This is a genomic window from Clostridium sp. DMHC 10, assembly GCF_001270375.1.
GTDB lineage: Bacteria > Bacillota > Clostridia > Clostridiales > Clostridiaceae > Clostridium_S > Clostridium_S guangxiense.
The window spans coordinates 865,071-1,787,816 of record NZ_LGVB01000015.1; the positions used below are offsets into that span (position 1 = coordinate 865,071).

A 922,746-nucleotide genomic window follows, 5' to 3' on the forward strand; every position below is an offset into this window, starting at 1 on the left:
AAGTTTTTCTACAAGTTCATCAAAACTTAATCCCTCTACCCCTAAGGAATAGTCCATAATATATTTTGAAATATAGGATTTTATTTGCTCCTTCTGCTCATTTGGGTTATTTGAAATAAGATTTGAATATTTATTTGAAATATGTTCCTGTACATCCTGTAGTATGTCTTGGAATTCTTTTAAATTTTTCCCTGTATTGAAAAACAAAGCTGCATTATTCATGAATTAGTTCCTCCCTTCCCAAAAGCTTTTTTAAATAAAGAAATCTCTTTTATTTTTGATTTAGTTTCTACAGTATACTCTTTTTCATCTATAAGATAATTACTTAAAGCTCTTATAGTATTTTCATATTCTAAGCTATTCTTATCCCTTAGCTGGTTAAAAAGAGATGCTGATAAAAATTGATTTTCTATTTCTTCTGTATAGGTCAGCTCATATCTCACCCCTCTATACATTTCTATTATCTGATCCTTTGGTTCCTTCTCCTTTACCTTTGATAAAACCTTAATATGCTTATCTACATTAAATCTTCTATCTGCAAGCAGTGGCAAATAAGAAGCGAAGTAGGATATTGCCTTTAAATTACTGCTGCAAAGCCTTACTACATTATCTGCCATTTCAAGTGCTACTGCTGATAAGGTATCATAGGCAAAAACACTTGAACAATCTATAATAACATAATCTGCAAGATGCCTTAGAAGTATTAAAAAATCTACTGCTCTTTCCTTTGAATAAGAAGCATAAGTAAATATATTCTCTCCTTGAGAATATCCCAGGAAACTTATATAAGGATTTTTTTCTAAGGTAATGCATTTTGATAAAATATCTTCCTGAGTTATTTCTGGAGCTGATAATATGCTACCTAAAGATTTATTTTCTTCTTTTGCATAGGGTAATATTGTCATAATGCTTGGTGAAAGCACATCACAAAGCACAACTATAACATTTTTCTTTTTTGTAGAAAGTTCTTTAGCAAGTTTAATGCTTACAGTAGTTTTTCCTGCATCAGGATTTCCCCAAAGAGCAATTATTTTATTATTGTTCATTTGTACTTGCCCCCTGACTTACTGAGTTATCTGTATTACTCATATTTCCTGTACTACTATCTTTATTATCATTTATAAGCTTCTTTTGCTCATCTAAGAATTTTTGAGAGTTTTCCTCTGAACCTCTATATATTAAGGACACATGGATTTTACTTTTTTTTGCTCAAGATCTGCAAGCAACTTTGCTTGAGTTCTATTTACTAAAAGAGTTATAGTAGATGGCAATTCTTGTTCCTTATCTTTTTCATTTGTTTGCTTTTGATTATAAACCCTATCTGCTCCTTCGCTAGTAGTTACTGCAAGGACTCTTACATATTGAAGCTCTTTTGGTATCACAGTTTCTCTAAGCTCACCATAATCTGATGCAATTATAGAAATAATATCTCCTGTTTGAAGTTTTCCTGAAAGCCCTGCAGCAAAACTTTTTATGCTTATTGATATCGCCTGATTATTGCTATCAAGACTATATAGATATTTATTTTCTGCTAAGGGACTATTTGAAATCTTGCTACTTAAAATATAATCTCCTTTACTTAAATCTGCTGTAGCATATTTGCCTATTGCATTTTCTTTGTTCTTTATAACTTCCTTTGGCAAATTGTAACTACCAACTTCTATAATTTCAACCTTATCTGCACTTATAATTTCTCCCTTAGGGACATCTTTACTTATCCTCACTATTTTGACCTTTGACTGTAGTGCATTATTGTATAATGGTGTTATACCAAAGCATATAATAAGAGATAAAACTATAGCTGAAAGTCCTATTACCGTTCTGTTTTTTAATAAATTTTTTTCATTCAAAAATTCCTCCTCAAAATAATAAATATGTTAAAAAGCACCCTGCCGAAAGATAAGGTGCTAATGGAAAGGATATGTTAATATCCTTATTTCTAATTTTGTAATAAATTTTATTTACTGTTATAGCAATGATAAGCCCTAAAAAGCTTCCAACAAGCCCTCCCTTCAATCCAAGAAAAAATCCATTAGCTCCCATAAACTTAACATCACCACCACCTATACCTCCACCTTTTATTAAAGCTGTAATAAAAAATGGAATAGGTATAAGTAATAATCCTATTATTGAATCTAAAATGTTAAAATCGATTAATGCTACAATAATTATTAAGATATGAACCTTATCTGGAATAGTTTTAGTCTTTATATCACAAAAACTTGCATAGGCTAAAATTAAGACATACAAGATACCCTTAAGAACAAATATATCCATCCCTAACTTTTCACCTTTCTTTCAGTCAAAATTAAAACACCCTTCATTTAATTAAGTAAATGTTAGGTGCTTATATTCCATTCATCCAAATATTTGTATCTATAAACCTTTTGAGATTTATGAAATCTAACCATGAATTTTATCTGATCTACTACTGAAATATTAGTCTTATCTTTTGTAAGCATCATAATTGAACCTGCGATGGATGTTAAAAGGAACACCACACAAAATGCTGTGCTCCTTGTTGTTATATACACTACTATATCAATTAATGCTGCAACAAAGGTAGATCCCATAGATTTCAAAAGTTCTTCCTTCCCAAAACCTTCAAAAATTTCTGTTCTTGTTTTAAGTCCCAGTGGTATATATAAAGTTTCTTTTTCAAGTTGCTCCATTGTCATCCTCCATTTTTATTTCATTTTTACTATTTTCCTTATTTGCTTCTATATAATCAATTATAAGTTTGTCCATTTGTCTGCTTATATCTAAAATTTCTTCCGTAAGACTTTCATCATCTATAGAGGCACATATTTCATTTAAAACAATTCTTAAATTTTCTATTTCATTATTTATATATTCTACACTCTTTTTCATACCCTTCACCCCATATTTTCCATAATAATATCGTATTGAGATATTATACCATATATTTTATCATTTGTAGACTATAGTCCGTGGACTTCTTGTCGCTTTTTTTGACAATTATATAGAAGGGGATGATTGTAATGCTTTTAGAAGAAGCTTTAGCTATTGTTTTAAAGGAATATAGAACTGAAAAAAATCTTTCTCAAGAAGAATTAGCAGATAAATGTAATTTAGACAGAACCTATATTAGCCTTTTAGAAAGAGGAAAAAGAAAGCCTACTCTTAGTGTTGTTTTTAATATTTGTGATAGTTTAGAAGTTAAGCCTAGTGCATTTGTTTCTAAAATAGAAATACTCCTTAAAGATAAAATTTAGCTATAATAGTTCATTATTAATTCTTTAATTTGCCATATACACTCAGCTATTATATAAAAAATCGCTGTGTTTTTTGCTCTTTTCTTATACATAGAGCTTTCTTCCTCAGATGCTCCCATACGAATAAGACAGTAAATTACTCTAAGTACTGCCCCTGCTCTTATTAATACCATAAAAGCATCTGCCATTTCTTTTACTAAATCCATTACTTAAAAGCTCCTTTCGCTATCTGTACAAGTCTTACAGATTGATATATATTCCCCATTAATCCAGAGCCTTGACCACCAGATACGATAATAAATTCTTGAAGGAATCTTGGTGTTTTTATGGCAAGCATTAGGGCTGCTATTCCCCAAAACACATGAGTATTAAGCATTAATGCTACTCCTACCTTTGCAAGCACTATCTGAACCATCACAGCTAAAGTTGATTGAAAAAACTTTTGTATATAGGTTCTAAATACTCCTTTATCTGCATCTAAAATACCTACACAGGCTAAGGGAAGTCCTATCCTTAGTATTAATATTTCCATACCTCTCATTAAAAACTGTAAGTATAAAAGAAAGAAACATATGAAAAATATCAGTGATATTATAGCTGTAAATAGTCCTGCACTTGATATTCCTGTTATTACTGCTGAAAAATCTGTTGTCATTCCCTTACTTATTAAATTTATTACCTTATTTGTTAAGTCTTCAACTATAGTAGCAAGCCAAAGATATAGCGTAGGAAAACTTACTGCTATTGCTAACGCTTTAAAAAATCCAGTGAGAAATACTAAAGGATCTGCATCTGCATCACCTTCAGTCCAAAGCACATACTGCTCAAAACCTTTCTTTAAAAATTTAAGCACTATAAGGGATATACCAAAAGCCAAAAATATATTAAACACTTCTGTAAATCCATTTGTACCAATTAGAGTATCCATATATTTTTCTGCATGAAGAGCTATAGGGACAAGATCATTTAAAAGAGAATTTACATATGCAAGGCAGCCACTTAATATCCCTGCAATTAGCATTACAAGTAATGCCTCCAACATCATCACCTCCAAGTTTAAAGGGCTTTGAAGTTTAAACTTGCAAGCCCTTTAAACGGTTTTATTAGCCTTTAAAATTAAACATATCCTTTATTCTTTGAGTTAATGTTGGTAAAACTGTATCTTTAAATAATAGATACAATCCGCCAAGTACGAGTGCTCCTATTACTACTGACATTAGGATCTTTACTGCGGTATCAACAAAACCCTCACCACTTTTGTTCTTTAAGGATTCCTTTACTGAATTCACCTTATTCATCGCTTTTAATTGCATTATTAATACTAAATTTCTCATTAATAAATACCTCCACTTTTTATATTTTCTTTTTACTTTTTTTATAACTTTTTAGCCCTTGAAATTGAACATATCTTTTATTCTTTGAGTTAATGTAGGGAGAACTGTGTCCTTAAATAATAGATATAATCCACCAAGAACTAATGCTCCTATTACTACTGACATTAGAATCTTTACTGCGGTATCAACAAAGCCCTCACCGCTTTTGTTCTTTAAGGCTTCCTTTACTGAATTCACCTTATTCATTGCTTTTAATTGCATCATTAATACTAAATTCCTCATTAATAAATACCTCCACTTTTTTTAAAATTATTTGTAATATCCAATTATTAAATTTAATGTAGCTGAAGCTATAACTGCACCTATGCAAGAAACTATAGCAACTACAATTCTGTTGTTCCACTTCTTCTGATCCATATCATCGGCAGCGCTACGTCTTATAAAGAAGTATATTATAAGCACTCCTGCCACTACTGGAGCAAATATCATAAGCCAAGTTGTTATGTCATTTATAAGTTTTTCTGTACCTTTTACAAGTTTGCTGTTTTGTACATTATCATCAGCATAGGCTGTATAGCTACTCATAAATAAGGCATATAAAGTTAAAATTACTGCCCAAGCCTTTTCTTTTACTTCCTTTAATAAATTCTTAATCTTCATCGCTGTATAGTTCTCCTTTCTTTTCGCTTTCTTCATAAAAATATCCTGATTGGATTTTAGAAGCCTGAATACCCATATTTCTTACTGATTGCTTTATTAATCCCATTTCTTCCTTTGCAGCATAGTAAAGCCATATTCCCCATAAGTCCATATCAACCATGTTTATGTTTCTTGATTTTCTTCTGTTTTGCCTTAGCTCCCTTACTTTTCTGTTATGTTCTTTATCTCCAAGTCCAAACATTTTATTAAACCCCCAAGCTGACAAATCTGGTGAATACATAATTGCAGGGTTATTTCTTGAAGTAATTAAGCTGTAAGGTCTTGATATTAGCCTTATTTCATCTGCTGCAAGTAGTGCTCTATGGGTTAAATTAATACTTTGAGAGCTAGATGGAGTAGAAAATTTTGCCTGGGATGCACTTAAAGAATAAGTAGATACTGTGTAGTTCCCAAGCTTTTTTGATATTTCCTCAAGAGTTTCAATATCGTCTGCCTGAAGATAAATCCAGTTTTCACAATTGCCTTTTATGGTCTTTGCCACCTCCTTTCCATACTTATCATCAAGCTGTGCAAAACTCTGTAGAAATAAATTAAACCTGATTCCCCTGCCACCGCCAACGGTTAGCTTATTAGAGAAATCAGGTATTGTAGCAAAATTACCAAATTCATCAAGTAAGAAATTTACTCTGTTTTTTAGTCTTCCACCTCTCTCATCTGCACTTTTTACAAGTTCAATATAATGCTGTGATACAAATAAACTTGCCAAGGTATAGTAAGTTGTTTTTTCATCTGGAAGTATTATAAATATAGCCCTCTTTTTACTTCCTGTTTCCTTAGGATTATAGTCACTTACATTAGTCATGGAGTTGATTAAAGGATTAGTAAATAATCTTAGTGTTGTAAGAGCTGCAGTATAAAAACTTCCTCTAGTTTTGCTTGGTGCTACTTCTGAAATGGCAAGTAAAGCTTTAGCAGGATGGGAAGGATTTAGCTTTTTAACATATTCAATTATTGGCATAGTGTTACCAGTAGCCTTGCACATCTCACTAATAAAGTAGTAAACATTAGTCATATTCTGATATTTTCTGTTATTGCCATCTTTGTTGTCATAAACCACACTCATAATAGCACTTGCAATTATAGAAGCTTCACCATCTGTCCATATTCTCTCACCCTTTGGTTCTCCTACAAGCTGTGAGGTTAAATCCCAGGTTGCATCAATAGCTTTAGCAACATCATTATTATCTACTGCATCGATTATAGGCTGCAGGAAATTATACCTACTGCTCTTTTCAGGATTTTTAAAATCTATTGCTATAACTTCATAGCCTAACCTTTCTAAATAAGGATAGGTATAAGCATACAATTCTCCCTTAGGATCACTTAATATCATACTTTCCCCTGCAAGTGCTATTGTACCTATACTTTCAAGTACTACAGTTCTTGTTTTACCTGAACGAGTAGCTCCAATACAAAGGCTATGAACATCTTCTCCTATAAAATAAATCTTTTCACTTCCCTTATGTTTTTTACAACCTAAAACTATCCCACCCTGCGGTAAAAGAGCTTTGGTAAATTCACCTGAGCATTTTGAGGTTTCATCTTTGGATTCTCCTTGAATATTTCCTTTTTCTCCTTCCATGGTAAATTGCTCTTTCCTCTCTGAGCATTTTTCTTGCTTCTTTTCCTCTTCATCTTCTCTTTCATTCCATCCTTTCTTCATTTCTTTTAGATCATCATATCCTTGTTCTATTAATGCCTTTACCCTGTTGTCATTTGGATTTAGAATAAAGTTATTAAAAGCTGAATCCTTCTCTTTTTCTGTGAGCCACTCAGCAGAACCAAATTGCTTTTGTCCAGCTGGCACTGGAGTTGAAATTTTAGGTGTTATTTCCCTTAAAGCACTTTGATAGGGCTTGTTGTTTGCTAGATAGTAGAATACTGAAAATAAAGCTATAAGCCCGTCAATACATAAAAAAAGCAGTAAGTGTTTTTTACTTACCGCCATGCTATGGATACAGATTATTAAGTTTGGGATTTTTAAAACTGTCATTTGCTTTGAAAGCAGCTGATGAATTATTGTTGAAAAATAAAGGTTAAATAAAATGCCACTCACTAATATGAGTAGGCTTATTAAAAGTTTTTTCTTTTTGGATTTCATTGATGGTGTTGCTCCTTTCTGAATTTAATTTTGGGAAAATGAAAAAGACCTACCTTCTCGGCAAGTCAAAAAAATTTGTACATTTATAATCTCCTTAGAAACTCATCATTCTTTTTAATAATGTCTTTTATTCTATATTTTATACTTTTTTCTTCCAATAACAAACTCGACACTGTCCATCATAATCTTGAACATATACATCTATCTTAATATTAGCATTAGCAGCTGAACATAACCTATGCTGTCCATCAGTAATTGCATAATGTCCACAAGAATTTCTTGTTATCCTTACTGGTGATAAATTATTTGTAACTCCTTTTTCTTTTAAAGAATGTGCTAATGATATGCAATACCTATAATCACATTCTTTGCAATAAATTGAATTAGATTCATCTTTATATTTTTCTTGTTCAAACTGTATACTGCATTTTCCCTTACTTAATCTATAACAATCATATTTACTTAAATTAAAAACAAAAGTTTTTCCCTTTGGATTAAAATTTCTAATAAGATTATATCCTGGATAATTGTCTTCTAACATAAAATCTCCCTTAAAAGTAAGTACTATTAACGTCTAAAGATACTTACTTGCCTCCCTAATACTTAGTGTAGATAATTTATTTTCTTTTAAAAAATTTCTGACCCATTCCTTATCAGTCTTTGAGTATTCTCTTAGTGACCATCCTATAGCTTTATTTATAAAAAATTCATCTGTGTTACAGTTACTAAGTATCGCTTTTCTTAATATATCAACATCTGTTTTATCTTTATATTGCAATTGAAAATCTATAGCTACCCTTTTTAACCAGATATTATCACAATCAATCCATTTTAATATTACAGATTCCTTTAATTGTGGATACTCCAAACACATATACCCAACAATAGCATCAAGACAATCTGTACTATCCCACCATGAATTTGTTATAATAAGCTTCTCAATCCTGCTAATATCCTCTGGTACAAGTTGTTTTTTTAATAGCAAAATATAATCTAAAGCTAAATAATGAAATTCCCTTTCTGGCATATCATAGCACTTAAATATAAATTCCCAATCAATAGATATATCTTTTTTATGTTGTTTAAGAAAATCCTTGCTTAACTTTGCTCTTTCAGGCTTTGCTATACCAAGAAACTCAAATTTATTCTTCATATATGCAGCCATTTTTTTAGAATATTCTTCATTTCTTGAAGCATAAAAAATTTCAAATATATTCATAACCTCATCCCTTATTCCATCAGTTTTCTATCTAACATAACTACATTATAGCATTATATATAATTTATTTAAATTTCTTGGTCATTACTTTTTTTCCAATCTAATCCCCTTCCTTTAGCCTCCTCAATTGCTCTTTCCTTCTTTGCTTGCCCCTCAAGTGCAGTTAAAGGTAAATGAGAATTATAATTATTGCTATTATCCTTGGAAATCATTTCAATTGCTGTCAATAGCAATTCCATTCTCGCTTCAAGTTGCTTTTTATCTTCTTTCTGTCTATTTAATTCAAAAGCCTTAAAAAGTGCCTCTTTTGTAAATTGTTCTGTGGGATATAGTTTTCTATTTCTGCACTTTTTTCCATCAGGAGTTGTAAAAGTTATATATTTTCTTTCATCTGTCCAATCAACTTTATAACCAAGCTTATTCATATTTTCTATAAACTCATCCTTACTTCTGCTACACCATTTACAATTCTTAACGGCAAGATACAGCTCGTATTTCCAACTTTGTTTGTTATCAATTGCTCTATATTCTCCTCTATTCTTATGCTTTCCTTTTTCTCCATCAACAACAATAAGACTATATTCCCGGCATAGCTCATCTGAATATTCCTTAAGACTTTCTAATTGTTCCTTTGATAACTGCCACTTATGTCCTTTTATGAAACTAACTGAATTGATAATAAAATGAGTATGCAGATGTCCTTTATCAGTATGAGTTGCATATAGTACCTGAAAATCCTTAAAAACTTCATGCTCTAAGAGTCTTTTACCTATCTCATTTATAACTTCTGGTGTTGCTTTATCATTAGGGGAAAATGACTGAATAAAATGTATAAACTGCCTTCCCTTTTCTTTATTGAAGTTCTGCTTAGTCATGATAAATTCTTCATAAGCTGTATCTGGCGAACAATCTTTTCCTCCAGTTAAATGTTCTGCTGTTTTTAAAGGATTCTTTATATAATTTATAGCTCTTTTCATACTTTTATAGGTGTTATTTGAACCATTGATAAACTCTATTACAGCCATGGTTTCACCTTATTTTTCTTATAGTAACCAAATACTCCCATATCTCTTTCAGCATCTTATTTACAGAATTTATATCAGGACAATTTATCTTTCCTTGGTGGCAAAGCATAGTTAATTGATTAATATTTGTACCTACTTTAGAAAGTTGATGAGCAAAATCTTTTATTCCATCAACAACCACAATATCTTTATTAAGTGCAGAAGCTATAACATAATTGCTAAATGTCATATTAGCTTTTTTAGCTTTCTTTTTTATTTGCTCTATTTCATCTTCTGTCATTCTAATATTAGTTTGAACATTTCTTTTTCTCATACCTTCCCTTCTTTCTAAGTAACTTTTAAAGGGGCTTGGGGATTTCCCCATTCTTAACGAGCTATTGGCTATACCAATAGGAAGCTTGCCTTCACCTCAAGCCCATGGCTTTCGCTCAGTCCTCTTGGATATTGAAAAAAGAACTCTTTACCTTTCTAAATACTAATATCCTCAAACTCAGTTGAGTAATCATTACTTCCATACATAGCTTCATTTTCACTTATTTTTGTTACTTTCGACTCCTCATCTAAAGCTATTAAATCTTCATTAAAATCTTTTCCTTTAGGTTTATGCCTTACAATTTCATATCTATCTTTATATTTATTAAAAATTTGATTACATGCAAAATGCCCTGCCTCATCATTATCAAGACAGAGCATTATTTTATTTATATTAGGATTTTCTTTTAAGTAGTATTCAAGAGCCTTATCCCCAACTCCTCCAAGAGAAATACAGTGATTATCAAAGCTTCGTATATTATGTTTTTTTATCAATGTAAGATAGCTCATTAAATCTATAGGAGCTTCAAATATACATACTGTATTATTATTTCCTTCCTTACAAAATGGATAGGTTTTATCTGAGTTTTTTACATCACATCTAAAAGAATTACCTGTAGTATTAGTACTTCTTATACTTGCATATTTAGGATTGTTTTCCTTATCAAAGCCTACAAATACGCAGCTACCATGTGCATTTTCATATAGCTTATGTTCTTTAACAAAATCTCTTACAATTTCACTATCAATGCCCCTTGAATTAATAAGATATGCAAAAATATGTTTAAAGGTAGTATTTTTTTCTGGAAGAATAAATTCTCCTTTTGTTTCTTCTTCAATAACTTCTAGAGGTTTATATCGTACAATTTCATCTGTTTTTCCTATTAGAGTTTTTACCGCATCTACCCAGGACTTATTCTCCATTTCCATTACAAACTGAATAGCTCCACCACCTTTATTCTGATAAAACCAATTCCATTTATGGCCATCACTATGAATATATAAACCTCCATAGCCTTCTATTTTAAAGGAACGAGAAGTAACTTGCTTTACTGGATATCCTGCACTTAAAGCATAGCTTATTATATTTACACTATCAGCTTTAGATATTTCTTCATCAGTAAATCTTAGTTTTTCCATTGCCATGAACTATTCCCTCCTATAAATAAAGTTAAAGCTCCAATTCCTCGTCTAACTGAGAATTGAAGCTTTGATTTTCTTCTAATATATTTTTATTTTCTATTTTTATTGGTTCATAGCTAGCTAATTCATTTATAGCTTGTGGCATATAACCTTTTTCAGCCATAGAACAAAAATTCACTCCTGCAACTATTATATGATCATGGATTTTAATATCTAAGGGATGAAATATATTTACAAGCTTTTGTGTTAATGCTTTATCCTCATTGGATGGGGAATTAGAACCTCCTGGATGATTATGTGCTAATATCATTGCTTTGCAGTCACAAGCTAGAGCTTCTTTTAAAATGTCTCTTGGATAAATTACTGCTTGAGCTATATTACCTTCTGACATTATTTTTGTCTGAATTATGTTGTTTCCATTATCTAAAAATGCCACCATAAATTTTTCTTTATCCTTTATACCACTTAATAATGGAATAAAGTAATCAGCTGCTTCTTTGGGAGATGAAAACTTAATTTTATTTTCACTTTCATGTACTTTAAGTAGGTTGTAAGAAGCTATAAATTCATTAAGCAGTCCTATTTTTTGAAGTTGCTTTTCATTTGGTTCTATAACTTTTGGATGCTCTAATATATTAAAAGGATTATTTTCTTTTGCATATTCTTGAATTTTCTTTATAGGAATACCTGTCAAACTGGTTAAGCCTTTTAAAAAGTTATTAGTATAGGGCATATTCTTATCCATTTACACCGCACCTCCCATATTTTCTATAATCATCCCTAAGCTTTCTAATTTTTCATAAATCTCATAAGAAAGCTCCATTTTGTCATAGTCTTTTAGGAAATTATCTACTCCATAGTTTTCAATATAACCTGTTATTTTTTCTTCGGTGTCTATATCAAGTTCTAAAAGTTGTGCTATTAAAGAACTTATATATTTATAATTATCTCTGTTTATTCCTTTATTTTTATTCACTTACCTCACCCCATCTTTTTCAAAATCTTTTTTACATTGCCATTTCATCATATTCCTGTTCTTTTAACCCTTCATTTTCCTCACATTCCTTACTTAATGCATCTTCATCTACTATAACTTCATTGTCTTTTTTATTAAGATCCAGTAATGAGTTTAGCTCAAATTGTCTTGATAGCTTTTCTTTTAATGCTTCTTCATAAGGAAATGGTTTTTCATATTCTATCTTTGACTGTTCTAAGTTTCTTTTATATTCCTCAATCTTTGTTTCTATATTCTCCATTTTGCTTTCAAGATTATTTAGTACATTTTCAATTCTAAGCATATTTCCATGAGCACTATCTCCAAGGTCTACCGTGTATTTTAAATTACCATGAATTAAGAGTTCATGCTTTTCATAGAAGAGATTTTTTCTAAGTTTTAATTCAAAACCTTTATAACTTCCTACATGAAGCTCCTCACCTTTAGGTATCTTCTCATAAAGACTCTGAAGCATTGTTCCTGCTTTTTCTCTTTCATCAAATAATTTACCATTTATAATTATTGAAAACTCCTTACCATCCTCCATATTTCTTTTATCAATATCCTTAATAACACATTCAAGCTGGCTGTTAGCTTCACTAATAAGTTTTGGATATTTGAAAGTGAAATTATCTTGAAGGGTATATTTTTGACTATCATAGGCAGCTTTTAAAACTCTTAGTCTTGATACTTCATTATCAATATCCATCTTTTCCTTTATTAAGGGATTCCCAGTAGCTAAAGCTTTAACTTCTGCATAGGACAGTACTGTTTCATCTACATCTTCACAGTTTCTTGCAACAGATTTGGAAGTCATTATCTGCGATATGAACTTTTGTTTTTGCTCTACAATCTGCCAAAGGTATGAATCAAAAGTATCTTTGGTAACATATCTATAAATATATACCTCTGGGTTCATATTCCCCTGCCTTAAAATTCTTCCTTCACGCTGCTCTATATCACTTGGTCTATAGGGACAATCTAAATGATGAAGTGCAATTAGTCTGTCTTGAATATTTGTTCCAGTTCCCATTTTAGGTGTACTTCCTATAATTATTCTTTTATTTCCGGCCCTCATATCAGAAAATATTTCTTCACGTTGTATTTCATTTTTAGCATCGTGGATAAAGCATATTTCATTTTCAGGAATTCCTTTATTTATTAGTTCTGCTTTAATTGAATCATAAACAGAAAAACGCCCATCTGAATTAGGCGTTCCAACATCACAAAATACTATTTGAGTTCCTTTTATACTTTCTGATTTTTTGTATTCTTCATAAATATTTTCAATGCACTTATTAACCTTTGAATCTGTCTCATTTATTGCTTCTTTATTGATAAGCCTTGGATCAGTTCCCAAAAGTCTTGCTTCATTAGTTATCTTAAGCATATTATCTACAGAAGGATCAACCATGCCATTTCTAATTCTTTCAGCTCTTTCAACATAGTTTTCCATTTCATGTTTTATAAACTCACTTGGCTCTGAAGATACTAAAATATATTTATCATCTTTAAGTTTTGGCACTGGAAGCTTTAACATATCTGAGGTTTGAACATCTGCTATATTTTTAAATAAGGTCATTAGTTCTGGAAGGTTTGTAAACTTTGAAAACCTGCTTCTAAACCTATAGCCTGTACCTTCTGGAGCAAGTTCTAATGAGGAAACCACTTCGCCAAAGCTAGCAGCCCAGGCATCAAAATGCTGTATTCCTCGCCTTTCAAGTTCATGATTTTGAAGATACCTCTGCATTACATACATTTCTGTCATAGAATTTGAAATAGGAGTTCCTGTAGCAAATATTACTCCCCTGCCTTCATTTATCTCATGGATATATTGGCATTTCATAAGCATATCACTGGCTTTTTTAGCTCTTGTATTTGATATTCCAGCCACATTTCTCATTTTAGAAAATACTGCACAGTTTTTATAATAATGTGCTTCATCTACAAACATAGTGTCAATACCAAGCTCTTCAAAGTTTATAACATCATCCTTTCTTGATTCATCCAGAAGTCTTTTAAGTTCACTCTCTAAACTCTTTTTAAATTTCTCCATCTGCTTTACGGACCAGTTTTCTCCTCGCTCTCTTTTAGTAGCTTCTATGGCATAGGTCATTTGCTCAATTTGATAGTTTAACATCCTTTCTTGTCTTTTCTTTGAAATTGGTATTTTTTCAAATTGAGTATGACCTATAATTATTGCATCATAAGCCCCTGTTGCAATTCTACTTACAAATCTTCTTCTATTTTGTTTTTCAAAGTCTTTCTTTGTAGTAACTAAAATATTAGCTGAAGGATATAATCGTAAAAACTCTGCTCCCATCTGCTCTGTTAAATGATTAGGTACTACAAATATGCTTTTCTTAGAAAGTCCTAGTCTTTTAAGCTCAATTGCACTTGCTATCATTTCAAAGCTCTTTCCAGCACCAACACAATGAGCAAGAAGTGTACTTCCACCATATAAAATTCTAGCTATAGCATTTACTTGATGCTGTCTAAGTTTAATATCTGGATTCATTCCAGGGAAAATTAAATGGCTCCCATCATATTCTCTAAGCCTTATGTTATTAAAGTTTTCATTATAGAATTCAACATACTTCTTTCTTCTGTCAGAATCTCTAAATATCCAGTTCTTAAATTCTTCTTTAAGCTGATTTTGCTTTTCTCTAGCAAGCATAGTTTCCTTTTGATTAAGTACATATCTTACAGTATCGCCTTCTTCTATTCTGTCTTTTACTGTAACAGTTCTAAGGTTTAAGGTTTCTTCAATAATGTAGTAGCATTAAGCCTTTTAGTTCCAAAGGTTTCTGTTGCTGCCACGGAATAGCCATCTATACCTTTGTTTTCAATAACCCAAGATGCATTAAAATTATTATAATGAACTTTTATTTCATTGCTGCTATAACGAGAACCTGAGTTTTGTGCATACTTAGGAGTTCCTAAGGTTTCATAAATAAATTTTTCTATATCTCCTTCTTCAATCCATGTTGTTCCAAGCCTTATGTCAATTTCACTAGCCTCTAAATTTACTGGCTGAACTTTTTCTAAGGCTTCTACATTTTGTGTAAAAAGCTCTGGATTAGTTTCAGCATAAAGCTTTGCCAATTTTAATTTCTGCCTTACATTACCGCTTAAATATTCATCTTGAGTTTCCCAGCCTTGAAGTAAATCATCTTTATTATATTTTTCAGGATTTAAGAATATCAGACCTTTAAGTTCATTTATAATGTTTTCTCTTGTGCTATCATAAATTTCTAGCATTAGAGATAAATCTACCGTTCCCTTTTCATTTAAACTTACTGTAAGAGCTTCAATGGCTGTATCAACTTCTGTTATTTTTTCAAGAGGACGTATAGTTTGTTTAGTAAACATATCAGCTTTAGTAACTTTTTTATTTTCATCTACTACCTCAAGAGAACATAATAGAGGATAATCATTGTCATCTCTAAAAGCTGTGTTATTGGTTCTTGCTGTTATATATCCATAATTTTTAACAAATGTATCATACCTTTTATTCAATATTTCCTGCTTTTCTTTTAACTCTTCTTGGGTGCATCCATTTGTTTGAATATCTATTATTTCTCTAGTGATTTCCCTTATAGCATGGAGACCTTTTATCCTTTCTAAAGTCTTTCCTGTAGCTTCAATCTTTCTCATTACAGCATTTTCTCTATAATATAACTGATTCTCTATAAAGGTGTAAGTGTAGTTTCTAACATTAGGATCAGCAGGAATAAAATCTTCCGCAGCAGCTTCTTCTCTTTCAAAACTTGTTATGTTAGCATTTAGATTTCCAACTGCTTTATCTAAAGCTTCACTTAAATCAAAATTCTCATCATCATTAACTAAGGCTGTGTATTTACTACCTTCACCAAACATTCTCTGATCAAAAACCATTTTTCCAAGAAGCATTTCTGGATTATCAAGGAAGTATTCATTTATAGGCACTCCATCTTCTGTTTTTGATACATGAAGCCAATTTTCTTCTGTAACTTGTACCCTTTCTCTCTTTTGAAGAAATATAATATCCGCAGTAACATCTGTATTGGCATTTGATTTAAAGGCAGTATTAGGAAGTCTTATTGCTCCAATTAATTCTGCTCTTTCAGCAATGTACTTTCTTACACTGTTGTTTTCTTTATCCATAGTCCCTTTAGAAGTTATAAAAGCTATAATTCCACCTGGTCTTACTTTATCTAAAGTCTTAGCAAAAAAGTAATCGTGTATTAAAAAATTATATTTATCATATTTAGGATCATGAAGTTTATAATCTCCAAAGGGAACATTACCTATAGCAACATCAAAGAAATTATCTGGATAGTTATTTTCTTCAAAGCCTTGTATTTTAATATTCGCCTTTTGATAGAGCTGCTTTGCTATTCTTCCTGAAATATCCTCAAGTTCTACTCCATATAACTTAGAATCTTTCATGCTGTCTGGAAGCATAGAAAAGAAATTTCCAACTCCCATGGAAGGTTCTAATATATTACCTGTTTTAAATCCAAAGTTCTCAAGTGCTTTATATATTCCTTCAATCACTGTAGGTGAAGTATAATGAGCATTAGGTGTAGAAGCTCTTGCAGATGCATATTCTTCAGGAGAAAGTAGTGCTTTTAATTCTGTATATTCACTATTCCATCCTGTACTATTAATATCAAAAGCTTGAGCCATACCTCCCCATCCTACGTACTTAGCAAGTATTTTCTGTTCCTCTGGTGTTGCCAATCTATTTTCTTCTTCAATAACCTTTAAAGTTTTAATAGCTTCTATATTGTTTCTAAATTTAGTTTTAAGTCCTCCAACTCCAATTTCATCATCTGGACTATAGCTGTAGTTTATTTTCTCAGCTTTTTCTTTAGTTTCAGATTTTCTATGTACTTCATTGTTATTTAACCACCCTAAAATATTAGTTTCATAATTTTCTATGGCTTTATTTTTATAATCTTCCCATGTTGAATTTTTACCTGTAGTTATATATTCTGTATTTACTACATTGATGCTTCTGAATTGATTAAAGAGTTTATTCTATTTACAGCATTATTAATCTCAAATTCATTATAAGTAATATCTTTTATTATTTTATCAATTACATTTTGAATTTTTTCTAACTTGCTTTCTATATTTACTTCTTCTAATGCTACTTGACTTGTAATAAAGTTTGATATATTTTGTAAAGTCTTTGAGTAAAGGTTCTTTTCTAATGGTTCTTCAAACTCTACACTTTTATAATAATCAGCATTTAGTGCTTTTAGCTTATAAATAACCTGCTCATAGATTTTATCTTGAATATCGCCTTTATTACTAATATCTTCATTTTTATCATTTTTAGTATCTTCTATATTATTAGCTTCCTTATGCTTATTTTCAGACATTAAAAAAGAGCCACTTTTTTTTTGTGACTCAAAAATATCTATTTGCTTTATCTCATTTTGTATACTATTTCGTGAAGAACTATCTCCTCTGCTGTTTCCTTTATTCTCTTCCTGTGCTTGAAGCTTTCCATTGTATTCTCTGGATTCATTATTGGATCTGTTTTCAGCATTTGCTCCATTAATACTTCCAGCCTCTGATATGCTTCCTCGTTCACCTGATGCATTTTCTCCATTAGCTCCCCTTGTGCTAGAAGTAAGCTGTATCTGCTCTGATGATTGTTCTTTAGATAATTTAATGCCATCTGACCGTACTTCCCTAAAGGTTTCTGATCTACTTCCTTGTTCCTGGATATTTGTATCTCTGGATAAAATATTCCGTCTATCTCCTTGTAACTTAAGTTTAAGTTCTCTTTCATAATTTTTTTCACTCCTTTGCTCTTTTATTATTTTTACTATTTCACTTTCAAATTCTCTAAGAATTTGCTGAGATATATTGCATACAGAATTTCCAAGTCTAAAAGTTAATGGCAGCGTATTAAAATGATTTATTACTCTAAAGCTATTTTCATTGTAAAAGTTTGAAACTTCTATTCCACATCTTTTTGCCAACATGTAACTTATACTTTCAAGAATAGTTTGAGTAAAACAACTTATAAACCCTTCTTCTGGTAAACTTTCAAGCCACGTTTCTTTAATATCCTGTTCATAGCCTTCTAAAATATTATCAAAGCTTTCATTAACCTTAATATCTGTAAGCTGTAATATCAATTCTTCAATAGAACTACAATTTAACTCATATTTTTCATTTATATTTTCTAAAAGTTTTTCACTAATAGCATCGCTTAACTTCCACAGCTTAGGAATGGTATGAGGTTCTCCATTAGTATCTTTAATATCAAATAGATAGGTTAACCTAAGAGTTGGCATAGAAGTATCAAAAACTGCTATGCTTCTTGTTCCTCTGTTTACATATCTTCCTATTTTTTTATTCCAAATTTCCATAGTAGCAACCATTGTTGCGTCAGGTCTTTGAGCATAAATTAAAACTGCATTATCAAAGTTATATTTATAAATTTTTGCTGCAAAGTCTAAGAATTCTTTCCATTCCTTTTTATTGCTTGTAACTATTCCTGTTACTTTTTCGTAGATTTCTCTTACCTCTGTTAATCTACTCATCTAGTACCTCCTTCCCCTGTGTTTCAAAATATAGTTTTAAAGCCTTATCAATAATATCTTCAATCTCTGGCTGTTTAACTTCTGGTGCAAAATATTTGCTTATTAGTTTTGGCTTCAATTTTATAGCAGTAGGTTTATTTGATTTTGTTTTTTTGTTAATTTCTCCTGAAAGAATTGAATAAGCTGTTTCTTCGTTTAGTTTTCCCTTTTCTGAGTAATCCCTAAGTACTTCGGCTTTTTTCATGTCTAATTTAAAATTGTTGGAGTTTAGAATTTCGTTTATAATTTGCTGCTCTTCTTTTTTTATAAATGATATTGTTACTGCTGTCATAAATGCAATTTCATCAGCATCAAGTCTATTCATTAAATCACTATCTAATTCTCCAAGCCTAACATATCTGGCTATCATATTTCTTGAAAGATTATAACTTTGAGCTAATTTTTCATCTGTTCTTAACTTTGTCTCAACTTGGCACAAGGTTGCTTCATCTTTGATATTATAAGGGTTTGCAAGCTTTTCAATTTCATCTAAAAGGTCATTTCTTTTTCCTTGCTGCTTCATGGCTTTATATCTTTGTGATATTGCAGCTGTTCTCTCTGAATACCTTAAATCTGCAAAAGAACGTTGAATTAAATTAGTTTCAGTAACAATTAAAGTAGCTTCATCTTCAGTAAGTCCTTCCTTAATAACCGCTGGTACTTTAAGTATTCCTGCAAGTTTTGCAGCATTTACTCTATTGTGACCAGATAGGATCTGATAACTTGTACCTATAGGTCTTATAACTATAGGTACTATAACTCCAAACTCCTTAATACTTTCTACCATATCATCTAATCTTTCACCTTCATACAGCTTAAAAGGGTGATTACTAAAAGGCACAAGTTTTTCTATTTCAATCTCTGCTATTCCTGAATTAGTTTCTTGTTCAGATGAGATATCTCCAAACATATCATCTAAGCTCATTAACTTTCTCTCACTCATATTGCAGCCACCTCCTTAGCAAATTCTCTATATGCAATGGATACTTTATTTTTAGGATCATATTCTATGGTACTCTTACTTTTCATATTAGCCTCGCCAACCTTAACTGAAGTTGGTATCTTATTCTCAAAAATATTTATTTTACTTCCATAAGCATCTTGAATTATTGATAACACTTCTTTTGAAAGCTTCATTCTTTCTGAATACATTGTTAAAAGTATTCCATCAACCTCAATCTTAGGATTTATCCTCTTTTTAACTCTTATAATATTCCTAAGAAGTAACTCCAAGCCTTTAGCTGAAAGATATTGAGGAGTAACAGGAATGATCACACTATCACAAGCCGCAAGAGCATTTATAGTAAGCATTCCAAGTGATGGAGAACAATCAATAATAACGTAATCATAATCAGTTTTCACTTCATCAACTATAGATTTTAAAACAAGTTCTCTGCTCATAACATTAACAAGTGCTATTTCAATTGCTGATAGCTCTAAGTTGCATGGAATAATATCAATATTTCCTGATGTAATAATATACTCTTCCTTCTTAGGTAAGCTTTTTTCCTCAATAGCCTGCGACATCAAATTATATATTGTTGTTTTTATACTGTCTGTATTGTCATATCCAAAGCATACTGTTAAACTGCTCTGCGGGTCGAAGTCTATAAGCAATACCTTCTTTCCCATTTCTGCTAATGCATATCCTAAGTTTAAAGTTGTTACGGTTTTAGCTACACCTCCTTTTTGATTCACGATAGAAATTACTTTACTTTTACACATTTTTACCCTCCACCTTTATAAATTCATTTTTCCTGCTTTTCTAATTCACACTATTTAATTTAATATTACACTTATAAATGTAATTATTCAAGAAGAATCTTTTTTTATCAATTATTTTTCTTATTATTGAAAATTCACATTAAAAAGTGTATATTTAAATTTAAGGATGGTGAATCACATGCAATTAACTATGGGTGAAAAAATTCGTATTTTAATAAAAAGAAAAAATATTACTATATCGGAGCTTGCAAGATTAATTGGAACTACTAATCAAAATTTATCCAATAAACTATCACGTGATAATTTCTCAGAAAAAGAGCTCCAGCAAATTGCTGAAGCTCTTGGTTGTAAATTTGAAGGATTTTTTGTTTTTGAGGATGGGCAAACTATATAAAAGTCATATATCAACTATTTAAATTTAATTCATTTTTTGATATATCTATTAATCCTTTTAAGCTTTCATTGGGATTTACCCTTCTGAAAACAAATTCTTTACATGGCTTATTTATTTTAGGAGGTGTATTATCTATAATAAATATTTTGGTTATCATCAGAAAGTTCAACCAAATACTTATATAGTTCATTGTAAGTTTCAGGATCAATACTATCTTTTGAATCACTATTGGTTCCTATATTATTGCTTACTGTGTCCAAAAATAATATTCCTGGATGGCAATTATTTTCTTCTTCTATATTCAACTCTAAAATTGCACCTAAGTAAGCTATTTGCATACATAATAATAAGCACCCACTAGTATGTTTCAAAACACTAATACCATTGTAATATGGTAAATAAGTTTCTTTACTAATATAACACTTATCTTCTTGAGTATCTGTAAAGTTAAACCTACTCATTGATCTCCTATACTTTTTGTTTAATTTCTCAAGTATTAAGTCTTCTCTTTCAGCTAATTTTAATAATTTATCTTTCTTTTTATTCAATCTATCAATTTCTTTATTCAACCTGTCTAAGTTACTTAGATTCTCTTTAACCTCATTATGAATATCAATCAGCGAGTTTATCTTATTTTTTTCTGTAGTATAATCTTTAATCATTGAATTAATGGATTCAATCTCAGCTAAATAAGGTGTTTCAAGGTTATCTTGATATTCATTTAAAGCCATTATATATATTTTCTTTTTTTGGTATAGTTTTCCCAAGCTATTTGTAATTTTTAAAACCTTATCTTTGTCTATGGAAATTAAATCATTTAAAGTTTCAATTTTATCTTGAAGCTGATTTAATGCTTTTTCAATTTCCTCATTATTATCTTCTGTGTCACTTTTTATCGAAACAACATTATGACAAAGAGGACATCTTTCACTATGTTCTATAATTTTAATCTTTTTCATTGCTTCTAATGTGGCCATTAGTTTTGACTTTTCTTCATTATAGTCTATCAATAAAATTTCCTTATTTTTTATTGATAGTTCAGTAGTGCTCAAAATACTATTTTTCTCAAAAATTTGTTCATCTATTTCCCTGATATCTTTTTTTAAATCAGAGTATATTTCAGATTTACTATTCCTATTTTTCTTTATTACAGCCTTTTTATCATCATTTAAATTGTTAATTTTATTTTGTATTTCATCCCTATTGGCTATAAGTTGTTCCAATACAACGGCTTCTCTTTTATCTAAATAATCTTCTAATCCATCATTTATCTTTTCAAGTTTATTCAATTCATTTTGATTTACCTGTATAGATTTATTTATTTCTTCTAAATCTGGAATTACTAAATCATTTATTATTTTAAATATTTCTTTATTCTTTCCTGATATAAATGTATTATTGTGTTGTAAAAATTGATTTGTTCCAAGCTCTCCTTGATGTATAAATACAAATCTCATAAAATCCCTAAATGACAATTTTTCTTGGTTTAGATCTTTAGTACCAGATTTTTTCCTTAAAATAAAATGCAATGGTATTTGAAATTCTTCTGCAAAAAAATCATTTGCATCATCAACTTTTTTTCTCCAAGGCGAGTATTCTTTGTATTCATTATATTTGCACAAATAAATACTTATAATATTTCTATCATGCTTTAAATTCCTATTTATAGTATAATTTTTCTCTCCTGCTTTTATCTCTAAAAATACTTCATCACAATAATCGCTTAATTCTTTTTGTACTGTTAAATCTATTAATTCTGATTTACTGCCTAAACAATAAGCTATTAAATTTAATACTAATGATTTACCTGAGAATCCATCTCCTTTGATTAATATAAGCGATTCATCTATATCTAAAGTTCGTTTATATTTTTCACCACTAATAATTAATTTCTTCAACCTTAATTTAGTCTTCATTTCCTCTCAAAACTCCTTTTTGGCTTTTTGCACTAAATTTCTTAAACTGAATTAAGTATTCTCCCTTCTTTAACTCATTTATATAATATTCATTTTCAAGCGTCTCAACTGTCTTTTTCCCTATTTCACTTAACTTAATATACATTTCATTTTTCTTATCAAATTTTTCTACTCTGATTTCTACAAAATTTTGATTTGATAAAATTATTAAATCGTTTCTAATCTTTTCTTCTGATGCCAAATAGTTGTTTTGGATGTATTTTTCATTAATATAATAATTATCACCGTCTTCATTAACAGATGAAATTAGAGTAAAATAATACAATAGTTCTTCGAAGACAACGCCTTTCCTTTTTTTATTATTTAAAAAGAGGATTATTAATATTTGCATACACTCTATATACTTATTTTCAAATAAATATTTTAAATCTATTGGTAATTTACTTTTCATGGAATCTCTTTTCCCCCCACCACACTTCTTTCTCTGTATTAGAGTCATCTGCAGCAACATGTATAAATCCTTGTTTATTTATTTCATTAGGCATATTTTCTTCATTTATTTTATTTTTAAGCTTAGAATATTCTAATTTACTTAATGAATTATGTACAGCTTTTAAAAAAGCATCACTATCCTTATTTTCTGCAAACTCATTTATCAAAACTTCCTTATACTTCATATATGACAAGTCTAGAAGATGTTTTGCAATTTTATCATTATTTTTTATACCTGATTTTTTCAACCATCTAAAATACTGTTCTGCTGTAAAGAAGCATTCCTTACTATAGTCAACTTTAAGTTCTTCGATTTCTTCAATCCTAAGTTTTTTACAAAATAAATTCTTTTCTAATTCCTTTTTCTTTTCATTGTTAGGAAGTATATCTAAAAACTCTTCATCCAATTCATCTGTATCAAGTCCTTGCTTTGCTTCGATATTATAATCATCATTTGAACATATTGCGGTTAAAATTTTTCTTATCTCCTCAGAATGGGAAGATTTACTTGGATCATATGATATTGTTTCAATATTATAATTTTGCTTAAGCCATTTAACATTCTCCATAGTTGGGTTTGCCAATATAATATAATGCTTGGAATTAAAAAATTCATTATTATCCTTAATTATTTTTTGGATAAAAATATCATTAAAAGAAAATCCGATAAACAAAAAAGTCTTCACTCCTGTAAATATTGAAAAAAGTGTTTTATACTTATTATCGTTATATAATTCCTTATATTTTTCTTCACTTATAACTATACTACTACTATCACTTATATGCCCATGTAAATGAAAAATCCTCTTGTTCCCTTTTTCTGCAATTAATTTCTGCATATTTGAATTAACATCTTTTAAATTTACAGGGATATAATTAGTATCTAAATACCTCTGCAAAATGTGATCATAGTTAGTTGTGAGAAATATATCAAATCCATATTTAGATAAATCTGAATAATTGTTCTCTCCATCATTTACCTCTTTTAATATATTTGACTTTATTGTATTCACAATATATTCTTGAATATCTTCTTCCGTTCGATTTAAATATTTTTTAATTATTCTTACTGCTTCCCAATAGTCATATTGATTTAAGCTAAAATCTAACATTTGAATAAATGATGTTCCATTTACATTTTCTATTCCCATATTTATAGCACAATCACGTATTAGTTTTCCCCAATCTGGTATATTAAAAGGTATAGATAGACCTGCTCCTATAAATGGTATAATATTGTGCTCATTATATAACTTTTTCAATTCCTTTATAAAATTATCATTACTCATCTTATCCCATCCCAAATAAACATAATATAAACAAATTATAGCATTTATATTAATTTCTATCAATTTGAGAGAAATTAAAAAAGCTAAGGATATTCTCCAAAGCTTTTTCTTATTTTATATCTACTTACACCATATCAAATCCCCACTCTAACCTTAACCCCCTGAATAACCTCTTTATTTTTAAAATCATCACCATTTGTGTTAAAGTTATAAAAGCTTGCAAAGTGAGTAAATTCAATGATTATAAGAAATCCTTGCGACGTATTCCTACTACGCACTCCACGTGCCCAGTTTGTGGGAACATATCCACCACTTTAACCTTCTCCACACTATACCCCTTAGCAAGAAGCACGCCAAGGTCATCCACAAGTGTTTTTGGGTTGCAGGAAACATAAACTATAGTAGGAGCATTAAATTCTATGACATATCGCATAGCACTCGGATGAACGCCAGGTCTTGGAGGATCAAGAATTATAGCATCTGGCTTATCCTTGATCTCTGTTATAACCTTTGCAACATCGCCTGCTATAAAGGTGCAGTTTGAAATATTGTTAAATGCTGCATTTTCCTTGGCTGCCTCTACTGCTTCTTCTATTAATTCTATGCCTATTACCTTTTGTGCACTGGAGGCTGCAAGCTGACCTATAGTTCCAGTACCACAGTAAAGGTCAAAGACAGTTTTGTTTGAGGCGTCGCCCAAAAATTCCATTACAGTGCTGTATAGCCTTTCAGCACCCTTAGAATTTGTTTGGAAAAAGGAAAATGGAGAAATCTTAAACTTAAGGCCAAGAAGATTTTCTATTATGTAATCCTTACCAAATAATACATTTATCTTATCAGCACGAACCATATCTGCAAGACCATCATTTACAATATGTAGTATTCCTTTAAGAGTACCTTTGTAGTTTATGCCTTGAAGTTTAGAATTAATTTCTTCTAAATCAAAATCAATTTGAGAGGTTGTAACTATTCCAATTAGTATTTCACCAGTGTTCTTAGCCTTTCTTACTAAAAGATTTCTAAGATAACCAGTGTGTTTTAAAACTTTATAGTATGGAAGCTTTTTTTCTCTGAAATAAGTTACAACTGCATTCAAAATAGTGTTAAAGTCATCATCGACAATTTTGCAGCTACTTGTATTTATTATAGAAAAGCTGCTGTTTTTTGCGTGAAGACCAAGAGTAAGTTCACCATCCTTTTCAAGATCGCCAAAGGTGTACTCCATTTTATTTCTGTATTCAAAAGCCTCTGGACTGCCAAGTATTCCTTCATATTTAAAGCCTTCTATGTCTGCTTTTTTAAAAAGATCAAGAACCTGTTTTTCTTTAAGCTTAAGCTGATCTTCATAAGTTAAAAATTGATATATGCAGCCGCCGCAGTTTCCAAAATCAGAACATGCAGGCTGTACTGCTTCTGGTAAATTTTCTACAACTTGAAGCAGCTTACCTTTTGCATACTTTTCACGCTTTTTTGTTATTCTGGCAGTTACTTTTTGTCCAGGAACAGCTCCTTTTATATATACCTTTTTATCATCGCACATTGCTATTCCTTCAGCTGGAAATTCTATATCTTCTATTAAAAATCGTATACTCCATTCTTTTTCATGTAATACTTACTCCTAATTTAACTTTATTTTGATATTTTAAATCCACCTAGTATATACCCAACAGTAGCATTTTTCTTTGAACCTAGCATTATAAGTGTATATAATATGTTACATATTGCATAAATCAAGAAATACATTGCAGTAACATCTTTTATATAAAAATAGAACACATTTTTTAAGTACAAATCCTGTAATTAAAAGAAGTATGCCTGATAATGCAAAAAGCACAACTTGGTCAACAAATACTGAATAAATAACTCTTGGAAATGGAATTTTTTCTGAAGTAACATCGGTTAGTTCCTCTAACATTTCTTCTGTTGCTTCCTCTTTTGACTCTTGTTCAGATTTATTTTCTTCTAAAACTTCATCAGGAGCTTGTTCCTCTGAATATTTATTTTCATCTGACATTTTAATTCCTCCTAAATGTATAATATAATATTAATAAATAGCACATGTTTTATTATGCACCACTATGCTTTATATGTAAATACACTTAATAAATTATTTACTTTATATTAAAATTTTGGTCTGGAGGCACAACAATGAACAATAATTCAAATAAGTTAAAAATAAGTCCGCTAAAACTTTTACTTAGCTACATTGACATTTTTCTTTTTTTAGCAATACTCACCTTTAAATTGGTCATGTGTGATAAGTCAATTTCACCTGAATACTTCGATTACAAGCTGGTAATCAAACCAATCATATATTCAATTATATGTTTAATAGGCATTTCTTTAATTTTCAAAAGCAAAGGAAGAACCAGATTTTTATACATAGCAAACATAGTAATAAGCTTAATTCTAATTGCGGATACCGTTTATTTTAGATATTTTAAAGATGTAATTTCCGTTGGGGTACTTAGAAATGGCGTTATGCTAGGTGGTGTAAAATCAAGTGTGGCAGATTTAATAAAAGCAAAAGATTTTTTATACCTTGCAGACGTTTTTATCCTCATACCACTTCTAATACTTTATAAAAAATGTGATAGAAACCAAACACCCATTTTAAAAAGACTTGCCTCTTTTATAATTGTTTTTATCATAGGAATTGTTTTAAATGGACTATCAATATATAAAATGTCTGTTGAGCAACCAAGACTTATAACAACAATGTACAATAGAGTATATATAGCAAAGTTCTTAGGCGATATTAACTTTCACATACTGGATATATACAATGTTGCTTCAAACAAAATTATGAGCCTAAAAAAAATATCTCCTGAAAAAGAAAATAAAATAAAAACCTATTTAACTAAAAACAGTTCTACATCTACAACTAATATGAAAAGTATAGGAAAAGGCAAAAACCTTATAATGATTCAGGTTGAAGCTTTGCAGCAATTTGTCATAAATGCTAAAGTAAACGGTCAAGAAATAACTCCAAATTTAAATAGATGGCTTAAAAAATCTCTATATTTCGATAATTTCTTTTACCAAGTTGCCTCTGGTAACACCTCTGATGCAGAATTTTTGACAAATAATTCTCTATACCCCGCTTCTTCTGGTGCAGTATATTATATGTATGCTGGAAACACTTACAGTTCCCTTGCAAAAGAAATGAATGATAAAAATTATTATACTTCTGTACTGCATGGATATAGAGAAGGCTTTTGGAATAGAAATGTTATGTATAAGGCTGAAAAGTTTGATGACTTTTGGGGAGAAAAATCATATAATTTAAATGAAACTGTTGGGCTCGGTTTAAGTGACAAATCTTTTTTAAATCAATCTTTCACAAAGATGCAAAAGTTCAAACAGCCATTTTACTCATTTTTAATAACCCTAAGCAGCCATTATCCTTATGATGATGTTAAAGGCTATGGTAATGATCTTAATGTAGGATCACTTGAAGGTACCCTTACTGGCAATTACCTTAAAGGCATACATTACACAGATGCTCAACTTGGAATTTTTCTTGATAAGCTTGAAAAGAGCGGTATGCTGGACAATTCAATACTAATGCTTTATGGAGATCACTACGCTATACCTAAGGATAAAATTAATGAACTTTACAATTTTGAAGGAATAAAAAAGCCTACTGACCTGGACTGGTTTCAGCTTCAAAAGGTACCAATGTTAATGCATTTTCCAAAGGATCAATATAAAGGTGCAAATCATTCCTATACAGGACAAATTGATATATATCCAACTATAGCAAATATGTTTGGTTTACCTGAAAAATATTTGCTTGGACATGATTTATTTAATACGAAAAATGAAACTGTAATGTTTAGAAATGGCTCCTTTACTGATGGAAATACATTTTATATATCCTGGACTAACACCTACTACGATATAAAAACAGGCAAAGCAGTTCCAGAGACTAAAAAACTTAAAAACCTCAAAGACAAAACACTATTAAATCTTCAGTATTCAGATGACATATTAAACCACAATCTTATAAAAAAATTTGAAACTGAAAAATAATATGCAAAAGATAGGAAGTGCTAATTTTGAACTATATTTTTAATTTAAGCAGCATCAACGCTATATACCTAAATCACACTAAATTCTCTATAAGTATAATCATATTTCTCTTTTTAGCCTGCTTTGCAGCCGCAGCCGTGGACTCCATTGCAGGAGGCGGCGGTCTTATAAGTCTCCCCTCCTACATACTATGTGGCATACCATCGCATATAGCTTTAGGTACAAATAAATTTTCTTCAACCTCAGGTGCGATTGTCAGCGGCTTTCAATATTTTAAAAACGGAAAAGTTAACTTTAAGCTTTTAAAATACCTTATACCTTTTTCGTTTATAGGCTCTATGCTGGGAGTGTATACAGTACTCAAAATAAATGAAAATTTGATTAGAATCATTGTACTTATATTAATATTATTTGTTGGAATATACAGCTTATTTTCAAGAAAGTTAGGAATGGAGGACAACTTCAAGGGTATTACCAGAAAAAATATATTTCTAGGAATACTCCTTGCCTTTTGCCTTGGATTTTACGATGGCTTTTTTGGTCCAGGCACAGGTTCCTTTCTCATATTTGGAATGATAAAAATATATGGCTATAACTACATAAATGCAAGTGGAAATTCAAAAATCTTAAATCTTACTAGTAACGTGTCTGCACTCATAATATTTGCACTGCACAGCCAAATTTATTTTTATTTGGGACTTATAACAGCTTCTGCAATGATTTTAGGTGCTAACTTAGGAACTAAAAATAGCACTAAATAAGGGAAGCAAACTCATAAAACCTATATTCATATGCATGTCTTTAGGTGTTGCTGTAAAAATGATTTATTCACTGATTATTCAATAAAAACAGAAAACTTATTTATAGATAGACAGCATGAAATATTGAAATTGCTAATACTAAATTCATTCATATAAACTTGGATTTTACAATCTCTAGTTTCTAGCTGTTTATTTATAATTGTACCATTTGTTTATTACCTTTGTACTTTCACTACTTGGATAATACATTTTATCACTGCTCTTATCACCTACAGCAAATATTGAAAAACCTAGGAACCACTTTTCGTATTCAAAATTCATTCTATATGCTTCAAAACAATTTGCCTGCTCCTGACCATTTTCCTTTGATACTATTTTTTTACCATCTAGTACTTTTACAGGCGCAGGATTCCAAGGTTGAATTGATGCACCGGTTTGTCTTGGAAAACCCAGTTCTCCAAAGAAAATTGGCTTTTTCCACTTATCATGAAAATTTTTTATCTCTTGTTTGACATTTTGATTTCTATAGTATATTTCTGTTTTATTAATTGCATTTGAAAGTTCTTCTACAGAATTTGTTTCCCTATCGGTAAGCTCAAAATAAGCTGATATAGATATAAAATCAACTTTAGAGAACAACTTATTATTAAGTTTTTTATTGTAATTCTCCTGGGTTTTTTTATCCCATGACGCCGTGTACCAATATGGTGTTCTATATGTAACTAATCCTTTATAATATTTTCTAACAAAATTTATTGTATCGCACCAATAATTTTGAGCATATTCAATATAAACATAATTAGATGCGACATTCATAGCATCTACGTGATACGGAACTGCTATATCATCAATAAGTTTTTTTAATACATCATTCTTCCAATTCCAAAAAAAAGTATTAATTGATTTTGGTTTCCAACTAGTTTCCTCAAGTACTCCATTTGCTATCCATGGATATGGTTCTAAAATAACATTTATGCCCTTTTTATTTAATTTCTTTATAAGCTCTATGGCTTTTTCTTCACTTTCTTCATTTACCTTCATAGTATCTGATTTAAGATTTTTTATATCTACAATGACAGGTACATTTACAGTGTTTAAGTGAAATTTATCTACATCACTTATAGCTTGGTCAATTTTATAATCTGTTGAAAGATTAGCTGACTTTATTTTGCTTTTAAACTCCTTATTTAAAGTTTTGCCTTCAAATTTATTTAACTTATTATTAAAGTATCCCCTAGTATCCGGATTTTTATAGCATATTACTCCTGCAATAAAAATAATAATAACAAACAAAACACTTATTTTTTTAAGTTTCTTCATCAAAAATTCTGCCTCTCTAAATTAAAAATAATTACTTATACATTCATTTAAAACATCCATCTTGTTGCTTTTTTCTATATTTTTTCCAGCTTCTGCACTTTCTTCATCAACTGAAATTCCAAGACCAACTTCTTCAAACAAAGAAACATCCTTAGGATATTGTCCTATAGCTATAAAATTTTTCAGATTCCACTTTTTCTTTTTTGCAAGGCATCTTAAAGTTATCCCTTTATCAACCCTTGAATTTATAAAAATCACTTTATCTTTACAAATGCGTGAACAGCACTCCAAATAGTGCTTTGAAATAAACTTTGATAGCTCATTCTTAATTTCCTCATTTGATGTATACATAATAACTTCTAAAACACTAGGACAATCAATCATTGGGCAATTGAGCAAAAAGCTTTTCACTTCTACTGACCACTTTTCATAATTTATTTTTCCATTATCCGTAATAAGTTCAAAACATATATCCCTTTCTTTAGCCCACAAACAAAGCTCCTTAACGGTTTTTATAGACAAATGAAAGTCAAAACTATATTCACACTGAAACGGCGAATAAACTTTAGCCCCTCCATAACTATAGCAGGTTCTTTTATATGAAGATCGCGCATCGCACTTTCCACAAGCTTAGGATCACCATCTGTGTATAGTACTACAGGTATATCCTTATCAACTAAGCATTTTAAAACCTGAATTTTATTTATAAATTTATTTTTATCTAAAAACTTGAAATTATCAATATCAAGTACTAGTCCACTGTACTCCATGTATCTATACCCCCATTAGCATACTACATTTAAATATCTAAAAATACTCATTTTTACATTATATTACTTTTCACTTAAAAATATACAAAATAGCTTGTTGTTTTTATAAAAAACAGGTAAATCCAATACTATAATACTATTTTTTTATAATATAGTAAATAAGTAAATCAATAGTGTTACATTTTTTTAACTTCATATAACATATTGCTTTAATAAATATTTAATTTGAACTAGATTTATCACTGATTATCTAGCCTCCTAATGTTATATCTTGTTTATCGTACCATTCTAGTGCTTCATAAAAATGTTCCTCTCTAAAATCTGGCCAATAATCATCTATAACATAAAAATCCGCATAGGCTGATTGAACTGGTAAAAATCCACTTAATCTTCTTCTACCACCCCATCTAATTATCAAATCTACTCTAGATACATTTTTAGATGCTATATTATTCATTATATTTTTTGTATCAATGTTCTCTCTATTAATTATTTGGCCCAAATCCCACTGCCAGCTATAATTAACTAGAAAGTTTACCTTTATTCCACCACTCCCAAACTGTTTCCTTTCTGTATAATAATTTAATTTTTCTGGAAACATTTTTGAATCTCTATTTCCTACCACAAGAAGTGATGCGTTTTCTTTTGAAAGGACATCTACTGAATTCATGCATGCATTTGTAAACGCAATTCTCTGTTCTCTAGGTCTTTTTGTATTATCTACTGTAAAACCATAATATGTAATTTCACTTATTCCAACTTTTTCACATAGCTTAAAAAGGCAAAATCCCGGATTTATACCATTTTTATAACCCATTTCTTTTGGCATGCCCTTTGACTGTGCCCATCTTCTATTTCCATCTGGAATTATTCCTATATGTTTTGGTAATCTCAAATTAACCCCACCTTAAATATTGTATAAACATTTATTTAGATAGTATTGACTATAGTAATAATACTTATTCAATATAAGGCACATATTTCTATTTGAAATCAGAAGTATAAAAAATTTCTATCACTTTAAATTAAAGCATTAAACTCATAATTTAATCAAATCTTAAACCTTTCTGCAGCTATCCCTTATTATAAGTTTTGTATTTAATGTTATAATACTAGTTTGCTGATTTTTATTATTTATTACATCTAACAACATTTTAGCAGCATTTTCTCCGAGCTTATACATATTTTGATCTACAGTGGTTATTTGTGGTTCTACAAGGCTTGATATAACAATATTATCAAACCCAATTATTGATACATCTTTTGGAACATCATAATTTAATCTCTTACATGCATTAAGAACTCCTAATGCCATTAGATCATTACATGCAAAAACTGCTGTAGGTAAAGGAATATTTCTTAACTCCTTAAGCATAATATCCATAGTTACATACACAGTCTCATAACTGTTTCCTTGGCCTACATCTACAATGTGCTTATTTTTTAAGAGCTTATGTTTTTTAAGAATATCTATATAAACCTCTTTCTTTAAATCATAAGAATAAACTTTTTCTTCCTTTTACAAAAATAATATTTTTATGTCCAAGCTCTAATAAGTAATTAATTGCCTGCTTTGTGCCACTTTCTTGATCATTCAGCACAAAATTACATTTTATGTCTTTATTATATCCATTTATGCAAACAAGGGGCAAATTTTTTTCCAACACTTTCATAAAATCCATTTTTTATATTTTCAGTTTTGGGATCAATAGAAATAATGCCATCAACCTGCCTTGCTATAAGTGAATTTATATACATAACCTCTTGATTTGCTTTATCTCCCGTATCACAAAGATAAATAGAATATCCACTATTTTTAAGTGAAGTTTCTATAGCTTTTATAACAGTTGGAAAAAACAAATTATCTATTCTTGGAACTAAAACTCCTATAGTCTTAGTATTTTGGTTTATTAACGCTCTAGCAAGTACGTTAGGGCTAAATTTCAGTTTTTCTATTGCTGCTTCAACCCTTTTTCTTGTTTCATCCTTTACAGGATAATTATTATTTATAACTCTAGATACAGTACTCATTGAAACATTTGCTTCTTTTGCAACATCCTTAATATTTACCGCCATAAGTAGACCCCCACGCTAGAAAATCTTTTCTTAAATTTTACTAGTTAATTTTATAATTGTAAATACATCAAACAAAAAATAATGAAGATTTCCCTTTAATTTAAGTAAAACATATGATAAAATATATTTATGAATAGAAAACCTTTTCTGAATTTCTTATTTTATTAACAAAAACTTCAATAAAATAATTATTAATGTTTAAATTTGGGATTGCCTATTATGTTATAATATAGTAGAGCAATTTTAACTAAGTCTATATATGAGTCATAATCCCTTAGAAATTGAGATTTATGAACATAAATAAAACTTTTATTACACTTATATGATTTAATTTAGGAGGTTTTAAAATGAAAGTATTAGTTTGTGGTGGTGCTGGTTATATAGGAAGCCACATGGTAGCTCATTTATTAGAAAATAAACATGAAGTTGTTGTTCTTGATAATCTTCAGACTGGACATAAGTCCTCTTTACTTGGTGGTAAACTTTATATTGGCGATTTAAGAGATTCTGAAATTTTGGACAAAGTTTTTTCCGAAAATAAAATAGATGCTGTAATAGATTTTGCTGCTAATTCTCTTGTTGGTGAAAGTGTAGAAAAACCATTAAAGTATTTTGAAAATAACATTTATTCAGTTATAAAGCTTTTAGAAGCAATGAACAAACATGGAGTAAAATACATTGTATTTTCATCTACCGCTGCTACTTACGGGGAACCTGAAAATACACCTATACAAGAAGAAGATAAAACCTTCCCTACTAATCCATATGGTGAATCAAAACTTGCTGTTGAAAAGATATTAAAATGGTGTGACAAAGCATATGGAATAAAATATACAGCTTTAAGATATTTTAACGCTTGCGGTGCTCACATAAACGGCAAAATAGGAGAAGATCATAACCCTGAAAGTCATCTTATTCCAATAATATTACAGGCTGCCTCAGGTGTAAGAGAAAAGATAATGATTTTTGGTGATGACTATAATACTGCTGATGGATCGTGTGTAAGAGATTATGTACATGTTTCTGACCTTGCTTCTGCACATTTATTAGCTTTACAAAGGCTTCAAAATGGCGGCGACAGCAAAATATACAATTTGGGAAATGGCAAAGGCTTTTCTGTTAAAGAGGTTATAGATGTAGCAAGAAAAGTTACTGGAATAAACATAAAGGCAGAAGTTGCTGGAAGGCGTGCTGGTGATCCTGCTACTCTAATAGCTTCTTCTGAAAAGGCTATTAAAGAACTAGGTTGGGAGCCTAAATTTAATTCCCTTGAAACAATAATAGCTACAGCTTGGAAATGGCACAGCAGTCATCCACATGGCTACAGCGAAAAATAAAACTGAAAGAATTTAATAACTGGTTACTTTAGAGATTAAAAAAGATAAAAGAGTGCAAAAATCTAAAATTTTGCACTCTTTTATTTTACTTTAACTCAATGGTTTATTTATGATTTTATTGCAATTTACCTTTTTACTTGATGTGTGCCTTCACCAATTCCACTTAAATAAAAGCTCGGTTCATATCCTATTCTCTTAGTATAATTTGGCTTAACTTTATCTATAAAACTATCTATCTTATCCTTCTTGACTAAAGCTATAGCACAACCTCCAAAACCGGCACCTGTCATTCTAGCTCCATCACAGCCATCAGCTAAAAGAGCTTCCTCAACAATTGTATCAAGTTCTTTTCCTGTAACTTCATATAAATTCTTAAGTGAATTATGAGATTCTATTAAGAGCCTTCCAAACTCCGTTAAGTCTCCATTATTAAGACATTCAAATGCTTTAAGAACTCTTGCATTTTCATATACTGAATGCTTAGCTCTATTTTTAACATTTTCATCTGTAAAAAGTTTTTCAAGTTTCATCAAATTCCTCTGGCTTAATCTCACATAAGTTTTTCACAGGTTTAACTTTTCTAATTATTTCAAGCGCTTTCTCACACTCTGCTCTTCTCTCATTGTACTTTGACTCATTTAAAGCTCTTCTCTTGTTAGTATTCATTATAACTATAGAATAATCTAAAAGCTTTACATCCGCATAATCATATTCGCATGTTTCACAGTTTAAAAGTATTGCCTTGTCCTTTTTCCCCATTCCCACTGCAAATTGATCCATTATTCCACAATTTACACCTATAAATTCGTTTTCAGCCTTTTGAGAAAGTTTTACTATTTCTACTCTATCAATCTTTCCATCGTTAAATAAGTTATTTACTATAACTCCTACTAAAACTTCAAGAGATGCTGATGAAGAAAGACCTGCACCATTTGGTATGTTACCACTTATAAGTATATCCATTCCTTTCACACCGTATCCTTTATCTTGCATCATCTTAATTACACCTTTAGGATAGTTTGCCCAATCATCTTTTTTCTCATAGTGTAAATCGTTTAAATCACAGTTAACCTTTAACTCAAAGTTTGTCGAAGCGAAATTAACTTTATTATCATCTCTAATCTTTACCATAGCATATGTGCCAAAATCTAAAGCACATGGAAACACAAATCCTCCATTGTAGTCTATATGCTCTCCAATAAGATTAATTCTACCAGGTGAATGAAATACATATTCACTGTCACAGCCATATACTTCTTTGAATTTTTTTCTAATTTTAAAACTTCCATACTGCTACCTCCAAATTAATAAAAATTTATTAATAATATATTTAAATGTCCAACTTCTGTTGCATTATAGTTTTATTAATTTAATTTTAAGCTTATGCATGTCCTGTACTGTGTTAAATGCAGCCTTTTGAAACATGCATAAGCTAAACTTTGACTAATTTAATTATTTATCGTTTTTACTTAAATATTTCTTATAAGCTTCCTTTAACTCTTCTGCAGTTTCTTCAACTGATCTTGGATTACATGCTGCCCAGGCTCCCATTTCTGACGATGCATAATATTTAATCTTCTCTTTTGATCTTAATGGTGGATAAAATTCAACATGAAAATGATAATAATCATCATAGTTTCCATACTCAGGTGAATTAACAGGAGCTTGATGTATACACATCATATAAGGAAATCTTCTATCAAATAAAGAATCAAAAGTTCCTGACACCTTTTTTAAAATATCAGCAAAATTATTCTTTTCTCTATCATCAAAGTCTACCATTTTGCTTATATGATTTTTGCTAACTATAAACATACCATAGGGATAATCAGTAAAGAATGGTAAATAAGCTAAAAAATCTTCATTTTCAATTATTATTCTATTCTTAAACTCTTGTTCCTCTTTATTCATTCTACATATTAAGCATTCGTCATTTTCCTCATAATGCTTTTTACATGAATTAAGCTCAGTTTTAATTTTAAGAGGCATTTTAGAATATGCATATATCTGTCCATGAGGATGAGGCATTGTAACCCCAACTTCTTCTCCTCTATTTTCAAATTCAAAAATATATTTAACTTTTTCATCTTTGCTTAATTCAGTATATCTTTCACTCCATAAATCTACAAGTTTTCTTATATGATCTAAAGGCAATTCGCTGAGTGTCTTAGTATGTTCAGGTGAATAAAGGATTACTTCACATTTTCCATAAGCTTTTTCAGTTTTATAGAAATTTGATCCTACTGTATCTGGTTCTGGTGGTTCCTTTGATAATGCTGGAAAATCATTATCATATTCATAAACCTCATAATGTTCTGGTACCTTCTTTCCTGGTCCTGGACAAAATGGACACCAGTCTTTAGGCATTTGTGGTCTATTTTGTCTATTTGATGCCACCATTGTCCAATCTCCCAATAGTGGGTTCCATCTTAATTCTGCCATAGTATTCTCCTCCTAATTTAGAAATCCTTTTCTATAATTTTAAAAATAAATTTTAAAGTTATTTAGGGATATTTAGAAAACCTTTTCTATTTCTTATCTATATAATATCAGATGTTGAATTCATTTTCAATAGAATTTTTTAGTTTTTGGCCATATTTTAAAAATGCCACTATTCTCTTCTGCTACTATATGAACTCATTTTTCTTGACATCATTTTGTTTAAAAGTTATATTATTATTTAGAATAAAATTAAGGTGGTATCACATGAAAACTTTGTATGAAATTAAGGATAAATATTTAACCGAAAGCAATATTGAAAAAATATCTTACCTCATTTTTGGAGGGTTCACTACTTTAATCAATTTAGTATCTTACTGGTTTTTTGCATATATACTTAATTTTAATTATATGATTGCTTCTATATTCGCATGGGTTTTCGCTGTAGCTTTTGCATTTATAACAAACAAGCTATTTGTTTTTAAAAGCTATAGTAAAAATCTAAGCACCTTATTAAAAGAAACTATATCCTTTTTTACATTTAGAATTTTATCTCTTTTCATGGACTTAGGAACTATGTTTCTATGTGTTCAAATTATTAAAATGCACAGCTTAATTGCAAAAATAATAGCAAATATAATTGTAATTATATTTAATTATTTTGCAAGTAAGTTTATTATATTCAAAAATAGATATGTTCATTTTTCTAAATTTTCTATATTTATTTACAGAGTGCTTTATTGTGGTTATAGAAGGATAATGGGCTAAAGCCCAAACCTCGCGTATGATTACTCAAATTTTATTAATTCTTGGAAAATCTTTATGGCGAAATTGTCGGTCATTCCAGTTATGTAATAGACAACTGCTCTTGTGTAACCTTCCTTTGTATCGACGTTGTATATTGGCTTATTTTTATAACTTTGTGGTCTAAATCTATTATCTTCACCAAAAGAATATTTAATAAGCCAATCCTTAAAGGAATGTATTAACTCTGGATAATCTTTCCTTGCCAATTCAAGTTCCTTAAAAATATTCCTTTCATTATAAAAATCAATAAGAGTGCTATATATAGATTTAATTATAAGTCTTACATATTTTTTAAAGGGTTCTAGTCTTTTATGATTATATATATTTTCATAATTAAATTCCTTTATTGAGTTTAAAAGCTGTAAACACCTATCTGAAAACCTAAGCCCTTCTTCAATGGAACTATTCTCGCATAAATCTACAGTAAATTTATTCATGAAAAAAGTGTTATTTATATTTTCTACATTAAGATTTGAATATTCACCTATAATCTCTTTTAGTTCTTCAACCTTTTTTATTGATAATATTTTAAGAGTAAGTGCATCTTCTATATCTCGTCCTAAATATGATATTTTATCTGATATTTTTACAACACACCCTTCCCAGGTATAAGGGGAATACTGATTTGGTCTTGATATTTCATTTAAATCAATATACTCTTGTCTTGGAAACAATGCGCTCTCATTGACTTCACCGCAGTGACTTATAATTCCGTCTCTCACTGCATACGTTATATTTAAATTTCTCTCATTTCCCATTTGATCGGTTATAGTTTCTAGTTCATCTACAAATTTAAGGCTATTTCTTTCATGCCAATATGTACCATTTATTTCTTCTTTTATTACTTCTCTTAGTATTCTCTCACCCTCATGACCAAATGGAGCATGTCCCAAATCATGCCCAATTGCGATAGCATTAGAAAGTTCTGTATTAAGTCCCATAAATTTTGATATACTGTAGCTTACAGCTGCAACATGATTTACATGTTCTATTCTAGTGCATATATGATCATGATTTGTTGCAAAGAAAACCTGAGTTTTATGCTTTAACCGTCTATATGCCGTACAATGTAAAATTTTACTATAATCCCTTTCAAAGTCACTTTCTATATCAATTTCTCTTTCATAAATATTTTCATTCCTGCTTATATAATTATTCCATAATGGATTTTCAATGTTAGCAGCTACCTTTTTAAATTTACCTGTCTGCAAAACATCATCTCCTCTCTACAATATATTTATATATTAATAGTATACAAAATTTAGTGCTAATATATCAAATTAACTATTTTGAGTGAAAGATTTTAATTACTCACATATTAAAACCCTTCACCCATTATTATTCACATTGCTTTTAATATATCCAACCCATAATTATCATATACATCAAAAAAGTTTTATGGACCTCAATATCTCCTTTTTTGCCATCTCAATATATCCATGCTTATAATACAATTCCCCCAAAATATTCAGTACATTTTTGTCACTTATTAAATTTAAAAGTTCCAATGACAGTTCAAATTTATCGAATTCTTTATTTATAAGAAAAATATCACAAATTTTAAAAATTATATTTGTATACCCTTTTTCTTTTTCATCCTCCGATAATACCTTGATTTTTTTTCCCTCAAACAAATTTATAAACTGTTCATATACCTCAACTTCTTTTTTATTTCCCCTATTTATTTCGTCTTCCTTAATACTTTCTAGTAGTTTTTCTGCCTCCTCATATTGTTCATTTAAAACAAATGCTGTAACTTTGTTTATCACAAAATTAATATAATAGATACTTTCTTTTGTCATGCTATTCATTTTTATACATTCATCATAGTTTCCAGTTCTTAAAAGGCAGTTTGACTTAAACATCTTTAAATCTTCATTGGCAATTCCTGCTTCTTCACATTTTCTTTCATACTCAAGAGCAACTTCATAATATCCTTCACTAAAAAATATATCACCTATAATCTGATATGCTTTAGGATATTCTGAAAAAAGTCTTTCAATTATAGTTTTAATTTCTTCTATAGGTCTTTTTTCTTCTTTTAATATATGGCAAATATTATAAACACACTCTACAGAATCTCGCTTTGCCCTTATTGTATCTTCGTAATATTTAAAAGCACTCTTATAATCCTTAAGCTTCATATAAATATTTGCAAGTTCATAAGATGACTTAAAACTTTCTGTACCATATATGAATTTAATCTCAGGGGGTGGATTTCCTATTTTAATACATTTTTCAAAAACTCTTATTGCCATAGTATACTTACCTTGAATTTCATATATAATTCCTTTTAAATAATATATATCTGTAGACATTCTATAATATTCAATACCTTTATCTGCTAATTGAAGAGCATCATCGTATTTCTTTAGATCTATATTTACAATAATCATTCTAGTTATTAGTACAAAAGAATATCCTTTGTTCAAACTAAAATCTTCATAAGCTTTAGAATAAAACTCCAAGGCTTTTTCATTATCTCCCAAAGCATAATACTCGTTTCCAAGATTGAAGTAAGTGTACCCATCATTTGGATTTTTACTTATTTGATCTTTTAAAAGAGTTATATTCCTGTGTCTTTTATCCTTATCTTTCATAGTGCTTTCAAGATAACCATAGTGATATATTCTTATTTGACAGCTTGTTCCTCTGCACTCATGACTATTATTTATAAGTTGGTTATGAACCTCACCTTCATAAAGGAAACCATAGTTATTTTTAAACAGTCTAGGATTTAAGTTCACACTAATATTAGAGGTATCAGGTCTGTTGCCACAGTAATTTAAAGTTTCAAAATAGTAGATTACATTTTCATTCAAGTGCTGCACTAGCTCTTTAAATTTCACCTTATCTTCACTGCAAAATTCATCGTCAGCATCCATTATTAGTATCCAATCTTTAGTAGCATATTTTAAAGATACATTTCTTGCTTCACTAAAATTATTATTCCATTTAAAATAATATAATTTCGCTCCAAAACTTTTAGCTATATCTATAGTTTTATCACTTGACCCTGTATCAACTACAATGATTTCATCTACTATATCTTTAACACTATTAAGACATTGTGATAAATACTTTTCTTCATTTTTTACAATCATGCATAAGCTTATTTCATTATTCATGAAATATGACCCTCCTTAGGCTATACATAGAAAATTTATAAAACTGCTTAAAAAGGTACCTCACATTATTATGTGAGGTATCATAATTTAGCCGTAATGCATTAATCCTATAAAATTTAAACATCTTATAGAATTATTGATGTCTGTCCATTAATATCTAGCATTAAACACAACCGTAATGTCTTGACTAGTTGTTGCTGCGTCATTACTTTCCAATCTAACAGCAACATATTTCATATAATAATCTCTTGTTATAACTTTAGGTGTATTATTAACAAGTGTAGCAGTCTCATTAATCATTACTAAAGGATATAATGCTGTATTCGTGCTAGGAGTTGCTCCAAGTTGAACAGTTACATTTCCCGAAGCCTGAGCTTTTAACAAATACCATGACATTTCTGAGAAACCAGATATATCAATCAAATTAAGCCATGTTGGGGTAGCACTTGTTAAAGTTCTAGTTTGAACTGTTGCATAAAATGCTCTATCAACTAAACCAACTGATACTGTTGAAGTTATTCCGCTTAAAGTGCCCACTGCACTTAAAGTGCCAATTGTTTCTAACCTTGTTATTGTGCCGACCGTACTCAGCCTTGTTACAGTGCCTACTGCACTGACTTTACCTATCGTCGCTACGGAAGCCAATCTGTCTATGGTTCCGACTGAACTTAATCTTGTTACTGTGCCGACTCCTGAAACTCTTCCGATTGTTGCTACTGATGCTAATCTATCTATTGTTCCTACTGAGCTCAACCTCGTTACTGTTCCAACTGCGGCAACTCTTCCAATTGTTGCTACAGAAGCCAATCTGTCTATGGTTCCGACTGAACTTAATCTTGTTATGGTTCCGACTGCAGCAATTCTTCCGATTGTGGCTACTGATGCTAATCTATCTATTGTTCCGACTGAGCTTAATCTCGTTACTGTTCCAACTGCAGCAACTCTTCCGATTGTGGCTACTGATGCTAATCTATCTATTGTTCCTACTGAGCTCAACCTCGTTACTGTTCCAACTGCAGCAACTCTTCCAATTGTTGCTACTTTGCAAAAGAATCCGGATGTTTATTTTGTGCACCCTTTTTTAAGAAAAACATATCAAAACCTTTTAAAAATTATCTTGACATATTACCAGATTGCTTTTCTGTGCGATTATATAATCATCAGAGTAAGTATTTAAAAGTCCAAATATACTCTCAAATACTTTTAAACTTGATAATCCAAACCTAGGCTAATATAGCTTTTACATAAGCTCTTTTGTCTTTATAATATTCCCTGCCCTCTTCAGACATTTTATTATAACTTCTTTCAAGTTTATTTTTAACAAACTCAGTGCCTTCGTCAATATTCATCTTTCTCTGAACAAAGGCTAAGTAAAACAACGCAGGCAATTCATCATAATGAGAAATTGCATCAGCATCGGCAACACATCTTTCTTCTATAGTTCTTTTTTCTTTTAATACACTCCCACGATGATTCAATATGCATAATTTAACAAGTTCAATTTTATCTTTTGGGTAATTATATTTTTTCAAAATTTCTTCTGCCATAGCTGCTCCATAAATATGATGCTCTTTATAAAGCTTATAATCTGTAACAGATGCTATATCATGTAACCAGCCTGCTATTTAACACACCTTGACATCTGCTTTATATACTTTGGCAAGTGCAGCCGCATTTTTCGCTACACTTTTAATATGTTCATAGCTCACCTGTCCAAAAAAATTATTTGAACTCTCACATCTTCTCTTTATGTCTTCCTTTATATCCTCAAGCATACCCATTTTTTTATTCTCCTCCACGTTATACGAATTTTAAAACCAATCTATAAGCAATCATATAATCGAATATATTGAACATATGTTCAGATGTCAAATTTACATATAACTGGATTATGAAGAATTTATGGAAACAACTGCTATACCTTAAATATTTTTTACCTTTTCAAGTCTCTCCTTATAAAACTTACTCGTTCTATAATCTATAACATCCTTAAAATGCTTTATAAAAACTTTATTTTTCTCGAACTCTTTTAAGGAGGCTTTTATACAATACATATCTCCATTATCGTAAAAAAACTCATCAGCAGAATTTAAAAAAGCGGCTCTTGGATTTTTAGCAATCTTTAAATATTCTTTCTTTCCCCACGTTAAATAATCTTTAGTAGACTTATCTCTTATTAAATCTACTGCATTTGAAGCTTTGCTGTAAAATTCCTTAAAGCTTAAATAAATTTCATCCTCAGTTACAGATAATTTGAAGTATCCATTGTTATAAAAAGCAAGTAATAAAGGCATCTTATAAGTTTTAGTCATAGAAGTAGTTTCTAATAACTTTATAAAGTCATGCGCCTTAGTTTTTACGAGAGATTTTTCTTCTTCATTAAGTTCATCTATTGAATCTAAGAAACCTAAATAATCATTAAAAATATTGATTTTAGTTTTAGCTCTAATATTACTGTAAATATCATCATCCATATACTTGTACATTTCATATCTAGTCGGAACTCTTCCAAGTTCATTTTTTATTCTGTAAAACTCTTCTTTAACCAAATCTACTAACTTTTTCTCGTCTTCTGCCATTTTCTTAAACAAATCAATAAGCTTAAAATCAAAATCTACAATACAATCTTCTGGATATTCTTCTTCTTTTGGGAATACTTTATTTTTAGCTTTAGAATCTATATTTCTTACATCACCACTCAAAAGATATGGAACTAAATTCGCCTTTTTATAATTTCCTATGAAGTCCAGCACATTCAAATATTTTTTACTGCCGCACCTTCTAAGCCCACGACCTAACTGCTGCAAAAATACAGTGGTTGATTCCGTTGGTCGTAAAAACATAACCATATCTACATCAGGTACATCAAGCCCCTCATTAAACATGTCCACAGAAAAAAGTACTTTTATTTCTTCCTCCTTGAATTTCCTTAAAGCTTCTTCCCTATCCATAGAGCAGCTCATTTTTTCTCCACTCAATACAGCACAGGCAGATATTCCATTATGGCAAAAATATTCTGCCATATAATTTGCATGCTTTCTACTAGAACAAAAGCCTAATGCTCTTTTGCTGTTATATTTTTTATAATGATTTAAAATTAAATCTGCACGTTTCTCTATCATAAAAGCTTCATCTAATTCTTTTTCATTGTACTTTCCATTATTAAAGCTTATTTTACTATAATCCGTATCATCAAAAATACCATAATATCTAAATGGCACAAGCCAGCCTTTGTTTATGGCTTCTTTAAGTCTTACCTCATAAACAATATTATAGCTGCATATTTCAAAAACATCCTTGTTGTCCATTCTTTCTGGTGTAGCTGTAATTCCAAGCAAAAACTTTGGCTTAAAATAATCTATTATGTTTTGATAATTTCCTGCCGCTGCATGATGAAATTCATCTATTACAATATAATCAAAATAATCTCTTTTAAAATATTCTTCACATAAATATTGTGCTTGTCCTAAAGTTTGAACTGTTGCAAATAAAATATGACAATTGGTATCTTTATTACTGCCGCTAAAAAATCCTGTAGAATCCTTTGGCCTGACAGATTTAAATGAAGCCTCTGCTTGATTTAAAATTTCCTGCCTATGTGCTACGAACAGTACTTTTTCAAAACCTTTTGAATCAAAAGCCGCTAAATAGGTTTTTCCTATACCTGTAGCCGCAACTACAATGCCTCTATCCCAACCTTCCAGCCTTGATTTTTTAAGTTCATACAAAGCTTCTATTTGAGCAGCTTTAGGCGTAGGATAAGCAATTATATTTTCTTCTTCCCCATCTTCTAATTTTTCTATATCGTAAAAAACCTTTGGTCTTCTCCAAACTTTTGAATATCTCTGAAGTTCATTGTCATCCACTATAATTGTATGGTTCAAAAATAAATCTTCAAAAGTTCTTTTATACTGTTCAAAATCCTCTTCATGTCCATGTTTTGTAATTCTATAATTCCATTCAATCCCACTTGTTAAAGCCGACCTTGATATATTTGAAGAACCTATAAATATGTCCCCGCCATTTTCATATTCAAATATGTATGCCTTTGGATGAAAGGATTTATTGGGGACATTGTAAAACCTTAAGTCAACCTCGTCACCAAGGGCATCTTTTAAAAGATACAATGCCTGCGGCTGAGTTATGTTAAGATAGTTTCCTGTTAAAATTCTTATTGGCACACCCTTTTTTACAACCTCTTTCAAATCCTCTACTATTAGCTTAACTCCTGATTCCATTAGAAAAGCTACTATTATGTCCATAGATTTAGCTTGGGTAATAGAGGACTTTAACTGAGGGAGAAGGTGGTTGGTGTCGCCAGTGATGCAGTTTAAAGATTCTATGTCCTTATATTGTAAAAATTGTTCAGTTGTTAAATATTCTTTTGTATTCATAAATATCTTCCTTTTATAATTTACTGCATAAAATATTTAGCTATAATTTTAGTAATTATCGCCACAATTTACAATTAATATCTTAAATCTTTTATAGTCCTATCTTCATCATCATCCTTGTATTTCCAAAACGTCCATCCATTCGTAGATGTATCTTTCCCCGATATTTTTTTCTTTGCTACATCTGCAGCTTTAGATACTGATTTATACTTAATTCCATCTAAAAATATTTCCTGTGTTTCTCTATTAAATTTTGCATTAATTATTTTCTTATTATACTTAGCAAATACATTTATATTATTGCCTATTATTTTCTTCTTTTCTTTATAATATATTTCTTTAATTTTGTCTTTTTTATCTATAATATTTTCTTTAATACATTCAAAAATTCTTTTAGCCCTATCTTCAATAAATACAGAAAAAAATTCATTATAATCTCCATCCATAATTTCAATAGGTATCATATGTTTTTTTAATGATTCTTTTAATTTATCATTTTTATAATACAATTCATTTAAGTATTTATCTGGAGCACTTTTTCCTATCTTTATATTCGTAATTTTAGGAATTAAAGTTCTGTTAACAACACAATCAATACAAGCAAAATCCTCATCCTCAGAAATATATTCTTGTAAATAAGCTTTAGGAAATATATGATGATCATCAACTTTTCATTAAATGATATTTTAGAATTACTTGTCCAGTCTGTTAACCCTCCTGAAATATAGTTTATGAAATTTAATATACCCTTATATATTGCACTACCCTTTTTAGTAAAACTATATAAATCCTCTGGTTGATCTATTACTATCTTAAAATCTCTAAAATAACTTTCATCAGATATTTTTTCTTCCTTAGCTATAAGCGTTAACATTTTACTATCACGAATGATCACTTCATTTGTCGCCCCGCCTGCATACCTTTGAGAAAATATAGACCCCCAATACCAATATTTAATAAATTCTAATTGAAGTTGATTCATCTGGTTAAAAGATTTGTTAGGCAAATTATTTAGAAATATCATCAATGGAATTAGCATATTACTATGCGGTATCCAATCTTGCGTTATAATAAAATTATTTTTAAATAAAAAATCTAGTGTATTTGTATACAATCTACATATATTATTCCAGTACAAATTAAAGTGTTCACACGTTAAGGTCGATAAAATATATCCTTTGTCTATATTTTTTCCATTACTTACAAAAAACGCAATAGTTCTAACCAATATTTCTCTCTCAATATTATATCCTGTTGTACCTTTTAATTCATCTACTTTTGCTCTCAATCTAAAACCACTATTCAATTTAGCTACTAAAATATCAATAAAATCTAATCTAACTCCTAAACTATTACTTCTTTCAAAAAATAAAGCAAATTTTTCAGAACTCATATCTAAAAGAAAATATGATACCATTTTTTCTGCTTTAAAAAGATCTTGTAATTTACTAACAACAATCAAAAATTCTTCAAAATAGTAATCTATATTTTCATCATCTACCTGTTTTACAAACTCAAGGTTGTTAAAATATTTTTCTTGTAGTGGTTTTTCTCGCATTTTATTTTCAATCATTTCAAATGCGTCTCCAACATTTATAGATAATCTTGAATCATCTTGTTTTCCTGAAAATCCAAATATTATTTGTTCCAATGTCATATCATTAAAATCTTTATCTTGTCCCAATTCGTCTTCATTTTTTACTATCAACCATACATTATCAATTTTTTTCAGTGCTCTGTAAATAGATGTAATCCTTTGTTGTCCATCTAGTACAGCCTTAAAATTACCAACTTTAACTTTTTCGTTTATTTGTTCCTTGGTAAAAAATATTGTTTTTAAAGATTCACGTTTTTTTCCTTTCGTTTTTCTAGGCCTAGTATCTATTTCTCTAACTGCTATCTCAAATGATGGTATCCCATAAATAATTGATCCTATAAATATATCCCTTACTAATGAATCAAACAATTCATAAGTTTTGCTCTCATCCCATACAAAATCTCTTTGAAAATCTGGTAGTACTATCTGATTTTGTCTATTTCTTTTACTATATCCTGTATTGATTCTGTATTTTGCTTATTATTCTCGTTCATTTTCTTTACCTCCCTCATACATTTTTTAATAAAATCATGTAAATTCTTCACTTAACTACCATCATCTAAATTATAGATTATTTTTAACATATATTATAAAATGACTAACTAAATATATATTTTTCTTCTCTCTTTTTAAATGAATTCATAGTCCCTTCTAAAATTGTTACAACACATTCATTAATTGTAGCATCTTCTATTGCACCACTTTCAACTATTACTTTTTGATCCATTTCCTTATCAATTCTGATATGAATTATTTGATCCGAATCTGCTACAATTGCAAGGTTAGGATTATGAGTTACCATAATTATTTGCCTACGTTTTTTGCTACTTGAATAAATGGCACTAATATTTTTGCTACACTCTGATTATCTAAATTATCTTCTGGTTGATCAATTATTAATGGTATGTCACTCATATCCAATAATAAATAAAAAATTAATAACAACGCTCCCCTTTCACCTGGTGATAGCTTGTCTAATGTTTTAAAATCGCTGATAAGTTCATATTTATTAGTAACATAACTCATACCATATATATAATTATAAAACTCCAAAATTTTATTACCTTTTATTTGTTCATTTATACTAACTTTATAGTCTTTCATCTTTCTTACAATTAAATTTGGAATTTTAATATAATCATCCATATTATCAATATCTGCAAATTCATCTATAGTTTTTTCCAGCACATATTGGTCATCTCTAAATATATTTTTTCTTTGCTTATTTATATAGTAAAAAATTCCTCCTGAAAATTTTCTTTTATAACTAAACCAGATCTTATATTTATATTATAATCTTTTAAAAGATCACTATTTTGTTTTAAAAAATTATCTATTGGTACCTTAAACCTATTATATATTTCAATTATCTTCTTCTTTTCTTTATATATTTTTTCTGTAATATCATCTCTTTCTTTGCATAATAAGTTAAGATCATTTTGTATATCATTTGATACATAGTTAATTTCACTTTTAACCTTATCAACATCTAGTTTCTTATTAGTATTTTCTTTTTTCCACTCTTCAAAAGCGTTTATATATTTATCATATCTTTTAATATTATTATCTTCTTCAGCAATTATCTTTGCCTTATTTGCTTCTTCTACTTGTAATTTATATTTCAATCCAACTTTTTGAGCTTCATCGCCCAATATTTCTTCTGTTTCTTTTATTTCCTTTGCATATTTTGCAATTACATCTTCTATTTCCTTAACATTAAACTGTATATTTATTATATTTTCTATATTTATATTGTATTTCCTTAACTGTTCTCCCAGTTTTGATCTTTCAGATAAAAACCTAGCACTAATATCTTCTAAACTATGTTTTAATATTTCTAAATTACTCTTTTTAATTTTTATATCCACTAAAATTTTATCTTGCTTTGCTATTTCAATATTATATTTATCTATTTCTTTTACACTATAATCATATTGTTTTTGCTTCTCTTTGCCCAATGTTGGTTTTTCTACTTTAAGTGGGCGAATTTTTTGATGCGCTTCTAATTTTATTTGAGAATCTTGAAGTAAAGCCTTTTGACTCTCTAAATAAGATGGTATTAACTTATTTTCTAAATCAACTATTTCTTTATTCTTATCTGATAATTCATTCATAAAAAATTCTATATTGTCATTAATTGATTTTGTATGTTTTTTAATTAATGCTTTTAATGTTATTTCTTTTTCTTTTTCTTCTTCGCTTAGTCTAGAAAATATAACGCTATCAACTTCATTCGTAAATTTCTCCAGCTCAGTATCTGTACATATCTCTTCAAAATATTGTTGTGGAATACTCTTAACTCTTTCTACAGCACTAACATCAGGCTCTTCTCCAAGATTTCTTTCAATAAATGACTCATCAGATTTCCACTTTATTCTTCCAACAAAGTTATTTGCTAATTTATTCTTTAAAAACTTTTTATTATTTAAAAATGCAAATTTATTATATTTTTTACTATTAGCAATCCACGCAATTATCTCTGCTAATGCGGATTTTCCATTTCCTTTATTGCCAATTATGCTAATTAACCCACTATTTAATGGTATTGAAATGTCTTTGAACCATTCTCCTTTTTTTCCATCATAATTTTCACTCCATCCAACTCTAATCTCATCCAAAAATTTTGTTGGATTCTTTTTTACCCTTTCAAGTTGCTCTGGAATGTCTCTTAGATAAATTCTATTTTCATAATCGACTATTGCTTGCTTTAATCCATTAAAAGAGTTATTAGCTTTTATCCACGAGAATTTTTCACCAAAACTTTTATAATCTTTTTTTTCATGTGAATCCGAACCCACTATACAAGGTTTCCCAAATCTTTTCATGTAAAACGACGCATTTTTAGCTTCTCCCCTGTTAAAGTTAGGTAACTCAATCAAATCTATCTTTTTTGTCATAATTTCAGTTTTTGTAATATCTAATGCTTTATACAAGTTGTCAGGATTATTATTATATGGATTAGATAATTCTTTTTCTATACTCCCGTGTTTATCACCACCATGTATAATAACCAATCCTCCCAGCTTATGTGTCAATTCAACTGTTTCATCAAACGGAACCGATGTATTCAATAATCCCTTCGCATAATCTCCATTTCCTTTAGATTCTATTTTACTTTGCGTTAAATCTAACTTGGAACAAAAATTATCATAAATAATCGCCTTAGTTGTCTTTTTCATAGTATTTTCTATTTCAATTTCTTTAGGAAATACACATATTATATGTACTCCATGCTGTCCTTTATCAGTTTTAAGTTCAATTCCCGGCAAAAAATCTATCAAATCTTTATACTTTCCTTTATTACAAGCTTTAGTTTCATATACTTTCCAAATTTCATCTAATGCATCGACATTACTGTGATCTGTTATTGAAATCATTTTAATATCATTTTCAATCGCAACTTTAAAGATATCCTCAATTTCCATTTTAGTTCTACACTCTCTAGAATACTTAGAATGCAAATGCAAATCCCATTTTAGCCATTCCGATCCCCTTGTTATCATAAATCTAACTCCTTATTTAATATTTGTACATTTAAACTCAATGTACATTTTATCTAAAGCAGAATATAAGTATTATAAATCATAACTTTTTAGACCGATTAATTTTCCACTAATAAAAAATTATTTTATTATATTTCATCCCCATCTTACACTTGAATCCATTCTCATAACATATTTTCTCAATAAGTTTAACAAACCAACTATCAGCATCAGGATTTATAGCTATAGTATCCACTAATCTATTTAATTCAACTGGTATATTTAATCCAAAACCTCCAGATTCTTTTAGTTCATATTTAAATTCGTATAATCCACTGTCAAATTCATTTAGTTTGTATGCTACTACTCTAAGTTCACTCTCGCTATGATATCTCTTTCTCTTTAAAAACACATATCCTAATTTATCATAGCTGTCAACTGCTATATGCTTTTTTTCATTAACATAATTAATCTTTCTAATCTCAAAGAAGAAATTTTCTTTGCAATAAGCGAAAGCATCTACTAACATTTCATATTTCGTTACTATCGCCACACTATTCGGATTATTACTAGTATATTTGGACCACATTAATTCTGAATCCGTATCATCACAATTCCAGCAATTAACGAATGTATTTTTTTTAGCATCTTCGTAGATATTATAGAAGATATGCTTGAATTCTTCAGGTAGTAATCTATGCTTATCTTTACTAAATTGATTTTTAAGAATTAAATAAGGGGTATTTCCTAACATAATAGCTACCATATCATCTAAATTAAATTCTCCTTCACTTTTATCCGTAAAATCATCCAATTTTGAAAACCAAATAGCTTTAAACTCAACAATACACATAAATTGAGAAAAAGACATATATCTCCATAGTAATTGTTCCTTGCCAATATTATTGCTATATGTTACTTTTTCTTTTAATGAATACTTACTATAATCCATAAAATCACCTCTTCATAATGTGATAATCAATATAAATTGAGTCATCCCTTCATCACTCCCACAACAACTCCCATTATCTTCGCCTCATCATTTTTTATTTCAATAGGCTCGTACTTCTCGTTTTCAGGAATTAAAAGTATGCTGCTGTCCATTTTTAAAAATCTCTTAAGAGCAGTATTGTCACTGTCAACAGCCACTGCAACAATTTGACGTTTTTCAACAGTACTTTGTTTCTTTAAAACCACTATGTCACCGCTGCTAATATCCTCACCTATCATACTTTACCTTTAACCCCACAAAATTACAATAATTAATATTTATTTTTATTTTTTCTTAATTTTATACTTATATTTTACTACAAAATTATGTCAAAATCACTTTAATATACTATATTATGTGCTCATATTTTCAGTAAATATTAATAAAAAAAATGCCAGCGACACTTTCTCGTCACCAGCATTAATTCACATATTCGCTTTTGTAAGCAGCCTCCTAAAGCTCTCCTCAAATCTTTCATCATCCTCTGCCGTTCTTTTCTTCGGTCCTTTTAAATGATTTTTTGAGGCTGCTCTCCTAGCCTTCTTTGAGAGATGTCTTTCCATCAGCATTTGGTCAATGTTGTCATTGGTATACCACTTTCCAGATTGATGGATAGCATACGCACCCTTCCCAAGTGCCATAGCCGCAACACCATAATCCTGTGTAACAACCGCATCACCCTTCCTCGCAAGATTAACAAGAGCAAAGTCTACAGCATCAGCGCCTGCACCAATTATTTTAATATCGCTGTAATCAGAGTGCAAAACATGGTTTGTATCACATAAAAGCGTAACTGGAATACTCATTTCTTTAGCTACCTTCTCTACAATGCGAACTACAGGGCAGGCATCGGCATCAACATAAATTGTCATTTAGTCACATCCTATCAAAACTTAGTCATTTTTATCAGAGCAATTTGCTGCATCTATTGCAATAACAAGCAGGAGTCCCATTATCTCATCCTCAGGATTATAAAAATCAAGCATGTATGTATCTCCCCAATGAAAAGGTTCCTTTGAAATATGTACAATAGGTACAGAGCCGCTATAAACCTCGTAATCCCATCCAAAAAGATTTCCATTCACCTTCCAGCCGTTGCAGTCTATGGCATACCTAGGTTTAAAAAATGAAAGTTCCTTTTGTATTGTACCTACTGCCACTCCATTTATCTCTATTTCAAACTTAGGAAGAAACGTCAAAAGCTTCTGGTGAATTGCCCCTACTTCATTATTGTTTCTATCATATACGTGTATATTATGTCCAATGGACAAAAATTGAGATTTTACAAAGTACTTTGGCGTCTCACTTTCGTCATAAACATCATAAGTATCTGTCAAGGAAAATACACGCTGTTTTATCATCAATCGCATCTGTTTACCCCCTTTTATCCCAATAAATTTACAATAGTTAATAACAGTCGCATGTAAAAATTATAGAATACCTTTTTTCACATTCTCATATAATTATATTTTACTATAAAATTGAATAAACTCCTATTAATTTTTATCAGCTGCTTAACTTTCACGTATTTTGGGATATAGTGTTACCTACTTAGCTATTAAGTTATACATGCATCAAAATTCCTAGAACCATGTCATTTTGAAACATATATAACTTAAGTTTTGGTACGATAACCCTTTATCAATCCACATTTAGTTATTAGTATTGCCATGCTTTTTCACCCATATTTTAAATATTACCGCATTTATAATATCATATATACCATAAATAAATGGAAAAACACGGTTTATTGTATAATAACTAATGGCATAAAGAAGTGATGGAAAAACGACCGGCAAATTAAATTTTATACCTAGCAGCATACAGAAAGCTACCCATTTAGTCGGCTGAATAGGAAATGGTACAGGAGCCTTTTCACCTGATCTTTTAAAAAAATTTGATGCAGTTGCTATTGGATATACAATAATTAGTTTTCCCCTGTCGTTCTTTTCAAAACGGTAAGTGTGAGCAAAGTGAGCTATAGCTGCTTTAGTTGAACAGTAAAGGGCATAGCAGGAAGTGGTACATTACTTACTGCAGAACAAGTTATTGCTACAGTGTAACGCTTTCCTCTGTTTAGCTCTTTCATTTTTTCAAAAGAGTATATTGGGGAAATTACATTTGTATTGAAAATTTTTTCTGCATGGTTCCAATCAGCTTTATTAATTTCTTCACAATAAGCAAAACCCGCATTGGCAACAAAAATATCTATGCCTTTCATTTTTTCTAAGGTAAAATCAAATAATTCATCTATATTTTCCTTTTTAGATACATCACATTTATATGGAATTATTTTGCTATTTATAACAGGTATATTTTCAACATTTCGCCCCACTGCAATAATTGACGCATCATATTTTGATAGCATTTTCAAAAGTTCCAGTCCAATTCCAGAAGAAGCACCTGTTATTATAATTCTTTTTCCATTTAGATTCATAATATTCTCCTTTACTAAAGCAAGAAGTTCACCTACTAAAGAAAAGACATTAACAATTTTTATTTACAATTTCAACAATATCCTTACCATATCTTTCACACTTCACATTTCCAAAACCATTTACTTTCCTAAGCTCCTCTACATTTCTAGGCTTAGCTTTAACCAAAGCTTCTAGCTGCAAATTGCTGTATAAAAAATACGGTTTAACATTTTCCTCTCTGCTTTTATCTAAACGATACTTCCTGAGTTCTTTATATAGAGGTGTTTTCTCCATTGGTTCTTCATATGTAATATCTTTATTACTTAATTGAAATTTTTCATCATTATCAAATAAATTCCCATACTTTTTATTATAGTCAAAAGTATATGTACTATTGTGCTTTAATAATGTGTTTGCAATACTATACATCTTTTCTTCCGTAAACCAATATCCATCTTTATTCGCATAAGCTAATTCCTTCATTTTATTTATAAGTTGATCATGTTTTATTATATGTTCCTTTATTTCTTTTTTAGCAGATCTACTATTTATAATAGTTTTTGGATTTGCAATGACTACTAGTTGTTTAATTAATGAACACCTATGCTCACCAAAATCTTCTTCAGCCTTCAATATGTCTTTTATAAGCTCAACATACCTTTCATTCTGAACAATTGGGCTATACATCCCTTCCGGTTTATATGTTTTGCCCTTAGGCCCTTTAAAATATCTTCTAAATTCTCCCGTACTCGTTATTTGTATATCTCCAACCATGTTTTTACATTCTACTACTAACAAAAATCTAGGGTTAATTACAACAAAGTCAATTTGAGCTGTAAGATCATTATACTTAAGATATAAATCATGCAAAATTAATATTGGCATATGGCTATTTTTAAGTTCAAACGCAACATTCTTTTCTCCTGCCATTCCACAAGACAATAATTTTATATCTTGCTCTATTTGTTTATGCTTTTCTTCTGGTGCAACTTTCAAAAATTCCTCCAAAACTTTAAATTGATCGTTATTTTCATTAAATTCTTTAAAAAAAGTAGGCTCTCTTAATGTAGATGGCTTATTAGTTATAACTTCTTTTAATGTACCAAAAAATCCCATATTGGTCCTTCCCTAAATTCATATGATAATCCAAATGACTGATTATACATTTTACCTTGCTTGCTAAATATTGCAATTATATTTTACTACAATATTATACAAATATGTATATTTTATTATTTTAAAAAATACCAGCAGCAATTAAAATCGTTACTAAATAAAAAACACACCTGACCACCGCCAAGTGCTTAATTAAGCTATTTTTTATAAGTAACAATCATATGCTTAGACATAATCCTTCCAAGTAAATAAAACATATTTCCAAAAATCCTTTTAAATATTGATAGAGGCACCGCAGCATCATACGCTTTTTTAAGTCTATTTCCTTCCTGCCAAAATACTCCATCTTGTGTTGCATATTCTGAGCCTTTCACATAATCAAAGCTCATCCCTCTAAATAAATTGTATGGTATTAAAATTGGATATGATGGGGCATGCAGTTTTTTACTTGCAGTATCTTCATAAAATTTCCTTGCAGCAGCTTCTGCTTTTCTTTTATGCTTTTCTGTTGGCTCATAATTGTTCCAGCTAACTGAACTTATAGGGAGAGTATAACAGTAATTAAAGCCCCAGCCTTTCATAGTTCCTGCCATATTTTTTGTTGAATTTCCTGCTCCAACACCACCTGTAGTTGAAATTACTAGTCCTTTTTTATTAAAATATCTAGGTCGATGAAACATAAAACATAAATGATCCACAAAATTTTTAGTTAGCGCAGGCATCTGAAGATTATAAGTTGGAGCAGAAAAAATAACGCCATCGCTTTCTTCAATTTTATCCATGATTTTTTGTACAATGCTATTGTGAGGACAATAAATATGCCCCTTTCTAAAGCAGGAACTACAACCTGTGCAAAATGGCAAATTCAAATCCTTTAAGTGAAGTTCTGTAAACTCTATTTCACTAGACATTAATAATAGATATTCTTTTACAAGCATAGTTAACTTCCACGTATTTCCCCGCCTTGGCCCTCCATTAATTATTAGTATTTTCATATCACTGCCTCCCTCCAAATAATCTATCTATCATAAAATCAATAAAAATTTCTCTTTCTTTTTTGCTCTTAAAGTCAAGTCCTAAGCTTTCTTTCATAGTATCTTTTCTTAAAAATGCTGCTTGCAAAATAGAGGTCAAGCCAAAACTCAAAAGCATTTTCTCCTCTTTAGAAATATTGTAATCCTCCATGGAAAATAAAAATCCATTAACTGTTTTCATCGTATTATCTGCTTCCTTAGGAGCATTCATATCTCCCAATATAGAAATTTTGGAAACAGAAGGATTTTGCACTAAAAAGTTAGCTACCATTTTTGTAACCTTTTTAAGACGACTAATTGAATTTAATTCATCATTAGAATTTGGTTTAAAGGATTTAATTACATCACTAATAATCCTCTGAACACAGATTTCAACTAAATTTTCCTTAGATTCAAAATGATAGTTAATTAAACCAACTCCAACATTCGCTTCTTTTGCAATGGCACGAGTGGTTATTTTATGAGTCTCACCATTTGCTTTTTGTATTAAATCTATTGTAACTGCAATTATTTTTTCCTTTGCTAATTCTGATTTTTCCATATTATCTCCATTTCTGAACATTGTTCAGTTTTATTGTATGCTAAAATATTCCACTTGTCAAACAAAAAATGCCAGTAACCGTTTGAACATTACTAGCATTTATACATAATTGTTATTTGTTAAATTTTATCTGGTAAAAAATCTAATATATTATCTTTCTTAAGCTCTTTGATTAGTTGTTTATAAAATTCTTTATTATTTATCATATCTATAGAAATATCATAATAGTTTAATGTATAACTAAAACTATCAATAATACTATTGCTATCTGGAATCTTTTTTAGCTCTTCCTCTATTGCAATAGCATTGCTAATATTCTTATTTATTGAATAATCCTTTAACAAGCTTAACAAATGCTTTTTTAATTTTTCTCTACCATCGCATATTTCATCTTTTAATCTTTTTGATTTTTCCATTTCAAGCTTCTGTTTTTTAAAAAATTTATCTAGTGAACTTTCTAAATCTTTTTTCCTTCTTTTAGCTATTATAAACCCTATATCTTCAATTTTTATTAATTTCTCTTTTTTAATCTTTAATGCAAATTTATTAAACTCACTAGAACAATCTTTTATCGACTGTATGCCATCAAAAACTTTAAAATCTACTTTAATATCTTTTTTATATTCCTTATTTTTAAAAGCGTACTTTTTTAGAAAAGAACTTACATTTATTCTTTTATCCACAATTCTTACGCCATGAAAAGTCATATTAACGCACTGAACATAATCTCTTAACATTAACAAAATATTATTTTTGTCTTTTAAAATTTCATTTTTAAGTTCAACTGAAAATTTTTCATTCAATTCATTCTCTATTTGACCATTTAATATATCCTTCTTTGCCTTAACATAAGTTTCTTTTAAATTTTCCTCGCTAATCGCCATTGTTATACAACTTATACCTTTATTTTGGTCAATTATATTATAATTAAAACTGTAAATAATGTTATCACAAATTATTAATCCCAATTTTAAGTTTTTCAAAACTTTAACTTTGCATTTCAAGCTTTTTAATTTCTCTATAGATGATAGATATGTTTCTACATAAAAAACTTTTTTCTATATTAGAATCTTTTTCTATATTTTCACCTATAATGCACTCTACATTGCCTTGACCTAACACGTGCTCCATATCAATTAAAGCATCGGCTTCACTTGGAAGTATGTTGGGAGTTACCCACAAAATTGATTGTTTGGCTTTTCTTATCGCCTTAATTCTACTATCTTCATTAAAATTCTCAAATGCTATCATATTTTACATTCTTCTTTTACAATTACTACTATAGTATTTATATGATATCATTTTTCAATTAATCCACGTTATTTGTTAATATTATTCAATATCTTTTCATACAAACATTCATACAAATTCTCAAAAACAATCATATGTATTAGCAATTTAATATTTAACTCTAAATCTTTTCTCCCCAGGGTCAACATCAATTTTTTTAGTAACCATATCATCTACTCTAACAAAAGTATTTCCTCTTCTTATTTTTGCTAGAAACTCATTAATGCCAGACTCTTTTCCTTGAACTTCCATTCTAACTGTTCCGTCATCGCAATTTTCTACATACCCTGTTAAATCATAAGGAGCTGCTGTATATTGAGCAAAATATCTAAAACCTACTCCCTGAACTCTTCCACATACTTTTACTAAATATCTTTCCATAAAATTCACCCCAAAATATTAAACTTATGTTTTATATATTATAACATTTTTCATACAGTATTTATCATATAATTATTGCATAAAATATAAATACATTTATACTAATTTTTAATTAAATATGAACTTTTATAAAATCGCTTTGTCATATTTAATTCACTATGATAAAATATATAAACATAAAACAATTCAGGAGGTGTTTTTTATGGAATATTTAAAATTAAATGAAGATGAGCAGCGCGAACGCAGCTTCATACGCCAGGTTTACATGTGGATGGCACTAGCACTTTTAACTACAGCTGCAGTTGCATTTTCTATATCAATTTCTCCATCTTTAATGGAAGCTTTATTTAGCAATAGATCATCTTTCTTCGTTTTAGCTATAGCTGAAGTTCTTATTGTAGCATATTTATCTGGAAGAATACACAAAATGACCTCACAAACTGCACTTTTAGTATTTGCTATATATTCAATATTAAATGGAATTACGTTTTCTTGGATATTCCTTGCTTATAGCTTAGGTTCAATTGCAAGTGTATTTTTAACAACTGCTGGAACTTTCGGAGTTATGTGTGCTTATGGATATGTTACTAAAAGAGATCTTTCAAGTATAGGTAATTTATGCTTTATGGCACTTATAGGTTTAATTATTGCTTCCATTGTGAACATTTTTATAGTTAACGACACTTTCACTATGATGATATCCTTTATAGGCGTTATAATTTTTGTGGCACTTACTGCCTATGATACTCAAAAAATAAAAAGAATGGCTGTATCTTTAAACTACTCTTTAGATGCTGATTATACTTCAAAAGTAAGTATTCTTGGTGCACTTACACTATATCTTGATTTTATAAACCTATTTTTATACCTTTTAAGGTTGTTTGGAAAAAAAAGATAATGCTTTGCAAAAATACTAGCAGCACTGAAGCCGCTAGTATTTTTTATGCTTTATTTTAAATGAATACTTACATTTTTAATACAAGGCATTATAAAAAAGTCTTATAATCCTCATAATTCTTTCTAAGTAGTTCTGGAGTATTAAGTCCATATGGACATTTGCTTGCACATTTATTGCAGTGAAGGCAATTTTCTATTTTTTTCATCTTCTCCTGCCAAGCTGCTGATAAATAATCTTTAGCTGGTGCACGGCGAAGAAGGAGGCTCATTCTTGCACAGTTGTTAATTTCAATTCCAGAAGGACAAGGCATGCAGTAACCACAACCTCGGCAAAAGTCACCTGATAATTCTTTTCTGTCATGTTCAATATTTTTCTTCATTTCCTCCGTTAAAACTGGTGGATTCTCGTTATAAGATAAAAATTCGTCTAATTCTCTTTCTCTTTGTATTCCCCAAATTGGAGCAACATTATCATATTGTGCAAGATATGCATAAGCCATAGCTGAATTTGTAATGAGACCTCCAGATAGGGCTTTCATTGCAATAAAGCCCATATTACTATCCTTACATGCCTTTACAAGCTCTACATCTGCTGAACTTGCAAGATAAGAAAATGGAAACTGAAGAGTATCATATAAATTTGATTCTATTGCTTCTCTAGACACTGTAAATTTGTGATTTGTTATTCCGATAAAACGTATTTTCCCCTGCTTTTTTGCCTCCAGCATTGCATCATAAAGACCAGTTTTATCTCCTGGTTTTGGACAAAAATCAGGGTTATGAAATTGATAAATATCAATGTAGTCCGTTTGAAGATTTTTAAGACTTTGCTCTAAATCCTTCCAAAAATCATCTGCATTCTTTGCTCCCGTTTTTGTACTTATAATAATTTTTTCTCTTATGTAAGAAAAAGCAGCCCCAAGCTTCTCTTCACTATCTGAATATAGCCTAGCCGTATCAAAATAGTTGATTCCATTATAAAATGCTTTTTGTAATAAATAAACAGCTTCCTTTTTTTGAACACGTTGAACAGGAAGTGCTCCAAATCCATTTTTACTCACAACTAGTCCTGTCTTTCCTAATGTTACTGTCTGCATTTTACCCTTAACTCCTTAAATTTTAATTATTTTATATATTCTTTAGCTAACTTTTCAAAAGCAGGTAATGAATTTATTATTTGTTCTGTAGTTACGCAGTAAGAAATACGTACATGACCTGGGCATCCAAAATCATCTCCAGGAACTAAAAGAAGATTATATTTTTTTGCCTTTTCACAAAAAGCATATGCATCTTTTTCTAAGGACTGAGGGAATAAATAAAAAGCTCCTTGTGGTTTTACACATTTATATCCTAGCTTTACTAAACCATCATATAATAAATCTCTATTTTTCTTGTAAATTGAAATATCTGATGTATCAGCTGCACACTTTGCTACTACTTTTTGAAATAAGCTTCCAGCACATACATAACCTAAAGCTCTTGCAGCTCCGCAAACAGCAGCATATACCTTAGAGGCTTCTTCCATTTCATCTGGTACAACTATGTAACCTATTCTTTCACCTGGAAGTGACAAAGATTTACTATAGGAATAGCATACAAAGGTGTTATCATAGTATTTTGTTAAGTATGGAACCTTTACATCATCATATGCTATTTCACGATAAGGTTCATCTGAAATTAAGTATATTGTATGTCCATATTCTTTTGACTTAGCTTTAAGCAATTCAGTAAGCTTTACAATAGTTTCTTCTGTGTATACTATTCCAGAAGGGTTATTTGGAGTATTTACAATAATTGCTTTTGTATTTTCATTCATTCTTTTTTCAAACTCATTAAAGTCTATTTGAAAGTTTTCAATTTGAGCAGGAACTACTATAAGTTTAGCGCCAGCAGCTTCTACAAAGCATTTATACTCTGGAAAATATGGTGCAAAGGTTATAAATTCATCTCCAGCATTTGCTAATGCCTTAAAGCATGTGTTTATGGATGCAGCTGCACCTAAAGTCATATATAAATTACTAGCAGCAAATTTTGTTCCAAATCTTCTGTTAATGGAATCTGCTATTGATTTTCTTACATTAAAATCCCCCGGCGCACTTGTATATCCATGCACAGCTACAGGATCTTCATTTTCTAAAATTTCAATAATAGCTTTTTTTACGGATTCTGGTGCAGGAACATTTGGGTTTCCAATGCTAAAATCATATACATTTTCTGCTCCAACTTCAGCTGCTCTTTTTTTGCCAAATTCAAAAATCTCTCTTATTACGGAGCGCTTACTTCCTAGTTCATACATTTCTTGTGATATCATAAATTAATTCCTCCTAAAATTTTATAATCTGTTTACAATATTAATTGGTTTCTCACCATTTACGACCCTTGTAATATTTGTCCACACACCTTGATGCATTTTACGAAAAGCTCCATCGGTGGTTCCTGCGATATGCGGTGTAAATATAACCTTATACTTTACCCCTTCCGGAAGATACAGTAAAGGATTATCCAGTTTTACCGGTTCAGGAGATAAAGTATCAAGACCTGCTCCTGCTATTTCACCATTTATTAGTGCAGTCTTTAGTGCCTGTCCATCAACTATTTCTCCTCTTGCTGTGTTAATCAAAAGGGCTGATTTTTTCATGTTTTTTAAAAATGTTTTATCTACCATATTAGTTGTTTCCTCTGTTACTGGAACATGCAAACTAATTATATCGCATTCTTTTACAAGGTCACCTAATTTTTTATACTGAACGTTATATTCTTTTTCCACTTCAGTTGCAGCTTTTGTTCTGCTATAATAATAAGTCTTTGTGCCAAAGCTTATAAGGCGTTTAGCAGTCTCCTTAGCAATTGCGCCAAAGCCAATGAGCCCAACAGTGCAGTCTGCTAGTTCCTTAATTCCAGAAAGCATCATGCGTTCCTTTGTTTGTATTTGCTCTCCTGCTCTTACTTTAGAATCTCCTTCTAAAGCATTTCTGAGTAGAGCTAACATAAAAAATATTGTGTGTTCTGCCACTGCTCCTGCATTTGCTCCCCTGTTGTTGCAAACGTAAATGTTTAATTTTTTTGCAGTTTCAATGTCAATTCTATTAAATGCTACACCTTCAGAATGAATAAGCTTTAAATTAGGCATATTATTTATTAAATATCCGCTTACTTCCTTAATTGCATCTGCCAAAATAAAATCTGCATCCTTCGCTTTAGAAAGTATTTCATCGTCACTAGAAGATATATCCTCAAATATAAACTCCATATCCTTTGGTACGCTGCAATATTCAAGATACTTTTCTACACGCTTTCTATTGCTAAGTATTAGCGTTTTCAGTCAAATCACCTTCTATTCTTTAACTATCAATTTATTATTATATTATACATTATTTTAACATATTTTCATATGCTTTTATTCTTTCCACATAAGTCCGCAAAAAAGCTCAAAAAGCTGCATCAAATTTTTAGGATCCTTTCCTGTAAGCTTTTTAATTCTTTCAAGTCTGTAATTTAAAGTGTTTCTATGAATATTGAGTCTTTTAGCAACATCATTTATTTGGCCATTTTCTTCTATGTATGTTTGCAGCGTTTGAATAAGTTCAAGCTTATATTCTGACTTATCTATGTTAGAAAATAAAGAAGTAGTATCACTTTTATTCTCACAAGATAAGTTTATAACAAATTTTAAGTTTTCATATTGATATATCTTCGATTCCGGTTTAATTTTTATTCCCATATCAATAGCTTTCTCGGAATTTTCAAGGGAAATAGCTGCAATATTTTCTTTTTCACCTATACTTATTTTTTCTATATCCTTACATTGCTTTAAATCATTAATGAGTAATTGATATTTATATTCTTCACAAACAAAAAATACTATTTTATTATTATCCAAATCACAATTATAGGTATGCTTTTTACACAAGCTTATTATTTCTTTTGAACTGATATCCCCATAAACAAGAATCGCTCTATAGTCTTTTGAAATATCAAAGCCATAATCTCTAGCTATTTTACAAAATTTTTCATCATAAGCTGTCTTTCTATGCGCTAGTTCATGATAAAATCTTTCTTTTCCAAGTCTTCTATCTTGAATTTCTTTATTTGCTTCAGCCTGTTCAATTAAAAGCACTGCTGTTACTCTTACCAGTTTTATAAATTTTTTTACTTCATCAGAATAGCCAGTTATGCCTATTACTCCAATTACCTTACCATCTATTATAATAGGTTCGTTTACACCAGGTTTAACAGATTCACTTTCATCATATATTACATTTAAAGATTTTTTTCTGATTGCTTCTACAGCTCCCTCATGAATATCTCCAATACGACTTAAATCTCCACTTCCTACTATTATGCCATTTTCATTCATGACATTTATATTGTAAGGAACTACGCTCATCATTTCCTTTACAATATTTTGAGCAATAGTCTTTGATAACTTCATTTTATCACCTATTTCTTATATAAATCCCCACAGCTAACTTAAATTCACTATATAGCAATAATAAAATTATGTAAAGTTGTAATTTTTGCATATGAAAATAAAATCCAAACAGAATTAATTCTGCTTGAATTTTAAGTTAGTTTTATAAAAGCTATATATTTAAGTTTATTAATCTTATTACATTTTCAGAAGCTTTTTCAACATTCTCTTTTCCATTTTTAAGGGCATCTTCAATAGAAGCAGCTCCTCTCATTATTCCAAATATTGAATCTATGCCATTTTCATATAAATCATCAATATTATCTCCAACTCTTCCTGCAAGGGCAATTACAGGTTTGCCATATTTTTTAGCAACTCCTGCTACACCAATTGGAGTTTTTCCAAATTTAGTTTGATAATCTATACTTCCTTCTCCTGTAAAAACAACATCGCAAAGCTTTATCTTATCCTCTAAGCCTGAATATTCTATAACTAGTTCAATTCCATTTTTAAGTTTTCCATCTAAAAAGGCTAAAAGTCCTGCTCCTAATCCACCTGCAGCTCCTGCTCCTGGTATATTAATAATATCCTTCTTACACTGCTCTTTTATTATCTCTGCATAATGCTTTAAGTTTTTATCTAATATTTCAATCATTTCCTTTGTTGCACCCTTTTGTGGTCCAAATATATTTGAGGCTCCATTTTCACCACAAAGTGGATTGTTTACATCACAGGCAACTTCAATTTCTACACTTTTTAATCTCTTATCAAAGTTGGACAAATCTATTGTTTTTAGTTTGCCTAGTTCACCACCGCCAAAACCTATTTTTTTCCTTCTTCATCTAAAAAATTTTGCTCCAAGAGCACTTATAGCACCAGCTCCACCATCATTGGTTGAACTTCCTCCTATACCTATAAGTATTTTTTTTACGCCTTTATCAAGACAAGCTTTAATAAGCTGACCTGTACCATATGTAGTAGTAGTTAATGGATTTCTTTTTTCTTTTGGAACCAGATGAATTCCACTAGCACTTGCCATTTCAATTACTCCAACTTCTCCATCGCCTAAAATGCCATATTGTGCCTCTATCTCATTTAAAAGTGGTCCAACAACCTTTATGGAGTATATTTTTCCATTTGTAGCATCAATAAGAGACTGCATTGTTCCTTCTCCTCCATCAGCCATTGGAACATGTATACAGTTAATTTTATTGTTAATTTTCTTTATTCCTTTTTCCATTGCCATACAAACTTCTTTTGCAGTCATACTCTCTTTAAAAGAATCTGGTGCCAATACAATTGTAAAATTTTTCATAAGACATTCTCCTAACATAAGTTATTATAATAATCCATAAATAACAACTGCTGCTATTGCCATGGAACCTCCCACTATGGATTCATATGGTATTAATTTCATACGTTCACTGATGTTCATTTTTACCGCATCTGCTGAAGCGTGAAAGAAATTTCCATGAGGAAGATGATCAATAACTACAGCTCCTGTATTAATCATAACAGCTGCGCTTAAAGGTGCTATTCCCATGGAAAGTATAGCTTTTCCAAATGTCCCTGTTGCTACTATTGCTCCTGTTGATGTGGATGCTGTAGCTGCTGCCATAAGTATACCGGCTATTGGTGCTAAAAACGTTCCTGATATTCCAAGGGAATGTATTCCACTAACAACTACCTGACTTAAATTAGACTTTGAAATAACTCCAGCAATTGCTCCTGCTCCAATTAATATCATTACTGTTCCTGTCATTCTATTTAAGCCTGATGTAGTATAATCAATTACTTTATTAAATTGTCCCATTGCAGCTAAGCCTATCAGTCCTGCAATAGGCAATATAAACATAGCATCTATTTTAAGCTCTGTTAAAAATTTTATGTGAAGCATACTTCCAACAGGATTTAATGCTAGCAATATTACTGCTGTTATAGGTGCAACCATTGCCTTTCCAAAGCTTATTTTCTTTTTCTCTGAAGCTATTTTATCTATTTCGGTTTCTTTAATAAGTTCTCCTTTTTTGCTAATAAGTGTTGAAACTACATATGTAATTATAAGACCTATTATAGCAGGTATGAAAGCTCCTATCATAACCTGAGCAAGTTCTATATTAAAACCCTTGGCAACCGCAATAGTATTAGGATTAGGCGAAATTATGTTTCCTGCCTTACCTCCACCTATCATAGCTAAAAGTATAGACGATTTTGTTATTCCAACTTTTCTTGCCACTGGAAGTGCTATTGGCGCAACTATGATAACTGTAACTGGTATAAACACTCCTACAGCCGTAATTATCATGCTAGCTAGTGCAATTGCCAGAAGGACCTTCTTTTCTCCCATTTTTTCTACTATGGTTTCAGCAATTTTTTCTGCTGCTCCCGATTCAATCAAAATACCAGCTAAAACTCCAGCTGCAATTACACGAACCACTGCTCCCATTACACTGTTTGTGCCAGAAATTATAACATCAACTGTTTGTGATAAGCTTGCTCCTCCAACAAGTGCTCCTATGATTGCTCCTGTAAAAAGTGAATACACAGGATTTATTTTTCTAAAAATGAGTATTATGGCGATTATTAATCCAACTATCGCTCCACCCCAGTTAATAATATACATTTATGTTCCTCCCTTTGTTTTTGAGCGTTAACGTTTTCTTTTGTTATATAACAGTATTAATAATAATATATTTGAGGAACTCATAAAACTGTTTATTTAATAATTTATTTTGTTCATTTGCACTACATGATTAATTTATAAAAAAATACCAAGACATGCTAACCCGTTAACATATCTTGATATAGTGATTCCATCTCAACTAAAAACTACATTATATATACATGGTAATTCCTTTAAGCTCGGTATCTAGAAACATAAATAGTTTAAATCTTACTCCTATAATTGCTTTTATCTAGGCCATCTTTCTTCTTTAGATGGTAGTTCTTTGAATGAATTATGTGGTTCTGATTGATACCAATATGCAACAGTAGAAACATCATCCTGACGCTCAAAAAGGCCCTTATGGCATACTCCTATTTGTTGAATAGTAACCTTCAAGTCCTCCTCAAAACGAATTGGATCCATGATGTGCCATCTATACATTCCTCTCATTGGCATACAATCATTGTTATGATATGCATTATGAATATCCTCATCTTTATCTCTGTAAAAAGGATATCCCATAAATGGTGTACAATACGTATTTTCTACTGTTTTTCCATTTACCTGAGTTGCAAAACTCCATGCACCGCCAAAGTAATCTTCTGTTCCTGTACCGCATATTGTTGGGTATTCTTCATCACCATCCATATAAAATTTAACTTCACCTTCACCCCACCAATATCTTTCAAGCGTACTTAAAGCCATATATGTCCCTACATAATGTCCTTTTCCCTTTACATTGTCAAGTATTACATAATCCTGCTTTAATTTAGTTATTTTTTCACGTCTCCACTGTGCATGAAAATATGCGGTTTCCTCTGGAAGTTCATCATATAAACAGTAATCTATTTGATAAAAAATCCAGTTATATCATTAGCATGTTGATTTTCAATTGTTATCTTAGCCCTTTTACCAAATGGCATAGGAAAATAACAGTTAAATCCTCTTGTTGGATTTACTACAATAGGCATAGAATTTACTACAGCACTAGCCCCGAAACCAGAACAGAAAAAATCTCCTAATGGACTTTCAACCGAGGGTTCCTCTTCGTCATCCCAATACATTTTTAAAACAAGATCTCTTAAAACGAACCTATCTGCCTCAGATGTCCTATCTGTAACCGTTATCCAAATATGCTGAATAACTCCAGTTCCCTCTATTTCTGCAAGTGTAATCGTTTTATCGTGTTGTAAACTTATACATGGAGATCCTTTTCTTGATGGTCCTAAATTACTTGATGCCATACCGCCTTTTCCCTTTTCTCCTTTAGGGTTTTCCGCATTAATAGTTCTAGTTCTTCCGTTATTCATAATAGGAAGAGAACCCAGTCCTGTAATAAATGGATTGTTTAACATATAATTACCTCTACTTTCCTTCTAAATTTAATATTTTAGCTTATGTATTTTCATAAAAAATAAATTATAGTAAAATATTTTTTACATACAAATATTCTACTATAATTTAGTCATAAAATCACCTATTTTTTTATATCTAAATGCTCCAAATCATTGTTACTTCGCAGCCTAATTTATTTAGCAGCAGTATTCACTGCAATTTCCAAAGCTTTCACCATATTTAGAAGACTCATACTTGGCTGGTTCTTATAATTTACTGCCTGCTCTGGTAAGTAAGGAATATGTATAAAACCTCCTGTAATATTGGTATACTTTGTGCTTATTATATGCATAAGACCATAAAATAACTGGTTGCACACAAAGGTACCTGCAGTATTTGATACGGATGCTGGTATGCCAGCTTCTTTTATATTAGAAACAATATCCTTTACGGGAATAGTGGCAAAATATGCTGCAGATCCATTTTCTACAATTGGCATATCTACTGGTTTATTGTTTTCATTATCTGAAATTCTTGCATCAATGACATTAATTGCAACTCTTTCAACAGTTATTTCATTTCTTCCTCCTGCTTGTCCAACGCATATAACAACATCAGGTTTAAATTCTTCTACAGCTTCTTCAAGTACCTTTATTGATTTATAAAAAACCGTTGGAATTTCTTTTATTTTGAGTTCAATACCATGGAATTCATTGTTTTTTAATTCTTTGATAGCCTCCAAAGCTGGATTTATTTTTTCTCCTCCAAAAGGATCAAAACCTGTTATAAGTACTTTTTTCATTTTTTAGTTTTCTCCCTTCTATTAAACTTCAAACTTTTGCATCATTTCATTAAGCTTTTGTGCTAAAATAGCCTGATTTTGTGCTGTTAACGCAACTTGTTCTATGCCTTTTGAAGTTTCACTTATACTTTTTTCTATAGCTTCTACATTTTTATATGAAACTTGTGTATTTTTAGTCATTGTATTCATTGCTTCTCCTACCTGATGTATTGATATACTTATTTCTTTTGCCATATCTAAAATTTTTTTTGGGACATTTCACTTACAAAATTAGAGTCCTTGTAATACTCACTCCCTAAACTTTTAAAGCTTTCTAATTGTGGATTTATATCTTGTTTAACAAACTTGAGTATTTCGCTGCTATTGTTTGATAAATCACCGAACGCATATCTTACTCTTTTTATTATATCTTCTATTTCTTCTACCGCTTCTGAAGACTCACTTGCAAGCTTTCTAACTTCATCTGCAACAACTGCAAAACCTTTTCCATGTTCCCCAGCCCTTACTGCTTCAATAGCTGCATTAAGTGACAACAAGCTAGTCTCTTCTGATATGTCCTTTATAGTATTAACCATAATTATTATTTTTTCTACAATATTGCCTTCTTCTATGGATTTAATTATGCTTTTCTCTTTATCATTGTATATATTTTTAACCTTGTCAATAGATATTCTACTGTCCTTTTCTATTTTAGTAGCTCTTTCCTTAAATGAATCTGAATTTTTACCTCCTTCTTCCGCTTTACTTGACAATATTTCTACATTTCCATTAATTTCTTCTACTGATGCATTAATTTCTTCTGATACTGCGCTAGTTTCCTGAGATGCAGAAACAATATTTTTGATTTCTGCATCTATGCTTTGTATCATAGAATAAAATTCTTCTACTGTTGCAGAAAGTTCTTCACTTGATGCACTTATATCTTCCGAATCACTTACAATTTCCTTAACTAAATTTCCAACATCCCTTTGCATAATAACTACAGCATTGGCAAGCTCTCCAATTTCATCTTTTCTTTTTATAAAAGCATCTGAAATAGGTACATTAAACTTACCATTAGAAAGATTTTTAAAATGCTCTACAACACCTTGAAGAGGTTTCGAAACTTTTAAATTGATATATAAATAAATTGCAAATCCAAATATTAAAAGTGCAGCTAAGCCTATTATTATATTGCTTTTAATAAAATCATTTTTGACCATATTGCTTAATGACTTGTCTTTTCCCACAAATAAAATACCCGAAACTTTACTTCCAAAACTCATAATTGGTTCGTAGGAGGTAGTATAACTTCTTCCAAGTATATTTGCATCTCCAATATATTTATTTCCAGAAAGAACTTTTTTAGCTATAGCAGAATCTAATTTAGTACCAACTGTTCTCCTTCCATTCTTTTTTATAGTCGTTGCAATTCTTGTATCTCCCAAAAAAAATTGTTGCATCACAACCCAAGTTTGATTTTATATAATCTACAACTTTATTTGTATCAAGTCTATATCCTATTGATATAACACCAATAACTTCCCCATCACTATTTTTTACAGGTATACCAGACCTAACTGACATTTTAACGGAAGTTCCTCCTTCCACTTGAGTATTTGCTTCTCCTTTGAGTGCATTTTGTACATTAGTCTGATTAGTAACGCTGTCCCCTTTCTTATCCTTATCATGAGTTCGAGCCAAAACAATTCCTTTTTCATCTGTAACTGTAATAAAATCCATACCAGAATTATTAATAAGCGGCTCTAAAGTCTTCAATATAACATCAGTGTCCTTTTGTTTTATTGCTCCTACAACATCTTTATTTAACGATAATTGCATTCCCATATTAAAAGACACTTTTTTCATATCTGCTATTTTGTTGTCAAATATTTTAGTTGACTTTATGAGTTCTTCACTTATGCTTCCATCTACATATTTTTCAAACCTAAATACATCTTCCAACACAATAGAAGCTACAAGTATAACTATTACTACTGCTAAGAAGGCTACAATTTTAGTTTTTATTGATTTTCTCTTCATGTCCTCACCCCTTAATATAATTTTGCTCAAATGTATAATTGAACTAGCATAGTTGAGTCGATAGCCTTTTATATATTCTACCTAATTATATTTAAATCCTTTAGTCAAAAATTTACTATACTTACTAATCTTACTTGCATGTACATAATCTGAGTTGTAGAGACAAACAGAAATGATATAAATTAGACAGAAAATGGGCTGCCGCACTAAAATTGCGACAGCCTCATATTAAGTTTAAGAAGAATAATGAGCCTTCCACCAGACCTTCTCTAAGTTATTTTATATATTCTATTAAGTCTGCTCTAAAAATCTCTATTTTTTCTTATAATCTCCATTTTTTATTTCAGCCTTAGAGATATCCATTAAAGCCTTAATTCTTTTGCCTGTGATACTTTCTACATCCTTAAATGCTTTAATTTCTCTAGGTTTTTCTGCCCCATGTGTATTAAAAAATGCTGTACATTTAATTTTATCTTTATTTTCGCTTATATATGTCCTAATTGCTGGTGTAATATGTGAAGCCCATACTGGAGTGCCAATTATAACAACATCGTACTTTGAAGGATCCTTTTCAGTTTTACAAATGGTTGTCTTATTGCCCAGAATAGCATTTTTAATTTCAATTATATTTTTAAATATTCCTTTTCTACTTCTTTTTCTTTAATTTCTTCAATATCACAATTAAAACTTTTGCTTATGCTTTCTGCGACCTGCTTAGTATTTCCAGTCTTTGAGAAAAATACAACCAGAATCTTAACATCATCCATTTCGTTTCCTCCATTATTTTACAGGATTTGAATATTTTATAAATATTATATCACATATATTTTATGAATGGACATAAATTTAGCTTTCCGCAAAAATATTTATTACTCTTTTAAATTTATCCGCATTTTCATTTATTTTTTGCTCATTTCCAATGACGCATATATAATTTTCTTTCATACAATCCCCTATAAGCTTAGAACATTTTCTTATACTATAAATGTCAGCATTTATTATTTCATCTCTTATCCTTTGTATATAATCCATATCAATATTTGTAATATAATGCAGCACTGTTCTTTCACATTTAGACGCATTGCTTAAAGGTGCATCAATTCCGCTTATAGTTCCAAGTATATATTTTGTTATCTCTCTATAATCCGCATTAAAATTTTTGATATAATCAGCAAAGTCATCATATATTTCAATTGTTTCAGCTAAACCTGGATCCCTATAGGAACATAAATTCATATTTCCATTTCCAGAGAAAGAAGCAAATGCCCCATAGGCACCACCTTGAACTCTTACTTTACTCCACAGATAATCATAGTTTGCAATGGATTTTACTACAGATAAAACTCCACTATTTTGAAAATTAAGTTTTTTAAAATTATATCCCTTAACAACACATTGAATCTTTGAAGATATAATAAGCCCTTCATTTAGTTTTTCAAGCTTAAAATCATAATTGTATTTGTTTATTGGTTCATTTTTAAGCCTACCTCTAAACTCATTAAATAGCTTTAAGAACTCATTTAGTGCATCCCTATCTCCAGCATAACCAACCAACATATTATTGGAATTAAAAACAAGTTTTGCACATGCCTTTAACTTTTCCGAAATACTTTCTTTCTTTTCATCAAAGCTTCTCTCAAGATTACATAAAAATTTATAAAACTCTATTCCTGATATTATATCCACGTATTTATACATTTGAGAATAATATGAACCAATTCTTACTGCAGCAACCCTATGTGACCTGCTCTGCATAGACATTTCTAACCTAGACTTAAGCTCTTCAATGAGTTCTTTAAGTCTTTTATAATCATCATATATGGTTTTATTAATTACTTCCTCCAATAATTCAAGAAGCTTGAATGTTTTTTCTTTTAAAACCTTCGTTCTAATTACAAATTCAGGTACATATTTATCTACTTCATTTATATCTGAGTAAGGCTCCAAGCTAAAATCCATACCGCCAACATTCATATTTACCTGATTAGATAAATCCTTGAAATCATATTTTTTAGTATTCATTCTTCCAATTAAAATAGAAAACAGCGACAGATATGGTATCATATCTACAGGCACTACAGACGAATCAAAGTACAAATTCATATAATTTATACCATTAGTATTTAATGGAGTATATAAAATATCAACGCCATTTTGATTTATTTTTCACTCTCAAAGTAATCTGCCTTCGGATTAATATCTTTAATTGAAAGCATTGGTATTTTATCTAAATCCTCTTTTTTATCCTGAGTTTCATATCTCAATTTAAGCTTTCTGTTTTGTTCAAATATTTCTTCTAGTTGTTCTTTATTAAGATTATCTCTAAAAATTTTAAGATCTTTTAAAACGGCTTTATTTGTTTCATATTCAAGGTTTTTCTTAGGCTTCACAGTTATAAGTGCGCTATGCTTGTTATTAAGAAAATACTTTTTTATAATTTTTTCAAAGTAGTTGCTATTCATAGCATTCTTCATCTTTTTTAGTTTTTTCTCATACCTAAGGTTTTCAAAAGGTTCTCCTCCATAAAGCATTCTATCTAATATTTTTTCATTATATTCAAGTCCCCTTGGATAGCTTTCATAATCAGCCTCCTTTATTTCAAATTCTCTTGCATTTATTACAGCTTCAATTACTTTTCTATCTATACCATTTTTACATAATTCCTCTAGCACACTGAAAACAATGTCCTTAAATTTATTTTTGTCTTTCAAATTGGAATCCTTTAAAATGATGCTAAAGGTTGGCTGCAAAATAGAATTATCAAAAACTCCAAAAACATCTTTCCCTATATTTGCTTCAACAAGAGCTCTTTTAAGCGGCGAAGAAGAAAGTCCTAAAAGTATACTTTCAAGAATATCAAAAGCAAAATACAGCTCTTCATCTAAAATGCTTCCGGTGCAGAAGCTTAAGCTAAAAAAAGTTTTATCATCTTCGCTTTCACTGTTTGATATAGAATATTCAACTTCTTTTTCAGTCATTTCTTCAAAAGCCTTTTGCAGTACAATGTCATTTTTAATTGCTTTCTTTTCAAATTTATCTAAGTACTCATCATTTATAAATTTAAGTTCCTCATCAAGCTTAATATCTCCATAAAGATATATTATACTATTGGACGGATGATAGTATTCTTCGTGAAATTTTATAAATTCATTGCTTGAAAGCTTAACTATTTCTTCTGGTTTTCCACCAGAATCAAACCTATATATATTATCTTTAAAAAGTGTTTCATCTACAGTCCTTAGAAGAATGGCTACCGGGGAAGAATACGCTCCTTTCATTTCATTGTACACTATACCCTTGTAATCAATTTCTCCATTAATATTATCTATATCATAATGCCAGCCCTCTTGCATAAATATTTCAGGCTTTTCATATATGGCTGGATAAAAAACAGCATCAAGATACACATTCATTAAATTTCTAAAATCTTTATAATTTCTGCTTGCAACAGGAAACATAGTTTTATCTGGGTAAGTTGCTGCATTTAAATACGTATTCAAAGATCCTTTTAGTATTTCTACAAATGGTTCCTTAACAGGAAACTTTCTAGAACCACACAATACTGAATGCTCCAATATATGCGGTATTCCTTTGCTATTTTGAGGAAGGGTTTTAAAGGTTATTGAAAATGTTTTATTATCATCATCATTCTCGAGGCTCACAAGTTTAGCCCCACTTTTTATATGTGTAAATACTCTACCAATGGATTTTATCTCATCTATTTTCACTTCATTCTCAAGTTTAAACCCAAAATAAATATCACCAATTTTAAATTTCATTAACTTTCCTCCATCTTTCCACCGAACTTATAACTAATTTTATCACACTTTTATATTTTATAGTGGAACCAGCTCAACTATATATTACAAATTTCCTTAGCACTGTAGTAGTCTCCTACCATTGGATCTGTAACTATTGCTGAAATTCTTTCATTTTTGAGATCAAGAAAAGCATTGTTTTCTTTCTTTCATTTGTAATACTTACAGTTGACATTATAACATCAAATTTTTTAGAATTAAGTGCAAGAAAAATTCCGTCCCATGCATTTGAAACAAATTTTATTTTAATACCCATCTTTTTACCTAATTCATTAGCAAGATCACTTACTGAATTTAGTCCGTAAAAGTAAACTAAATAAATGTTTTAAATATTGTGCTTGTACTACAGCACTCATCTTTGATTCACCGGAATTTCTCGTATCAAATGCGTATGGAATTTCAACTAAATTATTATATTCACCCATAACAAGTACTTCAATTAATATCTTCCAACCTATATCACTTAGATTTTTATTAGCTATAACGGACTTTTTTAACATAAAAATCCCGCTTGTAGGATCAGAAATCTGCCTAAGCTTTTTAAATAACACCTTTCCCATATACCTTGCTGTCCAAGAGACAAATTTTCTAAATAAATTTAGTCCTCCATCGCTTCCACCTTGAATAAATCTACTCGGAATTACTATATCTGCACCCTCATTAATTTTATCTAGCATAAATGGTACTATTTCTGGTGGATGCTGTAAATCTCCATCCATTACTGAAAACACATCACCCTTTGCTTCCTTAAATCCCTCAATTACTGCTGAAGATAGTCCTCTTTTTTCTTCTCTATGTATTAATTTAACCTTATCGTCTTGTTTCGTTAAATTCATTATTACATCTGTAGTTTCATCATTACTATCATCTACAAATATAATTTCATAATTCTTACTCTTAAGTGCATTTTCCATTCTTATAACTAATTCCCTTATGTTTTTCTTTTCGTTGTATACAGGAATAATAATAGATAACAATTTTTTCACCTACTTTTTAATTGTTACTTAGCACAAAATATTAGAATTACCACATTGTAAAAATCAAGTTTTCTTCCTAATATTAACATTCAAATCAACTTTATATCATATTAATATTCGTGTCAATATATTTGTTAGTTGTTAATACCATTAAACTTTGTTAAAATGAAACTGAAATTTATAAAATACTTCAAGGAGGATTTGATTTGAATTTTAGATTAGAAAAGGATTTACTTGGAGAAGAACAAATTCCCCAAAATGCATATTACGGTATAAATGCCAAACGTGCTGAATTAAATTTTAAGGTAAGTGATAGAAAAGTTAATATAAATTTAATTTATTCTATTGTAACTGTAAAAAAAGCAGCTGCAATAGCCCATAAAAAAACAAATGAACTTTCTAGTGAAAAGGCTGATGCTATAATAAAAGCTTGCGATGAAATACTTTGTGGCAAGCTTAAAAATGAGTTTATAACAAATTTTCTTCAAGGTGGCGCGGGAACCTCTACAAACATGAATGTAAATGAGGTAATTGCAAATAGAGCTATAGAATTACTAGGCGAAAAAAAGGGAGACTATTCTATTATAAAACCCATAGAAGATGTAAACATGTCTCAATCTACAAATGATGTTTATCCTACTGCACTTAGAATTGCATCAATAAAACTTTTAAGGCCACTAGCAGATGCTCTTTCAGATCTTCAAGAATCTCTTCAATTTAAAGAGAATGAATTTGCTGATATAATAGCTCTTGGAAGAACAGAACTTATGGATGCCCTTCCAATGATGGTAGGTCAGCAATTTGGGACTTATGCAAAGGCTATTTCAAGAGATAGATGGAGAATATATAAGGTTGAAGAGAGATTAAGAGAAATAAATCTTGGTGGAACCGCTATGGGAACAGGCCTTAATGCTTCAGAAGAATATATATTTACTGTAACTGACATTCTTCAAGACCTAACCGGACTTGGCCTTTCAAGAAGCGATTATATGATGGATATAACTCAAAATATGGATGTATTTGTCGAAGTTTCTGGCCTTTTAAAATCTGCTGCTGTAAATTTAATGAAAATTTCAAATGATCTAAGATTGCTTGGCAGTGGTCCTAATGGCGGATTTGGAGAATATAAACTTCAAGAAGTTCAAGCTGGCTCCTCAATTATGCCTGGAAAGGTAAATCCAGTTATATGTGAAATGGTAGCTCAGGTTTCCATGAAAGTGATAGCAAACGATACAGCTATAACTTTAGCAGCTTCTCAAGGTCAGCTTCAACTTAATGCATTTTCTCCACTTATTTGTGAAAGTCTTCTTGAATCACTGGAGCTACTTACAAATGCAGTTAAAATATTTGACGATAAGTGCATTAAATCCATTAATATTAATGAAGAAAAGTGCAAAAAAAATTTAGAAAAATCGACCTCTATAGTTACAGCTTTAGTACACCATATTGGGTACAAAAAGGCTTCTGAAATTGCTCAAAAATCAGTAAAAGAAAACAAAACTATAAAAGAAATTCTTATTTCAGAAAATATTTTATCAAAAGAAGTCATGGAAGAAATATTAAATCCATATCAAATAACAAAGCCTGGAATACCAGGAAAATAAAAATTAATCAGAGGTGATAACATGAATGAACTTAATTCTACCCCAAAGGGTGATAGATTACATATAGCTTTATTTGGAAAAACTAATGCTGGTAAATCAAGTATAATAAACGCAATAACTTCTCAAAATATAGCTTTGGTATCTGACGTTAAAGGAACAACTACAGATCCTGTATACAAAGCAATGGAACTTTTGCCTATTGGTCCTGTAATGTTAATAGACACTGCTGGTCTTGATGACGAAAGTAGTCTTGGTGAACTTAGACGCGAAAAAACTTTACAGGTTTTAAATAAAACCGATGTTGCTTTACTTGTAGTAGACGCCTTAAATGGACTTACAGATTATGACAAGAATATAATATCAAAAATAAAAGCAAAAAATATTCCAATAATTGGTATTTTAAATAAAATAGACAAAATAGATAAAACCAAACTTAATATTTCTTCATATGAAAAAGAAGCTGGCATTTCTTTTGTTCCTGTTTCTTCTTTTACAGGTGAAGGTATAAAAGAACTTAAGAGCTCCATAATAAAATCAGTACCAGAAAATGAAGACAAATTTAAGATTGTTGGAGATTTAATTTCTCCCGGAGATTTCGTAATACTTGTAACCCCTATAGACAAGGCAGCTCCAAAGGGAAGGCTCATACTTCCACAACAGCAAACCATAAGAGATATTCTAGAAAGTGATGCAATGGCAATTGTAACAAAAGAATTTGAACTTAGGGAAACTTTAGCTGGGCTATCAAAAAAACCAAAAATGGTTATAACAGATTCGCAGGTATTTTTAAAAGTTTCTGCTGATACCCCAAAAGACATTTTAATGACATCTTTCTCCATTTTAATGGCAAGGCATAAAGGTGATTTAACTGAGCTTGTAAGAGGCGCAAAAGCAATTGAAAATTTAAAGGATGGAGATAAAATTCTCGTTTCAGAGGCTTGCACTCATCACCGTCAATCTGATGATATAGGTAAGGTTAAGATTCCAAGATGGCTCAGACAAAAAACAGGTAAAAAACTTGAATTTGATTTTTCAAGCGGCTTTTCCTTCCCTGAAAACATAAAAGACTATGCTCTTATTGTACATTGTGCTGGGTGCATGCTTAATAAAAAAGCAATGATGTATAGAATAACTGAAGCAAAAGCTCAAAATGTACCTATAGTTAATTATGGTGTTTTAATTGCCTATGTCCAAGGGATTCTTCCAAGAGCGTTAAAGCCATTTCCTGGTGCAGATAGAATGTACACCTCCAATTGTTAATTCAGTTTAACTATAACATTTTAATGATAAAGTTGAAAATTCAACGAATTATTTGTAGTTAAATAATAATAATAATAAATGGATAAAGTCATATTAAAATAGAATTTTGCTTCCATGGATTTCTTACACAATATAATAAAAGTATGGTAAAATTATATGGCATGAAAATTATGCATATTTAACTACAGGGAGGATTATAAATTGATAAAAATAGGTGAATATAATGAGCTTAAAGTTGCAAGAAAAAGTGATTTTGGTCTTTTTTTAGATGCTAAAACTGGAAATACAAGTGATGATATACTTTTACCAATAAAAGATGTTAAAGACAAAGAAGTAAATATAGGTGATACTCTAAATGTATTTATTTATAGGGATTCAAAGGATAGACCTATAGCTACTTTAAGAAAACCTTATGCAAAAGTATCTGACATTGCCTATCTAAAAGTAATATCAAACACAAAGATAGGTGCTTTTCTTGATATTGGTCTTGAACGAGATTTATTTGTCCCAATAAAAGAACAAGGCTATATATTAGAACCAAATAAGTCTTATCTTTTTTATGTTTATGTGGATAAAACCGGAAGGCTTGCTGGAACAACGAACATTGGCAATTACCTTGAACCTGCTGATGATACTATGGTTAACAAAGAAGTTACTGGTATTGTCTATGGTTTTCAAACCAATGGAAGTGCCATGGTAGCCATAGAAAACAAGTATGATGGTGTTATTTTAAAAAACGAGTACTTTAATAGATTATACCCTGGTGAAAAGCTTAATCTTAGAGTAAAAAAATTATTTGAAGATGGAAGGCTCTCCTTGACTCCTAGAAAATCTCCAAAAAACGAAAGATTAGAATTGGAAGACAAAATATATGAATATTTAAAGGCTCATGGGGGTTCTATGCCATATAACGATAAAAGCTCTCCTGAAGATATAAAAAGAACTTTTCACGAAAGCAAAAATTACTTTAAAAATGCCTTAGGTGGACTTATGAAAAAAGGATTAATAATTCAAAATGAAAATGGAACAAAGCTAAAATAGTCACATTATTTTATTGCCTCTCATAAATTATAAGTGGTTATACTTTTAGGAGGTTAATAATGTATATATCAAATAACTGCGGTTACTGTCCATATATGAAAAATTTTGTAAGAGAAGATACTGAGGCAAGTGAGGAAGAGGATTCTACAGTAGAAACAAATGCAGATCCTAACTCAACATTATGCGAGCAATTTGCAAGCATCCTTAAAGGCAAAGTAACTGAATCTAAGCCCGGCTCTTGTGCAGTAGAAAAGGACAGAGGTAATTTAAATGTTACTATATCCGGAATACCAGTTAAAACAGTCCTTAAAGGAGAATTTTCATTTCAAGGTATGAATGCAGTCGGTAGGGCTTTAAACCTAGGTGAAATAGTTGTTCTTCAGGATGAACTTAATAGATTTCTAACTGCTCTTAAAAGAAATGGAATTGATATTTCAGGAGTTCACAATCACTGGATATATGATAATCCTAGAATATTATATGTTCATTTTCAATCAGTTGAAAATCCTTTAAATTTTGCAAGAAAAGTAGCAGAAGCTCTTAGGGTACTTAAATAAAAAAATGCGAAGTAATTCAAGGAAAAAATTCCTCTGTGCCTACGGAATTTTAGCCTTGAATCTTTGTAACCCATTTTATTACAAAAGTAATTTATTTGGCTTTGCCCAAATCTACATTAGGAGATGTTATAATGGATAAACTTTTGTTTGGAATTTCTGGTCTTCCAATAGGAGATGGAAATACTAAATTTACATATAAAACCGGTATAGATTATTTAAGCAGTATTGGTCTCGATGCAATGGAACTCCCCTTCGTAAGAAATGTAAATGTAACCTCCAAAAATAAAGATGGCATAATGGACTCTAAAATTAAAAATAATTTTTATCTTTCTGCCCATGGTTCATATTACATCAATTTAAATGCAGATGATTTAGAAAAACAAGAAGCCTCCTTAGAGAGGATAATAAAGGGAGCAGAAGCTTTAAAAAGTCTTTCTGGTAGAAGCCTTGTATTCCATCCTGGCTTTTATTTAAAGGATTCGAAAGAAGAAACTTTCAATACAATTAGAGATAATCTTTTAAAGCTTCCTTCTATAAATGTAGATTATAGACTAGAAACCACAGGAAAAGGTACTCAATTTGGTTCCCTAAAAGAAAATATAGAATTGTGTAAAGCTGTTTCAAACTGCAAACTATGTATTGACTTTTCTCATATTCATGCTAGAGAAAACGGAAGTTTAAAATCACAGGATGATTTTGATAGGATTTTAAATTTTGTTGGAGAAGAACTCGGAGAAGATGCTCTTTATGATTTACACATACATATGGCAGGTATAAATTATGGTGAAAAAGGAGAAAAAAATCACCTTCCATTTTTAGAAAGTGATTTTCCATATAAAGAATGCATAAAATCTCTTATAAAATTCAACGCTAAAGGCTGCATTATATGCGAAAGCCCTATGCTTGAAAAAGATGCTTTACTTCTAAAAAAAATATACAGCAGCTAAACTACTTCTTGAGTCTTTCCTTTTCTAAAACCTTTAGTGTTAGATACATATCTACCAATCTTATTTATTTTAAGTGTAATGCACTTTCTGCAGTGTCCTGGAGTATCATTTACACAAATTTTACCTGGATAAAGCGCATACAGCTTTCTATATTCACCTTCAGTTACATTAGGCATAACTACATTTGCGCCAGCCATTAAAGCTTTTGATCTTCCATCTGGCTCTAATGATTCCATGGCAGTTGTCGCCGGTATGTTTATATCAACCATTAGAAGACGCATTATAGCCATGACTTTTACACTTAAGTGAAAATCACCCTTTTGGGCTTTTCCAAGAGGAGTATCTTCATTTGGGATAAATGGCCCAACACCAAGCATATCCGCATCTATTTCCTTAAAGAACAAAATATCATCTGCCAAAGATTCTATTGTTTGATTTGGGAGACCAACTAAGCAGCCGGAGCCAACTTCATATCCTAATTTTCTAAGATTATACAAACATTCCTTTCTATTCTCATGGCTCATACCAGGATCTAACTCTTCATAAAGCTTTTTATCAGTAGTTTCTATTCTTATAAGATATCTATCCGCACCTACTTCTTTATATGCCTTATATTCCTCATAGGTTTTTTCGCCTAAACTCAAAGTTATTGCAAGATCAAATTTTTTTATCTCTTTAACAATGTGTTTTAATTTATCTACAGTATAATAGTCATCTTCTCCTGATTGTAAAACTACTGTTTGATATCCATATGCTTTTGCCTTTTTAGCAAGCTCTATTAATTCATCTTCCTTCAGCCTATACCTCTTTAATTTTTTATTATCACGTCTAAGACCGCAGTACATGCAATTTCTTTTGCATATATTAGAAAATTCAATAAGACCTCTAAGGTGCACTTCATCGCCAAGATATTTTTTCCTAACTCTATCTGCTGCCGCATAAAGTTCATCCCTATTTTTGTCATCTTTTAAAAGAGTGATTATTTCTTCTTTAGTAAGTTCATGAGTATACTCAGCTTTTTTTATTATATCTAATATATTATTCATCTTATCTCCTTTGCTATGGCTCTACAACCTGAATAGAAGGATTTTGCAAAACTTTATTTACTGTCTTTAGAATAAAGTTCTCATTTATATTAAAATCTAAATCATAATAAACATCTATTGAAGTGCCATACATAATATAGTGAGTACATAACTGTGCAGCAAGTTGAATAGATCTTTCAAGTTCCAGTGCCCTTTTAAGTTTTATGCTTTTCTCCAAAGATTTTATTTTTAAATTTGTAAAATATCCACTAAGCTGCTTTGCTTCATTTATAGTATTGTCAATTATTTCAATGCTTTTAGCTATATTTTCCTTTGAAGTACCCATATTTATAGTATATAGCTTTATTCCGCCTTCATTTTTTATTTTACTATATATTTCGTATGCAAGTCCATACTTTGTTCTTATTTCATCGTAGATAAAGCTGCTAGTCCCTTCACCAAAAATGTTATTAAATATCCTTAAAGCCTTTATTTCCTTATTAGTTAAACTATGAATTGGAAATATATACTGAATTCTCGCTCCTTCTATCTCTCTTTTACTATAAAATAATCCGCTTTTATTATTTTCATATTTATAATCATGATTTACCTTTCCAGTTTTCTTAAAAGCAAGCATGTATCTTTCTATTATCTCCATTACAGTTTCTTCTGATAATGACGAAACTACACTTATGACACAATTTGATGGTATATAATACTTATTGTAAAATTCTTTTATATCATCTAAGGTGAATTTTTTTATATTTCTATGATTTCCTATAATACATTCTTTTATCCTTATATTGTTGAACGCATTTTTTAAAAGTTCATCTTCACAAAACTGTTCTTTATCATCTTTCCATTCATTAAGTTCCTCACAAATTATATTTTTTTCCTCTTCAAACCCTTCCTCTGGAAAACTTGGATTGATTATTATATCACTATACAATTCAAATCCCGCTTCAAAATCCTTAGAAAGCGTAGTTCCATAATATACGACATAAGGAAAGTTTGTCATAGCATTATTAAAACCAAAAATTTCATCACATAAATCATTTATTTCTTTTTCAGTTCTATTCTTCGTTCCCTTAAATATACAGTGTTCTACAGCATGTGCAATTCCATATTTATCTTGTAATTTTTCTTCTGACGCCCCTGCTTTAAATCCAATGCAAAAAGAGGTTATTTCTCCTATCCTCTGTTCATATATAACTTTAACTCCATTGATAAGTATATTTTCTTTCATTTATATATCTCTCCATGTCTTAAAAAAATTAGTATAAACTCAGTTGAATGTAGGATTATTAACTACATTCACTTGAAGGCTTTATTATTCTTGTATTATATAAGGTATAGTAGTTACTACTATGTTTCTTCTCTTAAGAAGCACACTTTTCACAAGCAAAGCGGTTTTATCTATAATTACGCTTTTATTTTACTTTCAAGAAAATTTACTAGCATACCTTCCTTAAGCTTTTCTACAGTTTCTATTCCCTTAAGTTTTTCTACAAGCTTTAAGGCAAAATAAATTGCTGTAGCAGGTCCTCTGCTTGTTATAATGTTATCATCCATTACAGCAATATCTTCCAAGTAATTGCACTTTCCAAGTTCATTTTCATATCCAGGATATGAAGTAACTTTTTTATCGTCTGTTACTTTTGCTTTTCCTAAAACAATTGGACCTGCGCAAATAGCCGAAACAACTTTTCCTTCATCATTAAAATCCTTTACTATTCTTACTACCTTATCACTGTTTTTTAAATTTTCTGCCCCTGGCATGCCTCCCGGAATAACAACAGCATCATAATTCTTTGCATTTATGTTTTCAATTGTTTTATCTGCAAAAACCTTTATGCCATGTGCTCCTATTACATTTTCTTCATTTAAAGAACATGTATCACATACTATTTCTGCTCTTCTAAGAACATCAACCACAGTAAGTGCTTCTATTTCCTCAAAACCTTCTGCTAAAAACAATAAAACTTTGCTCATCTTTTCCTCCTATAAAAAAACATTTTAAACTTAGTCTTTGCTTTATTCAATCTTCATTGTGGAAAGTGCATCAACCATTAAGCTTTTTCCTTTTCCACCCCTGTTTTGTTCTTTTATATTTTCAAATAGTATTTCTTTTTCTTCGCCTAATTTAGATTTAATACTCATCTTAATAAACTCCTTTTTAAGTATAAAACCATATTTTACAAAATCATCTTCGTTTAAACTTATTCCAGTAACACCAGATGCAATTCTGCCCATAGGATTTACTGAATTATTTTGAAATCTTATGCACATTGATTTTTCCGTAACCAAAATAATATCACTTTCAGTTTCCTCTCCAAGCTCAGCATTTATAAGTTCATCACTTTCATTTCTAAATTTATAGCATGGAGTTGTTAGATAATCCCCATCGAATTCACTTAATGCAGTCTTCTTTACAAAACCATTCTTGCTAAAGAAATAAATATATTTACCTTCATCAAACTTTTTTACTGAAATAATGCCAACTACTTTAGAGTCTTCTGTAAACTCATCGCAAATAGTTGATATGCTTATGCCTTCCTTAGAAATATTTTCAATTATAAAAGCTGGCACTCTTATAACTGCTCCTTTGTTCGTGAAAATAAGAATTTTTTCTGTCGTTGATGTAATTATAGCTGATTTACTATTTTTTATCAAATTTGTTTTTATAATTCCTTTTGAACTTATCTTTACTTCAAATGCTTTACATTCACTGTTTTCTATAAAATTTATATTTACAACTCTATCCTTAGAACTTAAATTAAACATAGTATATGACATTACGTTTCTATCTGCCTCTTCAATTGATGGTTCTTCTAACTTAAAACTAAGTCCAAGTTCTGTTGTTATCTCGATATATTTTTCTTTCCTCTCGTCTTCATCAAATATGACTTTCACAAGCTTTTCATCTTTTCTAAGCTTTAAGGCCATTATCTTAGAATAATTAGTTAAAAACTTATCTATGCCAGTCTTCTTAATGCCGCCTTTATCTGTAAACATAATAAAGTTCTTATCTTCCTGCATATCTTGTATAGAAAATATATTTATTACTTTTTCTTTATTTAAATCCAAGCCTTTTATTATATTATCTAATTTTTCGCCTTTTTCTTTCCATTTGCACTCTGGAATACTATCTCCCTTTATTTTATACATATTCCCGTTATCTGTAAAAAACAATATATTATGAACGGTATTAGACTCAAATAAATACTTATTAAAATCTCCCTCTCTATATTCAATATCAGAAGTATTTGCATTAGATCTTGAATAAGCTTTTTGAGATACTCTTTTTATGTAGCCTTCGTTTGACATAGTTACAACGATATCTTCTATTACTGCAAATTCTTCAACATCTATTCTTGCCACATCATCGTTTTCAATTATTTCAGTTCTTCTTTCTTCTCCATACTTATTCTTTATATCTATGAGTTCTTTTTTTATTACCTTAAAAAGTTCTTTTTCATTTTTAAGTATGTTATTAAGTTTTTTTATAATTTTTTCAAGTTCCTTGTATTCTTTTTCAAAAGTTTTTATTTCAAGTCCTGTAAGCCTATAAAGCATCAGTTCTACAATAGCCTGAGCCTGATCTTCTGTAAATCCAAACTCTTTAACTAAATTTTCTTCAGAATCTTTTTTAGATTTTGAAGCTCTTATAGTCTTTATGATATCATCCATAATTCCTATTGCTTTTATAAAGCCTTCAACTATATGAAATCTTTTTTGAGCAATTTCAAGTTCTTTTTGGGTTCTTCTTGTTACAACATCTTTTCTATGATTTACGTAATGCATTAAAATGGTCTTTAAGCTCATAGTTTCGGGTTTACCATCTGCTATTGCAACCATATTAAATATTATATTGCATTGGAGCTCAGTCTTCTTAAATAGATATTTTAGTATTTTATCAGCAGTTTTTTCATCAGCTGATTTTTTTAATTCTATTACCCCTCTTATACCATTTCTATCAGATTCATCACGTATATCTGATATACTTTCAAGAACTTTAGAATGCTTTTTATCTGCCGTCATCTCTGAAATTGTTTGAAGTAGCTTAGCTTTATTTCTTTTATAAGGAAATTCAGTTATAACTATGGCAAATCTTCCGTTTTCAAGCTTTTCAACTTTTGTCTTTGCTCTTAAAGTAACTCTGCCCTCTCCAGTTTCATAAGCTGCTCTAAGTGAATTTTTGCCTATTAATATTCCTCCTGTCGGAAGATCCGGCCCTTTTATGTAATTCATAAGTTCTTTTATTGTTATGTCGTTATTATCAATATACGCAAGAGAAGCATCTATAGTTTCATTTAAATTATGTGGCGGTATATTAGTTGAAAGTCCAACTGCTATACCGAAAGTTCCATTTACAAGTAAATTAGGATAGCCTCCTGGAAGCACCTCAGGTTCAAGTTCAGAACCTGAATAGTTGTCAACCATATTAACTACACCTTTATCTATATCCTTTAGCATTTCAAGCGCTATAGGTGTAAGCCTTGCCTCTGTATAACGCATGGCAGCTGCACTATCTCCATCTATGCTTCCCCAATTTCCGTGTCCATCAATAAGAGGATGCCTTGTTGTAAAATTCTGTGCTAAGATAACCATAGCCTCATAAACAGAACTGTCACCGTGTGGATGATACTTCCCTAGTATATCTCCAACTATTCTTGCTGATTTATAATAAGGCTTATCAGGAAAAGCCTTAAGCATATAAGCCCCATATAATATTCTTCTATGAACTGGTTTAAGTCCATCTCTTACATCAGGAAGTGCCCTTTCTTTTGCCACTTCTACTGCATAAGGTAAATAATTTTCGGGCATTGCTTCTTCTATTGGAATCCTTACTATATTATTATCCTTTGGTATATTTATTTTCTTTGCCATATTTTCATTCCTTCCAGATATAAGGTCACCTCATATGCTAATTTATAATAAATTAATTTTCAGCATGGTAACCCTTTAATTAAAATTCAGCATATTTGTACATGTAATTCTTTCTAGGCTCAACCACGTCACCCATTAAAAGTGAAACCATTTTTTCGGCTTTAGCCGCATCTTCTATAGTAACCTGCTGAAGCGTTCTTGTTTCCGGATTTAGTGTAGTCTCCCAGAGCTGATCTGGATTCATTTCGCCAAGTCCTTTGTATCTCTGTATAAGACTTCCTTTTCCAATTTTTCTTTTTGCCTCATCAAGATCATCATCACTATAAGCATATTTAACAATCTCTTTGCCTTTTGAATTTTTATATACCTTGTATAAAGGCGGCAGTGCTATATACAAATGATTATTTGATATAATATGTCTCATATATCTATATATATATGTCATCCATAATGTCCTTATATGATATCCATCTACATCAGCATCACTCATTATTATTATCTTATGATATCTTAAATCTTCTTCCTTATAATTCTCAAGTATTCCTGTCCCTATGGCCGCATTAAATATTTTAAGTTCTTCACTTCCAAGCACATTTTCAAGCTTTTGCTTTTCTGTATTCATTATTTTTCCTTTTGATGGCATTACACTTTGAAATCTTCTGTCTCTTGCTTGCTTTGCACTTCCTCCTGCTGAATCTCCTTCGACAATTATAAACTCACAAAGCTCTGGATCTTTTATTGTGCAAACAGCAATCTTTCCAGCAAGGGGTGCTGCGCCTTTGCCTATTTTTTTCTTTTCTGCATCATTTATTTTCTTTATTCTGTCTCTTCTTGCTGCAGCTTCTACGGCATTTTTCATTATCATTGATGCCAAGTCCTTATTATCCTCTACCCACTCACAGAGTTTAGTATAGGAAAGGTCATTCATCATGGTATAAGCTTCACTATTTCCAAGCTTTGTCTTAGTTTGTCCTTCAAAAATAGGATTTGTAAGCTTGATTTTTATTATTGCTGTCATCCCTTCTCTTATATCATCGCCTTCAAATTCCTTATCTTTTTCTTTTAAAATATTTAGTTTTTTTGCCCATTCTTTAAATGCCCTTGTCATTCCAGTTTTAAATCCAGATTCATGAGTACCCGCCTCTGTGGTTGGTATATTATTTACATAGCTCGCAATATATTCTGTAGTCGAATCCGTAAATTGCATACATACTTCTGCATAAAGCTTTACCCCAGCAATTTCCCTTTCGCCCTCAAATAAAATAGGCTCTTTATGAATAGGAGTTTTACTTTCATTTAAGTATTCTATAAAATCTAAAAGACCATTTTCAGAATGATACTCTTTCCTTACTTCCTCTTCATTTCTCCTATCTATAAAAACTAAAGTTATTCCCTTATTTTGAAAAGCAAGCTCTTTGAGTCTTTCATCTATAGTTTCAAATTTAAAATCTATAGTGCTAAAAATTTCTCTATCCGGTTTAAAGGTAACCTTTGTTCCAGTCTCATCTGTTTTTCCCACTTTCTCAAGTTTTGTAACAGGAGTTCCTGGCATTTTCTTCTTTAAGGATTTATCATAAGCATATTCAAATCTTTGCTTATACACAAAACCTCCTTGCATTACTTCAACCTCTACCCATTCAGATAATGCATTTACAACTGCTGCTCCAACACCATGTAGCCCTCCTGATGTTTTATAGTTTTTATTATCAAATTTTCCTCCAGTATGAAGTTCTGTATAAACCATTTCCACACCGGACTTTTTCTTTACAGGATGAATACCTGTAGGTATACCTCTACCATTATCTACAATAGTAACACTTCTATCTTCATTCAATATTACATAAGCCGTATCCCCAAAGCCATTAGTAAGCTCATCTATAGCATTATCTAATATTTCCCATATACAATGATGCAACCCCTTGCTTCCAGTAGAGCCTATATACATTCCAGGCCTAACTCTCACAGGTTCAAGCTTTTCAAGAGATGTGAGTGATGTTACATCATAAGTATTTTCATTATTCATCATGTTCTCCTCCAATATCTAAACTGCTTCAACTATCAAAATCAATAACATAAATAGCAAAAATAAAGTAATGAAATTAATTCCATTACTCTTGTTTATTTTATATGTTTATTATAAAATCGTAAAGTGTTTTTTTATTTTTTATCTGAAAGCATAAATGCACAACCAATTCTTATAATGATTCTTACGCTCTCATCATCTATTTTACTTTTAAGATTTAATTTACTTATTTCATCCTTTGAAATTTTAAGAGCAATGTTTTCTTTTCTTAAGTTAATGTCAAACTTATGATTTTCTTCAACATAAATTATGCTATTTTTTATTATTTTAAGTATAGCTTTTATATTTTCTTTACTATACTCTTCATTTTTTATGGTATTAAATACATTAAAATTAAGTCCGTAGTAATCTTCTCTTATCTCTATATCCTTTTCCTTCCATAGATAAAATATATACCCTAGTCCTATAACGAGCATCACAAGCAATATATAAAAAAATATAAGAACTACGCTGCTATCCATATAACTATCTCCTAAAAATACTTATAATTATATTATATGCAGCTCATGATAAACTTTCTAATAATGTATTTATAAGCAAGCAATTCTTAGATTCCATTAATGACATAGATCTTTATCATCATTTTTTAACCGTAGACTTTTATTTTAACACTTTCACTAAAATTTCATCTTCATCTATGATTTTTTTAGCTAAATCACGATTTCCTCTTACATGAAGGTAAGTATATCTTCCTGGTTTTATACTTGGTGCCATATCAACTGCTTTTTTATAATCTTCTTTTTTAAGCTCAAGGGTTTTAGTATAATCAAAAAAGCCAGTTTCTAAGAGAACTTTTTTTTATTCTCTCAAATCTATGCTCTTGAACTCTTGCCATTATATATGTTGCAATTCCTACTTGAATTCCATGAAGCTGCGGTTTCTCCAAAAACTTATCTAAAGCATGTGATATTAAATGTTCTGAGCCACTCGCTGGTGAGCTATTTCCTGCAATCTCCATAGCTATTCCATTCATGGTAAGGGAATCCACAAGCTCCTTTAAAAATAAATCATCTTTAATATCTTTAAAATCTGTTCTCACAAAGCTATTCACAGATTTTTTTGATATCATAGCTGCAAAATCATCCACATAGCTTTTGCCATTTTCTTCTTCAAATTTCCAGTCATAAAGAGCTGTTATATTTGAAACTAGATCGCCTATTCCAGAATATATAAACTTTTCTGGTGCTCCTTTTAAAACATCTATATCAACTATTATTCCATAAGGAGTTTTTGCTGGAAAAGAAGTTCTTTTGCCCTTTAAAGTAAGAGAAGCTACAGTACTTGAAAAACCATCATTTGATGTGGACGTTGGAACACTTATAAAAGGCATCCTTTTCAAAAAGCTCATGTATTTAACTACATCTATAGCCTTACCTCCACCTATAGCTATAAGAGCATCAACTTCTTTGGGTATTTCAAAAGCTTCTACACCAATTTCTTCAAAATCTATATTTTTAACTTCTCCCATATTTTGAAACCTTATATTAGCTTCAGCTATAGAATTTTCAATTTCTTTTCCAAACAACTCATGTATTCCATCTCCATAATAAATGGCTACATTTTCGAATTCACCTTTCTTTATTATGTTTCCTATATTTTTTAAGTTACCCTTTCCAACTTCAAGTATAGATGGTATTGAAATTCTATGATCAGATTTTTTCAACGCCTTCACCCTTTCAAATAAATTTTAACTTTATCCCATATTTCTTTAAAATTTTCAAATTTAAAATACTCTCTATTCTCACTTTGAAGAAGCTCTGCAAGACTATTTTTGCAAAAACCACGTCGGATATAAGAGCAGCACTTAAATCTGGTTCACTATCTCCTGCATAAAACACAAAATCATATTCTTCTTTTAATTTCTTCACTACTTTTCCCTTATCTATTCCATAAATATCGGAATAAAATTCATTTGTTTTATCCAATTCAAAATATATTCCATTATTTTTAAATACACCCTTATTTGAATAGACTTTTACATCTTTAATTCCTTTACTCATAAAAACCCTATCTATATAATAACTTGTGCCTGCACTTACAACAGCAAATTCCCCTCCATTTGCTTTTACATTATCTATGAGCTCCTTAGCAAATGGATCTAGCGATATCTTCATTATATCTTCGAATATTTGCTTTTCATTTCTACCTATATTTCTAAATACATAACCTAAATAATCGATATCCTTAATTTTTTTGTTTTTCCAATCTTTATATAGCTTTTTGCAATCTTCTTTTAAATATTCCTCCATAATAATTTTATAAAAATCCTTTTCTGTAAGAGTACCATCAAAATCAGACACAAATATAAATTTTTTCATAGTTATTGCTCCTTACTATTCTACTCACCTTTTAATATTTACTAATTTTATTAATATTATTTATAAACATATATTAAAAACCTTCTTAAGTTGATTTAAATTTACATCCGTAACTATGCCCTTATCGTCCCAATGATTTTTACAGCCACAATAATCCAAGATTACACATTGTGGAACCATATTAAGTCTGCGTGCCTTATAGCCACCCTCTAAAAGGTTAAGAATACATGCAACTCCAACTATACCTATTTTTCCGTATTCAATATTGGCATTCTTAAAGGCTGAGGATGCATGAGGAATTATAAGAACCTGAAAACCATACTGATTTCCAAGTTTAGTAAGCTTATTAACTCTGCACAAATTTGAGCAATATCTACAAACATATCCTTCATCTGTAGCTTTAGCCTTGCATTCATTTTGACCTTTATATCTCATGCATGCTGGAAGTATAAGTTTTTTCTCTTTAGTTTTCAAAAAATCTCCACTAAAAACGCAATTAAGTATTTCAGCCCCTACCATATTTAAATGATATTCTACTCTTTGTCTACCACAAAGAATTACATCTTCCTTCCACTTATGCTTTGGATATTCATTTTTTAAAAATTCATCTATTTTAACTGTATACTTTCCTAAAACTGCTTCACTTCTTGCACTAAAATATAGAGCTAAAGTAACTGCAATAGTAAAAAACTCCTTTGTTTTTTCCTCACCGATATAACATATATATTGTCCCCAATTTAAAAATCTTTTAACTTCTTCATTAAACTCACCTGAAGCTTTCAGCCAGCTTATAAGTTTGTTAAAATTCTCATAAGTTAAAGCAGCGTTTGAATTATAATTATCATTTGGCATTAAAAATATCGTAGATAATATTCCCCTTATAATATCTATCTTTCCCTTAATGTCTTTTCCTTTTTGCCTTAAGTCATTAAGTTCATTAAGAATCTTTTGAGGAAGTTTTGATAGCTTTATAGCATCATCACTATAAAGCTGCCAAAGTACACCTATAATTAAAAATTCAAGCATATATTCTTCTGTACTTCGCAGTTTTTCAATTTTATTTTGTTCAATATATTTTTTAAAGCTTTCAATTATTTTTTTGAAAGATCACTGCTATTATTTATAACTTCATCTGTAAATTTAGATATATCTTTATAATAATCATCAGAATTTACATTTCCACTTTTTAATGAATAAGTAATTATTTTTTCCATAATTAATATCCTAATTCTTTTCCAACTATAATTACCTTTATTCTTCCCTTTGAGCCCTGTCTCCTTATCAAGGTGTACTCATTGCATATCCTATAGCTACTTTTACAATCCATACACTGCCCTATCTTAGTGCATGGTGTTAGCTTATTAAGCCTTTTGGCATTTGTAGGTGCTGAAATTTCTCTATTTCTTTTTATTGCTGCATCTACATCCTTTACAATTTTATTAATACCTGCAATTACAATAACCTTATCAGGGCCATAAAGCATAGCTGCAACTCTGTTACCATTTCCATCAACATTATAAAGTTCACCATTTTGTGTTAAAGCATTTGTACTTACGAAATATGAATCTGCAAAAAAACTTTTCCTAAATATTTCTTTAATTTCATCTGAAGTAAGATCTTTTTTGTACCTATCAAGAAATTAAATTTTCCATTTCTCAAGTAATCTATAATCCCTGTTTCAAAAAGTGTCATAGATCCGCCAACCGCAACAGTTTCACCTTCGGTTACAATTTCTTTTACCTTGTCCATCATTTCTTCTTCATCTTTTACAAAATAGGCTTCCATATTATTTTTTTCTAAGTTTTCCATAGTTATTTTAACTCTTTGTTCCATATTCCACAGCATATTTTTATCCATAATATCTCTCCTATCCATATATTAAACTTAACCGCCTGGCATTGTATAATCTTTTGCCATTAATTATATCATATTTTAATTGATATAAAATAATAATCCATATGTATATTTTAATATTTTTAAGTAACATTTCTTTATATATTGAATATTATAATTATCGTAAATAAAATTTTCGGAGGAATCACATGTCAATCTATAGAGATAGTTCTGAAACTTCTAATGAAACCACTGATGAAAAGGAAGATTACGAAGAAACTTCCAATCCTTATTTTTATTGTCCATTTCTAGATAGTACTGAATCTCAATCTAGACAATATTATAGTCGTCCTAGGAGAAGGAGAAGAAGAAGAAGGAGAAGAAGACCTTATTATCCTTACTACTTTTCACCTTATTACTACTATGATGATTATTATGACGACTACTATGACGATTATGATGACTATTATGATTAAATCCACATAAACAAAAATTACATTAAAATTTAAATAGTTACCTATAAACAAAAATTCTATACCTGAATATGAATGCTAGCATCTGTATTCAGATATAGAATTTTTAATATTATGCAGTTAATCTTCAAATCTAGTTATCTTTATAGCATTTATTGTAATTATAAACTAATCCATTATAAACCACATCCCAAAAGGTTAATGCAATTACTACAAATAACATTATAGAACCTATTTTTAATGAAATTGAACTTAATTTTTCCAAAAATAAATAATTCCTGTATCCTAAAAGTGAAGCTATAACAGTCATAGGCAATATATACCATCTTTTATTGTTAAGACATACATACAACAAAGAAAATATTTCTGCCAAATAAAAATACCTTTCATGCATTTTAGGCAGCAAATATGGTATTATAAGCGTTAGCACAAAGCAAATTTCTATATATTTTCTGTTTTCTATTGCATCTTTAAAAAAATATGTTAAACAAATAAATAACAACATAACAACAGCAGCAAATAATAATGAAGGTAAATATAAAGCTTCATAATTACTACTTGTATTATCAACAAAAGAATACAAACTTGGACTATTTGCTGAAAGAAATTTAACATAGTCCGCTTGATTAAAATAAATCATAAAAATTTCATTTAAAGGTCTTCCACAAAATATAGCTGGAAGCAGCTCTATAAAAAAAATTATAGGAAATAAAATTAGATGTTTAATGTTATACTCTTCTTTAAATATAAACACTAATATTATTGGTAATATAAAAATACTTTGAAGCTTAAAACAAAAGGCTGTAGAAAATAATATAATTCCAAGATACTTTTTATTATTCAAAGTATAGTATAGCCCCATTAGGCAAAATAAAGCATATATACTATCACATTGCCCCCACATCGAGCTATTTAAAATAACCGTTGGTAAAAGTAAAAATACAAAAAATGAAATGAATGGTAAAAATGACTTTTGCGTTTTAAACTTATAAACCATTTTAAATATGTATACTGCAATTAAACAATCAAAAACAACAGAAATATATTTAATCAAATACAAAGAATCTAACTTAAATTTAGATATAATAAATAATATATACATATATGGTGGATTATAATTTCCAATATTTTTTGATAGTGCCTCCATTCCTCGATATTGCCTCATTTTGTCTATCCAAACTTTTAAATAATCCGTATAGTCTCCAGACACATATTTAAACATACTCATTCTAACATAAATAGCTAATCCTAAAAGAATCATAAATATAATTCTCATATTAGTTTTTTTACACACATTTCCATACCATTGCACTATAAAGTAGAAGAGTATAACAAATAAAATTAATAAGGCTAGTTTTCCTCGCCTTCCTACAGAATATATTTTCATAACCTTAATTAATTCTATTTCTCCTAAGCCAAATATAAGTGCTCCTATAATATTTAATAAATTTACCTTTAAAAAATTTATTAATTTATCAATAAATACATTTACATTCATTGCTGTTATCTCCTATATTTATTTCTTCATTTATAATATACAAAGGTCTTTTTTGCTTTCATCATATATTCTACTTATATATTCTCCTAATAAACACACAGCACCAAGTTGAATTCCATTAAAAAATGTAATAATCATAACAATAGGTAAATATGCTTGTATTTTATTATTAAATATAAATTTCATTTATAATTAGATATAAAAATATAAAATTGAAATTTCAATACATAAAAATCCTAAAAATCCAATTAACTTCAATGGTTTAGAAGAAAATGAAATTACTCCATCCTCTGCAAACTTAATCATTTTTTTTTAAAGGATATTTTGTTTTTCCTGCAAACCTTTCTTGCCTCTCGTACTCTATAGGAATTTGTCTAAAACCTATCCAGCTTATCATTCCTCTTATAAATCTATTATTTTCGTTCATAGTGCTAAAAATATTAGCAACTTTTCTATCTATAAGTCTAAAATCACCTACATCTAAAGGTATATCTATGCTTGTCATATTATTTAAAAATCTGTAAAAAAGCTTTGCTGTTAAAAGTTTAAATATTGATTCTCCTTTTCTTTTGATTCGCTTTCCATAAACAACCTCATATCCTTTTTCCCATAACTCAATCATCCTAGGAATTAATTCTGGTGGATCCTGCAAATCTGCATCAATTATAACAACAGCATCACCTTTAGCTTTATTTATCCCCGCAGTTACAGCTATCTGATGACCAAAATTTCTGGAAAAACTAATTACTTTAACTCTATTATTAAAAGCCGCAATATTCTTAAGAATGCTTAAAGTATTATCCCTACTTCCATCATCTACAAAAATCAGCTCGTATTTTATTGAATTATGTTCCATTGTGCTTTTTAACCTTTTGTAACATTCATTTGCAACATCCTCTTCATGGTACATAGGTACTATAATAGATACTAGTTTGTCATTCATTTTACATTCTCCAGTCTTTATAAATTTAATAACCATATTATTACTATATCACTATCTTTTTGCCAAACTTTATAAAGTTATTTCCAAATTGTTTCTAAGGTATATATTTTGCTTGAAATATAAATTTTACAGCTTTCCATTTGTTTTTACATTATTTAAAATAAAAACCCGCAAATAAATGCGGGTTTTTACTAAACTATTTTAAATTATTTTCGTAACTTTCAACCATCTTTTTAACCATTTGACCACCAACAGAGCCATTTTCTCTTGAAGTAAGGTCTCCATTGTAACCGTTCTTCAAGTTTACTCCTACTTCACTAGCAGCCTCCATCTTGAATTTATCTAATCCTTCTTTAGCTTCTGGTACTAATTTTCTATTACTATTGCTTCTTGCCATGGTTAATTCCTCCTATAATTTTATAATATTATAAAAATTTTTGTGCAATACTTCGTCAACAAAACACGCTAATAAATAGTTATTAACCTATTTTATTTCCTCGTCTTTCCCAAAATTCTCTCATCATTACTTATATATAATGACCTGCTGTATTCCTAAGCTCATCGCTTTATATATTAAATAGAATTTCTTCTATTCAAAAGAATTGCTGGTTTACTTAATTCTTCTCTGTTTAATTTTCAAAGTTCAATGTGCTGCACGAGACAGCTTATTTATAATACCACCTTTACGCATATGTGTCAACTATTTTTTTGTATTATTTTTTAATTTTGTGCAATAATATATAAATTAACTATTTTCCAACCGCGAATCACTAAATATTTCTAAGGCTTTAAACTTTTTTAATTTCTACAAGCAAAGAATATCATATAATCTTAATAAAGACAAATAACCTAGAAGTTTAAAATCAAGAAAAAAGCTTTTTGGCAACATTTAACTTTTATAAATTATAGAACAGAGTAAACTTAAACATTAAAGAAGAAAGGATTTATTAATATTAATAATGGCAAAGTTAAAATCTCATGTGTAGGTCAAATATAGAATGCCATCTATATACAAAGTTTATCTTTATGCGGTGGAATTTTATTTCATCTGTAAAGAAATGTTCTTCAATGTATCAAGTGACTTAACCGTAAAATTTGAAAATTATTTACTCATATGTATAGCAATATTATCTATATTATTAACGTTTATAGGTATAAAAATCCTTAAAAATAAAGCTTTTCCTAACTTTTTTTATAGTTGAATCGCTTGTCTTATTCGTAAAATCAGCCGCTTTTAAAACATTTACCAAAAACAATTTTACCGTATTATAGTTAAAAACCAACCAATTATATTATTTTATGGATATATTTCAAAAATCAATAAATTTTAAAGATTATTAAGTAACTCAAAAAAACTGTATCATCATTAATTGCTTTGTAAAATAACTTATTTAAACATTCTATTTGATACATTAGTTATATGAATCCTCATACTTTCTTCAGCGCCCAAATAATCTCCACCTTTTATTTGGGATACTATATTTTCATGTTCTTCAATAGCAACTTTTCTATATTTATTTAAGCTTCCAGATAAAATAAGATATCTCTGTATTATTGTATTTACATCCTTGACCATTTCATAAAGCCATTTATTATATGTAAACTTACCTATAGACACATGAAATTCATATTCCATTTTTATAAGTTCTTTATAGGTATTGCCCGCTGCGGCTTCCTTTTCATTTTTAAGTATTTGCTCAAGTATTTTTATTTCCTCTTTTTTTATATTTCCTTCAAGCTGCTTAACTGCAAGAGGTTCTAGTACTTCTCTTACAACAGTTATTTCTTCAACATCTTTTTCACCTATATTCGCCACAATAACATTTCTTGAAGAATTTATATCTACAAGATGTTCATAAGATAACCTTTTTAAAGCCGCTCTTAAAGGTGTTCTACTTATTGCAAGCTGATCTGCTAAACTTTCTTCTATCAGTAATTCTCCTGGCTTAAAAACATTAGTCATAATAGCATCTTTAATTGTTTCATAAGCCTTTTCTGTTAATGAAGTTTTCATTCCTATCTGTGGTAGTTTACTCATTTTATCACCTTAGCCTCAATATTTTCATATTTGTATTTGTACATGTATACTATCATATTAGCATTAAAAATAAAAGATTTAATGCTAAAATAAATTTTCACATTAAATCTTTTATCCAATATTATTCCCTTACAAGTGGAAATGTCATGCAATGTGCTCCTCCACCTTGCTTAAATATTTCCTTTAAATTAACTTCTATCACATCAATTCCATGAGCTCTAAGCTTACCATTGACAATTTTATTATTTTTAAAAGAAATTACTCTGTCTTTTCCAATTGCTTGTACATTACATCCATGTTTAAGTATAGCTTCTTTATCTATATCTATAAGTGTGAAGTTTTTATCTTCTAACGTTTTTATAAATTTTTCTTCAAAAATCTCTTTACATATAATCGCTAATTTTTCAGCTACTACATTAAAACACATATCAAGATGGAGATATTTTTCCGGTGCTTTAACCGATATTATTTCATATCCATACTTTCCTATTTGATGTCTTATGTCTTCTATTCCTTCTTCAGTAGTTCTTGCTATAGTTCCTATTGCAAGAGTCTTATCATCTAAAAACCAAAAATCCCCACCTTCAAAATAGCCTTTTTTACATTTTGCCACACATGGTACTCCGAGTTCTTTTAACTTATTTTCATAAGCTTCAGTTTCTCCCCATCTGATCTTTTCTTTAAACTTTCCTAAAATGTATCCTTCTTTTATACATGCCCCAAAGTCTCTTGCAAAGACTTCATTTGTCAGTTCACTGCAAGGTTCCATCATAACTACTTCTACTCCATTTACTTTGTAAGCCTGAATAAGTTCATTTTGCTCCTTTATACATACATCTCTATTAATTTCGCAGCTTTTACTTATCCATTTTCTTGAAACTTCGTTTATTGGTTGAAGTTTTGCATAAGTAGGTGGACACATAAGTACTTTCTTTAAAACTCCTGTAGAATTCCTAACGAAACATTTATCCATTATATTACCCCCGCAACTATTGTTCCTTTATTCCTTTACTTGCTATGGTACTATACTTATCTATCCAAGTATTTATTTTATTCTCTTTTATAAGTTCATCAATAACCTTGTTTAATCTTTTAACTAAATCTGATTTTCCCTTATTTACAGCTATTGCTGTATCTTTTTCACTCTTTTTAAAATTTATATTAACTATTTTTAAATTGTCATATTTTATAGTATATGGCTTGGCTACTGTATTTTCACATACTAATGCATCTATTTTCTTAGTTCTAAGTTCCATTATTAAGTCAGTAAACACAGGAATTGATACTAAATTTGGATTTGAAATTTCTGTTTGAGCAATTTGCTCTTGAGTACTTGACTTTTGTGCACCTATAGACTTACCTTTTAAATCCTCAACTGTTTTATATTTATTTTCATCTTCTTTTCTTATTAAAACAGACTGTTTTGCCTTGTAATATGGTTCTGAAAAATCAACACTCTTTTTTCTCTCTTCTGTAGGTGCCATTCCTCCAATAACCATATCTACAGTGTTGGTTTTAAGTGCTGGAAGTAATCCATCAAATTTCATATCCTTAATTTCTAGCTTTACTCCAAGATCCTTAGCTACAGCATTAGCTAATTCCATATCAAATCCTGATATTTTTGTGCTTCCATTGTTCTCAGTATAAAATTCATATGGTGGGTATCAGCTGCTGTTCCAACAACGAGCTTGCCCGCTTTCTTTATTTTATCAATAGTCGGTGTTGATGATAAAGTAGTAGATGAAGCCGTACTGCTTCCACATCCTGCTGCAGATAATGCTAATATTCCTACTAAAGCAACTAGTAGAGTCTTTTTAAAAGCTTTTTCATTTCTTTTCCTCCTCATAATTTTTATAATATTAAAAAAATTTTTGCAAATTAATTGTTTATAATGTTCATATTTTACCCATCACTCGCTCTTAATCTTTTCTCAAATTTTCTTAAAAGAGTTGTAAGTACACATGTAATGACAAAGTAGATTATTGCTATAACTATAAGTGCAGAGAAAGGATCATATGTAATTCCTCTTATAGTATCCGCAACATACATTAAATCAGGAACTCCTATAATTGAAATCATTGATGACTCCTTTATTATAGTTATAAATTCATTTCCAAGAGCAGGAAGAATATTTTTAAGTGCTTGAGGCAAAATAATAAATCTCATAGACATTTTATAATTGAAGCCCAAAGATTCAGCAGCCTCCTTTTGACCACTATCTATTGAAAGTATTCCAGTTCTTATTATTTCACATATGTAAGCTGAAGTATTGACTGAAAAAGCTATAATGCCAGAAGCAAATCTTGAGAAATCAACTCCAGCTATTTGAATACTTGGAAGTTTAAACCCCAACACAGGCAATCCATAAAATACAATGTATATTTGAACTAATAATGGAGTACCTCGTATAATTGAAACGTAAGCTGTAGAAATCCCCTTAATTATTTTACTTTTTGATAATTTCATAAGCGCTAGTATAAGTCCTATAATTATACTTATTAATACAGTAATAATGGATAAAATAATTGTATTTCTAGTACCTTGTATAAATAAATTATAATATTTTAATAATCCCATACTTTTCACCTCGATAAAATGTTTTATGTATTTGAATTTGTATTTGTATACAACTTTAAAATATAGTCACAATAAGATTTTAATTGCCTTTACACTAAAACTTTTCTCAAAAACTCCCTTGTTCTATCATTTTGTGGATTATCAAAAACCTCTTCTGGTGTCCCTTGTTCTACAATATTGCCACCATCCATGAATACAACCTTATCACATACTTCCCTTGCAAAACCCATTTCATGAGACACTACAATCATAGTCATTCCATCTTTGGCAAGTTCCTTCATTACCTGTAAAACCTCTCCTACCATTTCCGGATCAAGAGCTGATGTTGGTTCATCAAACAAAATTACATCTGGCGACATAGCTAAAGTTCTAGCAATAGCAACTCTTTGTTTCTGCCCTCCTGAAAGCCTGCTTGGAAAGCAATTACTTTTATCCTTTAAACCAACTCTCTCAAGTAAAGCAAGTGCTTTCTCCTCAGCCTCCTTGGGAGTTTCCTTTTTTATCTTTACAGGAGCTATAGTAAGATTTTGAAGCACCGTAAGATGAGGGAATAAATTAAAATGTTGAAATACCATACCTATTTTTTGTCTAAGTTCATTTTTTTTCTGTTTCTTAGAAAATACCGATTTACCATCAACTCTAATATCACCACTAGTAACCTGTTCAAGCTGATTTATGCATCTTAAAAGTGTACTTTTTCCTGTACCCGAAGGCCCTATTATTGCAATAACTTCTCCTTTTTCTACGGTTAAATTAATTCCTTTAAGTACCTCATTGCCATTAAAATCCTTCTTTATATCAACCAGGTCAATCATAAAATCCCCTCCTATATATTAAAAATCTTCTAAATCGGCATCGTTCTTTTTCCTATTATTAAAATTATAACATTTTATAATAAAATTTTCAACTTTAATAATAAATAATTATATTTTTTAATAAAGTTGAAAAATTAAATAGTTATTTTTAAATCAAATTGTTAATAGCCTTATCTACTATAGAAACAGCTGTATCTATTTCTTCCTTTGAAACAGTTAGTGGTGCTATAAACCTAAGTACATTATGATCTGTACCACATCCCAATAGTATAAGACCATTTTCAACTGCAAACTGTCTTATTTCCGTTACAATTTCTCCATAAGGTTCATTATTTTCTTTACAGAACTCAACACCAATCATCAAACCAATGCCTCTTATATCACCTATAACATCGTATTTATCTTTAAGCTTTAAAAGTTTGTCTTTAAGATACTTACCCATTTTATTTCCATTTTCTAAAGCTCCATTTTCCATTTCCTCTATTGTTGCAAGAGATACAGCACAGGATACAGGATTTCCACCAAAGGTTCCACCATGAGCTCCGGCTGGCCATTTTTTCCATAAGTTCCTTTTTCCCTATGACAGCACTTAAAGGAAAACCCGAAGCAATTGCTTTAGCACATGTAAAAATATCCGGTTCAACTCCAAAATGTTCATGTGCAAATAGTTTTCCTGTTCTTCCAAAACCGCATTGAACTTCATCAAAAATAAGGCATATTCCATATTTATCACAAATATCTCTAACAGCTTTTAAAAACCTTTTGGGAGGAACTATGTATCCACCTTCTCCTTGAATTGGTTCCATTATAATAGCTGCAACGCTGTATGGATCTATTAGTTTCTTAAACATATCGTCAAATTGTTTTATACATTCCATGCTGCAAGTTTCTTTATCCTGCTTGTAAGGACATCTAAAGCAATATGGATATTCTGCAAAATAAACGCTTGGAAGAAGTGCTTCATAATTTTTTCTATAAGCTGAACTTGAGCCAGTTATAGAAGCAGTGGCTAATGTTCTTCCATGAAAAGAGCCTTTAAATGATATAATTGCTGGTCTTTTAGTAGTATATTTAGCTAACTTTATAGCCCCTTCATTAGCTTCAGCCCCACTATTACTAAAATAAACCATAGTATTGTTTCCTGTGAGTTCAACTAATTTTTCTGCTAATCTAACATAGGACTCATAATAACTACGTTATGTCCTCCATGTATAAGCTTGTCTATTTGTTCTTTAGCAGCTTTTACAACAGCCTCATTATTATGTCCTAAATTACATACAGCAACTCCACTCGCAAAATCCAAAACTTTTTTGCCATCCTCTGTGTACAAATAAGAACCCTTACCCTTAACTACTCCTAACTTTGTAGCTCTCCCTGCCACAGGAGGAATAACTTTAAGACTTCTTTCATAAAGACTACTCAATTTAAATCAACTCCTTATTTAAATAATTTTTTAATTGTAAGCATTATTAATTTTGGTAAAACCTCAAAAGAATAAGGTTTATACACTCTCTCTGTCCACTTATGTGCATCCTTACCATAGCAGCCATAATTCACTGCTGATATATTAAGCTTTTTTATTTCTTTAAGTGGAACTCCATAAATTTTATTCCACCCAGGGAAATTTGAAGTTATGCTATAAAGCTCATCAAAATTGTCATCTACTTTAAGATAGCTGCTATCAGAAAGGCTTGGGAAAAATTGCATTATCTTAAACTCTTCATTTATTTCCTCTCTTTCATTTAGTTCATCTGTATAGGCTTTTATCTTATCTATAATTTCTTTTTCCCCATCATTTTCACTTTTCAATGTATTATGAGGACAATATGGAGCAGCAAAGAAAATCACTATACAAGGCTTTTTATTGGTACATATATTGAAAACTTCCTGAACAATCTTAAGTGATATATATCTTGAGTCCACGCTTTCACTTAAAAGTTTCTTTGCGTAATTTTCAATTTTCTTATCTAAATCTCCCTCAAAACTTTTTTCTGCCTCTTTATAAAGTTCTGAATAAGTTATAACCTTTGGTACAAAAATTTAATGGTTCATATTCCTGCTTTACCATTTCACAGTATTTTTTATACCTATCTTCATTTTTCTTTATTGCTCTTTCAAAAGCATCCCTTGCAGCCTTTTTAAGCTTTTCTAATGTTTTTTCCGGCGACTCGTTATGAACAGCATAATTAAAATACGCAAATGCAGAGAAAGGAGTTTGAACATTATAATTTTCTTTTAAATCTGTAAACTTCAAAACCGAAGGTGGTAATGTATACTCTCCTTTGTATTCATCACACATTCCCACATTAAGATTAATTTCATTTATGAGTTCTCCTGCAAGATCATCTGGATTTAAGCCTTCAAAACATTGTCCTACATGTGTTTCTTTTCCTACAAAATAAAAGGAAGGAAGAAGCTTGCCTACAGTTCCTGTGTATATATATTTTGCTTTATCGCCTTTATACATAGGACATATATAATCATTATTTATTGCCATAACATACTGAAGCTTATATTTATCTTTTAATTTATTTAGCACGTCTATTGCTTCAATTATCCCAGTATGCTGATTTTCCTCAACTGGATTTGACATAAAAAGTATATTTCCATCTATTTCACTGACCAATTTTGAAATTTCTTTTAATACTACCAAATGGACTGCATCACCACTTTTCATATCCGATGCTCCTCTTCCAAATAGCCAATCTCCACTTTCAAGATCTTCTTTTACTTCATTTGGCAATTCAATTTCCTTTAGTTTCTCCATTAAAGTTTTAGGATCAAAAGCGTACTTAGCTAAATTCCCAAAATCATCTACACCAACAGTATCCATATGCCCATGCAAAATTATTGTTCTACCTGAACTTCCATTTTCTCCTCTTAAAAGTGCAAAAACATTTGATCTCCCCAACTTATCATTTTTTAAAGGCACTTGAAAAATGTAATCTTGATGCTTTTTAAAATACTCAATTTCTTTTAAATAACTGAATATTTTATTACTTAGCTTTCCTTCCCCTTCCGTGCCATTGACACTAGGTATATTAACAAGTTCAATAGTTAATTTTTCTATTTCTTCACCTATTTTGTTCATTTAATCATCTCCTAAAATAATTCTATATTTTCAAAAGTACAATCGCAGCTGGTATAGTAATTATGGATAAAACTGTTGTTACAAATACTATTTTTGAAGCATACTTAAAATTTTCATTATAGCTTTTGGCGAGTATTGGACAAAGTGTAGCAGCTGGCATTGCTTCGCAAATTACTATTACCCCTATTACAAAATCATCTACTTTAATAAGCTTTAATACACAATAAATAATAAAAGGTATTATAATAAGCCTAAAAATTGAAATATAATAAAGAGACCAATCTTTAAAAATATCTCTAAACTGAATTTCTGTTAATATAGATCCAATTACCACCATTGAAAGCGGTGCTGTCATAGATCCTACAAGGTTACAAGCTGAATTTATAGTATATGGAATTTTTATATAGAGAAACATAAAAAGCATTCCAAAAGCAACAGCCATTATATTGGGATTAAAAAATATTTTTTTGTAATTCAAGTTTCCTTTGCTTTTATCTAAAATCGATACTCCGATAGTCCATACAAACACGTTATAAGCCAAATTAAATATAGAGGTATAAAGTACTCCCTTAGAACCATATATTATTTTTAAAATTGGGAATCCTATAAAGCCACAGTTGGAAAACATTCCAGCAAACATCAGTATATTTCTTTTCCCATATCCAAACTTAAATGAAATCAATTTGCCTAATCCCATGGAAAAAATAAAATGTTGCTATCGAAAACACTAAAATTTTTATTATAGTTAAAAAAATCTGTCTAGAATATTGAATATTAAAGGAAGTTAATATCATTAGTGGAAGTGTAATACTAACTATAAAATTTGAAATGCAACTTGTTGCATTATCATCAAGTATTTTAACCTTAGCTGAATAATACCCAACTCCCATTATTAAAAACAAAACTAAAATTTGCCTAAATACATATAAAGTTTTCATAATTAAAGCCCCATAAATTTATACTTCTATATCCTTTCCTTCATATATGTGTATTAGCATTTTTTTCATTTCTCCTTTTGAAATTGAGACTGGATTTACCTTAGTAGAACCAAGCATAGAATTAGAAACTAAAAGTTCAATATCTCTTTCAAATGTCTCCTTATTTATACCAGCTTCTTTAATAGATACAGGTATATTTAAAACCTTCTTTAAATTTTTTATCTCGTCTATTATGTCTTTACTTCCTATAACTTTAGAAAGGTATTTAAGCTTATCGCTTACTAAAATATTTCTTGAATTATATTGAAGAACATAAGGAAGTACTATGGCATTTGTAAGTCCATGGCCCAAATTATATCTTCCTCCAAAAGCATGAGAAATTCCGTGAACCATGCCAAGTCCAACATTTGCAAAAGCGCATCCAGCCATGCATTGAAAATTATGTACTTTTTCCCTGCTTTCAATATCTTTGTTTTTATACGAAAGTGGAAGATATTTTATTAAACCTTCAATAGCTCCCTTTGCAATACTTTCTGTAAAGTCATCAAGATTATTATTTGTATAACACTCAACCGCATGAGTCAAAGCATCCATTCCTGTTTCTGCTGCTATGTTATCCGGCATACTCATAGTTATTGCTGGATCAAGTATTGCAAGATCTGGTATCAAACTTTCAGCTTTTATCGCAAGTTTAAGACTTTTCTCTCTAAAAGTTATTACCGATACCTGAGTCACTTCAGTTCCAGTTCCAGATGTAGATGGAATCGCTATAAAAGCTGTATTTTTCTCTTTTAGGTATTGATATATCAAATACATTACCAAAATTAATTTCGGATATTCATAAAATAATGTCATAACCTTTGCTGCATCTATTGGAGAACCACCTCCTGCAGCAATTACCACATCAGGTTTAAACTTGTTCATATCCTCTAATCCACTTATTACGCTTTCCGTATCTGGATTTTTAGACACTCCAGCATGTACAAATACCTCTGAGCCCTTATCCTCAAAAATTTTTGTAATTTTATCTATGGTTCCATTTTTAAACATTGACTTTCCACCAGTTACTATAAATACCTTATTAAAATTTTCATTTTTTAAAAATTCTATTGAGTTTCTGCCTGTAACAATTGCATTTCCATGAAAAATTAATTTTTTCAATTTTGCTTCCCCCTTGTATTTGTATTTGTATACAATTGTGTGTAAAATTTATATAGCTGTTTTAATATATTGTTACTTTTTTCTTATACATTTTATTAATATGCTATCATATTTGATATTATTTTGCAATATTAATTTTATATTGTGTGATTTATATAAATCATGTAAAATATTTGTATATAAAGCAAATTAAGAGGGGGATTACTATGCAAGCTACTGCTATGTTCACATTTATTAATCTAATAATTATTCTAGTTTTATTAGTTATGGGAATTTACGGATTCGTACTATTTGTTAAACTCGCCAATCGAGGAATCAAAGCACTTGATATTTACATAAGTGAAAAGTCTAAAAATAATGATAACTAAGAATATCCTGTTACATTAAATTACATCAATAACCCTTACACCTTAAAAATCTTGGTAAAAAAATCGTAAAATACTTAGATATTTCAATCTGTTTGACCGATAGGGAGTTATTGAAATATCTTAGGATTTTACGATTTTTTTACCTTAGATTTATAGAATTTTTTTAATGCTACAAAGTACTGTTACTTCGCAGCATCTTTCATTTCAACTTTATATTTATTCTTAAGCTGATCAATATACCAAGTGTACTTCATGCTTTGCCTTTCCTGCATTAACCTTTTTCTTATAGCTTCTTTTACACTTTCAAAATCTCTTGGTGCTGGTGGTATTTTGTCTTCAACTTTGATTAAGTGATATCCAAATTGAGTTTTTACAGGATTGCCAACTACTCCAACCTCTTGAGAAAATGCTGCTTCTTCAAATTCTGGAACCATTTGTCCCTTTGAAAAAGCTCCAAGATCTCCACCTCTTTCTTTTGATGGACAGCTTGAGTATTCTACAGCTGCATCCTCAAATGTTTTTCCTGCTTCTATTTCCTTCTTTATTTTTAAAGCTTCTTCTTCTGAATTTACAAGTATATGTTTTGCACTTATCTTTTCTGAATCCTGAAATACTTCTTTATTTGCTTCATAATATCTTTCAAGTTCTGATTCTGCAACTGCTACTTCATTCATGACTTTATTTACTGCCATTTGAGTAAGTATCTGTTTCTTAGCTTCTTCTATTTGCTTTTTATAAATTTCATCATTCTCAAGTCCTGCATCCTTTGCATCCTCATAGATAAGTTCAAAAGAAATAACTTCATCTAAAAGTCTCTTTCTACCATCTTCCCCTTCAAAATACTGTTTTCTATCTTGTGGAAATCTTTCTGCAATTTCTTCAAGTTCTCTTTCTGTTATTTCTCTTCCGTTTACTACAGCCAAAATTTTCTCTTCCATTTATTATCTCCTCATAAACATATAATTTAAGTTAAACTAGATTAATAATAACATTATAACCATATCAGTTCAACTGCTAATCCCAAAGTATATGCAATTTCGATTTTCTATCTAACAGAATCTCTTTCAATCAACTCTACTTCCATCATTATGCTTTCTATAGGCTCATCTCTATGGTTAATTCTCCATAATAATCTACGTACAGCTTTCCTTCCCATCAATTCCTTATTTACTTTAACTGTAGTTAGTTTTGGCATCACCATATTGCACAAAACTGTATCATCAAATCCTATAATAGAAACATCTTTTGGAATTTTATATTTCAATGTATTTAATGCATTGCTTAATTGAATTGCCGCACTATCATTGGAACATATAAAGGCTTCTGGCATTTCTTTTATATTAGACAATTTTTCTATTATAGACTTTACATCACTCTTTATTACGAATTCCTCCAAATTCCTTGTTATTGAAAATCTACCTGTATACTCATTTATATTTTTAGCTACCATAAAATCTTTTAATGCTTCATTATATCCAAAATATCTCTCTTTAATACTAATAGAATAATCCAAATCTCCAAAAAACCTATATTTTTAAACCCCTTATCTATGAGATATTTAGTAGCTTTATATGTTCCAAAACTATTATTGGAAACTATACTATCTACATTTTCCATAAAAGAAGTGTTATCAACTAAAACCATCGGTAAATTCATTTTTTTTAAGTCTGCAATGTATTGATTTGGTATATTGCCCAATGCTATAACCGCTGATGTTTTCTTTTCTTGAACACAAATTGGAATGGAATAATTTTCAGGATCAATAAAATTTACTATTAAAGTAATGCTATTTTTTTTAGCTTCATCTTCTATTCCCTGAATTATTTTAGAATAAAAATATGGATCCTTAAAAAATCTACGTTCCAATAAAAGACATATATTTTTACTAGCAAATGTATTTAGATACTTAGTTTTTCTATCAAAGTATCCCATATCATTTGCCGTCTTTAACACCAGTGATCTTGTTTTCTCACTTACACCACTTTTATTATTTAGCACTAATGAGACTGCATTTATCGATAATTTTAAGCTTTCTGCAATATCTTTCATAGTGACCTTTTTTGACATAATATACATCATCCTTATAACCAATTTATTAGTTCACATTTATAAAATTCAGTACATCTTCTAAATGAAATTCAGCATAAGCCATAGAAGTATCTGATACACCGTAATATAATTTAATAATATTGTCTTCACATATAGCACCACATGTAAATACAACGTTGCCAAAAAATCCATCCGTTTCGTAATTCATCCTTGGTGCCAATATTGGATTATTGCAGCGAGCTATTATCTTACTTGGATCATTTAAATCAAGAAGTAGCGCACCTATACAGTATTTATCACTTTTATCTGCTCCATGGTATAATTCAAGCCAGCCTTTTGAAGTTTTTATAGGAACAGCACCAGCCCCTATTCTTCCATTATCCCATTTATTTTTTCTAAGCCCAATTAAGTGTTTGTGATTACCCCAATATAGCAAATTATCTGACTCAGAAATCCAAATTTCAGGATCTCCAACACTTTTTGATGCCGGTCTATTAAGAGCATAATATTTTCCGTTTATTTTTTCAGGAAATATTACAACATCTTTATTTTCTGGTGAAAATATCATACCACAATTTTCCTTATTTCTAAAGTCTTTTGTTTTGATCATTACTTCACCTATTCCAAATTTTGAAACTCCACTAAAATATATGTAGTAAACATCGCCTATTTGAGACACCCTTGGATCTTCAATTCCAAAAGCTTCAAGTTCACCTTCCGGAAATATGAACGGGAAATCTTCTACCGAAAATTGTTTTCCGTCTTTGCTTCTTGCAATTCTTATATAGGATATTGACGTCAAATATTTAAAGCTTCCATCTTTCTTTATATTATCTTTTATAACTCTTGAGTCAGAAAAATCATAATTCTTATCCTTTTTATCAAATTCTCTAACTTCTATTTTATTGGTTTCAGGGTTCATATATGCAGCTTTTATCTTTTCAGGATTGTTATTTATAGGCTTCTCTGCTACTCTCAAAAGAAGTATAGTTTCATCCTTATATCTAGCAGTTCCTGCATTAAAAGTGCCTATAACTTGGAATCCATCTATATATGGTCTTACATCTTGAGGTTTAATTATTGGGTTTTTTTCATAGCGATATACTTTCATTTCTCTGCCTCCTATAAGGTTATCAGCTCAAATATTAATTTATACATATCTCACAATGTCTTGAAAACATGTGAAAATTAAATTTCAACATGATAACCCTTCAATACGATTGATTCATTTTTATTTATCCTTTTGTTCCTGTAAAACTTATTCCCTCTACAAAATATTTCTGGCATGTAAAGAATAATATAAGCATCGGTAATAAGACCAATAAGGACGCTGCCATTAATGGTCCCCATTCCACTTTTTGTGCTCCATTAAACATAGCTAATCCCAGTTGAAGTGTAAACTTACTACTATCATTTAAATACATAAGAGGTCCAAGTAGATCATTCCATGAACCCTGAAATGACATTATTCCTATAGTTATTAATGCCGGTTTAGATATTGGTAAATAAATTTTATAAAATATTTGAAATTTATTTGCTCCGTCTAAAGTTGCAGCCTCCATCAATTCATTTGGCTGGCACATAAAAAATTGTCTTAGCAAAAATACAAATACAGCTTGGCCTCCAAAAAAGCAAGGAACTGTTAATGGAAGAAATGTATTTATCCAATTTAATCTTGTAAACATATTAAAAACAGGTATTAATGTAACTTCACTTGGAAGCATTATGGTAGATAATAAAATCAAAAACCATATATTTTTTCCCGGAAAATTAAATTTTGCAAATCCATAAGCTACCATTGCAGATACAAAAACCTCTGCAAAAACTCTTATAGCTGTTATAATAGTTGTATTACAAAAATATTTTAAAAAACTTATTTCTGTAACAGCTTTAGCATAATTTTGCCAGTGGAAACTATGTGGAAACCATTCAGGCGGCACCTGAAATATAATATTACTTGATTTTAAGGAAGTCGAAATCATCCACAAAAGTGGCAAGATGCACAATATTGAACATATAATTAAAAAAAGGTATATAAAAATATTTCTTATTAATATAGATCTACGCCTTTCTAAATTCCTCTTTACATTTTGCAATTTTTCCTGCCTCCTTCTTTGAATAACTTTTTAGAAAACCTTCTTTTTTTACTTGAACTAACTTCTCCACTATAAAACACCCAAATACTTGATGACTTAAATACCAATGCGGTCAAAATTAAAATTATTAAGAATAATATCCATGCCATAGCAGTGGCATATCCCATTTTGAAATATTTAAATGCATTTTCATATAAATAAATCATATAAAACTTACCCTGGTTTCCAGCGCCACCTATGATATACGCATCATTAAACTTTCTAAAAGCTCCTACTATACCCATTACTAAGTTATAAAATATTATTGGTGATAGCATAGGAACTGTTATTTTTGTAAATTTTTCAAACCAACCTGCGCCGTCTATTTCAGCTGCTTCATAAAGAGTTTTAGGTATGTCTTGAAGTCCTGCAAGATAAGTTAATATTCCTCCACCAGCTCCCCACACAGCTATCAATAAATATGATGGCAGAACCCAATTTGGATCCGAAAGCCAGCCCGGTCCGCTTATACCAATCTTAGCTAATACCATGTTAATAAGTCCAAAGTTTTTATCAAGTATCCATCTCCACAACAAGGCTATGGAAACTCCTGAAACTACGGCCGGTAAATATAAAATTGTCCTAAAAACAGATATTCCTTTAATTTTATTGTTAAGAAACACAGCCAATGTTAGTGATACCAATATACCTAAAGGGACAGAAAAAATTGCAAATTTAGCAGTTACAGTTAATGCATTTATAAACTGGTTATCGTGAAACAAATCTATATAGTTTTTGAATCCTATAAAGGTAGGTGCAGTAAGTGAATTCCAATCTGTAAATCCAAAATAAAGAGCTTGTACAATAGGAATTAATTTAAAAATTATGAATCCTAAAACCCAAGGTAATATAAATAAAAACCCTGCATATTTTTTTAAAAATTTTTCATACAGACAACTCCTTTAAAGTTCCTTAAATCTAAAACTTAGCACACAATCCACTTCTAATGTAGCTTGTGCGCTAAAACCTTTTTAATTATTATTCAGTAATAGATTTAATCTTATCTACTGCATCTTTTATCCCCTGCTCTGGTGTCTTTTTATTGTACAAAATTGGTTCATATAATTCATCGCTTAATGCAGTATCGATTTCCGCTTCCTTTTCTTGATTGTTAAAACCTCTTGCATAAGCTGATGATTTCTTAATTACGTCTAAAGCATAAGCCTTTTCAGGTCTTACCTTAATTACATTGCTAAGCCCAGATTTTGTAGGCGAAACTATTTTCCACTTTTGAATAGCATTTGTAAGATCTACTAAAGCTTCATATGCAACATCCTTATTTTTAGTTTGCGATGATATAACAGTAGATGCAATCCAGCTAAATGTACTCTTTTTAGTTTCATACGGTATTTCAGACATACCAACTTTAAATTTTTCATTTACCTGATTTTCTATGTCATCACCAGCTCCTCCAAAGAACATACCTATTTTCCCAGATTCAAATAACTGAGCATCACCCATGTTTTGAGCTTGTTCTTTATCCGGAGAAATTTTGTCCACATTTATCATTTTAGAAAGCATATTTAATCCTTTAAGTGCCTCTGGAGAGCCTAATTTTATCCTTCCATTTTTATCAATTGTTTCTCCACCATACGTCCATACCCATGTATTTATTGGTGGCCAACCATCTATTACCGTACCCCATTGATCTATTTTTCCATCACCATTTTTATCTTTTGTAAGTTTTTTTGCAGCATTATCAAAGTCTTCCCATTTCCAACTTCCATTTGGTTCTTCTATTCCAGCTTCCTTAAATAAAGCTTTGTTATAATACATAACAACTGGCTGACTTATCCATGGAAGCCCATATAATTTTTCTTTATATTTCGCAGTGTCAAGGGGTCCAGCATAATAATTTTCAAGCTCAACTTTTTTTATCTTTTTCAGCTTTATTCGTTATATCCATGATTGCTCCTACCTTAGCATACATAGGTATATATTCTTGAGACAACCACATTAAATCAGGTGCTTGTCTAGCTGATATCATGGTTTGAATTTTTTGATAATAATTTGACGGTATACTTTGAATTACTAATTTGTAATTCTTTGATTTAGCATTTAATTTGTTCACAAGATTTTGATATTCCTTTAATTCACTGGCACCTGCATAAGTTGCTACCTTTAAAGTTACTTTATTGGTATTTTTTTGCAAATCACCATTTGCTCCACAGCCGTAAAAAGTTGTTGTAATTAAAACTAAAGTTAATAACAATCCTACCTCTTTTATCCATTTACTATTCATAAGAATCCTTCCTTTTCTATTATATTTAATAAGTTTTATCATAAAGCTTATTTTTCATATTGTATAAATGGATCATCAATTACTATTTCGTGAGCTTCTGCGTCACTTACTCCACAATAAAGTTCTGCTTTGCCATCATCTCTTCTCACAATTCCTCCACTAAATATTACATCCACCAAATCTTTTCTCTTATAATCACCATCCTTAAAATTTTTCCTTGTAGCTATTATTTTCATTGGTGATGTTTCTCCTGTTGAAACATTAAATGCGAAGCTCGTTGAATAATAATGTCTGTTTCCATCCTTATCAAATTTAGCAATATGCCCTAAAACTCCAATTAATCCATTTGATAATTTATAAATACTATTAACCCCTCCCCATTCATCCTTAATAAATTGATTTTTAAGAAGCTTTGCTTTTAATATATTCTCTGCATTTAACTCATCTAAAGAATTTAAAATTAAATATCCTATATTTGCACCATCAAATTCATTTTTAGGTCTTGTAAAAACTAAAATCTTTCCGCCATTTAATTGTATAAGTCTTATATCTTTCATAAGTTCTGGGCCTTCTGCAAACCTCTGAAGTCTATTTAAGTTATTACCCTTATAAAAAACTGTTTTATAAAGGATACTATTTTTATCATCTTGTTTGTACCTTATTTCAACCCCACCCAAAATAAATTCATTGCTAACTTTTGTTATAAACGGATCTTGGAGCTTTAAAATAGGCATGTCATCCTTTTTAACCCATATATCATTACCTACACTTTTAAAAAATACTGCTTCTGAATTCTCACTATCTCTTTTTTCAACTCGTCCAACTATTAGAGTGTCCTGCCCATATTTAAATGGAGCTGTAATATTATATACGTCATTTTCATTCACACCCTTAAAATTTAACCGCTTAGAATAATAGCTTTGTAAATTCTTATTAGAAAATTCAAGTAAAAGTTCAGTTACATTTTTAACTTTTAAAGTAGTTTCCATTCATAGTCCCCCAATTCATATGTAATATTAACGTTTACATTTAAATGTTAAAACAGTTTTGCTTTAATTTCAATTGCATTTTACTTTAATTTTAAATTTAAAATCAAATTCACCTATTTACCTATCTATTACACCTGTACGTCATCAAAACACATGCTGAATATTTATTCAATGCTCATACTTAACTTCAGAATCTTTTTGAAATATAAGAATGGCTATTCTGCTCACTTTTAAGCACCAATTCAGTTATTACTATTTACTTTATAAGTTACCATAGTATAATATATAAATAATCATTAAAAGATTTAAAAAAACACACACATTTATTTTATAGGGGAAAGTTTTTTATATATAGGATTAATGCCTCAACTAAAGCTATGCATGTCTCTAATTCCTTGAACATATCATTTTGAAACATGTATAACTTAAGTTTCCGCACGATAATCCTTAAATCAAACAATATTAAAAAGGGTGGTTAAAATGAACAGGCTTATAGTAACAAAATTTGGAGGTAGCTCTCTTGCAGACTCAAATCAATTTAAAAAAGTTAAATCAATAATAGAAGGTAATAGCAGCAGAAAATACGTTGTACCTTCAGCCCCAGGTAAAAGAAACAGTAAAGATTACAAAATTACTGATCTTTTATACCTTTGTCATGCTCATGTACAAAATGGAATACCTTTTGATGATGTATTCAAACTTATATCTCAAAGATATAAAGAAATTGTGAATGAGCTTAACATAGATGTAAACATAGATACATATCTTGAAAAAGTAAGAAAGGACATAGAAAATGGTGCCTCCAGTGATTATGCTGCCAGCAGAGGAGAATATCTTAACGGTGTAGTACTTGCTAAATATTTAGGTGCCGAATTTATAGATGCAGCAACAGTAATATTTTTTGATGCATCTGGCAATTTTGATGAAAACAAAACATATAAGAGCATAAGAGAAACTGTCTTAAAATATGACAAAGCAGTTATACCTGGCTTCTACGGCTGTGATACAGATGGAAATATAAAAACTTTTTCTCGCGGTGGCTCAGACATAACAGGCTCAATTATTTCTTCAGCAATAGGTGCTGATCTATACGAAAACTGGACAGATGTTTCTGGCTTCTTAATGGCCGACCCTAGAATAGTAGAAAACCCTAAAACAATAGAAAAAGTAACTTACAAGGAGCTTAGAGAACTTTCTTATATGGGGGCCACTGTTTTGCACGAGGAAGCAATATTCCCAGTACGTGATGCTGGTATTCCTATAAATATAAAGAACACAAATAGGCCAGAAGATGTCGGTACTTTAATTGTCAATGATACTGAAGAACCTGCCCGCTTTGGAACTATAACAGGTATTGCAGGAAAAAAAGACTTTACTGTAATTGCAATAGAAAAAGCTCTTTTAAATTCAGAAATTGGATTCTGCAGAAGACTTCTTTCTATACTTGAAATGTATGGGATATCTTTCGAAAACATGCCTTCCGGTGTAGATTCTGTTTCACTTGTAATTGAGGACTCACAACTTAAAAACAAATGTGAAAAAGTAATAGACGAAATAAAAAGACAATGCAGTCCTGACTCAATAGAAGTACATCCTAATATGGCCCTGGTCGCCACAGTTGGACGCGGTATGGCCAAAAGTACAGGAATAGCGTCAAAAATATTCTCTGCACTTTCGGGTGAAAAAGTAAATATTAGAATGATAGATCAAGGCTCCAGCGAAATAAATGTGACCGTTGGTGTAGAAAATGCTGATTTTGAAAAAGCCGTAAGAGCTATCTACAATACTTTTAACTAATGCTTTGTTAAATAAATGCAAAAATCAACATTCTTTTAAAACATAGCCTTAAATAAAAATAAACTAACTTAAAGAGCCTGTATTAGCGATTTTTAAAATCATTAATACAGGCTCTTTTTTAGGCAGCTTTTCTTGCAAACTTACCATATTAGATAAAGCTCCCTTTAGATACGTTGATTTGTTATCATGCTAATATAAGTATTGTTTGATAACACACGCCATAAATAGTATAATCTTCTTATGCCAAATTTTTAACAAAAATGCGCCTTTTCCCGAGTTTTTGATCAAAAACTGCATTTTTTTGTTAAAAAAGAGGCTTACACTAATTTCTTAGTGCAACAACCCCATAAATTAAATTATGTAAGGAGGAAAATTTATGAAAGCTGCTTTATGGTATAACAGAAAGGACGTAAGAATAGAAGAAACAAAAGAACCAACAGTTTCATCTGACATTGTGAAAATTAAGGTTAAATGGTGTGGAATATGCGGTTCAGACTTGCATGAGTATCTAGCTGGCCCTATATTGATTCCAGTAGAACATCCTCATCCTTTAAGCAAAACTACTGCTCCGGTTATATTAGGCCATGAATTTTCGGGTGAAGTAGTTGAAATAGGTGAAAATGTTAAAAACATAAAAGTCGGTGATAGAGTAGTCGGAGAGCCTATGGTAGTATGCGGCAAATGTCCAGCATGCCTAGAAGGGAAATACAATTTATGCTGGTCTGTTGGAGCATATGGAATTTGCGGCACTGGAGGAGGTTTTGCTGAATATGCCTCACTTCCAGAGAGATTCATACATAAAATTCCAGATGAGCTTTCCTTTGATAAAGCTGCATTAGTAGAACCAATCACAGTAGGAATGCATTCTATAGCTAGAGCAAACTTTAAAATTGGAGAAACTGCCTTAGTCTTAGGTGCCGGTCCTATAGGTCTTGGTACAATAGAATGCCTTAAAGCCGCTGGTGCAAGCTTCGTAGCCTGTCTTCAAAGAAAATCCATAAGACAAGAATATGCTAAAAATGCTGGTGCTGATATAATCTTAGATCCAAATGAAGTTGATATCCCTTCTACAATTAAAAAATTAACTGGAGGTAAAGGCGTTGATGCTGTTTTTGAAACAACTGGTGCCGAATCATGCTTTTTAGCAGGATTAAACAGTTTAAAATCTGACGGAACATTAGTAGTAACAAGCGTCTGGGAAAATGATATTAAATTCAATCCTAATTTGCTAGTATTTACTGAGAAAAAAATTGTTGGAACTATGGGATATAGAAATAACTATCCTTCAACAATTTCACTTATGGGTAACGGAAAAATAAAAGCTAATGGATGGATTACTAAAAAAATTCACCTAGATGATCTTGTAAAAGAAGGGTTTGAAATATTAGCTGGCGCAGAAAAAAAGAAGCATATAAAAATATTAGTCACTCCTGATAAAAACTTGTTATAAATTTTCATAAACTGACGTTATTTGTTTTTATTTATCATTTTTTATTTCTTTAGGAAGGATTTTGTATTTTTGCGCAGAATTATAGTTATGTATAAAAATATACTTAAGTGTAAAGGAGATATATGAGATGAGTAATAATGTAATTGAAAATGTTAATGGTTCTAGTGTAATCAAAGATAAGGAAGGTAAGTACGAACTTAAAGCAGATCCTATAAAAAACAGATTGTATCAGACAACGATCGGGCTATGGAAGGAAGCAGATATTGAAAGATTTACAGAAGATGTAATGGATAAAATGATTCCAGTGTTCAAGGGGCATAAATGGGCATGTATAACAGATTTAAGACAATTTAAAGCATCTGCAATTTCAGAAAAAATGAATAACCTTTTAGAAAATTGTAAAAGTAAAGGTTTTTTTGGAGGCGCTATAATAGTTGATAGTGCTGTTGTTAAGATGCAGTTAAATATGGCTTCTAAAAAATCTGGACTTGCTCAAAAAGCTTTTACAGATACTAAAGAATGCGAAGAATGGTTAAATTCACAAGGATACTAAAAGCTAAAATTTAAAAGAGCTGGTGATTAAATGTTTAGAAATACTTTAATTAAAGGTATCGAAACTTATCTTCCTGGAAATAAAATAGGAAACGAAAAATATATAGAGCATTTTGATAAGCAAGATATCGATATTAGAAATCTTTTAGCCTCAATAAATAGAAAATATAGATACAAAGCTTCCAATGATGAAAATGTGATTACAATGGGAACTAAAGCGTCTTTAGAAGCACTTAAAAATTTTAATGTAAAAGCTGAAGATATAGACATTATAATATTTGCTTCTAATACTCCAGAGTATTTAACTCCATCTAATGCTATAAAAATACATCACGCAGTAGGAGCAAAAAATGATGCATTAGCTTTTGATATTAATGCTGATTGCATGGGTGCTGTACTTGCTATAAACTTAGCAAGTACACTTTTAAAAGGAAATCCAAAATATAAGAAAGCTTTAGTTGTTGCAAGTACACTAATGAGTGCTTTTTCTAGACAAGATGATGCTCTTTCATATGCCACTATGAGCGATGCTGCTGTATCTATTCTTCTAGAAGCTAAAGAAGAAGACTTTGAAAGAGGCATATTATCTACGGAATGCCAAACTGATTCTAGATTTCATGATGCTACTCAAAACCCAATACATGGATTTTCAAGTTACTGGAGATCAGCTTCAACAGATAAAGAAGAAGGCAAATTAAAATCATATCCTTTTGATACATCTGAATATCCAACTATATGGGCAAGCATGATAAAGAATACTATTGCAAATACAAAATATAAAATAGCTGATGTTAAATTCTTTATCATGTCACAGTTTGTTGAAAAAATGATAGTAGATACTTTAGAAAAGCTAAATGTTGAAGATTACAAAAATAAGTATAACTTCCTTACTCCTGAAATAGGATATACAGGTTTATGCTGTGAGATGTTCGCATTAAAAGACGCTCTTGATAAGAAACTTATTAATGAAGGTGATCTCATAGTATTTGGAGGAACCGGAATAGGCAGTAGCAATATGATGATGTCCTATAAGCTATAAGACATATTTAACTTCACAATATTAAGAAAATAGGATAAATACTTTTATTTTGTCATAGAAGTATTTACCCTATTTTTTATTCGTTCTTTAAAGACTTTAATCTATCCATTATAGGCGCTGGTTCAGTTCCATCAGTTATTAGTTCAATAACACAAGGGCCATCTAAATTAGCAGTGAATTCTTTAATATTAGATATATCTTTTATATCACTTATGCTCATAGCTTTTACACCAGCCGCTTTCATAAATTCAGATATAGAAATTCTTTGTTGTTTAAATACCTCAAGACCTCTTCCATATAAAAACTTGTGTCCATGTTCTACATAAGCAAGCATTGAATTATTTATTATGAAATATATAATTGGAAGCTTATATTCTTTAGCTGTTAAAATCTCCATACCATTCATAAAGAAGGATCCATCACCTGAAAATACTGCAACAGTTCTCCTTTTATTTTGGGATAAATAAGCGCCAATGGCACCAGCAATGCTTGATCCCATAGCAGCATAGTTAAGATTAACTTCAAAATCTCCTTCTGCTGGTACATTTAAATATTTGAACACAAAATTCATAAATTCGCCTAAGTCAGAAAGATACATAGTATCATCTGGCAGTAAGCCTGTAATTTGATCTAAAAATAATCTTAAAGATAAACCTGTATGATTGTTTACATATGGAGAATTTAATTCAGGTCTTTTTATATTAAGTTGATTCTTTGAATCCGTACCTTTTATTAATTCCGGTAAAACACATCTTAAATCTCCATTAATTTTTATATCTTCGTCGAATACCTTTCCTAATTCCTTTGAATCCCAATCTACATGAATTACCTTCTTACCTTTTACAAGTTCCTCATTAAAATTACAAGTAGAAGCTTCTCCAAGGCTTGTACCTAAAATTAAAAGACATTCTATTTCCTTTGAATATGCTAAATTTGAAGCCGCATCAGTACTAGAATATCCAAAGTTTCCATAATTAAGCGCAAAATCTGAAGACACGATTCCTTTACCTTCAGGAGTTGTTACAATTGGCCAATTAAGATGACTACTTAATTCCTTAACTTCATTTTTTACCTTTCTGCATCCCTTTCCAACCATTACAATACCAGATTTGCAATTATTAATTACTGAAATGGCATCCTTCACAGCTGCAGCATCGTAATGTAGAACTTTTTTATAGTTATTTATAAATTCCCATTTAAAATCATCCTTACATTCTAACAGTTGGACATCCAATGGAATTGAAACATGAACAGGACCATATGGTGGTGTTAATGCTATTTCTATAGCCTTTTTTACGGCACTAATTACCTGTGTTTCATCAACTACAGTTTTACTATATTTCGTGATAGGCTTTAGTATATCTTCGGTATTTAATTCCTGTAAAGCACCTTTACCTATTTGCCACCTATTAACATACCCAGAAATAACAAGCACAGGAGCCTTTGCTCTATTCGCATCTGCAATACCGTTTATCATATTATTTATTCCTACGCTCCAGCCACAATACAAACACCTAAATTTCCAGATATACTCGAGTATCTTGCAGCCATATATGCAGCTCCGCCTTCGTTCTTAGCAACAATTGGTTTTATATCTTCATCATTCATTGCATCGTAGAGTGGACTCACAGTTCCAGCTGGTAGTCCAAAAATATATTTGACATCAAGCATCTTCAAATATTTTAAAATCGCATCAGATATTCTCAAAATAATACATCTCCCATTATATTAAGTCTTCATAATTCTTTACTAATTCTAAACATTTATTTATTTGTTCATCAGAAAAATTATGAAGTTTATTAATTGAAACAATACATACTATTCCCTTTATTTGAGCTTTACTTTTGTCATGTACAGGTACAATTAATATACTATCTACACCGAAAAAGAAAAAAGCTTCAGAAGATCTCTTATCTTCTTTCGTATTATCAATATGTATATATTTAGCACCATTAATTATCTGTCTTAGAACCAGTGTTTTATCAATATAAACCGGATTTTCAGCATGTCCTTTTTTCCACTTATCAATTCCTAACACATCTGTATTAGTCTTATGCACTGGATTTAACCTTCCATTTCTTATCTCATGATAAGCTATATCAGTCAATTGTGTAACCTTTCCTATTTTATCAAACAAATCATTAAGTACATCATAGCTCATATTTCTTCCCTCCAAGTATTTAAATTATTTTTCTAGATTACTTTTTAACTTATTTGAATTATCAACAATATATTGTGAAAGTTCATTTATTTCTTTAATTCCAGAAGCTAGTTCATCTACGTTTTCTTTAATTGTTTCAATACCAGCTGTTACCTCCTGCATTCCAGAAGATTCCTGCATAGTTGTAGAAGCTATTTCTGAAATATTTTCATTTAATTCATCCATGTATTTTGCTATACCTTTACTTGATTCATTTTGTAACTTAGTACTTTCAGTGATAGAATTAGAATATTCATAAGTTTTATTTACTACCTCTATTATATTTTCTATAGATGTTCCACTTGCCTCTACTAAATTTATTCCTGATTTAAGTTCTGAGAGTCCCTCTCTTGATTTATCTACAGCTTCATTAATTCTATTTTGTATATCTATGATTAATTTGCTTATTCCGTCAGTTGCACTTTTACTTTTATCTGACAATTCTTTTATCGATTTAGCTACTACTGCGAATCCCTTACCATATTCACCTGCTCTAGCAGCTTCTATACTGGCATTTAATCCAAGCATATTAGTTTGGTTTGTTATGCCATTTATCATATATACAATCTTGCCTATCTCTTCTGTAGCCTGACCTAAAGCTGTCATATAATCCACTAAGTCACTTATTTTTGTAGATACATTATTCATTGCATTTATAGCATTCGTTACTACTTTTTTTCCATCCTCGGCAGCACTCTGAGCTTTTTGAGACTCATTTGTCATATTTCCTGAAGCGGCTGCAACTTCTTCAATTGATTCAACAAGTACCTCAACAGAATTTTTTACACTGGTCACAAATTCAGACGATTTTTCTGTATTTTGAGAAGTTTGCTGAACACCACTAGATATCTGTTGAAGTGCAGCAGAAAATTGTTCTATATTTGCTGCTTGGCTATCGCTAAATTCAGATAACTGAGATAGAGCGGCTGATATTTCTTGTCCATAATCATCCAAATTACTACAAAGTTCAGCATTCACCTCACTATTAGTATTTTTTTGAATACTCTTCTTGACCTCTTCATTCCTATGTTCTGATTTGGCATTTTTTCTTTTGATTCTCTCAAAAATTTTCAAATTTCTTCCCCCTAATTTTTATTTATAAATTTAATACAAAGTTATATAAAATCCAGATGAGCCTATGTAAAACTAAGCAATTTTACAAAGTGATACCACTAAAGATTCCTTTGATATAAATCTACTAACTTTTCACTCTTAGTTCTCTTCTAGAATAATGACTCTATCCCCTTGTTTTTCGGTAAATTTCTTTTATTAATTAGGATAAAAACTCAAAATACTGTAAATAACGACAATAGCTTTTTAAAAAATATATAAAAATATACAAGAATATATATTTATAGGATTTATTTAACATTGTATATAATATTAGTACCAAATTTTTATAATAAAATCAATACTTAATTAAACAATACATAAAAATTCATAAAAGTTTTATAAACCTTAAGCATAAAATATTGCATTATCTAGTATCCTCTTTACTTTTTCTACAAAATTTATATTTCAAAAAGCAATTAAGGGGATGTCACTATTTTTTATATTTAATGCGACAGCCCCTTTTTCATGAATTTTTCAGCTTATCTTTTCTTTCCCGTTATAAAGTCATATATAAAAACTGCAACCGCAGCTACTAGTAACCAGTGTATTAAAAATCCACCTATTCTAAATACAAGTCCTAAGACCCAAAAAATACTATTATCCCGCCTATAGTTCTAAGAAGCTTCATTTTCTGTTCCTCCTTTTCTTCTCTTATAAGTTTTATGATATTATTATAATACAAAGGTGGTGGATTTTCATGACTAAAATAACAATTGTTGAAGATAATTACGAATTAAGTTTGATTATGAAAGAAAAACTTGAAAACATGGGATTTGACTGTGAAATCATAGAAGACTTTAAAAACATTGAGGATGGAATATATAAAAGCTGTCCTAACTTAATTTTACTAGATATAAACTTACCATACAATGATGGATACTACCTATGCAGAAAATTAAGGAAGACCTCTGATATACCAATTATAATAGTATCTGCTAAAGATAAGGAAATGGAACAGGTCATGGGAATTGAACTTGGCGCAGATGACTATATAACTAAGCCCTTTAGTTTTGAAATACTAGCAGCAAAAATTAGAGCAGTTTTACGGAGAGTTTATGACACAAAAAAAGAAACAAGCTGTGAGTTCTATACCGTAGGAAAACTGCTTTTAAATGAAAGTACTTTTAGACTTACCTACAAAGATAAATTTGTTGAACTTACTAAAAATGAATTTAGACTACTAAAAAATCTAATGCAAAATAAAAATAAAATAGTTACAAGGGAAATTCTTATAAAAGATTTATGGGACACGGGTTCTTTCGTTGATGATAATAATTTGTCTGTAAACATCACACGGGTTAAAAACAAACTTGGAATACTAGGTTTAAAAGAAATTATAAAGACCAAAAGAAGTGTTGGTTATATGCTCAATTCTAACGTAATTGAAGGTGAACAAGATGAATAAAAGTTCTCAAATTTCATGTTTTGTTAATGACAATCTAATCTCAACAATCTTCTTCTTAAATAGCTCTTTTATAATATTATTTTTTAATCTTTTGAATAAAGAAAAAGCTGAAATACTTTATCCTTTAAGTATTTCTATTTTTCTGTACTTAATTTTTATTTTAATAGAATGGTTTAAATATACTGGCTTTATTGCAAGTCTAAATGACATAATAAAAAATCCTTACTATAATATTTCAACTCGCATCCAACAGCAAAAGTTAACCTTGTACGCAATTAAAGGCCTCCATGAGAATTACATGAGGGAATTAAAAATAACCAAAAGTGATATAAAAAAAGAAAGAGAATTCATATCCCAATGGATCCACAACATAAAAGGAAATTTAAATGTCATAGATTTAATTGCAGAAAAATCAGCTTCACCTATAAAAAGTCAAACTCAAAAAATATATTCAAGCTTAAACAACATACTTACAATGTTCAGACTCAATGAATTTTCTAAAGATTATATACCTACGGAATCAAATCTTGCTCAATCACTGAAAAAAATTATATCCCAAAGAAGTGATGAATTTATATATAACAATGTTTATCCAAAGTTACAGCTTCACTCTGAAGATATATGGATGCTTTCAGATGAAAAATGGAACGAATTTCTCATAGGCCAGATAATATCCAACGCAATAAAATACTCGAAATCACCAAAAGAAACTAAGTATATATATTTTATTACAAAGGAAATTAAGAACAAAATTTATTTAACCATAAAAGATGAAGGTATCGGAATACCTGCCTGGGATTTGAATAGAGTATTTGATGCATTTTTTACAGGAGAAAACGGTCGAAAATGCAAAAATTCAACAGGAATTGGTTTGTACCTTTGCCATACCATATGTGAAAACTTAGGTCACACAATAAGTATAACTTCTGAAATTTCAAAAGGTACTGAAGTTACCATTTCTTATCTTGCAAAAATGAAAGATTAATAAAAACTACTTCAATAGATACTTTTTTAGATATGATTTAATATATATGGTGAAAGTAGGTGAAATCATATTATGAGTATATTAATTACAAATGGCCTTACTAAAGTTTATAGTGAGAAAAACAGCGCAAATGAGGCACATGCACTAGAAGGCGTAAATCTTAAAATCGAGGTTGGAGAGTTTGTTGGTATTATGGGGGCTTCTGGGAGCGGCAAGAGCACACTTTTAAAACTTCTTTCTGGTATAGAAAAGCCATCCTCTGGAACAGTTGAAATTAATAATGAAGACATAAATAAATTAAATGATGACGATTTATCACTTTTTAGAAGACATAAATTAGGTTTCGTTTTTCAAGATTTTAAGCTTATGGACAGCCTATCTTTAAAAGAAAATATTATGCTTCCAATGATTTTAGATAAGAAAGAAGAAAAGCTTTTAAATGATAAATCTGATGAACTAATGAAACTTTTTGATATTTATAATATAAAAAACAAATATCCAAACGAAGTTTCTGGTGGACAAAAGCAAAAAACTGCTGTATGCCGTGCCTTAGTTAACAATCCACTGCTTGTTATGGCAGATGAACCAACTGGAAATCTTGATTCAAAGTCTTCTAATTCAATCATGAATTGTTTTAAGAAAATAAATGAAAATAATAAGAGTACTATAATAATGGTTACTCATGACCCATTCGCCGCAAGCTTTTGCAGTAGAATTATTTTTATTAAAGATGGCATGACAAGCACTGAACTTATAAAAAAACACAATAGAAAAGAATTTTTAGATACAATCCTTGATTATGAAGCTATCTTGGGAGGAGTATCCTATGAATTTTAATCACATCATAATTAAAACCTTCAAAGCAAACTTCAAAAAGTTTTTATCTTATTTTTTATGCTGCAGCTTTTCTATAACTGTATTTTTTATGTATACTACTTTAATTTTAAATAACGATATAAACCGCAGTATAACTAGTTTTGGTAAAGAAGGCACAGCTATTAAAACAATGATATATTCTTCATTAATCGCTCTTATACTATTTTCTATAGTTTTTATGAGCTATTCCCATGTCTCGTTTATTAACTGCAGAAAAAAAGAATTTGAGCTTTATTCAATACTTGGCATGAATAAACATGATATTAAAAAATTAATACTATTTGAAAATTTATTTATTGCTGTTTCTTCTTTGCTCACTGGTTTAATTTCTGGTTCCGTTTTTGGAAGACTTTTTTTATGATAGTTACTAAAATACTAAATCTCAATGTTTTAGCTTTTAACCTTAGCTACAAAAACTATTTGCTTACTACATGCTCTTTTATAGTTATTTTCGTTGTAGTTCTAATTATAAACAGATTTACTTCAAGTAAAATAAATAATATATGCAAAAGTGCATTTATAAAATCCAAAGGCTCAAACTACGCTTACTTAGCAGTATTGGGATTATCTACCGTGATATTATCATACGTGATAATATACTTTTCAAAAAATAATAGACTTATTTTATCCACAGTATTATGTTTTTCTGGTACTTACTTGTTGATAACTTGCCTTGGAAATCTGACTTTGTGGATAACTAAAAGAAAAAAAAGCTTCTATCATAGAAATCTACTAACCATTACAGAAATAAGTTATAAATTTGATAAAAATAAAAAAATAATATTTATACTTTCTATTTTGAGCTGCATTGCCATTTATTTTATTGGACTTGCCTACTCTTCTTACGTTGAAACTCCAAAAGAAGTAAACATTGAAAATCCATATGATTTAGTGTACATTGAAAATTCTAATTCTCTAGCAAATTTAGTAAATACTAATGACATTTTAATAGAAAAAAAACTGCAATTTATAACGCTTAATTTAAGAAACAAATCCTCAAAAATAAATATAATATCTCAAAGCCAGTTTAATAAATTTGCAAATAAACATATACATGTACCTGACGGACAATTTATAACTCTAACTTCACGCAGCATACCAGAAAGTTCACCTTGGCATAGAGGAAGTATTTTGCTATCTGATGATTTTAATAATAAATATGAATTATCTTATTCCTATGAAATCTGGCAAATTATAATAAACTCTAATGCTTCAAACATGCATATGCTCATTATAAGCGATGATGATTATACCAATATAATAAAAAATAAAAGCCCTAATTTTATAAAAACCTATCATGCTATAAACTTAAAGAATTGGACTATGGGTATGAAATACGAAAAGAAATTAAATAGTTCTGCAAAATCAGTTTCAAAATACAATACCTATGAAATTTTGAAAGCACAAAATCTTTTCTTTTTATTTATAATGCTTTTTATTGGAGTGTTATTTTTTATATCCTGCGGCTGTATTTTAAGTTTTAAGTTATTTTCAGAAATAGACGATACATTGGATACCTATAATAAATTACGTGGAATTGGTATTACCGGTTTAGAGATGAAAAAAATCATATCATTTCAAATTAAACTTATATTTTTTGTACCAACAATTTTAGGAAGTACTCTTGGATTCTTATACATCCTTCTTCAAATGAAAAGAAATTATTTTAAGGCAGCTTTAGTAGTACACTCTTTAATAATTATATTAATATACTTGTGCTTTCAATTTATTTACTGCTATTTTACTGAGACAAAATATTTTCAAACAATTAAACTGCATTCCAAAAAGTAATTTGAATTGTAATATAAAATTACTTTTTGGAAAAATTATGCCAATTCATCTATTGTTTTTCCTTTATCCGAATCACTTACAGCTTTATCTTCACCTGTATACCTGTCAATATCGCTCTTATCTTGTTCTTTATTAATTTCATCTCCCAAATCCATCACTTTTTTCTCTAGCTTAGATACCTTACGAGTTACTGAATTTGCACGGGCCTCATCTCCAGCAGCAAGTTTTCTCTTTTTTGCAGCTCCTCTATAATTTCCTAAGCTTTCATCCACATCGGCATCTGACTTAAGTACTGCTGATTCTCCTTTTAAATGTTTTCCTACACTATCTGTTTTGCTAATTTCATTATATACACTACCATACATTAATATTGAATCTTCACTCGCACTATTTTCATTATTACCATTTACTTTACTATTATCACTTACATTATTATCATCTGTTTTATCAGTTGTTTTGCTTACTTGCAGTTCTTGAATTTGTGCCTCAATTTCCTCAATTTGCTCCTGTAATGGTTTTATTTTTTCTTGCATATCGCTACCATTACCTGCCTTACCAGAACGTATTTCTGAAATCTGCTTTTTTAATTCATCTGCCTGGCTTTGGAGTGATTTAATCTGGTTGTCAGTGTCATCACTTGATTTATTTTTAGCTGGTATATAACTACTATGACTTACATTAGAAATACCTTGTACCATAATAATCCTATCCTCCCTATCTATGATTAAATTACAATATTATAATCGTACATTGATTAAATTTATTTATACAAATGAATAAACTTCCAAAATTATTTTCAAATAAAAAATAAGCATGATAACACGCCTATTTAAAGCATACGTGATGCCACATAAAGTCCTAAATTGCCACAAGAAAGTACCGGCGTAAGAATGACTGCATTCATAATACTAGCTGCAAATGCAAGTTCAACTATTTCAGTACCTGAAAATGAAAATCCAGCAACCAAAAATATATTTATTATATAATAATGTAATTTTTATACTTATTTTATTTTTATTTAATTTATCACATCTATAATAAAAATAACAAATTAAATGGAGGTAGTGAAAATAATGCGAGGTAACAATAGTACAAGGAAAAATTCCTCCGGACCTACGGAATTTTAGATGTAAACTTGTACAGTTCATTATATAAATCCTTATATCAAAATAGTGTCATTTATAAGTTTTACATTTTCTGTAGCAAAGCGGAAGAAAATCATCCTTCATTGTGAATTGTGAATTGATTTAGTGTAGCAATCCTATTTTAATAAGTATCCTATTATATAAATGCATCATGACGAAGTACAGCATGAACTCCCTTAACCTCATTAACAACTTGAGTAACTCTTAAATCAACAACTACTGTACTTCCTAATGCAATGGCTTCAACTCTCCTTAAATTAAACCCATTACTAATTAGATTTATTATTCCATCCATTGCCTTGTGCAGCATGTCCTGAATCTACATTTTCTCTTCTTTCAAAAGGTTCCATTCTTTTTCCATCATTTTAGAAATATAAATATATATTGCTATACATAGAGTTCAATGATAGAATATAGGAAACTTATGGATATAACAACTTTATTTTAACAACCTTTTTAAAAGAAAGGAGTTACTTACATGGATAATCTTAAGGGGATAAAAATCATGTTTTTGGGTATAACTTTGATTTTGATAGGTATATATATATATATACTAGGTTTAAGGGGTGATAATTATGGAATTATCAAAATTAAAAATTCAAGATAATTCTGACTTTAAGCTTGAAGCTATTAAAACCCACTGCACTTATGACATTGATTCCAAAGATGAAGCTAAATCACAGCTTGAAAAAAACATAGAAAAAATGGTAGAACTTCAAGATAAGCTTTATGCAGATGGAAAATACGGGATATTAATAATTTTTCAAGCTATGGATACTGCCGGGAAGGACGGAGCTATAAAACATGTAATGTCTGGACTTAATCCACAAGGCACATCCGTTTTTAACTTTAAGCAGCCTTCAAGTGAAGATCTTAAGCATCACTATCTTCACAGAGCTTTCATGCATCTGCCGCAAAGGGGACAAATTCAAATTTTTAATCGATCTTACTATGAAAAAGTTTTAGTTGTAAGAGTACATAAACTTCTAAAAACAGAAAACATACCCGATGACCTTGTTACGGATAATATATGGCAAAGAAGATATAATGAAATAAACAACTTTGAAAAATACCTTTTAGATAACGGCATAATTCCAATTAAAATATTTCTTCATATATCTAAAGAAGAACAAAAGAAAAGACTTTTAGCTAGAATAGACGACAAATCTAAAAAACTGGAAGTTTTCGGAGTCAGATATAAAAGAAAGGCAGCATTGGAAGAGTATCAAAAGTATTATGAAGAAACTATAGCAAATACAGGAATCAAAAACGCTCCATGGTATGTTATTCCAAGTGATAAAAAGTGGTTCGCCCGCCTTGTAATATCTGAAATCATGGTAAAAACTTTAGAAAATTTAAAGCTTGAATACCCTAAATTAAATGAAGAGGAAATAAAAAATTTAAAAAATACAAAGAAGAATTGACTAAGTAACAATGCTTCGTCGCGTTAAAAAAATTTGTCTAACCTTGTTTATAGTGTACCTTTCGTAGAGACGCGGGTTGCATAAAGTATTCTTATTGATGGAAACATTAAATATTGATTTTTTGTAATTTCTTTAATTTCAAAACCATTTTCTTTTAAAATATCAGCATATTCCTTTATATTGGCAAGATCTAGAATAGCTATTTTCCCATTTGTTTTGTAACCCTTGCTATTTCTTTTATTGCCTTTTTTCTTTCATCTTTGTTTTCTATGTTATGAATAGCAAGACTTGATATAATCACGTCAAAATAATTGTCTTCAAAAGGCATGCTTCTCATATATCCGTTCACTATTTCAAGCTTATTTTCCGTACCTTCTATAACTGCGTTTTTTAATAACTCTTCTTTACTGTTTCTTGACTGATCTTTTGAGTTCCATATATCTATCTCATAAGCCTTACCACTTTTTAATCTTTGTGCCACTCCATTAATCATTAATCCTCTTCCGCAACCAACATCAAGAACCTTCTCGTCTCCAGTAAGCGCTAGAAAGTTCCTTTTTCCCTATCACTTACTTCAACAGGAGATAGCCGCTTCATTTCTTTAAATTTTGCAATATCAGTGTTGCCATATGAAAGTTTAAATAGCTTATGCCATATTTTACTGAATGAATCTATATATGCTTTATTTTGCTCCATAATTCTCCTCCAATAATTATACGTTTATTCCATTATACAACATTCGTATAAACTGGCTAATTAGAAATTTTGATATCATCTTAGCCGCAACATCAAATCCATGTGTTGCGGTATCAATACCTACAATGAATTCTAAGAATAAAATTGTTGCAGTTCTTTGGGTAGATTTAAAAATAATACCATAATCTAAAGTTTTCTAAAACTTCACATAAGCTATTTTTTAATAAAAAGCACAAGTATAGGAGCAACCGTCGCAATTACTGCTATAATAATTGTTCCTATACTGCCAAGTTTATTATTTTCACTTTTCCATAAATAAATTCCATAAGTTAGTGTATAATAATTTGAGCCTATTATAAATAAAGAAAGCAAATAAAGCATGCTAAATCCACCTTTCAACGTTTTCCCTGATTTGAGAAAATATGCGATGTCCTTGTTCTAATTCCTGTTCTTCTAATATCAACCTTTACACTTAAATTAATCTTTGCTTCTTCGTAATGCTTAAGCCAATTATATTTTTCCCACTCTTGTATTGTAGGGAAATATCCTGCAAATTCCTCTCCAAATGCAAATACGTCTGACTTATACTTTTTTTTTGAGTCTTTTCTATAGTTTTTCTTATATCCTTTTCTAAATAATTTTCTATCTGACTATTTAAATTTTCAATTAAGTTTAAATCTGCATAATTAACTCTGCTTTGGATGCCTGCAATTTCTCCTTCTAGGTACAAATCTATATTAATTACAGGTTTATTATTTTCAAATTTACATTTTATCTTTGGTTTACGTGCTAATTTCAATTCAAAGGATACAATTTTACTTTCATTCTCCAATCTATCATAAACACCAAATATACCCCTATCAAATTTACCTGTTATCAAAAGTAAATATCGTGTTTCCCAAGGATTTAGTGAACCCACCATTTTATCTCCATTAAAAACCGCAGTTCCTACAAATTCTCTTTTTGCAACTCCAATTCTCGGAAGATTACCTGGCGAATAATCTGGATTTATTATAACAGGCGAGTTTTGCTCAGTACCATTTAGTATAAGCCTATTAAAATTATTCACTCCAGCATAAGTAGCAATTCCTTGACCATAATTATTAAATATACCTTCGTAAAACTCGTAAAATTTTGTATCTGGAAAAAAACCCGTAGTATTTGATTGTGTTTCCATAAGTTCTATGGACTTTGTAATACTGGTGCCTATATTGGACTTATTTTCTTTAATAAAATCTACTGCATTACCATTTGTAATTACTACGGCCATAGCCCTTCTAGGTTCCCTATACCTTGAAAATGGTGCAATGTATTGTGCTACTCCCTCTCTTGCAATTTTTTCAGAAATAACCAGCATTTTAATATGCTTAAGTGAAACCCTTCTTGATATAGCCATATTTAAAAGATTTATTCCCTCTAATACACCTGGAGCCTCAATTGAATGTACATTAGCATCTCCACCGCCGCCTCCTTGTGAAGCACCTCCTCCAGGGCCACCACTTTTGTACGTTGGATATTGTATTGTAATAATAACTTTATTATACGAACCTTTATCTATTCCAACAGTTATAGCATAAATATTATCATCAGTTTCAGAAGAATCACCACAACCTGTAGAAGTTATTAATAATATTATACTAATTATGATACAGCCTATTCTTTTAAACATTGTTTTTTTCACCACCCTTTTTTAAAAGCATAGAAATTACTAACACAATTACTGGTGGCACAAAGGAAAAAAATAGACCATATTGACGAATTATAATCATATTAATGTCAGTTACCTGTGGAAAATTACTAGGAATTAACGCTCCCATAAATCCGAAAAAACAGAATGGAAGTATTAAATTTCTATATCCTTTTATATTAAAACTTTTACAATAAGCGATTATAGAAAAATATAATGAAAGCGCAGCATTTTGAACAGCTGCTAGAACCCATATGAAAAGGAATATAGCTTCAATTCTTTGAAAATATCTATTGTAGTATATCATTCTAGATAATTGATACACTCCTGATATATTTTCTTGCCCAGTGCCGTATCCAAAATCCATAATACAGCAAAGTGCAGTCACGGCAAAAATAACTCCTGATAATACAATTGCAATCAATCCTGTTTTTTTTAAATTTTTAACACCATGTATAGACCTTACAACAAAGCACAACAATGTAACCTCTTGGTATGCAGAACTGCGCAAAAATCCAATAAATGCAGTTTTTTCAAAACCATATCCCAAATATGGTTTAATATAATTAAATTTATAATATGGTATTGCTAAAACTAAGATCAAACATATACCCAACAAAACAGGATAAAATATGAGATATGAAAATCTAGCTATATTTTCAATTCCCTTGTAACAAAGTAAAGCTGAAACCAAAATAAATGTTCCAATAATAACACTAGGAGGTGTATATGGTAAACTGTAGCTTTTTATCATCTCAAGAAATTCTCTTATACTGGAGCTGCAGTAAAACATTAAATACATAGAAAAAATTATTGTTACGAACTTTCCCAAAAACTTTCCTAAAACAGCTTCGTATATTTCAAATATATCCTTTCCAGGAAACCTCATCATAAGCTTATATATTAAAATAAAAAATATTATACTTATAATACATGATATTATAGTCATATACCACGCTGAAGTGCCAACTGTCTTAATCATTGCTGATGTGCTAGTATATAAAATTTTTGCAACCATTGCCATAGTAACTAATGCTACAGTTTCATATGTTCCAAATTTCTCACTTTTGCTTGCCATTATTTTTCCCCCCTTGCTCTCCTTCCCATGTTTTAGACTTCTTGGGCTGTCTTCTTACATTCAATGGATTAAATTGATCTGGTCTAAATTCCTGCTTCCATATTGGATATCTTATAATTTTATCTGAATTTTTATGGACTTTAGGAACGTATATAGACATGAAGGGCACTCCAAAGGATTTCATATCCGTGAGCAGAATAGTTATTACTATCATCATAAGAGTTATACCATAAAACCCTAAGAAACATCCTGCTACTATGAACAGTAGTCTTATTATCCTAATTCCCAAAGCAAAGGAAAAATCCGGTATAGCAAAAGTTCCTAGACCTGTAATTGATATTATAATTATTATTACGGGACTTATTAAATCCGCTTGTACAGCCGCTTGCCCTAATATTATGGCTCCAATTATACCTATAGTACTACCGAGTACTCCTGGTATTCTAATACCTGCTTCACGTATAAGTTCAAAGGACGATTCCATTAATAAAATTTCCACAATAGTAGGAAAAGGAACGTTTTCCCTTGCTTTTGCAATAGCAATTAAAATTTCTGTTGGTATCATCTCCTGGTGAAAATTAGTTGCAGCTATAAATAATCCCGGAAGAAGTGTTGCTACAAATACAGCATATATTCTTACAATTCTATTTAAGGTTCCGTATTGCCATCTTAAAGAAATATCTTCTGGTGTATGGAACAAATCAATTATAGTTATTGGAGCAATTAATGCAAATGGAGAACCATCTACTACAATACACACTTTGCCTTCAAGCATATTAGTGCTTGCCTTATCTGGCCTTTCTGTTGAAAGTATTGTTGGAATTAGGGCCATTGGATGATCTTCAATAAACTGCTCAACCATACCAGAGTTTTCTATTTCACCTGTTTCTATGCCATTTAATCTTCTTTTAACTTCACTTACAATAGCTGGATTTACGAGACCATTAATATAGCAAATAGCACACTGCTTATTATTTTGTTTTCCTATACTCATAAATTCTGTTGTAAAATTTTTATTCTTTATGATTCTTCTAATCAAAGTTACATTTGTACGTAAGTTTTCATTAAAGGCTTCTTGAGGTGCTCTTACAGACCCTTCTATCTTAGGAGCTTCAACTCCTCTTTTGTCATATCCTTTTGTTTCGTTAAAAATATAATAATCACATCCATCAACATAAATCCCCGTATCACCTAAAAGTATCTCAGATATAACTTCATCGTAAGAAAAAACTCTCTTTGTTTGGTTAGTTTCAATTGTATTTTCCAGCATATAGTCCATACCATATTTTTGTTCTTTCTCTGAGAATTCAGTATTCAATAGAGGTCTCAAAATAAAATTATTTATTGTTATTCTATCTACCATTCCATCAATATATACTATGAATGCCCTATACTTACCAAGCGCTTTAAATTCCCTTACTATAATGTCTTTATTTATGGGGTAATTAAACTGTTTTTGCACATAAGCGATATTATCTTCTACATCCTTTGAAATTGGAACTTTTGTATTTTTCTTTTGATCATTAGAATTTTGATTCCCCTCTGTACTTTCATTCACTTCTGGTATAGAAAATTCTTTTTTTTCTTGCTTTTTTTTATATGTGATAAGTCCCAGTACTTTTTTGACAACACTCGTATTGTTTTTCATAAAAACCACCTTATTCTTTTGTATTCAAATTTATTTTTCTCATATTTAATGGCTTTTATGTAGAAAAAAAGAAGTAATATTGCTAGAAGAACATCAAATAAAATTAATAAACCTAAAATTTTATTTGAATTGTCCTTCTAACAATATTACTTTTCTTACTCCAAGGCAGATTAAAAGTAAATCTGCACAAGGGTTGAGTTTTAGTCCTTTATCATCTTCATGTAATTCTTTTCTCCACACTTAGGGCATTTTAAATTAATTTCCCTTTTATAATTTTTTAACTTCAAACTTAAACGCATTATTCCATAAAACTACTATAGCAACAACAATTATGGCAATGTATACCCATATACCAAAGCTTACTCTAGTAGCTAAATAATGAATAACTCCCAATACCGCTGTCAATATCATAAATCCGAATGCAGAACCTGCACTGTATTTGTTTGTAAAGTCTCTTGAAAATGGTAATTCTTTAGGTGAAATTTTAATCGAAACTAAGACAAGCAGTACCAAATTAATCATCATTGCAATAACATCTGGAAGTATTTTGAATCCACATAAAGCAAGAAAAACCAAATTAGTAAGTAGAGTTATTGGGAACATAAGTCTAAGAAAGAAAGCCTTAGCTACTCCCTTATAAACCTGCGACATATCTTCTATTGGAAGCACATCATAAATCCATGCTCCTTTAAACTTTTCACTTCTCCCCATATAAACTATGCTCATAGAAGCACATGCAAGCGTATAGTAAACTCCAAAATAATATTTACCATTAGCAATCTTATCTAGTACGCTCGCCCCGCTGCTTTGAACATTAAAATTAAATACAAATACAAAAGGCAGCACTGCTCCAAAAGCAAGGTACGGATATATAGTTAATTTAAGCCTTCTTTCACTTGAAATCATATTGCTGGCAAATCTAAAAAATTCTTTTTGTATTTTATTTGGGCAAATTATACTCAAAGCCTTGTCACCAAAACCACCGCTTTTTTTTAATTTTTTATTTCCTTTATCTGAGTTTATAAGCTTAGATAAATTTCTTTCAAAGTATACAGATATATATTTTGTATAAACAATAAATGCAATTGCTGAAATCACTACACTTGTTAATGCTAGTACAACATATGCTATTTGATGCTGTCCTTCAACAATGACACTAAAAACTGCTGCAAACCAAGAGCTTGGTATAAAATACATCCATGCTTTAAGCTCATGATATCCACCTACAGTTGAAATATTCATTATTCTTCCCATAAGCTGATACAATACAAGCATAACAACCGTCAAAACTATTTGAATATAATTTATTATATCCTTTAATTTTTCTCCATCAAAAAAGCGTAATATGACGAAATACAGTATTGATGTAAAAAACAAAATAAATCCCATCATAAGTACATCTTCTACTAAAAAGATAACTAAAAATAGTGGTCCATATTTTATAGTTCCAAAAATCATAGGAAAAATGGATATAGAAAAAGTAACCTTGATCAAATAATAAGCTATATGTATTACTTTCGCAGTATTTATAGTTTTAGAATTAACTGATCTTGGGCTTAAAATATTTTTATCTTTTACATCTAAGAGCACACTTGAAAAATCCGCTATAAGCGAAGTCATTACCATAAACAAAATAATTCCCGTTAAAATATTGGTCTTTATAAAAATACTTGCATTAGTAAACATTAAGGTAGAAAACATTAGTCCAAAAAAACCATATAGAAACAATGTATAATCAGTATTTTTATCTTGACTTTTTTTCCTTCGCCCTTGAAATAAATTACTTGGTCTTCTTGTATCTAAAGTTAGCTTTATTTGGACAAGTCTTCTCATGGTTTTATAGTCAATTCCCGACTTATTAAAAATGGAGCTAAATATATCTAAAAATCTTAAAAATATAAATTCTTTCAAATTCACACCTCCTCAATTGTGGAGACAAACTCTTCTGCCAGTTCCTTATAACTATTAAATCCAGTTAACTGATTAAATATTTCCTCCAATGAACCTTCTTTTGATTTAGTTTTAAGCTCCTCAAAGCTGCCATCTGCTGCTATTGTCCCATTATTTAGAAGCAAAATTCTTGTGCTTATCTTTTCAACTACGTCCATTATATGAGATGAGTAAAATATAGTTTTACCTTGATTAGAAAGCTCGGTCAATATTTCCTTAAATATCATTACACTATTTGCATCTAATCCACTTAGAGGCTCATCTAAAAACAAAATGTCTGGATTATGTATTAAACTTGCTATTATAAGTACCTTTTGTTTCATCCCCTTTGAAAAAGAAGAAATTCTTGAATCATATGCATCCTGTATTTGAAATAATCCCATAAGTTCTTGCGCCTTTTTATCAGCTTTTTCATATTCAAGTCCATAAACTTCTCCTATAAAAGTCAAATACTCTCGTGCAGTTAGATTGTCATAAATATCGGCAACTTCCGGTATATATCCTATTCTTTTTTTATAATCCATATCGCTTTGTTTAATATCCTTGCCAAATATTTTAACTGTTCCAGTGTACTCAGGAATTATTCCAAGAAGCGTCTTAACTGTAGTACTCTTGCCAGCTCCATTAGTTCCAATATATCCTATTATTTGTCCACCATAAGCCTCCAAGTTAATGCCCTTTAGAACCTCATGGTCACCGTAACTTACTCTTAAATCTTTTATTAATATTATAGGCTTGTTATTATCCATAAATTCCCCTCCCAGTTATCTTAGCTATATGTATATATTACCAAATCATTCTAAACTTTACTATATGTATAATATCCAAAATACTAGTTAAATTTTCAGGCTTCACGTTGTCTATCTATAATAAAATAAGTATATACTTTAAATTATAAATATATGATATAATACTGCTATAAAATTGATTTTCTGATGATTGAGAAAATCATAAATTTAATGCTTACATAACCTTTAAGCACTAGGAGAATTACAATGATAAAATACATTCAAATTTCAAATGATATACGCAATAAAATACTAGACGGCACCTTTAAAGCAAATGAACAATTACCTTTTGAAAAAGAGCTTTGCAGCGAATATTCTGCAAGCAAAATGACTGTAAAAAAGGCTTTAGATAATCTTGTAAACGAAGGTTTAATTGTAAAAAGAAGAGGCTCTGGAACATTTGTAAAAGACATGAGTCCTCAAGATATATCTCATTTATCTGTTGCTAATCAGTTTAGAGGTCTCACAGCAGAAAACAGCTTTAAAAATATATTAAGCGAAATTCTCGAATTTAATGTTGTTTCGAGTGATGATAGAATAGAAAAAAACTTAAATTTATCTAAAGAAGAGTTCGTTTATAATATATTGAGAGTTAGAAGCGTAGATAGTATTCCAAGAGTAATTGAGCATACCTATATGCCTATAAATTTAATAACCGGATTAACCAAGAAACATTGCTTGTCATCAATTTATGAATATATAGAAGAAAATCTAAAACTCAAGATACAAAGTGCTAATAGAACCATAACTGTAAGAAAATGTACCGAATTTGAACGAAAGCATTTAGAGCTTCTAGAAGGTGACCCTGTAGCGGTTGTAACTCAAACCGGTTTTTAGAAAATGGACGTGCATTTGAATATTCCACTTGTGTGCATTCATACAAGTTCTTTCAATTTAAAACAGTAATATTTAGGTAAAATCAATTTTATAGTTAAGAATTAACCATAAATAAAATACACCGTATTACTTGTTTTCTGATAATTTACAGATAATGAAATGGAGCTATCTCACTAATTTTTTTAGTGCAACAGCCCCTTCTCTATACTCTAATAAAAAATTAATTGCACAACTACATTAATTACAATTTAAAGCTTCACTGCAATCTACCTTATATATTTTTTAAAACCCATTATTTTTTGTCAATTCTTTAAACCAGTATCCTGATTCCTTTATAGTTTTCTTCTGTGTTTTCAAATCCAAAGCAATAAATCCGTATCTATTTTTATATGCATTACTCCAGGACCAACAATCAATAGGCGTCCACAAATGATATCCAAAGCAGTTGCTTCCCTCTTCGATACCTTTATGCAAGTATTCAAGATGCTCTTTTATAAAATCAGTTCTGTATTTGTCTTCTACCATACCGTCTTTATTCATGAATTTTTCTTCTCCCTCAACACCCATACCATTCTCAGATATATACCAAGGAATATTGTTGTAATTTTCCTTTATATTAATTGCTATATCGTACATTGCTTTAGGGTATATTTCCCATCCTCTATATGTGTTCATTCTTCTTCCGGGCATGATATAATTATCAAAGCGTTTATCTGGAAGCCAGCCTTTTGAATTATCAAACGCTTCTTCTTTAGCTTTAATTCTTCTTGGTTGATAATAGTTTATTCCAAGATAATCAACAGTATTCTTGCTTATTAAATCTAGTTCTTCTTCCGTGCTATCCCATATAACAGAATTAACCTTTAATATTTCCACTAATTTTTTTGGGAATTTTCCTTTTACTGCTGTATCTAAAAACATTCTATTGAAAAACAAATCTGCAAAATCTGCTGCCTCCACATCCTTCCTTTCATTTGATCTAGGATAGGAAGGTGTTAAGTTAAGAACTATACCTATTCTTCCTCCAGCTTTATCAAAACCGCCATCTTTAAATTCTTTGATAGCTTTAGCAGAAGCGAGATTTAAATTATATCCAACCTGAACAGCCCTTTTACCATCTGTAATTTTGGGGTAATGGAAATTATACAAATATCCTCCCTCCACTACTACTATTGGTTCATTGAATGTAATCCAATTCTTAACCCTATCTGCAAATAACTCAAAACATTTTTTTGCAAATTTTGCATAGAGATCTACTACATATTTTGACTCCCAGCCACCATACTCTTTATAAAGATCATATGGAAGATCGAAGTGATGAAGATTCATGACAGGGGTCATTCCGAGCTTTAATGATTCATCAATAACGTTGTTATAAAAATTTAAACCGTCTTCATTTACTGATGCAGTTTCAAAATCATCTATTAATCTTGACCATTGAATTGATGTTCTAAAGGAATTGAACCCCAAATTTTTCATCATAGCCAAGTCCTCTTTATAACTGTGATAAAAAAAAATTTGATGTTACTTCTGGTCCTACTTTATTGAAAAATGCTTCTGGCTCTATTTCATACCAATAATCAAACATATTTTTATGTGGTTTATTGAAGCTGCCTTCTGCCTGTGGTCCGGAAGTAGCTGCTCCCCACCAAAAATTTTTAGGAAATTCATATTTCATTGATATCCCTCCATGGTTTATTTAGTACAAGATAATTATATATACATTTAACTCATAAGTCTATACTTTTATAATTTGTTATATAAATATTCACAAATTTTAAGCTGAGGTGCTAAAAATTTAGAACCTCAGCTTTTTTCAAAACTAATATCATATATTTAATTCATCATAATTTACTATTGTTCATTGAAGAATATCGAATTGATTTTCTATTCCTTAAATCTTTTACTATGTCATATGGTATAGCCTATTTTTCCAATTAACATCTATTTTTGACATTGTTTTAAAACATAGCCTAAAAAATATATTGGAGCTTCACCTTCTAGCTTTAGAAAAAACAATAGACTATTGAAATAGAGGAAACTACATTAAATGCAACGCCCTCTTTTAAAAAACAATATTATTTGCTTAAAACCTTCTCAGCTTTACGAATGACATTATCAACGGTAAAGCCATAGTGTTCAAATAGCACTTCTGCTTTTCCCGAGGCTCCAAAGTCATTCATTGCAATTATATCTCCATCAAGTCCTATATATTTATACCAGCCCATAGGCGATGCTGCTTCTACTGCAAGTCTCTTTCTTACTGCCTTTGGAAGTACACTTTCTTTGTATTCTTCGCTTTGAGCTTCAAAGAGTTCAAAGGATGGCATACTTACTACTCTTGCATCTATTCCTTTTTTCTTTAATACTTCATGAGCCTTGTATATAAGCTCTACTTCTGAACCTGATGCCATTAATATTATATCTGGTACTTTTTTCTCTGAATCCTTTAAGATATAAGCGCCTTTTAGTGCAGCTTTTCCGGTTTCCTCATATAAAGGAAGATCCTGTCTTGTAAGAACAAGAGAAGTTGGGTTTTTCTTTGAAGTTACTGCATAATACCAGGCTGCTGCTGTTTCCTTTGAATCCGCTGGTCTGAACACTATCATGTGTGGAATACTTCTAAGTGCCGCAAGCTGTTCTATTGGCTCATGAGTAGGTCCATCTTCTCCAACACCTATACTATCATGAGTAAGTACATAAGTTACTGGTATTCCAGCAAGTGCAGATATTCTCATGGCTCCCTTCATGTAATCGCTAAATACAAAGAAAGTCGAGCAGAAAGGTTTAAGTCCACCATGTACAGCAATACCATTTGAAATAGCTGCCATAGCATGCTCTCTAACTCCAAAGTGAAGGTTAGAACCACTTCTATCTTCTTTAGAGAAGTCTCCTCTTCCATTCATATAGGTTTTGTTTGAAGGTGCAAGGTCTGCAGAACCTCCTATTAAGTTTGGAACTATATCCTTTAATCTGTTTATTACAGCATAAGAAGAAATTCTAGTTGCCATTTTCTTATCAAAGCCCCAGAATTCACTGCTGCTTAGTGCTTCTTCATCTACTTTTCCACTAAACCAAAGTTCATATTCCTTGGCTTCACTTGGATATTCTTTACTGTAATTTGCAAATAATTCTTTCCAAGCTTGCTCTGTTTTTACACCATTTTCAATATACTCATTTACATTGTCGTATACTTCTTTTGGTACATAGAAAGGTTCAATTGACCATCCGAATTCTTCTTTCATGATCTTTATGTTTTCTTCTCCAAGTGGAGAACCGTGAACTCCTGCTGTTCCTTGTTTTGATGTACATCCGAAGCCGATTATGTTTTTAACAACAATTAAGCTAGGCTTTGAAGTTTCTTTTTTGGCTTCATCTATAGCAGCACTTACTTTATCGGTGTCATTTCCATCATCAACTTTAAGTACTTGCCAACCATAAGCTTCATATCTTTTAGCAACATCTTCTCTGAAGGCAATGTCTGTATTTCCTTCAATAGAAATATTGTTAGAATCATATAAAACTATTAATTTTCCAAGTCCAAGAGTTCCAGCGAGAGATGATGCTTCACCAGATACGCCTTCCATTAGACAGCCGTCTCCTGCTATAGCATAAGTATAGTGATTTACTATGTTAAAATTAGGCTTGTTGAATTTGTTTGCAAGATAAGCTTCTGCAATTGCCATTCCAACTGCATTACATATTCCCTGGCCAAGAGGTCCTGTTGTTATTTCAACTCCAGCGGTATGACCGTATTCAGGATGTCCAGGAGTTTTGCTTCCTACTTGTCTGAATTCTTTTATATCATCCATTGTGATTCCGTATCCAAATAAGTGAAGAAGACAATATTCAAGCATTGAACCGTGTCCTGCTGATAATACAAATCTATCTCTGTTATCCCACTTTGAATTTTTTCCGTTGTGTTTCATTTTTGTCCATAAAGTATATGCCATAGGAGCGCATCCAAGAGGTAATCCTGGATGTCCTGATTTTGCTCTTTCTATAGCTTCTGCAGAAATTACTCTTATCGCTTTAATAGATAAAGCATCTAATTCTTTACTCATTATTTGCAGCACCTCACATATTATTTTCCGAAAGTATTTGCCCAATCTTTCTTGAACTTTTCAATTCCTTGATCTGTTAATGGGTGTTTAACCATCTGCATGATAACTGCAAATGGTATCGTTGCAATATCAGCACCAGCTTTAGCTGCATCTATAACGTGAAGAGGTCCTCTTATGCTTGCAGCAATTATTTCTGTTTCTATGCCATATATATCAAAAATTTCTGCTATGTCACTTACAAGTGTCATTCCTTCTGCACCTATATCGTCTAATCTTCCAAGGAATGGACTTACATAAGTTGCTCCTGCATTAGCTGCTAAAAGAGCCTGTCCTACAGAGAATATTAAAGTTACATTTGTTTTAACTCCCTCTTCTGAAAGAACTTTAACTGCCTTAAGTCCAGCAGCAGTCATAGGAATTTTAACAACCATATTAGGATGAATATCTGCTATTTCCCTTCCTTCTGCTATCATCTTTTCTGCATCTTCGCTGCTTTCAGTATTAACTTCACCGCTAATTGGTCCATCTACTATTTCTGCTATTTCAGCTACAGTTTTCTTAAAGTCTCTTCCTTCCTTTGCAATTAAAGATGGGTTTGTTGTAACCCCGCATATTACTCCCATATTGTTAGCTTCTTTGATTTCGTTTACGTTAGCAGTGTCTAAAAAAAACTTCATAATAAATTCCTCCTAAAAATTATTTGTTTCCCTGACCATAATAAGCATTTGGTCCATGCTTTCTCATATAGTGTTTATCAAGAAGATAACTGTTTACTCTCTCTACATTTGTTTTCAAAGTCATCGTGTTATATGCAAGCTGTGCTACTTTATCCAAAACAACTGCATTATATACAGCGTTAGCGGCTGATTTGCCCCATGCAAAAGGTCCATGATTCTTAACAAGTATTGCAGGAATATCAAGTGGTTTTATATTTCTCTTTTTTAAAGTTTCTACTATAACATTACCTGTTTCCTTCTCGTATTCTCCATGTACTTCAGCTTCTGTAAGTTCTCTAGCACATGGAATATCTCCATAAAAATAATCTGCATGTGTAGTTCCAAATGCAGGTATATCCATTCCAGCTTGTGCAAATGTAGTAGCCCAATCTGAATGAGTATGCACAACCCCGCCAATTTCAGAATACTCTTTATAAAGTACAATATGTGTTGGTGTATCAGAGGAAGGTCTATAATGTCCTTCTACTACATTTCCTTCTAAATCAACTACTACCATATCATCAGATGTCATAGTATCGTAATCAACTCCGCTTGGCTTAATTACGAAAAGTCCACTTTCTCTATCTATTCCACTTACATTTCCCCAAGTATAAATTACAAGTCCCTTTTTTACTAATTCTATATTAGCATCAAATACTTCTTTTTTTAAGGTCTCTAACATGTTATTATTTGCCCTCCTTCAAATAGATAATCATTAATAACTCCTTATTTGTATGAAGTTACAGTCCTTGTAAGTTCCTTTCCGCCAGTTATATCAACAACTATTGCTGTTCCAGATTGTATTCCATAATAGATTTCTATTAAATATCTTTTATTTAACAAAATATCGCCTTCTAATAATTTTAGAAGTTAAAATAAACATTATTTTTTAGTACAAGAATCTCGTACTATAAGTTCCGCATCAAAAATGTATTGAGGTCTATTAAGCTTTCCTTCCACCATTCCTAATATATACTTAGCCGCTTGCATACCCATTTGCTTTTTAGGATGAATAATAGTAGTAAGCTTAACTTCTGATGCAACTGCAAGGCTAGAATCATCGAATCCAACTACAGATATATCTTTTGGAACTTGCAGTCCACCTTTTCTTAATATTTCTATGCACTTTAATGCAATATCGTCATTGTAACAAAAAATAGCACTTGGCATTTCCTTCATTTTTAAAATTTCTCTCAAAAACATATCTATATACATTTCTTTTGTATCTGTTGTATATTCTCCAATTATAGATTCATCGGTCTTCAGCCCGTTTTCTTTAAGAGCATTTAGATATCCAACTTTTCTTTTTTGACCTTGAATATCATCCTCTTTAAGAATTGCTGCTATTTTTTTGTGCCCAAGCTCTATTAGGTACTTTGTAATCCTATAACCACCTTGTTCATCATTCAATACAATATAGGCAGGATTAAGATCCTCATAATAAGCATTTATCATTATATATTTGATATTTTTTTCATCAAATTTTTCAAAGTACTTTTTATCCATGTTATTTATTGAACTTTGGGCAGGCTCAATGATAACTCCAGAAATATCTTGGCTTTCTATACTTTTAAGACAATTTATCTCGTTTTCGATATCATTGTTGCTATTAAAAAGAAGCAAGTTATATCCATTTTGTCTTAAAACTTCCTCAACTCCTTCAGTTATTTTAGGAAATATATAATTAGAAATATAGGTTGTAAGAAGCGCAATGTTCTTGGATTTCTTTTCTTCTTTTCCACTGCTTATACAAAATGTCCCCTTGCCTTTTTCTTTCATAATAAGCCCGCACTGTGATAGCCTTTCAAGCGCTTGCCTAACTGTATGTCTACTTACGTTAAACTGACTGGCAATCTCATTTTCCGATGGCAATTGATCTCCAATGTTTATTGTTTCATTTTTAATAAGTTCTATAAAATAGTTTTCAATAATTTCATGTTTAGTTTCATCTTTTTTCATAGGTATCAGCATTACTCCTTACTTTTAAAAGTATACACATGTATAAGTACATTTTATACTTCATGATAACTAACTTCAAGCTTCATGTAACAACAGTATATGTGCAATTTTAATATTTTGCTGACACATAAAATTATAACAATAGTTGTATGTAATTTTAGTCTTAATGTACGTACATATTTTTTAATTATATACTCGCTGTTCTATTTTATCAATACCTTATTGAAACTTTTACTTATATATTTATTATACCAATTAAGCTATTTATAAAATAACCTAAAAATATTTTTTTTAATTATTACAGCAATTCCTTATTTACAGCCATTTTATCATCTACACAAAAAAAATTATTATTGCAACTTATATTTTTTAGTTGTACGTACATATTTTAAGTATTATAATATAATTAAAATACAAAGTAAAATAAATATAATAATTTAGGAGGAACCTATATGTTAAATTTAAAACCTTATGAATTCTGGTTCATTACTGGAAGTCAGCATTTATATGGACCAGAGGCTTTAAAACAAGTTGATGAGGATTCACAAAAAATTGTAGAAGGATTAAACAATAGTTCCATCGCATATAAAATTGTATACAAACCTGTAGTCACAACTTCTGAAAGTATAAGGAAAGTTTGCAATGAAGCAAATCAAGATGGAAACTGCGCAGGTATTATAACATGGATGCATACGTTTTCTCCAGCAAAAATGTGGATTACTGGTTTATCAGAATTAAGAAAGCCTTTACTTCACTTGCATACACAATTCAATCAAAACATACCATGGAGCACTATGGACATGAATTTCATGAATTTAAATCAATCTGCTCATGGAGATAGAGAATATGGTTATATATGTACAAGAATGAACATTCCAAGAAAAGTTATTGTAGGTTATTGGAAAGATGAAGATTTAGTCAAAAAATTAGGAAGCTGGATGGGAGCCGCTGCTGCTTTTGTTCAAGGACCAAACATTAAAGTTGCTCGTTTCGGAGATAACATGAGAAACGTAGCTGTAACAGATGGTGACAAAATAGAAGCTCAAATAAAACTTGGATGGTCTGTAAGTTATTATGGCATAGGTGACTTAGTTGAAGTTATGAATAAAGTGACAGAAGAAGAAACGGACAAACTTATGGCTGAATATAAAGAAGAATATGACGTAGATCCTAAGGCCCCTGTTGAATCAATCCGTGAACAAGCTCGTATTGAGATTGCTCTTGAAAAATTCTTAAAAGCAAATGACTGCACTGCATTTACAACAAACTTCGAAGATCTTCATGGAATGAGACAACTTCCAGGACTTGCTGTACAGCACTTAATGGAAAAGGGTTATGGTTTTGGAGCTGAAGGAGACTGGAAGACTGCTGCTTTATTAAGAGCTATGAAAATAATGGCACAAGGAAAGTATACAGCTCTTATGGAAGATTACACTTATAATCTTGATCCAAATAACGGACTTATCTTAGGTGCTCATATGCTTGAAGTTTGTCCTACTGTAGCTGGTACAAAGCCTAGAATTGAAGTTCACCCACTTGATATAGGCGGTAAAGAAGATCCTGCTAGACTTGTATTTGATGGCATGGAAGGTCATGCTGTTGCAGCTTCACTTATTGACCTAGGAAATAGATTTAGACTTATCGTCAATGAAGTAAATGCAGTAAAAGGTGAAAAACCATTACCAAAACTTCCTGTTGCACGTGTTATATGGAAGCCAGAACCTTCACTTAAAGAAGCTGCTGAAGCATGGATACTTGCAGGAGGAGCACATCATACTAGCTTATCCTTTGCAATTACAGCAGAACAATTAATGGATTATGCTGAAATGGTAGGTATCGAATGTGTACTTATAAACAAAGATACTAATGTTACAAACTTTAGAAATGAACTTAAATGGAGCGACATAGCTTGGAAACTTAAATAAAAAAAAGAAAAGTCCTATATTACCAAGGCTTTTCTTTTTACACACAACTATGAACGTCCTCGCTCATTACAAATTAATCATGATTTTATTTGGACGCAATTTCAACTATTTTATTAATACCAACTTCATCAAAAGCTTCTACTATTATATTAGCCTTAGACAAATCCTGATTACCGGAATTTAAGTTTCTAAAGCCAACACATTTCATTCCTGCTGCTCTAGCTCCTGTAATTCCATTGTTTGAATCTTCTACCACAGTACAATCACAAGCTTTAGCATTAAACTTCTCTGCTGCCTTTAAAAATATATCCGGATTTGGTTTACCATTTTCTACATCCTCGCCACTAACAATATATTCAAAGTATTCTATAAGATTAATTCTATTTAAAATCACTTCTATATTTTTTTTAGGAGATGATGAAGCCATAGCTATGTTGAATCCCCTATTTTTAAGAGAAGAAAGAAGTTTTTCTATACCCCTTATTGGAATTATTTTCGAATCACTCTTTGAAAGATATTCATATTTTCTATTTTTTGAAGTTTCCATAAGTTCTTCAACTGATTGCTCTAAATTAGCCTTACTCTTTATCTTAGTCCATATTATTCTTGAACCATTACCTACAAAACTGAACTGTTCTTCTAATGTTATTTCTGCACCTAATTCTTTATACAATTGTTCATTTATCTCTCTGTATACTGGCTCTGTATCCACTATTACTCCATCCATATCAAATATAACTACTTTATTCAAACAATTACCTCCAATTATGTATTACAATTATTAATTATCTTCAGGCACTTCATACTCTACTCCTTGTATTACTATGGAATTCTCTTTAGAAAGTTCTAGTATAGAATCTACGCTCTCACTATTTTTACTATAAACAATTTTAACATCAGGCCTTAAAGGCATTTCAGAATAAACTTTAGTTACGACTGCTATATCTTGATTACTTAATCTTATTAATGAACCTTCAGGGTAAGGTATTACAACTTTAGAAAATGCCTGAACAACCTTATAATCAAACTTTGTGCCACCATTGGCCATTATATATTCTAAAACTTCATTTGGAGATAATGCTTTTCTATACACTCTTGTAGATGTCATAGCATCATATACATCTGCAACTGCTACTATTTTAGCAAGTATACTTATTCTTTCCCCTTCTCTACCTTCTGGATAGCCTTGTCCACCTATTCGTTCATGATGTTGAAGAACTATTATTCTAGCCGGCACCGATACATCATAACTGCCTTTTAAATATTCATAACCACTTTCAGGATGCCCTTCAATTACTTTCCTTTCTTCTTCTGTAAGCTTACCAGGTTTATTTAATATTTCGCTTGGAACAAAAACCTTACCTATATCGTGTAAAAGAGCGCCTATGCATAAATCAAAAAGTTCATATTTATGAAAATTCATCTTAATTCCTAATACAAGAGCTATAACAGCCACATTAACAGAGTGCTGATATGTATAGTCATCAAAACTCTTTATATCAACCAACCCTATCATTACATTTTTTCTAGATAAGATTTCTTCTATAAGCTCCCTTGCAACATATTGAACTGATTGAAAATCTTTTTCATTTTTTTTATAAAGGTTTTGTCCCTCATAATTGTTTGGATTTTTATTATAATGTTCTAAATTGTAAAAAACATCTCTAATTTTTTTTATAGATTTCTGCCTTATTTCAGGTTTTATCATATCTTCTATAACAGTATTGCTATATTTATCATTTATGTAAATAGTGTAAATATTTAAGAATTCTATTTTTTTAATAACCGCATCTTTAAGTTCAGTTCCTTCTTTTAAGAGAACTCTTCCTTCGCCATCATATATAGTCTTTGCTAAAATACTTCCTTCTTTCACACTTTGTATGGGAACTAACCTCATAAATCTAACACCCCGTAATTCTTCTTAGATATTTTTATTATACTACACCATATATAAAAAAGTATAGTTTTATTATCTTATTGATTTGAAAATTTAGTGTCAGCATTTTGTCATTCACATATTATGTTATTAGGAGGCGATAATGATGAGCAGAAAATGCAAGCAAATGGAGAACATCAGAAGAGTATTAAGAAGACACAGAGGTAGAAAAGTTACATTACTTCTTGAACAATGCAAGAAGTTGGAAAACGTAAAAATTAAAAAAGTATGTAGAGATGTAGTTTTAGTAAAACATCACGGCGAATGCATTTATGTAAGAATATGCTGCATCTGTGCAGTTACTCCTGAATGCGAATGTTGCCACCACCATCATCATCACGATGATGACTGTGGATGCGAGCAGGATCATTGCTAGAAAATTTTTATAAATAATCTTCTTACTACTAAAAACTTAATATTTGTAACATCAAAAAAGCAGATATATTCATATCTGCTTTTGGTGGCTTATCGGGGAATCGAACCCCGGACACCATGATTAAAAGTCATGTGCTCTACCAACTGAGCTAATAAACCATAAATTACCCGGCAACGTCCTCAGCGTAGCTGACACTATTAAGTTCTAAGATTTACCTGAGAGAAACGAAAGGTAAATCCACCTTCACTGTACTCTGTACTTTGTACTCTGTGCTCTGAATCAACTTCCAGTTGGTCAGGATAAATTTGGTGTTAGTCATTTTAAAGTTTCAAGTTGCCCATCTATCTTCTAGATTTAATATATTAAAATTATAGCACTATACATTGAGAGTAAAAAGGAATAGATATTTTTTTGCCACATTGCAATGAAAAATTATAATCTTGTGTAAACGTATAGATATATTATAATAAGATTGTAAGCGAAATTAAATGCAATTTAATATTAAATTTAGGAAGATGGTATACCTATGCTGAATAAACGTTGTTCAAAGCTGTTGAATGAAATTGTTAATACTGAAGATTATGTTAGTATTTTAGAACTATCAAAGAGTTTTGGAGTAAGTAACAGAACTATAAGATATGACCTTGATAAAATAGATGATTTTTTGAAAAGTAGTAATTTGCCACAATTAATCAGAAAGCCTAATGAGGGTATATCTTATAAATGTAGTCCAATACAAAAAAATAATTTATTAAATTTAATTGGCGAAGTTGATTTAAATCAATATGCATTATCTCAAGATGAAAGAATTAATATGATTCTTATTGAACTGTTAGAAAGTAGAAATTATATAACAATGGATAATCTTGCAGAACATTTGCTAGTAAGTAGAAGCACTATTTTAAAGGACATGGATAAAGTAAGAGAATGGCTTTTAGATAAAAATCTAGAGCTCAAGCCTTGTAAAAGGCATGGAGTAATGATTGCCGGAGAAGAAAAATATTTAAGAAAAGCGGCAATTAGTCTACTTACAAATAATGTGGATGTCTACAAAGCACTTAATTTGATAAAGTATCCTAAGATTTCAAGATCAGAATTTGCCTTAGATAAGTATAAAAAACAGTTTTTTAATGATATTGATATTCCTTATATAGAAAGTTGTGTAAACATTGCAGAGAAACAATTGCAAAACAAATTCACAGACGAAGCATGTTCTGGATTAGTTATACACATAGCCATTGCAATAAAAAGAATAAAGGAACAAAAGGATATTGTAATGGAAAAGGAAGAATTGAAGTCACTTGAAGTCACAGAAGAATTTGTTGTTGCATCAAGTATTGCAAAAGCACTTGAGAATAAATTTAACATTATTATACCTGTAGATGAAATAGGATATATAACTATACATTTGTTAGGAAGCAATGTTTCTATATCAAAAAATAATGATGTAGATTGGGGCACAATTGAATATATTGCCAATGATTTAATTAAGAAGGTTAGTTCAATTTTAAACATTAGTTTATTTGACGATAAGCAGTTGTTAAATGGACTTATACAGCATATAAGACCAGCGATATATAGATTAAAGCATGATATTATATTAAAAAATCCATTACTAAAAGAAATAAAAGAATCCTATCAAGAATTATTTTATGCCATTAAAAGTTCTGCTTATGAAATTGAGAGATATGGCAGAAATAAATTAAGCGAAGAAGAAATAGGATATATAACTTTACATTTTGGTGCAGCAATAGAGAGAAATAAGAAAGCAGATAATACAAATATAAATGTTATTGTAGTGTGTGCTACAGGTATGGGGACAGCAAAGCTTGTATCATCAAAAATTCAGTCACTTTTTAACTTAAATATAATTGATACTATATCATACCATGATTTAAGTGATGTACTTAAAAATCAAAAAGTGGACTTGATTATTACTACAGTGCCTATAAGATTAAATACTAATGATGTTCCATGTATTGAGGTAAATCCATTTTTAACAGAAAAAAATGTAAATGATATTAGTTCAGTTTTAAGAAAATATAACAGGGGATATACCAATAATGTACGCAAAATTTCATTAAAGGAAATAATGGACATAATAGGTCGTAACTGCACTATTTTAAATAGTGAAAGCTTGACACAAGAATTAGCAAGTTATCTTTCAATAAGTAACGACATTAAGAAAGGAGCATATGAACCAATGTTAAGAGAAGTATTAACAGATGATTTTATAAAATTAAATGTAGAAGCAGAAAATTGGGAACAAGCCGTAAGATTTGGAGGAGAGATACTAAAAAGTAACAATGTAATAGAGCAGAGTTATATTGAAGGCATGATTAATAGTGTTAAAACATTAGGACCATATATTGTAATTGCTCCTGGTATTGCAATGCCTCATGCAAGACCAGATGAAAGTGTAAAAAAAATAGGAATGAGCCTTATAACTTTAAAAAAGCCTATTAATTTTGGAAATGAAGATAATGATCCAGTTAGCTTAGTGGTATGTTTATGCGCAGTAGATCACTCAAGCCATTTAAAAGCTTTATCTGAGCTAGTTACATTTTTAGGTGATAAGGAATTTATAGAAATTGTTTCAAATGCAAATAATCCTAGTGAAATAACAAATTATATTAAAAATAAAGGAGAGATGTAAAAATGAATATTGTAACTGTATGTGGAATGGGAATGGGATCAAGTTTAATACTTAAAATGAATATGGATGATATATTAAAGAAAAATGGAGTAAGCGCTAATGTTGAAGCATGTGATTTAGGATCTTTAACAGGTAAAACTGCAGATTTAGTTGTAACAACTTATGAATTGAAATCTCAAATTGATGGTAAAGGATACAATACTGTTTATGTAAAAAATGTAATAGACAAAAAAACAATAGAAGAAGTAGTTATGGAGGCAATAAGAAATTTAAATAAGTAATGAGTAGTTATAATCTAATCTTTTTTAAAGAAATTAAGTGCTGTATATTAAATATAGCCTTTTAGCAAATATAAATAATATAGCAGCACTTGATATATAAAATTAAAAATCGGTGTAAATGATTGTGCTGATAATAAGCGGGGGGGAAAAAATAATGATTAATTTTATTGTAAGCTTTCTTGATCAACCTGCAATCGTCGTAGGAATTATGGCGTTGATAGGTTTAATTGCTCTAAAGAAACCAGTATCTCAGATTGTTACTGGAACATTTAAAACTATTATTGGTTTTATAATATTCCAGCTAGGTTCAGGTGCAATAGCTGACAATCTTAATATTTTGGGACCTGCATTTCAAAGTGCGTTCCATATACAAGGAGTTGTTCCAACCAATGAGGCGGTAATAGCGTTAGTTCAAAAGAACTTTGGTACAGAAATGGCCCTAATTATGGCATTCGGATTTATTGTAAATATTTTAATTGCTAGACTTACTTCATTGAAATACATATTTTTAACAGGGCATCATATGTTATTTATGGCAGGCTTATTAGCAGCAATATTATCTGTTTTAGGATTTAAAGGTCCTGAACTTATAATTGTGGCATCATTACTTTTAGGTGCAACTATGGTTATAACACCAGCAAATATTTTATTTGAAAAGTATGGTTTTACAGTACAAAATATAGTAGAAAGTGCAAAGAAATTGTGCAATAAATAGTGTTATAAATAACAAGCAGGTCGCTAAAATCTTGTTGACTTGCTTGTTATTCATTTTGTAACTATTCCGGTTTTAAAGCGTACATTATAATCTCGTTTGTAGTCATGCCGTTATAGCTTTCTTTAATATTATTTGAATACTTTCTTTTTAGTTTCTTGTATAAATTTTTCATATATCTAGGTGTATATGGAAAGTATGCCTTCATTTTTTTAAAGTATTTTTTACTGTAGAGGCTCTTATTCTTAGTAATAGCAAAGAGTATTAGTTTAAGACAGTTTTTTTGTATTAGCTCTTTAAGCAAATCTATATTAGGACAATTAAAAGCTTTAGTATTGTTTAAAAGATCAAAGGTGAAATTAATTAAACAGTTTGCTATATGATCTAAAGGCCATTTTGTAGATAATTGAGATACAATAGTCATATGACCATTTTTAAAATCCTCTTTTGCATCCTGAAGATCATCACATATTTGAAGCAGTACTCCGTATCCAAAGAAAAATTCAGCTTCTTCTTCAGTTAGGCTTCCGTTTACAATATAGGCATCGGCAAGCACAGAGCTGCCTCCCTTTTCCATACTAATTCCTAAAATATCGCATTCGTAAGGCAGAGTTAGTTTTCCCTGCTGTATTAAACTTTTCATTTGAGCGTTTTGAATGCAAAGTAAGCTTTCAAAAACCTCTATGTTTTTAGAACGATCAAACTCACCTTCTATTTTTTCTACAAGATTAAAAAGGTGTCTTTCGTAGGGTGAAATTGGCTGAACACTTTCTCCAGCCAATTTCTTTTCAAAGGTATCATTCATTTTTATTTTTTCTGATTTTGAGATATTATTGTCATCTAAAAAATTATCGGTGTAAGGATATAGCATGCTGTAACTAAATATAGAAGGGGTAAGCTTAGGCAATTTGCCAAACAGCATTTGTATTATATTCATAATCCATAGATTTCTCAATGCTTGGCCTATATTTTCAATAGGCATATCTGGATTGAAAGCTTGGGCTTCGTTAACAAAGTTTTCAGTATTTTTAAGCAAGGCTTCGCTAAATAGAATATTTTTATCCTCACTATTTATTAAATCTGAATTAGCTACGAAGTTATCAATTAAAAGGTTTATATTCTTTTTCCATATTCTTTGGTTCTGATTTCCTAAGGGAAAGCTTTTTATTGCTTTTACAAACTTGTCTATAAAATCATTTGTAAGCCTTTCCTGCTTCTTTTTATGCCAATAGGTGGTGGTGTTTTTTAGCTTTGGAAAGTCTTTGCTGGTACTCCACCAAGTATCAGTAAAAGAACTAATAAAGTTATGTACTTGATTAGAAACCTTTAGTTCATTTGCTTGTTCCATAATAAATTCTCTCCAATGTAAATTATTAAATTAATAATAACATTAGTTAGAGTAGAGAGTAAAGGGTAGAACCAATAAATTGATTTTTTGTTGACATAGCATAAATTTAATGGCAATATTTTAGTTGATAAGCTATTTATTATAGTATGAAGGGAGACAAAGTATGAAAAGATTATTAGATTGTACAGCTAGTGATATGAAAAGTATGACAGCTAAGGAATTAAAGCAAGCTATTCTAGCAAGTGAGGGAAGAACTGTGTTGTCTGAAAATATTGTTTCAGTTGAACCTTTGGTTTCTAGTGTTACAAATTCAGAATTGGCGGCTGCTTTTGGGGCGGATTTATTGCTCTTAAATGCGTTTGATTGCTATAAGTGTGAAATTAAAGGATTGCCACAAACAGATAATCCAATTGAACTTTTGAAAAATTATACAGGTAGACCTATAGGTCTTAATTTGGAGCCTGTGGATATTCATGCAAATATGATGGAAGATACTTTAAAAATACCTAAAGGAAGAACTGCTTGCGAGGATACCTTTAAGTTAGCGAATAAATTGGGATTTGATTTTGTTTGCTTAACTGGTAATCCTAAAACGGGAGTGACAAATAAACAAATTGAAGATGCTATAATTTTAGCAAAAAAACATTTTGATGGGCTTGTATTTGCTGGAAAAATGCATTCGTCTGGAGTGAATGAGCCAGTAGTTGATTTAAAAGCTGTTGAAAAATTTATAGATAATGGTGCAGATGTAATTTTAATGCCAGCGGTAGGAACTGTACCAGGATTTCAGGAAAGCGAACTTCATGAAGCTGTAGAACTTGTAAAAACTAAAGGTGCATTATCCATGAGTACAATTGGTACAAGTCAAGAAGGAGCGGACAGCAGCACTATTAGGGAGTTCGCACTTTCAAGCAAAAGAGCAGGAGTTGATATTCAACATATAGGTGATTCTGGATATGAAGGTATAGCAATTCCAGAAAATATAATGGCCATGTCTATAGCTATTAGAGGGAAAAGGCACACATATAGAAGAATTGCGAGATCAATCAATAGATAATGTCGTAATTGCATTCTGTTATATAGTGAGACTAGCTTAACTAAATATTATTTATATGATGTGATTTTTATAGTTTAATATTTTAGGTAGATTAATTATATGTATAACAAAATTGGTATATACAATATGTCAATATGATGATATAATAATATTATATATTGAAGTTGGGAGGTAGCAGCTTGAAGAAAATATCAAAATCAGATCCAGTTCCGCTGCATTATCAGCTTAAAACAATACTTTTGGATATGATTGAAAATGAAGAACTTAAACCTGGAGATATGATACCAACTGAAAGAGAATTATGTGATATTCAGGGAGTAAGCAGGATGACTATAAATAAAGCCATAATGTCACTTGTAAATGAAGGAGTACTTTATAGAGAACAGGGCAAGGGAACTTTTGTTGCTAAACCTAAAGAGAAGCAGGAAATATATAAGCTTAAAAGTTTTACTCAGGAAATGAGTGAAAAAGGATTAACTACATCAACTAAAATTATATCCTTTGAAATAAAAGAAGCTACTAAAAAAAATATAAGTATACTTAAAATACCAAAAGAATTTAATAAAGTAATAGAAATAAGAAGACTTAGAATGACAGAAAAAGATCCTGTGGCTATTGAAACTGTGTGGATTCCGGAACATTTATTTAAAGGAATGACAGCGGATATGATTGAGGGAAAATCGCTTTACGCTGTATTTGAGCAGAAATTTAATTATAAGCCTAAAAAAGCAAAGCAAACCATTGAGCCTGTGGCTTTAAGTGAATTTGAGGCAAAGCTTTTGAATCAGGAGGAAAATGCATTAGCACTTATGTTTAAAAGAATAACATACACAGAAAATAATATTCCTATTGAGTATACAAATACTATAAACCGAAGTGATAAATATGAATATGAAATACTCTTAACATAAGCATTGGAGGTAAATGTATGGAAGAAAGAAACATAAATACCATTAATTTAGATGATTTAAGTACATTTGAAGTATTAAAGAAAATAAATGAAGAAGACAAAAAAGTTGCAGAGGCTGTTGACAAAGAACTTCCTAGTATAGAAAAAGCAGTTGATATAATTGTGGAAGGTTTTAAAAATGGAGGAAGGCTATTTTATATAGGAAGCGGCAGTAGTGGGAAAATTGGTGTTATGGATGCATCAGAATGTCCACCTACTTTTGGCGTTGATGATTCTATGGTTCAAGGAATTATATCAGGAGGGAATAATGCTTTAAGTGGATGGCTTGAAGAAACAGAAGATGATGGAGATTTGGCAGTAAAAGATCTTAAAGAAAAAGGTATAAATAAAAAAGATGTTGTTGTTGGAATTACTGCAAGCGGAAATACCCCTTATGTGAATAGTGCAATAGAGTATTCAAATAAGATTGGATGTAAAACCATTGGTATTGTTTGTTCACAAGGAACGTTAAGTGAAAAATCTGATGTAACTATTTGTGTTAATGTTGGACCAGAAGTAATAATGGGATCAACAAGAATGAAAGCTGGTACAGCTGAAAAAATGGTCTTAAATATGCTTTCAACAACCTCCATGATTAAAATTGGAAATACATATTCAAATTTAATGGTAAATGTAAGACCAATCAATGAAAAGCTAAGAGAAAGAGTAAAAAAAATAGTTAAGCTTGCAACCAATGCTGATGATTTAGTTATAGATAAAATAGTTAAAGAGTGCAATTACAATGCTAAAGTAGCAATTGTTACAATAATGATGGGAGAAGATGTGCCAAAGGCTTGTGAACTCCTAAAAAAATTTCAAGGGAATATTTCAAAGGCTATAAAAAGCCTAAAATAAACAAGAGGGTGAAAATATGAAAGCTATAATTAATGGTAAGATAATAACGAAAGAAGATGTGTTAAAGAATAAAGTATTGTTATTTGATGAAAAAATAAATAAGATAGTAGACTCTAAAGATTTTAACAAAGATGGTGTAGAAATTATAGATGCTAAAGGTAATTACATTTCTCCGGGTTTTATAGATGTACATATACATGGCGCCAATGGAGAAGATGTTATGGATGGAGAAATGGAATCACTTGAAACCATAAGCAAATTTATTGCGGGAAAAGGTGTTACTGCATTTTTACCAACTACTATGACTATGGGTAAGGAGGATATATATAAGGCACTTGAGACTGTAAAAGAAGCTGTAAATAAGAAGTTTCATGGAGCAGCAATTATAGGTGTACATCTTGAGGGACCATTTATAAATGAAAAATATAAAGGCGCTCAAAGGGAAGATTATATAGTTAAGCCAAGTTATGATTTTATTAAGAAATATAAGGATATAATAAAAATTATAACAATGGCACCAGAAAAAGATGAAAACTTTAATTTTATAAAGGAAGTAAAGAAAAATACTGACATAGTGTTATCCATAGGACATTCTAACGCAACTTATGAGGAGGCTATGGAAGCAATTGAATGTGGTATGAATCATATTACTCATACTTTTAATGCTATGACGCCTTTACATCATAGAAACCCTGGAGTTGTAGGTGCTGCATTTAATAGCAATGCATATTGTGAAATTATAGCTGATAAGATTCACGTACATCCTGGTGTTTTTAATATACTTCTAAAAGCAAAGGGGAAGGAAAAAGTAATACTTATAACAGATTGTATGAGAGCAGGTGGGCTTAAGGATGGAGTTTCAGAAATTGGAGGCCAAAAGGTTTTTATAAAAAATAATTCTGTAAGGCTTTCCGACGGAACACTTGCAGGAAGCATACTAACGGTTAATAGAGCTGTTAAAAATATATATGAAAACACAAATTTAACACTTAATGAGGCTGTTAATTTGGCAACAATAAATCCAGCTAAAAGTATAAAAGTAGATGATAGAAAAGGAAGCATTGAAGAGGGAAAAGATGCTGATATAACAATATTTAATGATGAATTTGAAGTTATTCAAACTATTGTAGGTGGAAAAACAGTTTATAGAAATTAATTTGGAGGTGTTTTAATTGAGAATAATATGTGTAGATAATTATGATGAGATGAGTAAAAAGGCGGCAAGTATGGTTGCAAGTCAGATGATATTAAAGCATGACAGTGTGTTAGGGCTTGCTACGGGGGAGACTCCAACGGGCATGTATAAAGAGCTTATAAAATTATATGATGATAAAGAAATAGATTTTTCTGATATTAAGACTTTTAACTTAGATGAATACTATGGTTTATCTAAAGAGAATCCACAAAGCTATTATTGTTACATGATGAATAATTTATTTAAACATGTCAATATTAAACATGAAAACATAAACATACTTGATGGAAGGACAGATGATATTGATAAAGAATGTTTAGATTATGATAAGAAGATTAAAGCATCAGGAGGAATTGATATTCAAGTTCTTGGAATAGGTGTAAATGGGCATATTGGATTTAATGAACCTAGTATAAACTTTGAATCGGGAACACATCTTGTAAAGTTGGATAAGAAAACTATAGAGTCAAATTCAAGATTTTTCAAATCAATGGATGAGGTGCCTAAGTCAGCTTTAAGTATGGGCATAAAAACAATAATGCAATCTAAGGTTATAGTACTTCTTGCAAATGGAGAAGCTAAAGCTGAAGCAATTTATAAAGCTATTAATGGTAAAATTTGCCCTGAAGTTCCAGCTTCAATTTTACAGCTTCATAATAATGTTAATATTATAGTTGATAAGGAAGCCGCTAAGTTGCTTTAATAAAGGGACTTAACTTTTTCGTTGATTATCTATTAAGCGAATAGATAGTATTTAGTGTTTTAAAATACTATCTATTCGCATTATTTTATTGTATAATTCCATTAAGAAATAAATAACATTTGTGCAAATGAGCAATTAGGTCTTGTAGAAGTATTTGGAGTAAAGGGGGAACTTATGAAAAATTTAGATAATGATTTTAGAATTATAAAAACATTAAATAATAATGTACTTTTTGTGACTCAAAACAATAAAGAAAAGATTTTGTTTGAGAGAGGAATTGGCTTTGGTAAAAAAGCAGGTGATATAGTTCCTTTTGACACCCCTGTAGATAAGATTTTTTCTATTGAAAACGAACGTAATTTAAGTAATTTTAAGAAAATAGTTTCAAATGTAGATAGCAATATTGTAGGCATGTGTGAAGAAATTATATCCATGATTTCAGAGGAACTAAGTGAAGATTTAAATGAAAAAATTCATATATCGCTAACTGATCATATTTCGTATACCATAAAAAGGCTCATGGCCAATGATATTATACAAAATCCATTTTTAATAGAAACTGAAACTTTATACAAGAGGGAATTTGAAATAGCAAGAAAAGCTGTAAAAATGCTTGAGAAAAAAATTAATATTAAAATACCAGAAGGTGAAATAGGTTTTATAACTCTTCATATTCATTCGTCAAGAAATGAGGGTAAGTTATCTAATACGATGAAATATGCCTTCCTTTCAAATGCCATAGTCAATTTGGTAGAAAAAGAGTTAAACATAAAAATATGCAAACATTCTTTAGATTACGCTCGTTTTATAACTCATATACGTTTTGCAATAGAGAGGATTATAAATGATGCTCCTATAAAAAATGAGCTACTTGATGCAATAAAAAATAAATATCCAGCTTCTTATGAAATATCAAATAAGGCTTGTAAGTTAATAGAAACAGAACTTCATAAAAAAGTAGCAGAAGACGAAACTGCATATTTAACTATACATATAGAACGTATAAAAATGGTTCCTTAACTGAATATAATTTTTATGTAACTGCTGCATTAATTATTAATGCAGCAGTTACATTGATTTTGCAGTTTTTTATTTTATCCTGTATTGAAAAATTTTATCTTTACCAGCTTCAACTTCTTGTCCTATACTGCATTTTATATCACTAACTATATTGGGATTAGTAATTAAAACTGGTGTAATTAAGGAATATTCTTTACTTTTAATAAAGTCTCTATCAATTGCTACTATTGGATCTCCCTTTTTTACTTGACTTCCTTGTTTTGCTAGAGCTTTAAAACCTTCTCCTTGAAGATTTACTGTGTCAATTCCTATATGAACTAAAAGTTCTACACCGTTACTTAAAGTTAATGCAAAGGCATGGCAAGTTTTGAATATTAAAGTTAATTCTCCATCAGCTGGTGCTACAAATGTATTTCCAGTTCCATCTATTGCAGCTCCATCACCTGCTAATCTTTGTGCAAAAACTTGATCAGGTACTTCTGATAGATCTAATACTTTTCCAGATACAGGGGCTATTATTTCATAATCTTTTTTAAAAAAACCTAACAATTATATTCCTCCAATCTAAATTGTTTTAAAATAATTAAGCAAAAAGCATAAGTTTATAAAAACTTATGCCTGATTTAACAGTTACACATTTTATTTATGATTTTAGTATATCTTTAACATTTTATTTTGTCAAATTTTTATTAGATTTTATGATAAAAACGATTTCATAGAAATATTTATTTACAGATATCGTTTTCTTTTTGATATAGTAATATTGACAACAGACTTTTATATGATATAATAATATTTGTCAGCGTGTTACCAACACGGGCAAGAGCTGAAAAAGGGATACCTTTTTCAGCTCTTTTTTGCTTAAAATAATGAGCGTACGGCATTATTTTAAATATTCAATAATGTGATTATATGAGGAGGATTTTATTATGGCTTCAAAAAGCAAAGCATTAGCAGCATGTCAAAAGTTGGGCAAGTCTCTTATGACGCCTATTGCAGTTCTTCCTGCAGCTGGTATTCTTTTAAGACTTGGACAAAAAGATGTTTTAAACATTTCATGGATGGCTTCTGCTGGTAATGCTATTTTTAATAATTTACCAATAATATTTGCACTTGGAATTGCAGTTGGTTTTGCAGAGGAAAATAATGGTGTTGCTGGTCTTTCAGCAGCTGTTGGATATTTTGTTTTAACAAATGTTGCTACTACTTTTAATAAGGCTATAAATTTAGGAGTACTTGGAGGTATCATAATTGGTATTTTGGCTGGTAATCTTTACAACAAGTACAAAGCTATTAAACTCCCGGATTTCTTAGGTTTCTTTGGTGGAAAGCGTTTTGTTCCTATTGTTACTTCGGGTTGTTCTTTGATATTGGGTGTAATTTTTGGATATGTTTGGCCAGCAATTCAAGGAGGTATTAATGCTTTTGGTAATGCTATTGCTAATTTAGGAGCTTTTGGTGCTTTTATTTTTGGATTTTTAAATAGACTACTTATACCAGTTGGATTACATCAAGTATTAAATTCATTATTTTTGTTTACATTTGGTTCCTACAAAACTGCAGCTGGGAAAATAGTAACTGGAGATTTAAACAGGTTCTATGCTTTAGATAAAACAGCTGGAACTTATATGACAGGATTTTTCCCTATTATGATGTTTGCACTTCCTGCTGCATGTTTAGCAATGATTACTGTTGCTAAAAAAGAGAATCGTAAGAAAGTTTCGGGTATGCTTTTGGGAATAGCTTTTACTGCATTTCTTACAGGTATAACTGAGCCAATTGAATTTACATTTATGTTTTTATCACCAGTTTTATATTTTGTACATGCAGTTCTTACAGGTACTTCGATGGCGGTAACGGCGGCACTTGGAATTAAATCTGGTTTTACATTTTCAGCGGGTTGTATAGATTATGTATTAAGTTATGGAATAGCAACAAAGCCTTTGTTATTAATTGTAGTAGGCTTAATATATGCTGTGATTTACTATTTTGTATTCTTATTTGTAATAACTAAATTTAATCTTCCTACTCCAGGAAGATTTGATGACATTGATGATGAGGAAGATGAAGTTTCAAGTTCTCCAGCATCTAATGGAGGTTCTGAACTTAGTGAAAGAGCTGCTAAAATATTAGAAGCGATAGGCGGTAAAGGAAACATCGATGTTCTTGATGCATGTGTAACTAGAATAAGACTTACGGTAAAGGATGGCAGCAAAATAAATGAAGCAAGATTAAAGAAATTAGGTGCGACAGGAGTTATGCGATTAGATGACAGCAATGTACAAATAGTTGTTGGAACAATTGCAGATATTCTTGTTACACATATGAAGGAAATAATAAAATCACAATCATTAAAATAATATATTCATTAACGAGGCTGTCGTATTAAATATAAAAAATTCCAAATTAATTGAAGTGAAGGGTTTTGACTTCACTTCGCTCGTTAAAAGACTAACTTTTTCATATAAATGAAAAGTGAAGGGTTTCACGATGCTTTGCACGTAAAAGGTGAACTTTTTTATCTTAGATAAAAAAGTTCACTTTTGACAAGCAAAGCTATGTCAAATCCTTCACTTTTCGCGTAGGTGAAAAAGTTAGTTTTTTAACGAACGGGGCGAGTTAAAACCCTTCACTATTATGCTACTTCATAATTTTTTTAGTGCGACAGCCCCGTTTTTATATGCTTAAATTAATTCAAAACGATAGATAGGTATTCCTAATAATAGCATAATTTGATACACTTAGAGATAAGATAAACAATAAGCATAAAGCAATAAATAAGAAAGGGGAGAATTAATGAGGGAATAATGTTTATATTATAATCTCTTATTATAAATATAAAATGGATAATGAAGTTGTTCTTATAGAAGTATTTGGATTAAACAGAGAAAGAGAGTGCGTACATGAAAACGGTGGTTCCTGCAGCGGCTGTAGTGGGTGTGGAAGTTCATCCTCGTGCTTTGGACATTCTGACTGTGAAGGAAATAAAAATATGTTTTTAATGTATAAAGAGCTTATAGAATATATTAAAAACACGGACCTAGCTAATAAAATTGAAATAGAATTTATAGATACAGATAAAATTGATATAGATAAATACGATTATTTGCAGGAGGCTTTTAAAAAGAAATTTATGCTGCCTATAGTTGCAATAAATGAGACTGTAAGATTTTATGGCGGAGTACCAAATAAGCTTATTTATAAAGAAGTTGAAAAAGAATTAGATAGCAGTGAAACCTTTAATAGATAAACAAGCTGAAAGAATTAATATCAAATTCATCATTACCTCACGAAAAATACACTGTTAACGAGATTTTACAATAAAAATAATGATAAATTGTTTAAATGATGAACTATAAATATTCACGCCAAAATTCCGTAGGAACAGAGGAATTTTTTTAACGTAACGAAGTATTGTTACTTCACAGATTGGTATATACAATATGTCAATATGAAGATATAATGATATTATAAATTTAGCCTAGGGGGTAGTATCTTGAGAAAAATATCAAAATTAGATCCAATCCCCCTGCACTATCAGCTTAAAACAATTCTTTTAGAAATGATTGAAAATGAAGAACTTAAGCCTGGAGATATGATACCCACTGAAAGGGAGCTTTGTGATATTCAAGGAGTAAGTAGAATGACCATAAATAAGGCTATAATGTCACTTGTAAATGAAGGGGTGTTGTATAAAAAGCAGGGCAGAGGAACATTTGTTGCAAAACCTAAAGAAAAGCAGGAGATATATAGACTTAAAAGTTTTACAGAGGAAATGAATGAAAAAGGATTGACTACTTCAACTAAAATTATATCTTTTGAGGTAAAGGAAGCTACTAAGAAAAATAAAAGTGTGCTTAAAATTGCGGAGGAGTTTAATAAAGTAATAGAAATAAGAAGACTTAGAATGACTGAGAAAGATCCTGTGGCAATTGAAACTGTGTGGATTCCAGAATATTTATTTAAAGGGATGACAGCAGATATGATTGAGGGAAAATCCCTTTATGATATATTTAATCAGCAGTATAATTATCATCCTAAAAAGCAAGGTAAACCATTGAACCTATAAGCTTAAGCGAATTTGAAGCTAAGCTTTTAAATCAGGAGGAGAATGCACTGGCACTTATGTTTAAAAGAATTACACATGCGGAAAATGATATTCCTATTGAATATACAAATACTATAAATAGAAGTGATAAATATGAGTACGAAATACTTTTAACATAAAAAGCTATTGGGGTGAGCTGCATGGAAGAAAGAAATATGAATACAATAAATTTAGACAATTTAAGTACATTTGAGATATTAAAAAAGATAAATGAAGAGGATAAAAAAGTTGCTAATGTTGTTGAAAATGAACTCCCAAGTATAGAGAAGGCGGTTGATATAATTGTAGAAGGTTTTAAAAATGGAGGAGGACTCTTTTATGTAGGAAGCGGGAGTAGTGGGAAAATTGGTGTTATAGATGCATCAGAATGTCCGCCGACCTTTGGTGTTGATGATTCCATGGTCCAAGGAATTATATCAGGTGGAGATAATGCTTTAAGCGGATGGCTTGAAGAAACAGAAGATGATGGAGATTTAGCAGTAAAAGATCTCAAAGAAAAAGGTACAAATGAAAATGATGTTGTTGTTGGAATTACTGCAAGTGGAAATACACCTTATGTAAATAGTGCTATAGAATACTCAAATGAAATTGGATGTAAAACCATTGGAGTTGTTTGTTCCAAGGGAATGCTAGCTGTATATAGAAAACTTCTTGGGGCATCAGTTATAGGTGCACACCTTGAAGGACCGTTTATAAGTGAAAAATATAGAGGTGCTCAAAAGAGTGATTATATAATAAAACCAAGCTACGATTTCATTGAAAGGTATAAAGATATTATAAAAATTATAACAATGGCCCCAGAGGAAGATGATGAATTTAATTTTATAAAAAAAGTAAAGGAAAGTACTGATATAGTGTTATCTATAGGTCATTCTGATGCGACTTATGAAGAAGCTATAGAAGCAATTAGATGTGGAGTAAACCATATTACTCATCTTTTTAGTGCTATGTCACCTTTAAATCATAGGAAGCCTAGGGTTGTAGGTGCTGCTTTTAATAGTGATGCTGCTTGCCAAGTTATAGCTGATAAAATCCACATACATCCTCAAATTTTTAGCATGCTTTTAAAAATTAAAGGTAAAGAAAAAGTAATACTTATAACTGATTGTATGAGGGCAGGTGGTCTTGAAGATGGAGTTTCCGAACTTGGAGGTCAAATGGTTTTTGTGAAAGATAATTCTGCAAGACTGAGAGATGGTACACTTGCTGGAAGCATATTAACTCTTAATAAGGCTATTAAAAATATATATGAAAATACGAATTTAGCACTAAATGAGGCTGTTAACTTAGCAACAATAAATCCAGCAAGAAGTATAAGAATTGATGATAGGAAAGGCAGCCTTGAAAATGGTAAGGATGCCGATATAACCATATTTAACGATGAACTTGAGGTTGTTGAAACCATAGTTGGTGGAAGAATAGTATATGAAAATTAATTTGGAGGTGTTTTAATTGAGAATAATAAGTGTAGATAATTATGATGAAATGAGCAAAAAGGCGGCGAGTATGGTTGCAAGTCAGATGATACTAAAGCATGACAGTGTGTTAGGGCTTGCTACGGGGGAGACTCCAACGGGCATGTATAAAGAGCTTATAAAATTATATGATGATGAAGAATGTTTAGATTATGATGAGAAGATTAAAGCATCAGGAGGAATTGATATTCAAGTTCTTGGAATGGGTACCTAAGTCAGCGCTAAGTATGGGAATAAAAACAATAATGCAATCTAAAGTTATAGTACTTCTTGCAAACGGAGAAGCTAAAGCTGAGGTGATTTATAAAACTATTAATGGTAAGATATGTCCAGAGGCTCCAGCTTCAATTTTGCAGCTTCATAATAATGTTAATATTATAGTTGATAAAGCTGCTGCTAAATTGCTTTTTTAGTAATTTAGCTTTAGTGAGGGATTTTCTACCGTACAGGGGGGATTTTATTGCTGAATGAAAGAAGAGAAAAAATTATAACTCTGCTTAAAAATAATAAAAACTGGATTACTGGTAAGGAAATGTCTCAAGTTTTAAATGTTTCAGATCGTACTATTAGATCCGATATTTCGCACATTAATATTTATTATGATAATATTCTGATAGAGTCTGATAATCGAAAAGGCTATCACTTAAATAAGAGAATATTGTCAAGTATGAGCAATCATTCAGAAAATATAATTCCACAGACATCCTTTCAAAGGTGTTTCTATATTGTACATGAATTATTATTTAAGAAAAATGAGCTTAACTTGATTTATGCAATGAACAGATTATTTATTAGCAATTCTTCAATGGAAAACGATTTAAAGGAAATAAAAAAAATGTTAGAAGTATATCCTACACTTAAGCTTATAAGGCATAAAAACTATATATCCATAGAAGGAAATGAAGAAAATAAAAGAGAGCTTTATATAAATTTACTTAAAAAAAAGATGAGAAAAAATTATCTTAATTTGGATTTCTTAGCTACTTTATTTTCTAATTTGAATTTTTTCTCCATAAAAGAATTGCTAGAAAATATATTAAATAAATATAAGCTTAATATTAGGGAAATGGAACTACCAACTATTATGGCATATGTTGGAGTAGCAATTGAACGTATGCTTTACTGTAATTATATACAGACGCATAACATAAACAAAAATATATCTATTGGTATAGAACTTTCTGTATCTAAGGAATTTTATCAAAGTATGTCGAAAAACTTAAATATTATCCTAGATGAAAATGAAAGCTTTTATTTAGCATTTTTATTATGTGGAAAATTAAAAGCTCAAAGGTGCGAAAATGAAATTTTACAGGATTCTAACTGTATGGTTAATCAATTAGTAAATACTATTTTGAAAAATATATATATTCAGTTTGATGTTGATTTAAGAGAAGATGAAGATTTGAAGGAAGGGTTATCTGCACATATTCTTCAGCTTCTTGAACGAAAGAAAAATAATGTTAATATTTGCAATTTATTCTTGGATGAATTAAAGTATAAATATCCTTTCTTTTTTGAAATGAGTGTTTGTGTGGGAAAGATTATAGAGGAACATTTAAATGTAACTATTGATGAAATTGATATCAGTTTTATTGAACAGCATCTTGGGGCAGCATTGGAAAGAATAAATTCTAAAAGTAAATACAAAGTAATTTTGATAAATCCCAATAATCAAGCTTTGTCAAGTTTATGTCAAAAAAAAATAGAGAGTATATTCCATGAGCGAATGATAATAGTTAAGTCAATGAATTACTTTGAGAAAAAAGAAATTATTAAGATAGAACCTGATTTAATTCTTACTACATTGTCTCTAGAGCATAATCTTAATATTTTAACAGTTCAGATTTCCATTTTTATTAATTCACAAGATGAAATTAAAATTTTTCAAGCTTTAAATTTGATGGATGGGATTAGGTTCAAAGATAAATTTGTTGTTAGTTTTAAAAATATGATTGAACCTAGATTCTTCTATTTGGATCTTGATATTAATGCACCAGAGGAAGTTCTAACATTTATGAGTAATGAACTTTATAATGCTGGTTATGTGGATAAAGAGTTTAAAGAATCTGTATTAAAACGAGAAGAGCTTTCCCCTACATCTTTTATTTACTCTTTTGCAATTCCACATCCTATAAAATCAATGAGTAGAGAGTCTAAAATTTCAGTGGCTGTGCTTAAGAAACCAATACAATGGGGAAAGTTTCAAGTAAAACTAGTTTTACTTTTGTCTATTCAAAAAAATAGTGAAAAAATAATGAGAACATTTTTTGATTGGTTCATTTATATAGTAAGTGATTCCCAAAAGCTTTCTTGCCTCATGAAAATTAAGAGTTATGATGATTTTATTAATCAGATTATTTAATAAAAGGTTGTTGCATTAATAGTTAATTTTTATTTAATGCAACAGCTATTTTTTATATTTTAGTAAAATTACTTCCTAGTAGTAGGAAGAAAAATTGGAAGCATTTTACATAGAACCGTATATAATTAAAGTATAACAAGAAATTAAAACTAGAAAATAGGAGGTTACTATGGAAGAGTTGGAGTTATTTTGCTTTAAACTTATTTCTGCTGCAGGAACAGCAAGATCTTGTAATATTGAAGCAATAAAAGAAGCTAAAAAGGGAAATTTTAAAAAAGCGGAAGAATTAATGAAGGAAGGCAAAAAAAATTATTTAAGTGCTCACGAGGTGCATAATGAACTTCTTAAGCTTAAAAGTGATAAAGAGGAGAATAGCAGTTTAACTTTAGTTATGCATGCTGAAGATCAACTAATGAGTGCAGAAATGTTAGCTATATTATCTGAGGAATTTATTAGCACTTATAAGAAATTGTTTCATTTAGAGAATAAGTAAATTAAAATTTTATTATTTAATAAAATTTAAAATAAGAAGGGAGATATTAATTATGAAGAAAATTTACTTATTTTGTAGTGCAGGAATGTCTACAAGTTTGCTTGCAAGTAATATGCAAAAGTTAGCCGAAGATCATAATTTAAATGTTGAAGTCAAAGCTTTTTCTATCGCACGTATCGATGAGGTATATGATAAAGAACATCCTAATTGTATTTTGCTGGGACCTCAAGTTGGATTTGCCTATGAGGATATTAAAGAAAAATATAAAAAATTAAATATTCCAGTAGGCTTATTGATTCTAATGATTATGGAACATTAAATGGTGGAAATGTGTTAAGATTAGCATCAAACTTGTTGAAAAAAGGTGCCTAAGTAATTAATTAAAATAGGAGGATAATTGTTATGAAAAGAAGCTTTATGAACAAATTAGAATCAAAGTTAATGCCAGTTGCTCAAGCAATAAGTAGAAACAAATATCTTATATCTATTCGTGATGGATTTCTAATTAGTATGCCACTTTTAGTAGTCGGATCAATGTTCTTGCTTATTTCAAATTTTCCAATTCAGCCATGGATTGATCTATTAAAAAATTCAACATTTAATGGATTATCAATTTCATCTTATTTTTCTAATGTAACGAATGCAACTTTTTCAATTATGGCAATATTTATTGTAATTGGTATCGGATATAATTATGCTAAACAGGAAAAAACAAGCGCGATATTTGGAGCAGTTGTTGCTATTTTAAGCTGGTTTATGCTTATGCCGTTCAGTACTTCGTATATGCCTAAAGGTGCAAAGGAGGCAGTTCAAGTCGCTAGTATACCTTTCGACTGGGTTGGATCAAAAGGTATATTTATAGGAATTATATGTGCATTTGTTTCTGTTAAAATCTATAAATGGGTAGAAGGTAAAGGTTGGACAATAAAAATGCCCAAAGGTGTTCCAACCACAGTTGGACAATCATTTGCATCATTATTTCCAATAGGTTTGGTGATTATTATATTCCTTATTGTCAGAATTCTTTTTTCATTAACACCATGGGGAAATGCCTTTGATTTTATTTATAAAATTTTACAGTTACCTATGCAAAAAGTTGGAGATTCACTAGGAGCTATGATGGGAGTATATTTCTTTGCACATGTTTTATGGCTTTTTGGTATTCATGGAACGAATATCACAGATTCAGTTTTTAGACCAATACTTTATGCATTATCTGCAGAAAATTTAAAAGCTCTTCAGGCCGGACAACCTTTACCTCATATTATAAATCAGCAGTTTCAGGATTTATTCGCAACTTATGGAGGCGCCGGATCAGCACTTTCTATGATAATAGCTATGTTTGCATTCTGTAAATCTAAGCGAATTAAGGAATTGGGCAAATTATCAATAATACCTAGTATATTTGGTATAAATGAACCTGTTATTTTTGGATTGCCAGTTGTATTGAATCCTATTATAGCTATTCCATTTATTCTTGTACCAATGGTTAATATCGTCGTTTGCTATATAACAATGTATATTAAATTAGTTCCCATTTGCAATGGTGTTATTATGCCATGGACGACGCCACCAGTTATTTCAGGGTTTTTATCATCTGGATGGCAGGGAGCAATATTACAGTTATTCCTAATTGCTCTTGGAGTGTTTATATACTATCCATTCATAAAAACGATAGATAGGCAATATTTGAAAGATGAAACTGAAGCTGAAAGTAAGCCAGATGACAATAATGTTTCTTTAGATGATTTAACATTTTAAAAAAATATTTAAAGTTAATAGGAAAATTTCTATTTTTAATATTTGCGAAGAAGGAATAGGAAATGGAAGGTAGGTAAATTATAATGCATAGAATGGGTATATCTGTTTATCCTGAACATTCAACGGAGGAAAAAGATTATGATTATATGAAGCTCGCGGCAAAGTATGGATTTACTCGAATATTTACATGTCTACTATCAGTAAATGAATCAAAAGAAATTATTATAAAAAAATTCACAAAATTCGTGAAAAAATCACATGAACTTGGTTTTATTGTAGGTGTAGATACAAATTCCGATGTTTTTTTACATTTAGGAGCTACTCCATATGATTTAAAACCATTTCATGATATGGAAGTGGATATTGTTCGTCTTGATGAGCGTTTTAGCGATAGAGAAGATATAGCAATTACCCATAATTCTTATGGTATTGCAATTGAATTTAATGGAAGCTCAAATACAGCACTTGATTTAATGCTTGAGAAAGGTGCTGATAGGCATAATATGGTGGTATGCCATAATTTTTACCCACAAAAATATACTGGACTTGGGTGGAATAAGTTTATGGAATTTACTAATAAATATACAGCTTTAGGTCTATCTGTTGCAGCATTTGTTTCTTCTAATAATAAAAATACATTTGGTCCGTGGCCGGTATATGAAGGACTTCCTACGTGTGAAATGCATAGAGGGTTGCCTATAGATTTACAAGTGAGACACCTTCTTGCAACTACTAAAATTGATGATATTTTGATTGGAAATGCTTATGCTACAGAAGAAGAGCTAAAAACAATATCTAAAATAGATACAGCAAAAATTACATTTAAAATTGAAGTATCAGAAGATGCTACAGATGAAGAGAAAAACATAATATATAGTTATCCTCATTTTGGAAGAGGTGATGCATCTGATTATATAGTTAGAAGCAGTTTACCAAGGAAAGATTATAAAAATAAAACGATTCCATACCGCAAATATGATAAAGAGTTTTTTCACAAAGGTGATGTAGCAATAGTTAATGATAATTTATCTCATTATCGCGGTGAATTAGAAATTGTTGAAAAAGATATGCCTAATGACGGAGAAAGAAATTTTGTGGGCAGAATACCAGAAAAGGAATTAATTTTGTTAGATCTATTAAAACCAGAATATCTTTTTGGTTTTATTAAACAAGAATAAAGTTAATTCATGATTATGAATTAACTACTTCAATTATAAAAATTCATTTGTATAATAATGCGTAGATGATGGCATTATTGTACAAATGAATTTTAAGTTTTTATATGGTTTATTTTTACAAGAGTATAATGTATAATATTTGAAAATGAGTTGTATAAATATTTTTGTTATCAAACCAATTTGACCCAAATTAGGAGGTGATATTATATGATAAAAATTAAATATAAGGTTAAAAATCCTCAGGGAATTCATGCTAGGCCAGTAGGACTTTTAGTTCATAAGTTTAAAAAATTTAAATGTAATGTAGTCATTGAAAAGGGTGCAAAAGCGGTTAATGGAAAAGAAATTTTTCCTTTTATGAGTCTTAGCATTAAACAAAATGATAAAATTTTTATATCTTTTGAAGGAGAAAATGAAATGGCAGAGTCAGAAGAAGCAGAGAAATTCTTAAAGCATTTTAATATATTTAAAGTATAATGGAGCTTGAGATGAAATATGATAAAAAAGAGTAGCGTTTGAACTTATTGTTATTTAATTAGATTATATGTATAATTTCTAATAAGGAATAAATAATATTTGTAGAAAATACAGAGGAGATAGAATGGATAACGAGGTTGTTCTTATAGAAGTGTTTGGATTAAACAGAGAAAGAGAGTGCGTACATGAAAACGGTGATTCCTGCAGCGGCTGTAGTGGGTGTGGAAGTTCATCCTCGTGCTCTGGACATTCTGACTGTGAAGGAAATAAAAATATGTTTTTAATGTATAAAGAGCTTATAGAATATATTAAAAATACGGACTTAGCTAACAAAGTTGAAATAGAATTTATAGATACAGATAAAATTGATATAGATAAATACGATTATTTGCAGGAGGCTTTTAAAAAGAAATTTATGCTGCCTATAGTTGCAATAAATGAGACTGTAAAATTTTATGGCGGAGTACCAAATAAGCTTATTTATAAAGAAGTTGAAAAAGAATTGAATAACGGTTAAATGGTTGAATATTTAAAATTAATTTTTTATTTAGCTTTGTTTTAAATAAGTGTGCTTATTAAAATAAAGCTTTTTTAGTATACTTAATTATTTTTATTTCATTTTATAAATAGGCAGTTTGAAAGTTTAAAGTTTTTCAAAGCGTAGAGGAGAAGACTCATCCTTCATTGTGAACTGTGCATTGTACTCTGTTTTTTACCATTCTCCAAACTCATCAATTAACCATGGTGAATTTTTATTTGTTCTAATAGCGGTAAATCATTTGGTATATTTTCCACTGTCTTCTGACCAATCGTTTTCGTTTTTTAATTTGAGATCATAAGTGGCTTTGTAAATTTTTACATTTTCTTCTTTAACCCCATTAATACGACCACGCCAATATTTCATATATGCCTCTTTTTGTTTAGGTGTCGAATCATCAGTTATATCAATAATATTAATGGATATCAAGCTGTCAAATCCAAATTTCCAATTAGGAGTGTTTTGCCACTTTGTCAAGGTGGATAGTACACCTGTTTTGCTTTTTTCATTGTAGTATTTAAAATAGTTTTCTACTACTTCTTTAGGACTTAATTTTAATTTATCTGAATTAGAAATATTAACTTTTTCTCTGTTAGAGAACATACTGTAAGTATAAAAGTTAAAAGTAAAGCTATTACCATAAATTTTTTCTTCATTTTTTGCCTCCTATAGATGGGCAGTTTGGAAAATTAAAATTGATAATGCCAATTTTAGTCTTCCGAGTTGTTTATCTCTACTTAAATTATAGGCTTAAATGATTTTAAAGAATTTATAGAAATTAAACAATTTAATTAAATTATAGTAAAATAGCATTAGCAAAGAAAAAATTAAGAATATCAAAATGTAAAAAATAATCTAATAGCTAGCAAAGTATATATTATAGCGGAAAGTTTATTAAGATATTTTTTTATGAAGGTGTTTTTTATTAATAATGCAGATAAATTTCCACTTAAAATGCCTACAATACAATCCACTATAAGTCCTAAAAGCAAAAAGCTAAATCCCAATATTAATAATTGAAAAGTCATATTGCCAAGTTTAGAGTTTGTAAACTGCGGTAAAAATGCAATATAGAATAATGCTACCTTAGGGTTTAATAGATTTGTTATTGCGGCTTGTTTGAAAACCATAGGTAATGGAATGCTTGATTTAATACTGATGTTCTCTATGATAGATGTATCTCTAAATGTGTTGTAGGCAATCCAAAGTAAATATAGTCCACCAATTATTTGTATTGCATTAAAAAGTTTTTTAGACATTAAAAATGATGCAGCTAGTCCTGTACTTACTAAAACTGTGTAGGTTAGCATTCCTAATGTCATTCCAAAAGCGGAAATTACACCAGCTTTAATACCACCTCTTAAGCTGTTGGCTAAAATATATAACATATCTGGACCTGGAATTATGCAAATGATAAAGGCAGATATTAAAAATAACATATATCTTGTATAATCTAAAGTCAATTTTTCTGTACCTCGATTCTTTAATAATGGTTTGGTATAATTTATATATCATTATTATAAACAATAACATGTATTTATGTAACGGTCAATATTAAAAACGGAGGTTACAAAATGAAGTTTTTTATGTTTAGATTTTATTAATAGTAGGTGGTATAATACACATAAAAGTTTTAAAGAGCCTTTACAGGATAGGGATTGGATTGTAAATTTTTGCAGTCAATGGGAAATACCTATTAGTAGTGTAATAAGTAAAAAAATGATTGATACATTATTGGAACTTAGAAATTTTTTAAGTGATTTAATAGAAGGTATATCATCCCAAAATACAATAGGTTCAGAGGATATTAATAAAATAAATAAGTATCTTATGCCATTTTTATTTTATAGAACGTTAAAGAGTGACGGCAAAAAATATTATATAGAAGATGCCATTTATGGTAAATCAAATAATTTCATTGTATTTGAAGTAGTTTCATCTTTTATTGAAATGATTTCAAAGTATGATATAAAGCGTATGAAATTGTGTCAGAATCCTGAATGTAAATGGGCTTTTTATGATGAGAGCAAGAATTGTACAAGAAAATGGTGTGATAATACCTGTGCAACTCTTATGAAAGTTCGTAAATTTAGACAGAATAAAAGTAAAATTAATAAAGATAAAACTCAGTAATAAAATTACTATTGCTAAAAGGATGTCATCCATTTGAATGACATCTTTTTTGGGATTGGTTGATAATATTTCGTCAAAGCCACAATAATAATATTAAATTAATAAAAAACATTGACAATTATTAAACAAAATTATATATTTAAATAAAGACATTCGTAAAAACAGTTTGGTGAATGATGATATTATTCATCAAATTAAAAGGAAGGATGTTAACTAATGGAGTTCAAATCAAATATCAAGGAATTTGATGAATTTAAAAAGAAGATGTCAGCAATATCTCAGGGTTCATATGCATATGAGAAATTAGCACATTACATAGAAAAAAATTATAAACACATTATTTTTATGACAGCATCAGAGGTTGCAAATGAGGCGGATGTTAGTCAGGGAAGTGTATCTAGATTTTGCAGTGCCCTTGGATATAGGGGTTATAATGATTTCTTGCATAATTTGCAGCAGTTTATGAGAGAAGAAATAACAGCACCGCAGAGACTTGAGTACACATCGCATAATAAGGATTTATCAAATATATTAAATATGGAACACAGCAATATAGACGAGCTCCACAACATTTTAAGTGAACCTTCCTATCAAAAGCTTGTTGATAAAATAATAACTTCTAAAGAAATAGTATTATTATCATCTAGAATGTCTGCAACGCTTCTTCCATATACAGGGTATCTTCTTAATAAAATCAGAAACAACGTCGTAGAAGTTACATCTGAAAGTCATCTGTGGAATACCTTAGAGCTTAGAGATCCAGAAACAACGTTTATATTTACAATAATATTTCCAAGGTATCCAAATGATTTAATTAATAAGCTAAGGGCGTTAAAAAAAGAAGGTTTTTGTATTGCTGCACTTACAGATAGTATAATATCGCCAGTTGCTGATATAGCAGATAATGTAATAACAGTACCAGTAACAACTTCATCAATTTTCGATATATATAGTACCCCAATGTTATTTATTAATTTACTTCTGAGAGATGCAGCTAATTGTATGGAAGGTTTAGATAAGAGACTTGATAAACTTGAAAAGATAGAAAAAGAAAGCAACACTTACTATAGAGGAAATACCTGAAAGAGTAAGATTGCAAATAGAATAGGAATACAAGTAATTTATAAAGGTTGAGAGTACAGAGTACAATTGACAGAGTACAGTGAAGGATGATTTTCCTCCGCTATCGCTGCGAAAAATCTAAAACTTAATGCTTGCGCATGATGTAAAACATAGAGTTCAGCGCAGCTGATACTATTAAGTTCGAAGATTTACCTGAGAGGAACGAAAGGTAAATCTACCTTCACTGTACTCTGTGCGCTGTACTTTGTACTCTTATTTAAGGTTGATTGTCACAAAAATATTTTATCTAATTTAAAAATTAAAGGTATTCTCAATATATTAGTTCAAAGGGGTTAATAAAATGAAAAAGTTATATAAACCATTTATTGTGTATTATGAAGGTAAATTTCAAAAAGGTAAGGGTATATTAGAAGAAAACGGAGCAATAGTAGAAGTGGATTCTTTTGAAGTACTTTCAAAAAAATATGCAGATGCAGAACTTATAGATTGGTCTCAAGAGATAATGGTTCCGGGTACAACAAATATACATAATCATTCCTTTCAAAGCTTGCTCAGAGGAATTGCAGCAGATAAGCCATTTTTAGAGTGGAGAGATAAATCACTTTATGCTTTTTCACCTAAGTTATCTGCAGAAGATATATACACTGGAGCAGTATTCGCTTTTGGAGAAATGCTTAAGTATGGAGTTACAACAGTAAGTGATTTCTTTTATGTACATAATGATGGCCTTGAAAGTGATGAAGCGGTCATTAAAGCAGCTAAAGATGTAGGTATTCGTTTAGTTCTTGCTAGAACAATGTACGATTGGGAGGGAGCACCAAAGGGATATGTTGAAACTATAGATGAAGCTGTGAAGAATGTAAGAAGTTTAGCTGTAAAGTATCAGGGAAATGACATGGTTAAAATAGTACCAGCACCTCACAGCTTACATGCAGCATCAATAGATATGGTTAAAGCTGGTCATAAATTAGCAAAAGAGCTTGGTACCAATTATCACATACACGTAGCAGAAGAACCTTTCGAAGTTGAGCAGGTGCAAAAGGAATTTGGGTTAAGACCTGTTGAACTTTTAAATAAAATAGGTGTACTTGATGACAGTATGGTAGCTATTCACTGTGTATGGCTTAATAACAATGAAATAAAATTAATGGGAGAAAACAAAGCTAAACTTGCTTATTGTCCTTCAAGTAACATGTTTTTAGCAGATGGAGTAACCGATATTCCAGCAATGATGAAAGCTGGCGTTGAAATAGGTTTTGGATCAGATGGAGCCTGCAGCAATAATAGAATAAGCATATTTGAAGAAATGAGAATGTGTGCACTTCTTCAAAAAGTAACAAAGCTTGATTCACTATGCGTTAATTATAAAGATGTTTTTGCAATGGGAACAGAAATTGGAGGAAGAATACTTCAGCTTCCTGTTGGAAAAATTGAAAAAGGCTATAAGGCAGATTTTGTTGGAATAGATAAAAATGATATGTCTATGCAACCTATATTTGCTTCAGGTGAGCAAATTATGCCTAATATAGTTTATTCAATGCAGCCATGTGCAATTGATCATGTTGTAGTTGATGGAAAAGAGAGAGTTAGAAATGGGCAGATTTCAAGTGTACCAGAAAACAAAATTGTAGGAGATGTTCAAGTACTTATGAAGAAACTACAAGAATAGAATTACATGAAATTTTTAAAAGAAAATTAATGATGTTTTTCAAGTAAATTAGGAAGGTTAAGAGCAGAGAGTAGAGAGTAAAGAGTAGAGTGAATGATGATTTTTCTGCGTTTTACTACGAAAAATCTTCAATTATAAAAGCAATAAAGTTTAGTATAGCTAAGCAAAGCGGTTTAAAAAAACCGGTAATAGTATTAAGTTTAAAAATTTTTTCTGCCAAAGCAGAAAATTAACCTTCACTCTACTCCCTACTCTTTACTCTCTACTCTGAATAATGGGAACCAAAATGGGTAGAGTAAAACCTAACATAGGTAGATTAAAGAGTGATATTGAAGAAATATCCACGTTTATAGATAAAACTAAGCTTGGACATACTAGGCGGAGCTTTACAGAGGAGTATAAACAAGCAAGAATGTGGTTAAGAGGAAAAATGGAAGAGGTAGGTCTGAAAACTTCTATAGATGCTGCAGCAAATATTATAGGAAGGTTATCTGGAAGTGACGATAACCTAAAACCGATAATGCTTGGTTCACACACAGATACTGTAGAAAATGGTGGTATGTATGATGGAACTATAGGAGTTTTAGGAGGAATAGAAGTAGTTAGAGTTTTAAAAGAAAATGGAATAACCCTCAGGCATTCTTTAGAAATAGTTGACTTTACGTCAGAGGAACCAAGTGAATTTGGCTTGTCTACTATAGGAAGCAAGGGCATGGTAGGAGAACTATCAGAAGAAATGCTTCAAAGAAAGGACAATTTAGGAAGAGTACTTTCGGAAGCTATAGATGATTTGGGAGGAAACTATAAAGCTATAAAGAGGTTAGCGCGAAAAAAAGGCGATGTGACATTATATTTAGAATTACATAATGAATTAGGACCTGTTTTGGATAATAAAAGGTGTCCACTTGGAGTTGTTACAGGTATTGTTGGAATTCATAGATATAAAGTATTAGTAGAAGGTGAATCCAATCATGCAGGTACAACACCAATGAATATGAGGTATGATGCGTTAGCTTTTACAAGTGAACTCATATTGAAGCTGCAGGGCTTATGTAGAGAAAGAAATAGTTATGATATAGTTGGAACAGTCGGAAAGTTAAAGGTAGAACCTAATGCATCAAATGTAATCCCTGGAAAATGTGAATTTGAATTTGAGGTTAGAGCACTCAAAAATGAAGTTATATATGAAATTGTCTCTGAATTCATAGAAGAGGCTGAAAAGCTATCAAAGGAAGAAAATATAAATATTAAATTTGACAACATATCAAAGTCAAGTTCTGTAATCATAAATGAAGATATAAGTGGAGTTTTAAAAGATAGTTGTGATAAAGTAGCAGAAAGCATGTACTTGCCAAGCGGAGCAGGTCATGATGCTAATCATATAAATAACATTGCACCTGTGGGAATGATTTTTGTACCAAGTAAAGATGGCAAAAGTCACTGCCCGGAAGAATATACCTCATATGAAGAAATTGAGGTTGGGGTTACAGCTCTTATACAATCATTAATTAGTTTCGATGAAAATTTAAAATAAAGATAAACCATGTAAACTAGAGAAATTCATGTGCATCATAATGACTAGAAGATGGCGTTATGATACAAATAAATTTGGAGTTTTCAAATGGTTTATACCAAATTGGAGGTATAAAAATGGAATATAATGAACTTATTAAAAATGCCATGACTATAACATTAGATGATGAACTCCCCAAAATGCCTGGGTTTGTAGAAGGAATTAGAAGAGCGCCAGATAGGGGCTACAGCTTAGATAGAAAGCAGACAGAAATTGCACTTAAGAATGCGCTAAGATATATTAATCCTAAATATCATGAAAAGCTAATTCCAGAGTTTCTTAACGAGCTTGCAACAAGAGGAAGAATATATGGATACAGATTTAGACCAGAGGGAAGAATATATGGAAAATCAATAGACGAATATAAAGGTAACTGCATTCAAGGTAAGGCTTTTCAGGTTATGATAGACAATAACCTTGATTTTGAGGTGGCATTATATCCTTATGAACTGGTTACATACGGAGAAACGGGTTCTGTGTGTCAAAACTGGATGCAGTATAGACTAATAAAGAAATATCTTGAGGTTTTAACAGATGAACAAACCTTGGTTGTAGAATCTGGTCATCCACTTGGATTATTTAAATCTAAAAAAGATGCCCCAAGGGTTATAATAACAAATGCTCTTATGGTTGGAATGTTTGATAATCTTGAAGACTGGGAAGTTGCAGAGCAAATGGGAGTTGCAAATTATGGACAAATGACAGCAGGTGGCTGGATGTATATAGGACCACAGGGAATAGTTCATGGAACCTACAACACTCTTTTAAATGCGGGCAGAATGAAGCTTGGAATACCTAATGATGGAGATTTGAGAGGACATTTATTCATAACTTCAGGACTTGGTGGAATGAGTGGTGCTCAGCCAAAAGCGGTTGAAATATCAAGAGGCGTTGGCATTATAGCAGAGGTTGATGAATCAAGAATAAAAACAAGATTTGATCAAGGTTGGGTAAGTAAAGTATCAGATGATTTGCACGAAATATTTAAAATAGCAAAAGAGTATTTAGATAAAAAAGAAACTATATCTATTGCATATCATGGCAACATAGTTGATTTGCTTGAATATGTGGTTAAGAATGATATAAAAGTTGACTTGATGTCAGATCAAACTTCATGTCATGCTGCATATGATGGTGGATACTGTCCACAAGGGCTTACCTTTGAGGAGAGAACAAAATTACTAAGTAGTGACAGAGAAAAATTTAAAGAGCTTGTAGATAAAAGCTTAAGACATCATTATGAACTTATAAAAAAATGTACAGATAAGGGAACATATTTCTTCGACTATGGTAACTCTTTCTTAAAGGCAGTATATGATGCTGGAGTTAAGGAAATTTCTAAAAATGGCATTGATGATAAAGATGGTTTTGTACTTCCATCATATGTTGAAGATATTATGGGACCACAGTTATTTGATTATGGTTATGGACCATTCAGGTGGGTATGCTTAAGTGGAAAAGATGAAGATTTAATAAAAACTGATAAGGCGGCAATGAGTTGCATTGATCCAAATAGAAGATATCAGGATAGAGACAACTACAACTGGATAAGAGACGCAGAGGAAAATAAATTAGTGGTTGGAACTAAAGCAAGAATACTTTATCAAGATGCAGAAGGTAGAAGGGATATAGCTCTTAAATTCAATGAAATGGTTAGAAATGGTGAAATAGGACCTGTTATGATGGGAAGAGATCATCATGATGTAAGTGGAACTGATTCGCCATTTAGAGAAACAGCAAATATAAAAGATGGAAGTAATGTAATGGCTGATATGGCAATTCAATGTTATGCAGGAAATGCGGCAAGAGGCATGAGCCTTGTAGCTCTTCATAATGGTGGTGGAGTTGGAATAGGAAAATCAATAAATGGAGGCTTTGGGCTTGTACTTGATGGAAGCGAAAAAACCGATGAAATTATAAAGAGTGCTATTATGTGGGATGTAATGGGAGGCGTAGCAAGAAGAAGCTGGGCTAGAAACGAACATTCAATAGAAACTGTGGTTAAATTTAATGAAAAATACAAAGGTGAAAGCCACATAACTTTGCCATATTTAGCGGATGAAAAATTAATAAAAGAAAATATTAAAAGCTATTTTAAAGAGGAGAACAATGGATAAAATAATTATTTTTAATGCGAGTGAAATTGCAACACCAACTGGAAGTAAAGCTAAATATGGTAAAGAAATGAATGATATTTCTATTATTAAAAATGGATCTATTGTAATTGAAAATGGTTTAATTAGAGATGTAGGTCCGACTACGAGTATTACTAGAAAGTATAATTTAAGTAAATACAATATTATAGATGCTAAGGATAAATCTATAGTGCCTGGTTTTGTTGATGCCCATACTCATTTTATTTTTGGTGGGTACAGGGAAGAAGAATTTTTTCAAAGAATCAATGGAACGAGTTACATGGAGATCATGAATAACGATGGCGGCATAGAAAGTACAGTGAAAAAAACAAGAAACATGACGCTTAAAGAGCTTTATGAAGTTGGACTCGATAGGCTTAATTCTATGCTTGGCTTTGGAATAACAACGGTTGAAGGGAAAAGTGGATACGGGCTTGACTTTCAAACGGAAACAAAACAACTTAAAGTTATGAAAAAACTAGATGAGAGTCATCCAGTAGACGTTGTGTCAACTTTTTTAGGGGCTCATGCAACTCCGCAAGAATATAAAGGCAAAAATGATGAGTATATTGATTTTATGATTGAAAAACTTTACCCATATATAGTTAGAAATAAGCTTGCTGAGTTTTGCGATGTGTTTTGTGAAGATGGTGTTTTTTCTATAGAGGAATCAAGGAAGCTACTTTTGGAAGCTAAAAAATTAGGATTTAAATTAAAGGTTCATGCTGATGAAATTTCGTCTTTTGGAGGAGCAGAACTTGCAAGCTCAATTGGTGCAATATCCGCAGATCATTTACTAAATGTATCAGATGAAGGAATAAAAGAGATGGCAAAAAACAAAGTTGTATCTGTTTTACTTCCTGCTACTGCTTTTACACTCGATAAGCCTTTTGCTAATGCAAGAAAAATGATAGATGATGGCTGTGCTGTTGCTTTAGGCAGTGACTATAACCCTGGAAGTTGTTTCTCTAACTCAATACCACTTATAATTTCTTTGGCATGTATAAAGATGAGAATGACCCCAGAGGAAATTTTAACAGCTCTCACTATAAACGGAGCAGCAGCCTTGGATAGAGAAGCTTCTATAGGAAGCATTGAAATTGGAAAAAAGGCAGATTTGCTTATGTTAAAATACCCAAGCTATAAATACCTTATGTACAATACAGGAATTAATATTGTAGATACGGTAGTAAAAAATGGTGAGATAAAATTGATTAATAAGTACTAAAGATAAACAAGCTGAAAGGTTGAAATTGCTAATACCAAATTGATCCTACTAAATTGGAAGTTGAATCAGTGCACAATTCACAGTGAAGGATGATTTTTTCTACGCTATGCTTGGAAAAATCTAAAACTTAATGCTCACGCATGGCGTAAAACATAGTGTTTAGCGCAGCTGACACTATTAAGTTTTAAGATTTACCTAAGTGAAACGAAAGGTAAATCTACATTCACTCTACTCTATTTTAAAGGTTGGTGAATACATAAATGAATTACAAAACCAAAATAATAAAAAAGGAAGAGTATTCAGTTTCAAAATGGTCAGGTGGGCAGACTACAGAACTTTATATTTATCCAGAAGACTCTAAATACAAGGATAGAAATTTTATGTGGAGGATAAGCTCTGCAACAATGGATGTACAAGAGTCTACGTTTACTTACTTGCCGGGTTTTTCAAGAGAATTAATGGTTATTCACGGGGAAACTACCTTAGAACATGAAAGCAGATATAAGGTTACCTTAAAGCCATTTGAAAAAGACAGTTTTATGGGTGACTGGACAACTAAAGGCTTTGGAAAGGCTTCAGATTTTAATTTAATGACGTCGCAGGATTGCAATGGAAGTTTAGATGTTTTAGATGTTAAAGATAAAATCTCCATTGAACTAAACTGCACGGAAAATGGATTTAATGTTAGCCAGTACTTTTATCCTGTAGGAGGAAGTATTGAAGTTCAAATTAAAGATGACAAGTTTCATGTAGATGAGAGGGATTTATTTGTTATAAGTTATTCAGATTGGGAGGAAGAAATTAATATTGTGAATAATTCTTCAAATGAAATTAAAATTATAACTGCCATGGTTAAGTGTGGAATTTAAAAATATTGCGAAGTAATACTGCTTTGCAACATTAAAAAAATTCTATAAATCTAAGGTAAAAAATCATAAAATACTTAGATATTTCAATTTGTTTGACCGATAGAGAGTTATTGAAATATCTTAGGATTTTATGATTTTTTTACCAAGATTTATTAGAACTTTTTTAAATTGTTCCTTCAGCAGTATTGCTTCGCTACCACGGTAGTGCAAGGAAAAAATTCCTCCGTACCTACGGAATTTTAGATGTAAACCTTAATAATACATTATCTAAACAAAATATTATTAAGTTTCATTAATTAACCATGTTTACAGTGCATTTTTCGTAGGGAACCGGAGAAAAATTTTACCTTGCATTTCCGGTTTAGCGAAGTAACAGTATTGAAGAGATGATTTAAATGAAAGCTAATAAATCTTAGGTGATGATTGTTAAAAGGCTTAGAAGTTTCAATCTGTTTGAGCCACAGGCGAGTAAACATACACGAGGTTTGGGCTTTGCCCATTATCCTTCTAGAGCCTAAAGCAGGCACTCTCTTAAAATTTTTATAGTTTCCATTTAATATCTCAAGATACTGTTACTTCGCAATATTCTTCTAAAGCTTTTTCTAAGATGACCATTGAATTTTCTATATCTTCAATACTTGTGCAGTATGAAAATCTAGCTTCATTTTTGCCAAGTCCCTTTGTTGCATAAAAGCCTGAACCTGGAGCAAACATTACAGTTTGATTATCATAAGAAAAATCTGTAAGAAGCCATTTTGCGAATTCTTCTGCATCATCTACAGGAAGTTTTGCAAGCATATAAAAGGCTCCCTTTGGTTTACTGCAAATTATATTAGGTATGTTTGAAAGAGCATTGTACATTATATCTCTTCTCCTCTTATACTGCATTTTTACCTCTGTAATGTAGCTATTCATAGTGTTTATTAAGTTTGAAGCTGCATATTGTTCTATGGTTGAAACGCAAAGTCTTGCCTGACATAATTTTAGTATTTGATGCATAAGTTCTTTATTTTTAGAAGCAACGAGTCCTATTCTAGCACCACATGCGCTGTAATGTTTTGAAATACTATCTACAAGTATGATTCTGTCAAGTATGTCAGTTAAGTGCATACAAGAGTTATAAGGAACGTTATCGAATATAAATTGTCTATAAACTTCATCTGATATTATAAATAAATCATGTTTTTTTGCGATTTCTCCAAGCATCTTAAGCTCTTCATACGAATAGACTGTTCCAGTAGGGTTACAAGGGTTCGAAATAAGTATACATTTTGTTTTATCCGTTATTTTAGCTTCAATTTCTTCTTTAGTTGGAAGATGAAAATCATTCTCTATTTTTGTTTCAACAGGAACTATATGAGCACCAGCTACTTTAGCAAAGCTGCTGTAATTTGAATAAAATGGTTCGGGTGATATAACTTCATCTCCAGGATCACAGGTGGCCATGATTGCAAATTGAATTGCTTCGCTTCCGCCGTGAGTTATCATTAATTCATCTTTATCAAAGTATATGTTAGCATCTGCAAGTGATTGTACAAAGCTGTCTATAAGCATGTCTATGCCTTGAGAATCTGAATATTTAACTATTTCCTCATTAAAGTTAGTAACACCTTGAAAAAACGTATCAGGTGTTTTAACATCTGGCTGACCTATATTTAAATGGTATACCTTTATTCCTCTTTTTTCTGCTTCCTTTGCGTATGGAGCAAGCTTTCTTATTGGTGAAAAATCCATATCTAAAATTCTACTTGAAAACTTCAATTTAAATCCTCCTTAAAAATTCTTTTATAGTGTCACCTATTATTTTAAAACCAGCTTTTATTTCGCTTCTATCTACCCTCGAAAAACCAAGTCTAAAAGTGTTTTTGCCTTCATTATTAGTAAAAAATATATCACCGGGAGTGAAAATTACTCCTTTTTTATAGCATTCTTTAAGTATATCTCTTGAATTTATGCCTTTAACTTCTACAAAAATGTGAAGTCCTCCCTCACCGGATAGTTTTGTATAAGGTATATATAAATTAGCATACTTTATTGCAAGCTCATATTTTTCCTTGTAATATTTTTTTGCTCTTTTAACGTATTTATCAAAATTGCCAACCTTGAGATATTCATATAATATTGCTTGGTCTAAAAAAGAAGTATGGATATTTCTACTTCTCTTTACACTCTCAAGATATGATATAAGCTCTTTATCTGCTGCTATCCACCCAATTCGCATTCCAGGAAAAAGTATTTTTGAGAAACTTCCTATATATATAACGCTATTTCCGCTTCCACTTAATGCAGCTATTGGAGTTATGGTTGAATTTGAATATCTTAGTTCTTCATTAAAACCGTCTTCAATTATTGGAATCCTATAATCATTTAATAATTTAAGTATAGATAGGCGTTTTTCAGGAGACATCACAATACCTGTTGGATTGTGATATGAAGGTATTAAATACGCCGCTTTAGGCAAAGCACCTTTTTTTAACTCTTTCTCAAGCATTGAAATGTTTATTCCATCATCCTCCATATCTATACCAGTGATATTTAAATTATGAAGTTTCATAAGTTTTATTGCTGTATTATGAGTAGGGTTTTCACAAATTATTTTATCATGAGGTTTTGTAATGGATGATAGAACGATATCAAACCCCTCTGTAAATCCATTGGTTATAAGCATATCTTTGTTTTTGAAATCGATTCCCTTATTACTCATATATTTTTCTAGGTGTTCAATTAGAGGTTTATATCCTTTTGCATATCCGTAATTTAATATGTTATTACCTTCAAGTGAAAGTATGTTTAAAAAATCTCTTTTAAACTCTTCCAAATCAAATAAGTTTTTATCTGGTGAAATACTGTCAAAGGAAATCATGCCTTTTTTGCTTCTCATTTCATGCTTTATTATATCTAAATTTTCTGCTTTTTTTGCATAATCATTAATTATCGTATTCCAGGTAAAATATTGGCCATCATTGGAGCGAGTTTTTTTACTTGAAACAAAGGTACCTTTACCTTTTGTTGTGCATATAAAACCTTCATCACAAAGAGCTTCATATACTTTTATTATGGTATTCCTGCTTACTTTTAGCATTAAACCCATTTCTCTTGTTGAAGGTAACTTTTCGCCCCTTTGAAGCAGTCCTTCGTTAATTAATTTCTTTATATAATTTTCAATTTGCAATCTTTTAGAGCTTTTATTATTTAATTTTAAATCAAAAATCATATTTACACCTCTATATATAGTGGAACCATTGCGAAACTTAAACTATTTATGTACCAAAATACCAACCTTCAAAGGATTATAGTGCATATATAGTTTGTATTTGAGCTAGTTTCACTATATATATTGTGACATAAATTTATAAATAAAAAAAGAGCCACCTTGCATATATTTTGAGGTAATATTGGTTTATTTAGGAGTCTAAAGTGTAAATATATTTATAAATTTATTATAAAAATAATTTGAAACATGATTCTTTGATAATTTAATAAAATATATGTTATTTTTGAGTAAAATATAGTAATATATATAAAGGTTAGTAATCAAATATTAATTTGCTAATGAGGAGGATATAAATGGAAAATAGTCAAACAAAAGAAGGACAAATACACAAGGAATATTCTGCACTTGAAACAGTACCAGAAAGTGATAGAACCATAAGCTTTTTGGACATGCTTACCACTTGGATTGGTGCTAACGCTAATAATGGGACTTGGTATGTAGGTGGGGTGGTAGCTGGAGCAGCTTTTGGTGGTGCAGTATTAGTTACTTTAATTTCAAATCCAATTGCGTATATAATAATGGCACTAATAGGATTTATAGGCTACAAAGTTGGAACTTCAACAATGGCACTTACAAGACCATCCTTTGGGGTAAGAGGAAGCTTTCTTCCGTCAATATTAAATATTACACAATTTGTTGGGTGGACTGCAGTTAATACATTTATAGCGGCCATATCTATAAGTTACATATTAAAGGATATATTCGGCCTTCCTGCTTATGGTTCAAAAGGAAGCAATACAACAATGTTTATAGGAATTATAATTATGAGTTTGCTTCATTTGATTTCAATTGCAACAGGACATAAATCTGTAAAGATGGTTGAAAAAATAGGGGTTGTATTTATACTTATTTTAGGAGTTTGGGAAACTGTTGTTGTTTTAAAACAAGTGCCAATAGCTAAGATAATAAGTTGGAGGCCTCCAGCTAACAAAGCTATGAATATAGGAGCTGCTTTTGATGCAATGGCTGCTTTTAGCTTGGGTTGGGTGCCTGCTATAGCAGATTTTACAAGGTACAGTAAATCTAAAAAAGCTTCTACTGTAGCGCCAATAATAGGAGCAAATGTTGGTTTGTTTTGGTTTGCCTTTGTTGGAATAATTGGAGCAATAGGAACTGCAGTTACAACAGGAGTGTATGATCCGAATAATTCTGATCCAAGTACTATTGTAAGCAAGCTTGGGCTAGGTGCTATAGCTCTTTTGGTTATAATCCTTACAAGTACTACAGCTAATGCGATAAACCTTATGGGTGCTGGAATTTCACTTACAAATTTAAACAAAAAGATTAAATCGCAGACAGCACTTTTTACAGTTACTATATTAGCAGCTCTTCTTACGATAGTTCCAATATATGTATCAAGTTTTTTAGATTCTTTTGAAATGTTTCTTGATTATATAGGTATGGTGTTTGGACCCATTTTTGGAATTATGATAGTGGATTACTATTTGGTTAAAAGAAAAAAATACATCGTAAAAGACTTTGATAATGAAAGTGGAAAGTATTGGTTTAAAGGTGGATTTAACCTTATAACTATTGGAGTCTGGGTTGCTTCTGTTGTAGTATATTTATCAATCAAAAACTTATCTATATTTACAAAGAGTATTGGGGCAATTTATCCTATAATCGTATTCTCAGGAGTTTTATATTATATATGCAGTAGTTTGTTTTACAGAAAGGAAGCTAGGTAAATGTTAATTAAGGGTGTTAAGCTTAGAAATAAGAAGGGAAATTACGATATTTTAATTGAAAATGGAATAATAAAAGATATTGCACAAAACATAAAAATAGAAGATAAAGAAGTAATAGCTGGAAATGGAAAACTTGCACTTCCACCATTTGTTGAACCTCATGTTCATCTTGATACAACACTTACAGCAGGAGAGCCAAAGTGGAATATAAGTGGAACTTTATTTGAAGGAATAGAGACTTGGGCGCTTAGAAAGGAAATGCTTACAGAAGAGGATGTTATAAAAAGAGCAACAACAGCCTTAAAATGGCAAATTGCAAATGGTATACAGTATGTAAGAACTCATGTAGATGTTACAGATCCAGAGCTTACGGCATTGAAAGCTTTAATAAAAGTAAAAGAGGCAATGAAGGATTTTGTTGATATACAAATAGTTGCATTTCCACAGGAAGGTATTAATTCTTTTCCAAATGGATACGAGCTTTTGGAAGAAGCGATTAAACTTGGAGCAGACGTAGTAGGGGCAATACCACATTTTGAATTTACAAGGGAATATGGGGTTGATTCTGTAAAGAAAGCTATAGAACTTTCAGTAAAATATGATAAGCTCGTAGATATTCATTGTGATGAAATTGATGACGAGCAGTCAAGATTTGTTGAAGTGGTTGCAGCAGAGGCTCATAAGTATGGTATAGGAGAAAAAGTTACTGCAAGTCATACAACAGCTATGCATTCATATAACAATGCTTATGCATATAAATTGTTTAGATTATTAAAAATGTCTAATATGAATTTTGTTTCAAATCCTATTGTAAATACGCACCTTCAAGGAAGATTTGATACGTATCCTAAAAGACGTGGAATTACAAGGGTAAAGGAAATGCTTGAGGCTGATATTAATGTATGCTTTGGACATGATGATATATGCGATCCATGGTATCCAATGGGTACAGGCAATATGCTTCAAGTTCTTCAAATGGGAATACATGTGTGCCAGCTTATGGGATATGATCAAATAGTAAATTCTATAGATTTAATAACTAAAAATAGTGCAAAAACTCTTCATATCGAGGATAGTTACGGAATAGAAGTAGGTAAGCCTGCAAATCTTATAATATTAAATGCGGAGGATGAGTACGATGCTATAAGAAAACAAGCAGAAATTTTATATTCTATAAGAAGAGGTAAAGTTTTAGCAAAAACTGAACCTAAAGCTACAGATATATATGTTAATGGAAAAGAGAGAGTTTCCTTTGATATTATAAAATAAATAACTTCATTTATGTAAATGCAAAGAAAAATATGGAAATTTAAAAGATTGTCCTGTGTAATTGAAGAATAAATGATTAGATAAGATGGCTGCGCATTAAGAAATTTGTATACAGTTTATTGTAATTTTTATTTTTAATGCTGCAACCATTTTTAAATGTATAAACTTTTTTATATTATTTTTCTAGTGATTTTAGCTTGTCCAAACACTCTTTACAAATACGTACCCCTTTAAAGTAGGTAATATCACTTAATGAGTTGCAAAATGTGCAGCCTGGTGCGTATTTTCTTAAAACGATATGGTTTTCTTCTTCGTCAATAAATATTTCTAATGAGTCACCTTCACTTATAGTCAACTGAGATCTAGTTTCTTTTGGAATTACAATTCTTCCTAATTCGTCAACTTTCCTTACGATTCCTATTGAGTTCATCTTTTTCACCTCTAAAATTCATTATATTTTAAATTTTATAGTAAAAATAAAAAAAATCAAGGTATATAAATGCATTATATGGAACAATTATGTAATACTGAAAAAAGCTTTGGTGAATTTTAAGTTATGTTTTAAAAGATTGTTAATAGAATTTATGTCATAAATGAGCTCTAAGGATTACTCATTTATAATTTGCTATCCATTTAAATGCAGCATTCTAGTGATTAAATAGTTCGCTGCAATTTGTGTAAAATTACACAAATTATAAGTAGCAATCTTAAAAACTTATAAATTTTAAAATATAATATTAACATTATATTAACATAGCAAAAAAAATAAAAGACATTCTGCACATTTAATAAATTTTATATAATTAAATCTATAAAAGAAAAAATATTTATTATACTGCTTGACGATTTAAGTTTGATTTGCTAATATAATTTCAATATTTAAAAGCTTTGATAAGAAGGAGTATATGTATTTCTGAAATAAAGAGAAGGAATGTATATAATTTTTATTAGCAAATCGCTATTTATTCTCATAAAGTCTCGATGCTTCTACGAATTTTATGAGAATAAATATCAGATTTCCTTGAAAATTTATATAGGTGTGAATTTCCTATGAAGGATACATAGAAGGTAGTCTTTGAGCTTTGAACCGAACGCCATATTGGTAAGTAGACTTCAACGGAGTTCCACCGTTAAAAGGAAAATAATATCGGCATTTGCCTGTATTATATTGAGAGCGTACTTAATGTACGAATTTAGGTGGTACCGCGAATTTAAGACTTCGTCCTTTATTTTTAAGGATGGAGCTTTTTTGTTATATGGGGAAAAGTGTAGGGAATGCTTAGAGAACAGGTATGAAGTATTGCAGGTAATTTTATAAATGTTAGAGCAGAGAGTAGAGTTATGGTTGATTTATCTTTCTTTCGGCTTCAGCAGAAAATTAACATTCACTCTATTCTATACTCTTTACTCTCTACTCCGAAAAAGAGTTAATTGGAGAAAAATAATTTTTAACTAGTAAAAAGCTTAAAGGTAGTTATTAATATAATTTATAAAAGGGGTGTTATTCATGAAATGCAGTGGGGCTGAAATTACAATAAAACTTCTTGAAAAAGAGGGAATAAAACTTGTTGCGGGAATTCCAGGCGGATCTAATTTGCCAATATATAATGAGCTTCATAAGAGTAGGATAAAACACATTTTAGCAAGACATGAACAAGGGGCTGGTTTTATATGCCATGGTATTGCAAGAACAACAGGAGAGGCAACAGTTTGCTTTGCAACTTCAGGACCGGGAGTTACAAATCTTATTACGGCTATTGCAGATGCTAAACTTGACTCAATACCTATCGTTGCAATAACTGGTCAAGTTCCGTATAAGGATATAGGAACAGATGCTTTTCAAGAGGTTGATACCTATGGACTTACGCTTCCAATAACAAAGCATAATTTTCTTGTAAGGTCAGCGAAGGAATTAAAGAAGGTTATACCAGAAGCCTTTAAAATAGCTAAGGAAGGAAGACCTGGTCCTGTAGTAGTAGATATACCTAAGGATGTGCAAATGGAAGAAATAGAATTGGAAATTTCAGAAGATTTGAATAATTATTCAAAGAAAAGCTGTTTGAAGGTCTTGGAAATTGAAAAGATAGCAAAAATGATTAACGATGCTAAAAAACCTGTAATGTGCATAGGCGGGGGATAATAAATTCTAATTCTGAGGATTTAGTAAAGGAAGTTGCCTATAAAAATAATATACCAGTTGCAGCAACCTTAATGGGACTTGGAATCTTGGATGCAGAGAATCCTTTATACTTGGGTATGTTTGGCATGCATGGAGCTGCATATACAAATTTAATAATGGAAGAGGCAGATCTTATTTTAGGGTTTGGAATAAGATTAGATGATAGGGCTACTGGTAACATAGATAAGTTTTGTCCTAATGCAGCCTTTATTCATGTTGATATTGATCCAGCAGAAATAGATAAGCTTAGAAAAAGCGACTATTCCATTGCAGGAGATATAAATGAGGTTCTAAGAGAACTAATACCTAGAGTAAAGGAAGATGAAAGATTAAACTGGATTAGTCGCATAAATGGGCTTAAAAAGAAGTATCCTGTTTATAAACCTCATGAGGATAAAAGTTTGTCTCATCCCATAAATTTAGTGGAGGCTATAAATAATTTACTTGATGAAGATACTATAATAACAACGGACGTAGGGCAGCATCAAATGTGGGTAGCACAGTATTATAAATTTAGAAAGCCAAGAACCTTCATTACCTCGGGTGGACTTGGAACTATGGGCTTTGGTCTTCCAGCAGCTATTGGAGCAGCACTTGCTAATCCAAATAAAAAAGTTGTATGCATAAGTGGTGATGGATCATTTTTAATGAATATTCAAGAATTAGCGACACTTGCAGAACTTAACCTCAATGTAACTATAGTTGTTATGAATAATTCCCACTTAGGGCTTGTAAGACAGCAGCAGGAGCTTTTTTTATGATAAAAACTATATTGCAAGTGATTTTCCTATGGGGCATGATTTTGCAGCAATAGCAAACGGTTTTGGTGTTAAAGGCTATAATTTAAATGATGATAAGGTTTTAAGTGAAGCATTTGCAAAACAAGGACCATGTCTTATAAATGCTCCTATATATCCTTTTGAAAATGTATTGCCTATGGTGCCACCAGGAGGAAGTAATAGCACAATGTTGGGAGGTAATATGCATGAATAGTGTTGAAAATGTAATAATAGAACTTGTAGTAGTAAATCATCCAGGAGTAATGTCACATATAACAGGTCTTTTTGCAAGACGTGCCTTTAACCTTGAAGGAATTCTTTGTTCAAGAATAGGTACTGGAGAAGAAAGCTGCATGTACTTGCTCGTAAAGAATGATGATAAACTAGAACAAATAGTAAAGCAGCTCGAAAAGCTTTATGATATATGTAAGGTGACTGTTCATGGTGATTACAACGCACATGTTTTTGATGATATTCAGAAGCTGATGAAAAAATGATATAATGGGGTATATGGGAATTACATGAAATCTTTAGAATGTAATAATTTGATTTATACACGTAATTTTAGAAAAGAGGTGGAAAGAGGAGGCTGTACTAATAATTGTTTAATAACAAATTTATAGAGAATGTCAATTAAATTAATTCACAATGCACAGTTCATAATGAAGGATGATTTTCTTCCGCTTTGCTACAGAAAATCTAAAACTTATTGCTGATGCCATTTTGAAATAATACTTTATAGCGTTCGTTTAGCTAGCCGAACATCACATTGTGTTTTTATATAATTTTAGATTTATCTGACGAGAGGAAGATAAATCATCCTTCATTGTGCATTGTGAACTGTGAATTGTGCATTGATTAAGTTATGATATAACAATTTTTATTGCAGCAACCTCGATATTATGATAAACAGGGTTATATGGATTGTACTTGATAGTGTGGGAATGGGAGAAATGTATGATGCTGATAAGTACGGAGATGCGGGCTCAAATACCCTTGGGCACATTTCTAAAAGCCTTGGAGGAATAAACATACCTAATTTAGTTAAGCTTGGGCTTGGAGATATAGATACCATGGAAGGTATAGAAAAATGCAGCGAACCTCTTGGCGCTTATGGAAGATTTGCAGAGGCTTCAGTAGGAAAAGATACTACTACTGGTCACTGGGAAATGACCGGAATAATTTCAAAAACTCCCTTTCCAACCTATCCAAATGGATTTCCAGCTGAGATAGTTGATGCTTTTGAAAAGGCAGTAGGTAGAAAAATCATAGGCAACAAGCCAGCTTCTGGAACAGTTATTTTGGATGAACTTGGAGAGGAACACATAAAAACAGGGAAGCTTATAGTATATACCTCTGGAGACAGTGTTTTTCAGATAGCTGCTAATGAAGCTGTTGTTCCACCAGAAGAGCTCTATGATATATGCAGAAAAGCAAGAAAAATATTAACAGGAAAACATGCTGTAGCAAGGGTTATAGCAAGACCTTTTGTTGGAGAAAAGAAGGGCGGATTTACTAGAACACCAAACAGAAGGGATTTTTCACTTGAACCTCCTTATGATACAGTACTTGATAAAATAAAAAAGTCTGGAAAAAGTGTAATGGCAGTTGGCAAAATAGAAGACATATTTGAAGGAAAGGGTATTACAGAAGCAGTTCATACAAAGGATAACATGGATGGAGTAGATAAGACTATAGAATACATGAAAACCGATAAAAAGGGCTTGATATACACTAATCTTGTTGATTTTGATATGAAGTGGGGACACAGAAGAGATGTTAAAGCTTATGGAAAGGGACTTGAGGACTTTGATGCAAGGCTTCTAGAAATAATGAGTAATATGAACGATGATGATGTTTTATTTATTACTGCTGATCATGGCTGCGACCCTACGGCGCATGGAACAGATCACACAAGAGAGTATGTACCGTTTATAGCTTATGGAAAAGAGATTAAGAAGAATGTAAATTTGGGCACAAGGAAAACTTTCTCGGACATAGGACAGACGGTGGCAGAAATTTTAGGTACGGAAAAAGTTGATAATGGGGAAAGCTTTTTAAGTGAAATTAGTGACTAGGTTTGGGATTATTTACGGAGAACTGTACCATAAGTAAGTAAGACTTTTAGTCTTAGACGTTGATATGACTTGTCTAAGGACGTTTTTATAAGCTGAAATACCGTATCATAAGTAATAGTATATTTATAAATATGTTCTAATAAAATAAGGAACAAAATTGAGTAATAGACAAATAGTAATTTAGGGAGGATAATCTATGATAAAACAGGCAGAAGAACATGATACCTTAGTGATTGAGGAGATATTATTAGATGCAGTGATGTGGATGGAAGAAAATAAATTACAGAATCAATGGAATGAAACAGTATAAAATGGAATTCTCTATCAAAAGATTATCAGATTAAAAAATAGTAGCATCCAATTGCGAGTGGGGGCTACTATTTTTTGACATTCTTTCTTTATTCAGATGTAATTTAATGTGCATTTATAAGGAAAACTAAAATATTGAGTTTGAAAGAGCATTTCAATTTAAATAATACATTACATTGGTAAAACGGTTTATTATTGAAGTTAAATGTTTACACTTGGTATTGCAAAAATAAAGCAAATAAACTATTATTAAATTACAGAGTTAGTAAACCGCTTTACCAAATTAGAAATATTGATAGAGGTGAGAAAATGAATAAGCTTTGTTTTTTGGAAGTATGAATATGGACATGGTAGTGGCAGTGGATTCTATGCCAAGGGTTGGAGAAACAATACTATGCAATAATGTAAAAAAGATTCCAGGTGGAAAAGGTGCAAATCAAGCAATAGCAGCTAAAAGAAGTGGCGCAGAAGTTTATATGATAGCAAAGGTAGGAAAAGATGAAAACGGAAATGCTTTATTAAAGGGGCTCGAAGCTGACAATATAAGTACAAAATATGTTTTAAAAGATTATAATGAATCAACAGGAATGGCAATCATAACTGTAAATAAAGATGGTAATAATTCAATAATTGTTGTACCAGGATCAAATATGAATATATCAAAATCTGAGATATTAGAAGCACAGGAGGCAATTAGAGACAGCGACATTTTAGTGACTCAATTAGAAACACCAATGGATGCAGCTGCTGAAGCTTTTAAGATGGCTAAAAAATATAACAAAATGACAGTACTTAATCCATCACCAGCTAAAACTTTAAGTGATGAGCTTATAGAAAATACAGATATTATAGTACCTAATGAAACAGAAGCATATAAGCTTACAGGGATAGAGGTTAAAGATGTTAGTAGTGCTAAAGAAGCTTCAAAGTTCTTTTTAGATAAAGGAGTTAAAGCTGTTATAACAACTCTTGGTGAAAATGGAGCGATAATTGTTACAAAAGAAAATGCAGAACTTATACCAGCATATAAGGTTAAAGCTATTGATACTACAGCTGCAGGGGATAGCTTTTTGGGTGCGGTAGTATCAAAAATAGATTCAGAAAAAATTTCTTTTGAAAACCTAAAGGAAGCTGTTAAGTTTGGAAGCAAGGTATCTTCTATAGCAGTTCAGAAAAAAGGAGCACAGCCATCTATTCCATATTTGAAGGAAGTAAATGAGATTTATAAATATATATAAACCGCTTCAACTATTGAAATTCATGTGCACCAAAATGCCCAGAAGACGGCATTTTGTTACAAATAAATTTTAAGTTTCAAGGTGGTTTATCTTTAGAGAGGAAGATTGGTCATGAAAAAGATCGGAATACTAAATAGTAATATATCGGAAGTTATATCTAAAATGGGACATACAGATACCATTGCAATAGGAGATTGTGGTCTTCCTATTCCAGAAGAAACGAGAAGAATAGATTTAGCTCTTATAAAGAATGTACCAGGATTTATTGAAACGCTTAAAGCTGTTTTAATAGAACTTCAAATTGAAGAAGTTTTTATAGCTAAGGAAACAGTGGAAGAAAGCAAAGAAGTTTATGATAAAATTTTAGAAGCTGTTGGAGATGTAAAAATTAATTTTATATCTCATGAAGAACTTAAAAGCAGACTTAAAGCTTGCAGAGCAGTTATTAGAACAGGAGAGCAAACTCCATTCTCTAATATAATATTAAAATCTGGAGTGTTTTTTTAAGGAGTGATTAAAATGGAGGAAAAAAAGCCACTATTAAAAATGACTGGTATATCAAAGTCGTTTCCAGGAGTAAAAGCTTTAGAAGATGTAAATTTAACGGTTTATGTTGGAGAGGTTATGGCTCTTCTTGGTGAGAATGGTGCTGGCAAGTCTACTTTGATGAAAATATTAAGCGGCGTTTATACAAAAGACAAAGGAAAGATAGAAATATCCGGAAAGGAAGTAAACATAAATGGCATAAAGGAATCGGAAAAATTAGGAATAACAATCATTCACCAAGAATTAAGTGTACTTTCTAATTTGACGGTTGCAGAAAATATATTTCTCGGGAATGAAAAGGTTAACAAAGTAACGGGCTCTATTAATAAGAAATTAGAAGATGGAAGAGCAAAAATGTTTTTAGATCAGGTTGGTTGTAAAATAGATCCTAATGTTTTGGTTAGCGAGATAAGTGTAGGGGAAATGCAGATGGTAGAAATTGCAAAGGCACTTACTAAAAATACTAGTGTAATAATAATGGATGAGCCAACTACGGCGTTAACTGATGTAGAAACAAAAAAGCTGTTTGAAGTTATAAAGAATTTAAAATCGAGAAATTTTGCTGTTATATATATTTCACACAGAATGGAAGAAATATTCGAGATATGTGACAGAATTACAGTGCTAAGAGATGGAAAGTTTGTTGGGCAGTGCCGGGTAGAAGATGTTGATAACGATAAACTTATAACTATGATGGTTGGAAGAAAAATAGAAGATCAATTTCCATATAAAAAGATAGATAAAGGAAATACGATGTTGGAGGTTAAAGATTTAAGCTGCAAAGGAAAAATAGAAAATGTATCCTTTAAGGTTAGAGCAGGAGAGATATTAGGAGTCTCAGGACTTATGGGTTCCGGCAGGACTGAACTTGCTAAGACTATATTTGGTGAGTATAAAAAGTCAAATGGGAGTATATTTGTAGATGACAGTGAGGTAAAGATAAATTGCATTAAGGATGCTATACAAAGTGGAATATGTTATTTGCCGGAAGATAGGAAAAAGGAAGGATTAGTACTTGGTTTATCCGTTGCAGAAAACATGACGCTTGCAAATGTTAAAGGTTATGAAAATTCTTTTAAGAGCATTAATACATCAGCGGAGAAGAAAGATATAGAGGATTATATAAAGAAACTTTCTATAAAAACTCCAAATGCAAAGCAAATAATTAAAAATTTAAGTGGAGGTAATCAGCAGAAGGTTATTATTGCAAAGTGGCTTTTATTATCACCTAAAGTGTTTATAATAGATGAGCCAACAAGGGGAATAGACGTAGGAGCAAAGAAAGAAATATATGAATTACTAAATGAATTAAAGTCAATGGGCAAGGCAGTAATAATGATTTCATCGGATCTTTCTGAAATTCTTGGAATAAGCGATAGAATAATAGTTATGCATGAAGGACATTTGGCTGGAGAGTTAAAAAGGGAAGCAGCAAATCAAGAATCAATTATGAAATTAGCTGTAGGTCTTAATGATTAAAGGAGTGAAAAATTATGAATACAAGTTTGAAAAGTAAATTATTAAAAAATAAATCTATATTAGCTTTAGTTGTACTTTGCATTTTAATATCAATAATAACTCCAAGGTTTCTAACTTTAAGTAATATAACTAATGTATTGAATCAAGTTGCTGTAAACGCTATCATAGCTATAGGTATGACTTTTGTTATATTGACAGGGGGAATTGATCTTTCTGTTGGCTCAATACTTGCAATATGTGGTGCAGTTTCTGCTGTAACTATAAAATCAACAGGAAGTATATTTTTAGCTATAGTGCTTCCAATAATAATTGGTATTTTAGTTGGATTTATTAATGGATTCGTAATATCCAAAGGAAAGATACAAGCTTTTGTAGCCACTCTTGCAGTAATGACTATTTTTAGAGGTGTAACTTATGTTTATACAAATGGGAACCCAATATCTTCTCTTCCAGATTCTTATAATTCTATAGGAAATAAAATGATAGGGATAATACCACTTCCAGTCATAATAACTATAATAGTTTTAATCATCGCGTATTATTTTTTAACTAAAACTAGATTTGGAAGATATATATATGCTTTAGGTGGAAATGAGGATTCAGCAAGACTTTCTGGAATAAACACAAATAAAATTAAAACTGCTGCATACGTTGTTTGTGGTGCTGCTGCTGGGCTAAGTGGATTATAGCAACAAGTAGGATAGGTTCAGCTTCACCTAATGCTGGAACTGGTTTTGAACTTGATGCAATAGCTTCTGTTGTAATAGGAGGGACAAGCTTAGTAGGCGGCGAAGGAAGCATAATAGGAACTATAATAGGTGCTCTTATAATAGGAGTTCTAAATAACGGTTTAAATCTAATAAATGTATCTCCATTCTATCAACAAATAGTTAAGGGTGCTGTAATACTTCTTGCAGTTCTTGCTGATAAGAAATCAAAGTAAAAGTTATAGCTATTATACAAATTTGGAGGTGCGAGTATGAAAAAAAAAGTTATTAGCGATTACGGTCATTTTAACCATGATTGTTGGAATATTATCAGGTTGTGGCACTGAAAATAATAAAAATAAGATAGGTATGGTTATATCAACTTTAGATAATCCGTTCTTTGTTTCAATGAAGGATGGTGCGGAAAAAGAAGCAAAGAAAATGGGCTATGATTTAATTGTTCTTAATTCCCAAAATGATCCAGGAAAAGAAAGGTCTAATGTTGAAGATTTAGTGGAATCAGGAGTTTCTGCAATAATTATAAATCCAACGGATAGTGATGCTGTATCAAATTCAATTAAAGTAGTCAACAAAAACAAAGTCCCAATTTTGACAGTTGACAGGCAAGCTAATGGTGGTAAAGTAGTTAGCTTTATAGCTTCAGATAATGTTAAGGGTGGACAAGAGGCAGCTAAGTTTATATTAAATAAATTAAAGAATAAAAAAATTATAAAGGTGGTAGAACTTCAAGGAACACCAGGAGCATCTGCATCAAGAGATAGAGGGAAAGGCTTCCATAGTGTTGTTGATGGTAATCCAAAGGTTAATGTGGTTTCAAGTCAAACAGCAAATTTTGATAGACAGCAAGGTTTATCGGTTATGGAAAATATAATACAGGCAAAACCGGATTTTGATGCTGTGTTTGCACAAAATGATGAAATGGCATTAGGAGCTGTCAAAGCTTTAAAAACAGCTAATAAGCATGCAATAGTGATAGGTTTTGATGGAACCCTTGATGGAAAACAAGCAGTAAAATCTGATGATATGACTGCAACTATTGCGCAGCAGCCAGTAGTTGAAGGAGAAACAGCAGTGGATAGTGCTATTAAGGTAATAAAAGGCAAGAATATAAAAGCTTTTGTCCCTGTAAACATTGAGCTATTTCAGAAGTAAAATAAAGTAGTAGATTAATTTATTTTAGATTGGTAAAATATTAATAGCAAATATTCTAAGCAGGATGTGATATTGAATGAAAAAGATAACCATATCGGATATAGCACAAAAGGCTGGTGTATCAAAGGCGACAGTATCATTAGTTCTAAATGATAAACCTATTAATGTTAGCAGTGGAACTAGAGAGAATATACTAAGAATTTCAAAGGAATTAAATTATATTCCAAATAGTATTGCTAGAAGCCTAATTACAAATAAAACAGATACTATAGGATTGATTCTTCCGGATATAGTAAATCCATTTTTCTCGGAAATTGCTAGAGCCATTGAGGATACAGCTGGAAAAATGAATTACAATGTTATGCTATGCAATTCTGATAGCAACTCTTTTAAGGAAGAAAAGTACTCTAAGCTTTTGGTGAGTAAGTTGGTATCGGGAAGTATTTTTATTTCAGGTGGAAATAGTCAAAAAAGCCTTGAGATTCTTAGAGATAATGGTATACCAGTTGTGTTAGTAGATAGATATGTAGAGCCATCTAAAGGTTATAGTGGTGTATTTTGCTCAAACAGAGAAGGTATATATGAAGCAGTAGAGTACTTGCATAAAAAGAACAGAAAAAATATAGCACTTATAACGGGTTCAATGTCACTTGAGACATCTAAATTAAGACTTCAAGCTTATAGAGAAATAACGGAAAACCTGAAAATGTATAATGAAAATTTGGTATGTGAAGGTAACTATTCTGTAGAAGGTGGAGTAAATTCAACAGAAAAATTGCTTGAATTAAATGATAAAATAGATGCTATTATATATTGTAGTGATGTAATGGCACTTGGAGGGATAAAAGTCTTAAAGAGGAAAAAGCTTAAGGTTCCAAAAGATATATCAGTTGTAGGCTATGATGACATATCCTTTTGTGAATATGTAGAGCCTGAACTTACTACTATAAGACAGCCAATATATGATATGGGTAAGGAAGCTTTTAGATTGCTTATACAGATAATTAACGGGGAAGTGAAGGAGAAAAAAATAAGCTTTAAATCTAAATTAATAATAAGAGGAACAGCATGATGTGTATAGATAGATAACTTGAAAGGTTAAAATGACTAATGCCAAATTCATCCTGTTAAACTGGAATTTAACTCAGAGTATAAAGTACAGAGGACAGAGTACAGTGAAGGATGATTTTTCTCCGCTGTCGCTACAAAAAATCTTAAACTTAATGCACGCAAAGCGCTTAAAATATAGTGCGTGTCAGCTACGCTGAGCACTATATTTTAAGCGCTTTGCGTGCATTAAGTTTAAGATTTTTTGTAGCGACAGCGGAGAAAAATCATCCTTCACTGTACTCTGTCCTCTGTACTTTGTACTCTGAGTTAAATTCCAGTTTAGTAGGATCAATTTGGTATTAGCAAATTCAACCTTTCAGCTTGTTTATCTTTATAAATACGGAACTATTACATGAAGTTGCTTATAAAATATAGTAAGCAGCTTTTTTGTGTTATTTAGAAATTTTAAGAGAGGTTATATAAAGGATGGAGGATTATGTTAATTACATTTACGGTGGCTTGGGTTTTATTATAGGGCTTATGGTACCGGTGGTGGTCACAAAAGTAAGAATTGAATTGAACTTAGTTAAGGGTAAGATAGGCGATGAAAAATATAATGAATGTAAAAAATTCTTAATGCAGTTGGCTGAACTGCATCCAGAGGATTTTGCAGAGAACAAAATTGTAGATTTACTAGATAAGCTAGATAATAAATATGGAGATCATTTGTCAAAAACTCAAATAAAGGAAATTGTTGATTTTGTAGCTAAAACTATTGAAACTGATATAATTAAAGAAATCACCAAATGATACTAAAGGAGATCTTTAAGTATAGCCTAGTGGCCGAAATCTATAGTGTATTAAAATAATAGAAAAAATATAAGGCTTAATGAAAAAATTGAAATAAATAAAAAATATATAAAACTATGGAATAATATGTTATAATTATATAGTATGATTTTAGGAAGATTAATTCATTACAGAATTGGAGGGCATACTTATGGACAGAGTAACTTCCTTAAGAGACGTTAAGGAAATTCCTTTTATTATTGTAAGTGATGGTAAAATTATTGAACTTAGTAAGTCTTTTGTTGATATGACGCAGTTTAAAATAGAAGATTTTATAAATAAGGATATTTCGGATGTATTTAAAATTTTAAGAGTCGGTCCAGATGTCAGCTATAAAAATATAGATGATACTGTCGACTATTTTTTGTTTACCAAATCTTTAGAGGTCAGGTTTGTCAATATACAGGTAATTAGTATTTTAAAAGAAAGCATATACTTTTTTTTAGAGAAGCCTAATTCCAGGTTTGATATTAAATTCCCGCTGGCTAATAAATTATGTTTAGATGATTATTATGGAACCAGTATGTATAGTATTCCAGATACGACACTTCTTAATGCTAATGATAAATATATGAGCTTTTTTGATGAACCGTATAATAAAAGAGAAAATTGCATTGGAAAGCATGCATACGAATTTGTAACAGGTCTTACAGAAAGTAAATGTAAAGACATCTGGAGAACCATAATTAAAACTGGAAAGTCGTATAACATTGATATGTATAAATATGAAGGCTTTAATAGAGGCGATACCTACTGGAAGCTTTCAATGATTCCTATTTATGAGGATAATAAAATAAAATATTGTTTTGTAATGGCTACAGAAATAACAGAAGAGGTTTTGCGTACAAGAAAAATTGAGGAACAAGCAAAAATTATCAATCAACAGAACAAGCAGTTAGAAGCAATTATTGATAACATTTCGGAAGAAATATATATTGTAGATAAAGACAGAAATTGTTTAAAGTTAAACAAGGCTTTAAAAAAGAAATATTTATCATTTGAATTTAGTAATTCTAAAGAATATTTAGAGAGAGTTAAACTATATGACTTAATAGGAAATAAAATCGATTTTGATAGTACCCATATTGCAAGGTTAACAAAGGGTGAATCCATAAAGGATGAAATGATTATAATTTATGATCCTAATAAAAGATATTTGTGTGTTAATGCAAAGCCAATACTTGATAATGAAGGAAATTTCAGTGCAGGTATAATGTTAATACAGGATATTACAACAAGGGTTTTACAAGATCAGAAAATTAAGCATCAATATAAAGAACTTAATGCAATAGTTGATAGCATGTCAGATGGTTTAGAACTTGTAAACGATAAAACGAAAATCGCATTTTTGAACCAGTCGGCAAAGGAATTCTTTTATAATCCAGTTGCAAAAATTAATGCTGGTGACTGCTTAAAATATAATAAATACTACTATGGAATTGATGGTGATGAAATTCCACGCGAGGATTTGCCTGCATTTAGAGTTTTAAATAAAGGCAGTTTTCAAAATTATATATTAACAATAGATCGTCCAGATAAAAAAATTTATGCAAGCGTTAATGGAAGTGCTGTTAAAAGCGATAATGATATAGTAAGAGAGGCTATTTTATCTATTAGAGATATAACTCAGCAAATATTGAAGGATAAAGCTATAGAGTATCATCAAAAGGCAATAATACGGTCTGAAAAAGAAAAAAGTGAAGCTCTAGAAAAAGCAATTGAGATGAAGGATGAATTTTTATCGGTAATATCACATGAGTTTAAAACTCCACTTAATGTAATCAATACAGCAATACAAGCTTTAAACTGTCTTTGTGGTAATGAACTATCCGATAAGGCAAAAAATATATAAATATAATAAGGCAAAATATGTTTCGTCAGCTGAGATTGGTAAATAATCTTCTGGATATTACTCGTGCAGACGCAGGTAGAATTAAAATTCACAAAAGAAATATAGATATGGTGTTTTTAACAAATTCAATTGTAGAATCTGTGCAAACATATTCATCTCAAAAGGGAGTTACAGTATTCTTTAAGACTTCCATTAAAAGCAAAATAATTGCAATGGATGATGAAAAATATGAAAGAATACTATTAAATCTTCTCTCAAATGCAATTAAGTTCACTCCTACAGGTAAGATTATAGTTGTAAAACTATGTATTGTAAAAGATAACATATGTATTGAAGTTAAGGATAATGGAATTGGTATACCGAAAGATAAAGTCGATGTTATATTTGAGAGATTTGGGCAAGTTGACAGTTCCTTATCAAGGCAGGCAGAAGGTACAGGTATAGGTCTATCTCTAGTTAAAAAACTTGTTGACGTACTAGATGGCAGTATATCAGTTAAAAGTAAAGAAGGAGAAGGAAGTACATTTACTATTCTTCTTCCTGATGAAACGGTTTTAAAAGAAGATGATATATGTTCAACGGCAGATTTATTGGACAATAGACTTGTGCAAGTTACTACAGTGGAGTTTTCTGATATTTATTTATAATAGGATTATCGTTTTCAATAGATGAATAACTTGGAACTTTAAAATTAGTAAAAAGTTTTTTGTTGTGTACTAAAAAATATCGGAGTTCTATCTGAGGGGAGCAAAGTATGGAAAAGAGAAATAAATATTATAAGTTGGAATGGCAGAAAAACAAAGCTTGATGTGAGAAATTGGGATGAGGCTCATAACTAAGATGGGTAAAGGGATTACCCTTAGTAAAGCAGAATTGAAGCGATTAAAGGACATTTTAAATGAAATTGATATTGATGAACTTAGTATAGAATAAATAATTCTCTTTTTAAAAATACAATTTTGTTTGTACTAGGAATTTCATCAAAGAGAAAAGAAATTATATGTTGATATAAGGGAAAAGAAACCAATATTTGAAAAACTGCAATAGAACACTGCACCATAAAGAATGCAGTGAAGAGATAGAAATACGATATTATTGCAAAAATGTGATAAATATCTTTCTGATAATGAAATGGAGATAAAATAGAGGAGCGATTTATTTGGTGTTTTAGAACTTGTTAAAAAGCAAAGAGAAGAATATGCTTATATAAAACCTTGATTATTTAATTTAATAAATTATTTATTAAAAAAGATAAAGTTGAAAAGAGGAGTTTAAAACGTGGCATATAAGTATATATTATTTGATGCAGATGATACAATTTTAGATTACGAAAAAGCTGAAAAGTTTGCTTTAAGCAGAACCTTTGAGAATATTAATTTTAACTATAATAAATGCATTTTGGAAAAATTTAGCGATATATGTGATAAATTATGGCATGTATTTAAATTGGACGAGCCATTAGATGAGTATGTGCAGATAAATTATCATGATTTATATTATAAGTATTCTGTGGAAAGATTTAAAAACTTGAAAGAATTACTTGGCATTAATATTTCTGAAGATCTGCTAAGTGAAAAATATCTTGATTCATTTTCACAGTGCAGTTTTCTTGTTGAAAATGCTGAAGACATTTGCAAACAGTTAAGTTTAAAATATAAAATTTTTATAGTTACTAATGGTCTTTCACACATTCAAAAATTAAGAATTGTAAATTCTAAAATAGAACCATATATAACTGATATTTTAATATCTGAAGATGCAGGTTGTACTAAACCAGGTAAAAAATTTTTTTGATTATTCAATAAAAAGAGCAGGAATATCGAATTTATCTGAAATAATAATTGTTGGAGATTCCCTTATAACTGATGTATTTGGTGGAAATGAATACGGAATTGACACTTGCTGGTTTAATTCTAAAGGTAAAATTAATAAGCTTAAAATACAACCTAAATTTGAGATAAAAGAATTGAATGAATTGCTAAATATAATATAGATAAATAAGCTGGAAGATTAAAATTACTAATACCAAATTCTAGTTTGATAGCATTTTTATTTTACATAAGTATGTGGCTTTTGATGATTTAACTAAAAATGCAATAGTTGTAACTGGCAGTAGGGGAAACAAAGTGAATGTATCTGTAAATTTGGGCAGCGATAATAAATCAGTTGTAGTAGGAGCACCTGAAGCTGGAGCAAAGTATGAGCTTATGGTTGGAAATGGCGTACATAGTGTAAATGGAAAAAAATAAGTGAACAAGCTAAATGGATTTTTCTATAAAGAATGATGTAGAAGAAAAAGGAAATACAAATGGGAATATATCTAATGGTGGAGAAACTTGTGAGAAAGATGGATTTGTTTATTATAGTGGTGCTTATAGCGGGTTATATAAAATTTTGTTGCCATCGTTTATACATGGTATACTTGATTTAAAATGACTATTGTGTTGTTAAATAAGGAGTAAAAACATGAACGGAACTATACAAAAAATTGAAATAAGCAGCTTTAATTGTGAAATATATCTTCCAGAGCAATATAATGTTTCTGATGAAAAATATCCTGTAGTGTATGTAAATGGGGAGAAAGACATAAGCGAAATCATGAATAAAATAGAACTTCATTTTAAGCACGATTGTCAGCCATTTATACTTGTAGGTATTGAATCCCACAATTGGAACAGTGATTATACTCCATGGCCAGCTCCTGCCTTGACAAAGAAAGCAGAAGCTTTTAAAGGAGAAGCGGATAATTATTTGTATAAGCTTATTTATGAGGTGAAACCTTTTATAGATGAAAACTATAGAACAAAGCCAGAACCGCATAGCACTGTAATTGTAGGTTATTCTTTAGCAGGTCTGGCTGCATTATATACACTTTATAAAACTTCATCTTTTGGAAAAATCGGAAGCATTTCAACTTCAATGTGGTATGACGGCTTTATAGAATTTATGGAAGCTAATAGACCTGTAAGTAATAAAGCAAAGGTGTATATGTCTCTTGGAAAGGCAGAGGAAAAAAGCCGAAATCAGCGCATGGCTAAGGTTGGAGATTGCACTCGAAGGGCTTTTCACATACTTAAAAGTCAGCTTTCGGTTAAAGAAAATTTAACTTTTGAGTTGAATAATGGTGGGCATTTTATGGATATACCTAAGAGATTTGAAAAGGCTTTACTATGGCTAATGAATTAAATTATAAGATGGATTTGTTTAAAACTATTTGATGCAGCATTTATTTTAGAATAATGCTTAAAGTATTGGGCACACTAGATTATAAAATAATTAAAAATATAATTTATTATGTTGGGAGGATATGTTATCATGTCTGTATTAAATAGAAAATTAGTTGTAAAGGCTGCAAGTGTTTTTTCTTTAATCTTCTTAGTAGCTGCACCAATACTCAAAAATCATCTATGAATAATGAGTCAAGGAAAATCAAAACCGATATCAACAATATGTCTAACAAGTCTTACATAAATAAAACTAATCAAAAGCAGCAAAAAAATGCTGCTCAAAATGCAGTTCTTGGAGATATTAGAACACTTTCTGCTCAAGGAAAAATAATTAATTCTGAATACCCTGTTAAGGATACAAACATCAGTACTGTTGAAAAAAAATGGGGTAAAGCTGATAAGTCAGCTTGGATATCAAGTGCTAAGGGATTGTACTCAACTTATTCAAAGCGTAATGTTATTTTTGGATCAAATAAAGGCGGTCAAATTTTTGAGGCTAGGTCACTTGATTCAAAGCTAAGAAAAATCTCACTCTCCATGGTAAAGTCTATTTATGGAACTTCTCAGCATGATGTAAAAGCTGGTGGAGAAGAAACTATAGGTTACACTATTGGGAAGGATTATAAGCTTTTATTTGTATTTCCTGAGCCTACAAAAAATACGCCAGATCCTTTAATGCGTAGCTATTCTGTTTTATATCCAGCAGGTACAGTTAATTCTATGGCAAATGATCCAGGAAGACAGTGGTAGTAAGAAATTATTATAAATAAGTTACAGAAATACCTAAGAGATTTGAAAGTGCAATACTTTGGTTAATAAAATAACTTTGTCAAAAAATAAAAAGCGGATTGTTTTTAATCCACTTTTTATTTTTTAATTTTCAAGAGCTTTTTCAAATACTTTTTTTACTATATCCTTTGAAGGTACTCCTTCGTGAACTTTTATGTCATCTACATAATATGTAGGCACATAGTAGTAATCATATTTTTTTGAAATCTCTGGTTCAAGTTCTTCATCAATTATTTTAACATCAATATCTTGATATTTAGGATTTTTACTTTTTAATGAATCCATAATTGACATAGCTTGCTTGCAGTATGGACACCAGCTGGTTATGAACATTGTTACAGGTTTCATATTATTCACCACCTATATAAGCATAATAATTATTATAAGATATATATTACAACTTAATCATAAGATAAAAATTATATTTTTCAATATAAATTTATTAGAGATTTAGAATTTTTAAACATATCTTTAAATTGATGACCGCATCCCATTAATTCTCCCATTACTTTATCAATACACTAATCTGGTTTAGACCAGTTTTCTCTGTTTACACCTTGTGTTTCAGTAGGACAAATAACAAAATCCGTCTTAGGATAATATAATTGATAATACATTAGAGTTCTTTTTTACATTTATAATCTTATTATATATTTTTGAATACTAAGTAAATATTTTATATGAAAAACAAAAGTTACAAAACGGTTAAAAATATTTTCTATTTGGTACAATAATGGTTAAAAATAAATTAAAGGTGTAATATATATTAATGTAATTTTAGGAGGGAAATATCATGAGATTATTTAATAGAAAAACAATTGTAAAGTTTTCAATTGCTTTATCACTGCTTTTTATTGTAGGCTGTTCAAGTCAGAATAAAACTTCTAATAATTCTGTAAATAAGGACAAAAATCAGGCTAATAAGGTAAATTCTAACGGATCTTCTTCAAACTATGCTCTTAAGAATAATGTTTCTGAAAGTAGTGAAAAACAAAAAAATCAAAATAATGCTTTACAAAATGAGCTCCTTGAGAGCATTAAAAAATTTGCTGTGCAAGGAAAAATCATTAATTGTGAGTACCCTGTTAAAACCACAAAATGTTTATAGTGTAGAAGAAAAATGGGGGAAGGCAGATAGTTCAAATTGGGTAACAAGTGCTAAAGGGATGTATTCAACTTATTTAAAGCATAGTGTGATTTTTGGTTCCAATAAAGGAGCACAGGTGTTTGAAGTTAGATCACTCGATAGTAAGTTAAATAAAATATCACTTTCCATGGTAAAAGAAAAATTTGGAGTTCCTGAGCATAAGGTGCTAGCTAATGGAGAGGAAATAATAGGCTATGTTGTAAGTAAGGAATTCAAAATCTTGTTTGTATTTCCGAAACCTACAAAAAATGTACCAAATCCTTTTATGCGTCACTATTCTGTTTTATATCCAGCAGCTACTGTAAATTCTATGGCAAATGATTCAGGAAGACAATGGTGATATATTTTAGTAAGGCTGCGTTTTAAAAGAATGTTGATAAAAATTTATGTCACTAATGGAAACTAAGAATTGCTCGTTTATAATTTGCTACTCATTTAAATGCGTCGTTATGATGCTTAAATAAATGGATTTGTATGTCGTTATAGAAAACTATGCAAATTGTAAGTTGCAATTCTAAGTTCCAACATATAATATCAAAATTAAATAGCACACTCTCCTGCAAGTTTCATAGTATATACAAACAAAAGATGTAAAGTGGGAAATATATGGATGAGGAGAAGGTGTTATTTTTGGGGATTGTGCAATTTTTAATAACGTTTTTTGCAATCCTTGGTTTAGCTTTAACACTAAGCGCTGATGATTTTTCAGTTGGTGTAGCTTATGGTCTTTTTAAAACACGCCTACCTTTTAAATCACTAATGATAATGGTGTTGGGATCTGCAACATCTACCTATGGCATAATGCTAATAGGTAAATTTATTTTTACTTCTATGCCAGATTATGTAACTGATTGGTTAAGTGCAATTATATTAGGTGCAGTAGGATGTAAAATGATATACGATGGGTGGAAAGAAAGAAGTACTCCGGCTGAATTAATTAAAACTGAACACATCTATTCAAGTAATTTGAAAACAGCTAATTTTTTGGAAGCGTATTTGGTTGGAGTTGGATTAGGAGTTGATGACTTTGCTCAGGCTTTAGGTTTAGCTGTAGCAGGTTTCCCAATTATCTTAACTGTATGCTTATTGGAAGTTGCAGAAGTAGTTGCGCTTTTGAGTGGTAATTTTTTAGCACTCAAAGGGTTTTCAAAAAAGATTAATGGAAAAATATCTATAATACCAGGTGTTGTACTATTATTAGTTGCATTATACCAGGTATTGTTTTAAGACACATTTTTATAGTAAGTCATATATTCTCTTACTATATTTAATGAATTTAATTAGAAATGCATCTAAATTGAGGCGGGATGAAATCCATCTTTAATTTAGATGTATTTTTATATGAGAAATTTTATCATAACATAAAATTATTTTATCCTAAGTTAATAGAATAAAAAATAATACAAATACTATTTATGAAAGGAGTAGTATATATGAACCAATCGATTAATAGTAGAGAATATGGGAAAAAATTTAATTAATAATAATATTAAGAAACTTGAATTAAAATGGGTGAGTTACACGTTTATATTAGTTATTTTGCTGTAAAGGGTAATAACGAAGAGCAATAGGAACATTAGAGCTTACACAAAATATAAGACCAATAAAAAAATTGAGGAAGAAAAAGGTTGATGTCGTACTAATTGATAAGGAGGAAGTAATGATAGTTTCTGAGAGTAAAAATGAAAATTACTGCACTGAAATTTCAAATGGAAATGCATTTGTTTTTTCCGATGTAACAGAAAAAGGAGGTGGAACAGGGCAATATTTAGCACCACATGATTTGCTATGTGCTGGTTTTGCCTCGTGTCTTAATATTACGACTAGAATGGTGCTGGATCGAAAAAATATAAAATATGAAAAAGTAATTGTTAAAATAGATTTAGATAAAAGTGATGAAAATAAAACTAAATTTCTTTATTCAGTTGACATTTTAGGTGATATTTCTGATGAAGCAAAGCAGCACATATTAGATATAGTTAAAAATTGTCCTGTGAGAAAAACCTTATCTAGACAAATAGAATTTCAGGCTATTGACTTTTGACAAAATAATGATAGAATCAAATTATAATATTAGATTAATAAAAAATAGCAGTTGATTTTGATGAAATGTATAAATATTCGATATAATTTTATGCTATTTCGAGTTTTGCGTTTGAAGTTAAGATGGTTTTAAAGATAAAATGCTTGAAACTTCAAAATTAATTTGTATTAAAATGCCGTTTTATGGGCATTTTGATACAAATTAATTTTGGTAGTTGAAATGGTTTATCTACACGCCAGCTTAACTTTTATTTATATATATGATTTGAATAAATATGTAAGACTATGCTTAAAATAATTAATTGTTTTAAACATAGCTATATATAGAAGAAAGGAACGTGTTAATGTATGCATCTAACACCTAAAGAAATGGAAAAATTAATGCTTCATTATGCTGCGGAATTGGCCAAGCAAAGAAAGGCTAGAGGCCTTAAATTAAATTATCCAGAAGCTATAGCACTTATAAGCTCGGAATTAATGGAAGCGGCAAGAGATGGAAAAAGTGTAAGTGAGCTTATGCAGTATGGTACTAAAATTTTAACAGAGGAAGATGTTATGGAAGGTGTAGCTAGCATGGTTTCAGAAGTTCAAATAGAAGCAACCTTTAAAGATGGCACTAAGCTTGTTACAGTACATAATCCAATTAAGTAAATTTAATTAGTAAATCGCCATTTGTTTATCATAAAATTCCGATGTTTTCACGAATTTTATGATATAGATAAATCGCTTCAACTATTGAAATTCATGTGCACCAAAATGCCCAGAAGACGGCATTTTGGTACAAATAAATTTCAAGTTTAAAGGTGATTTATCTTTAAACAAATGGATGATTTTCTTTAAAATTTTTGTGATAGGAGTGTTAATTATGGTACCTGGTGAAATTATAGTAAAAAATAAAGAGATAGTTTGTAACGCAGGAAAAAGAACTAAAAAAATCACCGTTTCAAATACAGGAGACAGGCCAATTCAAGTTGGCTCACATTTTCACTTTTTTGAAGTTAACAAGGCACTTGAATTTGATAGAAAAGCTGCTTTTGGGATGAGACTTGATATAGCTTCTGGAACAGCAGTAAGATTTGAACCTGGAGAAGAAAAGGAAATTACTCTCGTTGAAATTGGTGGAAATAAAGAAATACACGGTTTTAGTGGACTTACTGAAGGAAATATAAGTGATGATAAAGTAAGAGAAAAAAGCTTTAAGAAAGCTAAAGAATTAGGCTTTAAGGGGGCGGAATAATTGAGCTTTAAAATTTCAGGCAAGGATTATGTAAATATGTATGGACCAACTACAGGAGATAAAATAAGACTTGCAGATACAGATCTTATAATTGAGGTTGAAAAGGACTATACCGTTTATGGTGAGGAGTGTAAATTTGGCGGTGGAAAAACACTAAGAGATGGTATGGGACAATCGGCAGTAGCAGATAGAGATGAAGGTGTTCTTGACTTAGTTATAACCAATGCTCTCATAATAGATTACTGGGGAATTGTAAAAGCTGATATAGGAATAAAGGATGGAAAAATAATTGGCATAGGTAAGGCTGGAAATCCATCTATAATGGATGGAGTAACTCCTAATATGATAGTTGGGGCAGCAACAGAAGCTTTAGCTGGAGAAGGACTTATAGTAACAGCGGGAGGAATAGACTCACATATACATTTTATATCTCCACAGCAAATAGAAACTGCACTTTACAGCGGAATAACAACTATGATAGGTGGAGGAACTGGTCCCGCAGATGGAACTAATGCAACAACATGTACAACAGGCTCTTGGTATATTGAAAAAATGCTTGAAGCAGCGGAAGCTTTTCCTATGAATCTAGGATTTTTGGGAAAAGGAAACTGCTCATCAGAAAAAGCTCTTGAAGAACAAATAGAAGCAGGAGCTATTGGACTTAAACTTCATGAGGATTGGGGAAGTACACCTAAAGCAATAGATACATGTCTTACTGTTGCAAATAAATACGATGTTCAAGTAGCAATACATACAGATACTCTTAATGAAGGTGGATTTGTAGAGGATACTATGAATGCAATAAATGGGAGAACTATTCACACATATCATACGGAGGGTGCAGGTGGAGGTCATGCTCCTGACATAATGAAAGCAGCGGCTTTCCCAAATGTACTTCCATCTTCAACTAACCCAACAAGACCATATACTGTAAATACAATAGATGAACATTTGGATATGCTTATGGTATGCCATCATTTAGACAGCAAGGTTCCAGAGGATGTAGCTTTTGCAGATTCAAGAATTAGACCAGAAACAATAGCTGCAGAGGATATACTTCATGATATGGGGGTATTTAGCATGCTTAGCTCAGATTCTCAGGCTATGGGAAGAGTTGGAGAGGTTATAATAAGAACTTGGCAGACAGCTGATAAGATGAAAAAGCAAAGAGGAGCTTTGAAAGAAGAAACTGGAGATAATGATAATTTTAGAGTTAAGAGGTATATTTCAAAATACACTATAAATCCAGCTATAACTCATGGAATATCAAAATATGTTGGCTCAATTGAAGTAGGAAAATTTGCAGATTTGGTCTTGTGGAAACCAGCAATGTTTGGAGTTAAGCCAGAAATGATTATAAAAGGTGGCTTTATAACTGCAGCTAAAATGGGTGACCCTAATGCTTCAATACCAACACCTCAGCCAGTATTTTATAGAAACATGTTTGGTGCTTTTGGAAAAGCTAAGGGAAAGACATCAATAACTTTTGTTTCAAAAGAATCAATTAAAAATGGAAACATAAAAAAATTACATCTTGATAAACTTGTATATCCCGTACAGGACTGTAGAAGTATAGGAAAAAAGGATATGATATTAAACGATAAATGTCCTAAAATAGATGTGGACCCAGAAACCTACGAGGTAAAGGTTGATGGTGAAAAAATAATATGTGAACCTATAGAAGAAGTAGCATTAGGACAGAGATACTTCTTGTTCTAGGAATTATTATATTAGCGGAAAGAGTTGGAGTATATTTATTGAGGTTATACAAGTAATCTAGAAAAATTCAGAGTACAAAGTACAGAGTACAGAGTACAGTGAAGGATGATTTATCTTCCTTGCGTCGGATAAATCTATAAGTTAATAACTTCAGCTTTGCTGAAGGGATATGCTATGGGTTTGGGCGATTAGCCATTAAGTTTTAAAATTTTCTGCGTTAGCGGAAAACTAACCATCACTGTACTCTGTTATCTGTACTCTGCCTAAAGGGGTGGTTAAAATTTTGATAATAGAAAAAATACTTGGCAATTTAAAAAATGTAGAAGTGAATAATAGAAGGCTTGATACTGTTGATGTGGAATGGTATGAAGTAAATAAAAAAATATTAAAAAAAGATACTACTTCTGGAAAGGAAATAGGAATAAGGCTTTCAGAACTTAAAAAAATAAATGATGGTGATATACTTTATATGGATGAAAATGAGGTTATAGCTGTAAATATTCCTGAAAGTGAAGCTATATTAATTGAGCCTAAAAATATGGTTGATATGGGAACAATGTGCTATGAAATAGGAAATCAGCATGTGCCACTTTTTTTAACAGAAAGCAGCATAATGATTCCATATGAAAAACCTTTGATGGAACTTTTAGAGAAAAAAGGATTTAATCCTAAAAAGGAAATGAGAAAGCTTGTAAATGGCGTTGAATGTCATAAGCATGCTCATAACCATCATGAGCATGAATAGTACTTTTTTTAAGCTGCTTCAGGTAGCTGATTCCATATTTCCTATAGGAGCATACACTCAATCTAATGGGCTTGAAACTTATGTTCAAAATGGAATAGTTAAAGATGGAAAAACAGCTAAAGAGTATCTTTGCAATATGCTTTCATATGGAATTAAATATACAGATGTTCTTGCACTTAAATTAGCTTATGAATATACCTTAGATAAGGATATTCATAAATTAATAGAACTTGATCAAATACTTTATGCACTTAAGGCACCTCGTGAAGTTAAAGAGGGAAGTGCTAAAATGTGTGCAAGATTTTTAAAAATTTCTGAAAAGTTTGGTCAAAAAGAAATGCTTTTAAAGTACGCTGAGCTTATAAAGCAAGGAAAATGTATAGGTCAGCACAGCATTGTGTTTGGCATGTTTTGTGCAGAATATGGTATTGATAAAATGGAAAGTATAAGTGCGTATTTGTATAATTCTGCGTCCTGCATAGTAAATAACTGTGCAAAGCTTATTCCACTTGGGCAAATGGAGGGTCAGCTTATACTTTTTGAGAGCAGTGAGTTATTAAAAAATATAGCCGAGGAAATAAAGGATTTAAGTTTAGATGACCTTGGAAGGTGTACCATTGGTTTTGATATAAAGGCAATGCAGCATGAAAATTTGTATTCTAGACTGTACATGTCATAGAAGCAGAGTAAAGAGTACAGTGAAGGTGGAGTTATCTTCCTTACGTCGGATAAATCTTTGAACTTAAGGAATGCTTCATGTTTGCCTAAGCAAACGAAATAAGTTTTAAGATTTTATGCGTTAGCGGAAAATCAACCTTCATTGTGCATTGTGAATTGATTAAGGAGGTAGAAATGGGTTGCGTTAGAATTGGTATAGCGGGTCCTGTTGGTTCAGGTAAAACTGCTTTAATAGAAAAGTTAACAAGGGAAATGAGTAAAGATTACAGCATAGGTGTTATAACTAATGATATATATACAAAGGAAGATGCGGAATTTTTAGTTAAGAATAGTGTTCTTCCAGCTGAAAGAATAATAGGTGTAGAAACAGGAGGATGTCCACATACAGCTATAAGAGAGGATGCATCAATGAACCTTGAAGCTGTAGATGAGCTTGTGAAAAAGTTCTCAGATATAGAAATAGTATTTATAGAAAGCGGTGGAGACAATCTTTCAGCAACTTTTAGTCCAGAACTTGCGGATGCAACTATATATGTAATAGATGTTTCTGAAGGAGATAAGATTCCAAGAAAAGGTGGTCCTGGTGTTACACGTTCGGATTTACTTGTAATAAATAAAATTGACCTTGCACCATATGTTGGAGCTAGTCTTGAAGTTATGGAAAGAGATTCTAAGAAAATGAGGGGAAATAAGCCTTTTATTTTTACTAATTTGAATGAGAAAAAAGGACTTCAAGAGGTTATAAACTGGATTAAGAAAAATGCGTTATTAGAGGACTTATGATGAATCATTATAGTAAGGAAAGTGTACTTAAACTTGAAACAAAAGTAAAACATGAAAAAACAATACTTAGCGATAGTTATTTTACACCGCCATTTAAACTTTTAAAGCCTTTTTATGGTGAAAACAATATTATGAGATTGTGTCTTGTAAATGTATCTCCTGGTATTCTTGAAGGAGATAATTATAATCTAACTGTAGACATGAAAAAAGAGTCTTTTTTGGAACTATACTCTCAATCCTACAGTAAAATTTTTAAGATGAACGGTGGGTTTGCAGCTCAAAAAGTAGACATTAATATGGAGGAAGATTGTACTTTAGCATATATGTTAAAGCCAACGCTTCCTTATGAGGATTCTGATTTTAGAGGAGAAACTAATATAAGGCTTTCTAAAAATTGTAAGGTTATATTTAGAGAAATAATTTCCTGCGGGAGATACAAGAAAAATGAAGTTTTTAGCTTTAAAAGTTTTAAGTCCAGAACAAAGATATTTTATGATGATAAGTTAATTTTTATGGATAATACTGTGCTAATACCAAAGGAACAACAATTAAATAGTATTGGGCTTTATGGTAAGTTTACTCATCAAGCTAATATGATAATAATAAGTGAAAAAGTAGATGAAAATTTTAAAATGTCACTTGTAAAGCTACTTGATCAATTTCAAGATATAAATTTTGGTGTAAGTATGAGCTTTAAATTCGGTATATTAATAAGAATACTTGGCAGTGGTTCAGAAAAATTAATTGATGTTACAGAAAGTATATATCATGAATTTATGAGTTTGTGGAACTTCTAAAGATAAATCATCTGAAAACTTGAAATTTATTTGTACCAAAATGCTGTCTTCTGGGCATTATGGTACAAATAAATTTCAATAGTTGAAGCGGTATATCTATAGAAGTTCCATAAATTATTTTTTAATAATATTGTGAAAAGAGCAATTGCTTTAAATTTTACCTCTATAGTTATATAATGATAGAATGAAAAGCTTAATGAATAAAACTTACAGGGGATGAGATTATGGGTGAAGATGAAATTGATAAGAAAAATGATTTGGCTTTGCTAAAGTTTGACAAAGCAGCTTTAGTAAAAAAACTTAAGAAAATTGAAGCTAGATTTGATGATATTTGTAAGGAAAATAAATACAATTATTTTGAAATGGACAGATATATTTTAAAGGCATCTACAGAAAATATCAAATTTTACATATCAGTGCGAAAAAATAAGTTTAGGCTTAAGATTAGAGCTTTTAACGATGAAGTTTATTATTTAGATGAACTTATTGATTTAGAGTATGATAAAGATTTATTAAAAGCATTGTTTGAATTATACAGTAATATTGATACTATTTTAGGTTGTAATTTAGAAGTTTATTAAGTGAATTTTAATATATAATTGGAGTGTGAAAGCTAAATAATGATAGTTAGTGCAAGTAGGATAACCGATATTCCTGCTTTTTATAGTGAATGGTTTTTTAACAGAATAAAAGAAGGTTTTGTATATGCAATCAATCCATTTAACAGAAAACAGATAAGCAAAGTTGAACTAACACCTAAAGCAGTGGATTTATTTGTATTCTGGACCAAAGATGCAGAGCCAATGCTTAAAAGGTTAGATGAGCTTAAAGAATTTAATTATTACTTTCAATTTACTATTGAATGAATTTTATACTAAGGAATATCATTACAGATGGTTTGAAAAATTTTGCAGAGAACTTTCGGGATATACTAAAAAATGTGTAATATCAAGAGTATAGACATAGGTGAGTATAATACTTGCAAACATAATTGTTTGTATTGCTATGCAAATTTTAATTATAATACAGTAGAAAAGAACTATTCGATGCATGATTCAAAATCAAATATTTTAGCTTTACACTTAATTGGAGATGAGAAAATTACTGTGAGAGATATGAAATCTATAAAGTGTGAAGCTAAGCAAATAAAGTTGTAAATATCGCATGTCAAAATAAATGTATAATGTATGGAGGAGCTTATATGAATTTGATTAAAGAACAATTATTAAAGCTAGAAAATGATTTATTACAGCCAGAAGTAAGAAATTCAACAGAAAAATCAAATGAAATACTTGCAGATGATTTTATTGAATATTGTAGTTCTGGTTATGAATATCATCAGAATAAAGAAGAAACTATAAATGGGCCGATAATTTCAAATAAAGTGTATGGCAAAATAATTGATTTTGAAATAAAAAAACTTTCCGATGAATATGTACAAGCGACATACAAAATGATAAAAAATGATGAACCAAATGAAGATAGAAGATACTCTCTTAGAAGCTCAATATGGAAATATATTGATGGAAGTTGGAAGATGATTTTTCATCAGGGGACGCTAGTTCCCAAATCAAATTGGTTGAAGATGGGAAAAAAGAATGAATAAGATAATAGCCAAATTAATTAAAAATTTTAAGGAAACTTCTAATTTGAAGTTTCCTTAATTAATGTGTTCTGTTTTTTAAGAATCTATAGTAAGTTATCTGAGCTTTTTCCTAAATGTATCATGTTAAGCACTAATATCCTCCTTATATGAATTACTTTTCTTCTTAGAAATATTTTTGATTGCAGCTGGAAGTGCTATTAGTGCAGGTAAAAACAGAGGTAGTAGTATAATTGAAAGAGCTATTAAGCCGACAACTACTGCAATGGCAAGCTGCGTTAAAAGTTTAACTCCTGCTGGAACGAGTGTTACAAAAGTACCTCCAAGAATTAAAGCAGCGGACATAACAACTGTACCTATGTGTTTAGAAGCTAAAACTATGGCTTCTTTAGCATCCATATCTTTGTATTCTTTAAATCTCATCATTAAGAATATGCTGTAATCAACTCCCAGTGCTACAATCATTACAAAGGAGAAAAATGGCACATTCCAGGATACTCCATCTAACTTGAAAATATTAAATACTACAAAGTTTAAAACGGAGGAGGATATATAGTAAGCTGCCATTAATGCTGCGGATATATAAAATGAAATTAATGGAGATCTTATTACTATTAAAAGTATTACAAATATACTAGCCAAAACAATTACTTTCATTGTATTTAAATCGCCTGTAGCTGTTTTGTTTAAATCATAGTCCGAAGCGCTTGTTCCAGAGGTTCCAAACTTAGCATTTCTAAGGACGGTACCTTTAAGTATGCCTGGAATTGTATCGTTAATTTCCTTTGTTGTATCCATAGCTTTTGCTGAATATGGATCAGCATCTAAAACAATTGTTAGTTTAGTTATTGTTCTGCTTTTGTTCATATACATATCTAAGGCTTCTTTTATTGAGGCATTGCTAAAAGTTTCTTTTGGTGCAAAAAAGTCATTAGAATTATTAAGTTCCTGCATATAATTGTTAGTTTTTGAAAGTCCGTTTGAAATTTGAGATAATCCATTGCTGCTTTTGTTTAAGGCATCTTTAAGCTGAGGAACACTTGATCCAAGCTTATTTAGCATACTGTTAAGTTGTGTTTGTCCAGCCTTAACTTGATCCAAACCAGAGTTTAACTTTGCCATATTTTCAATTACCGTATTTTGACCAGCTGCTCCTTTTTTTAGTCCGTCACTTAAAGCAGTCGAGCCATTTTGGAGCTGCGTAAGACCATTTGATAACTCATTTTGTTTAGCATTTATTTGATTTAAATTTGATGTAACTTCACTTAAGCCGAAAGTAAGCTTTGTATAGTTTTGTTTAAAAATGCTAAGACCAGAATTTAACTTTGAAAGACCAGCGTTTATATTGTTGTAGAAAGCTTCAACACCTTGAAAGCTCTTGTCATTTGAAAATCCATAATTCTTTGATAATAAAACCATTAAATCATTCATTTGCCTTACAGCTTGCTGGAGTTCAGTAACATTAGGTATAGCATTTCCAAGATCACTATAACCTTTTTGAATTATTGCTAAGTTGTCAGATAGTTGTTTTGTATATTTTGATATTGTATCCATACCACTTTTGGCTTCAGCTATTCCAGCTGCTATTTTATCAGCACCATCAGCTCCACTTGAAATACCAGAGTTTATTTGTTTAAGACCTGAAGTTATAGCATTTAGTCCATTTTGAACTTTACCTGTTCCTGTTACAAGAGCATCTGTTTTTGATAGATTATTTAAATTTACTGAATTTAAGCTTTCATTAATTTTTCCTATACCATTATTTATGGTGTCAACACCATCTTTAGATTTTGAAAGGCCATCTGACACGGTTTTAGTCTGACTTCCTAGATAAAGTGAATCAATTGGATCAGAAAGTGGCTGGGTAATGCTTGATGCACTTTTAACACCTTTTATATTTTTTAATTTATTTGTCAAGCTATCAATAACTGTAAGTGTGTTATTATTATCCATAGGTTTGCTATTATCAATAACAACTGTTGTAGTAAGTGCTTCACCTTTTCCAAAATTTTGAGTGATTAGATTAAAGCCTTTTACCGAATCTACAGAGTTTCCAAGCTCGTTTACTGTGTCATAGGAAAATTTCTGTGTATTAAAACAAACTATTGGAATTAGTATAAGAATTATAATACTCGAAACTAAAATAGGCTTTTTTACTGAAAATGCAGCTCCTTTAGCCCAAAGCTTGTTTTCACCGTGATTGGTAATTTTTTTAGATGGCCAAAAAAGTTTTGTGCCAAGAATTTTCATTATAATTGGTGTAAATGTGAGTATTTCAAGCAGCAGAACTACAACTGCAATAGCAACACAGTTTGCTGAACGATACAAACCAAATTTTGCTAGAGTTAAACTTAAAAAGGCTACAAATACTGTGAGAATACTAAAGGCTATGGTTTTTCCTGCTGTTTTATATGTGCTTATAATTGCTTCATCTATAGAATCACTGTGTGACATTTCTTCTTTAAATCTGTTAAATAAAAGTATATTGTAATCTGTACCAATTCCAAAAAGTATAAGTACAAGTACTAATTGTGTAAGTGAAGAAATAGGGTAATCAAATCTATAAACAAGCTGTCCTACTATTGCATATGAAACCAAATAGGATATTCCAACTGCAAATAAAGATATAAGCGGTGTTATTACAGATCTAAATAAGATTATTAGAACTATTAAAATGAAAAATATAGTCAAGAGTGCACTTTTATCAACACCAGTGGAAACTGTTCTCATATAATCATCACTTATGAAATCTGTTCCTGTTAGATAATGATTTGATTTTACATTTTTTAGTTTGCTGTTAATTTCATTTTTAATATCTTTTACTTCTCTGCCTTTTTTATTGAGTTTAAAAGTAACCATGAGGGTTTTTTTATCCTTAGATATAAGCTTTGACTTTATAGAGGGGATATTAAAGGGATCAATTAAATTGCTTATTCCAAGAGAACTTTTATCACTTTTTATGTTGTTTATTCCAGCTTCTATACTGTCCATATTACTGGAACTTAACTCATTTTTACTGTTAAATACTATTATGTCTGTGTTCCCAGAGGTCTTATCCATTTTTTTTAGGATATTATCAGCTTTAACAGAGGGGGTGTCGCTGCTTAGATATTGCTGACCTTTTGATCTAAGTACTTTGTTTAAATCTGGTGAGTAAGTTATGGATAATGCTAGGGAAATTATCCATACAACAAATAGGAGCCACCTCATTTTTAATATTTTACGCATAATTTTTCCTCCTTAATGTAATATTTATTATTGTAGTGAACGGAAGTTCATTATTGACTTCAAATAAAATGCAGTTAAAACTGCAAGTGAACTAGCGTTCATTATTATAGCAAAAAATAAATGCTGATTGTGAACAATTGTTCATTATTAGCGTATTAATAGATTACTTGAAATTTGAAAACTACAAATTCCAAGTTTATTCTGACAAACTAAGATTTGACTTAGAGCACAGAGTACAATTGACAGAGGACAGTGAAGGATGATTTTTCTCCGTTATCGCTTCGAAAAATCTTAAATTTAATGTTTGCGCATGGCATAAAATATAGTATTCAGTGCAGCTGACATTATTAAGTTTTAAGATTTACGTGAGCAAAGCAAAATGTAAATCATCCTTAACTGTCAATTGTTCTCTGTCCATTGTCAACTGATTAAATCATACAAAATATTACTTGTAAAATTATAACATCCATCATTTTAAATTTTCAGGTGTCTATCTATAATGATATATATTGTAAAACCTTATATTAAACTTTAGGGCTAAATAGTCTATTCATATCTGTAATATAAAAATACAAAAGTTTATTAATTAGAATCTTTATTTTGTCTCCATCATAGTCCTGCTCTAATATAAAAGAAATTCCTTCAATTAAATCATGTGATACTGTATAAACTATTATTTTTGTATTTTCATCTGTTGTTTCTGCTGTTGGATATTTAATAAATATATCGTTAACTAAAGATATTAATTCTTTTTTAAAGTTTTCAAATTTTGAACCTTTACTTTTATTGAATATAATGAGTAGTTCATTATTTGATTCTTTTACGAAGGATGTTATATTATTTAATATCTCTGTTATGTATTTTGCAATTTCAGGGCAGTTTTCATTTGTACAATTATTTATCTGCACTTGTATTTTAACAACATATAGAAGAAGTTTATTATATACAGGTTCTATTAATGTATTAAAAAGCTCTTCTTTGTTTTTGAAGTATCTATATGTACTTCCTAAAGCTATTCCTGATTTTGATGCAATATTTCTCATTGATGCATCTAAATATCCATTATTTTTAAATTCTATCAAAGCTGATGAAAGTATTTTTTCTCTTACTTCATCTTTTAAATATTGCATTTGTGAACCTCCGTTCATTTTTACTTAATTGTATATCACTTTTGGAAAAATGTAAATAGTTTTTTATAGTTTTGTGATTTTTAGCATTGCTTAAAAGTATATAATGAAAATAACAAAATATAGATGAAAGGTGTGATTAACATAATTATAAAAAAGGATAAAAAGATTTACTTAATTTTATGTGTAATATGCATAATTCTATTTATGGCTTGCGGAAAGGACAATAAGTATGTTGATATTTACAATGTAGTACAAGAAGCCTTTACTACGGATAAGGAATATTCTAATGAATTGTCGAAACATATATCAGAAAAGGTATTTAATCATATAAATGTGTATAAGGTCTATGCGGTAAATGATAAAAAATACAAAGAACCTTTTAAGGTGGATTTTAAACTTAAGGAAAATTCACAAAGTAAAATATTTAATACAGTGTATGTACAAATGACATATTCTGTAAAAATAAAAGATTCGGAAAATAAAGAAGTTGGTGGTTCATGGAATGTACCTATAAAATTTACGGTTAAAAAAGTAAATGGTGCGTGGTATATTAATGACAGGTATGAAGAACCATAGAGAGTAATTTTATAGAGGTGATTTTTTATGTGTGAAATTCGTTATGCTAATGTATATGATGCAAAGGCTTTGGGTGAGATTCATTCTAGTTCCTGGAAGGCTGCATATAAGGGGATAATACCAGACAAAGTATTAGATAATATTACTGCTGAAAAAAGAGAAAAATATTTTAAAAAGGCATTGTCAGAAGAACTTGAAGAGGATGCAATAATATTTGAAGACAATAAGCCAGCTGGGTTTATATGCATTGGAAAGTGTAGAGATAAGGATAAAGATGGTTCTTATGGTGAGATATGTGGATTATATTTGATGCCAGACTATTGGCATAAAGGCATAGGTTTTAAACTAATAAATTGGGGACTAGCTGAACTTTAAAAAAGAAACTATAAGAAAATTACATTATGGGTGCTTGAGGAAAATTTAAGTGCCAGAGGGTTCTATGAAAAAGTTGGATTTAAGTTTGATGGAACGGTTAATGAAATTAATATCGGGAAAAAGTTGAATGAAGTTAGGTATGTAAGAAATTGAGGAGTAAAAATGCAGTTAAGTCCGAGGAGGTTATAAATGAAAAAAAGTGACAGTAAATAGTATTATTCTATTTACTGTCCTTAATTTTTTAGAAAATTACTTTTTTGATAAAGGCTTTTCTTTTTGAGAAAACAACAAATGCCGCACCTATTAAGGTTAAAATTGTTCCTAATATAACAAGTACAAATCCATCTATAGCTGAACCTGTTTGTGGTAATGTAGCTGCTTTAGAAGCTTGAGTTGATGAATTTTTAGTAGTACTTGCTTGGTTGGCAGCTGTATTTCCATTTTGACTTCCGCTTGTATTTGTGCTAGTAGAGTTTCCAGTCTGTGATCCTTGCCCATTTGAAGGTGCTTTTGTATTTACAGCTTTAATATCATCAAAATACATTGTAGAGTTTACAGTAATATCTTTACTGCCTTGAGGTACTATAGTATTACACCATAAACCTACTTTGGTTATTTTTGAAGGATCAAATTTACCATTATTTTTTCCTACGAATTTACTAAATGGTAAAGTTAAAAGTTTAGGCTCTGTAGTAGCTGCAAATTCAGGAAGGTATACTTCAAAATCTTCTCCATTTGAAGTGATTTGAACTACTAATTTTTGACCTTTTCCATCTGGTTTAATCCATAACTGTAGAGCATCATAATTAGACCAATCAACATTTTCTTTTTTAGTGATACCAGCCCAACCTTCTGACGATGATGTTCCAGTAATATTATAGTTGAAAGCAAGACCATAACTTCCGCTATTGTGCTGTAAAGGATCCTTAGTTAGTGAAGGAGATATGCTGCAGCCTGGACCAACATTAGATGTCCAATTTGTTTGGAGTAATGCATCATTTCCATAATAGGATTCAAAGTTATCTACTTGTGCTGGATCTGTGGCTTCTTCTGGTATATTAATTAATGCATTAATTTTATCGTACTGCTTACCATCGATATTTAATTCAATAGAACCATAAGTTGGAGCTATGTTTTTTAGAATATCCAGTGTAAGCTCTCCGGTATACGTATTATTATCAGATTTTTGCGCCTGTATGGTACCTTTTAAATTTCCATCACCATCTTTTATTACAAAACTTACGTTACTGCTATCACTATTTTTAATATTGGCGGTTAAAGTTGTAGGATTAAGTATTCTTGAACCAGAAGCTGGCGAGGTAATAAAACCTGTTGTGCTAGGTTTTGCACTTGTTACAGATATTTTACTGTAATCGCCTATGCCATCAGCAAATACAGAATCTTCGTTGTTATAGAAGTTAATGAAGTTGTTAACCATCTCTTGCCCCTTGGTAGAACTTACCATATAAGGCTCATAAAAATTTTGCTCACTAAAGTTTGCCCAAGTCATGAAATAAGACATATTAGTTCCAGACACTGCATTAAGTATGTCATTAAACCAATCAGGTGTCGAGTTGCCTGAAACTTTCATTCCATTCATAGATGGAGTATCGCGTATTCCAACTTCTGTAACAGCTGAAAGCTTATTATGAGCTTTAGCTATATTGTCTACTACATTCATAGTGTTTTTAAATGAATTTAACCATGTATTATCGCCTGCTGCAGGATTGTCATCATACATATCAAAACCAAGAATATCTACATAATTGTCACCAGGATAACGGTCTAAGTAAGCATCTTCGCTTTCAAAAGGGCCACCTGGAGAATATACATACAGGAAGTTGTGAATATTTTTTACATCACGTAAATAATCTACAGTATATTTATATAAATTTTTGTAGGCTGCAGAGTCACAGTAAGCAGCACCCCACCAGAACCAGCTTCCATTGTTTTCGTGGAAAGGTCTAAATAAAACTGGAATACCTTGATCTTGAAGCTTGCTACCATAATTTGCAATTAAGTCAAGATATCCTGTATAAACTTTATTTAAATCTCCACCAGGCATAATTCTTTGAACTACATTGCCACTAGTTATATCTGGTGTATATCCAGAATAATCATAATTATCATTAACTAAACCTTTTTTTGCAACTAAATCAAAATTAGGCATATGTGCAGATAAGCTTACAATGGCACCCTCTTTTGCTGCATTTATTGAAACGTTTGCAGCAGCGGTAACTAAATCAGTTTGTCCCTGAGGAAGTGAAAGTTCTGAACCGGTAAGAGAAAGACCATCTATGCCACAAACTCCAGCAATGGAACCTGTCATATCTTTTGTATCAGAATTAGTACCACTGTTTGTTAAAAATGCTTTATGGTGAGTGTCGTTTTGATGACCATATATAACATAATTTGAAGTACCAATACCTTTTAAGTAAGCATAAAGTGAAGCAGTTTGATTTATAGCATTTCCATCTACTAAATTAACTTCTGAAGGAATGTTTAATAAACTAGGGTTAACCTTTGTTTGTTTAATAGGCTGAACTGTTTTATCTACGTATTTATTATCTTGACTGCTTTCTGCTCCATCAATTAATTTTACATTATCTATATAAACTTTTCCATTATAATTACACTTATATCCTGCAAGTTTAAAGATTATTTGATGTAAGCCTGTATTAGTGGTAATTTCATCTCCAAAAGGAATTTCTGCGGTTTTAACTAAATAACCATTACTTTGAGTAAAATCACTTGCTTTTACTTCTGGTATAGTATTACTTTGAGTCCAGGTCCAGCCAGAACCCATTTTAGTTACACCTACAACTTTAATTGAACCAGTATAAGCGCTGTTTGCTGGAAGTATTAAATCAATTTGCAATTTAGCTCCAGAATTAATAGGCTTTGAATATTCATAGTTTAAATCCATTTCAGCTTTCTCATCCCAGGTTGAGTTAGGGTCAAACTTAACATCATATCTTAATGCTGTGCTATCGTTTACATTTTTTGAAAGATCTGATGCGGTTTTTCCTGAAGGTAGATTTGAAGCATTTTCAAAATCATTATTGTAAATTATTGTTGGTGTGTTGTCTGTAGCTTTAACTACGGTGTTTACACTTGGATTAATAGTTGTAAATATAAATGTGAAAACTACAGCTAAAGAGATAAATTTTCTCTTATTCATATTATTCCCCCATTTCGTTTTATATATAGTACAGTTAAATTACAGTATATAACCATAATTTCCCTCATAAAGTAAATTATAAATAGATATTTACTTTATTGACATAACACTTTTTAGTATTTCTTAACATATTTTCATTTATTTAAACCTTTACAGAAAATTATTGTTTTTAATTTTATAAAATGTTAATACATTCACCCCAAAATGAAAATAATATACGTGAAGGGAGGAATGGATATGGAAGGAGATAGATTAAAGGATAGTTTTATGGAAATGCCAATTGAAAAACATGATACCGCAGCGTGGGCCAATATTGAAAAATTAAAGCCAATTTCTAAGGTATCTGTGCCAAGTGAATTTGATATGAAAAACGCCAAGGAATATGTAGATTCTAATGAAAAATAATGCTTATAAAAAGAAGGTGTTGTATTAGTGAATTGAATAATTCCTAATGCAGCACTTTCTTTTTATATAATTTACTGTTATTTTATTTCAGATAACTTTTTGTACAAGTTGTATCTTTCATGAGCATTAATTTCAGAATTTTTGAAGGCTTCCTCAGCTGCTTCAGGAAAAGTATTTTTGAGTGAAGAATAACGAATTTCTCCATTAATAAAATCTGTATAAGAAGCAGCAGGTTCTTTAGAATCAAGTACAAATGGGTTTTTGCCTTCTTGCTTTAACAGAGGATTATATCTATACAAATGCCAATATCCAGCTTCAACTGCCTTTTTTTCTTCAGATATGCTAGTTCCCATACCTGTTTTGATACCATGACTTATGCAAGGTGCATAGGCAATTACTAGAGATGGACCTTTGTAAGCTTCTGCTTCTGTAATAGCTTTAACAGCGTGGTTCATATTTGCTCCTAAAGATATTTGGGTTACATAGACATTTCCATAGGTCATAGCCATTAAACCTAGATCTTTCTTTCTGGTCTTTTTGCCAGCTGAAGCAAATTTTGCAACGGCACCAGTAGGAGTTGATTTTGAAGATTGACCTCCTGTATTTGAATATATTTCTGTATCCATAACAAATATATTTACATCATCACCTAAGGAAAGAACCTGATCTAATCCTCCAAAGCCTATATCATATGCCCAGCCGTCACCACCAATCAGCCAGTGAGACTTTTTAACTAAATAGTCTTTTTTCATAAATATTTCATTTAAGATATTATTTTGAGCATAATTTTCTTTTTGAAGTAATTCTAAGATTCTTGCAGAAGCCTTTTTCGATGTATCTGCATCATCAAAGCCATCTAACCATTCTTTAAAGGATTCTTTAAGCTGGGGATTAATATCAGCTGCATTTAATCCTTGAGTCATTAATTCAGCAAGTCTTTCTCTCATTTGTTTTACAGCTAAGAACATTCCATAGCCATACTCAGCGTTATCTTCAAAGAGTGAGTTTCCCCAAGAAGGACCTTTGCCGCAGTTATTTGTGGTATAAGCAATTGCAGGTGCACTACCTCCCCAAATTGATGAACAACCTGTAGCATTAGCTATCATCATTCTGTCTCCATAAAGCTGTGTTAAAAGTTTTATATAAGGAGTTTCACCGCATCCAGGGCAAGCACCATTAAATTCTAGGAGAGGTCTAGCAAATTGACTTCCCTTTACAGTGTGAAGACTCATTATTCCTTCTTTAGGAGTTAGTTTTAATGCATATTCAAAATTTTCTGATTGTTCCTCAATTTCTTCTTGAGCTGGTTTCATTATTAAAGCTTTGCCTGGAGCTGGACATATGTCAGCACAGTTTCCGCAGCCAGTACAGTCAAGAGGACTTATTTGAATACGATAGTGATATGCAGTAAATTCTTTACCAACGGGTTTTTTGGTCATAAACTTTTCTGGAGCTTTTTCTTTTTCATCATCATTTAAAAGACAAGCTCTAATTACAGAGTGGGGACAGACAAATGCACATTGATTACATTGAATACACTTATCAATTTGCCATTCAGGAACAGTAACTGCAATACCACGTTTTTCATAGGCTGTTACTCCAAGAGGAAATCTTCCATCTTCCATTCCATTAAAGGCACTAACAGGAAGCTCATCACCTTCATGTCTTGCCATTGGTCTTTCAATTCTCTTAATAAAGTCAGGAAGGTCTTTAACCTGTTTATGTTCATCCTTAGCATTTTTCCAAGCTTCTGGAACTGTAACCTTATGAGCAGCATTTACACCTGCATCTATAGCAGCCTTATTAGCATTTACTATATTTGCACCTTTTCTGCCATAAGTATATTCAACTGAATCTTTTAAGTATTGAACTGCTTTATCCACTGGAATTATATTTGCGAGTTTGAAAAATAAGGACTGCATTACCATGTTTATTCTGGAACCTAAACCTACCTGCTGAGATATTGAAATTGCATCTATTGTATAAAATTGAATGTTGTTTTCAGCTATATATTTCTTCATAGATGCAGGAAGTTTTTCTTCTAATTGTTGATCATTCCAAGGACAGTTTAATACAAAGGTTCCTCCGTTCTTTAAGCCTTTCAATACGTTTATATTATATATAAAAGACTTATTGTGACAAGCAATGTAATCTGCTTCGTAAATTAAGTAAGGTGATTTTATAAGTTTATCTCCAAATCTTAAGTGAGATACGGTGCTTCCACCTGATTTTTTACTGTCATATGAAAAATAAGCCTGACAATATAAATTTGTGTTATCACCTATTATTTTAACAGCACTTTTGTTGGCTCCAACTGTACCGTCAGAACCCAAGCCATAAAATTTACATCTCTTTGTTCCTTGAGGTGAAGTATCTATTACTGTTTCTTCTGGTAGAGATGTATTTGTAACATCATCAACTATTCCAATTGTGAATCTATTTTTAGGATTAACACTTTTAAGATTTTTAAATACTGCTAATATTTGCGATGGTGTTGTATCTTTTGAACCTAAACCGTATCTTCCACCAACTATAATAGGTTTGTTTGGATTGTTATAAAATAAATTTACTACGTCTAAGTAAAGAGGTTCACCAACAGAACCTGGTTCTTTTGTTCTATCCAATACTGCAATTTTCTTGACAGTAGTAGGAAGATATTTAAAGAAGTAATCAGGAGAAAATGGTCTGTATAAATGAACTTTAAGAACTCCAACTTTTTCTCCTTTTCCTCTTAGATAGTCTACGGTTTCTTCTACAGTATCACAAACAGATCCCATAGCTACTATAACTTCTTCTGCGTTAGGATCACCATAATAATCAAATGGATGATATATTCTTCCAGTGATTTTTTCTATTTCTCTCATATAACTTTCTACAATGTTTGGAATAGCGTCATAAAATCTATTTGAGCCTTCTCTTTGTTGAAAATAAATATCAGGATTTTGAGCAGTTCCTCTAACAGTTGGATGTTCTGGATTAAGTGATCTATTCCTAAATCTTTGTATTGCCTCGTAATCTACTAGCTTCGCAACATCTTCATAGTCAATCATTTCAATTTTTTGATATTCATGTGAGGTTCTAAATCCATCGAAAAAGTGTAAAAATGGCATATTAGCCTTAATAGCCGATAAATGGGCTACAGTTGCTAAATCCATGACTTCTTGAACACTTGAAGATGCTAAAAGTGCAAAACCTGTTTGTCTTGCCGCCATAACATCTTGATGATCACCAAAAATTGATAGAGCATGAGTTGCTAGAGCACGAGCACTTACATGAAATACTCCTGGAAGTAATTCTCCTGCCATTTTATACATATTAGGTATCATGAGAAGAAGACCTTGAGAAGCGGTATAGGTGGTTGTAAGTGCACCTGCTGCAAGAGAACCATGAACTGTTCCAGCAGCACCAGCTTCTGATTGCATTTCAACAATTTTAACTGGCTGACCAAATATATTTTTTCTACCATGAGATGACCAGTTATCTACAAGTTCGGCCATTGGAGTGGATGGTGTTATAGGATAAATAGCTGCAACATCTGTAAAAGCATATGAAGCATAGGCAGCTGCTTCATTTCCATCCATAGTTTTTAATTTTTTTGCCATAATTTGTTTCCTCCTTAAAAATTGTGTTATATATAAATTTAGCTTAAGCCTAACTTCTTTCGTTTTTCCATAATGTGAGCTTCAATGTTATTAGCTACTTCTGCAGGATCATCTCCCAAAGCTATTTTTCCACCCGTAACATCTTCTGCTTTCTTAGTTAAAAGATCAACGAGTTCAGGAGCTCCAGTCATAAATGGAGTAGGAGAAAGATGAGTATATGTTCCGTAAGCAAGAGCAAAAATTCCATCTATAGTAGCTTTTTGTTCCATCCATTCTGGCGCTGTAACAGCTATAGGAAGATCCGGTACATCAACATTTAAATGTTCAGCAAGAGCAGTAACAAGCATAGAAATCCTTCCTGTATCTGTGCAGGTTCCAAAGCTTAATACTGGTGGGATTTTAAGAGCATTACATATTTCCTTTAAACCTTCTCCTGCCATGGTATTTGCAGCTTCCAATGTGCAAAGACCAGCAACTTCAAGAGCATGATTTCCGCAGCCACCAGCTACCACTAAAATATCCTTTTTTATAAGCTCTTTTGTGAGGTTTACTGTTACCCAATCTTGAGGACCATTTCTTAAGGTTGAGCAGTTTGCAAGAGCCACGACTCCTTTGATTTTTCCTTTTGCTATTACATCTACTAATGGGTCAAGCTTATTTCCAAGTGCTCCAAGTACTGCTTCTGTTGAGAAACCAGCTAAAGCTTTTTGAATTTTTTTAGGAACTACAGCTTCTATATTTCTTTCTTTTCTCTTTTTGAAATTTTGTATTCCAAGCTCAATTAATTTATCTGCAGTAGAATCAACTTCAGATGGATTATATGGAAATTTATATTTAATTCCAGGTAAATCGATTATGGTACTTATAGAAACCAAAGTGACTTGATATTTTTCAGCATACATATCGATGGCAGGAGGTGAGCAGTTTTCTTCCATTGCAAAGACATCTACTGTTCCTGTTGCTAGCAGCGGTTCTATAGCAAGCCAATTTCCCATGTGACCTACGAAGACATCATCAACAGGAAATCTTTGAAGAAGTTCTTGACCTGTTTCTATTGAACCTACAATTCTAAGTCCTTTTGCTCCAGCTTTTTTTGCCTTTTCTTGAATTTCACTGGTTTTTGCTTTTAATAGTGTAGCAACGCCAACCCAAGGTTGATGTCCGTTAAATACTATATTTACGTATTCTGGATCCATAATTCCTAAATCCATATTTACTTCATGAGGGGTTGGAGTTCCAAAAAGTATATCTTGAACCATTTCAAGACCGATTTGAGTGTTATATATGGTGGCAATTCCAAGCCTAAGAGCTTTCATAGCTAAGGATACATGACTTCCATCTACATTTGTAAGGCAGCTTGCAACGCAGTTTTGCTCTTCATGTACAGTTCCAGCAGGATATATACTTAGCTTTTTCCAAGCCTCTTTTCTTTTTGTTGGGGCAAAAGCCTCTACCATTATGTTATCTTTTTCAATTCCAATTCTCTGCTGATCCTCAAGTAGTACCGCAAGTTCTATTGCCATGTCGTTTATTTCCTGATTGGTGTTTATACCAACTTTTTCACACATCCATTTAAGCTTATTCACATCAGTTATTTTAAATGGTGTTTTTCCCTCCGCAGTTTCTTTCAATGTTCTAAAGGCTTCATATGCATGATGACTATATGTACCAGCACCCATTATATTTTTTAAAAGAAAGTTTCTCATGGCCATAGCATCTGGACCTATTCCACAAACTCCTTTTTCCTGACCAGATTTTTCGCTTATTCTACAAGGACCATTTGAACAAAGCTGACAACTTAAACCTTGAAGACAAAATTTGCATCTTATTTTTTCTTGAAGAGCATATCTATCGAATACATTAGACATTCCGTCTTTTCTTATTCTTTTTACCATTTCTTCTACGGAATCATGATAGCTTACTCGTCCTTCTGATTTTTCCATTATAGTTTCACTCATAAAAAACATCACTCCTTAATTTTAGTTAAGCTATTATTAGTAAGTTTTCCTATTAATCATTTAATTATGTATAATGTAAAAATTTAATAAGTGAATATATTTAAGAAGAATATTGATAAAATATTTTATTTTAAATTTTAAATTAGTATAATATAGATAAATTAATATAGAATAAAGGGGACGTTGAGGCTATATGAGTGATGAGCTTTTAATGATAAAAAAAGGTCTTATGAATGGAAATAAGCGCTTTATAATGAATAAATTAAGAAGCAAGGATTCTTATGATAAACTACGTAGAGAATTATATGAAAAAGGTCAATTTCCTAAAGCCGTAGTAATTACGTGTTCCGATTCTCGCGTTGTACCAGAATTTATATTCGATGTTGAACTTGGTGAATTATTTGTAATAAGAAATGCAGGAAATATTGTAGATAAAAGTGTTATAGAAAATGTAGAATTTGCAGTGAGCCATTTAGGGGCAAGATATATATTAATTATGGCACATGAAAAGTGTGGTGCAGTAGCCGAAGCAGTAGAAAAAATTAAAGTTGGTGAAAAGCTTCATGGTTTTATAAAGCCTATGGAAAATGCAATAAATAATGTTAGATTAAAAAACAATAATATATTAATTAGTGATTTGGCGTCCAGAGTTGAAGAGGAAAATGCAGAAGAAGGAGTTAAAAAACTTTTGAGCAGTGAAATGTTAAGTAAACTCTATAGAGAAGAAAAGATAGCTATAGACAAAGCTAAATATTTTTTGAGCACTGGAGAAGTTAAGGTATTGCAAAGTAACAATGCTTCGTCGCGTTAAAAGAATCCTATAAATCTAAGTGGTGAATTTAAGCGAGTACCTGCTCAGGGCATAGAAGGATAATTGGCAAAGCCCATGCCCCGTGCATGTTTACTCGCTTAAAAAATGCTCAGACAGATTGAAATATCTAAGTATTTTATGATTTTTGAACCAAGATTTATTAGGATTCTTTTAAATCGTTCCTTCAGCATTGTTACTTCGCTTCCAAGGTAGTGAAAGGAAAAAATTCCTCCGTTTCTACGGAATTTTAGGTGTTAAAACTTGTAATTCCATTATCCTTCTTTGACTTATATTAAAGTGTTTTTATATTTATAAGAATATTGTACATATTTATATTCCTTGTATCTCTGGTTTAATAAAGTAGCTAGAGAAGCTCTGGAAGGTATTAGTGAAGATAATCAAAAAATATTAAAAACTTCGCTTGAAAAAATTATAAGCAATTTATCAGAGGTGAAATAAATATGACATGGAAGCAGGAAATATTTAGAGCCTTTTTATTAGCTTTTGATACAATGGAAATTTCTATTTAACGAAAATGGGATAAAGCTTGCAAGAAAGTGGCATCAAGAAATTCCACATAATTTGCCTGATAAGAATATGAAATTTAAAGTTATATGTATGCTTTTATCTGGAATTATGTTTTTAACTGTTTCTTTAATTTCATTTATAATGCACAAGTATTTTAATTGGATGATTTTTGAGTCATTAATTATTTTTTCAGTATATGCAATTGTAGAAACATTATACTATAGGTATTTGAATACCTTTGGTTTTGCTTCTGTTACAATTGCATTTATTATAATTTATATTTTAGTTTAAAAGTTTAATATTTCTCCATCTTCTGGAATAATTACAGATGCTTTAATATGGTTTTTATCTATATAATACTTTAAATCTTTTCTGGAGAAGCTGCAGTGATTCCAGGAATCCATGTGGACAGCAACGATTTTTATATGAGGAAAATTATTTGATATTTCGCTTATATCTTTTCCTGTCATAGTTATTGGTTCACCAAAGGAAAAATGAGCACCTCCGCAGTTGCAAACCATTATTTCGGGTTTAAACTTTTCAATTGCTTCTTTTACTTTGCTGCACCATACTGTATCACCAGCAATATAAATGGATGGCTCTTTTTTACAGGAAAGAACAAATCCAGATACTGGTGCCATCTTAATTGCAAGTTCTCCGTGACCATGCTCACCGTTGGTTTTATTCATAGTTATTTCATTCCAAGTGCAGAAATCAGAAATTGCATGTACATTTGAAAAACCTAAGGTTTCAAGCTTTAATCTATCTTCAGGTTGACAAAACATAAGAATATTTTTTGGTAGTACATTTGCAGCATTACTATCAAAGTGATCTTCGTGAGTGTGGGTTATAAGAACAGCATCACAGTTAATAATATCATCAATTTTTATGGGTAAATCAACTAGCGGATTGAAATTTTGATTTTCAACATCTGGAATTGGCGACATAGTATTTTTAGGACTTAATACGGGATCAATAAGTATTTTTTTATTGTTTAAATAAATAATTACTGTTCCATGGCGTATTAATTGAAGTTTCATATATAATCACTCCTCGATTTTCATATATATTTAGTATATAATAATCATTAATTGTTTCGTTAAAGAGTATTAGTGAAAAAAGTTTAATCATGAAAGGATTTAAATGGATATGCTTGATAAAACTGATATGGAAATTTTAGATTTACTTATAGAAAATTCACGTATGCAGTGGCAAGAAATTGGTGATAAGGTTCATTTGACAGGACAAGCAGTTAAAAATAGAATAAATAAAATGGAAAAATTGAATATTATAGAGGAATATACTTTGAAAGTAAATTTACATAAGCTTGGTAAAGGCTTAATTGCTTTATAACTGTTTTTATGAAATCATCTAATCATAGTGAATTTAAAAAATATGTGCTAAATAATCCTCTTATAATTGAAGCAAGTAGGATAAGTGGTGACGGCTGCTACATGCTTAAAGTGGCTGTTTCAGATGACAAAGAGCTTACTAAGCTTTTGGATGAAATTTTACAGTATGGTAATTATAAAGTAAATTTATCTATAGAAAATATAAAGTGATACATCTACATAATTTCTACATATTATTTTAATAGAATTAGAACAAAATAAGAATTACGGAGGTGTCTTAAATGATTTGCAGAGGTTTTGGTTTTAATGGTATATATGGAGGACCTAGTTTTTTTATGATGATTCCAATACTTACAATAATAGTGCTAATAGTATATTTTATATATAAAGTAAATAGTGATAAAAAATTAAGCTTTAATTCTTACGTAAATTCACGAAAAGCTATAGAAATATTAGATGAAAGATTTGCTAAAGGTGAAATAAGTGAAGAAGAGTATTCAAGTAAAAAGAAACAAATTCTTAAAAATTAAGAATAATAAATAGACTTAGGGAGTACAGTAAAAAATGATTTTCATGTGCGCTGTACTCTTTATTCTATTTAAATATAAATCATAAGAAATGTGAAATTAACAAATCATAGGAATTTATCCTTTGGATTCATCAATTTTATTTAATGTTCTGAAATAATGCTGTTTCGCAATATTTTTATTTCGCTAGCAGTTTTCCGAACTCTTGTGCTTTTTGCATTTCTTCATTACTTGGGGATTCATTAACTGCAAGAGCTCCAATAACGTTAAAACCATAGTCATTCATTAAAGCTTTAAATTTATTCATAAATTCTCCATTATCCCATCCATAAGAACCGAATAATACAACCGGCTTATTGTTGTTAGGAATTAATTTAAATTCTTTTAAAAAAGGAGCAAGTTCTTGCTGATCGATATTATTGCCATTTTTTGATGGACTTCCAAAAGCTACAGCATCAGCAGATAAAACATCTTCGTTGGTAGCCTCAGAAACAAGTTTTATTGAAACATCTGCCCCTGCCTTTTTTGCACCGTTAAATATTTCGTTTGCTAGAACTTCAACATTTCCACTTTGACTTTGATAAATTATACAAACTTTTTCATTTTAAAACCCTCCAATTGATAATTATGATTATAGAAAAATAATTATTATTTATTAAAGTATAGCATATTTTTTATATTTTGTATTGTATTTCAAATAAAATATTTATAAAAGATAGTTGACTAAGTCAATTAAATTTTGTATTATATTTATAATAATTTATGAAAGTGGTGAATATTGTATGGAAAGATTAGAAAGTAACATCATATTTGAGGTAAGAAAATTTAGTAGATTTTATACAAATATTTTAGGATTATTAAACCAATGTATATTAGATAGTTCTTATTCTTTAACAGAAGCGCGTGTACTTATTGAAATTTATAAAACTAGTGAGTGTACTGCTAATATGCTTATTGAAAATCTCAGTATTGATAGAGGATATATAAGTAGAATTTTAAAAAGATTTCAAGCTGATGACTTAATAATAAAAGAAAAATCTTTAGAAGATGGGCGTGTTACATTTTTAAATTTGACTTTAAAAGGAAAAGATGTTTTAAGAGAGCTTGAAGAGAAATCAAATAGCCAAGTGGAAAACATTTTAAGTCCGTTAAGCCTTAATGAAAAGAAAATGCTGATGAAGTCAATGCAGTGCATTGAAAATCTGCTGGATAAAAAAGAAAATAGTATTGTTATAAGAAATTATGATGAGAGTGATATAGATTACATAATAAAGAGACATGAGGAATTATATAAAAAGGAATATGGATTTTTTGAGGAATTTGCAAATTATGTTGAGAAATATCTACTAGAATTTAATAAAAATCATGATGAGAATAAAGAGAATATATGGATTGCAGAATATAATGGAAAGCAGGTTGGGGTAATTGCAGCGGTTAAAACTGATAATGATTATACGGCACAGCTTAGATGGTTTTTAATTGAACCAGAAATGAGAGGAAAGGGACTTGGGCGTAAACTTGTTCAAGTTGTTTTAAATTTTTGTAAAGAAAAAAATTATAAACATATTTTTTTATGGACAGCCAATATATTAAAAACTGCAAGACATATTTATGCGAGCTATGGTTTTAAGCTTACTGAGACAGTTGAAAATACGGAATGGACGAACGAAAAGGTTTTAGAAGAAAAATGGGACTTATTTCTTTAAAAATATAATATTTTTGTTGACATGGAAATTTATGAAATATATAATGATTTTGAAGTCAATGAACTTGAGGTCGATAAAATGAAAGTAACACAGAGGCAAATTCAAAAGGAACAGACAAAGGAAAAAATACTTAAGGCAGCTTATTATGAATTTGGGAAAAAAGGAATTATGGCCACTAGAACATCGGATGTAGCTAAGGCAGCAGGGGTTTCACATGGTACTGTTTTCGCTCATTTTAAAACTCAAGAAGAGCTTATAACTGCGGTAATTGAAAACTTTGATGAGAGAATGGTTAAGCGTATACATGAGCTTGCTGAAAATTGTTCGGGTATTAGGGAGGTACTTAGTGCACATCTTCAAGGAATTGAGGAATTTGAGGATTTTTATACAAGGCTTGTTATGGAAATTAGATTGCTTCCAGAAACTTCAAGAACTACGTTTATATCTCTTCAATCTGGCATATCATTTCACTTGAATAAGGTTTTAAATGAGGAGATGAATAAAGGAGAAATTGTTAAGCTTCCAATTTATTTTTTATTTAATACCTGGAACGGACTTATAAATTATTATTTAGTAAATAGTGATTTATTTGCACCGGACGAATCTGTAATAGCTAGATATGGAGATGAATTACTTAATGATTTTATGAAGCTTATTGAATGCAAAAAAATTTAAAATAATGGCTACGTTTTAAATAAGTGTAAAAGTCAACATTTGTTTAAAACAAAGCAAAATAATTATTGTATTATAAGGGGGAATAATTAAATGGTGCAATGGAGCGAAGAATACGTTATAGGAATAGAAAAAATAGATGAACAACATAAGAGGTTATTTGAAATTGCAAATGAAGCCTATAAGCTTCTAAAGGATCAATTTTTAATAGACAAGTATGATAGAATTGTTGCAATAATTAAGGAATTAAAGGATTATACTAAGTATCATTTTCAATATGAAGAAGAGTACATGAAAAGTATAGGATACAGAAAATATTTATCTCAAAAAGTAGCCCATGATGATTTTATTGAAAAAATTAATAAATTTGATTTGAAAAAGATAGATAATAGTCAGGATGAAGCTATATTAAATTTATTAGAATTTGTAGTCAGCTGGATTGGCCTGCATATACAAAAAGAAGATACTCAAATAGCTAAGGCGTAGTAACAAATAATCAATGGAGAAACTAAAATGAAACTTGATGATGGTTTTTATTTTAGTTTTTTTTTATTTAATATTGACATATTAGTCTATAAAGAATAAAATGATTTTATAGTCAATGAGCTATAAGTCAATGAAATATAATTTAATTAAATGGTAAGAGGAGATTTAAAATTATGAAAATTTGTATTGCATGTGGAATGCCTATGAACAAAAAGAAGATTATGCTATGGGGGATGAATCTAAAAATTATTGTAAGTATTGCATGAGAGCAGATGGAACTATGCAGTCTTACGAGGAAAAACTCAAAGGTATGACTGAGTTTATTGTAAAGACTCAAGGAATTGATAGGAAGGTAGCAAATAAAACTGCAAAGGAAATGATGGCTAAGCTTCCAGCTTGGGAGGGATTGAAATGAGAAGTTATGATGATTTTTTTTAGAGTTAACAATTTAGAGGATGTTAAAGACGATGGTATGTCGCTGGAATTTGAAGATCCATTTGGAAATAGACTTGGTATTACAGATTATATAAATTAATCACACAAGCTAAAGTGTAAAATATAATGGTTATTGATATTATAGTTTTATTAAGGAGTAATTATGTATTATCCTTATAGTATGAGTAACTTTCACAGAATAAAAAGAGCCTATGATACATTGCTTACCGATAGTGGTGTTAATATTATGAAGATAGGGGAAAATGCGTGGATAATTTTAGATGATAATCCGTCCACGGGCTATTCTTGGAGGGTGATTACAGATAATTCGGGAATATATAAAGTTATAAAAAGTTTTTATTTGCCAACCAATACAGGAAATGTCGGGTCGCCAGGCAAGTCTATATGGATTATAAGAGCGGTAGATACGGGAAGAGGTTCAATAATATTTAAGTATGGTAGAGCATATTCTACAGATCCTAATGATAAAGAAATAATATACGAAATTAATGTAATATAAAAAGAATGCCAAGTAACAATACTTCCTCATATTAAAAAATTCCTTCAGCATTGTTACTTGGCTTTCACGGTAGTACAAGGAAAAAATTTCTTCGTGCCTACGGAATTTTAGGTGTGAATATTTATAATACATTATCTAAGCAAGGTATTATTGGCTTTCATTGATTGACCATGATTACAATGTATTTTTCGTAGGATATTGGAGAAAAATTTAACTTGTATTCTTGATTTGGCGAAGTAACAGCATTAAATAAATAGTAATTGGCATTTGACAATAACTTAATTTAAATATATAATAATGGCAAATGCAATTATATTTAAGGAGGAAATTCAAATGCCAAGACCAATTAAATATAGAAAAGTTGAAAGCTTGCCTAAATATACATATTTTTTGCCAGCGGGAATAAAAAAATGTGAGCTTCAAGAAATATTGATAAAAATTGAAGAGCTTGAGGCTATGCGACTTAAGGATATAGAGGAGCTAAATCAGGAAGAATGTGCAGAAAGAATGCATGTTTCAAGGCAGACTTTTCAAAATATAATAGACAGTGCAAGAAAAAAAAGTTGCTTTGGCATTAACTCAAGGAAAGGCAATAAATATAAGTGGTGGAAATTATACAAGAAATTTATGTAAGTTTAGATGCACAGCTTGCGGCAAGGATTATGAAATAAAGTATGAGGAAGATAAAAATATATGTCCATCATGCGGTTCAAAAGAAGTTATGTGTAGTAAAAAGAGTGACTTCTGTCATAAGGTATGCCATAAGGGGTGCAAAAATAATGAATGTATTGGAGGAAATTTAAATGAAGATAGCAATACCTAATAATGGAAGTGCGCTGAATCAGCATTTTGGTAAGAGTAAAGGTTTTATGATTGGAACAATAGAAAATGATAAAATCGAAAAGCTTGAGGAAGTGTCAACAGTAGAGCTTGCACATCAACATGAAGGTTTAGCAGATTTGCTCGCTAAACATAACGTAGATGTAGTTATAACTGGAGGCATAGGATCAGGTGCGTTAGAGGCTTTGAGAAGTAAAGGCTTTAAGATTATAAAAGGTGCACAGGGTGAATGTAAAGATATTATGGAAAGTTATATCAATGGTGGTTTAGAAGATAAAGATGTAATGTGCAATCATCATTGTGATCACTAAATATTTTTTATATGTAAAGTTTGATTCTGGTATATAAATTTATATATCAGAAATTTTTTATAAAAATAATGGTATAATAATGGTATAAATTACTATGGAGATTATTGGCTATATTTTAAAGAAGACTTGGAAAGGGGAGAAGCTTAATTGAAAACTGAAATATATAAATTGGGAATTGTTGAAGATAAAGAATTAAAGTTTGCAGTTATAGTTTCAAAATTTAATAACAAATTTGTATATGTAAGGCATAAAAAAAGAGAAACATGGGAAATTCCAGGTGGTCATAGAGAACTAAGCGAGGATATCGGTAAAACAGCAGAAAGAGAATTGAAAGAAGAAACTGGAGCGGTTAAATTTAAAATAGAGCCTGTGTGTGATTATTCTGTAAAAAAAGAAGGACAACCTCAAGATTATGGTAGAGTGTATTATGCAAATATTGAAGAATTAGGAGAATTGCCTGACTTTGAAATTGGAGAAATTAAATTATTTGACTATTTGCCAGAAAAACTTACATATCCAGAAATCCAGCCAATTTTATTTAAATGGGTCATGAAATTCACAGTAGTAACAAAGTAGCTGTAATAATTTTTTGTCTAGATAAAATCATTATAGTTGTTGAAGTTAATAAAGTTGCTGATACCTGGCAAGAAGGAGTAAAAAGGGTTAAAGGCATAGAATATCCATTAAATGCAGAAAAAGTTGGTTTTAACCCTCCTTGTGTTATGTTAAAAAAGTGTGTTGATTGCTCATCAATTGAAAGAGTATGTAATAGTCTCTCGATAATAGAGGATAATCATTAGAAGATAGTTTATTATATTATTTCAATTGCATTTTGGACATGTACATGAATTTTTCATATTACACCTCGAACTGTTTTTTATGAAAATTATACCATATACTTAGCTAATAATTAAAGTAGCTAGTATTAAAAAAATAAAATATATCGATTGGAGAAACAATAGTGAATGAATGGTTTACAATTGAGAAAATAGACAACGAAACCTATGCTATAAGTGAATATGGACACTGGGAAAAGGTTCATTCTTATTTATTAATAGGTAAAAATAATGCACTTTTAATTGATACAGGTCTTGGGATTGGCAACATAAAGAAAGAGGTTGAGAAATTAACTAGCTTGCCTATAATAGTAGTTACTACTCATGTGCATTGGGATCATATAGGTGGGCATGCATTATTTGATACTATTTATGTTTACAAGGATGAAGTTAATTGGCTAAAAAATGGCATCGATATTCCACTTCATGTTGTTAAAAATAATATTATGAGAGAACCTTTTACTAAAAAGCCGCCGATAGAATTTAATATAGATAATTATAAAATTTATAGTGGAAAACCGGACAAGATATTAAAGTACAATGATATTATTGATATCGATGAAAGAAAGGTAAAAATAATTCATACTCCAGGACATTCTCCAGGGCATATTTGCTTTTTTGAGGAGGATAGGGGTTATCTGTATACAGGAGATTTAATCTATAAAGGAACTTTATATGCCTTTTATCCAACTACAGATCCTGTACTTTTTAAAAAATCAATTGATAAAATTAGCGAACTTAAGGGAATAGCAAAGATATTACCGGCACATAATGATATAAATATACAGGTTGATTTAATATGTAAAATTAAAAAAGCATTTAAACATATTGAAAATAAAAATATGCTTAAACATGGCACTGGAATATTTAGTTTTGGCGAGTTTAATATATATTTATAGGAGAATAACAAATGAAGTATAAATTAGTATGTATTGATATGGATGGAACTCTTTTAAACAGTAAAAAAACTGTAAGCGAGGCTAATAAAAATGCCATTAAAAAGGCACACCAATTAGGAATTAATATAGTAATAACTACTGGTAGAATATATGAAAATGCTGCTTTTTATTCGAAGCTTATTGGTGTAAAATCATCTCCTGTTATTGCATCAAATGGAGCTATTATAAAGGAAAATGATAAGGACAGCGTGATTTATAAAAGAAGTCTTAGTATCGAAAATATAAGGACAATAATCAATATATGTAATAAGCATAAGGTTAAAACTAATTTTAATACGCCTAATAGCTTTATTTGTAGAAGTAAATTTGTCTACATGCTTGTAAATAAATTGTTTTTAAAATCTATGAGTATAGCTAATGAGGGTAAAATTAATATGGAATATATGAAAAATAATGATGAACTTATAAAAAAACTTGAGCAGAACTACAAGGATATTATTAAATGCGAGATTATACATATAAATACCAAAAGAATCAGTGCTTTAAAGGAGGAATTGCAGGAACTAAATGATATTGAAGTTGTAAGCTCGTCTAAACATAACATTGAAATTACAGCAAAGCTTGTTTCAAAAGGGAAGGCAGTTGAAGCTTTGACCAATTATTATAATATAAAAAGAGAAGAGATTATTACCATTGGAGATAGTGAAAATGATTTGTCTATGATAGAATATGGCGGGCTTGGAGTTGCAATGGCAAATGCTTCAGAGGAGATAAAAAGAAGAGCTGATTATATTACAGATACCAATGATAATGATGGTGTGGCAAAGGTTATAAATAAATTTATATTAAATGAAAATGTTAAATAGTATTTATGGATTTTATTATTGGAAGTAATTCTATTTTGCTTTAGAAGGATAATAAGCTTATGTGAAGAGCCAAGCGTATAAAAGTATGTTACTTCATAATTTTTTTATAATCTTTTCCCCATTCACACATAGAGCTTAGTATGGGATTTAAACTTTCTCCAACCTGGGTTAATCCATATTCAACCCTTGGTGGAACTTCAGCATAAATCTTTCTGTATATTATTCCGGATTTTTCTAGCTCTCTAAGCTGCATTGTTAAAGTTTTTTGTGTTATATTTGGAAGTAATCGCTGAAGTTCATTAAATCTAACAATATTTTGAGATAAGTGCCATAAAATTGATAATTTCCATTTTCCACTTAATATATTAATAGTTATATCCATTGGACAACTATCGATTAAATTTTTTGATTTTGCCATTTTTACCCTCCAATATTTTTTATGTTGAAATTATTATTCTACCGTAATAGTATCATTTTTGATATTACATTTCAAATTTGTGCGTACTTATATTTAAAATTTATGGATGGTATACTTCTACATGAAATAAGTTGTAGGAGTGATATAAATGATAATTGATAGTCATGCACATGTTGTGCTACCAGTGGAAAAACATATAGAGCTTATGGATGAGGCAGGAATTGATAAAACAATACTATTTTCTACTTCTATGCATCCTGAATTGGCACAAAATTTAGAAGAGTATGAAAAAGAATTAAATAAGCTATATGATATTATTTTGGGTAAAAAAATTCTATGTCTACTAAAATAAACTCAATTAAAGGGCAATATGAGATTATTAAAAAATATCCATCAAGATTTTATGGCTTTGGAAATGTACCAGCAGGTTTTGATTATGAAAAAACAGCTTCATGGTAGAAGAATATGTAGTGAATAATAATTTTAAGGGTATTGGTGAAGTTACTATAGGCAATGGTAGAGTTGAAGATTTAAATAATATTTTTAAAGCAGCACATGAGTTCTCAAATCTACCAATTTGGATTCATGCGTTTTGGCCTTTGGATTTAAATGATTTAAAGGGTATATTTAATTTAGCAAAGCAGTATAGTGAAGTTCCAGTAGTGATAGGACATTTAGGTGGCTTAAATTGGCTTGATACTATTAAAATGACGAAGGAAGTCAAGAATGTCTACATAGACTTATCGGCATTTTATGCTGTAATTCAATTAAGCATGGTAATAAAAGAATTGCCTGATAGATGTCTATTTAGTACCGATCTTCCATTTGGAGATTTAGCTATAGAGAAATTTGCTATAGAACGTGTTTGCACTGATGAAACAGTTATAAAGCAAGTCATGGGAGAAAATGCAGCAAGACTTGTGAAGTTAGGCATATAAGTATAGTTAGGTAACATAAAACTTGAAAATGGTAAGTTTTATATTCATACACACAAACTGGAATTTAACTCAGAATACAGTGAAGGATGTTTTTTCTCCGCCACTGTATTCTGTATTATTCGATAAATCATTTGCAAAGCAAGTATATTAGAAATGCAGCACCGCCAGCTTCTTTGTTTTTAGCTATTATGTTTCCATTATGTCTTTCAATAATGCTTTTAGTTATTGCAAGACCAAGACCGTGGTTTCCGTTTTTGCCCTTGTAAAATCTATCAAATAAGTGCTCAATACTAGCCTCTTCAAAGCCAGAACCATCATCACTAATTTCTATTATGACTTTATTTTCAGCTTTACTTAAAACTACATCGATATTTTTTATGCAATACCTTAAGCAATTGCCTAAGATATTTATAATTGCCCGAGTAAGCTTTTCACTATCACCAGAGATAATAATATCAGTATCACTTTTAGTTGAAAATTTTATTGATTTTCCTTCTTTTACTGCTATGCCGTTTACTTTATCTATACTATTTTTATTGTATTTGCTATATTGACATTTTCAGTTTTAAAAGCTTCTTGTGTAGAATCAATTTTTGACAAAAACAATAAAATCTTCTACTAGTTCTGAAAGTCTTTTACTTTCTTCAATAATTATATCAACGGCACCTTCCTCTTTTGCAACGCCATACTTTATTGCTTCAGCATAGCCCTGTATTGACATTAGAGGGGTTCTAAGCTCATGAGATGCATTTTGAAGGAAGGTTTTAATTGTTGAATCATAGGCAGATAGTTTATTAGCCATGGAGTGCATGGTGCCTGCTAATTCACCTATTTCATCGCTATTATATTCTTCTATTGCAGTGTCGTATTTTCTTTCACCTAACTTTTTTGCATATTTGATTAATTTATAGATTGGATCAGAAATTCTAGCAGCTACGTTATTGGAAATTATTATTCCAAAACCAGCGGAAATTAGTAGAATCAAAAGTAGCATTAATACGACTATGTTAGTTAAACTACGGCTCTTTGATAAATCAGAATATATTATTAAATATGTATTTTGACCATTGTGTAAGCTTATATGAGAAATTGTCACCTCATATCTGTTTTTACCTATTGTTATTAGAAACACAGCAGTGTTGTTTGAAGTTTGTCTATAAAGTTTTTTTCTGTTTATTGCTGGCAATAATTTATTTTCGATAAAATTATTTTGATTTTTATTTGGTTTAATAGAAAGCAAGTTCTCATTTTTATCTACAAGTGCATAATTTATAGTAGCATAAGTTTGAACGTTTTTTAGGGCATTTTCAGTTTTTAAAGCATTTTTCGTAATTTCGTTATCGTCTATATTTTTTGTATTATTTCTATTTAAATTTTCAGTTATTGTTTGAGTTAATATTTTTTTTGCTGAAATAAGCTGACGCCTAGTTTGAGATCTTATAAATAATCTAAAGCATATAATAAATACAATTAAGGTTAAAATAATACATATATTGATTACAAGCATGTGTGAAAGAAAGATTCTTTTTTTTATACTATTTTTAGAATTTTTCATAAACTTAATCCTCTCATCTATTTTCATCTGAAATCATAAATCCAAAGCCCCATAAAGTTTCTATTTTTAAGGAAGAATCTGCTTCTGCAAGTTTTCTTCTTATTCTTTTCATCATATCATCTGTTGCCCTAGTATCTACATCACTGTTAAATCCCCAGATTTTATTTAGAAGCTCTTCTCTGCTAACGCCTTTATTTAAATTTTTGTGCCAAATATAGTAGTAGATTAAACTCTATGGGTGTAAATTTTAATTTTTTACCATTACAGTAAACAGTCTTGCTATCAATGTTTATGTTCACATCTAGAATTTTTAAAAGATTGCTATCTTTTCTTTCTTCCGTTTTAACATCAATGAGTCTAAATATTTTCTTTACTCTTAGTACTAATTCTACGGGGCTAAAGGGTTTTGTCATATAATCATCACTTCCAAGCATTAGTCCTGCTATTTTATCCGTTTCGCTATCTTTTGCTGAAATAATTATTATAGGAACATTGCTGATTTTTCTTAATTCTGCGCATAAGGCCAGACCATCAATGCCAGGCATCATAATGTCTAGGATGAGCATATCTGCCCTCTTTTCTTTAAAAGCTTCTAATAAATCTTCTCCATTAGAATAAGTAATTACCTCATAGCCTTCTTTTACTAAAAACATTTCTATTAATTTTTGTATTTTAATTTCGTCATCTGCAATATAGATAAGTTTTTTCGGCATAAATAATCCTCCTGTAAAGGTGTTATATATTAAATTGATTATAACACATTATTAGGTTTCTATATTTACCACCATATTTCCGCCACAAATTCGCCACAATTTATCTCTGATTTATCCCAAAATTAAATGTTAAACTTGTTTCATAAGCATTAACATCACAGTAAGGGAGAGTATAATATGAAAAAAATTTTAATTGTTATCCCAATTTTATCTTTGATTTTTGTAGTAGCTGCCTGTAGTAAAAAATCTGCTTTTTCACCAGCTTCAAATAATGCAAAAACTGGGGCGGTTAAAGTTAGCAATAATTATGGAAAGTCAGCCTCTAATAATGTAGGTTCAGCTGTAAACTCTAATTATAGTTCTGCAGGTAAGAATACGTCGGCTTCTATGCAAAGTATTAATTCATCTATGGATAAATTAAATTCTGCTTTAAATGCTTCAGATGACTCTAATAATATAAATCAAACTGAGTCGTTAATAAATAATATAAATTAATTTTATAAGGAGTGAATTGAATGAATAGTAAAAAATTAATTTCAGCAGTAATTGCAATGGCAATTATATTACCTAGTTCAGCGGTATATGCAAAAACACCTAATTTTGGAGGAGGCTTATTAAAGCAGCAGCAAAACCAAGCTAATAAAGCAGCCTTACAGCAATATAGAAGTGATATTTCATCAAAAAAGGATACAGTTAAGCAAAATTATCAGACTAATAAAAATTTAAGACAAGCTATAGCTCAGAAAAAAGCTACTATTAAAGGTTTAATACAAAACATAAAGCAAAGTGGAAAACAATTAAATTCAACAGATTTATCTAGCATACAAACAGAGCTGCAAACCATAGACAATGATATAGCTTCCTTGCAAACACTTAATGGAAGTATTAAACAGGATTATACGACTATAAAAAGTGACATTAAAAATAAGGATTATCAAGCAGCAGAATCACAATTTGGCAGTATAATAGCCACTCAAAATACAAGAACAACTGATCTTACAAATTTAAGTGCTGATATGGATAAACTAATTAGTGAACTTCAAACAGCTGTTTCAGATTCTGCTGCAAATTAATATCTATGTTGCTGTAAGACTATTTTATCCCTTTGACATTTTGTAATTTCCAGCACAGTTAAAGTCTTTCTTCCAGGCTTTTTCTGCTGCTGGCTTAAAGTTTGCGGCAAGTTCATCAAGCTCTTTCATGAATTCAGGATTACTAATCATATTGTTAGCACTTTCATCCGTAGGTTTAGCATTGGTCTTTTTAACAACTTCACGCACAACTGTAGGATTATCAATCATCATGCATGGCATTAAGAGATTTTTGTTGTAAGGTTGTCTTTTTCTTAATTCCTTAAAGTATGGAGTTTTAAATGCATCTAAAAGAGGCTGATTTTTTACATTAAAGGATGAAAAATGGGAAAATATGCATGGCTCTACATCTTCTTTTGCATTTATATGGCAGTAATACTTACCAGCTATACATCCGCCAACGTAAGGAGCATCGTTAAAGAAATCTATGCAAAAATATGGCATTGTAGTTCTAATCTCTCTTGTCCTTCTTCCAAGTTCAATTCTTTGGGTAGGAGTAAGCATATTTTTTACATCCACACCAACGCCTACAGGCATATAAATAAAATACCAGCTTATTTTTGAACCTTTGTCAATTAGCATTTGTATGAATTTTTTTGATGATACGGTTTCAAAATTATGAGTGGACGTTGCAGAGGATACACCAAAAACAATCCCCCTTTTTCGGAGTAAGTCCATTCCGTGCATTACTTTATTAAAAGTACCTTTGCCCCTTCTAGCATCAGTTTCCTTTTCAAAACCTTCTAGAGAAAACATTGGTGCTACATTCCCTAATTTTTGTATTTTATCAGCTAAGTTTTCTGTAAAAAGAGTTCCATTGGTAAAAGGGACAAACATGCAATCGTTATATTTTTGGTAGATGTCAAGCATGTAATTATTTATAAAAGGTTCTCCACCAAGAATTATAAAAAAATATGTTCCTAGGTTTCTTGCTTCTTCTATAATTCTATCGACTTCTTTAAATGGTATATCGTCCTTTTTGCTATAATTTCCAGCGTAACAGCCAGTACACTTTAAATTGCATCTCATTGATGGACTTAAAAGAATTACGAAAGGAATTTTTATATTTTCATCATTCAAGTATTTATCACGTTTAGACATGCCATACCATACGCCATTTGATAGAAAGTTTACAAAGAACTTTTTGAGACACTTTTTATTTACGGTTTTAAGTATGTTTTGAATATATTCATGTACACTCTTATTGGTATTATAATAGTTTAGGACAGTATCGATTTGTGATAATGAGTAAGGATCCTTAATGGCACTTTTTACAATACCAAAAATTTTATTTACATTTTTTTCTGGGTTTTTATCTATATAGGATATTATAACTTTTATAAGTGATTCTTTCATCCCTTTTTCTAAGGATTCTGTTAATTTCATAATTTTCCTCCTCTATCTAAAAAAACTTACAAAGTAATTTAATCATTTAAATTTATATATATAAAATATAGTATAATTCTACTATATATAAACTTTATATTTTGATTGGATATGGAACGGAGGGGAAGAAAGTTATGTTTGAATATGAAGTAATACAAAACTTAAATGAGTTAGAATTATCTTTATATGAATATATAATGAAAAATAGTGAAAAGGTAATGTATATGAAGATAAGAGATTTGGCTAATGAAGCACATGTTTCAACAACCACTATTTTAAGATTTTGTAAAAAAGTGAATTGTGTTGGATTTTCAGAGTTCAAATTGAAGTTTAAGATGTACATGGAAGGTAATTGTAATAAAAAAGTAAATGAAGATGTATCGGTCATATTAGATAATTTTGAGAGAATGGCGGATCCCGGATTTGATGGAAAGGTAAATGAGTTATGTGAGTTAATTAATAATGCTGAAAATTTAATATTTATAGGGGGAGGTTTATCTGGAATAGTTGCTAAATATGGGGCCAGATATATGGCTTCAATAGGAAAATTCGCTGTTTACATAGATGACTTATTATTTCCTGTAAACTGTGAGTATTATAAAAATAATTTAGTTATAGTATTATCCGTATCAGGTGAAACACCAGAGATTATAAATGCTATAAATATATTTAAAAAACAAAAATGTAGGATAGCAAGTATAACGAATAGTGCGAACAGTACAATAGCGAGGATGTCTAACTTCAATATTTCATATTATATACCAGAAGAGAAGGTAGGACTAATGGATGTAACTAGTCATTTACCACCAATTTATATTATAGAAACTGTAGGAAAGAGATTATATAACAATTGTATAGTAAAACAAAAATATAAAGTAATAAATAATATTGACGAATAAAAAACAATATGTTTTTTTCTTGTTACAATATACAAAAAATAAGACCTGTTATTTTAGACTCTTAAAATGATTACAAGAGAATTTTTTAGTTTTATAATATGCTTTAGAAAAAGCTTTACAGAAAATTTGAAGCAGAAATTAAAAAGATAAATTATTTTTGTATATGATAGCTTAAAAGGAGAGGATAAAATATGGCATTTAGTAAGAATTTTTTATGGGGTGGAGCAGTTGCAGCGCATCAATTAGAAGGCGGATGGAATGAAGGCGGTAAAGGAATAAGCACTGCTGATGTAATGACAGCAGGAGCAAATGGAGTGCCAAGAAAAATTACAGATGGAGTAATTGAGGGATTAAACTATCCTAACCATGAAGCAATTGACTTTTATCATAGATATAAAGAAGATATTAAATTATTTGCTGAAATGGGATTTAAATGTTTTAGAACTTCAATAGCATGGAGTAGAATTTTTCCAAATGGTGATGAAATGGAGCCTAATGAAGAAGGTTTGAAATTTTATGACGATATGTTTGATGAAATGCTTAAGTATAAAATCGAGCCTGTAATCACATTATCACATTTTGAAATACCTTATGGAATAGTTAAAAATTATGGTGGTTGGAGAAGTAGAAAAGTTATTGATTTTTTTGTAAGATATGCTGTGACTGTTATGAAACGTTATAAGAATAAGGTTAAATATTGGATGACATTTAATGAAATAAACAATCAAACACAAACAGAGCAGGATTTATTTGCATTTACTAATTCAGGTATTATATTCAAAGAAGGTGAAAATAGAGAGGAAGTAACATATCAAGCAGTGCACCATGAACTTGTTGCTAGTGCTTTAGTTGTTAAAAAGGCTCATGAAATAAATCCAGATTTTAAGGTGGGATGTATGCTTGCGTGTGTGCCAGTGTATCCATATTCTTGTAATCCGGAAGATGTAATGCTTTCTGTGCAATCAATGCATAATATATATCTTTTTGGAGATGTTCATTGCAGAGGATATTATCCAAGCTATGCGCTTAAGAGTTGGGAAAGAAATGGCTATAATATTAAAATGGAAGAAGAAGATGCTCAAATTTTAAGAGATGGCTGTGTTGATTATATTGGATTTAGTTATTATATGTCAAAGACAGTAAAGGCTGATAATCAGAACAATACAAATGAAATCAAAAATCCGTATGTAAAAGCTAGTGATTGGGGTTGGCAAATTGATTCTGTTGGTTTGCGATATGTGTTAAATTCATTATATGAGCGTTATGAAAAACCATTATTTATTGTTGAAAATGGATTTGGTGCAGTCGATGTAAAAGAAAAAGATGACTCATGCAATGATGACTATAGAATTTCTTACCTAAGTGAACATATTAAGGAAATGAAAAAAGCTGTTGAAATTGATGGTGTTGATTTAATGGGATATACGCCATGGGGATGCATAGATTTAGTGTCATTTGGAACGGGTGAGATGAAAAAGCGTTATGGCTTCATTTATGTTGATAAAGATAATGATGGTAAAGGAACTTTAGGAAGAAGTAAGAAAAAATCATTTTATTGGTATAAAAGAGTAATTGAAAGCAACGGAGAAACACTTTAAGTATATTATTGTGACTAGCTTTTAATGAAATATCAAAGAAGCATAAGGTTGCGTGTTATTTTGCTTAGGTTACAAAAGAATGTTGATAAAGCTTTAAGCAGTAAGTACATTTTAAAGATGAAAGCTCCTCTTGTAATAAGTCTATTGAATATTACAATGAGGAGTTTTTTTGTAATTTAAATAGCTGTGTACATAAATTGCAAAGGATGATATAGTTATTAGTATAATAAGAAATAGCTATTAAAGAGGGAAGGCAAAGCATTATGAAATTAGAAGAGAAAATTAGAAGTAAGATTGCTACTTTAATAATTGCAGCATTTTTATTATATATTTCATTTAATTATGGCAAGGATATTATTGGAATATTAAATAGGATATATGAATTATTTTTTCCGTTTATCTTAGGTGGATGCATTGCCTTTATTCTTAATATACCAGTTACGTTTTTTCCCAAAAGTTATTGAATTGGAAGGAAAAGGGAATAGGCAAAATAATTAGAAAATTTAATGTAGGCATTAGTATAGTGGTTTCATGTCTTCTTATATTAGGTGGCTTAGTATTGGTTTCTGCTATAATTATACCCAATATAGTTGAAACTATTAAAATATTGCCAAAAACTTTTAATAATTCTGAAATAGCCTTCCAAAAAATTTCTGAACGGCAATACTTGGCTATCTAAGAATGTAATGAACTTAGTTAATAATATGAATATAGATTGGAATGGAACTTTAAACAGGGTAAAATCAATTGTTTTTAATGGAGCTAGTTCAGTTCTTATGTCAACCTTAGGAGCGGCAACTGCTTTAGCTAGTACTACTGTAGAATTTGTGTTAGCATTTGTATTTTCCATATACATATTGGCACAAAAGAAGAAATTAAGCACTCAGATTAAAAAGGTATTATATGCTTTTTTTAAAAAGGAAAGAGTGGACTTCATGTTAGAAATATTAAAACTTACGAATAATACCTTTTCAAATTTTATTACCGGACAATGTACTGTATCGGCAATTTTGGGAGTTACGTTTTTTATTGTAATGACAATTTTAAGGCTTCCATATGCAATTGTGATTAGTATAATAATAGGAGTTTTTTCAATTATACCTATGATAGGCTCAATTATCGGATTTGTCTTAAGCGTATTATTGCTTTTAATATTTAATCCTATAAAGGCAGTTGTTTTTATAGTTGTTTATGCAATAATTAAGCAGCTGGAAGATAATTTGATTTATCCAAAGGTTGTGGGGAATTCTGTGGGATTACCATCTATTTTGGTATTAGTAGCAATAATTTTAGGAGATAAAATTTTGGGAGTTGCGGGCATGATTATCTCTATTCCCCTATTTTCAGTAGCTTATGTTTTATTTCGCAAAGAGGTATATACTAGATTAGAGCGAAAATCTTTAAAAATAGAATAGTGTTTTGAAATTGCAAATTTACTTGAGTAACCACATGTAATTGTGTGTGAAGGTTCATGATATTTTAATAAACCTATGGAAGAGGCATGGAAGCGATCAGCAGAGTTCACGATATTTTTAAATTACATATTAAATAATTATTAGCGCGACAGCTCCATTTGTTAGAATCTAAGAAGTTGTACTAGTAGGAGCTGAAATAATTAAAAATGATATCTATAAGTAAAATCCATGTATATAAGATTATATGTTTCCTTTTTATTCATTAGCTTGTTTAACAAATCTTACGCCCATATTAAATGCGTTTTGACAGTCCTTTGGAAATTGTTCTTCTCTAACTTTTCTCTTTTTCTTTTCATCAAATAGTGGGGCAACATATTTTGAATAATCATTAAATTGGTATGTGTCATTTACAGCTAAGGATTCAAAAGAACCAAAGGTCTTCTCTATATATGCTTGAAGAGATTTTAGATCATCTTCATATCCAGCTTTAAATTGCTCATTGGTTACATTCATTGTATAAATAAATCCGGCTGGTATTTTTCTTTGGAAAAGACTTGAATGATCTTTATCATAAACTAGGTATTGAAAAATGAGTCTTTCTAAGAAGGATCTCATAGCTCCAGTAACTGAGTGTAAGTATATTGGAGAGCCCAAAATAATTGCATCAGCATTTGAAACTTTTTCAAAAATAGGTGTTAAATCATCTTTTAAGGCACATTTTCCATAACTTTTACCATTTTTTAGTTTGCAGGCAAAGCAACTTACACAGCCTTTATAATTTTTATCATAAAGATGAATAAGCTCTGTTTCGGCACCACATGAAGATGCTCCGTCTAGAACATTAGTAAGAAGAGTAGCTGTATTTTTATTTTTTCTAGGACTTCCGTTAATTGCAATTACTTTCATTAATTTTACCTCCATATTGTATGTTTAATTGACTTTATGTTATAAATTATATATCATGATAAAAAAATAAGTAAGTATGCACTTATTTGTTATATGGTAACAACAATGTTAGTAAAGGAGCAGTGTTATGATTAGTTTTGAAGATAAATATGGTACTTGTGGAATGCGCTATACGATGTCTGTAGTTGAGGGAAAGTGGAAATGGATTATATTGTGGAAAATATATAAAGCTAAGGTAATAAGATATAATAAATTGAGAGATAGTTTAGAACCTATTGCTCATAAGACATTAAGTGCACAGCTAAAAGAACTTGAAATCAGCAATCTAATTCATAGAGAACAATATAATGAAGTTCCGCCCAAGGTTGAATATTCCTTAACAGAGGAAGGAATGTCATTAATACCAATTCTTGAACTTATGAGCAAATGGGGTAATGAGCATATTAAAAAATAGATTTATTTTATACTTTTTTTTCAGTAGTGTGTAGAATAATTGCTATAACTTGAGTGACTATTCCAAAAATGCAAACTCCATACCATCCAAAATGTGAATAGCTATAGGAACCTAAAAATGAACCTAATGCTCCTCCAAGAAAAAAACTAACCATGTAAATTGTGTTAAGTCTATTACGTGTTTTTTCGTTCAAGGAATGAACTCTTGCTTGGTTAGAGACATTACAGGATTGTACTCCTAAATCTAGAAGAATAATTCCTAAAATAAGTCCCCAAATTTTAAAGCCAAATAGAAAGAAAGATAAGTAAGCAAGTATAACTACGATTATACATATACCTATAGTAAATCTTGAACCCCTTTTGTCAGATACTTTTCCAACTATTGGAGCAGCAAGAGCGCCGCTGATACCAACTAACCCAAATAAACCTGCTGCTTCAGCTCCCATATTGTAATGAGAGCTTTCAAGTAAGAATATAAGTGATGTCCAAAAGGCACTAAAAGCTGAAAACATTAATGCACCATTCATAGAAGCTCTTCTTAAAATTGGTTCAGTTTTTATTAAGAGTATCATTGATTTCAGAAGTTTAGTATATTTAATGTCAGAAACGGATTCACATATGGGGATTAATTTCCTAAGAAGAAGCATAAGAGCAAACATCATAATTGCTGCAATAATATAAACTGTTCTCCAGCCTAAGTAGCCGCCTAATATGCCGCTGACTGTACGAGAAAGCAATATTCCAATTAATAAGCCGCTCATTATTGTACCAATTGTTTGTCCTCTTTGCTGTGGATTTGACAGCTCAGCGGCTAAAGGAATAATAAGCTGAGGAATAATAGAAGTAAATCCAACAGCAAAGGAAGAAAATATCAGAGCATATATATTTGAAGAGAAGAACATGCTTATAAGTGAGAGCATCGAGAATAAAAGCATTATTATTATTAATTTTCGCTTTTCTTTTATATCTCCTAAAGGCAATATAAATATCATTCCAACTGCATAACCTATTTGTGTAAGTGTAGCTGCAAAGCCTATGTTTAATTGGCTTACATGAAAGGTTTTTAGCTATATCAGCTAAAAGTGGTTGTATATAATATAAATTTGCTACAGTAAGTCCACAGGCTATGGACATAACTAAAATTAATAAATTAGTTAGTATTGGTTTAACCTCAAAATTATTTATTGATGAATTTATTTTTGTAACCGTGTTATTTGATTGATACATTATAAATCACTTCCTTAGATTAAATAGTTTAACTAATAAAATTAGTGAAGATCTTTTTTTCCATTTCTGGTTCTTTTATAGTTCCTCGCCCATTTTCAACAAGTTTCATAAGCCAGGCTATATTTTTACCTAATATCCTCATTATTTGTATTCCTTCTTCGTCTTTCATTGCTTCACCTGGTAATCTTCCATTAATAATATTCCAATAGTTTGAAGTAGGGATGAGCATTTCAGAATGATTAATGTAATTATTTAATTGATCAAATGTTGAAGTTCCACCTGTACGCCTTACTGCCACTACGGCAGCTCCAACTTTATGTCTGAGCATACTGTCATTAGCTTCTGCCACACGAAAAGCTCTGTCTAAAAATGACTTCATTGTTCCAGCAATTGCTGAATAATGCACTGGCGAGCCTAAGATTATTCCGTCGGCATCTTTCATTTTTTCAATCCAATCGTTAACTAGATCAGTAGTAATGGCGCATTTTCCATTTTTATTTTTTGTACAGTATCCACAAGCAATGCATCCTCTTATAAATTTATTCCCTACATGAATTATTTCTGTTTCAATTCCTTCTTTTTGGAGTTCATCAGCAACCATTTTTATTCCATGGTAAGTATTACCTGACTTGTTAGGACTTCCATTAAAAATTACAACTTTCATTAAATTTCCTCCTCATATATTTAATAATGTTTGCATATTTTGTTGAGTTTGTATAGTTGATATCACTAAGGATGGTTATTTTAAGTATTTGGTTAAAATAGTAAAACAAGTTTATAAAACTGAACGTTTAGTTTATAAATATATAATATACTAAACGTTCAGTTTTGTAAATACTTTTTTTTATTTAAAACAAAAATCCTTTTATTACGTTTAGCTATGTTTAAAAGAAAAAAATATATAGTATAATATACGTATAGTTTATTAAGTATACTGTTAAGGATTAATTACAATGGAGGTAACTATGATGGAGAAAAAATTAGGACGTCCACGCAGCGAAAAAACTAAAAAGGCCATCCTTACTGCTGCATATGACTTATTACTTGAAAATGGTTTTGGAGCTGTTACAATTGAAAAGATTTCTGAAAAAGCTGGAGTTAGTAAAGCTACTATTTACAAATGGTGGTCAAATAAAGCTGCCGTTGTTATGGATGCTTTTTTTGACGCTGCTGTTGAAAGACTTCCAATACCTAATACGGGATCAACTATTAATGATATGATAATTCAAGTAAATAATTTAGCGAAATTTTTAATTAGTCGTGAGGGGAAGATAATTAATGAGATAATAGCAGAAGGTCAATTTGATAAAAAGCTAGCTGAAGTTTATCGTACAATATATTTTAAACCTCGCAGACTTGATTCACGACATATTTTAGAGCGTGGAATTTCAAGAGGAGAACTAAGGAAGGATTTAGATATAGAATTAGTTATAGACTTAATTTTCGGTCCATTATTCTATAGATTATTAATAACAGGAGATATTGTAGATGAGGATTTTATAAAAAAACTAGTAATCTATGTATTTAAGAGCATAAAATAGAAATCGGTTTGGTTTCTATTTTATGCTCTTAAATTCCTCAAAGGTGGATATTGAAAATAAGATTATACAATTATTAATTTTAAAGTGAAATAGAGGGCTGCTGCACTAAATCTATTCAAATTATGATTAAACTAATTTTTAGTGCGGTATCACTCTATCTATAATTAATTATTTTAGATTATCTACAGCAGCTCTTTCAATTGAAAGTCCGCTAGCGTAACGCTTCATGAATTCATCAAAACCTTGTACATCTTTAGGATCTGGATTAAGTTTTGTACCAACATACTCGGCAAATATTTTATTTGTCAAATAATCTTCTAAAGTTTCACTTTCGGCTTTGTTAATCATGTAAGCTGCAAGCAGTGCAATGCCCCATGCTCCACCTTCACCAGCATTTTCCATAACAGTAACAGGAGCATTTATAGCAGCAGCCATGATTTTTTGACCTATGCCTCTAGTTTTAAACAATCCCCCGTGACCTAACATTTCATCGACCCTAACGCCTTCATCCTTAAGGAGAATATCTAAACCAGTTTTTAATGCACCTAAAGCAGTAAATAAGTTTACGCGCATGAAATTAGCTAAATTGAAGTTGCTTTCAGGTGTACGCACAAATAAAGGACGACCTTCTTCAAAATTAGTTATATGTTCACCTGAGAAATAGTTGTAAGAAAGCAATCCGCCGCAGTCTGGATCTCCAAAAAGTGCCTTAGTATATAAAACTGAGAACAGCTTATCCATAGTAACTTTTTCTAGTCCCATTGCTTCAGCAAATTCCTTAAATATGTTAACCCATGTATTAAGATCAGATGTACAGTTGTTGCAGTGAACCATAGCTACTAGATTTCCAGTAGGAGTTGTAACTAAATCAATTGCATCATATACTTTTGATAATTCTTTTTCAAGTACGATCATTGCAAAAACTGAAGTACCAGCTGAAACATTACCTGTACGCTTTGCTACACTGTTAGTTGCAACCATGCCTGTTCCTGCATCACCTTCTGGTGGACAAAATGGAATACCTGGTTTAAGGTTTCCTGTAACATCTAAAAGTTTTGCTCCTTCTTCTGTAAGACTCCAGCGTTTTCACCAGCAATTAAAACTTTAGGAAGAATATCAGAGAGTTTCCATGACAAATTCTTAGAAGCTACTAAGTCATCGAACTGCGTAATCATCTTTGTATTGTAGTTTTTGGTATTTATATCAATGGGAAACATTCCTGATGCTTCACCAATACCTATAACCTTTTCTCCTGTTAATTTCCAGTGAACATATCCTTCCAAGGTTGTTTGGAAGTCGATATCAGTTACGTGCTCTTCACCATTTAAAATAGCTTGATAAAGATGGGCAATGCTCCATCTTTGAGGAATATGGTAGTTGAAAAGTTTAGTGAGTTTTTCTGAAGCCTCTTCAGTAATGGTGTTACGCCATGTACGAAACGGTACCAAAAGTTCACCAGCTTTGTTGAAAACCATATAACCATGCATCATAGCACCAAAACCGATTGCACCGATGGTTTTAAGAGTTACTCCATATTGCTTTTTTACATCGCTTGCCATCTTTTGATAACTATCCTGTATACCTTCCCAAATATCCTCTAAGCTATATGTCCATATATTGTTAATATAGCTGTTTTCCCAGTCGTGGCTGCCGGAAGCGATAGGTGTATTGTCTTCACCAATCAAAATCGCTTTAATTCTTGTTGAACCAAGCTCTATACCGAGGGAGGTTTTTCCATTGATAATAGAATTTTTGATATCATTCATTGCATTTATTCCTCCATAAAATATTTTAATTTTTTTAAATATTTGTAAACATTTTCTTGATGGATATATACTTAAAAGCTTACACATGATGTACGTATAACTTGTTATACAACTTTTTTTTATTAGTATTGCTGTTAATGGTATTATGTTTTGTGTAAAATCATCACTTATCCTATTCATTGTTAAAGTCAGTACTTTGAATATTTCCTGTTTATAACAAAATAATATTTGTATAAAACAAAACCTGTACGTACAACGTATAGTGTTATTGTACTATCAAAACAACATTTAATCAATATGATTTTTGCGTAAGCTTAAAATTTTTAGTTACTATAATTGAGAGAAGGCTATGCTCCACTTTGTATCCATACACTTTGTTTTTTTACCTTATTAGATTATAATGGGAGTTATCAAAAAGGTGGTGCTATAATGAACTTAAGCAAACAAAAGAGAATTGCTGTCATAAATGATGTTACTGGCTTTGGGAGATGTTCTGTAGCAGTAGCATTGCCTATTATATCAGCAATGAAAATACAATGTTGTCCGTTACCTACTGCAATCTTATCTAGTCAAACATCATTTCCAAATTTCTTTTTTGATGACTATACTCCTCATATGAGAAGTTATATGAATAATTGGAAGGAACTAAATTTGAAATTTGATGGAATTTGTACTGGGTTTTTAAGTTCCAAAGAACAAATTGATATTGTAGTAGAATTCTTTCAAAAATTTAAATCACAAAACACTACTGTTATTGTTGATCCTGTTATGGGCGATTATGGACAACTTTATTCTACATATACACAAGAGATGTGCCATGAAATGAAGAGATTGATGAAATATGCTGATGTAATGACTCCAAATCTTACTGAGGCTTGTAGACTTCTTGATATTCCTTATCCAGATAAAAGCTTGAGTCATGATGAACTTGAAGATATCGCAAAGGAACTTTGTGAAAAAGGTCCAGATAAAATTGTAATCACTGGTCTACAAAATAATGGAAATATACAAAACTTTGTATATGAGACTGGAAAACCGTATACTATTATAAATGTAAAAAAAATAGGGGAAGATCGTTCTGGTACTGGAGATGTATTTACTTCTATTGTAGCTGCAAATATAGTTAAGGGAGTAGAACTTATTACTGCTGTAAAGAAAGCTACAGATTTTATTAGTAAAGCTATTGATTATACTGCTAAAATTGGCACTCCAGTATATGATGGCATTTGCTTTGAAGAATATTTGACAGAACTTCGATAACATTAATATTAGCCACATAATTTAAAACATAAGGAAAAGAGGAAGACAAAGTATGGTTATACTGTATGTATATAATAATGGCGATTATATCAATTTAGAAAATATTGATATTGCTAAAAGAGAAGTTGACCACAAAAATGTTTATGTTAATTTAACTAACAAATGTCCTTGCGCCTGTACCTTTTGCCTAAGAAATACTAAGGAAATGGCTGAATCAAATAGTTTATGGTTAGATAGAGAACCTACTGTGGAGGAAATCATAGAAAAGTTTGAAAAATATAATTTAACTCAATTCAATGAAATTATATTCTGTGGATTTGGAGAGCCTTTAACACGTCTTGGTGATTTATTAGAAGTGGCAAAGTATTTAAAAGGCAGAAATAGCAATAGTTCAATTCGTATAAATACTAATGGATTGGCAGATTTAATTCATGAAAAGGAAACTGCTCCATTGTTAAAAGGTTTAATTGATACTGTATCCATAAGTCTTAATGCATCAAATGCGGAAGAATATCTCAGATTAACTCGCAGCAAATTTGGTATAAAATCTTATGATGCCATGCTTAAATTCGCAGTAAGCTGCAAAGAGTATGTTCCAAATGTAGTTATGACAGTAGTAGATTGCATTGGACAAGAAGAAATAGATGCTTGCAAGGCTGTATGTGATGCTATTAGAGTACCTTTGAGAGTGCGTGCTTTTGAATAAGATAAAGTTATAAGTTTTGATTTTCATCTTTTTTTATTTTCAAAATGGTTATAATATATTTGGAATATTTATAATACTCCAATATACAGAATTATGAAAAGAGATGGTGTTTGAAATGAATTTATTAATGACAATATTATTACTCATGGTATGTTTGTTGATTTCAAATATCATTAGTCACTACATACCATTCATTCCAACAGCTTTAATTCAAATTGCTTTAGGTGTGATTCTTGCATTGATTTTTAAACATAGTTCATTTGAAATAAAGGAAGAATGGTTCTTTCTTTTGTTTGTAGCGCCTATTTTATATAATGATGGTAAGCATTTTTCCAAGAAATGAATTGTGGAAAATGAAATGGTCTATATTTGGAAATTCTCTTGTATTAGTCCTTCTAACTATTATTGGAGGAGGATATTTTATTCATTGGATGATACCGAATATTCCTCTTGCTGCGGCATTTGCGTTAGCAGCTATTTTATCGCCAACTGATCCAGTGGCTGTAAATGGAATTGCAAAACGTATTCATATACCTGAAAAAATATTAAATCTTGTTAGGGGAGAATCTTTAATAAATGATGCATCTGGTATAGTAGCTTTTAATTATGCAATAACTGCTGCAATAACTGATGATTTTTCTTTAGAAAAAGCAATTTTAAATTTTGTATATGTATTTTTAATAGGTGCAGCTGTAGGATTGATTTTTAGTTTAATTATAATACTTATAAGATTTACCTTACGCAAAGAAGGAATAAATGATGTAGTGTTCCACTCCCTAATACAGATATTAACTCCCTTTGGCATTTTTATTGTCACAGAAGAAATTTTACATGCATCTGGAGTCATTGCTGTAGTGGGTGCAGGAATAGTTCATTCGTTAATAAAGGAAAAAACAGAAACTAGAATTGCAGAAGAACAAGTTCTCACAGAAAATATATGGTCAATTATTTTATTTGTTTTAAACGGAAGTGTATTTTTGTTATTGGGATTAAATATTCCGTTATCAATGGTAGAAACAATATCTAATCCTAATATAGGAAATTGGAGAGCTGTGGGATATGTTGTTGCCATTGGGTTTACTGTTTTAGTAATCCGGTTTGCTTGGTCTTATTTTTCTTCCTATTGTGAATATCGTTTGAGTAAGGTTGTGGATATTGAAAAACCAACTATAAAAATGGCTTTATTAACTAGCTTAACTGGTGTTAGAGGCACAGTTACAATGGCAGGAGTCTTATCAATTCCTTTTTTTTTAGACAATGGAAAAGCTTTTCCTGAACGCCCACTTATATTATTTTTAACTGCTGGTGTAATATTGTTTACGTTAGTATCTGCAACGGTGTTTTTGCCATTTTTGAGTAAAGATGAATTAATAGAAGTGGGAAGAACTAATAATAATGATTTAAAGAAGGTAAAGAATAAGCTTCTATTAGCCAGTATTAAAGCAATTGAGTCAGAAATAAATGATAAAAATGAGGCTGCAGCGTATGAATTAATTAATGAATATAGGCGAATATTTAAAAATAATCGATTTAAGCAAGATTCATTTGTACAAGGTACAGATATTAAACAAAGAAAGATAACAGAAATACGATTAATAGCACTAGATGCAGAGAGAAAATACATATATGAATTAGTAGATAAGGGTGAAATAAATGAAGAGCTTTTTAGAAATTTCGATAAATCTTTTGATTATAGAGAAGAAGCTTTTTTAAGAAGCACTCGTCAGGATACTATGTATCTTATAAGAAAATTAATAAGATGGTGGAAACACCTTTATAGAAATTATCATAAGCAAAAACATGCTAAGCTAAATAATCTTTGTTTAGTAAAGGATATTCAATTAAGAGCAGCTCAAGCTGCAATTAAAGCTCTCAATGAATGTGAAAAGAAGCATGGCAAGTCTAAAGCTCTTAAGATGGTGATTTTTGATTATAAAAGTATAGTTAATAGATTAAAAGGAACAATGGTAAAATATCATGAAGAAAGCATAGAACAAAAGGAAGAGTTAAGAATTAAGGCAATGGATGTGGAGCGTTCAGAGATTCGTAGGATGTATGAGTTAGGGGAGATTAGTAAGGAACAATCAAATGAGTTAAGAAGGTATATAAACTATATTGAAAGTGTAATTTTGTATAAACCTGCTGAGTGAAATGATAAATTATGTAATAAATGAAAAGTATATAGAATATTGATAAATAGTGTATTACAAACCACATATATCTTTAGTTTGACACAGGTATTTATCTAATTTATAATTTATTAAGAAATCGGAAAAAATAAGGAAGCGAAAATTAATATGATGAATGTTATTAAAACTGCAATTGTAACTATAGTAATATCAATTATATCTGGGCTGTTAGTAGAATACTTTAAAAATTTAGCACCTAGAATATTATGTAATATAGGAAATGGCATACCTATAAAAATGAACAACAAAAAAGTGTATGCGTACACTATTACTGTTAGCAATCTATCAAAGAAAATAATTCATGAGTTAAGTTTAAATGTACAAAGTTCACACAGTAATTTGAAAATTGCAGATGCCAAAATAACAAAGGGGTTAAAATTTGAATCTTCAATAAAAGATAACATTTTAGATGTCTATATACCTTTCTTGAGCAAGGACGATAAATTTTCAGTTACAGTATATGTAGAAAATCATAATAAGCCTGTTATTGTAATGAGATCGCCGGAAAACTTCAAGAAGATAGAATCTGTAGAACAAAAGAAAGTATTACCTTCAGTATTTAATACACCTAAAAATGCAAATGAGTCAAATTCAAAGAAAACGAAAAAAATAGGAATGAAGGTTCCTAACAAAAAGGAAATAATAATCATTACATCACTTGTTTTAGTTGTACTTGCTGGAGTTTTAGTAAAACTTTATTTCAAAGGCACAGCCACTAAGGCTCAAACTTCCAGTGTAGAAACCAACGTTGATAAAAAGTCAACTGAGGATGCAGCAAAATCATCAAGTAGAGCAAGTAAAAATGCGGGTATAAAATCATCAACAGGCAGAAAAGTTACAAATACAAAATCATCAACAGGTGGGACAACCCAAAATACAAATACAACTACAGATAAAGCAACAGGAAATACAAGTAATAATACACCAACAAGTGGAACGAAAGGAAACACAAATACAAATGCACCCACAAATGGAACAAGCTCAAATGGGGATACGAGCACAAAGACATCAACGAATACTACAACAGGAAATACAGATACGAATACAAAAACGTCAACAGGTGAATCAACAGGAAATACAAGTACATCATCAAACGGAGCATCCGGAAATACAGGTAATTAATATTTAGCAATGTATAATGACAATAACTCCTACTTAAAGGAGTTATTTTTAGATTAAAGGGAGAAGTCATATCTTCTAAGATGTTTAGGGCTAAAATTCTTGCTACTAGAACTTCTCTATTAATTTTTAAAATACATTTTAAAAATTAATAAAAAATAAAAAACTAAAAATGTTAAAATGATACAATGAAGGCCAAATATAATGATTATTGTTAAAAAACAGTCCTTAATATTGATAATGTGTGATTTTAATGGTAAAATATAAGCAAATATTAAATTATTTATAAAGTTTTAAATAGTTTAATTATGTTGGTGCATACCTTATGCAGGAGTGCACTTTTTAGTGTTTAGTAAACTACAAAAAGAATCGACTTTGTTTTAGATAAGTATAAATATTGATACTTGTTTAAAACAAAACCGAAGAATTGAAAGATGAAATCGGAGGAACAGTATGGAACAAGAGAAGAGTAATTTTATTAAAAATTACATTTTAAATGGCATGGATGAAACAAAAGAATTATTGGAGAATTTGGGGAAAATACCAGCACCATCTCATCATGAGGACAGAAGAGCTCAGTTTTGTAAAAGATGGTTTTTAAGTCAAGGAGCGCAACACGTAATTGTTGATGATGCTAAAAATGTTGTTTGCGAAATAAATTGTGAAAACGCAGAATCAATAGCGGTTTTTATGGCTCATATGGATACCGTATTTGAGGATGAGAAAGAATTTTCTGTACGTTGGGAAAATGAACGATTATATGCACCAGGAATTGGAGACGATACGGCAAATTTGGTGAATTTAATGATGACATATAAGTATTTAAAGAAATATGAGAATAATTTAAAAAAAGGGATTCTCATTGTAGCAAATTCTTGTGAAGAAGGTTTGGGAAATTTAGATGGCTGCAAGGAAATATTCAAGAATTACGGAGAACGAATAGATGAGTTTTATTCCTTTGATGGGTATATATCACAATGTACTAACAGACCTGTAGGTTCTTATCGTTATAAAATAGATGTTAAGGTAACTGGTGGACATTCATATGCAGATTTTGGAAGGAAAAATGCTATTGTAGAATTGAGTAATATTATTCAAGAATTATATGAAATAGCGCCGCCAAAGGATGAAAAAACAACATACAATGTTGGCAAAATTGAGGGTGGAAGCACTGTGAATTCTATTGCAGAACATGCTTGTATGCTGTATGAATTTCGTTCCGAAAGTCAGAAATGTCTTAAAGAAATGAAAGACAAATTCTATGAAACAATTTCAAAGCACAAAAAAGAGGACGTGGAAGTAAAAGTAGAAGTAATAGGAATTCGCCCAGGAAGTGGCTGGAGAGATAAAGAAAAGTTAGTAAAATGGACAAAAAAGAATGTTAATATTATTAAATCTTGTTTTGATGGAGAACTTGATCTTAAAGCTTCTTCTACAGATGCAAATATTCCACTATCAAAAGGTGTATTTGCAAATACTATAGGAACAGTGATAGGTGGACTTGCTCATACTGAAAACGAATGGATAGACTTCTCAAGTATGAAAATAGGACAAGAAATAGCCATTCGATTGGTGAGTCAATATTTAGATAGACAGATAGTATAGTATAAAGAAGAAACTATAAAGGGTGGAAGGCTTTTGGAAAGGAGCTGTTGCACTAAAATTGCGACAGCATCTTTTATTTAAATAAATGACCATTTATAATCTGGGATTTTTATGAACACCTATGTATAAGTTTTTTAATAAATAACAGAATATAGCTATATATTTGTTTCGCAAGTACCAGTTTTTATGAGATCACAAATAGCTTTTATTGAACATTTTACCATGTTTTCTACTGCAGTATTAGTATAAAAGGCCATATGTTGTGTCATTATAACATTTGGAAATTGGCGCAGATAGGCCATATTTTGATTGCTAATAATATCACTTCGTTTATCTTCATGGTATATTCCATCTTCTCCTTCAATAACGTCCAAGGCTAGTGCACCTATTTTTTGTGACTCGATTCCATGAATCAATGCATCAATTTCCATAAGTTCACCTCGAGCACAGTTTATTAAAACTACGCCATCCTTCATGTGTGCAATTTTTTCTTCATTAATAAAATGATATGTACTTTCTAATAAAGGGGTGTGGATAGAAATAACATCACATGAATTTATAAGTGTATCTAAATCTACATATTGTGCATATTTTTTAATAGAGTCATTTTGGTACATATCATATGCGAGAATTTTGCAGCCAAAACCGGAAAGATTTTTAATAACACATTCACCTATTTTTCCTGTTCCAATAATTCCTACTGTCAATTCATTAAGCTCATGGCCTTTAAGACCAGCTAGAGAATAATCATTTACATTTCCACGCCACATAGCTTGTTTATAGTTTCTTAAAGACATTAATATGAGCATTATTGTGTATTCAGCTACACCTGTAGGGGGGTAGTTTGAATTTGCAATTTTTAAATCAATTTCGTGGGCATGTTTTACGTCAATATGATTATAACCAATTGTTCTTGTGACACAGCAGAATACTCCAAAAGTTTTTAAGCGATCTTCCAAATCAGCTGTTATATGGCTTTTTCCTAAAATAGAAATCCCAGAATATCCTTGTACCATTGACAAATTATCATGAGTTAAAGTATCTGAAACGCAGGTGATTTCACACTGATACTGCAATGCATATTTTTGAAAATAAATTTCTTCGTCATCACGCACCTCAAAAGCTAGAATTTTCATAATGTTCCTCCTTAAATTTCGATTTGAAATTAATAAGAAGTATAGCAAATAGCATTAGTAATTGCTAATATCATTTTTTTTAGATATAATAACTTAAAGTTATAACAAAGATTAAGATGTTATATGATATGGAGGAATATTATGAATACTAGGCAATTGGAGTATTTTGTATCTTTAGCTGAAATGTTGAATTTTACCAAAACAGCTCAGAAGTTTTATATATCGCAAACTGCCATAACAAAGCAAATTAAAGCATTAGAAGACAACTTAGATACAAAATTATTTAATAGAAATAATCATAATGTTGAATTAACACCAGCGGGAAGCGTGTTTTTGTCTCAAGCAAAGATTATTTTACACAATATTGAAGAAGCTAAAGAAAGAGTTCATTTAACTACAATTGGCTTTGTTGGATTATTGAATATTGGGTTTGTACAAGGTTATGAAAAAACATCCTTTTCGGACTTGATTTTTAAATTATATGATAAGTATCCTAATATTTCAGTTATGTTTTTTAGAGGGACTGAAAAAGAATTATATGAAAAAGTTTTGAATTCTGAATTAGATATAGCATTCACTGTCTACAATGAAAAAGAAATGACTGCATTGCTAGATAGGTATTTAATCAAGAGTTATTCGCTTAGAGTTGTTGTGTATCCAACACACCAATTAGCAACGCGAAAATCAGTATTACTTGAAGAATTAGATGGAGAAAATATTTTTAAATGCAGCGAATTTCATGATGTTGAATCTATTCTTTTAATGGTATCTGCCAATATGGGAATTGCGATATTACCTTCTTATTGTGTACGGTATCTAAATCAATCCCAACATCTTATTATACTATATTTAGATGATAAAAGTAAGCATGTTGATATTGCTGCTATATGGAATAAAGAAAATCTTAATCCTGCACTACCAAGGCTAACCCAAATCATTGAAAGCATTAATGAGGAAAAGCATAATTTAAACGAAAGTTGAAAAGGTAAAAGAGTTATATTGAAAGAAGCAGTTAATATAGCTTTTGTATTACACTATAGAAAGGATTAAGTCAAGAAGGAAAAATGACAAAAATATAGAATATATATATGGTTATTTTTACGAAAAATATAGAATTTTTAAGACGGGTAGAGATTATAAAAGTATGAAGCCTTAACTATTCATCAAAAAGAGGGAATATATATGAATAAAAGAAGTTTAAATAAGGGCAATTCTGAAGTAATTAATAAACTTATGCAATGGGATTTTACAGATGATATGCCTACGGTTGAATGCAGCGATGACATGCATAAAACATTGCTAGAAAACTATAGAACATTTTTTATGATTTCCATAAGGATTTTAATGAGATAAAGATAATATCAGATCAATTAGAATCAATTATTAATGGATTAGTGGATTCTTCTAATAACGTTCGCATGGCTGGAGAGTCTATAGCAGAAGGTTCACAGAGTCAGATGAAAGATGTAAATAAGTGTCAGCACATTGCCGATATTTTAGCAGACAAAATATCGGCAATGAGTGAGAAATCAAAAGAATTAATTGATTCTGCTCATGGTATGGGATCTGTTAGTTCTAATGGAAAGATTGCGGTTGAAAACTTAGCGGCAAGTCAAAACAAAAATTATGAAGTAAACAATACAATTGAAAAAGAAATACATACTCTCCTAGATAAGACTAAAACAATTAATGATATTACAGAAAATTTAAATGATATTACTAGTCAAACAAATCTTTTATCTTTAAATGCATCTATTGAGGCAGCTAGAGCAGGTGAAGCGGGAAAGGGCTTTGCAGTTGTTGCAGATGAGATACGAAAATTATCTGAGAGAAGTCGTCAATCAAGTGCAAACATTAATGAAAATATTTCAGCAATTATGGAGCAGCTCGATAGTTTGAAAAAAGCAATTGATCAATCAAAGGAGACTTTTGATAATCAAACACAAGTAGTAAAGGATGTAATCTATTCCTTTGAACAAATTAATCATTACGTTGATGGATTTGTTAAGAGCCAACAGGAGTTTTATGGTGAAGTAGCTGGGCTTTCAGATGAAAAGGAAAATTTAATTGCTTCATTTTCTAATATTGATGCTGTAATTGAAGAGTCCTCAGCTACTACCGAAGAGGTGGCATCCTTGGCTATAGATCAAAATAATACGGCAAATATTATACTTAAGATGGCAAATGATTTACATAATAAAGTTGAAACAATATCAAGAAATATTTCCAAAGTAAAAATAAAAAGTGAAGAAAATGTACAGAAAAAAATTGCTGTTATCTTTGATGTTGAGTGTGAATTTTGGGAACCTACTGCCAGAGAAGCAAAAAAGGCAGCAAAGGCATTTAATTTTTATGTTGAAACCTTTGCTCCAAAATCTAGGGAAGGTGGTTCACGTGAGATGCTTACTGCCTTAAGGGATTTTGTTAATAGGTCTTTTGATGCAATTATAATAAGCCCAATTGATAGTCCTGAAATTCGTAAGATATTAGCAAGTGCAGAGGCAAAGGGTATAAAGATTATATTTATTAATTCTGCATTAGACGGCGTTAAATATGAAACTTTGATTGAAACCAATGGTTTTGAACTAGGTAAAAATGCCGCCAAAACAGCGAAGCAGCTTTTAAACAATCAAGGTGAGGTTGTTGTTGGTTTATGGTCAGACATGAAAATTAGTTCAATTGAAAAGCGTGCAGAAGGATTTATCGATGAATTAAAGAAAAACTCCAATATTAAAGTGTATACGAAAAGTATATCAAGCAGTCCTTCTGAAGAAGAGATGAAAAAATTAATGGTATTTATAAATAAAGAGCATCCCAATGTTCAATTAGTATATGCTACAGATGCAAATTGGGGAGTTGCCTACGGTAATTATGTAAAAAAACATCATCCTAAATTTGAAGTTTTAACTGTTGATTTTACAAAGAATATAGCTAATCTTATTAGAAGTGAAAATATTAAGGCGGCCATAGCGCAGCGTGCATTCTCATGGGGAGATATGGCACTTGCTTTCTTAGTTGATATTTTTTCAAGGAAAATCAGTTATTAAATATACGGATACTGGAACTTATGAGGTTAACAAAAACAATATCAATGTTTATGAAAAAAGAATATAACGAAAATAATGCTAAACAGTAATATTTTGAAATATTAAATAAAATTAATAAATCTAAGCGACAAATATTAAAGCTTAAGAGATTTCAATAACTCGTGCGGCTTAAACAGATTGAAATATCTTAAGCTTTTAACGTTATCTGACAATAGGATATTATATTCTATCTATAATATTTCGAGTACCTCTACTGTATACTTTTCTCCTGGAGCGTCAACCTCAACTATATCGTGGACTTTTTTTCCAAGCAATGCCTTTCCTAAATCTGATTCTATGCTTATGCACATATCTTCAGGTGCTAAATCCATAGTAGTTACAAGTGTTATAATATCCTCTTCATCATCTTCTATGAATTTAACTTTTGCCTTACGATTAACTCCTAATGTTGATTTATCTATGTCTTTATCATCTATTACAGTTGCTGTTGAAATCATAGTCATTAAATATTGAATTCTATTGTCATTTTCTCTATAGTTTGCACAAGCTTCCTTATATTCTGCATTTTCTGATCTATCACCATGTGCGGCAGCTATTAATTTTTCTTTTGCTATTTCAGCTCTTTTTACAGTCATCCTATAGTCTAGTTCTTCTTTTAATTTTTGTATATTTTCTTCTGTCAATTTATTATTCATAAAATACTTAACCTCCTAAAACAAAGCGAATTACTGTGCGTTACATTAATATTATACAATATAATACAATAAATCACTGAATAAATAAAGTTAAACATATTTGAAAATAAAAAGTTTAATGCAATTATTTTTGAAATTACTAAGTGAAAAAAGCATACATTTAAATCTAGTAAATGATAATAATATTATTAGCATTTAAAACTAAATTTAAAGTGAGGTAGGTTAGTATGAGTAAAGTTCTATATATTAAAGCAAATGCCAAAAAGCCAGGAGAATCAAGGACCTTTAGAATTTCAGATAGTTTTATTGAGCAATACAAGAAACTCAATCCTGATGATGAAATTATAACTTTAGATTTGTATAAAGAGGGTATAGACTTTTTGACAGAAGAAGGAGTTAGTCTTCATGTTCCTAAAGAAGGAGAAGGTAAAAATCATCCGATTTTAAAGTACGCGTATCAGTTTGTAGAGGCAGATAAATATATAATTGCTGCCCCATTTTGGAATCTAAGTTTTCCTGCAATATTAAAAGCATATATAGATTATATATGTGTCACAGGTATTACATTTAAATATACAGCAGATGGAGCAGTCGGACTGTGCCAAGGTAAGAAAGCTGTTTATATTGTTGCAAGAGGAGGAGAATATTCTGAGGGATCAACTAAGGCGTATGAGATGGGAGATAGATACTTGAGGACTATTTTTGGATTCTTAGGAATAACCGATTTTACAACAATAGCAGCAGAAAAATTAGATGTTATTGGTGAGGATGTGGAGGCAATTGTTCAAAATGCAATCAAAAATGCTCAAAATAAGGCAAGAAACTTTTAGATTTTATTAAATTAAAAGCTAACTTTGGAGGAGAATATATGAGTACAAAAGAAAAGTTTTTAAGTGATTTAAAAAGCGGAGATAATATAATAATATCATTAATGGTAATGAAAGTATTATTTAGGGATACAGATAGAAGTGTATGTATATTAGCTGATAAAAGTGGAGAAATAAAAGTTAGCGTGCCTGTTAAAGATGGGGGAATTAAACCGGGAATAGTAATAAAAATTCAAGGAACTAAGGCTGCAAACTTAAATATTGAAAAATATACCGTAATTTCGGAATATAATATATCAGATTATCTTCCAACAGTGAAACGACCTATTGAAGATATTATGAAAGATATTGAAGAGTATACAAATAAATATATACTTTCAAAGGAAGCAAAAGCTCTAGATGATCACTTTTTTAAGGATGAAGTTTTTTTAGATAAATTTAAAAGAGGAATAGGTGGGGTTTCTATGCATCATAATTATATAGGAGGGCTTGCAGAGCATACTTTAAATGTTATGCAGTTAACTGCTAGACTTTGTGAAAAATATGAGTGCAGAAGAACCGAAATAGCGGTACTAGCAGCCAAACTTCATGATATTGGTAAAATTTATGAGTATGATTATGATGGACCTTTTACTTATACTATGAGAGGACAAATGGAAGGACATATTGTCATTGGCGTAGAACTTGTGGATGAAGCTGTAAGAGAAAATTTAGAACTTTATCCAGAGGATTTTGTTAACAGAATAAAGGGATGTATTGTTCAACATCATGGAAAGCTTGAATATGGCTCGCCAAGGGAAATGAACATGAGGAATCATTTATAGTTAATTACGCTGATTCTATAGATGCTACTATGAATAAAATTTCTCAGATTAAAGATAAAACGGAGCCTGATAACTGGTCGGAATTTGATAAAAGAATTGAAAGAAAATTGTACTTGTAACGACAAAGTTAAAGTTTGTAAATAGATTTCAGAATTTATTTGCAAACTTTTTTACATATAAATTTTAGTTGAACCTTCAACTATATTGTGTTAACATAAAAGTAATTAGTTGAAGTCAACTATATTTAGTGAAGGGAGGTGAAAAAACATTAATAGTTTAGACAGTTATATATTGAGAGAAATAGGTACTTTGTCGCGATGCATTAGCTATATAAGTGATTTGAAGTTTAAGGAATTAAAATTGCAAAAAGGTCAATTCACATTTCTAACAAGAATATGTGAAAATAACGGAATTAATCAAGTCGATTTATCAAATCTTTTAAAGGTAGATAAAACTACAACAACAAAGGCTATACAAAAGCTTATTGATGCAGGATACATATACAAAGAAAAGGATGAGATTGATAAGCGAATGTGGAGGCTTTATCCAAAGAAAAAAGCATTAGAAACATATTCGGTTATTATTGATGAGGAAAATAGAAATATTGGGGTTTGTTTTGATAAGTTTAGTGAAAAGGAAAAAGAATTAGTTTATGAATTAGTTAAAAAAATGAGGAAAAATATTGAAAGTAATTGGAAAGAAGTGAAAAAATTTTAGGAGGCTATTATTGTGAGAAAAGCAGTTAAAGAAGATATAAGAGATATTATGCAAGTTATAAAAGCAACTATTGAAGAAATGCGTACTTATAATAACACTCAATGGGATGAAAATTATCCTAGGGAAGAAGATTTTATGAGTGATATTGAAAAAGGAGAACTATTTGCAGTAGATAGAGAAGGAAAGTTGGCAGGGTTTGTATGCATTAATAAGATAGAACCAATTGAATATAATGAACTAAATTGGTTGTTAAATAAAGATGCCATGGTTGTTCATAGAATGGCCGTTAATCCAAACTGCAGAAGAAGTGGAATTGGCACTGAATTAATGAAATTCGCTGATGATTTCGCACTAAAAAATAGCATAAAACATTTAAAAATCGATACATATTCAATAAACACAAAAATGAATGATTTAATTAGAAAATGTAATTACAATTTTGTTGGAGAAATATACTTCTTGGGAAGAGAAAAACCATTTTTTTGTTATGAGAAGGTATTATAGTATTTACTAACAAATATCGCTATAATATTTTTTATACTACTTCTGAACTAATAATTATGCATTTGTTATAGGAAAAGGGGATGAGATTATGCCTTATTTAAAAGTTTATGTTAATAAGTATTGGAAGGGATTTTTTACAGCAGTTTTTTTCGTTACCATTGAAGCCGTGTGTGATCTAATGCAACCTACAATAATGTCTAAAATTGTAGATAAAGGTGTTGCAAATAAAAGTCTTAATTATGTTGTGTATATGGGTGGAGTTATGCTTCTTATTACAGCACTTGGAGCATTAGCGGCTTCTATTAGAAATGTGATATCTAGCAATGTTTCACAGAAATTTGGTGCAGAAATGAGAAGTGACTTATTTAAAAAGATACAAAGTCTTTCTTTTGAAAATATTGATAAATTTGAAAGCGCTTCATTGGTAACAAGACTTACAAATGATGTAACGCAAGTTCAAAACTTTGTAAACGGACTTATGAGAATATTTGTAAAAGCGCCACTCGTAGGGCTTGGAAGCATAATAATGGCCGCTAGGCTTAATTTTCGTCTTTCTATAATTTTATTTATTGTTGTACCTATCGTAGCAGTTTTGATTTACACAAATATGAAATTTGCATATCCATACTTTGTTAAAATGCAGAAGACTCTTGATAATGTAAATTCAGCTATGAGGGAATATTTGTCTGGAGTGAGAGTAGTTAAAGCTTTTAATAGATTTGATTATGAAGTAGAAAAGTTTCAAATTAAAAATGATGAGTTTACAAAAACTTCTACTACAGCGATGAAGGTAACATCAGTATTTACTCCAGCTGTTGCATTAGTGGTTAACTTTGGTATTGTCATGGTTTTGTGGATAGGCGGCATAAATGTAAATAGAGGAAGTATGCATGTTGGAGAGATAATAGCGTTTACAAACTATATGACACAAATTTTGTTTTCTTTAATGATGGTTACTAATGTATTCACTATGTTTGTGAGAGCTAAAGCATCTTCCCGACGTATAGGTGAAGTATTTTTAGAAGAGAATTCTATGGCAAATGGAAAAGAAATTACTACATTTTTTCAAAAAGGAACAATTGATTTTGAACATGTATTTTTTTCCTACAATAAAGACAAAGAACCAGTATTAAAGGACATATCTTTTAATATTGGCAAAGGAGAAACTGTTGGAATAATAGGATCAACTGGTTCAGGGAAAAGCACGCTTGTAAACTTAATTCCTAGATTTTATGATATTACAAGTGGAACGATAAAAATTGATGGAGTAGATATAAAAAAACTGGATTTTAAATATTTAAGAGATAAAGTTGCTGTAGTTCCTCAAAAAGCACTGCTGTTTTCTGGTACCATAATGGAAAATATGAAGTGGGGAAACGAAAATGCAACCTTTGAGGAAGTTAAAGAAGCTTCAAAAGCTGCTATGGCACATGATTTTATTGAAAGACTTTCAGAAGGCTATGAAGTTAAAATTGGACAAGGAGGCGTTAATCTTTCTGGAGGACAAAAACAACGTGTATCCATTGCAAGAGCACTACTAAAAAGATCTGAAATACTGATTTTGGATGACTCTACCAGTGCAGTTGATACTGATACAGAGGTACAAATAAGAGAAAGGTTAAAAAAGTATTCAAAAGATTTAACCTGTATTTTAATAGCCCAAAGGATAACTTCTATAATGGGAACAGATAAAATTATAGTTTTAGATAATGGAGAAATAAAAGGTATAGGAAAACATGAACAACTTTTGGAAAACTGCAAAATATATAAGGACATCTTTCTTTCTCAAGTTGGAAAGGAGATGATGTAAATGGCAGATAACAAAAACAATATCAATGTAAGAGTGCCAATACCAGGATTTAGAGGTGGAAGAAGAAATATGGGTCCTGTAGAAAGACCTAAAAACTTTAAAGATACATTAAAAAGATTGTGGAGTTATTTTGGAACTGAAAGAAAAACTCTTATGATAATTTTTCTATTAGTTATAATAGATTCTGCTGTAGCTCTTTTTGGACCTTATTTTATAGGACGCTCTGTTGATGCTATGTCCTTAAAGGGATCAAAGGTGGATTTTAATCTTCTAACTATAATGGTATTAGCGCTTACTATATCATATCTTTCAGATGCAGCTTTAACATTAATTCAAGGATTTTTAGTGGCAAGTTCAAGCCAAAGAATTGTTAAAAATATGAGGGATAATTTATTTTTTAAGCTTCAAAAACTGCCAGTAATGTTTTTTGATACAAATTCACATGGAGATATCATGAGCAGATTATCAAATGATATAGATAATGTAAGTACAACTATATCTCAATCTGCCATCCAACTTATGTCTGGAGTTATAACTATAGTTGGTTCGCTAATTATGATGATAATACTTAGCCCCATACTTACAGTTGCAAGCTTAATTACAGTTCCATTAGTTTTTTTGCTTACAAAGAGCATTGCGAGAAAAACTGGAAAATTGTTTAAAAATCAGCAGATGGAACTTGGAAGGTTAAATGGTCATATAGAGGAAAATATATCAGGAATTCATGTAGTAAAGGCATTTAATCATGAAGAAAAAACTATTAAAGAATTCGATAGTATAAATAATAGGTTGTGTGAAGTTGGATTAAAAGCGCAAATATTTTCTGGATTTTTAATGCCGATAATGAACGTCATAAATAATATTGGGTTTGCGGCAGTTGCAGGTATAGGCGGAGTTTTGGCAGTAAAAGATATGATTACCGTTGGAGTTATTGCAAGTTTTTTAAGCTATTCAAGACAATTTGTAAGACCACTTAATAATTTAGCAAATGTATTTAATACTCTTCAATCAGCGGTAGCAGGTGCTGAAAGGGTATTTGAAATATTAGATGAAAATGAAGAAACGGAAGATGCAGCTGATTCCAAAACAATTGATAAAATAAAAGGTGACGTTAAATTTGAAAATGTATATTTTGGTTATAGAAAAGATGTAGATATACTTAAAGATATTAATTTTGAAGCAAAGAGAGGAGAAACTATAGCACTAGTTGGACCTACAGGAGCAGGAAAAACTACAATAGTAAATTTACTTACAAGATTTTATGATGTTACTAAAGGAAGAGTTTTTATAGACGGAATAGATATAAGGGACTTTACTCGCGACAGCCTTAGAAGATGTTTTGGTATAGTGCTTCAAGATACTTATCTTTTTACAGGAACTATAAAGGAAAATATAAAATATGGAAACTTAGCAGCCTCAGATGACGAAGTTAAAATGGCAGCCAAAATGGCAAATGCACATGAATTTATAAAAAGACTACCAAATGGTTATGATACAATTCTTTCTGAAAGTGGCTCAAACTTAAGTCAAGGGCAAAGACAGCTTTTAGCTATTGCAAGAGCAATTTTAACAAATCCATCTATATTGATATTAGATGAAGCCACAAGCAGTGTTGATACTAGAACAGAATTAAGGATACAAGAAGCTATGCTTAAGCTAATGGATGGAAGAACTAGCTTTATTATAGCTCATAGATTGAGTACCATAAGAGAGGCTCATAAAATAATGGTTATAGATAATGGAACAATTACTGAAATGGGAACCCATGATGAGCTTATAGATAAAAAGGGTAAGTATTATCATATGTATTTTAATCAATTTAAAAATAGTGAAGAAGCCTAATAATAAAACTTAAAAACATAAAAAACGCATTGAAGAAATTCAGGGTGTTTTTATCCTTTAATGCTTTTGCAATTTTTAGACTGGTATTGACTTAGAGTTAACTTTAAGGTGTATACTTTAAATATATCTAAACATATTAAAGGAAGCTTTGTTTTAAATAAAAGAAATTTAATAATTTGAGTAAAAGATACATGTTTGTCAATTTGCAGGGAGGAATAAAAATGGATAATTTTAAATTTAATGCTTACACAGAAATGTTATTTGGAAAAGGACAAATTGCTAATTTACCAGAGGTTTTAAAAAGATATGGCAAAAACGTATTACTTGCCTATGGTGGAGGAAGCATTAAGAGAAATGGTATTTATGGTACAATTCAAAACTTATTAAAAGATTTCAATATCGTAGAATTAAGCGGTATTGAGCCAAATCCAAGAATTGAAACAGTAAGACGTGGAGTAGAGCTTTGCAGAGAAAATAAGGTTGATGTTATTTTGGCAGTAGGTGGTGGAAGTACAATTGACTGCTCAAAGGTAGTAGGCGCTGCGTACTATTATGATGGAGATGCATGGGATGTAGTTACTACACCAGCTAAAATAGGAAAGGTTTTACCTATAGTAACAGTTTTAACAATGGCTGCAACTGGTTCTGAAATGAATAAAAATGCAGTAATTTCTAAAATGGATACTAATGAAAAACTTGGAACAGCAGCTTGGAATATGATACCGCAGACATCTATCTTAGATCCAGAATACTTATATACAGTGCCAGCAATCCAAACAGCAGCCGGCTGTGCTGATATTATGTCACATGTAATTGAAGGATATTTTAGTAAAACAAAAGATGCGTTTGTACAGGATAAATTTGCAGAAGGTTTACTTCAAACTTGTATAAAGTACTGTCCTATTGCATTAAAAGAGCCTAAAAATTACGAAGCACGTGCTAATATCATGTGGGCAAGTTCCATGGCACTTAATGGACTTTGTGGAAGTGGAAAAAATTGGTGGATGGACTTGTCATCCGATTGAGCATGAATTAAGCGCATTTTACGATATTACACATGGTGTAGGGCTTGCAATAGTAACACCAAGGTGGATGAGATATATTTTAAATGAAGTAACAGTAGATAAATTTGATTCCTATGCAGTTAATGTATGGCATATAAAACCAAGTGAAGATAAGTTCGCACTTGCAAATGCAGGAATAGACGCCACGGAGAAATTCTTTAAAGATTGTGGTATTCCGATGACTTTAAGCAAACTTGGAATTGATAAATCAAACTTTAGGAAAATGGCTGAAGGGGCAGTTAAGCATGGTAGACTAGAAAATGCTTATGTTGCATTGAGCCCAGATGATGTATATAAAATTTTAGAAATGTGTATTTAGGATAAAGAGTCGCATCAAATTAATTATATTGGTGCGTCTTTTTGTTTTTATCAAGAACAAATCAACAAAAATAATTACAATATTTTAGTATATTTTTATAAAAGTATATTAATTGTAAACAAATATTGAACTTTAACCCTTATTCTATTAAAATGTTATTAAATACCTTAGTTTTCATTATGGAATAGTTTAGGGGAGATATTAATGGCATCGTAATAAATTCTACATATAAGGAGCATGTAGGCTATAATATGAGTCAGACTCCTAATTTTAAAAAGGGAATAAATAATGCAAAATATATGTATGGGCCTTATGAAGATAAAGATACATTGGATATAGATTTATCTAAAAAGAAGTTTGCAGATGAAGTAACTCTTATGTTTTCTGTTCCGTATTTAAGCTTTTCAGGTGAGAAAAGGATTCTAATGGGAAGAGTGCTTAATGATGATATGAGTAATGTAATTCAAGATGAAGATACTCATGTATATAAGGATTCTGGTGATAATTATTTATTTATGATAAAAAATAGCAGAAACATATTACCTGGAACTGCTATTTCTAGAAGCAGATTTGAAGATGATACCTTTACTAAGGGAGATAATCTTAAAGATGGAGTTAAAACATCTAAATGGGGATTGGTAAAGATAAAAAAGCATAGCAGAAATTTATAATTTTAAGAGTTTAAATCTAAGGATACCGTTAATAGTATCAGTTACAGCAGCTGTAGTCATGATAGCAAGCATTTTTATAAATTCTTTAAAGCCCAATTCAAGAGGAATCGCTTCAATCATTACCTGGCTTGTGATAACTTTTGTAAGCTATATAGTGTCACAAAGACTTGTTGTTAAACCGATAAATAGAACGGTAGATATATTGCATGCTTTGGCTGAGGGAGAAGGGGACTTAACAAAAAGAGTAGACAAGCTTTCCTGTGACGAGATAGGAGAACTTTCTAGATGGTTTAATAAATTTATTAATAACCAAATGACAATGATAAAGAGAGTTGATACTTCTTCTAGAACATCTATAAATTCTATTGGGATGGTGGCAAATTTAACAGGTAGTATTAAAGATAGTATGGAAGTGATTTCAAAAACCGTCGACAGCTTAGTAAAAGTTTCCAAAAGTCAGAACGATGCATTTCAAGGAACTAAAGAGCACATTAACGAACTTTCGGCAGCAATTCAGGAAACAGGAAGTCTTGTTAATGAGGTTACTGGAAAGGTCGTTAATACTAGCGAATACGCATTTAGGGCAAATGATTCTTCAAATAATGTACTTAATTCCATAAGTAATCTGGAAAAAAGTATGAAAATATCTTTAGAGAAAATAACTTTGCTTCAAAACCATTCAAAGTCTATAACTAATGTTGTAACAGCAATTAATAGTATAAGCAAGCAAACGCAGATGTTAGCTTTAAATGCAACCATAGAGGCGGCTAGAGCTGGAGAAACTGGAAAAGGTTTTGGAGTAGTAGCAAGTGAAATATCTAAGCTCGCAGTTGAAACTGAAGAGGCAACAAAGTCTATTGGCGAACTAGTTTCAAATATTCAAAGGGAAACTAATAATACGTTTAATGAAATTAGTAATATTGATTCAAAAGTATCAGATTCCACTGCTAGTGTAAAGGACACTATAAATTCATTTAAATACATTACGGATAATATAAAAGATATAAATGAAAATATGGATACAATGCTATTCATAACAAACAAGGAAAGCGAATACGTCAACAATATGGTTATAAGCATAAATGAATCAGCTGATAAAATAAATAAGAGAACAGAAAAAGGTGCAAGTAGAAGTGAAGAATCTTTGTTATTACTTCAAAATATGTTAAATGATACAACACGACTTAAGCATATAACGGATAACTTGGAGTATTCATCTAATAACCTTCAAGAAATGGTAGGTGCCTTTAAAGTTATATAGATAAAATAAAAAAAGAAGAATGATATTTTATGGCGATAGGAAAAAGTAAGGTAGTAATTGTTAGAACGGGTCCTGTTGGGGCGGCAGTAGCATTTAATATAGTTATGAATCTGTTGTGTTTTGCATAAAATGGAACTTAAAGTTTTCGGTGCCACTAAACTACCTTAAATGAATGCTTAAAAGTTATACTAAATAATAGACAAGCATTTTAAAAAGGGTTAAACTTTAATCAATACACTTTTAATGAAGGGAGAATTTTAGTGAAAAGCCGTAAGTTACTTAGAAGATTAGCTTTAATAATAGTAGTTTTAGTTATATCAGGCGCTTACTTTTCATTAAGCCACAAAAGCATTTTAGCTGCTGAAGTACAGAATAATCAAACGGTGAATGCTAAGAAACTATTAAAAATTGTGTTTAATAAAGAGATATCTTTTGATGATAGTACTAAACAGGGAATTGCGATAAAAGATAGCAAAGGCAATTCTGTTAATATAACCCTTGACCTTGGAAAAGACAAGAAAGCCTTGTTAATTAATCCGCCTGTGGGAGGGTATGTTCCAGGTGAAAAATACACTTTAGACATTTCAAAAAGTGTTCACAGTGATAATTTAAAACTATATAAAAGTGTAAGTACTCAGTTTAAGGTAAGTAATGAGAACATTCCTAAACCTACAAAAATAAATAGAGAAGCTAAATATGGAGATATAGTTGGTACTGCTTATAAATTTGATATATATCAATATGAGCACTATGGAATTTACATTGGTGATAATAAAGTAATTCATTATAGCAGCTCAGATGGCACTATGAAAAATGCTAAAATTGAGATAGGAAATATGGAAGAGAATTTTCCAAAAGGCAAATATTTTGTTCTCGACTTTGGCAATGATGCTAAGTTTTCACCAGATGCTACAGTTAAAAGGGCTAAATCTAGGCTAGGAGAAAAGAATTATAATTTAATTACTAATAATTGTGAGCATTTTGCAGTGTGGTGCAAGACCGATAATGCTAAGTCATACCAAATTGATAGCCTAAGTAGATCACAAATACAATTGCTTAAACAATATGCAGATACAGGAATAATACCGAGTAAAAATCTTTATTAGAATTTAGTTGTTTTTTAAATTAAAATTCTTGACAGCATAAAAAATGAGGAATATAATTATTAACAAGTTAAGGAAGTAAATACTAGGATTGAGAAAAGTAGGTTTTGTAGCATTTAGTAAGAGACTCATCATTTGCTGGGAGATGGGATTTGCGAAAAAATTGAAAATCACTCATGAGTAGTCCACTGAAGATATGTTTATTGTGTAAGTGTGGCCGGCAGCAACCGTTATATTGCCAGATATTAAAGGGATTTTCCCGTAGATATTTTGAGGGGTTACTTTTTAAGTAGCAAATAGAGTGGTACCGCAGATTTCAGACTTTGTCTCTAAACAATTGAGATAAAGTCTTTTTATTTTATAAAATAAAGCTATCATTTTAAATAAGTACTGATTTTACACTTATTTAAAAAAAGGCGAAAACGAATAATTGGGGGGCAAAAAATGAGCAGTTATAGTGTATTTTTACCAAGTTATAGTATAGGGGAGGATGTTTATAAGAAAATTCCTAAAATTTGTGAACCATATGGGAAAAAGGCAGTAGTAGTAGGTGGAAAAACAGCAATGGAAAAGGCCAAAGAAGCGCTTTTGGAAGGGGTTAAAGGTTCTAATATAGAAATATTAGATTTTGTATGGTTTGGGGGAGATTCTTCATATGAAAATGTAGAGATGCTGAAGAAAAATCCAGTAGTTGCAGGAGCGGATATGATATTTGCAGTTGGTGGAGGAAGAAGCGTGGATACAAGCAAAACAATGTGCGATCAAACAGGACAGGCATTGTTTGTATTTCCAACAATAGCTTCAAATTGTGCAGCCATAACAGCCACAACAGTAATTTATAATTCAAACCATGTATTTAAGGAACTGTATTTTCCAAAGAAACCTGCGACACATTGCTTTATTAACACTAAAATAATAGCAGAGGCACCAAGCCATTTTATTTGGGCAGGTATAGGGGATGCATTGTCCAAAGAATATGAATGTACATTTTCATCAAGAGGAGATGAGCTTGATCACACTAATCTTTTAGGTGTAGATATAAGCCGCAATTGTGTAGAACCGCTCCTGAAGTATGGTAAAAAAGCTTATGAAGATGTAAAAAACAATAAAGTATCATATGAATTAGAGCAGGTAATTCTCAACATAATAATTACTACGGGACTTGTCTCAGTTTTCGTAATAAATGATTATAATAGCTGTCTTGCACATTCTGTGTATTATGGCTGTACTACATTGGAGAAGATAGAAAAAAATCACTTACATGGTGAAGTGGTTTCTTATGGTGTTTTAGTTATGCTCACATGTGATAAACAATTTGAAGAGCGTGATAGAGTTTATAGTTTTAATAAGAGTATTGGACTGCCAACTTGTTTGGCTGATATTGAGGTTGAAGAAACGGATCTTGACAAGGTGCTCGATAAGGCAATGGAAACAGGAGATATAAAGCATGTTCCATATAAGATAACAAGAGAAATGATATATAATGCAATAATGGAACTAGAGAAGGTATCAAGAGGTCAATAAATTTAAGTTCTTATAAAGCAGGTCCTTCTGAGTGGATTAGTAATTCCAAAACTATAAATATGAAGAGAGAGAGACAGGTATTTTTTAGAGTATACGAACGTTCATATTAGTCCATACTAAAGGAAGCTTTGTTTTAAATAAGTATAAAAAAAGAGCAGTTATTTAAAGTAAAGCCTAATTACTAATTTGGCGGTGACATGCTATGAACTATATTAACGTATATAAAGAATTAGCTTTTATGTATAATCAAGACTATATAGAAAATTTCTTGGTATACTATTCTTCACCAGTAATAGCTGGGATAAAACCAGCAGTTACAGTTACTATTAATAAAAATAATAATAAACTTTATTATACTTGGTCTAAATTTGGTTCTCAATTTCTCCAAAGCATAAATTTAAAGTATATTAGCTTGAGAGAAAAATGAAAGCTTAATTATAATTTTCATTTATGATAAATATTTGCTAGAGAAACAATTAACATCAACATCATGTATATGTTTTTTAATAGAATTAGGTTATTCTTGCACTACAGAAATTGATGATTATTTAGATGAGCTTAAAAATAGATATGAAAAATGCCATTGCCCACATGAACTTGGAATATTTCTTGGAATTCCTTTAGAAGACGTTAAAGCTTTCATGGGATTAGATAATAAAAAATGTATGCTGTGCAGTTACTGGAAGGTATATTCTGATATAGATGGAGCAAAGGCAATTATTAGTAAACTTGATAAGGTAAAAGAGTTTACTATTAATGAGATGCTAGAAGGAAATTTATCTGGTGAGCTTGCTATGAAAATAAAAAATGCTTTTTATGAAAAGGCTATGTTCTAAAAAAGGTCAATAAAAATTTATACCATTAATGGATTTTAAACGTATAATATCAACATTTTTTAAACATAGCCAATGGTATTAAAGAAAGCTGTGTTTTAAATTAAATTTTAAATCTATTTACCTCATCATTAAGTTTATTTGTAACTTCATTTAGATTATTAGCGAAATTGGATACACTCTCAGAAGATGCATATAGCTCTTCTGATGATGCTGATATTTCTTCAGAAGATGCAGAAGTTTCCTCTGATATTGCTGTAAGAGAATCAATTTTAGTCAAAATAGTTTCTTTTGATTTCATAATTATTTCTATAGATTTATATGTATCATCTATTAAAGGAGTTACGCTTTTTATTGATGATAGCATAGATTCAAAGGCCGAAATTGTATTTGTTGCAGTAAGTGATTGAGTTTTAAAAGCTCCTTTAACATTGTTTGAGGTCGATATTACATTTTTTGTTTCCACGATTATATTGGTGATAAGGTTTTGTATTTGTTCAGCAGATTTTCTTGACTGTTCCGCCAACTGTTTAACTTCATTAGCAACTACTGCAAAGCCTTTCCCAGCTTCTCCTGCTCGTGCAGCTTCTATTGCAGCATTTAAGGCCAGCAAATTGGTTTGCTCTGATATTTCGTTTATTACTTCTGTTATTTCTCCAATTTTCGAAACACTGGAGTTTAAGTTTTCTACTTTTTCTGACACTGTTTCAAAAGCTTTATTAACATCAGTTATAGAATTGAAGAGTGTGTTTATTTCATCTTTACCTTCATTTGCCTTATTCTTTGTGATGTTTGAACTTTCATTAACTTTTGAAAGTTTATTATTCATAGTATCAAGCTCTTTTGCAAATTCAGATATTGTAGTGGATATTTCAATAAGGTTATTTGCTTGCTCGGTAGTACCTTGAGCTACATCTTGTATGGCTCTTGCAACTTCATTTGAGGCATTTTTCATGTTGTCAGAGTTGGAATTTAATTCTGATGACATTTTATTAACTCTTAAGGTTTCATTTTTTATAGTTGAGATAGTATTCTTTAAATTTTCTGCCATATTTCTAAATGAACTTGCTAGTAAGCCTATTTCGTCTGAGGCGTTTACTTGTATTTCATTATTCAATTCTCCATCGGCGATTCGTTTTGAGACACCAACTAAATCTTTTAAAGGGACGATTATTCCTTGTGATATTTTAACAAGCATGAATAAGAATAAAATAAAAGCTATAATGGATATTAAAGTTATAATAAATATAGTTTTATAAACTGTTGTCTCTACATTTTTCATTGACATACCTATGTCTACAGCACCAATTAGCTGTCCGTTTTTGTGTACTGGTACAATTATATCGTAAACATGAGTAGCATAATTGGTATATTGAGAAGCGTATACTTTCCCAGTAGATATAGCAGTTTTGCTTCCAGCATCTTTTAAAGTTTTTCCTAATTCTTTTTTATTACTGTCTGCTTCTACTTTTAAATCTTTATTCATATATAAAGCATATACTATGGATTTATCTTTAACTACATCATCTATTAAGGCTTGAGATCTAAGATCATCTGTCAACCTTTGTACTTTATTTGCTAGAATTCCTATTTGGACCAGACCACCGCTAGAATTTCTTATGTATCCATATTTATAATAATTATTATTGTCAACACTTTTTCTTATGTTCTCCATTAATTCTTCTCTTTCACCTATTAGAACAGGATAGCATATATCTTTACTGCCAAATGGACTTGATACTAAACTGCTTTCTAGATTTGAATATATTATTTTACCTGATGTATCTGTAACATTTATTTCATCTACGTTAAATTGTTTTGCTAGAGTTTTTAGATAGTTATTGTTTATGATATTTTTGTTTGCGTTTATAAATGTTCCGAGAGTTTTAATTTTGTCCTCAATGGATTCATTTAAGGTATCTATTGAGGCATTGTTTCTCCCCATATCCCTAGATATTTGATTTGCCATATTAATTCCATCAGATTCCATTTGAGATAAAAGCTTATTTTTAGCTATTCCTATTGATACAGAAGCTATAGCCACTATAATTACAAACATCATAATAATAGGTACGAATAAAATCCTTACCTTTATAGAATTATTTGCTTTTTTTTTCATTATCAATATCTCCTTTTATTAAACAAGATGAATATTTAAAATTTTATAAAATTATATTATAATTATACTACTTATTCAAATATAAAACACTGTAAAAAATACAAAAAGTATCAAAATATGATTGCTTTTTTACAGCAAACTTAGGCGCATTTTGATACTTTTTGTGCTAAAGCTCTCTCTTTATTCTTGTTAGTGTCGTTTATAGTAATATAAAATAAATAAAAATATAATTATTGCAAGAATAACCATTGACATAATTGAATTGTATATCTAGAATTAATTAAGTAAAATACTCAAAAGATGTGTAATAAATTTAAATGATGTATGGAGGAAAAAATGAGTAATAGTCAAATGTTTACCCATATTAATGGAGAATTGGGTTTAATTGTATTGGAGAGCTGCAAGGAACTAGGGGAAAAAATTAATGAACAAATTAAAGCAAGAAGAAAGGCAGAGGGAACTTTCTTATTGCCAGCCAAAGAAATTCGTTTTTCTAATGGAGAAGGAAAAGTAAAGCTTACTGAATCGGTCAGAGGAAAAGATATTTATATACTTTGTGATATAGGAAATTATAGTTGTACATATAGCATGTTTGGAATTGAAAATCACAAAGGACCAGATGAACATTTTCAGGATATTAAAAGAACTGTATCTGCTATAAGAGGAAAAGCTAGAAGAATAACAGTTATTATGCCACTTTTATATGAATCAAGACAGCATAGAAGAAAAGGAAGAGAATCTTTAGACTGTGCATTAGCACTTCAAGAGTTAGAGAGATTAGGAGTACAAGAAATATTAACCTTTGATGCCCATGATCCAAAACGTTCAAAATGCAATTCCATTATTGTCATTTGAAAATTTATACCCAACATATGATATTTTAAAAACTATTATAACAGAAGAAAAAAACATAGAAATACATAAAGACAATATGCTTGTCATAAGTCCAGATACAGGTGCAATGGATAGAGCTATATATTATTCAAGTGTACTTGGTGTAGATGTTGGATTATTTTATAAAAGAAGAGATCATTCAACTATTGTAAATGGGAAAAATCCTATTGTTAAACATGAGTATATGGGAAGAGATGTTGAAAATCAAGACGTTTTAATAGTTGATGATATGATAGCATCTGGAGAATCAGTTCTTGATATAGCAAAAGAATTAAAATCAAGAAAAGCAGGAAATGTTTATATTGCAACTACTTTTGCGTTTTTTACTGAAGGCCTGGAAAAATTCCAGAAGTATTATGATAATGGTATAATAACTAGAGTTTACTCCACAAATTTAACATACATATCACCGGAGCTTAAAAAGGCTGAATGGTTTAGAAGCGTTGATATGTCAGAGTTTATAGCAAGAATAATAAATAGATTAAATAAGGATCAATCAATTGCTAAATTTATGGATGCAACATATGTAATACAGGAACTTCTAAAAAATAAAGCAAATAAATAAATACATAAGTATAATAAAAGTAAAGTTAATTTGATAAAAACTTAGGTAATTTAATTGCCTAGTTTTTTTTATTTACAGTAAATGGTATTGACGGAAGCATAAACTTGAATTATCATGAAATATAACGAATTGAATTTTCTGAACAGTTAATAAATTTAATGAATGAGGTGAAGAGATGAGTAAAGCAAAATGGGCAATATTAGGACCTGGAAATATTGCAGAAGAGTTTGTTAGAGCTTTAATGGAAAGTAATGCGGAAATATATGCGGTTGGATCACGATCCTATGCGAGAGCAAAGAAGTTTGCTGACAGTTATAATATAAAAAAGGTTTATGGTAATTACGAGGATATGTTAAGAGACGATGAAATAGATGTGGTTTATATTTCAACTCCTCATTGTAATCATTATTACTACATAATGGAGAGCCTTAAAAATAATAAAAATGTACTGTGTGAAAAGGCTATAACTGTTAACGGAAAGCAGCTTAAAAAATTAATTGATTTAGCAGAAAAAAATAAACTAATTCTGGCAGAGGCTATGACTATATATCATATGCCATTATATAAAAAGCTGCATAATATTGTTGCATCTGGGCAAATAGGAAAGCTTAAAATGATTCAGGTTTCATTTGGAAGCTGTAAAGAGTATGATGTAAAAAGTAGATTTTTTAATAAAGAATTAGCAGGAGGTGCTCTTTTAGATATTGGAACATATGCACTTTCATTTGCAAGATATTTCTTATCAAGCAATCCAAATGAAGTTTTGACTACAGTGAAAAAGTTTGAAACAGGGGTAGATGAAGAGTCTGGAATAGTGCTTAAAAATTCCATGGATGAGATGGCAGTTATTTCGCTTACAATGAGAGCAAAAATGCCTAAAGTAGGGGTTATTGCAGGAGATCTAGGATATATAACTGTGGAGGATTTTCCAAGAGCGGACAAAGCGGTTATAAACTACAATGATGGCAGAACAGAGGTTTTGCAGGTTGGAGAAAAACCAAAAGCGTTAAATTACGAAATTGAATATATAAATAGCTGCATTAGTAATGAATTCAATGAAAATACTTTAAATTTATCTGTTGATGTAATGAATATAATGGATGCAATTAGAAAGCAGTGGAAAATAAAATATCCTTTTGAATAATAATTATATGTTTAAAAAATAGTAAATAATTAAGGTGTAGATGGAATATTAATAAAAAATATAAATCCATCTACATTTTTTATAGAAAAGAATTAAATTTATCATAAACAGCCAAAATATAATAAATAAAAATTTTATTATAATGAATTGGAGGAATTTAAGTGGCGGATAAGAATGTTGTAAAGATTATTCCATTAGGTGGGCTTGGAGAAATAGGAAAAAATATAACAGCAATTAAGTATAAAGAAGAGATAATAGTAATAGATTGTGGAGTGGCTTTTCCAGATGAAGAAATGTATGGGGTTGATATGGTTATTCCAGATATAAGCTACTTAATTGATAATATGGAGAAGGTAAAAGGTATATTTCTTACGCATGGGCACGAGGATCATATAGGCTCGCTTCCTTATATTTTAAAGCAAGTAAATGTTCCTGTTTATGGTACTAGGTTGACTTTAGGGTTAGTTGAAAATAAATTAAAAGAACATAGTATGGTTTCAGATTGTACTTTGAATTGTGTAGAAGCTGGAGATATAGTAAGAACAGATAATTTAAAGGTAGAGTTTATAAGAAATACCCACAGCATAGCTGATTCATGTTGCCTTGCAATTCATACTCCTATTGGGCTAATATTTCACACTGGAGATTTCAAAATAGATTATACTCCAATTGATGGTCTTGGCACAGATTTGGAGCGTATAGCAGTTCTTGGGAAAAAGAAGGTTTTGCTTCTTATGGCAGATAGCACTAATGTAGAACGTAAAGGACATTCGCTTTCTGAAAAATCTATAGGAGTAAAGCTTAAGAGAATTTTTTCGGAAGCCAAAGGAAGGGTTATTGTAGCTACATTTGCTTCGAATATACATAGAATGCAGCAAATAATTAATGCTTCCTTGGAATATGGGAGAAAAGTAGCTTTTAGTGGAAGAAGTATGGAAAACGTATCTGAAGTAGCAACATCACTTGAATATTTACACATTCCAGAAGGAGCAGCTATAAATATTGATGAAATAAATAATTATCCTAATGAAAAAGTAACTATAATAACAACAGGAAGTCAAGGAGAACCTATGTCAGCTCTTGCAAGGATAGCATTTGGAAATCATAGAAAAATAAAAATAGAGTCAAAAGATTTGTTTATTATTTCTGCATCTCCAATACCAGGAAATGAAAAGTTAATATCTAGAGTAATTAACAAGCTTCTTAAAGGTGGTGCTAAAGTAATATATAAAGCTTTGGAAGACGTCCATGTGTCAGGGCATGCATACCAAGAGGAATTAAAATTAATGCATACTTTGGTCCATCCTAAGTACTTTATGCCAGTTCATGGAGAATATAGACATTTAAAATTTCATGCTGAACTTGCAGAAAGTATGGGCATGAAGAAGGAAAATATATTTATTATGGAAACAGGGCAGGTATTAGAATTATCTAGTAAAAAGGCAATTGTTTCAGGAAAAGTTCGTACAGGAGACGTCTTTGTGGATGGACTTGGAGTAGGTGATGTAGGAAGCCTAGTCCTTAGAGATAGAAAACATTTAGCTAAAGATGGTATTTTAACAATAGTTGTAACCATAGAGAGAGATACGCACAGCATCATAGCTGGACCAGATATAATTACTAGAGGTTTTGTATATGTAAAGGAATCAGAAAATTTAATTAATGAAGCTAAAGAAATATCAAGAAGGGAACTTGATAACTGTCTTAAAAATGAGATTATTGAATGGTATATTTTGAAGGATAGCACGAAGAGAGCTGTGGAAAAGTTTTTATATGGGAAGACAAAAAGAAGGCCAATAGTTCTTCCAATTATCATGGAAATTTAAAAAGATTGTGAAGGAACAATGCTTCGTCACATACACATACGCGGGGTTTGGCGTAAGACCATTATCCTTATAGAATAATATAAAAGCACTTTTAATAAAATTCTATAAATCTAAGGTAACAATTTTAGGAGAGTGCTTGCTTTAGCTTCTAGAAGGATAATGGGCAAGGCTAAAACCTCGTGCATGTTTACTTGCTGAAAAAATGCTCAAACATACGAATCTATTTACCTTGCTATCTTTGTGTGATATAATTATTATCATAACTGAATACGTATACAAGCATTATGCTAATGGGTTGACATACAAAAATTTAGCTTATATATGTTTTTTATGTAATATAGATAAGCAAGCTGAAAGCTTTAAATTACTAATACCAAATTTATGCTGTTAAATTATGGCTTAACTCAGAGTACAACTGACAGAGTGCAGAGTACAGTTAATGTTGATTTACCTTTCGTTTCTCTCAGGTAAATCCTAGAACTTATTATCAGCTGCGCTGAATATTGTATTTTAAGCCATGCGCAAGCATTAAGTTTAAGATTTTTCGAAGCATAGCGGAGAAAAATCATCCTTCACTGTCCTCTGTCAATTGTACTCTGTACTCTAAGTAAAATGCTAGTTTTCTAGGATAAATTTGGTGTTGGGCATTTCAAATTTTCAAGTTGTCTATCTATATATTAATTGTGACGGAGGAATATATATGAATTTATACAGACCTATTTATCATTTTATGCCGGAAAAAAATTGGATGAACGATCCTAATGGAGTTATTTATTATAAAGGTGAATATCATCTTTTTTATCAGTATAATCCATATGGAAGTGAATGGGGAAATATTCATTGGGGACATGCTAAGAGTAAAGATTTAGTTCATTGGAAGCACTTGCCTATAGCACTTTATCCTTCTAAAGACAAAGGAGAAATTCATTGCTTTTCAGGATGTGCAGTAATTAACGGAGAAAAGCCTACAATTTTTTATACGAGCATAGGAGAAGGAGAAAGAAATCCAGAAATAGGAGCGCAGCAGTGGTCAGCCGTAAGCGAAGATAATATGCTTACATGGAGAAAGTCTGAAGAGAATCCTATTATGACAAGTAAAATCAATGGTGATATTGAGATTAAGCATTGGAGAGATCCTTTTGTATGGAATGAAAATGGAAAATGGTTTATGGTTTTAGGTGGCAGTCATAATAAGAAAGGTTGTGCTTTAATATATAAATCACAGGATTTAAAAAAATGGGAGTTTCTAAATATACTTTGTGAAGGAGAAGATGTTCTTTGGGAATGTCCTAACTTTTTTAAATTAGGCGATAAGTATGTTTTAATTGTTTCACCTGATGGGCAGGTCGAATACTATATTGGAACATTAAATAGTGAATACAAGTTTATACCAGAATTTAAGGGGATTTTAGATTATGGTGGGTGGGAAGGTTTTTATGCCCCCAATTCATTAGTTGATAATGCGGGAAGGCGCATAATGATTGCATGGATGCCGGAACATTCAAGAGGAGAATTTGATGAATGTGGCGATTGGGCAGGTGTTCAATGTCTTCCAAGGACACTAGAAATTAAAGACAATATGCTGCGTATTAAGCCTGTAAAGGAGTTTGAAGTTTTAAGAAAAGAACATGAAAAGTATGAAAATTTTGTTTTGGAATCAACCTTAATTCCTAAAACAAAAGGAAAAGCACTTGAAGTAATTATTGAGGCAGAAATGGAGGAAGGCATGTGCTTTTCAATAGATGTATTAAGTTCAAAGGATGAAGAGGAAAAGACCTCTATAAAATATGAATATGATACTGAAAGCTTTTATATAGACAGAAGCAAATCTAGTATTTCTGATAAATGCCATAAATCTATTGTTAAAGGGAATATTAAATCTAGAAAATATGATACATTAAAGTTGCAAGTTTTTGTTGATTATTCTACTGTAGAGGTATTTGCAAATGATGAAAAAGTTATATCAGCTAGAGTATATGCTGTTAGGGAGGACAGCGAAAATATCAAGGTTTCTACATTAAAAGGAAAAAGTTTAAAGGTAAAATCTCTTGATATTTGGAAAATGAGTTCAATTTTAGAATAATGTAATTTATTTTATAACAATAATATGCTATTATATACCCATGCAGGGTATTTGATAGCATATTGTTTATTATGATTGGAGGAAATGGTAATGGATATTAACAGTTTTACAGTACTGAATAATGGTGTAAGGATGCCATGGGTTGGTTTTGGGACCTTCAAGATTAAGGATAAAAATACAGCAGTTAGTTCAGTTAAAGAGGCTTTAAGATTGGGATATAGGCATATTGATACAGCTGCTATATATGGTAATGAGGAAGCTGTTGGAGAAGCTATAAAAGAGAGCAGTGTTAAAAGAGAAGATATATTTTTAACAAGTAAGCTTTGGAATACTGAACATGACTATGATAAAGCTTTAAACGCTTTTGATGAATCTTTAAGAAAGTTAGGAACAGATTACCTTGATCTTTATTTAATTCATTGGCCACAAAAATCAAATACTGAGCCATGGAAGGCATTGGAAAAGCTATACAAGGAAGGAAGAATAAGGGCTATAGGTGTAAGTAATTTTAAAGTTCATCATTTAGAAGAGCTTATAAACGAATGTGATATTGTACCAACAGTAAATCAAGTTGAATATCATCCACAGTTTCCACAAACGGAAGTACATGAATTCTGTAAGAAACATAAGATTCAGCTTGAAGCATGGGGACCATTAATGCAGGGAAAAATATTTGAAATCCCACTTATGAAAGAATTATCAACAAAATATGGAAAGACAATTTCACAGATAGCATTAAAATGGGATTTGCAAATGGGAGTTATAACTATTCCTAAATCTTCAACAAAATCTAGAATAAAAGAAAATATGGATTTATATAATTTTGAAATATCTGCTGAGGATATGAAAAAAAAATAGAAACATTAAATACTGGCAAAAGAATAGGACCAGACCCAGATACTATTGATTTTTAAGATATATAGATGAGCAACTTGAAACATAGAAATTATCGCTACCAAATGTATCCTATTAAATTACAGTTTGTCGAGCACTATAGTGAAGGGTTTTAACTCACTTCGTTTGTTAAAAGATTAAGGTTTTCTCTATGCGCAAGGTGAATGGTTTTACGGTGCTGTGCACGTAAAAGGTGAACTTTTTTATCTTCAATAAAAAGCTAAGGTTGATTTTCCTCCGTTTTCCTACGGAAAATCTTTAAACGTATTTAAATTATTTATTTTTCGTAGAGAAACGGAGAAAAAAATATTCCTTAACCTTTTGCCGTGGCAAAAAAACCTTCACCTTTGACAAGCAAAGCTATGTCAAACCCTTCACTTTTCACATAAGTGAAAAAAAGTTAGTTTTTTAATGAGCAGGGCGAATTAAAAACCCTTCACTCAGCTCGACAAATTCCAGTTTGTAAGGATAAATTTGGTATTGGTAATTTAAATATTTCAGCTTGTTTATCTATAGATTGGCTAGAAGCAAAGCTATGTCAAACCCTTCACTTTTTCACATAAGTGAAAAAGTTAGTTTTTTAATGAGCAGGGCGAATTAAAACCCTTCACTTAGCTCGACAAATTTCAGTTTGTAAGGATAAATTTGGTATTGGTAATTTAAATATTTCAGCTTGTTTATCTATATATAGATATACCGCTTCAACTATTGAAATTTATTTGTACCATAATGCCCAGAAGACAGCATTTTGGTACAAATAATTTTTTAATGTGACGAAGTACTGTTACTTCTCAGTTTATTTATTTACAACATAACTTTTAACTATCTTATCATGTATTCCTTGTTTATATTCTGATGAAAGTATGGATATAAATACTACGATTCCATATATAATTCCTATGTATTCTATCATATGTGGAAGATCTGTAAGTGACTTCATCACTTGAGATATATCATTAGGATTAACTACGGCACTTTTCCCTTGCACTATCGTGACTATGCTTCCTAATATTGTAAAAATATCCAAAGCTATATACCTAGCTCCAGCTCTTAAAATAGATAGTCTATTTCCATTTTCATCTGTAACTTTTATCTTTAACAGCATTTTACCAAGAGAACCTTGAAACTTTGAACTTTCCATAATGGCAAAATATGCTAGGATTATTACAGTTGTGATTGCAATATACGGTGAACCTTTTCCTAGTATTAAAGCCACAATATAATCTGCTACTCCTATAACCAGCATATCAACTATATAAGCTGCTGCTCTTTTAAAAAATCCCGTATATTCTACCTCATCCAATTCCTTGTCGTCATATTCCATTTCTGTTAAACTAGCTCCGCATTTTTCGCAAACCTTTGCTCCATCTGGATTGTCCGCTCCACATGTTTTACAATACATCTTTGATTACCCCCTCATAAAAATTTTATTATAGATAATTTGAATAGTCCACCATATATGAGAAAATTTTTAGCTTTCAATTTTTCTGTAAATGAAGTAAAATAATATCATTATTCCTAATATGACAGCTATAAAGTATACTGCATATTCAATTATATACCCCATAGACGCTAAAAGCATCGATTCAATTATTAATATAAATTTAAATATTTTTAAAACTAAAGAATCCATCATCTCTGTCCTCCATATATATGCTTGTACTTATTCAAATCATGAATTCATTATATGGTATATTATACCTTATTACAACTTTTGTTTACTCTATATTAACGTACTTTTAACTGTTTATTCATAGTTTTATCATTTTATCTTCAATTTTCATCATTTTTCTATATGTATTAACCTTTAATATGGTTTTTAATACCATATATTTTTAGATAAATAAAAAAGGCAGTAATCTTATATTACCACCCTATCATTTGATAATATTCAAAGCTCCATTTATGGAAACTGGTATTACAGAAAATGATATTATTGATGTTAAACTAAAATACATCGCACTACCGTGTGAATACCGTTACTTTGACTTTTCATCAAATAAACTAAGTTGAGTGTAAGTAGCCTTTTCTTCATAAGTTGGCATTTTTAAAGAAATATTATATTTACTGCATGCTGCATTTAAAGTTTCCCAGAGCTTTTTTGAATTATTAGCAGAACATATATACATGCCTGCAAATTTTTTTTCGTATTTTGGCTTAATCCCTGGAAACAGTTCATCCAATTTATTATAATAATATGCTCTTTGCCTATCTCTAAGCGACATGCCAAGCCATGGGACTATATGCTTAACACCATAAAAGCTTGCTTTATTTACTATATCTATTATATTTTCTTTGTTGTCTTCAATAAAAGGAAGTATCGGCATCATAGTTACACTTGTACAGACACCAATTTCAGAAAGCACCCCTAGCGCTTTTAACCTATCCATTGGAAGTGGTGCATACGGCTCAATTTTTTTAGCGAGTCCCTCATCTGTGGTTGTGATAGTCATAGACACAGAAGCATATATTTTATTAATTTCTTCGAGAATGTCTATATCTCTTAGAATTAAATTGCTTTTAGTCGTTATGTGGATTGGATAATTAAAATCTGCAATTAATTTAAGTGCTTCTCTTGTAAGTCTATACCTTTTCTCGGATATTGTATAAGGATCTCCCATAGCCCCGGTTCCAATTAGTCCTTTTTTTCTCTTTGAGGCTAATTGTTTGGTTAATAATTCAATAGCGTTGATCTTCACAACAAGATCATTAAAATTCTCAATTCCATAGCACTGACTTCTTGAATCACAATATATGCATTGGTGCTCACAGCCTCTATATATGTTAAAATTATACTTAACCCCAAACCATTCAGATGGCCTTTTGCACGTTCCTAAAATTGAGCTGACATTTATTTCTTTTATCACTTTAAATTACTGCCTTTCACTGCGATGTCAACAAACGGCTGTTTAAATTTTATAATATATCCTTTATTGGTTGGTATAACTTTTCCCTTAAACTCACCAATTCCTTGAATATATATGCCACCTTCAATCATAATGGGCTCATCTTGAACAAAAAATTCAACGCTTGTTGCATTAAGCACATTGTCACCATCATGGGTAGTAATAACTTTTTCATTGATAAGATACTTGTTATTTAGTTTAACAAAATTCTTATGAAGCAGTCTGCCATCTAAACCAATAATATTTGCTGGATCAAATTGTGTTATAGAGAACTTACCATCTAAAATTATGTTATAACCTGCATTAATATAAAAACTAGTTATTTCTTTTTTACCTAAATCATCATAATTTCTAAGAATATAATTTATATAGGCATTAATTTGAGGAGTGACATCTTTTTGAGCCCATTCTATTTGTTTCTTAAAATAATGATATAGATATAATTTAGAATCATCATATATTTTTTGCCAGTCTTCACACATGGAATCCATTATTAAAGCCATAAACATACCAGAAAAATGACATGAAGTCCTAAAATGCTTCAAATCATTACTTTGAATAAGTTTTTCACCATATTTAGCTATAACATATTTAGGTGGGAGATCATTTTCTCTTTGAAATGCCTTATATTCAACATAGGTTGCCGTTCCTTCTATTGATTCTATGCCATATTCGTAATTTATGCTTTTTCCTATAATATTTTTTCTTAATTCTCTTATACTAATAAAATAAGATATTAGTTCTTTTTTCTTAATTTCATCATCCTCAAAGGCAGCCTTAAGTAGATATTCTCTTTCCTTTATTCTCAAAGCCAAAAATTCACTTGTAAATTTATAAGTAAAATATAGTGCTTCATTAGGAAATCTCGATTCTCCAGTCTCCAATTGGTGACTATGAAACATTTCATGAACCACTTCAGAATAAAGCTTATCTAAATCTACCACTTCAGTTAAAGTATCAATATTGCATATAACAGTATATTGACCACCCAAATTAATAACTGTATCTTGGGAAAACTCTTCAGTTCTCTTTCCAATAGCAACATTTCCATCAACATAATAGCCTTCAGGCAAGTCTTTATAATTAACCAAATATACCTCACTAGAATTATATAATGCTATAGGAAAACTTTTAAAGCCATGCCAATAGTAGTTAAAATCATTCTTTTTAACCTTATCATTAAGTTTTAATATGATTTCTCTTTTATCATTTTTCTCTACTATATTCATATTATCATACTTCCTCAACATGGTATTTGTTTATTGTACATAATTATACCATACTATTTACTATATTCTTAATATGATTATGTAGAGCATTTTCAAATTTAATTCAAATAACATATAAAATCTTACTAGAGGTTAGTTGTTTCTCTTTGTACTAGATTAGTTCCTATTATATAGTGGTTTTCCTTTATATTATCTTTAAGCCTATCCACTAAAAGCTTAGATGCATAATATCCAACTTTTCTCACATTGATATCTACAGATGTAAGAGATGGTCTGTAATATTCTGCTTGTGGGGTATTATTAAAACCAATTATTGATACATCTTTAATTTTATTTTCATGAAGGCATCTTATAGCCCCAAAAGCTAAAAGATCATCTGCTGCAACTACTGCCTCTGGAACTCCAACCTTAAGTATCTCTTTCATAGATTCGTATCCATGTTCTTCCTTAAAGCCAGGAACTTCCTTAACAAAATCTTTATTTATATCTACTCCATTTATTTTGTGGGCTTGTATATATCCACTAAGTCTGTCCTTTGAAACACTTATTTCAGTTTTCGGTCCAATAAATGCTACAGTTTTATGCCCTTTAAGTAAAAGCTTACTTACTACACTATACATTGCTTTAAAGTTATCATTATCTACCCACAAAATGTTATTTGTGTTTTCTGGCCTTCCAATAACCACAAAAGGAAATTCCACATCCTTTAAATACTGTATGCATTTGTCATTATCTACCACGGAACTGAGTATTATACCATCTACCAAATTGCCATTTACATAATCCTTTGCGCACTTTAGCTCTTCCTCATAGTTAGTACAAAAAGTATACATTATATAATATCCTTTTTCTTTTGCATAACTACTTATTCCTGTCATAACCTGAATAAAAAATGGATTTTTAGTTAAGTCATCAATTTCGCTTGTCATAATAATTCCAATTACGTTAGTTGTATTATTAGCAAGACTCCTTGCTATAACATTTGGATGATAGTTCAACTCTTTTATTACTTTATTTACCCTTTCTTTTGTCTCATCACTTATTCTAGGGCTATTACTTATAACTCTAGATACTGTAGATGGGGAAACACTTGCTTCTCTAGCAACATCTTTTATAGTAACACTCATAATTTTTCACACCTTATTTATATAATTTTAAAAGAGAACCTATACAACCGTTTTCACTGATAAACAGCATATATAATAATATTATCACTTTTAATATAATTAAAATCAATTGTTATTTTACATAAATTTTTTTTGAAAATTTATCTTATTGTATATAACTTTCATGTCACAATATATTTGACATGAAAAGGTTATTTTAATATAATAAAATCATGTGCAAACGTTTTGTTTACCGCTTATTGTACCTTTGCAAAACATTGCCATGAAATCCTATACACGTCTAGGATTTTACTACATTAATTAAGGTATTAAAGGTCAATTTAAACTGATTTATTTATAAAAAGGAGTGATCACAATATGCTTGGTAAAATTCAAGGTTATAATCAAAACAAAAACAAAATAGAAGTATTATTTGAACATAACAAAGCAATTATTGAAGTCATAACAGCCTCCATTATTAACTTTTTCATTCCATTAAAACAAGCCGAGCACAATTCAAAGGCTATAGATGATATAAAAGCAAAAGAAACAAACCTTAAAGTCAAAAGGGATGATTCTAAAATTACTATTTGTACTAATAAATTAAAAGTAAATATATTTGACAACTTTAAGGTGGATATTTATGATCTTGATGGAAATATGCTCTGCGAGGATTATAGAAATCGAAGAGATCCTTTTATAAAAAGAGGTGTAACTCCTAAATCTCTGGAGCTAGCCCTTAAAGAAGGACATGAGATCAATTCAGAGCTTGGTAATTATAAATTTAATGTCTTAAAAAAATTAGACGATAATACCTTCTTTTATGGTTTTGGAGACAAAACCGGTCACTTAAATAAGAGAGGTTACCATTATAAAATGTGGAACACAGATAACGCAGCTCCTCATGTAGAAAGCTTCGAGGCACTCTACAAATCAATTCCATTTTTTATAACTTTAAAAGATAATAAAGCCTTTGGAATATTTTTAGACAATACTTTTGAATCGCACTTTGATATGGGAAAAGAAAACAGCAATTACTATTCCTTTGGAGCCGTAGATGGAAACTTAGACTACTACTTTATTTATGGACCTTCAATAAAAGAAGTAATTAAAGATTATACATGTTTGACTGGTAGAACTCCTATTCCTCAAATTTGGACACTTGGATATCAGCAATGCAGATGGTCTTATACACCTGAAGAAAGGCTTATTGAAGTATCCAAAAATTTTAGGGAAAAGGATATTCCATGTGATGCACTATATTTAGACATTGATTACATGGATGGCTATAGGGTTTTTACTTGGGATAAGGATAAGTTCAAAAATCCTAATAAAACTTTATCTAAATTAAAGGAAAACGGTTTTAAAGTTGTAACAATCATTGATCCTGGAGTAAAAAAAGACAAGGGTTATAAAATATATGATGAAGGTATAAAAAATAATTATTTTGCTACGGATAAAGATGGGGTTCCTTATGTAAATGAGGTTTGGCCTGGTGAATCACTTTATCCTGATTTTCCAAATAGCAAAGTAAGAAATTGGTGGGCAGATAATCAAAAAATAATGATAGATTACGGGGTAGCAGGTATATGGAATGACATGAACGAACCTGCAAGCTTTAAAGGTCCACTTCCAGATGATGTTATGTTTGATAATGATGGCACTAAAGTATCTCATAAAGAAATCCACAATGTTTATGGGCACTATATGTCAAAAGCTACTTATGAAGGCATCAAAAAATTCACAAATAAAAGACCTTTTGTAATAACAAGAGCCTGCTATGCTGGTACGCAAAAATACTCTACAGTATGGACTGGAGATAATCAAAGCTTATGGGAACATCTTCGTATGTCCTTACCAATGCTTATGAATTTGGGTTTAAGCGGCTTTGCATTCTGCGGCACAGACGTTGGAGGCTTTGGCTTTGACTGCAGCGCTGAACTTTTATCAAGATGGATACAAGTTGGTACTTTTACTCCCCTATTTAGAAATCACTCTTCAATATTTACAAGAGATCAAGAACCATGGGCTTTTGATGGCAAAACAGAGGATATCTGTAGGAAGTACATCAAATTAAGATATAAATTAATTCCTTATTTTTATGATCTTTTCTGGAAGGGAGAAAGTGATGGTCTTCCAATAATAAGACCTTTATTAGTTCATTATGAAAAGGATGTAAATACTTATGAAATAAATGATGAATTCTTATGTGGTAATAGTATACTTGTAGCACCAATTGTAGAGCAAGGTAAAACAAATAGAATGGTTTATTTACCTGAAGGCGATGATTGGATTGATTACTGGACAAATGAGTATTTCTCTGGTGGTCAATTTATAATTAAAAATGCTCCACTAGATACATGCCCTATATATATAAAAGCTGGAAGTGCTCTACCTAACTATCCCGTACAAAATTATGTAGGTGAAAAAAGCATAGATGAACTTACTTTTAATATCTATCTATCTAGAAATGGCAAAAATATAAGCTATATTCATTATCAAGATGATGGTCAAAGCTTTGACTATAAAAATGGTAATTACAATTTATATAAGCTTGAAGCTTATAAAGAATCAAACTGCATTAAGATTAAAATCAATGAAACTAAAAGCGATTATAGAAATCATTACAAAGGCTTTAAATTCAATATTATTACCAACCTAAAACCATCCAGCATTTTAGCAGATGGCAAAATAACTGAGTTTACACCTTCAGACAACACCATAAACTTCAATGTTGAAAGAGTCTCTGAAATTGTAATAATATAGGATGATATGAAAAAAGAATACCTATATTTTCACATGCTTGTGTATAGATAAACAAATCAATTTCAATAGTTAAAGCGGTTTATCTATATATAACCACCGACGCCTTATATTTATAAAAAGACCACACTAACCATTTAGTGTGGTCTTTTGTTATAGTCACTCTGCACATATAGTAATATCTTTTAATGAATTAATAAAATATGGTTTATTTTTAACTAATATCTTTATATCCTTCTTACTTTCATTGCTTATTTTTATATTATCTTTTCCTACTTTTACTTTAATTAGACATCCTCTAAACATCACCTTAAACGAAAATGACTTCCACTTACTTGGTATAAAAGGATTTAACGTAAGCATATTATTTTTAACCTTTAGTCCACCAAAACCTTCTACCACAGACATCCATGTTCCTGCCATACTTGTAATGTGACATCCATCTTCTGTATCATTGTTGTAATTATCCAAATCTAACCTAGCAGTTCTCAAGTAAAGTTCATATGCTTTATCCTCTTTATTGAGTTTAGCCGCCAATATTGAGTGAATACATGGAGATAAGGAAGATTCATGTACAGTCCTTGGTTCATAAAATTCAAAATTTCTTCTAATTGTATCTTTATCATATAAATGCTGAAGAAAATATAAGCCTTGAAGTACATCTGCTTGTTTAATAAAGCAGGACCTTAAAATTCTATCCCAAGACCAATGCTGATTAAGCGGAAGCTCCTTTGGATCCAAATCCTTTACTAATATCTGCTCCTTATCCATATACCCGTCCTGCTGTAAGAATACTCCAAACCCTTCATCCACAGGATAATACATGTTGTTTATGATGTCTTTCCATTTGGCTATTTCTTCTTCCTTTAAACCTAATTTTTTAATTAACTCTTCATATTTTGAGGTTTCATTATTTTTAACATAATCTAAAGCCTCTATTGTATATTCTAAAGTCCATGATGCAATTCTATTTGTATACCAATTGTTATTGACATTATTTTCATACTCATTTGGTCCTGTTACTCCTAAAATCACATACTTATGCTTTTCTTCTGAATAGTTAACTCTTTCTTCCCAAAATCTTGATATTTCCACCAGTACATCTAATCCATATTCACTTAAATACAATTTATCACCAGTGTAATTTATATAGTTATATATAGCATAAGCTATTGCACCATTTCTGTGTATTTCTTCAAAAGTAATTTCCCATTCATTATGACATTCTTCTCCATTCATAGTTACCATAGGATAAAGTGCACCTTTTTGAAATCCCAGCTTTCTGGCATTTTCTTTTGCCTTTTCAAGCTGCTTATACCTATAAATTAGTAAATTTCTTGCTATTTTCTTATCTGCAGTAGCCAAATAAAATGGAATGCAATAGGCCTCTGTATCCCAATAAGTGCTTCCACCATACTTTTCACCAGTAAATCCTTTTGGCCCAATATTTAATCTATCATCTTCTCCTGTATAAGTTTGATTTAATTGAAAAATATTAAATCTTATTGCTTGCTGTGCAGATACATCACCTTCAATTATTATATCGCTTTCTTTCCACTTTTCTTCCCAAGCTTCAGCTTGTTCATTTAAAAGGTTTTCATAGCCTTTATTGTAAGCCTTCTGTAGAATTTTTTCTCCAACTTCAATTAATTCATTAGGTTTAAAATCTCTTGATGTAACATTTGCAACATATTTTACAATAGCTACCTTTTCATTTTCTTTTACTCTTACTTCTACTGTATTCCCTACAAACTTTTCTTTTTCAAAATGTTCAACATTGCACTTACATTTTTCGGCTTGTTTTAAAACATCATATTTCATTAAAGAACAGAGATAAAAGTCCAACTTTTTGGTTTTAATTAAAAGCAATGCTTGCCCATCTTCTGTTTTCTTTGAAACTTCACTCCAAAACTTCTCGTCATAATTTGAATCTGTATTTTTTACGTCTCCATCCAAATATGGCGAAAAGCTTATCATTCCACTAAAATTTAATGGAGTTATGGAATACTTTATAGCCCCAATTTCCTTATTCACTATGCTAACGAATCTCTTCGCTTCTACTTTTATCCTTTTGCCACTTGAAAATTCTGCAGTAAATGTTCTGCAAAGATATCCTTGTTTCATATTGAGCACTCTTTCAAAATTCTCAACCTTACACTTTTCAAGGTCAAGCTTATCTCCATCAACCTCTACACCTATGCCAATCCAATTTGTAGAGTTAAGTACTTTTGCAAAATATTCAGGATAACCATTTTTCCACCAGCCAACTCTAGTTTTATCAGGGTAATATATTCCTGCCATATAGCTTCCCTGAAGTGTCTCACCACTGTAATCCTCTTCAAAATTTGCCCTTTGACCCATATAGCCATTTCCAATACTAAATATACCCTCTGCAACTCTATTATCTTCAGGTTCCAGCTTATTCTGTATAATGTTCCATGGATCTAATTCAAAATATTTTTTCAATTGAATTCCCCTCGCTCTCAATAAAACCTTATTTTATGATAATACTACTCTTAAAGTAAATCTAACATTCCTATTTTCATATCTGCTAATGAATCAATAACAATATTAGCTCTACTTAATACTTTTTTACTTCCAATACCTATAGAATACATTTCTGCATTAATAGCAGCTTCAATTCCAGAGACAGCATCTTCAAAAACAACACAATTTGCCTGTGGTACTCCAATTTCCTTAGCTCCTAATAAAAAAACCTCTGGATTTGGTTTCGCATGTGTAACTTTATTACCATCAATAATAGCATCAAAATACTTTGCTAAATTAAGTCCATTAAGTATCGTCATAGAATTCTTACTTACAGAGCCTAATGCTGTCTTCATTCCATTATCTCTTACAATTTGCAAGAACTCCTTTGCCCCCGGTAAGATTTCATTACTATCCATATTAGATATATACTCAACATACCAATTATTCTTTTTTTCTGCTAATTCAATTTTCTCTTTATCGCTAAAGTTAAGGTTGCCAATCTCTAGAAGTATATCAAGTGATTTCATTCTACTTACACCTTTTAATCTTTCATTTTGTTCCTCTGTGAATTTAAATCCCAACTCATTTGCTAACCTCTTCCATGCTAAATAATGATATTTTGCTGTATCTACAATAACTCCATCTAAATCGAATATACATCCTTCAATTTTACTCATTTATTATCCCCCATATATATCTGCAATTTAAAAATCGACTTTATGCAATCGATTGCGCACTTTTAATCATTATAGAACATTTTTTCCTTCTAGTCAATAAGTATTGCAATCGTTTTTATTTTTATAAAACTTTATTTTAAATAATGTAATAATTAATATTTTATACTGACACTCATATTTTTTACACTTTGTTCATATAATCTAATACAACCGATTTCGCATTGGTGCTTTATATATTTATTATTGGTTATTTAATTTGAAAAAGTCAATTATAGTTTTAGATAAAATATGGAACTAAAGTAAGATATTTTATCCAAACATTATATAATTGACTATATTGAGCATAATAACAAATTTGACATAACTAACCATATTAACTATAATAAGCATAAATGCAAGCGATTGCATTATTTATTAAAACTTGGAGGGATATATATGAAAAAATTAGAAGTTTAACCGCACTTGCCTGTGCATTAACTTTAACTACAGGATTGTTCACTGGCTGCGCAAGCAGTAGTGGGGGAAGCGATTCTTCAAAAAAGGTTACCGTAAATATATTTCAATTCAAAGTTGAATGTAAAGCTGCTCTTGATAAGGCTGTAAAGGATTACGAGTCAAGTCATAAGAATGTCACTATAAACGTACAGACAGTTGGGGGCGGTCAAGATTATGGTGCCGCACTCAAAACAAAATTTGCTTCTGGTGATGAGCCAACAATATACAATATTGGCGGTCCACAAGATGTACAAGATTGGAAAGCAAAACTTGAAGATTTATCGGATCAACCATGGGTTTCAAAAGCATATGATGGAACTTTAGATGCTGTTAAATCAGATGGAAAAATATATGGTTTGCCATTTGATATGGAAGGTTACGGTTTTATATATAACAAATCTATATTCAAGAAAGCAGGTATTGATCCAGATTCAATAACCTCATATGCAGCTCTTGAAAAGGCAGTTACAACTTTAGATTCTAAGAAAAAAGATCTTGGACTTGACGCTGTATTTGGAACCGCTGGGAAAGAAACTTGGGTTGCAGGATTACATGATTCAAATGTACCATTTGCATTAGAATTAAAAGATGGTGTATCTGCTTTCAAAGCAAAAACTATTAACTTTACTTATGCCGATGGCTTCAAGAAATTACTAGATATACAAAATAAATATGCATACAAACCTGATGGAACAAATAAATCTATAAACAGTGTTGATTATTCAACTCAAGTTGAAAAGTTATTCTCCTTAGGTAAAGTTGCAATTATTGAACAAGGAAACTGGATTTATTCTACAGTTTCAGGAATTAACAAGGACATAGCTGATAATATGGGATTACTCCCAATGCCAATAGAGGGTGTTAAAGAAGATTCCGTACCTGTTGGTGTTCCTATGTACTGGGCTGTAAATTGTAAGAAAGACTCAGCAACAAAAAAAGCTGCAAAAGACTTTTTAAATTGGCTTTACACATCTGACAAGGGTAAAAACATGATAATAAATGATTTTAAATTTATACCAGCATTAAAAGGTTATGATGCTTCAAACTTACAACCTATAGATCCTATATCAAAAGAATTAACAAAGTACTCTAAAGCAGGCAAAACAATACCTTGGGTATTCATGGGATATCCTACTGGCTGGGGACAAAACAAACTTGGCGCTGACATTCAAAAATACACTTCAGGTGATATGACTTGGGATCAATTAGTTAAAGATGCCAAAGATCAATGGGCCGCTACAAGGTAATCATATACGAGGTTTGGGCGAAGCCATTATCCTTCTAGAACCTCAAAAAAGCACTTTCTCAGTAACACCAAAGGCTGAGATTTGGTATCAACTATCATCAAGGGGTTTGGGCATAAACCCATTCCCCATATATATTTAATTCTTCTTTAATAACAACAATAGTAGTAACAAACCATTACTAATTAAAAGTGTAGGGTTTTGATCATAAGCTCATTACCCTCCTGTAATAAATTGAATACATAGTTCAAAACCTATAAGGGGGAATTTTAATGAAAAAAAAGAATTTATCATTTTGGTTATTCCTAGCTCCAGTTCTTATTGCCTATATAGTAGTTCAGCTTATACCGCTTGTTTCTGGAATATATTATTCATTTACAGATTGGAATGGAATTGATTCAGATATAAAATGGACTGGTTTAAAAAATTATGCTAAGGCCTTTAAAGATCCAACCTTTATGCATTCATTTTTATTTACATTAAAATTTACGGTATTATCTCTTATCGTACTAAATTGTATTGGCTTTGGCTTAGCACTTTTAGTTACAAGAAAATCTAAATTAAATAACATTCTAAGAACAATATTCTTTATGCCAAACTTAATAGGAGGACTTATACTTGGATTTATATGGCAATTTATATTTATACAAGTATTTGCAGCAATTGGTACAGCTACCCACACAAAATGGCTTTTGGGTTGGCTTTCAACTAGTAGTACTGGTCTAGCTGGTCTTGTTATAATTATGGCATGGCAAATGTCCGGATACCTAATGGTAATTTATATATCATCCTTGCAAAACATTCCTGCTGAAACACTGGAAGCTGCTGAAATTGACGGTGCTAATGCATGGCAAAAAATCAAGAACATAACAATACCATTAATAAGACCAGCATTCACTGTAAGTATTTTTCTCACCCTTTCAAATTGCTTTAAATTATATGATCAAAACTTGTCTTTAACAGCTGGCGGTCCTGCAAATTCAACTGAAATGCTTGCAATGAACATCTACAATACAGCTTTTCAGTTTAACCTTATGGGGGTTGCCCAAGCAAAAGCAGTTATATTCTTTTTACTTGTAGGCGCCGTTTCCCTAACACAAGTATATTTCTCAAAAAAAAGGTGAGGTGGAAGTATAATGGCTAAGAAGAACAAACATAAAATTAAAATTTCTTATTGTATTATTTCTATAATAGGAATTGTAATGGCATTACTATTTTTATCTCCTTTCTATATAATTGTTGTAAACGCATTTAAGACAAAGGCCCAATTGTTTGCAAGTACTCTTGCACTTCCAAAATCCATAATTGGGGCTAACTTTAAAGATGCATATAGGGAACTTGATTTTTTTAATTCTCTATTTCACTCTTTATTTATTACTATTGTCAGCGTCGCCATAATTATAATCTTTTCATCTATGGCCGCTTGGATGTTAGAGAGAACAAAGAGCAAAATAAGCAATATTATTTTAATGTTGTTCGTAGCTTCAATGATTGTTCCTTTTCAATCCGTAATGCTTCCGCTCATAAGATTAATGGGGAAATTACATTTTTTAAATGTAGGTGGATTAATTTTTATGTACCTTGGTTTTGGAGCTTCTCTATCAGTGTTCTTGTATCACGGATTTCTTAAAAGTATTCCAAAGGAACTTGATGAAGCCGCAGTACTAGATGGATGCAGCAAATTTCAAACCTTCTGGTATATAATATTTCCTCTTTTAAAGCCTATGTCTGTAACTGTTTCAGTTCTAAACGTAGTATGGATCTGGAACGACTACCTACTTCCTTCACTAGTAATTAATAAGCCTAATACTATGACTATTCCATTAAAAACCTTCTTCTTCTTTGGAGAGTACACAAAGCAATGGAACTTAGCTTTAGCCGGATTAATATTAGATATAATACCTGTTATTATTTTCTACTTCTTCGCACAAAAGCATATTATAAAATCCGTTACTGCTGGAAGTATAAAATAAAAAAAGCTACGTAACAATATAGAAAAAATATTAAATAAAATTAATAAATCTAAGATAAAAATATCCAAAATCCTAAGACGTTTCAATAACTCGCTAATCGCTCAGACAAATTGAAACCTCTAAGTATTTTGGATATTTTTCTCTAAGATTTATAAAATTTTATTTAAACAGTTTCTTCAATATTGTTGCTTCACTTACGGCCTTCACTTCATACCAGCTTCCTGTTCACAATCTCAGTTACTGCAAAAGTTGCTACATCTTCCGCAAACTTTCCTGGACCAAAACCTGCATCATATCCAAGTTCCTTTGCAAGTTCATGAGTTATTCTAGCGCCGCCGCAGGCAAGTACAACCTTATCTCTAATTCCTTCTGCTTCAAGTATTTCAACTAAATTCACAAGGTTTTTTATGTGAACATTTTTTTTGAGTTACGGTTTGAGAAACTAAAAGCACATCCGCCTTAAGTTCTATTGCCTTCTTTACAAAGTCCTCATTTTCAACCTGACTTCCAAGATTGTAAGCTTCTATCATGTCATATCTTTCAAGTCCATAGTGTCCCGCATAGCCTTTCATATTCATTATTGCATCTATACCTACAGTATGGGCATCCGTACCTGTACTTGCTCCAACCACTACAATTTTTCTCTTTATATTTTCTTTTATATATTTATCAACTTCACTCATGGACATTGTATCTACATCAACAGTTTGAACTACTATACCTGTGTAATCAACAGTGTGCTTAAGAGAACCATATAAAACATAAAAGGTAAAGTTTTTATCAAGCTTTTTATGACAAACAACATCGATATCATCAAGCCCCATTTTCTTAGCTAAAATTCTTGCTGACTCCGTCGACTTTTCGGAATCAGAAAGAGGAAGTGTAAAACTAACTTGAACCTTACCATCATTCATGGTATCTCCATATGGTCTTACTTTTGTTAAATCTAATGTTTTATCAAACTCTTTTTTCTCAAGAGAATATAAACCTCCACTCACAATGCATCTCTCCTTTCATTATTTATTTAGCATTAAGTCCAAAAATGGGTTAAAGTATTCTTCAGATTTTTCAAAAACTCCATCAAGACCTTTGCCCATGTCTCTTCCTCTTCTTATCCCTGCAAAAGCACCTTTTTCAAGGGTATTAAAAATTCCATCTCTCTCTATTTCCTTTAAAAGTTCATAGGATTTTTTAAGCACAAAATCTGCTCTCTTTTGAATAATGCCTTCTTCTTTAAATTCTATCTCATCTCCAAGAGATTTCATTGCCTTTGAAACATAAGAGGCATTTTCAATAGAAAGGGCTCTATCCGACATAAAAGGAGTGTGAATTGCTTCTGTTAACATTCCAAGAAGGTGAATTCTCTGGTTTGTCAAAACAGTGATCATATTAAATAAAGTATCCTGAACGTGGCCCCTAAATATGTTTCCTGTCATGTACTTTGTTGGAGGCATATATTTAAGAGGGGCTTTAGGGAATATCTCCCTTGACATTTGTGCCTGCGAAAGCTCATACACAAAGGAATTTTCAAGCTCTGGGTCCATTTCAAAAGCATGACCAAGTCCCATTTGTTCTTCTTTTAAACCTGCCATAAGTGCAAACTGCTCATTTATAAATTGTGAAGATAAAACTGTGTGAGCTTCTTCATAGGCATCTGACGTAGTTAAATAATTGTCCTCCCCTGTATTTATGACTACTCCTGCATAACCGTTTATTACCCGTGAAAAATATTGATCTACAAAGGTTCTCTGCATGTTTATATCTCTAAAAAGTATTCCATACAAAGCATCATTTAGCATTACATCAAGCCTCTCAAGGGCTCCCATCGCTGCAATTTCTGGCATACAAAGTCCAGAACAGTAATTACAAAGTCTTATATATCTTTTAAGCTCGGCTCCAACATCATCAAGTGCCTTCCTCATAAGCTTGAAATTTTCCTGCGTTGCATAGGTTCCCCCGAAACCTTCCGTTGTAGCACCATATGGAACATAGTCAAGAAGGCTTTGAGCTGTAGTCCTTATAACTGCAATTATGTCTGCTCCCTGCTTAGCTGCTGCAACTGCCTGAGTTATATCCTCATATATATTTCCTGTTGCCACTATTACATATAAAAGTGGACCTTTTTTGTCCCCATAGGAATTTAAAAATTTATTTCTCTTTTCCCTATTCACCTTTATTCTTTCAACTGTTTTCTTTGCAATGGTCATGGCATTATCCATAGTCAAAAATATATCTTTTGAATTAAAATCCGTTAAATTTAAAGTTCCATTAGAAACCTTCTTAGCTATCTCCTGCATTGAAAGTCCTGTGCTTAGCTGAGCATTGCTCAAATAATAAGCTGCACCCTTTGATAGTCTATTTCCCTTTTTTATATTTTCAACCACTACATTTGGAAGTGGTATATTTTCCTCATTAACTCCATCTATTCCAAAAAGTCTGCATATAGTTCTTTCAACGGAAACTGTGGTATTTTTATCGATAAAATTTTGAACCTCTGCTGCTATATTGTGAGCACAATTTCTAGCCTTATTAACTGTGTTGAAATCAAGATTAAGCTTACTTTTCATCCTTACCCCTCCTCGTAAAATTCCCTTGCTGTATTTATTATTTCGTTGTCTAATCCCATAAGTGTACATATATTAAGTGCATCTTTAGGAATAGCAGTGCCTTTTTCAACCTTTTCAAGAGAATAATCCATATATCTATTTATGAGCATTAAAAATTCTTCTTCTTTTTCAATGTCCTTTATAACGCTGATGTCTACATTTTTAAGACCTTTTACTTGATAATGAACGTCTGCAAAACTGCACACTCCGTCATAATGAGTAGAAAGTACGACTATAGAATCAAACTTGCCAAGATACTTAACAAGAGCTTTAGTTATATTGCTCCCCTCTTCTGGGTTTGTTCCACGTGCAAATTCGTCAAAAATTATAAAGCCTTTCTTATCCTTAAGTTCATCTAGAATCCTCTTAAGCTTAATAACCTCTCCGCCAAAGGTACTAAGTCCATTTTGAAGTGACTCTGCATCTTCACTTAAAAAGCACATAAAATCAAGGGGGCAAATTCAAAGCTGTCTGCAAAAACATAAAAACCCATGTATGCAAGAAGATAGTTGAGTGCTGTTATGCTTAAAGCTACAGTTTTCCCCCCATATTTGCCCCTGTAATAACTGTAGTTCCCTTTAAAAGTTCAAGGGTAATAGGCTTAAAACTGCCTCCCTTTTTCTCAACTTTATCTTTTACCATAGGATTTATGCCATTAACTATTTTTATCTTATTTGAAAGTACAGGTCTGCAAAGTTTGTAATCAAATGCACATTGAGTTTTAGCTATGATAACATCTAGTTTTCCAAGCATATATGTGCTTTTAATTAATTTATCAGCATATTTTGATATTTCATTTGTGAGACTTTTTCTTATAGCAAACTCCTCTTCTTTTTCATGATTTACTACTTCTGCTCTATCCTTTAAAAGCTGTACTCTTTTACTGCTGTTCTTCTCTTTATAAATAAACTTTTCTATTTTTCTTTTTTTTATCTCTGATTTTAGATAACTTTATAGAATATTCATCATATATAAAAAAGCTTGAACTTCTATTTTCTATTGGATTTAACAACTTATATATTTCATCAAAATCACATAGCTTAATCCCTTTTAAATTAAATTCAAATGCCTCATACAGATTATTTATTTCCGATGACAAAATAACAAAATTTTTAATTTCAAACAGCTCAACCTCATCAAGGATATTCCCAGTTTTACTTCTCCTAAAAGTATTTTTTATATCTCTAAATCTCATAAGTATATTTTCAAATTGGTCAAAACAGTTCTGTTTATTTATGCACTTTTCGATGTTTTCGTACTCATCTAAAAGTTCTTCTTTTGAAGTTATTGGCTTTAATGCTGCAAAAGTTTCCTTTCCAAACACACTTGAAACATTGAATCTATCCATTACATAATAAAATCCTATTTTTTTCTTAGCTTTATCCTCTAAAAATGTCATTCTATCACATCCATATCAAATTGCTTTACACTAAAAATAGGTATATTAATTTCGTTTTTTAACTTCATATATATATCCTCATACTCAAGTACAATTCCTTCTGATGACCAAGGATTAACACTTATTCCAGCTAAATTTATATTATCTACTGCTCTTATTATTCCACCTTTCAACACGAATCTATCATAGGTACTCTTTTTCATAAAAACTTTTGTAGCATCCTCCACAACAAAAGCAGCTTTTTTAACTTTAAAATCTGAATTAAGTATTTCTGTCATAAACTTATCCGTAACTATACCTTTTATAAATACATATTTTAAATCACCACTATAACTTGAAATAACCTCTTTATACGCGTTTATTGAAGTATTGGCATGGCTCTTCTCAATGTAATCTTCATATACAAAAGCAACTCTGGTTTCTTTCATTGTTTTTTCATAAAGTTCTATAACCTTTGAATCAGCCTTAGTAATTGAAAATAATGAAACTAAATTTTCTGTTTCCTCTACTAATTTAAAAATATTATGAGAAAAAGCTGCACCAATGCAGAGTACTACTACTTCTGTAACTGTTGGCGCTGCAAAACTTTTTCTTGAAAGTGCTCCATCTACAATAGTAAACTCCGCACCGCATTTCTTTAACGCATCTATTACAGCTTTTATTTTCTCTTTAGTTGATGGTCCTGCTATCTCGAGAAATCCAGAAGTGATGCTTTCTGCAATAACTATATTTCCAAGAGGTGTACTTATATCCATAACCCCAATTATTTTAAAAGTAGCATCACTTTTTAAAATCATGCTTTTAGCAGTAGCTACGAGAGTTCCAGTTTTAACGTATATCCTTGGTTTATGGGTAAAGGTTACTGCATCCTGTTCCTCCCCATCTCTTCCTATAGACGTTATGGCAAGCTTTTTATTTTTTAAAGCCTTCATAATAAAATTAAGCGTTGTAGTTTTACCTGTATTTTTTTCAAGCCCTATAATTGATAGTGTCTTATACTGAGAAATTCTTTGAATAAAATTTTCAAATTCCTTATATTTCTGCGCCATTATTACTCTCTTTATATTTTTCTATTCTTATTTCTCTATCTAGGTTTTCTGGCTCTATTGACATTTTTTCTCCACTTAAAAGCGCCGAAATTCCTATTTGATGAATCTTTTTCTTACCTCTACAGACCTCACAGTGACAGTCTGGAGAATAGTTTTTAGGTTCCTTATAAGTTGTTATAACACCTTCAAAATTTCTTAGTATGAGCCTATCATTGCTTTGGCTTATAACATAATTAGGCATTACAGGTATCTTTCCGCCTCCACCTGGAGCATCTACAACAAAAGTAGGGACACAGTATCCAGAGGTATGTCCTCTAAGTCCTTCTATTATTTCAATTCCCTTTGATACGGGAGTCCTGAAATGTCCAAGTCCCATTGATAAATCACATTGATAAATGTAGTATGGTCTTACTCTTATTCTTACAAGCTCATTTACAAGCTTTCTCATTACATGAACACAGTCATTTACTCCCTTTAAAAGCACAGATTGATTTCCAAGTGGTATTCCTGCATCTGCAATAGCCTCACAAGCTCTTTTAGACTCCTCTGTTATTTCATTTTGATGGTTAAAATGAGTGTTTATCCATATTGGGTGATATTTCTTTAGCATATTTAAAAGCTTAGGTGTTATTCTCTGAGGCATAACCACTGGCACTCTTGAACCAATTCTAATTATTTCAACATGCTTTATAGCTCTTAATTTCTTTATTATATATTCAAGGAAATCATCGTCTACTAAAAGAGCATCCCCTCCAGACAAAAGTACATCTCTTACTTCTGGTGTTGCTGCTATATAATCAATGCATTTATCTATTTGCTCCATAGAAAGACAGCTATCAGTATGTCCTGCAAACCTTCTTCTTGTGCAGTGTCTGCAGTACATTGAGCACTGATTTGTTATGAGCAGTAAAACTCTATCTGGATACCTATGAGTTAAACCAGGTACTGGAGAATCTCCATCTTCGTGAAGAGGATCAACTAAATCTCCTGGCGAAATAGTAAGTTCATCTACAGTTGGTATTGCCTGTTTTCTTATTGGGTCAAACTCATCCTCTGGATTTATCAAAGAAAGATAATACGGTGTTATAGCCATTCTAAATTTTTGAAGACACTTTTTAGCTCCTTCTTCCTCTTCCTTTGTAAGTTTAATATATTTTTTAAGTTCATCTACATTTTCTATTCTATTTTTAACCTGCCATTTCCAATCATTCCAATCACTATCTGGCACATCTTTAAAAAGTTCAAATCTTCTACTCTTGTTCACTGTAAACCCCCCCCGATTTTTGTGTATACCCGTAATATTTAGATTCTAAATATTGCGGCGTTGCAAGTAATTTTTAAAATATGAGAGTACAGAGTACAGATGACAGAGTACAGTGAAGGTGGATTTATCTTCCTTACGTCAGATAAATCTTAGAACTTAGTAATGTTCAGCTTCGCTGAAGGAGATAATTATTTTTAATTTAGATTTTCCGCAGCAAAGCGTAGGAAAATCAACCTTCACTGTACTCTGTACTCTGTACTCTGTCAACTGTACTCTGCCTCAATTGTATTTTTCTTCAAATATTTTTCTAAGCACACTTGATTCTCTGAGTTCATTTATTGCTATCTCTGCATGTCCCTTTGTGTAACCATTTCCTATATAAAGGGATACATCCTTGCCAACACCTTCAGCACCTAATGCTGCCTTTGTAAAACTTGTTGCCATTGAAAAAAAGTATGCGGTTCCTTCATCTTTTACTGGAAGTATTGTGGACATTTCTGTGTTTGGTACATTTACACAGTTAATTGATATGTCATATTCTTTTCCGTCATTTGCTTCAAGTGCCTTTTCTAAAACTTCTGTTGGATTAACCGCATTTGCCATAATAACTTCATTGCAAAAGCCTGCCTTTATAAGTTCTTCCCTATCTTTTTCAAATGCTACAAGTCCAACTACTCTTCCTGTAGGTCCAACCCTTTTCCTTGCCTCATAGGAACAAAGTGTTCCTGATTTTCCGAAAGCTCCTAATATAAGCACACTATCTCCTGGCTTTACCATCTTTGAAGTTTGTGCTGGTGCTCCTGCAACATCTAGAACTGCAAGTGCCAGGTTTTCGCTTAAATCATCTGGAAGCTTGACATATATACCGCTTTCAAATAGCACTGCCTTACCTTCAATTTCAACTCTATCTATTTCTTTCTTTATGCTTTTTATTTTTTCAATTTTAAGTGGAGTTAGGGATAATGAAACAAGTGTTGCTATTTTATCTCCAACTTTTATATCTACCTCCGAAACTAGATCCTTGCCTATTTTTTCTACAGTGCCTATTAACATTCCGCCTGAACCTGTTACAGGGTTCTGCATTTTTCCACGTTCATCTACTATTTCAAGTATTCTTTTCTTTATCTTTTCTACATCTCCGCCCTGTTCATTTTCTATTTGGGTAAAGCTTGCAGAATCTATATTAAGTGCCTGCACATCTATTAGTATTTCATTATCCATTATGTCCATGTTATTTGAAATTTTTTTAGCTGCCTGAGGAAGTACCCCTTTTGGCTCCATTACTCTATGTGTTCCATATTTTGATGACTGCATATTATTTCCCCCTCTTATCTGCTATATTTAAATTACATGTAAGCTTTCAACTCACTTAACTAGAATTTTTGAAGTAACTCATAAAATCCAGAGGACAGAGTACAAAGTACAGAGGACAATGAATGTGGATTTTTCTCCGCTTCACTACAAAAAATCTTTAATATATTTCTGGCATAATCCAATTACATTTAAACTACTTGAAAATTTAAAAACTGAATTACTACACATTTAACGCTTAACTTACCTAAATAAAATATAATTACTTTTTATATTAATTGCGCAAGCATCAATAAGTTTAAGATTTTCGGCATCAGCAGAAAATCAACCTTCACTGTACTTTGTACTTTGTACTCTAACTAAGTAATAATTGTTGTAAAAACTATTCTAGTTATTCTAAAAGTTTAATGTTCTTTCCTTATATCAGGTGCAAAATTTCTCTTGCTTCTTTTGGAGTTGCTATTTCTCTTCCTATTTCTTTTGAAATTCTAACTGCCTTTTCAACCATCTCTCCATTTGACTTAGCCAGAACTCCTTTTCTTATGTATACATTGTCTTCAAAACCTACTCTTACGTGCCCACCTGCTGCTATAGCCATGGCCGCCATTGTAAATTGCGCTTTTCCTATACCAGTCACAGTAAATGCTGAACCTTCTGGAATACTTGCTTTCATGAATGCCAAATCCATTAAGCCTGCGTTTATTCCTCCTCTTACTCCCATAACAAAATTAAATTGAAGAGGTGCCTTTAAAAGTTTTTCTCTATAAAGTCTTATAGCTGTATCTATCATTCCCTTATCAAATACCTCTATCTCTGGCTTTACTTCAAACTCTTTCATTTTTTTAGCAAAGTACCTTATGGTTTCTTCTGTATTTACAAAGATATCATTCTTACCAAAATTACAAGTACCACAATCTAAACTTGCTATTTCTGGCTTTAGAAATATAGGACTTAATCTTTCGTCATTATCCATTCCAACTGCTCCACCTGTGGAAGGTTCTATTATTACATCTTGACATTCTTCTTTTATTCCATCTATACATGCTTTAAATCTTTCAAAGCTTTGTGTTGGCGTCCCATCATCTTCTCTTACATGTAGATGAATTATGCTCGCTCCAGCTTCATATGCAAGTCTAGCTTCTTTTACAATTTCCTTAACTGTATATGGAACATTAGGATTATCTTTTTTCATAACCTCTGCACCGCATATTGCAGCAGTAATTATTAATTTTTCCATAACATCCACACCTTATTTCCTTTGTTTATCTTTAGGAACAACACATACTCCAGTGGCTCTACAAACAACTATTGGTTCCTCAAGAAAATCTGCAGCCGAGTCATTTATATCTGTTCTTTGTGAAACTACTTTTCTAGCTTCAAACTCCATTTTTCTCGATGTATTCCCTACCTTAACAATTTTGCCCACTGCCTCTATATAATCTCCTGCATAAACTGGAGCTAGAAAATCAACGCTTTCATATGCTCTAAATAAACCTTCGTCACCATCATGTCTTATTAAAAGTTCTGTTGCCACATCTCCAAACAAAGCAAGCATTTTTGCCCCGTCAACAAGATTTCCACCATAATGTGCATCGCTAGAACCCATTCTAAGTCTTACAACTACTTCTTCCATAAAAAATACCCCCTATTAAAAAAGTCATAAAATTATATATTGTATATTTTGAAAGTCACTAACAAATTCTGTATCAAATAATTGCATTTATTGATATAATATTATTTAGCAAGATATATGTTGATAATTTTTATGCTATTAGCCTTAAATATTATTAATTTATCAATTAACTTTATTATAATTTATTTTTATCTAGTTAACAATAAACGCCATGTACCTATTTATTCGCGAATATTGGACATTATGTACAACCGTATAAAAACAGTACACAGTACACAGTTCACAATAACTGTGCATTGTGAACTGTGAATTGTGCACTGGACTAAACTTCAATTTATCAGGATGAATTTAGTATTACTAATTTCAAACTTTCACGCTGTCTATCTATAAAAGGAGCTGATTCTTTTGCCTTTACTTATTAAAAATTTATTTGAACTAGATTCACTTAATGGGATTAAATTACTGACAAGCCAAAATGGAATAAATAACGAAATAGCATGGGTAAATATAATGGAAATATTAGACGAAATTAGTTATCTCCAAAAGGATGAGCTTTTATTAACTACAGGCTACAAACTAGATGATGAAAACTTAAACAAAGATTTGATATTAAAGCTTCATTCAAAAGGTTTAGCTGGAATGGGCATTCAAACAGGATATTATTTAAATAAAATACCTGAATATATAATAGCCGATGGAAATAAATATAACTTTCCCATATTTGAAATTCCAAAGAATTTAAGTTTTTCAATAATAACTCAAGTTGTACTTAAAAACGCATATGCAATAAATATTAAACTTAACGATGAAATTCATAGTGGTAATTACAAGCATATTTTCGAAAACTTAAAAGCAAATAAAGAACTTAATTTTCATGACACATACCAGCTTAAAAATAGCTTGCAATTAAATTTAAATTCAAGTTTATGTTTATTTATTTTATCGATTATAAATACTTATGATACTCTCATTTCTGAGAATACAATGCTTAACGTAATTAATAATCTCAGAAATTATTTCCACTCACACAACATTACTACTGTTATTGAAATTTTAGATAATAAAATAATGTTTTTAATATCCTCATCTCAAAAGCTTTCAACTCACAATTTAAGCATAGAATTAATTGAAACTTTAAAATCATCCTGTAAAAATGAGTCAAATCTTGCATTACTGATTGGAGCAAGTAATATATTTGGTTCAATAGAAAATTTGCTAAATGCATATAAGGAGTCGTGTTCAAGCTTATCTACATTAGAAAAAATAAATATTAAGACAGGAATTTGTTTTTATAAATATTTACCGCTTTTTAAATCTCTTGGACTTATTAATTCTGATAGCTATATTGCAAAATCTCTACAAGAAAAAATATACACATTAATAGAATACGATAGGCTGCATAACACAAATTATTTTTACACCCTAAAATCCTTTATAGACAATGAATTTAATATAAATTTGGCTTCAGAAAAAATATACATTCATAGACATACTTTAAAAAATAGATTGGAAAAAATGAAGCAAATATGTGATATTGATTTTGATGATTACTACTCAAGACTGAGCTTAACCTTGGCAATTTATCTTTATGAACTGTTTTCGTAAATATTAAATCAGTGCACAATTCACAGTTCACAGTGCACAATTTAGGTTGATTTTTCTACTCAAAACGTAGAAAAATCTGAAAAATAATAAACTGTAAGATTTTCTGCAAAAGCAGAAAATCATCCATAACTGTGAATTGTGCATTGTGAACTGTGCACTGGTTCTAGATTACTGTGATTGCATTAACCGGGCATGACTCTTCTGCTTCCTTCGCGCCTTCCTCTGCTTCCCTAGGCACATCTGTAATTTTAACAAATGCCTTTCCATCATCATCATCCATTTGAAAAACCTCATTGCAAAGATTTGGACATAGTCCGCAGCCGATACATTGACTTTTGTCAACACTAGCTTTCATTCTAACGCCTCCACCATGTTTATTCATACTCTTTATAATAGCCAACTAATCATGTTTTTATTCTATTTCTATAGATAAGCTATATATGAAATTTAAATTAATTAAATCGGCTTTGTAAATTTGAAATTGTTATTTTTAGTATTAATTTTAATATTAATATTGCAGTTTTGTACAAAATATGTTAACATACTGTTAATTAATTATTTACTAAATTGTACTTTTGTCAATTAATTGTTTATATTTAAATTTTATGACTATCCATCTATATTTATCCTTTCTTAGAACATAATAATAATAAATTTATTATAAAGGAGTGCATAAAAATGCCAAAAAAAATAATTACTATACTACTCGTTATCTGCTTAAGTGTTGTTACTTTAGTTGGTTGCGGTGCAAAGACCAATACGTCATCCAATGCAGACAATTCCCTCGATAGAGTAAAAAAAGCTGGTCAAATGGTTATAGGTATTGATAACACATATCCTCCAATGGAATTCAAAGATAAAACAACTGGTACTAACAAAGGATTCGATATTGATGTTGCAAATGCAGTTGGTAAAAAACTTGGAGTGAAGGTTAAATTTGTTCCAAATGCTTGGGATGGAATTTTTCTTGCTCTTAAATCTAAAAAATTTGATTTAGTTCAATCAAGTGTAAGTATAACAGATGATAGAAAAAAGACTATGATTTTTACTGATCCATATATATATGGTGGAAATGCTATATTTGTAAAATCAGATAATACCACTGTAAAAAGTGATAAAGATTTTCCCGGAAAAGTAATAGGCTGTCAAGCTGGAACAACTGCTCAAGATGTACTTAGCAAATTATCTGGACTTAAAGAAGTAAAAAAATATGAAGCAATGACAGACGCATTTTTAGATCTTCAAAATGGAAGAACTGCTGCAGTCGTAACTGACCCTATGGTTGGAGATTACTACAACATTACTGCTCCAGGTAAGTTTAAGAAATTAAAATCTTCTTTAACAAAAGAACCTATAGGTGTTGCTTTTAGAAAAGAAGATAAGGGTTTAAGAGATGCTTATAATAAAGCTATGAATGAATTAAAGAAAGATGGAACTTTATCAAAGTTATCTAAAAAATGGTTTGGACTTGACATATATGCAGAGTAAAAAAAGTGCGAAGTAACAATGCTTCGTCACACATACGCGGGGTTTGGGCGTAAGCCCATTATCCTTCTAGAATAAGATAAAAGTACTTTCAATAATAAATTCCATAAATCTAAGTTAGGAAAATGACAAAATCCTAAGATATTTCAATAATTCGCCTTTTGCTCAAACAAATTGAAATATCTAAGTATTTTGCAATTTTTGAACCAAGATTTATTAGGGTTTTTTTAAATCGTTCCTTCAGCACTATTACTTCAACCACACAGTAGTTCAAGGAAAAAATTCCTCCCTATCTACGGAATTTTAGGGGTGAATTTTTGTAATCAATTAAATTTTTATACCATATTCCCTAATTAATCTTCATTAATTAACCATATTTACAGTATATCTTTCGTAGAGAAACGGAGAAAAATTTCAAATATATTCCAATGTAAGTCCAACTCCTATTTCTTTTATATTTGTAACCTTTGAGAGCTCTATTTTGGATTTTAAATCTGTACAATGTCCTGCATGAACTTTGTTTATGTTATTTTGCTTCATATATTCGCAAGTTTTTGTAATTACCTCTCTAGAAGGGTTAAGAAGGTGAAAACCACCAATCACATCTACAATCCTGTCATCACTGCACACTTTCTTTGCATATTCAATAATATTGCAAATACCAGAATGAGAACAGCCAGTAATAATAACTAAGCCTTCTGCACTTCTATACACAAGTGCAGAATCATCTAGTACATAGTCATCTATCTCACCACCACTATGCTCCATTTTCCCAATTGGCAACTTATTTTCGAAGTCATTTTTTCTCTCTATTTCTCCCAGAAATACAACTTTATCAGTTAACCACACAGGATTTTTGCTTAAATTCACTTCAAAATGCCTCTTCAGTTTTTCTTCCGATACCATACTTCCTATGTCCTCTGCATCAGATACCCATTTATTTAGAAAAGTCATTGGATGAGCAATTAATTTAGGTTTATTATACCTTGTACTTTCACTATAGTGTTTAATTAAAAAAGGTAATCCCCAGGTATGATCATTGTGCCCGTGAGAAATAACTATTGAATTTATATTATTTATATCTATATTCATCTTATAGGCATTTTTTATAAAAACATCTGAATAACCTGTATCAAACAAAATGTTATAATTATCATCTTGAATAAAATAACTCACTCCCGGTTCCCCTAAAAAGTATCGGTCAATAATTGTATTGTTATCTACAAGAACTGTTAGCTTCAAAATTTACCGCCTCACTACAAATACATGCTATCTATAAGATGTATCCCCGATTCTGTTTTAAAGTATTTATTTTTTATTATTTCTACTCTTTCTTTTTCTATTGAATCCTCAAAAATATTTATGATAAAATCTGCTTCAATAAGTATTTGATAATCTACGTCGTCTATCTTATTATATGTATGATGATGGCCTATTAAATAACAAACCCTATCGACAAAATTTTTATCTAAATTAAACTCTTCCAAAATATCTTTTGCCACAGCTGGTCCTTCTATCTCCTGATAGTTCCCTGCAGAAGAATTGTACTTTCTTTCGCTTTCCTTAATTCCAATATCATGAAGTACCGCAGCAACTTCAAGTATTAAAAGCTTATCATTACCTATATTTTCAAGCTCACCTATAGTTTTAGCAAAACTATAAACTTTCATAGCATGATTTATACGTCTTACATCCCCATCAAAATAAAGTATCATCTTATTTACGACATCACTTACGAGTTTCACTCTAACCACTCCTCCAATTTATTCATATTTGTCAGCTTTAAGCAAGGAAGCTATGTTTTAAATAAGCATAAAATCAGCACTTATTTAGAACATAGCCTATAATAAAAGTCGTATACTAGATAAAAATCGGTTCAATTTTAAGGTTAGTTTATCATATGCCTATATAAATTTCAACTATGAAAATTTATACTTCAATATAAATTAAATCCCATACCTTCAATGTTGGCACTTTAAATTTTATAGCCTTGCCTTGTTCATGAAGAATGCATTCATATTCAAGCTTTTGAGCTTTATTTGTTTCGTAATCAGGAGACGCAACATATACTCCTTTTACATTTTCTACAACTAAAGCTGTAACTTCAATATCTTCAATTTTATATGGTAAATTGGCCTTACCTTCATTCCAGCCCATATTTTGATAACCAGCGAAATTAACAAGGTTTATTATCTTATATCCTGGCTTTTCCTTAATTAACGTCCACACTTTGTCTCTCTCAGCTTTAGGTGATGCTTCACAGCCATTAAATACATATTCTCCATTTATTCCACCAGTATATGTCATGCTGTCATCTACTATATTAAAATCAAAAAGAAGTTCTTCATACCTTACTATAAAATCGTAATACTTCCTAAGCTTTTGTGAAAAGCTCTCTGAAACCACCGCATAATTAGGATAATATCCTTCAGTTAATACTCCATTTTTTTCTCCAAGTAATAGATGAAAACCGCCACTTGCAAATATAGTGGCCATAGTCATTATTGTGGCATTTTCTGCACTTTCCAACGATGTATTTTCTTCTTTGTTAAAAGGTTTCATATAAGCCGCTAATATAACCTGCTTTTTAGGTTCATACCTTTTAGCATTGTTAATTAAATTATATAAATCACCATAGGTTATATTGGGAGGCCAAACTTCAATATACATACAGTCTTGGTTAGAACAAGCTACAGTATCTATAGGCCAATTATTTACTGCATTAAAAATAAGATTTACCTTATATCCTTTCTCTTCAATGTAAGCTCTAGTATCATCAATTAATTTGGGAAAATCCTCTCTTAAATGTCTTATAGACTTATCATTGTTTATTTTACTTACTGCTTCCTTTGGAAAACCATATTGATCCATGTGTATGCCATCAAAACCAAGCTTGACTGCTTCATAAAATTCATTTATTATATGATCATGCCATGGGTTCTTTCTATTAATATCCATCATAAATATAAAATTTGCAAAATCCAAAACATTTCCATCATTTTTGTACATTGCCATTTCTTTATGCTCTTCAAAAAACTCTTTTTCCGAGCCATATACTGCACCATAAGCCAAAGCCTTCATGCCGTATTTATGACAATAATCTATTTTTTGCTCAACTACATCCATTGAAAGTTCTCTTCCCAATGGATCGTTAAAAACACTTTGAGGTGGATTTAACTTATGATGTCTATACATCCAATCATAAAATTGAACAACATTTATGTGATATTTATTTATCTGCTCTACATCTTTACTATCATCCAAGTCATTTTTCGAAAAAATCTGATATAAATCCATACCTTGGTGCATCATACCATTCATGAACTATATCAAAAGATGTAGCTGCACTTTCCTTAAGGACATTTTCACTGTATAATTCAACTTCAACTCCATATCCTGATATAACATCATCTGAGTCGCTTACATAAATTTCAAACATTGTTTCATTGTTGTCCTCAATTTCTTTTCGAGTAGTTATTATTATATTATTAAGTCTATATACTTTGCATAACAAATAACTATTCTCAAGCTTACTGTAATCATTGATTTCTACCTTTATTTCAACCTTTTCTCCATGCTTATATTGTGATTTTAACGGAAAAATATCTACCACTTTTTCTGCCTCCTTACTTTTCAACACAAATCATATCCCAGTATTGTAATTTGGGTACGTTTATCAACAAATATTGACCCTTTTTATCACTTTTTACCTTGTATGATAAAGTTTCAATATTACCATCTCTTGCATCTGGTGAAGCAAGCCATACTTTTTTAGGTTTACCACTAAAATAGTATTTCAATTTAAGGTTACTTTGTATCGTTGGACTTTTTACATCTCCATCGTTATCTACCCATTCGTTGGATTCATTTCCTACATTATTTATAAGATGAATAATATTGTACCCTACCTTTTTCTTTGAAAATGCCCATACACTATTAGCATCCGCACTGTCACTTACCTTAACATTGGGTATTTCTATATCATTATCACTATCCTCTACGCCATCTCTCAAAAGATTCTCATAAGCCACTGAAAAATCATAATAATTTCTCATTGCTTTCTTAAGAGCTGGTGTCATAGATAAGTTTTTGTTTGGAAAATACTCATTGCAAAGCATTCCAGTATCACCAAGTTCTATATGTGCACCTCCAGAAGCAAATATAGAAGCATCTGTAAGTCTTACTCCTGGTTCATTAAATTCAGTTCCACTCTTACCTAAGTTATAATTCATATATGCAGCCAGCACTATGCTTTTTTTATTCTTTGACAAATCTCTACTTGTATCAATGGCTTGTTTTAAATCTGCATAGGAATGACACTGATTGGGCCATACCTCCTTGTACAAGAAATCTACATCCACACTTGGCGCAACACTAATTTCTCCGTAGCCCCTACAGGATTAAATAATATTCCTTTACTAAGCTCCTTTTTAGCTGTATTTAAGAAATCTTTATATCCATCGCTTAACTCAACTGTTTTGCCATTATAATCAAACAGTATCCCTCTTTCTCCTAAGGTATCTACATGAAACACATCAAATTTGTATACACTCATAGCTTGTTTTTCACGGCCTATTATATAATTTTGCCAACCTTTATTTGCAGGATTAAATAGGAATAGCTGGCTTGAAGCCCAACTTGATGGTAAAGGGTGAAAATCCTGTTCCTGATGCTTGTCATCCTTGTAAAGTCCCCACTCTTTTTTTACTCCATCAGCTTCATAATCTGAATAAGCTCCAAACATAAGATTATAATTCGCTGCCATCATATTTTTAGAATGGGCGAGATCAATATAGTCCTTTATAGTCTTACCATAAGTATCTCTGTTTGCAATATCACTCCACTTATCCTCCGGTTTCTCTACCGTCCCCGCAAGAGGCTTGTTGTGCTTATACTGCCAATCATAAAACTCCAGACCATCTATATGATATTTAGTCAAGCTATTTATTGTATTTTCTGAAGCTGATTTACTCTGATTTGGATAATCAGCTATATACCCATACCTTGGAAACTTGCTCCAATTTGACGACACATCAACTGCAGTGTTCCTATTATCATAAACGGTTATATTATTAAATGCATAAACCTCAATCTGGTATCCTCTAAAATCATTCTTAGGTGCATTCCATTTCACTTGAACAATTGCATTTTTATCGAGTGAATATTTTATCTCTTTACTATCTATAGTGCTGCTTAAATACTTAAAGTACATACTTAAGGTTCCTTTTCTAGCCCCTTTAAAGTTTTTATTAAGCTTTATATATATTTTTACTGTATCTTTAGGATTGTACCTTGCTTTATCAGTATAGACATCACATATAAGATTATCCTGATATTTTATTGCGCTTACTTTGTCAGGTCTAAAGCTCAAAAATCTATAAGCAAAATATCCTATAAAAATACCTACCAATACTACTACAATTAAGATTACTTTTCTCCTCATAACCATCACCCTTTAATTGATCCATCCATATTTCCTGTTTGAACCATGTACTTCTGGGTGAATGCAAATATAAGAATTTCAGGAACTATTGTTATCATAGCGCCAGCAAATACTAGTCCCCATGAAGTCGCATGCTGTCCTCTAAAAAGCTGCAATCCAACAGGTAATGTCCATTTGTTAGGATCTTTGATAAAGGTTAAAACTCCAAAGAAATCACACCAAGTACCAGTAAATACGCCTATTCCAAGAGTTCCCATTGCCGGCTTTGAAAGTGGAAGAACTATTTTCCTATAAATTGTCCATCTACTTCCTCCGTCTATAATTACAGATTCCTCTAAATCCTTAGGGATATCTTCAAAAAATCCCCTTAAGAAAAATGTATTTCCGGCTATTCCTCCGCCAACTGACAATAGTAAAAGTCCTCTATACGTATTTACTAAATTCATACTATTTATAACACTGTACTGAGCAACTATATTTAAAATTCCAGGAACCATCATAGTAAAGAGATATATATTGAATATAATTTCTTTTCCTGGAAAATCAAAACGAGCAAAACCATATGCAGATAAGGATGAAAAGAACAAAACAAGTATAGTAGTTGTTATAGATAAAAATGTACTGTTTAAAAAATATCTAAAAAAGTTATTGTCATTCCACACAGTAGCATAGTTGCTAAAGTTAAATGAATGCGGCAAGATTCTTGGTGGATACGGCATTGAAAAAGTATCCGTTGATAAAGATGTTGTAAACATTGATAGAAATGGTATTATAGATATAATTACAAATACCCATAATGCACAATGAGTTAAAACCTGACCTACTTTACTTCTTACCATAAATGCTGCTCCTTTCCCTAGTTTCTTTCATATTTAAAGAATTTATTTCTAAACAGAGTTAAAAGAATTATTGATATACCAGTAATCACACTTAAAGCTGAAGCATATCCAAAATGAAAATATTGAAATGCCTGGTTATACATGTAATTTTGCAGAACATCTGTAGTTCCAAGTGGTCCTCCTTGAGTGAGCATATATACTGCAAGAAAAACATTAAACGACCCTATTATGAGATTAATTAATATAAAGCCTGTTGTAGATTTAAGCAGTGGAACAGTGATTTTCCAAAACTTTTGAAATGCATTAGCACCATCTATTACAGCTGCTTCATACACATCTCTTGGTACCCCTTGAAGTCCAGCCAGATATATCATCATAGTCCATCCAACATTTTTCCATATACCAAAAATCCATATTACTGCATTTGCAGTCCACGTATTTTGAAACCACGAGATAGGGGTTTTAATAATATGCATTTGCATAAGCACATAGTTTATTAAACCTGCCTTACCATCTTGAAAAATGTACATAAATATTATAGCAACAACAATCCAATCAACTAATACTGGAAGGTAAATCATGCTCCTATAAAAAACAGAACCAGCTTTCACATTTCCAATTAATACTGCAATAATGAGACCTAAAATCATGCCTGCTGGAATTGTAAATACTCCATATAATATTACGTTTCTAAATGCTAGCCAAAAGTTTCCCCTCTCCGCACCAAATAACGCCATTTTATAATTTGCAAGACCTACAAATGGACTTTTAGCTCCAGGCATAATTTTATAATCCGTAAAACTCATATATATATTTTTAATTTGTGGATAGATAACAAAAACTGTAACAAGTACCATACCAATTAAAATGTAAGGTGACACCGCTATCCACTGTTTAAGTCCCTTTTTTAAGCCATCTTTCTTTTTAATCTTAGGTTCTAAGCCATATTCCTTCCTAGCAATTGACTGCATAATTATTACCTCCCATGTTACTTAGATTGGGCAAAAAGTGCATCCATGTCTTTTGCTAATTGATCAAGCAAATCCTTTGGAGTTCCTTTATGTCTTATAGCTGCTTCAAATGTTTTTTGTATTTTATTATTCATTTCCTCAAACTTTGGATTTGGTATTCTTGCCCAAGCGGTTTTCATTTGATCCAAATAAATCTTTTCAATTGGATCTGCGGTAACTTTAGGGTCATTTGCTGCATCCTTATTTGTTGGCATCAAGCTTGCTTTCTGTTCAAGCTCTACTTGAACTTTCTTTGAACACATAAACTTCATGAATTCCCATGATTCTTTTTCATGCTTAGTGTTTTGGAACATTACTAAATCTTCTCCGCCTATAACAGATATGCTTCCACCTTTTCCTTCAGGGATTAAGGCTGCTTCTGCTTTTTGTTTTGCTTCATCCTTTAGTATGCTGTAGAACCAAGGTCCATCATCTATCATAAGATACTGGCTTTTCTTTATGCCATCCCAAGTACCAGGTTGTCCTCCAAGCATAGTCTTGCCAATAACGCCTTCATCATTAAGCTTTACTATTTTTTCAAGAGCAGCTACACTATCTGCACTATTGATGTAACCATCAGCTTTTGTATATTTATCATCACAGTACTTACCACCTAAAGATAAAAACCAAGGCGACATTGCCCATGCTTCTGTTCCAGCAATACCAAGTAATCCCGATTTATACTTTCCTTTAAGCTTTTCAGCAGCTGAAATCAAATCATCCATAGTTTTTGGAGCTTCATTAAGTCCTGCTTCTTTCAACAAAGACTTACTATAAAGAGCTACTTTTGTATTTGTATCTTGTGGAACTCCATAATACTTCTCTTTCCACTTTGTAGTATTCATAGGAGCTTCAAAGGAACTATCCTTTATAGCTTTAAATCCATCCAAACCACCTAGTTCTTTAAGAGAACCCATGTTTGCAAATTCAGGTACCCATATTATATCCATTCTCATAACATCAGGTCCTGAGCTGCTATTTACTGCCTGAACCACTTGCTGTTTTAATCCATTTGTAGGCATTGTAACAGCTTTAACTTTAATATTAGGATGTGCTTTCTCAAATTCCGGCAAAACTTGCTTGTTAAATACTACCTTTTCAGTATCACTAAAGGTATGCCAAAAGGTAATTGTCACTTTGTCACCACTAGTGTTATTATTTGTAGAATTACTTCCACCACATCCAACTAATATTGAAGAAATAAGTGAAGCCACTAAAGTCAAAGATATAATTTTTTTTCTTAACATTTCTATTCCCCCTCAATTTATTAAGAACAATTAGCCTACGTTTAAACGCTTACATTGTATTTTTTTATTTACAATAATATTGTATTTAATTTACGCTTACTTTAAAATAGACTTAGAATACGTTTTTTGTATTATAGCGACTTTTTTAACTTTTTAAAAATGAAGGTGCTGTTATGAATGATAAAGATAAAATAAAACTATTTTCTATTGATATGGAGGTGATGCCAAAGGTAAGGCTTATTGGACATGTTAACTACTCTACTCCTTGGAAGCACTTTACTAGAACTATTAGCGAATATGTCATGTATTTTGTAAAAAATGGTGAACTTTATATGAGGGAAAATAACAGTGATTATGTACTAAAAAGAGGCGATATATTACTTCTTGAACCAAACATAGAGCATACGGGTTTTAAAGCAAGCAACTGCCACTATTATTATATACACTTTAAGCACAATGGGCTTTCTTCATATGGAGAAGATGACTTTACACAGATATGCAGTGATATTTATATAAAAAGGAAGCTTTCTTTACTTAGCAATGTATTTTCCGAAAAGCCTTCTACAGATTCTATACACTATCTTCCCAAGTGCTACCATTACAAAAACGTTAGTGAATTATTTTCAAAGCTTACAGAAAACGATTATATATTTTATCAAAAGCTAGAAGGTTATAAAATATCAGCTTCTTTAAAATTTGCGGACTTACTGATGGAGATTTGCAGGCAATATGCTTCTGAAATACTTGAAAATTCTCATCCACAATTTTCAAAATCAGCTTTAAAAATAAGAAAGATCATCAATTATCTAGAGAAGGCGTACAACTGCAAAATTACCAGCCATGATATAGAAGATTTGTGCGAATCAAATTACGATTATGTAAATAGGATATTTCAAAGGACAACAGGTCATACAATTTTTAATTACCTTAATTTGATTAGGATAAAACAAGCTATGGATTTAATATACACTACTTCCTTAAAATATTCTGAAATTGGATATTTGGTTGGCATTAATGATCCCTATTATTTTAGCAAGCTCTTTAAAAAGTATACTGGTATGACAGCAAGCCAATATGCCAAAAACAGATGTGGAAATAGCGATAATTTATAATTATCAGCTTTCATGAAATATGGAGTTAATGAGCAAAATTATTGAGGCAACAATTTTGGTTCTAATTATGTTGTAAATTATTAAATAACATAAAAATTATCCACACCTTAATCAATTATTTTAATGAAGGTGTGGATAATTTTTATTTAGGCTATGTTTTAAATAAGCACTTTCTTTTGCATTTACTTAAATAATTCTTCTCCCATGCCCACAAATGCTTGAAACATTATAAATGCTCTCATATCCATCTTAACATCTCTTTTTAATAGTTCCTTAACTTCATTCCGTGAAAGAAGCATCACTTCTATATCCTCATCATCCTCAAGAAATTCTTTTGATAAAGTTCCTTTGCAAGTGCAAAAAACTATGGCTGCAGATTCATCCGTCATACCTGCTGATGCATAAACCTTGCTCTTTGTTTTTTCATGATTTATATCAATAAGTTCAAGTCCCGTCTCTTCCTTAAGTTCTCTCGCTGCTGCAGCATCAAAACTTTCGTTTCCATCTATAAGTCCAGCTGAAGTTCATAAACATAATCATTTAAAGGAACCCTAAACTGCTTTATGCAAACTAACTTTTTACTCTCCACATGAAATGCAACAATTATTGCAGCATCAACTTTTTCTTTCTTTCCTTCAAAATATTGTTCTTTAAGCGTTTCAAAATCTTTTCTAGAAGCCACAGTCCAATGCTTTAAATTTCCCAATTTATTTTTATATTCAATGTCATAAAGACTTAAAAACTTAGATTCCGCCATAGGCGTTAACTTTTTTATTTTGTTTTCGCTCATTATGTATCACTCTCGCTTTCCATAAAAATATCCACACTTATACTATATATTTTAGCATAAATGTGGATAACTATTTATAAAATGTTACTTATTTTTATAAACATTATTAAATTATAGTGCGCTATCTAATTTTTTAGCTAGCTCTTCTGATACTGATACTAAAGGTAATCTTAATTCGTGGGATTTTATCAATCCAAGCTTATAAAGGCAATACTTAACTGGCGCTGGATTAGGCTCTTCAAACAGCATTGGTATTAACCCAACTACATCTTTCCATATTTTAAATGCTCCAAGATGGTCATTTTGTATTACTTTATTATATATTTCAATATATTTTTCTGTATTTACATGCGCAGATGCCATAACTCCACCATCTCCACCAAGCATTAATGTACTATAGAAGAAAGCATCTTCTCCTGTTAATATAGAAAAGTTTTCATCAGAAGGTCTGTTCAATAAAAGCTCTGTAGTTTGTCCAAAATCGCCGCAAGCATCTTTTATTCCAACTATATTCTTAAATTCAGCAAGTCTTCTAACTGTATCATTTTCAATATTTCTACCAGTTCTATATGGTATATTGTATAATATTATATCCAAGGTAGTAGCTTCAGATATAGCTTTAAAGTGCTCATATATTCCTCTTTGATCCGGTCTATTATAATATGGACATACAGATAATATACCTTTTATATTATACTTTTCAAACATCTTAATACTCTGTGTCATTTTGCTTGTATTATTTCCACCAAATCCAACGTATACTGGAACATTTCCCTCATTACATTCAATTGTCTTATTAAGTACAGCTTCATATTCATAATCTGTAAGAGTTGGAGTTTCACCTGTAGTTGCAAGAGGCATAATGCCTGCTATTTGTTTTGAAGTATAATGTTTTATAAGTTTGCCATAAGATTCCAAATCAACTTCTCCATCTACAAAAGGAGTAACAACTGGTATTAACACACCTTGAATTTTCATTTACATACCTACCTTCCTCTTACCTGTGGGAAACAAAATATCAGCAAAAAACACAGCAGCAAAGGAACACCCTTGCTGCTGTTATTAACGTAACATTTAATAACCTTGCACGTGTACCTTGTAGCTCTCCACTATACTTTAGTGACAGTTTTATACATGTTCTATATAAAACCAGAAACCATCTTCGCCAAAATGACTTCTTCGGCTGATATTCCTTTCTTTGTTTCTAAGACGCCTGCCGGCTAAAAACAAAATACTTATAATTACAGCACCTCTACCCTAGGTAAGAATTCAATTTATTTTTATACATAGTTTATCACATATTTATTTTTATTTCAACTTTATCTATTCTAAATTACTATGATTTTTCATAGCTTCTTCATTATGAAGTTTATCTTTATAACTAAGCTTTAAACACAGCGCATCCAAAACTATATGAAGGCTTTGATCAAATAATGAACTTAAAATTTGTATGGATCTTACATTCTTATCTGATTTTACGGCTCCAGGAACTATCAAAAAGCTCGATGAAATTTTTATTAGCGATGAATCTTTTCTACTGCTTACTCCTATTACGGATGCGCCTTGATCCCTAGATTTTTTTGATAAATTTAATACCATAGAAGTTTCTCCAGAACCAGATATAGCAAATATCATATCTTTTTCGGTAATAGATGGTGTAATTGTTTCTCCAACGACATACACCGTATAGCCTAAATGCATAAGCCTCATTGCAAAGCATTTTCCAACAAGCCCTGATCTTCCTTCGCCATATACAAATATTCTTTTATCTTTAGATATTAGCTTAACAATGTTATCTAATTCATTCTCATCAACATTTTTCACTACACTGTTTACTTCATTCAGTATTTCGCTTAACACTTCCATCAATCTCATCTCCCGATTTTTTAGCCTATAATATTGTTCTTAAACCTACAAGCTGCTAAACCTATATCATTTGATTTTGTTATAGCTGAACCAACAACCAAAATTTCCGGATTGATAAGTAATATATCTTTTAAAATATCTTCCTTAACACTTCCACCTAGTGCAATCCTTTTGATGCCTCTATATAAATCACTATTTTTATTAAAATTATCAATTAAATTTCCATGTTTATTATCCTTAGGTAGATGAATAAAGAATATAGCATTATCAAACTTCTTTAATTGTGCTATCTTACTTTCACTTGTTCCCATAAGGTCTATCATAACATCTTTGTTATATTCTTTTGAAACATTATAGCATATCTCTATAGTTTCTATTGGAGAATTTCCCATAACCGTAGCAATATCGGCCCCCGCTTCAAATGCGGACTTAAATTCATATTCACCTTCATCACAGGTTTTTATATCTGCTAATATGGTTTTATCCTTAAAATTTTCTTTAATAAAACTTACAGATTTTTTTCCGTAGTCTTTAATAAGAGATGTGCCAACTTCTATTATGTCAACATAATCTTCAGCTTTTTTAGCAACGCTTTTAGCTTTCCCTAAAGTTATTCTATCTAAAGCTAATTGTATCTTCATTTAAGCCTCACTGCCTAAAAATTTTTCAAGTTTTTCTCTTGTCGGATAACCATCATTATCTCCAGGTGACATTACTGCCATAGCTCCTATTGCATTTCCACGTCTAACAGCATCCTTTATGCTTAATCCTTCTAATATTCCACCTATAACTCCAACTGCAAATCCATCTCCAGCACCAACTGTATCTACTACTTTTTCTACCTTAAAGCCAGGAACTGTATGTGTTTCTTCTTTAGATTTAACAAATGCTCCCTTTGTTCCAAGCTTTACTATTACGATTTTAGCACCCTTATTTAAATAAAAATCTGCAATTTCTTCTGGCTTATCGCTTCCAGTTAATATTAATCCTTCACTTATGCCAGGCATTACTATATCACTTTTAAAAGCTATATCATTTATAGTTTTTATCATTTCTTCCTTACTGCTCCAAAGCTGCATCCTTAAGTTTGGATCAAAAGTAATTCTTATGTTGTTTTCTTTTGCTAGCTCTACTAACTTGTATGAAGCGTTTCTACTGCTTTCAGATAATGCTGGAAATATTCCTGTTAAATGAATGTGCCTAACATCACTTAAATCTAAGCTTTTAAGATCATCTATATTAAAATTTGCTGCAGCAGAATTTCTTCTGAAGTAGAATATTTTAGGATCACCATCACTTACCTTTGATTTAAGCTGAAAGCCAGTAAAAAATTTATCTGTAGAACTTATATATTTTGTTCCTATATTTTCTTTGCTTAGGCTTTCCTTAATAAACATACCAAATGGATCTTCTCCTAATTTTGTTATGTATTCAACGGAATGGCCTAGTCTTGATACACCAACACATACATTGACCTCAGCACCTGCTAAAAACTTTTTAAAATGATTTACATCTTTTATTTCCTTATCTATATCTTCTTCGCCCTCTGCCGCAAAAAGCTTAATGGCTCTCCAATTGTTATAACTTCGCTCATAAACCATTCCCCCATTCTTAATATTTAATCAATTTTTCAATACCTTCTTCAACAACTGAAACACTTTCGCAAGGATATTCTAAACCAACATTAGTGTCCTTGGGCAATATATCTAATATCTTTCTCCATTCTATATTGCCCTTATCTAATGGAAGAGTTACATTTCCTTGAGATGTTTTTTTAACATCCTTTAAATGTACATATGTTGTAAACTCTTTTAACAAATTTGCGTTTTCTAGTTCATCTTCATTTACCCAACACCAATTTCCAGCATCATACACATAACCAATATTAATTCTTTGAGCCTTACAATCCGTTAAGAACTCAATTATATTACGCGATGTTCCATTTTCATAAGTTTGATCGTTTTCTATATTTAAGTTAATACCATAATTTAAAAACTGATCTAAAGCTTCTTTTAAATTTGAATGGAAATTCTTATAATCTCCTATGCTAAACTTTATATTTTTGCAATTTATAATTTTTGCTTCTTGGAAATATTTAGCTAAATTTTCTTTATCTAATTTTCCATCCTTAAACATGGTATCAGGAACACTATAAAAAATATCAAGCTTCATTTCTTTAGCCAATTTTCTATAAAGGTCCAGTTCCTTACTTAAATCCTTTATATATTCCCTTCTGATCTCAATATTTTTTACTCCAAGATTAGAAACAAAGCTAAAAAACTTGTCTTGTGTAAACCCTTTGTCAAAATAATTCTTAAAAACCAAAGTATTTATAACTATTAGCTCTTTCTTCATTACATTCACTAAAGCCCTTCCACATTTTATTTTAGACTGTATAACCTAGTAATCCTTAGAATCCATTGATATTCTTTTAAGTCGCAGCCTATTTCAATGCATCAAATATTTTTTTAACCCTTATATCTATATCTGATAAATTATCCTCTGTTATATTCTTTGTGAAATATCCACCTAACCCAACTGCTACTACTCCATTGTTAAACCATTCTTTTATATTTTTTTCACTTACTCCACCTGTAGGCATGAAATTCATGAAGGGGAAAGGTCCTTTTAACTCTTTTATATATGAAGGTCCAAAAGCACTTCCTGGAAATAATTTTATGATATCTGCTCCCATCTTATACGCTTTGTATGCTTCTGTAGGAGTTGCTACACCTTGTGAACAGCATACATCATTCTTTACACAAAAGGCACACACTTCTTCAACTATACATGGTGAAACTATAAAATCTGCTCCATATCCTACCGCTTCTTTTGCTTCTTCTAAACTTAAAACCGTTCCTGCCCCAATTAAGCTGTCTGGAAACTGCTCTTTAAGATTTTTAATTAACTTTCCAGCATCTTTAACTGAATAAGTAACTTCAATCGCCTTTATTCCATCATCAATTAATCTTTTTGAAATTTTTTCAGCCAAATCAAAATCTGCGCATCTAATAACAGCTACAACGCTGCCTTTCATTTTTTCTTGAACTTCATTCTTCTTCATTTTTATTCTTCCTTTCAAAATTAAAATGTATTATTTTTGTAAATCGGTTTCTAAAATCCGTAAACCATACTTAGTCAGTTCACAATAAATGTTGATAAACCTATGCTCTGTGCATTTTAAATTTTGAGGTAATCCCACTATAGATAGACAACTTGAAACTTTAAAATTGCAATCTCCAAATTTATCCTGATAAACTGGAATTTAGCTCAATGCACAATTCACAGTTCACAATGCACAATGAAGGTAAATTTACCTTTCGTTACTCTCAGGTAAATCTTAGAACTTAATAGTGTCAGCTGAGCTGAACACTATATTTTAAGCGCTTTGCGCACATTAAATTTCTAGATTTTTCGAAGCATAGCTGAGAAAAATCATCATTCATTGTGAACTGTGCATTGTGAATTGTGAACTGAGTCAACTTCCAGTTTGTAAGGATAAATTTGGTTTTTACGTGCACAGCACCGTAAAACCCTTCACCTTTCGCATAGCGAAAACCTTAGTCTTTTAACAAACGAAGTGAGTTAAAACCCTTCACTATAGTGCTCGACAAATTCCAGTTTGTCAGGATAAACCTGGAATTTACTATTTTCAAGTTCCAAGTTATTTATCCTTAATAAGGATTAAGATAGCAACTTAAAATAACTGATAGTATATTTACTATAATGCTTATTATAAATTTAATTAGAATACCGCTAAAAATAAAGGGCATAAATATAGCAAATACTAGCCAGTTAGCCCCAAATATTATAGCCCCAAATTTTGTTGTGCTTGAGAGTTTTGTGGATGATGTGTGAGCCCAATTGCCTAACAATAAGTAAGTTATACCTATGCAAGTACCCATTAAAAAAGGCCAAATAAAGGCAAAGTATGGTTCATTTTGATACACTATTTTTATAATGCCTGTACAATTAATAAGATAACATCCAATTGAAAATATAATAGAAAAAATTAAAAGAGATAATATTACATTGCTTGGATTAATAAATTTATGTTTAATTCCAATATGATGATTACTTTTGGTTGTAAATTTGCCAAGTAATAATCCCATAATTACAATAGGAACGGCATCACAGACCCCAGTGACAAATTCATTTACAAATGAGTTGCCATAAAGTAAAACGCCTATTAGCATGCCCCATAGCCATAATATTCCGATAGATATTCCATAACGTAAGCCTTTTGTAATGCTTGTTCCTACAAATTTATCTTCATACTTATAAAATATATAAGCTATACTGCCATATGCAATAACATACCATATAATGATTGTTGGAATTAAGCCTAAACTTTTTACAAGAAAGCTCCAATTTGCTGTTTTAGGAGTTGTACTATAATTTGATGCCATTATGTGAAAAATCATAGCAAGTATAATACTAATGAAAACTATAGATATGTATTTAACTTTTTTCATTAATTATAAAAAACCTCCTATTAATCAATCTCGATGCGCATGCAGTTAATGCAAGTGCAGAATTTATCCATATTACATAGTGTATTATTTTGATGCTTATACCTAAATATATTGTGGTATATGCAATGCCGGGAATGGCATAGAAAAGTGCAGCTGATGTTCTTCCTATTAAGTCAAATACAAAAAAATTTTTTGATTTTGTAGATAAATCTTTTTGTGTGAAGGATGTTATGATAAATACAAAAAGGTTAATAAATACAAGAAGTATAAACCATGCAGGTACAACTTTTTCTTTGCAGCACAATATAGTCAATGATGAAAATATAAAAAATGAATCTACAAGTACATCTAAAATACTTCCAAAGACTGTGACGGCATTAAAGTATCTTGCAATTTTTCCGTCTACAATATCAGAAAAGCAAATTAACAAGAAATCAAATACTATAGCTAAATGCATTTTGGTATTTAAACACAATATTATAAATAAAATTGTTAAAAATAGCCTAGCTATAGTAAGAATATTAGGAAGCATTTTAAAATATTTATTTTTCTCCAATTTCGCACCCTAAATTATATGCTTTAGTTTCATCGCCCTTTTTAAATTGCAGTTTTTTAGTGACTTTGGTATTATGAATGGGCTTTCCAAGAGAGTTAAGAGGAACAGAGTCATCATTGGCTCCTGTTACAAATAAAACAACTTTTTTATCTTGAAAATTACCAACTCTTCTAATATAATCACTTAAAACCGAAGAAGTAGTTCCCATATATACAGGTGAACCGAAAACAATTATGTCATATTTGGATATATCAGCTGAAACTTTTTTTTCCCGGGATAAGTAATAGTAACTTGACAGCCTTTACTATTTAAACCTTTAGCTACATTATATGATATGTCTTTTGTAAGACTAGACATTTTAGATGGTTGATATACAACAAGTGCTTTGGGGGAATCTGAAATTTTTGCTTTTAAAACATTAATTGTATATTTTCTTTCTGTATTATTAGAATGTGTAAGAGATGAAAATAGTAATATAGCTACAATAATTAAGGCTATAAATCCTAAAAATAAGGAGAATAGAATTTTAAAAAATTTTTTCATGTTAAATTTTTCCTCCGATCAGCCCATTTATTATAAATTGTAAATGATGTTCAATTAGTTTTTTCTCTTGTTCTTTAAGGATATCTTTTTCTATTATTAATCTAGATATAAGACCATAGGTTGATGTCCAGATAATTTGAGCGGTTAATTCAACATCTGTTTTTTTAAATCTACCATTATCAATGCCAATTTGAATTGAGTTACACAAAGAACCTATAGTTTTTTTGTCTTTTGAGACTCCTTCATAAAGCATCTTTATTCTTAAATTTACATCATCTAAATTGTTTATTAAAAATACTTTAGACAATTCTTTTTCTTCTAGCATAAATGAGATGTATTTTCTTAATACATTAATAATTGAATTTTCAGGTTTATTTTTATCAATTGGGGTTTCGTTTATGATTTTAAGAATTTTAGTTTGTTTTCTTTTTATTACGAAACTCAGTATTTCGGATTTATCTTTAAAATAGTGATAAATAATACCTGGAGAATATTCTATTTTTGCTGCAATTTTTCTAATTGACAAATTTTCGTAGCCTTCACTTATCAGAATTTCACTTGCGGCATCTATGATTTTTTTTCTTAAAGTTTCTTTTTCAGCTTCTCGTCTTTCGGAAATTCCCATATTAACACTCCAATGCATTTAAGTACAGTTCAATTATTGAACGCTGTTTAATAATAGCTTAGCATTATTAAATTAGCATGTCAATATTTAAAATAAAAAAGAGAATTCTGTGTACTGAGAATTCTCTTTTTTAATCTTTAACCTATTATAGTGACTTTAACAGAGCGTATTCCCCAAGCATTTGCCTCTGCTTCTGTTGGAAAAAATAAATCTATCCTATTGCCTATAATGGCACCTCCAGTATCGGTTGCAACAGCATAACCATATCCTTCGATATAAACTTTTGTACCCATTGGTATTACTCTTGGATCTACGGCAATAGTACTGTAACCGCCTGGATTTCTTACAGTCTTGCCTCCAGATGAGGTGTATCCATCTATGGAATAACCTGTTGCTATCATTATATTTGAGGATTTTGGAGATAATGTCCCTAATAAGGCGATGCTTGTACTACTATTCGAAGATTTACTAGCATTTGCAGCTTTGGCAGCAGCTTCTTGTCTTGCTTTGGCAGCAGCTTCTTCTGCCCTTTGTTTGTCTATTAGCTGTTTTTCTTTTTCAGTTGCACTAGCAAGAAGAGTTTTTTCTTGTTTTATGTCGCTGCTCAATTTTGATAGAGTTGCTTCATTACTAGTTTTTAAATCTTCTAGTTTTTTATTTGCATAACTTAATATTTGTTTTTGCGCAAGTATATTTTTTTTCTCTTTTTCAACATTGTTAAGAATGTTGTTATCAAAGTCCATTACACTAGTAACAGTATTTACATTTGATAAAAGGTCACTAAAACTTGTAGAAGAGAGCACTAGTTGAAGATAACTGCTTTTTCCATTCATATACATCGCACGTACTCTTTTTTTTAGCAGATCCTGTTGGTTATTAAGTGCGCTTTCTGTAGTTTTTAATTGTATTTCTGAGTTTTTCATTTCGTTTGCGAGTTTATTCATATCTTTTTTATTATTATCAATCTTTTTTAGTACACCATTAATTTCATTGTCTAGAGAAGTAACCTTAACCTCTATGGCCTTTTTATTATCTTGAGTTCTTTTCAGTTCATCTGAAGTACTATCTGCTGGTGAAGCAAGTACACTGGTATTCAGTGTAAACATTAAAGCTAGTACCATAACAATAGATAATGCTTTTTTATTCAAATGATATCCTCCTTAAATATACTTATTATTTTTAATTAAAGTGATTTGAAATTGTATTACTTATAAATACACCCAATTAAAGAACTTTAAAGTTATATTTTGAGCTCTTGTTATGCAAAAAATATTAACAGGTCTTATTATACCATAATATATTGCCAAAGTGTTGTAAAAAATTTACAAATAAAATAAAACTAAATTGAAATTGTAAATTTGTTATTAAAGTTTTAATAAATACTATTCCTTATAAAGTATTAAATTATAAGGTCAATTTAACGTTTTCAAGTTAGAAAAAAGAAAATTGTCAATTTTAATTTTATCTAAAAAGTTAACAGATTGTTTAAAATTATTTTTTAAAGTTAAAAGGTTATCTTTAAAATATTGAATAAGAGTAGTATTCATATAATTACAATAGGCGAAATAGTCTTTGCGTTCTCTTGAATAGTTTTTACATAAGTAGCTTGAGTTTTCTGATAAATTGCGGCATAAATATAGATTGCATTGATGTGGTCTTAATCTAAAATCAATAGAGCAGCCTTTTGGAGTTATAAAAGAACATTTTTTGAAAAAAAAGAGTTTTGTCAAAAATTGCCGTATTTTGAGAATTCACCTTCAGTAGAATTTTTTGCAAAAATTACTATATGCTGTTTTATCAAAGGTACCTTTTACCTCTATAAAATAGTTATGAGTGATTACGTTTTCTTTAGTAATCAACTTAAATAAAAAATCCTTTTTAAAATTTATTATATTTTTGATATCTATAAGTGAATATTTAGGAAAGTAAAAACAGCAACCACGGTTTATGCCAAGCATATTAGTACTTTCCATACTGGTGCAATTTTTACAAGAGTTACATTTAAAAATTGGAGTATTATCTAATACCTTATAAGAAAGAATTGATTCCATAAAAAGCCTCCTATGTAAAATTTAATACAAGTATATATTAGCACTTTTTGCTTGAATAGTTAAAATTTTATTTATGACATTTGTCATGGTGATAATATTCTTCATGTAACTGTAGTATTTGGGGAAAATGATTTATTATAGAAACATAGAAAAACAGAGTACAAAGTACAGAGTACAATGAAGGATGATTTATCTTCCTTACGTCAGATAAATCTTTGAATTAAAAAGCTTCAGCGAAGCTAAAATATATAGGTTTGAGCGATAGCCCATTAAGTTAAAAATTTTCTGCATTAGCAGAAAATTATCCTTCACTGTTCTCTGTACTTTGTCAACTGTACTCTGAAAGAAGGGGTGATAAGGTTGTTATTAGAAGTAAAAAATTTAGTTAAGCGTTATAAGGATTTTTTAGCTGTTGATAATTTAAATATAGAAATTGAAGAGGGAGAAATTTTAGGATTTTTAGGGCCTAATGGAGCAGGAAAAACTACAACAATAAGTGCAATTACAGGCATGAGTAAACTTGATAGTGGAGAAATTAAGATATTTGGACTTGATATGAAGACTCATGAAAAAGAAATTAAAAAGCAAATAGGTGTTGTACCTCAAGATATTGCAGTATATGAGGATTTAACTGCCTATGAGAACCTTGATTACTTTGGAAGACTTTATGGATTGAAAGGTGTTGAACTTAAGGATAGAATTCATGAGGCTTTGGAATTTGTAGATCTTGTAGATAAGGAAAAAGATTATCCTAAAAGTTTTTCCGGTGGAATGAAGAGAAGACTTAATATAGCTTGTGCTATAGTTCACAGACCAAAGCTTATAATAATGGATGAGCCTACTGTTGGAATTGATCCTCAGTCAAGAAATTATATATTAAATTCTATAAGAAAACTAAATGAAATGGGATCGACTATAATATATACTTCACATTACATGGAAGAGGTAGAGGAGCTGTGTACGAGAATTTTAATAATTGATCATGGAAGAATCATAGCTAAGGGAACTAAGGATGAATTAAAATCACTTGCAGCAGTTAATGAAAAAATAGATTTAGAATTGTCGGGGGTGAATTACACTATCATAGAGAAAATAAAGAAGATGGACGATGTGATAGACTGTATTTTAAATGGCAATAAGCTTAATATTATAGCTAAAAAAAATAGCAAAATATTAGGAAGAATACTGGAAATAATTTTGCAAAACAATGTTGAAATTTTATCTTTAAATGTTGAAAAGCCTACTCTTGAAAGTGTATTTTTAACACTTACAGGCAGAACACTTAGGGATTAGGAGGAGATTTAATTGGAGAGTATACTTGTTACAGCTCGTTACACTATAATTAAATGTATAAGAAATCCACTAGCTGTAATTGCCTTTATTGCAGCACCTCTGTTAGTTACGTATATGGTAACAGGTTCTATGGATAATAATTTAAGCGTAAATTTAACTAAATCACAGGTAGAAGAAAGCAAGGTTAACCTTCAAAATAATATAATAAATCCTAATGAAACAGCTGTGTCAACTAATGACAAAGCTGCTATGGCGTCAATAATTTTATTTATTTTTTATGGAGCTGTTTTGAGCACTAATTTGATAATTCATGATTTAAAAAATGGAATTACTGATAGATTAAAGTCAATGCCCACAACAAGGATAAATATTTTACTTGGAAAGTCCTTAGGTAATATGGGGGGCATGGGAATATTTGCATTTATGTTAATAGTTATAACTACTTACTTCTTTAATATTAACTGGGGAGAAAATAAATTGAATATTTTTGTAGCAATGGTACTATTTTTAATAATTGAAAACAGTTTTGGAATTATTATTACTGGACTTTCAAAAACATATATATATGTGCACTTGTCGCCTTTGCGGTAAACTTCTTTATGGTTGGGCCAGTATATGTAGGGGCTTTTTCACCAATTAAGATAAGTGGCATTATAAAAATTGCGGATACACTGTCTTTTCATAGCTATGTTGTAAAAGCAATAACGGAGGGTTCAGGAGAAGCACTTATAGTATTATGTGCATCAGCAGTTATAATGTTCTTTATATCTTTATTTGTAGGTAAGAAGGTGATATCATGATTATATTTATTAATAGTTTAAAAAGGCTGCTCAAAAGTAAAGTTCAAATTGCAGTGCTTTTAATAATACCATTTATTCCGATTATACCTATAGCATTAAACACAAGTGGTAATGTGGAAAAATTCAATGTCGGAATAGTTGATAATGATAGTACTAGATTTTCAAAGGTTTTTACTCAGAATATGAAAGCAAATCTTAATATTACTAAAATAACTCAAAGTGATATTAAAAATGATTTGAATAATTCGAAGTTAGATTATGTACTTGTTATACCACGTAATTATACTTATGCTATAATAAATTTAAAAAATAAAAAAATTATTGGGTACGAAAAGAAAAATTCTGATTGCTCAGGAGTAGTCGGTGAAATAATTAATAGCTTCATTTATCCAGCTAAAAGTATTGCAAGAAAGTCGTTTGGCAATAACATGGCATTTTATGAAGGTATTAAAAAAATACCAAAGACTAATTTAATGGATAAAGTTTCTAGGGGCACTAGCGGTAAATTAGTAGTGTGGGGCATGGTAATTCAGTTTGTTATGTTTTCTTCCATATTTGCATCAACGATCATATTATCAGATAAAAAGAATAAAAACGTTTTATAGATCATTAAATGCACCTATATCTTTAAAGAATTATATGCTTCAAACAACACTTAGCTTTATGGTTATTTCTATAGTTCAAATACTTGTTTTAACTTTGGTGATTGTAAATGGTTTTGGAGTTTATCCGGGTAAATCTATATTTAATATGTTAGGAATATTGATATTAATATCACTTGTTAGTGTGTCTTTTGGAATTGCAGTAAGTAGTATAAGCAAGGATGTAACAAAGGCAATGGTATCAGGAGTAGGAATTGTAACAGTAATGACTATGCTTGGTGGGTGCTGGGGAATGTCACCTTCAAGTGGTGTGATTAAAAATATTTCAAAGGTATTGCCAACAACTTGGGCAATGGAAGCTGTTAAAAAAATAGTGAACAATGACAATTTTACTTCTATAGGTAAGGAAGCAGTAATACTTTTAGCATTTACAGCAGTGTTCTTTTTGCTTGGAACTTGGAGAAAAAGTGAAGCGTTAGAATAGGGGATAGGATGAAACGTGTAAATTGTATATTAAAATTACTTTTTTTAATGTATGTATTTTATGATATGGTATGTTATAGCAAGGTGCATTTTGAAGAAATTCTTATACTCCTTGTTATTATAGGAATAAATATATATAAGGAAAAATATAACAATTCTATATATACAGCTGCAGCAAGTTTTATAGGAATTTGCATAGGAGTTTATGTAAATAAAAAATTTTGCAATGTTTCTTCCTGTAGCTGCATTTGATTTTATTGTTGTAAAGAATTTAATTGAAGTTTCTTGTGTATGCTTAGTAGAAATATACTTTCTTTATCTAGGGCAAAATATAGAAAAGGTTATTTTTTTAACCTGTGTGTGCTCACTGTTTGGTTATGTAATTAGAGAAGCTGAAAAAAAGGAAATTAATCTAAAAACATCATTAGATGAGGAAAGAAAGCTTAGATATGAACTTGAAGGTGTTAAAGCTAAACTATTAAACTCATCAAGAGAGGCAGCGCATCTTGCGGAAGTAAGCGAGAGAAATAGAATTGCAAGAGAAATACATGATAGTGTTGGTCATAAAACAGCAGGAGTGCTTATAGAACTTCAAGCTGCATATAAATTAGTAGATAAAAATTTGCCTAAAGCAAAGGAAGTGCTTGAAAGATCTATAGAAGCACTTTCAGAAACTGTAATTATTATAAGAGATACGGTTCATAATATTAAACCAAATGAAAAGCTTGGAATCGAATACATAAAAAATATAATTCATAATTTTAGTTTTTGTCCTGTTGAGCTTAAGTTTACTGGAGACTTTAATAAGCTAAATCCTAGTTATATGGAAATAATAGGAGCAAATATAAAAGAGGCTTTAACTAATGCTGCTAAATATTCAAAAGCTTCAAAGGTTTATATTTCAATTGATATAAATGAGGTATATTTTAGATTGTATATTAAAAACAATGGTGTAAGCTGCAGTAATATAAAAGAAGGACTTGGATTAAGTGGAATGCGTGAAAGAGTAAACAATGTTGGTGGGAGTATTTCTATAGATTCTCGTGATGGTTTTATTATAGTTTGTGTTATTCCCTTTAGTGGAGGTGAAATATTTGAAGGTTCTAATAGTAGATGATGATGAACTTGTATGTGATGGATTAAAATTACTTTTAGATATGGAAGATGATTTTGAGGTTACTGGCATAGCTCATAATGGAATGGAGGCTTTTGCTCTTTGTGAAAAGCTTATGCCGGATATTGTACTTATGGACATAAGGATGCCTGATATAGATGGTGTTATTGGTACAAAGATGATTAAAGAAAAATTTAATCAAGTTAAAATAGTTATACTTACAACCTTCAAGGATGATGAGTATATAAAGGAAGCAATGAAATCTGGTGCAGAAGGTTATATACTAAAAAATCAGAAAGCTGATACTATAATTGAAAGTTTAAGAACTGTTTCAAAGGGGAACTTTGTATTCCAAAAGGAAGTTGCAAACTCTATATCTTCAATGATTAGAGAAGGACATAAAGTGGATATGTTAAAGTTTAATTTATCACAGAGAGAAATGGAAGTTATGAAACTTGTGGCAGATGGACTTTCAAATAAAGAAATAGGGGACAAATTATTTATAAGTGATGGAACTGTGAGAAATTATGTTACTACAATTCTGGAAAAATTAAATTTGAGAGATAGGACACAGCTGGCAATATTTTATTTGAAAAATTTTTAAGTATGTTTTTTAATAAGTAGCGTTATCCCTAAAAAATGTCATCAATAGCTCAAGGTATTTATCTGAATGAACTAAACTGATTTCACCATGCGCACTATTTTTAATGATTTTTAAGGTGCTACCGTTAATGGTGTCATTAAGTAGTTTAGCAGATTTTTTCATGACAGGTAATTCTTTTTCACCTACTAATATTAATGTTTTTGCTTTTGTATTGCATAAAGTACTAGGTATTGAATATTCTTGATTGCTTTTTATAAAGTTTATTAGGGTTGTTTTTGTTATTTTTATAGTATCTTCATAGTAGTTTTCGAATAATGCCTCGGGCAGCTTTAACTGCTTGGCTTGAAGTTTTGCAAACCACTTTTTTTGATTAATCCATAGGTTAAGCTTAATGCTAGTGCAGTTAATTTAACTGAAATTTTACTGCTAGGACAAACTAAAGCACTTTCAATAATTGCATTTTCTGTGATATCACATTCCTTAGATAGTATTTCCACGAGTATTTGAGCACCAAGAGAAAGTCCGCAGATAGCAAAAACTTTTCCATTACAGTTTTCTTTTATATAATTAATAACATTTTCTGCTGAGTTTTGTATGGTTATAAAACTATTATGTCCATCTTCACCATGTCCATCAATAACAGGTGCAACAACAAAATAATCCTTTTGCAGCACTTCAATTTGAATTTTCCATGTCCACCAAGATAGCCCACCACCGTGAAGAAAAATGATAGCTTTGTTATTTTTATTTCCAAATTCTTTAAATATCATATTTATTCTCCTTAAGGTTATTTATAAAAAACTTTCTTTAAAATTTCAATGTATTCTTTTAATTCATCTACCCTTTTATCTAGTGAGCTTAGTCCCTTATCCTCGCTTTTATTAAAATTATTTGTATATTTTTCAGATAGGCCCTTTAAGACCATTAATATTAGTTCAAGTGATTTTTGTTTATCTACATCATCTCTAAATTTTGACATATCGAGTCCATCAAAAGTTAAAAATAAACCTTTAGAATAAAGTTTTTCATAACGCTTTTTAATATCATCTTTTAATTCATCTGGAACATTTGTATATGAGATAAAGAAAAATTTGTACACATCAGGATTTTTACATGAAACCTTTAGTTTAAGTTCAGACCAATCGAGAACTCTTTTAAAAAAGTCAGGGTCATTTACTTTCATTTCTTTTATCATATAATTTAAATAATAGTCAGTTATATAATCTAAAACATATAGAAATAAACCTTTTTTATTGCCGAAGTAATTGAATAAGGTTCCTTTAGATATGTCGGCTTTTTTTACTATAGTGTTTGTTGAGGCAATGGTATATCCATTTTCAGCAAATTCTTTAACGCATATATCAATAATTTTTTTTTTTTTTTCTCTTTTTTTTCTGGTAACCTTTCAAAAACTTTCGTACAAAATTATTCCACCCCTCAAGCTATTATTAAGTTAATCTTTGTATATATGTAATTATTGAATAAATAAATATTGCGAACCAACTAGAAACAGTGACAAGTGGCAGGTGACAAGTGACAAGTTTAGGATGATTTTCTTCCGTTCGCTCGCATACTCACTCGCTACCGAAAATCGTACAATTTATTCTTGCATTTTCCCTCGGGAAAAAATGAAGTGAAAAAAATTAAGTTATAAAGTTTTTCGTAATAAAATGGAGAAAAACTTACCTTAACTTGTCACTTGGTTTTGGTTCGCAACATTTATACATTACAAAAATTCATCTACTGAATGTCTTTATGATTGTAGATGATATAAGAAGCAGCAACCGCTATTATATTCACGCATACAAGTATTATAACATATTCAGTTTTTATATAGCCATTGGCTATTATATCTGTAGCATCAACGTATTTAAAGGGTGTAAAGTATTTAAGAAAATCAGCTTTATCGGATAAGCCTGCAAGTATATGCATAAAATACATTCCAAGTACAAACCATAAACTTAACGAAACTGAGGATTTTTGGCTTTTAACAATTAGAGATATAAGAATTCCAATGTTAGCAAAAGTTATTTCAGCTATAAAGTAACCAACATGAATTAGAAAAAGGGTTTTAACTGAATAATTTGATGTTTTTACGCTTTCAAAGGAAAAATAGGTTACTGCAAATAAAATTACATTTAAAAGAAAGATATATATAGTATAGCAGCATATTTTTGAAGTAATAATTGATGTTCTTGTTATAGGCTTTGCCTGAAGAAATTCCATAGTTTTTTCATTAAATTCTTTTGCAAACATATTGCAGCCAAGTATCATTGCATAGATTCCAACACTTAATATTATTAATAAGCCAGCTTTGGAACTGTAATATCCAAATATACTTGTTATACTTAAGGTATCTAGATTAAATGCTTTTAGCATGGATGGAGGAAATTGTTTCATAAATTGCTCTAAGGAGGCGCTGCTTTTGGCTACAGAGGTAAACATAGACATTGTAAGGATAACTAATAAGCTTAGAGTAAGTGACCAAATTAAAAAGCCTATAAGGTTTTTTCTAAGTTCTCTTTTAAATAAATTCATAATTACTTATCCTCCTTTACATAGTAATGCATAAATATTTCTTCCAAGGATGGTTCTTCAATTGTAAGATTTTTAATTTTATTTTTATGAAGGTTATCAATAAGATCATTGATGTCCCCATTGTATAAAAATTTTACAGAAGTACCTAATTTAACGGCATTAATAGCGCCAGGTATGTCTATGCTTGAAATTTCGTCATTAAAATTTACCATTACTTTTTTGAATTGAGCATCGCGAAGTTTTGATATTTCCTCTGTTTTTAGTATTTTGCCTTCTTTTATAATTGCAACTTTATTACACATTTCTTGAACTTCACTTAATATGTGTGATGAGAAAAATATAGTTGCTCCTTTTTTATTTTCTTCTTTTAAAACTTCAAAAAATGTTTTCTGCATTAATGGATCAAGTCCGCTCGTTGGTTCATCTAAAATAATTAATTTAGGCTCATGAAGTAGGGCTTGAATTATTCCAACCTTCTTTTTATTTCCAAGGGACAATTGATTTATTTTTTTAGAACTATCTACCTCAAATATATCACAAAGTTCTTTTATTCTTTTACTGCAATCCTTATTGTAAAAGTCTCCAGAATATTTAAGTAGCTCTCTAATTTTCATATCATCGTAGTAATTTACTTCTGATGGTAAATAACCTATAAGTTCTCTTATTCTTTTGCTTTCCTTTATGCAATCAAATCCCATTATTTTTGCACTACCTGAGGTTGGAAATATAAAATTTAAAATTGTACGTATGGTAGTTGATTTTCCGGCACCATTTGGACCAATAAAACCAAATATTTCACCGCACTCTATTTTTAAGTTAACATTTATGATACCTCTAGATTTTCCATAGAATTTGCACAAGTCGTTAGTTTCTATTGCGTACATTTTAATCACTCCCTTGACCATGTGGTCAGCTATTGATTATATTATATTGCTTGGTGACCATGTGGTCAAGCAATTTCGAAAAGTTTTTGTCTTTTACAAGTTATTAACTAGATTTAATTTTTTGTGGTAAAATATAATATAAATAAAGTAAACCCTGTTTTAAATTAACCAGAGGAGTTGAAGATTATGTCTATAATATTACAAAACGAATTATTAAAAGTTGAAGCTGTAGAAAAAGGAGCGGAGCTTACCAGCATAAAGACGGTAAAAGATGGGGCGGAATACCTTTGGACTGCAAAATCAGATATATGGGCAAGACATGCTCCAATATTATTTCCTATAGTTGGTAAAGTTAAAAATAATACTTATAGAATAAATGATGATACATACACTTTGAGCCAACATGGTTTTGCAAGAGATATGAACTTTGAAGTTATGGAGGGCACCAGCGATAAAGCTGTATTTAAATTAACATATAATGAAGAAACATTAAGTAAATATCCATATAAATTTGAATTAATAGTTAAATATGAACTTAAAGAAAATGAGATAGAAGCTAGCTATAAAGTAAAAAATGTAGATAGTCAAGAAATATATTTTTCAATAGGTGCACATCCAGGATTTAATTGCCCAGTAGTAGGGGAGAAGAGAAGGAAGATTTAAAATTCGAAGATTACTACTTTGAATTTGAAAAAAGAGAAACAGCTAATATAATTCCTATAGATGAAAATGGATTGTTAAAAGAAAGTCCAACACCATTTTTATATGATTCTAATATTATATACTTAAAAAGAGAATTGTTTAAAAAGGATGCTCTTATTTTTAAGGACTTAAGTTCAAAAAAAAAGTTTCCCTAAAAAACATCAAAAATTCAAGAGCTGTAACATTAGAGTTTGACGGTTTCCCTTACTTAGGGTTATGGTCTAAACCTCAAGGAGCTCCATTTGTTTGTATAGAACCATGGTTTGGCCATGCCGATTTTGAAGATTTTAATGGTGATTTTAGAGAAAAGGATGGAATATTAAAATTGTTAAGTAATCAAGAATTTAATTGTAAATATACCATAAAAATTTTTTGAGTGATTTTTGATACTACACTTTTTCACTTTACTACGCTAAAGCTTTGTGATATTATAGACATAGCAATAGTAATGAAGGAAGTTTTGCTTTAAATAAGTACAAAAACAATACTTGTTTAAAGCAAAGCTGTATATAAAAATTAAATTTAAAGGGTGAAGTGAAATGAGTAAATATTGGAGTGATAAAGTTAAAAGCTTAAAACCATATATTCCAGGGGAACAACCTAAGGATAAAAAATATATAAAGTTAAATACAAATGAGAATCCTTATCCACCATCTCCTAATGTTATACAGGCTATTAAAAATACAGCTAATGATGATTTGAAATTATATCCAGATCCAGAGGTAGATAGTTTTAGACAGATTGTTGCTAATTATTACGGACTAGCAAAAGATGAAGTTTTTATTGGAAATGGTTCTGATGAGGTTTTAGGATTTTCTTTTATGGCGTTTTTTAATCCAGGAAAACCTATATTATTTCCAGATATATCTTATAGTTTCTATAAAGTGTATGCTAATTTATTTGATATAGATTATAAACTTGTTTCATTGGATGATGATTTTAACATTCCACTAGATGAATTTTTAAAGAATAATGGTGGGATTGTAATACCAAATCCAAATGCACCAACGGCTAAATATATTGAAGTAGAAAAATTAGAAAAGTTGCTGCAGAATAATGTTGATAGCGTAGTTATAATTGATGAAGCTTATATAGATTTTGGAGGAGAATCTTGTGTAAAACTTATAAAAGATTATCCTAACCTTTTAGTTGTACAAACTTTATCAAAATCGAGATCACTTGCTGGGCTTAGAGTAGGTTTTGCTATGGGAAGTAAAGAACTTATAACAGCACTTAATATGGTTAAGAATTCTATTAACTCGTATACAATAGATAGAGTAGCTTTAGCAGGGGCAAATGCTGCTTTTATGGACAATGATTATTTTGAGGATACAAGAAAAAAAATAATTAAGACCAGAGAAAGAACTATAGAAGATTTAAGGAAAATTGGATTTAAAGTCATTGATTCTAAAGCAAATTTCATATTTATAAGTCATCCAAAGATTTATGCTGCTGTACTGTTTAAAGAGCTTAGAGACAGAGGAATATTGGTAAGATATTTTAAGGATGCACGTATAGATAATTACCTTAGAGTTAGTATTGGAACCGATGATGAAATGAATAAATTTATAAAAAAATTAAAAGAAATTATAGATATGTAAAATGTAAACTTAAGAGGTGATAGCAATATGAAAACAACATTATATTTAGTAAGACATGGTGAAACGGAATGGAATGCACTTGGAAAGTTTCAGGGATCTAAGGATATAGTTCTATCACCACAAGGTATTAATCAAGCGCAATATGTATCTAATAGGTTGAAAGATAAATTTGATTATATATATTCAAGTCCATTAAAGAGAGCATATAAAACTGCCAGTATAATTGCTTTAGAGAGCAATAAGGAAGCAAAAATATTAAATAATCTTAGAGAAATAGATTTTGGAGATTGGGAAGGTTTCACTGTAAAAGAAATAAAAGCCAAGTTCCCAAAAGAATTTGAAATTTGGAGAAGTGATACTAATAAAGGACCAATATGTGGTGGAGAACTTAGTATAAAAAATGCCACCATAAGATCAAGAAATGCAATATTAAGTACTGTAGAAAAACATAAGGGAAAAAGAATAGTAATGGTGGCACATGGAGGAATAATAAAAGCTGGACTTATAGGGATTTTTGAATGGAATATGACCATGTATCATAAAATTATTTTGGGAAATACATCTATATGTCAGCTTAATTTTAATGACAAAATGCAGCCTACAATAGTAACATTAAATGATACTACACATTTGCCAGATGAATATGAAGCAAAATCATACGTATAAGGAAATTTACAATGAATGAAGATTTATCTTCACTTCGGAAGATAAATCTTTGAAATAATTTTGTTTAATGTCTTGAAATATTATTGCTTCATCTGTTGTTTATAGAATAGATTCCATATTCATGTTTTCCATTGTTTATAAGATTAAGATAAACTTCGCCATTACCTACTATTACACCATTAGGAGTTATTTTTAAATTACTAAGCTGCTGATTTTTTAGTGAGTTTTTTATTTTAGAATTAAATATATTGTCATAGTTGTTAATAAATTCAGTTTTGTTTGAAACTTTAGTTTTATTACCATTTATGTAAACTATTAATGGATAATTTACATAGTCAGAAATCGTCTCTTTGTCATTTTTAAGGGTTGCAGCTTTTAAAGTGTTAAAGGTTTTTATGAATTCTTCTCCATTATCGAGTCTTGAATTTATGTTGCTTATTGAATTTTGGGGTTGGTTACTTTTTAGTTTATTTAAGCTATAATTAGAAGTAGTATTGCCTTTTTTTTGTAAGCATGTTTTGGGATAACTTCGAATTAGGTGAAGCATCTCTATCTTGAATTTGATTTTGATTGCAGCCAGTAAGAGAAAGCATAACAAATAAAGTAACAAAAACTGATATTAATACTTTTCGCATAGATTATCTCTCCCAATAAAATTTTAATATACTATATAATATAGTATTTACTTTTTATATATAAATTATACGATTGTTAATTATAAGTAAATTATACATTAGCCCAAGAGATCTGTAGTTACATAGCACTTACAATTGAATTACGAAGGTGTTACAAAAAAGAAGTAAGAATTAATAATGTATTTATAACTAATTCAGTTACGTTAATTGTGTTTGCGTCAATATTTTATGAAAATGCGGTTTAGCAGACAATTAAAAGTTCAATTTTGATATGAAGATTGAACTTTTATAATATGTAAATAAAATTACTTAACAAATTAACTGCAAAACAAAATATATTTGAATTAGATAATTTGGCATTAAATAAAGTAAATTAGACGTATTATAATTTGAAAAATTGTATTTAAATAAATATTATGGTATAATAATTTAAATAAAATTTTTATAAAATTTAAAAAAATGTTATAATTGGGTTTTATTTAAAGCAAGTAAAATAAATATTTTACGGGAGATAATTATGGATATTGAGGATTCTTCTAAGAAAAAAAGTATGAGAAATGTTCTAGAAAAATACGAAAGATGCGGCTTAAAGCATAAGAATGATAAGCTGGCAGTTTATATGGTCGAGATTTGCAATTTGAAATTTTATAGTTATGTATTTGGATATGAAGAAAGCTATATATTATTTAAATCCATTTTTAAAAGGATTAAAGAGAAATTACAAGAAAAGTTTTATATTTTTGAGTTTATGAATTGCAGATTTGTAATATTAGCTGCTAATTTAAATTCAAATGATATTGATAAAATGAAAAAAGATATATCTGATATATGTGAAGAAAAATTTTATATAAAAAATAGAGAAGCAACTGTCCATTTAAAAAATTGGTATATCATTGTATCCGGATGATAGTAATAATTTACTTGAAGTCCTAAGATATTCAGATGTAGCACTTAGTTATGCCAAGGAAAATAATAAAATGAAATATCAATTTTTTCAAAAGTTTATGTACAACGAGATTTTAAGAAAACAAATAGTAATAAATGAAATAGGTAATGCCCTAAAAAAGAAAGAATTAATTCTTTTTTATCAGCCTCAGATTAATTTAAAAAATATGGAGGTATATGGATTTGAAGCTTTAATAAGATGGAAACATCCTAAACGTGGAATACTTTCGCCAATGTTCTTCATAGATATAATTGAAGAAAAATGGTATGATAAATGATGTTGGCAAATTTGTTGTATATGAGGCATGCAGACAGCTGCAGCAGTGGCATAATTTAGGATATCCTAATATATGCATGTCTATTAATATTTCTGAAAGCCAAATAGATGGAGAAGAATTCTTAGATTTTGTTAAAGTTGTTTTGAATAAAACTGGAGTTGAGACAAAATTTCTTATCTTTGAGATAACTGAAAGAATAGTTATAGGTTTAGATGAAAAAAAATTAAAATTAATTGAAAAACTTAAGGATATGGGGATAAGGATATTTATAGATGATTTTGGGACAAAATACTCCAATCTTGATTATCTAAATGCTATGCCTGTAGATGGTATAAAAATTGATAAAAGTTTTATAGACAAATTGGAGAACTCACAAAAGGATCTAATGATAACTAAAAGCGTAGTTAAACTTGCCCATGAACTAAAACTTGAAGTTATTGCTGAAGGAGTAGAAGATCAAAAGCAGCTTAAATGCCTTTTAAATATGAAATGCAGTAAAATTCAAGGATTTATATTTGAGAAGCCGATACCGCCTAATGAAGTCTGTAAATTTATGACCAATTTTAAAGCTTAGTATATTATAATAGTTAGATTATGGTTAAAAAATTAGAGGAGATTTTTGACAAGCCGTATGAAAACGTATTCTGAAAATATAACGTATAATAATTTAATATTGAAGGCAAAATAAATATAAAAAATGTATAATAATTGGAGTGTATATTGTGGCTAAAAACAAAGAAAACAATAAAGGTGAGAAGCTGCACATAATTTTATTAATAATATTTATTTTATCTTCTGTTATATCGGCTATCAAGCTACAGATTATTCTGCATGGTTTTTTGAGTATACGCCGGCTTTTATAGGAGTTATGATACTAATATTTACATATAAAAAGTTTCGGTTTACAGACTTTGTTTATGTGCTCATTTTAATTTTAACAATAACAATTATAATTGGAGCGCACTACAAATACAGTCATATGCCTCTTTTTAATTATATAAGAGATGTATACCATTTAAAAAGAAATGATTATGATAGATATGGTCATTTTATGCAAGGATTTGTACCGGCTTTTATTATAAGAGAAATATTAATAAGAAAGTTAAAATTAAAAAAGGGTATAATATTATCTATACTTGTTATTTGTATTTGCCTTGCAGTAAGTGGATTTTATGAAATACTTGAAGGGGTATCGTGTTTAATATACGGAAGATTACCAGAAGATTTCTTAGAATATCAGGGAGATAAATTAGATACTCAGTGGGATATGCTTTCTGCATTAATAGGTTCTATATTTGCAGTAACTGCCTTTTATAAAGTTCACGATAGAAGCATAAAAAGATTGACCAAACATAAAAATATTTCTTCATCTTAGTTTAGATAAAGCAGCAGTATTGAAGAAACAGTTTATTTAATATTGCTGCTTTGCCTGTTTTTTTTACTATTTTTATTTTGATACATTAGCCTATCGGCATGATTAATATAGTCATTTATACCAATATTTTTATTAAAATCATAAACTTCATAACCATAACTGAAGCTTAATTTATAGGATAAATTTGAACGGTTGATATAGTCAGTTAAAGCATTAGAAATTTTGAGTAGTACTGCTTCAATTTCTTGTTCGCTGCTTATATTAAGAAGTAAAATGAATTCGTCTCCTCCATATCGTGTAATTGAACCTTTATTTCCAATCAAGTTCTTGACTATAGACACTAAGGCTATTAAAGCTTTATCTCCTTCACTGTGACCAAAATCATCATTTATTTTTTTGAAATCATCTAAGTCAATAATGACTATTGAAAAATTTAAGTATTTTTTTGTTTGATTTTATTATTTAAGTAGCTGGAAAACTTTTCACGAGTCCAAGCACCTGTTAAATAATCAATATGCATCATTTGCTGCTGTAGATACAGATAGAGTATGATTAGAGAAAAGGATATTGAGCTCCACATAAGTAAAGGTCCATAAAAGGCGAACTGAATCAAACTTGCTAATGTTGGAAATATTCCAAACAAAACAAGGGGGAAAAACTCCATTCTATTTAAGTTTCTTCTGTTTTTATAAATTATTATAAATCCACAAAGTAAATAAAAATATGATACAACAAAAGGTATAAAAAATAATGTTCCACGTTCGTATGTATTATGCGCATTGATATAAAAAGTTAGCTTAAAAAATGGACTAGGTAATACTAGAATAGTATTTATTATTATGGGCAGTAAACTTAAAATATTATTTTTGTATTTATAGTCTGCATCTTTGCTTATCCACAGTCTGGCGAATACATACCAATGATATGTAACTAAAGGTGCTAGTACAAATAAAATAATATGCAATATAGTGGTTACAGGTATTAGCCAGATATATGGCTGTTTATTTATTATGCAAGTTAAAGTTTCAATGGTTAGCTCAATTGTGTTTAATTTAAAAATAAGAGCAAAAATTGTATTCCTTTTTTCGGTTTTATCAAGACTGCATGATATGTTTTTTAAAAAATAATGGATACAATAAGTGCAATAATATTGTTATCTATTCTAAGAACTAAATTCAATATATGTTCACTCCTAACGGACAAGATTTCCGCATTCTATTAAGTATTGAATAAGTACTACACGTTTATTTTAACACATTTTATTATAGATTTCATGAAAATATAATAGCTTTTAAGTTTATTACTATAGTTCTTTGTATTTATAAAAAAATCAGAATAAAATGGCATATAGTTTAAGTTTCACAGTGGTTTCACTCTATTATTTCATAAGTATGCTCTTTTTATCTAATTGCAAGGTGGTTGAGGTTAGTTCAATAATTAATTCTTCAATTGCAGATATACTCGCTGCAGTACAAATAATATATAGCAGCATATTAGTAGGAATATGAAAAATTAGCATTGGGAATATGAATAGTAATACACCAGTAGCTTTGTTTGAATAAGTATGAATGCTTGCAAAGGTTTTGTATTTTTTAACAGTAATGATTATTGAGGAGAATCTAACAAATGCAATTAAAATAATCCAAACAATGATTTTAGTTGAAGGATTTACAATTGGATAAAGTTTAATTAACAGCACAATATCCATGATCATGTCACCAGCAGAGTCAAGCTTTGCACCAAATTTGCTTGATGTACCTGTTTTTCTTGCAATAAATCCATCTGCAATATCGCTAAATCCGCAAATCATGTATATTACATAAAAAGCTGTGCTTAGTGGTTTTATAAAAAATAAAATCAAGGAAAAAATTGTTCTGCTAAGAGATAAATAATTTGGTATGTGTTTCATAATAATACCTCATTTAAAATTGATATTAGTCTATGTTTTAAAAGAAGGTTCATAAAATTCATTTCACTAATGAATTCTAATGACTACTTATTATAATTTGCTAGCCTTACGATATAAAAATTATATCACCATAGGTGATCTTGGGCAATAATTCTTGTTTCGTACTATGAGTGATAGCAAATGCCGATATATTAAAATCAATATTGAATCAAGAAGCTTTTCCTTGTTTTTATATCATGAATTGAAATAAATTTAAAAAAATATTTGATTTTTAGAATTAAGTGTGCTAAAATAAATTGTAGCTTAAATGAAACGTTAATAATGTAAACACAAATATATTTCAGTTAATACTTTTTAGTATGTAATAGCGAAATTTTATTGGTGGATTATTACACAGAGTTTAAGAAAAATAAAATTTCGGAGGTACACATTACATGAATGGTACAGTAAAATGGTTTAATTCAACAAAAGGATTTGGATTTATTACAGGAGAAGATGGAAATGATGTATTTGCACATTTCTCACAAATAAAAGCAGATGGATTTAAATCTCTTGAAGAAGGTCAAAAAGTTGCTTATGATGTAGTTCAAGGAGCAAAAGGACCTCAAGCAGAAAACATCACAATTCTTTAATTGAGTGATTTCTGTAATTATTAAAAAGATGAAAAGAGGAAACTCTTTTCATCTTTTTTTGTGCTAAAAATAGTTGACAAAGATTTTATTTTTCTTAGTTAGCAGAGTTACAAAATTCTTATTTATTTGTTAATAAAAAGGCTGCCAAATAGTGGGCAGTTTTTTGCTTATATTATATTTTTAATTTTCATACCATAATAGGTTGAAATTTTTAAAGCATTTTTTCAAAATGGATATAAAGTTAAGAAATATCCAGGAACTTAGATAGGTTCAGTAGTAGCAGCACTAATTATCGCAGGATATGAATGAGCTGTTCAATACCACTTTAGATAGTAAAAAATTTATGATAAAATTATATTAAAGTTAAAAATGGAAGTGATATAGATTGAAAACAACTTTAATAACAATTGGAAATATTATTTTAGCATTGTTAATGTTATTTTTATATACAATTTTATGGTACTATGTTGGCAAAAGGGGATTAAAATATTTTTTTATAAAAGGGGAGATATAAAAACAAAAGCTTATTGGATTGTATTTTGGTTTTTAGCATTTTCCTTTATCTTGGCTGCTTTAGTTAGAAGTACAATGTCAATAAATAATAAGCTTACTGGAATTTTAACTACAATAGGTGCAGTTTCAATGGCTGCTTTTTGTTATCTTATAATATTATTTCCATTAACAGATTTAATGAGATTTATCTTTAATAAACTTGGGTTTTATGGAAGCGTGAGGAATCATTTAAGCATAGCCTATGGCAGAGGAATTTCTATTTTTATAGCTGTTGTAATTATATTTTGTTTTGGATTGTGGCATGCTACTCATCAATCAGTAACTAGCTATAAATTGAACATAGATAAAAAAATGGGAAATATAAAAGAACTTAATATTGTAATGATAGCAGATGTCCACATGGGAATAATGATTAAAGAAAAGGGAATTGACAAGCTTATAACCTCAATAAATAGGCTTAAGCCTGATATAGTTTTTTTCTGTGGTGATATGGTAGATGAAAGTACACCTACAAGTTTAAAAATGTATTTTGGAAAGGAATTTAAAAATATAAAGTCTAAGTATGGAGTTTATTCTATTACCGGCAATCACGAATACGCTGGAGATGTATCTGAAACCATTGAGTACATGAAAAAGGCAAACGTTAAGGTTTTAGAGGATGAAGTTGTTAAAGTTAACAATGAATTCTATGTGGTAGGGAGAAATGATGCAGCTGATGGAAAAAAAGTGAAACTATTAAGCGAGCTTTTAAAAAAAGCAGATAAATCTCTTCCAATTATAGAATTAAATCATAGACCAGTAGCCATAGAAGAAGCGGAGAAAAATGGAGTTGATCTTCAGCTTTCTGGTCATACTCATGAAGGACAAATCTTTCCATTTAATCTTGTTACAAAAGCGGTATTTGAGGATGATTATGGATATCTTAAAAAAGGTGAATTTAATTTAATAGTAACATCAGGTTATGGTACCTGGGGACCTCCTATAAGGATTGGAACAAAAGGTGAGATTGTTAATATTAAGCTTAAAATTGGAAAGGAGATTAAATGATTTCTCCTTTCCTTAAATTAATTTAGTCAATTTTATTATTTAAAAATTCTTTAAAAGTATTCATGCTTTCATCAAATTCCTCTTTTTCTTTTTTACCAATACTTATAAATAAACAGTCTATTTGCTATAATTGCACGAAAACAGGATGGCAATATTTATCGCTTAATAGTGACGTAAACTTAAATGTATTTATTGACATATTTTGTTGCTGCATATATAATTATATATTGTAAACTTTAAAACGTATAGAGGTTTACAATAAGTAATTACATAGGGGGCATTTTATGAAAATAAAAACGAGAGATATGATTTTAGTAGCATTATTTGCAGCCTTAACAGTAGTAGGAGGATATATAAGTATACCAATAGGAAGTGTTCCAATTACACTGCAAAGCTTTTTTTCTTTACTTTCAGGTATATTACTTGGACCATTTTTAGGGGGGGTATCTCAATTAGTTTATGTAATAATTGGACTTATAGGGTTGCCGGTATTTGCAGGAGGATCTGGGGGAATCTCATCAATTTTTCACCCATCTTTTGGATACTTGATTGGATACATTGTAGCGCCGATTGTGGTTGGTAAAATTATAAAGACTGATGATAATACTAAGTTTATGAAATTATTAGTAGCTTGTATTCTAGGAAGTTTAGCAATTTATGTACTAGGAATACCATATATGTATGTTATATTAAAATATGTATCGCATGTTAACATGACTTTACTTAAAACTTTTGAAATTGGTTGTTTTGTGTTTATTCCGGGTGATATCCTTAAGTGTATAATTGCTTCTATTATAAGCATTAAAATACTACCAGCTGTAAAAAGCATAAGAAACTAGGTGTGAAAGTATGGACAAGCTAGAAAATACAATAATTGAAGTGTGTACAAAAATTTTAAATGAGCATGATATAAATGCTTACGAAGCTGAAGCATTAGGTACAGCAAGTGGAAGCGATATATTTTTGCTGTGTGCATTTGCAAATAAAATAAGGGAAAAGTTTACAGGAAATAAGGTTGATTTATGTTCTGTAATAAATGCAAAATCAGGAAATTGCTCTGAGGATTGCGCATTTTGTTCTCAATCGGCACATCATAATACAAATGTTAAATGTTATCCGCTGTTAGAAAAAGAAAAAATAGTTGAAATGGCAGTTCAGCGTGAAAAAATGGGAGCTAAGCATTGTGATATAGCAACTAGTGGACTTGGTTATACTGGAAAAGAAGAGAACTTTGAAAAGATACTTAATGCCTTTAAGGAAATGAAGAAAAAACAAATCTAAAGCTTTGTGCTTGTCTTGGAACTCTTAAGAAAGAGGCGGCTTTTAAGCTGGTGGAGGTTGGTGTTGAGAGGTACAATCATAACCTTGAAACTTCAAGAAGTTTTTTTAAGAATATAGTTACTACTCATGGATATGATGAGCGAATTGACACAATAAGGTATGCAAAAGAAGCCGGAATGGAAGTATGTTCTGGTATGATTATAGGCATGGGAGAGACTATGGAGCAAAGGATAGAACATGCATTCTTGTTAAAGGAACTTAAAGTTGATGCTGTACCGGTTAATGTTTTAAATCCTATCAAAGGAACTAAGCTTGAGAATTCAGAAGCCCTTTCGCCATTAGAAATATTAAAGACATTTGCAATAATAAGATTAATTTTACCGGATAAAAATATAAGATATGCAGGGGGAAGGGAAGTTAATCTTAAAAGTTTACAACCGCTTGGGCTTATTTCAGGATTAAATGGTATGCTTATTGGCAATTACTTAACAACTTCTGGTAGAATAGTAGAAGATGATTTAGAAATGTTAAAAGATTTGGAACTTTCATTTTAGATAGAGGCTGCATTTAAAAATAGAGTATGACAAAACAATTTTGTCATACTCTATTTATATCTTATTATAGATTCATGGATTAATGCGATATTATCTTAAATTTATAAAAATAATATAAAATTCATATAAATAACATTGATATTATAGAAAAAAATAATCATAATAAAAATATGGTGAATTGAAAATTGGCTACAAGACTGGGGGTGTATTATGGAAAGGGAAGTTTTATTGGTTGAAGATGTACATAAAATCATAAATGGTAGGGAAATTATAAAAGGTATAAGTTTTTCGATAAAAGAAGGAGAGGTTTTAGGATTTTTGGGTCCAAATGGAGCAGGAAAATCTACAACTCTAAGAATGATTGTTGGACTTTCAAAGCCAACTTCAGGTAAAATAGAAGTTTGTGGTTACTCTATAATTAAGGATTATGTGAAAGCAATGTCAAGCGTAGGGTGTATAATAGAAGGCCCAGATTTATATGGTTATATGAGTGGTATGGATAATCTAGAAATGCTTGCTGCTATGGAGAAAAATATCACTAAGGAGGATATTCTAGAAGCGGTAAGGCTGGTTGATATGGAGAAGCATATTAATGATAAGGTAAATACATATTCACTTGGAATGAAGCAGCGAATGGGATTAGCACAGGCACTTATGAATCATCCTAAATTACTTATTTTAGACGAGCCTACTAATGGACTTGATCCTGCGGGTATAAATGAACTTAGAAATCTTATTAGAAAACTTTCTAAAAAAGAAAAGATATCTGTACTAATATCAAGTCATCTTATAGCTGAAATTGAACTTATATGCGACAAAGTATCTATTATTAAAGACGGAGCAGTACTTAAAAATGCGTCCGTAAAAGAACTTTTTGAGAACAAAGGAAACTTTTTTTTTGAACTTGATGACAATGAAAAGGGAATTGAGATTTTGAAAAAAAATTGGGGAATAAAAGGAAAAATAAGAGGCAGTAAAATTGAAGCAGTAGTGGATGAAAATAAGGTCGCTGAAATTAACGCTTCTTTTATAAAAGAAGGGTTAAAACTTAAATTTGTAGATAACAAGCGCAAGAACTTGGAAGAATTATTTTAAACATTACAGAGGAAAATTAGAGAGGGGGAGAGGAATTTGGTAAAACTTATTAAAAATGAGATCATAAAGATGCTATTAAAAAAAAAGCTGATTCTCATTTTAGCAATATTGATACTTGAAACAAGTGCCTTTGCCTATGGTCAAAATGTAAGGTATAAGAGAACCATAGAGGGATATACAAAAAATCAAAGTAAAAATTACAATTGGAAACCGCTTATAAATCAGCAAATTGATGATATAAAAAATAAGCTTTCTTATAAAAATGTAAAAAAATCTGATGAAAGAATTATGAAAATACAGCTTGAGCAATATAAGTATTATTTAAAAAAGAATATAAGCCCTGCAGCTATATCTGCTTCTAAGTTTACATCAGAACTTATGGAACAATCAGCTTTAATGCTCTTACCTCTTCTCATAATAATACTTGCAGGAGATATTGTATCTGGCGAGTTCTCATCAAAAACTATTAAGGTTTTGCTCACACGTGCAGTACCTAGGTGGAAAATACTTTTAAGCAAATATACTGCGCTTATATTAATGTCAGCCTTTGTAGTTTTTTTATCTGCTGTTGTTTCTCTGGGGATTTCTGAATTTACCTTTAAAGATTTTGGTTTTATGGAGCCAGTTATAAGTGGATATAAGGTTGTAAATGGAGTAGTAAATGCCTCTAGTGTTGTACAAATTTATCAGTGGCAGTATTTACTGCTAGTTTGTTCTTTGAATTTTTTTGAGGCAGCAGTAATAGCTACAATAGCCTTTATGGTATCAATTTTAGTGAGAAGTACAGCGGCATCAATAGGAATAATGATGGCAGGTCTTATAGGTGGCAGTCTCTTAAGAGTATTTTTAACTGATTGGCCTTTTGCAAAATACTTTTTTGCCGTAAATCTTCAAACTTCTCAATACCTTACGGGAAATTTTAAAGGTGTGCCAGGTATGAGCCTTGTTTCTTCTATGTGTGTACTTATAGTATGGCTTGTAACTTCACTTATAATTAGTTTTTTTGCATTTACTAGGAGAGATGTACTTGTTTAGGGGTGAGAAGTTATGAAAAAAATAATTTTATATTTTGTGGCAGTAGTATCAATATTAGTGATTGTTGTGTCAATGTGGGGAATTGGAAATTCAATCTTGCTTACAACAGGTAAAGTTGAAGATAAGGATATTAAAAAGAGTATTAGCGAAGTAGCAGCGGTTAAAAGTATATCTAAACCTAAAGGAGATTATTACAATATACTGGTTCTTGGAGATTCACTTGCAAAAGGTACAGGGGATGAAACTAATAAAGGGTTTGCAGCATATTTTGCGGACTATGTTAAAAAGAAAACTTCTAAGAAGGTTAAACTTAATAACTTAGGAGTTAATGGAGATATTTCAACTGGACTACTAGAAATAGTTAGGAGCAAGAATGCTGCTAGCCTAATCAAATATTCAAATACTATACTTATATCTATAGGAGGAAATGAGATAAGTAAGATTAGAAGATATGATGCTGTTTCGCAAGCCGCTCAGATTAAAACAATTGAGGATATTTACTTAAGTAATTTAAAAAGTATTTTTGAAACAATAAGGCAGCAAAATAAAAATTGTAAAATTGTTTTTATAGGCTTGTATAACCCTTTTGGAGATAATATTGGCTCGGATAAAGTAAAGCTAATAAATGATTGGAATAAGGAACTCAAGATGTTATAGCAGATGATTCTAACAGTGTATTTATACCGACTTATGATTTATTTAAATATAATTCTAAAGAATATCTCACAATAGATAATTTTCATCCTAACGGCAGCGGATATAAAGCAATTTCTAAAAGAATAGAAGAAGTGGTTAAGTAACAGTCAAAGCCAAAAGCAAGCAGAAAAGAAGGCCATGAGGTCATGGAAGATTAATGTAACAGGGTTTAGAAATACAACTATTAGTTATTGAATTTCTAAGCCTGCTTATGATTTAGGTTCTAAGAAGATTCATTGTATCAGATAAGTATTTAGTTACATTAAAATCCTTCACTTAGTTTTTTGAATCTTTTTCTAAATAAAATAAATATTAAAGTCCCATCAAATATCCACTGAATAGAAGTAATTATCCACACATACATTACAGATAATCTCATTATGTGGATAAATATAAACATAAGAGGCATTCTTATAAGCCAGCTTGATATCATGGAAACCTTGAAGGGAGTTTTTGTATCACCGATTCCCTTTAAAATTCCACCAGCAATCATTGATAGGGCAATGAAGGGCTGCTCTATTGATGCAATCATAACGCATAAAGTACCCTCATTAATTACTTGATGGGCATTAGAATTTATAAACAATGAAACAAGTTGACTAGGAAGCATTAAAAATATGGCTGAACATATAAGCATAATAAAAGTGCCTAAAAATAGTGATGAATAGGCGTATTCTTTAGCTTTTTCATAATCCTTCTCACCAAACTTTTGGCCTACAAGTGCTGTTGCAGCTATGGCGAAGCCCCAACCTGGCATAAATGATATAGATTCTATTGAAGTTGTTATTTGATTTGCAGCAAAGGCTAAACTTCCAAGTATAACAATAAAGAAATTACTTATTAATCTACTTATACTAAGGGAACCTTCTTGCAAGGAAGCTGGAAGGGAAAGTCTTAAAAGGCTTTTAACCATAGTAATATTAAGTTTTTTAATGTAACTAATTCTAACTTTGGTTTTTGAATATTTAAGTGTGTAAAAGAAGATGAATATAAATCCTATTATTTGAGCAGTACAGGTAGCTATTCCAGAACCAGTCACGCCAAAGGAATGTACTCCAAAGTTACCAAAGATAAGTATGTAGTCAAGAGTTAAATTTATTAAGGTAACTATAATTGATGCAATTAAAGGTGTTTTTGTGTTTCCACAGCCTCTCAGAGAAGCATTTAAACTATTCATAAGCATATTGAAAAATATACCCATTGATGCTATTTTTATAAAAGGAGTTGCTGTAGTTATTATATTTTCCTGAGTTCCAATTACTCTAAATAAATGTGTTGAAAAGAAAAACAATATAAACCAGGCAAATATGGAGATTATGAACGCAAACAAAAATCCTAAAGTAGCATATTCCTCTGCAAGCTTGTCTTTTTTTCACCAATCTTTCTTGCAACTAAAGAAGATATACCAATGGAAATACCATTAGCTACAAGTATGTTTGAAAATGTATATATAGTTTCAGTGCTTAAACCAACGCTGCTTACTGCTAAATCTCCACCATATTGTCCAACCATCATGGTATCAAAAACTCCAATCATGGTGTATAGTGTCATTTCGAAAACAGCAGGTAGAGCTATCTTTAAAACATCAAAAATGATTTCTTTTTTTAGTTTCATAATGTGATTGTCCCCCTAAAAATGTACTTCAACATTATATCATACTTTATTTTTTAGATTGTATCTTATAATGTATATGAAGTAAATATATTAAAGAATTTAACTCAGAGTACAGAGTAGAGTGAATGTGGATTTACATTTCGTTTCACTCAGGTAAATCTTGAAACTTATATGATGTCAGCTACGCTGAATACTATTAGTTTTACTATGTAAGATGATTAGAAAAGAAATGTTATTAACTTAATTTTACTGTATAATGTATATAAAGATATATGTCATTATATAATTAATTAAAGGGGTGAAAGCTGTGAAAAGACTTATAATTTATGAATCAGTACATCACGGAAATACAGAAAAAATTGCTAAGGTTATGGCAGAAGTTTTAAAAGCAGAGCTCAAAAGACCAAATGATGTAAATATTGATAGTTTAAAGGATTATGATTTAATAGGATTTGGTTCTGGAATATACTATGGTAAATTTCATAAAAATATTTTAGAATTAATAAAGAAAATAAGAGGTGGAAACAATCAAAAGACCTTTGTTTTTTCAACAAGCGGACAAGGAAGAGAACAATATAACGATTCACTGAAGAAAGAGTTCACTGAAAAGGGCTTTAAAGTGATTGGCAGCTTTGCGTGCAAGGGATTTGACACATACGGACCATTTAAGCTAATAGGAGGAATAGCAAAGGGAAGACCAAATGAGGATGATATTTCAAAAGCAAGAGAATTTGCAATGAAATTAAGCTTATATGAATAAAAGTGCAGCTAATGCTGGAGGTAAAACTTCAGTGTTTTTTATTTTCAAGTAGTTTATTTACAAAATAAAAGGGTGAAAATGTAGAAAGATACAGATAAATAAAAGTTTACAAAAAATGTGCTAAAGTGTTATTATTTAATGTAAAGAAAAATATTTAATTTAAAAAGAGGTGTTCAAAGTGTAGATTTAATTTTTTATTAAATAGCATTTTTAAGATTGTTAGTAAATATTATATAAAAATTTTAATATTCTTTTAAATAATAAATTTCTAAAGTCTCTTCAATTAATAATACAATTATTCTTTAAATTCATATCAAAACTACTTCTTTAAAGTATATCTTGCGATGTAATGAGCTTTTTAATGAAATGCTAAAAATAAGGTAAAAGCGGAGGCGGCTTCTCATGTCAGACGGTTTTTACAGAGTGGTTAATGATGCTCAAAGTAATGATAAGCAGGCTATCATGTTGATAATAAATAAGTTTAAACCGCTGATAAAAAAATACAGTTATTTATTAAAATATGATGATGCTAGCTCAGATTTAACTATTTCTCTTATAGAGATAATAAAAAAAATACCTGTATGTACAAATGCAAATTTAAAAAAGTGATAAATTTCTCGTTGGGTATATTGCTTCAGCCATAAAAAATAGGTATATATACTTATCTAAAAAGTATTATAGAGTATATTTGAATGAGACTAGTTTAAATTTAAATAATATAAAGAGTAGTGAAAATATAGATTTAGATGATAAGATATTTGTTTGGGAACTACTGGACAAGTTATCAAAAACCCAAAGAGAAGTTTTGATATTAAAATTTATTAAAGATTATAGCGATAAAGATATATCTAAGACTTTAAAGATATCAAGACAGTCAGTAAATAGAACTAAAAACAGAGGATTAGATAATATGAGAAGATATATAGGGTGTAAGAATATTAGTGCAAGGAGGTGGTAGTATGGAAAATGAAATTTTTAATTTAGCTGCATCTCAAGGCATATGGCACTGTTATCAGTTCTTCTTATTTTCTATATATTAAAGGCACAGGAAAAAAGGGATATAAAACAAGAGGAAAGAGAAAAGAGTTATTACAATTTGATAAATAAACTTATTAATAAATTTGGTGCAATTGATAGCAGTGAAAAAGATTTTAAAGAAATTAAAAGAAATTTTCGTAGATAAATTTTTTTGCTTTGCTTTAAATAAATGTTGACTTTTACACTTATTTAAAACAAAGCTATTTTTAGGCTTTATTAGGTTTTATCTTAGAAGAGCTTGATTTTACAAATGCAAATAAGCAGCCAGCTGCTATGCATGAATAATAGGAAAGTATTCTCCATAAAAAGATAGCTGGCAAAAGAAGATTTTGAGGAAAAAACAATTTAAATATGATGAAAAAGCCACCTTCGGCTGCACCTTCACCGCCGGGGAGAGGTACACATGACATAATTATAGTTAAAAATATTTGGGCTGAAATCATAGTGAAAATACCAGCGGAATTAAAGCCAAAGCTTCTATATACACAATATGGTATGGAATAAAAAATTGTCCATTGTATAAAGGTAAGAATGCTAGCATTTAAACATACCAATTTGTTTTTACCAATAATTGCGGAATTCTTATGAAAGCTCATTAGTTCTTTTTCAATATCTTCATATTTTTGTTGTGGATTTTTTACTAATCTAATTTTTGAAAGTACAGTTAAAATAATTAGTAAAAGTTTTTTAGTTAACTTATCATTACTGGAAAAAAGAAATGCAATAATTATTATAAGCGTGTTAAAGGAAAAACCAACTAATGCAAAGTATATAAAGTATTTTATCTTTGATTGAAAATAAGAAAATTTAAGTACCATAACAAGTAAAGAATATATAGTAAAAACTGTTTGATGTATTATAAATTTTATCATTAATATAGAGCCTGAAGTTCCAGCTGGAATACCATACTCAGTCATTGCATATAGCTGAGCAGGTTGGCTTCCAGAGGCAAATGGTGTAAGTGAACCAAAGAATTGACCGATCATTGCAAATTTTATTGATTTATAAAATAAAATTGTGTGTATTATATAGGATAGTCGTAATAATATGTAATATAATTGCCTCTAAAAGCCAAAATATAAGCATGCATACTAATGCTATAATAATCCAAAGTTTATTTACGGATCTTAAAGTTACCACCAAAGAATGAGTATTATTGGTAAAAACGAAGAAAGATAAAAGTATACATGCAGATAATACTACAACTATTAAATTAAATATTTTGTTTTGCATCTAACTTACTCCTGGACTTAACTTTATTTTTTTCAAAACAAATATCGTCGTAGAAATTTTTCCACTGCTTTAATATATATCCCTTAGAATAAAACTCGTGACATGCAGCAGATCTATTACACCATTCATTATAATAGGTAGCATTATTTTTGCTTTTTTCTATAATATTACAAAAATCATTTACTGAGCTGCCCCTTAGGTAATAATCAAAAAGTATATTTTTGTATATATCTAAATCCCTTAGGAGAACTGGAATCTTTAATGATAAAGCTTCTAAGACAGACATAGGAAAAAGCTCACTATATGAAGGCAAAAACATCATATTCGCTATATTATACAAGGCATTCATTTCGTCTCTGTCTACAATTCCAAGGAATTTAACATTAGCTGGAGGATTTTCAACTACTTTCTTAAGTTCTTTATAACCATCTGTTATAGCCCCAAAAGAAAATCCACCTGCCCATAAAAATTGTACATCAGGAAGTTTTTTAGCAGTTTCTATAAAATCATTGATGCCTTTTCTTGTTTGAACTTGACCAACACCTAATACAACAAATTTATCTTGAGATATATGATATTTGCTTTTTAAAGAAACTATTTTTTTATCTTCATACCTATAAAAATTATCATCAGATACAAAATTGGGAATATATGTAACTTTATCTTCTGGTATGCCATAATCCTTTAATATATCAATAAAATAAGGATTTACAACTACAAGATGATCTACGCTTTTATAAAACCAGATTATATATTTATAAAATATCGACTTTGCAAAACGAGGAAGATTTATGCTGTCGTCTACAGTTTCAGGTACGAAATGTACATAAGCAACAGTTGTTCCGAGCATTTTTGCAAATGGTATACTAAGAAAAAATTTAAAATCTATAGTGTGATAATGCATTATATTACAAAATTTAAATTTATTTACTTTAACGTCGTAATTATTTTTAAGTCCTTCTTTTACTAAATTAACCTGTTCAATATATGCTGATAATACGCCTTGACCTTTTACTTTATCCGCCGAAGAAAGCATGTTAATGGTTGGCATTTGTAAAACCCCTTTCAATATTTTATCTTTAAGATAAATTATTGTAAAATAGTATTAAATATATACTGTAAATTTATAGTGTTCAATTATATTAAAATTATACATAATAGATAATTATATTAGTGTCCTATATAAATAGTACACTAATTCTGTACATGTGTCAATACAAACATTTAACGCTTTATAATATTAAGTATATAAATATTATAAAGCTTAATTCTTATTTTCTTTTAACGTAATTCTTAAAATTTTCTTAAATGTTTGTAATGGGTACATTTTATGAGACCATAACCTTTAAAAAAATAAAAGCGAAGAAATAACTGTATTCTTCGCTTTTATTTTTTAGAAATTACTATAAACATATGGTATGTTAGAGGAAGGTGTAAAAACAAACATAACAAGTAGGGCAATCATAATTATCAGGAAAAAAGCACATAATTATTTGCTATAGTATTTAGCAATTTCTTTATTGACATATAACCATCCTTTCCAGCCAAGGTGCATTCCATCTTCCATAAGATATTTTTCATATTCATGGCTTTGAAAATCCACAACTTCAAAACCATAGTTGGATATGAATTTTTTGGTTTTATTAAAAAATGCAGTTCGCGCATCTTTATTTATTCCAGTATAATCATAATATCTAGCATTTACTGGCATTAATATAAATAGAGGCTTGATATTATTGGCTTTACAAACTTTCAAAAGAATTTCTAGATCATCATATTCTTTTGAGTCAGTAAGCTTTACATTTTTGCTTTGATTTTTAATTTTGCCAAGATTGTTTTTTAGAAATTCATTATAGTAAGAATTTAATATATAAAATGAATTATTATTGGCTAGCTTACTTCCAAGTTTTTCTGCATCCTCAAGATCTTTTTTTTCATCTATTGTGGTTAAGTTAGGTAGTTTTACATTATACTTAGCATTGTAGTTTTTTTCCAACTTTAATAGTTTTATAGTGTTAGAAAATTTAAGTAAAGAGCATTTTAAATCAAAATAAGGTTTAAGTAAGGTAAATTTAATCTTAGATGTTAAAGTATTGCTGCTGTAAAGTTTCGCATATGTAGCTGCGTCAGAGTAAAATGAGTTATTTGATATAAGTGAGTATACCCTCCTGCATATTTGCTTTTTTAAATCACTAGAAATTGAATTATTTTTCATAGCCTCATAAAATTGAAGTTCAGAAAAATTCATTTGAAAGTTATCGGTTGGTGTACCGTTTTTGTCCAAAAACCACTGTAGTGATACTATAAAACCAACTTTTTTCCCTTTTAAAGCTGGATTAGCTAAAAACTTTATGACATGTGATAAATCTTGCATATATCCTTTTCCTATAGGAGAAACGATGAAATTTGCTCCTTTTTTTGGAAAATATTTAATTGGATTTTCTGTTAATTCTGTATTGCCAAGTTCAGAAGAACCATAAAGCATAAACACATTCTTTTTATCTGTTTCAGTTTTTTGAATAAATGTACTTTCATTTTTTATGTCATTATATAATCTTATAAAGCAAATTGAAAGATTATCTTTTATAATTTTTTGGAATAATATGTTTACAAAAAATACAGATATGATTATGATTATGCTAGCTATAATAAATGATCTTAATTTGCGCATGCTATTCACCTTTTTTAGAGTTTAGGTAATCTATTATTTTCTTAGGAGTTGAAATTTGTTCACGGGTTACTTCTGTTGGTTGTATTGATATCTTTAATTTATCCTCAATAGCTAATAAAAGCTCTATAACACCAAGTGAATCTAATAAGCCATCATCAAATAAGTTTAAATTAAGGTCATTTCTCACCTCATCGGTGCCGCATATTTGTTCAAGAATTTCTAATACTTTTTCTTTCATTTAAAATCCCTCCAATTTAATTCTTGTAAATTTACTATCTCAAATTTTGTAAGTAAGTACTTAAATATCCCGAAAATATCAGTAATCCAAAGCAAGCTATATTAAATGTTATAAAGATTGACAAAGCCATAAACCATTTTTCTTTTTTATGAATTTTATAAAACTTGCTTTTTCGTTGATAATAGTCGGTTAAAACAAGTAAGATGCCTTCGTAAAATCCATAAATTATATAATGAGAGTAGGTTCCATGCCATATTCCCATAGTAAGCATTGTAATCATAAATCCTAAATATGAGGATGTATATCTACTTTTAAACCATCTATGTTTCATAGAAGTCATTACAAACCTTGTGTAAATAAAATCCCTAAACCAAAATGATAATGACATATGCCATCTATCCCAAAATTCTTTCATGCTTTTACTCAAGAATGGCATATTAAAGTTTTCTGGAAGCCTAATACCAAGAAAATATCCAGTGCCAATAGCCATTGAGCTGTATCCTGCAAAATCAAAGAAAAGGTATAAACTATATGCATACATGCATTGAAGTACATGGCTTATGCTAAAGGATAAAGGTATTTTTGAAAGCCAGTAATTATAAATTAAATTGGACAAAATAAATTTGTATCCAATCCCTTTAAAAATATTGAAAATGCCAGCTCCCATATAATCAACGTATTCTTGTCTAGTAAGAGTTTTATTTATATCTTTTTCGAATCTTCTACTTCTATCTATAGGACCTGAACTAATGCTCGGAAAGAACAAAATAAAATAGGTTAAATCGATTAACTTGATTTCTTTTATTAGTCCATCATGTGTTTCTAGAATTACTTGGACTGTCCTAAAGGTAATATAAGAAATACCAATAAAACCTATTGTTGAAGAAGTAAAAAAGTGGCTGAATTTAACTATGCACAAAGGAAATATACTAAGAAGAACAAATAAACGCATAAGCCAAGCATTGCTTGTTTGTCTTCTAATCAGCAAGTAAAGTTTAATTAATATTACTTGAAACACGTAGAAGGCTGCAAAACTTATCAGCTGTTTCTTATCGTTTCCTATAAATAAAAATACCATAAATAAACTTAAAAAAGTTCCATAATACTTTAGCCTTTTACTAAGAAGACCAAGAACTATAGCAGGGACTAAAGAAACAAAAAGAATATAGAAAAATATACCGTGTTCAAAAGGCGTCATTTTAAGTCCTCCTGAAGAGATTTTCTATCTATTTTACCATTTGTGTTGATTGGAAATTTATTTAGTATTTTTATTTTTCTTGGAATCATATATGAAGGAAGTAATTTGCCAACATCATTTTTTATTTTCATAGCTACTTTAAATTCCTTTTCGTTAATATGTTTGTTTAGGGTGACAAAGGCTGCAATATATGTTACTTTATCTTCATGTTTTACAGGCAAAACAATAGCATTGCTTATGTAATCTAGCTTTCTTAGATTATTTTCAACATCCTCTAATTCTATTCTAAATCCATTTAATTTTATTTGAAAATCTTTTCTTCCGCAGTAGTAAAATACACAATCTTTTTTGTATGCTAAGTCGCCAGTTTTATAACCATGTTTAATACCAGCTTCACTTTGGGTAATGAAAAAAGTGCTTTTTCGTCATTTTCTCATTATTGTAATAGCCAATACTTACATTATCACCTATTACATATATCTCACCTTTTTCACCTTCCTTAACTTCTTTTCCAGTGTCATCAACCAGTATTACTTTCGAATTGCTCATACCATATCCTATAGGGATAGAATCTTTACTATGAAGCATATCTTTATTTACTTCTATAGCAGTTATTAAAACTGTGGCTTCTGTTGGACCGTATCCATTGATTATGGAAATATCTCCAAACCTTTCGTAAAGGGTTGAAACAAGCTTTTTTGATAGAACCTCACCGGCAAAAAACATCTTTTCAAGTTTTGGTAGTAGAGTTTTATTGAAACTGTTATCAACAACGCACATTTCAGCAAATGAAGGAGTAGATATCCACATTGCTACTTTAGAAATAGCTAAATTTTCAAATAGATCCTTGAAATTTGCAGTCATTTTTTTATCTATTACATATAATGTTTTTCCGAGAAGGAGACCAATATATATGCTTATTACTGATACGTCAAAAGAATAAGAAACTTGATTTAAAAAGACGCTTTTATCTTCACTAGTTTTGCAATATGGTAAAAACCATTCAATAAATGTTTTTAAAGCCTTATAAGTAATTTGAACACCTTTAGGCTTACCAGTACTTCCAGAAGTATATAGCATATAATAAACATCATTGTCTTTAATAAAGAATGCTTTAGCTGGTTTCAAACCAGAAAATTTATTGAAGATATCAATTAAATTTTCTGGTGATAGTATTTTACCTTGAAAGTTATCAATATCAATGTTTCCTATATTAATAAATAATTTTGGTTTGGAACTTTCAATAATATCTTTTATCCTGTCTTTAGGAAAGGTAGTGTCTATTGGAATATATGCATGTCCGGATTTGCTGCAAGCTAAGAATGAAATCAGCATTTCATGTTCTTTATGACCGTAAATAACTATAGGTGATTTGTCTTCCCCATAGTTTGATATTATATACTTTGCGAGTGCATCTGAACGCTTTTTTAATTCACCATACGTTAAAGTTGAATTTCTGTATATTTCGCAGATACTTTCACTATGCTCAATACAAACTTTGTCTATAGTATCAATTAAATTCAATAAAATCAATCCTTTCTATTGATACAATTGTGCAAACACAGTTATTATACTTCAATAAAGTTTTATTTTCAATATTAAGGAAAAAATGATACAATTATGTCATAATTGTATCAGTTCCGTAATGTTTTGTACTTGTATTGAAAAACAGATTTTAATTATTCAAAAACAGGAAATTAGTTTACAAAGAGAGAATATAATGTTAAAATTAAATAGTATTTTGCTAGAGGTGCCTTATAAACATAGGAAGGCTGAGAGGAGAAATCCAACTCTTTGAACTTGATGTAGTTAATACTACCGTAGGGAAGCAGAGCATTATTATGTTATGAATTTTAGAAGCTTACCCTTATTGGGTGAGCTTTTTTTAATTTTAATGTGCCTGCACTCAAAAATAAAATTGAGATAAGGAGAAATGTTATGAATTACACAACACAAATGGATGCTGCCAGAAAAAATATAATTACGGAGGAAATGAAAGTTGTCTCTGAGAAAGAGCGCATGGACGTTGAAAAGCTGAAGAATCTTATTGCAAAAGGAAAAATCGTAATACCTGCCAATAAAAATCACAAATCTTTAAGCGCAGAAGGTGTTGGAGAAGGACTTAAGACTAAAATAAATGTAAACTTAGGTATATCTAAAGATTGTGCAAATGTAGATATGGAACTTAAAAAGGTTAAAACAGCATTAAAAATGAAAGCTGAAGCTATTATGGATTTAAGTTCTTATGGAAAGACAGAAGAATTTAGAAAAAAACTTATAGAAATTTCTTCTGCAATGATAGGAACTGTTCCTATATATGATGCAGTAGGATTTTATGATAAAGAATTAAAAGATATAACAGCTGAGGAGTTTCTTAGAGTAGTTGAAAAACAGGCTGAAGATGGCGTTGATTTTATGACTATTCATGCAGGCATAAACAAAGAAACCGCTGAGGTTTTTAAAAGAAATAGTAGAGTTATGAATATAGTTTCAAGAGGCGGTTCACTATTATATGCCTGGATGGAGCTTAATAATAAGGAAAATCCATTCTATGAATATTTTGATGAGGTTCTTGAAATATGTGCTAAATATGATGTTACTATAAGTCTTGGAGATGCTTGTAGACCCGGTTGTATAAAGGATTCCACTGATCCGAGTCAAATTAAGGAACTTATTACACTTGGAGAACTTACTAAGAGAGCTTGGGAGAAAAATGTACAAGTTATGATTGAAGGACCTGGTCATATGGCTATTAATGAAATAAAATCAAATATGATTATAGAGAAGAGATTGTGCCATGGAGCGCCTTTTTATGTTTTGGGACCTATTGTCACGGACATAGCTCCAGGTTATGATCATATAACGAGTGCGATAGGGGGAGCAATTGCAGCTGCAAATGGTGCAGATTTTCTGTGCTATGTTACTCCAGCAGAGCATTTGAGGCTTCCTAACTTAGATGACATGAAGGAAGGTATTATAGCAGCTAAAATAGCAGCGCATGCTGCTGACATTGCAAAGAACATTAATGGAGCAAGAGAGTGGGACGATAAGATGGCAGAAGCAAGACAAAAGTTGGATTGGAATGCTACCTTTGAACTTTCAATAGATCCTGAAAAAGCTATAAGATATAGGAAGGAATCGACACCGGAAGATCCTGATACATGCACCATGTGTGGAAAAATGTGTGCAGTTAGAAATATGAATAAAGTTATGAGTGGAAAAAATGTGAACATACTCAGAGATGATAACTAAGAAAAATGCAAAGTAACAATGCTTCGTCACATTAAAAAGAATCCATAAATCTAAGTGGTTATTTAAAAAAAGTGGTTGCTTTGAGTTCAAGAAGGATAATGGGCAAGCCCAAGCCCCGTATATGTTTATACTCGCCTTTGGCTCAGACAGATTGAAATATCTAAGTATTTTATGATTTTTTTACCAAGATTTATTGGATTCTTTTTAAATTGCTCCTTCAGCACTATTACTTCGCTCCTACGGTAGTGCAAGGAAAAAATTCCTCCGTACCTACGGAGTTTTGGCGTGAATTTTTGTAACCAATTGAATTTTAATAAAATTGATTTTTGCTTAAGTAGCCTTTATGATAAAATTACTAATAAACGTTGAGGGATTTATAATATTTTAATCATGAGGTGTAATTATGATAAATAAAGAAAAAATACTAGAAGAAGATTTGTACAAGCCTATCCATGATTTCTTTGAAAAACAGGGGTATACAGTAAGGGCTGAGGTTAAAGACTGCGATGTTACGGCTATTAAAGATGATTTTCTTATTATAGTTGAACTGAAAAAGAATTTAACTGTAGAACTCTTGTCACAAGCAGTAAAAAGGCAGAAAATTTCCGAACTAGTTTATGTAGCTGTTCCAAAGCCAAAAAGGATGAAAGTAGATTCAAAATGGAAGGATATTTGTCATCTTATAAGGAGATTAGAACTTGGACTTATATTTGTGAATTTTAAGAGCAGCAAAACTTTTGTTGAAGTTGTCATAGAGCCAAAGGCATTTGATAGATCAAAAAAGTGTTAATGCAAATAAGAAAAAGAGAGCAGGTCTTATAAAAGAAATTAAAGGCAGAAATAAGGATTTAAATGTTGGAGGAACAAGGGGCAAAAAGCTTGTAACTTCTTATAGAGAAAGTGCAATTGAAATTGCTTGCTGCCTTGATAAATTTGGTCCTCTTTCTCCAAAGAAGCTTCGCGAAATAGGAACAGATTGCAAAAAAACCGTATCCATTTTATATAAGAATTATTATGGGTGGTTTGATAAAAAATCAAGAGGAGTTTATGAGTTAAATGAAGAAGGAAAAAAGAATCTTAAGGTGTATGAAGAACTAGCAAAGTACTACTATGAGAGAATTGATGAAATGAAAGTACACTAAATATAAAAATTGAGAACTAAATGCAGAGTAGAGAGTAAGGAGTAGAGTGAATGATGATTTTCTGCTTTCGCAGAAAATCTAAAACTTATTGCTGATGCCATTTCAAAATAATCCCATGTTATGTTCGTTCAGCTAACTGAACATTATACTGAGTTTTTATATAATTTTAGATTTATCTGACGAGAGTAAGATAAATCATCCTCCACTCTCTACTCTTGTTTTTAGTTCGCATTATTTTTAAACTGGAAAAGTTGTTTGTTAGTATATTTCTTTAGCATTCTTTGGCAACTTATGAATATCTTTTAAAAACTTTAAACTGTTATTTGCTTCAACTTCATTATATTTAACATTCATGCTGCAAGATACATCCTTAGCAATTTCGTTGAATAAGTCACACATAACAAAAACTGCTTTCCATATATCTTTTACATTTCCAGCTGGATAGGTTTTTAAAAATGCATCCCATTTATCGACTTCTAACCACCTGTACATGTATTTTCCTGATTTTCCAATACTAACGGAAAAATTTGTTTTGAAGCCTATGCTCCATTCCAGGAGGCATACCAATTGAGGACGAACACAGTAATTTATCATATCCATTACATATGGTATTTCTTCTCTCCATAATCCTTTTGCGACATTATTTAAGCACCACCAATATTCATTACAGGTATCAAGAAATTGATGCTCTGTTGGTCTTTTGACCCAATGAGTTTCATCAGTCTCTTCTGGAATATTAGGTAGACAGTTATCTTTATCAAGTAATATTCTGCAAAGCTTGTCTTCTTTAATTTCTTTTAAAGCATGTGATAATACACATACATGCAAATCTAAGCGATTTCCATCAGCAAATTGCATAAGCCATCCATAACAATCATCCATGTCATGCTCATAGTAACAATTTTCATCAGGATATTGCATATATAGTCGCTTTCCAAATTGATCAATCCAGTTCTTTTGCTCACGAAAGGATTTTGTTTCGCTGACAACATATACAATATCATAATCCTGAAAAATATCTTTTATAGCATTTGGATTTGTTCTTGAGCCTTCTATAAAAACTGCACGAATTCTTTCATCATTCTTTGCTGCATTTAATATTAAGTTAAACATTTCTTGTTCTGTGCGCATTTAAACATCCCCAATCTAAATTGGTTTTCTATTAAAGATAAACAGTCTGAAGATTTAAATTTATACTAACAAACTGGAAGTTGATTCAGAGCACAGAGTACAAAGTGCAGAGTACAGTGAAGGTGGATTTACCTTTCGTTTCTCTCAGGTAAATCTTAGAACTTAATAGTGTCAGCTACGCTGAGCACTTATAAAACTTATTGCACTGTTAAAACCACCTATAATTGACCTTCCTATACTACTAACAATACTCATAGCTCTTCCTGGAAGTCCACCCATAAAACTCATTAAGCCATTAAAAGCGTTTATACAAGTACTCTTAACTTGATTAAAATGTGTGGCAACATACCCAATAGCAGCACCAAAAGGTCCAAATAATATTCCAGCTATAATCGGTACAACAGTTCCAATATTATCTTTTATAGAATTAAATGCATTCACTGCAACATTTTTTATATTATTAAAAATGTTTTTTAAGAACCCTGAAATCTCATCCCAATGTTGATACAATAAAACACCTATGGCTATAACACCAGCTATTGCTATAATAACTAAGCCTATTGGGGATGTCAGTGCAGTAAAAGCTATGTTTACTACATCTTTAAATTTATTAATAAGCTCTATTGTTCCATAGAAGCCTTTTATGGCTAACGTTACGCCATTCCATGCAAGAGCAAAGCTACTTACAACAGTAATTATGATATCTAATACAGGTTTACCACTGCCCATGAGCCAATTAATTATTTTAGATACAGTATCAAATAATGTTCCTAACGCGTTTAGTACAGGTGCTATCGCCGGAGCTATAATATTAACAAACCAATTTACAAATGGAACTACAAAATTAGTGTAAATAAATAAAGCCAGCTCTCCAACTTTTAGTCCTAATTTTACAAGACCTTCAAAAGCATGCTGCCCGCCATGATCCCATATCCATCCTAGCTTCTGTGTAACATTTTCTATTACTTTACTAGTAGCATTTAAAGCTTGCATAAATATATTAGCAAAATTAGGACCTTCTTCGGCCCAAACATGCCTTATAGATTGCAACATTTTATTAATTAAACTAAGAACATTGTTAAGAGCATTGGCTATATGCTGTACAATTTGTGTACCTATATTTCCTTTGTTCCAGGCATTAGCAAAAGTTACTCCAATATCACCAACTATATTTAAAATGTCCTGAAGAATTTTTAAAAGATTAATTAATATTCTTTCACCAGTTCCATTAGTCCAAACCGTATAAAAACTCTTCCCTATAGCTCCGAGTAAATCTTCAATTCCTTGTAGTGCATGTTTAGCAGCATTGATAGTATTTACACCTTCTACTGCCCAAGCTTGTTTAAATGGTGTCCACAGTCCTGCTAATATTTTTTTAAATTTATCAGCCATGCAGCTGTTGTTGCTTCAATTGGTGTCATATTTGCCATTGGCACTATTGGCGTTTCAACTCCACCTCCAGCTGGTGTTGTTGTCTTAGGCGCTTTTGTTGAACTCGAATCACTTAATTTATTGATTGCATCAAAACCAGCCAGCCCCTTTTTAGCAGCTTCACCAGCTTTTTCAGCTGCATCACCAGCGGATTTAGCAGATTTACTAACTCCACCTAAGCTATCAGCTGTTTTCTTTGCTTGTTTTTCAGCTTGACTGTATGCTCCTATGGATTGTTGCATCGCTTGAGCTGCTCCAAAACTCTGGGTATATGTTTTTCCAAATAACTGTGATATAAAGCTTGCTATATATGCAGTTACAGTTGCTAGCGCACTCATTAATGAATTTAATGCTGGAAGTACAGCCTCATATATTGGCATAAAAGCAGTGTATAAATTACTTCTTATTTGGTTTAAGCTACCTGCAAATTGAGCATTTACCATTAAAGAAGAACCTATGAATTTGGCTAATGAACCAAGGCCACCCATTATTGCTGGAAATACAATTCCCCATCTTATCATACTGTCAAGGAATCCATAATTACCTCTAGTAGCATTATTAGTACTCTGTCCAAAATTTTTAACTGAATTTGTTGCTTGTTTTGTATTATTACTTATATTTTTCAATGCCCTGTCTGAAATATTAGCAAGTGCAGCTAATCTACTTAACCCATTACTTACTGAATTAATTCCGTTATCTGAACTTTTAGCAGCACCGCTTAGCCTTTCAAATTGTTCATCAAGGTCTGCAAGCTTAAATCCGGCCTTGTCACTTTGGGCTATTAATTTATTTATAGTTGCTTCCGTTTGAAGTATTTGCTCTAAAAGTTTATTTTTTCTGGCACCATCAAAAGCCATGTTATAACTTTCTTTTAATTGGGCTAGTTTCTCCTTTTGCTGTTCTATTTTAGCATTAATAATATCTAAACTTTGAGTAAGATTTTCTATCTGTGTTTTTAAAGCTTCAAGATTAATATTACTTGGTGGTGCTCTTGGACTTGCTGGAGTAATCCTAGTGTTATTATTTGGTATAGGTATATTCTTTGGTATTTCAAAATCAATTGGTATTTTTACCTTTATATTTGACATAGCTTTATTTATTGTGCTTTCTATGGTTTTTTGTATGTTTTTCATACTATTTTCAATAGATTTTGAAATAGTATTGCTAATTGTATCAGCAATACCTTTAAAATTTAAATTTCCAATGTTTTTTAGAGAGTTTTGTATATTTTCACCGATTTTACTAGCAGCCTCAGAAATTTGCTTGCTTAAGTCTCCATCAACTTCCATATCTAAGCTTATTTTACCTACACTATCATTTGCCATAATCCCACCTCCTATTTTAAACAAAATAAAAACACCTAGTTTAAAACTAAGTGTTTTGCTTGCTTTATTTAATTTTTATAATTTCCAAGTATGTCCACAATTAAGGCATTTAACTTTTCCCTTTTTAATTTTATTAGAACTTAATCCTCCCATAGTTGCTCCCGCAGCAGCCCCAAGTCCACCAGTAAGTACACCTCCAACAACACCACCAACAGCAGCTCTGCCTAGACTTAATTTTTTTCTTTTATCTAAGTAGGTTATATTGGTCGATTTACATTTAGGGCAATAAGGTATATGCTCCTTTTTTAATTGCTGAATTCTCTCTTTTTGATATTCCTTTTCTTCTCTTTTCTTTGAGTCACTAAATGGGTGCATAGCATCTAACATTGCGTTCTTTTTTTCTTCTAATTCTTCTTGCTTTGCTTGGCTTTTTTCCCTAATTGCAGCCATTTTTCTATTTGAATCAGCCTGTTTTTGTGCCATTTTATTCATAAAATCCTTAAGTCCCATACAAATACCTCCATAATACAATTTAAATAGATTATACTACTTCATGGTATCTTATCCAAATGCTTTTTTAAACATTTCCTGAACGTCTCTAATTGCTTTTTGCTTTTCTTCATCAGTCAAATCATTAACCGGATTATGCTTATTTCTCCACTCATTTCGTATTCTATGCTGTTCTGGAGTAAAATTTTTAAGCATGTTTTCATCTTCTTCAGAACGTATAGAAACAATTTGTCCAAGTGGAGTTTTAGGCATAATTCCATTTAGTAATGTACTAAATTCAGCCCAAGACATATCCCGTTCATTACGAAGTCTTATTCCATACTGAGCTGTAAAGCTTGCTTCTATCAATGGCCAATCATCAACTAGGTCATACCAATTATCTCCGAAAATTTTTCGCTTGTTTTGCTGCTTCCTTTTCTATGTCTTCAAGTTCCATTTCCGAAATAGCTGCCATTATTGCATTTATTATTGTTCCTGTAGCTTTCACGGATAAGTTAAGACCGTTTATATAATCAAGCGCGTCCTTTCCAAGAGCTGCCTCTATAACCCTATCCATTCTTTCAAAATCATTAAGCTTTTCATCTTTAGCTAATTGAGTAATAAATATAGCTTGATTTTTACTATTATTAACTGCGTACTCATGCTCATTATCAATTTTAATAACAGGCTTATCATTTGTAAGTCTATTCATTATATCATACACTTTTCCCATTGCCATTTATAATTACCTCCTATGCTGCAGTCGCTGGTGTATATGTTGGCTTTCCATCAGACTTTAAATCAAACTCCAATGGCGCAACCTTTGTACTATCATCTCCGCCCGGATTAGTTACGTCTATCACACAATTAAATGTTAACTTTGAACCATCTGGAAAATCAATTTCTGCCATAGAACTGCAATCAAGACCATCTTTCCATGCTACTGCTGCTACATAATCATTACCTGGATCGCCTACATTCCTTTTGCCTTTAAGGCTTATAGAAAATGATTTACCTGTCATAAGACTTCTAGCCCAGCCATTTGTTGTCATTGGTGTCCAGTCCTCAGTTTTTCCATCTATCTTAAAACTAAAAGTTTCCATGTCCGCAATTGATACCATATCAGTTGCAGTACTTGCAGTACCTTTAGTTCCAATCTTGAATCCAATATTGTATACAGGGTATACTCCACTTGTAAATGCCATTATTCACTACCTACCTTTCATAATAAATTATTAAATTAACAACATACTCATATATGCCATTATCATCTGTTCCTACACTCACTGGCTCATCAGTTCTCATATCAAATTTAATTGCTCTTGTATTGTTTATCACGGCGCCTTGGCCAAAGAATATATTATATATCTCTTGTGCCTTCTCTTCTGCTATATTTGCATTATTTCCCCAATGAACTAATATAGAAATAGCCTTAGTGGCATAGCTTGTATTTGCTAAACCTCCTAAGGCTATATTAGGTGCAGGCCCTTGTGTATTATATATGCCTATACACTGCTCTTTTGTAGCATCAATTTTTCCTATATACCAATTAGGACTATTCGTTTTAGTTTTTAGCCAATCTCTTATTTCACTTAGCAACATTACTTTACCAACCCCTTACTAAGTTGTTTGAAAAATTTCATATAAGTATCTTTTATAAAGTCTCTTTTTTCTCCATCAACATAACTCTGCATCCATAAGCCTTGGGCATTTACATTTTTATCAGTTCTAAAATTATATTCAGGATGCCAATATAAACGCCTAGCATATGGAGTATCAAAAATTATAGACACTATAAATTTTTCAAGTTGAGATGTATCTACAAATCCACTTCTTTCAAGTTCTCCTGTATCTTTTGGAGTAACAGCAGATGTTTTTATATCACTTAAAACTGCTTCCATTGTCATTTCAATGGCTTGTTTCTGTGCTTGAACTAATTTGCTTATATTGCCATTATTAAGCTTTATATCTACTTTAACCTTCATGATAAATTAAGCTCCGTAGAGAATACTGTACCATCAGGATTAAGTGGCTTTTCAATTGAATAGATATTTTTCTTATCTTCTCCTTTTAACACATAGCCCTGTTTAATTGCTACATCACCCTCTATAACAGCTTTACCTGTAAGAGTTACCAACTGCTTTTCTGGTGTCATAATCTGCCTTGTCTTATCGGTATAAATACATTTACCTTCATATACAGGTGTATCATCAGTTCCACCATCCTCATTGAGCTCCGTACTAAAAACTTTTATATCAGTCTTAGCCAAAAACCTCGGAAATGGTAATTTCAACCCCATAGCTATAACCTCCTACATGTTAATCCTGTTTGGCTTAAGTAATTCATAACTACATCAGTAGTCTTTGCATTACCACCGCCAGAACTCGTATCGAGATTAAGCTGTACACTTCCAGCTGTGTATCCACTAATAGGTGTATTTAAATAATCACCATACTCATACATAAAATCAGCCTGACAGCATACAGCCTTTTTAATTTTTTCTTGTTGAAACGGTGTAAGATTATCAAAACCAATTCCAACTATCCTGTTATAAGTAAGGCTATCAATTTTATCACTGGCAAGTTCAAGCCTATTATTAAGTTCATCATCTGGTATTGTACTGCCTTTGAACGTATTCTTATAATAATCAGAGTCCGCATACATGACTATTTACCAACCTTTATTTTATTTAAAATATCATCTTTCTTAGTTAATCCTGTAAGATCTATATCCTTACCCTCTGCATAAGCTTTTAATTCGTCAACTGTCATTTCATCAACAGACTTTTCTCCAGCATTATTTGGTTGCTGATTTTGTTCAGCTTCCTCAACTGTATAACCATGTTCTTTGAACCATTGTATCAAATGCTTATCTTTGGTCTCTCCTACACCTTTAGAAAAAGCTACACTAGCCGATACACCAGTGTAGCTTTCATTAGGACTATATACTTTTGCCATAAAAATCCCTCCTATTGAACTTTAATTTTTCTCATAACTCCGGCTGCTTTTGTAGCTTCAAGTGCAATTGCTGCTACCATTTCAACCTCACCAGTCTTTACAGCTCCTGAAGTTGTGAAATCTGGAAGCCATGTTTTAATTGGTGGTTGACCTGCCATACTTATTCCATGCAATCCATCCATTGCAAGTCTTGCAGCATAGAGCGAAGTTTGACCTGCATTAGGATTTACTGTGGTACCATCGGCAAGTTTTGCAGCTTGTGTTGAAACTACTGGGTCATTACTGCCAGATTTTGCTCCTAAATCAACTAATGGAATATTGTTATAGCTTTCAACATTTTGACCAAAATCATTTTTAGTTGTTTGGTAAGTTCCTGCTCTTCTTGCGCATGCTCTTATTTTGGCAATTAGTTTTACGTTACCAGCAATAAATGTAGGCTGTCCATCTAATCCCATTAAAAATTCATCAAGTGCATCTAAGAAATACTTATAGTTTGCATCTACTGCGGCAGATGTTGAAAGGTCTATAACATCAGTAGGAATGTCTTCTGTTGAACTACCCGTAAGTGCCTTTTCAAGTCCATCAAAGGCGTTTGCATCTGTTCCACTATCTCCGTTGATAACAGTATCATTGAATAGTGCCTGCGCTGCCTTAATCTTTTGTTGCATTTGCAAAGTTACCTCTTTAGCTGCTCCACCTAAATTAGCAATAATTCTATCAATCTGAAAACTTCCGCCAAATACTTTGAGGTCTGCATAGTACTTGTCTTTTGTAACTTCCTGTGGTGTATACTCGCTGTTTATTGCTCTAAATTGAGCAGTTGGTTGAGTAGTAAGTCTTAGATAACTATAGGTCATTGTAGCGCCTCCCCCAGTAGGTGAAACTACATCATCAAACGTAAGGTTATCAAGTAAAAAGTTATTCTTTCTAAATTCGTCAATAACACCTATTTGTAAATCATCTTGTAATTGTTTTTGTGCTTCTAGTAATGTAATCATTAATTATCATCTCCTATTTTGTTAAATTATTTTGCTGAAAATGTGCCGCTACAGCTCCGAATAATGATGTTGGCTTTGATTGCTGTTGTTCTGTTCCTTTGCCATCAGTACCAACATGAAAACCTGGCTTTGGATCATTATTATTTGCTGGTGTTTCTTCCTTAAACAAAAATGCTTTAGATTCTTTTAAACCTTTAAGCTGTTCATCAAGTCCAGTTACTTTCCCATCATCACCTAAAATAAGCTTTGATTTATCGATAAGCCCTGAAACTATATCCTCATCTTGAACTTTACCAGCAACAGCTAATTTAATAGCATTACTTAATTGAAGATCCTTGTAAGCTTCATCTTTCTTTTTACTTTCATCTTGCAGTGTTTCAATCTGTTTCTTAAGTGTCTCATTGTCTCCAGTTGAATTTTTAAGGGTTTCAAGTTGAGTTGCATTTTCCTTTACAGTAGCTTTGAGGTTCTTATTCTCCTCTGAAACAGTATCAAACTTGGTTTTAGGTACATAAGTTTCAAGCTCCTTTTTAGATTCTTCGGCTGCCTTTGTTGCCTGTTCTTCTGTAAGTCCAAGAGCAATAAATTGTTCCTTTGTCACTTATAATCAATCCTTTCATATAAATTTAAACAGTTTATTGTCTTATTTAGGACAAAATTAAAAAGCCCTATTTCTAAGACTTTAATTTAACCATATGAGAAACAGCCACAGTGCTATCCACCACAAAATGTTTCTAATGCTTTCAATTGCTTTTACTAAATCTTTATCATCATTCAAAATTCACACCTCACTTGCATTTAATTTTAGGCATAATAAAAGCACCTACTATTTTCATTTAGTAAGTGCTTTTAAATTACTTCTATAGACTTTATCTCATTTTCATAGAGTTCAATTCCATAAGAACCTTTGTCTATGCTTATGCTTGCTATTTCAGGCTCATTATCTAAAGCCTGTGTATAACAATCACAGTTGCCTTCTATTATTTTACCATCTATACATGTTACTTTAATTCTTTTACCTGTATATTCCCATAGTTTCATATTATTCCTTCTTTACTGTTGGCACTATATGCGTACCATTCTTAGAGTAATGTATAATAAATTTATTGGTAACTGTCTTTTCTCCTGTCTTATTATTAATACTTACTCCTATATTTTTGTTGGCCATTATCAGTTCCTTATTGTTCCACTCGCCTTTTAAGTTTAAATTTGGTCTTCCAGTACCAGCATACTTATTTATAAGCTCTTGCGCTTCTTCCATAGAAATAGTTAAATAGCTTCTACCTTCAATATAGTTGTTATTCCCAATAATATGTTTACCCTGCTTACCTAATTCGATATTTAAAGGTTGTTTCCCTGATTTAATAAAATCTTTTATTTCTTTTATCTTAGCATTTTCGGCATTGTCTTTCAACTCTTGTTTATGTGCTTCTATATCCTTATCGCTTATTCCTGGATTACTTTCTCTCCAGTTATTCCTTCTAAGTTGTGGATTATCACTTAAATGTTGCTGTAACATATTTTCATACTGTTTAACCTTATCTTCTGCCTTACTTACATTTTCAGCATCTACAGAACCGGCTTCAACTCTTTTCCATTTCCTAATCTGTCTTTCCAGGTATCTTTGTTTTTGCTCTGCTGCATAATTAGTATTTATTGTGTCTTCGTCTGGTACTTTAGGAAGTTGAGTTATACCTTCAAAGTAAGTGCTAAGTGTATGCCTACAGTTTGGATGTAATAATCCTGCTTTCATGGCCTCGCTAAGCAATTTATATTTCTTGCTATATTCCTGGGTATATTCTTGGCTTGGGTGGCTGTATACATCATCTATAAGTACTTTTCCTTGCCATGGTAAACAAAGCTTACAAGTATTCGCGTGAGCTGAAACAACAACTAAATGTATGTCCCACTCATCCCGTTTTTGTCCTTCTCCCATAAATGTTGCACGCTGAGAAGCTGTTCTTAGAGCCATTTCTGCATACGAAGCAATATTAACTCTTTTGCCATCCTTATACACGATACAGTTAATACCTTTATCTAAAAAGTCCTTTGTTGCCATGTCTACAGCTTGATATATTGTTTTTGCACCACTCTGTAAAAACATATGGCTTTTAAATATTGTCTGCCTGTATACATCGTCGGACATTCTAAGCATAGCTGTCCGACCATTCTTTAAATCATTAGTAGTGGCATCAATTAAGGATTTGAGCTTTTTTTCATTAACCCCGAAGAATCCTGTTTCCTTAGGTCCTGTTTTGAATATTCTCCTAAAGAGCTTTTGAATTGGAGTTTTAGGCTCAATATTTTCAGGAAAGTTAAAAGAAGCTTCTTTCTTATTACTCTTTTTTAATATATTCCTAATCCTATTTATTATTTTTAACACTCTATTCTGCCCGGCATTAAAGTTTTCATTAAGAGTATTTTTTATTGCTTCTTCAATTGGATCACCAAACTTGTCAATTATTTTTTGATTATCTCTCCTAAACTTTTCTAAATTTCTAAGCTTTGTACTCTGCCACTGCTCCCACTTAAATCCTTCCTTTTCTTCTTCTCTTTTATGAAATGCAAAAGCGCGCTTCATGGACTTTATAAGCTCAAGCTCTATCTGTGTGAATATTTCCTTTAAATCATAATCTTTCATGACTATTCACCATTTTGCAAAGTTTCATCTGGTGTAACATCTGTATTTGTAGCTGGTTCATCAACTGTCATTATTCCAGACTGCTCCTTAATCCTTTGAACTTCCAAAGCTTTCTCTTCATCTGTCCAATCTTCTCCATACATTTCCTCAATAGATTGTTCAACACTCATTATTCCATAATTCTTAGCTTTTCCTACAGTATCAACTATGGTATCAAATGAAGGACTTGCGTATTCACCAAAATTAATTGTAGCCTTATATTCTTTAGGAACTGTTTCATGAACAAGATCATTAACTTGAAGCACTATCTCTATTAATCGAGGTAATATTTTTTGTAATGCATCAATTAATTTTGACCGTGTATACAAAGTTGTCTTTTCCTTTTCCCTTTGTGCTTCTGCATTATCTGTTTTCTTTAAATCAATTCCTAATGTTGCTGGAGAAATAATTCCTTGTAAACACACATCTAATGCACTACTATAACTATTTACATAAGCTTCATAGTTTATTGCAGCCTGTTTCATATCTATTTGGTTTTTAGCATCCTCAGCAAGGCTTGAACCTATTTTTACAAATTTATTATCAAAACTATTAGGTTTTAATAACTCACCAGTATCAGGGTTTTTAGGTATTAAATCCTCAGGTATATATTTGACCACTCTTCCATCTCTAATTGCATCAATCCATTGACTTATTACTTCATCCAGTGCGTCGAAGCTATCTGACTTACTATCAAATATACTCTTACCTCTATTGTCAAACTTCTGGCTCTTAAAGAACATCAAAGGCACAGCCATCATGAAATTACCATCAAAGGTTATATCCTTTAAATCCGCTGTATCAGGTATGGTATTAAGTGGTACTTCTGCTCCATCCGACCCAAAAAGTTTATATTTTATATACCCCTTTCCATATGTCTCCTGAAGACTATAATCCTTATTGTTCACAGTGTAGGACACATAGAATAGAACTTCTTGAACCCTGCCACGTTTAACAGTATAATCAACATTTTCACCACCATAAAACTCAATTATAGGATATGGTGATATGTCTGTATCAATGGATACTTTAAAAGCTCCATCACCAGTAACAAGCGTTTCAACTATAGATTCACCTACAAGCTTAGTAAAATTATTATCCTGGCTTATTTCTGTCCATAAATCATTAAGCTGCTGCTCTTGTAAATCTATATTCTCAATGTCCTCTGTCACAATATCCGAAAGTCTTTCAACTATCATTGCTGGCAATCCGCTGTGTATTTTACGTATATTAAGATTTTCACTTGGAACTGCTGCCCAAAATCTTGATTGACTTACAAGATCCTGTGCTGACTGTTTAAAAAATTGATCCAGTTCTGACGGATCTCCTCTGTACCAAATTCTATTTTTAAGCACATTTCCTTGAAAGCTTAAGGGTTCCTTTATCGTTATAACTTTATCCTGTGCCGGATATATATTTAAATACTTAATAGCTGCTTTTGTTAGCATATTCTTTATACCTCCTAATAGCCCCATGTCACACCTCCTTATAGTCTCCAATCATCTTTCTGAATGGTATCCATGCATACTGACCAGAGTTAATTGTATGATCGTTTGCGTCTTCTGGCTCGTACTTATCTTCTTTCCATGAGTAAATCTCTAATTCTGCTATATGATTTACACACGTATTCACAACGTAGTAATAAATCTTTCCTTCTATATTGATCCAGCCAAGCATTGTGTGTATTCTATCGATAATACCAAATTTCTTATAGCTGTTAACAATGTTATACAAGTTTGGCCTAGTTCGCTTTAACTTTTTGAGTTCCATTATTGTAGCTTGGTCTGCACTATCAACAAAGACATCTCTTGCAAAGCCCCAGTCTTTTCTATTCTTCTCCAAAAAATCGATAAACTTAGGTGCAATGTCCGACGGTGCTAATGGTACGCTCAAATCCTTATTGCTGTATACTTCCTCATCTAGCATTACAAGCTCTTTATTTGCCGTAATACCCATGAAAGTAAATGCAAATGTATCAGGGCTTTCCTGTGAATATGATGTATCTAAGCCAGCAGTGAACTGTACAAAACGCATTTTCTTAGCACGTTCTCTAGTAATAACATTGTTCTTTCTCTCAAAATTGCTAAATATAAGCCCTGTTGCCCTACCTCTAAGACCTTGAATTTTATTTTTATAGAGCTTTGTTCCCTTAGGAGCTGATCTCATTTTCTTCTCAATATCTTCCTGAGTTAAACTTAAATTATCTCTAAACGTAAAAAACCAATACCGCCATTTCGGTACTGGTTCCTCATTTAGCTGCTCCATTATTTCCTTTGGAACATCAGCAGCATATTTTTTATATGGTCTTGAGCGATTTATAAACTCTTTATACACAGGTAGGTTAGGATCATCAGGGTTAAGTGTTGCCATTAGGTAATCATTTCTTGTACTGATTTCTCTTACAAAGTCTATATCTGCTGTATTAATTTCATCAATATACACACATCCAAACTGAGAGCCTAATACCAACTCCCATTTATCCCTGTTGTCATAACCTAGCACAAATATTATTTTATCCTCAAACTTGATATGTGGTATTTTATAATCCTTATCACCATTACCATAATACTTTGCTTTACCTTGGTGTATATCAAGTATTCCATTATCCTGTTGTATGATATTCTTTTCTGCTACACCTGTAGTTCTGGAAGCAATTACATGCAGTTTCTTTTTGCTTTTACTTACCATGAGCATAAACTTAACACCAGCACCTACAGTTGTTTTTCCACTTGCTGTTGTGCCCTCTAAGAAATCAGCATCCACATTCTCGGTTGTATTGATAAAGTCAATATATTTTTGGGATAAAGGAAATTCATTCGTCAAGGCCTTTACCGCCTATCTGATTTACTATATCCGCAAATTTCTCTGACTTCTCAACATTCAAATCGACTTTATCCGTGAACATGCCAAGGTGCTTTCCTAATAGCTCTAGGGCTTTCATTTTATCAGCAAGTTTTATTTCTCTTTCAACGCCTTTACCATATGCTGTTGGAACTGTTTTAATTTTAACTGACTGTATAGTAGCAAGATCATCATCAGATACTTTCTTTTTTACTGTTGCATTATTGACGTTAATTACATCACTTGGCTTTACAAATGCTATACGGGCTAATTCTCGTATAACCCTATCTTGATTTATTCCTGTGCGCTTTGACCTTTCTGCCATTGCCTTATCTATATAGTCTTTTATTGCCGGCTTTTCAAGTAATTCATAACTGTGATTCCTGGCGTATGAATTACTATAGCCTGCTCTTATAGCTGCCTGTGTGACATTAAGGTCAATTAAATACTCATCACAAAACAGCTTTTGCTTATCAGTTAACTTGGCCATAATGCCACCTCACTTTCTAGTTATAATCTGTGTAATTTTCATTATGCATAATCGAAGTCTAATTTCGTCAAACGTAGATTTCACGCAATCATATTAATCGCGTATAAATAGCATGGTTAAGCCATTCTTAAGCATACATATATTCTTGAGTTTAGTTTTATGCATAAATTTTATTATATTTATACATCTTTTTAGTCTTTATGCGCTATTTATTCATGCTTTATGCAACAAAAAGCACCTGAACTTACTCAAGTGCTTTTAATCATCTACAATTTTCGTTTTTATCATTTTCTCATATTATAAAAAGTACGTCAATCCCATAAAAAACTAACATTTTTTAAGCCATTTTCAGTGTACTTTGGCTATATCATTGGCTTTTCATATTTTTATCAAGGACATTTTTCTATAGTTTTAAGCCATCAATACCAAAAAATAAAATTGATAAGTCTTCTATGGCTAGTCGCACATCTCTCCCCACTGTCTTTACATTAAGATTAAAATACTCTGCTGCCTGTTCATAGATTAGATTCTTATTATCTTCCACAGGATCTATATACAGATATTTGATTATCCTATACCTTCTTTCATTTTGTGGCCCTTCATTTTTACATATGCTCTCGTAGTATTTCAAAACTTTATTCATGTGACCTATTATCACAGCCGTTCTTTTTTTAGTTCTGCTTATGGCCTGCACATACTGCTCATCATCATCTATTGCCTCAACATCATCTAAGATATCTATTGCATTCTCCTCGTAGATTTTATCACTGGAGCTATCTGCAAGCCTATCATGCACCTTAAGGTCACGATAATGTTTAAGCAACAATCTAGTATTCCGTAATCGCCTGTCATATCTCTTTGTAGTCTTATAATACTCCTGTTCTTTTATATACTTTATGCCTTCACGAACACCTATTTTTACAGCTTCCTCATACGTTAAATTTTCCATGCACATCTACTCCTTTACATCAATTTCAATTCCTGTTTCTATAGACCAGGCTCTACCTATTAGTTTGTCCTTATGTTCTATGTTTATATCCTGGATTAAATTAGGTTCATCTAAATCTAACGCTTTCCTGTGGCACTTCCATAAAATCAAGATACACATCTGGATTAAGTCAAAGGTTTCTCTAACTATCTCTTTAAGATTGCTAAGGCATTTACTCTTGTTGTATCTGGCTATTGCATCAACTACCTCAGCGTACTCCTCTGTGAGCTTAGTAATTATCCCCCTCTGTTGTGATTGTTGTATTATCTATTTTCAATTTGTCATTTTTTCTCAAAATATGCATTAATAATTTCATACCTCGTTTTACCTCCTAGCTCTTATATTTTTCTATCCTTGCCTTTACTGCTTCCAAAAGTATATTTTGATTTACTTCTTTGCTACCTAAGGACTTCATAACATCTTCATCCACAGTATTTTTAGCTATAATATGATTTATAACAACTGTTTCCTTTTGACCTTGTCTGTGTAATCTTGCATTTGCCTGCTGGTAGAGTTCTAAGCTCCATGTAAGTCCAAACCAGGTAATAATATTTCCTCCATACTGAAGATTTAAGCCATGTCCTGCTGAAGCTGGATGAATTAAAAGTATTGGTATTTTACCCTCATTCCATTTTTTAATATCTGCTGAATCCTTTAATCCAACTGCTTTTAATTTTTTAGAACCTAGAAATTTAACTATTCTATCAAAATCATGTTTAAAAGTATAAAATACTAAAACTGGTTTTCCGTTAGCTGCTTCTATAATTTCTAACAAAGCCTTTAATTTTTCCTCATGAATTTCTATAACTGCCTTATTTTCTGAATAGATAGCTCCATTAGACATTTGTAATAATTTGTTTGTAAGTACTGCTGCATTTGCTGCTGTTATGTCTTCTTTTCCAAGTTCCAAAACTAGATCCTTCTCTAGTTCTTTATATTTTTGCATTGCACTTTCAGGTAATTTAACCTCTATAGAATTATCTATCCTTTCAGGTAGATCTAAGTAATCCTTTGCTTTCATAGAAATACAAATATCACTTATCCTGCTTTCAATGGCTTCTGCTGCACCTTCTTTTAGATTCCAGTTATAAACTACAAATTGATTTCTATTACCTGGGGTAAAATATTGTTCTCTATAACTGCCTATTGTTTTTCCTAACCTTTTACCTCCATCAAGTAAATACACTTGTGGCCATAAATCAATTAAACTATTAGGTGCTGGAGTTCCTGTAAGTCCTACTATTCTTTTAAAATAAGGCCTTACTTTTCTTAATGATCTAAACCTTTTAGCCTTAGAACTTTTGAAAGAACTTAACTCATCTATAACAACCATATCAAACATCCATCTACCAAAACATTCACCAACTAACCAATCCACATTCTCTCTATTGGTCACATAAATATCTGCGTTAACCATTAAAGCATTTTCTCTTTCTTTTTTAGTTCCTAGAATCTTTGATATTTTTAAGTGTTTTAGATGGTCCCATTTTTGAACCTCAGTACTCCATGTATCTTCTGCTACTCTTAGAGGTGCTATAACTAAAACTTTATAAACTAAACCTAAAAACAATAATTCATCTACTGCTGTTAAGGTACTCACTGTTTTTCCGTACTCAACCCATGCCCATATCCAAGAATAAACCGGATGCCTCATGGTCTATGATGTGGCTAATTGCATATTCTTGATAATTCCAGGGCTTAAATTTCATAAAATCACCTTCTATCTTTCATAATATTTCTACTTAAACCTTCCATTTTTCTGGTGCAATTTTGCGTGTTCCTTTTGGGAAGGTAGCACTTCTAAATTATCCTCATTAAAGTTTAATTTGTTTTCATCTTTATGGTGAACTACTTCTCCCTTTCTTAGTTTTCTTCCTAATATTTTTTCAGCAATTACTCTGTGTGCATGTTTACCATGAATTTTGGGATACGTCTTACCTTCACCTTTTAATAAATGTGACCATCTTAAGTTTTCCTTAACTTCATTAGTCATTCTCGTAGGATTAAGTTCTTCATTCATTTTTGTCATTCTTTCGCTTGTATAAGTTTTTGAACATTCTCTACTACAAAAGACATGACTTAATATTTGACCTTTGTATCTATAAATTTCTTTTCCACAATTCTCACATTTTACTTTTATTTTAGGCATTTACTTCAACTCCCTTACAAAATTCTCAACTCCATTAATGCTATCTATACATTCAACCCTAAAACCCAAAGCTTGTAATTCTTTAGCTCTATACTCTTGAAGTTTTCTTCTTTTTTTACCTGGGGCTTTAAGTTCTACAAAAACAATCCTACCATGTGGTAAAAGAACAATCCTGTCTGGTACTCCGGACACTCCTGGACTAACAAACTTAAATGCTTTACCACCAATCAACTCAATTTGTTTTTTCAGTTTTCTTTCAATAACACTTTCTAACAATAAAATCACCTTCTATCTAACGGATACAAATGATACAATTTTTTCTTATATACGTGTATACGCGTGTTTAGGCGTGTATGTGTGTATACGTATATGCCTAATTATATAAATACTACTTATATAATATTTTTTGTATCATCTGTATCATGTAGTATTATATCCATTGGTGTACAATACTTTTAGTATGATACAAAATCGGATACAGTGTATATTTTTTTGTATCAATTGTATCCGTTTCTTCTTTACTGCGGATACAGAATTTTTTGTCTGATTTTTAATTCTGTATCCGGATATAAGTTCTTTGTCTGCCATAAATTTTACCAAAACTTAATGGTGCATTATTTTTCTCCCAGCCTTTCAAGCCTTTAAGAATATCATTAATTTCGCGTGATTGAATTGGTGTAAGGCTCTTAGGATCACCATTAAATAACTCACACCATATTTCCATTACACACGTTTTATTTCTCAGTACATTACCTTCTGGGATGTCTCCAAAATCAGAACCATGAATGTAGTTTCTTCTATCTACGATACTTAAGTTGTACCAGTTATCAGTAATTGGTCTGTTAAGGTATTCTTCAATTAATCCTGCCTTTGCACTTTCTTCACTGTGTGCCTCCTGCTGCTCCTGCGCTTCTTTCTCTTCTGCTGTACTTAAATATAAAGGTTCTTTATCATTCCATAATGTTGCAGCCTCAGCCCATATCTGGTCAATTTCATAATCTGTTAAATCCTTAAACACGCTTTTGCTGTGAGTTGTCACACCTACATCTATTGGCCAGAACCTTCTATTGCCTGTTTTATCCCTTAAAAATTCTCTATCATTTGTGGTACCTATAAAAACACATTGGCGTGGAAATCTACTAGTCCTGTGACCGTACGCGACTCTATAAATATCTTCCTGCTTAGATAAAAACTGTTTAGTAGCTTCAATGTCAGCCTTTTTTGTGGCCATCATTTCTCCCATTTCTAAGAGCCATACACCTTGTAATTGTTCATAAGCTTCTTTACCACTTACTGTTGTTAAGCTGTCACTATACCATTCCTTACCTAACTTTTTAATAATGGTACTTTTACCTATTCCCTGAGGACCACTTAAGACGGGCATGTTATCGAATTTGCATCCGGGAACAAAAACCCTTGCTACTGCTGCAACTAATATTTTTCTTGTAACTGTCCTTACATAATTGTTGTCCTCAGCTCCTAAGTAATCTACAAGCAAGGTATCAATTCTTTTAACTCCATCCCAGAATAAATTATTTAAGTATTCTCTTACTGGATGCACTGAATGTTTTTCAAAACTTAATGCCAGTGCATCAGCACATTTTACTGTAGAACTTATTTTATAATACTTCTCAATAAACTCCTGTAGTCCGCTGTCGTCTGTATCATTCCAGTCTGATTTATTATTTTTATTTCTCCATGGAAGCTGGCCAACAACTACAGCTCTATTAGAAAACTCATTGTAAGCAATTTTTCCTTTAAGCAGTGGCTCGTTTTCAATTATTAGTAGAAAATTACTTCTTGTGCTTTTTAGTTTACCATTGTCTGTGTATTCAAGTTCTTTAACCCATTCAGTGTCAACTTCTTCCTCAACTATTCCAAAATCCTCCTGAGCTTTTTCCATACGTTCTTTTCCTAAAGTCTGCATAACATTTTTATCATTTGAAGCAAACTCTGTCATTTTAGTAAATGAAGGTAATCTATTAGCAGGAGTATCAGGCTTTGCCTCATCATCTAAATCACCAAACTTTTGTATCCTAACAAGATCAAATGCATTGCATAATATTTCACTCGCAGGATCTGTACCATGATGACTGTAACTGAATTTATCATCATATATCACAACTCCGCCAGTTGTTGAACCTTCTGCATATGTGTACCTGGTTTCATCTGCACCAGGTATATAAACATCTTTTAAAAATTCATCTATAGCCTCAGTAATTGAGTAAGTTCTGCAAAAGGCTCCTATAATACCTTTCTTATGCAAAGGGTCTTCCTGTTTTTTTATTGCTGTATTTATTTTTGCTCTCGACCTTGAACTTTCTGGCCAATAACTAACATCCTGCCAACCAAATGTATATCTATCAAGTACTTCATCTGGATTAAGCCATTTTTCATCCTGGACCTTAAATATATATTCGCCATCACTGCTAGTTGATGGCCAGTACATTAACCTGCATGGTTCATATGTTGTATCATCAAATTGGTCTATGCCTAAATCACTAGCTATCATTCTTGCTATGGCTTGATACTCGTCTGGAAGTACTGGCCTTGATAATGGAATTATAAGTCTTAACCTCTGATTATCTGGTGCATGTGTATGGGTTGAATACATAAGACAGCCAAAATCCCATAAAAGTTCTATGCTTGACCATATATCATTTTGAACATAATCCAAGTCTAGTGTTAATATTGCTCTGTTGGCCACATTCTCGGCTTTACGTCTTCCGTTCTTAAGACTACCACCTACAAATCCACCAACATCTTTAATTCTGTCTCTTTCACTTTTAGGCATTTTCTTATATTCTGCGTATGTTTCTGGTGTTTTTGTTGTATGACTTAATTTCTCAACTAAAGCTGAATATAATAGATTTTTGTTTTTCCAGTGAGTTTCTTTTTTTGATTTTCCGGTGGCTATTGTTATGGATCCATCATATTTAATTTTTAAGATTTGTTTTTTATCTACTGCACTATCTTCCAAAGTTACCACCTCCTTATTTAACTACTTTCTGGTACATCTTTTTACTGCCCTACTTACAACGTCATATACTGCTGCTTTATTTGCTTTATCCTTTTTCTTTTTTCGTTTTTGAAGCATTTTTATAGTAAAGTCTGTTTTATCTTTAATACTTGGGCTCTAATTCTTTTTTCTCCTTTCCATATATAAAAAACCTATAGTACTATCCATTTCTGATATATTTTCAATGTGATATTCACCTTCAAAATGTTTTACTTTTTTAATCTTATCTTTAAAATTTTTATATGGAAGCAATATTATTTTTATTTGAGACACCATAAGCTTCACTCTCCTAAAAAATCATTTATATCTTCATCATTCTTCTTAGGTGTTTCTGACTTCACTGTGAGCCCATCAATGAGTTTATATAATTCATTAATCTTATTACAAACTGTCTCAAAATCTTTTAATCCTGTGCCTATTATCTCGTCGTTAACTAATCCCTTTAATGCTCCCTGAGGAGTTGTATAGTAACCCGTTCTTTTCCAATCTTCTTTACCCTTGATTGTTGTTCTTTTTAAGATACATATGTTTCTATCATCAACAGCTTCAACCTTAATATTTTTATTTATTTCCAATTTGCTACCTCCTTACAATTTCTTTGAATTGCGAACCTATATATCATTAAGTTTTGATATAATTCCAGTTATAACATTATCAGCATATGGTTGATATCTAAATGCTAATTGAGTTAACTCTTCAACATTAAATTCTGTTATCTTTTTAGAAAACTTATTTACTACTTCTTGTATTTCATCAACACTAAGTTCTTCATCTATATTTTGAGCATCTTCTAATGTCAAAGTGGCAGAAGATATAATTTCCAATGCTTTATATAAAACTCTTTGCTTTTTATTCACTTTTCAACCTTCTTTATTAATTATTCGTATTTGACTTGGATATTTTTCTACTAAATTAGCATATTCACTTTTCCCTAATTGATTATGAATACCTCTATTAATTTCAATAGTAATGTTTAAATCTTTTAATTCTTCTTCTGAATATTCTTTTAAAATATTATATAATTCTATCGCTTTTAAATTTAACATAAATCCTCCTTTTAAATTCATCTTTTATTCAACTGGTGATTTTTTTACTATTTCTGTGATAAAAATAGCCATTTTGATGATTTTTTAACCTATATCGTGATATTTTAGTTGAAGTGCGAACTTAATATTCATCTTAACTGCATAATGATTCCATTGCTTCTTGCCAGTTATTAAAATAAAACACTTCCTTTTTTTCATTATTTCTATGTTCATTTTGGATTTTAAACACAATAACTTTTTTTAAAATCCTTTGTCATCCCTTGTGGCAAATATCCATTCTTTACTAAAATTTCATGTGCTTCGTGTTCTGCTCTAATATATTCTTTTTGTTTAAAAACACTTATGCCTTCAACTTTTTTAATCATTTTTTTCACTCCTTCTTATTGATTCACATTTTATTCATATTCACAACTAATCCTTCATGTAGTAATTACATTCATATCCATCAGCCTTTAGTGGTAATCCCGGAGCCCATTCTATAGGTTCAGCAAATATGTTGCATATTTCTTCAACGCTGCCCTTTTCCTTAAGTACATCAAGTATTAACTCATCATGTACATGCATTACAACATGAAAGTCTTTTTCCTCGACTCTCATCATAGTAATACCTAAGCAATCTCTTGCGGTAGCTTGAACTATATTCTCTACAAGTTTTGGACCATATGTGTCTATTCTTTTCCACTGCTTTGAAGTTTGTTCCATACCTTCATATGTGATTTTGTCACCACTAAAAGTCTCATGTGGTTCAACCTTAGGTCTTAAATATGCTAACTTTCTTCTACTCGGCAGCTGTATGAATAACACCCCAGGGGCATATATAAACTTAAGACCAAACTGCAAATTTACTGTTGTTTTTTCTGTTATTGCTTTTTTAGCTGCTTTATCTACATCCCACCAAAATTTTGTTATCTTAGGGTTTGCATTTCTCCAATCTCTTACCAACCCCGGAAGTTCTTCCTCAGGAATATCCTTTTTCTTATCCATACTTGCAAGAGCTCCAACACTACCACCATAACCAAGGGCCAACTCTGCTATTTTTCCTTTTGGTCTTAAATCACCGTTAATACCATGCTTTTCTACTGGTACCTTAAACATTTTTGATGCTGAAGCACAATAAATATCACCATTATCGTTAAAAACATCTAGTCTCCATTGTTCTCCTGCATACCATGCAATTACTCTTGCTTCTATAGCGGAGAAGTCAGCAACAATAAATCTATTACCTTCTTTAGGGATAAATGCTGTTCTTATAAGTTGTGAGAGTGTATCTGGTATACTGTCAAATAAGAACTCCACTTCATCAAATTGTCCATTTCTTATAAAGTTTCTAGCATTATCTAAATCGGGCAAATGATTTTGTGGAAGGTTCTGTACTTGTACTAATCTTCCAGCCCATCTACCAGTACGATTTGCACCATAGAATTGTAATAATCCTCTTACTCTTCCATCCTTGCATCTAGCTCTCTGCATGGTTTCATATTTTTTTATCGAGGTCTTGGCCATAAGCTGTCTTAGTTCTAAAATTTCTTTAACTTTTTCATCTGTAGTTTCTTTTATAAGAGTTGGAACTACGTCTTTTGTAAGACTAGTAACTTCATGGCCAACTCTTTCACCAATCCATTTTTTTAATTGAGTTGGACTATTAGGATTACTTAACCCTGTTAGCTCTATAGCTTCTTTGGTAAGTCTTTCAGTGTAACTACTGTCACATTCAATTGCTTTTTCTATTAATGTCAAATCAACTCCAACACCTCTATCATTTATGTGTTGGTCTAGTTCCCATAATCTTTGTTCATTTTCTATAATTGGGTATTTATTTAATTTATTTCTTATGGTTCTTTCAACCTCAACATCTTGCTTATTGTACTTTTTAAATATTTCCCACTTCTCAGGTGCGTGTTCTGGAAGGTTTCTTGTTCTTCCACCATTAGCCTTTGTAGGTTTACATGGCTTGCAGAAGTATTGTATTAATGCCTTACCTTCTTTCATCTTTTGTTTATTTTCTTCAAAGTGTAGAGCTTTTCCAACCATATCAAGTGAACCAGGTAAACCAAGAGTTAAAGCTTTAATCATAGTACATTGCCATTGTTCTGGAGGACATTCTATTAATGCAAAATCATTGGATATGGCATTTCTTTCAAAGTTTGCATTAAAGGCGGTTTTTATAATATTAGGATTTTCAAGAGCGTCTAAAACACTATCTGGTAAATCTTCACCCTGCGCAAAGTCCACAACTTCCACAGGTTCATCATTGAAAGCATATGCAAATAGTAATATTTCAAATGAAGGGTGCTCACAATATTTATAAGCACCCACATTTTTAATATCTAAGTCGCAATATGTTTCTACGTCGATAGAAAGTATATCTTTATTCATTCATAACACCTTCTTTATTCAGCCACCAAAATATTTTATTCTCTTTTATGTCATAGACTACAGAAGTTTTAACATTAACAATTTTGGCTATTTCCGAACACTTAATATTATGTTTTAATAAGTGTTTTATCTTTATAGCTTGTTCTATAGATGTTTTTCTCCACTTTTTTCCTTGTCTATATACATCTAAAATATTTTGAGTTCTTGTACCATAAGCTAAATTACTTAATTTATTATTTTGTGGGTTTCCATCTAAATGTCTAACATCATAACCTTTAGGTCTATCTCCTAAAAACGTTAATGCAATTAGATGATGGACTGGTGAGCCATTTGCTCCATGTCCAAGCACTACTGACACACGACCATCTTGATTATATCTACCTGGCTTTAGGATTTTACCCTTAAGTAATCTTGTAAATGGTTTACCAGTTCTTCCTATTTGAGTTACATATCTATCTAAACTTCTTATTCTACCAACGTTGGAAGCCTGATAACGACCTTCATATCCTGGTATGTCTTTCCATAATTCTTTTTCTATTGCTAAAGTATCCATTATCCTAAGAAGTCTTCTTCTGAACCTACAGCGTCAAAATCGTCTTCTGCTCTTGTAAATCCTCCAAGTGGTTCACCATCTTCAAGCTTTTGAACATTACCAAGTCCTGCTGCAACACCCTTGTTACCACTCGCACTATACGGATAAAAATTTAATGTAAGTCTCGCATAGCAGCCACTATAAACCTCAGTTGCATCCATAATAGTTTGTACATTCTGGTCAACAACTCCTGGTCTATTTTTGCTTGAAGCATTTAAAAAGTAACAATTTGCATAGGCTTCATCATCTGGTCTTTCAGCATCACCGTCACGTAATGGAGTTTTTAAATTAGGTGGAACTTTTCCATTCCATTTAGATTTACCCTGTTCCTTAGCTTCTGCAACTGCTTCCTTGATAGCTTTTAATGTTTCTGTATCAGTTTTAGGTATTATTACACTTACTGAGTATTTTGGTTCATTTCCTTCTATTGCATGTGGCTCAAAAAGGTGTGCATAGCTTAATCTAACCTTTCCTGTAGTTACCTTTGTTCCTGTTCTTTTTGCTTTTATATTTGACATATTAATCATTCTCCTTCATATTTAAATTTTTTATTTATTCAAAATCTGCTTTTGCAGAATTAAACACTGGTCTTTTATCATCCTGAGATACTAATACAGGTTTACCCTGAGGTTTCTCTATAAGATCACCTATTAACTGATTTAATTTTTTCTTACCAACAAGCTTCTCCATGTTAGTAAGACCTTGAAGCTCTTTAGGTTTATAAATAACACCTTCAGCATATTGGTTAGCAATTAATATTTCTGCTACTTTTTCAGTGTCAGTGTATTTTCTATTGCTTCTACCTTCTACAACTTTCCAACCTTCATATGCTACACCTTGCAATGCTTGGTCTAACGCATACTCCTGTATGTCCTTAACCCATTTAGCAAGTTCATCGGCTTGACCCAAAATATTTGATATATCTTTTTCACTTAAGGTATCAGTAGATCTAAATTCATACTTAGCAAGTTCCATATTCTTATCAGCTCTAGCCTTACATACGCTTTTCGCTCTACAGAATCCACAGTGCTCACCAGCTTTAAATTCTCCTTCACCTTTAAATGCAAGTTCTGCCGTTGGTTTCAATACTTTTTCAGCCCATTCTAGTAAATCTTTTACTGATATTTCATCAGTAGAAATACTATCTAACGAGGTTGTATTATGGTCATTTTTATTTTTTCAATGTCATATAAGAAACTAAATTCTGCTATTGCTCCAAGTGCATAAAGTCTCATTTGTGGATTGCCTTTGGCACTTACGGGAACACCTTTTCCATACTTTAAATCACATATTTCCATAGTTCCATCTGCTATTGTTACAAAGTCTCCCGTTCCAAAACCTTCTGGAACCCATTCAGAAAAATCAAGTTTTTGTTCTACCTTGAAAATAGCATCCGGTGTTTTTGCTTTAGCTTCTGAAAACTTCTCTAAGCAAGTATCAACATAAGTTTCTACATAGTCAGGCATATCTGCGGTAAATAATTTATCCCCTTGAATTTTTTTAAGCTTGGAATTGAATGTCCTTGTAGGCATTTCACCTAGCGTGAATTTTAAGCTTATCTCTCCTAATTCATGTGCAAGAGTTCCTTCTGCTGCATATTCGCTTGTTTTTTGTGGAAATTTTTCTTCTAGTCTTACACATGGTGGACAAGCGAGCCACCTGTGCGAAGAACTAGCGCTTAATATCGCATGTTGTTCTGGCATTATTCTAATTCCTCCGATTCTTCAAATTCAAATTCTGAAATTTCTCCATCTTCATCTAAGCAAGTATTTTTTATGGTAAATCCTTTTTGTTCAAGATCAGCTATTATATCATCAGTACATATGGAATCTCCCGCTATATCATCTATAACAGAATCTACATAATCTGTATCAAAATTAGATTCTACATAAATTATGTGATTAAATTCTCTATTCTCTGAAAGACTTAGTTTATGAACTGCCATTACAGTAATGCCTCCACTTCCTTATATACTGCTGGATAATTTTCTTCCTTCAACTCTGGTAACTTACTAGCACCATACTTTTTAGTTATTTCCTTAGCTTCTTTTGACTTACCAGCTTTAATTAGCTCCATGAACTTAGCTCTAATCATTTCCTTAGTTATCTGAACTTCTCCCTCAGACTTTGACCCTTCCTTTGCTGTCTCCTTTGGTTTATCATTAGGAGCTGTATTAGTCTTTGTGGTTTCCTTCTTTGCTGTTTCTGCTGCAGTTTCAGTTTTTGTTGTCACTTTCTTAGTGTCCTGAGCTTTACTCGTTGAATTTTCCTTTACTACTGTAGAATTTACTATACCCTGTGATAAATTGTTGTTTGTTTCTGTTGCAAGTGTAGTAATTCCATTAGCACCAAAGGCACCTATAAAACTTAGTAACTCCTCATTTGAATTGAATTCTGCTGTTATTTTCATAATTAATTTTCCTCCTTAATTCTTATTGGCAATACAACACCTATAAATTCATTATCTTTAAACAATCCTATTGGACTAACTCTATCCTTGAATTTTAACTGTGCACCAAGTTTCTTAAAATAGCTGTAATAATTATAGTTGAGACCAATTTTTCCTAGCTTATCCATTCCTGTATCCAAAATTATTATTGAATTATCACTTGAAATTTTATAATGCTCGACATCATTATCAGTAAACTTGTAGCCATCTAGGAAATACTCAAAAACATTCCCATTTATTTCTCTAATTTCTTTCAGAGCACCAATTCTATTTTTAAAACCTTTAGGTGCCATTTCATCTTTTAGAAAGAAGTATTCAGTACCTATAAAATTGACACTCTTAACCTTTGTTTTAAGAGCACTAAACCTTGATTTAACAACCTGTGCTACGGTAACCTTTTTAATTGGTATTTCTATTTGTGTATTCAACTTAAAACCTCCTAACTTATTTATCCTAAGAAGTCATTAACTTCTTTGCTTGACTCTTCTGCTGGCACCTCAATATTTTGAAGTTCCTTAAGAACCGCTTTTAATAGTTCAGTATTTTTGACACTAACGTGCCAACTTCTGGTTAACCCATCATTAAATGTCGGATTAGTAGCGTCTGTACAAACTGATATAGTTAATTTTTTACTAGCTGAATGGTAGTTGAATTCTATATCTTGCTTTCCAGTAATATCTATCTTGATTGCTTCAGTCATTATTGCTTTTATAATTTCTAGGTTTTCATTCATTAATCAAAACCTCCTAAAAACATTTTTGTTTCAAAAGCTTCAGTATCAACTTTTTCAACTATCCATTTAGATGCGTTTTTTATATGCTGCTTGTTGGTACTGTACCTTGAAAATACACCTACTGAATAAAAGTTATTGGTTGGTACTACTACAACATCACCTTCTTTTAAATCTTCTATATCAGTGAAATATGAGTACTCCATAAATTCTTGATAGCCTTTGAATTTAATTAATGCTACTTGCTTAATCAAATCAATAATCCTTTCTTGATTTATTTTCATTCCTGTATTAGAATGAATGTGTTATAAAACTTTGTTTGGACTCTTTGGCGAGAGTCCTTTTTTATTTCTCAGGCATTTGAAAAACATTTTCTTGCATAATCCTTTTTCCATGAAGTATCACATCACTTGATGAGCCAACTACCAATTGATTTTGTATCATGTCTACTACTTCAAGAGCTCTTTCATTGGTTTTATATCTACCTATTCTCATACTGTCAGCATATACAGCTTGATCCACAGCATGTATCCTTCTATGTGCATTTAATAAATCTTTTTTATCTTGACTTCTAATCCACATAAATTATTTTTCCTCCTTCTCATCTTCTATTTGAATGTATTTACCATCAGTAATAACCAGTGCAATGCCAGTATGCTCATAACATAACTTTGCTGAATCTAATCTTATAATTGCTGCTAAATCATACTTAGTTCCTAACATTTCCTCACCTCCTTCCGTGGCTCTTGCCATCTAGTTCCATGATTTCCTTATCAACAACCTCTTTTCTTTCTTGGTATTGTTCATCTGAAACCATATTTTTTATCTGCTCAAGTCCTTGTCTTTTATAGGCTATCTCACGCCTTTTCTGTTCATCAGTCATAGAACCAACCTCCTAGTACCAAGTATGTGGAGATAGAACTCTGAACCACTCACCACTTTTAGTAGTAGCTTTTATAAATTGTGTTGCGTGTTTCCCTCGACCTTCCCTTGCAATAGCAACTTTTGCAACTTCATGATCCTGTGGAAATTCAAATGCTGCATAAAAATTTTTAAGAAATCCTGTAAAAACCTTTTGAGCTTCTAAAGGTAATTTATTAAATCCTTTAATTTAAGCATTTTATACACTCTCCTTTAACTTTAAATACATAGTTTCAGTTGTAATCATATTTACCCTAGCGATTATTTTTTCTGCTTCCTCTGCTCTGTGTTTCCATTCTTCAAGTTCTTTTTCAAGCCTTCTGCGTTCTAATGGAGAAAATCTTTCTGGCTCAACACCTTCAAGTTCTTCGATATGGCTTGGCGTAAATCTAACTGTTGGTATTCCCTTTACGGGAGTAAGTATTTTGTCTGAAATGTATCGGTCTATTGTTGGTAATGATACATTTAAAAGCTTCGCTACATCTTTTTTAGTAAGGAGTTGTTCCATTTTAAATAGCAACCTCCTTTATAGAATTTTCTCGTTCCGATTTAGGAACAAAATCTGCAAAAAAAATATCTGCATTCATGTTTAATTCTTTACACATTTTTTTTACTTGTGTTATTGTAAAATCTCCTATTCCATTCAATTTGTTATTAAATGTAGAATTAGACATACCTAGAATAGTGGCTACATCTTTCTGTTTTATCCCATGTTCTACAAGGTAGCCTTTAACTTTTGCGTAACCAGACATCTATATTCCTCCTTCCATTGTTCCTTTTTAGGAACTTTATGATTTTAGTATAGTAAACATTTGTTCCTTTGTCAATAACTTTTTATGATTTTTTTTAAAAATATGTTCCCATTATGGAATTTGTATGATATAATCAGATTAATCAATTTTTACAAGGAGTTTAAGAAAAATGAAAAATATAAGCGAAATTTTAAAATCTTTAAGAGAAGAAAAAAATATATCAATGGACGAAATGGCAGAACAATTAAAAAAATATGGTGTTAATCCATCTAAATCTATGATTTCAAGATGGGAAAACGGCAAAGCCGAACCATCAATGTCTTATGTTAGAATACTTGCTAAATATTTTAACGTAACCTTAGATTATTTATTGGGTTTAGATAGTGAAGAAAAATCAAACAAAGAAAATCAAATTAATACTTTAGCCGCGCATCTAGAAGGTAAGGACTTAACACCTCAAAAAATGAAACTACTAGAAAAATACATAGATGCTTTATTTGATGATGAAGACTAGATTTACAAGGTGGCGAATATATGACATATGAAGAATTATTGATTGAAGCTGAAAATAAGGATAAAAGATTAAAAATTAAAGAGGGATCGTTACATAAATTTGGACTAAGTGGAATATGTAAAAACAATAAAATAGCTATTGAAAAAAATCTCAATTCGCGTGAGAAAAACTGTATACTATCCGAAGAGCTTGGACACTACTGCACTACATATGGCAACATACTTGATCAAACTGACACTAATAACATAAAACAGGAAAAAAGAGCCCGTAACTGGGGATATGAAAAACTTGTAGGCATTGTTGATTTAATTAATGCCTTTGAGAAGGGCATAAGATCCAAGCATGAAATTGCTGAGTATTTAAATATTACCGAGGAATTTCTTGGACAGGCAATTCAGCATTACCGTGAAAAGTATGGTATATGTTATGAAATAGATAATTATTTAGTGTATTTCGAACCTAATTTGATAATACTAAAAATGCTTTAAAGACTAAAAGTCTTTATATATTTTTCTAAAATTTTAAGAACATATGTTCAGAAAGGATGATTTTATGCAGTACAATATTACTTACCGAGAAAAAGATAAAGGAATTCAATTTATTATTTCTTACAAAGACAGCAGCGGGAAATGGAGGCAAAAAAGCAAGCAAGGTTTTAAGGGTAAAGCAGTTGCAAAAATTGCAGCAGATAAGTTACTTGATGAATTAAAAAAGACCGTAGCTTTGCAAAGTAAATTAAATGCTAATTATGAAAACATTACTTTTAAGGACTATACATTAGATTTTATTGAACACCAGAAGCTATATAAGGAACCAAATACTATAGACCACTACAATTCTACATTTACCAAATTTGAAGCACTTAATAACCTAAAAGTTATAGATATTAAGGCCCCTGACATCCAGAAATGCATTGATAAGTTAGTTGAAAATGGATATAGTCAAATGTCGATAGAAGGATATTTATCTTCACTTCATTATCTTTTCAACTATGCCCAAAAAAAGGATAAAATAATTTTAGAAAATCCCGTACATGATATAGACTTTAAGGTTGAAAAAAAGAAAAAAGAAAAAACGGCCCTTACATTTGCGCAAACTAAGGACTTGTTAAATAAGATAAAAAACCCAAAGCTACATCTAATAACAATGATTGCTGTTAAATGCGGACTTAGAATAAGTGAGATAATGGGTCTAACTTGGAGTGATATTGGTTTTAACGATAATCTTCTTGTAGTTAATAAGCAGTGGAAAAAAGATAAACGGGGAGTTTATGGATTCGGAGAAACTAAGGGAAAAAATTCGAATCGAGTTATACCAATTCCAAAGGATCTGATGGAAGAGTTTAAAAAATATAAAAGTAATCAAAAAATTATAAGTCTAAATGATAGAATTTTTGATTATGAAAAAAGAAATGTAGTATCATCAACCTTATGTAATACTTATAAGCATTTGGGTTATAAAATATCAGTTCATGAACTAAGACATACTTATGCTACTACATTAATCGGTAATGGACTAGACTTTAAAACAACGGCCAATCTATTAGGTCATGATGTTGTACAAACCATGCGTACCTACTCTCACGTTAACGATGATATGATTGACCGCGCTAAAAAATTGATTGATAAAATATTATAGATTTTTGACGAATTTTTGACGATTACAATTCAAACACTGATTTTTCATGCTCCTAAGCCCTCAAATTGCATATTGTAGTAGTATGCATAGAGTCCTTGTTTTTCAAGTAATTCTTCGTGATTTCCTCTTTCCTGTATGCCTTCATTGTTTATAACTATAATCTCATCTGCATTTCTAATTGTACTCAATCTATGAGCTATAACTATAGTTGTCCTGTTCTTTGAAAGTTCTTCAAGTGATTTTTGTATAAACCTTTCGCTTTCGTTATCAAGAGCTGAGGTCGCTTCATCTAGTATCAAGATTGGAGGATTCTTAAGGAAAACTCTAGCTATTGAAATTCTCTGCTTTTGCCCTCCAGAAAGTTTAACTCCTCTTTCGCCAACATATGTGTCATATCCATCCTCAAGGCTCATTATATAATCGTGGATATTTGCCCTCTTGGCTGCCTCCATAATTTCTTCATCAGTAGCCTCAGGTTTTCCATAGCCTATATTTTCTTTAATTGTACCAGAGAACATGTAAACATCCTGCTGAACCACTCCAATACAACTTCTAAGGGATTCAATGGTTATGTCCCTTATGTCCTTTCCATCAATTGTAATTGCTCCTTCTGTAACATCATAAAATCTAGGAAGTAAAGAACATAGAGTTGTTTTTCCTCCTCCAGATGGTCCAACAAGTGCAATATTTTTTCCAGCTTTTATGCTTATACTTAAATCTTTCAACACATAATCTTCCTTATCATAGCTAAAGGACACGTTTTTATATTCTATATCGCCTTTTACATCGGATATAACTTCTGCATTCTCTCTGTTTTCTATTTCTGTTTCAGCTTCCATAACATCTATAAATCTTCTAAAGCTTGCATATCCCTTTTGAAACTGCTCTGTAAAGTTTATAAGTACATCAATAGGATTTATAAGTATATTTATATATAAAGCATATGTAGCTAAATCAGTAGCTTTTACAGTACCTTGAGTTATAAATATTGCACCTGATACTATTACTGATACATACAAAACACCTTGAAAAAACGAGTTTCCAGCCATAAATTTTCCCATAGCTACATAGCTGCTAACTTTAGATTCAAGATAATTTTTATTTGCTCTTCCAAACTTTCTTTTTTCAAGCTTTTCATTTGCAAAGGATTTTACAACTCTTATTCCAAGAAGACTATCTTGAACCATTGAGTTTACATTTGCTATTTTTTTCCTATTATCCATAAATATCCTCTGCATTTTCTTATTTTGAATAAAGGAAAATACAATCATAATAGCAGTAACCACGCATAGTATCAAGGTCATTTTAACGTTTGATCGTAAGAAGTATTGCAAAAGAACCTACTATTTTAAGTGCTGATATAAAAATATTTTCAGGTCCATGGTGTGCAAGTTCTGAGATATCAAACAAGTCTGATACAAGCTTTGACATCATTTCACCAGTATTATTTTCATCATAATATGAAAATGGAAGTATTTGAAGATGATCAAATAAATCTCTTCTCATGTTAGTTTCCATTCTAGCTCCCATAATATGTCCCCAAGAAGCTATAAAGTACTGGCAAAAATACTTTACCATATACATAATTAAAAGACCAATTCCTATATAAGCTATCATCTTCATTATATATGTCCTGTCCATTATGAAAAAGTTCTTTACAAGATAATTAAGTATAACAGGAAAAGATAAGTCAATTAAAGAAACAACAAGCGCACAAAACATATCTGCAAAAAAAAGAAACCTATACGGCTCATAATACTTTATGAATTTTTTCCATACCTTCATATATTTATTATTCCCCCTTTTTTAGAGCTATCGTATCAAAACTTATTAATCTATACATGTAAATTCAGCAAAATATATTAATTCATTTTATCATATGAGTAATTATAACATAACAATTTTAAAATTCCAATTTAAATGCATTGCCCTAATGTTTAAATGTTTTTGCCTGTCATGTGAAAAATTATAAAAAAAAACTTCATAAAGCAATTTTAAAATTAATATAAATTTATTAATTTAAACCTTTACTTTTATTTGTTAACCGTTTACTATTGTATTGTACATAAAATTTATTTAATTTGATTTTAAGGGAGGCCTTTATTATGTCTATTGTTAAGAATAATTTTGGAAAAACTAAAGATGGTAAAAATGTAGATATATTTACTCTTACTAATTCTAATAATTCAAAAGTAAAAATAATGACTTATGGAGCTACTCTAGTTTCATTAGTTGTTCCTGATAAAAATGGACTTTTAGCTGATGTTGTACATGGATATGAAAATATAGAAGCCTATGAAAAAGGTGATAAATTTTTTGGAGCAGCTATTGGAAGATGCGGCAATAGAATAGCCTTTGGCAAGTTTACAATTAACGGGAAGGAATATTCATTAGCTCAAAACAATGGTAAAAATCACTTACACGGCGGCATAAAAGGCTTTGATAAGGTTGTTTGGAATGCTAAAATAATTGATAGTGAAAAGAATGTACTTGCCTTTTCATATTTAAGCAAGAATGGCGAAGAGGGGTATCCTGGAAATCTCAATGTAACTATTACTTATACTTTCACTGATGATAACGCTTTAAAAATAAACTACAAAGCAGTTAGTGATAAAGACACTGTAGTAAATCTTACAAATCACTCTTATTTTAACTTAACTGGTAACCAAGCTTTAACAGCTTTGAACCACAAATTAATGATAAATTCTGATGAATTCACAGAAGCTGATGAGTTCTCTATTCCAACCGGCAAATTTATAAAAGTAAGCGAAACCCCAATGGATTTTAGAGAATTAAAAACTGTTGGAGCTGAAATAAATGAAGATTATTACGAACTTAAATTTGGCGGTGGATATGATCACAACTGGATGTTAAATACTAAAGGAAATTTAAATGAGGTTGCTACTAAATTGGTTGATGAAGCTACAGGCAGAGTTATGGAAGTACATACTACAACCCCAGCTATGCAATTTTACAGTGCAAACTTCCTTGACGGCTCCGATATTGGTAAAGGAGGCATTCACTATGAAAAAAGAAGTGCCATCTGCCTTGAAACTCAATATGTTCCGAACGCTATAAATGATAATCATTTTGAGTCTCCACTTTTAAAAGCTGGCGAAGAGTACAATCACACTACAATATATAAATTTTCAACAATTGCGAAGTAACATAAAAAATCCGCCCGAAAAACTTCGAGCGGATTTTTAAAGATACCCTTCTATTTCCTTTTCATTTTTTAACTCTTCAACAAGATGTTTTAGTTCTTGATCCCTATTTTTGTCCATTATTAAAACAACATCCCCTGCATCAACTACAATTAAGTCCTTAACCCCAAAACAAATTATGAGGTTTTTACTTCCAAAAATAGAGCAATTCTCTGTGTCTTCTAAAAAAACATTATCACTTACAGTATTTTCGCCTTTATAGTCTTTTAAAAATCTTGATAAAGAACTAAAGTTGCCTAGGTCATCCCAATCAAAGTTTGATTTCACAACATAGCCTTTCCTTGTTTTTTGCATTATTCCAAAATCAACAGATATGCCTTCCATTGTTCTATATCGCTCATTTATTAGTTCATGTTCACTTTCTGTTCCAACCGCTTCATAAATATCCATCATACCTTTATACATCTTTGGAAGGTATTTATTCATTTCTCTTAAGTACGTATCTGCCCTCCAGATAAACATTCCACTGTTCCAGAGGTAATTTCCTTTGCTTAAAAGGTCCTTTGCAACTTCTATATTGGGCTTTTCAAGAAATCTTTCAACTTTATATACAGATTCATAGTTGAAAATCTTATCACCCATTTGAATATAGCCATATCCTGTTTCGGGTCTCGTGGGATTTATTCCAATTGTAACAAGCCCTCTTCTTCTCTCAACAACCTCAATTCCCTGCTTTAAAGTATCTATAAATTCTTTTTCATTTTCAATATAATGATCTGAAGGAAGCACTATCATTGTGGCATCGTTGTCCTTTTTTAAAAGCTTCACTGCCGAAAGACCTATACATGTAGCAGTTTCTTTGTTCTCAGGTTCAGTAAATATATTTTCCTTTCGTATATCTGGAAGTTCATCATAAATTCTTGTAATGTAGTTTTCATTAGTTATAACGTATATATTATCCTTGCTTACCAAAGTCTTTATTCTATCAACAGTATTTCTTAAAAAACTTTTATTATTTACAATTTTTAAGAACTGTTTGGGATTTTCCTTTCTTGAAAGCGGATATAATCTTGTTCCTTTCCCCCCTGCCAGTATTAATGCGTATAACACACAAAACACCACACCATTATTGCTCTTCACTTCATAATATGAAAAACAAGTTGATGTGGTGAAAAATATATGAACCTACTTTAATATCACTATTTTCTATGGTTCTTCCTATTTATGATTTCATCCTGACACTTTTGTGCGTTACTAATCAATATTTCAATTATTCCTTTTTGGTATCAGCATTAGATGTTTGTATTTTAGAATAATACTTTTTTCTTTTTGTACAAATAGAAAAGCGCAATAAAAAAATAATTATGGCTACAACAATACCTATAATTATGAAAAATAAAGGAATAATAAAATCAAATTTCTGCTTCATTAAATCATAAATAAAATTCATGCAGCACCTCCTTTATTTTTTTGCTTTAACATTTTGTTTTTTCTATAATTATATAAAGAAATATATAAAATTATTCCCGCTCCGATAGAAATACTCATTGAAATAATTGGCACTAACCACAATATAGTAATAATTACCTCACCCATTCAACACACCTCTAAATATTAATTGATTATTCAGCGCAGCAAGTTAAAGTTCGCTATGTCGTCTTACAACTAAACTAGAAGGAACTATTGTAAAATTCCCAAAATTTATTATTTGTCCTGGGGATAAATGATAACCAACCATTGAGGTTAAACCTGTATCTAAAACATTTCCTCCTGTATTACTTGAACCATCCATTGTTGTGGCAGATACACCTGTACCTCCTGAAAATGATATATCAAGGCCAATTTTAGAGGCTACATAATTAACACCAGATATCGGAATAGGAATTGTTCCTGTTGAACCTATCTCAGCCTGAACAACGACAACCGTTGGAGCAATAGTATATGTTATAGCTATTGAGCACCCCGTATCAAGATAATCATCGGTATAACGCATTGCACCTAGTAAAAAACGGTGATTCAAAGAAGTAACCCCATTATCAATTATATTACCTTGGGCATCTTTACAAATGATAGAAACATCGGCTCCTCCGCTAATAGTAATGTCAACTGGATCTCTTACATAATAAGTATTTCCTGATGTTGGTACGGCCATATTACCGCTTCCAATGCCAATAGATGGATATCCACCATCTAAGAATGGAGTTGCAATTATACCACCAAAGGCATACGGAATAGTAACTGAGCGAGGAACTACTTGTACAATACCACTATCACCTAAATTAAACGCAAGACAAGTCTTTTCTATACGTGAATCATCATTGGTTATAGTTATTATATTATTACTATATGATGATGGCCAATTGAAAAAGTAATCAATCTGAACATAAGTATCATCATAAAGGTACACTAAAGGATTATCTCCCATCCAGCATATACCAAGAGACTCATAGTTTAACCTATGAATTATATTTCCATGACCATCATTAGTATTAAATGCCACAGCTAAACCTTGCGCGGCATAAACCACAAGATCATCTATCTCATTTAGCCAAGCATCTTGAAATGAAATTCCTCTAAAACATCCATACATCATTATTTTCCTTACTCTGACACAATCATATCCTATTATTGATTCCCAGCATGGACCTGCCCCTCCATGTGCAAAAATATAAATCGAACCTATTGTACAATCAGTTCCTCCTCCCATGTTACCACCCTGCAATTAAATGCCATACATACATTTTTAGTTTGATCTATTGCAGGTTGACCTAATTCAAACCATCCCCAAGGAAGAAACATAAAATTATCTAATCGTAAATTAGCACCGTATTCATCAGTTAATCCATATATAGGTACTGTATAAGCAGCATCGCCAAAAGCAGGCATTAAAGCACAATTTTCAAATCTTGTTTGACCTTTAGCATTAATAGTCCCTGCTTCAGGGTGGGGATTAACTCTGACAAATATTGATGGCGAATAATAATAAGGTACCCCTGTTTGAGTTGGTACGCTATCAGTAAGAGTTAAAGTATTGGTACTCGGATTAACAGAAGCAACATGATTATAGTTACCATTTATATAAATAGGTTGACCAACCCAATTAGAATCAAATGGTAAAGTGCCTGAAACCTTCGTAACACTAGTTCCTTCTGTATTGCAAGTTCCATACCAAGGTGTAGTATTCCAGGCAGCTGAACTTCTAAATTGAGTTCCTGCTGTTGGTGTAGTTGTACAAATTGCAATATTAAAATCTACATTTGGTATACCTTCACCATTTACATAAAAATTCAGTCCATAGGGAATACATATTGGTTTTCCAATCCAAAACGTACCAAATGCCTGTATATAAATTGAAGTAAATTCATTTGCTACAGCTTCATTAATTAAAGCCTGAATTTGAGCATCATCAATGCAATTAGAACTTGAACCTATGCAAACACCATCCGCCCAAGATTTCTGCGCTGCTGCAGCGTTTGAGCCAGCTATAACTATAGTAGCTGTACGCCCATGCATTAAAGTATCGTTCGCATTTGCATCTGTTAAATTTGATTTTTCCATAACCTTTACCTCCCTGTTATTGCTTTAGACTGCCTTATCAGAGTCTACAAAATGTTCGGTTTTAATCCAACTGTTTCTTCCACTAGCTTGCCTAAAAGTTGCAACTACTACCGCTGGTATTTGCAGCATGTTATAGATAGGAATAAATAGACCTGCAAGCAGAGTTTTATAGAAACTTTCTTTTGTGTCACGCCAATAAGATATTGAAAATACAATTCCAGGCAAAAACACAAATATAAGAATTAATATTAACAACGCTAACAGTTCATTATCTTGATATGAACTAAGCTTGCTTCTTATAATGCTGGAGTGATGCCAATACGTATATAATATTAAAAACCACGAAAAGAACAGTGCCGCAGTTGAAAGTAAAGTCAGCCAAGGTAACATCATAAAATAAGCCACTTCCATTTTTCCAGAAAGAGATAAATATTTAGCTTTTATTATTTTACTAATATACGGCATGCATTGGATACACCCCTGTGCCCACCTGGAACGCTGTTTAACAAATTTTTTATAGCTAATTACACCCTGTTGGTAAATATTTTCATCTTGAACTAAACGTGTACGCCATCCATTTAATAACAATCTTAAACTAAAATCAAAATCCTCCAATAAACATTGGCTCCAAGGTTCATCACCAAGTGTTTCCATAGCTGATAATCGATTAAATTGACCATTTCCAGCTGCCGCAACTGTTCCTGTGTATTCACGTACATTCTGCATACGATTTATAAAAGTATAAAATTCCAAATCTTGCATTAAAGGTAAAAAATAATTACGAGTTGAAGTTCCTATTCTAACACGAGCTTGAACCATGCCAACTTTAGGTTCATTGTTCATAATAATAGCTATTTTTTCTAGTAAGCTTCTCTTAATGAACGTATCTGCATCCATAACCCCAAGAACCACTTTTGAAGGCTGAAGTCCCTCTTCACTTACAATCCCTTTTACATATTCATATCCATCATTTAAAGTTGCACCCTTACCCTTTTGGGCATTTGGAAGAACACGATTTAGAACTCTTAAACGAGTATCGACAATTCCTTCAAGTATTGTTGAAGTATTATCATTAGAAGCATCGTTAATTACTATAAAAACAGTATTTGGCATATTTAATGATAATAGATTTCTCACTGTTTCATAAATAACTTTTCCCTCATTAAGACAGGGTACAAGTATAAAAAAATGCAGATCAATATCATCAATATATTCTTTATCTTTTAAGTGTAATACTGGCGGAAATAATAACAACAATGTTAACCATAAAAAATAAATTCCATCCGTTATACATGTTATTATGAAGAAGATGATAATTAATTGATACATATGGTATTACTCCCCCTATTTACAATAGTTTTAAAAACACAGGAAATTGAACAACTTTAATGAAAAGTTATTTATGTTATAAGTTTTTAATAGAATACAGAGATTTACTTAGAGTTGATTTGGCATTTGGTATTTATTATCTATTAAGTGAATATACAACAAAAGATTTATATATTTATGATACCCATTTTTTTGCATAAATGCAATAATATTTTTGTAAAATGTATAACAAATAAAACGCAAAAATGAGTCAAAAATTTGACTCATTCCACAATTTAATAACCTTATTCGATTTTTAATTCCATCAACAGTATTTCTGGTAAAAACTTAAGAAACTATTTCACCGACACATACCTATTTCCTTTTATATAAAACCTCCAAAGATAGTCCTTAGCCTCTTTTGCATAATCTATACCAACTCTTTTGGCTTCAACTATTTCAAAAGGCTCATTTTCGGTTTCCTCAAAGTAAAGCTCCCCTCCGCATAAATCTATAGAATTTTGCGCTTTTGTAATGTCCATTGCTAAACAAAGCTTAGAGGGTCCATTAGTTAAATTTTTAAGCTGATATTTTGACAGTTCACTATATGGCTTTTTAAACCTTCTCTCACTCATAGTCTCTATTCCTGAAATTGGCTCTATAGCTCTTATAAGAACTCCTTCTGGAATTCCTTCCTTCATAGCAACTACATTCATGCAGTAATATAATCCATATATAAAGTACACATAAGAATATCCCGCTGGTCCGTATAAAGCTTCATTTCTTGGTGTTCTTCTGCCACCATAGGCATGTGCTCCTTTATCCTTTATCCCTCTATAGGCTTCCGTCTCCACAATTTTCCCAGAGGTTTTAATACCTTCTACCTCGTGCACAAAAGTTTTTCCTAAAAGCTCTTTAGCTACAACTATAGTATCCCTACCATAAAATTCTTTTGGTAATTTCAAAATATCATCCTTCTCTACTCTCTACTTTGGTTAATCGCTTTATTAATTCTCTCAAGTGCTTCTTTTAAAATAATTCTTGGACATGCTAAATTGATTCTTTCAAAGCCGTTTCCTTCATAACCAAATATGTATCCTTCATCAAACCAAACCTTTGCTTTTTTGAGAATAAATTCGTGAAGTTCATTAGGTTCCATTTCAAGCGCTCTAAAATCAAGCCACGCTAGGTAAGTTCCTTCTGGTTCTATGACTTTTATATAAGGCATGTTTTCATTTATATATTCCTTCATAAAATTCAAATTTCCCTTTAAGTAATCAATCATTTCACTTAGCCACTGTTTTCCATAATTATAGGCTGCAACTGTGGCACATTCACTAAAAGCATTAGGTTCTGCATTTCCAACACTATCTATTACATTTATAACTTTTCTTCTTAATACTTCATTTGGAATAATAAGACTCGAAGTTCTAAGTCCTGCTAAATTAAAAGTTTTGCTTGCAGACATACATACTATAGAGTTATTTTCAAACTCTTTGCTTATGCTTGCAAAAGTAGTATGTTCATTTTCTTTATAAATTATGTCTGAATGAATTTCATCAGAAATAATAGTAACCCCATTTTGAAGACATAAATCACCTAATCTTTTAAGTTCATCCTTAGTCCACACTCTTCCAACAGGATTATGCGGACTGCATAAAATTAATGTCTTAACTCGTTTATCTTTAAGCTTTTTCTCAAGATCTTCGAAATCCATTTTGTACTTTCCATCTTCAAATTTTAATGGATTCTTAAGAACTCTAAAACCATTATTTTCAATGGCCCTATAAAATGGGTAGTAAACAGGCGTTTGAATAACAACTTTATCCCCAACTTGATTTAGTGCTTTTACTATAAGATTAAGTCCTGTAACAACGCCTGGTGAATATATAATCCACTCTTTTTTTATATCCCAATTGTGTTTTTCTTTAACCCAGGATATCACCGCATTATAATATTCATCACTAAACAAAGTATATCCATATACACCATGTTCAGCCCTCTTTTTTACTGCTTCTAAAATCTCTGGCAGAACTTCAAAATCCATATCTGCCACCCACATTGGAAGTACATCCTTATCTCCTGCATCCCATTTTACACAGCTTGTATTTCTTCTTTCTACTATTTTGTCAAAATCATAATTCATTGAATAGCCACCCTTCATGCAGAGTACAGATTAAAAAGTACAGAGTACAGTTATAGATGATTTTACTCCATTTCATTACGTAAAATCTAAAAAATCAAATAAACTGTTATAATTATTGAATTGAAAATATATTTAGAGATTTTCAATAGCATAGCGGAGAAAAATCACCCTTCACTGTACTCTGTCATCTATACTTTGTACTCTTAATTTTCTAAATTATTTGTAAAACATTACGTATCATAAATTTAAAAATTTCATGTATCCTTAAAATTGAAGGAGGACTTTCAAATTATCATGCTTCTCTAAAATAATTCTTTACTAAAGTACCTGTCTCCTCTATCTGGAAATAGCGTCACTACATTACCTCCTGCTATTTTCTCAGTCAATTTTAAAGTTCCGGCCATAGCTGCACCAGAAGATGAACCAACAACAAGACCCTCTTTTATTCCTAAAGTCTTAACCATTTCAAAGGCTTCATTATCATTTACTTTTATAACTTCATCAACCAGCTTCATATCCATAGTATCAGGTATAAAATCATTTCCTATGCCCTCTATATTATAGCATAATTCTTTTCCACCTCCCATAGTTGAACCGACAGGATCTACTAATATACCCTTTATTTCCGGATTTTTTTCCTTTAGAAATTTAACTATACCAGTATAAGTGCCGCCACTTCCAGCTCCTGCCACAAAATAATCTATTTTACCATCTAATGCTTTATATATTTCCGGTCCTGTGGTTTCATAATGTGCAAGTGGATTTGCAGTATTCTCAAATTGCTTAAGTGCTATAGAGTTTGGTATTTCTTTTAAAAGCTCTTCAGCCTTTGCTACAGCACCAAGCATACCCTTTTCTCTTGAGGTATGAATAATTTCTGCTCCATAAAGCTTCATTATTTTTTGTTTTTCAATTGAAAACTTCAAAGGTACTACAAATATAACTCTATATCCTTTATTTAAAGCTGCCAGTGCAATGCCTATCCCTGTATTTCCTGCTGTAGCTTCTATTATTGTTCCGCCCTTTTTTAACTTTCCACTTTCTTCAGCTTTATTAATCATGTATACCCCTATTCTGTCCTTGACGCTTCCACCTGGATTAAAATTTTCAAGCTTAGCAAATACATTTACTCCCTCTTTAAATGGAATATTATTTATTTTTAAAATTGGAGTATTTCCAATAGAATCTTTAACATCATTTAAATAATTCATTTTATACATCTCCCAATTATTATATATTAAAAACTGACAACTTAAAAATTGCAAATTCCAAGTTTACCACGACAAACTGGAATTTAACTCAGAGTACAAAGTACAGAGGACAGAGTACAGTGAAGGATGATTTTTCTCCGCTGTCGCTACAAAAAATCTTAAACTTAATGCACGCAAAGCGCTTAAAATATAGTGCTCAGCGTAGCTGACACCCTAAATTAAACTATTAATAATGTTTTTCCAATTTAACTGTCTTGAATTTTTTTCCATTATTCGGTTGCTTTAATGGTTTGTTTGCTATACACTTTTTTTATTTTAAAAATATTTCTAACTTTTTTTTCTTTAAACTATTGACTATTACTAGCTGGTCTTAGCTTTTTTTCGCCTTCTTTTTAGGCGAAAAAAATTAGTTATTGCTTCACAATTTTTACAAATTATAACTTAATATATTTGGTGCGACAGCCCTATAAAATAAATTATAAAAATTTATATAGTGGATTGCACGAGTTTACATCTAAAATTCCGTAGGTACGGAGGAATTTTTTCACCTTAGATTTATAGAATTTATTATTGAAAATGCTTTTATCTTATTCTAGAAGGATAATGGACTTACGCCCAAACCCCGCATATGTGTATGAGACAAAACATTATTCCTTCGCTATAAATTTTATAGCTAATTTATTGACTAAAATTGTTTAATTATGATATAATGGCGTAGTTAATACTGTGGATATTTGAGAGAGGTGAATATAATGCAAAAAGAAATACAACCAGAATACCATGAAGATGCTGTTGTAACATGTGCATGCGGAAATACCTTTACTACAGGTTCTACTAAAAAAGAACTTAAAGTAGATATTTGTTCAAAATGCCATCCATTTTATACAGGTCATCAAAAAATTGTTGATGTTGGTGGTAGAGTTGAAAAATTCAGAAAGAAATACAATTTACCAGCAGATAAATAATTTTTTAATTATTAACAATGGAAAGGGCAAGAAGTCCTTTCCTTTTTCGTTTTAAAAAACATCTTTAACTTCCTAAACTTTCATATCCTTTCATAGCTTATCAGCCTTATCAAATTGATATCAGTAGGTTCATCTCTTACTTCTTTATATATGTCATATACTATATTTACAAAAATAATACTTCAATTACTTTTTACAATCGCATAAAAAAGCATACACGAACTTGTTTTATTCAAATTCATATACGCTCTCATACAATTATTTCCAATATTAATTTTATTCTTTAGCTTTATTTTATATCATAGATTTTATTTAGAAAGTTTACCCTTATTAATGAACCCTACAAGTTCCTTATTATTTTTTGTTTCGTTAAGCATATTAATAAGCCTTTCAGTAATTTCCTGAACGTTATTCTCATTATACAATATCTTTCTAACCTTAAATTCAGCTTCTAATTCCTCTGGTGAAAGAAGTTCATTTTCTTTTCTAGTTCCTGACTTATATATGTCTACCGCAGGGAATATTCTTCTCTCTTGAAGTTTTCTATCAAGATGAACCTCCATATTTCCCGTTCCTTTAAATTCCTCAAATATCATGTCATCCATCCTGCTGCCTGTATCAACAAGTGCTGTAGCAAGTATAGTAAGGCTTCCTCCTTCTTCTATATTCCTTGCTGCGCCAAAAAATTTCTTTGGCATTATAAGAGCTCCAGGATCTAATCCTCCTGACAAAGTTCTACCCGTTGGGGTAATTGTAAGATTATACGCTCTCGCAAGTCTTGTTATACTATCCATAAGTATAACAACATCCTGACCTTGTTCTACCATTCTCTTAGCTCTTTCCAAAACCATATATGCAACTTTAGTGTGATGTTCAGGTTCCTCATCAAATGTAGAATATATTACCTCTCCATTTATACTTCTCTGCATATCTGTTACTTCTTCTGGTCTTTCATCTATTAGAACAACTATAAGTTTTATTTCCTTATGATTAGCAGTTAAACTCTGTGCAACCGTTTTTAGCAATGTGGTTTTTCCTGCTTTAGGTGGAGCTACAATAATTCCTCTTTGTCCTTTACCTATAGGGCATATTAAATCCATCAATCTAGTTGATAACTCATTACTGTTTTTTCGAGTATCAATCTACTATTAGGATAAATTGGTGTCAATTTTTCAAATGGAGTTCTTCCTACGGCTTTTTCCGGATTTTCACCGTTTACTTTTTGAACATACAAAAGTGCTTTAAATTTTTCTCCTTCTTTCGGAATTCTAACCTTTCCCTGAACTTCATCTCCAGTTTTTAAATTAAATCTTCTTATTTGTGATGGAGAAACATATATATCATCTTGGCTAGTTAGATAATTTTTTCCTCTCAAAAATCCAAAGTTGTTATTTTCAACAAGCTCTAAAACTCCCTTTGCAGAATCTGACTCATCAACCATCTCTTTGAATTTCTCATTTTTCTCTTCTCTAGAAACATTATTTTTAGAATTAGCTTTCACTTCATTTTTTTGTAAATTTGATTTCTCATCATTATTTATATTTTCTTCTCTATCTTTTTCCTCAACTACCATATTTTTTTAGGACTTATTTTCTCTCTTAATATGACACCATCTTTTTGTATGCTTATACTTCTTTTTTCTTTTATTAAATTAATCAGCTCACTCTTTTTGTACTTGTAAGCGTTCTTAATTTCCAGTTTTTTTGCAATTTCTTTTAAAACAACAAGAGTCATACTTTCTAACTCATCATTAATCAAAAAGTCAACACCTCCGCAAATACTAATTTTAATTTTTAACTTGTAAAATGAGAATTTTATGAAGTCAAATCAGATTTTCAACAAAAATAATATTTAAAAGTATTTTAGAATTTTTTAGAAAAGAGATAATCGAAACTACATTTAAAATTCAAAACTACTAAATGTACGTACTTAAAATGTTTTTTAAATAATATTTTAAACCATATTTATATATATTAAACTTAAAATGCTGAAAAATCAAGTATTTTTAAAAATCACCGCATTAAAAGTGGCATTAGAAAATAGCATAAGTTTCCTTAATCACCCTATTATACTGCTTTACCCTATCACTTACTCTGTCATTTTCACCAATAAACAGTACTGGTGTACCAAGCGTCTTACACCCACATACAATTAACTCTTGATTTATCATATCATTAATGCAATAGTTAAAGCTGTGCCATTTTTCGCATAACGGGCACTTTAAACTTACCATTACTGTATTTTTATTTTTTAATTTTATTTTCATAAGTTTAAAAATATTATTAGCTTCTTCAATTTTAAAAAGATTTATATTTCCGATGTTATATCTTCCAAGCTCATCCTTTAAAGCTATACTGAGCGAAGTATCCAATATCATACTTTCACCTCCATACTTTTCTTAAAGTATAAAGTTAATAACTTAATAAAGTAATATTCTATATCCACTCTAAAAATCCTTTAATACTTTTCTATTTTAAATACATTTTTCAAATCACTCAAAAAATATACAGGGTAGTTGTCCCTGCATATTGAACATATTATTTTTCTTCATAATCACAAGCTGCTTTTATAAAATCTCTAAAAAGAGGATGTGGTCTATTAGGTCTTGATTTAAATTCAGGATGGAATTGAACACCAACAAACCAAGGATGATCTTTCACTTCTACTATTTCAACTAATCTCTCATCTGGACTTGTTCCCGCAAGAATCATTCCCTTTTCAACAATATTCTTTCTATACTCATTATTAAATTCATACCTATGTCTGTGTCTCTCATATATTACTTGCTCATTATAAGCTTTTGAAGCATTAGTTTCATTATAAAGCTTACATGCATATAAACCAAGTCTCATAGTACCGCCCTTATCATCTATATCCTTTTGTTCTGGCATTAAATCAATTACAGGATATTTTGTCTCAGGATTTATTTCCGAACTATGTGCTCCTTCATATCCAAGTACATCTCTAGCAAATTCTATTACCGCACACTGCATTCCAAGACATATTCCAAAGAAAGGAACTTTATTCTCTCTTGCCCATTTTGTAGCTTCTATCTTTCCTTCTATTCCTCTATCTCCAAATCCTCCTGGCACAAGAACTCCATCTACTCCGTCTAATATTTCATTAACGTTTTCTCTTGTAACATCAACCGAATTCACCCATTTTATGTTTATTGAGGCATTATTAGCATATCCACCGTGATTTAAAGCTTCAACAACAGATATATATGCATCGTGAAGTTCAACATATTTTCCAACAAGTGCTATGGTAACTTCTTTTGATAAACTTTTTAAGTTTTCAACCATCTTTATCCACTCAGAATTATCAGCATCCTTGCATTTTAAGCTTAATTTTTCACATACAATGCTATCTAATCCCTCTTCATGCATCATTAATGGCACTTCATATAAATTCTCTGCATCAAGATTTTGTATTACAGAATTTCCGTCTACATTACAGAAAAGCCCTATTTTGTTTCTTAAATCTTTTGAAAGTTCCTTTTCAGAACGACAAACTATAATATCAGGTTGGATTCCTATACTTCTAAGCTCTTTTACTGAATGTTGAGTTGGTTTTGTTTTAAGTTCACCTGCTTTGTGTAAATAAGGAACCAATGTAACGTGGATGTAACATGTATTTTCCGATCCAACTTCACCTTTGATCTGTCTTATAGCTTCAAGAAAAGGAAGTGATTCTATATCTCCTACAGTTCCTCCAATTTCAGTTATAACAACATCAACATCTTTTTCTTTAGCAACTCTATATACTCTATCTTTTAATTCATTAGTTATATGAGGGATTACTTGAACAGTACCTCCAAGAAAATCTCCTCTTCTCTCTTTTGTAAGAACTGACCAATATACTTTTCCAGTAGTTACATTGCTATTCTTGCTTAAGTTTTCATCTATAAATCTTTCATAATGTCCAAGATCCAAATCAGTTTCCGCACCATCATCAGTTACAAATACTTCACCATGTTGATAAGGCTCATAGTTCCTGGATCCACATTTATATAAGGATCAAACTTTTGGATAGATACCTTAAGTCCTCTATTTTTAAGCAACCTTCCAAGAGAAGCTGCTGTAATTCCTTTTCCAAGAGATGATACAACTCCTCCAGTTACAAATATATACTTTGTTTTCATTAAATTACCTCCCATATAATTTATATTTAAAATTTTCTAAAAATTTAAGTATTTTTTCGTTTTTGTATTGACAATATTGCCTTGAGGGCATATAATAGAAATTACCCTATCATGTATGATAGGTTTCTTATTGCCTTTCAGCACATACATATTATTTTAACACATAAATATACTTTTTTCTACTATTTTATTTTTTATATATTAAATTTTTTCAATCTCATCTTCAAATTCAAAGTACATATCTCTAAATTCCTTGTTTATCAAAAACATCTTTTCAGCTCTTTTGAAGTTGCAATTTATAGTTCTTTTACTAAATGTGGGCATATCCTTTTTTATGAATTCATACCCAACTCCATATTTTCTTAGGAGGAGAAAAAGCATATATTTGCAATTTTTATCTTTTAATAGTTTGCATAGTTCTTTTCTACTTATTCCTTTATATTCACACATTAGTTCTATTATTTTGTCATATCTTCTTTTAATCATTTAAATCACTCCACCACAATAATTGGATATTTTTATTACCAACAAACCATTTATTATGATTATTGACAAAATTTTAGCAATCAAAACAATGGAGTAATGGTATTTTTAAAGTTTAACTACCATTACTCCATTTGAACATAGCATAAGGTACCGAATCAACTATTAAATTATGCATATCTCATAATACCCTAAACATAGCATTTTGAAACATGTATAACTTAAGTTTTCGCACGATAACAATTTATAAACATCAATTACAAAAATTAGATTACTTTAATTTCTATTTGAAGATTAGTTAATTGCTTACTTTGCTTTGATATATTAAGCTCATACTTAACAGAAACTTTACCGCCTTCATCATTTATGTCTATTTGCAATTGTTTTGTGTTTATCTCAAGTTCTAATGTTCCATAAGGAGTATCATATAGCGAAAAAGTTTTCTTATCTTTTTGAAATTCCATTTTAGTTGATGTAGTGCCCATTCTTAAAATAGAAAACTTATCTGGTTTTATTTTAAGCGTAGTTGTAGTACCTTCCATGCCAGATATTTCTGTCTCTTTATAAACAGCATAGTAACAATCATTTCTCTTATAAAATTCTCCTGGAGTTGTTACAGATATGGGCTCGTCATTATTTTCATTTTCTCCACTAAAAACACTTATTATTGCCTTTTTTGCCATATGCTAATATCTCCTTAAGCATTATTTCTTTCAATAGCAAGTTCTATAAGTTCATTTATTAAATCTTTATATCCTTTATTGGTAGCTTCCCATAATTTAGGATACATACTTATACTTGTGAAACCTGGAATAGTATTTATTTCGTTAAGATATATATCTAAAGTATCCTTATCAACAAGAAAATCAACTCTTGCCATTCCTGCACAATCAAGAGCCTTATACACTTCTACCGCAGTTTTTCTAACCTCTTCAAGCTTATCATCACTTAAATTTGCAGGAATTAAAAGTCTGGATGCTGCATTTTGATATTTTGCTTCATAATCATAAAATTCCTTGGCAGGTAATATTTCACCTGGAATAGACGCTTTAGGCTCATCATTTCCAAGAACTGCAACTTCAACTTCTCTTGCATTAATTGCATTTTCTACAAGAACCTTTCTATCATATTTAAGTGCTTCTTCTAATCCTTTTTCTAATTCTTCTCTGTTATGAGCTTTTGTTATACCAACAGATGATCCACTATTAGATGGTTTTATAAACACAGCATAACTTAATTTTTTTCAATATTTTTTATTATCTCTTCTTTTTGCTTTTTATATTCGCTTAAATTTACAATTACATAATCAGCCTGTTTTATATTAAAATGCTCAAGTACATACTTAGTATAAACCTTGTCCATACCTATTGATGAAGACAATACTCCAGGTCCTACACATGGCACTCCAGCAAGTTTACACAGACCTTGAACAGTTCCATCCTCTCCAAAAAGCCCATGTAATACAGGAAAAACAACATCTACTTCTTTATTAAATAACACATCCTGTGCCTTTGGGCTTTTATAAAACTCATTATTCTCCCACTTACCATTTTCTATATCATCTATACTTCCACTATATTCAAACCATTCGCCTTTTTTAGTTATCCCTATTGGATATACTTCATATTTGGTGGGATCAATATTTCTTAAAACGGATGCTGCTGATACTCTTGAAACTTCATGTTCTGTTGATTGTCCACCAAATAATATAGCTATTTTCTTTTTCATGTTATCGCTCCTTTAAATTTATCTTATACGTTATAGTTTAGTTATTTATTTCAATTTTAGCAACTGTTATTTTAAATAGCAAGAAAGAAACTATCTGAATACAATATTTAGTAGTATCCTTTTTCATTATCAAAGAAAAGAATTGCTTCACATTCTTTGTATTGCTTGTTCATTGACTCCGTTTCCAAATATGTCATAAATATATTTTCAATAGGTACTGTCCTTTTAATCACATACCCATTTTTATATTTATTATTTTTATCTAAATCAGCAAAGGATAGAGCTACCTCTAAACTAAATGTCCATGATGTAAGAGATTTTTCATAGCAATTTATCCATTCACGCTCAGTAGACATTCCCCTATATAATATTACCTCATCAATATTTAACATCTTAAAGTAGGATCGTACATACGCAATACGATTAATTATATATTCTATTATCCTTTTCTCTCCACCCATATTATCAAATATTTTTCATCTCTTAATATCTTATTTTTATAGTTCACAATTCCTAATTTAGCGAGAATTATCTTTATTCCTTTAAGCCATTCTGAGTTTGGATTTAATACAATTTCACTTGATGTCTTTTCTTCTATGCAATCCATTTCTATTGACTTCATATATCGTTTTATATCTTTGATAAGCTCCTTATTTCCCTCCTCGGAATTTAAATTCATAGCTTGTTCAATTAATAATTTATTTGAATTATCTTTAAACCAATTAAGAATATTTCTTTCAACAATATTTATCTTTTCTTCTACCATTTCTTTTTTTATTATATCTGCTTGTATAACTATTGATTTATTAAAAAAATTAATTTTTTCAGTTATTCTATCTACAGCTTCCATATCTAGCTCTTCAGAATTCTTTAAAATTTGAAATGACTTTATATCTTCAACAGGTAAGTCCCAGTAATTTCCTTTATCCTCAAAATCAATAATTCTCCATCTAAACATTGCTGTATCTTCAAAATAATCCTCTATATATCCTGGAGTTCTTCTTCCATCTAATAATCTACATTGATTTTTTTTCACAATATATTTAACTTCTCCATTTACAAATTCATCATCTGATAAAGAATTTATATTAAATTGATGAATACCCATGTAATCATCTCCCCCTTTATATGATCTGCAATAAACTTATTGCCTATTTAAAACAACATATAAATTCTAATGTTATTCTTTATTTGACCACGAGTCAGTAAGCAAATTGTAATTTTTACTTTTAATTCCATTGTCCTGGGAATCTTAATTTTTGTAGTTGAGGAAACTTTTTATTATAATGTTCCACTTCTTTCTCCGAAAGATTATCAAAAACTTGGGATTCAAAAAATTTTCCTTTTATGTGTTTCATACTACCCTTTGCTAATTCAAATCCCATAAATGCATCAAAGTTTTTACCATCAGCAGTTGTAATATTAAAATTATCACATGTTTTAAATCCTATTCTAGGATAATAATCTGGTTCTCCAAAAATCACAATTCCTTTATACCCTTTATTTACAGCTAACTTCATCGTTTTTCTTAATAACAGTTCACCAACTCCGCATCCCTGCCATTTAGGAGCTACACAAAGAGGTCCAAAGGTTATAATTTTATGTATATCTGTCCCATCAGCAACTTGTGCTTTTGAATACATTATACATCCTATTACCTCTCCATCCTTCACTGCTATTCTGCTTAGCTCTGGAAGATAGTCTTTATCTTGACGTAATTTATGTACAAGGTAATGTTCATCACATCCAAGATGATGCTTATTCCAAAATGCATGCTGTACCATTAACTCTACATTATACCAATCCTCCGTTGTTTCCATTCTAACTTCTATTTCTTCATCATTTAATCTTTTCTTTTTTTCTGGAAACCATCCAAATTCTAACCTTACTTCTTTTCTTTGTAAATCATCATTACTGTAGCAGCAAGTATCCATACCAATTAAGCTAAAGCCTTCATGCTGATAAAAATCTACTGCATTAACGTTACAAGATTGTGTTTCTAGCATAATAGCACGACGACGTTCCCTTCTTGCTTGTTCCTTTGCCATTTTAATTAATGCATGACCTATTCCTTGCTTTTGATATTTTTCTGCCACCTAAAGTTCTGTAATTCTTAAACGATTAGACCATACTTCTTGATCAGTTTCAATTGCAGCAACTAATTCATCATTAACTAAAACTCCCCAAGCATAAGCCTTCTCCCAGTGATCTTCATATAACTTATCTGAAAAATCATATTCTTCTGGTGTATGAGTTACTGGCTCTATAAAGTCTTTCTTTTCTATCTCAATAGTAAATCCTTTATCCATTCTATTTACTATAACATCATAATATTTATCTGTTTTATACTTTATTGGAATTATAGTTCCCTTCCATTTATCTTTTGGTAAATGTATAATTTCATATTCCATAGCTTTTATCCTTTCTTCTTATGGCGCTTATTTTATCAATTGTAAATTTATTATATTCTATTAAATTTTAACCACTTTGTATATAACATTGATATTACAGCAAAATTGAAATTTGCCTATATTCTATAGTATCTTTGAAAAAAGGTATGCTCTTTTTTCAAATCCAATTGATTCATAGAATTTATGAGCACCTTCTCTTTGAAAACCTAAGTCTAATTCAAATCTTTTACAGCCTAATTCTTTGGATATTGGGCAAGCCTTATCAATTAAACTTTTGCCTATTCCTTGTCCTCTATTTTTCTCATCTACAATCATTCCATAATCATATGCAATAATCCCTTCTTGCCAAAAGTTATTTGCGATATAAAATGCTGAAAATTCAATTACTTTTCCATTTTCAACTGCAGATAAGTAATAATCAGTATCTGTAGCTAACCCTCGTTCAAATACTTACAATAACGCTTGTTTATGCAATTCTTTATTTGGCCATAATTGAGTAAATAAATTATAAATTTCATTTCCAATTTATCCTATTATATAAAATTATAACCATTTTGTATATAACTAATATATAACTTCCAGCTTATTCTTTAACCTTAACTGAATTTAATACAATAAAAATAAGCAACTGATATGCTAAAAAAAATTAGTACATCAGCCAGATTTATTTGAATTTTAGAAACTATTATTTTAAATGATAAAAAAAAATGTATTTAATTAACATGTTACCAATATCCTCAAATTTACGGAAAGCTTACTTGACATTATACTTTATATGGACTACTATAAGTGTAAAGTTAGCTTTCCATTTTTATAAATTCTTAAATAAAAAACACTTTATAAATATTAATTCCACTAAGAGGTGAAAATTTGAAAAACAAGCTTAAAGAAATACGAAAACAAAGGAACCTAAGCCAAGAAGATCTTGCAAAGGCACTTGAAGTATCGAGACAAACAATAGGTTCACTTGAAAATGGTAGATACAATCCATCAATTATTCTTGCATTTAAAATCGCAAAATATTTCAACATGAATATTGAAGATATTTTTATTTATGAGGAGGATGATTTAAATGAAAAATAATAAGGAACTCGATTCAATATTTCTAAGTTCGATTATGTTCACTTTATTTTTTTCGGTCATTGGAATTTTTGATTTGTTGACTATGAAAAATGGATATTGGGTATGTTTTATCATAGCTCTTGTATCCTTTTTATTGTTCGCATATTTATTAAAAAAATCTAAAAACAATACAAGTGAAAGATTTAGCGATGAAAGAAAAGAACTTATAAGCTATAAATCTAAAGGTGCAAGTTTTGATATACTTTGGGGACTTATCGCTGTACTAAGTTTTCTAGTTAGTAGTAACAAAGTAAGCCTAAACTCTACTTCTATACTTTTAATTTTATGTGTTTCAGGATTACTAATACAGCTGTGTAATTATTTTATTTATAGATCAAAATATTAAAATGCAGCTAACTATACTGATTTAAGTAACTTCCATGTCTTACAATCATTTTCTATAGTAAAAAAATCATTAACTTCTCCTAATTCTTCTATAATAAATAAGTGACCATTGCACTAAAAAATTAATACAGTGGTCATATTATTTATCATTTCAAAGATTAAGGTTATAACATCATTTAAATGCTTTTTCGTTCAGCCAGCTGAACATCATAGTACATTTTTATATAAATTCAAAATTATATTATAGCGGGGACTAGTTTTGGGTTCTCAAATCACATGGGCTTCGCCCAAACCCCCAGAGCTTAATAAGACTAATTTTTAAGTTTTCACTTTAATATAAAAAGTAATATTTTATTGTTCTCAAATCACATGGGCTTCGCCCAAACCCCCAGATGTTTACATTGTTAATTTTCCATTTGGGGTATTTCTAATTTGGAGAATTCTTGTTTCATAGCCGGTTTGAGCATTTATATATACTATAAAATCATCGCCTTTATAGCTTCCGGAGAATTCGTAACATAGAACCTCTTTATTTGTTTCAGTAGGAACTATTGCTGTCCTTACACTTTTAATGCTTAATCTCTTACCAACTCTTTCTCTAGCCTTTGCTTCGGTTATTTTTGGTGATGGAATAGTTCTATTATAATTTGATTTAAGATATTTATCAGCTTCAAGACCAACTACATTTCCATCATCCATGGATACTTTTAGCTTTATCATATCAGGATATATAAGCATATTGTCAGTGCTGTTTACGTAGCTTATAACGGCTACATTATTATAATTAAGCACATAAGTTGGGAACATATTTTTATATCCTATTTTATTTAGATATTTTCTTCCTATTTGAGAAGCAGTGTTTATATCCATAGTTGCCTTTCCTGCAACCCTATTATCAATAATAGACAGCATTTTTCCACCATTTTGACTAACTTCACAGGTTATCTTTTCCGTACCTTTATTTCTTCCAACCATATACACATCAAACATGTATGTAGGTATTGTTCCATTTCCATCACTTTTTCTTTCTATCCTTTTTATTCGTTTAGCACCAATCGCTTCTTTAATAACAGTTTGAGCCTGGGCTGATGATACCTTTTTTTGTGAAAGTACTCTCGGTTTAACATTCATATTATTATCTGAAAACGGACCATCATAAACCAATGAAGGATATTGCGCTGCCTGTTTTTGTATTCCTTTAAATTCATCAGAGACACTTGGTGTACTAGTAGATGCTAAAACGCCACTAGCTTTTTGTCTAATTTCTCCCCATTTTACCCTTCCAGCATTTATATCATTTTGAACAGACTTAAGTTGATTCTCAAGATTATATGATTGAAGCTTAAGGTTTTCAACTTGAGCCACATCACTATTGCTGAGTTCTCCACCTCTTGAAATTTTATTTCCTAGAACATAAGAAAAATCCCCAAGCTGTGATAGAAATTTACTTGTAGCTCCAAGTTTATCTTGCGATACTGGAAGAGAGTGAAGCTTATCATTCGCGACAGCGGAATATCTAAATATTTCATCAAAAACCACTATATCCTGTTCCCTCGAACCAAGCACAGGTACCTTAGCTAAATTATTCCCCACATTTTCAACAGAATTTATAAGTTGATACATATTTTTATTATATTCTGCTTGAAGATAATTTCTATAATCCATTCTTTCAAGTGTCATTAAGATTGCAAACGTAGTCGAAAAAACAACTATAATTGCTGTAGCTGCAGTGTATAAAATTCTTTTTGTACTATCCTTCATATCAATTCACTCCTATAAATTAATATAGATATACTGCCTAAAATCAGCTATAAATTACACTAATACTAATTTGAATTTCTTAAGCAATACATCTTATAATAGTTATAGTTTTCATTTTTATTGAAATAATATACCTATATAAGTTAAAATAATTAGGAAAAGTGTTTATAATTTATGTCATATTATATATAATTGAAGTACAGCAAAATAAGTATGGATAAACATTAAATATTATTTTTATCCAAAGACTAATATTTAAAGGGTGAATTTTATAATGAAAGTTTTAATTCTTTCTGTTTCAGCTGGTGGTGGTCATAGACACGCTGCATTTGCGTTAAAAAACTATATAATGCAGTATGAACCAGACTCGGAAGTTAACATATTAGATACTATAAAATATATAAATCCATTTTTAGACAAAGTAATTATTGGTGGCTATCTTAAAACCATAAAAGTTTCTCCATCACTTTTCGGTAAGCTTTACAATTACACGGAAAAAGATGATAATTTAGCATCTTTAAGCAATAAATTAAATGAATTTTTAGCATATAAACTTCTTCCAAAAATTGAAGAACTTAATCCAGAGATAATTGTTTGTACGCATCCTTTCCCAATGGAGATGGTTTCTATATTAAAATCTAAAGAAGTACTTGAAATCCCTATGGTATGCATGCTTACAGACTATGCTCCCCACAGTTTCTGGATACGACCTAAAGTTGATTCATATATAGTTTCAAATTCAGATATGGTAGAAGAAATGGTTAAAAGAGGAGTAAAAAGAGAATGTATTCATGATATTGGAATACCTGTTGATCCTGATTTCATGAAAAAATTTGATAGAAGTACTACTCTCAAAGAATTAGGTTTAGATCCAAATAAAAAAACTTTAATGATAATGGGTGGAAGCCTTGGAATGGGAAAAATAAGTGCAATTTATGAACAGCTTTCTGTATCAAATATAAATATACAACTTATAGTGATTGCTGGTAATAATAAAAAACTTTACTCTAAACTAATAGAATTAAAGGAAAATGCAAAGATAGAAACAAGAATACTTGGATATACAAAAGATGTTAATAAATATATGCAAGCTTGCGATTTGCTGCTTACTAAACCAGGCGGTTTAACCATAACAGAAGCACTATTTTGCCATATCCCAATAGCATTGTTTTCTCCTATACCGGGACAAGAAGAAAAGAATGAAAGCTTTTTGCTTAAGCACAATCTTGCCGTACGCCTTGAAGATGGTTCAAACTGTACGGAAATAATAAGAAATATAATATCTTATCCTTCAATACTTGAAGCAATGAAAACCAATTGTGCTAAGTTTTCAAAGCCTTCAAGTGGTAGAGATATATATAACTTACTTTCATTATTAATACACGAAAAAAAAAATAAAGAAAGCGCTTTTAGTGCAGATTTAAAATTTAATTAATATCTGCACTTATTTTCTTAGCTATTGATTTTAATTCTTCAAGTATTTTAAATTTAACTTTTATATTATTATCTTTTTTAGAGTTATTAATGGTATCGAATTCTTTTTTAGTAAGAACCTTTTTCATCTCATTAAGCGTCTTTTCCTCTTCAACCTCGCCTTTTGTAATATCTGTAAAACACAGTGGAGGAAACATAACGCACCACCAATTATGCCCATCTGCTTTGCCAATAAGCACCCTATAAGCTTCATACTTCCCCTCTGGAAGTATAACATCACCATAACTTTTAACCGGGAACTCAACTTGAGCCAATTCCGTCCTAACACCATAATTATAATTATTTTCTTTTATAACCTTTTCTGCAATATTTTTAATGTTGTCATCATTTTCAATAAGAACCTTCCTTGCCTCATCAATGTTTTTGCAATTCTTAAGCTTAGAAGACATATATCCTATAACTTTATCCTTAACTTTAATTTTTAGTTCCTGATCCTTATCAGAATCACTATTAGCAAGAACATGAAATCTTATTAATTTTTTTGCAATATCTCTTTGAACATCACTTGACTTTTGATACGTTCCAGCCGATGCATTAATGCTTGTACCAAAACATTCATTTAAAACACAAAACAATAATACAAAGCTTAAAAACATAAAAAATACTTTTTTCATTTTATTTTCCTCCACACCTTATAGATACTTATACCTTTATTGTTGTCCAATTTATATCTTTTTATACATTGTAATTATAAAAAGGTTAATTGTGTCAATAATATTAATATTGAACGGAGGTTTTATAATGAAAAAATTTTTGTTATTTAATCTTTTTAATTACGATATACATATAATTAAAACTTACGTATGCAGCATTAAATTCTTAAAACCACTATTTTTAAATAAATCTGAGGATGAAAAAAGCAGCGTTATAGCTTGTATATTTTCAATTACACTTTTTGAAGTATCCGTAATATTTGAAATTATAAAATTAAGAAAACTATTGATACCTTACATCTTATTGTCAATTTCTATGTTACTTTTTCCAACCCTTTTCTATATTTTGATTAAAGTCTATGAAGTTGTGCTTCTTAAAAACCCCGAATTCATATTATATCAAATGAGAGAAGGCGACAATATTCGTATGCTATCAGAGGAGTTTTTTCCGGAATGTACCTGTGAAAAGGTTTGTAAAATTATTATAGCAAAAAATAAATTATCGAAACCGCCTATGACAGGAGACTTAATATTAATTCCTATAAAAAAAGAAAGAAAAGCTATAAAAATACCTTTCTTTCATCAACGTAATTTTTAAAAAGTTTTGCAACATATTTTTCAATTTCATCACAATTTTCATAGGTTGAATAGTCATTTATTTTTACAAACCTGTGAGCAAATATATTAGAATATGGATCAAGTTTTCTCATTCTTTTTAAATGCTCATTTTTAACCCTAAAGGCACCTATATTTATATCTCTTATTTTGTTGCTATCTAAAGCTGTAAAAATATTATCAACAAATTTTCTATATACGTCTTTAAAGTTAGCTATTTTCATTATAGGTTCAATTGAAAGCCTAACTTGAACTCCTTTTTGAGTTGCCAACTTTATGCTGTTAAGCCTTGCATTCAAACTAGGAACTTTCAATTCATATTTTTTTATAACCTCATCAGGTAAAATAGTCCATGCGAATATAACATTATTGGGTATGCACATATCTTTTACAGCTTTAAAATTTGTACTTTTAGTTCTTACTTCTATAAGAAGATTTTTATTTTTCACTGCTGCTTCTATCCACCTTCTAACAAATCCCGTTACATTTTCAAATGCTAACAAATCTGAATCATAGGATATACACAGATAAACTTTTTTATCTTTACTTTCTTCAACGGCTTTATTTATAAAATCATCTATATTTGCAAATATAACTATATTTCCAGACTGATACATTCCTTTAAGATAACAATATTCACAACCATATGCACAATTAAGTATACTTGATGAATAGTAAAAATTTTCTTGTCCAAAGTCCTCACACATATCAGAGCCTTTATATAGAAAATTATTATGCTCAACAGCAAGTATTAAATTTTTGAGTTCTTTTTGAATATTATAATCCTGCCTTGCTCTATTAAATACATCTTTATAATTTTCTATGTACACTATAGTGCTATTTTTAAACTTGTCCAATATATTTCTTGTGACATTAAAATTAACTGCTGATTTTTTCAACATATATATGAGAAAATGAATTTAAGCGACTAACTTTCCCACATTGCTGATATGAGTTCATTAAAATATTTTCTTGACTCACTTTTCACCGTCACCCTCACATTTAAAAATTTTTGAAAATCAAATTTATCAAAAGCTCCTCTAAGCTTTAAAGCAATGTAAGCTTTTCTAAATTCTATATTTTGACTTTCAGTGAGCTTTAAATTTTCATCTATACATGACATTACAGCTTTATCTTTTTCACTAAAAAACTGATTTTTAGTCATTGATGCTAAGTAACAATCTATAAAAAGCTTTATATTTCCCAAGTTTTTACTAATAATGTTTTTTATATAATCTCCGCTTATAAGCTTATTATCTGCTGTATCAGATACTATTTTAATAATAGCTATTTGATGATGATACATAAACTTCAATGCACTTTTAAAGAAAGCACTTCCCTCCATATCGCACAAATCACGTATATCTCCATGCTTCACAACCTTAGAGTGTGTTTCAAGATATGCCTCTTTAAATGGATGTTTTATTATTATATCTGGATAATATTCCTCACCACTATCCACATCCTTTATTTTATTTATGAAAAAAGCTTCTCCTTCACTTCTCTCATCGCTCCCGCATATTCCTACATTGATAAATATATCGCTCTTTTCATGGTTATTCTGTGATAAAATACACCCTACTGCACAAGCAGCATTAATCTTACCTGTACCGCTAATTATAAGTTTTATACCATCGCCTTCAAACTCTTGAAAACTAGATATGCTTGAAATTTTTTTAAGATGAAAATAAGAGATTATCCCTTCTGCCTCTTTATATAAACTGCATAAAAAATATACCATTTTAAATTGTCCTTGTAATAAACGTTTCTGGATAATTTTCTTTCATCTTTTCAAAACATCTTTGAGCACTTAAACTATCCTCAAAAAAAGCAAATACAGACGGTCCGCTTCCACTCATCATGCTCCTAACGCACCAAACTTAAGCATATCTTTCTTTATTCCATCAATAATCCCATATTTATTTATAGTAACCTCTTCAAGTACATTTGCCATTTTTGAACTTACTAATTTAAGATCATCATTCTTTACTGCATTCAATATTTTTTCAGTTTCAGGCTTTTTTACGCTGTTAAGATTGTCATATTCACTGTACACCCATTTAGTCGATACACCAAATTTAGGCTTAACAACTACCAATATTTTATTTTGAAATTTACTCATAGGAGTTATAATCTCTCCAATTCCTTCACATAATGCAGTACCTCCACTTACACAAAATGGAACATCTGCTCCTATTTTAACCCCAAGTTCTTCAAGCTCTTTATTACTTATATCTACATTAAATATTTTTCTCATAGCCTTCAGTACTGCCGCACCATCAGCACTTCCCCCACCAAGTCCAGCAGAAGTTGGTATATTCTTATAAATATTAATACTGACGCCTTCATTTATTCCATATGTTTTCATAAAAAGTTCTGCAGCCTTATATGCTATATTTTTGTTGTTAACAGGTATGTAACTTTTATTGCATTTTATTTTAATGCCTTTTTCTATCTTATTTATGTCTATAACATCGTATAAATCTATACTTTGCATTATCATTTCAAGAAGATGATACCCATTTTCCTTTATTCCTACAATATCAAGCAATATATTTATCTTTGCATAAGCCTTTATTTTCATGTTAATCCTCCTTATATACTGCTGCAATACCTTTTTATAGAGTTTCTAACTTAACTTTGTTTTTCCCTTTAGTACATTATACCATTTTATACATTCACGTAAATAATATTCATCTAAAAATTGCGAAGTAATAATGCTGAAGTAACGATTAAAAAAACTCTAATAAAGCGTGGTGGAAAAATCATAAAATACTAATAACATCCAATTCATTTGAGGGTAGCGAGTTATTGAAAGTAAACATACATGAGGCATGGGCTTACGTCCAAACCCCATGCTCATGTATGTTTATGTGGCGAAGCATTTTTACTTTGCAATATTTTTACATGACTGCCCTTCCTGGTATTAACAATTTTTCACCTTCTAAAACCTCATCTGTATTTTCCATGCTGTTAGCTTTTATAATATTTTCAACAGTTGTGCAATACCTTTTAGCTATCTTCCAAAGGGAATCCCCTTTTTGAACTACATATATAGTAATACTTGCCTTTTTTTCTGGAGTTACTCCTTCTACTGGAATTACATTTACTATAAAATCTTTATGTTCTGTGTAAAAAACTCTAGATTCTAATGAAATAACTGCTTTAACTAGTATTGTATTTGCCTCAACAGCAGCTTCAATATTTTCAATATACGCTTTTGAATTGCACATCATATCTATTTTAGAACCAGGTATATCAACACTACAGCTAAAAGGTATTTCCTCATTAAGTGCATAAACATATTTATCTGGATCGGACGTCCTATAAACAATAGATGAATTTACAACCCCTTCTAGTGCAACTTTGTCTTCAACCAGTTTTTGATCTGTAATATTAACGCTGCCATTGCACATTACAATTTCTGATGGCATTGGAGAATCCTCTTCAAGCTCTAAATTCTCTTTTACTATAGTTTCAGAAAGGCCACGCCCATAAACCATATTGACATCATAATTTTGTCTTTCCAGCTTTAAATTACTTTGAGGTGAATATGCATCATCTATTATGCTAGCATCTTCTTTTTTAATAAGTTCAACATCACATTTAACAAGTATGTCTGAATTTATTGTTCTTTTTTCTCCTAAATCGTCCTCCTTTAAATTAAATTCCGAAGCTGCAACTTCAAAATCAACATTATAATCCATAGAAGGATCCGCTTCTTCAATATTTTCTTCTCCTGTAACTATTATATCGTCACTTACAAAATTAATTTCTCTTGAGTCCTTATCCCTATATAAAACTCCTATATTTACAAATGCTTCAACTTGAACTTTACCCTCAAGTATTTTTATCTGTCTTTTATGAATATTCGTATCATACTTAAGCACTTCATCTATTTGTGCCTTATCCATCGGTATTGTAATAGCGGATTTACCCACCAAATCCATAGACGATTTGTTTATTAATTTATCTAGTTTACTCTGTTTTCTTAAAAATTGAATTTCTCCTGTACCTAAAACATCATTTACCATTTGTATTTTGCAAGGCTTCTCAATTTCCGCTGATACCTCAACAATACCTTCTACACTTATTTTTCTTTCATTTACAATATTACAATTCATGTGTTCTACGTAAGTATTAGAAAAGCATGTCATATCATGTTCAGAGCCTAGTATATCAACATAATTTGAAAATTTAGATGTATATTCAACTCCACATACTTGACTACTCTCATCTCCGACTCCTAAATAAAGCACATTGAATTTTATATTACCTTCAACATATACTTTATCCTGCATAATATCTGTATTTGTAACACTAGGCTTAGCATCAACCATAAGTATTTTTCTTACATCAGGCTGAGTATCAGGAATTATATATTCTTCTTTAACCACAGTATCTGATGTATTTTGTCCAATAACTTGATTATAATCTATATTTTCCTTCAAAAGTTCAATGCCCATAACTATCCCTCCTCCAAAATACCTAATATATGTATATAGATTGCAATCTAAAATTATGATAATTTTTTGTAATTATTATAGGTACTTGAATTCAACATATTATAATACATTTTTTTCCATTTTTATTTTTATTTTTTTTAAAAATTTGCTATTTTTGTATATAAATCAGATTAATTGACTTGACAATTATCCTAATTTAATATAATATTATAATTGGTTATTGACCATATAACCTCTCATAAATTCTCAATACCCTTTTATACCATAGTTGAAAGATGGACGTTAGCCATCTTTCTTTTTTGCTGATATTTATTAAATTCTTGTTTATATTACAAAAAAGCGATACTAATTTATAGTATCGCTTCAATTATGCTCCAAAAACTATTTGCACAGTCTTAGTTAATACATCTGAATAACTATATGTCACTGTCCTCTGGTCATCATTTTCTAATCTTACAACAAAAATGCTAGGGTATGTTTTTTCAATTACTCCACTATTAACGACAACTTTTTTTCTGCCGCCATTTGCTTTAAGCATCACCTTTTCGCCAATATGGTTCTCTATATCAGCTTTTATGGATGCCAAACCATTTCCTTTTAACATAATTAAAACACCCTCTTTCCATGTTAATAATTATAACTCAATATATAAATTTTGTCAACTAAACTTATTATTTTATCAGTGATTATAGAGGTTGTCAACATTAATTTTTTGTGAACATTTGTAAGCATGTATGAATTAATTCAATTACAACTAATAAATTCTTACTTTTATATGTATATATTAGCTTTAAATAACTTTTCTTCAATTTCGTCCTATATACATAAAAATCACTTAAATTATATGCAATTAATGATTAATTCTTTTAAACATAAATGAATTTTTTCAACTTTACCTCATTATATTCAAGGTGGTATAATTATTCATAATTTATATTTAATTTGGAGGTGCTCATAATGGAATATATAATACTCGAAACCAATAGCGACAATGCTGATTTTTCATATCTTACAAATTTGCTAGACAACGACCTGTCTTTAAGATATGGAGAAATGCAAAAAAGTATGATACATATAACAAGGTAAACTTTATAAACGATGTAGTAATCATCTATAAAGACTCTATTCCAGTTGCTTGCGGTGCTATTAAGGAATATAGCAGTGCTTCAGTGGAACTAAAACGCATATTCGTAAAAAAAGAATATAGAGGCAACGGACTAGCAAAACTATTGATACATAGGTTAGAAGAAATTTCAAAAAAAAGAAACTACAAATACTTAATACTTCAAACAGGTTCAAAACAGTTAGAAGCAGTAAGCTTATATAAAAAATTGAATTATAAAATTACAGACAACTATCCTCCCTACATAGGTGACTCTAATAGTATATGTATGGAAAAATCACTATAATACTTATCCTTTATATTATTCCAAAAAACATTTAAAATAATTCATAATATTTTTATTTAAGAATATTATGAATTATTTTAAATTGTTACTTTATAATATAAATTTTAATCAAAAACCCCTTATGATAATATAATTAAATCTTATGCTTCATTTTGTACCGTCATTTTCTGCCTTGAAAGAGAAACAATGTACCCAACAATCATCCCAAATGCTGCTGGAACTATCCATCCCATACCTTTTGAGTAAAGAGGTATGTAATTAAATGTATTTGTGATAGAAGCTATTTTTAGTACTGCTCCATTAAGCGAATCTATAATACTAAATACTGATGTAAACAACATGCCTAAAGCATAGACATATTTGGACCCGTTAAATAAATTGTTGAGCAAAAACATGATCATAAGTATAATTGCCATAGGATATATTGCATTTAATATTGGAACTGATATTGACAAAATTTTTGTAAGACCTACATTCGAAAAAATAAGGCTCGAAGCTGATAATATAAAAACCCAAGTTTTATATTTAATTTTAGTAGTCAATGTAGCAAAATATTCACTACATGATGTTACAAGACCAACAGCAGTGGTTAAACATGCCAATGAAAATATAATTCCAAGTATCACTGCACCATAATCACCAAATAGAAAATTTGAAACAGCAGTTAAAATTTCCCCTCCATTTTGAGCATTTAATGATATCCCCCTACTTGATGCTCCAACATAAGCAAGCATTGCATAGATAATAATAAGGAAAGCTCCTGCAATTAGTCCAGCTTTACTAGAATATGATATGAGCGATTTTTCATTCTTAATGCCCATTAATTTTAATGTAGAAGCGATAACTATTCCAAAATTTAAAGCTGCAATGGCATCCATTGTCATATATCCTTCTGAAAAACCTTTAAAAAACGGAAATAATGCATAGTCTCCTTTAGGTGCAGCAAAACTACCTATTGGTTTAATTAAACTGCAAACAAATACACCTGCAATCAAAATAAGCAATATAGGTGTTAGCACCTTTCCAAGACGATCTACAAGTTTAGTTGGATTAAGACTAAGCCAAAATGCAATTCCAAAATAAACTAATGTGTATAGGAAAAGCGGTAATGGGCTTACACCAGCCCTCTTAGATAAAAAAGGTGCCAATGCCATTTGATATGCTAAGCTTCCTGTTCTTGGTATACCCAAAAAAGGTCCTATTGAAAGATAAATTAAAATTGTAAAAACAATAGCAAAAACAGGATGCACATGGCTTGCAAGAGCATTTAGCCCTTTTGACTTAGCTACAATTACAACTGCTAAAACTGGAAGTCCAACTGCAGAAATAATAAATCCACTAAATGCTATTACAACATACTTTCCAGACTGCTGCCCTAAAAATGGTGGAAATATTAAATTTCCAGCACCAAAAAACATACAGAACAACATAAGCCCAACGAAAAACAAATTCTTTTTAGATAATTCCTTCATCTTTTTTCCTCCAATTAATAAAAATTTTGAATATTAAAAATATTGCAAATATATTTAATAGTAAATTTGCTCCCAGAGCAGTAAAATTATATATAAATACAAAAAACCCGCCCCCAAATAAAGGGACGAGTTATAATCGCGTTACCACCCTGATTCCATGAATCACTAAACATCTATGATTCATGACAGCTCAATACGTACATCATGATACGTTCTCCTTTTAACGGTAGAGTTCCGTTAAAGCTTACTAAAAACTTCAGCTTTACTTCTCCGGGATGATTTTCAGCTAGAATCTGAACATTAACTTTCACCAAATGTTAACTCTCTTATATTTCCTTGATTTAATAATTAAGGCATTTAGAACAGATATATAACTTACTTTTTTCCTTCATCAAATTTATTTACAATATACATATTTTATATCACAATATTTATTTCATGTCAAATACTTGTACTAATTTTTAATCTCTATTTTTTAGTATGTCCCTGATTTCTTTCATAACTAATACTTCTTCCGATTGAATTTTCACTTCTTTTTCTGAACTTTTATCTTCATTTTGCACCTTAAATCTATTTATTAATTTAACAAACAAAAATATAGAAAAAGATATTATTAAAAAGTTAATTATGTTTTGAATAAAACTTCCATAGTTAATTGTAATAGCTGGTACATTTCCATGTTTCTCTTTTATAACAGCTTTTAGATATGTAAAATTTATTCCGCCAGTTAAAACACCCATTAATGGCATTACTATATCATTTACAAGTGAAGTAACTATTTTGCTAAAAGCATTTCCAATAATGACTCCAACAGCTAAATCTATTATATTTCCTTTTACTGCAAACTCTTTAAATTCCTTTATCATATAAATGCACTCTCCATTACCAATAGTTTCACTGTAGTTTTTCCATTATCGCCATTAATAATTCAAAGAAAAGATTACGCATTAATTAAATCAAATAATATTGTAATATGCTAAAGCGTGTTCAATACCATCATTCATTATATCTTTTGTAACAAAAGACACTAAATCAAATAATATAGAAGTACTATTTCCCATAGCAATGCTATTTGGCACATACTCAAGCATTGGCAAATCGTTAGTACTATCCCCAATTGCATAACAATCTTCTAGAGGAATATTGAAATAATCTTGTAAAAATTTAATTCCAGTTGCTTTTGAATATCCTTTAATAACTATTTCTCCAAAATTTCCTCCTCTATCAATATAATCAAAGTCTTTTGTAATAAATGAATAAAAGTCTTCAAAATCACTGTTTTCATTCTTCCAAATAACAAATTTATCGAAAACAATATCAGGCTCATCCCAAGATTTTACTATGTTAGCTCCTCGTTTTTGGAATCTACTTTTTAATCTAGCTAATTCTACAAATATTTCCTTAGTTTCATCAAAAAAAGCGCCGTCTGAGCCTCTAAAAGTGCCTGAATATTACATTGACGAAGCTTTTTTACAATTTCAACACACTTTTCATGAGAAATAGATTTTTTCAAAAGTTGCTGCCCATTAAGATAGATGCATGTTCCACATCCACAAATATATCCGTCGAATCCAATTTCACGAACTTCTTTTGTAACATTAAATAATGTTCTACCTGTATTTATAAAAACTAAATGCCCATTTTCACGTGCTTTTCTTATAGCCGTTATTGTTGTCTTAGGAATCACATGAGTATCTTCATCAATTATGGTTCCATCAATATCAAAAAAAATCATTTTTCTATTCACTTTAATTTTTCTCCACCCTTCTTTTGTAAAGCCATCTTTTTTCACCAATATAAATTATATAGTGAACCTAGCTCAACTACAACTATATGTCAAATATCAAATACAAAAATAAGCATTGACTATTAAACTTTGTTAAAATAGAATAAGGTTAGATGAATTTCTAATATAAAATTCAAAATATATATTGAGGTGTATCATATGGATAACACAAATAAAAGAATGAGACAAAATACTCGATTTATTATAAATCCGTGTTTAGAATTTGCTTGTGCAATTAGGTGGATTGGTGAAGAACACAAATTGCTTAGTTACGCTAAAGAAATGAATTATAAGATTGAACCTAAAGATGAGCAGTTAATAAATAAAATTAAAGCTAATATGTCTAGATATGTAAAACAAGAGCTGGAATATTTCTATAATATTGCACCAATTTGTACATATCCAGTTGCCTTCATAGCGGATAATCAAGAAATACAAACAGTAGATGAACTACTTAAAAAAATGGAACAGGCAGACTTAACAGTCGTTTTCAAATACTTAGGCGGTATTTTTATTTATGAATATGCTCAAGGTCTTAATGAAGAATGGTCAAAAGTTATCGATAGTCTTGACAAAATGTATAACTATATTGAAAAAACAGTTATTTGTACAAATGAAAAAAGCAACAACTTTTAGAATGTTTTAGAAATCCTGAAGAAACAAAACTAAGATTATGTTTTATGTTCAAACAATTTTACGAAAAAGCTTATGCTCCTTTTGAAAAAGAAATTTTAGATATGCTAGCAATAGAAAAAGAAAAATATACATCCATATTTAATGCCAATCCAGAAATTTTTTATAAAAATTATATATTAGATTTTTCTAAAAAAACTAAAGGCATATGGAATTTTAAAATTGATATTCATGTAAGCATACTATATCAGATACAATTTTGGGTTTTAAATCTCCATGATTATATAAAAAATCGAGGAATCATAATACTAGGAGCAAGAAATGACAAGTATAATAATAACCTATTAATAAAAGATGAAGTTGAAAAATTTTTAAAAGTTTTAGCAGATAAAAGAAGAGTTGATATTATCAAATTGCTAGCAGAAAAAATTTGCTATGGCTATGAAATTGCAAATATATTAAAGCTTACACCTGCCACAGTAAATTATCATATGACTTTTATTATGGATGCCGGGTTAATTACGTTAGAACGTGAAAATAACAAAGTATTATATAAGCTTGATAAAGAAAAGGTTAAGCTGTTATTTAGGCAAGCTGAAAGAATTATACTTAAAGAGTAAATTTATTGATTCATTGCATAACATCTAAACTGAGCAGATGCTCAAGTTAAAAGGATTTTGAGACCTCCATTTGTAAAAATTGAGGTCTTTTAATTTTCTATTAATATCTCCTTACTAAGAAATATATATTGACTATTAAAAAATATTAAAATATAATGATATTAGATAAAATTCTAACGTATAATATTTATATAAATATAACGTTAAATGTCATATAATATTCAAATGTTATAGCCTTAATTTTAGTTACCTTTAGAAAGGAGATATCAATTAATGTGTGAGGATAATACCAATGAATTTGCACAAAAACCCAAAAATATTTTTTATAACAAAAATTTTTTACTTTTATTTATAGGAAGAATGGTTTCTGACATGGGCGATGCTATATTTAATGTAGCTGTAGGCTGGTATATTTTAAGTATTACTCAATCTGGTATTCAAATGTCTATATATATGGCAACTGGCACAATCGTTTATATGATAGCAGGACCTTTTGGTGGAGTGATTGCAGATAGATTTAACCGTCAGCACATGATAATTTGGACGGATTTGCTTAGGGCAATATTGCTTACTATAGTTTCAGCATTACTTTTTATGAATATTTCATCAATATTAATTTTCTATTTATCCGCATCTCTTCTCAGTATATTCGGTGCATTTTTTGTACCTGCTTCTAATGCTATTATTCCTAAAATAGTTAGAAAAGATCAACTATCCAAAGCAAATTCCACTACAAGTCTTTCAAGCAGCATTTCAAATTTAATTGGAGTTTCAGCAGCTGGAATGCTTTATGCCATTATTGGAATAAAAGGAATTTCTTTAGTAAATGCTTTATCTTTTTTTATCTGCGCTGTACTTATGATACTTATTAAAACTGTTAAAGAAAGCTTCCCTAAAAATAACATTATAGATAAGAATTTTAGAAAACACATTTTTATTGAAATGAAAGAGGGATTTTTATATCTTAAAAATATCAAGTCAATATTTTTACTAATTTGTTTTTTTGCATTAAATAATTTAATAACTATTCCAATGTTTACAGTCTACATTCCATATATTTTTAATGTAATTTTAAAAGCCAGCGTAAGCAGCTATGCTATGTTTCAAGTTGCTATGACTTTAGGTTCAATGGGAGGAGCATTATTATTTGGAATTCTTCCTCAGCAAAAAAAAGTTCTATAGTACATTTAAAATAATTTTCTTTGCCGGAAGTATGCTTTTTCTTTGTGCATCAGCATTCTTTTATTTTTATACAACAGGCTTTATTACAAAATCAATACTAATAGGTACATTTATTTTTCTAGGATTCTTCGGAGGAATAATATTTACAACAATTAACATTCCACTCAATGTTGTTGTGCAAAAATCAATTTCAAATGAATTTTTAGGAAGAGTTAGCTCATTAGTGAGTACAATTTCTATGATAGCAATGCCTATTGGAATGATCATAGGAGGAGGCACAGCTGATTTAATTCCAATGAAATATTTAGTATTTTCCATTGGAATAATATATTTAATCACTGCAATAGTATTTACAAAAATCAAAATTCTTCGTGAAGTATAATGACACTATTCATAATGTATATAAGGATTTGGGATATCCTTCCCTACACTTGCCTCTAGTTTGAAGTCCTCCTATGCCCTTAAATCCTGTTACAATATTATTTCTTCTATAGATTGTTTGCATAATGCAACTGCCTTATTTATTTCCTCCTCGTTAATAGTTAATGGAGGATTAAAATATAAAACATTACAAATTGGCCTTAATATAAGCCCCTTTTTTAAAGCGATTTTATAAACTTCATAACCCATTCTGAGCTTTTGATCATAGCCTTGTTTTGTCTTTTTATCCGTTACAAGCTCCATTGCATTAATAAGCCCAATATTTCTTATTTCACCTATATGTGGATTTTCTAATAGAGCATTCTTTAATTTATCATTTAAATACTTTGCCCTTACCTTTGCTTTTTCTAAAATATTTTGTTCTCTTAAAACTTTTTGAACTGCTAAAGCCGCTGAACATCCAAGTGGATTTCCACTATAGGTATGGCTATGCATAAATGCTTTTCCATTATTATAATCATCATAAAATGCACTATAAATTTCATCTGTTGTAATAGTTATTGACATAGGCATATATCCGCCTGTTAAGCCTTTTGACACACACATTATATCAGGACTTACACCTGCATGTTCAAAAGCAAACATTTTGCCTGTTCTTCCAAAGCCAGTAGCAATTTCATCTGCAATGAGAATAACATTGTATTCATCACATAGTTTTCTTAATTTTTTCAAATATAGTGGAGGATATATTTTCATACCTGCACTTCCTTGAAGTAGTGGCTCAACAATTATTGCACAAAGCTCATCACCATGCTCTTCAAAAGTCTTTTGTGCATGCTCAAAGCATTCTACATTGCAGCAATCTCTAGTTTTTTCATATGGACATCTATAACAATCTGGAGCCTCTACATGAATTGTATCCATAAGCATAGGCTTATATATTTTTGCATATAAATCAATACTTCCAACAGACAATGCACCAATAGTTTCCCCATGATAACCTTCTGTAAGACATGCAAATTTCTGCTTTTTCTTGTTTCCTGTTTGATATTGATACTGGAAACTCATTTTTAAAGCACATTCAACAGATGCAGAACCATTGTCTGCAAAATTAAATTTTTTAAGACCTTTTGGAATAACCTTAATTAACTCCTCACAAAGTTTTATTGCTGGTTCATGTGAAAAATTAGCAAAAATAACATGTTCCAATTTATCAAGCTGCTCCTTAATGCACTGGTTTATTGCTGAGTTACAGTGTCCAAGTAAATTACACCACCAAGAACTTACTATATCTATATATTCTTTGCCATCTTTATCGTATAAATAAACACCCTTGCCATGATCAATTATAATAGGCCTCAATTTTTCATAATCCTTCATCTGTGAGCATGGATGCCATATATATTTTAAATCTTCTTCAACTAAGTTCATATTTAGTACCCTTTCTTTTTTACTCATATACTTTAAGTAATTCATTTATATCAATATTTAATTTCTTATCACCTTTTTTTACTAAGGCTATTATTGGAACTTCAGTAATTTCTTCTATCATCTTTTTATTATCTTCATGCAAAAAATCACCATCACTGTAATGATTTAAAATTATTCCCTTTACCTTTATATTTCTTCTCTTTAAATACTCAACAGTAAGAACTACATTGTTAATTGTTCCAAGACCTGCATCTGCAATAACTAAGGTTGAAAGATCTAATTTCTTTATTATATCTTCAAGCATGATTTTTTTATCATCATATCTGATAGGACATACTATTCCGCCACTTCCTTCCATAGTTACATAATCATATTTTACTGCAGCATTATTAAAAGCTTCTATAACCTTTTCCATTTCAACAGGATGTCCTTCTATTTGAGACGCTAAATGTGGTGACACTGCTTCTTTATAAACATAGGACACAAGGTTATCCATAGTCTCATTAATATTAGCAGTTTTATTTACATAATAGGCATCACCTGGTATAAGTCCATTTTCTGTCACTTCTGCTCCACTTAATGCTGCTTTATAATACCCTGCATTGTAACCTTCATCTCTTAATTTTTTTACTATAAGCGCCGTCACAAAAGTTTTTCCCACATCTGTTCCTGTTGCTGTAATAAAGATATTCTTATTCATTTCAAATCTTCACCTCATATCCTAATTCTTTAAGTGTTTTCATAACTTTCCTTTTGATTTTAAAAATTTTATTCCAAATGTTTAATTACTGGATTAAGACGTTTATAAAGAAACGCACTTATTATACAAAGTGAAATATCTCCTGGAACTGCTAAAACAAAACAATATAAAAATAGTGGCCATAAACCTAGTGGAGTGTTAATTACGAAATTGCAAATTACATAATAATAAATCATACCTAAACTATAAACTATAACTAATCCTACAAAATTAGCTGCTAAAATTGTTTTATATGTTGGGTTATGTACTTTATTTGCAATTTTTCCTGTAACATAGGTTGCAACAAGAAATCCAATTATATAGCCAAAAGTTGGCTTAAATATGTAACCTAGTCCACCTCCATCAGTAAATACAGGTACTCCTATAAATCCAATTAAAATATAAATAAATACACTTAAAGTACCTAGTCTAGGTCCAAGCAAAAGTCCTGCTAACATAGTAAATAAAAACTGAAGAGTAAATGGCAATACAGGTATTGGAATCCTAATAAACGTCCCCGCTATAATAAGTGCTGTAAATATTGAACATAAAATCATTTGCTTTGTTGTTATTTTGCTTTGAATTACACTTGTTTGTTTGCTTTGCATTATTTTTCCTCCCCTTTTTTAATTTAATATATACTTTTCTTTCACTATTGTCAACTTCATTTTATAATTTAGTTTACAATAAATTTTTAAAGCAATACACCTGCAATAGAAAATGTTACAGGCATTCTTTTCCTCTAATCTGGTGCAATAACAGCATCCGTGTTGTCATGATTAAAGTAGTAAATGTAATTATATAACTTACATAATTTGAAGATTGTCAAGTAGCACCAGCTAAACTCAGCATCATAAGCTTAATACTTTACTAATATTCCCAGCAAACATTTTGGTATCATATATCCACGATTACCATATTTCAAACTAAAAAAAGAGCATATAAATCCATTAACTAAGAAGTGGATTTTTTTGCTCTTTTAAAAACTACTTTTTTGATTGTTCTTATATTTATTAGAATGAATTGCTACAAAATCTTTAATGCTTGTCTTATTTTTTATATTTAATTTATGTTTTATAAATAGCAATGAAACCTATAGATGTCACTTCCAAAGCTGTAGCACAAATCATAGCTACAAATACAAATTTTATCACTCATGAGTATCACCTTCTGCTTGTGTCAAGATTGCCTAATGACTTTCTTTTGGTTTTAGAAAAATTACTGAGGTGATACTAATATCTTACATTATTCATAATATAATTATATCATATATAAGACGATTTAGGATATCCCTCTCTGCACTTCCCCCTAGTTTGAAGTCCTCCTATGCCCTTAAATCCCGTTACAGTATTTTTCACAACGTCCTGGATGCTTACCATTTCACTAACATTTGTATATGCCACTTTTTCACAAACAAAAACAGGATCAAGGCAGTGAATTAAGACCCTTCCTGGAGAACTTGCATAGTTTGCACCAGCTCATTGAACCAAATTGCGCTTTTTGAAAAGGTATTTTACAAGGAGAAATTTTTGCCTACACAAAGAGCTTTACAAGGAACTTCCTGAAAATACTATAGGCGAGAAAATTATAAAACTTAGATTAAGTCATGATATGGATAGAGAAGCTTTAGCTAAAACTTTGCATTTTCATGTTGATACTATTGAAGGATGGGAAATACATAACGTTATGCCTCAGCCTTTGAATATAAAAAAACTTTGCAACTTTTTTAAGGTTAAGCCTAAATATTTTCATGAATATTACCAATTTTATTTTAATAATCCTGAAGGTAAAATTAAAGAGTGGATGGTAAAAAATAAGTTCACCTATGATAAGGTGGCGGAAACTTTGGGGATAAGTCGATCGGGAGTTGGGAGCTTACTGAATGGGAAGTTGAAAGCTTCCTTTTATATGTATGAGAAATTAAAGAATCTATAGAATACCTTTTGATTTTTTCTTAAATCACACATCAAGATTGCAATCTCTTGAAATCCTGAAAATAAAAAAATACTAATTATAATTAAATATTTTAACTTTCCATAAAAAAATATGTTATACTATAGAATCAAACTTAAATTTACATGGAATAGATATACAATATTTATATTGACACCTTTCTTTCCGTTATCTCTATATGGATGGATTCCAGCGCTTATGAGCCACAAGAAAGGATGTTGTAAAATCCGAACTACTCCATTTAAGATAATATATAAAAAATTGATACTATTAGATCCAAGTATTAAAAAAAAAGCCTTACTATTGAATCAACACTACTCTCTGCTCCTAATATTGCTAAAAAGATTATACCCAAATACATACTATATTAATAAATTTGTATTATATATTATTGCCATTTAAATTTCTTTATCGATATAGTAATACAAATCACAAATATAACAGCTAAGATCAACAAATCTTTTATATAATTATCAATTGCTGTTCCAATCCAAATTCCCTTTAGCACTTTAACTACATATGTTAAAGGTAAAAATTTTTGATACCGCATCAATCTTGCTAGGAAAAAAGTTCAGCTGGAATTGTTGCACCTGACAAAAATAACATCGGAAAATAAACGGTATTAGAAATAGCATTTGCATTTTTAGTACTTGATGCCAAACTTCCAATTAATAAGCCAATTGAGAATATAACCAATATACAAAATAATAATATTATAGCAAAAGCAAGTATACTTCCTCGAATATGAATATTATATATAACCTTTCCTATAATCAACAAAATTAATATACCAATTATAGTCATAACCAAATTCACAACAAATTCTGCAATTAAAATATTACTTACTCTAACTGGTGTTACCATATACCTTTTCAATACTTTTGTTTCTCTATAATTTACTATAGATAACGGAATACTCATAATTCCTGTCACAGCAATAATCATAGCACAATATGCTGGTGTTGAAATATCTATTGTACCATATCCATTAAATAATTTAGATGGAGCATTACCATAAATTTCTCCAAAAAGAACAAGCATTAGACCTGGAAATACAATGGTAAAAAAAGATTTACATAATTCCTAAAAAATAGTTTAAACTCTGTAATTATTAACTGAATAGATCCTTTCATTTATACATCCTCCATTCTATATCCAACTAATTTTAGAAACACATCTTCTAAATTTGGTGATTTACATTCAAGATTTTCATACTTAATTTTACTATCTTTTAAATCAGTGAAAATATCTTCTAATGCTGTTTCACCTTTTTTCACCCAAACAGAAACTAATGTTCCTTCTCTTTTTACATTGCTTGCATGAACAAAATTTAATTCTTTATTTTCATTAGTATGAAATGTTATCTTTTGCTCCATTTCATACTTTTCAAAAATCTCATTCAATGTCCCTACTACCTGTAACTTTCCTTCAACTAAAATCGCAATTCTATCACTTAAATACTCCGCTTCATCCATAAAATGAGTTGATAATACAATAGTTTTATTTTGTTTCTTTTGCTTACGAATAATACCCCATATCATCCTCCTTGACTTTGGATCTAGCCCTGTAGTAAGCTCATCCAAGAATATAATCTTTGGATTTGGAATCAAAGCTATAATTATTGATAAGCGTTGTTTTTGTCCTCCTGATAATTCCCTAATGTATGAATTTTTTTTTGACTCCAGATCAAATTCCTTCAGTAAGATACTATAATCAATAGGATTATAATATAGTTTAGAAAACATTTTACACACTTCACTCACTTTTAATCTGTCCGGAAATGATGCCTCTTGTAATTGAACTCCAATTTCATTATACAAGCTTTTGTTTATATCTTTAGCTTCAGTTCCAAGAATAGAAATACTTCCATTATACTTTTTATTTAATCCAACTAAACTTTCAATTGTAGAAGTTTTTCCTGCCCCATTAGGACCTATAATTGTAAATATTTCTCCTTCATTTATATTGAATGAAATATCATTAACTGCTTTTAAATCCTTATATTTTACACTAAGATGATTTACTTTTAAAATCATTTATTTCACCTCTTTCTATAAGCAATCTTAGAACTCTGTCAGTTCTTTCTTGACTAGTATATATTCTTCTTTGTTAAGAAGCTCATATATATTTTTAAACTTTATTTTCAATTTACTATAAGCATCTTGAGATATATCTTCCATAATATTTTCATACTGCTTCATTATAATCTGAGCATATAATTCATTATACTCTCTAACATTAATCTCCTCCATTAAAGATTCTTGCAATATAGTCCAAAATTTTTCAAACCCATTAAATGTGTTAGTAATAACTTCCTTCAAAGTTTTATTTTTTCTTATTCTATTTAATAATCCATCTAAGCCTATCTGATTTATAATCATCTTTACAATATATGGAACAATATTATATGTAACTAAACTATACGTATCGCTATTTTTCTTAATATTGTCCAATTCCTTTAATAGAATATTACATGTATTAATATTTAATACATCAAAAGCAATTGCACATTTTTTCCTCAAACTAATAGTTCCTTCTTCTAAAATAAACTGTTCCGAAATACACTCACATACACCTTCTACTAATTTAATATCTATAAGTGATTTTCCTTTTATCTGATTATTAATAAAGATATGACAGAGTTCATGACAAATCTTTGATTTTTTATTTTTCCAAACTCCGAAATAATAAATATACAATTATCATTTGCAAAAGCATCTGCCCCTGGTGCCGGAAGCTTATTTAAAATGTCATACATAATGTCATAAGATGATGAAATATATACTTTTATACTTGGAATTTTCCTTTGAAAAATTCCATCTAACCTTTTCTTTACAATCGTATATGTAGGCACTACTCTGCATAGTAATTGTTTATCTGAACATATAAAAAAGTCACCATTTTCTTTTCTTTTTTGTACCCAACTTTCTTCATTTACAATACATTTAGTTTGAATTTGAAATATGGATTTTTCTTTCCTATCCCTACACTTTATTTCAATTGCAAAATCCTCAATCGTATGCTTTTTTAAATTCAATTTAATATTTTCATAATAAGTATTAATATTCTTTAAACAGCATCTTCCTTTATACGAATACTTTAGTACATCTGCATCAACAACTTTATTAAATAAAGTTTTCTTTTTAAATTTATAAACATTAACATTATTTTTCAAGATAAATTCAAGTGAATATGGTGATAAATCATTTTCTAATTTATTACCTGAAATATACACCCCAATAATATATACATGTTCTTTATACAAATTATCTTTTCTAATTTTAATATTAATACCCATATGAATTCATCCACCTAATATCCATAATTATTTATTTTACCAATATTATAATGTATATTATTATATAACCATCTATATCCTTCACTTAATTCATCTACTGACATATTTTTAGGTACATAAACAGCTTTAGTTGCAGTATAATCAGACCAATCAAAAGAAAATATTCTATTTTCATCTATAAGTCTTTTAGCTATCTTAGTTCCAGGATAGGGAGTAAGTATGTTAAATGCCGGAAGCTGAAGTTCTGTATCTTCAACAAATTTTAGAGTCTTCTCAAAAATATCTGGTGTATCATTATCTAATCCCAATATAAAAGAACCTAAAATCTTAATTCCCTTACTCTGAATTTTCTTAATAGCTTCCTTATATTTATAAACATGGTTTGTCTTCTTATTGATATCAATTAAATTATCTTCATTTATACTTTCAATTCCAATCAAAAGTCCTGAACATCCACTTTTTGCACATAAATCTAAAAGTTCATCATCATCAGCAAGTATAATACTTCCCTGACCGCTCCATCGTATATTAACTTCACTAAGTCTCTTAAATAATTCTTTTGCAAATAAAACATTGCCATAAATATTATCATCTACAAAACAAACCTCTTCTTCTAAATTTAGAGACATTATTTCATCCATCAAATCATCAATATCCCTTAATCTAAATGAATTTCCAAAAAACTTAGTAACACTGCAAAAATCACAATTAAATGGACATCCCCTCGTAGCTTGCACAGAATTAACTGTTCCATGTTTAGGTCTGATCTTATTATCAAAAATTGAACGATCTGGTCTTGTAATGCATTTTAAATCACTAAAAGAGTCTGCTTTATAAAATTTCTTTAAACCTCCTCTCTCAAAATCCTCTAACATCACTTTCCATGTATATTCTCCTTCACCAATCATAACTGCATCTGCATGTTTTGTAGCTTCCAAAGGTAATGCACTAGCATGTACTCCTCCTATAACTACTTTGACATTTTTACTTCTATATATATCTGCAATTTGATATCCTCTATTTATTTGCGCAGTCATTCCGCTAATTGCAACAAGATCGACTTGTTCATTAAAATCATTTTTTTCAAAAACCTCGTCAGTAAAACTTATCTCATAGTTTTCAGGTGTTAATGCTGACAGCATTGGTATCGTAAGTGAAGGAAACCAATATCGAAACATAAGTGACTTAAATTCCCTGCTATTCATATTTTTAAAACCTGGCAATATGAACTTTATCTTCATAAAAATATCTCCCTATTCTCTCTTTTTTAAATTACTCTTAATTAATGGACTAGCATCTCTATCTGTATGAGTGCCAATATTAGCAACTAGCATTGCAGTTTCATTAAATCCATCTATACCAATAAACTTATTTACTTCATCATCATAGAATCCTCCTATTGCAGCACATCCTAATTCGCATGAAGTAGCTGCCAAATACATATTCTCCATAGCATGTCCTAAATCTATATTGACAAATCTATATCCTCTTTCCAAATACTTAAATCTTGTTCTATCAATCATAGCTGTTATTATTACGTGAACACTAGCCTTTTTCTGCCATTCCTCATTAAATGTAAACTCACTATATTCATCTTCTAAATCACCTTTTCTTAGTATTTCTAATGCATGCAGACGAACATTATAATGATAAAGCCCCTGCTCAATTCCTTCTACATTCTTAATAACTATATAAAACTCTAAAGGATATAGTGCACCACCTGATGCTGGAGCTCTAAATGACTGATATCCATCATAGTCATTTGCAAGATCTATTGCCTTTGGTCCAATCTCATATTCTGGAGCATGAAAAAATCCCCCATGCTGTCCAAACGCTTTAAAGGACATAGTAATTCCATATGTTAAATAGAGAATTTTGCTTAACTGATTTTTGATATAGGATCACCAGAATATATTCTTGTTGTTCTCCTATTTATTACAACATCTTCAAAAGATAATTTTGATTTTTCAAATTCCTTATCAAGAAATATAGCCTCATTATTGGGATATTCTTTATATGTTTTTGACATAGCTTTACATAGTTCTATATTACTTCTTATACCTTGAAAACGTCTTCCCCAAATTTGACCATCTACTCTTCTCATTTTAGAATTTTCATGATAAATATCAGATATTAATTCATCTTTTCTTTCATAAGTTACTCTAGCATTAAGACCACTAAAACTTTCCATCTTCATACCTCCCTATATAATTGAATTCACAAAATTATTTACATATATTACTTTAAAATTATTTTTACATATCAAGGAAATGGATGTGGTTGTTTATTATAAGAATTAGGTTCCTTATATTTATTATCATATCCTAATATATCTGGTACTCCTTTTAATCTTTTACCTCCAAGAAACGGAAAATTATGATTACCATTAAGCTGGTGTAAACCTGGAACCAAAACTTTGCATACATGATATCCTATTTGTTTTATGTCATCAGTTGTAATATCACAAGCAATTACATCATACCCCTTAGAAACAAGCATTGATACACAAGTATTTAAATCTTTCTTTTTATTATCACAACTATAATTTTTAATATTGCTGATATCCTTATTAGTCTTATCATGATAAACGAATTCTAATTGATCATTCATTTCTGGAAGACTATACAAATGAATATGATCTTGAAAATCCGTTATATCAGAAAAATCATCACTATAACCCCAGAACCAATCTTGAACTTGAAGATACTGAATCCATTTAGCACCCTGAGCAGCTTCAATCATTGCCTTTAATGCCGCTTCTTCTGGATCAAGACGGCAAGCCGCACCACATGCTGCTGACTTCCCTTTTGCAGAATTAAAATTCTTTATAGAAAAAATCACTGGTATCTCTAAATCTGTGGTTATATCTACCAATTTATAATCTGCATTATCACATGCAAATTTATCGACAATTATATCTTTTAAAAATCTTGACTTTCCATAAGGGTTAATTGAAGGCATAGAAAGTTTATTCAACCACATTATAGATATAGAATCTCTCTCTACAACTTCATATAATCCACCAAGTGCTGCACTTTCAAAACTCATTCCACAAGAAAGACCAGTTGATATGCATGGTGATATCAGCTTTTCGTATTCATCTGAAATGTAAGGTAAATATACAAATGTTGCAGGAATATATATATCTTTTCCTGTAACTAACGATTTACCTTTAACCCAATTTATTTTTGTATCCTTTGTGAACCTTTTATATATGAAATTTTCATTATTATATTGATTTTCTCCAAATAATGCCCATTGTTCTGGATCAACTGCATCTTTATTTAATTCATTATAAGATGCAAAAACAAACTCTTCTGGATTATAAATAGAACTGCAATAGCGTTCTACAGATTCTCCTATTGCTGATGCCATAGCTTTAATTCTCGTTAATCCTGCTCCACCATTATTAACATGACATTTATTAAAATTCTTATACTTTGAAGTATCTGCCATCTTTGTTGTATAAAAATATAATTTAGGATCAAAATTTTCATTCATTATTTCAATACACTCTTTAATAATACCTGTCTTTTTACTAATCAAACTTTTTCCTAGCTCTATTGACAATTCCGCTTCATTGTTGATACATTTCATAATATTTATTCCTCCTTATGGCAAATATACTGCATATGGTTCCACAAAAGGCTTTTTCTCAATATTGCTACATACTGGACATCGAGGCATTTTTAAAATTGAATCAATTGATGTCTCTAATGTTAATATATCAAATGTAATAACTCTTGATAAAGTAACTGGTGTAAAAATCTTAGTTATCTGTTTGATTACTTCCCATACAAGATAATTAGCGGCCATCGAATAAAATAAATCAGAGCCACATGTCTCCATTTGATTCCAATTATCTTCTTTATATTTTTCAAACTGCATTTCTTCTTCATAAAAGCTCAAGTTTCCATTATACCTATTTTGGAAACACTCATAACATGCTGTTTGATTTGGAACAACCATTGGCCCAATTTGAAATTTTAATTCTCCAACACGCAGACTTATCCAAGGTTTATCTGCATCAATGCACAACTTATTTACCTTTAATAAATCTGATTGTAGTGCAATATCCTCTGCAAATATTATAAGATCTACCTTACCAATTACTTTTTTCAAAGAATCGTTTTTATCAGAATAAAATACATTACATTTTTCATTAATACCTTTAAGTTCTTTCATTATATCTTCATATGAATACTTAGTCTCCACTAAATTGTATTCTTGTAATGTTTTATCATATAAATAAATAGTACCAAGTCCATTTTGAACGAGCTTTTTAGCTATCATTCTGCCACAACGCTTTAATCCAATCACCAGACAACTTGATTTCTTTAAGCTATCAAATAGCTTATACTTATCAATCACAGATGCATTAGGCAAAACACGTTCTGAAAATAATGAAAAAAACTGAAGCTGATTTTTAAATTTCTCTATTTCCTCTTGTTCTAATTTACTTTCATATTTACATTCTGCATCCTCAAGAAGATAGTGACTTTTCAATAATAAAATTGCCTCATTAACAACCTCCTGTGTACAATAAGATAATTTACTATATATATCATTCATAGTATTTGAACCATCCAATAATGGAAGTAAATCTGGCAAAATATTAGTTACTGCTGATCCTTTTAATAAAATAATATTTTCCTGGCTTCTTAGTTGTATAAGTTCATCATTTACTGGTACAACATTTAGATATGCTTTTAATAATGGTTTTCTAGGTAATTTATCCATAAAAATTCCTCCTTAAACTTTTTTATTAATTTTATAATTATAAAAATATTTAATACTCACTATAATTGGCCAACAAGCAACCCCTATTGTTGGATATACAGCCCATAAAGTCGATTTATCTGTCATAATATTACACACCCAAAGAACGATAGTAATTATAAGCCATGTATAAATACTTATTTTTATATTAAGTTTTTGTATGGTTTTAGAATCCTTAATATTCTTAATACAGAATGAATAAATAAACTCATAAATAGGCCAAATTGTAAAACATCCAATAATTAAGATAAACATCTTCCATTCTATATATCCCATAACTACAACTATAACTAAAATTATACTAACTAATAATTCGTAGAATAAAGCTTCTATCAATCTACTAAATCTGCTTTTTAATTCTTTCATTTTAGTTACATCTCCTTATAAATTAAGTTCATATACATTTCCAAAATATTGTCCTTTACTTCTTTTAGCGGGTCCTTTAGAATACTTAATAGTAATTGGTTTAATCTTAAAAAATAATACATCATCTGCATATATCCAATACTTTGCATAAGGGAATATCTCTTTTAAAACATCTATTGCTTTTATTCTTTCATCTTTTTCTTCTAATAAGACTACTTCTCCAAATAACTGAATAAATTCATCAATATTATTCTCATCAACAGTACCTGCAATAAAATTATTTCTTAACATATACTTGGCTTTATTTGTATCTTTAAATGTTGCAAAGTACAAATCAAAATTTTCTGATACATATTTTACCTTTGAAGCATATGGTTTATTATTATAACAAACTGCTATTGAAATATAGTTATGAGATTTCAGATACTCTTTAATCCCATTTTTAATATCTATGCTATTCAATTCTATCCCCCTTTTTCAATTACATATGTGTGAGGTATACAAATTCTACTTGTCCTATTTTATTGGTAATAACAATTTAATAAATTAGCAAGTTGTACTAGTTGATGTAGATCCACAACTAGTTGATGTACTACACGAACCTGAAAAAAGTAGCTCCTGCAGTAATATTTATTTCATCATTTAATTCAACTATTTCTAATTCCAAGTTATCAATTTTCTTCTCCATTAATATCCCCTCCTTATATACTTTACTCATATAATTTTCTATACCTCACGTTTTTTATTATACACTTTTAAACTTTTTTTGCAAATATTGTTTTTGTTTTATTTTCCATATTAATATCATGAATTCCAAAAATGTATATAATATACTTATATTTTAATCTTATCTACAATCATATTCATTATTTTGTAGATTCATCTGTACTTGTTGTTTACTGTAATCATCCATGACTCTTGGCACAACTATAACAAATACACTAACTGCGATCATGTTTTATGCTGTGCTATGTATAAAGTGTTGATTTTTACTACTTATTTAAAACATAGCCCAAATCTAAATAAAAAAATAAGCCAGCCACCCCCAAAGGAAAAAATATTCCTTAACCTTTTGCCGTGGCAAAAACCTTCACCTTTGACAAGCAAAGCTATGTCAAACCCTTCACTTTTCACATAAGTGAAAAAGTTAGTTTTTTAATGAGCAGGGCGAATTAAAACCCTTCACTCAGCTCGACAAATTCCAGTTTGTAAGGATAAATTTGGTATTGGTAATTTAAATATTTCAGCTTGTTTATCTATATATAGGAGCATGTGAAAAAATATAGGTATTCTTTTTTACGAGACGCTCATAAGGCTTTATGTGCGGTATAGTAACCTGTAGAATTACCTTTTCTCACATCCTCCTATATAAAAAAAATGCATTTCAAAATTTTTATATTTGAAAATGCATTTTTTATATGATTTATACATTTTTTATTGTTTTTATAATTGAGAATAATTTCAATAACATCAAATCTAAAATCAAAATTCATAAGGTTGTTTTTTATAATATAAAATTTAGCAGTCTTATATATTTTTAATCTTTTTAAGTAATTTACTGATTCACAAGGATTTCCGTAGAGAGAATTATAACGGCTTTTTACTTCGGCAAAAATTATTATATGATGTTTTTCAGCAATTATATCAATTTCACCTGTTCGGCATCTAAAGTTTCTGTCTAGGATAGTATAACCACTTTCTTCAAGATGTTCCTTTGCTACCTCTTCGCCATAGTTACCTATTGTTTTTTTGTACATTAAGTTTTTATTCCTTTCAAATTATAAAAACATTAGGTTATGTGTTAAATAAGCATAAAAATCAACACCTATTTAAAACATAGCTCAATATTAAATAATATTTTCATTTAAAAAATTCCTATATTGTATAGCCTCGAGTATATGTTCCCTTTCTATATTTTCTTTTTTATCTAGATCTGCTATTGTACGAGAAACCTTTAATATTTTGTTATACGCTCTTATGCTTAAGTGATATTTATTGTATACAAGTTCAAGAATTGATGAAGTTTTAGAATCGAGTTTACAATATTTTTTTTATATCTTCTGATCTCATATCCGAATTACAATAAAAATTGCATTTGCTAAATCTTTCTTTTTGTATCATTCTTGCATCATTTATTCTCTTACGTATAGTTTTAGAGGATTCGTTTTCAAATTTGTTGTTTGTTAAATCACTGTATTTTATATCATTTACAAAAGTAAAAATATCAATTCTATCAAGTAAAGGACCAGATAATTTAGAAAGATATTTCTTTCTATCATAATCTGTACAAGTACATTCTCTAGAAGAACCATAAAAACCACATGGGCATGGATTAAGAGCTCCAACAAGCATGAAATTACAAGGGTATATTACGGTTCCAGAAGTTCTTGATATCATAACAGCTTTATCTTCAAGAGGCTGTCTTAGAGCCTCTAAAACATTTTTATTAAATTCAAGCATTTCATCTAAAAATAGTATTCCAGTATGAGCTAAAGAAACTTCACCGGGTATTAATTTTGCACTTCCACCAATAAGGCTGGTCTTAGTGCAGGTATGATGGGGATTTCTAAAAGGTCTTCTTGCAATTAAATTATTGTCATTTAGTTGACCACATATACTGTACAATTTAGTAATTTCAATTGCTTCTTTGTAACTAAGATTTGGAAGTATAGAGGGTATCCTTTTAGCCATCATGGTTTTGCCTGAACCAGGGGGACCAAGTAAAATTATATTGTGCTTTCCCGCAGCAGCAACTTCAATTGCCCTCTTACACGCAGTTTGACCTGAAACATCAGAAAAATCAAGAGTATATCTAAATTTGGATTTTGCTTGATTTCTGTGATAAGGAAGCATGTCACGATATTTTATAAAATTTATAAGTTGAGTTAGATTTTCAAAGGGATATATTTGAGATTTTTCAGTGATTGAACATTCTTCAGCATTTTTTAGTGGAACTATGAAGTTGCTATATCCATTTGATAATCCTTCTAAAACAATAGTTAGAGCACCATTGACAGGATTTATATTTCCGTTTAGAGATAATTCACCTAGTAATATGTATTCGTTTAAAGTGTCAAAAGCTATTTGTTTTGTAGCTATTAATATGCCAATGGCAATAGGTAAGTCATATAATGATCCTTCTTTTCGCAAATTGGCTGGAGCTAAATTTACAGTAATCCTTTTGACTGGAAAGTTAAAGCCTGAATTTATTATTGCAGAACGTACACGTTCTTTTGATTCTCTTACAGCGGTATCAGCTAAACCAACAATATTAAAGCATGGCAATCCTCTTGTTATATCAACTTCAACGGAAACTATAAATGCATCTATGCCTGATAGTGCGGCTGAATTTATTACTATAGCCAATATTAATCACCTCTAACAAAATTATTGACAGTATATGTATTTATATTCAGCGTATTTTGAATAAAAAAATATTTATGTTTAGAATTAATAAAAAATTGTAGAGGTAATTAAGATTATGAATGATTATGATTTATGGTTTACAACTATTAATGCATCTAATAAAGAAAAATTAAAATTAATAAGGGAGTTTAAAGATACGAAGGAAATATGGTATAGGTTTATTAATGAAAATAGGAACATGGAGAAATTTTATTATGATAAGGATAGAATAAATGAAATTAAGCAGGAGATGATAAAAGAAGAGATAAAAGTGGTCTTTTATTACGAAGAAGATTACCCTAAAATATTAAAGAATTACGATGATATGCCATTTGGCTTATTTTATAAGGGTAATATAAAAAAAATAAACAGCATAAGTACTAATGTAGGTGTCGTTGGTTCACGTAATTGCACTCGTTATGGTTTTGATATTACTAAAATATTATTGAAGGATTTAGTGAAGCAGGGCATTGGAATTATAAGCGGAATGGCAAAGGGAATAGACACTTATGCTCATACACAATGTCTTGAGAATAATGGATTTACATGCGCTGTACTCGGATGTGGTGCAGATGTAATATATCCAAGAGAAAATAAGGAACTATATTGCAAAATTGTTGACAAGGGGTGTATAATTTCACAATATGAACCTAATACAAAACCAATGCCATATAATTTTCCAGTTAGAAACAGAATTATAAGTGGATTAAGTGATTTAATCGTAGTAGTTGAAGCTGGAGTTAAAAGCGGATCACTTATAACTGCAAATGCAGCACTTGATCAAGGAAAAGATGTTGCAGCTGTACCTGGTTCGGTTTTTTCAAAGACGAGTCTTGGAACTAATATGTTAATAAAAGAAGGTGCCCATTCAATCACAAAATCTAGCGATATATTTGACATTTTAGGTTTGCAAGTTAAATATAATAGTTATGATAATTATGCAGAAAAAATAAAATTTCAAAAACCAGAAGAAAAAAAATTATATAACCTTATTACAGATGTTCCAATGCATGTAGATGATATTAGAAGATTAACTAATATTGACATTAAGGAGTTATATGCGTTATTATTTGAAATGCAGTTAAAAAATGAAATTTTATGTCTAAGCGGGAATTATTACGTAAAGATAAATAACGCTTTTAAATAATATATTTAATATCTTTAAGACAGAATTTTGGAGGGGATAAGATGGGACAAAAATTAGTAATAGTTGAATCACCTGCTAAAGCTAAAACTATAGGAAAATATCTTGGAAGTAACTATATTGTAGAAGCGTCAATGGGACATGTAAGAGATTTACCTAGAAGCACTTTAGGAGTAGATATTGAAAATGAGTATGCACCTAAATATATAACTATAAGAGGCAAGGGCGAACTTTTAGATAAAATAAGAAAAGTAGCTAAAAAGTGTGATAAAATTTATCTTGCAACCGACCCTGATAGAGAAGGGGAAGCTATATCTTGGCATTTAGAAAAAGTGCTTAAAATTGATGAATGTGAAAAATGCAGAATTGAATTTAATGAGATAACTAAAAATGCTGTTAAGAATGCAATCAAAAACCCAAGAAAGGTAAATTCTTCTCTTGTAGATGCTCAACAAGCAAGAAGAGTGTTAGATAGATTAGTTGGATATAAAATTAGTCCTATTTTATGGAGAAAAGTTAAATGGGGACTTAGTGCAGGTAGAGTTCAATCAGTTACGCTTAAAATGATTTGCAATAGAGAAAAGGAAATTAATGAATTTAAACCTGAAGAATATTGGACTATTGAATGTGAAGTTAGTAAAAATAAAAGCAGTAAATCATTTGTGTTAAAGCTTGTTTCTTACAAAGGAAAAAAGATAAATGTAATAAATAAGGAACAAAATGATAAGATTATAGAAGAGATTAAAAATGGAGAATTCAAGGTATTAAAAATAAAAAATGGAACAAAAAATAAGAATTCTCTTCCACCATTTACAACAAGCACGTTGCAGCAGGATGCCAATAGAAAAATGAATTTCTCTACAAAAAGAACAATGTCAATAGCACAACAGCTTTATGAAGGTGTAGAGGTAAAAGGGCATGGAACTATAGGACTTATTACCTATATGAGAACTGATTCCGTACGAGTAGCTTCAGAAGCTCAAAATGCTGCACGTGACTTCATAGTTTCTGAATATGGGAAAGAGTATTTTCCAGAAAAGTTTAAAGTATATAAAGGGAAGAAAAATGCTCAGGATGCACATGAAGCTATAAGGCCTACCTATATAGATCTTACTCCGGATAAGGTCAAGGCAAGTTTAAAGGATGACCAGTATAAGCTTTATAATTTGATATGGTGTAGATTTATAGCAAGTCAAATGGCAAATTGTATTCTAAATAGTATTTCTGTTGATGTAAGTAATAATGATTATACCTTTAGAGTTACAGGAAGCAGTATAAAGTTTGAGGGCTTTATGAAGATTTATAAATATATAACTGAAGATGAAGAAGATAGTCAAAAGATACCTTCATTATCCGAAAACGAAATTTTGATTGCCAAGAAAATTGATGGTAAGCAGCATTTTACACAACCACCTGCAAGATTTAGTGAAGCATCTTTAGTTAAAACTTTAGAAGAAAATGGTATAGGAAGACCAAGTACCTATGCACCTATAATTTCAACTTTACTGGATAGAAAATATGTAAGAAAAGAAAAAAAGACTATATACTCAACAGAACTTGGAAATATTGTAAATAATATAGTTAGTGAATATTTCAAACAGATTGTTGATGTAGAATTTACTGCTGATATGGAAAATAAGCTTGATAACATAGAAGAAGGAAAAGAAAATTGGAATAAAGTCGTAGATGAATATTTTAAACCACTTGAAAAGTCTATTGAGGTTGCTGAAAAAGAAGTTGCTAAAATAACAATAGAAGATGAAGTTACAGATATAAAGTGTGATAAGTGTGGAAAAAATATGGTTATAAAGCATGGTAGATTTGGTGATTTTTTAGCTTGTCCTGGATATCCTGACTGCAAGAATACAAAACCTATTGTGGAAGAACTTAAGGTAAGCTGTCCAAAATGTGGTGGCAAGGTAGTTGTACGTAAAAGTAAAAAAGGAAGAAAATTTTATGGATGTAGTAACTATCCAGAGTGTGATTTTGTCAGCTGGTTTGAACCTACAGACGAGAAATGCTCAGAATGTGGAAGCTATATGGTTAAGAAAAGTAGTAAATCAAAAGGTGAATATCTTGAATGTTCAAATAGTGAGTGTAAACACATAAAAAATTTGGATAATAATTAATGTAGGTTCATTTTATTAGCTTTGGAGTATAATCTTATAGAATTTTAGTTGAATTTTAAAATTTATTGTGATATTATTTTAATGGTTTTACATTCAATTCGAAATGTTAAGAAAAGTTATAATATTTTAAATTGATAGCAAACTTTAAAATAATGTATAAATAAACGGAGGAATACTAATGCCTACACTATTGAATAAAACACGAATGCTAAATAAGATACTTCAAAAAACTGGTGCAGAACCTGTGGTTTTTAATGATATATGTAAACTTTTAAGTAATGTGCTTGAATGTAATGTATATGTTATAAGCAGAAAGGGAAAAATACTAGGATACAATTTTTCCAGCGGATTTGAATGTGAAATTGTAAAAAATTATTTTATAAGTGAAATGAAATTCCCTGAGTTATACAATAATAAATTACTAAACTCTTATGAAACTAGTGCTAATATACATAGTAATGGAACATGCTTTTTTGAAGATGGGGCTAAATGTGGACTTAATGATAAAATTTCAACTATAGTTCCTATAATTGGAAACAGAGAAAGATTAGGAACACTTTTGCTTGCAAGGTTTGATAAACAATTTAATGATGATGATTTAGTTTTATCAGAATATAGCGCTACTATTGTTGGACTTGAAATTTTAAGATCTAAAAATGATGAAATTGAATTAGAAGCAAGAAAAAAAAGCCGTTGTTCAATTGGCAATAGGAACACTGTCGTATTCTGAATTAGAAGCTGTAGAACACATATTCAACGAATTAGATGGAGATGAGGGATTACTTGTTGCTTCTAAAATAGCAGATAAAGTAGGCATAACACGTTCAGTTATTGTAAATGCTCTTAGAAAATTTGAGAGTGCAGGAGTTATTGAATCTAGATCACTTGGAATGAAGGGGACCCATATAAAAATATTAAATGATAAACTCATGGATGAATTAAAAAAAATAAAATAAAATGTATTGATTAAGCAAATGCTATATGATATACTACTTAGAGTAAAAATACACACATTATCCAATTTGTAAATCGGTGCCTTTTAAAATTTATTTTAATAAGGTGATTTACATTAAAAGATAGTGGAGGTAATAACCAATTTTAAGGAGGAAAAATTTTATGTCAGTTATTTCAATGAAACAATTATTAGAAGCAGGTGTACATTTTGGTCACCAAACTAGAAGATGGAACCCAAAAATGGCTCCATACATTTTTACAGAAAGAAATGGAATATACATAATTGATTTACAGAAAACTGTAAAGAAAATTGATGAAGCTTATAATTTCATTAAAAGTGTTTCTGAGGAAGGAAAAGATGTACTTTTCGTAGGTACAAAGAAACAAGCTCAAGAAGCTATTTCAGAAGAAGCTGTAAGAAGTGGAATGCATTTTGTTAATAATAGATGGTTAGGTGGAATGTTAACTAACTTTAATACTATAAAAACTAGAATTAAAAGATTAGAAGATTTAAAGAAAATGGAAGAAGACGGAACATTTGAAGTTTTACCTAAAAAGAGGTTACACTTTTAAAAGGTGAAGAAGAAAAACTTGTTAAAAATTTAGGTGGTATAACAAATATGCAACAAGAAAACATAGGAGCATTATTTGTAGTAGATCCTAGAAAAGAAAAAAATGCTATTTCTGAAGCTAAAATTTTAGGAATTCCTGTTGTTGCTATTGTAGATACAAATTGTGATCCAGATGAAGTGGATTATGTAATACCTGGTAATGATGATGCTATAAGAGCCGTAAAATTGATAACAGCTAAAATGGCTGATGCAGTAATTGAAGGTAGACAGGGAGAACAATTAGCAGAATAGAACTTTATAAATGTATAGTTTATTTTATAAAACATTAACGGAGGTAATAGTATATGATTTCTGCAAGTGCAGTTAAAGAACTTAGAGAAAGAACTGGAGCCGCAATGATGGCTTGTAAAAAAGCATTAACTGAAGCAAATGGTGATGCTGAAAAAGCTATTGAAATATTAAGAGAAAAAGGATTAGCAGCTGCAGCTAAAAAAGCTGGTAGAATTGCTTCCGAAGGTTTAGTTTTAGCATATGTTGATGAAAATAGCAAAAATGGAGCAGTAGCCGAAGTTAATTGTGAAACTGACTTCGTTTCAGAAAATGAAAGCTTTAAGGCATTAGCTAAAAATGTTGCTAAAATGGCAGCATTAGGTAATGCTAAAGATGTAAATGAGCTTTTAGAACAAAAATATATTGAAGATGAAAGTATAACATTGAAAGATTTTGTCACTAATTTGATTTCAAAATTAGGAGAGAATATTAATGTTAGAAGATTCACTAAATTTTCTGGTGAAAATGGATTAGTTGAGAGCTATGTTCATGCAGGAGGAAAAATAGGTGTTCTTTTAAAATTAAATTCTGATAAAGTTGTTCCAGAAGTAGCAACTTTAGCTAAAGATATTTGTATGCAGATAGCTGCTGCAAATCCACTTTTCTTAGATGAAACTTCAGTTGATCATGAAGCGTTAGATAAAGAAAGAGAAATTTACAGGGTTCAAGCTTTAAATGAAGGAAAACCTGAAAAGATAGTTGAAAAGATGGTTGAAGGTAGAATAAAGAAATATTTAAAAGAAGTTTGCCTCGTTGATCAAGTATGGGTTAAAGATTCGGAACTTACTATATCTAAGCTTGTAGATAAAATATCAAAAGAATTAGGTGCTAAAATTACTATAGCTGATTTTGTTAGATTTGAAAGAGGCGAAGGTATAGAAAAGAAGGAAGAAAATTTTGCTGAAGAAGTTCAAAGACAGATGCAGCAAGGTAAGTAAAATAAAAGAGAGAACACAGAGTGTTCTCTTTTTTTAAAAGCCAATCAAAACAATAAATATATTGGCATGTTATGGAGGTATAGTATGGATGCTGTAAAATATAAAAGGATAATGCTAAAGTTATCAGGAGAAGCTTTAGCAGGAGAGAATGGATACGGAATAGATTTTGATGTAGCTAATAGAATATCACAGGAAATAAAAGAAATAGTTAACTTAGGATTAGAAGTTGGTGTAGTTGTTGGAGCCGGTAATATATGGCGTGGAAGAAATGGAGAAGGAATGGATAGAACAACTGCAGATTATATGGGAATGCTTGCAACTTGTATAAATTCATTAGCACTTCAAGATTCGCTTGAGAATATAGGAGTACTTACTAGAGTTCAAACAGCTATAGAAATGAAGCAAATAGCCGAACCATTCATAAGAAGAAGAGCTATGAGACATCTTGAAAAAGGAAGAGTAGTTATTTTTGCTGCTGGCACAGGAAATCCATATTTTTCAACTGATACAGCAGCAGCTTTAAGAGCAGCAGAGATTGAGGCAGATGTAATACTTTTAGCTAAAAAGGTAGACGGAGTTTATAATAAGGATCCTCATAAATATGCAGATGCTGTTAAATATGATAAATTAAGTTATATAGAAGTATTGGATAAAAATCTACAAGTTATGGATTCTACTGCTACATCACTTTGTATGGATAATAATATACCTATAATTGTGTTTGGTTTAGATATTCCTGGAAATATTAAAAAGGCTGTATCTGGTCAAAAAATCGGAACTTTAATATCCAAGTAATATTAGGGAGGTAAATCTATGGTAAAAGATATAATTAAAGAAGCAGAAGAAAAAATGAAAAAGAGTATTTCTGTTTTAAAACAAGATCTATCAACTATGAAAGCAGGAAGAGCTAATCCGTCTATACTTGACAGAGTGGAAGTTGATTATTATGGCACAATGACTCCACTTAATCAAATGGCAAATGTTTCTGCACCAGAACCAAGAATATTATTAATTCAGCCATGGGATAAATCTTCTATAAAAAGCATAGAAAAGGCTATATCTGTGTCTGATTTGGGATTGAATCCATCAAATGATGGAAATGCTATAAGACTTGTAATTCCTGAATTAACTGAAGAAACAAGAAAAAATATTGTGAAGAACGTTAAAAAAGTAGGGGAAGAAAGCAAGGTTGCAATAAGAGCTATAAGAAGAGATGCAAATGATAAGGTTAAAGCTCTAAAAAAAGATAATTCTATTACTGAGGATGAAGTTAAAAAAGCTGAGGATGATATTCAAAAGAAAACTGACTCATTTATAAAAGAAATAGATAATCTTGTGGAAGCTAAAGAAAAGGAAGTTATGACTGTTTAATCTTATAATTTAACTTTTGTTTATGGAAGAACAAAGTTTTAAATGGCCTGCGTGTATTATTCGCAGGTTTTTTGATATTTTTCCTATATTATTTTATTAAAGTGTGTTGTATAATTTATTTGAAATAAAATTATGCTTTGATTGGAGATAAGGTTATGTGGAAGTTCCTAAATGGAAGTAATAAAAAAAATGTTGATAATAGTGTAAATATTGAAATTGATATGAATAATATCCCTGTACATATAGCTGTAATTATGGATGGAAATGGGAGATGGGCAAAACAGAGAAGCTTACCAAGAACGCTAGGACATAAAGCGGGAGTGGAAACTTTAAAAAAAATAGTAAGAGAATGCAGCGATATTGGTGTTAAATATCTTACTGTATATGCGTTTTCAACAGAAAAATTGGAAGCGTCCTAAAGATGAAGTAAGTGGGCTTATGAAATTACTTGTTGAATATCTTAGAAATGAGCTTAATGAACTTAACGAGAATAATGTTATTATACATACTATAGGTAACATATACAAGCTTCCTGAACCTTGTATAGACATTTTGAATAAATCTATTGAGGATACAAAAGATAATACTGGTCTTGTTTTAAATTTAGCATTAAATTATGGTGGAAGGTATGAAATTTTAAGAGCAGTAAAGAATATACTTGATGACTATAAAAAAGGATTAATATCCGATGAAGATATAGAAAATCTAAATGATAGTAGATTTTCAGATTATCTATATACTAAAGGAATACCAGATCCTGACGTTATAATAAGACCAAGTGGCGAACAACGTTTAAGTAATTTTCTTTTATGGCAGTGTGCATATTCAGAATTTTGGTATTCAAATATAAATTGGCCTGATTTTTCTATAAATGACCTTCATAAAGCTATAAGAGACTATCAAAATAGAGATAGAAGGTTTGGAGGAGTAAATAATGGAGAAGATAAATAAAAGATATATAGGAGCAATATTTTTAGCACCTTTACTTATATTTTTATTTTAGGTGGAATATATTTAAGATTATTGGTCTTCGTACTATCCATTTTGGGTTTATATGAATATTATAAAGTTTCAAAAGAAAAACAAATTAATCCTATGTCTGTGTTAGGATACGCTCTTTGTGTATTATATTATATTTTTCTTGAAAATAACAATTATAAGCTATTAATGTTTTTTATAGTGATTGGAGTATTTTTAATGTTTTGTATTCCAATATTTAATACAAAATATAATTATTTAGATATTGGAGTAACTATACTCGGTTTTATATATGTACCCGTATTTTTTAGTTTTATCTTTTTGACTAGCAATTTAACCTATGGAAAATATTTAGTATGGCTTATATTTATAGCTTCATGGATGTGTGATACTTTTGCATATTATTCTGGAAGACTCTTTGGAAAAACTAAACTTTGTCCTAAAGTTAGCCCTAAAAAAACTGTTGAAGGATCTTTAGGTGGATTACTCGGAAGCGTAATTGCTTGCACAATATATGGATATATAATATATAATTATGGTATTAAAATTCCAATTTATAATTATGTTGCCATTGGTGTACTATGCGGTTTTTTTTCTCAATGTGGGGATTTGGCAGCTTCTTCAATAAAGAGATATGTGGGTGTTAAGGATTATAGTAATCTTATACCAGGTCATGGAGGTATATTAGATAGATTTGATAGCATACTTTTTTCAGCCGTTGTAGTATATTATTATTTGACTTTTATTGTATTTTAGTAGATATAAATTAAGTATTTTTATAAAATTAAAAAGGTTTGTCTTTATAAAAAGGACAAACCTTTTTTAATTTTAGTGTATAATATATCTTATATTAATTTGTTTGGAAGGAAGTGATAATATGCAGCTGGATAGCGTACAAAATAAAATTACTACAAGTAAGACGTCATCCTATATATTTGTTAAAGGTAAAAGCAATAGTGGAAAGACAATTTCTGCTATAAATAGAGCGATTTTTCTTAAAAATAATTATTGTTTATATGATAATGATAGAATATTAATAATATGTTCTAACAATGAAAAATCAAATAAACTAAAAAGCTTATTTGCAAGTATGTCTATGGAAGCTGAAGGAAGATATATGACACTTCTTGAGCCTAAAGTTAATGTTGTTGACATTATGAGCTTAGAAAGCATATTAAATAAGTATAATAAGTTTAATGCTGTGACATTGAAAAATAAAATTTTTATATATAAAAGAAGCTCTTGAGAGAATAAAGAACAGATATCCACAAATAAAATCATATGAAGACGATAAGTTGAAATTTTTAGCAGATGAAATAGGATGGATTAAAAGTTGTAAATATAATATGGAAGAATATCAAAATGCAAATAGAATTAAAAGAAATAGCAGTGCTAAAAGACTTAATAAAAATTCTTTGGGTAGAAAAGCGATATTTAAGCTGATGCTTAAGTACAATGCAATTTTAAGAAAAAATAAAGTTATTGATGAAGAGGATAGAATACTAAATGCAATAAAGTGTTTAAAAAACAATAGCAGATTAAAGTTCACCCACATAATTGCTGAAGATATTGAAAATTATACAAGAGCCGAAATAAGATTAATACAAACTTTAAGCAATGAAAAGAAATATTCGACAGTATTTTTTACATTCAACAAAGAAAATATTTCAAATGCAAATGCTTGGTTTATTAAAAATAGAAAGTTAAGTACAATTTCTAATGGTGATAAAATAAAAAGCTTTATTCTTAAAAATGTTTATAATGTTAAAAAGACTAATAGTAAAATAAATAAAAATGTAATTATCCAATCTATGGAGAATTTTAGATATAATGATTTAAAACATAATACAAGTTTTGATTTTGTAAGGGATATTGATAATAAATCAGAAATAATATTGGATGATAATATAAAATATAGTAAAGAAGATATGAACAAGATACCTGTGTTTAATGATATAGCAGCTGGAGAGCCTATAATGATAAATCCTGAAATAACAGATGATTTTTATATGCCAAAGTACTGGATTAAAGGTACGAAGGATTGCTTTATGCTAAAGATTAAAGGTGATAGTATGATTAATGTAGATATTTGTGATGGAGATTATGTAGTAATAAAAAAAGAATCTATGGCTCAAAATAAGGATATAGTTGCAGTAGATATAGATGGAAGTGCTACATTAAAAAGGCTTAATATAACCAAGAATAAGGTACTTTTGATGCCTGAAAATGATAAATATAAGCCAATAGTCATAAATGAAGAAGAGGGTGCAAGAATTATTGGCATTGCTTTAGGAGTGCTTAAAATAAAATAATATATAGTAAACTTATTGAATATTAATTAATAGATATTATTTAATGTTCAAGGAGTAGTTATTTTGGAAAAATATAAAAAATTAATCCAATGTGCTTTTTTGCTTGCAGTTTTTATAGTATTAACGCTTATAATAAAACATTATTTTAAACCTTTTTTTGTAATGTTTTTTTTAATTATACTCTGTACACCAATATATAATTTCTTGTGTAAAATTAATATTTTTAATAATAAAATAAATGCGGTTATAAGCATAGCTTTTGTTAATACTATGATTTTTATGTTTTTTATATATATAGGAAATTTTATAATAAAAGAAATTGGTATCAATGCTATAAATAATTTTAGTAGTGTGGATTTTAATAAAATGTACTTTATCAAGGATGCTGATATAGCAGCTATTTTTGAAAAAATAAAAATTCAGATTACTAGTTTTTTTAATAGCGATTTTATAAGAAGAGGTGCTATATATACTACAGATAGTATCTTAGCATATTTTGTTGGCAATATTGGGGTTTACTTTATTTTGACAGATAAATATGATATAGTTAGCTTATCTAAAATTGTACTGCCAGATAGTAACATACAACTGATATATAAAAAAATTGGTGAATTAAAGAAAATAATTGCGGTAGAGATTTCTTTGGTAATAATAACTACAGTTGAGACTGTTATTGGTCTTTTAATATTAGGAGTTGATAACGCTGTTATATTTGGACTTTTGTGTGGAGTTTTAGATATATTACCATATGTGGGAACTATACTGGTTTTTTTACCTCTAGTTTTATATAAAATTTACTTGAAGAATTACATAATAGCTTTTGGAATACTTGCTCTATATATTTTACTTCAAGTAAACAGGCAAATTTTAGAAACAAAATTTATGAGCAGCAGGCTTAAAGTGCATCCGCTTTTAATATTAATTTCTTTGTACATAGGAATGAAACTGTTTGGAGTGATAGGAATATTTATGGGACCATTGTATGTAATAAGTGCAAAGGAAATAATATTCTCAGTTTAAGGTTATAATAGGAGTTGATATAATGAAAAATATATCTATAATAGGGGTAACTGGTTCTATAGGAACTCAGACGCTTGATGTAATAAAAAGTGATATACATAAATATAAATTAATTGCAGTTACAGCTAATAAAAGTTACGAAAAGATGATACATATAATAGATGAATTCAGACCTGAAATTGCAGTACTCACAGATGAGACAGCATATAAAAAACTATATGAGTATTTTAAGGATAAAAACATAAAAACAGAAATAAAATTTGGTATGAAGGCTTTAAATGAGGCTGCTTCGAATGAAAATGCTGATATAGTTGTTACATCTATAGTTGGCATGATTGGGCTTATGCCAACTATAAATGCAATAAGAGCAGGAAAGGATATAGCACTTGCTAATAAGGAGACACTTGTAGTTGGAGGGGAAATAGTAAAAGAAGAGGCAAAAAAGCATGGTGTAAAAATACTTCCAGTAGATTCAGAACATGGAGCTGTTTTTCAGTGTCTTCAAGGAAATGAATCTAAAAATGTAAAGAATATACTTCTTACAGCTTCAGGAGGACCATTTAGGGGAAAGACTGAAGAGGAGCTGAAAGATGTTACAGTTAAAGAAGCATTAAATCATCCAAATTGGAGTATGGGTAGCAAAATTACAATTGATTCTGCAACACTTATGAATAAAGGACTTGAGGTTATAGAAGCTCACTGGCTTTTTAATATGCCTTTTAAAAATATTAAAGCAATAGTTCACCCTCAAAGTATTATACATTCAATGGTTGAATATAAAGATGGAAGTATTATTGCGCAAATGGCAGTTCCGGATATGAAACTTCCAATACAATATGCTCTCAACTATCCTGAAAGATGTGAAGCTGTCATTGAGCCACTTGATTTTTTTCTATACCCAATCTTCAGTTTGAAAAACCAGATTTAGATACATTTAAGTGTTTGAAATTTGCATATGAAGCAGGAGAAGCAGGAGGAATAATGCCAGCAGTTTTAAATGCAGCAAATGAATATGCAGTGGATTTATTCTTAAAAGAAAAGATTAGCTTTAATAAGATACATGAGATTATATATGATGCCTTAAATAATTTTGAAAATAAAAGTGTTAGGGATGTAAATACTATAATAGAAGAAAGTGAAAAAGTAATTAAATATTTAAAAAATAAATATAACAAGTAGGAGTGGTGGATTTGAGCCTTATTAATATAATAATAGCTATTTTGGTTTTAGGAGTAATAGTATTAATACATGAATTAGGACATTTTGTACTTGCTAAATTAAATGATGTAAATGTAGAAGAGTTTTCAATAGGCATGGGACCTAAAATATTAGGTTTTAAAGGAAAAGAGACTCAATATTCACTTAGAATACTTCCAATAGGTGGATATGTTAAAATGCTTGGTGAAGAGGAGAAAAGTGATGATCCACGTGCGTATAATAACAAATCGCCACTTAGAAGATTAAGTATTGTATCAGCAGGACCAATCATGAACATTATACTTGCAGCGGTTTTATATGCACTTATTGCACAAGCAACTGGATTCGTTTCTTTAAGAATTAGCGCTGTTTCGCCAAAATCGCCAGCAGAACTTGCAGGAATTAAAGTTGGAGATACTATAATTAAAGCTAATAATTCAAAAATGCTAACTTGGGATGATTTTTCTCTTAAAATGTATTTAAATAAGAGTAATAATATAAACGTTACAGTTAAAAGAAATGGAGAAATAAAAAATTTTAATATTAAACCGATGAAAAATACTAAAGAAAATCGATATATGATAGGAGTAGGTCCTACGAATGTAAAAAATCCATCTGTGATTGAAGGTATTAAATACGGTTTTAATGAAACTATATTTATGGTAAAGGAAGTTTTTATTAGCCTTAAAATGCTATTTACAGGTAAATTATCTGCCCAGGATGTTTCAGGACCTGTTAGTATAATAAGAGTAACTGGAGCAGCAGCCAATGCAGGGCTAGTACCACTTATAAGTTTCATGGCATTTTTAAGTGCAAACGTAGGATTATTTAATTTATTGCCTATTCCAGCTTTAGATGGAAGCTATGTAATATTATTTTTAATTCAAATAATAACAGGTAAAAAAATAGATGATAATAAGGTTGGAGTAATAAATACAATAGGTTTTGCGCTTCTTATGGCGCTTATGGTCATAGTTACAATAAAAGATATTTTATATCCGCTTAAAATTTGAGTTTTGTAGAGGGGTAACATTATGATAAGAGTAAAAACAAAAAAGATAAAGGTAGGAAGTAAATTTGTTGGAGGGGATTCACCGGTTTCTGTTCAATCTATGACTAATACAGATACTAGAGATCCTATAGCAACTTTAGAACAAATAAAGAGACTTGAAGCAGAAGAGTGCGACATAATAAGGTGTGCTGTGCCAGACATGGAAGCTGCTAAGGCTTTAAAGGAAATCACCCAAAATACCAAGATGCCTGTAGTTGCTGACATACATTTTGATTACAGATTAGCACTTGAAGCTATAGAAAACGGGATTTCTGCTCTTAGAATTAATCCTGGTAACATAGGTTCAAAGGAAAGAGTAGAGATGGTGGCATCTAGTGCTAAAGAAAAAAATATTCCCATACGCATTGGTGTTAATTCTGGTTCGCTAGAAAAGGAAATTTTGGCTAAGTACAATGGTGTTTCAGCTGAAGGCTTGGTTGAAAGTGCACTAAAACATGTAAGAATACTTGAAAATGTAAATTTTGATGATATTGTAATATCCATTAAGTCATCTAATGTACAAATGATGATAGAAAGTTATAGGCTCATTTCACAAAAAAGTTAATTATCCTCTGCATCTTGGAGTTACAGAGGCAGGAACTATATGGAGAGGAACTATAAAGTCTTCAATTGGTATAGGAGCTCTTTTGAGTGAAGGAATTGGAGATACAATAAGAGTATCATTGACGGGAGATCCTGTTGAAGAAGTAAAGGTTGGAAGAGAAATATTAAAAACTTTTGGCTATATTAAAAGTGGAATAGAATTTGTTTCATGCCCTACTTGTGGAAGAACATCTATTGATTTAATAAAGATTGCAAATGAAGTTGAAAAGAAACTTGAAAACTGCAATAAACATATAAAGGTTGCAGTAATGGGATGTGTCGTAAATGGGCCTGGTGAAGCTAGAGAAGCTGATATTGGGATAGCTGGAGGAAAAGGAGAAGGGCTTATATTTAAAAAAGGAAAGATAGTCAAGAAAGTAAAGGAAGAATATTTGGTAGATGAGCTTATAAATGAGATTAATAATATGTAGCTTCCTATTTCATAAGTTTTTAACTTTTTATTGAAATTTTTATTTGAGTGTGATAAACTAGAAATAGTTTAAAGTTTACTTATAGATTTTGCTTTGGAGAGTGGGTTCAAAACCCGCTCTTTAATTTTGTAAGCGCAACGTAGGTTGCGCTTTTCGTTAAGGTGTTTTCTATAAACTAATTGCTTTAGTATGTATGTTCATGGAGAACTAGAAGATATTTGTTTAAAATATTAAAAATAGCAGAACATATGTTGTAAGGAGGGATAAATATGATAGAGGAAGTAAAAGAAGCAATTAAAGAAGAAGTTGAAAAATTAGGTTATGAATTTTACCATTTAGAGTTTGTTAATGAATCAGGTGAAAATTATCTTAGAGTATATATAGATAGTCCGGATGGAATAGGACTTGATGACTGTGAAAAAGTAAGCAGAAGAGTAAGTGATATTCTTGATGAAAAAGATCCTATTCCTTACAGTTATTGTTTAGAAGTATCGTCATCAGGTATATTTAGGACTTTGTTTACAGATGAGCATTTGAAAAGGTATAATGGAAGTATGGTAAAAGTAAAAGTAAAGGGTACCTTTAATGGTAAAAAAGAATTTTCAGGTGATTTAGATGGATTTGATGAAGAGAGCGTAAACATTGCTAACAACAATGAAATAATAAAAATTCCTAGAAAAAAAATAAAAAGAGTAACTTTAGAAGGGGAGCTTTAAAGGAGGGTTAAAAATGAATCAGGAATTTATACAGGCGCTTAAGGAAATAGTTGGTGAAAAGGGAATAAGTGAAGATATGCTTTTTGAAACTATAGAAGATGCTTTAGTTGCTGCGTATAAAAAGAACTATGCGAAGGTAGCAGAAAATGTTCATAATGTTAAAGTAACTTTAGATAGAGAAAATGGAGAAATCCATGTTTACTCACAAAAAAAGGTAGTAGATGAGGTTTTTGATAAAATAACTGAAATTTCCTTAGAAGATGCTAAAAAAATAAATTCTGTATACCAACTTGACGACATGGTTGATGTTGAAATTACACCTAAAAGTTTTGGAAGAGTAGCTGCACAAGCTGCAAAGCAGGTAGTGGTTCAAAGAATTAAAGAAGCAGAAAGAAGTCTCATTTATAATGAATTCCAAGAAAAAGAATTTGATATTGTAACTGGTACAGTATTAAGAAAAGATAAGGGAAATGTTTTGATAGACCTTGGAAGAATTGAGGCTATTCTTACACCATCAGAGCAAATAGCTAGTGAAGATTATGTATATAATTCTAGAATAAAATTATATATAGTTGAAGTGAAAAATAACTACTAAAGGAGCACAGGTTGTTATATCACGAACTCACCCTGGACTCGTTAAAAGATTATTTGAACTTGAAGTGCCTGAAATATATAATGGTATTGTAGAGATAAAGGGTATTGCAAGAGAAGCAGGTTCAAGAACTAAAATAGCCGTTTATTCAAATGATGAGAATGTAGATGCTATGGGAGCTTGCGTTGGTCAAAAAGGTATAAGAGTTCAAAATATAGTTAATGAACTTAAAAATGAAAAGATTGATATAATCAAATGGAGTAAGCTTCCTGAAGAATATATTGCTAACTCTATAAGTCCAGCTAAGGTAATAGATGTAGAAATTAATGAAGAAAATAAATCAGCACAAATTGTAGTTGAAGACAATCAACTTTCACTTGCCATTGGTAAAGAAGGTCAAAATGTACGTCTTGCTGCAAAACTAACTGGGTGGAAAATTGATATCAAGAGTAAATCTCAAGTTGAAGTTCAAGCTGAAACTAGCGATGATGAGCAGTAGAACATAATTCTATTTTATCGGAGGTGATATTAATGAAAGTTAAAAAAATACCTCAAAGAATGTGCACGGGATGTATGGAAATGAAGCCTAAAAAAGAGCTTATAAGAATTGTTAAAAATAAAGATGGAGAAGTTTCTATAGATATTACAGGTAAAAAGCCAGGCAGAGGTGCGTATATTTGCAAAAATATAGAATGCTTGGAAAAGGCAGTAAAACAAAAAAGACTTGAAAAAAATCTTGAAAAAAAAATTGACGATGAATTATATGCTAAGCTAAAGGATGAGATTATTAATGAATAATAGATTTCTGCAATTTTTAGGAATAGTTAAAAAATCTGGGAAGATTGCTGAAGGATACAATAAATGTGAAGAAATATCGAAAAACGGAATGGCAAAATTAATAATACTTTCTGATGATGCTTCTGACAATACAAAGAATAAGTTTGAAAATTATTCACTTCGGTATGATATTCCTATTATAAAGAATGGATTTTTAAGTGAAGATTTGGGAAAAATACTTGGTAGAGAAAATATTAAAGTAATATGTGTTACTGACTATAAGATGAGCTGCAAATTAATAAGCATATTGAAACAGCAAAATGATTAAACGGGGGTGTATAATTTGTCGAAGATTAGAATATATGAATTATCAAAGGAAATAGGTAGATCAAGTAAAGAACTCATTACCATTCTTGAAGATGAATTTGGAATAAAAGTAAAAAACCACATGAGTGCAATAGATGAAGAAGATGCAGAACTTATTAAAGAAATGTTATCAGATGATGAAAAGGAAGCAGCTGTTGACAAAAAAGATGATGAAAATCCATCAAATATAGTTGAAGAATATGAGGAAATAGTTGATAATAGCATAAAAGTTAGAAAAAATAGAAAAATTAAAAATAAAGCCAAGGATTCGGAACAAAATTTGAACGAAAGTGTAGCTTCAGCTGATAATGATGATAGAGATGTTATAGAAGTTGATAAGACATTGACAGTTAAGGATTTAGCTGAAAAGTTACAAAAACCAACTACTGAAGTTATTAAACAGCTTATGTTTATGGGAGTACTTGCAGCCATAAATCAGGAAGTAGATATTGAAACAGCTAAGAAAGTAGCTGATAAATTTAATTTTGATGTTGTAATGAAATCAGATGAACAAGAAAAGAAAGAACTTGAAAGCGAATTTGAAGATGAGTTTGAAGCTGAAGATGCAGAAGAGTCTGATAAAAATTTGATAAAGAGACCTCCTGTTGTAACTGTAATGGGGCATGTAGATCATGGAAAGACATCACTTCTTGATGCAATAAGAAAATCAAGTGTTACAGAAACAGAAGCAGGTGGAATAACACAGCATATAGGTGCATACACAGTTAATGTTAATGGAGAAAAGGTAACTTTCTTAGATACTCCAGGACATGAAGCATTTACTGCAATGAGAGCTAGAGGAGCTCAAATTACTGATGTTGTAATTCTTGTTGTCGCAGCAGATGATGGTATTATGCCTCAGACGAAGGAAGCAATAAACCACTGTAAGGCCGCTAAGGTGCCTATTGTTGTTGCAATAAATAAAATTGATAAACCTGGTGCAAATATAGATAGGGTAAAGCAGGAACTTTCAGAAGAGGGTCTTATCGCTGAAGATTGGGGTGGAGATACTGTTTGCGTTCCAGTTTCAGCACGTACTAAGGAAGGCTTGGATAGTTTACTTGAAATGACTGTACTTACTTCTGAAATATTGGAACTTAAAGCTGACCCAAATCGTAAAGCAAAGGGTACTGTAATTGAAGCAAAGCTTGATAAGGGAAGAGGAGCTGTAGCGTCACTTCTTGTTCAAAATGGTACACTGCATGTTGGAGATTCAATAATAGTTGGTTCTACTTACGGAAGAATAAGAGCTATGTTTGATGATAAAGGTAAAAAAATAAAATCAGCTGGACCTTCAGTTCCTGTTGAAATATTAGGATTATCTGATGTTCCAGAAGCAGGAGATAAATTTAATGTAGTAAAAGATGAAAAAACAGCTAGAAATATGGCTGATTTGAGAGTTGAAAAGCTTAGAAATGCAAACCTTGCAGCTAAACATAAAGTTTCTTTGGAGGATTTGTATAATCAAATTAAAGAAGGAAAAGTTAAGGAACTTGGAATTATAATAAAAGCAGATGTTCAAGGTTCAGTTGAAGCTGTTAAACAGTCTCTTGAAAAATTATCAACGGCTGAAGTTAAGGTAAGAGTTATACATGGAGCAGTAGGAGCTATAACTGAAACAGATGTATCGCTAGCAAGTGCTTCAAATGCAATAATTATTGGATTTAATGTGAGACCAGATAATAATGCATCAGCTCTCGCAGAAAAAGAAGATGTTGATATTAAGACTTATAGGGTTATATATAATGCTATAGATGATATAAAATCAGCAATGGTTGGAATGCTTGAACCTGAATTTAAAGAAGTAATTATAGGAAGAGCTGAAATAAGGCAAGTATACAAAATTTCAAGTATTGGAACTGTAGCAGGGTGCTATGTAACTAATGGAAAAATAACAAGAAATAGTCAAGTTAGAATAATTAGAGACGGAATTGTAATTTTAGAGGGAGAACTTGCATCTTTAAAGAGATTTAAAGATGATGCTAAGGAAGTTGCACAGGGCTTTGAATGCGGAATTACAATTGATAAGTTTAATGATGAAAAAGAAGGAGACATTATAGAAGCATTCGAAATGCAGGAAATTAAAGTGAAGGAAAATAAATAGACTGCTTTGGAAGGGAAGATTCGTATGGCTAAGTATAGAAGTGGAAGGATTAATGAGGAAGTCAAAAAAGCTATAAGTAGTACAATACAGAATGACATAAGAGATCCCAGATTTACAGCTATGGTAAGTGTTACAAAAGTTGATGTAACTAAGGATTTAAGATATGCTAAGGTATATATAACGGTTCTTGGAGATGAAAGCAAGCAAAAAGAAACTATGTCCATACTTAAAAATAGCGCTTCATTCATAAGAAGACAGTTAGGGCAAAGTGTTAAATTGAGGTATACACCTGAGATAATATTTGAACTTGATACATCAATACAGTATGGAATGCATATAGATGCTCTCTTAGAAAAAATAAAGGAGAATAGGGAAAATGATAGTAAATGAAATAATAGACAAAATTAAATCTAGTAAAAAAATTGCTATTACTTTTCACGTATCTCCAGATGGAGATTCTATTGGTGCTAGTCTTGGACTCTTATGTGGACTTAGATTAATAAAAAAAGATGTTTCTATATTGTGCAAAGAAAAACTTCCAGATGTTTTTTCATTTTTGCCTAATTCATCTGAAATAACAGGAGAGAATGCTGTTATTTCAGATGATATTGATTTACTAATCACATTAGATTGTGGTGATGTAGAGAGATTAAACTATGAAAAAGATGATAAAAGTTTTAAAAATAGGGATTATTTTGTTATAAATGTAGATCACCATCTTACAAATAAATCATTCGGAAATCTTAATTATGTAGATACAAGTGCTTCTTCAGTTGGAGAAATAGTGTATCATATTTTGAAGGAGATGAATGTTTGCATAAATCAAGAAATAGCTGCTTGTCTGTATACATCAATATTAACTGATACAGGGTCTTTTAGGCATTCTAATACTACTAGAACTACTCATTTAATTGCCGGTGATTTGATAAGTACAGGTATTGATTTTAGTGAAATACATAGAATTATATTTGATAATAAAAAGTTTGAAGCATTAAAACTGCAAGGACTTGTGCTAAATAATATGTATTTAACTTGTAATAAAAGATTATGCATAATGAAAGTGACGAAGGCTATGATAGATGAGTCAGAAGTAGATGAAGCTGATACTGGAGATTTAGTTTCAATAGGACTAAAAGTAAATACAGCAGAGGTTTGTGTGCTTTTAAAAGAAAAAGATGATGTGGTTAAATTAAGTTTAAGATCAAAATCTAATGTTGATGTAAGAAAAATAGCAGAGAAATTTAATGGTGGTGGGCATACAAAGGCAGCTGGATTAGTTATGGAAAAAAGTATTGAAGAAGCGGAAGAAATTATAGTAAGTGAAATTGAAAAAGAGTTGATATAATGAATGGCATAATAAACTTATATAAACCACTAGGTATAACTTCTTTTGATGCTGTTAGTAAAGTAAAAAAAATTTCAGGTGAGAAGAAGGTAGGGCATACAGGTACTCTTGATCCACTAGCTTCAGGAGTTCTACCTATATGTATTGGTAAGGCTACAAAACTTGTAGACTACATAATGCAAGGAGAAAAAATATATAAGGTTAAAATGAAGCTTGGAGAAGTAACTGATACTTATGATAAAGAGGGAAAAATAATTAGTGAATCCAAGGTTGAATTTGATTCGAATGAGGTTACTCATGCTATTATGAGTTTTAAAGGAGAAATAATGCAAGTTCCACCAATGTATTCTGCTTTAAAGGTTAATGGAAAAAGGCTTTATGAACTTGCAAGAGCAGGAGTAGAGGTTGAAAGGGAAGCAAGAAAAATCAATATTTATGATATTACTATACAAGATATTGATATCCCTTTTGTAACTTTTACAGCAAGATGCTCAAAAGGGACATATATAAGAAGTTTGTGTTTTGATATAGGACAAAAACTTGGCTGTGGGGCTGTAATGTATGAACTGGAGAGATGCGCTTCAGGGATTTTTAATATAGATGACAGTGTTAAATTAGAAGATTTAACAAAAGAAAACTTTGGTCAAAAAATTATTCCTATAGATAAATGCCTTTACAAATACCCCTCGGTAAAATTTGATGAAAAATTTGAAAAGCTGCTTATAAATGGTGTAGCAATTAAAGATAGGAGAGCCTTAACTAATATTGACGCTGATAAAGTTTATAGTGTATACAATAAAAAAGATGAGATACTTGGTCTGGCATCTTTGACTCATAATGGTTTTAAAATTTTAAAATTATTAACTTAGGAGAAATGATTTTATGATAGTTTTAAATGACAGTTTTAAAGTTAAATTGGAATATAAAACTTATGTAACTATAGGAAGTTTTGATGGACTTCATAAAGGTCATTTAAGTTTAATAGATAAAGCAATAGAATTAAGCAGAAAAAATAATATTAAGAGCATGGTTAATACTTTTAAAGAACATCCTCTCAACACTATTAATAAAGATATTGCGCCTAAGATCATTATGGATAATGAAACAAAAATACAAATTCTTGAGGATTATGGGCTTGATATACTTAATTTATGTAATTTTAATGATGTAATGAAAATGCTTCCTGAAGATTATGTAGTAAATATGCTTAAATCTTACAATATTAAAGGAATAATAACAGGTTTTAATCATAAATTTGGATATAAAAATCAAGGAGATGTAAATCTTCTTAAAAAATTAAGCGAAAAATATGGTTTTGAACTTTTATATTGTAGAGCCTATTAAAGTGAATGGAGAAATTGTAAGCAGTACTTCCATAAGAAAATATATAACTAATGGTGAAATTATAAAGGCAAATGAGATGCTTTTAAGACCATATTCCCTTAAAGGAACAGTTATACATGGACGAGAAGTTGGAAGAACCTTGGGATTTCCTACAGCTAATTTAAAATATGATAATAACTTTGTGGTTCCAGCAGTTGGTGTTTATTACACGATTGTAGAATATAATAACAAAAAATATAAAGCTATAACTGATATTGGATATGCCCCTACAGTAAGAAATAGTGACTTTTCAATAGAAAGTTATATGTTAAATTTTAATGAAAATATATATGAAAAAAGTATAAAAGTTAATTTTATTGAAAAAATAAGAGATGAAGTTAAATTTAATAATTTAGAGGAATTAAGGAATCAACTTGAAAAAGATAAAAATTTTGCGAAATCAAAAGATTTAAAAAATAATTTTAGTAAAAAATAGAATTTTTAATTTACATTTTCAAGTTTCTTTGTTATAATTACACGTGGAAACCTTATGCTAAGAGTACTGAATCACCGACGATATTCTTGGAATAAGGGGATAATTAATGGAGGTGTTTTATTAATGGATAAAGCAAGAAAACAAGAAATAATTACAAAATATGCAAGAAAAGAAGGAGATACTGGTTCTCCAGAAGTACAGATTGCATTACTTACAGAAAGAATTAATCATTTAAATGATCATTTACAATCTCATAAAAAAGATCACCATTCAAGAAGAGGTCTTTTGATGATGGTTGGTAGAAGAAGAGGTCTTTTAAATTATCTTGAATCTGTAGATATTGAAAGATATCGTGAAATAATTAAAAATTTAGGCTTAAGAAAATAATAAAGTCGGGGAGCGGTACATAACCGCTCTATTATTTTACGAAATAAATTATTTTATACTTTTTAAGGAGGTATGTGTATGTCACATGTATTAGAAACTATGGTTGGTGGCAGAAAGCTTAAGGTTGAATACGGCAAAACGGGAATGCTTTCTAATTGTGCTATATTTATGAGCTATGGTGATACTGTTGTTATGGTGAATGTCAATGCTTCAGAAAAACCTCGTGAAGGTATAGACTTTTTCCCATTAAGTGTAGAATATGAAGAAAGATTATATTCTGTTGGAAAAATACCAGGTGGGTTTATAAAAAGAGAGGGAAAACCTTCTGAAAAATCTATACTTCATGCAAGAGCTATAGATAGACCGCTTAGACCATTATTCCCAAAGGGATATAGAAATGATGTTCAAATAATATGTACAATAATGTCTGTTGAGCAGGATAATGCACCAGATATACTCGCAATGAATGGAGCGTCAATGGCTCTATGCCTTTCAAGTATTCCTTTCACAACACCTGTTGGAACTGTTTCTGTAGGACTTATAGATGATAAATTTATTCTTAACCCTACTGAGGAACAAAGAAATAAAAGTATCTTGAATCTAACAGTATGTGCCACAAAAGAGAGAGTAATGATGATAGAAGCTGGTGGAGATGAAATACCAGAAGAAACTATGATAAGTGCTATTAAATTTGGATTCGACGCTTGTCAAACAATAGTAGAATTTCAAGAAGAAGCAATGAAAGAATTTGGCAAAGAAAAAGATATTCCAGAACTTTATCATCCTAAAGAAGAAATAGAAAAGGATGTTACACAGTTTGCTTTTGATATGTTAAAAGAAACTATGTACATAACTGATAGAGAAGAGAGAAATGCAAAGCTTAAAGAAGTCAAAACTAAAATTTCTGATGAATTTGCTGAAAAATATCCTGATGATGGTGCGGATATTGACGAAATAATTTATAGTATTCAGAAAAAAATAGTTAGAAATATGCTTTTAAATGAACATAGGAGGCCAGATGGAAGAACTTTTGATCAAATTAGACCTATAAGTTGTGAAGTTGGTTTACTTCCAAGAACTCATGGTACTGGTTTGTTTACAAGAGGATTAACACAAGTAATGACTGTTGCAACTTTAGGCTCTCTTGGAGACGTTCAGGTTTTAGATGGACTTGGAACAGAAGGGTCAAAGAGATATATGCATCACTATAATTTCCCTGCTTATTCAACTGGAGAAGTTAAACCACTTAGAGGACCAGGAAGAAGAGAAATAGGTCATGGAGCTCTTGCAGAAAAAGCATTGGAACCTTTAATACCATCTGAAGAGGAATTCCCTTATACAATAAGGCTTGTTTCCGAGGTTCTTAGTTCTAATGGTTCAACATCACAAGCTAGTGTTTGTGGAAGTACTTTAGCCCTTCTTGATGCAGGTGTTCCAATAAAAAGACCAGCTGCGGGAATTGCTATGGGGCTCATAACAAGTGAAGATTTAAGTAAGGAAACTGTGCTTACAGATATACAAGGTCTAGAAGATTTCTTTGGAGATATGGATTTTAAAGTTGCAGGTACTGAAAAAGGAATTACATCTATACAGGTAGATACTAAAATTCATGGACTTTCTGAAAATTGTATACGTGATGCAATTAATGGAGCAAGAAAAGCAAGATTGTTTATTCTTGATAAGATTAAAGATTGCATTGATAAGCCTAAAGAAGAATTGTCACCTTATGCACCTAGAGCATATACTATAAATATAGCTCCAGAAAAAATAAGAACTTTAATTGGAACTGGTGGAAAGACAATAAACAAGATAATAGATGAAACTGGAGTTAAAATAGATATTAAAGAAGATGGAAAAGTTTTTGTTCTATCAACTGATGGACCATCCGCATCAAAAGCTTTAAAAATGATTGATGATCTAACAAAGGATGTTAAAATTGGAGAAGTATATTTAGGAAAAGTAGTAAAGATAACCAATTTTGGAGCGTTTGTTGAAATATTGCCTGGAAAAGAAGGTCTTGTTCATATTTCTAAGCTTGATGTTTCAAGAGTTGAAAAGGTAGAAGACATTGTTTCTGTTGGAGATGAGATATTAGTAAAAGTTACTGATATAGATAATCAAGGCAGAATAAATTTATCAAGAAAAGATGCTATTAAGGAACAAGAAAAAGAACAAAAAGATTAATTTTGATAGAAGGGCGTAAAAGCTTTTTATTTTATAATCTATTATTCATTGTAATAAATTATTACTTTTATAAATATATTTAATAAATAAAAATTTTTATTTAAAGGAGTAATTTGTTATGGATGATAATATAAAATTTTATAGTGAAATAGAAAAATATGAAATCATTAATATCAACGACGGAGAAAAATATTCATCGATAGAAAATAATGATATAATAATTGATGATAATGGAAATATGAGATCTCTAATTCTAGGAGATAACAAATCTGGTTTCTCATTGTTTAGCAAAAGTGATTTTTTTGAAGTACCATGGCAATATGTAAAGAAAATAGGAGCAAGAACTGTAATTATTGATGTTGATAATTCCATCATTAAAAAAAATCGTTTGTGATTTGGGGGATTATTATGAAACTCATAGTACAAAAATTTGGAGGAACATCCGTATCCAATCACGAAAGAAGAAAATGTGTTGTAAATAAAGTTTTAGATGCTCAAAAGAAAGGCTATTCTCCTATAGTAATAGTTTCGGCTATGGGGAGAAAAGGAGAGCCATATGCAACAGATACCCTTCTCTCTCTTGTAAATGAAGAATTTAAAAGTAATAATAAATTGGCAGTAGATCTTTTAATGTGCTGTGGTGAACTTATAAGTGCTGTAGTAGTTAGCAGCGAACTTAATGAAAATGGAATTAAAGCAGTCCCGTTTACAGGAGGGCAGGCTGGAATTATAACTGATGATAACTATAATAATGCTTCTGTTAAAACTGTAGATCCTTATTGTCTTATGGAAACAGTTAAAAGTGGGAAAGTTCCTGTTATAGCTGGTTTTCAAGGAAAAAGCGAAAAGGGCTTCTTTACTACTTTAGGCAGAGGTGGAAGCGATGTTACAGCTTCTATTGTTGGATGTGCAGTTAGAGCAGAAAAAATAGAGATATATACTGATGTAGATGGAATAATGACAGCTGACCCAAGGATTGTTAGAGGTGCTTCTCTAATAGAAAAGATAAGCTATAATGAATTGTTTGAATTTGCACAGCAGGGAGCTAAGGTTATTCATCCTAGAGCAGTTGAAATTGCTATGAATGGCAATGTACCGCTTGTAGTAAAAAATACGCTTAGCGATTGCAAAGGCACTTTGATAAATGATATTGGAGAAATTGAGGGTAAAGAATTAATAACAGGAATAACTTGCTTAAGTGGTAGAATTCAAGTGGAAATTAAACTTAAAGATAATAAAAGTAGCACTAATTATGGTGATATTTTAAATATACTTGCATTAAATGGTATAAGTATAGATTTAATAAATTTATTTCCAAGAGAGAGCGTATTTACTATCAATGAAAGCAGTTTAATTAAATTTCAATATATAATGGATAAATTTAAAATAATTTATTCTATTACAAAGAACTGTAGTAAAATTTCAATTATTGGAAATAAGATTTGCGGTGTTCCTGGAGTAATGGCAAAAATATTAAAAGCTTTGACAAAAGAAGATATAGAAGTCTTGCAAACAGCGGATTCCCATACTACAATTTGGTGTCTTATAAAATCATCTGAAAAAGAAAAGGCTGTAAATGCACTTCATAATGAATTTAATTTATGTAATAAATAAAATATTTAGTATTATTTTATATTTTCTGCACACAATATTATTATATGTGCAGGAGGGATAATTAATGGAAGAAGAAAAAAATGAAAATAATGATGAGATAAAGGAATTAGGGTTACAAAGTGTTCCTGAGGCTGACCAGCGAATACAATTTATACAAATAATAGGCCAAATTGAAGGGCATGGAGTATTACCATCGCAAACTAAAACTACAAAATATGAACACATTATACCAGAACTTATATCCATGGAAAACAACGCAAAAGTAGAAGGAGTTCTAATTGTGCTTAATACCGTTGGAGGAGATGTAGAGGCAGGGCTTGCTATATCGGAAATGATAAATAGTTTAAGTAAACCAACGGTATCGCTTGTGATAGGAGGAGGGCATTCGATAGGAGTTCCACTCGCAACATCGGCTAATTATTCATTTATTTCCCCAAGTGCCACAATGATAATACATCCTATAAGAATGAATGGACTTGTGCTTGGGGTACCTCAAACTTTTGAATACTTTAATAAAATGCAAGAAAGAATAACTGAATTTATAGTGAGAACTTCTAAAATTAATAAAGAAAATTTAAAAGAAATGATGACTAAAACTAATGATTTATTAAATGATATGGGCACAATACTAATTGGAAAGCAAGCAGTTGATTGTGGACTTATTGATGAAGTTGGAGGAATAAAAGAATCAATAAAAAAATTAAATGAACTTATTGAAATTAAAAAGCCATAGGGAAGCCTATGGTTAATTAATATTAATAGATACTTTATCATTTAAAAAGGATTATAATATTTTTTTGTAGAAAATAAATCAGTGGGGGTGATACAGTTGTCTAGAAAGAGAAACAGAAAAAAATCATATGAAAAATCTTCTGAAACTACTTTAAATAGTGATATAGCAGGAATTGCAATTTTGGGATTTGGAGTATTTTCTTCACTCAGTATGTTTTTTACAAGCTTTACAGGAATAATAGGAATTGGAATGAGAAAACTTCTTTTTACGATAATTGGACTTGGAGCATATGTGCTTCCTATATTTTTAATATTTATTGGAATATGTTACATAATAAAAAGGGGAAAAATTAATTTTAGTAAAAGATTTTATGGAATTATTTTAATGTTTATAAACACATTGATGATTATACAAATGAATGTTTTAGATCAATATTTTATAAATAATAGTATTTCAGAAGGAATAAAAAGGATATACATAAGCGATGATATAATACATGGTGGAGTAGTATCGTATTTAATTGATATACCCATTTATAAGTTATTTGGTAATGGATGTGTTGTAATATTTATATCATTGTATTTAGTTGCATTTCTTTTAATTTCTCAAAAATCCTTAGGGGATATAATAGCAAAAAGAATTCATAAAAGAACTAAAACAGCTCCTGTAATTAAAGAAGAAAATAGCTTTGATGATAATAAAATTGAGGAAAATAGTAATTATGAAAAACCATTAACCCAAAAGATATCTGATAAAATTAAGATAGTAGATTTTCTTAAAAATGATGGTAATTTAACTGATGGAAAAAGTGGACAACATAATGATGATATTAAAATAAATGATTCTTTAAGCAAATCTGATAATGAAAACATAAGCAAGGAGTTAGAAAGTGAAATAGAGCAAAATTCAAATTCAGAATTAGAAATTGATTATGAATGCCCACCTTTAAGCTTGCTTAATCAAAATGAAATGGTTAAACTAAATAAAAGTGATAAAAAAGAACTGTTGTCAAGCGCAGAAAAACTTACAGATACTTTGAATAGTTTTGGTGTGGATGCAAAAGTCATACAAGTATCAAGAGGACCTTCGGTAACAAGGTATGAACTCCAACCAAGCGCTGGAGTAAAGGTAAGTAAAATAGTTAATTTAGCTGATGATATAGCACTTAACTTGGCTTCAGCAGGAGTTAGAATTGAAGCTCCGATACCTGGAAAGGCTGCTATAGGAATAGAAGTTCCTAATAAAGAACTCACATCTGTCTTTTTAAGTGAAGTAATTGAATCAGATGCATTTTTGAATGCTAAGTCTAATTTGGCATTTGCACTTGGTAAGGATATTGGTGGAAATTGCGTAGTTACAGATTTAACTAAAATGCCACATCTTCTTATAGCTGGTGCAACTGGTTCCGGAAAAAGTGTGTGCATAAATACTTTAATAATTAGTTTATTGTATAAATATCCTCCAGCTGATGTTAAACTTTTAATGATAGATCCAAAGGTTGTAGAGTTAAATATATATAATGGCATTCCTCATCTTTTGATACCAGTTGTTACAAATCCAAAGAAAGCAGCAGGGGCTTTAAATTGGGCTGTTAATGAAATGACAAGAAGATATAAGATGTTTGCAGATAATAACGTTAGAAACGTAGAAGGATATAACGAACTTTGCCGTAAAACTGGAGAAAGCAAAATGCCATGGATTGTTATAATAATTGATGAATTAGCAGATCTTATGATGGTTTGCCCTAATGATGTTGAAGATTACATAGGGAGACTTGCGCAAATGGCAAGAGCTGCTGGAATGCATCTTGTAATTGCTACTCAAAGACCATCTGTAGATGTAATTACTGGAGTTATAAAGGCAAATATACCTTCAAGAATATCTTTTGCAGTTTCAAGTCAAATTGACTCGCGTACTATACTTGATGTAGGTGGTGCAGAAAAACTTCTTGGAAAGGGAGATATGCTTTTTAATCCAGTAGGAGAATCAAAGCCACTTAGAATACAAGGAGCGTTCATATCCGAAGAAGAAGTTGAAAGAATTGTTGGGTTTATTAAAAACCAGGTAGGAAAATCTGAGTATAAAGAAGAGATAATGGAGGAAATAAATAATACTGTAGAAAATTCTAATTCTAATGATGATGAGCTTTTAAATGAAGCCTTGAAAGTAGTGCTTGAGAATAATCAGGCATCAACATCACTTATCCAAAGAAAATTGAGAATTGGATATAACAGAGCTGCGAGGATAATAGAGCAAATGGAAGAGAAAGGATATATATCTCAAAGGGATGGAAGTAAGCCAAGAAATATACTTATAACTAAAGAAGAAATTGAAGCCGCACAGTAAATTGTAGTTAATATGTATTAACAATTCTTGAATAAGACAAAATTTACTTGTTTAATTTCTTTTAAAGTAATAAAATATAACATGTATTTGTTTAAATAGATGCACTGGGAGGAAGCATAATGGGTAAATTGAAATTTGGAGTGGTTAGTTTAGGATGTGATAAAAATAGAGTAGATAGTGAAATAATACTCGGAAATGCAAAAGACAATTATGAGATTGTAAATGATCCAAAAGAAGCAGATATAATTCTTGTAAATACCTGTGGTTTTATTGAATCATCAAAGCAGGAATCTATAAATACTATACTAGAAATGAGTACATATAAGAAAAATTATAAATGTAAGATGCTTATAGCAACTGGATGCCTTACTCAAAGATATGGTAAAGAATTAATGGAACTTATGCCTGAAATTGATGGTATATTAGGTGTAAATAGTTATAATAAATTAGATGAAATAATAACAGATTTTTTTAAGAACGGTGAAAAGGAAATATATTGCAATTATAGTGATGTAAATATTAATGAAGGTAAGAGAATTATAACAACATCTACTTATTCAGCATATCTTAGAATTGCAGAAGGTTGTAACAATTTTTGTTCATACTGTATAATACCTAAAATAAGAGGAAAATATAGAAGCAGAAGGATTGAGGACATTATTGAAGAGGCTGAAAATTTAGTGCAAAATGGGACAAAGGAATTAATACTTATAGCTCAAGATACCTCAAGATATGGAGTTGACCTATATGGGAAAAAGCTAATCCATGAATTAATAAATAAAATATCTTTAATTAATGGTGTAGAGTGGATTAGAATTATGTATTGTTACCCGGAAGAAATTACTGATGAGCTTATAGATGAAATAGCTTCTAATCCTAAGGTATGTAAATATATTGATATGCCAATTCAACATATAAGTGATGATATATTAAAAAAAGATGTGTAGAAAGACAAGAAAAGAAGAAATTATTGAAAAGATTACACTTATAAAGAAAAAAGTCAATGGAATTGCATTAAGAACATCTTTAATAGTTGGTTTTCCGGGAGAAACTGAGGAGAATTTTAATGAACTCTGTAAATTTGTAAGTAAAACTGGATTTGATAAGCTTGGAGTTTTTAAATATTCTAGAGAAGAAGGAACTAAGGCGGCTGAAATGCCAATGCAAATCAATGAGGAAATAAAGGAAAAAAGACAAGAAGATATAATGCTAATTCAACAAGGTATATCCAAAAAATAAATTTGCAAAAGATAGGAAAAATATATAAGGTTTTAGTTGAGGGGTTTAATGGGGAATATTGGTATGGAAGAAATTACGAAATGGCTCCAGATATTGATGGGCAAGTATTTTTTAAGTGCGATAAAGTGATAAGAGATGGAGAATTTGTTGATGTAAAAATTACTGGAAGTTTAGAATATGATTTAATAGGAGTTGTATGTTATGAATCTTGCAAATAAGTTAACTTTACTTAGAATCTTTTTAGTTCCTGTATTTTTGGTTTTTATAGTACCTAAAGGAATTCCGTTTGGTAAAACTATAGCTACTGTTATATTTATTTTAGCTGCAATTACTGATAAACTTGATGGCTATATAGCTAGAAGCAGAAATCAAATAACAAGATTTGGAAAAATAATGGATCCGCTTGCAGATAAATTACTTGTTTCTGCAGCACTTATAACTTTAGTTGAATTTCATGTTATACATGCATTTGTAGCAATAGTAATAATCGCAAGAGAATTTGCTGTAACTGGACTTAGAAGTGTAGCAGCAGCTGAGGGAATGGTAATAGCAGCTAATTGGTGGGGAAAAATTAAAACTGTATGCCAAATTGTAGCTGTTATTTTTGCACTTTTATACATAAATATAAGAAAAAATATGATGTTTGCACACATTGTAGATAATTTAAATATACTTGGTATACATAATAAAGACATAGTTAAATTTTTTTACTATGGAACTAAAATAACTATGTTTATAGCTGTTATAGCCACAATAGTATCAGGAATCGAAATTTTTGTTAAAAATAAAGAAGTTTTTATGAATGATAAATAAATTGTTTAAAATTCAAAAAAATGTAAAAAATAATTATAGATGGATTATTAAAAATTATTGACCTTAAGTTCATTTTATTATATAATATTATGTGTAAGAACAAATGTTCGATATAGAGAGGTTGGTGAGCCCTTAGGGGAGTAATATGGATAATGATAAATTAAAAGCTATAGATACGGCTATGAGTCAAATAGAAAAGCAGTTTGGAAAAGGTTCAATAATGAAATTAGGAGAACATAGTACCCTTAACGTTGATTCAATATCAACTGGATGCTTATCCTTAGATATTGCCCTTGGAATAGGAGGCGTTCCTAGAGGAAGGGTCGTTGAAATATTTGGACCTGAGTCTTCAGGTAAAACTACAGTAGCACTACATATTGTAGCTGAAGCTCAAAAAAAAAGGTGGCGCAGCTGCGTTTATTGATGCTGAACATGCTCTTGATCCTCAATATGCAAAGAGGTTAGGGGTTGATATAGAAAATTTAATTGTATCTCAACCTGATACAGGTGAACAGGCACTTGAAATAGCTGAAGCATTAGTAAGGTCTGGTGCTATTGATGTAATTGTAATAGATTCTGTTGCGGCACTTGTTCCAAAAGCAGAAATAGAAGGAGAAATGGGAGATTCACATGTGGGACTTCAAGCAAGGCTTATGTCTCAAGCACTTAGAAAACTTGCAGGTTCCATAGATAAAACAAAGTGTGTTGCTATTTTTATTAACCAACTTAGAGAAAAAGTTGGAGTAATGTTTGGAAATCCGGAAACTACTCCTGGAGGTAGAGCACTTAAATTTTACGCTTCTGTAAGACTTGATATAAGAAGAATAGACTCAATAAAGCAAGGGGAAAGTATAGTAGGTAACAGAGCAAGGATAAAGGTAGTTAAAAATAAGGTGGCTCCGCCATTTAAGCAAGCTGAGTTTGATATAATGTATAATGAAGGTATATCAAATGAGGGAAATGTAGTAGATGTTGGTGTGAAAGAGGATATAATTCAAAAAAGTGGAGCTTGGTTCTCTTATGGAGAATTGAGATTAGGTCAAGGAAGAGAAAATGCAAAGCAATTTTTTAAGGAAAATCCTGATATAAGATTAGAAATTGAAAATAAAATAAGAGAAAAATATGAATTGCCTTTATATGGGCAAAGCAAAGAAAAACTTTCTGATAAGAAAGAAACGGCTGCTACTGAAGATGAAAAGAAATAGCTTTATATAAAATTATTATAGAAAATAGAGCCTACTTACAAATTAAAATTTAAGTGGTTCTATTTTTTAGTGGAATTTTGTTAAAAGTACCATAATAGATTTATAATTTTTATTCAATATTAAAATGAAAGTAAATATCTTTAACTTGACATAATAGTTAATTTAATATACAATAAATTATATACAAATACTGGTTTAGCATATTCAAATGATTGCCAATTGAATAAATATGACACCTTTTCATAGCTTTCATGTACTTCAAATAATGTGACAAAATAAGCAAAGGAGGTGTTTTGAGGCAATGAATAATAATTATATTTATAAATTTTTAATTGCCATTGTTATAATACTTGTATTAGTGGCAATAGAACTATATTTTAGAAAGAAGTATGCCTGGGCAAAACTTTCAAAGGCAGAGGAAGAAGCTAAAAGAATAAAAGAGGATGCTTTAAAAGAAGCTGAATCTTCTAAGAAAGAAGCAATTCTGGAAGCAAAAGAGGAAGTTCATAAACTCAGAGCAGATCTTGACAAGGAAACAAGAGAAAGAAGAAATGAAATTCAAAGATTAGAAAGAAGAAATATTCAAAGAGAAGAAAGTTTAGACAAAAAAAGTGAAGTGTTAGAAAAGAAAGAAGATGTTCTCAATCAGCGTGAATCCTCAATTAAAGAGAAGGAAAGCAGTATTGAAGAATTATATGTAACTCAAAGAAAAGAGCTTGAAAAGCTTTCAGGATTTACTTCTGAAGAAGCTAAGCAAATGCTTTTAGAAGAAACAAGAAAAGAAATAAAGCATGAAACCGCAGTTATGATTAAAGATGTTGAGCAAAAAGCAAAAGAAGAGGCTGATAAAAAGCAAGAGAAATTATTACTTATGCTATACAAAGATGTGCAGCAGATCATGTAGCTGAGTCTACTGTTTATGTTGTAGCGCTTCCTAATGATGAAATGAAAGGTAGAATAATAGGTAGAGAAGGCAGAAATATAAGAGCTCTCGAAACTTTAACTGGAGTTGATTTGATAATTGATGATACTCCTGAGGCAGTTATTTTATCTGGGTTTGATCCTATAAGAAGAGAAGTAGCCAAAATAGCCCTTGAAAAATTAATATTAGATGGAAGAATTCATCCAGCTAGAATTGAAGAAATGGTTGAAAAAGCCAAAAAAGAAGTTGAAAATAATATTAAGGAAGAGGGAGAGCAAGCTACATTTGAAACAGGAGTTCATGGTCTACATAGTGAACTGATTAGACTTTTAGGAAGATTAAAATATAGGACCAGTTATGGTCAAAACGTTTTAAAGCATTCTATAGAAGTTTCTTATTTAGCAGGTTTTATGGCATCTGAATTGGGAATAGACCCTACATTTGCTAAAAGAGCTGGATTGCTTCATGATATAGGTAAAGCTGTAGATCATGAAGTTGAAGGACCACATGCATTAATTGGTGCAGAAGTTGCAAAAAAATATCATGAATCTTCTTTGATTGTAAATGCTATAGCAGCTCATCATGGTGATGTTGAACCTCAAGCACTAGAGGCAATTTTGGTTCAGGCTGCAGATGCTATATCAGCAGCAAGACCAGGTGCAAGAAGAGAAACACTGGAAGCATATATAAAGCGATTAGAAAAATTAGAAGAAATAGCTAATTCTTATGAAGGCGTAGAAAAGTCATATGCCATTCAGGCTGGAAGAGAAATCAGAATTATGGTTAAACCAGATGTAGTAGACGATGCGGGTTCAGTAGAAATGGCAAGGAATATTGTTAAAAATATAGAAGATCAATTAGAATATCCTGGTCAAATTAAAATAAATGTAATAAGAGAAACCCGAGCAGTTGATTATGCAAAATAAAAAATGTATGTTAGAAAATAAATTCCTTTCAAAAATATTTGAAGGGAATTTTTATATTCCAAATAATTTTTTTTTGGTTTTAGAAGGAATTATTTAAAATATGTAGAATTATATACCTATGTTATTAAATAATTATTTACAATTTTATCAACGTAGGAGGGTTATTATGGAAGTATTAAAAGTTTCAGCAAAATCAAGTCCAAATTCAGTAGCAGGTGCTTTAGCAGGAGTTTTAAGAGAAAGGGGAGCTGCCGAAATTCAGGCAATAGGTGCTGGAGCAATTAATCAGGCAGTAAAAGCTATAGCCATAGCAAGGGGATTTGTAGCACCAAGCGGTATAGATTTAGTTTGTATTCCAGCTTTTACAGATATTGAAATAGATGGTGAAGAAAGAACTGCAATAAAATTAATAGTTCAGCCAAGATAGTAAAGATTTTTACAGAGAGACTTTAAATTTATTTGAAGTCTCTTTTATTTATTACCAAAGTATGATAAATTATTGTATGGAGGAATGTTATGAAAAAATTAAATCTTAAAGCTTTATTACTACTTATGAGACCAAAGCAGTGGACTAAGAATCTATTTGTATTCGGTGCTATTATATTTTCAGGAAATTTTTTGAACGCAAGACTAGTTTTAATGAATTTATTTGTATTTGCAATGTTTTGCTTAACCTCTTCTAGTGTGTATGTGTTTAATGACATAGTAGATGCAGACAAGGATAGAAAACATCCTATAAAAAAATACAGACCAATAGCTAGTGGAAAGGTGTCAAAAGGTCAAGGTATAATCTTAGATGTAATACTACTTATTTTTATAATTACTTTTACGAGTATAGTTAATATAAAGATATTAATTTTATTAATGATGTATGTAGTTATGAATATATTTTATTCTTTTATTTTAAAAAACGTAGTATTATAGATGTGATGATAATAACAGCTGGATTTGTTATGAGACTTGCAAGTGGTGGTATAGCAACAAGTGTTGAATTGTCTCCATGGATAATACTATGTACTATATTGCTTGCTCTATTTATTGCCTTAAATAAAAGAAAAAGTGAAATTATATCGATGAAGGAAAATCGTACTAAGACACGAAAAATTTTAGAAGAATATTCAGTAGAATTAATTGATAAAATGCTCACAATTGTCACTCCATCAATTTTAATGGCTTATTGTTTGTATACTTTTAGTTCTATACAAAATAGGAGTATGATGATAACTATCCCTTTTGTATTGTATGGTATATTTAGATATGAATATTTAATGGAAAAGGCAAATATCGGTGGTAAACCAGAGGATATCTTTACTAAAGATATGCCATTTTTAGTTAACATTGTTTGCTGGTTTTTGGTAGTAATAATAGTAATCTATTTTAAATTATAATTACAGTGGATTTACAGCAGCTATAATTGATTATATATTGAAATAGTATGAAACTGTAATATTTTAGATCAATAGATTATAACTTAGTAACTAGTTAAAGGGTTATATTTCTATAAGTTTGGAGGAAATACAAAATGGTTTTATCGAAAAAGGCGGAAGCTATAGCACCATCTATAACTTTGGCAATAACAGCAAAGGCTAAGGAATTAAAAGAGCAGGGTGTAAATGTAATTGGTTTTGGAGCAGGTGAACCTGACTTTAATACACCTCAAAACATTATTAATGCAGCTGTTTCAGCCATGAATGAGGGGTATACAAAATATACAGCTTCTTCTGGAATAAAAGAGCTTAAAGAAGCAATAAAAAGTAAGTTTAAGAGAGACAATAATTTAAATTACGAGATATCACAAATTATTGTTTCCACAGGTGCAAAGCAGTGCTTAGCAAATGTATTTACAGCAATACTTAATCCACTTGATGAGGTTATAATTGCATCACCATATTGGGTTACATATCCTGAACTTGTAAAATTAAATGATGGAGTTTCTGTAATTATAGAAACTAACGAAGAAAATAATTTTAAATTTACTGTTGAAGACATTAAAAAGGTATATACTAATAAAACAAAAGCAATAATTATAAACAGTCCTAACAATCCAACTGGAGCTGTTTATACTAAAGAAGAGCTCACTAAAATTGCTGAATTTGCTAAAGAAAAAGATTTAATTATCATATCAGATGAAATATATGAAAAACTCATTTATGATGGTGAAAAGCATGTAAGCATTGCAAGTCTTAGTGAAGATGCTTTTAAAAGAACAGTTGTTATAAATGGAATGTCTAAATCTTATGCTATGACTGGATGGAGAGTAGGATATGCTGCTTCAGGAAATGAAAAAATAATAAAGCTTATGTCGAATATTCAAAGCCATACAACTGCAAATGTTAATTCTATATCACAATATGCCAGTGTAGAAGCTTTAAATGGCAGCCAAGATGCTTTAAAGCATATGGTGGGTGAATTTAAGAAGAGAAGAGAATACATGGTTAATAAGATAGAAAGTATTAAAGGAATACACTGTGGAAGTAATCCTAAAGGTGCTTTTTATGTGATGATAAATATAAGTGAAACTTTTTGGAAAGAAAATAAATGGTTTAGTAGTAAATAGTTCTTTTGACTTTTGCAGCAAGCTTTTAGAGGAAAATAATGTAGCAGCTATTCCTGGTGCAGGCTTTGGAAAGGATAGTTATATAAGACTTTCATATGCAACTTCTATGGATAACATAATTGAAGGTTTAGATAGAATAGAAGATTTTATAAATAAATTAAATTAATAATTCAGGGGTGATATTATGAGCAAGACAATAAAAATGGTTCTTCCTATTAACGGTAAAGTTCTTCCTTTGTCAGATGTAAATGATTATTTGTTTAATAAAAAGATAATGGGTGAAGGGGCAGCTATAGAGCCGTCTGATGGCAATGTTGTTTCACCAATTGATGGTAAGATTGTTTTAATATATAAAACAAATCACGCCATTGCAGTAGAAAATGAAGATGGGATAAAAGTACTTATCCATATTGGACTTGATAGTGCAAAATTAGAGGGAAAAGGCTTTGCATTGTATGTAAAAGTTGGAGATAGTGTAAAGGCAGGAGATAAAATATTAAGCTTTGATAGAGAGCTTTTAGAAAAGAATGCATCAATAACTACTCCTGTTGTAATAACAAATTCTGAGCGAGTAAAAAGCTACGATGTTGATTATTTTGTCAAAGAAGCAGGAAAAGAATTTGTTCAATTTTGTATTGACTAGTAGGAATTTGTGAAAATTTTATGTCAAGCATTTTTGAAAATGTCCCAAAAAGTTTTAATTATTAGCACCAGCTTTTGCTGGTGCTTTATTGATGGTATAAAACTATTTTAAGGTATGACAAATAAACCTTAAAAATCTTCAATTTTTAAGAAGGAAGGTGTAAACGGATCTATGTAAGGTATAAATATAATTTATTATATTTATGAACCTTACATAGGATCTTTGATTTTTGTGAAAAGATTTATTAAATCAAATAATATTACCTGTAGATTCCCTAAATATAAGTTTGGTTTTTACATGAGTTATTTGAACAGGTTTAGATGGATTCCTAAGTCTTGATAAAATTAAATCTGCAGCAATAGCTCCCATTTCATTGCTGTATATATGAACTGTTGTTAAATGAGGATCAATGATACGAGATTCAGGAGAATCATCAAAACCAGTTATAAGAATATCTTCAGGAATCTTTATATTTTTGCTCTTTAAAGCTTTTATTAAAGCAATTGCAACAAAGTCATTTGCGCATATAAATGCTGAAGGAAGTTTATCAATAGCATCTAGCTGACTGTTTATCCAGTTTGGGCTTACATATGGAAATTTATTATCTTCAGTTATACAAAAGGATAAGTCAAGTTTTAAATTGGACTCTATTAATGCTCTATTAAATCCTATCCATCTTTCATTAAAACTTTTGCAATGCTTATAGTCACCAACAAATCCTATTTCTGTATGTCCACTATTTATTAATTTTTTTGTTAATGAATAAGTGCTGTGTTCATTTTCCATTAGGAGGATATCTGTGTTAAGGTCCGGATAAAATATGTCAGCGGTACAATCTATGAAGATTGTAGGAATTTCTAGATTATTTATTAGTTTTGTATAAGCTTTATTAAATAATTCAATACATACTATTCCATCAACATTCTTTAATTCAAAGTTATTTGGAAGAATAAGGCATCAATTTCAGCTTGCCTTATGATATGAATAGATAAGTTATAACCTTCTGAGCTTATTTTTTTTTCTAGACCGTTTATTAATTTAGAGCCAAAGTGTGAGCTATCAGGCATACTTGATGTTAAGAGAGCTATATTGCCAGTTTTTTTTGTTGGCAGGCTTTCGTTATTTATAAAAGCAAAATGCTTATATTTTAATTCAACAGCTTTTTTTATAACTCTATTTCTTGTTGATTCAGGTATACTATCATTCCTATTTAAGGCTTTGGATACTGTGTTTCTAGAAAGATTTAATGAATTAGCAATATCTTGTATAGTGACTTTTTCTTTATTCATATATATGTATCTCCTTTGCATTATTTATATATTCAACAATTAGATGTATATTTACACATGGTCAATTTTGTTTCAATAATATAACGTAAAATAATTATAATAGATTTAAAAGTAAAGGTCTACATTATATTTGTTTTATTTACAAAGCTTTAATTAAATAAGGCTAATCATTTTAGCTGTATTCTTGCTTATATATAGTTTGATTTTTTCTAGGTTGAAATTGTGCAATATTTATTCCTCCTTATTAAAGTTTGTACATTTTATTTAAAAATGTAAACCATACTATATGTTAATGTACAATAAGATTCCCTAAAATACAATACAAAATTAAATATTTAGTGCTTTTTTATTTAAGCTTGTAAATAGGTACAAGTCATGGCTTTTACCTATACTGACATTATACCACTACTTGCTAGTAAACAAATGTAAAGACTAAATAGTTTCAAATGAAAATAAAAAAACAAACAAATGCAAAAAGAAAAACGTTGACATTTGAATTATATTTTGCTACAATTACATACAAGGAAATCAAAAATGTTGCAAATGTTTATTGCAGCTAATGTTAACTGAGGAGGGGTTGTTTACGCGTTTTAAGATTAAATTTAAAGGAGGTATATATAATTTTGATTAAGTATAAAACAGGAACTAAAAAATTAAAGTACATAAGAGAAAATTATCAATTGTACCTTTTTATACTGCCAGCTCTAATACTTACTGTCGTATTCAAATATATCCCGATGTACGGTTCAATAATAGCATTTAAGGATTTCAATGCCTTAAAAGGTATAATGGGTAGCCCATGGATTGGACTTGAAAACTTTAGAAAATTTGCAAGTACACCTGATTTTATGAATTTATTATTGAATACATTAAAACTAAGTGTTTATGGTCTTATATTTGGGTTCCCGGTTCCAATTATTTTAGCACTTATGATTCATAGGGTTAAAAGTGTTGGATTAAAGAAAAAAATACAACTTGTTTTATATGCACCAAACTTTATTTCTGTTGTTGTTATTGTTGGCATGCTTTTTATTTTTTTATCACCAGTAGGACCTATCAATAAGATTGTAACTTTATTTGGTGGAAAAGGTATAGACTTCATGAGTGAACCTGGATGGTTTAGATCAATTTATATTATAAGTGGTATTTGGCAAGGCGCAGGTTGGGCATCTGTAGTATATCTTGCAGCACTGTCTAATGTAGGACAAGATTTACTTGATGCAGCTATTATAGATGGAGCAAATATTTTTCAGCAAATTAGACATGTAGATTTCCCAACTATAAAACCTATAACTGTCATACAGTTTATTTTAGCTGCGGGAAACATTATGAGTATTGGTTTTGAAAAGGCATATTTAATGCAAACCTCTATGAATATTCCAACCTCTGAGATTTTACCAACATATGTTTATAAAATAGGTTTGCAAATGGGAGATTATGGATATTCAACGGCAATAGGACTCTTTAATTCTGTAATCAATTTAATATTACTCGTATCCGTAAACCAAATAGTAAAAAAGTTAAATGAAGGTCAAGGATTGTAATTATATAAAATACAGGAGGAAAAAAATGGACAAGAATTTATCAAGAACCGATAAAATTATATTGGTTTTAAATAATATATTGCTTGTAGTTCTAGTGCTTTGTGTATTGATTCCATTAATATATGTTATTTGTGCTTCCTTTACGCAGCCGAGCACTTTGTTAAGCAAAGGACTTACACTTAATTCGAAGGACTGGACTTTGGAAGGTTACAGACGTGTATTTAAAGATCCAGAAATGTTAATAGGTTTTAGAAACTCAATATTTTATTCAGCCTCATTTTCATTTGTTTCAGTTGTGATAACATTATTTGCTGCTTATCCACTGTCAAGAAAGAATTTTGTAGGTAAAGGGTTTTTTATGACAATATTTGTTATTACGATGTTTTTTAATGGTGGACTTATACCAACATACTTATTAGTAAAAAATTTAAATATGCTGGATACCCCATGGGCAATTATACTACCAGGAGCAATTAATGTCTGGAATATTATATTAGCCAGAACATATTTTCAAGGTATTCCAAAGGAATTAAGGGAGGCAGCGACAGTTGATGGTGCAAATGATACTCAGTATTTCTTTAAAATATTATTGCCGTTGTGTAAACCTATAATTGCAGTTTTAGTTTTATATCAGTTTGTGGCACAGTGGAATTCTTACTTTGATGCCATGATTTATTTGAAAAGTGCTAATTTGCAGCCGTTACAGATTGTTTTAAGATCTATATTAGTTCAAAATCAACCTAGTACTAATATGGCGGCTAATGCTGCGGATACAGCTAAATTACAAGAAATAGCTCAGATGATTAAGTATTCCAGTATTGTTATTTCAAGTTTGCCTTTAATATTAATGTATCCTTTCTTTCAAAAATATTTTGAAAAAGGAGTATTAGTAGGATCTATAAAGGGATAAAAATATTTTAAATTAAATCGAGGGGGATATAAAAATGAAAAAAGTTAAATTGTTAGTAAGTGTATTAATGTCAATCAGTTTGCTTGCAACAGGATGTTCAGGAAGTGGGAATTCTACAGCTTCAAAAGCAAAAGGATCAAATTCATCACCGTCTTATGGCTTAACTAATCTAAGTTTTCCTTTGAAGAAAAATGTTAGCTTAAAATTTTTAACACATAGTTCAGCACTTGCACCTAATAATCCAAATAAAAAGTTGATTTTTCAGAGATTTGAAAAGGCTACTAATGTTCATATTAATTGGACAAATTATACTGATGATCAATTTTCAGATAAGAAAAATATACTTCTAGCAAGTGGAGATTTGCCAGATGTAATATATGATGCGCAGTTTTCAGACTATGATCTGTTAAGATATTCAAAGCAAGGAGTTATAGTTCCAGTTGATAAATTAATAGATAAATATATGCCAAATCTTAAAAAGATTCTCAAAGAAAATCCTCAGTATAAAAAAATGTTAATTGCACCGGATGGACATATTTATTCGTTTCCATGGATTGAAGAGCTTGGAACAGGAAAGAATGCTATTCAAGCTTTGGATGATATACCTTGGATAAATAAAAAATGGTTAGATAAATTAGGGTTAAAAATGCCAACAACTACAGATGAGTTAGAAAAAGTACTCACTGCATTCAAAGATAATTCATCAAAGCTTGGTGGTAATGTAATTCCAATGTCATTCATGATAAATCATGGTGGTGAAGATCCAGCAATGCTACTTGGAGCTTTTGGAAAGGGTGATAATGATGATCACTACGTGGTTACAGAGGATAAAAAAGTTGTTTATACTATGACACAAGATGATTATAAGAATGGAATAAAGTGGATGAATAAGCTTGAAAATGATGGATTAATAGATAAGGAAGCATTTACTCAGGATTGGAATACCTATGAAGCAAAAGGTAAAGCTCAACGCTATGGATTGTATTTCACATGGGATAAAGCAAATATTTCAGGAAGTAGTGATGACTATGTTCAATTACCACCTTTAAAAGGACCAGATGGACAAATAAATGTACCACGTACAAATGGTATTGGATTTGACAGAGGTAGATGCGTAATTACAAGTGCAAATCAAAATCTTGAATTGACAGCAAAATGGTTAGATAGATGCTATGATCCAATTCAATCAGTTCAGGATAACTGGGGTACTTATGGAGATAAAACTCAGCAAAATATTTTTGAACTTACAAGCAATAAGACTTTAAAACACTTACCACTTAGCGGTACTGCACCTGTAGAATTAAGACAAAAAACTTGCACAGGTGGACCTTTAGCAGTATTAAATAACTATTATGGTAAATATACTACAAAACCGGATGATGCAGCATGGAGACTTAACATACTAGAGACAACATATGTTCCATATATGAAGGCAACTTATAATTATCCTATTGTTTTCATGAATCAAAATGATCAAAGTCAAATAACACAGCTTGAAACAGCAATGAAGACTTATGCAGAAAGAATGAAAGCACAGTGGATATTAAAAGGTGGAATAGATAAGGATTGGAATAGTTACTTAACTAAATTAGATCAATTGGGAGTTAAAAAGGCAGTTGGTATAAAACAAAAGTATTTAGATAATTATTACAAGAGCAATAAGTAAAATTAAAATTATTCACGTCGGAGGTAAAGTATGGATTTATATAGACCGCAGTATCATTTTATGCCAGAAAGAAATTGGATGAACGATCCAAATGGACCCATATATTATAAAGGAAAATATCATTTGTTTTATCAGCATAATCCTAATGATTATTGCTGGGATACAATGCATTGGGGGCATGCAGTAAGTAAAGATTTAGTTCATTGGAAGTATCTTCCTATAGCGCTATTTCCATCAAATGAGTTAGGAGAGAGACATTGCTTTTCTGGATGTGCAGCGGTAAACAACGAAGGAGTTCCAACAATAATTTATACAAGCATAGGTGAAGATAATAGAAATGCAAAAGTAGGTGCGGAACAGTGGATGGCTGTGAGTCATGATGATATGCTTACTTGGGAAAAGTATAAATTTAACCCTATAATGAAACCAGGCATACATGGCAAAATGAATATAGAAGAGTGGCGAGATCCATTTGTTTGGAAGGAAAATGAAGTTTGGTATATGGTACTGGGAGGAAGTTGTGAAGATAAGGGCTGTGTTTTAATATATAGCTCTCATGATCTTCAAAACTGGAAATTTTTAAATAAAATGTTTGAGGCGCCAAACTTTAGATTTTTAGAATGTCCTAATATGATAAAATTCGGCGAAAAGTATGTACTTGTTTATTCTCCTAGCAGTATAGTTAGATATCATGTAGGAACTTTAAATAAAGATTTTACGTTTACATCAGAATATGAGGGAATATTAGACAATAGTGGATATGATGGTTTTTATGCACCAAACACATTAATGAATTCTAGTGAAAGAAAAATAATGTGGGGATGGATGACTGAAACTTCTAGAGGAGAATTTGAAGGGGCAAAGGGATGGGCAGGAGCTCAATCTATTCCTAGAATACTATCTTTAGGCTCAGATAACTTACTTAGAATAGAGCCGGCCTCTGAATATGAAATGCTTAGATATGATGAGGAAACCTATGACAATAAAGTTATAGATGACAATAAAATGGCTTTATTATCTAAGGGGAGGGCTGTAGAAGTATCAATGGAAATACAGATAAGTGGGGGAGAAAATTTTTCTTTGAACTTACTTGAAGCACCTAATGACGAGGAAAAAACAGTAGTCAGATATGATGCAGTTAATGGAGAAATCCTTGTAGATAGAACCAAGTCAAGTATTTCTAATGAGGTACACAAAACTGTGCTTAAATCCCCACTAAAAAAACAAAAAGGGGAAGTGCTAAATCTTCGTATATTTATTGATCATTCAATTATTGAAGTATTTGCTGATAGCAAAGTTTGCATATCAACAAGAATATATCCAACACTTGAAAGTAGTGAAAATATAAGCATTGAACTTAATAAAGGAAATAAGTTAAATGTGAAAAAACTTAGTGTATGGAAAATGAAATCTATATGGTAAAAATATAGGAGGATGTGAAAAAAGGTATTCTATAGACAGCTTAACAAGTAGCCATTACCAATTATACTGGTAGGCTACTTGTTTATTAGTATAATAATTAAATTAAGAAGGTACATATCCCATCAAATTACTAATGTTTTTAGCAACATTCATAAATTCATCTTTATATTTAAGTAAATCATCTAAGCTGTTGAAAAGAGTTACAGATGAAAGACTGGTTGCTGCAATGATTTTATTGGTTCTATCAAAAATTGGAACAGCTATGCATATAACACCAGTATCATATTCAATATTATCAAGTGCATATGAATTTTTTCTTATCTCATGAATCTCATCTAAAAAGTTATTTATATCGGTCACGGTATTCTCTGTATATTTAATAAAAGTTGTATTTTTTAATAAGTCTTTTATTTTATCGTCAGAAAATTGAGAAAGTAATAGCTTTCCAGAAGCAGTGCAATAAATTGGTGCTTTCTTACCTATTCTTGAAGACATTGTTATGTTTCTTTTTGTGTTTTCTGGTGAAACTTTATCAACATAAATTATATTACAATATGACTCATCAGGGATACAAAGGTGTATAACTTCATCAACTTTATTTGCAAATTCACGTATATATGGTCTAGCAATGTTTATTAAATCCATGTTATTAGTTATGGAAAAGGATAGGTTAAGTATCTTTATTCCAAGCTGGTATTTGTCGTTTTCTTTATTTTGTGTAACGTATCCTTTATATTTCAAAGTTGTTATTATTCTATGTATAGTACTTTTACTCAAGCCTAAATTCTTTGATAATTCTCCAATTCCACAGCCTTTTGGGTAGTCTGCCAAGCAATCGAGTATGTCTATGGCACGTTCTACTGATTGAACTAAATTAAAGTTGTTTAAATCTTCAGACATGTATTAAATCCTCCTGTGTAATTTCTATCTTTATATTATATTGTAATATTTAATATAGATTTTAACAAATAAAAAAATGCTAAATTTTTTTATTTAATGTGATTGACAATCTTAAAATATAATATTAAAATATAATTAGAAATTGAAACGGTGTTCCACAATGTGGAACATAATGAAAATACATTAATATATATTTGTTTTATATGAAAGTATTGTAAATTAAAGGAGGAGTATTTTATGGATATAATGAAATATTTTTCATTAAAGGGTAAAATTGCACTTATAACTGGTGCATCATATGGTATTGGATTTGCTATCGCAAAGGCTTATGCAAATGCAGGAGCTACAATTGTATTTAATGATATTAAACAGGAGCTAATAGACAAGGGAATAAAAGCTTATGAAGCAGAAGGGATAAAAGCGCATGGATATGTATGTGATGTTACAAACGAAGAAGAAGTAAACGAACTTGTTAAAAAAGTAGAGAGAGAAGTTGGAGTGATTGATATTCTTGTAAACAATGCAGGAATTATTAAACGTATTCCAATGCTTGAAATGAAAGCAGAAGATTTTAGAAAGGTTATAGATGTAGATTTAAATGCTCCGTTTATAGTATCTAAAGCTGTAATACCTGGTATGATTAAAAAAGGACACGGAAAAATAATAAATATCTGTTCTATGATGAGTGAACTTGGAAGAGAAACAGTTTCAGCTTATGCAGCTGCAAAAGGCGGGCTTAAGATGTTAACAAGAAACATTGCATCTGAATATGGTGAACATAACATTCAGTGCAATGGTATCGGACCTGGATATATAGCAACACCTCAAACTGCACCACTTAGAGAAATTCAACCAGATGGTTCAAAGCATCCATTTGACCAATTTATAATTGCAAAAACTCCAGCAGCACGTTGGGGATCAACAGAAGATTTAATGGGACCAGCTGTTTTCTTAGCATCTGATGCATCAAACTTTGTAAATGGTCACGTTTTATATGTAGATGGTGGTATTTTAGCATATATCGGAAAACAGCCACAATAATAGGAGGGATATAAGAATGAAAATTGCTTTAATAAATGAAAATAGCCAAGCGGCAAAAAATGAATTGATATTAAATACATTAAAAAAGGTAGTAGAGCCAAAAGGACATGAAGTATTCAATTATGGAATGTATGCTGCTGACGATAAGGCACAATTAACGTATGTTCAAAATGGTATTTTAGCAGCTATATTATTGAATTCAGGAGCTGCTGATTATGTAATAACTGGATGCGGTACTGGAGAAGGAGCAATGCTTGCTTTAAACTCTTTTCCAGGAGTAATCTGCGGACATGTAGAAGATCCTTCAGATGCATTCATGTTTGCACAAATTAATGATGGAAATGCAATTGCAATACCTTTCGCTAAAGGCTTTGGCTGGGGCGGAGAACTAAATCTTGAATATATATTTGAAAAGTTATTTCAAGGAGAAAGCGGACAAGGCTATCCAAAGGAAAGAGTTGTTCCAGAACAAAGGAATAAAAAAATACTAGATGAAGTTAGAAAAGTAGCTTTCAAAGATATTATAACAGTGTTAAAAGAAATAAATCAAGATTTGCTTAAAGGCGCTGTAGCTGGAGAGAAGTTCCAGGAATACTTCTTTGCTAATTGTAAATGTGATAAAATGAGAGAATTCGTTAAAAGTGTATTAGAAAAATAGCTTAACTATAGATAGGTATAAAAGGACTAGAGTGAGTTTCTTTAATCTGGTCCTTTTGTATTATGGGAAATTAAAAATAGGGGTGAAGAAAATGAATCAATATAAAAAAAAGAAATATCAATTAATAGCTAGAGAAATGGTAGATATTTTAAAAGACAAGGGATATTTAAGCTATTACGTTGAAGATAAAGAAGAAGCTAAGAAGAAAATTTTAAGTTTAATACCAGAAGGAGCAAGTATATCCGTAGGTGGATCAGAGACACTTGGGGTTATGAATATGACTGAAGAATTTAGAAGTGAAAAATATAAATTCTTTGATAGATTTAAACCTATGCCATATGAGGAGTTATATGAAGTATATAGACAATCATTGCTTTCAGATTATTTTGTTTCAAGCACTAATGCAATAACAAGAAATGGAGAAATTGTAAATACGGATTCATCAGGTAATAGAGTTGCATCTATGATTATTGGACCTAAAAAAGTAATTATAGTTGCAGGAGCTAATAAAATAGTAGAAAATTTAGATGAAGCTTTTAGAAGAATACAAGAAATAGCTCCAATGAATGCAACAAGAGTTCATCATAGGGCACCTTGTGTTGAAACAGGAAGATGCATGCATTGTGAGTCACAGAGTTCTGTATGCAATTATACTGGCATAATAAGGAATGGACGTAAAGAGCCAGGAAGAATAACAGTTATTATAGTTGCAGAGGAATTAGGATTTTAATAGTAAAAAGGTTGATGTTTTTATCAGCCTTTTTTATTTTGCTTTTTTAGCTAAAACATTGCCGGTGTAACTAGAACAATATTATAAAAATGACATAAAAGTGGTAAGTTTTAACCTAGCTAATACTATAAAATTGTATTAACAGTACGAGATTTAACGTAAAATTAAGGAAATAAAATATTAAGTTGGTAAATGTTTTGTTTTTAAAATTTTGATTAAAATTTTATATAGTGGGTAATATATAAGTATATAACAAAATAAATTAATTTGAATGGAGAAGTGTATATGTCAATTAAATTTAAAATATATAATTGTGATTGCAGCATTTGTAGTAATAGTTGTTTTACTAGTTACAGGAGGATGTATTAAGGCAGCAGGTAGAGCTGATGATTGGAAAGATGCAATTGAACAAAGGGTAGGTTCCAAAAAACGTAAACATTAGTAATTCGATAAAGAGAAATTCAATTTAACATATTATACTTAATGTTGTAATATATTTGTCACAATTAAAGGGTATTATGTAAATATAGAAAATGAAACCTCCCAATAAATTAATATAAAAAAGCAGCTGAATACTTCCCCCTTTTAGCTGCTTTTTATTTTGTGGAAAAACATATGATTTTTTAAGAGAAGGAATAGCGTCTATAGAGTGGTTTAAACAAAGTTTGTTTAATGCTTTAAAATGCTATTCCTTCTCTTTTTGTGGAGGTGATAATTTGTATTATGTAAATTTAAAACAGCAAAAGATACTTGATAACATTAATAAATTTGGCTGTATGACTTATGAACAAATTAAAGAACTTAGTAATTTGAAGGATTTGGATAAGGAGCTTAAAATACTTGTAAATCAGAGAAGGGTAAGGGTGCTTGAGGGAAATATATATGTATCCATAGGGCGGCGAGAGGTAAACAATAAAGTTCTTAAGGCTTTAGAGATATGCACATATTTAAATTCTATTAATAGACAGGTATCTATTCAATGGTGTAATGTTGAAGACTTTCCTTTTACCCTTGTATTTTTTAGGAATGGCAAGATTTTTGATGCAGTGGTAATAAATGAAGGAGAGGAAGTTATTTATTCAGCGGCGGTAAATAGAACTGCAGCTGAAAGAATAATTGTAATACTTGAAAGTGCAAGTCAAATAGAAAAAATAAAAATAAATAAACAAGCTAAATACTGCACTGTAGAAAATGGTGGAGTTATTTTTTTAGAATGGGGAGATGACTAAAAATGGCTTTTAAGTATAAAGACTCAGCTATAGATAGAAGAATGCCCCAATTAGGGGATATAGTAATTAAGGATAGGGGAGAGGTTAAAGATAAATTTGTTATAGTAGAAGAACATGAATATTTTTTTCTTGGAGTGGCACAAAGATTAAAGTATAAAGAGTGCTTTACAAAAGCTAGTTTTGCGCTTAGAGAATTTAAAATACAAAAAAAGGATGGAGGAGTATAGCAATATGAATGAAGAAGAAAAAATAAATTCTTTATTGATTATATTTACAATTCCAATATATATTTTGTTTAGTATTTATGTATTAACGCCGCTGGTTTATCTAAAATATCAAATAAGCAAATACAATATGTTTAATAATAAGGGTTTTAATATAAACAAAATAAGCAATATGTATAAGCATCCAACGCAGAGCTTTAGTTTGATGAAAAATAATTCAGTCGTATTTAAAGGTTTTATTATTGCTTTTATTTTACTTACAGTCATTTTAATAGTACTATTTTTTATAGCAAAAAGCATGTTATTTGAAGAAGGTCAGATTGGTATAAATTATCTTAAAGAAAATGGGACTCAAGGAACTGCAAGCTGGATGGACATAAGTGAAGCTAAAAAAGTATTATGTATTGGAAGCGAAAAGGGCTTAGTATTTGGCACCATAAAAGATGGAATTAGAAATAAAATGGTTACACTACCGCCAGATACTTTCTTTAATAAAAACATAGCCGTATTTGGTGCTAGTGGAAGTATGAAAAGTAGAAGTTTTGTAAGACCTAATATAATGCAGATAAGCGAAATGGGGCAATCTATGATACTTACAGACCCTAAAGCAGAAATATTTGAATCTATGTCTGAGTTTTTAAGAGATAAAGGTTATACGGTTAAAGTTTTAAATTTAGTAAATATGATAAATTCAGATAGATGGAACCCAATTGATGAAATAGAAGATGATATAGCAGCTCAAAGCTTTGCAGAAACTGTTATGGCAAATACAAAAACTCCAGGGGCAAAATCAGATGAATTTTGGGATAAAACTGAAATGAATTTGTTGAAGGCGCTTGTCTTATATGTGATAAAGGAAAATTCCAAAGAAGAAAAAAATTTATCCACGGTTTATTCTATGCTTGCCTCAAGTGATGTATCAACCATAGATGCTATATTTAAAACACTTCCGTCATCTCATTCAGCGAAGCTGCCATATAATATATATTCTCAGGCAAGTGAAAAAGTAAGGACAGGTGTTGTTATAGGGTTGGGTTCAAAACTTCAGGTGTTTCAAAATAAACTTGTGCAGAATTTAACTGCTTTTAGTGATATAGATCTAACACTTCCCAAGAAAGAAAAATGTGCTTATTTTTGTATAACATCAGATATGGAATCGACTTTTGATTTTATAGCAGGGTTATTTTTTTCATTCTTATTTATAAAACTTACTAAATATGCGGATTATACGGCAAAAGAAGGACAAAAAGATGTATATTTTATCTTGGATGAATTTCCGAATATCGGTGCAATTCCTGACTTTACTAAAAAAATATCTACCATGAGATCCAGGGGGATTTCAAGTTGCGTAATATTCCAGAATATAGCTCAACTTAAGAATAGATACCCTAATGATGGATGGTCCGAAATTATAGGTAACTGCGACAGCAGACTATTCTTAGGTGCTACCGATATAATAACAGCGGAATTTGTATCAAAGCTTCTTGGAACTGCAACAGTAAAAGATGTAAGTTCAAGCAAGTCGGCAGGGTTAGAGGGAATTGTAGATTTTGGAAAGGTAACAAAGAGAGCAGTTAAAAGGAATTTGATGAATCCGGATGAAATATTGAGGCTTCCAAATAAAAATGAAATATTGATATTAAGAGGAGCAAAGCCAATTATATTAGAAAAAATGGACTACACGAGGCACAGACTTTCAAAATACATTAAACTTATTAAGATTAGTGATTATAAACCACTTTGGACAGAAAATTGTAATATAAAAAAATCTGTTAAAGTTAATGAAAATATAGAAGATAACAACGCAAATAATGTCAAAAATACTGGAAAATCTAGCTTTTGGTAAAGCAATCTCAAGGGGAGGCAAAGTGGTATTAAATCTCATAGTAATAGTGTACAATAAGTTTTATGCATATATCAAAATAAAATAGGTTGATATATGCTATTTTATTAGTATAATGATAATATGAATATTATTAAAATTAAATTATAAAATTAGTAATATCGTTTTATAATTTGCATACAAATATTCTAATGAAATAAGTAATTATCTTTAGAAATTAATTAAGGTATAGTAAGCATTACAATTAAAATTAGAGTGCAAAAGTATAATAATATGAGGTGTATTTATGAATAAAAAAAATGCAATAATTTTAGGTACTACATGTCTTTTTATTGCTGCTTTGGCAGTGGGATTATACGGTTATAAGATTTATTCAAAGGTAAAAAGTTATGATAGCTATATTTATCCTGGAGTAGTAATAGAAAACGAAGATGTATCTGGAAAGACACAGGAGGAGGTTGAAAAAATACTTAATGATAAGTACCAAGCTTCGCTTCAAAATAAAAAAGTAAGTATAAAGGTTGAAAGTAAAAATTATACAATTGCTTATTCTCAAATTGGAGCAAAATATGACATAAATAAAGCAATTAAAGAGGCTTATAACTATGGAAAAGATGGAAGCATCATGGATAGGTACAAGCTGTTAAAGAATCCAATATCAAAAAATATAAAGCTTTCATTTGCTTATAGTTCAAACACTAAACCTATAGATGATGTGATAAATAATATAAAGAATGATATTAATAAGGATCCTAAAAATGCCTCAATAACTAAAAATGGCGGCAGTTTTATTATTAATCCAGATCAGGATGGTTATAAATTAAAGGATCAAGAGCTTAAGAAGAATATTATATCAGCAATAAATGGACAAATTGGTGAAGAACCAGTTGTTCACGGAAATATAGAAACTGTAAAAGCTGGAGTGACTAAGGAGAAATTAAGTGGAATAAATACTTTTATATCTACATTTAGTACTAGTTATGGATCTATATCAAGTCCTGGAAGGATGACTAATATTCAGCTTGCTACAAAGACTATAAACGGTAAGGTGGTAATGCCAGGAGAGACTTTTAGTTTTAATGGAATTTTGGGAAGAAGAACTACTGAAAAAGGCTATCAATCGGCACCAGTTGATATAGGAAAGACTACAGGAATGGGGATTGGCGGAGGTATTTGTCAGGTTTCAACTACGCTTTATAATGCAGCGCTTCTTGCAGGAATTAAGCCAACTGTAAGAACCCATCATTCTATTCCATCAGCTTATGTTTCGCTGGGGCATGATGCAACAGTAGATTATGATGGAAAACTTGACTATCAGTTTAAAAATACTTTTAATTTTCCAATATACATTGAAGGTAGTTCAGCAAATGGTATAGAAACCTTTAACATATATTCGGATGCAAGTTTAAAGAGTAAGACTTATAAAGTTGTAGATGATGTTTTAGAAGGTGGTAAAAGCGTGAAGCTTTATCTTCAAACTTATCAAAATGGTACCATGATATCAAATGAACTTATTTCGAATGATTCTTATTAATGTATCTCTTAAAAAATGAAATTATAAAATATAGGGCTGCTGCACTAAATTTATAAATTACGATTGAATTAATTTTTGTGCAACAGCCCTAATATATACTGTGAATTAATTCAAATTATACTTTATGTGGAAAAATACTTTTGATTTAAACGTTGCATATATTAAAATTTTCATTTAAATTAGAAGGATTTTTTTGTTTTTGGAGAATTCAATATATAAGGTTAATTATTTGACAAAATTAGTGGAAGCGTTATAGCATAGTTTAGGTTAATATTTTGTAATATAAAATATTTTATGGAGGTAATATTTATGGGAGAGGCTATAGTAATAACATCTGGTAAGGGAGGAGTAGGAAAAACAACTACTACAGCTAATATAGGTACTGCATTAGCTTCTATGGGCAAAAAGGTTGTGCTTGTTGATGGAGATACTGGACTCAGAAATTTGGATGTACTTATGGGACTAGAAAATAGAATTGTTTTTACCCTTTTAGATGTAATAGAGGAAAATTGCAGATTAAAGCAAGCACTTATAAAAGATAAGAGATATGAAAATTTATTTTTACTTCCAACAGCTCAAACAAAAGATAAAAATGATGTTAAACCAGAGGAAATGCTTAATTTAATTAATGAACTTAAAGCTGATACAGATTATGTTCTCATAGATTGTCCAGCAGGAATAGAGCAAGGTTTTGAAAATGCTATAATTGGAGCTGACAGAGCATTAATTGTAGTTAATCCGGAAGTTACTTCTATAAGAGATGCTGATAGAGTAATTGGAAAATTGGATGCGAAGGGACTAGACAATCATCAAGTTATAGTAAATAGAATTGATTATGAAATGGTGAAAAAAGGGGACATGCTTGGCATAGAGGATATTATTGATAATTTAGCTATAAAACTTATAGGGGCGGTTCCAAATGATAGAGAGATAACTGTGTCTACAAATAGAGGTGAACCTATAGTTTTAAATGATAATGCTAAGGCAGGAAAAGCATTTAGGGATATAGCAAGAAGAATAACTGGAGATGAGGTTCCATTTCACACCTCTGAGAATAAAGGTGGAGGATTAATTTCAGCAATTAAAAGATTGTTTAATGTTAAATAGGAGTGAGGATTATGGATCTTTTTAGTATATTTAAATCTTCGTCTAAGGATGTTGCAAAGGAAAGATTAAAGCTTATATTGATACATGATAGAGCGGATTTATCTCCAGAACTTTTAGAGGCGATAAAAGGAGAAATACTAAATGTAATTGCAAAGTATGTGGAAATAGATAACTCAGATGTTGAGGTTAAGCTTACAAAAACAGATTTAGATGAAGGGAATTCCCCAGCATTAGTTGCAAATATACCAATTAAGAGAGCAAAAACAAAATAAGGTGATAAAAGGCTATGTATTTTTTAAATATTGTACATAGTTTTTTTATTTTTTTATGATATAATAAAATTCAAAAGGGCACTTAGCCCTATTTGTTTTGGTATAATTTCGTTTGGATTATTATAATAATTTTGGAGGGGCAAATATGCTTAAAAAATTTCAAATAGATAAGAGATTATTAAAACAAATGGATTTATGGTTAATTATAATTCCAACTATTCTTGTAGCTTTTAGTTCGGTAAATATTTATAGTGCAGTACATAATAATGCAAACCTTGCAAGCAATTGGAAACTTCAAATTGCTTGGGCTATTATTGGTTTCATAATTGTTTATATTATAATTAAATTTGATTATAGAGTATTAATTAACTATGCAGAAGTTATTTATTGGGCTTCAATTGTACTACTTATAATTAACGATGTAGCTGGACATACTGTTAATGGGGCTACAGGATGGATAGCCATAGGAAAAAGGGCTATTCAGCCATCAGAATTTGCAAAAGTAGCACTTATAATTTTAGTCGCAAAAAAACTCGATGTTATGAAAGGCGATATAAACAATATAAAAAACTTTTTTACTATAATTTTTTATGCTGGCATAACTATGATACTTATAGTAATTCAACCAGATATGGGAATGACTGAGGTATGCTTTTTTATAGTTTTAGGTATGCTTTTTATTGCGGGTTTAGATCTAAGAGTTGTATTGGGTGGTATTCTCACCATAATATTAGGAATAGCTGCGGTTTGGCCTACGTCAATTATGAAGGCTTATTGGAAAGAAAGGTTTACTAGTTTTTTGAGCCTGAAAAGTACATTAATTCGACGGGGCTGCAGCTTATACAATCGGAAATAGGTATAGGCTCAGGAGGAATATTTGGTAAAGGCTTTTTAAAGGGAACGCAAATACAAGGAGGATATATTCCAGAGACTCATACAGACTTTATATTTTCAGTAATAGGTGAAGAATGGGGACTTGTGGGTGGAGTAGCTTTGGTATTAGTATACTTATTATTGCTTTGTAAAATTGTGAATATAGGTAAAAATTCTAAGGATATATTTGGAAAGATATTTTGCATTGGAACTGCATCATCATTTTTATTTGCCATACTTCAAAATATTGGAATGACAATAGGAATTATGCCAATTTCAGGTATAGCACTTCCTTTTGTGAGTTATGGAGGAAGTTCTATGCTAACTGGTTTTATAAGCATTGGAATTGTTATTAATATAGGCATGAGAAGAAACAAAATTAATTTCTAAATCGTAAGTTTTTAGTAATAAATTTCTATTCTCATATATATAATTAGTATATATCAATTGTGTATAGGAGGAAAAGTGGGTAGTTTTAGTTCACAATATGAGGACTATTATAATAACATGCTTAAAAGAAGAAGTATGATTCTTTTTCGTCTAATGGATATAATAGAAAGGATTTAACGAAAAAGCTTATAAATACTTTAAAGTTTCAAATTGTTGGAACTATAATTTTATTTTTAGCTGTTTTTGCAATGAGAGAGGTTTCAATGCCGGAAACAAAAAATACTTATGAATATTGTAAATATCTTTTAAATGAAAATTATGATTATGGAGCATTGATAAAACAAGTCGAAACTGTAAACTTAAATGATGTTCAAAACTATGTTAATCAAATCAATTTTGATAATATAGAAGCGAAATCCGTGGATTATATTGAAAACTTTAAATCTAAGATAACAGGAGAAGAAACTGTTGATGAGAAAATAGAAAGCAAGTATGTAGTACCAGTGAACGGAAAGATAATACGTTCTTTTGGAGGTAAAAATGATCATAAGGGTATAGACATCGCAGCCTCGGAGGGTAGTAATGTAAAGGCAGTGTATAATGGAACTGTGGAATTGGTGAGTCAAAATAGTGAAATTGGAAAATACGTTGTCATCGATAATGGAGATGGAGTCGAAAGTAAATACGGAAATTTAAATTCCATAAGTGTAAAAAAAGGGGATGGGGTGACTAAAGGAGATTATGTAGGAAAAGTTGGAAAAGAAGCAGAAAAGGAACCATCACATCTTCATTTTGAAATTATGTATATGGGAGAAAACAAAAATCCCGAAGTTATTTTAATATAAATACGTCAGCTCAAAATTAGATTTTTGGCTTTGCGTATGAGCAATTAATGTGGGGCGTTTAATTGATTAAATTAAACAAATACTGTATTCCATATATTATAATACTATTCTTAGTTGGATTTAGAGGTCAACTTGCAACTATATTTATTTTTGTCATACTTCATGAATTTATACATTATTTAACTGCTAGGAAACTAGGATTTTCAGGTTTTCATATAGAAATACTTCCTTTTGGAGCGTCACTTAAACTTAAAGATTTAGAGGAGGCATCATGTAAGGAAGAGTTCATTATTTCTATATCAGGGCCTATGATGAATTTTGTTCTAGCGGTTATTTTTTATGCAGCTTTAAAAATGTATGATTATGATGAATTCTATAACTTTTTATAATTAATTTGTCACTGGGAATTTTTAATCTTTTGCCAGCCTTCCCATTAGATGGAGGAAGAATACTTAGAGATATTTTGTGTAAGAAGCTTTTATATAAGAAGGCTAGCAAAATTACAGTCTATGTAAGTATGACAATCGGAATAATACTTCAAATATTATATTTAGTACCCCTCTTCTATGGGGTTAATAATCTAAATTTAATTTTAATTTCTTTCTTTATTTTATCCTGTTCTTTTAAAGAAAAGAGAAGAATAGTTTATGTAATTATGGAGGATATAATGAAAAAAAGATTAAAGTTTATGAAAAATGGAGTTATAGAAAATAGAATAATATCTGTTTTCTATAAAAAGGATTTGTTATTTGGGCTAGGTATGATTGACAAAATAAATATACAATTCTAACTGTTCTAGACGATAATATGAGGGTTATGAAGATTATTTATGAAGAAGAAATAATAAATGCACTTAAAGAGTATGGAAATATTACATTTGAAGAACTTATTCAGATAAAAGGAAAGAATGTAGAACTTAACAGTTGAGTCATTAGCTATATATATGTTAAAATATTTAAATGTCTAAACTCAAATGATTTAACATTAGAGAAAAATTAGGAGGAAAAATTGATGAACAAATGTTCAGATGATATCTTATATAAAGTTGAGAAGCCAGCAAGATATGTTGGAAAAGAGTACAATTCAGTAATTAAGGATAAACAAAGCGTTGACATAAGATTTGCGTTTTGTTTTCCAGATGTCTATGAAGTTGGAATGTCGCATCTTGGAATTAAGATTCTTTATCATGTTTTAAATCTAAGAGAGGATACTTATTGTGAAAGAGTTTATGCTCCGTGGCCAGATATGGAGAAATTAATGAGAGAAAATAAAATTCCGCTCTATGCACTTGAAACAAAAGACCCTCTTTTTGAATTTGATTTTATAGGTTTTACACTTCAATATGAAATGAGCTATACTAATATACTCAATATGCTTGATTTATCAGGTATACCTGTGAGAGCGTCACAGAGAAAAGAAGAAGATCCAATAGTAATATGTGGAGGTCCTTGTGCGTATAATCCAGAACCTTTATATGATATAGCAGATTTGTTTTCACTTGGTGAGGGTGAAGAACATTTAAATGATGTTTTGGATTTGTACAAAAAGTGTAAAAGAGATGGAGTTTCTAAGAAAGAATTTTTAAGGATGGCATCTCACATAGAAGGAACGTATGTACCAAGTCTTTATAATGTAACATACAAAGAAGACGGTACAATTGATGAATTTAAACCTTTATATGATGATGTTCCTGCAAAAGTTAAAAAGAGAATAATTAAAAACTTTAATGATGTTGTTTATCCAGATAAAATCGTAGTTCCATATAATGAAATTGTTCATGATAGAATAATGCTTGAAACCTTTAGAGGTTGTACAAGAGGCTGTAGATTTTGCCAGGCAGGTATGATTTATAGACCTGTAAGAGAAAAGAAAACTGATAAATTAGTGGAACTTGCAGATAAGCTTATTAAAAATACAGGATATGAAGAATTATCACTTACATCCTTAAGTATATGTGACTATTCTGATATTCAAAATCTTATAAATAGGTTAGTTGAAAAATATAAAGATAGAAAAGTAAGTGTTTCTCTTCCATCACTTAGAATAGATTCTTTTTCTGTTGATTTGATTAAAGAAATTCAGAAGGTAAGAAAGTCTGGACTTACTTTTGCACCAGAGGCTGGAACTCAGAGAATGAGAGACGTAATAAATAAAGGCGTTACAGAGCAAAATCTTATGGATTCAGTGAGCAGTGCTTTTAAAAATGGATGGACTACAATAAAGCTTTATTTTATGATTGGACTTCCATATGAAACGTCAGAAGATGTAAGAGGAATTGGCGACTTAGGCAAGAAGGTAGTAGCTGAATATTATAAAGTTCCGAAGGAAGTAAGAAAGAAAGGGCTTAAGGTAACTTTAAGTACTTCAATCTTTGTGCCAAAACCATTTACTCCATTTCAATGGGCTCCAATGGATAATATAGAAAATGTAAGAGCAAAAATTGGAGAACTCAGAGCTGAACTTTCGGATGCAAGGGTTATAAATTATAATTGGCATGAAACTCCTGTAAGTTTTCTTGAATCAGTTTTTGCTAGAGGAGATAGAAGAGTTTGCGATGTGCTTATAAGAGCTTTTGAAAAAGGTGCAAAATTTGATGGCTGGTCTGAGTATTTTAATAATGATATATGGATGGAAGCATTTAAAGAATGCAGTGTAGATCCAGATTTTTATGTTTATAGAGATAGAAGCTATGATGAAATTCTTCCTTGGGACTTTATTGATGTTGGGGTGTCAAAGGAATTTTTAATGAGCGAAAACGAAAAGGCTAAGAAGGCGGTTGTAACACCAGATTGCAGGCAAGGGTGTAAAAACTGTGGGATAAACAAAAGCTTTAAAGAAGGGGAGTGTTTTGAAGGTGCGTTATTTAATAAAGTACAGTAAGGGTTACGATATAAAATTCGTTTCTCACTTAGATATAATGAGAAACATACAAAGAGCCTTTAATAGAAGCGGTCTCCCCGTGGAATACTCAAAAGGATTTAATCCACATATGACAATGTCTATAGCACAGCCATTGTCTGTTGGGGTTTATTCTGATGGAGAATATATGGATGTGGAATTTTTAGAAGAAGTAAATGAAGAACGAATAAGAAGCAAATTCAATGAGGTTGCTCCAGTAGATTTAAAAATAATTGAAGTTTTAAAAATTGAAAAGAAATATTATGATGATGGAAAAAAGTTGAGCAGTCTATGGCAGCCGTAATTGCAGCAAGGTATTCTATAAGTATAAGATACAAAAACGCAGATAAGTTAGCAGAAGAAATGAAAAATCTTTTACATGGAAAAGAATGGATTACTCTTAAGAAGAGTAAGAAAACTGAAAAAATGGTTAATATAAGAACTATGATAAGAAAATTAAATTATAGAGTTGATGGTAGCACTTTACGAATAGATACTTTATTATCATGTGGTAGTAGAGAAAATCTTTCACCAGAACTTTTGTGCAACTATATAAAAGACAACACAAGTTATGCAGATCTTAATTTATTTTGTGAAGTTAAAAGGGAAGAAATGTATGGGCTTAAAGAAAATAATTTAGTTTCTCTTTTTAAATTTTTCAAAATATGAGGTGTTTTTATTGAAACAGATATATGTGGAACGATGCAGTAAAATTTTACGAATAGCTATAAAGAAGGATGGTGTATTAGAGCAGTGTTTTGTTGAAGAGGATAACGATATATGTTCAGGTCAGATATACAAGGGCATTGTAAAAAACATAGTTCCTGCTATAAAATGTGCTTTTGTAGATATAGGAGAGTCTAAAAGTGCGTATCTTTATATGGATAGTAAGCTTAATAATTTAAATTTAAAAAAGGGAGAAGAACTTTTAGTTGAGGTGATTAAAGAAGCAGCAGGAAGCAAGGGACCCAAAGTTAGCAATGCTATAACTGTGCCAGGAAGATATGCGGTAATTATAACCTCACACAATGAAATAGAAATTTCAAAAAAGATAACTGGTGAGGAATATATAAATAAGCTTAAACATTCTGTACTAAAACCAGAAGATGTGGGAGTTATGATTAGGACCAATGCACTTAAAGTTGATTTTGAAACTATAAATATTGAAATAAAAAAGCTATATGAAATATATAAAAATGTGATTGCTAAAAGTGAAAATTCAAATCATAAGGGCTTAATGTATAATGCAGGTGGTGCAATAGCGAAGGTTTTAAGGGATAGAGTTGATGAAGACACAGTTGAAATAGTAGTTAGCAACAAAGATGACTTTGATTATATAAAGGAATATGTCGATAGTAAAAAAGACATAAATTGTAAGGTAACCCTGCATGATAATATTATAAATTTAATGGATTATTATGGCATAGAAAAGGAAATTCTGGAATTGACCAATGAAGAAGTAAAACTTGAATGCGGTGGGTTTATAGTAATAGATAAAACTGAGGCTATGTATGCTATTGATGTAAACTCAGGAAAAAATGTAAAGAGTAGGGACATAATGCGTACAGCTATTGTAACTAATTTAGAAGCTGCAAAGGAGATAGTTCGTCAAATAAAGCTGAGGAATTTAAGTGGCATAATAGTCGTAGATTTTATTGATATTAATGACAATAGTGTTAAAAGAAAAATCTTAAATGTACTTGAAGAAGGTTTCAAAAATGACAAAAGTAAAACAGTGATTTATCCATTTACGGAATTAAATCTTGTTCAAATTGCGAGGAGTAGAAAAGGAAAATCCATATGCGAATACATAGAAGAAAAATGTGAATTATGCAATGGAAATGGAAAACAACTTAGTTTGATTTATATGAAAAATCTGATAGCAAATAAAATTGCAAGATGTTTAAATGAGCATAGTGGTGAAAAAAACATTTATATAGAAATGGATAAAAGATACAGAGAAAAAATACTGTGCGATGCAAAAGCTTTTGCAACTGATGTTGGATTAGAAGATGGAAACATATACGTAAATTTTAAGGATAATATGAGACTTTTCAAAATTGAGCTTGTTGTTTTTAAAGATAAAATTAAAGAAATTAGTCAGTTTAAGATTTATGGATAAAATTACTTTACAAAGGATATTGTATGTGTTACAATGGCATTTGTAAGACCGCACAAAAAGGGTTTTTTATTAAACACATAAAATGTGTACCCTCACTGGCGAGACCGTATATGAGGAGGTGTTTTATTAATGCATGCAGTAGTTGTTACAGGAGGAAAGCAATACAGAGTTCAAGAAGGAGACGTAATTTACGTTGAAAAACTTGAAGCTGAAGTTGATTCGAGTGTAGAATTAGGAAATGTTCTTTTAGTTGAAAAAGAAGATGGAATAGTAGTTGGAAAACCTGTAGTTGAAGGAGCTAAAGTTGTTGCTAAAGTTGCAGCACAAGGAAAAGCTAAAAAAGTTATTGTATTTAAATACAAGAGAAAGAAAGACTACAGAAGAAAACATGGTCACAGACAGGCTTATACTAAACTTGTAGTAGAAAAGATTGAAGCATAGTTATGATTGATATAGCTTTTAAAAAAAAGGATGGTATGCTTGTTTCTTATGTTATAAGAGGTCATGCAGACCGCACAGCAAAAAGCTTTGAAAAAAGTAATGACAATTATGATCCTGAAACTAACATGCTATATGATGATATAGCTTGTAGTGGAGTATCACTTTTAGGTCAGATATGCATACTTGGCATTGAAGAGGTATTAAAATTAAAAGTTGAATGCACTGTAGAAGAAGGATACATAGCTTTGAATCTGGAAAATCTAACCTTGAGAGAAATTGAAAAAACTCAGGTTTTGATGGAGACTACGCTTATAGGTCTTAAAAATTTAGAATTAACTTATAGAGAATATATGAATATAATCTTGGAGGAGGTGTAGTTATATGAGAATAATAAACCTTCAGTTGTGTGCGCACAAAAAAGGAGTAGGTAGTTCAAAGAACGGAAGAGACAGTGAGTCTAAGAGACTTGGAACTAAATCAGCAGATGGACAGTTTGTTTTGGCTGGCAACATACTTGTTAGACAAAGAGGAACTAAAATTCATCCTGGTGCAAACGTAGGTAGAGGTGGAGATGATACTCTCTTTGCTAAAGTTGATGGTATAGTTAAATTTGAAAGAGTAGGCAGAACTAAAAAAGTAGCAAGTGTTTATCCAGTTGCCACTGAAGAAAGTGCAGCAGAATAGTAAGAGCACCCTTTAAATTAGGGTGCTTTTTTAAAACTCTTAAAATTTTGCTGATAAAAATCTTCAAAATGAAGATAATAACTTATAACAATTATACAAATTTTAAGGTAAAAGGTGAGAAAAAATGTTTATAGATACAGCAAAAATATTGGTTAAATCAGGCAAAGGTGGAGATGGCGCTATTTCTTTTAGAAGAGAAAAATACATTCCACTTGGAGGACCAGATGGCGGAGACGGTGGAGAAGGTGGGAGTGTAATAATAACAGTTGATCCTAATATGACTACTCTTCTTGACTTTAAATACAGGAGAAAGTATGCAGCTAATGATGGAGAAAATGGCGCAGGATCAAAATGCTATGGAAAAGATGGAAATGACTTATATATAAAAGTTCCTATGGGGACAGTTATAAGAGACTTTGAAAGCAATAAAATCATGGCGGATCTTGCTCACACGGGAGATAAGTTTGTAGTTGCTAAAGGTGGAAAAGGTGGAAAAGGAAATGTAAAGTTTTGTACACCTACAAGGCAGGCACCTAATTTTGCGGAGCCTGGAATGCCGGGAGAGGATAGATGGATAAAGCTTGAATTGAAGCTTCTTGCAGATGTAGGGCTTATTGGATTTCCGAATGTAGGAAAAATCTACACTTCTTTCAGTAGTATCAAAGGCTAGGCCTAAAATTGCTAACTATCATTTTACTACTATTACACCAAATCTTGGAGTGGTAAGTTTACCTGGTATAAATAGTTTTGTAATGGCAGATATACCTGGAATTATAGAAGGTGCAGCTGAAGGAGTTGGACTTGGTTTTGAATTTTTAAGACATATTGAAAGAACAAGGCTTCTAATTCATGTAGTTGATATTTCAGGTTCTGAAGGAAGAGATCCGTTTGAGGATTTTCTTAAGATAAATGAAGAGCTTAAAAAATACAATATTAAGCTTTGGGATAGACCTCAAATAGTTGCAGCTAATAAAAGTGATATGATTTATGATGATAAACAATTTGAAGAGTTTAAAGATAAACTTTTAAAATTAGGCTATAAAAATGTGTTTAAAATTTCAGCTGCTACTAAGCTTGGTGTAGATGAGCTTATAAAGGAAAGTGCCAGAATTTTAAGTACGATACCTGTAACGGATATTGAAATAGAGGAAGAAGACAAGTTTGTACCAGAGGATAAAAAGTTTACTTACACAATTAGGAAAGAAGCTAACTGCTATATTATTGAAGGAAGTTTTGTGGATAGACTTTTAAATAGTGTAAATGTAAATGAACCGGATTCACTTAGGTACTTTCATAAGGTATTAAAAAATAAGGGTATTATGGATGAACTTATGGAGCTTGGAATAAAAGATGGCGATTTAGTTAGATTAAATGATTTTGAATTTGAGTTTTTACTTTAGGAGGATTTTTATGTTAACTGGTAAGCAAAGAGCATTTTTAAGAAGTATGGCAAATACAATAAATCCGATTTTTCAGTTAGGAAAAAATGGAATAGACGAGACTTTTTTGAAACAAATAGACGATGCATTGGAAGCAAGAGAACTAATTAAAATAAATATTCTTGAAAACAGTGAGTTTACTCCTAGGGAAGCAAGCGATGTGATATGTAGCAAATTAAATAGTGAGGGAATACAGGCTATAGGAAGAAAATTAGTTTTATATAGGAAATCTAAGAAAAAACCCAAAATAGAAATTCCAAAATAAATCTAAATTTGATGAAGAGGGATATAATGGAGAAAAAGGCGATTTTGGGAGGTACTTTTGATCCTTTTCATAATGGACATATGAATATAGCTTATGAAAGCTTGTATAGACTTGGACTTGATGAAATTATATTTATGCCAGCGGGAAGTCCGCCTCATAAAAATGATAAAATAATAACTTCACCTGAGATTAGATATGATATGATAAAGAAGTCTATAACAGGTGAAGAAAAATTCAAAGTTAGTCGATATGAAATAGATAAAAAAGGATATAGTTATACTTATAAAACACTTGAATATATAAATTCAATTGAAAAGAATACAGAGTTATATTTTATAACTGGAGTAGATTGTTTAATGTATGTTGATGAATGGAAATGTCCGGAACAAATCTTTAAATGCAGTAAATTTGTTGTTTTTAATAGACCTGGATATGAAAGGAAGGATATTTTAAGGAAAAAAAGTGAAATTGAGAATAAGTATGAGCATGAAGTAATATTTATGGACATACCGCTTCTAGATATATCTTCTACACAAATAAGGAAAAAAGTAAAAAAATGCGAAGAAATAAAATATTTAGTACCCAGGGAAGTTTATGATATAATAAAGAATAATAAACTTTATATTTGAGGTGTTAATTATGTGGACAGAAAACGAAATTATAGAGTATTTAAAAAAAAATCTTAAGGAAAGTAGATTTAAACACAGTTTAAGCGTTAGAGATACAGCAGTTAAACTTGCAGAAAAATATAATTGCGATGTTAAAAAAGCCAGTATTGCTGGACTTGCTCATGACTGTGCTAAGAATATTGAGGATAAAGAAATAATAAATATATGTTCTGAAGCAGGATATATTTTAAATGAAGTTGAGCTTAAAAATCCAAGTATTGCTCATGGACTTGCTGGCAGTATAATAGCTAAAGATAAAATGGGAATAAACGATGAAGAAATATTAAATTCCATTAGGTTTCACACTACTGGTAAGAAAAATATGACGCTTCTTGAAAAAATTATCTATATAGCTGATTATGTTGAACCTTTAAGGGATTTCCCTGGTGTAGATGAACTCAGAAAAGCAGTAAATGATAATCTAGATGAAGCAATGCTTCTTTCTTTTGACCAAACAATAAAATACGTCATAAAAAGAGAAATGCTAATTCATTTGGATACTGTAGAGGCTAGAAATTATATGATTTATAATAAAGAGTAGGTGTAGTTAGTGAGAAATTCAAATGCAATAAAAAAAATACTTATTACTATCTCTATTATACTAGTATGTTTGCTTGTAGGTACTATTGGATTTTCATATATATATTTATCGTCTATGAAAACCAATTCTAAGGACATAAATTTAGAAGCTTCACCAGCAAAGGGGAATGAAGTTGTGAATTTTTTAGTTACTGGTGTTGATATAGGAAGTTCTGAAGCTGGAATTGATAATGCAGCACAAAGAACAGATACTATTATGGTGATTAGCTATGACCCAAGTCTAAAGACTATTAAGGTTATTTCTATACCAAGAGATACTAAAATAAAAATCAATGGAAAAAATGCGAAAATTAATTCTTCTGTACCAATAGGTGGAGCTAAATACCTTGCAGATTCCATTGAAAATATGATGGGGATAAATATAAATTATTATATGCAAGTTGATTATACTGCATTTAGAAATATAATAGATGCTATTGGGGGTATAGATGTAAATATTGAAAATGAAATGAATTATGATGACCCAGCTCAAAATCTTCATATTCATTTTACGAAAGGAAGTCAGCATTTAGATGGACAAAAGGCTGAAGAGTTTTTTAGATGGAGAAAAAATAATGATGGAACAGGATTTGCTGAAGGTGATATTGGAAGAATAAAATCACAACATAACTTTATTGAGGCAGTGGTTCAAAAATTAAAGACTAAAAGAGCAATATTTAAATTACCAGCAATACTTAAGGCGATTGCTAAAAATACAAAGACTAATATGTCGGCTTCAGAAATAGTAAAGTATGGATCAGCAGCATTAAAAGTAAATAAAAACAATATTACTATGAGCACAATAAAAGGAACATCTATGTATATAAATGGAGTTTCTTACTTTGTATATAATTCTAAAAGTAATAATCAAACAGTTGATGATAAAAGATCACCTGAAACTAGTAATGTAGATATTAAAAATTTGAAGGTGGAAATTTTAAATGGTACAGAAATAAATGGACTTGCAAAAAAGTATAGGGATAAGCTTATAAAAAAAGGATTTTCTGATATTACTACAGGAAATGCATCTAAAAAGCCAGTAAAGGAAACTAGAGCCACATTATATGGTATTGATGAAGGAAGCGCTTCGGAAGTTAAAAGTAGGCTTGGAATTGAAAATGCAGAACTCGTTAATAATAAGGCTCAGAAGTATGATATTATTATAATTATTGGTGAAGACTTTAAAGAATAGGAAGGCTTTTTAAATGGATAGTAAACTTAGTTTTTTTATAGAGAAGCAATATGAAGGTCGTAAAATAAAGGACTATTTAAAAGGAGTTCAAGGATTTTCAACTAGATTTGTAAGAGGTGCAGCATTTGACAATAGACTTTTTGTAAATGGAAAAACTGCAAGGCTTTCATATAAATTGAAATATGAAGATAAGATTGAAATAGAAGTTACAAAAAGCGAAAGCCAAAATGTAGAACCAGAAAAGATGGATATAGATGTAGCTTATGAAGATATGGACGTTATTGTTGTGAATAAATTACCAGGGATGGTAGTGCATCCTACAAAAAGCTATCAAAGTGGAACTTTATCAAACGGGCTTATATATTACTTTAGGGAAAAGGGAGAAAATTGCATAGTAAGGCTTGTAAATAGGCTGGATATGGATACTTCAGGGCTTGTTTTAATAGCTAAAAATCAATTTTCTCATATGGCGCTTGCTAGGGATATGAACAAGGAAAGTTTTAAAAAAGAGTATATAGCTGTAATTCATGGACACCTAAAACCTGAAAGTGGAACTATAGATAAGCCTATTTATAGAGACGAAGGAGGCTCCCTAAAGAGAATTATAGATGATAGAGGACAAAAGAGCATAACTCATTATGAAGTTATTGAAAAATATGAAGATAGCGAAATGGTAAGGTTAGTTCTTGAAACTGGCAGAACGCATCAAATACGCGTGCATTTAAGCAGCATGGGCAATCCTATATTTGGTGATTCTCTGTATGGTGTTGAAGAAAAGGAATATATAAATAGGCAGGCGCTTCATGCGTATAAGCTTCAGTTTCCTGATCCAAGAAGTGGAAAGGTAGTAAGTATTGAAACTGAATTGCCTGATGACATGAAGGAACTTGTAAGTAAACTAAAAAAATAGTATTAAGGAGGAAGAGATGTATTCTTTTTTCTCCTTAATACTATTTTTTTAATAATGGCCTTGTTTTAAAGCGTAACCTTAATAATATATATTTTTATTAGATTTTTTCGATTTAGCTTTGAAAAATATAAATAAACATCCAAGCAGTAATATAAAACAGAAAATTACTAATATAATGTATTGAGAGGTATTTGATATTTTATATGTTCCAATAGTTCTTAGTTTATAATTCGTACCACTTATGAGCTTTAAGTCAGATAAATCTTTATTATCAAGCTTAAGTTTCAAGGTTAACAACATATCTCCCTTATTGAAACTTGTTTTTTTAATTGATCCTTTTTTAATAGAATATTCAGGTTTAGATTTAGAGCCTTTTTGAGCCACATAATAGTAATCACTACTTGCAATAAGAGGGATTTTTGTTCCATTTAGATTATAATAGGTAACGATATCTCCTTTTGAAAACAACTTTTTCTCTTCAAAATTATTAAACGCATAATCCAGCAAAATTTTAGTATCTTCATAAAAAGTTTTTGTTTTACCATGAAAGGCAACTATAAAAGTTGAATTATTTCTAGTTGCTGCTGCTGAAAAAGAATGAAAAGATTGAATGGTATATCCAGATTTAGATCCTAAGATACCCTCATAATAGCAACTTGATTGCTTATATAATAGTTTATCCTCATTCCAAAATCTTCTCGTTTTTTTTGTATTATCAGCGTTAAATTTATTTGTAGGTGACATTTCATATACTAAAGTAGTAGATACTTTTGTAAATTCAGGATGCTTGAGTAATTCTTGCATTATTAAAGCAAGATCTTTGACTGAAGATTTATGCTTATCATCATATAAACCATTTGGATTTTCAAAATTTGTGCTAGTGCATCCTAATTCTTTAGCTTTTTTATTCATAAGTTTAGTAAACTCTGGTACAGAACCGCTTATATGATCTGCAAGAGCGACAGCAGAATCATTTGCAGACATTAATAATAGTGAATATAACAAGTCTTTAATTTTAAGTTGTTCACCATTTTCTATGTATATTCTATTTCCATCTATATATTTTGAATTTTTAGTGAGGAAATCATTGCTTACAGTGATTGTGTCTTCAAGATTACAATTTTCAATTGTTAAAAGAGCTGTCATAAGCTTTGTTGTGGAAGCCGGTGGAAAAATGGCATTCATATTCTTATAATATAAAACTTCACCTGTTTTTGCATCTATTAAAACTGCATTATCAGAGCTGATTGCTGGTGCTGATGGTGCAGCATAAGTTTCAAAACCTAAGTTGAAAATAAGTGTTGCTAAAACTAATATAGCGCATGCTATTTTTTCATAATAACCTCCTTAAAATAATCATGCTAATAGTATATCAAAAAAAATGTGATTATAGCAAAAAAAAAAAGTGTTTAAATTTCGCTGCATTTGGCGATAATTATAATGAAATTTAATATTTATAGGGTTCTTCTAATCACAAGCTACATAAATATTATAAAAAATAGCATTATGGTTAATATTATTAAAATTTATAGGGATGATAGTCATTATGATAAAAAATAGAAAGAAACTGATAGGCTCTATTATAATTTTGATTATTTTTGTAGGTTTATTATTAATAGGATACATATCTTATAAAAATAGAACTGCAAATGACTTTAAAATTGAGGATTCTTTTGTTAAAAAAGATAGTAAACAAGAATCTTCTAAGCAGGAAGCTTCCAAGAAAGAAATTAAGGCTCAAATTTATGGTGAAGTAAATAAACCAGGAGTGTATTCTCTTGATTCTGATGATAGGATTGAAGAACTTGTGAAGTTCGCTGGTGGATTTACTGATAAGGCCGATAAGTACAGTGTAAATGGAGCAGCAAAAGTAAGTGATGGTGCTAATATATATGTGAAGGCTAAGGGTGAAAGCATCAACACAAGTATAACAAATAGCAGCGAGGGAAATAGTAAAGCAGCGATGAATCAAGAAGAAGGAGAGAAACTTGATATTAACTCTGCAACGGAGGAGGATATTGTAAATAAAAAGATAAAGGGGATAGGAGATGGACTGGCTAAAAAAATAATTGAGTATAGAGAAAAAAATGGTGGTAGAATAAATTCTGTTGAGGATCTAAAGAAAGCCATAGGACCTAAAAGAGGTGAAAACCTAAGCCAATATGTTGAAATAAATTAAAAAATAAAGATATTGCCAATAAATACGATATTATTTATGTATATTTTACTGGGGGTTGATTGAATGATTGCTGATTGGTATGGTTTAGCTGCAGTTGATGTGGTCAAGCTATTCAGAAGTAACAGCATAAGAGGGCTTAATTCTGATGAAGTTGCTTTTAATAGAGAAAGATACGGAAGTAATGGATTAATTGAAATAAGTAAGAAAAAATTTATTTTTAGCGCACTTAGGGAAATGATTAAACCGTGGATTATGCTGCTTATCATAGCTTCCGCAATGTTTGCTTATTTAAGGAAATATGATATTTTTTTGCTTACAATTGTTTTTATGTTTTTAGATTTAGCTATTGTGATAAATACTTATTACAAAAAATACAGAGAAATCAAAAATATTGAAAGACTTAATTATAATTTTTGTAGTGTGCTAAGAGGTGGAAAGCTCATAAAAATTCCTGCTATGGAACTTGTAGTTGGTGATATTATTATTTTTTCTAAGGGAGATATAATTCCAGGAGAAGTCAGAATAATTGATTGTGATAAACTTAAAATCAATGAAGTCAACATAACTGGTGACGAAAGTATTGTGGAGAAATTTTCAGCCAAAATAGGAGGAGATGATATACCTATATCTGAAATGAAAAATATGCTTTTTAAATCTTCAGTAGTTGTTTCAGGAGAAGGGGAAGGCATAGTTGTTTCAGTAGGTATGAATACTGAATTTGGAAGAATAATGGATTCATTTTTCAATGGAAATAATAACAGAAATTTTATAACGGATAGAGTTAAAGAAACTGTTAATGCTTTTACTGTAATTGCTTTTTTATAGCTATATTTGTTATTATATACAAGAAGGCCTCCTATGAAGGTATGTATGAGAGTGCACTCATATGTATATCTGGAATGCCAATGGAAATTACCTTCATCTTATTTGAAATATTTCATATATCTAAACAATACTTAAAGCAAGATAAAATTGTTTTAAAAAACTTGTCGATAATAGAAGAATTGTCACAAATAAATGCAATATGCATAGAAAAAGAGGATGCACTTACTAAGAATCAAATGTTTATTAAAAGCATATATGATAATACAGATTTAAAAACGGCAGATAAAGATTTAATATGGACAGATAACATAGAAAGAATAATGAACATAGGTATTTTATGTAACGATTATAATCAAAATGATTATTCTCATACTACATTAAATATTGTGGAAAGATCAATTATAGATTATGTAGAAAGAAAAGGAATTGATATTTTTGAAGTTAAAGGAATTAAGAGAATTTTTGAAATACCATATGATGCTGAAAAACGAATAAAACTACAGTTAATAAAATAGATAGAAAATATAGAGCAAATGTAAAAGGTGCTTTAGATGTTATTTTGGAAAAGTGTACTCATGTTATGATTAATGGTACGGAGAGAGAAATTACAGATGATATTATAAACAAGATAAAATTAGCAGATATACAAATGAGTAGTGATTCACTGCATGTGGTGGCTTTTGCATATAGGAATTTTAACTATAGACCTAGTGAGGATGAAAATATAGAGAGTAATCTCGTTTTTGCAGGTTTGGTAGGGTTTGAGAACCCAATAAAAGATGATTTTAAATATACCCTTGAAAGATGTAGAAATGATGGAATTAAACCTATTATATTTACTGAAGATAGTAAACTTACAGCATTGTCTATAGGAAATAAAACACGTATTTTAAGTGAGGGAAATTCTGTAATATCTGGAATTGAACTTGAAAATATACTAAATGATGAATTTGAAAGACATGTAGAAAAAATAGGGATGTATTCTAGAGTTTCAAATAAAAATAAAGAAAACATTGTAAAAACACTGAAGAAATTTGGATATAATATTATCATAAGCGGATCTAAGCTTACAGAACTTCCAACATTAAAAGAGGCAAATTTATTTATATCTTCAGGAAGGACATGTAATAAAATAGTAAAAAAACTCAGTGATATATTTTTTGAAGAAAATGATTTTGGAAAGATATTGAAGATAATAGAAAATAGCAAACGATTAATAATATCAATAAGGGATATGATTAAAAATATAATATTGGGTGATATTTGTATTACGCTTATGCTGCTGATATTTTCTATGCAGAACAAAAACATGCCTTTTGATATATATGCAATTATATGGATGATATTTATTTGTTTTAATTTAAACGGAATAGCTATATTAACAAATTATACTAATGTTTCTGTTGAATATGATTATGAAGTTGAAAAAGAAAGATTATGGAATATAAATATATTCTCAGTTTTATTAAGCAGCATCTTTATATTAATGATTAGTTTTTCGGGGTATTATTTTCTTTCAGATTATAAGCATATAACAAATGCAGATAATTTTATTTTATATAGTATTATTTATGCAAGTATCATATATGTTCTTATAAATAACTTCAAAAATAATCTGCATTTTTATATTGTTATAATTGCCAATATTGCTATTCAAAGCTTAATCTTATTTACTGGTGCAGGTAAAGCTATTTTCAGCATTGATATTCTTAGTTTATATGAACTAGAAGTGCTTGGGGTAGTTCTTTTAGCTGAAGCAATTTTGCTAGGAATTAAAAGAACATTTTCATAGATGTTAGGCTTGTTTCAAATAAGTGTTGATTAAACTTTATAGTGATGGTTACAATTTAAAAAGTGGAGGTGTATTTTTGTATGAGTAATCCACTGGTATTTTATTGTATCAGCACTATAATAGGAATCTTATCATATATTATTTTAAATTATAGTATTGTTTTAGGTGCAGTAATAGCTGCATCTTTTTTTGGAATATTGTATTTTAATATAGACAAAAAATTTTGTGCACTGTGTATTTTATTTGTATGTCTTGGTTTTGTAAGTTCAAATTTATATTTTAATGTTAAAATTCCCAAACAGGCTGCTTTAGAAATTAGAATAAACAGCAAAAATAATTATTATGCTGAAGGAAGTTGCTTAGGAAGAAATTTTAATTTGAAGGGGAACTTAAACAAAGTAAGTGTTGGAGATTTGGTAAAAATATACGGTGAGTTTAGCAAAGATATAGATTATGATAATGGAATAATAGGTGATTTAAATGTCAAGGAAGTTAAATATGTAAAGAAAGATTTTATTTCTCAAATATATGATTTTAGAAGAAAGATATTTGAAAAGTATAAAGGAGAAATGGGAAAAGATGATGCAGGAATTGTAATGTCTCTTTGCTTTGGAGATACTTCAAATTTAAGCAGTGAATATAAAAACAATTTAAAGACACTTGGTATAATACATGCCATAAGTGTATCTGGAATGCACATAGGAGTTATATATATTGTCATGGAGAAATTGCTAGGCACATTTGGTGCACTTATAGTTTCTCTAATATATGTTATATTTACGGGTAATCTGCCTGCTACTGTTAGATCATTTATAATGATAGCTATTTTAAAATTATCTTATAGAATACATAAAAACTATAATGCTCTGGTTTCTTTAGCATTTTCGGCCCTTGTTATGCTTGTATTAAAACCATATTACTTATTAAATATAGGTTTTGATCTTTCTTATCTTGCTACTTTAGGTATAATAATTTTTTTATAAAAAAATAAGAAGAATGATGTATAAGCTTCCACAAAAATTAAATGATGCTTTAAGCGTTACACTAAGTGCACAAATTTTTTCTGTTCCATATTGCCTTTTAGTGTTAAACAGCTTTAGTGGAGGATTTATACTTGGAAATCTTATAGTTGTACCAGTATACTCTTTAATAGTGCTGCTTGGGAATGCAGGAATATTTTTATTCCAATTTGACTATCTATTTTCGTTATTATGCAAGGGTATTGATATTATTTTAAAATCTTTAGATGGAGTTATAGATGATTTACTATTTATTACTCCACATATAACCTATGCAACAAGTTTTATAGGGGTTGCACTTATTTTTATACTTGTAAGTTTTGCTATGTATTTAAAGGGAAATAAAAAGCTTAAGTACTTTCCTGTAATTATATTCATAGCTGTTACTTTTCAAAGCTATTGCGTTTTCCCTAAAATAAGCTATGTTACGCTTAAAAATAGCAGTGCTTTAATAGTAAATTATAAAAATAGATCTGTTGCAGTTATGAATGGTTATACTAAAAACGAAAAGGATAAAAAGGAAATTGCTAATAGATTTAGCGTAAATGGCTTCGTATATAACTATAAAACATTTATTATAAATAAGGTTTATAGAATATCTGTGGATAGTTTAAAAAATAACGTTGAAATTTATTGCAATGGTAAAAAAATGCTTCAAAGTGATAGTAATAATATAGTTTATAAAAGAAGTTATTTAAATGGATATGATATAATTAAAATGGATAAAACCCAAAAATACGATTCGTATAAGATAAAAGCTTCTGCTTTAATTATTTTTGGCAAGATATTAGTTTTAAGGGGTGAATAAGGTTGATAAATTACCTGGAGCTTGATGATGATATAAAAAAGGGAAATTTAAAAAATTCATATATAATATTTGGATTTAATGAACAGCTTATTAAAGATTATATTAAAAAGATTATAGGCAAGCTTGTAAATAAAGATTTTATAAGCTTAAATTATGATGTTTTTGACGGCAGCACTGTAGATTTTAATTCAATATATAATGCTTTAGAAACAGTTCCTTTTATGAGCGAAAAAAGGGTTGTTGTTGTTTATAGAGCAAATTTTTTAGGCGATAATTCTAAAAACTTCAATAAAAATGGTGATGATATAGTTAAAAGCCTTGAAAATTATATAACTAAAATTCCAAAGCAAAGTGTTTTTATAATGTATTATGTATTTGACAATCCTAGGGAAAGAATTTCAAAAAAAATAAGGAGCTTTGAAAAAAAGACTTGTGTAGTTGAATTTTCAAAGCTTAAAGGATTGGGACTTCAAAAAAAGGTAAAAGAGATTTTTGAAAGCAAAGGTAAAAATATTGGCAAGGCTGAATTAAGCTTTTTTTGCAGTAAGGTAGACGATAATGTTGATGTTATAATCAATGAAGCCGAAAAACTGTGCTGTTATGCTATAGATAGGGATATAACTCATGATGATATAGAATTAATATGCCATCCTAAGGAAAGCAACGATATATTTAATTTGGTAGATTTTATATCTCAATCAAAGCCGGAAAAGGCAATTGAGATATTAAATGAAATTATGTTTAAAGGTGAAAAAGCCAGCGTTATATTGTACATGATAGAAAGACAATTTAGGATAATGCTTAATTTAAGAATAGGTATGGAAAGCGGAAAAAGTAAAGAAACTCTCTCTAAGGAATTGAGGTTAAACATATATATATGCGATAAAATGATGCATCAATGTAAGAGCTTTAGTGTAAACAAGATTGTAGGGGCAATTGATTTGTGTTTAAGTACAGAGAAGGAGCTTAAAAGCTTATCTGGAGAAGCAAAGTTTAAAATGGAGTTATTGATAATTAATATAGCAATTCTAAGATAAAACTTTGTTTTAAATACGTATAAAAATAAAAAACCGGATAAACCGGTTTTTTTTCTATGCGTTTAATGCATTTAATTTAAAAGCTAATCTTGATTTTTTTCTTGCAGCTTTATTTTTATGGATTATACCTTTAGAAGCAGCCATATCTAAAGATACAGAAACTGTTTTATATGCTTTTCTTGCTTCTTCAACATTTTTAGCATCAACAGCACTTTCGAATTTTTTTATGTAAGTCTTTAAAGCTGACTTAACCATTTTATTTCTAAGAGTTTTTGTTTCTATTACTTTTATTCTTTTTTTTGCTGATTTTATGTTTGCCATTTTTTCACCACCTCAAATTTTATATAACCACACAGCTTTGGGGAAATCTGCGTATAAGTAACATTCACATTCAACATTTAACAAATGCCATTATAACATTAATCAAGATATTTATCAAGTGAAACTTATACAATTTAAGAATAGTATGTGTAAAATAAGAGAAAATAAAGATAAATTAACTCAATTTAAGTTATCTCAATATAAAAATATTGTGAACTAATTCGAGTTAAGGGTTTTTAACTTGCCTTGCTCGTTAAAAGACTAACTTTTTTCACTTATGTGAAAAGTGAAGGGTTTGACGATGCTTTGCACGTCAAAGGTGAACTTTTCGTCTAAAGCCAAAAGTTAAGGTGATTTTTCCTTCTCTGCTGTGCTATGTATAAATAGTTGTATTTTTACACTTATTTAAAAACATAGCCAAATCTAAATAAAAAAATAAGCCAGTCACCCCCCAAAGGCATAAGCAACTTATTTTTTGATGTACTTATATATATGCGGACTTAGGATACCCTTCTCTACACTTACCTCTAGTTTGTAGTCCACCTATACCCTTAAACCCTGTCACAGTGTTCTTAACAACCTCCTGAATATTTACTATTTCACTGACATTTGTATATGCCACCTTCTCACAAATAAAAACAGGATCAAGGCAGTGAATTAAAACTCTACCAGGTGAACTTGCGTAGTTGGCGCCAGCATCAAGCATTGCTTCATAACAAGATTGACAGGCTCCTGCAAAAATCACAAGATCATCATAACTTGGTTCGTAGTCTCTAAGTTTTGCAACAGATTGAACAAAATACTTTGAATTCCTGTAGCTTTCTATGTCCATGTAATCTCTTGAATTTTTAATCATGCCATCGTGACCGGTTATTACAACAATATCTGGTTTTACTTCCTTTACTAAAGAAACAATAAGATCCGGCTGATCCTTTTCAGAAATAACCTTGCCTACAGTATCTATCTTAAGCTGTTTATAAACCTTCAAGCATACATCAAGATACTCGCTATCACCGTCAACATGAAGGACTTTGCCTGGTCTTGCAAAGGTCATATTTTTAATATTTTTATCATCTTTGTCATTCTTTATCACTCTGTGGTTATACCTTTTTCTGTTTTTTTTTATACTCTCTTCTTTATTTAATCCCCTGTCCATTATTATCTTTTCAATAGATTTGTTTATGTTCTCATTAAATACAGTTTCTATTTCACCCATATTATTTGAATCAACTTCCATAAGGTCATCCACTGGTGAATCTGCAATTATTCTTAAATTAACACCATTTAAGATGCAATAAGTACCATTGGGACCCTCCTTTATGTCTATTATCTTAAATGTAATATCACAATCATGTGATTTTCTAGCAACAAAATCACCAATAACCAAAAATCTCACCCCACAGTAAATCTCAGATAAAGATACAACACTTTTTTATAAAATTTAAGTGTAGTATCCATATATACTATGAAGGCGAGACAAAACCTGTTCTTATATTATTTTTGGTCATAAGTTTTTTTGAATTCTTCAATAAACGCAGTATATTTTTCTCTCTCATCTATAAGTTCCTTTATCTTATTGTTAAAGGTATTTTGTCCCCAATTTACTTCATTATAATAATACCTATTTGCAAGTCTCCACAACCTTTGTGGGAAAACCAAAAATGCATAGAGAACTCTATATTCCTCCTCATGAAGCTTTGAAACCTCATCGTATGCTTTGAGTATGATATTGGCATACTCTATGTTCCAATCACATCTTTTAAGAACCTTTATCATAAAATTGGAGATATCATAAACTCTTACTTCCCTTTTACAGTAATCAAAATCAATTACATTTACCTTTTCATCTTTGTCAATTATAATATTATGATAAGTAAAATCATGGTGGCAAAAACTCTTTTCCTCCTCAGTTTTAGCACATATCTCAGGGTACTTTGAATCTTTCAATATTTCCATTGATTTTTTCCCCTGCTCTTTAAAAAAGTCAATACTTTTTAAATAATTAACATCAAATTCCGTTTTGTTATTTTTCTTTCTAGCCATGTCCCTCATTTTTTCAAAGGATCTAACTCTTTTTTCCATAAGATGAGGCCATCTACCAAGGTCGCTTTTCAATTTGCTGTTTTCTGGAGGTTCATATCCCTTTGAGCATTCATGCATTCGCGCTAATATCTTAGCAGCCTTAACAAGATCATCCTTGTCAGTAAAACTGCATTCTCTTCCATCTATCCATTGTGACAGAGTATATATATCCTCATTTACCAATGCATAGGGATTTCCTTCCACATTAAGGCAATATTTATCTACAAAATTAAAATCATGCTTTATAAGATGTTCCTTAGCACCATATACAAATAACAATTTTTGAACACCATAATTTATTTTTTTTAGACATTTGCTACCTTCATTTGTTTTTAAAAAATACACACCCTTATTTGGTTTCATAGATTCAATTTTAACATCAAATTGTCTTTCTATTTCAAATTCCCTCATCATGTTTTAATCACCTCCCATATATTCTAATTTATATGTAAGTGGAAAGAACTTTAGAAGAAAAAAATATATATCTTTAACACTTTATACTTCATTTTAATATAATGGATTGTAATGATTTTGGGAGAGATAACTTATGAAAATAGGTATTGATGGAAGAGCAGCGAAATGGTATAGAGGAACAGGCATAGGTACTTATACTTATGAGCTTATAAACAATATAAACAAGCTAGATTTTTCAAATGACTATTTTATTTTTTTACCGGATACAACTTCCTTTGACATAAATCTTAATAATAATTTTAAACTTAGAAATATAAATGTTAATATAAAAAATAACTTTTGGGATGAGGTAAACATACCAAACATACTTAAGGATAATGAGGTAGAACTCTATCATGTCCCTCAAAATGGTGTTGGTCTTCCTATGGATAAAAAATGCAAATTTATAATAACTCTTCATGATATTATTCCATACAAAATGCCAGAAACAGTAAGCAGTAGATATCTTAAAATTTTTAATGAAGAACTTCCTAAAATAATTTCCTTATGTGATGGAATAATAACGGTCTCCAATTTTTCTAAAAATGACATAGCTAAAGCTTTTAATTTTCCTAAAGATAAAATTTTTGTAACTTACTTATCAGCAGAGGAGATCTACAAACCACTTGATAAAATTAAAAGCAAAAAAATAATAGAAAAAAAATATGGAATAAGTGAAGATTTTATATTATATGTTGGTGGCTTTAGTCCAAGGAAAAATATAGCTGGAATAATAAAAGCTTTTGCCCAAATTAGGAGTCGCATAGACGAAAATTTAAAGCTCGTAATTGCAGGAAAAAAAGGTATATCATATTCAATTTACAATTCTCTAACAGAGAAACTAAACTTAACTTCAAAAGTTATCTTTCCTGGCTTTATAAGTCTTTGCGACATGCCATATCTATATAACAGTGCCAAACTTCTCGTTTATCCTTCCTTCTATGAAGGCTTCGGACTTCCTCCTTTGGAGGCAATGGCATGTGGAACGCCTGTTATAGTTTCAAATTCAACTTCACTTCCAGAAATATTTGGTAAAAGCTCAATTATGGTTAATCCACATAACACTGACGCTTTAGGTGAATCAATTTACGAGTGTCTTGAAAATAATATATTAAGAAGGCAGCTTACTTCAAGAGGTTTTAGTCTTTGTAAAAATCTAACCTGGCAAAACACAGCACTTTCAACCATTAATTCATATAAATCAGTTTTAAAAGCATAAAAAAATAGAGTTCTAATACTCTATTTTTTTATGCTTTTATAATTTATAGGAAATTATTTTTAAATTCATCCAAAAATTCCACCCGACTTTCTTCGACTGAAATTTTATTATTAAGTCTATTAAAAAATGTCTTTTCTCCCCAGTCCTTTCTTCTGCTGTAATAATCCCTTGTTATGGTATAAAAGTCGTTTGGAAAACTTAAGAGAGCATACAAAACCTCAAGCTCGTTTTTCTTCAAACTAGTTTCCTTACAATAATTGTCTAATATCAATACAGCTTTACTTATATCGTAATCAAAATTTTTTACTGCCTTAGATATAAAAATTGCACAAATCATGCACTCTTAAATCTACAATTGAATAGTCAAAATCTATAAAGTATGCTTCTTCATTATTTATAATAATATTGTGATGTGCTAAATCATGATGACAAAGCACAATTTTATCCTCTTCACTGCAAAGTTTATAATACTGACTTAACTTTAATCGTTCTAGACTTTCATCAATTTTATTAATATAGTAATCCGCGTTTTTAATAAATATGTTATCAAATTCAGTCTTTACTTCATATAAGTTAGAAATTTTTTTAAAAAACAACATTTCATCTTTTTTCTCATAAAACTTTCTATAAAGGTTCCACAATTATTTTTTGTAGGAAGTTCTGTTCTAAATCCCTCTGAAGCCTTGTGAAGTTTACTAAGTCCCTGTGATGCTATAGAAACATCTACTGGGTTGCTAAACTCACATTCTCTTCCATCTATCATATCCATTATGCAGTACAGTTCTCCGTTTTTTATATAATATTCTTTATTGTCTTTAGTTTTTGCGAAATCAACAATCCTATCAAAGTTCTTCTTTATATAATTTATAGCAGAAATTATATAGTTAAATTCTCCTATAGTATAGTTCACCTTCTTTAATACCTTATCTCCTTTATCCGTTGAAAGGAGATATGCTTTTCTAACAGGAACTATATTGTAAACTTTGAGTTGAAATTCCTCAAACATCTCAGCATTTAAATCATATTCAAGCAATTCTCTATCTCTTCCAGCGCTTAAATCAAGCATACTACTACCTCCTAAATAATGCTTTTTCCATCCTTCTTAGCTGCTTTTTTTATTTTTTTCAAATAATAGTCTTTAGGAAATTTTTCTTCATCTTTAACATATCTCCTAAACCATTTCATAACTTCCGATGGGTATGAAATAAGTGCCTTCATAAATTCTTCACTGCAAGCATTAAGTTTCTCAATACAAGCATACTCATGTATTAATTTCTCCCAATCAAACTCGTCCTTTATTACCTTTATCCTATCTATTAAATTTATGCCATCAATTTCTATCATATCAAAGCATATAGAACTTGCATCCCTTATAAATAAATGTTCATTTTCATATACATTATCAAAATAGCAATCTTCAAGGCATATCTCTCCGCTTTTCATGCTTCTTTTTATCAAATCAACATAATTCCTTGATGCTTGTAGTACGCATTCTTCACTTCTTTCGATATACTTTAAAAGCATATCATTAAAATCATCTGAGATGTTATTTCCCTTGGTGCTTCTAATGTATCTTTTACCAAGCCTTATCTCCATCTTATATTTTTCAACTAACCTTCCAGTTTTATTATCTATATTTTTAATATCATATCCTCTATAATCCCTTAAAATCTTATGAAATTTATTAATTACATGAAATTGCTCAACAATAAGCTCTTCAGTTATTTCGCCTTTTTTTACTGTATGCGTACTTTCAGAAAAATTAATACCACTAATCTCAATATATTGTTTCAGAGATATATTCTTTAAATTATTCACTTCATCACCTTCAATAATTCATACTAAGTGAAACCTCTATGAAATTTAATTTTTATATTTGAAAGTCATAAGTTCCTCTAAAAATTCTTGTCTATTTTCTTTATCTTCATTTATTTTTTTTAGTTTACTTATAAAAACTCCTCTGTCCACGGTTGTTTTTCCCAATAATACTGTATACCAATCTGCCAATACGCTTGAGGAAATTCCATAAAAGCAGCCATCAGTGGTACATCTGTATCTTCAATATTATAAACTGAGTTGTATACATCAAGTATAAAAATAGCTGTTGCCATATCCCATTTCCCATTTTTCATTTTTCTTATCATAATACTTGATAAATCATGAAGATGAGTATCTAAAATACAATAATCAAAGTCTATTATATTAATTTCTTTTTGAGAATTAACGAGTAAGTTGTGGTGTGCATAATCATGATGACAAAAACCTTTGTAATTAATTTCTTTCTCCATTTTGTAAAAGTAATCACAGTTTTCTATATCATCTATAGATTTCTTTGCTCTTATAATTTCTTCTTCCATCATATTCATGTATAAAGTATCAAATTCAGTTTTTTTCTCTTTGGCCTCTATTCTTTTTTTAAAATCCAGCATCTCATCAATCCTTGTTTCAAACTGCTTTATCCATTTTAGCCATCCTATCCTTGGATTCATTTCCTTTGTAAGTTCAAATCCCCAACTCTTTATATGAAGCTTTGCAAGAGCTGACACAGCTTTAACAAGTTCTACTGTATTATCATAATCACATAATTTTGAATCTATCCACTTAGTAAGATATGCATATCCTTCTTTAATTTTTATATAATTTCTTTTATCTTTTGTCCTTATAATATCTGGAATACATTCAAATTCATTTTTAATAAGATGCTCAATAGCTGATACTATAAACAAAAAATGGCCATAGTCATAATGTATTTCTTTAAGACAATATTGTGACGAATTAGCAGTTATTTTATATACGTTCTTTATTTTTTTTATTTCTTTAGTATCAATTTCATAATTACTACTTAACTTTTCCTTAATTTCACTTAAATCAATCATAAAATTTCACCGCTGAAATATTATTAAAATATGAATAACATATTCTATACACTATTATATGAGCATAAACTTTTCTGTGTGATTTAGATTTAAAGCACATTTCATTATAAACATTAATATTATTATATATAGGAAGTTTTTAGGAGAGATTTATATGAATATCGGAATAGATGCTAGACCAATAAATTTATATAGGGGAAGCGGAATTGGAACATATACTGAAAATGTTACTAGAGAACTTTTAAACCTTGATAGCAAAAATTCTTATACCTTATATTGGTATGGAACAGACTATGAAACCTTTAAACATAATAATTGCAAAATAAATATAATTTCAAGAGGACATCATAATTTTTTGAAAACTGCTATTTACCATATAATACTATAAAAAACAATATTGATATATATCACATACCTCAAAACGGCATTGGTTTAAGTGAAGATTTGTCATGTATAAAAGTTGTTACAATACATGATTTAATACCTTACGTAATGCCTGAAACTGTTGGCAAGGGTTATCTTCTTAAATTTCTAAAAAGCATACCACTTGTAGTTGAAAAATGTGATGCAATAATAACTGTATCTGAATACTCAAAAAAGGATTTACTTAAATTTTTTCCTATAAATCCAGATAAAATATATGTAACACCTCTTGCAGCAAATAGTAACTACAAAATTATGGATAAAGCTTACTGTAGTGGTTATCTTTTAAATAATTACGGCATAAAAAACAAGTTTATTCTTTATATTGGCGGCTTTAGTCCAAGAAAAAATGTAAAAGCTTTAATATATGCCTTTAGTAAAATAAAAAAAAGCCTCACACAACCAGTAAGTCTTGTTATAGTTGGCTCAAACAAAGATGATTTAAATAATCTAAAACTTCTATGTGATAAACTTAGAATTTCAAAAGAAGTTATATTTACGGGCTATGTAAAAGAATCTGAGCTTCCAATTTTTTATAACACCTGTGAAGTTTTTGCATATCCTTCACTTTATGAAGGCTTCGGACTTCCACCACTTGAAGCGATGAGCTGTGGAGCTCCTGTAATAACTTCAAATATAACTTCAATTCCAGAAGTAGTAAAAGACAGCGGAATTCTTATAGATCCTTTTAAAAGTTCAGAAATAGAAAATGCTTTATGGAAGGTTTTAAATGATGAGTCTCTTAGAAATGATTTAAAGGTTAGAGGAATTAAAAATTCAGCAACTTTCTCTTGGAAGAAAACTGCTGAAAAAACACTTGATATTTATAACGCTGTTTATAAAAAAGCAATGGGAGAAGTATAATAGACAGCCCTACAATCCTTACTATTTTGGTTCAAATTTTTCAAGTACATTTTTAAGGTTTTCTGTCTGCACTTTTATGAAGTTCTTTTAGCTCATCTTCGCTAAGTAGAACTTCTATTTTGTTTTGAATTCCTTCATGAGATGGAATACTTAAAGCTGCATTTTTTGTTGGATTATTTATATTTAGGTTCTATAGATTTTTGAAGATCATTCATAATATCCTCTATTTTTTTATTGCTTTTTATGTTATCATTTAAACTTCTTAAAACTTCGTCTCTTACTTCATTATAATTTTCATTATATATAATATTAGAAAATAATTTAGCTGAATTAATATACCATTTATACATATCTATATCTCCAACATATTTATTTTTCTTATGTATTTTTTCATAGGTATATGCAGCTGTATTACTTGAGCAAAGTCCATATATATTAAATTGGTTGTATACGGCATCAACATCTCCAGTTACAAATTTGACAAATTTAACAGCATAATCTTTATTTTTAGAAGAACCTGAAATCATAAAATTTGTACCATCAACATAAGCCGTGTCATTTCCACCATTTTCAAAAGCTGGAAGCCTAGTTATTTCTATTTTACCACTTAAATTAGAATGGCTTTTCTCAAGATACAAAACAGTTTCTGGTGTGGCAATAAGAGAAACTATACTTCCTTTTTCAAATAATTGAAGATAATCGCTGTTACTCACATCAATATTTATTTGATTTTTCAGGATATTGTATATGAATTTATTTGCTACCATAACCTTCTTACCATTAACATCAATTTTACCTTGTTCATCAAAAAAATCGGTACCAAGCTGATTTAGCTGAACATTATATATTTCACTCAAATTAGGAATCGAAGTTAGCTTTCTACCAGAACTTTTTAAGTTATTACCCACGCTTACATAATCATCCCATGTTTTTATATCCTCTGCATCTATACCCGCTGACCGCAATATATCTGACCTATAAAGCATAAAAACAGGTTTTACATACCAAGGATAACCATAAACGCTATTTTTTCTTTGATAAATTATTTATTCTATTATTTAAAAACATTCCTTTTTTTATATCTTGATCTGATGCTACATTTAAAAGCTTATCTGAAAAACCGTTAATAAGCGTTGCCGTACTATCATCTGTAACTTCAATTATATCTGGAAGTTTTTTGCCATTTGTGCAGCTATCTATGTATTTATCCGAAATATCCTTTGAAGTCATAGCAACAACCTTTACACTTATATAAGGATATTTTTTCTTAAATAGGTTAATTTGATCATTTATAACATTTTCATCTTTACTGCATACCCATACAGTTATTTCTCCAGGAGTTTTTGTAGCTTTCTTATTTACACTAGTTTGCTTTTTTACAGTAGAACTAGAACTACTGCTTTGACATCCACCCAAAAAGCTTATCATAAATAACGCAATTATGAACATGATAAAAAATTTTTTAGATTTATTTTTCATAACCAATTACCCCACTTTTAACACTGTGTAGTACATATGCACATACATAAATAGTATATCATATAATTTTATTTTTCATAATTTAAAAATCTACCTCCAAGTAAAATTATCTATAAGACGCGTTTTTCCTACATATACTGCTATTGCAATAAGAACACTTTTATTTATTACTGAAACCTTCTTAAGATTCTCACTATCTACAATCTCAACATAATCTATTTTACTGAGAGGCTCTTTTTCAATTTCACATTTTATTATTTCTATTAATTTATCTGCATTTCTTTCACCATTTTCAAGAGCTACTCTAGCCTTTTTCAAACTCAAACTCAAAACAACAGCTGCACTTCTTTCTTCATCTGTAAGATAAGTATTTCTGGAACTCTTAGCAAGTCCATCTGCTTCTCTTACAATTGGACATCCTACTATTTCTATATCAAAATTTAAATCTCTTACCATTCTCTTTATTACTGCAAGCTGCTGTGCATCCTTTTCACCAAAATACGCTCTATCAGGTTTAACAATATTAAATAACTTTGAAACTACAGTACATACCCCTCTAAAATGTCCAGGTCTTCTCGCTCCACATAATACCTCTGTTATTTTATCAACATTTACATAAGTTTCTGCGTCTTTGAAATACATCTCAGAAGGCTCTGGATTAAATAGAAGAGAAGTTCCACCAGCTACACATACTGCCTCATCTCTTTTTAAGTCTTTTGGATAAACTGCTAAATCTTCCTTCGGTCCAAATTGAATTGGATTTACAAAATCACTTACAACAACCCTATCATTCTCTTTTGCTGCCCTTTCTATAAGACTTTTATGCCCCTCATGCAAATATCCCATTGTAGGAACAAGCCCTATGGTTAAACCTTGCTTTTTCCATTCTTTTATATTTTCTCTAACTTCTTTTATAGTATAAACAGTTTTCATTTACTTTTCCACTCCTTTTTATTACTCTCTGCTATTAATAAAGTTTTTCAATAACGCTTTCATCTATTTTAAAAGTATGTTCCTCTGCTGGAAAGGCACCTACCTTCACATCTTCTATATAATCCTTAAAAGCATTCTTCATAATTTCTGCAAGCTTAGCTGGTACACATTCAAGTACTATAGCAAAAGCCCCTGCTGCTTCAATTTTTTTTGCATCCTCTATGAGTTCTTTAGCTCTGGCTTCACTTTTTCCTTAGTTTCCTTTGATTTTCTAAAAGTATCAACTGTATTTTTCATCATTTCTGCCTCCTAAAAAATTAATGACCCTTCCATAATCTTTTTCTTTGTTCTTTTCCAAAGCTAAATACAATAACTGTCTTGAAAGTTCCTTATAAAGCTCGCAATGCTTCTTTGGTATAACTTCAAGATGATACAATGATTTTTTATCTGCATCTATTATAAATGCAGTATTTGCCAATTTTTCAATAAAAAGTTTTTAAAGTCTGTAGGTACTCTTTATCTCCTTCAATTGAAAAATAAGCACTATTTAACTGTCTATAGGTATTGTATTTATCTGAAAATGGAAACATAGGATGGATTGAATATCCGAAGGCACCTTTATTTTTTATATCAGAAAAGATATTAGATGATAAACTTCCACTGGTATGAATAATAAGTTTATCATTTATTTTTACATTTTTTATACTTTGCCAAATCTTTTTAATTTCATCGTCAGGAGTAGTTATAAATAATGCGTCACTCTCAATTACAATATTTTGCAATTTATCATACGCCTTTGAGTTTGTAAACTCTGCTGCATGTTCTGCAGAATTGTAACTTTTGCTATAACATCTACTTAATTTCACATTATTTACATAAAAATACTTTTCCTATCTCATTTAAAAGATCCAAGAAAAATATAAAATACAATTAAAAAAATTCTAAGGTGAAGTTCCGTTTGGATACTTCCCATCCTAAAAATAACATAACACAAATTCTTCATATATACAATAATATCTATTACTTTTATATACTTTACATACAAAATATGTTATAATTATTTAAACTGAACATTCGGTACTAAATCTAAGGAGATGATAAAAAATTAATGAATAAACCAAATGCACGTGAAAGAATTTTACAAGCAGCAGTTAAAATATTTGCAGAAAAAAGCTGAGAATTTACCAAGTCGCATGAAAAACGTTTATTACGAGTTTGGCGAAAAAAATGCAGACTTAGTAAGAGTAATTTTTATAGATTCTCTAAAAAGAACAAGTTACTTCGTAATATTTCTAACAGCTGCTTTTAAATTCTCTGCTGCTTTTCTAATATCCTTTTTCCCTAGTATTGCTGAAACAACAGAAATCCCAGCAATTCCTGTATCTGAAAGTTTATCTACATTTTCTTCACTTACACCACCAATTGCAACAACCGGGATATCAACTTTTTGTACTATTTCCTTTAAGGTTTCTATACTTACGTCTTCCGCATCATTTTTAGTTCCTGTTGGGAAAATTGCCCCTACTCCAAGATAATCAGCACCATCCTTTTGTGCCTTTAAAGCTTCTTCTACATTATGAGCTGAAACCCCAAGTATTTTATCCGTACCAATTATCTTTCTTGCAATATCACAAGGCATATCACTTTGTCCTACATGAATACCAGCTGCATCAACTGCTAATGCTATATCTAATCTATCATCAATTATAAGTGGTACATTGTATTTATCCGTAACTTTTTTAACATTTATTGCAGTATTGTAAAAATCCATAGTCGAAAGATTTTTTTCCCTTAATTGCACAAGTGTAGAACCACCAAGTATGGCCTGCTCCACAGCCTTTTCTAACTCAATATTGCAAAGCAGACTTCTCTCTGTTACAAGATATAGACTATAATCAATTTTCTTCATTAACCTTGCCCCTTTTCACAAAATCTTCACCCGAAATATTAAAAACTTCATCTATAAGTTTTACTCTGAAGCTTCCGCTGCCTTCATTCTTTGTAAGTTTTTCATGTGCCTTCTCTCCAGACATACTCATAGTTAAAATTCCTGCAGCAGCTGCCAACAGATAATTTTTAGTTACGCCACAGTATGTACCAACAAGCGATGTAGTCATGCATCCTGTTCCGGTAACAGTTGTAAGCATCTTAGTTCCATTTTTAAGAACTATAACTTTATTTCCATCAGACACATAATCATCTACTCCAGTAATTGCAGCAACTGTGCTTAGACGTTTAGCGCAGGTTTTTGCTATTTCCTTTGCATCATCTGTAAGAGTTTCTTCTGAATCAACACCCTTTGAAACTGCCTTCATACCGCATAATATTTTGATTTCTGCTAAATTGCCTCTAATTACAGCAAACTTAATTTCCTTTATAAGTCTTAAAGCAGTTTCCTTTCTATATGGTGTTGCTCCTACTCCAACAGGATCTAATACCACTGGAATTCCAATTTTATTTGCTCTTTTACCGGCCTTTATCATAGCTTCTATGGTTCTACTATTTAATGTACCAATATTAATCACAAGACTTGAAGCTATAGAAACCATATCCTCTACTTCATTTTCATCGTCTGCCATTACTGGTGAACCGCCGACAGCTAAAACTATATTTGCACAGTCATTTACTGTAACATAGTTAGTTATATGATGTACAAGAGGTTTCTTCTCCTTTACGCTGCATAAAAGTTCTTTGAGTTTTTCATTAATTTCCATTTGTTTATATACCTCCAACTAATAAAATATAGTATTCCTGTTATCACCATGCTTGGAAGTGTTGCACCAAATATAAAATCTAACTTAATAAATAAGTAATAAGTTGCTACTCCAATTACCCATACTATAGCTGAACCTATGTTTAATAGCAGTTTATCCTCTATTTTCGTCTGCTTTTTTATTATGAAATAATCTGTTAAAAGCACTGCAAATAATGGAGCAAAAACTGAACCTATTGCATAAAGAAAGCTCGTATAATTGTCCATGTTAACTAATAATGATGCTGCTGTTCCTATTATTGTTATAACTATAGCCGCAGCCTTTTCATTAAACCTTGGCATTATATTTAAAAATGTAACTCCAGCTGAATATGCATCCATAAATGTGGTTGTTACTGTTGAAAGCACAACAATTCCAAAAGCCGATATTCCAAGATTTGCAGCAAGCATCATAGCCGAAGGATCAGGATTTTTTGAAACAATTGCTGCTCCAAGACCTATAATGAACATCCACGAACTTCCAACAAAATATCCTAAAAGGCTGCCAAAAGCACCGTCTTTTTCATTTTCTGCAAATCTTGTATAATCTGCAACCATAGGAAGCCATGAAACAGGCATTGCTATTACAAGTTCAAGAGCACTTCCAAAAGACATATTGGTACCTACTGGTTTTGAAAAAAGCTTGCCACTTCTAAAAACAACCCATCCAAGTACAAGTGTAAGTGCAAACAAAAGCACTACTGCTAAAGTGTTAATCTTTTTAAATCCAGTCATTCCAAAAGCTATGACCAATATAATAAGCACTGCTGTAAATACACTCCACAGAGGAATATTATTTATGGACCACATTGTTTTACTTATTAAATTTAAAGACTGAGCACATGAATTTATCATAACTGCTGTCCATCCAAGAAGCTGAAGCACATTTAATATTGAAAACAAATATGTACCATACAAGCCAAACGATATTCTTGTAGAAGTAATTGCAGGAACCTTTTCACGAGTACCGATTATACCTGCAAATATAAATATTGCTGTACCAATAAGGTGTCCAAGTATTATTGCAATTAACCCTTTTTTAAAACCTAAAGCTGCTATTGATCCCCCCGTTAAAATTTCAGCTATAGAAATAGCAGCACCACACCATAAAAGTGCAAAGTCCCAAAAATACATTTTCTCTTTAGTTTTACTCATAGTTCAATCCAGCCTTTTTATATAATTCATAAAAATGATTAGTTGGTCCTGAGCCATGTCCTATAGCAAGTGAATGTTCTATGGCAGTTGTTATGTACTTTTTAGCATTTTTTACAGCTTCCTTTATGTTCATTCCAAGTGCTAAATTTGATGCTATAGAAGAAGAAAGCGTACAACCTGTTCCATGAGTATTTTTTGTGTTAATCCTTTGATTTTCTAAATAAACAAATTCTTTTCCATCATATAAAACATCTGTAGCATCCCCTGTTAAATGTCCCCCTTTTACAAGTACATTCTTAGGTCCCATGTTATACATTATTTTTGCTGCTTTCTCCATATCCCCCATAGTTTTAATTTTAATACTAGCTATTATTTCTGCCTCTGGTATATTAGGAGTTACAACTGATACAATTGGTATAAGTTCTTTTATAAGCGTCTCAACAGAATTTGGGTTCATAAGTGAATATCCTGATTTTGATACCATAACAGGGTCCAAAACAACATTTTGTGGTTTATACTTTCTTAGTCTCTCAGAAACCACCTTTATACCCTCAATTTCAGATATCATGCCTATTTTTATTGCATCAACTTCAATATCATCAAAAATAGCATCAATTTGCTTTCCTATAATATCTGGACTTATATTCTGGACATCAATAACTTCCTTGGTATTTTGAGCTGTGACTGCGGCTATTACACTCATTCCAAAAACTCCATGAGCAGAAAAGGTTTTTAAATCTGCTTGAATGCCTGCACCGCCGCTAGAATCAGATCCTGCAATTGTTAATACTTTTTTCATAGGTAAACTCCTCCTATATTCTTCTTGTATCTCGGAGGGAAATGAAATTAGAAATGACATTGAATACATTTCAATTTAGATACATTCTTAATGAAATTATCCAAATAAAAAATGCTTACTTTTTAGGTAAGCATTTATTTCAAATAAAAATACATAAATTCACTTTGCTCCCTACGGTAGTTTTAACTACTTCAAGTTCAAAGGGTCAGGTTTTAACCTTCTCAACCAAATGGTTCCCCCGCAATACAATAATTTATTAAATTTTAAAATACGACTTAATTATATACACAAATATATAAAATTGTAAAGCTTTATTCAAAATTTCACATTAAAATTTAAATACAATCTGATAACACTTCTGAATTTTTTAATATCTTATCTCTCTGAGTATTTCTTTTTGAACCTTTTCAACATCAGGAACATAGCTCTTTAAAAGTTTCATGCTTCCTTTAAATGTGTAACTTCCTGTAGCTGCGGGTATTAAAATACTATCTCCATATTTTATATTTTCACTTTCGTTGTTATTTTCTCCATATAAAAGTTGTCCTTTCCCATCAACACATGTGAATATATAAAATCTCTCTTCATCACTTTTTTCTGTAAGTTCATCTTTAAAATCATATAATTCAAGTGAAAAATCTCTTCCAAGACAAAGATAAGTTTTTTCATATCCATCTTTTTTAACTTTTATTCCTTCACTTTTTTTACCACGAAGGCTTAAATCTATTACATCAAGAGCTTTTTTAACATGTATTTCTCTACCCCTATTATAATCAGAAACCCTATAAGTAGTATCACTATTCTGCTGAATTTCTGCTATTATAACTCCCTCACCTATAGCATGAATCATACCACTTCTTACAAGGTATACATCTCCCTTTTTAACCGGAATTTTATTCATGTATTCATCTAGTTCATCTTTTTCAAGAGCCTCTTTAAGTTGTTCTTTAGTACAGTTTCCCTTTGTTCCAACGACTAAATTAGCACCTTCAAAAGCCTCAACAACATACCAAACCTCAGTTTTTCCCATGTCGCCCTCAACTCTTTTGGCATACTCGTCATTAGGATGAACTTGAACAGAAAGCTTATCTTTAGCATTTATTAATTTTATAAGAAGCGGAAACCAATCTGGACTTATCTTTGTTCCTATAAGCCTGCTTCCTTCTTCCTTTATCAAAACATCAAGCCTTTTACCTTTAAATTCACCATTCGCTACAATACTCGTTCCATTTTTATGGCAAGCAACATCCCAACTTTCGCCTATATTGCCATCTGGGAGATTATCTCTAAATTGTTCTAAGTCCCTTCCGCCCCATATTTTCTCATAGTATAAATTTTCGAATTTTAATGGATACACAACAAAATCCTCCTTATAATATGCCTGTTATTTTAAATTTTTAATAAAATTATTTAAAGTATATTTGCTTATATAAACCATATTATAAGTTGTATACATTTATTTATCAATACATATGCTTTTAAAATTAAATAATTTAGTATTTGTTTTCTCTAACTTATATATAGGACAATTTATAGAATTATGAGCTAATTTCTTTATGAGCTCTACATTTTTACTGCTGCAATTTAGTCCCAAATATAGTGCACTTGGTTTTATTGGAAATTTAACATTTTTACGTATTTGCTTATCTTTGAGTATTATTCTCCATTCTTTTTCATAATTCCAGCTTATATGTTTTATTTGCATCATAAAGAAAAGCATATATGCTGCATCTTCTGTTTTATCATTAATGAGGTCTTTTAAAATATTAGTTATATCATATCTTTCAGTTTGATACACTATAGGAAATAAATATTTTGAAAATCTATTCGTATAACTAACTTTGGAAAAATCATATTCTGCACACATTCCCTCATGATTTCCAGCATAATGTGTCCACATAGGCATACTATTAATCTCCTCAGAAAAACAACAAATCTTAACGTCCTTTTTAAACGAATTAATTAGTTTTGAAACATCAATGTCCTTTAAATATTTTTTAATTTCTCCTTCATCAAAGCATATTCCACATGAATCAAATGGATCATTAAAGTCATCTGGATTTGAAAACCAAAGTTCACTATTTATAAGCATGTTTATTTTTTCCTCATTTATAACTTCATATTTATATAATTTTTTAGGAAGGTTATTATATTTTAGCTCATATGCCTCATCTTTTTTTTTTCCTGCGAAAAATAACTTTTTTATATTCTTCTATCCATTCCAAAATATTTTACTCCTTAATATAAATTAATATTTAGTTTTTCCATAATCAACTTATATTATTAATTTGAGCTATATTTCAAAACAAAAAAAGCGGAAATGATAATCATCTCCACTTTTTTTTTAATTAAAACATAGCCTTAATTAAATTTCTCTTAAAAGCTTTTCCACAACTAAAGGTTCCTTCATCGCAGAGGACATTATAGCCACACCTTTAGCACCCGCTTCAATTACATCTCTTACATTTTTTTCACTAATGCCTCCAATGGCAATTACAGGCACAGCTACTTTAGCCGCAATTTTCCTAATATAATCTAATCCTTTTCCTTTTAGTCCCGGTTTACAGACTGTTTCATATACATTCCCGCAAAGCAAATATGCTGCACCATTTTTTTCAGCTTTAATTGCTTCTTCCAAGCTATGAACTGATACTCCTATTTTTATATCGACTTTTTCTTGTCTCATAAAATTCTCAAAGCCCATATGATAGGCATAGGCCTTAATTTCTTCAGCTACCCTTAAATTTCCATTAACAATTAGCCTTGCATCGTATTTATCCGCAGCAACTTTTATTTTGCAAGCTAGTTCATAAAGTTCATTGTATTTAAGATCTTTCTCCCTCAAAATTATATTTTTAGCACCATATTCAAGTGCTTTTTCAAGCCTATCACATAAATTTCCGTTCACCACTAATTTTCTATTTGTAACAACATATATCATAGCGCATTTTCAAAATCCTTAAACACTGGATTATATCCTAATTTTTTTATAGAACTATAAACTTCCATAACACTTCTTTTATCATTGGTGTCGAACTGTCCTTCTCCTTTATCCTTACAAGAATGTCCTCCAACTTCTGTTGATACTCCCGCAGACATTTTTGTCACCCCTATAGGTATAAGACTATCTCTAAATTTTGCTGGTTCCCTTGTAGTTATATTTGTACCTGCTCGTGGCAAAAACAACTTATATGCTAAAATAACTTGTACAATATTTTTATCGTTTACCTCATATATGTCATTAAAGCTTCCTGCATGAGGTCTTATTCTTGGTGCAGACATTGACATTTCAACACTTGGAAACTTATCTTGTATATATGCTGCATGAAGTCCTGTAAAAAATGCTTCACTTCTCCATTTGTACAGTCCTAAAAGTGCTCCTGTTCCTATAGAGCGAATTCCTGCCTTACACACTCTTTCAGGTGCATCAAGTCTAAATTTAAAATTCTTTTTAGGTCCACTTAAATGAACTTTATCGTATTTTTCTTCATTATAAGTTTCCTGATAAATTGTAAGACTGTCTGCTCCTGCATCAACAAGTTCCCTGTATTCCTCAACTTCTAGAGGATATATTTCTATACATATAGAGCTGAAGTATTTCTTTAATATTTTTATAGCATCTCTTATATATGATACTGGTGTATGAACCTTTGATTCTCCTGTTAAAACTATTATATTTCTCATGCCAGATTCGTGTATAGCTTTAGCTTCTTTCTCAATTTCTTCAAAGGTAAGCTGTTTTCTCGCTATTTTATTTCTTACATTATAACCACAGTATGCACATCCATTTACACAATAGTTTGCAATATACATTGGTGTGTACAGTACAACTGTCTTCCCAAAATTTCTTAAGGACAATTTTCTGGCCTTTTGTGCTAAAGGCTCTAGATACCTTTCTGCTGCTGGAGATAAAAGCCTTAAAAAATCCATTTCATCTAAGTTATCCTTACATAAAATATTTTCTATATCATTGTCCTTTACTCTAGAAAAAAATCTTCAAAGTTAAAATTCTTATATTGTTGTAATTTTTCATAAAAACTCATTTTCTCACCTTCTATCTTAAAAATCCTGTAAGTGGTGATGAAGCTTCAGCATATTCTCTTTCAGCACCAAGTTTCGCTGTGTATGCTTTTCTTCCTGCTTCAACTGCAAGCGAAAATGCTTCTGCCATTAAAACAGGATTATCAGCTGTTGCTATAGCTGTGTTTACGAGAACAGCATCAGCTCCCATTTCCATAGCAAGTGCTGCATCTGATGGTTTACCGATTCCTGCATCAACAACTATAGGCACTTCATTTATTTCTTCTATTAAAATTTTTATCATTTCCTTAGTTCTAAGTCCTCTATTGGTGCCAATAGGCGCTCCCAGTGGCATTACAGCAGCTGCACCTATATTCACAAGTCTTCTAGCATCCATTAAATCAGGATTTATATATGGAAGTACTACAAATCCCTCCTTTGCAAGTGCTTCTGTTGCCTTTATAGTTTCATAATTATCTGGAAGTAAGTATTTATTATCTGAGATAACTTCTATTTTAATCCAATTTCCACATCCTGCTGCCTTTGCAATTCTAGCAAGCCTTATTGCTTCTTCTGCATTTCTAGCCCCCGATGTATTTGGCAAAAGTATTAAATTCTTATTTACAAAATTAAGTATATTATCACTTTCTGCCGAAGTTGTATCTACCCTTCTAAGTGCAACGGTTATAACTTCTGCATTTGACTTTTTCATAATTTCCGGAATTATTTCATTTGAACTAAGCTTTCCTGTGCCAATAAAAAGCCTATTTTTAAGCTTAGTTCCACCTATAATAAGTTCATCCATTTATTAAAAACCTCCGTTTTCATTCTTCATTCATTATTATTCTGAGCACTGCATTTGCCTCATGATTTGCTGCAATAGATACTCTTGGTGCCATAAGTCCTACGCCTGGTTTAGCTTCATTTTCCATATCACCAACCAAGTAGAAATTTTTATTTACCTTTTTTGTTCGTATTGTATTACTTGAAAAATATCCCGCCATGCCAGAAGCACATATAATTTTCTTATCTCTCATCTTTGTAAGCACCGCATTTGTAAGTACTGCTTTAGAAACTGGATTATCAAAAGCTTCAATAATTATATCCACATTTTTAAAAATATCTACTGCATTATTTTTATTTATAAATGTATCCAACGTATCTACTTCTACAAATGGATTGCACCAAGATATTACTTCCTTTAAGGCCTCTACTTTCTTCATTCCAATGTGCTTTATAAAATACTGCTGCCTATTTAAATTGCTCGGTTCAACCACATCAAAATCCACTAATAAAAGTTTTCCTACTCCAACTCTTGCAAGTGACACAGCAGCATTTGAACCAAGTCCTCCAAGTCCTGCAATCCCTATAGAAAACTTTTTAATTTTATTATGAACCTCAGGGGTGTGTCTTGCCATAAGCTGCGCTTCCATTTCATCTTTACTTGGAATTTCACCTTTTTTTATAAATACTATGCAATCTCCATCTTTAAGCTTAATGTCATTTTTCATTATGAAACCATTATAAACAATAACATCAGCATCTTCTTTTATTTCATTCTTAAGACTAAAAAGCATAGTTTCATAAGGAATGTCCTTCAATTTTTCATTCACGCAAATTTTCACTTAGCCGCCCCCAACAAATCTTATTACTTCTACTTTTGAGGATGTACACAGCATTTTTTTATCATATTCATTTCTATCTACTATTTCCATGTCTACTTCTACAACTACTCTATCTTTGTCAACATTAATTTCATTTAATAATTGTGTAACAGTAATACCTTCTTTAAAATTAATTTCTTTACCATTTACTAACAAAGTACCACCTCACTTATTTTTGGAAATAAAAAAAGAGAAACAAAACTGTTTCCCTCATAATCTACTACTTTCATATTATAAATACACAAACTCTGCGCAGAATTTCATGTTAAATATGAACTACCTACTCTCCCTACGTTGGCATTATCCAAATCAGGTTATGAGGGTCTGGAATCACATTCCACTCTCAGCCTGTCTACAGGCTCCCCAGTTAAAATATTAAATTTTACCTTTTTAATTTATCACATTAAGAAAAAAATTGCAAATATATATAAAGTGAAACACGAAACATTACTACAATATTTTAGAATATTGTATCATAAATTATAATGTGTTAATATTTGTATAACAATTACAATCACACATAATATAAAAATAAAAATCATTCAACATTAAAGGAGGAAATAATATGATTAGTTTTGGTACAAAATCTGAAACACTTGAACATTTATCTAAAGTTATTACTAACGCTAAAATTATTCCTCAAATACGTTTAACAGTAAGTGAATGGATTAACAATAGTCAAAAAATAATTGATTTAGTAAAAGAAAAGAATTGGATTGATATTCCTTTAATAGTAAGAAGCAGTTCCATATCTGAAGATAATTCAATCCATTCATTAGCCGGTTGCTTTCTCTCAGTACCTAACGTCATTGGTGAAAATCAAATATGCACCGCAATTTTGAAAGTTATAAAATCTTATAAATATTTAAATTTAAAAGATCAATTTTTCATTCAACCTATGCTAAAAAATGTAAAAATGAGTGGTGTTGCTTTTAGTAAAGATCCTAATTCTTGTGGTGACTATATAGTTATAAACTATGATGATTACACATATGCTACAGATTCAGTCACCGCTGGTAAAACTAATAACTTAAAAACATTTTATTATTACAAATATTCAAAAATAGTTCCTAATATAGATAAAAATCTTCTTAAAATTATAAATTTAATTAAAGAACTTGAAACTTTGTTTTCTACAGATTCACTGGATATTGAATTTGCATTCGATGCCACTTATAATTTATACCTTTTTCAAGTAAGACCTCTTATTGTAAGCTTAACTAATCAGAATAATAAAAACAAGAAATTTATTTACGAATTAAGACAAAAAATATCTCAACTGAATTCAAGACATCCTTATTTATACGGAGATAAAACTATTTATGGTGTAATGGCTGATTGGAATCCTGCTGAAATCATAGGTATTAGACCCAAACCATTAGCATTATCCCTTTATAAAAAAATTATTACAGATGAAATTTGGGCATATCAAAGAAATAAATATGGATATAAGAATGTTATAGGTTTTCCATTATTAATGGATTTTTACGGACTACCGTATATAGACTTGCGAATAAGCTTCAACTCATTTTTACCAGCGAATTTGTCAAAAAACTTGTGTGAAAAACTGGTTAACTATTATATAAACTCGCTTATAAAATTTCCTAACTACCATGATAAAATAGAATTTAAAATAGTATTCTCATGCTACACATTTGATACAGAAAAAAAGCTTAATGATCTCTTATGTAAAGGATTTAATGAGAATGAATGTAAGGAATTAAGTGATAGTCTTCAAAAGCTAACCAATAACATTATAAGCGGAAGTGATCAACTATGGAAAAATGATATAAAAAAAATTATGGAATTAAAAAAACGTAGAGAATTAATTTACAATAGCAATTTAGACATAATCTCTAAAATATATTGGTTACTTAAAGATTGTAGTATATATGGTGCTCTACCATTTGCAGGATTAGCACGATGTGGATTTATAGCCATGGAATTACTAAATTCTATTGTTAATAATGGAATTTTGTCCCAATATGAATATCAAGGTTTTATGAAATCACTTAATACTGTAGGTTCTAAAATTAGATATGACTTTAATCATATAAGTAAACAAGAATTTTTAAATAAATATGGCCATTTAAGACCAGGAACATATGATATTCTTTCTTTGCGATATGATGAAAATCCTGAATTATATTTTGATTGGAATACTTCAAATAATAGCAAAAATTATAATAATACAAATTTTCAGTTATCTTCAAATCAAATATCTAAAATAAATAAACTATTAAAAAAGTATAATTTAAATTGCAATTGTATAGAATTATTTGATTTTATTAAAAGTTCTATAGAATTTAGAGAATATTCAAAATTTATATTTACTCATAATTTAAGTGATGCCCTTTCACTATTTAAACAGCTTGGTTCGAAAAATGATTTTACAGTTGAAGACTGTTCATACGCAAATATTAATTGCATAAATGAATTATATTCATCGAATAAAAATATAAAATTAACTCTAGCTAATAGTATAAGCGAAGGTAAAAAAACATATAAAATTACAAAACAAGTTATACTTCCTTCACTTATAGTAAATTGTGATGACATTTTAGCGTTTCATGTTCCAAAATCAGAACCTAATTTTATTACGCAAAAGTCAGTGATATCAAAAATTAAAAATATAGATAATTCTAGAGAAAATCTTAAAAATAGCATACTAATGATTCCTAATGCAGATCCAGGATATGATTGGATATTTTTGCATGACATTGCTGGATTTATCACAATGTATGGTGGAATAAATTCTCATATGGCAATCAGAGCTGGTGAACTCGGCATTCCTGCAATTATAGGTGCTGGTGAAACTCTATATAAGAAATGGTCTACTGCAAATCTCCTAAAAATAGATTGTGCTAATAAACAAGTCACTATAATTAGATGAAGTTTGCAACTTGAAACACGTAAAGTCAAAAACAAATATATCCTGATAAATTTGTTTTTGACTCAGAGTACAAATCACAGAGTACAAAGTACAGTGAAGGTGGATTTACCTTTCGCTTCTCTTAGGTAAATCTTAGAACTTAATAGTATCAGCTGCGCTGAACACTATATTTTATGTCATGCGCAAGCATTAAGTTTTAGATTTTTTGAAGCGATAGCGTAGAAAAATCATCCTTCACCGTACTCTGTCATCTGTACTTTGTACTCTGCTCTAAAGGTAGTTTTCTACTACCATCCATTTTACAGCATCCAAAAGATTTTTAGCTAAATAATCAATTTGCATGTTTTCTTCATGCTTTTTGTTTGCTTTTAAAGAATTAATTCCAACACCAGTTCTTACTAATATTTTATGTGAATCTACCTTTTCAGCTGCCTGCATATCACTTAATCTATCACCAATCACCATACATTCTGAAAAATCCAATTTGTATTCAGTTGATGCTTTTAAAAGTAATCCTGCTTCAGGTTTTCTACAATTACAATGTTCTTTAGGACTATGAGGGCATATATATGCATTATCCAATCCAAAACCTAACAACTCCTCTACAAAACTCCCCATTGTAGCTTTTCCAAGTGAAATTCCAGGTTGATTAGTAAATGCAAAAATTTTAACTTTATGACGTTTAAGTATTTTAAAAGCCTCTCTTGTAAATGAATATAACTTAAAGTCACCAGGATAAATTACTTCGCTGCCTCCTCCCATAGTTCCATCTCTATCAATAAATACCGCTTTAATTTTATTTCCCATAACCGCAACCTCATTATTAGCATATTTTTAAACTATCTATTTTTACATAGAAAAATGATCAATTATATTTCCATGTATAATTTAACTTGCAAATATATGTTAATTGTAATAATTTCATTTTGTTTACACTTATTATTATATTACAATCCGTCCCTATAATCTATACTTTTAATATTATTATATTAATATATGTAATTTGATATATTTATTTAGGTTATTTTATTAATTTAAAATTTTACGAAAAGATTCTATATCTACTGAATATAATATTTTTTATGATATAATATTAAAAAACATCTCTATAGGAGTTAACTATGAATACAAATGATAGAATAAATTTAATACTTCATAATGATAAATTTAATGAATATCTCAGTAAAAATAAAAGTTTAGAAAAATATAGAAAATTTTGCCATCACAACCTGAATCATTTTCTAGATGTTGCTAGGATTGCATATATAATATCATTTGAAGAAAAGCTAAATTTGAAAAAAGACATAATCTATGCTGCCGCACTTTTACACGACATTGGCAAATGGCAGCAGTACGAAAGTGGTATTCCACACAATGATGCAAGTGCAAAACTTGCTGTGGAAATTTTAAAAGCTTCTAATTTTGATGAAGCTGAAATAATTTTAATAACTGATGCGATAAAAAATCACAGAAAAAAAACTGAAGTTTCAACTTTAAGTTCACTACTTTATAAAAGCGATAAGCTCTCAAGGAAATGCTTCAACTGTAAAGCGATTAAAGAATGTAATTGGAATGATGATAAAAAAAATTTTAATATAACATATTGAGGTGAAAGCATGCTAATTGGAAATAAAAATTTTATTATAGGAAAAAGAACTTACATAATGGGAATTTTAAATGTAACACCTGACTCCTTCTCTGATGGAGGAAAATTTAACAATATAGAGTCAGCTCTAAAACATGCAAAAGAAATGATTGATGAAGGTGCAGATATAATAGACATTGGAGGAGAATCTACAAGACCAAATCATACTCCTGTTGCCCTAGAAGATGAAATTAAAAGAGTCGTTCCTGTAATTGAAGCTCTATCTAAAGAATTTCATATTCCTATATCCATAGATACTTACAAGGGTAAAACTGCAGAACTTGCAATAAAAGCCGGAGCTCATCTTATAAACGATGTGTGGGGTTTTAAAAAGGATCCTTATATAGCAGAAGTTGCTGCAAAATATGATGTTCCATGCTGCCTCATGCACAATAGAGACAACAGCACCTATAAAAATTTAGTTGAGGACGTAATAAATGATCTTGGAAAAAGCATAACCATAGCTTTAAACGCTGGAGTCAGAAAAGAAAACATAATTGTAGATCCTGGTATTGGATTTGCAAAGAATTTTAATGAAAATCTTATTTTAATGAATAATCTTGAAAAGCTTAAAGTTCTTGGTTATCCTATTCTCTTAGGTACATCAAGAAAATCCACCATAGGTAAAATACTTGACTTACCGCCAGAAGAAAGAGTTGAAGGAACGGCAGCCACATCCGTTATAGGTGTAATGAAGGGCTGTGATTTTGTAAGAGTTCACGATGTCCTTGAAAACAAAAGAGAATGCATGGTTGCTGATGCCATAGTAAGGAGATAATAGCTTGGATAAAATAATTATAAAGGATTTAGAAGTATTTGCACATCATGGTGTTTTAAAAGAAGAGAAAAGTTTAGGTCAAAAATTTTTTATTATCTTTCGAGCTTCTGCTAGATTTAAAGAAAGCTGGTACTACAGATAACTTAAACGAAACAGTAAATTATGCAAAGCTTTGTACAGAACTTGAAAACGAGTTTAAAAGGAAAAAATATGACCTTATAGAAACTGCTGCTGAAAAAACTGCTGAATTTATTTTGCTTAATTACAATATTATAAAAACTGTAAAAGTAACTTTAAAAAAACCATGGGCTCCAATCTTAAAACCTGTTGACTATGTTGCTGTTCAAATAGAACGCTCCTGGCACACTGTATATATTGCCCTCGGTTCTAATCTGGGTGACAAAAATAAAAATTTAAATGAAGCATTAAATTTAATTGATGAAAATCACTTATGCCACATAAACAGGGCTTCAAATTTTTATGAGACTACACCTGTAGGTTATTTAGATCAAGATGATTTCTTAAATGGAGCTGCTGAAATTAAAACTTTAATGTCACCTCTAGAATTAATGAATTTTCTTCTTGAAGTTGAAAAAAAACTTAAAAGAGAAAGAAAAATACACTGGGGACCAAGAACAATCGATTTAGACATACTTTTATACGATGATATTGTAACAGAGGATGAACACATAATAATTCCTCATCCAAGAATGCATGAAAGACTTTTCGTGTTAGACCCCTTATGCGATATAGCTCCGTACAAGGTTCATCCTTTATTAAATAAGCGAATAATTGACATAAAAAATGAACTAAAAAAAACAATGCGAAAATAAGAGCAATATTAAAAGCTTGGGAAGAATATCATAAACACCAACATTTTTAATTGCTACATCATTTAATGCAGATATTTGTATACAATGAAATACCACCTAAAGTAGAATATTCTCTTACTAACACTAGAAAAAGTCTTGTTTCAATTTTATAAAATCTCTCGGAATGGGCACATGAATATAAATGACAATGCCTGTAATATTTTTTATTAAAAAGAGCAGTCCTTATGAAAAGATTTTACGTACCTATGGTAAAAAATAATTTTAATCACTTCACATTATCATACTTATCTAAGCTATATTTCTTTATTAATGCTATAAGTTTTTTGGCATAATCTGGATCTGTAGCATAACCAGCCGCTTGAATTGCTTCTGCCTGCTCCGTATAATTACTTGCTTTAAACACTCCATGCTGCTCATAGGTACTATTTTGCTTTAAAAAAATTTGTATGATCTTCAATACTTTCATCCCAATTATCGTAAGAGCGAAATGTTGACATTACAACCACCTCAGAACCCTTATAATGTTCTTTTGTTGGCATTTTTATAGTTTTGCCTGTCCATTTATAAGCTTTTATACCAAACAAATTATTAGCTTTCCTCGTTAATTTGGAATTACCAGTATTGCTCTCAAGCATTGCTTGTGCTAAAGTAATTGATGCAAATATTTTATGCTTTCTATAAGTTTGCTCAGCATAAGGCGCAATGGTACTAATAAATTGTTTTTTTGAAATTACAGCGTTATCTGGTTTTATATTTAACCTTTTATTATATGAATTATTAACTAAAAGACATAATACTGAAACTAAAATAATAAGTATTATAATTACTCTTATAGTTTTAGTTTTAATTTTTGCTCTCTTATTTAAACCTAACTTAGAATTCATCATAATCTACCATCATCCCCTTAAATATCAATATACTTAACAACACTTTAAAAAATGATATTAATAAAGGTTCTCATATTGCTCATTTTAAAATATATAGTGAAACTAGCTCAACTACAAACTATATCTGCACCATAATGCCCAGAAGACATCATTTTGGTACAGATAAATTTCAAGTTTCAGGATCATTTATCTATAATTGTACCATATGTACTATATACCATTCAATCAAACTAATATCTAATGAATTTCAATTTACTTACTTTTCTAATTATATCACTTGTTAAGGAAAAAATACTTGCGACTATTTTTTTACAAAAAATTTATATTATATACGTTTACGTAAGCGATTTCAATAGTTTTTATATAATATTAACGTTTTATTTACAAATTATTAATTATTAATTAATAATATGAAACGATTTCCGTTTTGCATTTTTATTTAATTTGCCATATTATAAATGTGTAAAAAAATTAATAAGAACATTTAAAATTTGTAGGAGGATGATTATATGAAAAAATTTATTAAAGAATTATTTAGTGTTGAAAACATTAAGATGTCTCTGTTAATGTCTAGTTTATCCAATAATCCAGATCCTTTAGTAATTCGTTACTTAAATGAACACAAAAGCTTAAACAATAGTGTTAATAAAAACTCAAGTGATAAAAAGGCTGCATAAGTTTGTATAAACAAAGCATATGCAGCCTTTTTATATTTATAAATCTTTTATGTACCATACATCACAAGCATAATGTTCGGTTTCAATTAAAGGCTTGTCTAATTGAATAAATCCACTCTTTTTATAAAACTTGTTAGCGGCAGCCATATTTTCAAAGGTTTCAAGATAACATTTTTTATAGTATTGTCTAGCAAATTCTAAGGCTATATCAAGCAACTTCTTTGCAATTCCGCTGCCTCTTACTTCCTTAAAAGAATACATTTTTTGCAATTCACACACATTTTCTGCCCCAACCAGTGGACCAATACCACAGCCAGCTACTACTTTATTATCTTTTTCTACAACCCAATATTTAGACTTTTCATTTTGATATACCTCATAAAAACATCCTAAATTAGGATCAGTCCAAGCACAACCTGGCTTATTTGCATCAAATTCTATTAAACAAGTTCTAATAAGTGACTCAACTTCTTTATTATCTTTTTTTTCTATTTCTCTTATTAACACAATTTTTCCTCCGTTATGCTTTTTATATTGATTATACCTTGTTTTTAATAATTTTTCACTAAGTTTAAGAAAAAATTTACAGAATATATTATTAGCAATTATAATCTTTATGTTTTAAACTGATTATACCATTGTACTTTCTATCCATTTATACTTACCATCTTCTTTAATTTTAGACTTTGTTTTAAATAAGTGTTAATTTTTGCACTTTTTCAATCAATATTGTTCTTATCTTGATTTAAATATTGACATAGTTTATATAACATGCTATGCTGAACATGTTCAAACCATATTCAGTTTTATACATAAGGAGGTATACTATGAATTCAAATGATGACAATGCTAAAGATAAAATAATAAAAATAACCATGGATATGTTAAATGAGGTTGACGAGCCAGATAAAATAACAGTACGCCAAATTGCACAGCGTGCAAATGTAGGTATTGGATTAATCAACTATCATTTTCAATCGAAGGAAAACTTACTTTTCAAAGCTGTTTCTGATACTATGAGCACGCTTGCAAAAGAGCTGCAGAAATCAAAAGATGGAAAACCAGAAAATCCAGTTGAAAAGTTAAAATTAATGCTCAAAGAACTTGTAGATTTCGCTATACGCTACAATAAACTCAGTCTAATATTAGTATCACATACCATACAACAAGGAAATATGGAAGTTCCACTTTATTTAGTTCCAATATTAAAAGATATATATGGAAGCGCAAAAGATGAAATAGAAATAAGAATAATTGCTCTAGAAATAGTTTCAACACTTCAAGTTGCTTATATGAATTCTCAAAAATTTCAGTTGTACATTGGCATGGACATTAACAATAAATTGCAAAGAGACAAACTTATTGATACTGTGATAAATAGCATAATAAAAAAATAATGGAGGTTTTTTAATGAAAACTATATCTTTAATAACAGGACTATTAACTATCCTTCTTCTTCTATCAACATTAATCTGTGGCTTATGGATTAAATCTAAAGGACTTACAAACGATGCTGGTTCCCTAGCCTTTCATACAAAAATAGGAGCTACAGCTGTTATATTTGGAACACTTTCTGCTATTCTTCTAATTATACAAGTAATAAAACATTAATTACGTTATAGAAGCATTCATTATGAAAATATTAGTGGTCATAGGAAGTCCGAAAGGAAAAGGAAATACCTACAGCGTAACAAAAAAAGTTGAAGAAGAAATTAAAAATTTTAATAAAAACGTTGAATTTGAATATCTAGTACTTAAAGATACTAATTTTCAAACCTGCCGTGGTTGTTACCAATGCCTAAAAAATGGCGAACAGTATTGCCCCATTAAAGATAATCGGCAGCAAATTGAAAATAAAATGATGGATGCGAATGGTGTAATATTTGCTACACCCGTATATGTTTATAACGTCTCTTGGGTTATGAAAAACTTCTTAGATCGCTTTGCATATATTTGCCACCGTCCGCGCTTTCATGGTAAACATGCTATGGTCATTGCAACTACTGGAGCAGTTGGCTTAAACCTCGTATTGCAACTTCTTTCATTTGAAATAGGAACATGGGGATTTTCAGTAACACAAAAACTTGGAAAATAAGTATTTTATTTTCCAAAGTTAGGATCATCTAAAATATCTTGATACATTTTAATGTATTTATCTGGTCTAAAATCTGTTCCATCAACTGCTTCATTATACTTGTACAAAAATCTCGTTGCTAAACCTAAATCAATGGTTTCTGTATACATTTTTTCCTGATCAGCACCTTTTTCATTGAACGGCAAGCCTGTATAATAATGTACCTGCCAGGTTTCTCTTGCAGGACCCATTATGCTGCTGCCGCCCCAAAAATAATTATCTACATCTAAACCACATAAATTTGCTGAAGCAATAAAAATTCCATTTGTTATACAATTAGCTTCTAAATTCGTTCTTGCAAGGCTTGGTCCATGACAATGTGCATATGCAGTACTGTTTATATATAATCTAGCTCCTTTAGCTGCATAATAACGTGTCATTTCCGGGAAGCAGTATGAATCATAACAAATTGCCAAGCCAATTGGTCCCCATGGAGTATCCAAAAGCATTGGCTTGTCTCCCCTAACTGCCCAATTTGGTTCCGGTGTTGGAAGATGCATTTTTCTGTAAGAACCATATAAACCTTCTGGAGTAAACACGGCAAGTGAATTGTATATCTTACTTGCATCGTCTTTATCTCTTTCTGGCATTCCTAAAACAACATACATTCCAAGCTTCTTTGCTAAAGCTTCAATTTCATCTGTCGATGGTCCCGGAATTGTTTCTGCGAGCTTAGTTTGCATCTTTTCAGCTTTTGGAGTTGATGCTATATCATCATAGCTTGTAAGACTCATTTCTGGAAAAACAATAAAATTAGAGCCTTTCTTTGCAGCAGCTTCTATATACCCCTTAATTCTATTTAGATTTGTTTCTTTGTCTCCCCATACAGCATTAAAATTTACAACTGACAATGTGATTATATCCTTATACATAAAAATCCTCCTAAGTTTTTTATTTTCATTTACTTAATATTACTTTTCACGCATAATTTTATCAAACACCAAAAGTCAGCTTATTTTAATGTTTTTAGCAATTTTATTAATATAATCAGTATTTATTTGCTAATTTGTCAAATTTAATTACGATTTTATCCTTTTTTAATATTTTCAAAAAGTTTTATATTAAAATACAATGCAAATAATGCAAGAATAATAAAACTCAAACCTTTTGTTACAATTTCTCCAATTGATAATTTTATTCCTGCTGACAACTCAAATACAGTTTGAATTGGGATCATCATTCCAACAATCATGCAAAGCATTAATAAGCTTTCCAATAAAACATATCCTAATCCATTTCTATTTTTAACTGAAATAAACAAATAAACATAAGTGGTGCAAGTATTCCAATATCTAAAACATATGTTATTTCTGTAGTATAAACTTCTATAAGGCTTAAGGAAGATTTTGCAATTAATGAAGTTATAATATCAGGAAGCCATGCAGCAATAAGTGCAGCTCCTGATAAAGCTAAAAATATATAAATTCCTTTGTATGGTAATGATTTAACTATTAATATATCCTTCATATGTATACTTGTAATTGAAACTATTAATCCAAATAAACTAGAAGAAAAAAGAGCAATATACACTAAATCAAGTATATTATAAGTTATACCAAAAGCTATACTTGCAGAGTAGTACATAAATACGGAAATAATTCCTGTTAGAAATAACCTATTTTTTAATGTTTTTTTCTTAGCATCAAGTATTAAAGCTATTATTAACATTGGTATTGCCACGCAAAGAATTGTAAAATCCGTTCCACGTGCTGTTGCTGCTTTAAATAATGAATCTCTTGCGTACAAACCATTTCCATACATTTTAACCGTATTTCCATATTGATTTACAAAATTAAATGCTTTCCCACTCGTTTTATATAAGAGACCTACTGCTGATGTTACAGTGCTTAAAATAATAATAAGGAGGGTAATTATATAAAGACTTTTTTCATTATTCTTAGCCATATCCTAATCTCTCCTAAGCTTTTGTATTCATTTTGGCTGCAAATTCATCAATATTGTGCTCTTTTAAATTTAAGATATCCTTGTTTGTCTTACATATATGTTTAATAATAAATCTCTCAAAAAATTCATGGATTTAAATATAAAACTTCCCCCAAAATCTCCCTTAGCTGAAGCTCTATCTTTAAGCTTTTGTGGAAAAGATTGTTCTATAAATGAATTAATTTTATCTTCATCACTCATACCACATACAAATAATCCTATTTTTTTCTTACTTAACTCCTGTAGATTTTTTTCACAAAACTCCTTTACTTCCTTCATAATTTGACCCATATAGATTGGACCACCGATAATAACGCTGTCATAGTGCTCCAGTTTTGTATCTTTCTTCTCTCTCAAATTAAGTATATCAAAATTATCATCTAGCTGCTTCGAAAGTCTCATTACACATTTTGCTGTAAAATCATGCTTAGTAACATAAACAATTAATGTACTCATAATATCACTCCATTAATTTATATTAAACACACATTTTTTATTAAACACTGTTTAATATATCATATCAATATATTATATGAATGTCAAAGAAAACATATTAAAGAAATAGTATAAATATAGTTTGTAGGGGAGCTAATTTCACTCTAATTGCTCATAAACATATTTACATAAAAAATGAGCATACATAAATTTACTCTACGTATACTCCTGCTTGATTTCAATTTTAAATAGAAATTATTTTCTTATTATCCTAATCTAAATTTATATTATGCATTTTCAATTCTTATTAGCCATTCATTAACCAAAGCATTAAATAATTCTTCCTGCTCTACATGTAAATTATGGCCTCCCCTATCAAGCACCGTAAAAGTTGCCCTCGAAAAATTATCTAATATGCTCCATGCATCTTTATATCCAACGCAAGAGTCCTGTTTTCCCAAAATTATAAGTACTGGTTTCTCAAACTTCCTGTTCAATTTATCTACATCAAAAGAAAAATTATATCCATTTTGTTTAAATCTCTCTAAAAAATCATGATCTGCTGCCTTTACTCCTAATAATATTTCTTCCTTATATCTATTATAGATTTCTTCAGTTTGAACTACTAAATCGTCACCCAAATCATTAATTTCTTGCTCTGATAAACGTGACATAAAATCATTGTCCTTCACTAAAACAACAGTTTCTGGCACATTACGTTTTTTACTATCTGGTACTATAACAGGACAAATTAATAAAAGCCCATCTACTCTACTTTGCATTTTTTTAATTATTCCTCTTGATAAATATCCCCCATAAGATTGACCAGCAATCAAAAAATTTTCATTTGGAATAATTTTTTCTATAAACTCAATTACTATATCTAACATAATATCAGCGTTTTTAATCCAATCAGCAGTTTCCGATCTTCCCATTCCAGGCAAATCTATATATATTCTCTTATAATTCTTTTTATTTAAAAATGCCTTCTCCATGCAACCAGTCATAAGCCTATGATCTACTGAATAACCATGTATCATAAGAATTGGTTTTCCTTCTCCAATCACTTCATAGTTAAGAGATATATCTTTTATTTTACATTCCATTTTATTCACTCCTCTTATACTGTATGATTCAATTTTCAACTCCAAATTAGATAAATTTACAATTAATTATTGTTTCATAATTTATTATACAATTCCTCTATAGCTTATTTCCATTATTGTTATACAGTAGGTTGTGAAAAAAGGTATTCTATAGGTTTTACTACACCAAGCATAAAGCATTATGCGCGGCCCGTAAAAAAGAATACCTATATTTTCACATTCTCCTACATACTACCATGATAACATATTATAGTCTCTATATCATATTCTTTAAGTTTCTTCAAGGAATTTATATATAATTTCATATCAAAATTAATTGTCAAAAACATTTAATTATATCTCCCATGTTCCTAATGGAATGGTATTTAAGGCTATTCCACCACAAAAATATGAAAGTATATATTCCTATAAAATAAGTTCATGCTTTATTTTTATGTTATTATATAATATAGAAACAGAGAACAAAGTACAAATGACAGAGTATAGTAAATGTTGATTTTCCTTCATTTCATTATGGAAAATCTAAAGAAACTGGCACCAACATTAAGTTTTAAAATTTTCTGCCACAGCAGAAAATTAACCTTCACTCTACTCTGTACTCTCTAGCCTTTACTCTAAATATTTCTAAATTACTTGTAAAATCTTAAATTTAATGTAATTTCACTATTACATAATAAATATGAAACGCGGGGTGCAAGAATGAAAGTATTACTTATTAATGGAAGTCCTCATGCTAAAGGTTGTACTTATACTGCTTTATGCGAGGTTGCAAAAGAATTAGAAAAAGAAAACATAGAAACAGAAATTTTTCAAGTTGGAAACAAACCTATAAGAGGCTGCATAGGATGTGGTGGATGCTCTAAGACAGATAATAAATGCGTATTCGACGATGATACCGTAAATGCTGCTCTTGAAAAAGCTAAAGACTGTGATGGCTTTATATTTGGTTCCCCTGTACATTATGCTGCTGCTTCTGGTGCTTTAACATCTTTTTTAGATAGACTCTTTTATGCAGGCGATTTTTGGGCATATAAACCTGGCGCTGCTGTTGTAAGCTGCCGTCGTGGCGGTGCTGCTTCAGCTTTTGATCAAATAAATAAATATTTTACCATTGCAAACATGCCTGTTGTGTCTTCTCAATACTGGAACATGATACATGGAAACAATCCAGAAGAAGTAAAACAAGATTTAGAAGGAATGCAAACGATGAGAACATTAGGCAAAAACATGGCTTGGCTTTTGAAATCAATTGAAGCTGGTAAAAAAGCAGGGATTAAGCTTCCTGAAAAAGAAACAACAGTTAGAACTAATTTTATACGCTAACATCTAAAATAAAGCTGCCAAATGAGGCAGTTTTATTTTATAAATTCAAAATTAAACCAATAATAATCAAACCTGTAAGGTTATCAAAAATATTTCCGATAATAATTACATGGTTATCACAATTATCTAACTTTATAGGAGGTATTTTTATGATAATTGGTCATAATTTAAATGCTAGTAAAGCATTATTTTATTTAAATATAAATCAAAAACATATGCAAAATGCAATGCTTAGGTTGAGTTCAGGCAAAAGAATAAATAGTGCAGCTGATGATGCTGCTGGTCTTACAATATCTCAGCATATGCAAGCTCAAATTAATTCTCTAAATATGGCTACTAAAAATTCACAGGATACTATTTCTCTGCTTAATACTGCTGAAGGCGGATTATCTGAAACTCAAGCTATACTCCAAAGAATGAATGAACTTGCTACTCAAGCTGCCAATGATACAAATTCAACCTTAGATAGAAATGCCATAAAGGATGAACTTTCAGAATTAGGAAAGGAAATAGATCATATATCTAAATCAATAAATTTTAATGGTATAAATCTATTAGGTTCTTCTGGAAACTTAACATTCCAAATTGGAGCAACATCAAACGCTTATGACTCTCTTGGTTTAAATTTATCTTCCTTTAATATTGGTTCTTATCTTAGTAGTATAGCAGATAATACTGGTTTAAATGTTGATAGTTCTAATACTGCCCGTGCATCTATGTCCTTAATTCAAAATGCAATTAATTCCGTGTCATCTTCTAGAAGTATAATAGGTGCTTATGAAAATAGACTAAACTATACAATAGACAACTTAAACTCTGAAGCAGAAAATTTAACAGCGGCAGAATCTAGAATTACCGATGCAGATATGGCTAAAGAAATGATGGAATACTCCAAATATAGTATTCTTCAACAAGTTGCTCAAGCCATGATGCTCAATCTATGCATAATGAACCAGATAGTGTATTAAAATTGCTAGATTCTCTTTAAAATTATAGAATAATATATTGTTCTATAATTTTAATACTGCATTTTTCATTAAGATTGACTCTGATTTTTCCCCTACATTCTTTGAAATCTTGCTATTATTTCAGCCTGAATATAGGAAAATATATGACCTATATGAAGCTTTCCACTTAATGTTGGCGAAGGTGAGACCTCCGTGGCACCACATAAATTTATACATGTATACACACTCAATAGTACGGGCATTACCATTATTAATATATGTTATTAACAGAAAATTTTAGCTTACTTAAAATCTTCGTATAAACCTCATATGGTATAAATAAATTATTATCTTTTCCAGTTCCAAGCCTTATTTCTGGTCTATTTGCCCCGTGATAATCAGTTCCACCAGAAAATATCAAATCATATTTTTCAATCAAATAATCAAGGAATTCGTAGTCAGCTTTATTAAATGAAGGATAGTATCTTTCAACTCCATCTAAGCCTACACTGATTAAATATTTTATCTCTTTTTCTATTTCATCATTATTAAGTTTAGCAAAGCCTATGTATTTATTATAGTGAGCTAAGAAAGATAACCCTCCTGCACTTTTTACAATTCTAATAGCAGTTTCTGCTTCCATTAATTCATCTTCACCATATGGAATTGGATCCAAGTACTTGTCCCAAATTTCCTGAGCTGTACTGCATAGTTTATTTCTAATAAAATATCTATAAATATCATATCTATCTAGATATTTTTCAAAAGCTTTTTCTCTTAACTCTTCTACACTTATATCTATTCCTTTATCTTTTATTGTAGTTAAAATATATTCTACTCCTCTGTCCCTAGCTTTCTTCATTTTGTTATACTCATATAAAAATTCTTCATTTTTTAGGATCAATCCCTATTCCTAAAATATGAAGTATTCTTCCCCCTTATACAAAGAGCTTATCTCTATTCCATTTAAAAACTCTATATTGTTATCTTTCGCCGCTGCAGCAGCCTCTTTTAATCCGCCTATATTATCGTGATCTGTAAGTGCTACTGCTTTAATCTTTTCCAAAGCAGCAGTTTCCATCAATTGTCTCGGAGTGCTGGCTCCATCAGAAACATTAGTATGGGTATGCAAATCTATTTTATAATCCATATAACCACCTCAATTCTTACAATTTATATAAGCAACTTGGAAGATTAAAATTAGCATTATCAAATTCATCCCGACAAACTAGAATTTGTGAAGTAACAATGCTTCGTCGCGTTAAAAAAGATTCTATAAATCTAAGGTTCAAAAATCATAAAATACTAAGATATTTCAATAACTCGCTGAGAAAATGCTCAAACAGATTGAAATATCTAAGCATTTTACAACTTTTGAACCAAGATTTATTAGAATTTTTTTAAATCGTTCCTTCAGCATTGTTACTTCACTCCCACGGTAGTGCAAGGAAAAAATTCCTCCGTACCTACGGAATTTTGGCGTGAATCTTTATAGTTCATTATTTAAACAATTTATCACTATTTTTATTGTAAAATCTCGCTAATAGTGTATTTTTCGTAGAGAATATAAATTAATAAATAATAATAAATAAAATTCTTGTAAAATGGTAATAATAATAATATAATTATTGTATAGTGAATTGAGCAAATTGGAAAGTAAATTCTACAATTTGGATAATTCACTTTCCAATTTACAGAATTAGACATAATAAAAACAGGGTGTTAGTAGCACCCTGTAATATACAATTCAGTTGTATGTAGACAACTGGTAATTTGTTTTAAGTAAATTAAAAAAGTGGCTTACCAATCGCAAGAGTGGGCTACTTTTTTAATTCTTTTATAAGTACGACTATTAGGTTTAATAAAAGCACCAAAAATGATAATGCTGCAAATATTGCCATAATTAAATCATACATAGGTATCACCCCCTTTCACGGAAGCGATACCAGTAGCCCACGCACAACTATATCGAATTGTATGTAAGTAGTTTAACATAATAAGGTATTTATATCAATATAATTTTATCAAGTAGAAAGACATGCGGAACAATTATAATAAAAAATATTATAATTATACCAATAGAAATAATACGCAAATATAAGCTTCATAAAAGCGTTTAAACACTATGTGTAATCTAGCTTATAATATTTAGATTTGGCGAAAAAATGGCGGGTAAATGTTAAGTTTACAGGGCTTTTCTTTATATGATTTTAGTTGATAATGGTATAAATCAAGACTTGTATCTAAAAATAAATATCTTATTATACGATATGGTACCTACATTTTTATTAACTTTGTTTAACTGAATAAACCAAAATATATGGAATAAACTTAAAAATATAAAATAAATGTATTGATATTCTATAAAATAGAATGTATAATAAAGATGTAATAAAACATAAATCCTGTAATAAAGTATTTTTGAAATGGTTGTCTATATAGAAGGGAAGATAGATCAATGAGCAAGATAGTCGATTTGAATTTGGAAAGAAGCGAAGAAATGTATAATGTCATTAAGGCATTAGCTTCAGAGGTTAGATTGGAGATAATAAAGCTTTTAAATTATAACAGTTACAATGTGAATGAAATTGCAGAAAAGCTTAATATACCAACTTCAACCGCTGCATTGAATGTAAAAATGCTTGAGGATGCTGGTATTATTAATACGGAACTGCAGCCAGGGGTGCGAGGCTCTATGAAGGTGTGCAGTAGAAAGATGGATAAGATTAATATACAACTAGATACATTAGGACTGCATTCCCAAGATAATTCTTTCTATATAAATATGCCTCTTGGAAATTTTGTTGATTGTGAAGTTTGCCCAACTTGCGGTATGGTAAATGAGAATGGATTTATAGATTCAGAGGATGATCCTAGAAGGTTTTATAATCCTATGAGGACAACAGCCCAACTTATTTGGTTTCATAAGGGATATATAGAGTATCGTTTTCCTAATAATATTCTTCAGATAGGAAAAGAAAAATTATTGGAAGTATCTATGGAATTATGTTCTGAAGCCCCTAATTATAGGAATAATTGGCCGTCAGATATAACGATGTGGATTAATGGAATAGAAATTGGAACTTGGACTAGTCCTGGAGATCTTGGCGGAAGAAGAGGAAGATTGAATCCAATATGGTGGTCAGATAGTTGTACTCAGTATGGGTTATTGAAAACATGGAAGGTTAATAAAGAAGGTTCTTTCATTGATGAAACAAGAATATCAAATATAAAACTTGAGGAATTGAAACTCAAAGATAATAAATTCATAACTGTTCGAATAGGAGTAAAAGAAGATGCTGAAAATGTTGGGGGAGTAAATATTTTTGGCGAAAAATTTGGTGATTACGAGCAGAATATAGTTATGCGAATAGACTATAGTATGTAAGATAGAGTAAGTTTGTATAATCCTAGTTAAGACTATACAAACTTATATATAAATTTTGAGATATGCTATAAGTTATTGCAGTTTTTTATTAAATCGTACATAAAAAATATAATATTACAATAAATATGTATATATGTTTTTAAAACTATGTATTTATATAATCTGCGAGCTTTATGATTACAGTTGAGGTAAAGTCTATAACGAATATTAAAGAAGATACAATCAATTATATTAATAATAATAAAATAGGTATATTTTTGATGATATTATTGAAAACGTTTCACTAAGTAAAACTATATAGATAAACAAGCTGAAATATTTAAATTACCAATACCAAATTTATCCTTACAAACTGGAATTTGTCGAGCACTATAGTGAAGGGTTTTAACTCACTTCGTTTGTTAAAAGACTAAGGTTTTCCCTATGCGAAAGGTGAAGGGTTTTACGGTGCTGTGCACGTAAAAGGTGAACTTTTTTATCTTCAATAAAAAGCTAAGGTTGATTTTCCGTAGGGAAACGGAGGAAAATATTCCTTAACCTTTTGCCGTGGCAAAAACCTTCACCTTTGACAAGCAAAGCTATGTCAGACCATTCACTTTTCACATAAGTGAAAAAGTTAGTTTTTTAATGAGCAGAGCGAATTAAAACCCTTCACTCAGCTCGACAAATTCCAGTTTATCAGGATAAATTTGGAGATTGCAATTTTAAAGTTTCAAGTTGTCTATCTATAATTAGCCATCAATCTCAATTGTTTTGTTTTCATACGTAAACCTTATCATAGATTTACGTTTAATTATAAAAATATTAATTTTGGGGGAGATAATATGAATCGTAAAATTAAAACAATCATCAGTGTTTTGGTTTCAACACTAACAGTTACTTCATTACTAGCAGGGTGTGGTAAAAGTGGAGGTTCTAGCGCTTCATCAGCTTCTAAAAATCAAATTATATTATGGACACCACTTACGGGACCGGATGGGGACACAATGACCAAAATAGTTGCTAAATATAACAAGACAAATCCAAAATACAAAGTAAAGCATGTACCTATACAAGAAAATGATATGTATACAAAGTTGCCTAGTGTTGTAAGCTCGGGCAAAAATGTTCCTGATTTAACAATTGTACATGCTGAAAGAATTCCTTTGTTTGTAAAGGATAATATGTTAGTTTCTTATGATGATGCTATAAAGAAGGATGGAAATAATATTAAGGAATCAAATTATTTAAAAGAAGGATGGAGAGTTGGAGAAGTTGGTGGAAAGAGATACGGAATTCCTCTAGATGTTCATTCATATATAACTTACTATAATCCTGATCTCTTAAAAAAATATGGGCCTCATGTGCTTGATGATGGAGTTATAACTATGGATGAAGTTAAAGAGGTAGGAGAAGCATCTAAGAAAGATAAAATAGCAGCTATAGGCGTTGACTGGATGAGAGTTATGACATTAGCATGGATTAAGCAATTAGGGGGAGACATAACTTCTGATGGAGTAAAACCTACTATTGATACTCCTCAAGCCGAAAAAGCGTTATCTACAATGAAGGATTTTGTAACTGAAAAGATTGCAACACAAGATGGTGATGACCCTCAACAATTATTCATGAATGGTAAATTAGTGTTTTGGCCAGAAGGAATTTGGATGCGTAACGGTTTAAAGGATTCAAAGGCACCTTGGAAAATGACTAATTTTATAACCTTTGATAAAAACAAACTGGTTAATTGGTCATCTTCTCACAATTTTGTAATGTTCAAAAATCCAGCTAGAGATGAAGCTAAGACACAGGGTATTATAGCTTTCTTAAAGTGGATGTATGGTAACTCTTTACAATGGGCTACAGATGCAGGACAAAACCCAGCTTCAATGGCAGTTCAAACAAGTGCCGAATTTGCGAAGGAGCCACAATCTTTCTTAGCTAAGGAACCAGATGCTTTGCATGTATTTAATTATAAGTATTATGGATATGCAGCAGAATCACTTGATAAGATTGTAACAGATGCAGTATTTGGAAAAGTAGATGTTAAAGCCGGATTACAGCAAGCACAAAAGGAAACAGAAGAAAGAATAGCTAGCGGTAAGTAGTCACAATAAAATTTAACAGCTTCAGTTATCATGTGACCTTATATTTAAGCAGTTGAAGCTGTTAGACCATAAAACTTTATATTAAGTGAGGCGAAACAGTATAATGAAAAAGGGCAAATGTACACCATATGTGTTTATAGCACCGCATTTAATTCTATTCATAATTTTTTTCGGTATACCAGCTATTTTTGGAATAGTGATTTCTTTTACACAGTGGAATTTGATAGATACACCTCATTGGGTAGGGCTTAGAAATTATGCTGAAATATTGGCTAATTCAAAATCAACTTTTTATACTCAGTTTCATAATGGATTAAAGAATACTCTTATTTTTACTGTGTTCAGTGTTCCTTTTTGTATAATAGTTCCCCTATTATTAGCTGTAGCACTTAATGCAAAACCTAAGGGAAACAAGATATTTCAATCTATATTTTATCTCCCAACACTTTTTTCAATTTCGTCGGTTATTTTAGCTTGGGGATTTTTGTTTAATAAAAACTTTGGACCAATAAATAAGATTTTAGGAAAGTCTATTAATTGGGGTGGTATTCAACCTTATGTTTGGATTGCAATTATAACTATTACAGTATGGTGGTATGTAGGTGGAAATATGGTTATATATCAGGCTGCACTGGCAGGAGTTCCGGCGGATTTATATGAAGCATCTTCTTTAGATGGGGCTGGTGCTGTGATGCAATTTTTAAATATAACCTTACCATCAATAAAGAATCAAATTGCTTATACACTTGTTATGACTACTATTGCTCAATTAAATATATATGGACAGCCACTAATGTTTAGCAAGGGTGGGCCTGCAGGTTCAACTTCAGTAATATTAATGTATATTAGACAAATAGCTTTTGGTACTGGTGAATCTATCGCAGGTATAGCATCTGCAATGGCAGTTATGCTGGGTTTATGTATAGTTTTTGTAGCATCACTACAGTTCTACTTGCTTAGAGATAAAGATTGATTGGAGGAGTGATGAAGAATGGTTTGGATTAGAAAGAAGGGGCCTAAGGTCGCCGCATTTATTTTCCTCTTTATAATGACGCTTATTTGGATATTGCCTGTTCTATATGCGGTACTATCTTCGTTTAAATCAAACGTAGAGATTAATTCTATGGGATACAAACTACTTCCAGAGCAGTGGATTGTAGATAATTATGTTAAGGTGCTAACTAACTTTGATAATGCACCTATACTCAGGTGGTTTTTAAATTCTTTATTAATATCAGTTACACAAACCATTTTGGTTTTAGTAGTATCTTCTTCAGCAGCTTATGCATATTCAAGGCTTAAGTTTAAAGGAAGGGACGCTATATTTTGGATATTATTAAGCACCATGATGTTTCCCAGTGTAATAAATCTTATTCCACTATATAAAATAGTAAGTATGTTTAATTGGGTAGATACACCTCTTGCAGTTATAGTTCCAGGTGTTGCAGGTGTATTCAATATATTTTTGATAAAGCAGTTTATGGTTAGTATTCCAAAGGAATATGATGAATCTGCAAGAATAGAGGGAGCTAGTGATTTTCAAATATATACAAAGGTAATATTGCCGCTCATAAGACCTGTATTAACAGTAGTGGGCTTATTTACCTTTACGGGGGCATGGAATGACTTTTTATGGCCGTCGATTGTATTTAATAATATTGAAAACTTGCCTTTAACTCCTGCTTTGCAACTTTTTCAAGGTATGTATACAACAGATTATGGACGATTGACTACTTCAGCAGTTATCGCAATAATACCAACATTTATTTTATATTTATTCACACAAAAGTATTTCTTGGAGGGGCTTAATTTATCATCTGGCATTAAAGGCTAGAACAATAATAAAACAACATTAGGAGGAACTGATATGGCAACAAGCATTGTTAGAAATGAATATCCACGTCCAAATTTTGAAAGAAAATCGTGGTTAAATCTAAATGGCGATTGGAATTTTGAGTATGATGATAATAATGAAGGATTAAAGAATAAATGGTATGAAAACAGTAAATTTAGCAGAAAAATAATAGTGCCTTATGTATTTCAAAGCGAGCTTTCTGGTATAAATGAGCAGGAAATTCATGATATTGTATGGTATTCCAAGGATATAAATATTCCAGAAGAATATAAAAACAAGAGATTAATTCTCAATTTTGGTGCAGTTGATTATAAAGCGGATGTATGGGTAAATGGAGAACATCTAATAAATCATGAAGGAGGGCATGTTCCTTTTTCTGTGGAAATTACGGATGTACTTAAAGATAAGGATAATAAATTAGTAGTTAGAGCAGAAGATTATACTTATGATTTAGAGCTTCCGAGGGGTAAACAGTATTGGAAAGACAAATCCGAAGGTATATTTTATACTAGGGCTACGGGAATATGGCAGACAGTTTGGCTAGAGGCTGTTGGGGAAAATTATTTGAAAAATACTTGGATTACTCCAGACCTTGATAATAAAAAGGTATTTATAGAGTATGAATTAGATAGAGTTACTGAAAATACGTATTTAGATGTTACAATATCGTTAAGGGGTAAAGTACTTATTCAAGATAGAATAAGTATAATAAATGGTAGGGGAAAAAGAGATTTTTGGTTAGATCAAAATATAACTAAAGATTGGAATCATCAAGAAGCTTGGACGTGGACTCCTGAAAATCCGGTACTCTTTGATATAAGTTTCAAGGTGATAGTAGATAATGAATGTATTGATGAGGTTAATTCCTACTTTGGACTTAGAAAGGTTTCTATAGTTTCAGGAAAGTTCATGCTAAATAACAGACCTTATTTTCAAAAGCTATTATTAGATCAAGGTTACTGGGAGAAATCACTATTAACTGCTCCTAGTGATGAGGATTTTATAAAGGATATAAAATTAAGTAAAGCAATGGGCTTCAATGGAGTCAGAAAACATCAAAAAATTGAAGATCCTAGATATCTATATTGGGCAGATAAGCTTGGATTTATTGTTTGGGGAGAAATTGCCAGTGCATATAATTATTCAAGAACCTATGTTAATCGCATTACTAGAGAATGGATGGAGATGATAAAACGTGATTACAATCATCCGTGCATAGTGGCGTGGACTCCTTTAAATGAATCCTGGGGGGTTGAATGCATAATGAATAATAAAAATGAACAGGCTCATTCTGCTTCTATGTATTGGCTAACTAAATCTTTAGATCAAACAAGGCCTGTTATATCTAATGATGGTTGGGATCATACTAAAACAGATCTTCTCACAATTCATGATTATGAATGGAGAAATAAAGTATTAAAAGAGAGATATTCAACTTTAGACAATATAATAAATTCTACACCATCAGGAAGAACCTTAGTAGCCCAAGGTTGGAAATATGAAGGACAGCCGATTATAGTTTCTGAAATGGGTGGAATATCATATCAAAAAAGTAATTGGAAGGGATGGGGATACTCTTCGGCATCTTCAGATGAAGATTTTGTTAAGAGGTATTATAATGTTGTATCACCACTACTTGAATCTCCGTTAGTTCAAGGGTTCATATATACTCAAATAACAGATGTAGAACAAGAAATAAATGGCTTGCTTACTTATAAAAGAGAACCTAAGGTAGATATTAAAATAATTAAAGCTATAAATGATGGAGAATGGAAACCTTATTAATATTGTTTATGGGTAAGCCGTTTAGTGATTGGACTTATCGAAATAAAAAAATGTAAAAAATATCTAAACATCGAAGCGGTTTACCTATAAAAAGGAGGATATTATTTGTGAATAGAAAATTTGAGAAAATACTTGCTTACATAGGAGGTACTTGGCAAATACTATCGGGATTAATCACGATTATTCCCTATTCATCTATGATAAAAAGACAAGGATTTAACGTAACTAGTAATTCTCAATTGTCTATAAATGCGACACAGTCTGTTTTGGATAGTATATATTCCTTTAGTACAACCATAGGAATATTGTTTTAGCAATAGGTCTTTTTAATTTATATTTATCAAAAAGATTAAGGAATATGAAGGTGGAAAAGAAAATCCCTATTTGGTTTATAACTTGTGGAATAGTGTCTTTCTTTGTTATGGATTTTATAAGTTGTGTATTTTTTATTTCATCTGGTGTAATTGCTATGGCTAAAAACAAATCTTTGCGGATAATGAATAATTAAAACAAAGTTTAAATATAGGAGAATCCCTAGAATAATTAAAAATAAATCTAGGGATTAATTATTATGGGGATATTAGTAACTTAATTGATATCAAAGTGTAGGAGTTTTATCATATTGTGCAACAGCACTAATACCTATATCTGCACCACTAATAAATGATATTGTTGGGTTAACAGTTATACCAATTTGTTGATGTGCATGATGAAGTACTATGTCACTGCTTCCTGGAGAGGCATGGGCTTTTTTAACTTGTACACAAATTGAACTATACAGTATATAAGTATTTGAATGACTTAAAAAAATAGCTTTATTTACAAAATTATAAGATCGTTTTATTCAATTATAGTGATTCTAAGATAACGTATGCAGTATTAGAAAGAGGATTAAATAATAGATATAAATATTTACATTCTGGAATATCTGATAGCTATACTTATGCTTTTCAACAAAAAATAGGTAAACACACGTATTTTATATGTCTTGGATATAATAAAAGTAATAATGTACACTTGCAAATATCACCAAATTTGTATTTTAAAAATGATATTTCAAATTATATTGACTATAATAATAAGTTTTCCTAAGTTTATAAAATAATCACTCTACTCTGCTTCAAATTCTGATTTGTCAGGATAAACTTGGAACTTATAATTTTTAAGTTTTCAAATGGTTTATCTTTAGAAAGAAAACAAATAGGAGGGTAATGCCTTATCAACTAAGTAATTGCCTAATGATGCAATATATGATAAATTAAGATAGAAATAAAATTCGGGGGTTGTTCAAATGAATGAATCAATATTTATTAAAAAAATGAACAAGAAATCAATATTATTGCATCAAGAATTTTGATTGTAGTATCTCTTGTGATATTTCCTTTAATGCTTTTGCTCAACTATCTTAAAATATTTTCAATACAATGGAATGTTTTAATAGCATTTACTGCGGCAGGTATTATCATCGCTTGTATTCCTACTATCTTAAGAAAGCTAAGAGTGAGCAGCAGCATAGTTAAATATTCAGTAATGATAACAGGGACAGTGATAGTTGGTATTTTGGCAACAAATCAGCACATAGGAGTAAATATAGTGTATATATTTCCAGTAGCATTAAGCTGCTTGTACATAGATCGAAAACTTGTTATTATCTCATTTCTAATAAGCATACCTAACCTTGCTATATCAAGGTATATTAGAATATTTGATCAGCTTAAAGGTCTTCCACACAATCAAATTATGGCAAATTACATAGGGACTGTTGCTGGTTTTTTATTAGAGCTAATTGCTATTACACTTATTTTTAGTATGCTTACACGAAGAACTAAAAAAGATGTTTGATGGACTTGTTGGAGCAGAAGAAAAAAATAGACTTTTAGAAGAGATAGAAATCGTTATGAATAAATCAAAAGATGCTTCACTAGCCTTATCAGCTTCTGTAAAAAATTTAACTTCAGAAATAAAGGACGGAGTTTCCTTTAATGAAGAGATATCAAAAAATACAGGGAATGCAACCAGCGACAATGAAAAAAGTTTTAATTATGTAGTAAGCACTTTAGAAAAAATTAAAAAAATCTCTGATTCTTTGAATAATATATCTAAACAATCCCAAGAATTATCAAGTATATCTACGGAAACACGTAAGTCAACAGAGACCAATGTGGAAGTGCTGAACAATGCTCTCATAAGTATGAAAAATATAGATACATTAAGCGATAGTAATAAGCAGGTTATGACAAACCTTAGTGAAAAATCAAAACAGATAAGAAAAATAGTAGATATAATTACAGGTATAACTGAACAAACTAATTTGCTTGCATTGAATGCCGCAATAGAGGCAGCTCGTGCAGGAGAATCGGGAAAAGGATTTGCTGTGGTTGCAGAAGAAATACGAAAGCTGGCTGAACAATCTGCTTCATCTACCAATGAAATAACTACACTTATACAAAATATGACAAATGAAATGAATGATGCTGTTATCACTATAGATACAAGTTCTAAAGAGATTAAAGAAGGCATAGACAAAGTAAATAATGTAGGACAAGCATTTAAGCAGTTTCAGGAGTTAGAAGAAAAATCTTATTTGAAGATTGAACAAATAACTTCTACAAGCGGACAAGTTGCTGAACACGGAAATACTATAGAAGATATAATTTCAAATATTAAGAACTTAACAGAGCGGCTTCTTGAAAAATTAAGATATGTGTCAAAAGAATCATCACAGCAGCTTAATTCTATGAGAAGTATTGAAAGCTCAGTATCACAAGTGGGAGAAATAGCTGAGACTTTACTTACAATTAGAAATGACAATATTTAATATTATCAATTAAAAAAAATATAAGTTTTATCAATATTCTTTTAAAACGTAGGTATATTTTCAAATGCTAAAAGAATGCCGAATTAGCTGTATAATTTGGTATTCCATTTCAATTATAAGTTTTCTAAGTAGTTAACTGCGGCCTTATTTAGAAAATAAGAGTATCCAATCTGCTGCTGTTCTAGTATATTTCTGTGAAATTCATCTGTAATGAAAAATTCCGTTTGATTTACAAAGTCTTTTGGTGTTGCTAGAGTACCTTTATTCCCCCAAAATTTTAGGTGCTTTTTTATACGATCTATGACTTTCGAATCATTTGCAGACAAATTATTTTGCAAGAATATAATCATGTCTTTATTAAATGATTGTGATTCAATAGCAACTCCATTAACTGTGTACATTTTATTTCTCCTCTCAACATTTATTACTATAGAGTATACCCTAAGGTAGGAGTCAATACATTTATTTTGTTTTTTTATATAAGATATAATAGTACATATTTATATAAAAATTGGGATAATCAATAAAATCGAAGTGCATATTATGTATTAAGAACATTGGGAGAAGGTGTTTAAATGTACTCATATTTAGGATTAAATGATATTGATCTGCCAAGTAGAATTTCAAGAGATGAAAGGAAAATACAAAGAAGAATTAGACCAAGTCTTCATAAAATTATATATATTTGGCCTAAATTTGGAGATGGTTTTTTGGCATGGATTACTGAAAGAAATTGTACGTGCATTAATGGATACAGATGGAATCACCGCAGCTGGGTAAAATTTAGAATGAACTTAGAGAAAATTATGGATTTTAGAGAAGACTAAATTTTAGAATGAATAAGATTTAAGAGCGTATCAAGCTTTCTTAAACTTGGATGCGTTTTTTACGAAATCACCTTAATAAGGAGGGTGCCGCATTAGCATATTTTTTTATGCTTGATATGCTCCCTTCTAGGTAGACAAGTGAAATAATAAAAAACTTGTCACTTAGGAGGGAGCATATCATTGGTTATAACAATAATTTGATAAAATCAATGATTCAATGGATTATGAACCTTTAATTGTTTTTCAGTAATTTTGAGTTTACACATTACGAAAATAATGGTTGTATGGTATTTTGATTTTTAAGATGATATATATAAACAGGAGGGATATTATGAGCGTTATACTTATTATTGAAGATAATAAAGATGTAAATATGATGTTAAAAGAAGTGTTGATAGACGCAGGACATGAGGTAAAATCAGTTTATACAGGTATAGATGGTATACGTGAAATTAAAAGCTTAAAATATGATTTAGTTCTCCTTGATATTATGCTTCCATATAAAAGCGGAGATGAAATACTAAAGGAAATGAGAGAGTTTTCAGAGATTCCTGTTATTATTATTTCTGCAAAGGATATGGTTGGCACTAAAATAGATTTTTTAAAACTTGGCGCAGACGACTATATTACAAAGCCTTTTGACTTATGAGAAGTTGCAGCACGAGTGGAAGCTAATTTGAGACGTTCAAGCCAGAAGATTCAGGTAGATAAATCCTTTCGTTATAAAGATATGGTGTTTGATGATAGTACAAAGAGCGTTACTGTGAATAATAGTGAACTTGAGCTTACTGCTAAGGAATATATGATATTAGAGATGTTAATAAAGAATAAGGGCAAGGTATTTACAAAAGCAAATCTTTACGAATCGATTTGGCAGGAGGAATACCTTGGTGATGATAATGCGGTTAAAACACATATCAGTAATCTACGAAACAAACTAAAAAAGGTAAATCCCAAGGCACAGTATGTTGAAACCGTGTGGGGACTTGGTTATCGTTTATATAAAGAATGAATTATCTTTTTCTTGACACTTTCCTTTAGGAACTTAACCTTTTCTAAACCTTTGAACATTATAATTAATTTATAGGAAGGACAGAGGTGAATAGGAATGTTTAAATATATTTTAAAAACGGAAGATCTTACGAAAAGTTATCATGGTGTTACTGTTTTAAATAATGTATCAGTAACCTTGAAAGCTGGCAAAATATATGGATTAATTGGGCAGAATGGTGCTGGGAAGTCAACATTTATGAAGCTTATTACAGGTCTTACTTTTCCTACAAGCGGAGGTATTGAACTCTTTGGTCATACTGGTGAAAAAGCTTTACAGAATGAACGAAAAAGGCTTGGCTCTATGATTGAATATCCAAGTCTTGACTTAAGCATGACAGCAGAAGAAAATATTAGATTTCATAGAATTATGAAAGGTATCCCTGACAAAGGTATTGAAGATCAGGTATTAAAGCTTGTTAATATTGCTAATACAGGTAAAAAGAAAGTAAAAAACTTTTCACTTGGTATGAAACAACGTTTAGGAATTGCTATTGCGCTTCTTGGTAATCCAGAATTGCTTATTTTGGATGAACCAATAAACGGACTTGATCCATTAGGAGTAGTTGAAATCCGAAAATTGTTAAAAGGGTTATGTGAGGAGAGGCAAATGACAATTTTAATTTCAAGTCATAACTTGCCAGAAATGTATCAAACAGCTACTGATTATATTATTATTCATAAAGGCGAAATTAAGCAGGAGTTAACACTTGATGAACTTGAGGAATGTTGTAAACATCATATTCGTATAAGCTGTACGGAACCAGAAAAATTAGCTAGTGTTTTAGAAATGGAACTGAAAACGCAGAATTACAAGGTTATGCCAGATAAATCGATTAAACTGTACGACTATATAGATGATAAGGAGCAAGTGGCAAGGATTCTCTTTGAAAATGAAATTATCGTTACAAATTTTTCAAGTGAGGGTGATACTCTTGAGGATTACTTTATTTCTGTTGTTGGAGGTGAAAAGAATGTATAATTTGATTAAAGCTGATTTGTTTAAATTACGCAAATCAATGGCAATTAAGATCTTACTTGGAATTACAACTGTAAGTTCAATAGCTATGATTATGATGGCATATTTATTGCAGCAGGGTAAACTTAGTGCAAGTGCTTCTGGGCTGGGGTTTATGTTTTCTGACGCAAATATGATAAGTATTCTTGGAGCTGGTGTAGCCAGTATTATTATTTGTGGTGATTTTGATAATAGAACAATCCATGAAGCTATTGTAAATGGAAATAGTAGAGTAAAAGTTGTTATTAGTAAGTCAATTACATTTTGTTGCGGTTTGTTTATTATTTTGCTTCCATATATTATTGTAACTGCCATAGCAATTAGCACGGGTTATAAATATAATATGGGTCAAGTATCAGTCGGTTTTTTAAATATAATTACATTAGAGGCTGGTAAGGCTATTTCTACATCACAAGTGTGGAAGTTGTTAATCATTATGCTTGCATTAGCGATTTTGTATGCAGCACAGCTTAGTATTTGTATACCGTTTGCTATTAGCTTTAAAAAGCCAGTTGTTGTGGTTCCAGTGTATTATGGCATTGTACTTTTTTGTACTCAGTTAAGTAGGTTGGAGAAAACATCCAAGGTATTTAAAAATATTTATGAGCTTACGCCATATGAAGGTAAGTATTCTCTTATGTCACTTAGTGCAGGAACAAATGATATAATAAAGGCAATTGCTGTTAGTTTAGCATTTATGATTATAATGCTTACGATTACATGCTTTGTATTTAGAAAGGCTGAAATTAAGTAAAGATAAGCCAACTAAAAATTCGAAATTTATTCGTAACAAAATGACATCTTCTGGTCATTATGGCGCACATAAATTTTATTAGCTTACGCAGTTTATCTATATTGAAAGGTGGATGAAAATGCTCGTAACTGTGGTTTGTATTTTGAGTATATCAATTATATTATTTGTTTTATACATTTCATTTCTTCAGCTGCAGTTACACAGCATTAATAAACAACTATCTAAAAGGCTTAAAGAACACACACGTCAGCCTGTAAGTTTAATCCTATTTAGCAAAGAACTTAATGCTTTAGCAGCTAACATAAATAAATGTCTTAAAGAGGAGGAAAATCTTCGAATTGATGCTATTCGTGAGGAAAAACATTTTAAAGAGATGATTTCAAATATTTCTCATGATCTTAGAACACCACTTACTGCTATAAAGGGATATCAACAGCTCATAGAAAAAGGAACTCTTTCTGATGAACAGAGACAAAAGCTTAAGGTTGCTCAAAAGCATGCGAATGAATTGGGTGATTTAATTGAACACTTTTTTGAGTATGCATATCTTTTGAATGCAGAGCCAGAACTTAAAATGGAGAGGATTAATATAACAAATCTTGTAGCAGAATGTATAGCAGCGGCTATTACAGTTCTTGAAAAAAATAATTTGATGGTACATTTTTATGAAGCACCACCTGTATTTGTTTTTGTCGATAAAGAGGCAATTATAAGGATTATTCAAAATCTAATACGAAATTGTGTAAAGCATTCCCACGGAGATATAGAGGTACAAATATTTACTGAAAAAAATGCTGTAATATCCTTTAAAAATTTTGTTGAGAATGAATCCGAAATTGATGTGAAACGGCTATTTGATCGCTTTTACACCGGAGATAAAGCAAGAAGTAAGACCACTGGATTGGGTTTGTCTATAGTAAGGCTTTTAACAGAACAAATTGGCGGCAGTACTAGTGCATCACTTAAGGATAATATACTTGATATACGAGTTCAATTACCACTATTCAAATAATTTTAAATATAACCTTTATTCAATACAATACTTATTTGTTATAATATACAAGTAAAGTGTATATGCTTATTAAAATATTAGGAGAGAAGCAAAAATGGATAAACTTAAATATACTATTTGTTTTATTAAAAGAGGAGACGAAATACTACTTTTAAATAGAGAAAAGCCAAGTTGGATGGGAAGCTGGAATGGAGTTGGAGGAAAATTTGAGGAAGGTGAAACTCCAAAGGACTGTATACTTAGAGAGGTATACGAGGAGACAGGCATAAAGCTTAAAGATGTACAGTTTAAAGGTGTTGTTACTTGGAGGGTAGATAAAATTAGAAATGGTGGAATGTATTTATTCATGCAGGAGGTTTCAGAGGATTTTGAGTACAAAGTTCCCATAAAAACAAGAGAAGGAATTTTGGATTGGAAGAAAGTAGAGTGGATTATGAATCCAGAGAACACAGGGATAGCTCATAATTTACCTAAATTTTTGCCAAAGATGCTTAAGGATAAGGGTACATTTCAATATCACTGTATTTTTAATAACAATGTATTGCTAGACGTTGAAATAAAGAAATATGATATTAAAGAGAATATTGCAGTAAATTTATTGTTGAAAAAGCTATTATTAAATGTAGATATGCTACAATGCATAAGAAGAGACAGTGCGGAAATAATATTTGCTTCAGATAAAGGTGTGCTGCTTTATGACGCTATATCACGGGCTTACATGATGAGTACTGAGGATATGAAGACAGCGAAGGAAATAATAAGCAAAATTCCACAGAATGCTAATATAGTTGTTTGTCATCAGGAAGTGTACTATGATCTACTTATGAGCACATATCATTTTAAGGATAAAATGATATGTAATAATTCTGTATACACTAAAAATACTCTAATGGAGGTTTCAAAAGCTTCACCAGAGATAAGACTTTTAACTAGAGATTACATAGGTTTTATTATTAAACATTATTCAAAGAAAGAGCTTTGTAATGACGATTATATTGGTGAAAGAATAGATGCTGGAGTTGTGTATGGTGCATTTATAGATGGTGAGCTTTGTGGTTTTATAGGAAGCCATGAAGAAGGTTCAATTGGAATGCTTGAAGTTCTTCCTCAGTTTAGGAGAAGAAAAATAGCAACGCATCTTATTGTTAAAGCTGTAAATGAGATGCTGAAAAAAGGTTTTTATGCTTATGGACAAATTGAAGATGGTAACGAGGCATCTACAAAGCTTCAGAAAAAACTTGGATTTCAGATTTCAAAAGAGAAAATTTGTTGGCTATTTAAATTATGAAACCCTATAGCATATTAAACAATCTAGTATTTTTAAACATAAAAACTGCAAATGACAATAAGCTTGTAAAGGTTGATGCTGTTAAGATAAAAAATAAAATAGTTACTAAATTTAATAAGTTTGAGCAGCTTAGTGAGATTAAGGGAGAACTTAAGATTTTTGCCGAAGACCTTCCTTTAGTTTGTCATGATTCAACCTTTGCAAAAAGTATTCTTAATGTTGGAAGCAAGTTTTTGGATTCTTTAGAACTTGTGGCCATACTTTTTCCAGAGTTTCCAGAGTTTAATCTTCAGTATTTAAAAAATAAATTTGTGACAAAATATAAAGATATTAGTATTCAAGAAGAGTTGATAGAAGTACTTAATTATGTTATAAGCCGCTTTTATTCTGAAAATGGCTATGCTATTCCTATGAATATATTAGAGCTCGAACATTGGAACTGGTATAAGTACATTTCCAGCGTGAACATGGATGATGTGAAATGTTTTGTAGATAACAAACCTGCTGCTTTAGAAAATAAAGAGAGAGAGCCGTATCCGGTTTTTGCTCTTAAGGATTACGAAAAGCTTTTTGAAAATGAGGCTATATGGAAACGCGGAGGAAGAAGCTACACTCTAAGACCACAGCAGAGAGATGCGGCTAAAGTTATAAGAGAAGGACTAGAAAAGGGAAAAATAACAATAATGGAAGCACCAACGGGCCTTGGAAAAAGTATGGCTTATTTGCTTCCTTATATTATTTATACACATCTTAAACAAGAAAAAGTAATTTTATCCACAAACACTAAGGGGTTACAAGGGCAACTTGTGGATAAAGATATACCAAATATTTTAGAAGCACTGGATTTAAAAAGAGATGTTAACTATACCTTGATAAAGGGAAAGAGCAATTATCTATGTTTTGATAGGTTTGAAGATATAGAATATCCAAGTGATATGAAAACTCTCCTTGGTTATGTGTATTTAAAAAGGCTGTTAACAGAAAAGCAAATTGGAGATATTGAAGATATAAGTGACGAGATAAAAGAAAAATTTAATTTAAATGAGTTATTGGAACAGTGTTTTTGTGATTCAGAGCTTTGTGATGTGGATAGTTGCAAATATAAAGAAAGATGTTATTATGCCTTGAAGGTTGAAGCTTTAAAAGAAGCTCAGCTAATTGTAGTAAATCATTCACTTTTATTAAAGTGGCCTTATCAAAGTATTGTGCCGCTTCAAAATCTTGTGGTGGATGAAGCACATAATTTAACTGAAGAAGCTTATGATACCTTTGAAAGCAATTTAATTTCGTATGAGTTTGAGAAATTTTTAAAAGATATATATAATAGCGAAGAAAAAAATGGATATTTATATTATTTATCAAAGAGAACTAAAAAGGAAAACTTGCCTTTAAGTGAAATAGAGAGTGATATAGAAACATGTAGAAATGAAATTATCAGCATTAAAAGTGCTTTTGAAAAATATGTGTCTACCAGTGGAATAAGCAGGGAGTACAATATTAAAGAGCATTTAAATAAACTTAATCCAAAGATAGCAAGAATAATGGAGCATTTGGATTATCTTAAAGGAGATATATCTAAATTTAATATGGATTTAGAAAAAGCAATTACAACTTTAAAAAATATATCTACTTTAGAAAAAGATAAAAGGCTTAAGATATTGGTGGAGAAAGTAGAAACCATGAATGATTACATTAGACTTTTAGAGGAAGTGTGCATTCAAAGTGAAGAAGCCTATTGTTTTTATTTTGAAGTAGATAGGAACCTTCAGTGGTGGAAAATATCAAGTATACCTTTGGATGTATCTGGCGCTTTTTATGAAAAAGTTCTAAAGGGAGTTAATAGCTGCTTGTTTTTATCAGCTACTTTAAGTACGGATAAGGGCTACAATAATTTGAGAAACACTTTGGGAATTAACATTGCCAGTTCGGAAAATAAGGAAATAGTAGAAGTGCCGCCTATAAAGCCAATTTTCAAATATAAAGAGAAAAGTGCAGTTTATGCAGTACAGGGCATGGACCCAAATGATGCAGATGCCTTTTCAGAAGAAATGGAAGGTTTTATTTTAGAACTTTTAAATAATGTAGAGGGCAATATCATTGTGCTTTTTACAAGCATAAAAAGGCTTAAGGTATTTAAAGAAAAGGCAGCGGAAAAGCTTAAAGCTCTGGGGATTAGTATTGTTGAAAGCAAAAAAGATATAGAAAAATTGAAATCCAGAGAAGGAAGATATATTTTACTAGGCTCAAAGGGATTTTTTGAAGGCATAGATATACCAGGTGATACTATGGCAACCGTGGTTTTAGATAAGCTTCCTAATATAAATGGAAAGGAACCCTTTTATAAATCATTAATAGATAAAAATATTGAAAAAGGCAAAAACTATTGGAATGCATATGCCGCAGTAAATTTCCCAATTGTATCTATAGATTTAAAACAAATTTATGGAAGAATTATAAGAACCGAATATGACTATGGTGCACTGTTTATTATGAGTAAATTTGACAGCAATAATTCAACTGTAAGAAAACTTGAAAAACAGCTTTATGGGGTGCCTATTATAAGAAAAAATAAACATGAAATTTTTAAGGACTTAAATTACAGGCGAGTAAGGTGGAAACAAATAAATCTCTATCAAATAATGAAAGAGGTTAAGGCTGCTTTAAAGAAATCTATTTTAGAAGAAAAGCCTAAAGGTATTAAACATATAGAGAAGTTTATAAATGAATTTATGGCTTTAGAATATGGCAAAAGGTATTTAAAATACGACGCGAGCATTCAGCTAGAGGAGAAACTAGAAATTTATATTTGTGGAAAAAAGGTGAACTTAGGCGTAGGTAGAAAAAATATAGAGGAGTACTTTAGGGATATTTGCTATAAAAATTAAGAGTACAGATTACAGAGTACAAAGTACAGTGAAGGATGAATTTCCTTCGTTTTACTGTGGAAATTCTTATAATATAAGATTTTTCATAGCGTTAGCGGAGAAAAATCATCCATAACTGTGCTCTGCACTTTGTACTCTAGTTAAAGGAGATAGTGATGAAAGCTGAGATATATGATAAATTAACTGCATTAACAGATGAAGAAATAAAGATTTTAAATGGAGAGCATGAAGTTAATAAGAGCTTGTATACAGATAATAGTAAGTTTGTTATAGATAGTAGTAAATTACTTCCCAAAGGTCAACTAATAGATATTAGAAAACATACAAGATTTATTAATTTTCCTAATCATACACATAACTATATCGAGGTTAGTTATGTGTACGAAGGGTCTCTAATTCAAATAATAGATGGAAGAAAAATAAAGCTTGAAAAAGGCGAAATTATATTTTTAAATCAGTACATTACTCATGAAATAGAAGCTTCGGGTAAAGGAGACATAATAATAAATTTTATAATTAAACCGGAATTTTTTGATTACATATTAACGCTTTTAGGTGATGAAAATGTAATAAGTAAGTTTTTAATAACTACATTATATAAGGATTATGAGGCAGGAGAATATTTATACTTTAAGGTTTCAGAGAAAAAAGAAATTCAAGACCTCCTTACGAAAATAATTACCGAGTTATATGAACTAACTATAATGAGAGATGCAGCAATAAAACTTTTAGTAGGACTTTTATTAGTAGAACTTTCAAGAAATTCGGAGAATATAGAAGTTTATTCGATGAATAATTATGAAAAGATGATAATAATTAGCATTTTTAAATATATTGATGAAAATTATAATAAGGCAACTTTAGGAGAAGCTTCAGAAAAATTAAAGCAGCCTAACTACAAATTAAGCAAGCTAATTAAAAAGCATACTGGTATGACCTTTAAGGAGCTGCTTCAAGAAAAAAGACTCAGTAAGGCTATAGAACTATTACAAATGAGCAGTTATTCTATATCTGAAATCATTGAGCTAGTTGGTTATGAAAATCCAACATATTTTTATAAGATATTTGAAAAAAAGTATGGGGTCACACCAAGAAAATATAATAAGCATTAAAGTTTCTAGTATAAGCTAGAGACTTTTTTATTTTTTTATATTTGCAAATAAGGATAAAAAATTTAATTCGTTTGGATATTAAAAATAGTGATAAAATGAAATATAATTTAAGCATAAGTAAACGATTAAATCAAAGGAGGAATTATCATGAAAGATGACTTGCCAATTGACATGACTGCTTAGAATTGAAGGAATAGGCTTTTATGTAAGTATCCAATTTTAAAAACTAAATGTATTATATCAATTTTTGCAATAAAGAATAAAAAGTAAGAAAATACTTATTTGGATTGAATTGCTTAAAGGAGAAAAATAAAATGATTCGCAAAGGAAGTATAATGAAATTATTTAGTGGATTTGAGGAAGAATATAAGAAACGTCATAGTGAAATTTGGCCTGAAATGGTTGAGATGTTGCGTAAATATGGTGCAAAAAACTATTCTATTTTTTTAGATCCAAAAACAAATTATCTATTTGCTTATGTGGAAATAGAAGATGAAGAATTATGGAACAAAACTGGGGAAACGGAAATTTGCAAGAAATGGTGGGCTTATATGAAAGATATTATGGAGACTAATCTTGATAACAGTCCTGTATCAATTGAATTAAAAGAAGTATTTCATTTAGATTAAATGTAAAGGTTTAGATTGGGGGAATAATAAATGGGAATTAGTAAAGAAAAAAAATCACTTTGGATAGCAACTATTTCAGCATCCATGGCAAATTATATTGATGCAGGTTCCATTGTTGCTGGTGCGGCAGGTTTATCGTTTTGGACTACTTTTCTTCATATGACTGACATACAACTTGGGTTATTGAGTGCTTTTAGTTCAAATGCTGTTTCGGCAGCTATCGGAGCATTAATTGGAGGTAAACTTTGTGATAAATATGGACGTAAATTAATCTACAACTGTTCTATGTTGTTTTATATGGTAGGAATATTGCTTATTGTTTTTGCACAATCGTTTCCTATGTTCTTTATTGGGTATGTAATTGTAGGATTATCAGTTGGTGCTGATATACCAGCATCTTGGACTACTATTGCTGAAGGTGCTCCAGCTAAAAATAGAGCAAAGCATTGTGGTTCGGCACAGCTTGCATGGTCAGCAGGCCCAATTATAGTTTATATTCTTTCAGTTGCATTAGGTGGTTTAGGATTACTTGGCAGTCGTATAGTTTTTGCACATTTATTTTTCGTTGCCCTTTTTACTTGGATAATAAGAAGAGGAGTACCAGAATCAGAATCTTGGAAAGCTGAGCAAAAGAAAGAAAAAGAACTTATAAAAAAAGGGCAAGCATCACAAAAGGTTACTTTCAAACAGTTATTAACAAAAACAAATATTAAATCAATGTTATTTTTAGTTGGAGTTTATTTGTTCTGGAATTTAGCAGCAGGTACAATGGGATTTTTCATGCCATTAATTTATCAAACCGTTGGAAAGGTTTCATCACAAACAGCTGATTTGCTTCAAGCAGGCTTATTTGGAATTACAGCAGTTGGAACTTATTTTGTATTTATGGGCATGGGAGATAAAGTAAGCCGTAGAGGTATTTATGCAGTTTCGTCAATAATGGCAATAGCAGCATGGTCAATATTTTTATTACCATCATCAAGTATGAAATCATTTATGCTTGTAATATTTGTTGTTGTATATGGACTTTCTTGTGGATTTGGTCAGCAACCATTTTATCAATTATGGTCAAGTGAGCTTTTCCCAACAAAATACAGAGGGAGTGCTCAAGGAGTAATGTTCTTTGTTGTTCGTGTAGCACTTGGTATATGGAGTTTTGTAGTGCCAACAATTATGAGTAAATTTGGATTTCAATTAGCAGCAGCATGTATGGTAGGATTCCTCATAATTAGTGCAGTAATTGGAGTTGTATTTGCTCCAAATACTCAAGGAAAAGCACTTGAAGAAATTGAAAAAGAGCGTTATGGTGATGCAGTTTAATATATATTTACAGTAATCAAAACATTAAAATTTTTGTTAAGTACGGGAGGAAAGCCATGGATTATTATTTAGCTATTGACATAGGAGCTTCAAGCGGCAGACATATACTTGGATATATGGAAGGCGGAAAGCTAAAAATAGAGGAAATATATAGATTTGAAAATGGCATAAGTAAAATAGGAGACGAATACTGTTGGGACATTAAAGGCTTATTCAATGAAGTAAAGAACGGTATAAAAAAGTGCAAAGAAATTGGAAAGATACCAATAAGCATAGGAATCGATACCTGGGGAGTAGATTTCGTCCTATTAGATGAAAACGATGGTATGCTAGGCAATGCAGTGGCATATAGGGATGATAGAACAGAAGGAATGATGGAAGAAGCATTTAAAAAGATTCCTAAGGACATGCTTTATTTGTACACAGGTATTCAGTTTCAAAGATTTAATACGCTATATCAACTTTTGGCGATAAAGAACAAAAATAAAGAAATTTTAGATAAGGCAAAAACATTTCTAATGATACCGGATTATTTGAATTTTTTGCTTACAGGGAAAAAGGTGAATGAGTACACAGATGCATCCACAACTCAATTAGTTAATTCCTTTGATAGAACCTGGGACAAGAAGATATTAAATGAATTTGGAATAAACAACGATATGTTTCAAGAAATAAAGCTTCCAAAAACAAACCTAGGTGGCTTAAGGAAAGAGCTTGTAGAAGAATTTGGATTTAATATGGATGTAATACTTGCGGCAACCCATGATACAGGCTCAGCATTTATCGCATCAGTTTGCAATGATAATGACAGTATTTATTTAAGTTCTGGAACTTGGTCTTTAATAGGAGTTGAAAATCGTTTTCCAATATGTGTTCCACAAGCCATGGATTATAACTTCACTAATGAAGGCGGGATAGATTATAGATACAGATTTTTAAAGAATATTATGGGGCTTTGGGTAATACAAGAGGTTAGAAGAAATTTAAATAGTAAATACTCTTTTGCGGAATTAGTTGATTTAGCAAGAAAGCATTTGGATTTTTCATCAATTATTGATGTAGATGATGACAGATTTTTAAAGCCAGAAAACATGATAGATGAAATAAAGTTATATTGCAGCGAGACGAAACAGAAGGTCCCAGAGGAAGTTGGAGAAATAGCAATTTGCGTATTTAACAGCTTGGCTCATAGCTATAAAAAGGCGGTAACTTCCCTAGAAGAAATATTTGAGAAGAAATTTAAAAGAATAAATATTTTTGGTGGTGGCTGCAAAAACAATCTTTTAAATGAAATAGTTTCAAATATAACAGAGAAAGAAGTAATTGCAGGTCCATCAGAGGCAACAGCTGTAGGAAATATTGCAGCTCAATTTATAAGTTCAGGTACTTTTAAAGACTTAAGTGAAGCAAGACAAGTTATAAAAGATTCATTTGATATAAAAAAATTTAGTCCAATTAAAGTGAAATGAAGATGAAACTTAAGTTATGCATGTTCCAAAATGTAAATCTTCAGGACATTATGGTACATGTATAGCTTAATAGTTGAATTGGTTTCATCATAAAATAGGAGGTTAAGAGCATGAATATAAAAGAAAAATATGAAGCAGCTAAAAGTGAATATGAAAGATGGGGAATAGATGTAGATAAGGTGTTAGAAGATCTTAAAAAGGTTAAAGTATCTATACATTGCTGGCAAGGTGATGATGTTATAGGCTTTGAGGCTAATCAGCAGGAACTTTCAGGCGGAATAGCGACTACTGGTAATTATCCAGGAAAAGCAAGAACACCAGAAGAATTAAGAGCAGATTTAGATAAAGCACTTAGCTTGATTCCAGGAAAGCATAAAGTAAACTTACATGCTATATATGCAGAAACAAATGGAGAAGTAGTTGAAAGAGATGAAATAAAGCCAGAGCACTTTAAAAATTGGGTTAAATGGGCAAAAGAAAGAGGACTAGGTTTAGATTTTAATCCAACAATATTTTCTCATCCAAAGGCCTCCGATGGTTTAACACTTTCTCATCCAGATAAAGAAATTAGAGATTTTTGGATAAGACACAGCATTGCATCAAGAAAAATTGGAGAATACTTTGGTAGAGAACTTGGTCAACCATGCCTTACAAATTTATGGATTCCAGATGGCTACAAGGACATACCAAGTGATAGGTTAGGACCAAGAAAGAGACTTAAGGAATCACTAGAAGAAATATACAAGGAAAAAATAGATCTAAAATATAATTTAGACTCTGTAGAATCAAAGGTGTTTGGTATAGGAGCAGAAGCTTACACAGTAGGTTCAAGTGAATTTTATATAAATTTTGCAGCTAGAAATGGATTATTACCTTTAATGGATACAGGACATTATCATCCAACAGAAGTTGTTTCAGATAAAATTTCTTCAATGCTTTTATTTTTCCACAAAGTTGCATTACATGTAAGCAGACCAGTACGTTGGGATAGTGACCATGTTATAGTTTTAGATGATGAACTTAAAGAAATTGCCAAGGAAATAGTTAGAAATGATGCTTTAGATAGAGTAATAATAGGCTTAGATTTCTTTGATGCAAGTATTAACAGAATAGCAGCATGGACAATTGGCGCAAGAAATATGATAAAAGCATTACTCTTTGCAATGTTAATGCCAAATGAAAAATTAAAAGAGTTACAGGATGAAGGCAACTTTACTGAAAGATTAGCTTAATGGAAGAATTCAAAACTTATCCAATGTGTGACATATGGAATTACTATTGTGAAATTAACAATGTACCAGTTAAAGAAAACTGGCTTTCTGAAGTAAAGACATATGAAAAAGAAGTATTATCAAAAAGAAAGTAGGTCTTAAATATGAAAATTGAAGAACTAGATTTTGTAAAAAATTATATAAGAATTACTCAAGATGCATGGCTTAAAGGTTGGCATGAACGTAATGGTGGAAATTTCTCATATAGAATAGCTGAAGATGAAGTAAAACAGTTAGATGGGTTAATTGATGAATCGGGAGAATTTACTCCAATTGGAGTATCTGTTCCAAACTTAGCCAATGAGTATTTTTTAGTTACTGGAAGTGGAAAATTTTTAAGAAATGTAATTTTAGATCCAGAAGCAAATATTGGTATAGCTAAAATAGATGAAAAAGGTGAAAATTACAAAATTGTTTGGGGACTTATAAATGGTGCAAGGCCAACAAGTGAATTCCCATCACATCTTATGAGTCACTCAGTTAAAAAAGAAGTGACCAATGGAAAGAACAGAGTTATCCTTCATTCACATACTACAAACATCATTGCATTAACTTTTGTTTTACCACTAGATAGCAAGATATTTACAAGAGAATTATGGGAAATGGCTACAGAATGTCCAGTTGTATTCCCATCAGGAGTAGGTGTTGTGCCTTGGATGGTACCAGGCGGGTCTGCAATAGCTAAAGCAACAAGTGATCTAATGAGAGAATTTGATGTAGTAATTTGGGCTCATCATGGAACTTTTGTTTCTGGTGAAACTTTAGATTTAGCTTTTGGACTTATGGATACAGCAGAAAAATCAGCTGAGATTTTAGTAAAAGTATTGTCTATGGGTGGAAAAAGACAGACAATAACTGCTGATAATTTTAGAGATCTTGCTAAGGATTTCAAGGTTACTTTACCAGAGAAATTCTTATATGAAAAATAATTAAAGGGAGTGTGTTTTAAATGATAAATCGTATAGTACTTAATGAAATGTCATATTTTGGGAAAGGAGCTATTAGCGCAATTCCTGAAGAAGTTAAAAGCAGACAATTTAAAAAGGCTTTTGTAGTTACAGACAAAGACTTAATTAAATTTAATGTTGCTCAAAAGGTAACAAAAACATTAGAAGCTGCGGGAATACCTTTTGAAATTTATGATAATGTAAAACCAAATCCAACAACAGAAAATGTTTTAACAGGAGTTAAAGCTTATGCAGCTTCAGGAGCAGATTTTCTTTTAGCAATCGGCGGAGGTTCTTCAATCGACACTGCAAAAGCTATAGGTATAATAACAAACAACCCTGAATTTTCAGATGTTGTATCTCTTGAAGGAGTAGCTGCAACTAAAAATAAATCTGTGCCAATAATAGCCGTTCCAACAACAGCAGGAACAGCAGCAGAAGTTACAATAAACTATGTAATTACAGATGAAAAAGCTGTAAAGAAAATGGTATGCGTTGATCCTAAAGACATTCCAATACTTGCAATAATTGATCCTGAAATGATGTCTTCTATGCCAAAGGGACTTACAGCTGCAACAGGTATGGATGCATTGACTCATGCAATAGAAGGGTATATAACAAAAGGAGCATGGGTGCTTACAGATACTTTTGAATTAAAGGCAATAGAGCTCATTGCAAAGCATCTAGAAAAGGCAGTGTTTGAACCTACTAACATGGAAGCAAGAGAGAACATGGGTGTAGCGGAGTATATGGCAGGAATGGGCTTCTCAAATGTTGGACTTGGAATAGTTCATTCAATGGCACACTCCTTAGGTGCCGTATATGATACTCCACACGGCGTTGCAAATGCGCTATTGCTCCCTTATGTAATGGAATATAATGCTCCAGCAACAGGAGAAAAATATAAAGAAGTAGCTCGCCAAATGGGAGTCAAGGATGTTGACAGTATGAGCGCTGATGAATATAGAAAAGCAGCTGTTGATGCAGTAGTAGCTTTATCCAAAAAAATAGGAATTCCTCAAAAGTTAAATGAAATTGGAGCAAAAGAAGAGGATTTAGAAAAGCTAGCTAAATTAGCTTATAACGATGTTTGTACACCGGGAAATCCAAGAGATACTTCTGTAGAAGAAATTCTTGAAATATATAAAAAAGCATTTTAGCATATTGATTAAAAAAACCGTTGCATTAATTGTAGCGGTTTTTTGTATAGAGGTATGTTGCATATTTTCCTATAAAGTGGCGTACATATCATTTGATTAGAATTAATAAAAATATTTTTTTAATTTGCTACAAGCATTTTCTTTTACTATAGATAAACCGCTTCAACTATTGAAATTTATGTGCACCATAATGCCCAGAAGACGGTATTTTGTTACAAATAAATTTCAAGTTTCAAGGTGGTTTATCTTTAGTAGGAACATAATATTATTCCTTTTATTACGAGAGATGATGAAGAATGGTTAAGAAAAAGCCACCAAAGAAAGTTTATTAATGATGCTGAACATGTTATGCGATTATATTTATAAAAGTTAGGCATATATACGAGGAGTGTAATTATATGTTTTTGTTATTAAATTGTGTTAAAATATAACGTAATATGTATACACAAATTAAATTCTAAAAGGAGGTAGAAAACATGAAAGAAATAGTATTTGCCGGAGGATGCTTTTGGGGTGTCGAGGCATATTTCAATACGATTGATGGGGTTGTAAGTACAAAGGTTGGATACGCAAATGGAAATACAGAAAATCCAACTTATGAGAAAGTCTGTGAAAACACAACTGGATATGCTGAAGCCTGCTATATCGAATATGATGAGAATGCTGTTAAACTGGAAAAACTTTTACAAGCATACTGGAAGGTAATAGATCCAACTATAAAAGACAGACAAGGACATGACAAAGGAACTCAATATCGTACTGGAGTATATTACATAGATGAAAGTGATTTAGATGTTATATTAAAGTCTAAGAATGAAGAGCAGAAGAAATATGAAAAACCTATAGTAACTGAAATTTTGCCTTTAAAGAATTTTTACAATGCAGAAGAGTATCATCAAAAATATTTAGACAAAAATCCTAATGGATATTGTCATATTCCAAAAGAATTATTGAAAAAACATTAAAAAATATCATAAAGTTTAAACTGAATTCCAGGTAATTTGTTGTTGCCTGGAATTATTCGTATTTTACGTAGACCCCTTGAGTAAACTTGTAATAATGTAACTAATTTGTAATAAAAAAAGCTGTTTTTTTGTAACAAACTGTACTAAATAAGGTGTAATATTATAGTGTAGGCATTATAAATTTATAAGGGGTAATCACAATATGAAAAATGTAGTCGCAAATAGAAGGCTAGATAGAAGAAAAGTATTTTTTACACGTATAAGTTTTATATTTTTAATGATTTTGTTTGTTTCAGCATTAACAGTTTCTTTTACAAAAAGAAAAATTGAGACAAACTCTTATTTATCAAATAAAGTAGTCAGCAGCACAAAAAAGCATAAACCAAGTAGTGCGAAAAAGAGTGCTGTGGTGGTTTTAAGAAATCAAATATCTAATTCTGGAACAAAGGCAGAGGATGCATATAAGGAAGATGGAAAGAAAACAGCTTATTTGACTTTCGATGATGGTCCATCTACCACTGTTACACCAAGAATATTAGATATTTTAAAGGTAAATGGTGTACATGCTACGTTCTTCTTAATGGGCAAGAATATAGAGAAAAATAGTGAAAGTGAAAATTTAGTGAAAAGAATTTATAATGAAGGAAATGCTATAGGAGATCATACATACAGTCATAGTTTAAAAAAATTATATCCTCATAATGTTCTTGATGTGAGTGCTTTTATGAATGAAGTCGATGAAACCCAGAATATATTAAAGAGTATTTTAGGACCAACCTTTTTTACAAGGGTTATAAGGATGCCGGGCGGATATATGTCTAGAAAATATTATAAAGATCCTAATTTAGGTGAATTTGATAACATACTTAAGCAGAGAAATATGGTAAGTATAGATTGGAATGCTTATGATTTTGATGCAGAAGGAAGAAAAAGATATGCTAGTGGATTGCTTGATAAAGTAAAAAGTACAGTTCAAGGTAAAAACAAAGTTGTCATATTAATGCATGATACCTATGGAAAAGAAGAAACTGCAAAGGCTTTACCGGATATTATACAGTATTTAAAAGAGCAAGGATATGAATTTGACACGTTAAAATAGCTTTGGCTTAAAAGAATATAAGGAATAATATTTATATTTTTGAATACCATTATAATGAAAGCTTGTTTAGGAAGTGGCTTAGTTGGAAGCCAATATAATTCTTGTAATAATTCTTGCCATATCAATACTAGGCAAGGCAAATTCAGTAGCAGTCGGGGTAGCAATTCTCTTGATATTAAAGCTGCTTAATCTTGATAAATATGTTTTCCCTACATTAAATGATAAAGGAGTTTTTTGGGCACTTGTATTGCTTATAGCAGCTATACTTATTCCTATTGCAAATGGACAAATAACTGCAACTAATATTAGGGGAAACTTGTTATCATGGATTGGTGTGGTAGCTCTTATTCTTTCATTTCTTACTACTTATTTAAGCGGACTTGGATTACAGTATTTAACTGTAAAAGGGAATAGCGACGTTATGCCCGCACTAATTATTGGCTCTGTTGCGGCCGCAGCTTTTCTTAAAGGAGTTCCTGTAGGTCCTTTAATTACTTCTGGGATGCTTGCAGTAGTAGTAAAACTAATTCATAAATCATAAATATTGCGAAGTAATACTGCTTTGTAACATTAAAACAATTCTATAAATCTAAGGTAGAAAAATTTATTAGAATTTTTTAAAATCGTTCCTTCAGCAGTATTACTTCGTTTTCACAGTAGTACAAGGAAAAAATTCCTCTGTGCCTAAGGAATTTTATGTCTGAAGCTTTGCAATTACTTAAGTTTTTATAATACATTATCTAGATAAAGATTTGCATTGATTAACCTTTTGCTGTGGCAAAACCCTTCACCTTTGACAAGCAAAGCTATGTCAAACCTTTCACTCTACTTTGTTCTCTGAATCAAATTCTTATATGAATCATATTTTCTCACATTGATTCCATACATTAAATGGAATATTAATAAATGATCTTTGTTTTTCTTGAAACACCTTTGTATTAAAATTATATATTATTGCTATTTCGTATCTTTTATATGTATGATATAATTATTGTAAATATATATGTTTTCTATGATATCTATGTAAAGAATTTTGAGAATATTCTGATATGACTAAACATAGTATTATTAGTTGCAAGAAATGGAGTGATGCTTAGTGTTAAAAAAACATATTGATACGTATTATTACATTGTAAGGCTTCTTTTTATACTACTAGGAGTGGTGTTAGCATCCGTTGGGTTAGAAATATTTTTAATACCAAACGATATAATTGATGGTGGGGTTGTTGGGATATCTATTATGACAAGTTATTTAACAAACCTGCCACTTGGACTATTTACTTTCCTATTAAACGTTCCATTTTTTATTTTGGGATATAAGCAAATAGGAAAGACTTTTGCATTTCTTTCAGCATTTTCTGTAGTTGCTTTATCTATAGGTGTATCCATATTAAAGCCTATTCCAGGAATTACTCATGATATACTTCTTGCGTCAGTTTTTGGGGGAGTTATATTAGGGATTGGAGTGGGACTTATAATAAGAAATGGTGGCTCTCTAGATGGTACAGAAATGGTTGCTATAATTCTTGATAAAAGAATCAGCTTCTCTATTGGAGAAATAGTGATGTTTTTTAATGTGTTTATATTGACCAGTGCAGGTTTTATATTCGGATGGGATAGGGCAATGTATTCTCTTATAACTTATTTTATTGAATTTAAGGTGATAGATATTATTGTGGAAGGTGTAGATGAATCAAAGTCTGTTATGATAATTTCAGATAAACATAAAGATATTCTTTCTGCTATAAATGCCAGACTTGGTAGAGGGGTAACCATTCTTGATGGTAGAGGTGGTTATAGGGGAGTTCAGACTAATGTTTTATATACTGTTGTATCCAGGCTTGAAGTCTCTAAGCTTAAAAGAATAGTTCATGATCTTGATGAGAAGGCACTTGTTACAATAGGGAATGTTGAAGTTGCTGGTAAGAAATATAAAAAGAGAGCAATACATTAGCGAAGGAACAATGCTTCGTCGCGTTAAAAAAAGCCTATAAATCTAAGGCTTTTTTTAAATCGTTCCTTCAGCATTGTTCCTTCGCTCCCACGGTGGTGCAAGGAAAAAATTCCTCCGTGCCTTATGATTAATCAATTGGAGTTAATTTTTAATATAGATTGAATTTATAGAATTAAAAAATGTGAAGTAGGTTAATTTGCTTCACATTTTTTCTATATATTACTAAAAGGGTTTGAAAAATTAAAGAGTTCAATAAGTTTTTTATTCAAGTCCTAATTTTTTTCTTCTATCGATTATAATTTTCTCAAGCTCATCAGCAGCTTTAGTAACATCATCTTCAATTATTAATCTTCCACCAGTTATTCCTTCAAGGTCTTCAGTTAAAAGCTTTGAAACAACTGGACTTCCATCTATAAATGGAGATATTGCAAGATGGAGAGGTAATCCCAGTGAAAGACCAAAGGCTCCATCAGCAAGAGCTTGTTCTTCAAGCCACTGTGGTGCAGAAAGTACAAGTGGAAGCTGAGGAATATCTATTCCAAGATAATCGGCAAGTTCAGTTGCCACTATCTCAAGTCTTCCAATTGCAAGGCAAGGTCCAAAATTAAGTACAGGAGGAATTCCAAGAGATTTACAAACTTCTTTTAGACTATCTCCAGCAAGTTCAGCAGCAGAAGGTGACATTAAACCTACATTTTCAAGACCGCCGCTTGAACATCCAGCAGATAATACTATTATATTTCTCTTTATAAGTTCTTTTGTGAGTTCTACTGTAAATACATCATGTCCCTTTGCAGTTAGATTTGAGCAGCCAACAACGCCGGCCACACCTTTAATTTTTCCAGAAGCAATTAAATCAACAAGAGGTTTCCAGGTACCGCCAAGAAAATCTTTAAGGGATTTTTCACTGACTCCAGTTACAACATCGTCATATCCATGGTCTTCTGGTATATTAATAGTTACATCTTTTCTTCTCTTTGAGTAATTTTTTAATGCTTCATCAATTATTGTACTTGATATATTTTCACGTTCTTCAAAAGAGTAATTTATAAAATCTGCATTTGCTTTTTTAGCTACATCATCTACACATATCATTTTAACTTCAAATTCATCTGCAATTGGCTCGATTCCAGGAAGAGTACAATTAAATTCAGATAAAATAAGGTCTATTCCTCCAGTTGCAATCAATGCTTCACTTGTAAAGTTGTTGCCCGCATGACCAGAAAATACTTCCTTATAGTGTTCTCCTCTAAGCTGCAAATCTTGACCAACACAAGTACAGCCAACTATTTTAAAGCCTTTTGCTCCTGCTTTTTTTGCCATTTCAGTTACATCTTTATCTATAAGGCGCTCTTGAAGATGAGATATCATTGAATGTTGATGTCCTGTTATCATGATATTTATATAATCTGGATCTACAACCTTGAAGCCAACCTTTGCCTGACGTATAACGGGTTCTCCTAAAATAACATCATTTAATAGGTTAGTTAAAGTAAGCCCATATAAACCTGTTGAAATTCCAAGTTTTAAGCAATTTACTGTCATATCAATAGGGTCACTGTTTAAGTTTGTTGAAGTTTTTACTATAGCATCAAATACCTCAGATTTTGCTCCACCAGGAAGTATATTAAGTTCAGTCCATTTTTTAAATCTTGGGGCATAAGCCATTTTTTCTATAAGCTCTGTTTTTTCAAATGTTGGTTTATAAAGATCAGCTAAAACTTTATCAGCTATGAGTGCAGCTTTCTTGTGGGGGTCTTCTTCTTTAATTTCAAATATATCCGCTAATTTGTTTAGAGTGTACATACCTTTGATTTCTTTTTTATTTTCTCCGATTGCCTTTAAGTTTCTTGCAGTAGTTTCAACTACATGAACATAGCAGCCTGTTCCTGCAGCAACAGCCCTTAGAAAATTTCTTGCAACTATTGTGTTAGCATCTGCGCCACAAATACCTCTTGGGGATTTTGGTGTGATCCTACAAGGTCCATTAGCGCATAATTTGCAGCACACACCTTCCTTACCAAATTTACATTTAGCCTTTTGACTTTCAACCCTATGTTCGGAAGTTTCTACATTTAAATTACATATAAAATTATGAAGTTTTGAGTCTGCATCAGCACAGACATTACAGTTTTCACATTTACTCATTATTAATATTCCTCCTTGAAACAATACCTTTTTAGTATAGTTTTTGATTTATATAAAACCAAGCTTAGTGGGTGCTTGGTTAATATAGGACTTTACCAGATTTTAAGTCTTCGAAATTTACTTTCTCAAGATTTTGGATTAAAGATAGCTGAATAGAGGATAAAGCATTATGTATTTCGCATTTGCCAGCTCTTTTGGCACTACAATATAAAGGGTCAGCAAGACATCTATTTACTAAAATAGGACCATCTATAGCTTCAATGACATCTTTAAGTGTAATGTCCTTTGGTAATTTATTTAATGAATAACCACCTTTAACACCTCTATAAGATTTAACTATTCCACTTTTAATAAGTTTTCGCAGTAATTTCAATAAAAAACGCAGTGGAAGATGTTCATGTTCTGAAATAGTAGCAGCATCAACCCTTTCATTAACTCCAATTTTAGAAAGGTGAAGTACAACCCTAAGACTATAATCTGCTTCTTGTGTTATCCTCATTATATTCTCCTTTAAAGTATACTTTAATAGTATAGATTTAATATATAACTTTTTCAATAATTTGTCAATGAAAAAAAATGCAAAGTAACAGTATTTAATATTTTAATATACTGTTACTTCACAATATTTTTAAACTGCGAAAGTTGAATAAATGAGGTATAATATTCTTATTATATAAATTAATAAGGAGATATTTTATGATATTTTTTGGACACTTAGGAATTACAACGGGTATTGTTAGAATATGTGAAAAGTTTACACCTAAAAAGGATTTAGATATAGATTACAGATATATTTTAGTTGGATCTGTGCTGCCAGATATTATAGATAAGCCTATAGGAGCCTTTTTTTTAAGAAATGTATTTCACAATAGCAGAATATTTGCTCATTCACTTTTATTTGGAATTACTTTGTTGTGTATTGGGGCATACAGAAAAAGTAAGTGTGGAAAAGCCGGAATTTTATTTTTAGGAATTGGATCTTTAATACATCAATTGCTGGATAGTATGTGGCTTTATCCTAAAATAAGCTTGTGGCCATTTTTAGGTCTTAAATTTCCAGCAAGGCCAGAAGGAAGCTGGGTGGCAGATGATTTCACAAGATTAGTTTCTGATCCTAAGTACTATGGACCCGAACTATTTGGTTTTATTATAATAGCGTATTACTTTATAAAGCTTGTTAGAAATAATGGTATTAAAGAGTTCTTAAAAACGGGAAGGATTCAATGACTTAAGAGATTTTTATAAGGGAACTTACTTGGAACTTGATATTAGTAGTTTCAATCTTAAGTGTTATGTATTTATAGTAAGTTTAGAGGAGAAATTATGGAGAATAATTTTCTTGATTTAGCAATTAAAGAAGCAGAAAAAGCAGCAGCTAAAGGAGAAGTACCCGTTGGGGCTGTAGTTGTAAAAGACAATAAGGTTATAGGAAGAGCTCACAATATGAAGGAAACTTTAAAAGATGTAACAGCCCATGCTGAAGTTCTTGCAATAAGAGAGGCAAGTAAAAAGCTTAATAATTGGAGGCTTAATGGCTGTGAAATGTATGTAACACTTGAGCCATGTGTTATGTGCGCAGCTGCTATTTGCCAAAGTAGAATTAGTAAAATATATATAGGTACATTTGATCCCGAAGCTGGTGCATGCGGTTCTGTAATTAATTTGGTTCAAAGTGGACGATTAGGTTACAGCGTAAATGTAAAGTGGCTATATTCGGAAAAATGTAGTGAATTGTTAAAGGACTTTTTTTTAAGTACAGGAGAATTAAAAATATGATGGGGGCTAAAAAATGGAAGTAAAATGGTTTAAAGGAAATAAGGATTTAAAGGATGGATTTGAACTTAGAAAAAAAGTTTTTGTAGGGGAACAAGATGTTCCAGATGATATGGAAATTGATGAATTTGATATAGATTGTGACCATATTGTTATCTACAAAGGGAAAGATGCAATTGGGGTTGGAAGAATAATATTTGATAATGGTAAATGCTTCTTTGGTAGAATTGCGGTGTCAAAAGAATATAGGGGTACGGGTATAGGAAAAGTTTTAGTAGAGGAAATGCTTAAAAAGGCATTTAAAGATGGAATAAAAGAAGTGCTTATACATGCGCAAGCTTATGCGCAGGGGTTTTACGAAAAATTAGGTTTTAAACCATATGGTGAAAAAGTTTTATGAGGCTGGTATAGAGCATATCTCCATGTCTATACGCATTTGATTTTTTACCGTCAATTTAGTATAATATCTTAGTATGACAAATGGAGAAGTATCGAAGTGGCCATAACGAGCCGCACTCGAAATGCGGTTGTCCTTCGGGGCACATGGGTTCGAATCCCATCTTCTCCGCCAGTTTAAAATGAGAATGAAGGGACTCAAACCCTCGTGGTTTGAATTCTTTCATTTTTTTACTTTTTATGGTACACTAAATAAAAATAGGGGTGATGCTATGAAACTTACCATTGTTAAAACTTCATGTAAAGCCTATCAGGGCAAAGGATGCATGAAGTAATTATATTGTCCTGTATTTAGGCTTTGTCCGCAGTATAACTATTTTTAAGGAGAGAGCCAAATGAATAAAGAATGTTATTGTAAAGCTGCATTTTCACAAGTTGATATTACGCCTGATTTTCAAGTAGAACTGATCGGATGTTATAGATTGGACAGTAAATCGCAAGGCGTTTTGCATTCTCTTTACGCACAGGTACTTTTATTTGAGTTTCATGGCACATATTGTTGTCTGATCGCAATTGATAGCCTAGGTTTAACCACGGTTCTTGCCGATGAATTGCGATCAATTGTCGCTGAACAATTAAAATCCGACATATCATGTGTTATGCTTAGTTTTTCGCACACACATTCCGCACCTGCTCCATTATCACCGATTAATGGTGAAAGATATTTTTGTTTGATGTGTAGCCGGATTAGGAAATGTGTGGCTGTAGCAATAGAAAACCTGCGACCGTGTAAAGCGGGCTGGGCCATGGCGGATACGGAAATCGGAGAAAGTCGCAGAGAAGGTTGCACCGCAGTTGATAGACGGCTTGGAGCATTGAAAATAACCGATTCTACTACGGATCGTCCTTTAGCTGTTGTTCTGCGGATTACCGCACACGCTAATATATTGATGCGCGGTAACAACAAGATTTCTAGTGATTATTTTGGTGTTGCTCGCGAAAAACTACAGAAATATTTTCTTTGTCCGGTAATGCTTATTCAAGGGGCGGCAGGAAATATCAAGCCGGCAGGAGTAGACAAAATACTTGGCGGCAGTATTCCTGACTTAGATCGGATATCTGATATTCTTCTAAACTCTGCTAAACAATTGAATTTTGATATAAACGAAGTAAGCAATGTGCAAATGTATGTTAAAAATTTTGATTACTACTCCGATGTTCCCTCTGAACCAGAAGCAAAACAAATTGCGAACGCTGCAAACAGATTTTGCCACATTGATGGTTCAGAATGGCTTACGGAATGCAAAAGACTTAGGGAATCCGGTGTTACAACACAGATTCAAGAAGGAAAAATCCAGTTTTTGAAATTGAATGACGGTTGCTTTTGTGGGGTGCCAGATGAGATTTTTTGCGAAATTTCTCTTGAGGCGTCCAAACAAGCACATACACCTTACCTCTTTCTGAATGGATACACCAATGGCTGCACGGGATATCTGCCCCATAGTGAAGAGTGGGTCAAAGGCGGCTATGAAACATTGTATAGTTACCTGCAATACTATAGATATCATGGACACGTTATGCCATTTCAGCAAAATACTGCAGACCGTCTTGTGAAAATTGTATTCAGCGAGTGGGAGCATATGCACAGGTAATTATTTTGCATCTAAAATGAGCAAATGATACAAAGGAGCTGTCGCACTAAATATAAAAAATTGCGAACTAATTAAAGACCAGCTAGTAATAGTCAATAGTTTAAAGAAAAAAAGTTAGAAATATTTTTAAAATAAAAAAGTGTATAGCAAACAAACCATTAAAGCAACCGAATAATGGAAAAAAATTCAAGACAGTTAAATTGGAAAAACATTATTAATAGTTTAATTTAGGTGCACCAATAAAAGAAAAATATGCGGGAGTGGCTCAGTGGTAGAGCGTCACCTTGCCAAGGTGAACGTCGCGAGTTCGAATCTCGTCTTCCGCTCCAAGATATGCGGGTGTAGCTCAATGGTAGAGCCCTAGCCTTCCAAGCTAGTCACGAGGGTTCGATTCCCTCTACCCGCTCCATTTTTATATTTAAAACAAGGCGTATAAGCGCCCATAGCTCAGTTGGATAGAGTGACAGACTTCGAATCTGGAGGTCGTGGGTTCGACTCCCTCTGGGCGCACCAATATACATATTAAATAAGGCATTGCGTAAGGTTGATAGTAGCTTATCAGCCTTTATTTTTTTCTTTTTCCCGCACTTTTCCCGCACTAGAAAAGTATAAGAAAAATTCCCACACTTTATTCCCGCATTAAGCAAATAAATCATTGAGCTTTTGAACTGCATCATTTTTCTTTTCAGGCATAACGTGAGTATAAATATTACTTGTTATAGAAATGTCTGAATGACCTAATAACATTTGCACTGTTTTTAAGTCTTCTCCACGTTCAAATAATTTTGTAGCAAAAGTGTGTCTAAGTGCGTGAAATTTTTTATATTTTATTTCTGCGCTTTTTAAAATCCTTTCGTAAGCTCTAGCCATATTTCTACCATTTAATATTTTTCCATTTTCACTTGTAAATATATAATCATTTTCTTCATAGCTTGATCCTGCTTTTAATTTATCTGTTTTTTTAAGTTTTTTCTGCTCTTTTAAGATGAGAATAAGACTTTCCGGTATAGGAACTTTTCTAATAGAATTTAAAGATTTAGGAGTTTGTTCTATAGTTTCATATTTCCTTTTTCCGTTTTTATCCACTACACTTATTTGAGATATACTTTTCTCAACACTAAGTAAAAGATTTTTGGTGTCTATATTGCTCCATTTTAACGCTAGAAGCTCGCCACGTCGAAGTCCAGTACCTAATGCTAGCAATATTAATCCTTTTAATCTATTGCCCTCTAAAGCCTTAATAAGAGTTTTAATTTCATCATCACTAAAAACTTCTATTTCTTCTTTGGAAACTTCTTTTTCTCCTGGAATGACTATTCTTCTATTGCTTGGATTTTTAATTAAATATCCTTCGTCAACTTCATAATTAAAGAAAGATTTTAATAATTTGTTTAAATTTTTTATTACATTGCTGCTTTTGCCACTATCATATAATTTATTGTAATATCGCTGCAATGTAAGCTGCTTGATGTCTATTAATTTAATTCCATAAATTTCACTGTCTTTAACATAATTTCTATATATACCTTCATATCTATTAAAGGTACTAGGCTTTATATCAGAGCTTACACGCACTACTTCAAAAAGCCAAGTATGCATAAGTTCTCCTAATGTAGCTTTTTCATAACCAACATTTAGACCGTTTTTAATATTATTTAAATATTCATCTCTTTGCTTTTCAGCATCAGATTTATTGATGCCATAAAAATCCTTTCTTATTAATTTACCGTTACTGTTTCTTCCTATAGTTGCGGTAATTCTATAATATTTTTTACCGTTTTTTATGCAGTTTGTTTTACTAGCCATTTTCTTTTTCACTCTTTTCTAAAATAAAATCAATAATTTCATCTAGCTCTTCGACGGATATAGGTTTATCACAGTTTATGTGAAAGTATCCATACTTTTTAGCTAAGGCTAAATAATATTCTTCTGCTTCTTTATTTTCAAAAATCATATTACCACCTCCTTTCAATACGAACATGTGTTCTTGAAAAAAGCGCAAAAATATATAGGGTAGGTTAATACCCTTTAATATTCAATTATTTTATTCTTCTTAAAATGAAATCTTCATGCTTTGACACTTCTTTTTCAATCCTGTTTAATTGCTCTACATTTGTTTTGTGACCTTCAAGAGATAAGTCTACCTTTTTATCAAGCTCTTCTAACTTAATATCTATTTTGGTCATTCTTGATTCCATGCTATCCATTTTTGATTCTATTTTATCAAGCCTTTTGCCATGAGATTTAAGTTCGTTTTTTACATCTTTAAAACCTTCATGCATTTCTGCATACATTTTAGTCATTAATTCAAAGATTTTATCATTTTCCATAATAATCCTCCTTGTTATATTATTTATAATTTATAATTAAATTATTCTTTTTAAAACATTTTTAAAATTGTTAAATTTGGCTCAAAATAAACTAAATAATTATCTATTTCACAGTATGTGCCATATTTTTCTTTATAGTGCTGTATAGCATGTCCTAAGAACTTTTCTGTTACATTTAAATATTCAGCAAGCTCGTGCTTTAGCCTTATACCTTTTTCAAACGCATTTATAAGCTGAACAATTCCAACAGTTTCCTCATAGCCCCAATTTCTAGCTCTCTTTTCTTGTTTAATATTCTTTATGTCGAATTGATTTGATATATTACCAGAAGTGGTATGATAGTGACCAAGCTCCTCGGATAATACTTCATATTTTTCGGAATCAGTTATATTTGAATTAATGACAATGATTTTTTCTTTGTTGTTAAAAAAGGATTTTCCACATTTTTTTATTAATACCTAGATTTATTTCTAAAACATTAATGTTTTCATTTTCGGCTTTAACCGTAAGTTTTTCATATTGCGTCATTCATAAACCAGCTCCAGTTATTTATCCTTATGTAGTTTATTTAATTTATCTAAAATCCTTCTATTCATTTCTTCTTTTTCATCAGGTGTTAAATCATCATCATGTGCTGCAATAGTATCATACATACCTTCAAGTATTTTTTCAGATTTATCGCTTGTGGCTGTAATTTCTGAATCAGAATACATAGGGATGCAAGTCAATTCAGAAACTCTTTTATTAGCTTCTTTTTTGCCTATAGTATTTAATTTATTATAGTTATCTAAAAGTGTTGCCTGATCTTGTGTTAAATCATTTTGATTTGAATTTTTATTTTCTATAATACCAATAGCCAATTTATCAGCACTTATATTTAATTCATCACATATTTTCAATATATTTATTATATTTGCTTTATCAACACCACGCTTCAAAATGGTATCAAAAGTAGAATATGGCATTCCTATTTTTATTGTAAATTCTCTTAAACTTTTATATTTGCTTAATATTATTTCTTTTAAACTATCTTCAATTAACCCTTTATTATTGGCTGAAAGTTTGGCTTCATTCATATTTAATTCATCTATTAGATTAGAATTAGAAGGATTATCACCGTTTAGCCTTTCTAAACTAACGTCTAAGCCCTTAGATATTTTAAAAGCAACTTCTAAGGTTACATTTTTGGCTTTTCTTGAAATGATACTTCTTATTGTTGAGTCTGATAATCCAGTTGCACGTGATACATCTGGTATTGTTAATGATTTTTCATTCATTATTTTTAATAGTATTTTATAAAAATCCATGCTTTGTACCTCCATATAAGAGTATTATACTACATTTTTCACGCATTGCAATAAAATTTTTTAAAAAAGATATTGACATTTCACGCATTGCGATATAATATTAAAGCATAAACAACGCAATGCGTGAAAGGAGAGGGACAAATTGAGAAAAACAAATATAAGGTTTTCAAATCTTAGAGCTGAAATGGCTAGAAATGAAATAACTATTAAAGAATTAGCAGATAAGATTGGTGTAAATAGGGATACCATGAGTGGAAAACTTTCAGGAAAAAGACCATTGTACCTAGACGAAGCGTTTGCTATAAATAGAACATTTTTTCCAAATAAGGATATTAGATATTTGTTTAATGAGATATGTAAAGATAATCTCAATAAAAATTAACTAGCAAAGCTCCAATAACTTTAGCAGAAGCTAAGTTAATTAAACAAATATTAAAGATTAATATGCCTCTTGAAGAACTTTTTAAGCCAACTGAAAAACAAAAATTAAATTAGGAAGGAGAGGGATTAGGTGGAAAATAAAAAAGAAAATTTTTTTCATAATCTAAAAATTATAAATGAAGAGATAAAATTAGATGATTTTCAATTAAAGGGTGTTGAAGGATATAAAATTGAAAGCCCTGCTAAAGGAGTAACAGAGCTTACAATAAAAATAGCTGTCAATTCAAATGTTGCCTTTAATTAATGAAGTCACAACAGATACTGCAATTTTGGAAAGCGCATCTAATGAAAAAGAACCTACTTTTGATGCAATCTCTTTTGTCTTAGACCAATTTGTATCAGAGCGTATATTTGCTAAAAATTCATGACCATATGGAGATAAATCATGTATTAAGCAATTTCCGCCGAGAAACCATGAAACTTCAGTAATGAGCCCTGATAACTCACATTGATTAACATGATATAAAATTTCATCCTTAGAATACTTTTTTTAATCTCTCGTATTCTTCATTATTTGGATATGGGATTTGGGGGTTAACACCTGGAGCTTCTTCTACAGTAAGTAAAATGTCTCTAATACAGTCGGGATTTAATTTCATAAAGTATCACCACCTTTCAACAAAATATTACCATATTTGAAAGGCAAGGACAAATTAAATTAGGAAGGAGAGGAATTAGATGGAGGAGAAAAAAGAAGTTGCTTCCGAAGTACCAGTTCGGAAGCAATTAAATCTAAAATTTAGTGATTTAAAAAATATCAAATTTAAAGATGCAAAAGCCAAAGGAGTTACTTGGAAATAATATGCTGAATGTCTTTTAGAATTTTTTTATTATTTTCAATAATAGCTCTAGTTATTACATCACGTACAGTAGTTGCATCTATTACTTTTTCACCAGAAATAGATTCTTTAAGAATTGAGTTTATTTCATCATAACTAAGACCAAATTTTTCAGGCATAAAATCACCACCTTTCAACAAAATATTACCATATTTGAAAGGCAAGGACAAATTAAATTAAGAAATGAGGTTACAATATGCAACCAGAAGAATTAAAACAAATTATTAAGGAAGCAATTCGAGAAGCTCAACCACAAAAGAAAATGACACTTACACTTGAAGAATGTGTTAAAGAGAGCGGAATAGGAAGAAGTACAATTCTTGAATTAGTACATGCGGAAAACACAGATTTTCCATACTTTAGAGTTGGAAAAAAGATATTTATAAACAGAGAAAAATTAGCTTTATGGCTGGATAGGATAAGCGAGGAAAATAGAACATTATTAATGTAAACCTTATTTAATTTTGAGAGGAAGGGAATTAAATGAAAAATAAAAAAGAGGCAGTTCATGAAGTACAGGTTCAAGAGCTACCAAGAGAAGAGCAAATTAAAAATGTTGAAAATCAAATTCTTAGTTTACTTGATAAAAATAAAATTACATTTTTAGAATGGCAAAAACTTCTTTCATCATTAAGCTTTGATGTAAGAAAATCAAGCGTTTTTACCATTGGCAAAATGAAAGACTGACTTATTTTTGTGGAGATTGACTTTCTTCTAATTGTTCTGTTACTTCAATATAGCGTTTTAAATAATTAGAAGTTAAAGCTTTTATATCATTAGTATTACATTCATTATTCATATTGTAGTGATTTAAAATACCAATAGCAATATCGTGAATGTGTTCATGACTTATTCTTTTAGACATAAATATCACCACCTTTCAACAAAATTTTACCATAAGTTGAAAGGACAAGCAAAATAGAAAGGATTGAAATTAAATGATTAAAGATTTACCAGAAGCAAATGAAATTGAAGGATTTCCAAAATTGTCTAAAGAGGCACAAGAGACATTCAAGGGATTTTTAAATAATTACTATAAATCCTTTGAGTTTCCAGAAGACCATGAAGTAATTGCGGTTTCTATAGCATACGAAGGAAGAGGGAAACATAAAACTACATTTATCAAGGCTGAATGTGCTGACAAAGAATGGTTTCATGTAACATCAAAACACTCATGGTACTAAGTTAGGGGGTTAAGTAATGGTAATAAAGTTGGAAGGAGATAACAAGCAGCTATTAAGAGAGTATATAGAGGAAAGATACGAGGCACAAAAGGCAGAAAAAAACAGCAAATGGTATTCATTTAAAAAACATAGTGATATTTCCAAGTATAAGCTTAAATTTATTCTAAATAATTTAAAAATTGACACAAGATTAAATACAGTACAAGTTGATGCAAAACATGGAATTTTAATGGTCACGAGGTTAAAGGGAGGGAAAAGGAATGGTACAAAAATCAATCGAACTCCTTGAAAACCATGAGGCTAACTTTAAGAATCTTCTACTGAACGTATTTGGAATTAGAACAATTTCAGAAGAGGATGCAAAAGAAATTATGGACAAGCATAGACCTTTAGGAAATTATTTAGTTCTTGGTTATAATTCTTACACAGCAATAGACAATACAAACGGAAATTTTTTAGTGGCAAAATTTCTTAGTATAGAAAAAGCATTCACATTTTTAAAAACTGAAATTTTTGTGGAGGTGCTACAAAGAAATGATAAGAAAAGCACTTGAAAAGAAAGGTTTTAAAATGACTGATGGAGAGTTCATTGAGGTTATGAAGGAAACTGAAAATGATATAAAGGCGAATCATATTAAACTAGGACTAAAAAGTGATATTAGTTACATTTTGAGAACTGCAATTATTTACTATGGGGTTAGTAAAAGAGTGCAAGCATAAAAAAGAGAGCTCTTATAAAAGAGCCCAAAGAAAATAAAACGATACTTTAATTCTAATACAGAGTTAAAGAAAAATCAAATATGGAGGTTCAAGAATGAAAATAACTGTAATTTTAGAGAGACAAGCAAGCATGAATGTTGATTTAAAAGAAAGTTCAGCAATTGAAGCTTTTGATGAAATAACAGATATATTTTTAAAACACATTGATGAAGCTGCTAATAATGAGAGCACGCATAAGAATGGTAGGCACGATTAATCTTAAATATTTTTACAGGTGGAAGAAAAAGTAAAAAGCACATTTAAAGTAATATAGATGTGCTTTTTATTAAAGCTTTATTTGAGGCTTTAAGTGCCTCGTAATAGGTATTATCTTAACGACTATGATGATTAAAATACTTGTATTTTAATTAGCATAGAGAATTTTAACATATACAGTTTAATTAAAATAATATTTGCAATAGTAGGTGAGAGGTATGCCATATAGAGAGAAAAAAATTTATAGTGGAAAAATATTAGAAGTAGAAGTATATCCAATATCTTGCAAAGAGAGAAAACAGTCAAGGAAGAAAAAGGAAAAGAGAACATCTTTAAAACAGAAAAATTTAAATGATAAAAATGCAAGAAAACATTTTGCAAGATTGGTTAATAATAATTTTACAGATAATGACATAGTGGCACATTTAACATACACCGATAAGGAACTTCCAGAAAATGAAGAGGAAGCTAAAAGAGATATTACAAATTACATAAGAAGAATAAAACACTATAGAAATAAACATGGTTTACCTGAAATGAAATATATGGCAGTAATTGAAGTCGGAGAAAAGGGGAAGAGACTTCATCATCACATAATAATGTCAGGAGATATTGATAGAGATACAGTAGAAAAATTATGGGGAAAAGGTAGAGCTAATGCAGATAGATTGAAAGCGGATGAAAATGGATATGAGGCATTAGCAAAATACATGACCAAAAGCCAAAAAGTAACAAAAGATACAAAGGGAACAAAAGGAAATAAAAGATGGATTCAAAGTAGGAACTTAAAACAGCCTGTTATAAAAGTTAATGATTTTAAATATACAAAGAAAAAAGTACATGAAATTTCAACTTCTCCAGAGGATAAAGAGATTTTTCGAAAGGAATATCCAGAGTATTTTTTAAATGAATGCAAAGTAACTGAAAATCAAATTATGGGCGGTACTTATTTATATATTAAAATGAGGAAATTAAAAGATTGAAAGTGAGTGGTGGAAAGGTGAATGATATAAAAATAGAAACTGAATTTAAGCAGTTATTACCTCCGCTAACCCCAGAGCAAAAAGAGGAACTAGAAAAGGATATTATAAAAAACGGTTGTTTGAACCCTCTGATAGTTTGGGGTGACATTCTAGTGGATGGACACCATAGATATGAAATTTGCACAAAGAATGATATACCATATGACATTTTAGAAATGAAATTTAAGGACAAGCTAGAGGCTATGAAATGGGCGTGGGCAAATCAGAAGAATAGAAGAAATCTTAATAAGTATGAGCTTGCACAAATAGCATTAAAGTTTAAACCAGCAATAGAGGAAAAAGCAAAAGAAAATCTTTCTCTGTCTGGAGGGGACAAGAAAAGCAAAAATGCAAAATCAGATTGTCAGAAATCAGACAAGGCGATTACTCCAATTGATACTAAAAAGGAACTGGCGAAATTAGCAGGAGTAAGCCATGATACTATACACAAAGTTGAATATATAGAAGAAAAAGCTCCAGAAGATATAAAGGTTAAGGCAAAAACAGGTCAATTAACAATAAATAGTGCTTATAACCTTACCAAAGATACAATAGAAACTAAAAAGAAAAATGAAGAGGCAGAAAAAGAATATCAACAGCAACTTGAAACGGAGAAATTAGAGCAGGAAGAGAAAAAACAGCAAGAAGAAATTAAAAAGTCGCTTCCTAAAAATGTAGTTTTATTGAGCAAACATGAACATCAAGAAAAACATATTTTTGGTATAACCGATTTTAATAAAATGACTGGTGAACAATTTGACAAGTGCTTAGATCACACTAGGAAATATCAAAATGTAATTTCTAAGGTGGCAGAATTAAGTATTGATAAAGATTCATTAGCTGCGTGGAATTGTACTTTAGAGAAGCAAGAAGAGGTGTTTTTAGAATTAAGTACTTTAGAAGTTGCTATAAATAATTTAACTGTTATACAGAATTTCTTCAAAGGGGTGAAAAAGCATGAGTAGAAATGCAAATATTGAAAAAGAAACTAGAAAAATAATTATAGAGCAAATAGATGAACTTGGAGAGGTAACAATAGAGAAAGTTATGGAGTTAATTCAGCCTTATTACCGTTTTGATATACGCAAATTAAGAAGCCAAGCCTTAAGAAGAGCAGCAAATAACCTCATGAGGACATATAAGAATAAAAAAGGTATAAGAAATTGCTATAGTTACAAGGACAAAGAAGGTAAGTCAAGCTATGTAAATATAGATTCATGTGATGATGCAGAGGCACTTAGAAAAATTGAAATTCAAATGCAGAGCAAAGCTAAAAGTTTAAATACATCCATGAAAAAAATAAAGCTAAGAAGAAAAGAACTGGAAGAGATACAGAAAAGTGAGGCGATTTAGTTGGTTCATGAATTAAAAACACTTCCAGAGTTCTTCCAAGCAGTTAAGGAAAAAAGAAAATCATTTGAAGTGAGAAGAAATGACCGTAATTTCAAGGTCGGAGATTCTCTTTATTTAAGGGAATGGACAGGAGGGGAATATACAGGAAGAAAGCTTATAAGAATTATAACTTATATTTTAGACAATCCTCTCTATGTAAAAGAAGGTTATGTAATATTAGGGATTAAACAGTAATATTACATAACCTGAAAGGAAGCGTTAACCATAGACAATAAAACAGAATTAGAAAAAGCGTGGGACAGCCTTATTTTAGAGTTAGTAAAGACACTCAAACTTGATAAATTCATAAAATGGTTGGATTCAAAAATAAAATCATACAAAAATAACATGAGATAGGCATTGAATTTAAATAAAAGGCAAAGAAAGGTGTTTAAATTGAAAAAGTTTTTATGCTTCAAATGGAAAGAGCCATTTGAAAAAATTGTAGATGATATTCTTAAAGCAAAAGAGCTAAAAGCAAAAATAGAATTTTCGAGTGATTATTTGCGTTCGCATTTAAATAATAAGCAGAGTGAAAAATTTATAAAATGGATAGATAAAAATAAAGAATGGCTTGAACCTAAAATGAGTAAGGAAAACGAATTTGAAAGACTACAAAAGAAAATGCCTATAGGATGTGTTTTAGAACTCAATATAGACATTAAGCTTAAAGAATTTTTTGTGTTTGATTTTAGATAATAAGGAGAGGCTAACAATGCTGGAAAATGCGACAGTAACAATTAATTATAAAGAATTTGAGAAAATAAAAGAGAAAGCAGATAGATGTGACAAGTTAGAAAAAGAGAAGAAAGAGGATAAAGAGGGAAAGTTAATTGACAAGGTACTTTCAATACTTGAAAAAGGAATTGCTTCTGAAAGCGAACATAAGCAATGGTATTTGGTACAAGCATTAAAAACATTTTACGATGAATGGAATCTTAATATTTATAAAGAATTTAAAAATCTTGATAAAGGCATAGCTCCAAACAAAGGAGAGGTTAACAATGATTAAATCGATTGGTGGTAAAGCGTATAACGTAGATACTCCAGAAGAAAAGACCATATACACTATAGCAGTTATAAAATATAACAAGATACAGAAAGAGCGCAAGAGGCAAAGGGATGCGGATTATGTAACTAATAGGCTAAAAGAAAGATTCATGAAAAGAGGACAAATATAAATGAGTGAAAGACATTATTGCGAAATATGTGGACAACCAGGAGAGGAGCACCACATAGTTTTCAGAAGGAAAAGCTTGGGCATGGTAAATGCTCCAATAAATCACAAATATTTATGCATGGAGCATCACAGAGGGAACAATAGTCCACATAAAAATAGAAAAATAGATATTCAATATAAATCAGAAATGCAGAAACAGCTATTTGAATTATTTTCAGAAGAATATTACCACAAAATGCTTATAGCAAGGCTTCTCCAAATAAGCATTAAGGATGTAGATATATTAACCAAAACATTAAAGTGGCATCCACAAGGCTATGCAAGGTTAGATATTGTTATAGCATGTATGGGCGGAAAACTATATGTAGAATAAAAGGGTGATTGAATGAAAGACCATATAAGAGACTACGCAACGGAAGCCTTTCGCTTCTATGCATCAGTAAGAATGACAGCAGACCAATATAAAAAAATGATATATGATGAAACATTAGAAAACTATAAGAAGAAAGAAATGAATTGCAGTTTTAATATAAGTAAACCAGTTGAAGCAGCAATAATGGCAGCAGAAAAAGAAGTTGATAAAAGAATTGCAGAAATAAGAGATTTAGAAGCAGTCGAAATGACTTTAGCAGAGTTAGGAGCTATGCACAGATGGGATATAGTACAAGCTATAAAGATTGTATATTTTAAAGAACCAGAAGAAGAAATAGAAAAGGGAGAAATCCAAAACAGAGTTCATACAGCAGAATTAGAGGTGCCAGCGAGTGAACGCTCTATATATTATTACTTAAGAAAAGCAAGAAAATTATTTGCTGAAAAAAGGGGACTAAGAATATAATTTAAAACAATTTAAAAAAGTTTGCAGTAATGAGGGTATAATTTGTGATAAAATGTGTATAGTTAGAAAAAGAGACAAGAGTTAAAAGAACGTTCAGAAATGGGCGCTCTTTTTTATTGCTTAAAATCGAGGCGGTGAATATTCATGAATAAGCATGTGAAGGAAATTGAAAGGCAAATATGTGAAGCACTTGGAGTAAAACCAGAGCTAATAAATAATTATGATTCAAACAATGCTATAACTTCACAAATGCAATACAATCAGTTTATGAAAAGCAATTGTTTGGTAGGAATTGATTTAGCTAATGGAAAAGATATAACCATTTATAATCATAGAAGTGATAGGCAGTGAAGAGACTATGCAGACACACAGGCTGTAATGTTCTTATAGATTACGATAAATTCTATTGCTCCAAGCATGAAGCAATGCATGTCAAGCAAAAACATGAGGGTTATAGAATTTATGATAAGCATAGGTTAAATATAGATAAGGACATAGTAGAATTCTATAAGACACAGGGCTGGTTAAGGATAAGGAACGATGTTATAAGACAATTACTTCATATGGATTTGTACGAGTATTATAGAACTGGAAGAATAATTGAAGGCTTTACAGTTCATCACATTATACCTTTACGTGATGCGTGGGGAATGAGACTGAACAGGCATAACCTTATATACCTTAGTGATAGTAACCACAAGCATGTGCACAGGCAGTATGATACAAGTAAAAAAATAAAGAAAGAAACTGAATTGCTATTAATTTCTTGCTTAAAAAAATTTCATGATGAATTTTTACATATTTAAAATTTGGGGTGGCGGGGGTTGGAAAAGTTTTACACCCTGGGAGGGCGACCGCATCCCCAGTTTTCTTCACGTAAAATTCCCAAAACAAATTTTTTTTATGAATAGTTATGCATATATTGAAGAAATTTTTTATCAAAAAAGAAGGGAGGATATTACATGGGACGACCAAGGAAAATATTGGATTTGCAAACTAAACACTTGACAAATCAAGAAAAATTAAAAAAAGGAATGGAAGAAAAAGCAATAAAAGCTCCAGATAATGAACTTGAAAAGCCACCAACATGGTTACGTGATAGTATAGCAAAAAAAGAATGGAAAAGGTTAATAAAAAACTTTAAAATTATAGGCACTATAAACAATTTAGATTTAAATAACCTTGGTTGCTACTGTAATGCTTATTCTAATTATAGAGAAGCTACAAAGGAAATGAAAAAGCATCCTTTGATAGAATATACCAATACAAATGATTCAGTCTGTATTGTTGAAAATCCATTTATAAAAGTACAACTTAAATATTCAGAAGAGATAAAGAAATACAGCGCACTTCTTGGCTTAACAATAGATGCACGTTTAAAAATGGGTCAAATAAAAGTAAATGAAGAACAAAAAGAAATAAGTGATAAGTTTGGAAATATCTAATTTACCAATATTAGCTGATTTAATAGAATATGCAAATAATTGCCTTGAAGATAAATATATAAATGAATTTGAATATTATATTAGTTGCAAAAAGCATAAATGGGCATGTAAAAGATTCTTGAGTGACTTAGAAAGAATAGGAACTAATGATTTTCCTTATGTTTGGGATGAAGAAGAGGCACAAAAAATAGTTGATTGGTTCGGCTATTTACATCATAGCAAGGGTGTTTTAGCTGGTAAACCAATTGAATTAAATATATGGGAAAAGTTTTTCGTATGCCAAATATATGGATGGCGGAATAAAGATACAGGATTAAGACGTTTTACTAAAAGTTTCGTAGAGGTTGCCAGGAAAAACGCAAAATCACAGCTTGAAAGCGGCATTGCTCTTTATGAGTTAGCATGTGGTAGTACTAAAAATGGTGAAGTTTATGAAATTAATTGCGCTGGGGTTAAAAGAAAACAAAGTAAAATTGTTTTTGATGAAGCAAAATTAATGCTTAAAGGTTCACAATTAGCATTAAAATTCAGAGTTACTAGGGATTCCATAATACATATCAAGACAGGTAGCACTATGACTCCATTAAGTAAAGAAGACGGTCAAAGCAATGATGGTGGAAATATAGCTCTTATGATAATTGACGAATATCACCAACATAAGACTGATGAATTTTATACTATGGCAGTTTATGGACAAAACACTAAAGAGCCTTTATTAATGATAATAACAACAGCAGGAAAAGACCTAAACGCTCCATGTTACACACAAGAGTATAAATATTGTAGCCAAATTTTAAATCCGGATATGGATTCAGTTGTGAATGACACTTATTATACTGATATTTTAGAGCTAGACGAAGGAGACAAAGAAGAGGATATAAAGAACTGGTATAAAGCAAACCCTATAAGAATGACTTATAAAGATGGTCAAAACAAAATCAAAGAAGCTTTTAGAGTTGCTAAAGAAATACCAGAAAAAATGAATGATTTTTTAACTAAATGTCTTAATGTTTGGGTACAAGCTAAAAAAAATGGTTATATGGACATGAAAAAATGGAAGCTTTGCGAAATAAATAAGAAAGGCGAAGCTACATTAACAAGCATAAAAGAATGGTCAAGCATTATTCCATATGATTTAAAAGGAAAAGATGTGTTTGTTGGCGTAGATATGTCAGCAAAGATAGATTTAACAAGTGTTGCTTTTATAATACCAATTTTAGACGGAGAGGTTAAAAAATATATATTGTTTTCTCATTCTTTCATACCAAATAGAGAAAAGTTAGTTGAAAGGACTAAAAAAGATAAGGTTCCATATGATGCATGGGAGCGCTTGGGGTTCCTAACTGTTACAAATACAGATATAGTTGACCAAAAGTATGTTGAACAATATATTTTTAATGTTTGTAAGGAAAATGATTGGAATATACATACTGTTTGTGTTGATCCTGCAAATGCAAGCTTATTTATAATTGAAATGCAGGAAGAACTTGGAGAAAGTAAAGTTGTAGAAGTATTTCAATCATGTAAATCATTGAATGAAAGTACCAGTGGATTTAGAGAGCAAGTTTATAGCAAAAATGTATTATATACAAGCAATCCATTGCTTAATTTTGCTATGGGAAATGCTGTAATAGTTAAAAATAACGGGCTTATTAAGATAGATAAAGACCATACAATACAGAGAATTGACCCTGTAGATGCAACATTATGTGCTTATAAACTGGCTATGTACTATGATTTTACAAGTGCTTATGACCCTTTAAAGGCATTAGAGGCTATGGATTGGTAGGTGAAAATATGAAAATTAAACTAGAAGCAAGAAAAATACTGTTAAATATGAAAAACAAAATTGAAAATTTAAAAAGTATGTCTAATAAGATAGCTGATATGTTGATTTTATTAGCTTTTTTTATTGTGGGGAAAAATACATTAGATATAAATATTCACGCTGGATTTTATGTAGTAGCGATTGAATTAATAATAGTATCGTATTTTGTAAGCAAAGAATAATAATTGTTGTTGCTTGAAAGGTGGTGAGAAAGTTAAATGTTTTGGGACAAAATAAAAAATAAAGAAAAAAGAAGCACCCAAACAACAATGCCATGGAATGATTTCGTTAATTTAGATTGGAATAGTTCTTATAGTAATGCACCTTTAACAGATATTGAACTAAAAGAAAGCACTTACTACAAATGCATAAATAGAATAAGCAGTGATGTAAGCAAAGTTCCTTTACAGCTCAAGCAAACTACAGATAAGGGCGAGATTGTTGTAAAAAACAATCCATTAGCAAAGTTAATAGATAGACCAAACCCATATATGAGCCAGATAGATTTTTTAAAATGTATGGAGGCGGTAAGACAACATAAAGGGGAAAGCGGAGCATTAATTCAACGTGATGCTTATGGTAATCCAATAGCTTTATATCCTATAGAAATAACACGTTTTATTATAGACAATGCTGGGATTGCTAAAAGTAAAATGGAAAATCCTGTACTGGTTTATTACCGCTGTGGAATTGATGGAATGGAGTACAATTGTCTGTATAGTGAAATTTTACATTTTAAGGGATTAAGCTTTGACGGCTTGCGTAGTACGAGTGTAAAGGCTAATTTAAGCGATACTATTACAACAAATCAAACAGCACAGGCATACCAGAAAGATTTATTCAGCAATGGATTAACCAATAAGGCAGTAGTTCAGCTTACGAGTGATATAAAAGAAGAAGGCGAGCTAAAGAAAATACAGGCTAAATTTGCAAGAATTTATTCGAATGATAAAAGAATATTTACTGTCCCAGCAGGATTTAATATTAGTCCACTAAACTTAAATCTCGCAGATTCACAATTTGCAGAATTAAAGAAAATGTCTCAAGTTGATATTTGTACAAGTTTTGGTCTACAGCCTTGGCAAATAGGTATTTGGGATGGTGTAAATAATAATAGTATGGAACAAAGTAATTTAAGTTATTTGAATGACGTTTTATTAATTCTATTCGAAGGAAATGAAGCAGAATTTAATTATAAACTTTTAAAGCCACAGGATTATCAAAACGGTTATTATTTTAGTTCTGACGAGCAAACATTATTAAGAATGGATAACAAAACACAAGCAGAAGTTATTACTAATTATGTTAAGAATGGAGTATATTCATTAGAATTTGCTAGAAGAAAATTAGGTGTACCATTAGATTTTGAAAATGAGACAGTAACACTTCCAAGTGGACAGGTTTTATTAAGCGACTTAAAAGCTGGAAAAGCTTCATGGCAAAATAACAATAATAAGAATGGGGGTGATAATAGTGAACAATAAAACAGAATATAGAAAGATGTATGTTAATAGCATAGAGACAAGAGAAGTAACGCAGGACAATGGTATGGTTATAAGCGGCTATATAACTAAATTCAATACAATAAGTCAATTCATGGGATTCTATGAAACTGTAGACCCTCACGCATTTGATAAAACGTTAGCTGATAAACATAATATTTGGGGGTTATACAACCATGATTTTGACAAGGTATTAGGTAGTACTAAAACTAGTTCTTTGCAACTAGAAATTGACAATATAGGGCTTAAATTCACACTAACATTAAATTCTAATATTAGCTATTCAAATGATGTGTACCAGCTTGTAAAATCTGGTGAAGTAGAAGGCTGCTCATTTAGCTTTATAACTAATAACGATAGCTGGTCGATACAAGATGATGGCAGCGACTTAAGAACATTATTAGATGTGACACTTATAGAAGTAACAATAACACCTATACCAGCATATACAGACAGCGAAGCTAATACAAGAAGCTTTAATGAGCATAAAGCAGAAGAAAAAAAGAAACATGATGATGAAATAAGAAAACGTAGATTGCTAATGGAACTAGAATTATAATAGTTCTTTTTTTATGCAAAAATAAATTCAAGAGAAAAAGGAAGGTATTTATATGAAAAGTATAGAGATAAGAATGAAAATAGGGGAAAAGATTACAGAAGCTAGAAAATTAATAGATGAAAATAAGCTTGATGAAGCTGAAAAAGTAATGGAAGAAAAAAGGAATCTTGATAAACAACTTAAAATAACAGAGGAAGTAGAGGCAGAAGAGAAAAGAGATTTAGAAGCGCAAGCAGAAAAAGAGAAAAAGGAAAAAGAGGATGCAGAGGACAGAAAAAAAGACACTAAAGTGGAAACAGATAATAAAACTATAACTAAAGAAGAAGCGAGAGATTTTGCAAGTTTTGTAAGAGGCGAAAAAAGAGCTTTAAGTGCTGGAGATAATGGTGGAATTATACCGACTTCTATAGCAAATCAAATAATTACAAAAGTGCATGAAATATCTCCAATTTATTCACTTGCAACAGTATATAATGTTTCTGGAAAACTAGTTTTACCAAAATATAATGAAGATGAATCTTCTATAACATGTAGTTATATGGATGAATTCACAGAATTAGTAGAAGGTACTGGAAAATTTGCAACTATAGATTTAGATGATTTTATAATTGGGGTACTTGCTAAGATATCTAAATCCCTTATCAATAGAAATGATTTTGATGTAACAAATTTTGTAATTAATGAAGTTGCTAAATCTATGTCAAGATTTATCGAAAAAGAATTAATCAATGGAACTGCTGGCAAAATGACTGGTGTATTAAGTGCTAAAAATGTACTTACTACAAGCGGAGCTTCAATAAGTGCTGACGATATAATTGATGTTGAAGCAGAAATTCCAGATGTTTATTTAACCAATGCGGTATTTATCATGAACAAAAAAACTAGGACATCTTTAAAGAAACTTAAAGATGGACAAGGCAATTATTTATTACAGAAAGACTTTACAACTGGTTCACGCTATAATCTTTTGGGGCATCCAGTTTATATAAGTGAAAATATGCCAATAGCAGCAGCAGGAAACAAAGCTATTGCATTTGGTGATATGTCTGGATTAGCTGTAAAAGTTTCTAATAGTATGGAAACAACTATATTAAATGAAAAATATGCAACGCAATATGCTGTAGGTGTATGTGCTTATGTTGAAATGGATTCCGATATACAAGATGAACAAAAGATAGTAGTATTACAAGTTAAAGCAGGAGCTTAATAAATAAGATAGGGGTTGCAACTTATCTTATTATGAAATGAGGTGCCTTAATGACATTAGAAGAACTAAAAAGCAAATTAACAATAGATTATAATGATGATGATACTGACTTACAATTTTATATGGATTCAGCACAATCATATATTGATGTATGTTGCGGAGAAGCTTACAAAGCTAAACCCAAACTAGTTAAATTAAGTGAACTTGCATTACAAAAATTAACATCGGATTTTTATAATAATAGAAGTCCGAATATTACAATACAAATTAAAAGAGATATGATAATTAACACTATATTTGATGCTCTAGGAAATGAAGAAAGTACAGAAGGTGTATAAATATGGCGATTGGAGAATATCATAATCGTGCTGAATTATGGGACAATGTACCATGCAAAAACAAATTGGAAGAAGATGATACGAAAGAAGAAAAAATAAAAGAACCTTTTTGGTGCAATATAATTCCTCAAAGTTTAATAGGGTCAATCAGTACAACAGAAGCAGGAACAACACCAGCAGAAACTACACATAAAATTAAATGTAGAAAGAAAAGTATAGTTCCAAAACGCAGCATGTTTATTATATATCAGGGAATAAGATATGATTTTAAATATTTTCAACCTAATTTTAAAACTAATGATGAATGGGAAATAATGTGTAAAGCAAAAATGGAGTGATTATATGAGTGATGGATTTGACATGAGCCAGTTTGATGATTATGTGGATAAGATACTTGATAATGCTAATGTATTTATGCCTAAAGAAAGTAAGAATTTCATAAGGAAAGAAGCAAGACAGCTAAATAGTACAAATAAAAAAGTATATCGCTCTATGGGAATAGGCTTGGAAGCTTCAAGTAGAAAGATAGTAAAGGATAGCAGCAAGATAATTAATAAATTTAGTGCTGGAAAGGCTTATAAATTTAACGGTGTATGGTCAGCTCGTGCTTATAATAGTGCACCACATGCACATCTTATAAATAATGGCTGGATACATAAGCCGCACAAAGGACAAAAAGGAGAAGAAAAATTTATTCCAGGATATCATTTCATGGAAGCCGCAGAAAGCCAGTTTGAAAGTAAATATGGTGAAGATTGTGAGAAATTCGCAGATGATCTAGCAAAGAAATTTTAAATTTGAATAAGGGGTGATAGAGTGGTCGCCTTAGAGGACATTAACAAGTCTATAGTAAAACAGGTTAAGCAAGGTTTGATTAATACAGCTTATAATGCTGTGGGATTTAGTTCTACAGATATTAAAGAAGAAATAATTAGACCTTGCTTTTATGTTGAATTTTTTAAAAACAAGACAGGTAAATTTAATGCAAGTAATAAGGAGAGGAAATTAACAACTAAACTTTATTATTTTGCTTTAAATCCAAACAAATATAAATTAGAACTAATGGAAATACAGGATTTACTTGAAGGAACATTTTTGGAAGGTTTAAAGATTAATGACAATTTTATTATCAACATTGACGATGGAATTGAATTTGACATAGACAAGCAAAATGGATTTCTTACTGCTACATTTGATTTATATACTATAGAAGAAATACCACAAGATGAAAGCATTCCATATATGGACAATTTACAAATTAATTAGAAAGGGTGATAGTATGGGACTTCCTGTTATAAACATAACCTTTAAAAGGTTAGCAAATGATGCAGAGCAAAAAAGTCAAAGAGGTATTGTAGCTTTAATAATAAAGGATGATACTGATAAGACATTTACAACTAAGGAATATAAAAATTTAGATGATTTAAGTACTGATGAAAAATTATATACGGCTAGTAATTTACAATATATAAAAGATTGCCTTAAAGGTTCGCCCGGAAAAGTAATAGCCATAAGAATAAATGCAACGGATGGCAATATTCAAGATGCATTTACTATAATTAAGAGCATGAAAATAAATTGGCTAGGGTGTGCAGAAGGTGTACAAGCAGACCAAGACGCTGTATGTACTTTTGTGAAAGACCAAGAAGCATTGAAAAAGACCTATAAAGCAGTTGTTTTTAAACCTACAACACCTCCAGATTGTAAGCAAATAGTTGTGCTTGAAAACGAAAAGGTAACCTTTAAAGACAATACTAGAGGTCAAGTTACAGGAGAAAAGTATATATCAAGACTACTCGGAATATTAGCGGGATTGAGTTTAAGTATGTCAAGTACCTATTATGTGCTTGATGATTTATCGAGTATAGTTGAACCAACCAATATTAATACTTCAATTGATGATGGAAATTTAGTCCTTATAAATGATGATGGTGTTATCAGAATAGGCAGAGGAGTAACTTCTCTTACTACAATAACTGATGATGATACAGAAGATATGAAGAAAATTGCAGTAGTAGAAGCTATAAATATCATGCAAGAGGATATTACCACGACATTTAAGAGTAATTATGTGGGTAAATATAAAAATAGCTCAGATAATCAAGTTATTTTTATTAGTGGTATAAATGATTATTATAAAACACTTGCACAAAATGATATTTTGGATGCAGACTATACCAACACGTGTGATATAGATATTGAGGCACAAAGACAAGCATGGATAAAGGCTGGGGATAGTGAGGCTGCTACGTGGAAAGATGCGGAGGTTAGAAAGAATACATTTAAAAGTAACGTATTTATAAAAGCAAATGTAAAAGTGCTTGATGCAATGGAAGATATGGACTTTACAACAATATTAGAGTAGTTATTTCTACTCTTTTTTATTTTCAAAGAAAGGAAGGTTGCGCTAATGGATGTAAATTCAAACAGAGTTTTAAGCGGTTCAGATGGAAAGGTATGGGTAAATGGAGAGCTTTGGGCTGAAATTCAAAAAATTGAGTTTAAAATAACGGGAAACTTTGATAGCGTTAATTTTGTCGGAGACCCAAAGGAACATTCTCGTTATACGGGATGTTCTTCAGAGGGGACAATAACACTTAATAAAACTTATAGTAGAGGAGTAAAAATGATAAGTGATGCCTTTAAAAGCGGTGTGTTCCCAGACATAACGATACTTACCAAAGTGACAGATAAACAAACCAACCAGTCTGAAAGGTGGGAATTAAAAGAAGTTTTATTCACAGAGTTAGGACACACAATAGAAGCTAAAAAAACAATAACACAAGAAATGCCATTTAAATTCGGGGATTGGGATATCCTCGAAACAATAAGTGCATAAAATTAGGAGGAATTTGAGATGAAAAAAAATATAAGCAAAGAAAAGACAAAGGTATTAACATTGGAGGATATAATTGCTAAAAAAACGGAAAAGGAAGATTCTAAAAAAGCATTTAAAAATATTTATATAAAATCTTTGGGAGGTGACCTTACATTTAGCAAGCCAACTAGAGAGGATATATTGGACTGCATGGATGCAATTGACGATGAAACAAAAGTAAGCAGTGTATATGAAGGGTATAAGAAAATAATTTATGATAATTGTGAGATGCTTAAAAGCAAAGAGCTTCAAAGTGCGTATGGTGTGAAATTTAATGAAATAGTAGAGGCATTATTGGAAGTTGGAGAGGTAATGTCAATTGGAAATGAACTAATTGAGTTCGGTGGAGGAAAGGTAGATGTAAAAAACTCATAGAGGAAGATAACTATTTAAGTGAAGTAGTTACCTTCCATGTGAATCATGGACAAAAATTAAAAGATATGCTCAATGCAAGTTATGTAGAGCGTATCTTTTATTCTTATGCAAAAGAAAAGTATGTGCAAGAAGAAGAAGAAAAATATAAGGCTATTTTTGAAGCTTTAGGCGGTAAAAAAGTAGGGGGTGTTCAAGTGTCAAGAGTAATAGCAACAATATTAAATCTTAGGGATAATTGGACACCAACCTTGAAGAAAGCAACAGAGAGTTCGAGGACATTCCAAAGTGAAGTAAAGAAAACTCAATCAAATATAAAAGAAATGTCAAAGGCAACAGAAGCAGTTGGAAAAATAAAAAGTACTATTGCTAGAGCTGCTGCAGGATTCGCTATAGGTGAAGCGGTAAAGCAAAGTATAGATTTAGCATCTTCTTTAGTTGAAGTTCAAAACGTGGTTGATACTACATTTGGAAAAGGTGCAAGTCAAATAAATACATGGAGTAATACAGCATTAAAGGCTTTTGGATTATCACAACTTCAAGCAAAACAATTTACTGGTACTCTTGGTGCAATGATGAAATCAAGTGGCATAACTGGTGATAGTCTTATAAACATGTCACAGAACTTAACTGGTTTGGCTGGCGATTTTGCCAGTTTTTATAATTTACCTATAGAAGATGCTTTTGAAAAGATAAGAAGTGGTATATCTGGAGAAACGATGCCACTTAAAAGTTTAGGTATAAATATGGATGTTGCTAATTTATCAGCATATGCACTTAGCCAAGGCATTCATAAATCTTGGACACAGATGTCACAAGCTGAACAAACACAAGTCCGGTACAATTACTTGATGAAAGTAAGTAAGGATATGCAAGGCGATTTTGCAAAGACTTCAAATACATTTGCGAATCAACTTAGAATTGCAAAAACTAACTTACAACAGACAGGAGCTACAATAGCAAGCTATTTATTGCCCTATCTTAATAAAGGGTTGCAAGCTTTTAACGGATTTTTAGACGTTCTTCCTAAAGTAGGAGACGTATTAGGAAAGGCGTTTAAAGCAGATACAGCAGAGCAGGGAATACAAATAATTGCAGGATATTTGCATAATTTCCTATGGGACAAAATTCCGCATGAGATAGATAATTCTATAACTAATATGGTAAGTACAGTTGGAAATGATGTTGTATCTTTAAAAAAGCCAGTACAAGATTTTATTAATTCTGTATTAGACTTATTTAAAACTATGACTGGAAGTAAAGATATAGCAACTCTTAAGACTAATATTTTGCCAGGAGTTCAAAAGGGCTTTGATGTTGTAACAGACGCAGTAAAAGGTGTTTTAAATATATCAACAGATACATTTAATTTTATAAATAAAAACTGGGGAACATTAGAACCGATATTTGCAGGAGTGGCAACATCAATTGGATTAATGACTTTAGCGCTTAAGATATATGATGCAGGTATTGTTATTTCAACAGGACTAACAGCTGCTTATAATTTAGTTGTAGAAGCTAATCCATGGACTTGGGTTGTAGCGGCGGCAGTAGCACTGATTGGTACTTTAGTTGCAGCAGGAGTTTATTTATACAACAATTGGGATACGGTTGAAGCAAGGTTTTCATCCATATGGGAAGGTATCAAAAACATTTTTTATGGTGCTGTAAACTATTGTATAGGATTAATAAATAAGCTTATTGATGCAGTAAACTTTCTTGATGGCATAGACTTGCCGGATGGTACTCGTTTGGGTTTTGGAAAATTAAATCACATAGGACAAGTAGGATTAAATAACGGTACATCAGGTAGCAAAAATTCAACTGCAACTGTAAAGGGTGGGGGCAGAGTTTCAAAATACGCTAAAGGAACTCAATACTTTACAGATAAATTTGCCATTACTGATGAAAAAGGTGGAGAAATAAAGCAACTTCCAAATGGGACTAAAATTTACCCGCATGACTTAAGCGAAAAAATGGTAAATGATAATAAACAACCAATAGAAATAAATGTAATTATACAAGGCAATGTAATAGGCAATGAAGAATATGCAGATGATCTAGGAAATAAAATAGCAAATAAGGTTAAGTTAGCTTTGTTAAATGTATAAGAGTGGATCTAACCACTCTTATATTTGGAGGTGGTTAGAATTAAATATGATATATATGTAGCTAATTATACAGATGATGGACAATTAGGGGATATCTTAAGAATACCAGTATTACCAGAAAAAATGCCAGAACTTACAAGGGCATCAAATAATGATACCTTTGAAACTTATAATGATGGATATTACCCTCTTTTGGGGAATGTTGAACTTGTTACTTTTACATTAGAAAGCTTTTTCCCAGCAGTAGGAAAGAATTATCCTTTTCAAAAAGAAAAAGAAGCTCCAGCCACATATATAAAGTTTTTTAGCAATGCACAGAGAAATAAAAAACCTATTCGCTATGTCTTTGGTGGTTCAGATGGTTACGCCATAGTAGATGATTATTTTACTGTAGAAAGTTTTAAATGGTATATAGATAAAATGCAAGATGTTCAATATTCTATAGATTTTAAGCAATATAGAGAGGTATCATAAATGTATGGATTATATGTGATATATGGTACTGAATGGGTAAATGTGATATCTAAATGTAATAATTTTGCGTGGTCTAGTGATGCTGACACTCTTGCAACAGAATTTACTTTTGACAGTCTTTTAAATATGGAAGAAGGAACTAAATTTGCATGGAAGAATGATACAAGGCTAATTATAGGCGGAACAATAATTAAAAAGACACAAAAGAAATTTGTTAATAGTTATACAGGTATAGATTATGGATGGTATACAAATAAAAATAAAACCACTATTCAATTCAATAATGTTTCTGCTTCAACTGCTATAAATCAGCTTATGCAACAATTTAATTTAAGAAAAAATGTTTGCCCTATAGCTACCAACATAAATAAAATATATAAAGCACAAGAAGTTTCTAGCATTATAGATGATATTTTAAAACAAGCTACAGATGAAACAGGAATTGAATATATAAAAGAAATGATTGAATACACTCTTACTATTTCTAAACTATCAGATATGAAGATTGCACCAAAGCTTTTATTTGGTAGTGATATAAGTGTTGATAGTTCTATAGAAGATATGAAAAATAAATGTATTATTCAATCGAATGATGAGAATGATAATGCAATCTATGCTATAAGTAAAAATGATGATTCTATTGCTAGATATGGTTTATTACAGGAAATACAAACTATAGATAGTAAAAATCAGAGTCAAGCTTATCAAATTGCTAGAAATTTCATATTAAAAAATAATAAGATATCTAAGACTTTAAATTTATCTACTAAGATAATTGATAATGTTGAGGGTGCAGATGATATAAAAGCAAATAGAATGATTAATATTGTATTATCTAGTTTTGGGATAAATGATTGGATACGTATTAAAAGCGCAGCGCATAAAGTAAATTCTAAAGGACATACAGTGGATTTAACATTAGATTTTTAGAGGTGTTTATATGGAAAGATGGGATGTATATTTAGCAAAAGTACTTAAAGCTAGAGATAATATAGATTATATAGGTGCAGTAGTAGGAAAAGTTTTAAATATAAATCCAATTAAAATAGGAATACTTGATGATAATATTCTTTTAGATGAAGGGCATATTCATATATGCGCTTCATTAAAAGAATTATATATAAATGATAAAGTTCTAGTTATTTCTAGTGAAGATAACCAGAACTTTTTTTATTATAGACAAACTTTTGTAAGGGAGGTTTTAACATGTTCCCTGAAATGAATGAAGATTTACAAAATCAGATTTTAAACATTAATGCAAATACAGAGACAATTAAAAAAGAACTAGGTCGTAGTTTTAAGTTTGATTTTGACACAGGGCAATTTATTTTAAGTGATGGTAAATTAATTAACACACCGAGGGAAGAAACTATAAGGCAATGGATTTCATTATGCGTTAGGACTTGCGTAGATAAATATGAGGTATATAAAAGCACTGGGTTTGGTGTTAATTTAGAAAAGATTATAGGACATAAACTTAATATATTTTATAGACAAGTTATAGTGACAGAAATCCAAAAAGGGTTGCTGAAAAATACAGAAATAAAGAGTGTAGACAATATAGAACTTATAGAAGAAAAGGACAAATTATTTATAAAGGCAAATATAAAGCTTACGGATAACTCCACTTTAGATGTAGAGGAGATGGTATAGGTGTATGAAGATAAAACAGTAGATAATATTCATTCTAATATGCTTGATAATATTGATGATACTTATGAGAAGTCAGTTGGTTATCCTACGTATGATTTTACACGTTCTTTTGCTATCGAGGAAAGTATTCTTTATAAAGCCTTAGATAATGTTATAGTAAAGATTTATGTAAGTAATTTAAGTGATGATGAACTCACTCAAAGGGTAAAAGAATGGCGAGGCATTGACAGAAAATTAGCCACATTCGCAAAGGGCGTTGTTACTGTAAAGGGTAATGGAAATATAAAAGCAGGAGATATATTTTCTACACCTAACAATATACAGTTTTCTGCTATGGAAGATGCAAATGTAACTGATACAGCGGATATAAATGTTGTTGCTGTAGTTGCTGGTGATAGTGGTAATGTAGGAGCTAATTCAATTACACAAATGCCAGTTACACTGATAGGTATTACAGCGTGCAATAATAATTCTGGAACATATGGCGGTTACAATGAAGAAAGTGACGACGACCTTAAAAAGAGGTTCTATGAGAGCCTACAAACGCCAGCAACAAGTGGTAATAAATATCATTACGCTATGTGGGCAAAAGAAGTTACGGGGGTTGGAGACGCAAAACCATTTCCGTTATGGGCAGGCAACGGAACTGTAAAAGTAGTAATAATTGATAGTAATAAAAGAGCAGCAAGTACAGACTTAGTAAATGCAGTAAAAGAGCATATTGAAGAAAATAGACCTATAGGGGCAACCGTAACTGTTACAAGCGCAGTTGAAAAAAATATAGATATAACAGCTAAAATTGTTTTATCTAATTCATATACTCTACAGCAAGTGCAAGACAGTTTTAATACTGCTGTAAATGAGTATTTAAAAAGCATAGCATTTAGCGATACTTACACTTATGTTTCTTATGCCAAGATAGGCGATTTACTTTTAAACACTCTTGGAGCATTAGATTATAACAATCTGACTTTGAATGCTGTTGCTGTCAATGTGACATTACAAAGTGAAGAAATACCAGTAGTAGGTACTGTAAGTTTGGGGGTGTAATTAATGGCATATCCAGATGATATAGATAAATTTAATGATAAGTTAAACAAAATCGAAGGTAATATTTATGTAATTGAGGAAAAAGTAGATTTAGTTAATGGATCATATGAGAGTGAATTACAGCATGACAATATTTCTGTATCTTCACTTAATGTTTATACAGGGGAAAAACTTACAGGAAATAAAGTAGACACTTATACACTTTCAACACCTTCTACAACTCCATGGAAAAAAATAATAAAAATATATTCAAGTGTTACACCCTTATATATCAGTTACGAAACTACAGGAGATACCGTAGAGGCTGATGATATAAACAAAGTTCAATGCAGTATAACCAATATAGAAAATGAAGTTGATAGGTATAAGGATTCTAATAATACAAGAGTATTAAATGATGAAACTAGGATTAAAACGGTAGAAGATAATAAATCAGAAAAGACTTATGTTGACACTGAACTTCTTAAGAAGTCAGATAAAGCAGATACTTATACTAAATCAGAAACAGACCAAAGAATACAAATGGTTGTAAATGCAGCGCCTTCGGCATTGGATACTTTAAAAGAAATTGCCGATGCTTTGAATGATGATCCTAATTTTGCAGTAACAATTACAACTGAACTTTCAAAAAAAAGTTGACAAGATAGAAGGAAAGCAACTTTCAACGGAGGACTACACTACCACAGAAAAAATAAGTTGGCTGGTATACAGAATAATGCAAATAATTATGTGCATCCAGTTTCACATCCGGCAACAATGATTACGGAAGATTCAACCCATAGGTGGGCAACTGATACTGAAAAATCAAACTGGAATGATGCAAATAGCAAAAAACATACTCATGGAAATTTGAGTTTATTAGAAACTATAACACAAACATTAATAGATACTTGGAATACAGTTAGCAATAAAGTAGATAAAATAACTGGAAAAGGATTATCTACAAATGATTTTGATAATATTTATAAAACAAAATTAGACAGTATAAGTACAGGAGCGAACAAAATAAATTTATCCACCACAAATGGAAATATACAAATAGATGGGAAAGAAACTACAGTTTATACTCATCCAGGTAGTGGCACCAATCCACATGGAACAACAAAAAGTGATGTAGGACTTGGAAATGTAACAAATGATGTACAAGTAAAAAGGTCAGAAATGGGCATTGCCGGAGGAGTTGCAACTCTTGATTCAAATGGTGTAAATGCTCAGGCACCAAAATCCCATACACATGATGACAGGTATTACACTGAAACAGAGTGTGATACTAAGTATGCAACCAAAAGTGAAATATCACAAGCAGGCTACGGAGATATGCTTAAATCAGTTTATGATACTAATAACAACGGAATTGTAGATAAAGCAGAAGATAGTAATACAGTAGATGGAAAAAATGCATCAGATTTTGCTCCTTCAGGATATGGACTTGGTGGAATTTCAGCAAGATTAAATTCACCAGATTTAAACAATGTTATAAGTAATGGATGGTATGATTGCCGAACACCGACAAATTATGTTCCAGATATCGGCTCTAATTGGCATAAATTATTAGTAATAGCCTCAGCTGACACTAACTATGTTACACAAATAGCTTTTTCAATGGTAAATCAAACAAGTGGTTCTGCTTGGATAAGAGAAAAAAGAGCGGGGACATGGGGGAATTGGATAAGAATTCTAACATCTTCGAAACAGTGTTCTTGGAATGACCTCAAGGGGGTGTGATGGATGTATGGTACTGAAAACTATGGAACAAATCAATATGGAGTAAATAACACACAAGATGTAATTATACCCTCAAATTATAAAAGTAATTTAATTGGAAATGTTCACAAAGTATACAGGCAAGATAAATGGTTAAATGAAATTTTTAAAGCTACAGGCATAGACTTAGATAGTTTAGGTGGTAATATCCAAGATCTTATAAATCAATTAAATCCTTCTACTGCAACATGGGGACTTAATTTATGGGAGAATGAACTTAATATTCCTACAGATATAAATGAGAGCTATGAGGAACGCAGAGAGGTTATAAAAGCAAAACTATGGAGCTATGGGACAACAACGAAGCAAATGATAAAAAATGCCGCAGAAGCTTTTTCTGGTGGAGAGGTAAATATAATAGAACATCCAGAAAACTACAGTTTCACAGTACAATTTGTTGGAGTTTTAGGGATACCAAAAAACTTAGAAGCTTTTAAAGAAATGTTAGAAACAATAAAGCCCGCTCATCTTGGGTACGATTTTAAATACACCTATACAGTTTGGGATTTTATAAAAAATAAATCGGAAACATGGGATGGTGTAAAAACGAATACATGGAATGAATTAAAAGTATTTAGTGATAATTAAGGAAGGTGATATTTATGCAACAAACAACTAATTATGCTTTAAAAAAGCCAGATGGAACTGATGTAGTTGATATATCTGTATTAAATGGAAATATGGATATAATTGATGCAGAATTAAAGAAAAGAGCAATTGATAATTACGCAGTTACAACAAATAGCGGAAACGCATATTCAATAACTCTTAATAATGTATCAAGTCTAACTGATGGATTACAAATAAGAGCAAAATTTAATGTAGCTTCAACAGGTGCTATAACTCTTAATGTAAATTCTTTAGGTGCGAAGTCAGTTAAAGATTATTTTGGAAATGCAGTTACAAATGTTAGAGCAAATTTACCAGCTAATTTAGTTTATGAAAGTTCTAGTGATTCTTTTATATTACAGGGTAAAGGAGGTGGTGGAACTGTAACTGCCGATAAAGTTTTAACAGGATATACTTTTACAAACGATAGTGGAGGCAATATATCTGGAATTATGGCAAATAGAGGAGCAGTTATAATTACTCCTGGAACAAGTAATCAAACAATAGCAAATGGATATCACAATGGAAGTGGCTATGTAAAAGGAGATAGTAATTTAGCTTCTGCAAACATAAAATCTGGATTAAGTATTTTTGGAGTAGCTGGCAAAAGCAGCGTAGTTGATACAGCAGATGCCACAGCATCAGCAGTACAAATACGAAGCGGTCAAACAGCTTACGTAAATGGCTCTAAGGTTGCTGGCACACTTGCAGTTCAAGCAACAGCAGCACAAACAATAACACCAACAACGAGTAATATTATAAAGTCAGCAGGAATTTATGATGGCCCAATTACTGTAGCTGGTGATGCTGATTTAATAAGCGCAAATATTAAATCAGGTGCAAACATATTTGGAGTAAGTGGCAAAAGTTCAGTTGTAGATACATCAGATGCTACAGCTACAGCAAATCAAATATTAAATAGTCAAAGTGCATATGTAAATGGTGCAAAGATTATAGGTACTATGGTTAGCTTACAAACGCTTGACTTATCATTATCAAGTGATGCGTATAACTTTACTGATTCTAAAGGATCAATATCATCACAGCATTATGTTGATGTTCCTGTGCTACAAACTCCAAAACTTATTTTAGTTTTTAATCCAACATATAATTTTATTGACCCGGCGATTTACAGCGATGATATTATATATCAGGCATCTTCGCTGAGTGTAGCATGCCAAATTATATCCGCTGGAAGCTATTTCTCAAGTGCCATCGTTAATGGAAAATATAGAATTCCAATCCCAAATTTTCCGGGAACATACAGATGCAGAATTTTTTATTAAATATGAACTAATAATTAAATAGGAGGCGTAAAATGAATAGAAATGTTTTTAATACTTTAGTTGCTGTACTAGGCGGGTTATTTACTTATTTATTGGGTGGGTGGGATACATGCTTAATAGTTTTAGTTGCCTTTATGGCTTTAGATTATGCAACTGGAGTTATAGGCGGATGGATACAAAAGAACCTAAATAGTAATAAAGGATTTAAAGGCATACTTAGGAAAACTACAATAATAATAGTCGTTATTGTAGCCGTCTTATTAGACAGGCTTCTTAAAAATGGCACATGGGTGTTTAGAACGCTCGTGTGCTATTTTTATATAGGTAATGAAGCTATTAGTCTTCTAGAAAATGTAGTGAAAATAGGTATACCAGTGCCTAAAAAGCTGGTAGATGCTTTAGAACAATTAAAAAACAAATAAAAGAGAGGATAGATAAAAATGACAATAAGTTATGATTTTGGACATGGAACTGGACAGGATAGAGGAGCAGAGGGATATTTAAACGAGGAAAAGGAAATAAGGACATATGCGCCTATAGCAATAGCAGCACTTCAAAGAGCAGGGCACAACTGTGTAAATTGTACTCCGACACAGGGCAGAATGAGTTTACAAGAATCTTTAACATATAGAACGAATCAAGCAAATGCAAGTGGTTCAAGCTTGCATTTATGTTTTCATGTAAATGCTGGTTGTGGCAGAGGGTCAGAAATAGAAATTGCACCAAATGCATCAAGTACAAGTGCTAGAGTTGCAGAATCTGTATTAAGTCAAATATGTGCATTAGGATTTGAAAATAGAGGAATTAAAACACCTAGGTTATGGGTAACAGATCACACTGATATGCCAGCAATATTGATTGAACCATTCTTTTGTGATACTCAAGCAGATTGCAATAAATATAATCCAGAAGCTTTAGGAGATGCAATTGCTAGAGGTGTTATATCAGCAATGGGCGGTACTTACACACCAGTATCAAGCGGAAATTCAGCAAGTGGTTTTACTCCAAATGGCAGCATCAAACAATTACAAAGTCTTATTAATGCAAATCCGGATGATATACCAGGACCGGAAACCTTAGGAAAATCACCTTTACTTCAAGTGGGCAGTACTGGAAATGTAGTTAAATGGATTCAATATGTTCTGAATAGCCTATGCGGTGCAGGACTAAGTATAGACGGAATATTTGGAGAGGCTACAAGACAAGCAGCAATTATTTATCAGAAAGCTCATGGGCTTGTTGCGGACGGAATTATTGGAAAAGCTACATGGTCAAAAATACTACATTTAAGTTAATCTAAAGTGTCAGAAATGGCACTATTTATTTATAAAAAATAAAAATTAAGGAGAGGTTTTATTATGATATCAAATAATACGTTGATGTTAATATCAGTAATTGGGGTTACTTTTGGAGCTTTAGGAGCTATGTTGGGAGTTGTACCATACTTAAAAAAGAAAAATGTAAATGTAGATGGAGCTATAAAAGAACTAAATAATAAAGGAGAAATTGTTAAAGCTGTGGCAGATGAATTAAAACCTATATTACCAAAATCAGCGCAAACAGTAATTGAAATTATAGAAAAATGGGCGCCGATTGCTGTCGGAAAAGCTGAACAACTTTATCATGCAGGTGATATACAAAAGGATGATAGAGCACAAATAGCTGAAAATGTAGTGCTAAGTGTATTAAAAGAAATGAATATAAATTTAGATGATAATAAGAAGGAGCTTATAGATGCAGCTATAAAAAATGCGGTCAAAGATTTAGGACATGCTCCAGTAAGTGAAGCTGAAAAAAACAAGCAACTTCAAGATGCATTAAACAAGGCAGATACTCTTCAAAGTCAAAACTTACAGCTACAGCAGAAACTTAATACAATTAAATCTACAGCAGTAGTACAATAGTAAAATACCTAGTAGGATTGTCCTGCTAGGTATTTTTTTTCTTTATAAAAGCAAAGTTTAAGAAGTATGGAATTAAGCTTACAATAAATATCTTCTGATAAGTATCATAATCAGTTTTTAAAACAGATAAAAATGGAGTTATATCAGATAAACTTAGAAGATAATTATATATAGGAGAAACAACTATAATTCCTGCTATTAAATAAAAGGCAAAAATAATTGATTTTAATCTATGAATATTAAATTTTGTATCTAAGTTTATTTTTGTGTTGCCAAATGGGTTCAAATATTTGCAATTTTTTTATGGGCTTGTATAAAAAAATAATAATTTCTTTAGGTATATTACCAATAAAAAAATCTTTTGTATTGGCTTGGGTAAATATTATAAGAAAATTGAAAAACGAAAAAGTAAAAGTTAGAAAATACCATATAAGCAAGTGAAGAAAAATAAATAATGGTATAAATGAAAATTTCGCGCAATAAGTAACTACGTATTCAAATTTTTTATCTAATAATCCTGCTAATACCAAAATAAATATAAGAAATACAAATAAACTACAAAAAGTATCAGCATTGTTTTCAAACTCGATATTAAAGTATGTTCTTACGCAGAATCTTAATGAATATATAAAGATAAAAAGCATAGCAATAGATGCTATAACATAACTAAGTAGATTCAATTTTATTCATCTCCTTTTAACGTTTATTATGTTTAGTATAGTGTATCACATTAAATGAAAAAATGTTTTTAAGATATTCTATAATTTAGTTTTTTATCTAAAAATAAGTTTTTATTGACATAAAGTATAAAATTGTTACAATTAAAGTAAATATATAGGCGATTTTTAAAATATTCAAAGAATGGAGCTGATTATATGCTAATATTAGTATTAATAGCAATTGCTTTAATCACTTTGGCTATAAGAACAGAAGTAAAAAGTAACCGTGCTCATAAGAAAAATAATGCACATACAGAAAGAGAACCTAAATCTATTGAAGTTAAACAATATAAGCAATACAGTATAAATTTTACCAAAGAAGTTTTTAATGATTTTGTATCATTAGACTTTGAAACAACAGGCTTAAGTGCCAATATTGATAAAATAATTGAAGTGGCAGCAACTAAATATTGCAATGGAAAAATAGTAGATGAATTTCATTCTTTGATATACCCAGAGATACATATACCAAGTAGAATTACTAAGATAAACAATATTGATGATAGTATGGTTAATGGATGTCCTAGAATAAGTGAGATAGTTCCTAAGTTATTAGAATTTATAGGAGATTTACCAATAGTAGCTCATAACGCAAGTTTGATATTGGTTTCTTAAATGCAAATATAGATGGCGACGGATATGTTAAAAACAAGGTTATTGATACTTTAGGTTTAAGTAGAATGATGTACAAGAACTTAGATAATCATAAACTGATAACCATAAAGGAATATTTCAAAATGGATTTAGATAGCCATAGGGCATCAGATGATACCAAAGTTGCCGCAGAAATATATATAAAATATTGTAAAAAGATTATTGATGAAGTAAAAAAGAACGATGATATAGTATTTAGTGAAGATGAATTAAAATGCTATGAAATAATTAAAGACATGCTTATTAGTGAAAATAAGAATATTGAATATTTAAGATATTCACGTACAGGAAATTATTTTGATATAAATATTTTTTATAATTTTTTCAGAATCAAATTAACTGCTAAAAAACATTTTATAGTTTCAAGATATTCTATGGATGAATTAAAAGCGGTAATTCCAGATGGAAACTATGAGCTATCTCCAAAATCAGAAACAGGTAGGACGAGAATAATAATAGAAGATTTAAATGATATATTAAAGTTTAAAGGACTAATATTAAAATCATTTGACAAATCAATTAAAGATGTAGGCTATTTAAAAAACAATATTAAAAATGGAGATTATGATATAAATAGATATTTGATGAGCAATCTTAAATAAAAGGAGCACTAAATAATGCTCCTTTTTCCCGCATTTTTCCCGCAAAAGTTTTATATAGGTTTATACCAGTAAAATTTATTGTATACGTAAAGCCTTATTTTATGGCGATTATATATTCTCTTATTTTAAAATATTTCTAAAAAATCGAATCTGGAGGTCGTGGGTTCGACTCCCTCTGGGCGCACCAATATACATATTAAATAAGGCATTGCGTAAGGTTGATAGTAGCTTATCAGCCTTTATTTTTTTATAAAATAACACAACCGTAACACAACCCACAGGAAAAAGTTATAATTTAGTATGATTTTAAAAGCAAAAAATAAAAATAGCTTATTGAAGCTATAAAGCAAATAAGCTATTAATTTTCTCTACTGCTGCTATTTTCTGTTTAGGCATAACGTGAGTATATATATTAGCAGTTATTGATATATCAGAGTGACCAAGAAGCTCTTGAACTGTTTTTAATGGTACGTCAGCCTCGAATAATCTTGTCGCATAAGTATGGCGCAAAGCATGAAACTTTTTATGTGATATACCAGCATTTTTTAAAGCTCTTGCATAGCTCCTATCTAAATTTCTAGGATCTGTTGGTTCTCCTATTTCATTAGGGAATACTAAGTCATTATCAACGTAAATAAGCTTATTTTTTAGCTTTTCTGCTAATTGATTTTTTCTATGTTTTTTCAATTCAATTATTACGTTTGAAGGTATTGGAATGGTTCTTTTACTATGTTCTGTTTTTGGTGGCTGCTCTATTATTTCAGTTTTATTACCCTCTGTTTTACCTAATATAGTAACTCTTTTAAAGGTTCTTTTTACACTAAGCTCATTCTTTTCAAAGTTTATATCATGCCATTTTAGAGCGGTAACTTCTCCAAGTCTTAAGCCAGTGGCAAAGACCAATATAAACAATACTCTATGCCTATGATTATCCAATGATCTTATAAATTGCTGCTGCTCTTCAACAGTGAATATCTCAACTTCCTTTTTACTGGCCAGCTTTGGAAGTATTACATTGTTGCTGCAATTAAATAAAATATATGTTTCTTTGACAGCTTGGTTTAAGCAGCACTTAATAGTTTTATTTATTGTCTTAATTACGTTAGGACTTTTTTATGTTTACTCATTAAGACATTATAGTATGCCTGTAAATTTGAAGTACTTAAGTCCTTAAGCTTTATAACTCCAATTTCAGAGTTTTTAATGTAGTTATTGTAAATGCCATTATATTTCTCTAAACTTGAAGGTCTTAAATCATTTACTCTATATTCATATAACCATGTTTTAAACCACTGCTGCAAGGTTATTTTATCATCAGATGAAAGGAGACCTGCAGCAGATTTATTTTTATAATCATTCATTTTATCTATAGTTTCAATCTTAGTTTTTCCATAGAATTGTTTTCTGATTATATTAAATATGGTCTAGTGTTTGGTATTTATTCTGAATTGAATGAATTAACTGTGAGAGATATTAATGAAATGATTAAAGAAGATAATGTGAATTTTCCATATGAAAAGTGTTTATTTCCAGAATATTATCCGGATGCATATGATTTTTTAAAATCTGAATAAGATTGCGACCAAGCAAAAAAAAGTTGAAACTAAAAATAAAAAGAAGTTTGCAATAAAACTAGAGTTACAGTAGATAAATTATAAATATAGAACAGTGAAATATTGAGATTATAGGAAGGGACCTGTTAAATGCAGATTCTTTTTATTTTGTGATGAGTTTATTGGGAACAGCTTAATTTTTAAAATTTGAAGCAAGAATAATTTAATATATGTGGAGTCATACAGAATGTAAAAGCTATTCTAGGGTTTATTTTAATTTTTTGAGGATGTAAAAATAAAAATTGTTAATTTAAAAAGATATGCGCTAGTTGGTATATTGGTAAAAAAGACAAAGTTGGAAGTAAGGACAGAATATGATAACAATAAGGGAGTTACATTTACACATAAATTCTATGATTCGGCGTCTATTTCAATTTTTACTATTTTTTTAGATAATCATAGAATGATATATACAACAAATCAAAAAGGTAGTCCAGACATAAGAAGTTTTAGTGCCACAGTAAAAGATGTATTTAAAAATTATGTTAAATTGTATAATAAAAATAAAAGAGAAAATGAAAGAATTGCATATCCTGTTGTTGATATAGTAAATTTACCTTCAAAGAAAGATATAAAAGAGAAATTAGAAACTGTTAAGAAAATAAGAAAATTAACGTTTAAATTATTTAATCCGAATGGTGATTTTAATATGAGTAATACATATGACGACATGCTAACTCAATTAGAAAAGGCTGGAGCTAAAAAGGGAAGCTTTGTTATAAATTCACCAACTAAATTTGAAAATGTTGCAGAAATGATAACAGACACTAAAGGGCTTGCAGAAGCAAAAATTGAAGTTGAGTATAAGGCAGGAGGAAAAGGTACTATAGATCATCAAACAATGGGTGAAAAAATATCAATAGATCTTCCAGAATATACATCAATAGGATCAGTATCTAATGTTGTCGTAAGTACGCTAAAAGATAAAAAAGAATTGAATGAAATAAGTGATGAAAACATTAAAATTTATGAAGAAAATAAACCACAAATTAATAGAATAATATCCAATCAAAATTAACAAAGGAGAGGGTAATAATGACTAAGAAGGAAATAATGACTGATAATTTAAAGGATTTAACAAAAGAAAAAAGTTTTAACAATATATTATGTGAAGGATTGAAGTTATTAAAACCCTCGAGAAGTAGAATAATATTTATGCTTATAATTTTAGTGATAATTATATTTCCTGTTTTTAATATTGCTTTTAAAAAAAATACTTTAGAAGAATTTTTGTCAATTATTGAATTATCAAATGATGTAATTAAAGATTTATTTGGAATAATATTTACTGGATATGCTCTTTTTCAAGCATTAGTAGGAGCCAATTTGTTAAAACAAAATGTTAATTAGCAAAATAGGGAAAAAATAGTGATTTTAAAACTTATAATTTATATTTTTTTTTATATATATGACTTTAAGTCTACACTTGGATACAAATTTTTATTTAAAGGGTAAAAACATAATATACTCAAAAGATACTTTAAAAAACGATTCAAAGTATAAATTTTGATTTTAAATATTATTCAAATCAAGTTTACATGCTTAACCTTGAAGCTGCATTAAATTATTTAAAAAATTATATTTCCTTTTGTATAAAAAGTTTAACTATAAATGAATTTGATCTTAAGACACTTTTTGAAAATTCACTTTATAGCATCATCAACATATTAGATGAACTCAGTTTTAATATAGAAGAAATAAACGATTCCAAACGAGAATATTTTGAAAAAATAGATAATGCAGAGTCTGCTGATGAATTGATGGACTTTGTTGACGTTTTAGAAAATAAATTCAATGCATTATTAGAGCATCAAAAGAATTCTTTTAATAATCATATAATAAGCGAAATTATAGAATATATATGCGAGCATTATGATGAGCAGCTTTCTCTAAAAGAACTGGCAAATAAATTCCATTTTAATTATTATTATCTTTCATCCTATTTTAGCTCTCATAGCAGTGAAGGTTTTAGTGAATACTTAAACAAAGTTCGTGTAGAAAAAGCATCAAAGCTTTTATTTGATGAAAAAATACCAGTTTCCGAAATCAGCTATATGGTTGGATATTCAGATCACAGTTATTTTTGCAAGGTATTTAAAAAGTTAAAAAAATTAACTCCAAGTAAATATAGAAAACTTATTTTGGATAAAAAAAGAGGTTCTTATGTATAATTTAACAAAAAGACTTAAAAATAAAAGCCTATTTTTTACTTTGGCCACAATAATGCTTATAAGCAGTGTGAGCATTTCAATTATAACTGCAATAAGTATAATGAATATCTCAAAGAAAATATTTATAAATAATTTTAGTATATCAAGTACAAAAATTTTAAAGCAAATCCAAGCTAATTCTTCAGATTTAAATGATAAAATTATAAGTACAATAAATACTGTAAACAATAGTTGGGCCTTTAGACGTTACTTTAGTGAAAATATAACTGATCCATCAGAATTATTTTATGTAACCTATAATCTACAGCAGCATATAAAAATCAATGAACAGCTTTTAAATGATAACTATATAGAAATGCTGCTTATAGGCAAAAATAATACTATTTATATAAGCAATAGCTCTTTGCTTACCACACCTGTTAGTGTAATAAAAAATAATGTTATAACAAAAATAGCACTAAAAAATCCATATAGAGTTTTATATCAATATAACAATTATGGATTTACAAGTCTAACTAAAAATGACAGTGCAATAGTCGCTACAAAAGTTTTGTATGATCAATTAACAAAAAGCCCTTTTGGAGTAATATATATGACTATAAACGAAAAAGTTTTTAAAAAGCTTTATTCTAATTTCACTACTAGAGGTAATGATGTTGCAGTTATATCTTCTAATGGTACTGTAGTTTCTTCCAGCATTAATAATATGATTGGAAGTAAAAATTATAATCTTTTAAATCTAGGCAAAGAAATCAAAAAAATCATATTAAGTATTTAAATATAACTTTAAATAAAAAGAAATGCATAATATTATCACAATATATGCCCATATATGATTTTTATCTTGTAAATATAATAGATACAAATAAAGCTTTAAGTGACATGTATAATACTAAACAAATAATATTTATTTGCTCAATAATAATTTTTATAACCTTTTCAATTTTATTTATGGTAACAAGAAAAACTACAGCACCTCTCAGAATTTTAGTAAAAGAAATGTCTAAAATTACTGAGTGCAACTTTAACAATCACATAAATCTTAAGGGTAGTCCCGAAATAACAAAGCTTAGTAGTTCCTTTAATTACATGCTTGATAGTCTTAACGATTACGTAGAAAAACTAATGCTAGCCCAAAAAAAACAAAGAAAAGCTGAATTGTCAGCCCTTCAAATGCAAATTAACCCTCATTTCATATATAATACTTTAGCCTCCATAAAATGGCTAATGCTAAAAGGTGATAAAGAAAAAACAGGTAGTACTATAGATTCTTTTATCTCTTTACTACAGAATACAATAAGTGATACAAGTGAAACAGTTACTGTAGAAAAAGAAATTCTTAATTTAAAAAATTATGTATTTATAAATGAAATGAGATACGGAGAAAAAATAAAGGTTAACTTTCATGTTTTTCCTCAATGCAATGAATATAAGCTTCCAAAACTCATGCTGCAGCCTTTTATAGAAAATGCTTTTTTTCATGCCTTTACAGGCGACGAAGAAGGACATATTCACGTATTTATATCAGAAAAAAGTAAAAATCTGCTCTGCGAAATAATTGATGATGGAATTGGTATAGATAAAACTGAATTATCAACTTTATTTTTATCAAAAACTTCAAAGCATAAGCACTTTACAGGAATAGGTATAAAAAATGTCGATGATAGAATCAAGCTTTTATATGGTGATAAATATGGTGTATCCATAAAAAGCAAACCTAACGTTGGAACTACAGTGAGCATAGTTTTGCCTATTATTTTATAAATTTATATGGTACAATTTAAATAATTATATGAAAATGTATACATTTATCTCACAAAATATTTAGGAGTGATCATGATGAACTTTTTAGTACTAGATGTTGGCGGTCAAGCCATAAAATATGCCATTATGAATGAAAAAGCAGAATTTATAGAAAAAAATCAAAGCCCTACCCCCGTTGATACATTAGAACATTTTATCGATACCATAGGCTCGATTTTTGACAAGTACAAAAACGTAATTTCTGGAATAGCTATAAGCATGCCTGGAAGAATTAATAGTAATACTGGATACTTATATACTGGAGGTGCTTTGGAATACAATAATGAAACAGAAATAGGAACTATCCTAAGTAAACGCTGCCCTGTTCCAATTTCAATAGAAAATGATGGAAAATGCGCTGCACTTGCAGAAGCTTGGGTTGGAAATCTTAAAGACTATGATGATGGTATTGTAGTAGTTCTTGGTACTGGCATCGGCGGTGGAATAATTAAAGATAAAAAACTTCTCAAAGGAAAGCATTTTATTGCTGGTGAATTTAGCTTTATTTTTACTAATAATCCTCCTTTATACGGAAAATCTACTCAAACTTTTGCAGACGATTGTGGAACATGTGGACTAACTATCCCCCTTGCAAGATCCAAGGATTTACCATTAGACAAAGTAGATGGTCGTAAGTTTTTTGAATACGCTAACAGCGGCGATGAAGACGCATTACGGATATTAGATGAATATTGTCATAAACTAGTTCTACAATTATATAACCTTCAGCATATTTATGACCCTGAAAAGTTTGCTATTGGGGGTGGAATAAGTAGACAAGATATATTATTTCAATACATTGAAAAGAATATTGAAAAATGCTCAACAGAAATAAAATACATGATAAAACCTGAAATAGTACGCTGCAAATTTTTTAATGATTCAAATTTAATTGGAGCACTGCATAATTATCTTATGCGATTCGGAAAATAAAAATATTGCGAAGTAACAGTATCTTGAGATATTAAATGAGAGGACAAGTTCACACCCAAAATTCCGTAGGTACGGAGGAATTTTTTCCTTGCACTACCGTGGGAGCGAAGTAATACTGCTGAAGGAACGATTTAAAAAAATTCTAATAAATCTTGGTAAAAAATCATAAAATACTTAGATATTTTAATTTGTTTGACCGATAGGAAGTTATTGAAATATCTTAGGATTTTATGATTTTTTTACCTTAGATTTATAGAATTTTTTTAATGTTGCAAAGCAGTATTACTTCGCAATATTTTTACTTTGTCATTACTTCTACTTATTGCTAATTTTATGATAATATCCATTAACTTTTGAAGCATCCTTGCTGTTGATTATAACAAAGCCATCTTTTAACATTACATATAAATACGGTCCCTTGTTCGTTTCAAGAAAAATATGTCCATCACCATACCCTGATACATTAAATCTACCTCTGTTTATATCCTCCATATTAAGTCCAGATATTTTGCTGAAATTAGGAATTGTATTTTTAATATATACTTTTTTTATGTCATTAAAATTAAAACTTGTTGATTCTAGACCTGATTTTATTTTTACTTCTTTTCCATTTACACTAACTTCTGTCTTTCCATTAAGTTCTATTCCAAAAATAATTCCTATAGGTATAATTGTCACTAGAATAATAACCAATATAACTATTAAGCCCAGCTTATTTTGTTTTTGCCTTGATCGTATTGAATTTTCATTCTCTGATAAAATGTATTTTCCGCTTCCTTTTACAGATACCATAACAAGCACCATTATCAAAATAAAAAAGATAATCAATGATATAATAAATAACCTGTCATATTTAAAAAATAAATTTAAAAAGCCTAAAACTATTAAAAGTCCACCTATATACATAAGGTTTTTTCCATCAAACTTAGCAAGTCCCTCTCTATCATATTCTTTTGTCATATCATATCCAGAAAGTATTTCTATTTTCTTTGATTTATATAAAAATACTCCTATCCCCAATATTAAAACTCCACATAGAAAAAATGTTAAAAAGAGCATTAAATTCATCTCCTTTATTTTGTTATATTGGTATTATAACATATAGGTTTATAAAAAGCATGAAATTCTTAAACTATATTACAATGAAATGTTATAATTACAACAATATGGATCAATAAAGAAAATCTATACTCAATTTTTAACCTTTTAGCTTATCTATAAGCTCGCTTACAGACATTGAATGTGATGTAAACTTAGTGATATCTACTTTATTTTCAATAACCTTTTTAAGAAGCGGTAATTTTTTGGCATCGCTATTATTATTGCCCCTACAATATGATTATACTTTATAAATATTCTTTTGTACGACAAAGACATATCATCTCCATCAGTTAATGTAGTGCTGCACTGCTTCTCATCTACATTTCCTATAGAAAATAAAGAAATGTTAAAAGCATTTAAAGTTGTTACAGGTACTATCCCAGAGTACTTAACCTCTTTACCTGCTATATTGTATCCCGCAATTTTTCCCTGATTGGCTGCTGCGCTCCAGCTTCCCGATATTTTACCCTCAAATTCTGCAACATCACCAGCAGCATATACATCTTTTAATTTAGTTTGCATCATATTATTTACTATTACACCATGATTTAAACTTATTAGTGAATCTTGAAGGAAATCTATATTTGTCCTTATACCCACAGAATAAACTACCATATCACATTTTAAATTATCACCAGAATTTGTTAAAGCTTCTTTAACCTCACTTTCTCCAACGATGGTCTTAACCTGAGTATTCAAATGTACTTCTATATTAAAACTTTCAATAGCTCTTTGAAGAGTCCTTGAAGCTTTATCGTCAAGTTGTGCAGGCATTAATCGGTTTTGAAACTCAACTATAATAATTTTTTTTCCATGTTGATGGAGTACCCATGCAGTTTCTAAGCCTTGTATTCCTCCGCCTATGTTTAAAATCACTTCTTTTTCTCTTAAAGTATCTTGCAACTTTTTAATATCCTCTAACTTCCTTATTGAATATACTCCCGGCTTTTCTATACCTTGTATTGGAGGAATAAAATTATGAGCTCCACTTGCCAAAAGAAGCTTTTTATAGGAAAATTTACTTTCATCATCTAAAATAACCTTGTGGTTATCAGTATCAACTTTAATAACTGATCTACCTAAATACAAACTTACATTATTGGCTGCATACCAATCTTTTTTTTTTGCAAAAGAATTTTATCTTCCTCAAGATTCTCAAGCATACTTTTAGTTAATTTTATTCTGCTGTAAGGATAAAACTTTTCATCCCCAATAAGGATTATCTCCGATTCTTTATCATACTCTCTTATTGCCTTTATTGCATTTACAGCGGCAACTCCAGCTCCAACAATAATAATCCTGCAAGCCACCTTATTTCCCCACCTCCATTTTTGATAACATAATTTTTGCAAAATTTTTTTCCAAACTCCATGCAGCTTTGAAGTTCCTGTTCATCTGGCATGTATTTAGCCTTTAATGGTTCTTCTATAACTTCGATTTTAGCCTTTGTAAGATAATCAGATAACATTTTAGGGGATTCTCCACTCCAACCATAACTTCCAAAAGCTGCGCCAACCTTATCAATAAACTTTAGCCCCATTAAATCTTCCACAACTGGCATTATTGACGTTAGTACACCGTTATTTACCGTCGATGACCCTAAAATTATGCCTTTAGCCTTAAAAACTTCCGCTAAAATATCATTTCTATCAGCTGTTCCTGTATTGAATATCTTATATTGAACGCCTCCTTGTGCCAAACCCTTTGCTATAAATTCCGCCATATTATGTGTTGCTCCCCACATAGAGTTATATATTATTACAGCGCTTTTTTCAGATATACCCTTTGACCACTCATAATACTTCTCAACAATTTTCATAGGATCTTTTCTCCATATTATTCCATGACTTGGTGCTATCATATCTATAGGCAACTTAAGTTCTTTTATCTGTTCTATCTTTTTAGTAACCATTTTGCTAAAAGGTGTCAATATATTTGCATAGTACTTTAACGCTTCCTGATAAATCTCACATTCATCTGCCAAGTCATTAAAAAGCTTTGAAGATGCATAGTGCTGCCCAAAGGCATCATTGGAAAACAAAATATTTTCTCCTAGTAAATATGTAAACATACTATCCGGCCAGTGCAGCATTGATGCTTCTATAAACATAAGCTCATGCTTTCCTATGTTAATTTTTTCGCCTTGAGTAACCACCTTTAAATTCCAATCTGTATGGTAATATTCCTTTATACTTTCCATTCCCTTTTTGGACACTATTATAGTGGCATTAGGAATGTACTTCATAATAGTAGGCAAAGCTCCAGAATGATCTGGTTCCAAATGATTCATTACAACATAATCTATTTTGCTTATATCTACAACCTCTTTCAAATTTTCAATAAGCCTATCCGTCAGTGGTTCCCATACCGTATCTATAAGTACTGTCTTCTCATCTTTTATAAGATATGCATTGTATGAACTTCCTCTATGCGTTGAAAGCTCATAACCATGAAAATATCTTACTTTCCAATCAATAGCTCCTACCCAGTAAACATCCTTACTCAATTCTTTCATTATTTTCACTCCTTACAAATAATTCCTAAGATTAATATGAGCGTTTACCGTATTAATTATTCAAAAAAAATTTGATTGAAATCACATTAATTAATAACTTTCGGCAGTAAAATAAATCTATAAATTAATGAAATACTTAGGAGGTATTGTATATGAACTCAATAAATGAAGATAGAATTAAAAATCTTACAGCTGTTTTAAGAAAGCTTAACGAAGGTGTAACGGAAGAATCAAGGAGAGAAGCTTTAAATATAGTTGCAAATATAGATCCTATAGAATTATCTATTGCAGAACAGCGCCTTATAGAGCAAGGGGTAAATCCACAAGACTTAAGAAATTTATGTGACATCCATATGGAAGTTCTTAGCGATGAATTGGTAAAACTCAAGAAAAAAATTGAGCCTGGGCATATGTTAGATACTCTTATAATTGAACATGAAAAAATAAAGGAATTCTTAACAGAATTAGAAGCACTTAATTTAACCATTCAAGCCTTAAATAATTACAGTGAAAATCCAAACTTATTTACAAAATTAGAGCATTTAGCAAATAATATTTTGGATGCAGAAAAACATCACAAACGCGAAGAAGATGTATTATTTCCAGAGCTTGAAAAGAGAAATATTACAGGTCCAACTAGAATAATGAGGATGGAACATGATGATCTTAGGAAAAGGAAAAGATTGCTCAGAGACGCAGCACATGAAGCTCAAAATGCTGACTTTGATGAATGTAAAGCAAAAGTAGATGAATTGGCTAAATATATTGTTTTTCATCTAAGAGACCACATTTATAAGGAAAATTACATTTTATACCCTACAGCTATAGATGCATTAAAAGATGAAAATTTATGGGCAGAAATGAAAAACAAAAGTGATGAAATAGGCTACTGCCCTTTTACACCAGGAAAATAGTACAAAGATTGCGAAGTAACAATGCTTCGTCGCATAAACCACTGTGGGTTTAGGCGTTTAGCCCATGTGATTCTTGAACTAGATAAAAGTACTTTCTTAAATAGTCCTATAAATCTAAGATTTATTAGGACTTTTTTAAATCGTTCTTTCAGCATTGTTACTTCGCTCCCACAGTAGTGAAACAGAAGAAAATCATCCTTTTTTAGCTTGAAGCTTTATCTCTTCTTCTTCAATAATCTTTTTATCTAATCTTTCAAACAAAATTTCAAACTCCCCAATTTGTTTTCCACACTCCAAAGAAAAATACTCAAACTTATCCACATTAAATTCAAGCCAGTGCTTAATTTTGTGAGATGAAAAAGGTAAAAATGGTTCAAGTATATTGGCTATATTAGCTATTGCATTTAAACAATTATAAATAACATTTCCGCAAATCTTCTTATCACTCTTTATAGTAACCCAAGGAGTATTTTCATCAAAATATTTATTTATGCTTCTTATAAATTCAAAAACCTCATCAACAGCATTTTTTAGTTCTCCATGTTCTATCTTATCTCCTATATTAACATACAGCTCTAAAATAGATTTTTTTAAAGCTTCATCTTCTTCTCCCTCTGGCACGAAGTTATCAAAATACTTATTTACAAAAACCAAAGTTCTATTTACAAGATTGCCATATGCAGAAAGAAGCTCGTTATTATTTTTCTTAATAAATTCTCTAAAAGAGAAATCCGTATCCCTTCTCTCTGGCCCATTTGATATGAGAAAATATCTTATGGCATCTGGATTATATTTTTCAATTATATCTGGAACCCAAACCGCCCAATTGTTACTTGTTGATATTTTTTTCCCTTCCAAAGTCACATATTCACTAGAGACAACCCTGTCAGGAAGTTTTTCGATTCCAATTCCACTTAAAAGGGCTGGAAGTATAACGGTATGAAATGGAATATTGTCTTTGCTATGAATATAGTAGCTTCTAGCATCCTTATCCCAAAACTTTTTCCAATCTTTATGATTTTCCTCTCCCCATTTTTTGCTCACAGTTAAATATCCAAGAACAGCATCTATCCAAACATATATTTTTTTATCCTCATACCCTTCAATTGGCACATCTATCCCCCAATCAAGGTTTCTTGAAATTGCCCTGTCGCGAAGCCCTTCTTTTAAATATCTTTCCGTATTGTTAACCGCATTTAATCTCCATTCACTTTTAGTTTTATCAAAATACTTTTTAAGGGTTTGCTGAAATTTTGAAAGTGCAAAATACAATTGCTTTCCACTTTTTACAACTGGTTCTTCGCCGCATAGCTTGCACTTTCTATTATTCAATTCTAGTGGTTCTAATATAGTTTGACAGGAATCACACTGATCTCCCCTTGCCTTATTGCCGCATACTGGACAAGTTCCTTCAACATACCTGTCTGGCAAAAATTGATTGCAATGTTCACAATACAGCTGTTTTACTTCCTTTTCATAAATAAATCCATTTTTATATAACTTTTTAACTATCTTTTCAATCTCTTTTTTATGATATTCGTCATCTGTTCTTGAATAGTAATCATAGGAAAATCCAAGTTTATCAAAGCAATATTTGAATTCCTTATGGTACTTATCTGTAATTGCACCTGGTTTTATATTTTCTTTTTTAGCTCTTATGGCAATTGGTGTTCCGTGGCAGTCACTTCCTGAAACATATAATACGTTATCTCCCTTCGCCCTATAATACCTTGCAATAACATCCCCTGGTAATACTGATGAAATACGTCCCACATGCAGTGATCCATTTGCATATGGCCATGCCCCTCCAATTAAAATATTCATTTTTCATTCCTCCAATATGATTTTTTAAATCAAATGGAAAAGGAATTGATTTCCTTGTGCCTCGGATGAACTTTATAGAAAATAAAAAAACTCCCGTTCCTAAGAAATTAATCTTAGGAACGAGAGTTAACCTTCGTGTTACCATCCTATTTTACCTATACCTCGCGATATAAGCCTCTTCAAGTACGTCACAAAAATGGCTATGATTATACTCTATCCCTTTAACGTGAGAAACCCGCCGCAGCCTAACATATGAATTTCGGTACGGAGCTCCAAGGCCATTTTCACTTTAATATTCCTCTCTCCCTCTCACCAAATAGGAGTTCTCTGTAAAAGTAATTTTTAAAGCTACTTTCCTTGTATAATGATGGTGCATTTGTTGTTGAACAACTTTCGACAGTACAATAAATTTATAAACTAATGAAATACTTAAGAAGTATTGTAATGAACTCAATGAGCGAAACCCATGCCCCGTGAATGTTTGCTCGCTGAAAAAATGCTCAGACAATTGAAATATCTAAGCATTTTATAAGTTTTAGATTTATCTGACGAGAGGAAGATAAATCATCCTTCATTGTACTCTGTACCCCTTACTCTTTCTTTGCTTCACTCATAAGTCTTGGGAACATAATATTATTTTCAAGATGAATGTGCCTAAAGGTATCATCCTCCAAAGCTTCAAGCAGTCTATAAGTCCCTATATAACTGTTACAAACATCTTCTGGAATTTCATAATTATTTGTAATTTCCCTTAATTCCTTTAATATAGAGCCTGCTCCCTCGTGTTCTTCTTCTAATTCTGTGATTTTTTGAGTTGCATTTATTAGTATATCTTCATCTCCTGTTTTTTCGTATTCAATTATAAGTGGAAATACAATTTCTTCTTCCTTTATAAGATGCTGCTCAAATTCCATCTTTAAACTGTGAAAAAGCTTGTGTACTTTAATTAGTTCTGAGTGGTTTGCACCGTGTACTCTTAATATTTTTGTTGTAAGCTGCTAAGACGCGGTAGTGTCTCATTCAAATAAGCATGATGAGTATTTATAACGTGTTCAATTAGCCTTGAATAAGGTTCTCTGTTCCAATCTACATTCTTTGTCTCTTCAATTATATATTTACTATATTCTTCATTTATTTTAGATACTATTTCTTCTCCACTTAGTCTTTGTTCCTTAATAGCTTCTTTAAGCAGTCTATCTCCTCCACAGCAAAAATCTATTTTATACTGTTTAAATATCTCCATAGCCCTTGGAAACTTGGCAACAATCTCTCCAATTTTTTGATCTAAACTAAATATATTATTCATAATTTTTATCCTCCATTTTATTTTATCTTTAGCTATAATTTACCCCAAAAGCAGCCATTAATTCTGTGATTGAAATCAAATTTTAAATTGATTGTGGTCATAGTTTAAATAGTCAATAACTCATATAATCAAAGCATCGGTAATACAAGAGATATACGAAGGAGAGATAATGATGAATAATAAAATACAAATTGCTGAAAAATCATTTTGGGTTGGTAAGGTAGATGATAGACCTGTTCCATTCCACAGATTGATACTAGAAAAAGGAACAACCTATAACTCGTATCTTTTAGAAACTGAAAAGCCTACATTAATAGATACTGTAGATATTTCTTTTGGAGTAGAATTTGTAAAAAAGCTTTCAGAAAACTTTGACTTAAATACTTTAAAATATGTAGTCATAAACCATGTAGAGCCAGATCATGCAGGTGCACTTCCTGCTTTAATGAGCAAGGCAAAAAATGCCGTAATTGTTACAACTGAAAAAGCTAAAGAATTTTTGAATGGCATGTTTAAACTGCATAACAGAGAATATCTTATAATAAAAGATGGCGATACCCTAGACATAGGCGGAAAGACATTAAAATTTTTTCAGGTTCCATATCTTCATACAGAAGAAACCATGATAACTTATTCAATTGAAGATAAGGTGCTTTATCCTTGTGATATATTTAGCACTCACATAGCAACTTACAAATTATTTAATGACCTTGCATCAGAAGATATAACTGAAGACTTTAAAGTTTACTACTCGCTTATTATGGCCTCTCACAGACCTTATGTAAGAGAAATGCTTCATAAGCTAAAGGATATAGAAATAAATATTATAGCCCCAGCTCACGGCTTTATATTAAGAAATAATGCTAAAAAGTTTATTGATTTATACGATAAAATGAGTCTTAAAAATGCATCCAATAAAAAAGCGCTTATTTTATATACTTCTATGACAGGCAATACTGGAAAAATAGCAAATGATATTTATGAAGGTCTTATAGACTCAGGAATAGAAGCCAGAATAATAAATGCCAAAACCTCATCAATTGATGTTGTAAAAGAAATGGCAGCGGAAAGTGACATAATTGTCATAGGAAGTTCCACAAGATACGGTGACATGATAGGTAATATTGAAGCTTATATAAAAGAAATAGTTTCTATGGATCTTTCTAGCAAATACGGTTTTGCCTTTGGCTCTTATGGATGGAGTGGTGAAGCTATAGAAATAATAAATGATTATCTAAAGCAGAGCAACATAAATCTCCTTGATTCTACTAAAATTATTAAAGCTACAGGGGAAAATGATCTACACCTTCCTCTTAGAATTAACTTCTATGATAATGCTAAAAAAGTGACCTCCGTAAACACAGGAAAAATGGCCGCAGAATTTATAGTATAACTTTAACTAAGGCCGCCCCAATTTTGACGGGCAGCCTTTAAAATCATTTTAAAGATAAACCACCTTGAAACTTGAAATTTATTTGTACCAAAATGCCGTCTTCTAGACATTTTGGTGCACATGAATTTCAATAGTTGAAGCGGTTTATCTACATCATATTCTGAAAATATGCTTTGTTCTTTATTATAAGCCTCTTATTGCCTATTAATTCAATTACACCATCATCCTGAAGAGAAGTGAGTTTTCTACTTATAGTTTCTCTAGTGACCCCTATGTAGTTTGCCATTTCTTCTCTGTTTAATGGAAGGTCAATAACTATTCCATTATCATCTTCTACACCAAAATCTCCTGCAAAGCTTAAGAGCATAGAAGCAATTCTAGTTTCTATATCTTTTGTGCTTAGATTTTGTATAAGATTCTCAAGGCTCATCAGCCTATCATGAAGAACTTCAAGGATTTTTAAGGTTATTTCTGGGTTTCTAGTAATTATTTCATCAAAATCATCTTTTGCAATAGTGCATATTAAAGTATCTTCAAGAGCCTCTGCATTAAACTGAAAATTCCCCTTTTTTAAAAGGCTCATATCTCCAATAAACTTGCCTTCCGACAATATATATAATATCTGCTCGCGGCCTTCTCTGTTATACTTGTAAATTTTTATTTTACCCTGATTCACTATATAAAGTTTATCTTCAACATCACCTTCAAAGAATATAACCTGCCCTTTTCTATATTTCCTTGTAATAATTATATCTGATATTTTTTTAAAAGCTTCTGGTTGTAATGTTGAAAAAATATATACCTTTGATACACAGTATTTTCCTGTGCACTTAATACAATTCTTGTCACAATGCATATACCTTTCTCATCTCCCATTTCAATCTCTATATATTGTACCCTAAATTAAGGCAATATAGTTCTTATAAAACCCAAGATTTTAAAAACTCTAAAGTCCCACTTTTCCTAATCTACACAGTTTCATAAACCTCTAAAATTGAATACATTTGCAGTGAACCTCCAGTAGTGCATGTTAATATTATAACAAAGTCACTTTATGCCTTCAATATGAAGCTCTCAACGCTATTTTTGAAAAAATTAGGTTCACTGCAAAATTTAATACTTACACAGTGGACAAATATAGTATTCAACGCAGCTAGCATTATATTTTGTGCGCTGCAAGAGCATTAAATTTAGATTTTTCAAAACTCAGCCGAAAAAAATCATACTTCACTGTCAATTGTCCTCTGTCCAGTTTAAACTGATTAAAGCATCCAAAATACTACTTGTAAAATTATAATGTTAGTCATTTTAATCTTTTAGTTTGTCCATCTATATAATACTGCTTTATCCTTTCAACTTCATCCTTAATCTTTAATTTAAGTTCCTCAGGCTCCAAAACCTTAACATTACTTCCCATACTAAGCACCCAACTTATAATTTCAGTTTTACCTTCCATGGTTGCCTCAAATATTATAGATTTATCCTCATTCCAGGTTATTTTCTAATTGCTAACCCATATTTTTTCGCTTACGATATATGACATAGGATAAAAAACGTGAAGTTTCAATTTATACACTCCATCCCTATATATTCCAAAATTGTTTTTCATATATTCCTTAAGTGAAAAATCCTTTGGAAAAATAAACTTTTCAGAAAGAACCTCATACTCAAATATCCTTGATATCTTAAAATCTCTAATACTGCTTCTTTTCTCACAATATGCAGCAACATAAATAGCATTTCTATAGTTTATGAGTGCATACGGGTGAATAATCCTGGTACTCTCACCTGAACTTAAAGCAAAATATCTTATTCTTATTTTAAACTTAGTTATAACCGCTTTGTGTATATCTAATAATTTTTTCTTGTCCTGCTCTATTGATACATCTGATTTTATAAAATACTCAACATCATTTATTTGCCTATCTTTCATTTTTCTAGCTGCCGTAATTTTATCTGTAAGTGAATTTATTTCATCTGAATACATAAAATTGCATTGTCTAAGTTCACTATCAACAATACTTAATGCAGAATACTCATCTTCATTTATATCAAGGTTTAATAAATAATCATATCCTTCTAGTTAATATCCACCATTACTTCCCGTTGTCGATTCAATGTATACATTAGCTAATTCTAAATCTTTTTTGTATTTTCTAACCATTCTCTCATCAACTTGAAGTTCCCTTGAAATATCAGAAATTTTCATTTTGCCATTGCTTCTCAAGAGTATTATCATCCTTAATAAGTTTGAAAATTTACTCATTATCATCCACTCTTTATCATTTATTTTTTTCTACTAACTATGTAAATGTACTTAATAATTTCATGATTACACATTGATGTCTAAAAATCAATTATCACAGCAAACTTTTTGTAGTCACAACAAATAAAAAAATTGACTTATCCTAAATAGACAAATCAATTTTATGTGCAATAGTTTTTTACCTAGTTTTTATTTTCAAGTTTCCCATTAATTTCTCTTATTCTTGCTTTCCAATATACCCTAAAAGAAATCCATATGCAAACATAAATAAGTACAAAAATTGCTGCATATCCTATCTTTGGTCCTACCCCTTCTGGCATCCACTTTCCTAAAATAGATGCTATAGAAAACACACCTCCAAGTATTACAAAATGAATTACTAATTTCTTCAATTCGCTCCACCATTCAACTTTAAACACAACTGATGCCGCTGACATAAAAAATCCCAATACACCAGCAATAAATAAACCATCTACAACCATCCGTTCAGGTACATTCCCATCTATTCCATATGCATAGGCTTCAATGCAGAATATTACCTGCCATATAAAAGTTCCTACAGTTATCCCTAAAGCTCCTCTTTTTAATGCTTCCTTAAAATAATTCATATTTATTTACCTCCAATACTCAAATATTCCTTTATCTTTGTTACATATTTTCTAGACACATACTCCTGTTTTCCATTAGTAAAATTGACGCACATGGTTCCATTGAAAAACATTTCTAAATTTTTGATTTTATCTACATTTGCAATAACGGATTTTGATATTCTTATAAAGGATGTATTTTCAAATTGTTCTTCAAGTTCATATAATTTTTCTTTTATCTCATAGCTATTATCTCTAGTTTGAGCTATTATCTTTTTGTTTTCACTATAAAAAAAGAATATATTATCGGGATCAAGAATGTACATTTTTTCATCTCTACTGCCTATAATGTGACGTTTTTGAAACATGCTTTAAAAATTTCAAAACTGCTTCTATTTCTTCTGTCATTTCTGGCGATTCTATAATTAACTTGCTCTCGTTAAATTCAGAATCTATTTTTAAATCAACCTTCAACTCTCTTCCCCCTTCAACAATTTCATTATATAGATTAAATAAATTTAAAACCATGAAAAATGCATAAGTGGTAGTATTTTTTATACAAAATGCTTTAAAAGATGAGTAAAAAATACAGTAAATGATGATTTTTATAGAACTGCTTTTAAACAGATACTATTTAACCTACTACAAAGATGAACTTATATAATATTTTCAAAATATGAAAAAATCGATTACAGAATGAAGGGCTAGACTTTTTCATTATGTGCTATTATCAAACCGTAAGTTATCTTTATATGGAAGTACAAGTTCTAAATGGGCTTTAGGCTACCCTGTACTTCCAACTAAAAAGGGGAAATAACACTTATGAAAAAGTTAAAAATTGTTACAATTGGTGGTGACAGCAGCTACACTCAAGAACTAATGGGGAGTTTTATAAAACATTATAAGGAACTTCCTCTAACAGAAATCTGGCTAGTTGACATTGAGGAAGGAAGAGAGAAGCTAGAAGATGACATGTTAAAAAATGAACTTAAAGAATTTGAGAAAGGTGAGACAAGAGCTGAAAATGTTAAACGCATAGAAGCTGAATCATTTGAGTCATATAAAAATCATAATTTAGATCACAAATCAGAACAATTAACACAACGTGGTGGGGCTTATTATTCCGACGCTGCCTGTGAAATTATAAATTCTATATACAACAACAAGCAAACGCAAATGGTTGTAAGTACTGAAAATAACGGAGCTATTTCAGATTTACTATATGATTCAATTGCTGAAGTATCTGCAGTTATTACTTCAAATGGCCCTGTACCATTAAATTATGGTTACTTTAACATTTACTTTAGCTGTTTTATCACTTTCAGAGATTTTCTTTGCTGTTATGTTTATTTTCTTTACGGCATTAATGTAGACTTTATAAAATTCATCAACTTTTTTATTTTTCCTTTCCCCCTCTGTAATAAAAAAAAATAGGATGATTAACATCCTACTTCTTTATTGGTTAGAAACCATATTTCCAATTTCTTTTCCGTATTCAAAACTATCTTCTGGAAGCCAATTGTTATCCTTTAAAACAAATTTAAAACTTTTCTCTTTTGTTGCAGTCCCTGGTTTGGCAGCATTTAAATCTTTTTCGAGCTCATTTAAATTAAAATCAAATAAATAAAACCTCAGATGCTTCTATGGCATCTGGTGTTTTATTTATTTTTAGCAAAAACTAAATCTTTTATTTTTTTACTCTATTTAAACCATATCTCATTTTGGAAGTATAAAAAGCTCTAAATAGAAAGTACGACCCTACAGATATCATTATAAATAAAAAGCTCATGAAAAACCCATAAATCATATCACCTGAATTTGGGAATAAATAATTAACCATAAAAATACACCTCCAATAAATAACAAACTATTATATATAATAATTATAGCCATCATTTATGTACATTTTATGTTTTTATATTAAATCTTTGTTTTTTATAAAAAAGTATAAAGAAATAGCATTTTGGAACATTAAATTAGCTCAATACTATTTCTTTATCTAAACGGCTTAATAAAAACTTTTCTCCTTTATTCTACGAAAATTTAGAATATTAATGTATTCGCTAAATATTATTAATATCTATCTTATCAAAGGCATTTATAATTTTATCAGCTTTAGATATATCTTGATTTTATGAGAATCTTCTATAACAACACATTCTTCAGGCAAAACTCCTAATTTATTTGCTGCATATAAAAATATATCTGGTTATGGTTTGCTCTTTTTAACATATACTTGTTACATATCAATTGCTATGCAAAACACTATAATTATAAAGCTTTGCATATCTGTTTTTAATATATTCCCGAGTAAAATTAGTTTTATATTATACAAAAAGAATGCAGTGATTTTAATAATCTCTGCACTCCTAATAAACTTATTTTTTTCTCTAACTTTATAAATCTAAATCTAATATATGGCTACGTTTAACTTTAAATTTAATTTTATATGTTTTGGTTGTTTTTCCATCTTCAGCTGTTACCTTTATTGTTGCTGTTCCATTTGGTTTAGTTGCTTGTGTTATTACAACTTTAGCTTTAGAATTTGTTGCTACTGCATAAACTTGTGGTGCCTTTCTTGTCTCTGATGAAAGTTTTACAGTATATGTTGTATGCTTTGGTGTAAACTGAAAATATACTTCTCCAGCATTTACTGCTATGGTTTTTAATGTTGCATCTTTGCTTGTTTTAGCTGGTACTATAACATTTATACTAGCTGTGTCTGCTGTTGTTCCATCAGCTACATTTGTTACAGTAAACACTAATGCTACTGTTGTATCTACTGTTGGTGGTATTATTTTTCCGTCTTCAGTTATTACATTAGGCTTATCTGATGACTTAATTTTTATTTTATAACCATTTGGCACTTTTGGTAATGTTAACTGTGTTGCATCCTTTGCTGGTGCTTCCACACTTGTTATTCTAGAAGCCACTTGAGTAAATGGACTAGCATCACTTTCTGTTTGTTCAAAGTACACGTCATCCAAATAATAAGTACCGGAATTCCATTCTCCAATTCTTATTTCTTTTATTGCTGATAAATCAACACCCTTAACGGAGCTTAATGGCAAGGTTGTCTTAGTCCATCTATCTTTAACAGCATTCTGATCTGTCCATCCACTCCAAGATGATCCACCAGCATCTATTATTGTTATCTTTTCAGTATTGTTCCCTTGTGTATCTTTTACATAAAAGGCTAAATAATTGTATCCTTTTGCATCAACTTTACTTCCACTTTGAGGTAATATATTAACGCATCTATTTGCCTCTCCAGGATCTCCACTTGAATCAACTACAAGTTTTACAGCTTTTGATCCACCTATAGAGCCTGTATCAGCATAACTATTTACAGCAGCATTTTTCACTCCAGCAGAAAAACCAACTCCTGATTCGAAATTTTGATACCATTTACTAGTCAAAAGTACTGGATACTCTGCAGTTACTGTCTCAGAAGCACTCATGTTATTTTCAAATGCATAAGCCTTTACTTTTGTATTTGGATCAATCTGTATAGTTAATGGTGAAGCTGCTGATTTTGCTGTACTACTTGTTTTTGGTTCACTTCCATCTGTAGTATATTTAATCATAGCTCCTTTTGTTGCAGAAGTTATTGTTACATTGGATGAACTAATAATTCCTCCAGCAATAGGACTAAATGTTGGATTACTTACCTTTGGCAATGTATAATCTGCAGTTATTACTTCTGAGGCATCCATACCTTCTTTAACTGCATACGCTTTTATTGTAGTTTCTGGATTTACATGTACTTTTATTGGAGAAACTCCAGACGTAGCTGTTAAACTTGACTTTGGATCACTTCCATCAGTAGTGTACTTAATGGTTGCTCCTTTTGTTGCACAAGAAATAGTTACATCCTCTGGTGATGTAATTATAGCTGCCTTTGGACTAAATGTTGGATTAAAGACACTATTAGGAACTGGCGCAGTAGTATTTAGCGCTATTCTAGCAGCTACAGTTGTAGAATTTGTATAAAATTTACTTGTCTGTATTTGTTGACCCCATTTTCGTTTGATCTCATCAAATGAATCTTTGGTAGTATCAGCTACTTCTTTTTGACCTACATATAAGAACCAATTGTTGCCAGGGTCCTGTTTTGATCCCTTATAAGCCCATGAACTCCAACTTATTCCATACTTATTCATTTGCTCTATTCCATATTCTTCATTTGTATCACCAAAATTAAATTCTCCTGCATAAACAGCTGTTCCATATTGAGTTTGGAAATTAATTAAATCGTTAACTCTAGCATTTATATTATCTTTAGTACTATCATATAAATGCATCTGATAAAGCATATTGGTCCATCCGTAAGTTTTTGGATCTGGTAAGCAATCCCCTGCCCATATAGCTTCCATAGAAATCACATGATTTGGGTCAACTGTTCTTATAGTCTTATACAGCTTATTATAAATATCATATGTGTATTTAAGAGCTTCAGCCGAGCCCGGTGTATATGCATGATCTCCTGTATAACCATTATTGTTTTGAGGTTCATTCATAATATCATAAGCAGCAACATCAGGACTATTTTTATAACGATTTGCTATTTTAGTCCACATGTCTTCAAAAATTTTTTGATCCTTATCGCTAGTATAAATATTATTTTGTCCAAGAGTACCTGTACTGTGATCCATACTTTGTCCACCCGGAACTCCGTGACAGTCTAAAATAACATATATTCCACGTTTACTACATTCTTTAATTACCCAGTCAAGCTTTTGAATACCAGGATTTGAATCTAAATCGCTTCCAGTTATCCAAGTACCATTTTCATCACTCATAAAGTTTCTATACCAGAAAGGTATACGAACAAGATTTACGTGCATATCTTCAAGTTTATCCAAGTCATCTGTTGTAACCCAATTACTCTCATATGTATCATATAAATCTTGAATTTGTTTATCAGTAAACCCACGACTCTTTAACGCATTAATACTATCAAGATTAGCCCATTTTCTATCTTCTCCATTTACTGGGCACATCCATGACTCTTGAACTAACCATCCACCAAGATTTACACCTCTAAGTGCAACCTTCTTATTATTTTGGTTCCATAGAAACCCATCTTGTGATTTTAGGAAGTCACTTTGACCAATTGGAGATGAACTTTGTTTTACATAATTAGGTGCATTATCTGAAGCGTTTACACCAAAGTATAAATCATCAAAGTAATATATGTTATTGTAATTCCAGTACTCTCCAAGTCTAATTTCACTTATTTGAGACCAATTTAATTTCTGGGTTTTGTCAAGAGTAACTACTACTTTTTTCCATTCACCTTTAACTGCATTTTGATCTGTTGCAAAATCCCATGAAGCACCACTCTTATCTTTTATAGTTACATGTACATTATTGTTACCTGCCATATCTTTTACATAAAACATTAAAAAATTATAGTTAGTTGCATCAAATGTAGCTTGTCCACTTGGATATATTATAGCGCTATTTTTATTGTTATCCCAATCACCTTCAGACGTTCCCATCATGGTCATTTTTAATGAATTCCCATCCATTGCATTTGCACCGTCTTTAGATATTTCAGTTTTTACATTGGAACTTGAAGCAAATCCATTTGCACCAGCAAAATTTTGAAACAAGTTACAGTTGGATTATTAGCTGTTGAAGCTGCAAATACAATTGATGGTGTTCCTCCAAAAATTGCAAAAATCAAAACAACAAATACTTGAATTATCGATAGTATTTTAAATTTCATACGCCGATCATTAAGACCTTTCATATAAAACAATCCCCCTTAAATAATATTATTCATCAGTATATAGTATATAACTAATGAAGCTACAGCAATAAAAAGATCTTTTATCCGTCAACTGCTATAGCTTTATTAATTTTACATTGAGAAGTATATTGTTACAATAACAAAATGCTTTTAACTATCTTGCTAATCTTTCAACAAAGGACTTTGCATCTTTAAATTTTAACACCTCATTTTTAGGTAATGCTCTTCCAACCGTCTGATTTGTCATTTTAACTTTAATATTTAATGGTTGTGGTCCTCCATTTTTTTCTAAATCTTCATAAAATTCAGTATATTTTTCTTGCTCATTACCTTGATAGCTACAAGGATTATATTGAACAAAATTTGTAGAATAATCATATTCAATATTAAAATTATCGAAACTTCCTGTAACTTTTAGCTTAAATGATTTCATTTTCATCTCTCCAAATTATATTTTAATGTAATTTTTATTTTTCTACATTTACACCATTTTCTATGCTTGCACTGCTTAATTCTTCTTTAACATATTGAGCATCCTGTGATTTGAAAAATGGTAAGTACACTACTGCTGCCATAAGAATTAGCAATATCTGTAAAGCTGCGCCTCTCCATCCAGCTACTATAAATCCAGATATTATAGGTGGTGTAGTCCATGGAACTTGTACTGCCGTAAAACATGGAACTAATCCTGAATATATTGCAAAATAAGTAATTATACCTGAAAATAATGGAACTAAAACAAATGGTATTGCCATAAATGGATTTAATACGATTGTAAAACCAAACAATATAGGTTCATTTATATTAAACATACCTGGTACTATTGAAAGTTTTGATAAAGTTTTTAAACGTTGTGATTTAGCAAAGAACAGCATAGCTATAACCAAGCCTAATGTCATGCCAGCACCACCAAAAGTGATATACTGATCCATAAACTGCTGTGTTACTATATGAGCATTTTTTCCTGCACCTGAAGCTATTAACTTAGCTCCTGTTTTTACTACATCTTGATTGGCAAGTCCATTGGCTTGAAGTATTGAGCTCATAACTCCACCAACAAGATTTGAACCGTGTATTCCAAACCACCATAAGAAAGATACTGCAAATGGTATTGCCATAGCTCCACCTAATGAATCTGTTATTCCTTGAAGTGGAATTTGTAGTACTTTATATATCCATTCAACAAATGTTCCACCTGTAGCAACTTTTAATGCTATATAAACAAGCATTGAACCAGTTATAAGAACAGCTCCTGGAATTAATGATGCAAATGCATTAACAACTCCTTCTGGTACTCCTTCTGGTAATTTAATTCTTATGTCTCTCTTAATAAACCAAGAATATACATATCCTGCAATTAATCCAACAAGTATTGCAGTAATCATTCCTTTACCGCCAGTCCATCCTTTAGGTATAATACCTCCAACTTTATCTGCTGTTTTAAGTGCAACTCCTCCAAATTTATCTCCACCTTTAAAAGGTACATATGAAGGTGTTATGATTAAAAACGATACTAATCCTAATATTCCTGCTGAAATAGAGTCACATCCCTCATTCTTTGCATACTGTGAAGCTATTCCAAATACAGCTACTAAAGCCATTATGTCAAATGTGCATCCTGAAACCTGGTTAAGTGGTTCAGCCCAATTTGCACCAAATGCTCCTGTCATAATAGCATTCCATCCAGCTTGGCTTGGAAATGGGAAATTTGCTATTAATAAAAATATTGAACCTATGAGCGTCAAAGGCATTGTGGTTATAATTCCGTCTTTGATTGCTATAATTATTTTTGAATTAGCAAATTTCATTATTTTAGGAAGTACTTTTTCTTGAATACTTTCTACTTTCATTTAATTGTCCCCCTTAATTTAAATTATTTAATTAAAAATATTTAATTTATAATAAAATTAGATATTTTATTATCTTGTTAGTTACTTTTTATCATCAGCATAGATACATATCATTTAATAAATCGATTACAATAAATCATGTATAGTATTATTTAAAGTTATCTTATTCTATTACATTTTCAGTTAATTGCCTTTGTACTTTACAAAGACACCTATAGCTTTTTTGATAGCCATCCACTCTTTCCTTAATAGTCTAAGATAATCTCATGTATAATTATTTTCCTGCCATCTTTAATGCATGTTCAAGTACCTTAGCACCATTAAGCATTCCATAATCTACAGAACTTATTACTTCTACTGGAATTCCTTTTTTACCACACAATGCTGTTGCCTTTGGAAGTACATACTTAATTTGAGGTCCAAGTAGAACAGCATCTGCTCCTTCTAAATGACTTTCCATCTGTGCCTCAGGAAAAGCATTTATTTCAACCTCAATATTCTTTTCCTTAGCTGCCTTTCTCATTTTTGAAACAAGCATACTTGTTGACATACCTGCATTACAAAATAATAAAATTTTAGTCATAATAATTCCTCCTTAATTTTTATTTGATAATTTATTAATAAGTTTTCTCATTTCAATCATTTCCAAAATCATATTTCTTTCAGATATTGTTGTCATAAGATGATCTTGGGAATGTACAAATAATATTGAAACCTTTAAGGGTTGTCCATCAGCTTCTTGTTGTAATAAACTCGTTTGAACATCATGTGCCTTTCCAATGGCAACATTTGCCTTCTCAATTAAAGAATCTATTTCATCATATTTTCCTTCCTTAGCACAATTAAGTGCTTGATATAAATAACTTTTAGCATCACCTGAATATATTATTATACTCATCACTATTTGTTCTATATCCATATTTTAGCCTCCTTTATATTTACAACGTGTCACTATTAATTATAGCAAATACTGTGCCAAACACTAATATAGTGATTATACCAATTATTTTTCTACATTACCTAAAAAAAAGGTTAATGTGTTTAATTTTTTTTCAAGTGTATTGATTAGTTTAAAAAAGTGTTTAAACACATCTGATTTTTATAGTTGAATTATTTAAACTATTAACTTATAATTAAGCTGTTATTATATTAAATTAGGAGTGAAAACATGAATAAAAAGGAATATATCTATAATAAACTGCTGGATTTACCAAACAGCAAGGGCATTGATGCTCAAAGCCTTGCTTCCATATTAAATATGACTAGGGCAAATGTAAGTCATGAGTTAAATGACTTATGCAAAGATGGAAAGGTTTTCAAAATACCCGGACGACCTGTTTTGTTTTATGTTTCAAAGACTAATTCAAATAAATCAAAACTAGATACGCTTGTAACAAACAATATAAGTCTAAAACAAGCTGTTGAACAATTAAAGGCGGCTATTCTTTACCCTCCAAATGGTATGAACTGTTTAATTCTTGGAGCTACAGGCGTAGGCAAATCAATGTTTGCCTCATTAATGCATGAATATGCTATTGAAATGGGTATAAAAGACAAAAAATCTCCATTTATAGAGTTTAACTGTGCAGATTATACAAATAATCCTCAACTTTTAACCTCTCAGCTTTTTGGAGTGAAGAAGGGAGCTTACACTGGTGCAGATTTGGACAAAACAGGTCTTATAGAAAAAGCAAATGGAGGAATCTTGTTTCTTGATGAAGTTCATAGACTTCCACCCGAAGGTCAAGAAGCTCTTTTTACATTTTTAGATAAGGGAATTTTTAGAAGAATGGGGGATGATGAAATAAGAAAGTCCAATGTCCTTATAATATCTGCTACAACTGAAAATCCAAATTCATCTCTTTTAAAGACCTTTACTAGAAGAATTCCTATGCTTATTACGATTCCTTCTCTTAGTGAAAGAACACTTGAAGAGAGACTTTACCTAATAAAAACCTTTTTCAAAAACGAAAGTAAAAAACTAAACAGAGACATCGCTGTATCTCTAAACACTATGAGAGCCCTTTTATCATATGATTGCCCTAATAATGTTGGTCAATTAAAAAGTGATGTTCAACTTCTTTGCGCAAGAGCTTATTCAGAATTTCTTACAAATACAAAATCAGGTGTAAGAATAACTAGTTCAAGCCTTCCCCTATACATAAAAGAAGGTCTTTATAGAGAAAAAGAGCACAGAATTCTATGGAATAAACTTATGGGAGATGAAATTGAATTCTTTAAATTCTCCAGCAAAGGCGAAAATACAGAAGAATCTACCGATAAAACTAGCAACACCATATACGAATTTATCGAACAAAAACTTGAAAAATTAAAGTACAAGGGAATTTCAAACATAGATATCGAAAACATACTAGAAAAAGATATAACCAAATATTTCAGTAAATATATAAGCAGAGTTTCTGAAGAAGTCAATAGAGAAAATCTTCTTAACATAATAGGTGAAGATAGTCTAAATTTTATTGATAAAGTAGTTTATCAAATTGTAACTTCATTAAAGAAAAATATAAGTAACAACATTTATACAGCCTTAGCACTACATATAAATACACTTATAGCAAGAATACACAATGACAAAAATATAATAAACCCTGAACTTAAAAAGATAAAAAATTTATATCCAGAAGAATACAATATAGCCTTAAGTATAAAGAAACAAATTGAAGAATATGTACATCATTTAATTCCAGATGACGAAGCAGGTTATTTAACGCTATTTCTTGTAAACGATGATAAAATATCAAAAGAAATCAAAGATAGAGTAAATATCATAATTATCGCTCATGGAAAGTCTACTGGAACCTCTATAGCTGAAGTAGCAAATGATCTTCTAGAACAAAATTCTGTAATAGGCATAGATTGTCCTTTAGATGTAAAACCTTCTGTGGTGCTTGAAAAATTAAGGGTTACAGTTAGAAATAACTTTACTACCAGTGGATATATTCTTCTAGTTGATATGGGTTCTTTAACTACCTTTGGTGAAATAATAGAAAGCGAATTCAAAATTCCTGTAAAGGTTTATCCACTCGCTTCAACTCTTCATGCAATAGAAGCAGCAAGAAAATCTCTATTAGGGCTTTCTATAGATGAAATTTACAACGATATACTATCCGTTAATTCATATCAGCATATAAAAGCTCAATCCAGCTATGCTGATAGCAAAAATAAAAAAAAACGTCATAATAACATCTTGCTTAACCGGTGAAGGAGGCTCTCTTGCAATAAAAAACTTTTTAAACTCTAAACTTACATATGATAAAGATTTGTTTGAAATAATATCTTTAAACTGTTTAGATAAAATCCATTTTAAAAATCAGCTTCTTGAACTTCAAAAGGATAGAGAAATTTTATTTTTAGTATCCACCTTTCCAATAGATTTAGATATAAAACAATATAATATGCATGATGTCCTATGCATGAAGGTAATGGATGAATTGCAGCAATTAGTAGATACAAAGTCTGTAGTTCAAAAAATGTCATCTATCTTAAGGAAAATATAGACAATATAGATGGAAGTGAACTTTACACAGACATAACTCAATTCATTAACGCCGTAGAAAATAAACTTAAATTCAAGCTGGATGATGATTCACTTATAGGTCTTATACTCCATACAGCTTTCTCGATAAGCAGGCTAAAAAAAGGACAAGAAGCAGTTGAATTCCCTGATAAAAACGAATTTATAGAGAATAACCTTAACTTGTACAATATTATAAAAGAAAACTATCTTTTTTTATATAATAAATATTATATTAAGATATCTAAAAGTGAACTTTGCTATATAGCAGACTTCTTTCTTGAATCCGCAAAGCAAAAGAATTTAACATAAAAAACTTGAGACTAAGAAGAGGCTGTCGCACTAAAAATCAATTCAATAATAATTTATAAATATCGCAAACTAATTTGAGTGAAAGATTTTTAACTAGCAGAGCAAGTTAAAATCTTTCACTATAGTTGCTTCGCAATATTTATGAATTACAATTAAAAATAAATTTAATGCGACAGCCCTCTTTTAAATTATTCTGTTTAACTCATCATAAGTATACTCTATTATATCTGCACAGCTTATCTTATTCTTTTTAAGCTCTTTACATATTTGAGTTCCGTATCTTAAATTAACACTATCCATTAATTCCTTTGTATACTTCCTAGCTTCATTTGATTCTGTTTCGCTTTCCCTTCCTTTAAGATATCCTATTATAACGGCCGCTCCTCCAACCGCACCGCATAAGCTTCCAGTTGTAAATCCTGTTCCCATTGAACTTCCAAGCTTAACAGGAATATCTGTATTATGTTCATCATTAAAAGCCTTTATTATAGCTTCTCCACAAGTATAACCTTTTTTATGATATTCAGATGGCTTATTCATTTGCTAAAACCCCCATTTCATACTTTATTTTTGTAAATTACCATTATAAGAACTAGTTCCACCTTTAACATTCACTACATTAAAACCCATGTCTGATAATTTGCCACAAGTTTTTGCACTTCTCATACCAGATTGGCATATTATATAATACTCTTTTGACTTGTTAAGATATTTTTCTGGACTTTGAAGCACAAAATTCATTGGAGCGTTTTTTGCCCCAGGGACATGTCCTTCTCTATATTCCTCTGGATTTCTGACATCTATCAATGTTATTTTTCCTCGTAAATTCTCTAATTCACTTATGTCTATTGATTTAAACTTATTCTTATTTAAAAATGAAAACATGTTTAATCCTCCTTTGTTAATCTTTTAATAGAGTAGAGAGTAAATAGTTTTGATTGAATTGAAGGAAGAGAAATCATCCTTCAATCTACTCTGTGCTCTCTACTCTTAATTTTTATAAATCACTTGTAATTCTCTAATAATCAGCTTTTAAAATTTTCATGAAACCTATATAAACAAGTTTACATTTGAATCTTCTGCCTCTCCAAGGTAATAGCCGACCCCTCCTATTTTAACTCCGTCAATCAATTCTTCCTTTTTTATTCCCATAACATCCATTGACATTTGACAAGCAACTATCTCAATTCCATTTTTAATTCCAGCTTTAATCAAATCCTCAAGAGATGTTATATTTTTATCCTGCATGACTTTCCTAATCATCTTAGGTCCAATGCCCATCATATTCATTTTAGAAAGTTTAAGTTTTCTACTTCCTCTAGGCATCATAATTCCAAACATTTTATCCATGAAACCTTTTTTCACATTAATTTTTTCTGGTCTTCTTAAGATATTAAGACCCCAGAACGTAAAAAACATTGTCACTTTTTTACCCATTGAAGCTGCTCCATTGGCTATTATAAAAGAAGCTATAGCTTTATCAAGATCACCACTAAATACCACCATTGTTTTATTATCTTTAACTACCGCAGCTTGATTTTTAAGTGCAAGAACCTCAGAAGCTTTCTGTATAACAGCAGTAATAATTGCCTTATTTTTGTCAAGTCTCAAAAGCTTATTTCCCGTCCTTTTACACCATGCTTTTATATCTTCATAAAATCCAGGATCTGATGCATTAACCTTTAAAATTTCACCCTCTTGTAACCTATCTATATTTTCTTTTACGCTCATGAGAGGTCCTGGACAACATAACCCACAAGCATCAAGTACTTTATTATACTCTTCTGAATCTAACGCCGCTTCTTTTTCAATACTTCTATCATCATTATTTTTATTTAAAGGTTTAAAATTAAGTGCTGATATGGATTTGTAACCTCCAGTGACATTCTTCACTTTAAATCCATTTTGCATTAAAATTCTCCCGGCAACATACCCTCTAAGTCCAACCTGACAATAAACTATTACTTCTTTACGCTTATCAAGTTCATTTAACCTTTGTCTCAAATCATCTACAGGAATATTTACAGCTCCATCTACATGCCCATTACTAAACTCAAGTTCTGTTCTAACATCTACAATAATAGAGTTTTCTTTGTCATAGCTTAAAAATTCAGCTGCAGTTACAACCTCTGCCTTTCCAGTCAAGATATTTTCTGCTGCAAAACCTACCATATTTACTGGATCCTTTGCAGAAGAATATGGAGCGCATATGAAAGTTCAAGTTCAACTAAATCATAGATGCTGCCTTTAAACCTTATCGCAGTTGCTATTACATCTATTCTTTTCTCAACACCACCATAACCTACTGCCTGAGCTCCAAGTATTTTTCCCTTTTCATCAAATATTAATTTTAATGAAAGAGGCGAACTTCCAGGATAATACGATGCATGAGATGCTGGATGAACTACAACAGTTTTATACGGTATATTAAGTCTTTTTAAAGCTCTTTCATTGTTTCCAGTGCTTGCAGCTGTAAGTCCAAATATCTTTATAACTGCTGTTCCCTGTGACCCTTTAAAGGATGAATTTAAATTGCAAACATTATCTGCTGCTATTCTTCCCTGTTTATTTGCAGGACCAGCAAGAGGAACTGCTGTTTTCTGACCGTTTACAAAATCCACTACCTCTACAGCATCACCAACTGCAAATACGTTTTCTATATTAGTTTCCATCTTATCATTTACAATTATGTGACCTTTAGGACCAAATTCAATTCCAGAACCTTTAAGGAATGAAGTTTCTGGTGCTACTCCAATTGCTAAAACAACAAGTTCTGTCTTTACACTTTTTCCACTTCCAAGCGTTATCTCAACATAATTTTCACTATCCTTAAAGGACTTTACTCCATCACCTAAAATTAAATTCACTCCATTTTCATTTAATTCTTTTTCTGCCATTACAACCATGTCTGTATCAAAAGGAGCTAAAATATGAGGTGCTGCTTCAACAAGAGTTACATTAATTCCTCTTTCCTTTAAGTTTTCTGCAACTTCAACTCCTACAAAGCCTCCGCCAATAACTACAGCATTTTTTATTTTCTTACTGTCAACTTTATCTTTTATCTTATCCATATCTGGAATATTTCTAAGTGTCATTATTTTATTGCTCTCAATTCCCTCGATATGTGGTCTTAATGCCCTTGCACCTGGTGATAAAATAAGATAATCATAATTTTCCTCATATGTTCCTTTATCTTTACTTTTAACCTTAACTTTTTTATTTTTTGTATCAACTTCAAGTACTTCGCTGTTATTTCTAACATCTATATTAAATCTATTTTTCATGCTCTCTGGCGTTTGAACAATTAATTTTTCTCTTTCCTTTATAGTTTCACCTATATGATAAGGAAGACCACAATTTGCAAAGGATATATATTCGTCTTTTTCAAACATTATAATTTCTGCTGTTTCGTCTAATCTTCTAAGTCTAGCCGCTGCAGACGCTCCTCCTGCAACTCCACCAACTATCAAAACCTTTTTCATAATTTAACTCCTTTCTTTAATTAACATTTTCATAAATATATTTATAGTTCATCAATTCTCTTATAAAAATCCGCATCTAATATTTAAATATTTATATATTAAGATATACAAATATATATTTTAAGCACATCTTTAAAGTTTCCATTCAACGGCTAACAAATAAAGTGCACTTTTGTGTAATAAATATAAACTCAATCAATTAATCGTTACAAAGAACTCTCATTAATTTTTCAACTTTTTCATTGCAAACTCTATATATAATTTCTGTTCCATTTCTAGTTCCTTCAATAATTCCTGCTGTTCTTAACTTTTGGAGATGCTGAGAAATGGTAGACTGAGGGCAATTAAGGCAATCTGTCATATGCATAACATTACATTCACCATTTTGTAAAAGTCCTGCAACTATACAAAGCCTAACAGGATGTGCAAGAACTTTTAAAAGTTCAGCTGCATTATTATATTTTGAATAATCTTTTTCCATAAGTTTTTACCTCTTCATTTATTAATATATTTATATATTACGATATATAAATATATATGTCAAGTAAATTTTATGTTATAGCAAAATCATTTGCTACTTTGCACTTTGTGGCACGAATGCTGTTATTAGATCTAATATTCAATTTAATTCTTATTTATTATTGTAATCGTTGTCAGAAAATGTTATTATTGTGTTGATGTAAAAAATGGGAGGTAACTTTATGAAAAGATTAATTTCATCTTTAGTTGCACTGTCACTAATATCAACTATTAACATGTTTACTGGTAACAATAATAGTAAAGCGTATGCAAATACTTTAACTGCTTCTAATGTATCTTCTAGTCAAGAAATGTATAATGAATCTTTTAGAAATCAATATCATTTTTCAAGATCTTTAGGATGGATGAATGATCCTAATGGTTTAGTTTATAAAAACGGGGTTTATCATATGTTCTATCAGGCTAATGAAGATCCAAGTCAATTATTTTGGGGAAATATGAGTTGGGGGCAAGCGACAAGTAAAGATCTTATACATTGGACAGAAAAAGGAATTGCCATTCCTGAATCTACAAATCAACCTTGGGAGAATTTTATGTTCCAAGGTAAGAATGATCCAAAGGCCTATAATTACATAGGCGCTCCTCATACTAATCCAGGACAAACTCCAAACAATACTAAAGCAATTTTCAGCGGTTCAACCATTGTAGATAAAAATAATACAGCTGGCTTTGGTAAAAATGCAATGATAGCAATTTACACTTCAGATTATTTTTTAGCAGTAAGAGATAAAGATGATACAACATCTGATTCTTTAGGTAAATTTTTAGGATTAAGAGAAGTTCAGGAGCAGTGCCTTGCATACAGCCTGAATGACGGTAAAACATGGACTAAGCTTGCTAAACCTGTAATTCCTATAACTGCCCTAAGTGGACAGGGATATGATTCCCAGAATTTCAGGGATCCTAAAGTAACTTGGGATGCTTCTACTAAAGAATGGGTAATGGCTACTACTACAGGGCAAAGAATTACTCTATTTACTTCAAAAAACTTAAAAGACTGGACCCATGTTTCTGATATTAATAGGGTTCATGACGTTAATAACGGTGTTTGGGAATGTCCTGAACTTTTTCCTATTAAAGTTTCAGGAACTAATACAACAAAATGGATTCTTTCTGTGAGCATTCAACAAGGAACTCCAGCAAAGGGTTCAGGTATGGAATATTATGTTGGAAATTTTGATGGTAAGAATTTTATCACTGAAAATGCTTCTACTATGTCAAATCCTAAATACACAGATTATGGAGAAGACTTCTATGCAGGTCAAACATTTTCTAATATTCCTAATAACAGAAATATAATGTTAAGTTGGATGGCTAATTGGAATTATACAAATGATAGGGATACCTTTCCTACAAGTCCATGGAAAAATTCTATGACACTTCCAAGAGAGTTAACCCTTGTGAGAACAGGTTAGATGATTATTCACTGGCACAAAAGCCTGTTCATCAGATTTCTTCCCTGTTTAAAAAAACAGTTAAGATTAAAAATCAAATTATAAACTCAACAGAAAATGTAGAAAATTTCAAAGGAACAACTTATACTATAAGCTCTGAATTTAGTTGGAACAATGATAAAAAACCAGATAATTTTGGCTTTAATTTGCGTGAAAGCTCAGACGGAAGCAAAAAGGTTACTGTTGGATATGATACATCTAAAGGTATTGTATATATTGACCTTAGTAAAGAAGGAGATCCAAGATTAACTTCTGACAGGTACCTTATGTATGCTCCAATAAATGCAACTGATAATCATATAAAATTAACAGCTTATGTGGATGTATCATCTATTGAATTGTATATAAATGATGGCAAAAAAACGATTACTCAGTCTATATATCCTAATTCAATAGCTAATAATAATGGTATAGATACAAATAATATATCTATTTTTTCGAATAAAGGAAACGTTAACATTAGTAATGCCAGAATTCAAAGTATAACGAGTATTTGGAATAGCAATCAAAAATAGAATCGTTGCCCTACCTGAATTATATTTAAATGCTGAAGGTGAAATGATTTTATTCATAAAATTTTTACAAAAATTAGAATCCTTAACTTTTCACTTATGTTAAAAGTTAAGGATTTCACATAACTTTTCTTGTCAAAGGTGAAGTTTTTTCCACAGCAAAAAGTTAAGAAATGCTTTATTAATTAGCAAACAAATCATTGTCCTTATCTGAATTCCAAACATATTCAATTGCATGTGCAATATTTTTTGCTTTTTCTACTCCAAACCTATCAGCTGCAAATCCTAAAGCCATATCTATTCCAGCGGATACACCAGAAGAAGTATAAAATTTACCGTCAGCTACCCATCTAGCACATAGCTGCCAGTTAACATCAGTGTTTACAGACTTCACCCACTCAAAAGCTCTCTTATTTGAAGTTGCTTTCTTAGCATTCAATAAATTCGTTTTAGCAAGCAGAGCAGAACCAGTACATACAGTTAGACAATATGTTGATTTAACTGCAATTTCCTTAAGTTTCTCTATAAAAACATTATCATTAACCAAAGGCCGTGTGCCTTGTCCACCTGGAACTAATAATACCCCCTCAAAATCAGCGTTCTCTAATTTTTCAGTTATAACTTTTGTACCTTGTCTACTTATAATAGTTCCACCATCTATGGAAAATAACGTAGTTTATATTCTTCAAGGCGTCCAAGTACTTCTACCGGTCCAAATGCATCTAGTGTTTCAAAATCAGAAAATAATAAAACATTTATGTCCATAATAGCACCCCTTTAATACAGAGGACAAAGTACAATTGACAGAGTACAGTGTCCTCTGTACTCTAATTTTATTTTATTATACCACTATCTAAAAATTAAGTTCACCTATATTTTTAAAGGAATTCATATCAACTGCAGCTATTTTAGAATCAAATATACTGTACAAGGTATTTCCTATATAAATCGCTCTACAGGTTGTGCCTGAATTTTCATCCGCTTCAGCTTTGTACACAAGCTTGAAACCATTCTTCAAGTCAACCTTGTATACATAAATATAATACCTTAAATTTTGCCCATCATTAACAAAAACTGGAAATGCCATAATTCCTTTATCTTTATCAAATAGTAATGCCTTATGATCATATAAAACATCTGATTCAGTAAAACTATCTTTAACATCATAAGATGGCGTTACAGGAGATTTTATATTCGGCAAATTTTTTTGATTAAATGTATCATCTAAATTTACATTATACATTTGTTTTGGATTGGATATATCAGTTACATCGAACATGGCAAATTTCATACCACCCGGTTTCGCCATTACAACTCCACCTTCTGAAACATCTGTTGAATTTCTACCAAAGCCTATAATATGATTTCCATCATAGGGCTGCAAATAGGTACTAAATCCAGGCATTTCAAGCTTTCCTGTAATCTTCGGTTTGTTTGGATCTGACAAATCTATTGCGAAAAGAGGATCAGTCTGCTTAAAAGTAACCATGTATGCCCTATCACCCATAAATCTCGTACTATATATTCTTTCCCCTTTAGCTATATCAGAAATTTGAGAAACTAATTTAAGATTTTTATCAAAAATATATATGGCACTGGACATATTATTATTTATAAAATCACTTTCATCTTTTGTTGTCGCTACTCTCAAATAACCATTATACTCATCCATAGAAAATTGATTTAATATATTTCCATCAACTTCAGTCTTAGTTTGTAATTCTGCTTTGCCTTTTAAAAGTTGAAATTTATATACTGTAGTTTTGCTGCTACCACTTTGAGAGGCAATATACACATTTCCGCCATTACAGTATATGTCTTCCCCATTTCCCAATACCGATGTAACTTTAGCCTCAGTATTTATATTTGAGAGATCTATACTTGAAATGTTTACATAGTTTGGATATATGTCTTTAGGATTATATACTATATCTTTATAATCCACCTCTTTAACTTTCCCTTTTAAACTGCTATCTATATAAAAAGGAGCACTCTCTTCCTTACTTGCATTTTTAAAATCTATATTTATATTTTGGTTTGATATTACATAAACTTTATCTCCTATAAGTCTTGAATCTTTGTAGCTTCCACTCACTATTAAACTTTTGACAAGCTTTGGTTTTGATTTATTGCTTATGTCATACACTAGTATCTTAGAATTTTCCCATGAATACCAATTATCTTTTATATTATCATCATCGCTATACGAATTCTTATAGTATCCGCCAAATACTACTAAGAAATCACCTTTTAAGAACATATTACTAGCATGAAAATTGCTATCTATGGATATACTTGATTCCAATTTCATAGTTTGAGCTGGATAAGCATTTACTATGCTAATTTTATTTTCTTTGCTATTTAAAGTATAAATGTATTTACCATCATTCTTAACTAAATCAGGCTCATCAACTCCATTTACCTGTACATTTGTGGATGAATGACTTATACTTTGAGAAGTTTTATCATTAGCAGAATTTTTCAAAGCATTACTGGTGGAGCTTACTGAGCCATTCTTTTTAGAATAATCTATTGAAAGCTTAGGCGATATATTACCTTTATAATTTTCTAGTATACTTTTCAAATTCTTATATGAACCTACAGCTGCAATACCTCTTGAATCCACCTTTGTTGTTTTTTGAAAATAAAAAACTTCCTATGCGAGTTTGCAAAAAGGGAATTCTAAGCACTATAATTATAAGAGCTGCGGCTGCTACAAAATAAAGGCTTAGGCTCCTCGTTTTATCTTTCTTCTCTTTCTTTTTTAATCCTTTTTCTATAGAAAAATCTATTTCAGCTGGAACTTCTATATTGTCTATATCATCCTTAAATTTTTTTATCTTATCTAAATCATCCAAAATATTCTTTCCTCCTCTACTCTTCTGGACAAGCCATATTTATTCTAAGTGTCTTCAATGCTCTGTGTAAATAAGTTTTCACAGTACCAATAGGACATTTCATAACCCGGGAAATATCCTCAAAGCTCATGTCCCTAAAATATTTAAGTACTATAACTGTTCTATATTTGTCATTTAGTAAATCTACAGCTCTATATAAATCTATATTTTCTTCAATATTTTCATCTTTTGATGTTTTACTCAAAAGTACAATTTCATTGTCATTTACAAATACTTTCTTCTTTTTCAGCATATCAACAGCGCAATTGATGAGTATTCTTGTAACATAAGTATTAAAAAACTCTGGATTTTTTAGCTTTTTAATTGAACTATAGGCCCTATATACAGTTTCACTTACTATATCAAGTGCATCTTCTTTGTTTTTTACGTATATGTAGGCTGTTTTGTAAAGTACATCCTTTCTTTCATACATAAGCTTTGCGAAGGCTTCCTTATCCCCCCACTTTGCAAGAGTAATAATCTCTTCCTGCTCCAAAACTTTCACTTCCTTTAAATTCTTTCTAAACATTAGACTAAGATACGCACATTTTAGTTTCAAATAAACAAGAAATAACATTAATTTAATTATAATCTGAAAATATTGCGAAGTAACAATGCTTCGTCACATTAAAAAAATTCTATAAATCTAAACCTCAATATGATATAGCTATTAAATTCTATTGCCTAACCATGTTTACAGTGCATTTTTCGTAGAGAAACGGAGAAAAATTTTCCTTGCTTTTTAGCTCTGCGAAGGAACATCATTGAAGGAATAGTTTAAATAAAATTTTATAAATCTTAGTGGCAAATTGTTAAAAGCTTTAGAGATTTCGATTTGTTTGAACGATTAGTGAGTTATTGAATGGATCGATGTCAATATTTTAGACACAAAAAAGTCGAACTTTTTATGCAATTTTTCTTGATAGCTCCTCACATTGTTGAGGAGTTATATATCCAATACTAGGGATAAAAATTTCGAGTACGCATTTCTTCTTTGATGCTTTGAAGAAGAGCAGAGACAGGGAATAACAATAGATATAACCATGATTCAATTTTTACTAAAAAAAGAGATTATGTGATAATTGATGCTCCTGGGCATAAAGAGTTTTTAAAAAATATGATATCAGGTGCAGCTAGCGCAGAAGCAGCAATTTTAGTTGTTGATGCTAAGGAAGGAATACAAGAGCAGTCAAAAAGACATGGATATATTTTATCTCTTTTAGGAATAAAAAAGGTTTATGTTGCTGTAAATAAAATGGATTTAGTAGATTACTCTGAAGCCAGATATGAAGAAATAGTTGATCAATTTAATCAATTTTTAGGAAATCTTAATATACATCCTATAGAGTACATTCCAATATCTGCTTTTTTAGGTGAAAATGTAGCCTCAAAATCAGATAAGATGCCGTGGTATCATGGTGATAATATACTTAAAAGTATGGATAAAATTGAAAAGGAAAAAGGAATTGAAAATAAGCCTTTAAGATTTCCAATTCAGGATATATATAAATTTGATGATAGAAGAATTATAGCTGGAAGAATAGAATCCGGAGTTTTAAAGGTTGGAGATGAAATAGTTTTTTATCCATCAGGTAAGCATACCAAAGTTAAATCTATTGAGGCTTGGCAGAACAAAGATAAGAAAGATGAAGTTTATGCTGGAATGTCTGTTGGAATTACTGTAGAAGATGAATTTTATAATAAAAGAGGAGAGATAATTTGCCATAAGGAAGATAGAGTTATAACTTCAAATGCCTTTGATGCAAATGTATTTTGGCTTGGCAAGGAGCCTTTGAAAAAGGGTAAAAAATATAAAATTAAAATTGCAACAGAGGAAGCTGAAATAGAAATTGCAAAGATAAAAAATGTAATAGATGCAGTAACCTTAGAGCATATAGCTGATGCTGAATATATAAACAAAAATGATGTGGCAGAGGTTGTAATAAAGTCAAAAACTACATTAAGTTTTGATAAGTTTAACAAAAATGAAGCTATGGGTAGATTTGTAATTATAGATGAGTATAATACTACTGGCGGAGGAATCATACTTGGAAAAGCAGAAGAGGTGTTAGACAATAATTCAGAAACAGAAAGTCTTATAGATTTACAAGAAAGAGAAAATAAATTTGGAAAGAATGGAAAAGTGATTTGGATCACTGGGCTTAATGGTAAAGCTAATTCTGAAATTGCAGCCAGGTTAGAAAAACGGCTATTTGATTCAGGTGAAAAGGCTTATTACTTAAATGCAAATAGCTTAACTGTAAGTATCAATGATTACGGTCAAAAAGCAGATATGCTTAAAAATATACTCAGCGTGCTTGTAGCCAATGGAATAACAGTTGTAGCAGCTTCTACAAGTGAATTAAAACAATATAGAGAAAGCATTAAAAACAGTATTGGGGAATCCAAATATATAGAAGTGTTTGTAGATGATAGCAACAAGAAGAACTTAAGTTATGAAAAATCAGACTATGCAGTTGTTTCTATTTTTGTAAATGGAGAAACAGATGATTTAGAAAACAAAAGCGAAGATATTTTAAAATTTATAGTGTAATGAAAAAGTTAAATAAAGTGTATCCTCTTCATAAAATCTTCATATAAAAATGATAGTCTTGAACAAAAGCTAAAATAAAAATTTAGAGGAGGATAAATAATTATGAACATGACACATTATATGTCGCTATTAGCAGATAATCAACCATGGAATTTGATTATATTTATGGCGATTCCAGTAATATGTGCCGAAACACTTACAATAACAGAATTCTTTATTATATTTAATAGAACAAAAAGTGGAGGTGTAAGAAACTTAAACAAATGCGTTGGTATTTTTGATGGAATATATTTTACTGGTATATTTATCTATCTATTATTCAATGCGGTTATACCTCTTACTACTACAGGAGGATGGCATACTTGGGTTGATGCAACTGCAGTAGGATTTTACTTAAGTGGTGTTGTTTTTCTTCTTCCAATTACCTTAATGGAACTTGGCATAATATTTAAATATAAGAGCTTTGATGAAAAGATGAAAATTCATTTTATTCTTGTAGGTGGATTCTTAGTTGTTGCTCATATTGCTATGATTTTTGGCATGGTGAATCCGGAGATTGTTAATCATATGTCATCAATGCCAAAAATGTAGATAAAATTGAGTATAAACACATTAACTTATTTGTTATTAAAAGTGCAATGATTATAATATAAAAAATAATCCATTTAATTTCTTGAAGTTAAATGGATTATTTTTGTATTTAAGGTGGGTTTGTTAAAAATACAATTGTTCTCCTCTTTCATGTATGGTAGATATTTTGCAGTCTAGAGTTTTAAATTTATCAGCAAATTTATTTGTAACTTCGTAGTTGTCACCAAAATGCATAGGTATAAACATTTTAGGTTTAGTTTCTTTTATAAAATATTCTCCTCCAAGATAATAACTTTGTTTTAGCCTTGGGTCTATAGGAAAAAATGCCACATCTATGTTGTTTAACTTGATTTTAGAAATTTCACTTTTAAAATCTTTTTCCATGTTTAAATTGTATTCATTAGATTCGTCAAACCAATCCCACCAATTTAAATCACCAGCATGAAAAATGGATATTCCGTCTACATTTACTAGGAAGGAAACACCTAAATCCGTGGAGCCAAAGGTTTCTATATGTGTGTTGCCTAATTTTAGAGTGTTATAAGGTGACATATAATGTATATTGTTGGATTTTTTTTCTTTTATATCGCTGCTTAAAATATAGCTGATGTTACTATTAAAATCTTCCCAGCTAAAAATAACGGAATTAAAGTGATCTGGATGACTATGAGAACAAAACACAAGTATGGTTTTAGCCGTAGTTAGTTCTTTAGATCCTAAAAATCCATTTTCTATGTTTCTTTTGCATTCTTTTTTAGTATCAAGATAGTAATCAAATACTAAAAGATGATTTTTGGTTTCAACGACGAAGCCGCTATTATATAAATAATTAATCTTAATATCAGAAAGATACATTTGATTTACCTCCTAAAATATAATTTACACATAAATAGTTTTAAATTATTATAATTTATTTTATAATATAAACATATAAATTGGAAGGAGATGCAAAAATGAAATTTAAATTTTGTTCACAATAACATAAATGTATTTGATTTAGAAAAGAGTCTTGCTTTTTATAAGGAGGCTTTAAATTTCAAGGAAGCAAGAAGATATAACGAACCAAATGGAGAATTTATTTTGGTTTATTTAGAGGATGAGGGGAGTTCACATCAATTAGAACTAACCTGGTTAAGAGATAGAAAAGAACCTTATAACTTAGGAGATAATGAAATACATCTAGCAGTGGAAACTGATGATTTCGATGGAGCTTTTGAATATCACAAAAAAATGGGATGTATTTGCTATGAAAATAAAAAGATGGGTATATACTTTATTAGCGACCCAGATGGATACTGGACAGAAATTTTACCAACTAAGTAAGAAATACAAGCCACTATGAAGCAGAGTTAAGCTGTAGTGGCTTTTTCTCCTAAATAATATAAAGTCAACGATAAAATAAAAAAGCCAAAGATACTTATAAAAAATATCTATGACCTTATTAGCTTGTAATTTGGCAGGGGCAGTAGGAATCGAACCCACAACCAACGGTTTTGGAGACCGCTACTCTACCAATTGAGCTATACCCCTTCGTATATCGATATTTTAGTAAATTAACACAACAATTACCGACAAAAACTATTATAAGGCAGAAAGCTTAATCAGTCAAGCATAATTTGTTAATTTATTAAATTATTTTATAGTAAGAGGCAGATTGTAATAATAAAATGCTTAAGTTCCACATAGTTTGTATACTCTATTTGTTCCATTTGGTGGCAGAAATACCTACCTAGTGGAGCTTATATTAAGCACACTTAAATTCTATAATTAAGCATATAGACTTGAAAGGTTAAAATTGATAATAATAAATTTATCCCGACAAACTGGAAGTTGACTCAGTTCACAATTCACAATGCACAGTTCACAATGAATGATGATTTTTTCTCAGCTATGCTTCGAAAAATCTAGAAACTTAATGTGCGCAAAGCGCTTAAAATATAGTGTTCAGCGCAGCTGACACTATTAAGTTCTAAGATTTACCTGAGAGTAACGAAAGGTAAATCCACATTCACTCTACTCTGTACTCTCTACTCTGTACTCTGAGTTAAATTAAAATTTGTAATAGTCTACAGCAATTAATTTTATCAAAATAAAAAGTACAGCTAGGGTGTATTTTTCTCCACCAACGCACTGTACTCTCTACTCTGTACTCTTATATTTTATAGTACTTCTTTAATTGAATAAACAAATTTCCCAACTTCACTAAGCATTTTTTCTTTATTGACTTCTTTTTCTATTATTTTCATTATAGCACTGCCTATGATAACTCCATCGCAGTACTCTTTTATGTCCTTTGCCATTTCGGCATTTGAAATACCAAAACCTATGCACTTAGGAATTTCAGTATATTTTGATACCAAAGAAATATAGTCTTCTAAGTTACTAGATAGTTTACTTCTTACTCCGGTAACTCCATTGGTTGATACACAATATATAAATCCGCCCGCTCCATTTACGATATTTTTTATTCTGTTTTCTGATGTTGGAGCAACAAGAGGAATTATATATACACCGTACTCCACTGCTGCGTCTACAATTTCGCTTCTTTCCTCTAGAGGTAAATCTGGTATTATTACTCCATCTATACCTACATCTTTAGATCTTTTTATAAATTTTTCAACACCATACTTATACACATTTCCAAAGTATGTCATATAGACTAGTGGAATGTTAGTTTTTTTTCTAATATTCGACACCATATTCATTATATCATCTATTTTTATTCTATCTTTGAGGACTTTAGAGGATGCTGTTTGAATAACTGGACCATCGGCAATTGGATCAGAATATGGTATTCCAAGTTCTATTATATCGCTGCCAGAAGAAGAAATTTTCAAAACAATATCTTCTGTGGTTTTTATATCAGGATATCCGCTTGTAACAAATGATATCATTGCTTTTTTATTTGATTCTTTTAATTCCTGAAATTTTAAATCTATTCTATTTTTCATCATCTAATCCCTCCATATTTTCCATAACGGTATTTACATCCTTGTCTCCTCTTCCAGAAAGATTTATAACTACAATATTATCTTTAGGAAGTTTTGGTACGAACTTCATTGCATAAGCTACAGCATGAGAACTTTCAAGAGCTGGTATAATACCTTCCTTCTCTGATAAATATAAAAATGCTTCAAGTGCTTCTTTATCTGTTACAGTTTCATATTTTGCCCTATTAGAATCTTTTAAGTAGGAATGCTGCGGACCAACTCCTGGGTAATCAAGCCCTGCTGAAACAGAATAAGCTGGTGTTATTTGTCCGTCTTCATCCTGAAGCACATAAGTCATCATTCCATGTATTATACCTACGCTTCCCTTAGAAAGTGTTGCTGCATTCATATTAGTATCTAGACCTAACCCTGCTGCCTCTACACCTATAAGATTTACACCTTCATCTTTTATAAAGTCATAAAATGCTCCCATGGCATTACTTCCGCCACCAACACATGCAATTATATAGTCTGGAAGTTTATTTTCCACTTTAAACATTTGCGCTTTAATTTCTTCTCCTATTATCTTTTGAAAATCCTTTACTATTGTAGGATATGGATGAGGCCCCATTACAGAACCAATTACATAGTAAGTACTTTCTATGTTTGTTACCCAATTTCTCATAGCCTCGTTTATTGCATCTTTTAAAGTACATGAGCCTGATTTTACAGAGTTGACTTTGGCACCTAAAATTTTCATTCTAAATACATTAAGTGCTTGTCTTTTAACATCTTCCTCTCCCATAAATACTTCACACTCAAGTCCAAATAAAGCCGCTGCTGTAGCGGTTGCAACCCCATGCTGTCCTGCTCCAGTTTCTGCTATTACTTTTTTCTTACCCATTCTTTTTGCAAGAAGTACCTGACCAAGTGCATTGTTTAATTTATGTGAACCAGTGTGATTTAAATCTTCTCTTTTTAAATATACCTTTGCTCCTCCTAAATCTTTTGTCATGTTTTCTGCAAAGTACAAAGGTGTTTCCCTTCCAACATATTGTCTAAGATAGTATTTATATTCATTTATAAAATTTTCATCATTAATTGCTTTGTTATATTCTACTTCAAGCTCTTCTATGGCATTCATTATAGTTTCTGGAACGTACTGACCCCCATATATTCCAAATCTTCCATTCATTAAAAATTCCTCACTTTCATTATAAATTTTCTTATTTTTGCCTCGTCTTTAAATCCTTCTGTTTCTACACCACTTGATACATCAACTCCAAATGGGTTGAGCTCCTTTATGCACATTTCTACATTATTTTCATTTAAACCACCTGCTGCAATTATTGGTTTTTCGATATAATCTTTAGCAGCCTTAAGCAAATTCCAATCAAATACTTTTCCTGTTCCTCCTGTTTTATTTCCATCCTTGCTGTCAATTAAAAAAGCATCCGCGCAGCATTCCTTTATTAATTTAATATCATTTTTGGAGGTTAAACTAAACGCCTTCCATACCTCATAATTATTAAATTGGTTAATATACTTGTTACCTTCGCTGCCATGAAATTGAAGTATATCAAGCTTTAGTGCTTCTGCAATATTTTTAACAATTTTATACTCCTCGTTAACAAAAACGCCTACCTTTCTTATGCCTGTATTCAAGTTTAAGGAAAGAAGCTTTGCACTTTCCATGGTGACTTTTCTCTTACTGTTTGCAAAAACAAAACCGACATAATCAGGCATATATTTATTTACAAATTCCACATCTTCTTGTCTTTTTATGCCGCAAATTTTTACCTTAATCATGTTTCCTCCTTTTACATTTATGTGAATATTCCGACTTATTTCTATACTGATAGTTATTTCATAAAAATTTGTCGATTCTTATTCATTTTTGCTATGATTAAATATTACATTTTTTTACTTCATCTAAAAACTGACTTATAGCCGCTTCATTATCTATATTTCGCATAAATGTCTCACCAATGAGCACAGCACTCACTCCCAGTGAAGCAACATATTTAATGTCATTAACCGTTTTTATAGCACTTTCTGAAACCGCCATAACGCCCTTTGGTACATATTTCAAAAGCTTTTCTGTTGTCCTTAAATCAGTTGAAAAATCTCTTAAATCCCTATTGTTTATACCTATAATGCTGCATCCAGCTTCTGCTGCTAACTTTGCTTCCTCCTCATTGTGCACCTCTGTTATAGAATGTAATCCAAGTTCTAATGTCTTTTTGTAGAAACACTTAAGCTTATCTTTAAGCACTGCTGCTATTAAAAGTACTGCATCTGCTCCTATTGCTTTTGCCTGATACAGCTGATACTCATCCACAATGAAATCCTTTCTAAGTACAGGTTTTGTGGATATTTTCTTTACTTCTTTTATATATTCATCTCTTCCAAGAAAATATTTTTTCTCTGTCAAAACAGATATAGCATTGATGTCTATTTCCTCATAAGTTTCTGCAATCTTAGATGGATTAAAATCTTCAAGTATCACACCTTTAGAAGGAGAAGCCTTTTTTATTTCTGCTATTATCGATATTTTATCGTTATTTATTGCATCCTTAAAATTTCTTGGTTTCTTGTCATATTCATAAGCAAGCTGCTGCATTTTTTCTTCACTAATTATATTTTTTTCTTCCTTTAATTGATTTAATTTATTATCTACAATATCATCTAATATCATATTTTCACGCTCCCACAAGCTGCTGGTATTTCTCATATGCAGTTCCATCATCTATAAGCTTTCCCGCAAGCTTTACTCCCGCTTTTAAATCCTCCACAGCTTTTCCAACATAAAGCGCTGCTGCACTATTTAAAACCACTATATCTCTCTTAGCTCCTTTTTTCCCTTTTAGTATGTCTAAAATAATGTCTGCGTTTTCTTCTGGTGTTCCACCTTCTATCTCATTTAGAAAGGCTCTCTTAATTCCAAATTGCTCTGGAGTAATTGTGTAGCTTTTCACTTCATTATTTCTTATCTCAGTAACATAAGTTTCTCCTGTGGTAGTTATTTCATCAAGACCATCACTTCCATGCATAACGATTGCCCTTTCTCTACCCAATTTTACGAGCACTTTTGAAACTACATCAATAAGTTTTTTATCATAAACTCCTAGAACTTGACCTTTTAAATCACATGGATTGGTAATTGGTCCTAAAATATTAAATAGTGTTCTAACTCCAAGCTGCTTTCTAACTGGTCCCACATTTTTCATAGCCTTATGGTAAATTTGGGCAAATATAAATCCCATTCCTTTTTCATCAATAGATTTTTCTACTTCCTCCTTATTAAGCTTTATGTCTATATGAAGTTCACTTAAGACATCTGCACTTCCACTTTTACTTGATACTGACCTATTACCGTGCTTTGCTACCTTTACTCCTCCTGCCGCTGCTATGATTGAAGCTGCCGTAGATATATTAAAGGTTTTTGCTCCATCTCCTCCTGTACCACACGTATCAATAGCATATGGTGATTTTAGTTCTACCTTCAAGGCATGTTCCCTCATTGCCTTTGCAGCACCAGTTATTTCTTCTGCAGTTTCCCCCTTCATCTTTAAGGCTACTAAGAATGCAGCCATTTGAGCTTCATCTACCCTTCCATCCATTATTTTATTTACTGCTTCGTATGCCTCCTCTTCTGTTAAATCTTCATATGCAGTTACCTTTTTTATCACTTCATTTAACATTACAAATACCTCCTAAAAAATTTTTATTATCTTTCTCCCATCTTCAGTAAAATAAGATTCTGGATGAAACTGAAGTCCGTACACCTTATATTCAGCATGCTTTATTCCCATAATTACTCCCTCTTCAGTTTTAGCTGTAATTTTGAGACTTCCCGGCAACTTTTCTCTATCTGCAATAAGTGAATGATATCTCATTACCTTAAGGGGGTTTCTTACTCCTTCAAAAAGCTCCTCATTGTTATGCTTTATTATTGATGTTTTTCCGTGCATTATTTCATTTGCACCTACAATCTCTCCACCAAATGCCTTTGCAATAGATTGATGTCCAAGGCATATACCAAGTATAGGAACTGTGTCCGCAAAGTTTCTAATGACATCTACTGATATTCCAGCATCATCAGGGGTTCCTGGTCCTGGAGAAATTATTATTCCTTCTAAATCAATCTTTCTTATATTTGAAATTGTAATTTCATCATTTCTAACTACTTTTATATTCTTGTATACTTCACCAACATATTGATAAAGGTTATACGTAAAGGAATCATAATTATCTATCATAAGAATCATTTATATCACTTCCTTTAATATTTTTGATTTATTAAGACTTTCCTGATATTCATTCTCTGGTATTGAATCGTAGACTATTCCTCCACCTGCCTGTGCATATGCTTTTTTATTCTTTATTACAAGAGTTCTTATTGCTATGCATGTATCCATGTTTCCATCGAAAGAAAAATAGCCAACTGCGCCCGCATAACAGCCCCTTTTCACATTCTCAAGTTCATCTATTATTTCCATTGCTCTTATCTTAGGAGCCCCTGATACAGTTCCTGCAGGAATACAAGTTTTAAGTGCATCAAAACAGTCAAATCCGTCTTTTAGCTTTCCTGAAACCTCTGACACTATATGCATCACATGAGAGTAAAATTCAACTTCCATAAGCTTATCAACTTTTACAGTTCCAAATTCACTGATCTTTCCTATGTCGTTTCTTGCAAGATCAAGAAGCATTGAATGTTCTGCTATTTCTTTTTCATCGTTTATGAGTTCATTTTTAAGTTTTGAATCTTCCTTTTCGTCTTTTCCTCTTGGTCTTGTTCCTGCTATAGGATTTGTTATAACTTTGTCACCATAAACACTTACGAGGCTTTCAGGGGATGAACCTGTTATTTGAAAATCGCCAAAATCTATATAAAAAAGGTATGGAGATGGATTTCTAGAACGAAGCTTTCTGTATATATCAAAAGGCTGTTCATCTATATCCATAGTAAATCTCTGCGATAAAACCACCTGGAATATGTCGCCTTTTCTTATATACTCTTTTGCCTTAGAAACTATTTTACAGAAGCCATCTTTAGTAAAATTAGAAGTTATATTTTTATCAACACTACTTCGTTTAATGTCATGCATTCCTTTATTTGTTTTTATTTCCTTTTTCATATTCTTAATTTCAAGAGACACATCTTCGAAGGATGCATGGTCTTCTGAAAACACGTTGTAAATATATATAGCTTTGTGTGTTAAATGATCATATCCTACTATTTTTTTATAAAACATTAAAATTGCTTCAGGTATCTGTAATTCATCCACATTATCATCAGAAATTCTTTCATACTGCTTTATAATGTCATAGCCTATATAACCAATAGCTCCTCCGGAAAACGTATATTCTGTCTTTTCCATGCTGTGCTCTTTTATAAGCCTTTTCACTGTATCTAAAACTTTTCCTTGTTCTTCGTATACTACTTCCCCTTCTTCTACAAAGATTTTTTCCCTATAGCTTTTTACAATTGCATAAGGATCTGTTCCAACAAAGGAATACCTACCTTTAGAATTATTAAAATAATTACTTTCAAGAAGAAACTTGTTTTTACCCTGCATGTTAAAAAATATTGATATAGGAGTTATTTCATCACAGTCTTCCTCAACAATAACTTGAAATGATTTTTTGCTTTTTTTTAAATTATTAAATTCTGTCTTTGAAATGTTATACACCTTGACTCCTCCTTAAAATACTTAATATTTCGAATTTTCCGTTAATTATTTTTTCACTTTATCTTAATTACTGATTTTTTCCAGACGCAAAAAAGACCACTTCATCCTTTTTATGGGACGAAGTGGTCGTGGTACCACCCATATTTAGTTTAATTATGAATACACAATTAAACCCTCATCCAGATACGGAAAATTCACCAATAATATGAATATCGATATCCTGTCTTTTTAACGGTAGACTTTCCGAATACCACTACTCAGATCAGCGCACAATTCACAGCGCACAGTTCTCAATTAATAAGAACAAATTTCGCAGTATCACCTCACAGATCCATTCACTAAAGGCTTTAGTATCTGGCTCCCACCGTTCCAGACTCGCTTACATAATTAAAAACCAATGTCCTTTTAGCTACTACTTCTGCTCTTAGGTTTATTACTTTAACAATTTAAATTACTATAATATTATAATACATCAAAATTAATCCAAAGTCAACATATTTTCTATACTTGCCCCTGGAGGAACTATTGGAGTTGCCATAGCATCTTTATCAACGTAAAAATCTACTACCACAGGTCCATCATAAGCAATAGCTTTTTTAAGAGCTTCTTCTACTTCTGCATTTGTATTTGCTCTTATGCCAAGTGCACCATACCCCTCTGCTATTTTTACAAAATCCGTTTGTCTTTCAAGAGTAGTGCTTGAAAATCTCTTTTCATAAAATAAATCCTGCCACTGTCTTACCATACCAAGTACACTGTTATTTAACAAAATTATTTTAACCGGTAAATTGTATCTTACTACTGTAGCAAGCTCATTGCAGTTCATTCTAAAGCTTCCATCACCTGCAATATCAAATACCATTTTATTTTTTCCTACACTTGCTCCTATTGCAGCTCCAAATCCATATCCCATAGTTCCAAGTCCTCCTGAAGTAAGGAAGGTTCTAGGTTTTGTATAAACATATCCTTGAGTTGCCCATATTTGATTTTGACCAACTTCAGTTGTAATTACAGCATCTCCATCTGTAAGCTCATAAAGCTTTTTTAATACATATATTGGATTTACAGAAGCATTGGGATTTAATCTCACTGACCTAGAGCTATCTTTGTTTATTAAACCAAGAGCAAATCTAGTCCATTCATTTTCTTCTCTAGTTCCTAGTCTGCTATTTAATTTTCCAAGTACCTTATTTATATCCCCAATTACAAAAGCATCAGCTTTAATATTTTTAGATACCTCAGCTTCATCAATATCTATGTGGAGAATCTTTGCATTTTTAGCAAAAGTCTTTGTATTGCTTGTAACCCTGTCACTAAAACGAGCCCCCATCGCTATTACAAGGTCACTTTCACAAATACATTTATTTGAAGCAGTAGTTCCATGCATACCTACAAGGCCTGTAAACATAGGATTTTTTCCACTAAAAGCACCGAGTCCCATCATTGTAGTACATACAGGGCACTTCAATTTACTTTGAAATTCTTGAATTACTTCTCGTGCATCAGAAATATTACATCCACCACCAACAACTATAACAGGCTTTTTACTTTCATTTATAGCCTCAATTGCACTTTTTAGTTCAGCTTCACTAATCTCATTATTATTATTCTTTTCCTCTATAGTTATGCTTTTATAATCATATTTTGCTGCAGTAATATCCTTAGGTATATCAATCAACACAGGTCCAGGTCTTCCCGATTTTGCAATAGCAAACGCTCTTCTTATTATTTCTGGTAGATCTTCGACTTTTCTTACGCTAAAGTTATGCTTTGTTATTGGCATAGTTATCCCTGTAATATCTACCTCTTGAAAAGAATCCTTTCCAATAAAAGGTGTAGCTACCTGCCCTGTTATGGCTACCATAGGTACCGAATCCATATATGCAGTTGCAATACCCGTAACAAGATTGGTAGCCCCCGGTCCTGAAGTTGCAAGACAAACTCCAACCTTTCCTGTTGCCCTTGCATAGCCATCCGCTGCATGAGCTGCCCCTTGCTCATGTGAGGTCAATATGCACTTTATATCAGGAAATGAATAAATTGCATCATAAATGTTCAAAATAGCCCCACCAGGATAACCAAATATGGTATCTACTCCTTGTTCTTTTAAACATTCAAGAATAATCCTTGAACCGGTATACTCCATTCTTATCACTCCTTTATACTATGAAAAACAGCCCCCGTATTTGCTGAAGATACGCCTTTTCTATATACATTTAAGTATCCTTTAACAGGCTTTTCTACAACTTTAGGTTTTCTATTTTTTAATTCTTCCTCTGGCACTAATAAATTTATATATTTATTCTCTATATCTATTTCAATTAGATCACCTTCATGAACATATGCAATAGGTCCACCTTCTGCGGCTTCAGGTGATACATGTCCTATAGATGCTCCTCTAGTTGCCCCTGAAAATCTTCCATCTGTTATAAGTGCTACTGATTTATCAAGTCCCATTCCAGCAAGTGCTGCAGTAGGTGAAAGCATTTCTTTCATCCCAGGTCCACCTTTTGGTCCTTCAAATCTTATAACGACAACATCACCTGAATTAATTTTACCTTCTCTAATTGCCTTAGAAACTTCCTCTTCACTTTCAAATACTCTTGCGGGTCCCTTATGTTTCATCATTTCTGGAGCTACCGCTGCCTTCTTTACAACCGCTCCATCTGGTGCTAAGTTACCTCTTAGTATTGCCAGCCCTCCTGTTGCACTATACGGATTATCAAGCCTTATAACATCAGTATTTTTCACAACTGCTTTTTCAACATTTTCCCTTAAGGTCTTACCCGTTACAGTTAAGCAATTTTCATTCAAAATACCTTTCTTTATAAGTCCATTTACAACTGCTGGAATTCCGCCTGCCATGTGCAAGTCTTCTATATGGTGATGTCCTGCCGGACTTAATTTACACACATCTGGCACTTTTTCACTTATTTCATTTATTTTATCAAAATTAATCTCAACATCGCATTCATAGGCTATTGCTGGTAAATGTAAAAGCGAATTTGTTGAACATCCAAGTGCCATATCCACAGATACTGCATTCATAAAAGCAGCTTCTGTTAAAATATCACTTGGCTTTATATCATCCTTTACAAGTTCAACAACCCTCATTCCACTTTTTTTAGCAAGTCTTAATCTATCTGAATAAACTGCTGGTATTGTTCCATTGTAAGGAAGTGCCATTCCTAAAACCTCAGAAAGGCAATTCATTGAATTTGCAGTAAACATTCCTGAACATGATCCGCAAGTTGGACAAGCTGAATTCTCGAGCTCACAAAGTTCCTCTTCAGACATTTTTCCAGCATTTACAGCTCCAACTGCTTCAAATACAGAACTTAAATCTGTAGTTTTTCCATTGGTTTTTCCTGCAAGCATCGCACCACCACTAATTACTATTGACGGTATATTTACTCTTGCAGCTGCCATAAGCATTCCTGGAACTACCTTGTCACAATTTGGTACAAGCACTAAGCCATCAAATGCATGTGCTCTAGCCACTAGTTCAATACTATCTGCAATTATTTGCCTTGAAGGAAGCGAATAACTCATGCCTGTGTGATTCATTGCAATTCCATCACATACGCCTATAGTTCCAAATACTACTGGAACTCCCCCTGCCATTCTTACACCATCTTTAACTGCTTGAACTATCTTATCAAGGTTCATGTGTCCCGGTATTATTTCGCTGTATGAGCTGGCTATTCCAATAAGAGGTTTATTCATTTCTTCATCAATAAAACCCAAAGCTTTAAATAGAGACCTATGAGGAGCTTTCTCTACACCGCATTTAGCTGCATCTGATTTCATTATTATCCCTCCACTCTTAAAGTTCCTCGAGAACAAGTTCTCCCATTTTTTTAGTTCCAACATTGGTTGTTCCTTCCGTATATATATCACCAGTTCTATATCCTTTTTCAAGAACTTTTTCTACTGCATTTTCTATATCCCTTGCCGCTTCACTCATATTGAAAGAATATTCAAGCATCATAGCTGCTGATAATATCTGTGCAAGTGGATTTGCAAGGTCTTTTCCTGCAATATCTGGTGCAGAACCATGAATTGGCTCATACATTCCAAAGCTGTCATTTCTTAAACTTGCTGATGGAAGCATTCCTATAGAACCAGTTACCATAGAAGCTTCATCTGTCAATATATCTCCAAAAATATTGCTTGTTACTATTACATCAAATTGTGATGGATCTCTAACTAGCTGCATTGCAGTATTATCAACATAAAGATAATTTAATTCAACTTCTGGATATTCCTTTGCAACTTCAGTTACTGTTTCTCTCCAAAGCCTTGATGACTCAAGTATATTTGCTTTATCTACAGATGTAACTTTTTTCTTTCTCTTCATAGCTGCTTTAAAAGCCACATGTGCTATCCTTTTTATTTCCTCTACGTTATATCTTTCTGTGTCATATGCTGAAGGTATACCATTTTGAACTTCTCTTCCTCTTTGACCAAAATATATTCCGCCTGTAAGTTCTCTTACAACCAGTAAATCTATTCCTTTATCTATGATAGACTGCTTTAAAGGTGATGCTGATTTTAAAACATCATAAACTTTTGCTGGTCTTAAATTTGCATAAAGTCCAAGTCCTCCTCTTAATCCCATAAGTGCTTTTTCTGGTCTCTTATCTCCAGGAAGAACATCCCACTTAGGACCTCCAACTGCTCCTAAAAATACTGCATCAGATTTTTTACATTCTTCAAGTGTTGCTTCTGGAAGAGGCACTCCAAATTCATCTATTGCACATCCGCCAGCTTTTAAAGTTGTAAAATTAAATTTAGTATTGTATTTTTCTCCTACCTTTTCTAAAACTTTTACAGCCTCTCTTGTTATATCAACGCCTATACCATCTCCAGGGATGACGGCTATTTTATATTCACTCATGTAAACATCTCCAAACTTTCTATTTTTATAAGTACTTGTAATTTTTATAAAATTCAGAGTACAAAGTACAGAGGACAGATGACAGTGAATGATGATTTTCCTTCACTGTACTCTGTACTCTGTCATCTGTTCTCTGTTTAAAACATTCCTTTCTTAACACAGTTAGTAAGTCCATCATTTTTCATTATTTCGATCATGAAATCTGGAAATGGCTGTGCCGTGTATTCTTTGTTTAAAGTAAGGTTTTTAATTTTTCCTTCTATGAAATCAACTTCAAGCTTATCTCCTGTGCTTGCATCATCTACTGCTTCTTCACATTCAAGTATTGGAAAACCTATATTTACTGCATTTCTATAAAATATTCTCGCAAAGCTTTTAGCTATTACACAGGATACTCCTGCAGCCTTTATACATATCGGAGCATGTTCTCTAGATGAACCACATCCAAAGTTCTTTTCAGCTACAACTATGTCCCCTTTTTTTAGTTTCTTTAAGAAATCCACATCTAAGTCTTCCATGCAGTGTTTTGCAAGTTCAGCTGGATCTGATGTGTTTAAATATCTTGCTGGAATTATAACATCTGTATCTATATTATCTCCATATTTTAAAACGCTTCCTTGTGCTTTCATTTATAATACCTCCTCTGGTGATACTATTTTTCCTGCTATTGCTGAAGCTGCCGCTACTGCTGGGCTAGCAAGATATACTTCGCTCTTAGGATGTCCCATTCTTCCTACGAAGTTTCTATTTGTAGTTGATACTGCTCTTTCACCTTCTGCAAGTATTCCCATATGGCCTCCAAGGCAAGGTCCACATGTTGGAGTACTTACAACTCCGCCTGCCTCTATAAATGTTCTTACAAGCCCTTCTTCCATAGCTTCAAGATAGATGTTTTGTGTTCCTGGGAATACTATTAGTCTTATTCCTTTTTTAACCTTTTTACCCTTAAGTATTGACGCAGCAACTCTAAGGTCACTCATTCTTCCATTTGTACATGAACCAATTACTACTTGATCGATTTCTACCTCTCCTGCTTCATCTACAGTTTTTGTATTTTCAGGAAGGTGTGGAAAAGCAACTGTTGGCTTTATAGTACTCAAGTCAATTTCTATAACCTTGCTATACTCAGCGTCTTCATCTGCTTCAAATTTCTTTAATTCTCTATCTGTTCTGCCTTCATGTATTCAACTGTCTTTTCATCTACAGGGAAAATTCCATTTTTAGCTCCTGCTTCAATGGCCATATTTGCAACTGTAAATCTATCATCTATAGATAAATTTGCTACCCCTTCGCCCGTAAATTCCATTGATTTATAAAGTGCACCATCAACACCTATCATTCCTATTATGTGGAGTATTAAATCTTTTCCTGAAACCCACTTATTAAACTTGCCCTTTAAGACAAATTTTATTGCTTCTGGAACTTTAAACCATGCTTTTCCAGTAGCCATTCCAACTGCCATATCCGTACTTCCTACTCCTGTTGAGAACACACCAAGTGCTCCATAAGTACATGTATGTGAATCTGCACCTATAATTACATCCCCTGGTACTGCCAAACCTTTTTCCGGTATAAGTGCATGTTCTATTCCCATTTCACCTATTTCAAAGTAATTTTTTATTTCTTTACTTCTTGCAAACTCTCTTATCATCTTACAATGTTCTGCTGATTTTATATCCTTATTAGGTGTAAAGTGATCTGGAACTATTGCAATTTTATTTTTATCAAAAACTTTCTTAATATCCATTGTTTTAAAAGCCTTAACTGCTACAGGTGTTGTTACGTCATTACCTAACACAAGGTCAAGCTTTGCAGTTATAAGCTGTCCGGCTTCAACATAGTCAAGTCCTGCATGAGCAGCAAGTATCTTTTGTGTCATTGTCATAGGTTTTTTCATTTTAATTCTCCTCCTTATTAGATCGTATTAATTTATATTCTACGGAATCTACTAATGCAATCCAGCTTGCTTCTATTATGTCATATGATACTCCTACTGTAGTCCACGTTGAAACCCCATCTGTAGACTCAATAAGTACTCTTACTTTTGCACTTGTTGCCTTATTTCCGCTTATTACTCTAACTTTATAATCTCTCAAGTAAACATTCGATAAATCCTTGTAAAAAACTTCGAGTGCTTTTCTAAGGGCATTATCAAGGGCATTTACTGGTCCCTTTCCATCTGCTGCTGTAATTTCTAAAACTCCATTTACTTTTATCTTTACCATAGCTGTGGCACTGTGGTCTGTAGTACTTGGTTTATCAATTATAACTTTATATTCTATAAGTTCAAAGGATGGTTTGAATTTTCCAAGTTCTTTTCTAACCAATAGTTCAAAACTTCCCTCAGCACCTTCAAACTGATATCCTGCATATTCTAATTCCTTTAATTTTTTCATTATTGATTTGGTTTCTTCAGAATTCTTATTGAGACTAGGATTTAACTTTTTTTATAGCAGAAAGTATTGTTCCTCTGCCTGCAACCTCAGACATTAATATTTTTCTTTCATTTCCTACTTTGTATGGTGATATATGCTCAAATGATATAGGATTCTTTTTAACAGCATCTATATGCATACCACCTTTATGCGCAAAAGCGCAATTTCCAACATACGGTTCTCTATCCTCTGGTATCACATTGCTTACTTCACATATATAATTATAAGTTGGCGTTAAATACTCCAGTTTTTCATCTGGTAAAGCCCTATAATTAAGCTTTAATTGTAAATTTGCTATTATTGTTGAAAGATTTGCATTTCCGCATCTCTCTCCAAAACCGGTAAAAGTTCCTTGTACATGTTTAATTCCATTTTGAACTCCAACAACAGAATTTGCTACGGCCATACCACAATCGTTATGACAGTGTATACCTAAATTTTCAAACCCAAGTTCTGCAACTAAATATTTCGAAATTTCCTGAATTTCATTTGGAAGAGTTCCTCCATTCGTATCACAAAGAACAATCCACTTTGCTCCTGCCTCTTTAGCTGCATAAATTACTTTTAAGGCATACTCCCTATTATGTTTAAATCCATCAAAAAAATGTTCTGCATCAAATATAACTTCTTTCCTGAGTTTAACAAGATATTTTATACTTTCTGTTATCATATTTAAGTTTTCTTCTAGTGATGTCTTTATTATATCGACAACATGAAAATCCCACGCTTTTCCAAATATGCATATAACCTTAGCTTCGCTATTTATTAAATCATTAAGATTTTTATCTTCTTCTACCTTTAAATCCGGCCTTCTTGTGCTTCCAAATGCACATATTTTAGCATGCTTAAATTCATAACTTTTTATCTCACTAAAAAAAATTCTCTATCTTTTGGATTTGAATTTGGATTTCCAGCTTCAATATAATCTACGCCTAATTCATCCAGCTTTTTTGCAATCTTTATTTTATCTATAACACTAAATGAAATTCCCTGTGCTTGTGAGCCATCTCTAAGTACTATCAAAAATATAAACTTTCTTATCCATATTTCACCCTTCTAACCTTTTTAATGAATTTGCATAAATTAACCTATTTAAGAACAAAACTTGTATATCTTCAAAGACATACAAGTTTTGAAACAGTTACTTTCTCATCCAAGACATCATTTTTCTAAGTTCAGCTCCAACTTTTTCAATTTGGTGTTCCGCATGTGCTTTCTTTGAAGCATTAAAATACGGTCTACCAATTTGATTTTCAAGAAGCCAATTTCTTGCAAATGTGCCGTTCTGTATATCTTTCAAAACTGATTTCATTGCCTTTTTAGTATCTTCAGTTATAATCTTTTCACCTGTAATGTAATCTCCATATTCAGCGGTGTCACTTATTGAATATCTCATTAAGTTAAGTCCGCCCTGGTTAATTAAATCAACTATTAATTTCATTTCGTGACAACATTCAAAATATGCCATTTCTGGTTGATATCCTGCTTCTACCAAAGTTTCAAAACCGGCCTGAATAAGTGCTGTAACTCCTCCACATAAAACAGCTTGCTCTCCAAACAAATCAGTTTCAGTTTCTTCTTTAAATGAAGTTTCTATAACTCCGGCTCTTGCTCCTCCTATTCCTAATGCATAAGCGAGAGCAACTTCTTTAGCTTGACCTGTAGCATTTTGATGAATTGCTATAAGACATGGAACTCCGTGTCCTTCTAAAAATTGACTTCTTACGGTATGACCAGGTCCTTTAGGAGCAATTAAGAATACATCAACATCTGATGGTGGAACTATCTGTCCAAAATGTATTGCAAAACCATGTGCAAATACTAATGCTTTTCCTGCTGCAAGATTAGGTTCAATGCTTTCTTTGTAAAGCTTAGCCTGTTTTTCATCGTTTATTAAAATCATTATAATGTCAGCTTCCTTAGCTGCTTCTGCGGAAGTTTTTACTGTTAAACCTGCAGCTTCTGCCTTAGCCCATGATTTACTTCCTTCATATAAGCCAACTACAACATCTACACCGCTTTCATGTAAATTAAGTGCATGTGCATGTCCTTGACTTCCGTAACCTATTACAGCAACTTTCTTACCTTTCAAATAATCAAGATTACAATCTTGTTCATAATATACTTTTGCCATTGTAAAGCCCCCTAAATATTTTATTATTTATATTTTATATTGATTTTATACCTCTTTGTATAGCTATGAAGCCACTACTTACTACTTCTATTATTCCATATGGATTCAAAAGCTCTTTAAATGCCTCAATTTTATTGCTGTCACCCGTTATCTCTATTGTCAATGTTTCATTTGTTACATCTACTACAGCTGCTCTAAAGATATTTACACAGTTTAGAATCTCCTGCCTTGCAGCCCCTTTTGCAGTCACTTTTATGAACATTATAGTTTTGCACACTGCTTCCGAATCATTTAAGAGTATAACTTTGTGTACGTCTTCTAATTTTTTAATTTGTTTAATTAACTGCCCCACTTCTTCTTCATCATTCATTTTAGAAATCAAAGTAAGTCTTGATACTTTTTCATTTTCTGTAACGCCTGCTGTAACACTTTCAAGATTATAACCCCTCCTATTAAAGAGCTCACATACTCTTGTAAGTACACCAGGATTATTATCTACAAGTACTGATAATACATAAGGATTCAATGCTATCACCTCTTGCCTGTAAGATATGTTTTCTAAGAATTTACCATCTAGCAAGTTAATTGTCAACGATTTGGAGAGTTTTTGCAATATATTAGTTTTTTGATTTCATTTTTAACATAATACAAAAAAGTGGTATATGTATTTAATACTTTATCAATTTATAGTGTACAGTGTGCAGTTCTCAATTAAGGAATATTTTTCTCCGATTCTCTACGGAAAATAAAAATTTAGGGACAACACATAGATTTATTTTTTATATAAAGCTATGTGTTGTCCCTATACTCTTAATTCAAGATTTTCTGTAATCCAATGAAGAAAAATCAACATTAACTATGCACTGCAAATTGTACTTTATGAACCCTATTTATATTTCCATCTTACTCCAGCCTTAGTATCCTCAAGTACTATGCCTCTAGCACTTAAATCATCCCTTATTTTATCTGCAAGCTTAAAATCCTTATTTTTTCTTGCTTCTTGTCTCTTTTGAATTAATTCTTCTACTTCATCCTCAATAGTCTTCTTAGTAGTCTTCTGTAAAATTCCAAGAGGCCTTCCTAAATTCCTTATAGTATCAAGTGCATATCTTATCAATTCTTTTGATGAATTAATATTGATGTTAATATTTACATCTTTAATTAACTCAAATATAACCGATATAGCATCTGCTGTATTAAAATCGTCATCCATTCTGCTTTCAAACTTTTCTTTATATTCATCTATTACTTTAATATATTTTGATTCTTCATCAGTTACCTTTTCATTCTTTACCTCATCATATAAACTTTCCAAATTTGAAATTGAATTATACAATCTTTCCATAGAAAGCTTTGCGGAATTTAATAATTCTTTAGTAAAATTAAGTGGTGTTCTATATTGTGCTGATAATAAAAACATCCTAACAACTTCAGCATCATATTCTTCCAAAATCTCTCTAGTTGTAAAAAAGTTTTTAAGTGATTTTGACATTTTTTTATTATTTATATTTAAGTATGCTGAATGCATCCAGTAATTAGCAAATTTTTTTCCACTTCTTGCTTCACTTTGAGCTATCTCATTTTCATGATGTGGGAAAAACCAAATCCATCCCACCTGCATGTATATCTATAGTCTCTCCCAAAAGCTTAGATGACATGCATGAGCATTCTATATGCCAACCAGGTCTTCCCTCACCCCATGGACTTTCCCATGCTGGTTCTCCTGGTTTTTTATTTTTCCATAAAGCAAAATCCATCGGATCTTGCTTTCTTTCATCTACACCTATTCTAGCTCCTGATTGAAGATCCTCAAGATTTTGTCCCGAAAGTTTTCCATACCCTTTGAAGGATTTTGTATTAAAATACACATCTCCATCAACTTCATAGGCGTATCCCCTTTCAATCAAATCACTTATAAATCTTATTATTTCCTGCACAAATTCGGTTGCTCTTGGATTGCAAGTGGCTCTCTCTATATGAAGTGCATCTGCATCTTTGTAATATTCTCCTATAAATCTTTCTCCCAATTCTTTAAGTGTAGTTCCTTCTTCATTCGCTCTCTTTATTAGTTTGTCATCTATATCTGTAAAATTTTGAATATAAGAAACTTTATATCCTTTATACTCAAGATATCTTCTTACAGTATCAAATACAACAAAAGTTCTAGCATTCCCTATATGAAAGAAGTCATATACCGTAGGACCGCATACATACATCTTGACCTCGCCTGGTGTAATAGGTACAAACTTTTCTTTTTGCCGTGTCATTGTATTAAATATTTTCATTTTTTTCCTCCTTTTTTATTTGTAATTTAAACCTATACTACTCAACTATAGATAAGCGAGCTAACAGGTTAAAACTGGTAATACGAAATTTATCCTGTTAAATTCGAATTTGCAAGGATAAACTTGGAATTTTTAAGTTTCATGTTATCTATCTTTATTTAAGTTCTTGTTTCACTTTTTCTATCAACGAATCCAATGCTACCTCTTCCACATTGTCATTTTTTCTAAGTTTAAATTCAACTATTCCATCGCCTATTTTCTTTCCAACTGTAATTCTCACAGGTATCCCTATCAAATCGGCATCTTTAAATTTAACGCCTGCTCTTTCGTTTCTATCATCAAGTAATACTTCTATTCCTAAAGCTCTTATTTCATTATATATCTTTTCTGCCGTCTTCATTTGTTCTTCATTTTTAAACACAGCTGGAATAACAATAACCTTATATGGTGCTACTGACATTGGCCAAACTATTCCATTTTCATCATGATGCTGCTCTATAACAGCCGCCATAGTTCTATTTATTCCAATTCCATAGCATCCCATAATAAGAGGCTTATTTTCTCCATTTTCGTCTACAAAATATGCTCCCATTGATTCAGAATACTTAGTTCCCAGTTTAAATATATGTCCTACCTCTATACCTCTTGCTATAGTAAGTTCCTTTCCGCATTTAGGACATTTTTCTCCTTCTACTGCATTCCTAAAATCCCCAACAGTTCCTTCAAAATCTCTGCCATAGTTTACATTTGAAAAATGATATCCTGTTTCATTCGCTCCAACAATAAAATTATACATAAATGTAACTTCGTTATCCACAAATAGATAATCTACTTTAATGCCTATTGGTCCTGCAAACCCTACTGCTGCCCCTGTAACAGTTTTAACTGTTTTTTCATCTGCAAGTTCAAATTCAACTGGAGCTCCAACTGCATTCTTTACTTTTGTTTCATTTACTTCTCTGTCTCCTCTAACCATTACTGCAACAACTTTATCATCTGCTTTATATATTATTGTCTTTACGAATCCTTTTGAATCAGTATTAAAAAATTTAACTAGATCGTCTATTGTTTTAGCATGTGGTGTTTCTACTTTTGATAAATCTTTAAGCTCCTCCTCCTGTTCCTTTTCTGGAGTACATGGTGCTTTTTCAATGTTAGCTGCATAATCACATTCTTTGCAAAATGCAACTTCATCTTCACCAATTTCTGATTTAACCATGAATTCTGCTGAACCTGATCCCCCCATTGCACCTGAATCTGCTGCTACAGCCTTGCACTCAACGTTACATCTTTTAAATATTTTAGTGTAAGCTTCGTACATTTTATCATAGGATACATCCAAACCTTCATAATCCTTATCAAAGCTATATGCATCTTTCATTACAAATTCTCTTGAACGAATCATTCCAAATCTTGGTCTTCTCTCATCTCTATATTTAGTTTGAATCTGATATAGATTAACTGGGAGTTGTTTGTATGATTTTATTTCATTTCGAGCCAAATCAGTAAAAACTTCTTCATGAGTTGGTCCAAGGCAAAACTCTCTTTCATTTCTATCATTTAATTTAAACATCTCAGGTCCAAAAACTTCCCATCTTCCAGACTCTTTCCAAAGCTCTGAAGGTAAAAGAGCAGATGCTAAAAATTCTTGTGCTCCTGCATTATTCATTTCTTCTCTTACTATATTCTCAATATTTTTAATACTTTAAGTCCAAGGGCATATAATTATATACTCCTGAAGCCATCTTTCTTATCATACCCGATCTAAGCATAAGCTTATGGCTTTCTATTTCTGCTTCTGCTGGGGTCTCCCTTAAAGTTAGCATTAACATATTTGACATTTTCATTATAGTAACTCCTCCTACAAACTTTTTATTTATGTATATATTTTCAAATTACCTGCAAGCTTTAAATTACTTGAAATATTTTGATAACACTTAAATCAGTGCACAATTTACCAATATAAAAAACTCCCCCTAAAGATTAGGGCGAGTTTTCGCGGTACCACCTAAATTTGTACTCATTAAGATAACGGTTTTCCCGGTATTTTATAGTGAAATCAGCTCAACTACCAAAATCAATTTGCACCATAATGCTCAGAAGATAGCATTTTGGTACAAATTAATTTTGAAGTTTCACAATGTTTTCACTTTTATAGATAAACCGTTTCAACTATTAAAATTTATGTGCACCATAATGCCTAGAAGACGGCATTTTGGTACAAATAAATTTTAAGTTTCAAGGTGGTTTATCTTTATACAACTCCAAAGTAGGTTCGAAACTAAGTTGAAAATCTTTCAGCCATGGACTTTCTCTCTGAATATATTTTTAAGCTTCTACTAGTCTTTATCACAGTTTTTTATATTATTTTTTCTTAATTTAAAATTATACCTTTTAACACAATCTGTGTCAATATGCTAATATTATAGTGAAACTACATAATCTCTAATAGCCAGAATTCGCAAGTTTTTCAGCAGAATATAAATCTTCTGGAGTAGTTATCTTAATATTGTTGTAACTACCACCATAAAGATAAACTTTATTTGATAACGTTTCAAAAAGCATAGTATCATCTGTCGCAGTTATATTATTCTCTTTAGCATATAGATGTGCTTTTAAAATTTCTTCATATCTAAAGCACTGAGGAGTTTGAACACAAAACAATTTGCTCCTATCAATGGTTCTCTCTGAAAATCCATCCATACTTCTAACCTTTATTGTATCTTTTGGCGTCATTCCACAAGCTGCACCACCATAAATCTTAGCATATTCTATTCCTTCATCTATTATCCTATTATCTACAAAAGGTCTAGCCCCATCATGTATAAGAACAATATCACTTCCCTTTGCAGCCATAAGACCATTTAAAACAGAATCTTGTCTTTCCTTACCTCCACAAACAATCTTTTTCACCTTGCTAAAATTATATTTGTAAACTATTTCATTTCTACAGAAATCTATTTCATCCGGAGCCGCTACAATTATAATTTCATCAATAGATGAATTTTTTTGGAATTTATCTATCGTATACGATAAAATTGGTTTATTTTTCAGAAGAATAAACTGCTTGTTTATACCTGCCTTCATCCTTTTTCCTTTTCCTGCAGCCATGATAATTGCACAATTCATTGATTTATTACCCCTTAATCTAATTTTCTATTCTTTACGTTTCGCAAATATCATTCTTCCTGCTGCGGTTTGAAGTACAGATGTAACAGTTACTTCAAGTGTTTCTCCTATATGTTTCTTACCGCCCTCAACAACTATCATTGTACCGTCATCAAGATAAGCAATTCCTTGTCCAGATTCCTTGCCATCCTTAACAATCTGAATTACCATTTCCTCTCCTGGAAGAACTACTGGTTTAATTGCATTAGCTAATTCATTTATATTGAGCACTGGGACACCTTGAAATTCTGCTACTTTGTTTAAGTTATAATCATTTGTAATTACCTTTCCATTTAAAACCTGAGCTAACTTTAAAAGTTTAGCATCAACTTCCTCTATATCCGGGAAATCTTTTTCGTACATTTCAACATTGATGCTTAATTCCTTCTGAATTTTATTTAATATGTCAAGGCCTCTTCGTCCTCTATTTCTTTTTAAGGCATCTGAAGAATCTGCTATATGTCTCAATTCTTGAAGAACAAAATTAGGGATAATAAGAGTTCCCTCAATAAATCCTGTTTGGCATATATCAAATATTCGTCCATCTATTATAACTGAGGTATCCAATACCTTAGGAGTACCTTTTGAAATTACCTTTGATTTTTTTTCTTTTGATAAACCTGTTCTTTTAAGACTATAAAAAAAAGCTATAAGTTCTTCTCTCTTTTTTATAGTAATATCTGCAAATATAACAGCTGTAATAATATCTACAACAATAGATATTATCGACCATAACACAGAAATTCTAGAAAAAACACTTAGTACAAGTGAAGAAATTATAAGTCCTATTATTCCTCCAACCGTACCAAATAACATCTCAGTTCCTGGAACCTTTTGAATATTATTTTCTATATAATCCATAAGCTTTATTATAAGAGAATTAATCCATGGAGATATTATAAAAAATATAATACCAAAAACCAGTACACAAAAAACTAAAAATAATACCTTGTAAACAGTATTAGTGCTCATGTAATTAATTTGCGAAAAATATTTTCCCTTTAAAACTGCAGCACCTATAAGATACCCTACAATTAAACCTATAAGTGTAAAAAGTCCTCTTAATATCTTTTTTACCACCACATGACACCTCCTTTATTAATTATTACCTATTTTGGTAAATTTAAATCTTTTTTTGTAAAAAATATCTTATTTTAAATATACTCTAAACAGTGCTCATTTTCAACATCAAAATATGTTTATATTAATAATTCAAAGCATCTTTTGCATTTATTTCATTTTATATCCCCCTAGTAAATTAATCATAATTGATTTATTATATATCTTGTGGTAAACATTTTCATATTCACATAGCATCTACGTTACATTTAGTCCTAATTTATATTATTGACAAAATCATCTAAATGATTTTATAATTATTTTGTAGGCATGTGGAAAAATCTTTATAAGGAGATGAAGCCTAGTGAAAGATGTAATTTTTTGATGATTTTCAAAACTCTGTAAATGAATCCTTGTTAAGACATAGAAGTTTACTTGACATAATGACAAAACTTCAAGAATCTCAGGCAAGAATCAATAGAGCCGTGGCCAAGTCTGCAACTAACTGCGGATGTATAGAAATTCAAGCAAAAAAAGTTCATCTGCCAAAAGACTTTAACATTGAAGACATTGAAATTTTAAACAAGAACTCAAAATCAAGCATAAAAGGTAATTTATGTGAAAATTGCAGAGATATTATTGAAGGGGAGATAGGCAATAACCTATTTTATTTAGCTGCACTTTGCAATTCTCTTGATATAAATTTATATGACATTATGCTAAAGGAATACAATAAGATTGATACCCTTGGAAAATATACATTTAGATAAAATTATATTGAATTTAATATGTAATAAGTTATAAATTAAGGTTATTTCCAAAAATAACCTTAGTTATATAACTTATCACCTTAACCTTTATAATTAATTATCTAATATAAACTGCTCTCTTAATCTTCTAAGTCCATTTTTTATGGCTTTTGCTCTAGCCTCTCCTATTCCTTCTACTTTATCAAGTTCTTCATAGGATGCCTCCATTATTCTCTTTAATCCTTTAAAATGCTTAACCATATTTTCAATTACATTAACCGGTATTCTAGGTATTTTACTAGTCATTCTATATCCTTTAGGTGATATTAGTGTATCAACAAGAGGTACTCCATTATACCCTAAAACTTTTGATATAGATTCAAGTTCTAAAAAGTCCTGTGATGACATGTTTTGAATTTGTTTATAAATATCATTGTACTCTACACCATCCTTACAATAATCTCTTATTATAAAGATACCATCTTGCTCCACATTTCTAATTAATTCGATTAGCTGCATTGAAATAAGTCTACCTTCATTTCCAAGCTCACATATATACCTTTCAATTTCAGTAACAACTCTCATTACCATCTCTGTTCTCTGTACTGCTGTTACAACATCAAGTAGTGTTACCAAATCCTGAACTTCTAATAAATTCAAATTATTAACAACTCTTTCCAATACAGAAACGTATTTTCCAAGCGTCTGCAATGCTTGATTAGCTCTGGCAAGTATAATACTGCTGTCCCTAAGTGCATATTTTATATCACCTTTATAAATTGTAATTACATTTCTTCTCTGAGAAATAGCAACAACAATAGCTCCTGTTTGCTTTGCAACCCTTTGTGCCGTTCTATGTCTCGTACCTGTTTCAAATGTTGGAATGGAAGAATCCGGTATAAGTTGCACATTAGCACTTAATATTCTCTTGAGATCGCTACTTAAAACAATAGCTCCATCCATTTTAGCAAGTTCATATATATACGATGAACTATACTCCGAATTTATTTTAAACCCACCATCCATGAGTTTTAATACCTGTTCATTATCGCTTAAAACTACAAGTCCTCCTGTTTTTGCTCTCAATATATTTTCAAGTCCTTCTCTTAATGCAGTACCAGGCGCCATAATTTTAAGAATATCTAAAAAGTTCTTTGTCTTTTTTTAATCTTGCATTACTCACAAATCATCACCCTTAAAAAACTTTATTTATTGCCTCTTTCAATGAAGAGATTCCTATACCATTTATAGTATTGTTTTTTTCAACATTTCTTTTAGGTACAAGTATATTTTGGAATCCCATTTTATCAGCTTCATTTATAAGTCTATCGCAAAATGAAATAGGTCTCACTTCTCCAGTAAGTCCAACTTCTCCAACTGCAATAGTTTTATTCAACTTAATAGGTATTCCTTTAGCACTAGAAATTAATGCAAGTGCTATACCTAAGTCTCCATATGTTCCTTCGATATTAAGCCCACCTACAACATTAACATATACATCTGAATTGTAAAAGGGTATTTTTAATTTTTTTTCAAGAACAGCCAATATTAAATTTAACCTTGAGGTATCTACCCCTACGGCAGTTCTTCTTGGCATAACCGCATTTGTTTTAGAAACTAATGCTTGAACTTCCACAAGTATCGGTCTACTTCCTTCCATGATTCCTATTACTATAGAACCTTCTTGATTGAAATTAGTTTCTTCAAGAAAAACGCTGGACGGATTGTATATTTCACCGAGACCACTTTCAAGCATTTCAAATACACCGATCTCGCTAGTAGTTCCAAATCTATTTTTTATAGTCCTAAGTATTCTAAATTCCTCTGTTCTCTCTCCTTCAAAAGATAAAACTGTATCCACTATATGCTCTAAAACCCTTGGTCCTGCAAGCTCTCCCTGCTTTGTAACATGAGCTACGATAAAAAATGGAATATTGCCCGTCTTGGCTATTCTCATAATATCATTTGCACATTCTCTAACCTGTGATACACTTCCCGGGGCAGATGTCAACGTAGATTTATATAAAGTTTGTATAGAATCAACTATTACAAATATTGGCTTAACGCTTTCTACTTGAGCTTCTATAGTTTCCATATTTGTCTCTGACAGTATGTATAAATTAGGTGAAACTACATTCAACCTATCAGCTCTCATTTTTATCTGCTCTTCTGATTCTTCGCCTGAAATATATAAAACTTTACCATGTTTTTCTGCTATTCCTTGACAAGCTTGAAGAAGAAGAGTCGATTTACCTATTCCAGGTGCTCCAGATATTAATGTTATGGAGCCTCTAACAAGTCCTCCCCCTAATACTCTATTAAGTTCATTTATATTAGTATTATATCTTTCATATTCTCCCGATTTTATATTAATTATACATTTGGGTGTGTTTTTTAAATTTAAATTTTTTCTGGCTTTCTTTCTTCTTTTTCTTCTTCAACAAAACTATTCCAACTGTCGCACGCGGGACATTTCCCAAGCCATTTTAGTGATTCATATCCGCATTTCTGACATATGAAAAAGCTCTTATTTTTTGCCATACTTATCACCTCTCTTTTACCTACTTATAATTATAACCTATTTAACATATATTTTTATAGTGATTTCTCCATATTATATTAGTATAACTTTTAACAGTTAACTTATATAATCTCACGGTGCCTTCGATATTCTAAAAAATAACCATCTCAAAATTAAATCAATAATATCGTTTTGAGATGGCTAAAACTAATATTCTAATTTTAGGTTTTGTTCAAATAAGTATTGCTCTTTAATCTTATTTAAAGCAAAGCTTCCTTAATCTTATCAATATTTCTTTAAACATAGTACCTTTAACTATTTTGCTTGCTATAGGTGAATTTTTTATTTTCATCCACTCCAACAAGTATATTGTCTTCCTTGCTAATTTCACCTTTTAATATAGCTTCTGATATTTCATCTTCAACTGTCTTCATTATAGTTCTTCTAAGAGGTCTTGCTCCATATGTTGGATCAAAGCCCTGTTTAGCAAGTAAATTTTGCGCAGCATCGTTAAAGTGTATTTTTATATTCTGCTCTTCTAACCTTTTTTCAACAGAATTAAGCATAAGTTTTACTATCTGTCTTAAATCTTTTTCTTCAAGCTGGTGGAATACAATTATATCATCTATTCTATTTAAAAATTCTGGTCTAAATGATCTCTTTAATTCCTCCATTATATTTTCCTTCATCTTGTCATACTGTTCTTTTTCTTCACCTTTTGAAGTTGAAAATCCCATAGTTTTTTGCTTCTTTATAGTTGATGCTCCAACATTTGAAGTCATTATTACAATAGTATTTTTGAAATCTACAGTTTTTCCCTTACCGTCAGTTAATCTTCCATCTTCTAATATTTGAAGAAGAATGTTAAATACATCTGGATGTGCTTTTTCTATTTCATCGAATAAAACTACTGAATATGGTTTTCTACGTACTTTTTCTGTAAGTTGACCACCTTCATCATATCCAACATATCCTGGAGGCGATCCTACAAGTCTTGATACCGTATGCTTTTCCATGTATTCAGACATATCTATTCTAATTATGCTATTTTCATCACCAAACATGGCTTCTGCAAGTGCTTTTGAAAGCTCAGTTTTTCCAACTCCTGTAGGTCCCAAAAATATAAATGAACCTATTGGCCTTTTTGGATCTTTAAGTCCAACTCTTGCTCTTCTAACAGCTCTTGACACTGATTCTACGGCTTCATTCTGACCAACTACTCTTTTATGAAGTATTTCCTCAAGTTTTAAAAGTCTTTCTGCTTCTTTTTCCGTGAGCTTCTCAACAGGAATATTAGTCCATTTTGCTACAACAGTGGCTATTTGTTTTTCTCCAACAATATGACTATTAACATCATTTTTAGTCTGCCAGTTTTTCTTTAAATCGTCAATTTTTGCTCTTAATTCTTTTTCTTTATCTCTCAGCTTAGCTGCTTTTTCAAAATCCTGCTGTCTTATAGAATCTGCCTTTTCTTTAGTGGCCTTTTCAAGCTCTTCCTCTTGGCTCTTTAAATCTGGCGGTGCTGTGAGATTTTGTATTCTAACTCTTGCTCCAGCTTCATCAATTAAATCTATAGCTTTATCTGGAAGATATCTATCTGTAATATATCTATCTGAAAGATTTACAGCTGCCTCTATTGCCTCATCTGTAATTTTTACTCTATGATGAGCTTCATACTTATCTCTGAGACCTTTTAATATTTGTATAGCCTCTTCTTTAGTTGGCTCTCCAACAGTTAATGGCTGGAATCTTCTTTCTAACGCTACATCCTTTTCTATATACTTTCTATACTCATCAATAGTAGTTGCACCTATACATTGTATTTCGCCTCTTGCAAGAGAAGGTTTTAAAATATTTGATGCATCTATTGCGCCTTCCGCTCCTCCTGCTCCAATTATAGTATGAATTTCATCAATAAATAGTATAACATTTTTTGCTTTTGTTATTTCTTCCATTACCTTTTTAAGTCTTTCTTCAAATTCTCCTCTATATTTAGAACCCGCAACCATTGAAGACATATCTAAGGTAACAACCCTCTTATTTTTGAGTATCTCTGGTATATTCCCAGAAACTATTTTTTCAGCCAATCCTTCTGCAATAGCAGTTTTACCAACTCCAGGATCACCTATTAAGCATGGATTATTTTTAGTCCTTCTACATAAAATTTCAAGTATTCTTTGGGTTTCTTGATCTCTTCCTATAACAGGATCTAATTTACCTTCTGCAGCCATTTGAGTAAGATCTCTTCCGAACTTATCCAAAGTAGGTGTATCATGGGATTCCTTAGTCGAAGCTTTAGGACTATCCGCTGCTGCTTCTCCTGTTAGGCTATCCAAAATTTCTTTTCTAAGTCTTTCAAAATCCACACCTAAATTAGCTAAAATAGTAAACGCAACACCTTCTCCTTCTCTTATTAATGCAAGAAGTATATGCTCTGGAGTTATATAGTTATGATTTAAATTTCTAGCTTCTAATAAGCTTAATTCTAAAAGTCTCTTAGTTCTAGGTGTAAGTGGAATTTCATTTCTATATAACTCCATATCACCTTTCCCCTCATATTCTTCTACAAGCTGTTTTACATTTTGCATTGCTACTCCAGCATTATTTAAAATATCTTTTGCCTTACCTTCCTCACGTAGAATTCCTAGCAATATATGCTCAGTTCCAACATAGCCATGTTGAAAACCTTGAGCTTCTTCTTGAGCAAAGTATATTATTTTCTGTGCTCTATCAGAAAATCTTCCAAACATCATATTTATTCACCTACCTTAAACTATTTTTAACATAATCTGCCCGCATTATGTCTTCTTCTTTATCAGATAAATTTTTGTTGTAAATCCTTTTAAGACTAGCAGTTTGGGCGTTAATAAGAAGTGTATCTAGTTTTCCAATATCAATATCCTTTATAATACCCATTTCAACTCCCATTCTAACCGAAGATATTAATTTTAAAAATTCGTCTTTATCTAGGATCACCGCATTCTTTAATATTGCTAATGACCTATATATTTTATCCTCAAGTTCATATTTATAATTTTTCATAATCTGTTCCCTAGACAATTTTTCTTGATTTAATATTTGATTCACTACAGCATTTAAATTAGATATTATATCAATTTCACTTATGCCAAGTGTAATTTGATTTGATATTTGATATAAATCTCCTAAAGCTCTAGAACCTTCTCCAAACATTCCCCTTATAGTTATTCCTATTTGAGTTAAAACATTTAGTACTCCGTTCATCTCATTATTCATAGATAATGCAGGTAGATGAACCATAACTGATGCCCTCATTCCTGTACCTAAATTGGTTGGGCATGCTGTTAAATACCCAAGTTTTTCATCGAAGGCATAATCAACACTCTTTTCTAAAATATCATCTATTTTATTTAACTCATCATATACATTCATTAAATTAAATCCACTAGATATTCCTTGAAGTCTTACATGATCTTCTTCATTTAACATTATGCTTACGGTTTCATTTTCATTTATTATGAATGCTGATTTATTTTTATTTTCTATAAGCTTTCTACTTATTAAATGTCTCTCAAGATATTCTATATTTGAATTCTTGTCATTTTGCCACAAATATATGCATTTAAATTTTTCTTTTATATTTTCATCACTCAAAAACTTACTGCTAACACTATCTACGATTTGCTTGCCTTGTTCATCTGACAGTTTGTCAGGAAAAGGAATTTTTCTTAAATTTCTTGCAAATCTTATTCGACTTGATAATACAGCTCCTTTATCTTTATTACTACTATTAATCCAATTATCCATACTACTTTTCATCTCCCTTAGGCGGATTGATTGCTCTAAGTTCATCCCTTAACTTTGCAGCTTTTTCATATTCCTCTGCTGCAACTGCCTTTTTGAGTTCTGCCTTTAGTTCATTGATCCTATTTCTCTTAATTATCTTTTTTCCAGACTCTTTAGGTATCTTACCATTATGAACCACATTTCCCTGAACTCTACTTATAACAGGTTCTATCATTGAGCTAAAATTATTATAGCATTCGCTGCATCCAAGAAGTCCGCTTTCCTTAAACTCACTATAAGTTGTTCCACAATTTTCACAAGTAATCTCTGATGATTGCATATTAGGATAATCTGTTCCAATATAGTCCATGATTCCACTTAGAATGTTTTGAAATGAAAAAGGTGATATAAACTCCATATCTGAATTAATATCTAAGCCTTCTACTTCCTTTGCACATTTTTCACATACATGAAGCTCCTTTTTTTCTCCATTGACTATTTTTTTAATATGAACATTAGCTTGATTTTTATGACATACTTCACACAGCATATTAACACATCCTTTCACACACACCGGGTTTTGGCAAGCCCACTATTCTTCTTAAACCCATAAAAATTTGTTTATAATAACAAAATTAATACTGCTGATTTTAAAATTTCAGCTCTAACTTTGTTTCTATTTTCTACAATATCGCATAAGGTTCTATCATTTATAGAACTTTTTTATTATATTACTCTCTCTTTCAGTTATAATATCCATATCCAGCATTACTTTTATAATTCCAAGTGCAGAATTATATGTTATACTATTTCCGATTTTCTCTATCATAGCATCAACAAGCGACTTCTTATCTTGATAATCTACCTTCCTTATCTTAATACATCCTCCACCACCCCTTCTACTTTCTATATAATATCCTCTATCTGTAGTAAATCTAGTGGTTAAAACATAATTTATCTGAGATGGGGCACAACTAAAATGATTAGCTAATTCATTTCTCTGTATTTCAAGTTCATTTTTGTCAGCCTCATTTAACATATCATTTAAAAAAGCTTCTATAATATCCGATAGTCTCATAGCGAGCTCTCCTTCTTTTACCTTTGACTTTCTTTGACCTTATTATATAATATTATTTTTAAAAATGCAAGCATACAAAGCAACAATATTTTGGAGCGTTAAATAAAATTAATAAATCTAAGGGATAAATTGCTCCTTCAATATTATTGCTTCGCTTAATAAGAAATCAAAAAATATTTTTCTTCTATATGTTTGCGTGATTTTTGCTTTCTAAGAGTGCCAATGCAACAGCGCCTATCACTCCTGCATCTGTTCCAAGTCCAGCTGGAACTATGTTGCAAGATTCTGCTATAGCCTTAAATGCTCTTCTATTTACAACCTCTTTAACCTTATTAAAAACAATATCTCCTGCTTTACTAACTCCACCACCTATTATTACCATTTCAGGATCAAAAGTATTTACAATGTTTGCTATACATATTCCAAGATAATTCAAGCATTTATCAATTATATCAGCAGAAACTTTGTCTCCTTTCTTAGCTTCAACGAATACTTCATAAGATGTAACTTTTTCATAATTAGTTAATGATGTTTTTGCACCACTTTCTATAGCTTCTTTTGCTCTTTTAGCTATAGCCGTTCCAGATGCGAGTGCTTCTGTGCATCCATAATTTCCACAATTACATCTAGGGCCATCCTCCACTAAGGTTGTATGTCCTATTTCTAAAGCATTACTAGTATTTCCTCTATATATATCACCATTAATTATCGCTCCGCCACCAACACCAGTACTTACTGTAACGAAAACCATATTTTTAGTTCCTTTACCTGCACCAAAAATATATTCTCCTATAGCTGCTACATTTGCATCATTATCTAAATAAGTATGTATGCCAAATTTATTTTCAATAGGTTCAACAAGTGCAAAATTTTCAAAAGGCAAATTAGGTGTTGTTATTATTATGCCTTTTTTAGCATCTAATGGTCCAGGAGAACCGATTCCTATTGCTTTAATTTCTTTAGAACTTTTATTAGAATCACTCATAATTTTTTCTATTACTTTAAATATTCTATCTAAAACTGCTTCTTCCCCTTCTTCAGCTAAAGTAGGAGTTGTGTATTGTGATAAAATATCACCTTGTAAATTTGAAACAGCACCACTTATTTTAGTACCTCCCAAATCTATTCCTATAACATAATTCTTGTCCATATTACTTCCTCCAGATAAAATCAAAATTTTAATCTTATTATATCACATAATTAATCACAGTTTAAACGATTTTATTACTTATAATTTAAGTTGTAATTCTCTACCCATTACTTATCTCTATATGCTTCAATGTAATATTTGCCATTACAATCTATATCTAAATTATTTATATTAAATTTATTATCTATCAACATTCTACATATTATATCTATGTTTCTTTTGTCACTTTTTTCTATCATAATTGTAAACTTGTCGTTTTTATTAATGAACTCCATATAATCATGTATGCTACTGTAATCACCTAACTTAACACCACCATTTATATCTAAATGATATTCTGCCATAAATTTCTCTCCTTAATTTATATTGTCGTTAGTTAGTGTTTACAATTAATACTGAAAATATGTATAAGCAAAAAGCCAATATACCAAAGTATATCAGCCTTAATTTTCATATAAAGTTCAAAAAATAAAATGGCTCCGCGAAAAGGATTCGAACCTTCAACCTATCGGTTAACAGCCGAGTGCTCCACCGTTGAGCTATCGCGGAATATTCTTCAATAATCAGATATATATGATATAATATTAAATTGACGTTTTATAAAATTTTATATTATATGTTTAATAGGAGGAAATATGAGTAATAAATTTTATATAGAAACATGGGGTTGTCAAATGAATGCTGAAGACTCCGAAAAACTTTCAGGAATGCTAAAGAAACTCGATTACACTAGTACTGATAATAAAAATGAAGCTGATCTTATTATATTTAATACCTGCTGTGTTAGAGAAAATGCTGAGCTTAAGGTTTTTGGAAATCTAGGAGTTTTGAGAAAGCTTAAAGCAAAAAATCCAGATTTAATAATAACGGTATGCGGCTGCATGATGCAGGAAAACAAAATGGCTGAGGATATAAAAAAGAGATTTCCTTTTGTAGATATAATAATGGGAACTCATAATATTCAAATGTTCCCTTCATATTTAAAAGAAGTTAAGGAAAATAGAAAGTCAGTACTTGAAATATGGGATAAAGAAGAAGATATAATAGAAGGTCTTCCAATTGACAGAGATAGTGAAATAAAAGCTTTCGTAACTATTATGTATGGCTGCAATAATTTTTGTACATATTGCATAGTTCCATATGTAAGAGGAAGGGAAAGAAGTAGAAAACCTTCTGATATAGAAAATGAAATCAAAAAACTAGTTGTGGAAGGATACAAGGAAGTAACTCTACTTGGTCAAAACGTAAATTCTTATGGAAAAGGCCTTGAAGAGGAAATTAATTTTGCAGAACTTTTAAGAAGGATAAATAAAATTGAGGGTCTTGAAAGAATAAGATTTATGACATCTCATCCAAAGGATTTAACTGATGATGTTATAAAAGCTGTAGCAGAATGTGATAAAGTATGTGAGCACATACACTTACCTGTTCAATCTGGTTCTTCAGAAATAATGAAAAAAATGAACAGGCATTATGACAGGGATTACTATATGACTTTAATTAAGAAAATAAAAGAACAAATTAAAGATGTAGCCATAACTACAGATATAATAGTTGGTTTTCCTGGAGAAACTGAAAAAGACTTTGAGGATACTTTAAGCTTAGTTGAAGAAGTAGGCTATGATTCAGCATTTACTTTCCTTTATTCAATAAGAGAAGGTACCCCTGCTGCAAACCTTAAAGATCAAATTCCAGAAGATGTAAAACATGAAAGATTCAATAGATTGGTAGAAGTTGTAAATAGAATATGCGCAGAAAAGAACAAGGAATATGAAGGTAAGATTGTACAAATTCTGGTAGAAGGAAAAAGCAAAAATGATGACGGAAAGTTAATGGGAAGAACAAGAACAGGTAAGCTTGTTAACTTTGCAGCTTCAGAGGACAGTATAGGTAAACTTATTAACGTAAAAATAACAAAAGCTCAATCTTTTTCTTTGGTAGGAGAAGAAATTTAATTATTGAGGGATGATATACTTATGGGAATGACTCCTATGATGCAGCAATTTTTAAGTGTAAAAGAAAATTATAAAGACTGCATTCTTTTCTTTAGAATAGGTGACTTTTATGAAATGTTCTTTGAAGATGCTGAAACTGCCTCAAGAGAACTAGAGCTTGTTTTAACAGGAAAGGACTGCGGTCTTAGCAAAAGAGCGCCTATGTGCGGTGTACCTCACCATGCATATGCAATCTATGCGAGTAAATTAATATCAAAAGGATATAAGGTTGCAATAGCAGAGCAGCTTGAAGATCCAGCTTTAACAAAAGGTCTTGTAAAAAGAGATGTAATAAAGGTGCTTACACCTGGAACTTATACAGATTCGTCTTTTCTTGAAGATACTAAAAACAATTATATTATGTCAATTTATATAGAAAAAGATAATGCTTCAATGTGCTTTGCTGATATATCTACTGGAGAATTTAAATGCACTGAAATTAATTATGAGCCTGACTTAATATATAATGAAATATCGAAGTTTTCACCAAAAGAAATATTGATTCAGGATACTATTGATTCAAAATTAATAAAAAATATGAAGGAAAGATTTTTCAGTATCCTATACAGAACTTGAAAATAAGTATTTTAATGAATTTGCAGAAAGTAATTTAAAAGCACAGTTTTCTAATTACAATGAAATAAATATGGATTTGCTGCTTAAAAGCTGTGCTAACGGACTTCTGCGTTATATAATGGACACACAAAAAATAATGCTTACTCATTTAGACGAAATAGAATATTATAATGTCATTGATTTCTTAAGCATAGATTTAAATTCTAGAAGAAATTTGGAACTTACTGAAACTTTAAGGGATAAAAACAAAAAAGGCTCACTATTATGGGTGCTCGATAAAACTAGCACTGCTATGGGAGCAAGGCAGCTTAGAAAATGGGTTGAACAGCCGCTAATAGAGGAAAATAAAATAAAAAATAGGCTTGATGCTGTGGAAGAATTATTACAAAATGTAAATGCACACGAAGATTTAAAGGAAGATTTAAAACAAATATATGATGTAGAAAGACTTGCTGGAAAAATATCATCTAAAAGTGTAAATGCCAAAGAGCTTTTATCGCTTAAAAGTTCTATAGAAAATCTTCCTACTATAAAGCAACTAATGAAACAGTTTAAATCTGAATTTCTAATGAATATGGAAAAAAATCTTGATGATTTAAATGACATATATGTTTTACTAGATTCTGCTATATCCACTACTCCTTCTTTATCTGTAAAAGAGGGTAATATAATAAAAGATGGCTATGATGCTGAAGTAGATGAACTAAGACTTGCAAAAGCTCATGGCAAGGAATGGATAGCTTCTCTTGAAACGAAGGAAAAGGATGAAACAGGAATAAAATCTTTGAAAGTGGGATATAATAAAGTTTTTGGATACTATATAGAGGTAACCAAATCAAATTTGAATCTTGTACCAGAAGGACGATATATAAGGAAACAAACCCTTGCAAATTGTGAACGATATATAACTCCTGAACTTAAAGAAATGGAAGAAAAAATATTAGGTGCAGAAGAAAAACTTGTATCCTTAGAATACGATATTTTTGTAAAAGTACGAGATGAAATAGAAAAACAAATCGACAGAATAAAATTAGCTGCTAAGATTTTATCTAAAATTGACTGCATAAGTTCTTTTGCAGAGGTGGCTCGTGAAAATAACTACTGTAAGCCTGTAATTAAAGATCATGGTGAGATTAAAATAAAAGAGGGAAGACATCCTGTTGTAGAAAAGGTAATACCGCACGGAACTTTTGTTTCTAATGATACAGAAATGGATACAAAAGAAAACATGCTTATGCTTATTACAGGGCCTAATATGGCTGGTAAATCTACATACATGAGACAGGTAGCTCTCATAGTATTAATGGCTCAAATGGGCAGCTTCGTTCCTGCAAGTGAAGCTGAAATATCCATATGTGATAAAATATTTACAAGGATAGGAGCCTCTGATGATCTTGCAGCTGGTAAGAGTACTTTTATGGTAGAAATGTGGGAAGTATCTAATATACTAAAAAATGCTACTAATAAAAGCCTTATACTTTTAGACGAAGTTGGCAGGGGAACCAGTACCTATGATGGACTTAGTATAGCTTGGTCTGTGATAGAATATATATGTGCTAATGAAAAAATGAAGTGCAAAACTCTTTTTGCTACACATTATCATGAACTTACAAAACTTGAAGGAATAATAAACGGTCTCAAAAATTATTCAATAGCTGTAAAAAAAGTTGATGATGACATTATTTTTTTTAAGAAAAATAATAAAGGGTGGAGCAGATGAATCTTATGGAATAGAAGTTGCAAAGATAGCTGGAATTCCTAATGATGTTATTGTTAGAGCAAGAGAAATACTAAAAGAACTTGAGAATAATAACAAAAATGAGGTAGCAGCTGACAAAATTGTAAATAGTCATGATATTGTAAAACCTAAGGTGACAAAAAAAGAACAAAGTAAACTTCAAATTGATTTTAGTGATATAGAGAGAGATAATTTAATTAAAGAATTAAAAAATACTGAAATTCTTGAAATGAACCCTATTGAATGCATGAATAAACTATATGACTTTATAAAAAAGGCTAAAGATATAGATTAAAAATTACAAATGTACAGTAAAGAAGGGAAGCACTTTGAGAAGAATAAATTTATTAAGCGAGGAAACTTCAAACAAAATTGCCGCAGGTGAAGTTATAGAAAGACCTTCATCAGTTGTAAAAGAACTAATTGAAAATAGCATTGATGCTGGCTCAAAAACCATAGGTATAGAAGTAGAAAACGGTGGAGAAACTCTTATACGAATAGTTGATGATGGCGTAGGAATTTACGGCGATGATATTGAAAAAGCCTTTATGCCTCACGCTACAAGCAAAATTTCTAAAATAGAAGATATATATTCTATAAACACACTTGGATTTAGAGGCGAAGCTCTTCCTAGTATCGCCTCTGTATCAAATACAATTTTAAGATCAAAAATTCGTGAAAGTGAATTTGGAAGAGAAATATCAATAAGTGGTGGCAGTATAAATTACGTAAAAGACTGTGGCTGCAGCATAGGAACAACTATCGAAGTTAGGAATTTATTTTACAATGTTCCAGCTAGAGCAAAGTTTTTAAAGTCCCCACAAAAGGAAATGGCAGCTATTTCAGATATAGTTAATAGATTAGCTTTATCTCACAGCAGTATATCATTTAAACTAATTAATGGTGGTAAAAAATCTATAACTACATATTCTACAGATAAGCTCATTGATACAATAAGAGAGATATATGGTAAAAAAATAGTTGATAATGTAGTTTATTTTGAAAGGCATTCGGATTTAGTTTCTGTCCATGGTTATGTTGGAAATGCAGAAATAAGCAGGGGAAGCAGAAACAATCAAAGCATATTTATAAATAATAGATATATAAAAAATAGACTTATAACCACAGCTATTGAGAATGCAGTAAAATCCTTTACTATGATTAATAAATTTCCTTTTTTTATAATTTTCTTAGATATTTTTCCGGAATTTTGTAGATGTAAATGTTCACCCTACAAAATCTGAAATAAAATTTAGAAATGAAAGGGAAATATTTAAAATCGTATTTGATACCGTGCATGAAGCTTTAAGGGAAAGTGTAAAGGACAGTTTTAAAATTGACGCTGTAGTAAAAGAGGAAAATGCTATAAATGAACTTAAAAATGATGTAAGAGATGAAAATATAAATGTTGTGCAGCTGCCAATTGATTTAAAAAATTCTGTAGATGAACAAAAGGTTCAGGAAGCCCAAAACGATAATATTACTTATAAATTAGAAACTTCTTACTCTAAACCAGAAAATAAAGCAGTGCCTTCCTATGATTTTGTTAAAGAAAGCAAAAATGAAGAAAAACCAGTTTTGAAAAAGGAACCTAAGTTTGAAAAGTTAAGAGTAATAGGACAATTTGATAATACGTATATCTTAGCAGAAGGAGTTAAATCATTTTATATAATAGATCAACATGCAGCTCATGAAAAAGTTACTTTTGAAAAGTATAGAAATGAAATAAAAGATAGAAGTGTAGTATCTCAAATAATGATAACACCTGCAGTTATTGAATTAATACCATCAGATTATGTTTATTACATTGAAAATAAACATATATTTGAAAATGCGGGATTTAAGAGCGAAGATTTTGGAGATAATACAATAATAATAAAAGAAGTTCCTATGTTTTTAGGGAAACCTTATGCTAAAGATATGTTTTTAAATATACTTGATAATCTTAAAGATATGGGTAGTGGAGAAACCATTGAAGTAAAATATATGAAAATAGCAACATTAGCATGTAAGGCTGCTATTAAAGCATATAATGAGTTAAGCATGGCTGAAATGGAGAAGCTTGTAGATGACCTAAGATATCTTGATGACCCATTTAACTGCCCCCATGGTAGGCCTACTATAATAAAATATACAATAACTGATTTTGAAAAAAGATTTAAAAGAATTCAATAGAGTTAAATAAAGAAGGATGATTTTGCAATATGAAAAAGCTTCTTATAATAGCTGGACCTACAGCTGTTGGAAAAACGGATATATCAATTAAACTTGCTAAAGAATTAAATGGAGAAATAATTTCAGCAGATTCTATGCAAATTTACAAATACATGGATATAGGTTCTGCTAAAATATCTACTGATGAGATGCAGGGAATAAGACATCATCTTATTAATATAAAAGATCCATCAGAAGAATTTAGCGTTGCTGAATTTAAGGATAAAGCAACAATTGCAATAGATGATATAGTAGAAAGAGGCAAATATCCAATAATAGCTGGTGGAACAGGTCTTTATATTAATTCAATTATATGTAATTATGAATTTACAGGAACCTATAAGGATGATGATTATAGAAATTATTTAAAAAATCTTGCTGATGAAAATGGTAAAGATTATGTTCACGAACTTCTTAAAAATATAGATAGAGAATCTTATGAAAAGCTTTATCCAAACGATTTAAAAAGAGTTATAAGAGCGCTTGAAGTATACAAAGTAACTAAAAGAACTATAAGTGAACTAAACAAAGGTGTTAACTTATATGACATTTCCTACGATATAAACTATTATGTACTTAATATGAATAGAGATAAACTTTATGAACGAATAAACAAAAGAGTTGACAAAATGCTTTCTCATGGACTTATAGATGAGGTTGTAAAACTTAAAAATATGGGATATAATTCAGATATGCAGTCAATGAAAGGCATTGGGTATAAAGAGGTTTTATACTACCTTGACGGTAAATTAAGTTTTGATGAAGCTGTTGATCTTATTAAAAAGGGAAGTAGACATTATGCAAAAAGGCAGCTTACCTGGTTTAGAAAAGATAAACGTGCAAAATGGATAAACAAAGATTTATATAAAGATGATAGTGAGATAGTTAATCAAATTAAAGAAGATATATTAAAGAATAATTAAAAAAGAAGGATTTTATAAAATTTTATAGAATTATATATTTAAAACGAAGCGGAGGGTGAATAACATGAATAATAAGCCAACAAATAACTTACAGGACATATTTTTAAATAATGCAAGAAAAAATAAAATACCTGTTACGATTCATTTAACCAATGGATTCCAATTAAGGGGAAATGTAAAGGGATTTGACAGTTTTACAATAATATTAGATAATGATAATAAGCAAATGATGGTATATAAGCATGCGGTTTCAACTATAACACCGCTAAAACCTATACTTTTCAATCAAAACCCACAAGATGAAGAGTAAAAATAAAACTACAAACTACATTTAATATGTAGTTTAAATAAAAAATAGGCAATAATTTGCCTATTTTTTTTTTATTGTGATACCATGTTTAAGGATGAATTTTCAGGAGGTTTATTTTATTATGTTAAATTTGACAAAAGAAACGTTAATGAATACATATGATATCAGCGAGGATGTTTTTAATTTATATGAAAAAGCACTTAAAGATGTCAAAGATGAATTTGCTTACTACGACGAAATACGAGAATTTAATCAGCTTAAGGTTCTAAAAGCACTCCAAGCTGAAAAAATAAGTGAATCACATTTTACTAATTCTTCTGGTTATGGCTATGGAGATATAGGAAGGGATTCCCTTGATAAGGTATATGCAAATATATTTAACACTGAAAGTGCTCTTGTGAGACCTCACTTTGTAAATGGTACCCATGCTATAGGTTCCGCGCTCTTTGGAAACTTAAGAACTGGTGACACGCTTCTTTCTATATGTGGAATGCCTTATGATACTCTTCATGATATAATAGGTATAGGAAATGAAAAAAGGGTAGGGTCCCTTAAAGAATATGGCGTAAAATATAAAATGATTGAGCTAAAAGACGGAAAAGTAGATATGGCTAAGGTGAAAAATGAATTAAAACAGGATCAAAGTATAAAATTAGTTCATATTCAACGTTCTACAGGTTATGGCTGGAGAAAATCTTTAAGCGTAGATGAAATAGGTGAAATTATTAAAAATATAAAATCAGTTAAACCTGAAGTTCTAGTTTTTGTCGATAATTGCTACGGCGAATTTATAGATACAAAAGAACCAACAGATGTTGGAGCTGATATAGTTGCAGGTTCTCTTATAAAAAACATAGGTGGAGGAATTGCTCCAACAGGTGGATATATTGCAGGAAAAGCTGAATGCGTAGAGCAAGCTTCATATAGGCTTACTGTGCCAGGAATAGGGGGAGAATGCGGTTCTACCTTTGGTGTCATGAGACAACTTTATGAAGGTTTATTTCTTGCTCCACATGTATCCATAGAGGCTGTTAAAGGAGCAGTATTTTGTGCTAGAATAATGGAACTTTGTGGTTTTGAAGTTCTTCCTAAATATAATGACAAAAGAAGCGACATAATTCAAGCAATTAAATTTAATGATAAAATGAAATTAATTAACTTCATAAAGGGGATACAACATGGTTCTCCTATAGATTCATTTGTTGAATGTGAACCATGGGATATGCCTGGATATGAAGATGAAGTTATAATGGCAGCAGGTGCTTTTATTCAAGGATCTTCTATAGAACTTTCAGCTGATGCACCTATAAGAGAGCCTTATATAGGTTATCTTCAGGGAGGACTTACTTTTGACCATGCAAAAATAGGGATACTTATAGGTTTATCAAAATTACTTAAAAGTAATTAAAAAAGAGAGTAAAACTCTCTTTTTTAGTATTCTCTATAAATCCCCTTTAGTTTACCTATTATTTTGCAGTCGTCAACAATAATAGGATCCATAGTGTGATTTTCAGGTTGAAGTCGTATTTTATCATTTTCTTTAAAAAATCTTTTTATTGTAGCTTCATTTTCTATTAATGCCACAACAATTTCACCATTTTCAGCAGAATTAACTTTTTCTATAATAGCTAAATCTCCATCATAAATACCAGCCTCTATCATACTTTCTCCACTAATCTTTAAAATAAACAAATCATTGTTTCCTCTAACAAAATTTAATGGGATAGTAAAATAATCTTCTATATTTTCAACTGCCAAAATTGGTTGACCAGCTTGAACCTTTCCTACTATAGGAATATCAACCATTTCTTTTTTTGCAATAGGATCTTTAATTATTTCTATGGCTCTTGGTTTTGTAGGATCTCTTCTTATAAGACCCTTTTTTTCAAGTTTTGATAAATGACTATGTACTGTTGAAGTTGAACTAAGGCCTACCTTAGCACATATTTCTCTTACAGATGGCGGATAACCTTTATCTAATACTTCTTGTCTTATAAATTCATAAATTTCACTCTGTACGTCTTTATCTTTATGCACTGCCATCATTACACCTCGCAAATCTTATTTATATAGAAAATTATAACACAAGTATTATTTCTGTGCAAACTAATGTTCTGTTATTGAATTGTTGTTTTATATTTGATATAATATATCTTTATGGAAACCAAAGTAAAAGCAGCTCAGTTCTAATTCAAAATATAAATTTGTAAAGAGGGTAGTGCATTTTATGAAAAAAAATTGTGTCCTTAATTTAAACAAAATATGTGACAACTGTGGAGAATGTGATATATGTGATCTTGATCCAAACAAAACATGTAATAATTGTGGAAAATGTTTAAATATAAACGGATTTGATACACGTTCAATAAAAATAGATGATGTAATAGATGATGAGGCGGAAGCTAAGAAATTTGAGGAAGAAGCTAAAAAAGATGAGAATGTAGATGAAGTTTATTCAGCGAATGAAGTTGAACTTTTAAACGATTATAATGATGATTATGTGGATACGGATAAAAAAGAAGAAATTGATTTTGAACTAATTGACGACATTGATGGGTTAAACGAAATATTAGAAGATGAAGAAAAAAGGAAAAAGTATATTGATGAAACTTATCCAGGAATGTTTGTTATAAAAAAATCAAAGTAACGCTTATAAAAGTGCCTGCAAATTTTTAGGATTTGTAAGCACTTTTACTATTTTTATTCTAATGAATTTAAAGGATTTGATTTTACAGCCTCTCTTAACTTTTCGTCATCTACATGGGTGTAAATTTGGGTAGTTGATACGCTTTCATGTCCCAATATTTGTTGAAGACTTCTAATATCAACATTTCCGTATTTATACATAAGGGTTGCAGCAGTATGCCTAAGCTTATGTGGGGTAAACTTCTCATAGCTAAGTCCAGCTTTAATAACGTATTTCTTAACCATAAGTTCTACAGTTCTTTTATTTATTCTGGTTAATTTCCTACTGATAAAAAGGGCATCAGCATACTCTTTATGTATCTTCCCTGCAATTTTGTTTCTTTCGACTAAATATGCGTTTATTACTCTAATGCAGGTTTCGTTTAAGTATACCGTTCTTTCTTTATTTCCCTTACCTATAATTGTAAGTGTATCTCCTTTGATCTTTGATATATCTATGCTTACAAGTTCGGATAAGCGCATGCCGCAATTTAAAAATAATGTTATTATGCAGTAATCTCTTTCATAAAAGGGGCCATCTATTGAGTTTAGAAGTTTTTTACTTTCTTCTAATGTCAGATAAACCGGATTTCTTTTATTGATTTTTGGAGATTCTAATTCAAGAGTAGGGTTTTCTTTTATTATTTTAGCTTTTCCAGTAAGATATTTAAAGAAAGATCTTAAGGTTGCAACTTTTCTAGCTCTTGCATAAGAACTATTATTTCTATAGTTTTCTGCAAAAGATAAAAATGCATATAAGTCACTTAAGGTTATGTTTTCTATAAACCTATTGTCAATATCATTTATCTTTATATTATCAAAGTCTTCATTTTTATTTACAAGACCTTTATACAATTTTAAAAATCTAAAAAACAAAATTAAGTCAATTTTATAATTGTATATAGTATTTTTAGATTTTCCGCGAATTGTACCTAAGTAATTTAAAAAATTATTAACTTCAAAGGGTACATCAGAATCAAAAGCTTGTCTAATATCATATTTCATGTAAAAACCTCCTAAAAATTACTCTTATTTCGTCAAATTCACATTTTACGAATAAAATATTCCACGTAAGGGGAGAAAAATCCTTCTTTTATATAGTATATAGTAATTAGTCTTTAATAATTTTTTCGATTATACTTTCTTGAAAGTCATACAATTGTACTTATTTTAAAAAATATAATTTTTGTTTTTGCCAGAAAGAGTTTTTATATAATATAGGTATAATTTGATTTTATCTCCCCTATATTTCATTGATAATCAAATGATAAAAATTATCAATGAAGCTCAAAAAATATTTAATTCTTTTTGGCATACTATAAAATAAAAGTCCAAGAAAAATCGTTCCTCTTGAACTTTTTTGAATTCCTATACAGTTTCGCTCGTTTCTTTGCCAATTATAACGCTATTTATTGCATTTACAAAAGCATATGCACTGGCCCTTACCACATCAGTATCCACAGCCTTAGCAGTGTATTCTTTACCATTATAGTTCACTTGGATAGCAACTTTACCAAGTGCCTCTTTACCTTTAGAAACACTTTTTATTTTATATTCTCTAAGTTCTATATTTATCTTTATAACGTCTCTTATAGCGGTATAAACTGCATCTACTGGTCCATTACCTACTCCTTCACCTTTATAAACGCTGTCCTTTTTTCTTATTTTAACGGTAGCTCTTGAAAATAAAATATTGCTTACAACTTCTATGTCTATTAATTCATAAAGTTTATTTTTGAATTTTAAAAATTCATTGCCTTGTTCGCTATTTTCTTCAAGATTTTTTTCTATAAGATATAAAAGGTCATAAGAATATATCTCTTTTTTCTTATTAGCAAGTTCAAGAAAATTTTTGAATAAGTTTTTGAATTCTTTATTGCTGAACTTATCAAAGCCAATTTTAGCTAGGCCTTTTTTAAACGCACTTTCTCCTGAGCGTGAAGTTAAAACAAGTTCTGAATTTTCTATACCAATATCTTCAGGATGTATTATTTCATATGTATTTTCTGAATTTGTAATTTCCGTCATTCTTAAATTTGAATAATGTGCAAAAGCATTGCTGCCGGTTATAGGTTTATTAACTTGTATATCTATTCCCATAAGATAACTAACAAGTTTTGATGTATTACTTATTTCGTTTGTAGCTATATTTGTATAAGCATTATAATATTTTTTATGAAGTTTAATAGCCATTGCAACTTCTTCTAAAGCTGTATTTCCAGCTCTTTCTCCAATTCCATTTATAGTACATTCTATTTTATCTGCACCATTTTTGATTGCAATTAAGGAATTTGCCGTTGCAAGGCCTAAATCGTTATGACAATGAACACTTAAAATTATATCTTTATCTAAGTTCTTGAGTCTATAATTTATTTTATTTATCATTTCTCCATATTCATCAGGAACCATAACACTCACAGTATCCGGAATGTTTATTATATTAGCTCCAGCTTCAACAACAAGTTTAATTTTTCCCCAAAGGCTTTCGAAATCCTGTCTTGAAGCATCTGTAAATGAATATTGAACTTTAGGTAATATTGATTTTGCGTATTTTATAGCATCAATATTTTGCATAAATATCTGTTCCTTATTTTTTCCATCATATAAATCAGATGATCCTAAAACAATATGAATTATTGGATCATAAGAATTTTTTATGCAATTATATACTTCGTCAATATCACGTCTTATAGCTCTTGATGGAACAGAAATTGTAGTTTTAGTACCAACCTTTTGAGCTATAGCTTTAGTAATTTCTAAATCATTATGCGATAAGGATGGAAAACTCGTTTCTATTATGTCAACTTTCATCTTTTGAAGTTGATATGCAATCTTTAGTTGCTCATTTATATTAAGCTTAGCACCCGGAATTTTTTCACCATCTCTCAAGGTCGTATCCATGATCAATATTTTCTTCATAATACTTTTACCTCCATCATATATAGCTTTTGCATATTCGTCTATAAAACAAAACCTCATCTCAAACCAGAGACGAGGTTATAATCCCGCTACCATTTAAAAAGATAACTAATTGTATATACTTATGATAATATTTATAGTCACACATGTCAATAGCTATTTTATTTTTTAATCTCATATGGAGTTTCTTGGTATACATAATAGTTAAGCCAATTTGAAAAAAGTAAATTCGCATGCCCTCTCCACGTAACAAGAGGTTTTTTTGACGGATCATCATCTTCAAAATAATTTTTAGGTGGTTTAATATCCAAACCTAAATCTAAATCCCTTACATACTCATCATTTAAAGTATTTTTATCATACTCAGAATGCCCCATTACAAATATTTGCTTCCCTTTTTTATTTGAAACTATATAAACACCAGCTTCATTCGATTCCGCAAGAATTTGAAGATTTGGATTTTCCTCTATATCCTCTTTTTTAACAGTAGTATGTCTAGAATGAGGAGCGTAAAATTTATCATCAAAACCTCTTGTAAGTTTAACATGTTCCTTTGTTACAGTATGATTAAATACTCCAAACAATTTTTCAGGAAGTTCATATTTTTTTATTCCATAATGATAATACAACCCAGCTTGAGCACCCCAACATATATGAATTGTAGATGTTACATTTGTATTAGTCCATTCAAATATTTCGCAAAGTTCTTTCCAGTAATCTACATCTTCAAATTTCATTGTTTCAACTGGTGCACCAGTTATTATCATTCCATCAAATTTTTCATTTTTGATTTCGCTAAACTTTTTATAAAACATTAAAAGGTGCTCTTGAGATGTATTTTGTGAGGCATGTGTCTCTGTATGAATAAATGTTGGATTCACCTGAAGCGGAGAATTACCAATTAATCTTAAAATTTGAGTTTCAGTAACAATCTTTTTAGGCATTAAATTTAAAATTAAAATATTAAGTGGTCGTATATCTTGATGATAAGCCCTATTTTCATGCATAAAGAATATATTTTCATTTTCCAGAGTTTGAGCTGCTGGAAGATTATCAGGTATTTTTATTGGCATATATGTCACCGTCCTATATATAAAATTAAAACATAAAAAATCCGTTTTCAAACAAGAAAAACGGATTATAAGTATCAAAAATACTCAAAACTGTTTTTCTTATCTTTCAAAACATAAGTTTTGCAGGAATTAACACCGTACATTGAAATGATAATGCCGGTTGTTAGGTTTCATTGGGCCAGTCCCTCCACCATTCTAGATAAGAATTAACCATATTACTTTTATATTATAGTTGTTTGTTTGTTAAATTGCAATATTTTTAATTAAGTTTACAATAAATTGCATTTACATAATAAGTATTATGTAAATTAATATCCCTACTTTGAATATTTTGCTTAACTATACTATAATATTAAGGTATTTTAAATTTTATGAGGTGATTAAATGAAACCTATTGGGATGAGAAATATAAAAACTGCTCTATCTGTATTTTTATGTGTTTTAGTATCTAGATTACTAAAGATGGAATACCCATTTTATGCTGCTATAGCCGCTGTAATATCAATGAGTTCCTCCGTTACTGATTCCTATATTGCTGGAAGAAACAGAATGTTTGGAACTTTCGTAGGTGCTATGATAGGTCTTTTATTTTCGCTTGTTTTACCTGGAAATATATTATTATGCGGTGTAGGTATTATAATTATCATCTACATATGTAATATATTAAATTGGAATAAATCCATAAGTATTGCATGCATAGTTTTTACTGCTATAATGACAAATTTAAATGGCAGAAATCCTTTTTCATACAGCTTTAATAGGCTTTTAGATACTCTGCTTGGTATCACCATTGCATTAGCAGTAAATTATATTTTTATACCTCCTAAATATGTGGGTAAAATAATACATCAATGTAATACTGTAATAGATCATCTATTTATAATATTCGGCAAAAACACTATTTATAATGAAGAAATAAATTTAAAAGAGTACAGTGACAAATTAAATAAATTAGAAAACTATATAACTACCTACAGCAAAGAAATAAGATTTTCTAAGGAAACTGCAATAAAAATAGATAATATAAAAAGTATGATAACTCAATTTAACAAAGCTTATTACTCTTTAAATATATTAAATTCATTAAAACATAGTAAAAATTTAAATAAGGACAATGCAGCAAAAATAGAAGCCATATTTAATAAAAAAGTCCCCTCACATGAAGGCACCTATACGGATGAACTTATTGTATATAATTATCATGTAGGCGAATTATTAAATATATTGGAATCTTTGATTGAGAATAATATAACCAAGGATGAATTTATTATGAAAATATAAAAAAATCTCCACATACATAAATAAGCTATGTGGAGATTTTTTAAAGTACTTACTTTTAAAATTTTTATTGAATTAATATTTTAGTTAACATTGATTTGTATTTACATAATAATTGTTATGTAAATAGTAGTGCACCTGCTTTTAATAAAGATAAAATTAACTATTTAAACAAACTCATCTGTTGAGTAAATTCTTTTATAGATTTCATTTTTCTAATAGTTATTTTTTCATCACCTCTTAAATTTCCTACTAACATAGGTGAATTAGGATTATGCTTTAGCCAATTATCTTGGACTAATTGATTATTAAAATTTGCATAGCAGTATAGACAATGATGTTTGCAAGTATTATACTGTTCAATATCTACACTTTTTACACACCCGCATACTTCCCTTTGTGTATCATCTTTTTTTACATCTATCTGTCTTTTTATATAAATCTAAAAAACTTATAACACACTTATCTGTGTATCCTGCAAGCTGCTTACAAAACTTTTCAAACCGCTCATAATGGTATTCTTTAGTATAAAAGTCATTTAGTAATATGGGGTCATATCTCCATATTACTTTCTCCTTTCCTATCCTACTGGAAAGTTCTTTGAAGGTTTTTATAATATCCTTCTTTGCTCTTGTTCCCTTCTCCACGTCATTTCTATATGCTGTTATAGTAAATTGAAAATAATATTTGAAATCTTTTATTTCATCCAATCTTTCTAACATTGGTTTTGCATCCTTTGTCCAAAATACAAAACAATCTACAGTTTTAGGTGTAAGTTCTATTTTACTTACTTGTTTTGCGTTAAATGGATTTACTACATATACAAATCCGTCTTTAATCCTATTAAAAAACCATTTACTATAAAATGCTGGTATGTCAGTTCTCCTGCTTACACTAACAATCATTCCATCTAACCCCTCCCTATAATTTATATGGTCTTTATTAGTCTAATTTAATAGATTTTAAGATGAATGAAGTATTATCTAGATACTTTTATATTCTAAATAATTTTTTATTATTATAAATTATACCATTGTTAATTTGCTCCTTATACTTTAACAAATCTACATCCAAGCTATCTATTTCCATTACCATCTGACTGTATATAATTCATCATGCAAATCTGTTAATAAATTTTTTTGCATATTCTTTCTCATATGATTCAGGCAAAACTGATTCTATATTGCTATAAATCTTATTTATCATACCTTCTAACTGAATTTTTTCTTCATTAAACTTATCCAATTATATCCCTCCATTAAATACGGCTAAAGAACCACTTCATTATATATTTCCTTTAAGCTTTTATTTATGTCAGCTAATTTACACTGCATTTCTAGTAAAAGTTTGCATCGGTGCAACTGCCTCTTCTATATGCTTAGCCAATTCCTTTTCATCTAGTTCTTCATTATAATTTTCTACAGCATTTACTGCAGCATCTGATATCTTTTTTATTTCATCTTTAATGTTCTTAATCAATTCATTTTCAGAATTTATTAATGATACATGTAACTCCTCAATAGCTTTATATCCATCGTTCTTAACTTTAATCAATTCGTTTCTAATATTATTTACTTTTTTTTCAATATCTTTTAACCCAATGTCAAGGGCAGCAAGAGATATACTTATGTTATCCTTGCTTAATTGTCCTGTTAAATTCACAGCCTTTTGAATATACTTAAGTAATTTTCCTCTTCCTGCCTCCACACTTAAAAATTCTGACATACATTCCTCAATCTCTAAAAATCCTGTGTTTTCTATAGGCAAAATTGGACCTTTTACACTTTCATTATTTTGTGCCCTTTTATAATTTAATGCCCCTTTGGCTGATACCATGAATATTCGAGGGTTTTCAAATACTTCTCCCAGCAGATGCTCCTTGGCATAATCTATTATCTTTTGCTAAGCTTCTTCGGTATTAATCCTATCTTTAAAGTTAATTACAAAAATATTTTTTTTTATATCTTCAGCTATTATTCTATCTTTTAAAAGACTCATTTCTGATTCGGTTAATATCTGTTGTGCTGACAATAATAATATTGCTACATCCTAAAAAAGTGGTCCGAAAAAGAATTGAAACAAAAGAACATGATAAAATAAATGATTTAAAATCTAAAACAATTGTCACTTGTAGACATTCCCTTGGCATAAAGAGAATCTTCCTAGATGTTCATCCATATCAGCTTCAAGTATATTTTCTAGAACATCTTTGACTAATCTTTGGATTAGTCCGTTTTTACCCATAACGTCATCGATAGTTTTACATTTTTTTATTTCTGCTTTGTAATCAAAATCTTCATCAGTTGGTTTCATGATAAATATTACTCCTATATTTTTATAGTATATTGTTCCAAAACTACCAACCCATTATACAAAAAAACAGTAGATATTAGTTTGTTATTCACAAACTAAATCTACTTTCCCCTTTTAAGGCTAATTTCTATAAATACTTCCGTCCTTTGCAATAAATAAATTATCTATAGTTCCTGTTCCGCCATTCTTTTTCATTGACTGACTAGTTAAACGAACACTATAATATTTCTTTCCATTTTTAGTTATAGAATTAAAGACAGTAGCAGCTATATCACCATTAGAAAAATTAGAATATCCATCACCACTTGGACCATTTGAAACAGTAGTTATTTTATTGTTTGATCCTAACTCATAATTTATAGCTGCAATTGCTGCTTCTTCAGACGTATAATTATCTTCTTGACTAGAATTGTTAGCTGTACTTTTATTACTTGTACTAGCTGCTTGCGTATTAGAACTGTTTTTTGTTGATACATTTACATTCTGTTTTTGAGTATTCTGTACAGTATTTGTATTAGTTTGATTTTTAGTAGAAGAATTGCTACTATCTAGTGCTGCAGTAGTATTATTTTTTTGATCTTTATTAGTAGTTTTTACATGAGCGACTTTATTTGTACTAACCTTAGATTGTGCAGCTTTATTATTGCTTGTATTTAAAATTTTTGCATTAGTTAAAATACTGCCACCTATAATGCATGCAGCAACTACTCCAACTAATGTTCCAATTAATGTTCTCTTTTTAAATTTAGTAATCATAATAATTCTCCTTTTTATTTCAGATTTACTTACCATCGGAACTTCCCACGGCTTTACATCAAAAGACGAAACAAGTGATGTTAAATTAATAATTGTATCACCATATTTTTTATGATTGTTACTCTTTATATAACTTAATGCTTTGGCATCGCAGGCTATTTCAGAATCTTGCCTTAGTCTTTTAAATGAAAAGTACAATATTGGATTAAACCAATGGATAAGATTTAATAATGTAATTAGCCAATTTACAAAAGTATCTTTGCGCCTAAAATGTGTAAGTTCGTGAATAATTATATATTTTACTTCTTCATTGGTTAATTTGTGAGTCATGTATTTGGGTATTAATATAACAGGTTTAATTAAGCCTATTATGCACGGTGTCTTTACACTATTAGATTTTTTTATCTGTATATTGCATCTTACTTTCATTGCTTTCTTGCACTGCTTTAAAGTGTCACAAATTTCAACTTCTCTAAATGATTCCTCTGACTTAACTTTAAAACAAAATATTGTGTATATGCATAATAGATATATAGCACCAATCGCTAGAACAGCAATCCATATTATGCTTAATATATGCAAAATATTTTGATTACTATCTTGATTAAAACTATTATTAACATTAATTTTTGTATAAATATAAGCTGGATTATTTGTAATCTGCGTATTGCTTGTATTTATAATGTTGCTTGTGATATTTTTATCAATATTTACAGTATTATAGATGCTAAATGGACTGCTTAATGAATACGGTAATAGCAATCTAATTATAATAATAAACCATATATAATAGTGCCAAGCTGGACTAAGTTTATTTTTTAATAATAATTTTATAAGCCATATAATAATAGCTGCTACTGTAGCCATAACCGATAACTTAATTGTCTGAAGAAATAAAGAAAAAACTATATACATATCTTATCATTTCCTTTACTTCATATTTTCATCTAATATTTTTTTTAATTCTGATATTTCGTCTTTGCTTAATTTCTGTTTTTTTAAAAAGTTTGAGACAAATAAATTAACAGATCCTTGATATATTTTATTTATAAATGATTCTGTCTCTAAATTCATCATTTCATCCTCTGTAACAGCTGGTAAATATTGATAGTTTTTCTTTTCTTTTATTACATCAATAGCCCCTTTTTTTACTAATCTGCTTATAAGCGTATGAACTGTCTTAGGACTCCAATCACAATTTTCATTAAGCCCTTCTATAATTTCTGAAAAAGTAGCAGGATGCTGATTCCATAAAACTTGCATAATACGCCATTCGGCATCTGATATTTTAGGTGAATTTTTCAAATATACCCCTCCTTACCTACAAATGTAATCCACGTTTATAGATTACACTTGTAGGACATTTTTGTCAATAGTTAAAAGGAAAAATAAACAAATTAATCCCAATCTATTCAAAAAGAATAACTAAAAAATAACGACCATTCAAGTTTTCGAATGATCATTTATTTTTTCTTACACCATATAATTTACCACTTATTTATTTTCTACTAGAAATACCGCCAACATTACAAATATTTCCATTCCAGCCGTTGTCATGCCAAGGAACTCTAATGGATATATGCTGCGCCATAATATTCCCCCTATATACCTTCAATAAATTTGTTAAAATCATCTGCTTTTTTGAATACAACTTTATTGCCTAGTGCCGCAAAGTGCTTACCACCACATTCTATCTTCTTATTTTCTCTTTCTCTTAGTTCTTCTGCTAAAATATTTCCTTTTGTTTCTACTACAAAATAAAATTTTTCTACATTTTCTTTTTCTATTAATACAGCCCAATCTGGATTATAGTTTCCTAAAGGCGTTGGAATTTTAAACCAATCTGGCAATTTAACATACATTTTTACACTTTCATTATTTTCAAATCTTCTAGCAAACTCTGCCTCTACTTCTGAATCATAGATAATATAATTATAAATTGATCTATCACTTGCTATCATGTTCTTTGATAAGTATCCACTTAACTCCTCGGTTTCAAATAACTCTTGAGCATAGTACTTATCATTACCTATTTTTTCATATTTAATACCGTCAACTATCATTAACCTCATTTTTCTTTTTATAATGCTAGCCACTTCATCCATGAACTGCTGAGGATTCTTTTTAAAATCATCTAATCTCTCTGATTTTTTAAGTATTTCTACTATGGTTCTCCTAGTCAAATTAGTTTGATTTTGCAAAAATGTTATTATATCTGGCAGTACAAAGTTTCGCTCCTCTATATCAATGCTGTATCTGTTATTTTCTTCTGTTACAGTTCCAGATTTAGTTATATCTATTGCTGCTTTTGAGTAAACTAACTTAGCCTTATTAACCTTAATATTATTCTTTATTTCCTCTGCACATTCACATATAAGTTTATTAGAATCAAATTCAACTGAATATGTTGTTTTATATTTTATTCTATCCCATAATTCTTTAAATTCTGAGCTCAAATATCTCATTTTATTTAGCTTTACTTGTTTTTTATCTTCTGCATTTTTTATATTTAAGTTTCCAGAAAGCTTTTTTAGCTTAGAAATTATTTCAGTTTCTATTGCTTTAAACTCTTCAGGTATATCTACTTTTTGTTCCTTTAAATCACTTCTCAGCTTATCAGTTATCTTTCCTTTATCATCTATGTATTTACATTTTTTTAGATGATCAAATATTTTTTCAGAACGTTCTTGTTCTAAATAATTAGCCTCTCCATCTTTTGATATTACAATGTTTGCAAAGCTGTGTTCTTCAACAACTCCAAATCTAATACCTTCATCTTCTTCATATTCATTTTGAAGTCTTCTAGCAAATTCTTCATAGCTCTCATTTGCCATTACAGTTAAGGTATTTACAGAAAAACCATATACCCTTTCGCCTTCTTGATTTACTGCTAATCTAAGTCCTCTACCTATCTCCTGTCTTTTTTTCATTTCAGACTTTGTTTCATTTAATGTACATATCTGGAATACGTTAGGATTATCCCATCCTTCCCTTAAAGCTGAATGTGAGAAGATAAATTTTAACTTTGTATCAAAACTTAATAATTTTTCTTTGTCTTTCATAATTAAGTTATATGCATCTTCATCAGCAGCTGTGGAACCATTAGTATCTTTTAGTTTTCCTTTTTTATCTTTAGCAAAATAACCATCATGAACTCGCTCCGCTTCTGTCTCTACATCTACATCATTAAACAATGTTTTATACTTAGGATTTGCTATAGCTTTTTTATATTCCTCCTCAAACCAAATTGCATACTTTCCATTTTGCCTATTTCCTTTTTCATCTATAAATCTGTAATTTGCAACTTTGTCTATGAAAAACAAACTAAGGACCTTAATTCCTTCCTTTTTAAGCCTAAGCTCCTTATTTAAATGTTCCTCAATTGTTTTTCTTATTTGAGTTCTTTTGATTATATTATCATGAATTTCTCCTAGAACTTCTCCTAAACGTATAGAATCATGGCCAACAAAGGAAACATATTCGTCCCCTTCTTTAGCATTAATTTCTGTAATCTGATATCCTCTGTAGATATCCCTTCTTCCAGAGAGTTCATACAAATCATCTTCTACTTTATACTCTTTTGCAGTTCTTACTATTGTTCCCTTTTTCTCATCCCACTTGTCAATTTCAAGCTTAGCTTTAATTGGTGATTTTTTATTGTTTACACTTATAAATTTTATATATGCTGTATTGTTATGATCTTTTGAAACAACACTAGCAACTTCTATTTGCTTTACTAAATGTCTTTCATAAGCATCTACAGCATCTAATCTAAACATCAAATTAAACTTATCTTTATGTGTAGCTGAATATCCAACTGTACACAATGGATTCAAAGACTCAATTGAATCTTTTGCCTTTTCTGTACTGGTGGTACTTTGAGGTTCATCAATAATAACAATTGGATTAGTTTCTTTAATAAACTCCAGTGGTTTAACCCCATTTGTTTTCTCATTATCCATATTAATTACATTAGTATCTTTATTAAAAGACTGTATTGTCATAATCATTATTCTTATATTATCACTTGTAGCAAAATCTCTAATGATATCTAACTTCTGTGACTTATACTCATAAGCTTTAAATATTACATTGTCATATAATCCTTTAAAATGATCTGTCATAATATCTATGGATTTAACAACACCCTCTTTAATTGCAACTGATGGAACTACTATTACAAACTTTGTAAATCCATATTTAGCATGCAATTCAAATATTGTTCTTAAATAAACATAAGTTTTTCCTGTACCAGTTTCCATTTCTACTGTAAATTTAAAATGCTTCCTACCTAAATCTTCTGCTGTTGAAGGTTTTAGCCCATTCTTCAGCTGAATTTGCCTTACATTTGTTAAAATATCATCTTCGTCTAATTCTAATTTATTGCCTATACCTAAATCAGTTATAAGTTTTCCCTCTGTACCCGCCTTATCTGTCATAGCTGATACTGTAAAATTTGATTGCGCTGGAGTTTGTCCCTTAAAGATATCAACTATAGAAGAGATACTTTCTTTTTGATAGTCTAAATTTGAATTAAATTTTAACTTCATTTAAGTTTCCCTCCTATATACTCATTACTTCATTTACATTATTTCTCTTTAAAATTTCTATAATATTTGTTTTTACTGAATCATTTTTAAACCCATTATCTTTAAATACTACCCTGCATGCTTCAGGTTTTAATTCATTCTTTAGATCCACAATGCCATTAACCACATTCAATGTAATATCATTATCCAAACAAATAATTAAAGCTCCAACCCCAACACTAAATACTTTCTTCCCGCTAACTTCTTTAACTTCAATAGGATATGTCAAATCAATTCCATACTTAAGCATTATTTCATAAACTACATCTTCCTCTGATCTTCCTGGCACAAAATTATCCACCATTTCATCTAATCTATTTGCAATATCTTCAAATTTAGGATTCCATGGTTTTATATTTGAAGACTCAAGCTTAAATACTTTAAAACCAATATCTAAATCTTTAATTCCTTCTTTATCTTCATTTTCTGCAATTATTTTATCTCCTGCACGGCGAATACGCTCTTTTCCTATTTCACTAATAGTTTCATATCCAGCTTTGTATGCTTCTGACTTTTCATCACATTTTTCAGGAATTTGCACCATTATATATTTTCTGTTACCATTATCCCTTGTATTCATTTGCATTGTTACCTGAGCAGTTGTACCAGAACCTGAAAAAAAATCTAAAACAATATCTTCTCTTTCTAATCCAATTGCCCTAAATATTCCCTCTAGTAAATCTGAATCCTTAGGATTGCTGAAATATTTTCCTCCAAGTAAATTTTTAAGATATTTCGAAGCTAAACGTCCATCTTTAAATTTTATACTTGTTAATGATTGGTACTGTGTATCTTTAAGATATGTTTTTAAACATGGTACTGTTGTTTCATCTTTTCCAAAATGTACTTTACCTTCTTTAATTTTCATCTGCATTGATTCCAGGGGACAAAACCATCCTCTACTGGGTTTTTTTACAGGCTTTTTAGTTATCGGATGAAAAATATCATACACGTATTGCCCATCATTGGGACCAGAAATATTATCTGGAAAATACACTCCATTAATATCATCAAACCATGTATAATGTTTGCTATTAGAAATTGGATTAGATTCTGGATATTGTTTAAACCAATTTAATGCTCTTTTATGTATTTCCTCCCAATTGTCTCCGCATTCCTTATGAAATCCTTCAAAAGCTCTAAAGATATCATCTAGTCCCTCTTTTTTTTCTTTCCACTCACCTTTATTAAAGTTCTTGTTATGCACATAAAACATAATATATTCATGTTGCATTGAAATATAATCTTGATCATTTTTACTACTATTTTTCCAAATAATTTCACCTGCAAAATTAAATTCATCAAAATCTCATTACATATAAATTTTAAATTATCATGCTCATTTTCATCTATCGAAATACATATCACTCCATCTTCTTTTAACAAATTTCTAGCCAATCTCAACCTAGGATACATCATATTAAGCCAATTAGTATGAAATCTCCCTCCCGTTTCTGAATTTGTAGTTGTTTTATTTCCCTCTTCATCAATTTGTCCCGTTACAGCTAGATAATTACTAAGATTATCTTTATAGTCATCTTTATATACAAAATCATTTCCAGTATTATAAGGAGGATCTATGTAAATCATTTTAACTTTACCTTGATAGCTTTTCTGAAGTAATTTTAAGACCTCTAAGTTGTCTCCTTCAATATAAAGATTTTCTGTTATATCCCAGTTTTTACTTTCCTCTTTGCATGGTCTTAAGGTTCCCCTTGATGGTGTTTGAGCCATTCTTACAGCTTGTGATTTTCCATGCCATTCAAACCTATATCTTTCATCCTTATCCTCTATGTACTCTCCTAAAGCCTCTTGCAACCTTTCAAAATCAATTTTATCTTCGCAAAATACCTCTGGAAATATTTCTCTTAGCCTTTCTAAATTTTCTTTAACTATATCTAGGCTATATCCATTCATTTTATCCATTATGTCTTCCCCCTATATCTGTATTATCTATGCTTTTAGTTTTTCAATTAAATTATTTTTCTCTACTTCAACTTTTTTTATTTTTATATTAATATCTAATCTTTTATTAAAATGCTGTTCTTTTTTCATTTCTACCCTTAGCTTTTCTATCTCGCTATTTAAAGTCTCTATTTTATTATTTAAATTATTTACTTCTTCTATGTCTTTATTTTTTAAATTATCAAAATCACCTGCAAACTGTGATGCATTAAAAACTTCAAGCCTTTCTACAAAGCTTAAATAAAATTTATATGTATTTGTAAAAGAAAAATCTCTTATATTTAATGATTTTAGAAATTTTCCCTCATTTTTGCTTAAATTTAAAGTATCTATCCATGAGCTATATATATACTCATCCACAGTGTTTTTACTTATATCAGCCTTATTAATTCTTTTATTAGCTGCATTTAAAAGTATCTTATCTTCTTTAACAAATACAATAATCAGAGGATATGGTATTGTATTTTGTATTATTTCTGCAATTCTTTTATACTTCTTGTCCTCATTTAATGAAACTTCAACTAAAGCTATTTCTTCATAATCTATTTCATGTGTTTTATATCCTTTTATATTTAAAGTTTCTTCTTTGAAAGAATATTTCCATACCACTTTATCAATATGATTTGTAAATATTTCTTTGTCGATGCTATTCATAATACTATTTTCATAAAATAGCTTTTTAAAAATAGTATTAAAAACCCTACAAGTCGATGGTATATTCATTTTCTCATAAAGTATCTCTACCATGTTTATCCCCCTATTTTATCACCAAAAATGATACTAATTCAAAATCTTCAATGCTTTTAAAAAAGCTCTTTTGTATGGTAGTTCCACCTTTAGTAAATAGTGATGCAACTCCCTTTTCCTCTTTGTTGCCTATTATATTATCAATAGACTCTTCTAAAAGACCAGAATACTTCTTCATATTTTTCCCATTGTCTGTTTCCTCATTAAAAAGTTTAACTACTTCTGGTAACACTCTATTTTTACCTGAACATAGCTTTCTATAAAAATCCAATATTTTTTTTGCATGAATGTAATTATATTTTACTATACCATCATCATAAACATAAACCATATAATAAGGATAAAGTGAATTGCTTTCCTCTGGTTTTTCATTGTTATTTACTTGCTTTAATGTAAATATAACTCCAGGCTTTATTTGATCTTTCATATCACAATCATCTAATGTAGCAACTGCATACATACCTAATGGTGCTTTTTCTAGTTCTTCATTATGACTTTTCATGTATTCCATTAAGTCCATTTTAAAATCATTCATAGTCAAATCCGTTATAGATATTCCACCAGATATATCCTCTAAATCTACAACTTCATCTTGTAGCTGTTTTAATTGTTTTTTTCTATATTCTAAATCATTCATACTAGCTTTTGAACTGTTATCAATAATATTCTCTTCACCAGTTGCTGAAACATCTAAAAGCATCATCCTTCCAGTTACTCTAGCTTCTAAATTGATATATTCATCAAGTTCCATATTAGGCCAAAAGTTAACTAATTGTATCTTATCATTTTTAGAACCTAATCTATCTATTCTACCAAACCTTTGAATTATTCTAACAGGATTCCAGTGAATATCATAGTTTATCAAATAATCACAATCCTGCAGGTTCTGACCTTCAGATATGCAGTCTGTAGCTATCAATATATCAATTTCTTCTTTAATTTCTGAAAAAATATGCTTTCTATCCTTTGATCTAGGCGAAAAATTTGTTAATACCGCATTTAAATCCTTTTTATTTACACCTGCAAGAGTACATTTATTGTCTCCTGAGCCTGTAACTAATGCTGTATGCAATTTAAACTTTTCTTTAATCCATGGAGATAAACTGTCATATAAATATTTCGCTGTATCTGCAAAAGCTGAAAATATTATGATTTTCTTATTTTCCCCATTCAGTGGATGAGTTATCTTATGCTCTATAATTTTTATAAGACTATTAAGTTTATCATCCCTATTATTAACGACCTTAGCAGCAGGATAAATAAGCTCTTCTAATTTATTCTTATCATCTTCTAAATCTTGTTTCCACCTAATAATATCCATATCTTGAATAAGAACCTTAACCTTATTTCCTATTAACGAATTCTCTAATCTTTCATCGTCAATTTCAATATCATTTATATTTAAAGAGGTATCATAATGAAGTTGTTCTTTTTGAATTTTCTCCAATGTATAATCTATTTGCTTTAAAAGCTTTGCTATAGTTATACCAAAAGAATTAATAGAGCTCTCCATTCTTTTTAAAATATTGACCCTCATTAAACTAACTAAACTTTGTTCTCTATCTATCTGTCTAAATACAGATTTTCCACCTTTTACAGAAGTATCATACTTTTTATCATACTCTGCTCTCTTTTCAGGCAGAACATATTTTAGCGGAGCATATGTACTCAAATTAAGATTTCTAATAACCTTATTTATATGTTCTAAACTAGGAAATTCATTCATTGCATCGATATTTGATTTAATATTTATGGGTTTTAATCTTGTTGGAAATTTTCCAATCTCAGCTACATCGTAATACTTTTCAATATGCTTTCTTGATCTTGCTATAGTGACAGTATCAAGAAGCTTAAAATAATCCATGTTCATCATTTCTATAAAGTTATCTAAGGTTCTTTCACTTTCTTCTAATTCTGTCCACTTATTAAAAACTTGTTGAGCTTTTCTAAGTGTTAGCTCAATGCTTGTTATTCCCTCTGACTGAAAAGCGTTATCACGCCCCTCTGTAATGAAGTTGATTTGGTTCTTTAAATCGTTCATTCTATTGTTTACTGGTGTAGCTGATAACATCAATATCTTTGTCTCAGCACCACTTTTAATTACATCATTTAATAATTTAGAATACCTTGTTACTTTTTCATTTCTAGCATCATTATTTCTAAAGTTATGAGATTCATCAATAATTACTAAATCATAGTTACTCCAGTTTATAGTTGCTAAATTGATTTCCCCAGAATAACCTGCTTCTCTGCTTAAATCAGTATGGTTTAATACATCATAATTAAATCTATCCTTTAATAAAATATTTCTTTTATCATTCAAAGTATATATTGTCCAGTTTTCTCTTAACTTTTTAGGAGCCAAGACCAGTACCCTATAATTTCTAAGTTCGTAGTATTTTATTACTGCTAATGCTAAAAATGTTTTTCCAAGTCCCACAGAATCAGCAATAATACACCCACCAAACTTTTCGATTTTATCTATTGCACCTATAACCCCATCCTTTTGGAATTTGTATAGTTTACTCCAAATTTCTGTTTCTTTAAATCCTATTTTCGTCTTAACTATATTTTCTTCTGTTATCTCACCCAAATAATTTTTAAATATATTGTAAAGCGTTATAAAATATATAAATTCAGGTGTATTTTCCTTGTATATAAGCTGCATTTGTTCTAATACCTTTGTTTTTACATCTTCAACTAAGCTATCGTCTTCCCATATATTATTAAACATTGCAAGAAATTGAGCTGTATATTCTTTCCCATACATACACATATTCATGTCTATTCTATTAGAAGGTGAAAAACCAAGTCCATCTGTAGTAAAGTCAACCGTTCCATTTATTGATGTATCATCCTCTTCGTTCTCCACATATATAAGCCTCTGTTGTGCTGGATTTGGTTTTTTTAATGATTTAAATTCAGCTTTATTCTTAATCCATTCAGCACATTCCTTTGCTATACTGGCTTGATTCAACTCATTTCTCATTTTAATTTCAAATTCATTTCCTGATATATTATGTTCTGGTGTTTTATCTATAAAATATTCTCTAACTAGCTCTTTTTTCTTTTTTACAAAAAGTTGGTTCAGTAAATAAAAATCTTACCCCATCAACTTTATTCAGTTCTTTACTTAATTCTTTATAAGCAAAAATAGTAAAATATGCTGATATTATTGATAATTTTGAATTACCTTTTATGCAACTCTTAAGTTCATCCCCTACTTTACCAAATTGCTTGTTATCTAATATTTTAGGCTGTTGCATTCTCCCTCACCCCATCTAATAGCCTTTAATAATTTTTCAAAATAATCCTCATAATTACTATTTTACACGTTATATTGATAAATTCAAACATATGTGAAACAATATTTTTCTTTAAGCATGCTATAATCTTCTATATTAATATGTTGTGTGTCATAACTTAATACATTTTATGATAATTTATCCCTTTTGGTTAATACATCTATGTTGAGTATACTTATGTAAAATAGTATAATTAATTGTAAATGAAAAGGGGGATTTGTCAAATGAAAAAAATCAACAATTTATTAGTTTGTATATTTGTATTACTAGCTGCAGCTGTCATTGCTCCAAATACTGCATTTGCAGAAGAAAATAAGCCAATTACATTAGAACCTTATGCTACAACATCAGAAGTAGACAGCACATATTCAGCAAAATTTAGTCCAGATGGAAGCTTATTAGCAGAAGGTGGTTACGGAAAATTAACTTTATGGGATTCTAAAACTACAGAAAAACTAATGGATTTAAAATTTTCTGATAAGACTATAAATGATCGTTATTTTGAAATCAACAAAATTATATTTACACCTGACAGCTCAAAAATATTTACTTTAGATGGTACCAAAATAAGATTGATTGATATTAAATCATCAAAAATATTATACACTTTAAATATAAATGAATATTGTGAAAATACAAACACTTTAGATGCAGAAATAAGCAATGATGGGAAAACATTATATTGTGTTAATTGTGATTATTTTAATCATAATTACAAATTATCATTTTACGACGTAGATACTGGTAATAAGTTAAAAGAAATAGATTTAAGTGATAAGCCAACATCTATAGCGTATAATAAAAATAACAACACAATAGCAGTATGCTTAAATAATGGAATCATTAATATAAGAAACTCTATTACATGTGAACAAATAAAAAACATTAATATAAAAGATTTTGATGAGGAATATAATGGCTATGGTCAATATGCTGACGAAACTTATTATACAATTGAATTTTCTCAAGATGGCAAAAAATTAATTTGCATTAATTCATCAACTAATCTTGGAGAATACTCTTATGATAAAAAAATATTTATGTTTGATGTTGATAATAATTATAACAATATCCAAACAAATTCCTACCAAATTAGTGAGGGCGATTGTGCACATAGTTCTTATAAAATTTCAAATGACGATAAAATGCTTTATATTGATGGTGTTATTTATGATGCTGATTCCATGAAACCTATTGCCGAATTAAGTGAAACTAATCGTACTTATGAACCCGAACCAAGTACTGCTACAGCAGATTTTAATAAAGATAATAATATACTCGCTGTAGGACCTTATTTATATGATTTATCATCTATCCCACATAAAAAACTTGCTTCAATAAAAATTAATGCTAGTAAAACAACTTTAAATTATGGTGAAAAATCTGATATATCTTTGACGGGATACTATGATGATGGTACGTCTGAGCAGATACAGTATAATGACGCAAACTGGAGTACATCAGATTTAAATGTTGCTATTATTAGTGATGGAAATGTTATTTCAAGAAATTCAGGAAAAGCTACAATATCTGTTGAATATGAAGGATTAAAGGATAATTTAGATATAACAGTACTTCCTCAAGATAATACTGATTATAAAGTTTTAGATACAAAATATGATCAGCCAGTAGATAAAGTCTTAGATGTTAACTTTAGTACTAAGATTGATATTAGTACTGTTAAAGAAAAAAATATTTATGTTACAGATTCTCAAAATAACATACTACCTATGTTTTATTATTGCAACCAAGGTTCTGAAAACAGAATATCAATTATACCGGTAAAAGACTATGTTTCTGGACAAGCATATACACTTTGGATAAAAGATATAAAATCAGCTGACGGTAAAACTTTAAGTCAAAATGTAAAGATGAATTTCACAATAAAATAATATATTGCAAAGATATCTTTTGCAATATAATCATGTAAAAGATATCTTTTTTACTACAAAAACAATACTTTATTTTAATATATACAAATACGTATCTATACTTCTATTCACAGCTTCCTCAACAATTTTCACAAAATCACCAGGATTATTTTCCACACTAGCTTTTTCAAGAGCACTCATATACTCATCACCTCATAAAACTTAAAATCACCTCATAAGCCACAGGAACTAAAAGGGCCGGCAGCATATTCCCTACTCTGAACTTTTTTCCGAAAGAAATATTTACACCAACACAAAAAATCAATGCTGAACCTACAAAAGACAAGTTTTCAATAAGTACCTTTCCTAAAAGTGGTCCTGCAAGAATGGTAATGAATGTAATGCCTCCCTGATAAACGAAAACTGGGATTGCAGAAAACATAACCCCAAATCCATGAGTAGAAGCAAGAATTATAACTATAACAAAATCCAAAATAGATTTAGCGGCTAACATTGAGTAATCTCCTTTAAGACCATCTTGTATTGAACCAACTATAGCCATGGCTCCAATACAGATAATAAGCGATGCATTAACAAAACCTTCAACAAACTGGTTGTCTTCTTTTATTCTTGCTACAGTTTTAATTTTTTCACCCAAAGTATCCAGCCACTTCTCAATGTCCAATACTTGTCCGATAAATCCCCCTATTACGAGTGAAAAAATTAAAAGCATGGTTCCCTTTGTTTCTATTCTGCCATTATTTATAGTAATCATTCCTTGAAGTGCTCCAGCAATGCCAATAAATATTGTAGCGACACCACATGCCTGCATTAAAATATCCTGCATTTTCTGTTTCATTCCATTTTTAAGAAACATACCAATAGCACTTCCAATGATTACAGCTGTTGTATTTATAATAGTACCTAATCCCCTCACAAAATAGCCTCCTTTTTACTTATAAAAACTGTTTTCTACTATTATATAAAGATTTATATCCTAAATTTAAAGATAAAAATACTGTTATACAAACGGAAGTGCAAATCGCAATCATAATAGCTATTTGATACATAATTGCTGTTGTAGGAAGCGTACCAGATAACATTTGTCCTGTCATCATTCCTGGTAAAAATATAATTCCCATTCCAAGCATTGAATTAAGGGTAGGAATTAATGCTGTTTCCAAAGCGCTATTAGCAAAAGGCTTTAAAATATCCTTAGGTTCTATACCTATGTTGAGCAGTGTATTAATTTTATTTTTTTCTCTTTCAATAGATTCCATAAAAGTTTTTATTGCAATGTTTACTCCTGTCATGGCATTTCCAATTATCATACCGGCTAAAGATATAGTGTATTGTGGATTAAATATGGATTTGTTAACCACTACACCTACAAAGAAAAACAATACAAAAAGTCCAGGGAATGTTAAAGAAATTCCTATTGCAACTTTAAATTTACGGTTTAAATCTTTTCTACTTTTAATTACTCTATTGATAGAAAATGCTATAATAACAATTAAAAAAGCTATCGTAAATAAAGGATTGGGATTGCCAAATATGTATTGAAGTATATATCCTACAATTACAAGTTGAACTGACATCCTTAAGCTTGCAACTATAAGAAGCTTCGTCTTATTAACCTTTGATTTTTTCATTATTAATAAAACAATAAGTAATAATAAATATATAAGTGAAAATCTAAAAATACTAAGTTTAACTATTCCATGCATATTATCGCCTCTTTACTATTTCAATTTTATTTTCACAAAATTCTTCTACAATACTCTTGTCATGACTTACAATTACTATATCAATATTTTTTTCTTTGCAAAAATTTATTATATTTCTCATTACTCTATAACTATTTTTTTCGTCTAATGCTGAAGTTGGTTCATCTAACAATATTACTTTGGGGCATAAAGATAAAAAATTGATATGTAAACCCTTTGACGTTCTCCACCAGAAAGCGTGGATGCATTCTGCTTCAAAGGAACATTTGCAAAACAAAGTTCAGTAATATATTTTATATAATCTTCTTCTGGCATAGGTGCTTGTCTCAAAGAATAAAAGGTTTTAAAATTATCTAGAATACTCTCATCAAAAAGAAAAGGATCTTGAGAAACCAAGCTCACTTCACGTCTTAAAGAAATAGGATCATATTCCTCTACTTTTTTTCTTTATATAATATTTCACCTAATACTGGCTTATAGTATGATTTAATTAGCTTTTAAAAAAAGTACTTTTGCCGCTTCCACTCTCCCCTACAATAAAATTAACTTTACCTCTTTTAATTTTTACATTGTCATAAGTCAAATTTTCTTTATAAACAATATTATTCGCTTTAAATAATATTTCATCCATTACATTCACATCCTTTGTTTATACTCTATATTTTATCATTAAAATAAAAAATTACTACAGCATTTATACTTTACTGTAGTAATTTTTATCAGTATTCACTTCTACCTTTTGAATCAAATTTAGCTCTTGCACTTTCGGCATTTGGATCGTGTTTTATATTTTTCTTTTTAAATGTTCCATCTTCTTTTTTATCATTCTGCGTCTTATTCATTTTGTTGTTCATTAAAAACACACCTCTCTATTAGTATGTTTCCCTCTCATATGACTTTTTATTCCTCTACTATATGAATTTTATCATCAATGACATCGACTATTGCTTTCCCGCCATCAGAAAGTTTTCCAAACAAAACTTCATCTACAAAATATGATTTTATATCCTTTTTTATAATTCTAATTATTTCACGTGCACCGTATTTTGAATTAAGCGCTTTATCAGCTATCCATTCAATGCACTTATTAGTTATTTCGATTTCTATATTTTTAGAATTAAGTTTATCCCTTAAATATTTAAATTCTTTTTTTACTATCAATTCTGCCATTTGTAAATTCATTTCATTAAAAACTATTATATCATCTAATCTATTTCTAAATTCAGGTGAGAAATACCTGTTTACTTCTTTATCTATATATTCTCCACCCACAGTTCTATGTCCAAAACCTATTATATTTTTGCCAACCCCTACTGCACCCTTGTTTGAAGTCATAATAAGTATTACATTTCTAAAGTCAGCCTTTTTTCCAGAAGTATCAGTCAAGGTTGCATAATCCATTATCTGAAGAAGAACATTTAAAATGTCTTGGTGAGCCTTTTCTATTTCATCAAGAAGCAATACACAATATGGATTTTTTCTTATAGCATCTGTTAAAAGTCCACCCTCCTCATATCCAACATATCCCGGAGGAGAACCTATTAGTCTTGCTACAGTATGCTTTTCTTGATACTCACTCATGTCAAATCTTATTAATTTTATATTAAGTACTTCTGATATCTTTCTAGCTATTTCTGTCTTTCCAACACCTGTAGGACCTACAAATAGCAAATTAGCTATAGTTTTAGCCTCATCATTAAGACCCGCTCTAGATCGTTTTACAGCCTTAACTACGGCCTCTATAGCACTGTCCTGACCAAAAATATTTTGTTTTAAAGTACCTTCTAAAGATTTTAGCTTTTCAATTTCATTTTCTGATACCTCTGTTACAGGTACACCGGAGATAGAGGAAATTACATTTTCTATGTCTTTTACATCTATACTTATAACATTTTCATCTTTTCTGCCCATCTGAGAAAGCGCACCACATTCATCAATTACATCAATTGCTTTATCAGGTAAAAATCTATCGTTTATATATTTAGCTGAAAACTTTGCTGCCGCCTGTAACGCACTATCAGTATATCTTACATTGTGGTACTCCTCGTATCTTTCTCTTACTCCTTTTAAAATATCATAAGTCTCCTCTACGGTTGGTTCCTTAACGTCAATCTTTTGAAATCTTCTTGATAAGGCTCTATCCTTTTCAAATATCTTTTTATACTCATCATAGGTTGTAGAGCCTATAAATTTAATTTTACCTCCAACAAGATATGGTTTTAATATATTAGATGCGTCTATTGAGCCACCTGAAACTGCACCAGCTCCTATTATAGTATGTATCTCATCTATATATACTATTGGCTTATCTTGTTTTTCGATATCGCTTAATATTTTTTTTATTCTTTCTTCAAAATCTCCTCTATATTTTGTACCTGCAACCATACTTGCCATATCAAGAGCATATATTTTACTCCCTTTTAATACATTTGGCACTTGACCTTTTACAATCAATTCAGCTATACCTTCTGTAATGGATGTTTTTCCAACACCGGGCTCTCCAACATGTATAGGATTGTTTTTTCTTCTTCTACACAAAACTTGAAGAGTTCTTTTAATAACATCCTCTCTTCCTATAACAGGGTCAATAAGTCCTTTAGCTGCTTTTTCAGTTATATTATCAATAAAATTACTTGAAATAGGTTTATCAGTTTCCTCATAGTAATCATATGCATAATATTCCTCATCATTATCACTATATTCATATGAATTGTTAATTTTATCATTAACAATGGAAATTCCATGAGTTATATAATTAAGAAGGCTTATTCTAGTAATGCCTTGTCTTTTTAAATAATATCCTCCAAAAGAATTTTCATCATCATAAATTGCTACATATATATCTCCAATAGTAATACTTTCATTTCCACTTGAGAAAACATGTTTTGCTGCAGAATTAATTATATTTTGAACTCCTTCTGTTTGTATTGGTTCCCCTTTATCTAGTTTTTCAATATTAGCTGAAAAATAATCCTCAAGCTCCTTTTTTAATTCCTCTACAGAACCTCCAGAATTTTTTATTATTTTTATGCCATCATCATAAAATAGAGAGGCATAAAGTATATGCTCAGGAGTAAAATATTTGTGCATATCATATTTTGCCTCACTATATGCTGCTGTAATAATTTCATCTAAAGTATCATCAAATCTCATAACTACGCCCCCTTCATGGTCAGCTTCAGCGGATATCCATTTTTACTTGCCATATTCTGAGTTTGTTTAATCTTAGTAGCCGCTATGTCATAGGAATATATTCCTGCAACTCCGCTTCCTTTTTTATGTACACTAAACATTATTTTAACTGCCTCAGGAACATTTTTTGAAAATATGCTTACCAAAAACTTCTACTACGAAATCCATAGTAGTATAATCATCATTATATATTATTACTTTATACATCCTAGGCTTTTTTTATTTCATCAAATTGTTTTTTTCTTGTAATTTTTGTTTCACCTGACATAAGAACAGCTCCATATTACGTCAAACCCTTCACTTTTCACATAAGTGAAAAAGTTAGTCTTTTAACGAGCAAAGCGAGTTAAAACCCTTAACTCCAATTAATTCGCAATATTTATTAATCATGATTTAACAATTTTTAGTGCGACAGCCTCATTTTTTTGTAGGTTTATCTAAAATTACTTTGGGAAACCGTTTGCTGGAATAATAATGAATAAAATGTCATATGCGACACAAAGTATATTTATTATACATAAATATACTTATAAAAAAATATAAAAACGTTATCAAAAGCTATTGACTAATGAAAAAATAAACTATATAATAATAATGTACTGCAAACGGTTGCATGAAATAATTAATATATATCATTTTTAAGGGGGAAATTAAAATGAAAAAGTATGCAAAAGTAATTGCTTCTGTGCTCACTACTATGGTAGTAGCTACTACACTAGTTGGATGTGGTTCATCATCAAGTACTTCAAGTAAAAAAACTGGACAGACTATAACTGTATGGTCACATTTAGATGGTCCTGAAATACCAGAACTTAGAAAAGAATGTGAGGCCTGGGCTAAAAAGACAGGAAATAAAGTTAAAGTTTCAAAAGACTCAAATGAGTTTAATAAACTTGTTGTTGTAGCTAAAAGTCCAAAAGCTCCAGATGTAATGATAGGAATTGCTCATGATAATACTGGTGCTTTCGTTAAAGCAGGAATATTGGATGAGGTACCTTCTGGAACTATAAATGACAGCGATTATTTAAGTGATAGCGTTGTGAATGCTGGTAAATATCAAGGAAAACAGTATGGAGTTCCATTCTTCACTGAAACATATGCATTATTCTATAATAAGGATAAAGTAAAGAATCCACCTAAAACTTGGGATGACTTAATAACACAAGCAAAGCAAGTTGGATTTGAATATGATGTAACAAACTTCTACTATTCATATGGATTGATTTCTTCAACAGGTGGATATATGTTTAAGAATAACAATGGAGCTTTAGATACTAAGGATGTTGGATTAGGAACTCAAGCAATTCCAGGATTAAAATTAATTAATGATTTATTTAAAGATGGATTTATGAAATCTAGTATTACTGGTGATATAGCTAAGGGAGATTTCCAAAGTAAGAAAACTGGCCTTTATATTAGTGGACCTTGGGATGTTGATCCACTTAAGAAAGCCGGAGTAAATTTTGGAATAGTAAAGCTTCCTCAAGTAGATGGTAAAGATTTTAAATCACTTATGGGAGTTCAAGTTGGAATGGTTCTTAAAAATTCAAAGAATAAATCACTTTCTTGGGATTTAATGAAATACCTTCAAAAGGATGAGAATTTAACTGCACTTGGAAAGGTAGGAAACAGACTTCCAGCTAAAAAGTCAATACAGGTAACTGATGAAAATTCTAAAGCTTTCTTAGAGCAAGCTAAAAATGCTGAGGCAATGCCTAATGTTCCTGAAGTATCAGCAGTTTGGGATCCAGCAAAAAATGCACTTCAATTACTTGCTACTGGAAAATCAACTCCAGAAGCAGCAGCAAAAGCTATGGAGGATAATGTAACTAAAGGAATAAAAACAATGGCAAACTAAACATACGCGGGGTTTGGGCGTAAGCCCATTATCCTTCTAGAATTAGATATCGGAACTTTTTTATAATACGCGGGGTTTGGGCGTAAGCCCATTATCTTTCTAGAACATAAAAAGAGCATTTTATCAGCAACACGGAGAAATTAAGAATTATGACTAATTAGAACGTGGAATTTGAATAAAATGTTTAAACATACTTTAAGTAGTGCTAGAAAAATAATGAGATTTATCTCAAGCCTCGCATATGTTCATATACTTCTAGAATAAGATATCATGTACTTCTATAATACAAGAGACTGGACATGCCCATTATTCTTATTTTAGTATAATTTCTTTAAAATGGAGGTTATGAAAATGAAACCTAAAGGTTTAACTCACGATAAAATAAAGCCTTATTTATATGTGGCACCTGCAATTATATCTATGATATTTCTTACTTTTATACCTATTATATATACAATTGTATTATCATTTACAAATAAAAGTTTAAACCATATGGATAACTGGAGCTTTGTTGGAATTTCAAATTATATAAGCGTTCTTACTGGAGATTTAAAACCTATTTTTTTACCAGTATTTGCATGGACACTTATATTTGCAGGAGGTACTTGCTTAATAAGTTATTTTTTGGGATTAATCGCTGCAATTGCATTAAGTAACAAGAACATGAAGGAAAGAGGATTCTATAAAGCAATTTTGGTATTGCCTTGGGCCCTTCCAGGTACTATAGCAGTACTTTCCTGGCAGGGAATTTTAAATCAAGATTATGGTGCAATAAATAAACTTTTAAAAAGTCTTCATATTATAAACACTGGAATACCATGGCTTTCAAATTCTACACTTGCTAAAATATCCATAATAATGGTAAGTGTGTGGTTAACTGTTCCTTATATGATGAATACCTGTCTTGGTGCATTAACAGCAATTCCGGATGTTTACTATGAGGCAGCTGAAATGGATGGTGCTTCAAAGTTTGTAAGATTTATTAAAATAACTTTGCCATCTTTAGCATCATCATCTTTTCCACTTATTATATCTTCATTTGCAATGAATTTTAATAACTTTACAAATATATACATGCTTACTAAAGGTCTTCCAGCAAGACCAGATACGGGATTTGCTGGTACTACAGATATACTTGCCAGTGCATCCTATAAGATGACAATGAATCTTTATAGATATGATTTATCTGCTGCGTTGGCTGTTTTGATATTTATAGTAATAGGTACTATAAGTTTCTTCCAGATGAAATTAAGTGGACAATTTAAGGAGGTTGATTAATGATGAAGAGTAATTCAAGCCAAAGCGAACTTGTTTATAAGAATAATGTAAATGTTCGTGAACAAAACAATGTTAAACAGAGTAAACTTAGCTATAAACATCATTTGACTCCCTCTGAAAAAAGAGATTTGTGGATAAATAGGATTGTAATTTGGGCTTTCATCTTATGTGCCTTATATCCTATATTATTTATAATTGGAGCTTCAATTTCAAAGGGAGATGCATTTTTTAGTGATTCAATTTTTCCAAAGCAAATTACATTTGATAACTACAAGGCACTTTTTGATGGTTCATTAGGTGATGACATGAATTTTGGAAGAAGCATTATTAATAGTTTGAAACTATGTACAGTTGTATGTGTTGCTCAAATGTTTATGACTGCTACTTCTGCATATGCATTTTCTAGAATGAAATTTAAGGGTAGAAAATATGGACTTATGAGTTTACTTATTGTACAAATGTTTCCTATGATAATGACTGTATCAGCAGTATATGTAATGTTGATTACAATAAATGGTATTGACAAAATATGGGTAGTTGCACTGTTTTTAGCAGGTGGTAGTGCCTTTAATATATGGCTTATGAAAGGTTTCATTGACGGCCTACCAAAAGAACTTGATGAAGCTGCTATGGTTGATGGAGCCACACATTGGCAAGTATTTACTAAGATAATACTTCCATTATCAAAACCTATGTTCGCAGTTATACTTCTTTTGGTATTTATAGGTGCTTATAGTGAGTTTGCAATTTCAAGTTCAGGACTTTCGGATTCTGCTAACTGGACAGTTGCAATTACACTACAACATTTTATAGATAATGCATTTAATAAGCATTGGACTCAATTTGCAGCTGCAGCTGTTGTTGGTTCTGTACCTCAAGTAATATTATTTTTGTGTTTGCAAAGATTCCTTGAAAGTGGACTTACAGCAGGAGCTGTTAAAGGCTAATGGTTTAATATTCGGAGTCAAATAATAATGTGACGTAACCAATTCACAATGTATGATGCACAATTGAGGTGAAAAATTAGCATTAATTACGCATTGTAAAATGTGCATTGTGAATTGAATTGTGTTGCATTATTTTTATATCTAATTAATTTTTTACATGCGATAAGGAGGATAACAAATGAATAAGTATGCAATATTTCACGTAGTAGAACCACCATATGTATATGGTGTAGATGATGACAATTTAATAGTAAGAGTTAGAACAGCGAAAAATGATATCAATAAGTGTGAGGTATATTACAAGAGCAGATATGACTGGGAAAAAGAATATGATGTAAAAAAAATGAAGTTAAGCGAAACAACGGAACTTTTTGATTTTTACGAAACTACTATATATCTTCAAGATAAAAGATACAGATACATGTTTAAATTAACTGATAAAACAGGTAATAGTGTATATTTAAATGAAAAAGGACTTTGTTCAGAATTAAAAGATCCAATTGAACAGTGGGGATTCCAATTTCCTTTTTTAAATTCTGCTGATGTTTATAAAGGAGTAAAATGGGCAGAGAATTCAATAGTTTACCAGATAATGCCGGATAGATTCTGCAATGGAGATAAAAGCAATGATCCAAAGAATGTACTTAAATGGGGAGAGAAACCTACAGTAAGTTCAATGTTCGGTGGAGATCTTAAAGGAATTATAGATAAATTAGACTATTTAGAGGATTTAGGAATTAATCTTATTTATCTTACACCTGTATTTTTATCTTCAACAAATCATAAGTATAATACCAAAGATTATTACAAAATTGACGATACTTTTGGAGACGTAGATAAGGCTAAGGAATTAGTGCAAAAATGTCATGAAAGAAATATAAAAATTATTTTTGATGCTGTATTTAACCATTGTGGGCACGACTTCTTTGCGTTTCAGGATGTTATAAAAAATGGAGAAAGATCAAAGTATAAGGATTGGTTTTTTATAAACGAATACCCTGTAAATATTAAAAAGGTAAATTATATTACTTTTGCAAATGAAATTTTTGCTATGCCTAAGCTTAATACTGAAAATGAAGAAGTAAAAAAATACTTACTTGAAGTTGCTGAGTATTGGATTAAAGAAGTTAATATAGATGGCTGGAGACTGGATGTATGTGATGAAGTTGATCACAGCTTTTGGAGAGAATTTAGAAAAACAGTAAAAAAGGCAAATCCAGATGCAATTATTGTTGGAGAAATACAGCATGAAGCATGTTCATGGCTAAAGGGAGAACAACTTGATAGTATAATGAATTATCCTTTTAAGAACTTAAGTGTGGATTTTTTGCTAAGAGAAAGATAACAGCAGAAGATTTTGATAATCAGCTTGCTTCAAGTAGAGTTATGTATATGAAAAAGATCAATCTGCTTTTGTTTAATTTAATAGGAAGCCATGATACTCCAAGATTCTTATATGAGGCTAATGAAAAAATTGAAAGAATGCTTTTAGCTGTCGTATTTCAGTTTACCTATGTTGGCATGCCTTATATTTATTATGGAGATGAGGTTGGAATTACCGGAGAACAAGATCCTGATTGTAGAAGATGCATGGTTTGGGATGAAGATAAGCAAAACAATGAACTTTTAGACTTGCATAAAAAGCTTATTAAAATTCGTAAGGAAGAGAAAACTCTAGTATATGGAGAATATATGAGTTTGTATAAATATGACAATGTTTTGGCATTTAAGAGAGTATTAGAAGGCGAAGAGATAATTGTAATTCTTAATAATAGTGATGAATTTCATAAGGTGAACTTGAAAATAGGCAATCTAAAATGCCATAATTTAATTTCAAGAGAAGAGATCTCAATAAATGATTGCATTGATGTTAAGCCTAATGAATATTTAATACTCAAGGTTGTAAAATAGGAGATTATAACATGAGATTTGGAAAAAATGAGTTAAAAAATTTTGATACATCTATATCAAAAGAATATCTTATTACAAATGGAATAGGTGGATATTCAAGCAGTACTATATGTGGAGCGAATATAAGAAAATACAGTGCCCTTCTTGTAGCATCAATAAATCCACCAGTAGATAGAAGAGTTTTATTATCAAAGCTTGATGAAACAGTATTTTTAGGTGACAAAAAATATATTATATACTCAAATGAAAAAATTGATGGTACTATAGAAGATGGCTATATAAACCAAGTTAGTTTTGAAAATAAATATTTTCCAGTGCAAAATTTTGTTGTAGATGGTGTTTTTATAAGCAAAAAATCACTATGAAATATGGTGAAAATACTACAATTATAAATTACTCTATTATAAATAATGATAAACCATTTACAATGAAGGTGGAGGCGCTGGTAAATAACAGAGATCATCATGAAAATACTAAAGCTTATGCGCTTAAGTGTATGCAAAATACGGATGAGCATGGTGTAATCATTTCATTTGATATAAATGATTTAAAACTTAATCTAAAGTCCGATAAAGCAGTTTATGTAAAACATGAAAAATGGTATGAAAATATGTTTTACATAAATGAAAAGGAAAGAGGACTTTTAGATTACGATAATCACTTTATTCCAGGATATTTTGAATTTAAGCTTAAGCCTTATGAAAAGGGAGAGTTTAGTATTATCGCGTCAACAGAGAGCATAGAAGTTGTTGATGGAAAATATTATTTTGAGTTAGAAGAAAAGAGAAAAAAATGCATTTTATCTAAGCTAAAGGTTAGGGATGAACTAAGTGAAACCTTGGCACTAGCAGCAGATCAATTTTTAGTAAAAAGAAAGTCTACAGGTAAAGCTACAATAATAGCAGGATATCCATGGTTTACAGACTGGGGAAGAGATACAATGATAGCTTTTACCGGGCTTACACTTTGCACTGGCAGGTTTAAAGAAGCTAGAGAAATTCTAATGACTTTTGCAATGTATGTAAAGGATGGATTGGTTCCTAATATGTTTCCAGATACCAATGCTGAGCCAATATATAATACAATAGATGCTTCTTTATGGTATTTTAATGCCGTGTATAAGTATATAGAATATACTGGTGACTATGAATTTATAAAAAACAATATCTTTAGTGTTTTAACTAATATAATAGAAGAACACGTAGAAGGTACAAGGTATGGCATAAAAATGGATAAAGAGGATGGTCTCTTAAGTGGTGGAAGCGAAGATACTCAATTAACGTGGATGGATGTTAAAATAAATGATTTTGCAGTGACTCCAAGGTATGGAAAAGCTGTAGAAATAAATGCCCTTTGGTATAATGCAGTTTGTATTTACAAGGAACTTTGCAAAAAATTCAATATTTCATGCGAATTTTACGGTAAACTTCAGAAACAAATAGAATGCAGCTTTATAAAGAAATTTTGGAACCACAAGAAAAACTATTTTTATGATTACATTTGTAAAGACTATAATAATGATCAAATAAGACCTAATGGCATAATTGCTCTTAGTCTTCCATATACAGCTGTGGATGAGGAAAAGGCGAAAAGAGCTGTATCAACTGCTTTAGGAAGGTTATATACTCCGTATGGTTTAAGAAGTCTTGAAGAGGAAGATAAACAGTATATTGGCATATATTCTGGAGATGTTTTAAAGCGAGATACTTCATATCATCAAGGAATTGTATGGGGATGGCTTATGGGACCACTTATTTCTTCCGTAAAAAATGGTATGAAGATGAGGCACTTTGTATGAAGCTAATAGAACCATTTTATGATCATTTAAGGAATAGATGTATTGGAAGCATTTCAGAAATTTTTGACGGAGATTCTCCATATGAACCTAAGGCGTGTTATGCACAGGCATGGAGTGTTGGAGAAGTGCTTAGGGTTTATCTAGAATGCATTCTTAAAGAATAGATATTCCTATATATAAAAATGAGGCTGTTGTACTAAATATAAATATTGATAAGCAAAATAAGTGAAGGGTTTTAACGAGCAGAGTAAGTTAAAGCCCTTTAATATTAGTTTTTCGCCTTCTTTTTAGGCAGAAAATTAGTTATTGCTTTGCAATTTTTTTTAATATAACAATGGTTACTACAAAAATAATTATAATTGATGCCGCTGCAGCTGTGCATAGATATATTAAATTGCTTTTTAAGGTTAGTACAGATGACTGCATTGGCTTTATAGTGAAAGATACTTTTCCTTTAGAAATTTTATAGCTTTTTTCTGAAAGTAAATCTTTTAGAGAATCAAGAAAGTTGTAATCATCCTTAGGTAAATCAAAAGATATTTCTTGAGGTTTATCAGATGTATTAAAAGCAGCTATTACGATATTATTATTGTATTTTCTTAAATAACATATGGTATTATCAGAAGAGGATAAAACTTCAATATTTCCTTTAGTTAAGGCTGGATTGGCTTTTCTTATTGAAGTAAGCTTTTTTACGTATTTAGTAATTGAAGATTTAGAGTTCCAATCCATCATTCTTCTGTTATCTGGGTCATTACCGCCGTCCATTCCAATTTCGGTACCATAGTACATTACTGGAATACCAGTATAGGTCATCATAAAGGTAATAGCACCTTCTAATCTCTCATTTTTTAGGTCTGTAACGTCATTTATAAATCTTGGAACATCATGATTGTCTACAAAAGTTCCCATTAAATTTCTATTCGTATATATATCATCTTGATCTATGGAATTGGCTAAATCAGAGGCTGGTTTAAGACCTTTGAAAACGGAATTTATAGTGTAGTAGGCTGGAAAATTAACAAAACCATCTATTCCTGTTTCCTCATAACTTTGAATATATGCTGAACTGCCATTATTTACTTCCCCTATAAAATAAAAGTTAGGGTAATCCTTTTTTATTGACGATGTAAAGTCCTTCCAAAAACTTTTTGGCACATGTCTTACAGTATCTAGCCTGTAACCATCTATATTGGTTTCTTTAATCCACCACTTTGCCATATTTATTAGATAGTTTTTTACTTCTAGATTGTTTTGGTCTAAATCTGGAAGCCCTGAAAGCCAGCCATTTTCAACATTATCTTGGTTATTAAAATCGCTTATTGGTGTATTTTCATGAAACCAGGAAGCTTTTTTAGGATCTTTTACAAATGGATGATTAACACCTGTGTGGTTTACGACTATATCAAAAATAACCTTTAGACCTTTTTGGTGAGCTTTATTTACCAGTTCTTTTAGCTTTGCCATTGAGCCAAAATGCTCATTTGTCTTATAAAAATCAGTAGCCCAGTATCCATGGTAACCATCGGTATCATTTTTAACTACTGGCGTAATCCAAATAGTAGTAAAACCTAAATTTTTTATGTAGTCTAGTTTGTTTATTATTCCTTGAAAATCCCCACCATGGTATTTTGAAGGATTTGATGTGTCAACTTCGTAGTTATTGCTCTTATCTCCATCGCAAAACCTGTCAGTCATTATAAAATAGATCATATCGTCGCTTGTGATCTTTGTGGACTTGTTTGCAGCATTGACCTTATTATTCAATGAAAAAGATAGAATGGAAGTAATCAAAATTATAAAAACTAGCTTTAGTTTATTACCCATTAATATTCCTCCTTACATAGTTAAAACAAAAGTAACTATTTACGATCAAGAGAAGTAACAGTGTTAAAGGGACAATTTAAATAAAATTAAATAAATCTTAGCCTTTTTAGATTTTAGCTAAGATTTATTTATTAAAAGTACCTTTATTTTTTCTAGAAGGATAATGAGCTATTGCTCAAACCCCGTTTATATTTGTATTTAGAAATACTATTATTTCTCATACATCTTTGAATAGTATTCGTCAAGCATTCTCTTAACAGAAAAATAATCTTTAGTAGATAAAATACTATTTTTCATCATTTCAATCCATTTATTTCTGTCTGAATAAAAAGTAGGAATTACTTTATTAGTTAGCACATCATACAATGCCTTTGAATCATGCTCGTCGATGAACTTTATATCTTCAGATTCAACGCCGTCACCAAATTGCCATCCATTAATACCGTCTTTGCAAGCTTCAGGCCACCAGCCATCTAGAATACTTACATTGAGAACACCATTCATAGCAGCTTTCATACCAGATGTACCACTAGCTTCTAGAGGTCTTCTTGGATTATTAAGCCATATATCAGAACCGTGAGTAAGCATTCTTCCAATTGTCATATCGTAATTTTGTAAGAATACAACTGAATTTGGATATTTCTTTGAGAATTTAACCAAATTTTCAACAATTTCCTTACCTACATCATCAAGTGGATGTGCTTTACCTGAAAATACTATTTGAATTTTTCCTTCTTTAAGCAGTGGATCAACTATATCGCTATTTGTAAATAATAAATCACTTCTCTTGTATGGAGCAGCACGTCTTGAAAAACCTATTAAGAGGGCATCTTTATCAAGTTTAACTCCATTTCTTTCATAGACAAAGTCTATTAGGGCCTCTTTATTTTTCATATGTTCATTCCATAAAGCTTCTTTATCGTCATTTTTAGCAGCAGAAATCATGTTTTCATCTACCCAAGTTGGAAGATGAATAGCATTTGTAATTCCTATTATTTCAGATCTTCCATCAACATCTTTCCACATTTTGTTTGCAGTTTCTTTGTGAAGCTGAGCAACTGCATTTGAAATTTTTGAAAGTCTAAGAGCTCCTACAGTCATGTTAAAAGGAGAACCTCCAAGAGACACTAGCTGTTCAATGGTTAAGCCGTTATTTGCTCCCATATACATTAATCTATCAATGGTATGTGATTCATTTCCCTGAACTATAGGAGTATGAGTTGTAAATACAATTTCATTTTTTGATTTTTCTACAGCAGCATCAAAGGATAAGCCTGAATCCATTTTTTCCCTAATTAACTCAAATCCGGCAAAAAAGTGCATGACCTTCATTGAAATGGTACACATCGACATCTATCCCTAAAGCTCTCAAAGCTCTTATACCACCTATACCAAGAACCATTTCTTGAGCTATTCTTTCTTCTCCAAACCAACCATAAAGTTGTCCTGTTATCCAAGTATCTTCATTTTCAGGAAGGTCAGTATCGAGCAGATAAAGAGGAGCTGTACCAAATTTGTCAAGTAGCCATACTTTGCAGACTACATTTCTTTGACGAATTTTAACATTAACCTTTACGCCAGTATCTTTTAGAAAATCATATTTGTAATTTTTATAGGAATCATAGGCTTTATCATCTTTATCTATATATTGGTCACTATAGCCTTGCTTCCATTTTAATCCTATACCTACCATAGGATAATTATAATCTTTTGCGCCTTTAATGTAATCTCCAGCTAATATTCCAAGTCCACCTGCATAGGTTCTCATAGAAGTATCTACTGCATATTCCATACAAAAATAAGCTACTTTTGGTAAATTGTTATTCATAATAAACTACACAACCTTTCTTAAATAATTATAGATTAATAGTTAGAGTTTCATTTTCATTTAATGTAATATCTTTATCATTTATGATTAAAGAAAATTTTGTCCCTACCTGGTGTTCAATAGTTAAAGTTGAGGTAGAAACAGAGACTTTTATAAGACTCTCTCTGAAAACTATTTTAAATGAATATTTATTCCATGCCTTTGGTATAAAAGGCTTTAAACTTAATTTGCCATTTTTAATTCTAAGTCCACCAAAACCATGTACTATAGACATCCATGTACCAGCCATACTTGTGATATGAAGGCCATCATCAGTATCATTATTGTAATTATCAAGATCTAATCTTGCAGTTCTAAGATATAATTCATATGCTTTATCTTCATAACCTATTTCAGCTGCAATGATGGAGTGAATACATGGAGATAAAGATGATTCATGAACAGTTCGTGGTTCATAAAAATCAAAATTATGCTTTTTTACAGAATAATCAAATTCATCATTTAAAAAGTACAATCCTTGTAAAACATCAGCTTGTTTTATAAAGCATGATCTTAAAATTCTGTCCCAAGACCAATGCTGGTTCAATGGTAAATTTTTAGGATCAAGATTTTTTACGAGTATTTGTTCTTTATCAAGATATCCGTCCTGTTGAAGAAATACATCAAGTTCTTTACTATAAGGAAAGTACATTTTGTTTGTTATATCTTTCCACAAATTTATTTCTTCTTCATTTAGGTTAAGTTTCTTTTTTAAATCTTCATACTTATTTGAAAATTTTTCTTTTACAATATTTATTGCTTCCATTGTGTATCTAATATTCCATGAAGCCATAGTGTTGGTGTACCAATTGTTATTAACGTTGTTTTCATATTCATTTGGACCTGTTACGCCAAGTATCATATATTTATCTTTAAATTTATTATAATTAGCTCTCGAAGCCCAGAAGCGGCTTGTCTCAACTAAAACATCTAAGCCATATTCTGAAAGATAAGCCTCATCGCCTGTATATCTTACATAATTATATATTGCAAATGAAATTGCAGCATTCCTGTGAATTTCTTCGAAGGTTATTTCCCATTCATTATGGCATTCTTCACCATTCATTGTTACCATTGGATATAGAGCACCTTTTAATCCTAACTTTGCAGCATTTTCTTTTGCTTTTTCTAGTTGATTATAGCGGTATATTAGTAAGTTCTTTGCTATGTATTCTTCGCGTGTGCTAAGATAAAATGGAATACAATACGCTTCAGTATCCCAATACGTGCTTCCACCATATTTTTCTCCTGTAAATCCTTTTGGTCCTATGTTGAGCCTTGAATCATCGCCTGTGTAGGTTTGATTAAGCTGAAAAATATTAAATCTTATGGCTTGCTGTGCAGAAGGATCACCTTCAATTATTATATCACTGTGGTTCCAAATTTTTACCCATTTGCAAGAACTTTCATTTAAAAGCTTTTCAAAGCCTATGTGTTTTGCTTCACTTATAATTGAATAAGCCTTGTCTACAAGCTCTTCTTTTTTGTAATATCTATTAGTTACAACACTGATATACTTAAAAAGTGTAACGGTGCTTTGTCTTTTTGCTTTGACTAATAAATTATTACCTACATATTTTTCGTGGCTCTGCAGCTCAGAAATTAGTTTGACAGGAGTATCATCAATATACACACTATAATTCATAGCTGTCGTAACTACAAAATCTAGCTTTTTCGTTTTTAGAGAAAGGTGGGAAGAAATATTATCTACGCTTCTATCAACTTCATCCCAAAATTTTTCATCATAGTTTGAGTCTTCGTTTTGAACATCTCCATTTAAATATGGATTAAAGATTATCTCACAATCATTATCTAGCGGTGTTATGCTGTAGGATATGGCTGCGAGTTCTGTTTTTACCATACTAAGAAATCTTTTTACTTCAACTTTGTATTTGTAGTTTGAATTATCTTCTACTATAAAGCTTCTTGTTAAATAGCCTTCTTTCATGTTAAGAATACGTTTAAATTCAGAAACCTTTAGTTTGATAAATCCAAATTTGTTTCATTAAGTTTAACTTTAATTCCAATAAAATCTGTAGCATTTATTACTTTAGCAAAGTATTCAGGATAACCGTTTTTCCACCAGCCGACTCTTGTTTTGTCAGGATAATATATTCCAGCAATATATGTTCCTTTTAGAGAATCGCCGCTAAAATCTTCTTCAAAATTCCCGCGAAGCCCCATTTTACCATTACCTATGCTCATTATGCTTTCATATATTTTATTGTTGCCAAGGTGTAAGCCATCTTCGATTATATTCCACTCATCTACTTTTACGTAATTACCCATTTATTCACCTTCTTTGAAATAGTTATTTAAATTATAATCAATGCAAGCGGTTGCACTTATACTATATCATTATTTTGCAATTACTTCAAGAGAAATATTACTAATAAATTTTATTTTAATGAAAGTATGTATAAAATAAAATTCCAGAGGGCTTTTATCCTCTGGAATTAGCTGTGTTAAACGTTTATTTTTAAGACTATAAATTGTGCAATTATATTTGTAAACTAGAAAAAAACATCTATAGTGAAACTAGCTTAACTACAAACTATATATACACCATAATCCCTTGAAAATTGGTATTTTGGTACATATATAGTTTGAGTTTTACAGTAGTTTCACTAAAGGGTTACCGTACCGAAACTTAAGTTATGCATGTTTCAAAACGCCATGTTCTGGGCATTATGAGACATGTATAACTTAATAGTTGAGTCGATAACCATATATATTAGAATGCAAATATTAAATTCCCTGAGATTAAGGATACTGGTTTTGATCTAAGCCATGTATTTGTTGCAGTATTATCATAGAAGTATAAAGCTCCATTTGTTGGATCAGCGCCTCTAAGAGCTTCTTTTGCGGCATTTAGTGAATCTGTAGTTGCAGACTTGTTTATCATTCCATTTGCAACTGGAGTAAATTGATAGTATCCATATTGAGTATCATAGATAACTTTTGTAATAGTATTTGGGAAGGTGCCACTTTTAACTCTATTGACTATTACTGCTCCTACTGCTTTCATTGCAGTATAGCTTTCACCACCGGCTTCTGCATTTATAAGTCTTGCAAGCAAATCAACTTCGGAACTTGTACATGAGATTACATAAGGTGATACTGAAACTTGTGAACTACTTCTAGCAGGAATAGCTAAGGCTTGTCCAACATAAATGTAATCTGACCATATATTATTTGCCCATCTAAGATTATTTAAGGTTACACCAAATTTATGTGCTATAAGGTATAGAGAATCTCCACTTTTAACTGTATAAACGGTATCCGGAACCTTGATAGTTTGTCCAGGATATATTGTGCTGCTAGCTAAATTATTAGAACCAATTAGGTAATTTGTGTTTGTACTGTAGCTTCTGCTTATGGTGTAAAGAGAATCTCCACTTTTAACACTGTAAGTTGCAGCATGTACATTGCTTGAATTTGCTCCGGCTATGGCTATAAAAGCACCAATAGCTAAAAATTTTAATTTATTCATAAGTATCCTCCTTCTATTTTGCCTCCGAGGTTAGCTTGCGGGTTCGGGTTGAAGGCACCCTACCTTTAGGAACATATAGTTAAATAATAAGAAAACTTTTGAAATTTTCTTATTGACTATTAGTTTATTGTATATTGTTCTAAAGGATTCACCCAAATGTGATCCCCCGTACTTCGTTTAGAAGATTCGGCAAGTATAGTTGACATTCTAACATATACTTTGTGGTAAAACTATGGAGTATTTATGGTAAATAAGTAAATACATTTTTAAAACAACAAAAATATAGATTAATTTCATTTGATTTTATATACTTATTTTCCTATTAATTCAAGTAAAATTTTCTTTTTCTTGCACAGTAGAAATAAATACTCTAAAATGGTATTAATAAAGAAAATGTTTTGGAGATGATTTTATGACTGAAAAAATGTTTTATGATGATCCTTACGTGTGTGAGGGAGAAGGAAGGATATTAGACATAATAGAAAAAAATAATAAGTATGAAGTTGTTTTGGATAAAACACCTTTTTACCCTGAAGGTGGTGGTCAACCTTGTGATTTAGGTACTATAAATGGAATGCCAGTTGAATATGTTCGCGAAAAGGATGATGTAATTTATCATGTTATGAATACAAAACCTGATGGCGAAATAGCAAAATGTAAGGTCGATTTTCTTAGGAGAAGAGATAATATACAACAGCATACAGGAGAACATCTTTTATCTGCAGCATTTTTTAAATTGTATAAGGGAGTTAACTGTGGCTTTCATATGGGCGAAGATTACATAACAATTGATATAGACATGGAAGAAGTAAATGAATCTATGGTTCAAAAGGTTGAAGAAGAAGTAAATAATTATATTTATATGAATGTACCTACAAAAACTTATTTTATGAGCAAGGATGAGGCGAAAAAACTTCCTCTTAGAAAAGCTATAAAAGCAGAGGGTAGGATAAGAATAGTTCAGCTTGGTGATGTTGATTACAGTGCATGTTGTGGAACACATGTTGTTAGAACAGGTGAAGTAGGAATAGTAAAAGTATTAAAAACAGAAAAGTATAAAGGAATGACAAGAGTTTATTTCAAATGTGGAGAAAGAGCGCTTAAACACGTTATGAAGGAACACGACATAATAAGTAAGCTTCAAAAGTTATTTTCGACAGAGGAAGATAAACTAGTAGATAGAGTGAATTCTCAAAATGAAGAGATCATGAACCTTAGAAAAGAAGTTTCTGAGTATAAAAAAAATGAAGCTAAAATAGAATCAGAAAAGCTTTTAAAATCTTCACATTCAAAACTTATATCGGCACATTATGAAGATAGGGATTTTGATTTTATAGAGAGTATATATGATTGTTTAAAGGATGAAGAAGCAGTTGTCATATTGACATCAGGTAAAGACAACAGAATTATTTTTGCACAAAATGCTATTGATAGTGTACAGTGTGGAAAAAATATTCAAAGAAAATATAAAAGGATTTAATGGTAGAGGTGGTGGAAGTCCTAAGAGGGCACAAGCAGCTTTTTCAAATAAAGAAGATTTAAGTAGGTTCGTAGAATTCTTAAAGGAAAAGGCAATATAGGAGAAATAGTGCTTTGAAACATTAAAAAGATAAATCATAAATCTAAGGGTTATTGAATATGGAGGTATGTTGTATGAATAATTTATTTGAGTATTCATTAAAAACTTATAAAAATGAAGAGTTTTTAGACATAACTGACTTGGTTAGAAAATCGTTAAAGGAAAGTAAAGTACAAAATGGCACTTTGACTGTATTTTGTCCACATACTACGGCGGGAATTACTATAAATGAAAATACAGATCCAGATGTTGCTAGTGATATAATACAAACTTTGAATAAGGTTTTTCCAATAGATTGGAATTATAAGCATGCAGAAGGAAATTCGCATGCACATATAAAGTCATCACTTATGGGAGCAAGTTGCACAGTAATTGTTGAAGATGGAAAGCTTAAACTTGGAATATGGCAAGGAATATATTTTACAGAGTTTGATGGACCAAGAAATAGAAATGTATACGTGAAAATAGTCCCTGATAATCAAAACTAAAATTCCGTAGGTACGGAGGAATTTTTTCCTTTAACTACCGTGGAAGCGAAGTAATAATGCTGAAGGAACGATTTAAAAAATTCTAATAAATCTTAGTAAAAAAATCATAAAATACTTAGATAATTCAATCTATCTGAACGTTTAGTGAGTATAAACATACGCGGGGTTTGGGCTCTGCCCATTATCATTCTAGAACTCAAAGCAACCACTTTTTTTAAATAACCACTTAGATTTATAGAATTTATTATTGAAAGTGCTTTTATCTTATTCTAGAAAGATAATGGGCTTACGCCCAAACCCCGCATATGTGTATGTGACAAAGCATTGTTATTTCACTTTGTTATCATTGTATCCTATTATGTCTTTTATAACTTCTCCTCCAATTATCATTCCTGCAACAGGAGGAACAAAGGATATACTTGCCGGGATTTGACGCTTTGCAGTGCATTTTCTTGAACCGTTTGTGCATACACAGCCTTCTTTACAAGTTATGACTTCACCTATCTTAGGCTTTTTAGGCATTTCTTCAGAATAAAGCACCTTAAGAGATTCTACACCTCTCTTTTTTAGTTCATGGCGCATTACTTTAGCAAGTGGGCAAATTTTAGTTTTGTATATATCTGAAATTTTAAATTGAGTAGGATCTAATTTATTGCCTGTTCCCATACAGCTTATTATGTTTATATTATGTTCTTTGCACCACAATATAACTGAAATTTTTGATGAAACAGTATCTATAGCATCTATTACATAATCAGTATCTTCAGGTATTATTTCATGTATATTTTCTTCAGTTATAAATGTTTGATATGTATTCACTTCACAATGAGGATTTATGCTTAAAATTCTCTCTTTCATTACTTCAACTTTAGGTTTAGCTATAGTTTTAAAAGTTGCATGAATTTGCCTGTTAAGATTAGTTAAACAAACAGTATCATCATCTACAAGAATTAAAGTACCAATGCCTGATCTCGTAAGGGCTTCAACAGCATAGCTTCCAACTCCACCTATACCTAAAATTACAACCTTGCTTTTGTATAATTTTTCTAGATTATCTTTTCCAATTAATAATTCTGTTCTTGATAATGAATGTTGACGCATTTATTTATAGCTCCTTATATTAAAAATTATAGATATAGAATAACATTAAAAATAAATAACTTCAACCAAAAGTGTATTTGTATATTTTTTATTATTTGTTCTTAAGATAACTGGTTCAGTAGCTAAGTTTGCATTAGTTCTTGCAATTACAGTTATTGCGCAGATAATATTAGATCCAATTTGTCGAGTTTTTGCAGATTGGTTTGATGGAAAAAAATAATGATTTTATTAGATATTTTAAATGGACTTATAGTTCTAGCTATAGGAATTGTTTATAAAATAAATGGCATACTTCCAATGTCTTATATTTATTTTTCAGCTGTAGTATTATCAGTAATTTCTTTATTATATAGTTTTACCGGTTCTGAAGTGTTTCTAGGTATTATAGAAGAAGACAGGCTTTTAAGAGCAAATTGAATTAGCTTTTTTATTTCAGCATTATTTAATATAATTATTGATAAAAAGTAAGGAGTAATAGTATTTTGTAATACAATTCAATTATTTACATATTAATACTTTTATGATAATATATATTATAAAGTAAAAAAATATATATACAATGGAAATTGGGTGTCAATTATGAAACTAATGTTATGAAAAATAGGGATTTTTTGTTGCTTCTTTCTTGTAAATTTGTTTCCTTAACTGGAGATGAAATACAAAGTTTTGCTCTATCACTGTATGTACTTCAGGTGACTGGTTCAGCTGCTAAATTTGCTTCAGTAATGGCTGTGGCTGTAATTCCAAGATTGATAATTGGACCCATATGTGGAGTTTTTGCAGACTGGTTTAATCGAAAGAAAATAATGATTATACTTGACGTAATTAATGGAATTGTGGTTAGTTCTTTGGTATTAATTTATAAAATTAATGGTTATCTAGGAATGATATATATATATACAGCAGTAATAATATTAGCTGTAATTAAAAATGTTTTATAATTCAGCGGCATCTGCAGTGGTGCCAACAATTGTAGGAAAAGAAAGTCTTTTAAGAGCTAATTCTGTAAATTCTACTGTTTCTTTTATTCCAGAAATTATTGGACCTCTTATTTCTGGAATAGTAGTTGGTTTTTTTGGAATCGTATATATAATTCTATTTAATTCCATAAGTTTCTTTTTGTCAGCAGTGATAGAGGTATTTATTGAAATACCTAAAAATGATAGAAAAGATAGAAAATTTAACTTTTATCAATTCAGAAAGGATTTTATCGATGGTATTAGATATATTAAAGAAAGGGCAATACTTATGAAAATAACAATTTGCTGCTTTGCTATGAATTTAGCACTTAATCCTGTTCTTTACATTGGAATAAGATATATAGGAAAAAATGTGTTTAAAATATCAGATGCATCCATTGGGTCTATACAAGCTGTATTTACGGCTGGAGCCGTTATAGGTTCAATTATTCCTGGATTAATTAAAAGAAAGATAGAACCAAGTAAATCTTTTGCTGTTTCGACTAATTTAGGTGGAATATTAGTAATATTTGTAAGCTTCATTTTGGTATTGTATTATAATGGTGTAATTACAAACTTAATGTTTATGATAACTGCAATTACAATTCTTATTACTGTTATGGTAATATTTATAATAATGTCAAATGTGTTTTCCGCAACTGTTTTCCAAGCTGAAGCACCAAATGAGATGCTTGGAAGAATTGGAGCGGTAGTCTCAACGGCATGCGATGCAGCAATTCCAATAGGTCAGGTTGTTATAGGAATTTTATATGATTATACAAAATCATATGTACCAATGTTTTTGTGTGGAGTTATTATGTTGTCGTCGGGTTTATATTTTGTAATTAGCCAGAAATTTGATCATGCCAAGATGTGTAAAATGCAAAATAACAATAGTAATGCTATATAGCATCACTATTATTATTTTATGATTTTTCTTTTAACAGGTTGAGAGTGCGATAGCACATCAACTAAAAGCCACCCGCTATGCAGGTTAGATTAAACGCTTAAGCAAAAAGAGATGTTATATGGCTCAAAGTTTAGCACATACTAAGTGGATGCGCAAGTATCACATACATTTATTAGTATTAATATCACCTAAAGAAAGTATATCGTCATTTATGGGATATTTAAAAGATAAAAGTGTAATCATGATATTTGATGGACATTTAAATTTTGATTGATTTTTAAAAAGGGAATGGGAGTAAATACCCAAACCCCAGATTATGGATAGAGCTAATATTTAGTTTAGATATCACATGGGCTGCCGCCCAAACCCCAGATTATGGATAGAGCTAATATTTAGTTTAGATATCACATGGGCTGCCGCCCAAACCCCAGAGGATTACTTCCATTCGAGTTGGCGGCGTTGGAGTTCTCGGTTGGCTTGTTTTTCCTTAATGTTTTTTAGGTCATCTTTGCTCATATGATCCTTGTTGTGTTCGATATATCCTCTTGTGGACCTGTAGGCCTCTTCTAATTGTTCCTTTTGCTCATGAGGGCTTGTGGTGTCTCCCATTATTTTAACTTCAAGAGTGTTAATTTCATCTTCTCTTCTTTTTTGTTTTTCTTCAGCAGTTTTTATAGATTCTGGTGATGAATACTTAGCACCTTGTTCAAAATGTCTTTCTGTTCTAGTATGTTTTTCTACTACATTTTCAAGTTGTTTAAGTCTATTTTTGGTTTCACATTTATCATCCATTTCTATTCCTCCTTTAGTGGGAAACGCTGAGTACTTTAATATGGTTTATTTATGTTCATTGAAGTACTCGCAAAATTAAATTTTATATATCTTTTATAGTTTGTACATAAATAGAAAATATATTAGAGAAATATAAGTGTTAAATGGATAATATTTTTATTGGAAATATTTACTTTAAATTAAATAATTTAAAAAAGTGATCCATTCCATCCCCAGGTATCAATCTCCTCAATAGTTACATATATTGAATCCTTAGGTATCCCAAGTTCCTTTTCAAATAAAGAGCAAATTTGTGATGTTAAATTATTTTTACAAGCTTTTTCAGCATTTCCAAATATTTTAACCTCAACAAAAGCAGCTTTTTCTTTTTCTCACCTTTAAAATATAAAGTGTAATTATCTTCAAAGCCAACCATGAGCCAGCTTTCACTTTTGCCTGGAAGAATACTAATTAAATTTCCAAGTTCCTTTTTACAGTTTCTTTTTTAGAATCATCCATTTTTACAGTTACTTTTGAATTTATAAATGGCATAACAAAAACCTCCTAATAATTAATTATTTTAAATTACATATACTAAAATTATATACCACATTATTGTGTATATTTGCAATTTTTATTTGACATCAGCATATAATGTTGGTACAATATATTTAACACATTAGCGTGGTAAAGCAATAAAGTAAATTACAGGATGTGATAGGAATGATAAATTTAAGAAAATATATACCTGAGGGTACAAGGGATATTTTATTTAATGAGTGTACAAACAAAAAAATATAGAAGACATACTAAGAAGTGTTTATATAGAAATGGGTTATAGAGAAGTAAATTCTCCAATCTTTGAATTTTATGATGTATATAACCTTAAAAATCAGCCTATAAAACAAGAAAAAATGTATAAGCTTTTTGATAATATGGGAAGAATGATGGTATTGAGACCAGATATGACTACACCTATAGCGAGAATTGCAGCTACAAAAATAAAAAATAAAAAATATCCTATGAAGCTTTGCTATACTGGAAATGTGTACAGAATGAATGAAGTTCTAAACGGTAAAATAAGTGAAGTAACTCAATCGGGTATAGAAGTAATTGGAAGTAACAATCTAAGAGCAGATGTTGAAGTTTTAATTGCTGCAATAAAGGCGCTTATAAAAGCCGGACTTAAAGGATTTAAAATAGAAATAGGGCAAGCAGAATTTTTTAAAAGTATAGTTGAAGATATAGATATTGAAGAAGAGTATATAGAACAGCTTAGAACTTTAATTGAAAACAAAAATTTTAGCGAAGTTGAAAACTTCATATTTGATAATAAAGAAAAATTAAAAGATAAAGGCAATATACTTTCCAAGCTTCCAGAACTTTTTGGAGGCAAAGAAGTAATAGAAAAAGCTAAAAAACTTATAAACAACGAAAAAGCTTTAGATACATTAAAAATAATTTCAAAGGTATATGAAGTTGTTGAAAACGCAGGCTACGGGGAGTATCTTTCAATAGATCTTGGAATGGTACAGCATATAAATTATTATACTGGATTAATATATAGGGGATATGCTAAAGGTATAGGAGATAACGCTTTTAAGTGGTGGGAGATATGATAATTTAATAAATCAGTTTGGATGTGATATTCCAGCTACAGGACTTGCTATAAATGTTGATAATTTAATGGAAGCTTTAGAGAATAGTAATAAAAATTGTGCTGATGACTTTGTAAAATTCATGGTTTTTGGAGTGAAAATTGAAAAGGCATATTTAGAAGCTGATGAGCTTAATAAAAAGGGCATAAAAGCAGAAGTTAGCCTTTTTGATACTCTTCATGAAACCATAGAATATTGTATGAAAAATAAAATTAGCAAAGTAAAAAATATAGATAATGGAGAAACAATTGATGTGAGGAGTATTAACAATGAAAAATAATGCACCTATTAGAATTGCACTTACAAAGGGAAGAATAGAAACCAAAGCAATACAAATATTTGAAAAGGCAGGCATTGACTGCAGCGAGCTTAAGGATAAGGGAAGAAGACTAATCTTCCATGATGTGAAAAATAATATAGACTTTGTACTTGTAAAGGCAGCAGATGTTTTAACTTATGTTGAACATGGAGCTGCTGATGTAGGTATAGTTGGAAAAGATACCCTTATGGAAATGAATAAAGATTGTTATGAGGTCTTAGATTTAAAAACAGGTAAGTGTAAATTTTTCATTAGCATCACTTCCTGATTTTAAGTTAAATGAAGGCTGTAATAGAAAAAAAATAGCGACTAAATATCCTAATGTTACTAGAAATTATTTTAGGGAAAAGGGAATGGATGTTGAAATAATAAAAATTGAAGGCTCTGTTGAACTTGCACCAATACTTGGACTCGCAGATGCTATAGTAGATATAGTTGAAACAGGGAATACTCTAAAGGAAAATGGGCTAGTGGTATTTGAAGATATATGTAATATAAGCACAAGAATGATAGTAAATAGAGCAAGTATGAAACTTAGAAAAGATGAAATAGGCACAATAATAAGCAGGGTGAAAAACATTTAGAAGGGAAAGAATATGAATGGATGATATTATAAATATTATATATAATGGCAGCGAGGAAGGAAAAAGATATTTTGAGTCTCTAAAAGAGAGACAAGGAAAAGCAGATGAAAGTGTAATGAAGATAGTGGAGGATATCCTTCAAGAGGTAAGGAAAAATGGGGATAGGGCTTTAACTTACTATACTAGAAAATTTGATTGTCCTAATATAAATGAAATAAAAGTTTCAAAAGAGGAAATAAAAGAAGCCTATGATAAAGTAGATAAGGATTTTATTGATGCACTTAAAACTGCAAAAGAAAATATATGGGATTTTCACGAAAAGCAAAAGGAAAATTCTATGATAGTACCTTCAAAAGATGGAATAATGATGGGACGTATTGTCAGAGGACTTGAGAAGGTAGGAATATACGTACCAGGTGGAACAGCAGCTTACCCATCTTCTGTGCTTATGAATGCCATTCCAGCTAAGGTTGCAGGGGTAGAAAAGATAATAATGACGACGCCTCCTATGAAGGATGGTTTTATTAATCCTAATATTTTGGTTGCAGCAGATATTTCTGGAGTAGATGAAATTTATAAGGTTGGAGGAGCTCAAGCAGTTGGTGCCTTAGCTTTTGGAACAGAAACTATTGATAAAGTTGATAAAATAGTTGGACCTGGAAATATTTTTGTGGCTATGGCGAAGAAAAGCGTGTTTGGATTTGTTGATATAGATATGATTGCAGGACCAAGTGAAATACTTGTAATATCAGATGAAAAGGGTGACCCTGAGTATATAGCAGCAGATTTAATGTCACAAGCAGAACATGATAAGCTTGCTTCTGCTATTCTTGTTACTACTTCAAAAGAACTAGCTGCAAAAGTTGCATGGGAATTAAAAAAGCAGGTAGAAAAACTTGAAAGAAAAGAAATAATATTAGAATCACTTAAAAATTATGGGGCTATAATAATTACATCTAATATAAAGGAAGCTATTGGAATTGGAAATACTATAGCACCTGAGCACCTTGAACTTATGCTGGAAAATCCTTTTGTATACTTAGGAGATGTAAAAAATGCAGGCTCGGTATTTTTAGGATATTATGCTCCAGAACCACTTGGAGACTACATGGCGGGTCCTAATCACGTATTGCCTACAAGTGGTACTGCAAGATTTTTCTCACCTCTTTCCGTAGATGACTTTGTAAAAAAATCAAGTTATCTTTATTACTCAGAAGAAGCGCTAAGAGGAGTAAAGGATAAGGTTGTAAAACTTGCAGAGACAGAAGGATTAACTGCTCATGCAAATTCTATAAAAGTAAGATTTAAGTAGAGGTGAAGGTATTGTGAGAACAGCAAATATACAAAGAAAAACAGGTGAAACGGACATAAGTGTTGAAGTGGACTTAGATGGTGAGGGTAAATATGAAATTGATACAGGTATAGGTTTTTTTGATCATATGCTTTCACTTATGGCAAAACATGGACTAATAAATTTAAAGGTTAAAGCTAAAGGCGATACTTATGTTGATTCCCATCATACGGTTGAAGATGTGGGAATAGTAATTGGCGAGTGCATTAAAAAAGCTCTTTCAGATAAAGCTTCTATTAATAGATATGGAACTGCCTTTGTACCTATGGATGAAGCTCTTGCACAGGTTTCAATGGATATAAGTGGAAGACCATTTCTTGTTTTTGATGCAGATTTTACAACAGATAAGCTTGGAACTTTTGATACTGAAATGGTGGAAGAGTTTTTTAGAGCAGTAGCTTTTAATTCAGGTATAACACTTCATGTAAGGGTTCTTTATGGGAAAAATAATCACCACATGATTGAAGGCATTTTTAAGGCTTTTGGAAGAGCACTTAGCGAGGCAGTTTCAAAGAATGAAAGAATAAAAGGAGTAATGTCTACTAAAGGAATGTTATAGAGAGGTGATTATGATATGAAAAGAATAGCTATTATTGATTATGGAATGGGAAATTTAAGAAGTGTACAAAAAGCTTTCGAATTTATAGGGGTTAAACCTTTAATAACTTCTAAAATACAGGAGATAGAGAGCAGCGATGCAATAATACTTCCAGGTGTAGGAGCCTTTCCTGATGCTATGGAAAATTTAAGTAGATTAAATCTTGATAAGATAATTGTAAATGAAGCTAAAAAAGGAAAGCCACTTATGGGAATTTGTCTTGGAATGCAGTTATTATTTAATGAAAGCGAAGAAGTGAGGCTTACAGAGGGACTTGGACTTATAGATGGAAGAGTAAAAAAATTTGAAGTGGATTTAAAAATACCTCAAATAGGTTGGAATAATATTAATATTTCAAAGCCTTGTACTGTATTAAAAGATACAAAAGAAGGTGAATATGTGTATTTTGTACATTCATATTATGCAGAGTTAAAAAATGAAGAAAATTTGAATGCGTATTGCAATTATGGAGTTAAAGTACCCGCTGTTGTAAGTAGAGGAAATATATTTGGACTTCAATTTCACCCAGAAAAGAGTGGAGAAGTTGGGATAAAAATGCTTAAAAACTTTTGGGAGCTGATAAAATGATAATTTTACCTGCAATTGATATAAGAGATGGAAAATGTGTAAGACTCTATAAAGGAATATTTGAAAAATCTGAAATAGTAGCTGAAAGCCCTGTAGAAACAGCTAAGTCTTTTGAAGAAGATGGAGCAGAATATATACATGTTGTTGATCTTGATGGAGCACTTAAGGGTGAGGTTATAAATATAGAGACTATAAAAAACATAGTTGAAAGTGTAAATATACCAATAGAACTGGGTGGTGGAATAAGAAATATAGAAACTGTTGATAAACTTATTGAAATAGGGGTTAAAAGGGTTATTCTTGGAACAGCAGCACTTAATGATAAAGTATTTGTAAAAGAGGCTGTTAGAAAGTATGATGATAAAATAGCAGTAGGAATAGATGCCAAAGATGGGTTTGTTGCAGTCAATGGATGGCTTGATGTTAGTAAATCAAATTATATAGATTTTGCTAAATTTATGGAATACATAGGAGTAAAAAATATAATACTTACAGATATAAGCAAGGATGGAACTCTAGAAGGACCAAATTTTAATATGTTAAGAGAACTTAGAAAAATGTAAAGTGCAATATTACAGCATCAGGTGGAATAAAGTCTATAGATGATATTTTAAAGTTAAATGATATGAACCTTTATGGAACGATAGTTGGAAAGGCAATATACAGTGGAAACGTTGATTTGAAGGAAGCGATAAAAAAGAGCAGAGAGTAGGAGGGATTAAAGTGCTTACAAAACGAATAGTACCATGTCTTGATGTAGATATGGGAAAAGTGGTTAAAGGAATTAATTTTGTAAATTTAAAAGAAGTTGGAGACCCTGTCGCTATAGCTGATTTTTACAACAAAGAAGGGGCAGATGAGATAGTTTTTTTAGATATAAGTGCCACTAATGAAGGCAGAAAAACTATGATAGATGTTGTGAGGAAAACAGCGGAGAGAGTTTTTATTCCTCTTACGGTTGGAGGTGGAATAAGAAGCCTTGAGGATTTTAAAAATATTTTAAGAGCTGGAGCGGATAAAATATCTGTAAATTCAGCAGCTATAAGAAGACCAGAGCTTATAACAGAGGCAGCAGAAAAGTTTGGAAGTCAGTGTGTTGTGGTTGCTATAGATGGGAAAAAAAGACCCGACAATTCAGGTTGGAATGTATTTATAAATGGAGGAAGAATAGATACAGGGCTTGATGCGGTTGAATGGGCATTAAAATGCGAAAAACTTGGAGCAGGAGAAATACTTTTAACAAGTATGGATGCCGATGGTACAAGAAATGGGTATGATGTTGAGTTTACAGATACTATATGCAAAAGTGTAAGAATACCTGTAATAGCATCTGGAGGTTGTGGTAAACTTGAAGATTTTAAGGAGATATTTGAGAAAAGCTCTGCAGATGCAGCTCTTGCAGCTTCACTTTTTCATTATAGAGAACTTACTATAAAAGAGGTTAAAGAGTATTTAAAAGGAAGCGGAGTAGAAGTTAGAATTTAAAACAAAACCTAAAATAAAGGAGGATATAATTTGAAAGCTAAGGAGGTAATTGATATAGTAAATTTTTCAAAAGGACTTGTGCCAGCAGTTGTTCAAGATTTTCAAACCGGAGAAGTGCTTATGCTTGCATATATGGATAAAAAAGCTTTTGAAAAAACCATAGAAACGGGAACTTCATGGTTTTGGAGTAGATCAAGAAAATCATACTGGAATAAAGGAGAAACTTCTGGACATTTTCAATATGTTAAAGAAATAAGCGTTGATTGTGATGGGGACACCATTTTGTTAAAGGTAAAGCAAGTTGGTGCAGCGTGTCATACTGGAAATAGAAGCTGTTTTTATAGAAAACTTGAGTGTAAGGAGAGGGAAAAATGATTGATAAAAAAGTTTTAAATGAATTATATGCTGTTATAAAAGATAGAAAAGAAAATCCAATGGAAGGATCATACACAAATTATCTTTTTAATAAAGGTATAGATAAAATACTTAAAAAAGTAGGAGAAGAAAGTACAGAAGTTATAATAGCTGCTAAAAATGAAAACAAAGATGAATTTGTAGGAGAAGTTTGTGATGTAATATATCACCTTATGGTACTTCTTGTGGAGAAAAATATTAAGCTTGAAGATATATCAGAAGAATTAAACAAAAGAAGCAAAAAGATTGGGAATAAGAAAGCGGAAAGAAAACCTGTTGAAAAAATATAGGCTGTTGTTGTAAAATTATAAATGTGATTGTTTTTATTTAAACTTAAAGAGGAGGCATAATTTTGAACAACAGCATTTTTAATCAAGTTGAAATTTTAATTTTGATGATGGTAGTTGGAGTGATTTTAAGAAAATTAAATGCTATAACTGATCAGGTTAATAAGGGATTATCATATATACTTGTAAATGTGACAATGCCCTTTTTAATTATTAATTCATTTAATTTTAGTTTCTCAAAAAGTATGTTTCAAAAGGGTATTATGATTTTTCTATACTCATTATCTATACATATTTTTCTTATAATTTTAAGTAAGGTTACTTATTTTAAATTTCCACAGGATAAAAAGAAAGTTATGAAATTTGCAACCATATTTTCAAATTGTGGCTTCATAGGATATCCTATAGTTGCAGGCTTGTATGGCAAGGTGGGAGTTTTTTACACATCGATATATACAATACCCTTCAATATTTTTTTGTGGTCTTATGGTACACTTCTTTTTACTGATAAGAATGATGAAAATATATTTAAGAAGGTTTTTTTAACGCCTCCAATGATTGCTATGTTTATTGGACTTATAATGTTTTTCTTTTCCTTGAAACTTCCAAGCCCAGTTATTAAAACAGCAGAAAGCATTGGGAATATGACTACACCTCTTTCTATGTTTGTAATAGGGGCAATGCTTGCAGACGTAAAATTTAAAGAAATTTTCTCCGGTATTAGTGTTTATTACGTCAACCTCATAAAGCTTATTATTGCACCTGTAATTGTATTTTTATTTTTAAATGTATTAGGAGTTCAAAAAACTGTTTTAGATATATGTGTAATTTTAACGGCTATGCATCTGGTACTATTGTAGGAGTTTTTGCAGAAAAATTATGGTGGAGACAAAAAAAAATTGCATCAAAATGTGCCTTTTTAAGCACAATATTATCTGTATTTACGATACCAATTATATTTATGTTGCTATAATTTTAGCTAAAACATAGTTAATTTATAGATAAATTTAAAAAAGTTTGTTATAATTTTAGTTGATTTAAGGATAATTAAAGATAAACCACCTTGAAACTTGAAATTTATTTGTAACAAAATGCCGTCTTCTGGGCATTTTGGTGCACATAAATTTCAATAGTTGAAGCGGTTTATCTATATCTCTAATAAAAGTTGAAAGGTGAGAGCAAATATGAATATTGATGAATTAACAGTAAATACCGTAAGAGTTTTATCGGCAGAGGCTATTCAAAAAGCAAATTCTGGTCATCCAGGAACTCCTCTTGGAGCAGCACCAGCAGCATATGCTTTATGGTCAAAAAAATTAAAACATAATCCTTTTAATCCTAAATGGATAGATAGGGATAGATTTGTTTTGTCAGCAGGTCATGCATCTATGTTACTCTATTCACTTTTACATTTATTTGGATATGAGGTTTCAATAGACGATATAAAGAATTTTAGACAATGGGAGAGCTTAACTCCAGGACATCCAGAGTACGGAGTTACACCAGGAGTTGAAATAAGTACAGGACCACTTGGTCAGGGAGTTGCTAATGGAGTTGGTATGGCAATTGCAGAAGCTTATTTAGCAGAGAAATTTAATAAACCTGACATAAATATTGTTGATCATTATACTTACGTGCTTGCAGGAGATGGATGCATGATGGAAGGAATTTCTTCTGAAGCAGCATCATTAGCAGGTACTCTTGGCCTTTCAAAACTAGTAGTCATATACGATTGCAATAACATATCTATAGAAGGAAATACTGAAATAGCATTTAGAGAAAATGTTGGTGCTAGATTTAAAGCTTATGATTGGAATGTAATAGAAGTTGAAGATGGAACAAATATGAAAGCTATAGTAAATGCTATAGATAAAGCTAAAAGTCAAAATGAGAGACCATCTCTTATAATATCAAAAACTGTAATTGGTTTTGGAGCTTCAAAGCAAGGAACAGCAGGAGTTCATGGTTCACCACTTGGAGAAGAAGGAATTAAAGAATTAAAGAAAAACTTAGGATGGAATTATGCAGAAGATTTTTATGTTCCAGAAGAAGTAAAAGAACACATGCTTAAGGTAAAAAATGAACTTAAAGAAAATGAAAATAAATGGAATGAACTTAGAAAAAATTACGCTGAAAGCTACCCAGAATTATCAAAGGAATTTGACGAATGGATGAGTGGAAAGGTAACATTTGATTTAGATAAATTAGAAGAATTGTGGAATGTAGAAAAACCTACGGCAACAAGAGATGCATCAGGAAATGTAATAAATGCGCTTACAAAGATTATTCCTAATCTTATTGGTGGATCAGCAGATTTAGCGCCTTCTAATAAGACTTATATGAAGGATAGAGGTGACTTCTCAAAAGAAAATAGAGGAGGAGCAAACCTTCATTTTGGAGTTAGAGAGCATGCTATGGCTGCTATTGGAAATGGAATTGCTGCACATGGTGGATTAAAAGTATTTGTTTCAACTTTCTTCGTATTTAGTGATTATATGAAGGGTGCTATGAGGATGTCAGCACTTATGCATCTTCCTGTAGTTTATGTACTTACGCATGACAGTATAGGGGTCGGTGAAGATGGTCCAACTCATGAACCAATTGAACATTTAGCTGGACTTAGAAGTATACCAGATTTAACTGTTTTAAGACCATCAGATGCGATAGAAACAGCAGCAGCTTGGAAATATGCACTTACTGAAAGCGATGGACCAACAGCATTGGTGCTTACAAGACAAAAGCTGCCTTTATACAAAGAAACGCCAAAGGATTTAAAAAGAGGAGCTTATATACTTAAGGATTCAAAGAAAGATAAACCAGATATGCTTCTTATGGCATCAGGTTCTGAAGTTGAATTAATATATAAGGCAAAGGATGAACTATTAAAAGATGGTATAGATGCAAGAGTTATAAGTGTACCTTCCTTTGAATTATTCGATGCACAGGATGAAGAATATAAAGAAAAGGTTATGCCTAAAGAAGTTAGAGCAAGATTTGCTGTAGAGGCTGCGGCTTCTTTTGGATGGCATAAATATGTAGGACTTGATGGTAAGGTGCTTGCTATAGATCATTTTGGAGCTTCTGCACCTGCTGGAATTTTATTTGAAAAATTTGGTTTTACAGTGGAAAATGTTATAAAAATGTGCAAGGAAATTGTAAAGAATAAATAGCTAAGAAATATAAAAAGCGGTGTGCGTTTATGCATACTGCTTTTGTTTTTCACATTTTTAAAATGCATTTTAGATTTATAAAATTTTTTTAATGTGACAAAATATTATACTTGATATTGTTTATATATTACATAGTTGGATATAATATCATATAAATAAATTAATAAGGAGAGCAATATCATGAATAAAATACTTTTAATAGGTAGAATGACTAGAGAACCTGAAATCAAACATATTGAAGAAATAGATAAAACTAGGTGTAATTTTACTATAGCAGTAAATAGAAGAGTAAAAAATAGCGAAGGAATATTTGAAGCAGATTTTATACCAGTAGTTGTATGGGGAAAAATAGCAGAAAATGTAGGTAAGTATATGCAAAAGGGAAGTCTTATAAGTGTAATTGGAAGACTTCAAATTAGAAGTTATACTGATAAGGATAACAATAAAAGGTTTGCAGCAGAAGTTGTGGGAGAAGAAGTTCAATTTTTAGAACGCAAAAAAGAGGCAATTTCATAATAGTTTACAGTAAATATCTTTTATGAGTTAAATGAAATATATAATGCAAGGTTGTAAAAAGTTTATAAGAAAGTTTTGAAAAACTATAAATAAAAGAATAAAGTGTTATAATTTAACGCATGATATTTAAAACAGGCGGTGTATTGGATGCATAAAAAGCGGTTTTTATTAATAATTATAACACTTTTATTATTTATAGTTGCTGTAACTGGAATAGTTTACAGGGGGAAAATAAAAAGAATTATATATTGTGCATGTAAATTTTAAAGAGTAATATATATTTTAAGAGAGGTGAGTAATTTGGAAGATAATAAAAGCTTTTATAGTAAAGGGGAGGAAATTGCAAATGCAATAACGCATGGAATTGGAACGTTACTTGCTATAGCAGCTCTTGTTTTGCTGATTGTTTTTGCAGCTAAGTATGGAGACGCATGGTATGTAGTTAGTTATACAATATATGGCGTATGCCTTGTGCTTTTGTATTTATTTTCTACTCTATACCATAGTATTTGTGCTAAGGGTGCTAAAAAAGTATTTAGAATATTTGATCACGCTTCAATATATATACTAATAGCGGGAACATATACTCCTTTTGCGCTTACTGTGCTTAGAAAACATGGTGGATGGGTTATTTTTGGAGTTGTATGGGGAGCTACTTTAATTGGTATAGTAACAAAGGTGTTCTTTTGCGGAAAATTTGAAAAAATGTCTACGCTTCTTTATGTGGTAATGGGCTGGATGATAGTATTTTATATAAAAACGTTGATCTCAGTTATACCATTAAATGGGGTAATATTGCTTGTTGCTGGTGGAATAATATATACATTAGGAGCTGTATTGTTTCTATTTGATAAGATACCATATAATCATGCAATATGGCATCTATTTGTTATAAGCGGTAGCGCATGCCATTTCTTTTGTATATTACTTTACTTGATTAGGTAATCGGCAAATAACATTATCAATACTGATATGTATCACTATTGATAATCATATCAGTAGTGATATAATTAGTTAGGAGCATTTTACGTTAAAGTTCTAAATACATATTATTGGTTAAAATCAGGAGGAATTATAAAATGGAAAAAATAGCTTTGATAACAGATACTACTTCAGATTTATCAGAGGAGATAATTAATAAATATGGAATTAATGTTTTATCTTTTAGAATTATTTATAGTGATAGAGAATATAAAGATAAGGTAGATATAACATCAGAAGAGGTTTATAAAAATTTCAAGTTTGAAATACCAACATCATCAATGCCGGCACTTCAGGATATGAGGAATTGTATAATAAACTTGAAAGGGAAGGCTATACTCATGCTATAGCAATTACTCTTTCAACTGGATTATCAGGAATATTTAATGGACTTAAGTTAACAGCAGAAAATCACAAAAACATTAAGTCATATATATATGATTCAAAGTCTGTAACAATAGGGGAAGGTGTTCTAGCCCTAGAATGCGCTAAGTTAATACAAAGTGGAAAAAGCTTTGATGAAATTGTTAAAGAAATTCCTTTTATAAAAAAAAGAATACACATGTTTTTCGTTGTTAGTACATTGGAGTATTTGAAAAAGGGAGGTAGAATAGGAAAATTGTCAGGAACAATAGGACAATTTTTAAATATAAAACCAATAATAGCAGTAAATGAAGAAGGAACCTATTATCCATATGATAAAGTTAGAGGAAGAAAACAATCTATTAATAGATTACTTGAAATAGCAAAAGATATAACAAGTAAATGTAAATGCAGTGTTTATATTGCCCATGGAGATGCAGAGCTGGAAGCTCGTGACTTATTTGAAAAAGCTAAAGTGCTTCCTAATGTGGTATCTGCACATTTTTGTGGTTGTGTTACTCCTGTTATAGGTGTTCATAGTGGACCGGGGGCTTTAGGCCTTGTAGTATTAGAACAAAATTAGAAACTGGTGAATCGTTAATATGGATATAAAAGAAGAAGAAAAGCGTTTATATGAAGAGTATAAGCGAAAATTGGCGGAGCTTAAAAAAGTTGAAAAAGAAGGCAAAGCGGTTGGGCAAGTATTTACAAAAGGGCTGTTACCACTTTATGTACTTTATATATTAAGCTTGGGTGCTACTAATGGTAATGATATAGCACATAAAATAGGTCAGAAAACTAATGGACTTTGGATTCCAAGTACTGGTGGAATATATCCTATATTAAAAAAAATGGAAAAAAATCAATTGATAATCGGTAGATGGAATGAAGGAAATAAGAAAATACAAAAGGTTTATACAATTACAAATGAAGGTTTGATGGAGCTTGAAAATAAAAAATTGCTTTTAAAGGATAAAATGAAGGAAGCACTAGAGGTCTTTAGGATTGTTTATAAGGATTTATATGATGAAGAGTGATATTATCTAGGTATAAAATGGTTTATAGTACTTAAATTAGGAGGATTTTAATGAGTATATATTTACTGTTTATAATAGCAGTAGCTCTTTCACTAGATGCATTTGGTGTAGCATTAAGTATTGGATTTAATGAGGCTGTAAAGAAAAAAAATAAAATATTTTTTGCACTTTCTTTTGGTACTTTCCAGGCTTTATTAACCTTTATAGGGGCATATGCTGGCTTTGTATTTAATACGTATATAATAACTATTCCTCAAATTATAGGAGGCACTGTAATATCTATTGTAGGAGTGCTTATGATAAAGGATGGGTTTGAAAAAAAACCGAAAATATTCTCTTGAGTTTTAAGATGTATATTATTTTAGGTATATCTGTTAGTATAGATGCTGCAGTAGTGGGATTTACAATATTTAATAATATTAATAGCAATTATATAGTTATAACCCAATCAATATTTATAGGAATTATGACCTTTGTTTTATCTAATCTAGCTTTTTTTGTTGCAAAATTTCTTAAGAAAGATAGAGCTTATAAAGAGATATGCTGATTACATAGGGGGAGTAATTTTAGTATTGTTTGGCATAAAGATGATGTTTTTTTTAAAAAAATTGCGAAGTAACAGTATCTTGGAATATTAAATAAAATTAATAAATCTAAGAGTCTAAATCCTAAAATTCTAAGAACTTTCAATAACTCGCCTTTGGCTCAGACAGATTGAAAAGTTCTAAGCCTTTTACGATTTAGACTCTAAGATTTATAAAATTTTATTTAATATTCCAAGATACTGTTACTGTTGTATGAGATAAACTATTTGTGTTTCTTTCATTAGACATCCTCCTATGTTTTCATATTTGCGGTTGGCTAGACCTGCATTCTATTTTAACATAGGAGTTTTTTCTGCTCAACGGCATAAGCCTTTTTTCTTCCACTTGCTTAGCAAGTGGTTTCCTTCGTTACACAATAAAAGACCGACGATTCAAAATCGGCGGTCTCTCGGTGGTGCGGATAACAGGATTTGAACCTGCACGATTTCTCACTAGAACCTGAATCTAGCGCGTCTGCCGTTCCGCCATATCCGCAAGATACAAAAAATATTATACCACCTTGGTAATAAATATACAACCAGAAAGATTGAAATGGCTAATACCAAATTCATTCTAGCAAACTGGAAGTTTACTCAGAGTACAGTTAAGTATAATTTTTCTCCGCTATCCCTGCTAAAAATCTTGAACTTAATGCTAACGCATGGCGTAAACAATAGTGCTCAGCGCAGCTGGCACTATTAAGTCCTAAGATTTACCTAAGTGAAACAAAAGGTAAATCCACCTTTGTTGTACTCTGTACTCTGAATAAGTTACCACAAATATTTGAAGAAATAATATTTTACTCTCCCCTGTCTTTTTCTCATTAACTCCTCAAATTTATTATAAAAACTCTTTTTATCAAAACTTACCTTCCCCTCCATTTCCATAATATTCACTATAAACCCGATCTGCAATATATCTAATAATATTACTAATTTCATTATCCTTTATAGCTTCCGAAAATTCAATTTCGCCTACATTAAGTGGTTTATATATACCAACACTCTCAAGTCTCCTTTGACAATAATTATAAAGTTTGAGCACACCTTTATAATTTAAAGCTCGTCTTATAATAATTATCTTATATAAAGCTCTGAGCAGAAATATTACAAAAATACAAATAACCAATAGATGAAATTTATAATTTACTTTTTTCTTAATTAAAGTGTTTTTTTGACGTTTGTACTCTTTCCCTTCTGCTTATTATCATCCTTTTTTACAATGCTTTTTACACTTTGCTGATTTTGTATACTTGAGCTTTGCCTCGTTTTTTCGCTACCTGAATTATGTGTAATTTTATTATTTTCACTATTCTCGTAAATATATTGTGCCGCTGATGGAGTAGCATCTGCAATGTACCACATATTAAGGCTCGAATTAATTAACACTTCTGTCCAAGCATGCGCATCTGCATTTGTAACAACATAGTTTCCATCAGAGTTTTTTCTATTTATCATTTTTACGCCTTCTACGTATCTTGCTGGTACATTGGCAATTTTGCACATAACGGTCATGGCGGTAGCAAAGTACACACAATACCCCTTTTTTTTCATTAAACAAAAAATTATACAATAAGTTCCTATCTATATTTTTAACCTCAAGAGAATACGTATAATTCTTTTTTAAATATTGCTCTATTCTGTAAGCTTTTTCTGTATCAGATTTGGCTCCTTTGACTATTTTTTTTACAAGCTTCACTATTCTGTCATCAACATTGCTGTATCCACTAATAAATTTTTCATTATATTTTTTATATTCCTTATACTCCTTGTCAGTAAAAGTGGTATTTCCATTATCATCTTTAAAGATTTTGTCTTCGCCTATTCCTTCATTATAAGCCTTGTCCAACGTCATATCCTCTCCATAATCATAGTAAGATATATTATAAGTCGCTATATCATCTTCTTTAAAAATAGAATTTTGTGGGCTTAAAAACGTATTTATGTTGTTTACAGAATAGGTTAGATATGGATGAAATAACATGTTCTTGTCATATCCTATTTCAATATTGAACTTATTTACCTTCAAGTTTTTTAAAGTGGAATATAATTTTTTTTCAGGATAATACTTATTGTTTTTCACATATTTATCATCATATATAAATGCTTTCTTGGGTATTTTAATCAGCTTTTCATAATCATTATCCCATGTATTACTATCGTCATCATACTTATTTTTTATTGAAGCCTCTAAATAAACAGGTCTCTTTGCTTTAACCTCAAATTGAGGAGTATTATCAACATTAAGGCTGCCGCCTATTTTTTCTTTGCTTACTTCAGTAATGCTGTCTATGCCTTGAAATTTATGATTTTTATCCGACGAACTAGTAAATCTACCATCATCAAATCCATTTACCCTAGTATATATCAAATCTGAATATACGCCTGAATGATCGTCAGATACATTTGTTATTGACGCATAAATAATCCCTGTAATAAATAAGCTAACAATAAAAAAAGCTGCAAAACTTCTTACTCTTTTATTTAAATTTCCTTTATATTTTGTTAAAACCCTATAATATCCGTCAAACATAAAAGAAAAAACTCCAATGCAGCAATATATATAAGAATATTTTGTTAAAATGCTTTCATAATGCCAAAACCAAAGCACTATCATTAAAATAATATTTATAATTACGCCTATAAAATTTCTCACTTTAAGCGCATTATGAGTATATATAATTGCTATAATTGGAATTAATATAATCATATATGGAAGTATTAAATTTACACTTATGCTTTCAAAATTAGAGTATAAATACACAAATTCATTAGGAATTCCAACAAACAATTTATTAAATGTATTTTCACCAATAAAAGAATCCATTTCCATTAATAGTATAACAATAAAGCATATAAACAAACCTATAGTTAAAAATAATCCCTTTTTTAGGAAAACTTGTTTGAGTCCAGTATATGCTAGCATTCCTACGCCAAACAGCACTGAAAAATAAAGCACATATTCATTTGTATTACCTATTTTTAAACAAAGGCTTATTATTAAAAATATAAATATTAAGTTAATATATGATATAAATATTTGAACTGCCTTCACATTTTCACCCGTTCCCCATCATTTTTGACATTGAAAAACATTGAATTTTAATTGTGCTTAAATATTTATCTTCAAAATAAAACACTATATATTTTATCCTACTCTTTTCTAATAAAACAATTTTCTCTCTTAAGCTTTCATCTATTTTAAATACAATAATACACATACAGTCTTTTTCAGCTGCGTTCTTAGGGTTTAGTATGCTGTCAATCACATTTTTCTTTCCTGTACACTTATTGTAAATCAAATATTCCATAACTTGACCAAATTCAGATTTTCCATTAGAAAAAATAGTCTTTTCATTATCGTTAATAAAATGAATTTCAAATTTGCTGTGCTTGTCCATAATATAACTCAGCATAGATACTGAGTATTCTATATATTTTTCCTCAACGCTCTTTCCAAGCTTCATAATGTATTCATTCATATCTATAAAAACTTTTATCTTCCCATTGTCAAAGTTTTCGTAATTTTTCACATACAACTGCCCCGTCTTTGACGTAGCTTTCCAATGTATCCTCTTATAACTGTCATTATATTTATATTTTCTTATATCTTTGACATTTAAATAGTCATTTTCGATTAAATTTTTACCTATTACGGTTTTAAATATATAATTTAACTTATTTATTTCATCTTGTTTTATGCTCCACACTTTAGGATAAACCCTTATTTTAGGCTTATTTTTTAAATACTTATATTTCGTAAATATAAACATTATATCTTTTATTTCTAATTTAAAATCATTAAAATCATAAATTCCTCTATACTGAAACATAATTTCACTTTTAATTTTCTCTTCCTTATGAAGATTCATATAAAGCATTTTAGTTACTAATTTATTACCACTTATATAATTTACAACTGCAAATGGAATAAAAGAATACAGCTTATTTTTTAACTTTAAATTAAAATCATAATTATCGACAGTATTATACTTCCTTTGATTAAATTCTATTTCTATACTTATTCCAAAATACGAAATAATTAATGAAATTAAACTTATAATCCAACATAAAATTACACAGTAAAATGCTAAATTAAAAATAACTTCTCCCTCTATAAAAAATAAGAAAGCAATGATTATGGTAAAAATCACAAATAATTTATTTACTTTCATCACTTTAAAATCCTTGGAACATATGTTGAAGCTACTATATTATCTATAATTTCTCTAGAAGTTAAATTATTAATATTAGCATTATAGGATAATTTTATTCTATGACAAAGCACCATATAAATATTTTTCCTTATATCTTCTGGTATAACATAATCTCTTCCATCCATAAAAGCCGAAGCTTGTGCAATTCTCAAAATAGCCAGAGCCCCTCTTGTACTTACACCTAAGCTTATATTATCATCATTCCTTGTTTTATCGACTATATCTAATATATAAGATATAAGTTCATCTCTTATATTCACCTTTTCACTATCTCTTGAAGATAGATTATGTCATTTTTTGACGCCATTGGTCTAAGTTCTTCTATTGGCTTGCTTTCTTTATATAACTTTAGTATTTTCATTTCATGTTCTTTTACTGGATATCCTATATTCACTTTTATTATAAATCTATCTAATTGAGCCTCAGGAAGTTCAAAGGTTCCCTCTTGCTCTATTGGATTTTCAGTAGCTAGTACACAAAATGGTTCTTCTATATCATAAGTTGTATTACCATCAGAAACTTGTCCCTCATCCATGGCCTGAAGTAAGGATGATTGGGTTTTAGGTGACGTTCTATTTATCTCATCTGCTAAGAGTATATTGCAAAATACAGGTCCTTTTTTAAATTCAAACTCCATACTTTTCTGATTATAAATTGAAACTCCTGTAACATCTGATGGCATTATATCAGGTGTAAATTGTATTCTTTTATAAGTTAAGTCAAAGGATTTTACGATTGCCTTTACAATAGTTGTTTTTCCTACTCCAGGTACATCCTCTATTAAAACATTTCCACCTGCAATTATGCCCATGAGAATATTTCTTATTTCAGTATCCTTTCCTACTACTGCTTTTTTGCAATTTTCTATAATTTCATTTATTAATTCATTATTCATAAAAACACCTTTAATCTTAATAGTCTATTTATTTAAATCATAGCTTTATTTTAAAATTATAACATAAAAACAAGCTAGTAAATACGTATTTAGTTTGAATTTTATTTTTATATTATGTTAAAATATCTATAAGGAGCTGATAGAAGTGTATAATCTTGAAAAGTTAAAATACTACCTTAAAAATATACTTGAAATTGCAAGTCCAACTGGATATACCGAAAATTTAATCGATTATGTAAGTGAAGAATTGCATATTTTAGACATAAGTTTTGAAACTACAAACAAGGGTGCGTTAATAGTAACACTGCCAGGTGAAAATGATGAATATCAAAGAACTATTTCAGCACATATTGATACTCTTGGAGCTATGGTAAAAGAAATAAAAGAAAAAGGAACTTTGGCTATTACTCCCCTTGGTGGATATATGATGAATTCTATTGAAGGTGAAAATTGCACTATAGAGACTATTAATGGTAAAAGTTATTCAGGAACAATTCAAACAATAGAACCATCAGTTCACATTTATGATGATGCCAGAACCTTAAAAAGAGAACCTAAGAATATGGAAGTCGTTATAGATGAAAAAGTCTCATCAAAAGAAGATGTTGAAAACTTAGGAATTGATGTTGGAGATTTTATATGCTTTGATTCAAGAACACGTTTTACTGAAAATGGATTTGTAAAAAGCAGACATCTTGATGATAAAGCAAGCGCAGCAATATTATTATATGCCATAAAATACATAAAAGAAAATAATATAAATTTACCTTATACTACTAGTTTTTACTTCAGCAATTATGAAGAAGTAGGCCATGGTGCAGCCTATATACCCCCTAATACAAAGGAATTCCTTTCAGTTGATATGGGAGCTCCTGGAACTGGGCAAAATTCTTCTGAATACAGTGTGTGCATATGCGCTAAGGACTCCTCCGGACCTTATGACTATTCTTTTAGAAAAAAACTTACTGAACTTTGCCGTAAAAACAATATATCTTATAAAATAGATACTTACCCTCATTATGGTTCTGATGCCTCTGCAGCTCTCCGCGCAGGATGGGATATAAAAACCGCGCTCATTGGAACTGGTGTTTTTGCTTCTCATGGCTATGAAAGAACTCACATGGAAGGAATGGAAGCAACTTTAGATTTACTCATTAAATATTGTGAGCAAAACTAATTGAACCGTTACATCCAAAAAAGATTGCAAACTAAATCAGTGCACAATTCACAATGCACAGTTCACAGTGAACTGTGAATTGTGCACTGCTCTTATAAGTTTCTTAATTTAAAAAAGTATAGTAAATTATATGAAATATTATCATAAGAACAAAAAATATTGAAAGTGCTATGTGTGTATATCTTAAATATTTTTTGTTTATCCCTTTCAAATATCGCATCATTAATCCTGAAATATCTAGACAAATAAAAATGAACAAAGCAGCTTTACCAAAGGTGAACTCCAATACAAACAAACTACTGTAAGAATGAATAACTGCAAACACAGTTCCAATTAAAGCAAAATAGCAATGAAATTCAAGAAATTTTATTTTCATTCTTTTAAGTACAAAATAACTTATACTTAAAATCACAAATATTAAAGCAATTATGCCTAATAAATGATTGATATTCATAAGCCCACCTCACTGCAATACTCAAAACCATTATCTTCTATTAAATAAAAGTCTTGCCTCATATTGCTTGTTATTTTCACCTTTTTATCTTTTGTTATGAATATAGCCTTTACACCATAATTTTTTATAAGCTGCATTCCTTCTTTATCGCCAAGCACAAATGCAGCTGTAGATAGTGCATCTCCTTCCATAGAATTCTGTGAAATGACAGTAACGCTCATCAAATTAGAATCTACTGGATATCCTGTTCTTGGATCGATTATATGATGATATTTTACACCTTTGTCCTCAAAATACCTAACATAATTTCCAGACGTAACCACGGACTCATTTGTTATATTAACAACACCAATTATTTCTCCTCTACTTTTAAAAGGTTCTTGTACCCCAACACTCCAATCACTGTTATCAGGCTTTTCTCCAAAAACCATAACATTTCCACCCAAATTTATGAAAGCAGCATTAACATTATTTTGTTTATATATTTGGGTTGCTCTATCTGCAGCATAACCTTTAGCTATTCCACCCAAATCTATCTTCATATTTTCTTTAGAAAACTTAACTGTATTTTCACCCTCATTTAAAATTAAATTATTATAACTTACAAGAGATATTTTTTCTTTTATTTCTTTTTCAAGTGGTACTCTCTCATGTTTTGTAAAAACACCCCATAGTTCTATGACAGGTGCTAATGATATGTCAAAGGCCCCCTGACTTATTTCAGAAAAATATTTAGCTTTTTTTTATTATATAAAAAACATCTCTACTAAGCTTAACCTCTTTTTCGAATCCATAGCTATTAAGTATTCCAATTTCACTTGAATCTTTATAAAAGTTCATTAAAGCTTCAAGTCTTTTCATTTCATTTTCAACTTCCTTTATAGTTTTCCTTGCATTAAATCCATACACTCTCTGAATTATATTTGTTCCCATGCAAAAAATTTCACTTTCAAGGTATTCACTGCTCATGCCTTTTCACCGTTTTGTAATGCACTTTCAATAGCTCTCAAAATAACCTTGCTGCTATTTGTTGCACCAGTTACAGTATCTACTTTAACGCTTTGAGCTTTTATAACTTTTCCTAAAATAGTTTCAGCTTTTTTACCTCTTTCGTTTTTATGTTCAAGAAGTTTTATAGACATAATTTTATTGTCTTTAACCTGTACCTTAACTACCGCTTTTATATAGCCGACATCACAAGAACCTGTATACTTACCATCTTTAACTTTTTCTAAATCCACATTCTTAATATTAATGTTTTTAACTTCTTTTTTATACTCATTTACAGAAACAAGATACTTTACACCAAAACCAATACAAACTACAATTAAAACGCATATTGATATTATAAAAACTTTTTTCATCATGTAAAATCAGTCCTTTCGTATTGAATTTAAAATTATTTCGAATCCATTTTCAAGCACCTCTAGTGATGTTCTGTCATATACTTTATTTATATATTCTTCTTTTTTATCTATAAGATTAGCAAAACCTAAGATGCACGACCAAAGTGTAAGCGAAATATCTAAAGAAGAAAATTTTTCTGTTATCTCACCACTTTTTATGCCATTTTCTATACTTTCCTTTAGAATATTGAATGTATATTCTCCTTCTTTATCACATTCCTTGTATAATTCATCACTTACATTACTGGTATAATATTTATTTTCATAATCCACGATAGCTTTAAAATATCCCTTGTACTCAACGCTAAATTTAATGAAAGCTTTCCCTAAAGTTTTTATATTAGTAATCTCACTATCATCCTTTCCTTCCTCTAGCATTGTTTTACTCATACAATTAAGTATTTTATATCCTCTAAGCATTATTTCATAATATATATCCTCCTTACTTTTAAAATATGAATATACTGTTTTTTTAGTAAATTCAGCTGCCAGTGCAATATCATCCATAGTTGAATTTTCAAACCCTTTTTTAAAAAATATCCTTTCTGCTGCATCTAATATTTCTGATTTTTTATTTAGTCTTTCTCTAACTTTACGATTATTTATTTGCATAATTCCCTCCGCATTAATATACTCCAAGTTTATAAACTATACTCTCAGTATACTTTATAAAAACTTATAAAGTCAATATAAAAAATTGTTAATTAACATATTTTTCATATTTTAAATTTAGGCTTAAATGAGCACTATATATAATGTAAAATATTTATAATTAAAATTATATGATATATAATTAAATGAATGAACAATTATATATTATTCATATCAAGAAAGGGGAAAATATAATGAATAAAAATTGCATTTACATACAAAAAGCTCAAAAAAATGAATATGATGAACTGCGAAAAATTTTTTTTCAACTCAAGACAAGAAAATTTCAATTGGATGGAACCTGATAGTATAAATTTAGACGATTTTGATAGTAGTACAAAAGGAGAGTTAATATTAACAGCAAAAATAAACAATGAGATTGCAGGATTTATTTCAATTTGGGAAGAGGATAAATTTATTCACAATTTATTTGTTTCGTCAAATTTTCAAAGGTGTGGGATAGGAAAAGCATTGATAAGTGAAGCTGTAAAAGTAGTTGGATTACCCTTAACATTGAAATGCGTAAAGGTAAATGAAAATGCTTTGAATTTTTATTTATCTCAAGGCTTTACAATCGAGGAGGAAGTTACTGAAAAAGAACCTTATTATTTAATGAAATGGGACTGTCACACTAAATAATGATTTAATATATTTAGTGTGACAGCCTCATATCAATACTGCTCTTTAAAAAATTCACATACCACATTTACTGGACACTCACTGCATTTAGGATTTCTTGCCTTACAAATTTTTCTTCCATGCCATATTATACAATGGTGCATTTTAATCCAATGATCTTCATCTATATTTTCCATAAGCTTGTTTTCAACTTCATGAACGTTTTTTCCTTTAGCTATTCCAATCCTATTAGATACCCTAAAAACATGGGTATCTACTGCAAATGCTGGTTTTCCAAAAGCATTTGCCATAACAACATTAGCTGTTTTTCTTCCAACTCCTGAAAGACTTGTTAATTCCTCTAAAGTTTTTGGCACTACATCGTCAAACTTTTCTACAATGCTCCTAGAGGCTTCAAGTATATTTTTACTTTTATTTTTATAAAGTCCACAAGTTTTTATTATATTTTGAAGTTGTGCTTCATCTAATGTTATCATCTTTTGGGGCGTATTATATTCTTTAAATAGCTCTTTTGTTACAATATTAACTCTTTCATCTGTACATTGTGCACTTAATATGGTTGATATAAGAAGTTCATAAGGACTATTAAAATGCAGTGCACATTCAGCGTCTGGATATGTTTCTTCAAGTATATCTACAACTTTTTTTATATCTTTTTTAGCACTCTTACACCACCTTATATAATATAACTACATGAAATCTTTATAGTTCTAGAAGGATAATGGGCTCACGCCCAAACCCCGCGTACATTATTACTGCAAATTTTAAACCTAGTGCATTAACTACAGTGTAGTTATTTATAGTTCTAGAAGGATAATGGGCTCACGCCCAAACCCCGCGTATGTTTACTTGCTATAAACTCCTCTGTATTTCTCAGGCAATAGTTCAGCGATTTTGTACATCGCCTCATCTACAACTCTTTTTTCATAATCTTTTCTGTTTTCGTCTTTACCTTTTTTATCTAAGTAAAAAGCTTTTCCAAATGTAACTTGTACATCAGCATATGTGAAATCCTCCTTATACATATCGCCATTTTTATTTATTGGCAGAAGATTTTCACTTCCACTTATACCTATTGGTACTATTATGGCTTTACTCAATTTTGCAATTAACGCAAGCCCTTTTGTTGCTTCTATCATTGCTCCATTTCTGCTTCTAGTTCCTTCTGGGAAAATCAATATATTGCTATTACTTTTCAAAATTTTGATTATTTTTGATAATCCCTCTTTATCAGCAGTATTAGGTCTAATAGGTGTAGTTTTAACGCAGTATGTACCCAATTGAGTAATAGCATCATGTTTAAGTTTAACTCCTGCAACAAAAGTTACATCAAAATCATTTGATACATTTAAAATTTTATTTAATACAAGTCCATCAGAATTGCTTAAATGATTACATATAAATATTATTGGCTTTTGTACATTTTTTAATTCATCTATACCCTGAACACTTATATTTGCATATTTATTTAAATATGAGTTCAAAATCTTTTTGCCTATATAACCGGCAAAAGATACTGGAAGTATTTCTATTATTCTAGCTAGTTTAGGAGAAAGCACATCAATTCCACCTTTCAAAACTTTATAATTTAAAATATGCTAAATATAATTTTATTATAGTTGAAAACCCCCCAAAAGTCTAATTGTTTATTATTTATAGGCAATAAAATAAGCGAGATTTAGACAAATCCAAAATCTCGCGCTTTTAATCTCTAGGCACTTTAAGTTTTCTTTATTGCTAAGAAAGCAACTTTTTAAGTTCTAGAAGGATAATGGGCTCCGCCCAAACCTCGTAATCATATTTCATCTAAACTTCAAGTTTTCTTTGTCGCTAAGAAAGCAACTTTTTTAAGTTCTAGAAGGATAATGGGCTCCGCCCAAACCTCGTAATCATATTTCATCTAACTTCAAGTTTTCTTTGTTGCTAAGAAAGCAATTTTTTAAGTTCTAGAAGGATAATGGGCTCCGCCCAAACCTCGTATATGATTACTCTCCATAGAATTGATTTATGCTTATTATATTTTCTTTTTTAACTACTTTTTCTTCTTGCTTTTTGCTTTTGGGCACCACCACTTTTGCTGGAACACCAACTGCAGTTACATTTGCAGGGACATCTTTTAGCACAACTGCATTTGCTCCTATTTTAGAACCGTCTCCAACATTAATAGGTCCTAATACTTTTGCTCCACTACCTATCATTACATTATTTCCAATAGTTGGATGTCTCTTTCCTTTATCTTTACCAGTCCCCCCTAAAGTTGAGCCATGATACATAACAACATTATCGCCAACCTCTGCTGTCTCTCCTATTACAACGCCCATTCCATGATCTATAAAAAGTCCTTTTCCAATCTTAGCACCAGGATGAATCTCTATTCCTGTAAAAAATCTACTTGTTTGAGAAATAAGTCTTGCAATAAAAAACATCTTATGATTGTAAAAGTAGTGGGCAACTCTGTACCAGATAAGTGCATGTATACATGGGTATAATAAAAATATCTCCAAGGAATTTCTAGCCGCAGGATCATTTTCCATTACTTTTTTTATATCATATCTTAATGCTTTAAACAATATATACTCACCATCCCATTAATATTAAAAAATAAAGGCTTCACCTCGAATTAGAGACAAAGCCTTGTTGTTTTTTCCACTCTAAGAATAAATTCACACTCCAAAAACACCATCATGTCAGGCAATTTAACGGTTGCAACCGCTGCATCATACTAATTTGTTCAGATGCAGTACTCCAAAGTGCACTTCATGTAAACTCCATTTAAGAACCTTCCAGCATACAGTCCTCTCTCTTAAAACTTCATTTACATTACTTTACTTTATCAACGTATATCCGAGTGATTTACTAAGAATTATACTATTATTATATACTAATTTCCTTGTTTGTCAACATCATTTTTTAATTAAACTTACCTACAAAATCTATGCTTTCCTATAACCTTAATAAGTGGTCTTGACCATATCCACTTATTTGTTGTTTTTGCAGGATTAAAATAATATATTGCTCCGCTAGAAGGATCCCATCCATTTAGCGCATCCCTAGCAGCATTAATTGAGCTTTGTTCAATATTAGCATGAATTTGCCCATCAACAATAGCAGTAAATGCACCTGGCTGATATATAACTCCTGCAACAGTAGATGGAAATTTTGGATCTCTTGTTCTGTTTAAAACAACAGCTCCAACTGCTACCTGTCCCGTATATGGTTCCCCTCTTGCTTCACCATTAATAAGTCTTGAAAGCAGTACTAAATCTTGGCTATTATTAGAATACCTTTGAGTTGCTGTAGCTGCTGCGCCTGTTGGAAGTCCGAGCGCTGTAAGAGTCCCATTACCTGCAATTCCGTCTGGAGTAAGACCATTATTAGCCTGAAATCTCATAATCGCACGGTAAGTAACATATCCGTATCTTCCATCTATGCTGCCAGTATAGTATCCCCAGCTTTTCAACCTAGTTTGAATTTGAGTTACAACGCTTCCAGAAGAACCATACTTGTATGTAACAGCCTTAACTGCACTATTATATGGTAAAAGCCATACATACATACTAAAATAAGTCATAAGTATAGCAGTACACATAACAATGCTTAATTTATACTTTTTTATCAAGTTCACAAATTTCACAATTTCACCTCCAGCAAAACATTAATTTTGTATTACAAGGTTATTTTGCTCTAAAGTGAAATTTTAATTCAATTTTTTTTAATAATTAGCTTTGTTTTAAATAAGATACCTATTTTTACACTTATTCAAAACAAGGCTACCTTCATTACAACTAAATAAAATTACCTGCAAATGCTAATATAGTAAGTACTATTATAAGTATAACAGTAAATTTTGCTATAAAATTTTGTAACTTATTGTTTACGTACTTTCCCATTATTTCCTTATCATTTACTAACTTAATCATAAAAATCAATACTACTGGACATAATATTCCTGCTATTTGCTGTGTAACCAATATTATATCTACAAGTGATAATCCAGGAACAAGAACAACAATCATACTTACAATTAACATAAACAAAAATAATCCAAAGAATATAGGTGCATCTTTAATTTTATTATCAAGTCCACTTTCAAATCCAAAGGCTTCACATACAGCATATGAGGTTGAAAGCGGAATTATACAACAAGCTAAAAATGATGCTCCAAAAAGTCCTATTGCAAAAAGCGCAAATGAATATGAACCTGCTAATGGTTTAAGTGCAACAGCCGCATCCTGTGCAGTTTCCACCAATTTATGTGCTTTAAACAAGGTTTCAGCTGTACATATAGTTATAAATAAAGCAGTTAAAATTCCCCACACTGTTCCAAGATAAACATCGAGTTTTTCATATTTGTACTCTTTTAACGAAATCCCCTTATCCACAATAGAAGATTGAAGATAAAACTGCATATATGGGGTTATTGTTGTACCTACCATTCCTATGAGAGTTAGCCAATAATCCTTTGTTAAATTTGCCTTAGGGTCGGTTATCCTAGAAACTACATTATTCCAATCTGGTTTAACTAAAATTGCTGTAATAACATAAGCAAAAAAAGTCAATGTCAATAGCAAAAATATTTTTTCCGCTTTTGAATAATTACCCTTTGTCATTACAACCCATATCATAATAGTAAGTATAGGAACTGAAATATATTTGCTTATTTTAAACAATTCCAGACTTGCAGCTATACCAGCAAAATCACCTATGCAAACTCCAAGATTTGCAATAATAAGCACTAACATTGCAAAAAAAGCCCATCTTACTCCATACCTTTCTCTTATTAAATCTGAAAGTCCTTTTCCTGTAACTACAGCCATTCTTGCATTCATTTCCTGCACAACCGCAAGACCAATTCCTATAGCAAATAGTCCCCAAAGCATTGAATAACCGTAATGTGCTCCAATAACAGAATAAGTCGTTACACCTCCGGCATCATTTCCTGCATTTGCTGTAATTATTCCTGGTCCAATTATACTAAATATTAAAAATAATTTTCCAAATTTCTTTTTCATGCGCTCCACCCCTTTGTTAAAAATCAGTTGCCAGTTCATTTACATATAAGTATCTTGTAAAAACTAAACAAAATACTTATACGTAAAAAGTAGAATGTTAAATCGATGTACTTTCTACCCAACCTTCTTAAATTTCTTTTTCCATGCTGGAAATAACACCTGGTCAACTAAATCATTTATTATTATTACTCCACATAACTTTTTATTGTCATCTACTGCTGGAAGCGCCAACAAATTGTACTTAACTGAAATTTCTATAGCATCTTCAAGTTTATCAGAATCTTTAACCATAACTAGCTTTTTACTCATTACATCCTTAAGTTTCTTTTCTTGCGGCATAAATATTAAATCCTTTAACGATATAACTCCTTCAAGTACACCATTTGAGTCAGTAATATATATATAATACATTACTTCCTCCTCTGGTTTCATTTCTTTTATTATATCCATAGTTTCCTTAAGCGTTATGTTTATATTAAATGATATAAAGTCCTTATTCATTATACTTCCGACTGTCTCTTTCTCATATTCCATGAGACTTCTTACTTCATCTGCATCATCTTTTTCCATATTCAAAAGAATTTTTTCTGCAGTTTCTTCATCTACTTCATCTAAAATATCAGCTATTTCATCATTAGGCATACTATCAAGAACTTCAGTAGTTTTATCATTACTTAAATTTTCAATAAGGTCTGCTTGTATATCAGGTTCAATTTCCTCAAGTATATCTGCTGCAAAATTCTCATCAAGACTTTCAAATACTTTCTTTCTATAATTAGAATTCATATCCTCAAGTATATCTGCTAGATCTGCTGGATGAAGTGCCGATAGCTTTTTATATGGTACAGATAACTTTAAATTATCATTTATCATTTCAAGTGATTCTACGTTATCCCACATTATAAAACTATCCTTTGGTTTTCTATTAATTATTTCGTACATACCTTTAATTAAACCTTCTACGCCAATTCTTCTTCCTAGTGACATTATTCCTGTATCAACTGCTATAACTTTAAGTTCTCCGGCAATTTGAGCCATTCTAAGATCATTCACTCTTACAAGCTTTTTTCCGTTTATATCTACTATTTGTTTATCCAAAAGATTTTTTGATAACAAATAGGAATACTTTCTCATCATAGTATCTTTAACTGACTTAACTTTGATTAATATTCTTCCATTTTCCTCATCTCTATAAAAATCTATGGTTTTAAATTCATAGTTTATATATTCACCACTTTTTTTTCATTTTATAACCTATTGCCTTAGGATAATTTTCCTCCGTTGACACATATATGTCCCAGAGCTTTCCAACGTATTCGCCATACTCATCGTATACCTTTTTATAAAGAATGCTGCTTAAAAAAAAAGTCATTTAATTTCTGCATTTTAATCCTCCCTTTCCAAATTGTTTATTAAATAGCCTAAACTATTTAACCTAAGACATATTATTACCAATATATAATATGCTTAACAATGGAACTGGTATATTGTTAAAAAGAAAATGCAGATTTATTGTGAATACATCTAATATTATTAAATTATATAAACTATAAATTTAAATGCCACAAATATATGCCAAAATCATTTTTCATAAAAACCATCTGCCGTTTTCTTCTTTTTAATACCAGTTTCCTCCGGGTATCCGGTCCACCTTCCATTAAATACTCACCACCTATCATAAATAAAGAGCCTTCAAGGCTCAATTTAATTTATAGGATCACCAATTCAACTATTAACTTATACGTGTCTTACAATTTCTTGAACATTTAATTTTCAAACATGTAGTAAGTTAAGTTTCAGTGAGGTAATCCTTTAGTAAAATCAAACCCGCATAACCTTATAAATAGAATTTAAAATAGCTTTAACGAGTTTATAAGTTGACATAACTAAGTATAGATAATTATTTTATAACACATAACTTTTCAAGTTTCAGGGTGTTTTATCTTTAATTCTATTTAATATCATTAGATAAATGAAAAAACTAACGTATAATAAATATAATTATCCTAAATAGTCCTTACCTTTTAATTATAGTATAAAACGTGAACTTTTCAACCACAATATTCAAACTTATATTTTTTTTTATGTTAATTCTATTTTAAATAACGTAAACCTCTTGTTTTACATAATGTATTTTTTTCCTTTTAGTATTAACTTATAATATAACAGGTTATTAATTTAGCTTTTTATCAATTTTCGTGCCTATTTATTGATAATATTGTTGCAAAAAATACTTTCGGATGTTATTATATTAATACAAATAAATTTTAAAGTTTACAAATAATAAATTACGAAGGGAAGATCATTAAAAATGAATACCGGAGATACTGCATTCATGTTTTTATCAACTGTTTTAGTTATGTTAATGACACCTGGCCTTGCACTATTTTACAGCGGAATGGTCAAAACCAAAAATGTTTTGAGTACAACAATGCATAGTTATTGTTGCATTGCTATCGTTTCTATTCAATGGATACTTGTGGGTTATTCATTAGCCTTTGGACCTGATGTCTCTCACACAATTGGAAACTTAAATTGGGCTTTTTTAAATAATGTAGGTTTTAAACCCCTTGCAGCATATGCACCTACAATCCCTCATAACTTATTTATGATGTATCAATTAATGTTCGCAATAATAACACCTGCTTTAATTACCGGAGCATTTGCAGAGAGAATAAAATTCCCTGCCTTCTTAGCCTTTATAGTATTATGGACAACTGTTGTTTATGATCCTGTTGCTCATTGGGTATGGGGAACTGGAGGATGGATAAAAAATTTAGGTGCACTCGACTTTGCTGGAGGAACTGTAGTGCATGTTTCTTCTGGAATTTCAGGTCTTGTAGCTGCCATTTATATAGGTGGAAGAAAAATAAAAAAAACATCACCAAACAATCTTCCAATGACTATACTAGGTGCTGGTTTACTATGGTTTGGTTGGTACGGATTTAATGCCGGAAGTGCTTTAGGTTTAAATAATGTTACTATGACAGCATTTATTACAACAAACACTTCTGCAGCTGCTGCAACAATTTCATGGATTACATGTGAATGGATTGTAACCAAAAAAGCTACTGTTTTAGGAGCTGTTACTGGTGCTGTAGTTGGACTTGTTTCTATAACTCCTGCTGCTGGTTTTGTAACTCCTGCTTCATCTATTGTAATAGGTGCTATTGGAAGTATAATATGCTACTTTGCAGTGTCATATTTAAAACCTAAGTTCAACTATGATGATGCTTTAGATGCTTTTGGATGTCACGGAATTGGTGGTACATGGGGGAGTATTGCTACTGGAATATTCGCTACAAAAGCAGTAAATTCTGCTGGTGCTAATGGGCTCCTCTATGGAAATCCTTCATTAGTTTTAACACAATTTATTGCCACTATAGCAACTTATGCATATTCTATAGTCATGACTATACTAATACTAAAGGTAGTAAGTCTTGTATTTAAACTTCGTGCAGATGATAATGAAGAAGATCTTGGTCTTGATATTTCAGTACACGGAGAAAAAGGTTATCATATAGCTTGAGATTTTATTTAAATAGTTTATAATAATAGGGAGACAATACTTTTATAATTTATTATTGTTTCCCTAGTTTAATATAAGGAGTTGAATGTGCCATGGAACACAAAATATCTAAAATTGACATTGTTACTAGACCAGAAAAATTTGATGAACTTAAAAATGAGCTCAATAAAATAGGTGTTACAGGGATGACTGTAACTAATGTACTTGGCTGTGGCCTTCAAAAGGGTGTTACTGAATATTATAGAGGTAACCCAATTGAAATCAATCTTAATCCTAAAATAAAAGTAGAAATTGTTGTATGTGCCGTTCCTGTTGAAAAGGTTGTTGAAGTAGCAAAAAGCGTGCTCAACACAGGAAAAATTGGTGACGGAAAAATATTTATATATGATGTAAGTAAGGTAATTAAAATCAGAACAGGCGAAGAAGATTATGATGCACTGCAAGATTATAAATAAAGATTATGTTTTAAAAGAATGTTGATAAATATTCATGTCATTAATGGACTCTTATAATTCCCAATTCTAAGAGTTCATTAATTTCAAAGTATACTATCAACATTTTTAAACATACTTAATAATACTAAAGGAAGCTATATTTTAAATAAATTCTGTATCCTTTGAAGGGAGATTATTTTTTATAATGACAAATACTCGCAGCAAATTTTTACCTATAAGTAAAGAAGATTTAAAAGAACAAGGAATCACACAATTGGATTTTATAATTGTTACAGGGGATGCCTATGTTGATCACCCTTCTTTTGGAACCGCAATAATCGGTAGAACTTTACAACATGAAGGTTTCACCGTTGGAATTATTCCTCAGCCAGACTGGAAAAAAGTTGATGACTTCAAAAGACTTGGTGAACCAAAATATGCATTTTTAGTAAACTCTGGCAATATAGATTCCATGGTAAATCATTATACTGCCGCAAAAAAAGAAGACATGATGACTTATATTCACCTGGTGGGAAGGGTAATTCAAGACCTGATAGAGCTGTTATAGTTTATTGCAATAGAGTAAGAGAGGCATTCAAAAACATACCTATAGTAATAGGTGGTGTAGAAGCAAGCTTAAGGCGTTTTGCACATTATGACTATTGGGAGGATAAAGTAAGAAGAAGCGTTTTAATTGATTCTAAAGCAGATTTACTTTCATATGGTATGGGTGAAAAATCCATAGTTCAGATTGCAAACTTATTTAAATACGGTGAAGACGTACACAAAATGAATAATATAAAAGGAACTGTATATATTTCAAAAGATATATCAAATTTAAGTAATTATGTCGAACTCCCAAGCTTTGAAGAAGTAGCTTCTGATAAAAGAAAATATGCTGAAAGTTTTAAACTTGAAGCAAGAGAGCAGGATTCAATAAACGGCAAAACTTTGGTACAAAAATATGGAGATAGATATATAGTGCAAAATCCTCCTTCAATACCACTTACAGAGGAAGAAATGGATATAGTATATAATCTTCCTTATGTAAGAACTTACCATCCTATATACGAAAAAGATGGTGGAATTCCTGCTCTTAAGGAAGTTAAATTTTCAATAACTAGTCATAGAGGGTGTTTCGGTGCATGCTCGTTTTGCGCAATAACTTTCCATCAGGGAAGAACTATACAACATAGGTCTCAGAACTCAATAATAAATGAAGCTAAGGTGCTTACTGGTTTAAATGATTTTAAAGGATATATACATGATGTTGGCGGTCCTACTGCAAACTTTAGGCATACTTCTTGTGAACTTCAAAAGACGAGAGGCGTATGTAAAAACCGTCAGTGCCTTTTCCCAACACCATGTAAAAATTTAAAAGTGGATCATAGTGAATACTTAGATTTATTAAGAAAACTCAGAAAACTTCCAAAAATAAAAAAGGTTTTTATACGTTCCGGAATAAGATACGATTACCTTATATATGATAAAAACCCTGAATTTTTTGAGGAACTTTGTAAATTCCATGTTAGTGGTCAACTTAAGGTTGCTCCTGAGCATGTAAGCGATAAGGTATTAGCACAAATGGGCAAGCCAGGTAAGAATGTATACGATAGGTTTGTAAAAAAGTTCTTTGAGATTAACAAAGAAATAAACAAAAAACAATATCTTGTTCCTTATATGATATCAAGCCATCCTGGAAGTGACTTAAGTTCTGCTATACAATTAGCTGAATATATAAAAAAAATGGGATATATGCCTGAACAAGTCCAGGATTTTTATCCTACACCGGGTAGTTTATCTACTACAATGTATTATACTGGCATCAATCCTTTAACAGGGACTAAAGTATATGTCCCTAAAAAACAGCATGAAAAAAATATTCAAAGAGCTCTACTTCAATTTTCAAAACCGGAAAATTACAATTTAGTTAGGGAAGCTCTTGTAACAGCTCATAGAGAGGATTTAATAGGAAATGGTCCTAAGTGTCTAATTCCAGAAAGACCTCTTAAGTTAAAAAGAAATAAAAACAATAGAAACAAAAAACTAAAAAAGGCCTAAAATTTAGGTCTTTTTAGTTTTTTATTTGGCTTCGTTTTAAATAGTGAAATTGCATAATCCAAACACAGAAGGCATATGAGTTCTCCGAGGAAATATTCAGGCATAGCCTTTGTTCCTACTAAAAGTATAATTTTTTCAACAAAAGAAGCTAAAAGCGATACCATTACTATGCTTATTCCTTTTTTATTTACATAACTTTTCCCAATGCAAAAGCCGCAAAACGTTATAAGTAAAATATTTATCATTGTGTATATAGCTAGTACATATTCACGATAATTCATAAAACTAATTACATACCCAAATCCATAATTTGAAGCAGGTATTATAGTAGGTGTCATTCTTAAAGCTACATAAAAATATAAGCTTATAAATAAAACTATAGCAGCAAATAAGTATGCTATGTTAAACTTTTTATTCCTCATAAATATAAATATCAAAAGCAAACTTAAAGATGGTATGCATACAAGATTAAGTAACACAAAATACTTTATAAACTGTATATAATATACTCTTTTTAGAATAAACAGTGCTGCCAATGAAAAATATCTCAGCAGAAGAGCACCTAAAATAAATATGCATATAATTTTTATTTTAGTAGGACACTTGAAGCTTCTTTTTAAAAGCAAAATTCCTAAATAAGTAACAAGCAATAACAAAAATAAATAAATATACTCTATCAATATTATTATCTCCCCAAAATGCTATCACTTATTATTACTACATATATTTATCAAATATTCTTTACTCCTAAAATCTTAACGCCACCTTTTATACATGAAATTTCAACAGGAAAGTCAGGTCCTCTCTCTCCGTCAATATCTGTAACAACATCATCACTGCACTCTATTCTTAAATTATCCGTTTTAAAATATGTAAGTCCATTTACATCCTCAAGGTGTTCTCCTCTTATCATTTTAATAAGGATATTAAATAAATCCTTTACCATTCCTGCTTCAACTATTATTACATCAAGCATACCATCATCAGCGCATGCTTTATAAGCAAATTTAAAATTTCCAGCTGTCTGTCCATTAAACACCAGCATCAATATCATATCGCCATCAAATACATTTTCCTTTGATGAAACCTTAATTCTTATTTTCCTAAAATTAGGAAGCTGCTCTATTCCTTTTACATAATAAGCTAGTTTTCCTATAGTATTTTTCATATTTATATCTGTTTGCTGAGAAACATTTGTAAAAAGACCTGAACTAGCGACATTTATAAAGTATTTATCATTAATTTTTCCTAAATCTATTTCTTTAGGTTGACTATCAAGTATCTGCTTGCATGCCCTTTCTATATTTAATGGCATTCCTATAAATTTTGCAAAATCATTTGCAGTACCTGTTGGTAATATCCCTATAGGCAAGTTTATATCTAATTTTTTCATGTAATTTACAATATTATCTACAGTACCATCTCCGCCTGCCATTAAGATATATTTATATGTATCATCTATATCCTCAAATGCCTTTTCAACTGTATTACCCAAAGAAATTCTATATGGTACTATTGTAAGTCCATGTTTTTGATGAATTTTTATTATCTTGTCTATCTTTCCTATAATTGTGTTTTCTCCTGAATAAGGATTATATATAAACTTAACTTTATCCATAAGTTTACTCCCCTCGAAACTAAAATTACATTTTGATATGTCATAACATATCTTATATATTATATCATTATTTGCATTAAATCCACAAGATTTAACATATACCTTGTGGATTTAACATAAAACTTAAGCTACATCTTAGGCGAACATGGCTCTGAAATCCCACAAAGTGCTTCTCCTGCGCAATGATCAAGCTTCTCCTCCACAGCAAAATCACCTAGTGAAACCATACCAACTAAATTTCCATTCTCAATAACAGGAAGTCTTCTTATTTGTCTTTCTTTCATAATCCTAGCTGCTTCTCTTACATCCATATCAGGCTCTGCAAATACTGGTGTAGATGTCATAGCATTTCTTACAGTTTGCTGTGTCGCATTTTCTCCATCTGCAACAGTTCTAAGTGCTATATCCCTGTCTGTAATAACACCTATAACTTTCTCCTGCTCACAAACTGGAATAGCACCAACATCATGCTCTTTCATAAGTTGGGCTGCTCTTTCAACTGTATCACTTGAATTTAAACTCGCTATATCCTTAGTCATTATATCCTTTATCTTCATAACAACACCTCCACAGATATTTTACCCATGAAAATGCTTTTTATTTATATATTACATACTCCTTTTTGACTTATAATTTTTATAAACAATTATTGCTATTGGAGCCACAATTATTATTATTATCAAAGGAGTAAACGATCTTAAGGAAAAACCTCTTTCAAAATTTTTCCCATAAAAGAATAACAAAGCATTTCAGGTATAATTCCTATAATTGTGCCTAAAATAAAATCCCTATATTTCATTGATGTAAGTCCTGCAGCATAACTCAAAGGATCATAAGCAAATACAAATGAGAGTCTCATTAGAAGCATAATCATAAAGCCATGTTTCTCAATTCCATTATCAAGCTTCATAACCTTTCCTTTAAGAATCTTATCAACAAATGGTCTTCCTAATTTTTTGGCAAGAAAAAAAAGCAACTGTAGCTGAAAAAAAGCAGCTTATCATACTTAGAAAAAAACGCCTTCCACGGTCCAAAAATGCCACCTGCCATTATAGACAAAAGAGACGCTGGAACAACAAAAAGTATTGGCTTTAATGAATATATTATTACAAAAACAAGAGCAGCAAATTCACCATAGCTTAATATATACCTTTTAATATCCTTAGGTCTAATATGTAATATCCTAAGACCGTTTATTTTATGTGATACTCTAACTGAATAATGTCCTTTAAATCTAAACGTCAAAATAAGTAGAACAATTATTAAAATTGCAATGCACATATACATTAATATTTTTTTGCTTTAGAACTCATTTGCTTCCTCCAAGCTTTATATCATGCTCATAAATTATTTTCCAACGAACTTATGATATCATATTTTGTTACATTATTGTATACTTTTTTTATTAAAAACTCATTACAAATTATATAGTAATGTGTTATAATAATATCTGCTATACATCTATGTTATTATATTTATAATAATGAACTATTTTAATGAAACAACTATTATTTAAATTTATTAGGAGTGATTATTTATGACTAAAAGTTCAGTTGCCAACATCTTTACCTTTAGTAATTTATCATGTGGTTTATTATCACTAACTATGACTTTGGCTGCTGCACCACAAAATAATTCGGAATATTATAAATTAGCTTGCGTTTTTATATTACTAGCTGGAATTATAGATAGATATGACGGTAGAGTTGCACGTGCTTTGAAAGTATCAAGTGAGCTTGGCAAGGAACTTGATTCATTAGCCGATCTTGTATCTTTTGGTGTTGCCCCATCAATTTTAGCTTACAATTTGCTCAGCACTAATTTAGATTTTAAATTTGTAAGTTATATTTTACTTTTGATATTTCCTATATCAGGTGCATACAGATTGGCTAGATATAATTTATCAACTTTCGATGGTAATTTTAGAGGTATTCCTATTACTGCTGCCGGGATGTTTATGGCTTTATACTTTTTAATTTTACTTTCGTTAAACGTGTCTTTTAATCCTATTTTAACAATTATACTTATGCTTTTACTTTCTTACTTAATGGTAAGTAAAATAAAAATTAAAAAGTTCTAATGATAAAATGTTTTGTTATTACGTATTTAAATTCCATATGGTAAATACCATATGGAATTTTTGTTTATGATATAATTAAAGAGGTGGAGGCTTTTGATTATCTCCTTTAGCCATTAACTCTTCTTCTATTTGAGATAGCACAAATTCTTTATTTAGTTTACACTCCATAACACTTGCTTTTATTTTACAGTAGTTAATATAATCAATTTCATAACATTCCATAGTTTTAAGCAATTCATCAATTATATCTCCTAATTTATTTACTCTTTGTATTGCCTTTTTAACATCATGTTTTGTTGCAGGTGTAATTTGATTTAATTCTGAAGCTCCTCCTATTAAAAGCCTGTATGAGCTAACACAATTAGTAAGTAAGCCAGATAAATTATTTAAATCACAATAGTAATCTTCTATTATCTTTCTTTTACACATTTTACACCTACCATACCTATTACTCTCTATAATTTACTATTTTCTAATTGTTTTCGAAGCTTCTCTCCAGTTTTTGTAACTGCGAGACCTCCCATAGCGGTTTCTCTAAGTTCACATGGAAGCTGTTTTCCAACCCTATACATTGCAGCAACACAATCATCAAATGGAATTATGCTCTTAACTCCTCCCATAACTATATCCGCCATTGTAAGTGCACTTACGGCTCCAGCTATGTTTCTTTTAGCACATGGAACTTCAACCAACCCTGCTATAGGATCACATACAAGCCCAAGCGTATTTTTTATAACCATAGCAGCTGCGTCAAGTGCCATTTCTGGAGTTCCTCCCATCATCTCAACCACAGCTGCTGCTCCCATAGCTGCTGCAGAACCACATTCAGCTTGGCATCCACCCTCAGCACCTGAAAGAGTAGCATTTTTAGCAATCAATATCCCAACACCAGAAGCAGTAAATAATGCTCTCACAGCTTCATCGTCATTTTTGTTAAGCTTCTCTCCGGCGGTTATTATTACAGCGGGAAGTATTCCGGAAGAACCTGCAGTTGGCGCGGCTACAATTTTGCCCATCGCAGCATTTACTTCAGAACATGCTACTGCCCTCGCCATTGCCTTTACAATAAACTTACCAGTCAATGTTTTTCCACTACTAGCATAATTATTCAACTTAAATCCATTTCCACCCATAAATCCGCTTAAAGATTTAACACTATTTTCTGTGCCATAATCAGCAGCTTGTTTCATTACCTCTAAGTTTTTACTCATCTTTTTTAATATATTTTCACGAGTGTCTTCCGTCTTTTTAATCTCTTCTCTAATAGTATATTCACTTATACTAATATTATGTTTTCTACACTCATTTAACATCTGTACTCCACTATCTGCAAACATATCATTCACACTCCATAATAGGTTTTATAAAAATTACATCTTTTACATTTTCCATTTGCTTAACTGAATTAATCAGCCAATCTGGAATTATATTATCCATTTCAAAAATCATTGATGCAGATGAACCTTTAATACTCCTATAAACCTTTAAAAATGCTATATTTATATTATTATCATATAACATAGTACTTATTTTTGATATCATTCCAGGAATATCCTTATGATATACTATTAGGGTAGGATAATCTCCCGAGAAATCCATACTCTGGTTGTTTATCTCTATTACTTTAATACTTCCACCGCCAATTGAAGAACCCGTTATCTCCATAATACTTTCATCTTTTTTATGAATTATAAACTTAACTGTATTAGGGTGTACATCTCCCAAATCTCCTGGTATAAAGCCAACTTTCAAACCAATCTTTTCTGCCACTTCAATTGAATTTCTAAGTCTTTCATCCCATGGATTCATACCCAAAATTCCAGCTACCAAGGCTTTATCTGTACCATGCCCTCTATAAGTTTTTGAAAATGATCCATGCAAAATAAATTCAACGCTTTTTATATTTTCTTTTCCACCGGCTATTATCCCGGCTATTTTTCCAAGTCTTGCTGCTCCTGCAGTATGAGAACTTGATGGTCCTATCATAACAGGTCCTAAAACATCAAATACGCTATATTCTTTCACATCACAACACCACCGCAAATTTAGTATTTATAAAAACAGCTTCCGCCTACAAATTCTCTTAATATAGAATTATCAGGTACAAATTTCATGTCTACATCCTTAAAAAAATTAAGGAAACTTCTAAGCTTTTTTGCCTCATAGTAGACACTACTAGAAGCTTTAATTTTCGACAATTCTGCAAGTGCATATTTTCTAAGCACGCATAGTTCATAAACTAAGGAAGAATTAAACATAACATCGGCTTCTTCTTGAAATACAAAAATATTTTTTTCTTCTCCCTTTTTTATTGATGGCCACATCTTTAAGGTTTCTTCTGCTCCGTATCCTCTAGATAAATAATCTCTTACAATTCTCCTTATTTTTCTAGTATCTGTTGTAGAAATTCTATTATGGCTATCAAGATTAAGTTGAGTTAATGCACTTATATATATTTTAAATTTATTTTTTCTTGGTACTAACGGAGTAAGCATTTCATTAAGTCCATGAATTCCTTCAATAATTATAACTCCATTTTCAGGAAGCCTTATGCTTTTTTCGTTCCATTCTCTTTGTCCTGTCTTAAAATTAAATATTGGAAGTACAGTTTCTTTACCTTTCATTAGGTCATTAAGGTTTTCATTAAAAAGCTTTATATCAAGAGCATATATGGATTCAAAATCATAGTTACCATTCTCATCCTTAGGGGTATGTGCCCTATCTACAAAGTAGTCATCAAGCGATATAGGTACTGGTATCATTCCGTTCACCCTAAGTTGAATTCCAAGTCTCCTAGCAAAGGTAGTTTTACCTGACGATGAAGGTCCTGCAATTAAAACAACTTTAATATCCTTTTTAGCATATATCATGTCAGCAATATAAGCAATCTTTTTTTCATGAAGTGCTTCCGAAACCCTTATCATATCAACACTTTCTCCATTTTTAACATTATTATTCAAAGATCCAACATCGCCCACTCCGATAATATCTCCCCATTTTTCAGTTTCATAAAAAATCTGAGATAACTTTTTTTGCTCAATAAATTTAGGCAATTTGTTTGTTTCTTTTTCACTTGGAATCATAAGTATAAATCCTGGCTTATAGTATTTTAAATCAAAATTTTTAAGTATTCCCGTTGAATATGCCATAGCTCCATAAAAATAGTCATATCTTCCCTCTAACTCATATAACTTTAACTTTTGAAAATGAACCTGATGAAGCAATTTAACTTTGTCTTCCATACCATAGCTTTCAAATATTTCTATAGCTTTTTTCTTGCTTACAGATATCTTTTTAATAGGAACATCTTTGTCTATAATCTCTTTCATTTTTATTTTTATTTTTTCTATATCCTCTTCATTTAATTTATCACCTTGTTTATGAATTTCTCCAAATATTCCATTTCCTAAAGAATGCTCTATGGTTATTCTGCTGTCAGGATACACATCAAGCACTGCTTTTATAAGTACAAACTGCAAAGTCCTTTCATATACCTTTATTCCAGTTGAATTTCTTATATCTACTACATCGAATGTTCCTGAATGATAAATTTTATAAGTTAGTTCATGAATATACCCATCTAATATTCCTAAAACTACTGGTGCATCTGCATCCAAATTGTTCTCCTTTACAACATTAAAAAATTCACTACCTTTTTTTACTGAAATGCTTTCGCCATTTTTCAGTTTTAAAGTCACTTTATCCACAATAACATCTCCAAACTTAATTAAATCTTTAATATTATACTTTAAAATAACAAAAATGTACCTTACTTCACTAATAATTTTTTGCTTTTTTTGAAAGAATAAAACCATTAAATAATTTTATTTATATTATAAATCATTAAACAGAAAAAGGATTGATATTATGATTATCGTTATGATAAGAACAATAATACTATATTTTTTAGTAGTTTTAACTATGAGAACTATGGGTAAAAGACAAATAGGTCAACTCCAACCTTTTGAACTTGTAATTGCTATAATGATCTCTGAACTTGCTTCATTACCTATGCAAGATACTAGAATTCCACTTATTCATGGAATAATACCTATAATTACACTTCTTATTCTTGAAATAATTTTATCTGTTTTGCAACTTAAAAGTGAAAAAGCAAGATCTATTTTATGTGGTAAACCTACAATATTAATAAATAACGGTAAAGTAGACTATTATGCTTTAAAAAATCAAAGAATTAATATTAATGACCTCCTTGAAGAATTAAGGTTGAAAAACTTTTTTAATATTAATGATATTGAATTTGCGATTTTAGAAACAAGTGGTCAATTGTCCATTATTCCCAAAACTCCACTCAATCCATCAACAAAGAAAGATTTAAATATACAAACTTCTCAAGAGATTTTGCCTGTAACCTTAATCTTAGACGGCAAAAGTAAATTATAAAAGTTTAAGTTTAATAAATAAAAACTATACTTGGTTAATAAATGAGTTAAAAAAACAAGGTATAATTTCTCCTAAAGATGCATTTATAGCAATATTAGATTCAAACCAAAAATTTTACTGCCAAAAATACATAAAAATTAAGGAGGAATAAATATGAAAAATGTGATATTTTCAGCCGCTCTTTTTGCATGTATATTAGGTTTTAGTATTTATTCAATAGCTCATATAAACAAAGTATGTAATTCCATGCTTTCAATGAATTCCAAAATAGAAAACTCAATAAAAGATAGCTCATGGGAAGAAGCTGAAAAAAATATAAATACTTTCTCCAAAGAATGGGATAACCATTCAAATTTACTTTCTGTATATGTACATCATGCAGAAACAGACGATATAAGCATGGAAGTAGAAAAATTATCTCAATCAATAAAATATAAAGAAACTAAGGATTCAATGGAATCCGCTCATACTATTGAATTTCTTATAAATCATATTAGGGATCTTGAAAAAATAAACTTACAAAATATTTTTTAGAGTAATTACTATTTATAGATAATTGTTATTTGTTGTGTTATAATAATTTATGTATAGGAGGTTACTATGGATAATAATATTAATGAAAATATAATGGATAAATTAACTAAAGTATGTATATGCAAGGCTATTCCAAGATCAAAGATAAAAGAAGCTATAAGGAATGGAGCTAAAACCGTTGATGATGTTAACAAAGCAACTGGCTCAGGTTCGGGTGGCTGCTGTGGAAGAAGATGTGGACCAAAAATTCAAGAACTTATAGATAAGCAAGCTGAAAGTTTAAAAATATAAATTTCGGATTTTACAAGTAATATTTTATATTCATTAGTGAAAAAGTGAAGGGTTTTAACTTACCTTGCTCGTTAAAATCCTTCACCCTTAGCTTTTTGCCTCTTTTAGGCAAAAAATTAGTTATTGCTTTCTAATTTTTAATTACGATTAAATTAATTTTTAGTTCATGAATCACATGGGCTTTCGCCCAAACCCCCATAGCTTAATATGTATTATATTTAGGTTTTTGCTCTATTTTTTAGACCGCTAATTTTTAGTTCATGAATCACATGGGCTTTCGCCCAAACCCCTATAGCTTAATATGTATTATATTTAGGTTTTTACTCTATTTTTTAGACCGCTAATTTTTAGTTCATGAATCACATGGGCTTTCGCCCAAACCCCCATATGTTTACTTCTCTATATAATTTCTTACTTGTTTTATTACCATGTTTATGGTACCATCGCCATTTCTGGTTATTTCAAAGCGGGAGGAATCATTGTAGGCCTCTTCATTGATATATATGTCTATATCTTTGTCTATTTTTAATCTTACTCTGGTAAGTTTGCTTTCAACCCATTGCTTGTCTACTTCTATTTTTTCCTCTACACCCTGTTCTTTTACAAACTGTGAAAAATCCTGCGATACTTCTTCGTTCCCATTGAATATTTCATGTGAAAGCTCATTTACATTTATAACTTCATCTTCTTTAAGTTTTCTCTTAATTGAACTTCTTACCTTTTCTGCTTCATCCGCATTGTCCTTAAGATTACTCTGTGTCCATTTTTCAGCTGCTTTCACAAAGGTTTTTGTAAGATCTCTCTCATTATTTATTATGGTACATCCAAGATAATTTCCTATAAAATAATTTGAACCATAATCTTCATCTTCTTTTTTAGACTGCTTGTCTATAACCATAAGATCAAATCTATTATCTTCCTGTACAGGTTTTATAAAAGCACATTTTTGTATCCTTTGTCCACTAGATGGAAGTCCGACAAACTGAGGGATTATATTTATGCCAACCTTATCCTCAACAACATCTATACTGTGTATATAATTTTTTACATAATCCATTTTAAGAATAGCAAGCATTGGTCCATATTCTGTAGATATTGATACCACAAGTAAATCACAAGATGGTACATTACCCTTCGATTTCATGATTACAAAGAGCTGAGATGCAAGCTCCTTTGAAACAGGTATAAGTCCACTTTTACCACTTAAATATTCCTGACTCAATTCTTTTGTTAAATTTCTTTCTGAATTAAAAACTGCATATTTAAGTTCTTCATCCTTGAGGCATTTTCTAACATGTTTTAATATGTATTCATATGTTTCATCATTTAAAGTCAATCCTATTTCATCAAAAACAACCTCATCGGAATTATTATCCAAAACATGGATAACTGCTTCATTTATACTTACATCATTTATATATTGCAAAATATCACCACTTTAATTATATTATATTATCTAAAAAAATCCTTTTTAACTGCCCTTGGATTTTTCTGAAAACACAAATTTAAAAATTCTTTATTTGGTACGAACTCAATTTGAGCTCTACTAACTCCACCAGTTAGAATTGCTGTATAAATCTTTTCATTAGTTTCCTTAGGATAACATTTTAAAACTCTGTCAGGTTTATTTGAAACACTTTTTATTTCATCACTATCTTTAGGTGCTAAAAGTTCTACATTTTTAATATCAAAGCCAATAATTTTCTTTCTCTTTATTTTATCACCTATGCTAACTATATCTATTTCTCCATTAGTAAAATCATATTCATAGTCTATATATTATTTTTTCTTTTAGCATAATCATAAAAAAAATATATTATAGCACATAAAACACTTAATATAAGCCCCATAACACCTAAAATCACTCCTGAAAATAAATACAATATTGCAAAAACTATACTTACTCTCATTATAATTTTAACTACTTTATAACTTGTACTTTCATGTGCACCAACAAATTGTTCATAAAAACTGTCCTGCATATCTCTACCTCCAAAATTTATAAAATTATAAAACGTATACAAACTAAACTTACTTTATTGTTATTATAACATATGAACGCTTCATCTTAAAACTTTTAAATTTATAATAAAAAGACAATATTTTTGTAAATTATGATATAATACTTAATATAAATGCGACTCAAGAGGTGACTATTTTGAATGAAATTGAAACAAGAATTTTAAATATAAATGTAGATGATTTAAGAAAAAATTATTAAATTTGAAATTACCTATAGTAAAAAAGAAAATCAGATAAATGACATTTATGATTTTAATGATAAAAGACTTTTAGCTAACAAAGGTTATGCAAGAATAAGAACAATTCAAAATATGCTTGATAATACTATCCATTACTATATGACTGTAAAGAAGCTATTAAGCCAAGAAAAGTACAAAATTATGGAAGAAAATGAAACTGAGATATTAAGTGGAGATGAAGGCAAGAAAATTTTTGTTGCCCTTGGGCTTTCAAATATAAGTTCAATAAAAAAATACAGAGAAAGTTATAAATATAAACATTCTTTAATAGAAATCGATATTAATGATAAATCCTTTTGCCCATTTCCTTACATTGAAATAGAAACTTCAAAAGAAGATGAACTTAAGGAGATTGTACATTTTTTAGGTTATACCTTAGCTGATACAACTTCAAAAACAATATACGAAATATTAAACGAAAAGGGAATTAAAGGTATATAAAATGTTTGGATATGTAACGCCATGTAAACCTGAACTAAAAATAAAGGATTATGAAAAGTTCAAGGCATACTATTGTGGACTTTGTCTTTCCATAAAGAAAAATTATGGAAATTTGCCAAGACTTGTTTTAAATTATGATATGACATTTCTTGCAGTACTTTTAGACTCAATATCAGACAAAAAATGCGAAGTACATTTAGGAAGATGTATAACTCATCCTATGCGTAAAAAATACTTTATAATTTCGAATGCTGCAGTAGATTATGCCGCCTTTTGTAATATATCCCTGGCATATTATAAACTTTTAGATGACGTTGAGGATGAGAAAAATAAAACTAGTAAGATTAAATCAATTTTACTAAAATCCTATTTCAACAAATTTCCCAAAAATCTTAAAGATAATACTGATTACATAAAAAACAACTTATTAGAACTTAGTAAATTAGAAAAAAGTGATTTAAAATTAAGTATAGATGAGTTGTCCCACCCTTTTGCTGATCTAACAGGATTTATTATATCCAGATATAGTGATGACAAAAATTTACGTAATGTTCTTTATAATCTTGGTTATAATCTTGGAAAATGGATTTATATAATCGATGCTTATGATGATTTAGAAAAAGACATGAAAAAAATAAATTTAATGCTTTAAATATTTCGATGAATGATGATCATTTGCCATATAAAGAATTCTCAAGTAATATAAAATCGAAGGTTAGCTTTATATTAGGTCTGTGTGGTAAAAAGTTGTCTTGATTATCTAAATAAACTTCCTATGAAAACAAATGTAGCTATCCTACATAACATACTTCAATATGGTCTTCTAAGTAAAATGGAAAATTTAAATTTATAAAAATTAGCAATATTTTATTGTCAAAAAGGAGTGTAGTGTTAATGCAAAATCCATATGAAATTCTAGGTGTAAAAGAAGGTGCCTCCCAAGAAGAAATAAAAAAGGCTTATAGAGAACTTGCAAAGAAATATCATCCTGATCAATATGGAAACAATCCTCTAAAAGATCTTGCAGAACAAAAAATGCGTGAAATTAACGAAGCATATGATTATCTTACGAAAAATGCTAGTAGCAATACATATTCTGGATATACGGACAGTTCCAGTTCAAGCTATGGTAATAATAGCTATGCAGATTATAATTCAATACGTGCCGATATAAATAATGGGAATGTAGCCTCTGCTGAAAGTAAACTAAATAATATAAAAACAAGAGACGCTGAATGGTTTTACCTCATGGGAAATGTATGCCTAAGAAAAGGATGGTATGATAATGCCTATAAGTACATACAAAATGCCTATAATTTGAATCCTTCAAACCCAGAATACAGGTCCGCATATGAAAATTTAAGTAGGCAGAATACTTCCTATAGAAATCCATATGGCAATAGAGGATTTAATGATAGAGATGACTCTCTTTGCAATTTATGCATAAGTCTATGGTGTGCAGAAAATATATGCGACTGCCTTGGTGGCGGTATGGGTGGATGCTAATAGCATATACATTTTATAGTACATAAAATCTAAAAAAAATATATATAAAGATTATACAAGTAATATTTTTTAGTTCACAATTCACCTTAGCTGTGAAATTGTGAAACTACGCATTGTGCATTATTAAAAATACATGAAATAAAATAAAATTTTTTTATAATATAAAAGGAGCGCTATAAAGTATGGATAAAACTAAAAAATTGACAAGAAGCAGCTTTTATACTGCACTCTCGGTTTTAATAATATACTTGTCCACAATAATGCCTGTAGGAAGATTATATCTTTTAGCTGTTGCCTGCTGTATTATACCAATATCAATTTTAACTACAGATATAAAACATTCGCTTTTAGTCTATGTTGCCTCCTCCATGCTCAGTATATTATTATTAGGAGTGAAAATTAACGTATTTTCGTATATAATCTTCTTTGGAATTTATGGATTTGTAAAGCTATATATAGAAAAATTAAGAAAACTATATATAGAGGTTTTTTTAAAACTAGTGTTTTACAATGCAGCAGTTCTAATTATATTCATGATATATAACGCTTTATTCATTAATACTAGTAATATAAAGCTTCCTATTTACCTAATTGTACTTATCTCAGAGCCAATATTCTTGCTGTGTGATTATGTAATCACTTTATTTATAGGCTACATGAATAGACACTTTATTAAGACTTTGCTTTAGTACGTTTACCTACGTTTAAAAAAATTTTTATAATACATGGTAATGCATTTAAATAGGTATTAAATTATAAATGAGTAATCCTTAGAGCCCATTTATGACATAAGTTTTATCAACATTCTTTTAAATCAGACTTTTTATTAAAAATTTCAGATAAAATATGTCAAGCATTTTTGAAAATGTCCCAAAAAGTTTTAATTATTAGCACCAGCTTTTGCTGGTGCTTTATTGATGGTATAAAACTATTTTAAGGTATGACAAATAAACCTTAAAAATCTTCAATTTTTAAGAGTGCTCAGCGTAGCTGACACTATTAAGTTCTAAGATTTACCTGAGAGAAACGAAAGGTAAATCCACCTTCACTGTACTCTGCACTTTGTACTCTGTGCTCTGAATCAACTTCCAGTTTGTATGGATAAATTTGGTACCGGTAATTTAAATATTTCAGATGGTTTATCTATAGCTAAAGCATTAAATCTGAAAACTCCAAATTAACCTTTTCTTCACTACTAAGTTTTATTATGTTTTCTTGGTGTTGACCTTGAAATTCTCTTGAATTTAACACTGGGAGCGTAATAATAAATTCACTTCCATGACCAGGCTTACTATTTACTGTTATCGACCCGTTGTGAAGTTTAACAATCATCTTAACCATTAAGAGACCTATTCCACTTCCCTCTCTTTTTCTAGTAAAAGTTTTATCAAGCTGAACAAATCTTTCAAAAATTATTTTTTGCTTATTTTGTGGAATTCCTATTCCATTATCCTTAACAGAAATTATTATATTATCATGATCATCATGCACATTTACCTTAATAGCTCCATGCTTATCTGTAAATTTTATTGCATTTGATAATAAATTAAGAATAACTTTTTGTATTCCGTCTTTATCAACTATCATCATTTTTCCTCAATGTCCGTATCAAATACTATGTTTTTCCCTTTATCATTGACAAATGCAGCTGCAGCCATAGTTACGTCTTCAACAATACTTACTATATTCTCGCGTGTAAGATTCAGTTTACTCACACCATCTTCAATTTCATTCACATCCATAAAATTGTTGACAATTCTTAAAAGCCTATAGCTATTTTGTTTAATCATATAATTATACTTTTCGTATTTATAAAAAAAATTCATCTATGGTCATTATACACTCATTTAGAACTTCTTTATTTTCAATTTCATTTATCAAATATATCCTATATCCATTCTCAAAACACTTTATAACATCATATGTCCTATCCATCAAATCGCTTTTATTATATATTTCTGTAATACGCAAGCTTGTAATATCAGCTGCAAATTCAATATTTTTACCACATGGATGAAAAATGCTGCTATTAATATCCGTTACACAAATTTCTAAAAACTTCTTATCCATAAAAATGCAATCAAGTTGACACTGATTCATAAACGTTATAATTTTACTACAAATCTCATTTTCTTTACCATCTAGAAAATTTTTCAATGGGCTTCTCATAAATTTCACTTTCCCTTGTCCTTTTAGTTTAAACCAATAAATATTATCTTACTATTCATAATAAAATACAATCATAAAAATGTCTTAATTTTTGACAATATTTTTAATATTTTAATAACGTTAACTATAAGTTAGAGTTTTGCTTGTTTAAAGATATACTTACAATATATTAGTTTTGTAATCTACCATTGAAATATGTCGAAAATTTATTTATATTTGCTTATATAATTTTATATATATAATTTTAAAAACACATAAATATTGATATAATAAATTTATATAAACTCTAAAAAGTGGTGATAATATGGACTTAAATGCTCTATCTAAAGAAAACAGAAATAATTTTATAAACTCAAACAAAACCTTTATAAAAAACACGATTATAGAAATGCAAAAAGATAAATCCAAAGAAATAAGTGAAGAAGACCTTAGCATTGGAATATTTGCATTTAATAATGCTTGTAACTCTTATATTGTGTCAATGGGCAGCTTTTATGACTATTCAAAGGCAGTAATAAAAAATCATATTTTAGAATATCTTTGGGAATTTAGTAACACACCACGATTATATTTCTCTAATGACAAACTTGAAATTCCTCATGAAATAAATGAAGCTGAGAAATTAGCAAAAAATAAGATTTATGCGAAGGAAATTGGAATTCTCAATGAATTGTTAAAACCTTACAATTTAGCTTATATAGATATTATAAAAAGTTGTTCTTATAATAAAAACATTAAAGATGATATTTTAAATATAGCTTTTCTGTGTAGTAAAGAAATATTTATTTTAAATTTAATGGAAGAAAATAAAGATATCCCAATAGAAAAAATAGCATTATTAACTAAGTATAAAGTTGAATTTATTGAAAGGTGGAAAAATTATATTCTTGCGCTTATAATTATATTTTCTAATAACAATTTATTATATCTAAAATCATATTTAAATATTAGTATTGGTGATGAATAATGAAATTTACAGGAATAGTATTAGAAGTAAAAGATAAGACTGCCTTTATCTACACTAATAACGGTGAATTTAGAAAGGTTAAAATACATTCAGAGACACCATCTATTGGTCAAGAGTATACTGGTAAATCACAAGGTATACATCCAATAAAAGGACAGATTCATCCGTTGAGAAATTTCTTTTTTATGCTTATACTTATTTTTTCTATTAGCTCACTTTGTTTTACATATTTATATTTTTCTTCAGCGTCAACAATAATAATTGATGCAGGTCCGTCATTTCAATTAAATTGCAACAGGTGGAATACCGTCATAGGAAGCTCCTCTGTTGATTTCAAAGGCAATGTTATTTTAAAAAAAATCAATCTAAAAAAAAGCGGTGCAGATGAGGCTTTAATAAAAATTATAAAGCAATGTAAGACAAACCATTATATAAAAGAAGATACTTCTATCTTAATTTATATTCACGGAAATGATATAAATTTATCAAAACTCAAAAAATTTGCTTCCAATAATTCAATTAAACTAACGATAAATTCCAACGGAGAGGAGTAATCATAACAGAGGTTTGGGCTCTGCCCATTATCCTTCTTAAACAAAATATTATGCACTTTTTAATATAACAGAGGTTTGGGCTTTGCCCATTATCCTTCTTGAACAAAATATTATGTGCTTTTTAATATAATAGGGGTTGGGGCAAATTTCAAAACATAATTATACAAGTGATATTTCTTTAGTGCACAATGCACAGTTCACAGTTATAGCTGATTTTCCTCCGCTTGGCTACAGAAAATCTTAAAACTTAAATACTGGTGCAGTTTATAGAACTGCTTATTTTACAAAAGTCTTATATGCTCCTTTAATCATTTCAATAGGATGAACGACTTGTCCGTAATTAGGGTCAGTTATTCTATCTTTAAAGTCATCTAAATTAAACTGCGGGAATATATATATCCTATTTATTGCATAAACACCCTTATTGACATTTGCCCATTTTCCGCTTGTAGTAAAAGCCATAATATATCCTGCCTTCTGACATGATGTTACTGTATCCTTGTTAAAATATCCATATGGGTATGCTATAAATCTAACCGCTTTATCACATATTTTCTCAAGTATGTCTTTTGAATCTTTTAAGTTATGGAGCTGATCTTTATAGGATATTTTATCTAATTTAGCATGATTAGTGGTATGACTTTCTATATTTATTCCATTATCACTCATCGTTTTTAATTCATTTGACTTTAGATACAATGTCCCCTTATCTAAGTAATCAGTTATAATAAACATAATAGCATGGAATTTATACTCTTTTAAAATAGGATAAGCATTTTTATATTGATTTTCGTATCCATCATCGAAGGTTACAAGTACAGATTTCTTAGGTACTGGCTTGTCCTTTACTATAAAATCATAAAACTCATCTGCAGAAAGAGTGTGATATCCTTTATCATTTAAATATTTCATTTCTTCTTGAAATTGCCTTTTTGAAACTTCCATTATATTACCACTACTATTATCTGGTATTGAATGATACATCAAAACGGGTATGCTTTCATTATTGTGTATAAGATTCTTTGATGTACTTGTACCATTATAAGTTTTTAATGTCAATGCTTCTTTGCTGTATGCTATTCTCTTATAGCTTTTATAATAATTTATTATAAATAATCCACAAACAAATAATATTACAACAGTAGCTGCTATTACTGCATTTCTTTTTATTCTTTTGCTCATTTTCCCCTCCATAAATTATTAGTTATTCACATTATCCACAGCCTTGTGCATAACTCTGTTAATAACTAGTTTTCCAATCTCGCCTTTACAATAAGTCTATGAGTAGCTACCCTTATAGGAGTACATGTAATCAAAGTCATAGTGGCATCATTAGATGGGTTCAATACCTCTACTTGACTAGGCAAAACAACTTGAGTTTTATATACCTTGTATTTAAATTCTCCATTCAATGTTTTAACAATTATTTCATCACCTATTTTTAGCTCATCTAATCTATTAAAATATTCTCCAAAAACGTAACTTCTATGTCCTGCTACACAAAAGTTCCCTTTTTGGCCTGGTAATGCAGTTCCTTTAAAATGACCAACAGCATACTTTAAAGTTTTTAGATCTGCCCCTTCTCCTATTACTACTTTTAAATTTATTTTAGATATTGTAAGTATTCCTACTCCTTCAATATCCTCATTGCTTGTACTTTTCTTTAAAGCATTATTATGATTTTTATAATACTTTATTTTGTTCTCATACTTTACTATCATGTTATTCTGCTTATATGACACAAAAAACTTGATAAAAATTGCTCCAATTATTAAAGCTATGCCTAAAGTTATTAAAATTATCCCTAAGATTTTAATTTTTTAATCATATGTCAATTACACCTCAAGTAATATTATATCATTATTTAAATTCTCTCTATATACTTAAGAAAAAATTTATTTTTCTATATTTTAAGAATTGTATTAACAATTCACAATATATATGATATACTATAATTGTAATAAATGAAAACGATATCTTGTATTGAAAGGTTGGTGTTATAAATGAAAAACAATGTAATCTATGTTGATTTTTCTAAAAAATGCAAAGTGCATAAATCTAATTTAATGTTTGCTAACCTTACAAAGTTTATAAAAAAATTATTTAGAATAAATTCAAAACCAAACACTTATCATACAAATTTACCTTCAGACAAAAGTAAACGTATACTTTAGACATAAAATAGCAATTTAAATACCACTTCGTTTTATCGAAGTGTTTATCTTTAATAATTTTAAATTTTTTATTATATTTATTTGGAAAAGTATTTATTTTTTTTAAAAATACATTTATAATAGAAGAAGTTACATATTTAGAAATTCATTTTACACTCTCCATAAAATAATTACAATATATCAACTAAAATAAAAAGCCGGATTTTCCGGTTTTTTATTTTAAAATTGAAAGATTAAAGGAGTTCAATAATATGAGAATAGGTACTGGATATGATGTACATAAATTAGTTGAAGGAAGAAAACTTATATTAGGTGGTGTTGAAATTCCATACTCTAAAGGATTGCTCGGTCATTCTGATGCTGATGTTTTAATTCATTGTATAATGGATAGTCTCTTAGGAGCTGCAGCCTTAGGTGATATAGGCAAATATTTTCCTGATACTTCGGAAAAATATAAAGGAATCTCAAGCATTAAACTTCTTGAAGAAACAAAAATAATACTCGAAAATGAAGGTTATAAGATTGGAAATATAGATTCTACAATTATAGCTCAAAAACCTAAACTGTCTAAATATATAGAACAAATGCGAAAAAATATTGCTAAAACACTAGATATAGATGTAAAATATATAAGTATAAAGGCAACTACTGAAGAAGGTTTAGGCTTTACTGGAAGAGAGGAAGGCATTTCCAGTCAAAGTGTGTGTTTAATTTTTTAGTATGTGCTTATAATTTACATATTTTTAGTAATATAATGCAAAATCTACTTAAGATTACTTACAGGTGGTGATATTTATTGGGAAATAATAAAAAAAATTGCATCAGCTTAAAAACGGCAATATTGCTAATTACAACTTTACCATTACTAGTTTTAACAGTCATTGAAGGAATTTTAATTTACTTAAAATGCTACAACGTATTAAAGTCTTCTTTGCCTGCTTCTCAATTTACTCAAAAGATTTTTTCAGTTGGACTGTTTATTTTCGTAGCAATTCTATCGACATTAATTTTAAACATAATTTTAACTCAATTGTTTCTAAGAGGCCTTTTACAAAAACTCCTAATTTTAAAAGACAAGCTAAAAAAAATTGGAGATGGAGATTTATCTATAGACGATATTGCTGCAAATTCCAACAATGAGTTTGGAACTATTCATGAAAATTTTAGTAAAATTATTAATAAAGTAGCTTCCCTTGTGAAGAATGTAAAATCTTCTTCTGAAACAGTTTTGAAAACCTCTACTGCATTAGAAAATTTAGCTTCTCAAACAGATAAATCTGCGACTGATCTTGCTTTAGCAATAGATTCTATAGCACAAGCCTCTGAAATTCAATCAAAGAAATCTGAAGAATGTTCTAATAAAGCAAATTCTCTTTCTGGCAAAATAAATAGAGTTCTTACTGGTACTGAAGTTATGAATACAGAAGCTGAAACCTTCAATGATCTTATAAATAAAGGTTTAGAAACAGTTAATCTTCTTACTAAAAAATCAGCTGAAGCTCTAGATTCAACTGCAAAGGTAAACGAAATTGTTTTAAAAGTTCACGATAATTCTCAGAACATTGGAAACATTACTAAAACCGTTTCTCAAATAGCAGAACAAACTAATCTATTAGCTTTAAATGCGGCCATAGAAGCAGCACGTGCTGGTGAAGCAGGAAGAGGTTTTTCAGTTGTGGCTGATGAAGTCAGAAAATTAGCAGAACAAGTTACTGAATCAATAGTTGAAATTGAAACTCTTATAAAAGAAATTCAACTTCACTCTAATGAAGCCGTTTATGCCATGTCTGATGCCTCTGAAATCGTTAAATCTGAAAATGCCTCATCAACTGATACTAAGAAAATTTTTAGTGATATTTCAGATGTAGTATTTGAAATGAGCGCAGTAGTTTCAGAAATTAAAAATGCCAATGAAGAAATGGATGTTGAAAAAAATAACCTTGTTGATTTAATCACTGAAATTTCGTCACAAAGTCAAGAAACTTCTGCTTCAGTTCAAGAAGTATCTGCCAATGCGGAAGAACAGATAAAATCAATGAATACTGTATCTGTCTATTCAAAAACTTTAAAAGAATTATCAGAAAAACTTGAAAATGAACTTATAGCATTTAAACCAAAGAGTTTAAAGGACAAGCTGTAGTTAATACATTCTTTTAAAGCACAGCTTAATACAAAAGGAAGAGGTTACAAATCCCTCTTCCTTTTTATGCATAGATAAAAATACTTCTATTTGTTATTAGCCAAACTATTTAACTCTTCAGATAAGCTCATAACTTCCTCTACACTTGCATTAGTTTCCTGTATTGCTGCTGACTGCTGCTGAGTAGTATTAAGTGTATCATCAGCGGTTTGTAGTGTAGCATCTACAGAGTTTTGTATTTTTTCAGTAAGCTTAATTATTTTATTAGCCGTTTCCTTTGAATTCTGGGACAACTTACGTATTTCTGTAGCAACAACACCAAATCCTTTTCCAGCTTCTCCTGCACGTGCTGCCTCTATGGCTGCATTTAATCCAAGCATTTTGGTTTGGTCTGCAATACTCTTTATATATCCTAAAACATTGTTTATTTCATTTGAAATATCTTTTACATTTAAGATTTCCTTATTTAAGCGTTCTTGATTATGGGTAACTTCTACTGATGATGCCGCTATTTCTTCCATGGCAGCTGATATTTGACTAAAATTATCTGATAATGCGCCAGTCATATGCTTTATTTTCATTTGCTCATACCCAATTTGACACAAGGTATTAGCTACAGTAAATAATATATTTGCGGATGCTCTAACTCTATTTTCACTTTCTACGTGAATCTGGTCTGCTGCTTTTATATACGCTTCTTCATTTATTCCAAGTTCATTAGCTATTTTTGACAAATTGCTTTGATCTGGTTTTGAAAAGGTAACTTGTCCACCTAGAATTGTTGCAATATGCTTACCTCCGATAATTATAGGTGCTGCAAAATCAATTAATCCAGCATGACAAGTATATATATACGGCTTTCCAGTTCTAGTTGCTTCCATACCACCCTTCAAATGTGATTCAGCACAACGCCTTCTACCATCAATACTTGATTGAGTAAGATTGCTGCAAAAGCTTGTATATCTAGTTGGTTTGGTTATTGGTTTGCCATCCATATCAACGGTTATGCTAGCTATCTCCATACTTTCCCCAAAATCATCTTGAAATCTTTGTAAAAAATCCAAATCAATTAAATCCTCAAGTTTTACATTATCAAATTCAAACGAATTGTCTACCATAATATCATCTCCCCATATATTCTATTAGCAATATATTACAGTTATCTGTAAATAAATATTTTTACCACATTTTCAGAAGATACTTATAATTTAATTATATCATATTTCAAAATTAGTGTCTATTTATAGGATTATACGCGTATTTATTTAAATTATACTAATATTGATATTTTATGCATTTAACTTAAGATATAATTTTTTAACACTTAAATGTACAATTTATAATTCAAATGTCGAATTGTTTTTATTGACTTTATATACTTAAATTGTTAAAATTAATTTGTAAGTTAAGTCGAATTATGTTGATAAGGAGTTACATTTTTCAACGCATTAAATTGGAAATTTCGCCTACAACATTTGTATTATAAAATTATAATTCCTTATTGCAAATAATAACCCTACTCCCCTTATACCACATGTTTCCCCATGTGGTATTTTATTTGATATAACAACACTCCCCATCATAATACCTATCTTACTCTTTTCATCTTTCTTATTGCTTTTAATTTCATATTACTACATTTTTTATACTCTAAATTATTGATTCTAGCATATTCTGCAATAGTTATGCCTTCACGAAACAATGAAGCTATTAACCTTCTTTCCTCACCATCTAATACTATTAATCTGCTTTTTATTAATTCCTTTTTTATATAATTTTCTTCTATAGATTTTTCGTCATTATACATTATAAAACTTTCACCTTTTTCCTCTATATAGCTTTCTAAGCTATTTTCATTCCAGTGTTTAGCCACTTTCCTTATTTCCATATACAATGCATTTTTTATCGTCATAATGGCATATGGAAAAAGTGCTTGCTGCTGTCTAATTTGAAACATTTTATTGATTTTAATAAAGAAACAGTAGCTACGCTTATAATATCCTCTAAATCATAATTTTTAAGATAGATACTATGGGAACATTTAATCATAAAAGGCTTCAGTTTTGCAATAATAAGCCATGAAGCATCTTTATCTCCACTTTTAGCTTTTCTACACAGCTTATCAAATTCAATTATACTTTCATTCATAGAGTAATTTTATCCTCTACAAATTGAGCATGAATTTAAATTTTTTAGTATATATTTTAGCATTTTATTTTCGGTTCTTCTTAACCTCTTCGTGCATGTGTAATAATTTAATTTATTTTTTCTTGAATAATCAGCAATTGAAATTTCTTTAAAATAATAAGCCTTTACTATATCTCTTTCATTATCGTTTAACTTATTCATAGCTTTTATAATTACTTTTTTCATTTCTGCCATTTCATCATTTCTTATGCATTCTTCTTCAATATTGCATCCTTTATCTATAAAGAACATATTACCCATGCATAAATCTATACTTATACTTTTATTGTCGTTAATATTTCTTCTTATAAGTTCATTAAGCATATTTCTGATCATACTATACATATACCCATTTAAGTTTTTAATTTCAGCTATTCTACTGCTTTTTATAAGCTTTAGCATCTTTAGTATAAAAATTTGCCTAAAATCCTCATAATCATATATACCTATGACAAGATTGCTATATCTTCGAAAGTATGAATTGCACTCAATAAAAATTCTACTTACACTTCCCTCATCACCATAGAAAGTTTTCTTAGTAAACTCTTTAAAGAAATTATTATCCATTACTCCACCTCCAAAAACAAATTACATAATTATAGACTGTAAAATTTAATTTTGTGGACATGATTTTAATATTTTTCTTCATTATATAAATATTTTTTATAGTGTATTCTACAAATAAATCCATTTACCTTTCAAATACATAATAATTTATATTACTATTGCACAAATTAAAGATATAAACTATATTTATAGGAGGATGTGAAAAAAAGGTATTCTATAGGTTTTACTATACCGCACATAAAGCCTTATGAGCGTCTCGTAAAAAGGAATACCTATATTTTTTGCATGCTCCTAAAGATAAACCATCTGAAAACTTGAAATTTAACTCAAAGTACAGTGATTGTGCACTGATTTTAAAGAGGTGATTTAATTTGACGGAAGATTTAAAAAAAATAGTAACTAGTCAAAATACAATTAACATACTATACACGATTTTAGGTTGTTTTATAACAGCCATAGGTATAAACATGTTTCTAGTTAATGCTCATCTATTAAGTGGAGGTGTATCTGGAATAGCACTCATACTTCAATATACTCTAAAGTTTCCTGCTGGTATCTCGCTTCTTGTTCTCAATATACCTCTCCTTTTGCTTAGCTATAAAGTAATGGGGAAAAAATTTACTGCAATGACTATGATTGGTACAATCGCATTTTCAATTGCCATTGACATTACAGCTCCTTTCCAAAATGTATTGAAACTTAAAGATAATATTCTTCTATGCGTGTATGGAGGAGTTTTAAATGGACTTGGTACCGGAATTGTCCTTAGTAATTATGGCTCTACTGGTGGTCTTGATATAGTATCTGCAATCATCAAAAAAAAACATGAAAATTTTGAATTTGGCACGACTTCCTTTGCCATAAATATGATAATAGTATCTATAGGTGCTGTTTTTTTTGGCATTTATAGTGCTCTATACACGCTTTTTTCCATTTACATAGGTTCACTTGTAATAGACAAAGTTTTAAAAGGTTTTAGCAGACAAAAATTAGTCATGATAATAACTAATGAAGAAAAAAAATAAGTGACAGTATAATGCATAATTTAAAAAGGGGTGTTACCTTTTTATACGGTGAAGGGGCATATACTAGTAAAAAAAGAATGGTCATATATTGTGTTGTAAGTTTAAGACAGCTGCCACTTTTAAAAAATGTAGTAATGCAAACAGATAAAACTTCATTTATATCTGTAATTGATATATCTGAAGTTCAAGGAGAAGGTTTTAAAGGTAAGCTTTTTTAAAAAATAAGGATGTTGCTTAAATTATTTCTATATTACAACATCCTCAAGGTGTATAAAACACACTTAATAAATATTAACTTGTTTTTTTATTTTTAAGAGGTAGAATATATTAACAAAATGATTTTTATTTATTGGACATATTTTCTATTTTCTTTTCTAATTCAAATACCTTTTTATAAAGAGCTATCTCTCTCTTTATAAGATTTTTTTCTGAAAGAGCAGTCATCAACTGATCTTGTGCATGAATTACAAGGAAATTAGGTGCTTCATTGTCCATTTGGCCTTGAATGAGCATATTTTGGTAATCATGACCTGCATAGAATTCTTCATCTGCTTCGTCAAGGCATTTTTCTGCTAATTCAAAATTTCCTTCTTCAGCAGCATCAAGTGCATCATAGGCTTTTCCTCTTGCATTTCCTCCATGTAATACCAAATTAAATATTATGCTTTCTAAAGTTGGCTTCTCTGTTTTTTCCATTTTTTATGCCTCCTTAAATGTTTTTATATTATTCTGTTACTCCATTGTCTAATTGAGCTTCTGCAGCTGCTTTCTTTTCATTAACCACAAGTTGTTTTTCATACATTTTAAAGAACGGCCAGTAGATTAATCCTGCTATAATTAAATTTACTAGCTGAAGTGCTGCTCCTTGCCAATAACCACCTGTTGCAATTACTCCTCCAAAGAAAACTGGAACAGTAAATGGAGGCTGCATAACAATTTTAGGAACAATGTTAGCTGCAAAAACTATATAGTTTACAGTTACTGCTGCTACTGGTGCAAGTACAAATGGTATAAATAATATTGGGTTTAAAACTAGTGGTGCACCAAATATAAGAGGTTCATTTATATTAAAAATTGCTGGTATAAGTTCAACTTTTCCAATGCTTTTAAGTTGTTTTGATGAAGAAAATAAAAACATTATAACAAGTGGCCATGTAAGTCCTGAACCACCTATGTGTGTAAACATATGAAAGAATGGTTCTGTTATTATACCATGTAATGCTTGATGATGATTAAGTGCTGTAGTATTTGCTGCAAGTTGTGCTGTCCAGAAAGGATATGCAACAGAAGATACAACATTCATACCATGAATACCAAGTGACCACAAAAGCATCATTAAGACTATTTCTAGCACTGCTGCTGGATAAGTATTTGAAACTGCAACAAGTGGTTTAAATATATCAAGTACAAGTTGAGGTAATGTGATGTGTAAATTAGCCCATATTATCCACTCAAGTGCCCATGATGCAGTAATCATTACAAAGAAAGGAACAAGTGCTCTAAAAGTTCTTACAACATAAGGCGGTACGCCTGCTGGCATTTTAATTATAAGACCTTTTTGAGTAAACAATTTCATTACAGTTGTAGTTATTATACCTAGAATTATTGCTATAAATAATCCTTGTGAACCTAAATAATTAAGTACATCGCCAAATTTAACTTTACTAACATCAGTTGCTGGAAAACATACAATAAAGAAACAAACTAATGATAACATTCCACACAGTGCTTCATCCATGTCCCATCTTGATGCAAGACTATAAGCGGTTCCAAAAGCAACTGCCATTGCCATTATTCCAAAACTCAAATTAAATGCAATGTTAATTTGCGCTTGAATGGGCTTAATTGCATTATTCCATGCATCTATTATACCCCATCCAAGAGCTGTAGGTGGATTTGCAATAATTAAAAATAGTGCTCCACTTATAATAAGTGGTAATGTAAAGACGCAAAAAGCGTCACGGATAGATTGAAGATATATGTTTTGTGCCGCTTTTGACAAAACTGGCATTAACTTTTCATCCATCCATTTCATAAACTTATTTCCTTCCATAAAATTGACCTCCCTAGGTTTATTTTATATTTTTAAAGTAATCCCATTTATTTCAATGGGATTAACCTTAAATCAAGTTTATAACTATTAAAGTTTCCCTGCTTTTTTAGCTAAATCAACTATCTGATCTAGTACCTTAGCTCCATCAAGCATTGCAAACGCTTGCATATTTACAATTTCTACTGGTATATCATATTTACTTGCCGCTGCTTCAACTTCTTTTTTCAGATGCCTTACCTGCGGTTCAAGAAGTGCTACCGAATAATTTTCAGCTTTTTTCTTAAACTCTCCAGTTCCACCTGCATCAACAGTTATATCCAATTTTCTCTTCTTAGCTTCATCTGAAACTGCCTTTGCAAGAGAACTTGAGGTTGCACCCCAACTACACAAAATAATTGCTTTCATTTTAAACTTCCTCCTTTATCTTTTATAATTTTTCTTTTTTTATATTTATTGTAACTGCTGTCTAAATTTTTTTGATAAAGAACTAACATCTTTCTAAAATAGAATTGTACTCCAAACATTACAGTAAGAAATACATTTCCAAAAACAAATAATTTTATTCCTGAAGCAGCCTTATTGTCAATGATAAGTTTCACAGAAAGTATAAACCATGGAAGGCTAAGTAAAAATAAAAATGCTTTTATAGGTTTATTGGATACATAAAGTAGATTTTTATTTTTATTGCTATTTTTCATTTTTAACTCATCACCCTTTCTATTTGATAATAGAGTTTTTTTAAAAGTGCTTCCTCAACAATTTTTCTACAGTTTTCTGTATTTGAGCTTTCATTAATTCTTTGTATAAAATCAGATTGTTCTATTATTGACGTAGATAAATCTCCTATTACTTCGAGGCTTTCTTTTTTATTAAATGGTGCTATCATTAAAAAAGCCGTATATACTTTTTCACTTTTATCCATTAGATTTATCATATTTATAGGTTTTGCAAGTTTTCCAACAACAATGGTTGCTTCATTTATATCTTCACTTGCGCAATGATATATTGCAAAGTTTTTTTAGGAAGTATTATAGTTCCTTGTCTTTCTCTATTTTCTAAAAGCGACTGTATATTTTTATACTGCATTGAATTAATAAGTCCATTTTCTTTTACACAATTTAAAAGTTCATTAATTATACTGCTTACTCTACGCGCAGAAACTTCTGTAAAAAAAGTATTTTTCACTATACTATTTAGTTCAGAACTATACACGCTTATAGCTTTTAATTTTTCCATATTACATTGAAAAGTGTCTTCATCATCTTCTTCATTTATGGATATCTTGATGTTAAGCTCGCTTTCAAGCTTTTTTATATCGTTTTCATTGAATAGAGAATTAATCACAATAACTTTAACATCATTTCTTTTTATTGGAACTGTAGATATAACAACATCAATGTTATTGCTTTTTATCATCTCATCAAGCTGGAACACAGAAGATACTGCTATTATATTAAGCTCATGAACCCTTTTAAGCTTTACTGCTAGCATCCTTGATATCCCTATACCATTTGAGCATACTAAAAGTGCATTGAATTTAATAAGCTTACTTTTCATTCTTTCAATAGACGCTGCAAAGTGCATCGTGATATATCCAATTTCATCATCACTTATATCTTTTTTAAGCTCGTTTTGGAGCACTTTAAGTATTTTTTTACTTTTGTCAAAGACATCGCTATACTGCTTTTTTATGTCAAAAATAAGTGGATTTCTTATAATATATCCACATTTAAGCCTATACATTGAATATAAAAGATGCATACTTAAGTCTTTTTTTAAAATTAAGTCTTTCTTTAAATTTACATCAAAAACCTTTGATGCCTCATCTATTATTTTTTTACAATAGAATTTAAATAATCTCCATTTAAATTTAAGCTCTCACTTCCTCCTCTCAGTCCTTGAAGGTGTACAGCAATATATGCTATTTCTTCATCGGGCATTTTAATTCCAATTTCTTCTTCAATACAATTTGCAATGTTCTGTGACAAATTATATTCCTCAGAATTTTTAAGTTTCTCAAGGGTGATTTCATCAATATCAATTTTTTGATTTTTTTCTAATCTTTTAATTGCCAATGCAAGATGCACTATAAGTTCAATGTAAAGCCTGTCTTCAATTTGATAATTCATTGTTATTTTGACTCTTATAAGTACCTTCTCAATTATTGAAATTGTTTTGTAATCAATAATATTTAAAAGTCTTATATTTAATTCATCAACTGAGCTGTAACCATAATTATGACTTTCATTGTAATTTTTCTGCATAAACCCTATCAAGTCATCTGTATTATAATTTTTATATAATAAATCTATTATTGCATGTCTTATATTTTTTTCATTAGTTTTTACATAGATACCAACTCCTGGCTTTGATATGAAATTAATATCCTTACTTTCAAACCATTTCTTTATGTCATTTAAATAGTTACTTACAGTTGTATTGGATACATTAAACTTACTGGCAAAATACTGAATTTTAATTGGTTCCTTTGTTTGTAAAAGCTCTATGAGAATTGCATTTTTTATGTTTTTAGCTTTCATTATAGATTTGAAGCACGGCAGTGTTAATTTTAAATTTATTATATTCTCATAAGTTCCTTCTAAAATCAATCCTTTAGGTGTATTTGTTACTTTTACATTAAAGTCCTCAATATATTTATTTATTTTAGCTATTTCCCTGTAGACTGTTCTTTTAGTTATAAAATACTCTTTAGAAAATTCATCTATACTAACTTTCTGGTTTGCTATGAGCTTATTAAGTAAATCCATTTGCCTTGAATTTAAATTTATCATTTTTAAATCACCTATCTATATAAGTTTACGATTTAAAATGCCTCTGGTTAAATTTTACTTATCACCCTTCAATATCTATTATATATTTCTTTGGTTAAATTATACAAGCTAAACATAATCACATAGTGTCATAACTACAGTGACATTTTTTATGAATTACAAATAAAAACATTCATACTAAAAATAATAAATCCTAAGATTTCACTATAAATAAATTATCTATAGTAAAATCTTAGGATGCATTTTTTTTATCACCTATATTGTATTTTTTACTACTTTTGTAAAAATATGTTTCAAATAAATATTTTCTTTTACATTTATTTGAAACGCAGTCTTGAGCAATTTATTATACCATAAAAAATCACAGTATTAATACAACAAATTTGGTTATCGCATTAAATAAAAATAAATTTAGTGTGACAACCCAATTCTTCTATTTTTCTACTACAGGTATCCAAACTTCGCTTCTATAATCTTCTGCATTTGGGTTTCCTGGTAAATAAATCTCAAATTCTGGACCATCTGCATGTTCATATTTAGTAGCTGGAAACCATTCTGCAAAGATTCTCTTTGTAACCTCCTGTATAGCATTTGGCATTGGTCCAATGCATTCAAAAATTGCAAAAGATAACTTTGGCACTTCTATAACTTTATAATTATCAATACCATCAAGTTTATCTCCCTCCACAGCTATACTGTAATCAAAACCCTGGGTTTCCATATCAAAGTTACTACAAACTCCCATAATACCAAGCTTTCCTTGATTCTGCTCAAGTGTTTTATACTGACCATTTTCCCAAACTTCGTTCCAAAACTTTGGTATTCCTTTAAAATTATCTCCATTTTTGCTGTTAAAACGTCTTGATATTCCTACAATTTTAAAGTTTTCTTTAACCTCAATCTTATAATTCATCTTTTTTTCTCCCTTTACTGTTATTTGAAAGGATAAAGGTGGGATAGCCTTAAGATTTCTTTTATTTTTTCTTGCTTCAGATGGTGAAATTCCATGCAATCTTTTAAAGGCCTTTGTAAATGCTTCTGGAGTTTCATAACCATACTTATACGCTATATCTATTATCTTAAGTTCACTAGAAAGAACATCTTTAGCTGATAGAGACAATCTCCTTTCTCTTATATAATCTCCAACAGTAATTCCAGTTAAAATCTTAAATATTCTAAGAAAATGAAATTTTGACATATGAGCAGCCTTTGCAACTTCACCAGAATCTATATCTATTTCTAAGTTTTCCTCAATATAATTCAAGGCTTTATTCATATCTGCTATCCAATTCATTCACTACCTTCCTTTCAAAACAAATTATAAGCTACTAAAAAAGAATTATCCTGTCATTCATTGCTTAAGAATGACAGACTTTATTATTTGGAACTACACTACATGAAAGTTTTAGAATCCACTTTTAGAATTTTTACAGGTAACCTGCTCTTTACTCTCTATTCTAATCAAATACTCATGAATTTGCTTCTTTAAATTTATATTTTCCATTTTATTGTACTTACTTTATTTATATCAACATCATCTTCTGCAATCAAAATATTTATATTTTCTCCTCCGTATTTACATTATTTCCTTCATTATATAAAATATATTATATATGAAAGTTTACACTTATTAAAATAAAAGGAGTAGATTTAATGTACAAATACATACTATTCGATTTAGATGGAACACTCACAAATTCAAAAGAAGGAATAACAAAATCAGTTCAATATGCTCTAAATAAGTTCAATATATCAGTTCAAGATTTAAATTCTCTTGAAAAGTTTATAGGTCCACCCCTAAAAGATTCTTTCATGGAATACTACGATTTTGATGAAAATAAAGCTGATGAGGCCGTAAAGTATTACAGGGAATACTTTAGCGAGAAAGGATTATTTGAAAATGAAATATATCCTAATATAGAATCTATGTTATCAAAGTTAAAAGACGCAGGACTGCATTTAATTGTTGCCACATCAAAACCCACTGTTTTTTCAGAAAAAATATTAGATCATTTTAATTTAGCAAAATTCTTTGACGCTATAGTAGGAAGTACCTTAGATGGTTCAAGGAGTAAAAAAAGTGATGTGATAAAATTTGTCTTAAAGAAAAATAAAATTAATCCTAATGAAGCACTAATGATTGGGGATAGAGAACATGATATCATAGGTGCTGCAAAAAATAATATAACTTCCATGGGTGTTACTTATGGCTTTGGCTCTCATAGTGAACTAAAAAAAGCTGGTGCAGCATATGTCGTTGATACTGTAAATGAAATAGCAGAAAAAATTATTTCACTAAACAAAAGAAATATATTTGTTATAGGTGATAGCGTTTCTATACATTACGGACCTTTCCTAAATAAAATGATAAAAGATAAATTTAATTACGATAGAAAACGCGGCATTGATCAAGCTTTAGTCGATTTAGATACCCCAGTAGGTGCAAACGCAGGTGACAGCCGAATGGTATTATCATATTTGCAGGAAGAATGCAAAAAAAATACTAAATACGATGTTCTACTTTTAAACTGTGGACTTCATGATATACGCGTCAATAGAGAAACTAATGAAATTCAGGTTGGAATTGAAGAATACCAAGAGAATCTAATTGAAATCATAAAATTATCAAAAACCATGTCAAATAAATTTATATGGGTTGGACTAACACCTATTATTGATAAAATACATAACTCTAGAAAAGAAGGCTTCTTAAGACACAGTAGAGATGCTGAAAATTACAATAATGCTGCCCTTCAAATTATGAAGGAATACGATGTACCATGTATTGATATGTACAATTTCACAAAGAACCTAGGTGAAGATATTTATTTTGACCATGTACATTACAAAGAAGAAATAAGAAAGCTACAAGCTGCATTTATTGCAGGATATTTAGACTGCATTTTATAAGCATATATTACTATTAATTTTATTCTACTTACGCAGCTTTAATAATTGCTTCTAAGAAATATAACAAATTTGTCCAAGATAGCGGTATAATAATATTTATGGCATAAAAAAATATATATCCGTTTGTATGTATTTTACAAACAGGGAAACTAAACTGTAAGGATGTGAAACTATGGAAAACAGCGTACTAACAAGCCACGTAAGAAAAGTAAATAAGATACTAATAATTTTATCTTGGATTATTGTTCTTATAGGAACAGTCGAATCTTTTACAAATTCAAGGTTTATGATTGCTTCACACTTTGAAATTATAATTGAACTTGTAGGCATTATAATTCCTACCGCATTATTTTATTTCAAAAAAAATGGATACTTAATAGCTGGCATAATGAGTTTTTCTAAATTTATTGCTATGTACTTAAACTCACTAATGAAAATGGGGCCAAGCATGGGAATCATTCATCTGGTATACCTATTTATTATTATTTGCTATGCTGCTCTTTATCTTAATGAAAAATTCCTTGTAATCACAGCTGCAATATATGATGTTTGTGCTGTTATTTTATATCTTGTTACTAGTTTTGCAAAACTACCTGATTTTGTTATAACTTTTGGTGTATTAAATGTTTGCACAATATTATTGTTTTTTGTAACAAAATGGGGAAATGAATTGATTAAAAATGCTTCTAAAAATGAAGCGAACGCACAGGAAATGTCTAACAATCTAAAAGAAATACTAAAATCCATTGGTGATAATACTTTAAGTCTCCATGATGATATTACCGATGGTATGAATAATCTTGATTTCACAAAAAAATCAAGTGAAGAGTTAACAGCTACAGTTCAAGAAGTAGCAAATGGTGTTACAAGCCAAGCACAAAGTCTTTCACAAATAAATGAAATGATCAATGATGCTGATAAAAGCCTTAATAAAACAGTTGAATTTTCAAATCAAATGTCAAATGTATCAAAAGAATCAACTAAAACTGTTGCTGTTGGAACAAATAAAATAGCTAAAATGGATGAACAAATGAAAATAATAGATACAACCGTAACCAATTCCTTAACTACTATTAGCGACCTTGAAAAAAGCATTGATAGCATTAATAGCTTCTTAGTAAGTATTAATGAAATTGCTAGCCAAACAAATCTGCTTGCACTTAATGCTGCAATTGAAGCAGCTAGAGCTGGTGAACATGGAAAAGGTTTTGCAGTTGTTGCTGATGAAGTTAAAAAACTTGCAGAAGACAGCACTAATACTGTACAACTGATTAATAAAATTATAGAGGATATAAGAGGCAAGGTAAACAATGTTATTGCAGTAGCACAAAACGGAAGTAATGCGGTTAAAATTGGAACACAAATGGGCAAGGAAGTTAATAAAAGTTTTAATGATATAGAAGCCTCCTTTAAAACAATTGATGATTACATAGAAAAGGAATTAGACTTAGTTAATAACACCAAATCTATATTTGAAAAAGTACGTGGTGAATCAGAAAATGTAGCAAGTGTATCAGAGGAAAATTCTGCTGCTACAGAGGAAATGTTTGCAACCTTTGAAAATCAAAATTCATCAATTGAGAAGTTATATGATCATATAAAAAAGATACAAACTTCAAGTGAAAACTTAACAAAGATTGCTAACCAAAAAGAAAAATAAAATATTTCTTAATTTATAACCTAGGGGAGTGGTAAAAATTCAATTGTTAAAAAAAATAAATAAAATTCCAGCTGGAACAATGATTATACCACTATTTGCAGCCGCAATTCTAAACACCTTTTGCCCCTGGCTTTTAAGAATAGGAAGTTACAGTAAGGCTTTAGTTTCTGACGACGGATTAAGAATAATGATGCTTTTAACCCTATTATTTACTGGAACTCAAATGAGATTTAGTGATATTCCAGAAGCCTTGAAGCGCGGTGGAAGTCATGTACTATTTAAATACTTGTCAGGTGCTGGTGCCTATATTATTATATTTCATTACTTTGGCTATAAAGGAATATTAGGTACTTGCAGTTTAGCAATTTTGTGTGCACTTACAAATAACAATGGAAGTTTATATATGGGATTAGCGCAAAGCTACGGGGACCACGCTGATCTTGTAGCAAGACCTATGTTTAATTTGAATTCTGGTCCTATGCTTTCACTACTTACTGTTGGAATTTCAGGAAGTTCCTCAATAAGTTGGGAAGAATATATGACCATATTAATTCCCTTATTAGTTGGAATTTTATTATCCTCAATTGATAAAGACATAAAAGAAGCAACAAAGTACGGAAATGCGTTAATTCTTCCTGTAATGGGTTTTGTTTTGGGTGCAAGTATTGATCTTTCTAAAATTATAGCAGCTGGCTTTAGCGGCATTTTTCTATTTATTATGGTTTTATTAATAACTGGCCCTGTTGCATTAATTGTAGATAGAGTTTTGCTAAAAAGGCCAGGTTATGGTGGCATGGCTACCGTATCTGTAGCTGGAAACACAATTGCTGTACCAGCAATGATTGGACAAATAGTCCCTCAATTTGCTCCTTATGTAAAACTAGCAACTGTGCAAATCTCTTGTGCTGCTGTACTTTCTGCAATATTGTGTCCATTTATAGTACAGTGGTTTGCAAAGCGATATGGATGTCCAAAATACGAAGAAAATTTTGGTAAGGGTCGAAATAATCTAGCATGTTAATTTTTCAAAAAGGTATCTCAATTTTATGCTGTTGCATTTATGAGATACCGGTTTTTACATATTTTTCTGAACTTAATCCCATTCTTTCCACACCTCTGGTTTATACCCAACCGTTGCTTCTTTGCCATTTCTAACTATTGGAGTAACATACACCTCTGGATTATTTAACAGTATTTCTTCTTTAACAGACTCAGTTCTTATGTTATCAAGATTTAAAGCTTTATATTTTTTGCCTTGGTATTTATTAAATTATTTAAGCCAACGGCAGCTTTGACACTGGCCAGTTCACCTTTGCTTAAGGCTTTTTCTTTTAAATCTATAAATTGATATTTTATTCTTCTTTCCTTAAAATATCTTTCTGCCTTTTTTGTATCAAAGCATTTTTTAGTTCCGAAAATTTGAATATTCATGTATATAAAACCTCACTCACAATTAATTTATTATTTACCTATAACTGTCGCATCATTTGGATCAATTTTCAAGACTTTATTAATAATTTTTTAAGCAAAGTCGCAGCTGTTACATTAATAATCAGCTTAAGTGGTTATACAAGTCCCATCCAATTCCATAGGTACGGAGGATTTTTTTCCTTGCACTACCGTAAAAGCTAAGTAGCAGTGATGATGGAACAATTTAAAAAGAATCCAATAAATCTTGATGAAAAAATCATAGAATACTTAGATATTTCAATCTGTCTGAGCGCCCAGCGAGTATAAACATACGCGGGGTTTGGGCTCTGCCCATTATCCTTCTAGAACTCAAATCAACCACTTTTTTTAAATAACCACTTAGATTTATGGATTCTTTTTAATGTTACAAGTCACTGCTACTTCGCAATATCTTTAGATTATAATCTTAACTTTTTCATCATCTTCAACACTTTTAACAAGCTCTCCGCTTGTTATTATATCTGTTACCTTATCAAGTTCTTTATACATTACCTTGTCTTCTTTAATATAATCAACTTTTTCTCTTATAATTTTATAAGCAATTGAAGTACCTTCCCCTAATTTGACTTCTTCTCTAAAATCAACTGCCTGACAAGCTGCCATAAGTTCTGTTGCCAAAACCCTCTTTGCATTTTCAAGTATCTGTCTTGCCTTTCTTGCAGCAATTGTTCCCATGCTAACGTGATCCTCTTGGTTCGCAGAAGATGGTATTGAATCTACACTAGCTGGATGTGCTAAAACCTTATTTTCCGATACTAAAGAAGCTGCTGCATATTGAGTTATCATAAAACCTGAATTAAGTCCTCCTTGTTCAGTTAAAAAAGCTGGAAGACCATTGCTAAGCTGGCTATTTACAAGTCTTTCAAGTCTTCTTTCAGATATATTAGCTATCTCTGAAATTGCAATTCCAAGAAAATCAAAGCTCAATGCCATTGGCTGCCCATGGAAGTTTCCTCCTGAAATTACATCACCATTTTCAAGAACTATTGGATTATCTGTAACAGAATTTATTTCTATTTCTACTCTTTCTTTTACATAATTAACTGCATCTTTACTTGCTCCATGAACCTGTGGTATACATCTTAGAGCATATGCATCTTGAACTCTAAGTTCTCCCTGTCTTGTTGTTAGTGTACTACCATTCACTAAACTTAAAATATTTTTTGAAGTATTTATTTGTCCTTTATGCGGTCTAAGCATATCAAGTCTATTGTCAAAAGCGTCTGTAATTCCTCTTAAAGCTTCAAGACTTAATGCAGCTGCAATATCACTTACCTTTAAAATTTCAATTGCATCATAAACAGCAAGTGCTCCAACGCCTGTCATTACTTGTGTTCCATTTATCAAAGCAAGTCCTTCTTTTGCAACAAGTTCAACTATTTGAATTCCTGCAAGTTCCATTGCCTTTCTTCCTGGCATTATTTCACCCTTATACTCAGCTTCCCCCTCTCCAATCATAGGAAGCACCATGTGGGCAAGAGGCGCTAAATCCCCAGATGCTCCAAGTGACCCCTTCTCTGGTATTATAGGATGAACTCCTTTATTAAGCATTTCAACTAAAGTTTCCAGAGTGCTAAGTCTTATACCAGAAAATCCTTTTGAAAGCGCATTTGCCCTTAAAAGCATGATTGACCTTACAGTTTCTGTTGGGAAGTTGTTTCCTGTTCCACATGCATGTGAGATTATGAGATTTCTTTGAAGTGTCTTGCAGTCTTCTTTGGAAATGCTCACATTTGAAAACTTTCCAAATCCAGTTGTAATTCCATATATAGTCTTTTCATTTTCAACGATATCATCAACAATAGCTCTTGATTTTTCAACTCTCTTTTTAGCTTCATCATCAATTTTCACTTCGTAGTTGTTTCTAGCAATAAGTGCTAAATCCTTCAGTGTTAAGCTGTTTCCATCAATAAAAATAGTATTCATATTATAATTTCCTCCAATTTTTATATATTAGTCTATGTTTTAAGACGCAAAAAGAGAGCAAGACTCACCTTAATGAATCTTGCTCCCTAAAAAACTATATAAAATGTATTTCTACACTTTAAACTCTGAGCATTAAATCACTTAAATAAAATATTAAATTTTAGCTAAACAGGATATATTCCAAGTCCTATAACTTCATGTTCATATCCTTTAACTGGTGCCCCCATATTGCCATATAAAACAACTGCTATCCAGCTTCCATCTTGTAAATCTCCTGGAAGTCTCGATCCTTTAACAATGGTAAATACAAGACCAGCCGTTCTAAGAACATTACCAAGTCCTATCTGACCGCGACAAACACCTTCGTACGCTTCTAAAACAGCATGATAAAGTGAATGTTCTTCTCTATAAATATTCTTTATAAATTTTTCTCTTTTTGCAACTGTTTCTATGGATGCAAAAATCTTGGAAGAATCCATTGCACCAACAAATCCTTTAAAAATTTTATATCCTTGATCTTCTGCCTTATTTCTAATCAACTCTTCATCACTATCAGAAGCCATGGATAATAACATTGCAACCTTTCCAATGCTTAAAGATTCAAACAATGTATTCACTTCCTTTTACATATAAATATTATTAATTTAATACTTAACAATACTGTTTTATTATAAATTATCAAAGAGTATATTGCAACTAAAAAAACTTATTTTCTTTTTCAATCTAAAAAGTAGATTTCCAAGTACAAATATGCTTTAATTATACTAAACAATATGCAGTTTTACTATACTAATATAAGGGGAATTAACAAATGAAAAAAGCAGGAATTAAATTCAATTTAACATTGCTAGTTATTTTAACTATAGTAATCACACTAACACTAGGCACTTTTTCATGGATTTCAATGAGCAATCTAATTGAAAATTCTAATTATAATTTAAAAACTGTAAGCGAATATACAACACTAGTAGATACCTCAAGAAGTGCTCAAGTACACTTTAAAAAGCAAGTACAAGCATGGAAGGACTTACTGGTAAGGGGACAAGATTCTAAGGCATATAATCAATATTTTAAAGAATTTCAAAATGAACATACAAAGGTTTTAGATGAATTAGAAAAAGTTAGAGCACTGATGAAAAAAAACAAATTAGATACCTCTTTACTTGACGACTCCATTACAACACAAAATGATATGTATAATAAATATATGGAAGCTATAAAAAATTATAATTCTAATAATGTTGAAAGCTATAAAATAATTGATAATATGGTCAAAGGAATTGATAGAGTACCTACTGATAATATGGATAAACTAGTGAAGCAAATTGAAAAAAGTTCAAATATACTAATATCAAACTTAGTAAAACAGGCCGATAGAGAAGGTACTAGAAATACAAAAACCCTATTAACTATTATTTTAGTAAGTATAACTTTAATATTATTTTTAACTGTATTAATTGCTCTTACTTATAAAAATATAGCTAGTTTTATTAAAGAGATGAAAAACATAATATTTGAAGTCGAAAACGGAAATCTAACTGTTCAAGGAAATATTCATTCAGATGACGAATTAGGCGAAATCACTTTATTATTTAATAAATTCATTTGTAATATTAAAGAGTTTTTTTCTTATACAAAAGAAATGAGCACAAGTGCAGCAAATTCCTCCAAAGAGATAATGGAAGCTTCTAGTGATGTTAGCAATGGAATAGAAGAAATTGCAAATTCTATGTCTGATATGTCAAAGGGAGCAACAAAACAATCATCCTCCGTTAACACTGCCAGTACTAGTATATTTGATATTGTAAACAGACTCAACACCATTTCTGATAGTATTAGTAATTCCAAACAGGCAGCAATTAATGCTAAAGAAGTTTCGGAAACAGGAGTAAAAACCGTAGAATATCAAAGAAATAAAATGGAGGAAAATAAGCAAGCTTTTGAGAAAATAAACAAAAACATAATTAAGTTATCAGAGCACTCTAAAAAAATAGGTGAAATTACCAATGTAATAAGGGGTATATCAGAACAAACAAATTTACTTTCTCTTAATGCCGCTATAGAAGCTGCTAGATGCGGTGAAAGTGGTAAAGGCTTTGCCGTAGTTGCTAATGAGGTAAAAAAATTAGCAGAACAATCTAATGATTCAGTAGAAAGTATAGGTTCTATAATAACTGATATACAGAATAGCATAAGTCAATCAGTATCAGATATAAACAACGTAAACATTATAATTTCTGAACAGGAATTGGCAGTAAACAATTCAACTGTTGCATTTAAAAATATAGCAGAGGCTGCCGTTCACATAGCAAATCAAATTAGCGAAATTTCAAATAATACCTCTGATTTAAAGGAACATGCATCAAGCGTAAAAAATGCTATTTTAGATATATCCGATGTTGCTAATTCAAATGCTGGTGTAACAGAAAACATAGCAGCTTCAACCGAAGAACAATCCGCTTGCGTTGAGGAAATAACAGCCTCCATAGAACAATTTGCCTCATTATCTGCCAAATTAAACAAAACCCTAGAAAGATTCAGAATATAATCCACTGGGGTTTGGGCGATAGCCCATGTGATATCTAAACTAAATATTAGTTTTCTCTTTAATCTGGGGTTTGGGCGATAGCCCATGTGATATCTAAACTAAATATTAGTTTTCTCTTTAATCTGGGGTTTGGGCGGTTAGCCCATGTGATATCTAAACTAAATATTAGTTTTCTCTATAATCTGGGGTTTGGGCGGTTAGCCCATGTGATATCTAAACCAAATATTAGTTTTCTCTATTTTGAATGTATTAGAGAGCTAGTAACCGTATTTCAACTAATAGTACAAAATGGGCATATACTTCATTTTTTGGTTTACTAAAGTAACCTCTTCTTTATTAAGATAGTCTCATCACTTGTTCTGGGAAATTCATCAGCGCATCAGGCTTATCTAATTTTTCCACATGTGCCTCAGCGTCAATTCTTAAAATATATTTTTGTTCTTTAGTAGACATGAACCATTTTGGCTTACCATTTATAACAAAATGTACATACATATCATGCAAAATATCTCCTGATTTTTTCACTTCCTCTTGTGATAAGACTTCAAGAAGCATTTCTGGCATGCTATCTTCCACAGTGCCATGATGTCAAATGCATGAAGCGCAGGTTGTAATTCATAACTGTACTGCCATACTGGAAGTCCTCTTTCTATTAAAATATCAGCTAATTTATAAGTGTGAGTTCTATACATATAATCAGAGATGATATCGCATTTCTTTTGAATTTTATCTTTTTCAGTGATGTCATTAAAAATTTTGCTAAATTCTTTTTCTGCATATACCGAATTATCACCAAAAAGCTGTTTAGCTATTTTGCTGAACTCTTCATTCTTAGTAAAGTAGCTGTACCATCCGCATTCATTTTTATTACAGCCAATAACTACGCTGCCTTTCCATCCATCTTCCTTTTTAATGTCCTGGCTCCAGGTACTTTGAATTACAACATCATCAGCCACAGGCCCAAAATAACAAGTAGATGCACTGCTGCTGCAAAACTCTTCATTTGCTTTCATTAAGCTGTCATTTTCTATAGTAAGTATATCTTCAATATTATTAAGCTTTAAAATCTTAAGAAAGCGTTTTGTTATTTCATGTGCAGTCTTGGTATCTCTTATGCTTTGAATTCCGCCACTTGATAATATAGCACTATGAAACAAAGCTTTGGATTCTTTTGCTACCATAAGTGCACCAATAGATTTAGCACCAGCAGATTCACCAATCACTGTAATTCTATTTGAATCGCCGCCAAAGGCAGCTGCATTATTATAAATCCACTTTAATGCTGCTATTTGGTCTAATGTACCGTTATTACCTGAAGTCTTGTATTTATCCCCAAGCTCTTCTCCTAAGTAAAGATAGCCCCACACTCCTACACGATAATTAAAACCTATATAGACAAAAGGCTCTCCCCTTAATAACCCGACCCCAGTCTTCACCTTTTTATCAGCTCCACCATTTTGAAACGCTCCACCGTATATATCAACAATAATAGGAAGTTTTCCTTTAAGATCTGGCGTAAATATATTCATACTTAAGCAGTCATTTGACATACCAAATTCCTCTTTTGCCTCTTTAGAACTTTGCCAGCATCTTGCACCACATTTAAAAGCCTTAAAAGTTTCCTTCCACTTTACTTCATGAGGTGGACAAAATCTCTTTGCCTTTGCAAATGGGATTCCAAGAAAAATTTGATATCCGTTTGAAACAAAGCCTTGAACTTTACCACTTGTGGTTTTTATAATATCTGTAACTATCATACAGTACTACCACCTTTCAAAAATAATCTTAGGGCTAAAACCTGCTTTCTTGCAAAATTCACTTAAAAACTCTGAAATCATAGTTGATGTAGCAAGAAAACTGAACTTTTCCTATGCAGAATCTCTCAAAGCTTAAGGACAGCACAAATGATAGAAGATAACAAAATAATTATCGGCTCTATCAACACTTATCTTGAACTAAAGATAAACCATAGGTGAGTAAACATGTACGAGGCTTAGGCTTTGCCCATTATCCTTCTATACCTTAAGCAAGTACTCGTTTAAAATTACCATTTAGATTTATAGAATTTTTTTAATGTTGCAAAGCAGTATCACTTTGCATTATTTATATAATGTTAACTAAAATAAAATTATCCTTTAACTGATCCAACCATTCCAGCTACAAACTGCTTTTGCATTAAAAAGAATACTAGAGCTGTAGGAAGTGTGGCTATTACTATTCCTGCCATAATCATTCCATAATCCGGTGTATAGGAGGAACCCATAGTTGAAATAATAAGAGGTACTGTTCTCTTTTCTGGGCTTTGAAGTGCAATAAGAGGCCACATATAATTATTCCAGCTAGACATAAATGTAATAATTGCCCCTGCTGCATAAGTTGATTTCATTACTGGAACATAAATTCTTGTGAATATCTGAAATTCATTTAATCCATCTATACGCCCTGCCTCCAAAATATCTTTAGGAAATGCCTTTGTATTTTGTCTAAAAAAGAATACTAAAAATGCAGTTGATATACTAGGAATTATCACTGAAGACATTGTATTTAAACCTACAATTTTAAAACTGCTGAACATTTTAAACAAAGGTACCATAAGTGCAGCAAATGGAACCATCATAGATAATAGCAATATATTAAATACTTTATCTCTAGCTTTACTTCTATATATTTCAAATCCATAACCTGCCAAAGATGAAACGGTCAACGCTAATATAGTTGTAATAATTGCTATTTTAGCCGAATTCCATATAGATAATGCGAAATTCAAATCAGAGCTAAAAAGATTATGAATGTTTTGGATAAAATAAGTTCCTGGAATTAAAGAACCTTTTGTAACATCTATTGATTTATTAGTCATACTTATAATCATCCATAAAAATGGAAAAATTGATATTATCGATATTAAAATTAAAAATATATATTCAAGCACCCTTTTACCATTTTTCATTTTTCATCACCTGCCACTTTAAATTGTATTATTGACAATATTATAATCATAACCACAATAGTGTAAGAAACTGCAGCTGCATATCCAAAATTAGAACTATATTTAAAGCTCAAATTATATATATACTGAGATATAGTAGTAGTTGCATTTCCCGGTCCACCTTGTGTTATATTCATAACTTCATCAAATAATTGAAGAGTTCCTATAGTTGAAGTAATAGTTGTAAACAAAATTATTGGTTTTAAAAGTGGTACAGTTATATTAAAAAATTGTTTTGCCGCCGATGCTCCATCTATTTTAGCCGCTTCATAAATCGATGCATCAATGTTTTGAAGTCCTGCTAAATAAAAAATCATATTATATCCAGTCCAGCGCCAGGTTATTGCAATAATTATTGTGATTTTAGCCCAAAATGGACTTGTAAGCCATTCTATTGGAGTAGCTATCAAGTGAATTTGCATTAAAAGTTTATTCATTAGTCCATCACTTGCAAATAAACTTTTAAATATTACAGAATATGCTACTAATGAGGTTACGCAAGGTAGAAATATTGCTGTCCTAAAAAACCCCTTTCCTTTAATTTTTTTATCATTTAAAAGAACAGATATAAATAAAGCAAGTAAAATCATTATAGGAACTTGTACTACTAAATAAATTAGAGTATTTGTAACTGCTTTTTTAAAAATTTTATCAGTAAATAATCTTTTATAATTTGAAAGTCCTGAAAATTTCAAATTATTCCCCACGCCTGATTTTAATGAGGTAATAAAAGCCTGGACCATAGGATAAAAAACAAATGTAATTATAAGTACTATGCTTAATATTGTAAAAAGCCAGCCTACAGCATTATATTTTTTCTGTAAGGCATTTTTCTTGTTAATACTCAATTTAAAGCCTCCTTTTTAGCAATATACTAGATAAATCCCTTGAAATGCAGAAAGTGTGTATTTGAAATACATCCCGATAAACTGGAAGTTGATTCAGAGCACAGAGTACAAAGTACAGTGAAGGTGGATTTACCTTTCGTTTCTCTCAAGTAAATCTTAGAACTTAATAGTGTCAGCTACGCTGAGCACTATATTTTAAGCGCTTTGCGTGCATTAAGTTTAAGATTTTTGTAGCGACAGCGGAGAAAAATCATCCTTCACTGTACTCTGTCCTCTGTACTTTGTACTCTGAGTTAAATTCCAGTTTGTCAGAATAACTTTGAATTAGTAATTCTAAAGTTCCAAACTGTCTAGCTATCTTTGCTACTTTGCTACAGCTGCTTCTGCTTGAGTCTGAGCATCCTTAAGAGCGGTATCTATATTGGCACCTTTTTTAACAATAGATTGAACTGTTGATGTCAAAATGTCTTCTATATTATAAGTGTATAATCCATAATTAACTGATGGTACTTGCTCTGTCCAATTAGAAAAATCCTGTAAAGTTTTTTGATTGTTATAAAACTCAACTGTTTTTTGATAATTTGATGTGGTTGAAGCAGATTTCAATGTACTTACAAGCCCAATCTTATCAGCAAGAGTATTAGCAAGCTCTTTGTTGCTTCCAAATGTCTCAGCAAGAAAATCAGCGGCTGCATCAGCATTTCCAACCTTCTTTAGAACATACCAGCCAGCACCTCCAATACTAGATGCATTTACTGAAGCAGATATTGTGCTAAGCTTTGGTATTGGAGCAATTGCCCACTTCTTACTTTGATCTGCTGCTTTAGTTATAGAACTTGAAATCCAACATCCTGTTGGTACAGATGCAACATCACCCTTTTGAAAGGCACTTACAAATTGATCCCAGTTTGAAACTGGCTTTACAATTCCAGCATCTATCATCTCTTTATAAATCTTAATGCCATCCTTTAAAGCCTCATTATTTTGCAGGTTTACAGTTTTTCCATCATCTTTTACATACCATTCTCCTGCTGACTGCATCATTATTCTAAGTATTCCTAAATCACTAGGATCTAGTGTAAGCATCTCCTTCCCTGTTTTTGCTTTTACAGCCTTACCAATTTCTATAAATTTATCCCAAGTAATGTTTTGCATATCTGATGTCTTATAACCCGCTTGCTCTATTAAATCAGTTCTATAGAATAAACCAGCTACACCACTATCAAAAGGAATTCCATACAGCTTGCCCTTATAGCTTTCTGGTTTAATTTTGTAATTCATAAAATTTGACTTACTTACTTTACTTGAAACGCCTTGAAACCAATCTGAATAAGATGTAAGAAAATTTTGTGCTCTATAATCTTCAATCAAAACTATATTGGGCAATCCAGAAGTAGTATTTGAACTTAAATTTGTATTCAATTTCTGAACTATATCATTTTGAGCCATCTCAACTACTTTTACTTTTACTTCTGGATGTTTCTTTTTATATATTGCCGCTGCTTCCTTCGCAGCAGGAACATTAAAAGTTCCATCCCATGCCCATACAACTAGCGATTTACTCCCGCTATTAGAAGCACTTTTATTTGATGTAGATGTACCACTTTGCCCACACGCCCCTAAACCCAGCGTCATAAATGCACTTAAAACAACAGCAATTATCTTTTTCGCTTTCATTAACTATTCCCCCTAAAAACTTAAATTCTATTTTAATCAACTTATAGGATTTACAGTTCAATTATTAAGTTGTGCATTTATCATAATGCCATGAATGTATCCATTTTGGAACATGCATAACTTAAGCTTGACCTTGTGAACCCTTTAGTTGTTAACTTTAAGTTAATTATAATTGAAATCGTTTAAATTTATTAGAAATATATTGATGTAAACTTGCTATATTTTGATGTGCTTAAATTATTGCCAAATTGTAAACTTGTATTTTTTTAAGATTCTATAAATATTTTTGTATACATTTACATAGCTCTACTTTGCCATTCTATTAATTGAAATAAATCATTTATTATCTTATAATAAAATATAAACAGAGATAAACCATTTGAAACTTCAAATTGATTTTGGTAGTTAGATTGGTTTATATATAGTAACATAATACTGAATAGCTTTTAAAATCTTTAAGGGAGTTGATCTTGTTGGATAATTTATGCAAAATTTTGATAGTCGACGATGAATATCTATTAAGACAAGGCATAAAGCACCTTATAAATTGGGAAAAAGAAGGCTTTGAAATTACAGGAGAAGCTTCAAATGGAAAAGAAGCTATTGAACTTATAGACAAACTTAAACCTCATATAATTATTTCGGATGTTGTTATGCCTGTTATGGATGGTGTTGATCTTTCAAGAATAGTAAAGACAAAATACCCCGAAATACAAATTATAATTTTAAGCAGCTACAGCGATTTTAAATATGTAAAGGATACCTTTAAGCACGGTATAAATGATTATATATTAAAGCCTAAGTTAAAACCAGAAGATCTCATTTGCCTTTTAAAAAACACAGCTGCCAATATTCCAAATTTTGTTCTCTCAACTCCCAAAAACCTTGAAGAATTGAATTTAAAAAACTTTTTAAATAAACTAATATCTGGTTTTGATGCGACTCTAGATCAAAAAAAGATCAAAAAATTTTTCCCTTATAACTCTTTTTTACTACTAGGCACCAATTTAAAAAAGTCAATTATTAATACTTCTTCAAATTCTCTATCACTTAAAGCTATTTTATCTGAAACCTGTAAAGATAATTTAAACAATGTAGTTTATTACGAGATAAATGTAGACAGTAATTTATTTTTACTTCTAATAAATTTTGATTTAACAAATAAAAGTAATATTGCAAAAAAAATAGACAAAATTTATCTAAACACTTCAAATAAATTTTCAAAAATATTTTTTGTAGTCAGCAAAGTTTTTGACTCCATATATAAACTTAAAGATGTTTATATATATGACTTTAAGTCTACACTTGGATACAAATTTTATTTAAAGGGTAAAAACATAATATACTCAAAAGATATTTTAAAAAACGATTCAAAGTATAAATTTGATTTTAAATATTATTCAAATCAAGTTTACATGCTTAACCTTGAAGCTGCATTAAATTATTTAAAAAATTATATTTCCTTTTGTATAAAAGTTTAACTATAAATGAATTTGATCTTAAGACACTTTTTGAAAATTCAACTTTATAGCATCATCAACATATTAGATGAACTCAGTTTAATATAGAAGAAATAAACGATTCCAAACGAGAATATTATATTATAATAATAATTATGAAATAACATAAATATAAAATAATATGTGCATAAAATTGCTGAAAGTGGGGGAGATCAATGAAGGTTAAAATGTCTGAGTTTTTGATAGAGAAAAGAGACATTGTTAAAAAATTAGTACATATATTATCGAAAGATTTTAAATATGTATCTGTTTTAGGTACTGATTCACATGGGAAAAAGTACACTGTTCGAAGGACAGGAGTAAATATTGGTGATTCATTTTGGAATGAGAGAGGCTTTGTAGTAAGAGTTTTTAATGGTGTTAACTATTCTGAATATTCCTTTAACAAATTAGATGATGATGATATTGATAAAATAGCATTAACTATAAAAAATAGAGTAAATACACAAATAAATAAATTACATAATAAAGCTAACATAACCAAATATCCAATTGTGGAAGATGAAAAAATAGATGGTAGTTTTATAGGTGAAGTTGATATTCTTCCTGAGGATTTTGGTGACAAGGATATAATTCATAAGCTCACTAAAGTAAAGGAAAAGGCTCTTTCATTTTCACAATTTCTTTTAGATGCACAGGTGATTTTTCATCAGGTTCAAGTATCTAAAATATTTATTTCTAATAATAAAGACTTATATCAATCATATATATGGAGCGAAGGTTATATAACAGCTTTAGCTAGAAAAGATAATAATACTAAGATTAACTACAATGTATTTTCAGGACTTAAGGGAGCAGAATTATTAGATGAGATGGATAGTAAGATTAATGATACTGTTGATACAGCAGTAAAGCTCCTAGATGCAAAGACTGTAGAACCAGGAGTATATGATGTTATATGTTCACCAGATGTATCTGGTTTAATTGCTCATGAAGCTTTTGGACATGGAGTTGAAATGGATATGTTAGTAAAAAATAGAGCTAAAGCTGCTGAGTATATGAATAAACCAGTGGCTTCTAAGCTTGTTACTATGCATGATGGAGCAACTTCAGCTAAACAAGTTTCTTCATATTTATTTGATGATGAAGGGGTACTTGGTACAGATACTGTAGTTATAGAAAATGGAATATTAAAAAGAGGTCTTTCGGATAAATTATCTGCGCTTAGGTTAAATATTAAACCAACAGGAAATGGAAAAAGATTTTCATTTGAAAGAAAAGCATACGCGCGAATGACTAATACTTTCTTTTCTCCTGGAAATGATAAACTAGAAGATATGATAGCATCCATAAAAAGAGGATTTTTATTAATGTGTCCTTCTAGCGGAATGGAAGATCCTAAAAATTGGGGTATTCAGTGTATGGTTAATTATGGAATTGAGATTATAGATGGTAAATTGACAGAAAATCTTGTTTCACCAGTGGTTTTGACTGGATATGTTCCAGAACTTTTAGAGTCGATTTCGATGATATCTGATAAAGTTCAAGTAGATGGCAATGGAGCTTGCGGAAAGGGATATAAGGAATGGGTAAAAGTCTCTAGCGGTGGACCATATATTAAGGCGAAGGTGAGGTTAGGATAATGATAAATAAAATAAAATCTATTTTGGAAGATGAAGATGTTAGTGAATATAAAATAATTGAAACAAGGACAAGCTCAGAAGAGGTATTTTTAGTTAAAAAAGATATTGATATGACTAGAAGCAAGGATGTACAACATTTTGAAATTACAGTATATAGAGATTTTAAAGAAAATGGACTCAAGTATAGAGGTAGCTCTGTTTTTAATATAGATCCAACAATGACAGAAGATGAAATTAAAAAACTCATAAGAGATAACATCTTTGCAGCTGGATTTGTGAAAAATGAATACTATGATATTCCTAAAATAAATAATGATAAATTGGAAAGTATATATAGTAAGTTTGCAAAAGGTGAACTTTCAGATTGGATGCCGAAGCTAATAGAGGCGTTGTACAAAAATGACGACGAAGAAAAGGGTGGAATAAATTCGGCAGAAATATTTTTGAATAAAAATTATAAGAGAATTATTGCATCATATGGTGTAGATTCAAGTTACTATAATTATGATGGTATGATAGAATTTATAACAACTTGGAAAGAAGAAGAAGAAATTGAACTATATAAAATGCTTACTTTTTCAGATTATGATCCGGATTATATATCAAATTCTGTAAAGGACATGATATTTTTAGCTAAAGAAAGAGCTAAAGCTAAAGAAACTGTTAGGTCTGGAAAATATAAGATCATATTAAGCGGATCTCCTGTAAAGGAAGTGCTAAGCTATTACGTTAATAATTCTAGGGCGTCTAATGTTTATAATAAAATATCTACTTTTAAATTAGCACAATTAATCCAAGGCAAAGAAGTCAAGGGAGATCTAATAAATTTAATACTTGATCCTAAAGTTAGAAACTCTATTTATTCTGAGCCTGTGGATGATGATGGTGTGGCTTTACATAAAATCACAGTTATTAATAATGGAAAACTTGAAAAATATCATGGTGATTTAAGGCACAGTTATTATTTGAATACTAAAGCAACAGGCGATATTAAGAATTTTGTTGTAGAACCTGGAAGTAAGAGTATAGATGATATGAGGAAAGAGCCATACTTGGAGCTTGTAGCATTTTCTGATTTTCAAATGGATTCAACAACAGGAGATTTTGGTGGAGAAGTAAGGTTAGGCTGGTATTTTGACGGGGAAAAGACCATTCCTATAACTGGCGGTTCGTTAAATGCCAATATAGACAATTTACATGATAACATTTTTTTCTATCAAAAGAGATCCAAAGTGAAAATGGATTTGTAGGACCTAAGGCAATAGAAATGCATGATGTTGTTATAGCTGGTAGATAAATTGTATAAACTACAGGAAACCCTAAGTTTTCTGTAGTTTATTTTTAATAAAATATTGTGTTCTAACTAAATGTAAAAATCAACATTTAGTTAGAACACAATCTAATAAAAATAGTTTATGCGTTTTTGCTTAAATGTGTTTGAATGAGACTAAAAATTTGAAAAATGTATTGACAAAATGTTTAATTTTGTTTACAATATAATCAAACAAACAAATGCAAGCACAAACGCTAGTAAACGAATACATGAAAGGTGATTATATGTTTGCAGAAGAAAGACAAAAACAAATAAGTTCAATGTTAAATAAAAATGGAAGCATAAAAGTAAATGAGCTTTCCGAATATTTTAAAGTTTCCGAGGCTACAATAAGAAGAGACCTTCAAGAAATGGAGAACAGAAAGATACTTAAAAGAACTCACGGTGGAGCAGTTAAAATTGATATAACTAACTTTGAACCATCTTTTATAGATAAGAAAGATGAAAAACTTGGAGAAAAATTAGCTATAGCTAAATATGCAGCCAGTATCATTAAAGATGGCGATACAATAATTCTCGATTCTGGTACAACCACACTGGAAGTAGCGAAAAATATATTGGCAAAAAACTTGACAGTGATAACAAATTCCATAGATATAGCAGAACAACTTTCCAACAATAAGGATATGGAGCTTATTATAACTGGAGGAAGTTTAAGATTTAATACTAGAGCTATGGTTGGTCGTACTTGTGAAGATATTTTTAAGTATTTTAGAGTTGATAAAGCTTTTATTGGAGCTAATGGCATATCGGCCATTGAAGGTATTACAACACCAAACTTTATTGAAGCACAAACTAAAAAAGCTATGATGAATTCTGCTAATAAAGTGTTTATAGTAGCTGATAGTTCTAAGTTTGAAAATGCATGTCTTTCAGTAATTTGTGAAATTAAAGATGTTACATCAATTATTACGAGTGGGGATATAGCTGATGAAGTTATAAGCGATTTTCAGAGTAGAGGTGTTGATATTATAGTCACTGGCTAAAATGGAGGTGAACGTTAATGGTAATTACAGTTACATTGAATCCAGCAATGGATAAAACAATTGCAATTCAGGATTTTGAACTTGGAAAAGTAAATAGAGTATCTAAACTTAGATATGATATAGGTGGAAAAGGGATAAATGTTTCTAAGGTTCTAAAGAAATTTGGAATACCATCGGCGTGTACCGGATTCATAGGTGGAAGCTGGAAGAATACCTTTAAAAAAGAATTAAGAAATATGGGAATAGTTAATAACTTTTTAGAAATAACCGAGGATACTAGAACAAATATAAAAGTTGTTGATAACAAGAATAAAATTTATACAGACATAAATGAACCTGGGCCTGAAATTACAGAAGAAGAATTAAATGATTTTATAAATAAATTTAAAAGTATTTGTAATGAAGGTGATATAATAGCCCTTTCTGGAGGAGCATGTCCTAATATTCCTAAAAATATATATGGGATTTTAACAAAACTAGCGAAGGAAAAAGGTGCTTTTGTGATTTTAGATGCAGAAGGAGAACTTTTAAGTGAAGGAATAAAGGAAAAGCCTGATATTATAAAACCTAATAAACATGAGTTTGAAATTTTTTCTAAATAGAAATTTGAATTCAGAGGATGATATGATATGTGAGGCGAAAAAGCTTATAGATAATGGACTAAAGAAAGTTTTAATTTCACTTGGAGAAAAGGGAGCAATTTTGGTAAGCAACAAAATGGTATTATATGGTGAAGGTCTAAAAGTGCCTGTAATGAGTACTGTTGGAGCAGGTGATTCAATGGTTGCAGCCTTGATATATTCAATGCTAAATAATTTTGATGATGAAAAGACTTTGAAATTTGCAGTGGCAACAGGGGCTGCGTCAGTATCACTTGAAGGAACACAGGCATGTGATTTAAATCAGGTTCAAAGCTTGGTACAAAAAGTAAATATAAATGTTAGGAGGAATTAAAATGAGCACTAAGGATATGTTTTCAAAAAATAGAGCAGAATTTAACTTGAAGGCTAAAACTAAAGATGAAGTTTTAGATGAATTAATAGATATATTGTATAAGGATGGAAAAGTAACAAATAAACAAGAACTAAAAGATGCTGTTTTAAAAAGAGAAGAAGAATTCTCTACAGGAATTGGAATGGGAATAGCTATTCCACACGGAAAATGTAGTGCAGTAAAGGAACCAACGATAACTTTTGGTTTAAGTAAAGAAGGAGTAGACTATCAGTCAATGGATGACAAACCAGCAAAACTATTTTTCTTGATAGCAGTACCACAAGAATCTAGTGACGTTCATTTAAAGGCACTTAGTGAGATATCAAGAAAGCTTATGCATGAAGACGTTAGAGAAAGGCTATATAATTCAAACAACTTTGAAGATTTCATAAAGATATTCGAGTAGATATAACTTAATCTAAAATTTTAAATTAAGCTATTTTAAGGAGGAGTAATTATGAAAAAGCTAGTAGCGGTAACATCTTGTCCTACTGGTATTGCACACACTTATATGGCAGCAGAGGCGCTTCAAATGGCAGCGAAGGAAATGGGGATTGAAATAAAAGTAGAAACTCAGGGGTCTGTAGGAGCAGAAAATGTAATAAATGAAAACGATTTAAAAGAAGCTGATGCTGTTATTATAGCAGCAGACACAAACGTAGATAAGTCAAGGTTTGCAGGAATGCCACTAGTTGAAGTGCCAGTTAAAGATGCAATAAAGGATTCTAAAGCACTTATAAACAGAGCACTTTCAACAAAAGAAGTATTCAAGGGAAAAGAGAAAAAAGAAGAAAAAGCTCCACAAGCAGAAGGAAAGTCGATTGGTAAGGGTATATACAAGAATTTAATGACTGGTGTTTCATTTATGATACCTTTTGTTGTAGCAGGAGGAATACTTATAGCACTTGGTTTTGCAATAGGAGGAATTTATGTTTTTAAATCGCCAGGTACTATTGGTGAGGCTATATTTAGCACCGGAAAACAGGCATTTGCACTTATGCTTCCTGTTTTAGCAGGATATATATCTTATTCTATAGCTGATAGGCCGGGACTTGTACCAGGATTTGTTGGTGGGGCTCTTGCAAGTACTATAGGAGCAGGATTTATAGGAGCACTTTTAGCAGGATTTATTGCAGGATATACAGTAGTCCTTATTAAAAAGTATATTAGACTTCCTAAAGCATTAGATGGTTTGATGCCAGTTTTAATAATACCTGTACTTTCAACTTTAATTATAGCACTAATAATGATATTTGTTTTAGGCGGACCTGTAAAAGCAATAAATGATGGTTTGGCAGGATTCTTAAAGGGACTCCAAGGAGCAAATGCAGCATTACTTGGAATTGTGTTAGGAGCAATGATGGCTTTCGATATGGGTGGCCCTTTCAATAAGGCAGCATATGTATTTGCAACAAGTACTTTAACAACCACAGCGTTGTCATCTGGAGGAACAGCTATAATGGCAGCAGTAATGGCAGCAGGTATGGTTCCACCACTTGGAATAGCACTTGCAACAGTTATAGCTAAAAATAAATTTACAGAGCAGGAGAGAGAAGCAGGAAAAGCAGCATGGGCACTTGGTGTATCATTCATAACTGAAGGAGCAATACCATTTGCAGCAGCAGATCCACTTAGAGTTATACCATCAGTTATGGCGGGCTCAGCTGTGACTGGAGCATTATCAATGGTATTGGGTTCAAAGCTTGCAGTTCCTCATGGAGGTATATGGGTATTGTTCATACCAAATGTAGTAACGCACTTATTAGGATATATTATAGCGATAGTTGCCGGAACAATTGTAACAGGAGTAGTACTTTCGGTTGTTAAAAAGAAAAAAGTATTTTAAGGTTTTCAAAGTGAAGAGGGTTTAGTACTCTCTTCACTTTTATTTTATAGCAGTGATGACAAGTATTAGCATATTTCATTAAGTGTTTTTTTTATAAAGGCTTTGTTTTGGATAATTAACTAAAAGCTTATTAGAGATAACTTCTTCATGCTTGATGATATAATTATTTTAAATTATAATGATTTTTGTAGTAACTTGATTAAATAAATTCTTATAATAAATTTAAAGTTTTTTCAAAAGGAAAAACTTTTTATATCAATGTGAATTTTTACAGATGCTTTATTGTCAGGAAAGATCAATTAGTTCATGAGGGTGTCATGATAAAAAGAAAGGAAGGGTTGGATGCAGTATTTCTATAAATGCATATAAAATATCACAAAAAATAGTAGAATTTAATTAAAATGCTATGATTTAAAAGAACATTAATAATAAGGTGGATGATAATATGAAAAACGATGATTTACAAGATTCTAAATTTTACATATTGGGGACGTACTTATGGTTATTTATAGTTGCAAGCTTGTGGTTCGTTATTTTCAATATACCATTTTTGATAGCGGTAGTGTTTTATGCATCAATAAAGAGTAGTTTAACATGGATTATTATGCTTATAGCGTCTGCATTTATAGGACCAACGGTAATTGCAATGTTTTATACAATGAATAAGGCATATAAGAATAAGGAAATGGATAATACAACTAAAAATTTTCTTAAAGGCTATAAAGCAAATTTCTTTGAAGGAATATTTTATTGGTGTATATTTCTAGCAATGTATATTGGTTTATATTTTTATAGAATTTATTTTATGGCAGCTTTAGGTCCGCAAACAGGATTTGCATATTTGATTATACTACTTCAAATGATTTTATTAGCTATTGCTATTATGAATTTTGTAATAGTTTCAAGGTTTTATTTGAGTATAAAAAACGCACTAAAAATATCTATATATGAATCAGTAAAAAATATTAAACTGTTTATTCAAATATTAGGCGTTATTGTTATATATATGATCGCGCTAAAGTATTTAGGAAATTGTGTTTTTTTATTAATAAGCGCGGTTTCATATTTCATAATAGTTATATTAAGTCCTGTGCTTAAAAATGTTGAGAATGAGTTTAGTAATAAAAATGTTAACTAAATCTGAATTATTGTTAATAAAACTGAATAAAGATCATTTGAATGAAACCGTTTTTACTTTATAGTATAAATAGCATAGATATAGGATCAGAGGAGATGTTAATCAATGGTATTAGATATATATAAACATAGAAATGGGTTTCCAAAATTAATTGATGCTTTGAAAAAAGGGACGGTTACATTGGGATTTATAGGTGGATCTATAACTGATGCAGCATCTTATAAAAGATGGCCTGAGTATGTGATAGGTTGGTTTGAAAAGACTTTTCCTAATGTTAGATTTTACGTGGAAAATGCTGCAATAGGAGCAACAGGAAGTGATCTTGCAGTGTTTAGGGCAGAAAGAGATATAATTAATAGAAATTGCGATGTTGTATTTATAGAATACGCAGTTAATGATAATGATGAGCCGTCAATTGAAAAGAGAATGAGGACAAGAGAAGGACTCATAAGAAAATTTTTAAAAAAACAAGTTGATTTAGTACTAACTTATACTTATTGTCAGGATATGTACGAAAGCCTTATGAAAGATGAACTTCCTGAAACAATTAGACAATTTGAAGAATTAGGAGAACATTATAAAATTGGTTCAGTATTTATGGGACTTTATGCCTTAAATGAAGTTAGAAGTGGAATGATGAGATGGGAAGAATGGATTCCAGATGGACTTCATCCAGATGAAAGAGGAAGCCTAGTTTATGCACAAAGCGTAAGTAATTTTCTTGAAAAAGAATTAATAGATGAACCAAGTTTGAAGGGTGTTCCTTATGGAGACAAGCTTCCAGAAGCCATTAATAAAAATAATTGGGAAAGCACTTACATGGTACCATTTTCAGAGTTTAAACTTAAAGGACCTTGGGCAGTAAGAAGATGGAGAAGCCAGAATATGATTGATCAAGTACTTGCAACTTCTGCTGTTGGAGCTAAGCTATCATTTAGTTTTAAAGGAAGAGGACTTTCACTTGCATGTAATTTTGATAAAACATCAGCTGAATTTAAATATAGATTAGATGGTGGAGAGTGGATGCAAACTGAGCGTGAAAGACCTTTATGCTAGAGGGCCAAGAATGGTTTAAAATAGAGAATCTTTATGATGACCTTGAAAATAAAGAACATATTTTTGAGCTTGAAGTAGTTCATGGAAATAGAGATGAATGTAAAGGAACAAACTTTAGGCTTATATTTGCAGGTGTCATAAAATAGGCGAATTCTGATATTTGGAGGAAATTATGAAGAATTTAAATTTAAACGGAAAAAGGAGGTTTTTCATATGTATGATGCAAAACTTCTTGAAAATGAAGAAAATAATGAAGCTTCGCTGTTAAAAAGTGATTCTATATGCGATCTATGTTATTTTGAAAAGTATCCGGGCGAAAGATTATTTTATACTAAATCATTACATGTTCCAATAGATGGCTTGTTAAACAAGGACTCACAATGAAAGCATTTAATAAAAATTGCTAGGACTTTTATGTCCTGGCAGTTTGGATTCATTTATAAGTTCCTATAAAAATAAAAAAGAACAATTAATATTTTTTATTAATCATTCCTTTCCATTATAGTTTTTTTCCAAAGGCAGCATTCTTTGCTTTCAATAAATCCAATCGATTTATATAAATTAATAGCAACATAATTATTTATGTCCACATTAATATAAGCTTTTTTATATCCAATTAATTTTATATAATTGAGTATATACTGGAGAAAATATTTTCCGTAACCCTTTCCTCTATGTTCAGATAAAAGCCCAAAGTTAACGACAAATGGCCTATCATCTTTAAATATAAGCTGACCATATCCTATAGCCTCATTATTTAACTTAATAAAAAGCGATCCATCATCAATGTAATAATTTTGAGTTTCATCATAATATATATCATCAATAGAAATTGGTATACGTCCATCTTTATGAAACACTTCATTTTGAATGTAACATCTTATTCCTTCTTCTTTGGATTTTACTAAGGGTTCAATTTTAACATTTTGAAAATATCTAAGATTAAAATACTTTTCAAGATTTATTTCAAGCTCAAAGTTACCTTCTATTTCCTCAAAATTAAGCTTTTTTAATATTGAGTAATTATATAAGTTCTTTTCACATTTATATACAAAAGCTTTAGCAGATTTAAATGACTTTAAGAGTAAATTATAAGCATTAATATCTGAAAAAAATTCCTTACAAATTTCCATACAATTTATATTGTAAGTTTCTTTCGAGTTTTCTTTTTTAACCCAAATAAAGCCTATGTATTTATTATTATATTTAAGCAAATGTACATTTCTTTTTACCAGGATTTTTTTTAGCATATTATCTTTTTTAAATTCATCCATAAAATCCATGTTAAGCTTATTAAAATTATATCTTTTAGAATTTAAAGATATTAAGTATTTAAGATTGTACTTATTCAAAACCTCACAACTATACATATTTACCTCTTACAAAAATTATAAATAATAACATTTTTATGTCAATTATAATTGTATTTCTTTAAGTAATCAATATATTTTTGTATAAATTTATCCTGAAATTCACCTGCGTCTATTATTTTATTGAGCCTTTTTATATATTTCTTTTCAGTCCAGTTTTTACATTTTACATACCTTTTCTTACCCAATTTCCAAAACTTATGTGGAAAAATTATAATAGCCAGCATTATTTGAAGTTCTTCTCTGGTAAGTTTATTTATTGACATATATGCTTCCATTACTAATTTAGCTTTTTCAAAATCCCAATTGTATTCCTTTTGAACATAAGCCTTCTAATCATTTTTCCAAGATCGCTTATTTCAAAATCTATAACTATACTATCCAAATCTATAATATAATATTTATCATCCTTTTTTATTATATTTTGATAATAAAAGCTATCATGACATATTGTTTTCTTTTTATCATAATTTTTTAAAAAGCTTAAGTATGATGATTCATTTAAAAGCTTTATAGATAGTAAACCTATATCGCAGTACCTATCAATAAGTTTCTCATATTCTTCATCAAATCCATTTTTTAGTTTTTTTGAGCTTATGAGTCTTTTATAGCTTCTCATGTCATTTACACAGCGCATAAAAAAAGTCATTAAATTTTTAGTATTACTTTCTATATAAAGTTTAGATTTATCAATATTTTTGCATGCTGAATGAAAATTAGCAAGTAATTTAGCACAATTGACGGTTTCGTTTATATCATTCATGTTACACTCCTCACCGTTTATCCATTCAGTAACGTAGAAAACATATCCCTTATGATGAATAAAAAATTTGCCATCTGTGGTTTTAATATAACCAGCCGTATTATAAAAGTTATTTTTCTTAAGCTCAGAGGTTAAGTAGTTTCCATTATAGGCTTTTTTAGTGCCATGTCTCATCCTTTTTAAGCAAAACATACCTTTGTCTGTTTCAATTTTGTAGGCACTTCTAACCTTTTTAATATCAATTACGGTAAAATCATATTTGCTAATGACTTTATTTATCATTTTAAGTTCTTTGTTTTTTAAGATTTCAACGAACTCAGCATTTCTATAATCAACCATAGTATTTCCTCCACAATTAGTGTACATTAAAATATATTATGGTTAATTTAAAGTTATAACTATTTTGAAATAAAAAAATGCGTGCTTATTATCATTTTGCACGCATTTAGTGTACATTAAAATATATTATGGTTAATTTAAAGTTATAACTATTTTGAAATAAAAAAATGCGTGCTTATTATCATTTTGCACGCATTTAGTAATTATTATTCTTCTACTTCTCTTATACTTAAGCCAATTTTCTTTGTTTCTCCATTTACATCTATTATTTTGGCTTTTACTTCCTCACCAATAGTTAAAACTTCTGATGGTTTTGCAATTCTCTTGTGGCTTATTTCAGAAATATGAACAAGTCCATCAACACCAGGTTCTAATTCTACAAAAGCACCAAAGTTAGCAAACCTTACAACTTTTCCAAGAACAACTGAACCGGCTGGATATTTTTCTTCTATATTATTCCATGGGTCTTCTATAAGCTTTTTCATGCTAAGTGATAATTTTTTGTTTTCTTTATCAATACTTAATATATAAACCTTAATCTTATCTCCTGTTTTTAAAGCATCAGCTGGTTTGTTGACTCTTCCCCATGATATTTCAGAAACATGAAGTAGTCCATCTATACCCTTAATGTCAACAAAAGCACCAAAATCAGTTAATCTTTTTACTTCTCCTTCTACTGTCTGTCCCTGCTCTAATTCATTCCATACTGTTTCTTCTTTTACTTCTTTTTCTTTCTTTAATATTTCTCTTCTTGAACCTACGATTTTGCTTTGTTTCTTCTTTGTTGAATATTCTATTATTTCAACTTCAAGTTCCTTGCCAATATATTGATCAAGATTTTCTACATGAAATAATTCTATATGAGATGCAGGTATGAAAACTCTAATTCCTTTATAAAGAGCTATTATTCCACCGTTAACTGACTCTTTAACTTTTACATTTAGTTTTGTTTTGTTTTCAAAAGCATCCTTTATTTCTTTGTAACCTTCTTCTCTTTGAATTTCTTTTACTGATAAAACCACGTAATTATCATCATCTTTTAATTTAATTACTTTGGCAGAAATATTGTCTCCTACTTTATATACATCTTTTAGACTTTCTTTAGAACATTCTGTTTCACTTTTTGGTATAATACCATCACGCTTGTAGCCTATATTTAAAAATAATTCCTTTTCTGATACCTGAATTATTTCCCCACTTACATGGGCGCCAGCATAAATTTTACTTTCATTTTCGGCTATAAATTTCATAGCATCAGCCATTTCATTGTTTGTTTCAGTAACTGTATTATTTTCACTCATTTTATCAATTGCCTCCTCGATAATCCAATCAGGTGTTGAAGCTCCAGCTGTTACACCTATTTTTAAATAGTTTTTGTTTTTTATTATTTCATCAGGTATTTCACCTGAATTTTCTACATGAATTGTAGCTTTACAATTGCTTTTACATATTTCATAAAGCTTTCTGGTATTTGAGCTTTGCTTTCCACCAATAACAACCATACAATCTACTTTTTTAGAAAGCTCATCTGCAGCTTTTTGATTTTCGGAAGTAGCACTGCAAATAGTATTAAACACTGCTATTTCCTTTGAAATTTTAACAACCTTTGAGACTACTTTTTGTAAATTAGAAAGTTTTTCTGTAGTTTGAGAAACAATACATACTTTAGATTTCAAATTTTTAAGATTATCTCCGTCTTTAGATACATACGCTTTATTGTCACACCATCCGTTAATTCCTATAACCTCAGGGTGTTTTTCATCACCAACAATTACTATATCATACTTAAGTTCGTTATATTTTTTTACTTTTTCATGAATATTTGAAACAAAAGGACACGTAGCATTTACTATTATAATACCTTTTGAATTTAATAATTCGATTGTACTTTTTGGCACACCGTGTGATCTTATTATTATAACATCATTTTGTTTTAAAAAATCTAGATCACTTATTTCAATAGGATATATACCTTTATTTTTAAGATAATTAACTGCATCATTATTGTGAATTAAAGAACCAAGAGTATATATTTTTTTGCCATATTTCTTTCTTGTTTCTAGAGCAGTTTCAACAGCTCTTTTTACTCCAAAGCAAAAACCGGATTTTTCTGCAAATATTATTTCCCTCATACTATTATAGTACCACCTTTTCTATGGTGAAACCATCTCCACTAAAATCTATATAATTTAATTTTACCATGATTTCACTATAATTATATTACGTTCTATCTGTAATATATTTAGAAATGTAATTAACTACATCTTCAATACTCATAAAGGAAGAATCGATTTCCACAGCATCTTTCGCCTTTTTTAATGGACTTGCTTTTCTATTAGAGTCAATGTAATCTCTCTTTTTTATGTCGTTTAATATATCATTATAATTAACTTCAATATTTTTTTTCGTGAGTTCATCATATCGTCTTTTCGCTCTTTCTTCTGGAGAAGCTGTTAAATAAAACTTAAATTTTGCATTTTTAAGAACTACAGTTCCTATATCTCTTCCATCCATTATAACATTATATTTTTCTGAAAGAGCTCTTTGTATACTGACAAGTTTTTCCCTAACCTCCAAAACGGCAGCATAATTTGAAACATTTTTACTAATGTCAGGCATAACTATCCTATCACTTATATCTTTAGAATCAACTATAATTCTGTCATTTTCAAAATGCATAGAAAGCGAATCAATTAATTTACATAAATTTTTTTTATCTGTATAGTGTATATTATGTTTTATTGCCATTAGGGTAACTGCCCTATACATATATCCTGTATTTATGTACATAAGATTAAATTTTTTACCTACAAGTTTTGCTATCGTGCTTTTTCCTGCACCAGCAGGACCATCTATCGCTATACTTAAATTCAAAACGTATTCCGCCTTTCCAAAGAAATACTATTACATTAATGTATTCTATATAAATAAAAAAAACCCTTTAAAATTTCTACAAAATATAATTTTTTTCTTACAAACTTTAATTACATCTTAATAAATATAAAGGCAATTAAAGTCTAAAATTATCATATTTTTCAATTAGCTACATTTATTCCAGCTAAATAACCTGTTGATAATGCTATTTGTAAATTAAAGCCTCCAGTATATCCATCCACATCTATAATCTCTCCACAGAAATATAAGTTACTAATTAGTTTAGATTTCATTGTTGAAGGATCAATTTCTTTTACATTGATACCTCCAGCAGTAATTATAGCCTCAGCAATAGGACGTAAGCCTTTTATATTAAATTCCAAATTTTGAAGCAAATGGACTAAATTCTTTCGTTCTTCCTTAGTTATTGCATTTACCTTTTTATCAGGATCTATTTTTGACAATGAGATAATTATCGGTATTAATTTGTGTGGCAATAGGTCATTAAGCGCATTTTTCAAATCTTTATTTGTATATTTTATAAAGTCATTTTGAATCCTTTTATCAAGCTCAGTTTCAGTTAAGGCTGGTTTTAAATTTATTATTCCCTTAAGCTTATTGTTAAAATTTACAACTCTACTTCCACTAAGTACAATAGGACCAGTTACTCCATAATGTGTAAAAAGCATTTCACCAAAATTTTGATAAAGAACCTTTTTATCCTTTTTTATTGTAAAATCAACGTTTTTTAAAGAAAGTCCCTGAAGCTCCGGTATCCAGCTTTCATCTGCTTCTATTGGAACAAGGGATGGAACAGTTTTTACTATATTATGACCAAGTTTTTTCGCAAAATTAAGCCCGTCACCTGTTGAACCTGTTTGAGGATAAGACATTCCACCTGTACAAATAATAAAATAGTCACCTTTTATTATTTCATTTTGTCAGTAACAATGCTTTGTATATTTTTGCCATTAGAGTTTACCTCCTTAACTCTTGTGTTTAACATAACCTTTATTTGCTTTTCTTTTATTTTTTCTTGAAACACATGTATTATGTCAGAAGATTTATCGGAAACAGGAAAAACTCTATCTCCTCTTTCTTTTTTTAACTTTACTCCTGAATTTTCAAAAAAACCTATTGTGTCCATATTAGTAAAAGAATACAGCGCACTGTACAAGAAATTAGGATTTCCAGGGATGTTATCAAAGAATTCACTTATATCTTTATAATTTGTTATATTACACCTTCCCTTACCTGTAATATATAATTTTTTACCTAGTTTTTCGTTTCTTTCTATTAATATAACATTATTTTTCTCAGCAGCTGTAATTGCAGCCATCATTCCAGCAGGACCGCCACCTATAACAATTACTGTGTTCATTAATCCACCTTCTTTAAAATCATTGTAAATAAAAATGAAGAGTATATCATATACTCCTCTTAATTTTTATATGTTTATAATAAAATATCTATTATTATTTATCTTCCATATTTTTGTATGAGTATACTCTATATTCTTCCCAAATATTTTCAAGATCACTAAAGGTTTTAGAAATTTTATGCTTTTCTTTCAATCCAACTGCTACAATAAGTGCATTTATAACACTTAAAGGTGCAACTAAGGAATCAACAAAGGATGCCATATTACTTTGAGCTATAAGTGTATAATCTGCTTCTGTAGCAAGCGGAGAAAGTAAACTATCAGTTATAGCTACTACCTTTGTAGACCTTGATTTTGCAAAACTTAAAGCTTCTATTGTTCTTGCTGCATATCTTGGAAAACCTATTCCTATTAAAAGATCATCTGAAGATATATTTATAATTTGTTCAAATATATCACTTATACCATAGTTTATGACATGCACATTGTCCAAAATAAGATTTAAATAAAATCCAAGAAATTCAGAAAGTGCTGTAGAACTTCTAAGCCCAATTATATATATACGTTTCGCAGCAAATATTGAGTTTATAACTTCATTAAATGTATTTTGATTTATTTTTTCAAGTGTTACCCTAATATTCTCCATATCAGCTTTTAAAACACCTTTTAGAGAATCTTCTTCTGATATAAAAGCATTTGAAAGCTCTATTCTCTGAACAGTTGTAAGTTTATTTTTTATAAGCTCCTGAAGTGCCTTTTGAAGCTTTGGATAACCACTAAACCCAAGCTCATTTGCAAATCTAACTACCGTAGATTCACTTACACCTACACTTATACCAAGTTTTGATGCTGTCATAAATGCAGCTTTATCATAATGCTTTAATATATATTCAGCTATTAATTTTTGGCCTTTACTTAATCTTGGAAATTTAATTTGAATAGTTCTCATAAGATCATGTTTTTCGTTTTCCATATGTATCAAACCCCTTCTAAGATGCAAAGTGAAATAAATAATTTTATATAATTTCAAAATGAATTATTTATTTCATTTTAACATTAAATGAAAACTTATTCAATATTTTATTCATTTTATTAGGGTGATTTCGATAGAAGTGCATCCAAATTGCAGAGGGTTCAATGCTCACTGCAATTTCATTAAATGCTCTGATTCTAAATATTCATCAAATAATTTACTTCATCCTTGCTTAGATATCTCCACTGTCCTACTTCTAGATCACCAAGCGTTATACTTCCAATAGAAACTCTTTTAAGTTCAATGACATGATGATGTATTGCTCTGCACATTCTTCTCACTTGTCTTTTTTTACCTTCATGTATCACTATTTTCAAAATTGAATTTTTACCTTCAACTTTTACTATTGAAGCTTCTGAAGGTGCAGTTATATACCCACCTATATCCACACCTTTTTTTAGAGTTGATATCTCTGTTTCATCAGGAATACCAGATACAAGTGCAATGTATGTTTTATTTATATTTTGTTTGGGATGCATTATTTTATTAAATATCTCACCATCATTTGTTATTATGAGAAGTCCTGAGGTTTCATAATCCAGTCTACCTACAGGGAAAAGTCTTTCTTTAAAATCAAAAATATCAATTACAGTTTTTCTTCCCCTATTATCACTTGAAGCAGTAATATATCCCTTAGGTTTATTTAAAGCTATGTAAATCTTTTTTTCTTCAATTTTTATTGGTTTTCCATCCAAGAAAACTTTGTCACTATCTGTATTAATCTTAAAACCAAGCTCTGTTATAGTAACTCCGTTTACGCTTACTCTTCCTTCTTCAATCAATTTTTCGCATTTTCTTCTCGAGGCAACACCACAGCTAGCCATGTATTTTTGTAATCTTTCTTCCATCATAATCACCTTATAACCATTTCTTTTTTTTAAAATATGCAAGCATTCCCACTGCAATAAAAATCATAATTCCCCATAATATTTGATATGCATAGTGTATTTTAAGTTCAGGCATATTATCAAAATTCATTCCGTAAACCCCAACTAAAAAAGAGAGAGGAATAAAGATTGTTGAAAATATTGTAAGAAATTTCATAACCTCGTTCATTTTATTGCTCACACTTGATAAATATGTATCCATCATACCTTCAATTATATCTCTAAACAATTCTATTGAATCTATAACCTGTATAGTATGATCATAAACATCCTTAAAATATACACCAGTATCGGCTCCAATAAATTTTGTCTCTCCTCTTTGAAGCACGTTAATAACTTCTCTGAGAGGCCATACTGACTTTCTTATAAAAATCATTTCTCTCTTCATATTATATATTTCCGTGAATACTTCATTCGTTGGATTTTTCAAAAGCTTTTCTTCAAAAATCTCTATTCTATCTTCAAATTTCTCAAGAGCAACAAAATAGTTATCAACTATAGAATCGATAATTGCATAAGCCAAATAATCTGTTCCAGCACTTCTTATTTTATTACCCTGAGTTCTTATTCTATTTCTTAAATTATCAAAGACATCGCCTTTTAATTCCTGTTCTTGAAAAGTTATTACTAAATTTTTCATGCAAATCAAACTTACTTGCTCAACTACAGGTACATTTTTCGAATAGTATATCATTTTTAAAACAACATAAATGTAATTATCAAATTCCTCAATTTTAGGTCTTTGGTTAGTATTTAAAATATCCTCCATTATAAGAGGATGTACTCCAAATTCGCGTCCAAACTTTTCATATAGAATTATATCCTCAAGTCCATCCACATTTATCCATGTTGTAGAATCAGAGTTTTTATATTTAAAACTTTCTTCTATACTTTTTAAATCTTTTTCTTCAAATTTATCAACTTTGTAGTCCATAACGCTTATTTTTGAATTCTTACCTGTCTTTCTTCCTATATGAACAAGACTTCCTGGTTTTAAACCTCTCTTTTTTGAAATTCCTTTCATATACCTTGTCAAATAAATCACCACCACATTGTACTTTTTTGTTGCCAAAATTTTTAAAACATATTTAGAATAATATTATACTATATTATTCTAGTATTATCCAAAAAACTATACACTATTTCGTATTAGATATTATCAGCATTTCTTGTTCTAGCAGGCATATATATAATATATAAGAGCTTTAAATAAAGAAAAGGGGTCTTTTTTTATGTCAGATGAAAAATTGGTTTATGATGGATGGTTAAAAATTTATAATAAAAATATTAATGGCAAAACCTATGACATACTTCATAATTATGATGCTGTTGCTGCTTTTGTAACAGATGAATTTGGAGATATTTTAATGGTGAAACAATTTAGACCAGTTGTTATGAAAGAAACTTTAGAAATACCTGCAGGTTGTCTTGATGTAGAGGGTGAAACCCCTGAAGATTGTTTAATAAGAGAACTTAAAGAGGAAACTAATTTAAATGTGAATAAGAATGCTTTAAATAAAATTATATCTTATACTCCTATGCTTGGCTTCAGCAAAAGCATCTTGCATTTGTATCATGTTAATATAAAAAATCGGATTTGAAAACAATAAAATTGATGATGAAGATGTAAGGGAAGTTTTATGGTTAGATAATAATACTTTTAAAAAGTACGTAAAAGATGGTAAAATTTTTGATGGTAAAACCATAATAAGCTATTTATATGTCATGAATAAAAAAGTATTCGATTAGGTGGACATTATTATGTTTAAATTTAATACTTCAGGTTCTTCTTTGAGGCAGCTTTCATTGAAATGAAGGTGACAGAGTGCCAATGGAAGCTGCATGAATAATTAAATATTAAAGTTTAAGATTTCCTTTTAATATTGCTCATAATGAATCCGCTGTGAGGCAGTGTTGGTATTCTTGCTAAATTATAGCTTAAATCCTGCTTTGGTATATCAAACTCAAGCTTATTAACAAGGAAATCTAAACTTACTTTCATAATTTCTATAGTAATACCTTCACCTGGACATCGATGTCCTTCTGAAGCTTTGCCACCGCCTTGAGGCATAAAGCTAAACAATCTATCCTTTTTATTTTCAAAACGTTCTGGTTGAAATTCATCTGGATTGCCCCATATTTTAGAATCATGATTGATGCCATAAATATCAAGAAGTACAAGCATCCCTTTCTCAAATTCTAAACCGCTCCAAGTAAAATCCTTTCGAACTCTTGCACCCAAAAAAGGGGTAAATGGATAGTAACGTCTAACTTCCTGGACGAACATTTCTATGTAATTATTATCATCAGTTACTAACTTTTTTTGCATTCCGGATGTTTGTATAATGCTAAAGCTGCAAAAGTAATATATGTTGAAATAGCAACAACAGGTCTTAGTAGATTAATGAGTTCCACTGCAGCCATCTCAGAGCACATTAAATTACCATCAATTTCTCTATAAAATGCCATTGCATAAAGCAATGAATCATTCTTAACCGTTAACTTTCCACCTCTTACATCCTCTATAATGCCTTTTGCCCATCTTTCAGTTCTAGTTCTTGCATTTTTTCCTTTCCAATACCTAGGACCAATTCCTCCAAAACCATCAACCATTGCACTAAAGTCATCTGCTAAGTTTTTTATTTTAAATTCTGGTAATGGAACTCCAGTCCAACGGCATGCTATTTTACATAAAATATTTTTAACTTCATCAAAAAGCACTATTTTTTTAATACTTTCCCATTCATAAGCAGAGGCTTGTAAAGCTTCAAGCATAAGTTCAGCAAGTTTTTTTTGGTGCTTTTCAGTCATCAAGGACATAAAGAAAAGCTTTCTATGAGTATGTGCCTTTCCATCCATTGTTTGAATTGCGTTCATTCCAAAAAGAGTTTTTTGTATTCGCTTTGGTGCTGCGTCTTTTCGCTGAAATCGTTCCTCATCATAAAAAATTTTTTGCAGCTTCCTCACCAGTTATGCAAATTACTTTTTTCTCCAAATAGATGGGTTTCGAATATATCACATCTATAGAAATCCATTGTATTTTTAATAAAAGTATATCCTTCATGCAATAAATCAAGAGTATTATCTAGACCTTTATCATGTACGACTTGTTCATCTATTGTCATGGATTTATATTCTCCTTTCCAAAGATATAAAAAATCACTCACTTTTATTTTATATTTAGCGATAATATTAAAATTTTCCCATATTTAAATTTTAATCATTTCACTACGAAAGATAATAAATATTTTTCGTAGTGAAAGTTACTCTTTAAACCAACTCTTTACACTTTGTCTTTAAGAAAATCATCTTTTTCATATGTCATATTTCTTTTTTCTACTTTGTCTTCAACTGCTTCTTCATAGGCAGCTTCTGACTTAACACGCTTTGGTTCTGAATCCTTGTCTTTAGCATTTTGTCTGTTATTCATATTATCACTTCCATTTTTCATTTTTAGACTTCATTTTAGTATTTTTAAATCACAGTATTTTTTATGTGTACATAGTTTGTGATGAAACATCTACGTTGTTGAGCTTTGGAACCGTTTCTTCATCCTTTTTGTCTTTTGTTTTAGCTCTCTCCTGCTCTTTAGCCTTTTCTTTATCAATTATAGTAACCTTTGTCTTCACTTTTTCATAAAATCTCCCCTTTCTTATTTTATTATTCCTTTTATATATATAAATATTTATTTAAAGTGAATGTTTTAAAAAATATGAAATCCTATTTAAATAAAAAAGTTATAAAAAATACCTTTAAGTATCTTTATAACTTTTAAATTGTTTTAATTATTAAGCAGATAAATTATAAATTTAGTTTTTTCTTCATCACTTAACCCTTCAATCAAATTTATGCCTTCATTCACATTGCTTTTATATTTAATTATAAGATCTTTATATTGAGAACAAACATCTAATTTTTGTTTTGGAGACAAATCTTTTTCTACAATTTCAATACTTTCTGCACTTCCTGGTGCAACTTTAAGTATTTCCTTTTTAACACTATCATTTAACACCTTAAGTTTATTTGATGAAAGCCATCTTTCTACAACTTTATCTGATGCAAGCTTTACTTTTTCTTTGCATTTTTCATCTACCAGCTCATTGAAAAAGTCTCCGGTGTGACTATCTACTTTTACAAAAATAACCTCGATGCCATTTTTCATAAGTTCATTCATCTTATTGTAGTAATTTATTGAAGATTCTTCGCGGCGTTCCCAAAAACCAGTGGCATGATGGCTAATACCCTCATAATCATGGAAAATAACCACCTTCTTTTCTCCGCTTTCTAAAGCATATTTTACAGCCCTTATTGCCGCCTCTAATTCGCCCGCAATTTGTCTTATATTTTTTTTACTTTTATCCTTAGCTGCTGCACTTTCAATGTATTCAACTACATTGTCTCTAACCGCTACTAAGCCATAAGCATATTTCTCAGTCTCAACGTTGTAACTGCCATCCACGTAAATATGTAAACAATCTTTAGGATAGCTTTCTTCAGACTTTTTTAGCATTTTGCTGCCTTCATTTAAATAGGCCTTGGCGCTATCTATATTCTCAAAGCTTTTATATTGAGCACCTTTTACTCCTTTTACGTAGTTTAGACATTCAGCCCAGGTATTAACAATTTTATTTTTTATCTTAATATTATTTTTAGAATCAAAACCTTCTTTTATAGCATAAAACTTTTTTGCCCATATAAATTTTTCCCTCCTTAAAACTATAAAAATTATTTAGCCCATTCGTTATTAGCCCATTCTCCCCTATTAAATAATACATCCCTGTAGATTTCAAATTCCTCTTCAACGTGATTTTTTAACTTTTTAACTGATCCTATTTTGGGGGTCAATGATAAATCACTCTTTTGACCCGTTAATACCCATAATATTTTCTTTGTTTGGGGTTTTACTGATAGCTCTTTTTCACCCATTCCATCAGTAAAAATATATTAAAAAGTGATCTTTCATTTTATTTTTATTCATATATTCAAATACAGGAGAAAAGCTCGTTCCACCTTTAGTTTCAACTCTCTTTTTTAAATCTCTTTTACTCTTTAATCTATATACTCTTCTTATTCTATTATCACATTCTATTATAGTGACTTCATAGTTATGTTTTGATAATATACTTAAGATTTCTAGTACCGCACTGTCAAATTCACCATCACTCATGCTGCCACTAATATCTATAGCAATGACTATTTGAATAATGTGATTTGAAAGCTGTCCTCTTAAATCATACCTCTCTGGCTGTCTTCTATTTCTTCTAGTTATAGTTTTTTTATATCCATGTGGTAGTGTACCAATAATTCTTTTTAAGTAATCTTGCCAGGATATCTCTGCTTTTCTATTTAAATTCTTTATATATTCATCAACCTTTGCTGGAAGCTTTCCTTTTGCAGAGTTTCTAACAAGTTTTTCAGTTAAGGCATCTATTTGTTCATAATCAAATTTACTTATAGATTCATTCCACAAATTGTGAGAATAAACGACATCAAAATCAGTAAAATTTCCTTTTGAATTTTTACTAGTAATTTTTGCACCCTCACTGCTTATTCTCTTATTTATGCTTTTCTGCAATTTTTCAGCATAGTATTCAGGTAATTTATCATATTCTAAATTCACATTATATGAAAGCTTTACGTTTTCCAAGGTTGCTTCCCACGGTGGGAGATTTTTATGTATTGATTTATAGAAATATCAAATGCTGTATTTACTGCCACATCACTGTATTTTCTTGATAAAACTTTAAACTGCTTAATATGATTGTACATTATATGATATATTTCATGTTTAATTAAAGCTTGCATCTCTAAAGCAGAGCATTTTAAAAAGATATATGGATTAAAGTATATTATAAAATTAGAAAGCTGTGCTGCACTTTCGCAAGCTGATGCAATATCTATTCTTATTTCTCTTTTTAACTGTATTAGAAAAAGTCCAAAGAAATTGTCTTCTCCATTCATCATATCAAAATTTATTTTTTCAATTAAATTAAAAAACCTTTTTTTAAAACCTTTATTTGCTAAAAGTTCTTCTTTAAGTTCTAGACTTTCACAAAATAAATCCTTTATTTCATCTTCAATATTATTCTTCAAATCCATCAATCCTCTATTCTTCTATATCCTCATACATAGAAAAGAATGATTCAATAAAAATATCATTATTCAAAAAATCTTCATAAAGGTTTTGAGTGAAGTCACTTTTAATACCCTGCATTATACCCATTTTTAAGTCATCAGGATAATAGCTTAAAAATTCAGAAAAGAGACTTATTTCTCTTTCTCTTTCTTGAAGGTTAGTTAAATAAAATAGAACCTTTCTCGCAGTCAAATATAATCTTGAATGGCTTTCCGTTTTAATTCTATTTTTTAATTCATCTGTTATGTAGTCATTTTTAAATATTTCTTCAGGTTTAATAATTGGATTTTTATTTTCTTCAATATAATTTAAAAAGTCTTGAGAAATTGCAGCTCCTACATTTCCTTTAACAACATTATATAAAATACTTAATGACAAAGAACCCTTTTCTTTTAAGTATTCCCTATAAATATTTGAAACTCTAACCCAACTTCTTGGGGTTGGCTTTATTGATTCTTTTGAATTGGGTGCATGTAAATATTCCGGAAAGCTCGCTATAAAATTAATTACATCATCATGTATTCTAGGTTCTCCATTTTCTAATTTCATTCCCCATTTTAGCCATTCATTTACATCTGACTCCATGTAAATCCACACAAATCTATCTTCTTGAGCTTGGTCCATATCCACAACCTGATATTCGCTGTCCTCAAACTCATCATATTTATTTGATGGGTTCATGGCAGCAACTACTACAACATTATCATTAAGTTTATATCCATTAATTTCTCTGTTAAGTATTATATTCATAATTTCCTGCTGCACACTGTGCTCACATCTATTTATTTCGTCAATAAACAGCAGTATTTTTGCATTTGGATCTTTTTCTAAAAGTTCATCTATATAAGCAAATTTAAAATATACAGCATAAGTTGTCCTATTTTTTTCTACTTTTTTTTCATTTATATTAGTATAATATTTTTCCACTGAAGGTAACCCACCAATTTCTCCTTCTTTAAGGAGGTTTCCATCTATATTAATGTAATAATAATTGTAGTCAGCCGCAAACTGCTTTATTAGAGCAGTTTTACCTATTCCACTTTCACCTACAAGTAAAGGTACTGAACCTGAGTTAATTACAAGATGTATACTTTGTAATGCTTCTGTAAATTTCATTTTTGTTCTCCTTACACAGATAATTTTAAGTCAATAAAATACATTTTTGCCTTTTTACTTCCAAATTTATATATAAGTTTTGTCTTATTTATACTTAAAGATTTAAGCCTTAAAAAATCATCAATATACTGTTTATCTATATTTATGTCAGAAACTTTTTCTTTTAATGTTTCTTCTACGATATCTGTATTCTCTAAATTCAAATACTTTATTGAGTTTATATTGTCTTTTATAAAAATGCGTTTCTTTTCATCAGTAATATTACTAATATACATTATGGCTTCAGCATTTTGCCTTACAGCAATTCGCTCCATATCAATACTTGTGTTGTCTATATATGCTATTGCTTTCCAATTCATTTCAACTGCCTTAATTTTTACGCTTTCAAAAGGATTTTTTATATACTGTATAGAATCCCAATCAGATTCTATGGCTAAAAGTTGGAATTCCTCACTTGGATTTTTAACGAATTGAATTGCCCATCCCTTTGTTTTTAAAGCTTCTTTTATAATATTATCTGAAGGATCTTTTATAAGCTTTAATGTATTCCAAGCATTTTTAACACAGTAAATACATATGTCATCATCTGGATTTTCTATTTTTTCTATAAACCATGGATCATTTTTTACATCATTCCATATCTCTTCATTAGATTTACTCTCCCTCATAAACTTACTCCTTCTTCAATAAATAATTATTTTATTTCCACATATCTTTCATTAGATCATCAATTTCATTTTTTTTCTTCTTAGTAGAATTTTTATCTATGAAAATCATTCCTTCTTTTAAAAACAGAACATCTTGTTCCTTGGCCTCCTTAGGAATTAAATTTCGCTCTATGTTGATCATAGTTCTATCTTCTTTTTCACAAACAGCATAATTTCCTTCAAATCTATCTATAACCACTTTCATTAAGCTTATCTCCTTCCACTTCTGTAATCTCCAGGACTACAATTAAAGCTTATATTTTTACCATCGCTAGTGCAAATTATAGTGCCATTTTCATCAGTTCTATATAATGGTATATTCCTACTTTTTAATCTATTTACAGTTTCCTTATGTGGATGCCCATAATCATTTTCTTTTCCACAACTTATAACTGTATACTTAGGATTTACCTTATCAAGAAAATCATTGGAGGTAGAGGTTCGACTTCCATGATGTCCAAGTTTTAATACATCTGCACTTAAATCATAGCCCTTAGATATCATAGCTCTTTCATTTTCAGCCTGCGCATCACCGGTAAAAAGAAATTTTGTACTGCCATAAGTTAATTTAAGTATTATCGAGTATGTATTTAAATCTTTCTTTTCGCTATTAATTGGACCATAAAATGTACAATTTGCATCTTCAAATTTAAAGCTTTCTAAAAGTTCTGGCTCATTTGCTTTTAAATCTTTATTTTTCATAGCCATAAGAACATCCCTAAAGGTTTTTGTTGAAGTACCTACCTTAGGCATATAAAGTTTGCCTATATCAAAATCTTTAATTACTGCATCTGCTCCTCCTATGTGATCCTCATGAGGATGGGTTAAAATAAGATAGTCAATTTTTCTTATATTTTGCTTTTTTAAATATGAAATTAACTTTTCTGTTGAATCGTTAGTCCCTGTATCTATAAGCATATTACTATAATTTTTTTGAACAAGTATGCTGTCTCCTTGGCCTACATCTATATAATGAATTTTTAATTTTTCATTGTATTCATTTGATACACTTTGAGATTTTTCATTAGAAGTTTTAATATTTATACTGCAAGAAGTTAACGTAAATATTAAAAACAAAAAGCATTGCAAATATTTTAAAAGTTTTCTTCAAAATTATCAGCCTTTCATATTAAGTATAATCTTATTTTTTAATTATTGACATTAGCTAATACTATAATACATTAATCCTTTCATTAATTTATCTTTAATTGTAGCAAATCATAAATTTATTTTCAATTTAAATGTGTAAGCTTAAGTCTTGAATTTTTAGTAACAATTATTATTTATATTAATAATCTAATATTAGAGCTTTTAAATAGAATACTGGAGGTTGTTACATGAATTATGAAATAATAGATTGTATCGACGGCGGAAGTGAATACTGTCCATGTCATTTAGCTGAAACTGGTGACTGCATACTTTGTTCACAGCTTAAGGGTAAAGATTCCTGTGACTGTACAAACTGGAAGGGTGTTTGTATATATCAAGAATATATGTGGAACGGTAATAAAGCTAGAACTCAAAGGAAAGCATATAGCTGTACTATTGCGAAAAAAGAAAACGTAGATGATAAATTACTTATATTAACAATACTTGCAAAACATAAATTAGTACAGGATTTATCTTCTCCTGGCAGCTATGTATTTTTGAGAAACCCATCAAAAAAACTTTTATTATGATGCTCCTATATCCGTAATGGAGGCAAATACAAAAGAAAATTCTCTGAAATTAGCCATAGAGATAAAAGGAATAAAAACTAAAACTATAAATGAACTAAACGAAAAAGATAATATTTTGGTTAGAGGGCCTTATTGGAATGGAGTATTAGGAATAAAGAGCATCAATTCCCTAAAGGATGGGTGCGCATTAATTGTGGCAAGAGGCATAGGAGAAGCCCCTATGGTTCCTGTTATGAAAAAACTTTATTCAAATGGCAACAAAATACTAATAATAATTGATAGTGCTAATATAAACGATAATTTTGTAAAAGAATACCTTGAAAAATGCGATGCCGAAATCTTCTACTGTAACATGCTTACTAAAGGAGAGCTCCCCTATGAGTTTTCTACTCTTTTATCAGAATGTATAAAAAATAAAAAAGTCAATCTAATTCATATATCAGGTCCAGACATACTAATAAATAGAGTTTTAAACAAAATAGATGACGACATAAAGGTTTCTTCTTGCAATAATGCCAAAATGTGCTGCAGTGAGGGAGTGTGTGGAACATGCGGTGTACGTTATAGCGGGCATAAATTAAAAAAACTTTGCAAGGTTCAGATAGATCCTAGATATTTATTTAAGGATAGAAGATATGTTTAGAAAGCTTAAAATAATTGATGCATTTTTTGTATAAGTTGGATTTTATGTTAGTGAAGGGTTTTAACTTGCCTTGCTTGTTAAAAGCCTTCACTTTTTAACTAATAAATATAAAATATTACTCGTAAAATTTTGAAACTTATATTTTTAAACGTTTAGCTTATTTATATATCATAATTAGAGCATACTTTCTACTATTAAAGAGGTTCCCTGTCCCCCACCTATACATAAAGTGGCAAGACCTTTCTTAGCATTTCTATTTTTCATTGCATACAAGAGGGTGACTAGTATTCTTGCTCCAGATGCTCCAATTGGATGACCTAAAGCAGTTGTTCCGCCATTTACATTTACCTTGCTCATATCAAATTTCAAGTCTCTTGCTACAGCCACACATTGTGCAACAAAGGCTTCGTTTGCTTCTATAAGATCTAAATCATCTACGGTTAAATTAGCTTTTTCTAGTGCCTCTTTGGTTGAATAAAATGGTGCATAGCCCATTATAGCAGGATCTAAACCAACTGATGCATAAGATATTATTTTAGCTAATGGTTTAATTCCTAATTCTTTTGCTTTATCGGCACTCATAACAACTAATGCTGCAGCACCATCATTTAAACCAGAAGCATTACCAGCAGTAACAGTTCCAGCCTTTTTAAATGCAGGCTTTAGCTTTGTAAGATTTTCAAGAGTAGTTCCAAATCTAGGCTGTTCATCTGTATCAACTACAATTTCTCCTTTTCTAGTTTTTACAGTAACTGGCACTATTTCTTCTTTAAATATCCCATTCTTTATGGATTTTTCCGCTTTTTGTTGTGATTCTAATGCAAATTTATCCTGTTCTTCTCTTGATATTTTCCATTGTTCAGCAATATTCTCAGCTGTTATTCCCATATGATAATCATTAAAAGCATCCCATAATCCATCCTTAACCATTTCATCTACTAACTTAACGTCACCCATTTTGTTTCCCCATCTTGCAGTTTCAACTAAATATGGAGCTCTACTCATATTCTCCATTCCACCAGCAATAACTACATCTACATCTTCTGCTTTAATCATTTGAGCTGCTAAGCTTACAGCTCTTAACCCCGAACCGCAAACCTTGTTAATTGTAAAAGCAGGAATGTGTATTGGTAATTCAGCCTTTACAGCCGCTTGCCTTGCAGTATTTTGTCCAAGCCCTGCTTGAAGAACATTTCCAAAAACAACTTCATTTACATCTGATGGTTTTATTCCTGCTCTCTTTACTGCTTCTTTCATTACTAGTGCCCCAAGTTCAACTGCTGTTACATCCTTGAACGCTTTCCCAAATGATCCTATAGGTGTTCTTGCCGCACCTGCTATTACTACTTCTCTCATATTTTTCCTCCTTAGTATTAATTAATTTTATCAAATTTTAGTTTTTTCGTATTACCGTATTTTATACATTGCAAAAATTTAAAGTTATAAAAGTTGGAACAAAAATATATGTTTAAAATATCATAATAATAAGTGACATCTATTAATAAACAATTAATATTTATGGGGGTAATTTTTGTATGAAGGTAATTATTATTGGAGCTGGATGGGCAGGTAGTGCTGCTGCAATTACAGCAAAAAAAGCTGGTGCAGACGTAACAATATATGAAAAAACAGATATGGTTTTAGGGCTCGGCAATGTTGGTGGAATTATGAGAAACAATGGGCGTTTTACTGCTGCTGAAGAACTTATAGCTTTAGGCGCTGGTGATTTAATAAACATAACAGATGCTGATTCAAGACATAAAAATATAGATTTTCCTGGTCACAAGCATGCCTGGCTTTATGATGTAAATATAATAGAAGCAGATATAAGAAATTATCTTATCAATATGGGAATAAAAATAAATTTAGTTAAAAGAGTTGTAGACATTAAAAAAAGTGGCAAAACCATAAAAGGAATTTTTCTATCAGATGGTACTTATGTTGAAGGAGATGTTTTTATTGAAGCTACAGGCTCTACGGGACCAATGGGCAATTGTTTGAGATATGGTAATGGTTGTTCTATGTGTGTATTAAGATGTCCTTCTTTTGGCCCACGTATAAGCCTAAGTCAAAGAGCTGGAATTGATGATATCAAAGGTGAAAGAGAAGACGGCTCCTTTGGTGCTTTTAGTGGTTCATGCAAACTTGCAAAAGAAAGCTTATCTCCAGATATTGTAAAGGAACTTGACGATAAAGGTGTGGTTGTTCTTAAAATTCCACCTGAAGATATTAATCTTGATAAATTAAAGCTTAAAGTATGTCAGCAGTACGCTCTTAAAGAATTCGCTGAGAACGTAATACTTCTTGATACAGGACATGCAAAGCTTATGACTTCTTTTTATCCTCTAGAAAAATTGAGAAAAATACCTGGGCTTGAAAAAGTTAAATATGTAGATCCTTATGCAGGTGGAAAAGGAAATTCTATAAGATATTTATCTGTTGCACCTAGAACAGATGACATGAGGGTTAAAGGATTAGATAATTTATTTTGCGGTGGAGAGAAAAGCGGACTTTTCGTAGGTCATACTGAAGCCATTTGCACTGGAAGTCTTGCTGGATGTAATGCCGTAAGACATGTATTAAATATGCCTCAATTAATCTTGCCAAAGCAAACTGCAATTGGAGATATTATTTCTTATGCAAATTATAAACTTTTAACGGAAGATGGCATAAAAACTAGATATACCTTTGCAGGTTCAGAATACTTTAAGAGGATGCAGGAAACTGGCTTGTATACAACAGATATAGATAAAATAAAAACTAGAATAGAAAACTTAGGTTTAACAGGTATATTTGACAAGAAATTAGTTTAAATAAAAGTTTTAAAAAAATGGGGCTGTCGTACTAAATATAAAAAATTGCAAACTAATTAAAGTGAAGGGTTTGACATAGCTTTGCTTGTCAAAGGTGAAGGGTTTTTGCCACGGCAAAAGGTTAATCATGACCACCGGCTAAGCCGGTGGTTTGCTCAGCCCTGTAAGGGCATATTACTGGCTGGGCTAAAAGCCCTCTGAATGGTCCGCCACCCGCATACTTTTCCGTGCAGTCGCTAAAGCGACTATTTTTTGTTCTTCTTTACTTTTTCACATAAGTGAAAAAGTTAGTTTTTTAATGAGCAGGGCGAATTAAAACCCTTCACTCAGCTCGACAAATTCCAGTTTATCAGGATAAATTTGGAGATTGCAATTTTAAAGTTTCAAGTTGTCTATCTATAGTATTTTAAAATGTTAAATAAAATTAATAAATCTAAGGGTCAAATTCTTAAAGTTCTAATTTTTTAAGAGTTTGACCTAAGGTCTATATATGAAAGGGGATATAAAATGGGAAGATATATTCTTAAAAGAATAGTACAGGCTGTACCGCTGCTATTAATTATTTCAATAATATGCTTTACGCTTATACAATTAGCACCATATAATGCAGTAGATGCTATGACAAATCCTAAAATGTCAAAGAAAGCAATAGAACTAATTAAAATAAAGTATGGCTATGATAAGCCAGCATATATACAATACTTATATTGGCTTAAAGGGGTACTTACAGGACAATTTGGGTATTCGATAGTTACTCACGAAAGTATTTTTAATGATTTAGCTTCGAGGATACCAGCCACAATGATTTTGGTATTACCGTCATACATATGTGCGCTTATCTTATCAATAGTTTTAGGACTTATGGCAGGATTAAATAAAAATAACTGGGCGGATAAAATAATAGATGGATTTTGTTCTATAGGTATATCTATACCAACTTTTTGGTTTGCAATGATTTTGGTTTTTGTATTTGGATATAGACTTGGAATTTTACCTATACTCGGAATGCACACTATAGGGATGAATTCTACAACTGATTTTTTAAAACATTTTATAATGCCATTTATTGTGCTTACATTTGCATTTATGCCAGAAAACACAAGGTATGTCCGTTCTTCTACTATTGGGCAACTTTCAGAAGATTATGTTATGGTGCAGGAAGCTTTTGGGGCAAGCAAATTTGAAATACTGTTTAAACATGTTTTAAAAAATGTACTTCTTCCTATTATAACTAAACTTGGAATGGCACTTCCTATGCTCATAACAGGTGGTGTTATAACAGAAACAGTATTTGGTTGGCCAGGTGTTGGACCATATTTTATTAAGGCAATTCAAGGATTAGACTACCCTGTTGTTATGGCAGTTATGGTTTTATCGTCTACACTTGTTATACTTGGAAACCTCATTTCTGACATACTTTATGTTGTAATAGATCCTAGGATTAAGAGTATGAGGTGATGAAAATGAAAAATAGAAGAATGGAAAATGTAAAAGCAGAACTTAGACATAATAAGGTGGCTTTGTTTTCAATATTATTTCTTATATTTATAGCACTGATATCAGTATTTGCATTTTTATATCCATATAACCCCAACAAGACAAATGTAAGTATAATGCTTCAGGCACCATCTTTAGCACATCCCTTTGGAACAGATGAACTAGGAAGGGATTATCTTGCAAGGGCAATTTATGGCGGAAGAGTATCGCTTTTAGTTGGAATTTTGGCTATGGTTATTTCAACTTCAATAGGCGTGCTTGTAGGTACTTTAAGTGGATACTTTGGTGGCAAAATAGATAATTTATTAATGAGAATGGTTGATATAATATCGTCAATACCTTGGATGATTTTAGTTACTGTTATAAGCATTTTTTTAAAGCCTGGTTTTAAAACCATAATAATTGTAATTGGATTTTTTACGTGGATGGAAATATCTAGACTTGTTCGTGCGGAAACCTTGTCTGTTAAGGAAAGAGAATATGTTTTATATGCAGTATCTACAGGGGAAGTTTCAATGAATATAATAATGAAACACATTATTCCCTCAGTTTTTCCAACCATAATAGTGGCAGCAACAACAGGAATTGCAAATGCAATAATGACGGAATCATCACTTAGCTTTCTTGGAATAGGAATACAACAGCCTATGTCATCTTGGGGAAGCTTACTTCAAAATGCACAAAGCAATCTTCAAAATGCACCATACATGGCAATTTTACCTGGAATATTAATTGTTTTGACTGTTTACTCCTTCAATAAGCTTGGCGATGTTTTAAGAGTATTTGTAGAACCTAAAACTGCATCAGATAGGAAGTGATAATATGGAAGATAATATACTGCTTGAGGTTAAAGATTTAAAGACTAATTTTTACAACAAAGGTGAGAAAATTGAGGCAGTTAGAGGGATAAGTTTTAAAATCAAGGATGGAGAAATTTTAGGCATTGTTGGTGAATCAGGAAGTGGTAAAAGCGTTGCAATGAAATCTATACTTGGAATCGTTCCTAAAAATGCAAAAATTGAAAGTGGAGAAATATTTTTTGAAGGTAAGGATATATTGAAATTATCTGGTAAGGAAAAGCAAAGGATTAAAGGAAATGATATATCAATGATTTTTCAGGATCCTATGACAGCGTTAAATCCTTTAATAACAATAGGAAAGCATCTTGAAGAGGTTATTTTAAGATACAATAAAATTACAAAAGAAGAGGCAAGGAAAAAGGCTGTTGATATCTTAAATTTGGTTGGAATACCAATGGCAGAAAAAAGGTTAAATCAATATCCTCACGAATTTAGTGGAGGAATGAGACAAAGAGTTTTAATAGCTATGGCACTTTCGTCTGAGCCTAAGCTTTTAATAGCAGATGAACCCACAACAGCATTGGATGTTACGATTCAATCTCAAATACTAAATCTTTTGAAGGGACTTAAAGAAAAGAAAAATATGTCTATTGTCCTTATAACCCATGATCTGGGCGTTGTAGCAAGTCTTTGCAGCAGAATAATTGTTATGTATGCAGGAATGATAATGGAAGAAGGGCTCACAGAAGATATATTTTATAAACCGGCACATCCTTATACAAAAGCACTCTTGAACTCAATTCCTAAGGTTGATGAAGATGAAAAGAGAAGACTCGAACCTATTAAGGGAACAGCACCTTCACTTTTAGCTCCTCCTAAAGGATGTCCTTTTGCTGAAAGATGTTCTTTTGCAGCTGATAAATGTTTTGGAGAAATACCTGAGTATAAAAGTATTTCGGAAACTCAAAAAGCACGATGCTTCTTATTAGAGGAAGGAGGAAAGTTATAATGAGTGAAATAGAAAAGAAGTTAATAGAAGTTAACAATTTAAAAAAGTACTTTCCTGTGAAGGGTGCTTTTGGAGTAAATAAAAATAAGTATGTTAAGGCTGTAGATGATGTTAGTTTTTATATTAAAAAAGGAGAAACTTTTGGACTTGTTGGCGAATCAGGCTGTGGAAAATCCACACTTGGAAGAACAATTACAAGGTTATATGACGTAACAGATGGAAAAGTAATTTTTGATGGCAAGGATATAGCAAGATTAAGTAAAAAAGAACTTAAGCCATATCACAAAAGAATGCAAGTTATATTTCAAGATCCATATTCTTCACTTAATCCATATATGAATGTCTCGGAAATAATTGATGAACCTATGGCCATTCATTCAAATTTGTCTAAGAGTGAAAGAATGGACAAAATTGAGGAACTTCTTAAGAAAGTTGGAATGAAGAAGTCGGATATGGACAAATTTCCACATGAGTTTAGTGGTGGACAACGTCAGAGAATAGGAATAGCAAGAGCATTATCTATAGAACCTGAGTTTGTTTTGTGTGATGAACCAATTTCTGCGCTTGATGTCTCCATTCAAGCACAGGTTGTAAATATGCTTGAGGATTTTCAAAGAGATATGGGGCTTACTTATCTTTTTGTGGCACATGATCTATCTATGGTAAAGCATATATCTAATAGAATTGGGGTAATGTATTTAGGAAAAATAATTGAAATATCAGAAAGTAGAGAGCTTTATAAAAATCCACTGCATCCCTATACTAAAGCACTTTTATCTTCTATACCTGTGCCAGATCCTAAAAAGGCAAGTGCAGCGATGCAGAAAGTAATAGAAGGAGAACTTCCAAGTCCAATGGATGTTCCAACAGGATGTAGATTTAGGACAAGATGCCCGTATGCAACTCCAATATGCAGCGAGAAAGAACCAGAAATGAAGGAAGTAGATAAAGGACATATGGTGGCGTGTCATGTGGTTTAAAAAATGTTTATAAAGATTTATGTTATTAATGCAATCACTTAAAATGAAGTTTGGAAAATAAACCAAAGAATGTATTGACATAAAATATAAAGATGATATAATATAAATCATATAATAAATATTATTCATATTTGAGTTATAGGAATATAAATTGAATAAAACATTTAAATCTTATCAAGAGAGGTGGAGGGACTGGCCCTGTGAAACCCAACAACCAACATTTTTCATTTGAATGTATGGTGTTAATTCCTGCAAACTAAGTTTTGAGAGATAAGAGGATAATTAAGTTAACATAGTTGTGCAAAAATCCTCTTAAAGTTTTTTAAGAGGATTTTTTATATGAAATTTTGTAGTTGACTAGAAAAACTAGAGGCTATATTTACTCTTTTAAATAGAGTAGATATAGCCTTTTTAATTTTTATTTATACATTAAAGGAGGAAATTTGATGAGTAAAATCAACCTAAATGCTCAAGCTGTTGAAGTAAGAGAAAATCGCCTTGGTTCAATTACTGGATTTAAAGGTACAGCGGGGCAGCTTGTAAAACTTGGTCAGTGTGGAAAGTTAAAAGACAGCGCACGAAGCTTTAGTCAGTGTATGGGATGCAGTTCTGGAAATGCGTTTTGCCAGCTTTCTATGATAAAGGATGCGGCAATTATTAATCATGCACCTGTAGGATGTATGGGAGATTCTTTTGGATTCAATTTTGTATATAGGGTAGGTCAAATGGAAAGGAAACTTCCAAGAGCAATGGGAAGATATTTTAGTACAAATCTTACTGAGAAAGATACAATTTTTGGTGCAACTCAAAAGCTAGAAGAGACTATTAGAGATGTTTACAAAAGGGTTAAACCGAATGCAATATTTGTAACAACTTCTTGTGCCTCTGCAATAATTGGAGATGATATAGAAAGTGTAACTGATGAGTTAACAGAAGAACTTGGAATACCTGTTGTGGCATGTTTTTGTGAAGGTTTCAGATCAAAAATATGGACATCTGGATTTGATTCAGCGTATCATTCTATCGTTAGAAAAATAGTTAAACCTCCAAAGAAAAAGACAAATAAGGTAAATATAATAAATTTCTGGGGAAGTCACATTTTTGATGACTTGCTTAAAGAGCTTGGGTATGAAGCAAAATACATTGTGCCATTTTCAACGGTTGCTGAACTAGAAAATATATCTGAGTCGGCAGCAACGATACAAATATGTACTACACTTGGAACATATCTAGGAGCCGCATTAGAACAAGTATATGGTGTCCCAGAGATAAAATCTCCACCAGCTTATGGAATTTTAGGTACGGATAATTGGCTTAGAGAACTTGGAAAAGTACTTCATAGAGAAGAGAAAATAGAAGAATATATATCAAATGAACGTGCAAAAATTGTTCCTAAAGTTGAGGAATATCGTAAAAGGCTTAAAGGGAAAACTGCATATATTACAGCGGGTGCTGCTCATGGTCATGCACTCATAGCACTTTTAAGAGAACTTGGCTTAAATGTTCAAGGTGCAGCAATATTTCATCATGATCCTGTATTTGACAATGATGATCCAAAATCTGATGCACTTGCGCATGATGTTAATACTTATGGAGATATACCAAATTACAATGTTTGCAACAAGCAGGCATATGAATTAGTTAATATATTGAATAGAGTAAGACCTGACATAATGATTGCAAGACATGGAGGTATGACACTTTGGGGAGCAAAACTTGGGGTTCCCACGCTTTTGATTGGTGATGAGCAGTTTGGCTTTGGCTATCAAGGGGTAATAAATTATGCTGAAAGAATTATAGAAACTATAGATAATAAAGAATTTGTAACTAATCTTGCAAAGCATAGTACAATGCCATATACAAAATGGTGGCTTGAGCAGGATCCATTTACTTTTCTTGGAGGTGATACAAGTGTCGAACATTATTGAACAACCTAGATTTTCTTGTGCGCTTGGAGCACAGCAGACTGTAGTTGCGATAAAAAGAGCTGTACCTGTTTTGCACTCTGGTCCTGGGTGCAGTGGAAAGGTAAGCGGACTTATAGGACAGGGAGAAGGATATGCAGGAGGAAATACTATACCGTGTACAAATGCCAGTGAAACAGAAATAGTTTTTGGAGGAGAACAGAAACTTAGAAGTGTTATTGATGGAGCTTTTAAGGTGATTGATGCTGATCTTTATGTGGTACTTACAGGTTGTACATCCGATATAGTAGGTGATGATATAGAAACTGTAGTTTCAGATTATCAGAAAAACGGTAACCCAATTGTAGGTATAGAAACTGGCGGCTTTAAAAGTAACAACTATATAAGCCATGAGTTAGTAGTAAACGCAATTATAGATCAATATGTTGATAAGCTTAATGAAAGCATTAAAGTAGAAAAGGGATTAGTGAATGTATTTGCAACAATACCATATCAAGATCCATATTGGAATGGAAATTTAGAAGAAATAAAAAGAATACTTGAGGGAATAGGGCTTAAAGTTAATATTCTTTTTGGAAATGAATCAAATGGAATAGATGAGTGGAAAACTATACCTAATGCGCAGTTCAATATTGTTGTTAGCAATTGGGTTGGACTTAAAATAGTAAAACATCTTCAAGAGAAGTATGGCACTCCATATTATCATTTTCCTTATTTACCTATTGGAGGAGTAGAAACGTCAAAATTTCTAAGGGAAGTTGGAAATTTTGGTGGACTTGATAAAAATAAGGTTGAAAATTTTATTAAAAATGAGGAAGAAAAATTTTATTCGTTTATTGAGAGAACTGCAGATTTTATGCTGGAGTTTAGATATGGGCTTCCTAGAAAGTTTTATACACTTTTAGATTCAAGTTATTCAATAGGGTTTTCCAAATTTCTTTTAAATGAACTTGGAATAATACCAGGTAAGCAGTATGTAGTTGAAGATACACCTGAAGAATTTAGAAATTCAATTATAGAAGAGTTTAATAAAATATCTGAATACAGGTCAGCTGAAGTGGAATTTTCAGTTGATGGAGGAGAAATACAGGATGATATAAGAAAAGATGAACATAAAAACAGATCTTTAATACTTGGCAGTAGTTGGGAAAGAGATTTAGCCAAGGATATAGGCGCAGATCTTTTAATAATAAGTCCGCCGGTGGCTTATAGACTGGTATTGAATTGCACATATGCAGGTTATAATGGTGGATTAAGAGCGATTGAAGATATATATAATATTGTATTAAACACATACAGATAAGAAAATTGCGAAGTAAAAATGCTTCGCTCTCACGGTAGTGCAAGGAAAAAATTCCTCCGTATCTACGGAATTTTAGGTGTGAATCTTTGTACCATTTAAATTTTTATACTATATATTGCCATTAATTTTTATTTAATACTCAGCAATGCATTTGCTTTTATAAAATTAAAGGAAAAAGAAGGTTAAATTATGTCGGATTTAAATTATGAATTTGATACTTTGAAGGTAAGAGGGGGATATGATCCTAAAGAACATAATAACGCAGTTCAGTACCTATATATGCTACAACATCTTTTGAGTTCGGAAGCACTGAAAGAGCAAGAAATCTTGCAGGTTTCACAGAATTTGGGTATGTATATTCAAGGATTGGAAATCCAACAGTTGGCGTTTTGGAACAAAGAATAGCTAAGCTTCATGGTGCAGCAGCTGCAATAGCAGTTGGTTCAGGAATGGCAGCAATAACTTATACTTTATTGAATGCAGCAGAAAGAGGTGGAAGAATATTAACTACGGCAGAACTTTATGGTGGTACTATTGATGGCTTTAAAAAAGTATTTTCTAATTATGGAATTAAAATTGATATAGTAAAGAATTTAATAGATACCGAACAGTTTAGAAAGGCTATTAAAGAAGATACAAAAGCTATATACATTGAAAGTATAAGCAATCCAAATGCTTCTATAGCTGATATTGAAGCTATAGCTAATATAGCACATGAAAAAGGTATTCCACTTATTGTAGACAATACTTTAGCTACACCATATCTCCTAAATCCAATTAAATATGGTGCAGATATTGTTGTTTATTCAGCCACAAAAGCTATAAGTGGACATGGAAATGTAATTGCTGGACTAATAGTCGAAAGTGGTAAATTTAATTGGAATAGTAGTCAATTTTCACATTTTTTAGAGACTTATCATACTCTAAGGGATTTTAGTGGAAAACCAAGAAATTTTATAGAGGTATTTCGCAACTTTCCATTTACTGCTAGAATCCGTGCAAATTATTTAGCTTACTACGGGGCAACTTTAGGTGCTTTTGATGCATATCTTGTTTTGATTGGCATAGAAACGCTTTCTGAAAGAGTTAAAAAGCAAGTGTATAATGCGGAAAAAATAGTTAATTATCTTGAAACGAAGAAAGAAGTTTCGTGGATTAAATATCCAACGGCTAAAGAAAGTCCTTATAAAGACCTTAAAAATAAGTATTTGCCTAAAGGTGCAGGTGCAGTATTTTCATTTGGAATAAATGGTACATTAGATCAAATCGATAAATTTATTGACTCACTTAAGATTTTTAGCTATCAAGCTAACATTGGAGATGCAAGGTCATTAGTAGTAAATCCGCCTAAAACAACTCACAGCGAACTTACACCAGAAGAGCAAAAACTGGCAGGTATACCTCCTGAAACAATTAGGCTTTCAATAGGACTAGAAGATACAAAGGATTTAATTGAAGATTTAGAACAAGCTTTTAAAGAAGCATTTTTATAGATATGCTTGAAAGCTTGAAATGAAAAACTTCATGGTTTTACAATTAATATTTTTTTAATTCACAGTGCATTGTGCACTAAATAAAAGGAGGCATGAGCATGAGTTATAGAATAGCTGTGGGAAGCAGCGATGGAGTGTATATTGATGAGCATTTTGCTACTGCTTTGCAATTTTTGATATATGAGGTGAAGGGTGATAATTATGAATTTATAGAAAAAAGGAACAATGAAGAATTGTGTGAATGTAGCAGATACCATGAAAATAGATTTGCACCTCTTGTTGAAAAAATCAAAGATTGTAGAGCAATTTTGGTTGGAAAGATAGGTCCTGGCGCAGCGGCAGTACTTCAGGAAATGGAATTGATTCTTACAATATTTCAGAATCAATTGATGTTGCTTTGGATAAACTTGTTAAATATTATGGTAAATTAAAATAATTGAAAAAACGTATTGACATAGAAGATAAAGATGATATAATTAACACTATAAGTTAAAACATTATTCCTATTCGATTAATAGGAAATAAAATTGAATAAATTATTTAAAATCTTATCAAGAGAGGCGGAGGGACTGGCCCTATGAAACCCAACAACCAGCATTTTTCATTTGAATGCATGGTGTTAATTCCTGCAAAATTAAGTTTTGAGAGATAAGAGGATATTTGAACTTAAGCTAGTTTAAGCTAGTATAGTAAGTTAATCCTCTTCGTATAGAAGGGGATTTTTGTTTTATAAAAATACATATATGGATAGACAACGTGAAAGGTTGAAATTACTAATACCAAGTTTATCCTTATAAACTGGAAATTCACTCAGAGTACAGAGTACAGTGAAGGTGGATTTACCTTTCGTTTATCTCAGGTAAATCTTAGAACTTGATAGTATCAGCTGCGCTGAATACCTATATTTTATACCATGCGGAAGCATTAATTTTAGGATTTTTCGAAGCGATAGCGGAGAAGAATCATCCTTCACTGTCCTCTGTACTCTAAGCCAAATCATAGTTTTGCAGGATAAATATAGAAATTGTGATTTCAAAGTTCCTAGTTGTTCATCTATAAATAATTTGGGGGTGGAATATTATGAATGATAAGAATATTCGTGTAATTAAGAATAATGAGATAAATAACTACACGAATAAGATTTCAGAATTGTTAAAGGATATAAAATATGGTTCTATAACTTTAGTTATACAGGACGGAGTAGTAATACAAATAGAAACCAGTGAAAAAATAAGGCTTAAATAAAATTTTATTTTTTAATAAATAAGGGGGACGTATCATGAAAAAAGTATTTATAAAATCAACTTTAGCAATTTTATTTGCAGCAATAGTTTTTACAGGCTGTGGTAAGAATACTAACACAGAAAACAAGAGTGGAGATAAAGTTTTAAAGATAGGAGCTGTGGCAACACCACATGCAGAAATACTAAATTTTGTAAAGCCTAAATTAAAAAAAGAAGGTATAGATCTAAAAGTTCAGGTTTTTGATGATTCATCTCAATTAAATCCAGCACTTAATGATAAACAAATTGATGCAAATTATTTTCAACACAAACCATATTTGGATTCTGTAGCTAGTGAAAAGGGATATGATTTTGCAGTAGCAGGAAATATTCATGTAGAACCAATTGGATTTTACTCTAAAAAAATTAAAAAAACAAGTGAACTTAAGGATGGAGCAACAATTGCTATACCTAATGATGCATCTAATGAATATAGAGTATTAATTCTTTTGCAAAAACAAGGATTAATTAAAGTTAAAAAGACTATTTCAAGTAAAAATGCAACTATAAATGATATAGCTGAAAATCCTAAACATTTGAAATTTAAAGAAATTGATGCTTACCAAATACCTAGAATATTAGGAGACGTGGATGGAGGAGTTATAAATACAAATATCGTGCTTCAATCAAAAATAGATCCTAACAGTGCTATATTTAGGGAAGACAAGGACTCACCTTATGCTAACATAATTGTAGTTAGAAAAGGTGATGAAAATAAAGCTGCTATAAAGAAACTTGTAAAAGCTCTTCAATCTGAAGATGTTAGAAAATTTATTAATGAAAAATACAAGGGTTCTGTAGTTCCAGCATTTTAAGCAAAGCCTAAAATTAAAACAAAGTTTAATATTTAGAAAAGTAAGGTGAAATTTATATGATAAGCATAAAGAATTTAAGTAAAAATTTTAATACTCCTTATGGAAAGGTTGAGGTTTTAAAAGGTATTAATCTAGAGATAAAAAAAGGAGATATATTTGGAATAATAGGATTTAGTGGTGCTGGAAAATCAACTATGGTTAGGTGCTTGAATTTACTTGAAAAGCCAGATGAGGGTACTATTATAATTGGGGATAAGGATATGACAAAACTTAGTAAAAAAGAGCTTAGAAAAGCAAGAGAGAAAATTGGTATGATATTTCAACAGTTTAATTTGTTTGATTCCAAAACAGTTTTTGATAATGTGGCATTTCCACTGAGGGTAGCTGGATACCCTAAAAACAAGATAAATGAAAGAGTACATGAAATACTTGAACTTGTTGAATTAAAAGATAAAGAAAAAGCTCATCCAGCTCAATTAAGCGGAGGACAAAAACAAAGAGTTGGTATAGCGAGGGTGCTGGCAAATAATCCAGATGTTCTACTTAGCGATGAAGCTACTTCTGCATTAGATCCACAAACGACTTATTCTATTCTTGAATTACTTAAAAATATAAATAAAAAACTTAACCTTACTATAGTTTTAATTACTCACGAGCTTGATGTTGTAAAGTATTGCTGCAACAATGTGGCAGTTATTGAAAAGGGAGTAATCACGGAAGAAGGTCCAACAGATGAGGTATTTTTAAATCCTCAAAGTGATACGGCCAAGGTATTTATTGACATAACAAATAATCTCCAAATTAGTAAAGAAAAAGAGGTGACTGCTGTATGAATGACATTATGTTTGATGTTATTAAACAGGCTTTGGGTGAAACAATTTATATGTCAATAGTAACTAGCATCTTCACCTTTATAATAGGTACTATTTTGGGAGTTGTATTAGTAGTTACAGAAAGGGGAAATATACTACAGGCAACTAGCTTTAATAAATTTTTCGGCACAATAATAAATATAATAAGATCTTTCCCAACAATGATTCTAATAGTAGTGCTGCTTCCATTATCACGTCTTCTTGTGGGAACAACCATAGGTGCAAATGCAGCAATAGTTCCTCTTGTTATAGGACTTGCGCCGTTTTTGGCAAGAATGGTTGAAAATAATATAAAGGAAGTTGATCATGGCAAGATTGAAGCAGCTATATCAATGGGAACTAAATCTATTACTATAATAACAAGAGTTCTTATACCAGAAGCACTTCCATCATTGATTAGAAGTTATACCTTGTGCATAATAACCGTTATTGGAAGTACAACGCTTGCAGGAGCTATAGGTGCTGGAGGTTTAGGAAGTGTTGCACTGAGATATGGTTATGAAAGGTTTGAAACTAGTTATATGATTACAACTGTTGTCATACTTGTGGTTTTGGTTCAGGCCATACAAATAATTGGTGATATTATTGCAAAATTAATAATCAAAAAGAGATTCAAATTTAGTTGAAAATAGGATATGTCTTAAATAAGTGTAAAAAACAATATGCTGACTGGAAAACCAGAGGCTTTAGATAGAATATATTTATCTAAAGCCTTTTTTGTGCATAAGATTTAATTTGTGAAAGGATGGAGATATTATGCCAGGATTAAATGATATAAAAAATCATGACAAGTTTTCAAAATTATCTAATATACACCCCTGTATGGGTGGAAAAGCACATATGAAATTTGGAAGACTTCACTTGCCAGTAAGTCCAACTTGCAATATTCAGTGTAAATTTTGCAAAAGAGATTATAACAATAATGATGAGGATAGGCCAGGAGTTGCTAATGGAATATTAGACCCAAAGGATGCAGTTAAAACGGTAAAAAAAGCCCTTGAATTATGTCCAGATATAACTGTAGTTGGTATAGCTGGACCTGGAGATACCCTTGCTACAAGAAATGCAATTGAAACATTTAAGTTAGTACACGAAGCTTATCCAGAGCTTATAGAATGTCTTAGTACTAATGGACTTTTACTTGAAAAGTATGCAGATGAACTTTATGAGGCTGGAGTAAGCACCATAACAGTTACTGTAAATGCCGTAGATCCTAAAATTCAAAGTCAAATAATATCTTATATTGAGCTGGATGGAAAGAAATACTATGGAGAAGCAGCAGCAAGTATTTTAATAGCTGCTCAACTTAGAGGAATTAAAAAGATAAGTGATTTGGGTATAGTTGTAAAAGTTAATACAGTACTTGTTCCAGGAATTAATGACAAGCATATTGAAGAAACAGCTAAAACAGTTAAGGAGGCTGGAGCAACCTTATATAATATAATTCCCCTAATACCTCAGTATGAACTTAAGGAGGTTCCAGCACCTACTTGTCTTGAGCTAGATTCAGCAAGAGCAAAGGCAGAAAAATATCTTGAAGTATTTAGGCATTGTAAGCACTGTCGTGCAGATGCCTGTGGAATACCAGGTCAAAGAGATCTTTCAAAGGAGTTATATGGAACTCTAAGTGATATAGAAACTTTTTCACATGGTTAATGAAAAAACAGAGTAAAGAGTCTTAAATTTAAGGGAGGATACGAAATGTCAAAAGAAATTAAACAAATAGCTATTTATGGAAAAGGTGGAATTGGAAAATCAACGACAACTTCTAATATAAGTGCAGCATTGTCAGAGCAAGGATACAGGGTTATGCAATTTGGTTGTGATCCTAAGAGTGATTCTACAAATACTTTAAGAGATGGATCGTATATACCAACAGTTTTAGATACACTTCGTGAAAAAAATAAAGTTGATGCACATGATGTAATATTTCAAGGTTTTAATGGAATATACTGTGTAGAAGCAGGTGGACCTGCGCCAGGAGTTGGATGTGCTGGAAGGGGAATAATTACGGCTGTTCAATTATTTAAGCAGCAAAATATTTTTGAAGAGTTAGATTTAGACTATGTCATATATGATGTACTTGGGGATGTTGTATGTGGGGGCTTTGCAACACCTATACGTGAAGGAATAGCAAAACATGTATTTACAGTTTCATCTTCGGATTTTATGTCTGTATATGCATCAAATAATTTATTTAGAGGTATAAAAAAGTATTCAACTTCAGGTGGAGCTTTGCTTGGGGGAGTAATAGGAAATTCTATAAATACAGATTATCAAAAAGAGATTATAGATGATTTTGTAAAAAAGACTAATACTCAGGTTATGGAATATGTTCCACGTTCAGTTACAGTAACTCAAAGTGAACTTCGAGGCAAAACTACAATAGAGGCAGCTCCAAATTCTGAACAAGCGGATATATACAGAAGACTTGCAAATAAGATAGCAAAGCATACAGAATCTAAAACTCCATCGCCTCTAGGTGTAGAAGAGCTTAGAAACTGGGCTTCAAGCTGGGGAGATCAGCTTCTAAAAATAGAAAGTGAAAAAAGTGTTGTAAATAGATAAAGATTTTTATAATTTAAGTTTAAGGGGGAATAATAAAAAGTTCTCCCTTTTAGTAATTATAACTCTGCTATTATATCACCTAGATTTTCTAAATCGTAATTTCCAATTCCCTCAAGCTCTGATTTAAAGGAATCTGAGCGAAGTATATCTATGATTGCTTTAAATTCTGGTTTATCGATATCTTGTTTTTTAAGTACCAAATCATAACTTTCCTTTTGAAGGGGTATAAAATCAATATTCTTTACTTGAAGTCCAGTTTTTTCATTTCCTATAGCAAAATCTGCACCATGTCTAGATATGATACTTGCAGCTGCAAGGTGAGAAAGACATTCTCTATCATATCCATTTATTGAATTGGCATTGATATTAAGAAGTCTCAAATGTTCATCTAAAAGAATTCTAGTTCCGCAGCCCTTCTCACGATTAACCATAGTAATATCTTTTCTTTTTAAATCTTCCCAACTTTTAATTTCTTTTGGATTTCCAGCTGCAACATAAAAACCTTGCATTCTATAGGCTAAATGAATTATTACAGTAGGAATTCCAGGAAGAAGTCTTCTGACAAAGGGAATATTGTATTCTCCAGAATCTCCATCCCAAAGATGTGATGTTGCAACCTGTATTTTACCTAGATAAAGAGAAAGTAAACCATTATAACTTCCAACATAAGAGCGAAGAGCGCGAACACCTTGAGGGTGGACTTGAAGGTAACGGGATAATACATCGAGAAGAATGTCTTGTCCACAAATTATAAAATTGTTTTTGTGATATTCTTCGCTAAGGGGTAAAAGGTTGTTTGTAAATGACGAATAAATTTCGTCCTCTTGGTGTGGTATTTGTTTTTTATCTTGATATCTAGATTTATAGTTTTCTACATCCTTTAAATCTATTCTAATTTTCTTACCGACTCTATAGCAATTTAGTTCACCTCTTTTGATTAATTCATAAACAGTGTTTTTGGATATACGAAGAATTTTTGACACGTCCAAAGGAGTTAAAGTTCTATCTTCCATAATATTAGGACCTCCTTAAGCATATTTTTACAAAAATAAAATTATAGTACAATCTTATTATAAAATTGATAAAAATACAACTGCATTGATGCCATAATATTAAATTAGTGACCGCAAAGTTATCATACAAGAGTTTACATAATAATATTTTTTTTGCTTTTATAATAATTGTGCAAATTTGTGTATAAGACGTTAAAACATAATTTCACCTTAAGTAAAGCAATAAAAACATGTTGAATAAGTCCCAATATGATATAACATGACTAAAAGTGATGTGCAATTAAATTTTTGCAATTACATAACTTAACACAAGTGTTATAAATTGAACATTACATGATTTGTTACAAAACACTGGCTACTTATAATAAAATATTAAATAATAGCGTTAAACGTTAACAAATTAAAAATATATAATGTATATAATTGATGAATTATTAAAAGAATATTGACTTTAAATGCAATCTTGATATATTATATAAATAATTAAATTTACATTAATTAAATTTAATTACATTTATTTTAAAAGGAGGAAATAAAATGAGACAGGTAGCTATTTATGGGAAGGGTGGCATTGGTAAATCTACTACTACACAAAATCTTACTGCAGGTCTTGCAGAAATGGGTAAAAAAGTAATGGTAGTGGGTTGTGATCCAAAAGCGGATTCAACAAGATTACTTTTAGGAGGATTAGCACAAAAAACGGTTCTTGATACCTTAAGAGAAGAAGGAGAAGATGTAGATTTAAGCACAATAATGAAAACTGGATTTGGAAGTATTAAATGTGTTGAGTCAGGTGGACCAGAACCAGGAGTTGGATGTGCAGGTAGAGGTATTATTACATCTATAAATATGCTTGAACAACTAGGTGCTTACGATGATGATTTAGATTATGTTTTTTATGATGTTTTGGGTGATGTTGTATGCGGTGGTTTTGCAATGCCAATACGTGAAGGAAAAGCAAAAGAAATATATATAGTTGCAAGTGGTGAAATGATGGCAATGTATGCAGCTAATAATATATCAAAAGGCATAAGTAAATTTGCTAATTCAGGCGGAGTAAGACTTGGTGGTATTATATGTAACAGCAGAAAGGTTGAAAATGAAAAAGAGCTTTTGGAAGCTTTTGCAAAGGAACTTGGAACACAGCTTATTTATTTTGTACCACGTAGTCATGAAGTACAAAAAGCAGAAATAAACAAGCAAACAGTTATACAATTTAATCCTCAAGATGAACAAGCAGATGAGTATAGAACACTAGCTAAAGCTATAGATGGAAATGATATGTTTGTAATACCAAAGCCAATGAAGCAGGAAAAACTAGAAGCTATACTTATGGAACATGGATTATTGGAGTAATTATGAAAAGATATAAAAACAAAGTAAGCGCATCTCTTGGTTTTTAGAAGAATGAATAAGAGATACGCCGCAAAAGGATTAGAGTGTACCGACTCTAACCAATATAGTTTAACATAAAAGAGGAGGGTATTCAACAATGTTAATGGTAAAAGCTATTATTAGACCAGAAAAAGTAGCTTCTGTACTTTCAGAATTGTGTGATGCTGGATTTCCAGCAGTAACTAAATACGAAGTTGCAGGAAGAGGTAAACAAAGGGGAATAAAAGTTGGAGAAATCTATTATGATGAAATACCTAAAGAAATGCTCATGATGGTTATAAATGATGAAGATAAAGATGATGTTATAAAGATAATAGCTAAAAATGCTAAAACTGGTGAAAAAGGAGCATTTGGTGATGGAAAAATATTTGTAAGTCCCGTTATTGAAGCATATACAGTTAGCTCTGGCACAAAATCGCTGTAGTCAGGAGGAATAATATGAAAGAGGTTACTGCAATTATTAGAATGAACATGATTAATGCTACAAAAGATGCTCTTTTAAAGAGTAAATTTTCATCATTTACTTGTAGAAAAGTAGTAGGAAGAGGGAAAAAGAAAGTTAGGTTTTTAATGATAGACGATGAATCTATTGAGAATAAGGCAGTTGAAGATAAAAAGTTTGTAGAGGATATATCTGAAACACACAGACTTGTGCCTAAAAGAATGCTTACTATATTGGTTAAGGATGAGGATCTTCAGGAACTTGTTGAACTTATAATTGATGTCAACAGAACATCAAATCCAGGAGATGGAAAAATATTTGTTTCGGATGTAACTGATGTATATAGAATTAGGACAGGAGAAGTAGGAGAAGAAGCTCTATAAATAGTAAAAGAGGTGAATTTAATAGTATGGAAAATGGTATGAAAAAAAAAGTTGTGGACATTGCTCTTGAAAAATATCCAGCTAAAGCTTATAAAAGTAGAAAAACTCATATTGTAATAAAAACAAAGGAGAATCCAAGTCCACAGATTAATGCTAACGTAAGAACAGTTCCAGGAGTAATTACTTCAAGGGGATGCTGCTATGCAGGCTGTAAAGGAGTTGTTATGGGGCCAATAAAAGATATGGTACACATAACTCATGGACCTATTGGATGTGCGTTTTACACTTGGGGAGGAAGAAGATTTAAAGCCAAGGCTGAAGATGGTGGACAAAATTTCGTTGAATATGTTTTTTCAACCGATATGCAAGAAAGCGATATAGTTTTTGGAGGAGTCACTAAGCTGAGAAATGCAATAAAAGAAGCTGTTGAAATTTTTCATCCTAAGGCTATAGGAATTTATGCCACATGCCCTGTTGGTCTTATAGGTGATGATATAAATGCAGTAGCACAAGAAGCTAAAAAATTATATGGAATTAATGTTCTTGCCTTTAGTTGTGAAGGATATAGAGGAGTAACTCAATCTGCAGGACATCATATTGCCAATAATACAGTTATGAAAGAAATAATTGGAACAGGAAACTGGAAGCATAAGAAATATTCAATAAATATATTAGGAGAGTATAACATAGGTGGAGATGCCTGGGAAATGGAGAGATTCCTAAAAAAGATAGGATATACCATTGTAACAACATTAACAGGAGATGCAGGATATGAACAAATTCAAAATGCTCATATGGCAGATGTAAATTTAGTTCAATGCCATAGATCTATCAATTATATTGCAGAAATGATGGAAACTAAGTATGGTATACCATGGATTAAGTGTAATTTTATAGGCGTGCAAGGAACTATAGATACTTTAAGAGATTTAGCAAAGTTTTTTGATGATAAGGAAATTTATGATAGGACTGAAGAGGTTATAGCTGAAGAACTTTCAGAAATTGAAGGTGAAATGGAATACTATAAGCAAAAACTTCAAGGTAAGGTGGCTTGTTTGTTTGTAGGTGGATCTAGAGCACATACATATCAGGTGCTTTTAAATGATCTTGGAATTAAAACTATACTAGCCGGTTATGAATTTGCTCATCGTGATGACTATGAAGGAAGAGAAGTTATTCCAACAATAAAGGTAGATGCTGATAGCAAGAACATTCCAGAATTAATAATTCATCCTGATGAAGAAAAGTTTAGAGTAATAATACCAAAGGAAAAAGCGGATGAACTTAGAAGCAAAGGTGTTCCAATTGAGTATTATGGTGGCATGATGAAAGAAATGGATGAAAACACCATTGTAGTTGATGATATGAATCACCACGAGATGGATACTTTTATAAAAAAATTGAATCCAGATATGTTTTTAACAGGAGTAAAAGAAAAATATGTTATTGAAAAGATGGGAGTTTTATCAAGACAGCTTCATTCTTATGATTATACAGGACCATATGCAGGTTTTAAAGGAGCGGTAATATTTGCAAGGGAACTTGCAGCAGGCGTTTATACACCAGCGTGGAGATATGTTACTCCTCCGTGGAAAAAAGAAGCTTTAATAGAAGGAAAAGTAGTTGGAGGTGAAGAGTAATGTTAGATGCTACACCAAAAGAATTAGTGGATAGGAAATATCTAAGGATAAATCCGGCTAAAACATGTCAGCCAGTAGGGGCAATGTACGCAGCGTTAGGAATTCATAACTGCCTTCCACATAGCCATGGTTCACAAGGCTGCTGTTCTTATCATAGAACAGTGCTTTCAAGGCATTTTAAAGAACCAGCAATGGCAGCTTCAAGCTCTTTTACAGAAGGTGCCAGTGTCTTTGGCGGAGGTGCTAATGTAAAAACTGCAGTTAAAAATATATTTGCACTTTATAATCCCGATATTATAGCAATTCATACAACCTGTCTTTCAGAAACTATAGGAGATGATTTGCCAACTTATATAAGAGAAATGGATATACCAGAAGGTAAGATAGTTATCCATGCAAATACACCAAGTTATATAGGCTCTCATGTTACTGGTTTTTCAAACATGGTAAAAGGAATGGTTGATTATCTTTCGAAAAGCAGTGGAAACAAGAATAGCAAGGTCAATATAATACCTGGTTTTGTAAGTCCAGCAGATATGAAGGAAATGAAGAGAATATTTAATGTTATGGGTATTCCGTATATTATGTTTCCAGATACAAGTGGTGTATTTGATACTCCTAATACTGGAAAGTTTAATATGTTTCCAAAGGGAGGAGCCACAATTGAAGATATAACAGATGCAGGAAATTCAGATACTACTTTTGCTTTTGGAAGCTATGCATCGGAGCTTGGTGCTAAGACTTTAGAGAAAAAGTGTAAGGTGCCTTTTAAAACTCTTAAAACTCCTATTGGCATAGATGCAATGGATGAACTTTTAATGGTTTTAGCTAAATATACAGGACAAGAAGTACCAGAACAGCTTGAAATTGAAAGAGGACAATTAGTTGATTTAATGCTCGATAGTTATCAGTATTTTCATGGTAAAAAAAAAAAGTGGCGATAGTTGGTGATCCAGATATAGTTATTTCACTCACTCAATTTACATTAGCTTTGGGAATGATACCTAAGTATGTAATAACTGGAACTCCAGGACAAGAGTTTGAAAATGTAATTAAGAGGATGATTAAGGAATCAGAAGTTGAGGAGGAGTGCAAGGTTAAGGCTGAAAGTGATTTCTTTGAAATACATCAATGGATAAAAAATGAAGGTGTGGATTTGCTTATGTCTAATACCTATGGAAAATTCATAGCTAGAGCAGAAGATATTCCGTTTGTACGTTTTGGTTTTCCTATAATGGATAGATATGGACATCAGTACACTCCTATGGTTGGATATACTGGTGCTATAAAATTAGTAGAAGCAATGTGTAATGCTATGCTGGATAAAATTGAAAGAGAATGTAGTGAAGAGGATTTTGAAGTAGTTAGATAGAGTCTTTAAGGGTAGAGAGGATTTTTAATTGAAAAATATTGAAAGTACTCTCTGCCACTATTATATAGGAGGAGGTTATATTTATGGAGGTAGAGTCACAGGTTTTAGATGAAAGAAAGGAATTTGTTTGCTATAATTCTAAAAATAAGTCTTCAAGGCTTAGATGTGATGAAAATAGTATATCAGGTGCAGTAAGTCAAAGAGCTTGTGTTTATTGCGGTGCAAGGGTTGTGCTGAATCCTATAACAGATGCTTTTCATTTAATTCATGGACCAATTGGCTGTGCAAGTTATACTTGGGATTTAAGAGGAAGTTTATCAAGTGGTTCTGAGATATTTAGAAATAGCTATTCTACAGATTTAAGTGAAACAGATGTAATATTTGGTGGAGAGAAAAAGCTCACAGCAGCAATAGATGAAATTGTGGAGAAATTTAATCCGAAAGTAATTTTTGTTTATGCAACCTGCATTGTTGGAGTTATTGGAGATGATATAGATGCAGTATGTAAAAAAGCTGAAGAGAAATACTCTTTAAGAATTATACCAGTAAAATCACCTGGTTTTTCTGGAAATAAAGCAAGTGGATATAGAGCAGCTTGCAATGCAATTTTAAAGCTTATAGGCAATAAAAAAAGTAAAAATAAGATTAATGGTATTAATTATCTTGGGGATTTCAACTTAGCAGGGGAAATTTGGGTGGTCCAAAGCTATTTAAAGAGAATAGGTATTGAAGTTGTAGCTAAAATTACTGGTGATAGCAAATATGATGAGATTATAAAAGCACCGGAGGCCAAATTAAATATAGTTCAATGTGCTGGTTCTATGGAATACTTGGGAAAAAAGATGGAGGAAATTTACGACATACCATACATTAGAGTTAGTTTTCTTGGAATAGCTGATACTGAAAATTCCCTTCTTCAAATTGCAAGCATTTTGGGAGATGAAGATACAATAAAAAAAGCAGAAAAACTTATTGAAGATGAGAAGTCAAAAATACAAAAGACAATTCAATATTATAGGAAAAGGCTTATTGGAAAAAAAGCGGCCATATATGTTGGAGGCGGCTATAAGGCAATATCTTTAATAAAACAATTTAATGAACTTGGCATTGAAACTGTAATGGTTGGAACTCAAACAGGAAAACCAAGAGATTATGAAATTATTAAGAACATTACTAAGGAAGGAACTGTAATATTAGATGATGCTAATCCTTATGAATTAGAAAAGTTTATGCTTGAAAAAGGCGCAGATATACTTGTGGGTGGTGTTAAGGAAAGACCTCTTGCATATAAGCTTGGAGTTGCATTTTGTGACCATAATCATGAAAGAAAGCATATTTTATCTGGGTTTGAAGGAGCAGTTAATTTTGCAGAAGAAATAGATTTGACGGTAAATAGCCCTGTCTGGAAATATGTATAAATGTAAGGGAGATGATTGAAATGGCAAATAAAAATATGATTAATGTAGATGTAAATCCATGCAAAATGTGTATGCCAATGGGTGGAGTTATGGCGTTTAAAGGAATTGAAAATAATATGATAATATTACATGGCTCACAAGGATGTAGTACATATATTAGAAGGCATATGGCAACACATTACAATGAACCTGTTGATATAGCATCTTCGGCCCTTACTGAAAATGGCACTGTATATGGTGGAGCTGAAAATTTAAAAAAAGGTTTAAAAAATATGATAAAGATGTATACTCCTTCTACTATAGGTGTTATGACAACTTGTCTTGCAGAAACTATAGGGGAAGATGTAAACAGAATAATATCTGAATTCTGTGAAGAGGAAAAGGAGATTGCAAAGGATATAAAAATTATATCAGTTCCTACTCCAGGTTATGGTGGTACACAATTTGAGGGATATTATCTGGCTTTAAGAAAAATAGTTGAAAAACTTTGTACTAAAAAATGTGTAAACTCTAGAAGCATCAATATTATTTGTGCTAATTTGAATCCAGGAGATGTGAGAAATATAAAGGAAATATTAAATGGATTTGGAATGCAGTACACTATTTTACCTGATGTTTCAAATACATTAGATTCTCCCCATAATGATAAATATTTAAGGATACCAAAAGGGGGGACAGAAGTAGAGGATATAAAGAAAATGTCTGGTGCAATAGCAACTATTGAAATGGGGATGACAATAGATGAAGAAAAATCTCCAGGGGCTTATTTAAGAGATAGATTTGGAGTTCCATTATATAAATGTGGTATTCCTATAGGTATTAGAAATACGGAGGAATTTATTAAGTTAATATCTGAAGTGGGTGGTATATCAATTCCGAAAGAATTTATAATTCAGAGGGGAAGATATTTAGATGGTATGATAGATAATCATAAATATACTGGAAAAGCAAGAGTGATAATATATGGTGAGCCAGAACTTACGCTAGCAGCTGCCAGAACTTGCCTTGAAAATGGTGTACTTATAAAGCTTGTTGCGTTGGGAGCAAAAAATAGCATAGTAAAATCTGAACTTATGAATGAAATGAAAAATCAAAAAGAAGATGGAATAGTTTTAGACGATACAGATTTTGGCACTATAGAGGAATATGCAAAAAAGTTTAATGTGAATTTACTTATTGGAAACTCAGATGGCAGAAGAATGGCAAAAAGGCTTGGAATAAAAATAATAAGAATAGGATTTCCAGTTCATGATAGGGTAGGAGCTCAAAGAAAAATTATAACAGGATATAATGGTTCAGCTTTATTTATAGATAATATAGCAAATGCGATGTTAGAAATAACAGAAGATACTTTTAGAAAGAAAGCCTTTGATAATTATTATGTTCCTGCACTAAATATAGAAAAGGATAAAAGCTTACAAGACAAAACGTGCACTCATCCATGCTTTAGTGATGATGCACATAAGTTTGCAAGAATGCATATACCAGTTGCACCTAAATGCAATATAAGTTGTAACTACTGCAGCAGAAGGTATGACTGCGTAAATGAGAGCAGACCAGGTGTTACTAGTGAGGTGTTATCACCACTTGAGGCTCTAGAAAAGTTTAAGTTAGTAAAATCAAAAATGAAGAATTTAACAGTATTAGGTATAGCAGGTCCAGGAGATGCTCTTGCAAATTTTGAAGAAACCAAAAAAACCTTAGAGTTAATCAAGAAAGAAAGCCCAGAAATGACGTTCTGTCTATCTACTAATGGACTTATGCTTCCTTTTTATGCTGATGAATTAATAAGTTTAGGAGTTTCTCATGTCACAGTTACTATAAATGCAGTTGACAAAAAGATTGGAGCTAAAATATATAGAAAAGTAAATTATTTGGGAAATAAATATGTAGGTGAAGAGGGCGCAGAAATACTCCTTAATAACCAAATAACAGGACTTAAATATTTGTGCTCTAAGGGCATAATTTGTAAAGTTAATATTGTCATGCTCAAGGGAATAAATGATAAACATATTAATGAGGTAGTAAAAAAGGTTAAAGCTTGCGGGGCTTACATGACTAATATAATGCAGATGATTCCTGTAAAGGGAAGTGTATTTGAGAAGCTTCCATTGGTTACAAAAATGGAGATAGATCAAAAGAGAAAAGAATGTGAAGTTGATATAAAACAAATGTATCATTGTAAACAATGTAGGGCAGATGCTATTGGAACTTTAGCTCAAGATTGTTCAATAGATTTTAGAGGCATTACCTGCATAGGAGAATGTCAAAGCACCTGCATGAAAGTTAAGGAAAAAGAAATTGAAACAAGCAGTAGAGTGTATAAATTTGCTATATCTTCAAGGTCAGGAACTAATGTAGATCAACATTTTGGTCATGCTACTGAATTTTATATTTACACATATAACAATGGCAAGATTAGATTTCTAGAGAAAAGGAATGTTGAGAAATACTGTACAGGTATATTAAATTGCTATGATCATGAAGATAAAATTTCAAAGACCATTAAAGCAGTTGAGGACTGTGATGCTGTTTTAGCGCTTAGGGTGGGATTAGAACCAAGAAAAAAGTTAGAAAAAGCAGGAATAAGAATTATAGAAATGTATGAACCCATAAATAATGGTGTGAAATTAGCTGTGGAAAAAATTAAATTAGAAAGTAAAGAGGGTGTAATAAATGATTAAGAGTTTATTTAGAAAAAAAAGAGGACTGTGTTTTATTTCTAGTTTGCTTATTATAGTGTTCTTTACAAGTGCATGTTCTAGTGCAAGTTCTAAAGAACTCAATAAGACTAAAAAGAGTCCCAAAGAAAAGATAACTGTTCTTGCAGCGGCAAGTCTTACAGAAGCCTTCACAGAATTAGGAAATGATCTTGAGAAGGAAAAAAATATCAAATCATCTTTTAATTTTGCGGGTAGTCAGCAGTTAGTAACTTTAATTGAACAGGGCGCACCTGCCGATGTATTTGCATCTGCAGATACTAAAAATATGGATAAGGTAGTAAGTGATAAAAAGGTGGAAGATAGCATCATATTCACAAAAAATCAATTAGTAATTGGTAAGTACAAGAACAGTAAAATAGAAGTTAGCTCATTAAAAGACTTGGCGAAGGATGGAGTAAAAATTGTAGTTGGAGATAAATCGGTACCTTGTGGTGCATACTTTTATAAAGCACTTAGCAAGGCTGTTAGTGGCAAGGTTATAGATGAAAATACCTACAATAAAATATTAAAAAATATTAAAAGCAGCGAATTAAATGTTAAAGATATTGTAAGTAAGATTTCCATGGGAGAGGCTGATGTAGGAATAGTATATAAAACTGATATAAATACAAAAAATCAGGATAAAATTCAGGTTATAACAGATGGGGAATTTTCTAAACTAAAAGTAGAATATCCTGTAGCAGTCATAAGTTCGTCTAAACATAAAAAAGCAGCTAAAAGTTTTATTAATTATCTTACTTCTAGTAAAGGAAAAAGGTTATTAGAGAAATATGGATTCACGGTAAAATAAGTTTAATTGGTAGGAGGTTTAGTATGGTTGAAGATGGTGTAAAGTTAAGAAGAAAGTATACAGGTGTATTTGTAAAAGGGATTAGGAATAATTTTGTTATGGAGAAAATATTATCTCCTACCATGGTTTGCATGGCCGTGATTTATATTTTTTTGCTTGTACTTCCGATTTTATCGTTGATGAAATATGCAGGTGTATACAATATATTACAAAATGTACGTAATGCAGAGAATATTAATTGTATACTTTTAAGCTTGGTAACCTCTCTAGTTTCTCTTGTAATAACCTTTCTTTTTGGCACTGCCACAGCTTTTTATATTGCTAATATATCTAATAATAAAATGGCAAAGTTACTTGATATCATAGTTGAAATGCCAATTGTACTGCCGCCAGCAGTTGCTGGAATTGCACTGCTGTTAGCTTTGGGGAGTAATGGTTTTATAGGAAGATTTTTATCACAATATAATATAGATATAGTGTTTACTCCTATAGCGGTAGTAATTGCACAAGTTTTCGTATCATCTGCATTTTACGTTAGAGTTTTGAGAGATTCCATAAGAAGTGTGCCTGATGAGATTTTTGAAGCAACTTATGTTTTTGGTGCAGGTAAAGTTGAGACAAACATAAGAGTCATAATCCCAATGCTTAAAAACTCTATAATATCTGGACTTATATTAGCTTGGGTTAGATCAATGGGGGAATTTGGAGCGACCCTTATGTTTGCAGGTAACATATTAAATAAAACAAGGACTATTCCACTTGAGATATATACACTTATGCAGAGTGATATAAAGACAGCTACTGCCTTTGCAGCAATATTGTATATATTGTCATTTTCTATGCTTGTTATAGTAAGAATGAATCAAAAGGAGGATAAATAGTGGCGATTATAGTTAATGGTAAGAAAAAAATGATAATAGATAGATCTATACCTGAAATAGTAAGAAAATTAAGTAAATTTGAAAGAGAAGATATTTTTAAATTTATGCAATTGCTTACTGCATTTGGAGTTGACATTATTGAAATTGATATGAAATCAATTAGTAAAATAAATATACTACCTAAAAATATTAGCTATGCATATAGAGTAGAACATGAGAAGGATGTTACACTTATTAAAGATTATAATTTTAGGTATCTTATCATAAAGTGTGATTTAGCTAAAAATATGAAAAATGATTTAATAGCGAATATAAATAATTCAAAAATTATATTAGAGATAAACATTGAA

General features: G+C 30.6%; 911 protein-coding genes, 8 tRNA genes, 106 pseudogenes, 8 riboswitches and 3 other annotated features (2 of these 1036 running past the window's edge). Of the genes and pseudogenes, 490 read left to right on the forward strand and 535 right to left on the reverse strand.

Annotated elements, in window-relative coordinates:
* The 7 genes and pseudogenes from AGR56_RS06035 to AGR56_RS06060 form a co-directional block, all read right to left on the reverse strand.
* Positions 1 to 222: pseudogene (locus AGR56_RS06035) on the reverse strand (CpaF/VirB11 family protein) (it extends 1,142 nt beyond the left edge of the window).
* A complete protein-coding gene (locus AGR56_RS06040) occupies positions 219 to 1,046 on the reverse strand; it encodes a ParA family protein (protein WP_053241509.1) in 828 nt (275 codons plus the stop codon). The pseudogene AGR56_RS06035 and the gene AGR56_RS06040 overlap by 4 nt, the downstream one beginning before the upstream one ends.
* Positions 1,036 to 1,188: a hypothetical protein gene (locus AGR56_RS21485; RefSeq protein ID WP_242851342.1), complete on the reverse strand. Its 153-nt coding sequence runs from the start codon at positions 1,186 to 1,188 to the stop codon at positions 1,036 to 1,038. Before AGR56_RS21485 ends, AGR56_RS06040 begins: the two co-directional genes overlap by 11 nt.
* Positions 1,179 to 1,850, reverse strand: a complete 672-nt coding sequence (locus AGR56_RS06045) for an RcpC/CpaB family pilus assembly protein (RefSeq protein ID WP_242851343.1) — start codon at positions 1,848 to 1,850, stop codon at positions 1,179 to 1,181. The genes AGR56_RS21485 and AGR56_RS06045 overlap by 10 nt, the downstream gene beginning before the upstream one ends.
* Positions 1,851 to 1,860: 10 nt before the next feature.
* On the reverse strand, positions 1,861 to 2,277 hold the full coding sequence (locus tag AGR56_RS06050; protein WP_053241510.1) for a prepilin peptidase: 417 nt from the start codon (positions 2,275 to 2,277) through the stop codon (positions 1,861 to 1,863).
* A gap of 62 nt (positions 2,278 to 2,339) precedes the next feature.
* Positions 2,340 to 2,672, reverse strand: coding sequence for a hypothetical protein (locus AGR56_RS06055; RefSeq protein ID WP_053241511.1), 333 nt, complete (start codon positions 2,670 to 2,672; stop codon positions 2,340 to 2,342).
* Positions 2,659 to 2,871 (reverse strand): aspartyl-phosphate phosphatase Spo0E family protein, encoded by a 213-nt coding sequence (locus tag AGR56_RS06060; protein WP_053241512.1) that lies wholly within the window; start codon positions 2,869 to 2,871, stop codon positions 2,659 to 2,661. The genes AGR56_RS06055 and AGR56_RS06060 overlap by 14 nt, the downstream gene beginning before the upstream one ends.
* Positions 2,872 to 3,002: 131 nt before the next feature.
* On the opposite strand from AGR56_RS06060, the gene AGR56_RS06065 reads away from it, so the two are divergent.
* The gene (locus tag AGR56_RS06065) at positions 3,003 to 3,236 is read left to right on the forward strand and encodes a helix-turn-helix transcriptional regulator (RefSeq protein WP_053241513.1); all 234 of its coding nucleotides are present in this window, start codon (positions 3,003 to 3,005) and stop codon (positions 3,234 to 3,236) included.
* Here AGR56_RS06065 and AGR56_RS06070 read toward each other — a convergent pair.
* The 18 genes from AGR56_RS06070 to AGR56_RS06150 all read right to left on the reverse strand — a co-directional run bounded on the left by AGR56_RS06070 (position 3,233) and on the right by AGR56_RS06150 (position 20,396).
* Positions 3,233 to 3,442, reverse strand: a complete 210-nt coding sequence (locus AGR56_RS06070) for a hypothetical protein (RefSeq protein ID WP_053241514.1) — start codon at positions 3,440 to 3,442, stop codon at positions 3,233 to 3,235. The genes AGR56_RS06065 and AGR56_RS06070 overlap by 4 nt on opposite strands.
* Positions 3,442 to 4,275, reverse strand: a complete 834-nt coding sequence (locus AGR56_RS06075; RefSeq protein ID WP_053241515.1) for a conjugal transfer protein TrbL family protein — start codon at positions 4,273 to 4,275, stop codon at positions 3,442 to 3,444. Before AGR56_RS06075 ends, AGR56_RS06070 begins: the two co-directional genes overlap by 1 nt.
* 64 nt (positions 4,276 to 4,339) lie before the next feature.
* Positions 4,340 to 4,570 carry a DUF6133 family protein gene (locus AGR56_RS06080; protein ID WP_053241516.1) on the reverse strand — a complete coding sequence of 77 codons (231 nt, stop codon included), beginning with the start codon at positions 4,568 to 4,570 and terminating at the stop codon, positions 4,340 to 4,342.
* Positions 4,571 to 4,621: 51 nt separating this feature from the next.
* The gene (locus tag AGR56_RS06085) at positions 4,622 to 4,852 is read right to left on the reverse strand and encodes a DUF6133 family protein (protein ID WP_053241517.1); all 231 of its coding nucleotides are present in this window, start codon (positions 4,850 to 4,852) and stop codon (positions 4,622 to 4,624) included.
* A 27-nt stretch (positions 4,853 to 4,879) separates the two neighbouring features.
* On the reverse strand, positions 4,880 to 5,230 hold the full coding sequence (locus tag AGR56_RS06090) for an Mbov_0395 family pilin-like conjugal transfer protein (protein ID WP_053241518.1): 351 nt from the start codon (positions 5,228 to 5,230) through the stop codon (positions 4,880 to 4,882).
* Positions 5,220 to 7,391, reverse strand: a complete 2,172-nt coding sequence (locus tag AGR56_RS06095) for a VirD4-like conjugal transfer protein, CD1115 family (RefSeq protein WP_053241519.1) — start codon at positions 7,389 to 7,391, stop codon at positions 5,220 to 5,222. Before AGR56_RS06095 ends, AGR56_RS06090 begins: the two co-directional genes overlap by 11 nt.
* Before the next feature lie 139 nt (positions 7,392 to 7,530).
* The gene (locus AGR56_RS06100; RefSeq protein ID WP_053241520.1) at positions 7,531 to 7,932 is read right to left on the reverse strand and encodes a ParB N-terminal domain-containing protein; all 402 of its coding nucleotides are present in this window, start codon (positions 7,930 to 7,932) and stop codon (positions 7,531 to 7,533) included.
* A gap of 33 nt (positions 7,933 to 7,965) precedes the next feature.
* Positions 7,966 to 8,610, reverse strand: a complete 645-nt coding sequence (locus AGR56_RS06105; protein WP_053241521.1) for a DNA alkylation repair protein — start codon at positions 8,608 to 8,610, stop codon at positions 7,966 to 7,968.
* A 68-nt stretch (positions 8,611 to 8,678) separates the two neighbouring features.
* Positions 8,679 to 9,635: a relaxase/mobilization nuclease domain-containing protein gene (locus AGR56_RS06110; RefSeq protein WP_053241522.1), complete on the reverse strand. Its 957-nt coding sequence runs from the start codon at positions 9,633 to 9,635 to the stop codon at positions 8,679 to 8,681.
* A gap of 4 nt (positions 9,636 to 9,639) precedes the next feature.
* Positions 9,640 to 9,948, reverse strand: a complete 309-nt coding sequence (mobC, locus tag AGR56_RS06115) for a plasmid mobilization relaxosome protein MobC (RefSeq protein WP_053241523.1) — start codon at positions 9,946 to 9,948, stop codon at positions 9,640 to 9,642.
* Between the two features lie 155 nt (positions 9,949 to 10,103).
* Positions 10,104 to 11,093, reverse strand: a complete 990-nt coding sequence (locus AGR56_RS06120) for a DUF3991 domain-containing protein (RefSeq protein ID WP_008423785.1) — start codon at positions 11,091 to 11,093, stop codon at positions 10,104 to 10,106.
* Positions 11,094 to 11,118: 25 nt separating this feature from the next.
* A complete protein-coding gene (locus AGR56_RS06125; RefSeq protein ID WP_053241524.1) occupies positions 11,119 to 11,835 on the reverse strand; it encodes a JAB domain-containing protein in 717 nt (238 codons plus the stop codon).
* Positions 11,836 to 12,066, reverse strand: coding sequence for a hypothetical protein (locus AGR56_RS06130; protein WP_053241525.1), 231 nt, complete (start codon positions 12,064 to 12,066; stop codon positions 11,836 to 11,838). It abuts the gene before it with no gap.
* A 31-nt stretch (positions 12,067 to 12,097) separates the two neighbouring features.
* Positions 12,098 to 14,761: a helicase-related protein gene (locus tag AGR56_RS23290; protein ID WP_347460408.1), complete on the reverse strand. Its 2,664-nt coding sequence runs from the start codon at positions 14,759 to 14,761 to the stop codon at positions 12,098 to 12,100.
* A gap of 77 nt (positions 14,762 to 14,838) precedes the next feature.
* Positions 14,839 to 16,809, reverse strand: a complete 1,971-nt coding sequence (locus tag AGR56_RS23295) for a hypothetical protein (protein ID WP_347460410.1) — start codon at positions 16,807 to 16,809, stop codon at positions 14,839 to 14,841.
* Positions 16,810 to 17,072: 263 nt separating this feature from the next.
* The gene (locus AGR56_RS23300) at positions 17,073 to 18,632 is read right to left on the reverse strand and encodes a hypothetical protein (protein ID WP_053241526.1); all 1,560 of its coding nucleotides are present in this window, start codon (positions 18,630 to 18,632) and stop codon (positions 17,073 to 17,075) included.
* Positions 18,625 to 19,614: a ParB/RepB/Spo0J family partition protein gene (locus AGR56_RS06145; RefSeq protein ID WP_053241527.1), complete on the reverse strand. Its 990-nt coding sequence runs from the start codon at positions 19,612 to 19,614 to the stop codon at positions 18,625 to 18,627. Before AGR56_RS06145 ends, AGR56_RS23300 begins: the two co-directional genes overlap by 8 nt.
* Positions 19,611 to 20,396 (reverse strand): ParA family protein, encoded by a 786-nt coding sequence (locus tag AGR56_RS06150; RefSeq protein ID WP_053241528.1) that lies wholly within the window; start codon positions 20,394 to 20,396, stop codon positions 19,611 to 19,613. Before AGR56_RS06150 ends, AGR56_RS06145 begins: the two co-directional genes overlap by 4 nt.
* 178 nt (positions 20,397 to 20,574) lie before the next feature.
* Here AGR56_RS06150 and AGR56_RS06155 point away from each other — a divergent pair, with 178 nt between their 5' ends.
* Positions 20,575 to 20,790 carry a helix-turn-helix transcriptional regulator gene (locus AGR56_RS06155; RefSeq protein ID WP_053241529.1) on the forward strand — a complete coding sequence of 72 codons (216 nt, stop codon included), beginning with the start codon at positions 20,575 to 20,577 and terminating at the stop codon, positions 20,788 to 20,790.
* Positions 20,791 to 20,918: 128 nt separating this feature from the next.
* On the opposite strand, the gene AGR56_RS06160 is transcribed toward AGR56_RS06155, so the two are convergent.
* The 5 genes from AGR56_RS06160 to AGR56_RS06180 form a co-directional block, all read right to left on the reverse strand.
* On the reverse strand, positions 20,919 to 22,706 hold the full coding sequence (locus tag AGR56_RS06160) for a hypothetical protein (protein WP_053241530.1): 1,788 nt from the start codon (positions 22,704 to 22,706) through the stop codon (positions 20,919 to 20,921).
* On the reverse strand, positions 22,696 to 23,157 hold the full coding sequence (locus AGR56_RS06165) for a hypothetical protein (protein ID WP_053241531.1): 462 nt from the start codon (positions 23,155 to 23,157) through the stop codon (positions 22,696 to 22,698). The genes AGR56_RS06160 and AGR56_RS06165 overlap by 11 nt, the downstream gene beginning before the upstream one ends.
* A complete protein-coding gene (locus AGR56_RS19395; RefSeq protein WP_084757129.1) occupies positions 23,147 to 24,487 on the reverse strand; it encodes an SIR2 family protein in 1,341 nt (446 codons plus the stop codon). The genes AGR56_RS06165 and AGR56_RS19395 overlap by 11 nt, the downstream gene beginning before the upstream one ends.
* A gap of 241 nt (positions 24,488 to 24,728) precedes the next feature.
* Complete coding sequence (gene rlmD / locus AGR56_RS06175; RefSeq protein WP_053241532.1) at positions 24,729 to 26,075, reverse strand: 23S rRNA (uracil(1939)-C(5))-methyltransferase RlmD; 1,347 nt, start codon at positions 26,073 to 26,075, stop codon at positions 24,729 to 24,731.
* Between the two features lie 126 nt (positions 26,076 to 26,201).
* The gene (locus tag AGR56_RS06180; RefSeq protein ID WP_053241533.1) at positions 26,202 to 26,501 is read right to left on the reverse strand and encodes a hypothetical protein; all 300 of its coding nucleotides are present in this window, start codon (positions 26,499 to 26,501) and stop codon (positions 26,202 to 26,204) included.
* A gap of 134 nt (positions 26,502 to 26,635) precedes the next feature.
* Here AGR56_RS06180 and AGR56_RS06185 point away from each other — a divergent pair, with 134 nt between their 5' ends.
* Together AGR56_RS06185 and AGR56_RS06190 are read left to right on the forward strand one after the other, a co-directional pair.
* Complete coding sequence (locus tag AGR56_RS06185) at positions 26,636 to 28,522, forward strand: LTA synthase family protein (RefSeq protein ID WP_053241534.1); 1,887 nt, start codon at positions 26,636 to 26,638, stop codon at positions 28,520 to 28,522.
* A gap of 89 nt (positions 28,523 to 28,611) precedes the next feature.
* Positions 28,612 to 29,368, forward strand: a pseudogene (locus AGR56_RS06190) (TSUP family transporter).
* Between the two features lie 104 nt (positions 29,369 to 29,472).
* Here the strand turns inward: AGR56_RS06190 and AGR56_RS06195 are convergent.
* The 6 genes and pseudogenes from AGR56_RS06195 to AGR56_RS21495 all read right to left on the reverse strand — a co-directional run bounded on the left by AGR56_RS06195 (position 29,473) and on the right by AGR56_RS21495 (position 33,449).
* Positions 29,473 to 30,603 (reverse strand): hypothetical protein, encoded by a 1,131-nt coding sequence (locus tag AGR56_RS06195; protein ID WP_053241535.1) that lies wholly within the window; start codon positions 30,601 to 30,603, stop codon positions 29,473 to 29,475.
* A gap of 21 nt (positions 30,604 to 30,624) precedes the next feature.
* Positions 30,625 to 31,128, reverse strand: a pseudogene (locus AGR56_RS06200) (HAD hydrolase family protein); the annotation flags it as partial.
* Entirely contained in the window at positions 31,116 to 31,373 is a 258-nt protein-coding gene (locus tag AGR56_RS06205; RefSeq protein ID WP_053241537.1) for a hypothetical protein, read from the reverse strand. The gene AGR56_RS06205 and the pseudogene AGR56_RS06200, both read right to left, overlap by 13 nt.
* 250 nt (positions 31,374 to 31,623) lie before the next feature.
* On the reverse strand, positions 31,624 to 32,268 hold the full coding sequence (gene uppS, locus AGR56_RS06210) for a polyprenyl diphosphate synthase (protein WP_053241538.1): 645 nt from the start codon (positions 32,266 to 32,268) through the stop codon (positions 31,624 to 31,626).
* 162 nt (positions 32,269 to 32,430) lie between these two features.
* Positions 32,431 to 32,847, reverse strand: coding sequence for a substrate-binding domain-containing protein (locus AGR56_RS21490; RefSeq protein WP_347460516.1), 417 nt, complete (start codon positions 32,845 to 32,847; stop codon positions 32,431 to 32,433).
* A 149-nt stretch (positions 32,848 to 32,996) separates the two neighbouring features.
* Positions 32,997 to 33,449, reverse strand: a complete 453-nt coding sequence (locus AGR56_RS21495; RefSeq protein WP_242851344.1) for a LacI family DNA-binding transcriptional regulator — start codon at positions 33,447 to 33,449, stop codon at positions 32,997 to 32,999.
* A 347-nt stretch (positions 33,450 to 33,796) separates the two neighbouring features.
* Between AGR56_RS21495 and galE the strand changes: the two genes are divergently transcribed.
* Entirely contained in the window at positions 33,797 to 34,786 is a 990-nt protein-coding gene (galE, locus tag AGR56_RS06220; protein WP_053241539.1) for a UDP-glucose 4-epimerase GalE, read from the forward strand.
* A gap of 125 nt (positions 34,787 to 34,911) precedes the next feature.
* Here the strand turns inward: galE and AGR56_RS06225 are convergent.
* Both AGR56_RS06225 and galT read right to left on the reverse strand, forming a co-directional pair.
* Positions 34,912 to 36,061, reverse strand: a pseudogene (locus AGR56_RS06225) (galactokinase).
* Between the two features lie 177 nt (positions 36,062 to 36,238).
* Positions 36,239 to 37,228 carry a galactose-1-phosphate uridylyltransferase gene (gene galT, locus AGR56_RS06230; protein ID WP_053241540.1) on the reverse strand — a complete coding sequence of 330 codons (990 nt, stop codon included), beginning with the start codon at positions 37,226 to 37,228 and terminating at the stop codon, positions 36,239 to 36,241.
* A gap of 264 nt (positions 37,229 to 37,492) precedes the next feature.
* Here galT and AGR56_RS06235 point away from each other — a divergent pair, with 264 nt between their 5' ends.
* The gene (locus AGR56_RS06235) at positions 37,493 to 37,993 is read left to right on the forward strand and encodes a GtrA family protein (RefSeq protein WP_084756893.1); all 501 of its coding nucleotides are present in this window, start codon (positions 37,493 to 37,495) and stop codon (positions 37,991 to 37,993) included.
* Positions 37,994 to 38,013: 20 nt separating this feature from the next.
* On the opposite strand, the gene AGR56_RS06240 is transcribed toward AGR56_RS06235, so the two are convergent.
* From AGR56_RS06240 to AGR56_RS06340, 23 genes are all read right to left on the reverse strand, one after another.
* Positions 38,014 to 39,243, reverse strand: a complete 1,230-nt coding sequence (locus AGR56_RS06240; RefSeq protein WP_198149949.1) for an HD domain-containing protein — start codon at positions 39,241 to 39,243, stop codon at positions 38,014 to 38,016.
* A 174-nt stretch (positions 39,244 to 39,417) separates the two neighbouring features.
* Positions 39,418 to 41,160 (reverse strand): glycosyltransferase, encoded by a 1,743-nt coding sequence (locus AGR56_RS06245; RefSeq protein ID WP_347460413.1) that lies wholly within the window; start codon positions 41,158 to 41,160, stop codon positions 39,418 to 39,420.
* Between the two features lie 150 nt (positions 41,161 to 41,310).
* Positions 41,311 to 42,156, reverse strand: coding sequence for a hypothetical protein (locus tag AGR56_RS20105; RefSeq protein ID WP_157055687.1), 846 nt, complete (start codon positions 42,154 to 42,156; stop codon positions 41,311 to 41,313).
* Positions 42,157 to 42,383: 227 nt separating this feature from the next.
* On the reverse strand, positions 42,384 to 42,785 hold the full coding sequence (locus AGR56_RS21500; RefSeq protein WP_278279681.1) for an HD domain-containing protein: 402 nt from the start codon (positions 42,783 to 42,785) through the stop codon (positions 42,384 to 42,386).
* Positions 42,786 to 42,941, reverse strand: coding sequence for a hypothetical protein (locus tag AGR56_RS21505; RefSeq protein WP_242851345.1), 156 nt, complete (start codon positions 42,939 to 42,941; stop codon positions 42,786 to 42,788). It abuts the gene before it with no gap.
* A gap of 141 nt (positions 42,942 to 43,082) precedes the next feature.
* Positions 43,083 to 45,554 (reverse strand): DEAD/DEAH box helicase family protein, encoded by a 2,472-nt coding sequence (locus AGR56_RS06265; protein ID WP_053241543.1) that lies wholly within the window; start codon positions 45,552 to 45,554, stop codon positions 43,083 to 43,085.
* A 74-nt stretch (positions 45,555 to 45,628) separates the two neighbouring features.
* Positions 45,629 to 46,063, reverse strand: coding sequence for a hypothetical protein (locus AGR56_RS20735; RefSeq protein ID WP_198149951.1), 435 nt, complete (start codon positions 46,061 to 46,063; stop codon positions 45,629 to 45,631).
* Between the two features lie 59 nt (positions 46,064 to 46,122).
* On the reverse strand, positions 46,123 to 47,616 hold the full coding sequence (locus tag AGR56_RS06270) for a DUF262 domain-containing protein (protein WP_198150082.1): 1,494 nt from the start codon (positions 47,614 to 47,616) through the stop codon (positions 46,123 to 46,125).
* Positions 47,574 to 47,696, reverse strand: coding sequence for a hypothetical protein (locus AGR56_RS22620; protein ID WP_278279581.1), 123 nt, complete (start codon positions 47,694 to 47,696; stop codon positions 47,574 to 47,576). The genes AGR56_RS06270 and AGR56_RS22620 overlap by 43 nt, the downstream gene beginning before the upstream one ends.
* Before the next feature lie 53 nt (positions 47,697 to 47,749).
* On the reverse strand, positions 47,750 to 47,953 hold the full coding sequence (locus tag AGR56_RS06275; protein ID WP_053241544.1) for a hypothetical protein: 204 nt from the start codon (positions 47,951 to 47,953) through the stop codon (positions 47,750 to 47,752).
* Positions 47,954 to 47,955: 2 nt separating this feature from the next.
* On the reverse strand, positions 47,956 to 48,339 hold the full coding sequence (locus AGR56_RS06280; protein WP_053241545.1) for a hypothetical protein: 384 nt from the start codon (positions 48,337 to 48,339) through the stop codon (positions 47,956 to 47,958).
* Positions 48,340 to 48,377: 38 nt separating this feature from the next.
* Positions 48,378 to 50,654, reverse strand: a complete 2,277-nt coding sequence (locus tag AGR56_RS06285) for a PHP domain-containing protein (RefSeq protein ID WP_053241546.1) — start codon at positions 50,652 to 50,654, stop codon at positions 48,378 to 48,380.
* A 109-nt stretch (positions 50,655 to 50,763) separates the two neighbouring features.
* Positions 50,764 to 51,585, reverse strand: coding sequence for a hypothetical protein (locus tag AGR56_RS06290; protein ID WP_053241547.1), 822 nt, complete (start codon positions 51,583 to 51,585; stop codon positions 50,764 to 50,766).
* Between the two features lie 41 nt (positions 51,586 to 51,626).
* A complete protein-coding gene (locus AGR56_RS06295) occupies positions 51,627 to 51,863 on the reverse strand; it encodes a S24 family peptidase (RefSeq protein WP_053241548.1) in 237 nt (78 codons plus the stop codon).
* A 186-nt stretch (positions 51,864 to 52,049) separates the two neighbouring features.
* On the reverse strand, positions 52,050 to 52,496 hold the full coding sequence (locus tag AGR56_RS06300; RefSeq protein ID WP_053241549.1) for a YaiI/YqxD family protein: 447 nt from the start codon (positions 52,494 to 52,496) through the stop codon (positions 52,050 to 52,052).
* A 21-nt stretch (positions 52,497 to 52,517) separates the two neighbouring features.
* A complete protein-coding gene (locus AGR56_RS06305; protein WP_053241550.1) occupies positions 52,518 to 52,994 on the reverse strand; it encodes an LURP-one-related family protein in 477 nt (158 codons plus the stop codon).
* Between the two features lie 608 nt (positions 52,995 to 53,602).
* Positions 53,603 to 54,061 carry an SDR family NAD(P)-dependent oxidoreductase gene (locus tag AGR56_RS23305; RefSeq protein WP_347460416.1) on the reverse strand — a complete coding sequence of 153 codons (459 nt, stop codon included), beginning with the start codon at positions 54,059 to 54,061 and terminating at the stop codon, positions 53,603 to 53,605.
* Between the two features lie 49 nt (positions 54,062 to 54,110).
* A complete protein-coding gene (locus AGR56_RS06315; protein ID WP_053241551.1) occupies positions 54,111 to 55,157 on the reverse strand; it encodes an HRDC domain-containing protein in 1,047 nt (348 codons plus the stop codon).
* A 197-nt stretch (positions 55,158 to 55,354) separates the two neighbouring features.
* Complete coding sequence (locus tag AGR56_RS06320) at positions 55,355 to 56,152, reverse strand: NAD(P)H-dependent oxidoreductase (protein ID WP_053241552.1); 798 nt, start codon at positions 56,150 to 56,152, stop codon at positions 55,355 to 55,357.
* Position 56,153: 1 nt separating this feature from the next.
* Entirely contained in the window at positions 56,154 to 56,732 is a 579-nt protein-coding gene (locus AGR56_RS06325; protein WP_053241553.1) for a TetR/AcrR family transcriptional regulator, read from the reverse strand.
* Between the two features lie 119 nt (positions 56,733 to 56,851).
* Positions 56,852 to 57,616 (reverse strand): hypothetical protein, encoded by a 765-nt coding sequence (locus AGR56_RS06330; RefSeq protein ID WP_207642164.1) that lies wholly within the window; start codon positions 57,614 to 57,616, stop codon positions 56,852 to 56,854.
* A gap of 103 nt (positions 57,617 to 57,719) precedes the next feature.
* Positions 57,720 to 57,983 carry a hypothetical protein gene (locus AGR56_RS06335; RefSeq protein ID WP_053241555.1) on the reverse strand — a complete coding sequence of 88 codons (264 nt, stop codon included), beginning with the start codon at positions 57,981 to 57,983 and terminating at the stop codon, positions 57,720 to 57,722.
* A gap of 147 nt (positions 57,984 to 58,130) precedes the next feature.
* Positions 58,131 to 58,403: an acylphosphatase gene (locus tag AGR56_RS06340; RefSeq protein WP_053241556.1), complete on the reverse strand. Its 273-nt coding sequence runs from the start codon at positions 58,401 to 58,403 to the stop codon at positions 58,131 to 58,133.
* Positions 58,404 to 58,605: 202 nt separating this feature from the next.
* On the opposite strand from AGR56_RS06340, the gene AGR56_RS06345 reads away from it, so the two are divergent.
* Complete coding sequence (locus AGR56_RS06345; RefSeq protein WP_053241557.1) at positions 58,606 to 59,301, forward strand: Bax inhibitor-1/YccA family protein; 696 nt, start codon at positions 58,606 to 58,608, stop codon at positions 59,299 to 59,301.
* An 88-nt stretch (positions 59,302 to 59,389) separates the two neighbouring features.
* On the opposite strand, the gene AGR56_RS06350 is transcribed toward AGR56_RS06345, so the two are convergent.
* The 17 genes and pseudogenes from AGR56_RS06350 to AGR56_RS06410 all read right to left on the reverse strand — a co-directional run bounded on the left by AGR56_RS06350 (position 59,390) and on the right by AGR56_RS06410 (position 75,330).
* Positions 59,390 to 60,397, reverse strand: a complete 1,008-nt coding sequence (locus AGR56_RS06350) for an aldo/keto reductase (protein ID WP_053241558.1) — start codon at positions 60,395 to 60,397, stop codon at positions 59,390 to 59,392.
* A gap of 26 nt (positions 60,398 to 60,423) precedes the next feature.
* A complete protein-coding gene (locus tag AGR56_RS06355; protein WP_053241559.1) occupies positions 60,424 to 61,611 on the reverse strand; it encodes a pyridoxal phosphate-dependent aminotransferase in 1,188 nt (395 codons plus the stop codon).
* A 21-nt stretch (positions 61,612 to 61,632) separates the two neighbouring features.
* Positions 61,633 to 62,622 (reverse strand): 2-hydroxyacid dehydrogenase, encoded by a 990-nt coding sequence (locus AGR56_RS06360; RefSeq protein ID WP_053241560.1) that lies wholly within the window; start codon positions 62,620 to 62,622, stop codon positions 61,633 to 61,635.
* 75 nt (positions 62,623 to 62,697) lie between these two features.
* Complete coding sequence (locus tag AGR56_RS06365) at positions 62,698 to 63,732, reverse strand: sugar diacid recognition domain-containing protein (RefSeq protein ID WP_053241561.1); 1,035 nt, start codon at positions 63,730 to 63,732, stop codon at positions 62,698 to 62,700.
* Positions 63,733 to 63,883: 151 nt separating this feature from the next.
* Positions 63,884 to 65,026: pseudogene (locus AGR56_RS06370) on the reverse strand (glycerate kinase).
* 24 nt (positions 65,027 to 65,050) lie between these two features.
* Positions 65,051 to 66,334: a GntP family permease gene (locus AGR56_RS06375; protein WP_053241562.1), complete on the reverse strand. Its 1,284-nt coding sequence runs from the start codon at positions 66,332 to 66,334 to the stop codon at positions 65,051 to 65,053.
* A gap of 288 nt (positions 66,335 to 66,622) precedes the next feature.
* Positions 66,623 to 67,237: a glycoside hydrolase family 172 protein gene (locus AGR56_RS23310; RefSeq protein ID WP_347460517.1), complete on the reverse strand. Its 615-nt coding sequence runs from the start codon at positions 67,235 to 67,237 to the stop codon at positions 66,623 to 66,625.
* Entirely contained in the window at positions 67,222 to 67,731 is a 510-nt protein-coding gene (locus tag AGR56_RS23315; protein WP_347460418.1) for a DUF2961 domain-containing protein, read from the reverse strand. Before AGR56_RS23315 ends, AGR56_RS23310 begins: the two co-directional genes overlap by 16 nt.
* A 173-nt stretch (positions 67,732 to 67,904) precedes the next feature.
* Entirely contained in the window at positions 67,905 to 68,513 is a 609-nt protein-coding gene (gene pcp / locus AGR56_RS06385; RefSeq protein WP_053241563.1) for a pyroglutamyl-peptidase I, read from the reverse strand.
* A gap of 21 nt (positions 68,514 to 68,534) precedes the next feature.
* The gene (locus tag AGR56_RS06390) at positions 68,535 to 68,747 is read right to left on the reverse strand and encodes a hypothetical protein (RefSeq protein ID WP_053241564.1); all 213 of its coding nucleotides are present in this window, start codon (positions 68,745 to 68,747) and stop codon (positions 68,535 to 68,537) included.
* 2 nt (positions 68,748 to 68,749) lie between these two features.
* Entirely contained in the window at positions 68,750 to 69,940 is a 1,191-nt protein-coding gene (locus tag AGR56_RS06395) for a methyl-accepting chemotaxis protein (RefSeq protein ID WP_053241565.1), read from the reverse strand.
* Positions 69,879 to 70,535 (reverse strand): cache domain-containing protein, encoded by a 657-nt coding sequence (locus tag AGR56_RS06400; protein ID WP_053241566.1) that lies wholly within the window; start codon positions 70,533 to 70,535, stop codon positions 69,879 to 69,881. Before AGR56_RS06400 ends, AGR56_RS06395 begins: the two co-directional genes overlap by 62 nt.
* A gap of 623 nt (positions 70,536 to 71,158) precedes the next feature.
* Positions 71,159 to 71,302 (reverse strand): hypothetical protein, encoded by a 144-nt coding sequence (locus AGR56_RS20110; protein ID WP_157055689.1) that lies wholly within the window; start codon positions 71,300 to 71,302, stop codon positions 71,159 to 71,161.
* Between the two features lie 79 nt (positions 71,303 to 71,381).
* On the reverse strand, positions 71,382 to 72,638 hold the full coding sequence (locus AGR56_RS23320; protein ID WP_347460419.1) for a hypothetical protein: 1,257 nt from the start codon (positions 72,636 to 72,638) through the stop codon (positions 71,382 to 71,384).
* A gap of 56 nt (positions 72,639 to 72,694) precedes the next feature.
* Positions 72,695 to 74,314, reverse strand: coding sequence for an insulinase family protein (locus tag AGR56_RS23325; RefSeq protein WP_347460421.1), 1,620 nt, complete (start codon positions 74,312 to 74,314; stop codon positions 72,695 to 72,697).
* Positions 74,315 to 74,447: 133 nt separating this feature from the next.
* Positions 74,448 to 74,609, reverse strand: a complete 162-nt coding sequence (locus tag AGR56_RS19400; RefSeq protein ID WP_084756896.1) for a transporter substrate-binding domain-containing protein — start codon at positions 74,607 to 74,609, stop codon at positions 74,448 to 74,450.
* 25 nt (positions 74,610 to 74,634) lie between these two features.
* Positions 74,635 to 75,330 carry a polyprenol monophosphomannose synthase gene (locus AGR56_RS06410; protein ID WP_053241567.1) on the reverse strand — a complete coding sequence of 232 codons (696 nt, stop codon included), beginning with the start codon at positions 75,328 to 75,330 and terminating at the stop codon, positions 74,635 to 74,637.
* Between the two features lie 206 nt (positions 75,331 to 75,536).
* On the opposite strand from AGR56_RS06410, the gene AGR56_RS06415 reads away from it, so the two are divergent.
* From AGR56_RS06415 to AGR56_RS06435, 5 genes are all read left to right on the forward strand, one after another.
* On the forward strand, positions 75,537 to 76,934 hold the full coding sequence (locus AGR56_RS06415; protein ID WP_084756897.1) for an aspartate ammonia-lyase: 1,398 nt from the start codon (positions 75,537 to 75,539) through the stop codon (positions 76,932 to 76,934).
* Positions 76,935 to 76,955: 21 nt separating this feature from the next.
* The gene (hydF, locus tag AGR56_RS06420; protein ID WP_053241569.1) at positions 76,956 to 78,194 is read left to right on the forward strand and encodes a [FeFe] hydrogenase H-cluster maturation GTPase HydF; all 1,239 of its coding nucleotides are present in this window, start codon (positions 76,956 to 76,958) and stop codon (positions 78,192 to 78,194) included.
* A 201-nt stretch (positions 78,195 to 78,395) separates the two neighbouring features.
* On the forward strand, positions 78,396 to 79,235 hold the full coding sequence (locus tag AGR56_RS06425) for a S1-like domain-containing RNA-binding protein (protein ID WP_053241570.1): 840 nt from the start codon (positions 78,396 to 78,398) through the stop codon (positions 79,233 to 79,235).
* Positions 79,236 to 79,294: 59 nt separating this feature from the next.
* Positions 79,295 to 79,792 (forward strand): DUF1259 domain-containing protein, encoded by a 498-nt coding sequence (locus tag AGR56_RS06430; RefSeq protein WP_053241571.1) that lies wholly within the window; start codon positions 79,295 to 79,297, stop codon positions 79,790 to 79,792.
* Positions 79,793 to 79,923: 131 nt separating this feature from the next.
* Positions 79,924 to 80,739, forward strand: coding sequence for a TIM barrel protein (locus AGR56_RS06435; RefSeq protein WP_053241572.1), 816 nt, complete (start codon positions 79,924 to 79,926; stop codon positions 80,737 to 80,739).
* On the opposite strand, the gene hydE is transcribed toward AGR56_RS06435, so the two are convergent.
* The 12 genes and pseudogenes from hydE to AGR56_RS21515 all read right to left on the reverse strand — a co-directional run bounded on the left by hydE (position 80,736) and on the right by AGR56_RS21515 (position 92,912).
* Complete coding sequence (gene hydE, locus AGR56_RS06440; protein ID WP_053241573.1) at positions 80,736 to 81,785, reverse strand: [FeFe] hydrogenase H-cluster radical SAM maturase HydE; 1,050 nt, start codon at positions 81,783 to 81,785, stop codon at positions 80,736 to 80,738. The genes AGR56_RS06435 and hydE overlap by 4 nt on opposite strands.
* A 13-nt stretch (positions 81,786 to 81,798) precedes the next feature.
* Positions 81,799 to 83,010 (reverse strand): pitrilysin family protein, encoded by a 1,212-nt coding sequence (locus AGR56_RS06445; protein ID WP_053241574.1) that lies wholly within the window; start codon positions 83,008 to 83,010, stop codon positions 81,799 to 81,801.
* 176 nt (positions 83,011 to 83,186) lie between these two features.
* A complete protein-coding gene (locus AGR56_RS06450; RefSeq protein WP_053241575.1) occupies positions 83,187 to 83,756 on the reverse strand; it encodes a DJ-1 family glyoxalase III in 570 nt (189 codons plus the stop codon).
* A gap of 42 nt (positions 83,757 to 83,798) precedes the next feature.
* Complete coding sequence (locus AGR56_RS06455; RefSeq protein ID WP_053241576.1) at positions 83,799 to 86,654, reverse strand: DNA topoisomerase IV subunit A; 2,856 nt, start codon at positions 86,652 to 86,654, stop codon at positions 83,799 to 83,801.
* A 79-nt stretch (positions 86,655 to 86,733) separates the two neighbouring features.
* The gene (locus AGR56_RS06460; protein ID WP_053241577.1) at positions 86,734 to 88,677 is read right to left on the reverse strand and encodes a DNA topoisomerase IV subunit B; all 1,944 of its coding nucleotides are present in this window, start codon (positions 88,675 to 88,677) and stop codon (positions 86,734 to 86,736) included.
* Positions 88,678 to 88,811: 134 nt separating this feature from the next.
* On the reverse strand, positions 88,812 to 89,198 hold the full coding sequence (locus tag AGR56_RS06465) for a hypothetical protein (RefSeq protein WP_053241578.1): 387 nt from the start codon (positions 89,196 to 89,198) through the stop codon (positions 88,812 to 88,814).
* A 139-nt stretch (positions 89,199 to 89,337) separates the two neighbouring features.
* Positions 89,338 to 90,400 (reverse strand): annotated as a pseudogene (locus tag AGR56_RS06470) (iron-containing alcohol dehydrogenase family protein).
* 13 nt (positions 90,401 to 90,413) lie between these two features.
* Positions 90,414 to 91,055 carry an MtnX-like HAD-IB family phosphatase gene (locus AGR56_RS06475; protein ID WP_242851346.1) on the reverse strand — a complete coding sequence of 214 codons (642 nt, stop codon included), beginning with the start codon at positions 91,053 to 91,055 and terminating at the stop codon, positions 90,414 to 90,416.
* 60 nt (positions 91,056 to 91,115) lie between these two features.
* Positions 91,116 to 92,081 (reverse strand): DUF116 domain-containing protein, encoded by a 966-nt coding sequence (locus tag AGR56_RS06480; protein ID WP_242851347.1) that lies wholly within the window; start codon positions 92,079 to 92,081, stop codon positions 91,116 to 91,118.
* 65 nt (positions 92,082 to 92,146) lie between these two features.
* Positions 92,147 to 92,269, reverse strand: a complete 123-nt coding sequence (locus tag AGR56_RS22625; protein WP_278279582.1) for a hypothetical protein — start codon at positions 92,267 to 92,269, stop codon at positions 92,147 to 92,149.
* Between the two features lie 2 nt (positions 92,270 to 92,271).
* Positions 92,272 to 92,655, reverse strand: coding sequence for a lactate utilization protein (locus AGR56_RS21510; protein WP_347460519.1), 384 nt, complete (start codon positions 92,653 to 92,655; stop codon positions 92,272 to 92,274).
* Positions 92,607 to 92,912 carry an LUD domain-containing protein gene (locus AGR56_RS21515; protein ID WP_242851348.1) on the reverse strand — a complete coding sequence of 102 codons (306 nt, stop codon included), beginning with the start codon at positions 92,910 to 92,912 and terminating at the stop codon, positions 92,607 to 92,609. Before AGR56_RS21515 ends, AGR56_RS21510 begins: the two co-directional genes overlap by 49 nt.
* Positions 92,913 to 93,097: 185 nt before the next feature.
* Between AGR56_RS21515 and AGR56_RS06490 the strand changes: the two genes are divergently transcribed.
* On the forward strand, positions 93,098 to 93,364 hold the full coding sequence (locus tag AGR56_RS06490; protein WP_053241579.1) for a hypothetical protein: 267 nt from the start codon (positions 93,098 to 93,100) through the stop codon (positions 93,362 to 93,364).
* A gap of 130 nt (positions 93,365 to 93,494) precedes the next feature.
* On the opposite strand, the gene AGR56_RS06495 is transcribed toward AGR56_RS06490, so the two are convergent.
* From AGR56_RS06495 to AGR56_RS06550, 17 genes and pseudogenes are all read right to left on the reverse strand, one after another.
* Entirely contained in the window at positions 93,495 to 94,859 is a 1,365-nt protein-coding gene (locus AGR56_RS06495; protein WP_053241580.1) for a hypothetical protein, read from the reverse strand.
* Positions 94,837 to 95,802: pseudogene (locus AGR56_RS06500) on the reverse strand (glycosyltransferase family 2 protein). The gene AGR56_RS06495 and the pseudogene AGR56_RS06500 overlap by 23 nt, the downstream one beginning before the upstream one ends.
* A 196-nt stretch (positions 95,803 to 95,998) precedes the next feature.
* Positions 95,999 to 96,199, reverse strand: a complete 201-nt coding sequence (locus AGR56_RS06505) for an alpha/beta-type small acid-soluble spore protein (RefSeq protein WP_053241581.1) — start codon at positions 96,197 to 96,199, stop codon at positions 95,999 to 96,001.
* Between the two features lie 990 nt (positions 96,200 to 97,189).
* The gene (locus tag AGR56_RS06510; protein WP_053241582.1) at positions 97,190 to 97,840 is read right to left on the reverse strand and encodes a GntR family transcriptional regulator; all 651 of its coding nucleotides are present in this window, start codon (positions 97,838 to 97,840) and stop codon (positions 97,190 to 97,192) included.
* A 121-nt stretch (positions 97,841 to 97,961) separates the two neighbouring features.
* Positions 97,962 to 98,813 (reverse strand): dimethylarginine dimethylaminohydrolase family protein, encoded by an 852-nt coding sequence (locus tag AGR56_RS06515; RefSeq protein WP_053241583.1) that lies wholly within the window; start codon positions 98,811 to 98,813, stop codon positions 97,962 to 97,964.
* A 16-nt stretch (positions 98,814 to 98,829) separates the two neighbouring features.
* A complete protein-coding gene (locus tag AGR56_RS06520; RefSeq protein WP_242851349.1) occupies positions 98,830 to 99,444 on the reverse strand; it encodes a transporter substrate-binding domain-containing protein in 615 nt (204 codons plus the stop codon).
* Complete coding sequence (locus tag AGR56_RS21520; protein ID WP_242851350.1) at positions 99,435 to 99,686, reverse strand: hypothetical protein; 252 nt, start codon at positions 99,684 to 99,686, stop codon at positions 99,435 to 99,437. The genes AGR56_RS06520 and AGR56_RS21520 overlap by 10 nt, the downstream gene beginning before the upstream one ends.
* A gap of 56 nt (positions 99,687 to 99,742) precedes the next feature.
* Positions 99,743 to 100,417 carry an amino acid ABC transporter permease gene (locus AGR56_RS06525; RefSeq protein WP_053241584.1) on the reverse strand — a complete coding sequence of 225 codons (675 nt, stop codon included), beginning with the start codon at positions 100,415 to 100,417 and terminating at the stop codon, positions 99,743 to 99,745.
* Positions 100,418 to 100,506: 89 nt separating this feature from the next.
* Positions 100,507 to 101,232: an amino acid ABC transporter ATP-binding protein gene (locus tag AGR56_RS06530; RefSeq protein WP_053241585.1), complete on the reverse strand. Its 726-nt coding sequence runs from the start codon at positions 101,230 to 101,232 to the stop codon at positions 100,507 to 100,509.
* A gap of 148 nt (positions 101,233 to 101,380) precedes the next feature.
* Positions 101,381 to 101,743 (reverse strand): annotated as a pseudogene (locus AGR56_RS22630) (aminotransferase class III-fold pyridoxal phosphate-dependent enzyme); the annotation flags it as partial.
* On the reverse strand, positions 101,676 to 102,362 hold the full coding sequence (locus AGR56_RS22635; protein WP_278279583.1) for an aminotransferase class III-fold pyridoxal phosphate-dependent enzyme: 687 nt from the start codon (positions 102,360 to 102,362) through the stop codon (positions 101,676 to 101,678). The pseudogene AGR56_RS22630 and the gene AGR56_RS22635, both read right to left, overlap by 68 nt.
* A gap of 35 nt (positions 102,363 to 102,397) precedes the next feature.
* Positions 102,398 to 102,655: an aminotransferase class III-fold pyridoxal phosphate-dependent enzyme gene (locus tag AGR56_RS22640; RefSeq protein WP_278279584.1), complete on the reverse strand. Its 258-nt coding sequence runs from the start codon at positions 102,653 to 102,655 to the stop codon at positions 102,398 to 102,400.
* A gap of 14 nt (positions 102,656 to 102,669) precedes the next feature.
* The gene (locus AGR56_RS23330; RefSeq protein ID WP_347460428.1) at positions 102,670 to 103,155 is read right to left on the reverse strand and encodes a hypothetical protein; all 486 of its coding nucleotides are present in this window, start codon (positions 103,153 to 103,155) and stop codon (positions 102,670 to 102,672) included.
* A 76-nt stretch (positions 103,156 to 103,231) separates the two neighbouring features.
* Positions 103,232 to 104,323 carry a M20/M25/M40 family metallo-hydrolase gene (locus tag AGR56_RS06540; protein ID WP_347460430.1) on the reverse strand — a complete coding sequence of 364 codons (1,092 nt, stop codon included), beginning with the start codon at positions 104,321 to 104,323 and terminating at the stop codon, positions 103,232 to 103,234.
* Positions 104,324 to 104,345: 22 nt separating this feature from the next.
* Positions 104,346 to 105,005: an AEC family transporter gene (locus tag AGR56_RS06545; protein WP_242851351.1), complete on the reverse strand. Its 660-nt coding sequence runs from the start codon at positions 105,003 to 105,005 to the stop codon at positions 104,346 to 104,348.
* The gene (locus tag AGR56_RS21525; protein WP_242851352.1) at positions 104,992 to 105,261 is read right to left on the reverse strand and encodes an AEC family transporter; all 270 of its coding nucleotides are present in this window, start codon (positions 105,259 to 105,261) and stop codon (positions 104,992 to 104,994) included. Before AGR56_RS21525 ends, AGR56_RS06545 begins: the two co-directional genes overlap by 14 nt.
* Positions 105,262 to 105,279: 18 nt before the next feature.
* The gene (locus tag AGR56_RS06550) at positions 105,280 to 106,422 is read right to left on the reverse strand and encodes an iron-containing alcohol dehydrogenase (protein WP_053241586.1); all 1,143 of its coding nucleotides are present in this window, start codon (positions 106,420 to 106,422) and stop codon (positions 105,280 to 105,282) included.
* A 206-nt stretch (positions 106,423 to 106,628) separates the two neighbouring features.
* Here AGR56_RS06550 and AGR56_RS20740 point away from each other — a divergent pair, with 206 nt between their 5' ends.
* Positions 106,629 to 106,790, forward strand: coding sequence for a hypothetical protein (locus AGR56_RS20740; RefSeq protein WP_198149953.1), 162 nt, complete (start codon positions 106,629 to 106,631; stop codon positions 106,788 to 106,790).
* A gap of 182 nt (positions 106,791 to 106,972) precedes the next feature.
* Here the strand turns inward: AGR56_RS20740 and AGR56_RS06555 are convergent, their stop codons facing one another.
* The 9 genes from AGR56_RS06555 to AGR56_RS06590 form a co-directional block, all read right to left on the reverse strand.
* A complete protein-coding gene (locus tag AGR56_RS06555; RefSeq protein WP_053241587.1) occupies positions 106,973 to 107,728 on the reverse strand; it encodes a peptidylprolyl isomerase in 756 nt (251 codons plus the stop codon).
* A gap of 107 nt (positions 107,729 to 107,835) precedes the next feature.
* Positions 107,836 to 108,303, reverse strand: a complete 468-nt coding sequence (locus tag AGR56_RS21530; RefSeq protein ID WP_242851353.1) for a substrate-binding domain-containing protein — start codon at positions 108,301 to 108,303, stop codon at positions 107,836 to 107,838.
* A complete protein-coding gene (locus AGR56_RS21535; protein ID WP_242851354.1) occupies positions 108,249 to 108,857 on the reverse strand; it encodes a LacI family DNA-binding transcriptional regulator in 609 nt (202 codons plus the stop codon). The genes AGR56_RS21530 and AGR56_RS21535 overlap by 55 nt, the downstream gene beginning before the upstream one ends.
* A 28-nt stretch (positions 108,858 to 108,885) precedes the next feature.
* Positions 108,886 to 109,950: a glycoside hydrolase family 130 protein gene (locus AGR56_RS06565; RefSeq protein ID WP_053241588.1), complete on the reverse strand. Its 1,065-nt coding sequence runs from the start codon at positions 109,948 to 109,950 to the stop codon at positions 108,886 to 108,888.
* A gap of 124 nt (positions 109,951 to 110,074) precedes the next feature.
* The gene (locus tag AGR56_RS06570) at positions 110,075 to 110,935 is read right to left on the reverse strand and encodes a carbohydrate ABC transporter permease (RefSeq protein ID WP_053241589.1); all 861 of its coding nucleotides are present in this window, start codon (positions 110,933 to 110,935) and stop codon (positions 110,075 to 110,077) included.
* Positions 110,923 to 111,696: a sugar ABC transporter permease gene (locus tag AGR56_RS06575; RefSeq protein WP_198149954.1), complete on the reverse strand. Its 774-nt coding sequence runs from the start codon at positions 111,694 to 111,696 to the stop codon at positions 110,923 to 110,925. The genes AGR56_RS06570 and AGR56_RS06575 overlap by 13 nt, the downstream gene beginning before the upstream one ends.
* Positions 111,697 to 111,952: 256 nt before the next feature.
* Positions 111,953 to 112,867 carry an extracellular solute-binding protein gene (locus tag AGR56_RS06580; protein ID WP_084756898.1) on the reverse strand — a complete coding sequence of 305 codons (915 nt, stop codon included), beginning with the start codon at positions 112,865 to 112,867 and terminating at the stop codon, positions 111,953 to 111,955.
* Positions 112,839 to 113,216, reverse strand: coding sequence for an extracellular solute-binding protein (locus AGR56_RS22645; protein WP_053241592.1), 378 nt, complete (start codon positions 113,214 to 113,216; stop codon positions 112,839 to 112,841). Before AGR56_RS22645 ends, AGR56_RS06580 begins: the two co-directional genes overlap by 29 nt.
* 47 nt (positions 113,217 to 113,263) lie before the next feature.
* Positions 113,264 to 114,205, reverse strand: a complete 942-nt coding sequence (locus tag AGR56_RS06590) for a DUF1861 family protein (protein WP_053241593.1) — start codon at positions 114,203 to 114,205, stop codon at positions 113,264 to 113,266.
* 480 nt (positions 114,206 to 114,685) lie between these two features.
* Here AGR56_RS06590 and AGR56_RS06595 point away from each other — a divergent pair, with 480 nt between their 5' ends.
* The 4 genes from AGR56_RS06595 to AGR56_RS06610 all read left to right on the forward strand — a co-directional run bounded on the left by AGR56_RS06595 (position 114,686) and on the right by AGR56_RS06610 (position 119,043).
* Positions 114,686 to 116,002, forward strand: coding sequence for an aspartate kinase (locus AGR56_RS06595; RefSeq protein WP_053241594.1), 1,317 nt, complete (start codon positions 114,686 to 114,688; stop codon positions 116,000 to 116,002).
* A gap of 376 nt (positions 116,003 to 116,378) precedes the next feature.
* A complete protein-coding gene (locus tag AGR56_RS06600) occupies positions 116,379 to 117,452 on the forward strand; it encodes a 2,3-butanediol dehydrogenase (protein WP_053241595.1) in 1,074 nt (357 codons plus the stop codon).
* Between the two features lie 127 nt (positions 117,453 to 117,579).
* Complete coding sequence (locus tag AGR56_RS06605; protein ID WP_053241596.1) at positions 117,580 to 118,005, forward strand: hypothetical protein; 426 nt, start codon at positions 117,580 to 117,582, stop codon at positions 118,003 to 118,005.
* Positions 118,006 to 118,035: 30 nt separating this feature from the next.
* Positions 118,036 to 119,043 carry a 3-oxoacyl-[acyl-carrier-protein] synthase III C-terminal domain-containing protein gene (locus tag AGR56_RS06610; protein ID WP_053241597.1) on the forward strand — a complete coding sequence of 336 codons (1,008 nt, stop codon included), beginning with the start codon at positions 118,036 to 118,038 and terminating at the stop codon, positions 119,041 to 119,043.
* 76 nt (positions 119,044 to 119,119) lie between these two features.
* Here the strand turns inward: AGR56_RS06610 and AGR56_RS06615 are convergent, their stop codons facing one another.
* From AGR56_RS06615 to AGR56_RS23335, 5 genes are all read right to left on the reverse strand, one after another.
* A complete protein-coding gene (locus tag AGR56_RS06615) occupies positions 119,120 to 120,520 on the reverse strand; it encodes a thiamine pyrophosphate-binding protein (protein ID WP_198149956.1) in 1,401 nt (466 codons plus the stop codon).
* A gap of 11 nt (positions 120,521 to 120,531) precedes the next feature.
* Complete coding sequence (locus AGR56_RS22650; protein ID WP_198149958.1) at positions 120,532 to 120,750, reverse strand: thiamine pyrophosphate-binding protein; 219 nt, start codon at positions 120,748 to 120,750, stop codon at positions 120,532 to 120,534.
* 16 nt (positions 120,751 to 120,766) lie between these two features.
* Positions 120,767 to 121,204 (reverse strand): hypothetical protein, encoded by a 438-nt coding sequence (locus AGR56_RS06620; RefSeq protein ID WP_053241598.1) that lies wholly within the window; start codon positions 121,202 to 121,204, stop codon positions 120,767 to 120,769.
* 24 nt (positions 121,205 to 121,228) lie between these two features.
* Positions 121,229 to 122,317, reverse strand: coding sequence for a methyl-accepting chemotaxis protein (locus AGR56_RS06625; RefSeq protein WP_053241599.1), 1,089 nt, complete (start codon positions 122,315 to 122,317; stop codon positions 121,229 to 121,231).
* A 518-nt stretch (positions 122,318 to 122,835) separates the two neighbouring features.
* On the reverse strand, positions 122,836 to 122,949 hold the full coding sequence (locus AGR56_RS23335; protein WP_347460520.1) for a lmo0937 family membrane protein: 114 nt from the start codon (positions 122,947 to 122,949) through the stop codon (positions 122,836 to 122,838).
* A gap of 104 nt (positions 122,950 to 123,053) precedes the next feature.
* Here AGR56_RS23335 and AGR56_RS06630 point away from each other — a divergent pair, with 104 nt between their 5' ends.
* From AGR56_RS06630 to AGR56_RS06650, 5 genes are all read left to right on the forward strand, one after another.
* Positions 123,054 to 123,761: a response regulator transcription factor gene (locus AGR56_RS06630; RefSeq protein WP_053241600.1), complete on the forward strand. Its 708-nt coding sequence runs from the start codon at positions 123,054 to 123,056 to the stop codon at positions 123,759 to 123,761.
* Complete coding sequence (locus tag AGR56_RS06635) at positions 123,754 to 124,746, forward strand: sensor histidine kinase (protein WP_053241601.1); 993 nt, start codon at positions 123,754 to 123,756, stop codon at positions 124,744 to 124,746. The genes AGR56_RS06630 and AGR56_RS06635 overlap by 8 nt, the downstream gene beginning before the upstream one ends.
* A 72-nt stretch (positions 124,747 to 124,818) precedes the next feature.
* The gene (locus AGR56_RS06640) at positions 124,819 to 125,583 is read left to right on the forward strand and encodes an ABC transporter ATP-binding protein (protein ID WP_053241602.1); all 765 of its coding nucleotides are present in this window, start codon (positions 124,819 to 124,821) and stop codon (positions 125,581 to 125,583) included.
* Positions 125,573 to 125,983: an FtsX-like permease family protein gene (locus AGR56_RS06645; protein ID WP_053241603.1), complete on the forward strand. Its 411-nt coding sequence runs from the start codon at positions 125,573 to 125,575 to the stop codon at positions 125,981 to 125,983. Before AGR56_RS06640 ends, AGR56_RS06645 begins: the two co-directional genes overlap by 11 nt.
* Entirely contained in the window at positions 125,980 to 127,413 is a 1,434-nt protein-coding gene (locus AGR56_RS06650; RefSeq protein WP_053241604.1) for a hypothetical protein, read from the forward strand. Before AGR56_RS06645 ends, AGR56_RS06650 begins: the two co-directional genes overlap by 4 nt.
* Positions 127,414 to 127,448: 35 nt before the next feature.
* On the opposite strand, the gene AGR56_RS06655 is transcribed toward AGR56_RS06650, so the two are convergent.
* From AGR56_RS06655 to AGR56_RS20125, 3 genes and pseudogenes are all read right to left on the reverse strand, one after another.
* Complete coding sequence (locus AGR56_RS06655) at positions 127,449 to 128,111, reverse strand: FlxA-like family protein (protein WP_053241605.1); 663 nt, start codon at positions 128,109 to 128,111, stop codon at positions 127,449 to 127,451.
* A gap of 134 nt (positions 128,112 to 128,245) precedes the next feature.
* Positions 128,246 to 128,338 (reverse strand): annotated as a pseudogene (locus AGR56_RS20120) (hypothetical protein); the annotation flags it as partial.
* 356 nt (positions 128,339 to 128,694) lie between these two features.
* Complete coding sequence (locus AGR56_RS20125; protein WP_198149960.1) at positions 128,695 to 128,868, reverse strand: hypothetical protein; 174 nt, start codon at positions 128,866 to 128,868, stop codon at positions 128,695 to 128,697.
* Positions 128,869 to 129,133: 265 nt separating this feature from the next.
* Here AGR56_RS20125 and AGR56_RS06660 point away from each other — a divergent pair, with 265 nt between their 5' ends.
* Positions 129,134 to 129,982 carry a PPK2 family polyphosphate kinase gene (locus AGR56_RS06660; protein WP_084756900.1) on the forward strand — a complete coding sequence of 283 codons (849 nt, stop codon included), beginning with the start codon at positions 129,134 to 129,136 and terminating at the stop codon, positions 129,980 to 129,982.
* Positions 129,983 to 130,181: 199 nt separating this feature from the next.
* On the opposite strand, the pseudogene AGR56_RS06665 reads toward AGR56_RS06660, so the two are convergent.
* The 9 genes and pseudogenes from AGR56_RS06665 to AGR56_RS06690 form a co-directional block, all read right to left on the reverse strand.
* A pseudogene (locus AGR56_RS06665) lies at positions 130,182 to 130,505 on the reverse strand (class I SAM-dependent methyltransferase); the annotation flags it as partial.
* A gap of 20 nt (positions 130,506 to 130,525) precedes the next feature.
* On the reverse strand, positions 130,526 to 130,678 hold the full coding sequence (locus AGR56_RS20130) for a hypothetical protein (protein ID WP_157055693.1): 153 nt from the start codon (positions 130,676 to 130,678) through the stop codon (positions 130,526 to 130,528).
* A 213-nt stretch (positions 130,679 to 130,891) separates the two neighbouring features.
* Positions 130,892 to 131,059, reverse strand: coding sequence for a hypothetical protein (locus AGR56_RS20135; RefSeq protein WP_157055694.1), 168 nt, complete (start codon positions 131,057 to 131,059; stop codon positions 130,892 to 130,894).
* Positions 131,060 to 131,073: 14 nt separating this feature from the next.
* Positions 131,074 to 131,223, reverse strand: a pseudogene (locus AGR56_RS21550) (Ger(x)C family spore germination C-terminal domain-containing protein); the annotation flags it as partial.
* A 98-nt stretch (positions 131,224 to 131,321) separates the two neighbouring features.
* A pseudogene (locus AGR56_RS06670) lies at positions 131,322 to 132,347 on the reverse strand (Ger(x)C family spore germination protein); the annotation flags it as partial.
* Positions 132,340 to 133,443 carry an endospore germination permease gene (locus AGR56_RS06675; protein WP_053241607.1) on the reverse strand — a complete coding sequence of 368 codons (1,104 nt, stop codon included), beginning with the start codon at positions 133,441 to 133,443 and terminating at the stop codon, positions 132,340 to 132,342. The pseudogene AGR56_RS06670 and the gene AGR56_RS06675, both read right to left, overlap by 8 nt.
* Entirely contained in the window at positions 133,427 to 135,091 is a 1,665-nt protein-coding gene (locus AGR56_RS06680) for a spore germination protein (protein ID WP_053241608.1), read from the reverse strand. Before AGR56_RS06680 ends, AGR56_RS06675 begins: the two co-directional genes overlap by 17 nt.
* Before the next feature lie 267 nt (positions 135,092 to 135,358).
* Positions 135,359 to 137,002, reverse strand: coding sequence for a hypothetical protein (locus AGR56_RS06685; RefSeq protein WP_053241609.1), 1,644 nt, complete (start codon positions 137,000 to 137,002; stop codon positions 135,359 to 135,361).
* A gap of 2 nt (positions 137,003 to 137,004) precedes the next feature.
* Positions 137,005 to 137,790, reverse strand: coding sequence for an ABC transporter ATP-binding protein (locus AGR56_RS06690; protein WP_053241610.1), 786 nt, complete (start codon positions 137,788 to 137,790; stop codon positions 137,005 to 137,007).
* Positions 137,791 to 138,036: 246 nt separating this feature from the next.
* Here AGR56_RS06690 and AGR56_RS06695 point away from each other — a divergent pair, with 246 nt between their 5' ends.
* The gene (locus AGR56_RS06695) at positions 138,037 to 138,666 is read left to right on the forward strand and encodes a GntR family transcriptional regulator (protein WP_198149962.1); all 630 of its coding nucleotides are present in this window, start codon (positions 138,037 to 138,039) and stop codon (positions 138,664 to 138,666) included.
* A gap of 282 nt (positions 138,667 to 138,948) precedes the next feature.
* Here AGR56_RS06695 and AGR56_RS06700 read toward each other — a convergent pair.
* The 5 genes and pseudogenes from AGR56_RS06700 to AGR56_RS06720 form a co-directional block, all read right to left on the reverse strand.
* Positions 138,949 to 140,344: pseudogene (locus tag AGR56_RS06700) on the reverse strand (glycoside hydrolase family 1 protein).
* Positions 140,345 to 140,744: 400 nt separating this feature from the next.
* Positions 140,745 to 142,730: a transketolase gene (tkt, locus tag AGR56_RS06705; protein ID WP_053241611.1), complete on the reverse strand. Its 1,986-nt coding sequence runs from the start codon at positions 142,728 to 142,730 to the stop codon at positions 140,745 to 140,747.
* 20 nt (positions 142,731 to 142,750) lie between these two features.
* Positions 142,751 to 143,407 (reverse strand): fructose-6-phosphate aldolase, encoded by a 657-nt coding sequence (gene fsa, locus AGR56_RS06710; RefSeq protein WP_053241612.1) that lies wholly within the window; start codon positions 143,405 to 143,407, stop codon positions 142,751 to 142,753.
* Positions 143,408 to 143,426: 19 nt separating this feature from the next.
* Positions 143,427 to 144,128, reverse strand: a complete 702-nt coding sequence (locus tag AGR56_RS06715; protein WP_053241613.1) for an L-ribulose-5-phosphate 4-epimerase — start codon at positions 144,126 to 144,128, stop codon at positions 143,427 to 143,429.
* Between the two features lie 200 nt (positions 144,129 to 144,328).
* On the reverse strand, positions 144,329 to 145,405 hold the full coding sequence (locus AGR56_RS06720) for a GntR family transcriptional regulator (RefSeq protein WP_053241614.1): 1,077 nt from the start codon (positions 145,403 to 145,405) through the stop codon (positions 144,329 to 144,331).
* Positions 145,406 to 145,857: 452 nt separating this feature from the next.
* Here AGR56_RS06720 and araA point away from each other — a divergent pair, with 452 nt between their 5' ends.
* Complete coding sequence (gene araA / locus AGR56_RS06725) at positions 145,858 to 147,330, forward strand: L-arabinose isomerase (RefSeq protein ID WP_053241615.1); 1,473 nt, start codon at positions 145,858 to 145,860, stop codon at positions 147,328 to 147,330.
* Positions 147,331 to 147,415: 85 nt separating this feature from the next.
* Here araA and AGR56_RS06730 read toward each other — a convergent pair whose 3' ends face one another.
* On the reverse strand, positions 147,416 to 148,081 hold the full coding sequence (locus AGR56_RS06730) for an HAD family phosphatase (RefSeq protein WP_053241616.1): 666 nt from the start codon (positions 148,079 to 148,081) through the stop codon (positions 147,416 to 147,418).
* A 30-nt stretch (positions 148,082 to 148,111) separates the two neighbouring features.
* Positions 148,112 to 149,227, reverse strand: coding sequence for an HD-GYP domain-containing protein (locus AGR56_RS06735; protein WP_053241617.1), 1,116 nt, complete (start codon positions 149,225 to 149,227; stop codon positions 148,112 to 148,114).
* A 145-nt stretch (positions 149,228 to 149,372) separates the two neighbouring features.
* Here AGR56_RS06735 and AGR56_RS06740 point away from each other — a divergent pair, with 145 nt between their 5' ends.
* Positions 149,373 to 149,642, forward strand: a complete 270-nt coding sequence (locus AGR56_RS06740) for a hypothetical protein (protein ID WP_053241618.1) — start codon at positions 149,373 to 149,375, stop codon at positions 149,640 to 149,642.
* Between the two features lie 82 nt (positions 149,643 to 149,724).
* Here AGR56_RS06740 and AGR56_RS06745 read toward each other — a convergent pair.
* Positions 149,725 to 149,800: transfer RNA gene (locus AGR56_RS06745), tRNA-Lys, on the reverse strand.
* Between the two features lie 368 nt (positions 149,801 to 150,168).
* Between AGR56_RS06745 and AGR56_RS06750 the strand changes: the two genes are divergently transcribed.
* From AGR56_RS06750 to AGR56_RS06760, 3 genes are all read left to right on the forward strand, one after another.
* On the forward strand, positions 150,169 to 152,298 hold the full coding sequence (locus tag AGR56_RS06750; protein ID WP_053241619.1) for a BglG family transcription antiterminator: 2,130 nt from the start codon (positions 150,169 to 150,171) through the stop codon (positions 152,296 to 152,298).
* A 2-nt stretch (positions 152,299 to 152,300) separates the two neighbouring features.
* The gene (locus tag AGR56_RS06755) at positions 152,301 to 152,579 is read left to right on the forward strand and encodes a PTS sugar transporter subunit IIB (RefSeq protein ID WP_053241620.1); all 279 of its coding nucleotides are present in this window, start codon (positions 152,301 to 152,303) and stop codon (positions 152,577 to 152,579) included.
* Between the two features lie 154 nt (positions 152,580 to 152,733).
* Positions 152,734 to 153,294: a PTS transporter subunit IIC gene (locus AGR56_RS06760; protein ID WP_198149964.1), complete on the forward strand. Its 561-nt coding sequence runs from the start codon at positions 152,734 to 152,736 to the stop codon at positions 153,292 to 153,294.
* 61 nt (positions 153,295 to 153,355) lie between these two features.
* Here the strand turns inward: AGR56_RS06760 and AGR56_RS06765 are convergent, their stop codons facing one another.
* Entirely contained in the window at positions 153,356 to 154,639 is a 1,284-nt protein-coding gene (locus tag AGR56_RS06765) for a hypothetical protein (RefSeq protein WP_053241621.1), read from the reverse strand.
* Between the two features lie 163 nt (positions 154,640 to 154,802).
* On the opposite strand from AGR56_RS06765, the gene AGR56_RS06770 reads away from it, so the two are divergent.
* The 6 genes from AGR56_RS06770 (at position 154,803) to AGR56_RS06795 (ending at position 160,418) form a co-directional block, all read left to right on the forward strand.
* Positions 154,803 to 155,696, forward strand: a complete 894-nt coding sequence (locus AGR56_RS06770; protein WP_053241622.1) for a hypothetical protein — start codon at positions 154,803 to 154,805, stop codon at positions 155,694 to 155,696.
* 179 nt (positions 155,697 to 155,875) lie between these two features.
* A complete protein-coding gene (locus tag AGR56_RS06775) occupies positions 155,876 to 156,607 on the forward strand; it encodes a GntR family transcriptional regulator (RefSeq protein WP_053241623.1) in 732 nt (243 codons plus the stop codon).
* A gap of 17 nt (positions 156,608 to 156,624) precedes the next feature.
* Positions 156,625 to 157,500, forward strand: a complete 876-nt coding sequence (gene murQ / locus AGR56_RS06780) for an N-acetylmuramic acid 6-phosphate etherase (RefSeq protein WP_053241624.1) — start codon at positions 156,625 to 156,627, stop codon at positions 157,498 to 157,500.
* A gap of 16 nt (positions 157,501 to 157,516) precedes the next feature.
* Complete coding sequence (gene nagA / locus AGR56_RS06785; RefSeq protein ID WP_053241625.1) at positions 157,517 to 158,656, forward strand: N-acetylglucosamine-6-phosphate deacetylase; 1,140 nt, start codon at positions 157,517 to 157,519, stop codon at positions 158,654 to 158,656.
* Positions 158,657 to 158,672: 16 nt separating this feature from the next.
* The gene (gene nagB / locus AGR56_RS06790; RefSeq protein ID WP_053241626.1) at positions 158,673 to 159,398 is read left to right on the forward strand and encodes a glucosamine-6-phosphate deaminase; all 726 of its coding nucleotides are present in this window, start codon (positions 158,673 to 158,675) and stop codon (positions 159,396 to 159,398) included.
* Positions 159,399 to 159,572: 174 nt separating this feature from the next.
* Positions 159,573 to 160,418, forward strand: a complete 846-nt coding sequence (locus AGR56_RS06795; protein WP_053241627.1) for a PRD domain-containing protein — start codon at positions 159,573 to 159,575, stop codon at positions 160,416 to 160,418.
* A gap of 69 nt (positions 160,419 to 160,487) precedes the next feature.
* Here AGR56_RS06795 and AGR56_RS06800 read toward each other — a convergent pair whose 3' ends face one another.
* A complete protein-coding gene (locus AGR56_RS06800; RefSeq protein WP_053241628.1) occupies positions 160,488 to 160,967 on the reverse strand; it encodes a PTS glucose transporter subunit IIA in 480 nt (159 codons plus the stop codon).
* 380 nt (positions 160,968 to 161,347) lie between these two features.
* On the opposite strand from AGR56_RS06800, the gene nagE reads away from it, so the two are divergent.
* From nagE to AGR56_RS06865, 12 genes and pseudogenes are all read left to right on the forward strand, one after another.
* A complete protein-coding gene (gene nagE / locus AGR56_RS06805; protein ID WP_053241629.1) occupies positions 161,348 to 162,778 on the forward strand; it encodes an N-acetylglucosamine-specific PTS transporter subunit IIBC in 1,431 nt (476 codons plus the stop codon).
* A gap of 482 nt (positions 162,779 to 163,260) precedes the next feature.
* A complete protein-coding gene (locus AGR56_RS06810; protein WP_053241630.1) occupies positions 163,261 to 163,668 on the forward strand; it encodes a hypothetical protein in 408 nt (135 codons plus the stop codon).
* A gap of 243 nt (positions 163,669 to 163,911) precedes the next feature.
* Positions 163,912 to 164,645: pseudogene (locus AGR56_RS22655) on the forward strand (GntR family transcriptional regulator).
* A gap of 21 nt (positions 164,646 to 164,666) precedes the next feature.
* Complete coding sequence (nagA, locus tag AGR56_RS06820) at positions 164,667 to 165,962, forward strand: N-acetylglucosamine-6-phosphate deacetylase (RefSeq protein WP_053241631.1); 1,296 nt, start codon at positions 164,667 to 164,669, stop codon at positions 165,960 to 165,962.
* A gap of 16 nt (positions 165,963 to 165,978) precedes the next feature.
* Positions 165,979 to 166,414 (forward strand): annotated as a pseudogene (locus AGR56_RS19405) (hypothetical protein).
* A gap of 47 nt (positions 166,415 to 166,461) precedes the next feature.
* Entirely contained in the window at positions 166,462 to 168,366 is a 1,905-nt protein-coding gene (locus AGR56_RS06835) for a PTS sugar transporter subunit IIA (protein ID WP_053241634.1), read from the forward strand.
* 169 nt (positions 168,367 to 168,535) lie between these two features.
* On the forward strand, positions 168,536 to 168,859 hold the full coding sequence (locus tag AGR56_RS06840; protein WP_053241635.1) for a PTS lactose/cellobiose transporter subunit IIA: 324 nt from the start codon (positions 168,536 to 168,538) through the stop codon (positions 168,857 to 168,859).
* Positions 168,860 to 168,911: 52 nt separating this feature from the next.
* Positions 168,912 to 169,178 (forward strand): PTS sugar transporter subunit IIB, encoded by a 267-nt coding sequence (locus AGR56_RS06845; protein ID WP_347460437.1) that lies wholly within the window; start codon positions 168,912 to 168,914, stop codon positions 169,176 to 169,178.
* 83 nt (positions 169,179 to 169,261) lie between these two features.
* Complete coding sequence (locus AGR56_RS06850) at positions 169,262 to 170,620, forward strand: PTS sugar transporter subunit IIC (RefSeq protein ID WP_231016406.1); 1,359 nt, start codon at positions 169,262 to 169,264, stop codon at positions 170,618 to 170,620.
* Positions 170,621 to 170,703: 83 nt separating this feature from the next.
* Positions 170,704 to 171,798: a MupG family TIM beta-alpha barrel fold protein gene (locus AGR56_RS06855; protein WP_053241636.1), complete on the forward strand. Its 1,095-nt coding sequence runs from the start codon at positions 170,704 to 170,706 to the stop codon at positions 171,796 to 171,798.
* Positions 171,799 to 172,005: 207 nt separating this feature from the next.
* Complete coding sequence (locus AGR56_RS06860) at positions 172,006 to 172,275, forward strand: HPr family phosphocarrier protein (protein ID WP_053241637.1); 270 nt, start codon at positions 172,006 to 172,008, stop codon at positions 172,273 to 172,275.
* A gap of 124 nt (positions 172,276 to 172,399) precedes the next feature.
* Complete coding sequence (locus tag AGR56_RS06865) at positions 172,400 to 172,792, forward strand: hypothetical protein (protein WP_053241638.1); 393 nt, start codon at positions 172,400 to 172,402, stop codon at positions 172,790 to 172,792.
* A 258-nt stretch (positions 172,793 to 173,050) separates the two neighbouring features.
* Here the strand turns inward: AGR56_RS06865 and AGR56_RS06870 are convergent, their stop codons facing one another.
* Together AGR56_RS06870 and AGR56_RS06875 are read right to left on the reverse strand one after the other, a co-directional pair.
* Complete coding sequence (locus AGR56_RS06870; protein ID WP_242851356.1) at positions 173,051 to 173,416, reverse strand: DUF4829 domain-containing protein; 366 nt, start codon at positions 173,414 to 173,416, stop codon at positions 173,051 to 173,053.
* Positions 173,417 to 173,649: 233 nt separating this feature from the next.
* Positions 173,650 to 174,252 carry a LysE family translocator gene (locus AGR56_RS06875; RefSeq protein WP_207642168.1) on the reverse strand — a complete coding sequence of 201 codons (603 nt, stop codon included), beginning with the start codon at positions 174,250 to 174,252 and terminating at the stop codon, positions 173,650 to 173,652.
* Between the two features lie 280 nt (positions 174,253 to 174,532).
* Here AGR56_RS06875 and AGR56_RS06880 point away from each other — a divergent pair, with 280 nt between their 5' ends.
* The 7 genes from AGR56_RS06880 to AGR56_RS06910 all read left to right on the forward strand — a co-directional run bounded on the left by AGR56_RS06880 (position 174,533) and on the right by AGR56_RS06910 (position 183,503).
* Positions 174,533 to 174,946: a CGNR zinc finger domain-containing protein gene (locus AGR56_RS06880; protein ID WP_053241640.1), complete on the forward strand. Its 414-nt coding sequence runs from the start codon at positions 174,533 to 174,535 to the stop codon at positions 174,944 to 174,946.
* Between the two features lie 216 nt (positions 174,947 to 175,162).
* Complete coding sequence (locus tag AGR56_RS06885; RefSeq protein WP_053241641.1) at positions 175,163 to 176,029, forward strand: MurR/RpiR family transcriptional regulator; 867 nt, start codon at positions 175,163 to 175,165, stop codon at positions 176,027 to 176,029.
* Between the two features lie 340 nt (positions 176,030 to 176,369).
* Positions 176,370 to 177,698, forward strand: coding sequence for an amidohydrolase (locus AGR56_RS06890; RefSeq protein WP_053241642.1), 1,329 nt, complete (start codon positions 176,370 to 176,372; stop codon positions 177,696 to 177,698).
* 286 nt (positions 177,699 to 177,984) lie between these two features.
* A complete protein-coding gene (locus AGR56_RS06895) occupies positions 177,985 to 179,232 on the forward strand; it encodes a M20 family metallo-hydrolase (RefSeq protein WP_053241643.1) in 1,248 nt (415 codons plus the stop codon).
* Positions 179,233 to 179,348: 116 nt separating this feature from the next.
* A complete protein-coding gene (locus tag AGR56_RS06900; protein WP_053241644.1) occupies positions 179,349 to 181,388 on the forward strand; it encodes a urocanate hydratase in 2,040 nt (679 codons plus the stop codon).
* Complete coding sequence (gene hutI, locus AGR56_RS06905) at positions 181,381 to 182,634, forward strand: imidazolonepropionase (RefSeq protein WP_053241645.1); 1,254 nt, start codon at positions 181,381 to 181,383, stop codon at positions 182,632 to 182,634. The genes AGR56_RS06900 and hutI overlap by 8 nt, the downstream gene beginning before the upstream one ends.
* Before the next feature lie 260 nt (positions 182,635 to 182,894).
* Positions 182,895 to 183,503, forward strand: coding sequence for a HutD family protein (locus tag AGR56_RS06910; RefSeq protein ID WP_053241646.1), 609 nt, complete (start codon positions 182,895 to 182,897; stop codon positions 183,501 to 183,503).
* A gap of 561 nt (positions 183,504 to 184,064) precedes the next feature.
* Here AGR56_RS06910 and AGR56_RS06915 read toward each other — a convergent pair.
* Positions 184,065 to 185,264 (reverse strand): pyridoxal phosphate-dependent aminotransferase, encoded by a 1,200-nt coding sequence (locus AGR56_RS06915; protein WP_053241647.1) that lies wholly within the window; start codon positions 185,262 to 185,264, stop codon positions 184,065 to 184,067.
* Position 185,265: 1 nt separating this feature from the next.
* Positions 185,266 to 186,717, reverse strand: a complete 1,452-nt coding sequence (locus AGR56_RS06920) for a PLP-dependent aminotransferase family protein (RefSeq protein ID WP_053241648.1) — start codon at positions 186,715 to 186,717, stop codon at positions 185,266 to 185,268.
* Positions 186,718 to 187,070: 353 nt separating this feature from the next.
* Here AGR56_RS06920 and AGR56_RS06925 point away from each other — a divergent pair, with 353 nt between their 5' ends.
* The gene (locus AGR56_RS06925) at positions 187,071 to 188,465 is read left to right on the forward strand and encodes a cytosine permease (RefSeq protein WP_053241649.1); all 1,395 of its coding nucleotides are present in this window, start codon (positions 187,071 to 187,073) and stop codon (positions 188,463 to 188,465) included.
* The gene (codA, locus tag AGR56_RS06930; RefSeq protein WP_053241650.1) at positions 188,466 to 189,734 is read left to right on the forward strand and encodes a cytosine deaminase; all 1,269 of its coding nucleotides are present in this window, start codon (positions 188,466 to 188,468) and stop codon (positions 189,732 to 189,734) included.
* A 175-nt stretch (positions 189,735 to 189,909) separates the two neighbouring features.
* On the opposite strand, the gene AGR56_RS06935 is transcribed toward codA, so the two are convergent.
* The gene (locus AGR56_RS06935) at positions 189,910 to 190,164 is read right to left on the reverse strand and encodes an AbrB/MazE/SpoVT family DNA-binding domain-containing protein (protein WP_053241651.1); all 255 of its coding nucleotides are present in this window, start codon (positions 190,162 to 190,164) and stop codon (positions 189,910 to 189,912) included.
* A gap of 1,077 nt (positions 190,165 to 191,241) precedes the next feature.
* Between AGR56_RS06935 and ilvB (AGR56_RS06940) the strand changes: the two are divergent.
* The 19 genes and pseudogenes from ilvB (AGR56_RS06940) (at position 191,242) to AGR56_RS07020 (ending at position 207,950) form a co-directional block, all read left to right on the forward strand.
* Positions 191,242 to 192,906: pseudogene (gene ilvB, locus AGR56_RS06940) on the forward strand (biosynthetic-type acetolactate synthase large subunit).
* Positions 192,899 to 193,189: an acetolactate synthase small subunit gene (ilvN, locus tag AGR56_RS06945; protein WP_053241652.1), complete on the forward strand. Its 291-nt coding sequence runs from the start codon at positions 192,899 to 192,901 to the stop codon at positions 193,187 to 193,189. Before ilvB (AGR56_RS06940) ends, ilvN (AGR56_RS06945) begins: the two are co-directional and overlap by 8 nt.
* A gap of 405 nt (positions 193,190 to 193,594) precedes the next feature.
* Complete coding sequence (locus AGR56_RS06950; protein ID WP_053241653.1) at positions 193,595 to 194,770, forward strand: phosphopentomutase; 1,176 nt, start codon at positions 193,595 to 193,597, stop codon at positions 194,768 to 194,770.
* 618 nt (positions 194,771 to 195,388) lie between these two features.
* Positions 195,389 to 196,317, forward strand: a pseudogene (gene rbsK / locus AGR56_RS06955) (ribokinase).
* Positions 196,318 to 196,428: 111 nt separating this feature from the next.
* Positions 196,429 to 196,824: a D-ribose pyranase gene (gene rbsD, locus AGR56_RS06960; protein ID WP_053241655.1), complete on the forward strand. Its 396-nt coding sequence runs from the start codon at positions 196,429 to 196,431 to the stop codon at positions 196,822 to 196,824.
* A gap of 12 nt (positions 196,825 to 196,836) precedes the next feature.
* The gene (locus AGR56_RS06965; protein ID WP_053241656.1) at positions 196,837 to 198,342 is read left to right on the forward strand and encodes a sugar ABC transporter ATP-binding protein; all 1,506 of its coding nucleotides are present in this window, start codon (positions 196,837 to 196,839) and stop codon (positions 198,340 to 198,342) included.
* A gap of 14 nt (positions 198,343 to 198,356) precedes the next feature.
* Positions 198,357 to 199,285, forward strand: a pseudogene (locus tag AGR56_RS06970) (ribose ABC transporter permease).
* A gap of 76 nt (positions 199,286 to 199,361) precedes the next feature.
* On the forward strand, positions 199,362 to 200,222 hold the full coding sequence (gene rbsB, locus AGR56_RS06975; protein WP_053241657.1) for a ribose ABC transporter substrate-binding protein RbsB: 861 nt from the start codon (positions 199,362 to 199,364) through the stop codon (positions 200,220 to 200,222).
* Between the two features lie 76 nt (positions 200,223 to 200,298).
* Positions 200,299 to 201,294, forward strand: coding sequence for a LacI family DNA-binding transcriptional regulator (locus AGR56_RS06980; RefSeq protein WP_053241658.1), 996 nt, complete (start codon positions 200,299 to 200,301; stop codon positions 201,292 to 201,294).
* A gap of 464 nt (positions 201,295 to 201,758) precedes the next feature.
* A complete protein-coding gene (locus tag AGR56_RS06985; RefSeq protein WP_053241659.1) occupies positions 201,759 to 202,082 on the forward strand; it encodes a hypothetical protein in 324 nt (107 codons plus the stop codon).
* Between the two features lie 190 nt (positions 202,083 to 202,272).
* Positions 202,273 to 203,973 carry a PAS domain-containing protein gene (locus AGR56_RS06990; protein WP_053241660.1) on the forward strand — a complete coding sequence of 567 codons (1,701 nt, stop codon included), beginning with the start codon at positions 202,273 to 202,275 and terminating at the stop codon, positions 203,971 to 203,973.
* 17 nt (positions 203,974 to 203,990) lie between these two features.
* Positions 203,991 to 204,620 carry an ATP-binding protein gene (locus AGR56_RS21565; protein ID WP_053241661.1) on the forward strand — a complete coding sequence of 210 codons (630 nt, stop codon included), beginning with the start codon at positions 203,991 to 203,993 and terminating at the stop codon, positions 204,618 to 204,620.
* A 78-nt stretch (positions 204,621 to 204,698) separates the two neighbouring features.
* Positions 204,699 to 204,906: pseudogene (locus tag AGR56_RS19415) on the forward strand (PC4/YdbC family ssDNA-binding protein).
* 345 nt (positions 204,907 to 205,251) lie between these two features.
* Positions 205,252 to 205,767: an HAD hydrolase-like protein gene (locus AGR56_RS07000; protein WP_053241662.1), complete on the forward strand. Its 516-nt coding sequence runs from the start codon at positions 205,252 to 205,254 to the stop codon at positions 205,765 to 205,767.
* Positions 205,730 to 205,966, forward strand: a complete 237-nt coding sequence (locus AGR56_RS07005; protein ID WP_053241663.1) for an HAD hydrolase-like protein — start codon at positions 205,730 to 205,732, stop codon at positions 205,964 to 205,966. Before AGR56_RS07000 ends, AGR56_RS07005 begins: the two co-directional genes overlap by 38 nt.
* A gap of 73 nt (positions 205,967 to 206,039) precedes the next feature.
* Positions 206,040 to 206,222, forward strand: a complete 183-nt coding sequence (locus AGR56_RS07010) for a hypothetical protein (protein ID WP_053241664.1) — start codon at positions 206,040 to 206,042, stop codon at positions 206,220 to 206,222.
* Between the two features lie 13 nt (positions 206,223 to 206,235).
* Positions 206,236 to 206,409 carry a hypothetical protein gene (locus AGR56_RS20145; RefSeq protein ID WP_157055698.1) on the forward strand — a complete coding sequence of 58 codons (174 nt, stop codon included), beginning with the start codon at positions 206,236 to 206,238 and terminating at the stop codon, positions 206,407 to 206,409.
* Between the two features lie 30 nt (positions 206,410 to 206,439).
* Positions 206,440 to 207,159: an alpha/beta hydrolase-fold protein gene (locus AGR56_RS07015; protein ID WP_053241665.1), complete on the forward strand. Its 720-nt coding sequence runs from the start codon at positions 206,440 to 206,442 to the stop codon at positions 207,157 to 207,159.
* Between the two features lie 221 nt (positions 207,160 to 207,380).
* Positions 207,381 to 207,950 (forward strand): YjgB family protein, encoded by a 570-nt coding sequence (locus tag AGR56_RS07020; RefSeq protein WP_084756901.1) that lies wholly within the window; start codon positions 207,381 to 207,383, stop codon positions 207,948 to 207,950.
* 123 nt (positions 207,951 to 208,073) lie between these two features.
* Here the strand turns inward: AGR56_RS07020 and AGR56_RS07025 are convergent, their stop codons facing one another.
* Positions 208,074 to 208,337, reverse strand: coding sequence for a glutaredoxin (locus AGR56_RS07025; protein ID WP_053241667.1), 264 nt, complete (start codon positions 208,335 to 208,337; stop codon positions 208,074 to 208,076).
* A gap of 445 nt (positions 208,338 to 208,782) precedes the next feature.
* Here AGR56_RS07025 and AGR56_RS20750 point away from each other — a divergent pair, with 445 nt between their 5' ends.
* From AGR56_RS20750 to AGR56_RS07095, 14 genes and pseudogenes are all read left to right on the forward strand, one after another.
* Entirely contained in the window at positions 208,783 to 209,097 is a 315-nt protein-coding gene (locus AGR56_RS20750) for a hypothetical protein (RefSeq protein ID WP_053241668.1), read from the forward strand.
* Positions 209,063 to 209,476 (forward strand): YjgB family protein, encoded by a 414-nt coding sequence (locus tag AGR56_RS19420; protein WP_053241669.1) that lies wholly within the window; start codon positions 209,063 to 209,065, stop codon positions 209,474 to 209,476. The genes AGR56_RS20750 and AGR56_RS19420 overlap by 35 nt, the downstream gene beginning before the upstream one ends.
* Positions 209,477 to 209,742: 266 nt before the next feature.
* Positions 209,743 to 210,363 carry a manganese efflux pump gene (locus AGR56_RS07040; protein ID WP_053241670.1) on the forward strand — a complete coding sequence of 207 codons (621 nt, stop codon included), beginning with the start codon at positions 209,743 to 209,745 and terminating at the stop codon, positions 210,361 to 210,363.
* Positions 210,364 to 210,796: 433 nt separating this feature from the next.
* On the forward strand, positions 210,797 to 211,180 hold the full coding sequence (locus tag AGR56_RS07045; protein ID WP_053241671.1) for an OsmC family protein: 384 nt from the start codon (positions 210,797 to 210,799) through the stop codon (positions 211,178 to 211,180).
* A 347-nt stretch (positions 211,181 to 211,527) separates the two neighbouring features.
* Positions 211,528 to 211,830 (forward strand): urease subunit gamma, encoded by a 303-nt coding sequence (gene ureA, locus AGR56_RS07050; RefSeq protein WP_053241672.1) that lies wholly within the window; start codon positions 211,528 to 211,530, stop codon positions 211,828 to 211,830.
* A gap of 214 nt (positions 211,831 to 212,044) precedes the next feature.
* Complete coding sequence (ureB, locus tag AGR56_RS07055; RefSeq protein ID WP_053241673.1) at positions 212,045 to 212,416, forward strand: urease subunit beta; 372 nt, start codon at positions 212,045 to 212,047, stop codon at positions 212,414 to 212,416.
* Positions 212,417 to 214,135 (forward strand): urease subunit alpha, encoded by a 1,719-nt coding sequence (ureC, locus tag AGR56_RS07060; RefSeq protein ID WP_053241674.1) that lies wholly within the window; start codon positions 212,417 to 212,419, stop codon positions 214,133 to 214,135.
* Positions 214,136 to 214,418: 283 nt separating this feature from the next.
* The gene (gene ureE, locus AGR56_RS07065) at positions 214,419 to 214,880 is read left to right on the forward strand and encodes an urease accessory protein UreE (RefSeq protein WP_053241675.1); all 462 of its coding nucleotides are present in this window, start codon (positions 214,419 to 214,421) and stop codon (positions 214,878 to 214,880) included.
* Positions 214,873 to 215,559, forward strand: coding sequence for an urease accessory protein UreF (locus tag AGR56_RS07070; RefSeq protein ID WP_198149968.1), 687 nt, complete (start codon positions 214,873 to 214,875; stop codon positions 215,557 to 215,559). The genes ureE and AGR56_RS07070 overlap by 8 nt, the downstream gene beginning before the upstream one ends.
* 173 nt (positions 215,560 to 215,732) lie before the next feature.
* Positions 215,733 to 216,341 carry an urease accessory protein UreG gene (gene ureG / locus AGR56_RS07075; RefSeq protein WP_053241677.1) on the forward strand — a complete coding sequence of 203 codons (609 nt, stop codon included), beginning with the start codon at positions 215,733 to 215,735 and terminating at the stop codon, positions 216,339 to 216,341.
* Positions 216,341 to 217,138, forward strand: a complete 798-nt coding sequence (locus AGR56_RS07080) for an urease accessory protein UreD (protein WP_053241678.1) — start codon at positions 216,341 to 216,343, stop codon at positions 217,136 to 217,138. The genes ureG and AGR56_RS07080 overlap by 1 nt, the downstream gene beginning before the upstream one ends.
* 224 nt (positions 217,139 to 217,362) lie before the next feature.
* Entirely contained in the window at positions 217,363 to 217,719 is a 357-nt protein-coding gene (locus AGR56_RS07085) for a hypothetical protein (RefSeq protein WP_053241679.1), read from the forward strand.
* 39 nt (positions 217,720 to 217,758) lie between these two features.
* A pseudogene (locus AGR56_RS19425) lies at positions 217,759 to 218,295 on the forward strand (DUF1848 family protein).
* 44 nt (positions 218,296 to 218,339) lie between these two features.
* Positions 218,340 to 218,744: a DUF4440 domain-containing protein gene (locus AGR56_RS07095; RefSeq protein ID WP_053241681.1), complete on the forward strand. Its 405-nt coding sequence runs from the start codon at positions 218,340 to 218,342 to the stop codon at positions 218,742 to 218,744.
* Between the two features lie 123 nt (positions 218,745 to 218,867).
* Here the strand turns inward: AGR56_RS07095 and AGR56_RS07100 are convergent, their stop codons facing one another.
* Together AGR56_RS07100 and AGR56_RS07105 are read right to left on the reverse strand one after the other, a co-directional pair.
* Complete coding sequence (locus tag AGR56_RS07100; RefSeq protein WP_053241682.1) at positions 218,868 to 221,969, reverse strand: MMPL family transporter; 3,102 nt, start codon at positions 221,967 to 221,969, stop codon at positions 218,868 to 218,870.
* A 524-nt stretch (positions 221,970 to 222,493) separates the two neighbouring features.
* Positions 222,494 to 223,099: a TetR/AcrR family transcriptional regulator gene (locus tag AGR56_RS07105; RefSeq protein WP_053241683.1), complete on the reverse strand. Its 606-nt coding sequence runs from the start codon at positions 223,097 to 223,099 to the stop codon at positions 222,494 to 222,496.
* Between the two features lie 123 nt (positions 223,100 to 223,222).
* Here AGR56_RS07105 and AGR56_RS07110 point away from each other — a divergent pair, with 123 nt between their 5' ends.
* The 3 genes from AGR56_RS07110 to AGR56_RS22665 are packed head-to-tail and all read left to right on the forward strand — an operon-like array spanning position 223,223 to position 224,203.
* Positions 223,223 to 223,675, forward strand: a complete 453-nt coding sequence (locus AGR56_RS07110) for a hypothetical protein (protein ID WP_053241684.1) — start codon at positions 223,223 to 223,225, stop codon at positions 223,673 to 223,675.
* A 27-nt stretch (positions 223,676 to 223,702) separates the two neighbouring features.
* A complete protein-coding gene (locus AGR56_RS07115; protein ID WP_242851357.1) occupies positions 223,703 to 224,050 on the forward strand; it encodes a GNAT family N-acetyltransferase in 348 nt (115 codons plus the stop codon).
* A 30-nt stretch (positions 224,051 to 224,080) separates the two neighbouring features.
* Positions 224,081 to 224,203, forward strand: a complete 123-nt coding sequence (locus tag AGR56_RS22665) for a hypothetical protein (RefSeq protein WP_278279587.1) — start codon at positions 224,081 to 224,083, stop codon at positions 224,201 to 224,203.
* A gap of 88 nt (positions 224,204 to 224,291) precedes the next feature.
* Here AGR56_RS22665 and AGR56_RS07120 read toward each other — a convergent pair whose 3' ends face one another.
* On the reverse strand, positions 224,292 to 227,231 hold the full coding sequence (locus AGR56_RS07120) for a CIA30 family protein (RefSeq protein WP_053241685.1): 2,940 nt from the start codon (positions 227,229 to 227,231) through the stop codon (positions 224,292 to 224,294).
* A 237-nt stretch (positions 227,232 to 227,468) separates the two neighbouring features.
* On the opposite strand from AGR56_RS07120, the gene AGR56_RS19430 reads away from it, so the two are divergent.
* Positions 227,469 to 227,636: a DUF3787 domain-containing protein gene (locus AGR56_RS19430; RefSeq protein WP_084756906.1), complete on the forward strand. Its 168-nt coding sequence runs from the start codon at positions 227,469 to 227,471 to the stop codon at positions 227,634 to 227,636.
* Between the two features lie 77 nt (positions 227,637 to 227,713).
* Here AGR56_RS19430 and nifJ read toward each other — a convergent pair whose 3' ends face one another.
* The gene (nifJ, locus tag AGR56_RS07125) at positions 227,714 to 231,238 is read right to left on the reverse strand and encodes a pyruvate:ferredoxin (flavodoxin) oxidoreductase (protein ID WP_053241686.1); all 3,525 of its coding nucleotides are present in this window, start codon (positions 231,236 to 231,238) and stop codon (positions 227,714 to 227,716) included.
* A 38-nt stretch (positions 231,239 to 231,276) separates the two neighbouring features.
* Entirely contained in the window at positions 231,277 to 233,196 is a 1,920-nt protein-coding gene (gene cooS, locus AGR56_RS07130; RefSeq protein WP_053241687.1) for an anaerobic carbon-monoxide dehydrogenase catalytic subunit, read from the reverse strand.
* A gap of 193 nt (positions 233,197 to 233,389) precedes the next feature.
* Between cooS (AGR56_RS07130) and AGR56_RS07135 the strand changes: the two genes are divergently transcribed.
* Together AGR56_RS07135 and AGR56_RS07140 are read left to right on the forward strand one after the other, a co-directional pair.
* Complete coding sequence (locus AGR56_RS07135; protein ID WP_053241688.1) at positions 233,390 to 234,007, forward strand: carbonic anhydrase; 618 nt, start codon at positions 233,390 to 233,392, stop codon at positions 234,005 to 234,007.
* A 504-nt stretch (positions 234,008 to 234,511) separates the two neighbouring features.
* Positions 234,512 to 234,826, forward strand: coding sequence for a hypothetical protein (locus AGR56_RS07140; RefSeq protein WP_053241689.1), 315 nt, complete (start codon positions 234,512 to 234,514; stop codon positions 234,824 to 234,826).
* Here AGR56_RS07140 and AGR56_RS07145 read toward each other — a convergent pair.
* Entirely contained in the window at positions 234,823 to 235,575 is a 753-nt protein-coding gene (locus AGR56_RS07145; RefSeq protein ID WP_053241690.1) for an MBL fold metallo-hydrolase, read from the reverse strand. The two genes, AGR56_RS07140 and AGR56_RS07145, sit on opposite strands and share 4 nt — an antisense overlap.
* 103 nt (positions 235,576 to 235,678) lie before the next feature.
* On the opposite strand from AGR56_RS07145, the gene AGR56_RS21570 reads away from it, so the two are divergent.
* From AGR56_RS21570 to AGR56_RS07155, 3 genes are all read left to right on the forward strand, one after another.
* Positions 235,679 to 235,888, forward strand: a complete 210-nt coding sequence (locus AGR56_RS21570; protein ID WP_242851358.1) for an AsnC family transcriptional regulator — start codon at positions 235,679 to 235,681, stop codon at positions 235,886 to 235,888.
* 8 nt (positions 235,889 to 235,896) lie between these two features.
* Positions 235,897 to 236,097 (forward strand): Lrp/AsnC ligand binding domain-containing protein, encoded by a 201-nt coding sequence (locus AGR56_RS21575; protein WP_242851359.1) that lies wholly within the window; start codon positions 235,897 to 235,899, stop codon positions 236,095 to 236,097.
* 71 nt (positions 236,098 to 236,168) lie between these two features.
* The gene (locus AGR56_RS07155) at positions 236,169 to 236,417 is read left to right on the forward strand and encodes an SHOCT domain-containing protein (protein ID WP_053241691.1); all 249 of its coding nucleotides are present in this window, start codon (positions 236,169 to 236,171) and stop codon (positions 236,415 to 236,417) included.
* A gap of 175 nt (positions 236,418 to 236,592) precedes the next feature.
* Here the strand turns inward: AGR56_RS07155 and AGR56_RS07160 are convergent, their stop codons facing one another.
* A complete protein-coding gene (locus AGR56_RS07160) occupies positions 236,593 to 237,003 on the reverse strand; it encodes a flavodoxin (RefSeq protein ID WP_053241692.1) in 411 nt (136 codons plus the stop codon).
* Positions 237,004 to 237,196: 193 nt separating this feature from the next.
* Here AGR56_RS07160 and AGR56_RS07165 point away from each other — a divergent pair, with 193 nt between their 5' ends.
* From AGR56_RS07165 to AGR56_RS07210, 11 genes and pseudogenes are all read left to right on the forward strand, one after another.
* Positions 237,197 to 238,120 carry a bifunctional helix-turn-helix transcriptional regulator/GNAT family N-acetyltransferase gene (locus tag AGR56_RS07165; RefSeq protein ID WP_053241693.1) on the forward strand — a complete coding sequence of 308 codons (924 nt, stop codon included), beginning with the start codon at positions 237,197 to 237,199 and terminating at the stop codon, positions 238,118 to 238,120.
* Between the two features lie 78 nt (positions 238,121 to 238,198).
* Positions 238,199 to 238,795, forward strand: coding sequence for a TetR/AcrR family transcriptional regulator (locus tag AGR56_RS07170; protein ID WP_053243290.1), 597 nt, complete (start codon positions 238,199 to 238,201; stop codon positions 238,793 to 238,795).
* A 90-nt stretch (positions 238,796 to 238,885) separates the two neighbouring features.
* Positions 238,886 to 239,278, forward strand: coding sequence for a hemerythrin family protein (locus AGR56_RS07175; RefSeq protein WP_053241694.1), 393 nt, complete (start codon positions 238,886 to 238,888; stop codon positions 239,276 to 239,278).
* Between the two features lie 173 nt (positions 239,279 to 239,451).
* Positions 239,452 to 239,693, forward strand: a pseudogene (locus AGR56_RS07180) (zinc ribbon domain-containing protein).
* A gap of 201 nt (positions 239,694 to 239,894) precedes the next feature.
* Entirely contained in the window at positions 239,895 to 240,233 is a 339-nt protein-coding gene (locus tag AGR56_RS07185) for a protease inhibitor I42 family protein (RefSeq protein ID WP_198149970.1), read from the forward strand.
* 333 nt (positions 240,234 to 240,566) lie between these two features.
* Positions 240,567 to 241,056, forward strand: a pseudogene (locus AGR56_RS07190) (DUF134 domain-containing protein).
* The gene (locus tag AGR56_RS07195; protein ID WP_053241696.1) at positions 241,037 to 241,384 is read left to right on the forward strand and encodes a NifB/NifX family molybdenum-iron cluster-binding protein; all 348 of its coding nucleotides are present in this window, start codon (positions 241,037 to 241,039) and stop codon (positions 241,382 to 241,384) included. The pseudogene AGR56_RS07190 and the gene AGR56_RS07195 overlap by 20 nt, the downstream one beginning before the upstream one ends.
* A 147-nt stretch (positions 241,385 to 241,531) precedes the next feature.
* The gene (locus AGR56_RS07200; RefSeq protein WP_053241697.1) at positions 241,532 to 241,960 is read left to right on the forward strand and encodes an NUDIX domain-containing protein; all 429 of its coding nucleotides are present in this window, start codon (positions 241,532 to 241,534) and stop codon (positions 241,958 to 241,960) included.
* On the forward strand, positions 241,927 to 242,184 hold the full coding sequence (locus AGR56_RS19435; protein WP_084757138.1) for an LUD domain-containing protein: 258 nt from the start codon (positions 241,927 to 241,929) through the stop codon (positions 242,182 to 242,184). Before AGR56_RS07200 ends, AGR56_RS19435 begins: the two co-directional genes overlap by 34 nt.
* 161 nt (positions 242,185 to 242,345) lie before the next feature.
* Positions 242,346 to 243,119, forward strand: a complete 774-nt coding sequence (locus tag AGR56_RS07205) for an MBL fold metallo-hydrolase (protein ID WP_053241698.1) — start codon at positions 242,346 to 242,348, stop codon at positions 243,117 to 243,119.
* A gap of 11 nt (positions 243,120 to 243,130) precedes the next feature.
* Positions 243,131 to 243,985 carry a Cof-type HAD-IIB family hydrolase gene (locus AGR56_RS07210; RefSeq protein WP_053241699.1) on the forward strand — a complete coding sequence of 285 codons (855 nt, stop codon included), beginning with the start codon at positions 243,131 to 243,133 and terminating at the stop codon, positions 243,983 to 243,985.
* A gap of 88 nt (positions 243,986 to 244,073) precedes the next feature.
* Here AGR56_RS07210 and AGR56_RS07215 read toward each other — a convergent pair whose 3' ends face one another.
* Entirely contained in the window at positions 244,074 to 244,403 is a 330-nt protein-coding gene (locus tag AGR56_RS07215; RefSeq protein WP_053241700.1) for a helix-turn-helix domain-containing protein, read from the reverse strand.
* A 148-nt stretch (positions 244,404 to 244,551) separates the two neighbouring features.
* Between AGR56_RS07215 and AGR56_RS21580 the strand changes: the two genes are divergently transcribed.
* Genes AGR56_RS21580 through AGR56_RS21585 form a run of 3 tightly spaced genes read left to right on the forward strand, consistent with a single transcriptional unit; the run spans position 244,552 to position 245,341 of the window.
* Positions 244,552 to 244,755: a hypothetical protein gene (locus AGR56_RS21580; protein WP_242851360.1), complete on the forward strand. Its 204-nt coding sequence runs from the start codon at positions 244,552 to 244,554 to the stop codon at positions 244,753 to 244,755.
* On the forward strand, positions 244,740 to 244,862 hold the full coding sequence (locus AGR56_RS22670; protein WP_278279588.1) for a hypothetical protein: 123 nt from the start codon (positions 244,740 to 244,742) through the stop codon (positions 244,860 to 244,862). The genes AGR56_RS21580 and AGR56_RS22670 overlap by 16 nt, the downstream gene beginning before the upstream one ends.
* Positions 244,856 to 245,341 carry an amidohydrolase family protein gene (locus AGR56_RS21585; RefSeq protein ID WP_242851361.1) on the forward strand — a complete coding sequence of 162 codons (486 nt, stop codon included), beginning with the start codon at positions 244,856 to 244,858 and terminating at the stop codon, positions 245,339 to 245,341. Before AGR56_RS22670 ends, AGR56_RS21585 begins: the two co-directional genes overlap by 7 nt.
* A gap of 586 nt (positions 245,342 to 245,927) precedes the next feature.
* Here the strand turns inward: AGR56_RS21585 and AGR56_RS07225 are convergent.
* From AGR56_RS07225 to AGR56_RS07230, 3 genes are read right to left on the reverse strand one after another with little or no spacing between them, the layout of a single operon-like run.
* Positions 245,928 to 246,896 (reverse strand): histidine kinase dimerization/phospho-acceptor domain-containing protein, encoded by a 969-nt coding sequence (locus tag AGR56_RS07225; RefSeq protein WP_198149972.1) that lies wholly within the window; start codon positions 246,894 to 246,896, stop codon positions 245,928 to 245,930.
* 13 nt (positions 246,897 to 246,909) lie between these two features.
* Positions 246,910 to 247,122, reverse strand: coding sequence for a winged helix-turn-helix domain-containing protein (locus AGR56_RS23340; protein WP_347460522.1), 213 nt, complete (start codon positions 247,120 to 247,122; stop codon positions 246,910 to 246,912).
* Entirely contained in the window at positions 247,088 to 247,609 is a 522-nt protein-coding gene (locus tag AGR56_RS07230; RefSeq protein ID WP_347460438.1) for a response regulator transcription factor, read from the reverse strand. The genes AGR56_RS23340 and AGR56_RS07230 overlap by 35 nt, the downstream gene beginning before the upstream one ends.
* 177 nt (positions 247,610 to 247,786) lie before the next feature.
* Between AGR56_RS07230 and AGR56_RS07235 the strand changes: the two genes are divergently transcribed.
* Positions 247,787 to 248,104, forward strand: coding sequence for a hypothetical protein (locus tag AGR56_RS07235; protein WP_053241702.1), 318 nt, complete (start codon positions 247,787 to 247,789; stop codon positions 248,102 to 248,104).
* 20 nt (positions 248,105 to 248,124) lie between these two features.
* Positions 248,125 to 248,682, forward strand: a complete 558-nt coding sequence (locus tag AGR56_RS07240; protein ID WP_053241703.1) for a hypothetical protein — start codon at positions 248,125 to 248,127, stop codon at positions 248,680 to 248,682.
* A gap of 24 nt (positions 248,683 to 248,706) precedes the next feature.
* On the opposite strand, the gene AGR56_RS07245 is transcribed toward AGR56_RS07240, so the two are convergent.
* The gene (locus AGR56_RS07245) at positions 248,707 to 250,086 is read right to left on the reverse strand and encodes a radical SAM protein (protein ID WP_053241704.1); all 1,380 of its coding nucleotides are present in this window, start codon (positions 250,084 to 250,086) and stop codon (positions 248,707 to 248,709) included.
* A gap of 134 nt (positions 250,087 to 250,220) precedes the next feature.
* Between AGR56_RS07245 and AGR56_RS07250 the strand changes: the two genes are divergently transcribed.
* The 4 genes from AGR56_RS07250 (at position 250,221) to AGR56_RS21595 (ending at position 253,998) form a co-directional block, all read left to right on the forward strand.
* Entirely contained in the window at positions 250,221 to 250,985 is a 765-nt protein-coding gene (locus AGR56_RS07250; protein WP_053241705.1) for a MurR/RpiR family transcriptional regulator, read from the forward strand.
* A 191-nt stretch (positions 250,986 to 251,176) separates the two neighbouring features.
* Positions 251,177 to 252,583, forward strand: coding sequence for a 6-phospho-beta-glucosidase (locus tag AGR56_RS07255; RefSeq protein WP_053241706.1), 1,407 nt, complete (start codon positions 251,177 to 251,179; stop codon positions 252,581 to 252,583).
* 263 nt (positions 252,584 to 252,846) lie between these two features.
* Positions 252,847 to 253,047, forward strand: coding sequence for a hypothetical protein (locus tag AGR56_RS21590; RefSeq protein WP_242851362.1), 201 nt, complete (start codon positions 252,847 to 252,849; stop codon positions 253,045 to 253,047).
* 222 nt (positions 253,048 to 253,269) lie between these two features.
* Entirely contained in the window at positions 253,270 to 253,998 is a 729-nt protein-coding gene (locus tag AGR56_RS21595; RefSeq protein WP_242851363.1) for an AI-2E family transporter, read from the forward strand.
* Between the two features lie 255 nt (positions 253,999 to 254,253).
* Here AGR56_RS21595 and AGR56_RS07265 read toward each other — a convergent pair whose 3' ends face one another.
* Positions 254,254 to 254,904, reverse strand: coding sequence for a flavodoxin family protein (locus tag AGR56_RS07265; RefSeq protein ID WP_053241707.1), 651 nt, complete (start codon positions 254,902 to 254,904; stop codon positions 254,254 to 254,256).
* Between the two features lie 127 nt (positions 254,905 to 255,031).
* On the opposite strand from AGR56_RS07265, the gene AGR56_RS07270 reads away from it, so the two are divergent.
* Positions 255,032 to 255,358 carry a helix-turn-helix domain-containing protein gene (locus AGR56_RS07270; protein ID WP_053241708.1) on the forward strand — a complete coding sequence of 109 codons (327 nt, stop codon included), beginning with the start codon at positions 255,032 to 255,034 and terminating at the stop codon, positions 255,356 to 255,358.
* 7 nt (positions 255,359 to 255,365) lie between these two features.
* On the opposite strand, the pseudogene AGR56_RS07275 reads toward AGR56_RS07270, so the two are convergent.
* Both AGR56_RS07275 and AGR56_RS07280 read right to left on the reverse strand, forming a co-directional pair.
* Positions 255,366 to 256,584, reverse strand: a pseudogene (locus AGR56_RS07275) (MFS transporter).
* Positions 256,585 to 256,612: 28 nt separating this feature from the next.
* Positions 256,613 to 257,248, reverse strand: a complete 636-nt coding sequence (locus AGR56_RS07280) for a flavodoxin family protein (RefSeq protein WP_053241709.1) — start codon at positions 257,246 to 257,248, stop codon at positions 256,613 to 256,615.
* A 304-nt stretch (positions 257,249 to 257,552) separates the two neighbouring features.
* On the opposite strand from AGR56_RS07280, the gene AGR56_RS07285 reads away from it, so the two are divergent.
* Positions 257,553 to 258,125 (forward strand): TetR/AcrR family transcriptional regulator, encoded by a 573-nt coding sequence (locus AGR56_RS07285; RefSeq protein ID WP_053241710.1) that lies wholly within the window; start codon positions 257,553 to 257,555, stop codon positions 258,123 to 258,125.
* Between the two features lie 168 nt (positions 258,126 to 258,293).
* Here AGR56_RS07285 and AGR56_RS07290 read toward each other — a convergent pair.
* Positions 258,294 to 259,891 (reverse strand): annotated as a pseudogene (locus AGR56_RS07290) (FGGY-family carbohydrate kinase).
* Positions 259,892 to 260,320: 429 nt separating this feature from the next.
* Between AGR56_RS07290 and AGR56_RS07295 the strand changes: the two are divergent.
* From AGR56_RS07295 to AGR56_RS07315, 5 genes are all read left to right on the forward strand, one after another.
* On the forward strand, positions 260,321 to 261,151 hold the full coding sequence (locus AGR56_RS07295) for a pyridoxamine kinase (RefSeq protein ID WP_053241711.1): 831 nt from the start codon (positions 260,321 to 260,323) through the stop codon (positions 261,149 to 261,151).
* Positions 261,152 to 261,203: 52 nt separating this feature from the next.
* Positions 261,204 to 261,857: a TIGR04100 family radical SAM protein gene (locus tag AGR56_RS07300; protein WP_053241712.1), complete on the forward strand. Its 654-nt coding sequence runs from the start codon at positions 261,204 to 261,206 to the stop codon at positions 261,855 to 261,857.
* Between the two features lie 353 nt (positions 261,858 to 262,210).
* The gene (locus AGR56_RS07305) at positions 262,211 to 264,007 is read left to right on the forward strand and encodes a sodium:proton antiporter (RefSeq protein WP_347460439.1); all 1,797 of its coding nucleotides are present in this window, start codon (positions 262,211 to 262,213) and stop codon (positions 264,005 to 264,007) included.
* 147 nt (positions 264,008 to 264,154) lie between these two features.
* The gene (locus tag AGR56_RS07310) at positions 264,155 to 265,168 is read left to right on the forward strand and encodes a hypothetical protein (RefSeq protein ID WP_053241713.1); all 1,014 of its coding nucleotides are present in this window, start codon (positions 264,155 to 264,157) and stop codon (positions 265,166 to 265,168) included.
* Between the two features lie 450 nt (positions 265,169 to 265,618).
* Positions 265,619 to 266,770 (forward strand): M20/M25/M40 family metallo-hydrolase, encoded by a 1,152-nt coding sequence (locus tag AGR56_RS07315; protein ID WP_053241714.1) that lies wholly within the window; start codon positions 265,619 to 265,621, stop codon positions 266,768 to 266,770.
* Positions 266,771 to 266,925: 155 nt separating this feature from the next.
* On the opposite strand, the gene AGR56_RS07320 is transcribed toward AGR56_RS07315, so the two are convergent.
* Positions 266,926 to 267,906 (reverse strand): D-isomer specific 2-hydroxyacid dehydrogenase family protein, encoded by a 981-nt coding sequence (locus AGR56_RS07320; protein WP_053241715.1) that lies wholly within the window; start codon positions 267,904 to 267,906, stop codon positions 266,926 to 266,928.
* Positions 267,907 to 268,047: 141 nt separating this feature from the next.
* On the opposite strand from AGR56_RS07320, the gene AGR56_RS07325 reads away from it, so the two are divergent.
* The 3 genes from AGR56_RS07325 to AGR56_RS07330 all read left to right on the forward strand — a co-directional run bounded on the left by AGR56_RS07325 (position 268,048) and on the right by AGR56_RS07330 (position 270,953).
* Positions 268,048 to 268,887, forward strand: coding sequence for a LysR family transcriptional regulator (locus tag AGR56_RS07325; protein ID WP_053241716.1), 840 nt, complete (start codon positions 268,048 to 268,050; stop codon positions 268,885 to 268,887).
* A 201-nt stretch (positions 268,888 to 269,088) separates the two neighbouring features.
* The gene (locus AGR56_RS20155; RefSeq protein ID WP_157055701.1) at positions 269,089 to 269,259 is read left to right on the forward strand and encodes a hypothetical protein; all 171 of its coding nucleotides are present in this window, start codon (positions 269,089 to 269,091) and stop codon (positions 269,257 to 269,259) included.
* 65 nt (positions 269,260 to 269,324) lie between these two features.
* The gene (locus AGR56_RS07330; protein ID WP_053241717.1) at positions 269,325 to 270,953 is read left to right on the forward strand and encodes a substrate-binding domain-containing protein; all 1,629 of its coding nucleotides are present in this window, start codon (positions 269,325 to 269,327) and stop codon (positions 270,951 to 270,953) included.
* Between the two features lie 230 nt (positions 270,954 to 271,183).
* Here the strand turns inward: AGR56_RS07330 and AGR56_RS07335 are convergent, their stop codons facing one another.
* A complete protein-coding gene (locus AGR56_RS07335; protein WP_053241718.1) occupies positions 271,184 to 271,648 on the reverse strand; it encodes a GreA/GreB family elongation factor in 465 nt (154 codons plus the stop codon).
* Between the two features lie 227 nt (positions 271,649 to 271,875).
* Here AGR56_RS07335 and AGR56_RS07340 point away from each other — a divergent pair, with 227 nt between their 5' ends.
* From AGR56_RS07340 to AGR56_RS21610, 13 genes and pseudogenes are all read left to right on the forward strand, one after another.
* Entirely contained in the window at positions 271,876 to 272,478 is a 603-nt protein-coding gene (locus AGR56_RS07340; protein ID WP_053241719.1) for an FMN-dependent NADH-azoreductase, read from the forward strand.
* 38 nt (positions 272,479 to 272,516) lie between these two features.
* Positions 272,517 to 273,418 (forward strand): annotated as a pseudogene (locus AGR56_RS07345) (3'-5' exoribonuclease YhaM family protein).
* Positions 273,419 to 273,590: 172 nt separating this feature from the next.
* Positions 273,591 to 274,016: a MarR family transcriptional regulator gene (locus tag AGR56_RS07350; protein ID WP_231016525.1), complete on the forward strand. Its 426-nt coding sequence runs from the start codon at positions 273,591 to 273,593 to the stop codon at positions 274,014 to 274,016.
* A 12-nt stretch (positions 274,017 to 274,028) separates the two neighbouring features.
* Positions 274,029 to 274,520 carry a GNAT family N-acetyltransferase gene (locus AGR56_RS07355; protein WP_347460440.1) on the forward strand — a complete coding sequence of 164 codons (492 nt, stop codon included), beginning with the start codon at positions 274,029 to 274,031 and terminating at the stop codon, positions 274,518 to 274,520.
* 88 nt (positions 274,521 to 274,608) lie between these two features.
* Entirely contained in the window at positions 274,609 to 276,330 is a 1,722-nt protein-coding gene (locus AGR56_RS07360; RefSeq protein ID WP_053241722.1) for an ABC transporter ATP-binding protein, read from the forward strand.
* Complete coding sequence (locus AGR56_RS07365; RefSeq protein WP_053241723.1) at positions 276,331 to 278,172, forward strand: ABC transporter ATP-binding protein; 1,842 nt, start codon at positions 276,331 to 276,333, stop codon at positions 278,170 to 278,172.
* 221 nt (positions 278,173 to 278,393) lie between these two features.
* A pseudogene (locus tag AGR56_RS07370) lies at positions 278,394 to 279,555 on the forward strand (iron-containing alcohol dehydrogenase).
* A gap of 251 nt (positions 279,556 to 279,806) precedes the next feature.
* A complete protein-coding gene (locus AGR56_RS21600) occupies positions 279,807 to 280,226 on the forward strand; it encodes a hypothetical protein (RefSeq protein WP_053241724.1) in 420 nt (139 codons plus the stop codon).
* A 58-nt stretch (positions 280,227 to 280,284) separates the two neighbouring features.
* A complete protein-coding gene (locus tag AGR56_RS07380; protein WP_053241725.1) occupies positions 280,285 to 281,487 on the forward strand; it encodes a methyl-accepting chemotaxis protein in 1,203 nt (400 codons plus the stop codon).
* 260 nt (positions 281,488 to 281,747) lie between these two features.
* Positions 281,748 to 282,593, forward strand: coding sequence for a lecithin retinol acyltransferase family protein (locus tag AGR56_RS07385; protein WP_053241726.1), 846 nt, complete (start codon positions 281,748 to 281,750; stop codon positions 282,591 to 282,593).
* Between the two features lie 75 nt (positions 282,594 to 282,668).
* Positions 282,669 to 282,924: a binding site (T-box leader), on the forward strand.
* Between the two features lie 110 nt (positions 282,925 to 283,034).
* Positions 283,035 to 284,114 (forward strand): iron-containing alcohol dehydrogenase family protein, encoded by a 1,080-nt coding sequence (locus AGR56_RS07390; RefSeq protein ID WP_053241727.1) that lies wholly within the window; start codon positions 283,035 to 283,037, stop codon positions 284,112 to 284,114.
* 202 nt (positions 284,115 to 284,316) lie between these two features.
* Positions 284,317 to 284,541 carry a hypothetical protein gene (locus AGR56_RS21605; protein ID WP_242851364.1) on the forward strand — a complete coding sequence of 75 codons (225 nt, stop codon included), beginning with the start codon at positions 284,317 to 284,319 and terminating at the stop codon, positions 284,539 to 284,541.
* A 34-nt stretch (positions 284,542 to 284,575) separates the two neighbouring features.
* A complete protein-coding gene (locus AGR56_RS21610; protein WP_242851365.1) occupies positions 284,576 to 284,950 on the forward strand; it encodes a DUF3793 family protein in 375 nt (124 codons plus the stop codon).
* A 100-nt stretch (positions 284,951 to 285,050) separates the two neighbouring features.
* Here AGR56_RS21610 and AGR56_RS07400 read toward each other — a convergent pair whose 3' ends face one another.
* The gene (locus AGR56_RS07400; RefSeq protein ID WP_053241728.1) at positions 285,051 to 287,066 is read right to left on the reverse strand and encodes a methyl-accepting chemotaxis protein; all 2,016 of its coding nucleotides are present in this window, start codon (positions 287,064 to 287,066) and stop codon (positions 285,051 to 285,053) included.
* A 336-nt stretch (positions 287,067 to 287,402) separates the two neighbouring features.
* On the opposite strand from AGR56_RS07400, the pseudogene AGR56_RS07405 reads away from it, so the two are divergent.
* The 5 genes and pseudogenes from AGR56_RS07405 (at position 287,403) to AGR56_RS07425 (ending at position 294,492) form a co-directional block, all read left to right on the forward strand.
* Positions 287,403 to 288,525, forward strand: a pseudogene (locus AGR56_RS07405) (ribose-phosphate pyrophosphokinase).
* A gap of 175 nt (positions 288,526 to 288,700) precedes the next feature.
* Positions 288,701 to 289,669, forward strand: coding sequence for a Gfo/Idh/MocA family oxidoreductase (locus AGR56_RS07410; RefSeq protein ID WP_053241729.1), 969 nt, complete (start codon positions 288,701 to 288,703; stop codon positions 289,667 to 289,669).
* Positions 289,670 to 289,830: 161 nt separating this feature from the next.
* Positions 289,831 to 291,495: a ribonuclease J gene (locus AGR56_RS07415; RefSeq protein ID WP_053241730.1), complete on the forward strand. Its 1,665-nt coding sequence runs from the start codon at positions 289,831 to 289,833 to the stop codon at positions 291,493 to 291,495.
* Positions 291,496 to 292,195: 700 nt separating this feature from the next.
* On the forward strand, positions 292,196 to 293,578 hold the full coding sequence (locus AGR56_RS07420; RefSeq protein ID WP_053241731.1) for a glycoside hydrolase family 32 protein: 1,383 nt from the start codon (positions 292,196 to 292,198) through the stop codon (positions 293,576 to 293,578).
* Positions 293,579 to 293,662: 84 nt separating this feature from the next.
* Positions 293,663 to 294,492: pseudogene (locus AGR56_RS07425) on the forward strand (aldo/keto reductase).
* A 776-nt stretch (positions 294,493 to 295,268) separates the two neighbouring features.
* Here AGR56_RS07425 and AGR56_RS07430 read toward each other — a convergent pair.
* The 5 genes from AGR56_RS07430 to AGR56_RS07445 all read right to left on the reverse strand — a co-directional run bounded on the left by AGR56_RS07430 (position 295,269) and on the right by AGR56_RS07445 (position 299,734).
* Positions 295,269 to 295,874, reverse strand: coding sequence for an RDD family protein (locus AGR56_RS07430; protein WP_053241732.1), 606 nt, complete (start codon positions 295,872 to 295,874; stop codon positions 295,269 to 295,271).
* Positions 295,875 to 295,943: 69 nt separating this feature from the next.
* Positions 295,944 to 296,105: a hypothetical protein gene (locus AGR56_RS20160; RefSeq protein WP_198149974.1), complete on the reverse strand. Its 162-nt coding sequence runs from the start codon at positions 296,103 to 296,105 to the stop codon at positions 295,944 to 295,946.
* A 346-nt stretch (positions 296,106 to 296,451) separates the two neighbouring features.
* A complete protein-coding gene (locus AGR56_RS07435) occupies positions 296,452 to 297,339 on the reverse strand; it encodes a radical SAM protein (RefSeq protein WP_053241733.1) in 888 nt (295 codons plus the stop codon).
* Complete coding sequence (locus AGR56_RS07440) at positions 297,336 to 298,607, reverse strand: hypothetical protein (protein WP_053241734.1); 1,272 nt, start codon at positions 298,605 to 298,607, stop codon at positions 297,336 to 297,338. The genes AGR56_RS07435 and AGR56_RS07440 overlap by 4 nt, the downstream gene beginning before the upstream one ends.
* Before the next feature lie 125 nt (positions 298,608 to 298,732).
* On the reverse strand, positions 298,733 to 299,734 hold the full coding sequence (locus AGR56_RS07445) for a LacI family DNA-binding transcriptional regulator (protein WP_053241735.1): 1,002 nt from the start codon (positions 299,732 to 299,734) through the stop codon (positions 298,733 to 298,735).
* Positions 299,735 to 300,091: 357 nt separating this feature from the next.
* Here AGR56_RS07445 and AGR56_RS07450 point away from each other — a divergent pair, with 357 nt between their 5' ends.
* A complete protein-coding gene (locus tag AGR56_RS07450; protein WP_053241736.1) occupies positions 300,092 to 302,479 on the forward strand; it encodes a glycoside hydrolase family 31 protein in 2,388 nt (795 codons plus the stop codon).
* 156 nt (positions 302,480 to 302,635) lie between these two features.
* On the opposite strand, the gene AGR56_RS07455 is transcribed toward AGR56_RS07450, so the two are convergent.
* Positions 302,636 to 304,942, reverse strand: a complete 2,307-nt coding sequence (locus tag AGR56_RS07455; protein ID WP_053241737.1) for a glycoside hydrolase family 65 protein — start codon at positions 304,940 to 304,942, stop codon at positions 302,636 to 302,638.
* A 50-nt stretch (positions 304,943 to 304,992) separates the two neighbouring features.
* On the reverse strand, positions 304,993 to 305,643 hold the full coding sequence (pgmB, locus tag AGR56_RS07460; RefSeq protein ID WP_053241738.1) for a beta-phosphoglucomutase: 651 nt from the start codon (positions 305,641 to 305,643) through the stop codon (positions 304,993 to 304,995).
* Between the two features lie 392 nt (positions 305,644 to 306,035).
* Between pgmB and AGR56_RS07465 the strand changes: the two genes are divergently transcribed.
* From AGR56_RS07465 to AGR56_RS07475, 3 genes are all read left to right on the forward strand, one after another.
* A complete protein-coding gene (locus tag AGR56_RS07465) occupies positions 306,036 to 307,385 on the forward strand; it encodes an ABC transporter substrate-binding protein (RefSeq protein WP_053241739.1) in 1,350 nt (449 codons plus the stop codon).
* A 269-nt stretch (positions 307,386 to 307,654) separates the two neighbouring features.
* Positions 307,655 to 308,506, forward strand: coding sequence for a sugar ABC transporter permease (locus AGR56_RS07470; RefSeq protein ID WP_053241740.1), 852 nt, complete (start codon positions 307,655 to 307,657; stop codon positions 308,504 to 308,506).
* Between the two features lie 12 nt (positions 308,507 to 308,518).
* Positions 308,519 to 309,355 carry a carbohydrate ABC transporter permease gene (locus tag AGR56_RS07475; protein ID WP_053241741.1) on the forward strand — a complete coding sequence of 279 codons (837 nt, stop codon included), beginning with the start codon at positions 308,519 to 308,521 and terminating at the stop codon, positions 309,353 to 309,355.
* A gap of 208 nt (positions 309,356 to 309,563) precedes the next feature.
* On the opposite strand, the pseudogene AGR56_RS07480 reads toward AGR56_RS07475, so the two are convergent.
* From AGR56_RS07480 to AGR56_RS07525, 10 genes and pseudogenes are all read right to left on the reverse strand, one after another.
* A pseudogene (locus AGR56_RS07480) lies at positions 309,564 to 310,353 on the reverse strand (OAM dimerization domain-containing protein).
* An 18-nt stretch (positions 310,354 to 310,371) separates the two neighbouring features.
* Positions 310,372 to 311,922, reverse strand: coding sequence for a lysine 5,6-aminomutase subunit alpha (locus AGR56_RS07485; protein ID WP_053241742.1), 1,551 nt, complete (start codon positions 311,920 to 311,922; stop codon positions 310,372 to 310,374).
* A gap of 2 nt (positions 311,923 to 311,924) precedes the next feature.
* Entirely contained in the window at positions 311,925 to 312,404 is a 480-nt protein-coding gene (locus AGR56_RS07490; RefSeq protein WP_053241743.1) for a hypothetical protein, read from the reverse strand.
* Positions 312,405 to 312,492: 88 nt separating this feature from the next.
* Entirely contained in the window at positions 312,493 to 312,714 is a 222-nt protein-coding gene (locus AGR56_RS07495; protein ID WP_053241744.1) for a hypothetical protein, read from the reverse strand.
* Between the two features lie 145 nt (positions 312,715 to 312,859).
* A complete protein-coding gene (locus AGR56_RS07500) occupies positions 312,860 to 313,360 on the reverse strand; it encodes a hypothetical protein (protein ID WP_053241745.1) in 501 nt (166 codons plus the stop codon).
* Positions 313,357 to 314,409 (reverse strand): hypothetical protein, encoded by a 1,053-nt coding sequence (locus tag AGR56_RS07505; protein WP_053241746.1) that lies wholly within the window; start codon positions 314,407 to 314,409, stop codon positions 313,357 to 313,359. The genes AGR56_RS07500 and AGR56_RS07505 overlap by 4 nt, the downstream gene beginning before the upstream one ends.
* The gene (gene ablA, locus AGR56_RS07510) at positions 314,393 to 315,673 is read right to left on the reverse strand and encodes a lysine 2,3-aminomutase (protein WP_053241747.1); all 1,281 of its coding nucleotides are present in this window, start codon (positions 315,671 to 315,673) and stop codon (positions 314,393 to 314,395) included. Before ablA ends, AGR56_RS07505 begins: the two co-directional genes overlap by 17 nt.
* Before the next feature lie 279 nt (positions 315,674 to 315,952).
* Positions 315,953 to 316,987, reverse strand: a complete 1,035-nt coding sequence (locus AGR56_RS07515) for an L-erythro-3,5-diaminohexanoate dehydrogenase (protein ID WP_053241748.1) — start codon at positions 316,985 to 316,987, stop codon at positions 315,953 to 315,955.
* 415 nt (positions 316,988 to 317,402) lie between these two features.
* Positions 317,403 to 318,221 carry a 3-keto-5-aminohexanoate cleavage protein gene (locus AGR56_RS07520; protein ID WP_053241749.1) on the reverse strand — a complete coding sequence of 273 codons (819 nt, stop codon included), beginning with the start codon at positions 318,219 to 318,221 and terminating at the stop codon, positions 317,403 to 317,405.
* 12 nt (positions 318,222 to 318,233) lie between these two features.
* Positions 318,234 to 318,617 (reverse strand): hotdog domain-containing protein, encoded by a 384-nt coding sequence (locus AGR56_RS07525; protein WP_053241750.1) that lies wholly within the window; start codon positions 318,615 to 318,617, stop codon positions 318,234 to 318,236.
* Positions 318,618 to 319,022: 405 nt separating this feature from the next.
* On the opposite strand from AGR56_RS07525, the gene AGR56_RS07530 reads away from it, so the two are divergent.
* The gene (locus AGR56_RS07530) at positions 319,023 to 320,222 is read left to right on the forward strand and encodes a PucR family transcriptional regulator (RefSeq protein ID WP_053241751.1); all 1,200 of its coding nucleotides are present in this window, start codon (positions 319,023 to 319,025) and stop codon (positions 320,220 to 320,222) included.
* Between the two features lie 163 nt (positions 320,223 to 320,385).
* Here the strand turns inward: AGR56_RS07530 and AGR56_RS07535 are convergent, their stop codons facing one another.
* The gene (locus tag AGR56_RS07535) at positions 320,386 to 320,577 is read right to left on the reverse strand and encodes a ferredoxin (protein WP_053241752.1); all 192 of its coding nucleotides are present in this window, start codon (positions 320,575 to 320,577) and stop codon (positions 320,386 to 320,388) included.
* Between the two features lie 323 nt (positions 320,578 to 320,900).
* Between AGR56_RS07535 and AGR56_RS07540 the strand changes: the two genes are divergently transcribed.
* The gene (locus tag AGR56_RS07540; protein WP_053241753.1) at positions 320,901 to 321,710 is read left to right on the forward strand and encodes an ABC transporter substrate-binding protein; all 810 of its coding nucleotides are present in this window, start codon (positions 320,901 to 320,903) and stop codon (positions 321,708 to 321,710) included.
* A 411-nt stretch (positions 321,711 to 322,121) separates the two neighbouring features.
* On the opposite strand, the gene AGR56_RS07545 is transcribed toward AGR56_RS07540, so the two are convergent.
* The 9 genes from AGR56_RS07545 to AGR56_RS07575 all read right to left on the reverse strand — a co-directional run bounded on the left by AGR56_RS07545 (position 322,122) and on the right by AGR56_RS07575 (position 330,246).
* Positions 322,122 to 322,949, reverse strand: a complete 828-nt coding sequence (locus AGR56_RS07545; protein WP_053241754.1) for an MBL fold metallo-hydrolase — start codon at positions 322,947 to 322,949, stop codon at positions 322,122 to 322,124.
* A gap of 14 nt (positions 322,950 to 322,963) precedes the next feature.
* Positions 322,964 to 323,422: an HD domain-containing protein gene (locus AGR56_RS07550; RefSeq protein WP_053243291.1), complete on the reverse strand. Its 459-nt coding sequence runs from the start codon at positions 323,420 to 323,422 to the stop codon at positions 322,964 to 322,966.
* A gap of 214 nt (positions 323,423 to 323,636) precedes the next feature.
* Positions 323,637 to 325,028: a glycoside hydrolase family 66 protein gene (locus AGR56_RS07555; RefSeq protein WP_198149976.1), complete on the reverse strand. Its 1,392-nt coding sequence runs from the start codon at positions 325,026 to 325,028 to the stop codon at positions 323,637 to 323,639.
* A complete protein-coding gene (locus AGR56_RS22675; protein WP_198149978.1) occupies positions 324,973 to 325,320 on the reverse strand; it encodes a glycoside hydrolase family 66 protein in 348 nt (115 codons plus the stop codon). Before AGR56_RS22675 ends, AGR56_RS07555 begins: the two co-directional genes overlap by 56 nt.
* A gap of 13 nt (positions 325,321 to 325,333) precedes the next feature.
* Entirely contained in the window at positions 325,334 to 326,053 is a 720-nt protein-coding gene (locus tag AGR56_RS20760; protein ID WP_242851366.1) for a glycoside hydrolase family 66 protein, read from the reverse strand.
* 5 nt (positions 326,054 to 326,058) lie between these two features.
* On the reverse strand, positions 326,059 to 327,150 hold the full coding sequence (locus AGR56_RS20765) for a glycoside hydrolase family 66 protein (protein WP_198149982.1): 1,092 nt from the start codon (positions 327,148 to 327,150) through the stop codon (positions 326,059 to 326,061).
* A 5-nt stretch (positions 327,151 to 327,155) separates the two neighbouring features.
* Positions 327,156 to 327,989, reverse strand: coding sequence for a carbohydrate ABC transporter permease (locus AGR56_RS07565; RefSeq protein ID WP_053241755.1), 834 nt, complete (start codon positions 327,987 to 327,989; stop codon positions 327,156 to 327,158).
* A gap of 17 nt (positions 327,990 to 328,006) precedes the next feature.
* The gene (locus tag AGR56_RS07570; protein ID WP_084756908.1) at positions 328,007 to 328,960 is read right to left on the reverse strand and encodes a sugar ABC transporter permease; all 954 of its coding nucleotides are present in this window, start codon (positions 328,958 to 328,960) and stop codon (positions 328,007 to 328,009) included.
* Between the two features lie 17 nt (positions 328,961 to 328,977).
* Positions 328,978 to 330,246 (reverse strand): extracellular solute-binding protein, encoded by a 1,269-nt coding sequence (locus AGR56_RS07575; protein ID WP_053241756.1) that lies wholly within the window; start codon positions 330,244 to 330,246, stop codon positions 328,978 to 328,980.
* Between the two features lie 173 nt (positions 330,247 to 330,419).
* Between AGR56_RS07575 and AGR56_RS07580 the strand changes: the two genes are divergently transcribed.
* On the forward strand, positions 330,420 to 331,358 hold the full coding sequence (locus AGR56_RS07580) for a helix-turn-helix domain-containing protein (protein WP_231016046.1): 939 nt from the start codon (positions 330,420 to 330,422) through the stop codon (positions 331,356 to 331,358).
* A gap of 182 nt (positions 331,359 to 331,540) precedes the next feature.
* On the opposite strand, the pseudogene AGR56_RS07585 reads toward AGR56_RS07580, so the two are convergent.
* From AGR56_RS07585 to AGR56_RS07650, 14 genes and pseudogenes are all read right to left on the reverse strand, one after another.
* Positions 331,541 to 332,148 (reverse strand): annotated as a pseudogene (locus AGR56_RS07585) (NUDIX hydrolase).
* Positions 332,149 to 332,259: 111 nt separating this feature from the next.
* Entirely contained in the window at positions 332,260 to 333,126 is an 867-nt protein-coding gene (dapA, locus tag AGR56_RS07590) for a 4-hydroxy-tetrahydrodipicolinate synthase (protein ID WP_053241757.1), read from the reverse strand.
* Positions 333,127 to 333,239: 113 nt separating this feature from the next.
* Positions 333,240 to 333,411: riboswitch (Lysine riboswitch) on the reverse strand.
* Between the two features lie 60 nt (positions 333,412 to 333,471).
* A complete protein-coding gene (gene hxlB, locus AGR56_RS07595) occupies positions 333,472 to 334,014 on the reverse strand; it encodes a 6-phospho-3-hexuloisomerase (RefSeq protein WP_053241758.1) in 543 nt (180 codons plus the stop codon).
* A 20-nt stretch (positions 334,015 to 334,034) separates the two neighbouring features.
* Positions 334,035 to 334,655 (reverse strand): orotidine 5'-phosphate decarboxylase / HUMPS family protein, encoded by a 621-nt coding sequence (locus AGR56_RS07600; protein ID WP_053241759.1) that lies wholly within the window; start codon positions 334,653 to 334,655, stop codon positions 334,035 to 334,037.
* Complete coding sequence (locus tag AGR56_RS07605; RefSeq protein WP_347460441.1) at positions 334,656 to 335,615, reverse strand: sugar kinase; 960 nt, start codon at positions 335,613 to 335,615, stop codon at positions 334,656 to 334,658.
* A gap of 10 nt (positions 335,616 to 335,625) precedes the next feature.
* Positions 335,626 to 336,369, reverse strand: a complete 744-nt coding sequence (locus tag AGR56_RS07610) for a TIM barrel protein (RefSeq protein WP_053243294.1) — start codon at positions 336,367 to 336,369, stop codon at positions 335,626 to 335,628.
* An 88-nt stretch (positions 336,370 to 336,457) separates the two neighbouring features.
* Positions 336,458 to 337,078 carry a bifunctional 4-hydroxy-2-oxoglutarate aldolase/2-dehydro-3-deoxy-phosphogluconate aldolase gene (locus AGR56_RS07615; RefSeq protein ID WP_053241760.1) on the reverse strand — a complete coding sequence of 207 codons (621 nt, stop codon included), beginning with the start codon at positions 337,076 to 337,078 and terminating at the stop codon, positions 336,458 to 336,460.
* A 610-nt stretch (positions 337,079 to 337,688) separates the two neighbouring features.
* Entirely contained in the window at positions 337,689 to 338,489 is an 801-nt protein-coding gene (locus AGR56_RS07620; RefSeq protein WP_053241761.1) for a hypothetical protein, read from the reverse strand.
* Entirely contained in the window at positions 338,476 to 339,045 is a 570-nt protein-coding gene (locus AGR56_RS07625) for a CDP-alcohol phosphatidyltransferase family protein (protein ID WP_053241762.1), read from the reverse strand. The genes AGR56_RS07620 and AGR56_RS07625 overlap by 14 nt, the downstream gene beginning before the upstream one ends.
* The gene (locus AGR56_RS21615; RefSeq protein WP_053241763.1) at positions 339,032 to 339,253 is read right to left on the reverse strand and encodes a hypothetical protein; all 222 of its coding nucleotides are present in this window, start codon (positions 339,251 to 339,253) and stop codon (positions 339,032 to 339,034) included. Before AGR56_RS21615 ends, AGR56_RS07625 begins: the two co-directional genes overlap by 14 nt.
* A 23-nt stretch (positions 339,254 to 339,276) precedes the next feature.
* The gene (locus tag AGR56_RS21620) at positions 339,277 to 339,588 is read right to left on the reverse strand and encodes a hypothetical protein (RefSeq protein ID WP_053241764.1); all 312 of its coding nucleotides are present in this window, start codon (positions 339,586 to 339,588) and stop codon (positions 339,277 to 339,279) included.
* A 1-nt stretch (position 339,589) separates the two neighbouring features.
* The gene (locus AGR56_RS07640) at positions 339,590 to 340,213 is read right to left on the reverse strand and encodes a TetR/AcrR family transcriptional regulator (protein WP_053241765.1); all 624 of its coding nucleotides are present in this window, start codon (positions 340,211 to 340,213) and stop codon (positions 339,590 to 339,592) included.
* Between the two features lie 137 nt (positions 340,214 to 340,350).
* Positions 340,351 to 341,361 (reverse strand): 3D domain-containing protein, encoded by a 1,011-nt coding sequence (locus AGR56_RS07645; protein ID WP_053241766.1) that lies wholly within the window; start codon positions 341,359 to 341,361, stop codon positions 340,351 to 340,353.
* 609 nt (positions 341,362 to 341,970) lie between these two features.
* A complete protein-coding gene (locus tag AGR56_RS07650; protein ID WP_053241767.1) occupies positions 341,971 to 342,264 on the reverse strand; it encodes a hypothetical protein in 294 nt (97 codons plus the stop codon).
* 360 nt (positions 342,265 to 342,624) lie between these two features.
* Here AGR56_RS07650 and AGR56_RS07655 point away from each other — a divergent pair, with 360 nt between their 5' ends.
* The 8 genes from AGR56_RS07655 to AGR56_RS07690 are packed head-to-tail and all read left to right on the forward strand — an operon-like array spanning position 342,625 to position 347,160.
* Positions 342,625 to 343,557: an ABC transporter ATP-binding protein gene (locus tag AGR56_RS07655; RefSeq protein ID WP_053241768.1), complete on the forward strand. Its 933-nt coding sequence runs from the start codon at positions 342,625 to 342,627 to the stop codon at positions 343,555 to 343,557.
* Positions 343,558 to 343,569: 12 nt separating this feature from the next.
* On the forward strand, positions 343,570 to 344,148 hold the full coding sequence (locus AGR56_RS07660; protein WP_053241769.1) for an ABC transporter permease: 579 nt from the start codon (positions 343,570 to 343,572) through the stop codon (positions 344,146 to 344,148).
* A gap of 8 nt (positions 344,149 to 344,156) precedes the next feature.
* Positions 344,157 to 344,357 (forward strand): hypothetical protein, encoded by a 201-nt coding sequence (locus AGR56_RS07665; RefSeq protein ID WP_053241770.1) that lies wholly within the window; start codon positions 344,157 to 344,159, stop codon positions 344,355 to 344,357.
* On the forward strand, positions 344,354 to 344,962 hold the full coding sequence (locus AGR56_RS22680) for an ABC transporter permease (RefSeq protein ID WP_053241771.1): 609 nt from the start codon (positions 344,354 to 344,356) through the stop codon (positions 344,960 to 344,962). The genes AGR56_RS07665 and AGR56_RS22680 overlap by 4 nt, the downstream gene beginning before the upstream one ends.
* Entirely contained in the window at positions 344,913 to 345,443 is a 531-nt protein-coding gene (locus AGR56_RS22685; protein ID WP_053241772.1) for an ABC transporter permease, read from the forward strand. The genes AGR56_RS22680 and AGR56_RS22685 overlap by 50 nt, the downstream gene beginning before the upstream one ends.
* A gap of 8 nt (positions 345,444 to 345,451) precedes the next feature.
* Positions 345,452 to 345,694 (forward strand): hypothetical protein, encoded by a 243-nt coding sequence (locus tag AGR56_RS20950; RefSeq protein ID WP_053241773.1) that lies wholly within the window; start codon positions 345,452 to 345,454, stop codon positions 345,692 to 345,694.
* Entirely contained in the window at positions 345,669 to 346,559 is an 891-nt protein-coding gene (locus tag AGR56_RS07685) for a sensor histidine kinase (protein ID WP_053241774.1), read from the forward strand. The genes AGR56_RS20950 and AGR56_RS07685 overlap by 26 nt, the downstream gene beginning before the upstream one ends.
* Positions 346,537 to 347,160, forward strand: a complete 624-nt coding sequence (locus AGR56_RS07690; protein WP_053241775.1) for a response regulator transcription factor — start codon at positions 346,537 to 346,539, stop codon at positions 347,158 to 347,160. Before AGR56_RS07685 ends, AGR56_RS07690 begins: the two co-directional genes overlap by 23 nt.
* 329 nt (positions 347,161 to 347,489) lie before the next feature.
* Here the strand turns inward: AGR56_RS07690 and AGR56_RS23345 are convergent, their stop codons facing one another.
* From AGR56_RS23345 to AGR56_RS07710, 5 genes and pseudogenes are all read right to left on the reverse strand, one after another.
* Positions 347,490 to 347,930 carry an alpha/beta hydrolase gene (locus tag AGR56_RS23345; RefSeq protein ID WP_347460443.1) on the reverse strand — a complete coding sequence of 147 codons (441 nt, stop codon included), beginning with the start codon at positions 347,928 to 347,930 and terminating at the stop codon, positions 347,490 to 347,492.
* A 17-nt stretch (positions 347,931 to 347,947) separates the two neighbouring features.
* Entirely contained in the window at positions 347,948 to 348,355 is a 408-nt protein-coding gene (locus AGR56_RS07700) for a hypothetical protein (RefSeq protein ID WP_242851367.1), read from the reverse strand.
* Positions 348,356 to 348,451: 96 nt separating this feature from the next.
* A pseudogene (locus AGR56_RS23350) lies at positions 348,452 to 348,529 on the reverse strand (TetR/AcrR family transcriptional regulator); the annotation flags it as partial.
* A 371-nt stretch (positions 348,530 to 348,900) separates the two neighbouring features.
* On the reverse strand, positions 348,901 to 349,698 hold the full coding sequence (locus tag AGR56_RS07705; RefSeq protein ID WP_053241776.1) for an ABC transporter permease subunit: 798 nt from the start codon (positions 349,696 to 349,698) through the stop codon (positions 348,901 to 348,903).
* Positions 349,699 to 349,700: 2 nt separating this feature from the next.
* Positions 349,701 to 350,582, reverse strand: coding sequence for an ABC transporter ATP-binding protein (locus AGR56_RS07710; RefSeq protein WP_053241777.1), 882 nt, complete (start codon positions 350,580 to 350,582; stop codon positions 349,701 to 349,703).
* Positions 350,583 to 350,768: 186 nt separating this feature from the next.
* Between AGR56_RS07710 and AGR56_RS21635 the strand changes: the two genes are divergently transcribed.
* From AGR56_RS21635 to AGR56_RS07725, 4 genes are all read left to right on the forward strand, one after another.
* Positions 350,769 to 351,245 carry a hypothetical protein gene (locus AGR56_RS21635; RefSeq protein ID WP_242851368.1) on the forward strand — a complete coding sequence of 159 codons (477 nt, stop codon included), beginning with the start codon at positions 350,769 to 350,771 and terminating at the stop codon, positions 351,243 to 351,245.
* Positions 351,209 to 351,439, forward strand: coding sequence for a hypothetical protein (locus tag AGR56_RS21640; RefSeq protein ID WP_242851369.1), 231 nt, complete (start codon positions 351,209 to 351,211; stop codon positions 351,437 to 351,439). Before AGR56_RS21635 ends, AGR56_RS21640 begins: the two co-directional genes overlap by 37 nt.
* 384 nt (positions 351,440 to 351,823) lie before the next feature.
* On the forward strand, positions 351,824 to 352,885 hold the full coding sequence (hisC, locus tag AGR56_RS07720; RefSeq protein WP_053241778.1) for a histidinol-phosphate transaminase: 1,062 nt from the start codon (positions 351,824 to 351,826) through the stop codon (positions 352,883 to 352,885).
* Positions 352,886 to 352,912: 27 nt separating this feature from the next.
* Positions 352,913 to 353,551, forward strand: a complete 639-nt coding sequence (locus tag AGR56_RS07725; RefSeq protein WP_053241779.1) for a histidine phosphatase family protein — start codon at positions 352,913 to 352,915, stop codon at positions 353,549 to 353,551.
* A gap of 88 nt (positions 353,552 to 353,639) precedes the next feature.
* Here AGR56_RS07725 and AGR56_RS07730 read toward each other — a convergent pair whose 3' ends face one another.
* Positions 353,640 to 354,098 (reverse strand): hypothetical protein, encoded by a 459-nt coding sequence (locus tag AGR56_RS07730; RefSeq protein ID WP_157055704.1) that lies wholly within the window; start codon positions 354,096 to 354,098, stop codon positions 353,640 to 353,642.
* 605 nt (positions 354,099 to 354,703) lie between these two features.
* On the opposite strand from AGR56_RS07730, the gene AGR56_RS07735 reads away from it, so the two are divergent.
* The 4 genes from AGR56_RS07735 to AGR56_RS07750 all read left to right on the forward strand — a co-directional run bounded on the left by AGR56_RS07735 (position 354,704) and on the right by AGR56_RS07750 (position 356,784).
* A complete protein-coding gene (locus AGR56_RS07735; protein WP_053241781.1) occupies positions 354,704 to 355,093 on the forward strand; it encodes a hypothetical protein in 390 nt (129 codons plus the stop codon).
* Complete coding sequence (locus AGR56_RS22690; RefSeq protein WP_053241782.1) at positions 355,080 to 355,409, forward strand: EAL domain-containing protein; 330 nt, start codon at positions 355,080 to 355,082, stop codon at positions 355,407 to 355,409. The genes AGR56_RS07735 and AGR56_RS22690 overlap by 14 nt, the downstream gene beginning before the upstream one ends.
* On the forward strand, positions 355,399 to 355,983 hold the full coding sequence (locus AGR56_RS07745) for an EAL domain-containing protein (RefSeq protein ID WP_053241783.1): 585 nt from the start codon (positions 355,399 to 355,401) through the stop codon (positions 355,981 to 355,983). The genes AGR56_RS22690 and AGR56_RS07745 overlap by 11 nt, the downstream gene beginning before the upstream one ends.
* A 294-nt stretch (positions 355,984 to 356,277) precedes the next feature.
* On the forward strand, positions 356,278 to 356,784 hold the full coding sequence (locus tag AGR56_RS07750) for a DUF2238 domain-containing protein (protein ID WP_242851370.1): 507 nt from the start codon (positions 356,278 to 356,280) through the stop codon (positions 356,782 to 356,784).
* A 32-nt stretch (positions 356,785 to 356,816) separates the two neighbouring features.
* Here AGR56_RS07750 and AGR56_RS07755 read toward each other — a convergent pair.
* Together AGR56_RS07755 and AGR56_RS07760 are read right to left on the reverse strand one after the other, a co-directional pair.
* Positions 356,817 to 357,215, reverse strand: a pseudogene (locus AGR56_RS07755) (GGDEF domain-containing protein); the annotation flags it as partial.
* 947 nt (positions 357,216 to 358,162) lie between these two features.
* Entirely contained in the window at positions 358,163 to 358,693 is a 531-nt protein-coding gene (locus tag AGR56_RS07760) for a CDP-alcohol phosphatidyltransferase family protein (protein ID WP_053241785.1), read from the reverse strand.
* A gap of 434 nt (positions 358,694 to 359,127) precedes the next feature.
* Between AGR56_RS07760 and AGR56_RS07765 the strand changes: the two genes are divergently transcribed.
* The 7 genes and pseudogenes from AGR56_RS07765 (at position 359,128) to AGR56_RS07795 (ending at position 365,507) form a co-directional block, all read left to right on the forward strand.
* Positions 359,128 to 359,325, forward strand: coding sequence for a cold-shock protein (locus AGR56_RS07765; protein WP_053241786.1), 198 nt, complete (start codon positions 359,128 to 359,130; stop codon positions 359,323 to 359,325).
* Positions 359,326 to 359,781: 456 nt separating this feature from the next.
* Positions 359,782 to 360,885 (forward strand): metallophosphoesterase, encoded by a 1,104-nt coding sequence (locus AGR56_RS07770; RefSeq protein ID WP_053241787.1) that lies wholly within the window; start codon positions 359,782 to 359,784, stop codon positions 360,883 to 360,885.
* Between the two features lie 284 nt (positions 360,886 to 361,169).
* Positions 361,170 to 361,724 carry a biotin transporter BioY gene (locus AGR56_RS07775; protein WP_053241788.1) on the forward strand — a complete coding sequence of 185 codons (555 nt, stop codon included), beginning with the start codon at positions 361,170 to 361,172 and terminating at the stop codon, positions 361,722 to 361,724.
* A 10-nt stretch (positions 361,725 to 361,734) separates the two neighbouring features.
* Positions 361,735 to 362,720 (forward strand): annotated as a pseudogene (bioB, locus tag AGR56_RS07780) (biotin synthase BioB).
* A 210-nt stretch (positions 362,721 to 362,930) separates the two neighbouring features.
* Complete coding sequence (locus tag AGR56_RS07785) at positions 362,931 to 363,815, forward strand: ABC transporter ATP-binding protein (RefSeq protein ID WP_053241789.1); 885 nt, start codon at positions 362,931 to 362,933, stop codon at positions 363,813 to 363,815.
* A gap of 36 nt (positions 363,816 to 363,851) precedes the next feature.
* Complete coding sequence (locus AGR56_RS07790; RefSeq protein WP_053241790.1) at positions 363,852 to 364,850, forward strand: ABC transporter permease; 999 nt, start codon at positions 363,852 to 363,854, stop codon at positions 364,848 to 364,850.
* 12 nt (positions 364,851 to 364,862) lie between these two features.
* On the forward strand, positions 364,863 to 365,507 hold the full coding sequence (locus tag AGR56_RS07795; RefSeq protein WP_242851371.1) for a GDSL-type esterase/lipase family protein: 645 nt from the start codon (positions 364,863 to 364,865) through the stop codon (positions 365,505 to 365,507).
* A 301-nt stretch (positions 365,508 to 365,808) separates the two neighbouring features.
* On the opposite strand, the pseudogene AGR56_RS07800 reads toward AGR56_RS07795, so the two are convergent.
* Positions 365,809 to 367,160 (reverse strand): annotated as a pseudogene (locus AGR56_RS07800) (MATE family efflux transporter).
* Positions 367,161 to 367,467: 307 nt separating this feature from the next.
* Here AGR56_RS07800 and AGR56_RS07805 point away from each other — a divergent pair.
* From AGR56_RS07805 to AGR56_RS07820, 4 genes are all read left to right on the forward strand, one after another.
* Positions 367,468 to 367,920 (forward strand): flavodoxin family protein, encoded by a 453-nt coding sequence (locus AGR56_RS07805; RefSeq protein ID WP_053241791.1) that lies wholly within the window; start codon positions 367,468 to 367,470, stop codon positions 367,918 to 367,920.
* 402 nt (positions 367,921 to 368,322) lie between these two features.
* Positions 368,323 to 368,529, forward strand: coding sequence for a helix-turn-helix domain-containing protein (locus tag AGR56_RS07810; protein ID WP_053241792.1), 207 nt, complete (start codon positions 368,323 to 368,325; stop codon positions 368,527 to 368,529).
* A gap of 79 nt (positions 368,530 to 368,608) precedes the next feature.
* A complete protein-coding gene (locus tag AGR56_RS07815; RefSeq protein WP_053241793.1) occupies positions 368,609 to 368,878 on the forward strand; it encodes a sigma-70 family RNA polymerase sigma factor in 270 nt (89 codons plus the stop codon).
* A 42-nt stretch (positions 368,879 to 368,920) separates the two neighbouring features.
* Positions 368,921 to 369,103, forward strand: coding sequence for a BhlA/UviB family holin-like peptide (locus AGR56_RS07820; protein ID WP_347460444.1), 183 nt, complete (start codon positions 368,921 to 368,923; stop codon positions 369,101 to 369,103).
* A 61-nt stretch (positions 369,104 to 369,164) separates the two neighbouring features.
* On the opposite strand, the gene AGR56_RS07825 is transcribed toward AGR56_RS07820, so the two are convergent.
* The 7 genes from AGR56_RS07825 to AGR56_RS07855 all read right to left on the reverse strand — a co-directional run bounded on the left by AGR56_RS07825 (position 369,165) and on the right by AGR56_RS07855 (position 375,822).
* Positions 369,165 to 369,944: a lysylphosphatidylglycerol synthase transmembrane domain-containing protein gene (locus AGR56_RS07825; protein WP_242851372.1), complete on the reverse strand. Its 780-nt coding sequence runs from the start codon at positions 369,942 to 369,944 to the stop codon at positions 369,165 to 369,167.
* Between the two features lie 227 nt (positions 369,945 to 370,171).
* Positions 370,172 to 371,242: a glycosyltransferase family 4 protein gene (locus AGR56_RS07830; protein WP_053241794.1), complete on the reverse strand. Its 1,071-nt coding sequence runs from the start codon at positions 371,240 to 371,242 to the stop codon at positions 370,172 to 370,174.
* Positions 371,243 to 371,680: 438 nt separating this feature from the next.
* Positions 371,681 to 372,862 (reverse strand): D-alanyl-lipoteichoic acid biosynthesis protein DltD, encoded by a 1,182-nt coding sequence (gene dltD, locus AGR56_RS07835; RefSeq protein WP_053241795.1) that lies wholly within the window; start codon positions 372,860 to 372,862, stop codon positions 371,681 to 371,683.
* 1 nt (position 372,863) lies between these two features.
* Positions 372,864 to 373,100 carry a D-alanine--poly(phosphoribitol) ligase subunit DltC gene (dltC, locus tag AGR56_RS07840; RefSeq protein WP_053241796.1) on the reverse strand — a complete coding sequence of 79 codons (237 nt, stop codon included), beginning with the start codon at positions 373,098 to 373,100 and terminating at the stop codon, positions 372,864 to 372,866.
* Positions 373,101 to 373,134: 34 nt separating this feature from the next.
* Positions 373,135 to 374,298: a D-alanyl-lipoteichoic acid biosynthesis protein DltB gene (gene dltB / locus AGR56_RS07845; protein WP_053241797.1), complete on the reverse strand. Its 1,164-nt coding sequence runs from the start codon at positions 374,296 to 374,298 to the stop codon at positions 373,135 to 373,137.
* Positions 374,295 to 374,705 carry a hypothetical protein gene (locus tag AGR56_RS21645; RefSeq protein WP_084756913.1) on the reverse strand — a complete coding sequence of 137 codons (411 nt, stop codon included), beginning with the start codon at positions 374,703 to 374,705 and terminating at the stop codon, positions 374,295 to 374,297. The genes dltB and AGR56_RS21645 overlap by 4 nt, the downstream gene beginning before the upstream one ends.
* Entirely contained in the window at positions 374,692 to 375,822 is a 1,131-nt protein-coding gene (locus tag AGR56_RS07855; protein ID WP_053241799.1) for an AMP-binding protein, read from the reverse strand. The genes AGR56_RS21645 and AGR56_RS07855 overlap by 14 nt, the downstream gene beginning before the upstream one ends.
* Positions 375,823 to 376,034: 212 nt before the next feature.
* Positions 376,035 to 376,142, forward strand: a riboswitch (TPP riboswitch).
* A 94-nt stretch (positions 376,143 to 376,236) separates the two neighbouring features.
* On the opposite strand from AGR56_RS07855, the gene thiC reads away from it, so the two are divergent.
* The 3 genes from thiC (at position 376,237) to AGR56_RS21655 (ending at position 378,692) form a co-directional block, all read left to right on the forward strand.
* On the forward strand, positions 376,237 to 377,550 hold the full coding sequence (gene thiC / locus AGR56_RS07860; RefSeq protein WP_053241800.1) for a phosphomethylpyrimidine synthase ThiC: 1,314 nt from the start codon (positions 376,237 to 376,239) through the stop codon (positions 377,548 to 377,550).
* Positions 377,551 to 377,953: 403 nt separating this feature from the next.
* A complete protein-coding gene (locus AGR56_RS21650) occupies positions 377,954 to 378,340 on the forward strand; it encodes a hypothetical protein (protein WP_242851373.1) in 387 nt (128 codons plus the stop codon).
* A complete protein-coding gene (locus AGR56_RS21655; RefSeq protein ID WP_242851374.1) occupies positions 378,318 to 378,692 on the forward strand; it encodes a DUF2161 family putative PD-(D/E)XK-type phosphodiesterase in 375 nt (124 codons plus the stop codon). The genes AGR56_RS21650 and AGR56_RS21655 overlap by 23 nt, the downstream gene beginning before the upstream one ends.
* A gap of 258 nt (positions 378,693 to 378,950) precedes the next feature.
* Here the strand turns inward: AGR56_RS21655 and AGR56_RS07870 are convergent, their stop codons facing one another.
* The 44 genes and pseudogenes from AGR56_RS07870 to AGR56_RS08065 form a co-directional block, all read right to left on the reverse strand.
* Positions 378,951 to 379,823, reverse strand: coding sequence for an aminoglycoside 6-adenylyltransferase (locus tag AGR56_RS07870; RefSeq protein WP_053241801.1), 873 nt, complete (start codon positions 379,821 to 379,823; stop codon positions 378,951 to 378,953).
* 171 nt (positions 379,824 to 379,994) lie between these two features.
* Positions 379,995 to 381,215: a hypothetical protein gene (locus AGR56_RS07875; RefSeq protein ID WP_053241802.1), complete on the reverse strand. Its 1,221-nt coding sequence runs from the start codon at positions 381,213 to 381,215 to the stop codon at positions 379,995 to 379,997.
* Positions 381,188 to 382,579, reverse strand: coding sequence for a hypothetical protein (locus AGR56_RS07880; protein ID WP_053241803.1), 1,392 nt, complete (start codon positions 382,577 to 382,579; stop codon positions 381,188 to 381,190). Before AGR56_RS07880 ends, AGR56_RS07875 begins: the two co-directional genes overlap by 28 nt.
* 75 nt (positions 382,580 to 382,654) lie before the next feature.
* On the reverse strand, positions 382,655 to 383,089 hold the full coding sequence (locus tag AGR56_RS07885; protein ID WP_053241804.1) for a hypothetical protein: 435 nt from the start codon (positions 383,087 to 383,089) through the stop codon (positions 382,655 to 382,657).
* A 51-nt stretch (positions 383,090 to 383,140) separates the two neighbouring features.
* Positions 383,141 to 383,437 carry a Gp15 family bacteriophage protein gene (locus AGR56_RS07890; protein WP_231017343.1) on the reverse strand — a complete coding sequence of 99 codons (297 nt, stop codon included), beginning with the start codon at positions 383,435 to 383,437 and terminating at the stop codon, positions 383,141 to 383,143.
* A 28-nt stretch (positions 383,438 to 383,465) separates the two neighbouring features.
* The gene (locus tag AGR56_RS07895) at positions 383,466 to 383,807 is read right to left on the reverse strand and encodes a hypothetical protein (protein WP_231017342.1); all 342 of its coding nucleotides are present in this window, start codon (positions 383,805 to 383,807) and stop codon (positions 383,466 to 383,468) included.
* 13 nt (positions 383,808 to 383,820) lie between these two features.
* Positions 383,821 to 384,273 (reverse strand): hypothetical protein, encoded by a 453-nt coding sequence (locus AGR56_RS07900; protein WP_053241806.1) that lies wholly within the window; start codon positions 384,271 to 384,273, stop codon positions 383,821 to 383,823.
* Positions 384,274 to 384,283: 10 nt separating this feature from the next.
* Positions 384,284 to 384,670: a minor capsid protein gene (locus tag AGR56_RS07905; RefSeq protein ID WP_053241807.1), complete on the reverse strand. Its 387-nt coding sequence runs from the start codon at positions 384,668 to 384,670 to the stop codon at positions 384,284 to 384,286.
* Positions 384,670 to 385,053, reverse strand: a complete 384-nt coding sequence (locus AGR56_RS07910; protein ID WP_053241808.1) for a hypothetical protein — start codon at positions 385,051 to 385,053, stop codon at positions 384,670 to 384,672. The genes AGR56_RS07905 and AGR56_RS07910 overlap by 1 nt, the downstream gene beginning before the upstream one ends.
* The gene (locus AGR56_RS07915; protein WP_053241809.1) at positions 385,050 to 385,367 is read right to left on the reverse strand and encodes a hypothetical protein; all 318 of its coding nucleotides are present in this window, start codon (positions 385,365 to 385,367) and stop codon (positions 385,050 to 385,052) included. The genes AGR56_RS07910 and AGR56_RS07915 overlap by 4 nt, the downstream gene beginning before the upstream one ends.
* A gap of 2 nt (positions 385,368 to 385,369) precedes the next feature.
* Positions 385,370 to 385,732: a hypothetical protein gene (locus tag AGR56_RS07920; RefSeq protein WP_053241810.1), complete on the reverse strand. Its 363-nt coding sequence runs from the start codon at positions 385,730 to 385,732 to the stop codon at positions 385,370 to 385,372.
* Between the two features lie 2 nt (positions 385,733 to 385,734).
* Complete coding sequence (locus tag AGR56_RS07925; protein WP_053241811.1) at positions 385,735 to 386,025, reverse strand: hypothetical protein; 291 nt, start codon at positions 386,023 to 386,025, stop codon at positions 385,735 to 385,737.
* 11 nt (positions 386,026 to 386,036) lie between these two features.
* Complete coding sequence (locus tag AGR56_RS07930; RefSeq protein ID WP_053241812.1) at positions 386,037 to 387,023, reverse strand: major capsid protein; 987 nt, start codon at positions 387,021 to 387,023, stop codon at positions 386,037 to 386,039.
* A gap of 13 nt (positions 387,024 to 387,036) precedes the next feature.
* A complete protein-coding gene (locus AGR56_RS07935; protein WP_053241813.1) occupies positions 387,037 to 387,624 on the reverse strand; it encodes a phage scaffolding protein in 588 nt (195 codons plus the stop codon).
* A 248-nt stretch (positions 387,625 to 387,872) separates the two neighbouring features.
* Positions 387,873 to 388,064, reverse strand: coding sequence for a hypothetical protein (locus tag AGR56_RS07940; protein ID WP_053241814.1), 192 nt, complete (start codon positions 388,062 to 388,064; stop codon positions 387,873 to 387,875).
* Between the two features lies 1 nt (position 388,065).
* Positions 388,066 to 389,664: a phage minor capsid protein gene (locus tag AGR56_RS07945; RefSeq protein ID WP_231017341.1), complete on the reverse strand. Its 1,599-nt coding sequence runs from the start codon at positions 389,662 to 389,664 to the stop codon at positions 388,066 to 388,068.
* Positions 389,665 to 389,666: 2 nt separating this feature from the next.
* Positions 389,667 to 391,178, reverse strand: coding sequence for a capsid protein (locus tag AGR56_RS07950; RefSeq protein ID WP_053241815.1), 1,512 nt, complete (start codon positions 391,176 to 391,178; stop codon positions 389,667 to 389,669).
* A 1-nt stretch (position 391,179) separates the two neighbouring features.
* On the reverse strand, positions 391,180 to 392,526 hold the full coding sequence (locus tag AGR56_RS07955; RefSeq protein ID WP_053241816.1) for a terminase: 1,347 nt from the start codon (positions 392,524 to 392,526) through the stop codon (positions 391,180 to 391,182).
* Positions 392,516 to 393,034 carry a terminase small subunit gene (locus AGR56_RS07960; RefSeq protein ID WP_053241817.1) on the reverse strand — a complete coding sequence of 173 codons (519 nt, stop codon included), beginning with the start codon at positions 393,032 to 393,034 and terminating at the stop codon, positions 392,516 to 392,518. The genes AGR56_RS07955 and AGR56_RS07960 overlap by 11 nt, the downstream gene beginning before the upstream one ends.
* 403 nt (positions 393,035 to 393,437) lie before the next feature.
* Positions 393,438 to 393,983 (reverse strand): hypothetical protein, encoded by a 546-nt coding sequence (locus AGR56_RS07965; protein ID WP_231017340.1) that lies wholly within the window; start codon positions 393,981 to 393,983, stop codon positions 393,438 to 393,440.
* Positions 393,984 to 393,989: 6 nt separating this feature from the next.
* Entirely contained in the window at positions 393,990 to 394,133 is a 144-nt protein-coding gene (locus tag AGR56_RS21660) for a hypothetical protein (RefSeq protein WP_242851375.1), read from the reverse strand.
* 220 nt (positions 394,134 to 394,353) lie between these two features.
* A pseudogene (locus AGR56_RS07975) lies at positions 394,354 to 395,731 on the reverse strand (DEAD/DEAH box helicase).
* 29 nt (positions 395,732 to 395,760) lie between these two features.
* Positions 395,761 to 396,171, reverse strand: coding sequence for an HNH endonuclease (locus tag AGR56_RS07980; RefSeq protein WP_053241819.1), 411 nt, complete (start codon positions 396,169 to 396,171; stop codon positions 395,761 to 395,763).
* Positions 396,172 to 396,447 (reverse strand): VRR-NUC domain-containing protein, encoded by a 276-nt coding sequence (locus tag AGR56_RS07985; RefSeq protein WP_053241820.1) that lies wholly within the window; start codon positions 396,445 to 396,447, stop codon positions 396,172 to 396,174.
* A 274-nt stretch (positions 396,448 to 396,721) separates the two neighbouring features.
* Positions 396,722 to 399,151 (reverse strand): virulence-associated E family protein, encoded by a 2,430-nt coding sequence (locus AGR56_RS07990; RefSeq protein ID WP_198149986.1) that lies wholly within the window; start codon positions 399,149 to 399,151, stop codon positions 396,722 to 396,724.
* A gap of 156 nt (positions 399,152 to 399,307) precedes the next feature.
* Positions 399,308 to 399,466 carry a hypothetical protein gene (locus tag AGR56_RS20770; protein WP_198149988.1) on the reverse strand — a complete coding sequence of 53 codons (159 nt, stop codon included), beginning with the start codon at positions 399,464 to 399,466 and terminating at the stop codon, positions 399,308 to 399,310.
* A gap of 5 nt (positions 399,467 to 399,471) precedes the next feature.
* The gene (locus AGR56_RS07995) at positions 399,472 to 399,765 is read right to left on the reverse strand and encodes a hypothetical protein (RefSeq protein ID WP_053241821.1); all 294 of its coding nucleotides are present in this window, start codon (positions 399,763 to 399,765) and stop codon (positions 399,472 to 399,474) included.
* 36 nt (positions 399,766 to 399,801) lie between these two features.
* Entirely contained in the window at positions 399,802 to 400,047 is a 246-nt protein-coding gene (locus AGR56_RS08000) for a hypothetical protein (RefSeq protein WP_053241822.1), read from the reverse strand.
* A 3-nt stretch (positions 400,048 to 400,050) separates the two neighbouring features.
* On the reverse strand, positions 400,051 to 400,236 hold the full coding sequence (locus AGR56_RS08005; RefSeq protein WP_053241823.1) for a hypothetical protein: 186 nt from the start codon (positions 400,234 to 400,236) through the stop codon (positions 400,051 to 400,053).
* Positions 400,237 to 400,457: 221 nt separating this feature from the next.
* Positions 400,458 to 400,601 carry a hypothetical protein gene (locus tag AGR56_RS20165; RefSeq protein ID WP_157055706.1) on the reverse strand — a complete coding sequence of 48 codons (144 nt, stop codon included), beginning with the start codon at positions 400,599 to 400,601 and terminating at the stop codon, positions 400,458 to 400,460.
* 46 nt (positions 400,602 to 400,647) lie between these two features.
* A complete protein-coding gene (locus AGR56_RS08010; protein ID WP_053241824.1) occupies positions 400,648 to 402,612 on the reverse strand; it encodes a DNA polymerase in 1,965 nt (654 codons plus the stop codon).
* Positions 402,605 to 403,165 (reverse strand): NUMOD4 motif-containing HNH endonuclease, encoded by a 561-nt coding sequence (locus tag AGR56_RS08015; RefSeq protein ID WP_053241825.1) that lies wholly within the window; start codon positions 403,163 to 403,165, stop codon positions 402,605 to 402,607. Before AGR56_RS08015 ends, AGR56_RS08010 begins: the two co-directional genes overlap by 8 nt.
* Positions 403,165 to 403,722, reverse strand: a complete 558-nt coding sequence (locus AGR56_RS08020) for a DUF2815 family protein (RefSeq protein ID WP_053241826.1) — start codon at positions 403,720 to 403,722, stop codon at positions 403,165 to 403,167. Before AGR56_RS08020 ends, AGR56_RS08015 begins: the two co-directional genes overlap by 1 nt.
* 34 nt (positions 403,723 to 403,756) lie before the next feature.
* Positions 403,757 to 404,907: pseudogene (locus AGR56_RS08025) on the reverse strand (DUF2800 domain-containing protein).
* Positions 404,907 to 405,149 (reverse strand): hypothetical protein, encoded by a 243-nt coding sequence (locus AGR56_RS08030; protein ID WP_053241827.1) that lies wholly within the window; start codon positions 405,147 to 405,149, stop codon positions 404,907 to 404,909. Before AGR56_RS08030 ends, AGR56_RS08025 begins: the two are co-directional and overlap by 1 nt.
* On the reverse strand, positions 405,149 to 405,613 hold the full coding sequence (locus AGR56_RS08035; protein WP_053241828.1) for a hypothetical protein: 465 nt from the start codon (positions 405,611 to 405,613) through the stop codon (positions 405,149 to 405,151). The genes AGR56_RS08030 and AGR56_RS08035 overlap by 1 nt, the downstream gene beginning before the upstream one ends.
* A 2-nt stretch (positions 405,614 to 405,615) precedes the next feature.
* Positions 405,616 to 406,080 carry a hypothetical protein gene (locus tag AGR56_RS08040; RefSeq protein ID WP_053241829.1) on the reverse strand — a complete coding sequence of 155 codons (465 nt, stop codon included), beginning with the start codon at positions 406,078 to 406,080 and terminating at the stop codon, positions 405,616 to 405,618.
* A 20-nt stretch (positions 406,081 to 406,100) separates the two neighbouring features.
* Entirely contained in the window at positions 406,101 to 406,385 is a 285-nt protein-coding gene (locus AGR56_RS08045) for a hypothetical protein (protein WP_053241830.1), read from the reverse strand.
* On the reverse strand, positions 406,385 to 406,666 hold the full coding sequence (locus AGR56_RS08050) for a hypothetical protein (RefSeq protein ID WP_084756915.1): 282 nt from the start codon (positions 406,664 to 406,666) through the stop codon (positions 406,385 to 406,387). Before AGR56_RS08050 ends, AGR56_RS08045 begins: the two co-directional genes overlap by 1 nt.
* A gap of 61 nt (positions 406,667 to 406,727) precedes the next feature.
* Positions 406,728 to 406,964 carry a hypothetical protein gene (locus AGR56_RS08055; RefSeq protein ID WP_053241831.1) on the reverse strand — a complete coding sequence of 79 codons (237 nt, stop codon included), beginning with the start codon at positions 406,962 to 406,964 and terminating at the stop codon, positions 406,728 to 406,730.
* Positions 406,965 to 406,967: 3 nt separating this feature from the next.
* A complete protein-coding gene (locus AGR56_RS20170) occupies positions 406,968 to 407,105 on the reverse strand; it encodes a hypothetical protein (RefSeq protein WP_157055707.1) in 138 nt (45 codons plus the stop codon).
* Positions 407,106 to 407,109: 4 nt separating this feature from the next.
* Positions 407,110 to 407,265: a hypothetical protein gene (locus tag AGR56_RS20175; RefSeq protein ID WP_157055708.1), complete on the reverse strand. Its 156-nt coding sequence runs from the start codon at positions 407,263 to 407,265 to the stop codon at positions 407,110 to 407,112.
* Positions 407,266 to 407,502: 237 nt separating this feature from the next.
* A complete protein-coding gene (locus tag AGR56_RS08060; RefSeq protein ID WP_053241832.1) occupies positions 407,503 to 407,811 on the reverse strand; it encodes a helix-turn-helix domain-containing protein in 309 nt (102 codons plus the stop codon).
* 1 nt (position 407,812) lies between these two features.
* Positions 407,813 to 408,055, reverse strand: a complete 243-nt coding sequence (locus tag AGR56_RS08065; RefSeq protein WP_053241833.1) for a helix-turn-helix transcriptional regulator — start codon at positions 408,053 to 408,055, stop codon at positions 407,813 to 407,815.
* A gap of 169 nt (positions 408,056 to 408,224) precedes the next feature.
* Here AGR56_RS08065 and AGR56_RS08070 point away from each other — a divergent pair, with 169 nt between their 5' ends.
* The 3 genes from AGR56_RS08070 to AGR56_RS08080 all read left to right on the forward strand — a co-directional run bounded on the left by AGR56_RS08070 (position 408,225) and on the right by AGR56_RS08080 (position 410,207).
* Positions 408,225 to 408,569, forward strand: coding sequence for a helix-turn-helix transcriptional regulator (locus tag AGR56_RS08070; protein WP_053241834.1), 345 nt, complete (start codon positions 408,225 to 408,227; stop codon positions 408,567 to 408,569).
* Positions 408,570 to 408,589: 20 nt separating this feature from the next.
* On the forward strand, positions 408,590 to 409,057 hold the full coding sequence (locus tag AGR56_RS08075; RefSeq protein WP_053241835.1) for an ImmA/IrrE family metallo-endopeptidase: 468 nt from the start codon (positions 408,590 to 408,592) through the stop codon (positions 409,055 to 409,057).
* A 64-nt stretch (positions 409,058 to 409,121) separates the two neighbouring features.
* Complete coding sequence (locus tag AGR56_RS08080; protein WP_053241836.1) at positions 409,122 to 410,207, forward strand: tyrosine-type recombinase/integrase; 1,086 nt, start codon at positions 409,122 to 409,124, stop codon at positions 410,205 to 410,207.
* 44 nt (positions 410,208 to 410,251) lie between these two features.
* On the opposite strand, the pseudogene AGR56_RS08085 reads toward AGR56_RS08080, so the two are convergent.
* Positions 410,252 to 411,992: pseudogene (locus AGR56_RS08085) on the reverse strand (ABC transporter ATP-binding protein).
* Positions 411,993 to 412,312: 320 nt separating this feature from the next.
* Between AGR56_RS08085 and AGR56_RS08090 the strand changes: the two are divergent.
* Positions 412,313 to 413,374, forward strand: a complete 1,062-nt coding sequence (locus tag AGR56_RS08090; protein ID WP_053241837.1) for an aldose epimerase family protein — start codon at positions 412,313 to 412,315, stop codon at positions 413,372 to 413,374.
* Positions 413,375 to 413,410: 36 nt separating this feature from the next.
* Here the strand turns inward: AGR56_RS08090 and AGR56_RS08095 are convergent, their stop codons facing one another.
* The 8 genes from AGR56_RS08095 to AGR56_RS08130 all read right to left on the reverse strand — a co-directional run bounded on the left by AGR56_RS08095 (position 413,411) and on the right by AGR56_RS08130 (position 421,594).
* Positions 413,411 to 414,481, reverse strand: a complete 1,071-nt coding sequence (locus AGR56_RS08095; RefSeq protein WP_053241838.1) for a mannose-1-phosphate guanylyltransferase — start codon at positions 414,479 to 414,481, stop codon at positions 413,411 to 413,413.
* Between the two features lie 160 nt (positions 414,482 to 414,641).
* The gene (locus AGR56_RS08100; RefSeq protein ID WP_053241839.1) at positions 414,642 to 414,821 is read right to left on the reverse strand and encodes a hypothetical protein; all 180 of its coding nucleotides are present in this window, start codon (positions 414,819 to 414,821) and stop codon (positions 414,642 to 414,644) included.
* 189 nt (positions 414,822 to 415,010) lie between these two features.
* Positions 415,011 to 416,078: a hypothetical protein gene (locus AGR56_RS08105; protein ID WP_053241840.1), complete on the reverse strand. Its 1,068-nt coding sequence runs from the start codon at positions 416,076 to 416,078 to the stop codon at positions 415,011 to 415,013.
* Positions 416,051 to 416,929, reverse strand: coding sequence for a hypothetical protein (locus tag AGR56_RS08110; protein WP_053241841.1), 879 nt, complete (start codon positions 416,927 to 416,929; stop codon positions 416,051 to 416,053). The genes AGR56_RS08105 and AGR56_RS08110 overlap by 28 nt, the downstream gene beginning before the upstream one ends.
* Positions 416,930 to 416,953: 24 nt before the next feature.
* Entirely contained in the window at positions 416,954 to 418,258 is a 1,305-nt protein-coding gene (locus AGR56_RS08115) for a glycosyltransferase family 2 protein (protein WP_053241842.1), read from the reverse strand.
* Positions 418,259 to 418,593: 335 nt separating this feature from the next.
* The gene (locus AGR56_RS08120) at positions 418,594 to 419,202 is read right to left on the reverse strand and encodes a DNA-3-methyladenine glycosylase (protein WP_053241843.1); all 609 of its coding nucleotides are present in this window, start codon (positions 419,200 to 419,202) and stop codon (positions 418,594 to 418,596) included.
* A gap of 14 nt (positions 419,203 to 419,216) precedes the next feature.
* Positions 419,217 to 420,383, reverse strand: coding sequence for a MalY/PatB family protein (locus tag AGR56_RS08125; RefSeq protein WP_053241844.1), 1,167 nt, complete (start codon positions 420,381 to 420,383; stop codon positions 419,217 to 419,219).
* Between the two features lie 302 nt (positions 420,384 to 420,685).
* On the reverse strand, positions 420,686 to 421,594 hold the full coding sequence (locus tag AGR56_RS08130) for a cysteine synthase family protein (RefSeq protein ID WP_053241845.1): 909 nt from the start codon (positions 421,592 to 421,594) through the stop codon (positions 420,686 to 420,688).
* 752 nt (positions 421,595 to 422,346) lie between these two features.
* On the opposite strand from AGR56_RS08130, the gene rpmE reads away from it, so the two are divergent.
* The gene (gene rpmE / locus AGR56_RS08135; protein ID WP_053241846.1) at positions 422,347 to 422,559 is read left to right on the forward strand and encodes a 50S ribosomal protein L31; all 213 of its coding nucleotides are present in this window, start codon (positions 422,347 to 422,349) and stop codon (positions 422,557 to 422,559) included.
* Positions 422,560 to 422,867: 308 nt separating this feature from the next.
* Here rpmE and rho read toward each other — a convergent pair.
* The 11 genes and pseudogenes from rho to AGR56_RS21665 form a co-directional block, all read right to left on the reverse strand.
* A pseudogene (rho, locus tag AGR56_RS08140) lies at positions 422,868 to 424,317 on the reverse strand (transcription termination factor Rho).
* Between the two features lie 274 nt (positions 424,318 to 424,591).
* Positions 424,592 to 424,936 carry a hypothetical protein gene (locus AGR56_RS08145; RefSeq protein WP_053241847.1) on the reverse strand — a complete coding sequence of 115 codons (345 nt, stop codon included), beginning with the start codon at positions 424,934 to 424,936 and terminating at the stop codon, positions 424,592 to 424,594.
* A 160-nt stretch (positions 424,937 to 425,096) separates the two neighbouring features.
* Positions 425,097 to 426,703, reverse strand: a pseudogene (locus tag AGR56_RS08150) (CTP synthase).
* Positions 426,704 to 426,904: 201 nt separating this feature from the next.
* The gene (locus tag AGR56_RS08155) at positions 426,905 to 427,189 is read right to left on the reverse strand and encodes a hypothetical protein (RefSeq protein WP_053241848.1); all 285 of its coding nucleotides are present in this window, start codon (positions 427,187 to 427,189) and stop codon (positions 426,905 to 426,907) included.
* Between the two features lie 263 nt (positions 427,190 to 427,452).
* Positions 427,453 to 427,869: a DUF1934 domain-containing protein gene (locus tag AGR56_RS08160; RefSeq protein ID WP_053241849.1), complete on the reverse strand. Its 417-nt coding sequence runs from the start codon at positions 427,867 to 427,869 to the stop codon at positions 427,453 to 427,455.
* A 14-nt stretch (positions 427,870 to 427,883) separates the two neighbouring features.
* Positions 427,884 to 428,914, reverse strand: a pseudogene (locus AGR56_RS08165) (D-alanine--D-alanine ligase family protein).
* A 107-nt stretch (positions 428,915 to 429,021) separates the two neighbouring features.
* Positions 429,022 to 429,375: a hypothetical protein gene (locus AGR56_RS08170; protein WP_053241850.1), complete on the reverse strand. Its 354-nt coding sequence runs from the start codon at positions 429,373 to 429,375 to the stop codon at positions 429,022 to 429,024.
* Positions 429,354 to 430,022 carry a hypothetical protein gene (locus AGR56_RS08175; protein WP_053241851.1) on the reverse strand — a complete coding sequence of 223 codons (669 nt, stop codon included), beginning with the start codon at positions 430,020 to 430,022 and terminating at the stop codon, positions 429,354 to 429,356. The genes AGR56_RS08170 and AGR56_RS08175 overlap by 22 nt, the downstream gene beginning before the upstream one ends.
* A gap of 121 nt (positions 430,023 to 430,143) precedes the next feature.
* Complete coding sequence (locus AGR56_RS08180) at positions 430,144 to 431,010, reverse strand: GNAT family N-acetyltransferase (protein ID WP_198149992.1); 867 nt, start codon at positions 431,008 to 431,010, stop codon at positions 430,144 to 430,146.
* Positions 431,011 to 431,325, reverse strand: coding sequence for a hypothetical protein (locus AGR56_RS20775; RefSeq protein WP_198149994.1), 315 nt, complete (start codon positions 431,323 to 431,325; stop codon positions 431,011 to 431,013).
* 123 nt (positions 431,326 to 431,448) lie between these two features.
* A pseudogene (locus AGR56_RS21665) lies at positions 431,449 to 431,739 on the reverse strand (GNAT family N-acetyltransferase); the annotation flags it as partial.
* Positions 431,740 to 432,195: 456 nt separating this feature from the next.
* Here AGR56_RS21665 and AGR56_RS08195 point away from each other — a divergent pair.
* Complete coding sequence (locus tag AGR56_RS08195) at positions 432,196 to 432,408, forward strand: helix-turn-helix transcriptional regulator (RefSeq protein WP_053241852.1); 213 nt, start codon at positions 432,196 to 432,198, stop codon at positions 432,406 to 432,408.
* The gene (locus AGR56_RS08200; protein WP_053241853.1) at positions 432,398 to 432,793 is read left to right on the forward strand and encodes a DUF2178 domain-containing protein; all 396 of its coding nucleotides are present in this window, start codon (positions 432,398 to 432,400) and stop codon (positions 432,791 to 432,793) included. The genes AGR56_RS08195 and AGR56_RS08200 overlap by 11 nt, the downstream gene beginning before the upstream one ends.
* Before the next feature lie 395 nt (positions 432,794 to 433,188).
* On the opposite strand, the gene ypeB is transcribed toward AGR56_RS08200, so the two are convergent.
* Positions 433,189 to 434,553 carry a germination protein YpeB gene (ypeB, locus tag AGR56_RS08205; protein ID WP_053241854.1) on the reverse strand — a complete coding sequence of 455 codons (1,365 nt, stop codon included), beginning with the start codon at positions 434,551 to 434,553 and terminating at the stop codon, positions 433,189 to 433,191.
* Positions 434,554 to 434,827: 274 nt separating this feature from the next.
* Here ypeB and AGR56_RS08210 point away from each other — a divergent pair, with 274 nt between their 5' ends.
* The gene (locus tag AGR56_RS08210) at positions 434,828 to 435,988 is read left to right on the forward strand and encodes a glycosyltransferase (protein ID WP_053241855.1); all 1,161 of its coding nucleotides are present in this window, start codon (positions 434,828 to 434,830) and stop codon (positions 435,986 to 435,988) included.
* Here the strand turns inward: AGR56_RS08210 and spoIIR are convergent.
* Complete coding sequence (spoIIR, locus tag AGR56_RS08215; RefSeq protein ID WP_053241856.1) at positions 435,981 to 436,661, reverse strand: stage II sporulation protein R; 681 nt, start codon at positions 436,659 to 436,661, stop codon at positions 435,981 to 435,983. The two genes, AGR56_RS08210 and spoIIR, sit on opposite strands and share 8 nt — an antisense overlap.
* Positions 436,662 to 436,788: 127 nt before the next feature.
* Between spoIIR and AGR56_RS08220 the strand changes: the two genes are divergently transcribed.
* Positions 436,789 to 437,298 carry a hypothetical protein gene (locus tag AGR56_RS08220; RefSeq protein WP_053241857.1) on the forward strand — a complete coding sequence of 170 codons (510 nt, stop codon included), beginning with the start codon at positions 436,789 to 436,791 and terminating at the stop codon, positions 437,296 to 437,298.
* Here the strand turns inward: AGR56_RS08220 and AGR56_RS08225 are convergent.
* The 5 genes and pseudogenes from AGR56_RS08225 to AGR56_RS08245 form a co-directional block, all read right to left on the reverse strand.
* The gene (locus AGR56_RS08225) at positions 437,261 to 438,217 is read right to left on the reverse strand and encodes a spore photoproduct lyase family protein (RefSeq protein WP_242851377.1); all 957 of its coding nucleotides are present in this window, start codon (positions 438,215 to 438,217) and stop codon (positions 437,261 to 437,263) included. The genes AGR56_RS08220 and AGR56_RS08225 overlap by 38 nt on opposite strands.
* Before the next feature lie 26 nt (positions 438,218 to 438,243).
* On the reverse strand, positions 438,244 to 439,056 hold the full coding sequence (locus AGR56_RS08230; RefSeq protein WP_053241858.1) for a hypothetical protein: 813 nt from the start codon (positions 439,054 to 439,056) through the stop codon (positions 438,244 to 438,246).
* A 1-nt stretch (position 439,057) separates the two neighbouring features.
* A pseudogene (gene ispE / locus AGR56_RS08235) lies at positions 439,058 to 439,899 on the reverse strand (4-(cytidine 5'-diphospho)-2-C-methyl-D-erythritol kinase).
* A 319-nt stretch (positions 439,900 to 440,218) separates the two neighbouring features.
* Positions 440,219 to 441,781 (reverse strand): SPOCS domain-containing protein, encoded by a 1,563-nt coding sequence (locus AGR56_RS08240; protein ID WP_053241859.1) that lies wholly within the window; start codon positions 441,779 to 441,781, stop codon positions 440,219 to 440,221.
* 367 nt (positions 441,782 to 442,148) lie between these two features.
* Complete coding sequence (locus AGR56_RS08245; RefSeq protein ID WP_053241860.1) at positions 442,149 to 442,385, reverse strand: Veg family protein; 237 nt, start codon at positions 442,383 to 442,385, stop codon at positions 442,149 to 442,151.
* A 353-nt stretch (positions 442,386 to 442,738) separates the two neighbouring features.
* Between AGR56_RS08245 and AGR56_RS22695 the strand changes: the two genes are divergently transcribed.
* Together AGR56_RS22695 and AGR56_RS21670 are read left to right on the forward strand one after the other, a co-directional pair.
* Positions 442,739 to 442,867: a hypothetical protein gene (locus tag AGR56_RS22695; protein ID WP_278279592.1), complete on the forward strand. Its 129-nt coding sequence runs from the start codon at positions 442,739 to 442,741 to the stop codon at positions 442,865 to 442,867.
* Positions 442,868 to 442,926: 59 nt separating this feature from the next.
* Positions 442,927 to 443,190: a GNAT family N-acetyltransferase gene (locus AGR56_RS21670; protein WP_242851548.1), complete on the forward strand. Its 264-nt coding sequence runs from the start codon at positions 442,927 to 442,929 to the stop codon at positions 443,188 to 443,190.
* 140 nt (positions 443,191 to 443,330) lie between these two features.
* Here AGR56_RS21670 and brnQ read toward each other — a convergent pair whose 3' ends face one another.
* From brnQ to AGR56_RS23360, 4 genes are all read right to left on the reverse strand, one after another.
* Positions 443,331 to 444,662: a branched-chain amino acid transport system II carrier protein gene (brnQ, locus tag AGR56_RS08255; protein ID WP_053241861.1), complete on the reverse strand. Its 1,332-nt coding sequence runs from the start codon at positions 444,660 to 444,662 to the stop codon at positions 443,331 to 443,333.
* Between the two features lie 118 nt (positions 444,663 to 444,780).
* Positions 444,781 to 445,063: a binding site (T-box leader), on the reverse strand.
* Between the two features lie 60 nt (positions 445,064 to 445,123).
* On the reverse strand, positions 445,124 to 445,528 hold the full coding sequence (gene mscL / locus AGR56_RS08260) for a large-conductance mechanosensitive channel protein MscL (protein ID WP_053241862.1): 405 nt from the start codon (positions 445,526 to 445,528) through the stop codon (positions 445,124 to 445,126).
* A gap of 90 nt (positions 445,529 to 445,618) precedes the next feature.
* Entirely contained in the window at positions 445,619 to 446,059 is a 441-nt protein-coding gene (locus AGR56_RS23355; RefSeq protein ID WP_347460523.1) for an HAD hydrolase family protein, read from the reverse strand.
* Positions 446,050 to 446,409 (reverse strand): HAD family hydrolase, encoded by a 360-nt coding sequence (locus tag AGR56_RS23360; protein ID WP_347460447.1) that lies wholly within the window; start codon positions 446,407 to 446,409, stop codon positions 446,050 to 446,052. The genes AGR56_RS23355 and AGR56_RS23360 overlap by 10 nt, the downstream gene beginning before the upstream one ends.
* A 321-nt stretch (positions 446,410 to 446,730) precedes the next feature.
* On the opposite strand from AGR56_RS23360, the gene AGR56_RS08270 reads away from it, so the two are divergent.
* From AGR56_RS08270 to AGR56_RS08285, 4 genes are all read left to right on the forward strand, one after another.
* Entirely contained in the window at positions 446,731 to 447,084 is a 354-nt protein-coding gene (locus tag AGR56_RS08270) for a hypothetical protein (RefSeq protein WP_207642169.1), read from the forward strand.
* 44 nt (positions 447,085 to 447,128) lie between these two features.
* Positions 447,129 to 447,701 (forward strand): metalloregulator ArsR/SmtB family transcription factor, encoded by a 573-nt coding sequence (locus AGR56_RS08275; protein WP_053241864.1) that lies wholly within the window; start codon positions 447,129 to 447,131, stop codon positions 447,699 to 447,701.
* A gap of 273 nt (positions 447,702 to 447,974) precedes the next feature.
* Positions 447,975 to 448,883, forward strand: coding sequence for an MFS transporter (locus tag AGR56_RS08280; protein WP_053241865.1), 909 nt, complete (start codon positions 447,975 to 447,977; stop codon positions 448,881 to 448,883).
* A 31-nt stretch (positions 448,884 to 448,914) separates the two neighbouring features.
* Positions 448,915 to 449,265, forward strand: coding sequence for a hypothetical protein (locus tag AGR56_RS08285; protein ID WP_157055710.1), 351 nt, complete (start codon positions 448,915 to 448,917; stop codon positions 449,263 to 449,265).
* Positions 449,266 to 449,354: 89 nt separating this feature from the next.
* Here AGR56_RS08285 and bioA read toward each other — a convergent pair whose 3' ends face one another.
* From bioA to AGR56_RS19450, 4 genes and pseudogenes are all read right to left on the reverse strand, one after another.
* A complete protein-coding gene (bioA, locus tag AGR56_RS08290; RefSeq protein ID WP_053243299.1) occupies positions 449,355 to 450,695 on the reverse strand; it encodes an adenosylmethionine--8-amino-7-oxononanoate transaminase in 1,341 nt (446 codons plus the stop codon).
* Between the two features lie 19 nt (positions 450,696 to 450,714).
* Entirely contained in the window at positions 450,715 to 451,395 is a 681-nt protein-coding gene (bioD, locus tag AGR56_RS08295) for a dethiobiotin synthase (protein WP_053241867.1), read from the reverse strand.
* A gap of 68 nt (positions 451,396 to 451,463) precedes the next feature.
* Complete coding sequence (locus tag AGR56_RS08300) at positions 451,464 to 452,042, reverse strand: biotin transporter BioY (protein ID WP_053241868.1); 579 nt, start codon at positions 452,040 to 452,042, stop codon at positions 451,464 to 451,466.
* Between the two features lie 657 nt (positions 452,043 to 452,699).
* A pseudogene (locus AGR56_RS19450) lies at positions 452,700 to 452,912 on the reverse strand (sporulation peptidase YabG); the annotation flags it as partial.
* 22 nt (positions 452,913 to 452,934) lie between these two features.
* On the opposite strand from AGR56_RS19450, the gene AGR56_RS08305 reads away from it, so the two are divergent.
* Positions 452,935 to 453,369, forward strand: a complete 435-nt coding sequence (locus AGR56_RS08305; protein WP_157055711.1) for a helix-turn-helix transcriptional regulator — start codon at positions 452,935 to 452,937, stop codon at positions 453,367 to 453,369.
* A 576-nt stretch (positions 453,370 to 453,945) separates the two neighbouring features.
* Here AGR56_RS08305 and AGR56_RS08310 read toward each other — a convergent pair.
* The 13 genes and pseudogenes from AGR56_RS08310 to AGR56_RS08370 all read right to left on the reverse strand — a co-directional run bounded on the left by AGR56_RS08310 (position 453,946) and on the right by AGR56_RS08370 (position 465,196).
* Entirely contained in the window at positions 453,946 to 454,446 is a 501-nt protein-coding gene (locus AGR56_RS08310) for an ABC transporter permease (RefSeq protein WP_278279687.1), read from the reverse strand.
* A gap of 74 nt (positions 454,447 to 454,520) precedes the next feature.
* On the reverse strand, positions 454,521 to 455,423 hold the full coding sequence (locus AGR56_RS08315; RefSeq protein WP_053241870.1) for an ABC transporter ATP-binding protein: 903 nt from the start codon (positions 455,421 to 455,423) through the stop codon (positions 454,521 to 454,523).
* A 27-nt stretch (positions 455,424 to 455,450) separates the two neighbouring features.
* A complete protein-coding gene (locus AGR56_RS08320) occupies positions 455,451 to 455,909 on the reverse strand; it encodes a hypothetical protein (protein ID WP_157055712.1) in 459 nt (152 codons plus the stop codon).
* An 89-nt stretch (positions 455,910 to 455,998) separates the two neighbouring features.
* Positions 455,999 to 456,685, reverse strand: coding sequence for a hypothetical protein (locus AGR56_RS08325; protein WP_053241872.1), 687 nt, complete (start codon positions 456,683 to 456,685; stop codon positions 455,999 to 456,001).
* Between the two features lie 14 nt (positions 456,686 to 456,699).
* Positions 456,700 to 457,926 carry a radical SAM protein gene (locus tag AGR56_RS08330; RefSeq protein ID WP_053241873.1) on the reverse strand — a complete coding sequence of 409 codons (1,227 nt, stop codon included), beginning with the start codon at positions 457,924 to 457,926 and terminating at the stop codon, positions 456,700 to 456,702.
* A gap of 12 nt (positions 457,927 to 457,938) precedes the next feature.
* A complete protein-coding gene (locus AGR56_RS08335; RefSeq protein ID WP_053241874.1) occupies positions 457,939 to 458,532 on the reverse strand; it encodes a SagB/ThcOx family dehydrogenase in 594 nt (197 codons plus the stop codon).
* A 32-nt stretch (positions 458,533 to 458,564) separates the two neighbouring features.
* On the reverse strand, positions 458,565 to 458,876 hold the full coding sequence (locus AGR56_RS08340; RefSeq protein WP_053241875.1) for a hypothetical protein: 312 nt from the start codon (positions 458,874 to 458,876) through the stop codon (positions 458,565 to 458,567).
* A 71-nt stretch (positions 458,877 to 458,947) separates the two neighbouring features.
* Positions 458,948 to 460,282, reverse strand: a complete 1,335-nt coding sequence (locus AGR56_RS08345; RefSeq protein ID WP_053241876.1) for a YcaO-like family protein — start codon at positions 460,280 to 460,282, stop codon at positions 458,948 to 458,950.
* Positions 460,283 to 460,297: 15 nt separating this feature from the next.
* Complete coding sequence (locus AGR56_RS08350; protein ID WP_053241877.1) at positions 460,298 to 461,425, reverse strand: TOMM precursor leader peptide-binding protein; 1,128 nt, start codon at positions 461,423 to 461,425, stop codon at positions 460,298 to 460,300.
* 12 nt (positions 461,426 to 461,437) lie between these two features.
* A complete protein-coding gene (locus tag AGR56_RS08355; protein ID WP_053241878.1) occupies positions 461,438 to 461,830 on the reverse strand; it encodes a hypothetical protein in 393 nt (130 codons plus the stop codon).
* Between the two features lie 15 nt (positions 461,831 to 461,845).
* A complete protein-coding gene (locus AGR56_RS08360) occupies positions 461,846 to 462,292 on the reverse strand; it encodes a pyridoxamine 5'-phosphate oxidase family protein (RefSeq protein WP_053241879.1) in 447 nt (148 codons plus the stop codon).
* A gap of 902 nt (positions 462,293 to 463,194) precedes the next feature.
* Positions 463,195 to 463,587 (reverse strand): YraN family protein, encoded by a 393-nt coding sequence (locus AGR56_RS08365; protein WP_053241880.1) that lies wholly within the window; start codon positions 463,585 to 463,587, stop codon positions 463,195 to 463,197.
* Between the two features lie 90 nt (positions 463,588 to 463,677).
* A pseudogene (locus AGR56_RS08370) lies at positions 463,678 to 465,196 on the reverse strand (YifB family Mg chelatase-like AAA ATPase).
* 115 nt (positions 465,197 to 465,311) lie between these two features.
* Between AGR56_RS08370 and dprA the strand changes: the two are divergent.
* The 38 genes and pseudogenes from dprA to AGR56_RS08560 all read left to right on the forward strand — a co-directional run bounded on the left by dprA (position 465,312) and on the right by AGR56_RS08560 (position 503,553).
* Positions 465,312 to 466,382, forward strand: coding sequence for a DNA-processing protein DprA (dprA, locus tag AGR56_RS08375; RefSeq protein WP_053241881.1), 1,071 nt, complete (start codon positions 465,312 to 465,314; stop codon positions 466,380 to 466,382).
* A gap of 41 nt (positions 466,383 to 466,423) precedes the next feature.
* On the forward strand, positions 466,424 to 468,508 hold the full coding sequence (gene topA, locus AGR56_RS08380; protein WP_053241882.1) for a type I DNA topoisomerase: 2,085 nt from the start codon (positions 466,424 to 466,426) through the stop codon (positions 468,506 to 468,508).
* 178 nt (positions 468,509 to 468,686) lie between these two features.
* A pseudogene (gene codY / locus AGR56_RS08385) lies at positions 468,687 to 469,464 on the forward strand (GTP-sensing pleiotropic transcriptional regulator CodY).
* Between the two features lie 160 nt (positions 469,465 to 469,624).
* Positions 469,625 to 470,325: pseudogene (rpsB, locus tag AGR56_RS08390) on the forward strand (30S ribosomal protein S2).
* A 53-nt stretch (positions 470,326 to 470,378) separates the two neighbouring features.
* A complete protein-coding gene (gene tsf / locus AGR56_RS08395) occupies positions 470,379 to 471,302 on the forward strand; it encodes a translation elongation factor Ts (protein WP_053241884.1) in 924 nt (307 codons plus the stop codon).
* 84 nt (positions 471,303 to 471,386) lie between these two features.
* Complete coding sequence (gene pyrH, locus AGR56_RS08400; RefSeq protein WP_053241885.1) at positions 471,387 to 472,097, forward strand: UMP kinase; 711 nt, start codon at positions 471,387 to 471,389, stop codon at positions 472,095 to 472,097.
* 18 nt (positions 472,098 to 472,115) lie between these two features.
* On the forward strand, positions 472,116 to 472,673 hold the full coding sequence (frr, locus tag AGR56_RS08405; protein ID WP_053241886.1) for a ribosome recycling factor: 558 nt from the start codon (positions 472,116 to 472,118) through the stop codon (positions 472,671 to 472,673).
* A 155-nt stretch (positions 472,674 to 472,828) separates the two neighbouring features.
* A pseudogene (locus tag AGR56_RS08410) lies at positions 472,829 to 473,624 on the forward strand (isoprenyl transferase).
* Positions 473,617 to 474,407 (forward strand): annotated as a pseudogene (locus tag AGR56_RS08415) (phosphatidate cytidylyltransferase). Before AGR56_RS08410 ends, AGR56_RS08415 begins: the two co-directional pseudogenes overlap by 8 nt.
* Before the next feature lie 121 nt (positions 474,408 to 474,528).
* Positions 474,529 to 474,897 carry a hypothetical protein gene (locus AGR56_RS08420; RefSeq protein ID WP_053241887.1) on the forward strand — a complete coding sequence of 123 codons (369 nt, stop codon included), beginning with the start codon at positions 474,529 to 474,531 and terminating at the stop codon, positions 474,895 to 474,897.
* A gap of 49 nt (positions 474,898 to 474,946) precedes the next feature.
* Positions 474,947 to 475,963 (forward strand): transcriptional repressor LexA, encoded by a 1,017-nt coding sequence (lexA, locus tag AGR56_RS08425; RefSeq protein ID WP_053241888.1) that lies wholly within the window; start codon positions 474,947 to 474,949, stop codon positions 475,961 to 475,963.
* Positions 475,964 to 476,026: 63 nt separating this feature from the next.
* Positions 476,027 to 476,983, forward strand: coding sequence for an AI-2E family transporter (locus AGR56_RS08430; RefSeq protein WP_053241889.1), 957 nt, complete (start codon positions 476,027 to 476,029; stop codon positions 476,981 to 476,983).
* 22 nt (positions 476,984 to 477,005) lie between these two features.
* Positions 477,006 to 478,162: pseudogene (gene dxr / locus AGR56_RS08435) on the forward strand (1-deoxy-D-xylulose-5-phosphate reductoisomerase).
* An 11-nt stretch (positions 478,163 to 478,173) separates the two neighbouring features.
* A complete protein-coding gene (gene rseP / locus AGR56_RS08440) occupies positions 478,174 to 479,193 on the forward strand; it encodes an RIP metalloprotease RseP (protein ID WP_084756919.1) in 1,020 nt (339 codons plus the stop codon).
* Positions 479,194 to 479,214: 21 nt separating this feature from the next.
* Positions 479,215 to 480,265: pseudogene (gene ispG, locus AGR56_RS08445) on the forward strand (flavodoxin-dependent (E)-4-hydroxy-3-methylbut-2-enyl-diphosphate synthase).
* A 269-nt stretch (positions 480,266 to 480,534) separates the two neighbouring features.
* The gene (gene rimP / locus AGR56_RS08450; RefSeq protein ID WP_053241890.1) at positions 480,535 to 480,981 is read left to right on the forward strand and encodes a ribosome maturation factor RimP; all 447 of its coding nucleotides are present in this window, start codon (positions 480,535 to 480,537) and stop codon (positions 480,979 to 480,981) included.
* Between the two features lie 13 nt (positions 480,982 to 480,994).
* A pseudogene (gene nusA, locus AGR56_RS08455) lies at positions 480,995 to 482,072 on the forward strand (transcription termination factor NusA).
* Between the two features lie 32 nt (positions 482,073 to 482,104).
* Positions 482,105 to 482,371, forward strand: a complete 267-nt coding sequence (locus AGR56_RS08460; RefSeq protein WP_053241891.1) for a YlxR family protein — start codon at positions 482,105 to 482,107, stop codon at positions 482,369 to 482,371.
* Positions 482,364 to 482,678, forward strand: a complete 315-nt coding sequence (locus tag AGR56_RS08465) for a ribosomal L7Ae/L30e/S12e/Gadd45 family protein (protein ID WP_053241892.1) — start codon at positions 482,364 to 482,366, stop codon at positions 482,676 to 482,678. Before AGR56_RS08460 ends, AGR56_RS08465 begins: the two co-directional genes overlap by 8 nt.
* A gap of 15 nt (positions 482,679 to 482,693) precedes the next feature.
* The gene (gene infB / locus AGR56_RS08470; RefSeq protein WP_053241893.1) at positions 482,694 to 484,820 is read left to right on the forward strand and encodes a translation initiation factor IF-2; all 2,127 of its coding nucleotides are present in this window, start codon (positions 482,694 to 482,696) and stop codon (positions 484,818 to 484,820) included.
* A gap of 24 nt (positions 484,821 to 484,844) precedes the next feature.
* Positions 484,845 to 485,210 (forward strand): 30S ribosome-binding factor RbfA, encoded by a 366-nt coding sequence (gene rbfA, locus AGR56_RS08475; protein ID WP_053241894.1) that lies wholly within the window; start codon positions 484,845 to 484,847, stop codon positions 485,208 to 485,210.
* Entirely contained in the window at positions 485,197 to 486,165 is a 969-nt protein-coding gene (locus AGR56_RS08480; RefSeq protein WP_053241895.1) for a bifunctional oligoribonuclease/PAP phosphatase NrnA, read from the forward strand. The genes rbfA and AGR56_RS08480 overlap by 14 nt, the downstream gene beginning before the upstream one ends.
* Positions 486,165 to 487,034 carry a tRNA pseudouridine(55) synthase TruB gene (truB, locus tag AGR56_RS08485; RefSeq protein ID WP_053241896.1) on the forward strand — a complete coding sequence of 290 codons (870 nt, stop codon included), beginning with the start codon at positions 486,165 to 486,167 and terminating at the stop codon, positions 487,032 to 487,034. Before AGR56_RS08480 ends, truB begins: the two co-directional genes overlap by 1 nt.
* Before the next feature lie 13 nt (positions 487,035 to 487,047).
* Positions 487,048 to 487,984, forward strand: a pseudogene (locus AGR56_RS08490) (bifunctional riboflavin kinase/FAD synthetase).
* Between the two features lie 123 nt (positions 487,985 to 488,107).
* Positions 488,108 to 488,371 carry a 30S ribosomal protein S15 gene (gene rpsO / locus AGR56_RS08495; protein WP_053241897.1) on the forward strand — a complete coding sequence of 88 codons (264 nt, stop codon included), beginning with the start codon at positions 488,108 to 488,110 and terminating at the stop codon, positions 488,369 to 488,371.
* A gap of 78 nt (positions 488,372 to 488,449) precedes the next feature.
* Positions 488,450 to 490,555, forward strand: a complete 2,106-nt coding sequence (locus AGR56_RS08500) for a polyribonucleotide nucleotidyltransferase (protein ID WP_053241898.1) — start codon at positions 488,450 to 488,452, stop codon at positions 490,553 to 490,555.
* Positions 490,556 to 490,673: 118 nt separating this feature from the next.
* Entirely contained in the window at positions 490,674 to 490,949 is a 276-nt protein-coding gene (locus AGR56_RS08505) for a YlmC/YmxH family sporulation protein (RefSeq protein ID WP_053241899.1), read from the forward strand.
* Positions 490,950 to 490,963: 14 nt separating this feature from the next.
* A complete protein-coding gene (dapG, locus tag AGR56_RS08510; RefSeq protein WP_053241900.1) occupies positions 490,964 to 492,169 on the forward strand; it encodes an aspartate kinase in 1,206 nt (401 codons plus the stop codon).
* A gap of 64 nt (positions 492,170 to 492,233) precedes the next feature.
* Positions 492,234 to 492,902, forward strand: a complete 669-nt coding sequence (locus AGR56_RS08515; RefSeq protein WP_053241901.1) for an ATP-dependent Clp protease proteolytic subunit — start codon at positions 492,234 to 492,236, stop codon at positions 492,900 to 492,902.
* Positions 492,903 to 492,998: 96 nt separating this feature from the next.
* On the forward strand, positions 492,999 to 495,248 hold the full coding sequence (locus tag AGR56_RS08520) for a DNA translocase FtsK (protein WP_053241902.1): 2,250 nt from the start codon (positions 492,999 to 493,001) through the stop codon (positions 495,246 to 495,248).
* Between the two features lie 119 nt (positions 495,249 to 495,367).
* Positions 495,368 to 496,705: pseudogene (gene rimO / locus AGR56_RS08525) on the forward strand (30S ribosomal protein S12 methylthiotransferase RimO).
* Positions 496,689 to 497,300, forward strand: a complete 612-nt coding sequence (gene pgsA, locus AGR56_RS08530; protein WP_053241903.1) for a CDP-diacylglycerol--glycerol-3-phosphate 3-phosphatidyltransferase — start codon at positions 496,689 to 496,691, stop codon at positions 497,298 to 497,300. The pseudogene rimO and the gene pgsA overlap by 17 nt, the downstream one beginning before the upstream one ends.
* Positions 497,301 to 497,445: 145 nt before the next feature.
* Positions 497,446 to 498,505 (forward strand): annotated as a pseudogene (gene recA / locus AGR56_RS08535) (recombinase RecA).
* Positions 498,506 to 498,806: 301 nt separating this feature from the next.
* A pseudogene (gene rny, locus AGR56_RS08540) lies at positions 498,807 to 500,353 on the forward strand (ribonuclease Y).
* Between the two features lie 166 nt (positions 500,354 to 500,519).
* A complete protein-coding gene (locus AGR56_RS08545; protein ID WP_053241904.1) occupies positions 500,520 to 500,780 on the forward strand; it encodes a stage V sporulation protein S in 261 nt (86 codons plus the stop codon).
* Between the two features lie 89 nt (positions 500,781 to 500,869).
* Positions 500,870 to 501,741: pseudogene (locus tag AGR56_RS08550) on the forward strand (decaprenyl-phosphate phosphoribosyltransferase).
* A 134-nt stretch (positions 501,742 to 501,875) separates the two neighbouring features.
* A pseudogene (locus AGR56_RS08555) lies at positions 501,876 to 503,076 on the forward strand (pyridoxal phosphate-dependent aminotransferase).
* 18 nt (positions 503,077 to 503,094) lie between these two features.
* Positions 503,095 to 503,553 (forward strand): PTS glucose transporter subunit IIA, encoded by a 459-nt coding sequence (locus AGR56_RS08560; protein WP_053241905.1) that lies wholly within the window; start codon positions 503,095 to 503,097, stop codon positions 503,551 to 503,553.
* 249 nt (positions 503,554 to 503,802) lie between these two features.
* Here the strand turns inward: AGR56_RS08560 and AGR56_RS21675 are convergent, their stop codons facing one another.
* Complete coding sequence (locus AGR56_RS21675; protein WP_347460524.1) at positions 503,803 to 504,504, reverse strand: substrate-binding domain-containing protein; 702 nt, start codon at positions 504,502 to 504,504, stop codon at positions 503,803 to 503,805.
* The gene (locus tag AGR56_RS21680; RefSeq protein ID WP_242851378.1) at positions 504,480 to 504,842 is read right to left on the reverse strand and encodes a LacI family DNA-binding transcriptional regulator; all 363 of its coding nucleotides are present in this window, start codon (positions 504,840 to 504,842) and stop codon (positions 504,480 to 504,482) included. Before AGR56_RS21680 ends, AGR56_RS21675 begins: the two co-directional genes overlap by 25 nt.
* A gap of 623 nt (positions 504,843 to 505,465) precedes the next feature.
* On the opposite strand from AGR56_RS21680, the gene AGR56_RS08570 reads away from it, so the two are divergent.
* Genes AGR56_RS08570 through AGR56_RS08585 form a run of 4 tightly spaced genes read left to right on the forward strand, consistent with a single transcriptional unit; the run spans position 505,466 to position 510,384 of the window.
* Positions 505,466 to 506,386, forward strand: a complete 921-nt coding sequence (locus tag AGR56_RS08570; protein ID WP_231016796.1) for an ABC transporter permease subunit — start codon at positions 505,466 to 505,468, stop codon at positions 506,384 to 506,386.
* 25 nt (positions 506,387 to 506,411) lie between these two features.
* Positions 506,412 to 507,296 (forward strand): carbohydrate ABC transporter permease, encoded by an 885-nt coding sequence (locus tag AGR56_RS08575; RefSeq protein ID WP_053241907.1) that lies wholly within the window; start codon positions 506,412 to 506,414, stop codon positions 507,294 to 507,296.
* Positions 507,297 to 507,330: 34 nt separating this feature from the next.
* Positions 507,331 to 508,962, forward strand: a complete 1,632-nt coding sequence (locus AGR56_RS08580) for an extracellular solute-binding protein (protein WP_053241908.1) — start codon at positions 507,331 to 507,333, stop codon at positions 508,960 to 508,962.
* Between the two features lie 30 nt (positions 508,963 to 508,992).
* The gene (locus AGR56_RS08585) at positions 508,993 to 510,384 is read left to right on the forward strand and encodes a glycoside hydrolase family 32 protein (RefSeq protein ID WP_053241909.1); all 1,392 of its coding nucleotides are present in this window, start codon (positions 508,993 to 508,995) and stop codon (positions 510,382 to 510,384) included.
* A 102-nt stretch (positions 510,385 to 510,486) separates the two neighbouring features.
* Here AGR56_RS08585 and AGR56_RS08590 read toward each other — a convergent pair whose 3' ends face one another.
* Entirely contained in the window at positions 510,487 to 511,284 is a 798-nt protein-coding gene (locus AGR56_RS08590; protein WP_053241910.1) for an IclR family transcriptional regulator, read from the reverse strand.
* A 237-nt stretch (positions 511,285 to 511,521) separates the two neighbouring features.
* Between AGR56_RS08590 and AGR56_RS08595 the strand changes: the two genes are divergently transcribed.
* The 25 genes and pseudogenes from AGR56_RS08595 (at position 511,522) to AGR56_RS08710 (ending at position 533,228) form a co-directional block, all read left to right on the forward strand.
* A complete protein-coding gene (locus AGR56_RS08595; RefSeq protein ID WP_053241911.1) occupies positions 511,522 to 512,325 on the forward strand; it encodes a gluconate 5-dehydrogenase in 804 nt (267 codons plus the stop codon).
* Positions 512,326 to 512,341: 16 nt separating this feature from the next.
* Complete coding sequence (locus AGR56_RS08600; protein ID WP_053241912.1) at positions 512,342 to 512,983, forward strand: RpiB/LacA/LacB family sugar-phosphate isomerase; 642 nt, start codon at positions 512,342 to 512,344, stop codon at positions 512,981 to 512,983.
* Positions 512,984 to 513,074: 91 nt separating this feature from the next.
* Positions 513,075 to 513,713, forward strand: coding sequence for a lactate utilization protein (locus tag AGR56_RS08605; protein WP_053241913.1), 639 nt, complete (start codon positions 513,075 to 513,077; stop codon positions 513,711 to 513,713).
* A gap of 271 nt (positions 513,714 to 513,984) precedes the next feature.
* A complete protein-coding gene (locus AGR56_RS20180; RefSeq protein WP_157055714.1) occupies positions 513,985 to 514,155 on the forward strand; it encodes a hypothetical protein in 171 nt (56 codons plus the stop codon).
* Positions 514,156 to 514,429: 274 nt separating this feature from the next.
* Positions 514,430 to 514,942, forward strand: coding sequence for a DUF5697 family protein (locus tag AGR56_RS08610; RefSeq protein ID WP_053241914.1), 513 nt, complete (start codon positions 514,430 to 514,432; stop codon positions 514,940 to 514,942).
* Positions 514,943 to 514,944: 2 nt separating this feature from the next.
* Positions 514,945 to 515,169 (forward strand): hypothetical protein, encoded by a 225-nt coding sequence (locus tag AGR56_RS08615; RefSeq protein ID WP_053241915.1) that lies wholly within the window; start codon positions 514,945 to 514,947, stop codon positions 515,167 to 515,169.
* Between the two features lie 4 nt (positions 515,170 to 515,173).
* Positions 515,174 to 517,012 (forward strand): VirD4-like conjugal transfer protein, CD1115 family, encoded by a 1,839-nt coding sequence (locus tag AGR56_RS08620; RefSeq protein ID WP_084756920.1) that lies wholly within the window; start codon positions 515,174 to 515,176, stop codon positions 517,010 to 517,012.
* Positions 517,013 to 517,295: 283 nt separating this feature from the next.
* Positions 517,296 to 518,543, forward strand: coding sequence for a VanW family protein (locus tag AGR56_RS08625; RefSeq protein ID WP_053241916.1), 1,248 nt, complete (start codon positions 517,296 to 517,298; stop codon positions 518,541 to 518,543).
* 309 nt (positions 518,544 to 518,852) lie between these two features.
* On the forward strand, positions 518,853 to 519,650 hold the full coding sequence (gene minD / locus AGR56_RS08630) for a septum site-determining protein MinD (RefSeq protein ID WP_053241917.1): 798 nt from the start codon (positions 518,853 to 518,855) through the stop codon (positions 519,648 to 519,650).
* An 11-nt stretch (positions 519,651 to 519,661) separates the two neighbouring features.
* On the forward strand, positions 519,662 to 519,922 hold the full coding sequence (gene minE, locus AGR56_RS08635) for a cell division topological specificity factor MinE (RefSeq protein ID WP_053241918.1): 261 nt from the start codon (positions 519,662 to 519,664) through the stop codon (positions 519,920 to 519,922).
* A gap of 145 nt (positions 519,923 to 520,067) precedes the next feature.
* Positions 520,068 to 521,185 (forward strand): annotated as a pseudogene (gene rodA / locus AGR56_RS08640) (rod shape-determining protein RodA).
* A gap of 263 nt (positions 521,186 to 521,448) precedes the next feature.
* The gene (locus AGR56_RS08645; protein WP_053241919.1) at positions 521,449 to 522,030 is read left to right on the forward strand and encodes a M23 family metallopeptidase; all 582 of its coding nucleotides are present in this window, start codon (positions 521,449 to 521,451) and stop codon (positions 522,028 to 522,030) included.
* Between the two features lie 62 nt (positions 522,031 to 522,092).
* Positions 522,093 to 522,957 (forward strand): annotated as a pseudogene (locus tag AGR56_RS08650) (M50 family metallopeptidase).
* Between the two features lie 84 nt (positions 522,958 to 523,041).
* Positions 523,042 to 524,910, forward strand: coding sequence for a TIGR03960 family B12-binding radical SAM protein (locus AGR56_RS08655; RefSeq protein WP_053241920.1), 1,869 nt, complete (start codon positions 523,042 to 523,044; stop codon positions 524,908 to 524,910).
* Positions 524,879 to 525,597 (forward strand): annotated as a pseudogene (locus AGR56_RS08660) (TIGR03936 family radical SAM-associated protein). The gene AGR56_RS08655 and the pseudogene AGR56_RS08660 overlap by 32 nt, the downstream one beginning before the upstream one ends.
* A 1-nt stretch (position 525,598) precedes the next feature.
* Positions 525,599 to 527,050 (forward strand): ribonuclease E/G, encoded by a 1,452-nt coding sequence (locus tag AGR56_RS08665; protein WP_231016785.1) that lies wholly within the window; start codon positions 525,599 to 525,601, stop codon positions 527,048 to 527,050.
* Between the two features lie 129 nt (positions 527,051 to 527,179).
* Complete coding sequence (gene rplU, locus AGR56_RS08670; RefSeq protein ID WP_053241922.1) at positions 527,180 to 527,491, forward strand: 50S ribosomal protein L21; 312 nt, start codon at positions 527,180 to 527,182, stop codon at positions 527,489 to 527,491.
* Between the two features lie 2 nt (positions 527,492 to 527,493).
* Positions 527,494 to 527,868: a ribosomal-processing cysteine protease Prp gene (locus tag AGR56_RS08675; protein WP_053241923.1), complete on the forward strand. Its 375-nt coding sequence runs from the start codon at positions 527,494 to 527,496 to the stop codon at positions 527,866 to 527,868.
* 4 nt (positions 527,869 to 527,872) lie between these two features.
* Positions 527,873 to 528,175, forward strand: a complete 303-nt coding sequence (rpmA, locus tag AGR56_RS08680) for a 50S ribosomal protein L27 (protein ID WP_053241924.1) — start codon at positions 527,873 to 527,875, stop codon at positions 528,173 to 528,175.
* A 124-nt stretch (positions 528,176 to 528,299) separates the two neighbouring features.
* Positions 528,300 to 529,575: pseudogene (gene obgE, locus AGR56_RS08685) on the forward strand (GTPase ObgE).
* A gap of 10 nt (positions 529,576 to 529,585) precedes the next feature.
* The gene (yhbY, locus tag AGR56_RS08690; RefSeq protein ID WP_053241925.1) at positions 529,586 to 529,879 is read left to right on the forward strand and encodes a ribosome assembly RNA-binding protein YhbY; all 294 of its coding nucleotides are present in this window, start codon (positions 529,586 to 529,588) and stop codon (positions 529,877 to 529,879) included.
* 26 nt (positions 529,880 to 529,905) lie between these two features.
* Positions 529,906 to 530,508: a nicotinate-nucleotide adenylyltransferase gene (nadD, locus tag AGR56_RS08695; protein ID WP_053241926.1), complete on the forward strand. Its 603-nt coding sequence runs from the start codon at positions 529,906 to 529,908 to the stop codon at positions 530,506 to 530,508.
* A 10-nt stretch (positions 530,509 to 530,518) separates the two neighbouring features.
* Positions 530,519 to 531,088 (forward strand): bis(5'-nucleosyl)-tetraphosphatase (symmetrical) YqeK, encoded by a 570-nt coding sequence (gene yqeK / locus AGR56_RS08700; RefSeq protein WP_053241927.1) that lies wholly within the window; start codon positions 530,519 to 530,521, stop codon positions 531,086 to 531,088.
* 9 nt (positions 531,089 to 531,097) lie between these two features.
* Positions 531,098 to 532,318 carry an LCP family protein gene (locus AGR56_RS08705; protein ID WP_242851379.1) on the forward strand — a complete coding sequence of 407 codons (1,221 nt, stop codon included), beginning with the start codon at positions 531,098 to 531,100 and terminating at the stop codon, positions 532,316 to 532,318.
* A 13-nt stretch (positions 532,319 to 532,331) separates the two neighbouring features.
* Positions 532,332 to 533,228: an RluA family pseudouridine synthase gene (locus AGR56_RS08710; protein ID WP_053241928.1), complete on the forward strand. Its 897-nt coding sequence runs from the start codon at positions 532,332 to 532,334 to the stop codon at positions 533,226 to 533,228.
* 78 nt (positions 533,229 to 533,306) lie between these two features.
* On the opposite strand, the gene AGR56_RS08715 is transcribed toward AGR56_RS08710, so the two are convergent.
* The gene (locus AGR56_RS08715) at positions 533,307 to 534,557 is read right to left on the reverse strand and encodes a D-alanyl-D-alanine carboxypeptidase family protein (protein WP_347460525.1); all 1,251 of its coding nucleotides are present in this window, start codon (positions 534,555 to 534,557) and stop codon (positions 533,307 to 533,309) included.
* A gap of 217 nt (positions 534,558 to 534,774) precedes the next feature.
* On the opposite strand from AGR56_RS08715, the gene AGR56_RS08720 reads away from it, so the two are divergent.
* The 7 genes from AGR56_RS08720 to holA all read left to right on the forward strand — a co-directional run bounded on the left by AGR56_RS08720 (position 534,775) and on the right by holA (position 540,888).
* On the forward strand, positions 534,775 to 535,407 hold the full coding sequence (locus AGR56_RS08720; protein WP_198149998.1) for a ComEA family DNA-binding protein: 633 nt from the start codon (positions 534,775 to 534,777) through the stop codon (positions 535,405 to 535,407).
* A gap of 63 nt (positions 535,408 to 535,470) precedes the next feature.
* Positions 535,471 to 536,232, forward strand: a complete 762-nt coding sequence (locus AGR56_RS08725) for a cation-transporting P-type ATPase (RefSeq protein WP_053241930.1) — start codon at positions 535,471 to 535,473, stop codon at positions 536,230 to 536,232.
* A 41-nt stretch (positions 536,233 to 536,273) separates the two neighbouring features.
* Complete coding sequence (locus tag AGR56_RS08730; protein WP_053241931.1) at positions 536,274 to 536,747, forward strand: cation-transporting P-type ATPase; 474 nt, start codon at positions 536,274 to 536,276, stop codon at positions 536,745 to 536,747.
* Between the two features lie 44 nt (positions 536,748 to 536,791).
* Entirely contained in the window at positions 536,792 to 538,024 is a 1,233-nt protein-coding gene (locus AGR56_RS08735; protein WP_053241932.1) for a cation-transporting P-type ATPase, read from the forward strand.
* 80 nt (positions 538,025 to 538,104) lie between these two features.
* Positions 538,105 to 539,007, forward strand: coding sequence for a ComEC/Rec2 family competence protein (locus AGR56_RS22700; protein WP_053241933.1), 903 nt, complete (start codon positions 538,105 to 538,107; stop codon positions 539,005 to 539,007).
* A gap of 13 nt (positions 539,008 to 539,020) precedes the next feature.
* Positions 539,021 to 539,851, forward strand: coding sequence for a ComEC/Rec2 family competence protein (locus AGR56_RS08745; protein ID WP_084756921.1), 831 nt, complete (start codon positions 539,021 to 539,023; stop codon positions 539,849 to 539,851).
* Positions 539,852 to 539,853: 2 nt separating this feature from the next.
* The gene (holA, locus tag AGR56_RS08750; RefSeq protein ID WP_053241935.1) at positions 539,854 to 540,888 is read left to right on the forward strand and encodes a DNA polymerase III subunit delta; all 1,035 of its coding nucleotides are present in this window, start codon (positions 539,854 to 539,856) and stop codon (positions 540,886 to 540,888) included.
* Positions 540,889 to 540,942: 54 nt separating this feature from the next.
* Here the strand turns inward: holA and rpsT are convergent, their stop codons facing one another.
* The 3 genes from rpsT to AGR56_RS08765 all read right to left on the reverse strand — a co-directional run bounded on the left by rpsT (position 540,943) and on the right by AGR56_RS08765 (position 543,705).
* Complete coding sequence (rpsT, locus tag AGR56_RS08755) at positions 540,943 to 541,209, reverse strand: 30S ribosomal protein S20 (RefSeq protein WP_053241936.1); 267 nt, start codon at positions 541,207 to 541,209, stop codon at positions 540,943 to 540,945.
* A 484-nt stretch (positions 541,210 to 541,693) separates the two neighbouring features.
* Positions 541,694 to 542,596, reverse strand: a complete 903-nt coding sequence (gene yabG / locus AGR56_RS08760; RefSeq protein WP_053241937.1) for a sporulation peptidase YabG — start codon at positions 542,594 to 542,596, stop codon at positions 541,694 to 541,696.
* 107 nt (positions 542,597 to 542,703) lie between these two features.
* A complete protein-coding gene (locus tag AGR56_RS08765; protein WP_053241938.1) occupies positions 542,704 to 543,705 on the reverse strand; it encodes a CotS family spore coat protein in 1,002 nt (333 codons plus the stop codon).
* A 133-nt stretch (positions 543,706 to 543,838) separates the two neighbouring features.
* Here AGR56_RS08765 and AGR56_RS08770 point away from each other — a divergent pair, with 133 nt between their 5' ends.
* On the forward strand, positions 543,839 to 544,963 hold the full coding sequence (locus AGR56_RS08770) for a glycosyltransferase family 1 protein (RefSeq protein WP_053241939.1): 1,125 nt from the start codon (positions 543,839 to 543,841) through the stop codon (positions 544,961 to 544,963).
* Between the two features lie 43 nt (positions 544,964 to 545,006).
* Here AGR56_RS08770 and AGR56_RS08775 read toward each other — a convergent pair.
* From AGR56_RS08775 to AGR56_RS08785, 3 genes and pseudogenes are all read right to left on the reverse strand, one after another.
* A pseudogene (locus tag AGR56_RS08775) lies at positions 545,007 to 546,029 on the reverse strand (CotS family spore coat protein).
* 11 nt (positions 546,030 to 546,040) lie between these two features.
* Positions 546,041 to 546,781 (reverse strand): hypothetical protein, encoded by a 741-nt coding sequence (locus tag AGR56_RS08780; protein ID WP_053241940.1) that lies wholly within the window; start codon positions 546,779 to 546,781, stop codon positions 546,041 to 546,043.
* A 128-nt stretch (positions 546,782 to 546,909) separates the two neighbouring features.
* On the reverse strand, positions 546,910 to 547,839 hold the full coding sequence (locus AGR56_RS08785) for a CotS family spore coat protein (RefSeq protein WP_347460449.1): 930 nt from the start codon (positions 547,837 to 547,839) through the stop codon (positions 546,910 to 546,912).
* A gap of 154 nt (positions 547,840 to 547,993) precedes the next feature.
* Between AGR56_RS08785 and AGR56_RS08790 the strand changes: the two are divergent.
* Positions 547,994 to 549,126: pseudogene (locus AGR56_RS08790) on the forward strand (glycosyltransferase family 1 protein).
* Between the two features lie 173 nt (positions 549,127 to 549,299).
* Here the strand turns inward: AGR56_RS08790 and AGR56_RS08795 are convergent.
* The 17 genes and pseudogenes from AGR56_RS08795 to thiS all read right to left on the reverse strand — a co-directional run bounded on the left by AGR56_RS08795 (position 549,300) and on the right by thiS (position 562,084).
* The gene (locus AGR56_RS08795; protein ID WP_198150085.1) at positions 549,300 to 550,112 is read right to left on the reverse strand and encodes an extracellular solute-binding protein; all 813 of its coding nucleotides are present in this window, start codon (positions 550,110 to 550,112) and stop codon (positions 549,300 to 549,302) included.
* 37 nt (positions 550,113 to 550,149) lie between these two features.
* Positions 550,150 to 550,605, reverse strand: a complete 456-nt coding sequence (locus AGR56_RS19455; RefSeq protein WP_084756923.1) for a hypothetical protein — start codon at positions 550,603 to 550,605, stop codon at positions 550,150 to 550,152.
* Between the two features lie 90 nt (positions 550,606 to 550,695).
* Entirely contained in the window at positions 550,696 to 551,538 is an 843-nt protein-coding gene (gene panC, locus AGR56_RS08800) for a pantoate--beta-alanine ligase (RefSeq protein ID WP_053241941.1), read from the reverse strand.
* Positions 551,539 to 551,572: 34 nt separating this feature from the next.
* A pseudogene (locus tag AGR56_RS19460) lies at positions 551,573 to 551,809 on the reverse strand (3-methyl-2-oxobutanoate hydroxymethyltransferase); the annotation flags it as partial.
* Between the two features lie 9 nt (positions 551,810 to 551,818).
* On the reverse strand, positions 551,819 to 552,016 hold the full coding sequence (locus tag AGR56_RS21685) for a hypothetical protein (RefSeq protein ID WP_053241942.1): 198 nt from the start codon (positions 552,014 to 552,016) through the stop codon (positions 551,819 to 551,821).
* Positions 552,017 to 552,020: 4 nt separating this feature from the next.
* Positions 552,021 to 552,404, reverse strand: coding sequence for a hypothetical protein (locus tag AGR56_RS08810; protein ID WP_053241943.1), 384 nt, complete (start codon positions 552,402 to 552,404; stop codon positions 552,021 to 552,023).
* A 410-nt stretch (positions 552,405 to 552,814) separates the two neighbouring features.
* Entirely contained in the window at positions 552,815 to 553,447 is a 633-nt protein-coding gene (thiE, locus tag AGR56_RS08815) for a thiamine phosphate synthase (RefSeq protein WP_053241944.1), read from the reverse strand.
* Entirely contained in the window at positions 553,434 to 554,252 is an 819-nt protein-coding gene (gene thiM, locus AGR56_RS08820) for a hydroxyethylthiazole kinase (protein ID WP_053241945.1), read from the reverse strand. Before thiM ends, thiE begins: the two co-directional genes overlap by 14 nt.
* Positions 554,210 to 555,445 (reverse strand): putative hydroxymethylpyrimidine transporter CytX, encoded by a 1,236-nt coding sequence (gene cytX, locus AGR56_RS08825; protein ID WP_053241946.1) that lies wholly within the window; start codon positions 555,443 to 555,445, stop codon positions 554,210 to 554,212. Before cytX ends, thiM begins: the two co-directional genes overlap by 43 nt.
* A complete protein-coding gene (gene thiD / locus AGR56_RS08830; protein ID WP_053241947.1) occupies positions 555,438 to 556,244 on the reverse strand; it encodes a bifunctional hydroxymethylpyrimidine kinase/phosphomethylpyrimidine kinase in 807 nt (268 codons plus the stop codon). The genes cytX and thiD overlap by 8 nt, the downstream gene beginning before the upstream one ends.
* A gap of 151 nt (positions 556,245 to 556,395) precedes the next feature.
* A riboswitch (TPP riboswitch) is annotated at positions 556,396 to 556,494 on the reverse strand.
* Positions 556,495 to 556,611: 117 nt separating this feature from the next.
* Complete coding sequence (locus tag AGR56_RS08835) at positions 556,612 to 557,601, reverse strand: type I phosphomannose isomerase catalytic subunit (RefSeq protein WP_053241948.1); 990 nt, start codon at positions 557,599 to 557,601, stop codon at positions 556,612 to 556,614.
* Between the two features lie 99 nt (positions 557,602 to 557,700).
* Entirely contained in the window at positions 557,701 to 558,336 is a 636-nt protein-coding gene (locus AGR56_RS08840) for a DUF2971 domain-containing protein (protein WP_242851380.1), read from the reverse strand.
* A 273-nt stretch (positions 558,337 to 558,609) separates the two neighbouring features.
* Positions 558,610 to 559,185, reverse strand: a complete 576-nt coding sequence (locus AGR56_RS08845) for a thiamine phosphate synthase (protein WP_053241949.1) — start codon at positions 559,183 to 559,185, stop codon at positions 558,610 to 558,612.
* Positions 559,182 to 560,287 (reverse strand): annotated as a pseudogene (gene thiH, locus AGR56_RS08850) (2-iminoacetate synthase ThiH). Before thiH ends, AGR56_RS08845 begins: the two are co-directional and overlap by 4 nt.
* A gap of 11 nt (positions 560,288 to 560,298) precedes the next feature.
* A complete protein-coding gene (locus AGR56_RS08855) occupies positions 560,299 to 561,069 on the reverse strand; it encodes a thiazole synthase (protein ID WP_053241950.1) in 771 nt (256 codons plus the stop codon).
* A gap of 19 nt (positions 561,070 to 561,088) precedes the next feature.
* Positions 561,089 to 561,889: a sulfur carrier protein ThiS adenylyltransferase ThiF gene (gene thiF, locus AGR56_RS08860; protein ID WP_053241951.1), complete on the reverse strand. Its 801-nt coding sequence runs from the start codon at positions 561,887 to 561,889 to the stop codon at positions 561,089 to 561,091.
* Entirely contained in the window at positions 561,890 to 562,084 is a 195-nt protein-coding gene (gene thiS / locus AGR56_RS08865; protein WP_053241952.1) for a sulfur carrier protein ThiS, read from the reverse strand.
* A gap of 112 nt (positions 562,085 to 562,196) precedes the next feature.
* A riboswitch (TPP riboswitch) is annotated at positions 562,197 to 562,304 on the reverse strand.
* A gap of 189 nt (positions 562,305 to 562,493) precedes the next feature.
* Between thiS and AGR56_RS08870 the strand changes: the two genes are divergently transcribed.
* A complete protein-coding gene (locus AGR56_RS08870) occupies positions 562,494 to 564,821 on the forward strand; it encodes a PEP/pyruvate-binding domain-containing protein (protein WP_053241953.1) in 2,328 nt (775 codons plus the stop codon).
* A 270-nt stretch (positions 564,822 to 565,091) separates the two neighbouring features.
* Here the strand turns inward: AGR56_RS08870 and AGR56_RS08875 are convergent, their stop codons facing one another.
* On the reverse strand, positions 565,092 to 565,628 hold the full coding sequence (locus AGR56_RS08875; protein WP_053241954.1) for an HAD-IIIA family hydrolase: 537 nt from the start codon (positions 565,626 to 565,628) through the stop codon (positions 565,092 to 565,094).
* A gap of 314 nt (positions 565,629 to 565,942) precedes the next feature.
* On the opposite strand from AGR56_RS08875, the gene AGR56_RS08880 reads away from it, so the two are divergent.
* The 4 genes and pseudogenes from AGR56_RS08880 (at position 565,943) to AGR56_RS20185 (ending at position 568,229) form a co-directional block, all read left to right on the forward strand.
* Complete coding sequence (locus AGR56_RS08880) at positions 565,943 to 566,428, forward strand: HD domain-containing protein (protein ID WP_053241955.1); 486 nt, start codon at positions 565,943 to 565,945, stop codon at positions 566,426 to 566,428.
* Positions 566,429 to 566,437: 9 nt separating this feature from the next.
* Positions 566,438 to 567,244: a dihydropteroate synthase gene (gene folP, locus AGR56_RS08885; RefSeq protein WP_053241956.1), complete on the forward strand. Its 807-nt coding sequence runs from the start codon at positions 566,438 to 566,440 to the stop codon at positions 567,242 to 567,244.
* Between the two features lie 4 nt (positions 567,245 to 567,248).
* A pseudogene (gene folK / locus AGR56_RS08890) lies at positions 567,249 to 568,077 on the forward strand (2-amino-4-hydroxy-6-hydroxymethyldihydropteridine diphosphokinase).
* Positions 568,078 to 568,142: 65 nt separating this feature from the next.
* On the forward strand, positions 568,143 to 568,229 hold the full coding sequence (locus AGR56_RS20185) for a winged helix-turn-helix transcriptional regulator (RefSeq protein ID WP_157055814.1): 87 nt from the start codon (positions 568,143 to 568,145) through the stop codon (positions 568,227 to 568,229).
* Between the two features lie 113 nt (positions 568,230 to 568,342).
* On the opposite strand, the gene AGR56_RS21690 is transcribed toward AGR56_RS20185, so the two are convergent.
* Together AGR56_RS21690 and AGR56_RS08900 are read right to left on the reverse strand one after the other, a co-directional pair.
* Positions 568,343 to 568,534, reverse strand: coding sequence for a glucosaminidase domain-containing protein (locus AGR56_RS21690; RefSeq protein WP_053241957.1), 192 nt, complete (start codon positions 568,532 to 568,534; stop codon positions 568,343 to 568,345).
* Positions 568,500 to 568,964 (reverse strand): glucosaminidase domain-containing protein, encoded by a 465-nt coding sequence (locus AGR56_RS08900; RefSeq protein ID WP_053241958.1) that lies wholly within the window; start codon positions 568,962 to 568,964, stop codon positions 568,500 to 568,502. Before AGR56_RS08900 ends, AGR56_RS21690 begins: the two co-directional genes overlap by 35 nt.
* 509 nt (positions 568,965 to 569,473) lie before the next feature.
* Here AGR56_RS08900 and AGR56_RS20190 point away from each other — a divergent pair.
* Positions 569,474 to 569,641, forward strand: a complete 168-nt coding sequence (locus AGR56_RS20190) for a hypothetical protein (protein ID WP_157055716.1) — start codon at positions 569,474 to 569,476, stop codon at positions 569,639 to 569,641.
* 36 nt (positions 569,642 to 569,677) lie between these two features.
* Here AGR56_RS20190 and AGR56_RS08905 read toward each other — a convergent pair whose 3' ends face one another.
* Positions 569,678 to 570,148 (reverse strand): GNAT family N-acetyltransferase, encoded by a 471-nt coding sequence (locus AGR56_RS08905; protein WP_053241959.1) that lies wholly within the window; start codon positions 570,146 to 570,148, stop codon positions 569,678 to 569,680.
* A gap of 320 nt (positions 570,149 to 570,468) precedes the next feature.
* Between AGR56_RS08905 and AGR56_RS08910 the strand changes: the two genes are divergently transcribed.
* From AGR56_RS08910 to AGR56_RS08920, 3 genes are read left to right on the forward strand one after another with little or no spacing between them, the layout of a single operon-like run.
* The gene (locus AGR56_RS08910; protein WP_053241960.1) at positions 570,469 to 571,038 is read left to right on the forward strand and encodes a TetR/AcrR family transcriptional regulator; all 570 of its coding nucleotides are present in this window, start codon (positions 570,469 to 570,471) and stop codon (positions 571,036 to 571,038) included.
* 13 nt (positions 571,039 to 571,051) lie between these two features.
* The gene (locus AGR56_RS08915) at positions 571,052 to 571,252 is read left to right on the forward strand and encodes a hypothetical protein (RefSeq protein ID WP_053241961.1); all 201 of its coding nucleotides are present in this window, start codon (positions 571,052 to 571,054) and stop codon (positions 571,250 to 571,252) included.
* 22 nt (positions 571,253 to 571,274) lie between these two features.
* Entirely contained in the window at positions 571,275 to 571,736 is a 462-nt protein-coding gene (locus tag AGR56_RS08920) for a flavodoxin family protein (RefSeq protein WP_053241962.1), read from the forward strand.
* A 5-nt stretch (positions 571,737 to 571,741) separates the two neighbouring features.
* Here the strand turns inward: AGR56_RS08920 and AGR56_RS08925 are convergent, their stop codons facing one another.
* The 5 genes from AGR56_RS08925 to AGR56_RS08940 form a co-directional block, all read right to left on the reverse strand.
* Positions 571,742 to 572,647 (reverse strand): carbon-nitrogen hydrolase family protein, encoded by a 906-nt coding sequence (locus AGR56_RS08925; RefSeq protein WP_053241963.1) that lies wholly within the window; start codon positions 572,645 to 572,647, stop codon positions 571,742 to 571,744.
* A gap of 155 nt (positions 572,648 to 572,802) precedes the next feature.
* On the reverse strand, positions 572,803 to 572,991 hold the full coding sequence (locus tag AGR56_RS21695) for a hypothetical protein (RefSeq protein WP_242851381.1): 189 nt from the start codon (positions 572,989 to 572,991) through the stop codon (positions 572,803 to 572,805).
* Positions 572,992 to 573,002: 11 nt separating this feature from the next.
* The gene (locus AGR56_RS08930; RefSeq protein WP_242851382.1) at positions 573,003 to 573,680 is read right to left on the reverse strand and encodes a hypothetical protein; all 678 of its coding nucleotides are present in this window, start codon (positions 573,678 to 573,680) and stop codon (positions 573,003 to 573,005) included.
* Between the two features lie 69 nt (positions 573,681 to 573,749).
* The gene (locus AGR56_RS08935; RefSeq protein WP_053241964.1) at positions 573,750 to 574,175 is read right to left on the reverse strand and encodes a flavodoxin domain-containing protein; all 426 of its coding nucleotides are present in this window, start codon (positions 574,173 to 574,175) and stop codon (positions 573,750 to 573,752) included.
* A gap of 266 nt (positions 574,176 to 574,441) precedes the next feature.
* A complete protein-coding gene (locus AGR56_RS08940; RefSeq protein WP_053241965.1) occupies positions 574,442 to 575,260 on the reverse strand; it encodes an alpha/beta hydrolase in 819 nt (272 codons plus the stop codon).
* A 699-nt stretch (positions 575,261 to 575,959) separates the two neighbouring features.
* Here AGR56_RS08940 and AGR56_RS08945 point away from each other — a divergent pair.
* Together AGR56_RS08945 and AGR56_RS08950 are read left to right on the forward strand one after the other, a co-directional pair.
* The gene (locus AGR56_RS08945; protein ID WP_053241966.1) at positions 575,960 to 576,583 is read left to right on the forward strand and encodes a flavodoxin family protein; all 624 of its coding nucleotides are present in this window, start codon (positions 575,960 to 575,962) and stop codon (positions 576,581 to 576,583) included.
* A 149-nt stretch (positions 576,584 to 576,732) separates the two neighbouring features.
* Positions 576,733 to 577,551 (forward strand): flagellin, encoded by an 819-nt coding sequence (locus tag AGR56_RS08950; RefSeq protein ID WP_084756925.1) that lies wholly within the window; start codon positions 576,733 to 576,735, stop codon positions 577,549 to 577,551.
* Positions 577,552 to 577,801: 250 nt separating this feature from the next.
* On the opposite strand, the gene AGR56_RS08955 is transcribed toward AGR56_RS08950, so the two are convergent.
* Both AGR56_RS08955 and AGR56_RS21700 read right to left on the reverse strand, forming a co-directional pair.
* Positions 577,802 to 578,392, reverse strand: a complete 591-nt coding sequence (locus AGR56_RS08955; RefSeq protein ID WP_242851383.1) for a hypothetical protein — start codon at positions 578,390 to 578,392, stop codon at positions 577,802 to 577,804.
* A gap of 51 nt (positions 578,393 to 578,443) precedes the next feature.
* A complete protein-coding gene (locus AGR56_RS21700; RefSeq protein WP_242851384.1) occupies positions 578,444 to 578,680 on the reverse strand; it encodes a PHP domain-containing protein in 237 nt (78 codons plus the stop codon).
* Between the two features lie 1,308 nt (positions 578,681 to 579,988).
* Here AGR56_RS21700 and AGR56_RS08960 point away from each other — a divergent pair.
* The 7 genes from AGR56_RS08960 (at position 579,989) to AGR56_RS08995 (ending at position 589,463) form a co-directional block, all read left to right on the forward strand.
* Positions 579,989 to 580,918, forward strand: a complete 930-nt coding sequence (locus tag AGR56_RS08960; RefSeq protein WP_053241967.1) for an ArsR family transcriptional regulator — start codon at positions 579,989 to 579,991, stop codon at positions 580,916 to 580,918.
* 824 nt (positions 580,919 to 581,742) lie between these two features.
* Positions 581,743 to 583,005, forward strand: coding sequence for an extracellular solute-binding protein (locus AGR56_RS08965; RefSeq protein WP_053241968.1), 1,263 nt, complete (start codon positions 581,743 to 581,745; stop codon positions 583,003 to 583,005).
* A 103-nt stretch (positions 583,006 to 583,108) separates the two neighbouring features.
* Entirely contained in the window at positions 583,109 to 583,978 is an 870-nt protein-coding gene (locus AGR56_RS08970; protein ID WP_053241969.1) for a sugar ABC transporter permease, read from the forward strand.
* An 18-nt stretch (positions 583,979 to 583,996) separates the two neighbouring features.
* The gene (locus AGR56_RS08975) at positions 583,997 to 584,839 is read left to right on the forward strand and encodes a carbohydrate ABC transporter permease (RefSeq protein WP_053241970.1); all 843 of its coding nucleotides are present in this window, start codon (positions 583,997 to 583,999) and stop codon (positions 584,837 to 584,839) included.
* Positions 584,840 to 584,872: 33 nt separating this feature from the next.
* A complete protein-coding gene (locus AGR56_RS08980) occupies positions 584,873 to 586,645 on the forward strand; it encodes a glycoside hydrolase family 2 (RefSeq protein WP_053241971.1) in 1,773 nt (590 codons plus the stop codon).
* Between the two features lie 1,353 nt (positions 586,646 to 587,998).
* The gene (locus AGR56_RS08990) at positions 587,999 to 588,487 is read left to right on the forward strand and encodes a hypothetical protein (RefSeq protein WP_157055718.1); all 489 of its coding nucleotides are present in this window, start codon (positions 587,999 to 588,001) and stop codon (positions 588,485 to 588,487) included.
* On the forward strand, positions 588,480 to 589,463 hold the full coding sequence (locus tag AGR56_RS08995) for a methyl-accepting chemotaxis protein (protein WP_053241974.1): 984 nt from the start codon (positions 588,480 to 588,482) through the stop codon (positions 589,461 to 589,463). The genes AGR56_RS08990 and AGR56_RS08995 overlap by 8 nt, the downstream gene beginning before the upstream one ends.
* Positions 589,464 to 589,576: 113 nt before the next feature.
* On the opposite strand, the gene AGR56_RS09000 is transcribed toward AGR56_RS08995, so the two are convergent.
* A complete protein-coding gene (locus tag AGR56_RS09000) occupies positions 589,577 to 589,864 on the reverse strand; it encodes a hypothetical protein (protein WP_053241975.1) in 288 nt (95 codons plus the stop codon).
* A 174-nt stretch (positions 589,865 to 590,038) separates the two neighbouring features.
* Between AGR56_RS09000 and AGR56_RS09005 the strand changes: the two genes are divergently transcribed.
* From AGR56_RS09005 to AGR56_RS09095, 18 genes and pseudogenes are all read left to right on the forward strand, one after another.
* On the forward strand, positions 590,039 to 590,290 hold the full coding sequence (locus AGR56_RS09005) for a hypothetical protein (protein ID WP_053241976.1): 252 nt from the start codon (positions 590,039 to 590,041) through the stop codon (positions 590,288 to 590,290).
* A gap of 331 nt (positions 590,291 to 590,621) precedes the next feature.
* Positions 590,622 to 591,302, forward strand: a pseudogene (locus AGR56_RS09010) (response regulator transcription factor).
* A 96-nt stretch (positions 591,303 to 591,398) separates the two neighbouring features.
* Complete coding sequence (locus tag AGR56_RS09015; protein WP_053241977.1) at positions 591,399 to 592,322, forward strand: ABC transporter ATP-binding protein; 924 nt, start codon at positions 591,399 to 591,401, stop codon at positions 592,320 to 592,322.
* The gene (locus tag AGR56_RS09020; protein WP_053241978.1) at positions 592,315 to 593,112 is read left to right on the forward strand and encodes an ABC transporter permease; all 798 of its coding nucleotides are present in this window, start codon (positions 592,315 to 592,317) and stop codon (positions 593,110 to 593,112) included. Before AGR56_RS09015 ends, AGR56_RS09020 begins: the two co-directional genes overlap by 8 nt.
* 118 nt (positions 593,113 to 593,230) lie before the next feature.
* Positions 593,231 to 594,124, forward strand: coding sequence for a HAMP domain-containing sensor histidine kinase (locus tag AGR56_RS09025; protein ID WP_347460450.1), 894 nt, complete (start codon positions 593,231 to 593,233; stop codon positions 594,122 to 594,124).
* A 94-nt stretch (positions 594,125 to 594,218) separates the two neighbouring features.
* Complete coding sequence (locus AGR56_RS19465; RefSeq protein WP_084756926.1) at positions 594,219 to 595,412, forward strand: GNAT family N-acetyltransferase; 1,194 nt, start codon at positions 594,219 to 594,221, stop codon at positions 595,410 to 595,412.
* A complete protein-coding gene (locus AGR56_RS09040) occupies positions 595,409 to 598,297 on the forward strand; it encodes an ATP-dependent DNA helicase (RefSeq protein WP_053241980.1) in 2,889 nt (962 codons plus the stop codon). Before AGR56_RS19465 ends, AGR56_RS09040 begins: the two co-directional genes overlap by 4 nt.
* A gap of 155 nt (positions 598,298 to 598,452) precedes the next feature.
* Complete coding sequence (locus AGR56_RS09045; RefSeq protein ID WP_053241981.1) at positions 598,453 to 599,409, forward strand: AraC family transcriptional regulator; 957 nt, start codon at positions 598,453 to 598,455, stop codon at positions 599,407 to 599,409.
* Positions 599,410 to 599,723: 314 nt separating this feature from the next.
* The gene (gene rhaM / locus AGR56_RS09050; protein WP_053241982.1) at positions 599,724 to 600,038 is read left to right on the forward strand and encodes an L-rhamnose mutarotase; all 315 of its coding nucleotides are present in this window, start codon (positions 599,724 to 599,726) and stop codon (positions 600,036 to 600,038) included.
* Positions 600,039 to 600,068: 30 nt separating this feature from the next.
* On the forward strand, positions 600,069 to 601,358 hold the full coding sequence (locus tag AGR56_RS09055) for an MFS transporter (protein ID WP_053241983.1): 1,290 nt from the start codon (positions 600,069 to 600,071) through the stop codon (positions 601,356 to 601,358).
* A 56-nt stretch (positions 601,359 to 601,414) separates the two neighbouring features.
* The gene (rhaB, locus tag AGR56_RS09060; RefSeq protein WP_053241984.1) at positions 601,415 to 602,827 is read left to right on the forward strand and encodes a rhamnulokinase; all 1,413 of its coding nucleotides are present in this window, start codon (positions 601,415 to 601,417) and stop codon (positions 602,825 to 602,827) included.
* Positions 602,828 to 602,937: 110 nt separating this feature from the next.
* A pseudogene (gene rhaA / locus AGR56_RS09065) lies at positions 602,938 to 604,193 on the forward strand (L-rhamnose isomerase).
* Positions 604,194 to 604,202: 9 nt separating this feature from the next.
* Positions 604,203 to 605,027, forward strand: coding sequence for a rhamnulose-1-phosphate aldolase (rhaD, locus tag AGR56_RS09070; protein WP_053241985.1), 825 nt, complete (start codon positions 604,203 to 604,205; stop codon positions 605,025 to 605,027).
* A gap of 20 nt (positions 605,028 to 605,047) precedes the next feature.
* Positions 605,048 to 606,205 carry a lactaldehyde reductase gene (gene fucO / locus AGR56_RS09075; protein WP_053241986.1) on the forward strand — a complete coding sequence of 386 codons (1,158 nt, stop codon included), beginning with the start codon at positions 605,048 to 605,050 and terminating at the stop codon, positions 606,203 to 606,205.
* 476 nt (positions 606,206 to 606,681) lie between these two features.
* Entirely contained in the window at positions 606,682 to 607,170 is a 489-nt protein-coding gene (gene msrA / locus AGR56_RS09080) for a peptide-methionine (S)-S-oxide reductase MsrA (RefSeq protein WP_053241987.1), read from the forward strand.
* A gap of 202 nt (positions 607,171 to 607,372) precedes the next feature.
* Positions 607,373 to 608,269: a polysaccharide deacetylase family protein gene (locus AGR56_RS09085; protein ID WP_053241988.1), complete on the forward strand. Its 897-nt coding sequence runs from the start codon at positions 607,373 to 607,375 to the stop codon at positions 608,267 to 608,269.
* 82 nt (positions 608,270 to 608,351) lie between these two features.
* Positions 608,352 to 608,810, forward strand: coding sequence for a DUF441 domain-containing protein (locus AGR56_RS09090; RefSeq protein ID WP_053241989.1), 459 nt, complete (start codon positions 608,352 to 608,354; stop codon positions 608,808 to 608,810).
* 555 nt (positions 608,811 to 609,365) lie between these two features.
* On the forward strand, positions 609,366 to 610,223 hold the full coding sequence (locus AGR56_RS09095; RefSeq protein ID WP_053241990.1) for a YitT family protein: 858 nt from the start codon (positions 609,366 to 609,368) through the stop codon (positions 610,221 to 610,223).
* 261 nt (positions 610,224 to 610,484) lie between these two features.
* Here the strand turns inward: AGR56_RS09095 and cooS (AGR56_RS09100) are convergent, their stop codons facing one another.
* Positions 610,485 to 612,371: an anaerobic carbon-monoxide dehydrogenase catalytic subunit gene (cooS, locus tag AGR56_RS09100; protein ID WP_053241991.1), complete on the reverse strand. Its 1,887-nt coding sequence runs from the start codon at positions 612,369 to 612,371 to the stop codon at positions 610,485 to 610,487.
* A 79-nt stretch (positions 612,372 to 612,450) separates the two neighbouring features.
* Entirely contained in the window at positions 612,451 to 612,870 is a 420-nt protein-coding gene (locus AGR56_RS09105; RefSeq protein ID WP_053241992.1) for an Rrf2 family transcriptional regulator, read from the reverse strand.
* Positions 612,871 to 613,067: 197 nt separating this feature from the next.
* On the opposite strand from AGR56_RS09105, the gene AGR56_RS09110 reads away from it, so the two are divergent.
* The 8 genes from AGR56_RS09110 to AGR56_RS09145 all read left to right on the forward strand — a co-directional run bounded on the left by AGR56_RS09110 (position 613,068) and on the right by AGR56_RS09145 (position 616,705).
* Entirely contained in the window at positions 613,068 to 613,598 is a 531-nt protein-coding gene (locus AGR56_RS09110) for a metal-dependent hydrolase (protein WP_053241993.1), read from the forward strand.
* 96 nt (positions 613,599 to 613,694) lie between these two features.
* Positions 613,695 to 614,147 (forward strand): nucleoside deaminase, encoded by a 453-nt coding sequence (locus AGR56_RS09115; RefSeq protein ID WP_053241994.1) that lies wholly within the window; start codon positions 613,695 to 613,697, stop codon positions 614,145 to 614,147.
* Between the two features lie 13 nt (positions 614,148 to 614,160).
* Entirely contained in the window at positions 614,161 to 614,544 is a 384-nt protein-coding gene (locus AGR56_RS09120) for a GNAT family N-acetyltransferase (protein ID WP_053241995.1), read from the forward strand.
* An 82-nt stretch (positions 614,545 to 614,626) separates the two neighbouring features.
* A tRNA-Ser gene (locus tag AGR56_RS09125) sits at positions 614,627 to 614,715 on the forward strand.
* A gap of 220 nt (positions 614,716 to 614,935) precedes the next feature.
* Entirely contained in the window at positions 614,936 to 616,192 is a 1,257-nt protein-coding gene (locus AGR56_RS09130; protein ID WP_053241996.1) for a hypothetical protein, read from the forward strand.
* Positions 616,193 to 616,446: 254 nt separating this feature from the next.
* A tRNA-Gly gene (locus tag AGR56_RS09135) sits at positions 616,447 to 616,521 on the forward strand.
* Positions 616,522 to 616,527: 6 nt separating this feature from the next.
* Positions 616,528 to 616,601 (forward strand) — tRNA-Gly (locus AGR56_RS09140).
* A gap of 27 nt (positions 616,602 to 616,628) precedes the next feature.
* A tRNA-Arg gene (locus AGR56_RS09145) sits at positions 616,629 to 616,705 on the forward strand.
* A 126-nt stretch (positions 616,706 to 616,831) separates the two neighbouring features.
* Here AGR56_RS09145 and AGR56_RS09150 read toward each other — a convergent pair.
* From AGR56_RS09150 to AGR56_RS09160, 5 genes are all read right to left on the reverse strand, one after another.
* Complete coding sequence (locus AGR56_RS09150; RefSeq protein ID WP_053241997.1) at positions 616,832 to 617,998, reverse strand: site-specific integrase; 1,167 nt, start codon at positions 617,996 to 617,998, stop codon at positions 616,832 to 616,834.
* Complete coding sequence (locus AGR56_RS20205; RefSeq protein WP_157055719.1) at positions 617,991 to 618,146, reverse strand: hypothetical protein; 156 nt, start codon at positions 618,144 to 618,146, stop codon at positions 617,991 to 617,993. Before AGR56_RS20205 ends, AGR56_RS09150 begins: the two co-directional genes overlap by 8 nt.
* A gap of 85 nt (positions 618,147 to 618,231) precedes the next feature.
* Positions 618,232 to 618,522: a hypothetical protein gene (locus AGR56_RS09155; protein WP_053241998.1), complete on the reverse strand. Its 291-nt coding sequence runs from the start codon at positions 618,520 to 618,522 to the stop codon at positions 618,232 to 618,234.
* 50 nt (positions 618,523 to 618,572) lie between these two features.
* Positions 618,573 to 618,974, reverse strand: coding sequence for an ImmA/IrrE family metallo-endopeptidase (locus tag AGR56_RS19475; RefSeq protein WP_347460526.1), 402 nt, complete (start codon positions 618,972 to 618,974; stop codon positions 618,573 to 618,575).
* A gap of 93 nt (positions 618,975 to 619,067) precedes the next feature.
* A complete protein-coding gene (locus AGR56_RS09160; protein ID WP_053241999.1) occupies positions 619,068 to 619,829 on the reverse strand; it encodes a helix-turn-helix transcriptional regulator in 762 nt (253 codons plus the stop codon).
* Positions 619,830 to 619,971: 142 nt separating this feature from the next.
* Between AGR56_RS09160 and AGR56_RS09165 the strand changes: the two genes are divergently transcribed.
* The gene (locus AGR56_RS09165; protein WP_053242000.1) at positions 619,972 to 620,211 is read left to right on the forward strand and encodes a helix-turn-helix transcriptional regulator; all 240 of its coding nucleotides are present in this window, start codon (positions 619,972 to 619,974) and stop codon (positions 620,209 to 620,211) included.
* Between the two features lie 129 nt (positions 620,212 to 620,340).
* Positions 620,341 to 620,514 (forward strand): hypothetical protein, encoded by a 174-nt coding sequence (locus AGR56_RS20210; protein ID WP_157055720.1) that lies wholly within the window; start codon positions 620,341 to 620,343, stop codon positions 620,512 to 620,514.
* A 232-nt stretch (positions 620,515 to 620,746) separates the two neighbouring features.
* Here the strand turns inward: AGR56_RS20210 and AGR56_RS21705 are convergent, their stop codons facing one another.
* Positions 620,747 to 620,869, reverse strand: coding sequence for a DUF2513 domain-containing protein (locus AGR56_RS21705; RefSeq protein ID WP_242851385.1), 123 nt, complete (start codon positions 620,867 to 620,869; stop codon positions 620,747 to 620,749).
* Positions 620,870 to 620,948: 79 nt separating this feature from the next.
* Here AGR56_RS21705 and AGR56_RS22705 point away from each other — a divergent pair, with 79 nt between their 5' ends.
* On the forward strand, positions 620,949 to 621,071 hold the full coding sequence (locus AGR56_RS22705; RefSeq protein WP_278279596.1) for a hypothetical protein: 123 nt from the start codon (positions 620,949 to 620,951) through the stop codon (positions 621,069 to 621,071).
* On the opposite strand, the gene AGR56_RS20215 is transcribed toward AGR56_RS22705, so the two are convergent.
* Entirely contained in the window at positions 621,058 to 621,228 is a 171-nt protein-coding gene (locus AGR56_RS20215) for a hypothetical protein (protein ID WP_157055721.1), read from the reverse strand. The genes AGR56_RS22705 and AGR56_RS20215 overlap by 14 nt on opposite strands.
* 77 nt (positions 621,229 to 621,305) lie before the next feature.
* On the opposite strand from AGR56_RS20215, the gene AGR56_RS09170 reads away from it, so the two are divergent.
* Together AGR56_RS09170 and AGR56_RS09175 are read left to right on the forward strand one after the other, a co-directional pair.
* Positions 621,306 to 621,560 carry an excisionase gene (locus AGR56_RS09170; RefSeq protein WP_053242001.1) on the forward strand — a complete coding sequence of 85 codons (255 nt, stop codon included), beginning with the start codon at positions 621,306 to 621,308 and terminating at the stop codon, positions 621,558 to 621,560.
* 32 nt (positions 621,561 to 621,592) lie between these two features.
* A complete protein-coding gene (locus tag AGR56_RS09175; protein ID WP_053242002.1) occupies positions 621,593 to 621,796 on the forward strand; it encodes a hypothetical protein in 204 nt (67 codons plus the stop codon).
* Between the two features lies 1 nt (position 621,797).
* Here AGR56_RS09175 and AGR56_RS20220 read toward each other — a convergent pair whose 3' ends face one another.
* Complete coding sequence (locus AGR56_RS20220; protein ID WP_157055722.1) at positions 621,798 to 621,974, reverse strand: hypothetical protein; 177 nt, start codon at positions 621,972 to 621,974, stop codon at positions 621,798 to 621,800.
* Positions 621,975 to 622,047: 73 nt separating this feature from the next.
* On the opposite strand from AGR56_RS20220, the gene AGR56_RS09180 reads away from it, so the two are divergent.
* The 44 genes from AGR56_RS09180 (at position 622,048) to AGR56_RS09390 (ending at position 650,655) form a co-directional block, all read left to right on the forward strand.
* Entirely contained in the window at positions 622,048 to 622,293 is a 246-nt protein-coding gene (locus AGR56_RS09180) for a hypothetical protein (protein WP_053242003.1), read from the forward strand.
* Between the two features lie 16 nt (positions 622,294 to 622,309).
* Entirely contained in the window at positions 622,310 to 622,582 is a 273-nt protein-coding gene (locus tag AGR56_RS09185; RefSeq protein WP_053242004.1) for a hypothetical protein, read from the forward strand.
* Positions 622,554 to 622,847 carry a hypothetical protein gene (locus AGR56_RS09190; protein ID WP_053242005.1) on the forward strand — a complete coding sequence of 98 codons (294 nt, stop codon included), beginning with the start codon at positions 622,554 to 622,556 and terminating at the stop codon, positions 622,845 to 622,847. The genes AGR56_RS09185 and AGR56_RS09190 overlap by 29 nt, the downstream gene beginning before the upstream one ends.
* A complete protein-coding gene (locus AGR56_RS09195; RefSeq protein WP_053242006.1) occupies positions 622,828 to 623,013 on the forward strand; it encodes a hypothetical protein in 186 nt (61 codons plus the stop codon). Before AGR56_RS09190 ends, AGR56_RS09195 begins: the two co-directional genes overlap by 20 nt.
* Positions 623,014 to 623,107: 94 nt before the next feature.
* The gene (locus AGR56_RS20225) at positions 623,108 to 623,269 is read left to right on the forward strand and encodes a hypothetical protein (protein ID WP_157055723.1); all 162 of its coding nucleotides are present in this window, start codon (positions 623,108 to 623,110) and stop codon (positions 623,267 to 623,269) included.
* A gap of 217 nt (positions 623,270 to 623,486) precedes the next feature.
* Positions 623,487 to 624,251: a hypothetical protein gene (locus AGR56_RS09200; protein WP_053242007.1), complete on the forward strand. Its 765-nt coding sequence runs from the start codon at positions 623,487 to 623,489 to the stop codon at positions 624,249 to 624,251.
* 2 nt (positions 624,252 to 624,253) lie between these two features.
* Entirely contained in the window at positions 624,254 to 625,255 is a 1,002-nt protein-coding gene (locus AGR56_RS09205) for a ParB N-terminal domain-containing protein (RefSeq protein ID WP_347460527.1), read from the forward strand.
* Positions 625,248 to 625,643, forward strand: coding sequence for a hypothetical protein (locus AGR56_RS09210; protein WP_053242009.1), 396 nt, complete (start codon positions 625,248 to 625,250; stop codon positions 625,641 to 625,643). Before AGR56_RS09205 ends, AGR56_RS09210 begins: the two co-directional genes overlap by 8 nt.
* Positions 625,644 to 625,877: an ASCH/PUA domain-containing protein gene (locus AGR56_RS09215; protein ID WP_053242010.1), complete on the forward strand. Its 234-nt coding sequence runs from the start codon at positions 625,644 to 625,646 to the stop codon at positions 625,875 to 625,877.
* Positions 625,878 to 626,078: 201 nt separating this feature from the next.
* Positions 626,079 to 626,381 carry a hypothetical protein gene (locus AGR56_RS09220; protein WP_157055725.1) on the forward strand — a complete coding sequence of 101 codons (303 nt, stop codon included), beginning with the start codon at positions 626,079 to 626,081 and terminating at the stop codon, positions 626,379 to 626,381.
* Positions 626,382 to 626,397: 16 nt separating this feature from the next.
* On the forward strand, positions 626,398 to 626,694 hold the full coding sequence (locus tag AGR56_RS09225) for a hypothetical protein (protein WP_053242012.1): 297 nt from the start codon (positions 626,398 to 626,400) through the stop codon (positions 626,692 to 626,694).
* Complete coding sequence (locus tag AGR56_RS20230) at positions 626,687 to 626,863, forward strand: hypothetical protein (RefSeq protein WP_157055726.1); 177 nt, start codon at positions 626,687 to 626,689, stop codon at positions 626,861 to 626,863. Before AGR56_RS09225 ends, AGR56_RS20230 begins: the two co-directional genes overlap by 8 nt.
* On the forward strand, positions 626,864 to 627,235 hold the full coding sequence (locus AGR56_RS09230; RefSeq protein WP_053242013.1) for a hypothetical protein: 372 nt from the start codon (positions 626,864 to 626,866) through the stop codon (positions 627,233 to 627,235).
* A 12-nt stretch (positions 627,236 to 627,247) separates the two neighbouring features.
* Complete coding sequence (locus tag AGR56_RS09235) at positions 627,248 to 627,700, forward strand: hypothetical protein (protein WP_053242014.1); 453 nt, start codon at positions 627,248 to 627,250, stop codon at positions 627,698 to 627,700.
* Between the two features lie 144 nt (positions 627,701 to 627,844).
* Positions 627,845 to 628,051: a hypothetical protein gene (locus AGR56_RS09240; protein WP_053242015.1), complete on the forward strand. Its 207-nt coding sequence runs from the start codon at positions 627,845 to 627,847 to the stop codon at positions 628,049 to 628,051.
* On the forward strand, positions 628,048 to 628,506 hold the full coding sequence (locus tag AGR56_RS09245) for a hypothetical protein (RefSeq protein ID WP_053242016.1): 459 nt from the start codon (positions 628,048 to 628,050) through the stop codon (positions 628,504 to 628,506). The genes AGR56_RS09240 and AGR56_RS09245 overlap by 4 nt, the downstream gene beginning before the upstream one ends.
* A 156-nt stretch (positions 628,507 to 628,662) precedes the next feature.
* Positions 628,663 to 629,145 carry a phage terminase small subunit P27 family gene (locus AGR56_RS09250; protein WP_053242017.1) on the forward strand — a complete coding sequence of 161 codons (483 nt, stop codon included), beginning with the start codon at positions 628,663 to 628,665 and terminating at the stop codon, positions 629,143 to 629,145.
* On the forward strand, positions 629,132 to 630,934 hold the full coding sequence (locus AGR56_RS09255; protein ID WP_347460451.1) for a terminase TerL endonuclease subunit: 1,803 nt from the start codon (positions 629,132 to 629,134) through the stop codon (positions 630,932 to 630,934). The genes AGR56_RS09250 and AGR56_RS09255 overlap by 14 nt, the downstream gene beginning before the upstream one ends.
* Positions 630,935 to 630,942: 8 nt before the next feature.
* Complete coding sequence (locus AGR56_RS09260; RefSeq protein WP_198150002.1) at positions 630,943 to 631,155, forward strand: hypothetical protein; 213 nt, start codon at positions 630,943 to 630,945, stop codon at positions 631,153 to 631,155.
* A 36-nt stretch (positions 631,156 to 631,191) separates the two neighbouring features.
* Entirely contained in the window at positions 631,192 to 632,457 is a 1,266-nt protein-coding gene (locus AGR56_RS09265; protein WP_053242019.1) for a phage portal protein, read from the forward strand.
* Entirely contained in the window at positions 632,447 to 633,034 is a 588-nt protein-coding gene (locus tag AGR56_RS09270) for an HK97 family phage prohead protease (RefSeq protein WP_157055727.1), read from the forward strand. The genes AGR56_RS09265 and AGR56_RS09270 overlap by 11 nt, the downstream gene beginning before the upstream one ends.
* 52 nt (positions 633,035 to 633,086) lie before the next feature.
* Positions 633,087 to 634,241, forward strand: a complete 1,155-nt coding sequence (locus tag AGR56_RS09275) for a phage major capsid protein (RefSeq protein ID WP_053242021.1) — start codon at positions 633,087 to 633,089, stop codon at positions 634,239 to 634,241.
* A gap of 50 nt (positions 634,242 to 634,291) precedes the next feature.
* On the forward strand, positions 634,292 to 634,579 hold the full coding sequence (locus AGR56_RS09280) for a head-tail connector protein (RefSeq protein WP_053242022.1): 288 nt from the start codon (positions 634,292 to 634,294) through the stop codon (positions 634,577 to 634,579).
* Between the two features lie 2 nt (positions 634,580 to 634,581).
* The gene (locus AGR56_RS09285; protein WP_053242023.1) at positions 634,582 to 634,917 is read left to right on the forward strand and encodes a head-tail adaptor protein; all 336 of its coding nucleotides are present in this window, start codon (positions 634,582 to 634,584) and stop codon (positions 634,915 to 634,917) included.
* A gap of 4 nt (positions 634,918 to 634,921) precedes the next feature.
* On the forward strand, positions 634,922 to 635,374 hold the full coding sequence (locus AGR56_RS09290) for a hypothetical protein (protein ID WP_053242024.1): 453 nt from the start codon (positions 634,922 to 634,924) through the stop codon (positions 635,372 to 635,374).
* 21 nt (positions 635,375 to 635,395) lie between these two features.
* Entirely contained in the window at positions 635,396 to 635,845 is a 450-nt protein-coding gene (locus tag AGR56_RS09295) for a DUF6838 family protein (protein WP_053242025.1), read from the forward strand.
* A 13-nt stretch (positions 635,846 to 635,858) separates the two neighbouring features.
* Positions 635,859 to 636,944, forward strand: a complete 1,086-nt coding sequence (locus AGR56_RS09300) for a phage tail sheath C-terminal domain-containing protein (protein ID WP_198150004.1) — start codon at positions 635,859 to 635,861, stop codon at positions 636,942 to 636,944.
* 45 nt (positions 636,945 to 636,989) lie between these two features.
* Complete coding sequence (locus AGR56_RS09305; RefSeq protein WP_053242027.1) at positions 636,990 to 637,418, forward strand: phage tail tube protein; 429 nt, start codon at positions 636,990 to 636,992, stop codon at positions 637,416 to 637,418.
* An 18-nt stretch (positions 637,419 to 637,436) separates the two neighbouring features.
* Positions 637,437 to 637,832: a hypothetical protein gene (locus AGR56_RS09310; protein WP_053242028.1), complete on the forward strand. Its 396-nt coding sequence runs from the start codon at positions 637,437 to 637,439 to the stop codon at positions 637,830 to 637,832.
* Between the two features lie 38 nt (positions 637,833 to 637,870).
* A complete protein-coding gene (locus AGR56_RS20780; RefSeq protein ID WP_053242029.1) occupies positions 637,871 to 639,940 on the forward strand; it encodes a hypothetical protein in 2,070 nt (689 codons plus the stop codon).
* A 24-nt stretch (positions 639,941 to 639,964) separates the two neighbouring features.
* On the forward strand, positions 639,965 to 640,414 hold the full coding sequence (locus tag AGR56_RS09320; protein WP_053242030.1) for a hypothetical protein: 450 nt from the start codon (positions 639,965 to 639,967) through the stop codon (positions 640,412 to 640,414).
* Complete coding sequence (locus AGR56_RS09325) at positions 640,415 to 641,344, forward strand: hypothetical protein (protein ID WP_053242031.1); 930 nt, start codon at positions 640,415 to 640,417, stop codon at positions 641,342 to 641,344.
* Between the two features lie 10 nt (positions 641,345 to 641,354).
* Positions 641,355 to 641,636, forward strand: coding sequence for a hypothetical protein (locus AGR56_RS09330; protein ID WP_053242032.1), 282 nt, complete (start codon positions 641,355 to 641,357; stop codon positions 641,634 to 641,636).
* Positions 641,621 to 642,067 carry a DUF2634 domain-containing protein gene (locus AGR56_RS09335; RefSeq protein ID WP_053242033.1) on the forward strand — a complete coding sequence of 149 codons (447 nt, stop codon included), beginning with the start codon at positions 641,621 to 641,623 and terminating at the stop codon, positions 642,065 to 642,067. Before AGR56_RS09330 ends, AGR56_RS09335 begins: the two co-directional genes overlap by 16 nt.
* A complete protein-coding gene (locus AGR56_RS09340) occupies positions 642,068 to 643,117 on the forward strand; it encodes a baseplate J/gp47 family protein (RefSeq protein WP_053242034.1) in 1,050 nt (349 codons plus the stop codon). It begins immediately after the preceding gene.
* A 3-nt stretch (positions 643,118 to 643,120) separates the two neighbouring features.
* A complete protein-coding gene (locus AGR56_RS20240) occupies positions 643,121 to 643,756 on the forward strand; it encodes a hypothetical protein (protein ID WP_198150006.1) in 636 nt (211 codons plus the stop codon).
* Positions 643,757 to 643,813: 57 nt separating this feature from the next.
* Positions 643,814 to 644,842: a pyocin knob domain-containing protein gene (locus tag AGR56_RS21710; protein WP_053242035.1), complete on the forward strand. Its 1,029-nt coding sequence runs from the start codon at positions 643,814 to 643,816 to the stop codon at positions 644,840 to 644,842.
* Between the two features lie 3 nt (positions 644,843 to 644,845).
* The gene (locus AGR56_RS09355; RefSeq protein WP_053242036.1) at positions 644,846 to 645,469 is read left to right on the forward strand and encodes a YmfQ family protein; all 624 of its coding nucleotides are present in this window, start codon (positions 644,846 to 644,848) and stop codon (positions 645,467 to 645,469) included.
* A 14-nt stretch (positions 645,470 to 645,483) separates the two neighbouring features.
* Positions 645,484 to 646,776: a hypothetical protein gene (locus AGR56_RS09360; RefSeq protein WP_053242037.1), complete on the forward strand. Its 1,293-nt coding sequence runs from the start codon at positions 645,484 to 645,486 to the stop codon at positions 646,774 to 646,776.
* 32 nt (positions 646,777 to 646,808) lie between these two features.
* Entirely contained in the window at positions 646,809 to 647,198 is a 390-nt protein-coding gene (locus tag AGR56_RS09365; RefSeq protein ID WP_053242038.1) for a phage holin family protein, read from the forward strand.
* Positions 647,199 to 647,216: 18 nt separating this feature from the next.
* Positions 647,217 to 648,071 carry an N-acetylmuramoyl-L-alanine amidase gene (locus AGR56_RS09370; RefSeq protein ID WP_053242039.1) on the forward strand — a complete coding sequence of 285 codons (855 nt, stop codon included), beginning with the start codon at positions 647,217 to 647,219 and terminating at the stop codon, positions 648,069 to 648,071.
* Between the two features lie 63 nt (positions 648,072 to 648,134).
* Entirely contained in the window at positions 648,135 to 648,680 is a 546-nt protein-coding gene (locus tag AGR56_RS09375) for a hypothetical protein (RefSeq protein ID WP_198150008.1), read from the forward strand.
* An 875-nt stretch (positions 648,681 to 649,555) separates the two neighbouring features.
* Positions 649,556 to 650,014 (forward strand): exonuclease domain-containing protein, encoded by a 459-nt coding sequence (locus AGR56_RS09385; RefSeq protein ID WP_053242041.1) that lies wholly within the window; start codon positions 649,556 to 649,558, stop codon positions 650,012 to 650,014.
* Between the two features lie 122 nt (positions 650,015 to 650,136).
* Positions 650,137 to 650,655, forward strand: a complete 519-nt coding sequence (locus tag AGR56_RS09390; protein ID WP_053242042.1) for a hypothetical protein — start codon at positions 650,137 to 650,139, stop codon at positions 650,653 to 650,655.
* A 339-nt stretch (positions 650,656 to 650,994) separates the two neighbouring features.
* On the opposite strand, the gene AGR56_RS09395 is transcribed toward AGR56_RS09390, so the two are convergent.
* Together AGR56_RS09395 and AGR56_RS09400 are read right to left on the reverse strand one after the other, a co-directional pair.
* A complete protein-coding gene (locus tag AGR56_RS09395) occupies positions 650,995 to 651,753 on the reverse strand; it encodes a site-specific integrase (protein ID WP_084756930.1) in 759 nt (252 codons plus the stop codon).
* Positions 651,753 to 652,016: a hypothetical protein gene (locus AGR56_RS09400; RefSeq protein ID WP_053242044.1), complete on the reverse strand. Its 264-nt coding sequence runs from the start codon at positions 652,014 to 652,016 to the stop codon at positions 651,753 to 651,755. Before AGR56_RS09400 ends, AGR56_RS09395 begins: the two co-directional genes overlap by 1 nt.
* A gap of 87 nt (positions 652,017 to 652,103) precedes the next feature.
* Here AGR56_RS09400 and AGR56_RS22710 point away from each other — a divergent pair, with 87 nt between their 5' ends.
* The 7 genes from AGR56_RS22710 (at position 652,104) to AGR56_RS09430 (ending at position 657,175) form a co-directional block, all read left to right on the forward strand.
* Complete coding sequence (locus tag AGR56_RS22710) at positions 652,104 to 652,229, forward strand: hypothetical protein (RefSeq protein ID WP_269144224.1); 126 nt, start codon at positions 652,104 to 652,106, stop codon at positions 652,227 to 652,229.
* A 334-nt stretch (positions 652,230 to 652,563) separates the two neighbouring features.
* A complete protein-coding gene (locus AGR56_RS09405) occupies positions 652,564 to 653,286 on the forward strand; it encodes a hypothetical protein (RefSeq protein ID WP_207642173.1) in 723 nt (240 codons plus the stop codon).
* 17 nt (positions 653,287 to 653,303) lie between these two features.
* Entirely contained in the window at positions 653,304 to 653,618 is a 315-nt protein-coding gene (locus AGR56_RS09410) for a hypothetical protein (protein WP_053242046.1), read from the forward strand.
* Between the two features lie 188 nt (positions 653,619 to 653,806).
* Positions 653,807 to 654,439, forward strand: a complete 633-nt coding sequence (locus AGR56_RS09415; RefSeq protein WP_053242047.1) for a helix-turn-helix domain-containing protein — start codon at positions 653,807 to 653,809, stop codon at positions 654,437 to 654,439.
* Positions 654,432 to 655,217 (forward strand): hypothetical protein, encoded by a 786-nt coding sequence (locus AGR56_RS09420; protein ID WP_053242048.1) that lies wholly within the window; start codon positions 654,432 to 654,434, stop codon positions 655,215 to 655,217. The genes AGR56_RS09415 and AGR56_RS09420 overlap by 8 nt, the downstream gene beginning before the upstream one ends.
* Before the next feature lie 44 nt (positions 655,218 to 655,261).
* Positions 655,262 to 656,203 carry a sensor histidine kinase gene (locus AGR56_RS09425; RefSeq protein WP_053242049.1) on the forward strand — a complete coding sequence of 314 codons (942 nt, stop codon included), beginning with the start codon at positions 655,262 to 655,264 and terminating at the stop codon, positions 656,201 to 656,203.
* 75 nt (positions 656,204 to 656,278) lie between these two features.
* The gene (locus tag AGR56_RS09430) at positions 656,279 to 657,175 is read left to right on the forward strand and encodes an ROK family protein (protein WP_053242050.1); all 897 of its coding nucleotides are present in this window, start codon (positions 656,279 to 656,281) and stop codon (positions 657,173 to 657,175) included.
* Positions 657,176 to 657,490: 315 nt separating this feature from the next.
* Here the strand turns inward: AGR56_RS09430 and AGR56_RS09435 are convergent, their stop codons facing one another.
* The 4 genes from AGR56_RS09435 to AGR56_RS09445 all read right to left on the reverse strand — a co-directional run bounded on the left by AGR56_RS09435 (position 657,491) and on the right by AGR56_RS09445 (position 660,791).
* Complete coding sequence (locus AGR56_RS09435; protein ID WP_053242051.1) at positions 657,491 to 658,234, reverse strand: DUF3784 domain-containing protein; 744 nt, start codon at positions 658,232 to 658,234, stop codon at positions 657,491 to 657,493.
* 204 nt (positions 658,235 to 658,438) lie between these two features.
* A complete protein-coding gene (locus AGR56_RS22715; RefSeq protein WP_278279598.1) occupies positions 658,439 to 659,365 on the reverse strand; it encodes an FAD-dependent oxidoreductase in 927 nt (308 codons plus the stop codon).
* 2 nt (positions 659,366 to 659,367) lie between these two features.
* A complete protein-coding gene (locus tag AGR56_RS22720; RefSeq protein WP_278279599.1) occupies positions 659,368 to 659,586 on the reverse strand; it encodes an FAD-dependent oxidoreductase in 219 nt (72 codons plus the stop codon).
* Positions 659,541 to 660,791, reverse strand: a complete 1,251-nt coding sequence (locus tag AGR56_RS09445; RefSeq protein ID WP_084756932.1) for an MBL fold metallo-hydrolase — start codon at positions 660,789 to 660,791, stop codon at positions 659,541 to 659,543. Before AGR56_RS09445 ends, AGR56_RS22720 begins: the two co-directional genes overlap by 46 nt.
* A 161-nt stretch (positions 660,792 to 660,952) precedes the next feature.
* On the opposite strand from AGR56_RS09445, the gene AGR56_RS09450 reads away from it, so the two are divergent.
* On the forward strand, positions 660,953 to 661,705 hold the full coding sequence (locus AGR56_RS09450) for a DUF438 domain-containing protein (RefSeq protein WP_053243306.1): 753 nt from the start codon (positions 660,953 to 660,955) through the stop codon (positions 661,703 to 661,705).
* 192 nt (positions 661,706 to 661,897) lie between these two features.
* Here the strand turns inward: AGR56_RS09450 and metG are convergent, their stop codons facing one another.
* Together metG and ric are read right to left on the reverse strand one after the other, a co-directional pair.
* Complete coding sequence (gene metG / locus AGR56_RS09455; protein ID WP_053242052.1) at positions 661,898 to 663,529, reverse strand: methionine--tRNA ligase; 1,632 nt, start codon at positions 663,527 to 663,529, stop codon at positions 661,898 to 661,900.
* A gap of 112 nt (positions 663,530 to 663,641) precedes the next feature.
* Positions 663,642 to 663,896: a binding site (T-box leader), on the reverse strand.
* A gap of 223 nt (positions 663,897 to 664,119) precedes the next feature.
* Positions 664,120 to 664,835, reverse strand: a pseudogene (ric, locus tag AGR56_RS09460) (iron-sulfur cluster repair di-iron protein).
* Positions 664,836 to 665,007: 172 nt separating this feature from the next.
* Between ric and AGR56_RS09465 the strand changes: the two are divergent.
* Entirely contained in the window at positions 665,008 to 666,228 is a 1,221-nt protein-coding gene (locus tag AGR56_RS09465; RefSeq protein ID WP_053242053.1) for an FprA family A-type flavoprotein, read from the forward strand.
* Between the two features lie 148 nt (positions 666,229 to 666,376).
* Here AGR56_RS09465 and AGR56_RS09470 read toward each other — a convergent pair whose 3' ends face one another.
* The 6 genes and pseudogenes from AGR56_RS09470 to AGR56_RS21720 all read right to left on the reverse strand — a co-directional run bounded on the left by AGR56_RS09470 (position 666,377) and on the right by AGR56_RS21720 (position 669,555).
* Positions 666,377 to 667,084: a Crp/Fnr family transcriptional regulator gene (locus AGR56_RS09470; RefSeq protein ID WP_053242054.1), complete on the reverse strand. Its 708-nt coding sequence runs from the start codon at positions 667,082 to 667,084 to the stop codon at positions 666,377 to 666,379.
* A 447-nt stretch (positions 667,085 to 667,531) separates the two neighbouring features.
* Positions 667,532 to 668,215, reverse strand: a pseudogene (locus AGR56_RS09475) (WYL domain-containing protein).
* 96 nt (positions 668,216 to 668,311) lie between these two features.
* Positions 668,312 to 668,494 carry an HTH domain-containing protein gene (locus tag AGR56_RS19495; protein WP_198150014.1) on the reverse strand — a complete coding sequence of 61 codons (183 nt, stop codon included), beginning with the start codon at positions 668,492 to 668,494 and terminating at the stop codon, positions 668,312 to 668,314.
* Between the two features lie 182 nt (positions 668,495 to 668,676).
* The gene (locus AGR56_RS09480) at positions 668,677 to 669,102 is read right to left on the reverse strand and encodes a DUF3021 domain-containing protein (protein WP_053242056.1); all 426 of its coding nucleotides are present in this window, start codon (positions 669,100 to 669,102) and stop codon (positions 668,677 to 668,679) included.
* Between the two features lie 2 nt (positions 669,103 to 669,104).
* Positions 669,105 to 669,449, reverse strand: coding sequence for a LytTR family DNA-binding domain-containing protein (locus AGR56_RS09485; protein ID WP_242851386.1), 345 nt, complete (start codon positions 669,447 to 669,449; stop codon positions 669,105 to 669,107).
* The gene (locus AGR56_RS21720; RefSeq protein ID WP_242851387.1) at positions 669,418 to 669,555 is read right to left on the reverse strand and encodes a hypothetical protein; all 138 of its coding nucleotides are present in this window, start codon (positions 669,553 to 669,555) and stop codon (positions 669,418 to 669,420) included. The genes AGR56_RS09485 and AGR56_RS21720 overlap by 32 nt, the downstream gene beginning before the upstream one ends.
* Before the next feature lie 348 nt (positions 669,556 to 669,903).
* On the opposite strand from AGR56_RS21720, the pseudogene AGR56_RS21730 reads away from it, so the two are divergent.
* Positions 669,904 to 670,374: pseudogene (locus AGR56_RS21730) on the forward strand (hypothetical protein); the annotation flags it as partial.
* 394 nt (positions 670,375 to 670,768) lie between these two features.
* On the opposite strand, the gene AGR56_RS20250 reads toward AGR56_RS21730, so the two are convergent.
* From AGR56_RS20250 to AGR56_RS09520, 7 genes are all read right to left on the reverse strand, one after another.
* A complete protein-coding gene (locus tag AGR56_RS20250; protein ID WP_157055729.1) occupies positions 670,769 to 670,921 on the reverse strand; it encodes a hypothetical protein in 153 nt (50 codons plus the stop codon).
* Positions 670,922 to 671,477: 556 nt separating this feature from the next.
* Entirely contained in the window at positions 671,478 to 674,699 is a 3,222-nt protein-coding gene (locus AGR56_RS09495; RefSeq protein ID WP_053242058.1) for a cellulase family glycosylhydrolase, read from the reverse strand.
* Positions 674,648 to 674,839 (reverse strand): hypothetical protein, encoded by a 192-nt coding sequence (locus AGR56_RS09500; protein WP_053242059.1) that lies wholly within the window; start codon positions 674,837 to 674,839, stop codon positions 674,648 to 674,650. Before AGR56_RS09500 ends, AGR56_RS09495 begins: the two co-directional genes overlap by 52 nt.
* Positions 674,840 to 674,993: 154 nt before the next feature.
* On the reverse strand, positions 674,994 to 675,272 hold the full coding sequence (locus AGR56_RS09505) for a hypothetical protein (RefSeq protein ID WP_053242060.1): 279 nt from the start codon (positions 675,270 to 675,272) through the stop codon (positions 674,994 to 674,996).
* Between the two features lie 34 nt (positions 675,273 to 675,306).
* Complete coding sequence (locus AGR56_RS09510) at positions 675,307 to 676,689, reverse strand: PTS sugar transporter subunit IIC (RefSeq protein WP_053242061.1); 1,383 nt, start codon at positions 676,687 to 676,689, stop codon at positions 675,307 to 675,309.
* Between the two features lie 274 nt (positions 676,690 to 676,963).
* Complete coding sequence (locus tag AGR56_RS09515) at positions 676,964 to 677,272, reverse strand: PTS sugar transporter subunit IIB (RefSeq protein ID WP_053242062.1); 309 nt, start codon at positions 677,270 to 677,272, stop codon at positions 676,964 to 676,966.
* Between the two features lie 12 nt (positions 677,273 to 677,284).
* Positions 677,285 to 677,608, reverse strand: coding sequence for a PTS lactose/cellobiose transporter subunit IIA (locus tag AGR56_RS09520; protein WP_053242063.1), 324 nt, complete (start codon positions 677,606 to 677,608; stop codon positions 677,285 to 677,287).
* Positions 677,609 to 677,857: 249 nt separating this feature from the next.
* On the opposite strand from AGR56_RS09520, the gene AGR56_RS09525 reads away from it, so the two are divergent.
* From AGR56_RS09525 to AGR56_RS21745, 3 genes are read left to right on the forward strand one after another with little or no spacing between them, the layout of a single operon-like run.
* Entirely contained in the window at positions 677,858 to 679,912 is a 2,055-nt protein-coding gene (locus AGR56_RS09525; RefSeq protein WP_242851388.1) for a sigma-54-dependent transcriptional regulator, read from the forward strand.
* Positions 679,857 to 680,207: a hypothetical protein gene (locus tag AGR56_RS21740; protein WP_242851389.1), complete on the forward strand. Its 351-nt coding sequence runs from the start codon at positions 679,857 to 679,859 to the stop codon at positions 680,205 to 680,207. The genes AGR56_RS09525 and AGR56_RS21740 overlap by 56 nt, the downstream gene beginning before the upstream one ends.
* Before the next feature lie 44 nt (positions 680,208 to 680,251).
* The gene (locus AGR56_RS21745; protein WP_278279691.1) at positions 680,252 to 680,536 is read left to right on the forward strand and encodes a PRD domain-containing protein; all 285 of its coding nucleotides are present in this window, start codon (positions 680,252 to 680,254) and stop codon (positions 680,534 to 680,536) included.
* A gap of 183 nt (positions 680,537 to 680,719) precedes the next feature.
* Here the strand turns inward: AGR56_RS21745 and AGR56_RS09530 are convergent, their stop codons facing one another.
* The 4 genes and pseudogenes from AGR56_RS09530 to AGR56_RS09545 all read right to left on the reverse strand — a co-directional run bounded on the left by AGR56_RS09530 (position 680,720) and on the right by AGR56_RS09545 (position 684,499).
* Positions 680,720 to 681,076 (reverse strand): C-GCAxxG-C-C family (seleno)protein, encoded by a 357-nt coding sequence (locus AGR56_RS09530; protein ID WP_053242064.1) that lies wholly within the window; start codon positions 681,074 to 681,076, stop codon positions 680,720 to 680,722.
* A gap of 24 nt (positions 681,077 to 681,100) precedes the next feature.
* Positions 681,101 to 681,421, reverse strand: a complete 321-nt coding sequence (locus AGR56_RS09535; protein ID WP_053242065.1) for a rhodanese-like domain-containing protein — start codon at positions 681,419 to 681,421, stop codon at positions 681,101 to 681,103.
* 165 nt (positions 681,422 to 681,586) lie between these two features.
* Positions 681,587 to 684,021 (reverse strand): annotated as a pseudogene (locus AGR56_RS09540) (CoA-disulfide reductase).
* A 196-nt stretch (positions 684,022 to 684,217) separates the two neighbouring features.
* Complete coding sequence (locus AGR56_RS09545) at positions 684,218 to 684,499, reverse strand: metalloregulator ArsR/SmtB family transcription factor (RefSeq protein WP_053242066.1); 282 nt, start codon at positions 684,497 to 684,499, stop codon at positions 684,218 to 684,220.
* A 220-nt stretch (positions 684,500 to 684,719) separates the two neighbouring features.
* Between AGR56_RS09545 and AGR56_RS09550 the strand changes: the two genes are divergently transcribed.
* Both AGR56_RS09550 and AGR56_RS09555 read left to right on the forward strand, forming a co-directional pair.
* On the forward strand, positions 684,720 to 685,973 hold the full coding sequence (locus AGR56_RS09550; RefSeq protein ID WP_053242067.1) for a glycoside hydrolase family 32 protein: 1,254 nt from the start codon (positions 684,720 to 684,722) through the stop codon (positions 685,971 to 685,973).
* Positions 685,919 to 686,527: a GH32 C-terminal domain-containing protein gene (locus AGR56_RS09555; RefSeq protein ID WP_053242068.1), complete on the forward strand. Its 609-nt coding sequence runs from the start codon at positions 685,919 to 685,921 to the stop codon at positions 686,525 to 686,527. The genes AGR56_RS09550 and AGR56_RS09555 overlap by 55 nt, the downstream gene beginning before the upstream one ends.
* Before the next feature lie 178 nt (positions 686,528 to 686,705).
* Here the strand turns inward: AGR56_RS09555 and AGR56_RS09560 are convergent.
* The 4 genes and pseudogenes from AGR56_RS09560 to AGR56_RS09575 form a co-directional block, all read right to left on the reverse strand.
* Positions 686,706 to 687,289 (reverse strand): annotated as a pseudogene (locus tag AGR56_RS09560) (DJ-1/PfpI family protein).
* 88 nt (positions 687,290 to 687,377) lie between these two features.
* Positions 687,378 to 689,150: a beta-propeller domain-containing protein gene (locus AGR56_RS09565; RefSeq protein ID WP_053242069.1), complete on the reverse strand. Its 1,773-nt coding sequence runs from the start codon at positions 689,148 to 689,150 to the stop codon at positions 687,378 to 687,380.
* Positions 689,113 to 689,382: a hypothetical protein gene (locus tag AGR56_RS09570; protein WP_053242070.1), complete on the reverse strand. Its 270-nt coding sequence runs from the start codon at positions 689,380 to 689,382 to the stop codon at positions 689,113 to 689,115. The genes AGR56_RS09565 and AGR56_RS09570 overlap by 38 nt, the downstream gene beginning before the upstream one ends.
* A 16-nt stretch (positions 689,383 to 689,398) precedes the next feature.
* Positions 689,399 to 689,926 carry a sigma-70 family RNA polymerase sigma factor gene (locus tag AGR56_RS09575; RefSeq protein WP_242851555.1) on the reverse strand — a complete coding sequence of 176 codons (528 nt, stop codon included), beginning with the start codon at positions 689,924 to 689,926 and terminating at the stop codon, positions 689,399 to 689,401.
* A gap of 570 nt (positions 689,927 to 690,496) precedes the next feature.
* On the opposite strand from AGR56_RS09575, the gene AGR56_RS09580 reads away from it, so the two are divergent.
* Positions 690,497 to 691,975, forward strand: coding sequence for a GTP-binding protein (locus AGR56_RS09580; protein WP_053242072.1), 1,479 nt, complete (start codon positions 690,497 to 690,499; stop codon positions 691,973 to 691,975).
* A gap of 102 nt (positions 691,976 to 692,077) precedes the next feature.
* Positions 692,078 to 692,566 carry a DUF6803 family protein gene (locus AGR56_RS09585; protein ID WP_053242073.1) on the forward strand — a complete coding sequence of 163 codons (489 nt, stop codon included), beginning with the start codon at positions 692,078 to 692,080 and terminating at the stop codon, positions 692,564 to 692,566.
* Between the two features lie 123 nt (positions 692,567 to 692,689).
* Here AGR56_RS09585 and AGR56_RS09590 read toward each other — a convergent pair whose 3' ends face one another.
* Positions 692,690 to 693,421: an MBL fold metallo-hydrolase gene (locus tag AGR56_RS09590; RefSeq protein ID WP_053242074.1), complete on the reverse strand. Its 732-nt coding sequence runs from the start codon at positions 693,419 to 693,421 to the stop codon at positions 692,690 to 692,692.
* A 126-nt stretch (positions 693,422 to 693,547) separates the two neighbouring features.
* Between AGR56_RS09590 and AGR56_RS09595 the strand changes: the two genes are divergently transcribed.
* A complete protein-coding gene (locus AGR56_RS09595; RefSeq protein WP_053242075.1) occupies positions 693,548 to 693,889 on the forward strand; it encodes a VOC family protein in 342 nt (113 codons plus the stop codon).
* Between the two features lie 131 nt (positions 693,890 to 694,020).
* Here AGR56_RS09595 and AGR56_RS09600 read toward each other — a convergent pair.
* From AGR56_RS09600 to AGR56_RS09695, 20 genes and pseudogenes are all read right to left on the reverse strand, one after another.
* Positions 694,021 to 694,096: transfer RNA gene (locus AGR56_RS09600), tRNA-Trp, on the reverse strand.
* Positions 694,097 to 694,725: 629 nt separating this feature from the next.
* Positions 694,726 to 695,517 (reverse strand): tryptophan synthase subunit alpha, encoded by a 792-nt coding sequence (trpA, locus tag AGR56_RS09605; RefSeq protein ID WP_053243307.1) that lies wholly within the window; start codon positions 695,515 to 695,517, stop codon positions 694,726 to 694,728.
* Entirely contained in the window at positions 695,507 to 696,691 is a 1,185-nt protein-coding gene (trpB, locus tag AGR56_RS09610; RefSeq protein WP_053242076.1) for a tryptophan synthase subunit beta, read from the reverse strand. The genes trpA and trpB overlap by 11 nt, the downstream gene beginning before the upstream one ends.
* Positions 696,691 to 697,305, reverse strand: coding sequence for a phosphoribosylanthranilate isomerase (locus AGR56_RS09615; RefSeq protein ID WP_053242077.1), 615 nt, complete (start codon positions 697,303 to 697,305; stop codon positions 696,691 to 696,693). The genes trpB and AGR56_RS09615 overlap by 1 nt, the downstream gene beginning before the upstream one ends.
* 97 nt (positions 697,306 to 697,402) lie before the next feature.
* Positions 697,403 to 698,194 (reverse strand): indole-3-glycerol phosphate synthase TrpC, encoded by a 792-nt coding sequence (gene trpC, locus AGR56_RS09620; RefSeq protein ID WP_053242078.1) that lies wholly within the window; start codon positions 698,192 to 698,194, stop codon positions 697,403 to 697,405.
* A 4-nt stretch (positions 698,195 to 698,198) separates the two neighbouring features.
* The gene (trpD, locus tag AGR56_RS09625; RefSeq protein ID WP_053242079.1) at positions 698,199 to 699,200 is read right to left on the reverse strand and encodes an anthranilate phosphoribosyltransferase; all 1,002 of its coding nucleotides are present in this window, start codon (positions 699,198 to 699,200) and stop codon (positions 698,199 to 698,201) included.
* A 12-nt stretch (positions 699,201 to 699,212) separates the two neighbouring features.
* Complete coding sequence (locus tag AGR56_RS09630; RefSeq protein ID WP_053242080.1) at positions 699,213 to 699,767, reverse strand: aminodeoxychorismate/anthranilate synthase component II; 555 nt, start codon at positions 699,765 to 699,767, stop codon at positions 699,213 to 699,215.
* Entirely contained in the window at positions 699,768 to 701,195 is a 1,428-nt protein-coding gene (gene trpE, locus AGR56_RS09635) for an anthranilate synthase component I (protein WP_053242081.1), read from the reverse strand. It lies immediately after the preceding gene.
* A gap of 478 nt (positions 701,196 to 701,673) precedes the next feature.
* Positions 701,674 to 703,341 carry a biosynthetic-type acetolactate synthase large subunit gene (gene ilvB / locus AGR56_RS09640; protein WP_053242082.1) on the reverse strand — a complete coding sequence of 556 codons (1,668 nt, stop codon included), beginning with the start codon at positions 703,339 to 703,341 and terminating at the stop codon, positions 701,674 to 701,676.
* Positions 703,342 to 703,346: 5 nt separating this feature from the next.
* Positions 703,347 to 705,005 (reverse strand): dihydroxy-acid dehydratase, encoded by a 1,659-nt coding sequence (gene ilvD, locus AGR56_RS09645; protein WP_053242083.1) that lies wholly within the window; start codon positions 705,003 to 705,005, stop codon positions 703,347 to 703,349.
* Positions 705,006 to 705,021: 16 nt separating this feature from the next.
* Complete coding sequence (gene leuB / locus AGR56_RS09650; RefSeq protein ID WP_053242084.1) at positions 705,022 to 706,095, reverse strand: 3-isopropylmalate dehydrogenase; 1,074 nt, start codon at positions 706,093 to 706,095, stop codon at positions 705,022 to 705,024.
* 137 nt (positions 706,096 to 706,232) lie between these two features.
* Positions 706,233 to 706,724, reverse strand: a complete 492-nt coding sequence (leuD, locus tag AGR56_RS09655) for a 3-isopropylmalate dehydratase small subunit (RefSeq protein WP_053242085.1) — start codon at positions 706,722 to 706,724, stop codon at positions 706,233 to 706,235.
* Positions 706,725 to 707,992 (reverse strand): annotated as a pseudogene (leuC, locus tag AGR56_RS09660) (3-isopropylmalate dehydratase large subunit).
* A gap of 1 nt (position 707,993) precedes the next feature.
* Positions 707,994 to 709,571, reverse strand: a pseudogene (gene cimA, locus AGR56_RS09665) (citramalate synthase).
* Positions 709,572 to 709,671: 100 nt separating this feature from the next.
* Positions 709,672 to 710,664: a ketol-acid reductoisomerase gene (ilvC, locus tag AGR56_RS09670; protein WP_053242086.1), complete on the reverse strand. Its 993-nt coding sequence runs from the start codon at positions 710,662 to 710,664 to the stop codon at positions 709,672 to 709,674.
* Positions 710,665 to 710,698: 34 nt separating this feature from the next.
* Positions 710,699 to 711,199, reverse strand: coding sequence for an acetolactate synthase small subunit (ilvN, locus tag AGR56_RS09675; RefSeq protein ID WP_231017322.1), 501 nt, complete (start codon positions 711,197 to 711,199; stop codon positions 710,699 to 710,701).
* Between the two features lie 351 nt (positions 711,200 to 711,550).
* Positions 711,551 to 712,949 (reverse strand): annotated as a pseudogene (cysS, locus tag AGR56_RS09680) (cysteine--tRNA ligase).
* A 154-nt stretch (positions 712,950 to 713,103) separates the two neighbouring features.
* Positions 713,104 to 714,796 (reverse strand): annotated as a pseudogene (locus tag AGR56_RS09685) (proline--tRNA ligase).
* A gap of 598 nt (positions 714,797 to 715,394) precedes the next feature.
* A complete protein-coding gene (ispD, locus tag AGR56_RS09690) occupies positions 715,395 to 716,078 on the reverse strand; it encodes a 2-C-methyl-D-erythritol 4-phosphate cytidylyltransferase (RefSeq protein WP_053242088.1) in 684 nt (227 codons plus the stop codon).
* A gap of 27 nt (positions 716,079 to 716,105) precedes the next feature.
* Positions 716,106 to 717,197: a PIN/TRAM domain-containing protein gene (locus AGR56_RS09695; protein WP_053242089.1), complete on the reverse strand. Its 1,092-nt coding sequence runs from the start codon at positions 717,195 to 717,197 to the stop codon at positions 716,106 to 716,108.
* A gap of 392 nt (positions 717,198 to 717,589) precedes the next feature.
* On the opposite strand from AGR56_RS09695, the gene AGR56_RS09700 reads away from it, so the two are divergent.
* Positions 717,590 to 717,946 carry a hypothetical protein gene (locus AGR56_RS09700; RefSeq protein WP_053242090.1) on the forward strand — a complete coding sequence of 119 codons (357 nt, stop codon included), beginning with the start codon at positions 717,590 to 717,592 and terminating at the stop codon, positions 717,944 to 717,946.
* Positions 717,947 to 718,039: 93 nt separating this feature from the next.
* On the opposite strand, the gene disA is transcribed toward AGR56_RS09700, so the two are convergent.
* From disA to AGR56_RS09745, 9 genes and pseudogenes are all read right to left on the reverse strand, one after another.
* The gene (disA, locus tag AGR56_RS09705; protein WP_053242091.1) at positions 718,040 to 719,053 is read right to left on the reverse strand and encodes a DNA integrity scanning diadenylate cyclase DisA; all 1,014 of its coding nucleotides are present in this window, start codon (positions 719,051 to 719,053) and stop codon (positions 718,040 to 718,042) included.
* Between the two features lie 67 nt (positions 719,054 to 719,120).
* Positions 719,121 to 720,466 (reverse strand): annotated as a pseudogene (gene radA / locus AGR56_RS09710) (DNA repair protein RadA).
* Between the two features lie 291 nt (positions 720,467 to 720,757).
* Complete coding sequence (locus AGR56_RS09715; RefSeq protein ID WP_053242092.1) at positions 720,758 to 723,199, reverse strand: ATP-dependent Clp protease ATP-binding subunit; 2,442 nt, start codon at positions 723,197 to 723,199, stop codon at positions 720,758 to 720,760.
* A gap of 10 nt (positions 723,200 to 723,209) precedes the next feature.
* Entirely contained in the window at positions 723,210 to 724,232 is a 1,023-nt protein-coding gene (locus AGR56_RS09720; protein ID WP_053242093.1) for a protein arginine kinase, read from the reverse strand.
* A gap of 1 nt (position 724,233) precedes the next feature.
* Positions 724,234 to 724,761, reverse strand: a complete 528-nt coding sequence (locus AGR56_RS09725) for a UvrB/UvrC motif-containing protein (RefSeq protein WP_053242094.1) — start codon at positions 724,759 to 724,761, stop codon at positions 724,234 to 724,236.
* A 71-nt stretch (positions 724,762 to 724,832) separates the two neighbouring features.
* Positions 724,833 to 725,289 (reverse strand): annotated as a pseudogene (locus AGR56_RS09730) (CtsR family transcriptional regulator).
* Between the two features lie 184 nt (positions 725,290 to 725,473).
* On the reverse strand, positions 725,474 to 726,439 hold the full coding sequence (locus AGR56_RS09735) for an ROK family protein (RefSeq protein ID WP_053242095.1): 966 nt from the start codon (positions 726,437 to 726,439) through the stop codon (positions 725,474 to 725,476).
* Positions 726,440 to 726,546: 107 nt separating this feature from the next.
* The gene (locus tag AGR56_RS09740) at positions 726,547 to 726,783 is read right to left on the reverse strand and encodes a hypothetical protein (protein WP_053242096.1); all 237 of its coding nucleotides are present in this window, start codon (positions 726,781 to 726,783) and stop codon (positions 726,547 to 726,549) included.
* 130 nt (positions 726,784 to 726,913) lie between these two features.
* Positions 726,914 to 726,988: transfer RNA gene (locus AGR56_RS09745), tRNA-Asn, on the reverse strand.
* Between the two features lie 86 nt (positions 726,989 to 727,074).
* Here AGR56_RS09745 and miaB point away from each other — a divergent pair.
* The 6 genes and pseudogenes from miaB (at position 727,075) to AGR56_RS09775 (ending at position 735,602) form a co-directional block, all read left to right on the forward strand.
* Entirely contained in the window at positions 727,075 to 728,394 is a 1,320-nt protein-coding gene (miaB, locus tag AGR56_RS09750) for a tRNA (N6-isopentenyl adenosine(37)-C2)-methylthiotransferase MiaB (RefSeq protein WP_053242097.1), read from the forward strand.
* Between the two features lie 21 nt (positions 728,395 to 728,415).
* Positions 728,416 to 731,042, forward strand: a pseudogene (gene mutS / locus AGR56_RS09755) (DNA mismatch repair protein MutS).
* 34 nt (positions 731,043 to 731,076) lie between these two features.
* Positions 731,077 to 732,922: pseudogene (gene mutL, locus AGR56_RS09760) on the forward strand (DNA mismatch repair endonuclease MutL).
* A gap of 29 nt (positions 732,923 to 732,951) precedes the next feature.
* The gene (gene miaA / locus AGR56_RS09765) at positions 732,952 to 733,884 is read left to right on the forward strand and encodes a tRNA (adenosine(37)-N6)-dimethylallyltransferase MiaA (RefSeq protein WP_053242098.1); all 933 of its coding nucleotides are present in this window, start codon (positions 732,952 to 732,954) and stop codon (positions 733,882 to 733,884) included.
* A 64-nt stretch (positions 733,885 to 733,948) separates the two neighbouring features.
* Positions 733,949 to 734,194 (forward strand): RNA chaperone Hfq, encoded by a 246-nt coding sequence (hfq, locus tag AGR56_RS09770; RefSeq protein WP_053242099.1) that lies wholly within the window; start codon positions 733,949 to 733,951, stop codon positions 734,192 to 734,194.
* 121 nt (positions 734,195 to 734,315) lie between these two features.
* A complete protein-coding gene (locus tag AGR56_RS09775) occupies positions 734,316 to 735,602 on the forward strand; it encodes a methionine gamma-lyase family protein (RefSeq protein WP_053242100.1) in 1,287 nt (428 codons plus the stop codon).
* A 23-nt stretch (positions 735,603 to 735,625) separates the two neighbouring features.
* On the opposite strand, the gene lexA (AGR56_RS09780) is transcribed toward AGR56_RS09775, so the two are convergent.
* Entirely contained in the window at positions 735,626 to 736,240 is a 615-nt protein-coding gene (lexA, locus tag AGR56_RS09780) for a transcriptional repressor LexA (RefSeq protein WP_157055731.1), read from the reverse strand.
* Between the two features lie 181 nt (positions 736,241 to 736,421).
* Between lexA (AGR56_RS09780) and AGR56_RS09785 the strand changes: the two genes are divergently transcribed.
* On the forward strand, positions 736,422 to 736,841 hold the full coding sequence (locus tag AGR56_RS09785; RefSeq protein WP_053242102.1) for a hypothetical protein: 420 nt from the start codon (positions 736,422 to 736,424) through the stop codon (positions 736,839 to 736,841).
* A 53-nt stretch (positions 736,842 to 736,894) separates the two neighbouring features.
* Here the strand turns inward: AGR56_RS09785 and AGR56_RS09790 are convergent, their stop codons facing one another.
* From AGR56_RS09790 to metA, 3 genes are all read right to left on the reverse strand, one after another.
* Positions 736,895 to 737,884, reverse strand: coding sequence for a tyrosine recombinase XerC (locus AGR56_RS09790; protein ID WP_053242103.1), 990 nt, complete (start codon positions 737,882 to 737,884; stop codon positions 736,895 to 736,897).
* A 363-nt stretch (positions 737,885 to 738,247) separates the two neighbouring features.
* Entirely contained in the window at positions 738,248 to 739,798 is a 1,551-nt protein-coding gene (locus AGR56_RS09795; protein ID WP_231015695.1) for a 2-isopropylmalate synthase, read from the reverse strand.
* A gap of 161 nt (positions 739,799 to 739,959) precedes the next feature.
* The gene (gene metA / locus AGR56_RS09800) at positions 739,960 to 740,871 is read right to left on the reverse strand and encodes a homoserine O-succinyltransferase (RefSeq protein WP_053242104.1); all 912 of its coding nucleotides are present in this window, start codon (positions 740,869 to 740,871) and stop codon (positions 739,960 to 739,962) included.
* 96 nt (positions 740,872 to 740,967) lie between these two features.
* A riboswitch (SAM riboswitch) is annotated at positions 740,968 to 741,077 on the reverse strand.
* Positions 741,078 to 741,255: 178 nt separating this feature from the next.
* Between metA and AGR56_RS09805 the strand changes: the two genes are divergently transcribed.
* Positions 741,256 to 742,152: an aromatic acid exporter family protein gene (locus AGR56_RS09805; RefSeq protein WP_053242105.1), complete on the forward strand. Its 897-nt coding sequence runs from the start codon at positions 741,256 to 741,258 to the stop codon at positions 742,150 to 742,152.
* A 160-nt stretch (positions 742,153 to 742,312) separates the two neighbouring features.
* Here the strand turns inward: AGR56_RS09805 and AGR56_RS09810 are convergent.
* From AGR56_RS09810 to AGR56_RS21750, 13 genes and pseudogenes are all read right to left on the reverse strand, one after another.
* Positions 742,313 to 743,054: pseudogene (locus AGR56_RS09810) on the reverse strand (DUF1848 domain-containing protein).
* Between the two features lie 208 nt (positions 743,055 to 743,262).
* Positions 743,263 to 743,394, reverse strand: coding sequence for a hypothetical protein (locus AGR56_RS22725; RefSeq protein WP_278279601.1), 132 nt, complete (start codon positions 743,392 to 743,394; stop codon positions 743,263 to 743,265).
* A gap of 78 nt (positions 743,395 to 743,472) precedes the next feature.
* A complete protein-coding gene (locus tag AGR56_RS09815) occupies positions 743,473 to 743,985 on the reverse strand; it encodes a hypothetical protein (protein WP_053242106.1) in 513 nt (170 codons plus the stop codon).
* Positions 743,986 to 744,051: 66 nt separating this feature from the next.
* Entirely contained in the window at positions 744,052 to 744,180 is a 129-nt protein-coding gene (locus tag AGR56_RS22730; protein WP_278279602.1) for a hypothetical protein, read from the reverse strand.
* Positions 744,181 to 744,306: 126 nt separating this feature from the next.
* Positions 744,307 to 744,462: pseudogene (locus AGR56_RS09820) on the reverse strand (IS256 family transposase); the annotation flags it as partial.
* Between the two features lie 120 nt (positions 744,463 to 744,582).
* Positions 744,583 to 746,133 carry a M56 family metallopeptidase gene (locus AGR56_RS09825; RefSeq protein WP_053242107.1) on the reverse strand — a complete coding sequence of 517 codons (1,551 nt, stop codon included), beginning with the start codon at positions 746,131 to 746,133 and terminating at the stop codon, positions 744,583 to 744,585.
* A 15-nt stretch (positions 746,134 to 746,148) separates the two neighbouring features.
* Positions 746,149 to 746,523, reverse strand: coding sequence for a BlaI/MecI/CopY family transcriptional regulator (locus AGR56_RS09830; protein WP_053242108.1), 375 nt, complete (start codon positions 746,521 to 746,523; stop codon positions 746,149 to 746,151).
* A 296-nt stretch (positions 746,524 to 746,819) separates the two neighbouring features.
* On the reverse strand, positions 746,820 to 749,768 hold the full coding sequence (locus AGR56_RS09835; RefSeq protein WP_053242109.1) for a DEAD/DEAH box helicase family protein: 2,949 nt from the start codon (positions 749,766 to 749,768) through the stop codon (positions 746,820 to 746,822).
* A 13-nt stretch (positions 749,769 to 749,781) separates the two neighbouring features.
* Positions 749,782 to 751,047 carry a DNA methyltransferase gene (locus tag AGR56_RS23365; protein WP_347460528.1) on the reverse strand — a complete coding sequence of 422 codons (1,266 nt, stop codon included), beginning with the start codon at positions 751,045 to 751,047 and terminating at the stop codon, positions 749,782 to 749,784.
* Positions 750,960 to 751,733: a site-specific DNA-methyltransferase gene (locus tag AGR56_RS23370; protein ID WP_347460452.1), complete on the reverse strand. Its 774-nt coding sequence runs from the start codon at positions 751,731 to 751,733 to the stop codon at positions 750,960 to 750,962. Before AGR56_RS23370 ends, AGR56_RS23365 begins: the two co-directional genes overlap by 88 nt.
* Positions 751,734 to 751,760: 27 nt before the next feature.
* On the reverse strand, positions 751,761 to 752,519 hold the full coding sequence (locus tag AGR56_RS09845; protein WP_053242110.1) for a DUF4391 domain-containing protein: 759 nt from the start codon (positions 752,517 to 752,519) through the stop codon (positions 751,761 to 751,763).
* A gap of 10 nt (positions 752,520 to 752,529) precedes the next feature.
* Positions 752,530 to 755,508 carry a helicase-related protein gene (locus tag AGR56_RS09850; protein ID WP_242851390.1) on the reverse strand — a complete coding sequence of 993 codons (2,979 nt, stop codon included), beginning with the start codon at positions 755,506 to 755,508 and terminating at the stop codon, positions 752,530 to 752,532.
* 61 nt (positions 755,509 to 755,569) lie between these two features.
* Complete coding sequence (locus AGR56_RS21750) at positions 755,570 to 755,785, reverse strand: hypothetical protein (protein WP_242851391.1); 216 nt, start codon at positions 755,783 to 755,785, stop codon at positions 755,570 to 755,572.
* 263 nt (positions 755,786 to 756,048) lie between these two features.
* Between AGR56_RS21750 and AGR56_RS09855 the strand changes: the two genes are divergently transcribed.
* A complete protein-coding gene (locus AGR56_RS09855) occupies positions 756,049 to 757,716 on the forward strand; it encodes an Ig-like domain-containing protein (RefSeq protein WP_053242111.1) in 1,668 nt (555 codons plus the stop codon).
* A gap of 187 nt (positions 757,717 to 757,903) precedes the next feature.
* Here AGR56_RS09855 and AGR56_RS09860 read toward each other — a convergent pair whose 3' ends face one another.
* The 8 genes and pseudogenes from AGR56_RS09860 to AGR56_RS09880 form a co-directional block, all read right to left on the reverse strand.
* The gene (locus AGR56_RS09860; RefSeq protein WP_084756937.1) at positions 757,904 to 758,632 is read right to left on the reverse strand and encodes a DUF554 domain-containing protein; all 729 of its coding nucleotides are present in this window, start codon (positions 758,630 to 758,632) and stop codon (positions 757,904 to 757,906) included.
* A 19-nt stretch (positions 758,633 to 758,651) separates the two neighbouring features.
* Entirely contained in the window at positions 758,652 to 759,422 is a 771-nt protein-coding gene (fetB, locus tag AGR56_RS09865; protein ID WP_053242112.1) for an iron export ABC transporter permease subunit FetB, read from the reverse strand.
* Between the two features lies 1 nt (position 759,423).
* Positions 759,424 to 759,594, reverse strand: a complete 171-nt coding sequence (locus tag AGR56_RS21755; RefSeq protein ID WP_242851392.1) for a hypothetical protein — start codon at positions 759,592 to 759,594, stop codon at positions 759,424 to 759,426.
* A 2-nt stretch (positions 759,595 to 759,596) separates the two neighbouring features.
* Positions 759,597 to 759,824: a hypothetical protein gene (locus AGR56_RS21760; protein WP_242851393.1), complete on the reverse strand. Its 228-nt coding sequence runs from the start codon at positions 759,822 to 759,824 to the stop codon at positions 759,597 to 759,599.
* A gap of 88 nt (positions 759,825 to 759,912) precedes the next feature.
* Entirely contained in the window at positions 759,913 to 760,053 is a 141-nt protein-coding gene (locus AGR56_RS21765; protein ID WP_242851394.1) for an ATP-binding cassette domain-containing protein, read from the reverse strand.
* A gap of 88 nt (positions 760,054 to 760,141) precedes the next feature.
* Positions 760,142 to 760,276 carry a CPC_1213 family protein gene (locus tag AGR56_RS22735; RefSeq protein WP_157055732.1) on the reverse strand — a complete coding sequence of 45 codons (135 nt, stop codon included), beginning with the start codon at positions 760,274 to 760,276 and terminating at the stop codon, positions 760,142 to 760,144.
* Between the two features lie 46 nt (positions 760,277 to 760,322).
* A complete protein-coding gene (clpA, locus tag AGR56_RS09875) occupies positions 760,323 to 762,575 on the reverse strand; it encodes an ATP-dependent Clp protease ATP-binding subunit ClpA (protein WP_053242113.1) in 2,253 nt (750 codons plus the stop codon).
* Between the two features lie 2 nt (positions 762,576 to 762,577).
* A pseudogene (locus AGR56_RS09880) lies at positions 762,578 to 762,821 on the reverse strand (ATP-dependent Clp protease adaptor ClpS).
* A gap of 448 nt (positions 762,822 to 763,269) precedes the next feature.
* Between AGR56_RS09880 and AGR56_RS09885 the strand changes: the two are divergent.
* The 8 genes and pseudogenes from AGR56_RS09885 (at position 763,270) to AGR56_RS22755 (ending at position 770,570) form a co-directional block, all read left to right on the forward strand.
* Complete coding sequence (locus AGR56_RS09885; protein WP_053242114.1) at positions 763,270 to 764,472, forward strand: maltose ABC transporter substrate-binding protein; 1,203 nt, start codon at positions 763,270 to 763,272, stop codon at positions 764,470 to 764,472.
* Between the two features lie 351 nt (positions 764,473 to 764,823).
* Positions 764,824 to 765,750, forward strand: coding sequence for a sugar ABC transporter permease (locus AGR56_RS09890; protein WP_053242115.1), 927 nt, complete (start codon positions 764,824 to 764,826; stop codon positions 765,748 to 765,750).
* Positions 765,750 to 766,697, forward strand: coding sequence for a sugar ABC transporter permease (locus AGR56_RS09895; RefSeq protein WP_231016668.1), 948 nt, complete (start codon positions 765,750 to 765,752; stop codon positions 766,695 to 766,697). Before AGR56_RS09890 ends, AGR56_RS09895 begins: the two co-directional genes overlap by 1 nt.
* Before the next feature lie 178 nt (positions 766,698 to 766,875).
* A complete protein-coding gene (locus AGR56_RS09900; RefSeq protein ID WP_278279603.1) occupies positions 766,876 to 768,042 on the forward strand; it encodes a glycoside hydrolase family 13 protein in 1,167 nt (388 codons plus the stop codon).
* Between the two features lie 41 nt (positions 768,043 to 768,083).
* Complete coding sequence (locus AGR56_RS22740) at positions 768,084 to 768,608, forward strand: alpha-amylase family glycosyl hydrolase (RefSeq protein ID WP_278279604.1); 525 nt, start codon at positions 768,084 to 768,086, stop codon at positions 768,606 to 768,608.
* Between the two features lie 11 nt (positions 768,609 to 768,619).
* A pseudogene (locus tag AGR56_RS22745) lies at positions 768,620 to 769,254 on the forward strand (glycogen debranching enzyme N-terminal domain-containing protein); the annotation flags it as partial.
* 192 nt (positions 769,255 to 769,446) lie between these two features.
* Positions 769,447 to 770,406, forward strand: a complete 960-nt coding sequence (locus AGR56_RS22750; RefSeq protein WP_278279692.1) for an amylo-alpha-1,6-glucosidase — start codon at positions 769,447 to 769,449, stop codon at positions 770,404 to 770,406.
* The gene (locus AGR56_RS22755; protein WP_198150018.1) at positions 770,403 to 770,570 is read left to right on the forward strand and encodes an amylo-alpha-1,6-glucosidase; all 168 of its coding nucleotides are present in this window, start codon (positions 770,403 to 770,405) and stop codon (positions 770,568 to 770,570) included. Before AGR56_RS22750 ends, AGR56_RS22755 begins: the two co-directional genes overlap by 4 nt.
* A 139-nt stretch (positions 770,571 to 770,709) precedes the next feature.
* On the opposite strand, the gene AGR56_RS09915 is transcribed toward AGR56_RS22755, so the two are convergent.
* From AGR56_RS09915 to AGR56_RS09930, 6 genes are all read right to left on the reverse strand, one after another.
* Entirely contained in the window at positions 770,710 to 772,233 is a 1,524-nt protein-coding gene (locus AGR56_RS09915; protein ID WP_053242118.1) for an alpha-amylase family glycosyl hydrolase, read from the reverse strand.
* Positions 772,234 to 772,443: 210 nt separating this feature from the next.
* Positions 772,444 to 773,517: an alpha-glucan family phosphorylase gene (gene glgP, locus AGR56_RS09920; protein WP_347460453.1), complete on the reverse strand. Its 1,074-nt coding sequence runs from the start codon at positions 773,515 to 773,517 to the stop codon at positions 772,444 to 772,446.
* 16 nt (positions 773,518 to 773,533) lie between these two features.
* Positions 773,534 to 774,061, reverse strand: a complete 528-nt coding sequence (gene glgP / locus AGR56_RS23375; RefSeq protein WP_347460454.1) for an alpha-glucan family phosphorylase — start codon at positions 774,059 to 774,061, stop codon at positions 773,534 to 773,536.
* Between the two features lie 28 nt (positions 774,062 to 774,089).
* Positions 774,090 to 776,048, reverse strand: coding sequence for a family 65 glycosyl hydrolase domain-containing protein (locus AGR56_RS09925; RefSeq protein ID WP_278279605.1), 1,959 nt, complete (start codon positions 776,046 to 776,048; stop codon positions 774,090 to 774,092).
* Positions 776,049 to 776,077: 29 nt separating this feature from the next.
* Positions 776,078 to 776,389 carry a hypothetical protein gene (locus AGR56_RS22760; protein WP_278279606.1) on the reverse strand — a complete coding sequence of 104 codons (312 nt, stop codon included), beginning with the start codon at positions 776,387 to 776,389 and terminating at the stop codon, positions 776,078 to 776,080.
* A 445-nt stretch (positions 776,390 to 776,834) separates the two neighbouring features.
* A complete protein-coding gene (locus AGR56_RS09930) occupies positions 776,835 to 777,593 on the reverse strand; it encodes a cell wall hydrolase (protein ID WP_053242119.1) in 759 nt (252 codons plus the stop codon).
* 4 nt (positions 777,594 to 777,597) lie between these two features.
* A riboswitch (cyclic di-AMP (ydaO/yuaA leader) is annotated at positions 777,598 to 777,795 on the reverse strand.
* A gap of 210 nt (positions 777,796 to 778,005) precedes the next feature.
* Here AGR56_RS09930 and AGR56_RS09935 point away from each other — a divergent pair.
* From AGR56_RS09935 to AGR56_RS09940, 3 genes are all read left to right on the forward strand, one after another.
* Positions 778,006 to 779,073: an alanyl-tRNA editing protein gene (locus tag AGR56_RS09935; protein WP_242851395.1), complete on the forward strand. Its 1,068-nt coding sequence runs from the start codon at positions 778,006 to 778,008 to the stop codon at positions 779,071 to 779,073.
* A complete protein-coding gene (locus tag AGR56_RS21770) occupies positions 779,036 to 779,173 on the forward strand; it encodes a hypothetical protein (protein WP_242851396.1) in 138 nt (45 codons plus the stop codon). The genes AGR56_RS09935 and AGR56_RS21770 overlap by 38 nt, the downstream gene beginning before the upstream one ends.
* Positions 779,174 to 779,246: 73 nt before the next feature.
* A complete protein-coding gene (locus AGR56_RS09940) occupies positions 779,247 to 779,660 on the forward strand; it encodes a secondary thiamine-phosphate synthase enzyme YjbQ (protein ID WP_053242120.1) in 414 nt (137 codons plus the stop codon).
* A gap of 327 nt (positions 779,661 to 779,987) precedes the next feature.
* On the opposite strand, the gene AGR56_RS09945 is transcribed toward AGR56_RS09940, so the two are convergent.
* The gene (locus AGR56_RS09945; protein ID WP_053242121.1) at positions 779,988 to 780,761 is read right to left on the reverse strand and encodes a tRNA threonylcarbamoyladenosine dehydratase; all 774 of its coding nucleotides are present in this window, start codon (positions 780,759 to 780,761) and stop codon (positions 779,988 to 779,990) included.
* Between the two features lie 219 nt (positions 780,762 to 780,980).
* Between AGR56_RS09945 and AGR56_RS09950 the strand changes: the two genes are divergently transcribed.
* The 4 genes and pseudogenes from AGR56_RS09950 to AGR56_RS19505 form a co-directional block, all read left to right on the forward strand.
* A complete protein-coding gene (locus tag AGR56_RS09950; protein ID WP_053242122.1) occupies positions 780,981 to 781,178 on the forward strand; it encodes a hypothetical protein in 198 nt (65 codons plus the stop codon).
* Positions 781,179 to 781,354: 176 nt separating this feature from the next.
* Entirely contained in the window at positions 781,355 to 781,702 is a 348-nt protein-coding gene (locus tag AGR56_RS22765) for an MFS transporter (protein WP_157055734.1), read from the forward strand.
* Complete coding sequence (locus tag AGR56_RS09960; protein ID WP_053242124.1) at positions 781,692 to 782,630, forward strand: MFS transporter; 939 nt, start codon at positions 781,692 to 781,694, stop codon at positions 782,628 to 782,630. Before AGR56_RS22765 ends, AGR56_RS09960 begins: the two co-directional genes overlap by 11 nt.
* Before the next feature lie 157 nt (positions 782,631 to 782,787).
* A pseudogene (locus AGR56_RS19505) lies at positions 782,788 to 782,895 on the forward strand (transposase); the annotation flags it as partial.
* 170 nt (positions 782,896 to 783,065) lie between these two features.
* Here the strand turns inward: AGR56_RS19505 and AGR56_RS09965 are convergent.
* Together AGR56_RS09965 and AGR56_RS09970 are read right to left on the reverse strand one after the other, a co-directional pair.
* On the reverse strand, positions 783,066 to 783,422 hold the full coding sequence (locus AGR56_RS09965; RefSeq protein ID WP_053242125.1) for a hypothetical protein: 357 nt from the start codon (positions 783,420 to 783,422) through the stop codon (positions 783,066 to 783,068).
* 188 nt (positions 783,423 to 783,610) lie between these two features.
* Positions 783,611 to 783,953: pseudogene (locus tag AGR56_RS09970) on the reverse strand (phenylpyruvate tautomerase MIF-related protein).
* A 171-nt stretch (positions 783,954 to 784,124) separates the two neighbouring features.
* Between AGR56_RS09970 and AGR56_RS09975 the strand changes: the two are divergent.
* The 16 genes and pseudogenes from AGR56_RS09975 (at position 784,125) to AGR56_RS10050 (ending at position 797,390) form a co-directional block, all read left to right on the forward strand.
* Positions 784,125 to 785,339, forward strand: a pseudogene (locus AGR56_RS09975) (ATP phosphoribosyltransferase regulatory subunit).
* Positions 785,329 to 785,962 (forward strand): annotated as a pseudogene (gene hisG, locus AGR56_RS09980) (ATP phosphoribosyltransferase). Before AGR56_RS09975 ends, hisG begins: the two co-directional pseudogenes overlap by 11 nt.
* A 16-nt stretch (positions 785,963 to 785,978) precedes the next feature.
* On the forward strand, positions 785,979 to 787,274 hold the full coding sequence (hisD, locus tag AGR56_RS09985) for a histidinol dehydrogenase (RefSeq protein ID WP_053242126.1): 1,296 nt from the start codon (positions 785,979 to 785,981) through the stop codon (positions 787,272 to 787,274).
* Positions 787,275 to 787,287: 13 nt separating this feature from the next.
* The gene (hisB, locus tag AGR56_RS09990; protein ID WP_053242127.1) at positions 787,288 to 787,872 is read left to right on the forward strand and encodes an imidazoleglycerol-phosphate dehydratase HisB; all 585 of its coding nucleotides are present in this window, start codon (positions 787,288 to 787,290) and stop codon (positions 787,870 to 787,872) included.
* Positions 787,873 to 787,887: 15 nt separating this feature from the next.
* Positions 787,888 to 788,499 (forward strand): imidazole glycerol phosphate synthase subunit HisH, encoded by a 612-nt coding sequence (gene hisH, locus AGR56_RS09995; protein WP_053242128.1) that lies wholly within the window; start codon positions 787,888 to 787,890, stop codon positions 788,497 to 788,499.
* Positions 788,496 to 789,211: pseudogene (hisA, locus tag AGR56_RS10000) on the forward strand (1-(5-phosphoribosyl)-5-[(5-phosphoribosylamino)methylideneamino]imidazole-4-carboxamide isomerase). The gene hisH and the pseudogene hisA overlap by 4 nt, the downstream one beginning before the upstream one ends.
* Before the next feature lie 11 nt (positions 789,212 to 789,222).
* The gene (gene hisF, locus AGR56_RS10005; RefSeq protein WP_053242129.1) at positions 789,223 to 789,984 is read left to right on the forward strand and encodes an imidazole glycerol phosphate synthase subunit HisF; all 762 of its coding nucleotides are present in this window, start codon (positions 789,223 to 789,225) and stop codon (positions 789,982 to 789,984) included.
* Between the two features lie 30 nt (positions 789,985 to 790,014).
* Positions 790,015 to 790,359 carry a phosphoribosyl-AMP cyclohydrolase gene (gene hisI / locus AGR56_RS10010; protein ID WP_053242130.1) on the forward strand — a complete coding sequence of 115 codons (345 nt, stop codon included), beginning with the start codon at positions 790,015 to 790,017 and terminating at the stop codon, positions 790,357 to 790,359.
* Complete coding sequence (hisE, locus tag AGR56_RS10015; RefSeq protein ID WP_053242131.1) at positions 790,356 to 790,688, forward strand: phosphoribosyl-ATP diphosphatase; 333 nt, start codon at positions 790,356 to 790,358, stop codon at positions 790,686 to 790,688. Before hisI ends, hisE begins: the two co-directional genes overlap by 4 nt.
* Positions 790,689 to 790,750: 62 nt before the next feature.
* Positions 790,751 to 791,545, forward strand: a complete 795-nt coding sequence (locus AGR56_RS10020) for an AEC family transporter (RefSeq protein WP_053242132.1) — start codon at positions 790,751 to 790,753, stop codon at positions 791,543 to 791,545.
* Positions 791,546 to 791,869: 324 nt separating this feature from the next.
* Complete coding sequence (tkt, locus tag AGR56_RS10025; protein ID WP_053242133.1) at positions 791,870 to 793,855, forward strand: transketolase; 1,986 nt, start codon at positions 791,870 to 791,872, stop codon at positions 793,853 to 793,855.
* A gap of 180 nt (positions 793,856 to 794,035) precedes the next feature.
* Positions 794,036 to 794,371: a single-stranded DNA-binding protein gene (locus AGR56_RS10030; RefSeq protein WP_053242134.1), complete on the forward strand. Its 336-nt coding sequence runs from the start codon at positions 794,036 to 794,038 to the stop codon at positions 794,369 to 794,371.
* A gap of 300 nt (positions 794,372 to 794,671) precedes the next feature.
* Entirely contained in the window at positions 794,672 to 795,316 is a 645-nt protein-coding gene (locus AGR56_RS10035) for a hemolysin III family protein (RefSeq protein WP_053242135.1), read from the forward strand.
* A 134-nt stretch (positions 795,317 to 795,450) separates the two neighbouring features.
* Positions 795,451 to 796,298: pseudogene (locus AGR56_RS10040) on the forward strand (DegV family protein).
* Positions 796,299 to 796,317: 19 nt separating this feature from the next.
* Positions 796,318 to 796,752 carry a PadR family transcriptional regulator gene (locus AGR56_RS10045; protein WP_053242136.1) on the forward strand — a complete coding sequence of 145 codons (435 nt, stop codon included), beginning with the start codon at positions 796,318 to 796,320 and terminating at the stop codon, positions 796,750 to 796,752.
* A gap of 50 nt (positions 796,753 to 796,802) precedes the next feature.
* Positions 796,803 to 797,390: pseudogene (locus tag AGR56_RS10050) on the forward strand (manganese efflux pump).
* A 359-nt stretch (positions 797,391 to 797,749) separates the two neighbouring features.
* On the opposite strand, the gene AGR56_RS10055 reads toward AGR56_RS10050, so the two are convergent.
* The 7 genes from AGR56_RS10055 to AGR56_RS10080 all read right to left on the reverse strand — a co-directional run bounded on the left by AGR56_RS10055 (position 797,750) and on the right by AGR56_RS10080 (position 802,447).
* Positions 797,750 to 797,831: transfer RNA gene (locus AGR56_RS10055), tRNA-Leu, on the reverse strand.
* Positions 797,832 to 798,194: 363 nt separating this feature from the next.
* On the reverse strand, positions 798,195 to 798,380 hold the full coding sequence (locus tag AGR56_RS10060; protein WP_157055735.1) for a hypothetical protein: 186 nt from the start codon (positions 798,378 to 798,380) through the stop codon (positions 798,195 to 798,197).
* Positions 798,381 to 798,496: 116 nt separating this feature from the next.
* Positions 798,497 to 798,889 carry a transglutaminase-like domain-containing protein gene (locus AGR56_RS10065; RefSeq protein WP_084756940.1) on the reverse strand — a complete coding sequence of 131 codons (393 nt, stop codon included), beginning with the start codon at positions 798,887 to 798,889 and terminating at the stop codon, positions 798,497 to 798,499.
* Entirely contained in the window at positions 798,783 to 800,390 is a 1,608-nt protein-coding gene (locus tag AGR56_RS10070; RefSeq protein WP_053242139.1) for a transglutaminase-like domain-containing protein, read from the reverse strand. The genes AGR56_RS10065 and AGR56_RS10070 overlap by 107 nt, the downstream gene beginning before the upstream one ends.
* Before the next feature lie 4 nt (positions 800,391 to 800,394).
* Positions 800,395 to 801,510 carry a DUF58 domain-containing protein gene (locus AGR56_RS10075; protein ID WP_053242140.1) on the reverse strand — a complete coding sequence of 372 codons (1,116 nt, stop codon included), beginning with the start codon at positions 801,508 to 801,510 and terminating at the stop codon, positions 800,395 to 800,397.
* Positions 801,510 to 801,812, reverse strand: a complete 303-nt coding sequence (locus AGR56_RS23380; RefSeq protein ID WP_347460455.1) for a hypothetical protein — start codon at positions 801,810 to 801,812, stop codon at positions 801,510 to 801,512. Before AGR56_RS23380 ends, AGR56_RS10075 begins: the two co-directional genes overlap by 1 nt.
* Positions 801,809 to 802,447 (reverse strand): AAA family ATPase, encoded by a 639-nt coding sequence (locus AGR56_RS10080; RefSeq protein ID WP_347460456.1) that lies wholly within the window; start codon positions 802,445 to 802,447, stop codon positions 801,809 to 801,811. The genes AGR56_RS23380 and AGR56_RS10080 overlap by 4 nt, the downstream gene beginning before the upstream one ends.
* A 145-nt stretch (positions 802,448 to 802,592) precedes the next feature.
* On the opposite strand from AGR56_RS10080, the gene AGR56_RS10085 reads away from it, so the two are divergent.
* Positions 802,593 to 803,624: a M42 family metallopeptidase gene (locus tag AGR56_RS10085; protein WP_053242141.1), complete on the forward strand. Its 1,032-nt coding sequence runs from the start codon at positions 802,593 to 802,595 to the stop codon at positions 803,622 to 803,624.
* A gap of 450 nt (positions 803,625 to 804,074) precedes the next feature.
* Here AGR56_RS10085 and AGR56_RS10095 read toward each other — a convergent pair whose 3' ends face one another.
* Genes AGR56_RS10095 through AGR56_RS10105 form a run of 4 tightly spaced genes read right to left on the reverse strand, consistent with a single transcriptional unit; the run spans position 804,075 to position 806,096 of the window.
* Positions 804,075 to 804,797 carry an FAD:protein FMN transferase gene (locus AGR56_RS10095; protein ID WP_347460529.1) on the reverse strand — a complete coding sequence of 241 codons (723 nt, stop codon included), beginning with the start codon at positions 804,795 to 804,797 and terminating at the stop codon, positions 804,075 to 804,077.
* 13 nt (positions 804,798 to 804,810) lie between these two features.
* Entirely contained in the window at positions 804,811 to 805,047 is a 237-nt protein-coding gene (locus tag AGR56_RS21775; protein ID WP_242851398.1) for an FAD:protein FMN transferase, read from the reverse strand.
* Complete coding sequence (locus AGR56_RS10100; RefSeq protein ID WP_053242143.1) at positions 805,044 to 805,445, reverse strand: FMN-binding protein; 402 nt, start codon at positions 805,443 to 805,445, stop codon at positions 805,044 to 805,046. Before AGR56_RS10100 ends, AGR56_RS21775 begins: the two co-directional genes overlap by 4 nt.
* Before the next feature lie 6 nt (positions 805,446 to 805,451).
* Positions 805,452 to 806,096 (reverse strand): TetR/AcrR family transcriptional regulator, encoded by a 645-nt coding sequence (locus AGR56_RS10105; RefSeq protein ID WP_053242144.1) that lies wholly within the window; start codon positions 806,094 to 806,096, stop codon positions 805,452 to 805,454.
* A 282-nt stretch (positions 806,097 to 806,378) separates the two neighbouring features.
* Here AGR56_RS10105 and AGR56_RS10110 point away from each other — a divergent pair, with 282 nt between their 5' ends.
* A complete protein-coding gene (locus tag AGR56_RS10110; RefSeq protein WP_347460530.1) occupies positions 806,379 to 806,774 on the forward strand; it encodes a GNAT family N-acetyltransferase in 396 nt (131 codons plus the stop codon).
* A gap of 32 nt (positions 806,775 to 806,806) precedes the next feature.
* Here AGR56_RS10110 and nth read toward each other — a convergent pair whose 3' ends face one another.
* The 7 genes and pseudogenes from nth to AGR56_RS22770 form a co-directional block, all read right to left on the reverse strand.
* Complete coding sequence (nth, locus tag AGR56_RS10115) at positions 806,807 to 807,424, reverse strand: endonuclease III (protein WP_242851557.1); 618 nt, start codon at positions 807,422 to 807,424, stop codon at positions 806,807 to 806,809.
* 195 nt (positions 807,425 to 807,619) lie between these two features.
* A complete protein-coding gene (locus tag AGR56_RS10120; protein ID WP_053242147.1) occupies positions 807,620 to 808,333 on the reverse strand; it encodes a lysophospholipid acyltransferase family protein in 714 nt (237 codons plus the stop codon).
* Between the two features lie 426 nt (positions 808,334 to 808,759).
* Positions 808,760 to 809,344, reverse strand: a complete 585-nt coding sequence (gene epsC / locus AGR56_RS10125) for a serine O-acetyltransferase EpsC (protein ID WP_053242148.1) — start codon at positions 809,342 to 809,344, stop codon at positions 808,760 to 808,762.
* Positions 809,345 to 809,694: 350 nt separating this feature from the next.
* Positions 809,695 to 810,363, reverse strand: a complete 669-nt coding sequence (gene sleB / locus AGR56_RS10130; protein WP_053243311.1) for a spore cortex-lytic enzyme — start codon at positions 810,361 to 810,363, stop codon at positions 809,695 to 809,697.
* Positions 810,364 to 810,559: 196 nt separating this feature from the next.
* A complete protein-coding gene (locus AGR56_RS10135; RefSeq protein ID WP_053242149.1) occupies positions 810,560 to 811,786 on the reverse strand; it encodes an Nramp family divalent metal transporter in 1,227 nt (408 codons plus the stop codon).
* A 114-nt stretch (positions 811,787 to 811,900) separates the two neighbouring features.
* A pseudogene (locus AGR56_RS10140) lies at positions 811,901 to 813,158 on the reverse strand (CBS domain-containing protein).
* Positions 813,159 to 813,333: 175 nt separating this feature from the next.
* Positions 813,334 to 813,465, reverse strand: a complete 132-nt coding sequence (locus AGR56_RS22770; RefSeq protein ID WP_278279607.1) for a hypothetical protein — start codon at positions 813,463 to 813,465, stop codon at positions 813,334 to 813,336.
* Positions 813,466 to 814,097: 632 nt separating this feature from the next.
* Here AGR56_RS22770 and AGR56_RS10145 point away from each other — a divergent pair.
* The 3 genes and pseudogenes from AGR56_RS10145 to AGR56_RS10155 all read left to right on the forward strand — a co-directional run bounded on the left by AGR56_RS10145 (position 814,098) and on the right by AGR56_RS10155 (position 817,810).
* On the forward strand, positions 814,098 to 815,315 hold the full coding sequence (locus tag AGR56_RS10145; protein WP_053242150.1) for an ammonium transporter: 1,218 nt from the start codon (positions 814,098 to 814,100) through the stop codon (positions 815,313 to 815,315).
* A gap of 92 nt (positions 815,316 to 815,407) precedes the next feature.
* The gene (locus AGR56_RS10150; protein WP_053242151.1) at positions 815,408 to 815,770 is read left to right on the forward strand and encodes a P-II family nitrogen regulator; all 363 of its coding nucleotides are present in this window, start codon (positions 815,408 to 815,410) and stop codon (positions 815,768 to 815,770) included.
* Between the two features lie 184 nt (positions 815,771 to 815,954).
* Positions 815,955 to 817,810 (forward strand): annotated as a pseudogene (locus AGR56_RS10155) (YgiQ family radical SAM protein).
* Here the strand turns inward: AGR56_RS10155 and AGR56_RS10160 are convergent.
* The 5 genes from AGR56_RS10160 to AGR56_RS23390 form a co-directional block, all read right to left on the reverse strand.
* The gene (locus AGR56_RS10160; RefSeq protein WP_053242152.1) at positions 817,807 to 818,490 is read right to left on the reverse strand and encodes a hypothetical protein; all 684 of its coding nucleotides are present in this window, start codon (positions 818,488 to 818,490) and stop codon (positions 817,807 to 817,809) included. The pseudogene AGR56_RS10155 and the gene AGR56_RS10160 sit on opposite strands and share 4 nt — an antisense overlap.
* Before the next feature lie 50 nt (positions 818,491 to 818,540).
* Positions 818,541 to 819,428 carry a YegS/Rv2252/BmrU family lipid kinase gene (locus tag AGR56_RS10165; protein ID WP_053242153.1) on the reverse strand — a complete coding sequence of 296 codons (888 nt, stop codon included), beginning with the start codon at positions 819,426 to 819,428 and terminating at the stop codon, positions 818,541 to 818,543.
* Between the two features lie 128 nt (positions 819,429 to 819,556).
* Positions 819,557 to 819,985, reverse strand: coding sequence for a CBS domain-containing protein (locus AGR56_RS10170; RefSeq protein ID WP_053242154.1), 429 nt, complete (start codon positions 819,983 to 819,985; stop codon positions 819,557 to 819,559).
* Between the two features lie 140 nt (positions 819,986 to 820,125).
* Positions 820,126 to 820,404: a VTT domain-containing protein gene (locus tag AGR56_RS23385; RefSeq protein WP_347460457.1), complete on the reverse strand. Its 279-nt coding sequence runs from the start codon at positions 820,402 to 820,404 to the stop codon at positions 820,126 to 820,128.
* Entirely contained in the window at positions 820,377 to 820,715 is a 339-nt protein-coding gene (locus AGR56_RS23390; RefSeq protein WP_347460458.1) for a hypothetical protein, read from the reverse strand. The genes AGR56_RS23385 and AGR56_RS23390 overlap by 28 nt, the downstream gene beginning before the upstream one ends.
* 250 nt (positions 820,716 to 820,965) lie before the next feature.
* On the opposite strand from AGR56_RS23390, the gene pssA reads away from it, so the two are divergent.
* On the forward strand, positions 820,966 to 821,508 hold the full coding sequence (gene pssA, locus AGR56_RS10180; protein ID WP_053242155.1) for a CDP-diacylglycerol--serine O-phosphatidyltransferase: 543 nt from the start codon (positions 820,966 to 820,968) through the stop codon (positions 821,506 to 821,508).
* A 75-nt stretch (positions 821,509 to 821,583) separates the two neighbouring features.
* Here pssA and AGR56_RS10185 read toward each other — a convergent pair whose 3' ends face one another.
* From AGR56_RS10185 to AGR56_RS10200, 4 genes are read right to left on the reverse strand one after another with little or no spacing between them, the layout of a single operon-like run.
* Positions 821,584 to 821,937, reverse strand: coding sequence for a hypothetical protein (locus tag AGR56_RS10185; RefSeq protein ID WP_053242156.1), 354 nt, complete (start codon positions 821,935 to 821,937; stop codon positions 821,584 to 821,586).
* A gap of 26 nt (positions 821,938 to 821,963) precedes the next feature.
* Positions 821,964 to 822,845: an L-serine ammonia-lyase, iron-sulfur-dependent, subunit alpha gene (sdaAA, locus tag AGR56_RS10190; protein ID WP_053242157.1), complete on the reverse strand. Its 882-nt coding sequence runs from the start codon at positions 822,843 to 822,845 to the stop codon at positions 821,964 to 821,966.
* Between the two features lies 1 nt (position 822,846).
* Positions 822,847 to 823,533, reverse strand: a complete 687-nt coding sequence (sdaAB, locus tag AGR56_RS10195; protein WP_053242158.1) for an L-serine ammonia-lyase, iron-sulfur-dependent subunit beta — start codon at positions 823,531 to 823,533, stop codon at positions 822,847 to 822,849.
* Positions 823,534 to 823,553: 20 nt separating this feature from the next.
* Entirely contained in the window at positions 823,554 to 825,215 is a 1,662-nt protein-coding gene (locus AGR56_RS10200) for a nucleoside kinase (protein ID WP_053243312.1), read from the reverse strand.
* A gap of 160 nt (positions 825,216 to 825,375) precedes the next feature.
* Here AGR56_RS10200 and AGR56_RS10205 point away from each other — a divergent pair.
* The 3 genes and pseudogenes from AGR56_RS10205 to AGR56_RS10215 all read left to right on the forward strand — a co-directional run bounded on the left by AGR56_RS10205 (position 825,376) and on the right by AGR56_RS10215 (position 826,737).
* Positions 825,376 to 826,063 (forward strand): annotated as a pseudogene (locus AGR56_RS10205) (DUF421 domain-containing protein).
* A 2-nt stretch (positions 826,064 to 826,065) separates the two neighbouring features.
* Positions 826,066 to 826,446, forward strand: coding sequence for a DUF4363 family protein (locus AGR56_RS10210; RefSeq protein ID WP_053242159.1), 381 nt, complete (start codon positions 826,066 to 826,068; stop codon positions 826,444 to 826,446).
* A 66-nt stretch (positions 826,447 to 826,512) separates the two neighbouring features.
* Positions 826,513 to 826,737 carry a (2Fe-2S)-binding protein gene (locus AGR56_RS10215; RefSeq protein ID WP_053242160.1) on the forward strand — a complete coding sequence of 75 codons (225 nt, stop codon included), beginning with the start codon at positions 826,513 to 826,515 and terminating at the stop codon, positions 826,735 to 826,737.
* Positions 826,738 to 827,128: 391 nt separating this feature from the next.
* Here AGR56_RS10215 and AGR56_RS10220 read toward each other — a convergent pair whose 3' ends face one another.
* The gene (locus AGR56_RS10220; RefSeq protein ID WP_053242161.1) at positions 827,129 to 828,163 is read right to left on the reverse strand and encodes a nucleoid-associated protein; all 1,035 of its coding nucleotides are present in this window, start codon (positions 828,161 to 828,163) and stop codon (positions 827,129 to 827,131) included.
* Between the two features lie 346 nt (positions 828,164 to 828,509).
* Complete coding sequence (locus AGR56_RS10225) at positions 828,510 to 828,719, reverse strand: hypothetical protein (protein ID WP_053242162.1); 210 nt, start codon at positions 828,717 to 828,719, stop codon at positions 828,510 to 828,512.
* 176 nt (positions 828,720 to 828,895) lie between these two features.
* On the opposite strand from AGR56_RS10225, the pseudogene AGR56_RS10230 reads away from it, so the two are divergent.
* From AGR56_RS10230 to AGR56_RS10245, 4 genes and pseudogenes are all read left to right on the forward strand, one after another.
* Positions 828,896 to 829,439, forward strand: a pseudogene (locus tag AGR56_RS10230) (CYTH domain-containing protein).
* Position 829,440: 1 nt separating this feature from the next.
* Positions 829,441 to 830,292: pseudogene (locus AGR56_RS10235) on the forward strand (DUF5685 family protein).
* 41 nt (positions 830,293 to 830,333) lie between these two features.
* Entirely contained in the window at positions 830,334 to 830,945 is a 612-nt protein-coding gene (locus tag AGR56_RS10240; protein ID WP_053242163.1) for a DnaJ domain-containing protein, read from the forward strand.
* Between the two features lie 182 nt (positions 830,946 to 831,127).
* A complete protein-coding gene (locus AGR56_RS10245) occupies positions 831,128 to 831,634 on the forward strand; it encodes a hypothetical protein (protein ID WP_053242164.1) in 507 nt (168 codons plus the stop codon).
* Between the two features lie 460 nt (positions 831,635 to 832,094).
* On the opposite strand, the gene AGR56_RS21780 is transcribed toward AGR56_RS10245, so the two are convergent.
* The 3 genes from AGR56_RS21780 to AGR56_RS10260 are packed head-to-tail and all read right to left on the reverse strand — an operon-like array spanning position 832,095 to position 833,114.
* Entirely contained in the window at positions 832,095 to 832,532 is a 438-nt protein-coding gene (locus AGR56_RS21780) for an ATP-binding protein (protein ID WP_053242165.1), read from the reverse strand.
* Positions 832,532 to 832,771, reverse strand: a complete 240-nt coding sequence (locus AGR56_RS21785) for a hypothetical protein (RefSeq protein WP_053242166.1) — start codon at positions 832,769 to 832,771, stop codon at positions 832,532 to 832,534. The genes AGR56_RS21780 and AGR56_RS21785 overlap by 1 nt, the downstream gene beginning before the upstream one ends.
* Positions 832,755 to 833,114: a hypothetical protein gene (locus tag AGR56_RS10260; RefSeq protein ID WP_053242167.1), complete on the reverse strand. Its 360-nt coding sequence runs from the start codon at positions 833,112 to 833,114 to the stop codon at positions 832,755 to 832,757. Before AGR56_RS10260 ends, AGR56_RS21785 begins: the two co-directional genes overlap by 17 nt.
* A gap of 304 nt (positions 833,115 to 833,418) precedes the next feature.
* Here AGR56_RS10260 and AGR56_RS10265 point away from each other — a divergent pair, with 304 nt between their 5' ends.
* A complete protein-coding gene (locus tag AGR56_RS10265) occupies positions 833,419 to 834,081 on the forward strand; it encodes a hypothetical protein (RefSeq protein ID WP_053242168.1) in 663 nt (220 codons plus the stop codon).
* Positions 834,081 to 834,635 (forward strand): anti-sigma factor domain-containing protein, encoded by a 555-nt coding sequence (locus AGR56_RS10270; protein ID WP_053242169.1) that lies wholly within the window; start codon positions 834,081 to 834,083, stop codon positions 834,633 to 834,635. Before AGR56_RS10265 ends, AGR56_RS10270 begins: the two co-directional genes overlap by 1 nt.
* A 276-nt stretch (positions 834,636 to 834,911) precedes the next feature.
* On the opposite strand, the gene AGR56_RS10275 is transcribed toward AGR56_RS10270, so the two are convergent.
* Both AGR56_RS10275 and AGR56_RS10280 read right to left on the reverse strand, forming a co-directional pair.
* Positions 834,912 to 835,817 (reverse strand): polysaccharide deacetylase family protein, encoded by a 906-nt coding sequence (locus tag AGR56_RS10275; protein WP_053242170.1) that lies wholly within the window; start codon positions 835,815 to 835,817, stop codon positions 834,912 to 834,914.
* Positions 835,818 to 835,882: 65 nt separating this feature from the next.
* Positions 835,883 to 836,377, reverse strand: a complete 495-nt coding sequence (locus AGR56_RS10280) for a class D sortase (protein WP_242851399.1) — start codon at positions 836,375 to 836,377, stop codon at positions 835,883 to 835,885.
* A 683-nt stretch (positions 836,378 to 837,060) separates the two neighbouring features.
* On the opposite strand from AGR56_RS10280, the gene ispF reads away from it, so the two are divergent.
* Complete coding sequence (gene ispF / locus AGR56_RS10285) at positions 837,061 to 837,528, forward strand: 2-C-methyl-D-erythritol 2,4-cyclodiphosphate synthase (RefSeq protein ID WP_053242172.1); 468 nt, start codon at positions 837,061 to 837,063, stop codon at positions 837,526 to 837,528.
* A gap of 77 nt (positions 837,529 to 837,605) precedes the next feature.
* Positions 837,606 to 838,949 (forward strand): methyl-accepting chemotaxis protein, encoded by a 1,344-nt coding sequence (locus AGR56_RS10290; protein WP_053242173.1) that lies wholly within the window; start codon positions 837,606 to 837,608, stop codon positions 838,947 to 838,949.
* Positions 838,950 to 839,035: 86 nt separating this feature from the next.
* Here the strand turns inward: AGR56_RS10290 and AGR56_RS10295 are convergent, their stop codons facing one another.
* The 4 genes from AGR56_RS10295 to AGR56_RS10310 all read right to left on the reverse strand — a co-directional run bounded on the left by AGR56_RS10295 (position 839,036) and on the right by AGR56_RS10310 (position 841,703).
* A complete protein-coding gene (locus AGR56_RS10295) occupies positions 839,036 to 840,067 on the reverse strand; it encodes a PocR ligand-binding domain-containing protein (protein ID WP_053242174.1) in 1,032 nt (343 codons plus the stop codon).
* Positions 840,068 to 840,537: 470 nt separating this feature from the next.
* The gene (locus tag AGR56_RS10300) at positions 840,538 to 840,861 is read right to left on the reverse strand and encodes a hypothetical protein (RefSeq protein ID WP_053242175.1); all 324 of its coding nucleotides are present in this window, start codon (positions 840,859 to 840,861) and stop codon (positions 840,538 to 840,540) included.
* The gene (locus AGR56_RS10305; RefSeq protein WP_053242176.1) at positions 840,858 to 841,097 is read right to left on the reverse strand and encodes a hypothetical protein; all 240 of its coding nucleotides are present in this window, start codon (positions 841,095 to 841,097) and stop codon (positions 840,858 to 840,860) included. Before AGR56_RS10305 ends, AGR56_RS10300 begins: the two co-directional genes overlap by 4 nt.
* 9 nt (positions 841,098 to 841,106) lie before the next feature.
* Complete coding sequence (locus tag AGR56_RS10310) at positions 841,107 to 841,703, reverse strand: sigma-70 family RNA polymerase sigma factor (RefSeq protein ID WP_053242177.1); 597 nt, start codon at positions 841,701 to 841,703, stop codon at positions 841,107 to 841,109.
* Positions 841,704 to 842,074: 371 nt separating this feature from the next.
* On the opposite strand from AGR56_RS10310, the pseudogene AGR56_RS10315 reads away from it, so the two are divergent.
* A pseudogene (locus AGR56_RS10315) lies at positions 842,075 to 842,946 on the forward strand (YitT family protein).
* A 124-nt stretch (positions 842,947 to 843,070) separates the two neighbouring features.
* Here AGR56_RS10315 and AGR56_RS10320 read toward each other — a convergent pair.
* The 8 genes from AGR56_RS10320 to AGR56_RS10355 all read right to left on the reverse strand — a co-directional run bounded on the left by AGR56_RS10320 (position 843,071) and on the right by AGR56_RS10355 (position 848,867).
* Complete coding sequence (locus tag AGR56_RS10320; protein WP_053242178.1) at positions 843,071 to 843,424, reverse strand: PTS lactose/cellobiose transporter subunit IIA; 354 nt, start codon at positions 843,422 to 843,424, stop codon at positions 843,071 to 843,073.
* Positions 843,425 to 843,452: 28 nt separating this feature from the next.
* Positions 843,453 to 844,781 carry a PTS transporter subunit EIIC gene (locus AGR56_RS10325; protein WP_053242179.1) on the reverse strand — a complete coding sequence of 443 codons (1,329 nt, stop codon included), beginning with the start codon at positions 844,779 to 844,781 and terminating at the stop codon, positions 843,453 to 843,455.
* 87 nt (positions 844,782 to 844,868) lie between these two features.
* Positions 844,869 to 845,186: a PTS cellobiose transporter subunit IIB gene (locus tag AGR56_RS10330; RefSeq protein ID WP_053242180.1), complete on the reverse strand. Its 318-nt coding sequence runs from the start codon at positions 845,184 to 845,186 to the stop codon at positions 844,869 to 844,871.
* Entirely contained in the window at positions 845,183 to 845,479 is a 297-nt protein-coding gene (locus tag AGR56_RS10335) for a hypothetical protein (RefSeq protein ID WP_053242181.1), read from the reverse strand. The genes AGR56_RS10330 and AGR56_RS10335 overlap by 4 nt, the downstream gene beginning before the upstream one ends.
* A 2-nt stretch (positions 845,480 to 845,481) precedes the next feature.
* The gene (locus AGR56_RS10340) at positions 845,482 to 845,787 is read right to left on the reverse strand and encodes a PTS sugar transporter subunit IIA (protein ID WP_084756945.1); all 306 of its coding nucleotides are present in this window, start codon (positions 845,785 to 845,787) and stop codon (positions 845,482 to 845,484) included.
* Positions 845,760 to 846,614, reverse strand: a complete 855-nt coding sequence (locus AGR56_RS10345; protein ID WP_347460531.1) for a PRD domain-containing protein — start codon at positions 846,612 to 846,614, stop codon at positions 845,760 to 845,762. Before AGR56_RS10345 ends, AGR56_RS10340 begins: the two co-directional genes overlap by 28 nt.
* Positions 846,611 to 847,573 (reverse strand): HTH domain-containing protein, encoded by a 963-nt coding sequence (locus AGR56_RS10350; protein ID WP_053242184.1) that lies wholly within the window; start codon positions 847,571 to 847,573, stop codon positions 846,611 to 846,613. The genes AGR56_RS10345 and AGR56_RS10350 overlap by 4 nt, the downstream gene beginning before the upstream one ends.
* Positions 847,574 to 848,006: 433 nt before the next feature.
* A complete protein-coding gene (locus tag AGR56_RS10355) occupies positions 848,007 to 848,867 on the reverse strand; it encodes an AraC family transcriptional regulator (RefSeq protein ID WP_053242185.1) in 861 nt (286 codons plus the stop codon).
* Positions 848,868 to 849,226: 359 nt separating this feature from the next.
* Here AGR56_RS10355 and AGR56_RS21790 point away from each other — a divergent pair.
* The 4 genes and pseudogenes from AGR56_RS21790 to AGR56_RS10375 form a co-directional block, all read left to right on the forward strand.
* Positions 849,227 to 849,865 (forward strand): annotated as a pseudogene (locus tag AGR56_RS21790) (HAD family hydrolase); the annotation flags it as partial.
* Between the two features lie 30 nt (positions 849,866 to 849,895).
* Positions 849,896 to 850,483 (forward strand): annotated as a pseudogene (locus AGR56_RS23395) (SGNH/GDSL hydrolase family protein); the annotation flags it as partial.
* Positions 850,484 to 850,655: 172 nt separating this feature from the next.
* On the forward strand, positions 850,656 to 852,143 hold the full coding sequence (locus tag AGR56_RS10370) for a methyl-accepting chemotaxis protein (protein ID WP_053242186.1): 1,488 nt from the start codon (positions 850,656 to 850,658) through the stop codon (positions 852,141 to 852,143).
* Positions 852,144 to 852,186: 43 nt separating this feature from the next.
* On the forward strand, positions 852,187 to 853,164 hold the full coding sequence (locus AGR56_RS10375) for a 2-keto-3-deoxygluconate permease (protein ID WP_231016918.1): 978 nt from the start codon (positions 852,187 to 852,189) through the stop codon (positions 853,162 to 853,164).
* Between the two features lie 72 nt (positions 853,165 to 853,236).
* On the opposite strand, the pseudogene AGR56_RS10380 reads toward AGR56_RS10375, so the two are convergent.
* From AGR56_RS10380 to AGR56_RS10390, 3 genes and pseudogenes are all read right to left on the reverse strand, one after another.
* Positions 853,237 to 853,574, reverse strand: a pseudogene (locus AGR56_RS10380) (arsenate reductase family protein).
* Positions 853,575 to 854,006: 432 nt separating this feature from the next.
* Entirely contained in the window at positions 854,007 to 855,539 is a 1,533-nt protein-coding gene (hutH, locus tag AGR56_RS10385; RefSeq protein ID WP_053242187.1) for a histidine ammonia-lyase, read from the reverse strand.
* 164 nt (positions 855,540 to 855,703) lie between these two features.
* Positions 855,704 to 856,147, reverse strand: a complete 444-nt coding sequence (locus tag AGR56_RS10390; protein WP_278279608.1) for a HutP family protein — start codon at positions 856,145 to 856,147, stop codon at positions 855,704 to 855,706.
* 203 nt (positions 856,148 to 856,350) lie between these two features.
* Here AGR56_RS10390 and AGR56_RS10395 point away from each other — a divergent pair, with 203 nt between their 5' ends.
* Positions 856,351 to 858,087 (forward strand): methyl-accepting chemotaxis protein, encoded by a 1,737-nt coding sequence (locus AGR56_RS10395; protein ID WP_053242188.1) that lies wholly within the window; start codon positions 856,351 to 856,353, stop codon positions 858,085 to 858,087.
* Between the two features lie 336 nt (positions 858,088 to 858,423).
* Here AGR56_RS10395 and AGR56_RS10400 read toward each other — a convergent pair whose 3' ends face one another.
* The 5 genes from AGR56_RS10400 to AGR56_RS10420 all read right to left on the reverse strand — a co-directional run bounded on the left by AGR56_RS10400 (position 858,424) and on the right by AGR56_RS10420 (position 863,598).
* Entirely contained in the window at positions 858,424 to 858,651 is a 228-nt protein-coding gene (locus AGR56_RS10400) for a hypothetical protein (protein ID WP_053242189.1), read from the reverse strand.
* Positions 858,609 to 859,844 carry a carboxylesterase family protein gene (locus tag AGR56_RS10405; protein WP_053242190.1) on the reverse strand — a complete coding sequence of 412 codons (1,236 nt, stop codon included), beginning with the start codon at positions 859,842 to 859,844 and terminating at the stop codon, positions 858,609 to 858,611. The genes AGR56_RS10400 and AGR56_RS10405 overlap by 43 nt, the downstream gene beginning before the upstream one ends.
* Before the next feature lie 371 nt (positions 859,845 to 860,215).
* The gene (locus AGR56_RS10410; RefSeq protein WP_053242191.1) at positions 860,216 to 861,034 is read right to left on the reverse strand and encodes a carbohydrate ABC transporter permease; all 819 of its coding nucleotides are present in this window, start codon (positions 861,032 to 861,034) and stop codon (positions 860,216 to 860,218) included.
* Entirely contained in the window at positions 861,031 to 861,921 is an 891-nt protein-coding gene (locus AGR56_RS10415; RefSeq protein WP_053242192.1) for a sugar ABC transporter permease, read from the reverse strand. Before AGR56_RS10415 ends, AGR56_RS10410 begins: the two co-directional genes overlap by 4 nt.
* Positions 861,922 to 862,284: 363 nt before the next feature.
* On the reverse strand, positions 862,285 to 863,598 hold the full coding sequence (locus tag AGR56_RS10420) for an extracellular solute-binding protein (protein ID WP_053242193.1): 1,314 nt from the start codon (positions 863,596 to 863,598) through the stop codon (positions 862,285 to 862,287).
* Positions 863,599 to 864,071: 473 nt separating this feature from the next.
* Here AGR56_RS10420 and AGR56_RS10425 point away from each other — a divergent pair, with 473 nt between their 5' ends.
* The 12 genes from AGR56_RS10425 to AGR56_RS20275 all read left to right on the forward strand — a co-directional run bounded on the left by AGR56_RS10425 (position 864,072) and on the right by AGR56_RS20275 (position 874,437).
* The gene (locus AGR56_RS10425) at positions 864,072 to 865,079 is read left to right on the forward strand and encodes a response regulator (RefSeq protein ID WP_053242194.1); all 1,008 of its coding nucleotides are present in this window, start codon (positions 864,072 to 864,074) and stop codon (positions 865,077 to 865,079) included.
* A gap of 194 nt (positions 865,080 to 865,273) precedes the next feature.
* Entirely contained in the window at positions 865,274 to 866,701 is a 1,428-nt protein-coding gene (locus AGR56_RS10430) for a TldD/PmbA family protein (protein ID WP_053242195.1), read from the forward strand.
* Entirely contained in the window at positions 866,701 to 867,951 is a 1,251-nt protein-coding gene (locus AGR56_RS10435) for a metallopeptidase TldD-related protein (RefSeq protein ID WP_242851400.1), read from the forward strand. Before AGR56_RS10430 ends, AGR56_RS10435 begins: the two co-directional genes overlap by 1 nt.
* A 307-nt stretch (positions 867,952 to 868,258) precedes the next feature.
* Positions 868,259 to 869,020 carry a DeoR/GlpR family DNA-binding transcription regulator gene (locus AGR56_RS10440; RefSeq protein WP_053242196.1) on the forward strand — a complete coding sequence of 254 codons (762 nt, stop codon included), beginning with the start codon at positions 868,259 to 868,261 and terminating at the stop codon, positions 869,018 to 869,020.
* Between the two features lie 17 nt (positions 869,021 to 869,037).
* Entirely contained in the window at positions 869,038 to 869,622 is a 585-nt protein-coding gene (locus tag AGR56_RS22775) for a 1-phosphofructokinase family hexose kinase (protein ID WP_278279609.1), read from the forward strand.
* Positions 869,597 to 869,974 (forward strand): PfkB family carbohydrate kinase, encoded by a 378-nt coding sequence (locus AGR56_RS22780; protein WP_278279610.1) that lies wholly within the window; start codon positions 869,597 to 869,599, stop codon positions 869,972 to 869,974. Before AGR56_RS22775 ends, AGR56_RS22780 begins: the two co-directional genes overlap by 26 nt.
* 1 nt (position 869,975) lies before the next feature.
* Complete coding sequence (locus AGR56_RS10450; protein WP_053242197.1) at positions 869,976 to 870,419, forward strand: PTS sugar transporter subunit IIA; 444 nt, start codon at positions 869,976 to 869,978, stop codon at positions 870,417 to 870,419.
* Between the two features lie 51 nt (positions 870,420 to 870,470).
* Positions 870,471 to 871,859 (forward strand): fructose-specific PTS transporter subunit EIIC, encoded by a 1,389-nt coding sequence (locus AGR56_RS10455; protein WP_053242198.1) that lies wholly within the window; start codon positions 870,471 to 870,473, stop codon positions 871,857 to 871,859.
* Between the two features lie 445 nt (positions 871,860 to 872,304).
* Positions 872,305 to 872,997: a DUF624 domain-containing protein gene (locus tag AGR56_RS10460; RefSeq protein ID WP_053242199.1), complete on the forward strand. Its 693-nt coding sequence runs from the start codon at positions 872,305 to 872,307 to the stop codon at positions 872,995 to 872,997.
* A 105-nt stretch (positions 872,998 to 873,102) separates the two neighbouring features.
* A complete protein-coding gene (locus AGR56_RS10465; protein ID WP_053242200.1) occupies positions 873,103 to 874,053 on the forward strand; it encodes an SGNH/GDSL hydrolase family protein in 951 nt (316 codons plus the stop codon).
* The gene (locus AGR56_RS20270) at positions 874,047 to 874,199 is read left to right on the forward strand and encodes a hypothetical protein (protein WP_157055736.1); all 153 of its coding nucleotides are present in this window, start codon (positions 874,047 to 874,049) and stop codon (positions 874,197 to 874,199) included. Before AGR56_RS10465 ends, AGR56_RS20270 begins: the two co-directional genes overlap by 7 nt.
* A gap of 67 nt (positions 874,200 to 874,266) precedes the next feature.
* Positions 874,267 to 874,437 carry a hypothetical protein gene (locus AGR56_RS20275; protein ID WP_157055737.1) on the forward strand — a complete coding sequence of 57 codons (171 nt, stop codon included), beginning with the start codon at positions 874,267 to 874,269 and terminating at the stop codon, positions 874,435 to 874,437.
* Between the two features lie 98 nt (positions 874,438 to 874,535).
* On the opposite strand, the gene AGR56_RS10470 is transcribed toward AGR56_RS20275, so the two are convergent.
* From AGR56_RS10470 to corA, 9 genes and pseudogenes are all read right to left on the reverse strand, one after another.
* Positions 874,536 to 875,423: a GNAT family N-acetyltransferase gene (locus AGR56_RS10470; RefSeq protein WP_053242201.1), complete on the reverse strand. Its 888-nt coding sequence runs from the start codon at positions 875,421 to 875,423 to the stop codon at positions 874,536 to 874,538.
* Positions 875,424 to 875,464: 41 nt separating this feature from the next.
* Positions 875,465 to 875,701, reverse strand: a complete 237-nt coding sequence (locus AGR56_RS21795) for a hypothetical protein (protein ID WP_242851401.1) — start codon at positions 875,699 to 875,701, stop codon at positions 875,465 to 875,467.
* 2 nt (positions 875,702 to 875,703) lie between these two features.
* A complete protein-coding gene (locus tag AGR56_RS10475) occupies positions 875,704 to 876,525 on the reverse strand; it encodes a CotS family spore coat protein (protein ID WP_242851402.1) in 822 nt (273 codons plus the stop codon).
* A 206-nt stretch (positions 876,526 to 876,731) separates the two neighbouring features.
* On the reverse strand, positions 876,732 to 878,657 hold the full coding sequence (locus tag AGR56_RS10480; RefSeq protein WP_053242202.1) for a bifunctional 4-hydroxy-3-methylbut-2-enyl diphosphate reductase/30S ribosomal protein S1: 1,926 nt from the start codon (positions 878,655 to 878,657) through the stop codon (positions 876,732 to 876,734).
* 88 nt (positions 878,658 to 878,745) lie between these two features.
* Complete coding sequence (gene cmk / locus AGR56_RS10485; protein WP_053242203.1) at positions 878,746 to 879,399, reverse strand: (d)CMP kinase; 654 nt, start codon at positions 879,397 to 879,399, stop codon at positions 878,746 to 878,748.
* A 161-nt stretch (positions 879,400 to 879,560) separates the two neighbouring features.
* A pseudogene (locus tag AGR56_RS10490) lies at positions 879,561 to 880,780 on the reverse strand (NAD(P)/FAD-dependent oxidoreductase).
* Positions 880,781 to 880,874: 94 nt separating this feature from the next.
* A complete protein-coding gene (locus AGR56_RS10495) occupies positions 880,875 to 881,753 on the reverse strand; it encodes a MurR/RpiR family transcriptional regulator (protein ID WP_053242204.1) in 879 nt (292 codons plus the stop codon).
* Between the two features lie 197 nt (positions 881,754 to 881,950).
* Positions 881,951 to 882,661: a pseudouridine synthase gene (locus AGR56_RS10500; protein ID WP_053243316.1), complete on the reverse strand. Its 711-nt coding sequence runs from the start codon at positions 882,659 to 882,661 to the stop codon at positions 881,951 to 881,953.
* Between the two features lie 10 nt (positions 882,662 to 882,671).
* Complete coding sequence (corA, locus tag AGR56_RS10505; RefSeq protein ID WP_053242205.1) at positions 882,672 to 883,736, reverse strand: magnesium/cobalt transporter CorA; 1,065 nt, start codon at positions 883,734 to 883,736, stop codon at positions 882,672 to 882,674.
* Between the two features lie 196 nt (positions 883,737 to 883,932).
* Between corA and AGR56_RS10510 the strand changes: the two genes are divergently transcribed.
* The gene (locus tag AGR56_RS10510; RefSeq protein ID WP_347460459.1) at positions 883,933 to 884,301 is read left to right on the forward strand and encodes an NUDIX hydrolase; all 369 of its coding nucleotides are present in this window, start codon (positions 883,933 to 883,935) and stop codon (positions 884,299 to 884,301) included.
* A 263-nt stretch (positions 884,302 to 884,564) separates the two neighbouring features.
* Here AGR56_RS10510 and AGR56_RS10515 read toward each other — a convergent pair.
* The 11 genes and pseudogenes from AGR56_RS10515 to AGR56_RS10545 all read right to left on the reverse strand — a co-directional run bounded on the left by AGR56_RS10515 (position 884,565) and on the right by AGR56_RS10545 (position 891,736).
* A pseudogene (locus AGR56_RS10515) lies at positions 884,565 to 885,825 on the reverse strand (cytochrome P450).
* A 158-nt stretch (positions 885,826 to 885,983) separates the two neighbouring features.
* The gene (locus AGR56_RS20280) at positions 885,984 to 886,130 is read right to left on the reverse strand and encodes a hypothetical protein (protein WP_207642175.1); all 147 of its coding nucleotides are present in this window, start codon (positions 886,128 to 886,130) and stop codon (positions 885,984 to 885,986) included.
* A gap of 61 nt (positions 886,131 to 886,191) precedes the next feature.
* Positions 886,192 to 886,329: a hypothetical protein gene (locus AGR56_RS20285; RefSeq protein WP_157055739.1), complete on the reverse strand. Its 138-nt coding sequence runs from the start codon at positions 886,327 to 886,329 to the stop codon at positions 886,192 to 886,194.
* A gap of 152 nt (positions 886,330 to 886,481) precedes the next feature.
* Positions 886,482 to 887,396 carry a ribonuclease H family protein gene (locus AGR56_RS10520; protein ID WP_053242206.1) on the reverse strand — a complete coding sequence of 305 codons (915 nt, stop codon included), beginning with the start codon at positions 887,394 to 887,396 and terminating at the stop codon, positions 886,482 to 886,484.
* A gap of 29 nt (positions 887,397 to 887,425) precedes the next feature.
* A complete protein-coding gene (locus AGR56_RS21800; protein WP_242851403.1) occupies positions 887,426 to 887,626 on the reverse strand; it encodes a hypothetical protein in 201 nt (66 codons plus the stop codon).
* Positions 887,627 to 887,630: 4 nt separating this feature from the next.
* Positions 887,631 to 888,320, reverse strand: a complete 690-nt coding sequence (locus tag AGR56_RS21805; protein ID WP_242851404.1) for a VWA-like domain-containing protein — start codon at positions 888,318 to 888,320, stop codon at positions 887,631 to 887,633.
* 14 nt (positions 888,321 to 888,334) lie between these two features.
* A complete protein-coding gene (locus AGR56_RS21810; RefSeq protein WP_242851405.1) occupies positions 888,335 to 888,793 on the reverse strand; it encodes a hypothetical protein in 459 nt (152 codons plus the stop codon).
* Between the two features lie 13 nt (positions 888,794 to 888,806).
* A complete protein-coding gene (locus AGR56_RS10530) occupies positions 888,807 to 889,952 on the reverse strand; it encodes an AAA family ATPase (RefSeq protein WP_053242207.1) in 1,146 nt (381 codons plus the stop codon).
* Between the two features lie 11 nt (positions 889,953 to 889,963).
* Complete coding sequence (locus AGR56_RS10535) at positions 889,964 to 890,620, reverse strand: hypothetical protein (protein ID WP_053242208.1); 657 nt, start codon at positions 890,618 to 890,620, stop codon at positions 889,964 to 889,966.
* Positions 890,621 to 890,651: 31 nt separating this feature from the next.
* The gene (locus AGR56_RS10540) at positions 890,652 to 890,864 is read right to left on the reverse strand and encodes a DUF3006 domain-containing protein (RefSeq protein ID WP_053242209.1); all 213 of its coding nucleotides are present in this window, start codon (positions 890,862 to 890,864) and stop codon (positions 890,652 to 890,654) included.
* Positions 890,865 to 890,869: 5 nt separating this feature from the next.
* The gene (locus tag AGR56_RS10545) at positions 890,870 to 891,736 is read right to left on the reverse strand and encodes a ComEC/Rec2 family competence protein (protein ID WP_242851406.1); all 867 of its coding nucleotides are present in this window, start codon (positions 891,734 to 891,736) and stop codon (positions 890,870 to 890,872) included.
* Positions 891,737 to 891,996: 260 nt separating this feature from the next.
* Between AGR56_RS10545 and AGR56_RS19520 the strand changes: the two are divergent.
* A pseudogene (locus AGR56_RS19520) lies at positions 891,997 to 892,981 on the forward strand (sulfide/dihydroorotate dehydrogenase-like FAD/NAD-binding protein).
* Positions 892,982 to 893,155: 174 nt separating this feature from the next.
* Here AGR56_RS19520 and AGR56_RS10560 read toward each other — a convergent pair.
* Positions 893,156 to 894,337, reverse strand: coding sequence for an acetyl-CoA C-acetyltransferase (locus AGR56_RS10560; protein ID WP_053242213.1), 1,182 nt, complete (start codon positions 894,335 to 894,337; stop codon positions 893,156 to 893,158).
* Between the two features lie 179 nt (positions 894,338 to 894,516).
* Here AGR56_RS10560 and AGR56_RS10565 point away from each other — a divergent pair, with 179 nt between their 5' ends.
* From AGR56_RS10565 to nifH (AGR56_RS10630), 15 genes and pseudogenes are all read left to right on the forward strand, one after another.
* The gene (locus AGR56_RS10565) at positions 894,517 to 895,794 is read left to right on the forward strand and encodes an FAD-dependent oxidoreductase (protein WP_053242214.1); all 1,278 of its coding nucleotides are present in this window, start codon (positions 894,517 to 894,519) and stop codon (positions 895,792 to 895,794) included.
* A 507-nt stretch (positions 895,795 to 896,301) separates the two neighbouring features.
* Complete coding sequence (locus tag AGR56_RS10570; RefSeq protein ID WP_053242215.1) at positions 896,302 to 897,252, forward strand: ABC transporter permease; 951 nt, start codon at positions 896,302 to 896,304, stop codon at positions 897,250 to 897,252.
* 5 nt (positions 897,253 to 897,257) lie between these two features.
* On the forward strand, positions 897,258 to 898,109 hold the full coding sequence (locus AGR56_RS10575; RefSeq protein WP_053243317.1) for an ABC transporter permease: 852 nt from the start codon (positions 897,258 to 897,260) through the stop codon (positions 898,107 to 898,109).
* A 4-nt stretch (positions 898,110 to 898,113) separates the two neighbouring features.
* Positions 898,114 to 899,100: an ABC transporter ATP-binding protein gene (locus AGR56_RS10580; protein WP_053242216.1), complete on the forward strand. Its 987-nt coding sequence runs from the start codon at positions 898,114 to 898,116 to the stop codon at positions 899,098 to 899,100.
* A complete protein-coding gene (locus tag AGR56_RS10585) occupies positions 899,100 to 900,080 on the forward strand; it encodes an oligopeptide/dipeptide ABC transporter ATP-binding protein (protein ID WP_053242217.1) in 981 nt (326 codons plus the stop codon). The genes AGR56_RS10580 and AGR56_RS10585 overlap by 1 nt, the downstream gene beginning before the upstream one ends.
* 168 nt (positions 900,081 to 900,248) lie before the next feature.
* Positions 900,249 to 900,357: riboswitch (SAM riboswitch) on the forward strand.
* Between the two features lie 169 nt (positions 900,358 to 900,526).
* Positions 900,527 to 902,008: a nitrogenase component 1 gene (locus AGR56_RS10590; RefSeq protein ID WP_053242218.1), complete on the forward strand. Its 1,482-nt coding sequence runs from the start codon at positions 900,527 to 900,529 to the stop codon at positions 902,006 to 902,008.
* Complete coding sequence (locus AGR56_RS10595; RefSeq protein ID WP_053242219.1) at positions 901,992 to 903,308, forward strand: nitrogenase component 1; 1,317 nt, start codon at positions 901,992 to 901,994, stop codon at positions 903,306 to 903,308. The genes AGR56_RS10590 and AGR56_RS10595 overlap by 17 nt, the downstream gene beginning before the upstream one ends.
* Before the next feature lie 189 nt (positions 903,309 to 903,497).
* Positions 903,498 to 904,801, forward strand: a pseudogene (locus tag AGR56_RS10600) (aminotransferase class I/II-fold pyridoxal phosphate-dependent enzyme).
* 98 nt (positions 904,802 to 904,899) lie between these two features.
* Positions 904,900 to 905,232, forward strand: a complete 333-nt coding sequence (locus tag AGR56_RS10605; RefSeq protein WP_053242220.1) for a NifB/NifX family molybdenum-iron cluster-binding protein — start codon at positions 904,900 to 904,902, stop codon at positions 905,230 to 905,232.
* Positions 905,233 to 905,346: 114 nt separating this feature from the next.
* Positions 905,347 to 905,456, forward strand: a riboswitch (SAM riboswitch).
* A gap of 425 nt (positions 905,457 to 905,881) precedes the next feature.
* Positions 905,882 to 906,046, forward strand: coding sequence for a YezD family protein (locus tag AGR56_RS19525; protein ID WP_084756954.1), 165 nt, complete (start codon positions 905,882 to 905,884; stop codon positions 906,044 to 906,046).
* 34 nt (positions 906,047 to 906,080) lie between these two features.
* Positions 906,081 to 906,899, forward strand: a complete 819-nt coding sequence (locus tag AGR56_RS10610) for a MetQ/NlpA family ABC transporter substrate-binding protein (RefSeq protein ID WP_053242221.1) — start codon at positions 906,081 to 906,083, stop codon at positions 906,897 to 906,899.
* A gap of 56 nt (positions 906,900 to 906,955) precedes the next feature.
* Positions 906,956 to 907,732, forward strand: a complete 777-nt coding sequence (locus tag AGR56_RS10615; RefSeq protein WP_053242222.1) for an ATP-binding cassette domain-containing protein — start codon at positions 906,956 to 906,958, stop codon at positions 907,730 to 907,732.
* Entirely contained in the window at positions 907,729 to 908,397 is a 669-nt protein-coding gene (locus AGR56_RS10620; RefSeq protein WP_053242223.1) for a methionine ABC transporter permease, read from the forward strand. Before AGR56_RS10615 ends, AGR56_RS10620 begins: the two co-directional genes overlap by 4 nt.
* A gap of 130 nt (positions 908,398 to 908,527) precedes the next feature.
* Complete coding sequence (locus tag AGR56_RS10625) at positions 908,528 to 909,427, forward strand: radical SAM protein (RefSeq protein ID WP_053242224.1); 900 nt, start codon at positions 908,528 to 908,530, stop codon at positions 909,425 to 909,427.
* Positions 909,428 to 909,472: 45 nt separating this feature from the next.
* The gene (gene nifH / locus AGR56_RS10630) at positions 909,473 to 910,339 is read left to right on the forward strand and encodes a nitrogenase iron protein (protein WP_053242225.1); all 867 of its coding nucleotides are present in this window, start codon (positions 909,473 to 909,475) and stop codon (positions 910,337 to 910,339) included.
* A gap of 56 nt (positions 910,340 to 910,395) precedes the next feature.
* On the opposite strand, the gene AGR56_RS10635 is transcribed toward nifH (AGR56_RS10630), so the two are convergent.
* Positions 910,396 to 911,355, reverse strand: coding sequence for a helix-turn-helix transcriptional regulator (locus tag AGR56_RS10635; protein WP_198150089.1), 960 nt, complete (start codon positions 911,353 to 911,355; stop codon positions 910,396 to 910,398).
* 513 nt (positions 911,356 to 911,868) lie between these two features.
* Here AGR56_RS10635 and nifH (AGR56_RS10640) point away from each other — a divergent pair.
* From nifH (AGR56_RS10640) to AGR56_RS10685, 10 genes and pseudogenes are all read left to right on the forward strand, one after another.
* Positions 911,869 to 912,708, forward strand: coding sequence for a nitrogenase iron protein (gene nifH / locus AGR56_RS10640; RefSeq protein WP_278279693.1), 840 nt, complete (start codon positions 911,869 to 911,871; stop codon positions 912,706 to 912,708).
* 136 nt (positions 912,709 to 912,844) lie between these two features.
* Positions 912,845 to 913,171 (forward strand): P-II family nitrogen regulator, encoded by a 327-nt coding sequence (locus tag AGR56_RS10645; protein ID WP_053242228.1) that lies wholly within the window; start codon positions 912,845 to 912,847, stop codon positions 913,169 to 913,171.
* A gap of 14 nt (positions 913,172 to 913,185) precedes the next feature.
* Positions 913,186 to 913,572: a P-II family nitrogen regulator gene (locus AGR56_RS10650; protein WP_053242229.1), complete on the forward strand. Its 387-nt coding sequence runs from the start codon at positions 913,186 to 913,188 to the stop codon at positions 913,570 to 913,572.
* Positions 913,573 to 913,610: 38 nt separating this feature from the next.
* Positions 913,611 to 915,212, forward strand: coding sequence for a nitrogenase molybdenum-iron protein alpha chain (gene nifD / locus AGR56_RS10655; RefSeq protein ID WP_053243318.1), 1,602 nt, complete (start codon positions 913,611 to 913,613; stop codon positions 915,210 to 915,212).
* Positions 915,212 to 916,584: pseudogene (nifK, locus tag AGR56_RS10660) on the forward strand (nitrogenase molybdenum-iron protein subunit beta). The gene nifD and the pseudogene nifK overlap by 1 nt, the downstream one beginning before the upstream one ends.
* 83 nt (positions 916,585 to 916,667) lie before the next feature.
* Positions 916,668 to 918,002, forward strand: coding sequence for a nitrogenase iron-molybdenum cofactor biosynthesis protein NifE (gene nifE, locus AGR56_RS10665; protein ID WP_053242230.1), 1,335 nt, complete (start codon positions 916,668 to 916,670; stop codon positions 918,000 to 918,002).
* A 20-nt stretch (positions 918,003 to 918,022) separates the two neighbouring features.
* A complete protein-coding gene (gene nifB, locus AGR56_RS10670; protein ID WP_053242231.1) occupies positions 918,023 to 920,686 on the forward strand; it encodes a nitrogenase cofactor biosynthesis protein NifB in 2,664 nt (887 codons plus the stop codon).
* A complete protein-coding gene (gene modA, locus AGR56_RS10675) occupies positions 920,679 to 921,515 on the forward strand; it encodes a molybdate ABC transporter substrate-binding protein (RefSeq protein WP_053242232.1) in 837 nt (278 codons plus the stop codon). The genes nifB and modA overlap by 8 nt, the downstream gene beginning before the upstream one ends.
* A gap of 23 nt (positions 921,516 to 921,538) precedes the next feature.
* Entirely contained in the window at positions 921,539 to 922,396 is an 858-nt protein-coding gene (locus tag AGR56_RS10680) for an ABC transporter permease (RefSeq protein ID WP_053242233.1), read from the forward strand.
* Positions 922,396 to 922,746 carry the beginning of a hypothetical protein gene (locus AGR56_RS10685; protein ID WP_053242234.1) on the forward strand. 720 nt of this gene lie beyond the right edge of the window, so only the first 351 of its 1,071 coding nucleotides appear in the window; its start codon is at positions 922,396 to 922,398; its stop codon lies beyond the right edge, outside the window. Before AGR56_RS10680 ends, AGR56_RS10685 begins: the two co-directional genes overlap by 1 nt.

What these genes read in the sequence shown, in the direction of transcription:
- AGR56_RS09195 (WP_053242006.1), top strand. Translation starts at nt 622,828, where the DNA reads ATGATAAGAAAAGCACTTGAAAAGAAAGGTTTTAAAATGACTGATGGA.
- AGR56_RS06895 (WP_053241643.1), top strand. Translation starts at nt 177,985, where the DNA reads ATGGGTAGAGTAAAACCTAACATAGGTAGATTAAAGAGTGATATTGAA.
- AGR56_RS07165 (WP_053241693.1), top strand. Translation starts at nt 237,197, where the DNA reads ATGGAAAGATTAGAAAGTAACATCATATTTGAGGTAAGAAAATTTAGT.
- AGR56_RS08980 (WP_053241971.1), top strand. Translation starts at nt 584,873, where the DNA reads ATGGCAACAAGCATTGTTAGAAATGAATATCCACGTCCAAATTTTGAA.
- AGR56_RS09240 (WP_053242015.1), top strand. Translation starts at nt 627,845, where the DNA reads ATGAATAAGCATGTGAAGGAAATTGAAAGGCAAATATGTGAAGCACTT.
- AGR56_RS07230 (WP_347460438.1), bottom strand. Translation starts at nt 247,609, where the DNA reads ATGCCGAAAAAACTTATCTATATTGCAGATGACGAAATTAAAATACAA.
- araA (WP_053241615.1), top strand. Translation starts at nt 145,858, where the DNA reads ATGTTAAATTTAAAACCTTATGAATTCTGGTTCATTACTGGAAGTCAG.
- AGR56_RS08110 (WP_053241841.1), bottom strand. Translation starts at nt 416,929, where the DNA reads ATGGAAAAATCAAATTTAACAGATGCAAATGCGAACGATACTTTAATG.
- AGR56_RS09200 (WP_053242007.1), top strand. Translation starts at nt 623,487, where the DNA reads ATGCCATATAGAGAGAAAAAAATTTATAGTGGAAAAATATTAGAAGTA.
- AGR56_RS21680 (WP_242851378.1), bottom strand. Translation starts at nt 504,842, where the DNA reads ATGAATAAAGAAAAAGTCACTATACAAGATATTGCTAATTCATTAAAT.
- AGR56_RS19455 (WP_084756923.1), bottom strand. Translation starts at nt 550,605, where the DNA reads ATGAAAAATAAATCTAAAAAATTTTTTATCATGTTCATAATTGCGTTA.
- AGR56_RS09155 (WP_053241998.1), bottom strand. Translation starts at nt 618,522, where the DNA reads ATGGAAAATGATAAAATCTTTGAATTAATGACTAAAATGTATGCAGAA.
- AGR56_RS08575 (WP_053241907.1), top strand. Translation starts at nt 506,412, where the DNA reads ATGGACAAGAATTTATCAAGAACCGATAAAATTATATTGGTTTTAAAT.
- ilvC (WP_053242086.1), bottom strand. Translation starts at nt 710,664, where the DNA reads ATGGCAAAAGTATATTATGAACAAGATTGTAATCTTGATTATTTGAAA.
- AGR56_RS07700 (WP_242851367.1), bottom strand. Translation starts at nt 348,355, where the DNA reads ATGATAAAAGAAATGAAAGTAAATGACCCTGACTTTTTTAAAAGAGTT.
- AGR56_RS07420 (WP_053241731.1), top strand. Translation starts at nt 292,196, where the DNA reads ATGAATTTATACAGACCTATTTATCATTTTATGCCGGAAAAAAATTGG.
- AGR56_RS08465 (WP_053241892.1), top strand. Translation starts at nt 482,364, where the DNA reads ATGAATAATAGATTTCTGCAATTTTTAGGAATAGTTAAAAAATCTGGG.
- AGR56_RS06760 (WP_198149964.1), top strand. Translation starts at nt 152,734, where the DNA reads ATGATTAATTTTATTGTAAGCTTTCTTGATCAACCTGCAATCGTCGTA.
- AGR56_RS08100 (WP_053241839.1), bottom strand. Translation starts at nt 414,821, where the DNA reads ATGAATTTTATTTATGATTTAATGAAGCAGAAATTTGATTTTATTATT.
- AGR56_RS09275 (WP_053242021.1), top strand. Translation starts at nt 633,087, where the DNA reads ATGAAAAGTATAGAGATAAGAATGAAAATAGGGGAAAAGATTACAGAA.
- AGR56_RS08330 (WP_053241873.1), bottom strand. Translation starts at nt 457,926, where the DNA reads ATGAAGATAAAGTTCATATTGCCAGGTTTTAAAAATATGAATAGCAGG.
- AGR56_RS10335 (WP_053242181.1), bottom strand. Translation starts at nt 845,479, where the DNA reads ATGAAAAATAGCAATAAAAATAAAAATCTACTTTATGTATCCAATAAA.
- leuD (WP_053242085.1), bottom strand. Translation starts at nt 706,724, where the DNA reads ATGAAAGCACAAGGAAGCGTTTTAAAATATGGAGATAATATAGATACA.
- AGR56_RS06660 (WP_084756900.1), top strand. Translation starts at nt 129,134, where the DNA reads ATGGAATTATCAAAATTAAAAATTCAAGATAATTCTGACTTTAAGCTT.
- AGR56_RS07235 (WP_053241702.1), top strand. Translation starts at nt 247,787, where the DNA reads ATGAAAAAAATTTTAATTGTTATCCCAATTTTATCTTTGATTTTTGTA.
- AGR56_RS08105 (WP_053241840.1), bottom strand. Translation starts at nt 416,078, where the DNA reads ATGGGAGGAGGAACTGATTGTACAATAGGTTCGATTTATATTTTTGCA.
- AGR56_RS21705 (WP_242851385.1), bottom strand. Translation starts at nt 620,869, where the DNA reads ATGAAATTAAATCCCGACTGTATTAGAGACATTTTACTTACTGTAGAA.
- AGR56_RS07785 (WP_053241789.1), top strand. Translation starts at nt 362,931, where the DNA reads ATGGAAAGGGAAGTTTTATTGGTTGAAGATGTACATAAAATCATAAAT.
- AGR56_RS06150 (WP_053241528.1), bottom strand. Translation starts at nt 20,396, where the DNA reads ATGTGTAAAAGTAAAGTAATTTCTATCGTGAATCAAAAAGGAGGTGTA.
- leuB (WP_053242084.1), bottom strand. Translation starts at nt 706,095, where the DNA reads ATGAGTGAATATAAAATAGCCGTCATCCCTGGAGATGGTATAGGCGTT.
- AGR56_RS06925 (WP_053241649.1), top strand. Translation starts at nt 187,071, where the DNA reads ATGGAAAATAGTCAAACAAAAGAAGGACAAATACACAAGGAATATTCT.
- AGR56_RS23290 (WP_347460408.1), bottom strand. Translation starts at nt 14,761, where the DNA reads ATGCTTGCTAGAGAAAAGCAAAATCAGCTTAAAGAAGAATTTAAGAAC.
- AGR56_RS22625 (WP_278279582.1), bottom strand. Translation starts at nt 92,269, where the DNA reads ATGGAAAAAATAATTACTTATTCATTAAAAAGTGGAAATGTAAATTCT.
- AGR56_RS09250 (WP_053242017.1), top strand. Translation starts at nt 628,663, where the DNA reads ATGGGACGACCAAGGAAAATATTGGATTTGCAAACTAAACACTTGACA.
- AGR56_RS09785 (WP_053242102.1), top strand. Translation starts at nt 736,422, where the DNA reads ATGAAAAAAAATTGTGTCCTTAATTTAAACAAAATATGTGACAACTGT.
- pgsA (WP_053241903.1), top strand. Translation starts at nt 496,689, where the DNA reads ATGAATCTTGCAAATAAGTTAACTTTACTTAGAATCTTTTTAGTTCCT.
- ilvN (WP_053241652.1), top strand. Translation starts at nt 192,899, where the DNA reads ATGAATAGTGTTGAAAATGTAATAATAGAACTTGTAGTAGTAAATCAT.
- rbsB (WP_053241657.1), top strand. Translation starts at nt 199,362, where the DNA reads ATGATTGTTGGAATATTATCAGGTTGTGGCACTGAAAATAATAAAAAT.
- hisE (WP_053242131.1), top strand. Translation starts at nt 790,356, where the DNA reads ATGATTGATAAAAAAGTTTTAAATGAATTATATGCTGTTATAAAAGAT.
- AGR56_RS19465 (WP_084756926.1), top strand. Translation starts at nt 594,219, where the DNA reads ATGGATAAACTTAAATATACTATTTGTTTTATTAAAAGAGGAGACGAA.
- AGR56_RS09115 (WP_053241994.1), top strand. Translation starts at nt 613,695, where the DNA reads ATGGAGAATAATTTTCTTGATTTAGCAATTAAAGAAGCAGAAAAAGCA.
- AGR56_RS06435 (WP_053241572.1), top strand. Translation starts at nt 79,924, where the DNA reads ATGGATAAACTTTTGTTTGGAATTTCTGGTCTTCCAATAGGAGATGGA.
- AGR56_RS09180 (WP_053242003.1), top strand. Translation starts at nt 622,048, where the DNA reads ATGATTAAAGATTTACCAGAAGCAAATGAAATTGAAGGATTTCCAAAA.
- AGR56_RS08075 (WP_053241835.1), top strand. Translation starts at nt 408,590, where the DNA reads ATGACATATGAAGAATTATTGATTGAAGCTGAAAATAAGGATAAAAGA.
- ilvB (WP_053242082.1), bottom strand. Translation starts at nt 703,341, where the DNA reads ATGGAGTATACCGGTTCAAGGATTATTCTTGAATGTTTAAAAGAACAA.
- AGR56_RS21515 (WP_242851348.1), bottom strand. Translation starts at nt 92,912, where the DNA reads ATGGATAAAAATATGCTGTGGAATATGGAACAAAGAGTTAAAATAACT.
- AGR56_RS07620 (WP_053241761.1), bottom strand. Translation starts at nt 338,489, where the DNA reads ATGAAAAAAGTTAAATACATATCTATAGTTTTCATTAGTATTATACTT.
- AGR56_RS06040 (WP_053241509.1), bottom strand. Translation starts at nt 1,046, where the DNA reads ATGAACAATAATAAAATAATTGCTCTTTGGGGAAATCCTGATGCAGGA.
- AGR56_RS09585 (WP_053242073.1), top strand. Translation starts at nt 692,078, where the DNA reads ATGAACATGACACATTATATGTCGCTATTAGCAGATAATCAACCATGG.
- AGR56_RS06860 (WP_053241637.1), top strand. Translation starts at nt 172,006, where the DNA reads ATGATAAAAATTAAATATAAGGTTAAAAATCCTCAGGGAATTCATGCT.
- AGR56_RS08225 (WP_242851377.1), bottom strand. Translation starts at nt 438,217, where the DNA reads ATGTTGAAAAAATCAGCAGTTAATTTTAATGTCACAAGAAATATATTG.
- AGR56_RS06795 (WP_053241627.1), top strand. Translation starts at nt 159,573, where the DNA reads ATGAAAAATTTAGATAATGATTTTAGAATTATAAAAACATTAAATAAT.
- AGR56_RS08325 (WP_053241872.1), bottom strand. Translation starts at nt 456,685, where the DNA reads ATGGGTATTAATATTAAAATTAGAAAAGATAATTTGTATAAAGAACAT.
- AGR56_RS07255 (WP_053241706.1), top strand. Translation starts at nt 251,177, where the DNA reads ATGGCATTTAGTAAGAATTTTTTATGGGGTGGAGCAGTTGCAGCGCAT.
- dltB (WP_053241797.1), bottom strand. Translation starts at nt 374,298, where the DNA reads ATGACGCCTTTTGAACACGGTATATTTTTCTATATTCTTTTTGTTTCT.
- AGR56_RS07390 (WP_053241727.1), top strand. Translation starts at nt 283,035, where the DNA reads ATGAGCAGTTATAGTGTATTTTTACCAAGTTATAGTATAGGGGAGGAT.
- AGR56_RS09390 (WP_053242042.1), top strand. Translation starts at nt 650,137, where the DNA reads ATGGATTTAGATAGCCATAGGGCATCAGATGATACCAAAGTTGCCGCA.
- AGR56_RS08720 (WP_198149998.1), top strand. Translation starts at nt 534,775, where the DNA reads ATGATAAAAAATAGAAAGAAACTGATAGGCTCTATTATAATTTTGATT.
- AGR56_RS21700 (WP_242851384.1), bottom strand. Translation starts at nt 578,680, where the DNA reads ATGGATTATAAAATAGATTTGCATACCCATACTAATGTTTCTGATGGA.
- AGR56_RS10145 (WP_053242150.1), top strand. Translation starts at nt 814,098, where the DNA reads ATGAATACCGGAGATACTGCATTCATGTTTTTATCAACTGTTTTAGTT.
- AGR56_RS07820 (WP_347460444.1), top strand. Translation starts at nt 368,921, where the DNA reads ATGGCACTGTTATCAGTTCTTCTTATTTTCTATATATTAAAGGCACAG.
- AGR56_RS07285 (WP_053241710.1), top strand. Translation starts at nt 257,553, where the DNA reads ATGGAGAAAAAATTAGGACGTCCACGCAGCGAAAAAACTAAAAAGGCC.
- AGR56_RS07335 (WP_053241718.1), bottom strand. Translation starts at nt 271,648, where the DNA reads ATGAATAATAAATTGACAGAAGAAAATATACAAAAATTAAAAGAAGAA.
- AGR56_RS22645 (WP_053241592.1), bottom strand. Translation starts at nt 113,216, where the DNA reads ATGAATAGTAAATGGATAAAAGAGGTAGGATTGTTATTAACTTTAGTT.
- AGR56_RS07445 (WP_053241735.1), bottom strand. Translation starts at nt 299,734, where the DNA reads ATGAGTGTTACTATAAAAGATGTTGCTAGAGAAGCAAGTGTTTCCCCA.
- rpsT (WP_053241936.1), bottom strand. Translation starts at nt 541,209, where the DNA reads ATGGCAAACATAAAATCAGCAAAAAAAAGAATAAAAGTAATAGAAACA.
- AGR56_RS07940 (WP_053241814.1), bottom strand. Translation starts at nt 388,064, where the DNA reads ATGAAACTATGGGAATATACAGGTAAAAGAATTAAAGTAACATGTATA.
- AGR56_RS10215 (WP_053242160.1), top strand. Translation starts at nt 826,513, where the DNA reads ATGGATAATAATATTAATGAAAATATAATGGATAAATTAACTAAAGTA.
- AGR56_RS22695 (WP_278279592.1), top strand. Translation starts at nt 442,739, where the DNA reads ATGGAATATATAATACTCGAAACCAATAGCGACAATGCTGATTTTTCA.
- AGR56_RS21785 (WP_053242166.1), bottom strand. Translation starts at nt 832,771, where the DNA reads ATGAATTTTTTTTATAAATACGAAAAGTATAATTATATGATTAAACAA.
- AGR56_RS06495 (WP_053241580.1), bottom strand. Translation starts at nt 94,859, where the DNA reads ATGAATGTAAATGTATTTATTGATAAATTAATAAATTTTTTAAAGGTA.
- hfq (WP_053242099.1), top strand. Translation starts at nt 733,949, where the DNA reads ATGAATAATAAGCCAACAAATAACTTACAGGACATATTTTTAAATAAT.
- AGR56_RS06650 (WP_053241604.1), top strand. Translation starts at nt 125,980, where the DNA reads ATGATAGTTACTAAAATACTAAATCTCAATGTTTTAGCTTTTAACCTT.
- AGR56_RS10430 (WP_053242195.1), top strand. Translation starts at nt 865,274, where the DNA reads ATGAAGGTTAAAATGTCTGAGTTTTTGATAGAGAAAAGAGACATTGTT.
- AGR56_RS22770 (WP_278279607.1), bottom strand. Translation starts at nt 813,465, where the DNA reads ATGATAGGTGGTGAGTATTTAATGGAAGGTGGACCGGATACCCGGAGG.
- AGR56_RS06865 (WP_053241638.1), top strand. Translation starts at nt 172,400, where the DNA reads ATGGATAACGAGGTTGTTCTTATAGAAGTGTTTGGATTAAACAGAGAA.
- AGR56_RS22680 (WP_053241771.1), top strand. Translation starts at nt 344,354, where the DNA reads ATGATTATATTTATTAATAGTTTAAAAAGGCTGCTCAAAAGTAAAGTT.
- ilvD (WP_053242083.1), bottom strand. Translation starts at nt 705,005, where the DNA reads ATGAAATCAGATGCAGCTAAATGCGGTGTAGAGAAAGCTCCTCATAGG.
- AGR56_RS06060 (WP_053241512.1), bottom strand. Translation starts at nt 2,871, where the DNA reads ATGAAAAAGAGTGTAGAATATATAAATAATGAAATAGAAAATTTAAGA.
- AGR56_RS08765 (WP_053241938.1), bottom strand. Translation starts at nt 543,705, where the DNA reads ATGATGAGGGAATTTGAAATAGAAAGACAATTTGATGTTAAAATTGAA.
- AGR56_RS09235 (WP_053242014.1), top strand. Translation starts at nt 627,248, where the DNA reads ATGAAAGACCATATAAGAGACTACGCAACGGAAGCCTTTCGCTTCTAT.
- AGR56_RS10295 (WP_053242174.1), bottom strand. Translation starts at nt 840,067, where the DNA reads ATGGTAGACAATTCGTTTGAATTTGATAATGTAAAACTTGAGGATTTA.
- trpB (WP_053242076.1), bottom strand. Translation starts at nt 696,691, where the DNA reads ATGAATGGAAGATTTGGAATATATGGGGGTCAGTACGTTCCAGAAACT.
- AGR56_RS10565 (WP_053242214.1), top strand. Translation starts at nt 894,517, where the DNA reads ATGAAGGTAATTATTATTGGAGCTGGATGGGCAGGTAGTGCTGCTGCA.
- AGR56_RS07505 (WP_053241746.1), bottom strand. Translation starts at nt 314,409, where the DNA reads ATGGCGCAGAAATATAAGGAATTTGAAAATTTTATTCAAAGAATTTCT.
- AGR56_RS20135 (WP_157055694.1), bottom strand. Translation starts at nt 131,059, where the DNA reads ATGCTTTATTTGCTTTCTTTATTTATAATAGGCTCAAATTATTATACA.
- AGR56_RS08460 (WP_053241891.1), top strand. Translation starts at nt 482,105, where the DNA reads ATGAAAGTTAAAAAAATACCTCAAAGAATGTGCACGGGATGTATGGAA.
- AGR56_RS08175 (WP_053241851.1), bottom strand. Translation starts at nt 430,022, where the DNA reads ATGGGTATTCATCAATTTAATATAAATTCTTTATCAGATGATGAATTT.
- AGR56_RS06295 (WP_053241548.1), bottom strand. Translation starts at nt 51,863, where the DNA reads ATGATAGGTGAGGATATTAGCAGCGGTGACATAGTGGTTTTAAAGAAA.
- AGR56_RS10370 (WP_053242186.1), top strand. Translation starts at nt 850,656, where the DNA reads ATGGAAAACAGCGTACTAACAAGCCACGTAAGAAAAGTAAATAAGATA.
- AGR56_RS20765 (WP_198149982.1), bottom strand. Translation starts at nt 327,150, where the DNA reads ATGAGGAGAAAAGTAATCTTAATTGTAGTAGTATTGGTAGGTATTTTT.
- AGR56_RS07960 (WP_053241817.1), bottom strand. Translation starts at nt 393,034, where the DNA reads ATGGCCAAGTTAACTGATAAGCAAAAGCTGTTTTGTGATGAGTATTTA.
- AGR56_RS09160 (WP_053241999.1), bottom strand. Translation starts at nt 619,829, where the DNA reads ATGGATTTTTATAAAATACTATTAAAAATAATGAATGAAAAATCATTA.
- AGR56_RS09795 (WP_231015695.1), bottom strand. Translation starts at nt 739,798, where the DNA reads ATGAAGAAAATATTGATCATGGATACGACCTTGAGAGATGGTGAAAAA.
- AGR56_RS10455 (WP_053242198.1), top strand. Translation starts at nt 870,471, where the DNA reads ATGAAAAAGCTAGTAGCGGTAACATCTTGTCCTACTGGTATTGCACAC.
- AGR56_RS07215 (WP_053241700.1), bottom strand. Translation starts at nt 244,403, where the DNA reads ATGGCAAAATCAAAAAATTTAATCGATAGTTGTCCAATGGATATAACT.
- AGR56_RS06720 (WP_053241614.1), bottom strand. Translation starts at nt 145,405, where the DNA reads ATGAAAAAAGATGAAACTAAACATGAAATTATTGAAAACTATTTTATA.
- AGR56_RS10420 (WP_053242193.1), bottom strand. Translation starts at nt 863,598, where the DNA reads ATGAAAGCGAAAAAGATAATTGCTGTTGTTTTAAGTGCATTTATGACG.
- AGR56_RS09130 (WP_053241996.1), top strand. Translation starts at nt 614,936, where the DNA reads ATGAATAAAGAATGTTATTGTAAAGCTGCATTTTCACAAGTTGATATT.
- msrA (WP_053241987.1), top strand. Translation starts at nt 606,682, where the DNA reads ATGAAAGAAATAGTATTTGCCGGAGGATGCTTTTGGGGTGTCGAGGCA.
- AGR56_RS06870 (WP_242851356.1), bottom strand. Translation starts at nt 173,416, where the DNA reads ATGTTCTCTAACAGAGAAAAAGTTAATATTTCTAATTCAGATAAATTA.
- AGR56_RS06105 (WP_053241521.1), bottom strand. Translation starts at nt 8,610, where the DNA reads ATGAATATATTTGAAATTTTTTATGCTTCAAGAAATGAAGAATATTCT.
- AGR56_RS07185 (WP_198149970.1), top strand. Translation starts at nt 239,895, where the DNA reads ATGAGTAACTTTCACAGAATAAAAAGAGCCTATGATACATTGCTTACC.
- AGR56_RS07145 (WP_053241690.1), bottom strand. Translation starts at nt 235,575, where the DNA reads ATGAAACTTCAATTAATACGCCATGGAACAGTAATTATTTATTTAAAC.
- AGR56_RS06615 (WP_198149956.1), bottom strand. Translation starts at nt 120,520, where the DNA reads ATGATAAACGGTATTGCAGATGCGAATAGAGCAAAGGCTCCTGTGCTT.
- AGR56_RS09385 (WP_053242041.1), top strand. Translation starts at nt 649,556, where the DNA reads ATGCTAATATTAGTATTAATAGCAATTGCTTTAATCACTTTGGCTATA.
- AGR56_RS10065 (WP_084756940.1), bottom strand. Translation starts at nt 798,889, where the DNA reads ATGAAAAAAAAGGGGTATTGTGTGTACTTTGCTACCGCCATGACCGTT.
- AGR56_RS08920 (WP_053241962.1), top strand. Translation starts at nt 571,275, where the DNA reads ATGAAAATATTAGTGGTCATAGGAAGTCCGAAAGGAAAAGGAAATACC.
- AGR56_RS08030 (WP_053241827.1), bottom strand. Translation starts at nt 405,149, where the DNA reads ATGGCAGTTCATAAACTAAGTCTTTCAGAGAATAGAGAATTTAATCAC.
- AGR56_RS07515 (WP_053241748.1), bottom strand. Translation starts at nt 316,987, where the DNA reads ATGCAGTCATCAAAATATGGAACACATAGAGTAATGGAGCCAAAAGGG.
- AGR56_RS06145 (WP_053241527.1), bottom strand. Translation starts at nt 19,614, where the DNA reads ATGAGTGAGAGAAAGTTAATGAGCTTAGATGATATGTTTGGAGATATC.
- AGR56_RS09370 (WP_053242039.1), top strand. Translation starts at nt 647,217, where the DNA reads ATGACAATAAGTTATGATTTTGGACATGGAACTGGACAGGATAGAGGA.
- AGR56_RS07240 (WP_053241703.1), top strand. Translation starts at nt 248,125, where the DNA reads ATGAATAGTAAAAAATTAATTTCAGCAGTAATTGCAATGGCAATTATA.
- AGR56_RS08335 (WP_053241874.1), bottom strand. Translation starts at nt 458,532, where the DNA reads ATGTCCTTTAAAGCGTTTGGACAGCATGGGGGATTTTTTCATGCTCCA.
- AGR56_RS10075 (WP_053242140.1), bottom strand. Translation starts at nt 801,510, where the DNA reads ATGAAAGTAAATAAATTATTTGTGATTTTTACCATAATCATTGCTTTC.
- AGR56_RS08940 (WP_053241965.1), bottom strand. Translation starts at nt 575,260, where the DNA reads ATGGAATGTAAAATAAAAGATATATCTCTTAACTATGAAGTGATTGGA.
- hisH (WP_053242128.1), top strand. Translation starts at nt 787,888, where the DNA reads ATGAAAAGAATAGCTATTATTGATTATGGAATGGGAAATTTAAGAAGT.
- AGR56_RS09505 (WP_053242060.1), bottom strand. Translation starts at nt 675,272, where the DNA reads ATGAAATCATTTAAGCTAAAAGTTACAGGAAGTTTCGATAATTTTAAT.
- AGR56_RS08010 (WP_053241824.1), bottom strand. Translation starts at nt 402,612, where the DNA reads ATGAATAAAGATATACTTTCTATCGACGTAGAAACATATTGCGACTTA.
- AGR56_RS08960 (WP_053241967.1), top strand. Translation starts at nt 579,989, where the DNA reads ATGAGCAAGATAGTCGATTTGAATTTGGAAAGAAGCGAAGAAATGTAT.
- AGR56_RS08210 (WP_053241855.1), top strand. Translation starts at nt 434,828, where the DNA reads ATGAAAGTTTTAATTCTTTCTGTTTCAGCTGGTGGTGGTCATAGACAC.
- dprA (WP_053241881.1), top strand. Translation starts at nt 465,312, where the DNA reads ATGAATGATTATGATTTATGGTTTACAACTATTAATGCATCTAATAAA.
- AGR56_RS09500 (WP_053242059.1), bottom strand. Translation starts at nt 674,839, where the DNA reads ATGAAAGGTCTTAATGATCGGCGTATGAAATTTAAAATACTATCGATA.
- AGR56_RS09110 (WP_053241993.1), top strand. Translation starts at nt 613,068, where the DNA reads ATGATATTTTTTGGACACTTAGGAATTACAACGGGTATTGTTAGAATA.
- modA (WP_053242232.1), top strand. Translation starts at nt 920,679, where the DNA reads ATGATTAAGAGTTTATTTAGAAAAAAAAGAGGACTGTGTTTTATTTCT.
- AGR56_RS08020 (WP_053241826.1), bottom strand. Translation starts at nt 403,722, where the DNA reads ATGTCAAATATAAAAGCAAAAAGAACAGGAACAAAGGTAACTACAGGA.
- AGR56_RS09465 (WP_053242053.1), top strand. Translation starts at nt 665,008, where the DNA reads ATGAATAATAAAATACAAATTGCTGAAAAATCATTTTGGGTTGGTAAG.
- AGR56_RS10240 (WP_053242163.1), top strand. Translation starts at nt 830,334, where the DNA reads ATGCAAAATCCATATGAAATTCTAGGTGTAAAAGAAGGTGCCTCCCAA.
- AGR56_RS07830 (WP_053241794.1), bottom strand. Translation starts at nt 371,242, where the DNA reads ATGCCAACCATTAACATGCTTTCTTCGGCGGATAAAGTAAAAGGTCAA.
- AGR56_RS10355 (WP_053242185.1), bottom strand. Translation starts at nt 848,867, where the DNA reads ATGAATTGGATAGCAGATATGAATAAAGCCTTGAATTATATTGAGGAA.
- AGR56_RS19395 (WP_084757129.1), bottom strand. Translation starts at nt 24,487, where the DNA reads ATGAGTAATGATAATTTTATAAAGGAATTGAAAAAGTTATATAATGAG.
- ureG (WP_053241677.1), top strand. Translation starts at nt 215,733, where the DNA reads ATGGGTTGCGTTAGAATTGGTATAGCGGGTCCTGTTGGTTCAGGTAAA.
- AGR56_RS06525 (WP_053241584.1), bottom strand. Translation starts at nt 100,417, where the DNA reads ATGGGATTATTAAAATATTATAATTTATTTATACAAGGTACTAGAAAT.
- AGR56_RS20280 (WP_207642175.1), bottom strand. Translation starts at nt 886,130, where the DNA reads ATGAATAACAGACAAAATGCTAAAGACAAGGATTCAGAACCAAAGCGT.
- AGR56_RS07115 (WP_242851357.1), top strand. Translation starts at nt 223,703, where the DNA reads ATGTGTGAAATTCGTTATGCTAATGTATATGATGCAAAGGCTTTGGGT.
- trpD (WP_053242079.1), bottom strand. Translation starts at nt 699,200, where the DNA reads ATGTTAAATGAAGTGATAAAAAAGGTAACTGCATATGAAGATTTAACA.
- AGR56_RS08880 (WP_053241955.1), top strand. Translation starts at nt 565,943, where the DNA reads ATGAATACAAATGATAGAATAAATTTAATACTTCATAATGATAAATTT.
- hutH (WP_053242187.1), bottom strand. Translation starts at nt 855,539, where the DNA reads ATGAATACTATTTTTATTGATGGAAACAGCTTAACACTGAAGGATTTA.
- AGR56_RS21800 (WP_242851403.1), bottom strand. Translation starts at nt 887,626, where the DNA reads ATGGGTGAAAAAGAGCTATCAGTAAAACCCCAAACAAAGAAAATATTA.
- AGR56_RS07795 (WP_242851371.1), top strand. Translation starts at nt 364,863, where the DNA reads ATGAAAAAAATAATTTTATATTTTGTGGCAGTAGTATCAATATTAGTG.
- AGR56_RS07930 (WP_053241812.1), bottom strand. Translation starts at nt 387,023, where the DNA reads ATGATTACATTACTAGAAGCACAAAAACAATTACAAGATGATTTACAA.
- AGR56_RS08950 (WP_084756925.1), top strand. Translation starts at nt 576,733, where the DNA reads ATGATAATTGGTCATAATTTAAATGCTAGTAAAGCATTATTTTATTTA.
- AGR56_RS10405 (WP_053242190.1), bottom strand. Translation starts at nt 859,844, where the DNA reads ATGATAGTTACAGATATTATAAAAACCACAAGTGGTAAAGTTCAAGGC.
- AGR56_RS06340 (WP_053241556.1), bottom strand. Translation starts at nt 58,403, where the DNA reads ATGGAAAGATATTTAGTAAAAGTATGTGGAAGAGTTCAGGGAGTAGGT.
- AGR56_RS09290 (WP_053242024.1), top strand. Translation starts at nt 634,922, where the DNA reads ATGAGTGATGGATTTGACATGAGCCAGTTTGATGATTATGTGGATAAG.
- AGR56_RS09805 (WP_053242105.1), top strand. Translation starts at nt 741,256, where the DNA reads ATGAAACCTATTGGGATGAGAAATATAAAAACTGCTCTATCTGTATTT.
- AGR56_RS06155 (WP_053241529.1), top strand. Translation starts at nt 20,575, where the DNA reads ATGCAATTAACTATGGGTGAAAAAATTCGTATTTTAATAAAAAGAAAA.
- AGR56_RS21570 (WP_242851358.1), top strand. Translation starts at nt 235,679, where the DNA reads ATGGATATGCTTGATAAAACTGATATGGAAATTTTAGATTTACTTATA.
- AGR56_RS09520 (WP_053242063.1), bottom strand. Translation starts at nt 677,608, where the DNA reads ATGGATATAGAACAAATAGTGATGAGTATAATAATATATTCAGGTGAT.
- AGR56_RS22635 (WP_278279583.1), bottom strand. Translation starts at nt 102,362, where the DNA reads ATGGTTTATTTTAGTAATAGTGGGGCTGAAGCTAATGAAGGGGCTATA.
- AGR56_RS06275 (WP_053241544.1), bottom strand. Translation starts at nt 47,953, where the DNA reads ATGGTAACTCATAATCCTAACCTTGCAATTGTAGCAGATTCGGATCAA.
- AGR56_RS10585 (WP_053242217.1), top strand. Translation starts at nt 899,100, where the DNA reads ATGAGTGAAATAGAAAAGAAGTTAATAGAAGTTAACAATTTAAAAAAG.
- nadD (WP_053241926.1), top strand. Translation starts at nt 529,906, where the DNA reads ATGGAGAAAAAGGCGATTTTGGGAGGTACTTTTGATCCTTTTCATAAT.
- AGR56_RS08130 (WP_053241845.1), bottom strand. Translation starts at nt 421,594, where the DNA reads ATGAATTATTTAAATGATGTTAAAGATTCTATTGGAAATACTCCAATT.
- AGR56_RS09300 (WP_198150004.1), top strand. Translation starts at nt 635,859, where the DNA reads ATGGGACTTCCTGTTATAAACATAACCTTTAAAAGGTTAGCAAATGAT.
- AGR56_RS06365 (WP_053241561.1), bottom strand. Translation starts at nt 63,732, where the DNA reads ATGAAGTTATCAAAGACTATTGCTCAAAATATTGTAAAGGAAATGATG.
- AGR56_RS06110 (WP_053241522.1), bottom strand. Translation starts at nt 9,635, where the DNA reads ATGGCTGTAATAGAGTTTATCAATGGTTCAAATAACACCTATAAAAGT.
- AGR56_RS07615 (WP_053241760.1), bottom strand. Translation starts at nt 337,078, where the DNA reads ATGAAGAAGAATGAAGTTCAAGAAAAAATGAAAGGCAGCGTTGTAGCT.
- nifD (WP_053243318.1), top strand. Translation starts at nt 913,611, where the DNA reads ATGAAAAAAAAAGTTGTGGACATTGCTCTTGAAAAATATCCAGCTAAA.
- AGR56_RS06920 (WP_053241648.1), bottom strand. Translation starts at nt 186,717, where the DNA reads ATGATTTTTGATTTAAAATTAAATAATAAAAGCTCTAAAAGATTGCAA.
- AGR56_RS09040 (WP_053241980.1), top strand. Translation starts at nt 595,409, where the DNA reads ATGAAACCCTATAGCATATTAAACAATCTAGTATTTTTAAACATAAAA.
- rimP (WP_053241890.1), top strand. Translation starts at nt 480,535, where the DNA reads ATGATAGAGGAAGTAAAAGAAGCAATTAAAGAAGAAGTTGAAAAATTA.
- AGR56_RS08480 (WP_053241895.1), top strand. Translation starts at nt 485,197, where the DNA reads ATGATAGTAAATGAAATAATAGACAAAATTAAATCTAGTAAAAAAATT.
- AGR56_RS07120 (WP_053241685.1), bottom strand. Translation starts at nt 227,231, where the DNA reads ATGAATAAGAGAAAATTTATCTCTTTAGCTGTAGTTTTCACATTTATA.
- AGR56_RS10560 (WP_053242213.1), bottom strand. Translation starts at nt 894,337, where the DNA reads ATGAGAGAAGTAGTAATAGCAGGTGCGGCAAGAACACCTATAGGATCA.
- AGR56_RS07705 (WP_053241776.1), bottom strand. Translation starts at nt 349,698, where the DNA reads ATGAATTTATTTAAAAGAGAACTTAGAAAAAACCTTATAGGCTTTTTA.
- AGR56_RS07540 (WP_053241753.1), top strand. Translation starts at nt 320,901, where the DNA reads ATGCCAAAAAAAATAATTACTATACTACTCGTTATCTGCTTAAGTGTT.
- AGR56_RS19435 (WP_084757138.1), top strand. Translation starts at nt 241,927, where the DNA reads ATGGGTCATGAAATTCACAGTAGTAACAAAGTAGCTGTAATAATTTTT.
- AGR56_RS06300 (WP_053241549.1), bottom strand. Translation starts at nt 52,496, where the DNA reads ATGACAATTTATGTTGATGCCGATGCCTGCCCTGTAGTTCGCATTGTA.
- AGR56_RS07945 (WP_231017341.1), bottom strand. Translation starts at nt 389,664, where the DNA reads ATGAAAGATTATGATTTAAAGGAAATATTCACACAGATAGAGCTTGAG.
- AGR56_RS06505 (WP_053241581.1), bottom strand. Translation starts at nt 96,199, where the DNA reads ATGGCAAGAAGCAATAGTAATAGAAAATTAGTACCAGAAGCTAAAGAA.
- AGR56_RS07575 (WP_053241756.1), bottom strand. Translation starts at nt 330,246, where the DNA reads ATGTTAAGAAAAAAAATTATATCTTTGACTTTAGTGGCTTCACTTATT.
- AGR56_RS09630 (WP_053242080.1), bottom strand. Translation starts at nt 699,767, where the DNA reads ATGATTCTTATGATAGATAATTATGATTCCTTTACGTATAACCTTTAT.
- AGR56_RS20225 (WP_157055723.1), top strand. Translation starts at nt 623,108, where the DNA reads ATGAAAATAACTGTAATTTTAGAGAGACAAGCAAGCATGAATGTTGAT.
- AGR56_RS08280 (WP_053241865.1), top strand. Translation starts at nt 447,975, where the DNA reads ATGTGTGAGGATAATACCAATGAATTTGCACAAAAACCCAAAAATATT.
- AGR56_RS20110 (WP_157055689.1), bottom strand. Translation starts at nt 71,302, where the DNA reads ATGGATGATGTTAAGATTCTGGTTGTATTTTTCTCAAAGACTGGAAAT.
- AGR56_RS09045 (WP_053241981.1), top strand. Translation starts at nt 598,453, where the DNA reads ATGAAAGCTGAGATATATGATAAATTAACTGCATTAACAGATGAAGAA.
- AGR56_RS06530 (WP_053241585.1), bottom strand. Translation starts at nt 101,232, where the DNA reads ATGATTGACCTGGTTGATATAAAGAAGGATTTTAATGGCAATGAGGTA.
- glgP (WP_347460454.1), bottom strand. Translation starts at nt 774,061, where the DNA reads ATGAATAACAATTTACCAAAAGTAGCTTATTTTTGTATGGAATATGCA.
- AGR56_RS07080 (WP_053241678.1), top strand. Translation starts at nt 216,341, where the DNA reads ATGAATCATTATAGTAAGGAAAGTGTACTTAAACTTGAAACAAAAGTA.
- fetB (WP_053242112.1), bottom strand. Translation starts at nt 759,422, where the DNA reads ATGCATGGAATAGTTAAACTTAGTATTTTTAGATTTTCACTTATATAT.
- AGR56_RS10610 (WP_053242221.1), top strand. Translation starts at nt 906,081, where the DNA reads ATGAAAAAAGTATTTATAAAATCAACTTTAGCAATTTTATTTGCAGCA.
- AGR56_RS20175 (WP_157055708.1), bottom strand. Translation starts at nt 407,265, where the DNA reads ATGACTGATGAACAGAAAAGGCGTGAGATAGCCTATAAAAGACAAGGA.
- AGR56_RS07610 (WP_053243294.1), bottom strand. Translation starts at nt 336,369, where the DNA reads ATGAAGAAAGAGCTAATAGTTATAAATACTTTGGTTTTTAAGAATTAT.
- AGR56_RS07040 (WP_053241670.1), top strand. Translation starts at nt 209,743, where the DNA reads ATGGATGAGGAGAAGGTGTTATTTTTGGGGATTGTGCAATTTTTAATA.
- AGR56_RS21580 (WP_242851360.1), top strand. Translation starts at nt 244,552, where the DNA reads ATGATAATTGATAGTCATGCACATGTTGTGCTACCAGTGGAAAAACAT.
- AGR56_RS10535 (WP_053242208.1), bottom strand. Translation starts at nt 890,620, where the DNA reads ATGAGGGAGAGTAAATCTAATGAAGAGATATGGAATGATGTAAAAAAT.
- AGR56_RS09285 (WP_053242023.1), top strand. Translation starts at nt 634,582, where the DNA reads ATGGCGATTGGAGAATATCATAATCGTGCTGAATTATGGGACAATGTA.
- AGR56_RS08585 (WP_053241909.1), top strand. Translation starts at nt 508,993, where the DNA reads ATGGATTTATATAGACCGCAGTATCATTTTATGCCAGAAAGAAATTGG.
- AGR56_RS08625 (WP_053241916.1), top strand. Translation starts at nt 517,296, where the DNA reads ATGAATAAAAAAAATGCAATAATTTTAGGTACTACATGTCTTTTTATT.
- AGR56_RS06990 (WP_053241660.1), top strand. Translation starts at nt 202,273, where the DNA reads ATGGACAGAGTAACTTCCTTAAGAGACGTTAAGGAAATTCCTTTTATT.
- AGR56_RS09415 (WP_053242047.1), top strand. Translation starts at nt 653,807, where the DNA reads ATGCTTAACCTTGAAGCTGCATTAAATTATTTAAAAAATTATATTTCC.
- AGR56_RS06675 (WP_053241607.1), bottom strand. Translation starts at nt 133,443, where the DNA reads ATGGCAAGCAAAAGTGAGAAATTTGGAACATATGAAACTGTAGCATTA.
- folP (WP_053241956.1), top strand. Translation starts at nt 566,438, where the DNA reads ATGCTAATTGGAAATAAAAATTTTATTATAGGAAAAAGAACTTACATA.
- AGR56_RS20165 (WP_157055706.1), bottom strand. Translation starts at nt 400,601, where the DNA reads ATGATTAAAAAAGTTGAAGGCATAAGTGTTTTTAAACAAAAAGAATAT.
- AGR56_RS10625 (WP_053242224.1), top strand. Translation starts at nt 908,528, where the DNA reads ATGCCAGGATTAAATGATATAAAAAATCATGACAAGTTTTCAAAATTA.
- AGR56_RS08200 (WP_053241853.1), top strand. Translation starts at nt 432,398, where the DNA reads ATGAAAAATAATAAGGAACTCGATTCAATATTTCTAAGTTCGATTATG.
- AGR56_RS06965 (WP_053241656.1), top strand. Translation starts at nt 196,837, where the DNA reads ATGGAGGAAAAAAAGCCACTATTAAAAATGACTGGTATATCAAAGTCG.
- AGR56_RS09365 (WP_053242038.1), top strand. Translation starts at nt 646,809, where the DNA reads ATGAATAGAAATGTTTTTAATACTTTAGTTGCTGTACTAGGCGGGTTA.
- AGR56_RS07465 (WP_053241739.1), top strand. Translation starts at nt 306,036, where the DNA reads ATGCAAGCGATTGCATTATTTATTAAAACTTGGAGGGATATATATGAA.
- cooS (WP_053241687.1), bottom strand. Translation starts at nt 233,196, where the DNA reads ATGAGTGAAACTATAATGGAAAAATCAGAAGGACGAGTAAGCTATCAT.
- brnQ (WP_053241861.1), bottom strand. Translation starts at nt 444,662, where the DNA reads ATGAAGGAATTATCTAAAAAGAATTTGTTTTTCGTTGGGCTTATGTTG.
- AGR56_RS10480 (WP_053242202.1), bottom strand. Translation starts at nt 878,657, where the DNA reads ATGAGGGAAATAATATTTGCAGAAAAATCCGGTTTTTGCTTTGGAGTA.
- AGR56_RS07005 (WP_053241663.1), top strand. Translation starts at nt 205,730, where the DNA reads ATGCAGGTTGTACTAAACCAGGTAAAAAATTTTTTTGATTATTCAATA.
- AGR56_RS09005 (WP_053241976.1), top strand. Translation starts at nt 590,039, where the DNA reads ATGTACTCATATTTAGGATTAAATGATATTGATCTGCCAAGTAGAATT.
- AGR56_RS10605 (WP_053242220.1), top strand. Translation starts at nt 904,900, where the DNA reads ATGAGTTATAGAATAGCTGTGGGAAGCAGCGATGGAGTGTATATTGAT.
- AGR56_RS06980 (WP_053241658.1), top strand. Translation starts at nt 200,299, where the DNA reads ATGAAAAAGATAACCATATCGGATATAGCACAAAAGGCTGGTGTATCA.
- codA (WP_053241650.1), top strand. Translation starts at nt 188,466, where the DNA reads ATGTTAATTAAGGGTGTTAAGCTTAGAAATAAGAAGGGAAATTACGAT.
- AGR56_RS09950 (WP_053242122.1), top strand. Translation starts at nt 780,981, where the DNA reads ATGATTTTATTAGATATTTTAAATGGACTTATAGTTCTAGCTATAGGA.
- AGR56_RS07410 (WP_053241729.1), top strand. Translation starts at nt 288,701, where the DNA reads ATGAGTAAAGCAAAATGGGCAATATTAGGACCTGGAAATATTGCAGAA.
- rhaM (WP_053241982.1), top strand. Translation starts at nt 599,724, where the DNA reads ATGATTCGCAAAGGAAGTATAATGAAATTATTTAGTGGATTTGAGGAA.
- AGR56_RS06315 (WP_053241551.1), bottom strand. Translation starts at nt 55,157, where the DNA reads ATGGGATTTTTTGGTACATTAAAAGAAGTTATAACTAATAAGCCATCT.
- AGR56_RS06165 (WP_053241531.1), bottom strand. Translation starts at nt 23,157, where the DNA reads ATGAAAAGTAAATTACCAATAGATTTAAAATATTTATTTGAAAATAAG.
- AGR56_RS08725 (WP_053241930.1), top strand. Translation starts at nt 535,471, where the DNA reads ATGATTGCTGATTGGTATGGTTTAGCTGCAGTTGATGTGGTCAAGCTA.
- AGR56_RS09210 (WP_053242009.1), top strand. Translation starts at nt 625,248, where the DNA reads ATGAGTAGAAATGCAAATATTGAAAAAGAAACTAGAAAAATAATTATA.
- galT (WP_053241540.1), bottom strand. Translation starts at nt 37,228, where the DNA reads ATGGCAGAATTAAGATGGAACCCACTATTGGGAGATTGGACAATGGTG.
- AGR56_RS08710 (WP_053241928.1), top strand. Translation starts at nt 532,332, where the DNA reads ATGGATAGTAAACTTAGTTTTTTTATAGAGAAGCAATATGAAGGTCGT.
- AGR56_RS08275 (WP_053241864.1), top strand. Translation starts at nt 447,129, where the DNA reads ATGTTCAAACAATTTTACGAAAAAGCTTATGCTCCTTTTGAAAAAGAA.
- AGR56_RS10305 (WP_053242176.1), bottom strand. Translation starts at nt 841,097, where the DNA reads ATGAATGAAAGTATAATTGAATTTGATAAGCTGTGTAGAAAAGCTAAA.
- AGR56_RS19495 (WP_198150014.1), bottom strand. Translation starts at nt 668,494, where the DNA reads ATGAGTAAATTTTCAAACTTATTAAGGATGATAATACTCTTGAGAAGC.
- AGR56_RS09305 (WP_053242027.1), top strand. Translation starts at nt 636,990, where the DNA reads ATGGATGTAAATTCAAACAGAGTTTTAAGCGGTTCAGATGGAAAGGTA.
- AGR56_RS09790 (WP_053242103.1), bottom strand. Translation starts at nt 737,884, where the DNA reads ATGAAATATGATATTAGACAAGCTTTTGATTCTGATGTACCCTTTGAA.
- AGR56_RS08285 (WP_157055710.1), top strand. Translation starts at nt 448,915, where the DNA reads ATGCTTTTTCTTTGTGCATCAGCATTCTTTTATTTTTATACAACAGGC.
- hxlB (WP_053241758.1), bottom strand. Translation starts at nt 334,014, where the DNA reads ATGGAAGTGTTAAGCGAAATACTGAATGAAGTAAACAGTGTAGTGAAA.
- AGR56_RS20220 (WP_157055722.1), bottom strand. Translation starts at nt 621,974, where the DNA reads ATGTCTAAAAGAATAAGTCATGAACACATTCACGATATTGCTATTGGT.
- AGR56_RS07895 (WP_231017342.1), bottom strand. Translation starts at nt 383,807, where the DNA reads ATGGCAATGGGAAAAGTGTATGATATAATGAATAGACTTACAAATGAT.
- hutI (WP_053241645.1), top strand. Translation starts at nt 181,381, where the DNA reads ATGGATAAAATAATTATTTTTAATGCGAGTGAAATTGCAACACCAACT.
- AGR56_RS10395 (WP_053242188.1), top strand. Translation starts at nt 856,351, where the DNA reads ATGAAAAAAGCAGGAATTAAATTCAATTTAACATTGCTAGTTATTTTA.
- AGR56_RS07250 (WP_053241705.1), top strand. Translation starts at nt 250,221, where the DNA reads ATGTTTGAATATGAAGTAATACAAAACTTAAATGAGTTAGAATTATCT.
- AGR56_RS09515 (WP_053242062.1), bottom strand. Translation starts at nt 677,272, where the DNA reads ATGACTAAAATTTTATTATTTTGTAATGCAGGTATGTCAACAAGTATG.
- AGR56_RS09615 (WP_053242077.1), bottom strand. Translation starts at nt 697,305, where the DNA reads ATGATTAAGGTAAAAATTTGCGGCATAAAAAGACAAGAAGATGTGGAA.
- AGR56_RS06630 (WP_053241600.1), top strand. Translation starts at nt 123,054, where the DNA reads ATGACTAAAATAACAATTGTTGAAGATAATTACGAATTAAGTTTGATT.
- AGR56_RS07020 (WP_084756901.1), top strand. Translation starts at nt 207,381, where the DNA reads ATGAATAATGAGTCAAGGAAAATCAAAACCGATATCAACAATATGTCT.
- AGR56_RS09895 (WP_231016668.1), top strand. Translation starts at nt 765,750, where the DNA reads ATGATGAAGAGTAATTCAAGCCAAAGCGAACTTGTTTATAAGAATAAT.
- hisC (WP_053241778.1), top strand. Translation starts at nt 351,824, where the DNA reads ATGAGTAAATATTGGAGTGATAAAGTTAAAAGCTTAAAACCATATATT.
- AGR56_RS08675 (WP_053241923.1), top strand. Translation starts at nt 527,494, where the DNA reads ATGATTGATATAGCTTTTAAAAAAAAGGATGGTATGCTTGTTTCTTAT.
- yqeK (WP_053241927.1), top strand. Translation starts at nt 530,519, where the DNA reads ATGTGGACAGAAAACGAAATTATAGAGTATTTAAAAAAAAATCTTAAG.
- AGR56_RS07665 (WP_053241770.1), top strand. Translation starts at nt 344,157, where the DNA reads ATGGTTGGGCCAGTATATGTAGGGGCTTTTTCACCAATTAAGATAAGT.
- AGR56_RS10260 (WP_053242167.1), bottom strand. Translation starts at nt 833,114, where the DNA reads ATGAGAAGCCCATTGAAAAATTTTCTAGATGGTAAAGAAAATGAGATT.
- AGR56_RS06750 (WP_053241619.1), top strand. Translation starts at nt 150,169, where the DNA reads ATGCTGAATAAACGTTGTTCAAAGCTGTTGAATGAAATTGTTAATACT.
- spoIIR (WP_053241856.1), bottom strand. Translation starts at nt 436,661, where the DNA reads ATGAAAAAAGTATTTTTTATGTTTTTAAGCTTTGTATTATTGTTTTGT.
- AGR56_RS06450 (WP_053241575.1), bottom strand. Translation starts at nt 83,756, where the DNA reads ATGAGCAAAGTTTTATTGTTTTTAGCAGAAGGTTTTGAGGAAATAGAA.
- AGR56_RS20950 (WP_053241773.1), top strand. Translation starts at nt 345,452, where the DNA reads ATGAAACGTGTAAATTGTATATTAAAATTACTTTTTTTAATGTATGTA.
- AGR56_RS09930 (WP_053242119.1), bottom strand. Translation starts at nt 777,593, where the DNA reads ATGAATAAATTAAAATTTTTAGCTATTGGTGCTTTTATAGCCATAGCC.
- AGR56_RS10620 (WP_053242223.1), top strand. Translation starts at nt 907,729, where the DNA reads ATGAATGACATTATGTTTGATGTTATTAAACAGGCTTTGGGTGAAACA.
- AGR56_RS08230 (WP_053241858.1), bottom strand. Translation starts at nt 439,056, where the DNA reads ATGGTATATTTTTTATGCAGTTTATATAAAGAGGCAGAAGGGATAATC.
- AGR56_RS08060 (WP_053241832.1), bottom strand. Translation starts at nt 407,811, where the DNA reads ATGGAACAACTCCTTACTAAAAAAGATGTAGCGAAGCTTTTAAATGTA.
- tsf (WP_053241884.1), top strand. Translation starts at nt 470,379, where the DNA reads ATGATTTCTGCAAGTGCAGTTAAAGAACTTAGAGAAAGAACTGGAGCC.
- AGR56_RS09545 (WP_053242066.1), bottom strand. Translation starts at nt 684,499, where the DNA reads ATGGAAAAAGATTATTCAAAATATAATAATGCAGCTGAACTTTTAAAA.
- AGR56_RS07175 (WP_053241694.1), top strand. Translation starts at nt 238,886, where the DNA reads ATGGTGCAATGGAGCGAAGAATACGTTATAGGAATAGAAAAAATAGAT.
- rhaB (WP_053241984.1), top strand. Translation starts at nt 601,415, where the DNA reads ATGGATTATTATTTAGCTATTGACATAGGAGCTTCAAGCGGCAGACAT.
- AGR56_RS07885 (WP_053241804.1), bottom strand. Translation starts at nt 383,089, where the DNA reads ATGGGACTTAAGGATTTTATGAATAAAATGGCACAAAAACAGGCTGAT.
- AGR56_RS09325 (WP_053242031.1), top strand. Translation starts at nt 640,415, where the DNA reads ATGTATGGATTATATGTGATATATGGTACTGAATGGGTAAATGTGATA.
- AGR56_RS09400 (WP_053242044.1), bottom strand. Translation starts at nt 652,016, where the DNA reads ATGAATGATTATAAAAATAAATCTGCTGCAGGTCTCCTTTCATCTGAT.
- AGR56_RS09940 (WP_053242120.1), top strand. Translation starts at nt 779,247, where the DNA reads ATGAATAATTTATTTGAGTATTCATTAAAAACTTATAAAAATGAAGAG.
- ispD (WP_053242088.1), bottom strand. Translation starts at nt 716,078, where the DNA reads ATGAATTGTGCAATTATCATGGCTGCAGGAAAAGGAAAAAGGATGAAG.
- AGR56_RS10575 (WP_053243317.1), top strand. Translation starts at nt 897,258, where the DNA reads ATGAAAAATAGAAGAATGGAAAATGTAAAAGCAGAACTTAGACATAAT.
- AGR56_RS07735 (WP_053241781.1), top strand. Translation starts at nt 354,704, where the DNA reads ATGGATATTGAGGATTCTTCTAAGAAAAAAAGTATGAGAAATGTTCTA.
- sleB (WP_053243311.1), bottom strand. Translation starts at nt 810,363, where the DNA reads ATGTGTACTGCTATACTTATGACTTATTTTAGTATGTATGTATGGCTT.
- AGR56_RS07520 (WP_053241749.1), bottom strand. Translation starts at nt 318,221, where the DNA reads ATGGAAAAATTAATAATTACTGCTGCAATATGCGGTGCAGAGGTTATG.
- AGR56_RS08615 (WP_053241915.1), top strand. Translation starts at nt 514,945, where the DNA reads ATGGCTTTTAAGTATAAAGACTCAGCTATAGATAGAAGAATGCCCCAA.
- AGR56_RS09470 (WP_053242054.1), bottom strand. Translation starts at nt 667,084, where the DNA reads ATGCATTGTGACAAGAATTGTATTAAGTGCACAGGAAAATACTGTGTA.
- AGR56_RS08350 (WP_053241877.1), bottom strand. Translation starts at nt 461,425, where the DNA reads ATGGATAAATTACCTAGAAAACCATTATTAAAAGCATATCTAAATGTT.
- trpA (WP_053243307.1), bottom strand. Translation starts at nt 695,517, where the DNA reads ATGAAAAATAGAATAGATTTAAAATTTCAGGAATTAAAAGAATCAAAT.
- minD (WP_053241917.1), top strand. Translation starts at nt 518,853, where the DNA reads ATGGGAGAGGCTATAGTAATAACATCTGGTAAGGGAGGAGTAGGAAAA.
- AGR56_RS06265 (WP_053241543.1), bottom strand. Translation starts at nt 45,554, where the DNA reads ATGAATACAAAAGAATATTTAACAACTGAACAATTTTTACAATATAAG.
- AGR56_RS09000 (WP_053241975.1), bottom strand. Translation starts at nt 589,864, where the DNA reads ATGTACACAGTTAATGGAGTTGCTATTGAATCACAATCATTTAATAAA.
- AGR56_RS07570 (WP_084756908.1), bottom strand. Translation starts at nt 328,960, where the DNA reads ATGCAGTCAATTGCTAGGAAGGAATATGGCTTAGAACCTAAGATTAAA.
- AGR56_RS09725 (WP_053242094.1), bottom strand. Translation starts at nt 724,761, where the DNA reads ATGCTGTGTGAAGTATGTCATAAAAATCAAGCTAATGTTCATATTAAA.
- galE (WP_053241539.1), top strand. Translation starts at nt 33,797, where the DNA reads ATGAAAGTATTAGTTTGTGGTGGTGCTGGTTATATAGGAAGCCACATG.
- AGR56_RS08240 (WP_053241859.1), bottom strand. Translation starts at nt 441,781, where the DNA reads ATGGGCATTGAACTTTTGAAGGAAAATATAGATTATAATCAAGTTATT.
- AGR56_RS20130 (WP_157055693.1), bottom strand. Translation starts at nt 130,678, where the DNA reads ATGGAGCAAAATAAAGCATATATAGATTCATTCAGTAAAATATGGCAT.
- AGR56_RS23345 (WP_347460443.1), bottom strand. Translation starts at nt 347,930, where the DNA reads ATGATATTTAAAGAATTTGGAAATAAAAATAACAAAGCTATCATTTTT.
- AGR56_RS08925 (WP_053241963.1), bottom strand. Translation starts at nt 572,647, where the DNA reads ATGTATAAGGATATAATCACATTGTCAGTTGTAAATTTTAATGCTGTA.
- AGR56_RS23315 (WP_347460418.1), bottom strand. Translation starts at nt 67,731, where the DNA reads ATGTTAAACAATCCATTTATTACAGGACTGGGTTCTCTTCCTATTATG.
- bioA (WP_053243299.1), bottom strand. Translation starts at nt 450,695, where the DNA reads ATGAACTTAGTTGAAGAAGATTTAAAATATATATGGCATCCATGCTCA.
- AGR56_RS07810 (WP_053241792.1), top strand. Translation starts at nt 368,323, where the DNA reads ATGTCAGACGGTTTTTACAGAGTGGTTAATGATGCTCAAAGTAATGAT.
- AGR56_RS08125 (WP_053241844.1), bottom strand. Translation starts at nt 420,383, where the DNA reads ATGAATTATGATTTTGACAAAATAGTAGAAAGAAGAAATACAAGCTGT.
- AGR56_RS06515 (WP_053241583.1), bottom strand. Translation starts at nt 98,813, where the DNA reads ATGGATAAATGTTTCGTTAGGAATTCTACAGGAGTTTTAAAGAAAGTA.
- AGR56_RS06890 (WP_053241642.1), top strand. Translation starts at nt 176,370, where the DNA reads ATGAAAAAGTTATATAAACCATTTATTGTGTATTATGAAGGTAAATTT.
- AGR56_RS07315 (WP_053241714.1), top strand. Translation starts at nt 265,619, where the DNA reads ATGGAACAAGAGAAGAGTAATTTTATTAAAAATTACATTTTAAATGGC.
- AGR56_RS20740 (WP_198149953.1), top strand. Translation starts at nt 106,629, where the DNA reads ATGCAAGCTACTGCTATGTTCACATTTATTAATCTAATAATTATTCTA.
- AGR56_RS07015 (WP_053241665.1), top strand. Translation starts at nt 206,440, where the DNA reads ATGAACGGAACTATACAAAAAATTGAAATAAGCAGCTTTAATTGTGAA.
- AGR56_RS07880 (WP_053241803.1), bottom strand. Translation starts at nt 382,579, where the DNA reads ATGGCAAATGATAGTGTAGGTAAAATAAGCTTAGATATGGAAGTTGAT.
- AGR56_RS10680 (WP_053242233.1), top strand. Translation starts at nt 921,539, where the DNA reads ATGGTTGAAGATGGTGTAAAGTTAAGAAGAAAGTATACAGGTGTATTT.
- pgmB (WP_053241738.1), bottom strand. Translation starts at nt 305,643, where the DNA reads ATGAGTAAAATTGAAGGATGTATATTCGATTTAGATGGAGTTATTGTA.
- AGR56_RS09925 (WP_278279605.1), bottom strand. Translation starts at nt 776,048, where the DNA reads ATGAAAGAAGGCTATTTAACAAGAAGCTTTATAGTAGAAGATAATTCA.
- AGR56_RS07685 (WP_053241774.1), top strand. Translation starts at nt 345,669, where the DNA reads ATGTTTCTTCCTGTAGCTGCATTTGATTTTATTGTTGTAAAGAATTTA.
- AGR56_RS09485 (WP_242851386.1), bottom strand. Translation starts at nt 669,449, where the DNA reads ATGTTTCAAAAACGTCACATTATAGGCAGTAGAGATGAAAAAATGTAC.
- AGR56_RS21585 (WP_242851361.1), top strand. Translation starts at nt 244,856, where the DNA reads ATGGTAGAAGAATATGTAGTGAATAATAATTTTAAGGGTATTGGTGAA.
- pyrH (WP_053241885.1), top strand. Translation starts at nt 471,387, where the DNA reads ATGGATGCTGTAAAATATAAAAGGATAATGCTAAAGTTATCAGGAGAA.
- AGR56_RS06655 (WP_053241605.1), bottom strand. Translation starts at nt 128,111, where the DNA reads ATGGTACAAGGTATTTCTAATGTAAGTCATAGTAGTTATATACCAGCT.
- AGR56_RS21525 (WP_242851352.1), bottom strand. Translation starts at nt 105,261, where the DNA reads ATGAAAACTTTATATGTATTTAGGCAAATTTTAGTTTTGTTTTTAATA.
- AGR56_RS08560 (WP_053241905.1), top strand. Translation starts at nt 503,095, where the DNA reads ATGAGCAAGACAATAAAAATGGTTCTTCCTATTAACGGTAAAGTTCTT.
- AGR56_RS06480 (WP_242851347.1), bottom strand. Translation starts at nt 92,081, where the DNA reads ATGCTTGAATTTTTAATTATAGGTGTACTTTGGCAGCTTTATAGTGAT.
- AGR56_RS08965 (WP_053241968.1), top strand. Translation starts at nt 581,743, where the DNA reads ATGAATCGTAAAATTAAAACAATCATCAGTGTTTTGGTTTCAACACTA.
- AGR56_RS06195 (WP_053241535.1), bottom strand. Translation starts at nt 30,603, where the DNA reads ATGAAGAAACTTAAAAAAATAAGTGTTTTGTTTGTTATTATTATTTTT.
- AGR56_RS09855 (WP_053242111.1), top strand. Translation starts at nt 756,049, where the DNA reads ATGAAAAAAATCAACAATTTATTAGTTTGTATATTTGTATTACTAGCT.
- AGR56_RS20270 (WP_157055736.1), top strand. Translation starts at nt 874,047, where the DNA reads ATGCTAGAGGGCCAAGAATGGTTTAAAATAGAGAATCTTTATGATGAC.
- AGR56_RS06400 (WP_053241566.1), bottom strand. Translation starts at nt 70,535, where the DNA reads ATGAAGAGAAAATCAATAAAAACTAAAATTGTAGCCTTCTTAGCAGTA.
- AGR56_RS07380 (WP_053241725.1), top strand. Translation starts at nt 280,285, where the DNA reads ATGATAGCAAGCATTTTTATAAATTCTTTAAAGCCCAATTCAAGAGGA.
- AGR56_RS23305 (WP_347460416.1), bottom strand. Translation starts at nt 54,061, where the DNA reads ATGAATCTAAATGGAAAAAGAATTATAATAACAGGTGCTTCTTCTGGA.
- AGR56_RS22735 (WP_157055732.1), bottom strand. Translation starts at nt 760,276, where the DNA reads ATGAACAACAAAATGAATAAGACGCAGAATGATAAAAAAGAAGATGGA.
- AGR56_RS07915 (WP_053241809.1), bottom strand. Translation starts at nt 385,367, where the DNA reads ATGGGGTTGAAATTACCATTTCCGAGGTTTTTGGCTAAGACTGATATA.
- AGR56_RS07600 (WP_053241759.1), bottom strand. Translation starts at nt 334,655, where the DNA reads ATGAAGATACAATTAGCTTTAGATAGAATAACTTTAGGGAAAGCTAAA.
- AGR56_RS08655 (WP_053241920.1), top strand. Translation starts at nt 523,042, where the DNA reads ATGAACAAATGTTCAGATGATATCTTATATAAAGTTGAGAAGCCAGCA.
- AGR56_RS07490 (WP_053241743.1), bottom strand. Translation starts at nt 312,404, where the DNA reads ATGTGCTTTTTAAGTGAAGATGCAGAGTCACTTCAAAATGGACTTAGT.
- AGR56_RS07920 (WP_053241810.1), bottom strand. Translation starts at nt 385,732, where the DNA reads ATGTATGCGGACTCTGATTATTATAAGAATACGTTCAAAGGCAGTACA.
- AGR56_RS08840 (WP_242851380.1), bottom strand. Translation starts at nt 558,336, where the DNA reads ATGCTTATAAATAGTGAACTTTGGTTTTCAAATCCAGATGACTTTAAT.
- AGR56_RS21615 (WP_053241763.1), bottom strand. Translation starts at nt 339,253, where the DNA reads ATGGGAACTACTTCTTCGGTTTTAAGTGATTATATTAGAAGAGTTGGT.
- AGR56_RS08910 (WP_053241960.1), top strand. Translation starts at nt 570,469, where the DNA reads ATGAATTCAAATGATGACAATGCTAAAGATAAAATAATAAAAATAACC.
- rbsD (WP_053241655.1), top strand. Translation starts at nt 196,429, where the DNA reads ATGAAAAAGATCGGAATACTAAATAGTAATATATCGGAAGTTATATCT.
- AGR56_RS06290 (WP_053241547.1), bottom strand. Translation starts at nt 51,585, where the DNA reads ATGGATTATAGTAAGTATTCATTAAAAGAAAAAGTAACATATAGCAAT.
- AGR56_RS09425 (WP_053242049.1), top strand. Translation starts at nt 655,262, where the DNA reads ATGCCCATATATGATTTTTATCTTGTAAATATAATAGATACAAATAAA.
- AGR56_RS10310 (WP_053242177.1), bottom strand. Translation starts at nt 841,703, where the DNA reads ATGGATAATAATTTCTTTAAAGAGTTTACTAAGAAAACTTTCTATGGT.
- AGR56_RS06080 (WP_053241516.1), bottom strand. Translation starts at nt 4,570, where the DNA reads ATGAGAAATTTAGTATTAATAATGCAATTAAAAGCGATGAATAAGGTG.
- AGR56_RS21750 (WP_242851391.1), bottom strand. Translation starts at nt 755,785, where the DNA reads ATGCAACAGCCTAAAATATTAGATAACAAGCAATTTGGTAAAGTAGGG.
- AGR56_RS08605 (WP_053241913.1), top strand. Translation starts at nt 513,075, where the DNA reads ATGAATCAATATAAAAAAAAGAAATATCAATTAATAGCTAGAGAAATG.
- AGR56_RS20180 (WP_157055714.1), top strand. Translation starts at nt 513,985, where the DNA reads ATGGAGAAGTGTATATGTCAATTAAATTTAAAATATATAATTGTGATT.
- AGR56_RS09150 (WP_053241997.1), bottom strand. Translation starts at nt 617,998, where the DNA reads ATGGCTAGTAAAACAAACTGCATAAAAAACGGTAAAAAATATTATAGA.
- AGR56_RS21605 (WP_242851364.1), top strand. Translation starts at nt 284,317, where the DNA reads ATGAACTATATTAACGTATATAAAGAATTAGCTTTTATGTATAATCAA.
- AGR56_RS08875 (WP_053241954.1), bottom strand. Translation starts at nt 565,628, where the DNA reads ATGGGAAATAAAATTAAAGCGGTATTTATTGATAGAGATGGAACTATG.
- AGR56_RS07875 (WP_053241802.1), bottom strand. Translation starts at nt 381,215, where the DNA reads ATGGCTGATAAATTTAAAAAAATATTAGCAGGACTGTGGACACCATTT.
- AGR56_RS09175 (WP_053242002.1), top strand. Translation starts at nt 621,593, where the DNA reads ATGAAAAATAAAAAAGAGGCAGTTCATGAAGTACAGGTTCAAGAGCTA.
- AGR56_RS08345 (WP_053241876.1), bottom strand. Translation starts at nt 460,282, where the DNA reads ATGAAATGTATCAACAATGAAGCGGAATTGTCAATAGAGCTAGGAAAA.
- AGR56_RS08545 (WP_053241904.1), top strand. Translation starts at nt 500,520, where the DNA reads ATGGAAGTATTAAAAGTTTCAGCAAAATCAAGTCCAAATTCAGTAGCA.
- AGR56_RS06910 (WP_053241646.1), top strand. Translation starts at nt 182,895, where the DNA reads ATGAATTACAAAACCAAAATAATAAAAAAGGAAGAGTATTCAGTTTCA.
- AGR56_RS21520 (WP_242851350.1), bottom strand. Translation starts at nt 99,686, where the DNA reads ATGAGGAGGAAAAGAAATGAAAAAGCTTTTAAAAAGACTCTACTAGTT.
- dltD (WP_053241795.1), bottom strand. Translation starts at nt 372,862, where the DNA reads ATGCGCAAATTAAGATCATTTATTATAGCTAGCATAATCATAATCATA.
- mobC (WP_053241523.1), bottom strand. Translation starts at nt 9,948, where the DNA reads ATGAGAAAAAGAAATGTTCAAACTAATATTAGAATGACAGAAGATGAA.
- AGR56_RS09555 (WP_053242068.1), top strand. Translation starts at nt 685,919, where the DNA reads ATGGAAAAATTCTATGACACTTCCAAGAGAGTTAACCCTTGTGAGAAC.
- AGR56_RS08845 (WP_053241949.1), bottom strand. Translation starts at nt 559,185, where the DNA reads ATGATATATGTTGTTACAAATAGAAAATTAGTGGTGAACGGAAATTTA.
- AGR56_RS07500 (WP_053241745.1), bottom strand. Translation starts at nt 313,360, where the DNA reads ATGACATTTTTAGAGGATAAAGCTAAGAAAAAAATAGGATTTTATTAT.
- AGR56_RS09185 (WP_053242004.1), top strand. Translation starts at nt 622,310, where the DNA reads ATGGTAATAAAGTTGGAAGGAGATAACAAGCAGCTATTAAGAGAGTAT.
- ureB (WP_053241673.1), top strand. Translation starts at nt 212,045, where the DNA reads ATGGTACCTGGTGAAATTATAGTAAAAAATAAAGAGATAGTTTGTAAC.
- AGR56_RS08945 (WP_053241966.1), top strand. Translation starts at nt 575,960, where the DNA reads ATGAAAGTATTACTTATTAATGGAAGTCCTCATGCTAAAGGTTGTACT.
- AGR56_RS09530 (WP_053242064.1), bottom strand. Translation starts at nt 681,076, where the DNA reads ATGAATAAGCCATCTGAATATCATAAAAAAGGTTATACTTGTGGAGAA.
- AGR56_RS19430 (WP_084756906.1), top strand. Translation starts at nt 227,469, where the DNA reads ATGGAAGGAGATAGATTAAAGGATAGTTTTATGGAAATGCCAATTGAA.
- disA (WP_053242091.1), bottom strand. Translation starts at nt 719,053, where the DNA reads ATGGCGCCTGGTACTGCATTAAGAGAAGGACTTGAAAATATATTGAGA.
- AGR56_RS09550 (WP_053242067.1), top strand. Translation starts at nt 684,720, where the DNA reads ATGAAAAGATTAATTTCATCTTTAGTTGCACTGTCACTAATATCAACT.
- AGR56_RS10300 (WP_053242175.1), bottom strand. Translation starts at nt 840,861, where the DNA reads ATGACGATAAAAAATGCATTGTATATGGAAATAAGGAAAGTGGCTAAA.
- nifJ (WP_053241686.1), bottom strand. Translation starts at nt 231,238, where the DNA reads ATGGCAAAAAAATTAAAAACTATGGATGGAAATGAAGCAGCTGCCTAT.
- AGR56_RS09775 (WP_053242100.1), top strand. Translation starts at nt 734,316, where the DNA reads ATGTTAAATTTGACAAAAGAAACGTTAATGAATACATATGATATCAGC.
- AGR56_RS22705 (WP_278279596.1), top strand. Translation starts at nt 620,949, where the DNA reads ATGGAGGAGAAAAAAGAAGTTGCTTCCGAAGTACCAGTTCGGAAGCAA.
- AGR56_RS19400 (WP_084756896.1), bottom strand. Translation starts at nt 74,609, where the DNA reads ATGGGTATTAAAATAAAATTTGTTTCAAATGCATGGGACGGAATTTTT.
- AGR56_RS07925 (WP_053241811.1), bottom strand. Translation starts at nt 386,025, where the DNA reads ATGGCAAAAGTATATAGTCCTAATGAAAGCTACACTGGTGTATCGGCT.
- AGR56_RS08005 (WP_053241823.1), bottom strand. Translation starts at nt 400,236, where the DNA reads ATGTTAAATTTAAAAGCGATAGAATTATATAATATTTTAAAAGAATAT.
- AGR56_RS10615 (WP_053242222.1), top strand. Translation starts at nt 906,956, where the DNA reads ATGATAAGCATAAAGAATTTAAGTAAAAATTTTAATACTCCTTATGGA.
- AGR56_RS08045 (WP_053241830.1), bottom strand. Translation starts at nt 406,385, where the DNA reads ATGAATGAAAACCTAGAAATTATAAAAGCAATAATGACTGAAGCAATC.
- rpmA (WP_053241924.1), top strand. Translation starts at nt 527,873, where the DNA reads ATGAGAATAATAAACCTTCAGTTGTGTGCGCACAAAAAAGGAGTAGGT.
- lexA (WP_157055731.1), bottom strand. Translation starts at nt 736,240, where the DNA reads ATGATGGCAGTGCATAAAGATAAAGACGTACAGAGTGAAATTTATGAA.
- AGR56_RS08915 (WP_053241961.1), top strand. Translation starts at nt 571,052, where the DNA reads ATGAAAACTATATCTTTAATAACAGGACTATTAACTATCCTTCTTCTT.
- AGR56_RS21740 (WP_242851389.1), top strand. Translation starts at nt 679,857, where the DNA reads ATGCTGATAGCAAAAATAAAAAAAAACGTCATAATAACATCTTGCTTA.
- AGR56_RS08115 (WP_053241842.1), bottom strand. Translation starts at nt 418,258, where the DNA reads ATGTATCAATTAATTATCATCTTCTTCATAATAACATGTATAACGGAT.
- AGR56_RS07365 (WP_053241723.1), top strand. Translation starts at nt 276,331, where the DNA reads ATGGCAGATAACAAAAACAATATCAATGTAAGAGTGCCAATACCAGGA.
- AGR56_RS07965 (WP_231017340.1), bottom strand. Translation starts at nt 393,983, where the DNA reads ATGGAAAATTTAACGTATGAGGAAGCTGTAAAAATAGGTGTTCGTGAA.
- AGR56_RS06755 (WP_053241620.1), top strand. Translation starts at nt 152,301, where the DNA reads ATGAATATTGTAACTGTATGTGGAATGGGAATGGGATCAAGTTTAATA.
- AGR56_RS06690 (WP_053241610.1), bottom strand. Translation starts at nt 137,790, where the DNA reads ATGGATAATAACAAGCCTATAATATTAATAAAAGATTTAAGAGTAAGT.
- AGR56_RS06355 (WP_053241559.1), bottom strand. Translation starts at nt 61,611, where the DNA reads ATGATATCACAAGAAATGTATGAACTAGGAAGTAAGCGCTCCGTAATA.
- AGR56_RS10080 (WP_347460456.1), bottom strand. Translation starts at nt 802,447, where the DNA reads ATGAATAATGAATTAATAAATGAAATTATAGAAAATTGCAAAAAAGCA.
- AGR56_RS10045 (WP_053242136.1), top strand. Translation starts at nt 796,318, where the DNA reads ATGGATATAAAAGAAGAAGAAAAGCGTTTATATGAAGAGTATAAGCGA.
- AGR56_RS06465 (WP_053241578.1), bottom strand. Translation starts at nt 89,198, where the DNA reads ATGGATAGCAGCGTAGTTCTTATATTTTTTTATATATTGCTTGTGATG.
- trpC (WP_053242078.1), bottom strand. Translation starts at nt 698,194, where the DNA reads ATGATATTAGATGATATTGTAGATAATAAATTAAATCAATTAAAGGAA.
- AGR56_RS09965 (WP_053242125.1), bottom strand. Translation starts at nt 783,422, where the DNA reads ATGGATGATAAATGTGAAACCAAAAATAGACTTAAACAACTTGAAAAT.
- AGR56_RS07305 (WP_347460439.1), top strand. Translation starts at nt 262,211, where the DNA reads ATGAAATGGTCTATATTTGGAAATTCTCTTGTATTAGTCCTTCTAACT.
- metG (WP_053242052.1), bottom strand. Translation starts at nt 663,529, where the DNA reads ATGAATATTTTAATTGGAGGGGCATGGCCATATGCAAATGGATCACTG.
- AGR56_RS10580 (WP_053242216.1), top strand. Translation starts at nt 898,114, where the DNA reads ATGGAAGATAATATACTGCTTGAGGTTAAAGATTTAAAGACTAATTTT.
- AGR56_RS20250 (WP_157055729.1), bottom strand. Translation starts at nt 670,921, where the DNA reads ATGGTTAATTATTTATTCCCAAATTCAGGTGATATGATTTATGGGTTT.
- AGR56_RS07245 (WP_053241704.1), bottom strand. Translation starts at nt 250,086, where the DNA reads ATGAAATTAACAGAATCCTTAGAAAAAGGGATGAAAGAATCACTTATA.
- AGR56_RS10225 (WP_053242162.1), bottom strand. Translation starts at nt 828,719, where the DNA reads ATGCAGGACAGTTTTTATGAACAATTTGTTGGTGCACATGAAAGTACA.
- AGR56_RS08080 (WP_053241836.1), top strand. Translation starts at nt 409,122, where the DNA reads ATGCAGTACAATATTACTTACCGAGAAAAAGATAAAGGAATTCAATTT.
- ypeB (WP_053241854.1), bottom strand. Translation starts at nt 434,553, where the DNA reads ATGAAGGATAGTACAAAAAGAATTTTATACACTGCAGCTACAGCAATT.
- AGR56_RS09335 (WP_053242033.1), top strand. Translation starts at nt 641,621, where the DNA reads ATGTTCCCTGAAATGAATGAAGATTTACAAAATCAGATTTTAAACATT.
- AGR56_RS08065 (WP_053241833.1), bottom strand. Translation starts at nt 408,055, where the DNA reads ATGTCTGGTTACGCAAAAGTTAAAGGCTACCTTGTAGAACATGGGATA.
- AGR56_RS08935 (WP_053241964.1), bottom strand. Translation starts at nt 574,175, where the DNA reads ATGAGTACATTAATTGTTTATGTTACTAAGCATGATTTTACAGCAAAA.
- AGR56_RS06810 (WP_053241630.1), top strand. Translation starts at nt 163,261, where the DNA reads ATGGATAATGAAGTTGTTCTTATAGAAGTATTTGGATTAAACAGAGAA.
- AGR56_RS06695 (WP_198149962.1), top strand. Translation starts at nt 138,037, where the DNA reads ATGATAAAATACATTCAAATTTCAAATGATATACGCAATAAAATACTA.
- AGR56_RS08975 (WP_053241970.1), top strand. Translation starts at nt 583,997, where the DNA reads ATGGTTTGGATTAGAAAGAAGGGGCCTAAGGTCGCCGCATTTATTTTC.
- AGR56_RS09960 (WP_053242124.1), top strand. Translation starts at nt 781,692, where the DNA reads ATGTTTTATAATTCAGCGGCATCTGCAGTGGTGCCAACAATTGTAGGA.
- rhaD (WP_053241985.1), top strand. Translation starts at nt 604,203, where the DNA reads ATGAAAATTGAAGAACTAGATTTTGTAAAAAATTATATAAGAATTACT.
- miaB (WP_053242097.1), top strand. Translation starts at nt 727,075, where the DNA reads ATGAGTAATAAATTTTATATAGAAACATGGGGTTGTCAAATGAATGCT.
- thiE (WP_053241944.1), bottom strand. Translation starts at nt 553,447, where the DNA reads ATGAAGAAAATTGATTATAGTCTATATCTTGTAACAGAGAGAAGTCTG.
- nifB (WP_053242231.1), top strand. Translation starts at nt 918,023, where the DNA reads ATGGCAAATAAAAATATGATTAATGTAGATGTAAATCCATGCAAAATG.
- rbfA (WP_053241894.1), top strand. Translation starts at nt 484,845, where the DNA reads ATGGCTAAGTATAGAAGTGGAAGGATTAATGAGGAAGTCAAAAAAGCT.
- AGR56_RS08930 (WP_242851382.1), bottom strand. Translation starts at nt 573,680, where the DNA reads ATGGCTAAGAATAATGAAAAAAGTCTTTATATAATTACCCTCCTTATT.
- AGR56_RS07475 (WP_053241741.1), top strand. Translation starts at nt 308,519, where the DNA reads ATGGCTAAGAAGAACAAACATAAAATTAAAATTTCTTATTGTATTATT.
- AGR56_RS09410 (WP_053242046.1), top strand. Translation starts at nt 653,304, where the DNA reads ATGACTAAGAAGGAAATAATGACTGATAATTTAAAGGATTTAACAAAA.
- AGR56_RS20160 (WP_198149974.1), bottom strand. Translation starts at nt 296,105, where the DNA reads ATGGATTCTTTAGTTTTAAAAATATTTAAATTTATATTAATAATTGAA.
- AGR56_RS09190 (WP_053242005.1), top strand. Translation starts at nt 622,554, where the DNA reads ATGGTACAAAAATCAATCGAACTCCTTGAAAACCATGAGGCTAACTTT.
- AGR56_RS08730 (WP_053241931.1), top strand. Translation starts at nt 536,274, where the DNA reads ATGTATGAGAGTGCACTCATATGTATATCTGGAATGCCAATGGAAATT.
- AGR56_RS06770 (WP_053241622.1), top strand. Translation starts at nt 154,803, where the DNA reads ATGAAAAGATTATTAGATTGTACAGCTAGTGATATGAAAAGTATGACA.
- AGR56_RS08055 (WP_053241831.1), bottom strand. Translation starts at nt 406,964, where the DNA reads ATGTGGATTAGAAGTCAAGATAAAAAAGATTTATTAAATGCACATAGA.
- truB (WP_053241896.1), top strand. Translation starts at nt 486,165, where the DNA reads ATGAATGGCATAATAAACTTATATAAACCACTAGGTATAACTTCTTTT.
- AGR56_RS10465 (WP_053242200.1), top strand. Translation starts at nt 873,103, where the DNA reads ATGGTATTAGATATATATAAACATAGAAATGGGTTTCCAAAATTAATT.
- AGR56_RS07440 (WP_053241734.1), bottom strand. Translation starts at nt 298,607, where the DNA reads ATGAATATAGTAGAGAAAAATGATAAAAGAGAAATCATATTAAAACTT.
- AGR56_RS09945 (WP_053242121.1), bottom strand. Translation starts at nt 780,761, where the DNA reads ATGCGTCAACATTCATTATCAAGAACAGAATTATTAATTGGAAAAGAT.
- AGR56_RS07310 (WP_053241713.1), top strand. Translation starts at nt 264,155, where the DNA reads ATGATGAATGTTATTAAAACTGCAATTGTAACTATAGTAATATCAATT.
- AGR56_RS10435 (WP_242851400.1), top strand. Translation starts at nt 866,701, where the DNA reads ATGATAAATAAAATAAAATCTATTTTGGAAGATGAAGATGTTAGTGAA.
- rpmE (WP_053241846.1), top strand. Translation starts at nt 422,347, where the DNA reads ATGCAAAAAGAAATACAACCAGAATACCATGAAGATGCTGTTGTAACA.
- thiM (WP_053241945.1), bottom strand. Translation starts at nt 554,252, where the DNA reads ATGGAAATTAATGAAAAACTCAAAGAACTTTTATGCAGCGTAAAGGAG.
- AGR56_RS07045 (WP_053241671.1), top strand. Translation starts at nt 210,797, where the DNA reads ATGATAGTTTCTGAGAGTAAAAATGAAAATTACTGCACTGAAATTTCA.
- AGR56_RS08220 (WP_053241857.1), top strand. Translation starts at nt 436,789, where the DNA reads ATGAAAAAATTTTTGTTATTTAATCTTTTTAATTACGATATACATATA.
- AGR56_RS22670 (WP_278279588.1), top strand. Translation starts at nt 244,740, where the DNA reads ATGTCTACTAAAATAAACTCAATTAAAGGGCAATATGAGATTATTAAA.
- AGR56_RS21565 (WP_053241661.1), top strand. Translation starts at nt 203,991, where the DNA reads ATGTTTCGTCAGCTGAGATTGGTAAATAATCTTCTGGATATTACTCGT.
- AGR56_RS20770 (WP_198149988.1), bottom strand. Translation starts at nt 399,466, where the DNA reads ATGGTGTCTCAAATAAAAATAATATTGCTTCCATATAAAAATTTTAAA.
- AGR56_RS21535 (WP_242851354.1), bottom strand. Translation starts at nt 108,857, where the DNA reads ATGTCAAAAAAGGTCACTATGAAAGATATTGCAGAAAGCTTAAAATTA.
- AGR56_RS06350 (WP_053241558.1), bottom strand. Translation starts at nt 60,397, where the DNA reads ATGCAGACAGTAACATTAGGAAAGACAGGACTAGTTGTGAGTAAAAAT.
- cooS (WP_053241991.1), bottom strand. Translation starts at nt 612,371, where the DNA reads ATGAGTAAATGTGAAAACTGTAATGTCTGTGCTGATGCAGACTCAAAA.
- AGR56_RS09825 (WP_053242107.1), bottom strand. Translation starts at nt 746,133, where the DNA reads ATGTATATAGTTTTTTCTTTATTTCTTCAGACAATTAAGTTATCGGTT.
- AGR56_RS08745 (WP_084756921.1), top strand. Translation starts at nt 539,021, where the DNA reads ATGATGTATAAGCTTCCACAAAAATTAAATGATGCTTTAAGCGTTACA.
- AGR56_RS09120 (WP_053241995.1), top strand. Translation starts at nt 614,161, where the DNA reads ATGGAAGTAAAATGGTTTAAAGGAAATAAGGATTTAAAGGATGGATTT.
- AGR56_RS09170 (WP_053242001.1), top strand. Translation starts at nt 621,306, where the DNA reads ATGCAACCAGAAGAATTAAAACAAATTATTAAGGAAGCAATTCGAGAA.
- AGR56_RS06390 (WP_053241564.1), bottom strand. Translation starts at nt 68,747, where the DNA reads ATGGCAAAAGAAATAAGTATATCAATACATCAGGTAGGAGAAGCAATG.
- rplU (WP_053241922.1), top strand. Translation starts at nt 527,180, where the DNA reads ATGCATGCAGTAGTTGTTACAGGAGGAAAGCAATACAGAGTTCAAGAA.
- frr (WP_053241886.1), top strand. Translation starts at nt 472,116, where the DNA reads ATGGTAAAAGATATAATTAAAGAAGCAGAAGAAAAAATGAAAAAGAGT.
- AGR56_RS06520 (WP_242851349.1), bottom strand. Translation starts at nt 99,444, where the DNA reads ATGGAATTAGCTAATGCTGTAGCTAAGGATCTTGGAGTAAAGCTAGAA.
- AGR56_RS21575 (WP_242851359.1), top strand. Translation starts at nt 235,897, where the DNA reads ATGAAATCATCTAATCATAGTGAATTTAAAAAATATGTGCTAAATAAT.
- AGR56_RS08070 (WP_053241834.1), top strand. Translation starts at nt 408,225, where the DNA reads ATGAAAAATATAAGCGAAATTTTAAAATCTTTAAGAGAAGAAAAAAAT.
- AGR56_RS07710 (WP_053241777.1), bottom strand. Translation starts at nt 350,582, where the DNA reads ATGTACGCAATAGAAACTAACGACTTGTGCAAATTCTATGGAAAATCT.
- AGR56_RS07450 (WP_053241736.1), top strand. Translation starts at nt 300,092, where the DNA reads ATGCTTGGTAAAATTCAAGGTTATAATCAAAACAAAAACAAAATAGAA.
- bioD (WP_053241867.1), bottom strand. Translation starts at nt 451,395, where the DNA reads ATGAATAAGAATATCTTTATTACAGCAACAGGAACAGATGTGGGAAAA.
- AGR56_RS06120 (WP_008423785.1), bottom strand. Translation starts at nt 11,093, where the DNA reads ATGGCAATGGAAAAACTAAGATTTACTGATGAAGAAATATCTAAAGCT.
- AGR56_RS20145 (WP_157055698.1), top strand. Translation starts at nt 206,236, where the DNA reads ATGGATTTTTCTATAAAGAATGATGTAGAAGAAAAAGGAAATACAAAT.
- AGR56_RS06460 (WP_053241577.1), bottom strand. Translation starts at nt 88,677, where the DNA reads ATGAATAATGAAAATACTTATGATGTAACATCACTCACATCTCTTGAA.
- AGR56_RS10475 (WP_242851402.1), bottom strand. Translation starts at nt 876,525, where the DNA reads ATGGTTGATTATAGAAATGCTGAGTTCGTTGAAATCTTAAAAAACAAA.
- AGR56_RS06095 (WP_053241519.1), bottom strand. Translation starts at nt 7,391, where the DNA reads ATGAAATCCAAAAAGAAAAAACTTTTAATAAGCCTACTCATATTAGTG.
- AGR56_RS06085 (WP_053241517.1), bottom strand. Translation starts at nt 4,852, where the DNA reads ATGAGGAATTTAGTATTAATGATGCAATTAAAAGCAATGAATAAGGTG.
- AGR56_RS09715 (WP_053242092.1), bottom strand. Translation starts at nt 723,199, where the DNA reads ATGATGTTTGGAAGATTTTCTGATAGAGCACAGAAAATAATATACTTT.
- AGR56_RS07605 (WP_347460441.1), bottom strand. Translation starts at nt 335,615, where the DNA reads ATGGTTTATGAGCGAAGTTATAACAATTGGAGAGCCATTAAGCTTTTT.
- AGR56_RS09360 (WP_053242037.1), top strand. Translation starts at nt 645,484, where the DNA reads ATGCAACAAACAACTAATTATGCTTTAAAAAAGCCAGATGGAACTGAT.
- nagA (WP_053241631.1), top strand. Translation starts at nt 164,667, where the DNA reads ATGGAAGAAAGAAATATGAATACAATAAATTTAGACAATTTAAGTACA.
- AGR56_RS06880 (WP_053241640.1), top strand. Translation starts at nt 174,533, where the DNA reads ATGATTGATACATTATTGGAACTTAGAAATTTTTTAAGTGATTTAATA.
- miaA (WP_053242098.1), top strand. Translation starts at nt 732,952, where the DNA reads ATGAAAAAGCTTCTTATAATAGCTGGACCTACAGCTGTTGGAAAAACG.
- AGR56_RS06900 (WP_053241644.1), top strand. Translation starts at nt 179,349, where the DNA reads ATGGAATATAATGAACTTATTAAAAATGCCATGACTATAACATTAGAT.
- AGR56_RS23370 (WP_347460452.1), bottom strand. Translation starts at nt 751,733, where the DNA reads ATGGATAAAATGAATGGATATAGCCTAGATATAGTTAAAGAAAATTTA.
- AGR56_RS07900 (WP_053241806.1), bottom strand. Translation starts at nt 384,273, where the DNA reads ATGGCATTTACAAGTGGAGTATACCCTGTATACAATATTGGATTCAAG.
- AGR56_RS10210 (WP_053242159.1), top strand. Translation starts at nt 826,066, where the DNA reads ATGAAAAATGTGATATTTTCAGCCGCTCTTTTTGCATGTATATTAGGT.
- nagA (WP_053241625.1), top strand. Translation starts at nt 157,517, where the DNA reads ATGAAAGCTATAATTAATGGTAAGATAATAACGAAAGAAGATGTGTTA.
- AGR56_RS06070 (WP_053241514.1), bottom strand. Translation starts at nt 3,442, where the DNA reads ATGGATTTAGTAAAAGAAATGGCAGATGCTTTTATGGTATTAATAAGA.
- ureA (WP_053241672.1), top strand. Translation starts at nt 211,528, where the DNA reads ATGCATCTAACACCTAAAGAAATGGAAAAATTAATGCTTCATTATGCT.
- AGR56_RS07910 (WP_053241808.1), bottom strand. Translation starts at nt 385,053, where the DNA reads ATGAAGGTTAAAGTAGATATAAAGCTTAATAATGGCAATATAAGCAAA.
- AGR56_RS09535 (WP_053242065.1), bottom strand. Translation starts at nt 681,421, where the DNA reads ATGTTTTCATTTTTAAATAAGAATAAGTTTAAATCAATAGACATAAGT.
- AGR56_RS10275 (WP_053242170.1), bottom strand. Translation starts at nt 835,817, where the DNA reads ATGAGCAAAAGAATAAAAAGAAATGCAGTAATAGCAGCTACTGTTGTA.
- glgP (WP_347460453.1), bottom strand. Translation starts at nt 773,517, where the DNA reads ATGGATTCAGGCTTATCCTTTGATGCTGCTGTAGAAAAATCAAAAAAT.
- AGR56_RS06375 (WP_053241562.1), bottom strand. Translation starts at nt 66,334, where the DNA reads ATGTATATTATTAACTGGGGTGGAGCGATAGTTGGATTAATAATCGCC.
- AGR56_RS10320 (WP_053242178.1), bottom strand. Translation starts at nt 843,424, where the DNA reads ATGGAAAAAACAGAGAAGCCAACTTTAGAAAGCATAATATTTAATTTG.
- AGR56_RS06645 (WP_053241603.1), top strand. Translation starts at nt 125,573, where the DNA reads ATGAATTTTAATCACATCATAATTAAAACCTTCAAAGCAAACTTCAAA.
- AGR56_RS07070 (WP_198149968.1), top strand. Translation starts at nt 214,873, where the DNA reads ATGAATAGTACTTTTTTTAAGCTGCTTCAGGTAGCTGATTCCATATTT.
- AGR56_RS06090 (WP_053241518.1), bottom strand. Translation starts at nt 5,230, where the DNA reads ATGAAGATTAAGAATTTATTAAAGGAAGTAAAAGAAAAGGCTTGGGCA.
- AGR56_RS06320 (WP_053241552.1), bottom strand. Translation starts at nt 56,152, where the DNA reads ATGAAAATACTAATAATTAATGGAGGGCCAAGGCGGGGAAATACGTGG.
- AGR56_RS08355 (WP_053241878.1), bottom strand. Translation starts at nt 461,830, where the DNA reads ATGAAAGAATTAAAAAGCAGATTTAGTAGATTGATAGAAGCTTTATTC.
- AGR56_RS06600 (WP_053241595.1), top strand. Translation starts at nt 116,379, where the DNA reads ATGAAAGCTGCTTTATGGTATAACAGAAAGGACGTAAGAATAGAAGAA.
- clpA (WP_053242113.1), bottom strand. Translation starts at nt 762,575, where the DNA reads ATGAGATTTGATGATACTTTAGATGAAATTATTACAGCAGCATATAGT.
- AGR56_RS07295 (WP_053241711.1), top strand. Translation starts at nt 260,321, where the DNA reads ATGAACTTAAGCAAACAAAAGAGAATTGCTGTCATAAATGATGTTACT.
- AGR56_RS09055 (WP_053241983.1), top strand. Translation starts at nt 600,069, where the DNA reads ATGGGAATTAGTAAAGAAAAAAAATCACTTTGGATAGCAACTATTTCA.
- AGR56_RS06475 (WP_242851346.1), bottom strand. Translation starts at nt 91,055, where the DNA reads ATGAAAAAATTTATATTTGTGTCTGATTTTGATGGTACTCTTACAGAA.
- AGR56_RS06455 (WP_053241576.1), bottom strand. Translation starts at nt 86,654, where the DNA reads ATGGCAAAGAAAATAAATATACCAAAGGATAATAATATAGTAAGGATT.
- AGR56_RS10470 (WP_053242201.1), bottom strand. Translation starts at nt 875,423, where the DNA reads ATGTATAGTTGTGAGGTTTTGAATAAGTACAATCTTAAATACTTAATA.
- AGR56_RS08035 (WP_053241828.1), bottom strand. Translation starts at nt 405,613, where the DNA reads ATGAAAATAACAGCAGAATTCAATTCAAATGAGGAGTTACTAAGTTTT.
- AGR56_RS07470 (WP_053241740.1), top strand. Translation starts at nt 307,655, where the DNA reads ATGAAAAAAAAGAATTTATCATTTTGGTTATTCCTAGCTCCAGTTCTT.
- AGR56_RS07950 (WP_053241815.1), bottom strand. Translation starts at nt 391,178, where the DNA reads ATGGGGCTATTAGGAGGTATAAAGAATATGCTAACAAAAGCAGCTATT.
- AGR56_RS07535 (WP_053241752.1), bottom strand. Translation starts at nt 320,577, where the DNA reads ATGAAAGCTAGTGTTGACAAAAGTCAATGTATCGGCTGCGGACTATGT.
- tkt (WP_053241611.1), bottom strand. Translation starts at nt 142,730, where the DNA reads ATGAGTAAAGAATTAGATGCTTTATCTATTAAAGCGATAAGAGTAATT.
- AGR56_RS20170 (WP_157055707.1), bottom strand. Translation starts at nt 407,105, where the DNA reads ATGTTAGGAACTAAGTATGATTTAGCAGCAATTATAAGATTAGATTCA.
- AGR56_RS19525 (WP_084756954.1), top strand. Translation starts at nt 905,882, where the DNA reads ATGAATGATAAGAATATTCGTGTAATTAAGAATAATGAGATAAATAAC.
- AGR56_RS06345 (WP_053241557.1), top strand. Translation starts at nt 58,606, where the DNA reads ATGGAATATTTAAAATTAAATGAAGATGAGCAGCGCGAACGCAGCTTC.
- AGR56_RS08090 (WP_053241837.1), top strand. Translation starts at nt 412,313, where the DNA reads ATGTCTATTGTTAAGAATAATTTTGGAAAAACTAAAGATGGTAAAAAT.
- AGR56_RS07495 (WP_053241744.1), bottom strand. Translation starts at nt 312,714, where the DNA reads ATGCTTGGAAAACTAGATGTTATCATAGCTAAAACTCAATGTGCATTT.
- AGR56_RS06055 (WP_053241511.1), bottom strand. Translation starts at nt 2,672, where the DNA reads ATGGAGCAACTTGAAAAAGAAACTTTATATATACCACTGGGACTTAAA.
- AGR56_RS21765 (WP_242851394.1), bottom strand. Translation starts at nt 760,053, where the DNA reads ATGGATGAAATATTATTTAAAGCGAATAATATTGTTTATAAAGAAAAT.
- dapG (WP_053241900.1), top strand. Translation starts at nt 490,964, where the DNA reads ATGAAACTCATAGTACAAAAATTTGGAGGAACATCCGTATCCAATCAC.
- AGR56_RS10270 (WP_053242169.1), top strand. Translation starts at nt 834,081, where the DNA reads ATGAAATTTACAGGAATAGTATTAGAAGTAAAAGATAAGACTGCCTTT.
- hydF (WP_053241569.1), top strand. Translation starts at nt 76,956, where the DNA reads ATGAATGAACTTAATTCTACCCCAAAGGGTGATAGATTACATATAGCT.
- AGR56_RS08365 (WP_053241880.1), bottom strand. Translation starts at nt 463,587, where the DNA reads ATGTACAAAAAAACAATAGGTAACTATGGCGAAGAGGTAGCAAAGGAA.
- AGR56_RS06100 (WP_053241520.1), bottom strand. Translation starts at nt 7,932, where the DNA reads ATGTTAGAAGACAATTATCCAGGATATAATCTTATTAGAAATTTTAAT.
- AGR56_RS07265 (WP_053241707.1), bottom strand. Translation starts at nt 254,904, where the DNA reads ATGAAAGTAATTGCAATTAACGGAAGTCCTAGAAAAAATAAAAATACA.
- AGR56_RS21650 (WP_242851373.1), top strand. Translation starts at nt 377,954, where the DNA reads ATGATAAATAAAGAAAAAATACTAGAAGAAGATTTGTACAAGCCTATC.
- AGR56_RS08170 (WP_053241850.1), bottom strand. Translation starts at nt 429,375, where the DNA reads ATGGGTGGAGAGAAAAGGATAATAGAATATATAATTAATCGTATTGCG.
- AGR56_RS09740 (WP_053242096.1), bottom strand. Translation starts at nt 726,783, where the DNA reads ATGGCAGAATATCATTTAGATATAAATGGTGGTGTTAAGTTAGGTGAT.
- AGR56_RS21635 (WP_242851368.1), top strand. Translation starts at nt 350,769, where the DNA reads ATGTCTATAATATTACAAAACGAATTATTAAAAGTTGAAGCTGTAGAA.
- AGR56_RS09375 (WP_198150008.1), top strand. Translation starts at nt 648,135, where the DNA reads ATGATATCAAATAATACGTTGATGTTAATATCAGTAATTGGGGTTACT.
- AGR56_RS23325 (WP_347460421.1), bottom strand. Translation starts at nt 74,314, where the DNA reads ATGAAATTTAAAATTGGTGATATTTATTTTGGGTTTAAACTTGAGAAT.
- AGR56_RS06875 (WP_207642168.1), bottom strand. Translation starts at nt 174,252, where the DNA reads ATGTTATTTTTAATATCTGCCTTTATCATTTGCATAATTCCAGGTCCA.
- AGR56_RS09230 (WP_053242013.1), top strand. Translation starts at nt 626,864, where the DNA reads ATGAGTGAAAGACATTATTGCGAAATATGTGGACAACCAGGAGAGGAG.
- murQ (WP_053241624.1), top strand. Translation starts at nt 156,625, where the DNA reads ATGGAAGAAAGAAACATAAATACCATTAATTTAGATGATTTAAGTACA.
- AGR56_RS09355 (WP_053242036.1), top strand. Translation starts at nt 644,846, where the DNA reads ATGTATGGTACTGAAAACTATGGAACAAATCAATATGGAGTAAATAAC.
- minE (WP_053241918.1), top strand. Translation starts at nt 519,662, where the DNA reads ATGGATCTTTTTAGTATATTTAAATCTTCGTCTAAGGATGTTGCAAAG.
- AGR56_RS10645 (WP_053242228.1), top strand. Translation starts at nt 912,845, where the DNA reads ATGTTAATGGTAAAAGCTATTATTAGACCAGAAAAAGTAGCTTCTGTA.
- AGR56_RS06680 (WP_053241608.1), bottom strand. Translation starts at nt 135,091, where the DNA reads ATGAAAAACAATACGAGTGTTGTCAAAAAAGTACTGGGACTTATCACA.
- mscL (WP_053241862.1), bottom strand. Translation starts at nt 445,528, where the DNA reads ATGATAAAGGAATTTAAAGAGTTTGCAGTAAAAGGAAATATAATAGAT.
- AGR56_RS10440 (WP_053242196.1), top strand. Translation starts at nt 868,259, where the DNA reads ATGTTTGCAGAAGAAAGACAAAAACAAATAAGTTCAATGTTAAATAAA.
- AGR56_RS09835 (WP_053242109.1), bottom strand. Translation starts at nt 749,768, where the DNA reads ATGAAGTTAAAATTTAATTCAAATTTAGACTATCAAAAAGAAAGTATC.
- AGR56_RS07650 (WP_053241767.1), bottom strand. Translation starts at nt 342,264, where the DNA reads ATGGAATCAATTCTTTCTTATAAGGTATTAGATAATACTCCAATTTTT.
- AGR56_RS21780 (WP_053242165.1), bottom strand. Translation starts at nt 832,532, where the DNA reads ATGATAGTTGATAAAGACGGAATACAAAAAGTTATTCTTAATTTATTA.
- thiD (WP_053241947.1), bottom strand. Translation starts at nt 556,244, where the DNA reads ATGAAAAAAGTATTAACAATTGCAGGATCTGATTCTAGCGGCGGTGCA.
- AGR56_RS08870 (WP_053241953.1), top strand. Translation starts at nt 562,494, where the DNA reads ATGATTAGTTTTGGTACAAAATCTGAAACACTTGAACATTTATCTAAA.
- AGR56_RS08580 (WP_053241908.1), top strand. Translation starts at nt 507,331, where the DNA reads ATGAAAAAAGTTAAATTGTTAGTAAGTGTATTAATGTCAATCAGTTTG.
- AGR56_RS08505 (WP_053241899.1), top strand. Translation starts at nt 490,674, where the DNA reads ATGGATGATAATATAAAATTTTATAGTGAAATAGAAAAATATGAAATC.
- AGR56_RS08515 (WP_053241901.1), top strand. Translation starts at nt 492,234, where the DNA reads ATGGAAGAAGAAAAAAATGAAAATAATGATGAGATAAAGGAATTAGGG.
- AGR56_RS06715 (WP_053241613.1), bottom strand. Translation starts at nt 144,128, where the DNA reads ATGTTAGAGACCTTAAAAAAAGAAGTATTTGATGCTAATATAGAATTA.
- AGR56_RS10540 (WP_053242209.1), bottom strand. Translation starts at nt 890,864, where the DNA reads ATGAAAGTGGTTATAGATAGATTTGAAGGAAATTATGCTGTTTGTGAA.
- AGR56_RS07085 (WP_053241679.1), top strand. Translation starts at nt 217,363, where the DNA reads ATGGGTGAAGATGAAATTGATAAGAAAAATGATTTGGCTTTGCTAAAG.
- fsa (WP_053241612.1), bottom strand. Translation starts at nt 143,407, where the DNA reads ATGAAGTTTTTTTTAGACACTGCTAACGTAAACGAAATCAAAGAAGCT.
- AGR56_RS09890 (WP_053242115.1), top strand. Translation starts at nt 764,824, where the DNA reads ATGAAACCTAAAGGTTTAACTCACGATAAAATAAAGCCTTATTTATAT.
- AGR56_RS07360 (WP_053241722.1), top strand. Translation starts at nt 274,609, where the DNA reads ATGCCTTATTTAAAAGTTTATGTTAATAAGTATTGGAAGGGATTTTTT.
- AGR56_RS08795 (WP_198150085.1), bottom strand. Translation starts at nt 550,112, where the DNA reads ATGCTTTATAGGTCAGATATATTGCGGTCAGCGGGTATAGATGCAGAG.
- AGR56_RS08600 (WP_053241912.1), top strand. Translation starts at nt 512,342, where the DNA reads ATGAAAATTGCTTTAATAAATGAAAATAGCCAAGCGGCAAAAAATGAA.
- AGR56_RS08160 (WP_053241849.1), bottom strand. Translation starts at nt 427,869, where the DNA reads ATGGCAAAAAAGGCAATAATAAGTGTTTTTAGTGGAGAAAATGAAAAT.
- AGR56_RS20125 (WP_198149960.1), bottom strand. Translation starts at nt 128,868, where the DNA reads ATGCTGCACAAGGCAATGGATGGAATAATAAATCTAATTAGTAATGGG.
- AGR56_RS07320 (WP_053241715.1), bottom strand. Translation starts at nt 267,906, where the DNA reads ATGAAAATTCTAGCTTTTGAGGTGCGTGATGACGAAGAAATTTATTTT.
- AGR56_RS09105 (WP_053241992.1), bottom strand. Translation starts at nt 612,870, where the DNA reads ATGAGGATAACACAAGAAGCAGATTATAGTCTTAGGGTTGTACTTCAC.
- AGR56_RS09260 (WP_198150002.1), top strand. Translation starts at nt 630,943, where the DNA reads ATGAAAATTAAACTAGAAGCAAGAAAAATACTGTTAAATATGAAAAAC.
- AGR56_RS07825 (WP_242851372.1), bottom strand. Translation starts at nt 369,944, where the DNA reads ATGATCGGTCAATTCTTTGGTTCACTTACACCATTTGCCTCTGGAAGC.
- AGR56_RS08620 (WP_084756920.1), top strand. Translation starts at nt 515,174, where the DNA reads ATGAATGAAGAAGAAAAAATAAATTCTTTATTGATTATATTTACAATT.
- AGR56_RS06330 (WP_207642164.1), bottom strand. Translation starts at nt 57,616, where the DNA reads ATGGCGATTAGCGAGGAAAATTTAAAAGAAACTTATGTTAAGGCAAAG.
- fucO (WP_053241986.1), top strand. Translation starts at nt 605,048, where the DNA reads ATGATAAATCGTATAGTACTTAATGAAATGTCATATTTTGGGAAAGGA.
- AGR56_RS07430 (WP_053241732.1), bottom strand. Translation starts at nt 295,874, where the DNA reads ATGTATTGTAAAACATGTGGAGCGGACAATCCAGATGGAGCAAAGGTT.
- AGR56_RS10100 (WP_053242143.1), bottom strand. Translation starts at nt 805,445, where the DNA reads ATGATGAAAAAAGTTTTTATAATATCAATATGCGTTTTAATTGTAGTT.
- AGR56_RS08785 (WP_347460449.1), bottom strand. Translation starts at nt 547,839, where the DNA reads ATGATTGATTTAAGTGAAATTAAGGAAAAGTTAAGTAGTAATTATGAA.
- AGR56_RS06855 (WP_053241636.1), top strand. Translation starts at nt 170,704, where the DNA reads ATGCATAGAATGGGTATATCTGTTTATCCTGAACATTCAACGGAGGAA.
- AGR56_RS07210 (WP_053241699.1), top strand. Translation starts at nt 243,131, where the DNA reads ATGAAGTATAAATTAGTATGTATTGATATGGATGGAACTCTTTTAAAC.
- AGR56_RS06765 (WP_053241621.1), bottom strand. Translation starts at nt 154,639, where the DNA reads ATGGAACAAGCAAATGAACTAAAGGTTTCTAATCAAGTACATAACTTT.
- AGR56_RS10570 (WP_053242215.1), top strand. Translation starts at nt 896,302, where the DNA reads ATGGGAAGATATATTCTTAAAAGAATAGTACAGGCTGTACCGCTGCTA.
- AGR56_RS06610 (WP_053241597.1), top strand. Translation starts at nt 118,036, where the DNA reads ATGTTTAGAAATACTTTAATTAAAGGTATCGAAACTTATCTTCCTGGA.
- AGR56_RS06050 (WP_053241510.1), bottom strand. Translation starts at nt 2,277, where the DNA reads ATGGATATATTTGTTCTTAAGGGTATCTTGTATGTCTTAATTTTAGCC.
- AGR56_RS06235 (WP_084756893.1), top strand. Translation starts at nt 37,493, where the DNA reads ATGAAAACTTTGTATGAAATTAAGGATAAATATTTAACCGAAAGCAAT.
- AGR56_RS09900 (WP_278279603.1), top strand. Translation starts at nt 766,876, where the DNA reads ATGAATAAGTATGCAATATTTCACGTAGTAGAACCACCATATGTATAT.
- thiC (WP_053241800.1), top strand. Translation starts at nt 376,237, where the DNA reads ATGAATTACACAACACAAATGGATGCTGCCAGAAAAAATATAATTACG.
- AGR56_RS08970 (WP_053241969.1), top strand. Translation starts at nt 583,109, where the DNA reads ATGAAAAAGGGCAAATGTACACCATATGTGTTTATAGCACCGCATTTA.
- AGR56_RS23300 (WP_053241526.1), bottom strand. Translation starts at nt 18,632, where the DNA reads ATGAGTAGATTAACAGAGGTAAGAGAAATCTACGAAAAAGTAACAGGA.
- AGR56_RS07725 (WP_053241779.1), top strand. Translation starts at nt 352,913, where the DNA reads ATGAAAACAACATTATATTTAGTAAGACATGGTGAAACGGAATGGAAT.
- AGR56_RS06885 (WP_053241641.1), top strand. Translation starts at nt 175,163, where the DNA reads ATGGAGTTCAAATCAAATATCAAGGAATTTGATGAATTTAAAAAGAAG.
- AGR56_RS23390 (WP_347460458.1), bottom strand. Translation starts at nt 820,715, where the DNA reads ATGTATATGTGCATTGCAATTTTAATAATTGTTCTACTTATTTTGACG.
- AGR56_RS08015 (WP_053241825.1), bottom strand. Translation starts at nt 403,165, where the DNA reads ATGGATACTTTAGCAATAGAAAAAGAATTATGGAAAGACATACCAGGA.
- nagE (WP_053241629.1), top strand. Translation starts at nt 161,348, where the DNA reads ATGGCTTCAAAAAGCAAAGCATTAGCAGCATGTCAAAAGTTGGGCAAG.
- AGR56_RS06735 (WP_053241617.1), bottom strand. Translation starts at nt 149,227, where the DNA reads ATGAGGTTAGTTCCCATACAAAGTGTGAAAGAAGGAAGTATTTTAGCA.
- AGR56_RS10110 (WP_347460530.1), top strand. Translation starts at nt 806,379, where the DNA reads ATGAACTGCGAAAAATTTTTTTTCAACTCAAGACAAGAAAATTTCAAT.
- AGR56_RS10500 (WP_053243316.1), bottom strand. Translation starts at nt 882,661, where the DNA reads ATGGAAGAAAGATTACAAAAATACATGGCTAGCTGTGGTGTTGCCTCG.
- AGR56_RS06445 (WP_053241574.1), bottom strand. Translation starts at nt 83,010, where the DNA reads ATGAAAGAAAATATACTTATCAATGGAGTTAAAGTTATATATGAACAG.
- AGR56_RS09480 (WP_053242056.1), bottom strand. Translation starts at nt 669,102, where the DNA reads ATGAATTATTTTAAGGAAGCATTAAAAAGAGGAGCTTTAGGGATAACT.
- AGR56_RS07330 (WP_053241717.1), top strand. Translation starts at nt 269,325, where the DNA reads ATGGCTGGAGAGTCTATAGCAGAAGGTTCACAGAGTCAGATGAAAGAT.
- AGR56_RS08855 (WP_053241950.1), bottom strand. Translation starts at nt 561,069, where the DNA reads ATGGATGAACTTATTATAGGTGGAACTAAGCTTAAAAATAGGCTTTTT.
- AGR56_RS10135 (WP_053242149.1), bottom strand. Translation starts at nt 811,786, where the DNA reads ATGAAAAAGAAATTTGGAAAATTATTTTTAATATTTAGTATAATTGGA.
- yhbY (WP_053241925.1), top strand. Translation starts at nt 529,586, where the DNA reads ATGTTAACTGGTAAGCAAAGAGCATTTTTAAGAAGTATGGCAAATACA.
- AGR56_RS09850 (WP_242851390.1), bottom strand. Translation starts at nt 755,508, where the DNA reads ATGAGAAATGAGTTGAATCAAGCCAGTATAGCAAAGGAATGTGCTGAA.
- AGR56_RS20230 (WP_157055726.1), top strand. Translation starts at nt 626,687, where the DNA reads ATGATTAAATCGATTGGTGGTAAAGCGTATAACGTAGATACTCCAGAA.
- AGR56_RS10510 (WP_347460459.1), top strand. Translation starts at nt 883,933, where the DNA reads ATGTCAGATGAAAAATTGGTTTATGATGGATGGTTAAAAATTTATAAT.
- AGR56_RS08145 (WP_053241847.1), bottom strand. Translation starts at nt 424,936, where the DNA reads ATGATATTGGATACTTCGCTCAGTATAGCTTTAAAGGATGAGCTTGGA.
- AGR56_RS20155 (WP_157055701.1), top strand. Translation starts at nt 269,089, where the DNA reads ATGAATAAAAGAAGTTTAAATAAGGGCAATTCTGAAGTAATTAATAAA.
- AGR56_RS06160 (WP_053241530.1), bottom strand. Translation starts at nt 22,706, where the DNA reads ATGAAGACTAAATTAAGGTTGAAGAAATTAATTATTAGTGGTGAAAAA.
- AGR56_RS06740 (WP_053241618.1), top strand. Translation starts at nt 149,373, where the DNA reads ATGAGCAGAAAATGCAAGCAAATGGAGAACATCAGAAGAGTATTAAGA.
- AGR56_RS10325 (WP_053242179.1), bottom strand. Translation starts at nt 844,781, where the DNA reads ATGGAAGGAAATAAGTTTATGAAATGGATGGATGAAAAGTTAATGCCA.
- AGR56_RS20775 (WP_198149994.1), bottom strand. Translation starts at nt 431,325, where the DNA reads ATGGAATATGAAATTATACATTTACCAAAAGATAAATGGAAGGGAACT.
- AGR56_RS21600 (WP_053241724.1), top strand. Translation starts at nt 279,807, where the DNA reads ATGAGTCAGACTCCTAATTTTAAAAAGGGAATAAATAATGCAAAATAT.
- AGR56_RS06935 (WP_053241651.1), bottom strand. Translation starts at nt 190,164, where the DNA reads ATGAACTCAATAGGAATCGTAAGGAAAGTTGACGAATTAGGAAGAATT.
- AGR56_RS21620 (WP_053241764.1), bottom strand. Translation starts at nt 339,588, where the DNA reads ATGAAAAAATTTTTTAAAATTCTATTCTCCTTATTTTTAGGATTTATA.
- AGR56_RS09735 (WP_053242095.1), bottom strand. Translation starts at nt 726,439, where the DNA reads ATGGACAAGAATTATGTTATAGGAATAGATTTGGGAGGTACTAAAATA.
- AGR56_RS21775 (WP_242851398.1), bottom strand. Translation starts at nt 805,047, where the DNA reads ATGAGCAGTGAATACCTTGAAAGTGAAATTTTTTGCATGGGAACAAAT.
- AGR56_RS22740 (WP_278279604.1), top strand. Translation starts at nt 768,084, where the DNA reads ATGTATATGAAAAAGATCAATCTGCTTTTGTTTAATTTAATAGGAAGC.
- AGR56_RS09020 (WP_053241978.1), top strand. Translation starts at nt 592,315, where the DNA reads ATGTATAATTTGATTAAAGCTGATTTGTTTAAATTACGCAAATCAATG.
- AGR56_RS23320 (WP_347460419.1), bottom strand. Translation starts at nt 72,638, where the DNA reads ATGAATTTGTACTTTGATTCGTCTGTAGTGCCTGTAGATATGATACCA.
- AGR56_RS07105 (WP_053241683.1), bottom strand. Translation starts at nt 223,099, where the DNA reads ATGCAATATTTAAAAGATGAAGTAAGAGAAAAAATACTTTCATCAGCT.
- AGR56_RS07750 (WP_242851370.1), top strand. Translation starts at nt 356,278, where the DNA reads ATGATACTAATATTTACATATAAAAAGTTTCGGTTTACAGACTTTGTT.
- AGR56_RS07325 (WP_053241716.1), top strand. Translation starts at nt 268,048, where the DNA reads ATGAATACTAGGCAATTGGAGTATTTTGTATCTTTAGCTGAAATGTTG.
- AGR56_RS08155 (WP_053241848.1), bottom strand. Translation starts at nt 427,189, where the DNA reads ATGATTAAAAGAAGATATGACAAAATAATAGAACTAATGTGTGAATAT.
- AGR56_RS06245 (WP_347460413.1), bottom strand. Translation starts at nt 41,160, where the DNA reads ATGAATAATGAAATAAGCTTATGCATGATTGTAAAAAATGAAGAAAAG.
- AGR56_RS06635 (WP_053241601.1), top strand. Translation starts at nt 123,754, where the DNA reads ATGAATAAAAGTTCTCAAATTTCATGTTTTGTTAATGACAATCTAATC.
- AGR56_RS09720 (WP_053242093.1), bottom strand. Translation starts at nt 724,232, where the DNA reads ATGGATAATTGGATTAATAGTAGTAATAAAGATAAAGGAGCTGTATTA.
- AGR56_RS06325 (WP_053241553.1), bottom strand. Translation starts at nt 56,732, where the DNA reads ATGGAAAAATCAGAATTAGCAAAGGAAAAAATAATTGCAGTTACAATA.
- AGR56_RS09265 (WP_053242019.1), top strand. Translation starts at nt 631,192, where the DNA reads ATGTTTTGGGACAAAATAAAAAATAAAGAAAAAAGAAGCACCCAAACA.
- AGR56_RS07195 (WP_053241696.1), top strand. Translation starts at nt 241,037, where the DNA reads ATGAAGATAGCAATACCTAATAATGGAAGTGCGCTGAATCAGCATTTT.
- sdaAA (WP_053242157.1), bottom strand. Translation starts at nt 822,845, where the DNA reads ATGTTTGCAGATAGTGGAGTACAGATGTTAAATGAGTGTAGAAAACAT.
- AGR56_RS08420 (WP_053241887.1), top strand. Translation starts at nt 474,529, where the DNA reads ATGCAGCTGGATAGCGTACAAAATAAAATTACTACAAGTAAGACGTCA.
- AGR56_RS07580 (WP_231016046.1), top strand. Translation starts at nt 330,420, where the DNA reads ATGAATGATAAAGATAAAATAAAACTATTTTCTATTGATATGGAGGTG.
- AGR56_RS10400 (WP_053242189.1), bottom strand. Translation starts at nt 858,651, where the DNA reads ATGCCAGAAATGCTTCTTGAAGTCTTATCACAAGAGGAAGTGAAAAAA.
- AGR56_RS06840 (WP_053241635.1), top strand. Translation starts at nt 168,536, where the DNA reads ATGGAAGAGTTGGAGTTATTTTGCTTTAAACTTATTTCTGCTGCAGGA.
- AGR56_RS22755 (WP_198150018.1), top strand. Translation starts at nt 770,403, where the DNA reads ATGAAGCTAATAGAACCATTTTATGATCATTTAAGGAATAGATGTATT.
- ispF (WP_053242172.1), top strand. Translation starts at nt 837,061, where the DNA reads ATGAGAATAGGTACTGGATATGATGTACATAAATTAGTTGAAGGAAGA.
- AGR56_RS22775 (WP_278279609.1), top strand. Translation starts at nt 869,038, where the DNA reads ATGGTAATTACAGTTACATTGAATCCAGCAATGGATAAAACAATTGCA.
- AGR56_RS09085 (WP_053241988.1), top strand. Translation starts at nt 607,373, where the DNA reads ATGAAAAATGTAGTCGCAAATAGAAGGCTAGATAGAAGAAAAGTATTT.
- AGR56_RS07225 (WP_198149972.1), bottom strand. Translation starts at nt 246,896, where the DNA reads ATGAAAAATTCTAAAAATAGTATAAAAAAAAGAATCTTTCTTTCACAC.
- AGR56_RS10105 (WP_053242144.1), bottom strand. Translation starts at nt 806,096, where the DNA reads ATGCAAATAAATAATCGTAAAGTTAGAGAAAGACTAAATAAAAAATCA.
- AGR56_RS07340 (WP_053241719.1), top strand. Translation starts at nt 271,876, where the DNA reads ATGAGTAAAGTTCTATATATTAAAGCAAATGCCAAAAAGCCAGGAGAA.
- AGR56_RS07730 (WP_157055704.1), bottom strand. Translation starts at nt 354,098, where the DNA reads ATGCTTCACCTAATTCGAAGTTATCCCAAAACATGCTTACAAAAAAAA.
- AGR56_RS06430 (WP_053241571.1), top strand. Translation starts at nt 79,295, where the DNA reads ATGTATATATCAAATAACTGCGGTTACTGTCCATATATGAAAAATTTT.
- AGR56_RS10165 (WP_053242153.1), bottom strand. Translation starts at nt 819,428, where the DNA reads ATGGATAAAGTTAAGTTTATATATAATCCTTATTCAGGAGAAAACACA.
- AGR56_RS09885 (WP_053242114.1), top strand. Translation starts at nt 763,270, where the DNA reads ATGAAAAAGTATGCAAAAGTAATTGCTTCTGTGCTCACTACTATGGTA.
- AGR56_RS08050 (WP_084756915.1), bottom strand. Translation starts at nt 406,666, where the DNA reads ATGAAAATAAATCAAGAAAGGATTATTGATTTGATTAAGCAAGTAGCA.
- AGR56_RS10265 (WP_053242168.1), top strand. Translation starts at nt 833,419, where the DNA reads ATGGACTTAAATGCTCTATCTAAAGAAAACAGAAATAATTTTATAAAC.
- AGR56_RS06640 (WP_053241602.1), top strand. Translation starts at nt 124,819, where the DNA reads ATGAGTATATTAATTACAAATGGCCTTACTAAAGTTTATAGTGAGAAA.
- AGR56_RS10150 (WP_053242151.1), top strand. Translation starts at nt 815,408, where the DNA reads ATGGAACACAAAATATCTAAAATTGACATTGTTACTAGACCAGAAAAA.
- AGR56_RS06125 (WP_053241524.1), bottom strand. Translation starts at nt 11,835, where the DNA reads ATGGATAAGAATATGCCCTATACTAATAACTTTTTAAAAGGCTTAACC.
- AGR56_RS10330 (WP_053242180.1), bottom strand. Translation starts at nt 845,186, where the DNA reads ATGAAAGCAATTATTTTGTGTAGTTGGGGTGCAACCTCAAGTTCTCTT.
- AGR56_RS06285 (WP_053241546.1), bottom strand. Translation starts at nt 50,654, where the DNA reads ATGATAACAAGGGGATCGGAATGGCTAAAATGGGATTTGCATTTGCAT.
- AGR56_RS10495 (WP_053242204.1), bottom strand. Translation starts at nt 881,753, where the DNA reads ATGGAAAACGAAAAACATGATCTTATGAGAACTATTCAAATTAAATTT.
- AGR56_RS07775 (WP_053241788.1), top strand. Translation starts at nt 361,170, where the DNA reads ATGAAAATAAAAACGAGAGATATGATTTTAGTAGCATTATTTGCAGCC.
- rpsO (WP_053241897.1), top strand. Translation starts at nt 488,108, where the DNA reads ATGGATAAAGCAAGAAAACAAGAAATAATTACAAAATATGCAAGAAAA.
- AGR56_RS08995 (WP_053241974.1), top strand. Translation starts at nt 588,480, where the DNA reads ATGTTTGATGGACTTGTTGGAGCAGAAGAAAAAAATAGACTTTTAGAA.
- AGR56_RS06950 (WP_053241653.1), top strand. Translation starts at nt 193,595, where the DNA reads ATGATAAACAGGGTTATATGGATTGTACTTGATAGTGTGGGAATGGGA.
- AGR56_RS07095 (WP_053241681.1), top strand. Translation starts at nt 218,340, where the DNA reads ATGAATTTGATTAAAGAACAATTATTAAAGCTAGAAAATGATTTATTA.
- AGR56_RS07555 (WP_198149976.1), bottom strand. Translation starts at nt 325,028, where the DNA reads ATGAATGGTATGATGCACCAAGGTATGGATTTATATCAGATTTTTTCG.
- AGR56_RS07550 (WP_053243291.1), bottom strand. Translation starts at nt 323,422, where the DNA reads ATGATACTTTATTTTGATGGGGATGTAAGACGTATAAATCATGCTATG.
- AGR56_RS21590 (WP_242851362.1), top strand. Translation starts at nt 252,847, where the DNA reads ATGAAATTAGAAGAGAAAATTAGAAGTAAGATTGCTACTTTAATAATT.
- AGR56_RS09590 (WP_053242074.1), bottom strand. Translation starts at nt 693,421, where the DNA reads ATGTATCTTTCTGATATTAAGATTAATTATTTATATAATAGCGGCTTC.
- AGR56_RS20205 (WP_157055719.1), bottom strand. Translation starts at nt 618,146, where the DNA reads ATGATTTTTGAAAATAAAGAAGCAGAAGAATATTATTTAGCCTTAGCT.
- AGR56_RS07765 (WP_053241786.1), top strand. Translation starts at nt 359,128, where the DNA reads ATGAATGGTACAGTAAAATGGTTTAATTCAACAAAAGGATTTGGATTT.
- AGR56_RS08955 (WP_242851383.1), bottom strand. Translation starts at nt 578,392, where the DNA reads ATGAAGAAAGCTAGGGACAGAGGAGTAGAATATATTTTAACTACAATA.
- AGR56_RS06510 (WP_053241582.1), bottom strand. Translation starts at nt 97,840, where the DNA reads ATGAGTAAACTACCACAGATAGGAATGAAAACTTCATTAACAGAAAAG.
- AGR56_RS06490 (WP_053241579.1), top strand. Translation starts at nt 93,098, where the DNA reads ATGTCAATCTATAGAGATAGTTCTGAAACTTCTAATGAAACCACTGAT.
- AGR56_RS06845 (WP_347460437.1), top strand. Translation starts at nt 168,912, where the DNA reads ATGAAGAAAATTTACTTATTTTGTAGTGCAGGAATGTCTACAAGTTTG.
- AGR56_RS07870 (WP_053241801.1), bottom strand. Translation starts at nt 379,823, where the DNA reads ATGCGCACAGAACAAGAAATGTTTAACTTAATATTAAATGCAGCAAAG.
- AGR56_RS21495 (WP_242851344.1), bottom strand. Translation starts at nt 33,449, where the DNA reads ATGGCGGTAAATATTAAGGATGTTGCAAAAGAAGCAAATGTTTCAATG.
- AGR56_RS09310 (WP_053242028.1), top strand. Translation starts at nt 637,437, where the DNA reads ATGAAAAAAAATATAAGCAAAGAAAAGACAAAGGTATTAACATTGGAG.
- AGR56_RS07525 (WP_053241750.1), bottom strand. Translation starts at nt 318,617, where the DNA reads ATGGAAGAAGTAGTTGTAAGACTTAGAATGGGTTCTAGCGATGCACAT.
- AGR56_RS06065 (WP_053241513.1), top strand. Translation starts at nt 3,003, where the DNA reads ATGCTTTTAGAAGAAGCTTTAGCTATTGTTTTAAAGGAATATAGAACT.
- AGR56_RS07905 (WP_053241807.1), bottom strand. Translation starts at nt 384,670, where the DNA reads ATGTTGCTAAGTGAAATAAGAGATTGGCTAAAAACTAAAACGAATAGT.
- AGR56_RS07400 (WP_053241728.1), bottom strand. Translation starts at nt 287,066, where the DNA reads ATGAAAAAAAAAGCAAATAATTCTATAAAGGTAAGGATTTTATTCGTA.
- AGR56_RS07485 (WP_053241742.1), bottom strand. Translation starts at nt 311,922, where the DNA reads ATGAAAAGTAAGCTTAATCTTGATTTCAACACAGTTAATAAGGCTAGA.
- AGR56_RS10530 (WP_053242207.1), bottom strand. Translation starts at nt 889,952, where the DNA reads ATGAAATTTACAGAAGCATTACAAAGTATACATCTTGTAATTAACTCA.
- AGR56_RS08340 (WP_053241875.1), bottom strand. Translation starts at nt 458,876, where the DNA reads ATGGAAAGTTTTAGTGGTCTTAATGCTAGAGTAACTTATGAAAGAAAA.
- AGR56_RS09430 (WP_053242050.1), top strand. Translation starts at nt 656,279, where the DNA reads ATGAACTTTTTAGTACTAGATGTTGGCGGTCAAGCCATAAAATATGCC.
- AGR56_RS10350 (WP_053242184.1), bottom strand. Translation starts at nt 847,573, where the DNA reads ATGATAAATTTAAATTCAAGGCAAATGGATTTACTTAATAAGCTCATA.
- AGR56_RS08245 (WP_053241860.1), bottom strand. Translation starts at nt 442,385, where the DNA reads ATGTTAAAAGGAAATGGTTTGGCATCCATAAAAGCTGATATAGAGAAC.
- pssA (WP_053242155.1), top strand. Translation starts at nt 820,966, where the DNA reads ATGACTAAAAGTTCAGTTGCCAACATCTTTACCTTTAGTAATTTATCA.
- AGR56_RS09025 (WP_347460450.1), top strand. Translation starts at nt 593,231, where the DNA reads ATGCTCGTAACTGTGGTTTGTATTTTGAGTATATCAATTATATTATTT.
- AGR56_RS07270 (WP_053241708.1), top strand. Translation starts at nt 255,032, where the DNA reads ATGATTAGTTTTGAAGATAAATATGGTACTTGTGGAATGCGCTATACG.
- cytX (WP_053241946.1), bottom strand. Translation starts at nt 555,445, where the DNA reads ATGAGTAAAACTAAAGAGAAAATGTATTTTTGGGACTTTGCACTTTTA.
- AGR56_RS07170 (WP_053243290.1), top strand. Translation starts at nt 238,199, where the DNA reads ATGAAAGTAACACAGAGGCAAATTCAAAAGGAACAGACAAAGGAAAAA.
- tkt (WP_053242133.1), top strand. Translation starts at nt 791,870, where the DNA reads ATGAATATTGATGAATTAACAGTAAATACCGTAAGAGTTTTATCGGCA.
- AGR56_RS08300 (WP_053241868.1), bottom strand. Translation starts at nt 452,042, where the DNA reads ATGCAAAGCAAACAAACAAGTGTAATTCAAAGCAAAATAACAACAAAG.
- AGR56_RS21595 (WP_242851363.1), top strand. Translation starts at nt 253,270, where the DNA reads ATGAACTTAGTTAATAATATGAATATAGATTGGAATGGAACTTTAAAC.
- AGR56_RS07640 (WP_053241765.1), bottom strand. Translation starts at nt 340,213, where the DNA reads ATGGGAATTTCCGAAAGACGAGAAGCTGAAAAAGAAACTTTAAGAAAA.
- AGR56_RS10410 (WP_053242191.1), bottom strand. Translation starts at nt 861,034, where the DNA reads ATGAAAAATGGTAAAAGGGTGCTTGAATATATATTTTTAATTTTAATA.
- topA (WP_053241882.1), top strand. Translation starts at nt 466,424, where the DNA reads ATGGGACAAAAATTAGTAATAGTTGAATCACCTGCTAAAGCTAAAACT.
- AGR56_RS06595 (WP_053241594.1), top strand. Translation starts at nt 114,686, where the DNA reads ATGAACAGGCTTATAGTAACAAAATTTGGAGGTAGCTCTCTTGCAGAC.
- AGR56_RS10460 (WP_053242199.1), top strand. Translation starts at nt 872,305, where the DNA reads ATGAAAAACGATGATTTACAAGATTCTAAATTTTACATATTGGGGACG.
- nifE (WP_053242230.1), top strand. Translation starts at nt 916,668, where the DNA reads ATGGAGGTAGAGTCACAGGTTTTAGATGAAAGAAAGGAATTTGTTTGC.
- AGR56_RS22700 (WP_053241933.1), top strand. Translation starts at nt 538,105, where the DNA reads ATGAGTAATCCACTGGTATTTTATTGTATCAGCACTATAATAGGAATC.
- AGR56_RS10030 (WP_053242134.1), top strand. Translation starts at nt 794,036, where the DNA reads ATGAATAAAATACTTTTAATAGGTAGAATGACTAGAGAACCTGAAATC.
- AGR56_RS08900 (WP_053241958.1), bottom strand. Translation starts at nt 568,964, where the DNA reads ATGATGAATTCTAAGTTAGGTTTAAATAAGAGAGCAAAAATTAAAACT.
- AGR56_RS06565 (WP_053241588.1), bottom strand. Translation starts at nt 109,950, where the DNA reads ATGAAAGTATATCGCTATGAAAAAAACCCAATAATTAAACCTCAAGAT.
- AGR56_RS10650 (WP_053242229.1), top strand. Translation starts at nt 913,186, where the DNA reads ATGAAAGAGGTTACTGCAATTATTAGAATGAACATGATTAATGCTACA.
- AGR56_RS21505 (WP_242851345.1), bottom strand. Translation starts at nt 42,941, where the DNA reads ATGGGTATGCTTGAGGATATAAAGGAAGACATAAAGAGAAGATGTGAG.
- AGR56_RS09510 (WP_053242061.1), bottom strand. Translation starts at nt 676,689, where the DNA reads ATGAAAGTAGAAAGTATTCAAGAAAAAGTACTTCCTAAAATAATGAAA.
- AGR56_RS07980 (WP_053241819.1), bottom strand. Translation starts at nt 396,171, where the DNA reads ATGCCTAAAATAAAAGTAAAATGTGAGAATTGTGGAAAAGAAATTTAT.
- AGR56_RS08645 (WP_053241919.1), top strand. Translation starts at nt 521,449, where the DNA reads ATGCCGGAAACAAAAAATACTTATGAATATTGTAAATATCTTTTAAAT.
- AGR56_RS06555 (WP_053241587.1), bottom strand. Translation starts at nt 107,728, where the DNA reads ATGGAAGAGAAAATTTTGGCTGTAGTAAACGGAAGAGAAATAACAGAA.
- AGR56_RS07770 (WP_053241787.1), top strand. Translation starts at nt 359,782, where the DNA reads ATGGTACTATGTTGGCAAAAGGGGATTAAAATATTTTTTTATAAAAGG.
- AGR56_RS09225 (WP_053242012.1), top strand. Translation starts at nt 626,398, where the DNA reads ATGCTGGAAAATGCGACAGTAACAATTAATTATAAAGAATTTGAGAAA.
- AGR56_RS06985 (WP_053241659.1), top strand. Translation starts at nt 201,759, where the DNA reads ATGGAGGATTATGTTAATTACATTTACGGTGGCTTGGGTTTTATTATA.
- AGR56_RS08590 (WP_053241910.1), bottom strand. Translation starts at nt 511,284, where the DNA reads ATGTCTGAAGATTTAAACAACTTTAATTTAGTTCAATCAGTAGAACGT.
- AGR56_RS06335 (WP_053241555.1), bottom strand. Translation starts at nt 57,983, where the DNA reads ATGATAGCATTTGAGAATTTTAATGAAGATAGTAGAATTAAGGCGATA.
- AGR56_RS20275 (WP_157055737.1), top strand. Translation starts at nt 874,267, where the DNA reads ATGTATGATGCAAAACTTCTTGAAAATGAAGAAAATAATGAAGCTTCG.
- AGR56_RS06850 (WP_231016406.1), top strand. Translation starts at nt 169,262, where the DNA reads ATGAAAAGAAGCTTTATGAACAAATTAGAATCAAAGTTAATGCCAGTT.
- AGR56_RS09845 (WP_053242110.1), bottom strand. Translation starts at nt 752,519, where the DNA reads ATGGTAGAGATACTTTATGAGAAAATGAATATACCATCGACTTGTAGG.
- AGR56_RS20215 (WP_157055721.1), bottom strand. Translation starts at nt 621,228, where the DNA reads ATGCCTGAAAAATTTGGTCTTAGTTATGATGAAATAAACTCAATTCTT.
- nifH (WP_053242225.1), top strand. Translation starts at nt 909,473, where the DNA reads ATGTCAAAAGAAATTAAACAAATAGCTATTTATGGAAAAGGTGGAATT.
- AGR56_RS10450 (WP_053242197.1), top strand. Translation starts at nt 869,976, where the DNA reads ATGAGCACTAAGGATATGTTTTCAAAAAATAGAGCAGAATTTAACTTG.
- AGR56_RS09525 (WP_242851388.1), top strand. Translation starts at nt 677,858, where the DNA reads ATGAATAAAAAGGAATATATCTATAATAAACTGCTGGATTTACCAAAC.
- AGR56_RS07155 (WP_053241691.1), top strand. Translation starts at nt 236,169, where the DNA reads ATGATTTGCAGAGGTTTTGGTTTTAATGGTATATATGGAGGACCTAGT.
- AGR56_RS07745 (WP_053241783.1), top strand. Translation starts at nt 355,399, where the DNA reads ATGATAAATGATGTTGGCAAATTTGTTGTATATGAGGCATGCAGACAG.
- AGR56_RS09015 (WP_053241977.1), top strand. Translation starts at nt 591,399, where the DNA reads ATGTTTAAATATATTTTAAAAACGGAAGATCTTACGAAAAGTTATCAT.
- AGR56_RS22760 (WP_278279606.1), bottom strand. Translation starts at nt 776,389, where the DNA reads ATGGGTAATTACGTAAAAGTAGATGAGTGGAATATAATCGAAGATGGC.
- AGR56_RS07100 (WP_053241682.1), bottom strand. Translation starts at nt 221,969, where the DNA reads ATGCGTAAAATATTAAAAATGAGGTGGCTCCTATTTGTTGTATGGATA.
- dapA (WP_053241757.1), bottom strand. Translation starts at nt 333,126, where the DNA reads ATGAAAATTCAAGGTGTGTTAATACCAGTTGTTACTCCTTTTGTAGAT.
- AGR56_RS09435 (WP_053242051.1), bottom strand. Translation starts at nt 658,234, where the DNA reads ATGCTCTTTTTAACATTTTTTCTATGTGGAGTTTTAATATTGGGGATA.
- AGR56_RS06305 (WP_053241550.1), bottom strand. Translation starts at nt 52,994, where the DNA reads ATGCGATTGATGATAAAACAGCGTGTATTTTCCTTGACAGATACTTAT.
- AGR56_RS08315 (WP_053241870.1), bottom strand. Translation starts at nt 455,423, where the DNA reads ATGATTTTAAAAGTAAATCATCTTAGTGTAAAATATAAGGATTTAAAA.
- AGR56_RS10590 (WP_053242218.1), top strand. Translation starts at nt 900,527, where the DNA reads ATGAGTAAAATCAACCTAAATGCTCAAGCTGTTGAAGTAAGAGAAAAT.
- panC (WP_053241941.1), bottom strand. Translation starts at nt 551,538, where the DNA reads ATGAAAACTGTTTATACTATAAAAGAAGTTAGAGAAAATATAAAAGAA.
- AGR56_RS07565 (WP_053241755.1), bottom strand. Translation starts at nt 327,989, where the DNA reads ATGGTAAGAAGTAAAGTAGGTCAGGTTTTAACTCATTGTGCATTATGG.
- AGR56_RS22765 (WP_157055734.1), top strand. Translation starts at nt 781,355, where the DNA reads ATGAAAAATAGGGATTTTTTGTTGCTTCTTTCTTGTAAATTTGTTTCC.
- AGR56_RS08500 (WP_053241898.1), top strand. Translation starts at nt 488,450, where the DNA reads ATGTCACATGTATTAGAAACTATGGTTGGTGGCAGAAAGCTTAAGGTT.
- AGR56_RS06180 (WP_053241533.1), bottom strand. Translation starts at nt 26,501, where the DNA reads ATGTCAGATGAAAATAAATATTCAGAGGAACAAGCTCCTGATGAAGTT.
- AGR56_RS07760 (WP_053241785.1), bottom strand. Translation starts at nt 358,693, where the DNA reads ATGAAACACATACCAAATTATTTATCTCTTAGCAGAACAATTTTTTCC.
- AGR56_RS07110 (WP_053241684.1), top strand. Translation starts at nt 223,223, where the DNA reads ATGAAAGGTGTGATTAACATAATTATAAAAAAGGATAAAAAGATTTAC.
- AGR56_RS08595 (WP_053241911.1), top strand. Translation starts at nt 511,522, where the DNA reads ATGGATATAATGAAATATTTTTCATTAAAGGGTAAAATTGCACTTATA.
- AGR56_RS07300 (WP_053241712.1), top strand. Translation starts at nt 261,204, where the DNA reads ATGGTTATACTGTATGTATATAATAATGGCGATTATATCAATTTAGAA.
- AGR56_RS20750 (WP_053241668.1), top strand. Translation starts at nt 208,783, where the DNA reads ATGAGATTATTTAATAGAAAAACAATTGTAAAGTTTTCAATTGCTTTA.
- metA (WP_053242104.1), bottom strand. Translation starts at nt 740,871, where the DNA reads ATGCCAATAAAAATACCTGATAATCTTCCAGCAGCTCAAACTCTGGAA.
- AGR56_RS10245 (WP_053242164.1), top strand. Translation starts at nt 831,128, where the DNA reads ATGGATAAAACTAAAAAATTGACAAGAAGCAGCTTTTATACTGCACTC.
- AGR56_RS06205 (WP_053241537.1), bottom strand. Translation starts at nt 31,373, where the DNA reads ATGGAGTACAGTGGACTAGTACTTGATATTGATAATTTCAAGTTTTTA.
- AGR56_RS10170 (WP_053242154.1), bottom strand. Translation starts at nt 819,985, where the DNA reads ATGAAGATAAAGGATATAATGACTAAGGATATAGCGAGTTTAAATTCA.
- AGR56_RS09915 (WP_053242118.1), bottom strand. Translation starts at nt 772,233, where the DNA reads ATGGGTAATAAACTAAAGCTAGTTTTTATAATTTTGATTACTTCCATT.
- AGR56_RS06185 (WP_053241534.1), top strand. Translation starts at nt 26,636, where the DNA reads ATGAACAATAATTCAAATAAGTTAAAAATAAGTCCGCTAAAACTTTTA.
- AGR56_RS10185 (WP_053242156.1), bottom strand. Translation starts at nt 821,937, where the DNA reads ATGTGTAAAAGAAAGATAATAGAAGATTACTATTGTGATTTAAATAAT.
- hisD (WP_053242126.1), top strand. Translation starts at nt 785,979, where the DNA reads ATGGATGATATTATAAATATTATATATAATGGCAGCGAGGAAGGAAAA.
- AGR56_RS07135 (WP_053241688.1), top strand. Translation starts at nt 233,390, where the DNA reads ATGAGTGATGAGCTTTTAATGATAAAAAAAGGTCTTATGAATGGAAAT.
- AGR56_RS21795 (WP_242851401.1), bottom strand. Translation starts at nt 875,701, where the DNA reads ATGGAAGCATATATGTCAATAAATAAACTTACCAGAGAAGAACTTCAA.
- AGR56_RS09420 (WP_053242048.1), top strand. Translation starts at nt 654,432, where the DNA reads ATGTATAATTTAACAAAAAGACTTAAAAATAAAAGCCTATTTTTTACT.
- AGR56_RS22780 (WP_278279610.1), top strand. Translation starts at nt 869,597, where the DNA reads ATGAGTTTGAAATTTTTTCTAAATAGAAATTTGAATTCAGAGGATGAT.
- AGR56_RS09330 (WP_053242032.1), top strand. Translation starts at nt 641,355, where the DNA reads ATGGAAAGATGGGATGTATATTTAGCAAAAGTACTTAAAGCTAGAGAT.
- AGR56_RS08770 (WP_053241939.1), top strand. Translation starts at nt 543,839, where the DNA reads ATGAAAATAGGTATTGATGGAAGAGCAGCGAAATGGTATAGAGGAACA.
- AGR56_RS06590 (WP_053241593.1), bottom strand. Translation starts at nt 114,205, where the DNA reads ATGGAAACTACTTTAAAAGTTAAAAATGTAACTGAACTTTTACTTGAA.
- AGR56_RS09935 (WP_242851395.1), top strand. Translation starts at nt 778,006, where the DNA reads ATGACTGAAAAAATGTTTTATGATGATCCTTACGTGTGTGAGGGAGAA.
- AGR56_RS06540 (WP_347460430.1), bottom strand. Translation starts at nt 104,323, where the DNA reads ATGAACAAAATAGGTGAAGAAATAGAAAAATTAACTATTGAACTTGTT.
- AGR56_RS09445 (WP_084756932.1), bottom strand. Translation starts at nt 660,791, where the DNA reads ATGAAAGAATTGAGTAAGGATGTTTACTGGGTAGGAGCTATTGATTGG.
- AGR56_RS06620 (WP_053241598.1), bottom strand. Translation starts at nt 121,204, where the DNA reads ATGAGCTATGATGTACTTAATGATTTGTTTGATAAAATAGGAAAGGTT.
- dltC (WP_053241796.1), bottom strand. Translation starts at nt 373,100, where the DNA reads ATGAAAGAAAAAGTATTAGAAATTCTTGAACAAATATGCGGCACCGAT.
- AGR56_RS07025 (WP_053241667.1), bottom strand. Translation starts at nt 208,337, where the DNA reads ATGAAACCTGTAACAATGTTCATAACCAGCTGGTGTCCATACTGCAAG.
- AGR56_RS06605 (WP_053241596.1), top strand. Translation starts at nt 117,580, where the DNA reads ATGAGTAATAATGTAATTGAAAATGTTAATGGTTCTAGTGTAATCAAA.
- AGR56_RS07280 (WP_053241709.1), bottom strand. Translation starts at nt 257,248, where the DNA reads ATGAAAGTTGTAATTTTTAATGGAAGTCCTAACAAGTCAGGTAATACT.
- pcp (WP_053241563.1), bottom strand. Translation starts at nt 68,513, where the DNA reads ATGAAAAAAGTACTTATAACAGGTTTTGATCCTTTTGGAGGAGAAAAA.
- AGR56_RS20185 (WP_157055814.1), top strand. Translation starts at nt 568,143, where the DNA reads ATGCAGATATTTGTATACAATGAAATACCACCTAAAGTAGAATATTCT.
- AGR56_RS20240 (WP_198150006.1), top strand. Translation starts at nt 643,121, where the DNA reads ATGGCATATCCAGATGATATAGATAAATTTAATGATAAGTTAAACAAA.
- AGR56_RS09815 (WP_053242106.1), bottom strand. Translation starts at nt 743,985, where the DNA reads ATGGTATCAGCCAAAGGGGCATTAAATTATAAAAGGGCACAAAATAAT.
- hydE (WP_053241573.1), bottom strand. Translation starts at nt 81,785, where the DNA reads ATGAATAATATATTAGATATAATAAAAAAAGCTGAGTATACTCATGAA.
- AGR56_RS20190 (WP_157055716.1), top strand. Translation starts at nt 569,474, where the DNA reads ATGAAAAAATTTATTAAAGAATTATTTAGTGTTGAAAACATTAAGATG.
- AGR56_RS08270 (WP_207642169.1), top strand. Translation starts at nt 446,731, where the DNA reads ATGAATTATAAGATTGAACCTAAAGATGAGCAGTTAATAAATAAAATT.
- AGR56_RS09280 (WP_053242022.1), top strand. Translation starts at nt 634,292, where the DNA reads ATGACATTAGAAGAACTAAAAAGCAAATTAACAATAGATTATAATGAT.